849 protein-coding genes, 10 tRNA genes, 7 pseudogenes and 4 riboswitches (1 of these 870 only partly in view) are annotated in these 922,746 nt (G+C 39.4%); of the genes and pseudogenes, 398 read left to right on the forward strand and 468 right to left on the reverse strand.

Annotated features, from left to right (window positions below; all coding sequences use genetic code 11):
• Positions 1-15 precede the first annotated feature (15 nt).
• Entirely contained in the window at positions 16-1,236 is a 1,221-nt protein-coding gene (locus BV902_RS15860; protein WP_075992770.1) for an MFS transporter, read from the forward strand.
• A 63-nt stretch (positions 1,237-1,299) separates the two neighbouring features.
• Here the strand turns inward: BV902_RS15860 and fabV are convergent, their stop codons facing one another.
• Entirely contained in the window at positions 1,300-2,487 is a 1,188-nt protein-coding gene (gene fabV, locus BV902_RS15865; protein ID WP_075992771.1) for an enoyl-ACP reductase FabV, read from the reverse strand.
• Positions 2,488-2,685: 198 nt separating this feature from the next.
• Between fabV and BV902_RS15870 the strand changes: the two genes are divergently transcribed.
• Positions 2,686-3,588 carry a DMT family transporter gene (locus BV902_RS15870; protein WP_075992772.1) on the forward strand — a complete coding sequence of 301 codons (903 nt, stop codon included), beginning with the start codon at positions 2,686-2,688 and terminating at the stop codon, positions 3,586-3,588.
• 7 nt (positions 3,589-3,595) lie between these two features.
• Here BV902_RS15870 and BV902_RS15875 read toward each other — a convergent pair whose 3' ends face one another.
• The 3 genes from BV902_RS15875 to BV902_RS15885 form a co-directional block, all read right to left on the reverse strand.
• Positions 3,596-5,386 carry an ABC transporter ATP-binding protein gene (locus BV902_RS15875; RefSeq protein ID WP_075992773.1) on the reverse strand — a complete coding sequence of 597 codons (1,791 nt, stop codon included), beginning with the start codon at positions 5,384-5,386 and terminating at the stop codon, positions 3,596-3,598.
• A 151-nt stretch (positions 5,387-5,537) separates the two neighbouring features.
• Positions 5,538-6,332 (reverse strand): S1/P1 nuclease, encoded by a 795-nt coding sequence (locus BV902_RS15880; RefSeq protein ID WP_075992774.1) that lies wholly within the window; start codon positions 6,330-6,332, stop codon positions 5,538-5,540.
• A gap of 125 nt (positions 6,333-6,457) precedes the next feature.
• Positions 6,458-6,919 (reverse strand): DUF4268 domain-containing protein, encoded by a 462-nt coding sequence (locus BV902_RS15885; RefSeq protein WP_075992775.1) that lies wholly within the window; start codon positions 6,917-6,919, stop codon positions 6,458-6,460.
• Between the two features lie 99 nt (positions 6,920-7,018).
• On the opposite strand from BV902_RS15885, the gene BV902_RS15890 reads away from it, so the two are divergent.
• Positions 7,019-7,555 (forward strand): lipocalin family protein, encoded by a 537-nt coding sequence (locus BV902_RS15890; protein WP_237241679.1) that lies wholly within the window; start codon positions 7,019-7,021, stop codon positions 7,553-7,555.
• On the opposite strand, the gene BV902_RS15895 is transcribed toward BV902_RS15890, so the two are convergent.
• Both BV902_RS15895 and BV902_RS15900 read right to left on the reverse strand, forming a co-directional pair.
• On the reverse strand, positions 7,552-7,857 hold the full coding sequence (locus BV902_RS15895; protein WP_075994821.1) for a hypothetical protein: 306 nt from the start codon (positions 7,855-7,857) through the stop codon (positions 7,552-7,554). The two genes, BV902_RS15890 and BV902_RS15895, sit on opposite strands and share 4 nt — an antisense overlap.
• Before the next feature lie 151 nt (positions 7,858-8,008).
• Positions 8,009-9,313 carry an ammonium transporter gene (locus BV902_RS15900; RefSeq protein ID WP_075992776.1) on the reverse strand — a complete coding sequence of 435 codons (1,305 nt, stop codon included), beginning with the start codon at positions 9,311-9,313 and terminating at the stop codon, positions 8,009-8,011.
• A 289-nt stretch (positions 9,314-9,602) separates the two neighbouring features.
• On the opposite strand from BV902_RS15900, the gene BV902_RS15905 reads away from it, so the two are divergent.
• The gene (locus tag BV902_RS15905) at positions 9,603-10,655 is read left to right on the forward strand and encodes an outer membrane beta-barrel protein (protein WP_075992777.1); all 1,053 of its coding nucleotides are present in this window, start codon (positions 9,603-9,605) and stop codon (positions 10,653-10,655) included.
• A gap of 95 nt (positions 10,656-10,750) precedes the next feature.
• Here the strand turns inward: BV902_RS15905 and BV902_RS15910 are convergent, their stop codons facing one another.
• On the reverse strand, positions 10,751-12,121 hold the full coding sequence (locus BV902_RS15910; RefSeq protein WP_075992778.1) for an OmpA family protein: 1,371 nt from the start codon (positions 12,119-12,121) through the stop codon (positions 10,751-10,753).
• Positions 12,122-12,191: 70 nt separating this feature from the next.
• A complete protein-coding gene (locus BV902_RS15915) occupies positions 12,192-12,605 on the reverse strand; it encodes an NUDIX hydrolase (RefSeq protein ID WP_083663643.1) in 414 nt (137 codons plus the stop codon).
• Between the two features lie 266 nt (positions 12,606-12,871).
• Here BV902_RS15915 and BV902_RS15920 point away from each other — a divergent pair, with 266 nt between their 5' ends.
• Positions 12,872-13,891 carry a L,D-transpeptidase gene (locus BV902_RS15920; protein ID WP_075992780.1) on the forward strand — a complete coding sequence of 340 codons (1,020 nt, stop codon included), beginning with the start codon at positions 12,872-12,874 and terminating at the stop codon, positions 13,889-13,891.
• Between the two features lie 82 nt (positions 13,892-13,973).
• Complete coding sequence (locus BV902_RS15925; protein WP_083663644.1) at positions 13,974-14,735, forward strand: murein L,D-transpeptidase catalytic domain family protein; 762 nt, start codon at positions 13,974-13,976, stop codon at positions 14,733-14,735.
• Positions 14,736-14,823: 88 nt separating this feature from the next.
• On the opposite strand, the gene BV902_RS15930 is transcribed toward BV902_RS15925, so the two are convergent.
• Positions 14,824-15,522 (reverse strand): prolyl oligopeptidase family serine peptidase, encoded by a 699-nt coding sequence (locus BV902_RS15930; protein WP_075992781.1) that lies wholly within the window; start codon positions 15,520-15,522, stop codon positions 14,824-14,826.
• Between the two features lie 247 nt (positions 15,523-15,769).
• On the opposite strand from BV902_RS15930, the gene BV902_RS15935 reads away from it, so the two are divergent.
• The 6 genes from BV902_RS15935 (at position 15,770) to gap (BV902_RS15960) (ending at position 23,491) form a co-directional block, all read left to right on the forward strand.
• Entirely contained in the window at positions 15,770-16,975 is a 1,206-nt protein-coding gene (locus BV902_RS15935) for a metallophosphoesterase family protein (RefSeq protein ID WP_075992782.1), read from the forward strand.
• A 3-nt stretch (positions 16,976-16,978) separates the two neighbouring features.
• Positions 16,979-20,017 (forward strand): AAA family ATPase, encoded by a 3,039-nt coding sequence (locus tag BV902_RS15940; protein WP_075992783.1) that lies wholly within the window; start codon positions 16,979-16,981, stop codon positions 20,015-20,017.
• A gap of 79 nt (positions 20,018-20,096) precedes the next feature.
• The gene (locus BV902_RS27370; protein WP_088161708.1) at positions 20,097-20,294 is read left to right on the forward strand and encodes a hypothetical protein; all 198 of its coding nucleotides are present in this window, start codon (positions 20,097-20,099) and stop codon (positions 20,292-20,294) included.
• A 249-nt stretch (positions 20,295-20,543) separates the two neighbouring features.
• Positions 20,544-21,638, forward strand: a complete 1,095-nt coding sequence (locus tag BV902_RS15950) for an AI-2E family transporter (RefSeq protein ID WP_075992785.1) — start codon at positions 20,544-20,546, stop codon at positions 21,636-21,638.
• Positions 21,639-21,859: 221 nt separating this feature from the next.
• Positions 21,860-22,477, forward strand: a complete 618-nt coding sequence (locus tag BV902_RS15955; RefSeq protein WP_075992786.1) for a TlpA family protein disulfide reductase — start codon at positions 21,860-21,862, stop codon at positions 22,475-22,477.
• Between the two features lie 6 nt (positions 22,478-22,483).
• The gene (gene gap / locus BV902_RS15960) at positions 22,484-23,491 is read left to right on the forward strand and encodes a type I glyceraldehyde-3-phosphate dehydrogenase (RefSeq protein ID WP_075992787.1); all 1,008 of its coding nucleotides are present in this window, start codon (positions 22,484-22,486) and stop codon (positions 23,489-23,491) included.
• 99 nt (positions 23,492-23,590) lie between these two features.
• On the opposite strand, the gene BV902_RS15965 is transcribed toward gap (BV902_RS15960), so the two are convergent.
• Both BV902_RS15965 and BV902_RS15970 read right to left on the reverse strand, forming a co-directional pair.
• The gene (locus BV902_RS15965) at positions 23,591-24,370 is read right to left on the reverse strand and encodes a TIGR02757 family protein (RefSeq protein WP_172840696.1); all 780 of its coding nucleotides are present in this window, start codon (positions 24,368-24,370) and stop codon (positions 23,591-23,593) included.
• An 8-nt stretch (positions 24,371-24,378) separates the two neighbouring features.
• The gene (locus BV902_RS15970; RefSeq protein ID WP_075994823.1) at positions 24,379-25,413 is read right to left on the reverse strand and encodes a quinone-dependent dihydroorotate dehydrogenase; all 1,035 of its coding nucleotides are present in this window, start codon (positions 25,411-25,413) and stop codon (positions 24,379-24,381) included.
• Positions 25,414-25,473: 60 nt separating this feature from the next.
• On the opposite strand from BV902_RS15970, the gene BV902_RS15975 reads away from it, so the two are divergent.
• The 4 genes from BV902_RS15975 to BV902_RS15995 all read left to right on the forward strand — a co-directional run bounded on the left by BV902_RS15975 (position 25,474) and on the right by BV902_RS15995 (position 28,875).
• The gene (locus BV902_RS15975; protein ID WP_075992789.1) at positions 25,474-27,393 is read left to right on the forward strand and encodes an ABC-F family ATP-binding cassette domain-containing protein; all 1,920 of its coding nucleotides are present in this window, start codon (positions 25,474-25,476) and stop codon (positions 27,391-27,393) included.
• A gap of 134 nt (positions 27,394-27,527) precedes the next feature.
• A tRNA-Lys gene (locus BV902_RS15980) sits at positions 27,528-27,600 on the forward strand.
• 461 nt (positions 27,601-28,061) lie between these two features.
• The gene (locus BV902_RS15990; RefSeq protein WP_075992791.1) at positions 28,062-28,574 is read left to right on the forward strand and encodes an ATP/GTP-binding protein; all 513 of its coding nucleotides are present in this window, start codon (positions 28,062-28,064) and stop codon (positions 28,572-28,574) included.
• 1 nt (position 28,575) lies between these two features.
• Positions 28,576-28,875 (forward strand): hypothetical protein, encoded by a 300-nt coding sequence (locus BV902_RS15995; RefSeq protein WP_075992792.1) that lies wholly within the window; start codon positions 28,576-28,578, stop codon positions 28,873-28,875.
• Between the two features lie 35 nt (positions 28,876-28,910).
• Here the strand turns inward: BV902_RS15995 and BV902_RS16000 are convergent, their stop codons facing one another.
• The gene (locus BV902_RS16000) at positions 28,911-29,216 is read right to left on the reverse strand and encodes a hypothetical protein (RefSeq protein ID WP_075992793.1); all 306 of its coding nucleotides are present in this window, start codon (positions 29,214-29,216) and stop codon (positions 28,911-28,913) included.
• A gap of 377 nt (positions 29,217-29,593) precedes the next feature.
• Between BV902_RS16000 and BV902_RS16010 the strand changes: the two genes are divergently transcribed.
• Positions 29,594-30,706: an acyltransferase family protein gene (locus tag BV902_RS16010; protein WP_075992795.1), complete on the forward strand. Its 1,113-nt coding sequence runs from the start codon at positions 29,594-29,596 to the stop codon at positions 30,704-30,706.
• A gap of 63 nt (positions 30,707-30,769) precedes the next feature.
• On the opposite strand, the gene BV902_RS16015 is transcribed toward BV902_RS16010, so the two are convergent.
• Positions 30,770-31,261, reverse strand: a complete 492-nt coding sequence (locus BV902_RS16015; protein ID WP_075992796.1) for a YdcF family protein — start codon at positions 31,259-31,261, stop codon at positions 30,770-30,772.
• A 251-nt stretch (positions 31,262-31,512) separates the two neighbouring features.
• Between BV902_RS16015 and BV902_RS16020 the strand changes: the two genes are divergently transcribed.
• Positions 31,513-33,093, forward strand: coding sequence for a discoidin domain-containing protein (locus BV902_RS16020; RefSeq protein WP_083663645.1), 1,581 nt, complete (start codon positions 31,513-31,515; stop codon positions 33,091-33,093).
• A 194-nt stretch (positions 33,094-33,287) separates the two neighbouring features.
• Entirely contained in the window at positions 33,288-33,809 is a 522-nt protein-coding gene (locus BV902_RS16025) for a DinB family protein (RefSeq protein WP_075992797.1), read from the forward strand.
• Between the two features lie 50 nt (positions 33,810-33,859).
• Here BV902_RS16025 and BV902_RS16030 read toward each other — a convergent pair whose 3' ends face one another.
• A complete protein-coding gene (locus BV902_RS16030; RefSeq protein WP_075992798.1) occupies positions 33,860-34,315 on the reverse strand; it encodes a GNAT family N-acetyltransferase in 456 nt (151 codons plus the stop codon).
• Positions 34,316-34,534: 219 nt separating this feature from the next.
• On the opposite strand from BV902_RS16030, the gene BV902_RS16035 reads away from it, so the two are divergent.
• The 4 genes from BV902_RS16035 to BV902_RS16050 all read left to right on the forward strand — a co-directional run bounded on the left by BV902_RS16035 (position 34,535) and on the right by BV902_RS16050 (position 39,990).
• Complete coding sequence (locus BV902_RS16035; protein WP_075992799.1) at positions 34,535-35,629, forward strand: sensor histidine kinase; 1,095 nt, start codon at positions 34,535-34,537, stop codon at positions 35,627-35,629.
• Between the two features lie 817 nt (positions 35,630-36,446).
• Positions 36,447-37,085 (forward strand): sensor histidine kinase, encoded by a 639-nt coding sequence (locus BV902_RS16040; protein WP_075992800.1) that lies wholly within the window; start codon positions 36,447-36,449, stop codon positions 37,083-37,085.
• 118 nt (positions 37,086-37,203) lie between these two features.
• Entirely contained in the window at positions 37,204-37,722 is a 519-nt protein-coding gene (locus BV902_RS16045) for a methylated-DNA--[protein]-cysteine S-methyltransferase (protein ID WP_075992801.1), read from the forward strand.
• Between the two features lie 147 nt (positions 37,723-37,869).
• Positions 37,870-39,990: an ATP-binding protein gene (locus tag BV902_RS16050; protein ID WP_075992802.1), complete on the forward strand. Its 2,121-nt coding sequence runs from the start codon at positions 37,870-37,872 to the stop codon at positions 39,988-39,990.
• A 105-nt stretch (positions 39,991-40,095) separates the two neighbouring features.
• Here the strand turns inward: BV902_RS16050 and BV902_RS16055 are convergent, their stop codons facing one another.
• Complete coding sequence (locus BV902_RS16055; protein ID WP_075992803.1) at positions 40,096-40,425, reverse strand: YegP family protein; 330 nt, start codon at positions 40,423-40,425, stop codon at positions 40,096-40,098.
• A gap of 172 nt (positions 40,426-40,597) precedes the next feature.
• Positions 40,598-41,938 (reverse strand): M60 family metallopeptidase, encoded by a 1,341-nt coding sequence (locus BV902_RS16060; RefSeq protein WP_075992804.1) that lies wholly within the window; start codon positions 41,936-41,938, stop codon positions 40,598-40,600.
• Between the two features lie 928 nt (positions 41,939-42,866).
• On the opposite strand from BV902_RS16060, the gene BV902_RS16065 reads away from it, so the two are divergent.
• On the forward strand, positions 42,867-43,271 hold the full coding sequence (locus BV902_RS16065) for a helix-turn-helix domain-containing protein (protein ID WP_075992805.1): 405 nt from the start codon (positions 42,867-42,869) through the stop codon (positions 43,269-43,271).
• A 152-nt stretch (positions 43,272-43,423) separates the two neighbouring features.
• Here the strand turns inward: BV902_RS16065 and BV902_RS16070 are convergent, their stop codons facing one another.
• The 3 genes from BV902_RS16070 to BV902_RS16080 all read right to left on the reverse strand — a co-directional run bounded on the left by BV902_RS16070 (position 43,424) and on the right by BV902_RS16080 (position 46,944).
• Positions 43,424-44,722 carry a hypothetical protein gene (locus BV902_RS16070; RefSeq protein ID WP_075992806.1) on the reverse strand — a complete coding sequence of 433 codons (1,299 nt, stop codon included), beginning with the start codon at positions 44,720-44,722 and terminating at the stop codon, positions 43,424-43,426.
• A 211-nt stretch (positions 44,723-44,933) separates the two neighbouring features.
• A complete protein-coding gene (locus tag BV902_RS16075; protein WP_075992807.1) occupies positions 44,934-45,449 on the reverse strand; it encodes an N-acetyltransferase in 516 nt (171 codons plus the stop codon).
• 76 nt (positions 45,450-45,525) lie between these two features.
• A complete protein-coding gene (locus BV902_RS16080) occupies positions 45,526-46,944 on the reverse strand; it encodes an aminotransferase-like domain-containing protein (RefSeq protein WP_075992808.1) in 1,419 nt (472 codons plus the stop codon).
• Positions 46,945-47,017: 73 nt separating this feature from the next.
• On the opposite strand from BV902_RS16080, the gene dxs reads away from it, so the two are divergent.
• The gene (gene dxs, locus BV902_RS16085; protein WP_075992809.1) at positions 47,018-48,970 is read left to right on the forward strand and encodes a 1-deoxy-D-xylulose-5-phosphate synthase; all 1,953 of its coding nucleotides are present in this window, start codon (positions 47,018-47,020) and stop codon (positions 48,968-48,970) included.
• A gap of 401 nt (positions 48,971-49,371) precedes the next feature.
• Positions 49,372-50,367: a peptide-methionine (R)-S-oxide reductase MsrB gene (msrB, locus tag BV902_RS28135; RefSeq protein ID WP_232475538.1), complete on the forward strand. Its 996-nt coding sequence runs from the start codon at positions 49,372-49,374 to the stop codon at positions 50,365-50,367.
• Positions 50,368-50,426: 59 nt separating this feature from the next.
• Here msrB and BV902_RS16095 read toward each other — a convergent pair whose 3' ends face one another.
• Positions 50,427-51,182 carry a response regulator transcription factor gene (locus BV902_RS16095; protein WP_075992811.1) on the reverse strand — a complete coding sequence of 252 codons (756 nt, stop codon included), beginning with the start codon at positions 51,180-51,182 and terminating at the stop codon, positions 50,427-50,429.
• A 149-nt stretch (positions 51,183-51,331) separates the two neighbouring features.
• On the opposite strand from BV902_RS16095, the gene BV902_RS27770 reads away from it, so the two are divergent.
• From BV902_RS27770 to BV902_RS16105, 3 genes are all read left to right on the forward strand, one after another.
• The gene (locus BV902_RS27770; RefSeq protein ID WP_216640361.1) at positions 51,332-51,718 is read left to right on the forward strand and encodes a hypothetical protein; all 387 of its coding nucleotides are present in this window, start codon (positions 51,332-51,334) and stop codon (positions 51,716-51,718) included.
• 31 nt (positions 51,719-51,749) lie between these two features.
• On the forward strand, positions 51,750-52,139 hold the full coding sequence (locus tag BV902_RS27775) for a DUF5694 domain-containing protein (protein ID WP_335682283.1): 390 nt from the start codon (positions 51,750-51,752) through the stop codon (positions 52,137-52,139).
• A gap of 84 nt (positions 52,140-52,223) precedes the next feature.
• Positions 52,224-52,955, forward strand: coding sequence for a DUF3667 domain-containing protein (locus tag BV902_RS16105; RefSeq protein ID WP_083663647.1), 732 nt, complete (start codon positions 52,224-52,226; stop codon positions 52,953-52,955).
• 45 nt (positions 52,956-53,000) lie between these two features.
• Here the strand turns inward: BV902_RS16105 and BV902_RS16110 are convergent, their stop codons facing one another.
• On the reverse strand, positions 53,001-54,716 hold the full coding sequence (locus tag BV902_RS16110) for a hypothetical protein (RefSeq protein ID WP_075992812.1): 1,716 nt from the start codon (positions 54,714-54,716) through the stop codon (positions 53,001-53,003).
• Positions 54,717-54,855: 139 nt separating this feature from the next.
• Positions 54,856-55,800, reverse strand: a complete 945-nt coding sequence (locus BV902_RS16115) for an aldo/keto reductase (protein ID WP_075992813.1) — start codon at positions 55,798-55,800, stop codon at positions 54,856-54,858.
• Between the two features lie 322 nt (positions 55,801-56,122).
• On the opposite strand from BV902_RS16115, the gene BV902_RS16120 reads away from it, so the two are divergent.
• Positions 56,123-56,590: a GNAT family N-acetyltransferase gene (locus BV902_RS16120; protein ID WP_216640363.1), complete on the forward strand. Its 468-nt coding sequence runs from the start codon at positions 56,123-56,125 to the stop codon at positions 56,588-56,590.
• Between the two features lie 16 nt (positions 56,591-56,606).
• Here BV902_RS16120 and BV902_RS16125 read toward each other — a convergent pair whose 3' ends face one another.
• On the reverse strand, positions 56,607-57,662 hold the full coding sequence (locus BV902_RS16125) for an NAD(P)-dependent alcohol dehydrogenase (protein WP_075992814.1): 1,056 nt from the start codon (positions 57,660-57,662) through the stop codon (positions 56,607-56,609).
• A gap of 199 nt (positions 57,663-57,861) precedes the next feature.
• On the opposite strand from BV902_RS16125, the gene BV902_RS16130 reads away from it, so the two are divergent.
• Together BV902_RS16130 and BV902_RS16135 are read left to right on the forward strand one after the other, a co-directional pair.
• Positions 57,862-58,428, forward strand: coding sequence for a YceI family protein (locus tag BV902_RS16130; RefSeq protein ID WP_075992815.1), 567 nt, complete (start codon positions 57,862-57,864; stop codon positions 58,426-58,428).
• A 324-nt stretch (positions 58,429-58,752) separates the two neighbouring features.
• The gene (locus tag BV902_RS16135) at positions 58,753-59,337 is read left to right on the forward strand and encodes a hypothetical protein (protein WP_075992816.1); all 585 of its coding nucleotides are present in this window, start codon (positions 58,753-58,755) and stop codon (positions 59,335-59,337) included.
• 32 nt (positions 59,338-59,369) lie between these two features.
• Here the strand turns inward: BV902_RS16135 and arr are convergent, their stop codons facing one another.
• Together arr and BV902_RS16145 are read right to left on the reverse strand one after the other, a co-directional pair.
• A complete protein-coding gene (gene arr, locus BV902_RS16140; RefSeq protein WP_075992817.1) occupies positions 59,370-60,113 on the reverse strand; it encodes an NAD(+)--rifampin ADP-ribosyltransferase in 744 nt (247 codons plus the stop codon).
• A gap of 225 nt (positions 60,114-60,338) precedes the next feature.
• Positions 60,339-61,550, reverse strand: a complete 1,212-nt coding sequence (locus tag BV902_RS16145; protein WP_075992818.1) for an amidohydrolase — start codon at positions 61,548-61,550, stop codon at positions 60,339-60,341.
• A gap of 407 nt (positions 61,551-61,957) precedes the next feature.
• Here BV902_RS16145 and BV902_RS16150 point away from each other — a divergent pair, with 407 nt between their 5' ends.
• Positions 61,958-62,608, forward strand: coding sequence for an ankyrin repeat domain-containing protein (locus BV902_RS16150; protein ID WP_198385914.1), 651 nt, complete (start codon positions 61,958-61,960; stop codon positions 62,606-62,608).
• Positions 62,609-62,707: 99 nt separating this feature from the next.
• A complete protein-coding gene (locus BV902_RS16155) occupies positions 62,708-63,112 on the forward strand; it encodes an NUDIX hydrolase (RefSeq protein ID WP_075992819.1) in 405 nt (134 codons plus the stop codon).
• Between the two features lie 35 nt (positions 63,113-63,147).
• Here the strand turns inward: BV902_RS16155 and BV902_RS16160 are convergent, their stop codons facing one another.
• Both BV902_RS16160 and BV902_RS16165 read right to left on the reverse strand, forming a co-directional pair.
• Positions 63,148-64,176: a metallophosphoesterase gene (locus tag BV902_RS16160; RefSeq protein WP_237241683.1), complete on the reverse strand. Its 1,029-nt coding sequence runs from the start codon at positions 64,174-64,176 to the stop codon at positions 63,148-63,150.
• A gap of 366 nt (positions 64,177-64,542) precedes the next feature.
• On the reverse strand, positions 64,543-65,748 hold the full coding sequence (locus tag BV902_RS16165; RefSeq protein WP_075992820.1) for an aminotransferase class I/II-fold pyridoxal phosphate-dependent enzyme: 1,206 nt from the start codon (positions 65,746-65,748) through the stop codon (positions 64,543-64,545).
• Positions 65,749-65,892: 144 nt separating this feature from the next.
• On the opposite strand from BV902_RS16165, the gene BV902_RS16170 reads away from it, so the two are divergent.
• Both BV902_RS16170 and BV902_RS27780 read left to right on the forward strand, forming a co-directional pair.
• A complete protein-coding gene (locus BV902_RS16170) occupies positions 65,893-66,216 on the forward strand; it encodes an Lrp/AsnC family transcriptional regulator (RefSeq protein WP_216640364.1) in 324 nt (107 codons plus the stop codon).
• A 17-nt stretch (positions 66,217-66,233) separates the two neighbouring features.
• Positions 66,234-66,350 (forward strand): hypothetical protein, encoded by a 117-nt coding sequence (locus BV902_RS27780; protein WP_216640365.1) that lies wholly within the window; start codon positions 66,234-66,236, stop codon positions 66,348-66,350.
• 6 nt (positions 66,351-66,356) lie between these two features.
• Here BV902_RS27780 and BV902_RS16175 read toward each other — a convergent pair whose 3' ends face one another.
• Complete coding sequence (locus tag BV902_RS16175) at positions 66,357-67,379, reverse strand: bestrophin family protein (protein ID WP_075992821.1); 1,023 nt, start codon at positions 67,377-67,379, stop codon at positions 66,357-66,359.
• A 247-nt stretch (positions 67,380-67,626) separates the two neighbouring features.
• Between BV902_RS16175 and BV902_RS16180 the strand changes: the two genes are divergently transcribed.
• The 4 genes from BV902_RS16180 (at position 67,627) to BV902_RS16195 (ending at position 72,653) form a co-directional block, all read left to right on the forward strand.
• Complete coding sequence (locus tag BV902_RS16180) at positions 67,627-70,029, forward strand: outer membrane beta-barrel protein (RefSeq protein WP_075992822.1); 2,403 nt, start codon at positions 67,627-67,629, stop codon at positions 70,027-70,029.
• 408 nt (positions 70,030-70,437) lie between these two features.
• Entirely contained in the window at positions 70,438-71,268 is an 831-nt protein-coding gene (locus tag BV902_RS16185; RefSeq protein ID WP_172840697.1) for a sensor histidine kinase, read from the forward strand.
• Positions 71,261-71,971, forward strand: a complete 711-nt coding sequence (locus BV902_RS16190) for a LytR/AlgR family response regulator transcription factor (RefSeq protein WP_198385915.1) — start codon at positions 71,261-71,263, stop codon at positions 71,969-71,971. The genes BV902_RS16185 and BV902_RS16190 overlap by 8 nt, the downstream gene beginning before the upstream one ends.
• 142 nt (positions 71,972-72,113) lie before the next feature.
• A complete protein-coding gene (locus BV902_RS16195) occupies positions 72,114-72,653 on the forward strand; it encodes a hypothetical protein (protein WP_145326854.1) in 540 nt (179 codons plus the stop codon).
• Between the two features lie 29 nt (positions 72,654-72,682).
• Here BV902_RS16195 and BV902_RS16200 read toward each other — a convergent pair whose 3' ends face one another.
• Complete coding sequence (locus tag BV902_RS16200; RefSeq protein WP_075992825.1) at positions 72,683-73,252, reverse strand: gluconate 2-dehydrogenase subunit 3 family protein; 570 nt, start codon at positions 73,250-73,252, stop codon at positions 72,683-72,685.
• 20 nt (positions 73,253-73,272) lie between these two features.
• Positions 73,273-74,961, reverse strand: coding sequence for a GMC oxidoreductase (locus BV902_RS16205; RefSeq protein WP_075992826.1), 1,689 nt, complete (start codon positions 74,959-74,961; stop codon positions 73,273-73,275).
• A 347-nt stretch (positions 74,962-75,308) separates the two neighbouring features.
• Here BV902_RS16205 and BV902_RS16215 point away from each other — a divergent pair, with 347 nt between their 5' ends.
• Together BV902_RS16215 and BV902_RS16220 are read left to right on the forward strand one after the other, a co-directional pair.
• Positions 75,309-76,361, forward strand: a complete 1,053-nt coding sequence (locus tag BV902_RS16215; RefSeq protein ID WP_075992828.1) for a sugar phosphate isomerase/epimerase family protein — start codon at positions 75,309-75,311, stop codon at positions 76,359-76,361.
• Positions 76,362-76,395: 34 nt separating this feature from the next.
• Positions 76,396-77,553, forward strand: coding sequence for a Gfo/Idh/MocA family protein (locus tag BV902_RS16220; RefSeq protein ID WP_075992829.1), 1,158 nt, complete (start codon positions 76,396-76,398; stop codon positions 77,551-77,553).
• A 65-nt stretch (positions 77,554-77,618) separates the two neighbouring features.
• Here the strand turns inward: BV902_RS16220 and BV902_RS16225 are convergent, their stop codons facing one another.
• The 6 genes from BV902_RS16225 to BV902_RS16250 form a co-directional block, all read right to left on the reverse strand.
• Positions 77,619-78,842 carry a retropepsin-like aspartic protease gene (locus BV902_RS16225; protein WP_157626109.1) on the reverse strand — a complete coding sequence of 408 codons (1,224 nt, stop codon included), beginning with the start codon at positions 78,840-78,842 and terminating at the stop codon, positions 77,619-77,621.
• 106 nt (positions 78,843-78,948) lie between these two features.
• On the reverse strand, positions 78,949-79,488 hold the full coding sequence (locus BV902_RS16230; protein WP_075992830.1) for a helix-turn-helix domain-containing protein: 540 nt from the start codon (positions 79,486-79,488) through the stop codon (positions 78,949-78,951).
• A 67-nt stretch (positions 79,489-79,555) separates the two neighbouring features.
• Positions 79,556-80,560, reverse strand: coding sequence for a YihY/virulence factor BrkB family protein (locus BV902_RS16235; protein WP_075992831.1), 1,005 nt, complete (start codon positions 80,558-80,560; stop codon positions 79,556-79,558).
• 66 nt (positions 80,561-80,626) lie between these two features.
• A complete protein-coding gene (locus BV902_RS16240; protein WP_157626110.1) occupies positions 80,627-81,907 on the reverse strand; it encodes a hypothetical protein in 1,281 nt (426 codons plus the stop codon).
• Between the two features lie 334 nt (positions 81,908-82,241).
• On the reverse strand, positions 82,242-82,874 hold the full coding sequence (locus tag BV902_RS16245) for a response regulator (RefSeq protein ID WP_075992833.1): 633 nt from the start codon (positions 82,872-82,874) through the stop codon (positions 82,242-82,244).
• 11 nt (positions 82,875-82,885) lie between these two features.
• Positions 82,886-85,081, reverse strand: coding sequence for a sensor histidine kinase (locus BV902_RS16250; RefSeq protein WP_172840698.1), 2,196 nt, complete (start codon positions 85,079-85,081; stop codon positions 82,886-82,888).
• A gap of 203 nt (positions 85,082-85,284) precedes the next feature.
• Here BV902_RS16250 and BV902_RS16255 point away from each other — a divergent pair, with 203 nt between their 5' ends.
• Both BV902_RS16255 and BV902_RS16260 read left to right on the forward strand, forming a co-directional pair.
• A complete protein-coding gene (locus BV902_RS16255) occupies positions 85,285-85,614 on the forward strand; it encodes a DMT family transporter (protein WP_075992835.1) in 330 nt (109 codons plus the stop codon).
• A gap of 53 nt (positions 85,615-85,667) precedes the next feature.
• A complete protein-coding gene (locus BV902_RS16260) occupies positions 85,668-86,969 on the forward strand; it encodes a DEAD/DEAH box helicase (protein ID WP_075992836.1) in 1,302 nt (433 codons plus the stop codon).
• 158 nt (positions 86,970-87,127) lie between these two features.
• Here the strand turns inward: BV902_RS16260 and BV902_RS16265 are convergent, their stop codons facing one another.
• From BV902_RS16265 to recQ, 3 genes are all read right to left on the reverse strand, one after another.
• On the reverse strand, positions 87,128-88,222 hold the full coding sequence (locus tag BV902_RS16265) for an SGNH/GDSL hydrolase family protein (RefSeq protein ID WP_075992837.1): 1,095 nt from the start codon (positions 88,220-88,222) through the stop codon (positions 87,128-87,130).
• An 84-nt stretch (positions 88,223-88,306) separates the two neighbouring features.
• On the reverse strand, positions 88,307-89,122 hold the full coding sequence (gene kdsA, locus BV902_RS16270; RefSeq protein ID WP_075992838.1) for a 3-deoxy-8-phosphooctulonate synthase: 816 nt from the start codon (positions 89,120-89,122) through the stop codon (positions 88,307-88,309).
• Between the two features lie 15 nt (positions 89,123-89,137).
• Positions 89,138-91,327 carry a DNA helicase RecQ gene (recQ, locus tag BV902_RS16275; RefSeq protein WP_075992839.1) on the reverse strand — a complete coding sequence of 730 codons (2,190 nt, stop codon included), beginning with the start codon at positions 91,325-91,327 and terminating at the stop codon, positions 89,138-89,140.
• Between the two features lie 101 nt (positions 91,328-91,428).
• Here recQ and BV902_RS16280 point away from each other — a divergent pair, with 101 nt between their 5' ends.
• From BV902_RS16280 to BV902_RS16295, 4 genes are all read left to right on the forward strand, one after another.
• Positions 91,429-92,394 carry a KpsF/GutQ family sugar-phosphate isomerase gene (locus tag BV902_RS16280; RefSeq protein ID WP_075992840.1) on the forward strand — a complete coding sequence of 322 codons (966 nt, stop codon included), beginning with the start codon at positions 91,429-91,431 and terminating at the stop codon, positions 92,392-92,394.
• A gap of 98 nt (positions 92,395-92,492) precedes the next feature.
• Positions 92,493-92,867, forward strand: coding sequence for a DUF1573 domain-containing protein (locus BV902_RS16285; RefSeq protein WP_075992841.1), 375 nt, complete (start codon positions 92,493-92,495; stop codon positions 92,865-92,867).
• Between the two features lie 97 nt (positions 92,868-92,964).
• On the forward strand, positions 92,965-94,164 hold the full coding sequence (locus BV902_RS16290) for a pyridoxal phosphate-dependent aminotransferase (protein ID WP_075992842.1): 1,200 nt from the start codon (positions 92,965-92,967) through the stop codon (positions 94,162-94,164).
• A gap of 163 nt (positions 94,165-94,327) precedes the next feature.
• Entirely contained in the window at positions 94,328-94,621 is a 294-nt protein-coding gene (locus tag BV902_RS16295; RefSeq protein WP_075992843.1) for a hypothetical protein, read from the forward strand.
• 43 nt (positions 94,622-94,664) lie between these two features.
• Here BV902_RS16295 and cmk read toward each other — a convergent pair whose 3' ends face one another.
• The 3 genes and pseudogenes from cmk to topA form a co-directional block, all read right to left on the reverse strand.
• A complete protein-coding gene (gene cmk / locus BV902_RS16300) occupies positions 94,665-95,360 on the reverse strand; it encodes a (d)CMP kinase (protein ID WP_075992844.1) in 696 nt (231 codons plus the stop codon).
• Positions 95,360-95,773, reverse strand: a complete 414-nt coding sequence (locus tag BV902_RS16305) for a hypothetical protein (RefSeq protein WP_046672862.1) — start codon at positions 95,771-95,773, stop codon at positions 95,360-95,362. The genes cmk and BV902_RS16305 overlap by 1 nt, the downstream gene beginning before the upstream one ends.
• 6 nt (positions 95,774-95,779) lie before the next feature.
• Positions 95,780-98,175, reverse strand: a pseudogene (gene topA / locus BV902_RS16310) (type I DNA topoisomerase).
• Positions 98,176-98,553: 378 nt separating this feature from the next.
• Here topA and BV902_RS16315 point away from each other — a divergent pair.
• A complete protein-coding gene (locus BV902_RS16315; RefSeq protein WP_075992845.1) occupies positions 98,554-99,468 on the forward strand; it encodes a glycerophosphodiester phosphodiesterase family protein in 915 nt (304 codons plus the stop codon).
• 111 nt (positions 99,469-99,579) lie between these two features.
• Here the strand turns inward: BV902_RS16315 and BV902_RS16320 are convergent, their stop codons facing one another.
• Positions 99,580-100,395 (reverse strand): patatin-like phospholipase family protein, encoded by an 816-nt coding sequence (locus tag BV902_RS16320; protein WP_075992846.1) that lies wholly within the window; start codon positions 100,393-100,395, stop codon positions 99,580-99,582.
• 110 nt (positions 100,396-100,505) lie between these two features.
• Here BV902_RS16320 and BV902_RS16325 point away from each other — a divergent pair, with 110 nt between their 5' ends.
• Positions 100,506-101,210 (forward strand): DsbA family oxidoreductase, encoded by a 705-nt coding sequence (locus tag BV902_RS16325; protein ID WP_075992847.1) that lies wholly within the window; start codon positions 100,506-100,508, stop codon positions 101,208-101,210.
• A gap of 69 nt (positions 101,211-101,279) precedes the next feature.
• A complete protein-coding gene (smc, locus tag BV902_RS16330) occupies positions 101,280-104,822 on the forward strand; it encodes a chromosome segregation protein SMC (RefSeq protein ID WP_075992848.1) in 3,543 nt (1,180 codons plus the stop codon).
• A 197-nt stretch (positions 104,823-105,019) separates the two neighbouring features.
• On the opposite strand, the gene BV902_RS16335 is transcribed toward smc, so the two are convergent.
• Positions 105,020-106,135, reverse strand: coding sequence for an MFS transporter (locus BV902_RS16335; RefSeq protein WP_075992849.1), 1,116 nt, complete (start codon positions 106,133-106,135; stop codon positions 105,020-105,022).
• Between the two features lie 556 nt (positions 106,136-106,691).
• Between BV902_RS16335 and ppk2 the strand changes: the two genes are divergently transcribed.
• A complete protein-coding gene (gene ppk2, locus BV902_RS16340) occupies positions 106,692-107,501 on the forward strand; it encodes a polyphosphate kinase 2 (RefSeq protein WP_075992850.1) in 810 nt (269 codons plus the stop codon).
• 82 nt (positions 107,502-107,583) lie between these two features.
• Here ppk2 and pckA read toward each other — a convergent pair whose 3' ends face one another.
• Entirely contained in the window at positions 107,584-109,203 is a 1,620-nt protein-coding gene (pckA, locus tag BV902_RS16345) for a phosphoenolpyruvate carboxykinase (ATP) (protein ID WP_075994830.1), read from the reverse strand.
• Between the two features lie 473 nt (positions 109,204-109,676).
• Between pckA and BV902_RS16350 the strand changes: the two genes are divergently transcribed.
• Entirely contained in the window at positions 109,677-110,513 is an 837-nt protein-coding gene (locus BV902_RS16350) for an MBL fold metallo-hydrolase (protein WP_075992851.1), read from the forward strand.
• 93 nt (positions 110,514-110,606) lie between these two features.
• Here the strand turns inward: BV902_RS16350 and BV902_RS16355 are convergent, their stop codons facing one another.
• From BV902_RS16355 to rpe, 4 genes are all read right to left on the reverse strand, one after another.
• Positions 110,607-111,479 (reverse strand): hypothetical protein, encoded by an 873-nt coding sequence (locus tag BV902_RS16355; protein ID WP_046672928.1) that lies wholly within the window; start codon positions 111,477-111,479, stop codon positions 110,607-110,609.
• A gap of 174 nt (positions 111,480-111,653) precedes the next feature.
• A complete protein-coding gene (locus BV902_RS16360) occupies positions 111,654-113,918 on the reverse strand; it encodes an aconitate hydratase (protein WP_075992852.1) in 2,265 nt (754 codons plus the stop codon).
• Positions 113,919-113,968: 50 nt separating this feature from the next.
• Positions 113,969-116,731 (reverse strand): bifunctional aconitate hydratase 2/2-methylisocitrate dehydratase, encoded by a 2,763-nt coding sequence (locus tag BV902_RS16365; RefSeq protein ID WP_075992853.1) that lies wholly within the window; start codon positions 116,729-116,731, stop codon positions 113,969-113,971.
• A gap of 358 nt (positions 116,732-117,089) precedes the next feature.
• On the reverse strand, positions 117,090-117,770 hold the full coding sequence (gene rpe, locus BV902_RS16370; RefSeq protein WP_075992854.1) for a ribulose-phosphate 3-epimerase: 681 nt from the start codon (positions 117,768-117,770) through the stop codon (positions 117,090-117,092).
• A 148-nt stretch (positions 117,771-117,918) separates the two neighbouring features.
• Here rpe and BV902_RS16375 point away from each other — a divergent pair, with 148 nt between their 5' ends.
• The 3 genes from BV902_RS16375 to BV902_RS16380 all read left to right on the forward strand — a co-directional run bounded on the left by BV902_RS16375 (position 117,919) and on the right by BV902_RS16380 (position 120,252).
• A complete protein-coding gene (locus tag BV902_RS16375) occupies positions 117,919-119,430 on the forward strand; it encodes a hypothetical protein (RefSeq protein WP_237241686.1) in 1,512 nt (503 codons plus the stop codon).
• Positions 119,418-120,035, forward strand: a complete 618-nt coding sequence (locus tag BV902_RS28140; protein ID WP_237241688.1) for an HDIG domain-containing metalloprotein — start codon at positions 119,418-119,420, stop codon at positions 120,033-120,035. Before BV902_RS16375 ends, BV902_RS28140 begins: the two co-directional genes overlap by 13 nt.
• 127 nt (positions 120,036-120,162) lie before the next feature.
• A tRNA-Ser gene (locus BV902_RS16380) sits at positions 120,163-120,252 on the forward strand.
• A 1,957-nt stretch (positions 120,253-122,209) separates the two neighbouring features.
• Here the strand turns inward: BV902_RS16380 and BV902_RS16390 are convergent.
• Positions 122,210-123,994: a DUF885 domain-containing protein gene (locus BV902_RS16390; RefSeq protein ID WP_075994831.1), complete on the reverse strand. Its 1,785-nt coding sequence runs from the start codon at positions 123,992-123,994 to the stop codon at positions 122,210-122,212.
• Positions 123,995-124,105: 111 nt separating this feature from the next.
• On the reverse strand, positions 124,106-124,918 hold the full coding sequence (locus tag BV902_RS16395; protein WP_237241690.1) for a helix-turn-helix domain-containing protein: 813 nt from the start codon (positions 124,916-124,918) through the stop codon (positions 124,106-124,108).
• A gap of 280 nt (positions 124,919-125,198) precedes the next feature.
• On the opposite strand from BV902_RS16395, the gene BV902_RS16400 reads away from it, so the two are divergent.
• From BV902_RS16400 to BV902_RS16445, 9 genes are all read left to right on the forward strand, one after another.
• Positions 125,199-126,008, forward strand: coding sequence for an SH3 domain-containing protein (locus tag BV902_RS16400; RefSeq protein WP_075992856.1), 810 nt, complete (start codon positions 125,199-125,201; stop codon positions 126,006-126,008).
• Positions 126,009-126,107: 99 nt separating this feature from the next.
• Positions 126,108-128,480 (forward strand): hypothetical protein, encoded by a 2,373-nt coding sequence (locus BV902_RS16405; protein ID WP_075992857.1) that lies wholly within the window; start codon positions 126,108-126,110, stop codon positions 128,478-128,480.
• Between the two features lie 616 nt (positions 128,481-129,096).
• Positions 129,097-129,930 carry a DUF3347 domain-containing protein gene (locus tag BV902_RS16415; protein WP_075992859.1) on the forward strand — a complete coding sequence of 278 codons (834 nt, stop codon included), beginning with the start codon at positions 129,097-129,099 and terminating at the stop codon, positions 129,928-129,930.
• Between the two features lie 176 nt (positions 129,931-130,106).
• Positions 130,107-131,039 (forward strand): TIGR01777 family oxidoreductase, encoded by a 933-nt coding sequence (locus BV902_RS16420; RefSeq protein ID WP_075992860.1) that lies wholly within the window; start codon positions 130,107-130,109, stop codon positions 131,037-131,039.
• A gap of 58 nt (positions 131,040-131,097) precedes the next feature.
• Complete coding sequence (locus BV902_RS16425) at positions 131,098-131,958, forward strand: fumarylacetoacetate hydrolase family protein (protein ID WP_075992861.1); 861 nt, start codon at positions 131,098-131,100, stop codon at positions 131,956-131,958.
• Positions 131,959-132,107: 149 nt separating this feature from the next.
• Entirely contained in the window at positions 132,108-133,127 is a 1,020-nt protein-coding gene (locus BV902_RS16430; RefSeq protein ID WP_075992862.1) for a methionine ABC transporter ATP-binding protein, read from the forward strand.
• Positions 133,120-133,773: a methionine ABC transporter permease MetI gene (gene metI, locus BV902_RS16435; RefSeq protein WP_075992863.1), complete on the forward strand. Its 654-nt coding sequence runs from the start codon at positions 133,120-133,122 to the stop codon at positions 133,771-133,773. The genes BV902_RS16430 and metI overlap by 8 nt, the downstream gene beginning before the upstream one ends.
• 15 nt (positions 133,774-133,788) lie before the next feature.
• On the forward strand, positions 133,789-134,601 hold the full coding sequence (gene metQ, locus BV902_RS16440; protein ID WP_075992864.1) for a methionine ABC transporter substrate-binding lipoprotein MetQ: 813 nt from the start codon (positions 133,789-133,791) through the stop codon (positions 134,599-134,601).
• The gene (locus BV902_RS16445) at positions 134,579-134,998 is read left to right on the forward strand and encodes a YchJ family protein (RefSeq protein ID WP_075992865.1); all 420 of its coding nucleotides are present in this window, start codon (positions 134,579-134,581) and stop codon (positions 134,996-134,998) included. The genes metQ and BV902_RS16445 overlap by 23 nt, the downstream gene beginning before the upstream one ends.
• Before the next feature lie 70 nt (positions 134,999-135,068).
• Here BV902_RS16445 and BV902_RS16450 read toward each other — a convergent pair whose 3' ends face one another.
• From BV902_RS16450 to BV902_RS16465, 3 genes are all read right to left on the reverse strand, one after another.
• Positions 135,069-135,704, reverse strand: coding sequence for an alpha/beta fold hydrolase (locus BV902_RS16450; protein WP_257787028.1), 636 nt, complete (start codon positions 135,702-135,704; stop codon positions 135,069-135,071).
• Positions 135,705-136,161: 457 nt separating this feature from the next.
• Positions 136,162-137,598 (reverse strand): dicarboxylate/amino acid:cation symporter, encoded by a 1,437-nt coding sequence (locus BV902_RS16460; RefSeq protein ID WP_075992868.1) that lies wholly within the window; start codon positions 137,596-137,598, stop codon positions 136,162-136,164.
• 175 nt (positions 137,599-137,773) lie between these two features.
• On the reverse strand, positions 137,774-138,124 hold the full coding sequence (locus tag BV902_RS16465) for a 4Fe-4S dicluster domain-containing protein (RefSeq protein WP_046672889.1): 351 nt from the start codon (positions 138,122-138,124) through the stop codon (positions 137,774-137,776).
• Between the two features lie 156 nt (positions 138,125-138,280).
• Between BV902_RS16465 and BV902_RS16470 the strand changes: the two genes are divergently transcribed.
• The 6 genes from BV902_RS16470 (at position 138,281) to BV902_RS16495 (ending at position 143,008) form a co-directional block, all read left to right on the forward strand.
• Positions 138,281-139,294: an acyl-CoA reductase gene (locus BV902_RS16470; protein ID WP_075992869.1), complete on the forward strand. Its 1,014-nt coding sequence runs from the start codon at positions 138,281-138,283 to the stop codon at positions 139,292-139,294.
• Positions 139,295-139,349: 55 nt separating this feature from the next.
• The gene (locus tag BV902_RS16475; RefSeq protein WP_070561119.1) at positions 139,350-139,553 is read left to right on the forward strand and encodes a fructose-6-phosphate aldolase; all 204 of its coding nucleotides are present in this window, start codon (positions 139,350-139,352) and stop codon (positions 139,551-139,553) included.
• Between the two features lie 5 nt (positions 139,554-139,558).
• Positions 139,559-140,239, forward strand: coding sequence for a cell division ATP-binding protein FtsE (locus tag BV902_RS16480; RefSeq protein WP_070561120.1), 681 nt, complete (start codon positions 139,559-139,561; stop codon positions 140,237-140,239).
• A 152-nt stretch (positions 140,240-140,391) separates the two neighbouring features.
• Positions 140,392-140,943 carry a nucleotide exchange factor GrpE gene (locus BV902_RS16485; RefSeq protein ID WP_075992870.1) on the forward strand — a complete coding sequence of 184 codons (552 nt, stop codon included), beginning with the start codon at positions 140,392-140,394 and terminating at the stop codon, positions 140,941-140,943.
• Positions 140,944-140,953: 10 nt separating this feature from the next.
• Positions 140,954-142,108 (forward strand): molecular chaperone DnaJ, encoded by a 1,155-nt coding sequence (gene dnaJ / locus BV902_RS16490; protein ID WP_046672894.1) that lies wholly within the window; start codon positions 140,954-140,956, stop codon positions 142,106-142,108.
• Between the two features lie 312 nt (positions 142,109-142,420).
• A complete protein-coding gene (locus BV902_RS16495) occupies positions 142,421-143,008 on the forward strand; it encodes a porin family protein (RefSeq protein WP_075992871.1) in 588 nt (195 codons plus the stop codon).
• A gap of 68 nt (positions 143,009-143,076) precedes the next feature.
• Here BV902_RS16495 and BV902_RS16500 read toward each other — a convergent pair whose 3' ends face one another.
• Complete coding sequence (locus tag BV902_RS16500; RefSeq protein ID WP_075992872.1) at positions 143,077-143,850, reverse strand: C40 family peptidase; 774 nt, start codon at positions 143,848-143,850, stop codon at positions 143,077-143,079.
• 73 nt (positions 143,851-143,923) lie between these two features.
• On the opposite strand from BV902_RS16500, the gene BV902_RS16505 reads away from it, so the two are divergent.
• Positions 143,924-144,397: a universal stress protein gene (locus BV902_RS16505; RefSeq protein WP_075992873.1), complete on the forward strand. Its 474-nt coding sequence runs from the start codon at positions 143,924-143,926 to the stop codon at positions 144,395-144,397.
• 81 nt (positions 144,398-144,478) lie between these two features.
• Here the strand turns inward: BV902_RS16505 and BV902_RS16510 are convergent, their stop codons facing one another.
• Genes BV902_RS16510 through BV902_RS16535 form a run of 7 tightly spaced genes read right to left on the reverse strand, consistent with a single transcriptional unit; the run spans position 144,479 to position 150,704 of the window.
• Positions 144,479-145,654, reverse strand: coding sequence for an RsmB/NOP family class I SAM-dependent RNA methyltransferase (locus tag BV902_RS16510; protein WP_075992874.1), 1,176 nt, complete (start codon positions 145,652-145,654; stop codon positions 144,479-144,481).
• Between the two features lie 7 nt (positions 145,655-145,661).
• Positions 145,662-146,945, reverse strand: coding sequence for an ABC transporter substrate-binding protein (locus BV902_RS16515; protein WP_083663650.1), 1,284 nt, complete (start codon positions 146,943-146,945; stop codon positions 145,662-145,664).
• Positions 146,902-148,452 carry a glutamine-hydrolyzing GMP synthase gene (gene guaA, locus BV902_RS16520; protein ID WP_075992875.1) on the reverse strand — a complete coding sequence of 517 codons (1,551 nt, stop codon included), beginning with the start codon at positions 148,450-148,452 and terminating at the stop codon, positions 146,902-146,904. Before guaA ends, BV902_RS16515 begins: the two co-directional genes overlap by 44 nt.
• Positions 148,453-148,494: 42 nt before the next feature.
• Entirely contained in the window at positions 148,495-148,830 is a 336-nt protein-coding gene (locus BV902_RS28570; protein WP_335682239.1) for a hypothetical protein, read from the reverse strand.
• Positions 148,815-149,330 carry an orotidine-5'-phosphate decarboxylase gene (pyrF, locus tag BV902_RS28575; RefSeq protein WP_335682240.1) on the reverse strand — a complete coding sequence of 172 codons (516 nt, stop codon included), beginning with the start codon at positions 149,328-149,330 and terminating at the stop codon, positions 148,815-148,817. Before pyrF ends, BV902_RS28570 begins: the two co-directional genes overlap by 16 nt.
• Before the next feature lie 22 nt (positions 149,331-149,352).
• Positions 149,353-149,946 carry a TlpA family protein disulfide reductase gene (locus tag BV902_RS16530; protein WP_075992876.1) on the reverse strand — a complete coding sequence of 198 codons (594 nt, stop codon included), beginning with the start codon at positions 149,944-149,946 and terminating at the stop codon, positions 149,353-149,355.
• A gap of 14 nt (positions 149,947-149,960) precedes the next feature.
• Positions 149,961-150,704 (reverse strand): RluA family pseudouridine synthase, encoded by a 744-nt coding sequence (locus tag BV902_RS16535; protein WP_075992877.1) that lies wholly within the window; start codon positions 150,702-150,704, stop codon positions 149,961-149,963.
• Between the two features lie 83 nt (positions 150,705-150,787).
• Between BV902_RS16535 and panB the strand changes: the two genes are divergently transcribed.
• From panB to BV902_RS16565, 6 genes are all read left to right on the forward strand, one after another.
• Positions 150,788-151,603, forward strand: coding sequence for a 3-methyl-2-oxobutanoate hydroxymethyltransferase (panB, locus tag BV902_RS16540; RefSeq protein ID WP_075992878.1), 816 nt, complete (start codon positions 150,788-150,790; stop codon positions 151,601-151,603).
• Between the two features lie 9 nt (positions 151,604-151,612).
• Entirely contained in the window at positions 151,613-152,215 is a 603-nt protein-coding gene (locus BV902_RS16545) for a hypothetical protein (RefSeq protein ID WP_157626111.1), read from the forward strand.
• Between the two features lie 83 nt (positions 152,216-152,298).
• Positions 152,299-152,451 (forward strand): 30S ribosomal protein THX, encoded by a 153-nt coding sequence (locus tag BV902_RS16550; RefSeq protein WP_075992880.1) that lies wholly within the window; start codon positions 152,299-152,301, stop codon positions 152,449-152,451.
• A gap of 187 nt (positions 152,452-152,638) precedes the next feature.
• Positions 152,639-153,700 carry an efflux RND transporter periplasmic adaptor subunit gene (locus BV902_RS16555; protein ID WP_075992881.1) on the forward strand — a complete coding sequence of 354 codons (1,062 nt, stop codon included), beginning with the start codon at positions 152,639-152,641 and terminating at the stop codon, positions 153,698-153,700.
• Positions 153,701-153,706: 6 nt separating this feature from the next.
• Complete coding sequence (locus BV902_RS16560; RefSeq protein WP_075992882.1) at positions 153,707-156,790, forward strand: efflux RND transporter permease subunit; 3,084 nt, start codon at positions 153,707-153,709, stop codon at positions 156,788-156,790.
• 7 nt (positions 156,791-156,797) lie between these two features.
• Positions 156,798-158,099 carry a TolC family protein gene (locus BV902_RS16565; RefSeq protein ID WP_075992883.1) on the forward strand — a complete coding sequence of 434 codons (1,302 nt, stop codon included), beginning with the start codon at positions 156,798-156,800 and terminating at the stop codon, positions 158,097-158,099.
• A gap of 121 nt (positions 158,100-158,220) precedes the next feature.
• Here BV902_RS16565 and BV902_RS16570 read toward each other — a convergent pair whose 3' ends face one another.
• A complete protein-coding gene (locus tag BV902_RS16570) occupies positions 158,221-158,487 on the reverse strand; it encodes a hypothetical protein (RefSeq protein WP_172840699.1) in 267 nt (88 codons plus the stop codon).
• 324 nt (positions 158,488-158,811) lie between these two features.
• Here BV902_RS16570 and BV902_RS16575 point away from each other — a divergent pair, with 324 nt between their 5' ends.
• Entirely contained in the window at positions 158,812-159,537 is a 726-nt protein-coding gene (locus BV902_RS16575) for an acyl-[acyl-carrier-protein] thioesterase (protein WP_075992885.1), read from the forward strand.
• Positions 159,538-159,582: 45 nt separating this feature from the next.
• On the opposite strand, the gene BV902_RS16580 is transcribed toward BV902_RS16575, so the two are convergent.
• The 16 genes from BV902_RS16580 to BV902_RS16660 all read right to left on the reverse strand — a co-directional run bounded on the left by BV902_RS16580 (position 159,583) and on the right by BV902_RS16660 (position 177,165).
• On the reverse strand, positions 159,583-160,212 hold the full coding sequence (locus BV902_RS16580; RefSeq protein ID WP_075992886.1) for a gluconate 2-dehydrogenase subunit 3 family protein: 630 nt from the start codon (positions 160,210-160,212) through the stop codon (positions 159,583-159,585).
• Positions 160,213-160,231: 19 nt separating this feature from the next.
• Positions 160,232-161,665 carry a Gfo/Idh/MocA family protein gene (locus tag BV902_RS16585; protein WP_075992887.1) on the reverse strand — a complete coding sequence of 478 codons (1,434 nt, stop codon included), beginning with the start codon at positions 161,663-161,665 and terminating at the stop codon, positions 160,232-160,234.
• A gap of 19 nt (positions 161,666-161,684) precedes the next feature.
• A complete protein-coding gene (locus BV902_RS16590; RefSeq protein ID WP_075992888.1) occupies positions 161,685-163,370 on the reverse strand; it encodes a GMC oxidoreductase in 1,686 nt (561 codons plus the stop codon).
• A 42-nt stretch (positions 163,371-163,412) separates the two neighbouring features.
• The gene (locus BV902_RS16595; protein WP_075994834.1) at positions 163,413-164,657 is read right to left on the reverse strand and encodes a nucleoside permease; all 1,245 of its coding nucleotides are present in this window, start codon (positions 164,655-164,657) and stop codon (positions 163,413-163,415) included.
• A 95-nt stretch (positions 164,658-164,752) separates the two neighbouring features.
• Complete coding sequence (locus BV902_RS16600) at positions 164,753-165,676, reverse strand: hydroxypyruvate isomerase family protein (RefSeq protein WP_075992889.1); 924 nt, start codon at positions 165,674-165,676, stop codon at positions 164,753-164,755.
• Positions 165,677-165,691: 15 nt separating this feature from the next.
• Complete coding sequence (locus BV902_RS16605; RefSeq protein ID WP_075992890.1) at positions 165,692-166,714, reverse strand: FAD:protein FMN transferase; 1,023 nt, start codon at positions 166,712-166,714, stop codon at positions 165,692-165,694.
• A gap of 12 nt (positions 166,715-166,726) precedes the next feature.
• Positions 166,727-168,040, reverse strand: coding sequence for a Gfo/Idh/MocA family oxidoreductase (locus tag BV902_RS16610; protein ID WP_046672915.1), 1,314 nt, complete (start codon positions 168,038-168,040; stop codon positions 166,727-166,729).
• 26 nt (positions 168,041-168,066) lie between these two features.
• Positions 168,067-169,035 (reverse strand): formylglycine-generating enzyme family protein, encoded by a 969-nt coding sequence (locus BV902_RS16615; protein ID WP_075992891.1) that lies wholly within the window; start codon positions 169,033-169,035, stop codon positions 168,067-168,069.
• A 236-nt stretch (positions 169,036-169,271) separates the two neighbouring features.
• The gene (locus BV902_RS16620) at positions 169,272-169,862 is read right to left on the reverse strand and encodes a hypothetical protein (protein ID WP_075992892.1); all 591 of its coding nucleotides are present in this window, start codon (positions 169,860-169,862) and stop codon (positions 169,272-169,274) included.
• A gap of 5 nt (positions 169,863-169,867) precedes the next feature.
• On the reverse strand, positions 169,868-170,611 hold the full coding sequence (locus BV902_RS16625) for a hypothetical protein (RefSeq protein WP_075994835.1): 744 nt from the start codon (positions 170,609-170,611) through the stop codon (positions 169,868-169,870).
• A 324-nt stretch (positions 170,612-170,935) separates the two neighbouring features.
• Complete coding sequence (gene rpmA, locus BV902_RS16630; protein ID WP_046672918.1) at positions 170,936-171,199, reverse strand: 50S ribosomal protein L27; 264 nt, start codon at positions 171,197-171,199, stop codon at positions 170,936-170,938.
• 44 nt (positions 171,200-171,243) lie between these two features.
• The gene (gene rplU / locus BV902_RS16635; RefSeq protein WP_028068281.1) at positions 171,244-171,555 is read right to left on the reverse strand and encodes a 50S ribosomal protein L21; all 312 of its coding nucleotides are present in this window, start codon (positions 171,553-171,555) and stop codon (positions 171,244-171,246) included.
• A gap of 160 nt (positions 171,556-171,715) precedes the next feature.
• Positions 171,716-173,758: a M13 family metallopeptidase gene (locus BV902_RS16640; RefSeq protein ID WP_075992893.1), complete on the reverse strand. Its 2,043-nt coding sequence runs from the start codon at positions 173,756-173,758 to the stop codon at positions 171,716-171,718.
• A gap of 29 nt (positions 173,759-173,787) precedes the next feature.
• Entirely contained in the window at positions 173,788-175,296 is a 1,509-nt protein-coding gene (locus BV902_RS16645) for a carbon-nitrogen hydrolase family protein (RefSeq protein WP_075992894.1), read from the reverse strand.
• A 417-nt stretch (positions 175,297-175,713) separates the two neighbouring features.
• Positions 175,714-176,055 carry a DUF3467 domain-containing protein gene (locus BV902_RS16655; RefSeq protein ID WP_046672455.1) on the reverse strand — a complete coding sequence of 114 codons (342 nt, stop codon included), beginning with the start codon at positions 176,053-176,055 and terminating at the stop codon, positions 175,714-175,716.
• A gap of 36 nt (positions 176,056-176,091) precedes the next feature.
• Complete coding sequence (locus tag BV902_RS16660) at positions 176,092-177,165, reverse strand: M42 family metallopeptidase (RefSeq protein ID WP_075992896.1); 1,074 nt, start codon at positions 177,163-177,165, stop codon at positions 176,092-176,094.
• Between the two features lie 317 nt (positions 177,166-177,482).
• Here BV902_RS16660 and lgt point away from each other — a divergent pair, with 317 nt between their 5' ends.
• The 4 genes from lgt to BV902_RS16680 all read left to right on the forward strand — a co-directional run bounded on the left by lgt (position 177,483) and on the right by BV902_RS16680 (position 181,271).
• Positions 177,483-178,298 carry a prolipoprotein diacylglyceryl transferase gene (lgt, locus tag BV902_RS16665; protein WP_075992897.1) on the forward strand — a complete coding sequence of 272 codons (816 nt, stop codon included), beginning with the start codon at positions 177,483-177,485 and terminating at the stop codon, positions 178,296-178,298.
• Positions 178,299-178,454: 156 nt separating this feature from the next.
• Positions 178,455-179,645: a tryptophan synthase subunit beta gene (gene trpB / locus BV902_RS16670; RefSeq protein WP_216640366.1), complete on the forward strand. Its 1,191-nt coding sequence runs from the start codon at positions 178,455-178,457 to the stop codon at positions 179,643-179,645.
• 94 nt (positions 179,646-179,739) lie between these two features.
• Positions 179,740-180,282, forward strand: coding sequence for a L,D-transpeptidase family protein (locus tag BV902_RS16675; protein WP_075992898.1), 543 nt, complete (start codon positions 179,740-179,742; stop codon positions 180,280-180,282).
• Between the two features lie 422 nt (positions 180,283-180,704).
• Positions 180,705-181,271: a helix-turn-helix domain-containing protein gene (locus BV902_RS16680; protein WP_075992899.1), complete on the forward strand. Its 567-nt coding sequence runs from the start codon at positions 180,705-180,707 to the stop codon at positions 181,269-181,271.
• A 166-nt stretch (positions 181,272-181,437) separates the two neighbouring features.
• Here BV902_RS16680 and BV902_RS16685 read toward each other — a convergent pair whose 3' ends face one another.
• From BV902_RS16685 to BV902_RS16715, 7 genes are all read right to left on the reverse strand, one after another.
• Positions 181,438-183,618, reverse strand: coding sequence for a DUF4954 family protein (locus BV902_RS16685; RefSeq protein ID WP_075992900.1), 2,181 nt, complete (start codon positions 183,616-183,618; stop codon positions 181,438-181,440).
• Between the two features lie 8 nt (positions 183,619-183,626).
• Complete coding sequence (glmS, locus tag BV902_RS16690) at positions 183,627-185,468, reverse strand: glutamine--fructose-6-phosphate transaminase (isomerizing) (RefSeq protein ID WP_075992901.1); 1,842 nt, start codon at positions 185,466-185,468, stop codon at positions 183,627-183,629.
• A gap of 150 nt (positions 185,469-185,618) precedes the next feature.
• Complete coding sequence (locus tag BV902_RS16695; RefSeq protein WP_075992902.1) at positions 185,619-188,801, reverse strand: efflux RND transporter permease subunit; 3,183 nt, start codon at positions 188,799-188,801, stop codon at positions 185,619-185,621.
• 64 nt (positions 188,802-188,865) lie between these two features.
• Positions 188,866-189,921 (reverse strand): efflux RND transporter periplasmic adaptor subunit, encoded by a 1,056-nt coding sequence (locus tag BV902_RS16700; RefSeq protein ID WP_075992903.1) that lies wholly within the window; start codon positions 189,919-189,921, stop codon positions 188,866-188,868.
• A gap of 14 nt (positions 189,922-189,935) precedes the next feature.
• Positions 189,936-191,279: a TolC family protein gene (locus BV902_RS16705; RefSeq protein WP_075992904.1), complete on the reverse strand. Its 1,344-nt coding sequence runs from the start codon at positions 191,277-191,279 to the stop codon at positions 189,936-189,938.
• A 28-nt stretch (positions 191,280-191,307) separates the two neighbouring features.
• Positions 191,308-191,907: a TetR/AcrR family transcriptional regulator gene (locus BV902_RS16710; protein WP_075992905.1), complete on the reverse strand. Its 600-nt coding sequence runs from the start codon at positions 191,905-191,907 to the stop codon at positions 191,308-191,310.
• A 169-nt stretch (positions 191,908-192,076) separates the two neighbouring features.
• Positions 192,077-192,748 (reverse strand): NUDIX hydrolase, encoded by a 672-nt coding sequence (locus BV902_RS16715; RefSeq protein WP_075992906.1) that lies wholly within the window; start codon positions 192,746-192,748, stop codon positions 192,077-192,079.
• Positions 192,749-192,933: 185 nt separating this feature from the next.
• Between BV902_RS16715 and pfkA the strand changes: the two genes are divergently transcribed.
• From pfkA to BV902_RS16780, 13 genes are all read left to right on the forward strand, one after another.
• A complete protein-coding gene (gene pfkA / locus BV902_RS16720; RefSeq protein ID WP_075994837.1) occupies positions 192,934-193,911 on the forward strand; it encodes a 6-phosphofructokinase in 978 nt (325 codons plus the stop codon).
• 17 nt (positions 193,912-193,928) lie between these two features.
• Positions 193,929-194,780 (forward strand): hypothetical protein, encoded by an 852-nt coding sequence (locus tag BV902_RS16725; protein WP_075992907.1) that lies wholly within the window; start codon positions 193,929-193,931, stop codon positions 194,778-194,780.
• Between the two features lie 4 nt (positions 194,781-194,784).
• Positions 194,785-195,783: a type I glyceraldehyde-3-phosphate dehydrogenase gene (gene gap / locus BV902_RS16730; protein ID WP_075992908.1), complete on the forward strand. Its 999-nt coding sequence runs from the start codon at positions 194,785-194,787 to the stop codon at positions 195,781-195,783.
• Positions 195,784-195,957: 174 nt separating this feature from the next.
• A tRNA-Phe gene (locus tag BV902_RS16735) sits at positions 195,958-196,033 on the forward strand.
• A gap of 50 nt (positions 196,034-196,083) precedes the next feature.
• Positions 196,084-196,156, forward strand: a tRNA-Gly gene (locus BV902_RS16740).
• Positions 196,157-196,161: 5 nt separating this feature from the next.
• Positions 196,162-196,246, forward strand: a tRNA-Leu gene (locus tag BV902_RS16745).
• Between the two features lie 188 nt (positions 196,247-196,434).
• Complete coding sequence (locus tag BV902_RS16750) at positions 196,435-196,764, forward strand: ArsR/SmtB family transcription factor (protein WP_075992909.1); 330 nt, start codon at positions 196,435-196,437, stop codon at positions 196,762-196,764.
• A gap of 39 nt (positions 196,765-196,803) precedes the next feature.
• A complete protein-coding gene (locus BV902_RS16755; RefSeq protein WP_075992910.1) occupies positions 196,804-197,373 on the forward strand; it encodes a DUF6428 family protein in 570 nt (189 codons plus the stop codon).
• Positions 197,374-197,388: 15 nt separating this feature from the next.
• On the forward strand, positions 197,389-197,808 hold the full coding sequence (locus BV902_RS16760) for an arsenate reductase ArsC (RefSeq protein WP_075992911.1): 420 nt from the start codon (positions 197,389-197,391) through the stop codon (positions 197,806-197,808).
• 22 nt (positions 197,809-197,830) lie between these two features.
• On the forward strand, positions 197,831-198,904 hold the full coding sequence (gene arsB / locus BV902_RS16765) for an ACR3 family arsenite efflux transporter (RefSeq protein WP_075992912.1): 1,074 nt from the start codon (positions 197,831-197,833) through the stop codon (positions 198,902-198,904).
• A gap of 45 nt (positions 198,905-198,949) precedes the next feature.
• Positions 198,950-199,858: an SMP-30/gluconolactonase/LRE family protein gene (locus BV902_RS16770; protein ID WP_075992913.1), complete on the forward strand. Its 909-nt coding sequence runs from the start codon at positions 198,950-198,952 to the stop codon at positions 199,856-199,858.
• Between the two features lie 163 nt (positions 199,859-200,021).
• On the forward strand, positions 200,022-200,360 hold the full coding sequence (locus BV902_RS16775; RefSeq protein ID WP_075992914.1) for a YciI family protein: 339 nt from the start codon (positions 200,022-200,024) through the stop codon (positions 200,358-200,360).
• Positions 200,361-200,365: 5 nt separating this feature from the next.
• Positions 200,366-201,601: an RNA polymerase sigma factor gene (locus BV902_RS16780; RefSeq protein WP_237241692.1), complete on the forward strand. Its 1,236-nt coding sequence runs from the start codon at positions 200,366-200,368 to the stop codon at positions 201,599-201,601.
• A gap of 88 nt (positions 201,602-201,689) precedes the next feature.
• Here the strand turns inward: BV902_RS16780 and BV902_RS16785 are convergent, their stop codons facing one another.
• Positions 201,690-202,286, reverse strand: a complete 597-nt coding sequence (locus BV902_RS16785; RefSeq protein ID WP_075992915.1) for an FMN-dependent NADH-azoreductase — start codon at positions 202,284-202,286, stop codon at positions 201,690-201,692.
• A 141-nt stretch (positions 202,287-202,427) separates the two neighbouring features.
• Entirely contained in the window at positions 202,428-203,381 is a 954-nt protein-coding gene (locus BV902_RS16790; RefSeq protein WP_075992916.1) for a hypothetical protein, read from the reverse strand.
• 126 nt (positions 203,382-203,507) lie between these two features.
• Here BV902_RS16790 and BV902_RS16795 point away from each other — a divergent pair, with 126 nt between their 5' ends.
• The 9 genes from BV902_RS16795 to BV902_RS16830 all read left to right on the forward strand — a co-directional run bounded on the left by BV902_RS16795 (position 203,508) and on the right by BV902_RS16830 (position 211,204).
• Positions 203,508-204,629, forward strand: a complete 1,122-nt coding sequence (locus tag BV902_RS16795; RefSeq protein WP_083663651.1) for a hydroxymethylglutaryl-CoA reductase — start codon at positions 203,508-203,510, stop codon at positions 204,627-204,629.
• 1 nt (position 204,630) lies between these two features.
• Positions 204,631-205,212, forward strand: coding sequence for a CDP-alcohol phosphatidyltransferase family protein (locus BV902_RS16800; protein WP_075992917.1), 582 nt, complete (start codon positions 204,631-204,633; stop codon positions 205,210-205,212).
• A gap of 2 nt (positions 205,213-205,214) precedes the next feature.
• Positions 205,215-205,925 (forward strand): phosphatidate cytidylyltransferase, encoded by a 711-nt coding sequence (locus BV902_RS16805; RefSeq protein WP_083663652.1) that lies wholly within the window; start codon positions 205,215-205,217, stop codon positions 205,923-205,925.
• A gap of 10 nt (positions 205,926-205,935) precedes the next feature.
• Positions 205,936-206,607: a phosphatidate cytidylyltransferase gene (locus BV902_RS16810; protein ID WP_075992918.1), complete on the forward strand. Its 672-nt coding sequence runs from the start codon at positions 205,936-205,938 to the stop codon at positions 206,605-206,607.
• Positions 206,608-206,753: 146 nt separating this feature from the next.
• On the forward strand, positions 206,754-206,978 hold the full coding sequence (locus tag BV902_RS16815) for a hypothetical protein (protein WP_075992919.1): 225 nt from the start codon (positions 206,754-206,756) through the stop codon (positions 206,976-206,978).
• A gap of 43 nt (positions 206,979-207,021) precedes the next feature.
• Positions 207,022-207,612: a hypothetical protein gene (locus tag BV902_RS16820; protein WP_075992920.1), complete on the forward strand. Its 591-nt coding sequence runs from the start codon at positions 207,022-207,024 to the stop codon at positions 207,610-207,612.
• A gap of 43 nt (positions 207,613-207,655) precedes the next feature.
• A complete protein-coding gene (locus tag BV902_RS16825) occupies positions 207,656-208,468 on the forward strand; it encodes an alpha/beta hydrolase (RefSeq protein ID WP_237241694.1) in 813 nt (270 codons plus the stop codon).
• The gene (locus tag BV902_RS28145; protein WP_237241696.1) at positions 208,432-208,656 is read left to right on the forward strand and encodes a hypothetical protein; all 225 of its coding nucleotides are present in this window, start codon (positions 208,432-208,434) and stop codon (positions 208,654-208,656) included. Before BV902_RS16825 ends, BV902_RS28145 begins: the two co-directional genes overlap by 37 nt.
• Positions 208,657-208,873: 217 nt before the next feature.
• Entirely contained in the window at positions 208,874-211,204 is a 2,331-nt protein-coding gene (locus BV902_RS16830) for a hypothetical protein (protein ID WP_075992921.1), read from the forward strand.
• A 529-nt stretch (positions 211,205-211,733) separates the two neighbouring features.
• On the opposite strand, the gene BV902_RS16840 is transcribed toward BV902_RS16830, so the two are convergent.
• From BV902_RS16840 to BV902_RS27375, 12 genes and pseudogenes are all read right to left on the reverse strand, one after another.
• Complete coding sequence (locus BV902_RS16840; protein ID WP_075992922.1) at positions 211,734-212,576, reverse strand: helix-turn-helix domain-containing protein; 843 nt, start codon at positions 212,574-212,576, stop codon at positions 211,734-211,736.
• Positions 212,577-212,797: 221 nt separating this feature from the next.
• Positions 212,798-213,553, reverse strand: a complete 756-nt coding sequence (locus tag BV902_RS16845) for an SDR family oxidoreductase (protein WP_075992923.1) — start codon at positions 213,551-213,553, stop codon at positions 212,798-212,800.
• A gap of 250 nt (positions 213,554-213,803) precedes the next feature.
• Positions 213,804-215,122, reverse strand: a pseudogene (locus BV902_RS28725) (aldehyde dehydrogenase family protein).
• Positions 215,123-215,246: 124 nt separating this feature from the next.
• A complete protein-coding gene (locus BV902_RS16855) occupies positions 215,247-216,173 on the reverse strand; it encodes a helix-turn-helix domain-containing protein (RefSeq protein ID WP_075992924.1) in 927 nt (308 codons plus the stop codon).
• 58 nt (positions 216,174-216,231) lie between these two features.
• Positions 216,232-217,008, reverse strand: a complete 777-nt coding sequence (locus BV902_RS16860; protein WP_075992925.1) for an SDR family NAD(P)-dependent oxidoreductase — start codon at positions 217,006-217,008, stop codon at positions 216,232-216,234.
• A gap of 132 nt (positions 217,009-217,140) precedes the next feature.
• Entirely contained in the window at positions 217,141-218,235 is a 1,095-nt protein-coding gene (locus BV902_RS16865; protein WP_172840701.1) for a sensor histidine kinase, read from the reverse strand.
• Positions 218,236-218,498: 263 nt separating this feature from the next.
• Positions 218,499-219,149 carry a hypothetical protein gene (locus tag BV902_RS16870; RefSeq protein WP_083663655.1) on the reverse strand — a complete coding sequence of 217 codons (651 nt, stop codon included), beginning with the start codon at positions 219,147-219,149 and terminating at the stop codon, positions 218,499-218,501.
• Positions 219,150-219,497: 348 nt separating this feature from the next.
• Complete coding sequence (locus BV902_RS16875) at positions 219,498-219,941, reverse strand: hypothetical protein (RefSeq protein ID WP_075992927.1); 444 nt, start codon at positions 219,939-219,941, stop codon at positions 219,498-219,500.
• Positions 219,942-220,128: 187 nt separating this feature from the next.
• A complete protein-coding gene (locus BV902_RS16880; RefSeq protein WP_075992928.1) occupies positions 220,129-220,398 on the reverse strand; it encodes a hypothetical protein in 270 nt (89 codons plus the stop codon).
• A gap of 284 nt (positions 220,399-220,682) precedes the next feature.
• A complete protein-coding gene (locus BV902_RS16885; RefSeq protein WP_075992929.1) occupies positions 220,683-221,537 on the reverse strand; it encodes a helix-turn-helix domain-containing protein in 855 nt (284 codons plus the stop codon).
• Positions 221,538-221,557: 20 nt separating this feature from the next.
• Positions 221,558-221,974, reverse strand: coding sequence for a response regulator (locus tag BV902_RS16890; protein ID WP_075992930.1), 417 nt, complete (start codon positions 221,972-221,974; stop codon positions 221,558-221,560).
• A complete protein-coding gene (locus BV902_RS27375) occupies positions 221,964-222,131 on the reverse strand; it encodes a hypothetical protein (RefSeq protein WP_157626112.1) in 168 nt (55 codons plus the stop codon). Before BV902_RS27375 ends, BV902_RS16890 begins: the two co-directional genes overlap by 11 nt.
• A gap of 293 nt (positions 222,132-222,424) precedes the next feature.
• Between BV902_RS27375 and BV902_RS16895 the strand changes: the two genes are divergently transcribed.
• The 3 genes from BV902_RS16895 (at position 222,425) to BV902_RS16905 (ending at position 225,764) form a co-directional block, all read left to right on the forward strand.
• Positions 222,425-223,666, forward strand: a complete 1,242-nt coding sequence (locus tag BV902_RS16895) for a site-specific integrase (RefSeq protein WP_083663656.1) — start codon at positions 222,425-222,427, stop codon at positions 223,664-223,666.
• Between the two features lie 100 nt (positions 223,667-223,766).
• The gene (locus BV902_RS16900) at positions 223,767-224,762 is read left to right on the forward strand and encodes an aldo/keto reductase (protein ID WP_075992931.1); all 996 of its coding nucleotides are present in this window, start codon (positions 223,767-223,769) and stop codon (positions 224,760-224,762) included.
• 78 nt (positions 224,763-224,840) lie between these two features.
• Entirely contained in the window at positions 224,841-225,764 is a 924-nt protein-coding gene (locus tag BV902_RS16905; protein WP_075992932.1) for a helix-turn-helix domain-containing protein, read from the forward strand.
• A 63-nt stretch (positions 225,765-225,827) separates the two neighbouring features.
• Here BV902_RS16905 and BV902_RS16910 read toward each other — a convergent pair whose 3' ends face one another.
• A complete protein-coding gene (locus tag BV902_RS16910) occupies positions 225,828-226,088 on the reverse strand; it encodes a hypothetical protein (RefSeq protein WP_075992933.1) in 261 nt (86 codons plus the stop codon).
• A gap of 279 nt (positions 226,089-226,367) precedes the next feature.
• Between BV902_RS16910 and BV902_RS16915 the strand changes: the two genes are divergently transcribed.
• From BV902_RS16915 to BV902_RS16970, 12 genes are all read left to right on the forward strand, one after another.
• A complete protein-coding gene (locus BV902_RS16915) occupies positions 226,368-227,171 on the forward strand; it encodes an SDR family oxidoreductase (RefSeq protein WP_075994843.1) in 804 nt (267 codons plus the stop codon).
• A 65-nt stretch (positions 227,172-227,236) separates the two neighbouring features.
• On the forward strand, positions 227,237-228,148 hold the full coding sequence (locus BV902_RS16920; RefSeq protein ID WP_075992934.1) for a helix-turn-helix domain-containing protein: 912 nt from the start codon (positions 227,237-227,239) through the stop codon (positions 228,146-228,148).
• Positions 228,149-228,458: 310 nt separating this feature from the next.
• Complete coding sequence (locus BV902_RS16925; RefSeq protein WP_075992935.1) at positions 228,459-229,520, forward strand: fatty acid desaturase family protein; 1,062 nt, start codon at positions 228,459-228,461, stop codon at positions 229,518-229,520.
• 375 nt (positions 229,521-229,895) lie between these two features.
• The gene (locus tag BV902_RS16930; RefSeq protein WP_075992936.1) at positions 229,896-230,342 is read left to right on the forward strand and encodes an Hsp20/alpha crystallin family protein; all 447 of its coding nucleotides are present in this window, start codon (positions 229,896-229,898) and stop codon (positions 230,340-230,342) included.
• Positions 230,343-230,418: 76 nt separating this feature from the next.
• Complete coding sequence (locus tag BV902_RS16935) at positions 230,419-230,709, forward strand: hypothetical protein (protein ID WP_075992937.1); 291 nt, start codon at positions 230,419-230,421, stop codon at positions 230,707-230,709.
• A 210-nt stretch (positions 230,710-230,919) separates the two neighbouring features.
• Complete coding sequence (locus BV902_RS16940) at positions 230,920-231,774, forward strand: COG1470 family protein (protein WP_075992938.1); 855 nt, start codon at positions 230,920-230,922, stop codon at positions 231,772-231,774.
• A gap of 21 nt (positions 231,775-231,795) precedes the next feature.
• Positions 231,796-232,797 carry an ABC transporter ATP-binding protein gene (locus tag BV902_RS16945; RefSeq protein ID WP_237241699.1) on the forward strand — a complete coding sequence of 334 codons (1,002 nt, stop codon included), beginning with the start codon at positions 231,796-231,798 and terminating at the stop codon, positions 232,795-232,797.
• Positions 232,760-233,752: an ABC transporter permease gene (locus tag BV902_RS16950; RefSeq protein WP_075992940.1), complete on the forward strand. Its 993-nt coding sequence runs from the start codon at positions 232,760-232,762 to the stop codon at positions 233,750-233,752. Before BV902_RS16945 ends, BV902_RS16950 begins: the two co-directional genes overlap by 38 nt.
• Positions 233,753-234,130: 378 nt before the next feature.
• Positions 234,131-235,549, forward strand: coding sequence for an SDR family oxidoreductase (locus BV902_RS16955; protein ID WP_075992941.1), 1,419 nt, complete (start codon positions 234,131-234,133; stop codon positions 235,547-235,549).
• A gap of 17 nt (positions 235,550-235,566) precedes the next feature.
• A complete protein-coding gene (locus tag BV902_RS16960) occupies positions 235,567-236,175 on the forward strand; it encodes a flavin reductase family protein (protein WP_075992942.1) in 609 nt (202 codons plus the stop codon).
• A gap of 120 nt (positions 236,176-236,295) precedes the next feature.
• Complete coding sequence (locus tag BV902_RS16965; protein WP_075992943.1) at positions 236,296-238,272, forward strand: PAS domain-containing sensor histidine kinase; 1,977 nt, start codon at positions 236,296-236,298, stop codon at positions 238,270-238,272.
• An 87-nt stretch (positions 238,273-238,359) separates the two neighbouring features.
• Entirely contained in the window at positions 238,360-239,844 is a 1,485-nt protein-coding gene (locus tag BV902_RS16970) for a DHA2 family efflux MFS transporter permease subunit (protein WP_216640367.1), read from the forward strand.
• Between the two features lie 11 nt (positions 239,845-239,855).
• Here BV902_RS16970 and BV902_RS16975 read toward each other — a convergent pair whose 3' ends face one another.
• From BV902_RS16975 to BV902_RS16985, 3 genes are all read right to left on the reverse strand, one after another.
• A complete protein-coding gene (locus BV902_RS16975) occupies positions 239,856-240,662 on the reverse strand; it encodes a helix-turn-helix domain-containing protein (RefSeq protein ID WP_075992944.1) in 807 nt (268 codons plus the stop codon).
• A 62-nt stretch (positions 240,663-240,724) separates the two neighbouring features.
• A complete protein-coding gene (locus BV902_RS16980) occupies positions 240,725-242,140 on the reverse strand; it encodes an aldehyde dehydrogenase family protein (RefSeq protein ID WP_075992945.1) in 1,416 nt (471 codons plus the stop codon).
• A gap of 270 nt (positions 242,141-242,410) precedes the next feature.
• A complete protein-coding gene (locus BV902_RS16985) occupies positions 242,411-243,421 on the reverse strand; it encodes a hypothetical protein (RefSeq protein ID WP_075992946.1) in 1,011 nt (336 codons plus the stop codon).
• Between the two features lie 195 nt (positions 243,422-243,616).
• Here BV902_RS16985 and BV902_RS16990 point away from each other — a divergent pair, with 195 nt between their 5' ends.
• Positions 243,617-243,994, forward strand: a complete 378-nt coding sequence (locus tag BV902_RS16990) for a hypothetical protein (RefSeq protein ID WP_075992947.1) — start codon at positions 243,617-243,619, stop codon at positions 243,992-243,994.
• A gap of 174 nt (positions 243,995-244,168) precedes the next feature.
• Here the strand turns inward: BV902_RS16990 and BV902_RS16995 are convergent, their stop codons facing one another.
• The 5 genes from BV902_RS16995 to BV902_RS17015 form a co-directional block, all read right to left on the reverse strand.
• On the reverse strand, positions 244,169-245,257 hold the full coding sequence (locus BV902_RS16995; protein WP_075994845.1) for an efflux RND transporter periplasmic adaptor subunit: 1,089 nt from the start codon (positions 245,255-245,257) through the stop codon (positions 244,169-244,171).
• A gap of 166 nt (positions 245,258-245,423) precedes the next feature.
• Entirely contained in the window at positions 245,424-248,597 is a 3,174-nt protein-coding gene (locus BV902_RS17000; RefSeq protein ID WP_075992948.1) for an efflux RND transporter permease subunit, read from the reverse strand.
• 6 nt (positions 248,598-248,603) lie between these two features.
• Positions 248,604-249,992 carry a TolC family protein gene (locus BV902_RS17005; protein WP_075992949.1) on the reverse strand — a complete coding sequence of 463 codons (1,389 nt, stop codon included), beginning with the start codon at positions 249,990-249,992 and terminating at the stop codon, positions 248,604-248,606.
• A 79-nt stretch (positions 249,993-250,071) separates the two neighbouring features.
• Positions 250,072-250,440 (reverse strand): hypothetical protein, encoded by a 369-nt coding sequence (locus tag BV902_RS17010; RefSeq protein WP_145326945.1) that lies wholly within the window; start codon positions 250,438-250,440, stop codon positions 250,072-250,074.
• A gap of 230 nt (positions 250,441-250,670) precedes the next feature.
• Positions 250,671-251,750, reverse strand: a complete 1,080-nt coding sequence (locus BV902_RS17015; RefSeq protein WP_075992951.1) for a PAS domain-containing sensor histidine kinase — start codon at positions 251,748-251,750, stop codon at positions 250,671-250,673.
• Between the two features lie 302 nt (positions 251,751-252,052).
• On the opposite strand from BV902_RS17015, the gene BV902_RS17020 reads away from it, so the two are divergent.
• From BV902_RS17020 to BV902_RS17030, 3 genes are all read left to right on the forward strand, one after another.
• Positions 252,053-252,910, forward strand: a complete 858-nt coding sequence (locus tag BV902_RS17020; protein ID WP_075992952.1) for a helix-turn-helix domain-containing protein — start codon at positions 252,053-252,055, stop codon at positions 252,908-252,910.
• A 109-nt stretch (positions 252,911-253,019) separates the two neighbouring features.
• Positions 253,020-253,433, forward strand: coding sequence for an OsmC family protein (locus tag BV902_RS17025; RefSeq protein WP_075992953.1), 414 nt, complete (start codon positions 253,020-253,022; stop codon positions 253,431-253,433).
• Between the two features lie 5 nt (positions 253,434-253,438).
• Positions 253,439-254,482, forward strand: a complete 1,044-nt coding sequence (locus BV902_RS17030; protein WP_172840702.1) for an alpha/beta hydrolase — start codon at positions 253,439-253,441, stop codon at positions 254,480-254,482.
• 107 nt (positions 254,483-254,589) lie between these two features.
• Here the strand turns inward: BV902_RS17030 and BV902_RS17035 are convergent, their stop codons facing one another.
• On the reverse strand, positions 254,590-254,931 hold the full coding sequence (locus BV902_RS17035) for a winged helix-turn-helix transcriptional regulator (RefSeq protein WP_075992954.1): 342 nt from the start codon (positions 254,929-254,931) through the stop codon (positions 254,590-254,592).
• A 105-nt stretch (positions 254,932-255,036) separates the two neighbouring features.
• On the opposite strand from BV902_RS17035, the gene BV902_RS17040 reads away from it, so the two are divergent.
• The 3 genes from BV902_RS17040 (at position 255,037) to BV902_RS17050 (ending at position 257,859) form a co-directional block, all read left to right on the forward strand.
• Positions 255,037-255,999: an aldo/keto reductase gene (locus tag BV902_RS17040; protein WP_075992955.1), complete on the forward strand. Its 963-nt coding sequence runs from the start codon at positions 255,037-255,039 to the stop codon at positions 255,997-255,999.
• A 106-nt stretch (positions 256,000-256,105) separates the two neighbouring features.
• A complete protein-coding gene (locus tag BV902_RS17045) occupies positions 256,106-256,972 on the forward strand; it encodes a helix-turn-helix domain-containing protein (RefSeq protein ID WP_075992956.1) in 867 nt (288 codons plus the stop codon).
• A 134-nt stretch (positions 256,973-257,106) separates the two neighbouring features.
• Positions 257,107-257,859, forward strand: coding sequence for an SDR family oxidoreductase (locus BV902_RS17050; RefSeq protein WP_075992957.1), 753 nt, complete (start codon positions 257,107-257,109; stop codon positions 257,857-257,859).
• Between the two features lie 142 nt (positions 257,860-258,001).
• On the opposite strand, the gene BV902_RS17055 is transcribed toward BV902_RS17050, so the two are convergent.
• A complete protein-coding gene (locus BV902_RS17055) occupies positions 258,002-258,748 on the reverse strand; it encodes an SDR family oxidoreductase (RefSeq protein WP_075992958.1) in 747 nt (248 codons plus the stop codon).
• Positions 258,749-258,851: 103 nt separating this feature from the next.
• Between BV902_RS17055 and BV902_RS17060 the strand changes: the two genes are divergently transcribed.
• Positions 258,852-259,190 carry a winged helix-turn-helix transcriptional regulator gene (locus BV902_RS17060; RefSeq protein ID WP_075992959.1) on the forward strand — a complete coding sequence of 113 codons (339 nt, stop codon included), beginning with the start codon at positions 258,852-258,854 and terminating at the stop codon, positions 259,188-259,190.
• Positions 259,191-259,259: 69 nt separating this feature from the next.
• Here the strand turns inward: BV902_RS17060 and BV902_RS17065 are convergent, their stop codons facing one another.
• The 16 genes from BV902_RS17065 to BV902_RS17140 all read right to left on the reverse strand — a co-directional run bounded on the left by BV902_RS17065 (position 259,260) and on the right by BV902_RS17140 (position 274,370).
• Positions 259,260-259,766, reverse strand: a complete 507-nt coding sequence (locus tag BV902_RS17065; RefSeq protein ID WP_075992960.1) for a DsbA family protein — start codon at positions 259,764-259,766, stop codon at positions 259,260-259,262.
• Positions 259,767-259,768: 2 nt separating this feature from the next.
• Positions 259,769-260,230, reverse strand: a complete 462-nt coding sequence (locus BV902_RS17070; RefSeq protein ID WP_075992961.1) for a redoxin domain-containing protein — start codon at positions 260,228-260,230, stop codon at positions 259,769-259,771.
• Between the two features lie 96 nt (positions 260,231-260,326).
• Positions 260,327-261,373, reverse strand: a complete 1,047-nt coding sequence (locus tag BV902_RS17075; RefSeq protein ID WP_075992962.1) for a cupin domain-containing protein — start codon at positions 261,371-261,373, stop codon at positions 260,327-260,329.
• A gap of 339 nt (positions 261,374-261,712) precedes the next feature.
• Positions 261,713-262,534, reverse strand: coding sequence for an alpha/beta fold hydrolase (locus tag BV902_RS17080; RefSeq protein WP_075992963.1), 822 nt, complete (start codon positions 262,532-262,534; stop codon positions 261,713-261,715).
• Between the two features lie 180 nt (positions 262,535-262,714).
• Positions 262,715-264,925: an ATP-binding protein gene (locus BV902_RS17085; RefSeq protein ID WP_216640368.1), complete on the reverse strand. Its 2,211-nt coding sequence runs from the start codon at positions 264,923-264,925 to the stop codon at positions 262,715-262,717.
• Between the two features lie 57 nt (positions 264,926-264,982).
• On the reverse strand, positions 264,983-265,678 hold the full coding sequence (locus BV902_RS17090; protein ID WP_075992965.1) for a LytR/AlgR family response regulator transcription factor: 696 nt from the start codon (positions 265,676-265,678) through the stop codon (positions 264,983-264,985).
• A gap of 71 nt (positions 265,679-265,749) precedes the next feature.
• A complete protein-coding gene (locus BV902_RS17095; protein WP_075992966.1) occupies positions 265,750-266,223 on the reverse strand; it encodes a Dps family protein in 474 nt (157 codons plus the stop codon).
• A 147-nt stretch (positions 266,224-266,370) separates the two neighbouring features.
• Positions 266,371-266,928, reverse strand: coding sequence for a hypothetical protein (locus BV902_RS17100; RefSeq protein ID WP_075992967.1), 558 nt, complete (start codon positions 266,926-266,928; stop codon positions 266,371-266,373).
• A gap of 310 nt (positions 266,929-267,238) precedes the next feature.
• Complete coding sequence (locus tag BV902_RS17105) at positions 267,239-268,042, reverse strand: helix-turn-helix domain-containing protein (RefSeq protein WP_075992968.1); 804 nt, start codon at positions 268,040-268,042, stop codon at positions 267,239-267,241.
• A gap of 29 nt (positions 268,043-268,071) precedes the next feature.
• Positions 268,072-269,046, reverse strand: coding sequence for an SDR family oxidoreductase (locus BV902_RS17110; protein ID WP_075992969.1), 975 nt, complete (start codon positions 269,044-269,046; stop codon positions 268,072-268,074).
• A gap of 10 nt (positions 269,047-269,056) precedes the next feature.
• Positions 269,057-269,971, reverse strand: a complete 915-nt coding sequence (locus BV902_RS17115) for an oxidoreductase (protein WP_075992970.1) — start codon at positions 269,969-269,971, stop codon at positions 269,057-269,059.
• A gap of 307 nt (positions 269,972-270,278) precedes the next feature.
• On the reverse strand, positions 270,279-270,722 hold the full coding sequence (locus tag BV902_RS17120; RefSeq protein WP_075992971.1) for a carboxymuconolactone decarboxylase family protein: 444 nt from the start codon (positions 270,720-270,722) through the stop codon (positions 270,279-270,281).
• A 243-nt stretch (positions 270,723-270,965) separates the two neighbouring features.
• Positions 270,966-271,772 (reverse strand): helix-turn-helix domain-containing protein, encoded by an 807-nt coding sequence (locus BV902_RS17125; RefSeq protein WP_157626113.1) that lies wholly within the window; start codon positions 271,770-271,772, stop codon positions 270,966-270,968.
• Between the two features lie 130 nt (positions 271,773-271,902).
• Entirely contained in the window at positions 271,903-272,727 is an 825-nt protein-coding gene (locus tag BV902_RS17130; protein ID WP_075994847.1) for an SDR family NAD(P)-dependent oxidoreductase, read from the reverse strand.
• Positions 272,728-272,904: 177 nt separating this feature from the next.
• Complete coding sequence (locus tag BV902_RS17135) at positions 272,905-273,444, reverse strand: carboxymuconolactone decarboxylase family protein (protein ID WP_075992972.1); 540 nt, start codon at positions 273,442-273,444, stop codon at positions 272,905-272,907.
• 104 nt (positions 273,445-273,548) lie between these two features.
• The gene (locus BV902_RS17140; protein WP_075992973.1) at positions 273,549-274,370 is read right to left on the reverse strand and encodes an SDR family NAD(P)-dependent oxidoreductase; all 822 of its coding nucleotides are present in this window, start codon (positions 274,368-274,370) and stop codon (positions 273,549-273,551) included.
• A gap of 157 nt (positions 274,371-274,527) precedes the next feature.
• Here BV902_RS17140 and BV902_RS17145 point away from each other — a divergent pair, with 157 nt between their 5' ends.
• Positions 274,528-275,433 carry a helix-turn-helix domain-containing protein gene (locus BV902_RS17145; protein ID WP_083663657.1) on the forward strand — a complete coding sequence of 302 codons (906 nt, stop codon included), beginning with the start codon at positions 274,528-274,530 and terminating at the stop codon, positions 275,431-275,433.
• Positions 275,434-275,539: 106 nt separating this feature from the next.
• Here the strand turns inward: BV902_RS17145 and BV902_RS17150 are convergent, their stop codons facing one another.
• Complete coding sequence (locus tag BV902_RS17150; protein WP_075992974.1) at positions 275,540-276,115, reverse strand: Crp/Fnr family transcriptional regulator; 576 nt, start codon at positions 276,113-276,115, stop codon at positions 275,540-275,542.
• Between the two features lie 157 nt (positions 276,116-276,272).
• Between BV902_RS17150 and BV902_RS17155 the strand changes: the two genes are divergently transcribed.
• The 3 genes from BV902_RS17155 to BV902_RS17165 are packed head-to-tail and all read left to right on the forward strand — an operon-like array spanning position 276,273 to position 278,243.
• Positions 276,273-276,662: a DUF1398 domain-containing protein gene (locus tag BV902_RS17155; RefSeq protein WP_075994849.1), complete on the forward strand. Its 390-nt coding sequence runs from the start codon at positions 276,273-276,275 to the stop codon at positions 276,660-276,662.
• 56 nt (positions 276,663-276,718) lie between these two features.
• Positions 276,719-277,285, forward strand: coding sequence for a hypothetical protein (locus BV902_RS17160; RefSeq protein WP_075992975.1), 567 nt, complete (start codon positions 276,719-276,721; stop codon positions 277,283-277,285).
• Between the two features lie 22 nt (positions 277,286-277,307).
• Positions 277,308-278,243, forward strand: a complete 936-nt coding sequence (locus tag BV902_RS17165) for a 1-phosphofructokinase family hexose kinase (RefSeq protein WP_075992976.1) — start codon at positions 277,308-277,310, stop codon at positions 278,241-278,243.
• 78 nt (positions 278,244-278,321) lie between these two features.
• On the opposite strand, the gene BV902_RS27380 is transcribed toward BV902_RS17165, so the two are convergent.
• The 7 genes from BV902_RS27380 to BV902_RS17195 form a co-directional block, all read right to left on the reverse strand.
• Entirely contained in the window at positions 278,322-278,492 is a 171-nt protein-coding gene (locus BV902_RS27380) for a hypothetical protein (RefSeq protein ID WP_157626114.1), read from the reverse strand.
• Positions 278,479-278,736: a hypothetical protein gene (locus BV902_RS17170; protein ID WP_075992977.1), complete on the reverse strand. Its 258-nt coding sequence runs from the start codon at positions 278,734-278,736 to the stop codon at positions 278,479-278,481. The genes BV902_RS27380 and BV902_RS17170 overlap by 14 nt, the downstream gene beginning before the upstream one ends.
• Before the next feature lie 130 nt (positions 278,737-278,866).
• Positions 278,867-279,310, reverse strand: a complete 444-nt coding sequence (locus BV902_RS17175; RefSeq protein ID WP_075992978.1) for a DUF5675 family protein — start codon at positions 279,308-279,310, stop codon at positions 278,867-278,869.
• Positions 279,311-279,324: 14 nt separating this feature from the next.
• On the reverse strand, positions 279,325-279,879 hold the full coding sequence (locus tag BV902_RS17180; protein ID WP_075992979.1) for a DUF6266 family protein: 555 nt from the start codon (positions 279,877-279,879) through the stop codon (positions 279,325-279,327).
• A 70-nt stretch (positions 279,880-279,949) separates the two neighbouring features.
• Positions 279,950-280,594, reverse strand: coding sequence for a DUF6266 family protein (locus BV902_RS17185; RefSeq protein ID WP_075992980.1), 645 nt, complete (start codon positions 280,592-280,594; stop codon positions 279,950-279,952).
• Between the two features lie 448 nt (positions 280,595-281,042).
• Complete coding sequence (locus tag BV902_RS17190; RefSeq protein WP_075992981.1) at positions 281,043-281,426, reverse strand: hypothetical protein; 384 nt, start codon at positions 281,424-281,426, stop codon at positions 281,043-281,045.
• A gap of 100 nt (positions 281,427-281,526) precedes the next feature.
• Entirely contained in the window at positions 281,527-282,549 is a 1,023-nt protein-coding gene (locus tag BV902_RS17195; RefSeq protein WP_075992982.1) for a hypothetical protein, read from the reverse strand.
• 217 nt (positions 282,550-282,766) lie between these two features.
• Between BV902_RS17195 and BV902_RS17200 the strand changes: the two genes are divergently transcribed.
• The 5 genes from BV902_RS17200 (at position 282,767) to BV902_RS17220 (ending at position 286,191) form a co-directional block, all read left to right on the forward strand.
• A complete protein-coding gene (locus BV902_RS17200) occupies positions 282,767-283,120 on the forward strand; it encodes a hypothetical protein (RefSeq protein ID WP_157626116.1) in 354 nt (117 codons plus the stop codon).
• Between the two features lie 90 nt (positions 283,121-283,210).
• Positions 283,211-284,218 (forward strand): helix-turn-helix domain-containing protein, encoded by a 1,008-nt coding sequence (locus BV902_RS17205; protein WP_075992984.1) that lies wholly within the window; start codon positions 283,211-283,213, stop codon positions 284,216-284,218.
• Positions 284,219-284,253: 35 nt separating this feature from the next.
• A complete protein-coding gene (locus BV902_RS17210; protein ID WP_075992985.1) occupies positions 284,254-284,934 on the forward strand; it encodes a hypothetical protein in 681 nt (226 codons plus the stop codon).
• A 252-nt stretch (positions 284,935-285,186) separates the two neighbouring features.
• Positions 285,187-285,741, forward strand: a complete 555-nt coding sequence (locus BV902_RS17215; RefSeq protein WP_075992986.1) for a MauE/DoxX family redox-associated membrane protein — start codon at positions 285,187-285,189, stop codon at positions 285,739-285,741.
• A 162-nt stretch (positions 285,742-285,903) separates the two neighbouring features.
• Positions 285,904-286,191, forward strand: a complete 288-nt coding sequence (locus tag BV902_RS17220) for a hypothetical protein (protein ID WP_075992987.1) — start codon at positions 285,904-285,906, stop codon at positions 286,189-286,191.
• Here BV902_RS17220 and BV902_RS17225 read toward each other — a convergent pair.
• The 4 genes from BV902_RS17225 to BV902_RS17240 are packed head-to-tail and all read right to left on the reverse strand — an operon-like array spanning position 286,178 to position 291,952.
• Positions 286,178-286,804: a TlpA family protein disulfide reductase gene (locus tag BV902_RS17225; RefSeq protein WP_075992988.1), complete on the reverse strand. Its 627-nt coding sequence runs from the start codon at positions 286,802-286,804 to the stop codon at positions 286,178-286,180. The two genes, BV902_RS17220 and BV902_RS17225, sit on opposite strands and share 14 nt — an antisense overlap.
• 3 nt (positions 286,805-286,807) lie before the next feature.
• Positions 286,808-288,205 carry a RagB/SusD family nutrient uptake outer membrane protein gene (locus tag BV902_RS17230; RefSeq protein ID WP_075992989.1) on the reverse strand — a complete coding sequence of 466 codons (1,398 nt, stop codon included), beginning with the start codon at positions 288,203-288,205 and terminating at the stop codon, positions 286,808-286,810.
• An 18-nt stretch (positions 288,206-288,223) separates the two neighbouring features.
• Positions 288,224-291,559 (reverse strand): SusC/RagA family TonB-linked outer membrane protein, encoded by a 3,336-nt coding sequence (locus BV902_RS17235; protein WP_075992990.1) that lies wholly within the window; start codon positions 291,557-291,559, stop codon positions 288,224-288,226.
• 18 nt (positions 291,560-291,577) lie between these two features.
• Positions 291,578-291,952, reverse strand: a complete 375-nt coding sequence (locus tag BV902_RS17240) for a hypothetical protein (protein ID WP_075992991.1) — start codon at positions 291,950-291,952, stop codon at positions 291,578-291,580.
• Positions 291,953-292,891: 939 nt separating this feature from the next.
• Between BV902_RS17240 and BV902_RS17250 the strand changes: the two genes are divergently transcribed.
• The 4 genes from BV902_RS17250 (at position 292,892) to BV902_RS17265 (ending at position 296,451) form a co-directional block, all read left to right on the forward strand.
• On the forward strand, positions 292,892-293,293 hold the full coding sequence (locus BV902_RS17250) for a hypothetical protein (RefSeq protein WP_075992993.1): 402 nt from the start codon (positions 292,892-292,894) through the stop codon (positions 293,291-293,293).
• A gap of 267 nt (positions 293,294-293,560) precedes the next feature.
• Positions 293,561-293,986: a hypothetical protein gene (locus tag BV902_RS17255; protein WP_075992994.1), complete on the forward strand. Its 426-nt coding sequence runs from the start codon at positions 293,561-293,563 to the stop codon at positions 293,984-293,986.
• On the forward strand, positions 293,983-295,137 hold the full coding sequence (locus BV902_RS17260) for a hypothetical protein (protein WP_157626117.1): 1,155 nt from the start codon (positions 293,983-293,985) through the stop codon (positions 295,135-295,137). The genes BV902_RS17255 and BV902_RS17260 overlap by 4 nt, the downstream gene beginning before the upstream one ends.
• A 129-nt stretch (positions 295,138-295,266) precedes the next feature.
• Positions 295,267-296,451, forward strand: a complete 1,185-nt coding sequence (locus BV902_RS17265; RefSeq protein ID WP_075992996.1) for an IS256 family transposase — start codon at positions 295,267-295,269, stop codon at positions 296,449-296,451.
• A 26-nt stretch (positions 296,452-296,477) separates the two neighbouring features.
• Here the strand turns inward: BV902_RS17265 and BV902_RS17270 are convergent, their stop codons facing one another.
• Both BV902_RS17270 and BV902_RS17275 read right to left on the reverse strand, forming a co-directional pair.
• Complete coding sequence (locus BV902_RS17270; protein WP_075992997.1) at positions 296,478-297,179, reverse strand: hypothetical protein; 702 nt, start codon at positions 297,177-297,179, stop codon at positions 296,478-296,480.
• Positions 297,180-297,342: 163 nt separating this feature from the next.
• Complete coding sequence (locus BV902_RS17275; RefSeq protein WP_157626118.1) at positions 297,343-297,630, reverse strand: hypothetical protein; 288 nt, start codon at positions 297,628-297,630, stop codon at positions 297,343-297,345.
• 195 nt (positions 297,631-297,825) lie between these two features.
• Between BV902_RS17275 and BV902_RS17280 the strand changes: the two genes are divergently transcribed.
• The 3 genes from BV902_RS17280 to BV902_RS27575 all read left to right on the forward strand — a co-directional run bounded on the left by BV902_RS17280 (position 297,826) and on the right by BV902_RS27575 (position 300,155).
• Positions 297,826-298,935: an IS3 family transposase gene (locus BV902_RS17280; protein ID WP_075992999.1), complete on the forward strand. Its 1,110-nt coding sequence runs from the start codon at positions 297,826-297,828 to the stop codon at positions 298,933-298,935.
• Positions 298,936-299,294: 359 nt separating this feature from the next.
• Positions 299,295-299,864 carry a hypothetical protein gene (locus BV902_RS17285; RefSeq protein ID WP_075993000.1) on the forward strand — a complete coding sequence of 190 codons (570 nt, stop codon included), beginning with the start codon at positions 299,295-299,297 and terminating at the stop codon, positions 299,862-299,864.
• A 57-nt stretch (positions 299,865-299,921) separates the two neighbouring features.
• On the forward strand, positions 299,922-300,155 hold the full coding sequence (locus tag BV902_RS27575; protein WP_075993001.1) for a hypothetical protein: 234 nt from the start codon (positions 299,922-299,924) through the stop codon (positions 300,153-300,155).
• Here BV902_RS27575 and BV902_RS27580 read toward each other — a convergent pair.
• Together BV902_RS27580 and BV902_RS17300 are read right to left on the reverse strand one after the other, a co-directional pair.
• Entirely contained in the window at positions 300,152-300,325 is a 174-nt protein-coding gene (locus BV902_RS27580) for a hypothetical protein (protein WP_172840703.1), read from the reverse strand. The two genes, BV902_RS27575 and BV902_RS27580, sit on opposite strands and share 4 nt — an antisense overlap.
• A 108-nt stretch (positions 300,326-300,433) precedes the next feature.
• Positions 300,434-301,039 carry a hypothetical protein gene (locus BV902_RS17300; RefSeq protein ID WP_075993002.1) on the reverse strand — a complete coding sequence of 202 codons (606 nt, stop codon included), beginning with the start codon at positions 301,037-301,039 and terminating at the stop codon, positions 300,434-300,436.
• Between the two features lie 201 nt (positions 301,040-301,240).
• Here BV902_RS17300 and BV902_RS17305 point away from each other — a divergent pair, with 201 nt between their 5' ends.
• Positions 301,241-301,558: a hypothetical protein gene (locus BV902_RS17305; protein WP_075993003.1), complete on the forward strand. Its 318-nt coding sequence runs from the start codon at positions 301,241-301,243 to the stop codon at positions 301,556-301,558.
• 581 nt (positions 301,559-302,139) lie between these two features.
• Here the strand turns inward: BV902_RS17305 and BV902_RS17315 are convergent.
• Entirely contained in the window at positions 302,140-302,379 is a 240-nt protein-coding gene (locus BV902_RS17315) for a hypothetical protein (protein ID WP_075993005.1), read from the reverse strand.
• Between the two features lie 450 nt (positions 302,380-302,829).
• Here BV902_RS17315 and BV902_RS17320 point away from each other — a divergent pair, with 450 nt between their 5' ends.
• From BV902_RS17320 to BV902_RS17355, 10 genes are all read left to right on the forward strand, one after another.
• The gene (locus BV902_RS17320; protein ID WP_083663658.1) at positions 302,830-304,068 is read left to right on the forward strand and encodes an exonuclease SbcCD subunit D; all 1,239 of its coding nucleotides are present in this window, start codon (positions 302,830-302,832) and stop codon (positions 304,066-304,068) included.
• A 1-nt stretch (position 304,069) separates the two neighbouring features.
• Positions 304,070-304,210 carry a hypothetical protein gene (locus BV902_RS28150; RefSeq protein WP_157626120.1) on the forward strand — a complete coding sequence of 47 codons (141 nt, stop codon included), beginning with the start codon at positions 304,070-304,072 and terminating at the stop codon, positions 304,208-304,210.
• Positions 304,171-307,803 (forward strand): AAA family ATPase, encoded by a 3,633-nt coding sequence (locus tag BV902_RS17325; RefSeq protein WP_443019327.1) that lies wholly within the window; start codon positions 304,171-304,173, stop codon positions 307,801-307,803. Before BV902_RS28150 ends, BV902_RS17325 begins: the two co-directional genes overlap by 40 nt.
• Positions 307,804-307,839: 36 nt before the next feature.
• Positions 307,840-308,133 carry a hypothetical protein gene (locus tag BV902_RS17330; RefSeq protein WP_075993008.1) on the forward strand — a complete coding sequence of 98 codons (294 nt, stop codon included), beginning with the start codon at positions 307,840-307,842 and terminating at the stop codon, positions 308,131-308,133.
• A gap of 119 nt (positions 308,134-308,252) precedes the next feature.
• Entirely contained in the window at positions 308,253-309,545 is a 1,293-nt protein-coding gene (locus tag BV902_RS17335) for an ABC-three component system protein (RefSeq protein WP_075993009.1), read from the forward strand.
• A complete protein-coding gene (locus tag BV902_RS17340) occupies positions 309,538-310,227 on the forward strand; it encodes an ABC-three component system middle component 1 (RefSeq protein WP_075993010.1) in 690 nt (229 codons plus the stop codon). Before BV902_RS17335 ends, BV902_RS17340 begins: the two co-directional genes overlap by 8 nt.
• On the forward strand, positions 310,208-312,508 hold the full coding sequence (locus BV902_RS17345) for an AAA family ATPase (protein ID WP_075993011.1): 2,301 nt from the start codon (positions 310,208-310,210) through the stop codon (positions 312,506-312,508). Before BV902_RS17340 ends, BV902_RS17345 begins: the two co-directional genes overlap by 20 nt.
• 203 nt (positions 312,509-312,711) lie before the next feature.
• Positions 312,712-312,870, forward strand: coding sequence for a hypothetical protein (locus BV902_RS27395; RefSeq protein WP_157626121.1), 159 nt, complete (start codon positions 312,712-312,714; stop codon positions 312,868-312,870).
• A 193-nt stretch (positions 312,871-313,063) separates the two neighbouring features.
• On the forward strand, positions 313,064-313,738 hold the full coding sequence (locus BV902_RS17350; protein WP_075993012.1) for a hypothetical protein: 675 nt from the start codon (positions 313,064-313,066) through the stop codon (positions 313,736-313,738).
• A gap of 150 nt (positions 313,739-313,888) precedes the next feature.
• Positions 313,889-314,911, forward strand: coding sequence for an AAA family ATPase (locus tag BV902_RS17355; protein WP_075993013.1), 1,023 nt, complete (start codon positions 313,889-313,891; stop codon positions 314,909-314,911).
• Between the two features lie 36 nt (positions 314,912-314,947).
• Here the strand turns inward: BV902_RS17355 and BV902_RS17360 are convergent, their stop codons facing one another.
• The 9 genes from BV902_RS17360 to BV902_RS17400 form a co-directional block, all read right to left on the reverse strand.
• Positions 314,948-317,647: a S8 family peptidase gene (locus tag BV902_RS17360; RefSeq protein ID WP_075993014.1), complete on the reverse strand. Its 2,700-nt coding sequence runs from the start codon at positions 317,645-317,647 to the stop codon at positions 314,948-314,950.
• The gene (locus BV902_RS17365) at positions 317,637-317,858 is read right to left on the reverse strand and encodes a heavy metal-binding domain-containing protein (RefSeq protein WP_075993015.1); all 222 of its coding nucleotides are present in this window, start codon (positions 317,856-317,858) and stop codon (positions 317,637-317,639) included. Before BV902_RS17365 ends, BV902_RS17360 begins: the two co-directional genes overlap by 11 nt.
• 363 nt (positions 317,859-318,221) lie before the next feature.
• Positions 318,222-318,500 (reverse strand): DUF6932 family protein, encoded by a 279-nt coding sequence (locus tag BV902_RS17370; protein ID WP_075993016.1) that lies wholly within the window; start codon positions 318,498-318,500, stop codon positions 318,222-318,224.
• On the reverse strand, positions 318,497-319,150 hold the full coding sequence (locus BV902_RS27155) for a hypothetical protein (protein WP_083663659.1): 654 nt from the start codon (positions 319,148-319,150) through the stop codon (positions 318,497-318,499). Before BV902_RS27155 ends, BV902_RS17370 begins: the two co-directional genes overlap by 4 nt.
• A gap of 2 nt (positions 319,151-319,152) precedes the next feature.
• Positions 319,153-319,854, reverse strand: coding sequence for an HNH endonuclease (locus BV902_RS17380; RefSeq protein WP_075993017.1), 702 nt, complete (start codon positions 319,852-319,854; stop codon positions 319,153-319,155).
• Positions 319,855-319,868: 14 nt separating this feature from the next.
• A complete protein-coding gene (locus tag BV902_RS28730) occupies positions 319,869-320,039 on the reverse strand; it encodes a heavy metal-binding domain-containing protein (RefSeq protein WP_083663828.1) in 171 nt (56 codons plus the stop codon).
• 708 nt (positions 320,040-320,747) lie between these two features.
• Entirely contained in the window at positions 320,748-320,972 is a 225-nt protein-coding gene (locus tag BV902_RS17390) for a hypothetical protein (RefSeq protein ID WP_075993018.1), read from the reverse strand.
• Complete coding sequence (locus tag BV902_RS17395; RefSeq protein ID WP_157626123.1) at positions 320,969-321,361, reverse strand: hypothetical protein; 393 nt, start codon at positions 321,359-321,361, stop codon at positions 320,969-320,971. The genes BV902_RS17390 and BV902_RS17395 overlap by 4 nt, the downstream gene beginning before the upstream one ends.
• 122 nt (positions 321,362-321,483) lie before the next feature.
• Positions 321,484-322,044, reverse strand: coding sequence for a hypothetical protein (locus tag BV902_RS17400; RefSeq protein WP_075993020.1), 561 nt, complete (start codon positions 322,042-322,044; stop codon positions 321,484-321,486).
• An 806-nt stretch (positions 322,045-322,850) separates the two neighbouring features.
• On the opposite strand from BV902_RS17400, the gene BV902_RS17410 reads away from it, so the two are divergent.
• Positions 322,851-323,171, forward strand: a complete 321-nt coding sequence (locus tag BV902_RS17410; protein ID WP_157626124.1) for a DUF3157 family protein — start codon at positions 322,851-322,853, stop codon at positions 323,169-323,171.
• Between the two features lie 284 nt (positions 323,172-323,455).
• The gene (locus tag BV902_RS17420; RefSeq protein WP_075993024.1) at positions 323,456-324,067 is read left to right on the forward strand and encodes a DUF4304 domain-containing protein; all 612 of its coding nucleotides are present in this window, start codon (positions 323,456-323,458) and stop codon (positions 324,065-324,067) included.
• Between the two features lie 223 nt (positions 324,068-324,290).
• Here the strand turns inward: BV902_RS17420 and BV902_RS17425 are convergent, their stop codons facing one another.
• From BV902_RS17425 to BV902_RS17440, 3 genes are all read right to left on the reverse strand, one after another.
• On the reverse strand, positions 324,291-324,566 hold the full coding sequence (locus tag BV902_RS17425) for a DUF7710 domain-containing protein (RefSeq protein WP_075993025.1): 276 nt from the start codon (positions 324,564-324,566) through the stop codon (positions 324,291-324,293).
• Between the two features lie 20 nt (positions 324,567-324,586).
• The gene (locus tag BV902_RS17430) at positions 324,587-325,372 is read right to left on the reverse strand and encodes a hypothetical protein (protein ID WP_075993026.1); all 786 of its coding nucleotides are present in this window, start codon (positions 325,370-325,372) and stop codon (positions 324,587-324,589) included.
• A 346-nt stretch (positions 325,373-325,718) separates the two neighbouring features.
• A complete protein-coding gene (locus BV902_RS17440) occupies positions 325,719-325,994 on the reverse strand; it encodes a hypothetical protein (protein WP_157626125.1) in 276 nt (91 codons plus the stop codon).
• A gap of 322 nt (positions 325,995-326,316) precedes the next feature.
• Between BV902_RS17440 and BV902_RS17445 the strand changes: the two genes are divergently transcribed.
• Both BV902_RS17445 and BV902_RS17450 read left to right on the forward strand, forming a co-directional pair.
• Positions 326,317-327,819: a serine hydrolase gene (locus BV902_RS17445; protein ID WP_075993029.1), complete on the forward strand. Its 1,503-nt coding sequence runs from the start codon at positions 326,317-326,319 to the stop codon at positions 327,817-327,819.
• 414 nt (positions 327,820-328,233) lie between these two features.
• The gene (locus tag BV902_RS17450; protein ID WP_172840704.1) at positions 328,234-330,600 is read left to right on the forward strand and encodes an ABC transporter permease; all 2,367 of its coding nucleotides are present in this window, start codon (positions 328,234-328,236) and stop codon (positions 330,598-330,600) included.
• 194 nt (positions 330,601-330,794) lie between these two features.
• On the opposite strand, the gene BV902_RS17455 is transcribed toward BV902_RS17450, so the two are convergent.
• Positions 330,795-331,784, reverse strand: a complete 990-nt coding sequence (locus BV902_RS17455) for a YhdH/YhfP family quinone oxidoreductase (protein ID WP_075993031.1) — start codon at positions 331,782-331,784, stop codon at positions 330,795-330,797.
• A 110-nt stretch (positions 331,785-331,894) separates the two neighbouring features.
• On the opposite strand from BV902_RS17455, the gene BV902_RS17460 reads away from it, so the two are divergent.
• From BV902_RS17460 to BV902_RS17470, 3 genes are all read left to right on the forward strand, one after another.
• Positions 331,895-332,233 (forward strand): winged helix-turn-helix transcriptional regulator, encoded by a 339-nt coding sequence (locus tag BV902_RS17460; protein ID WP_075993032.1) that lies wholly within the window; start codon positions 331,895-331,897, stop codon positions 332,231-332,233.
• Positions 332,234-332,921: 688 nt separating this feature from the next.
• Entirely contained in the window at positions 332,922-333,893 is a 972-nt protein-coding gene (locus BV902_RS17465; RefSeq protein WP_075993033.1) for an aldo/keto reductase, read from the forward strand.
• Complete coding sequence (locus BV902_RS17470) at positions 333,894-334,703, forward strand: helix-turn-helix domain-containing protein (protein WP_075993034.1); 810 nt, start codon at positions 333,894-333,896, stop codon at positions 334,701-334,703.
• A 134-nt stretch (positions 334,704-334,837) separates the two neighbouring features.
• Here BV902_RS17470 and BV902_RS17475 read toward each other — a convergent pair whose 3' ends face one another.
• Positions 334,838-336,082: an alpha/beta hydrolase-fold protein gene (locus BV902_RS17475; RefSeq protein WP_075993035.1), complete on the reverse strand. Its 1,245-nt coding sequence runs from the start codon at positions 336,080-336,082 to the stop codon at positions 334,838-334,840.
• A 212-nt stretch (positions 336,083-336,294) separates the two neighbouring features.
• Between BV902_RS17475 and BV902_RS17480 the strand changes: the two genes are divergently transcribed.
• Together BV902_RS17480 and BV902_RS17485 are read left to right on the forward strand one after the other, a co-directional pair.
• Complete coding sequence (locus BV902_RS17480) at positions 336,295-336,783, forward strand: hypothetical protein (protein WP_075993036.1); 489 nt, start codon at positions 336,295-336,297, stop codon at positions 336,781-336,783.
• 365 nt (positions 336,784-337,148) lie between these two features.
• Positions 337,149-337,505: an NINE protein gene (locus BV902_RS17485; protein WP_075993037.1), complete on the forward strand. Its 357-nt coding sequence runs from the start codon at positions 337,149-337,151 to the stop codon at positions 337,503-337,505.
• A gap of 74 nt (positions 337,506-337,579) precedes the next feature.
• Here the strand turns inward: BV902_RS17485 and BV902_RS17490 are convergent, their stop codons facing one another.
• Positions 337,580-339,613: a right-handed parallel beta-helix repeat-containing protein gene (locus BV902_RS17490; protein WP_075993038.1), complete on the reverse strand. Its 2,034-nt coding sequence runs from the start codon at positions 339,611-339,613 to the stop codon at positions 337,580-337,582.
• Positions 339,614-339,808: 195 nt separating this feature from the next.
• The gene (locus BV902_RS27400; RefSeq protein WP_157626126.1) at positions 339,809-339,952 is read right to left on the reverse strand and encodes a hypothetical protein; all 144 of its coding nucleotides are present in this window, start codon (positions 339,950-339,952) and stop codon (positions 339,809-339,811) included.
• Positions 339,953-339,988: 36 nt separating this feature from the next.
• Between BV902_RS27400 and BV902_RS17500 the strand changes: the two genes are divergently transcribed.
• From BV902_RS17500 to BV902_RS17505, 3 genes are all read left to right on the forward strand, one after another.
• Positions 339,989-340,711 carry a metallophosphoesterase gene (locus tag BV902_RS17500; protein ID WP_147420879.1) on the forward strand — a complete coding sequence of 241 codons (723 nt, stop codon included), beginning with the start codon at positions 339,989-339,991 and terminating at the stop codon, positions 340,709-340,711.
• Positions 340,712-340,929: 218 nt separating this feature from the next.
• On the forward strand, positions 340,930-341,061 hold the full coding sequence (locus BV902_RS28735; RefSeq protein WP_420833025.1) for a DUF7660 family protein: 132 nt from the start codon (positions 340,930-340,932) through the stop codon (positions 341,059-341,061).
• An 84-nt stretch (positions 341,062-341,145) separates the two neighbouring features.
• Positions 341,146-341,553 carry a GNAT family N-acetyltransferase gene (locus tag BV902_RS17505; protein WP_075993040.1) on the forward strand — a complete coding sequence of 136 codons (408 nt, stop codon included), beginning with the start codon at positions 341,146-341,148 and terminating at the stop codon, positions 341,551-341,553.
• Between the two features lie 54 nt (positions 341,554-341,607).
• Here BV902_RS17505 and BV902_RS17510 read toward each other — a convergent pair whose 3' ends face one another.
• On the reverse strand, positions 341,608-342,018 hold the full coding sequence (locus BV902_RS17510; RefSeq protein WP_075993041.1) for a hypothetical protein: 411 nt from the start codon (positions 342,016-342,018) through the stop codon (positions 341,608-341,610).
• Between the two features lie 370 nt (positions 342,019-342,388).
• On the opposite strand from BV902_RS17510, the gene BV902_RS17515 reads away from it, so the two are divergent.
• Positions 342,389-342,940: a hypothetical protein gene (locus BV902_RS17515; RefSeq protein WP_157626127.1), complete on the forward strand. Its 552-nt coding sequence runs from the start codon at positions 342,389-342,391 to the stop codon at positions 342,938-342,940.
• Positions 342,941-343,063: 123 nt separating this feature from the next.
• On the opposite strand, the gene BV902_RS17520 is transcribed toward BV902_RS17515, so the two are convergent.
• A complete protein-coding gene (locus BV902_RS17520; protein ID WP_075993043.1) occupies positions 343,064-344,011 on the reverse strand; it encodes an Rpn family recombination-promoting nuclease/putative transposase in 948 nt (315 codons plus the stop codon).
• Positions 344,012-344,786: 775 nt separating this feature from the next.
• On the opposite strand from BV902_RS17520, the gene BV902_RS17530 reads away from it, so the two are divergent.
• The 5 genes from BV902_RS17530 (at position 344,787) to BV902_RS17550 (ending at position 348,064) form a co-directional block, all read left to right on the forward strand.
• Entirely contained in the window at positions 344,787-345,368 is a 582-nt protein-coding gene (locus tag BV902_RS17530) for a Crp/Fnr family transcriptional regulator (protein WP_075993045.1), read from the forward strand.
• A gap of 61 nt (positions 345,369-345,429) precedes the next feature.
• Positions 345,430-345,795: a DUF4406 domain-containing protein gene (locus tag BV902_RS17535; protein WP_232475547.1), complete on the forward strand. Its 366-nt coding sequence runs from the start codon at positions 345,430-345,432 to the stop codon at positions 345,793-345,795.
• Positions 345,796-345,826: 31 nt separating this feature from the next.
• Positions 345,827-346,612 (forward strand): PhzF family phenazine biosynthesis protein, encoded by a 786-nt coding sequence (locus BV902_RS17540; RefSeq protein ID WP_075993046.1) that lies wholly within the window; start codon positions 345,827-345,829, stop codon positions 346,610-346,612.
• Positions 346,613-346,705: 93 nt separating this feature from the next.
• A complete protein-coding gene (locus BV902_RS17545) occupies positions 346,706-347,110 on the forward strand; it encodes an NUDIX hydrolase (RefSeq protein ID WP_075993047.1) in 405 nt (134 codons plus the stop codon).
• Positions 347,111-347,125: 15 nt separating this feature from the next.
• Entirely contained in the window at positions 347,126-348,064 is a 939-nt protein-coding gene (locus BV902_RS17550) for a proline dehydrogenase family protein (RefSeq protein ID WP_075993048.1), read from the forward strand.
• A 109-nt stretch (positions 348,065-348,173) separates the two neighbouring features.
• On the opposite strand, the gene BV902_RS17555 is transcribed toward BV902_RS17550, so the two are convergent.
• The 6 genes from BV902_RS17555 to BV902_RS27585 form a co-directional block, all read right to left on the reverse strand.
• Positions 348,174-348,497 (reverse strand): hypothetical protein, encoded by a 324-nt coding sequence (locus tag BV902_RS17555; RefSeq protein ID WP_157626128.1) that lies wholly within the window; start codon positions 348,495-348,497, stop codon positions 348,174-348,176.
• A gap of 449 nt (positions 348,498-348,946) precedes the next feature.
• A complete protein-coding gene (locus BV902_RS17560) occupies positions 348,947-350,086 on the reverse strand; it encodes a hypothetical protein (RefSeq protein ID WP_075993050.1) in 1,140 nt (379 codons plus the stop codon).
• A 33-nt stretch (positions 350,087-350,119) separates the two neighbouring features.
• Positions 350,120-350,587, reverse strand: a complete 468-nt coding sequence (locus BV902_RS17565) for a hypothetical protein (RefSeq protein ID WP_088161886.1) — start codon at positions 350,585-350,587, stop codon at positions 350,120-350,122.
• A 645-nt stretch (positions 350,588-351,232) separates the two neighbouring features.
• Positions 351,233-351,553, reverse strand: a complete 321-nt coding sequence (locus tag BV902_RS17575) for a hypothetical protein (RefSeq protein ID WP_075993053.1) — start codon at positions 351,551-351,553, stop codon at positions 351,233-351,235.
• A 78-nt stretch (positions 351,554-351,631) separates the two neighbouring features.
• Positions 351,632-352,834: an FAD-dependent monooxygenase gene (locus BV902_RS17580; RefSeq protein WP_075993054.1), complete on the reverse strand. Its 1,203-nt coding sequence runs from the start codon at positions 352,832-352,834 to the stop codon at positions 351,632-351,634.
• Between the two features lie 228 nt (positions 352,835-353,062).
• Positions 353,063-353,506 carry a hypothetical protein gene (locus tag BV902_RS27585; protein WP_172840705.1) on the reverse strand — a complete coding sequence of 148 codons (444 nt, stop codon included), beginning with the start codon at positions 353,504-353,506 and terminating at the stop codon, positions 353,063-353,065.
• Positions 353,507-353,847: 341 nt separating this feature from the next.
• Here BV902_RS27585 and BV902_RS17590 point away from each other — a divergent pair, with 341 nt between their 5' ends.
• The 3 genes from BV902_RS17590 to BV902_RS17600 all read left to right on the forward strand — a co-directional run bounded on the left by BV902_RS17590 (position 353,848) and on the right by BV902_RS17600 (position 355,394).
• Positions 353,848-354,318, forward strand: coding sequence for a DUF1963 domain-containing protein (locus tag BV902_RS17590; protein ID WP_075993056.1), 471 nt, complete (start codon positions 353,848-353,850; stop codon positions 354,316-354,318).
• Positions 354,319-354,643: 325 nt separating this feature from the next.
• Positions 354,644-355,222: a zeta toxin family protein gene (locus tag BV902_RS17595; protein ID WP_075993057.1), complete on the forward strand. Its 579-nt coding sequence runs from the start codon at positions 354,644-354,646 to the stop codon at positions 355,220-355,222.
• Positions 355,212-355,394, forward strand: a complete 183-nt coding sequence (locus BV902_RS17600; protein ID WP_028069684.1) for a hypothetical protein — start codon at positions 355,212-355,214, stop codon at positions 355,392-355,394. Before BV902_RS17595 ends, BV902_RS17600 begins: the two co-directional genes overlap by 11 nt.
• 361 nt (positions 355,395-355,755) lie before the next feature.
• On the opposite strand, the gene BV902_RS17605 is transcribed toward BV902_RS17600, so the two are convergent.
• The 4 genes from BV902_RS17605 to BV902_RS17625 all read right to left on the reverse strand — a co-directional run bounded on the left by BV902_RS17605 (position 355,756) and on the right by BV902_RS17625 (position 361,176).
• Complete coding sequence (locus BV902_RS17605; protein WP_157626129.1) at positions 355,756-356,148, reverse strand: hypothetical protein; 393 nt, start codon at positions 356,146-356,148, stop codon at positions 355,756-355,758.
• A 903-nt stretch (positions 356,149-357,051) separates the two neighbouring features.
• Positions 357,052-357,633 (reverse strand): hypothetical protein, encoded by a 582-nt coding sequence (locus BV902_RS17615; RefSeq protein WP_075993060.1) that lies wholly within the window; start codon positions 357,631-357,633, stop codon positions 357,052-357,054.
• Positions 357,634-357,661: 28 nt separating this feature from the next.
• Positions 357,662-358,984 (reverse strand): HlyD family secretion protein, encoded by a 1,323-nt coding sequence (locus BV902_RS17620; protein ID WP_075993061.1) that lies wholly within the window; start codon positions 358,982-358,984, stop codon positions 357,662-357,664.
• Positions 358,984-361,176 carry a peptidase domain-containing ABC transporter gene (locus BV902_RS17625; protein ID WP_075993062.1) on the reverse strand — a complete coding sequence of 731 codons (2,193 nt, stop codon included), beginning with the start codon at positions 361,174-361,176 and terminating at the stop codon, positions 358,984-358,986. The genes BV902_RS17620 and BV902_RS17625 overlap by 1 nt, the downstream gene beginning before the upstream one ends.
• 152 nt (positions 361,177-361,328) lie before the next feature.
• Here BV902_RS17625 and BV902_RS17630 point away from each other — a divergent pair, with 152 nt between their 5' ends.
• From BV902_RS17630 to BV902_RS17655, 6 genes are all read left to right on the forward strand, one after another.
• Positions 361,329-362,066 (forward strand): IspD/TarI family cytidylyltransferase, encoded by a 738-nt coding sequence (locus tag BV902_RS17630; protein WP_075993063.1) that lies wholly within the window; start codon positions 361,329-361,331, stop codon positions 362,064-362,066.
• Entirely contained in the window at positions 362,026-363,225 is a 1,200-nt protein-coding gene (locus tag BV902_RS17635; protein ID WP_075993064.1) for a LicD family protein, read from the forward strand. Before BV902_RS17630 ends, BV902_RS17635 begins: the two co-directional genes overlap by 41 nt.
• Before the next feature lie 8 nt (positions 363,226-363,233).
• Positions 363,234-364,187, forward strand: a complete 954-nt coding sequence (locus tag BV902_RS17640; protein WP_157626130.1) for a hypothetical protein — start codon at positions 363,234-363,236, stop codon at positions 364,185-364,187.
• Between the two features lie 10 nt (positions 364,188-364,197).
• Positions 364,198-364,611 carry a hypothetical protein gene (locus BV902_RS17645; protein WP_075993066.1) on the forward strand — a complete coding sequence of 138 codons (414 nt, stop codon included), beginning with the start codon at positions 364,198-364,200 and terminating at the stop codon, positions 364,609-364,611.
• 166 nt (positions 364,612-364,777) lie between these two features.
• Positions 364,778-365,545 (forward strand): T6SS effector amidase Tae4 family protein, encoded by a 768-nt coding sequence (locus BV902_RS17650; RefSeq protein WP_075993067.1) that lies wholly within the window; start codon positions 364,778-364,780, stop codon positions 365,543-365,545.
• An 11-nt stretch (positions 365,546-365,556) separates the two neighbouring features.
• Positions 365,557-366,342 carry a hypothetical protein gene (locus tag BV902_RS17655; protein WP_157626131.1) on the forward strand — a complete coding sequence of 262 codons (786 nt, stop codon included), beginning with the start codon at positions 365,557-365,559 and terminating at the stop codon, positions 366,340-366,342.
• Between the two features lie 58 nt (positions 366,343-366,400).
• Here the strand turns inward: BV902_RS17655 and BV902_RS28740 are convergent.
• Positions 366,401-366,598 (reverse strand): annotated as a pseudogene (locus BV902_RS28740) (integrase core domain-containing protein); the annotation flags it as partial.
• 108 nt (positions 366,599-366,706) lie between these two features.
• Between BV902_RS28740 and BV902_RS17665 the strand changes: the two are divergent.
• From BV902_RS17665 to BV902_RS17675, 3 genes are all read left to right on the forward strand, one after another.
• On the forward strand, positions 366,707-367,462 hold the full coding sequence (locus BV902_RS17665; RefSeq protein WP_075993069.1) for an immunity 22 family protein: 756 nt from the start codon (positions 366,707-366,709) through the stop codon (positions 367,460-367,462).
• Between the two features lie 108 nt (positions 367,463-367,570).
• Positions 367,571-367,978 carry a GNAT family N-acetyltransferase gene (locus tag BV902_RS17670; protein ID WP_075993070.1) on the forward strand — a complete coding sequence of 136 codons (408 nt, stop codon included), beginning with the start codon at positions 367,571-367,573 and terminating at the stop codon, positions 367,976-367,978.
• Between the two features lie 24 nt (positions 367,979-368,002).
• Positions 368,003-368,461, forward strand: coding sequence for a DUF695 domain-containing protein (locus tag BV902_RS17675; protein ID WP_075993071.1), 459 nt, complete (start codon positions 368,003-368,005; stop codon positions 368,459-368,461).
• A 522-nt stretch (positions 368,462-368,983) separates the two neighbouring features.
• On the opposite strand, the gene BV902_RS28155 is transcribed toward BV902_RS17675, so the two are convergent.
• Entirely contained in the window at positions 368,984-369,163 is a 180-nt protein-coding gene (locus BV902_RS28155; protein WP_237241702.1) for a hypothetical protein, read from the reverse strand.
• Between the two features lie 458 nt (positions 369,164-369,621).
• The gene (locus BV902_RS17685) at positions 369,622-369,963 is read right to left on the reverse strand and encodes a winged helix-turn-helix transcriptional regulator (RefSeq protein ID WP_075993072.1); all 342 of its coding nucleotides are present in this window, start codon (positions 369,961-369,963) and stop codon (positions 369,622-369,624) included.
• Positions 369,964-370,052: 89 nt separating this feature from the next.
• On the opposite strand from BV902_RS17685, the gene BV902_RS17690 reads away from it, so the two are divergent.
• Positions 370,053-370,562: a dihydrofolate reductase family protein gene (locus tag BV902_RS17690; protein WP_075993073.1), complete on the forward strand. Its 510-nt coding sequence runs from the start codon at positions 370,053-370,055 to the stop codon at positions 370,560-370,562.
• A 153-nt stretch (positions 370,563-370,715) separates the two neighbouring features.
• On the opposite strand, the gene BV902_RS17695 is transcribed toward BV902_RS17690, so the two are convergent.
• The 14 genes from BV902_RS17695 to BV902_RS17765 form a co-directional block, all read right to left on the reverse strand.
• Positions 370,716-371,291, reverse strand: a complete 576-nt coding sequence (locus BV902_RS17695; RefSeq protein WP_075993074.1) for a Crp/Fnr family transcriptional regulator — start codon at positions 371,289-371,291, stop codon at positions 370,716-370,718.
• 12 nt (positions 371,292-371,303) lie between these two features.
• Positions 371,304-371,681 (reverse strand): nuclear transport factor 2 family protein, encoded by a 378-nt coding sequence (locus tag BV902_RS17700; protein WP_075993075.1) that lies wholly within the window; start codon positions 371,679-371,681, stop codon positions 371,304-371,306.
• A 771-nt stretch (positions 371,682-372,452) separates the two neighbouring features.
• Positions 372,453-372,878 (reverse strand): SMI1/KNR4 family protein, encoded by a 426-nt coding sequence (locus tag BV902_RS17705; protein ID WP_075993076.1) that lies wholly within the window; start codon positions 372,876-372,878, stop codon positions 372,453-372,455.
• Positions 372,879-373,315: 437 nt separating this feature from the next.
• Positions 373,316-373,723 carry a hypothetical protein gene (locus BV902_RS17710; protein WP_075993077.1) on the reverse strand — a complete coding sequence of 136 codons (408 nt, stop codon included), beginning with the start codon at positions 373,721-373,723 and terminating at the stop codon, positions 373,316-373,318.
• A 55-nt stretch (positions 373,724-373,778) separates the two neighbouring features.
• Positions 373,779-374,027, reverse strand: a complete 249-nt coding sequence (locus tag BV902_RS17715) for a DUF7710 domain-containing protein (protein ID WP_075993078.1) — start codon at positions 374,025-374,027, stop codon at positions 373,779-373,781.
• Between the two features lie 299 nt (positions 374,028-374,326).
• Positions 374,327-374,980, reverse strand: coding sequence for a hypothetical protein (locus BV902_RS17725; protein ID WP_075993080.1), 654 nt, complete (start codon positions 374,978-374,980; stop codon positions 374,327-374,329).
• A 41-nt stretch (positions 374,981-375,021) separates the two neighbouring features.
• Positions 375,022-375,348: a hypothetical protein gene (locus BV902_RS17730; protein WP_075993081.1), complete on the reverse strand. Its 327-nt coding sequence runs from the start codon at positions 375,346-375,348 to the stop codon at positions 375,022-375,024.
• A gap of 80 nt (positions 375,349-375,428) precedes the next feature.
• Complete coding sequence (locus BV902_RS17735) at positions 375,429-375,854, reverse strand: DUF4844 domain-containing protein (RefSeq protein WP_075993082.1); 426 nt, start codon at positions 375,852-375,854, stop codon at positions 375,429-375,431.
• A 131-nt stretch (positions 375,855-375,985) separates the two neighbouring features.
• Positions 375,986-376,723: a hypothetical protein gene (locus BV902_RS17740; protein ID WP_075993083.1), complete on the reverse strand. Its 738-nt coding sequence runs from the start codon at positions 376,721-376,723 to the stop codon at positions 375,986-375,988.
• Between the two features lie 17 nt (positions 376,724-376,740).
• The gene (locus BV902_RS17745) at positions 376,741-377,661 is read right to left on the reverse strand and encodes a tetratricopeptide repeat protein (protein WP_075993084.1); all 921 of its coding nucleotides are present in this window, start codon (positions 377,659-377,661) and stop codon (positions 376,741-376,743) included.
• A 403-nt stretch (positions 377,662-378,064) separates the two neighbouring features.
• A complete protein-coding gene (locus BV902_RS17750) occupies positions 378,065-380,728 on the reverse strand; it encodes a carboxypeptidase-like regulatory domain-containing protein (RefSeq protein ID WP_075993085.1) in 2,664 nt (887 codons plus the stop codon).
• Positions 380,729-380,734: 6 nt separating this feature from the next.
• Positions 380,735-381,490, reverse strand: coding sequence for a GLPGLI family protein (locus BV902_RS17755; RefSeq protein ID WP_075993086.1), 756 nt, complete (start codon positions 381,488-381,490; stop codon positions 380,735-380,737).
• Positions 381,491-381,565: 75 nt separating this feature from the next.
• The gene (locus BV902_RS17760; RefSeq protein WP_075993087.1) at positions 381,566-381,946 is read right to left on the reverse strand and encodes a hypothetical protein; all 381 of its coding nucleotides are present in this window, start codon (positions 381,944-381,946) and stop codon (positions 381,566-381,568) included.
• A 109-nt stretch (positions 381,947-382,055) separates the two neighbouring features.
• Positions 382,056-382,205 carry a heavy metal-binding domain-containing protein gene (locus BV902_RS17765; protein ID WP_083663664.1) on the reverse strand — a complete coding sequence of 50 codons (150 nt, stop codon included), beginning with the start codon at positions 382,203-382,205 and terminating at the stop codon, positions 382,056-382,058.
• A 342-nt stretch (positions 382,206-382,547) separates the two neighbouring features.
• Here BV902_RS17765 and BV902_RS17770 point away from each other — a divergent pair, with 342 nt between their 5' ends.
• The 3 genes from BV902_RS17770 (at position 382,548) to BV902_RS17780 (ending at position 385,929) form a co-directional block, all read left to right on the forward strand.
• Complete coding sequence (locus BV902_RS17770; protein ID WP_075993088.1) at positions 382,548-383,360, forward strand: helix-turn-helix domain-containing protein; 813 nt, start codon at positions 382,548-382,550, stop codon at positions 383,358-383,360.
• A gap of 71 nt (positions 383,361-383,431) precedes the next feature.
• The gene (locus BV902_RS17775) at positions 383,432-385,111 is read left to right on the forward strand and encodes an alpha/beta hydrolase-fold protein (protein ID WP_075993089.1); all 1,680 of its coding nucleotides are present in this window, start codon (positions 383,432-383,434) and stop codon (positions 385,109-385,111) included.
• Between the two features lie 290 nt (positions 385,112-385,401).
• Positions 385,402-385,929, forward strand: a complete 528-nt coding sequence (locus tag BV902_RS17780; protein WP_075993090.1) for a hypothetical protein — start codon at positions 385,402-385,404, stop codon at positions 385,927-385,929.
• A gap of 89 nt (positions 385,930-386,018) precedes the next feature.
• Here BV902_RS17780 and BV902_RS17785 read toward each other — a convergent pair whose 3' ends face one another.
• From BV902_RS17785 to BV902_RS17795, 3 genes are read right to left on the reverse strand one after another with little or no spacing between them, the layout of a single operon-like run.
• Positions 386,019-386,342, reverse strand: coding sequence for a hypothetical protein (locus BV902_RS17785; RefSeq protein WP_075993091.1), 324 nt, complete (start codon positions 386,340-386,342; stop codon positions 386,019-386,021).
• Positions 386,343-386,348: 6 nt separating this feature from the next.
• On the reverse strand, positions 386,349-386,507 hold the full coding sequence (locus BV902_RS17790; protein ID WP_172840706.1) for a DUF1330 domain-containing protein: 159 nt from the start codon (positions 386,505-386,507) through the stop codon (positions 386,349-386,351).
• A 10-nt stretch (positions 386,508-386,517) separates the two neighbouring features.
• Entirely contained in the window at positions 386,518-387,312 is a 795-nt protein-coding gene (locus tag BV902_RS17795; RefSeq protein WP_075993093.1) for an SDR family oxidoreductase, read from the reverse strand.
• Positions 387,313-387,437: 125 nt separating this feature from the next.
• On the opposite strand from BV902_RS17795, the gene BV902_RS17800 reads away from it, so the two are divergent.
• Complete coding sequence (locus tag BV902_RS17800) at positions 387,438-387,785, forward strand: winged helix-turn-helix transcriptional regulator (RefSeq protein WP_075993094.1); 348 nt, start codon at positions 387,438-387,440, stop codon at positions 387,783-387,785.
• A gap of 152 nt (positions 387,786-387,937) precedes the next feature.
• Here BV902_RS17800 and BV902_RS17805 read toward each other — a convergent pair whose 3' ends face one another.
• Positions 387,938-388,870: a DUF4267 domain-containing protein gene (locus tag BV902_RS17805; RefSeq protein ID WP_075993095.1), complete on the reverse strand. Its 933-nt coding sequence runs from the start codon at positions 388,868-388,870 to the stop codon at positions 387,938-387,940.
• 69 nt (positions 388,871-388,939) lie between these two features.
• Positions 388,940-389,518 (reverse strand): Crp/Fnr family transcriptional regulator, encoded by a 579-nt coding sequence (locus BV902_RS17810; protein ID WP_075993096.1) that lies wholly within the window; start codon positions 389,516-389,518, stop codon positions 388,940-388,942.
• A gap of 540 nt (positions 389,519-390,058) precedes the next feature.
• Between BV902_RS17810 and BV902_RS17815 the strand changes: the two genes are divergently transcribed.
• The 5 genes from BV902_RS17815 to BV902_RS17835 all read left to right on the forward strand — a co-directional run bounded on the left by BV902_RS17815 (position 390,059) and on the right by BV902_RS17835 (position 394,570).
• A complete protein-coding gene (locus BV902_RS17815; RefSeq protein WP_075993097.1) occupies positions 390,059-390,655 on the forward strand; it encodes a Crp/Fnr family transcriptional regulator in 597 nt (198 codons plus the stop codon).
• Between the two features lie 173 nt (positions 390,656-390,828).
• Positions 390,829-391,425, forward strand: a complete 597-nt coding sequence (locus tag BV902_RS17820) for a hypothetical protein (RefSeq protein ID WP_070565714.1) — start codon at positions 390,829-390,831, stop codon at positions 391,423-391,425.
• Positions 391,426-391,614: 189 nt separating this feature from the next.
• Positions 391,615-392,862, forward strand: coding sequence for a helix-turn-helix domain-containing protein (locus BV902_RS17825; RefSeq protein WP_075993098.1), 1,248 nt, complete (start codon positions 391,615-391,617; stop codon positions 392,860-392,862).
• 91 nt (positions 392,863-392,953) lie between these two features.
• Positions 392,954-393,649 (forward strand): hypothetical protein, encoded by a 696-nt coding sequence (locus tag BV902_RS17830; RefSeq protein WP_075993099.1) that lies wholly within the window; start codon positions 392,954-392,956, stop codon positions 393,647-393,649.
• Positions 393,650-393,667: 18 nt separating this feature from the next.
• Complete coding sequence (locus BV902_RS17835) at positions 393,668-394,570, forward strand: hypothetical protein (protein WP_075993100.1); 903 nt, start codon at positions 393,668-393,670, stop codon at positions 394,568-394,570.
• Positions 394,571-394,615: 45 nt separating this feature from the next.
• On the opposite strand, the gene BV902_RS17840 is transcribed toward BV902_RS17835, so the two are convergent.
• From BV902_RS17840 to BV902_RS17850, 3 genes are all read right to left on the reverse strand, one after another.
• On the reverse strand, positions 394,616-395,473 hold the full coding sequence (locus tag BV902_RS17840) for a helix-turn-helix domain-containing protein (protein WP_075993101.1): 858 nt from the start codon (positions 395,471-395,473) through the stop codon (positions 394,616-394,618).
• Positions 395,474-395,710: 237 nt separating this feature from the next.
• Entirely contained in the window at positions 395,711-397,975 is a 2,265-nt protein-coding gene (ggpS, locus tag BV902_RS17845; protein ID WP_075993102.1) for a glucosylglycerol-phosphate synthase, read from the reverse strand.
• Between the two features lies 1 nt (position 397,976).
• A complete protein-coding gene (locus tag BV902_RS17850; protein WP_075993103.1) occupies positions 397,977-398,966 on the reverse strand; it encodes an NAD(P)H-dependent glycerol-3-phosphate dehydrogenase in 990 nt (329 codons plus the stop codon).
• A 4-nt stretch (positions 398,967-398,970) separates the two neighbouring features.
• On the opposite strand from BV902_RS17850, the gene BV902_RS17855 reads away from it, so the two are divergent.
• Positions 398,971-400,458, forward strand: coding sequence for a mechanosensitive ion channel family protein (locus tag BV902_RS17855; protein ID WP_216640370.1), 1,488 nt, complete (start codon positions 398,971-398,973; stop codon positions 400,456-400,458).
• 353 nt (positions 400,459-400,811) lie between these two features.
• On the opposite strand, the gene BV902_RS17860 is transcribed toward BV902_RS17855, so the two are convergent.
• From BV902_RS17860 to ligD, 5 genes are all read right to left on the reverse strand, one after another.
• The gene (locus BV902_RS17860; RefSeq protein ID WP_075993105.1) at positions 400,812-401,492 is read right to left on the reverse strand and encodes a DUF421 domain-containing protein; all 681 of its coding nucleotides are present in this window, start codon (positions 401,490-401,492) and stop codon (positions 400,812-400,814) included.
• A gap of 228 nt (positions 401,493-401,720) precedes the next feature.
• Complete coding sequence (locus BV902_RS17865) at positions 401,721-402,584, reverse strand: SDR family oxidoreductase (RefSeq protein ID WP_075993106.1); 864 nt, start codon at positions 402,582-402,584, stop codon at positions 401,721-401,723.
• 109 nt (positions 402,585-402,693) lie between these two features.
• Positions 402,694-404,808, reverse strand: coding sequence for a catalase (locus BV902_RS17870; protein WP_075994852.1), 2,115 nt, complete (start codon positions 404,806-404,808; stop codon positions 402,694-402,696).
• A gap of 153 nt (positions 404,809-404,961) precedes the next feature.
• On the reverse strand, positions 404,962-405,909 hold the full coding sequence (locus BV902_RS17875; protein WP_237241704.1) for a cation diffusion facilitator family transporter: 948 nt from the start codon (positions 405,907-405,909) through the stop codon (positions 404,962-404,964).
• Positions 405,890-408,652 (reverse strand): DNA ligase D, encoded by a 2,763-nt coding sequence (gene ligD, locus BV902_RS17880; RefSeq protein ID WP_083663665.1) that lies wholly within the window; start codon positions 408,650-408,652, stop codon positions 405,890-405,892. The genes BV902_RS17875 and ligD overlap by 20 nt, the downstream gene beginning before the upstream one ends.
• A 310-nt stretch (positions 408,653-408,962) precedes the next feature.
• Here ligD and BV902_RS17885 point away from each other — a divergent pair, with 310 nt between their 5' ends.
• Positions 408,963-409,526: a YciE/YciF ferroxidase family protein gene (locus BV902_RS17885; RefSeq protein ID WP_075993107.1), complete on the forward strand. Its 564-nt coding sequence runs from the start codon at positions 408,963-408,965 to the stop codon at positions 409,524-409,526.
• A 188-nt stretch (positions 409,527-409,714) separates the two neighbouring features.
• Here the strand turns inward: BV902_RS17885 and BV902_RS17890 are convergent, their stop codons facing one another.
• Positions 409,715-409,900 (reverse strand): hypothetical protein, encoded by a 186-nt coding sequence (locus BV902_RS17890; protein WP_075993108.1) that lies wholly within the window; start codon positions 409,898-409,900, stop codon positions 409,715-409,717.
• Positions 409,901-410,146: 246 nt separating this feature from the next.
• Between BV902_RS17890 and BV902_RS17895 the strand changes: the two genes are divergently transcribed.
• Positions 410,147-410,431, forward strand: a complete 285-nt coding sequence (locus BV902_RS17895; RefSeq protein ID WP_075993109.1) for a hypothetical protein — start codon at positions 410,147-410,149, stop codon at positions 410,429-410,431.
• A gap of 163 nt (positions 410,432-410,594) precedes the next feature.
• Here BV902_RS17895 and BV902_RS17900 read toward each other — a convergent pair whose 3' ends face one another.
• Positions 410,595-411,095 carry an RNA polymerase sigma factor gene (locus BV902_RS17900; protein WP_075993110.1) on the reverse strand — a complete coding sequence of 167 codons (501 nt, stop codon included), beginning with the start codon at positions 411,093-411,095 and terminating at the stop codon, positions 410,595-410,597.
• A gap of 433 nt (positions 411,096-411,528) precedes the next feature.
• Between BV902_RS17900 and BV902_RS27410 the strand changes: the two genes are divergently transcribed.
• Positions 411,529-411,681 carry a lmo0937 family membrane protein gene (locus BV902_RS27410; RefSeq protein ID WP_120333750.1) on the forward strand — a complete coding sequence of 51 codons (153 nt, stop codon included), beginning with the start codon at positions 411,529-411,531 and terminating at the stop codon, positions 411,679-411,681.
• 53 nt (positions 411,682-411,734) lie between these two features.
• On the opposite strand, the gene treZ is transcribed toward BV902_RS27410, so the two are convergent.
• From treZ to treY, 3 genes are read right to left on the reverse strand one after another with little or no spacing between them, the layout of a single operon-like run.
• Positions 411,735-413,552 carry a malto-oligosyltrehalose trehalohydrolase gene (gene treZ / locus BV902_RS17905; RefSeq protein ID WP_075993111.1) on the reverse strand — a complete coding sequence of 606 codons (1,818 nt, stop codon included), beginning with the start codon at positions 413,550-413,552 and terminating at the stop codon, positions 411,735-411,737.
• 13 nt (positions 413,553-413,565) lie between these two features.
• Complete coding sequence (gene glgX, locus BV902_RS17910; protein ID WP_075993112.1) at positions 413,566-415,674, reverse strand: glycogen debranching protein GlgX; 2,109 nt, start codon at positions 415,672-415,674, stop codon at positions 413,566-413,568.
• 8 nt (positions 415,675-415,682) lie between these two features.
• On the reverse strand, positions 415,683-419,885 hold the full coding sequence (treY, locus tag BV902_RS17915) for a malto-oligosyltrehalose synthase (protein ID WP_083663666.1): 4,203 nt from the start codon (positions 419,883-419,885) through the stop codon (positions 415,683-415,685).
• A 199-nt stretch (positions 419,886-420,084) separates the two neighbouring features.
• Here treY and BV902_RS17920 point away from each other — a divergent pair, with 199 nt between their 5' ends.
• Both BV902_RS17920 and BV902_RS17925 read left to right on the forward strand, forming a co-directional pair.
• Positions 420,085-420,567 (forward strand): adenylyltransferase/cytidyltransferase family protein, encoded by a 483-nt coding sequence (locus tag BV902_RS17920; RefSeq protein WP_083663667.1) that lies wholly within the window; start codon positions 420,085-420,087, stop codon positions 420,565-420,567.
• A gap of 15 nt (positions 420,568-420,582) precedes the next feature.
• On the forward strand, positions 420,583-421,041 hold the full coding sequence (locus BV902_RS17925) for an adenylyltransferase/cytidyltransferase family protein (RefSeq protein ID WP_075993113.1): 459 nt from the start codon (positions 420,583-420,585) through the stop codon (positions 421,039-421,041).
• A gap of 691 nt (positions 421,042-421,732) precedes the next feature.
• On the opposite strand, the gene BV902_RS17935 is transcribed toward BV902_RS17925, so the two are convergent.
• Positions 421,733-422,374 carry a DNA alkylation repair protein gene (locus tag BV902_RS17935; RefSeq protein WP_075993115.1) on the reverse strand — a complete coding sequence of 214 codons (642 nt, stop codon included), beginning with the start codon at positions 422,372-422,374 and terminating at the stop codon, positions 421,733-421,735.
• A 595-nt stretch (positions 422,375-422,969) separates the two neighbouring features.
• Here BV902_RS17935 and BV902_RS17940 point away from each other — a divergent pair.
• On the forward strand, positions 422,970-423,344 hold the full coding sequence (locus BV902_RS17940; RefSeq protein ID WP_075993116.1) for a VOC family protein: 375 nt from the start codon (positions 422,970-422,972) through the stop codon (positions 423,342-423,344).
• Between the two features lie 133 nt (positions 423,345-423,477).
• Positions 423,478-423,612: a hypothetical protein gene (locus BV902_RS28475; protein WP_257786995.1), complete on the forward strand. Its 135-nt coding sequence runs from the start codon at positions 423,478-423,480 to the stop codon at positions 423,610-423,612.
• A gap of 322 nt (positions 423,613-423,934) precedes the next feature.
• Here the strand turns inward: BV902_RS28475 and BV902_RS17945 are convergent, their stop codons facing one another.
• Positions 423,935-424,498, reverse strand: coding sequence for a hypothetical protein (locus tag BV902_RS17945; RefSeq protein WP_145330731.1), 564 nt, complete (start codon positions 424,496-424,498; stop codon positions 423,935-423,937).
• A gap of 41 nt (positions 424,499-424,539) precedes the next feature.
• On the reverse strand, positions 424,540-425,118 hold the full coding sequence (locus tag BV902_RS17950) for a hypothetical protein (RefSeq protein WP_157626132.1): 579 nt from the start codon (positions 425,116-425,118) through the stop codon (positions 424,540-424,542).
• A gap of 405 nt (positions 425,119-425,523) precedes the next feature.
• Here BV902_RS17950 and BV902_RS17955 point away from each other — a divergent pair, with 405 nt between their 5' ends.
• From BV902_RS17955 to BV902_RS17990, 8 genes are all read left to right on the forward strand, one after another.
• Complete coding sequence (locus BV902_RS17955) at positions 425,524-426,345, forward strand: helix-turn-helix domain-containing protein (RefSeq protein ID WP_075993119.1); 822 nt, start codon at positions 425,524-425,526, stop codon at positions 426,343-426,345.
• 77 nt (positions 426,346-426,422) lie between these two features.
• Positions 426,423-427,022, forward strand: a complete 600-nt coding sequence (locus tag BV902_RS17960; RefSeq protein WP_075993120.1) for an NAD(P)H-dependent oxidoreductase — start codon at positions 426,423-426,425, stop codon at positions 427,020-427,022.
• Between the two features lie 227 nt (positions 427,023-427,249).
• Positions 427,250-428,242 (forward strand): SDR family NAD(P)-dependent oxidoreductase, encoded by a 993-nt coding sequence (locus BV902_RS17965; protein ID WP_075993121.1) that lies wholly within the window; start codon positions 427,250-427,252, stop codon positions 428,240-428,242.
• A 143-nt stretch (positions 428,243-428,385) separates the two neighbouring features.
• Positions 428,386-429,195 (forward strand): helix-turn-helix domain-containing protein, encoded by an 810-nt coding sequence (locus BV902_RS17970; protein ID WP_075993122.1) that lies wholly within the window; start codon positions 428,386-428,388, stop codon positions 429,193-429,195.
• Positions 429,196-429,336: 141 nt separating this feature from the next.
• Positions 429,337-429,804 (forward strand): hypothetical protein, encoded by a 468-nt coding sequence (locus BV902_RS17975; protein ID WP_075993123.1) that lies wholly within the window; start codon positions 429,337-429,339, stop codon positions 429,802-429,804.
• A 76-nt stretch (positions 429,805-429,880) separates the two neighbouring features.
• Entirely contained in the window at positions 429,881-430,432 is a 552-nt protein-coding gene (locus BV902_RS17980; RefSeq protein WP_075993124.1) for a hypothetical protein, read from the forward strand.
• 264 nt (positions 430,433-430,696) lie between these two features.
• A complete protein-coding gene (locus BV902_RS17985) occupies positions 430,697-431,245 on the forward strand; it encodes a hypothetical protein (protein ID WP_075993125.1) in 549 nt (182 codons plus the stop codon).
• Between the two features lie 24 nt (positions 431,246-431,269).
• Entirely contained in the window at positions 431,270-432,049 is a 780-nt protein-coding gene (locus tag BV902_RS17990) for a DUF4241 domain-containing protein (protein WP_083663668.1), read from the forward strand.
• 161 nt (positions 432,050-432,210) lie between these two features.
• Here BV902_RS17990 and BV902_RS17995 read toward each other — a convergent pair whose 3' ends face one another.
• Entirely contained in the window at positions 432,211-433,296 is a 1,086-nt protein-coding gene (locus BV902_RS17995; RefSeq protein WP_075993127.1) for a DUF4274 domain-containing protein, read from the reverse strand.
• 149 nt (positions 433,297-433,445) lie between these two features.
• On the opposite strand from BV902_RS17995, the gene BV902_RS18000 reads away from it, so the two are divergent.
• The 5 genes from BV902_RS18000 to BV902_RS18020 all read left to right on the forward strand — a co-directional run bounded on the left by BV902_RS18000 (position 433,446) and on the right by BV902_RS18020 (position 438,101).
• Positions 433,446-434,123, forward strand: coding sequence for a hypothetical protein (locus tag BV902_RS18000; RefSeq protein WP_075993128.1), 678 nt, complete (start codon positions 433,446-433,448; stop codon positions 434,121-434,123).
• Positions 434,124-434,148: 25 nt separating this feature from the next.
• Positions 434,149-434,832: a hypothetical protein gene (locus BV902_RS18005; RefSeq protein WP_075993129.1), complete on the forward strand. Its 684-nt coding sequence runs from the start codon at positions 434,149-434,151 to the stop codon at positions 434,830-434,832.
• Positions 434,833-435,204: 372 nt separating this feature from the next.
• The gene (locus tag BV902_RS18010; protein ID WP_257787029.1) at positions 435,205-436,023 is read left to right on the forward strand and encodes an alpha/beta hydrolase; all 819 of its coding nucleotides are present in this window, start codon (positions 435,205-435,207) and stop codon (positions 436,021-436,023) included.
• Between the two features lie 79 nt (positions 436,024-436,102).
• Entirely contained in the window at positions 436,103-436,834 is a 732-nt protein-coding gene (locus BV902_RS18015) for an SMI1/KNR4 family protein (protein WP_075993131.1), read from the forward strand.
• Positions 436,835-437,372: 538 nt separating this feature from the next.
• A complete protein-coding gene (locus BV902_RS18020) occupies positions 437,373-438,101 on the forward strand; it encodes an MBL fold metallo-hydrolase (protein ID WP_075993132.1) in 729 nt (242 codons plus the stop codon).
• Between the two features lie 180 nt (positions 438,102-438,281).
• Here the strand turns inward: BV902_RS18020 and BV902_RS18025 are convergent, their stop codons facing one another.
• The 3 genes and pseudogenes from BV902_RS18025 to BV902_RS28745 form a co-directional block, all read right to left on the reverse strand.
• Positions 438,282-439,127 carry a GNAT family N-acetyltransferase gene (locus BV902_RS18025; protein WP_075993133.1) on the reverse strand — a complete coding sequence of 282 codons (846 nt, stop codon included), beginning with the start codon at positions 439,125-439,127 and terminating at the stop codon, positions 438,282-438,284.
• A 131-nt stretch (positions 439,128-439,258) separates the two neighbouring features.
• Complete coding sequence (locus tag BV902_RS18030) at positions 439,259-440,065, reverse strand: hypothetical protein (protein ID WP_075993134.1); 807 nt, start codon at positions 440,063-440,065, stop codon at positions 439,259-439,261.
• Between the two features lie 215 nt (positions 440,066-440,280).
• Positions 440,281-440,549 (reverse strand): annotated as a pseudogene (locus tag BV902_RS28745) (winged helix-turn-helix transcriptional regulator).
• A 522-nt stretch (positions 440,550-441,071) separates the two neighbouring features.
• Here BV902_RS28745 and BV902_RS18040 point away from each other — a divergent pair.
• Positions 441,072-442,013, forward strand: a complete 942-nt coding sequence (locus tag BV902_RS18040; RefSeq protein ID WP_075993135.1) for a hypothetical protein — start codon at positions 441,072-441,074, stop codon at positions 442,011-442,013.
• Positions 442,014-442,297: 284 nt separating this feature from the next.
• The gene (locus BV902_RS18045; RefSeq protein ID WP_216640371.1) at positions 442,298-445,159 is read left to right on the forward strand and encodes a response regulator; all 2,862 of its coding nucleotides are present in this window, start codon (positions 442,298-442,300) and stop codon (positions 445,157-445,159) included.
• Between the two features lie 357 nt (positions 445,160-445,516).
• Here BV902_RS18045 and BV902_RS18050 read toward each other — a convergent pair whose 3' ends face one another.
• Positions 445,517-446,470 (reverse strand): transporter, encoded by a 954-nt coding sequence (locus BV902_RS18050; protein WP_075993137.1) that lies wholly within the window; start codon positions 446,468-446,470, stop codon positions 445,517-445,519.
• 351 nt (positions 446,471-446,821) lie between these two features.
• Here BV902_RS18050 and BV902_RS18055 point away from each other — a divergent pair, with 351 nt between their 5' ends.
• Positions 446,822-448,039 carry a transglutaminase-like domain-containing protein gene (locus BV902_RS18055; RefSeq protein ID WP_075993138.1) on the forward strand — a complete coding sequence of 406 codons (1,218 nt, stop codon included), beginning with the start codon at positions 446,822-446,824 and terminating at the stop codon, positions 448,037-448,039.
• 149 nt (positions 448,040-448,188) lie between these two features.
• On the opposite strand, the gene BV902_RS18060 is transcribed toward BV902_RS18055, so the two are convergent.
• The 5 genes from BV902_RS18060 to BV902_RS18080 form a co-directional block, all read right to left on the reverse strand.
• A complete protein-coding gene (locus BV902_RS18060; protein WP_075993139.1) occupies positions 448,189-449,028 on the reverse strand; it encodes an AraC family transcriptional regulator in 840 nt (279 codons plus the stop codon).
• An 81-nt stretch (positions 449,029-449,109) separates the two neighbouring features.
• The gene (locus BV902_RS18065) at positions 449,110-449,811 is read right to left on the reverse strand and encodes a peroxiredoxin-like family protein (RefSeq protein WP_075993140.1); all 702 of its coding nucleotides are present in this window, start codon (positions 449,809-449,811) and stop codon (positions 449,110-449,112) included.
• Positions 449,812-449,975: 164 nt separating this feature from the next.
• A complete protein-coding gene (locus tag BV902_RS18070) occupies positions 449,976-451,274 on the reverse strand; it encodes a spondin domain-containing protein (RefSeq protein ID WP_075993141.1) in 1,299 nt (432 codons plus the stop codon).
• A gap of 102 nt (positions 451,275-451,376) precedes the next feature.
• A complete protein-coding gene (locus BV902_RS18075; protein WP_075993142.1) occupies positions 451,377-451,940 on the reverse strand; it encodes a dihydrofolate reductase family protein in 564 nt (187 codons plus the stop codon).
• Between the two features lie 273 nt (positions 451,941-452,213).
• Positions 452,214-452,426 carry a PepSY-like domain-containing protein gene (locus tag BV902_RS18080; protein ID WP_075993143.1) on the reverse strand — a complete coding sequence of 71 codons (213 nt, stop codon included), beginning with the start codon at positions 452,424-452,426 and terminating at the stop codon, positions 452,214-452,216.
• Positions 452,427-452,986: 560 nt separating this feature from the next.
• On the opposite strand from BV902_RS18080, the gene BV902_RS18085 reads away from it, so the two are divergent.
• The gene (locus tag BV902_RS18085) at positions 452,987-454,096 is read left to right on the forward strand and encodes a serine hydrolase domain-containing protein (RefSeq protein ID WP_075993144.1); all 1,110 of its coding nucleotides are present in this window, start codon (positions 452,987-452,989) and stop codon (positions 454,094-454,096) included.
• A 68-nt stretch (positions 454,097-454,164) separates the two neighbouring features.
• Here BV902_RS18085 and BV902_RS18090 read toward each other — a convergent pair whose 3' ends face one another.
• From BV902_RS18090 to BV902_RS18105, 4 genes are all read right to left on the reverse strand, one after another.
• Positions 454,165-454,935 (reverse strand): hypothetical protein, encoded by a 771-nt coding sequence (locus tag BV902_RS18090; RefSeq protein WP_075993145.1) that lies wholly within the window; start codon positions 454,933-454,935, stop codon positions 454,165-454,167.
• Positions 454,936-455,030: 95 nt separating this feature from the next.
• A complete protein-coding gene (locus tag BV902_RS18095; RefSeq protein WP_237241708.1) occupies positions 455,031-455,423 on the reverse strand; it encodes an SRPBCC family protein in 393 nt (130 codons plus the stop codon).
• Positions 455,424-455,671: 248 nt separating this feature from the next.
• Positions 455,672-456,310 carry a hypothetical protein gene (locus BV902_RS18100; protein WP_075993146.1) on the reverse strand — a complete coding sequence of 213 codons (639 nt, stop codon included), beginning with the start codon at positions 456,308-456,310 and terminating at the stop codon, positions 455,672-455,674.
• Between the two features lie 317 nt (positions 456,311-456,627).
• Complete coding sequence (locus BV902_RS18105) at positions 456,628-457,548, reverse strand: DMT family transporter (protein WP_237241710.1); 921 nt, start codon at positions 457,546-457,548, stop codon at positions 456,628-456,630.
• An 81-nt stretch (positions 457,549-457,629) separates the two neighbouring features.
• Between BV902_RS18105 and BV902_RS18110 the strand changes: the two genes are divergently transcribed.
• Complete coding sequence (locus BV902_RS18110; RefSeq protein ID WP_075993147.1) at positions 457,630-459,045, forward strand: aminotransferase-like domain-containing protein; 1,416 nt, start codon at positions 457,630-457,632, stop codon at positions 459,043-459,045.
• A gap of 62 nt (positions 459,046-459,107) precedes the next feature.
• Here the strand turns inward: BV902_RS18110 and BV902_RS18115 are convergent, their stop codons facing one another.
• Positions 459,108-461,744 (reverse strand): alpha-L-rhamnosidase, encoded by a 2,637-nt coding sequence (locus BV902_RS18115; protein ID WP_075993148.1) that lies wholly within the window; start codon positions 461,742-461,744, stop codon positions 459,108-459,110.
• A 160-nt stretch (positions 461,745-461,904) separates the two neighbouring features.
• Positions 461,905-462,000, forward strand: a riboswitch (TPP riboswitch).
• A gap of 59 nt (positions 462,001-462,059) precedes the next feature.
• On the opposite strand from BV902_RS18115, the gene thiS reads away from it, so the two are divergent.
• The 8 genes from thiS (at position 462,060) to BV902_RS18155 (ending at position 469,329) form a co-directional block, all read left to right on the forward strand.
• A complete protein-coding gene (gene thiS, locus BV902_RS18120) occupies positions 462,060-462,266 on the forward strand; it encodes a sulfur carrier protein ThiS (RefSeq protein ID WP_075993149.1) in 207 nt (68 codons plus the stop codon).
• A gap of 51 nt (positions 462,267-462,317) precedes the next feature.
• The gene (gene thiC / locus BV902_RS18125; protein WP_075993150.1) at positions 462,318-464,132 is read left to right on the forward strand and encodes a phosphomethylpyrimidine synthase ThiC; all 1,815 of its coding nucleotides are present in this window, start codon (positions 462,318-462,320) and stop codon (positions 464,130-464,132) included.
• A complete protein-coding gene (locus BV902_RS18130; protein ID WP_075993151.1) occupies positions 464,129-464,746 on the forward strand; it encodes a thiamine phosphate synthase in 618 nt (205 codons plus the stop codon). The genes thiC and BV902_RS18130 overlap by 4 nt, the downstream gene beginning before the upstream one ends.
• Entirely contained in the window at positions 464,692-465,324 is a 633-nt protein-coding gene (locus BV902_RS18135; RefSeq protein WP_237241712.1) for a thiamine phosphate synthase, read from the forward strand. The genes BV902_RS18130 and BV902_RS18135 overlap by 55 nt, the downstream gene beginning before the upstream one ends.
• Positions 465,321-466,091 carry a thiazole synthase gene (locus BV902_RS18140; RefSeq protein ID WP_075993153.1) on the forward strand — a complete coding sequence of 257 codons (771 nt, stop codon included), beginning with the start codon at positions 465,321-465,323 and terminating at the stop codon, positions 466,089-466,091. Before BV902_RS18135 ends, BV902_RS18140 begins: the two co-directional genes overlap by 4 nt.
• A 10-nt stretch (positions 466,092-466,101) precedes the next feature.
• Positions 466,102-467,226 carry a 2-iminoacetate synthase ThiH gene (gene thiH, locus BV902_RS18145; RefSeq protein ID WP_075993154.1) on the forward strand — a complete coding sequence of 375 codons (1,125 nt, stop codon included), beginning with the start codon at positions 466,102-466,104 and terminating at the stop codon, positions 467,224-467,226.
• Positions 467,227-467,230: 4 nt separating this feature from the next.
• Positions 467,231-467,941 (forward strand): HesA/MoeB/ThiF family protein, encoded by a 711-nt coding sequence (locus BV902_RS18150; RefSeq protein WP_075993155.1) that lies wholly within the window; start codon positions 467,231-467,233, stop codon positions 467,939-467,941.
• 146 nt (positions 467,942-468,087) lie between these two features.
• A complete protein-coding gene (locus tag BV902_RS18155) occupies positions 468,088-469,329 on the forward strand; it encodes a YaiO family outer membrane beta-barrel protein (RefSeq protein WP_083663830.1) in 1,242 nt (413 codons plus the stop codon).
• On the opposite strand, the gene BV902_RS28370 is transcribed toward BV902_RS18155, so the two are convergent.
• The 10 genes from BV902_RS28370 to BV902_RS18200 form a co-directional block, all read right to left on the reverse strand.
• Positions 469,326-472,418 carry a sulfatase-like hydrolase/transferase gene (locus BV902_RS28370; protein ID WP_216640373.1) on the reverse strand — a complete coding sequence of 1,031 codons (3,093 nt, stop codon included), beginning with the start codon at positions 472,416-472,418 and terminating at the stop codon, positions 469,326-469,328. The two genes, BV902_RS18155 and BV902_RS28370, sit on opposite strands and share 4 nt — an antisense overlap.
• Positions 472,375-472,749 (reverse strand): glycosyltransferase, encoded by a 375-nt coding sequence (locus tag BV902_RS28375; protein ID WP_216640374.1) that lies wholly within the window; start codon positions 472,747-472,749, stop codon positions 472,375-472,377. Before BV902_RS28375 ends, BV902_RS28370 begins: the two co-directional genes overlap by 44 nt.
• The gene (locus BV902_RS18165) at positions 472,743-473,810 is read right to left on the reverse strand and encodes a HEAT repeat domain-containing protein (protein ID WP_075993156.1); all 1,068 of its coding nucleotides are present in this window, start codon (positions 473,808-473,810) and stop codon (positions 472,743-472,745) included. Before BV902_RS18165 ends, BV902_RS28375 begins: the two co-directional genes overlap by 7 nt.
• Positions 473,811-473,819: 9 nt before the next feature.
• On the reverse strand, positions 473,820-474,176 hold the full coding sequence (locus BV902_RS18170) for a response regulator transcription factor (RefSeq protein ID WP_075993157.1): 357 nt from the start codon (positions 474,174-474,176) through the stop codon (positions 473,820-473,822).
• A gap of 4 nt (positions 474,177-474,180) precedes the next feature.
• Positions 474,181-478,101 (reverse strand): response regulator, encoded by a 3,921-nt coding sequence (locus BV902_RS18175; RefSeq protein WP_075993158.1) that lies wholly within the window; start codon positions 478,099-478,101, stop codon positions 474,181-474,183.
• Positions 478,102-478,422: 321 nt separating this feature from the next.
• Positions 478,423-479,577: a TIGR03364 family FAD-dependent oxidoreductase gene (locus BV902_RS18180; RefSeq protein WP_075993159.1), complete on the reverse strand. Its 1,155-nt coding sequence runs from the start codon at positions 479,575-479,577 to the stop codon at positions 478,423-478,425.
• Between the two features lie 32 nt (positions 479,578-479,609).
• A complete protein-coding gene (locus BV902_RS18185) occupies positions 479,610-480,947 on the reverse strand; it encodes a DUF5690 family protein (RefSeq protein WP_075993160.1) in 1,338 nt (445 codons plus the stop codon).
• Positions 480,948-481,133: 186 nt separating this feature from the next.
• Positions 481,134-481,712 carry a helix-turn-helix domain-containing protein gene (locus BV902_RS18190; protein WP_075994857.1) on the reverse strand — a complete coding sequence of 193 codons (579 nt, stop codon included), beginning with the start codon at positions 481,710-481,712 and terminating at the stop codon, positions 481,134-481,136.
• 155 nt (positions 481,713-481,867) lie between these two features.
• Positions 481,868-482,341 carry a glycoside hydrolase family 16 protein gene (locus tag BV902_RS18195; RefSeq protein ID WP_172840707.1) on the reverse strand — a complete coding sequence of 158 codons (474 nt, stop codon included), beginning with the start codon at positions 482,339-482,341 and terminating at the stop codon, positions 481,868-481,870.
• Between the two features lie 135 nt (positions 482,342-482,476).
• Positions 482,477-482,962 carry a nuclear transport factor 2 family protein gene (locus tag BV902_RS18200; protein WP_075993162.1) on the reverse strand — a complete coding sequence of 162 codons (486 nt, stop codon included), beginning with the start codon at positions 482,960-482,962 and terminating at the stop codon, positions 482,477-482,479.
• Positions 482,963-483,329: 367 nt separating this feature from the next.
• On the opposite strand from BV902_RS18200, the gene BV902_RS18205 reads away from it, so the two are divergent.
• Genes BV902_RS18205 through BV902_RS18215 form a run of 3 tightly spaced genes read left to right on the forward strand, consistent with a single transcriptional unit; the run spans position 483,330 to position 485,250 of the window.
• Positions 483,330-484,256, forward strand: a complete 927-nt coding sequence (locus BV902_RS18205) for a ring-cleaving dioxygenase (protein WP_075993163.1) — start codon at positions 483,330-483,332, stop codon at positions 484,254-484,256.
• Positions 484,256-484,594 (forward strand): GNAT family N-acetyltransferase, encoded by a 339-nt coding sequence (locus BV902_RS18210; RefSeq protein ID WP_335682284.1) that lies wholly within the window; start codon positions 484,256-484,258, stop codon positions 484,592-484,594. Before BV902_RS18205 ends, BV902_RS18210 begins: the two co-directional genes overlap by 1 nt.
• Positions 484,595-484,617: 23 nt before the next feature.
• The gene (locus tag BV902_RS18215) at positions 484,618-485,250 is read left to right on the forward strand and encodes an alpha/beta hydrolase (protein ID WP_075993165.1); all 633 of its coding nucleotides are present in this window, start codon (positions 484,618-484,620) and stop codon (positions 485,248-485,250) included.
• Between the two features lie 67 nt (positions 485,251-485,317).
• Here the strand turns inward: BV902_RS18215 and BV902_RS18220 are convergent, their stop codons facing one another.
• The gene (locus BV902_RS18220) at positions 485,318-486,478 is read right to left on the reverse strand and encodes a Gfo/Idh/MocA family protein (protein WP_083663669.1); all 1,161 of its coding nucleotides are present in this window, start codon (positions 486,476-486,478) and stop codon (positions 485,318-485,320) included.
• Between the two features lie 698 nt (positions 486,479-487,176).
• Between BV902_RS18220 and BV902_RS18225 the strand changes: the two genes are divergently transcribed.
• Positions 487,177-487,368 (forward strand): cold-shock protein, encoded by a 192-nt coding sequence (locus BV902_RS18225; protein ID WP_046672944.1) that lies wholly within the window; start codon positions 487,177-487,179, stop codon positions 487,366-487,368.
• 187 nt (positions 487,369-487,555) lie between these two features.
• Positions 487,556-488,680 (forward strand): DEAD/DEAH box helicase, encoded by a 1,125-nt coding sequence (locus BV902_RS18230; RefSeq protein ID WP_075993166.1) that lies wholly within the window; start codon positions 487,556-487,558, stop codon positions 488,678-488,680.
• A 63-nt stretch (positions 488,681-488,743) separates the two neighbouring features.
• On the opposite strand, the gene BV902_RS18235 is transcribed toward BV902_RS18230, so the two are convergent.
• From BV902_RS18235 to BV902_RS18245, 3 genes are all read right to left on the reverse strand, one after another.
• Positions 488,744-491,011 (reverse strand): cation:proton antiporter, encoded by a 2,268-nt coding sequence (locus BV902_RS18235; protein ID WP_075993167.1) that lies wholly within the window; start codon positions 491,009-491,011, stop codon positions 488,744-488,746.
• A 177-nt stretch (positions 491,012-491,188) separates the two neighbouring features.
• A complete protein-coding gene (locus tag BV902_RS18240; RefSeq protein ID WP_075993168.1) occupies positions 491,189-491,911 on the reverse strand; it encodes a LytR/AlgR family response regulator transcription factor in 723 nt (240 codons plus the stop codon).
• Positions 491,901-492,494 carry a histidine kinase gene (locus tag BV902_RS18245; RefSeq protein WP_216640375.1) on the reverse strand — a complete coding sequence of 198 codons (594 nt, stop codon included), beginning with the start codon at positions 492,492-492,494 and terminating at the stop codon, positions 491,901-491,903. The genes BV902_RS18240 and BV902_RS18245 overlap by 11 nt, the downstream gene beginning before the upstream one ends.
• A 451-nt stretch (positions 492,495-492,945) precedes the next feature.
• On the opposite strand from BV902_RS18245, the gene BV902_RS18250 reads away from it, so the two are divergent.
• On the forward strand, positions 492,946-493,164 hold the full coding sequence (locus BV902_RS18250; RefSeq protein WP_075993170.1) for a hypothetical protein: 219 nt from the start codon (positions 492,946-492,948) through the stop codon (positions 493,162-493,164).
• 123 nt (positions 493,165-493,287) lie between these two features.
• Here BV902_RS18250 and BV902_RS28175 read toward each other — a convergent pair whose 3' ends face one another.
• Positions 493,288-493,554 (reverse strand): hypothetical protein, encoded by a 267-nt coding sequence (locus BV902_RS28175; protein ID WP_237241714.1) that lies wholly within the window; start codon positions 493,552-493,554, stop codon positions 493,288-493,290.
• The gene (locus tag BV902_RS18255) at positions 493,535-494,467 is read right to left on the reverse strand and encodes a thiolase family protein (protein ID WP_237241715.1); all 933 of its coding nucleotides are present in this window, start codon (positions 494,465-494,467) and stop codon (positions 493,535-493,537) included. The genes BV902_RS28175 and BV902_RS18255 overlap by 20 nt, the downstream gene beginning before the upstream one ends.
• A 320-nt stretch (positions 494,468-494,787) precedes the next feature.
• Here BV902_RS18255 and BV902_RS18260 point away from each other — a divergent pair, with 320 nt between their 5' ends.
• Both BV902_RS18260 and BV902_RS18265 read left to right on the forward strand, forming a co-directional pair.
• Entirely contained in the window at positions 494,788-495,963 is a 1,176-nt protein-coding gene (locus tag BV902_RS18260; RefSeq protein WP_075993171.1) for an acyl-CoA dehydrogenase family protein, read from the forward strand.
• A 30-nt stretch (positions 495,964-495,993) separates the two neighbouring features.
• Positions 495,994-498,105 (forward strand): 3-hydroxyacyl-CoA dehydrogenase NAD-binding domain-containing protein, encoded by a 2,112-nt coding sequence (locus tag BV902_RS18265; RefSeq protein WP_075993172.1) that lies wholly within the window; start codon positions 495,994-495,996, stop codon positions 498,103-498,105.
• A gap of 198 nt (positions 498,106-498,303) precedes the next feature.
• Here BV902_RS18265 and BV902_RS18270 read toward each other — a convergent pair whose 3' ends face one another.
• The 10 genes from BV902_RS18270 to BV902_RS18315 all read right to left on the reverse strand — a co-directional run bounded on the left by BV902_RS18270 (position 498,304) and on the right by BV902_RS18315 (position 512,810).
• A complete protein-coding gene (locus BV902_RS18270) occupies positions 498,304-499,755 on the reverse strand; it encodes a bifunctional 2-methylcitrate dehydratase/aconitate hydratase (protein ID WP_075993173.1) in 1,452 nt (483 codons plus the stop codon).
• A gap of 123 nt (positions 499,756-499,878) precedes the next feature.
• Positions 499,879-501,030 (reverse strand): bifunctional 2-methylcitrate synthase/citrate synthase, encoded by a 1,152-nt coding sequence (gene prpC, locus BV902_RS18275; protein ID WP_075994858.1) that lies wholly within the window; start codon positions 501,028-501,030, stop codon positions 499,879-499,881.
• A 10-nt stretch (positions 501,031-501,040) separates the two neighbouring features.
• A complete protein-coding gene (gene prpB, locus BV902_RS18280) occupies positions 501,041-501,916 on the reverse strand; it encodes a methylisocitrate lyase (RefSeq protein ID WP_075993174.1) in 876 nt (291 codons plus the stop codon).
• Positions 501,917-502,349: 433 nt separating this feature from the next.
• Positions 502,350-503,861, reverse strand: a complete 1,512-nt coding sequence (locus BV902_RS18285) for a SusD/RagB family nutrient-binding outer membrane lipoprotein (protein ID WP_075993175.1) — start codon at positions 503,859-503,861, stop codon at positions 502,350-502,352.
• A 46-nt stretch (positions 503,862-503,907) separates the two neighbouring features.
• The gene (locus tag BV902_RS18290; protein WP_075993176.1) at positions 503,908-507,141 is read right to left on the reverse strand and encodes a SusC/RagA family TonB-linked outer membrane protein; all 3,234 of its coding nucleotides are present in this window, start codon (positions 507,139-507,141) and stop codon (positions 503,908-503,910) included.
• 271 nt (positions 507,142-507,412) lie between these two features.
• The gene (prfH, locus tag BV902_RS18295) at positions 507,413-508,036 is read right to left on the reverse strand and encodes a peptide chain release factor H (RefSeq protein WP_075993177.1); all 624 of its coding nucleotides are present in this window, start codon (positions 508,034-508,036) and stop codon (positions 507,413-507,415) included.
• 4 nt (positions 508,037-508,040) lie between these two features.
• A complete protein-coding gene (locus BV902_RS18300) occupies positions 508,041-509,432 on the reverse strand; it encodes an RtcB family protein (protein ID WP_075993178.1) in 1,392 nt (463 codons plus the stop codon).
• A gap of 523 nt (positions 509,433-509,955) precedes the next feature.
• On the reverse strand, positions 509,956-511,269 hold the full coding sequence (locus BV902_RS18305) for a PDZ domain-containing protein (protein WP_075993179.1): 1,314 nt from the start codon (positions 511,267-511,269) through the stop codon (positions 509,956-509,958).
• Positions 511,270-511,878: 609 nt separating this feature from the next.
• A tRNA-Leu gene (locus tag BV902_RS18310) sits at positions 511,879-511,958 on the reverse strand.
• A 114-nt stretch (positions 511,959-512,072) separates the two neighbouring features.
• A complete protein-coding gene (locus tag BV902_RS18315; protein ID WP_075993180.1) occupies positions 512,073-512,810 on the reverse strand; it encodes an SIMPL domain-containing protein in 738 nt (245 codons plus the stop codon).
• A gap of 94 nt (positions 512,811-512,904) precedes the next feature.
• On the opposite strand from BV902_RS18315, the gene BV902_RS18320 reads away from it, so the two are divergent.
• Both BV902_RS18320 and BV902_RS18325 read left to right on the forward strand, forming a co-directional pair.
• Positions 512,905-515,724, forward strand: coding sequence for a S9 family peptidase (locus BV902_RS18320; RefSeq protein ID WP_075993181.1), 2,820 nt, complete (start codon positions 512,905-512,907; stop codon positions 515,722-515,724).
• Positions 515,725-515,899: 175 nt separating this feature from the next.
• Positions 515,900-518,089, forward strand: coding sequence for a glutamine synthetase III family protein (locus BV902_RS18325; protein WP_075993182.1), 2,190 nt, complete (start codon positions 515,900-515,902; stop codon positions 518,087-518,089).
• Between the two features lie 106 nt (positions 518,090-518,195).
• Here the strand turns inward: BV902_RS18325 and BV902_RS18330 are convergent, their stop codons facing one another.
• Positions 518,196-520,646 carry a TonB-dependent receptor gene (locus tag BV902_RS18330; RefSeq protein ID WP_075993183.1) on the reverse strand — a complete coding sequence of 817 codons (2,451 nt, stop codon included), beginning with the start codon at positions 520,644-520,646 and terminating at the stop codon, positions 518,196-518,198.
• Between the two features lie 343 nt (positions 520,647-520,989).
• Between BV902_RS18330 and BV902_RS18335 the strand changes: the two genes are divergently transcribed.
• From BV902_RS18335 to BV902_RS18350, 4 genes and pseudogenes are all read left to right on the forward strand, one after another.
• The gene (locus tag BV902_RS18335) at positions 520,990-523,017 is read left to right on the forward strand and encodes an FUSC family protein (RefSeq protein ID WP_075993184.1); all 2,028 of its coding nucleotides are present in this window, start codon (positions 520,990-520,992) and stop codon (positions 523,015-523,017) included.
• A 181-nt stretch (positions 523,018-523,198) separates the two neighbouring features.
• Positions 523,199-523,311: riboswitch (SAM riboswitch) on the forward strand.
• 255 nt (positions 523,312-523,566) lie between these two features.
• Positions 523,567-524,877, forward strand: a complete 1,311-nt coding sequence (locus BV902_RS18340) for an O-acetylhomoserine aminocarboxypropyltransferase/cysteine synthase family protein (RefSeq protein WP_075993185.1) — start codon at positions 523,567-523,569, stop codon at positions 524,875-524,877.
• Between the two features lie 33 nt (positions 524,878-524,910).
• Positions 524,911-525,954 carry a homoserine O-acetyltransferase family protein gene (locus BV902_RS18345; RefSeq protein ID WP_075993186.1) on the forward strand — a complete coding sequence of 348 codons (1,044 nt, stop codon included), beginning with the start codon at positions 524,911-524,913 and terminating at the stop codon, positions 525,952-525,954.
• A gap of 37 nt (positions 525,955-525,991) precedes the next feature.
• Positions 525,992-527,174, forward strand: a pseudogene (locus BV902_RS18350) (homoserine dehydrogenase).
• A 65-nt stretch (positions 527,175-527,239) separates the two neighbouring features.
• On the opposite strand, the gene BV902_RS18355 reads toward BV902_RS18350, so the two are convergent.
• Complete coding sequence (locus BV902_RS18355; RefSeq protein ID WP_075993187.1) at positions 527,240-529,570, reverse strand: GH92 family glycosyl hydrolase; 2,331 nt, start codon at positions 529,568-529,570, stop codon at positions 527,240-527,242.
• Between the two features lie 399 nt (positions 529,571-529,969).
• Between BV902_RS18355 and BV902_RS18360 the strand changes: the two genes are divergently transcribed.
• Positions 529,970-531,202: a hypothetical protein gene (locus BV902_RS18360; RefSeq protein ID WP_216640376.1), complete on the forward strand. Its 1,233-nt coding sequence runs from the start codon at positions 529,970-529,972 to the stop codon at positions 531,200-531,202.
• Positions 531,203-531,270: 68 nt separating this feature from the next.
• On the opposite strand, the gene BV902_RS18365 is transcribed toward BV902_RS18360, so the two are convergent.
• Positions 531,271-532,008 carry a GntR family transcriptional regulator gene (locus tag BV902_RS18365; RefSeq protein WP_232475551.1) on the reverse strand — a complete coding sequence of 246 codons (738 nt, stop codon included), beginning with the start codon at positions 532,006-532,008 and terminating at the stop codon, positions 531,271-531,273.
• 90 nt (positions 532,009-532,098) lie between these two features.
• Between BV902_RS18365 and BV902_RS18370 the strand changes: the two genes are divergently transcribed.
• The 3 genes from BV902_RS18370 to BV902_RS18380 are packed head-to-tail and all read left to right on the forward strand — an operon-like array spanning position 532,099 to position 536,574.
• Positions 532,099-533,436, forward strand: coding sequence for a sugar porter family MFS transporter (locus BV902_RS18370; RefSeq protein WP_075993189.1), 1,338 nt, complete (start codon positions 532,099-532,101; stop codon positions 533,434-533,436).
• A 54-nt stretch (positions 533,437-533,490) separates the two neighbouring features.
• Positions 533,491-535,245 carry a class I mannose-6-phosphate isomerase gene (locus tag BV902_RS18375; protein WP_075993190.1) on the forward strand — a complete coding sequence of 585 codons (1,755 nt, stop codon included), beginning with the start codon at positions 533,491-533,493 and terminating at the stop codon, positions 535,243-535,245.
• Positions 535,246-535,275: 30 nt separating this feature from the next.
• Positions 535,276-536,574, forward strand: a complete 1,299-nt coding sequence (locus tag BV902_RS18380) for an amylo-alpha-1,6-glucosidase (protein ID WP_075993191.1) — start codon at positions 535,276-535,278, stop codon at positions 536,572-536,574.
• Positions 536,575-536,949: 375 nt separating this feature from the next.
• On the opposite strand, the gene BV902_RS18385 is transcribed toward BV902_RS18380, so the two are convergent.
• The 4 genes from BV902_RS18385 to BV902_RS18400 form a co-directional block, all read right to left on the reverse strand.
• A complete protein-coding gene (locus BV902_RS18385) occupies positions 536,950-538,362 on the reverse strand; it encodes a c-type cytochrome domain-containing protein (protein ID WP_237241716.1) in 1,413 nt (470 codons plus the stop codon).
• Positions 538,359-539,231, reverse strand: a complete 873-nt coding sequence (locus BV902_RS18390; RefSeq protein ID WP_075993192.1) for a sugar phosphate isomerase/epimerase family protein — start codon at positions 539,229-539,231, stop codon at positions 538,359-538,361. Before BV902_RS18390 ends, BV902_RS18385 begins: the two co-directional genes overlap by 4 nt.
• 4 nt (positions 539,232-539,235) lie before the next feature.
• Positions 539,236-540,735: a DUF1501 domain-containing protein gene (locus tag BV902_RS18395; protein WP_075993193.1), complete on the reverse strand. Its 1,500-nt coding sequence runs from the start codon at positions 540,733-540,735 to the stop codon at positions 539,236-539,238.
• Positions 540,736-540,911: 176 nt separating this feature from the next.
• The gene (locus tag BV902_RS18400; RefSeq protein WP_075993194.1) at positions 540,912-543,668 is read right to left on the reverse strand and encodes a DUF1553 domain-containing protein; all 2,757 of its coding nucleotides are present in this window, start codon (positions 543,666-543,668) and stop codon (positions 540,912-540,914) included.
• 518 nt (positions 543,669-544,186) lie between these two features.
• Between BV902_RS18400 and BV902_RS18405 the strand changes: the two genes are divergently transcribed.
• Positions 544,187-546,424 carry a glycosyl hydrolase family 95 catalytic domain-containing protein gene (locus tag BV902_RS18405; protein WP_075993195.1) on the forward strand — a complete coding sequence of 746 codons (2,238 nt, stop codon included), beginning with the start codon at positions 544,187-544,189 and terminating at the stop codon, positions 546,422-546,424.
• 87 nt (positions 546,425-546,511) lie between these two features.
• Here the strand turns inward: BV902_RS18405 and BV902_RS18410 are convergent, their stop codons facing one another.
• Complete coding sequence (locus BV902_RS18410; RefSeq protein WP_075993196.1) at positions 546,512-547,147, reverse strand: nitroreductase family protein; 636 nt, start codon at positions 547,145-547,147, stop codon at positions 546,512-546,514.
• A 335-nt stretch (positions 547,148-547,482) separates the two neighbouring features.
• On the opposite strand from BV902_RS18410, the gene map reads away from it, so the two are divergent.
• Together map and BV902_RS18420 are read left to right on the forward strand one after the other, a co-directional pair.
• Entirely contained in the window at positions 547,483-548,244 is a 762-nt protein-coding gene (gene map / locus BV902_RS18415; protein WP_075993197.1) for a type I methionyl aminopeptidase, read from the forward strand.
• Between the two features lie 714 nt (positions 548,245-548,958).
• Positions 548,959-549,744: an alpha/beta fold hydrolase gene (locus tag BV902_RS18420; RefSeq protein WP_075994860.1), complete on the forward strand. Its 786-nt coding sequence runs from the start codon at positions 548,959-548,961 to the stop codon at positions 549,742-549,744.
• A gap of 76 nt (positions 549,745-549,820) precedes the next feature.
• Here BV902_RS18420 and BV902_RS18425 read toward each other — a convergent pair whose 3' ends face one another.
• The 6 genes from BV902_RS18425 to BV902_RS18455 all read right to left on the reverse strand — a co-directional run bounded on the left by BV902_RS18425 (position 549,821) and on the right by BV902_RS18455 (position 555,372).
• The gene (locus tag BV902_RS18425; protein ID WP_075993198.1) at positions 549,821-551,119 is read right to left on the reverse strand and encodes a cryptochrome/photolyase family protein; all 1,299 of its coding nucleotides are present in this window, start codon (positions 551,117-551,119) and stop codon (positions 549,821-549,823) included.
• 161 nt (positions 551,120-551,280) lie between these two features.
• Positions 551,281-552,336 (reverse strand): NAD(P)-dependent alcohol dehydrogenase, encoded by a 1,056-nt coding sequence (locus tag BV902_RS18430; protein ID WP_075994861.1) that lies wholly within the window; start codon positions 552,334-552,336, stop codon positions 551,281-551,283.
• Between the two features lie 480 nt (positions 552,337-552,816).
• On the reverse strand, positions 552,817-553,110 hold the full coding sequence (locus BV902_RS18440; RefSeq protein WP_075993199.1) for a hypothetical protein: 294 nt from the start codon (positions 553,108-553,110) through the stop codon (positions 552,817-552,819).
• Positions 553,111-553,262: 152 nt separating this feature from the next.
• The gene (locus BV902_RS18445) at positions 553,263-553,850 is read right to left on the reverse strand and encodes a TetR/AcrR family transcriptional regulator (protein ID WP_075993200.1); all 588 of its coding nucleotides are present in this window, start codon (positions 553,848-553,850) and stop codon (positions 553,263-553,265) included.
• Positions 553,851-553,862: 12 nt separating this feature from the next.
• A complete protein-coding gene (locus BV902_RS18450; protein ID WP_075993201.1) occupies positions 553,863-554,450 on the reverse strand; it encodes a DUF6624 domain-containing protein in 588 nt (195 codons plus the stop codon).
• 118 nt (positions 554,451-554,568) lie between these two features.
• Positions 554,569-555,372: an AraC family transcriptional regulator gene (locus tag BV902_RS18455; RefSeq protein WP_075993202.1), complete on the reverse strand. Its 804-nt coding sequence runs from the start codon at positions 555,370-555,372 to the stop codon at positions 554,569-554,571.
• Between the two features lie 73 nt (positions 555,373-555,445).
• On the opposite strand from BV902_RS18455, the gene BV902_RS18460 reads away from it, so the two are divergent.
• Together BV902_RS18460 and BV902_RS18465 are read left to right on the forward strand one after the other, a co-directional pair.
• Complete coding sequence (locus BV902_RS18460) at positions 555,446-556,501, forward strand: SDR family oxidoreductase (RefSeq protein WP_075993203.1); 1,056 nt, start codon at positions 555,446-555,448, stop codon at positions 556,499-556,501.
• Positions 556,502-556,641: 140 nt separating this feature from the next.
• Entirely contained in the window at positions 556,642-557,325 is a 684-nt protein-coding gene (locus tag BV902_RS18465) for a dihydrodipicolinate reductase C-terminal domain-containing protein (protein WP_075993204.1), read from the forward strand.
• A gap of 530 nt (positions 557,326-557,855) precedes the next feature.
• Here the strand turns inward: BV902_RS18465 and BV902_RS18475 are convergent.
• A complete protein-coding gene (locus tag BV902_RS18475) occupies positions 557,856-558,995 on the reverse strand; it encodes an acyltransferase family protein (RefSeq protein ID WP_075993206.1) in 1,140 nt (379 codons plus the stop codon).
• A gap of 265 nt (positions 558,996-559,260) precedes the next feature.
• Positions 559,261-559,794: a hypothetical protein gene (locus BV902_RS18480; protein ID WP_157626135.1), complete on the reverse strand. Its 534-nt coding sequence runs from the start codon at positions 559,792-559,794 to the stop codon at positions 559,261-559,263.
• Between the two features lie 707 nt (positions 559,795-560,501).
• Between BV902_RS18480 and BV902_RS18485 the strand changes: the two genes are divergently transcribed.
• Positions 560,502-561,545, forward strand: coding sequence for a transglutaminase-like domain-containing protein (locus BV902_RS18485; RefSeq protein ID WP_157626136.1), 1,044 nt, complete (start codon positions 560,502-560,504; stop codon positions 561,543-561,545).
• A 75-nt stretch (positions 561,546-561,620) separates the two neighbouring features.
• Positions 561,621-562,073, forward strand: a complete 453-nt coding sequence (locus BV902_RS18490) for a DUF1569 domain-containing protein (protein WP_075993208.1) — start codon at positions 561,621-561,623, stop codon at positions 562,071-562,073.
• Between the two features lie 60 nt (positions 562,074-562,133).
• Here BV902_RS18490 and BV902_RS18495 read toward each other — a convergent pair whose 3' ends face one another.
• Positions 562,134-562,580, reverse strand: a complete 447-nt coding sequence (locus tag BV902_RS18495) for a GNAT family N-acetyltransferase (protein ID WP_075993209.1) — start codon at positions 562,578-562,580, stop codon at positions 562,134-562,136.
• A gap of 247 nt (positions 562,581-562,827) precedes the next feature.
• Between BV902_RS18495 and BV902_RS18500 the strand changes: the two genes are divergently transcribed.
• Positions 562,828-563,373 carry a hypothetical protein gene (locus BV902_RS18500; RefSeq protein ID WP_075993210.1) on the forward strand — a complete coding sequence of 182 codons (546 nt, stop codon included), beginning with the start codon at positions 562,828-562,830 and terminating at the stop codon, positions 563,371-563,373.
• 111 nt (positions 563,374-563,484) lie between these two features.
• Here the strand turns inward: BV902_RS18500 and BV902_RS18505 are convergent, their stop codons facing one another.
• Positions 563,485-563,688 (reverse strand): hypothetical protein, encoded by a 204-nt coding sequence (locus BV902_RS18505; protein WP_145327083.1) that lies wholly within the window; start codon positions 563,686-563,688, stop codon positions 563,485-563,487.
• 286 nt (positions 563,689-563,974) lie between these two features.
• Here BV902_RS18505 and BV902_RS18510 point away from each other — a divergent pair, with 286 nt between their 5' ends.
• Positions 563,975-564,175: a YqaE/Pmp3 family membrane protein gene (locus BV902_RS18510; protein ID WP_075994862.1), complete on the forward strand. Its 201-nt coding sequence runs from the start codon at positions 563,975-563,977 to the stop codon at positions 564,173-564,175.
• A gap of 34 nt (positions 564,176-564,209) precedes the next feature.
• On the opposite strand, the gene BV902_RS18515 is transcribed toward BV902_RS18510, so the two are convergent.
• Both BV902_RS18515 and BV902_RS18520 read right to left on the reverse strand, forming a co-directional pair.
• Positions 564,210-564,995 carry an alpha/beta fold hydrolase gene (locus tag BV902_RS18515; RefSeq protein ID WP_075993212.1) on the reverse strand — a complete coding sequence of 262 codons (786 nt, stop codon included), beginning with the start codon at positions 564,993-564,995 and terminating at the stop codon, positions 564,210-564,212.
• A gap of 45 nt (positions 564,996-565,040) precedes the next feature.
• Entirely contained in the window at positions 565,041-565,475 is a 435-nt protein-coding gene (locus BV902_RS18520; protein ID WP_083663671.1) for an SRPBCC domain-containing protein, read from the reverse strand.
• Positions 565,476-565,782: 307 nt separating this feature from the next.
• Here BV902_RS18520 and BV902_RS18525 point away from each other — a divergent pair, with 307 nt between their 5' ends.
• Positions 565,783-566,229, forward strand: coding sequence for a hypothetical protein (locus BV902_RS18525; RefSeq protein ID WP_075994864.1), 447 nt, complete (start codon positions 565,783-565,785; stop codon positions 566,227-566,229).
• A 1-nt stretch (position 566,230) separates the two neighbouring features.
• On the opposite strand, the gene BV902_RS18530 is transcribed toward BV902_RS18525, so the two are convergent.
• From BV902_RS18530 to BV902_RS18545, 5 genes are all read right to left on the reverse strand, one after another.
• A complete protein-coding gene (locus BV902_RS18530) occupies positions 566,231-566,677 on the reverse strand; it encodes a hypothetical protein (protein ID WP_075993213.1) in 447 nt (148 codons plus the stop codon).
• A gap of 89 nt (positions 566,678-566,766) precedes the next feature.
• Entirely contained in the window at positions 566,767-567,261 is a 495-nt protein-coding gene (locus BV902_RS18535) for a hypothetical protein (protein ID WP_075993214.1), read from the reverse strand.
• 29 nt (positions 567,262-567,290) lie between these two features.
• Complete coding sequence (locus tag BV902_RS27415) at positions 567,291-567,470, reverse strand: hypothetical protein (RefSeq protein ID WP_157626137.1); 180 nt, start codon at positions 567,468-567,470, stop codon at positions 567,291-567,293.
• Complete coding sequence (locus BV902_RS18540; RefSeq protein WP_075993215.1) at positions 567,451-568,209, reverse strand: DUF1266 domain-containing protein; 759 nt, start codon at positions 568,207-568,209, stop codon at positions 567,451-567,453. Before BV902_RS18540 ends, BV902_RS27415 begins: the two co-directional genes overlap by 20 nt.
• A 33-nt stretch (positions 568,210-568,242) precedes the next feature.
• Complete coding sequence (locus BV902_RS18545) at positions 568,243-568,890, reverse strand: hypothetical protein (RefSeq protein ID WP_075993216.1); 648 nt, start codon at positions 568,888-568,890, stop codon at positions 568,243-568,245.
• A gap of 224 nt (positions 568,891-569,114) precedes the next feature.
• Between BV902_RS18545 and BV902_RS18550 the strand changes: the two genes are divergently transcribed.
• The 3 genes from BV902_RS18550 (at position 569,115) to BV902_RS18560 (ending at position 571,041) form a co-directional block, all read left to right on the forward strand.
• Positions 569,115-569,639, forward strand: a complete 525-nt coding sequence (locus tag BV902_RS18550) for a Crp/Fnr family transcriptional regulator (RefSeq protein WP_075993217.1) — start codon at positions 569,115-569,117, stop codon at positions 569,637-569,639.
• A gap of 51 nt (positions 569,640-569,690) precedes the next feature.
• Positions 569,691-570,248: a DinB family protein gene (locus BV902_RS18555; RefSeq protein ID WP_075993218.1), complete on the forward strand. Its 558-nt coding sequence runs from the start codon at positions 569,691-569,693 to the stop codon at positions 570,246-570,248.
• A gap of 166 nt (positions 570,249-570,414) precedes the next feature.
• Entirely contained in the window at positions 570,415-571,041 is a 627-nt protein-coding gene (locus tag BV902_RS18560) for a hypothetical protein (RefSeq protein ID WP_157626138.1), read from the forward strand.
• Positions 571,042-571,367: 326 nt separating this feature from the next.
• Here the strand turns inward: BV902_RS18560 and arsC are convergent, their stop codons facing one another.
• Positions 571,368-571,718 carry an arsenate reductase (glutaredoxin) gene (arsC, locus tag BV902_RS18565; RefSeq protein ID WP_075993220.1) on the reverse strand — a complete coding sequence of 117 codons (351 nt, stop codon included), beginning with the start codon at positions 571,716-571,718 and terminating at the stop codon, positions 571,368-571,370.
• A 183-nt stretch (positions 571,719-571,901) separates the two neighbouring features.
• Here arsC and BV902_RS18570 point away from each other — a divergent pair, with 183 nt between their 5' ends.
• Together BV902_RS18570 and BV902_RS18575 are read left to right on the forward strand one after the other, a co-directional pair.
• Positions 571,902-572,810: a helix-turn-helix domain-containing protein gene (locus BV902_RS18570; RefSeq protein ID WP_075993221.1), complete on the forward strand. Its 909-nt coding sequence runs from the start codon at positions 571,902-571,904 to the stop codon at positions 572,808-572,810.
• A gap of 82 nt (positions 572,811-572,892) precedes the next feature.
• Positions 572,893-573,894, forward strand: coding sequence for an aldo/keto reductase (locus tag BV902_RS18575; protein WP_075993222.1), 1,002 nt, complete (start codon positions 572,893-572,895; stop codon positions 573,892-573,894).
• 123 nt (positions 573,895-574,017) lie between these two features.
• Here BV902_RS18575 and BV902_RS18580 read toward each other — a convergent pair whose 3' ends face one another.
• The 9 genes from BV902_RS18580 to BV902_RS28480 form a co-directional block, all read right to left on the reverse strand.
• Positions 574,018-575,754, reverse strand: a complete 1,737-nt coding sequence (locus BV902_RS18580) for a HAMP domain-containing sensor histidine kinase (RefSeq protein ID WP_075993223.1) — start codon at positions 575,752-575,754, stop codon at positions 574,018-574,020.
• Between the two features lie 24 nt (positions 575,755-575,778).
• Positions 575,779-576,900 (reverse strand): histidine kinase, encoded by a 1,122-nt coding sequence (locus tag BV902_RS18585; RefSeq protein ID WP_075993224.1) that lies wholly within the window; start codon positions 576,898-576,900, stop codon positions 575,779-575,781.
• Between the two features lie 62 nt (positions 576,901-576,962).
• A complete protein-coding gene (locus BV902_RS18590) occupies positions 576,963-578,048 on the reverse strand; it encodes a porin (protein ID WP_075993225.1) in 1,086 nt (361 codons plus the stop codon).
• Positions 578,049-578,095: 47 nt separating this feature from the next.
• Positions 578,096-578,662: a K(+)-transporting ATPase subunit C gene (locus BV902_RS18595; RefSeq protein WP_075993226.1), complete on the reverse strand. Its 567-nt coding sequence runs from the start codon at positions 578,660-578,662 to the stop codon at positions 578,096-578,098.
• Positions 578,663-578,687: 25 nt separating this feature from the next.
• The gene (gene kdpB, locus BV902_RS18600; protein ID WP_075993227.1) at positions 578,688-580,697 is read right to left on the reverse strand and encodes a potassium-transporting ATPase subunit KdpB; all 2,010 of its coding nucleotides are present in this window, start codon (positions 580,695-580,697) and stop codon (positions 578,688-578,690) included.
• Between the two features lie 25 nt (positions 580,698-580,722).
• A complete protein-coding gene (gene kdpA / locus BV902_RS18605; RefSeq protein ID WP_075993228.1) occupies positions 580,723-582,408 on the reverse strand; it encodes a potassium-transporting ATPase subunit KdpA in 1,686 nt (561 codons plus the stop codon).
• Between the two features lie 141 nt (positions 582,409-582,549).
• The gene (locus BV902_RS28750; protein WP_075994865.1) at positions 582,550-582,627 is read right to left on the reverse strand and encodes a potassium-transporting ATPase subunit F; all 78 of its coding nucleotides are present in this window, start codon (positions 582,625-582,627) and stop codon (positions 582,550-582,552) included.
• Complete coding sequence (locus BV902_RS18615) at positions 582,628-583,005, reverse strand: DUF7674 family protein (RefSeq protein WP_075993229.1); 378 nt, start codon at positions 583,003-583,005, stop codon at positions 582,628-582,630.
• Between the two features lie 27 nt (positions 583,006-583,032).
• Positions 583,033-583,155: a hypothetical protein gene (locus BV902_RS28480; RefSeq protein ID WP_257786997.1), complete on the reverse strand. Its 123-nt coding sequence runs from the start codon at positions 583,153-583,155 to the stop codon at positions 583,033-583,035.
• Positions 583,156-583,836: 681 nt separating this feature from the next.
• Between BV902_RS28480 and BV902_RS18620 the strand changes: the two genes are divergently transcribed.
• From BV902_RS18620 to BV902_RS18630, 3 genes are all read left to right on the forward strand, one after another.
• A complete protein-coding gene (locus tag BV902_RS18620; RefSeq protein WP_075994866.1) occupies positions 583,837-584,568 on the forward strand; it encodes a 3-keto-disaccharide hydrolase in 732 nt (243 codons plus the stop codon).
• A 383-nt stretch (positions 584,569-584,951) separates the two neighbouring features.
• Entirely contained in the window at positions 584,952-585,143 is a 192-nt protein-coding gene (locus BV902_RS18625) for a hypothetical protein (RefSeq protein ID WP_075993230.1), read from the forward strand.
• A gap of 54 nt (positions 585,144-585,197) precedes the next feature.
• Complete coding sequence (locus tag BV902_RS18630; RefSeq protein ID WP_145327074.1) at positions 585,198-585,659, forward strand: hypothetical protein; 462 nt, start codon at positions 585,198-585,200, stop codon at positions 585,657-585,659.
• A gap of 75 nt (positions 585,660-585,734) precedes the next feature.
• Here BV902_RS18630 and BV902_RS18635 read toward each other — a convergent pair whose 3' ends face one another.
• From BV902_RS18635 to BV902_RS18650, 4 genes are all read right to left on the reverse strand, one after another.
• The gene (locus tag BV902_RS18635; RefSeq protein ID WP_075993232.1) at positions 585,735-586,205 is read right to left on the reverse strand and encodes a hypothetical protein; all 471 of its coding nucleotides are present in this window, start codon (positions 586,203-586,205) and stop codon (positions 585,735-585,737) included.
• Between the two features lie 160 nt (positions 586,206-586,365).
• Positions 586,366-586,683, reverse strand: a complete 318-nt coding sequence (locus BV902_RS18640; protein ID WP_075993233.1) for a DMT family transporter — start codon at positions 586,681-586,683, stop codon at positions 586,366-586,368.
• A 78-nt stretch (positions 586,684-586,761) separates the two neighbouring features.
• On the reverse strand, positions 586,762-587,319 hold the full coding sequence (locus tag BV902_RS18645) for a Crp/Fnr family transcriptional regulator (RefSeq protein WP_075993234.1): 558 nt from the start codon (positions 587,317-587,319) through the stop codon (positions 586,762-586,764).
• 17 nt (positions 587,320-587,336) lie between these two features.
• Positions 587,337-587,879, reverse strand: a complete 543-nt coding sequence (locus tag BV902_RS18650; RefSeq protein ID WP_075993235.1) for a DUF4269 domain-containing protein — start codon at positions 587,877-587,879, stop codon at positions 587,337-587,339.
• Positions 587,880-588,002: 123 nt separating this feature from the next.
• Between BV902_RS18650 and BV902_RS18655 the strand changes: the two genes are divergently transcribed.
• The 3 genes from BV902_RS18655 to BV902_RS18665 all read left to right on the forward strand — a co-directional run bounded on the left by BV902_RS18655 (position 588,003) and on the right by BV902_RS18665 (position 592,835).
• Positions 588,003-588,371, forward strand: coding sequence for a DUF1801 domain-containing protein (locus BV902_RS18655; protein ID WP_075993236.1), 369 nt, complete (start codon positions 588,003-588,005; stop codon positions 588,369-588,371).
• 189 nt (positions 588,372-588,560) lie between these two features.
• On the forward strand, positions 588,561-591,827 hold the full coding sequence (locus BV902_RS18660) for a TonB-dependent receptor (RefSeq protein WP_075993237.1): 3,267 nt from the start codon (positions 588,561-588,563) through the stop codon (positions 591,825-591,827).
• Positions 591,828-591,890: 63 nt separating this feature from the next.
• Positions 591,891-592,835, forward strand: a complete 945-nt coding sequence (locus BV902_RS18665) for an MBL fold metallo-hydrolase (RefSeq protein ID WP_075993238.1) — start codon at positions 591,891-591,893, stop codon at positions 592,833-592,835.
• A gap of 42 nt (positions 592,836-592,877) precedes the next feature.
• Here the strand turns inward: BV902_RS18665 and BV902_RS18670 are convergent, their stop codons facing one another.
• Positions 592,878-593,477 (reverse strand): nitroreductase family protein, encoded by a 600-nt coding sequence (locus BV902_RS18670; RefSeq protein ID WP_075993239.1) that lies wholly within the window; start codon positions 593,475-593,477, stop codon positions 592,878-592,880.
• Between the two features lie 191 nt (positions 593,478-593,668).
• Between BV902_RS18670 and BV902_RS18675 the strand changes: the two genes are divergently transcribed.
• The 3 genes from BV902_RS18675 to BV902_RS28755 all read left to right on the forward strand — a co-directional run bounded on the left by BV902_RS18675 (position 593,669) and on the right by BV902_RS28755 (position 594,652).
• Complete coding sequence (locus tag BV902_RS18675; protein WP_237241717.1) at positions 593,669-593,917, forward strand: winged helix-turn-helix transcriptional regulator; 249 nt, start codon at positions 593,669-593,671, stop codon at positions 593,915-593,917.
• 108 nt (positions 593,918-594,025) lie between these two features.
• A complete protein-coding gene (locus BV902_RS18680; protein WP_237242174.1) occupies positions 594,026-594,517 on the forward strand; it encodes a Crp/Fnr family transcriptional regulator in 492 nt (163 codons plus the stop codon).
• 18 nt (positions 594,518-594,535) lie between these two features.
• A complete protein-coding gene (locus tag BV902_RS28755; RefSeq protein ID WP_075993241.1) occupies positions 594,536-594,652 on the forward strand; it encodes a DUF418 domain-containing protein in 117 nt (38 codons plus the stop codon).
• Positions 594,653-594,759: 107 nt separating this feature from the next.
• Here BV902_RS28755 and BV902_RS18690 read toward each other — a convergent pair whose 3' ends face one another.
• Both BV902_RS18690 and BV902_RS18695 read right to left on the reverse strand, forming a co-directional pair.
• The gene (locus tag BV902_RS18690; RefSeq protein ID WP_075993242.1) at positions 594,760-595,668 is read right to left on the reverse strand and encodes an NAD(P)/FAD-dependent oxidoreductase; all 909 of its coding nucleotides are present in this window, start codon (positions 595,666-595,668) and stop codon (positions 594,760-594,762) included.
• Between the two features lie 10 nt (positions 595,669-595,678).
• Complete coding sequence (locus tag BV902_RS18695) at positions 595,679-596,287, reverse strand: class I SAM-dependent methyltransferase (RefSeq protein ID WP_075993243.1); 609 nt, start codon at positions 596,285-596,287, stop codon at positions 595,679-595,681.
• Between the two features lie 266 nt (positions 596,288-596,553).
• Here BV902_RS18695 and BV902_RS18700 point away from each other — a divergent pair, with 266 nt between their 5' ends.
• Positions 596,554-597,216: a DUF1349 domain-containing protein gene (locus BV902_RS18700; protein ID WP_075993244.1), complete on the forward strand. Its 663-nt coding sequence runs from the start codon at positions 596,554-596,556 to the stop codon at positions 597,214-597,216.
• 45 nt (positions 597,217-597,261) lie between these two features.
• Here BV902_RS18700 and BV902_RS18705 read toward each other — a convergent pair whose 3' ends face one another.
• The 4 genes from BV902_RS18705 to BV902_RS18720 form a co-directional block, all read right to left on the reverse strand.
• Positions 597,262-598,041, reverse strand: a complete 780-nt coding sequence (locus BV902_RS18705; protein ID WP_075993245.1) for a helix-turn-helix domain-containing protein — start codon at positions 598,039-598,041, stop codon at positions 597,262-597,264.
• 35 nt (positions 598,042-598,076) lie between these two features.
• Positions 598,077-600,632: a BamA/TamA family outer membrane protein gene (locus tag BV902_RS18710; protein ID WP_075993246.1), complete on the reverse strand. Its 2,556-nt coding sequence runs from the start codon at positions 600,630-600,632 to the stop codon at positions 598,077-598,079.
• Positions 600,633-600,722: 90 nt separating this feature from the next.
• Positions 600,723-601,007 carry a GNAT family N-acetyltransferase gene (locus BV902_RS18715; RefSeq protein WP_075993247.1) on the reverse strand — a complete coding sequence of 95 codons (285 nt, stop codon included), beginning with the start codon at positions 601,005-601,007 and terminating at the stop codon, positions 600,723-600,725.
• 103 nt (positions 601,008-601,110) lie between these two features.
• The gene (locus tag BV902_RS18720) at positions 601,111-601,566 is read right to left on the reverse strand and encodes a DUF1572 family protein (protein ID WP_075993248.1); all 456 of its coding nucleotides are present in this window, start codon (positions 601,564-601,566) and stop codon (positions 601,111-601,113) included.
• Positions 601,567-602,066: 500 nt separating this feature from the next.
• On the opposite strand from BV902_RS18720, the gene BV902_RS18730 reads away from it, so the two are divergent.
• From BV902_RS18730 to BV902_RS18790, 13 genes are all read left to right on the forward strand, one after another.
• The gene (locus BV902_RS18730) at positions 602,067-603,380 is read left to right on the forward strand and encodes an ATP-binding protein (RefSeq protein ID WP_075993250.1); all 1,314 of its coding nucleotides are present in this window, start codon (positions 602,067-602,069) and stop codon (positions 603,378-603,380) included.
• A gap of 90 nt (positions 603,381-603,470) precedes the next feature.
• Positions 603,471-604,070 carry a TetR/AcrR family transcriptional regulator gene (locus BV902_RS18735; protein ID WP_046674552.1) on the forward strand — a complete coding sequence of 200 codons (600 nt, stop codon included), beginning with the start codon at positions 603,471-603,473 and terminating at the stop codon, positions 604,068-604,070.
• 78 nt (positions 604,071-604,148) lie between these two features.
• Positions 604,149-605,351 (forward strand): efflux RND transporter periplasmic adaptor subunit, encoded by a 1,203-nt coding sequence (locus BV902_RS18740; RefSeq protein ID WP_075993251.1) that lies wholly within the window; start codon positions 604,149-604,151, stop codon positions 605,349-605,351.
• A gap of 14 nt (positions 605,352-605,365) precedes the next feature.
• Positions 605,366-608,554 (forward strand): efflux RND transporter permease subunit, encoded by a 3,189-nt coding sequence (locus BV902_RS18745; RefSeq protein ID WP_075993252.1) that lies wholly within the window; start codon positions 605,366-605,368, stop codon positions 608,552-608,554.
• 6 nt (positions 608,555-608,560) lie between these two features.
• Positions 608,561-610,006, forward strand: a complete 1,446-nt coding sequence (locus tag BV902_RS18750) for an efflux transporter outer membrane subunit (protein WP_157626139.1) — start codon at positions 608,561-608,563, stop codon at positions 610,004-610,006.
• Between the two features lie 286 nt (positions 610,007-610,292).
• The gene (locus BV902_RS18755; RefSeq protein ID WP_075993253.1) at positions 610,293-610,775 is read left to right on the forward strand and encodes a DUF4822 domain-containing protein; all 483 of its coding nucleotides are present in this window, start codon (positions 610,293-610,295) and stop codon (positions 610,773-610,775) included.
• A gap of 384 nt (positions 610,776-611,159) precedes the next feature.
• Positions 611,160-612,263 (forward strand): sensor histidine kinase, encoded by a 1,104-nt coding sequence (locus tag BV902_RS18760; protein ID WP_075993254.1) that lies wholly within the window; start codon positions 611,160-611,162, stop codon positions 612,261-612,263.
• Positions 612,263-613,024 carry a LytR/AlgR family response regulator transcription factor gene (locus BV902_RS18765; RefSeq protein ID WP_075993255.1) on the forward strand — a complete coding sequence of 254 codons (762 nt, stop codon included), beginning with the start codon at positions 612,263-612,265 and terminating at the stop codon, positions 613,022-613,024. The genes BV902_RS18760 and BV902_RS18765 overlap by 1 nt, the downstream gene beginning before the upstream one ends.
• A gap of 312 nt (positions 613,025-613,336) precedes the next feature.
• Entirely contained in the window at positions 613,337-614,386 is a 1,050-nt protein-coding gene (locus tag BV902_RS18770; RefSeq protein ID WP_216640377.1) for an efflux RND transporter periplasmic adaptor subunit, read from the forward strand.
• 122 nt (positions 614,387-614,508) lie between these two features.
• Positions 614,509-617,670, forward strand: coding sequence for an efflux RND transporter permease subunit (locus BV902_RS18775; RefSeq protein ID WP_075993256.1), 3,162 nt, complete (start codon positions 614,509-614,511; stop codon positions 617,668-617,670).
• Between the two features lies 1 nt (position 617,671).
• Positions 617,672-619,108 carry an efflux transporter outer membrane subunit gene (locus BV902_RS18780; protein ID WP_075993257.1) on the forward strand — a complete coding sequence of 479 codons (1,437 nt, stop codon included), beginning with the start codon at positions 617,672-617,674 and terminating at the stop codon, positions 619,106-619,108.
• A 291-nt stretch (positions 619,109-619,399) separates the two neighbouring features.
• Positions 619,400-620,269, forward strand: coding sequence for a DMT family transporter (locus BV902_RS18785; protein ID WP_075994868.1), 870 nt, complete (start codon positions 619,400-619,402; stop codon positions 620,267-620,269).
• A gap of 234 nt (positions 620,270-620,503) precedes the next feature.
• On the forward strand, positions 620,504-620,869 hold the full coding sequence (locus BV902_RS18790; RefSeq protein ID WP_075993258.1) for a VOC family protein: 366 nt from the start codon (positions 620,504-620,506) through the stop codon (positions 620,867-620,869).
• A 72-nt stretch (positions 620,870-620,941) separates the two neighbouring features.
• On the opposite strand, the gene BV902_RS18795 is transcribed toward BV902_RS18790, so the two are convergent.
• The 3 genes from BV902_RS18795 to BV902_RS18805 all read right to left on the reverse strand — a co-directional run bounded on the left by BV902_RS18795 (position 620,942) and on the right by BV902_RS18805 (position 625,128).
• On the reverse strand, positions 620,942-622,168 hold the full coding sequence (locus BV902_RS18795; protein ID WP_075993259.1) for a DEAD/DEAH box helicase: 1,227 nt from the start codon (positions 622,166-622,168) through the stop codon (positions 620,942-620,944).
• Positions 622,169-622,369: 201 nt separating this feature from the next.
• Complete coding sequence (gene nhaA / locus BV902_RS18800; RefSeq protein WP_075993260.1) at positions 622,370-623,557, reverse strand: Na+/H+ antiporter NhaA; 1,188 nt, start codon at positions 623,555-623,557, stop codon at positions 622,370-622,372.
• A 590-nt stretch (positions 623,558-624,147) separates the two neighbouring features.
• Positions 624,148-625,128 (reverse strand): hypothetical protein, encoded by a 981-nt coding sequence (locus BV902_RS18805; protein ID WP_157626140.1) that lies wholly within the window; start codon positions 625,126-625,128, stop codon positions 624,148-624,150.
• 272 nt (positions 625,129-625,400) lie between these two features.
• On the opposite strand from BV902_RS18805, the gene BV902_RS18810 reads away from it, so the two are divergent.
• Complete coding sequence (locus BV902_RS18810) at positions 625,401-627,026, forward strand: ABC-F family ATP-binding cassette domain-containing protein (protein ID WP_075993261.1); 1,626 nt, start codon at positions 625,401-625,403, stop codon at positions 627,024-627,026.
• A 129-nt stretch (positions 627,027-627,155) separates the two neighbouring features.
• Here BV902_RS18810 and BV902_RS18815 read toward each other — a convergent pair whose 3' ends face one another.
• Entirely contained in the window at positions 627,156-628,142 is a 987-nt protein-coding gene (locus tag BV902_RS18815) for an endonuclease/exonuclease/phosphatase family protein (RefSeq protein ID WP_075993262.1), read from the reverse strand.
• 366 nt (positions 628,143-628,508) lie between these two features.
• On the opposite strand from BV902_RS18815, the gene BV902_RS18820 reads away from it, so the two are divergent.
• Genes BV902_RS18820 through BV902_RS18830 form a run of 3 tightly spaced genes read left to right on the forward strand, consistent with a single transcriptional unit; the run spans position 628,509 to position 631,652 of the window.
• Positions 628,509-629,522 (forward strand): glycosyltransferase family 4 protein, encoded by a 1,014-nt coding sequence (locus BV902_RS18820; RefSeq protein ID WP_237241718.1) that lies wholly within the window; start codon positions 628,509-628,511, stop codon positions 629,520-629,522.
• On the forward strand, positions 629,510-630,511 hold the full coding sequence (locus BV902_RS18825) for a lysylphosphatidylglycerol synthase transmembrane domain-containing protein (protein ID WP_075993263.1): 1,002 nt from the start codon (positions 629,510-629,512) through the stop codon (positions 630,509-630,511). Before BV902_RS18820 ends, BV902_RS18825 begins: the two co-directional genes overlap by 13 nt.
• 49 nt (positions 630,512-630,560) lie before the next feature.
• Entirely contained in the window at positions 630,561-631,652 is a 1,092-nt protein-coding gene (locus tag BV902_RS18830) for a glycosyltransferase family 4 protein (RefSeq protein WP_237241719.1), read from the forward strand.
• Between the two features lie 70 nt (positions 631,653-631,722).
• On the opposite strand, the gene BV902_RS18835 is transcribed toward BV902_RS18830, so the two are convergent.
• The 6 genes from BV902_RS18835 to holA form a co-directional block, all read right to left on the reverse strand.
• Positions 631,723-632,751, reverse strand: a complete 1,029-nt coding sequence (locus BV902_RS18835) for a sterol desaturase family protein (RefSeq protein ID WP_172840708.1) — start codon at positions 632,749-632,751, stop codon at positions 631,723-631,725.
• Positions 632,752-633,294: 543 nt separating this feature from the next.
• Positions 633,295-634,878 carry an MDR family MFS transporter gene (locus BV902_RS18840; RefSeq protein ID WP_075993264.1) on the reverse strand — a complete coding sequence of 528 codons (1,584 nt, stop codon included), beginning with the start codon at positions 634,876-634,878 and terminating at the stop codon, positions 633,295-633,297.
• A gap of 2 nt (positions 634,879-634,880) precedes the next feature.
• The gene (locus BV902_RS18845) at positions 634,881-635,984 is read right to left on the reverse strand and encodes an HlyD family secretion protein (RefSeq protein ID WP_075993265.1); all 1,104 of its coding nucleotides are present in this window, start codon (positions 635,982-635,984) and stop codon (positions 634,881-634,883) included.
• A gap of 14 nt (positions 635,985-635,998) precedes the next feature.
• Positions 635,999-637,309 (reverse strand): TolC family protein, encoded by a 1,311-nt coding sequence (locus tag BV902_RS18850; protein WP_075993266.1) that lies wholly within the window; start codon positions 637,307-637,309, stop codon positions 635,999-636,001.
• Positions 637,299-637,916 (reverse strand): TetR/AcrR family transcriptional regulator, encoded by a 618-nt coding sequence (locus BV902_RS18855; RefSeq protein WP_075993267.1) that lies wholly within the window; start codon positions 637,914-637,916, stop codon positions 637,299-637,301. Before BV902_RS18855 ends, BV902_RS18850 begins: the two co-directional genes overlap by 11 nt.
• Before the next feature lie 170 nt (positions 637,917-638,086).
• Entirely contained in the window at positions 638,087-639,094 is a 1,008-nt protein-coding gene (gene holA, locus BV902_RS18860; protein WP_075993268.1) for a DNA polymerase III subunit delta, read from the reverse strand.
• A 411-nt stretch (positions 639,095-639,505) separates the two neighbouring features.
• Between holA and BV902_RS18865 the strand changes: the two genes are divergently transcribed.
• The 9 genes and pseudogenes from BV902_RS18865 (at position 639,506) to BV902_RS18900 (ending at position 649,391) form a co-directional block, all read left to right on the forward strand.
• Complete coding sequence (locus BV902_RS18865; RefSeq protein WP_075993269.1) at positions 639,506-639,967, forward strand: type I restriction enzyme HsdR N-terminal domain-containing protein; 462 nt, start codon at positions 639,506-639,508, stop codon at positions 639,965-639,967.
• 169 nt (positions 639,968-640,136) lie between these two features.
• Entirely contained in the window at positions 640,137-640,838 is a 702-nt protein-coding gene (gene clpP / locus BV902_RS18870) for an ATP-dependent Clp endopeptidase proteolytic subunit ClpP (RefSeq protein ID WP_046674530.1), read from the forward strand.
• A 2-nt stretch (positions 640,839-640,840) separates the two neighbouring features.
• Complete coding sequence (clpX, locus tag BV902_RS18875; RefSeq protein WP_075993270.1) at positions 640,841-642,091, forward strand: ATP-dependent Clp protease ATP-binding subunit ClpX; 1,251 nt, start codon at positions 640,841-640,843, stop codon at positions 642,089-642,091.
• Between the two features lie 123 nt (positions 642,092-642,214).
• On the forward strand, positions 642,215-643,048 hold the full coding sequence (locus tag BV902_RS18880; RefSeq protein ID WP_075993271.1) for an AMP nucleosidase: 834 nt from the start codon (positions 642,215-642,217) through the stop codon (positions 643,046-643,048).
• A gap of 244 nt (positions 643,049-643,292) precedes the next feature.
• Positions 643,293-643,958, forward strand: a pseudogene (locus tag BV902_RS28380) (efflux RND transporter periplasmic adaptor subunit); the annotation flags it as partial.
• Between the two features lie 112 nt (positions 643,959-644,070).
• On the forward strand, positions 644,071-644,457 hold the full coding sequence (locus BV902_RS28385) for an efflux RND transporter periplasmic adaptor subunit (RefSeq protein ID WP_250637944.1): 387 nt from the start codon (positions 644,071-644,073) through the stop codon (positions 644,455-644,457).
• Positions 644,458-644,534: 77 nt separating this feature from the next.
• Entirely contained in the window at positions 644,535-647,687 is a 3,153-nt protein-coding gene (locus BV902_RS18890) for an efflux RND transporter permease subunit (protein WP_075993272.1), read from the forward strand.
• Positions 647,687-649,153, forward strand: a complete 1,467-nt coding sequence (locus BV902_RS18895; protein WP_075993273.1) for an efflux transporter outer membrane subunit — start codon at positions 647,687-647,689, stop codon at positions 649,151-649,153. The genes BV902_RS18890 and BV902_RS18895 overlap by 1 nt, the downstream gene beginning before the upstream one ends.
• 25 nt (positions 649,154-649,178) lie before the next feature.
• On the forward strand, positions 649,179-649,391 hold the full coding sequence (locus BV902_RS18900; protein ID WP_075994871.1) for a DUF6965 family protein: 213 nt from the start codon (positions 649,179-649,181) through the stop codon (positions 649,389-649,391).
• A gap of 33 nt (positions 649,392-649,424) precedes the next feature.
• On the opposite strand, the gene BV902_RS18905 is transcribed toward BV902_RS18900, so the two are convergent.
• The 8 genes from BV902_RS18905 to dinB all read right to left on the reverse strand — a co-directional run bounded on the left by BV902_RS18905 (position 649,425) and on the right by dinB (position 657,371).
• Positions 649,425-649,802: a response regulator gene (locus tag BV902_RS18905; protein WP_075993274.1), complete on the reverse strand. Its 378-nt coding sequence runs from the start codon at positions 649,800-649,802 to the stop codon at positions 649,425-649,427.
• 251 nt (positions 649,803-650,053) lie between these two features.
• A complete protein-coding gene (locus BV902_RS18910) occupies positions 650,054-650,257 on the reverse strand; it encodes a YwbE family protein (protein WP_046674525.1) in 204 nt (67 codons plus the stop codon).
• A gap of 269 nt (positions 650,258-650,526) precedes the next feature.
• Positions 650,527-651,852 (reverse strand): RIP metalloprotease RseP, encoded by a 1,326-nt coding sequence (rseP, locus tag BV902_RS18915; RefSeq protein ID WP_075993275.1) that lies wholly within the window; start codon positions 651,850-651,852, stop codon positions 650,527-650,529.
• 16 nt (positions 651,853-651,868) lie between these two features.
• Positions 651,869-653,026, reverse strand: a complete 1,158-nt coding sequence (locus tag BV902_RS18920; protein WP_075993276.1) for a 1-deoxy-D-xylulose-5-phosphate reductoisomerase — start codon at positions 653,024-653,026, stop codon at positions 651,869-651,871.
• A 15-nt stretch (positions 653,027-653,041) separates the two neighbouring features.
• On the reverse strand, positions 653,042-653,848 hold the full coding sequence (locus BV902_RS18925) for a beta-carotene 15,15'-monooxygenase (RefSeq protein ID WP_075993277.1): 807 nt from the start codon (positions 653,846-653,848) through the stop codon (positions 653,042-653,044).
• 153 nt (positions 653,849-654,001) lie between these two features.
• Positions 654,002-656,128 carry a S9 family peptidase gene (locus BV902_RS18930; RefSeq protein ID WP_075993278.1) on the reverse strand — a complete coding sequence of 709 codons (2,127 nt, stop codon included), beginning with the start codon at positions 656,126-656,128 and terminating at the stop codon, positions 654,002-654,004.
• Positions 656,129-656,272: 144 nt separating this feature from the next.
• Entirely contained in the window at positions 656,273-656,779 is a 507-nt protein-coding gene (locus BV902_RS28580; RefSeq protein WP_335682241.1) for a DinB/UmuC family translesion DNA polymerase, read from the reverse strand.
• A complete protein-coding gene (dinB, locus tag BV902_RS28585; RefSeq protein WP_335682242.1) occupies positions 656,772-657,371 on the reverse strand; it encodes a DNA polymerase IV in 600 nt (199 codons plus the stop codon). The genes BV902_RS28580 and dinB overlap by 8 nt, the downstream gene beginning before the upstream one ends.
• A gap of 238 nt (positions 657,372-657,609) precedes the next feature.
• Here dinB and BV902_RS18940 point away from each other — a divergent pair, with 238 nt between their 5' ends.
• Positions 657,610-658,017, forward strand: coding sequence for a hypothetical protein (locus tag BV902_RS18940; RefSeq protein ID WP_075993279.1), 408 nt, complete (start codon positions 657,610-657,612; stop codon positions 658,015-658,017).
• A gap of 152 nt (positions 658,018-658,169) precedes the next feature.
• Here BV902_RS18940 and BV902_RS18945 read toward each other — a convergent pair whose 3' ends face one another.
• From BV902_RS18945 to BV902_RS18955, 3 genes are read right to left on the reverse strand one after another with little or no spacing between them, the layout of a single operon-like run.
• Positions 658,170-659,126 (reverse strand): exonuclease, encoded by a 957-nt coding sequence (locus BV902_RS18945; RefSeq protein WP_335682243.1) that lies wholly within the window; start codon positions 659,124-659,126, stop codon positions 658,170-658,172.
• A gap of 1 nt (position 659,127) precedes the next feature.
• A complete protein-coding gene (gene coaE, locus BV902_RS18950) occupies positions 659,128-659,703 on the reverse strand; it encodes a dephospho-CoA kinase (RefSeq protein ID WP_172840709.1) in 576 nt (191 codons plus the stop codon).
• A 10-nt stretch (positions 659,704-659,713) separates the two neighbouring features.
• Complete coding sequence (locus BV902_RS18955; protein ID WP_075993280.1) at positions 659,714-660,664, reverse strand: hypothetical protein; 951 nt, start codon at positions 660,662-660,664, stop codon at positions 659,714-659,716.
• 426 nt (positions 660,665-661,090) lie between these two features.
• On the opposite strand from BV902_RS18955, the gene BV902_RS18960 reads away from it, so the two are divergent.
• A complete protein-coding gene (locus BV902_RS18960) occupies positions 661,091-661,762 on the forward strand; it encodes a hypothetical protein (RefSeq protein ID WP_075993281.1) in 672 nt (223 codons plus the stop codon).
• Between the two features lie 6 nt (positions 661,763-661,768).
• Positions 661,769-661,969 (forward strand): helix-turn-helix domain-containing protein, encoded by a 201-nt coding sequence (locus BV902_RS18965; RefSeq protein WP_075993282.1) that lies wholly within the window; start codon positions 661,769-661,771, stop codon positions 661,967-661,969.
• A gap of 98 nt (positions 661,970-662,067) precedes the next feature.
• Here the strand turns inward: BV902_RS18965 and BV902_RS18970 are convergent, their stop codons facing one another.
• Positions 662,068-663,057, reverse strand: coding sequence for a BtrH N-terminal domain-containing protein (locus tag BV902_RS18970; RefSeq protein ID WP_075993283.1), 990 nt, complete (start codon positions 663,055-663,057; stop codon positions 662,068-662,070).
• 1,850 nt (positions 663,058-664,907) lie between these two features.
• Here BV902_RS18970 and BV902_RS28760 point away from each other — a divergent pair.
• Positions 664,908-665,189, forward strand: coding sequence for a DUF6266 family protein (locus BV902_RS28760; RefSeq protein ID WP_075993285.1), 282 nt, complete (start codon positions 664,908-664,910; stop codon positions 665,187-665,189).
• Positions 665,190-665,225: 36 nt separating this feature from the next.
• Positions 665,226-665,426, forward strand: coding sequence for a hypothetical protein (locus tag BV902_RS18985; RefSeq protein ID WP_075993286.1), 201 nt, complete (start codon positions 665,226-665,228; stop codon positions 665,424-665,426).
• A gap of 216 nt (positions 665,427-665,642) precedes the next feature.
• Here the strand turns inward: BV902_RS18985 and yajC are convergent, their stop codons facing one another.
• From yajC to BV902_RS19005, 4 genes are read right to left on the reverse strand one after another with little or no spacing between them, the layout of a single operon-like run.
• Positions 665,643-665,960: a preprotein translocase subunit YajC gene (gene yajC, locus BV902_RS18990; RefSeq protein WP_075993287.1), complete on the reverse strand. Its 318-nt coding sequence runs from the start codon at positions 665,958-665,960 to the stop codon at positions 665,643-665,645.
• A gap of 26 nt (positions 665,961-665,986) precedes the next feature.
• Entirely contained in the window at positions 665,987-666,448 is a 462-nt protein-coding gene (locus tag BV902_RS18995; RefSeq protein WP_075993288.1) for a DUF1573 domain-containing protein, read from the reverse strand.
• 27 nt (positions 666,449-666,475) lie between these two features.
• Complete coding sequence (gene nusB, locus BV902_RS19000) at positions 666,476-667,423, reverse strand: transcription antitermination factor NusB (protein ID WP_075993289.1); 948 nt, start codon at positions 667,421-667,423, stop codon at positions 666,476-666,478.
• A 60-nt stretch (positions 667,424-667,483) separates the two neighbouring features.
• The gene (locus BV902_RS19005; protein WP_075993290.1) at positions 667,484-668,563 is read right to left on the reverse strand and encodes a Glu/Leu/Phe/Val family dehydrogenase; all 1,080 of its coding nucleotides are present in this window, start codon (positions 668,561-668,563) and stop codon (positions 667,484-667,486) included.
• Between the two features lie 181 nt (positions 668,564-668,744).
• Between BV902_RS19005 and BV902_RS19010 the strand changes: the two genes are divergently transcribed.
• Together BV902_RS19010 and BV902_RS19015 are read left to right on the forward strand one after the other, a co-directional pair.
• On the forward strand, positions 668,745-670,526 hold the full coding sequence (locus tag BV902_RS19010; RefSeq protein ID WP_075993291.1) for an ABC transporter ATP-binding protein: 1,782 nt from the start codon (positions 668,745-668,747) through the stop codon (positions 670,524-670,526).
• A 94-nt stretch (positions 670,527-670,620) separates the two neighbouring features.
• Complete coding sequence (locus BV902_RS19015) at positions 670,621-670,965, forward strand: hypothetical protein (RefSeq protein ID WP_075993292.1); 345 nt, start codon at positions 670,621-670,623, stop codon at positions 670,963-670,965.
• Between the two features lie 96 nt (positions 670,966-671,061).
• Here BV902_RS19015 and BV902_RS28590 read toward each other — a convergent pair whose 3' ends face one another.
• The 7 genes from BV902_RS28590 to BV902_RS19045 form a co-directional block, all read right to left on the reverse strand.
• On the reverse strand, positions 671,062-671,574 hold the full coding sequence (locus tag BV902_RS28590) for an MFS transporter (RefSeq protein ID WP_443019227.1): 513 nt from the start codon (positions 671,572-671,574) through the stop codon (positions 671,062-671,064).
• Positions 671,480-672,304: an MFS transporter gene (locus tag BV902_RS28595; RefSeq protein ID WP_443019228.1), complete on the reverse strand. Its 825-nt coding sequence runs from the start codon at positions 672,302-672,304 to the stop codon at positions 671,480-671,482. Before BV902_RS28595 ends, BV902_RS28590 begins: the two co-directional genes overlap by 95 nt.
• A gap of 213 nt (positions 672,305-672,517) precedes the next feature.
• Positions 672,518-673,612, reverse strand: coding sequence for a dipeptidase (locus tag BV902_RS19025; protein ID WP_237241722.1), 1,095 nt, complete (start codon positions 673,610-673,612; stop codon positions 672,518-672,520).
• Between the two features lies 1 nt (position 673,613).
• Complete coding sequence (locus BV902_RS19030) at positions 673,614-674,720, reverse strand: D-TA family PLP-dependent enzyme (protein ID WP_075993293.1); 1,107 nt, start codon at positions 674,718-674,720, stop codon at positions 673,614-673,616.
• Positions 674,721-674,730: 10 nt separating this feature from the next.
• Complete coding sequence (locus BV902_RS19035) at positions 674,731-675,195, reverse strand: RidA family protein (RefSeq protein ID WP_075993294.1); 465 nt, start codon at positions 675,193-675,195, stop codon at positions 674,731-674,733.
• Positions 675,196-675,225: 30 nt separating this feature from the next.
• Entirely contained in the window at positions 675,226-676,554 is a 1,329-nt protein-coding gene (locus tag BV902_RS19040; protein ID WP_075993295.1) for a GntT/GntP/DsdX family permease, read from the reverse strand.
• Between the two features lie 235 nt (positions 676,555-676,789).
• Positions 676,790-678,247: an aminoacyl-histidine dipeptidase gene (locus BV902_RS19045; RefSeq protein WP_075993296.1), complete on the reverse strand. Its 1,458-nt coding sequence runs from the start codon at positions 678,245-678,247 to the stop codon at positions 676,790-676,792.
• Between the two features lie 128 nt (positions 678,248-678,375).
• Between BV902_RS19045 and BV902_RS19050 the strand changes: the two genes are divergently transcribed.
• Positions 678,376-679,860, forward strand: a complete 1,485-nt coding sequence (locus tag BV902_RS19050; RefSeq protein WP_075993297.1) for a glycoside hydrolase family 130 protein — start codon at positions 678,376-678,378, stop codon at positions 679,858-679,860.
• Here BV902_RS19050 and BV902_RS19055 read toward each other — a convergent pair.
• Positions 679,832-682,045, reverse strand: a complete 2,214-nt coding sequence (locus tag BV902_RS19055) for a glycosyltransferase family 4 protein (RefSeq protein ID WP_075993298.1) — start codon at positions 682,043-682,045, stop codon at positions 679,832-679,834. The two genes, BV902_RS19050 and BV902_RS19055, sit on opposite strands and share 29 nt — an antisense overlap.
• Positions 682,046-682,407: 362 nt before the next feature.
• Here BV902_RS19055 and BV902_RS19060 point away from each other — a divergent pair, with 362 nt between their 5' ends.
• Entirely contained in the window at positions 682,408-682,998 is a 591-nt protein-coding gene (locus BV902_RS19060; RefSeq protein ID WP_075993299.1) for a sugar O-acetyltransferase, read from the forward strand.
• 64 nt (positions 682,999-683,062) lie between these two features.
• Here BV902_RS19060 and BV902_RS19065 read toward each other — a convergent pair whose 3' ends face one another.
• The 3 genes from BV902_RS19065 to BV902_RS19075 form a co-directional block, all read right to left on the reverse strand.
• Positions 683,063-683,479 carry a GNAT family N-acetyltransferase gene (locus BV902_RS19065; protein WP_083663675.1) on the reverse strand — a complete coding sequence of 139 codons (417 nt, stop codon included), beginning with the start codon at positions 683,477-683,479 and terminating at the stop codon, positions 683,063-683,065.
• Positions 683,460-684,983, reverse strand: coding sequence for a bifunctional ADP-dependent NAD(P)H-hydrate dehydratase/NAD(P)H-hydrate epimerase (locus BV902_RS19070; RefSeq protein WP_075993301.1), 1,524 nt, complete (start codon positions 684,981-684,983; stop codon positions 683,460-683,462). Before BV902_RS19070 ends, BV902_RS19065 begins: the two co-directional genes overlap by 20 nt.
• 180 nt (positions 684,984-685,163) lie before the next feature.
• Positions 685,164-688,586, reverse strand: coding sequence for a glycosyltransferase (locus BV902_RS19075; RefSeq protein WP_075993302.1), 3,423 nt, complete (start codon positions 688,584-688,586; stop codon positions 685,164-685,166).
• Positions 688,587-688,751: 165 nt separating this feature from the next.
• Here BV902_RS19075 and BV902_RS19080 point away from each other — a divergent pair, with 165 nt between their 5' ends.
• A complete protein-coding gene (locus BV902_RS19080; protein ID WP_075993303.1) occupies positions 688,752-689,591 on the forward strand; it encodes a DUF4846 domain-containing protein in 840 nt (279 codons plus the stop codon).
• A 1,819-nt stretch (positions 689,592-691,410) separates the two neighbouring features.
• Complete coding sequence (locus BV902_RS19085; protein ID WP_075993304.1) at positions 691,411-691,878, forward strand: hypothetical protein; 468 nt, start codon at positions 691,411-691,413, stop codon at positions 691,876-691,878.
• Positions 691,879-692,038: 160 nt separating this feature from the next.
• Here BV902_RS19085 and BV902_RS19090 read toward each other — a convergent pair whose 3' ends face one another.
• Positions 692,039-692,518 carry an SRPBCC family protein gene (locus tag BV902_RS19090; RefSeq protein WP_075993305.1) on the reverse strand — a complete coding sequence of 160 codons (480 nt, stop codon included), beginning with the start codon at positions 692,516-692,518 and terminating at the stop codon, positions 692,039-692,041.
• A 115-nt stretch (positions 692,519-692,633) separates the two neighbouring features.
• On the opposite strand from BV902_RS19090, the gene BV902_RS19095 reads away from it, so the two are divergent.
• Together BV902_RS19095 and BV902_RS19100 are read left to right on the forward strand one after the other, a co-directional pair.
• Complete coding sequence (locus tag BV902_RS19095; protein WP_075993306.1) at positions 692,634-693,134, forward strand: GNAT family N-acetyltransferase; 501 nt, start codon at positions 692,634-692,636, stop codon at positions 693,132-693,134.
• Positions 693,135-693,143: 9 nt separating this feature from the next.
• Positions 693,144-693,989: a metallophosphoesterase gene (locus BV902_RS19100; RefSeq protein ID WP_075993307.1), complete on the forward strand. Its 846-nt coding sequence runs from the start codon at positions 693,144-693,146 to the stop codon at positions 693,987-693,989.
• A gap of 34 nt (positions 693,990-694,023) precedes the next feature.
• On the opposite strand, the gene BV902_RS19105 is transcribed toward BV902_RS19100, so the two are convergent.
• A complete protein-coding gene (locus BV902_RS19105; RefSeq protein WP_075993308.1) occupies positions 694,024-694,605 on the reverse strand; it encodes a TetR/AcrR family transcriptional regulator in 582 nt (193 codons plus the stop codon).
• Between the two features lie 60 nt (positions 694,606-694,665).
• Here BV902_RS19105 and BV902_RS19110 point away from each other — a divergent pair, with 60 nt between their 5' ends.
• Positions 694,666-694,851, forward strand: coding sequence for a hypothetical protein (locus BV902_RS19110; protein WP_075993309.1), 186 nt, complete (start codon positions 694,666-694,668; stop codon positions 694,849-694,851).
• An 826-nt stretch (positions 694,852-695,677) separates the two neighbouring features.
• On the opposite strand, the gene BV902_RS19120 is transcribed toward BV902_RS19110, so the two are convergent.
• Entirely contained in the window at positions 695,678-696,103 is a 426-nt protein-coding gene (locus BV902_RS19120) for a cold-shock protein (RefSeq protein ID WP_075993311.1), read from the reverse strand.
• Between the two features lie 370 nt (positions 696,104-696,473).
• Between BV902_RS19120 and BV902_RS19125 the strand changes: the two genes are divergently transcribed.
• Positions 696,474-696,755: a GNAT family N-acetyltransferase gene (locus BV902_RS19125; protein WP_070565582.1), complete on the forward strand. Its 282-nt coding sequence runs from the start codon at positions 696,474-696,476 to the stop codon at positions 696,753-696,755.
• 74 nt (positions 696,756-696,829) lie between these two features.
• Here the strand turns inward: BV902_RS19125 and leuS are convergent, their stop codons facing one another.
• Complete coding sequence (gene leuS / locus BV902_RS19130; protein ID WP_075993312.1) at positions 696,830-699,613, reverse strand: leucine--tRNA ligase; 2,784 nt, start codon at positions 699,611-699,613, stop codon at positions 696,830-696,832.
• Positions 699,614-699,831: 218 nt separating this feature from the next.
• Here leuS and BV902_RS19135 point away from each other — a divergent pair, with 218 nt between their 5' ends.
• Genes BV902_RS19135 through BV902_RS19155 form a run of 5 tightly spaced genes read left to right on the forward strand, consistent with a single transcriptional unit; the run spans position 699,832 to position 703,531 of the window.
• Positions 699,832-700,710, forward strand: a complete 879-nt coding sequence (locus BV902_RS19135; RefSeq protein WP_046674489.1) for a cell division protein FtsX — start codon at positions 699,832-699,834, stop codon at positions 700,708-700,710.
• A gap of 2 nt (positions 700,711-700,712) precedes the next feature.
• On the forward strand, positions 700,713-700,952 hold the full coding sequence (locus tag BV902_RS19140) for a DUF3098 domain-containing protein (RefSeq protein ID WP_075993313.1): 240 nt from the start codon (positions 700,713-700,715) through the stop codon (positions 700,950-700,952).
• A gap of 22 nt (positions 700,953-700,974) precedes the next feature.
• Positions 700,975-701,769 (forward strand): undecaprenyl-diphosphate phosphatase, encoded by a 795-nt coding sequence (locus BV902_RS19145; RefSeq protein WP_075993314.1) that lies wholly within the window; start codon positions 700,975-700,977, stop codon positions 701,767-701,769.
• Between the two features lie 9 nt (positions 701,770-701,778).
• Positions 701,779-702,501, forward strand: a complete 723-nt coding sequence (truB, locus tag BV902_RS19150; protein WP_075993315.1) for a tRNA pseudouridine(55) synthase TruB — start codon at positions 701,779-701,781, stop codon at positions 702,499-702,501.
• Positions 702,502-702,556: 55 nt separating this feature from the next.
• Positions 702,557-703,531 carry a bifunctional riboflavin kinase/FAD synthetase gene (locus BV902_RS19155; RefSeq protein ID WP_075993316.1) on the forward strand — a complete coding sequence of 325 codons (975 nt, stop codon included), beginning with the start codon at positions 702,557-702,559 and terminating at the stop codon, positions 703,529-703,531.
• Positions 703,532-703,617: 86 nt separating this feature from the next.
• Here BV902_RS19155 and aroQ read toward each other — a convergent pair whose 3' ends face one another.
• Both aroQ and BV902_RS19165 read right to left on the reverse strand, forming a co-directional pair.
• The gene (gene aroQ / locus BV902_RS19160; protein WP_075993317.1) at positions 703,618-704,028 is read right to left on the reverse strand and encodes a type II 3-dehydroquinate dehydratase; all 411 of its coding nucleotides are present in this window, start codon (positions 704,026-704,028) and stop codon (positions 703,618-703,620) included.
• A gap of 285 nt (positions 704,029-704,313) precedes the next feature.
• On the reverse strand, positions 704,314-705,987 hold the full coding sequence (locus tag BV902_RS19165; protein ID WP_237241726.1) for a gliding motility protein RemB: 1,674 nt from the start codon (positions 705,985-705,987) through the stop codon (positions 704,314-704,316).
• A gap of 195 nt (positions 705,988-706,182) precedes the next feature.
• Between BV902_RS19165 and BV902_RS19170 the strand changes: the two genes are divergently transcribed.
• The 4 genes from BV902_RS19170 (at position 706,183) to BV902_RS19185 (ending at position 710,200) form a co-directional block, all read left to right on the forward strand.
• The gene (locus BV902_RS19170) at positions 706,183-707,598 is read left to right on the forward strand and encodes a glycoside hydrolase family 125 protein (protein ID WP_075993318.1); all 1,416 of its coding nucleotides are present in this window, start codon (positions 706,183-706,185) and stop codon (positions 707,596-707,598) included.
• A gap of 53 nt (positions 707,599-707,651) precedes the next feature.
• Positions 707,652-708,476, forward strand: coding sequence for a glutamate racemase (murI, locus tag BV902_RS19175; RefSeq protein ID WP_075993319.1), 825 nt, complete (start codon positions 707,652-707,654; stop codon positions 708,474-708,476).
• Positions 708,477-708,546: 70 nt separating this feature from the next.
• Positions 708,547-708,792 carry a hypothetical protein gene (locus BV902_RS19180; protein ID WP_075993320.1) on the forward strand — a complete coding sequence of 82 codons (246 nt, stop codon included), beginning with the start codon at positions 708,547-708,549 and terminating at the stop codon, positions 708,790-708,792.
• A gap of 154 nt (positions 708,793-708,946) precedes the next feature.
• Positions 708,947-710,200: a PQQ-dependent sugar dehydrogenase gene (locus BV902_RS19185; RefSeq protein WP_075993321.1), complete on the forward strand. Its 1,254-nt coding sequence runs from the start codon at positions 708,947-708,949 to the stop codon at positions 710,198-710,200.
• A gap of 606 nt (positions 710,201-710,806) precedes the next feature.
• On the opposite strand, the gene rlmH is transcribed toward BV902_RS19185, so the two are convergent.
• Positions 710,807-711,280 (reverse strand): 23S rRNA (pseudouridine(1915)-N(3))-methyltransferase RlmH, encoded by a 474-nt coding sequence (rlmH, locus tag BV902_RS19190; protein ID WP_075993322.1) that lies wholly within the window; start codon positions 711,278-711,280, stop codon positions 710,807-710,809.
• 476 nt (positions 711,281-711,756) lie between these two features.
• Between rlmH and BV902_RS19195 the strand changes: the two genes are divergently transcribed.
• Positions 711,757-712,650 carry a DUF3078 domain-containing protein gene (locus BV902_RS19195; RefSeq protein WP_075993323.1) on the forward strand — a complete coding sequence of 298 codons (894 nt, stop codon included), beginning with the start codon at positions 711,757-711,759 and terminating at the stop codon, positions 712,648-712,650.
• Between the two features lie 128 nt (positions 712,651-712,778).
• Here BV902_RS19195 and dnaB read toward each other — a convergent pair whose 3' ends face one another.
• Entirely contained in the window at positions 712,779-714,389 is a 1,611-nt protein-coding gene (gene dnaB / locus BV902_RS19200) for a replicative DNA helicase (RefSeq protein ID WP_409994077.1), read from the reverse strand.
• 385 nt (positions 714,390-714,774) lie between these two features.
• On the opposite strand from dnaB, the pseudogene ubiE reads away from it, so the two are divergent.
• The 6 genes and pseudogenes from ubiE (at position 714,775) to BV902_RS19230 (ending at position 719,073) form a co-directional block, all read left to right on the forward strand.
• Positions 714,775-715,516: pseudogene (gene ubiE, locus BV902_RS19205) on the forward strand (bifunctional demethylmenaquinone methyltransferase/2-methoxy-6-polyprenyl-1,4-benzoquinol methylase UbiE).
• 64 nt (positions 715,517-715,580) lie between these two features.
• Positions 715,581-716,342: an SDR family oxidoreductase gene (locus BV902_RS19210; RefSeq protein WP_075993324.1), complete on the forward strand. Its 762-nt coding sequence runs from the start codon at positions 715,581-715,583 to the stop codon at positions 716,340-716,342.
• Positions 716,343-716,352: 10 nt separating this feature from the next.
• Entirely contained in the window at positions 716,353-716,802 is a 450-nt protein-coding gene (locus BV902_RS19215) for a GatB/YqeY domain-containing protein (protein WP_075993325.1), read from the forward strand.
• Between the two features lie 88 nt (positions 716,803-716,890).
• The gene (locus BV902_RS19220) at positions 716,891-717,343 is read left to right on the forward strand and encodes a GNAT family N-acetyltransferase (protein ID WP_083663676.1); all 453 of its coding nucleotides are present in this window, start codon (positions 716,891-716,893) and stop codon (positions 717,341-717,343) included.
• Positions 717,344-717,354: 11 nt separating this feature from the next.
• The gene (locus tag BV902_RS19225) at positions 717,355-717,729 is read left to right on the forward strand and encodes a DUF423 domain-containing protein (RefSeq protein ID WP_075993327.1); all 375 of its coding nucleotides are present in this window, start codon (positions 717,355-717,357) and stop codon (positions 717,727-717,729) included.
• A gap of 6 nt (positions 717,730-717,735) precedes the next feature.
• A riboswitch (Fluoride riboswitch) is annotated at positions 717,736-717,798 on the forward strand.
• 36 nt (positions 717,799-717,834) lie between these two features.
• On the forward strand, positions 717,835-719,073 hold the full coding sequence (locus BV902_RS19230; protein ID WP_075993328.1) for a voltage-gated chloride channel family protein: 1,239 nt from the start codon (positions 717,835-717,837) through the stop codon (positions 719,071-719,073).
• Positions 719,074-719,316: 243 nt separating this feature from the next.
• On the opposite strand, the gene mgtE is transcribed toward BV902_RS19230, so the two are convergent.
• The 5 genes from mgtE to BV902_RS28180 form a co-directional block, all read right to left on the reverse strand.
• The gene (mgtE, locus tag BV902_RS19235; protein ID WP_075993329.1) at positions 719,317-720,633 is read right to left on the reverse strand and encodes a magnesium transporter; all 1,317 of its coding nucleotides are present in this window, start codon (positions 720,631-720,633) and stop codon (positions 719,317-719,319) included.
• Positions 720,634-720,803: 170 nt separating this feature from the next.
• Complete coding sequence (gene pepE / locus BV902_RS19240; RefSeq protein ID WP_075993330.1) at positions 720,804-721,514, reverse strand: dipeptidase PepE; 711 nt, start codon at positions 721,512-721,514, stop codon at positions 720,804-720,806.
• 104 nt (positions 721,515-721,618) lie between these two features.
• Positions 721,619-721,795 carry a ribbon-helix-helix domain-containing protein gene (locus BV902_RS19245; protein ID WP_075993331.1) on the reverse strand — a complete coding sequence of 59 codons (177 nt, stop codon included), beginning with the start codon at positions 721,793-721,795 and terminating at the stop codon, positions 721,619-721,621.
• A 10-nt stretch (positions 721,796-721,805) separates the two neighbouring features.
• Positions 721,806-722,504, reverse strand: a complete 699-nt coding sequence (locus tag BV902_RS19250; RefSeq protein WP_083663677.1) for an SPFH domain-containing protein — start codon at positions 722,502-722,504, stop codon at positions 721,806-721,808.
• Positions 722,494-722,670 (reverse strand): hypothetical protein, encoded by a 177-nt coding sequence (locus tag BV902_RS28180; protein ID WP_157626141.1) that lies wholly within the window; start codon positions 722,668-722,670, stop codon positions 722,494-722,496. The genes BV902_RS19250 and BV902_RS28180 overlap by 11 nt, the downstream gene beginning before the upstream one ends.
• Before the next feature lie 97 nt (positions 722,671-722,767).
• Here BV902_RS28180 and BV902_RS19255 point away from each other — a divergent pair, with 97 nt between their 5' ends.
• The 5 genes from BV902_RS19255 to BV902_RS19275 all read left to right on the forward strand — a co-directional run bounded on the left by BV902_RS19255 (position 722,768) and on the right by BV902_RS19275 (position 728,877).
• Positions 722,768-723,250, forward strand: a complete 483-nt coding sequence (locus tag BV902_RS19255; RefSeq protein ID WP_075993332.1) for a DNA-deoxyinosine glycosylase — start codon at positions 722,768-722,770, stop codon at positions 723,248-723,250.
• Between the two features lie 53 nt (positions 723,251-723,303).
• Positions 723,304-724,482 carry an AIR synthase related protein gene (locus BV902_RS19260; RefSeq protein WP_075993333.1) on the forward strand — a complete coding sequence of 393 codons (1,179 nt, stop codon included), beginning with the start codon at positions 723,304-723,306 and terminating at the stop codon, positions 724,480-724,482.
• Positions 724,483-724,545: 63 nt separating this feature from the next.
• Positions 724,546-724,983: an ATP-dependent zinc protease family protein gene (locus tag BV902_RS19265; RefSeq protein ID WP_075993334.1), complete on the forward strand. Its 438-nt coding sequence runs from the start codon at positions 724,546-724,548 to the stop codon at positions 724,981-724,983.
• 57 nt (positions 724,984-725,040) lie between these two features.
• Positions 725,041-725,976, forward strand: coding sequence for a 30S ribosomal protein S6--L-glutamate ligase (gene rimK / locus BV902_RS19270; RefSeq protein WP_075993335.1), 936 nt, complete (start codon positions 725,041-725,043; stop codon positions 725,974-725,976).
• 159 nt (positions 725,977-726,135) lie between these two features.
• Positions 726,136-728,877 (forward strand): DUF3857 domain-containing protein, encoded by a 2,742-nt coding sequence (locus BV902_RS19275; protein ID WP_075993336.1) that lies wholly within the window; start codon positions 726,136-726,138, stop codon positions 728,875-728,877.
• Between the two features lie 70 nt (positions 728,878-728,947).
• Here the strand turns inward: BV902_RS19275 and BV902_RS19280 are convergent, their stop codons facing one another.
• The 5 genes from BV902_RS19280 to thrS form a co-directional block, all read right to left on the reverse strand.
• Positions 728,948-729,397 carry a DUF3060 domain-containing protein gene (locus BV902_RS19280; RefSeq protein WP_075993337.1) on the reverse strand — a complete coding sequence of 150 codons (450 nt, stop codon included), beginning with the start codon at positions 729,395-729,397 and terminating at the stop codon, positions 728,948-728,950.
• 252 nt (positions 729,398-729,649) lie between these two features.
• Positions 729,650-729,994: a 50S ribosomal protein L20 gene (gene rplT, locus BV902_RS19285; RefSeq protein WP_046674462.1), complete on the reverse strand. Its 345-nt coding sequence runs from the start codon at positions 729,992-729,994 to the stop codon at positions 729,650-729,652.
• Positions 729,995-730,092: 98 nt separating this feature from the next.
• A complete protein-coding gene (gene rpmI / locus BV902_RS19290) occupies positions 730,093-730,293 on the reverse strand; it encodes a 50S ribosomal protein L35 (protein WP_002993964.1) in 201 nt (66 codons plus the stop codon).
• A 39-nt stretch (positions 730,294-730,332) separates the two neighbouring features.
• Positions 730,333-730,893, reverse strand: a complete 561-nt coding sequence (gene infC, locus BV902_RS19295) for a translation initiation factor IF-3 (RefSeq protein ID WP_075993338.1) — start codon at positions 730,891-730,893, stop codon at positions 730,333-730,335.
• A gap of 11 nt (positions 730,894-730,904) precedes the next feature.
• Complete coding sequence (gene thrS, locus BV902_RS19300; protein ID WP_075993339.1) at positions 730,905-732,830, reverse strand: threonine--tRNA ligase; 1,926 nt, start codon at positions 732,828-732,830, stop codon at positions 730,905-730,907.
• 710 nt (positions 732,831-733,540) lie between these two features.
• Here thrS and BV902_RS19305 point away from each other — a divergent pair.
• The gene (locus tag BV902_RS19305; protein WP_075993340.1) at positions 733,541-734,164 is read left to right on the forward strand and encodes a 7-carboxy-7-deazaguanine synthase QueE; all 624 of its coding nucleotides are present in this window, start codon (positions 733,541-733,543) and stop codon (positions 734,162-734,164) included.
• A gap of 103 nt (positions 734,165-734,267) precedes the next feature.
• Here the strand turns inward: BV902_RS19305 and BV902_RS19310 are convergent, their stop codons facing one another.
• The 3 genes from BV902_RS19310 to BV902_RS19320 form a co-directional block, all read right to left on the reverse strand.
• A complete protein-coding gene (locus BV902_RS19310) occupies positions 734,268-735,515 on the reverse strand; it encodes a hypothetical protein (RefSeq protein ID WP_075993341.1) in 1,248 nt (415 codons plus the stop codon).
• A gap of 135 nt (positions 735,516-735,650) precedes the next feature.
• Positions 735,651-736,727: a Gfo/Idh/MocA family oxidoreductase gene (locus BV902_RS19315; RefSeq protein ID WP_075993342.1), complete on the reverse strand. Its 1,077-nt coding sequence runs from the start codon at positions 736,725-736,727 to the stop codon at positions 735,651-735,653.
• A gap of 16 nt (positions 736,728-736,743) precedes the next feature.
• Entirely contained in the window at positions 736,744-737,334 is a 591-nt protein-coding gene (locus tag BV902_RS19320) for a phosphatase PAP2 family protein (RefSeq protein WP_075993343.1), read from the reverse strand.
• 581 nt (positions 737,335-737,915) lie between these two features.
• Between BV902_RS19320 and hisG the strand changes: the two genes are divergently transcribed.
• Together hisG and hisD are read left to right on the forward strand one after the other, a co-directional pair.
• Positions 737,916-738,767, forward strand: coding sequence for an ATP phosphoribosyltransferase (gene hisG / locus BV902_RS19325; protein ID WP_075993344.1), 852 nt, complete (start codon positions 737,916-737,918; stop codon positions 738,765-738,767).
• Positions 738,768-738,788: 21 nt separating this feature from the next.
• Complete coding sequence (gene hisD / locus BV902_RS19330) at positions 738,789-740,075, forward strand: histidinol dehydrogenase (protein WP_075993345.1); 1,287 nt, start codon at positions 738,789-738,791, stop codon at positions 740,073-740,075.
• Between the two features lie 96 nt (positions 740,076-740,171).
• Here the strand turns inward: hisD and BV902_RS19335 are convergent, their stop codons facing one another.
• Genes BV902_RS19335 through BV902_RS19345 form a run of 3 tightly spaced genes read right to left on the reverse strand, consistent with a single transcriptional unit; the run spans position 740,172 to position 742,977 of the window.
• Positions 740,172-741,086 carry a YARHG domain-containing protein gene (locus BV902_RS19335; RefSeq protein WP_075993346.1) on the reverse strand — a complete coding sequence of 305 codons (915 nt, stop codon included), beginning with the start codon at positions 741,084-741,086 and terminating at the stop codon, positions 740,172-740,174.
• Complete coding sequence (locus BV902_RS19340) at positions 741,083-741,724, reverse strand: DUF2306 domain-containing protein (RefSeq protein ID WP_075993347.1); 642 nt, start codon at positions 741,722-741,724, stop codon at positions 741,083-741,085. The genes BV902_RS19335 and BV902_RS19340 overlap by 4 nt, the downstream gene beginning before the upstream one ends.
• 8 nt (positions 741,725-741,732) lie before the next feature.
• Positions 741,733-742,977, reverse strand: a complete 1,245-nt coding sequence (locus BV902_RS19345; protein ID WP_172840710.1) for an ABC transporter permease — start codon at positions 742,975-742,977, stop codon at positions 741,733-741,735.
• 184 nt (positions 742,978-743,161) lie between these two features.
• Between BV902_RS19345 and queA the strand changes: the two genes are divergently transcribed.
• Together queA and BV902_RS19355 are read left to right on the forward strand one after the other, a co-directional pair.
• Positions 743,162-744,211 (forward strand): tRNA preQ1(34) S-adenosylmethionine ribosyltransferase-isomerase QueA, encoded by a 1,050-nt coding sequence (queA, locus tag BV902_RS19350; protein WP_075993349.1) that lies wholly within the window; start codon positions 743,162-743,164, stop codon positions 744,209-744,211.
• An 86-nt stretch (positions 744,212-744,297) separates the two neighbouring features.
• Positions 744,298-744,981: a 2-C-methyl-D-erythritol 4-phosphate cytidylyltransferase gene (locus BV902_RS19355; RefSeq protein ID WP_075993350.1), complete on the forward strand. Its 684-nt coding sequence runs from the start codon at positions 744,298-744,300 to the stop codon at positions 744,979-744,981.
• 4 nt (positions 744,982-744,985) lie between these two features.
• Here the strand turns inward: BV902_RS19355 and BV902_RS27425 are convergent, their stop codons facing one another.
• The 9 genes from BV902_RS27425 to BV902_RS19395 form a co-directional block, all read right to left on the reverse strand.
• On the reverse strand, positions 744,986-745,141 hold the full coding sequence (locus tag BV902_RS27425) for a lmo0937 family membrane protein (RefSeq protein ID WP_104382583.1): 156 nt from the start codon (positions 745,139-745,141) through the stop codon (positions 744,986-744,988).
• Between the two features lie 79 nt (positions 745,142-745,220).
• Positions 745,221-745,601 (reverse strand): MBL fold metallo-hydrolase, encoded by a 381-nt coding sequence (locus BV902_RS28600; protein WP_335682244.1) that lies wholly within the window; start codon positions 745,599-745,601, stop codon positions 745,221-745,223.
• Positions 745,589-745,948, reverse strand: coding sequence for an MBL fold metallo-hydrolase (locus BV902_RS28605; RefSeq protein ID WP_335682245.1), 360 nt, complete (start codon positions 745,946-745,948; stop codon positions 745,589-745,591). Before BV902_RS28605 ends, BV902_RS28600 begins: the two co-directional genes overlap by 13 nt.
• 395 nt (positions 745,949-746,343) lie before the next feature.
• Positions 746,344-747,471, reverse strand: a complete 1,128-nt coding sequence (locus BV902_RS19370) for a glycosyltransferase (protein ID WP_075993352.1) — start codon at positions 747,469-747,471, stop codon at positions 746,344-746,346.
• A 6-nt stretch (positions 747,472-747,477) separates the two neighbouring features.
• Entirely contained in the window at positions 747,478-748,428 is a 951-nt protein-coding gene (locus BV902_RS19375) for a glycosyltransferase family 2 protein (protein WP_075993353.1), read from the reverse strand.
• 98 nt (positions 748,429-748,526) lie between these two features.
• On the reverse strand, positions 748,527-749,129 hold the full coding sequence (locus BV902_RS19380; RefSeq protein ID WP_075993354.1) for a DUF4199 domain-containing protein: 603 nt from the start codon (positions 749,127-749,129) through the stop codon (positions 748,527-748,529).
• 4 nt (positions 749,130-749,133) lie between these two features.
• On the reverse strand, positions 749,134-749,808 hold the full coding sequence (locus BV902_RS19385) for a hypothetical protein (RefSeq protein WP_075993355.1): 675 nt from the start codon (positions 749,806-749,808) through the stop codon (positions 749,134-749,136).
• Between the two features lie 5 nt (positions 749,809-749,813).
• The gene (locus BV902_RS19390) at positions 749,814-751,082 is read right to left on the reverse strand and encodes a dihydroorotase (RefSeq protein ID WP_075993356.1); all 1,269 of its coding nucleotides are present in this window, start codon (positions 751,080-751,082) and stop codon (positions 749,814-749,816) included.
• Positions 751,083-751,297: 215 nt separating this feature from the next.
• Positions 751,298-751,867, reverse strand: coding sequence for a UbiX family flavin prenyltransferase (locus BV902_RS19395; RefSeq protein ID WP_075993357.1), 570 nt, complete (start codon positions 751,865-751,867; stop codon positions 751,298-751,300).
• 349 nt (positions 751,868-752,216) lie between these two features.
• On the opposite strand from BV902_RS19395, the gene BV902_RS19400 reads away from it, so the two are divergent.
• Positions 752,217-752,867, forward strand: coding sequence for an ankyrin repeat domain-containing protein (locus BV902_RS19400; RefSeq protein ID WP_075993358.1), 651 nt, complete (start codon positions 752,217-752,219; stop codon positions 752,865-752,867).
• Here BV902_RS19400 and BV902_RS19405 read toward each other — a convergent pair.
• Both BV902_RS19405 and ribD read right to left on the reverse strand, forming a co-directional pair.
• Complete coding sequence (locus BV902_RS19405; RefSeq protein WP_075993359.1) at positions 752,864-754,147, reverse strand: DUF2851 family protein; 1,284 nt, start codon at positions 754,145-754,147, stop codon at positions 752,864-752,866. The two genes, BV902_RS19400 and BV902_RS19405, sit on opposite strands and share 4 nt — an antisense overlap.
• Before the next feature lie 66 nt (positions 754,148-754,213).
• Complete coding sequence (gene ribD, locus BV902_RS19410; RefSeq protein ID WP_075993360.1) at positions 754,214-755,260, reverse strand: bifunctional diaminohydroxyphosphoribosylaminopyrimidine deaminase/5-amino-6-(5-phosphoribosylamino)uracil reductase RibD; 1,047 nt, start codon at positions 755,258-755,260, stop codon at positions 754,214-754,216.
• 34 nt (positions 755,261-755,294) lie between these two features.
• Here ribD and prmC point away from each other — a divergent pair, with 34 nt between their 5' ends.
• The 3 genes from prmC to BV902_RS19425 all read left to right on the forward strand — a co-directional run bounded on the left by prmC (position 755,295) and on the right by BV902_RS19425 (position 758,190).
• Positions 755,295-756,155, forward strand: a complete 861-nt coding sequence (prmC, locus tag BV902_RS19415; protein WP_075993361.1) for a peptide chain release factor N(5)-glutamine methyltransferase — start codon at positions 755,295-755,297, stop codon at positions 756,153-756,155.
• 115 nt (positions 756,156-756,270) lie between these two features.
• A tRNA-Lys gene (locus BV902_RS19420) sits at positions 756,271-756,343 on the forward strand.
• An 809-nt stretch (positions 756,344-757,152) separates the two neighbouring features.
• Positions 757,153-758,190 carry a LacI family DNA-binding transcriptional regulator gene (locus BV902_RS19425; protein WP_075993362.1) on the forward strand — a complete coding sequence of 346 codons (1,038 nt, stop codon included), beginning with the start codon at positions 757,153-757,155 and terminating at the stop codon, positions 758,188-758,190.
• Positions 758,191-758,285: 95 nt separating this feature from the next.
• Here the strand turns inward: BV902_RS19425 and BV902_RS19430 are convergent, their stop codons facing one another.
• Genes BV902_RS19430 through BV902_RS19445 form a run of 4 tightly spaced genes read right to left on the reverse strand, consistent with a single transcriptional unit; the run spans position 758,286 to position 761,157 of the window.
• Positions 758,286-759,131, reverse strand: a complete 846-nt coding sequence (locus BV902_RS19430; protein ID WP_070567717.1) for a hypothetical protein — start codon at positions 759,129-759,131, stop codon at positions 758,286-758,288.
• Positions 759,128-759,511: a GntR family transcriptional regulator gene (locus tag BV902_RS19435; RefSeq protein ID WP_070567719.1), complete on the reverse strand. Its 384-nt coding sequence runs from the start codon at positions 759,509-759,511 to the stop codon at positions 759,128-759,130. Before BV902_RS19435 ends, BV902_RS19430 begins: the two co-directional genes overlap by 4 nt.
• Position 759,512: 1 nt before the next feature.
• The gene (locus BV902_RS19440; RefSeq protein ID WP_157626142.1) at positions 759,513-760,322 is read right to left on the reverse strand and encodes a hypothetical protein; all 810 of its coding nucleotides are present in this window, start codon (positions 760,320-760,322) and stop codon (positions 759,513-759,515) included.
• Positions 760,306-761,157: an ABC transporter ATP-binding protein gene (locus BV902_RS19445; RefSeq protein ID WP_075993364.1), complete on the reverse strand. Its 852-nt coding sequence runs from the start codon at positions 761,155-761,157 to the stop codon at positions 760,306-760,308. The genes BV902_RS19440 and BV902_RS19445 overlap by 17 nt, the downstream gene beginning before the upstream one ends.
• Positions 761,158-761,880: 723 nt before the next feature.
• Between BV902_RS19445 and BV902_RS19450 the strand changes: the two genes are divergently transcribed.
• Positions 761,881-762,357 carry a hypothetical protein gene (locus tag BV902_RS19450; protein ID WP_237241728.1) on the forward strand — a complete coding sequence of 159 codons (477 nt, stop codon included), beginning with the start codon at positions 761,881-761,883 and terminating at the stop codon, positions 762,355-762,357.
• Here BV902_RS19450 and BV902_RS19455 read toward each other — a convergent pair whose 3' ends face one another.
• The 3 genes from BV902_RS19455 to BV902_RS19465 are packed head-to-tail and all read right to left on the reverse strand — an operon-like array spanning position 762,358 to position 765,129.
• Positions 762,358-763,134 (reverse strand): enoyl-CoA hydratase/isomerase family protein, encoded by a 777-nt coding sequence (locus tag BV902_RS19455; protein ID WP_075993365.1) that lies wholly within the window; start codon positions 763,132-763,134, stop codon positions 762,358-762,360.
• On the reverse strand, positions 763,135-763,974 hold the full coding sequence (locus tag BV902_RS19460) for a hydroxymethylglutaryl-CoA lyase (protein WP_075993366.1): 840 nt from the start codon (positions 763,972-763,974) through the stop codon (positions 763,135-763,137). It abuts the gene before it with no gap.
• A 6-nt stretch (positions 763,975-763,980) separates the two neighbouring features.
• Positions 763,981-765,129, reverse strand: a complete 1,149-nt coding sequence (locus BV902_RS19465) for an acyl-CoA dehydrogenase family protein (protein WP_070567729.1) — start codon at positions 765,127-765,129, stop codon at positions 763,981-763,983.
• Between the two features lie 154 nt (positions 765,130-765,283).
• On the opposite strand from BV902_RS19465, the gene BV902_RS19470 reads away from it, so the two are divergent.
• A complete protein-coding gene (locus BV902_RS19470; RefSeq protein WP_075993367.1) occupies positions 765,284-766,891 on the forward strand; it encodes an acyl-CoA carboxylase subunit beta in 1,608 nt (535 codons plus the stop codon).
• Between the two features lie 91 nt (positions 766,892-766,982).
• Here the strand turns inward: BV902_RS19470 and BV902_RS19475 are convergent, their stop codons facing one another.
• Complete coding sequence (locus BV902_RS19475; protein ID WP_075993368.1) at positions 766,983-768,911, reverse strand: acetoacetate--CoA ligase; 1,929 nt, start codon at positions 768,909-768,911, stop codon at positions 766,983-766,985.
• Between the two features lie 122 nt (positions 768,912-769,033).
• Complete coding sequence (locus BV902_RS19480) at positions 769,034-770,080, reverse strand: ferredoxin--NADP reductase (RefSeq protein WP_075993369.1); 1,047 nt, start codon at positions 770,078-770,080, stop codon at positions 769,034-769,036.
• 261 nt (positions 770,081-770,341) lie between these two features.
• Here BV902_RS19480 and BV902_RS19485 point away from each other — a divergent pair, with 261 nt between their 5' ends.
• Positions 770,342-771,058: a superoxide dismutase gene (locus BV902_RS19485; protein ID WP_075993370.1), complete on the forward strand. Its 717-nt coding sequence runs from the start codon at positions 770,342-770,344 to the stop codon at positions 771,056-771,058.
• A gap of 53 nt (positions 771,059-771,111) precedes the next feature.
• Here the strand turns inward: BV902_RS19485 and BV902_RS19490 are convergent, their stop codons facing one another.
• Both BV902_RS19490 and pyrE read right to left on the reverse strand, forming a co-directional pair.
• Positions 771,112-771,510, reverse strand: coding sequence for an SRPBCC family protein (locus BV902_RS19490; RefSeq protein ID WP_075993371.1), 399 nt, complete (start codon positions 771,508-771,510; stop codon positions 771,112-771,114).
• 19 nt (positions 771,511-771,529) lie between these two features.
• Complete coding sequence (gene pyrE / locus BV902_RS19495) at positions 771,530-772,180, reverse strand: orotate phosphoribosyltransferase (RefSeq protein ID WP_070567741.1); 651 nt, start codon at positions 772,178-772,180, stop codon at positions 771,530-771,532.
• 22 nt (positions 772,181-772,202) lie between these two features.
• On the opposite strand from pyrE, the gene BV902_RS19500 reads away from it, so the two are divergent.
• The 4 genes from BV902_RS19500 (at position 772,203) to gloA2 (ending at position 775,226) form a co-directional block, all read left to right on the forward strand.
• On the forward strand, positions 772,203-772,790 hold the full coding sequence (locus BV902_RS19500; protein ID WP_232475558.1) for an NUDIX domain-containing protein: 588 nt from the start codon (positions 772,203-772,205) through the stop codon (positions 772,788-772,790).
• A 58-nt stretch (positions 772,791-772,848) separates the two neighbouring features.
• A complete protein-coding gene (locus BV902_RS19505; RefSeq protein WP_075993373.1) occupies positions 772,849-773,565 on the forward strand; it encodes a 3-ketoacyl-ACP reductase in 717 nt (238 codons plus the stop codon).
• Between the two features lie 119 nt (positions 773,566-773,684).
• On the forward strand, positions 773,685-774,746 hold the full coding sequence (locus tag BV902_RS19510; protein WP_075994877.1) for an NADH:flavin oxidoreductase/NADH oxidase: 1,062 nt from the start codon (positions 773,685-773,687) through the stop codon (positions 774,744-774,746).
• 87 nt (positions 774,747-774,833) lie between these two features.
• Positions 774,834-775,226 carry an SMU1112c/YaeR family gloxylase I-like metalloprotein gene (gene gloA2 / locus BV902_RS19515; RefSeq protein WP_075993374.1) on the forward strand — a complete coding sequence of 131 codons (393 nt, stop codon included), beginning with the start codon at positions 774,834-774,836 and terminating at the stop codon, positions 775,224-775,226.
• A gap of 64 nt (positions 775,227-775,290) precedes the next feature.
• Here the strand turns inward: gloA2 and infB are convergent, their stop codons facing one another.
• The 4 genes from infB to BV902_RS19535 form a co-directional block, all read right to left on the reverse strand.
• Positions 775,291-778,437, reverse strand: coding sequence for a translation initiation factor IF-2 (gene infB / locus BV902_RS19520; RefSeq protein WP_075993375.1), 3,147 nt, complete (start codon positions 778,435-778,437; stop codon positions 775,291-775,293).
• Positions 778,438-778,541: 104 nt separating this feature from the next.
• A complete protein-coding gene (gene nusA / locus BV902_RS19525; RefSeq protein ID WP_070567754.1) occupies positions 778,542-779,783 on the reverse strand; it encodes a transcription termination factor NusA in 1,242 nt (413 codons plus the stop codon).
• A 5-nt stretch (positions 779,784-779,788) separates the two neighbouring features.
• A complete protein-coding gene (gene rimP / locus BV902_RS19530) occupies positions 779,789-780,253 on the reverse strand; it encodes a ribosome assembly cofactor RimP (protein ID WP_075993376.1) in 465 nt (154 codons plus the stop codon).
• Positions 780,254-780,490: 237 nt separating this feature from the next.
• Positions 780,491-781,267, reverse strand: coding sequence for an XRE family transcriptional regulator (locus BV902_RS19535; RefSeq protein ID WP_075993377.1), 777 nt, complete (start codon positions 781,265-781,267; stop codon positions 780,491-780,493).
• Between the two features lie 102 nt (positions 781,268-781,369).
• Here BV902_RS19535 and BV902_RS19540 point away from each other — a divergent pair, with 102 nt between their 5' ends.
• On the forward strand, positions 781,370-781,693 hold the full coding sequence (locus BV902_RS19540) for a hypothetical protein (RefSeq protein ID WP_075993378.1): 324 nt from the start codon (positions 781,370-781,372) through the stop codon (positions 781,691-781,693).
• A 75-nt stretch (positions 781,694-781,768) separates the two neighbouring features.
• Here the strand turns inward: BV902_RS19540 and BV902_RS19545 are convergent, their stop codons facing one another.
• A complete protein-coding gene (locus tag BV902_RS19545) occupies positions 781,769-784,162 on the reverse strand; it encodes a penicillin-binding protein 1A (protein WP_083663678.1) in 2,394 nt (797 codons plus the stop codon).
• Positions 784,163-784,545: 383 nt separating this feature from the next.
• On the opposite strand from BV902_RS19545, the gene rpoN reads away from it, so the two are divergent.
• The 3 genes from rpoN to BV902_RS19560 all read left to right on the forward strand — a co-directional run bounded on the left by rpoN (position 784,546) and on the right by BV902_RS19560 (position 788,136).
• The gene (rpoN, locus tag BV902_RS19550) at positions 784,546-786,012 is read left to right on the forward strand and encodes an RNA polymerase factor sigma-54 (RefSeq protein ID WP_075993380.1); all 1,467 of its coding nucleotides are present in this window, start codon (positions 784,546-784,548) and stop codon (positions 786,010-786,012) included.
• A gap of 81 nt (positions 786,013-786,093) precedes the next feature.
• Positions 786,094-786,969: a carbon-nitrogen hydrolase gene (locus BV902_RS19555; RefSeq protein WP_075993381.1), complete on the forward strand. Its 876-nt coding sequence runs from the start codon at positions 786,094-786,096 to the stop codon at positions 786,967-786,969.
• A 90-nt stretch (positions 786,970-787,059) separates the two neighbouring features.
• Positions 787,060-788,136, forward strand: a complete 1,077-nt coding sequence (locus tag BV902_RS19560) for an agmatine deiminase family protein (protein WP_075993382.1) — start codon at positions 787,060-787,062, stop codon at positions 788,134-788,136.
• A 107-nt stretch (positions 788,137-788,243) separates the two neighbouring features.
• Here the strand turns inward: BV902_RS19560 and agaR are convergent, their stop codons facing one another.
• The 3 genes from agaR to proS all read right to left on the reverse strand — a co-directional run bounded on the left by agaR (position 788,244) and on the right by proS (position 791,508).
• Positions 788,244-789,005, reverse strand: coding sequence for a transcriptional repressor AgaR (gene agaR / locus BV902_RS19565; protein WP_075993383.1), 762 nt, complete (start codon positions 789,003-789,005; stop codon positions 788,244-788,246).
• A gap of 222 nt (positions 789,006-789,227) precedes the next feature.
• Entirely contained in the window at positions 789,228-790,016 is a 789-nt protein-coding gene (locus BV902_RS19570) for a hypothetical protein (protein WP_075993384.1), read from the reverse strand.
• A gap of 19 nt (positions 790,017-790,035) precedes the next feature.
• A complete protein-coding gene (proS, locus tag BV902_RS19575; RefSeq protein ID WP_075993385.1) occupies positions 790,036-791,508 on the reverse strand; it encodes a proline--tRNA ligase in 1,473 nt (490 codons plus the stop codon).
• Between the two features lie 178 nt (positions 791,509-791,686).
• Here proS and BV902_RS19580 point away from each other — a divergent pair, with 178 nt between their 5' ends.
• The 6 genes from BV902_RS19580 (at position 791,687) to purH (ending at position 798,714) form a co-directional block, all read left to right on the forward strand.
• Positions 791,687-792,880, forward strand: coding sequence for a hypothetical protein (locus tag BV902_RS19580; protein WP_075993386.1), 1,194 nt, complete (start codon positions 791,687-791,689; stop codon positions 792,878-792,880).
• Between the two features lie 70 nt (positions 792,881-792,950).
• Positions 792,951-794,543, forward strand: a complete 1,593-nt coding sequence (locus tag BV902_RS19585; protein ID WP_075993387.1) for a hypothetical protein — start codon at positions 792,951-792,953, stop codon at positions 794,541-794,543.
• A gap of 160 nt (positions 794,544-794,703) precedes the next feature.
• A complete protein-coding gene (locus BV902_RS19590) occupies positions 794,704-795,459 on the forward strand; it encodes a hypothetical protein (RefSeq protein ID WP_075993388.1) in 756 nt (251 codons plus the stop codon).
• A gap of 11 nt (positions 795,460-795,470) precedes the next feature.
• Positions 795,471-796,394 carry a LysM peptidoglycan-binding domain-containing protein gene (locus BV902_RS19595; RefSeq protein ID WP_075993389.1) on the forward strand — a complete coding sequence of 308 codons (924 nt, stop codon included), beginning with the start codon at positions 795,471-795,473 and terminating at the stop codon, positions 796,392-796,394.
• Between the two features lie 32 nt (positions 796,395-796,426).
• Positions 796,427-797,065 (forward strand): uridine kinase family protein, encoded by a 639-nt coding sequence (locus BV902_RS19600; protein ID WP_075993390.1) that lies wholly within the window; start codon positions 796,427-796,429, stop codon positions 797,063-797,065.
• A gap of 122 nt (positions 797,066-797,187) precedes the next feature.
• Complete coding sequence (gene purH / locus BV902_RS19605; protein WP_075993391.1) at positions 797,188-798,714, forward strand: bifunctional phosphoribosylaminoimidazolecarboxamide formyltransferase/IMP cyclohydrolase; 1,527 nt, start codon at positions 797,188-797,190, stop codon at positions 798,712-798,714.
• A gap of 54 nt (positions 798,715-798,768) precedes the next feature.
• Here the strand turns inward: purH and BV902_RS19610 are convergent, their stop codons facing one another.
• Positions 798,769-799,137 carry a YkvA family protein gene (locus tag BV902_RS19610; protein ID WP_075993392.1) on the reverse strand — a complete coding sequence of 123 codons (369 nt, stop codon included), beginning with the start codon at positions 799,135-799,137 and terminating at the stop codon, positions 798,769-798,771.
• Between the two features lie 330 nt (positions 799,138-799,467).
• On the opposite strand from BV902_RS19610, the gene BV902_RS19615 reads away from it, so the two are divergent.
• Positions 799,468-800,181 (forward strand): DUF4397 domain-containing protein, encoded by a 714-nt coding sequence (locus tag BV902_RS19615; protein ID WP_075993393.1) that lies wholly within the window; start codon positions 799,468-799,470, stop codon positions 800,179-800,181.
• Between the two features lie 86 nt (positions 800,182-800,267).
• On the opposite strand, the gene BV902_RS19620 is transcribed toward BV902_RS19615, so the two are convergent.
• A complete protein-coding gene (locus BV902_RS19620; RefSeq protein ID WP_075993394.1) occupies positions 800,268-800,573 on the reverse strand; it encodes an FtsB family cell division protein in 306 nt (101 codons plus the stop codon).
• Between the two features lie 230 nt (positions 800,574-800,803).
• On the opposite strand from BV902_RS19620, the gene lpxB reads away from it, so the two are divergent.
• A complete protein-coding gene (lpxB, locus tag BV902_RS19625; RefSeq protein ID WP_075993395.1) occupies positions 800,804-801,919 on the forward strand; it encodes a lipid-A-disaccharide synthase in 1,116 nt (371 codons plus the stop codon).
• 57 nt (positions 801,920-801,976) lie between these two features.
• A complete protein-coding gene (locus BV902_RS19630) occupies positions 801,977-802,612 on the forward strand; it encodes a hypothetical protein (RefSeq protein ID WP_075993396.1) in 636 nt (211 codons plus the stop codon).
• Between the two features lie 61 nt (positions 802,613-802,673).
• Here BV902_RS19630 and BV902_RS19635 read toward each other — a convergent pair whose 3' ends face one another.
• Genes BV902_RS19635 through BV902_RS19645 form a run of 3 tightly spaced genes read right to left on the reverse strand, consistent with a single transcriptional unit; the run spans position 802,674 to position 805,749 of the window.
• Positions 802,674-803,753, reverse strand: coding sequence for a DUF3810 domain-containing protein (locus BV902_RS19635; protein ID WP_075993397.1), 1,080 nt, complete (start codon positions 803,751-803,753; stop codon positions 802,674-802,676).
• 21 nt (positions 803,754-803,774) lie between these two features.
• Positions 803,775-804,833 carry a nucleoid-associated protein gene (locus BV902_RS19640; RefSeq protein ID WP_075993398.1) on the reverse strand — a complete coding sequence of 353 codons (1,059 nt, stop codon included), beginning with the start codon at positions 804,831-804,833 and terminating at the stop codon, positions 803,775-803,777.
• A gap of 10 nt (positions 804,834-804,843) precedes the next feature.
• The gene (locus tag BV902_RS19645) at positions 804,844-805,749 is read right to left on the reverse strand and encodes a histone deacetylase family protein (protein ID WP_075993399.1); all 906 of its coding nucleotides are present in this window, start codon (positions 805,747-805,749) and stop codon (positions 804,844-804,846) included.
• A gap of 158 nt (positions 805,750-805,907) precedes the next feature.
• On the opposite strand from BV902_RS19645, the gene BV902_RS19650 reads away from it, so the two are divergent.
• The 3 genes from BV902_RS19650 to BV902_RS19660 are packed head-to-tail and all read left to right on the forward strand — an operon-like array spanning position 805,908 to position 808,636.
• On the forward strand, positions 805,908-806,549 hold the full coding sequence (locus BV902_RS19650) for a YceH family protein (protein ID WP_075993400.1): 642 nt from the start codon (positions 805,908-805,910) through the stop codon (positions 806,547-806,549).
• Between the two features lie 6 nt (positions 806,550-806,555).
• Positions 806,556-807,725: an MFS transporter gene (locus tag BV902_RS19655; RefSeq protein ID WP_237241731.1), complete on the forward strand. Its 1,170-nt coding sequence runs from the start codon at positions 806,556-806,558 to the stop codon at positions 807,723-807,725.
• A 23-nt stretch (positions 807,726-807,748) separates the two neighbouring features.
• Complete coding sequence (locus tag BV902_RS19660; RefSeq protein WP_075993401.1) at positions 807,749-808,636, forward strand: DUF72 domain-containing protein; 888 nt, start codon at positions 807,749-807,751, stop codon at positions 808,634-808,636.
• A 113-nt stretch (positions 808,637-808,749) separates the two neighbouring features.
• On the opposite strand, the gene eno is transcribed toward BV902_RS19660, so the two are convergent.
• The 9 genes from eno to BV902_RS19705 form a co-directional block, all read right to left on the reverse strand.
• On the reverse strand, positions 808,750-810,045 hold the full coding sequence (gene eno, locus BV902_RS19665; protein ID WP_046675452.1) for a phosphopyruvate hydratase: 1,296 nt from the start codon (positions 810,043-810,045) through the stop codon (positions 808,750-808,752).
• A gap of 212 nt (positions 810,046-810,257) precedes the next feature.
• Positions 810,258-811,358 carry a glutamine-hydrolyzing carbamoyl-phosphate synthase small subunit gene (carA, locus tag BV902_RS19670; protein WP_075993402.1) on the reverse strand — a complete coding sequence of 367 codons (1,101 nt, stop codon included), beginning with the start codon at positions 811,356-811,358 and terminating at the stop codon, positions 810,258-810,260.
• A gap of 226 nt (positions 811,359-811,584) precedes the next feature.
• The gene (locus BV902_RS19675) at positions 811,585-811,896 is read right to left on the reverse strand and encodes a DUF2752 domain-containing protein (protein WP_075993403.1); all 312 of its coding nucleotides are present in this window, start codon (positions 811,894-811,896) and stop codon (positions 811,585-811,587) included.
• On the reverse strand, positions 811,896-812,252 hold the full coding sequence (locus BV902_RS19680) for an NINE protein (protein ID WP_075993404.1): 357 nt from the start codon (positions 812,250-812,252) through the stop codon (positions 811,896-811,898). The genes BV902_RS19675 and BV902_RS19680 overlap by 1 nt, the downstream gene beginning before the upstream one ends.
• A 177-nt stretch (positions 812,253-812,429) precedes the next feature.
• Complete coding sequence (gene obgE / locus BV902_RS19685; protein WP_046675449.1) at positions 812,430-813,428, reverse strand: GTPase ObgE; 999 nt, start codon at positions 813,426-813,428, stop codon at positions 812,430-812,432.
• Between the two features lie 36 nt (positions 813,429-813,464).
• On the reverse strand, positions 813,465-814,034 hold the full coding sequence (locus BV902_RS19690; RefSeq protein WP_046675448.1) for an adenylate kinase: 570 nt from the start codon (positions 814,032-814,034) through the stop codon (positions 813,465-813,467).
• 74 nt (positions 814,035-814,108) lie between these two features.
• A tRNA-Arg gene (locus BV902_RS19695) sits at positions 814,109-814,182 on the reverse strand.
• 172 nt (positions 814,183-814,354) lie between these two features.
• Positions 814,355-814,428 (reverse strand) — tRNA-Arg (locus BV902_RS19700).
• Between the two features lie 29 nt (positions 814,429-814,457).
• Positions 814,458-814,531 (reverse strand) — tRNA-Arg (locus tag BV902_RS19705).
• Between the two features lie 187 nt (positions 814,532-814,718).
• Between BV902_RS19705 and BV902_RS19710 the strand changes: the two genes are divergently transcribed.
• Positions 814,719-815,552, forward strand: coding sequence for an alpha/beta fold hydrolase (locus BV902_RS19710; protein WP_075993405.1), 834 nt, complete (start codon positions 814,719-814,721; stop codon positions 815,550-815,552).
• Positions 815,553-815,656: 104 nt separating this feature from the next.
• Here BV902_RS19710 and BV902_RS19715 read toward each other — a convergent pair whose 3' ends face one another.
• Positions 815,657-815,992: a DUF3276 family protein gene (locus BV902_RS19715; RefSeq protein ID WP_075993406.1), complete on the reverse strand. Its 336-nt coding sequence runs from the start codon at positions 815,990-815,992 to the stop codon at positions 815,657-815,659.
• Between the two features lie 267 nt (positions 815,993-816,259).
• Here BV902_RS19715 and BV902_RS19720 point away from each other — a divergent pair, with 267 nt between their 5' ends.
• The 6 genes from BV902_RS19720 to BV902_RS27590 all read left to right on the forward strand — a co-directional run bounded on the left by BV902_RS19720 (position 816,260) and on the right by BV902_RS27590 (position 821,664).
• Complete coding sequence (locus tag BV902_RS19720) at positions 816,260-817,135, forward strand: LiaF transmembrane domain-containing protein (protein ID WP_083663679.1); 876 nt, start codon at positions 816,260-816,262, stop codon at positions 817,133-817,135.
• Between the two features lie 3 nt (positions 817,136-817,138).
• A complete protein-coding gene (locus BV902_RS19725) occupies positions 817,139-818,185 on the forward strand; it encodes a sensor histidine kinase (protein WP_075993407.1) in 1,047 nt (348 codons plus the stop codon).
• Positions 818,178-818,918, forward strand: coding sequence for a LytR/AlgR family response regulator transcription factor (locus BV902_RS19730; RefSeq protein ID WP_075993408.1), 741 nt, complete (start codon positions 818,178-818,180; stop codon positions 818,916-818,918). The genes BV902_RS19725 and BV902_RS19730 overlap by 8 nt, the downstream gene beginning before the upstream one ends.
• Positions 818,919-818,949: 31 nt before the next feature.
• Positions 818,950-820,338: a serine hydrolase domain-containing protein gene (locus BV902_RS19735; RefSeq protein WP_075993409.1), complete on the forward strand. Its 1,389-nt coding sequence runs from the start codon at positions 818,950-818,952 to the stop codon at positions 820,336-820,338.
• 196 nt (positions 820,339-820,534) lie between these two features.
• Positions 820,535-821,509 carry a 2-hydroxyacid dehydrogenase gene (locus tag BV902_RS19740; RefSeq protein WP_075993410.1) on the forward strand — a complete coding sequence of 325 codons (975 nt, stop codon included), beginning with the start codon at positions 820,535-820,537 and terminating at the stop codon, positions 821,507-821,509.
• The gene (locus tag BV902_RS27590) at positions 821,506-821,664 is read left to right on the forward strand and encodes a hypothetical protein (RefSeq protein ID WP_172840711.1); all 159 of its coding nucleotides are present in this window, start codon (positions 821,506-821,508) and stop codon (positions 821,662-821,664) included. The genes BV902_RS19740 and BV902_RS27590 overlap by 4 nt, the downstream gene beginning before the upstream one ends.
• Here the strand turns inward: BV902_RS27590 and BV902_RS19745 are convergent.
• A complete protein-coding gene (locus BV902_RS19745) occupies positions 821,661-822,518 on the reverse strand; it encodes a mechanosensitive ion channel family protein (RefSeq protein WP_075993411.1) in 858 nt (285 codons plus the stop codon). The genes BV902_RS27590 and BV902_RS19745 overlap by 4 nt on opposite strands.
• Positions 822,519-822,661: 143 nt before the next feature.
• Here BV902_RS19745 and BV902_RS19750 point away from each other — a divergent pair, with 143 nt between their 5' ends.
• The 6 genes from BV902_RS19750 (at position 822,662) to BV902_RS19775 (ending at position 828,359) form a co-directional block, all read left to right on the forward strand.
• Complete coding sequence (locus tag BV902_RS19750; protein ID WP_075993412.1) at positions 822,662-823,528, forward strand: AraC family transcriptional regulator; 867 nt, start codon at positions 822,662-822,664, stop codon at positions 823,526-823,528.
• Between the two features lie 2 nt (positions 823,529-823,530).
• A complete protein-coding gene (locus tag BV902_RS19755) occupies positions 823,531-823,956 on the forward strand; it encodes a DUF983 domain-containing protein (protein ID WP_075993413.1) in 426 nt (141 codons plus the stop codon).
• A gap of 26 nt (positions 823,957-823,982) precedes the next feature.
• Positions 823,983-825,161 carry a cysteine desulfurase family protein gene (locus BV902_RS19760; protein ID WP_237241732.1) on the forward strand — a complete coding sequence of 393 codons (1,179 nt, stop codon included), beginning with the start codon at positions 823,983-823,985 and terminating at the stop codon, positions 825,159-825,161.
• Positions 825,162-825,242: 81 nt separating this feature from the next.
• The gene (locus BV902_RS19765; protein ID WP_046675441.1) at positions 825,243-825,569 is read left to right on the forward strand and encodes a HesB/IscA family protein; all 327 of its coding nucleotides are present in this window, start codon (positions 825,243-825,245) and stop codon (positions 825,567-825,569) included.
• A 252-nt stretch (positions 825,570-825,821) separates the two neighbouring features.
• Positions 825,822-826,868: an aspartate--ammonia ligase gene (gene asnA / locus BV902_RS19770; RefSeq protein ID WP_237241734.1), complete on the forward strand. Its 1,047-nt coding sequence runs from the start codon at positions 825,822-825,824 to the stop codon at positions 826,866-826,868.
• Positions 826,869-827,105: 237 nt separating this feature from the next.
• Positions 827,106-828,359 (forward strand): DEAD/DEAH box helicase, encoded by a 1,254-nt coding sequence (locus BV902_RS19775; RefSeq protein ID WP_237241736.1) that lies wholly within the window; start codon positions 827,106-827,108, stop codon positions 828,357-828,359.
• A 455-nt stretch (positions 828,360-828,814) separates the two neighbouring features.
• Here the strand turns inward: BV902_RS19775 and BV902_RS19780 are convergent, their stop codons facing one another.
• From BV902_RS19780 to BV902_RS19795, 4 genes are all read right to left on the reverse strand, one after another.
• Positions 828,815-829,543 carry a menaquinone biosynthetic enzyme MqnA/MqnD family protein gene (locus BV902_RS19780; protein WP_075993415.1) on the reverse strand — a complete coding sequence of 243 codons (729 nt, stop codon included), beginning with the start codon at positions 829,541-829,543 and terminating at the stop codon, positions 828,815-828,817.
• On the reverse strand, positions 829,536-830,162 hold the full coding sequence (locus BV902_RS19785) for a histidine phosphatase family protein (protein WP_075994881.1): 627 nt from the start codon (positions 830,160-830,162) through the stop codon (positions 829,536-829,538). Before BV902_RS19785 ends, BV902_RS19780 begins: the two co-directional genes overlap by 8 nt.
• Before the next feature lie 13 nt (positions 830,163-830,175).
• Positions 830,176-831,375 (reverse strand): aminofutalosine synthase MqnE, encoded by a 1,200-nt coding sequence (gene mqnE / locus BV902_RS19790; protein WP_075993416.1) that lies wholly within the window; start codon positions 831,373-831,375, stop codon positions 830,176-830,178.
• A 103-nt stretch (positions 831,376-831,478) separates the two neighbouring features.
• Complete coding sequence (locus BV902_RS19795; RefSeq protein WP_075993417.1) at positions 831,479-833,302, reverse strand: ABC transporter ATP-binding protein; 1,824 nt, start codon at positions 833,300-833,302, stop codon at positions 831,479-831,481.
• 265 nt (positions 833,303-833,567) lie between these two features.
• On the opposite strand from BV902_RS19795, the gene BV902_RS19800 reads away from it, so the two are divergent.
• On the forward strand, positions 833,568-834,728 hold the full coding sequence (locus BV902_RS19800; protein WP_075993418.1) for a pyridoxal phosphate-dependent aminotransferase: 1,161 nt from the start codon (positions 833,568-833,570) through the stop codon (positions 834,726-834,728).
• Between the two features lie 131 nt (positions 834,729-834,859).
• The gene (locus tag BV902_RS19805; protein ID WP_075993419.1) at positions 834,860-835,699 is read left to right on the forward strand and encodes a prephenate dehydrogenase; all 840 of its coding nucleotides are present in this window, start codon (positions 834,860-834,862) and stop codon (positions 835,697-835,699) included.
• Positions 835,700-835,755: 56 nt separating this feature from the next.
• Here BV902_RS19805 and BV902_RS19810 read toward each other — a convergent pair whose 3' ends face one another.
• The 3 genes from BV902_RS19810 to BV902_RS19820 all read right to left on the reverse strand — a co-directional run bounded on the left by BV902_RS19810 (position 835,756) and on the right by BV902_RS19820 (position 840,124).
• Positions 835,756-836,901, reverse strand: a complete 1,146-nt coding sequence (locus BV902_RS19810) for a tetratricopeptide repeat protein (protein WP_172840712.1) — start codon at positions 836,899-836,901, stop codon at positions 835,756-835,758.
• Positions 836,902-837,025: 124 nt separating this feature from the next.
• Positions 837,026-837,409 carry a hypothetical protein gene (locus BV902_RS19815; protein ID WP_088162243.1) on the reverse strand — a complete coding sequence of 128 codons (384 nt, stop codon included), beginning with the start codon at positions 837,407-837,409 and terminating at the stop codon, positions 837,026-837,028.
• A 102-nt stretch (positions 837,410-837,511) separates the two neighbouring features.
• On the reverse strand, positions 837,512-840,124 hold the full coding sequence (locus BV902_RS19820) for a TonB-dependent receptor (RefSeq protein ID WP_075993422.1): 2,613 nt from the start codon (positions 840,122-840,124) through the stop codon (positions 837,512-837,514).
• Positions 840,125-840,553: 429 nt separating this feature from the next.
• On the opposite strand from BV902_RS19820, the gene BV902_RS19825 reads away from it, so the two are divergent.
• The 10 genes from BV902_RS19825 to BV902_RS19870 all read left to right on the forward strand — a co-directional run bounded on the left by BV902_RS19825 (position 840,554) and on the right by BV902_RS19870 (position 849,337).
• The gene (locus tag BV902_RS19825; RefSeq protein ID WP_075993423.1) at positions 840,554-841,183 is read left to right on the forward strand and encodes a Crp/Fnr family transcriptional regulator; all 630 of its coding nucleotides are present in this window, start codon (positions 840,554-840,556) and stop codon (positions 841,181-841,183) included.
• Positions 841,184-841,243: 60 nt separating this feature from the next.
• Positions 841,244-842,089 (forward strand): NAD(P)-dependent oxidoreductase, encoded by an 846-nt coding sequence (locus BV902_RS19830; protein WP_083663680.1) that lies wholly within the window; start codon positions 841,244-841,246, stop codon positions 842,087-842,089.
• Positions 842,090-842,207: 118 nt separating this feature from the next.
• Complete coding sequence (locus BV902_RS19835) at positions 842,208-842,951, forward strand: dienelactone hydrolase family protein (protein ID WP_075993424.1); 744 nt, start codon at positions 842,208-842,210, stop codon at positions 842,949-842,951.
• A 33-nt stretch (positions 842,952-842,984) separates the two neighbouring features.
• Entirely contained in the window at positions 842,985-844,235 is a 1,251-nt protein-coding gene (locus tag BV902_RS19840) for a hypothetical protein (protein WP_075993425.1), read from the forward strand.
• A gap of 125 nt (positions 844,236-844,360) precedes the next feature.
• Entirely contained in the window at positions 844,361-845,203 is an 843-nt protein-coding gene (locus BV902_RS19845; protein WP_237241738.1) for a VanW family protein, read from the forward strand.
• 62 nt (positions 845,204-845,265) lie between these two features.
• Positions 845,266-845,358, forward strand: a riboswitch (TPP riboswitch).
• 81 nt (positions 845,359-845,439) lie between these two features.
• Positions 845,440-846,243, forward strand: coding sequence for a hydroxyethylthiazole kinase (gene thiM / locus BV902_RS19850; protein WP_075993426.1), 804 nt, complete (start codon positions 845,440-845,442; stop codon positions 846,241-846,243).
• Positions 846,233-846,865, forward strand: a complete 633-nt coding sequence (gene thiE, locus BV902_RS19855; protein WP_075993427.1) for a thiamine phosphate synthase — start codon at positions 846,233-846,235, stop codon at positions 846,863-846,865. Before thiM ends, thiE begins: the two co-directional genes overlap by 11 nt.
• Entirely contained in the window at positions 846,862-847,701 is an 840-nt protein-coding gene (gene thiD, locus BV902_RS19860) for a bifunctional hydroxymethylpyrimidine kinase/phosphomethylpyrimidine kinase (protein ID WP_075993428.1), read from the forward strand. Before thiE ends, thiD begins: the two co-directional genes overlap by 4 nt.
• A complete protein-coding gene (tenA, locus tag BV902_RS19865) occupies positions 847,688-848,344 on the forward strand; it encodes a thiaminase II (protein WP_075993429.1) in 657 nt (218 codons plus the stop codon). The genes thiD and tenA overlap by 14 nt, the downstream gene beginning before the upstream one ends.
• 249 nt (positions 848,345-848,593) lie before the next feature.
• A complete protein-coding gene (locus BV902_RS19870) occupies positions 848,594-849,337 on the forward strand; it encodes a GIN domain-containing protein (protein WP_075993430.1) in 744 nt (247 codons plus the stop codon).
• A gap of 91 nt (positions 849,338-849,428) precedes the next feature.
• Here the strand turns inward: BV902_RS19870 and BV902_RS27430 are convergent, their stop codons facing one another.
• Positions 849,429-849,596 carry a hypothetical protein gene (locus tag BV902_RS27430; protein ID WP_157626143.1) on the reverse strand — a complete coding sequence of 56 codons (168 nt, stop codon included), beginning with the start codon at positions 849,594-849,596 and terminating at the stop codon, positions 849,429-849,431.
• Between the two features lie 48 nt (positions 849,597-849,644).
• Here BV902_RS27430 and BV902_RS19875 point away from each other — a divergent pair, with 48 nt between their 5' ends.
• Both BV902_RS19875 and BV902_RS19880 read left to right on the forward strand, forming a co-directional pair.
• Complete coding sequence (locus tag BV902_RS19875; RefSeq protein ID WP_075993431.1) at positions 849,645-850,220, forward strand: DUF1572 family protein; 576 nt, start codon at positions 849,645-849,647, stop codon at positions 850,218-850,220.
• A gap of 152 nt (positions 850,221-850,372) precedes the next feature.
• Positions 850,373-851,260 (forward strand): helix-turn-helix domain-containing protein, encoded by an 888-nt coding sequence (locus tag BV902_RS19880; protein WP_075993432.1) that lies wholly within the window; start codon positions 850,373-850,375, stop codon positions 851,258-851,260.
• Here BV902_RS19880 and BV902_RS19885 read toward each other — a convergent pair.
• The 21 genes from BV902_RS19885 to katG form a co-directional block, all read right to left on the reverse strand.
• A complete protein-coding gene (locus BV902_RS19885) occupies positions 851,257-852,063 on the reverse strand; it encodes a DUF2490 domain-containing protein (RefSeq protein WP_075993433.1) in 807 nt (268 codons plus the stop codon). The genes BV902_RS19880 and BV902_RS19885 overlap by 4 nt on opposite strands.
• Before the next feature lie 27 nt (positions 852,064-852,090).
• A complete protein-coding gene (locus BV902_RS19890; protein ID WP_075993434.1) occupies positions 852,091-852,981 on the reverse strand; it encodes an urea transporter in 891 nt (296 codons plus the stop codon).
• Between the two features lie 10 nt (positions 852,982-852,991).
• Positions 852,992-853,789, reverse strand: a complete 798-nt coding sequence (locus tag BV902_RS19895) for an urease accessory protein UreD (protein ID WP_075993435.1) — start codon at positions 853,787-853,789, stop codon at positions 852,992-852,994.
• A 2-nt stretch (positions 853,790-853,791) separates the two neighbouring features.
• Positions 853,792-854,430 (reverse strand): urease accessory protein UreG, encoded by a 639-nt coding sequence (ureG, locus tag BV902_RS19900; RefSeq protein WP_075993436.1) that lies wholly within the window; start codon positions 854,428-854,430, stop codon positions 853,792-853,794.
• A gap of 12 nt (positions 854,431-854,442) precedes the next feature.
• Positions 854,443-855,132 (reverse strand): urease accessory protein UreF, encoded by a 690-nt coding sequence (locus BV902_RS19905; RefSeq protein ID WP_075994884.1) that lies wholly within the window; start codon positions 855,130-855,132, stop codon positions 854,443-854,445.
• Between the two features lie 175 nt (positions 855,133-855,307).
• Positions 855,308-855,844, reverse strand: coding sequence for an urease accessory protein UreE (locus BV902_RS19910; protein ID WP_075993437.1), 537 nt, complete (start codon positions 855,842-855,844; stop codon positions 855,308-855,310).
• 3 nt (positions 855,845-855,847) lie between these two features.
• Positions 855,848-856,435 carry a hypothetical protein gene (locus tag BV902_RS19915; protein WP_075993438.1) on the reverse strand — a complete coding sequence of 196 codons (588 nt, stop codon included), beginning with the start codon at positions 856,433-856,435 and terminating at the stop codon, positions 855,848-855,850.
• A 158-nt stretch (positions 856,436-856,593) separates the two neighbouring features.
• The gene (gene ureC, locus BV902_RS19920; RefSeq protein ID WP_070567879.1) at positions 856,594-858,315 is read right to left on the reverse strand and encodes an urease subunit alpha; all 1,722 of its coding nucleotides are present in this window, start codon (positions 858,313-858,315) and stop codon (positions 856,594-856,596) included.
• Positions 858,312-858,686, reverse strand: a complete 375-nt coding sequence (gene ureB / locus BV902_RS28185) for an urease subunit beta (RefSeq protein WP_075993439.1) — start codon at positions 858,684-858,686, stop codon at positions 858,312-858,314. The genes ureC and ureB overlap by 4 nt, the downstream gene beginning before the upstream one ends.
• 18 nt (positions 858,687-858,704) lie before the next feature.
• Complete coding sequence (ureA, locus tag BV902_RS28190) at positions 858,705-859,007, reverse strand: urease subunit gamma (RefSeq protein WP_075993440.1); 303 nt, start codon at positions 859,005-859,007, stop codon at positions 858,705-858,707.
• 175 nt (positions 859,008-859,182) lie between these two features.
• The gene (locus tag BV902_RS19935; RefSeq protein ID WP_075993441.1) at positions 859,183-859,533 is read right to left on the reverse strand and encodes a hypothetical protein; all 351 of its coding nucleotides are present in this window, start codon (positions 859,531-859,533) and stop codon (positions 859,183-859,185) included.
• A gap of 186 nt (positions 859,534-859,719) precedes the next feature.
• Entirely contained in the window at positions 859,720-862,158 is a 2,439-nt protein-coding gene (locus tag BV902_RS19940; protein WP_075993442.1) for a TonB-dependent receptor, read from the reverse strand.
• 41 nt (positions 862,159-862,199) lie between these two features.
• Entirely contained in the window at positions 862,200-862,793 is a 594-nt protein-coding gene (locus tag BV902_RS19945) for a GNAT family N-acetyltransferase (RefSeq protein ID WP_083663682.1), read from the reverse strand.
• Between the two features lie 96 nt (positions 862,794-862,889).
• Positions 862,890-863,732, reverse strand: a complete 843-nt coding sequence (locus BV902_RS19950; RefSeq protein ID WP_075993443.1) for an ABC transporter ATP-binding protein — start codon at positions 863,730-863,732, stop codon at positions 862,890-862,892.
• Positions 863,729-864,745: a FecCD family ABC transporter permease gene (locus BV902_RS19955; protein ID WP_075993444.1), complete on the reverse strand. Its 1,017-nt coding sequence runs from the start codon at positions 864,743-864,745 to the stop codon at positions 863,729-863,731. Before BV902_RS19955 ends, BV902_RS19950 begins: the two co-directional genes overlap by 4 nt.
• The gene (locus BV902_RS19960; RefSeq protein ID WP_075993445.1) at positions 864,742-865,743 is read right to left on the reverse strand and encodes an ABC transporter substrate-binding protein; all 1,002 of its coding nucleotides are present in this window, start codon (positions 865,741-865,743) and stop codon (positions 864,742-864,744) included. Before BV902_RS19960 ends, BV902_RS19955 begins: the two co-directional genes overlap by 4 nt.
• The gene (locus BV902_RS19965) at positions 865,744-866,274 is read right to left on the reverse strand and encodes a hypothetical protein (RefSeq protein WP_075993446.1); all 531 of its coding nucleotides are present in this window, start codon (positions 866,272-866,274) and stop codon (positions 865,744-865,746) included.
• A 157-nt stretch (positions 866,275-866,431) separates the two neighbouring features.
• Positions 866,432-867,160, reverse strand: a complete 729-nt coding sequence (hypB, locus tag BV902_RS19970) for a hydrogenase nickel incorporation protein HypB (protein ID WP_075993447.1) — start codon at positions 867,158-867,160, stop codon at positions 866,432-866,434.
• 12 nt (positions 867,161-867,172) lie between these two features.
• On the reverse strand, positions 867,173-867,517 hold the full coding sequence (locus BV902_RS19975) for a hydrogenase maturation nickel metallochaperone HypA/HybF (RefSeq protein WP_075993448.1): 345 nt from the start codon (positions 867,515-867,517) through the stop codon (positions 867,173-867,175).
• An 82-nt stretch (positions 867,518-867,599) separates the two neighbouring features.
• On the reverse strand, positions 867,600-868,001 hold the full coding sequence (locus tag BV902_RS19980; RefSeq protein ID WP_075993449.1) for a hypothetical protein: 402 nt from the start codon (positions 867,999-868,001) through the stop codon (positions 867,600-867,602).
• 310 nt (positions 868,002-868,311) lie between these two features.
• Positions 868,312-870,591 (reverse strand): catalase/peroxidase HPI, encoded by a 2,280-nt coding sequence (gene katG / locus BV902_RS19985; RefSeq protein WP_075994886.1) that lies wholly within the window; start codon positions 870,589-870,591, stop codon positions 868,312-868,314.
• A 266-nt stretch (positions 870,592-870,857) separates the two neighbouring features.
• On the opposite strand from katG, the gene BV902_RS19990 reads away from it, so the two are divergent.
• Positions 870,858-871,442 carry a DUF4126 domain-containing protein gene (locus BV902_RS19990; protein WP_075993450.1) on the forward strand — a complete coding sequence of 195 codons (585 nt, stop codon included), beginning with the start codon at positions 870,858-870,860 and terminating at the stop codon, positions 871,440-871,442.
• A 536-nt stretch (positions 871,443-871,978) separates the two neighbouring features.
• Here BV902_RS19990 and BV902_RS19995 read toward each other — a convergent pair.
• From BV902_RS19995 to BV902_RS20030, 8 genes are all read right to left on the reverse strand, one after another.
• Complete coding sequence (locus BV902_RS19995) at positions 871,979-872,434, reverse strand: Hsp20/alpha crystallin family protein (RefSeq protein ID WP_075993451.1); 456 nt, start codon at positions 872,432-872,434, stop codon at positions 871,979-871,981.
• Between the two features lie 76 nt (positions 872,435-872,510).
• Positions 872,511-872,804 carry a hypothetical protein gene (locus tag BV902_RS20000; RefSeq protein ID WP_075993452.1) on the reverse strand — a complete coding sequence of 98 codons (294 nt, stop codon included), beginning with the start codon at positions 872,802-872,804 and terminating at the stop codon, positions 872,511-872,513.
• Between the two features lie 238 nt (positions 872,805-873,042).
• Positions 873,043-873,381 carry a hypothetical protein gene (locus BV902_RS20005; RefSeq protein WP_075993453.1) on the reverse strand — a complete coding sequence of 113 codons (339 nt, stop codon included), beginning with the start codon at positions 873,379-873,381 and terminating at the stop codon, positions 873,043-873,045.
• Positions 873,382-873,393: 12 nt separating this feature from the next.
• The gene (locus BV902_RS20010; protein ID WP_198385939.1) at positions 873,394-873,951 is read right to left on the reverse strand and encodes an RNA polymerase sigma factor; all 558 of its coding nucleotides are present in this window, start codon (positions 873,949-873,951) and stop codon (positions 873,394-873,396) included.
• 231 nt (positions 873,952-874,182) lie between these two features.
• Complete coding sequence (locus BV902_RS20015; RefSeq protein WP_075993455.1) at positions 874,183-875,166, reverse strand: FAD:protein FMN transferase; 984 nt, start codon at positions 875,164-875,166, stop codon at positions 874,183-874,185.
• A gap of 86 nt (positions 875,167-875,252) precedes the next feature.
• A complete protein-coding gene (locus BV902_RS20020) occupies positions 875,253-877,451 on the reverse strand; it encodes a PepSY domain-containing protein (protein WP_075993456.1) in 2,199 nt (732 codons plus the stop codon).
• A gap of 14 nt (positions 877,452-877,465) precedes the next feature.
• Positions 877,466-877,951 (reverse strand): DUF2271 domain-containing protein, encoded by a 486-nt coding sequence (locus BV902_RS20025; protein WP_075993457.1) that lies wholly within the window; start codon positions 877,949-877,951, stop codon positions 877,466-877,468.
• A gap of 18 nt (positions 877,952-877,969) precedes the next feature.
• On the reverse strand, positions 877,970-879,475 hold the full coding sequence (locus BV902_RS20030) for an ankyrin repeat domain-containing protein (RefSeq protein ID WP_075994887.1): 1,506 nt from the start codon (positions 879,473-879,475) through the stop codon (positions 877,970-877,972).
• Between the two features lie 426 nt (positions 879,476-879,901).
• On the opposite strand from BV902_RS20030, the gene BV902_RS20035 reads away from it, so the two are divergent.
• A complete protein-coding gene (locus BV902_RS20035) occupies positions 879,902-880,846 on the forward strand; it encodes an alpha/beta fold hydrolase (RefSeq protein WP_075993458.1) in 945 nt (314 codons plus the stop codon).
• Here the strand turns inward: BV902_RS20035 and BV902_RS20040 are convergent.
• From BV902_RS20040 to BV902_RS20080, 9 genes are all read right to left on the reverse strand, one after another.
• Positions 880,838-881,899, reverse strand: coding sequence for an acyltransferase family protein (locus tag BV902_RS20040; RefSeq protein WP_075993459.1), 1,062 nt, complete (start codon positions 881,897-881,899; stop codon positions 880,838-880,840). The genes BV902_RS20035 and BV902_RS20040 overlap by 9 nt on opposite strands.
• Positions 881,900-881,965: 66 nt before the next feature.
• A complete protein-coding gene (locus tag BV902_RS20045; protein ID WP_237241740.1) occupies positions 881,966-883,066 on the reverse strand; it encodes a family 43 glycosylhydrolase in 1,101 nt (366 codons plus the stop codon).
• A gap of 41 nt (positions 883,067-883,107) precedes the next feature.
• Positions 883,108-885,582, reverse strand: a complete 2,475-nt coding sequence (locus tag BV902_RS20050; RefSeq protein WP_075994889.1) for a glutaminase family protein — start codon at positions 885,580-885,582, stop codon at positions 883,108-883,110.
• Positions 885,583-885,672: 90 nt separating this feature from the next.
• Positions 885,673-887,517: a glycoside hydrolase family 2 protein gene (locus BV902_RS20055; protein WP_237241742.1), complete on the reverse strand. Its 1,845-nt coding sequence runs from the start codon at positions 887,515-887,517 to the stop codon at positions 885,673-885,675.
• A 40-nt stretch (positions 887,518-887,557) separates the two neighbouring features.
• Positions 887,558-889,603 (reverse strand): beta-L-arabinofuranosidase domain-containing protein, encoded by a 2,046-nt coding sequence (locus tag BV902_RS20060; protein WP_075993461.1) that lies wholly within the window; start codon positions 889,601-889,603, stop codon positions 887,558-887,560.
• A 2-nt stretch (positions 889,604-889,605) separates the two neighbouring features.
• Positions 889,606-890,247 carry a DUF3823 domain-containing protein gene (locus tag BV902_RS20065; protein ID WP_172840713.1) on the reverse strand — a complete coding sequence of 214 codons (642 nt, stop codon included), beginning with the start codon at positions 890,245-890,247 and terminating at the stop codon, positions 889,606-889,608.
• A gap of 44 nt (positions 890,248-890,291) precedes the next feature.
• Positions 890,292-892,115 carry a RagB/SusD family nutrient uptake outer membrane protein gene (locus BV902_RS20070; protein WP_075993463.1) on the reverse strand — a complete coding sequence of 608 codons (1,824 nt, stop codon included), beginning with the start codon at positions 892,113-892,115 and terminating at the stop codon, positions 890,292-890,294.
• A 4-nt stretch (positions 892,116-892,119) separates the two neighbouring features.
• Entirely contained in the window at positions 892,120-895,311 is a 3,192-nt protein-coding gene (locus BV902_RS20075; protein ID WP_083663683.1) for a SusC/RagA family TonB-linked outer membrane protein, read from the reverse strand.
• 201 nt (positions 895,312-895,512) lie between these two features.
• Positions 895,513-896,673, reverse strand: coding sequence for an aldose epimerase family protein (locus BV902_RS20080; protein WP_075994891.1), 1,161 nt, complete (start codon positions 896,671-896,673; stop codon positions 895,513-895,515).
• 173 nt (positions 896,674-896,846) lie between these two features.
• Between BV902_RS20080 and BV902_RS20085 the strand changes: the two genes are divergently transcribed.
• Complete coding sequence (locus tag BV902_RS20085) at positions 896,847-900,002, forward strand: sensor histidine kinase (protein ID WP_172840714.1); 3,156 nt, start codon at positions 896,847-896,849, stop codon at positions 900,000-900,002.
• 2 nt (positions 900,003-900,004) lie between these two features.
• Positions 900,005-900,784 (forward strand): response regulator transcription factor, encoded by a 780-nt coding sequence (locus tag BV902_RS20090; protein ID WP_075993465.1) that lies wholly within the window; start codon positions 900,005-900,007, stop codon positions 900,782-900,784.
• Between the two features lie 52 nt (positions 900,785-900,836).
• Here BV902_RS20090 and BV902_RS20095 read toward each other — a convergent pair whose 3' ends face one another.
• The 17 genes from BV902_RS20095 to BV902_RS20170 form a co-directional block, all read right to left on the reverse strand.
• Complete coding sequence (locus BV902_RS20095) at positions 900,837-902,300, reverse strand: glycoside hydrolase family 76 protein (RefSeq protein WP_083663684.1); 1,464 nt, start codon at positions 902,298-902,300, stop codon at positions 900,837-900,839.
• A 164-nt stretch (positions 902,301-902,464) separates the two neighbouring features.
• Positions 902,465-903,214 carry a YoaK family protein gene (locus tag BV902_RS20100; protein ID WP_075993467.1) on the reverse strand — a complete coding sequence of 250 codons (750 nt, stop codon included), beginning with the start codon at positions 903,212-903,214 and terminating at the stop codon, positions 902,465-902,467.
• Positions 903,198-903,698: a hypothetical protein gene (locus BV902_RS20105; RefSeq protein ID WP_075993468.1), complete on the reverse strand. Its 501-nt coding sequence runs from the start codon at positions 903,696-903,698 to the stop codon at positions 903,198-903,200. The genes BV902_RS20100 and BV902_RS20105 overlap by 17 nt, the downstream gene beginning before the upstream one ends.
• Complete coding sequence (locus BV902_RS20110) at positions 903,685-904,203, reverse strand: hypothetical protein (protein ID WP_075993469.1); 519 nt, start codon at positions 904,201-904,203, stop codon at positions 903,685-903,687. The genes BV902_RS20105 and BV902_RS20110 overlap by 14 nt, the downstream gene beginning before the upstream one ends.
• Positions 904,204-904,332: 129 nt before the next feature.
• Positions 904,333-905,655 carry a TolC family protein gene (locus BV902_RS20115; protein WP_083663685.1) on the reverse strand — a complete coding sequence of 441 codons (1,323 nt, stop codon included), beginning with the start codon at positions 905,653-905,655 and terminating at the stop codon, positions 904,333-904,335.
• A gap of 116 nt (positions 905,656-905,771) precedes the next feature.
• The gene (locus BV902_RS20120) at positions 905,772-907,133 is read right to left on the reverse strand and encodes an HlyD family secretion protein (RefSeq protein WP_075993471.1); all 1,362 of its coding nucleotides are present in this window, start codon (positions 907,131-907,133) and stop codon (positions 905,772-905,774) included.
• Positions 907,123-908,124 carry an ABC transporter transmembrane domain-containing protein gene (locus tag BV902_RS20125; RefSeq protein ID WP_075993472.1) on the reverse strand — a complete coding sequence of 334 codons (1,002 nt, stop codon included), beginning with the start codon at positions 908,122-908,124 and terminating at the stop codon, positions 907,123-907,125. Before BV902_RS20125 ends, BV902_RS20120 begins: the two co-directional genes overlap by 11 nt.
• Before the next feature lie 70 nt (positions 908,125-908,194).
• On the reverse strand, positions 908,195-908,677 hold the full coding sequence (locus BV902_RS20130) for a hypothetical protein (protein WP_075993473.1): 483 nt from the start codon (positions 908,675-908,677) through the stop codon (positions 908,195-908,197).
• A gap of 124 nt (positions 908,678-908,801) precedes the next feature.
• On the reverse strand, positions 908,802-910,160 hold the full coding sequence (locus BV902_RS20135; protein ID WP_075993474.1) for a HAMP domain-containing sensor histidine kinase: 1,359 nt from the start codon (positions 910,158-910,160) through the stop codon (positions 908,802-908,804).
• Positions 910,161-910,170: 10 nt separating this feature from the next.
• Positions 910,171-910,935 carry a response regulator transcription factor gene (locus BV902_RS20140; RefSeq protein WP_227550161.1) on the reverse strand — a complete coding sequence of 255 codons (765 nt, stop codon included), beginning with the start codon at positions 910,933-910,935 and terminating at the stop codon, positions 910,171-910,173.
• Positions 910,936-911,081: 146 nt separating this feature from the next.
• A complete protein-coding gene (locus tag BV902_RS20145) occupies positions 911,082-913,508 on the reverse strand; it encodes a phosphocholine-specific phospholipase C (protein ID WP_075993475.1) in 2,427 nt (808 codons plus the stop codon).
• 36 nt (positions 913,509-913,544) lie between these two features.
• Positions 913,545-915,038 carry a SusD/RagB family nutrient-binding outer membrane lipoprotein gene (locus BV902_RS20150; RefSeq protein ID WP_075993476.1) on the reverse strand — a complete coding sequence of 498 codons (1,494 nt, stop codon included), beginning with the start codon at positions 915,036-915,038 and terminating at the stop codon, positions 913,545-913,547.
• Positions 915,039-915,050: 12 nt separating this feature from the next.
• A complete protein-coding gene (locus BV902_RS20155) occupies positions 915,051-918,272 on the reverse strand; it encodes a SusC/RagA family TonB-linked outer membrane protein (protein WP_216640378.1) in 3,222 nt (1,073 codons plus the stop codon).
• Between the two features lie 118 nt (positions 918,273-918,390).
• Positions 918,391-919,740, reverse strand: coding sequence for an MATE family efflux transporter (locus tag BV902_RS20160; protein ID WP_075993477.1), 1,350 nt, complete (start codon positions 919,738-919,740; stop codon positions 918,391-918,393).
• Between the two features lie 15 nt (positions 919,741-919,755).
• Entirely contained in the window at positions 919,756-920,580 is an 825-nt protein-coding gene (locus BV902_RS20165; protein WP_070567954.1) for a siderophore-interacting protein, read from the reverse strand.
• 161 nt (positions 920,581-920,741) lie between these two features.
• The gene (locus BV902_RS28195) at positions 920,742-921,014 is read right to left on the reverse strand and encodes a helix-turn-helix transcriptional regulator (protein WP_237241744.1); all 273 of its coding nucleotides are present in this window, start codon (positions 921,012-921,014) and stop codon (positions 920,742-920,744) included.
• Between the two features lie 34 nt (positions 921,015-921,048).
• Entirely contained in the window at positions 921,049-921,729 is a 681-nt protein-coding gene (locus BV902_RS20170) for a hypothetical protein (protein ID WP_237241746.1), read from the reverse strand.
• 185 nt (positions 921,730-921,914) lie between these two features.
• Here BV902_RS20170 and BV902_RS20175 point away from each other — a divergent pair, with 185 nt between their 5' ends.
• A complete protein-coding gene (locus BV902_RS20175; protein WP_046675378.1) occupies positions 921,915-922,175 on the forward strand; it encodes a hypothetical protein in 261 nt (86 codons plus the stop codon).
• A gap of 68 nt (positions 922,176-922,243) precedes the next feature.
• Here BV902_RS20175 and BV902_RS20180 read toward each other — a convergent pair whose 3' ends face one another.
• Positions 922,244-922,746 carry the 3' portion of a glycine betaine ABC transporter substrate-binding protein gene (locus tag BV902_RS20180; protein WP_075993478.1) on the reverse strand. The gene runs 337 nt beyond the window's last position, so 503 of the gene's 840 nt are visible here — the last part of the coding sequence; its start codon lies beyond the right edge, outside the window — the gene reads right to left on this strand; the stop codon is at positions 922,244-922,246.

Genomic DNA, 922,746 nt, shown 5'->3' on the forward strand with positions numbered 1-922,746 from the left:
CTAAAATTTTTTATAATGACAATTTCTCTTCGGGAGGTCAATCAAAAGATTTTAGGCTATGTCTCTTTAACTTTCCTTGGTTATTTCACAATCGGCCTATCGCTTGCAACCCTTCCCATCTTTATTCACCAGACTTTAGGATTTAATACAATTATTGCGGGATTGGTCATTAGTGTTCAGTATGTTGCTACATTCTTACTCCGCGGTTATGCAGGAAAAATTGTGGACACCAAGGGCCCCAAGATTTCAGTTTTGCGTAGCATGTTATTTTTTGCATTATCTGGACTTCTTCTGCTCCTTGTTTTCTTATTTAAATCACAGCCTTTTATCAGTTTAGGGCTTCTGCTTATTACCCGCTTGTTTACTGGAATTGGAGAGGGGCTGGTGGGTGCGAGCCCAATAAATTGGGCATTAATGGAACTCGGCGATGAACATGCCGCAAAAGCGATTTCTTTCAACGGAATAGCCAGCTATGGTGCATTGGCTATTGGTGCCCCCTTAGGTGTTTTGATGGTGGATCATATCAATTACGAAGCTTTGGCTCTACTGACCAGTGCAGTTGGCCTCCTTGGTTATTTTTATTGTCGCGCTAAAACACCCTACCAAGTGGCACGAAAAAAGGCTGAAAAGGTGAGTTTTAAACGCGTATTGCTTTTAGTAGCACCTTTTGGAATCTGTCTTGCTTTAGGAGGTCTAGGCTTTGGCAGTATCTCCACTTTTATGACGCTTTACTATGAACATTTCGATTGGCAAAATGGCGCAGCTTGCTTAACTATATTTGGCGTATTCTTCATTTTAACACGGCTTATTTTCAATAAGGTTATTGACCAATATGGCGGACTTAAAGTTGCTTTAGTGAGTCTTTTCGTTGAAGCATTAGGTCTCATGGTTATCGCCGTGGCTATTGATCCATTATGGACTCTATTGGGCGCAGCATTAACGGGTTTTGGCTTCTCACTGGTATTTCCAGCGCTTGGTGTCGAAGCCATTAAGCGGGTAGATCAAAGTCAACAAGGCTCTGCTCTCGCTGCTTACGGACTATTTATAGACATTTCACTAGGTATCACAGGCCCTTTAATTGGCTTTGTGGCCAATAATTTGGGGATGACAGCGATATACCCATTTAGTACCATTATGGTCTCTATTGGTTTTGCCGTTGTTGGCAACCTACTCTATCAAAACGGCGGAGCTGACACCAAGTCTCCTAAACATAAACATAATCAAGATATGCCTTAAAGAGCGGATAATGTTTAAACATTATCCGCTCTTTTAGGTATATCCGTTAAATAACCTTCAATACTAGGCACCAACAACTTCATTGGTATCAGCGTTGTAATCGATACCGTCGAAATTAAAACCGAACAAATTGAAAAACTCGTTACGATAACCTTCAATGTCTGAAATTTCGGCTAAATTTTCAGTTGTTGCTTTCTCCCATAATGCTGCAACTTCAGCCTGAACATCTTCGCGCATTTCTAAGTCATCAACACGGATACGACCTTTGTCATCGAGCAATACCTTTCCGTCAGCGGTATAAAGTCGCTCAGCAAACAAACGTTGCATTTGTTCAATTGTACCTTCGTGAATACCTTTTTCCTTCATGACTTTATACAATAAAGAAATGTATAAAGGAACAACTGGAATAGCTGAACTTGATTGCGTAACCAAGGCTTTATTCACCGATACATAAGATACACCATTAATATCGCTCAAAATCGCGTTTATTGCAGGCACTGTTCCTTCTAAATCATCCTTTGCACGACCAATCGTACCATTACGGTAAATTGGATAAGTAAGTTCAGGACCTATGTAAGAATAGGCAACTGTTTTTGCTCCTTCAGCTAACACACCAGCAGCTTTAAGATCTTCGATCCAAAACTTCCAGTCTTCTCCACCCATAACAGCTACAGTATTCGCAATATCTTCTTCATTTTCAACAGGCTGAATGGTAATGTCTGAAATTACACCCGTATGAAAATCTACCGTTTTGTTTGTAAAAGGTTCTTGGATAGGTTTCAAAACAGAAGCGTGTGCTACGCCAGTTTTTGGATGCGTACGGCGTGGTGATGCCAAACTATAAACCACTAGATCAACCTGTCCTAGATCCTTTTTAATAAGTTCAATAGTTTGTTTTTTCACTTCGTCCGAAAAAGCATCGCCATTGATACTTTTGGCATATAATCCCGCCTCATGGGCTTCTTTCTCAAAAGCTGCCGAATTGTACCATCCAGCAGTTCCTGGCTTACCTTCTGCTGCAGGTTTTTCAAAAAATACACCGATTGTAGCAGCTCCAGAACCAAATGCTGCAGAAATCCGAGATGCAATACCAAATCCAGTAGAAGCACCGATTACCAATACTTTCTTTGGACCATTCGCGATCTCACCTTTGGATTTCACGTATTCAATTTGATTTTTAATGTTTTGCGCAGCCCCTTGTGGATGCGAGGTTAAACAAATAAAACCTCTAGTTCTTGGTTGTATAATCATCTTGATTAATTTTCTTACTACTTGTTTTATTGATTAGGCAAAATAAGGAATTTTAAATGAGAAAATCGCGATAAAAATCAATTAGTTTTTGTTTCATTTCCATTTGAACGGACATTTGCTTACTTTCACAAAGTTAAGTATACATCGCACTCCTTTTATTTATGCCAATCCAATTTACAATAAAAAAGAATAAAAAAAATGCACTTTTTTTTAGGAACGCTAGCTGCATTATTTTTTGCCAGCACCTTCGTTCTAAACCGAATTATGGCAGTCTCCGGCGGAAGTTGGCAATGGACAGCCTCTTTACGTTTTATTTGGATGCTTCCAATCTTACTTATCATTGTTGCCATAAGAGGAAACCTCATCGATTTACTCAAAGAAATCAGATCCAACCTTTGGCAATGGCTTCTTTGGAGTACGATCGGATTCGGGCTATTCTATGCAACACTTACCTATGGCGCAAATTATGGCCCATCTTGGCTCGTAGCTAGCACCTTCGAATTCACCATTATAGCCGGCATGTTTATTGGTCCGCTACTTGATAAAAAAGGGCAACGAAAAAGTATTTCAAAAGCTTCACTCCTCTTCTCCATCCTTATTTTTTTAGGTATTCTTTTGATGCAAATTTCAGAAGCTCAGTCAACTTCCTTAAAAACAATGCTATTGGGAACCATCCCAGTGTTGATCGGCGCTATTGCCTATCCCTTAGGTAACCGTAAAATGATGAAAATATCGAACAATAGATTGGATGCTTTTCAACGTACACTCGGCATGACACTCTGTAGTATGCCATTTTGGATTATCCTGAGCCTATTTGGCTATTTAGATAATGGTCTACCCACTGACAGTCAACTCTTCCAAACCTTTTTAGTAGCCATCTGTTCGGGAGTAATTGCCACACTTTTATTTTTCTCAGCTACCGATTTCGTTCATCAGGACCATAAAGCATTGGCAGCTGTAGAGGCAACACAGGCCATGGAAGTCATTTTTACGTTGGTTGGCGAAATTCTTATCCTGCAGGTGGCGCTTCCAAATGTATATTCCTGTATTGGTATTGTCATGGTGGTCATTGGCATGATTCTACATAGTCGCACAAGTTAATAATACCTCACCTTTCATCTGTTTGTAATGTTCTGCTTATTTTACTCAGGTTTAAACTATTGGCCATTGCTGAGAAAATATCATAATAAGTTCCTTTATGTGCGTATAGATCTTCATGTTGCCCTTTCTCCACCACCATTCCCTTTTCCATAACCACAATGGCATTGGAATCGATGATCTGAGAGATACTATGGGAAACGATAATTACTGTACGGTCTTTCTTTATGGCATCCAAACTATTTTTAATCTGTTCGGTCGCGATGGCGTCCAAATTAGCCGTAGGTTCGTCGAGAAAAATAATCGGTGGATTTTTTAAAAATAAACGGGCTATGGCGATCCGCTGCTGTTGGCCCCCTGATAGTGACTGCGCATCGGAATCGTAACCTTTGGGCAGATCCATAATCTGCTCATGAATATAGGCTTTCTTGGCTGCTTCAATGATTTCTTCCCTAGAACTTCCTATCTTACCATATTCGATATTTTCAAAGATAGTCCCTTTAAAAATATGATTACGCTGCAATACCATACCGATATGTCGACGGAGAAACGCTGTATCATACTTTGCCAGATCTACCCCATCCAAAAAAATTTGGCCGCTGCTGGGTTCGTAAAATTTATCCAATAAGTTGATAATCGTGCTTTTCCCGGCCCCACTCAGCCCCACTAAAGCTGTGATTTCATTCGGCTTGATCTCAAAATTCACGTCCTTTAAAGCAACGGTTCCATTTGGATATTCAAAAAATACATTCCGTAACGCCAAATGTCCTTGAATATGTGCTGGCTTATAATTACCCTTTGATTCAATATGCTCGTCAGATTCCAAAATTTCGAAGAAAGATTCTGAATAGATCAGGGCATCGTTTACCTCATCATAAATACGGTGCAACTGACGTATCGGCGCCGAAACGTTATTAAATAACATGATATGAAACATAATCGCACCAATAGTAATTTGGCCAGAGAGAACAAGATAAGCTGTTAAAACGATGATAATAACGACAGCAATCTGTTCGACAAAATTTTTAATGCTATCATAAAGAAAACTCGTTTTTCGAGTTTCCATTTGATTCTCCGTCATTTCAAATTGGATCTTTTCATGACGTTTAGCTTCTTCTGGCTCCCGAACGAATGATTTAATTACTAAAATTGAATCGATCAAACTAATGATCCGATTATTTTTCGACTCCCTGTAATTGCGCATCTGCCGCCTAAAGCCTGTCAACTTGGAGGCTTGAGTCTGACTAATATAAAGGTACAAAGGAATAACAGCCACTCCCACCAGCCCTACATATACATTAGCATAGAACATACAGATTAATGCTATGATTGCATTTGCAAACAAAGGCAGAATATCAATAAAGAAATTTTGGACTAAACGTGTCAACGAGCTAATACCGGCGTCTATTCGGGTAGCCAATTTTCCACTTTCATTATCACTTGAGGTATAAAAAGCCAACTTATAGGTTAAAATGCGGTTTACAATGGATTGAGAGAAGTCTCGTGCGATATAAATTCGAAGTTTCTCTCCGTAAAATTTCTGACCAAACTGAACAAAAGCGTAGACAATTTCTTTAATTAACAAAATAATACTGATCATGCCTACTAGATACATGCCTTTTGATAAGGGTTCTTTGGCGACCATCAGGTCATTAATTTGATCGACGGTATAACGCAAAATAAAAGCGTTTATTTGCGCAGCAAAAGACCCCACTACCGTTAATAGCAAGGTATAAATAATCAACTGACGATAAGGTTTGGCAAAGGGAACAATTTTTTTGAATAATTGCGGGATAGTCATTGAAATTGATTTTAATATAGAGGAAACAACTAATTTAGGGACATTGTTTAAATGAAAGCATAAAATCAATGTGATCGCAATGACGTACTACGACAAAAAAGGCGTATCGTTTCAGGATACGCCTTTTTAATAATTTATGGTAGCCGTAATATTAACCAAAAATTCGGTTTAATACTTTAGCTAGCCTTAAGCCACCTTTTAGCATACATTGCTCCATAATATCCTTGTTTTGATAAACATAGGAGTACGATAAATTGGCATTATTAGCTACGTCAGCGTAAATCTTTTCAGCCAATTGATTTGATTCATACAACCAGTTAGCGAGCTCTCCAGCCGCCAGCTGTTCATTCTCTTTTTTGTTATTCACATCTAAAACAGTTGCAAACTCGGTATAACTATACTTCTCATTGTCTACCAAATCACTATCCCAAACACGGTGAATATTTGATTTTTTTCCAAACCAGCTTACTTCAATCTTATTACCTCCTTGATCCTCGGCACGGCTAACATGCATGGGTTGATGCGCATCGCCCAAAATATGGATCAAGAAATACAGGTTTTGCTTTTGTTGATCCATTGGAATAGTCTTATCTGCAAAGGATTTCTCAATACGGAGCGCTGTCTTATACAGATTCTCATCAGCTGAATTTTCTAAACCCAATTGAAAATCGGCCCAGGGTAAATTTGAGTTTAAATTTATAAAATGAGAATTCCCCAGTTTTTTAAATTCAGGATTGGGATCTGATTTGATAAAATCCCCCCAGTTGGCCCAATAGGCCAGCTTTTGCTGTCCAATAATTTTTCCAATATTCTTTTTGGCTTTTTTAGTCAAATGGCGTTCCGCAATTTCAGCCACGACACGATGCCCTGTTGTCCCCCACGCAAATACCGAAGAAAGCTGAAAACACAATGCCATTGCCAGCAAACCCTTGATCATTTTTTTCATTAGATTGTTGTTTTAAATGATGACGAAGCTCCTACCTGTTAGAAAAACGCCGCACGCTCCAACAAACTGGAGTTGAAAAGCGGAATCAGACCTGTAATAACTCATCTTACTATACTGAATGTTAATTATTTGAAAATATCGAACGTATACTTAGCCGATGACCAAAACTCATCCAAAGCAATTATTCGAGGCTTAAAAAAAGAAATGAGCTCGGCCCAGTCATCCTCTTTAAAAATACTGTAACCGGTTAAGCTTGTATAGATCCGACAAATCGGCTTTCCATATTCGTCCATTCCGTCCATATCCCAAATCCACTCTTCTTCAAGAAGATCCTGCAGCAATGTTTTAAACTGAAGAAATTGTTCTGCCATTAATGCCCTGAGCCCAGCATCAGGTTGGGACCACTGTATCGCAATAGTTGCCAGCTTCTTATCCGCATCCATTCTGAAGTATAAATGCTTAATACCTGTCTTGTAGTTAATCCAATTTGCCTTCTCCCCATCTGCCGATGCATGTAAAGCCATAAATTGGCCAAACTTCGTCCAGAATAACTGTTTTAATTGTTTTATCTCTTCCCTTGAATACACCGATACAAATTTTTAGTCAACAAAATTAGTAAAATAGCTCGGTATGTCTAAACCTTATTGGTATCAAAATTGTTGTTTTAACAATAAACATATTCGAAGATGAACATGGATAAGAAAAAATCACTGTTACTATTAACTGGCATAGCACTTGGGGCTGTGGCTTATAACGCCTTTAAACCTGTCGTCTCGCGACCTGATGTCGTGGATCCATTTGATTTGGATAAATATCTTGGAAAATGGTTTGAGATAGCCAGACTCGACTTCTATTGGGAAAAAGGCTTAAGTCAAGTTTCCGCAGAATATAGCAAAAATAAAAATGGCACAATACGTGTCAATAACCAAGGGTACTCCGAAGGCAAAGAACGCTGGAAACAGTCTATCGGAAAAGCCAAATTTGTCAACAGCCCCAATGAAGGCGCACTTAAAGTATCGTTCTTTGGTCCTTTCTACAGTGGATATAATATTGTAAAAATAACGCCGGATTATAAATACGCACTCGTTTTTGGTGACAATCTAGACTATATGTGGATTTTGGGCCGTGAGACAGAGATTCCAGATAAAATCAGAAATGAATTTTTAACCTATGCCCTGCAATGTGGCTATGAAACCGGCGATCTTGTATGGACCAAACATTAGTCGAAGATCGGAGCTAATAGCGGGTAGTTTAACGTCTTGTCCTGTGTGAGTACATCAGCTATTTCCTCAATATCTTCCGGCGTGATTGCATTTCTGATACCTGCATTGTAGAGATTTACAAGAAATAGGGCACCAGCACGTTTTTCGTTGAGTGGCAAAATTGAACTCCCGACATAAAAATTTAATACAGATACTGCATAATCACCAAACACGTTAAAACCGAAATCACCATTTTTCTGTAGGCAATAACGCATCATTTTTTCAAAATCAGAACGCAAAGTATCTTTAATCTCAGTAGTCATGAAAATCTTTTTAGAGGCACAGGTACTCGAAATAGCGCATAGCATCATACACTTCTCTCCTGGCAGGACAAAAATGCAAAAAATATCCCAAACAATGTACCGCTAAGCAGTAGATTGTTTGGGATAACGTATGCGTTATGCTGCGACTAGGTTACAATGCTTCTGCATGTTGAGAAACATCCAAACCAAGCTCTTCATCTGTCTCTTCGACGCGTAATGGAGCAATAAGATCGGTGATCTTCAATAGCACAAGTGAACCAACGAAGGCAAAAAATGACACGGCAAATAGTGCGACCATATGGACAAAAAACAACTTCGTTTCGCCAAAAAATAAACCATTGTCCACAACAACAGGATTAATGTTATGATGGGCAAACACACCGGTAAGTACCATACCAACCATGCCACCTACCCCATGACAAGGGAATACATCCAAGGTGTCGTCGATACTTGTTTTACTTCTCAGATATACAACCAGATTACTAACCAACGCGCCAACCAAGCCGATGATCATAGCATGTGGAATACTGACAAAACCAGCTGCTGGTGTAATCGCAACCAAACCAACAACGGCACCGATACATGCTCCCATTGCTGAAGGTTTCTTTCCACGTATGATATCAACAAATATCCATGCCATGGCGGCCATTGCTGATGCTGTAGTCGTTGTCGCAAAAGCGTAAGCTGCCAAAGAATTTGCTCCACCAGCTGAACCTGCATTAAATCCAAACCAGCCAAACCACAAGAGTGCTGTACCTAATATCACGTAGCTTATGCGCGCCGGATTATGAATTTGCATTTTACGTCCTTTTAAATAAATCGCTGCTGCCAATGCTGCCCAACCTGCCGACATGTGCACAACTGTACCCCCGGCAAAATCAAGAACACCAAATTTTGCTAATATACCTTCAGGGTGCCAAGTAGCATGTGCCAACGGCATATAAATAAAAATACTGAACAGAATAATGAATAGCATAAATGAATTAAAACGAATACGTTCCGCAAAAGCCCCCGTAATCAATGCTGGTGTGATAATCGCAAACTTTAATTGAAACATCGCAAACAAAACCAAAGGTATAGTGGGAAGCGCTCCCCAAGCGACATTCCCTAATGTACCTTTCATCATAAAAAATGTACGCGGATCACCGACAATACCACCGATATCATCGCCGAAAGCCAAACTGAAGCCAACAATGACCCAGAGGATTGTCATTAAACACATACATATAAAGCTTTGCATCATCGTTGAAATTACATTCTTCTTGCTAACCATACCGCCATAAAAAAAGGCAAGTCCAGGTGTCATAATCAACACCAATGCAGAAGAAGTTAACAACCAGGCCGTATCTCCCGTATCAAATTCTGCCTTGTTTAAATCAGACAAGTCGATGGACGGAAATACAAGTCCCAATACTCCCAAAAGAACTAGAACAATGAGTGGAATAATTTTTTTCATTTGTTTAAACTGATTAGTGTTTTCAATATATTAATAAAATTGTTAAAAAAAATACAAGAACAAAACAAAAACCTACTTTCCCTTATAATTTTTTCAAATATAAGCTCTTTTTGTTAAAAAAATACTATGTTATTTTATTTTTTATGATTTTTTTTACATAATTTCACAAAAACAAACACAAAAACCATAATTACCAATTAATTTTTAAACAAAAACCAATACAAAACAGACAAAACAAAAGAATTAAGCCTTAAAAAATCAAACAAATCAAACTTAAACCAAAAAAAACATGAAAAAACTTCTAACAACCATCTTTTTATCACTATTTCTAATAAAAACAGCGACATCACAAGAAGAAACAAAAGAAAAAGGGATAGAAATATCCGGATCAGTGGATACCTATTGGAAATATGATTTTCAAAACAAACCTAACATCAACACCTATTTTACCGAAGACAACAACTCCGTCTCTATCGGGATGGTGGATTTGGCTGTAAAAAAGAAGTTTAAAAAAGCATCATTTGTCGGAGAATTATCTTTTGGCCCCAGAGGGCAATATCGATCCATTATGAATGGCGATGGCCAGGCTGGCGACGACAAAAACAGTTTTCATATCCAAAATCTATATGTAGGCTATGATCTAACCGAGAAACTCAATCTTACTGCAGGATTCATGGGAACATTTGTGGGTTTTGAAGTGATATCACCAACCTACAACTTCCATTATTCAACTTCTTATTTATTCGGCGCCGGCCCATTTCAAGACGCTGGTTTAAAAGCTACGTATAGTTTCTCAGATAAAGTGGCTTTAATGGTCGGACTATTTAACGACTGGAATGTCTATCAAGATATGAACGGAGTTTCCCATGTCGGCTCCCAACTAGCCTATACCCCCAATGATAAAAGCAGCTTTTATCTCAATTTCCTGACAGGATCCTCTGCTGGCGGTAAAACCAATTACAGCTCTGGAACCTTGGTCGATCTCGTTGCTAATTATGACTTCACCTCCAAATTTTTCCTTGGTTTAAATGCTACAAATTATAAAAAGAGAGATGGTGGGGGGTACTCTGGAGTAGCACTTTACCCAAGAATTCATTTTTCAGAACATTTCGGCCTAGGATTACGCGAAGAGTTTTTCCAAACGCATAAAGAGGAAGAAAATGGAATCCCTAGTTCCAATATCCTCGCAACCACCTTAACAGCAGAATATAATTACCATGGATTCAAATTTATTCCCGAAATCAGAATTGACAAAGGAAATACCGAACGATTCATCAAAAACGATCTAAGCCCAACCAAATCTGCAGGACAATTTCTGTTGGCCTGTGTCTACAGTTTCTAAACAACTTTGCATTACACATAAAAAGAAAGAGCAGGTTCCAGTGGAATCTGCTCTTTTTTATTTTCGCAGCGGTCTAGTTATGCTGCACAGAGCAATTATCGAACACTTATCGAAACGTGCCGGTCCATAATACGATCAGATTCTGGCGCATCGGCCTTATACTTGGCAAACTGTGAGCCATAACCCTCTGCACCTATTACCTGTTTGGAAAGCTGCTCTTTACTCAGGTAATCCTTTACAGCCGTTGCCCGCTCAAGCGATAACTTTTTATTAAAATCCTCATTGCCCGTTTTGTCTGTATAGCCACCGATCTTGATATTAGCTGCAGGAAAAGCCTTTAATATCGCTGCAAGATTACTTAGTTGCACCTGACTTTCAGGCAGCACCTCGGCTGTACCTGTTTTGAAATTCAGGTTATCGAAATCAAACCAGGTATTTTTCAGAGAATCTTCACCCATCGATTTATAATCGGATTTTAAAAATTGGACCAAGTGATCCTCTATCCCGCCTTTAAAAGCAGCAAGTTTGACACCGTTTGGTAGGATGACCTCCGTTTGCTCGCGCTCGACCATACCGGAACCCGTTTTCATAGTATCTGACTCTACCGTTGTCTTATTTACACTGGTGTCGGTAGCACCGTCTTGCTTGCTTCCACTACAGCCTTTTCCAAATAAAAACCAAAGTGCAGCCAATACGACCAGGGCGATTAAAATCTTCCACCAACCGCCACCCGAACCGGTTCCAGCGATTGCTGCCCTGGACTCTTCCGCTCTTGGCAGTGACAAGGGCTCTTTATGTGCTTCCAGTTCATTTGCCGGATTAATGGGTATTGACTTATGACTATCCACCTCCTTAGCAACGTCAGCAGGAATTGCATGTTCAGTCGCGGATTCTTCCGGTGCAGAAAAATGCGCACCATCAAAAAGCTTCCCAAAGGCGCCTAAGCCTAACCCAGCTGGAACAGCAGCAGCAAAAGCGGTTTTATTTTCCTCCAAAACATGACCGATACGATCAAAATCCCAATTTTGGCCCTTATTTGTTAGACTGGAGAATATCGCGGGCAAAGAAAAATTCATTAATTTCCCAATGGAACTGCCATCATACCCCAAATAACCGGCAACAGTACTCAAAACAGTATCCAGACCGTCACCAAATATTGATCCCAATAAACCCTGAGCATTCTCGCCTTTCACAGCAGGATCCCCTGCGGGCTCATCTGCTTTGGTCACACTACCGAGAAGCTCGTGGAAATCAAAATTCGCAAAGTGCTGCTTAGCCCTTTCAAGTATCGCCGAAATCCCACTACCGGAATCGGAATGTTGGCTTAAACCTAAAAACAAGGCGGGAATTGTTACATTCAAACCCTGCTTTACCCCCTCTTTATCCTGATTTAAAACTTGCCCTATCTGAGCGACCGCCTCTTCGTCAAAAAAGTCCTTCGCCCCTTTTAAAAGCTGATTTTCCATAATCTTTGTTTATTTATAGTTTATATAAAACTCTAACAAACAAAGGTTTAATTTGTTTACCCTACACGATTTAACGATCAAAATCACCCGAAAGCCATTTTGGTAGAACAAACTCGGATGCCAGGTGGGCCCATTGGTAACTTTGCCAATCAGCTCTACTGATCCACAGCACTTCTTCCAGTTCTTCATAAGGCTCAAATGCATGTCGCTCTGCAAGTTTAATTAAATAGATATAGCCCACGACCACCGTATTTACCTCATTTACAGCCTGTGTACTGTGACTACCGATAAAGCTTATTTCCATGCTGCTCACATCATACCGAAGCTCTTCTTTCAATTCACGAATTAGGGTCTGCTCACGGCTTTCTTCCGGCCCTACCTTCCCCCCAGGTAGCTGAAAATAGTTAGACCCTTTTTTACGAGCCATTAACAAATCTCCTTCCGGAGCAAGCATCACCGCCGAGCAAATAACAATCTTGTCCATATCATTTATTTCAGAATCATTTATTTCAGATCACAAAACTAACTTTTTATCCATCATTGCAGAAATATCTCCCCCCGCATTCAAGACAGCTCTTTAAAATAAAATTTTACCGAAATAAATGCCTTATCATTGAAAATCTGTTACAGTTCACAAAACGAATAGTAAGGTTTAACAGCAGATCTATTTCCTTCAACTGCAATAAAATTGCAAATAATAAACTAATTATCTAAGTTTAAGGTATAAAACGATAATCTATACTTCCATATATGAATCGAAGATTAACCTGTTTAATACTAAGCATATTGTTTCTATTGCCGGGATGCCAGCAGGACAAGAAAAACACAGCAAAAACCAATCAGCAAACTGAGCAGCAAAAACCTACTCCACCTAAAGAGCAGGTTGAGCAGAAAAAAATATTTACCGCTGAGGATATTATCTTAAAAAAAGAGCTGCTTTACAACAAATACACCCTGGAAGACAGCTATCCTTACAAAGACACCACACGCAGTTTTCAATGGGAAAAGATCAAAGAACGCCTGGCCTTTATCGAAGATTTTCAACAGACACCATCGCTGTATGGGGTTCTACAGAATTATCAAAATGAAAAAGGCGAAGCCCCAACAATACAGGACTATAAACGGGACTCTTATAAACGCGTATCCGACAGTTTCAACGTTGAACGCTATCAAGCGGCACCACTCTACGATCTTAACAGCGCTAAAGCTGTTCGTTACGGTCGGGACGGCTGGCTCGTCCGCATACAAGGCCCCGACAGCATAGCTCGAATTCCGATTGAAGGGATTTCATTCGAAGGAAAATATACGGTTCCCAAAAGGTATCTGCGTATTATTAGCGACACTGTGCAGTTCAAGATCATCAATGTCGTCGATGTAAAGAACCAAAATATCTGTACCTTGGAAAAAGTCGGAAACGAATGGCTTATCCGAAGCATGAACCCTGTGACGAGTGGTCGGCACAAACCTCCTCATGCCCAGGAAACACCAACAGGCCTCTTTGTTGTTCAGGAACACAAATCCAAGATGTTTTATTATGAAGACGGCACCAAAACTTACGCCGGATTCGCACCTTATGCCACTCGATTTACCGCTGGAGCCTATATACATGGAGTTCCAGTCAACAATCCCAATGGCAGCATTATCGAATATAGTGAGAGCCTAGGCACAACCCCCAAGTCGCATATGTGCGTCAGAAATGCGTCATCTCACGCTCAATTTGTCTATAAACGGTCAAAAGACCTCGCTTCACTGGTCGTTGTTATTGATTAACAATATTTAACATTCTGTAAATCAAATATGTATTAACTTTAATAATTAATTTTGTAAACATCTACACAGAAAAGGGAGAAGAATGGGAAATACGTTTATGTTTCTTTTGATGGCACTCAATACAGCATTGTCCTCACAAGAAGAATTAAAAACAACAGATCAACAAACCACCAGCACTCATCGTATCAATGTCGAACGTCAACGCACCGAAGTTGACTCGTTGTATGATGAAATGAATCTAGGCAAAGTATTAAAATACGAAGCGTTTCGTCAAGCAATGGAAGGCAGAAAAGAACTTCCGATCCACAACAAGGACATCATGACCGTCATTGACTTTTCATTGGCATCAACGGAAAAAAGACTTGTGGTACTCGACCTTGCGCACAAAAAAGTACTTTTCAACACACTGGTTGCGCATGGAAAAAATAGCGGAGAAAACTATGCCGTCAATTTTTCAAATCAACAGGAGTCACTTAAAAGTTCTTTAGGGTTCTTCACAACAGAAAACACATACAACGGCGAGAATGGCTACTCCTTGGTATTAAATGGTCTTGAAGAAGGTATAAATGACAATGCAAAAGCAAGATACGTTGTGATGCATGGCGCCGATTACTGTAGCACAGGTACAATAGCAAGTTTAGGCAGACTCGGTAAAAGCTACGGCTGCCCCGCAGTACCAAGGGAATTTGCAGGCCCTATCATTAACACCATCAAAGATGGAACGTTGTTGTTTATTTATGCCGACAACTCCGAATATCTCGCAAAGACACACTTGATTCATCAACCTAATATATTGATGGCACAATTTCAAAAAAGACCGCCTGCATTTGAACACGAAGGCTAATAAATAAAAAAGCCTGATGGAAATACTTCATCAGGCTTTTTTATTTATAAATTGTCTTTTGATACACCGCTACCGGACCAACACGACCCTAAGATTTATGCTTTTTCTTAAACTTCAACATCCAATTGTAAATTGCATCATCATGGAACAATCGCTCCACACTTCCATGGGTTCCCCCTTTTATCACATTTAAGCTCACATTTGCATCCGGATCTTCTCTTTTGATCGCATTCATAATTTTTCTGGACTCCGAAATTGGCACTGCACGATCAGCGGTACCATGATGAAGCCATATCGGCACCTGCGTCAGGTTGGATGCATACTGACTCGATCCGCCGCCACAAATTGCTACTGCAGCAGCCACCCTTTCGGGATATTTACCAGCCACATCCATGGTGCCATAGCCCCCCATACTCATGCCGCAAACGTAAATACGGTCGGGGTCAGCATTGTAATGTTCAATAACATAGTCAACAATTTCGATTACTTTGTCCGGATTCCATCCTCCGCGGGACTGTGGCGCAACAATTATCCCAGGTACCTCCTGCCCTTTGTTGATGGCATACAATACACCATAACGCTTTACACGATCTAAATTTGTCCCGGACAAACTTCTTCCATGTAAAAACACAAATACAGGCTTTTTTTCAGATTCCAATGAATCCGGTGCGGCATCTTTCAATAAAAAAGGATAAGCAGTTTCTCCTTTTATAGCGTGTATTTCCTGCGCGTTTACGCGCATCAACAGCATAAAGAAAAAACAGATATACAGGTAAACTTTTCGCATATTTCTTGTCTGTGACTATCTAGCTTAATTTTGGAGCACTAAAAATACAATTAAATGACTTTTATAACACGCATTTAACATGTTTTAACATTTCAATTGCGACAACATTACACTTTAGCACAAAGCAAAGACTACATCCCATATTGGCCCCAAACTGATCATTTGGAAGATTCCATCCAATTATAATTGCATTTCATGCCAAATTTATCTTAGTTTGTAACATTGCGCAAAATATCCAAGCTCTCACATGAAAATATTGCATACCGCCGATTGGCATTTAGGAAAACGATTGGACAGTTTCTCCCGGATAGATGAACAAGTACTGGTCATGAATGAAATCGTTGATATCGCAGACCGGGAAAACGTGGATCTCGTGATCATCGCAGGAGATCTGTTCGATGCCTTCAATCCCGGTGTGGAAGCCATCGAACTATTCTACCGAACAATCAAGCGTCTTACCAAGAATGGCATACGCCCAGTACTAGCAATCGCGGGCAATCACGATTCACCCCATTTGATTGACGCGCCCGATCCTTTGGCACGAGCGTCGGGCATCATCCTAATTGGGCATCCGCATGCTGTGGTTACCCCTTTCGCAACAGATGGCTTCACCGTGTTACAGTCAGATACGGGCTTCATTGAATTGAGCTTACCGCAATTTGACTACCCGATTCGTATTCTTCATACAGCCTATGCCAACGAAATACGCTTAAAACAATATCTAGGCGAAGAGAAAGAAAGTAAATTAAATGAGGTCTTAGCAGCAAATTGGCAAAAAATAGCCAATACCTATTGCGATGATAAAGGCGTGAATATATTGACGGCACATCTTTACATGAATAAATTGGGCAGCGCACTTTTAGAGGAGCCTGACGGCGAAAAACCGGTCAAAATTGGCAATGCAGACTTAATCTATTCAGAGGCCATCCCACCACAGGTCCAATATACCGCATTAGGGCATCTCCACGGGTATAAAAATATCGGTTCTGCCGAAAAACCGGTGATTTATGCATCTTCACCCCTATGTTATAGTTTTTCGGAGGCTGGGCAAGCTAAATACGTTGCACTGGTCAATGTATCGGCCGGCGAGCAAGCAAGGGTTGAGCGCATTCCACTAACTCAGGGCAAACCGCTGATCCGAAAATCGTTCGACGATATTGAACTGTGCATATCCTGGTTGTCTGAAAACCCCGATGCTTTGGTGGAGCTCACGCTAAAATCAGAAACCTTCTTAAAAGCCGAAGACCGCAAGCGAATCTATCAGAGCCATTCGGGAATAATCTATCTCATTCCGCTCGTTAAACAAGATGAGCAAGCGCTTCTGGACAACAAAGAAATCAATCTTACACAAGACATGTCGACCTTATTCAACGATTATTTCAAATCCAAGAATGGTAATCAGGCGCCCAATGATGACATCCTTGATCTTTTTCGCGAAATCCTAAACTCTTAATCCATGATTCCATTAAAGCTAACTCTAGAGGGGATATACTCTTATCAAGAACGTCAGACGATCGACTTTACCGCGCTTTCTCAAGCGGGGCTTTTTGGTATCTTCGGTGCTGTAGGCTCCGGTAAATCATCGATATTGGAAGCGATTACCTACGCCTTATTTGGAGAAACGGAACGCTTGAATGCACGGGATAAACGCGCTTATAACATGATGAATCTCAAGTCCAATCGATCTTATATCGAGCTTGATTTTGTCAATTTTGAAGACCGTACATTTAGAATTACCCGCGAATTTAAACGCAATTCCAAAAATTTCGATGATGTAAAATCCCCCACGGTTGTACTCTACGAAAAAATAAATGAAGAATGGGTTCCACAGGAAAGCAGCAACACACAGCATATCATTGGATTAAGCTATGAGAACTTTAAAAGAACAATCATCATTCCCCAAGGGCAGTTCAAAGAGTTTATAGAACTTGGCGCTAAGGAACGGACGGATATGATGAAAGAGATTTTTCAACTGCATCGATTTGACCTGCAGGATAAAGTTTCCAACCTCTATAAAAGAAATCAGTCCGAACTGGATCACCTCAACGGTCAATTAATAGGTTTTGACGAGGTTACAAGCGAACAGATAGAAACGACCGAAACAAATCTCCAACTGGCAGTCGAGTCCTTTGTCGCGATTGAATCGTCGTACAAGTCGCATCATGAAAAGTTCTTAAGGCTCAAAAAACTCAAAGAGGATGTCTTAGAGCTTCGTACGGTGAAGGCGCTCTTTCAGCAATTGCTAGAACAAAAAGGTGAAAAAGAGACCTTACGATTAAAGTTAAACCGCTTTGAGGAAGCGCAAACCAACTTTCTACATATTCTTAAATCCAAGGAAAAATTAGCACAAGAAGGCCTAATTGCACATAAAAGAGTAGAAACCGAAAAAAAGAGACAGGCCGAAATTCAGCAGCTGATGCAGGAGCATTCCTCAAATCTCAATCTGTTGAAATCACAATACGAACTACTGCCGCAACGTCGTGTCCAGGAACTGGACCTTGAATTGATAAGCCAATTGATTACGTTTTCAAATGAAATTAAGAGTTTACAGGATCGGGCACAGAAGGGGCGTAATTTTGTGGAGGAAACAAGAGCGCAACAACGACATTTTAAAGCCAAAATCCAAGAGACAGAAATTCAGATCGCTAGTCTAAAGCAATCAAAGCCTTCTGCCCATGAACTCATGGAGCTGGGCCAGTGGTACGCCAAACAGCAGGGCATCCAACAACAGGAAGACGATCTAAACAAGCAGGCCATTGATTTAGAAACAAGTATAGCTGTGCTGAAGCAGGAACTCCAGGCCATTCATCCGGACCTCGAAAAATTCCGATCAAATCACCTCCTTGTAGCCAGTGCCCTCGAGCGAAAACTTCAGTCTCTCCAAAATGAAAAATCACATCTTCTCCTGCAGCAAAGGTTGACCCAATATGCAGAAAACCTTAAAGCAGGATCCCCATGTCCACTATGTGGAGCATTGGAACATCCTGCTATCAACCAAGGACAGGATATTTCCCAGGAAGTTGCCGCCAATGAAAAATTGATTGCCGAGACAAATGAAAGTCTTAAGCATCAACAGGACCAACAATTCCAAGTCGAAAAACTCCAGCTGCGCTTGCAGTCATTAAATGATCAGCAACAAGATCTAAACACGAAAATTCAGCTGAATACCAATAACAAAATTGCGCATGCTCAGCAATTTACATGGATCGGTTATAGCGCTACGGATGAATCCAGCTACACATCAAATAAGCAGGAACTTTCCCGGATCGAAACAGAGATAACAACAGTGGAGCAACAGCTTGGTGAGCACCAGACTACACTGGCTTCCGTTGAGGAAAAGCTGGAGAAATACAATAAAGCACTGCATCAGTTTGAACGTGATGAAGCAAGCAAACAGGCCCAGATTAATCAAAATATGGGGAACCTGAAAGCGCTGCGCTGGTCTGATTATGAGATGCGGGAATCCGAAGCAGTTGAAAAGGAATATACTGCACTGAAAAGATCAAATCTGGAGATTGAGCGCGACTACATTACTTTAAGCGAACGATTAAATGAGTTAAACAGTCAATTTGCAGCACAATACAGCTTGGTACAGACGATTGTTGAACAGCTTGCAGATATCCGTCGTGAAAGTCAAGAAACCGATGCTACAATCCAGCAGCTACTTGTGGCTTCACCCTTTGAAACTTTGGCAGAGATTCGGCAAATCCTTGCCGAGAATTTGTCTGTCATACAGATTCGACAAGAGCTTGAACAGTTTCAAATCCAGTTTGAAACCGTGAAGGCACAGATCAGTCAGTTGGAAAAGAAACTCGTCGACCAGGTATATGACGAAAACCAATTTCTCGCACAGGAAAAAATCCTGGATGAGAGCGCCCAACAATTGAAAGCGAGCACTGAAGCTGTTGCCCGACTTCAGCAGGAGCGCGATCAGCTAAAAATCGCCTATGCAAAAAAGGAAAATCTCCTGCAACAACAGGTAAAACTAAATTTACGCCATGACAATTTGAAGCAACTTTTTAATCTCTTTAAAGGTGCGGGCTTTGTACAATATGTTTCTTCGATTTACCTACGGCAGCTGTGTGATCATGCGAATATTCGTTTCCATCGCATGACCCGAAATCAGCTTAGCTTACAGCTGAACGACAACAATGAATTTGAAATTATAGATTATTTGAATGAAGGAAAAAGTCGCAGCGTAAAAACACTATCCGGTGGACAGGCATTTCAGGTATCCCTAAGTTTGGCTTTGGCTTTGGCAGAAAGTGTACAGTCAAATTCACGTGCGGCCAAAAACTTCTTTTTTATCGATGAAGGTTTTGGAACACAAGATATCACTTCTGTTAATATTGTTTTCGAAACGCTATTGGATTTACATAAGGAAAACCGGATCGTCGGCATTATTTCACATGTTGAAGAACTCAAAGAACGTATTCCAGTGTCCCTTTCGATAGAAAAGGATGAAGAACAGGGTAGCCAAATTTTTATCAATTAATTCCGTTTTATTTTGTATATTAGTTATAGCGGTCCCGCTGAACAAGCCTGATCGCTATAACCAACAAAAACAAAAGATTATGGGCTTATTTTCAAACAACAAAAAAGGAAAAGGGTCTCATCCTTTTTTTCATAAAGCGACCAAAGCAGTAGTCAACACGACCTTTTCAGCTAAAGATTCCAGTCCATTAAGGACAACACAATCCATGCTTTTTGTCAAACAATACGATATCCTAACGATCTTGAGGGAGGTTTTAATGCCGCAGAATCAAAACTAAATTCGAATAAAAAGGCTTATCTTTCCATCCAAAAGTGAACAATTGGTTTGTAGTCGCTGGATGCAAAATAGCGTCATTGCCATTCTCATGGAGCCACCTCATCCAAGCTGATCCGGGGACAAAAAAAAGAAATTCAAAAAATCATTGAAATTATAAAAAAGGAAGTTTAATTTAACAAGATAAAACTTTTCTAAAAAAATATTGTCATACGATAAATAACAATCGATAGACAGTATATTTGTCAGCTATATGAAGTACAAACAAATCAACAATAATTCCATCAATCAAATCATGCTAATCGTCATCATTCTGGCGATATGTATATTGATCTTTACAAGCCTATTTTACTACCTACCCGGTTTTCTGGGAGCAGTTACCTTATATGTTCTTTTTAGAAAAATCAACTTTAAGTTGACTGAAGAAAAAAAATGGAATAAATCTTTCGCCAGTATTTTATTGATATTATTGACCATCATATTCTTGGTAGGACCACTCTATCTGTTAATCAACTACATGGTACCTCAGGTAACAGAAGTCATTAGCAACAAAGACGATCTGATGCACAAGTTTGACTCGATCAAAACCTACTTTAAAGACAGTCCTTATTTAAGCAATATTGATCTTTCAGATACTGCCTTAATGGGAGCGCTTCAAAAAGCAGCTAAATTCATACCCAATATTCTGAATTCCGTTGCAGAAGTGGGTGTCAATATATTGGTTGCTTTGTTTGTTTTGTATTTCATGTTGGTTAGCAGCAAAAAATTGGAACAAACCATCTATCAAGCGATCCCTTTCACCAAGGCCAGTAAAGCCGAATTGTGGAAAGAGTTTGACATGATGGTAAAATCCAATGCAATCGGTATCCCGATTTTGGCCATGTGCCAAGGTATTGTAGCCGGTCTTGGCTATTGGTTCTTTGGCTTGGAAAGCCCTATCTTTCTAGGGATACTCACCGCTGTTTCCACCATAATTCCTATTTTGGGAACGATGGTAGTCTATCTACCGGCAGCGCTTTTTCTACTTGCGAATGGGCAGTCCGGAAATGCAATAGGTCTTGCCTTATACGGGATCATTATCATCGGGAGTATTGATAATGTCCTTCGATTTACCATATTGAAAAAGTTGGGCGATGTACATCCATTAATAACCGTGTTCGGTGTATTATTAGGATTAAATCTATTTGGTATGCTGGGATTGATCTTCGGTCCGCTCATTTTATCCTGCGTTAGCGTACTCCTGAAAGTCTACAGTATTGAATTTGGACGAAGTACGCCTGAAATCATTCAATCTACCTCATTGACAGACACAAAGTCTACTCATGACAGCCCTGACATTATAGAATAAGGGCACTTCAATAGGTTAAGTTGATTTGATCACAAATGCATCAATATCCAGTAAACTGTCATAAATGAGATTCAACGATTGATAATCCCTTTTTTTTCATAGTTTTGAATCATTAATACAATAGATTGTTCAATGCTTTCTACACAGAATTTGACAATTTATTAAGCATAAATATTAAAACGATAAAATCACTAAAACTGATTTAAAAGCAAACGTATTCTATGAATAAAAAGATAATCTTAGGAGTGACTGTGGCATTGGCTGCCGGAATTCTTTCCTCATGTAACAACAACAAACCGAAAACAGATCATACTGCAAATACGACCCAGGAAGCCAGCGCTGAAAGCCATGACCATGCAGGTCACGATCATGCAGGCCACGACCATAGTCAAGCTGCACCAACGCAATCTTCCGACCCTGCAGCCATTCTCCCTAATTTCACATTTTATCAGCTTCGTTCGGGCATCCGTGTTACGCAGGAAAACGTTGCCAAAGACAAGAATACCGTTTTTATCCTATTTGATCCAGGATGTAGTCATTGTCAACATGAAGCTACGGAGCTAGAAAAGAATATTGATCGTATAAAAGACGTCAATATCTATTATATTTCCATGAATGACCCGGCATTAGTATTAGGTTTTTTTGACACATTCGCTCCTAAGCTATCCAAAGCATCTAATGTAGAGGTATTGATTGATAAAGACCAAACGTTTATACAAACAATCCATGTGCCTTCACAATTTCCGGCAAATTATGTGTATGGTGCGGATGGAAAGCTAAAAGCGCATTGGGAAGGTGAAAAAAATATTAACGAAGCAATAAGCCAATTTCATAAATAATCTGAAATGCTAAACATAGCAATCAATGGATTCGGACGTATCGGTAGAAATACACTACGTAATATCTTTTTAAGGGGGGCTTTCGATGAACTGAATGTCATCGCTATCAATGATCTGACAGACACCAAGACGTTGGCCCATCTATTTAAATATGATTCTGTACATGGTCCTTTTCCTGGTACTGTGACGCACGACGACAAACATATTATTGTCAATGATCTTTCCATCTTGGTCACCAATGAAAAAGATCCCGCGGCATTGCCTTGGAGGGAGCTTCAGATTGATGTTGTCATAGAATCTACGGGGTACTTTACCAGTCGTGACAAAGCGTCGTTGCACTTGGAAGCTGGTGCAAAAAAAGTGATTATTTCCGCACCGGCACAAGATAAAGACATTCCAACAGTGGTATTGGGCATTAATGATCGTGTCATTGATTTATCTGCTTCGATTTTATCCAATGCCTCCTGTACAACAAACAATGTTGCTCCCCTAGTTAAAATATTGGATGAAAATTGGGGCATCAAAGATGGCTATATTACCACGGTCCACTCCATGACTGGAGACCAGAATCTTCACGACGCACCACATAAAGATTTAAGAAGAGCGCGGGCAGCATCGTCGGCGATCATTCCAACAACTACTGGTGCTGCTAAGGCGATAACCAATGTCTTTCCACATTTGCAGCATAAATTAGGGGGTGCAGGCATACGTGTACCTGTACTCAATGGCTCATTGACAGACTTTACCTGTACACTTGAGAAAGAAACCACGGTAGAAGAAATTAATAAAGCGTTCAAAGCTGCAGCAGAAAACGATTTAAAAAATGTATTATTTTATACAGAAGACCCCATAGTTTCGGTAGATATCATCAATAACCCCTATTCATGTGTATTTGATGCCCAGTTAACCTCGGTAGTGGGTGGTCTGGTCAAGGTTGTGGGCTGGTATGACAATGAATTTGGTTATTCTAATCGTTTGGTTGACCTCCTGATCAAGATCGACAAGCTTGTATAATCAGCTGCCCCTGCAGCATCTTACGATAGGTTCCGGTATAAAAAAAGCGTCTTTGCCAGCTATAGTTGACAAGGACGCTTTTTTCTTCACGCCTTAATTTTACATTTCCCCTTCTACGCCTAAGCCAAACAACGCAAAATCATACTTGACCGGATCCAGCGGATCTAGTAGGCGTAGATTAGCCGTTAATTCCTGGGCTATTTTCCAATTCACTTTATCCAATGTAATTAGACCAAATTTACGGGCAACGCGCTCAACATGAACATCGCACGGACAGATTAGATCTTTTGGGGACAGACGGTGCCAAATCCCAAAGTCTACCCCTTTTGTATCTTTTCTGACCATCCAACGTAAAAACATATTGATCCGCTTGACGGTTGACTTCTGTGCTGGACTACTAATGTGTTTCCGTGTGCGAACAGGATAATCAGGCAACGAAAAGAAATAGGTTTTAAAGGCATTCAGTGCCATTTCTAAGTCAACCTCCTCCCTGTTCTCCTGCCCTACAAGAAAAGCATCTTCTAAAGATTCGAAATGCTGATAGTGATGCTTAAAAAAAGAAACAAAATAAAGAATATCGGTATCATTGAACGTGCGGTGTTTAAATCCCAGTAAGGTTTTTAAATCCTGCTCTTGGTGATTGACGATATAATCGTATGGTGAACCATCCATTCGAGCCACCAGCTCGTTGCATTTATTGATAATCGTCTTTCTTTGCCCCCAAGCCATAATGGAAGCCAAGAATCCCATGATCTCAATGTCCTGCTTCGCTGAAAATTGATGCGGAATGGATACGGGATCATTTGGAATAAAACCAGGTTGATTATATTCATCAACTTTCTTATCCAAGAAATCTTTCAGATCAAAATCAACTGCCATGCTAATCCTTATCTTCCTGTCTGCAATATGCCTTTACAAATCTTTGCGATCAAGCCTGGACCTTCGTAGATAAAACCGGTATAAACTTGAATAAGACTGGCTCCAGCATCTAACTTCTCTATGGCATCTTTCGCCGAATGAATCCCCCCTACACCAATGATAGGAAATGCCTTGTTGGACTTTTCACTTAAGTAGCGAATAACTTCTGTTGAACGCTTGGTCAAAGGACGTCCACTTACCCCGCCCGCTTCATTAATAAGTTCCTGTTGACTCTTTAAGCCTTCTCTTGAAATTGTTGTATTCGTTGCGATGACACCTGCAATTTGTGTCTCCAATACGATCTCGACGATATCATCCAATTGACTATCCGTCAAATCAGGTGCTATTTTAAGCAGAATTGGCTTCGGAGCTATTTTAGCGACATTGAGGCTTTGTAAAGTATTTAATAGATGTTTTAAAGGTTCCTTTTCCTGCAAATCGCGTAAGCCCGGTGTGTTCGGGGAGCTCACATTGACAACAAAATAATCCACGTAGTCAAACAATGCATTGAAGCAATAAATGTAGTCATTGACAGCTTCTTCATTAGGCGTCACCTTATTCTTACCGATATTCCCCCCTATTAACAATCCTTTTCGATCCTTTAGATTTTTCAATCTTGTGGCAGCAACGTCTGCCCCTTGATTATTAAATCCCATTCTATTGATCAAAGCTTCATCGGAAACAAGTCGGAACATCCTGGGTTTATCGTTGCCCGGTTGTGGCTTAGGAGTTACCGTTCCAATTTCGATAAAACCAAATCCCAAATTAGTCATATCTGCAATATATTCCGCATTTTTATCAAAGCCAGCCGCAAGGCCCACAGGATTTTTAAATTTCAATCCAAAGACTTCGCGTTCCAAACGTGGATCTTCCACGGTAAAAAAAGCGTTCAATAATTGTTTGGCGCCCCAAATTTTTGAGAAAACATTCAATCCACCGGTCACTTTATGGTGAGCCGTCTCCGGATTCATTGTAAAGAATATAGGTTTGACTAATTTATACATAATCGCAAAGTTACTCAAAGAAGAAGAAATATTCATTACTTTTGTACTTTTGCAGTTGAAATGATATCAATAAATAATTTAACATTTGAAATAGGATCTCGCGCTTTATATGACGAAGCAAACTGGCATATCAAACCAGGAGATAAAGTTGGCTTGATCGGTGCCAATGGTACAGGTAAATCGACTTTACTTCGCCTTATTGTCGGTCAATATACGCCCACATCAGGAACGATTTCCATGGCGAAGGACCTTAAGATCGGTTATTTAAACCAGGACTTATTGTCGTACCATTCTGACAAAAGCATTCTGCATGTTGCCATGGAAGCTTTTGAGCGCCAAAATCAATTACATGCCGAAATCGAAGACTTACTCCACAAACTAGAAACAGATTATTCGGATGACATCCTGAATAAACTAAGCGATAAACAAGTAGAATTTGAGGCCTTAGATGGTTATAACATCGAATTTAAGGCCCATGAAATCCTTGCTGGTCTAGGTTTTTCGGAAGAAGAACAAAAAAGACCATTGGCCACTTTCTCTGGAGGATGGCGTATGCGGGTTATGCTTGCCCGTATCTTATTGCAAACTCCGGATATTCTGTTACTGGATGAGCCGACCAACCACATGGACTTACCTTCCATCAAATGGCTGGAGAACTATCTGCAAGCATTTGATGGCGCCATTGTGATTGTTTCCCACGATCGATATTTCCTTGACCGCATCATCAAGAAAACGGTAGAATCACGTAAAGGAAAATTAACACTTTATGCAGGTAATTACAGTTTTTATCTTGAAGAGAAGGAATTACGGAATGAATTGCAGGCCAATCAGTTTAAAAACCAGCAAGCCAAGATAAAACAGGAAGAACGTTTAATTGAGCGTTTCCGCGCTAAGGCTTCCAAAGCCAAAATGGCGCAGTCGCGGATCAAAGCGTTGGATCGCTTGGAGAGAATTGACGATGTTGACGATGACAATCCTACAGTAAACTTCAGCTTTAAATTTTCAAAACCTTCAGGTCGTCACGTTGTGACGTTGGAAAATATTTCCAAGTCCTACCCTAACCTGGAGATCTTAAAAAATACCTCAGCAATTATAGAAAAGGGTAATAAGATTGCACTAATTGGTGCCAATGGTAAAGGTAAATCTACCCTCTTACGTATCGTGGCTAACGCGGATCACGAGTTTGAAGGAAAGGCAGAACAGGGACACAACGTTTCGCAAACATTTTTTGCACAACATCAGCTGGAAGCCTTACATCTGGAAAATTCCATCCTTGCCGAGTTACAAACTTTTGCACCGAAGCATACAGAGACCGAATTGCGCTCCATTCTTGGATGTTTTCTATTCACTGGAGACGATGCTTTCAAAAAGATCAAAGTACTTTCCGGAGGCGAGAAATCACGTGTGGCTCTTGCAAAAGTATTAACCGCAGACGCGAACTTCTTAGCGCTCGATGAACCTACCAACCACTTGGATATGCAGTCTGTCAACATTCTGATCCAGGCTTTGCAGCAATACGAAGGTACATTTATCGTTGTATCCCACGACCGGTATTTCTTGGACAATGTAGCGAACAAAATCTGGTACATTGAAGACAAACAGATCAAGGAATACCCAGGTACTTACCAGGAGTATGAAGAATGGGCTGCAAAACGCGTTGTGAAGACGGAGGTAAAAACCGAGAAAAAAGTCAAGGAAGAACCCAAAGTAAAGAAAGAGAAGCAACCACTTACGGAAGATAAGACACGTTTGTTGAGCAAGAAAAATAAGGAGCTAACGTCTTTTGAACAAAAAATTGAGGAGCAGGAAATTTTAGTCAAAAACTTAGAATCGAAGCTTGCGGACGAAGCGGTTTATTCGGATGCGACTAAGTTACAGGAAACTACACGTTCTTACAACTCAGCAAAGGCATTATTGACACAATTCCAGGAGAGTTGGGAGCAGTTGGCGGAAGAAATCATGGATTTGGAAAATGATTAATTTTTTTGGCTTAAAATCAGCTTATTAAGCATTAGAGCGTGATTTTAAGCCAAAATTATTTGCAGGAATAGGATTAAAGCCCTACTTTTGCATCACTTCAAACAAGGAACGGTAGTTCAAAAATAAAGAAGTAAGATTCCGTAGCTCAGCTGGTAGAGCAATACACTTTTAATGTATGGGTCCTGGGTTCGAATCCCAGCGGGATCACAGAAAAAAGCTAATCGCAAGATTAGCTTTTTTTGTTTTAACGGAGTAAAATTCGAAAGACCGGTCTCTATTTTCTGCTTTTGGAAGCTTAGGGATATGCGCGCGTAAACCAATCCAAAGAATACTAATAGAGATAATAGATTCTGCTCTCTATTTAAAGGTTTTTAAAAGTCGTGATATTAATTACTGCTTTTTTCTCAGCATCGGAAGTCATGTTTTTGATCTGATCTCTCCTGAGCAAATTATTAATGTCCCTTACTTTGCCTTTTTCCTGTCCATCAATAACACTATATTCTGTTTGCGGATGCTTGATCCGGCTATTGCATGTAATTTTTTGGAAAGCGTTAGATACAGCATAAAACATATGAAGGCGATTAGAATATCGGATATTTAATTAGCTTTTCTTGTTTAACAACATTACCTTAGATATTGACAGCTTAGTTCATAAAATAAATTTAAAAATGAGAATTGCCCTATTTGGCACGCAGAAAGTAGGTAAAACCACCTTAGCAGAAGAGCTTCTAGAAAAGCTTCCCGGATATACACTGGAAGTAGAACCTTACTATCAGCTGGAATCATCGGGGCATGAATTCCTTGAAGAACCCACTGCCGAAGACTTCGTTGAACAATTTAACTACTCTGCCCAGCTAATTTCACAAAGCGGAGACAATGTAATATTCGATAGATGTGTACTCGATATCTTAGCTTATCTGTATATTCTTGATCCAAAGAAAAATATTCAGTTCCTTTTTGAAAAGACCTTTGCTATATTGGCCGAAATTGATCTTTTGGTGTTTGTCCCCATTGAAGACCCCGATTTGATACCTTGCCACAAGTCGGATCTACCCAAACTTAGATCTAAAGTTAATGATTTACTCCGCGATTGGATTGACGACTTTGGTATACAAGCTATTGAAGTAAACGGCCCATTATCGAGTCGTAATAACCAGATACTTGTAAAAATTAAATCCTGAGATGTTAGATTTTTATATTATTGATGATAAACAAGTAAAACCAGATTTCCCTGAAAAGGCAGGATTGGTTTTCGCTGGACAACTTGACGAAAAAACTTTCAGCAGTCTTCAGCGAAAAGGCATAATCGCCACACGATTTGACTATTATACGGATTTCAGGCTGGATACTGCTCTGATTAAACAAATTGAGCAAATTATACTAAACAAGGGACTCCAAATGGATACTGACATAAATAGCTTCATCCAAATACTTGACATTGCAAGTAACAAACAAAGTGGTTTAATTGCCTATAGTGATTAAACATATCTTTTGCATGAAGCGCGGTCCCTCCTTCGCTAAAACGGATCGTTTGAGCTCCCTATAAAGTTCATAAACTCAATTTTGGGCTCAACAGCAAGGTTTTTATCTCTTTGTTCCTGAAAAAGGACAAAGCTCGGTATTCTCAGCAATTGATACTGTATCTCTTTATTCTTATATTGGGAAATATGTACGAAAGTATTGCTTTCACCACCCTGCAAAATAGTATACAGGAATTGTGTTCCATCTAACTTCCTGAAATCTTTGAGAAAGCTTTCAATCATTTTTTTATTCATGTGTACATAGTCATCATGGACACTATAGGTTACTTTAACAACGATCATTTCTTTTATTAATTTATGTTTATAAATGCACAGCGGAATTTTCAATGCGCAAAGGGAGCTTCTCGATTTCACGTAAACTGACAGTCGAAGAAAGCCTTTGTGAATTGGACAACAAGATATGAAAAATTTGGGTCATTGGATCTCGGAATGTACAATCTATAAGCATTAAAATGCCGGCAGCTGAGTGTACCAGCAATAAAAATTGTGAATCCCCATAAACGATTCGGTACATCACAAAAAATGAGACTAACCATCGGGATTTTGATACGATTTGATCAAATTTAAACCTGTTATTTCATTATTTTCAGCCATTCATTCAATAACATTTATAAACAGTTAGCAAGTCCATAGACATCTTCGAAATACAATCAGAAGCCATGAACAATAAAAACCTTTCTACAAAGCCACACTATCCCATTTTAGACGGACTACGAGGCGTCGCTGCGATTATCGTTGTAACCTTTCATCTCACGGAGCCATTGGGAACAGGACATCTCGATATCTTGGTCAACCATGGCTATTTGGCCGTTGACTTTTTCTTCCTTTTATCTGGATTTGTAATCGGCTATGCCTATGATGATCGCTGGCATAAAATGTCTATTGGTACCTTCTTTAAACGCCGTATTGAACGCCTTCAGCCGATGGTTATATTAGGTATGACTCTTGGTGCAATAGGCTTTTATTTTACAGATTCTACAATCTGGCCACTTATTCACACCGTTCCGCTCTGGAAAATGCTTTTGGTCATGCTCATTGGTTATACGATTCTTCCAGTTCCCCTCTCTTTGGATATTCGAGGCTGGCAGGAAATGCATCCGCTCAATAGTGTCGGTTGGTCATTGTTTTTTGAATATATTGCCAATATGCTATATGCCATCGGTATTCGCAAACTATCCAAAACAGCGTTAAGCATTTTGGTCTTTATTGCAGCTGTGGCACTCGCCCATTTGGCGATCACAAGTCCTACTGGAGATGTTAGCGGTGGCTGGACATTAAATGCTGAACAAGTGCGGATAGGAATCACCCGCACCATGTACCCTTTTTTTGCGGGACTCCTGCTATCCAGAATAACGAGCCCGAGCCGTATCCGACATGCTTTTTTATACTGTAGTATTTTAATCGCCATTGTATTGTATATGCCTCGTATAGGTGGAGCAGAACAGCTCTGGATGAACGGGATATATGAGTCGGTATGTATTATCATTGTATTCCCCCTGATCGTTTACCTGGGGACAAGCAGCATATCAAGCAGCAGATTAGAAAACAAGCTTTGTAAATTTCTGGGTGACATCTCGTACCCGTTATACCTCGTACACTACCCTTTCGTCTATTTTTATGTTGCCTGGATCAGCAACAATAAGGATATGACGCTTATAAAAGCTTTGCCTTATGCCCTATTGATTTTGGTAGGAAGTATTACAATGGCCTATGTAAGCTTGAAATGGTATGACGAACCTGTCCGCAAATGGCTCAGAAAGAAACTGGGTTAATGTATAAAAAATTTGCCGGCATAAGAGGCAACCGCTAAAAATAGTGCTATTCAATACACCTGTTTAACGTTCCAGTATTCTTCGAATAGCTTGTTGTTCATGCCGTAACAACAAATTAAGTTCGTCGGGACTAACAGTCGACTTTGCAGCAATAAACAATACATTTGGGTAGTCAATGAGTTTTTCTTGCAATAATTTCGCTCGCTTCATGTGAAAATCTGAGGTAATCACGATGAAGAGATCCGGAGAGATCTTTTTGATGATCTCTTTTGATAGCATAAAATCTTCGTCAGTATTTGTGGATAGTACACATGGAAGTAAATCTTTCTCTGCGACACCTCTTTCCATAAGATAAGCTTGAGCATAAGCGCCATGCGGCTTTTCTGTCCGATTGAAATGTTCACCCATGCCGCCGGTACACAAAATTGTAGTCCCTTCATTATGACAATAGAAATTATAGGCACATTCATTTCTATCTAATGCCATAACGCTGAGATTCCCCTGCTCATCATTGGGTGCGCCCAACAATAATATCAGGTTTTTAATTTTTTCCATACGATTTAAATATTCATACAATCAAATGTAATAAGACCTGGATGAAAAGCAAGTAAGAAGTCGGTTAAATTTTATCCAGCCATTATTAACTCTCAACCATTTCATGCTCAAATAAATTAAAATGTTACAAAACATTTTTCAAAGTTGATTAATCAATCGATTGACTAAACTAATTGTGATAAAAGTTTATTTTTTTACACACCAATAAAAGATGCCTTATTTATATTTATTGATACACAATATAAACCATTATGAGAAAACTTTTAAATCTAATGCTTGCAACCCTCGCTTTAGGGGCTGCATCCTGTAACAAGACTTTGGTAAATACCGAAGAAAGTGTCGAAACTCTAAAAGCAAAAACATCAACTAGCTCGGTAACAAATGAATGGAACAGTAATCCCTACAAGCTGAACGTCATCTATTTTGTTCCAAATGATGTGGATTCCATTCCCAACTTCAGAAAGCGTCTTAGCAAGATCCTGTTGGACGCCCAAAATATGTTTGCAAATAATATGGACCGCGAAGGCTTCGGCAGAAAATCCTTCGGATTGGATCTGCTCAATGACAGCCTGATTAATATCCATTACATCGCTGGAAAATATGGCAAAGCTACTTATCCGTACTCAGGGGGCAGCGGCGCTGTGAAAGCCGAAGTGGACAGCTATTTTAATCAAAATCCGTCAGGAAAAAAAAGCGAGCACAATCTAATCATTATTCCAACCTACAATACAGATCCAGCTAATCCGGGAGGTCCTCCATTCTATGGTACAGGTACTAGCTGCTATGCGTTAGATTATGTAAATCTAGACGCTAAAAACTTAGGAATAGGCGGTGATATTGGATGGAAAGCAACTGTATGGATAGGTGGAATGATTCACGAACTGGGCCATGGATTAAATGCCAGCCACAACAAAATGAACAAAACGCTAGCGCCAACTTTAGGTACCGCATTAATGGGCTCAGGCAATTCAACCTATGGAATCTCTACAACTTCTTTGACCAATACCACAGCAGCGACATTTAACAATAGCCAAGTATTCAGCCCTGTGGTAAGAACTGACTGGTACGCATCCGCATCTGCAGAAATAACATCCCTGTCATCAAGTTTTGTGAACAATAAGATTATAGTTTCGGGGAAATTTACAACAACAAAACCAGTCAATGACATTGTTGTTTGGCACGATAGGGAGCCTTTTGGAGTGAATAACGATTATGATGCCGTACAATGGGCTACAAAAATAATAGGTCAGGATAGTTTTCGATTTGAGTGCCCATTAGCTGATTTTTATGATCTGACAGGAAATTACGAAATGAGAATAGGATTTCTCCATGTCAATGGAAGCCGTACTACCTTAGGATACGCTTATAACTTCGTTAACAATATCCCCGATTTATCCAAGGTTGTGACCTATACATTGTTACCGACCACAGGTTGGTCAATTGTAGCTAGCGATAGTAATGAGCCTGGATCACCGGCAAGCAATGTATTGGATATGAATAGAAGTACAGTCTGGCATACTCCCTGGTCGTCCACTCAAACTCCGCAGCCACATTTCTTCGCCGTCAATATGGGTGCATTACGTACCGTAAAAGGAGTTGCTTTCCGTAACCGCGACAATTTAAATGGAGCGATGAAAGATGTCAATATTTACTCAAGTACAAATGGTATAAGCTGGACGTTGATCAAAACGACTCAGTTGAGCAAAGTCGCTGGCTCCTGGATCAATGTCGATCTTAATACATCCATTACCACCCAATACCTTAAAATAGAATCCACAAGTTCTTGGGGTGATTTCTTCTATTCTCATCTTGCAGATTTTGGTGCATATTAAAATTTAGATCGATAGAATATAGGGCCGATATCGCAAATAATATCGGCCTTTTCTAGCTTTGATCAACACCGAATAAGTGAGATTCATAATTGAGGGTAGCAAATAATTTTATATTTTTAGTAGATCATACTGACTTTGACTTATCAATAAGCTAGAAAAAACGATCGAAATAATCACTTATCACTAAAATTAGGATGAATAGACAAGAACTGATCAAAACTTTTTCTGACAACCACTATACGGTTATTGCCTATATCCAGGCATTACCTGAGCCTCATTTTTCATATCGTAATCATGAAAAATGGACGGCTGGTCAGCAGCTAAAACATATTCTCTTAACGCTTCTACCCTTTCCAAAGGTACTTCAGTCAAAAGATTATATAGCCCAAAAATTTGGATCCCTGCAACGCGCAACCTGGGACTACGACACGGTGCGTAACAATTATCTCAAAACAAGCCGGCAGGCCCCAAGTCAATTTTTGCCTGAAGAAATCCTGCCCGCACAGAAAGAGGGGCTGATTGCGCAACTGGAAGAAGTATTGGCTACAATCAATCAGCTATTTGTACTGTACAATGAAGAGGAGCTCGATAGCCTGGTTTTACCACATCCTCTACTCGGCAAACTCAGTATACGCGAAATGTTTTTTCTGATGAGCTATCATCCCTTACACCACCTGAATCAAATCAAGGAAAACTTGGTCTCATTCAATCAATGAGCTACACTTTATTCATCAGCTTTTCATCGAATCAGTGGTAATGGTTTTGTCTATTCTCTTGTATGGACCATATCATATAAATCAAAGCCTTCAGCCCAATAGTCTTTATGGATTTCCCTTAGTATAAAACCATTTTTCTTATAAAATCCGAACGTGAATTGAGAGGTACCGACTTCGATCTTTTCAACCTGATGATGGGTGTACAGAAAGTCAATACGGTGATGCAATAGATTTTTTCCAAAACCAAATCCGTGATATTTTGGATTTAAAAAACTCCAGCTCAAAAAACCTATGCGCTCATCATCAGAAAAACCTACTCCACCGCCACCAATAATTTGCCCGTTAACCAGTGCAACAAAATACGTCTCCATTTCCTGGTCAAGATATTCTGTGAAATCAGCAACCTCGCTCTGTGCAAAGTACTTCGGTATATTCATATGAAGAATATCGATCAGCTTATTTCTATCCTGAACATCATATTTCCTAATTTCCAAATACTTATCCATAATTGGTATGATTACAAATCCCTGTCTATTGTTAACTTACATTTCCTTTGAAGTTTATTAAATATAATAATAATTTAGTGTGTTTTTATTGCGCTATTTCCACGCCCAATGATTGGCCATATTTTTCCCAAGAAACATTAAAAACCATCGCTATTGGCTTGATTTTTGATTAATTTTACGGTCGCACTGCGGTAAGCAGATGATCATTAAATACCCAATATGCAAAAACCTCAAAAGGATATTCCGATTTTTTTTGAAGCATTAAATCAGATGCCGATTGCAACTGCCATTTATGATAATTCGAACCTCAATATCGCATTCGCCAACTCGCGAATGCTAAATATGTGGCGTACAGAAAACGAAATATTTGGACATTCCTTTGGAGAGGTTTTTCCGGTTTTTACCCAAGAAGGATTTACAGATATACTCCGTAATGTCTGGGAGAGCGGTGTCACCTACAAGGCATTTGAAACCCCTGCAACGATCATTGATCGTGATTTCAAGATCAAACGTTATTTTGATTTTGAATATAGGCCCCTCTTTGATAAGCGTGGCCGAACTTATTCCATCCTCCACACAGCCACAGATGTCACGCATAAGATACACGAAGAGAAACCTGAAGATCAAGAAAATATAACAATCAATCCCGCAACCAACCTGCGCATGATATCCTATACGCTATCACATGATGCTAAAAATCCTTTGGCTCTTGCTAAATTGGGTATAGGTGTACTAAAAGAACATTTGGATATGCAGTCCAATAGACGGCTCGAATTGTATGATGTCATTGATCAATCACTTGAAAACATTGCTGATATTATCGACAAAACGGTCGAACTGAGTCTTGCTCCAATTAACAGACTACGGAAACAAGCTCTTCGTTTAGATCTTAAATTGCCCAATTGGTGCCGGGAAGCCAAATTACTATACCGGAGCCCACATACTGAACTTATCTTTGGCGATCTTTTTCCAGTAAACAGTGATCAAAATGCAATCTACCAAATCTTTACAAACTTGATCAACAATGCCGTCAAATACTCTTCGGCCAATAAGAAAGCAGCGGTGCATATCTATAGTGAAAAAGTAACGAACGGTGTGTTATATATCATCAAAGACAATGGTATCGGTATTCCGCAGCATGAACTCGAAAATATCCGCATGGAAAGACTCCGTGGTTCAAATTCAACGGATTACCAGGGAAAAGGCATCGGATTGTTTATCGTTCAGGAAATTCTTGAAAGACTCAAAGCGCAGATGGCCATCTTCAGTAAGGAAAACCAAGGAACCGAAATCCGTTTATTTTTCCCAAATTAATCAAGCGACGTAACCCTTTTATCTTCCTTTCATGGCAGATTTTACCAATCTTAACCTGCTTTCAAGAAAAATCATTGTTGGACTGCTGATTTATGGCTAATTTTGAGTGTTTAGAAATTGTAAGCAAAATCAGACACGTCTCTATGAATAATTTTCGTAAATATTGGAAACTATTTTCCCATATTGGTGCACATCCGGGCATGTCATACATCGATTTCAAACGTGTGCACATGATAAATTTGATTGCATTGTTATGTTTATTTCCGACAATTTTCTTTTCAATCCTCAATCTTATCGACCACCGCTATGTTTTATCGGCGATTAATTTCTCCAATTCTATATGTTCGTTTACGGTCCTTCTGCTTCAATATTATGGGAAACACAATATCGCTAAGGCAACACTATTGACAAGTAATTCTGTGTTTTTCTTCGCTGGGGCGCTACTTTATAAAAATGGCGGTGAATATTTTTTATTGTGCACTTTGATTGTCTCGATGTTAATGTATGACAACCGAAAGATCCATATAGTCCTTTGTATTACGGTAGCTTTCCTGATTTTACTGTTATATTTGCTTCCTGATATACTTCCCCTGAGCCAACAAGTTCCACGATCCAGATCTGTTTTCAATATTATCAATGCACTTGCTTTCATGGTCGTTGCGGTCAACTTCTTTCTTGATATCATCTATAAGAATATGAAAAAAATTGAGCAGCAACGTCTCAACTTAGAATCCATGAATCGGGACAAAGAAAAATTTTACTTATTATCGCGCACGACATCAAAAGTCCTTTTGCCAACTTGGAAGCACTGGTATTTATGTTTCGTAATCAAATGCTCGACAGTACGGCATCCCAGGAATATATCCAACAGATCTATCAGCAGATTACGCAACAGAATCAAGCTTTGGATGATTTGCTGCAGTGGGGCAGCAGCAGTATGCAAGGTATGAATACTAAAGCATCACCCCAATTGATCAAACCTATGATACAACAAATTATTAAAGTTTTTAATGAGAACACACAATCTAAACAACTAAAAATCAATATTAATATACCTAACAACACGCAGATAATTGCCAATCGCGATCATACCATCATTATTTTACGCAACCTGATTAGCAATGCAATCAAATTCAGCTATGTGAATGGGAATATCAACATTTACACCAGCATGGATGAAACCTATACACATATTCATATTCAGGATGAAGGAATAGGAATTAACCCTTCGAAGTCAGCCGCACTTTTTAATGAAATTCAGCAAAAGTCCTTTGGCACTGAAGACGAGCCCGGATCGGGTGTAGGCCTAGTCTTATGCAAGGATCTTATTGAACGAAACAAAGGTGTTGTGAACATCAAAAGTACACCCAATAAGGGATCGGTTTTTACAGTTGGATTGCCATCCTGCCCCAGCCATAAGCCGCAAACCAATGTCGAAGTGCCTACATGCTGTTAACTCAAATATAGGTTTAGAAATTTTTTGTAATATTATTTCCGGTCGAGAAACTTTATGTGCTTCAATATAGGTTCATTTTTGTAGATTTACCCCTAATACACATTGACGCAAAGGAAATATGGAAGTAAATGCCAATTATGTATATAAAATCATCGACACACCAGTTGGTCCTATACACTTAATCGCTACCGAAAAGGGACTTTCAGGTTTAGTTTGGGCGAACAAGGATTATATCCGCACAAAACTTCTTACAGCAACCTACAATGAACAAGCTCCAGTTTTAATACAGACAGAACTGCAGCTGAATGAGTACTTTGCAAAAAAAAGAAAGATATTTGATATTCCGCTTGATTTTCAGGGAACAGCCTTTCAGATCAGGGTCTGGGAAGTGCTTTTAGGTGTTCCCTATGGTACGACCAGGACTTACGGTCAACTGGCGCAGCAACTTGGCGACAGTAAAGCCGTCCGGGCCGTTGGTGGCGCGTTGAATAAAAATCCTATAGCCATCATTGCCCCCTGCCATAGGATAGTTGGTACCTCGGGCAAGCTTGTTGGCTTTGCCGGGGGCATTCGCAATAAGTCTATCCTGCTGGACCTTGAACAACACGATCAAACCCCAACACTATTCGATCTTTAACGCTGATTATTAGCCTTGGAGCATGTTATTCCTGCGGTATACCAACCATTTCAGGGAATCTTTGAATTGCCGATGAAGAGAAAAAAAATTGCATCTCCGCTTTTGTAATTAAAACTATATCTTTATGAAAAGAATTACACGGTCACTATGATAGAGAATACGTTTGGAATGGATATAATGCCTGAAAATGAACATGACAGACTGAATGCCCTCAGACGCTATAAAATAACTGGAACCCCTTCTGAAGCCAGTTTTGATGGAATTGCAAAATTAGCCACACAAATCTTCAATGCCCCTATTGCATTGCTCTCACTGGTGGATGCAGAATCTGTCTATTTCAAAGCAAATATTGGCATGGGCACCACAAAGGAAACGAATCGAGGGCAAAGCTTGTGTAGTCTAGCTATTCTGGACAAGAAAGTAACGGTCTTTGAAGATACACTGAAAGAAGATATCCTACTGACCAATCCAAATGTAATTGGTGATTTTGGACTACGGTTTTACGCAGGTGCACCACTTATTACGCATGATGGTTTTATGATCGGTTCACTGTGCGTCATCGACAAACATCCGCGCGCTTTCACTGCAGCTGATCGACAGATATTAGAAGGTCTTGCTCGAACCGCAATGGATCAAATCGAGCTTCGAAGTTCTTCCATAGATAAAATTGATGAGCTTGAGGGTGTCAATATTACTATGGCAACCATGCAACAACGGCTGCTCGAGCTTAATGACGAGATGGAGCTTGCCAACAATGAACTTTATCGTACCAATAGCCAGCTCAACAAATCCTATGATTTGACAGTGCTGCTCAACAAAAACCTCAAAAAAAGTGAACGTCGATTCAGATCCTTTATAGATAAGGCCCCAATAGCCTTTGCGATTTTAACAGGCCGTGAATTAGTCATTGAAGTTGCCAACGATATGATGCTCAAACTCTGGCGCAAAACAGAGGTTATTCTCGGCAAACCACTAGCACAAGCACTTCCGGAATTACAGGGACAGCCTTATTTGGGGATATTGGATGATGTCTTTACTACTGGCCAAAATTATATTGGAGACACTGCCTACGCAAGACTTGAGTCTATGGGAGTATTGGGCGACCATTATTTTGATTTCACCTATGAGCCGTTGAAGAATGATGAAGGTGAAACGGAGTCTATTATTGTCATCGCCAATGAGGTTACGGAGCGTATCAAAAGAAACGAACACCTTGAAGCCCTCAACTATCAGCTAGAAATTGCATTAAAAGCTGGTGAACTCGGTTCTTACAATCGCGATATAAGAACAGGTAAAATGGACTGCTCGGAAACCTGTAAACTCAATTTTGGCCTCACTAAAAACGATCGCTTTGACTATGACGTCCTCACGCAAAGCATCGTCCCGGATCACCGCGAAATGGTCTATCAAAAAGTTCAGGATGCTATCCAGAACAAGACCACTTATCACGCTGAATATCTCATCCGTTGGCCTGATGGATCGTTGCATTGGATCAATGCGTCGGGTCTTCCCAAATACGATGCAGAAGGTAATGCGACTCACCTCATTGGTGTAGTGGCGGATATCACAAAACGGAAAAATTATGAGTCACAAAAAGATGATTTCCTGGGTATTGCCAGCCATGAACTAAAGACGCCCGTCACGGGATTAAAGGGAACGATTCAACTGCTGGAACGATTCAAAGACAAAACTGGAAGTGACATCATTTCAAGACTTATTGATCAGTCTGCTGTCAATATCAAAAAGATCGTTACACTTGTTGACGACCTGCTCAATATGCATCGAATCAGTGAAGGGCAGCTTCATCTCGAAAAAACTACCTTCAAGGCATCAAAGATACTTACCTCCAGTTGTCACAATATCATATCCCAAGGCAACCATCAAGTTAATATTACCGGCGATCTCGATGCAGATATCTTTGCTGACGAACAACGTCTTGAACAAGTCCTTGTCAATTTTGTCAATAATGCCGTTAAATATGCCCCAGAATCGAGAGAAATCAATATTACGGTTGAACAACTGCAAGATCGTATCAAAATAACCGTTAAAGATCAAGGTGAAGGTATTAATCCAGCAGTACAGCCTTTTATTTTTGATCGATATTATAGAGCTAATCACGAAGGTAAATCTTACTCGGGGCTTGGACTGGGGCTCTATATTTCCGCTGAAATAATCAAAAAACACGGGGGTCAGATAGGAGTTGATAGCATCGTGGGTTTGGGCAGTAGTTTCTGGTTTTCCATCCCACTCCCGACAACAGAAAAATAAACGCAAAAGAGCCGGTTTTTACCCGGCTCTTTACTATCAAATCCTACGTGCTTATTGACAGACTGCTTACACTTACGTGTAGTAGTCCGGCATTTGAAAATAGACTTAGGCTATCTCCTCAACCGTCGCATCAGGCGCATTCTTCTTGACAGATTCAATGCCATTTTCCATACCACTTGCGCTCTCATACATCTCGCTGGTTCCAATAATTTGGCCATTGGTAGCCTTGAGATTGAAGTAGTGCTTACCGTTCGTAGAAGTTTTACGATCAAATTTGTTATCGTCCTGAGCGTTCTTTTTTACAGATTCAACGCCATTTAAGCAGTTTGCTTTAGTTGTATAGCCTTCACTGCTTAAAATCACCTGTCCGTTTCCAGCTTTTAGATTAAACTGGAATTCTCCATTTTTCCGTGTTTTTACTTCAAATTTACCCATTTTCTCAATTAATTAAATAAATATGTGGTTATCGGAATTAACTTCCATACTAAAGGTAATACTTTTCAATGTTTTTATTGTAAAACAACGATTAATTTTTTTATCATCAATAAGGTACATACTTCCTATAAATATGTACTAACAGATTCAACGTCACAGTACGAAAGACAGTTTAATCTCTTAAAGCGGTTAAATCTTGTGTAGGAGCCGGCAAATTCAGATCACTTATCGCCGTATAGACAGATTCATCGACTTTAAAACCCCATTTTCTAAAAAAATCCGAAAGATCTTTTTGTGCAATCTGACATGCCGACAGCATAAAATAGCGCATTTTCTCTGCGTCTGTTGAAACTGTGGGTCTATTCTCGCGGGTTCTTTTGCTAAGTTTAATGTAGAAATCATCACCAAATCCTAGCCAAAGCTGATGAAACATAATCATTTTCAAATCATTATCTCCTGAATTAAAGTTGCGGTCCGCGATGTTTTTCTGAAAGTAAGTCGTCAATTTAGGCCAGGAATTATTGGCAGTCACCCGGCTTACCGGCAATCCAAATCCCCTTTCACTGGCTAGAGAATAGACATTCACGGTTGTTTCTGTCAGATTGCCCCAGGTCCAAGCTTTTTGTTGATAGGTATGCCCTACTTCATGCCATATTCCCCATCCATTTGTATTGGACAGGTATTTTGGCTGCAACATACGATAAGATAAAGCATCGGTAAAATAAATTGAAATACCGGCAGCCATATAACCACCTGCACTCGAATCTCTCACGGTAATCAGGTGTTTATTATATGGTATGGCATGGACTCCACTCGTACCATTCAAACCACTGATACGATTGGAAAAACCAATAATTGAATCCAGTCTATCCACAATAAGCTGTTGATCTTCGTTCTTATACAATAGTGCATCGGCAATTTTGGTTACCATAATGGTGTGATCTGACGAGAAGACGACATCCGGCACGGTATTTTTCAACGAATCCAATGTAGCTACCCATTGTTCATGGGTGGTAATTCCCTTTTGAAAGTAAGGCACCGGGATAAAGCCATTGCCAAAAGAAAGCTCTATTTCTCCAGTTGTTGTGTAGTTATCAGCTGTATAAATCACATAAACCAAGCCCCCGTATTGGTCCACTGTGAACGTTTGCGTACCTGCCTGCAGATTGAAATACTGCCGCACTGGTCTAATATTGTCTCTAAAAGGCGTCCCGATCGCCAAGCGTGCTGCTGTCGTCCCCGAGTTGACTTTCACTTTTATGGTTATAGTACTGTTTGGTGCCACATAAAATCCGGTCATTTGCATTTCATTATGATTTGCTCGAAACTGAAGTCTATCAACCTCAGTTGCAGCGGAAGGACTTACTTTAAATAGTTGGACCGAATCCGCTATTGCTAGGGATTCTGCGCTGGAATCGTTCAGTAAAGTGTACATTAAGCTCCCATCCTTCCGGCAGGAAGTAGTCATAGCGATCACTAAAATCGCGATTAAGGAAAACACGGTCTTTCTCATAATTTTTAACTAAAGTTTATAAATTGTATTAATTGTCCACCCTTCTTTTAGATCACCCTTCAAAGCCTCAGCGGCTGTTTCGAAGTTTTTATTTTTCTGATCGATTTATAGTTCATCGAAACTTGAAAACCAGATGATCCATTCAAAGAATTCACTTCACCTTCAGCAAAGTATTTTAGTTCATAATCTAAAAGCAAGATATAATATATTGTACAGAAAAATAATCAACCGCTCCACATCAAACGTTTGCACAATCAACGAAAAGCTTTTCGCTTTGATAAATTTCAAATAATTATTAAGAAAATCTGTTTTAAAAAAATGATAAGAAACAAGTACCCCCCTTATTCTCTACTGCTATAGAAGCTAGATGTTATTCAAACTAATTACACAGCCCCAACGCTATTCCCTCGAACACTACATCATAAGGGATTAACATGGCAGCACATAATCATCGCATCTGTTACCATCAATAAAATTATATATCATTCTCTTGACGTAGATTAATCATTACGTGAAGCTTAAAACCTCCTAAAAAAAGTATAACCAAAAGTTATAACCCGCCTATTTCTTTACCTAACTTTTAATACATATAACAAACATAAACATCTATACTACAAAGAATAATGAAAAATAAAATCATAAAAAAATAGCAGTCAAAAATTAGATTAAAAAAAGCTATTTCTCTATTATTGGAATCAGGTTTTTATCCATCCGCCTATTTTCCAGTGAGAGTCTGCTGTAGGTTAGTTTTACCACAATCGGTGATAAAAAATTATAATTTTAAAAAGCGAATCGTTAAATTCGAACAGTACACTATGAAATTAATACGCTAATTTTGCTTGCATTCAAACAAGATTGATGGAACACTTAACCTAAACTATAGCCCTATACACTATAGTGCGGCAATAACGAGCGATTATCTTAAAACATGAAAAACTACATAAAGGAACAAAACGAAACGTTAAATCAATTGGATCAAAATTCAGCATTGCTACTAGCAGAACACCCCATTCTAGTAGAATTTAAAAATCTTATTCACCAGTATCCCCAGAATCACTGGGACCTCCAATTCTACTTGAAAAAGCTCAATATATCAAGAATAGCGTTACATCGATTGACGCTTTCAAGTAATGAAACTTCACCCAGCACGATCGTCAAGGAAATTGTTGCAGGTGAGATTGCCAAAAAACTAGCTTCTACGGAGATTCCGATTAAAGAGTTGACTTCGTATTATGGTTTTAGTTCATCAGCATCATTAACACGGTTTATAAAAAAGCATACTGGTCTTAGTCCGCGAAAATTTAGAGCATTAAACGCATTGGATTATGTTTAGACTTGTCCAGCGACTATCTCTCATTTCGATAGTTAAAAATTGAATATCTTTAGGTAAACCTTTTTACGATGTTTCATGATACTCATGCATTTACCAACATTTAATATTTATTCAATAAGGCTGCACAGTGGATAAAAATCAAGATAGTGCAGCTACTGCTTTTTGATAAGCTTGTAATTATTCAGCGATTCGTCCTTTTGAACAGTATACTGATCTTTGAGTTGCATCACCCAACCCTCACCCTCTATTCGCTGTCCTTCGATTTTAGTAGGCCTACTAACGGTTATTTTATCCCAATTGGGCGCCATGAGCGCCCCACTTTTGACATCTAGAATCCCCCAGTTATCGGTGATCCTTATGGTTGGATAAACAGTTCCCAAATCTGTGATTGGGAGGATATTTCTCGGATCGAAAGACACATTCATTTTCTCAAATTTAATGGTCATATGAGGCTGTTCCACAAACAAGGAACGATATAATGCAATTTGCTTCTTTATTTTTTCCGCTCGTAATTGTTCCTCTGTGAATATCTGTTTTCCATTATATTCCGCTGTAATGGCTTTTACTGTTGCTGCAAGATCTTTCGGAAGTTCAACGTTCAATTCGCGCATAAAGAATACAGTTAAATCTGTATTTACTGAAATCTTTTGATTCCAAAGCGAATCCTTTAAACTCATTATATATCCATAGATGGGCGTGGTATTGTAGGCAAAAGACCTTACATAAGTGGGATTCTTGAAAAATCTGTCTATTACATCAATGAAATGTTTTTTTGTTTTTTCTTTATCTCTCCCACTGATCATTACTCCGGTATACTCTGCAATCCCTTCATTAAGTTCCAATTGATTTTCAATATGGGCAGAGCCTGGAAAAAGTGAATTTCGATACTTCCGAAAAATCAAAGCATCCTTCAAGTGCATTCGTTGTTCATCTTGCACGTCTGAAAAAACCGCCTTTTTAAGCGCCTCCAATTCTAAACGTAAGTATATCCGTCCATTCTCTTGATCGAGATGGGTACTTTCGCTGTTATTTTGAACGAAGCCCAAAGCCGATTGTGCGGAATGAAACAATTCATGAGCCAACAAATTGATCCGTGCATAATAATCTTTAGATAAAGGCAACATAATCATCGCCCAAGTGCGACCATTCCACGTTAAAGACGTATTGGCAATATTTACACTGTCGGGCAATTTACCAATATAGGTATTTTTATATTGCACAAACGAACTATCGGCACCAAAGTTATTACTAAATAGCTGTCGTGTCTGAGGGTCTACCAAAATAATATCACCATATAAATCTCTATTCCATAACGAATAATAACTTTTAGTTGCAGTTTTAATTTCACTAAAATATTGTACGATACTGTCTGACTTTGTCTCCTTAGATTCTTGTCCAAGCGCTAATGCACAGAGCAAAAGATATAGAAACGTTATAGATATTTTCTTCATTAAACACTTGTGAAATCGGTTATAAATGATATTTTTTAGTTAAAAAGAGATTATTAGAATTTGACAAACATCTTCTTTTAAATTCCTAAAAATACATTATATCACTAAAATATCTATCATTAAACAAAAAAAAAGCACACTTAATATGTGTACTTTTTTTGCTCAACATAGACTTTGCTGTGTTTATACATCAATATAAAGACTCTTTGAACTACAAAGTCTCCTTGAGATATACTACTGATTCCAAGTTCAATCCATCGAGTCTGCTAATACCCTGTTGTTTTACAAATCCATTCTGTTCAAAAAGTCCGATAAACGAACTTCTTAAGGGTTCATTGATCCAAATCACGTCGTAGGTACTGCAGACGGCAAGACATTTGTCCATTAATGATACCTCCATTTGCTGCAAAGCCTCATGCTGGCAGACACCGAAATCCGCGATTCGAATCACACGTTTACCTGCCAAGCCATCCGGCTTCTGCCCTTTCGAGGTTATTCTGGCATAACCCATTGGCTGATCGTTAGCATATACCACCAGCCATTGATTTGACATACTGTTTATTTCGTTGATAAGTGTTTTGGAATTAAAACTATCAACAATGTAATTGTCTAGTTCAGCTGGCTCCACTAAACTGCCGAATTTTTCTAGGGCTAGAGTTTTGGTGAGCATCGACAACGCTTCAATTCCCTGCTCTGTTGCTACCGTAAATTTTGTGACTATATTCATATGTGCATCTACTATTAAATACACAAATGTACATGCTATCACTTGCTATTATTCGATACACATTGTTCATTTAGCATCAGTACAGGCTCCCACATAAATAACGACCTATATGCTGGATCGCTTCTATTCGTTTATCAGAAAATTTATCCGCGATGACCACCCTAAAATAATGTTCAAATGTATTCGCAAAAGAGAACGTATAGCCCGGCGTAAATCTTGCACCAATTTTTTCACACTGCGCGTAAAAATCCGCCATATTTGTACTTTCGGGCATTTTAACCCAAAGATTATACCCGCCTGCAGGTGTGATCACTTTGGTTTTTTCAGGAAAACTGGAAGCGATTAGGTTGGTGGCTAGATAGGCATTTTTTGCCAGTTGCATCTTCAGTGAACGAATATGCCGATCGTAACTGCTGCTACCGATCAAACGGTTTACGGTCTCCTGATTCAGAGGAGAAACTGTACTGCCCAATGCAAACTTGATCTGTTCAGCATCCTTCAGAAATCGCCCCGTGCTTAACCAGCCCAGCCGAATTCCAGGTGCCAGGGTTTTTGAATACGATGAATACGTCATAACCAATCCGCTTTCATCAAATTGTTTTAGTGTGGATGGTCTGCTCCCCTGAAAGTTCAGATCTCCATAGATATCGTTCTCTATTACAGCAACATGATATTTATGAGCAATCGCCAATAAAGCAATTTTCTGTTCATCTGAGAGCAAAATACCTGTTGGATTATGAAAATTCGGTGTTAGGACGACTGCTTTTACAGCACTCCCTTGACATGCTTGTCTAAAAAAGTCTATATCAAAACCATCTTTAGTAAGAACAGGAATTTCAATAACGCGCAGTTTGAGCACCCGAATGACCTCCAATACAGAAAATACGCATGGACTTTCCACAGCAACAATATCTCCGGCTTCACATGCAGCAGCCAGGGCGATATACAAAGCCTGCAGGGCGCCATCTGTGATCAGCAATTCATCTGCATGCAGTAAGGTCTGATAGGATGCCGCACGCCTGATAATATTGTCCTTCAATTGTACCGAACCGTTAGATGGATAATAGCGTAGTAATCCTGCCCCCTGTTCCCGAATGACCTGCTGCATGGTCCGAAGTAAAAGTTTTTGCGGAACAAGAAGGTCCCCCGGGGCAGCAACATTAAATTCCGCCCCCCCCCGTCCCACAGGTGACGCTGTTGTCAGACCAAGCCCTTGCTCAAAGACAGCATCCCTTACTACCGGTGGACGTCGACGCCCTTCCGGTTCTGCCAACATTTCATTCTTCGCACTGACATAGTAGCCAGATTTCGGAACGCTCTCCACCAGACCAATAACCATAAGATACTCATAACCTGACTGAACAGTACTCATACTTAAACCGTAGTAATCTTTAAACTCGCGTACTGAAGGCAGCTTTTGCCCCGGTTTATAGACTCCTGATTTTATATTTTTCTCAATTGCTTGTGTAAAAATTTCAAATTTATAGTTCTTCATCTGTATTGATCACTTTTACATATACTGTACCTGTATCGCAAATCTAATCAATCTAAATTTGTCTAAAAAAGAAATGACAGGTAATTATCAAATCAACAGCCCTAGCGAATTACGTGCTCTTCCACAGGAGGTATTACCCGAATTAAGTCAGGAACTAAGAAACTTCCTCATTGACCATATTGCTACACATGGCGGTCATTTTAGTTCAAGCCTTGGTGTTGTAGAACTTACTATAGCAGTTCATTATGTATTTAACACCCCTAAGGATACATTGATCTGGGACGTTGGTCATCAGGCTTATATCCATAAACTACTCACAGGGAGAGCGGCTCGCTTCCATTCGAACAGACTTCTAGGCGGCATAAGCGGATTTCCTGTTATGGAAGAAAATAACTTTGACGCCTTTGGTACAGGTCATTCTTCCACATCCCTATCAGCAATTCTGGGTATGGCCTGCGCAGCCAGGTATAAGGGTGATAACAGCCGTCAACACATCGCTGTTATCGGCGACGGCGCCATGACTGCCGGTCTAGCATTCGAAGCTTTAAATAATATAGGTTTCGAACAGCCTAACCTATTGATTATATTAAATGATAACGATATGTCTATTGATGCCGGTACGGGAGCCCTACAAAACTATCTGACCGACCTGACCTCGGGGCAAGCCTATAATCAGTTCAAATCACAGATCAAAAAGCTGCTGTCATCCCATAAAGATCGGACACAATGGTCAATTGCTGCGATTAGAAAAATAGAGAAATTGATAAAAACAGGGCTATTTGCTTCGAGCAATATTTTCGAGGCCTTAGGAATACGTTATTTTGGACCACTGGATGGTCATAACCTCCACAAGCTTATCAAAATATTTGAACAGTTGAAGCATATCCCCGGGCCCAAAATAGTGCATTGTGTAACACAAAAAGGAAAAGGTTTTACACCAGCCATGTTAAACAAGGCGGAATGGCATGCCACAGGGAAATTCGACAAACTGACAGGTATACGGTTAGAAAACCAACTACCGCAACTCTACAAGGAAACTTTTCAGCAAGTGCTGGGCGAAACGCTGATACAGCTCGCCCAACATAATAGCCGTATTATCGCTATAAGCCCAGCTATGCTTTCCGGCAGCAGGCTGACGGCAATGAAACAGCAGATGCCTAACCGCGTTTTTGATGTTGGTATCTGCGAGCAGCATGCCATTACTTTCTCCGCAGGCCTTGCTGCTGATGGGCTACTTCCTTTCTGTGTGATCTATTCGACATTCTTACAACGCGCCTATGATCAACTAATCCACGACGTCGCTTTACAGAAATTACCGGTCGTGTTCTGTATCGACAGGGCCGGCGTTGTCGGCCCCGATGGCCCCACCCATCAGGGGGCATTCGACATTGCTTTTCTTCGCTGTATACCCAACATCGCAGGCGCTTCGCCCATGACGCTCACAGACTTTAAAAATTTGTTGTTCACGGCTCAGGACATCACTCTTGACGGACCGCTTGCAATCCGCTACCCAAAAGGCCCAGGTGGTCGAGAGAAGCAATCAGACAAATTTATAAGACTTGAAATTGGAAAAGGAAGAAGGCTTTGTTCAGGGCAAGACATTGCCATACTCTCTCTTGGGCCCGTTGGTCAATATGCACAGGACGCATGCAACGAACTGCTCCGGGAAGGCATGCAGGTTGGGCACTATGATCTACGGTTCTTTAAACCGCTCGACGAAGCGTTATTACATGAAGTATTCCAATCATATTCCTATATCATCACTGTTGAAGATGGATGTATAGCTGGTGGAGTAGGAACTGCAGTACTGGAATTTATGACCGAACATGGCTACTCAGCGACCTTGAAGCGACTTGGCTTGCCCGATACTTTTGCAGTACAGGGTACACAGCAACAGCTTCACCAACTTTATTACTACAATAAGCAGGCTATTATCGCCACGGTGAGACAGCTATACACGGGCCCGCTCGAATCGGCAGGCTCAGGGTGTAGCCTTAAGCCGAACGAGTCTTCCCCAAACAGTTAACTTAGTCACAATAGTAGTGCTTAAACAATATAGATTAAACTATCATTTGGTCTGATCATAGGATCTAAACAGCAAAGGGCCGACCCTGTCAGACATTCAGCTTGCGAAGCTTTCCTAAAAGGTCTTTTTGTCAGGACATGCCTTTCATAGATTTACTTCGTCTTTCAATTGTAAAAAGAATCTATAAGAACCAAAACTGCTTATATCTTCTAAGACAAACATCCAGAAAGGTACGGTGTTTGTGGCTTACATGAAAGAAACAATGTTGTTTCTTTCATGTAGCAATTCATACCATGAAACACTTATTCGTCCTCCTTGCTATAGCGACAGGCTTATTTCTGATCAGCAAGGTTTGCTTTTCACAAAAAGGGAAAGATTCAAAACCGTCAATACAAAATACTATGAATACTATAAATCAAAAAGATCATGTTGTCTATTTTGCCGGAGGATGCTTCTGGGGAACTGAGCATTTCTTTAAACAAGTCCGCGGGGTCACGGCAACCGAAGTTGGCTATGCCAATGGAAACCTTCAGCACCCTTCATACGCACAAGTTTCGACAGGAACCTCAGGTTTTGCCGAAACGGTAAAGGTAACCTTCGACCCGGAGCTTGTCGATCTAAAGCTTCTCGTAGACCTTTTCTTCAAAACAATTGATCCAACTTCATTAAATAAACAAGGCAACGATATCGGTACACAATACCGTACAGGAATCTATTATACCAATGCGGATGATGCCGCTGTTATCAAAGAACAGATAGCTGCTTTAGCAAGTCAATACAACAGCAAAATCGTGGTGGAAATAGAACCTTTACAGAATTATTATAATGCTGAAGCTTATCATCAAAAATACCTGGACAAAAACCCTGGCGGTTATTGCCATATAAGCCCTGATTTATTTAAACTTGCGCGAAATGCCAACCCCGAAAAAGCGAAAGCGGACGTTAAAAACACGTATAAAAAAGCAGATAAGGAGACCTTGAAGAAAGAGTTGACTACATTGCAATACGATGTTACACAAAACAGTGCAACGGAGCGCGCGTTTGACAATGCCTATAATGATGAATTTAGGGAAGGTATTTATGTCGATATCACAACCGGAGAACCCTTATTTGTTTCTACAGATAAATTTGAATCGGGATGTGGGTGGCCCAGTTTTTCCAAACCGATTAGCGATAGCCTGATTCAAGAACACTCCGACAATTCGTACGGGATGCGCAGAACGGAAGTACGCAGCAAAACTGGTGATGCACACCTTGGCCACGTTTTTAACGATGGACCGGCAGATAAAGGTGGTCTGCGCTATTGTATAAACAGTGCTTCACTTCGATTTATTCCAAAAGACAAGATGAAAGCACAGGGTTACGAAAAGTATTTGCCATTATTGGTAAAAAAATAGGCTGCAGCGCCTCATTGGAGGCGCTTGCTCTGAACATTTCAGAATCCTTCAGGCTACCCTTATAATAACCTATTATTCAATGCAAAAACCAATGCTTCATTCATGTTGCTTACCCCTAGCTTTTCAAATAATTTTCGCCGATGAAATTTCACCGTATCAATGGAAACGAAAATTTTCTCCGAAGTTTCATGAATGGTCAGACCTCGATGATAAAAACGTAAAATCTCTATTTCACGTTCGGTAAGATTAATCTTTTTTTGGGAGTTCCATTTCCCAGTCAACAGATCCAATTCCCATACTAAGTTGGAGTGCAACTTTTCGATAGTCACGTTACCTGAAGATATATTAGTGGATAAAGACACGATACAAATTGCTTTCCATATTTTCCCCTCTTCTGTCAAAAAAACAGGTGTCAGTTTATGATTAATTAAAATAAACTTGTTGTGTGCATTTTGTATCTGAAAATCATACGATATAACATAAAGCTTCCGTTCCTCAATGGGTATTTTTTCATAAAAGCTAAACCCCGCTTCGTTAATCGTAATGAGCATCTGGAAATCATCAGATGGAACATATTTTTGATAAAAGCCATAGCCCATTTCCATCACCTCTTTGGCTGTTAAACCAGCTAGAAACAGCGGGTTGTCTGAAACAAACTCAAAACTTTTAGCTTGGTAATCGATTAGGTAAATACTCTGATAAGTAATCCGTGAGAAGGCTTTGACGAGCTCAATATAGCCGTGGGTCTGCTGGATGTCCTTTTCTGAAAGACGATCAACAGTATTTTTTTGTGAAAATAGCGCGTTAAAATCCATAACGAAATTCTAAATGTCGAAGTTAATTAAAACTACACTCAAGTGTAGCTTTTATTTGGACAAACTGTAATACTTTTGGACAAAACAGCTAAGAAATATAGCTAACTGAACGAAAAGCCGGAAAAAACATAAAACCACTTCTTACACAAATGCTTATTAACACTATTCAAATTCGAAATATTGGAATCGCTATCGGGATCTTATTTTTTGGAAACAGCTATGCACAGCAGAAAATTGAGGTTCTAAATTTTGGGACATTTCACATGAGCTATACGCCTGATGCACATAAAGTGGAATTTGACGAAAAAGATCAAAAAAACAGAAAAGAAACATACCAAGTAGCCAAACTATTGGCAGACTTTAAACCAACTATCATCTGCGTGGAAATCATTCCTGAAAAAAACGAAGAATTGAACGGCGATTACAGCTCTTTTATTAAAGATAAAGGATATAAAGCTAAGTTCGGTGGTGAAATAGCCATAATTGCATATGAAGTTGGCAAACTTGCAGGGGTAAAAAAAAATTTATGGAATTGATGAACAACAAACTGCTGCTTATAATTACAACATTGCAAATGAGTTGGAGAATCAGGTAGACAGTGTAACCTATAAAAGCTACATGGGAAAAATTATGCAGGAATTCACCCATATTGATAAACTCTCCATTTTAGAAAAATTAAAGGTATTTAATCAAAAAGAGACCTTGCAAAAGTTTATCAATGTAAACGCCGATATCTTAACCTACAGCAGTACAAAAGGTAATTTTGAAGGAGCAGATGAAGCCAGTAAATTCTACCGAAGAAATCTACGGATATTCTCCAATTTAAATCAGATCCCAGTCACTGGGCAGGATCGAATTTTGCTAATCACGGGCGCTACTCACGCAGCTTTCCTTGGTGAACTTTTGCAACGGAGCCCCAAATACAAACTCGTAGAGGTTGCCGAATACCTTCAATAAAACCATCGGTAAGCAAAGACTCTTTTGGCGACTTTCGAATGAAACAGATTAACAAACCTTAATTACTTAAAGAAACACTTCAACATGATAACATGCAGAAACTGTGGCACGGGCATTACATCAAAATTCTGTCCCGATTGTGGCCAACCTGCGACGCTAAAAAGGATAGACGCTCATTACATCACCCACGAAATAGAACATGTGCTTCACTTTGAACGCGGTATTCTCTATACCATTCGAGAATTGGTGACAGCTCCAGGTAAGAATGTGCAAAACTACATTTCTGAAAATCGCAGCCGACTGGTCAAACCTATTATTTTCGTTATTGTCACATCTTTAGTGTATTCTATTATTGCCCACTTTTTCCATACTGAAGAGCGCTATCTGCAATCAATCGACAGCCATGGTATTGAAAGTAAACTCGTCATCACAACTAACATCTTTCGATGGCTACAAGGTCATTATGGTTATGCTAACATTATTATGGGGTTCTTTATTGCCCTTTGGACTAAATTATTTTTTAAAAAATACGGTTATAATCTTTTTGAAATCATCATCTTATTATGTTTTATTATGGGGATGACAATGTTAATTTATGCACTTTTTGCAATAATTGACGGTATCACGCACCAAAGTTTAATCCTATATGCAACTTTAGTAATTTGTATATATTACTCCTGGGCCATAGGACAGTTTTTTGATAAAGCTAAAAAGATCAACTATTTTAAAGCATTTGCCGCTTCAATAATAGGTTTTTTCTCCTATTTGATCGTCATACTTTTCATTGGTATTACATTGGATGTACTTATAAAATAGCATTTTTTTGACTGATGCAGACATGTATCTATGAAGCCACCATCATCAATTGATGCGATAAATGGGATAAAGAAGATGTGACTCTTCATAATAAGGTGAATGTTTGTATATCCAATCCAGCTGCGCACTACTACTTGCAGCAAGTTTAGGGTTGTTCATCTTTTCGCGTTCAAAGGCAGATCTTAAATCTTTATTCTCTTTTAGAAGCTTGGCTGCTGTATCTTCAAAAACATAAGCTGAATAGTATTCTTTCTGTCCTAAGATCGCATCAAAGAAATTCCAATTAAAATAAGAGTCTATTGCTTCAGGTTCCAAGGTTTCCAGCAGAAACTTCACACCGTCCTGATTCAAAGGGACCAAAAAGTCACCGGCACTGAAGTTTACCTTGTTAGAGTCCCTAAGGAGGCTGGTGTCAAAATGTAAATAATGTCCTTCATATGGACTTGAAGTTGTCTTGAAATCCTTAATCCTATACTGTTCCACCGCAATAACAGAATCTTGTTTAAGCGGAATCATCTTGATTTGATTGAGTGTCAACAATTCAATAACTTTCCATTCAGACTGCGGAATGACATAATACGATGGAATCGTCACTTCTTTTGTCGGAACATATGTATTATATAACTTAACTTGTTTTGAAAACTTAGCGTTTCTATCATACCACAACCTATCTTTCGAAGAAACGTCACTTGGTTTATATTTTGCCTCGAAGCCCTTAAATTCCAGCGATTCATATTTTGATGAATCAAGCTTCCATGCTATGGCATATTTATCCCCTATTTGATATTGCTTTAGGTTTTCAGCTCTTTTTTGTTTAATCACCTTATAATTCTGTTCGATAAAATCCAGGTTACAACGCATATAGTCATAAGTCGCTTTGACACGTTCTTGATAAGGTTTCAACATATGTGTTTCCACAACAGTTCCGATTACATTAAATAGACTGGTGTAGCCTGTTGCGTATCTTGGCGAATCCATAAAGGTTGGAAAACCACCATCGGGCACATCGTTGTGGATGTTGACATAGGGAACAGACATAAATCCTTTCTTTTGGAGATCCTTGAGTAAGTTCTTTTGCATGTGGCTGTTAAAATAATTTCCCAAAAGGTTTCCTAAACGTTCTTTGTTTGTTGAGATATAGGTGAAGGTGTACTGATAATCGGCTCCATTGCTGACATGATTATCTATAAAAACATCTGGTTTGACCCATTGGAAAATCCGCTGAAAGCTCCGCGAGTTTTTAGTATCTGTCTTAATAAAATCCCTATTTAAGTCATAGTGTCTTGCATTTCCACGAAAACCATACTCTTCAGGGCCATTTTGATTAGCTCTGGAAAAGCTCCCACGATTTAACATCCCACTCACATTATAACTCGCCAGCGCAACAACAATAACATTTTGAGGTGCCTTTATCTTTCCTGTCGCCAAATCGCGCATAAGCATCATAGTCGCATCAATACCGTCTGGCTCTCCAGGATGAATACCATTGTTGACCAATAAAACGCACTTCTCTTCCCTAGCCACTTCCAGTGTCTTTCCAAACGGATTAAATACAACAACATCTATTGGTTTATTGTTATCGTCTTCTCCCCGTGTTTCATAGTGAATTGTTGTATATTTCCGTGCCAATTCCTGATAATATGCCCGCATTTCCTCAAAAGTTGCCGATTGATTGCCATTACCCCGTTCATAAGGTGTAAGTATTTGCGCATAACTTCTGCCAAAAAGCATGAAAGAAAATAATATCAGGAACTGTTTCATACGATCAATTTAGGCTCCAATTTACGATAAACTTGTTAAAATGCGTAAGCAATTTCTACCTTCTATTAGGAACGGCTTCCCAATAAAAACAAAATCCCTAAGAAATGTAGGGATTTTGTTTTTACGCTTTATCACTATTTCATTTGCTGACCTCATTTAATAATTCAATATCTTCCGTATCTAATTTAAGAGTCGGCGCCGCACATAGCGTATCCAATTGACTCTCACTTGTAGCACTTACAATGGGAGCGGTAATTAGCGGTTTAGCCAACAACCATGCTAATGCTACAGTAGCCTGTTTTGTCCCGTGTTTCTCGGAGATAACATCGAGCGCTTTTAGGACAGCTTTACCTTTAGCATCAAAATATTTTTTGATCCCACCCCCCCTAGCCGTTTTATCAAAGTCAGCTTCAGTACGGTATTTACCGGTCAAGAAACCTGCAGCAAGGGACCAATATGGAAATACACTCAAACCGTACTTCTCGACCAATCCCGCATAATCTGTTTCAAAACCTGCACGCTCTACCAAATTGTAATGCGGTTGCAAAGCAATATATTTAGGAAGACCATTTTTCTCCGCAACATCAAAGCTTTCCGTTAACCGCATCGGCGATAGATTAGAAGCGGCAATATAACGTACCTTGCCTGCTTTTATTAAGTCAGCATAAGCCGACAATGTCTCTTCCACAGGTGTTACGTTATCGTCAAAGTGGGTATAGTATAAATCAATATGATCTACTCCCAATCGTCGCAACGATTCATCAGCAGATTTCAAAATATGTTTTCTTGAGATATCATACCCGTGCTCCTTAGTCTCGGATCCAACTTTTGTTGCGATTACTATATTTTGACGGTTGCCACGGCTTTTTAACCATTTCCCAATAATTTCTTCGGACTGCCCGCCGGTTCCATTCACCCACCAAGAATACGTATCTGCCGTATCGATAAAATTAAATCCTGCTCCTACAAATTTATCTAGCATTTCAAACGATTTTTGCTCATCTAATGTCCAGCCAAAAACATTCCCGCCAAAATTAATTGGAGCTATCTGCAAATCTGTGTGTTGTATTTCTACCTTTTTCATTGAAATTATCTGTTTATTGTTCCTTTAAATAAAAAATCGCTATGCAAGTACAGCTATAAAGCTAAAGTTACGGTATTCATCTTGAGCCACGCCAGCATTCTTCACATCTAAATGTCAAAAAGAGTAAAGTACGCTATTGCAATTTAGTACGCAGTTACTATGATTATACTAAATTGCAGCCGACTTTCGATCAGATCATTGTGCTCATAGTTAAAAATCTTATCTTCGTACTCATGGCCCATATCAATCTGACCTTCTTTGAGCATGTCAGATAAAGCCTTCGATAGATTGAACAGATTACATTGATAAAACCCAATCATCTATGATCCCAATAGTATATAGACCAGCAATGGAAAGTGATTTGACTTTTCTTTTAGATCTACGATTAAAGACAATGACCCAACATTTTATAGCCGCTGCTTTACCCACAACGAGGGATTCACATCTACAAAGAATTAAATACAAATTTGAACATGCTGCTATCATTGAATACAACCATATCCCTATCGGACTTTTGAAAACCGAGAAAGGACGGGCTCATATCGAGTTGATTCAAATACAGATCGATCCCCGATACCAAGGGAAAGGGCTAGGAAAAAAGATATTAAAAGATCTTATAGATGAAGCAATTTACGAAGGGAAGTCGATTTCATTACATGTATTAAAAACCAATAAAGCGCAAAAGCTCTACTTTAGTCTTGGTTTCGAAATTATCGGAGAAGATGAGCATTCATATCATATGAAGTACTCAGACAAGGATAAGATTTTAAAAAACAGGTCGGCTCTTTAACCGACCTGTTTTTTCATTACTTTTCAATAGACGACATATCGATTACAAAACGATATTTCACATCACTATCCAATACTCTTTGATACGCCTCATTTACATAATCGATATCAATCATTTCTGTTTCGGGTAGAATATTATGTTCAGCACAAAAATCGAGCATATCCTGCGTTTCCTGTATTCCCCCGATGCTGGAAGCCGTTAGGATCTTATTTCCCCCCATGATTGAGCGTCCATTAATTTCCATGGGTGCAGCTGGAATCCCCACGCAAATATAAACTCCTTTTGTTTTCAATAATGCAAGATAGAGATTATAGTCATGTGGTGCCGATACGGTATCAATAATAAAATCAAAATACGAGGAGAATTCCTTTATTTCATCAGCCTCATGGGTGTTTAAGAATTTGTGTGCTCCAAGTAGCGCGGCATCGTCCTTTTTGCGTGGTGAATGGCTTATCATTGTGACTTCTGCCCCCATTGCCACTGCAATTTTAACAGCCATATGTCCCAATCCGCCTAAGCCCAACACGCCAACTTTATGCCCCTTGCTAATATTCCATCTTTTTAATGGCGAATAGGTGGTGATTCCAGCACAGAGTAGCGGTGCCACCTTTTTAATGTCCAAAGATTCCGGCACATGCAGCACAAAATCTGCATCCGCAACAATATTATTGCTATAACCACCAAAAGTAAAGCTGTGATCATGCATCACATCTTTACTGTTGTATGTCCAGACGGTCTTTTTTTCTGAACAGAACTGTTGTTGGTCTGACTTACAGTTATCGCATTCGCCACAAGAAGCAACCATACAACCGACACCCGCCAGGTCACCTTTTTTGAACTTAGTCACCCCAGGACCAACTGCACTTATCCGACCAACAATTTCGTGCCCAGGAACAATTGGGTATTGTGTTCCACCCCACTCATCATGTACTTGATGAATATCAGAGTGACAGATCCCGCTGTACAAGATATCTATTAAAACATCGTTTGCACCAAGCTCTCTCCTTTCAAACTCCCAGTATTCAAGTGGAGAACTACTGTCTTTCGCCGCATAACCTTTCGACTTAATCATATTATCTTTTTTTATAGACCACAATTTGGATACGAAGATATCTTCGATCCCCTATTTACGCTGTACTAAGTTAGCGGGTATCGATGACGAATAAAGAAAGGCAGGCACAATATTGACACTGCGCAAACAAAAAAACAAGTTTAAACATAGAACTATCCGCACAAGACCATGTATATTTGAGTTCATATAAATCACTTCAATGAAAAGAACCAGTCTAACGCTAGCAATTATTTGCTTAACATCAATGGCCTTCGCCCAAAAGATAAGCTACAAAGTGAACACGCAAAATTCGACAATCAAATGGAATGCGAAAAAAGTTGTCGGGGGACATGTGGGAACAATCAATATACAAGATGGAACGGTACAGACAGAAAAGGGGAAAATTACCGGCGGTGGTTTTACCATAGATATGAATTCCATGGCTTGTACTGATGCTCCTAAATTGACCGGGCACCTAAAAAATGAAGATTTCTTCAATGTGCCTACCTACCCCAGCAGTAAATTTGTCATCAGTAAAGTTGATAATAGCAAAGGTAATCCAATCATAACGGGTAATCTGACGATTAAGAATAAAACAAAATCGATCTCCTTTCCAGCAAAAGTCACCACAACTGCAGACGGACTTTCTGCTGAAGCTATAGGAGTTAAGGTAAATCGACTGGACTTTGATATACAGTATCGTTCAGCAAGCTTTTTCTCCGACTTAGGCAATCGCGCCATCGATGATGAATTCACCTTAGATATCGTGCTTAAGGCTGTAAAATAAAAACCTCATAAGAGCCCTCTGTTAATACAGGCGGCTCTTCCTTCATTGAATAATCGCACCGAGAATCGACATAATTTACTCGAGCTGCTTTTACACACAGACTACTTAAGGCTGTGATGTCACCTCATACCGGCACGGAAAATCCAACAGTGTGGCACTTATTCTTCCTCAGAAATAGCGCATTAGCGCTGTGCTACAACACTAAACAAAGACTCTGTTAAATTAGATTTGATTCAAATTGCACTTAGCAAGCGATAAGATTGATGAAAGTAAAGTTTTAAAATTATCTTTAAACTCGCTAAAGTAAGGTTAGACAAATTATATATGGAGAAAATAAAAACTTTTCAACAACACGAGCTTAATAGAATTAGAAAAAATTGGAGTGAAAGTGACCTCGCATTTGAAAAGTTGGGAAGATCTTCTAATATATCCGATTATTCGGATCGGGAGATCAATGAAATGCTGCTCGGTGTATATAAAGACAGTAAACACCTTATGGTCGATGAAGGCTACTTTATTGATCTCTCGAAAGCGCATAAAGCCAGTTGTATTTTGGTTGATGTATCCTATTCAAGACGTATCAAACCTGCTCCAAATAGCATACTTAATCTTCAGGATATCCGTAATTTTTACATTGAAGATTATTTTATAGAGACGAAAGAAGCATTCTCCAACAAAAATAAACATAAGATAACGGGTTATCTCAAAAAGATCGGCGGTATCAGTTTGGGTAAAGGGCAATACAATTATCTGTATTCTATTCCGAACGATTTCAAAACGTTTTTCGGTGATACACCGTCCGATCTGTTCTATCCTATACAACGTTATATCAACGGGTTATTTTTTGACGACGATTATCGAATTTCAGATTTTGAAGTCATCAGTAAGATTGTTATCAGTAAGACATAATTCCAATTGCCGGAGCAACCGCTCCAGGTTTCTTAATTGATAATCTCGCCACCATTCTGATCTAGTTTATCACGAAATTTTTCAAGTTCCTGAACACCTGGTTTTACCCATTCAGCAACCTCACCTATAATTTTTAATGGAAATTCAGATCTATAGGAACGTGTCGGATTTCCGGGAAACTTCTGGTCCGTCAGATTAGGGTCATGCTCATAATCACCGGTAGGTTCAACAATAAATACCCGCTCGCTGCGCTCACCTTTTGCCAGGGCCGCTGCAAGTCCGGCCCCATTCATCATACCTGTAAAATAAATATGATTCATTTTGAAGCCGGCTTGATAGTTAGAATTGAAGCCTGGAACCAATAAGTCGCCGATTTGTGCATCTGCTTTTGTACCGTGATAAAAAGGTCCCTTATCAAAGGGAATGTTCTTATAAGAAGAGGCCAACCTAGCATATTCACTTGCCATTGCTTCTTCTCCTAAACTTGTGTAACAGGCACAAATCTTCAAATACATTCTGGGCAATGCACTGGTAGTCCGATCATCACTGATTACCAATGCGTGATCTAAGGCTATGTGCAGCCATTTCAGACGATCCGACACCGTTTTCTGCTGCCGGGATACAAAATAGGCTGCAATAAACTTCTCATGGTCATCGCTTGCCTCCCGATAACCCTCTGCAAAAAAGGACAGCGCTTCATCGTGTCTACCGTTTTCTTCCAATTGTATGCCTTTTAGGCAAAGTTTGACAACCCCGTTAAATGGTGAAAATTCCATCGTATAAATTATTATCTATTCAACCGAATATTATCCTCGCTGTAGTTATAAGTGAACACCCTTAGTAACATCAGGACTTAAGCAAGGCTATGTATGTAAAAAGCCAGTTATTAAGAATAACCGGCTCTTCAACAAAATTGTTCTCTTATTTTCAATATTTCTCGCTGGAATCCTGAAAACAGTTGGCCTCCAGAGAGCAGCTAAATTATCCGATAGATGGTCTCCTTAGAATACAATATTGCCTTTGTGTATCAAGGAAGTCACCGGTGAAATACGAGAAACTGCTTCAGCGGAACAACTTGCATCAACAAAAACCATGCTTGCTTCATCACCCACTTTCGGCCATTGTTGATTTCCATTATTGTCCAAAGGCAATTTGTAGCGTGTCGCGAAAGCAAGTGTTCTAGATAAGCCGAATTCTGTTCCATAACCATAAAGCTCAGCAATAAGATTCGCTTTCTGCAGCATGTTTCCCGAGCCAAACGTATTCCAGTGATCCTGAATATTGTCATTTCCAATCAAAACCTCCACCCCATATTTCCGAAGTGTCGGAATAGGCATAATCATATTGCCAAAGGGCACAGAGGACACGATTCCCACCCCCGCTTCTGCGAGACGTGCCGCAATTTTTTCAGCGTCGACATTTGTGAGACGACTAAGTGCAAAAGCATGGCTAACAAAAGCTTTCCCTTTTAATTGGGGGTTTTCCAATGTACGGTCGATCAAAAACTCGATTGTCTTCATACCACTTTCTCCCATTTCATGGAGGTGTATGTCAATTCCCTTATTGTTATCAAGCGCCAACTGTGTAATCTGCTCCATACTTTTTTCGATACTTCCGTCCAAAGAGTACGGATCTACTCCACCTATGAAACTAACAGCATCCAGTTTTGCAACATCCTTCAAAATGGGTAAAGTATCCGTATAATAGAGGCCATGCTGTGGAAAAGCAACCAGCTCCGCTTCTACCGTGTGTTTTTTCGATGCCAGTGCCTTTTCCAAATTTGTTAACGATTTTAGTCCAGATGTTGGATCAACATTGAAATGTGAACGAATAAAATCAGTTCCGTATGCCTGCAGAAAATTCAGCATTTTGCCCGTTCTTTCGACTGAGGTGCTTAACCATTCTGGGATCATCTTCTGCTCATACGCGATCATATCTTTTACGGTATGCCGTGTTGGCGATACAGCTTCCCATGGCAGACCAAACAACATTTTATCCAAATGGGCATGCATATCCTTAAAAGCCGGCAACATCAAATGTCCTTTTGCATCGATCGCATTAGCATTTGCAGTATTTGGTTTGATTCCTTTGATCTTACCCTCTTCAACTTCTACACAGAATAAAGCCGTATTTGTGCTTATAACTTCCTTTCCATCAAACTCGAATCCTGTCTCAAGCCGTACGTTTTTTAAAATATATGTTTTAGCTTTCATATTTATTTTGATAATATTCTTTTTCTCTAAAAATTACCGGACAATAGAAACGGTATTATTTTTCCACTTTTATTATTCAGTATCACCAAAACAAAGGTCGCAATGATTCTCCCAGATCTTTTGCAGAATACATCTCGATACTTGAACAATTTATCACAGCGCCGACTTTTGCTCAACAGTATGCATAAGGTGAAACTACAACGAATGTGCTTTCAGCCAGCATGAGACCAATGAGAACGACACTTAAAATACACTGTAGTAATAAATTGTCCAACAGATGGAATGAAAACCACATTGTAAAAACAGCCTTAGCTACTATTTTTGTATTAAACAGCGAAGCTTCTTCGGCTTTATCGAAAAAATTACAGCACAATAAAATGATGAAAACAACTTTAATACTCCTGATAATGATGAGCATAACAAATTCGTGCCGATCGGCATTAACAGAAAACTCATATACTGAAAATCCGTCCCAGGAAGAGATTATTAAATTGGTCACCAAAAATGACTTACAGGGAGTGAAAAAAGCGCTAGAAAATAATGCCAACGTGAATAGTGAAGATACGAATAAACGTTCTATTCTACTTATCGCGACAAACAACGGAAATATTGAAATGGCTAAATTATTGGTAGAGTATGGTGCCGATGTCAACCTTCAGGCCGACAATATGGACAGCCCATTTTTATACGCAGGAGCAAGTGGGCAAGTTGAACTCGTCAAACTTTTCTTATATCACGGCGCTCGCTTTGATTTATTTAATCGATATAATGGCACAGCTTTAATCCCGGCTTGTGAACGTGGATATGTAGAAACGGTAAGATTATTGGCCAATACCAAAAATTTCCCATTGGACCATGTCAATCGTTTAGGATGGACTGCTTTGATGGAAGCAGTTGTACTCGGTGACGGAAGTAAAAAATATCAGGAAATTATTCAGATTCTAAAAGATGCTGGGGCAAAATTGGATATTCCTGACTTCAATGGCACAAGCCCTTTGCAACACGCAAAACAAAGAGGCTTCAAAGAAATTGTTAAGATACTAACATCAGAAATATAAAGGTTCATCTTCCTTTAAATAACTTAAATTTGAATAAAATTTCAAGCAGTATCTCACTATGCTATCTGATTTTTCATTCTCAATGGCTAGTTTTGCAATATGCAGCATAAAATAATAGACAAAGTTGCTTTAATTAGCATTAAAGATAGGAAAATCCTGAGCACACGTTCCAAGACTAAAACAAAATTTTACTTTCCTGGTGGTAAACGAGAGAATAATGAATCCGATATTACCTGTTTAAAAAGAGAAATACTGGAGGAGCTTTCTGTGCACATCGTCGAAGAATCAATGCGCCTTTTGGGCACCTTTGAAGCAATCGCCGATGGACGAAATCAAGGTACGCTCGTAAGAATGATCTGCTACTTTTCTGATTTCGAAGGAGTATTGCATCCAGCGAATGAAATCGAGACATTTGAATGGTTAACCTATAAGGACAAACATAGGACTTCTGCCGTAGATCAGATTATCTTTAGCCGATTAAAGGAAATGAATCTTATCGATTGATAGAACAGATGAGCGTTGTTTCTCATACCAAAATATCAGACAACGCTTTTCCGTAATGTAATAACCGTAATTTCAGGCCAAACACCTATCCGACCTTTTAGGCCGTGAAAACCAAAACCGCGGTTGACATAAAGATATTTTCCTTGTTTTTGATAGAGTCCAGCCCACTGTTTATAAAAATATTGAATTGGACTCCATTTTAACCCAAATAGTTCTATCCCAAACTGCATACCATGCGTATGTCCTGCCAGCGTCAGATGGACATGTTGGTCATAGTCCAAAGTAACATGATCCCAATGTGAAGGATCATGAGACATCAAAATTTTGAAGGTATCCGCGTCCAATCCAAGGGTTGCTTTAGCAAGATCACCATATTGATGAAACCCTCCTTTCCCCCAATTCTCAACTCCAATTAACGAAATACGCTCACCTTGCTTTTCTATTGCTATCGATTCATTTAGCAGCAATTTAAATCCCATTTCATGATGAATTTCCTTAAGCCTATTCAAATTTAAGGCTTTTGATTCAACACTTTCCCATTGTACGTAGTCCCCATAATCGTGATTTCCAAGGACTGAAAACTTGCCCGAAGGAGCTTCTAATCGGTTGAAGTCCGAAACCCAGGGTTCCATTTCGGAAGCTTTATTATTGACTAAATCACCCGTAAACAATACCAGATCACTGTTTTGTGCATTTGCCAATTCGATACCTTTACGTACCCTTTTGATATCAGATAAACTACCAGAATGAATATCCGATAGCTGCGTAATTTTAAAACCGTCAAACGCCGTAGGTAGATCAGGAAAACTCAATACTTCCTCTCTCACTTTATAAAAATAACGACCTTTCGTTAAACCGAAAAAAATAACCAATAACATGGCCCCCGCCAAAAACAATACAATCTCACTCAAAAATATACTACGTGGAGGAAAGGAACGAAAAATACGCATCAGATCTTCAACAAATAAAAAGGGAACAGCAAGCAATTTTGGTATGAAAACAATTAAAAATGCTGTAATCAGACTTGTTGCTGTCTCCTGGACATCATAACCCGCTCTCCGCAAAAAAAATTAATGTAAAAACACCAAAAAACAACAGGATATCAATCCCCCAATACATGTTCTGCCAAATCGAACCACGAATAACTGTACTGAAAGCCTGAAAAAAATAGATATCACCCAAAACAAATAAGAATAATATCAGTAAAAGTCTCTTTGCCATATTAACTAAAATATTGATTTTAAATTGCTAATGATATGCCAAAAGAGATTTTTGAGCTATTACAGCCCCTTTCATCGTAAATAGTGATGTCTATGTGACAATTGAAACTTTTTGCACTCCAATCAATCAGAAAACTATCCATAGTTTCCTCCAAAACATGTCAAGATGTCTGATTATCCCATAAATGAACCCAACCGAGATACTGCTTATTACTCCAAAATTCCAGTCTTTTGCATACATGCTCTCATTTTTTGGTAGGTACGCTCAATGTCTTGATCTAGACCAATGGAAAACCTGATCAATCCATCGGAAATACCCATCTTCAAACGATCTTCCTCAGGAATTTCTGACGACGTAGAGCTACCCGAACAGGAGAATAGGGTCTTATAGAATCCTAGGCTGACAGCTAAATACCCTAAATTTTCAGCCTGCATCAGTTCCATTAGTTCATTGGCTTTTTCGGTTGTTTCCACATCAACTGTCATTAAGCCACCAAAACCATAGGTTTCATGCATCATGTTTTTCATTAGTTCATGATCTCGATGCGACTGCAAGCCCGGATAAGATACCTTTAATCCATCTTTCTCAAACCGTTCGGCAAGATACATTGCATTATAACTATGTTGTTTCATCCGTATATGAAGTGTTCTTAAATTCTTCAATATACTTGCCGAACGTAAGCTGTCCATCGTTGGCCCCAATAACATACAGGCACCTGTGTTCACATTTTTCGTTTCATTAATAAACTCCTGACTTCCACAATAAACCCCACCGACTGTGTCACTGCTGCCATTGATAAATTTCGTTAAACTATGAATGACAATGTCCGCTCCCAAAAGTGTTGGTGAGATGGATAATGGAGAAAACGTATTGTCGACAATCAGTTTTAGCTTGTGTTTTTTACAGATGGCCGAAAGTTTTCTTAAATCTGCCACATGCAATAAAGGGTTGCTCACACTTTCACAATACAACACTTTTGTATTAGGTCTTATCGATTTTTCGAGTTCTTCGACATCATTAATATCCAAAAATGTCGTCTCAATCTGGAAAGGCGGGAGAAAATTTTTAAGAAAGGCATAAGTTCCACCGTAGATTGTCCTACTTGAAATGATATGGTCACCACTTTTACATAGTTGTAAAAGAACTGTTGTAATCGCTCCCATCCCCGAAGATGTTACATTGGCCGCAGCGGTATCCTCCATTTTTGCTAAGGCTTGTGCCAAATACAAATTCATCGGCGACGAATGCCTTGAATAGAGATAACAGCCTTCCGCATTCCCTTCAAATGTGTCGAACATTTTTTTAGCGGAAAGAAAAGTATAGGTAGAGCTATCTGAAATTGACGGGTTCACACCTCCAAACTCACCAAAGTATTGCAAATCTTGAATTTCATTTGCTGCATTAAAATTTTCCATGTTTTTATCTTTAAAATTGAGATATTTCAAATTATATTACAAGTAATTTTACTTATCTTAGAATATAAATCTATTATACAAACAATAATTAGTTAAAACATCTAGCTGATTTAAAACGAGCTAGTAAAAACCAAAAAAAAATCTATGCAATTTGACGAGATTGACCGTAAGCTATTGCGTTTTCTACAGGAAGATGCCAAACAAACGACCAAAGAACTCTCCTACAAACTGAGCTTGTCTGTAACAGCGGTCTATGAAAGAGTCCGTAAACTCGAAAATACTGGAATTATCGCGGGCTATGTCGCCATACTTGACAAAAAGAAAATAGCAAAAGACTTCCTTGTATTATGCCACGTAAAATTAACACAGCACAAAAAGGAGTATATTTTACAATTTGAAAAAGAGGTCATGAACCTTCAGGAGGTAACCGAGTGTTTCCACGTGAGTGCGACTACGACTATATCCTAAAGATTTGTGTCCAGGATATGGCAGATTATCGCAGTTTTATGTTAACGAAATTAACGAGCTTACAGCATATTGCAAGCACCCATAGCTCATTTATGATCGCTGAGGTGAAAAATACGATTGCAATTGATCTGTAAGAAAATTTAAACCAAAACACCATTTTTTGATGCTATTGCTTCCGGAAGATCCTCATCTCCCACCATTTGCAACACATCAATTTCTATGGTTCGACAAATCGAAAGCATAGGCACATCAAACATGAGTCCTCCAAAAGGATTTTCGGTATAATCGCCGACCAATTCCATCACAATATAAATCCATCCAATTACCACACAAAAAGGAATACTCGTCCATATCCCCCAGTCGCCCAATTTCGCAAATTCATTTACTAGGCCCAATGGGAGCAGAATGATGAGAATAACATTAAAGACAAATGCTGTACTGGCAAACTGTCTCGGTGAAGGAAATTTTTTGATTCTTTCTGCCTGACCTTGATAGTCGTAAAATTGATTCAGGCAATTCTGCAGTTGCGTTTGGTTAAAATCCGAAATGATTTGATCATTTTTCAATGCATTAACTTCCTTTGCTTGTTTAGAAATCAAATACGTTGCAAAATTTTTATAGGTACTCTGCAACTTAAACTCATCTGTAGAAAGGTATTTGCGCAAAAAAATCGATGTTCTACTGTAATCAGGAAAGCCAGCCTTTATCAGCCTGTTCCGTTTAACATTCATTGAACCAAAGTGTTTTTTCAAACTGACATGCTCCCATTCTGTCGGGATCAACAACTGCTCACGAAAAGTATATAACCAAGCGATATGGCGATAGGCAATCCTTTTCCTCCGCTCCTCCAAATCGGTATGATCACCATCTTGAGTATCAAAGGCATATAACATTGCAGTGAAAGAGCGACTTGAATTGACAATCCCTCCCCAGATTTTCCGGGCTTCCCAAAGTCTATCATAGGCCTGATTATTCTTAAACCCGACATAAAAAGCCTCAGCGGTTCCAATCAAAGCCAATGGCACCCAAGGAATTATCATCCACTGCCAATTAAAAAAATAATAGATGACCGCCACCAGAGAGCACCAAAGCGTCAGCCATATTAAATGTGCGCCCGCTAAATTAAATATTTGTCGATGGTTAAAATACTTGGTTGTGATCATAAAAATTAAATATCTTCCTTTATTAAAAACGTTATGAAAGTACAATTTAAATTGTAACTGTCCAATACGCTAAATTGTTTTCGACACGATGATATTTTATTCCGCTCATTTTTATAACACTAAACCTCGTCGCTTTTAATGGCTTATCCTTAAATTTACGGCTTCCATCCCTAAAAGGTTTCCTTATATCCAAAAAAATTGAAATAAGCCACCAGCGAAACTAGTTTTGAATAATTATTCAAAATTTATGATCAAATTAATTACTTTCAGTCTCATCACCTTTCTTCTTAACAACTTCCTGTTCGCCCAAACCGCCATTGTTGGTAAAGTCTCGGATCAATATGGCGCGTCGATCCCCTATGCTTCATTAGCCTTTCGTGCACTAGATGTAAAGAAAGATTCTCTCATTGAAAAAATAACAGATGAACATGGAAATTTTCAGTTAACGCTTACCGAAAAAGGGACTTACCTCGTTTCGATTCGCGTGGAAAATGTACTCAAAATGCAACAAAAAATTGAAATTAACGACCTTAAAGCCCCGCTAGCGTTCATTGTCCCAAAATCACTACTATCCAACCTCATGTTAGATGAAGTAACAGTAAATAAGCGCAAACCAACAATACAGCGAAAAATTGACCGCATCATTATGAACGTAGCACAAACCGCCAATGCTTCTGGAAAATCAGCTTTGGAATTATTTAAAATGGCTCCCGGGGTATTCGTTAACAATGGTCAAATCTCCATTAATGGAGTTGTAGGAACACGTATTCTTGTCGATGGCAAAAGTATTAACCTCGCGGGAAATGATCTCAGGAACTACCTTCAAACCTTGCGTTCCAACGACATCCAATCCATTGAGATTATCGCACATCCCTCGGCAGAGTTCGATGCAGAAGGCAGTGGTGGTATCATCAATATTGTGCTAAAAAAGCAAGATAAACAGGGACTCAATGGTTATATTGGCAATGACTATGCAATTGGGCTTGGAAAATATGTAACGTACACTCCTTATGCAGGTTTGAATTATCAACTAGGTAAAGTTGGTTTAATGGCAAGTTATTCCCATAGTCGTGCAAAGTCATACGAGGAACTAAAACAACGACGAGATTTTCCAAATCAGGGATTATATCAGCAAGAAACGGAAAACACTCAGACCAACAAAAACGACCGTATACGGCTTGGTGCGACCTATGATTTCACGGGGAAACAATTTCTAGGCTTTTCCTACACCGGTCAATACAGCAGTTTCCTTGGACCATCCATGGCGCATTCGACAATTACCTATCCCGATGCGGCAAAAAACATCCGCTCGCAAGGTAGCTTCCCATCTGAATCAAAATCTAACTACCAAAATCTCGGTTTAAATTATGTTTTGGAAACAGACAGTTTACATTCGAAATTCAGCCTTGCCATCGATTATACACACAATCAACGAAGCGGAAATAGTATCAGCAATAGTGTCGATTTCGATGCGAATGGTAACATACGCAGTGATACTTTGTTCAGATTGGATTATCCCAGCGAAGCAAAAATTTTTACTGGCGACGCAAAGTATAATTGGATAACTAAATCTGGAAGCAATTTATCAATTGGTGTAAAAGCGACCGCAACGGATATCATGAATACCAATCGATACCAGGTCTTTCATCAGGCCTGGATGCCAATGCCTGCCCTTGATTTCCAGTTCGATTACAAAGAACGAATTTATGCTACCTATGCAAATTATACGGGAAAATGGGCCCAAATAGATTATCAATTGGGATTAAGAGGCGAGAAATCCAATATTCAAGGACAACTTTTGAGCGAGCAAAGGGACAAACTCGCACAAGGCTATTTCAATTTGTTCCCAAGTTTTTTTTTAAAGAAGAATTTAAACTCGCAGGGAAGCAATTATGTATCACTTACCTACAATAGAAGAATTAAACGGCCCTCATATTTTGATTTAAACCCTTATAAATATTATATAGATAATTATTCCGTACAGACAGGAAATCCCTTTCTGAAACCGCAGTTCACAAATTCGTTCGAAATTAGTGGATTATGGAAAGAAAAATATTATACTGCTTTGAACTATTCCCATACCAAAAATGCGATCTCGCAAATTATACGCAACCAGGCAGAAGAAGAACTGTTAACGATTATTAAAGACAACGTGGGGACTCAAGGAGTATGGACGGCCACTCTGAGCGCTCCCATTTCATTGCTACCCTGCTGGTCAAGTACGAACACGATTTTATTCACTCATACACGTTCAACTTCCCCCTATTTTAATCTAAAGAAAGCTTCTTTTATATTACAGACAGAACAAGAAATTTCCTTTGGCAAAGGATATAGTATAAATCTGAATGCTTTTTACACCCCCCAAATGTTACTTGGAAATATTGTAACTAAAGCCATCGGCTCCGTTGATCTAGGGATTCAGAAAAAATTAATCAAAGATCAATTGGTTGCCAAGGCAAATATTAGCGACATCTTTTTTACCAATAATTATCGGGCGACAAGTTATTTTAACAATACTAAAATCTGGATAATGCACAAGGAGCAATCGCGTGTATGCTCCATTTCTTTACTATATAACTTCAAAACCGGCACTACCTTTAAAGCAAAACGAATGGAATCAAGCAGTATGGAGGAGAAAGGAAGATTATAAATGTACCACTATTTTTTATCTTTGCGGCTCATTGAGCCGCAAAACTGAACTATCTAAGGATTTATGAAACAATCTCGACTTAATCAATACATCACTAAAGCAGATACATTTTTCAGGAAGCAAGATTTCGATACTTTTTATACAACGAATGTACGTATCCTACTTCATTTTGGAATGTGGTTTACATTTACCCTGCTCCTGTTCAGCAACTACTATTATGTAACTGGAATATCCTCAAACCAATCAATATTTTTGTCATCGCGTGTTTTATTGTCTTCTCTTGTTGTGTTTTACCTATTTTTCTACTTGGTTATACCTTACGCGAGGAACTTAAATTTATGGATATTACCTTTCTTAACTGCGCCAGTATGTATTTTTATTTGGTTATTTATCAATAATTTGTTTTATGTGCTAGCTTACAAATATGATTTTGATATTTCTAATTTGTATCCATTAATGGGTAAGGAAAAGGATTTCATTCCCAACCTGTGGTCCGTATTCAGCTTTAAAGCGGTGCTATTAAATGCATTGTCGGTTATCTATTCATTGTCTCCTTTTTTCTTTACCAAAATATTAATAGACATCAGAAGAATAAATAAAGACCGAATGCGAATCCTAGAGCAGAAGTCAAAATTGTTATTGGAAAATATTAGCGTAGAGAAGGCTTTTTTAAAAGCGCAACTCAATCCACATTTTTTGTTCAACACGCTCAACAACCTCTATCGTTTGACGCTAAAAAAAGACGACACAGCACCTGAGGTCGTATTAAATTTATCCGAAATTATGGGATATACACTATACGATTCGGATGCAGAATACGTCTCCTTAGCTAAAGAGCTGGATTTTATAGAGAATTACTTTTCATTGGAAAAAATGCGTTACCCAAAATCATATCAGATTGAACTAAATATAGAGGGGCGAGCGCATGCTCACGCCTTAACGATTGCTCCTTTATTGACCTTCACCCTTATCGAAAATGCATTTAAATATGGGCTAAAAAACGAAGAAGCATCCTTTGTCATACTTACTATTCACATCAGCAAAGATCAGGTTGCCTTTAAAATAAAAAATGACAAAGATGTATTCAATACCGTGAAAACACCTAGCTTTACGGGTATCGGTATTAAAAATTTACAAAAGCGTTTACAATTGATTTACCCAAACCAAAGCGACCTTCACATCATAGATAGCTCCAATGAATTTAGCGTTGCATTGAATATCGCATTACCACATGATTGAAAAATATAGTTGCATCATCATCGATGATGAACCTTTAGGCATTGAACTTATTACGGATTTCGTCGAACAAGTACCTTTTTTGGAATTAAAAAAGACCTTCAGTAAGCCACTGGAGGCAATGGCTTTCCTGCAGGAAAATCCGATCGATATTGTGTTTAGCGATATTGAGATGCCCCGCTTAACTGGTTTAGATCTGTTGGAAACGCTGGCCCAAAAACCTTACTTTATTTTTATAACTGCCCATCGACATTTCGCCATTGACGGATTTGAAAAAGGTGCCGTAGATTACCTTATTAAACCCATTCGATTTGAACGCTTTTTGAAAGCTGCAAATAGAGTAAAGGAACAAATATCACCCTTTAACAAACTAAATAACCACCCAATAAAAACAGAACGAATTTTTATAAAAAGTGAAAATAAATTTATAAAGATTATGCTTAATGATGTTCTATATATTGAAGCTCAGGGAAACTATTTGAATATTGTCACACATAACAGTGCACATCAAACCCTATCTACCCTTAAGGCGATGGAAGAAATTTTACATAACACCAGTTTCTTTCGAATTCATAGAGCATTCATTGTCAATACAGATAGCATACAATCTTTAAATGGAAATATAGTCCAGCTTTCAAATGGAAAAACTATCCCCATTGCGAGCAATAAAAAAGATCTCTTATATGCGCTTTTAGGATTAAATTAGATCGATTATAGGCGATACGCATGCTGAAAACTTTGGTTGATCCCGCTATCAAAACAAGTATAAAGCACTATTGTATATTGTTACTCGTTTGATTAATTTTAATCTAACGGACATAAACAACTGCCAAACATATAACAAGGATATGATGAAGATAAAAGCATTTACATTAAATATAGGCCTTTTCCTTTTTGCTGCAACGACTTTCGCGCAGAACAAAGCGGAGTTAAAATCATTGCTAAATAAAAACAGTGAATTTGTATTTCCCCAGACAATAGATAAAATAGCGGCTACATTAAACGTAAAAACAGTCTTCTATGAAGATGCCAACGAAGAAAAGTATGCAAAATGGATCACAAAATCCGGCTTGGAACTTTATAGCAATTATGGGGCTGATAAATCCGTCAATGAACTATTTTTTGATATCCCTGAAGACAAGTTTCTGGTTGTCGAAGGGTTGCCTTTTGATCTTGCGATCAATAAAACAACAGTCAAAGAGGCGCTCTCAAAATTCAGCCGACACAATGTTAAAAAGGAAAAACTTGATGCTGGAAGCTCTTTTCCGGGTGGTACCAGACTAACAATGAAAACAGGGACACATTTTACCACTTTACTTTTCGATAGCAAAAATCTTTTAAAGTTCATAGGCTTGACAACCTCTTTAATTGACCCCGCTGCCAATTAAAGACAAGGGGTCAATATACAATTTATTAGCTAGGTTGCCCAAGCATGATCACCCTTTTGATAAGGGAAATCGCCGTTATATTTCCCTGGGATTTTCACATAACGGAACACTTCCGTAGCGCCTAATTTTGAGCTAAAAAAAGTAAGCAGTGTAAGCTGTTTAAACAGCGTAAAAAAATGGGGCAGTTCATTAGCTGCTTTCTTTTCATCGTAATCTTGTGCTTCCTTGTCCAAAATATCAACAAAAGCAGTTTGGTCTTTTTTGTCGAGTTGCTGAAATTTACGTCCAAATTCTTTCTTGGCACGTTCGTCAATTCCGGCTGTTCCAGTCAAAAAAACCTGCTGTTCTTCAAGTTTATAGCAGTCTCGCACGAGAACAGGAATTTCAGAACCTACCCCAGCTTCTTTCGCCCCTGGGGTAGTAGTTTTAGGAAGAATCGCCTCCGCAAGATCTCCAAAAAAATCGATTGATTTTGGACCAAAGAGCATTTCTATATCTTTCGAAGCAGACCTCTGGCATCCTTCCAAAAATAACGAAGCACCAATAACTGTTCCTCCCATGAGCATGGCTACACGTTGTATTGCTTCTCGTCTATTCATAATTATTGCATCATAAAATATTAAAGATTCCCTTTTTTTAATTCATTAACAGCAAAATCTACGGCCCTTGCAGTAAATGCCATATAGGTAAGCGATGGATTCACACAGGAAGACGAAGTCATAAAGGCCCCATCTGTCACAAAAACATTTTTAGCATCCCATACTTGGTTAAATTTGTTTAATACCGAGGTTTTCGGATCATTGCCCATCCGTGCCGTGCCCATTTCATGAATTCCCTGTCCCATACTAAACCCGTTGTCGTAGGTTGTTACGTCTTTGACACCGATAGATTCCAACATTTCCTTCATTTCATTGCTTGCATCAACCCGTATTTTTCGCTCATTATCCTTAATCTCTGCATCTATAGCCAATACAGGAAGCCCCCACTTATCTTTTACAGATGAATCCAATACGACTTTATTTTCGTGATATGGAAGTATTTCGCCAAATGAAGTAAAACCTACTCCCCAGCTTCCGGGCTCAGCGATAGCATCTTTCCAAGCCCCACCCACGCTCTTATTATCGACCTTACCTGACCATTGTCCCCTTGAAGCTCCGCCCTGATAGCCAAAACCACGTATGTAATCTCTCTTCTTGGTATCGCCGGCAATATTGGCAAATCGGGGTACATATAATCCATTGGCGCGTCGCCCAAAAATATATTTATCCTCAAATCCTTCAACTCTTCCCCCAGCTCCACTATTTAACATGTGATCCATCAGATTATGTCCCAGTTCACCACTGCTGCTCCCAAGACCACCTTCCCATACATCAGTAGCTGAATTCATTAACACCCAGGTGGAATTTAAAGTCGAAGCACATACAAAAACAATCTTAGCAAAATACTCGTAGGTTTGATTCGTCTCCGCATCAACAATTTCGACTCCTTTAGCTTTCTGCGTATCGCGATTGTAAATAATGCTTTTTACAATTGAAAGTGGTCTTAGGGTAAGTTTTCCAGTCTTCACTGCTGCGGGCAATGTTGCAGACTGTGTGCTAAAATAAGCGCCGAAATTGCAACCCAGCCAGCATTTGTTCTGGTATTGGCAATTAACACGGCCGTGATGGGGCACTGTTATGTTGGCTACCCGGCCAATTATAAAGTGTCTTTTTCCCTGATAACGCGATTTCAAGCGCGCAGCAAGATCTTTTTCCACAATATTCATATCCATTGGCGGCATAAATTCGCCATCGGGCAGCACCGCTATACCGTCTCTATTACCTGAAATACCCGCAAATTTCTCAACGTGACTATACCAAGGTGCTATATCTTTATAACGTACCGGCCAGTCAATACCATGCCCGTCTTTGCTATTTGCCTCAAAATCAACATCCGACCATCGATAACTCTGCCGCCCCCACATAAGCGAGCGACCGCCAACGTGATAGCCCCTGAACCAATTAAAGGGTTTTATTTCCTTATATGGACTTTCTGTCTCATTAGTCCAAAAGTCGATGTTCCCTTCGTTCATCCATTGATTTTTAATTCCAAAAGGTAAGTAGTGCTGTGCTCGATCCAAAGGTACCCGACCCCGATGCGGAAATTCCCAAGGATCTTTGTTTGGTGATGGGTAATCTTTGATATGCTCAATATTGCGTCCTCTTTCTAACATGATGGTTTTCAATCCACGTTCCGTTAGTTCCTTGGCTGCCCAGCCACCTGTGATCCCAGACCCGATGACAATTGCATCATAAACATTATTTGCCATTTATTTATAATTGGTTTATTTGGTTATTACTCAAAGGGAAGTTTCCCTTTAAAATAAAGTCTCCTCCACAATCAAGCGCTGCAAAGATGCCTGACAGTTATACCTAGTTTAGACGCTCCATTCTTATATTTTGGAAAGTGTAAGCATGAATCGTCTAAACAAGTTTAAGGTTTTTTTTTGATTTTATTGCAACCGGTTGCAAATTTTTGTAATATTGTATTAAACAAGCAGGTAGCTTGGATAACCAAATTATAAAGTATAAACGACAGACTGAGCCATTTCTTCCATCGCATTGGAATATTGATCTGTTTTGTACGTAATATAGTCTTTTTCAAAACACAATACATATGACAACAATTAAAGGTCCTGCCATCTTTCTCGCACAGTTTATCGGTGATGAAGCTCCGTTCAACTCTTTGGACTCAATCTGCCAGTGGGCAGCAGCCCTTGGCTATAAGGGTATACAACTACCAACTTTGGATGCCCGTTTTATCGATCTAGAAAAAGCAGCGCTCGATAAAAGCTATGCACTTGATCTAAAAGCTAAAGTACAGTCATTTGGATTGGAAATCACCGAACTTTCAACCCATCTCCAAGGGCAATTGGTGGCTGTGAATCCAAGTTTCGATGATCTATTTGATGCCTTCGCACCACAGCATTTACATGGTAACCCTCAAGCAAGACAACAGTGGGCGATCCAGCAATTAAAATATGCCGTACAAGCTTCCAACAACCTCGGACTTAAAGCGCTAGCAACCTTTAGTGGCGCCTTTCTATGGCCATTTATATACCCTTGGCCACAAAGACCAGCTAACCTTATCGAAACGGGTTTTGCTGAACTTGCAAAATTATGGTTACCCATTCTCGATGAATGTGACTTGTATGATGTCGACCTATGTTATGAATTACACCCTGGAGAAGATCTCCATGACGGTGCTACTTTTGACTTATTTCTCGAAAATGTAAATTACCACAAGCGGGCAAACATTCTCTATGATCCCTCCCATTTTGTTCTTCAATGTCTTGACTATCTTCAATTCATCGACATTTACCATGAGCGAATTAAAATGTTTCATGTTAAAGACGCTGAGTTCAATCCTTCTGGTCGTCAGGGTGTCTATGGTGGCTTCCAGAGCTGGCAGTCAAGAGCCGGTCGTTTTAGATCAATTGGTGATGGCCAAGTGGATTTCAAATCTATATTTACCAAACTCACACAATATGATTATCAAGGCTGGGCTGTACTGGAATGGGAATGTGCATTCAAGAATGCTGAAGATGGTGCGCGGGAAGGCGCGCTGCATATTAAAGACTATATTATCCGTGTTACTGACAAGGCATTCGATAATTTTGCTGCCGTCGAAACCAATGATAGCCTTAACCGTAAACTATTGGGTTTATAATTACAAAAGATATCGGCATTAAAAATTCAACTTTATGCACAATACAAAACTAAAAATGGGCATGGTCGGCGGTGGAAAAAATGCATTTATTGGGGCTGTACATCGTATGGCTGCAGGAATTGATGGTCAGATTGAATTATGTTGCGGCGCACTGAGCGCTGATCCCCTCGTTGCAAAAGAATCCGCCGCGCTTTTAGGTCTTCCAGAGGAAAGGAGCTATGGAAGTTATCAGGAAATGATTGTCAAGGAAAGTAAGCGCCCAGCGGATGACCGCATGAACTTTGTCAGTATAGTCACGCCGAATTTTGCTCATTTTGAACCAGCAATGATGGCGCTGGAACATGGATTCCATGTCGTGCTTGAAAAGCCGATGACGCTGACAACAGAACAGGCCGTATTGCTCCAACAAAAGGTAGCTGAAACAGGATTGATACTCTGTGTTACATACACCTACTCGGCCTATCCGATGGTAAAACAAGCTCGTCATCTTGTCAAAGGGGGCCAATTAGGTTCGATTAGAAAGATTATGGTAGAATATCCGCAGGGTTGGCTCAGTAAGATGATCGAAAATGGTCTTTCTTTGGCCTTTTGGCGAACAGATCCCGAAAAGAGTGGGAAAAGTGGTTGTATGGGCGATATTGGAACACATGCTGCCCATCTAGCAGAATATATTTCAGGTTTAAAAATCACTAAAATGTGCGCCGATCTTCAAACATTTGTGACCGGAAGAAAACTTGAAGATGACGGCAATATATTACTTGGATTCGAAAATGGAGCCACAGGCGTACTATCGGCATCTCAAGTTGCCGCAGGAGAAGAAAACGCATTAAAAATTAGAGTATATGGTGAACTTGGGGGATTGGAATGGAACCAGCAGGATGCAAATACACTCATCTTTAAACAGCTCGATGCGCCGACCCAGCTATTTCGTGCAGGTCAACAGTACCTTTCACCAATCGCCAAACATAACATCCGTCTACCAGCCGGTCACCCCGAAGGATATATAGAAGCATTTGCCAATATTTATAGAAATTTTGCAGCCACGCTATTGGCATCTATGCAAGGTATAGAGCCGCGAGAAGAAGATACAGATTTTCCTACCGTAGCTGATGGTCTGCGTGGCATGAAGTTCCTAGAAACTGTGATTGCCTCGGGAAAATCAACACAAAAATGGACCGATTTTATTCGTTAGATATATACTTACCATAAGTGGCCAATGTCATTTGCTACCTGAACAAACGACATTGGCTGCACACTTTAATTTTTCTGTATTGACTGAGACATCTGGTTCAAATATCCCTCATAGTTTGAATAAGGTTCCTTGATCCTACCATTTGGTTTCAGATAAAGAAATCCTTCCTGATTATCCAAAATGACATTAAAATGGTTCAGAATCTGATTTCCAAATAAACTTGGTCTGCCATTACGCTTGGCCGGATCAGCGGCATTCGTCACAATATCTTTAAATTCAACACCAGCTATTGAAGCATTCAAACGGATAATCTTCCGGTTACTGATCATGGTAAGTGGCTCTAGATCGTCCCAATTGTGTCCTATACTGGTAAAATCTTCACCTAACAACATCGTGCCATCACGACCTGTATCAAAAAGGAACCAAAAATCAAATTGCCGTTGATTATGTCTAAAAGCAGCTTTAAACTTTGGTCGATTTTGTTCGTAAAATATCGGAAGCTTTGTATACTCCTTTGCTTTGGTGGGGAGATCGCGATGAATTACCAATTCCATTTTGTCATAATCGATTTCAATAATGTGATTTCGAAAGAAACTGTTACCTATAATAAGATCTTCAAAGGACTTCATATTGCCGACCTCTGTCATTGATACATTTTTCCATACCATAGACCCAATACGCAATTGATTGCCTAGGCTTGTCCGCTCGCTATTGACCCCGTCGGTATTCGAAACTGTCGTAAACGATGAAAATGATAAATCCAGCTGCTTCGAGTTATTTCTATTAACAACACCTGTTCCTGCTCCTAAATCAAACTGTATCGCGACATTTTTCTTGTTAATTGTTCCATTCAGGAAAATCCTTGAGCCAATAAGACGAAAAGGTATTGGCATAGGAAACGGATCATTTTGATCCAATACAGGTAGATCAGGTGGTAGTTGAGCATTTATACGAATGTGACAAGAATCCGTACCATTCAATAGTACGATGAAATCATACATTGCTCCAGGTTTAGTCATAACAGTTAATTCCTCCTGATCTGTTTTAAAAACGACTGTGCTTTCTTTCGTTGGAATATTCACGAAATAGACATCAGGGTTTGCTTTAGGATCTAATTTCCAGTCGACATGGCAATAGGCGCCGTCTTTAATACGGACTTTCTCAGATGAAGCTTTGATCAAAGGTATCTTATTTTGTGGAAAGACGTTCGTCATCGTAAAAAGAGAAAGAAAAATAACAAAGGTAGCCAAGGCCATATGGCTTTTCCTTTTTTCATAGTGTGTTTTCATAATTTTGTATTTTTTTCAAAATCAAAGAAAAAAAATACCAGACGAAGAGTACACTTTTGCATCCCGACAATGTCCCGACAGCTACCCGACAATTGTATAACAGTCGCTATAAAATACTAATATCGGGCAAAATCCGTGCATTCTCACCTTTATTTAATCCGATCGCATTTCGCAGTATAACGATAATATTCATAAGGATCCAACATAGCGGAATAAGCAATTTCACATTGCTTTTAACACCTAGCCAATCGTTGAGCATAAAAATAACAAGCATCAGTAACACCGCGATTAAGGTAGATACGATTTGTATTGAGATTAACTGACGAACCTTATACGAATGCTGTTTTTTTAACAGCATGATTGCAATGGGCACCAAAACATTTAATGGAGGCAATATAGAAAAGGGTAAGGAAGAAAGGTTGATAATCTTGATCCATGTGAGATTTTCGGATTCAGCAGGCATATCATATGCAGAAAACTCCGATTCGTCCACATTCAATGCCTGTGCAAGTGCACGAAGGGTGTAGCCCTTTGGTGGCTGCCCCGCTTCAATCCGCTGAATTGTTCTTACTGAAATACTTGATTTTTGTGCTAGTTCCTCTTGGGTTAAATTGAGTTTCTCACGTAATGATTGTAATTTGTTCATAAACAATAGATCGATCTTACGACCAAATTTACAGAATTTGGCCGTAAAAATTCATCAAATCTAACGTTTATGGTTTCTTGGGAAAGTTAGCATCCTCTTCGGTAACCGTCTGCTCCTCAAGCGTTAAAGGAGCTGGAGGTATTTCGGTTACATTACGCTCAATTTCCTGCGTTTCAACGTGCACAGCATATTGCGAGGGTTCAATAGGAATTCCCATTACAGTGGCATACTCCCTTGTGTAGATTGCACCAAAATATAAAATGGCTGCTGTGTAATAGACCCAGAGAAGGATCAGCACAAATGAACCTGCCGCTCCATACGTATCTTGGGTTGCAGAATGCTCCAGGTAGACTCCAATTAAATAACGTCCCAATACAAATAAAATTGAAGTAAATAAGGCGCCCGCACGTACTGTCCGCCAATGTATATTGACATCCGGAAGCGCTTTAAATATGACACTAAATAACAAGAATATAATTCCGAAGGACAATGCAAAGTTAATCCCATCCATTAACATCACCGTTATGTCCGGGAAATAATGCTGGAGCTGATCTGTCAATGCTAATATTACACCATTTACAATCAATGTAACAACTAACAAGAACCCCAATCCAATTACCAAAGATGAAGACAATAATCTATCCTGTATCAATTTTAACCAGCCTTTTTTCGGCTTCGCCCTTACATGCCAAATCTTATTGATCGAATTCTGTATATCCCCAAAAACAGTCGTTGCTCCTAAAATCAATGTAATACCACTGACAAGCAATGCCAGGTTTGATTTTCCAGAAAGTTGCAAATTCTGAATAACCTCTTGAATCTGTCTTGCGGCACTGCTTCCCACCAATCCACGGAGTTCCAAGAATACTTTCCCTTCAATTGCATCCTCACCATAAAAAATTCCGGCTAAGGCAATCATTAAAACCAATATTGGACCAATAGAGAAAACAGTATAATAGGATAATGAAGCACTATACTTCATCGAATCCTCATTCAAAAATCCCGAGACCGTACTTTTTAAAATTCGCCAATAGGTTTTCACCTTACTTCTACTTTTAGTTCGTTTATCCATGTTCTTGTACTTTGTACTCAAGAACAAAACCATTGAGAAGCGAAGAAAGTTTGTAATTAGTATGTTTTAATGCGAGTAGTCCGCTATAGTTCCCTGGAGAACCAAGCGATTGTGGTCTACAACTTTCAGACTCAGCGTAATATCTGAAGCGATGGTTTTCAATAATAGAATCGGTGATATTTTAGCTTCATTTGGCCAATCTACCAAATGAACTGCAACATGGGATAGCTCAGCTGTCTTATTGTAGGCCACATTAAGTTTATCAATATCCTTTGACGTGGTCAGCAAGCTAAACTCCTTATCTTGTTTTTGAAACCATTGATAAAATAATTTACTGGGGAGGAACCTGCGCATGTCGTTATCTCCACGCATGGCTAATCTTACTTCGGGAACTTTCGTTTCGTAGGGTGTTTTCTCTTCGATCGTTTCGAAATTTTCGTCAACCGCATAATTAATAATGGTATCTGTTTGAATGACCTTGTTTTTCAAAATTTCAATATCGACGTAATTTCCATCCAAATGTGCTATAATAGAATCAGCGGCTATAGGAAGTTCGCTAACTAATTGCTTTAGCTGATTTTTAAGTTGACTATTGGGGATATTGATCCAAGCTTTACCAATGTATTTTGAAGAAACAAGTTCTCTAACAAGATATTCCTTCGGAAAGCTCCAATCTGTTGAGAAAAATTCGCCAGACACATCGAGATGGTCTCCTTTCAAATCAAGCTCGATAAAATTATCCGTTGAAATATCACTATAACGCAGTGATTTACCTGTCAATGTACTTGGACGGTTGATAAATTGTTCGATGGTAACCCGGTCTTCTTTTGATTGAATTAACTGCAGCATTTCTTCTTTCTTTGTATCAAGATCAAAACCTAGACTTAGCAGCAGGTCATCCCCTTTCCAGATAAATGCGATTTTGCTCGGTTGATGATAGGCATAGCTCACATCAGGGGCTAGATTACTTTCCACTGCACCAACCTGTATCACATCTTTTAGAAAGGTCAAAAATTGTTGCTTATCCTTTAGCTGAAAAAAAGCATAAAAGTTTTTGGGGTGGGGCTCCAAAGCAAAAAGAAATACATTCGCTTTGATATCAATTCCATTGTCTTTGAGTTTACTTAGTTTTTGACCAAAATCTTGCCCCTCTTTCGGCGCTGACTGCCATTTATTAAAAAACTGATTCAAAAGAATATCATCTAATGATACGGTCAACAAAGCCTTACTTTTTTTATGGACCAATGATTTGTAGGATTCTTGCTGTCGTAGTATGTAACCGCCCCAGGCAACGATCGCCAAAAGTACGAGGACAGCTATCGTCCAAAGTATTATTTTTTTAATCATAACAATTGAATCATTAATTTTTGGTTGTTTATCTCCTAAAAGCTCCCCTGAAAGGTCCCTCAAGCTGAAAAAGTTATATTTTGCAGTATTAGGCGCTCTAAGAAAGACCTAGATTTGAAATTTTGTTCTGAAACAGATTCTATTTAAAATAAACCGATGAATCTTAAAATAGAGCAATGAATCGAAGACCGAAACAATGTCTTCTTTTGAAATAGCGCAAAATACTAGTTTTCAACAATGCACTTGATACCTCCTATTTTAAATCAGTAATAGCAAAAGTATCAAATGCCTGGAGATCTTTTCATCCCTGAAATCAGGGAATTGGGGAATTTAATTAGGTTTCCCGAATTAATCCGTATTCAATAGCCGATTTTACTGCAGCAGTAACACTTTTGGTTTGAAATTTCTCCATTAGATTCTTGCGATGGCTTTCTACCGTATGTGAACTGATAAACAATGAATCTGCAATTTGGTTTGTTGTCATTCCTTGCGCTACGAAAGTAAGCACTTCTTTCTCACGACGTGTTAATTTTGGCACTTGCTTAAGCCCCATTTCAACTTTCTTATTCAAGATAGCCTGAGTTTTTTCACAAAGATATCTTCTTCCAACAAGAACAGCGGAAATGGCAGCAAGTATTTCATCACCATTCGCATTTTTCTGTAAATAGGCATTTGCCCCCTCATTTAAAATGCTGTTGATCACTGCAAATTCATTGTGGACACTAAACGCAATAATTTTTAAATCCTTATTACTATCCTTCAGGTCTTTAACCAAATCGATACCGTTAGCATCTGGTAGATTGATATCAAGTAGCAATACCAATGGCATATCAGTGGCAATACGATGGAACAGTTCAGTTGCACTGGAATACATACCCACTACTTCAAAATCCTCATGCGCATTTATAATGTTTTTCAATCCCTCAAGTAGCAAAGGGTGATCGTCTGTAATCGCTATTTTTATCATTTTCCAAAAATTTAAATCATGGGTAATTCCAATTCAATGGTTGTACCCGCTCCATTCTCCGACATAACCTTCATTTCCCCGTTTAGAAACGAAAGTCTTGATCGCACATTATGCATTCCTGCAGAATGCTGCAAATCGACACTTTCCATATCAAAACCCTTGCCATCATCTTCAATTGTAATGTGTAAACGTTTATTATGTGAAGAAAGCTGTATTAAAATGTTGGTCGCATTGGCATGCTTCAACGCGTTATTCACCAATTCTTGAATAATTCTATACAAAGAAATCTCCTGTTCCGTACTTAGGCTTGATTCAAATTGTAAAAATTCACATTCAACTTGACATGTAGATTGACTCATTCGGCTTGCATAGTCTCTTAAAGTTTCTTTCAAACCATATTTTACAATTAAATCGGGCATAAGATTATGCGCAAGACGGCGAAGTTCATCGACAGCCCCGTCTAGCAAATCAATGCTTCGATCGATTCCTGCTTTCATGGTGTCTTGCTCCAAAGCATTTTTATTGATGGCTGATAATCCCAATTTGGTACTTGACAGTAAACCTCCCAATCCATCATGAAGGTCGCGAGCAAGACGGGTACGCTCTTTCTCTTCCCCAGCCAACATCGCAGTCAGGTTTTTAATGGCATGTTGTTGATTATTCTTTTCTATCTCAAGCTCATGCAAATGTTCCTTTTGTTTCAATGCCTTTGAACGCTGCCAATAGGCGTAAAATAACAATACGATCACAATCAAACAACTGATAAATAACCAGATATAGATCGAATTCATCCGTGATTTGAAAGCAATCTGTTTTTTGGAAACATCAAGCTCCTGTAAGCGTTGTTCATTTTCCAGCCGGCTTAATTGCAGATCCTGCTCCTTCTTATCCCGTTCGAGCTGCAATACTTTAAGTTGCTGGGTTCGATTCAGTTCATTTAATTTCAAATTCTCCACCAGTTGATGCTGCCTATCATTCAAGGCTTTCATCAACTTGATTTGCTGTTCCTTTTTCTCCCCTTCCAATCGAAGCCGCATTAACTTTTGGTTTTGCAGTTCACGCTCATACTTCAGCTCCAGTTGCTTCGTCTTATCGAGTTTATCCGAATTAAATGCTTTTTCAAATACATCTATGTAGCTTTTTTGATAATTGAAAGCCTCTTCATATTTACCTTCTTCAACACTTACTTCAGCCAGTCTACTAAATAGGCTTAGCCCCACTTGATAATCGTAATGGGCCTCTCTTTGAAGATTGTACAGTGCCTGCTGCAGATATTTTTTCCCTTCCTCGCGATGCCCCACTTTGAAAGACTCATCAGCGAGGATACCATAAGCAGGTATTGTAATGGCATATTGCCCCGTTTCAGCAGCAATATCTAAAGCCTGTTTGGCGTAGGATATCGCTTTCTTACCGCCATTATCAGGATAAAACTCATGGTACAGATTCGCTAGATTAACTGAAACATACGCTAGATCAGTCGGATTAACCAGATGCTTCTCATTGTTATTGATCAAATTATAAGCCTCAAGATAGTGTTGTTCAGCTTTCCTCAATAGATCACGATCTGCATTATTTGATCTATACTCCTCTTCAAATAGATAACCAGCCTGCATGTAGGCGTCAAATAGGCTATTGACATTCTTCCCTTCTTTAGCCGTTTCTAACAAAAGAGAGGTATACTTTTCTTGAAAATCATAATTGCGTTGGTTTGCATATATTGCTGTCAGTTCCTTATAGACGGCTAGTTTTCGAGCGATATTTGCGTCAGTCTGTGAAGCTTTCTCTAAAAATGAAATTGCTTTATGAAATTGAGAAACGGCTTCATCCTCCTTATTCTGCCGTGTCATAACCCATCCATCACAATAATATACATAGCCTTTAATTCCATTATCGCGGACAATCGGTAGCACAGATTTAGCATGTTCTAAATAATACCGTGATTTTTCATATGCATGATCGTTAAAGCTGTTCATTGCTGCAATACAATTCAAATAAGCATAATATTGCTTGTCAGGATAATTTCTTGCCAACTGAATATTATCATTAAGCAGTTGACTGGCCAGTACTTTTTCATTATTAAAATATAAGGCCTGCGCATATTTTCCAGTCAATACAAACCGCTCCTTGCTTCCTAAAGCAAGACTGTAATATGATTTCTTTAACTCTTGCAGCTGTTCTTGGGCAAGAATATCACTACAAAGGCACAAAAAAACAAAAAATATTAGTACCGATCTCCAAAAATTTTGAATATGCCCCATAAAAAAATAATTGTTCTAGCTATGTGAATTGGCCAAACTTAGATAAATTTGCCCTTATACGCAATTCATTCACTCGAAAAAAACTTAACTTCTCGCTGTTATTGACCTAATTAACCGAACCTTACCGAACAAAAAATTGTACCTTTGTAACAATGAAATACATTTATCTATTTCTTGCTATAGCCGCTGAGATATTTGCAACCACTTTTCTAAAGAAGTCTGCAGGTTTTACCCTTATAAAGCCTACTCTCATCTGTATTGTAGGTTATATCATTGCCTTCTATTTTTTAAGCATCACACTTAAATACCTACCCGTCGGGATATCCTATGCAATTTGGTCTGGGGTTGGTATTGTAGCCATTACGCTGATTGGTATGTTCTTATTCAAACAGATCCCCGATACAGCAGCCATTATCGGCATGGTCTTGATTGTCGTTGGAGTCATTATTATTAATCTCTTTTCAAAAATGGGCGCACATTAGCTGATCTAAGATCTAAATTTGTACTTTTGTAACTTACATAAATAAAAGGATACGTGTCGTTAGAGAAACTAAAACTTAGCAAAAGATTGACTGCTACGATGACCGAACTCGGTTACTTAGCTCCAAAGGAAATTCAAAGTAGATGCATTTCCAGAATTCTTGGTGGACAGGATGTGATTGCCATCGCTCCGGAAGGTGCTGGCAAAACCACAACTTATGTCTTATCTACCTTGATGAAGTTGAAATTCACAACAGATGAAGCTCCGAAGTTTTTGATCTTGGCGCCTAATGAAGAACGTATCGACGAAATTGTTGAGAGATTCTACCAATTAAGCAAAAATAAAGGTCTTCGCATCATTGGATTACGGGCTTCAGGTAGCATGGAAGAAGAAATCGAAGAACTGGTTGATGGAAAAGATATTGTTGTCGCTACTCCAAATCGTGCAAGAGCGATCTATCTTAAATTGGCCTTGAATCTCAACCGTATTCAGACACTAATTATTGATGATGCTGAAGAGATTATCAAACAAGGAATGCAAAATACAGTAAGGGAATTAGCCGAAAGCTGTGGAAAGGTACAACATTTGGTTTTCAGTACTGTTGAACACCAAAAACTTTATGACATGATCGACAATTTCATGAATGAAAATTGTGCCTCAGTCGAAATAGATGAACTTGAAAATGACACTGTCGACACCCTAGATCTATTATTATATCATGTTCCTAATTTCACAACAAAGATCAATTTATTAAATCTTCTGTTGCAGGATAAAGAAGTATTTCAAAAAGTAGTCGTCTTTGTAAACTCGAAACTTACTGCCCAAAAGTTGGCCAGCAGTTTGTTCAGTAGCAATAAAGAAGAAATTGCTATCCTCAATCCATTGTTCTACGACGATTTCGGCTACGAAACCATGGAAGATTTCAAGGAAAATAATCAATCTCGTGTCTTGATTATTGCACGGGAAAATACAAACGATGTGGACCTTTCCGCTATTCCATTCATTTTTCAATTTGAGTTACCAAATGAAAAGGAGGAATTCTTAAATCATCTTGTTAAAAATGACGATAATGAAGAATCGGTCGTGTTGACTTTCACAACAGATCTGGAATTACCAATGGTCAAAAAAATAGAACAGGCCGTCGGTAAAAGAATGGATGTTTTGGAATTACCTGAGGATCTTGCAATCTATAATCCCATCACCGACAAAAAGAAAAAGTCGAGCAAGGAGGAAGATAATAAAGAAGATCTTTCCCGTGGCGGGGCTTTTCACCAAAAGAAAGAAAGCAATGCCAAGACCTTTAATTATGGAGGCGGCGAAAAGGCAAAAATGACGATGAAAATGAAAAAGAAATAAAAATAGAAAAGGGAAGTTTAAAACTTCCCTTTTCTATTTTTATTTCTTGTGCTGACGGATGTATGCTAATCCAATAAACCTGTTTCATATACGATGCCCTATTATTGATTCAGTGAATTCCGGACGCTGATACCGTGAAGTCGCTGTTAACTGTAAGCCTACTTTAGAATTTTCTTCAACAATTTAATATACGCATTTGCGATTCTTTCCATACCTTGATCATTTGGATGAGCATAGTCTACAGTCGAATTCAGATCCAGATTAAGCTCTTGGCTCGACAATAAGAAAAGCTGGCGAACTCCTTTCGATTGTAATTTTTCAAACGCAGCTTTCAATACCCGGCTGCTTTGCTGATACTCTGCATTTTTATCTTCATTAAAGACTTCTGCTATACTCCCCGAGCTATGCTGGGTCAAAATGATAGGCGTTGCGGGATGTTCTTTTCTTAAAAATGTCACCGCATGGACCAACAAAGAATCCAATTTTGTTTCTGTTAACGTTTTCGAAATAGCCAGATTGGGAATACAATCGAGAATATAGCAGGCGGCATCTTCTTGGTTCATCATATTTAAAATAGGTTGCTCGAGCCGGCCATTTCCAGAGAAACATAAATTGATCACCTCGTGATTAAATGCCCTTCCTACCTGACTGGTCCAAGCCAAACCAGGACGGCTTGTACAGGCCCCCTGTCCAATCGAAGTTCCATAGACAACAATAGGTTTTTCCGTTGTAGTAGGAGTATATGTTAATTTAGCCGTATTTGGCACACCAATCTTTAACCACTTAACAGTATTGTAGAGCGGAAGATATAAACGGTAATTAAATTTTTCATTGCGCCCGATATTCTTCCACGTATAAGAAATAGTATCGGAAAAATCATAACTGCCATAAGCCCACTTCCATTCTTTCTTTGCCGTATCATAAGCATAAAGATCCAGCCCACTAACACCTGTTGTTGGCATATGGGGCATATTTAAGCCTCCGACAACTTGGTATTGAACTGTAATCTCAGGCGAAGAAGTTTGAAAGTCAATATAGAATCCTGCGCTATTCTTACCTAGCTCCCATACTGGTTTACGTACCTGACTTTCCAATTCATCGGGAAGTCTGTTGAAGGCTGAAAGCTTCTGATTCTCCAACCTACCTTCTACATGTTTATCTTCTAGTGGAGAAAACCAACTATAATTCTCCTGCGCTTTAATGGCAGAAAAAGACAACAGAAAAAACGCTGTCAACGCAACTTTTGATAACATATAATAATTTAGCTTTAAGTTTGATATAATTGATTATAAAAAAGGAGCCTATTGGCTCCTTTTTATTGTGATTTATTTATTATACTATAAAATAGCTTGTCTAACTCGTACCAGTTTTTCCATCAAGCCTTCAAGTAAATCCAAATTTAACATATTGGCGCCATCAGATTTCGCATTTGCCGGATCAGGATGTGTTTCTATAAACAGACCGTCAGCTCCCACGGCGATAGCTGCTTTCGCGATCGTTTCAATTAAAGCTGGTTTTCCTCCTGTTACGCCAGAAGTCTGATTTGGTTGTTGCAAGGAATGTGTACAGTCCATCACTGTTGGGACGTTAAAAGCACGCATTTCGGGAATCCCTCGATAATCTACAATGAGATCCTGATAGCCGAATGTATTGCCACGATCAGTTAAAAAAACCTTTTCATTTCCAGATTCCACGATCTTATCTACTGCAAATTTCATAGATCCAGCGCTCAAAAACTGGCCTTTTTTTACATTGACCACCTTATTCGTTTTTGCCGCCGCAACCAATAAATCAGTCTGTCTGCACAAAAATGCTGGAATTTGAAGAACGTCAACGTATGCAGCTGCCATTTCTGCTTCGTGGCTCTCATGGATATCTGTCACCGTCGGTACACCAAAAGTTTTTCCAACTTTTTCTAAAATCTTCAGCGCCTTTTCATCACCTATTCCCATAAATGAATCTAGGCGGGACCGATTGGCCTTACGGTAGGATCCCTTGAAAATGTAAGGAATATTAAGTTTATCTGTAATCGTAACAATCTTTTCAGCAATACGCAAAGCGATTTCTTCTCCCTCAATTGCACACGGCCCCGCCATTAAAAAGAAATTCTGCGATGTCCCATTCTTTATTTCGGGAATGTATTTGTTAATCATATAATTATAAAAATATTAATTGCCAAGCTCTGATAAAAATTTGATTCGCATCAATTGGAGATCTTCATAACTGTAATCATCCCCTCCAAGTTCTTTAAGCGCATCATTAATTGAATCAGTCTCGGCTGTCTTAAAATAGTCGTATACCTCATCCTGGCGATCCTCATCAATAATCTCGTCAATAAAATAATTGATATTGATTTTTGTGCCCGCATTTACAATCGTTTCTATTTCCTTCAATATTTCCTCGTAAGTTATCCCCTTAGCTGAAGCAATATCATCCAATGCTATTTTACGATCGATATTTTGAATAATAGACACCTTTAATGCCGATTTATTAGCTGTACTTTTAATGACAAGATCTACAGGTCTATCGATTTCATTTTCCTCAACGTAATCTTTGATCAAGGCAATAAACGGTGCGCCAAATTTAATCGCTTTACCATTCCCTACTCCCTGGATCTGTTTCAACTCATCGATGGCAATTGGATAATGTGTACACATTTCTTCCAGCGAAGGATCTTGAAAGATGACAAACGGAGGCAATGACTTCCCTTTTGCAATTTTCTTGCGTAGGTCTTTAAGCATACCCAACAAGACGGTATCTAAGGCTCCTGTGCCTTGCCCTGTATCTTCCGAATTTGTGCTATCTCCCCCCTCAATTGGACGATTCAAAACAAATTTTAGTTGATAAGGGTTATCCAAATAATGACGGCCAATATCTGTCAATTTTAAAAGGCCATAGTGATCAATATCTTTTTCGATAAAGTTATCAAGCACTGCCTGTCTAAGTAAAGATTTCCAATAGATAACACCTTTCTCTTTACCCGTTCCGAAAAGACGATGTTCATCATGTTTATAGGAAGATACAGGTTGATTATTTTGACCCATCATGACGTTGATCACGTGATGATCATCAAATTTCTCGCCCTGCTCCTGAATGAAGCCCAGTACATTTTTCAGGGAGTCCTCGGCCTCAAAATATTCTTTCTCCGAGCGGCAGTTATCGCACATGTTACTGCAGCCCTGCTCGTCAAAATTTTCTCCAAAATAATGAAGAATTTGTTTACGACGACATACTGCAGACTCCGAATAATCAATAACCTCTTTTAAGATCTGTGTACCGATCTCGCGTTCGGCCACAGGTTTATCTTTCATAAATTTGGTCAGCTTTTCAACATCTTTTTCCGAGTAAAAAGCCAAACAATAACCATCTCCGCCATCACGTCCAGCACGTCCAGTTTCCTGATAGTATCCTTCCATAGATTTTGGTATATCATGGTGAATGACATAACGAACGTCAGGTTTGTCTATTCCCATACCGAAAGCGATGGTAGCCACAATAACTTCGACGTCTTCCATCAAAAATTTATCCTGTGTATCAGCTCTCGTTTTCGCATCTAGACCAGCATGATAAGGTAACGCTTTAATGCCATTTAGGTTCAAAACCTCACTGATCTCTTCTACCTTTTTACGGCTCAAACAATAGACAATACCAGTCTTTCCCGATTTGGTTTTGATAAAACGAACAATCTCCTTAACAACATCCTTTTTTGGCCGCACCTCATAATACAGATTGCTCCGATTAAATGATGATTTAAATAAAACAGCATCATTCATCTGTAAATTTTTACGGATATCCGACTGAACTTTGGGAGTAGCAGTTGCCGTAAGAGCGATAATAGGGATATTGGCACCTATTTCGTTGATTACCTGGCGTATTTTACGATATTCTGGTCTGAAATCGTGCCCCCATTCCGAAATACAATGCGCTTCGTCAACCGCTACGAAAGACACGGTAATCTGATGTAAGAATTCCAAATTATCTTGCTTGGCAAGGGATTCTGGAGCTACATACAGCAATTTGGTCTTCCCGGCGAGTACATCATCCTTAACCTTTGTAATTTCGCTCTTATTCAATGATGAATTTAAAAAATGAGCGATACTATCTTCGCCACCGAATGCACGAAGCTGATCTACCTGGTTTTTCATTAAAGCAATCAGCGGAGAAATAACAATTGCAGTTCCCTCACTCATAAGAGCAGGAAGCTGGTAGCAAATTGATTTTCCTCCTCCGGTTGGCATTATTACAAAAGTATCTCTTCGTTGAAGAATACTAGTTATAATTGCCTCTTGATCCCCTTTAAAAGTATCAAAACCAAAAAAATCTTGTAAATTGTCGAAAAGTGATTTTTCTATTTCCATTGCGCCTTGGGCAAAAATAAGATAGATAAATGAAGAAATAATCTTGAAAAATAATCTATTTTTGCAATCTATTCTAATACATAAAAGTAAGAGTATTTTTTGTGAAAAACAACTACGAGATAAAAAATATAGCTATTCAAGCTATTCAAGAAGAAGCCAAGGCGGTAGCTGCTTTAGCTCAATATATTGATGATGATTTTGTTACCGTTGTCGATCGTATTCTAAATTTACAGGGCCGCGTCATTGTAACTGGAATCGGCAAAAGTGCCATTATCGCTCAAAAGATAGTTGCAACGCTAAATTCGACAGGCACACCATCGATCTTTATGCATGCAGCTGACGCTATCCACGGAGACCTTGGTATTATCCAACAAAATGATTTAATTATTGCGATCTCTAAAAGTGGTAATACACCTGAGATTAAAGTACTTGTCCCCTTTTTAAAACAGACAAAGAATGTTTTGGTTGCTTTGGTCGGAAATACGGAATCCTATCTCGCTAAAAATGCAGACTATATTTTAAATACCACCGTTGAGAAAGAAGCTTGTCCTAACAACCTTGCGCCGACTTCCAGTACAACTGCTCAGCTAGCCATGGGCGATGCGCTTGCTGTCGTTTTACAAGAGTGCCGCGATTTCACGGATAAAGATTTTGCAAAATACCATCCAGGAGGAGCATTAGGAAAAAAACTGTACTTAAGAGTCGGCGATCTATCCGATCAGAACGGCAAACCTAGTGTCCAACCGCAAGCCACTGTAAGTGATATCATCATCACCATAACAAAGTTTAGACTGGGAGCTGTAGCGGTGTTGGATGCTGACCACATACTCGGCATCATCACAGACGGTGATATCCGTCGTATGCTGGAGAAACACACCAATTTAGCGGCAATTACTGCCGCCGATATCATGGGAAAATCACCAAAAATCATCGACAAAAATGAATTGGCAGCCAATGCTCTCCATATTATGCGTGAAAATAACATCACACAACTACTGGTTTCCGACAAAGGGAATTATGCTGGTGTTATCCACATACAGGATCTATTGAAAGAAGGTATAATATAACTGTAATAAAGTTGTTAGATGTACAATAAATTGGCAATAAATATTAAATTTGGCATATCAGTTGTACTATTTTAATCGTAAAGTAATATTTTAGAAGCATGAAAAAGTATATAACAATCTTAGCAGTGATCATTTCCTTTATAGGTTTTTCTTCGATGCAGACAGGACAAGGGGAATTTAAATTCGAAAAAGAAACCCATGATTTTGGCAAAATTCCGGCCGGTACGCCCGTTTCGTATAATTTCAAGTTTTCAAACACAGGCAGTGAGCCAATTATCATTTCAAATGTTGTGCCTACCTGCGGATGTTCTGTAGCAGAATTTACGAAAACACCAATTAAACCAGGCGAAAGCGGAACGATCAAAGTAACTTACAATGCGGCGGCAAAAGCTCCATTCACAAAGAGTTTCACGGTACAGTCGAACACCAAGACTCCTGTAAAAACGCTATATATTAAGGGTATTGTAGAATAACAATGCTCGTAAATAAAACGAAAAAAGCCACATAATCATGTGGCTTTTTTCGTTTTATTTTGGTTAGCTTTGCACTACTAATTTTAAAAAAACTATAATGCCAGTAATATCAGAAAAAGGGCTGAATATGCCTGCGTCGCCTATTAGAAAGTTGACGCCATATGCTGATCAAGCAAAAAAAGAAGGTAAAAAGATATACCACCTCAATATCGGACAACCTGATATCCAAACACCTGAAGTGATGCTTAATGCTTTGAAAAATATACAGTTCAAAGTGTGGGCCTACACACCTTCTGAAGGTACAGCCTCTTATCGAAATAAGTTAGCAGAATATTATAATAAGCTAAATTATAATATTGCGCCAACAGATATATTAGTAACGAATGGCGGTTCAGAAGCGATTATGATCGCTATGCAAGCCTGTTTAAATGAAGGAGAAGAGATTATCATTCCAGAGCCATTTTATGCAAATTACAATGGTTTTGCGTGTTCCTCTGATGTTGTAATCAAACCAATCATGTCCTATATTGAAAATGGATTTGCATTACCTTCTATCGCTGAATTTGAAAAAGTAATTACCCCTAAAACCAAAGCGATCTGCATCTGTAATCCAAATAACCCGACGGGTTACCTTTATTCCAGAGAAGAACTCGACGCTCTTCGTGAACTTTGTCTAAAATATGATCTTTACCTTTTCTCAGATGAGGCCTACCGTGAATTTTGTTACGATGGCAGAGAGTTTATCTCACCAATGCATTTAGAAGGTCTCGAAAATAATGTGGTTATTTTTGATACAGTATCAAAACGTTACTCTGCTTGTGGTGCGCGTATTGGATGTATCATTACCAAAAATAAAGAACTATATCAGACTGCACTGAAATTTGCACAAGCTCGCTTAAGCCCATCGCTGGAAGGTCAAATCGCTGGTGAAGCTGCTGTTGATACACCAGACAGTTACTTTGAAGCAGTATCCAAAGAATACACCGCAAGAAGAGATACCCTCGTGAAAGGACTTAACGCCATTGAAGGAGTTTACTCGCCTAACCCAGGTGGTGCATTTTACGTCGTTGCCAAACTACCGATTGACAATGCTGATAAATTCTGCCAATGGATGTTGGAAGAGTTCTCTTACAATAACGAAACAGTAATGATGGCTCCCGCTACGGGTTTTTACAGTACGGAGGGCGCTGGTGTAAATGAAGTACGCCTTGCCTATGTGCTTAATCAAGATGATCTCAATAAAGCATTGGTTTGCCTAGAGAAAGCTCTTCAAGTGTATCCGGGACGTACAAGTTAATAACAAAATAACAGGACTTACGAAAGGCGGGACAGGCATGTTCCGCCTTTTTCTTTTTTATAGTTCCTTCCCATAAACTCCTTTTCTATTTGCATTTTAAAAAAAAAACAAAACAAACTTTCGAGGCATCTTGTTCTTATTATAGTAACCAAAACGATTTCATATGGATAAATTGAAGAAATTCCAATTGATGGAAAAAATAGCAAGAGAATTAGAAGATGTCAGAAATAGTCAACAAGCTGTTTTGGAAAAAATAGGCAAAATCGAAGTTGATAACATTGAACTCGGCGATAAGAATATTGAAAAAACAATTCCCGATATCTATCAGCGTACAGCAGATAATTCAGATGCTATCAAAGCTCTTCTGGAGTCTTTTCAAGAGCAGACAGCAGAATTCGGAGAGAAAAACAACGTTGGAAAACTATTGGAACAGCAGCAGATCAATAGTGTAAAATAGCTAAAAAAAGGAGGCCGGCTAAATAGTCGGCCTTCTTTTTGTTTTATGATTGTGCTTTTGCAGCCCTAGCTTTTAAATATTCTTCTTCAACAAAATGAAGCTGTTGTTCTGGTGTCAGATTTGAATTGTCCAAAACAATAGCGTCTTCGGCTTGCCGTAATGGACTTTCCGCACGCGTACTGTCGATACGGTCACGTGTAGAAAGATTCTCCACGACTTCTTCTAAAGTCACGTCCTCTCCTTTTTCCGTCAACTCCAGATAACGCCTCGCGGCACGTACTTTAGGGTCTGCCGTCATAAAAATTTTCAGATCAGCATCTGGAAAAACAGTAGTACCAATATCACGGCCATCCATAATAATATTTCGTCTGCTACCCAATTTTTGCTGCTGGGCAACCATAGCAACCCGAACAGCTTTGATTGCACTCACATCGCTGACTTTATCAGAAATATACATCTGACGGATCTCTTCCGAGATATCCTCATCATTTAGATGAATTTCTGTTTTTATTGCATTTGGGATAAAATCAATGTGGATATCTTTCAGTGCATTTTCGATCGCTTCTTGATCATCCAGCGCTATCTCATGCCGGATAAAATAGAGTGTGACGGCCCTATACATAGCTCCACTGTCAATAAAGGCAAACTTCAGTTTTTTTGCCAAAGCCTTTGCCAGGGTACTTTTACCGCAGGAGGAAAAACCATCTATGGCGATAATAAAATTGTGACGTCCACTCATTATTCGTTTCCTCCTATGATTACACCGGGACGATTGACCAAAGGAACCTTAGTCAGGTTGCCATCCACAATGCTTTCGGGTAAAAAGATATATTTTTTATCGTAAATAATATTATCAATATAAAAACTCAACCAATATTCATTTGTCAACCCGAATACCTGTTCGTCAATCGCTTCAACACGATCGAAAGATTTAGCTTCTATATTTCCAATAAAATGACGCAAAGTCGTTGTTGTTACTTGCCGACCATCCTTTTCACCATAACCTTTTGAGCTGATCAGCACATTCTGAATGGCAATGTTCTTGTCATTGATCACATAGACAGTCCAATTTTTTGTCTCCACCGTCTCACCTTCCAAAACAACGGCGATCATAATGTCTTTGACAATATTTTCAGGCAAATCTGCTTTCATCCTTATTTAGACTTTGTAGTTTTTTTTAGCTGGAGCCTTCTTTGCTGTAGCTTTTTTTGCTACAGTTTTCTTTTCTGTTGTTTTTGCTTTGGTCGCTTTTCCTTTCGGAGCATCCGCCTCAGCCCATTTCAACACATCCGCATACGTGATTTTTTCGATCTCAGTTCCTTTAGGGATTTTCAGATTTTGCTTACCAAAACGAATAAATGGCCCCCAGCGTCCCTGCTCGATTTGAGCGTCTGGATTTTCATCAAAAACCCGAATCACTTTCTCGATATCTTTCTGACGTTTGTCTTTGATAATCTGTATCGCCTCTTCTTCTGTTACGTCCAAAGGATCAACACCTTTTGGTAAGGAGTAAAACGATGAATTGTGACGTATATAAGGTCCAAATCGTCCCACCGCGACAGTCATTTCTTTATCTTCAAATAAACCGACTTTTTTCGGTAATTTGAACAATTCCATGGCATCCTCAAAAGTAATGGTTTCGATCATTTGTCCCTTCCGCAAGGAAGCAAAACGAGGTTTTTCCTCATCGTCAGGAGAACCAATCTGTACCAATGGGCCGAACTTACCAATACGAACCGAAACGGGCTTTCCGGAAACTGGATCGACACCGAGCTCACGCTCATTATTCGCACGATCTGCATTTACTAAAGTATCTTCTACTTCAGAATGAAAAGGCCCATAGAAATCATGCAACATTTTTGTCCATTCGGTCAGTCCATGCGCAATATCGTCAAATTCCTTTTCTACGTTGGCCGTAAAATGAAAATCCACAATACCGTTGAAGTGTTCAACCAAAAAGTCATTTACCACAACACCGATATCCGTTGGAAACATTTTTCCTTTTTCGGCACCGGTTATTTCGGTTTTTGTTACCGCTGTTAATTCGGCATCCTTTAGTGTCAGTACACGGTAATCGCGCGATTTACCTTCACGCTCTTCCTTTACAACATAACCGCGGTTTTGAATAGTTGAAATCGTAGGGGCGTAGGTTGAAGGACGGCCAATTCCCAATTCCTCCAATTTTTTCACTAAAGCAGCTTCCGTATACCGTGCTGGAGGTCGTGTAAAACGCTCCGTTGCCGACATGTTTTTCAAAGTCAATGGCATACCAATGGCTAACGGCGGAAGAATAGCATTGTCACTATCTTCGTCCATCGCGTTGTCTTGATCGTCATCCAAGGATTCCATGTAAACTTTCAAGAACCCATCAAATTTCATAACCTCTCCCGAAGCATTCAAATCTTCGGTACGGGTTGAGATGTCGATCTTTGCCAATGTACGTTCAAACTCCGCCTCACTCATTTGGGAAGCAATTGCTCTTTTCCAAATGAGCTCATATAATCTTTTTTCGGATGCATCACCATCAATGGTGTGCTCAGAGAAATAAGTAGGACGAATAGCTTCGTGTGCTTCTTGTGCACCCGATGTTTTTGTTTTATATTTTCTGAGTTTATGGTACTGGTTGCCGTAAGCCGATTTGATTTCCTTTTCAGCAGCCTCAATCGCCGTATCACTCAAATTAACAGAATCGGTACGCATATAGGTAATTCGTCCTGATTCATACAGCCTTTGCGCCACCTGCATGGTGCGGGCAACCGAAAATCCAAGCTTTCTACTTGCTTCCTGCTGTAATGTTGATGTCGTAAATGGCGCCGCTGGTGAACGCTTTGCAGGTTTTGTTTCTAGATTTTTTACTGAAAACAGCGCTGCTTTACAATCTTCCAAAAATTTGGTTGCCTCTACTTCTGTTGCAAAACGCTGCGGAAGTTCGGCTTTAAAACTGTCTTTAATTTTGCCCGTATGAAAAAAAGCAACGATCTTAAAAGCCGCTTCTGGTTCAAATTTATTGATTTCACGCTCACGATCTACAATCAGACGAACCGCAACAGACTGCACCCGACCAGCAGATAAGGAAGGCTTCACCTTTTTCCATAGAACCGGAGATAATTCAAAACCGACTAATCGATCTAGAACTCTTCGCGCTTGTTGTGCATTTACTAAGTTATAATCTATTTTACGCGGATTGTCAATAGCCTTCAGAATAGCTGGCTTCGTAATCTCATGAAACACAATCCTTTTTGTACTTTCATCTTTTAATCCCAAAGTCTCAAATAAGTGCCATGAAATAGCCTCTCCTTCGCGTCCTCATCGGACGCTAACCAAACGGTTTCTGCAGCTTTAGCCAATTTCTTCAGTTCACTTACAACCGCCTTTTTGTCGGAGGGAACTTCATACTTTTGTTCAAAATTCTTTTCGGTATCAATTGCATCATCGGTTTTCACCAAGTCGCGAATATGTCCATAACTTGACTTGACCAAAAAATCCTTTCCTAAATACCCTTCTATCGTTTTCGCTTTCGCTGGAGACTCAACTATCAATAAATTTTTCGCCATCTAATTTGAGATTTGTGCAAATAAAGGGAATTCTGAAAGGAATGACAATAATTTCTTGCAAAAAAGACAAAAAAAATAGATTTCATGTCAACAATTAAGAAATTTATCCGAGAGCAAAGGACCGCGCAACGGAGTTGAGCTCGACACAGAAACGCTGTCAGATCCAGCAAATTTGCCACACTAACCACTTTGTTTCCGTCTATTTCAGACAGAAACAAATTCATTTAACTTTATTCTGTTTCGAATCCACCTTCATAAAGTTGCAAAACCAAATATTCGAAACAGTTAAAATACGTATAAGTAAAATATATATGTATATTCGCTTATTCAAAAGGGCAATATATAACAACTCCCCTATTTTGTTTAAATATTTTAATAATGAAAAGAAGTCTTCTCAGAATTGCCTTTTGGGGCACGTTATTACCATTTGTATCTTGTTCAGTTATGAAAGATTCAGCAAAATCAAATCCAGGCAATTTCCCTAAACTTAGTCTGGAAGCACATCGCGGTGGCCGCGGCCTATATCCTGAAGAGTCTATCGCTGCCATGAAAAATGCAATAGATCTGGCAAAGGTGACCACACTGGAAATGGATTGCCACATTACCAAAGATCGTAAGGTTGTGGTCTTTCACGACGATTATCTTAACCCAAAATTTGTACTGAAACCCAATGGCTCCGAAATTTCTGACAAAGATAAACCACTGAGAATTTATGATATGCTTTATAAAGAGCTGATTAAATACGATATCGGATCGAAATTTTATAAAGAGTTTCCTGAACAGAAAAAACAGGTTACGCGTATAGCAAAACTATCAGACCTTATTGACAGTACTGAAGCCTACGCAAGTGTAAAAAGGAAAGCGCCGATGTTTTATAATATCGAAGTGAAGAGTAAGGAAGATAAAGATGGTATTTTCCATCCAAGGGTAGAAGAATTTGTGGACCTTATGGTGCAGGTGATCACTGATAAGAAAATTGCTTCACGAACCGTCATCCAATCGTTTGACAGCAGAGCTATTAAATATCTGCACAAAGCATATCCTCAAATCAAAGTTTCTTATCTTATTGATGCAAACTATACCAAAAGCGTTGAGCAAACAATTGCAGCTTTGGGCTTTACACCTTTTATTATAAGTCCGCACTATAAAATAGCTACACGCGATTTTATTGCACAGTGTCACAAAGCGGATATCAAGGTTATTCCATGGACAGTCAATACAAAGGACGAGATAGAACAGCTGAAGGCTGTAAAGGTTGATGGAATCATTAGCGATTACCCCAATTTGTTTTAACAAACACCTTGCTTGTTTCGCTTAGAATAAAAAAAAATTGAGTTCTAGTTCATCTCAATGCCAAGAGAAACCAAGCCACACCAAAGCAAAGCAGTTCGTTAATCGTCTCAACTACTTTGCTTTGGTTTTGTTTTTTAATGCCTTGTCAATATATTCCCGTCCCTTTTGAACCAAAAATTCAGAGCGGTGATAATCCCAAAGGTTACAGATATTATAGGGAATATCCACCACCACATCGGGATGGTATAAATCAACAATCATACGGCTCATTTTCCTGCGCATCACATAGTACGAGGCTTGTAGAATATCCAAGGAGTTCGAAGTCCTCGGATCCAGTTTTTTGATAACAGAATATTGTTTATCTGGTTTAGATTCCAGATTGACAGCAATGATTAAATTCTCTTTCTTGGTTACATGATTTATGGGCAATGGATTCAGTACACCACCGTCAACGTACACATGGTTCTCCTCTTCTACCGCCGTAAATACAGCTGGAATTGCAATCGAAGCCCGAATGGCATCATACATACTCCCAAAATCCAGCACAACCTCCTTTTCGTAGTTTAGATCTGTCGCAACGGCTTTAAACAAAATTGGAAAAGTCTCTATATTAGCATCGGGGATCACAGATTTCAAGGCGTTAAACACCTTGACCCCCTTCATCATTCCTAGTCCCTTCCAGCTAAAATCCATCATATTAAAGACCGATTTCTTCGTCAGGCGCTGCATCCAGTCTTCGAGAACATCCATCTTCCCCTGCGCATAAATACCACCGACAAGTGCTCCTATTGAACAACCTACCACCTCATCGATTTCAAAGCCCAGCTCTTCAAGCCGTCGAATAATACCAATATGCACAAGACCTCTTGCACCACCTCCGCCCAGGACAAGGGTAACTTTACGATTCAAAAAAGCTTTCTCCAACATAATTATACAAGTACATGAAACACTTGTTTACATCCAAGCAACAATGTAAACAGATAATCATCGTTATTATATGTATTTTTGATTACAATATACGCAGTAAAAAAAGAAATATGAAAATAGAAATTTGGTCGGACATTATTTGTCCATTTTGTTATATTGGCTTGACAAAGCTTGAATTGGCTCTTCAACAAACCGCAAGTAAGCCAGCCGCTGAAATCATCTGGAAATCGTATCAGCTTAACCCCGACTATCCCGAAGATGCTCCGGCAATGCCAACCTACGATTACCTCGTTCAAACGAAAGGCATGAGCATGGACGATGTTGTTGCAATGACTTCACAGCTCAGTGCGCAGGGAAAAGAGCTGGGTATTGACCTGAATTTTGAAAAAGCAATCGTTGTAAATACAAAAAAAGCTCATCGTCTGATCCATTTTGCCCAGGCGCAGCAAAAAGGCACTCAGATCAAAAAAGCCTTATTTAAGGCTCATTTCACCGATGGTCTCGATGTAAATAACAATGAGGTTCTCGTCACTATCGCAACGCAAGAGCAGCTTTCCGCTCAGGATGTAAAAAACTTATTGGAATCGGATGAATTTGCTTATGATGTTGCACAGGATATCCAAGAAGGTGTCAGCTTAGGACTCCGAGGTGTTCCTTTCTTTGTATTTGACAGAAAATACGCTATCCCCGGAGCACAGCCCATGGAAGTCTTTCACAATACAATAAATGAATGCCTGGCCGGTCAGCCTGCACCTCTTGAACGCAGAGGCGAAGAAGGCCCTTCATGTGATCCTGAAACAGGAAAATGTGAATAAAGAAAGAAAAAATTATTGTTTAATTTTACTATTTTCGCAAGCTTATAACGACAAACAAATTTGGTATAAATGCAGTTAACCAAACTAGAAATTAAAGGATTTAAGAGTTTCGGAGACAAGATCACGATCAACTTCAATGATGGTGTCACAGCGATTGTCGGTCCCAATGGATGCGGAAAGTCCAATGTGGTCGACGCCATACGCTGGGTACTGGGGGAACAAAGTACAAAGATGCTTCGCTCCGATAAAATGGAAAATATTATCTTCAATGGAACGAAAAATAGAAAGCCGGCAAACCTTGCAGAGGTTTCGCTGACCTTCAACAACAACAATAATATTTTACCAACGGAATTCTCTACAGTGACGGTCACCCGTAAGCTGTTTCGCAACGGCGATAGTGAATATCGATTGAATGATGTCAAATGTCGTTTAAAAGATATCACGGATCTGTTCCTGGATACCGGAGTTGGTGCCGACAGTTATTCGATCATCGAATTGAAAATGATTGATGAAATTATCAACAACAAAGATAATTCACGTCGCAACCTCTTTGAAGAAGCATCCGGAATCTCGAAGTATAAAGTTCGTAAAAAACAAACTTTAGCAAAGCTGAGAGATACTGAAGCCGATCTTTCCCGTGTGGATGACTTGCTTTACGAAATCACAAAGAATCTCAAATCATTAGAAAATCAAGCTAAAAAAGCTGAAAAATATACCTCCCTTAAAGCAGAATACCGCCAGAGCAGTATAGATTTGGCTTATTATAGAATTGCTGATTTTTCGACCGAATTAGAAAGACTTCAGACACAAGAATCCAAGGTTCAAAAAGATGCCGTCAATGCACAGCAAAATATTCTGAACGCGGAAACTGAACTCCAAATACTCCGCCAGACAAATTTGGAACAGGAAAAAAACCTTTCGGTACAGCAAAAGACAACACAGGAATTTGTCAATAAAATCCGAGGTTATGAATCGGAAAAGAAGATCAAAAACGAAAAAGTCAAAAATCTTCAAGATAAAGAAAACCGACTGAACCTCGATATCAACAGCGATAAACAACAGCTTAATCATGTCCTCTACACCATCAAACGACTGAATGAAGAATTGTTTGATGAGCAAAATAAACTCGATTCGTTAAAAACAAATCTTGAATCGGATAAAACCGAAGTCGACGAATTGAGAGGACAGCAACAATCTGCAAAGGGAAAGCTCGATATTTTTAATAAGAGCAATGCTGAATTACAGGCAAAAATATACAAATTAGAAAAAGATCTTGCGGTATTCACAATTCAGAAAGAAGCTCTTCTGCAAGAATCTGTTCGCAATAGTGTAGATACAGAAGCAAAAGAAGCCGAATTGCTGCAGTTCAATTCCTCTGTTATGGAATTGGAAGGCCGTGTAGAAGCACAGCAGCTACAGTACGATTCAGCAAACCAGCAGGAAGAAGAGCTCCAAGGACAGATTAATCAGTGCCAGGCAAACCTCGAGGAATTTAAGGCCCAGCTTGCCAAAGATCTCCGCCTGGTAGATGCCAAACAAAACGAATACAACCTCACGAAATCCCTTATTGATAATTTAGAAGGTTTCCCCGATTCCATTCGCTTCCTCAAGAAAAATGCAGGCTGGAAAAAGCAGCCCCCACTCCTATCAGATGTCCTTTTCTGTCAGGAAGATTACCGTGTGGCTATTGAGAACTACCTAGAGCCTATTATGAACCATTATGTTGTCGAAACACAACAAGATGCCGTTCAGGCTATCCAACTATTGAGCGATGCAGCAAAAGGAAGAGCTAATTTCTTTGTTTTAGATGCCATAGTAGATTCCCCAAGCGCTGCCCCCGCACCAAATGACAATTTGATGTCTGCGTTAGATGTGATTAACGTAGACGAAAAGTACAAGGCTTTATGTACGATGCTGCTCCAGCAAGTCTTCATCCTTAAACATGAAAATGAAAAGGAGCTGGATGAAAAGCTACCTGCTCTAGGACAGGTGATTCTACAAAAAAATGGACGTTATTCGAAACATCATTTAGGCCTTTCGGGTGGTTCAGTGGGATTATTTGAGGGCAAACGTATCGGAAGAGCGAAAAATCTGGAAGTGCTATCCCAAGAGATCAAAACCTTAAATCAGGAAATAGCAAAACTTGAAGATAAAATAACGGCCGAAACAGCTCGTTTGGATGCACTGCGTGGCAATTCACAGAAAGAGTTAATAGATGAGCTGCGCTTTCAGCTCAATAGACTGAATAATGAATTAATTACCGTCAAAACAAAGCAAGAGCAATACCAAGCCTTCATCAATAACTCCCAGGCCCGTAAAAAAGATATTCAGGAGAAAATTGAAGGTATAGAATCGGATTTAAAAATTGCGGAGCCACAGCTTCAGGAGCTCCGTCTGGAAAAAGAACAGAGTATAGCCGAATTATCGACTTTACAAGATCAGTTCCATGAAATATCTGAGGTACTTAACGAAAAATCAACCGCATACAATCAAGAGAATATCGCTTACCATCAACAGTTAAACAAAGTTTCCAATATCACAAAAGATCTCGAATTTAGAGAGACGCAGAAAGATGATCACGAAATCCGTGTGGAGCGAAACAGTGCAGAATTAGTTGAAGTGCAGGAAGCTTTAAGAACAACCATTCCATTTGAAGATGAAGAAGATCAGGATCTTATTGCCATGTATGAGCAGAAGATCGCCCTGGAAGATGGTCTCAAAGAATTGGAAGACGGCTACTATGCAGATAAGCAGAAAATCAATAACCTCGAAGATGCTCTGACACAGCAGCGTCGTTCAAAAGAACAGAGTGACTTTCTTGTTTCAGAGATCAAAGATAAAAAAACGGGTCTTCAGATCGACCTCAATGCCTTGAAAGAACGTCTTTCTGTTGAATTCAACGTTGAACTGAAAGACCTGATTGACCGTGAAGATGTGCCTGAGATCACAGAAGATCAGACGACATTGGCAACCAAATGCAGTAAACTCAAGAAACAGCTTGATGAATTTGGAACGATCAATCTAATGGCAAAAGAGGCTTTTGACGAGATGAATGAACGCTATGATTTCATTAACAAAGAGAAAGCTGATTTAATCGAAGCAAAAGGCTCATTGATGGCAACAATAAAAGAAATTGACGATACCGCTCAAGTTCAGTTTATGTTTACATTCGATGCCGTAAGGAATAATTTCGTCAAGGTATTCCGTTCGCTATTTAACGAAGAAGACAGCTGCGACCTGGTGCTCACAGACCCAAGCAATCCGCTGGATTCAGACATCGACATTATTGCAAGACCAAAAGGGAAAAGACCGCTGTCTATCAATCAGCTTTCGGGTGGTGAAAAGACCTTGACTTCAACAGCCTTGTTATTCTCACTCTATCTTTCTAAACCGGCACCTTTTTGTATATTCGATGAGGTGGACGCTCCGTTGGATGATACTAATATTGATAAATTCAATAATATTATCCGGGATTTTTCCAAGAATTCACAATTTATCGTGGTCTCACACAATAAAAAAACGATAGCAAGTACAGACATCATCTATGGCGTAACTATGGTTGAACAAGGTGTATCCCGTGTAGTTGCAGTAGATCTAAGAGAAGTTGCTTAGTGAGCAACGAAATACACAATAAATAAGACGGACTCAGGGGATCTACACCCGGTCCGTCTTATTTATACAGATCAATTTAATTTCCTCTCGCCTTTAATGAAATTCTTTGCTGCAACATGCTGTGAATTTCCGTAAGCTTATTTCCTGTTGCAGATCAATATAAGGATAGACAGCAGACAGCTGATTCCCCCAAATAATTAGACCGACTGATAACCAAACGAGCCCGCGATCATTCCCGCCAATGGTCCTGCCAGTCCCAGCGACAAATCCACAAACGCAACATAAGCTCCAAGTGATGTACCACGCATCTGCGGTGCAACTTTTTTTATGGCTAGCACACCCAAAGCCGGGAATACCAGGGAAAACCCTACACCTGTAAGTCCGCAGCCTATTATTGCAAGCATTTTGGATGTGGCAGTCCAGATCAGCGCTTGTCCCAGAACTTCGATAAACAATGATATCAAAGCTATTTTAAGACCGCCAAATCTATCTGGAAATGATGCAAAGAACACTCTGGTCAACACATAACATGTCCCAAAAACCATAAACGCCAATGAAGCCTCCCCCCAATTCATTGCCTTGAAGAACAAGGCAATGAAGGACGCAATACAGCCAAATGCCATGGAAGAGAATGCCAGGCTAAGCCCTTGTCCAGAAATCGCCCCTATCACCTTACAAAACGGTGTACGGATATGGTCTTTATCAATGGCTACGGCTGGCAGTTTTACCGTGGCTAGCCAGCTCATCATTGGCAATAATAACATAAGAAAACAGGCGGAGAGGTCTCCGGATACTCGTCCCAACCAAATACTTAGGGGGGCGCCGATAGCGATACCAGCATACATCGCAATACCGTTCCAGGTCATCACCTTTCCGGACTGCGCCGGTCCGACCAACCCGATCCCCCAAGTAAGCGCTCCTGTGACCAGAAAACTTTCTGCAATACCATGCATTACTCTGGCCAAAAGAAGCAATGCAAGCGCTGTACCGCTGCTAAATTGAAAAAAAACAGCTAAAACATAGGCTGATCCCGCTAAAACAGCTAAAATAGCGCCCGACATCTTGCTCTTCTTAGCCCCCTTCGTATCGGTAATTTTACCCGAGTAAGCGCGTGTAAGAAGTGTCGCGAGCGATTGCAAACCAATGACCAAACCAACAATAAAACTGTCGTATCCTAATTTCCCCTCAATAAACTTCGGAAGCAGCCCCAAAGCAATTCCAATAGTCAAATAGACTCCAAATACCGATACAATAATGGGAATTATGGCTTTGTAGAAGCCAATTGTTTGTCCTTTTTCTAAAATTACACTCATAAAATTTTTGTTTAACTATATTTCGAGTGCAAATATGCCGCGGATCAAAAAGCTAAACATTGACTCAAGTCAAAAAAAGAGTCTGCACGTCAAAAAAGGAGCTGAAAAATAAAAAAGCCCAGAGTGGGGAACTCTGAGCTTTCGTTAGCCATATATTAACCTATTTTATGAAAAGTATTTGTAATGAAAACGCCACAATTTTGAATTCATTATAACAAGAATAGTCATTTAACATTTTTTAACGTTTAGAAGAGATTAATATTAAACTCTATTTGAGCGTGGCAAAAACCATAATTTTTCGTGTTCTTGTCAGGGATCCTCCGATCCTGTTCACAAAAAAAGCTCGAAGTGGGGAACTCCGAGCTAACCTAACCAATTATTAACCTAAATTTATGAAAAGTCTAATTTATACAAACAGCCTCTTTCGCTGTTTTGAATATTAAACGTAAACCATAAGCTTATTATTACGCAGCTCTTACGGATTTATGTGAAATTTGACATTTTTTAACAATTCAATAAGTAACTTTAGGAAAACGAACATATAAATAAATATCATATGGCAGAGTACGATTTAAATGAACTTCAGAAGATCCACGAAAACAAAGATGTTTTAAACTATCTGGAACAACATGGCATTCTGGAAATAAAAAAATTCAATGATGTTTACGATTATGAGAAAGAACTTTACGAGCTTCAAGTCAAGCTCTTAAAGCTTCAATATGAAATCATTGAAAAAGGAAAACGGGTCCTTATTATTTTTGAAGGTAGGGACGCTGCGGGTAAAGGTGGTACAATAGGCCGCATAACCCAATATCTAAATCCCAAAAAGGTACGCGTTGTTGCATTGCCCAAACCAACCGAAGAGGAAGCCGGGCAATGGTATTTTCAACGATATATCAAACAGCTCCCTAATGCCGGCGAAATTGTGATTTTTGACCGTAGCTGGTATAACAGAGCTGTTGTTGAACCTGTATTTGGATTTTGCTCCAAGGAGCAACATGAGCTGTTTATGAACCAGGTCCCTGAATTTGAGAAGCAGTTAATCGACGATGGCATCATCCTTATCAAATTATTCCTGAACGTCAGCAAAGAAGAGCAAGCCGAAAGGTTAAAAGAGCGAAAAGAAGATATCCTAAAACAATGGAAAATCGGTGTGCTAGACCAGCAGGCACAGGAGAAATGGGATGTATATACGGGCTATATTGAGGATTTATTTAAAAAGACAAGTACAAAAAAATCGCCTTGGCTAGAAATCGCGAAAGATAATAAGAAAAAGGCTCGCCTGGCGTCCTTCAAACTTATTATCAATGCTCTTGTTGGAAGTGAACAGGAAAAAATAGATTCTTTCGTCACAAAACACGATTAAAGGTCCGTCGATTAGGAAAGGTACAATTATAACAAACAGGAGGAAAAGTATTTCCTCCTGTTTGTTATAATGGCAGAACGAATTAGGACACCAGAACCGTAGTTTCTATTTTAGGTCCTGCTGCGTGCACCGAGGGTGGCATCTCATTATTGAATTTTTCAAAATTCGAAATAAACAGCTTCGCCAGGCGTTTTGCCTGCATGTCATAAGCCTCGTCATTGTTCCATAAGCCTCGCGCATCTAAAATTTGTGCAGGAACGTGCTCTCCACAGCTCGTTGGATACTCCAGTCCAAAAATATTGTGCTTGTTGAAGTGAGACTCCAGCAGTGAACCATCTATTGCTGCTCGAATTAGCGATCGCGTATAATTTAGCTTAATACGTCTGCCTATTCCGTAAGGACCGGCAATCCAGCCCGTGTTCACTAACCAAACTTTGATATTGCGATTTTGCTCTAGTTTTGAACGCAGCAAAGCCGCATATTTTGAAGGATGAAGCGGCAAAAATGCCTGTCCAAAACAGGTTGAAAATGCTGCTGTAGGCTCCTTTACCCCTACCTCTGTACCCGCGACCTTTGCTGTATAACCACTAACGAAATGATATACTGCCTGATCGATGGTCAACAATGAAATGGGAGGAAGTACACCAAAAGCATCTGCCGTTAGGAAAAAAATATTTTCAGGTTCACGACCAATACCGCTCATTTCGGCATTTTCCATGAAATCTATTGGATAGGATACGCGGGTATTTTCCGTCTTGCTAATATCGTTGTAATCAGGTCGATCAAATTCATCCAAAACAACATTTTCAAGCAGAGACCCAAAACGAATTGCGTGAAAAATCTCAGGCTCTTTGTCCTCCGATAAACCTACACATTTGGCATAGCAGCCACCTTCGAAATTGAATATTCCCTTTTCGCTCCATCCATGCTCGTCATCACCGATCAACTTTCTATTTCTATCAGCTGACAAGGTCGTCTTCCCTGTACCCGAAAGTCCAAAAAACAAAGCAGTCTCCCCTTCTTTCGAAGTATTCGCCGAACAGTGCATAGAAAGCACATTATGCTGGAATGGCAAAATAAAGTTCAATATTGAAAAAATACTCTTTTTAATCTCCCCTGTATAACCGGTCCCTGCAATCAGTACTATCTTTTTTGTAAAATCAATCGCAACAAAATTTTCGTTGATAATGCCATATTGATGCGGCTCTTCGATAAGCAGCGTCGGGGCAGCTAAAATCGACCAAGCAGGCTGAGCATCCAAATTTGGTTCCGGACGCAGAAACAGGTTATTGGCAAATATACTTTGATAAGCTGTCTCCGTAACAACACGCAAATCTATTTGATAAGCTGGATCAGCCCCGGCAGCACAATCTCTTACATAGATGATTTTATCACTTAAGTGAGCAGCTACTTTCGAAAATAGTGCTTCAAAATTAGCCGGAGACATCCGTTGATTGATCTCTCCCCACCAAACGCTATCTTTTGTTAAAGAATCTTCGACCAGAAACCGATCTTTTGGCGATCTCCCAGTAAATTTTCCCGTATCAGCAGCGAGTGCCCCCGTATCAGAAAGCCGACCTTCGTGATTTGCTAAGGCATGTTCGACCAATTCAGAAACAGGCAATTGATAAAATACATTTTTTGTACTATCAATTTTTAAATATTTCAAATCAGGCGCGTTTCCAATGTTACCCTTTTTCATATTTTTTGTTTGTTTTAAAATGTGCCCAAATTTAAAGGCATTTTTCGCTAAAAACAAAACTTAATTATCTAAAAATCAAGCTTATTGTACAAAAAACACAAAAACAAACAACTCATTAACAACAACTTACGCTAGTAAAAAAAATTAAACTTTTTAGCATATTTTTTTAGCACATCAATTTATCACTATCAAAAAATATCACATATTTTTCGTAAATTGTTCCAACCTTTACAAATATTAATAAAGTAAAAAAACAGAAGATGTAACGTCCATCAGCCATTGATCCTTGAAAGTGGCAGCAATGTCCAGGCCGACGGACTAACATGAGTAAAGATAAAGAGATGAAATAGCTACAATTGTAGCACGAACACGGAAGAGCACAGGGTGGCTTTCATGCTATCTGACAAATAGTTGCTTGTGCTTAAAATAAACTGGATATGCTATATAACCATTAAACGACACATAATCTGCGAATGAAATTACATGCTATAGAAACGGGATTTTTTAAACTCGATGGCGGTGCAATGTTTGGTGTTGTTCCAAAGAGTATCTGGAACAAAACAAACCCGGCCGACTCAAACAATATGTGTACCTGGGGAAACCGCCTGCTCCTCATCGAGGACAGTAATCGATTAATGCTGGTCGATACAGGACTGGGAGACAAACAAAATGAAAAATTCTTCAGCTATTATTATCTTCACGGCGATGCAACGCTGGATAAATCATTAAAAAATATTGGATTTGACAGAAGCGATATCACCGATGTCATCCTTACACACCTACACTTTGACCATTGCGGCGGCGCTATAGTGCGCGAAGGTGAACAGCTGGTTCCGGCTTTTAAAAATGCTCATTTTTGGAGCAATAGTGACCATTGGTCTTGGGCGACCGATCCTAACCCGCGCGAAAAAGCTTCTTTCTTAAAAGAGAACATTTTACCGATACAGGAGAGCGGACAATTAAAATTTGTCGAAGATCATCAGAATCCTTTTGGAAACAATATCGCTATCCGTTATGCACACGGCCATACAGAAGCTATGATGTTGCCACAGATACAGTATAAGGGCAAAACAATCCTCTATATGGCGGATCTATTGCCTTCGGTGGGACATATTCCCATTCCTTATGTTATGGGTTATGATGTCAGACCCCTCGTGACCATGGAGGAACGCAACAGCTATTGGAATGAGATCGTCGATAATGAATACATCTTATTTTTCGAACACGATCCCATACATGAATGCTGTACACTTCAACGTACTGAAAAAGGTATCCGGGTAAAGGATATTTTCAAACTAGGCGAGATTTAGCTGGTCTTTTTAAAGAAGATCAAATAGGATATGAAAAAGGATAAACAAAAAAGGCTACTTTGAAAGTAGCCTTTTTTTGTTTCATGAATATGTTTAGAATCTAAAGCCCAAAGCCCAATAATTCTCAAAAAACCATATTTGTTGGGATGCTTTATCTACCCCTCTTCTTCCTGTTGTACGAATGTTTGTTAAATCAGTCCAGCCCGTTTTGAAGTTCCCCTGAAGATAGAGTCCTTTATAAAAACGGTAGTGCAAACCAACTTTTGCCGAAGCACCATAACCCGCAATGTTCCAAAAGTGGTTGGCCCCTTCGCCAAAAAGATGCACGTCGGAACGAGGAATCAATAGACCTACATCCACACCAGATTCCATTGTCAGCACCTGTTGACCTTTGCGATTATTGATGATGTCATCATAACGCTCCAGACCTACTGAGGCAAAGTTATAACCATCTGTATGCTCAAATGTCAGCATAGCAGAGTCTACAGTAATCAATTCACCGTTATATTGACCGGCGCGGTTTCCCGTCGGGATACCAGGATTAGAAATTTCTTCACCGATAAAACCGGAAATTTTCACCTGCTGCGGAATATCGACCACATATTTCATATGATCCCATCCCAATGAAATTGAATAATTATCTTTGATATAATAACCAAAGTGCAGATTAAATTGTGGAATAGTTAACCGGCTTGGATCAAAATACGTCGAACCAAATTTAGTTGGCCTATCACCCGCTTTTACATCATGGAGTATAAAGTCATAATTAGGACCCGTAAAATGAATATCTGATTTTGCGTAAGAAGAGAAGTTGTACCCCCAAAAGAAGAAGAATTTGCCCTTGTTACTTTCTGTTCTCAAATTTTTCGGTTTGAAAATGCTTTTTCCTATCTCAGGATTTTCTTGGGCAAATAAGGCAGAAACACTTAATGCAAGTGCTCCAATCGTTAAAAATATTTTTCTCATATCGGTGCTAAAAACGTTGGGCAAAAGTACCCGCATTCTATTTTATAAGCAAATAAAATCAATGGAAATTGGAAAAATATGACGAAGATCACAGAAATGTCATTCCACGCCAGAAACAAAAAAAGCTGCCTTCCAGGAAAGCAGCTTTTCATTTATTTTATTTCCAAGGAATTGTTACCCTTGATTTTTACGAATGATATTCAAAGCCCCACCAGCTTTAAACCATTCAATTTGTTGCGCATTGTAGGTATGGTTCGCCAAAATCTCTTCTTGCGTTCCGTCTGCATGATGTAATACAAGTGTTAAAGGTTTACCTGGTGCAAATGTTGTCAAGCCGAGAATATCAATGGTATCATTTTCCTGAATCTTGTTATAATCGTCTTTGTTTGCAAAAGTTAATCCCAACATACCTTGTTTTTTCAAGTTCGTTTCGTGAATACGTGCGAAAGATTTAACTAAAACAGCACGAACACCCAAATGACGAGGTTCCATCGCAGCATGCTCGCGGGAAGAACCTTCACCGTAGTTTTCATCACCGACTACAATTGAACCAATACCGTGTGCTTTATAGTCCCGCTGTGTTGCAGGAACAGGACCATATTCGCCTGTGAGTTGATTTTTAACGCTATCAGTCTTCTCATTGAAGAAATTCAAAGCGCCAATCAACATATTGTTTGAAATATTATCTAAGTGACCACGGTATTTTAACCAAGGACCAGCCATTGAAATATGGTCAGTAGTACATTTACCTTTTGCCTTAATCAATAATTTCAACCCTTTCAAATCCGTACCTTCCCATGGCGCAAAAGGCTCCAACAGTTGAAGACGATCAGAAGTAGGAGCTACATCAACCACCACCGAACTACCATCAGCCGCAGGTGCTTGATATCCAGGATCATCTACCGCAAAGCCTTTCGTTGGCAACTCATCCCCTACAGGCGGATCTAGCTTCACTTGTTCACCTTTATTGTTTATCAAGGTATCAGTTACCGGATTGAAACCCAAATCACCGGAAATCGCGATTGCAGCTACCAATTCTGGCGATGCAACAAATGCATAAGTATTTGGATTGCCATCTGCACGTTTTGCAAAGTTACGATTGAAAGAATGAACGATTGTATTTTTCTCTTGTTTATCGGCACCTACACGATCCCACATACCGATACAAGGACCACATGCATTGGTAAAAATTGTCGCATTGAGGTCTTCAAAAGTTTTCAGCAATCCATCACGATCAGCCGTAAAACGTACTTGCTCTGACCCTGGATTAATACCAAATTCAGCTTTTGTAATCAATCCTTTATCAACTGCTTGTTTTGCAATGGAGGCAGCACGGGATAAATCTTCATAAGAAGAGTTTGTACACGAACCGATCAATCCCCATTCCACTTGCAATGGCCAGCCATTCTTTTCAGCTTCTTCGCGCATGCGTGAAACTGGTGTATACAAATCTGGCGTAAAAGGACCATTTAGAGAAGGCTCCAGCTCAGATAGATTGATTTCTATTAACTGATCAAAATACTGCTCAGGATTAGCATAAACTTCGGCATCCGCTGTCAAGTGCTCTTTAATCACATTTGCCGCATCCGCCACTTCGGCACGACCGGTAGCACGTAAATAACGCTCCATGGATTCGTCGTACCCAAAAGTTGAGGTTGTCGCACCAATTTCAGCGCCCATGTTACAGATTGTTCCTTTTCCTGTACAAGATAAAGACTCCGCACCTTCGCCAAAATACTCAACGATAGCACCTGTCCCGCCTTTTACAGTCAAGATACCTGCAACTTTCAAGATCACGTCTTTTGCTGCAGCCCATCCGCTGAGCTTACCCGTCAATTTTACACCGATCAGCTTAGGAAATTTAAGCTCCCAAGGCAAACCTGCCATAACATCACAAGCATCAGCTCCACCCACACCGATCGCAACCATACCTAAACCGCCGGCGTTCACCGTATGCGAGTCTGTTCCGATCATCATACCGCCTGGAAAAGCATAGTTTTCCAAAACAACCTGGTGAATAATACCTGCTCCGGGTTTCCAGAAACCGATACCATACTTATTGGACACAGAACTCAAAAAGTTAAATACTTCAGAGCTTTCGTTTTTAGCTCGTGCTAAATCTTTGTCTGCTCCTTCTTTCGCCTGAATCAAGTGATCACAGTGTACAGTAGAAGGAACTGCTACCTTTGGACGACCAGCTTGCATAAATTGCAATAATGCCATCTGTGCAGTTGCATCCTGCATAGCAACGCGATCTGGAGCAAAGTCGACGTAAGAAACGCCACGTTTGTAATCTTCAGTAGCATTGCCATCCCAAAGGTGGGCATACAAAATTTTCTCAGATAAAGTCAAAGGTTTGTTAACCACTTGACGAGCCGCAGCAATGCGCTCGTCATATTGGCTATAGACCTTTTTAATCATATCTATATCAAAAGCCATATCTCTCTAATTTATGTTGTTTAATTAAGTTACTAAACCCTAATCACTCATTATTTTGTTGGAATAGGCGCAAACTTTGTTAAGTTAATGCCTTCCACAGCAGCTTTATATTCTTCGATATTCGGAATACGGCCCAAGATTGCTGAAAGAACAACAACTGGAGTTGATGCTAATAAAGACTCCCCTTTTTTACCATCCCTGTCTTCAACCACACGTCCTTGGAATAAGCGTGTTGAAGTAGCCATTACCGTGTCACCTTTAGCTGCTTTTTCCTGGTTACCCATACAAAGGTTACAACCAGGGCGTTCCAAGTACATAATATTCTCGTATTCAGTACGTGCAGTACTTTTTGGTAAAGCATCGCTAAATTCAAATCCAGAGTATTTTTGTAAGAATTCCCAATCGCCTTCAGCTTTCAGCTCATCAATGATATTGTACGTTGGCGCTGCAACGACCAAAGGAGCTTCAAACGTAACAACACCTTTTTGCTGTTCGATGTTTTTCAACATCTTCGATACGATTTTCAAATCGTCTTTGTGAACCATACAAGAACCGACGAAACCTAAGTCTACCTTTTTGTTGCCACCGTAGTACGAAAGGTCGCGAATTGTATCGTGTGTATAACGTTTGGAAACATCTGCATTATTCACATCCGGGTCAGCAATCATTGGTTCTTCGATGATATCCAGATCAATAACAACCTCAGCATAATATTTTGCATTGGTATCTGGAGTTAAAGCAGGCTTAGCGCCAGATTTAATTTCCTCAATACGTTTATTCGCCTTGTCAATTAAGCCTTGCAAAACATTGTTTTTGTTTTCCATGCCTTTATCGATCATAATCTGGATACGGTTTTTAGCGATCTCCAATGATTCGATCAACGTATTATCCTGCGAAATACAAATAGAAGCTTTCGCCTTCATTTCTGCTGTCCAGTCAGTAAAAGTAAATGCCTGATCGGCCAAAAGCGTTCCGATATGAACTTCAATAATTCTGCCTTGGAAAACGTTCTCGCCAGCAAATTGCTGCAGCATCTGTGCTTGTGTAGCATGAACCACATCACGGAAATCCATGTGTTCTTTCATACTGCCTTTAAACGTAACTTTTACCGATTCAGGGATTGGCATAGAAGCTTCACCTGTCGCTAAAGCTAGTGCAACCGTACCAGAGTCAGCACCAAAAGCAACGCCTTTAGACATACGGGTATGCGAGTCGCCTCCGATAATGATTGCCCACTCATCAATTGTAATATCATTTAATACCTTATGAATAACGTCTGTCATCGAATGATATACACCTTGAGGGTCACGTGCTGTGATCAATCCAAAGTCATTCATAAATTTCATCAGTTTTGGAATATTCGCTTGTGCTTTTTTATCCCAAACCGATGCCGTATGACAGCCCGATTGATAAGCGCCGTCTACAGTAGGTGCAATTACAGTCGCAGCCATTGCTTCAAGCTCTTGCGCTGTCATCAAACCTGTTGTATCCTGAGAACCAACAATATTTACTTTAACGCGAACGTCAGAACCGGCATGTAACACTTTACCTGGAGCTACACCAACCGCATTTTTATTAAAAATTTTCTCTACAGCAGTCAACCCTTGTCCTTCAATCGTGATTTCTTTTGATGGAGCAAACACTGTCGGCGCTTGAATGCCTAACGTTTCCGCTGCAAAAGTTTGGATTTTTTTACCAAAGACAATAGCATAAGAACCACCCGCTTTGATAAATTCCATTTTTTGTGGAGTCAAAGCTTTGGAAATATCGATCAGCTCCTGCTCGCCATTATATAATTTTTTAGTCTTGGTATTGATCGTTAAGACAGTACCTGTAGCGACAGAATAAGCTTCTTCAAGGATTGGCTCATTTTTCTCGTTACGGATTACGTTGCCATTTTCATCCACTTTCTTCACCCAGTTTTTAAGGTCTATACCGATACCTCCGGTCACATCCACTGTGGTCAAGAAAATAGGTGAGATACCATTTGTACCGCCTACAATTGGTGCGATGTTCACAAAAGGAACATAAGGACTCGCTTGTTTACCCGTCCATAATGCAACGTTGTTGACACCCGACATACGAGATGACCCCACACCCATTGTTCCTTTCTCAGCAATTAACATGACACTTTTACCAGGGTGTTGCGCCTGTAAGGCAACGATCTGTTGCTGTGCTTCAGGTGTGATCATACATTTTCCATGTAGTTCACGATCTGAACGCGAGTGCGCCTGGTTACCTGGCGACAATAAATCTGTCGAGATATCACCCTCACCAGCGATAAAAGTAATCACCTGAATTTCCTCAGCAACCTCAGGCAGTTTTGTAAAAAACTCTGCTTTTGCGTAGCTTTCTAAAATATCTTTTGCAACCTCATTGCCTTGTTCAAAAGCTTCTTTCAAACGAGCGGTATCCGCGTCATATAGGAAAACTTGTGTTTTAAGAACCTCAGCTGCCTGTTTTGCAATAGCTAGGTCTGTACCCAAAGCCAGGTCCAATAAAACCTTGATTGAAGGACCACCCTTCATATGTGACAACAATTCAAAAGCGAAATCAGGTGTAATTTCAGCAACAACTGATTCACCCAAAACAATTTCCTTCAGAAATTGCGCTTTAACACCCGCTGCAGGCGTAGTACCCGGCAACGTGTTGTAAATAAACAATCTTAAAGATTCAGCTCTATTTTCATTGTTTAAATCTTTAATCTGAGCAATTACCTCACTTAGTAATTCTGCTCCGTCAATAGGCTTAGGATGTAATCCTTGGCCTTCTCGTTCTACAACCTCTTGTACGTAATCGTTGTAAATACTCATAGATATCTATCTTTCTATTTTATGGGCAGCCTAAAAACACATTGTCTTTCTATGCTACCATGTCTGTAATATAATTAAGCTAATACGCCATCTATCGGGTCCTCCCTGACAAATCACAAATTAGCCCTTCCACTTCATGTTTTGAAGCTGATCTATTTGTCGTAAATCAACTTGTATGACTAATTACAAAAATAGTGAAAATCCAACTTTAAACGCATGCATTCCATTTATTTAAATCAATTTGGAATTGTTCTAAACAGCATTTATGCAATCCTGCCATCTTTTTTTGAAATCCGCTATATTGTATTTATTTCTTTCAAAAAAAAGGTGATTTAAATTATTAAATCACCTTTTCGTTTTATATACTTTCTACAGTTATATCAATGTCTTTTAATGCTTTCACGGTTTCCAGAGGATCTGTCGCGTTGAATACAAATGAACCTGCCACCAGCACATCTGCTCCGGCTTTCAATAACTGTGCTGCATTCGCAGTCGTTACTCCCCCATCGATTTCAATCATCAGACCATCATTCACTCCCTGTGCCATGACCCTTAGTTCCTGTACCTTGGCATAGGTATTTGGAATAAATTTCTGACCGCCGAAACCTGGGTTAACCGACATGATACAAACCAAGTCCAGATCCGCAAGAACATCTTTTAAAAGTGCTACTGGCGTATGTGGATTCAATGCAACGCCTGCTTTACAGCCCAATTCTTTAATAGCAGCCAGTGTACGATGCAAATGTGTACAGGCCTCGTAATGCACGGTAATGATTGCTGCACCCGAGTCTTTACATACCTGCAGATAACGGTCTGGATCAACAATCATCAAATGTACATCCAAAGGTTTAGCAGCATGTTTTGCAATAGCCTGCATAACTGGAAATCCAAAAGAGATATTTGGAACGAAAACACCATCCATAATATCAATATGAAACCAATCTGCCTCACTGTTGTTTACCATGATGATATCATCGTATAATTTTGCAAAGTCTGCAGCAAGAACGGATGGTGCAATTAGATGTGATTTTGTTGACATGTTGTATTTTTTTGCAAAGATAACAAGTATTTTTGGTTCATCACAGCGTTTACCCGATTTAATACCTCTAAACGACAATTGGCTGAAGCTGCAGAAAATAATTATAATTACATTTGTATATTAACATGACAATAAAATACAGCTCACCGTGGGAAGACTAAAAATAAAATACAGAAGAGAATTAAATACAACGGAGAACCTCGTCCGAAAAATTGGATTAATACTTATCACCATTATTCTGATCTGTATATTCCTTCCCAAACAGCCTCGTTTTCGCTATGAATTCCAAAAGGGAAAAGTATGGAATCATGAGAATCTGATATCACCCTATAATTTTGCCATATTAAAAACGCAGGAGGAATTGAATGCGGACAAGAAAAGTATCTTAAACACGATTCAACCGATTTATAATGCCAATACGACAACAAGCAAAGAGCAAATTGATCAGTTCAACACGGATCTTGCCGAAAAGTGGCAAAGCAGCAAATTGGATACAACGCATGAAAATATAGTAGATTATAGAAATGCCGGTAATGCCATCTTAAGCCATCTCTATGGCAAAGGCATTCTGTCATTGAACAATCGGTTTCAGAACCGCAGCAATGACAAATCTCCAGCTTCCAAGCATTACAACTTTACACTGATCCAGGACAAAGTTGCCAGCCAAAAAAACACGGCCGACTGTTACACCATCGAAAGCTCTTATGGTTATATGGATGAAATTATGCCCAAATTGACCAAGATAAAGCAAAAGAGCTGGCTGGAGGAAACTTTAAAAAATTACATTACCATTAACTACATCTACAACGATCAACAAACAGAAGCTTTAGAACAAAATGCCATTGCAAACATATCGGCTACGCGCGGTGTGGTCCAAAAGGGAGAACTGATCGCTGAAAAGGAGAAAATCATATCCAATGAGACGTACCAGAAACTCGAGTCGCTTCGTAAGGTATATGAAGATGAAGGCAAGATCAGCGGAAATCAAAACTATGTGACCCTTGGGCAATTTCTGATTATCTCGCTTGCCCTGTCTATTTTGATGGTATTCCTTTTTCTTTTCCGTAAGGACATCTATTTTAACAATAGGTTGCTGGTCATTATCATGATTGTGATCATTGGTATGCTCGCTGTCCTATCTTGGGCGATCAAAATCAAAATCCCTAATCTCTATTACATCCCATTTTGCGCCGTCCCCATTATTATTCGTATCCTTTTTGATACGCGTGTAGCACTCAATATCCATCTGTTGATGGTTCTGCTAGCAGGTCTTTTTGTACCGAATAGTTTTGAGTTTGTCTTTTTACAATTTATGGCGGGGATAGTTGCGATATATAGTATTAAAACATTGGTCAAACGAGAGCAGCTGTTCATTTCCTCTGCTATTATCCTCGGTACCTATTGGATTGCTTACATTGGCTTGGTCGTCACGAGAAATGGATCTATAGACACCATTTACTGGTCCGACCTCCTTCCCTTTTTCGTAAGTGTCATGATTACCTTGTTGGCTTATCCAATGATCTATGCATTCGAAAAGTTATTTGGTATTGTATCTGATCTAACACTCATGAGCTTACCAATAGTAACTCCAAGTTATTGCGGGAGCTCTCTTTTAAAGCTCCGGGAACATTTCAACACTCCTTACAGGTGGCTAATCTAGCGGAAGCCGCTATCTACAAAATTGGCGGGAATCCGCTGTTGGTCCGCGCCGGAGCCCTGTACCACGACATCGGGAAATTGACAAATCCCCAGTTTTTCATCGAGAATCAGAAGACAGAAAAAAACCCGCATGATGAGCTTTCACCGGAACAAAGTGCGCAGATTATTATATCACATGTCATCAAAGGCGTCGATATCGCCAAAAAACATCAATTGCCTGACGTGATCCTGGATTTTATCCGCACACACCACGGAACAACGCGTGTTGACTATTTTTATAACGTTTTTGTCAAGAACAACCCCGATAAACTGGTTGACGAGTCTTTATTTACCTACCCCGGACCTATTCCTTTTTCCAAGGAAACAGCTGTACTTATGATGGCGGATTCGGTCGAAGCCGCATCCCGTGCATTAAAAGAACCATCTGAAGAATCTATCAATAACCTTGTCGATAAAATTATCGAACATAAATTGATGCGGGGGCAGTTCAATAATAGTAACATTACGCTAAAAGATATCACCGAATCTGCAGTTATTTTTAAGGCAATGCTCAAAAGTATCTACCATGTTCGGGTAGATTATGATTTAAGCAAAAAAACAATGTAATTTTAATTGTCAAACAACAAATTGAATTTCAAACGCTTATTGCAACATTACATTTTTTTTGCATTTTTTTTAATATTTAGACTTTGCAGAATCAAATAATTGCCTTATGTTTGCAATGTCAAAACGAGGAAGGGTGCCTGAGTGGCCGAAAGGAACAGTTTGCTAAACTGTCGTACTGGAAACGGTACCGCGGGTTCGAATCCCGCCTCTTCCGCCAAGACAAAAAGGCTTTCTGAGAAATCAGAAAGCCTTTTTTTTGTTTTTGGAGCAGGGGCAGCACTTAAAGTATATCTACACTCGTATTAAATTCATTGTAAAAGCCACTTGCGTTATTTTCGCTTGCTGATCAGATTATCACCATCGTTGCGTTGCAGTTTGTCCCCCTCAATGACGACAGCGATTTTTATTTTTTACACAAGCGCAGCTTATTCTCTCGTACACTTTTTGGGTAGCAGCAAACGAAGATCAGGTGGTGGTCAGATTATCTCTTTCTACAGTGCTTGTTCAGTGCTTGTTCAGTGTTTGTTCAGTGATCACTCAGTATAGACTGTATAAGCAGTGACTAATCACTGTCTAAAGATTGATTGAATATTGTTATTACCTACCGCTTGGTATTAGAATGTTTCCGTTTTATTTTTGTTCTTGATTAGCTACCAACCTAATCAGGCAATTATGAGTCATCAAAAATGGTGTTCATGAAACTGTTTTCTGGAAGGCAGACTGCCTTACTGCGCAGGGAGATCTTATTATATTGGAAATAGTAGTAAGATACGGCATTCTTATTATTACAATTAATTACATATACACCAACAGCTGCTGCTTCTATTAGGAATTTGCATCTTAAATTAAAATGATCAAACCCGAATTTGAAATTTGGATATAAGATCGTCTTGATTTTTCGAAGAGCGAAAATCCTGAAATTGCTCAATCTAGCATCGATTTAATACGAAAAACACTTCTAGGTATTAAGGTTAAATTGCAGCTGTTTGAACCGGGCGACCAACTATTTTCCTGCGTTCATACAGAATCAACAGCGGCGCATACCCCGGACATATCATCTATACCATAAAATCCGGCAATAGCGCAATTACAAATCTCGTCGATCTGATACATTCACCTATCCTAGTTTCCCAGCCTCATTGGGGAACCCAATGGGATATTGATTTCAATCGTGCTGTGGACACACGGATAAAAATACTTGATCGTTCAAGTTTACCTTTTTTTCTTACGTTTTAATTTCCCAAAAACTTCTCGGTTGAACATTAATGCTATAATCCTAAATTTGAAAAAATAATCAACTTCATCCCCTGCTTGAACGCAAGCTCTCGATCAATTCCCCTAAACTCTCTCAACATCACTTGAAAAATCCGAGTCGAAAGGTTCATCACAGGATTCTTTTTACAATATTCAATCGGATAAATAAAGAAATTCTCAAATGCTTAAAAAGTCGCCCGGAAACAAATACGGTATGTGATTTCGTGCCTGCCCAAATATCCCAGTGATGAAGCTGGCCAGGAAAGACTATGTGTAACTGCTTACCGTTTATTTCATAGGCAACCCCATCGATAGTATGCGTGCCACCACCTCTTTCAAACAACAAAAACGAAAAAAAAATCAAGTCCGATAGGCTCATTTCTAAACATCTGCCGCTCAGTCTTGAAATATAGAATCTCTTCTTTTGTCGCCCTCAATTCCTGAAAATATTCGAAATGCTCTATATCATAATTTTTGTTTTTCATCCTATCCAATTATTTGCAACAAATGACGCCATCAACATCTTTGACATGATCAGAACGCCATCCATATGATTCTAGGGAACCTGTCCCATATGTGTGAGAAAATTTATCCATTCTCCCTCAACAGAAAATAATATCGAATTAAAATAACATTGAATTTATCGATTCTCAAAACGTAAGCAGCAAAATGAATGATTTGATAAAGCATATAGATGAATTTTATAAACGATTTTTCATTTCACCTACTACCAAGAAGAAATGATTACATTAAAACAGGCCCCTATTCACAAAAAATAGATTAGTAGTGCAGCACTCTTCCCACTGATATACTTGTTGGCCAAATAGCTCTTTTAATCCCTAATAACAGCGACATGCCTAAGGTCATAAAATGTTGTTTGTGGACCAATGAGAAGATCAAACCAGATAATATTCCAAATTTTAATTGGAAATTTTAGCATTCCAGTCATCCAGGAAATTTTCAAGAACATCCAATGGCAAACAACCATATTTTAACACTGCGGCATGAAAAGCCTGAAAACTAAATTTCTCGCCCTGTAAGTTTTGGTATTTTTTTCTCAATTCTTTGATTTTTAGCTCCCCGATTTTATAAGAAAGTGCTTGTCCTGGCCAAGCCATATATCTTTCAACTTCTGCCTTTGCGATATTTTCGCTTATTGATTCATGATCCATCATATATACAATTGCCTGTTGTTCAGTCAGCCTTCCGGTATGAATACCAACATCAATTACTAAACGTATTGCACGGTGGATCTCATTATTTAGCGCACCCATCTTTTGATATGGATCTGTATAGCATCCCAATTGTTCACCCAAGGATTCGCAATACAGTGCCCAACCTTCCATGTAAGCATATAGGGCATTTTGTTGTTGGAAAGTAGGAAGTTCGCTATACTCCTGCTGTAATGCAATCTGATAGTGATGCCCAGGTATTGCCTCATGTATAAATGTGCATTCTAGGCCATAAAAAACTGTATTTATCTTAGTCGGGTCAGGTATCGGAACGAAAAAAATGCCAGCTCTCTTTTCTTTTAAGTTTCCTTTAATATAATAAGGACCTCCTTGTGACGCCTCTTGGTAAGGATCTACGCGTTTTATAACAAATTTCGTTTTGGGCTCCACTAAAAACATATCTTTTAAATGAGGCTGAATTTTATTATATATTTTTTGATAGGCGTCTAGCACCTGTTCTGGGGTTTTAAATGGCCTAAACCTTTGATCTGTGCGCAAAAATCTAAAATAATCTTTTAAAGAGCCTTTAAAGCCATTGAGAACCATATTTTGTTCCATTTCATGGGTTATACGGTCCACCTCTTTAAGCCCGATCTGATAAATCTGGTCGGGACTAAGTGTAGAGCTGGTCGTATATAACTTGATGTAGTACTGGTACATTTTATCCCCGTCAGGAAGACTATTCAAGCCCGATTGTAAAGATGCAAAAGGCATATAATCGTATTGTAAATAACTTGCTAACTTCGCATAGGAATTCAAGACATAATTAGGAATAACCTCGTTGTATAGCATTGTCAATTTTTTCCTTTCCTCATGGGAAAAGTTTTCCGGAAATTGTTGCAATGGCCTGTAAAAAACACTTTTTAAAGTATCTCTTTCGCCGAGCGCGATCAATTGTGGAATCATACGGCCAACCAGAGACCTTGGTAGAACAACTCCCGCTTTCTTCCCTTTCTCGAAATTTGCGATAGCAGTATCTGCCCAGGCCTTAAAAGAGATCATCCTTTTAGACCAATTTGTATAATCTTCAATGGTATGAAATGGCTGGGGACCATTGGTCGAACCAAATAGTGCAAGGTCTGTTGGAACCGAAGCTGTAAACTGATTAAAAGGAATATATTCAAAATGCATAGAGAGCCCCTCTAAACCCGTTTTTAACGTATAATCCAATACATCATAGGAAATACGATCTGCCTCTGTCAAGTTTTGCCTATCGAATTGCTGTAATTCGTTTAAACATGACTGATAGAAATTTTTCTTAGCGACTAAAAAATCAAAAGAACCCTCGTTCTGAAGCAAGTCATCGTAGACATGAATACCATCCGCTGTTGCTTGGAGCGGATTGAAATAGCACTCTTTTTCATAGTATTTTTCAAATAGCCTATGTAAAGCACTTAAATGCTGTCCCATAGATTTTCTCGAGTACAAGATAGAGGAGAGCAACAATACAGTTGTTAAAATTTTCTTTTTCATTGGAATTAAAGCTTTAATCATAAATAATCCATCTGGACCATTTTCCTTATGATCAAAGTTAAAATCAACGCGCTAGACAAAATTGTACCCAATTAGCCTCAACTTTTTTTTCTACATCCGTTGATACTGACTCGGCGTGATCCCCATAAACCTTTTGTAGGTTTTAATAAAATGAGCCTGATCAGCAAAGCCACAATTGAATGCTATTTCTGTGAGTGATAGCTTCTTTAATCTGATCATGGGTAATGCCTTTTCAATTTTAATCCGCCGAAGATAATCTCCAATTGTACAACCAAAATATTGAGGAAAATATCGAGAGATTGTAACCGGATGCAAATTCATTTCTTCAGAAATATAACTTAACGATAATGGAATATCCCAATGATCATACAAAAAATCTTTGATACGGAAAATCCACGCTGGCCCTATACGCTTAATGGGAGTGGTACATGTCAAAAGCAGGACGGAAAGTTGCTCCATTGCCAATAAACTTTGTTGGTCGTCTAAATAATGTTCCCCCATTATCTTTACTAAACCGCTTGTGCCCCATTGAATACCATTCGAAAACATACAGGATTCATCTGGTATATTTAAATCATATTTAGTTAGAAAATCTTCGGTAAATTCAAGATTAAAGATTCTTGTCCCTTTTATATAACCAATATTCTGGTGGATAATACCGGGATAGTAATATAGAGAAGTACCCTGTTGCTGCCGATTTTTCTCATTCTGCCTGATTTCAACACTTCCACCATTCAAAATATGTGAAAAATGTGGATTCTGATGACAATGCCAATCAGAGATAATACCAGCCTCGTAATAAATATCAGAAGTAATGATACCAGCAAAAGAACTTTGGCTAACTTCGTTCCCAATATACTTACCAGCTTCTAATACGAGCAGCTTATTGTTTTCATTTTCCACAGCTTTCCCCCTATTTTAAATGTAATTTCATATTTCCGCAATGATAAATATAATTAAAATTCATGTGCTAAAAAGATCGACCCGACTAGCCCTATCACTTATCTAAAGATTCCAACATACTTTCTCTCGAACGAAAGTCCAGCCTTTTTATTTTACAACTTCCTCGCAAGCTATTTCTTCGTTCGGGACACTCCACAAAAAATACCTGAAACCAGTGATAAGGGTTATGGACCAATTCGTCTATTTTTGCAGGAAAGGAGAGTGAAAAATGAGAAAACTAATGGGATGCTATTTAATCATCTTTGTCATCGGACCATTTTGTTCAAAGGCGCAGGAAAACTTAAAATTTGACGATAATTTCAACCTATGGAACATACAAAAGGGTCAGTCGGCAACTGTTTTTGCCACAAAAGCTTATGTGCGTGCTCAACCTAGTCTTAAGGCAGCAATCGTAGATTCTTTATCGGTAGGAAATGTCGTTACGATCACCAGCGCGCCTTTCAAAGGAAATACGCTGAAAAATTTTTATGCACCTTGGCACCAAATAAGCTATTTCGAAGGCAGTATCAAAAAAAGTGGATTTATTTGGCTCGGATTATTAGCGCTCGGAAAACAAACCGCTTCGGACGGCTCGCAATATATTTACGGTTTTGAACGTTTTACCAAAAGTATCAACGAACAGGAACAGGATCATTTTTCAACAGTGGTAAAACTTCTCGACGCAAAAGGAAATTTTCTAGCTGAACACACCTTCCCTTTCGCCTATTCAGAACAAACCTTCTCTCAGAGTAAATTGCTGCCGGCCATGGGGCTGCAAAATGTCAAACAAATCATACGCATCGAATTTCTGGGGGAAGCCTGTGGTATACCTTCTGAGTACAACTATGTGGCCTGGACAGGACAACGACTTGTAGATCTTCCCAGCAGGTATTCTGTTAGTGATGCTGGTGTGTTCTATTACGATGAAAAGATTCTTTTCCCTTCCGAACACGGAAAAAATAATCAGATTATCTATAAATACATCGAAGAGGGAGAAGCTATTGACGACGATGCAGAAAATCCGAATTTCAAGATCACAAAAAAAAAGTGAAGAATTTCTATGGAACGGTAATAGCTTTGAAAAGCTTTCAACGGCTAAATAGTATTTTCCACAGATTTTAACATACTGGATACATATAAAAATTAATAAATGGAAGAAAAGAATATATATGATTTGTTCTACAGCGGACAACTAGACTTATTTATCATTGAAGGAGAAAACCAACTGCGACAAAACGATCAAGATGTTACGCTTTGGACACACCTAGCCATCGCCTATCATGATCAGGCATTCTATGAAGGCCACGAAGCTATTTTCGATGTTATTCAGGAAAAAATGATCCCCTATTTTCAAAAAGCATTGGCCATCGAACCTGATAATGAAACGACCCTATATCATATACTGAATTATGTTTTGGACAATCAAGCGACATTAGCACAAATTGGTCGTCCAAAATTTCATATTACTGAAGGCAATAAAGGTCTATTCATCGAATACGCAAAAAAACTAATCGCTTCCCCAAATATGTCCGGATATGGGCACAACTATTTAACCAATATCTACGAAGGGCTCCAGGACGATACAGCGATGCTTCCAGTTTTGGAGGCGAGCATTGATTTCGTTAAAGAAACATTCAAGGATGAACGGGAAACCTTGGATCATAATTTTTCCATCTTTTGGATAAAGAAAATATACCTGCTTGACCGTACCAAACAGATCAATGAGTCTAATATTTTAGCTTTAATGGAAGCTGATTTTAAGCATTTCATCAGCAGCAATGAAATGAATTATGTGGATCTCGCTGAAATTGCTTACGAAAATAAAGCAATCGACCTAGCACTGCAAATTTTACTTAAGCTTATCAAAGGGGAAAACTCAGCCCTGCATATCCATCAGGAGTTGGTCAAATGGCATACTCGTTTTGAGGAATTGATTGCCGAGGGGTATGAGCACCCTGAGGTCTTCTACTATCAGCTTATCATTGAGCGCAATTACTCAGAAGAAATCGGAATCCCGCTTGACTATTATTATCTCCATGCACTCAAATTGGTCGATGCCTATCCTGATTCTTATGTCGGTTACCATTTTGCGGCAGCCTATCTCTATGACGAGGGGCAGTATGCCGCGGCTATTCCGCATCTAACAATGGTAGGTGAACGAAAATGGAATGCAACATCCTGGCGACGCCTAGTTGAATGCACCTTTAAAGCTAATGGAACAGTTTACGATCAGGTTCCTACTTTCCATGACCTTCCCCGTGAATGTTATAATGAAGCTGTCACGCTATCTGATTTTATTCACGCTCAGGACAACTTAACCACAGTTGATCAATCTGCACTACAATTGCTCGTCCTCGAACTTTATCGTCAAGCCTACGACGCTTTCAACGAGTATTTTGAACAGAATAAATATGAAAGTGACTACTTTGGGGGCTCCCACAACAGAGCTATGAATTGTAATAATCTAGCGTTAGCGTATAAGGCAGCAGGAGAACTGGAAATCTGTTATGCTATCGCCACCGAAGGATTAAGCTATTCCGACTTTGAAGAACTTCATTTCACCCGAGCCGATGCCTTGTCAGCATTGGAAGATTACGCACGTCTGGAGGAGGTACTTCAACAATACTTTGACACCTATCAGATCTCGCTGGAAGCCACCCTGGAGCAGCAAGCATTTACCTCCGAAGAAGATGAAGAAGCTGAAGATATGGAGTCTGTTGTATTTCCTCCCTGTTACCGCATGCTTATGCATCAAATCGATGTTGAATACCAGCTAGGTCGATCAGCGAATATTCAATCCCGGGCCCAACAGCTCCTCGAGTTTATTTACAAATTCTATATTGATCATCCCAATTTAGACGACTACCAGTATCGTGATTTTGAGGCATCAAAGAATGGGATCGAACATATTATCTATCAGATAATCGAGCCGGATAATTTTGAGCAACGTGTCTCCTATTACGAAAATATGGCACAACGGTACCCACATGAAGCACAGCCTCAATATGTGTTGATGCAGCTATATAATGAAAAGAGCAATTACAAGTCCATGAACCTCGCTGCACAGAAATACCTTAAAAATAAACGGGAATTTATCATCGATAATTTCGATAAAGCAAAGACGCTCTATCTCATTGTTAAAAGCCATTACTATCTTACGGAATTTAGCGCAGGTATAGAAACATTCCAAACGTATGACAACTGGGTACAGTCTGTCATGGAGCCTAATGATTATGTCCTTTGGTTAAAATTTGGAATTGAACTTTTGGCCGAAAACGGAGATATAGATGAAGTAAATAAATACGTCAGTGTTTTCAACGGTATTTATCAGCAATGTGATTGGGGCTACGACGATGATGTCGAATCGGTTAAATTAGCAGAGGCATATGCAAACTATAAAACAGGGAATCTGAAAAAAGCACACAATTTGCTTGATGAAGTGCTCGCCTATTCGGATCATTCTCCTTTAGCTGATGAATATAAACGTACCTGGAAAAAGCCCGGCTTTTTTTTCTGGTTTTAAGTTTTAAGTATTTCTTTGCTTTCCGAAAAAAGAATTCCAAACGTCGCTCCATGTTATCTGGTCCTCCCAAACTCAAATAACATGGAGCGTATAAAAAAAGTCCATAATGCCAAAAAAAAGTTAAAAGTGGAAGCAAATTCTACCCAAAACAACTATATTTGAGCTGATATGGTACTTAAGCGACTTATACTACTATTTTTAACCTTCGGTTTCCTTTTAAGTGCACCCGACGCTTTCGCCTGCCATAAAATGAATGCACACAGTAGTCACACACAAGGTAATACTACCACTGACAAAAAGAACCATTGTTGTTCAAAATTTAAATCTTTCCAAAAAAAGGCTTTCTGTAAACATCACAAACCATGTAAAAATTGCAATTGTCAATGCACGTATAGTGGTACATTTTTGGCAATTTCCAATCCCCTTGAACAAGGTCATGAACTTTGCTGTATAGCAATCAAAAAAAATTATAAACCCATAGCGCCAACGTTTATTTCTGAGGGATATTTTTGTCCTTGGGTCCCGCCAAAAATAAGTTAATCCATACAATCCATACATTGATCATTTATCAATCATTTTTGATTACTTATTTTTATTTATTTTTTCATCCAATCATATGAAAATCAAACATTATATTATAACAGGGGCTTTAGTACTATCCTCTTTGACAAACTATGCACAAAACAACACCGTGAACACCACTGTTAAAATTGCTGGAAACTGCGGTATGTGTAAAAAAACAATAGAAAATGCAGGAGCCGCCGCTCAGGCTAAAGTTGAATGGAACGAAGACAACCAAACAGCGACAATAGCCTATGACGGAAAGAAAACTTCCTTAGATGCTGTATTGAAAAGTATCGCAGGAGCAGGCTATGACAATGAAAAATACCTTGCCGCGGAAGATAATTATGCTAAACTACATGCTTGCTGCCAATACGAAAGAAATTTAGCTCCTCCAGCTTCAGATAGCCCACAAGACAAAAGCATTGAGCCGGTAGCTTCAGTAGATTACATCAGCAACGCAAGCAATTTTCAAAAGATCTATGACCAATACTTTCTGCTTAAAGATGCACTTGTAGCTGCGGATAGTAAACAAGCTACAGGCCTAGCAAACGATCTTGCCGATGCAATCGCTAAAATACAAACTGCTGATCTAACGAAAGCGGAACAGGAGGTCTGGAAAACCAAAACAACATCACTCAAAGCGACAGTGAAGAGCCTACAACAGGCAACGGATATCAGTAAACAACGAGAAGCCTTCGCGCTACTGTCAGAAGATATCTATAGTTTGTCCAAAAACTCGAAACCGTCTTCCTCTGTTTATTACCAAAAGTGTCCAATGTTCAACAAAGGCAAAGGTGCGACTTGGTTAAGCCGACATAAAGAAATCAAAAATCCATACTACGGCGCACAGATGCTAACATGCGGCAGCACAATTCAAACGCTTTAACAAATAACGTCGTTTAATCGACTCTTAAAAGGTTTATCTCCCCACGAGATAAACCTTTTTTTGTAATTGCTGCCGCAATGGTCGATTTTTATAAACCAAAATAGTATATTTAGTATCAACAGAAATTGGTTCGCTTAAATAACAACAGGCGTATATTATAAAACAAGGTTCAATTCATGGAAAAAGTAATTATTACAGGTGGTGCTGGAGCTATAGGTCTTCATTTAACAAAGCTATTGGTTGCCAATTTCTATGAAGTTATTATTTTTACCAGAAATCCGAAGTCCCATCCCGTACAAAACAATGTCCGATATGTACATTGGGATCCCAGTAAGCAGGAGATTGACGTCAAATCAATTCAGGAAGCCGACTATATCATTAACCTGGCGGGTGCAAACCTCAATTCGAAACGCTGGACAAAATCCTATCAGCAAGAAATTATTGCCAGCAGGGTTGAAAGTGGGCAACTGCTCTATCAAAGTCTAAAACAAATACCAAATCAAGTAAAAGCAGTCATATCTGCCTCCGCTATAGGTTGGTATGGAGCAGACGATCAGTACCAAAACAAACCTTTTGAAGAAGGAGATCCACAAGGCGGAAATTTTCTCTCCTGGGTATGTAACCTCTGGGAAGGAAGCGTGAAACCTATCGAAACATTGGGAAAAAGACTCATTGTTTTCCGTTTTGGGGTAGTTATCAGCAAAGATCAGGGCCTACTCAAAGAAATCAACCGTTTCCTACCTTTTCGGTCAATTCCGGTATTAGGCTCTGGAAAACAGATACTCAGTTGGATCCATATGGATGATCTCTGTCGGATGCTGCTCTTTGGCATACAAAATGATACCATAGCCGGAATTTATAATGCCTGTTCATCCGAACCACTTCCCCTCGCGGAGTTTGCAAAAAGAATAGCCAAACGTAAATACGGTCCATTCTATATTCCCCTACCCGTCCCGTCATTTTTGATTAAATTTATGCTTGGAAAAAAAGGGCAGGAAATGGTGCTCAATGGTACTTGGGTAAGCAACAAAAAGATAATACATGAAAAATTCCCTTTTAAATATCCCCTTTTGGACAATAATTGTATAGATAATTTACATATTGATTAATTGTTAATTCGCGTTAATTTCTGCCCTTTTTAGGACAAAATCCGTATATTTGCGGCTTATGAAGATTTTTAGATATGGCGCAAAGGGCTCCGAAAAAGCGGGAGTCATTTTAAACGAAAAGAAATATGATGTTTCAGAGGGAAATTTTCAATACAACCGCGATTTCTTTGCGGATATTGCAAATTTAGAAAGGCTTCAAACATATATAAATGAAAAAGGCGACACGCTTAAAGAGATAGCCGACGACGAGCGTATCGGTACACCATTGGAAGCTCCGTCCAAAATACTTTGTGTAGGGCTTAATTTCGATGATCACGTCAAAGAAACCAAATTGCAACAAGCTTCAGAGCCTATCGTATTTATGAAATCTGTATCTGCATTCAATGGCCCTTTTGATGGAATCACCCTTCCGAAGTTCTCTGTAAAATCTGATTGGGAAACCGAATTTGCCATTGTAATTGGGAAAAAAGCTTCTTATGTTACTGAAGAAGAAGCTTTGGACCATGTGTTTGGCTATGTGCTACACAATGACGTTACAGAGCGTGAATTTCAAATCGAGCGTGGCGGAACATGGGATAAAGGTAAAGGATGTGATACTTTCGCTCCTATTGGCCCATTTATAGCAACCAAAGATGAATTCACAGATATTGATAATTTAAAAATATGGCTTAAACTCAATGGTGAGCTTATGCAAGATGGCAATACAAGTGATTTTATCTATCGTGTGCCCAAATTGATTTCTTATTTAAGCCATTTTATGAGCTTACTTCCAGGCGACATCATTTCCACAGGATCACCTGCAGGATCTGGCATGGGCAAATCCCCACAAAGATTCCTGAAAGATGGCGATATCATCGAATATGGCATCGATGGACTCGGATCTGCAAAACAAGTGATTTCGGCTTATCAAGCGTTGTAAAAAACATATATCTGGGTTCTTTCATTCTTTTTCCGTATGAAAGAACCCATTTTCTTTCACTTGATTTTATTTTATCCCTGGCATTTGTGTACATTTATATCAACATCATCCATTTGTCCAACTAAAATTGCTAAATCCCTACAGGGTCAATGATTCAACTAAACAACATATCCAAATCTTTTGAGGTAAAAGCGACACGTATTGATGCCTTAAAAGACATCTCACTGTCTATTGAAAAAGGTGAAATTTTTGGTGTAATAGGCGCTTCCGGAGCCGGCAAAAGTACTTTGATCCGTTGCGTCAACCTTTTGGAAAGACCAGACAGTGGTCAAGTAATTATAGAAAATGACGACTTGATGTCGCTATCTTCCACTGGTCTTATGTTGAAAAGAAGAAAAATTGGTATGATTTTCCAGCACTTCAACTTACTATCATCAAGAACAGTGTATGAAAATATATCCTTTCCGCTCGAGCTTGAAGGCAAATCGAAAGAATTTATCAGCCAAAAAGTGTTGGAACTATTGCGTTTGGTCGGGTTGGAAGATAAAGCCGACGTGTACCCTGCAAATCTCTCCGGAGGCCAGAAACAACGTGTTGCTATCGCGCGAGCATTAGCCAATGATCCTTACATTCTACTTTGCGATGAGGCCACAAGTGCCTTAGACCCCGCAACTACAAAATCCATCCTTAAACTGCTAAAAAAAATCAATAAGCAGCTTGACCTTACGATATTGTTGATTACCCATGAGATGGATGTTATAAAAAGTATTTGCGATCAGGTTGCCGTATTAGACCACGGAGAATTAATTGAAACCGGCCCGGTAGAATCAATATTCGCCAATCCTCAGCAAACAACAACTAAAAACTTTATTCAGTCTTCACTTGAAGTTGAAATTCCACTAAGTTTTCAGGAACGCTTAAAAAGCGCTGGAAACCCACTCGTAGAGATCTATCTAACTTCAAATGAAGAATCCATCCCATTTATACAGCATTTGGAACAACAATATCAAGTCAAGACAAATATCATTACCGCTCAAATAGATTATATTGGCGAAATGAAATTTGGTGTTATATTGGCCGAACTATCGGGTGAAAAAGAAAATGTAACGCGTAGTCTATCTTTCTTAAAAGAAAAGCATTCACAAACTAAAATATTAGGCTATGTCTGATCAGGTATTTAATCTTCTGCTATCGGGTACTTTAGAAACCCTAACCATGACTTTCCTATCAGGCTTCTTTGGTTTTGTCCTAGGTCTCCCACTCGGGATATACCTGTTCTTGACCCGAAAACATCAACTGCTCGAAAACAAAGCCATGCACCAACTTGTTTCATTGCTGGTGAATGTGTTTAGGTCTATCCCCTTTATCATACTTATCGTATGGATGATTCCGTTTACACGCAACGTTGTCGGAACATCAATCGGTATGGCCGCAGCATTGGTCCCCCTGAGTATAGGCGCGGCCCCATTTATAGCAAGACTTGTGGAAAATAGTCTTCTGGAAATTCCAAATGGCCTGATTGAAGCCTCAAGAGCAATGGGTGCAAATGCACAACAGGTAATTTTCAAAGTTTTACTTCCGGAGGCTCTCCCCTCACTAGTAAACAATGCGACAATTACCTTGATAACACTTGTTGGTTACTCCGCCATGGGCGGTGCTGTAGGTGCCGGTGGACTTGGACAGATTGGCTATCAGTATGGTTATGTCGGATATGATACTTTTATCATGAATTCTGTTCTAATTTTATTAATTTTAATAGTATTCCTGTTACAGTATACAGGAGATTACATCTCAAAAAAAGTAAACCATCGTTAACATAAATTATATCATATGAAAAAATTGAACTATGCATTTGCAATCTTAGCCTTCAGTCTCGTATCGATTGTAGCATGCAATAACAGAGAAAAGAAAGAGAATATCCTCAAAGTCGGTGTTGTGTCCGGCCCAGAAAAGGAGCTTGCGGAGACGGCTAAGAAAGTTGCAAAGGAAAAGTTCAATCTTGACGTTGAATTAGTGGCTTTCAACGACTATGTCGTACCCAATGAAGCCTTAAATCAGGGTGATATCGATGTAAACGTATTTCAGCATCAGCCCTATCTACAAGAGCAATCCAAACAACGCGGTTTCACGAAATTAACCATTGTCGGAAACACGTTTGTATTCCCCATTGTTGCCTATTCAAAGAAAATAAAAACAATCACAGAGTTACAACCGGGAGCCGTTATTGCTATTCCTAATGACCCTACAAATGGTGGACGCTCTCTTTTACTTCTCCAGCGCGAGGGAATTATCGGTCTAAAAGAAAATGTAGGTATCCAACCTAAAGTAACAGATATAGTAAGCAATCCTAAACAGGTTAACATCATCGAGATGGAGGCTCCACAGCTACCTCGCGTCCTAGATGATCCTCAGGTTACAATTGCCATCATCAACAATAGTTTCGCCTCTCAAGCTGGTTTAGATCCCGAAAAACAAGGCTTATTCACAGAAGATAAAGAATCGCCTTATGTTAATCTAATTGTTGCCCGCTCAGATAATAAAAACGATGAGAAGGTGCAGCAGTTTATCCAGGCGTATCAGTCACCAGAAGTCGAAGCGACCGCAAAAAAAGTGTTCAAAAATGGCGCCATTAAAGGCTGGTAAAATTTTAAACAGACAAGTGATAGAATCAGGCCAATTATGCCCTTGTGGCTCTGGCAATACCTATGGGGAATGCTGCCAGCAAATTCATCGTCTTCATGCCAAAGCAACCACAGCAGAGGCATTGATGCGCGCACGTTATAGCGCCTTTGCGACACAACAGATCGATTTCCTATACGATACGTTCCATCCCTCAACACGACGGTTCCAAAATAAACAGGCAATCGGACAATGGGCAAGGGAGAATAAATGGATGCAACTCTCTATCCTTAAAGCTAGATTACACACAGTCGAGTTTGAAGCACATTACCTGGATCCGCAAATGGAAGTTCAAATTCACCATGAAAAGTCAACTTTCAAAAAACAAGGTGATTTATGGTACTACGTGGACGGACGTTGATATAACATATTTCGCTTGCAAGCTATTGTAAAGGATCCCAGGCCGCCAACAACAGCTTGCAAGCAGCTTTTTATTTTATAAAAGAAAATATAGCATCAACAAAGGCTTTATTTTGCTCGTAATACAAGACATGCCCACCTTCGATGAGCACAGTTCTTTGGTGCGGAAATTGAAACTTTCGGTAATGATTCACCCCAATAGCATAATCCTTTTTACCCGCAATGACCAAAACTGGCACTTTAATCTTTTTTGTTTCTGGCCTAAAATCTTCGCAATAGATTTTATAATCCCATACATGTTTCCCAAAATCATAAGTTCGTTCAGGACTCTCATCGATATGATCTAGCTTATCGACCGTTTTCTTATCGTCAGAGAGCATTTTATAGCTCAAGTCCTTCGCTGAAAGTGCACGCCTCGCCAATGAAAAAGTTGTTAAGATAGAATCTCTGGCTGTAACCTTGAAGTTACTATGGATCAATTGGTTAACATACCCTATCTGATCTTCCAATGAACTATTGAGGTCTAAAGTCGAATTTGCCAATATTAAACCAAACAAATGATCTGGATATTTTTTCGCATAATTTACAGCGATTATCCCACCAAAGGAATGTGCCAATAGATAGATTCTTTCTACCCCTAGGGCATGACGAATAGCTTCAATGTCTTCTACCATGCGATCTAACGAATAATTTCCACTAGTCGACACCTCAGTCTTCCACAACCTCGCTGGTCCAAATACACCATCTTTAGCCGTTTTTCAAGAGCTCGACCTCCCATCTCCTCAAACGACTTACTCCAGGCTCCAGGCCCTCCATGTACGAAAATACAAACCGGACCATTTCCAGCAGACTTCGCAAAAAGTTTGACCCCATCCTGGGTTTCAATATAAACGGATGAATCACGATCCAAAGCAGTCGTCTTTGTTTGAGCAAATGCCATATTGATCGTAATCATTAAACAAAAAAAATAAAATATAGATCGTCTCATTTCCCCGTACGGATTTGGTTTAAAGTTCTATTTGGTTTAAAGAACGGTAGTTATTGCGCTAAATATAATAAATAGGCGCAGCAAAATCATCAACATGAGTTAAAGACAATAAAAAAGCAGTCTCAACGAAATGTCAAGACTGCTTTTCTTCAACGATTATTCGTCAGTTATTTCTATTAGATTGCCTCTTCAGTATCTTCGCGGTAAGGAGCTTCTTCATCAAACTCGCCCTCCCATTTAGCAACAACAACGGTTGCCAAACAATTTCCGATTACATTGACAGAGGTACGCGCCATATCCATGAGTTCATCGATACCTAAAATTGCAGCAATGACAAATGTTGGTAAACCAAACTGATCCGCTGTCGCAATCAAAATAATTAATGAAGCCCTTGGGACAGCAGCGACACCTTTAGAGGTGATCATCAATGTAAATGCAATCATTAATTGATGTCCAAACGACAAATGGATACCAGCCGCCTGAGCGACAAAGATCGCAGCCAATGATAAATAAAGTGAAGTACCATCCAAGTTAAAACTATATCCTGTCGGAATTACAAACGAAACAATCTTACGTGGTACACCAAATTTCTCCATCGCGCTCATTGCTTTCGGTAATGCCGCATCTGAGCTTGTAGTGGCAAATGCAATCGAAACAGGTTCCTTAATCGCATTAATAAAACGTTTCACAGGTATTTTCAGATAAAGTGCTACCGGAAGAAGAACCAGACATAAAAAGCACACTAAAGCAAAATACAGCGTCGCCAAAAGCATGAAAAGATTCTTTAGGATATCGACACCGAGATGCCCCACCGTGTAGGCCATAGCGGCACCAACCCCAATAGGCGCAAAGTACATAATCATGTTCGTAAACTTAAACATCGTTTCAGACATACTCTCGGTAAAATCAACCAAGGGTTTACGCTTTTTCTCATCTACCATTGCCAATCCAATCCCAAACAAAATTGAAAATACAACAATCTGTAAAACTTGATTATCCGCTACAGATTTGACGATATTTTCAGGAAACAAGTCGCGTATAAAAGAAGTGAACTTGTATACAGGATGCACATGGTCCGGAAGCGTTTTGAGGATATGCTCATCCATACTTTCCTTTGCTACAGGGAGTTCTTCATGTGGCATATGTGCAACATCAACGCCCACTCCTGCTCGAGTCAGATTTATAGCACCTAAACCAATAAAAATAGCACATGTCGTTGCGCAAAAGAAATAAAGCATAGATTTCCATGCCATACGTCCCACCTGTTTCAAATCAGAATGGCCTGCAATTCCATAAACAAGCGTAGAAAAAAGAATCGGTCCCACAATCGTCTTGACTAACTTGATAAAACCTTTACTCAAAGGTTGCAGGGAAATCGCTAAATTTGGAAAATCCAACCCGACAAATATCCCCATAATCATACAGGTCAAAATCCAGGTCGTCAAATTTTTCTTAAAGAGCGCATTTACAACCAAAACGGTAGCAACTATCCAACGGACAGCCATTAGAAATTCATGCGAAAAGCCTACAACATCAAATTCGTATAATACAGCAATGATACAAGCTAATGTAACTGTGATCAGGGTAATCAACCCTATTTTGGTTTTTAACATTTAAAAGATTTTAATGGTCAAAAGAACAAAAATAAAAAAATACTATGCTTTTGCAAATATTATTATTCCAAATAGCCAAGTTTCGCAACAAAATATCGATTTCGCCAAAATAGAAAGACACAAAAAAGGCAGGAAAATTTCTTATCCTGCCTTATATTTTAACGGAGTACTAAATTTATTCCGCGTGTAACCAAGCTTTTTTCGCTAATAGCTCATCGTTCGATTCACGTACATCTTCGTCATCCACACAACAATCCACAGGGCAAACCGCTGCACATTGAGGCTCATCGTGAAAACCTACACATTCTGTACATTTATCTGAAACAATATAATAGACTTCATTAGAGATTGCTTCTTGAGACTCGTTGGCATCTAGTGTAACACCATCGCCAAAATCGATAACCCCATCCAAAGCCGTCCCGTCTGAGAATTTCCAAGTTACACCAGCATCGTATATTGCATTATTTGGGCATTCCGGTTCGCAAGCACCACAGTTAATGCATTCGTCTGTAATTTTAATCGCCATTTATAACCTCACAATTATGATAAATAAACTATTTTTGCATTATCAATATGAAACAACGTCTGATTGAACAATAAGGCTAGTTGATTCACGTTGATTAATGTTAACAGCACAAATATAATACAAATTTGTGTATTCATCTTTTAAAATTTTAATATTTTGACAAAACAACAACGAATAAATGCATTTGTAAAATTAGGCGAACAGCTGCAAAAGCGCCCTGAAGATTTGATTCAAATCATTCAATTCGCCCAACATAAAAACCCTTGGTATACCCCTCAAAATGTTGAACGCGCCATTCAAGCCATTGCTGCCAATTTGACGATAGAAAAGCTGAATCACTGGTTGGCGCCTTATCCAGATCTTCATTCAACGAAAATTGTAGGTTTAATTCTGGCCGGCAATATTCCGTTGGTTGGCTTCCATGATATCCTATCGGTACTGATCAGCGGCTTTACAGCAAAAATCAAAGTCTCATCGGACGATGCAGGATTGACAAGCTATGTGCTCAACCTGCTTAAACAAATTGACCCATACTTTAATGATGCCTTTGAAATTGTTGACATTCTAAAAGATTTCGATCTGGTTATTGCAACAGGCTCTAACAATAGCTCCCGTTACTTTGATTACTATTTTGGCACCAAACCACATATTATTCGTCGCAATAGAAATAGTATTGCCGTTGTCGGTGGCCAAGAATCTCCTAACCAGTTGGAATCACTGGGACACGACATCTTTGATTATTTTGGGTTGGGCTGTCGCTCTGTATCAAAGCTATTTATTCCAAAAGATTACCCAATAGCACACTTCTTTGAAGGTATCGCTGCTTTTAACAGCATAACAGAGCATTTTAAATACAATAACAATTACGACTATAACAAATCCATCTATCTGATCAATGGCGACAAGCATTTTGACAATGGATTTTTATTGCTCAAAGAAGATGAGCGCACGGCTTCTCCCCTTGCTGTGGTTTATTACGAAACATACGAAACACTGGCTGAAGTTGAAAATAAGCTCAAACTAGCGCAAGAAAATATCCAATGTATTGTTTCAGAAATAGCATTAAATGTGCCGTCGCCGGTATTTCATTTTGGAGAAAGCCAATGCCCTGCTTTAGATGATTTTGCTGATGGCGTGAATACACTGGATTTTTTATTCGCAAACCAATAAGCTTCCTTTAAATTCATAGTAAATAAATTGCATTAAAAATACTAACTTTGAAATCATGTATATCATTAAAGTAAAAGGTGTCGCCAAAATCCCTGATTATGTTCAATTAAGAGATGATGCCTTCACCTTGCTGGCATATTTTAGAGTCGACCGCCCAGATAAATCACTCGATAAGATTGGATTAGGAGAAAAGGCAGAATATATCATGCAACTGGTTAAAGAAATGCCTTTTGGGCAAATTAAAAAATTAGAATTTTAGCTTCCATGATTGAAAATAAAGTAATTACATTAAAAAACGTTGATATCTTCCAACAAAAACATTTGGTATTGTCCAATGTCAATTTAAACATTGGTAAAGGAGAGTTTATTTATCTTATCGGCCAGTCCGGTAGTGGAAAAAGTAGTTTACTAAAAATCATTTACGGCGATTTATACATCGGCAATGGTGAGGGAATGATTGCGGGCTTTGATCTTAAGAAGCTGCACGAAAATGATGTTCCCTACCTGCGTAGAAAATTGGGTATTGTATTTCAGGATTTTCATCTTTTATCCGATAGAAGCATCGAGAAAAACCTCGAATTTGCACTGAAAGCAACAGGCTGGAAAGATAAGAAAATGATCGATAGCCGTATATTGGATGTACTGGAAAAAGTTGGGCTTCGTTCCAAACTTAAGAAAATGCCGCATGAACTTTCTGGCGGTGAACAACAGCGTATTGTAATTGCCCGCGCATTACTAAATAACCCCGAAATCATTCTGGCAGATGAGCCTACCGGTAACTTGGATCCTGCTACATCAGAAGAAATCGTCTTATTATTACGTGACATTGCCAATTCGGGAACAGCTATTTTAATGGCAACACACGATTATACCATTATCCGTAATATGCCATCCCGCATCATCAAAACCACCGATGGGGTATTACAGGACAATGTCAGTATCTAGACGGAAAACTGACATATAAAAAATGAGATTCCGACAAATTGTTAGGCTTTTTTAATAAAATCTGACAAGCTGTCGGAATTTTATTGTTTGGCAAAAACTTTGACAAACGAAGCATAGAGTAAATTTTTGAATCTAATTTTAGCATTGAAGATATGAATGAGCAAGATAATTATTACGATGAAGGTCAAGATCCAGTAGAAACAAATTCTTCTGAACAACAAGAACAGCCTGCTGATAATATAGCAGATGAACTGTCTACTGAAGAGAAATTGGCTGCAGAATTGGCAGAGGCAAAGGATAAATACATTCGTCTTTCTGCTGAATTTGACAATTATAGAAAACGTACAAGCAAAGAACGTGTTGAATTGATTCAATCAGCGGGAAAAGATGTCATTAGTAAGCTATTACCTACACTAGATGATTTTGACAGAGCATTAACAGCCATGGAAACTGCGACAGATGTTGAATCTGTAAAAACAGGAATGGATATTGTTAACAACAAATTCAGACAAACGTTGTCGCAATTGGGGTTAAAGGAAATGGAAGCTACAGGCCAAGCCTTCGATCCTGAATTACAAGAAGCTATCACGGCAATTCCTGCACCCACAGCAGAATTAAAGAATAAAGTAGTGGACGTGATCGAAAAGGGGTACTACTTAGGTGACAAAGTGATCCGTCACGCAAAGGTAGTTATAGGTCAATAATATTAAGACGATGTCAAAAAGAGATTATTACGATATACTTGGTGTCTCGCGATCAGCGGACGAGAAGGAGATTAAATCAGCATATCGCAAATTGGCGATAAAGTACCACCCGGATAAAAATCCTGGTGATCATGAAGCTGAGGAACAGTTTAAGGAAGCTGCTGAGGCATACGATATCTTGAGCAATCCACAAAAACGTCAACGTTATGACCAATTTGGCCATGCCGGTAATTCGGCAAGTGGTGGCTTTGGCGGTGGCGGCGGCATGAATATGGAAGACATATTCAGCCAATTTGGTGATATCTTTGGTGGAGGACATCCATTTGAAAGTTTCTTTGGCGGCGGTGGTGGCCAGCGTGGTGGCCGTCGGGTAGCTCGTGGAAGCAACTTACGCATAAAAGTTAAATTAACACTCGAAGAAATTGCCAAAGGCGTCGAGAAAAAGGTAAAGGTTAACAAACAAGTGGTCTGTCATTCTTGTGACGGATCTGGTGCTAAAGATAAATCTTCTTTCCATACCTGTAAAACCTGTGGGGGATCCGGATCAGTTAGAAGAGTAACAAATACCATCTTAGGACAAATGCAAACAACAAGCACTTGCCCTACTTGTAATGGTGAAGGCGTTGAAATTACAGCAAAATGTACAACTTGTAGAGGTGAAGGACTCGAACGCGGTGAGGAAACAATCGCAATCAATATTCCTGCAGGAGTAAGTGAAGGCATGCAACTTTCCATGAGTGGAAAAGGAAATGCTGCTCCGCGTGGTGGTGTACCAGGAGATTTAATTATCCTGATCGAAGAAGTACCACACGAAAGTTTAAAACGTGACGGACTAAATGTGATCTATGACCTATACATTAATTTCGTAGATGCGACCTTAGGCACAAGCGTTGAAGTCCCTACAATAGATGGAAAAGCGAAGATCAAAATTGAGCCCGGCACACAAGGTGGTAAAATTTTACGGTTAAAAGGAAAAGGTATTCCTGAAGTCAACTCTTATCACAAAGGGGATCAACTTGTATACGTTAATATATGGACACCAAAAGCCGTATCTAACGAAGAAAAAGAATTATTGAACAAACTGAAAGAATCGCCAAACTTTAAACCTCAACCAGGTAAAAGTGAAAAATCATTCTTCGAGCGAATCAAAGAATATTTCGATTAAAACCGGTCTTTCAAATACAAAAAAAAGCCATTTGTCCGCTGTTGACAAATGGCTTTTTTTTATCTTCTTACTTGAAATTGACAATTAAAAACAAAAAGTCAGCCTAATATCATTATTGTTAAATAGAAACGATAAAAATAAAAATACATCAAATTTTAATCAATTGAACCACTATAATTTACAATAATAACAAAACATCTAGACAATCCAGTGACAAAAAATTAAAATAAGATTTCGATATTTGACTAACAAATTTAAAAAGTCAGGAAGTAATTACTGGCAAATTAAAACAAACTATTAAATAAAAAAGACATGAAAAAAGTTTTACTAACATTGACTGCCATTGCAGGTTTAACAATAGCAGCACAAGCTCAAACTGAACAAGGAAAAATTATGGTTGGTGGTCAACTTGGCTTCGAAACATCAAAAGTGAAAGATACTGACCATAAAAATAATTCATTCTCAATCAACCCAACAGTTGGTTACTTTGTAAGTGACAACTTGGCAATTGGTACTGGAATTGGTTATAACTGGGGAAAAACTGAAACAAGTAAAGATAATAGTATTAAAAACGATGCTTTCCAGGTATCACCTTTCGCTAGAAAGTACTCTGCAAACGGCCCGGTAAGATTCTTTGCTCAATTATCAGTTCCAATGGCATGGGGTACAACTACAACTGAAGTAAATAACGTAGAGACAAAAAATAAATTCGAATCATATGGTGTGGAACTAGCTCCGGGTTTAGCTTACTTCCCGACAAGCAAAATCGGTATCGAATTAAAAGTCAGAGGTCTATACTACAACTACAATAAAGATAAAACGAATGACGTTGCAGTAAATACATTTGGTTTGAATGTTAACTCATTAGCGCCAACTTTAGGTGTACAATTCCACTTCTAGTCAATAAGGCGTTTGACAATAGAAAAGGCTATAATTACTTATAGCCTTTTTTTATATGTCCACCTTTATCAATTATACCGTTTAACAATCCGGAGTTTGTGTGTATAACGATTCTGTTCAGCATTAAAAATACCTTCCGTATCCATCCGATCAACACGGACTTTCGCTGAGGCGTGGATAATCGTATCGCGATCCAGCATAATTCCTACATGAGTAATCCTTCCTTCGGCATTGTCAAAAAAAGCCAAATCCCCTACCCGTATTTCCGAAACAAAATCCACAGTTTGCCCCATCTCTGCCTGCTGATAAGCATCACGAGGCAAGGAAAGATCAAAACAGCTATAAATCAATTGGGAGAAACCGGAACAATCGATTCCCCATTGTGAACGCCCACCCCATAGATAAGGAGTGTCCTTATAACTCAAAGCCAATCGCGACACCTCAGTTTCAAATTGATTTCTGGTAAACGGATTGATACTACCTTGATAAGTTAATCTCAATGGAGATAAATTGACAGTATTTGCTGCATCTAGGTAAAGCTTGGTTCCATGACAGAGCTGAAACTGTGCGGTATCAGTAAAAAGAACTCCCCCCTCCCTTCCAACGATAATTGGTGTTCCGGTCAGATAATGTTGCATATCCAAGTCGTTTAGTTCCTGAAACTGCCAGTTTTGAATCCAGCCTAAATAGTCCGTTTCCAACAGACGTATTGATGTCCAATCGGCCTGTTCATCAAGGATCTCAAAAAGTTCCCCAAACAATACCTGAGAAACCATCTCACTACGGTGTGCCTGTTCTAAACGTAACGGAACGAGAGCTAGTGTACAAATACCATATTTCATGTGCTAAACAAAACAAAATCGTCAAAAATGTGATTATATATTATATGACTAAGATAAATTAATTATAGTAGAAATGGAGAATACAAATTCAAAATTCAAAAGGATACTCGTCGCTGTTGACGACGAACCATGCTCAGAAAAGGCTATACTATATGCCAAAGAAATGGCCGCGGTATTTGGAGCCTCCATAGCGCTTGTCACTGTTGTTCCCCCTACTTCTCCGGCCAGCTTTGGTGCGGACCCGCTATTAGGTCAGCAACCCATCATCGTTCCAGAAGTATCAGAAATGGAACAGGATAATGCACAAAAATATCTTGAGAAAATGAGCCGCGAATTTACAGGCGCAGGCGAAGTATATCTTTTTAATCGAATCGGATCCATTAAAGAAGAAATTCTGGCGGCATCCCATGAGTGGTCTGCAGATCTTATTATTATGGGGACCAATGGACGGACGGGCTTTGATCACTTTATTTCCGGCTCTGTATCCGAATCAGTCATTCGTAAATCTACCTGCCCTGTACTCGTTGTTCCAAGTAAATGTGACTGATATTAAACGGTCCATATGTATAAAAAAAGGCTATTTTTTCATTGGAAAAAATAGCCTTTTTGCTTGTATTATATATATAAATTACTTTTTAATCAATCTCGCCACAAACATACTATCCGCTTTCTCTTCATAACCTTTCAAATAGTCCATACGTTCTATTTCAAAACCAAAATTATCTACAATGTAATTGACAACATCTTCGTTTTCTGCTTTAAAAATAGAGCAGGTTATATAAATCAAAGGCTTGCCCGCTTTAACATGCCCCACCACATTACTTGCAATATTCTTTTGTAGTGCATTGAATTCGGCAATCTTAGCGGCCCGAAACTGTCTAACCATTTCTGGTGTGCGCCCCCAAGTCCCCGATCCAGTACAAGGCGCATCCAATAACACCCCGTCAAATCGTTCGCTCCCAAGAATTGCGAAGCTATCCTTGGTAAGATCGAGTATTTTTTTTCGGTAATGCTTTATTCCGGCACGGTCAAAACGTTCATCGAGATTTCGGAGAATACTCATGCGAACATCAGAAACCAAAAGATTAACAGATGGACAAGCATCCATCAACAAGAGCGATTTCCCACCCGAAGCCGCACATGCATCCCACCAGGATTCTCTTTCAGCGGGTTCCATATAATCCAAAGTGCGCTGCGAAGACAGATCCTGCACTTCTATGATCCCATCCAAGACATCAAATCGCTGCAAGGATGTTCCATTATTCAAGGCGATAGTCTGATCGCCAATCATGGAATAAGGAATCTGATTGTTATCCAAAATAGCGCACACGACCTTTGTCTTCCCGCGTTTCACCCGAATATATAAGTTGGGCTGGATCAACTGGCTCTCTAAAAATTGCACCAAGTCAACCTCTTCAGAAATATAATCCGCAAAAGGAAAGAGGTCATTAAGTTTAAAAATACCCTCAGACGCTAGAAATGCAATTTTGTCTTTCAGCGGCAGATGGAGTTTATCGCTATAGGAAGGCTCAAAAAGGGCCACCAAGGGACTTTCCTGTTCACATAGAAATTCCGCAAGCACCAATCTACGCTGTTGCGACAACTGCGAAGCCGCCATTCCCAAACGAAAATAATTATAACATAAACGGGAGGTAGACTTCCGGTCGGAAGATCCCATTTGCTTGTTCAACTTAAAAAAAGTAGTCAAATAACGCGAAAATGGTTGATCAGCTTCAAAACCATCCATTGCCCGCTCAAAATTACGTATTTGCTGATGAACACGTCTTTCACTGAATTCAGCCATTCAAAGATTATTTTCTTTCAAATTTTTTGTTGTGATAAACCATTATACCCAAAGCTCTATTAGCATAGCCCCATTTTGGATAAAACTCAAATTTGTAATCGCTATTCAATCCCGAAAACTTATCTTGCGTCATTCGGCTAACATAATCCACGCCATATTTATGAATCAATCGACCGAAATACAATGCCGCATCATAACCTTTATAAGAAAACTCAGACGGGTCTACTTTATAAGCCGATTTATAATTTCCAATAAATTTCCGGGTATCACTATCACCCTCATTCACCAAGTTGGAAGAGGTAATAGTAAGTCCATAGAAATCCATATTTTCGAAATTCTCAAACGAAAGCTTAGCCATATTTGGATGTCCATACAACTTAAACTGGTTACCTGGATTCAAAAAGCGTTCGTCCATAGCATCCAAAAGCCCCTTTACCAAATTCTTATTGGCCGTACCAGAAATGACATGATTAGTTCCAGTCAACACAAGGCTATTGTTGAGCTCGTTGACGCTCATAACAGTTTTTACTTTTGCCTGTGCATTAGCCTTTGAAATTTCGCTAACAAAATTGACTAGAAACTGTTTGCTTTCATCGTCACCGGCATCGTATACCAGAATCTGATCACCCGTATAATACTGATCAGCAACATATTTTGCTAATGTTTCCGAGTGTGTACGAATAGATGGTGTGATGGAAACCAAATTAGGTAAGCTAAATTCAGAAGCCATAGTCGCCGCCAACGGAGAAACTTGTAACACATTCTTATTTGCAAATGTTTGCCCAAAGCTTTTTATCTCACGCGGATATACCGGACCGACCACAAGTACGGCATCTTTGACATTCGCCGAAGTCCCTAAAGTCGCATTGTAGGCAACATTGTCTCGAGAATCAATTACCTGTAGATCAAATAAAGCACCCTCTTTGGCAATTTTGTCAAGGCCCAATTGAAATCCCTGATAAAAATCAAGTGCCAAGGAAGAACGTTCCACATCTTCTTTTGTAATCGTCCCCGCAATACCACTTAACTCGAATGGTAATAGCAAGGCGATGCGATTATTTTTCACAGCATGGCCGTTGACATCCTGGATATCCCCCACTTTGGCAACGATCTTATCTTTGTCAACTGCCGGTTTAGTCACAGCAGTTTGCTGTTCGCCTTGACCAGAGGAAGGCGAACGCAATACTGTGCTTTTTTTCGTTGTGCAGCTTGCAAGACATAATGCTACAAGTGCCGCAACCCATATTTTATTCCCACTCAATTGTAGCGGGCGGTTTTGAACTGATATCATATACAACTCTGTTTATTCCTTTCACATGGTTGATAATTTCATTTGAAATTTTTGCCAACAGGTCATATGGTAAATGTATCCAATCCGCAGTCATTCCATCAAGAGAACCAACTGCACGTAAGCTAACAACATGCTCGTAAGTACGCTCGTCACCCATTACGCCTACAGAACGCACTGGCAAGAAAATTGTACCAGCTTGCCATACTTTATCGTACCAGCCAGCTTCCTTCAGATTATTGATAAAGATCGCATCAGCCTCTTGTACAATACGTACACGCTCAGGTGTAATATCACCTAAAATACGAATTGCCAAACCTGGTCCAGGGAAGGGATGTCTGCCTAAAATTGCCTGATCCACTTCTAAAGCTTTTCCTACTCTTCTTACTTCATCTTTAAACAACGTTTTAAGTGGTTCTACGACTTTCAATTTCATGAAATCAGGTAAACCACCAACGTTATGGTGCGATTTGATTGTTGCTGAAGGTCCTTTCACTGAAACCGACTCGATAATATCTGGGTAAATTGTTCCTTGTCCCAACCATTTCGCTTCAATTCCTTCAGGTAATTCCTTTTGGATTTCTTTTGCAGCTTCATCAAAAACATCAATAAATGAATTACCAATGATTTTACGTTTCTCTTCTGGTTCAGAAACCCCAGCTAATCTACCATAAAATAAATCCTTGGCATTTATTCCTTTAATATTTAACCCCATATTTTTGTAAGAATCCAATACCTGCTCGTATTCATCTTTACGAAGCAGACCATGATCTACGAAAATACAATGTAAATTTTTTCCGATTGCTTGGTGCAACAATACTGCTGCTACTGTTGAATCTACTCCTCCTGACAAAGCCATGATAACGTGATCGTCACCCAATTGCGCTTTCAAAGAGGATACTGTTGTTTCAACAAATGCGTCTGGTGTCCAATCCTGTGCACAACCACAAATGTCTACAACGAAGTTTTTCAATAAGATAGCCCCATCAGTACTATGTGTTACTTCCGGGTGGAATTGTATACCATAGGTACGGGTGCCTTTTACTTGATAAGCAGCAACGCGAACTTTATCCGTACTTGCTATAATATCAAAATTTGCAGGAACTTCTTTGATAGTGTCTCCATGAGACATCCATACCTGCGATTGAGTTGGTACTCCTGCCAATAATTCATTCTCACTATTGACAAACTGCAGATTTGCACGACCATATTCGCGGATTTCAGAAGGTAACACTTCACCACCTGATTTTTGAGCAATGTATTGTGCTCCGTAACAAACTCCTAAAAGTGGGAAACGATCCTGAATAGCGACAAAATCAATTTGCGGTGCATCTTCTTGTCTAACAGAATAAGGACTTCCTGAAAAGATAACACCTTTTACGGAGTCATCAAAATCTGGCAATTTATTGAACGGGTGTATCTCACAATACACATTTAGTTCTCTGACACGTCTAGCGATCAACTGTGTGTACTGAGACCCGAAGTCTAGAATTATAATTTTTTCTGGCATGCTGCAAAGGTAAGTATTACGAATGAATTATTAAATGTCAAATCAGGAAATAATGCCTGCTTTTAACAGTTCTACTTCCATTTCTTTCTGTAGAATTAGGGCTTCCTCTCGTGCTCTTTCAGCGAAATCACGTCCTTTTGAAGCATAGATAATTCCTCTTGTGCTGTTTACTAAAAGCCCACAATCTTTGTTCATACCAAATTTACAAACATCTTCAAGCGAACCTCCTTGCGCCCCCACTCCTGGAACCAATAAAAAATGGTATGGTGCATGTTCCCTAATTTTGATAAAGCCCTCTCCGCGTGTTGCTCCGACAACATACATCAAATTGTCAGGTGTCCCCCAGGTATTGACTTTATCGATCACCTGTTCGAACAATTGCAGCCCTTCTTTGTTTTCAAAATTTGAAAGTCCAAGCTACCCTCATTCGATGTCAAAGCAAGTACGATTGCCCATTTATCGTTAAAATCCAAAAATGGAGTCACCGAGTCCTTCCCCATATAAGGTGCGATTGTAATACTATCAAAGCCAAGACCAGACGTCTTTTCATCAAAAAATGCCATCGCATAACGTCCCGACGTATTGCCAATATCCCCCCTTTTTGCGTCAGCAATACTGAAACAATCCTTTGGTAACGCAGCCCAGGTTTTTTGAAGCGATTGCCAGCCTTTGATTCCATAACATTCATAAAACGCAATATTGGGCTTATAGGCAACACACAAATCAGCCGTTGCATCTATGATAGCCTTATTGAAGCTATAGATCGGATCCTCATCATCCAAGAGATGCTCCGGGATTTTCGTGAGGTCTGTGTCTAATCCGACACATAAAAATGAGCGTTTCGCTTTTATTTGATGAATAAGTTCTGCTCTTGTCATGCTATATTTAGAGATCTTAAAATTATTTATTGATTAAATCTTGAATAAATTTACCTACATCAGGGCTTGAATAATCCGCCATACCTTCATGCCGTGTCGCTACATTACCCGCTTTGTCCAATATCACCGTTGAAGGAATAGATCCCGAGAGCCACTCCTTTGGAATATCGCTGTCTGGAAAACTAATCGGCAAAGTCAGCTGCTGTTCCTTCATAAAAGCCTCTGCTTTTGCTTTCCTGCCTTCTATCTCCACAATCAAAAACACCATATTTGCGTTATCTTTATAGCGATTATAGAGTACATTGATCGAAGGCATTTCTGCGCGACAAGGTGCACACCACGTTGCCCAAAAATTAATAAACACCACTTTTCCCTTCAGATCCGCCACCTTGACTGTTTCTCCCAGCGAATTGACAAAGGAGACATGACTGAATGCGCCCCCTGGAGCCACCCTATCGGATTCTTTAGAAGCTGAATTAAGCTCCAGTTTAGGTTTGAAAAAACCCATTTTCATTAAAAATTGCTGAAAATAACTTCTACTTGTTGGCCAGATCAACAAACCGATGAGCAGTACAAATACAACGTTTCCGATTATCTTTTTTGTCTTCGGACTCATAGGTAATCCCGCTATTAAGAATCAAACTTATCCAACAGCTTCAACAAGGTCGCAAAATCCTTTGGATAAGGTGCCTCAAAAGCCATCTTAACTCCGTTCAACTCAAATTCAACATGTTTTGAATGTAGCGCAAAACGCTTCATAATGGGTTGTTCCTCTTCATCTTTGGATAATGTATATCCCCTTTTCTTGATTTGGGACAAATACACAGGTTTACCGCGATACATGTCATCCCCCACAATAGCGGCATGTTGTGTCGCTAAGTGAATACGGATTTGGTGCATACGTCCTGTAATGGGTTTACATTCCACTAGGGTATAGTTCTTGTAGTATTTGATCGAATTGAAGATGGTCTCTGCCGGTTTGCCGTTTGCACGATCAATAGATACATTTTTATTGCCTTGGTTCAAGATGGGCAAATCGACAAGCAAATCCTGAAAAGTATGTGTACCACCTATGATTGCATGATAAATCTTATTCACTTTTCTTTTTTCAAATGCAATGGAAATTGTACGGTATGTTTCTGGATTTTTTGCAATTAATAAAATACCCGAGGTCTCTTTATCCAGGCGGTGGCACACCTGTGCATCAGGATGATATTTCTTCGCTAAGCGAAGAATATTGACCTCCCCACCCTCACGTTCATCTAAAGAAGCGACAAACGGCGGTTTATTGATAACAATCAAATTTTCATCCTCGTGGATGATTAATTCTGAAAATTTGGGAAATTTAAATAGACGAGTCTCATTTTGTATCATTCTGCAAAAATACAAAACACAAGGCAGAATATTGGTCAATGTATGATAAAAAGCTTACTTTTGAACACACAATATAAGTTAAGATGTCTGTAAACAAAGAAATGAAACGAGTAAGCACAGCAATGCTGCAAGCCATGAAAGAACGTCAGGAAAAGATTTCTATGCTTACAAGCTATGATTACTCCATGGCCAAAATGGTAGATCAAGCTGGTGTTGACGTTATTTTGATTGGAGATTCCGCTGCCAACGTATTTGCTGGCTACGAAACCACCTTGCCTATCACCCTAGATAATATGATCTACCATGCCGCTGCTGTTGCTAGAGGTACCGAACGTGCCATGGTATTAGCAGATTTGCCATTTGGATCTTATCAGGGCTCTGCCAATGAAGCTTACAATGCAGCTGTACGCATGATGAAAGAATCGGGTGCGCACGCATTGAAACTAGAGGGAGGACTTGAAATTATCGAAAACATCAAAAAAATCATTGCCGGAGGCATCCCTGTATGTGGACACCTGGGGCTGACTCCCCAATCCATCAATAAATTTGGAAATTTTGGTGTGCGGGCAAAAGAAGAACAAGAAGCCGCTAAACTTATCGAAGATGCACTCGCTTTGCAGGAGGCGGGCTGTTTTGCAATTGTTCTGGAAAAGATACCGGCAAAATTAGCTAAAACAGTAACCGAAAAACTAGTGATTCCAACAGTGGGTATTGGGGCTGGGCCGGATTGCGATGGACAAGTCCTTGTGATTAACGATATGCTTGGAATGAATGCCGACTTCAAACCAAAATTTATGCGTCATTTCGCTAATTTGCACGAACAAATCACAACAGCAGTAGGAAATTATGTGGCCGAAGTAAAAGCGGTACAATACCCGAACGAAGACGAACAATACTAGAAGAAAAATATGCGGTTTTTGATCATTGGGCTTATTGTTCTTATTGCTTATCTGATGATACGCAAAAAATTCAATCTATTTGGGTTTACCGAGGATATGTCCAGAAATTTAAAATCAGGTTTTCAGTTGATTGAAGCTTCATCTCCAGTCATCCAGGCAAATCTAAAGAAGAGCGTTTCCAATGCCGTTATGGGGGTTATCCTCATTTTGATCACCATTTTGCTGTTCATGAAGATAAAAATTGTCCTGTTCCTGCTTCCGATTGCCTTTTTCTTGTTGGGCTATCTCTTTCTGTTCAACAACCACTTTAGTAAGCTCAAAAGCCAACAAATATGGTACAATGCCAAAACCAATGAGGTTTTTATTGAACAGCTAAAAGGAGAAAATTATGCTTTTAACATTTTTAAGGACATAGAAGCCGTTCAGAAGATCGAATCAATTCAAACGACCAAAGGTTTATTATATGGCTACTACCGTATCAAGTTAAAGAACAAAATATTGGAAATCCCTTATTTAGTCGCTGAAAACAGGCCCGTCAATAATTTATTTTTCGACACGATTAATCAAAACTTCAATGTAGCTATTCAAAAACGTATTTTTCCAATTATTTAAAAATGAACAGGTTGAACATCCGAAAAGAAAGTGTTATATTTAGGTAATCAATATAATTTGTTAAAACCAAAATATTTTACACTATGGGAAAAGGTGATATCAAGACCAGAAGAGGAAAAATATCAAATGGTTCTTTTGGAAAAAGAAGACCACATGTATCGAAAGCTGCCATCAAGCCAAAAGTAAAAAATGGGGCTTCAAAAGAAGTGGAACAAAAAGCAAAATCAAAAAAATAGTAGTCAATAAAGCTAGAAACTTATTTCTGGCTTTTTTTATTTCCAATCGTTCCCAATACGCCCATTTCGATGTCCATTTGCAAAGTTTTGGTCCTATTGTAAAATCCTTTTGACAACTGATATCCTCATAATAATAAACCTATATTTACCCGTTAAATGTAAAAAGTACATAAGAGACTATATCCGTATGAATAAAAAATCGATCATTTACCTCCTTTTGGCTTGTGCTGTGTTTGGAGGTGGATACTTTCTGATAACTGCTAAAAAAGACAAAAAAGAAGCTGATAAGCCCAATGGGAAAAAAGATATGCCAGTCCCCGCACAGGCTATCATTGCCAAATCTTCCGTCGCCGATCGATCCATTAATCTCTCAGGAAGCATTGACGCAGAAGAGCAGGTTGAAATCAGAAGTGAAGTAAGTGGTCGAATCACCAAAATCTATTTCTCCGAAGGGCAGCGCATCAAACAGGGCGAACCCTTGATCAAGATTGATGATATTGAACTTCAGGCACAATTAAGACAAGCACAAACAACAAACCAGCTGAATGCCGAAAATGAACGTCGGGCCAAACTGCTGCTGCAAAAAGGAGCAATCAGTCAGGAGGAGTTTGATATAGCCAGTGCAGCTTTAAAAACCTCCTTAGCACAGATCCAGTTGATTCAGGCACAAATATCCAAAACAACCATCCGCGCCCCTTTTAGTGGCATGATTGGACTTCGGAATATTTCCGTAGGAGCCATTGTCTCATCCAGTACCCTGATTACAAACTTAGTGAAGGACAATCTTGTCAAAATTACCTTTGCAGTTCCCGAAAAATACAGCAATATTGTTAAAATAAACATGCCCATTGAGTTCAGCGTAGCCAACGACCCAACCATCATAAAAGCAAACATTTACGCCGTTGAACCGCAAGTATCACTTAACACCAGAACACTCACCGTCCGCGCCAGAGCAACGAACGATCAGGGTAAATTGAAAGTCGGATCCTTTGTCAATGTGATTGTGCCGATCGAAGTGGAAAACGATGCGATATCCATTCCAACAGAAGCCATTGTTCCCGTACAGGATGGAAAAAAGGTCTTTGTATTACAGCATGGCCTTGCCAAGGAAGTGAAGGTTGAAACAGGTGCGCGTACCGACAAAGACATCGTCATTCTATCTGGCATCAGTGCCGGTGACACCGTTTTAACCACGGGCGTTCTGTCGTTAAAAGATGGAGCAAAAGTTAAGGTATCATTAGCTAACTAGTTGTACATGAATTTATCTGCAGTTTTTATTAAACGTCCTGTTTTAACTATTGTCGTCAATATTACCATCATATTGTTTGGCTATATTGGTTTTAGTTTTCTAGGCGTACGCGAATACCCCTCTATTGACCCAGCGATTGTTTCCGTCAGAACAAACTATGCCGGTGCCAATCCAGATATCATTGAATCTCAGATTACCGAGCCGCTAGAAAAGGCCATAAACTCGATCGATGGTATCCGCAACATCTCTTCTTCGAGCAATCAAGGATCCAGTAATATCACCATTGAGTTTGACTTAAAAAAGAACCTTGAGGAAGCCGCAAATGATGTCCGGGATAAAGTATCCCAAGCCGTGCGAAGCCTACCACAGGATATTGATGCCCCACCAGTGGTATCCAAAGCCGATGCGGACTCCGATCCTATTATTACATTGACATTGCAAAGTGAGACGCGCGATAAACTTTCGCTGAGCGACTACGCCGAAAATGTGATTTCCGAAAGGTTGCAAACCATCCCCGGTGTCAGCAGCACACAGATCTATGGTCAAAAACGTTACGCCATGCGTCTATGGCTCAACCCCGACCGTATGGCTGCCTATGGTATCACAGCTTCGGATATTCGTACGGCATTGAATAGCCAGAATGTTGAATTACCTTCGGGGAAAATTGTCGGAAACACAACCGAGCTCACCGTAAAAACCGTCGGCAACCTGTCTACTCCTGAGCAATTCAATAACATCATTTTAAAGGCCGATAGCAGCCGTATCGTCAAGTTTATCGATATTGGCCGGGCAGAAATAGATGCTGAAAATCTCGAAACAAAAATGGTCAGTAACGGTAAACAGCTGGTCGGTATTGCCATTATTCCGCAGCCAGGAACAAATTACCTCGATATTGCCAACAATTTCTATAAAATGCTCGATCAGATCAAAGAAGATCTGCCGCAGGATATTATACTCAACATCGCTTCTGATAATACGACATTCATCAAAAAATCTGTTGAGGAGGTCGCCGAGACACTCCTGATTTCGATCATTCTGGTCACCCTAATTATCTATTTTTTCTTCCGCGACTGGGGTATCGCACTACGTCCTTTATTGGACATTCCCGTATCCTTGATCGCGACATTTTTTATTATGTATATTTTCGGATTTTCTATCAATGTACTGACACTGCTCGCTATTGTACTCGCGACGGGGCTTGTTGTCGACGATGGTATCGTTGTTACCGAAAATATCTTCAAGAAAGTTGAAGAAGGAATGTCCCCTATTGAGGCGGCCCTGAAAGGGTCGAAGGAAATATTCTTCGCTGTTATTTCCATTTCAATCACACTTGCAGCCGTATTCTTACCCGTTATATTTCTTCAGGGATTTGTGGGACGGCTTTTCCGGGAGTTTGGTGTCGTCATCGCCTCGGCCGTATTGGTTTCCGCATTTGTTTCCCTCACCCTCACGCCGATGCTCAATGCCTATCTAATCAAAGGTGGTGGACACAAGAAGACGAAATTTTACGATTGGACCGAACCAATGTTCGTCAAAATGAATAAAGGTTATGCCAATGCACTGGAGAAATTCATGAAATTCAAATGGATCAGCTTTCCAATCCTGATCCTATGTTTTGTCATTATTGGCATCCTTTTCTCCTCCATTAAAAAAGAAACGGCGCCTTATGATGACAGAAGTAATATCTCCGTCAATGTGACAGGCCCGGAAGGTGCTACCTATGAATACATGGACCGATACATGCAGGAATTGGACAAATTGGTCTACGATTCCATTCCTGAGAACAAAATCAGTTTAAACATTACCTCTCCGGGTTTCGGCGCAAGCTCAGTCAACTCCGGACGTATACGGATGACTCTCGTTGATCCAAGTGAGCGTAAAAAATCACAGGACGATATTGCCAAAGAGCTCACTAAATGGACAAAAAAATACGATGGTGTCCGCGTCAATGTTTCGCAAACGCCGACGATATCCATGAATCGCAGAGGTGGATTACCTGTTCAGTACATTATCCAGGCACAAAATTTTGAAAAACTTCAGGAAAAGATACCCGAATTTATGAATGAGGTCAACAGCGATCCCGCATTCTCCACAACGGACATCAACCTGAAGTTCAACAAACCCGAACTGCATGTCGAAATTGATCGTCTGAAAGCCCTCAGTCTGGGCGTTTCCGTACTTGACGTTTCGCAGTCCCTCCAATTATTACTAAGCGGCCAACGTTTCGCTTATTTTATGCGTGATGGCAAACAATATCAGGTCATAGGCCAGGTTGAAAACGACCGTAGAGCCACACCTACAGACCTTGCGTCAATTTACGTGCGAAATAACCTCGGACAGCTTATCCAGTTAGACAACGTTGTAAGCGTTAAGGAAGAGAGCAGTCCACCCCAACTCTACCACAATAACCGCTACATGTCGGCTACAGTTTCAGCCGGTTTGGCGCCGGGCATGAGTATGAGTGACGGCATTGCAGCAATGGATCGCATAAAAGAAAAGGTCCTCGATCAGAGTTTCACCACCGACCTCAGTGGCGAATCACGTGACTTCGTTGAAAGTAGTTCCAATACACTATTTGCCTTTGGCCTTGCTTTGTTGCTTATCTACCTGATCTTAGCGGCCCAATTTGAAAGCTTCCTCGACCCATTTATCATTATCCTTACGGTACCCATGGCCGTTGCCGGAGCACTGATAAGTCTATGGTTATTTGATCAAACCTGGAATATATTCAGCCAAATTGGAACGATTATGCTAATTGGTCTCGTGACCAAAAATGGTATCTTGATTGTTGAGTTTGCCAACCAGATGCGCGAAGAGGGAATGGAAAAATTTGAAGCAATTATGCACTCTGCCGAATCACGCCTCAGACCGATCTTAATGACAAGTCTAGCCATTGCCTTGGGCGCATTACCGATTGCCATGTCACTTGGAGCTGCTTCAACGAGTAGAATTGGTATGGGGGTTGTTATCGTTGGTGGTACAATATTCTCCCTTATCCTAACCTTGTTCATTATCCCGGCAATCTATTACATGTGGTCAAGACAAAAAAAGCATAGACCTGAATTTGATAACATTAAAAGCTACGAATAATAAAGACATGAAGAGAAATTTCATCCTACTAGTATTACTTTACTCCCTCATGTTTCAAGCTCGTGCACAAGAGATACTGACCTTGGAAGATGCGCTAAAAACAACGTTGAGCAATAACTTCAATATTCTTTTGGCTAAAAATGACAATAACATCGATATGGAGAATACCAGTCTGGGAAGCGCCGGTATGCTTCCAGCGGTAACTGGAACGTTCAATAGAAGCAACTCCATCCAGAATTCAAGGCAGGTCAGAGCAGATGGTCAAATACAGCAGATTTCCAATGCCAAAAATGATAACATGTCTTATGGAGTTAACCTAAACTGGACGATATTCGATGGATTGGGCATGTTCGCCCGTCGCGACCGCTTCAAAGAAATACAACGTCAAGGTGAAGCGGAGATTAAATATCAAGTGATTACCCAGCTCAGCGAAGTCATGGCTACCTACTACAATCTGGTGCAACAAAAGCGCCTGATAAATGCCCTAGATACAACCATCACCTTATCGAAATACCGTGTCACGCTTGCCGAAAATCGCCTGGAGATCGGGAAAGGCTCCAAGCTTGACCTCCTGAATGCAAAAGTCGATTTAAATACCGATCAGACAAACTTACTCAGACAACAGGAAAGCTTCAAAAATACCAAGACTTACCTCAATCAGCTGATGACGCGCGACTTGAGCCTAGATTTTCAAATTGAAGACGACATGAAACTTGATACGGATCTTAAACTTGGTAATCTGATCGAAATTGCCGATCGACAAAATCCGCAAATTCAGCTTGCCATCATCAACAATCGGGTGGCCGAGCTCAACTTAAAAGCAGTTAAGGCCGAACGTTATCCCAAAATTGGCTTAAATAGTGGGTACAACTGGAACGAATCCCACTCCTCCCTCGGATTCTCGACAGAAAACAAAAATAGAGGTCTTACCTACGGCGTATCGGCTTCCCTTAATATTTTCAATGGATTTCTGCAAAATAGAAACGAACGGATTGCCAAATTTCAGATTAAAGGCTCCGAGCTACAGATACAGCAACAAAAACAGGATATCCAGGCTCAGGTCAGAACCCTATTCCAAACCTACATCACCAATATGGAGCTGGCTAATGTAGAACGGAAAAATGAGGAGCTGGCAAAAGAAAATTTAAACATCACCATGGATAAATTCCGTATCGGTACCATCACAACCTTAGAAGTAAGAACAGCGCAGTTAAACTACATCAATGTAATGACACGTAGCTATACAGCGCAATATGATGCGAAGGTATCCGAGATACGCCTAAAAGAATTAACAGGCGAAACGTATTAGAAATTTCTTTTTGCAAGAGGTCCTCTTAGAAAGGAACACAATACTGATACGCTTCTTAACAGCATCTATCATTAAAAGCGAAAGGCTCCTTAACTAAATGAGGAGCCTTTCGTTTGTCTATTTAATAGTCAATCGCTATAATAGATCTCAGCGGTATTAAAACGCCACTTTTAATCTGAATATATCTATCGGTTAACGACCATACAGTGGTCTCGATACGCTTTGGTCCGGAATCAGTCTCAAAGGCGATTTCAGTTTTGGATTTAAACTCATTTCCCAACCGAAGTGCCCCTTTCAATTTATCCATAAAAGTCGCTGTCTTATCTTCACTCGCCGGGATAAATTTAAATTGAGGAATTTCCTCTTTAGCTATTAGTTCTCCAACCATAATACTAGCATTTAATGTGTAAATTATTGTTTTGCGCTATGCTACTTTTATAACGCTTTAAAGCCAATCTTATTTTATCTCTTTCTGCCATTGGCTTATTTAAATCTACCGATTCCCATGATAAAAATCAATAAAATCCTTGAAAACTATCATTTATTTTACAATAAAAAAACGATTGTACTTTAGACACACTGCATTACTTTGAGGGTCACTAGCAAGCCCAACAGGCATTTATAACGAGATATCTAAATATAGTGTCATTTCATTTTGAATTTATAGCCCAAATCATTCATATTGCCTATTTTTGATCAAAACAATATGTAAATGGAAAAATCTGTTTTTGAAAAAGAGTGGGAAATTTATTTCACACAATGCTATTCTAACGGCCGTATTCGTTTCTCCGATTTATCCAATATCCTGCAGCTTACCGCGGGAGAACATGCCAATGCTGTCGGATTCGGTTTTAAAGAAATGGCCAAACATAACCAAACCTGGGTTCTTAGCCGCATACGCATAGAGATTGCACGGTTGCCCAAATGGATGGATCATGTCAAGGTAAAAACTTGGGTTCAAGAATTAGAGGGCGCACGCTCAACGCGGAATTTTGAAATTACAGTCAATGGACAGATCTATGTTACTGCAACCAGTTATTGGGCTGTCATCAATACCGTGAAAAGGAACTCTGAAACACTCGCAATTTCCACCGAAGATTTTACCACCTATCCTGATCGCCCGGCAACACAACAGCCATTTTCAAAATTGGATATTTCCCAGACCGTCAAAAATATTGATGAATATAGCGTTAAGCTCTCTGACCTGGATATTGTCAATCACGCCAACAATGTAAAATACCTGGATTGGTGTATGGACAGATTGCCCATTGAGCTGGTATTGACCAATCAGATCAGATCCTTGGAGATGAATTACCTGCGTGAATTACGTTATAATGATACGGTAGAAATTAATGGTGATGCAACAGATCAAGGTTACTTTATGACGGTTACTAAACAGCAACGAATCCACTTTGCTTTGGCTATAGAAACAAAATAAAAAGGGAGGCTTTGGGCCTCCCTTTATTTTACATATAGCATCATGTTATGCAAATGCCTTATCTCCTTTTTTGTAAGGAAGGTTGCCATCAAATCTTCCTGGGATCTTCACAAAACGCAAAGCTTTTGTACAACCCAGTTCTGAGTTAAAGAAACCAGTCAATGTCAACTGTTTGAACATCGTAAACCAGTGTGGTGGATCGTTCTCAACATAATTGTACAATTGATTTTGTTTTTCTTTATTTTTCTCCAGAATATCTTTTTGATCTTCAGCTTGCTTTTTATTAAACTCGTTTGCTTCTTTATCCAAAGCAGCGGCAACAGCTGTTCTGTCTTCAGCAGAAAGCTCCAGGAATGGTTTTCCTTTCACCTCTTTTGCTTTATCATCTAAGCTCCCAAAACCCGTTAAAAATGCTTTTTGTTGCTTCTCCGTATAACAATCGCGAACCATGACCGGAATAAAACTTCCTACCCCTGCTTCTTTCGCGCCCGGAGTTGCGGTAGCTGGTAAAATTGCTTCAGCCAAGTCACCTAATAAATCAGTTGTCTTCGCTTCAAACAAGGCTTGTACATCTTTTGTTGCTGAGCGTGTACAACCTTCCAAAAATAAATTAGCGCCGATAACGGTACCTCCTAAAATTAAGGCAACTCGTTGTAATGCTTCTCTTCTATTCATACTACTAAATATCTTAATTTTAGAAATTATATTTCATTTCCCAACCTTCTCTGTAATTACGTTTTACATATTGATTGACGTTGTCAAAATTGGTGACACGCATGTTATCGTTATCCCACAACAATTTTAAGTTACGTCCAGGGTATTTACCATCAATACGTAAATCAGCCCCTCTGATCGCCAGGTTAGCCATTAATAAAGCTTCTGTCAACGGACCTGCTATTTCAAAAGGTGAGCTCACTTCTTTCTTGCCGTATCCAGCTTGACAAGCTTCAACCCATTGTGCATAGTGTCCGCCTTCTTGTCCTTGAACACGGGCATATTTCTGTGCCACTTGCTCTTTTCTCGAAGTAGGTAACAAGCGTGCATTTTGGCCGTAGGTATCAGCAAGGATTTTACCTTTTGTACCGACAAGTAAGATACCATTACCACCGTCACCAAAAATTTCGTTTGGACCTAATTCATCTGGACGGGCAGGCTGAATACCACCATCCATCCAATGTAAGGTAACAGGACCATTTGTACGTGGCGTTTTAGGGAAAGTTAATGTCGCATGGCTCGATGGAGGGCAGCTTTCAGGGAAATATCCGCGTTTGAACTCATCCACATACACCGATCCAACAGTTGCCTGTACATCTTGTACATAAGTCAATCCTAAAGTACTGAAAGGAACTTCCAACAAGTGGCAGCCCATATCGCCCAATGCGCCAGTACCATAATCCCACCAGCCACGCCAGTTGAAAGGCACCAATTTGTCAACATACTCTTTATGCGGCGCTGTACCTAACCAAAGGTCCCAATCCAATTCTTTTGGAATTTCAGCTTTACCTGTAGGCCATGCAATACCTGAAGGCCATACCGGACGATCTGTCCAACAATATACCGTATGTACATCACCGATCAGACCTGCTTCGTACCATTCACGTACAAAACGCGGTCCATCATTTGATGCACCTTGATTTCCCATTTGGGTAACAACCTTATATTTCTTAGCTGCATGCGTCAATGCTCTCGCTTCCCATACATCGTGAGTCAACGGTTTTTGAACGTACACGTGTTTACCCAATTGCATAGCTGCAAGCGCTTGAATCGCATGTTGATGATCTGGAGTTGATACAGAAACGGCTTCTATACGTTTGTGCTCCTTATCCAACATCTCACGGTAGTCTTTGTAATATTTTGCTTTCGGGTAACGTTTCAACGCACCAGCTGCACGACGGTCGTCCACATCACACAAGAAAGCTAGATCTGCTTTTCCTGAATCATGGAATGCGTTGATGTCACTAAAACCTTTACCCCCTACACCAATACCTGCTACTTGTAATTTGTCACTTGGAGCTGTAAAGCCATTTCCGCCCAATACATGGCGAGGGACGATCATAAAAGCCGCAGCAGCTGTTGCCGCGCTCTTTATAAAACCTCTTCTACTCGTCTTATTTGAGTTATTTTCCATTGTTATCAATCTTTAGCTATTAGATGTTACCTTTTTTCAATTCGCTCACTGCGAAATCAACCGCACGAGCAGTAAGCGCCATATACGTTAATGAAGGGTTGACACAACCTGCAGAAGTCATACATGCACCGTCCGTTACGAAAACATTCAATGCATCCCAAACTTGGTTGTTACCATTTAATACCGAAGTTTTTGGATCACGTCCCATACGGGCAGTTCCCATTTCGTGGATACCTTGACCCAGACCATATACGTTATCGTATGTATAGGTATCCTTTACGCCAATGCTTTCCAACATTTCCTTCATTTCATTTTGCATGTCACCACGCATCTTCAATTCATTATCCTTGATCTCAGCGTCAAAAGACAATACAGGTAAGCCCCATTTATCTTTTTTGCTCTTGTCAAGTGTAATTTTATTTTCGTGATATGGCAAGGTTTCCCCAAATGCGGTGAAGCCAACCGTCCAGTCGCCTGGCTCACAGATTGCATCTTTCCAAGCGCCACCTACTTCCATCTCGGCAACAGCACCAGACCAACGTCCACGACCCGCAGCACCTTGGTAGCCAAATCCGCGTACATAGTCGCGTTTTTTGGTATCACCTTCGACGTTCACGAATCGTGGTACATATAAACCTGTTGGTCTACGGCCATATACATAGCTATCCAAATAGCCATCTATTTTACCACCAGCACCACAACGGAAATGGTGATCCATCAAATTGTGGCCCAATTCACCGCTGCTACTACCAAGTCCGCCTTCCCAAACATCTGTAGCCGAGTTCATCAATACCCAAGTCGAGTTCAATGCAGATGCACAAACAAAAATCACTTTAGCAAAAAATTCATAAGTTTGGTTTGTTTCAGCATCAACAATCTCAACGCCTTTTGCCTTTTTCGTGTTTTTATCGTAGATAATTTTTGTTACGATGGAAAAAGGACGTAATGTCAAGTTATTTGTCTTTTTTGCCGCAGGAAGAGTCGCCGATTGTGTACTGAAATAAGCACCAAAGTTACAGCCCAACCAACATTGATTTTGATATTGACAATTTACACGGTCATGATGCGGAACGGTAATGTTTGCTGTTCTACCCATGATGAAATGACGTTGACCACCATATTGTTTTTTCAAACGCTCAGCCAGGTCTTTTTCAACAATGTTCATCGCCATTGCAGGCATGTAATCTCCATCGGGCAAAGATGGCACACCATCTCTATTTCCAGAGATACCCGCAAATTTTTCAGCATAACTATACCAAGGGGCAATATCCTTATAACGAATCGGCCAATCCACACCGTGGCCATCTTTCAAGTTAGCTTCAAAATCCAAATCACCCAAACGATAAGATTGTCTTCCCCACATTAAAGAACGTCCACCAACATGATACCCACGGTACCAGTCAAAACGTTTTACTTCGGTATATGGACTCTCTTTTTCATTTACCCAAAAATCCAGGTTCTTCTCATTCAAAGGATAATCTCTACGCAAAACCGGATAATCTTCGATCATTTGTTGCGTACGACCGCCAGCATGAGGCCATTCCCATGGATTTTTATTTGGCGCAGTATAATCCTTGATGTGTTCAATGTTACGACCACGCTCCAGCATAATTGTTTTCAGCCCTTTCTCTGTCAATTCTTTCGCAGCCCATCCACCACTTATCCCCGAACCGATTACAATTGCGTCATAAGTATTTGTTGCCATCTCTCTTCTAATTATTTGTTTTTAAATAGTTATTTTTTCTGTTTAATGTGCAGCATTTGTACTGTCGATCTTTTCGTCCTTAAATAAAGCTAAAAAGATAAAAAATACAACAGCTGCGATAATTGCAGGTACAACCCAAGTATGATTCCAGAATGCCGCCATATCAGTTGCTTTCAATTCTTTGTACTTGTCTCCGACATAACTTGCTACCCAGAAGCCGATCAATTGTCCAACACCATAGGTTGCCAAAGTGATCAAGCCCTGTGCTGCTGATTTGTATTTAACACCAGCTTTGCTATCTGTATAAATCTGTCCCGAAACAAAGAAAAAGTCATAACAGATACCGTGCAATGCAATACCGATCAACAACATGAACGATAATTCACCCGCATTGCCATAAGCAAATAACAGGTAACGGATTACCCAAGCCAACATCCCCACAAGGATTGTTTTCTTAAAGCCAAATTTTGTAAAAAATACAGGTAAGGCTAATAAAAACAATACTTCCGATGCCTGACCGATTGTCATTTTACCCGTTGGATTTTCCAGACCTATTTCTGAAAGGAACAAATTTGCATTTGAATAGTAAAATGCCAAAGGAATACAGATCAATACCGACGAAATGAAAAAAATCAAAAAGTTTTTGTCTTTCAATAATTTGATCGCATCCAGACCAATGATTGATGCAAAGGATGGTTTTTCATTTTCATCCAGTTTAACCGGCGGTGTTTTAGGCAATGCAAAAGAAAACACCCCGAGTACCAATGAGGCAACACCTGACATTAAGAAGGTATTTTTCAAGGCTCCCTCTGATGCAGCAGCATCCCATCTAAAGATATAACTGATTGCAAGACCTGCAACAATCCAACCGATTGTTCCCCAGATACGTATACCTGAAAATTGTTTTTCCGGATTGGTTAATTGGCGAAAGGAAACCGAACTAGCCAAAGCTAATGTTGGCATGTAAAGTATCATATAGGCCAATACATACGGATAAAATGTCGACATATCTGCAGCACCATACATCTGATACATCAATACCGCACCGACCAAGTGTAAAACACCCAAAATACGCTCCGCATTGAAATAGCGATCTGCAATCATTCCGACAATAAAGGGAGCAATAATAGCACCCAATGACTGTGTTGAAAATACATTGGCCATTTCAAAATCCGTTGCATGTAGATTTTTGCTCAAGAAAGTACCTAATGTGACAAACCATCCCCCCCAAATAAAAAATTCGAGGAACATCATGAAGGATAGTTTAAATTTTATTGTTGATGAAATCATAAAAAAAATGGTGTTTTACAATACTACTAATTGGTTTTACCTGCTCAATTTAAGAAATTAAATCTAATTGTCAATAGTACACTATTAAAATATTACAAAAAGCTATCGACCTCCCGATAAGCCGCCACCAAGCGATCCTCACCCTCTTTACCAGGTTTGGAAATACCATGTTCCATCCCCATGATACCCTTATATCCTTTACTATGAATGTGTTTGAATACGTTTTTATAATTGATCTCTCCTGTAGTCGGTTCTTTACGGCCTGGATTATCGCCGATTTGAATATAAGCAATTTCATCCCAGCAACGATTCATATTTGCAATTAAATCTCCTTCGGTACGCTGCATATGATAAATATCATATAAAATTTTACAGGATGGACTGTTCACGGCCTTACATAAAGCATACGTCTCATGTGTTTGCTGCAAAAATAAATCTGGTGTATCACTTAAGGTTTCCAACACCATCACCAAACCATGTGGTTCAAAGATCTCAGCACCCTTACGCATCGCAGTAAGTATGTTGCTGAACTGATTACCCCAAGGCAGTTTTCTTTCATAAAAGCCAGGGACCACAGTCAGCCATTTTGCATTGCAGCGCTTGGCAGCTTCGACAGACTTCTTGCATGTTTCGACAAACTTGTCTAAATACTCTTGTTTACCCGTCGCTAAAGAAGGCATCCAGTTTTGTCCGCCATCCACAACAAATACACCCATTGTCATGCCTAACTTAGCCAATAAATCACCGATCTTCTTCTGCTCATCCAATGTTCTGCCCAAATAGCCATTATCTTCTATTCCACGAAATCCCAAATCATACATATACCGAATTTCATCCAGGAAATTGTCACCTGCATGATTTTTGAACATCCCCTGATGGGGGGCATAATTTAAGTTAAATGTCTTTCCTTTATCCATCGTATTTGCTGTATTTTGAGTGGTTGACGCAAAAGTCTGCCCAGCTAGTCCTGCCCCGGCGGCCAAAAGACTACCTTTAATAAAATCCGATCTCTTCATTTTATTTATAATTGATTAATTTTTAAATAATTTACCAAATCCATCCGAATAAATCGCTTCAATGGACTGATTTTTATTTTTAAAAATGACAAAAACCTCCACACCCTTCAATTTTTTGGCCTTTGTCTTAATTTGTTCGGGTTCCATGCCCATAAAATAATTATCCAGTGCATCTGCTTCCATAGCAGTCTTCGCATAGACGCTGACACTCAATATATCGGTCATGTATGGAAAACCCGAAACAGGGTCGATATGATGACCCAATTTTTTCCCTTTGTACTTAATAAACTTTTCAAAACTGCCGGCCGTTGTGAGCGCCCCTTCTTTGAGCTGCGCAACAGCGGTCATCAATTCCTCCCCGCCCGCATCATCGGGCTGAACAATACCAATGGAAAAGCCCTGTCCACCTGGCGGAGTCCCCAAAGCCCTGATTTCACCACCGACCTCTACCATATAATTGGCAATTCCCTTTCGCCCAAGAAAGTCGGCCAAAACATCCACCGTATAGCCCTGGGCAATACCATTGACATCTATTTTAATCCCTTTCTTCTTTTTGAACAGCCGATTGCCGCTAACCTTCAGATAGTGCATTCCCATCAGTTCCCTCGCTTTTAGCACTGTCGCCGAATCTGGGGCGACCGGACTCTTATTAGCACCAAAGCCCCATAGGTTGACTAGCGGGGCAATAGTAATATCGAATTGACCTTTCGATAATTTATGATATTTAAAGGAAGCTTTTATCACCTTGGCCATATGACTATCCATCACGATAGACATTACCGTATCTGTATTGAACTTGGATATTCTCGAGTCCTTCCGATAAATTGACATCGACAAATCGATCGCCGTTAAAATACTGTCAACTTCCGACCGTCTAACAAGACTGTCGGAAGCGAAGTAAGTGATATGGAATTGAGTGCCCTGCGCGGGTCCCTCCAGCCGAATTTTATGGAGTTTCGTTGATGGTATTTGCGCCTGTACATCAATGCAACAAATCGTGACAAAAAATAGAAGACACAAATTCCACCTTAATCCCATCGGCCCCAAAACTTAAATATATAGGTTTGTGTTTTGACCAGGCATCGCTACAGGGTAAAAACCTTCTGCATCCGGAAGTAACTTTGGTTTAGCATCCCAGGCAAGTACATCTGGCCCCAGTTTGATAGTAGATTTCAAGGCTTCATCCCATTTGATCACCTTACCTGTATAACAAGCGATACGCCCGATAATACCTGTCAACGTACTATAAGCACCATATTCTGCATTATCAAATTTATATTCGCCTTTCGAAATTGCTGTAAAAAGTTCTTTATGTTCTTGTTGATAAGGATTTGGATTGCCCTTGGCATCATGGCGATAGATTTCTTTTCCTTTCCAGTCGTACAATACAGCCTGTCCACCTGCAGAAAGATAAGCACGTCCTTTTGTTGCCTGGAATTGCTCGTCTACACGGTTATGTATACCCTCAAAGTGTCTACACTGACTATAAACAACACTGTTATCAGCATAGGTTAATTCTAATGCAAAATTATCATAGATTTCACCATACTCTTTGCCTGTACGGTGTGCTCTGCTCCCTGTACCTTGGATCGATACGGGATAAGCGCCTTTTACCCAATTGGCGATATCAATATTGTGCACGTGCTGCTCAACGATATGATCGCCACACAACCAGTTAAAATAATACCAGTTACGCATTTGGTACTCCATTTCAGTTTGCTCTGGCTTGCGCGGACGCACCCATACGCCACCTGAGTTCCAGTAGACTTGTCCAGAGGTAACATCACCGATAGCACCTTCGTGAATACGTTTGATAGCCTCACGGTAATTCGTTTGATAACGGCGTTGCAAACCAACCACAACATTCAATTTTTTACGTTTAGCTTCTGCAGCCACACGTAAGACCTGTTGTACACCAGGTATATCAACCGCTACCGGTTTCTCCATGAAAACATGTTTACCTTGACGGATCGCTTCCTCAAAATGCATTGGTCTAAATCCTGGAGGAGTTGCCAAAATAACAACATCGGCCAATTGAATTGCATCTTTATACGCATCGAACCCTACAAATTTATGGTTGTCACTTACATCGATCTTATCTTGCCATTTTTCTTTCAGCGTTTTATAAGTACTTTCTAAATTATCTTTAAAAGCATCTGCAAGTGCCACCACTTTAATGTTCATTCCCGAACTTAACGCATCAAATGTAGCTCCAGTTCCGCGGCCCCCACAGCCCACTAAGGCAACTTTGATAACATCTGAACCAGCAGCATATGCACCTGATAAAGGCATTGAGCTCAACACAGCGCCCCCAGCAACTACAGCAGAAGTTTTAATAAAATCTCTTCTTTCTAGATTTTCCATAACAGTTTTATATTGATTATTTTATATTAAAAGTCTTTGATTGGCTGTTTGTCGTAATAAGCCATAATTTCTTCGTGACTGGGTGGATTAAGGGGTCTTACCAGTCTCATACCCACAAATGGGGCTTCCGGAAACCACCAGTTACTTTTTGGAATTTGTGGATCCAACTGTTTCCACACGGGATCTGAAGCACCACGCGCTGCAGAGCGCATGTCCTCGGCCCCACTGTCAAAAGCACCACCTCGTACAACATGTGGATACAGGGTTGTCGGAACAACTACGGGGTTGGTCAATACCTTTCCTTTGCCTTCATTGTAACTATCGGCCTTATATTGGTCATAAGTCCACTCAGCAACATTGCCATAAATATCATAAAGGCCCCAAGGGTTCGGTTTCTTCTGTCCTACAATATGTGTTTTCTGTTCACCGTTATCTTTAAACCAGGCATAATCTGCTAATGGCGTTGCTTGATCACCGAAAAAATAAGTTGTCTTTGAACCAGCTCGGGCTGCATATTCCCACTCAGCCTCTGTTGGTAAACGATAAAACACACCCGTACGGACATACAACCACTTACAGAATTGGATGGCATTGTAATGGGTCATCGCCAAGGCCGGGTGTCCTTCTTTTCCAAAACCAAAAGTCATATCCAAATAGGGTTTGGTAGGTCGCGTAACGGCATCAATCTCTTTGGATACTTTACCGTCCTTACTCTTTGCGATCTCATAATCTTTATACAGAAACGGTTCAAAGAGATCCCAGGTTACTTCATACTGCCCCATCCAAAATGGGTCCAACTTCACCTCATGTGCAGGTTTTTCATCTTCTTTCCCGCCGCTTGTAGTTCCCATTTTAAAACTACCACCAGGGATTGCTAGCATTTTGAACGTCAGATTGGTTCCTTCAATGGGTTGCTCATACGGTTCGAACGTCTTCTGAGCCATAGCGTGCACGCCAGCAAATAACAAAACAGGAATAAAGATTCTTTTTAACATATTTAGGTTTGTAATTAGAGACTAAAATATAAAATAAGGTGTATACTTTACACTTTGACACTATAACTTTTTTATTACAGTTTAATTCTTAACATAATAGTCCATTCGTAATAACGATTTAGCAAGATACTGATTAGGATCCTCTGGGAACTTAATTAGCCTGAAAATCAAGATCAATAAAAAAGGTTTTCCATTTTCATGGAAAACCTCGATATCTTATCACAGCATGCCTGTGTCTAAAGCAGAATCTTACGACTTACCGCCTTATCGATGGTAATATACCCCGGGTAGAACACCGACTGCCCTGCGATATTGATAGAAGGTTTAACTTTTAACGTAAATATTCCCTTTTTATTCTCATCGCTTGACATTAAAAAATCCTGCAGGTCCGAATTCTTCAACAAATCATAGATATTGGTGGCTATACGCACATTGGCCACTGTAGATTCTCCGGGCTCTATTTGTAATGATTGATTCACAATCCCTTCCACAAGCTGCTGTCCGCCGTAAAGAATGATATACTGGAACTTATTAATAGACGCTTTTTTGAGCGTCGGGTTATCAATTTTAAGTCGGATAACTGCATCCAATGGAATATCTTTCCGCAAATAGGCCAATGCCAAGCTCGGCGCCGCTCCCAGGTCAATTTGATTATTCCTGATCAGTCGTTGCAATGATGTTCCAGCCAACCGAATACTATCTACCGATTCCACATCGAACTTACATTTCGCCAAATTTTCGATCTGTGCCTTTTGTCGATTCACACCACAGCCGGAAATAAACAAACCCAGCAGAACCAAACATCCAAATAAAATTTTCTTGCTCATAGCCACTATTTTCCTCCAAATTTATATAAAACTCCCAGTGTAAACAATGGGTAACCTGCTTTTAAATAGGTATTACTTTTAAAACCGAATACCATACCGTTCGTATATTGCAACTTCCATCCTTTCCCTAACCCCATTCTTGTATAAAATACAGGTTCAATAAGCATATTATCTTCTTTCTCTGCCGGAAGACCATCAATAGCAAAATTTTTCATACGCATATTGCTCAGCCGGATAATGGTACCGTAATCGATATCATGCCGGTTGCCGAACAATTTCAGAGCATCCTTTTTCTCCGATGAAAAGTTCACCTGCACAAACACCTTGTCAAAATCCATGTCCTTCGTTTCCACAACGGCCTGTCCCATCGTCGACGAACGCTTATCAACCACGCTGGTATTACCCAGCCCATAGCCCCCGTAAACCTCAAATACACGATTATTTTTTCTACCAAAGCGTGTAAAATAACCTATCCCCGCTTCACCCATCTTTTGTGCATAGTCTTTGATATTGGATCTATTATCGACATATGAACCATTGGCAATGACAGCCACATGATCAGTTACAGCTACCCCCAGGTTGGCCGATACATTGGCCTTTGAATTGATATTGCCGGAAACATAGACCTCGCCAGCTTCTGCAAACATCGGCGCTGAAGGCACATTGGGCATGTAAATCGAACTACAGGAATAAAATGAACAGGCAAATAACCCGGCACACAAACCATATCCAAACTTGTTGTATTTCATATGTAAGTATTTATTCAATCGTGCTTGCATCCAGTGATATTTACGAATGCTTTGCCTATTGTCTTAAAAACACCTATCCTTTATAAAAATTGTACCAAAACGGTTACATTTAACAGAAAATAACAATTTAAACAGCCCAAAAAGCTTAAAAAGCTCAGTACCAAGCACGATAAATTCAATATACCAGGTAGCAATTCCGCAGAGCAGCCTGCTATCCTGCTCCAGCATCACCCGATAGCAGACACATCGGAACAGTAGCTAAAAGTATAAACAACAAAAAAAGGCATCAATTTCTTGATGCCTTTCCAATATTGTTGCAAAACCTTACGCTTGTTCTGTAGGAACTACAGATACATAAGATTTATTGTTAGCTTTTTTACGGAAAACTACTTTACCGTCTACTAAAGCGAACAATGTGTGGTCTTTACCAATACCAACGTTTGTGTCAGGATTGTGTTGGGTACCGCGTTGGCGTACGATGATGTTACCAGCGATTGCTTGTTGACCACCGAAGATTTTGATACCTAAACGCTTGCTATGTGACTCACGGCCGTTCTTAGAACTACCCGCACCTTTTTTGTGTGCCATTTCTTTATCTTAATTTAAGACTATTTGTCTGATTAAAAATTCAATTATAACGTAATACCAGTGATCTGGATTTTAGAAAATTGTTGACGGTGACCGTTTTTCTTTTTGTAGCCTTTACGACGTTTTTTCTTGAAAACGATAACTTTATCGCCTTTTAAATGAGACAAAATTTTAGCCGAAACTTTTGCACCAGCAACGCTAGGTGTACCAATGGTAAATTTACCACCGTCTTCTGCTAACAATACATTGTCAAATTCAATACTAGCGCCTTCATCTCCTTGTAAACGGTGTACAAAAAGGAACTGGTCTTTTGCAACCTTAAATTGCTGTCCTGCTATATTTACTATTGCGTACATTGTTAATTAATTAAATGTGTTATTAAATGAAGGGCAAAAGTAATCAGTTTTTATCATAATTCAAAGACAAATTTACTTTTTCGTTTCCAATTAAACGTTATCAGTTGAACAGCATTGTCTTAATCCGTATCGGGACAATGCTGTTCACCCCAGTTTTCGCTTACCAAACCAAAATTCTCTTCTCAGGTGCTACATACATTTTTGCCGTAGGTTGTACATTAAATGCTTTATAGAAGGCCTCCATATTGTATACGGGACCATTTACCCGAAATTGTTCGGGGCTATGTGGATCAACTTTTAAACGTAACCGCATGCGCTCATCGCTGCTCTTTACGCGCCACACTTGCGCAAAACTCAGGAAGAAACGTTGATCTGGTGTAAAACCATCAATTTTATCCTGTCCCTGCCCTTGCTTGGTTAATTTGAAAGCATCATAAGCAATATTCAAACCGCCGATATCTGCCAGATTTTCACCTAAAGTAAGCTCACCGTTTACATGTTGATTGTCCAACAGTGTAAAGCCACCATATAACTTCGCTACCTGATTGGCGCGTTCCGTAAACTGTTTCGCATCCACTGCCGTCCACCAATCGTTCAAGTTACCGTCTTTATCATATTGACGCCCCTGATCGTCAAAACCATGTGTCATCTCGTGTCCGATAACGGCACCGATAGCGCCATAATTGATCGCATCGTCCGCATTGGCATCAAAGAATGGAAACTGTAAGATGCCGGCCGGGAATACTATTTCATTATATGGTGGATTGTAATAGGCATTCACCGTAGGTGTCGTCATCAGCCATTCGGCCTTGTCAACCGGTTTACCAATTTTACCTGCCATTTCTTTATAGGCATGCTTTGCAGCAGACTGTAAATTGGCATAGTAGGTATCTTTGGCAACCTCCACATCACTGTAATCTTTCCACTTCTCCGGATAGCCGATTTTTTTGGTGAACGCTTCCAATTTTTCAATTGCTTTCTTTTTGGTTTCAGGCGTCATCCAGTCCAATTTCTCGATACGGTTCTTATAGACTTTTTGCAAATTGTCGACCAATTCGAGCATTCGTTTTTTTGCTTCGGGTTTAAAATACTCATCCACATACAACTTTCCGACAATCTCGCCAAGGTTCTCGTCGGCCGAGCTCACCATCAGCTTCCAACGCTCTTTCTCCCGTTTCTGTCCATTGAGGGTTTTTCCGAATAATTCAAACTTTGCATCTCTGAAACCTTTGCTCAGTGCCGTCGCAGAAGCATTCGCTAAATCTGCTTTTAGTTTTGTTTTCCAACTAGCTAAGGACTGTGATTTCAACAAATTATTGAGAGCAAGATAAAATTTGGGCTGCTGTACCAAAATGGTATCGGTCTTTACATCCAAACGTTGCAAAATATCTTTCCAATTGAGGTTTGGTGTTTGCTTTTGAAATTCCTGTACCGCAAATTTATGGTAGTTTTTGATGGGATCGCGCAATTCCACCGGTGTAGCATGCGATTTGGCTATTTCTGTTTCCAAGCGCAGCACTTCCTCCGCCGACTTTTGTGCATTTGCCCCTTCGCCGATCAGTCCAAATAATTTTACCAGATACGCAACATAGGCCTCCCGTATTTTCTTCGCTTTGTCATCCTGATCCAAGTAATAACTTGCTTCAGGCAGGTTGAGTCCACCCTGGAAAAATTGTAATGCATTTTTAGTGCTGATACGGTCATCTGCAGCCACATAAAATGTAAAAAGATCACCATCACCCTCTTTAAATCCATCCGCAGCATAAGCAATCAATTCATCGATACTTTTCAACCCATTGATTTTTTGAATGGCCCCTTCGATCGGTTTCGCGCCCAATTTATCAATCGTCACCGTATCCATACCACTCGCATAGAAATCGCCGGCCTTTTGTTGATCGGAACCTTTTTTGTTGTCAGACTTCGCCGCACTCTCCAAAATAGATTTCAGGTTTGCCAGGTTTTCATCAGCAAGAATATAAAATGAACCCCAGCCAGTTTCAGAAGCCGGGATCTGGGTATTTTTCATCCAGCTTCCATTCGCATATTGGAAGAAATTATCTCCTGGATTCACTGTAGTGTCCATGCCCGAGACATCAAAAAAATTTGTGCGGACCTCCTGAGCAGTATCGCTTTTCTTATTTGACTGACATGACATCATCATTAAGACCATGGATAGCGTCCCCCATTTGACTTTTTGTATCATATTTTAAGAGATTAAAAGAGTATTTAAATTTACTTCAAAAGTTTCACTTCATACAGATCCTTCCGTCTATCCTTCTTGACTTTAACGGTACCGTACTCATGCAGGTCTCTCAGGGCATAAAGATCAACGTCGGCAATAAGCACCATTTCGGCATTCGGTGTCGCCTCAGCTTTAATGGCATTATTGGGAAAAGCAAAGTCCGAAGGGGTAAAAACAGCGGACTGCGAATATTGTATATCCATATTATTCACACGCGGCAAATTGCCCACGGAGCCTGCGATAGCCACATAACATTCATTTTCTATCGCCCTGGCCTGTGCACAGGTACGCACCCGGATGTATCCGTTTTGGGTATCCGTCATAAAGGGCACAAATAGGATCTGCATCCCCTGATCGGCCAAAATACGGCTCAGTTCAGGAAACTCTACGTCGTAACAGATCAACAGTCCCACTTTCCCACAATCGGTGTCAAACACCTTCACCTCACTTCCGCCCACCATACCATAATATTTAAATTCATTTGGGGTGATGTGAATTTTTTTAAACTCATCCAGCTTACCGTTGCGATGGCAGAGGTAGGAAACATTATAGAGCTTTTTGTTTTCCATCAAGGGCATGGATCCCGCAATGATATTGACGTTGTAGGATACAGCAAACTGTTGAATACGATCGATAATTTCGGATGTATGTTGGGCAAGCCTTTCCATTGCTAGGCGCTCCGGAAGATCGTTATAGGGGCTCATGAGTGGCGTATTAAAGAATTCTGGAAACATGATAAAATCTGTTCCATAATCACTCACCGTATCCACAAAAAACTCGATCTGATCATAAAATGCCTCTAGATTATCAAACAAACGCATCTGCCATTGCACCAGCCCCAAGCGGATCGTCTGCTTGGTCGTCGAAATGGAGCGCGTCTCTGACTCATAATAAATATTATTCCATTCCAACAGAGTAGCGAATTCCATGGATTCAGCATCCTCGGGCAGATAGTGCTTAAGTATTTTTTTGACATGAAAATCATTTGAAAGCTGAAAGGTCAGCGTCGGATCATAGATCTCTTTACGTTTGACTTTCTCGATGTAAACCCGCGGACTCATTTTATCCGCATAGTTATGGTAATTGGGAATACGCCCACCGGCAACAATACATTTGAGGTTCATCTGTTCACACAGCTCCTTACGTGCATCATAGAGACGGCGTCCAAGACGTAGGGCCCGATGTGCCGGATGAACAAACACTTCTATTCCGTACAATGTATCTCCATCATCACTATGTTTGGTAAACTTACCGTCATCGATAATATCATAATAACTATCGTAAATATTATTCTTCTTTGAATTCAGGATAATCGACAAGGCACAAGCCACCACATGTCCATCAATCTCCACACATAACTGCCCTTCGGGAAATAATTCTATCAAATCCTGAATATTTTCCTTTGACCAGGTTTCGCCAACACCATCGTAAGCCTGTTCCATCGATTTTTTCAAATCAACATAATCCTTCTTTGTCAAGTTACGCACTTGAATATCCATATAAATCTCCTTTTTGAAATTAGTTATTTAAATTTAGTAAAAGTAAAGGCCAAGTCCAAAACTAGCAATAGGCAACAAGCGAACACCAGATGGCATACAATTTCGTATTTTAGACAGTGCTTACTCAGTGATTGTTCAGTGCTCGTTCAGTGCTTGCTCAGTGTACACTGAATATGCACTGACTTATTACTGTCTAAACATTGATTAAAAAATGTTAATAATTACTACCTAGTATGCAGATGTTTCAATTTTAATATAGATCTTGATGATCCAATATCTTAACAGGCAGTTAGGATCATCGTCTTTTTCATACATGAACCGAATCGGAGTATCGGAAAGACTTACTAAAAATAAAGCCAAAAAAAAGCGCCAATGTTCAATTGGCGCTTCTGATATCTCAATGATAGCTGCTCTCAACTATGCTTGACCTTGTGGCGTTCCAAAAGGGAATGCAACTGTAGGATCGCCACCTTGTTGAGGTTGTTCAGCAACACCTAAGTCCATTTTAATTGGGCCATTTAATGCTTCGAAACGGTTCACGTTATCAACCAATGCACCTAACAAGCGTTTTGCATGCTCTGGAGTCAAAACGATTCTTGATTTCACTTTTGCTTTTGGCACTCCTGGCATCACACGGATAAAGTCAACCACAAATTCAGTATTAGAGTGAGTGATAATCGCAAGATTTGAGTAGGTTCCTTCTGCTACTTCTTCTGTCAACTCAATGCTCAATTCGTTTTGATTTTGGTTATTTTCCATAATAATTCTAATGATAAGTTAATATATTCTTAAATTCTACTTTGTAAATGTTCTAAAGTCTTGTCCGTTCTCGATATTCAATAATGTCTCGTAGATCAATCTGATCACGTTGTCAACATCTTCTTTATGTACCATCTCCACTGTTGTGTGCATATAACGGAGCGGTAAGGAAATCAATGCCGACGGTACACCACCATTGCTATAGGCAAATGCATCCGTATCAGTTCCTGTAAAACGAGAGGAAGCCTGACGCTGGAAAGGAATATTATTCTTTTCAGCAACCTTCACCAACAGTTTATTCAGATTGATCTGAACCGCTGGAGCATAAGACAATACAGGGCCTTTTCCTGAAAACAGATCTCCCTGCGTGATCTTATTGATCATCGGAGTTTGTGTATCATGTGTCACATCGGTTACGATAGCGACATTCGGTTTGATACGATCTGCAATCATTTCGGCGCCACGTAAACCAATCTCTTCCTGCACCGAATTTACGATATATAATCCAAATGGCAATTTCTTTTTATTCTCTTTTAGCAAACGAGCAACCTCAGCGATCATAAAACCACCGGCACGATTGTCCATAGCCCGCCCAACATAATAACGGTCGTTGAGGATAGAGAATGTATCTTCGTAGGTAATAACACAACCCACATGTATACCCAGGGCTTCAACCTCTTCTTTGGTACTACAGCCGCAGTCCAAAAAGATATTTTTCAGCGAAGGATTTTCTTCTTTCTCTCCCGAACGTGTATGAATTGCCGGCCAGCCGAATACAGCTTTGACAATGCCCTTTTCCGTATGGATATTCACGCGCTTAGACGGTGCAATCTGGTGATCCGAACCACCGTTACGAATCACATAGATCAGTCCATCTTTGGTAATGTAATTGACAAACCAAGAAATCTCATCCGCATGAGCCTCTATAACGACCTTGTACTCCGCTTTTGGATTGATTACCCCTACAGCTGTACCGTAGTTGTCAACGAATGTATCATCGACATAAGGCTTCAAATAATCCAACCACAGTCGCTGTCCTTCCCACTCAAATCCTGTAGGAGAAGCATTATTGATATATTTTTCAAAAAATGAAAGCGAATCTTTAGTCACAACCGCGTTGTGCTTCGGCTCTTTTTTTCTTGTTTTTTTCTGCCATCTTTTCCTTTTCTATTTACTTTCGTCAAAATATGAAAATTTCAATGAAATGCAAAAGTAAAAATGTTTTTTGAAATATTGTTTGCGCAATTTATTTTAGATCATAGCCCTTTATTTTAGTAAAAAGGATCAGCAAAAGACAATATTTCATTCACGATGAATAAATTAAGTTCGCAGCCCAATGATATTATATTTAAAAACAAATTGTAGGAATAAAAAATGAGATTAAAGCTTATCTTTACTCCAAAGTAATTTAAACAGCTATAAAATTTATGAATTCAATATTAAGTGCAATACATTGGAATATTGACCCTGAAATGTTCAACTTTGGCGCCTTTGCCCTTCGCTATTATGCCTTATGCTGGTTATTAGCGTTTTTTGTTTCATACGTGATCATGTTGCGTATATTCAAAAAGGAAGGCCGCACACAAGAGCAGCTGGATCAGCTTTCAATTTATATTTTCCTGGGCACTTTGATCGGAGCTCGATTAGGACACTGCCTATTTTACGATTTTGACTATTACAAAGATCATATACTTGAAATCTTCCTTCCATTTAAATGGGATAAAACAGGATTTCATATCACCGGCTTTGCAGGTTTGGCTTCTCACGGTGGCGCCATCGGAATTATCCTCGCATTATATTTATTCTGCAGAAAAACAAAAACCGACTTTCTATGGCTAGCGGACCGATTGGTTGTCGTAGTCCCTATTGCCGGTGCACTTATCCGTATCGGAAATTTCTTCAATTCTGAAATAATTGGTACGCCTACAGATCTACCTTGGGCTATCGTATTTGAACGTGTCGACAATGTACCGCGCCATCCGGGACAGCTTTATGAAGCAATCGCCTATATTTTGATCTTTATTATCATCGGTTCCCTATTCAAATCGAACCCCAATCGCCAAAAAGGTCAATTATTTGGCATATTCCTAGTCTTATTATTTGGTGCACGTATGGTGTTGGAACATTTTAAAATTGATCAGGAAGCCTTCGAGCAAAGTATGGCTTTAAACATGGGCCAATTACTGAGTATACCTTTTATCCTGGTGGGTTTCTACTTTATCTTCCGGAAAACCAAAGCTTAAAACAGGGCGCAATATATCCTTGTTTGCAAATACAAGATTTAACAGGCATCTTTTCTAGAAAAGATGCCTGTTTTTTTTTCCCAATACCTACAAAGATTACTATATTAGGCTTCAATAAATAATATATCCTTTTACAACAAGAAACTTAAGCCTAAAATGAGTCTAACACAAGCAGCATCTGTCGAAGCAAACGAAAAGATGCTTCAATACAATGGCCAATATGGAGCGTACGGCGGATCTTATATCCCCCCGGTACTGGAAGAGCAATTAAATAAACTGGCTTCTTTTTTCGATAGCCATGTCCAAAAAGAAGAATTTCAGAAAGAGTTTATTGCAATCTTAAAACATTATGTCGGTCGTCCCTCACCTTTATATTACGCCAAGAATTTAAGTGAGTATATCGGTTCCAAAATCTATTTAAAGCGGGAAGATCTCAACCATACTGGTTCCCACAAGATAAACAACTGTATCGGTCAAATTCTTCTGGCCAAACAGATGGGAGCAACAGAGATCATTGCCGAAACTGGCGCCGGTCAACACGGTGTTGCAACAGCAACAGCGGCTGCATTGTTAAACATACCATGTAAAGTATTTATGGGCGAAATTGACGCTGCACGCCAGGCGCTGAACGTCAAACGCATGGAATTGTTAGGCGCCGAAGTTGTAACGACCAACTTAGGTAGCCGTACATTGAAGGATGCCGTCGATGCGGCCTTGATGTATTACGTTGAAAATCCAACATCCTATTATCTACTGGGATCTCATGTCGGCCCGCACCCCTATCCAAAAATGGTCGGCTATTTTCAAAGCGTTATCGGTAAGGAAGCACGCCAGCAGATACTTGATCAGGAAGGGCGCCTTCCAGACAGCATCTTCGCCTGTGTAGGTGGTGGCTCAAATGCCATTGGCTTATTTTCGGGTTTCCTCGATGATCATGAGGTCGAAATTCATGGTGGCGAAGGCGGTGGAACCGGAACTTATCCAAAAACAGCTGCGACACTTTCTTTTGGCAAACCAACCGTATTCCAGGGAACCTTTTCGTACTGTTTGGTCGATGATGAGGGCAACCCGATCCCGTCAACCTCGGTGTCTGCAGGCCTTGACTACCCGGGGATATCGCCACAACATGCCCAGCTAAAAGATAGCAATCGTGCAAACTATCACCCCGTGACAGATGCAGAAGCGATTGAAGCCTACAAGCTACTTTCCCGACTGGAAGGTATTATTCCGGCCATTGAATCATCCCATGCTGTTGCCCTTGCGGTGAAATTGCTAAAAGACAAAAACAAAGTCGCTATTGTGAACCTCTCGGGACGTGGCGACAAAGATGTTGACCGCGAATTCTAAGCTGCAGCATCAAAATACATGAGTAGGCCGAGTGCAGGGCCCTAGGTTAGGCACTCGGTCTAAACGTTTTATCCATTAGCTAACAATCTCCAAGATGAAGCGACCAAGAAATCGTCGAATAGTTTTAAAAACAGTAATCAGCCTCGTCATCTTACTTTGCCTGGGCCTGATAGGCTATAATCTTTATCCAGAACCAACGTTGGATCAGCATGCCAAAGTAGACAAGCTTATCGTCTATAAATCAAAAAGAACACTATTGGCCTATAGTAAGGGAAAGCTCCTAAAATCTTACCGTATTTCATTGGGCGGCCAACCTGTGGGCGCCAAAGAATTTGAAGGCGATTTAAAAACACCCGAAGGGCTTTACACGATCAACGATAAAAATCAATATAGCAGCTATCACAAAAACCTGGGGGTCTCCTACCCAAATGAACAGGATATTGCCCACGCCAAAAGTTTAGGAAAAGATGCCGGTGGCGACATCAAGATCCACGGACTTCGAAACGGACTAGGCTTTATCGGTAAATTGCAGCGCCACATGGACTGGACTTTCGGTTGTATGGCACTTACAAATGCAGAGATTGACGAACTTTTTGATGCTGTTCCGATAGGCACAGCTATTGAAATAAAACCCTAACTGGAATAAAGACATAACTAAAATAACTCTTGACTGAAACATACCCCTAACGTCCTCAAGGCTAAAGCGTCGAATGGCCCGCCCATTACGCTCATCCGCTGGCCGCTTAGCCGTTCCCCCTATTTAACCCTATACCCCGTTTTCAAAATACTACAAGATAAACCCGAAATATTACAACCCCATGTCTAATAAATTATCGATTTTTGAGTTTACATTAGTAACTTGTATTTAAAATAATTCCGATGGAATATCCAATGTGATAAACACAAATACCGATGACCACATCACAGCATGCACGGCATCCAAGAATTAAATACACCTGCACAAAATCAACAGGAAATTCCATAGGACCTCTAAACGACAATATGTGAAGCATTCATAACTACCATTGGATGCAGACTTAAATCAGTAATAATTTATATATGAAACTTGCAATAAAGAATATGGTATGCAATAGATGCATTATGGTTGTTGAAAATGAATTGGCTAAGCTCAATCTCCATGTTAAGCATATTTCTTTGGGCCAGGTTGAGATTGAAGAAGAGCTGACCAAAGCGGAGAGCAAGCAACTTGCCTCAAATTTTTCGGCACTTGGTTTTGAATTGATTGACGATAAAAGAACCGTCATCATCGAACAGGTAAAACATATCGTATTGGATCTTATCCGTAATCAACATAACGACACCACCCTTAATCTTTCCGAAATCATCAGCACGAAAGTGCACCATGATTACAACTACATCTCCAATCTTTTTTCGGATGTTGAAGGCATAACCATCGAAAAATACGTCATCGGCCAGAAAATTGAATATGTCAAAGAGTTATTGGTTTACGATGAACTTACGTTGAGTGAAATTGCCTATAAACTCAATTACTCCAGTGTTGCTTATTTAAGCAATCAATTCAAAAAAGTAACCGGATTGACGCCAAGCCACTTTAAGCAGATCAAAGACAATAAACGCAAACCACTCGATAAGATCAACGACTAAGGACCTGCGATGCGCTTCACAGCACAGGAAGAAATCAAAGTTTGACCACTTCTGGCTATCGCAGAAAAAGAATATACAACGCCACTTTTGGGATATTACCAGCTGTCAAGACCGTTAATACGTGGTTCACAAAAAAAGAAAAGGCTTCCGAGCGGAAGCCTTTCTTTTAAAATTGCCCTTTCAAATTAGCAACCCTTATCTTAAATATCTCTAATTCTTTTTGTTGTTGATTGATAAAAGAATTTTCCTCTAGTTTTCCTACCACAATATCACGTTCTTCATCATTGGCATAAACCATGTTTTTGAACTGATTTTTGTAGTCTTTGGCACGGGATTTATAAATCTGTTCACCAATCCAGATACGGTGTCCAAGCGCCTGATCCAACAAAGATACAATTTTATCTGTTGATAAAACCATACCTTCCAAATTTAAGATTTCTATTAAAGACAAGAGTGCATGTTCACGTTTATCTAAGGGGTATGCTTTACTTTTATCATGATAGAATTCATGAATATCATCCCATGAATCTATTTTTTTTGATTTGACGTCATCTAGGAAAGTTTGCAGGGCATTGCTTTCGATCAGCTGTCCACCTATATTTTCCCAGCTCGTACGCGATCTACCCGATAAGGTTCCAATAATATCCTGCAGTGACAGGTCTTCCTCGAGGGCATCCATCAGGTGCAGTACACCATAGTATTTAATAAACGAACGATATAAATGATAAGCCTCGCCAACCTTCTGAATAACAGTCGGTCTGCGTGAATTTTCGGCTCCTTGCAGCAAAATTGTCTGATCTTTTAGGTCCATGTTGTTGGCAAGCAGTGCCCGGCCGGCAACAATACGTTCGTGCTTATCCTTCCCAACTGCATTGTGGAGACTATCTGCCACGGCCAAGGCCAGCATATCCATCCCTTCAAACATTTCATTCACCGTATCCGGTGCCAACATATCGTATTCAAAATATTGGTTTTTAAAATGTCGATTGTCCCGCGCCGCATACTTATTGGCATTCCGTACCAAAGCATACATATTGTACATAAACCAATACCCCGGAATCAAGACCAGTTGATCATGTTGTACGTCATTGCTCACTAAGGTAAAAGGCAACTTGATATCCAGTTCATGCAGAAAATCCCCTTTTACAATAAGGCAATACGATGCAAACCTGGAGTTGTGTTTTAGGCTCACACAGAGTCCAGGCCAAAAACCACGTCCCGCAATAATTTCACCGTCCGCAGCTCTGGAGTTGTGATTGGATCCTACGGTTGCTCCAGCAGCCATATTACTTTGGCCCATCACCAATGCCGCACATAAAAACGAGTTGTTATGGTGCTGTTCGTGCGCTGGAAAAATCAAGGAATTTAACACTTCACAACAGGAAATTGTCGAGTTGTCTCCCAAATAAGAGTTGATTAGGCGCGCGCCATATTTCAACTGCGAATAGGAAGCCAGGATAAAACGTACAGCTTTAACGCCGTAAAATATACGACAGCCATAGCCAATAATTCCATTAACAAGCTCACAACCCTCTCCGATCTGTGTATACGATTCCTGCGAGGAATTGACGGTTACATTTTTCAGCTTACTCACCCCTTTGATATAAGCATCAGTTCCGATCTTGACATTCTTGATCGTTAACGTATTTTTGATGACGCAACGGTCGCCAATCTGACTGTAATAGCCCCGTTGACTTCCAAATTTCTGATCAGTCAGTTCTCCAAATCGCTGCTGTAAAGTATGATCATGTCGATTGCGGGTCCATAGGTACACATCTGCAGCCTGCATACCATCAAAAGGGTAAACCGAACGGGCACCATTTTCGTTGCAGAGTTCCAGCTCGATCCGTTTTTCTGACTCTTCACCATCACGGAGAATACCATTACCGAATTTGGCTGTACTACCGGTCTCCATTTCCTTGATCTGGCTCAACAGCACTTCATTACCAACAATAAAGTAGGACAAGTAACCCACATGGTGGACAGCAACATCGTCGCCAAAGTCCGAACTGATGATCGTCGAATGATACAGGCCAATGGGCAGCTGCAAATTGCGGTAATCCAGGTAACTCGGACTCAAATTGCCAATACGGACCAGACCATAGAATTTACAGTGCTGAACCTGATTCGGATCAAAGACTGCCGATACTTTGACCTTGGACCAGTCTCTGGACCAGTTTCCATTGTTAATCAACTGTTGAACCTCCGTTTCCGTCAGATCACGATAGTCATTACGCGGGTTTTGCTGAAAGCGCAGGGTATATTCGTCCTGTCCTGTTGGAATAAACTCATCTGGGATAAATCCATAGCCCAGCTGTTCCAAAGGTTTCTTCTTCAATACACTCATCGGCCTCCTTACTCTACAGTTACCGACTTCGCCAGGTTACGTGGTTTGTCCACATCCAAGCCTAGCTCTACACCAATATAATACGATAGCAGTTGCAATGGTACAACCGAAATCAATGGAGCAATGATCTCATCGGCCTCCGGAATTTCCATAAAATCATCCGATAGATTTTCTGAAACAGCATCGCCTTTGGTAACCACCGATATAATCTTTCCTTTACGCGCTTTGATCTCCTGAATATTTGAAACAATCTTCTCGTGATAAGCATCTTTTGTAGCGATAAAAACAACCGGTAAGTTCTCGTCAACCAATGCAATAGGCCCATGCTTCATTTCTGCTGCAGGATAACCTTCGGCATGGATATAGGAAATTTCCTTGAGTTTAAGCGCACCTTCCAAGGCAACCGGGAAATTATACCCCCTACCCAAGAAAAGGAAGTCTCGGGCATCTTTGTACTTTTTGGCGATGGTTTTGATTTTATCAACCTGCGTATCCAAAATCCACTGGACCTTTTCAGGCACCTCATTTAATTCCTGTGCAAGTTTTTGATAACGTTCTTCGCTGATCGAGCCTCTCAAAGAAGCAATCTTTAAGGCGATCAGGTTCAATACAGTCAACTGTGCCGTAAATGCTTTTGTACTCGCCACACCGATTTCAGGTCCAGCATGTGTATAGGCACCTGCATCCGAAAGTCGTGCGATAGAAGATCCAACAACATTGACAACCCCCAATATAATAGCGCCTTGTTTTTTCGCATTTTCCAACGCAACCAATGTATCAGCCGTTTCACCACTTTGGGAAATCGCCAAGATAACATCCCCTGGATGAATAACCGGATTACGGTAGCGGAATTCCGACGCATATTCAACTTCTACATTAATACGGCATAATTCCTCAATAACATATTCTGCAATAAGTCCGGCATGCCAGCTCGTACCACAGGCAACAATCACAATGCGATTGGTATTGCTGATCTCATTCGCAAATTTTTCAATGCCACTCAATGTAATCTGATGGGATTGCAGATCCAGACGTCCACGCATGGAGTCAAAGATCGTTTGCGGTTGCTCGAAGATCTCTTTCAACATAAAGTGATCAAAGCCACCTTTTTCAATAGCCGACAACTCCAGATCCAATTTTTGGACATAAGGCGTGATGCGCTCATTACCCAGATTTTTAAGGATCAACTCCTCCGGAGTGATAATAGCCAATTCGTAGTCATTGATATAAACGACTTCTTTGGTATATGCTAGCATCGGGGAAGCATCTGAACCCAAAAAATGCTCATTTTTACCGATACCAATCACCAAAGGACTTCCTTTACGCGCTGCAATAATACGATCCGGATGACCAGCCTCCAATACAAGGATCACATAGGCCCCTACGACCCGTTTCAAAGCAATACGAATCGCTTCTTCTAAAGAGCATTCATTCTGCACTTGGATCTCTTCGATAAAGTTGACCAGAACCTCTGTATCGGTATCACTTTTAAATGTATAACCTTTATTGATTAATTCTGATTTTAAGGAAGCATAGTTTTCAATGATGCCATTATGAATCATCGCAATACGCCCGCTATTGGAATAATGCGGATGTGCATTCCGATCAGAAGGCTCACCATGGGTAGCCCAACGGGTGTGGCCTATCCCTGTGGTCGACTGTAGATCTTTGCCATACACAAACTCCTCCAAGTTTGCGACTTTACCTGTCTTTTTGTAAACATCGATCTGCTCACCTTTATGCAATGCCACTCCAGCACTGTCATAACCACGGTATTCTAACTTTTGTAATCCGTCAATGACGATACCATACGCCTGACGATAACCTGTGTATCCTACAATTCCACACATGTATGTCTCAATTTTAAGTGTATATTTTGTTAATGCGCCGCAATGTAATAAAAAATATCTACGCAATCGATTGATTAACCTAGAATTAACACAAAAAAGGCGGCTAATGTTTTATTAGTCGCCTTTTTCTATTGTAAAATGTATTATTTTTTAGTGTTCTGCCACATCTACATGGTCATAATCTTCCTTCATCAAGGCTTCATAATTTGTTTTTTCCTTCTTGCCAAAACGACGTTGAAGACTGTCAAAAATGGAGTACACCACTGGTACAACAACCAGGGTTAAAAATAAAGAAGATAACAAACCACCGATGATAACAATCGCAAGACCTCTATTCATATCGGCACCGTCTCCAGTAGCGATTGCAATAGGAATCATACCAAATACCATGGCAATTGTCGTCATTAAAATCGGACGAAGACGTGCATGATTGGCTGCCACCAATGCATCGTGCGTGTTATCGCCAGCTTCCTTACGATGGTTGGCAAAATCAACCAGCATGATCGCATTCTTGGCCACTAGACCAATCAACATGATGATACCCAAAATCGTAAAGATATTCAAGGTCTGATTTCCCAAAGCCAAGAACAACAGGGCTCCGATAAACGACAATGGAATCGAGAACAAGACCACAAATGGTGTGATAAAACTATCGTATAAAGCAACCATTACCAAATATACTAGGATAATAGATGCCAATAAGGCAATTCCCAAAGTACCAAAACCTTCGGTTTGGTTCTCCATGTTACCACCCCAGATAAAGACGATTCCCGGTTTACGCGGCAATTTTTCAAACTGTGCCTGCCACTCTTGCGCTACGGTACCCATCGGTCTACCGATGGCCTGTCCCTGAATGGATACTGCCGGCGACTTGTCGCGACGTTCCAACAAAGTAGGTCCCGAGCCATAAGTTACATTGGCAAATTGATCCAAAGAAATGGAAGCACCCTGATTATTGATAAATTTCAGATCACGCACGTTGTCGATATTGGCACGACCATTTTCCGCATAGCGGATATTGATATCGTACTCATTATCGCCGGCTCTGTATTTGTTATCCGTGTTTCCTGAAAATGCCGTTTGCATCGTCATACCCACAGTAGAGACATTCAGCCCCAAAGAGGTCATTTTATCACGGTCGATCTTCACATTGATCTCGGGGTTTCCCGCTTCAGAAGTCAATTTGACACCCGCTGCTCCAGGGATCTTGCGCAATTGATCTGCCGCCTTCTCCGCAAATTCCTGTGCATCTTCGACAGAAGCACCTATAATGGTCAGCTTCAATGGCGCCTGCTCCGCTCCCATGATACCCACATTGACCGTTTTGATTTTTGCACCGATCAGTTTATTTTCGAGTTCACGCTTCAGCGTCGCTGAATATACCTGTGAGTTGCCTTCAAAATTTTCTTTGTCGAGGATCACGTGGATCTCCGATTTGTAACGCGAACCCGTTGTCGAGGCCATACCGTCCGAGGACTGCCCCACTGTCGTAATAATTTCTTTGACATCGGGTTTCGATTTAATATAAGCCTCCGCTTTCTGCGTCAATAAGTTGGTCTTCTCCAGGGAAGCGTCTTTATCGAGTTCCAACTGGATGAAAAACTCCTTACGGTCGATACTCGGGAAGAAGTCCGAACCGATATAACCCATACCGACCAAAAAAAACGATGCCACAAGCAAACCAATAGCCAAAAACAAAGTAGCTAGTTTTGTACCAACGTTTTGTAAAGCCCATGTCAATAATCCTGCAACCCAATGTGTGAAGCTGTTCAAACCGCTTTCAAAGCCATGAATAATACGGCCAAAGAAAGATGTTTTGCTCAAGTGCTCCAATTTACCGAAACGCGAGTATAACCAAGGTACTACCGTAAATGACACCAATAAGGATAATAAAGTCGAGATGATTACAGTCACACAGAATTGCGCCAGGATATTGGCCACCAAGCCCGTAGACATCGCGATCGGAAGGAACACCACCACGATAACCAAGGTGATCGCCGTTACTGTAAATCCAATTTCCGAAGCACCATCAAATGCCGCACGCACCTTGTTTTTACCCATCTCCATGTGGCGGTGAATATTTTCGATAACAACGATCGCATCATCCACAAGAATACCGACCACCAGGGATAAACCTAGTAAAGACATCAAATTCAGGGTATAGCCCATTAGAAGCAAGCCAATAAAGGTAGCAATCAAAGATAAAGGAATCGCCACCATGGTGATCGCCGCATTACGTAAACTCTGCAAGAAGAACAACATGATAAAGCCCACCAATGCAATGGCAATCATTAAGTCGTGGATCACGTTATCGGCCGCATTCAATGTAAATTCTGAAGAGTCATTGGCCACTAGAATTTTAATATTCTGTGCCGCATAATCCTTCTCTACACCGCTAATTACTTTTCCGTTTTTATCGTGTACAGCAATCGTTTTCTTGACCGCTTCGGATACCGCTACCGCATTTGCATCAGACTGTTTAAAGACCTGCAATAAGATTGTATTCTGACGGTCAAGACGGGCTACTTTTTCAATCTCTTTGATACCATCCCGTACATCGGCGATATCGCGCAGATAGATCTGCACCCCTGCCGGCGTTGTGATCGGAAGGTTACGCAGCTCCTCGATCGAAGTGACTTTACCCGAAAGACGGATGGTTGTCCGGTTATCGCGGGTACTTACGTTACCTGTCGGGAAATCGAGATTGGATGCAGCTACTATTTGCTGTACCTGAGAAATTGTCAGTCCATAACCTTCAATTTTCTTCGGATCTACAGAGATCTGGATTTCACGTTCCTCTCCACCGATCAGGTCTACTTTTGCAACACCATTGATCCGCGCAAAGACCGGCTGGATTTTATTATCCAAAAGATCATAGAGTTCTTTCTCCGATAAGTTGGACGTTACGGCCAAACTCATGATGGCCACATCATCCAGGGAAAATTTGGAGAGTGAAGGTGTTTTTACATCATCCGGCAAATCGTTGATCACGGCATTGATTTTCCGTTGAGCATCGGTAAGCAGGAAGTTGACATCCGCACCGTTGTTGAGGGTGATCATGACAATTGATACCCCTTCCAACGAAGTCGACTCCACCTTTTTGATACTTTCCAGGGATGAAATGGCATCCTCTATTTTTTTTGTCACCGAACTCTCAACCTCTGCAGGTGAAGCTCCCGGATAGACCGTCTGTACCGTAATGACGTTAATTTCAAATTTAGGGACCAATTCATAGCCCAATCGCGTATAAGAAAACAACCCGCCTAATGTCAGTATTATAAATAATACGATAATTATACTGGGGCGTTTTATCGATATTTCGGTAATTTTCATTCGAATAATTTATTTTTAATAGCCATACAACCGGGGTTGCATCTGCTACTGATTACAGTATGCTCTATTTAATAATCTCTACAGGGCTTTGGTCAAATAGATTGATCTGACCCGAAACAATCACCTGATCGCCATTTTGCAAACCACCTAAGATCTCGATGTAATCACCAAAGTTTCTACCAGATTTGACATTTGTTTCGATTGCTTTACCGTTTTTCAGCACAAAGATCTTGTTGTCGCTCACACTACCCACAAAAGCATTTCGTGGTACGATCAATGTATTGCTGGCAACGCCCTCGCCGAAGATGGCCGTGCCATACATACCAGCACGCAATTGGTTCGATGCATTATTTACCTCGATTTCAACCGGGAAATTTAAGCTACCGTCCGATTTAGGTGCGATAAATGTTACTTTACCGGTAAAGCGTTGATCTGCATACACACTCGCTGTCACATCAACAGATTGACCGATTTTTAAGGTCGCTACATTCTTTTCGTCTACATTGACACGCAATTTCAAGGTCGCAACATTCACAATATCGAAGGCCGCAGCACCGACATTCAGGTAAGTGCCCGGTTCGATTTTACGTGAATTGATGATACCCGATACCGACGTTTTGATGGTTACATCGCCAGCATTTAATTTAGAAGCTTTTAAGTTATTTTTCGCATTCTCAAATTGCAATTTCACCTGATCTAACTGTTGTTTGGTTACACCTCCCGTAGAAAAAGCACTTTCAAAACGATTCAGATCAGCCTGCGCATTGGTATATGCCGCTTGCGCATTCGCCACGTTAACATTCAGTTTATCACCCTCGATGATTGCCAAAGTCTGTCCCGCACTCACATGCGAACCCTCATCAACCAATACTTTCGCTACCCGGCCGGCAGTTTCAGCCGAAACAGTTACTTCCTGTTTCGGAGAAAATGTTCCGTTAGCAGTATAGCGTAAATCCATGGAAGATACTTTTGCTGTATCGATACGCACAGCAATAGCCACATTTTTCTTGGCTACTTCCGCAGTTTCGGCTTCGTTTTTCTTTTTATTCTTATTTAACACAAAAAATATTCCTGCTAAACCAGCAGCAATAATAAGTAGGGTAATAATTCCGCGTTTCATATTGTATTAGTCAATTATTCGTTAATGAGTGATTTAAGTTTTCCATTTGCTTTGATCAGCTGAACTTCAGCAATTTTATAATCCAGCAAGGAAGTGTTTAAATTATTTTGTGCATCTGCATAAGCGTTTTCTGCATCCAAAAGATCAGTCAATGTCGCTAGACCATTTTTATAGTTGTTGTTTGTATCTTCCAATACCGATTTCGCCAAATCCACATTTTTGCGATTCGACTCGATCGTCAACAAGGAGTTTTTGATCTGAACCTTTGAATTCTCTGCTGCCATACTTAAGGCCAGTTTCGTATCAGCAATATCCACCTGTAACTTATCAATATCAATTTGCGCCTGACGAACTTTCGAACGTGTCAGGAATCCGTTGAAAATAGGAACGGTCAGATTAAGTCCGATACCCGAAAAGCCGGACCAATTTACACCTTCAGCTTTAGAAAATATTGGGAAAACAGGTCCCAAACCCTGTCTTCCATAGTTGGCAGTCAACGACAGCGTCGGATAATATTTGGAGATCTCTGCTTTTTTATTTAATTCAAGCAATTCATTTTGTTTTGCCAACACCTGAATCTCCGTCCTGTCAGAAACGTCTAGCGGATTATATACAGCATCTAAGGCAACGGTCTCAAAGGTGGAGCTCGGCATGGAAATCTGCTCCGACATGGACATGCCAATCACAAATTTCAACGCATTTTCCTTTAGCTCAACAGCATTTATCAGCTGTTGTCTAGAGGCTTTTAAATTCGTCACGGCAACGTTTGTACGGTCCAAATCAATCTTCTTGGCTAACCCATTTTTAAACAACCCCTCGATAACATCCCTTGTTTTTGTTGTGCTCTCCAAGTTGTTATCTACAGTTTTCAATTGCAATTTGGACTGATAAACATCATAATAACTATTTGCCACTTTCTCAATCAACTGCTCATCTGTTAAAGTCTTGTTGACTACATAAAATTCGCGTGTAGTTTTAGCAGCCTTCAATCCAGTAAATACCGTTTGATTAAACAGCTGTTGGTTTAAACTTATTGAATTTGTGGATTGCCATTTTTGTCCAAAAGCTGCCATCACGGTTGTCCCTGGCTGACCAACAAGCTCTCCTGGTAAAGCAACTTTTTGGATCATTGGATTGTAGGTAATTCCACCATTAAAATTCACTTGTGGCAATGCGCCTGATTTAACTTCCGCGATTTTATGTTCGGCATTTATGACATCGAGTCCTGCCTTTTTCGCATCAGCTTTGTTCTGCAAAGCAAATTTAATCGCATCACTTAAGCTCAATTGTTGCTGTGCATGACTCTGGAAAACCATCGTACCTAATAAAAGGCTGGCTAGTATTCTGATTGTTTTCATTCCTAATTTATTTGTCCTAATTTTATATCTACTTTTTATTTATACCATTAAAAAACAGCTTGGTAGCCAGCCTTTGTTTCTGCAATACTTCATCAAACCGATCCTGATTTGGAATCCCCGAAATGATATCGGAAATATTGCACATCAAGGATAAGCTTTTCATCAATTCCACATAGATTTCGGCTGTTTCATAGAGATGCTCCCCATCGATTTCACCTTTTTCGGCACCGATCTGAAGGATCTCAAACAAGGCTTTCACATCGCGGTCGTGGAGACATTGAAAAAAATCCTGCATGGAAAGTCCCTTGATCCATTCCAGATTTTCGTTCATGTGCAGCATATAGTATTTCCGGACGAATGCATCGCGCAGTTCCAGTATTTTCATGATCAGCTCGTAAGTGGTGCCCACGTGCACCGCCACCATCTTCTCCTCCTCTTCCCTATATTCATCTGTCAAACGCACAATCACATCCCGTATAAGTGCATTCTTTTCCGAATAATAGTAGTACAAATTCGCTTTGGTAATTTTTATATCCTCCGCAATTTCATTCATCGTAGTCTTACTAAAACCGTAATGCATAAAGCGTCTTATCGCCGCATGAATGATTTGATCTTTTCTATCTTCCATTCTTCAAAAAACTCCTTTCTACTTTCTGACTTTTATCAAAAATTGTTCAAAAATATAAAAAGTAACATCTTGGGCAAAATAAATTTTGAAATTGTAATAATTTTGATATTAACCTGACAACAAAAAAGGCAAACTCTCGAGTTTGCCTTTTATTATACGAACAGATCTGTTAGAATGCGACCGTGTTCTGAAAATGTTTTAAGAATTTTCGTTTATCCAGTTTATAGAGCCGTGCTGCGCGATAGGCAACTCCAGTCTGCACTTCGTCGAGCTCTTTTAGAAAGCCATAATTTTGCATTTTCTTTCTAAAATTGCGTTTATCGAGTGGTTTATTCAAGATCCCCTCATACACCAGCTGTAACTGTGTGAGGGTAAATTTTTCGGGCAGCAACTCAAAAGCAATCGGCTTATAAGCAAGACGCCGCTGCAATCGCTCCAGACAGAGGTCCAAAATCTGCTTATGGTCAAATGCCAGTTCAGGTACATTCCGAACGGGAAACCATTTCGCCTGCTTCATATAGTTTGTAACAGGTTTGGTTTTCAATTTGGTATTGTCCAGCTGCACGAGGGCGTAATAGGCCACCGTCAGAATGCGCCCCTTTGGATGCCGTTTTAATCCGGCAAAGGAATGCAGTTGATCCATAAATACATCTTTCAAACCTGTATTCTCATACAAAATTCGTTTTACGGCATCTTCCATCTCTTCGTCATTATCCACGAAAAAACCTGGCAATGCCCACCAATCCTTAAAAGGATATTCATTTCTTTCGGCCAAAAGAACTTTTAATTCTCCTTCGTGAAAGCCTAATATGACACAGTCAACGGTAAAATTACTATACAAAACTTCTAAATTTATTTATGTGCAATATACTGAGCTAAATTTAGCGGTTACTAATCATCGGGTTATCTGTAACAATTATACGCTTCCTAAACGTGATGCGCAAAAAAATATTGAAAAATTTATTCAAAGTGTAGAATATACACTATAAAAATCTTATATTCGTAAAACCTAAAATATAGCGTGTGATAAAAGAAATTAAAAAAATAGGTGTATTAACGTCGGGAGGTGATGCTCCTGGTATGAATGCCTGTATTCGTGCTGTTGTTCGAACAGCATTACATAAGGGATTGCAAGTAACGGGTATTTATCAAGGATACCAAGGTCTGATCGATGCAAATTTCATAGAAATGGATACGCGTTCGGTCAGCAATATTATACAACGTGGTGGTACGATATTAAAAACAGCGCGTTGCATGGAGTTCAAGACGCCGGAAGGCCGTCGAAAAGGCTATGACAATCTGATCGCTGCCGGTGTGGATGCATTGGTGGTTATTGGTGGTGACGGTACCTTTACAGGGGCTAATTTTTTCTCCAAAGAATTTGAGATACCTATTATAGGTATACCTGGTACAATAGATAATGACCTTTACGGTTCTGATTATACCATCGGTTATGATACGGCCAACAATACAGTCATTGAAGCTATTGATAAAATCAGAGATACTGCGGCGTCACATGAACGTCTTTTCTTTGTTGAAGTAATGGGCCGGGATTCAGGTTGTATTGCGTTGAATGCAGGTATTGCAGGCGGAGCCGAAGCAATCTTACTTCCAGAGAAAGAAACGGCCATTGACGATTTAATCCGTCATTTAGAAGACGGCGCCATTAAAAAGAAATCGTCATCTATTGTTATTGTTGCAGAGGGCGACCAAAATGGTGGTGCTTATTATGTCGCAAAAAAAGTAAAAGAAAAGTTTGATCATTACGACACGAAAGTTAGTATATTAGGGCATTTGCAACGAGGTGGTTCTCCAACGAGTTTCGACCGCGTGCTTGCGAGTAGATTGGGCTTTGCTGCTGTCAATGAATTATTGGCCGGAAACACACGAGTTACTGTTGGGCTTCGTGGTAATGAAATCAAGACAACTCCAATTGAAGAAGCAATCAGCAATAAGGAAATTAAACTTAGCCCTGATTTATTGGAAATGGCTGAGATTTTATAATCATAATTTGAACAGACATGATAGCAGTAGTATATAGTGGATCTCGATTTTCAGACTGGAGATTGGCCGACAAGGGGCGGATCACTACGGGGTTCCGCATGAACGGGATCAATCCTTATCTTCAAGATGAGCGCTCCATACTACAGCATTTGCATAAAAACACCAACCTGATCAACAACGCCGAAAAAATCAGACGGATCTATTTTTTCGGAGCGGGATCTTCGTCGAAGGAACGTAAAGATAAAATAAAAAACGTCCTCGAACGTTTTTTCGTCAATGCGCGCGTACGGGTTGATCATGATGTCATTGCTTCGGCAATTTCCACTTTCGGCGACGAAAGGGGAATTATTGGCATCATTGGGAGTGGATCAAATGCAGCTTATTATACAGGGAAAAAAATCATTGACAATAACTATGGTCTAGGTTATATTCTGGCCGATGAGGGGGCGACAAACTGGAATAGCCAGCAGCTGCTCAAACATTATATGACGGATACCTTACCTGTTGATCTGCGGGACAAACTGGAAAGAGAATTTAACATCGATAAGAAAACCATTTTGGAAAGGGTGTATATTTCCCCACAACCGACAAATTTTCTGAATTCATTTACCGACTTTGTCCTCGAAAATAAAGATCATCTATTCATTAGTCAATTGGTTAAAAATGGGCTTCGTACGTTTATAAAAACCTACATCAAGCCCTTAATGAAAGAATATCCGGACAGTGACGTAAACTTTACGGGTTCAGTAGCGTTTAATTATGAGCACTTGCTTCGGGAAGTTGCCACAGACGAATTTAATATCAGTATTGGTACTGTTGTAAAAGAACCGATACATAATTTAATTAAATATTATATCAATAAAAATTAAGAATATGAAAATTGGAATTAACGGATTTGGCCGTATTGGTCGTTTAGCATTTAGAGCGGCTATCAATCGTCCAGAAATTGAAATTGTTGGTATCAATGACTTAGTTGAACCAGATTATATGGCTTATATGTTGAAATATGATTCAACACATGGCAAATTTGACGGTTCTGTAGAAGTAAAAGACGGTAATTTGGTTGTTAACGGAAAAACTATCCGTGTTACAGCTGAGAAAGATCCGGCAAACTTGAAATGGAATGAAGTAGGTGCTGAAGTAATCATCGAATCTACAGGTTTCTTCTTGACTCAAGAGTTGGCTCAAAAACACATCGATGCAGGTGCTAAAAAAGTAGTGATGTCTGCTCCGGCGAAAGACGACACCCCTACTTTCGTAATGGGTGTAAACCACAAAGAATTGAAAGCTGATCAACACATCGTTTCAAACGCTTCATGTACTACAAACTGTTTAGCGCCTATCGCTAAAGTATTAAACGATAAATTTGGTATCGTTGAAGGTTTGATGACAACAGTACACGCGGTTACAGCAACACAAAAAACTGTAGACGGTCCTTCAGTAAAAGACTGGAGAGGTGGTCGCGGTGCATACCAAAATATCATCCCTTCATCTACAGGTGCTGCTAAAGCAGTAGGTTTGGTTCTTCCAGAATTGAAAGGTAAATTGACAGGTATGTCATTGCGCGTTCCTACAGCAGACGTTTCAGTTGTTGACTTAACAGTACGTTTGAACAGAGGTGCTTCATACGAAGAAATCAAAACTGCAATGAAAGAAGCTTCTGAAGGCGAATTGAAAGGTATCTTAGGTTATACTGAAGACGAAGTTGTTTCTTCAGATTTCTTAGGTGATGCACGTACATCAATCTTCGATGCAAAAGCAGGAATTTCATTGAATGATAACTTCGTTAAAGTTGTATCTTGGTATGACAACGAATGGGGATATTCAAACAAAATCGTTGACTTGGTATTAGAAGTTGGTAAATTGTCTTAATCAACTCGACCAATATCCTATAGAGGGGCTATTCGTGTAGAATAGCCCCTTATTTTTTTTCCTTAAAAATCAGCAGGTTGGCGTTTAAACGCAAAAAAAGCGCTTTTAGCTTTCGTAATTCAAATAATCCGTCTATATTTGCATCATCAATAAGGCAGACAGCTAAATTGAAAAGGTGCCATAGCTCAGTTGGTAGAGCAAAGGACTGAAAATCCTTGTGTCGCTGGTTCGAATCCAGCTGGCACCACCAAAAAGGAAGAACGCAAGGTTCTGACAGATTGAAAGAATAATAATTCCAATGCGAAAATAGCTCAGCTGGTAGAGCACAACCTTGCCAAGGTTGGGGTCGCGAGTTCGAATCTCGTTTTTCGCTCACCTGCCTAGGTGGTGGAACTGGTAGACACGCAGGACTTAAAATCCTGTTCCCGTTAAGGGAGTGCGGGTTCGATTCCCGCCCTAGGTACAAGAAGAGACGCCGAGTATCGGTTGTCTCTTTTTTTTTATACCAAAAAAAAACCTTTGCCCCAAATTTAATATTAGGCCATTTCGAGTTCGATTTGAGCGCAAGACTACGATTAATATCATCGTAACATAATTTTTGTTTCCAATTTGGCATTTTCGAAAAATTAATCGTAATATTGCAATAACATTATGGGACTTACTAAGACAGAAATATTCACAGAAGAGCAGAATCAGCTCGCCACAATGCTCAAAGCATTGGGCCATCCTGCCCGTATTGCGATCCTTCAATCCATCATCCGTGCAAATTCGTGTATCTGTGGTGATCTGGTTGAGGAACTAGGATTGGCACAGCCAACAATTTCCCAGCACCTTAAAGAATTGAAGAATGCAGGTATTATCCAGGGCACCATTGAGGGTGTACGGGTATGCTATTGCATTGAACCGAAAGCCTGGAAATTATTGAAAACAAACCTGGCAGCTTTCTTTGACTCTTATAAAGAGAACACAAACTGTTGCTAAAAAAATTTATATCAATTAATCGTTAAATTGCAATATAACATGAACAACACAGCATTTATCAACTGGGAAACGTTTAAAACGCAGCTCCAGCAAAACCCGAATCAAATTTTACAATTTGAATATGCAGCAGGTAAATGGGTAGATCCCTCCTACCATATCACAGAAATCAAACAGGCTCCGATCGTATCCGTCGATTGTGGTGGCGTAATGAACTCCTGGACTGAAATCATTGTTCAACTATGGGAACCAAGGGAAACAGAAGAAGGCCGTGCAATGCAGGCAAGTAAAGCGATGTCTATCGTTGATATCGTTGAAAAGAAATTACCGCTTAATCCCAATGCTATTGTAAAAATTGAATTCGGCAACTCGCAGTTCGATACACGTCAAATGTATCCGGGTAATTTTACCGTGTCCGGACAAGATTTAATCGTTAACCTTACTCCAGATTATACCCAGTGCAAAGCCATTAACCGCGGGGGAAGTTGTGGCACCACGTCAGCCGGAGAAGAATGCTGCTCCCCCGTTGCTAAAGCCGAACCCGTAAAGCTGGAAATGGTTAATCTGGCTGCTGATGGCCCCGTTTGTAAACCTGGTGGCGGCTGCTGCTAATCAAGACATTAAAAAATGGAAAAAATATTGGTACTCTGCACCGGCAACAGTTGCCGCAGCCAAATTGCAGAAGGATTTTTAAGACATTTCGCAGGTAGCCGAGCCGAGGTTTATAGCGCCGGCATAGAAACGCATGGCGTTAACCCTAAAGCCATTCAGGTTATGGCTGAAGCTGGCATTGATATCTCATCCCACACCTCTAATCATGTCAATGAGTATGCGGCAATAGACTTTGACTATGTAATTACGGTCTGTGATAATGCCAAAGAGAGTTGTCCATATTTTCCTTCAAGGGCTAAAAAACTACATTACAATTTCCCAGACCCGGCAAAAGCTACTGGGACGGAGGAAGAAGTTATGAATGAATTCAGAAGGGTACGTGATCTTATCAAAACATACAGTGCTGAATTTGTAGCGGAAAATCTCGATAAATAAACATACCCACTAACAAAAAAATATGTCAGCCAACAACTGCGCCCCAGCACATGAAAGGAAAAAATTGAGTTTCCTCGACCGATACCTTACCTTATGGATTTTCCTGGCGATGGCAATCGGAGTATCTATTGGATTCCTTTTCCCGTATTCGTCTGATTTTATCAATTCTTTCTCAAGCGGCACCACCAATATTCCACTTGCTATTGGCCTGATCCTGATGATGTATCCACCACTTGCCAAGGTGAAATATGAAAATATGGGCAACGTATTTAAGGACACAAAGATACTGGGGACTTCCCTACTCCTGAACTGGATCATAGGGCCTATTTTAATGTTTATCCTGGCTATTGTATTTCTGCGGGGCTACCCCGAATATATGATCGGTCTTATTCTTATCGGGCTAGCCCGCTGCATTGCAATGGTCGTTGTATGGAATGAGCTGGCAGAAGGAAACCGCGAGTATGCTGCTGGACTCATCGCCCTCAATAGCATTTTTCAGGTTTTATTGTACAGCGTCTATGCTTATATCTTTATCACCGTTCTACCCCCAGTATTTGGGATGAAAGGTCTTGATGTCAATATTTCGATCGGTCAGATTGCGGAAAGTGTCGGAATTTATTTGGGTATTCCCTTTGCAATGGGCATAATCAGCCGTTATGGCCTGATTAAGTTAAATGGAGAAGAATGGTTCCAAAGCAAATTTGTGCCGCTCATCTCTCCCTTCACCTTAATCGCGTTATTGTTTACAATTGTAGTCATGTTCAGCCTGAAAGGTGAACTGATCGTTCAGATTCCTATGGACGTTGTCAGAATTGCGATTCCTTTGGTGATCTATTTTGCCATTATGTTCCTGGTGAGCTTTTTTATCGGTAAACGAATGGGCGCAGATTATTCCAAAAATGCAGCCATTTCTTTTACAGCTTCCGGTAATAATTTTGAGTTGGCTATTGCTGTTGCTATTGGCGTCTTCGGCATCAACAGTGGCCAGGCATTTGCCGGTGTTATCGGTCCACTCGTGGAAGTGCCCGCATTGATTGCCTTGGTCAATGTAGCTTTTTGGTTAAGAAAGAAATATTACAAAGGCCAGGTGATATAGCCCAAGAAAATTATTTATTGCCAGAAAATTGATAAATTAGTTGATATGTTCCATTCAGCTCATTCTCGCAGGCACTGGCCTACACTCCTGCTGTCCGTACTCTTCTCCTTAAATGGCTTAGACCTCAGCGCACAGTTGTTTCATCAGGACAGCCTAAAATTAATAGCCCGACAGTTTGCCTTTACCGAAGGGCCGGCAGTGGACAAAGCCGGGGACATCTATTTTACCGACCAGCCCAATAACAAAATCTGGAAATATAGCACCAAAGGGCAACTTTCGCTTTTTAAAGATTCTGCAGGCCGCGCAAATGGATTGTACTTTAACCATCAGGGTCAGCTCCTTGCCTGTGCCGACGAAAAGAACGAGATCTGGTCAATCAGCAAAGATGGTCAGGTTACCGTCCTGCTGACCGCTATCGACGGAAAGAAACTGAATGGTCCAAATGATCTTTGGGCAGACAAGAAAGGTGGCATCTACTTTACAGACCCCTTTTATCTGCGCGATTATTGGACCCGGAAAAAGCCAGAAATAGCGGGGCAGAAAGTCTACTACCTTCCTCCAGGAAAAGCGAAAAAACCCATCGTAGTAGCTGATGATGTAAGCAAGCCGAACGGCATTGTCGGCTCGCCCGATGGAAGATACCTCTATGTCGCAGATATCGAACGGAATAAAACGTATAGGTACACCATTGAATCTGACGGCAAGCTCAGCGGACAGACAGCGCTTATCGATAAAGGTTCTGACGGGATGACATTGGACCATCAAGGAAATATTTACCTAACGGGCAAAGGCGTCTTTATTTATAGTCCGACCGGTCTATTGATCGGCCATATTGAAGTAAATGAACCATGGACATCCAATGTCTGTTTTGGAGGTAAAGATCGTACGGTTTTATTTATCACCGCTTCAGCAGCCATCTATAAGATCCCCATGCATACCCAGGGAGTGGATTAATACCAGCAAAAGAAAAAAACATGCACCCGATATTTCGTAACTTGCCATACACCGCAGCGTTTTAAAATGGACTGTTTCCAATGTTATTTTTTCAATTATCAGCACAGATGTCCCCTTTTGTAATGCTCGATCGTTTGATGGTAAATACTAAAATTTAAAAACGATGAAAGAATTTATGCTAATCTTCAGACTAAAGGCCGGCGCTGATTTCAAGCCTTCTCCAGCACAAATACAGGAGCGTATGAACTGGCTGGCCAGTATCGCTGCTCAGGAAAAATTGGTGGATAAGGGAAAAACACTTTTACCGACGATCGACAGTGGACGACATATATCCGCTGATAAAGTAGTTACCGACGGTCCCTTTACCGAATTAAAGGAATACGTCAGTGGCTTTATTGTAGTGCGGACCGAAAACATTGATGAAGCTGTAGAAATTGCCAAACAGAATCCAATATTTAAAATTGGCGGAAGTATTGAAGTGCGTGAGCTCCTAAAATCCTAATTCCGTTGGAAAAGCCTACATCAACAGCTGAGTTGATACCAGGTCTGTTTCGCGACCTATATTCCAAAATGACGGCTGTATTATGCCGTCATTTTGGATTGTCCGACATCCAGCTTGCGGAAGATATTGCCAGCGATACATTTTTAAAAGCTTCGGAAGTCTGGCCGATTACCGGCATCCCAGCAAACCCCCAAGCCTGGCTCTACACTGTCGCCAAAAACAAGGTAAAAGATTACTTTAAACATAAGGCTGTCTTTGAACTTAAAGTCAAAGACAATATCTTAAAGGAACTGAATGAAAAGACGCTGCCAGACGACATAGACCAACGTACCATTAGCGACAGCCAATTGGCGATGCTATTTGCCATCTGTGACCCGATAATACCCATAGCGGGGCAGATTAGTTTAGCATTGCAGATCTTATGCGGATTTAGTATCCTAGAGGTCGCCCAGGCGCTGCTCACAAATAAAGAAACCATAAAGAAGCGCATATTTAGAGCAAAAACAGCCTTAAGGGATAGCAAATTTGAACTAAAAGAATTATCAGATAGCCAAATAAGCGCTCGCCTAGCCGCAGTATTGAAAACGATATATCTTCTCTTCAACGAAGGATATTATGCTCAACATGAAAATCACATCATTCGAAAAGAACTATGCATGGAGGCCATACGATTAGCTCTCCTGTTGACAGCACATGAAACAACCAACCTGCCACAGACCAACGCTTTAATCGCGTTAATGTGTTACCAAAGCTCGCGGCTTGATGCCCGAATGGATAAGGATGGGGCAATCGTACTTTTTGAACAACAGGATGTGCAACAATGGGATAGCGATATGATCGATCAAGGTAATTTCTACATGGTACAGGCGACCGATACGCAGGAAACCTCCAAATACCATATCGAAGCAGCCATCGCTTATTGGCACACCGTGGTGGATAACCAATCGAAATGGGAATACATTTTAAAATTTTATAATCAGTTGATTCTGATCGAATACTCGCCCGTGACGGCACTCAACCGGGCATTTGCCTATGCCAAGGTGTATGGCACAGAAACAGGTATCGAGGAAACAAAAAAACTTAATCTCATTAAAATGTCCCATTATTTTGGATTATTGGGCTACCTCTATCGGGATCTTGACCAAGTCGAAGCAATTGACAACTATACTAAAGCGCTGAATTTAGCTTCTTCATTAACTGAACAGGATGTTTACCAAAAACAAATCCTTGCGCTCCAGTGATAATCGATACCAGATCCCAAGGCAAAAGTCTTGAGATCTGGGCTGAAAACAACGGTTTAGGTATCAGCTTTATTCCCTTGTGTTGACCTCAGTGGGGAAAGTCAGCCAATATCGCGTTGTAATCGGGTGAAAAATTAGGAAAAGCCGTACCCTCTATCCGATACGTCTGGATTTTCGTTATCCCAACATAGGTTCGGAAGACAGCAACTAGATAATCCGCTATGTAGTCTTGTACCGGCGATGAACTTTGCATTCCACCGGAAGCAATAGCCAAATAGACATCTTTATCCGCGATAAGTCCAACACGATTACCGGTGCCATCATATGTGTAGGTAACACCAAAACGAACCAGTTGATCGATCCATGCTTTAAGGTGAGCAGAAATGCCGAAATTATGCATTGGCGTACTGATGACGAGCATGTCTGCCGCATTAATTCGCTCAATTAAATCATTCGCATAGGCCAATGACTTAATCGAACAATAATTTGGCGTATCTACTGGAGTATAAAATCCCTGAACCATCTCATGGGTATACAAAGGTGGAGGTGTATCAACCAGATCCCATGTGGTCACGGAGATTGAGCCGTATTTTTTTCTGATACGATCGATAATTTCTTTGCCCAAATTTGTGCTATAGGAGCTGTCTGCTCTTGCACTTGATGTAATGTGTAAAATGGTCTTCATTCGTTTTAACTATTTTACGACTTAACGACCAAGAAAAACAAAAGGGGACACTCCATTCTCAGAAATAGCACCCAATCCGAACATCACTCTCGTTCCGATTACCCAATTCAACCTTAACGATGTACCAATCGCGCTCTCTTCTTACATTTCGTTATCCGCACTTACCTGTGCTTTATAGCGATCAATCTTTTGGTAAACTTTGTTAAAAAACATTTTCTTGTCCCGTGTTCCGGCCGTATTTAACAACCTGGAATTTTTGAGCTGATGCTGATAGAAATTGAAAGCGTGTCGGCAGCTGTCTTTATCATTGGTAATGAAATAGCCCAGCATCGTATGCGGAACGAATAATGACTTTCTGTCGTTATTTCCAACTAGGACGTTATTGTTTAAAATCAATAGCTCATGGTAGTAAAGCTGGTACTGGTCATTGTTTGGCACACAACTTTTCTCCAGTGAAAACAGCAGTTCTTTAAGCTGCTCACAGAGCATCTTTCCGTTTTCGGCGGTCAGTAAGCCGGCCTGGGAAAAATAGATGATCTGCTGGAGTGTACTGTTAATTGTGGTATCATTCCAGATCTCTTTCACCCGGATGGACGAATAATAATCGTAAAGCTTCTGGCCTCTACTATCGATGGGTGTTTTCGACAAAAAAGATTCGAAAGACAATTCCAAACCGTCTGGACTCAACAAATTGAGCCATACATATTTTTTGAATATAGACAAAAGCCCTGTATTGATGGTATAAAAGATCGGAATATCCTTTGCCGAGTAATACAGGTAGGTCTGAAGATTGGATTCAAACTCCGTTAACGATTTAAACGAATGCTCTAGATAATTTGACAGATCATTAAAGGACTGGATTTCCGCTGTTTTTTTTACTAAGATGTGATCACTTTGCTGAAATAGCTTATCCAAAGAAAGTGAAAAGCGATTTGCAAGCTGCACCGTCTCTCCTATTGAAAATTTGCTCTTCATTGAAATTCTGCGGTGCGCCGCATCATAACTAATATCAAGCGCGTCTGCAATCACCTCAATAAGAGATTTCGAAGGATCAATTTTCCGCTGTATTTCCTGAATCAACTTTTCCTGATACATAAGCCAATTATTATTTTGCGATAATCACAAAAATAAAAATTTATATTATTGTTTCCCACAATTTTAACTGCGATTATCACAATAACTTTGGAAGACAATAAACACATATTTTATTAAAAGCCAGCTATGAAAACCGTAATAAATAAACAAGAGGAATTAGCAAGCCGATTCCCGATCTTGACAGACACCCGTCTATCGCCATCGCTCTTCCAGGGCAACATTGAAAACTTCATCGGCATGAGTCAAGTCCCTACAGGGGTCATCGGCCCCCTTAAAGTTCATGGCACTTCAGCCAACGGAAATTACCATATTCCACTTGCCACAACTGAGGGTGCATTGGTTGCATCCTATCACCGCGGATCTAAAGCCTGTTTGCTCGCCGGCGGGATTACCTCGATCTGTCTGCAAGAAGGAGTTCAAAGAAGCCCCGTATTCAAATTTGAGAACATCAAGGATTTAAGTCTTTTCGTTTCCTGGCTCCTCGCAGAGAAAGAAAACTTTCAGGAAATCGTCAAACGCACAAGCAGATTTGCTAAGTTAACCGATACCCGCATACAGATTGAAGGCAACCATTTAACCATATCCTTTGAATATTTCACTGCCGATGCGGCTGGCCAGAATATGGTTACCATCTGCACAGAGGCCATCTGCCGCTTTATGATTGACTCTTGTCCTATTAAGCCCAGTCACTGGTTTATTGAGGGAAACAGCTCGGGAGACAAAAAAGCGACCGCCGCAGCTTTCAATCATGTCAGGGGTAAAAAGGTAACCGCTGAAATAACATTACCGGCCAACATCGTGTCCGAAATCCTTAAAACTTCAGCCGAGCTGATGGATCGCTATTGGCGTACGTCCACCATGGGTGTTATCCAAAGTGGAGCTATAGGTGCACAGGGGCATTATGCCAATGGATTGGCTGCTTTGTTTTTGGCAACGGGCCAGGATGTCGCCTGTGTTGCCGAAGCCGCAACGGGTATCACGCGAATGGAGCAGAATAAAGACGGATCACTCTATGCAGCCGTGACTTTACCCAATCTTATTGTCGGCACTATCGGTGGTGGAACAGCACTTCCGACCCAAAGAGAGTGCCTGGAAATGATGGACTGTTATGGCGAAGGGAAGGCCATAAAATATGCCGAAATAGCTGCAGCCCTTGCGCTCGCCGGAGAATTATCTATTGCCGCGGCCCTTTCGGCAGGTCATTTTACACAGGCGCATCAAAAATTAGGCAGAAAAAAATCACTATAAAATGGAAACTAAAAAAGAAAACAGATGGAATGTGCCCAATGCACTTTCCGCCTATCGTATACTGGCATTACCCTTTATCAGCTATGCCCTTTTAACGGCAGACAGGGATCTGTTTATCCTATTGCTGTCCATCAACCTGATCAGCGATATTCTCGATGGATTAATCGCCAGGCTATTTAACCTTCAGACGGAATTTGGTGCCAAAATAGATTCGATCGCAGATATCGGAACATACCTCATGGCATTCATCGGCATGATAACATTGGAAAAAGGATTTGTAATGGCCTATAAAATCGAATTTATCCTACTTATTGTCCTGTGGATTGTTCCCCAGATCTATGCTCTTATCCGATTTAAACGCTTTCCCAGCTTCCATTTATGGTCCTATAAATTAACAGGCTATCTCCAGGGGATATTTATCTTTAGCTATTTTGTACTCGGATTTAACACCTTTTATTTCCACCTGATGCTAACCGTAAGTTATTTGGCCTATTTGGAAGAATTGGTCCTCGTGATTATTCTCCCGAAGCTGCAATCCAATCTGAAAAGTATATTTCTTATCCAATTACAAAAAAAAGCTTGATTATGTATGTATTAATGGCGAATATAGTGTTGTTATTTTTTGGCATCGGAGCATTGGTCACAGGCTATCTCAATAAGAATAGTCAAGTTGCACAAACCAGAGAACGCTGGTTAAAACTGGGTTTTTACTTCCTGATTTTGATCCTTGTCTTTTTTTCCATTTATATGGACTATGTCAGACTTTTGGCTATTTGCATTGGAATAGCCGGTTTTTACGAAATTGTCAAGGCCCACCTATATTCAGAACGACCACTGCTATTCTTATGTCCCGTAGTGGTCCTTTACGTCGCTCTTATTGCTGCGTTTATAAACTTCGGGCACAGGGCATCGACAGAAAAGGTTTGTTTTATCTATTTTATGGTGGTGATTTTTGATGGATTCAGCCAGCTCTGCGGTCAATTATTCGGCAAAAGAAAACTTATTCCCTCGGTTAGTCCCAATAAAACTGTTGAGGGTCTAATTGGCGCTTTGGTCATTGCCACTGGCACCAGCCTTTTCCTCTTTCCATCCATCGACCTGTCCATCACGCAAACTTTAAAGACCGCCCTTTTTATTTGCTTTTCCGCATTGCTGGGCGACCTATTGGCTTCGTGGTACAAACGAAGCTGTCAAATTAAAGATTACGGCACCCTCATTCCAGGGCATGGCGGAATACTGGATCGATTTGACAGCTTTATATTCAGTGGAGCCATGTACGGACTAATTTATCTTTAAAAACAAGATTATGAAAAACGATTTAGAGAACATGCTCCTATTAGGCACCCTTTTCTTGCTGCTATTCGCGCTTGCTGAACTATTGTATCAACAGTTTAAGGTCAAAGCAGAGTTTACCCGAAAACTCGTCCATGTAGGTACGGGGATAATCTGCATGTCATTTCCGATTTTGATCAGCAGCCACTGGTCTGTTTTCATCCTATGCGGATTGTTCACTTTGATTTTATTGCTGTCCATCAAGTTCGATTTATTAAATTCTATCCATGCAATTGACCGAAAATCTGTCGGTAGCCTGGCCTATCCTGCGGCAGTCTATCTTTGCTTTCTCGCACAGACATTGTTAGACAAAGGGGCTATTTTTTATTATTTGCCCTTGCTCACCTTGGCAATATGTGATCCGATGGCGGCATTATCTGGCAAAAAATGGCCTTATGGTTCTTACCGCCTATTCGGTGCGCGAAAAACACTACTAGGGTCCGCAGTGTTCTTTGTATGCGCTTTGATTACCGTGGTTGTAATTGGACACTATATGCAAGAGCCAAGCCTGCACATGAGCGAAATCACCATGATAGGTACCCTGGCTCTTGCCGCGACCATAGCCGAAGCATGTAGCAAAGACGGTTACGACAATATAAGCATTCCGGTCAGTAGCATGCTCAGTCTGTATATTCTATTTCCCTGATAAGTAACAGTCCAGTTTTAAAGGTAGATGATGAAACTATAAGCAATTTTATTTATCTTTATATTGAAATAAAGATTCGCTTAGCTATTCTGGCAAAAGCGATTAAAAATGACCATTTCATCTTTAATTCTAAAAATCACTCCAACATGTATAAAACCGTATTAACGAGGCAATTTTATTTAAGCGTAATCGCCATCATAATCCTACCATTTGCCACCTTGGGCCAAAGCCTTCCATTACAACTATTACCCTCCGGTCATATTGTAGTAGAAGCTGAAATCGAAGGAAAGAAAGGAAATTTTATCTTCGATACAGGCGGGGGGATTAATCTTTTTTTTGAAGATTTTGCCAAAGACCTGAAAAAAAAATGAAAGCTATAATTTTCTCACGGCATTTCGCGCAACAGGTGAAAAAATGACAATCCCTCTTTATAGATCCTCTACCATTAAATTCAATGGTAAAGAGTTTAATGATATTCCGTTTTCAACATTCGACATGAAATTGGCCGGTATTAATGGCCTAATTTCCCTTCCAATGCTTTACGACACGGAGTTTATAATAGACTACACAAAGAAACAGCTTATTTTTCCGAAGGCAAAACTAAAAAGTGACAAAATTATTCCGATACAACTGACGACCAATGCCGATCAATCCCTTGATATCTCCACGTACATATATCTAAACGACAAGTACAGGATCAACATTTTATTAGATTCAGGGGCTGGCGATGATTCATTTTGGTTTAGCGATCGGTTTATCCCTATCTTGGGATTGGATCCGTCCAAACTGGAAATAACGGAGAGAGCTAGTGAGTTTAATCCCGAGATAAAAACAAAATATTACAAAGGACATATAGCATCCATCTCCAATTCTTCTGTAAAAGTAGAGCATCCTACAGTCTCATTTGTTGAAGGATTGACCTATGAAGGAAAGACCAGCATCAATTGGCTGGGCAAAAAGCTTGGATTCAATTTAAAAGAAAAGAAGATCTATTTATTGGATTAATCACTGTTAGATCTATATGAAATTTGGATTATTAAGAAAATGTATGATGAATACAATAAAACCTCTATTGATCATTGTCCTATTTTTACTATGCAATCTTAAGCACCTACAGGGTCAGCAATTTACCCAGTATGGAAAATCCGATACCCTTTCAATTAAATCACAAATCTTTAATTCCGATAGAAAAGTCATACTGACCAAATCGTTAATGGGCAAATCGGATACGTTGGCAAGGAAGACCGTTATCTACTTCGATGCTGACGATACCCACATAAACGGAACTGTTTTGCAATCTGCCGATAACCTTACCGCAACTGGTGAAATGCCCAAATCAAATCTGGTCGGTATTATGCAGGTCGATAGAAATACAGAATTTCTTGAAAAAGAAAAGTTAGCAGCTTTTCTCGTAAAAGAATTGATCCCCCACCTAAAAGCAAATCAATACGACACACAAAAAATTACGCTTATTGGGCATTCTTTTGGTGGATATTTTGCTACCTATCTGTACCTGACAAACAATGAGCTGTTCAATTCTTGCATTGCTGTAAGTCCAGCATACTGGCCCAATAAAAAAGACCTATTCAATGATCTTAACAGTTTAGGAAACAACTCAATTTCAGGTGATTTTTACATGGCTATCGGAAACAAACGTTGGGACGATATTTCGATCACAAAATACATCGATGAAATGGACAGGTTGCTGACTAAGCATCAGCGACAAATCAGGTACAGACTAAACCGGCTTGATGGATTCAGTCACAACGCAACACCAACTGTAGGCATTGGATTGGGATTAAGCTATGTTTTCGATCTGTGGGAATGGCAAAATATATTGCAGGAACAAGAACGGCGTTAAAAAGCTCACCTGACTTTTGGGGGCATCTGGAAATTAAAGCCGATGCGCTCTATCATTTAAAAAGATATTCGGAAGCGAAAGAGGGCTATCTTAAATCGCTGCATTTCTTAATCAACGACAAGGAAGAACAAAAGGAGAGCATCAGAACTGCAAGCAAAAGGCTAAAAGAAAAAAATCAAAAAATGTAAGTAATACGCACTACAAAAACTGCTGAAACCGCATCAGTTCGTTCATATTCTTGCACTGCAGTTTTCGAAGCATACAACATTATTTGGAAACACAGTTCAATGGCGCCAATGTCATTGCAGTGTTTTTATCCGTCCGCTTTGGGTTTTCTTTTCGCCGATTATTTTATATTTTTGTACATCTTCCAGCAATAATCTAATTTAGTCGGGAACAACCATTATGCAGTTTAACTTCGCCTTTGATTCCAGTCCGTTTAAAACTCTGATCGCTTTTCATAAGATTATACCATCCTTTGAAGCAGCGGCTCTATCGCCGGTTGGCTTTCAGGCCAGCTATGCCCGATCGCTACTGGAAGAAATCAGCAAATACCCCGAACTTATCGATGGGGTCGAAAAAGCAGAAGAAGTGCTGCGCTATGAGCCTATTATCAAGGTGCTGCTGGCCGACCTGTTCCCGAGCTCACTGACACATAATGAGATCAAGGCCATTACCATTCCCTTCCATCTCTATACGTTCAACCATACCGCAAGACTGGAAAAAATATTAGCGGATGCCGGCGATCACTATGAATTTAGTCTTCGTGATATCTCGCCCGATACCTATTATATTCTCAATTGCTGTGTTATTATCAGCCAGTATTACGGCTTTAAGGTGGATGCTATGGATGCCCCCCTCTTTTTGGATATTCCAGACAAGAATAATATCATCCATCACTACCGCGTCCTATTCAATGCCGATTTTATCGATGTCCTTCCAACAGAACGGGCACTCGATCTTACGGCTGAAGATATTACCGAACTGGTCGACAACTTTTCGGATATTGCCCTATGGAAGTCCAAATTCCCCGAGCAGAGCTGGATCCTGAAAGGCTTTTCCATTATGACGCTTTTTGATGCGACCATTGAAAATGCGGTATCCAGCTTCAAGAGCAATCTGCTGCGCGAAAAAAGTGCTGTCCAGCTGGCAGAAATAGAAAGCATTTTCCGGTCGATTTATAAAATAAATGATCTGCGCATCGGATTGACCTCCTTTGAAAAGGTCAGGAACGAGTACAACTTACGGATTGTCGAAAAACAGCTGTACAGTCATCTACTTTACGATTCGACGATCGAAGAATGTGAAAACATGCTCTGCAGCGAGACCTTGGAGAACCTGCTCACCAAGGACGAATATTTTGTTGTACCGGATATTGACAAGCTGCCACTGGATGATCCAAAGCAGGCCTATTTTATCAACAAGCTCAAGCAGCAACAGGTGAAGAGCTTTATTTTTGTTCCCCTCGTCGAAGGCGACAAAGTGCTCGGTCTATTGGAAATGTCCTCATCCAAGGTGCGAGAACTCAATTCGGTCAATGCCAACAAGCTCAACTTCATCTTGCCCTTTATCAAAGATAAAGTCTCGAAAGCCTTTGCAGAAACTGAAAATCAGATCGAAGCGGTGATCCAAAAGGAATATACCGCTATACACCCGAGTGTCAAATGGCGGTTTCAGGAAGAAGCCATGCATTTCCTCAACGACCGCGCCTTTGGAAAAGACTATGCCCTGCAGGAAATCGTCTTTGACCATGTTTATCCGCTCTATGGGCAGATTGACGTACAGGGCTCCTCGGAATCTCGCAATCAGGCCATCCGCCAAGATCTGATGAATCAGAGCAAGGAACTGATCGCATTGTTCACTGCGGTCAACCAAACGCAGCGATTACCGCTCTTTGAGCAAAAGGTCTTCGACTTGGAAAGAAACCTGACGACGCTGCAGCAAGCGCTGCTGACCGATACGGAACAGCTTATGCTCGATTATTTTAACCAGGATATTCACCCTATTCTGGAGAATTTCAGGAAAAACAACAAAAATAGCGTCGCCACCGAGGCCGTCGACCGCTATTTTGAGCGAATCAACCTCTCTATCGGCGGTTTTTATGAGGCCCGACAGGATTATGACAACTCCATCACCCTGATCAACAAAAAGCTGGTGGCCATCCTCGACGAAAAGCAGGTAGAAGCCCAAGAATACTTTCCTCATTATTATGAGCGCTACAAGACAGATGGTATCGAGCACAACATGTATATCGGGGCCTCCATCGCTCCCGGTCGGAATTTTGAACTCTACTACCTACGCAATTTACGGCTGTGGCAGCTGCAGGTGATGTGTGCGATGGAACGCGAGTTTAGGCAGCTCCAGCCCGCCCTTCCGCATCAGCTGGAGGTGACCTCATTGGTGCTGGTCTTTGCCACCCCCATTTCCATCCGCTTTCGTATGGACGAGAAGCAGTTCGATATCGACGGCTCCTACAATGTGCGCTACGAGATTGCCAAGAAACGAATTGATAAAGCCAAGATCAAGGGCTCGACGGAGCGCATCACACAAAAAGGCAAACTGGTTATTGTCTACTCCAATATACATGAAGAAACAGAATACCTGGGATACATCAACCTACTACAGCACAAAGGATTACTAGACAACAATATCGAGCAGTTTGAGGTGGAAGATCTACAGGGACTGGTTGGCCTGAAAGCGATCCGTGTGGGATTCAATTTTCAAGATCTGCACTAAAGCAATTCCCGGTGTTCCATCAGATAGGCCAAGGAGAGTATCATCTAATAATCTGTTTGCGGATACGGCTTAAACTTTTGGGGTTCATGCCGAGGAACGATGCGATATATTGCATGGGTACGTTGTGCAGCAGATCCGGCTGTTCGGCCATGAGCTTGAGGTACCCTTGCGCTATGTACATTCCTCATGCTTTGAGCGTGATATTGCATCCGGGGAAACGTTTCGTTGACTAAACAAATATACTAAAAACGATTTACATACTAATAAAATTAGCAAACAAATATCAATTTATTGAAATAAATACTTGATTTGAATCACGATTTGAAAAAGCAAAGTCACGCTTTGCGAGAGCCTTTTATGAAGCAGTGGATATTGCTTCATAACAAATGAAGCAGCCCGGGGGCTGCTTCATTGAAAAAATAGTCTTTGCGAAATGCCATTTAGGGTTTGCGGTTGCTTGCCCTCACCGGTCTGTCTGGTTTATACTCATCCCAGCCCTTAGACCGCAAATGATATACGATATCCAAAATTATTGATCTCTTTCGTTACGGAACAAATGGGGTTGTTTGCCGGTATGTTTCTTGATGAAACTTCTGAAATTTGCGACATTACTAAAACCTATTTCGAAAGAAATCTGTAAAATGGATAGATTCGAATGTCTGATCAAGCGGATAGCCTCCTGGACTACAATTCCCGAAATGAATGCTTTTGCAGATTTTCCGCTGTTAGCTGCGCATAGCGCGGAAAGCCTTCTGCTTGTAAGTTTTAATTTATTGGCATAAAAACTGACGGACGTACTTTCACGATAATACTTGTATACCAAAATGTTAAAGCTATTAAAAACAATCTGCTCCGATGAACTGCACAGCTTTGATAGAATCCCCTGAAGAGAGAGCCTGTAATGTCCTTCCAACAAAATTGACTCGACACAGTGATGAGCGACCAGATCCAATATTTCCGGTCCCTGTACCCGCGCCATTTGTATGCGTTCAATAATAGCCCCATCAAAATAGGCCTGATTTCCCATTTTACCTTCAATCTGTATGGCATTCTGAATGCCATAGAACAATATGGAGTTGAGCATCTTCACGTCGGATTTCGATCTCAGATAAAACGCCGCGGTAAATGATAGCACATAGCCCCCTATTGGCGCATCGTTCATGAATTTGATTCGCTTCCTAGGCCCTACAAATAGTAGCTGTCCGCTATTCAGCGTATAAAACTCCCTATTTACAGCAATGACGATCGGTTCATCTATTTTTATGATGTAATAAGTATCACTTGCTATATCACTTTCGGTTTGTTGGAATTCGGCGAGTGTACAAATCCCAAAATCCTGTAGCCCTATTTCTAGGTCCTTACTATTCATCATCGTCTCGATAAGCGTTTATACAGTTATCAGCACTAAAACCTCCTGCAGATCATCTTCACTTGTCTGAGATCATAAGCTGATCCTATTTGGAACCCACATCGGATTGGAAGCTGTGCTATGTTATGAAGCTGTGCTGTATTATGAAGCTGTGCTATGTTATCATGCTCTGTTATCTGTGTATCAAAAGACAGTCAGCTTTGACTGCCTTTTGCTTACACATGTTATCTTGTGGTATACCCGCCATTGGCGAAAATAGTCTGTCCGGTTATCCACCAGCCATCCGTTACCAGAAACTCAATCAGCGGTGCAATGTCCTTAATATCGGTCAGTCCACCCAATGCAGACGCCGATCTGTGATAGGCTACAGCATCTTCAGATTCCTGTCCATAGAAGAAAGGTGTATCCATCGGACCAGGAGCTACCGCCGTAACTGAGATTCCACGCGATCCGAATTCCTTAGAAGCAGCCCTTGTAAAATGTTCTACAGGGGCTTTCATTCCCGCATATGTCGAATAAAGGCCTGTATAGGCTGCTAATAAAGACGTAACGACAGTACAGATTTTGCCATTATCGTTGATCCGCTTGCCGGCTTCGAGAATAAAAAAATAAGCGACCTTCGAATTAATATCACTCATGCTGTCGTACTCAATCTCTGAAGTCTCCACAAATGGTTTTTTCAGTACTTTACCGACTGTATTGATTGCGATATCAACCTTTCCGAACTTTTCTTCGGCTTGGTCGAATAGCGCTTTTATATTTGATAGCTGTGTAAGGTCGCCCTGGACAAGCAGTCCCTCGGCACCAATCGCCTGTACATCCGACAATGTTTTTTCTGCCTCGGCTCTTGTGCTCTCACTATTGTAGTGAATGACAAGCTTTGCTCCTTGTGCCGCAAAATCCCGGCTCAACAGTCCCCCTAAGTTTTTCGCACCACCTGCGATCAAAACTACTTTTCCATTTACTTCTTGATTTGCCATAAATTTGAAAATTTGAATCCATCACCCACTGATTTGCCGTGGACGTGCTGGATTACAGGTTTAGATTCTATCAGCGCTTATTCTGGCCTCTCAAAGCCATTTTACCCCGCTAGAATCTCTCAAACCAAATATCAATAATTGAGCTGCCAATCAAAAAAAACAGGGTTTCACAATGCTATCACACTTATCAAAATAGCAGGTAGTCCCGTGGTTATCAATCCATATGCTTCGATAGCTAGAAAGAGTAGCGCTATTTTACCTGCAGGATCGAACGCTGGTGACTAAAGTTTTCCAGACTAAATCTGCCGTGATATTTTCCCATTCCTGAAGCACCTACGCCACCGAAAGGAAGATAATGCGATCCGACGTGGATCAATGTACTATTGATCTCCGCATCGCCGCTGGTGGTTCTTGCGATCACATCATCGGCAAATTGCTGACTTTCAGAAAACACGTACAGCGCCAATGGTTTGGGTCTACTATTGATCTCTTTCAGTACTTCATCAATATTCTTGTAAGTTAAAATCGGAAGGATCGGACCAAAAATTTCCTGCTGCATCACCGCATCATTCCAGTTGACACCATCCATCAAAGTTGCTTCAAAATGGCGCGTTTCCAAATCATATTTTCCCCCATAAATAACTTTTTCGGGAGCGGCATCCAGGTATCCCGCTAAATTCCCTATCTGATGCTGGCTAACAATCTTGCCGATTTTCCCTAAAGATTCGTCGTTGTATGTAGCTTTAAGATAAGATTTCAACTGATCGATAAAGGCGCCCTTCACAGATTCATGCACATACACGTAATCCGGAGCAACACAGGTCTGTCCGCAATTGATCCATTTGCCGGCAGAAATGCGCTGAACGGCTTTTTCGATATCCGCATCATGGTGTACGATCGTTGGGGATTTTCCGCCCAGTTCCAAAGTAAGCGGAATCAGTTGTTCGGCAGCTGCTTCATGACAATTTTGCCAACATTAGGGCTTCCCGTAAAAAAGATGTAATCAAAAGCAAGGCTCAATAGATAGGTGTTTTCTTCAATAGCGCCCTGAAAAACGGCAACATATTGTTCATCAAAAGCTTCGCTAACAATATCTTCAATCACCTGGGCAACATGGGGCGTGTTTTCAGAAGGTTTGATGATAGCCGTATTTCCGGCCATCAGGGCCCCGATCAGCGGACTGAAAGTCAACTGTACCGGGTAATTGAAGGGACCTATAATATAGTTTACACCGTAGGGCTCATAAATGTACTTACTGATGACTTCCGCTCCCGAAGCATGCGGTTTTGATTTGACATACGTGGGTTTTGCCCATTCTTCCATATTTTCGATCATATCATCGAGTTCATCGAGAACAATCTGAACTTCGACGTACTCTGCTTCTGCCCTGCTTTTTCCAAGATCGATATTCACTGCTTCACAGACCGCATCCGTATAACTCGCAAAAACTTTACGGAAATTTTGCAACTGTCTTTTACGGAATGCAATTTCCTTCGTTGCTTGCGTACCGAAAAAGTCTTTCTGTTTTTCGAATACTTCTTTTATTCTGTTTTTAATTTCTGTAGTCATTTGTTGGTGATTTATGCATTTTAAAACACATATAGCGCGTAAAGTGTTTGTTTTAATAAAGTAAAAGTATCTAGCGTGTTTATATCTTGTAGAACAAGATTATGGTGCTTGGCTACTCAACTTCTTACTTTGACTTAAACATCCCTCTAAATTCCAGTGGCGTCTGAGCCGTTTTCTTTTTGAACAGTTTGCTGAAACTCTGTGCATGCTCAAAACCCAGTTCGTAAGCAATTTCATTTACGGTAAGTTGTGTCGTTGATAATTTCTCTTTTGCCCGCTCAATAAGTTTATGGTGGATATACTGCTGCGTGCTCTGGCCAATGAGCGAGCGTAGCATATCGCTTAGATAACCCGCAGACACATTCAACTGCTCCGAAAGAAAATGGACCGTTGGAACTCCCAGAATTACCGAATGATCCTGATCCAGATAATCATCCAGCAGCGCTTCTGCCTTCAGTAGAATATCATTGTTTATATTTCTTCGCGTAATGAACTGCCGCTTGTAAAACCGGTTTACGTAGCTCAGCATTAACTCCACCTGCGAGATAATAACTTCTTGGCTAAATTCGTCTATCCGATTGTCAAGTTCATTTTTCATGAAATTCAAGATCGCGATCATCGTTTCTCTTTCCTGATCAGATAGATGTAACGCTTCATTCACAGAATAGGAAAAATAGCCGTACTTCCTAATTTTATGGGCTAAAGGGGAACCCAGGAAAAAGTCAGGATGGATCAGCAGCAGATAAGCATAGGTATCCCTATTATATTCTGTGCTGCCCACCAATTGATTAGGCGCAAAGAAAAGCATACTTCCTTCATTAAAATCATAGTACCCCCTGCCGTACTTGAGTTTTCCGCTGTTTTTTGTTATAAAAGTGATCTTGTAGAAACTCAGGACATCGTATATTGGAGCCATAGCGGTATTGAATGGATTATCCTGATTGAAATGGACCAAGCTAATCAGGGGATGCTGCGGTTTTGGTAGGCCAAAAGCTTCGTGACTCTCTGATATGGATATAAAGCGTTTTAACTTATCCTCTTTCTTTTTCATACAATAAATTTATAAAAAAACCTGTAGCTTATAGCTACAGGTCTTCCTTTGTGTAATTCTACCACGGCACTTGACCGCCTTGTTCTGTGCGATAGGTAGCCGGTCCCGTAAAGCTTCCATTGGGTATATCTTCCGCCAGTGCCACGCGTATCGGCTCAAGTGAGCCTTCTTCCACCGTATCTGTACCTTCAAAGTTATTCAGGGCTGTCGCTGTAAAACCCGGACTTACCAGATGTACCTTAACATTTGTATTTTCCAATTCATTTGCAAGAGAAAGGAAAACACCATTTAAAGCGGTTTTCGAAGCGCCATATACGGCATCAAATCCACTACGGAATGCATTGTCCGGATCTGCATTCAGGGTCAGTGAGCCTAGAGAACTTGAAACGGTTACGATCCTAGATTGTTTTGCATTCCGAAGTAAGGGCAACAAGGCCTGTGTTATGGCAAGCGTGCCAAAGACATTGGTTTCCCAAACCTGGCGCATTTCAGCTATGGATGTGACGCTTGCCTTCTGCGCACTCAGAATTTCCCACATTGTACGACCGGGGATCCCTGCGTTTGAAATCGCCGCATTATTGACCAGCAAAGTAAGGTACCCAAACTCATTTTCTATTTTACCGACAGCATTCCTGATTGAATTATTGTCGGTAATATCCAGTTGAATGGCATGTGCTTCACCCCCTATCTGATTGGCGGCATCCTTTCCTTTTTCTAAATCTCGTGATCCAACAAACACATGATATCCATTTTCAGCAAGAGCTTTGGCAATCTGAAAACCAACACCTGTATTGGCACCTGTAACTAGGGCTACTTTTATTTCATTTGTCTGCATGTTAAACTTATTTAAATGTAACAGGACAAAGTTCCGCAACTATGGGCGGACAATTGTAGCTGAATTGAGGATATTTCTAACCAAAATAAGGGTAGATATAAATTCACGGCTAACCTACAATCCTTACAAACTTCAGTTGAGTTGCATTGTAGGAAAAAATAAACGGACGACGGTTCCTGTCCCTATTTTACTGGAAATATTAATAGATCCACCTAAACGCTCGATAAGTTCTTTTACCAGAGGAAGGCCTATTCCTGAAACCTGATCCGGTTGGAGATGTAATCTTTCATGGGCCATAAACTCCAGATTGAGATTTACATCGGGAATACCGACGCCATTGTCTTCCAGATAGTATACAATTCCTTTACTTGTCTCCTCACTGTAGATATGTAGATAATCATCGGCTGTCTGTGCCGCATATTTTATGGCATTTGAAATAAGGTTAAAAAATATCTGATAAACAGCATTGGCATCTGTACGCAGTGCGAGAAGCTTTCCCAATTTAAATTTCACCTGCGAATTTGGATATATCAAATTGACTTCTTCCGTCCATTCCATCATTCTTTTATCCATCTCCAAGTACTCTATCACAGGTTTGTGGTCTCTTATTTTATTTAGCTGGAGTTTTTTATCAAGTATAGATTCGATATTCTGTATAGCCATATTCATGTTTTCAAGCCATTTTTGGTTAACATCTTGTGGCAGGTTAATGTTTCTGCTCAAAAAATGATTTCCCAATTTTAGAACTGACAATGGATTTTTTAAATCATGAGATAACGTATTTGCAAAAGCATCAAGCTTTCTATTAAAGATCAACTGTTCATTTTGACTTTCGGCAATGTCATAAGCTAGCTTTCGCTCGGTCACGTCCCACGAAGAATGAAGAATGCCATAGGTATTCCCATTATCATCCAGGAGAGCTTTGTATTCAAAATCAAAATAGCGCTTTACAACTTGATTTCCACAGACAATATCTGCTGGAGTATCCTTTGCGGTGTACGTGATTCCCGTCTTCCAAACATTTTTCAATATGGATGAAAACCCTTCTTTATGAAAACTCGGAAAACATGAACAAAACGTTTTGCCGACTATACTGCTATCAGCTCGCCAGGTTTCTAGCATAGACTTATTGACGTAGGCTATATGTAGATCGGGGCTGCTGTATATAGCAGTTGCCAAGGGAGACATATCAAGTATCGGCAGCAAAAACTGATCGTTGAGCATCATAATTAACCAATTGTGTAAAAATAAATCAAAAAATATGGGAATATCGTTCAAATACATTCACACAAATAGTGCCATATTGGAAGAATAAACTGCTTTTAAACTATCGTATACACAAATTATACCGCAAGGAGCCGATCCAGCTACCCAGTTACCGGCAAAAAAATTACATAAAATAAAGGTTTACACACTTTATCATGGGTAAAGTAGTTAAATAGGTAAAGAAATGGAATAGCCATAGATAAAATTCAATTCATGTGGAATGATTAATTGCGCGCGGGATACGTTGGCGCTGGATAATCCCTGTCGACATGCATCTGATTGATCAAAATCTCCTTGATCAGGTGATTCATTCGCTTATCATTGACGTCGATTTTTACGATTTTGTGGCTGTAATAGCTGTCGCTTTCAAACTCACTTTCGATTTTCTCGGCGAATGCAGGCGATAATGATTTGTAGTTAAGTACAACTTCGGTTTCCTTTTCTGCTATTTTTTTTAACGTCAAAGTCCAGATTACCCCATACTCCGGAGAGAAAAAGACTTTTCTTGGCGGCGGTACTTTCAATTTTTTATTCTTTAACGAGTACGTATACAGCATATGAATACTTGGTTTGGAAACATCTTTTGCCGCAGCCGTGACCAATTTATGATACTCTTTTTCGTTATCCACAACCGTTTCAATGCTTATCCCCTGCTCCTCGATTTCAAATCGGGCAGTCGAATCTGTACTTCCCAGGGATGTGATTTTCATCTTGCTGTCGACAAACTGGCCGGACATATCGGGGATGCCCTCTTTTACGCGGTCAAAACTTGCCGCTAAACGCATCGGGACCAATTTAGTCGTCAGCGTTTGCGCATGTAGGCTACCCGCTGCAGCAATAAAAAAGAGCATTATACCAACATATTTTCTCATCATAATTGTTTTAATTTAGCGATTTCAAAACGATTAAAATCTGATCTTGAGACCTGATATTAATGTAAATTACACTTTTTGTCAGTTGTTTCTCCTGTTGTTCGAAATTTGGCTAATCGCATTTACAATCCGCTGGATATTAATTCATATTCGCAACAGTTGGCTAATCAGTGCAATGCAATAGCGCTACGACACAGCAGCTAACTACCGTTGAATCGTAGCCACATAGCGCCCAGTTGAATTGTAACCGCGTAGCGCCCAGTTGAACCGTAGCTGCGTAGTATAGTTGAACCATAGCCGTGTAGCGTATAGTACCTAAAAAGGTGTATCAAAGCCCGAGCTATAAAAAACTTAGCGTTTTTCCATCGCTTTCATGGCCAGTCCGGCTGCAATACCACCGATAACATACCAGGCAACCGTCATTAACTTCGTACGATTGGTCTTTTTTATGGGTTTGGCATCGAGTCCGGCCTGTTCCGGAATAGTCAATGTTGCGAGCCCTACCACAGTACCGAGCAAGGCTCCTTTCAGCAGCCTATTTTTCTGACCGCCATAGCCGATAAGCGTATATAACATGGCATTTGAGGCCACATCGGCGCCAAATGTAGCTGCTACCAGCGCATTACCTTGGGGTGGTTTAAATCCGGCGAAGCGTACTGTTTTTTTCATTGCCTCCTCACCAACTTTATCTACTTCGGGCGCTTTGGAATCAAATCTTTTGGCAGCGCTGTGCACTATATTGAGGACGAGTGCACCGATCAATCCGCCCAGCATATTTTTATTCAATCCGTTCATAGCTTGTCTTTTTACTTTTTCAATCTTGCTTGTTAAGTTCTCAATCTTGCCGAGCCCATAGATCGACAGGTTATTTTAGAACGAAAAGACCAGAAACCTCAAAGAAGCACCGGTCTTTTCTAACTATTTATCCATCAAATGGATTAATAGAAAGACAAGAGTCAGATTGAAATCGTTTAAAAAAGCTTCAGTTATCTTTAACAGAAAACAGCCCTTTTATCTCCGCATGTCTCTTTTCGATCAGAAGAACCGTATGATCGTATTCCTCCTGAACCTTCTGATCCCTAAAGAATGGATGCAGCTCACCTTCAACCAACTTATGCTCGGCAAATTTTACCAAAAGTGATTTGAGTTTCTCCCTTAATCGGCCGATCTCTTCATCATTGAACGTGGCTTCTCTAATCTTACGTCCCACATCCGCATCACCATCCTGCCATTGATCTTCAAATTTTTCCATAACTTAATTTATTTTAAAGTATTCCATTCAATACCGAACCAGCCCCCTGTCTTCTCGCCCCAATCTCGATTTCTTCGGTCCGCTATACATCCCCCCACACTCCTTTCGGTTTCCACTTTTTACACGTTTATTGCCGCTATTCACATACTTTCACACCTTTTATCGCCCTACTTTTGGATAACAACTTTTTTGCGGGTTGTTATTTAATATAATATTAATGGACACTGGGGCGAAGGGATTCGTTCCAGTATTTTTTTACACCAATCCGCACAAAAAAACAGCTGCTAATGCACATATGCATCGCTCGCCGTTCGCATTCTTTCACGGTACTGCAGTGGATTGGAACCCGAATGTTTTTTGATAAAATGCCGAAAATTGGACTCTTCTGAAAACCCCATTTCATAGGAGATCTGGGAAATAGAAAGATCCGTATGTTCAATATAACGCAGCGCTTCTTTCAGAACGATGTCGATAATGGCATTCTTTGCCGTTTTATTCCAGACTTCTGTACATAGATTCGTTAGCTTTCTTGGCGTAATATGTAGTTTGTCTGCATAGAATTTGACGTTGCAATTTTCTTTATAATGCTTGTGTACGAGTATGGAAAAGCGGTTGGCCATTCCCTGCACTGTACTGTCCGTACCCCTGCTGAGTTCCTTATCGAAATCTGTTTCCCATATCCCTTGTAAAAGGACCGACTCGATGAAGTTGTGCACGATCAGCGAAGTCACCGCGGCGTTTCTTGATGGATAACCTTGGATATTTCCCATGATCTGCATCTTCATCTCTTCCTGTTTTATCCGGCTTTTAACGGCTTTGAGCAATCTTTCACTGTCAAAAAATAATCCCGAATTGATCAATGTCCTATCCAGGGCCGACCTTTCGTAAAACCGTGAAGTAAAGCGGATCAGATACCCGTTCGGAGTGCCCGATCCACTGAGGGTAAAATCTTTCGCCGGACCAATAAAAATCAGCGTATTGCCTTCCATGCAAAAAGAATCATTCGCCAGGCGGATCTCAATGTCATCAAATGGTACCAGGATAGTGAAAAGATCCTGACCATGATACCAGTGGGGAAACCGCTTCTGCTGCCATTCCTTTAAAGGTATAATTTCAAATTCAGCCGCTTTACTGTCCATAAATGAGCTATGCTATGTATCTATCCTTTGCTTAATGGAGATCGGATGTCATCATCAAGCCAATATTTAATTTCGTCCAATGTCATTCTCAGATTGGTTTTACTGAAAATGAAAAGTGCACCGTTGGCCTTAAACCGTTCAAGTTCGGTGACATTATCTGTGGTCGTATACCCGAATACTTTGATCGATGGAAACCGATCGCGGATATGAAGAGCGGCCTCATGTCCATCCATTATAGGCATATTAAGATCCGCAAGGCATACATCGGGCAGCTCAGCGGTACTTTCGAGTTTTTTCAGGAGCTCCAGTCCGTTGCTGCAATTAAAACGTAGATCAAATGTTTCATTGTTGACAAGCACTATTTTCATGAGCGTTCGCTGAACGAGGCTATCGTCCACAAATGCTATTTTTATTTTTCTTCCGATCTCAGTTGCCATCTTCTTCCTTCTGCAAAATATCCAATGGCAAATAGTCCTGTTCAGTTCCTGCTACGAAAGTAACCTGTATAGCCCCGAAAGCATTCTCCATCTCCACCCTGGTTACATAAATTGTAGGCTGTATATATTCTCTTTTGGCCTTTAATTGATCCTTCATTTTCGATTCTGTTTAAGTTTGAAATATATGCGTTAGTTACATAGTAGTGTAGTCCAATTCAGACTACAACTTTTTTTAATTAACTGATTCATAAAGGATAAAAAAATGAAATTATCTAGCTAAATAGGATTTGTCATGAAATGAATAGCGATTAAGGTGTAGTTTTTAATAATATTTATTAGATTATTTTTTGTAAGGTAAAATAGTTACATTTGATTATTGCAATTGTAGTCTGAATTGGACTTCTCTGGAAAACCCATATATTTATTTTCAGAAAATTATATTCAATTCCAATGATAAACTTCAAATTTACGCTGCTATATTCCTCCCCTTTTTCAACGATATCCCTTACGATCCTTGATGATTCTCAGACGGAACATGTGATCAATACTCCCCTTAAAATTTGCCCGGATTTATGGGATTTTGAAAAACAGCGACCCCACAATATTTACCTCAAAAAAAATAAAAACTTAAATGCCAAGCTCGATAGGCTAAAAATCGGAATCGCCGAATACCTGAGCAATGTCGCGGCAAAAAACAGCAAAATTTCGCCTATCAAACTCCGCAAGATCATAAAAGAAAATTGTGATGGCACAAAGACTTGTCGCCCCGCCAACAGCCTTCTAGATTATGTGGAAGCCTATATCCGGAGCCGTGCCCACCTTATTTCTGAACCGACTTCCAAGCGTTACCGGGTATTCCTCCATTTGCTTGAGCGATTTGAAGGCCATCGCAAAAGACACCTTTTGCTGCACGAAGTCAATGCATCCTTTGTTAAAGAGTTCCTTGAATTTGGCGAGCTGGAAGAATACAATAAAAGTACGATCGGCCGCACCATACATTTTGTCCGGACGGTACTCAATTTTCTGGAGAAAAGAGGGGTTAGAACCTACGTATATGAACTTGAACTTCCCAAGGAAAAAAAAGTCAATCTATTTGTCACCCTCAGTGAGGATGAACTGGTAAAACTCAAGGAAACGGATGTCCCGCCAAGCCTACAGGCAGCCCGGGACTGGCTAATCATCAGCTGCTACACCGGCCAGCGCATTTCAGATTTCATGAATTTTGATATCCAGAACCTCGAGATAATCAAGGGAAAACCCTGTATCTCATTTGTCCAGCAGAAAACGCAAAAAGAAATTCTGCTGCCTTTACATCCGGTACCATTGACCATATTGTCGGGCAATTTAAACGTATTTCCCGAGAAGCTTACTGCGCAAAAGTATAATCTGCAGATCAAGGAAGTCGCGGAACTTGCCGGTATCAATAGCCTCGTCAAAGTCCGCAAAAGAAAGGGCTTCCGGGCGGTAGAAATGTTTGTCCAAAAATGGGAAGCGATCACGAGCCACATCGGAAGAAGAAGCTTTGCCTCAAATTTTTACGGTAAAATCCCTACTCCGCTACTCATGGAAGCTACAGGTCACAGTACCGAGCAGATGTTCCATCGCTACATCAGTACCATTGATACCGAGCGGACAAGAACGTTGGGACAGTACCTGGAAGATGCTTATAACGATAAATTCAGGGTAGCTTAATTAGCGATTAGATCCGTAATTCAGTTACAAGTTTCCGTAATTGGGGTAAACATGCTGCAGGCGCTGCTTCGTAATTTTGGGTAACAAAAATAAGAAGCAGATGAAAACAAGAAAATTAGGCACGCAGGGACTTGAAATTCCAATGATCGGCTTAGGCTGTATGGGGATGAGCAGTTTTGCGTCCACTGGCGATATCTACGGCAAGGCCGACGAAAAAGAATCCATAGCTACCATCCACCGTTCGTTGGAACTGGGTGGAAATTTTTTGGATACGGCCGATCTGTATGGGCCCTTTGAAAACGAAAGGTTGATCTCCAGGGCCATACGCGGCAAGCGCAACGACTATATCCTCGCCAGCAAGTTCGGCTTTGAGATTGATGATAAGGATCAGGTGACCTGGCGCATCAATGGTCGGCCAGATTATATCCGAAAGTCTATCGAGCGCTCGCTGAAAAACCTCGATACCGATGTGATTGACCTCTATTATATGCACCGCCCCGACCCCAATGTACCCATTGAGGAAACCGTAGGTGCCATGGGCGAGCTGGTCACAGCGGGCAAGGTCAGGTACCTGGGCATTTCGGAAGTCAGTGCCGAGCAGATCAGCAGGGCACATGCGACCTTCCCGATCACGGCTGTGCAGAATGAAATTTCCCTGTTCGGACGCGAAGTAGAGACCAATGGCGTATACGATCTGACACGGGAGCTGGGTATAGGCCTGGTCGCCTACTCCCCTTTGGGCCGTGGATTTATCACGGGTGAGATCAAGTCGCCGGACGATATCCCCGAAGATGATTTCCGCAGGCTTATCCCGAGGTTTCAGGGCGAGCAGTTTTATAAAAACCTCGATCTGGTGCGTGAACTCGAACAGATTGGAAAAGAAAAAGACGTTACCTCGTCGCAGCTGGCCCTTGCCTGGCTGATCCAAAAAGGAATCGTGCCGATACCGGGGACAAAAAGAGTGCGCTATGTGGAGCAGAATATCGCCGCAACAGACATCCTATTGACCGCCGAAGAGCTGCAACGCATTGAGGCTATTCTGCCGATCGGACTGGATACCGGATCCCGCGATGTAAGTATTCCGCTGCAATCTTAAAAAATATAAATGCCATGCGAGCAAAAACCGCATGGCATTTTACTTAAATTAGGCTATTATTTAACAGGCAAAAAGAGCATGTCAAAGAAAGAACCCGTACTGATCAGGATCAATAGTATCGCCGACTATCATGAAGCGCTACAGCTGCCCAAACCGCAGCATCCGCTTTTTAGCATCACCGATTTCTCCAAAAACAAGCATATACATCCAACGGTCGAGACCACCTTTCAGCTCAACCTGTACTGCATTTCCATCAAAGAAGATGCACAATGCGTATTGGGTTATGGCCCACATCAGTACGACTTCCGGGAAGGCCTGATGACCTTCTTTAAACCCGGGCAGACGATCAGTGTTGATCCCGATACTGCCCATGCCGAAGTAGGTTATTCCCTTGTTTTCCATCCCGATTTTATCCGCACCTATGACCTGGCACACAAAATCCGCAGCTATAGTTTTTTCGATTACGAAGTCAACGAAGCACTTTTTCTGTCCGACCGGGAGAAAGAGCAGATCCGAAATATCGGAAAAGGGATTTTAAGCGAATATGACAGTCCGATCGACAGCTATAGCCAGGATGCCATTGTCAGTTTCATCGAACTGTTGCTGGTGTATTCGCAGCGGTTTTATAACCGGCAATTTATTACGCGTAAAGTACACAATGTGCCCTTGGTGAGCCGGTTTGAACAATTGTTGGATCAGTATTTTGAAGCCAAAACCCAACACAAGGGCTTGCCGCAGGTGGGCTACTTTGCTGAGCGGCTGAATATGTCGAAAAACTACTTAAGCGATTTATTACGGTTACAGACCGGTGAAAGTGCGCAGAACCATATCCAACATAAGCTCATCGAAAAAGCGAAAGATCTGCTGTCCAGGTCGGAGCTTTCCGTTGCCGAAATTGCCTATCAGCTGGGTTTTGAACAACCGCAGTCACTCAATCGTTTATTCAAAAAGAAAACGGAGCTCTCACCACTGGAGTTTAGACGGAAGATGGCTACAAGCTAAGATAGCATCCTTAAAATCTGCTGCATATTGAGCGGCGGGCCACCATACAGCAGACTTTTGATCTTAGAGGCGATAGCGAAGCGATAAATTGCGCCAGATTTCTGTCGCAAAATGCTGATCTGAATGCCTGTTTTCAAAAAACCAGTGGTCGCCTTTTTTTACGAGTTTTTGGTCAATTCCATCAAGCGAAATTGGCAATTCCGTATCGAGCTTTGATAAAGATTTTTTCAACAACACCAGCTGATAATCCTGTCCTTTGTAAGTTAAACGGAACACCTGTGAACGATGTGGTTCCCCGCTTATCCCGTCAATTGTGCCTTGCATAAATATAGATCTTCTAAAATTTTTAAAATACAGCAATTACGCCAATACGAATACGATAAAAAGTATAAAATCGAGCAAAAATCAGCTTAACATTGCATTATTTTTATAACGAATATCAACAAATAATCGTGCCAAAGTCGATGAATTTTCCGCTCCATTGGCGATGATTTTTTTCACACATTTTGATTTCGTCATTTTGGCTACAATCAAGCTCAATTTGGCAACAGGTATCCGATGCCTTCTTTAGACATTTGTGGTATGGAATCAAACAATAACAGCATGCAAAAGACAATTTTCATTACAGGGGCTTCTTCCGGTTTGGGAAAAGCAACTGCCAAATTATTTCAACAGGCGGGTTGGAATGTGATCGCAACCATGCGTAATCCCGAAAATGAAACCGAACTTACCGGGATCGAAAACATCAGGCTATTAAAATTAGATGTTACCGATGCTGCCCAGATCAAAGAAACTGTAGCAAAAGCAATCGCTATAAGTAACATTGATGTCGTTTTCAATAATGCAGGTTATGGGTTAATGGGTGCCTTTGAAACGTTGAGCGACGAAAAAATACTTCGTCAAATCGACACGAATCTATTGGGTGTATTGCGGGTTACACAAGCCTTTATTCCCCATTTTAAGGCACAGAAAAGTGGTTTATTTATCTCGACCACATCGATTGGTGGATTTATGGGATTCCCGCTAAATTCCATGTATCATGCGACAAAATTCGCCCTGGAGGGCTGGAGCGAAAGCATGTCCTTTGAACTGAAAAAATTTGGAATAGCCATCAAAACAGTTGCTCCGGGAGGAATAGCGACAGATTTTGCAGGTCGTTCTTTGGATCTAAACCGAACTTCCGACTATCAGGACATCGAAGACAAACTGTTCGAACAAATGGGTCTGATGATGCAAAATGCATCCACTGCCGAGCAAATTGCCCAAGTGGTGTATGAAGCCGCCACGGACAATAAAGATCAGGTACGTTATCTGGCAGGTGAAGATGCACATGCGCTCTATGAAAGACGATTACAAATCGGAAAAGAAGCCTTCAGGCAAGAAATCGCGAAACAATTTGAGGCCTAATTTTTTAAATCAGCAACTGCCTTGCGAGGCAGTTGTTTTTTGTAAATTTGTATAACAAAAAAAGGATGCATAGTATCAATTCCATATCCGAATTTCATCGGCAATTGTCCTTGCCGGCCCCATTACACCCGCTCGTCAGTGTAATTGATGTAGCTGGAATAAAACCCGATGAAAGCGACATCTGGGAGCAGTTCTACGTGAATTTCTACAGTATTTCGCTGAAAAAAGATGTTACTGCAAAAATAAAGTACGGCCAACAATATTACGATTTCGACAAAGGAACAATGAATTTTATTGCGCCCAAGCAGATTCAATCGTTGACGATGGCCGAAATCAGAAAGATGAAGGTCGAATGCGGAAAAGGTTACATGCTCCTATTCCACCCTGATTTTTTGTATACCCATCCCCTAGCCACCAAAATAAAAAACTACAATTTCTTTTCGTATGCGCTTAACGAAGCATTACATCTCTCCGAACGGGAAGAAAAAGACATTATAGAAATTTTTCTTAAAATCGAACAAGAATATCAGCATATCGACAAGCATACCCAAGACATTATTTTGTCCCAAATTGATATGCTCTTGCAATACAGCAACCGTTTCTATGAGCGTCAATTCATTACTCGGAAAGCGGTTAACCATGCGCTGCTGACCCAATTGGAAAAATTGCTGGACGATTATTTCGACAGCGAAGAAACCTTAAAACAAGGGCTTCCAACCGTAGAGTATTTAGCCGAAAGCCTCCATGTATCAGCACGTTATTTAAGCGATTTACTACGTTCCGTTACCGGTAAAAACACACAGCAGCATATTCACGACAAGTTAATTGAAGAAGCCAAGGAACAACTCACGGCGACAAGCCTTTCCGTGGCCGAAATTGCCTATAAGCTCGGTTTTGAACATCCGCAATCGTTCAACAAACTGTTTAAGAAAAAAACCAATGTTTCACCTTTAGCGTTCAGGCAATCGTTTAACTGACAAAACAGTGTAAAATAAATTTTAGTGCGAGTTGTGTGTTACATTTAAAGAAACCTGCGCTCCGGCAAATTGATATGGAATAGTTAATTAGGAAGCAGGATATGTCGGCGCGGAATAAATACCGGAGGCTTCAAAAATTCAAAAGGTGTATATTCCAGGCCATGGGAAATCAAGGATGGCAGAATGACCTTTAACAATCTTTAACTTTATTACCGCGATCTTTCAAATTTTATAGCGTATATTTACATTGTTCTATCGCTCAAGATCGAACGTAATAAATATTAAGCATATCTCTCGAGTAAAAATCCAAATGTCCCAGTCTGTAAAATTCAGCAATGTAAATACATTGTTCTCTAAAACGTTAAAACAAAAAATTAATAACTATTTTCAAAATTCACTTCAGCCAAAAACCGGGAATCGTAAAATCTATCTGAAAGCCGCTATCCTCCTGATCAGCTTTGCGGTATTGTATCTCCTTCTGGTATTCGCACCTTTGCATTGGAGTATTGCAATAGCATTATGTGTCATTTTCGGAGCTAACCTCGCTGCGATTGGTTTTAACATTATGCACGATGCTGGGCACAATTCTTTTTCAGACAATAAAAACCTGAACACTGTGCTCTCCTACTCGCTCAATCTACTGGGCGGCAATATCTACTTTTGGAAGCTCAAACATAATATTGCACACCACACCTATACAAATATCGATGGCGAAGATCACGATATCGAAGTAAAGTTTATGCGTATACACCACGACCAGAAACTTCGGAAACACCATCGCTATCAGCGTTTTTATTTTCCGTTGCTCTATGGAATCTCCTATTTAGCGTGGATCTTTTATCAGGATTATGAGAAATATTTCCGTGGGCGCATGGGACATAAAACGGAGCAATTTCATTTTCCGGTCAAAGAGCGTATTATTTTTTGGGTCAGTAAGCTAATTCACTTCAGCTTATTTGTCATTGTTCCGATCATTTTCGTCGGGTGGCTGCCCACACTTATCGGTTTACTGATTTCTGGTACTGTGTGTGGTATGAGTCTGGCCACAGTATTCCAGCTGGCCCATGTGGTGGAAGAAACCGAATTCAAAACCATTGACCAGTCAAAGGTCGAAGAAGAATGGATGATTCATCAGATTCAGTCCACCGCAAATTTTGCTACGGGCAGCAAGGTACTTACCTGGTTGCTTGGCGGTCTCAATTTTCAGGTTGAACATCACCTTTTTCCAAAGATCAGCCATGTTCATTATCCTGCGCTCAATAGGATTGTGAAGCAGACCTGCAAGGAATATAAAATACAATACAACGAGTTTCGGAGCTTCTGGACAGCATTTAGATCGCATTTAAAAGTGCTGGAGGCCTTGTCAAAATAACCTAGTTATTAGCGCGTCGCTTCATTTCCTTTGTCCCGTCCCTATGGCCTTTATGTGCCATGGAAGTTGGTAGCTTTCAGCAAAAAAGAAAAGACCAGAAACCGCTAAGAAGCCCGGTCTTTTCTAACTATTTATCCATCAAATGGATTATTATAAGGACAAGATTGAGCTGAACATCGTTTGAAAAAAATTCAATTTTCGATATGCTGTACAGAGCCTCTATCTTTTCTGTCAATTTATCAGGTAAAATTTGACAGTTTTGCTGCAAAAATTTCAGTTTTTTAAGCTCGGTACTTTTTTTTGTGAGATTTTTTAATACAGTCGGCCGACTGATAGATTTAAATTATTGTTATACTTCATTAAAAGGAGGTTACTATGAAACTTGCAAAAAGAAACTGGAACAATTTTTCACTTTTTTCGCCCATGTTTGATAATTTTAACCGTGAGCTTTTAAACTGGGACAACAAAAATTACTCATCAACAAGTACCACCGTTCCTGCGGTCAACATCAAGGAAAACGCAGACAGCTTCGAAGTGGAGGTCGCCGCACCTGGCATGGCCAAAGGAGATTTTAAGGTGACACTCGACGGCAATCTATTGACCATATCCTCGGCTAAAGAAGAACAAAACGAGGAGCATAAAGACAACTACACACGCCGGGAGTTCAGCTACCAATCTTTCCAACGCAGCTTCGAACTTCAGAAGGAGGTTGTCGATCAGGACAATATTCAGGCACACTATGAGAATGGTATGCTCCGATTGACAATACCCAAAAAAGAAGAAGCCAAACAGAAAGAACCGCGGATGATCGAAATATCCTAAAGATCCAGATAGCAAATTTTAATGGTTAGCCTCCCTTGGAGGCTAACCTATTTTTTCAGTCTTTAATATTAAGATTATGAAAACGTCGAATTACTATATTGAATTACAGATGTACAGCCACGGACATTATATCACTATCGCCAGTTTTGACCAAAAAAGCTGCGAAAAGATTATTCATGAACTGTTTGATGAACTGCGCGGTGAGCTTAAAGCCTCAGACAGCAGACGTCTTCGCATTAATCTTCTCCTAAGCGACGCTACGATTCAGAGGACACAATTACGGTCCATCCACTGTACGCTGGATGAGTTGGCCGAGAATACCAAGATTATCATCAAGAAGACATTCCGCTCAGTAAACTTTGACTGACGGAAATGCATTGCAGCATACAACACAAGCAATCAGCCTGTAGACCATTTAAACACATTTTTTTTTACACTATTTTTTTTATTTCAATCTTGATTTTTATCAAATTGATTTTTAATTTGGGTGCGGTTTTTCAAAAAGGTAGCTAATACCCAAACCGACATTTTTTAAAAGCTAATATTCTATTTAAATATAAATTTTAGTTATTGGATCATGTTAACAGAATTACTAATTACAAACACAGACCGACGTTTTTCTTTCAGGCCATTTCTTATCGCACTTATTGTGCTGGCTAACAGTTTCTATCTATCGGGGCAAGCCTTGAAGCCCCTCAAATCTGGTTTCGAAGCGAGGCTTGTCAATATTGAGGCCCCCAGCAACGAACCTTTTCGTTATACGACCACCTTGACCAACGGATCTGCTCAATTGGTTAACTACAACCTGAATGCCCAGCTACCCGATGGATGGCAGATTAGCTACCGCGTAGAAGGCTCGCAAGTGACTTCCCTTCAGATGCAGCCCAATAAGGCACAGGAAATCAGCATTGAAATCAGCTGCCCGATCACGGCCAAGCCCGATAAATATAAAATTCCGCTACGGGCCATATCCTCAACCGATACCTTAAAGCTTGAACTCGAAGCAGTCGTCAAAGGCTCCTATGCCCTTGAGTTGACCACCCCCAGTGGGCGGCTGAGCGACGAAGTGGTATCCGGTAGCAGCAAGGAGATTCTACTTAAAGTCAAAAACACGGGCACCCTGCCACTCAATGCCTTGGAACTGACGTCCCAATTACCCAGCCGATGGGAGGCAAGCTTCGATCCGTCGAACATCAAACAGCTCGAAGCAGGGAAATCTATTGACGTCAAAGTCAACCTAAAAGTTCCCGACAAAACTATTGCCGGTGACTATGCTTCCAAATTTGAGATCAAATCATCCAATAGTAGCGCCGACATTTCATTCCGTATGATTGTGAAAACTTCTTTGCTTTCTGGCTGGATCGGTATGCTTGTCATTGTATTGGCCATTGGTTTGGTGTATTTTCTCATCCGCAAATACGGCCGCAGATAAGGGCGCTACAAAAAGATTATCATGATGAAGGATCCTATCATTCAATTGACAGGCCTGACAAAAAGCTACGGCAAAGTAACCGCTGTAGACCAGTTGGACCTGCACATTTATCCCGGAGAGATCTTTGGCCTGCTCGGCCCCAATGGTGCCGGCAAGACAACCAGCATCCTCATGATGCTGGGCCTGACCGAACCCACCTCTGGCACAGCCTATGTCTGTGGTCATAATGCTACGCGCAATCCGATCGCCGTGAAACGAAAAGTCGGCTACCTGCCCGACAATGTAGGTTTCTACCCGGATATGACGGCCCTGGAAAACCTAAGCTTTATTGCCAGATTAAATGGTCTTTCGGAATCCTATGCACAAGCTTCTGCAAAAGACATGTTACATGTGGTGGGGCTCGAACGGGAAATGCATAAAAAAACGAGCGCTTTTTCTCGCGGTATGAAACAACGTCTAGGCTTGGCCGAAGTGCTGATCAAGGCTCCCGAGGTTGCCATCCTTGATGAGCCTACGCTTGGCATTGATCCCAAGGGTGTTGACGAATTCCTTGAGCTCATCAAGCAGCTCAGCAGGGAGCATAACCTAACGGTACTGCTTTCTTCACACCACCTCCACCAGGTGCAGCGTGTATGCGATCGGGTGGGTATTTTTGTTGGCGGAAAATTACTGGTTGAAGGATCACTTGAAATCCTTGCCCATAACCTGCAGCAGCAGAAAGGCATCAGTACCGTCATTACCCTTGACCATGCCCAGGGCGATACCAAACGGTTTGCAGAAGCATTAAAGGCCCTGCCCGGACTCCGTGATCTTAAGGTGGACGGATTTACGATCGAATTAAAAACAGACAGCGATACAACAGCAATGGCTGTACGCCTGCTGGTAAACAATGGCGCCGATATCGTTTCCGTGAGCCGCAACGACTACCAGCTCGACGATATTTATAATACATATTTTGAGAACAGCATAACTACAGATAATGCCTATGAAAAATCCAAGGGTTTCTTCAAAAGATACCAATAAACGGCCATCCTTTCCGATGCAGGTGCTGGTCCGCAAAGAAATTGCGGCACATATCCGCAGCTGGCGTTTTATTATACTGATCCTGCTCATCGTACTGACTTTCGGCGCATCCCTATACGTTTCATCCATAGGGCTGAAAGACGCTGTCAGCAATATGCGCGATCCTGATCAGTCATTTCTCTATCTCAAGCTACTGACCACAACGGATAATTCCATTCCGCCATTTCATGTTTTTTTAAACTTTCTAGCGCCACTTTTGGGCATAGCCTTGGGTTTTGACGCCGTCAATGCAGAATACAACAACGGTACACTCACCCGTTTGCTGGCGCAGCCAATTTACCGAGACAACCTGCTGTTCGCCAAATTTCTGGCGCCACTGGCCGTGGTGGGTACATTATTTGTTGCGCTGGTCATGCTGATGATCGGTGGCGGTCTCCTCGGTACAGGTGTCCGGATAGAACCCCAGGAGTTGCTGCGTATCTTCGGTTTTACCTTGATCAGTGTGCTCTATGTCGCCTTCTGGCTGAGCCTTTCCATCCTGTTGTCGATCCGCTTTCGCCAGCCGGCCACCTCAGCACTTACCGCGATCGGCATCTGGTTGTTTTTTACGGTATTCTTTCCTATTCTGGTCAATCTGGCAATACGCCCTTTTTTACCTAACCCCAATTACATTTCGGAGCAGGAGTACATCGGCTATAATGAGCTCATCTTAAATCTGCTCCGCTTATCACCGAGTCAGCTCTATACCGATGCCACCACTACCCTATTGATGCCCTCGGTACGCAGCTTAGGTCCCATTTCCATGGAACAGATGGTCGGTGCCATCCCCGCACCACTTTCCTTTCGGGAAAGTTTTCTGATGGTGTGGCCACAGGTCAGTGGCCTCTGTGCAGCCATGATGATCTGTTTTGCCTGGTCCTATTACATTTTTATGCGAAGGGAAATCAGAAGTTAAGCGTTTCCACCAAAGCAGCTTGTCAGAACTGCTTTCACAAACTGTAAGGCGCACGCTTCCGTGCGCCTTTAGTATTTCCTTTTCGCTCGCTCTTTTCGATCATTTAGCAAGCACCCTATTCACGTAGCCTATAGGTGGGGATAGTACAAGCACTCTCTTCAAAGGCTCCAATGCACTGGAGCTGACCGAAGCCAGGGCACAGCCAAAAACGCTACACACATGATGTTGCAATTAAAGTTTTGCTTACTGAAGAAATAAAAGATCAATAGCGTGCGTCTTGCTGCATTAGAATAAAAACACACCAAATAAAAACAAATTAGACTGCATTTTGGTATATTTGTATACACTAAATAACAATTGAACTTAACAAATCAGGCTATGAAAATTCTATTGACCGGAGTGACGGGGTATATTGGAAAACGTCTTTTGCCTGTGTTGTTAGAACAGGGACATGAAATTATTTGTTGTGTAAGAGATAAGAATCGTTTTGATACCTCGGCAATCCCGGGGCATGTTCAAGTTGTTGAAGTCGATTTCCTGGATAACGAAAGTCTGAAAGAAATACCACTTGAAATTGATATTGCTTATTTCCTGATCCATTCCATGGCGACGCAGTCCGGTGATTTCCAGCAAATGGAAGCGCAATGTGCGACCAACTTCCGCAACTTTATGGAAAAAACCTGCGCACAACAGATCATTTATCTGAGCGGAATAATTAATTCAGATCACTTATCGAAGCATCTCGACTCGAGAAGAAACGTTGAAAACATCCTGGCCAGCGGGCGGATTCCGATAACCACCTTGCGGGCCGGTATCATCGTTGGCTCGGGAAGCGCATCTTTCGAGATCATTCGGGATCTTGTGGAAAAACTTCCGGTTATGATTACGCCCAAATGGTTGCAGACGAAATGTCAGCCTATCGCCATACGCAACGTGATCGAATTTATGATCGGTGTTATCGCCAACCCGCATACCTTTAACAAAAGCTATGATATCGGCGGTCCAGACATCCTTAGCTATAAAGAGATGCTGCTGCAATATGCTGCCGAACGAAAACTGAGGCGAAAGATCTTTGTTATCCCGCTCATGACGCCGCGGCTTTCCTCCTACTGGCTCTATTTTGTTACCTCGACGTCCTATAACCTAGCCAAAAATCTGGTCGATAGCATGAAAGTAGAAGTGATCTGTAAACCCAATAATCTGGCGGAAGAACTCGGTATTATGCTGATCAATTACAGGAAATCCATCCAATTAGCATTTCAAAAAATTGAAAGCGACAATGTGGTGTCCAGCTGGAAAGACGCACAGACCACTCATATTTTATCGGGCGGACTCACCCGGTTGCTGGAAGTGCCCAGTTATGGTTGCTTTAGGGATGTCCGCTCGGCTCCCCTCCACAATAGTGAAGCATCATTGACCAAAATCTGGTCCATTGGAGGAAATTCCGGCTGGTATTATGGCAACTGGCTCTGGAAAATCCGTGGATTCATGGATCAATTGGTCGGCGGAGTGGGGATGCGAAGGGGACGAAAAAATAAAAGCGATCTGGCTGCAGGTGATGCACTTGATTTTTGGCGCGTACTGATCGCCGATAAAAAGACAAAACGATTGCTGCTCTATGCCGAAATGAAACTCCCGGGAGAGGCATGGCTAGAATTTAAAATCGAGAATAATATCCTGCTGCAGACCGCGACCTTCAGGCCCCTGGGCCTTGCCGGAAGACTCTACTGGTATGCCGTATGGCCTTTTCATGGCTTCATATTTAGGGGTATGATTAATAGAATTGCTAACACGTAGAAAAGTATTTTTAAACGATGATTTATAATGAACAGGCCATTGCGGCATTTGAAAGAAGATACAGAGCAAATTTTATAAACTCGCTGGGCGGCTTTAAAAGCCTGGTATTGATCGGTACAAAAAATAGAGACGGAAGTGAAAACCTTGCCACGTTCAGCAGTTTGTTCCACCTGGGCGCAGATCCGGCACTCTGTGGCATTATACTTCGGCCGGCGACAGATTTTAGCAGCACCCTGGATAATATCCTGGAGCAGAAATGGTATACGATTAATCATGTCTCATCCGAATTTGTACATGAGGCACACCAATGTAGTGCAAAATATCCTAAAGATGTTAGCGAATTTGAACAGGTTGGACTTAGCCCTGAATACCTGGAAAATATTCCGGCCCCTTTTGTTCAAGAAAGTAAAATAAAATTCGCCTGCAGCTTTGTTCAGAAAACAGCTATTGAGCTGAACGGTACAACATTGATCATCGGCCAAATAAAAACAGCTTTCGTGCCCGATAACTGTTTAAAAGAGGATGGTTATATCGATATCGAAGTAGCCGGAACCGTGACTTCTAGCGGTCTTGACAGCTATCATACCACAAGCCGGATTGAACGATTACCTTATGCGAAGCCTTAAGCAACTTTTCGCAAGGATTTTCATAAAGAAAGCACACAGTTCGGCTTTCTTCAAGACTTTACTTCCCAGAGCGGAAGATAATGTGTTACGCTATAGAATGTATTCTTTATCTTTGGTCTAATGGACATCAAGAAAAAATTTGGCAGTGCCTCATTTGGCGAAGACCTCATCTTACAGGCACTGAGCTGTTCTCCCGAGCCGACGTCGATCTATACCGGCCCAGAAATGACTATACAGTTCGCCAATGAGGGCATGCTTTCCGTGTGGGGCAAAGACGCATCCGTTATCGGTAAAGCACTTATCAGTGCTATTCCCGAACTGGAAGACCAGCCGTTCTTAGCTATTCTGCAAGAGGTTTGGCGTACGGGTAAATCCTATTCCGTTAACGAGGCACCAGCCAGACTCATTAAAAACGGTGTTCCGGTGACTGATTATTTCGATTATGAATATAGAGCCCTATTAGACGAAAACAATAAAACCTGGTGTATTTTAAACACTGCCCGCAACGTTACTTTAAGAAGGCAGCATCAGCAACAGATTCGGGAAAAAGAAAAAAAGGAACAAGGGCTGATGGAGGAAATGGCGGCAACGCTCGAAGAATTGACCGCTACAAATGATGAGCTCAACAGTTCCTTACAACTTCTGGCAGAAAGCCGTGAACAAGTGCGGACAATTATTGAGCAGGCACCTGTTGGCATAGCGATGCTTAAGGGTCCGGAACTTATTATTGACATAGCGAATCCGACCATATTAAAAATATGGGGCCATCAGTTAGCCGATGTGCAGGGCCGGCCCCACGAAATCGCAAGGCCTGAACTGCAAGGCCAGCCCGTGAACCAGTGGCTCCGGGAAGCGTTCGAAAAAGGCGAACGTAAAACAAACAACGAACTCTCCATATTGCTGCGTCACAATGACGGACTGCGAGAGGCTATCGTAAACTCGATCTATCAACCTATTTTTTCAACTGACAACAAAGTCACTGGAATTCTGATTATTCTTGAAGATATTACCGACCAAATCCTTGAACGGCGGAAAAGTGAAAAAGATCAACACATGCTGTCCATGGCTATTGATGCCGGAGAGCTTGCGACGTTCTATTATGAGCCCAAAAATAATCTGTTCTCCGGGAATGCGCTGTTAAAATCATGGTTTGGTTTAGCCGATAAGGATCAATTGGATTTATCCGCCGCTATTTCTTCCATCGTAGAAGAGGATCGGGAACGTGTAATGGCTGCCATAACTGAAGCACTTAGCGAAGAGTCGGATGGCAATTACTTTATTGAATACCGTATTGCCCATGCGCAGTCCCCGAACGGCAGACTCGTGCAGGCACGTGGTAAAGTATTTTACGATGCTAAGGGAAAAGCAGTAAGTCTGAACGGTACTTTACGGGATATTACTGAACAAAAAGCTGAGGAACAGCGGAAAAATGATTTCATAAGCATCGTTAGCCACGAACTGAAGACACCCCTGACCTCTATAAACGCCTATCTTCAATTGATGCAGCGTCAGGCATTCCTTACAGCAAACACGAGTTATCAAGACATTACAATGAAATCCCTTCGACAAGTTCGCAATATGAAGAACTTAATCAATGGATTCTTGAACATCTCGCGATTCGACTCCGGCAGAATGATGATAGAAAGAGAAGTGTTTGATCTGAAGGAATTATTTGCAGAACTTGAAGATGAATTTAAATTGAGGATAAACTCCCATCAGATCGTCGCTGACCTGACGCAAAGTCTATCCATTGCTGCTGACCCGAATAAGATTTCGCAGGTAATCCAAAATCTTGTAGAAAATGCGGCCAAATATTCGCCGATAGGAACCCAGATTACATTTGGCTATTTGCCTACTGCAAATCAGGATGTAGAGATTTTTGTCAGTGACGAGGGTATGGGAATTGCCGAAGAAGACCGGGATCAGATTTTCGAGCGATTTTACAGGGCAGGAAAAGATAAGGTCGGAACAATTTCGGGATTTGGCATAGGACTGTATCTCTGCCGTGAAATTGTAGAACTGCATAATGGACATATCACTGTGGAGAGCAATTCAGCGGGCGGAACCACATTTAAGGTGCGGCTTCCAGCTCAGTAAATGTAAAAATTGTTAATATTATAAGTTCTTTTCTTCGGTTCTTAGCAAACACATACGCGGACATATCGGTCATTTAATTGCCTTTTTATGACTTTTCTTTTTTACGATAGGCTTACTTTTGTCGCAAATGTTTCCCGTTCGGGATTTAAGAAGAGCAAGATGAAGAAAGAATCGCGCATCATATCGCTCATTGTAGGTGGCACTTTACTTATGGAGATGCTCGACACCACAGCGATATCGACAGCCTTACCCAAAATGGCACATGATTTTGAGAGTGATGTTGTACACCTCAGTGCAGGTATTACCTCTTACACCGTCATGTTAGCTGTATTTATTCCAATCAGCGGCTGGATTGCCGACCGCTACGGCGCAAAAAAAGTTTTCAAATTGGCGATTATCGGATTTATACTTTCTTCAATCGCATGTGGACTGAGTACCAACCTAACATCTTTCGTCATTGCACGTATTTGCCAGGGTACAGCCGGAGCCCTCATGGTACCGGTGGGACGTCTTATTGTACTCAAGCACACCGAAAAGAAAGATCTGGTTGAAGCGATCGGTTATATTGCCTGGGCTGGGTTATTAGGCCCTATTATCGGCCCAGTGCTGGGTGGATTTTTTACAACTTATTTTAGCTGGCACTGGATTTTCTTTATCAATGTGCCCGTCGGTGTATTTGCGCTGTGGGCAGTGCATCAATTTATTCCGGCGATGGATTCCGAAAATAACCGTCCCCTTGATATTATCGGCTTTTTTATCAGCGGTATCGGTCTTGCCGGAATTATGCTGGGAACTGAAATGATCGGCGCAGCCAAAGGCGATTATACAAAACCACTGGCAACTATTGCGGCGAGCTTTGCGCTGATGGCCGTTTCGATCTGGCACTCCAAACGTATCAAGTATCCGTTGATTGATTATAGTATTTTGAACGTAAAAACCTTCCGGATTACGGTATTTTCAGGCTCCATTACCCGTATGGTGATCAATGTTGCTCCTTTTATATTGCCCCTTATGTTACAGCTGGGTTTTGGACTGAGCCCCTTTCACGCCGGACTCCTTTATATGGCCAACATGTTCGGTAGTATGAGTATGAAACCCGTAGCCATGTGGATAACACGCAGATTTGACTTCCGCAAGGTCCTGATCGGCAACGGTATTATTTTAACACTCGTAACCGCCGGACTCTCCCTGCTTTCCATACAAACGCCGATCTGGCTGGTGGCAATTGTATTCTTTTTCTCGGGCCTTACACGCTCGCTCCAATTTACCAGCCTAAATACCCTGGCTTATGCAGACGTGCCCAATGAACAGATGAGCAATGCAAATACACTGTATAATACGGCACAACAAATGGCACTTGGTATGGGTATCGCCCTAGGCGCAGTGACGCTACACCTGGCAAGCAGTTATTATCAGGATACGGTTTATCAGATGCGGGATTTTAGCTTGGCCTTGCAGTTAATTGCTGGCTTATCACTCCTATCCTTAATCGAGTATTTCAAAATTAAACCAAGCGACGGAGCCAATTTAAGGGGTATATCCTTAAAGAAAGAAGTTCAGAATGCCGCTTAGTTTTTTAAATATTAGGTAGGCTTTTCGGTATTAGATAGGCTTTTGGGATTGTAGCCAAACTGCTTTTTAAACGCATGGGAAAAATGCGACAGATCTTCGAAGCCCAGATCAACAAAGATGTCCGAAGCAGACCGCTTTTCTTCCTTTAGGAGATAATGTGCTTCATCCAGTCTTTTTTTCAGCATCCATTGGTGCGGCGAGGTTTGGAAAACCTTTTCAAAATCGCGCTTAAAGGTGGCTAGGCTCCGACCGGTGAGACGGGCAAAACGGTCTAAATTAACGTTATACCTGTAGTTCTGATTCATAAAGGCTTCAAGGTCTATTTTATGCGGTTCAGAAAAATCAAACAGGATATTTTTGAGCGCTGGTTTCGTTTGCAGGAGGATCAACAAAAGTTCCTTGATTTTCAGGTCGGTGAGTGATTTATTATTCAAATTGCTTTGGAGAAGGGCCTTCAGCGACACGATAAAATTTTCAAGAACCGCATTGACATCAATTTTAACCAGCGCTTCTGTTGTCGTCGAATGTTCTGCTTTCAGCTCATACTCATGCGCAAAATTCTTTAGCGTTTCATCACTCAGGTAGATATTCAGACTTTCACAGGCGCCGTTTGGCGGCGGAATCTTTGCAAATTTCACCAGCTGGTTCTTTCTGATGAGATGAAAATCGCCCGGATGCGCAGTATGCTGGTCTCTATTGTCGGACAACATAAAACTTCCCGACAGCTGATATGAAATCGTATGCTGAGCCACAAAATTTTCCCCTTTTCTGCTCACTTGGTGGTAACAGGAATAGACAATATCCGAATTTTCTATCATAAGATTAGCGATCAAGACAAAGCGCCGCCCACACGACAACGCTTTGTCAAATGTATAAAAATTTAGCTTAATACGGCTTTGATTTCAAGGTAGGGTTGCAAACCATATACACCATATTCCCGTCCAATGCCCGACTGCTTGAATCCGCCGAACGGAACCATGGGGTCGTGACTGAATCCATTGATACAGATCCGCCCGGCATCGATTTCTGCCGCCACACGTTTGGCCCTTTCGCTATCCGCCGATGAGATGTAGGCCGCAAGTCCATAAGGCGTATCATTGGCAATTTCTATGGCTTCCGCTTCAGTTTGATAAGGAATAATACACAGAACGGGACCAAAAATTTCTTCCCGCGCAATGGTCATCGCATTGCTGACATTTGTAAAAATGGTGGCTTTCACAAAGTTGCCCTCTTTTAGACCTTCAGGTTTTCCCAATCCACCTGTCAACAAGGTTGCCCCTTCCTCGATACCCGTTTTAATATACTGCTGTACTTTATCAAACTGCTTCACACTCACCATCGGCCCGATGTTGGTATTGGCATTTTGTGGCAGACCGACAACCATACTTTCCGCAGTGGCCTTTGCTATAGCATTTACCTGATCCACCTTGTCCTGTGGCACGAGGAGCCTTGTCGGCGCTATACAGGCCTGGCCACTGTTCATATAAGCGCCGTATACGGCCATCGGAATTTCTTTATCGAGGTCTGCATCATCCAGTATAATATTGGGCGATTTTCCGCCCAGTTCGAGCGTGATGCGTTTCATGGTATCGACCGCTTGTTTAGCGATGAATTTTCCTACGGCTGTAGAACCTGTAAATGAAATTTTGGCAATTCCGGGATTCTCGGTCAGTTCCGTGCCCACTACATTTCCGAGACCTGTCACCACATTGATAACACCTTTTGGCAAACCGGCTTCGTGAAAAGCTTCCATCAGCACATTCGTCTGCAAAGCACTCATTTCACTGGGTTTGACGACTACGGTACATCCTGCTGCGATTGCGGTAGCGACTTTACTGGCCACCGAACTGTTACTGGCATTCCAGGGCGTAATGATCGCGACAGCACCTACAGGCTGAAATCGTACCGAGGCGGCGTTAATTGTCCGTTCAAATTCAAAACTGCTGAGCACTTCGATCATGCTGTCAAACCAGGCTCCGGTGTGTGCGTTGCTCATGCTGACAAATTGATGCGTTCCACCGTATTCTTCGATCATCGTATCGATAAAATCCTGCTTTCTGTTCTCAATCGCGGTTTTCAGTTTTGTTAAATAACCGATGCGTTCCGAAACGGTGGATTTTGAAAATGTCCGGAAGGCAGCTTTTGCAGCTGCAATGGCATTTGTTGTGTCGGTTACATCGGCTAAAGTGACTTCACCGATTTTTTGATTCGTAGACGGATTGATGAGCTCATAAATTTCCGTTCCGTGCGGGCTTACAAATTCCCCGTTGACATAAATCGTATTGACTGTTTTCATTTTGTTTCTATTTATAGTACAAATTTAGCTGTAACCTATTCACCTAACTTGGCAAAAAAGCTCAATTATACTTTGCAAAAAAGCTCAGATCCGACAAATGCGCATACTCGGTTTATAACAATGCCTTTGGATAAACACTGCCTCGGCAAAGGCCTTGTCTACCCGCAAGAATAATTCAAGGAACGTCATCTGATTGTTTTTCAAAAAAGTCAGAGATACAGCATTTTAGGCTATATCCGTTTGATCTTTATAATAGCAGAATTTATCAGTTCAGTGGTATAAGTTGGTCCCAGCCTTATGCCGCAGATTATGTACGTTATCCAAAAAATCTTTTAACTTTTTTTCTTTTCGCATCCATTCTGTTACCAGCAGCAGGTTTCCGATCTCCATCGCCGTCATCTTCAACCTCAGACTTTGAATCACCTCCTTACGAAACTCCAGTTGAGTCGCGTTAGGCGAAATTGGAAAACGGATATGCATCATATTCACCCTACAGGTGCTACTTATACGGAAAAACCATTTGTCAAGTCCTCTAGTTTCTAGCTCATGCAAGAAACGATCGGCTTCTAGCCGCGTACCATCAATCTGTACAACTTCTTTTTTTCCTTTTTTAGAAAAATAAAAAGGGACATCAAACATACGAACAGCATCTTTCTGCAATGAACTTAGATCGAATCGAGCTTGGAGGTAAAGCACATCATAGAGTGATCCGATTGGAATACTTTTATCCAATGCGCTTGGAGGCAGTATGGTGACCACTTTTTCTACAGGAACTATTTTTTCTGGTAATAGATCGCTGAAAAGCGCCACTGCATTTGTTGGCGTAAGCCACCATAATTGGCCTCCAATAAAAACATAGCTTACATAGGCCAAGCATCCTGTAGCAATAAAAGGTATATAATGGAATAAATAGTTTATAAAAAGCATATACGTACTACCGCTACGTACAAAAGCGATTAAAAAGATAAAGCAGAGGTATAGCATTAAAACTGCTAAGGATGTGGACAGAATAGCCCATACCAGTTCTGATTTTGGTAAACTATTGGTCTGCACGCGTCCTCTTCCAAATAGTTGCAATTGCGGATATTTTTTCTGCCAATAAATCCACAAAACTTTCAATCGAACACGAATGAGCAGCGCAGCAACGACTATTGCCAAAGCAAATGCCAACGTCCAGGTCCAATACGCTGGCATCCAAATTCTATTTAATTTAAATCCATTGTTTCCAATTAGATTAAAAATCAAAGAGACGAAAAAACTCTCTACGAATAATTTTAACATTTTCATATCATTCCATCAAATACTGTTATTAGACTAAGGTTTATATTGTTTGAACATCTAATTTATTAAAATTAATCAAGTATTAAGCAAAATTTAATCTTCAAAAAGTAGATTATCCTCCAAAATCCCGGAGGTTATTCTTTGGCATTCGCTTAGGTAATCTTTAAAATAAATATTTGCCAAAAGAGAACTTTTATGAAAGAAAACTTAGACGATGTCGGTTTGACAGCTAAAGTTGCCACACTTCTCGCGCTACCTCGGGTAGATCGCGCACTAGCGCTGCAGCTTATGAGAGATAATTTTGTGGACTGGATGGAGCACAACTTTAACCTAAGCTCCAATCAGGCGGATAAACTTAACCAACTTCCCGCTGAGCTTAGTCAAAAACTTGGCATTGCGATCAGCAATTACCTCATGGAGGGCCATGTACTTCAAGTTCGAAAAGACGAAAAGAAAGTTGAGCAACCAGATTTCACAGAGCTTTGTATATACGGGGTCGACGAATGGCTCGATGGAGGAACTGAAGCAGAGGCGACTCCCCTGTATATACGGATTTCATACAAAAACGCCTAGCCTTATTATGTATGCCAGCCATTTTTCGAGGCTGATTTCATGATAGTTGCCGCTTTTAGCTGAAGCTATTTTTCTATTCTTGATTAGTAAACAAGCGTTTCTTTATAGAATACAATGAAAGCAATGAAAGGCCCAAAAGGACCTTTCACACTTTTTGGAGATAAAGATGTATACTTATTTTTCCAAAGGCAGCTTGACCCCCTCTTTGATTTCGTCATTGGCATGCAGCAAGATCTGATCACTGCTGTTTAGCTTTCCAAAAACTTCGGTAGAATCATGCGTGGATACCCCTTCTTTGATATCCACAAAATGTGTCTTGCCATCTATGAGCTGGATCACATACTGCCTTTCTGTAGAACGCACGATACTATTGGAAGGTACCAATAACGAATTGGCTCCGGCAGACAATGGAATATCGACCTCACAGTATAAACCGGGTTTGAGCTTATTATCCGAGTTTGCGACATCGACCTCTATTGCTTCAGACTGCATGGCGCCCAACGAATTCGCCGAACGGGCTATCATCCCTTCAAACACCTTATTCGGGGTATTATTAAAACGATATGCAACCTTTTTCGAGAGGTCTACTTTATCGACATAGGTCTCGGGGATCTGCACTTCCAACCGTAATTTATTGAGATCCTGCAGAATCAACAGAGGTTGATCATTGCCTTTTCCCGGTCCGACCAGTGCTCCTTCGGAGATATTACGCTGTACAATCACACCATTGAATGGCGCTTTGATGTTCAGGTACGATTGCAACATTTCAACTTCTTCCACATTTGCTTTTTCCGACATGGCGACTGCTTCGTCAGCTTTCATCTTCGAGAGGGCATTGTCCAGATCAAGCGGGGATACTGCGCCTTCCTCCTGTGCGGCATTTTTGAGTCTTTTATATTTATCCTTACTCGCAGAAGCGGTCTCCTGTGCCTGTACAAAACGTGAATGTGCGGCCTGAACCGCTGCGAGCATTTCTGGCGCCTCCAGCTGCATCAGCAGCTGCCCCTTTTTAACAACTGTACCTCTATCCACAAAGATATGCTTAACAAAGCTATTCATCTTGGCATAGATATTTACTTCATTAAAGGGTTTGAGCTTACCGGGTAAACGCACACTGCTGGACATGACTTTCTCTTGTATGACTGTTGTCTGATAGGTACTGGCCTTAGCCGGATTTTTTGGCGTCAGGTCAATCGGCTTTTCGGTTTGACCGCAAGCGAAAAGTAAGCCTGTCAGTAGTAGTAAATAGCCTATTTTTTTCATCCGTTTTATTTTCATATTCATTACTCAATTGTGTCTTTAAGGCATCACTGCCATGGGCGATTTTATCTTTAAATACGATTCTCTTCCTGTTGCATAGCCACTTCCATCTTTATCGCCCTAGTTTATACTGCTGGGTTTAAATTCTGAAAGAACACTACATTTTTTTTTAGTTAACACTATACTTGTCTTTTTCCACCAGTAACTTTTGATGATCGGGCTCGTCCTGCGGCAATAGTGATTCGGAATCGAACGTGGATTTTTCCTTCATCCACACAAACAGGAGCGGCAGGATAAAAAGAGCAGCAAATGTGGAGGCAAACAGACCGCCGATCACGGCCCGGCCCAATGGTGCCGCCTGCTCACCCGTCTCCCCCATTCCCATGGCCATAGGAATCATTCCGGCAATCATTGCCATACTGGTCATCAGGATCGGACGTAGCCGCGTTGTCGCGCTGGCCAGCGCCGCCGTCCTGGCATTACGGAAATCCAATCGCAGTGCTTCCGCATTGGACACGATCAAAATAGCGTTGGCTACGGAGACACCGGTAGACATAATCATACCCATGTAGGATTGCAGATTGAGCGTCGACCCTGTGAGCAATAGCATCGCCAAGGATCCAAGGATCACTGCAGGAATAGTCACCAATGCGGTCAGCGAAAGCTTCACACTCTGATAATTCGCTGCCAGTAGCAGAAATATAACAACAACTGCACAGGCAAGCCCCAACTGCAAACTACCCATGGTATCGAGCAATAGTGTCGACATCCCTTTCATTTCTACCACGACACCGCGCGGTGGAGCCTGGAGTTCACGAATAGCCTGTTGCACATCCGCTGTTGCTGTGCCCAGGTCTTTCTTATGGATATTTGCCATCACGGTCAAATACCGCCTTGGCCCCTGCCGGTCATACTCACCTGGTAGATACTGTGTATTAAAAGTGGCTATATCGCCCAAGGTCGGTGTGAGCTGTCCTTTCACCAGTGGAATTTCGCGCAGCTCGTCCATGGTATTCATCACATATTCAGGCACCTGCACCTGTACCTGATAGGTATAGGTATTGTTTTCATCGAGCCACTGGATCTTCTGCGTAAACCGGCTCGAGGAAGTGCTGGCCGTTACCGATCGAGCAATATCATCCATCTGCAGACCAAGCTGGGATGCTTTGAGCCGGTCGATGGCAATGGAAATGGTTGGCAGCCGCAGCGGTTGCGCGATCTGCACATCCCGCAGATAATCGATGTGCCACAATGCGCTGACAACCTGATCGGCATAGACCTTCAGTTCGTCCATTTTCTTTCCGGCTATGCGCACCTCGATCGGCGTTGCAGCGCCCTGGCTCATAATCTTTTCGGTCATATCAATAGGCTCAAAATTAAGGCGCAATTTGGGCAGTTTATAATGGATATTTCGTCGTAAAACATCTTTGAGTTCGTCCATATTCACATGGTAGTCTGCATTGAGGTTCACTTGGATCACGGCTTCATGCGTTCCGGTATTGAATACATAGAGGTTGCTGACTCCATAGCTGCTGGGCACCAGACCAACATAGGCCGAACTGATGGCGACCTGATGGTTCACCGTACTATCGATTACCTGCAGCACCTGTTTAACGGACTCTTCGGTACGTTCCAACCGGGTTCCATCGGGCTCTTTGATCCGTAGCTGAAACTGTCCATTGTTGACTTTTGGCATCATGTCCTTGCCGATGTACACAAATGCCGCTGCTGCAAGCCCCAGCGTAAGCACCAGATAACCGATGATGACTTTGCCCTTATGGCGCATGGAGCGGTATAGGCCGAAGCGATAACGCTTTTTGAACTTATCGAAAAAGCCCGGCGAGTCTGACTTGAAATGACCGATATGATGTTCTTTGAGCAGCCAGTTGGATAAAATAGGCACCAAAGTCTGCGCCATAAAATACGAAGCGATCATCGTCAATCCAATGGATAAAGAAAGGGGAAGAAACATCGCCCGGGGAATTCCCGTCATCATAAAAGAAGGTGCAAATACGGCCAAAATACAGAACAGGATCAAAAGCAGCGGCACGGCAATCTCCTGACAGGCATTGTAGATCGCCTTACGTTTGTGCGTACCCTGTTCCTGATGCTGGTGTATGCTTTCGATGGTCACCGTGGCCTGATCCACGAGGATACCGATGGCCAGGGCCAAACCACTCAAGGTCATGATATTGATGGTCTGGCCAAACAATGTCAGTAGCAGGACGCCGATCAGGATGGATACCGGTATAGTTACGATTACGATCAGGCTGCTCCGCCAGTCGCGCAGAAACAAGAGAACCATGAGACCGGTAAGCAAAGCACCGAGCCCCCCTTCGTGCAAAAGGCTCTGCACCGAATTCATAACCGCTACTGATTGGTCAAATTCATAAGACACCTTCACATCCTCGGGCAGCAGATTCTGGATTTCCGGAAGCTTGGCCTTGAGGTTGCTGACCACTGCCCAGGTGGACGCATCCGATGTCTTAACGGCAGGGATATAAACAGAGCGCCGGCCATTGATCAGTGCATAACTTACCGTCACGTCCGAGGCGTCCGATACGCGTGCGACATCTTTGATATAAATCGGAATTCCATTTTTTGTCAGAATAGGGATATCAGCAAAATCTGCGACATTCTTGATCAGTGAATTGATGGTTGTCACATACATCGTGTTGTTGAGGTGCAGGTTACCGGATGGTGACATCACGTTAAATTTCGACAATGCCATCACCACCTCGTCGGCGGTCAGGTTGTAGCTCCGCAGTTTATTGGGGTCAACATTGACCGTAATCGTCCTGGAGTTGGCGCCAAAAGGTGGCGGTGCAGAGAGACCCGGTACCGCAGAAAACATGGGCCGCACCAGGGTACTCGCCATATCGTAAATCTCCTTGAGGCTTCTTGTCTTCGAAGATAGCACCAGTTGCCCCACCGGTAAGGAGGAAGCGTCAAAACGGACCACCTGTGGCGGCAGCGCCCCTGGCGGAAAAAACTTCATGGCGCGGTTTACCTGCAGTGCTACCTGCGCTGAGGCTTCGGCCATATCGGTATTTTCGTAAAAACTAAGTTTCAGGAGCGTAAGTCCCTGAATATTTTTGGCGGATATATTCTTGATTCCATTGACATAGAGAAACTGATCCTGCATCCGGGAGGAGAAAAAACCTTCCATCTGCTGGGGAGACATCCCGCCGTAAGATTCAATAACGTAAATGGTCGGTGAATTGAGCTGCGGAAAGATATCAATCGGTATTTTCAGTACAGCGAGTACCGAAAAGAGCAGTAGGCTCAGGGTGATGATCACTGTGGTAATCGGCCTTCGTAAAGCAGCTGTGACTAGTGACATAAGTGATTAGTTAAAAAGTTGAAGAAAGCCATCGACATTGTTCTGTGCCACCACCTGGTGGAACAATGCCAGATAATAATTATACTTGGCGGTGATGTAATCGCGCTCTGCCTGATTGAGCATGTTCTGTGCAACGTTGACCTCCACAATATCGATGAGGCCATTTTTATATAGGGAAAACTTCTGACGGTAGGCGGCATTGGCAGCTTTGGTCTGACGCGGAATTTCCTTCAAACGTCTTTCTGCGGTTGTCACTTCAGTGGTAGATTGTGCAATATTCATGGCGATGTTGGCCTGTTGTTCCTGTACCTTTTGCCCGGCCTCGTCCACCATAAGACGCTGCGTATTGAGTTTTACCTTTTTGCGGCGCAGATCAAACAGGTTGTAGTTGATTCCTAGACCAACAAGGTAGTTAGCGCGTTGCAGCCCAAAGCCATCGGCGAGCGAACCATAACTATTATCGCTATGTACACTGGATGCCCTGCCCCATACAGCCCCCGAGAGAAACAGCTTGGGACGGTAACTGTTGGCAACCAGCTTTTCTTCCATCTTCGTCTTGTCGAACAACGCATTATAATAGGCGATCATAGGGTGCTGACGGCCGCCATCGAGTTCAATCGGCGCGTTCTTTACCTGTTCGAAAAGAATCTTTTCGGCAGTGGTATCCGCTACAATCTGCGCTGGCGGCATACCCGCCAAAGTAGCCAGTTGAATTTGTAATTGTTGTTGCTGATTATCCAGTTCAATGAGACCAAGTTGGCTACGCGATATTTCAGCATCGGCCATACTGGTATCCACGCCTGCCCGTATACCACTTTTGACCAGGGCAAAGATCGATTGCCGTATTTCCTGATTACGGGCTATACTGCGCGACTGGATACCGATGAGGTCATGCAATTTCAGTAGCTGCAGGTAACTATAAATCGTGAAGGACTGTAAGTCATACTTCGACTGTTCAAAACGACGGTTCTCCAAGGTCACCTCCGCCTGCGCAAGTTGGTCCTGGGCATTGAATTGACCAAAATTATAGACCTCCCACTGGAAGGCGGCAATGCCAAGATTGCTGCTCACAGCCTGATACTTATTATCGGCACGGATACCGCCATTATTGGTCGGCACGAGACCAAATCCGAAGTAAGGCCCCGGCACATTATTATTGGAGCCGACGTCTGCCTGATACGACAGCTTTAGGCTCGGCAGACGGTTGTTTTTGACTTCTGCGGCGCGCGCCTGCTGCACCTGTGTACGTACATAGTCGGTGCGTAGGGATGGCGCATGCTGCGTTACCGAAGACAGCAGCTGGTTGAGTTTAATAGGCACATGACTCTCCTGTCCATAGCTAAAGAAGCTACAGCAGAGCAGCACATGCCCCATAAGGACAAGTTTTTGAAACATATAAAAAGCTTATTTTAAAATAAATGAATGTTTGCGGTCCCATAGGGCCCCACTCAATACGATTAAAATGGCTTTTTTATCATAAAGTCAGCTGAAGATTACGCAGGTATAGCCGTTCGAGCGGCAATATTATTTTGGATAGCAAGTTACCAATCGAAAACGTATCCGAATTCGGAAAGAAGGTATTGAAAAAGTGGGTAATAAAAAACTCCTTTACTTTAGCGGTAAAGTGACGAAGCGGCGAGAGCGTCAGACAGGCGCTATCGTTTACATCAACCCAATCCAGGTATTCCTGTTTTCGTTTACTAAAGGCCTTGATAACGGTGATAAACTCATTCTCGCCCTGCGTTTTTGCCTGATGATATAATGAAAATCCGATCAAAGGCTTCACGATCAGCAGCATAGCGCTTACCAGTAAGAGAAATTGAAATATGACTCGTCTTAACATAGGTTGTATGATATCTAAAGCACAGCATTTTGATTTGCGTACACTACAAATATAAACAATGACGCAGTAGACCATTGTAACATTGACGTAACGAAAGCTTTTGTAAACATCATGTTGCAATTACATTGCTTCTCACAAAAATCCAATAATACTAGCAATGTGAACCAGAATCTTGCTCCGGTTTTTCTTGTAGTCTGCTCGGTAGGTTTTATTTAATGGAAGATTTCCCTTCATTTATGCGGAAGGGTAAAAGCGATATCGGTGCCCGGCCCCTCTTTATCGAGCACATGGATCTGACCACCATGGCGCAATATGATATCGGCGCAGAGAAACAGCCCGATACCGAAACCTTCAATATGGCTGTGACCTTTGGAGCGATAAAATTTCTCAAATACTTTTTTTCTATCCTCAGGTTTTATTCCTATACCAAGGTCGCTAATCAATACGGATATTTCATGCTGATCTGTTGTCATCGTGATGTGTATGGGTGATTTTTTATCACTGTATTTAATGGCATTATTGATCAGGTTGGTAATCACCTGTCCGATACGATAACCATCCGCTTCCAAAAATACGGTATCATCGGGCAGATGTAAGTACAGATCACTCTCGGGAAATATGAGCGCAGCATTATGACTTATTTCAAGGATAAGCTGGGTCAAATCTATCGTAGATCTATCGAGTTCGATTCCTTTAGCCATTACCATCACGGGGGCTATCATCTCATTGAGGAGACGATTAATACGGTCAGTGGCTTTGAGCGCATTTTCTACGAGTTTATTTGACAGAGCATTTTCTTGCGCTGTCAACTGCCTGTTCAGAAGCTGCAGGGTTCCTTTGACGGATGATAGCGGTGTCTTAATTTCATGCATGGCGATGCTCAACATTTCATCGCGCAAAATTTCAAGTTCCTTTTTCTCTGTAATATCAAGCGTTGTGCCCGAAATTATCTGTGGGCAGCCGTTCTCGTCATAAGTAACCGATCCACGTGCCTCAATCCAATGGATGCTATCATCACCATATCTTACACGATACTGTGCAATATAGGGTATGTGCTGCTCAATAGCCCTTGCGACACTCGCTTGCATCGCTTCCCGATCTTCATCCACAATACAGCCCAGCATATCACTATAGCTAAAATCCTTTGCCGTATCCCACCCAAAATTTCTTTTGCATTGATCGGTACAGGACATGTAATTTTTTTCCCGAAGGCTAACTTCCCAGAAGCCGATACGGGCCTGTGCGAGCGCCTGCGCAAGATGTTTTTGGGATACCGTAAAGGTAGAATCCGCACCGTGCAAGTTAATCATACAATTGTTAGGATTTAAAAGTGCTTTTCAATTACGTAAAGATACTTATTGTAAGAATATTAGCATTATTATTTTACACCTTATATTAACCTATAAAATTCGGGAAGTCTGTCGGCTAATTTAGTCAGCAAAACGGGCAAAAAAAACTATTCCACGCTAACCAAGATTTATTTACACATGAATTCATCTAGAGACGATTACGCATAACTGGAGCAGGATGATTTTCCTGATGCTGTAAATTGTATCGTTTATTTTAGTTTTATAAGCAAAAGAGATACATTTGAACATAAACAAAAGTCCTTATGAACAGTGCTACTTCCATTTTCGAATCGAACCATAAAAAATTAGGCCTGATTTCTTTCGATTCCTCCTCGCTGGACCTGGTAAACGGCGAAACGTTCCGCCATTACATTAAAATATTGCTCATTCCAGCTGGTTACGCACTAACGGTGGACTTCACGGCCTATGAAACCCAAAATCCCACCTTACTTTTCATCAATACCAATCAATATCTTGACATTCAGTCGGCCAATGAAAATAAAGCCTTTTTAATCCATTACAACAGGGATTTCTACTGTATTCAGATTCATGATGAGGAGGTTGCCTGTGACGGACTCTTGTTCAATAATATTTTTGAGAATCCGATAGTGGACTTGTCCGGCGATGAGCTGCACGCCATCCCCCAATTATTCGCTCAAATCAGCAATGAGCTTGATTTTCAGGACCGCTCTTCGGAAGAAATGATCCGAACGTACCTCAAGCAGATTATCATCCGTGCAACGCGGCAGTGGAAAAAGCAGAACCTCCAAAATGAAACGCTCGACCTCGTCAGCATGGATCAGGACTTTTTCAGAAACTTCAGCCGACTGGTCAATATTCACTACAGGGAAAAACACAGCGTAGCCGATTATGCAGACCTACTGAACCTTGCCCCGAAAACGCTTTCCAACAAATTCCATAAACTCAACCTTGAAAATCCGAACGAGATGATCAAAAACAGGATCGTCCTTGAAGCCAAACGCCTGCTCCTTTACAGTGAGCTTACCATAAAGGAAATCGCTTATCAATTGGGTTATGAGGACCCAGCTTACTTCAACCGGATCTTTACGCAGAAATCGGGAAAAACTCCGGCGGCTTTTCGGAAAGAAATTAAAAATTAAACTATAAAAGGAAAAAAGTACAATTTATATCGACTTTTTGCTCTTTATTTAGATTGCCTATATGACATACCTTTGTCCTATAAGAAATTAACAATCAAAAATAAAGCGTATGAAACGTAATGCTACCGCCGTTTGGAACGGCACCATCAAAGAAGGAAACGGACATCTGACCACACAAAGTTCCGTTCTGAACCAGACCCAGTATTCATTCAACAGCCGCTTCGCTGAAGGTGTCGGTACAAATCCCGAAGAACTGCTTGCTGCTGCCCATGCAGGATGTTTTACAATGAAGCTGAGTCTTGATCTCACACAGGCGGGTTATACCCCTAAAAGACTCGAAACAAAGTCCATTATTACCTTGGATAATGGTAAAATCACACAGTCGGAACTTCTACTTGATGCAGAAGTAGATGGCATCTCAGCGGAAGAATTTGAAAAAATTGCCCGAGAGGCCGAAAAAACCTGTCCCGTAAGCGCAGCATTCAGCTTCAAAATCATCTTAAACATCAACCTAAAAAAATAATCACGATGAAGACAATCTATTCAACAGTTTTAACATTGGCGGCACTCGCCATCACAAATTCCAATATCATGGCACAATCAAACCCCGCATCTCAAGACCCCAACATTGGCCGGGAAACAAGAGCATTCTTAAAAGAGTTGAACAGCGGCGACGGAAAACCGCTGGAAACCCTCTCACCAAAAGACGCCAGATTGGTGTTGGTAGGCGCTCAAAAATCAGTAAGCTTCGATTATTCCGATATCCAGGAATCAGACAGAACCATTACCCAGGACGGGCAGACCGTAAAAATACATATCGTAAAACCCAAAGGTGCCCAAGCTGGCCTACCCGTATTTATGTTCTTTCACGGCGGCGGATGGGTATTGGGAGACTACCCTACCCACAAAAGACTGGTTCGTGACCTTGTTGTCAACAGTGGTGCAGTAGCCGTGTTCCCGGATTACACGCCATCTCCGGAAGCCAGATTTCCCGTAGCCATCAATCAGGCTTATGCCGCAACAAAATGGGTTGCCGAGCATGGAAAAGAAATCGGGGTCGACGCGAGCAGGCTTGCTGTTGCCGGAAACAGTGTCGGTGGAAATATGGCCGCAGTGGTCGCATTGATGGCCAAAGACAAAAATGGTCCCAAGCTAAAACAGCAGGTACTTTTGTGGCCCGTAACAGACTCCGACTTCAGCAGAGCATCGTACACAAAATTTGCACAGGAACGGTTTTTAACAACGCCGTTGATGAAATGGATGTGGGATAATTACCTGCCTGACTTAAAAGAACGCGACAACAAATACGCGTCCCCACTGAAAGCTTCTCTGGAAGAGCTGAAAGGTTTGCCTCCTGCACTTGTTCAGGTGGCCGAGAATGATATTCTGCATGACGAGGGTGTCGCCTATGGAAGAAAATTAGATGAAGCCGGTGTTGCAACGACTGTTACAGAGTATAAAGGCTTTATTCACGATTACGGGATGCTGAATCCGCTGGCGCATATCCACGCTGTACAGGAATCGGTGCTAGATGCAGCAACTGTTTTGCGAAAAGCACTGTTTGCGAAGTAAAATACCCTGCATTTCCAAAGAATAACACCAAATGGTTCGACTGTTTGGTGTTTTTTAAGTTTATAATAGCGTCTTAAGCATGTATTTCCCCTAATGAGCGGGATTTCTTACAAAATATTTTCCAATTCATTTCTATGATCCTCACCCCATTGGGCCGTTACCGCAATGACTGGTATAAGGCTTTCCCCTAGCCCAGTCAGTTCATATTCTACTTTCAGCGGAAGCTGATCAAAGACGACTTTATTGATTAATCCATGTTCAATCAATTGACCAAGCTGCACATCAAGTACACGACGGGTTGCATTGGGGATTTTCCGCTGCAACTCACCCGGACGCTTGATACCTGAATGAATGGCCCAGAGCAGGTTTATTTTCCATTTGCCCTGAACCACCTGCAAAAACAGATGTAAACCGCAATCTAAATTAACCGGAAGTTTTTTTTCGTACATAGCTGATATATTTTACGAAGGCATAAAGTGGGTATAGATAAATTTATCCGTAATTGACACGGTTACTTAATGCCCTTAACTTAGCGGCAAAGTAAATATAAAAATATGAAATACAAGATATTTGGATCAAAAACAGGACTGCATGCCAGTGAAATAATCTTAGGAGCCGCCAACTTTGGAACAAGAAAAGGCTATGGAGCCGATCCCGAAGAGTCAAAAAAGATTTTAACAGCTTATGCAGATGCGGGTGGTAATTTTATCGATATATCGGATGTCTATCAATTTGGGGAGGCAGAAGAAATCGTTGGTAACTATTTAAAGGGACAGCGAAATAATTTTATTATCTGTTCAAAATATACTAGAAGTAGTGATCCCAACCCTGCAATCAGTAATTTTGGAAATAACCGTAAATCTATGCGACAGGCTGTTGAACAAAGTCTGAAAAGACTGAAGACGGACTATATCGATATTTATATGCCGCATTATGATGATGGTGTAACTCCATGGGAAGAAATAGCTTTGGGACTTCAGGATTTGGTCAGCGAAGGGAAAATAGTGTATGCGGGGCTCAGCAATTTCCCGGCATGGAAAGCATCGGCCATTGCATCAGCAACGAAAGTCACTGCTTTACAAATTGAATATAGTTTGTTGCAACGTACCGCAGACCGTGAACTGATGCCGATGGCAAAGGAATTTGGTCTTGGTGTGATGATGTACTCGCCATTGGCTGGCGGACTGCTGACCGCAAAATATAGAAAAGGAGAAGCCGGGCGCATCAGTCATTCCTCTGGCGCTGATTATTCGGAGGACGAGAAAACCAAACTGATCATTGATGAACTGGTATTAATCGCGGAAAAATATGAAACAACACCCGGTCAGATTGCATTTGCGTGGAATTTATCAAAAGAGGCATTTCCATTACTGGGAGCACGCAATATCAATCAATTTGAGCAAATTATTAGCGCTACTGAAATTAATTTGACAGCTGATGAGCTAACCAAACTGGACGCTTTAAGCTCTATTAGCCTCGGGTATCCGCACGATCTACTGCATACCGTACGAGGTTGATATTAAAAGATAGAATCTAATACAACTAAGAAGGAACTAACATAAAACGTAATCGATAGTAATTCTTAAAGTATATGAACTAAATTTGAACTTAAAATTGCGCCGCATGCCAAAAAGAGATTCTATTTTAGTGAACAGCATGGATTCCAGCAGCAGTATGGCTGTTGGAATATGGGATGGTTCAACGACGGGCATCCTAAAAGCGCTCAATCCGCATCGACATGACCATTATACCTGCATGCTTGTTGAAGCTGGACAGCTGGAAGTCCTATTTGATTTTGAACAGCTGATCATGCCAGCGGGAACGCTTTTTGTCTGCCCTCCCCATCAGGTCCATCAGATCACCACGGTTTTAGGCGCATCCGGTTATTACATTTCCTTCGAAGGCCATCACATGACCAGGTCAGCCAAAGACATGCTTGATGCATCTTTAAATGAAACCCTTATTTTGTCCCTCTCAGCGCCCGAGCAACAATGGTTTACGTCCATCTTGGACTCGCTAATAAAATTGGACAGTATAAACTATAGTGCCAATAAGGAAGTGCAGCAGCCGCTGCTGTCAGCATTTATAACCCAGGCGGTGATTTGTCACGATTGCAGATCCGCCGCAGGGTCCATAAGTCACAGCCCCAGGGTTATAAGTATTGCCAACGAGTTCAGAAACCTTGTGAAGCGTGATTACCGCAGCCTTAAACGCCCCGCAGCATATGCCCAACAGTTAAATATCTCCGTGGCCCACCTGAACGATGTCGTTAAAATGGTGACGGGCTTATCCGCATCGGCACTGATCCAAAAGGAAATACTGAGCGAAGCACAGCGCCTGCTTTATTATTCACAATTGAGTATTAAGGAAATTGCGGTACAGCTAGGCTATAAGGACACCAAGTACTTTATCAGGCTTTTTACAAAAAAAACTGAGCTTTCACCGGGTGATTACAGAAAGACACTACGCTCCAATCCAGACCTGGATTAGACAATCTTATACTATTCAACTCAAACACGGCTTCTTTTTTTGTCCACCTTTTACCTTTGTTTGTCAGTTTTCCGGCATTCATTTTTTGATCAATTTTGCACTATAGATAAGTTGTAAATTTAAATAGTTTAGCTATGAAAATCTTAGTAATCGGTGGTACAGGTCTTACTGGAAGGCTGGTCACAAAAAAACTGGCAAATCTCGGTCATCAGGTGCACATTGGCTCGCCTTCACATGGAGTGGATCTCATGACGGGAGAAGGTCTCTCCCAGGCGCTGAAAAATACAGAGATCGTAATCGATCTATCCAATTCCTCCTCTCCTGAAGAAGAAAATGCAATTCATTTTTTTCAGACCGCAGGAAAGAATCTGGTAAAAGCGGAGCTGGCTGCAAACATCAGGCATCACCTCGTACTTTCCATTGTCGGAACGGACGATGCGCTGGAGATCGGATATCTTCGCGCAAAGAAATATCAGGAAGACAACATCAAGAACTCCGGGATACCCTATACCATCATTCGTTCGACACAGTTTTATGAGCATACTGATTCCATCATTGCGGTTCAGGGTCAGGGTGACGAGGTATTTGTTTCCAAGATCGATTACCAACCCATTGCCCTGGAAGATGTCACGGACTATATTGTGCGGTTTGCACTCGAGGAGCCTAAAAATGGGACGGTCGAGATTGCAGGGCCTATAAAGGCCAATATGGACGATTTTGTTGCGAAATATATCGCGATCACTGGGAAGCACATAAGGGTAGTTTCTGACGACGATAGCAAATATATGCATCTAGTTGTTCCTAAATCATTGCTCGTACCTGTTGGAGCATATTGTGCCGGTAAGGCTCATTTTGAGGACTGGGCACTGAATACTACATTAAGTTAAGCAGTCAAAAAAGAGAAATCACCGACCTTTGCTGAGCTGGATATCTTATAGATCGATACGCTCAGTAGTTGGTGTATATCAATAGCAAGTGCTGGAATTTTTTCAAGGTTCCAGCACTTGCATTTCAAAAGTAAAGTCCCAATTATAAAACCATTCCACCATCAATAAGGATTTCCGTTCCGGTCATGAAACTTGCCACATTGTTATCTGACAGGTAAATAACAGCTTTGGCTACATCTTCCGCAGTTCCCATTTTTTGTAAAGGGATTCCGCTGATTAACCATTCATCAAGACCTTCCAATGTTTTTTCATCCAGTCCTGCTTTGGTCATAATCTCCGTTTTTGTAGGCCCCGGGCTCACTAAATTTACTCTGATTTTTCTTGGTGCCAGTTCTGCAGCAGCGGTCTTCGCAATGGAATTCAATGCTGCTTTGCTTGCCTGGTAAATCGAGCTATTTGGTTTAGATGTGGTCGCGACGTTGGATGAAAGAAATACCACTGAAGCACCATCATTTAACAGGGGAATAAATTTGCTCAAAGTAAAATAAGCTCCTCTGAAATTAATAGCCATTACATTGTCAAAATTTTCGGCACTCATATGTTCGATCGGACCTAAACTTCCGGTGATGCCTGCGTTAATAAACAGGATATCAATTTTTCCGAATTGCTTTTCAACTTGGGTTTTGAAATTTTCAATATCTTCCAATTTCCCTTGATCTGCCACAAAAGAACTAGCCCCTAATGCTGCCGCAGCCTTTTCAATGGCTTCTTTTCGTCTTCCGGTGATAATGACTTTTGCTCCTTCGGCAATTAACTCTTTTGCGGTGGCATATCCTATTCCGCTGTTTCCACCTGTTACAATGGCTAACTTGTTATTCAACTTTTTCATTTCTTTATTTTTTTTACAAAGTTATCAGAGAAATGGTATACTTTTGTTATCAGTATAACTGAGTATATCAGTATCATGAATTATATCACTTAACTTTGTAACCATGGAAAGAGATCAGACAGAAGAACTTAGAGCGTTGAAGGACACACTTTATTTCATTGGTGGCAAGTGGAGAATACCTGTTATTAATTCGCTTTGCAACGGCAACCGACGTTTTCGCGAAATTGAAAGAAGTATCCCCGGGATTACCACACGAATGCTTTCAAAAGAACTGAAAGATATGGAATTAAATAAGTTGGTTAAACGAACTGTTTATCCCGATACGCCTGTTTTAATTGAATATGAACCCACTGCATATTGCAGGACTTTCGGGAATATTATTTCGGAAATGATTAACTGGGGTAGAGAACACCGAAAAATGATTGTAGACGATAAGGTTTAGAATTGTATTATATGTACTACCATCAGCTAAAATGCTGATGCTGGTAGTACATATGAAATGCTTAGCAAGTTATCTAACAAAAAGATTGAAAAGGTCTTCAGCTCCAGCGTTGAACTTCTTGCCGTTAACATAAAACGATGGTGTCCCATTGACCCCGCTTATAACGCCGCCCTGAAAATCGGCATCTATTTTATTCACCAGCTCCTCTTTTTGTATATCGGACTTAAACTTTTCCATATCTAATGCTATTTTTTCCGCTATTGTAAAAAGATACTGGTCGTCAAGGTTCCGCTGATTTTCGTAAATGGCATCGTGCATTTCCCAGAACTTATCCTGCAAAGACGCAGCTTCTGCAGCGATCGCGGCCGGAAGCGCGTATTCATGCATTTCTGAAAGTGGGAAGTTTCTAAATACAAATTTCACCTCTCCACTAAATTTTTTCAAGAGCTTCTTTAGCACCGAATAAGCGGCTCCACAGTAAGGACATTGATAGTCACCATACTCTACGATAACTAAATCGGCATTTAGATTGCCTTGGGCGTGGTCAGTTGTACTGACAGGTATTTTTAATGACATAACTATTTTATTTTAAGATTTTCAAGAGCTTCCAATATTCCATCTGCGCCGGGATTTACCGCCGTCGGTGATTTGTAGCTCCATTGGATGATACCTTCTTTATCGATTACAAAAAGAGCGCGGTTGCACTGACCTTCATGCTCATTATAGACATCGTATTTCTTTGCTACCCCACCCTTTGGCTCAAAGTCTGCAAGTAGCGGAAAGTGTAGGTTACGGGACTGCGAAAAAGCCAGATGACACCATTTGCTGTCCACGGAGATTCCGAACAATTCTGCGTCATACTTTTTAAAGTACTTGAGCATTTCATTGTACAGTGCCATCTGATCACTGCAGACTGGACTCCAATCGGCAGGATAGAATGCTAAAATCACGTTACGGCCCTTAAATTCGGATAATGTAACTTTCTGGTCTGGTGTTGCAAATAATGTAAAATTTGGTGCAACAGTATTTTGTTCTAACATAATTTTATTGTTTAATAATTGATATAGGCAATATGGATGCAGATGCAAGTAGAAAGAACGCTCGTAGAAAAACTTTCTTTTCAGGCAGCATAAGTTTTATTTTTCAGGTTGAATAAAAATCTTCTTAGATGGAAATTTTTCAATTTCACCATCTGCTAAGCCAAAGTTTGTCACCACGACATCTTTAGGGTTGCCTGAAAGCCATTCGCTCAGATCAATAGACTCATATTTCCCGTTGTTAAATCCGATAAGAACACGGCATACCGTATCACCTGTATTTTTAATGTAGTGTCCAGCTCCCATGGGTACATAGCCTACGTCACCTGCATTGAAATTTTCGGTGACTACAGTACCCTCGGCAAGAAAAACAGACATCTCCGCCTGGCCCGAAATATAATACTGCCACTCGTCGGCATTCGGATGCCAGTGCATTTCCCGAAGTGCCCCAGGCTGCAATTCAAGAACAGAACCGGCCATGGTCGTACTGATCGGAAATTCCTTACTTGTAACCAATCGCTGAAGACCACCCCCGGGAATAATTCTAGGCTGCTGGGCGTGAAGCGGATAACGATGTAAATTGGTAAGTTCTATGTCAGATTCTTCTGGTCTTGCAGCAGCATTAAACGACAATTCATCCGGGACAATACCTGCGGCGAAATAGGCTTCTTTTTTCGGCAGTACAGCAACTTCTTCCAATGTCAACCCCAAATTCTGTGCTACGATTTCCGGAGGCATACTGGCAACGAAGTCAGTTACGCTAAACGTGTGGTCTTCGGAAAAATTACCGTTGTCGAATATCAGGATAAAGTGACACTCTTCAGTTCCTGTTGCCTGGATCGAATGTCCATAGCCTTTAGGAAAATACCATACATCACCCGGTTCAAAATTGTCGATATAGCTATGACCGTCCGGATGAATAATGGTCGTACGAACGGTTCCTGAAATGACGTAGGCCCATTCAGCAGCATTTGCATGCCAATGGAGTTCTCGCATACTGCCCGGCTGTAATCGCATCGATACCCCCGCAATTCCGATCGAAGCCGGGAAGTCGGTTACAGAAGCACCTCTGGTGGTGCCACCATCATTTGTGCGTGGTTCTTTTTTTTCTAATTCGTACTTGAAGCTTAATGATGTGGTTTTCATAATATTGTTTTTTAATGATTGATCTTCCTATTTTTTACTATTGTAAATTTACCGAAGAAAGGACGCGAGTGATACTGGCTTTCGGTGAACAGGCAAATATGATCGTTGAACGAGTCATGTAACAAAACATTCGTCATTCACATTATTATGGATTGGAGTAGCTTTTAGACTTATTTTTTAAAAAGTTGATCTATTGAGATAGCATGGTACTCGTTCATTAGCGCAATAAAACTTTGTTTAGTTGAAAGGCTTATAAAATTGAGGTCCCATTCTTAATTACTCCTTAACAAAAAAAGTGAGCTATGCAGCTCACTTTTTATATTTTTTGGTAAGGAAGTTTTAAGATTCAATAAAGGCTAAAATATCCTTATTGATCGTCGCAGCCTCTGTTGTAGGCATACCGTGCGGAAAGCCCGGGTAAGTAATCAAGGTTCCATTCTTTAAGAGTTTAGCAGATTTAACGCCGGCATTTTCATAAGGAACAATCTGATCATCCTCACCGTGCAGCACGAGGACAGGAATATCAACTGCTTTCAAATCTTCTGTGAAATCTGTTTCAGAAAAAGCTTTGATACCCTCATAATGGGCAACAATTCCCCCCATCATACCCTGTCTCCACCAGTTTCTCCGAATTCCTTCTTTAATATCCGCTCCCGCTCTGTTATAACCGTAAAAAGGAAGTGTTAGGTCGATATAAAATTGTTGTCTATTGTTCAAAGTCTGATCCCTGATATTATCGAATACCTCCATTGGCACACCATCAGGGTTACTTTCATTTTGTACCATGATCGGAGGTACAGCACTGATAAGTACAGCTTTCTTTGCTCTTCCATTAGCATATTTGTTCACGTAACGAATGACCTCACCTCCGCCTGTTGAGTGACCGATATGAATGACATCTTTGAGGTCAAGGAATTCAACAAGTTCGGCAGCATCAGCAGCGTACTGCTCAATGGTGTGTCCATAAATATCCTGACTCGATCTGCCATGGCCTCTCCGATCATGAGTGACTACGCGATACCCTCTCTGTAGGAAGAAAATCACCTGTGCATCCCAGTCATCGGAAGATAATGGCCAGCCGTGGTGAAACATCAATACTGGTCCCTGTCCTTGATCTTTGTAAAAAATTTCTGTTCCGTCTTTTAGTTTTAAAGTGCTCATAGCTATTTGGTTTAAATGTTAATATGTATTTTCTTTTTGCTACCATAAAACTACACGAACAATTAGCCAATTTCAAAAATCATTCGACGAATGGGCAAAATGAGTCGTTAAATAGACAACAAAAAAGATCATTAAGCATGAGCTGATGATCTTTTCAATTACGTATTGTTCATGTAGAACTTAGTCCGTATAGCTTGCTAATAAACGTTGAGCTTCTTCGACGGCTGCGGTAAGGATCTGCACGACTTCGCTTAAAACACCTTCCGATAAGGTGTTCTGTTCGGTTGTAAGTTCAAGTATTCCCAGTTTATCATCAAGAATAGGAAGCAATCCCATAATGGCGACGCTAGTTTTAAAATCATGTGCTCTTAATTTAAATCTGGAGAAATCCTGACTTGCATAAGCGGCCTTTAGCTCCTGAAGCTGGCCTGGAACTTTGTCGATAAACTGGCGGGTGACTGTCCGCTCGAAAGCGGCGTCCCCCCTACTTACCGAATGCATGTAAGCAAGGTCCAAATAAGTATACTTCCCCTTATCCGCAATTTCTTCAAACTGCACTGTAGGCTGGAATCCGATGCCAAAATGTGAAATAAGCTTAAAGAGCTCTTCTTCATTGATGGGTTTGGAAATATATTCGTTCATTCCTCTGCTGAGGCATTTTTCTCGTTCACCTGCCAAAGCGTGCGCAGTCATGGCAATGATCGGAATATCCAATTGCAACACTTCCCTGATGTGCTGCGTTGCAGCATAACCATCCATCTGGGGCATCTGTAAATCCATCAACACAAGGTCGGCCTGATTATTTTTTAGATACGCTACGGCCTCCTGTCCATTGGAAACAATGTCAAAATCTACATTCCATTGCCCGAGCAGATGCTTCATCAGGCTCTGGTTCATCATATTATCATCAACCACCAAAATATGAAGCGGTACATTGGATTGATCTTTAAAATAATTAGTATGAGCCAGGGGTGCTATTACTAGTTGTTCTTGTGCTATACCGTAGGGAATAAAAAACTTGAACGTTGTGCCGCTTCCCTGCTCGCTCTGTACTTCAATGTCGCCATGCTGGAGCAGCACGAGGTTTTTTACGATAGACAAGCCGAGTCCTGTTCCGCCATAATTGCGGGTAATGGAATCTTCGCCTTGATTAAAGCGTTCAAAAACTTCATTGAGTTTTTCTTTGTCAATTCCAATTCCGGTATCTGTGACGACAAATCCAACCACAACCTCCTTTTCGCTCCTGCTCTTTTGGTAAATTTCGATATGTATACTGCCCTGTTTGGTAAATTTAATGGCATTTCCAATCAAGTTTACCAAAATCTGGGTTAACCTGGTTGCATCCCCTGTCAGTGTATCGGGAATGGAGACATCGACCTTACTTGAAATCGAAAGCCCTTTTTCTTTTGCCCTTTCAGTGAAGAAGGTTTCTACAGAATTTAACAACCCACTGATACTGAATGTACCGACAGTGATGCGCATCATACCAGCCTCGATTTTGGAAAGGTCCAAAATATCGTTGATGATCGTCATCAAATTCTCTCCTGATTGTTGAATGGATGATACAAACTCAGAAGAGGTCGCGTCCAGACTTCTTTTTTGCAGCAGGTTTGTAAATCCGAGAATTCCACTGAGCGGGGTTCTGATTTCGTGGCTCATATTGGCAAGAAAGTTCTCCTTGGTCTGCGCTGCAATGGAAGCTTTCTTTTCCGCAGCGTCCAGTTCCTCGATCAGCACACGTTGCCGGCGGAACTGGCGTAGGATATGGAAACCGACTACCGAACCGCTCAAAATCAATAAAACCAATAGGGAAATATCGTATAGCCGTGCTTTTCTGCCCATTTCCTCACTCTGCAAGCTGAGCTCACTCATGTGCAATTGCCTACTTTTATAGATCTTCGCTGTTATTCCCGTAATTTCGTTTGAAATGATTCGGGCTCTTGGATTGGCAATTGACGTTTGATCATCCATGTTTCCAAGAGAATTATACCGTGCCAAAAGCTGATCACGGACTATTTTTTTGTCCATTGCAAGGACGCCCAGCCGTTGTATCAGCTTTTCTTCAACAGGATCGGAATTATCTCTGGACAAGGAATCCAGAAAGTTCTCGATCTGATTTATCTTTTTATCGATACCTTCCAGGTGGGTCGTATCGTTAGTGGCTATTGATGCTCTGATCCTACTTTCCACACCAAGGATATCGCGATCGATTTCCCGCAGATGATTGCTCGCACGCAGCTCGTTCAGCAGTGTGTTGTTGTTATGAATAAGTGCTTCTGTATTTCTGGCCGAATTGACCTGAACGGCAATCAGCAGTATTGTTCCCGCTATAAATGTCAGAATTATAAAGTAGCTAAACCGTTTACTGTTCATTATAGAATTACTTGTCATAAACAAAAGTTAAGAGGATGGTTAAGTAATAGCTTAAGAAGAAAAACAGTAGGTGATTTAAAATACATTCATTCTTGTATTTAAAGCCTTACGGTATGCATCTGCTACCGGAATGAATGTACCGTTTATCACAATACCACCGTCCTGTAAGGTATCTATTTTACTGATTGATACAATAAAGGACCGATGCACCCTGATAAAATCATTCTTCGGTAAACGCTCTTCCGCAGTTTTCATCTTGCCATGAATGGCAAACATCTTTTCTTTTGTATAAAATTTTACATAATCTCCCATTGCCTCAGCGTAAAAGATGTCTTCAAGCTTCAGGCGTCTTGTCACGTTAGCATCTCGGACAAACAAAAATTCATCATTGTTGATATGCACATGGTCTTTTCGGCTATCCAGGATTGCCTGGGCTTTCTCTACGGCCTGTAAAAACCGGACAGGAGAAATGGGCTTTAAAATATAATCCGCGATATTAAGCTCAAAAGCCTCTATTGCATATTCCTTTTTGGAGGAAGTGAAAATGATGATTGTATCTTTACCAGATAAACTTTTGGTAAGCTCAATACCTGTCATTTCAGGCATTTCAATATCTAGAAAGAGCAGGTCAACCTCGTTTTTCTGAATAAAATGGTAGGCCTCCATAGCGTTTGAAAATTCCTGCACGATGGTAAGATCCGGAACCTGCTTTGCCAAATGGGCCAAGGTCGTTCTTGCAATATCATTATCGTCAACAATCAGAGCTTTCATAGTAATAAGTATATATGTTAATATGACAAATATACTTATTACTTTCTTTTTTTATCGCTAACCAATAGCTCCTATCTAAAATAGGAACGGATCATCCATGCCATCTCCTCATGGCTTTCCATCAGTCCCGTAATGAAGTCGCTGGTTCCATAATCTTTATATTCCTCGGCAAAAGGTGTAATATTTCCGCGTAAAAATTCAATGATACTTTCGTGGTCTGCCAGCAGGTCTTTCATGTAGCCAAGACCATCATTCGTCCTGTCACTATACTCGGTAAGGTGAGTCAGTTCCAGGTAGCTCTTCAGGGTTGCTGGTGCATAATGCCCGATTTTTCGTAGGCGTTCTGCAACACTATCAATAAGTTCGTCCAACTGCTTGTACTGCTCCTCAAAGAAGATATGGTTTGCATGAAAATTGTCTCCCGTGACGTTCCAGTGTGCGTTTCGGGTCTTGATATAAAGGACAGTTTCATCAGCCAATAATTTTGCCAATTGTGCAGCAACAGCATCTGTGCTTGCTTCGTTTATTCCAATGTTTGCTTTCATGGTATTTATAAATTGAGTGTTTGATAATTATATTTTATAAGTAATCTGATCTTTTAGCATTCCATAAAACTTCATTTCTACCAGCTCCGCGAATGCCCAGGTACAGATTAATTTGTCAAATAATGTATTTTCCTTTTTAAAGAAATTTTAAAAAGGTTGGTTGTATTTCCCTGTAAGGGCTTTATTTTCGATACTTTTAGCAAAGTTCGGAGTCTCCTCATGGTTGTGTGCATCCGAAGCGGCCTGTCTTGCTGCAGCTGCATCCGAAAGATTTATGCCATTTTCTTTGATATAGGCCAGCATTTCAGGAGTAGCAGTTGCATGGATCTCATTGGTGTATAGACAGGTATTGTCATCAATTTTGGTGGCCTTAAGCTCCCAAAGCACCTGAACTTTTGTACGGCCTCCTTTGGTGATCGAGTCTGAAATCGAAAGCATCCGACAGTAATCCGGCTCATGGACAATAGCTACGTAATGCTGTACCATTAAGGCATCTCCTATTGTTTCGACATTCAGTGAAACCGGTTCTCCGTCAAATGTTGTGGAGATTGCTGCACCGATATGTTGGGTAGAGCATCGCTGATATTCTGCGTCGGGTAGGTTCAATAACCAATCGGCAATATTTACTTTCTCAATTGGTGCATGGATGATTGCTGTAACTGCTGAATGTGACAATGCGTTTTCTGGAGTTTGAATAATTTCCATAATACTGTTTTTTTAAATGGTTGTTTTATTTTACTGATGTAAATCTAGGCCTATTTACCGTCCGCCGAATTTACTATCCATCGGACGGGCATAAAGTATCGTTAAAAAGGGAATATTAATCGTTGAGGCGATGAAGGATGAAGTAATCTGCAAAGCGCGCGGCGGCTCTATGTTTTTTACGTTCAGGGTGTCAGTAAATGTTCTTCTGCAATCTGATGGTTTCCTTAACGATTATTTCAGCATCAAGAACAGCATTGTAGATGAAATGTCAGGGGGAGGTTTTTTATAGTTGGACTTTTGCTACTTGTTATTAAATCCCATTTGAAACGGGCTTTGCTATCTCATTTGGTGTCTTTCCGAATTCTTTCTTGAACGCAAAAGAAAAATGCGACAGATCTTCAAAACCTACTTCAAGATAGACATCACTCGGCTTTCTGGATTGCTCGGCAATTTGAAAATAGGCCTCCTGCAATCTTTTTCTCTTGAGCCAGGTGCCCGGAGCCATTCCGAATACACGCTGAAAATCCCGCTTGAAGGTCGATAGGCTCCTCCCCGTAAAAAATGCAAACTTTTGCAGGCTGATGTTAAACCTAAAATTTTTGTTCATGTATTCCTTTAAATTAATCCGATTAGGTAACGAGAAATTGAAAAATATATGAATGAGGTCAGGATTCGATTTTAACAGAATAATCAGTAATTCCTCTCTCTTGACATCAACAAAATCTGCACTGATCTCCAGATCGCCGGTATAATACGGTTCCAGGGATGTTATAAAATTCTTAATAAACCTATTTTCCGGTATGAAAATAAAGGAGTCGCCGATGGCTGATGGCCGAATTTCATAAACATGGCGTTCAAGAAAGCGCTTCAGGAATTCCTCATCCAGGGTAATGATGATTTTTTCAAATTCATCATTGTCCTTATATTTTGTATAACGTACCAAATGATTTTTCCGGGCGATACAATATTCGCCCGGTTTCATGCTGTAGTTTTTTTCGCCGTCATAAGCCTTCATATCTCCCTTCAATAAATATAGAAAATAGTTTTCCGGTATATAGTTTTCGGGGGAGATCTCCGGACCCAGGTGACAGGATTGGATGTTGTTTACTTTCATGGTTTACCAAATATACCGATCCCTAACGTTTAATCCTGTACCTGACAAAATTTTAAACTGTCCACGCTTGCAAGTATCGCCAGTTCTTTCGCACGCGGGTGCCAGCCGAGCATTTCTGTCGCTTTTTTGTTGGACATCTTTGTATACTCTTGGGGTGGTGTAGGCTGCAGAAAAGCAATTTTTCCGGCCAGTTTTGGGCGTTCCTTTTTGATCAGTTCGGCTACATCATAAAAAGACATAGCCCCTTCCGAAGTTGCCAGAAATCGCTGTCCGGCCGCTTCAGGGTGTAACATCGCTTTGATATGGATATCAGCGACATCGCGAACATCTACCACACCAAATGTAAATGGTGCATTTTCCTTGACGAGTCCGTCAACAATACCCCTAACGACAGTATCCAGCGAGGCCGAGGAAATACCGCCGAGGATGGGGCCAAAAATTCCGACGGGATTAATGACCGTTAACTCCATAGCTGTGGCTGCATCCTCCATAAATTGCCAAGCGGCCTTTTCTGCAATTGTTTTTGATTTTATATAAGCCTGTATCGGTGCGTTTTCATCGGTCCAGTCGAGCTCCGTAAAAACATGATTTTTGGGATCGATGCTATAACCGATCGCAGCAAAAGAGGATGTGAGCACGACACGTTTGACGCCTGCCCTTTTCGCGGCTTTCAAGGCTCTCAACGTACCTTCTCTGGCAGGTATAATCAGCTCGTTTTCGTCTTTGGGCTGCTCGGCGAAAAATGGCGAGGCCACATGCAGGACATAGTCACATCCCTGCGCCGCTTCGTCCCATCCGCTGTCGGAAAGCAGATCGGCCTGATAAAAAGATAGCTGATCAAACGTGCTGATGCCGCCTTCGCTCAGCGCATCCAAGATTTCGTTCTTACGGGCGAGCGTGCGTAGTGTTGTTCTTACGGTAAATCCCTGCTCAAGTAGTGCAAGAATAGTATTAACGCCTAAAAATCCGGTACCACCGGTTACTAAAACTGTTTGATTGTTCATTTCGGATCAATTATATGAATTTGTAGGTCAACTGTATGGCATTTTCCGCATAATCCCACAGCCTTTTGGCAAGCACTTCATCGGTCATCGCTGCGGTGTGATGATTTGATAGCGCCGGATATCCCGCATATTCTTTCGGACCATCCGGCCCGTAAAATTTCCCGCCTTCAACCGACGCATCTGTCGCTGCGAATAAGCTGGGCAAAGCTCCCTGCCAGGGATCCATCACCTGATCAAATCCAGCAAACATGCCTTCCAGATTTTCATCCGGTATATTCCGCTGTAAATCGGTGCGCGTAACACCCGGGTGTGCCGCCACAGCAATCGCTGACATGCGGGCATTCCTGAATCTCCTGTGCAGCTCATAGCTGAACAAGATATCTGCCAGTTTGCTCACCGCATATGCACGCCATTCGTCATAGCTCTTTTCCAATCTGAGGTTATCAAAATCTATGCTATCCACTAACGTAGCCGCCCCGCTGGAAAGTGTCACTACCCGTGCGTTGGCAGTCTGCTTAAGTAGCGGTAGCAGATATCCTGTCAGCGCAAAATGCCCCATAAAGTTTACACCGAACTGCAATTCAAATCCGTCATCCGTTTTAGCAGCTGGGGGCACCATTACTCCGGCATTGTTGACGAGTATATCCAGTTTTGTATGCTTTTGCATAAAGAGATCTGCAAATTCCCGAACCTGTCCAATGTTTGCAAGGTCGAGTTTTCCATAGTCCAATGTTCCGGTCCCTGCCGTGTCGGATTGGATTTTTTGGATCGCATTTTTTGCTTTTTGTACATCTCGTGCAGCGATGGTCACCTGTGCACCTGCTGCAAACAATGCTTTTGCTGTTTCAAACCCTATGCCCGTGTTTGATCCGGTCACGATTGCTATTTTACCTGATAAATCAGGTATATTATTTTTTGTCCACATAACCCTTTGTTTTTATTCTTCTACAAAATTCGTGGAATAGCTGTTACGCAGTTTTGTTGTGAAGTTCAATTTTTCTTTGTTGTGGAGTTCACCTTTTCGTTCTATTCCGAAGGTTTGCGATGTTGTACCAGAATTCCTACCGTTCCAATGCTGTTACCGGGCCTTGCCCTAATTTTTGGATATCACTGCCGATCAAATCTTTTAAATGCCCTGTTTTGATATGCCTGTGTCCTTTAGGAATTTTTAAATACAGGGAGCTAACGGAATACTTCTGATTTATTGCTACAGCTCCCTGTATTCCTGAGCTCTAATCTTCTATTTCCAGATGCGTACTCAAGGCAATGCGGTTCCAGCCATTGATGGTGACGATGAGCATAATGATCTGAGCAATTTGATTTTCATTAAAAAATTGGGACGCCTTGCTGTAGGTTTCTTCACTTAATCCCTGCTGGTGGATAAGGGTTATTTCCTCGGTCATTGCCAGTATGGCCTGCTCCTCTTCGGTAAAAAATTTGGTCGCTTCCCTCCAGGCACTCACCAAAAAGATACGCTCGGGTCTTTCACCGTTTTTAATGGCATCCTTGGTGTGCATGCTGATACAGTACGCACAGTTATTGATCTGTGATGCACGGATTTTGACGAGCTCTTTAAGCGTTTGCGCGATCTCAATTTTTGAAAGATAACCTTCCAATCCTAACATTGCTTTGAATGCCAGTGGTTCCGTTGTGCTGATGTTAATTCGTTTTTCCATGATTCTTATTTTTTAATTTGATACTACAAATTTGGAAAATGGAGAGCCGGAAAAACTTAAACGGGTTTAAGAAAAATTCTTTTTGCGGATTTCGCTGAGATACCTCATCCAATATACCCGATCCGTGCTTACAGAGCGTCACCTACAGATAGAAGGAAAGTTCTGCCTGCGGATTTCCAGTCGAAGACGTTATAATCAATATGTCCTACTCCACAGAAGCTGCGTGGACCTTTGCACCCCTTGCTACCCTAAGTGATAGGCTATTTCCGCAACTCCCTTCTCTCCCAATCTCAGTAGATTTTTAGACTCCGAAGTCAAAAATATATGGATGAGTTCCAAAGCAGTTTTACCTGTTTCCTGTTTTAGTACGTCACTTAAATAACGTGGCGAAATAAACAGCTGTTCGGCAATATAGGTAACGCTTGGCAATCCGTTTTTTTCCAGAGCTCCTTCATCAATATATTTTTTAAGGATATCATTGAATCTTGCTGCTATTTTTCCAATAACCTGTTCTCGGTCGACAAACTGTCTTTTGTAAAAACGCTGTGCATATTTCAAAATCGATGATATATGACTCAAGATAATCTCACGGCTATATTCATCGGGATTATTAAAATATTCACCCTTAATTTTCGCATGAAGATCCAGAATAATCTGCTCTTCTTTTGGAGAAAGTTGCAGCGCTTCCGTTACATCGTAGTCAAAGAAGCCATAATTGTTAATGCTTTTAAAGAGCTCGTGACCGTTCAGATATTCTTCGTGAATCATCAACATATAGCCTTTTTCTTCAAATTCAAGGTCTTTCATTTCAATGATCTGCCGTGGTTTGGCAAAAAATAGACAGCCATTATCGTGGTCGTATTTTGTACGTCCGTACATAAACATCCCTGATTTTATTCTTTTGAAAGCGATGATGTAACAATCTGTGGTAAATTCCCTATTTCCCAGCGGACAGGCCGCCTGACAGCCAATCATACTGAAGAGCGGATGCTCCGGAGCGTCCCAGCCATTTCCGCTGTGCAATTCTGTAAGGGTTTTATAATGTTTCATTTTATTCTTTTATAGAATGTTCGACAATCTCTTTCTATTATAACTGATTCTCTGAAGTTAAGCTAGAAAAGCAAACCAGTACAACTGTAGCAAGAAAACAATTTCTTTGTGCGGATCATTCCTAATAAATCTAGTGCCCATGTGCGGCAATGCTCACCTCTTTCCAATTTTGGATATCTTTCAATCTTTGGGTGTAAACCTCATTGACCACGTGATATGCAATTTTACCGAACAACAATCTTTGTGGAGGATTTTGATTGTCAATAAGATTCAAAACTGGGTCTACTGTCGATTCAGGTTTTCCCCATGTATCAGGATTGTCCCCTGTTTCCGCAAATGCCTCTCGTATTGGATCGTAATCGGTAATATCCGAAGAAGTCTGCACCGCTGAAGCTCCTGCCCAGTCCGTTGCAAATCCATTGGGTTCAATTAATGTTGTTTTTATTCCCAAATGTGCTGTTTCTGAACCAATCGTTTCAATTAATCCTTCGACTGCAAACTTTGAAGCATTATACAATCCTAAAAGCGGTAGCGTCGTTAAACCCAAAAAGCTGGAAATTTGAATGATATGCCCACTTCTTTGTTTTCTCATCACCGGTAAAATTGCTTGTGCTACCCAAAGTGAACCAAAAAAATTGGTTTCCATTTGGTCTCTCGCCTGCTGTTCTGTTGTTTCTTCCGTCGTTCCGAATAAACCAAAACCAGCATTATTAATCAAAACATCAATTCTTCCAAAGTGTTTTTCTACTTTCTCCACTACTTCAAAAACTTCTGTACGGTTGTTAACATCCAGTTTCACAGGAAGAATGCTGTCACCGTACTTCTCTTTTAAATCCTGCAACGCTTCAATATTTCTAGCGGAAGCAGCAACTTTATCGCCTCTTCTAAGTAAGGCCTCAGCCCATAATTTTCCAAATCCTTTGGAAGCTCCTGTTATAAAAATTATTTTGCTCATTATTTTTTCTTTTTTTGTTAATCCAAAATTATCGTTATGCATACTCATACACTAACTCATTTCAGCTGAAGAATAGCACATAACTACGATATAGCTTTAGCTCTACACCTTAGTTAAAAAGAGAGCTCCTTCAATTTCTAAAAGAAGCTCTCACCAACACGTCAATTAAAACACTTATTATAAACTTTTCGCTACCGGAAAATCAATCGGGATCTGGGTATTTGCAAAAACATAATTCGTAAAACTTCTAAGGGCAACCAAGGCTGTAAGTTCTACGAGCGCTTTCTCATCCAAACCAGCTTTATAGAAGCCTTCCATTGCAGCATTTCCGGCATTACCTTTATTGTTTGCTATCGATTGTGCAAGTTTGATGATGGCATCCAATTTAATATCTTCGACACCTCCCTTTCTGATTGCTAAAGTGTCCTCCTCACTAAAACCATTTAATTTAGCCAGCATGGTATGTGCAGCAAGACAGTAATCACAATTATTTACCTGTGACACAACCAAGTTGATCGCTTCCCTTTCCTTTGCAGTGTAAGAAGAATGATGCGCTAAGGTTGCTTCTGTTTCCAGCATCGCTTTTAAAGCTGATGAAGAGTATCCTATAGTAGCATAAAGGTTCGGGATCTTGCCCATTTTTTTCTCTACTGATGATAAAATGACCTGAGCTTCTTCGCTCAAATGTTCTTTGTTTGGAACTGTAATAGTTTTCATATTCTTATTATTTATTATTGTTTACTTGAATCTTTCAATTTCATCCCCGTCTAAGGACTGATCTTTTAAAGACAAAAATCCCAAATGTGTAAAAAAGCACGGGATTACCCGTGCGCTGCTTCTGAAACATCCTTCCATTCCTTCCACTGTTGAAGTTTTTCACCATACACCTTTTCTGTTTTGACATAACCCAATTTGCCCAGGAATAATCTTAACGGCGGATTTTCACTGTCAATCAGTTTTAATATAGCCGGAATAGTAGCTTCCGGAGTACCGTAATCATCGGGGCCAAGTCCTTCAATTTTAGTTAGGCCTTCTTTCAGCGGATTATAAACATCGAGCGAATCGCCAAAAACTGCCGAACTTCCTCCAAATTCTGTTTTATAGCCATTTGGTTCGATAAGCGTTACATGGATGCCAAAATCTTTTACCTCGCTGGCCAGCGCTTCACTGAGGCCTTCCACCGCAAATTTTGTAGCGTTGTAAATGCCTAAGGTCGGAAGGCTCCATACGCCCAGTACACTTGAAAGCTGGATGATATGCCCATGTCCCTGTGCTCTGAGGATTGGCAGTGCTGCCTGTGTCACCCATAGTGTTCCGAACAGATTTGCATCGAAAACATCCCGGGCTACTTTTTCACCGATTTCTTCCACTGCACCAAAAACGCCATACCCTGCATTGTTGATCACCACATCAAGCTGACCGAAATGTTCCTTTGCTTTGTTTACGGTAGCAAATACAGCTTCTCTATCGGTAATATCCAACTGTAACGGTAATAACTGATCGCCATACTTTTCTGATAATGCTGTAAAAGCATTCGCTTTTCTGGAAGTTGCGACCACGTTGTCCCCACGTTGCAACAGTGCTTCTGTCCAAAGTTTTCCAAATCCTGAAGTTGCTCCTGTTATAAAAATTGTCTTTGCCATGTTGTTATTGTTTAAATTATTATTTGTTATTTTGATAAGACAAAGTTATATCCAGAACCGGCCTCTGCTCTACTCCATATCAGCGGAAGAATAGCACAGATTTACGAAAATGTAATTTTGAAACATTTCAACAAGCAAATTCCTAAAATTAGAGACATTGGAAAAGATCAATCATTATAAAAGCATAACCGAACTTCATGAAAAAAGTGGTTTTGAAACTCCGAAGCATCCACTATTGAGCCTGATGACCTGTAAAGAACTTATGACCTATTCGGTCGGAGAAGACAGGTTCACCGGAGACTTTTATATGGTTGCTCTGAAAAAGATCAAATCGGGCTATGTGCTATATGGCAAAACGAAATACGACCACAGTAATGGATCTACCGTTTTTATGAAGCCAAGGCAGATTATTGAGGTCAGTAATGTACAGTTTGCAGAAAAGGGTTTTGTTATATTTTTTCATGAGGATTATCTGGCCGGCCATATTCTGCATGACCAAATCAAAAACTACGGCTATTTTGAGTATGAAATAAATGAAGCCCTGCACCTATCTCCTGCTGAGGAGGTTATCATGTGGGAGCTCTATGAAAAAATACGCAAGGAATATGACGAAAACTCCGACGAATTCAGCCGTGAAATTATACTGTCACATATTGATTCCATCCTAAAATATTCCGACCGCTTTTATAAAAGACAGTTTGTGGATCGAAGTAATAACGTTTCGGGAACCACGCTAAAAAGGTTCCAGACAGTATTACAGAACTATTTTGATAGGAAGGTACACCTTAAAGGAGGCTTGCCCACCGTAAATTACCTTGCGGGAGAACTTTTTCTATCAAGCAGGTATCTGAGCGATCTTCTTAAACAGGAAACCGGAAAAACCGCTCTCGAACATGTCCATATTTACCTGATTAAAGAGGCGAAAAATCTATTGCTGGGATCGGACAGCAACATTTCTGGCATAGCCTATAATCTGGGATTTGAAAGCCCTTCATATTTTACCCGTTTGTTTAAAAAATTGGTAGGTGTTACACCTGCCCAATTTAAGGAAGCCAAGAATTGATTTCATAATTATGGGTGCTGATGTTGATACGTTTTTCCATGATTTTTATTTTTTAATTTGATACTACAAATTTGAAAAATGGAGAGCCGGAAAAACCTAAACGGGTTTAAGAAAAATTCTTTTTGCGGATTTCGCTGAGATACTCCGGTGTAAAGCCCAGGTAAGAAGCCACGAGATATTGAGGTACGCGCTGGAGGAATGCAGGCTGATTCTTGAGGAATTGACGGTATAGCTCCTCCCTGGAGTGCTCGTAAAGCATCTTCACACGCATCTGTGCTGCAGCATACGCTTTTTGGTACACCATGCGAAAATACTTCTCCATGACCGGGTGCTTTTCCAGCAAATCATCGAAGGCATGCTGGCGAATGACCAGCACTTCCGTAGGCTGTACAGCCTGGATGTAAAATTCTGTGGCGGTCTGATTGATATAAGAGAAGGTCTCTGTCATCCACCAGTTTTCAATGGCGAATTCAGTTGTCTGCTGCACACCCTTTTCATTGATAAAAAATTTTCGCAGAATTCCATCCAGTACAAAATAACTTGATTTGCAGATCTGCCCTTCGGTCAATACGTTTTCTTTCTTCTTAAGGCGCTGCCGCTCAAAATATCCGGTTATATCGACAAATTCATCGTTGGAAATTATTATAAATTTATCCAGGTGTTTTTTGAACTGTTCAAGCATTATTGTACGTCTGTTTCATTATCTTTAGTTCAATTAAGTTAATAAAAAATAAGATAACTTCTGCAACCTCGGTTGGCGCTTTGTTTCTTTAGTTTATTTACTTAACTACCAAATGGGAGGATATTCGAGAGGGGTTAACACTGTAAATCAAGAAAATATGTTTACAATAGAACAAATTAAAACAGCGCATAGCCAAGTAAAATCAGGCGCGGACTTTCCTGCCTATATCCAGGAGATCAAAAAATTAGGTGTTGCCGCTTACGACGTTTTTGTTGCCGATGGCCACAGTGACTATTATGGAGATAATCATTACAAAGCCAGCTCTCCAGCTAGCCATGAACCAATGACCATTGGTGGTACTGTTGACGCTGAACAGTTCAAAAAAGGTTTAAAAGAGCATCAACAGGGCAAAACAGATTACCCCACTTTTATGGCAATGTGCGCAACGTGTGGTATCGAAAAATGGACTGTCTTTCTTGACAAGATGACCTGCGCGTATTATGATAATGCCGGGAATGAAATTCTGGTGGAAGAAATACCGCAGTAACACGATCCGCAATTGCGCAAATACACATCGAAGTTAAATTAAACATAGGAAAGAAAATGGGCCAATACTTTTGGATTGCTATACCAGCGGAGCTATTTTTTCAATATTGCGCGGAAACGATGGAAAAACATCGGGCGCATGCCTATGTTGAGAAGATAAACCGTCGTTCAGGCCAGCGGAATTATGTGAAATATAACAAGGAAAATCAGTCGGCATTTTTGAAAAGCTTTTCATCAGCGGATTATCATGGTTTTTTCCTATCCACCTATCCTTTTTCAGATCAGGAAACCAGTGTAGATTCAGGTGTCTTCTATGACTCGCCTGTAGCCGAATATACCATTGCAGGAAGCGGTGGTTATGAAACGGACCGGACAAGAGAAATTATCCACTTACGGCAGATCATGAAACAAGCGGACAAATCCGCAAAAGCATTTTTTGCAGCCTTGCAGCGCAGCCTCAAAAAGATCCCCGATCTACGCGATACCTTAAGCAGTGGAAATAAAAATTATTTTTACCTGCCAACATCAAAAAGTATCATTCCCCCTAACGCGCATAGCCGGCTTATAACACTACCCTGGGAAGAACACTGCCTGAGCAAAGACCTCGTCTACCAACAGCAATGATTCACATTTATAACATAAACAAATGGCAAAATCTATTTTAACAATCACCCTGAATCCATCCGTAGACAAGAGTACCAGCGTACCACATATCTTTCCTGAAAAGAAATTGCGCTGTGAAAAACCTGTATATGAACCTGGTGGCGGCGGAATTAACGTATCTCGGGCATTGAAAAGACTTGGTTTGGAGTCAACAGCCCTTTTTACATCCGGAGGAAAGACAGGCAGTTTACTCGAAAGCTTATTGAAGCTGGAAGATATTGCTATAGATCCTATTCGGGTGAACGGCGAGACCCGCGAAAACTTTATTGTGGTTGACAGCGCAACGAATCAGCAATATCGGTTCGGGTTTCCAGGCGAACAGTTTGAGTCCAACGAACTGGAGGGGATCAGGACTTCAATTGAGGAAATCACCTATACTCCGGATTTTGTCGTTATCAGCGGTAGTATGCCCGCTGGTATGCCGCCCGAGTTTACACGATCACTGATCAATACGTACAAAACGAAGGGCAGTAAAATAATTATTGATACCTCTGGCGATGCACTTCGCCTTGCACTGGAGGAAGGTGTCTATTTAATCAAACCAAATGCCGGCGAGCTCGCTGCTCTTGTGGGAAAGGAAGAGTTGGGGCATTCCGATCTGGATATAGCCGCCCAACAGCTCATTTCGCAGGGGAAGGCTACGCTAATCGTGGTTTCGCTAGGTGCACAAGGCGCTATATTATATTCAGAAACAGAAAGAATCCAGCTGCCTTCCCCACTGGTCAAGGTACGCAGTACGGTGGGCGCAGGTGACAGTATGGTCGCTGGAATGGTCTCTGTCTTAGCCCAACAGGGAGATCTGGAGCATGTCCTTCAGATGGGTATCGCCTGTGGCTCGGCAACGACGATGGCGGAGGGAACTGGGCTATTCGCGAAGAAAGATGTGGATCGGCTGTTTTCGGAAATAAAGAGTAGATAAAAATTGAAGATGTTGCCTTACACATAAAGATGTTGCTTTACAAAAAGGCGCACAATCCCGTGCGCCTTTTTGTTCAACTCATCTTTTCCGTTTACCCAATTTGGCCAGCAACCTACTTGTGGCGAAACTGACCAGCGTACCCAAAGCAGCCGTCAAGGCGGTCTGTAAAACATCCCCTAGCGAGATACTGGCCCAAATGGAACAGACGGTACCGCCGATGGCCGAAATGCGGATATCATTCACTTTCATCCATCGCGCTCCTTTCTACGGTTTCTTCAGTTCCATCTTTAACGGACCTATTCTTCGGGCCGCCCGCCGAAGGATCCTTATTGTCTTCCTCCGGCAGTGGCTTAGCCTCGTCCAATACCGTTTCCACAATGCCAAGCCCCAGGGCCAGGTATTTTAATAGATTGCCCACCTTACCCGGTAGCTTAACAGGTGCCGCCAATAGTAGCTGCAGCACCTGTCCTACTTTATTAAAGATCTTTTTCATCTGTATAAATTTGTTTTTCAATTGAGATGAAGCTATCAGATTTATTCATTCCCCAATATGATTGAATAAATCATGATGGTTTCATGTTTACTTTTTTAAGGGATGATCAATTTTAGGGCAGATAGCCCGTTCATTCGACTTGTACTTCGACCAGCTCCTGCAGCATTAGTTCGACCACAAGCGGATAGAACTTTTTGTAGGCGACGCCCGAGGCTAACAGGCGATATTCGCCATCTTCCAGCACATATTGCGCGCCTACCAGAATGCAGCCAGCAGTCTCTTTGTAGCTGTTTCCTTTGTGAAAGTAGACATAGCTAAAGTCTGGAATATCAAGTATTTCTAACATACCACGATGCATCTTTGGATAGTCGTCATAATAACGGCCATTCATTGCCCCCTCGCGATTAAAACCCAGCGGGTAATGCCCGGCTGGTATGGCGGTTTCGCCCCTAATTTTCACGGGACGCGGAATATTCTCCAGGCCGTAGCAGACAAACTGATTGTTTACGTAGATCTCGGACAGCGTGCTATGCTTGCCCCGTTTTGTGCGGAGAACTTTTATCGTTGATTTCATACGCTAGCGATTCATTAGAAAAGACCGAGGTATTGACTTCTGGAATACAGGTTTTCATCACGATCATGTAGGAAAAGGTACAGGTGCACCGGCCGATCATGCAGAATGGATGGCAGCTCGATCGTCATTTGGAGATCCTTGCGCAGCACCTGTTGTTCATTGATGGCTGCCTGCTCGCCAATAATATCATAAGCACAGAGTATGACCTGGTCATCCCATTGGTTATAATCTTTAATGTTGGATTCGGTTACATCCCAGCTCAGCTGAATCGTATTGGTCGTACGTACACAGGTATTGACCGCGAGCGGAGACAGCATGCCATTGCTGATTTTTGCGAGGGCGGGCACTACCTCAAAATCCGGATATTCCCCCTGTATCACATTCGTCAGCGTATGTGACATGGCGCGGCCAAAAGCCGCCTGCACCGTGCACTTGCTATGGGCAAAACCTTTGCGGATGAGCGGGTACAGCGGATTTAAAAACCGGCGTGCCAGCCGAAAACGCTCCTGCGCAGCCTCCCTACGTGTCGGATCTGTAACCTGCTTTTTAAACTCAGAAATCACCAGCATGTCTTATCGTTTTGTGTTCAAAAATCAGGAGGAGCCTTATGCTCCTCCCGTTCCATTACTCCATCAGCGGCTAAGCCAGGTCAAACTCCCCCAAATATGTACTTTTGGATACTTTCTCGGCCTTGCGGTCTGTAAAGAAAATCCAGACATGCCCTTTGCCACCGAGCAGGTGGGCCGGAATCTGGATGTCTATTGTACCGGCAGCACGGGTGGGCGGTGTCGGAGCTGTCATAAATTCATCCTTTTCGGGTGAATAAACCAGGATAATGACCTGATCATCGGCCTTGGTCTTGTAAAGACTGTTCAGGATGGTATCCCAGTAGATAGAAAGAATTCCATTATCCACAGCAGCCTCCATGCCGCCGCCGTTGAGGTAAGAGCCCGTACTGATTTCGATCTTACTGTAATCCAAGCTAAAGTTTGGATAAGTACCGGTTACCGCCTGGGCGATATTTAGCTGCAGCGCCACGTTTGTGGGCGTCATCTTTTCGGTTTTGGACAGCCCAAACCCCACCTGTAGGATCGGCGTGATCGGCATCAGAAATTTGGAGATTTTCAGAAAACGGTCCTGTTGGATCAGCTGTTCTTCGGACATCCCTTTCGTCCGCTTTTTGGGCAAACCTTTGAGGTAGTTGATAGATTTCCAGGACGAGGCGATCACCGCGCCGACTTTACCACTTGCTCTTCCGATTACACCATTGTTGATTGTTGCCATGTTGTTTTATTTAAAAAGTTAAACCACATAAAGCTTTCATTTATACCGGTATGTATTGCTTTACTTCGACAAACATACTACATCAAACAGCCCCTTGTCAATAGCGTAAAACAGGTTGGCGGAGACTCGTCGGCGGTAGCCCGACTTTTGTCGGCGGGCTGTCGGAGGCCATTGGATAGCCGGTATAAAATAAGCCATGCAATCGGACATATTCCAGAGACCGAGTCGTCTGGTACTTCAAAAACTACGCACTCGAGCAGCAGTCTCAGCCCTTTGCTTCGGACCAGCTCCGTACCTGCTTCGGATCGACAATAGATATTGTACAGATGCTGAACAGACCTTCACCAGTCTCCAAACAGGAAATTACTGTTCAGCAGTGGTTCAACAGCGGCTGCTCTTTGATTCATCTCCGAAGGCAATACGAAGCAGGTACGAACAGTATAGGGATTTAAGGCATTTGCCGCGGCCATTTTTTATATTCGGTCACATACAGCTGCACCACATCTTTTTTGAGGAAGAGATCCGCATTGCCCTCTTTATAGGTAGCCTTGAGTAGGCCTTTGGCAATACGGCGCTCGATGGTGCGCACACTTTTGCTTAAAAAATAGGCGACTTCGTGGATGGTCATCGTGCCTGTCAGCTTGTGGAGCTCCGTATACTGCTGTTCCTGCAGCAGGTCAAGGATACGGTCCAGCTTAGCTTCTAACGTCGTATTTTCGATGCTTGGTTTTAGTTGAAAAGAATAGTGGATTTTTAGGCGAATACCTGTCGCATTGGACACAAAATGAGTATTAATCTCCTGCTGATCAGGAGATCCTTTAACAAAAAACATAAACGGGTAAGGTTAGCTCGACTAACCGCCGAAATCCAGCGCAGCAGCAGACCTGTTGTCTACTGTGCTCGGTCTATCTAAGTTTATAAAGTGAGATGATTCAATTGAGCGGTAAAAGGTCATCCCATCCCTCGTGCTCTAGGTTATTGACGTTATCCAAAAAATCCTTTAGCTTTTTTTCTTTGCGCATCCATTCGGTTATCTGCAGTAGGTTGCTGATCTCCAATTCCGTCATATTCAACTTGAGGCTGTCAAACACTTCCTTTCGGAACTCCAGGTAAGTGGCATTTGGCAATATTGGTTGACGCACGTGCATCATATTTACCCTACAAGTTTTATTGATGCGAAAATACCATTTATCAAGCCCCCTAGCTTCCAGCTCCTGCATGAAATGCTGGGCTTCCAGACGGGTACCATTGATCAGGACGACTTCCTTTTTTCTTTTTTGGGAAAAATAAAAGGGAACATCAAACATACGTACAGCATCCATCTGCAAGGTATTTAAATTGAATGGCGAATCGTTGTACAACACATCATAGAGTGATCCGATTACGATAGTCCTATCCAATGCACTTGGAGGTGCTATAGTTCCCGCTCTATCTGTTGTGTTTTCCTGCGACATGACCTCTTTCCCTAACAATGCCATAACATTTTCAGTTGTTAGCCACCATAATTTGCCGTTACGAAAAACATAGATCACGTAGGCTATAAAGCCTAGACCAATAAAAGGCATATAATGCAGCAGATAGCTTCTTAACAAGCTGTACGTATCTTCGCTGCGCATATAAGCGAAACAATAGATAATGAAGAGATAAATAGATAGAATCGGTATAGTTGTAGCAAGAATTGCACAGAAGAGCTGACCTTTGGGTATACTCTTGGTCATGACCCTCCCCTTGCTCATGAGTATCAAATCAGGGTATCGCTTCTGCCAATAGGTCCAAAAGGCTTTAAGAAACATCTGCGTGAACACGACCGCAAAACCAATCGCAATAGCAAATGCCACTGTCCACATCCAATAGGTCTGTGTCCAAAATCGATTCAGATAAATACCGTGATTTCCGATTAAATTAAAAAGCATGGAGATGAGTAAACTCTCCACCGTTAGTTTTAATACTTTCATATGCTATGTCAAGCTCTCTTAAATGGCTCAGGTTTATACTGGTTTACAGACCCAATTTACTAAATAAAATCAAATATTAAGCAAAATTCATTCACTCAAAAGACGACTTTCCTCCAAAATCCCGGAGGTTAGGACATGACGGTTGCTAATTTGATCTATTTAAATAAATATTTGCAAAAATACAATTTGAATGAAAGAGAACTTAGACAATGCAGGCGTGGCGCAAAAGGTAGCCACGATTCTCGCTCTGCCAATAGCGGAGCGAGCACTAGAGATGCAACTTCTAAAAGACGATTTTGCAGTCTGGATGGAACACAATTTTAACCTCGATCCCCATCAGGTAATACAGCTCTACAATTTTCCCAATGGGTTTCGGAAACAACTTGGCACGGCTATCAGTAATTATCTCATGCAGGGCAATGTACTTCAATTTCAAAAAGACGACAAGGGTGATGAAGAAGATCCAGATTTTAAGGAGGTTATGGTTCATGGCCTCGATGAATGGCAGGATGGCGTGGCGACGATGATGTTCACTCCCCTGTTTATTCGGATATCCTACGGAATGACCTAGCACCCGAGAGATCCCCCGTTATCCAAAAACTATTTCCCCCGATCATTCCGAAATCCTGACCGGGGGGATTATATTAACCTATACCCCATTATGAAGAAAACATTACAGATCGATCTCCCAAAGGTATTTGACGATCCACACAGTCCAAGAACTGACACACTCAAGCCGCAAATAAGCATGTCCAATGCAGACTATCAACATTACAAAAACCAACATGGGCAAGCCTGCCTGCAGCAGTTTGACGGCATGCTCGGCTACATCAATATATTGGACGTGCATCTTTCCATTGATATTGACATTCCTATACAAGTCACGCGTTCGGATATACATATCTTTTATCTGATCACGGAAGATCGTGCCATTCAGATCATGGATATCCGGAAGCAGATTAGCTACAGCATCTCTTGCAATCGCGGCCGTTACTTCTACTTAACCATAGGTGATTATGAAATCCATATTCCTGCCGGAAGGTATACCCTCGTTAATTTCTATTTCCGCGGCAGCATTTTTCGCGATGGCAATGAGCGTCCCTTCCAATTTCTTCACCCCTTGATCCATGCCTATAGACAACAAGATCCCCATGTATGGTGCAGCATCGATTTCCGTGCCGGTACCAGAACTATTTCATTGATGAAAGCCATAGCTTCAAACATCAAGAAAGGCGACCTCGACAGCGAGGTCAATATTCTTTGGGGTATCAAGAAACTGATCCAGCTATCCAAGGAAAAGATCTTTGAAGAATATGACAAGATTTCGGAATCCCAAATCAAATCCAAAGAAGCCCATGCAGCCATTCAGCAGGCTGTAGCCGAGCATGGTCAGAATTTTAAACTGGAAGATATTGCCTGGCAACTCGGGATTAGTATGGACTATCTGCATCAGCTTATCCAGCTTTATTATGGACAGAGTCCCCAAGAGCTGAAGATAGAATTTATGCTGGATCTCGCCAAGAAATATATCGTGGACGGCATGCGCACCGATGCGATCGCCTATGAACTGGGCTACACATCACCGAGCAGTTTTGCACGCTTTTTTAAAAATAAAACGGGCATGACGGCAACGGAATTTTTTAAGCGGTATACCCAAGACTATTTATAAAATTCATTGTTAAATTAACCTAGTTACCTAAAAACATGAAAGAAATCATTCAAAAAAGCGTAAAATTTTTCAGCGCGATCGGAAAACTTTTTGTCGCTGAGCCAGCTGACAAAAGCACACTTATTGCGAAAAAAGTCTGTGGCAAATATAGAGCCTGGAAATATGGGCCGCTACATATCTGTATCGAAATAGCCGCCTCCTATTTCCCTGAAAATTATCAGCTTGATGAAGCGGTACTCAGGGCAGCAAATGCTGCTGGCAACATTTATTCTCCAAAAGGTATGCTCTATTATCTGTTGTCCCATGCGAGAAAGATAGCAGCACCGCGGCAGCCATTGCCCATTAAAACGAGCTATAGCTATGTTGCCTGGCAGATGATCAATCTATCAAAAGTGAATATCGTGACGACGCTCACCGAACATCCTCGTTTAATAGAAATTCGTGAAGAAACGCTGGAACTGTCTGCTGCGAAAGCCGAGATATTGATCTTAAGCAGCGGTGGTGATTATCTTGAAGTAAATCATCTTCTTTCGAAGATTGACCTGACACATAAATATGTAATTATCTGTTCTGTTTTTGAAGAAGCCTTTATACACGATCATATTCTTTACAGGGTAGATCGGAAAATTTCTCCAAATTTTAAAAGCGAAAAGGAATATCTGGCCTTCATTGACGAGATTATCCAAGAAGCCACCACAATACCTTTGAAAATTTAACCGCAGCATCCCCTCCCGAGGGGATTTTTTATTGCCATACCCTATCATCACTTCAATCCGGTACATACTCGACTCCAGATTCGGTCAAGTTGACCTGCTTTTTACTCCCGAACTTTGGTACAAGATGTTAGACACCGGAGCACGGCGACAAAGAAATAATATATGCCCCGCAATAAAAAATAAAATGGGGGATCAAAATAATAAAGCAACAGTGAATAAATAATCAGAGGCAGCATGTAAATAGTTAGTACCATGAATAAGATTAATAACCATATCGACCATACAGTTCCGGTGTCAAGTCCAGGAAGCAGACACGGGGTACTCTTGACGCATTTAAAGATAAAATGTGCCGAACTTATCTCTTTCGCTAAAAAGCATCCCCGCGAATTCGCGGTACAAATGATCACTTACATGCTGCTATGTCTTTGGGTTGTGGTCGCTTCAAGAAAGCTATTTGATTATTCCGCTTTTAGACAAGCTATGCTAGATCAGCCTTTCGAAGATAAGTATGGAATTGTATTGTCGTACCTCTTACCCCTAATTCAGCTTAGTACAGCTGTACTCTTTATTTTCGAAAAAACACGGCGGTATGGATTCTTGTTAACGATCTTGCTTATGATCGCTTTCTCCTGGTATATCACGCTTGTGTTGAAGAGAACGTGGGGATTTATTCCATGCTATTGTACGCTGGAGTTCCCTACCGATTGGAAAGGACATCTCTGGATTAATGGAATTATCGCTGTATTTGCTTTGGCCGGATTGCTATTAGACAGTATAAGGAAACGAGCTAATACCCGGGTAACCTGAAAGATATTTGTGCTAATCGCTACAACGGAAACTGAGCCCTAGGATGGCCTAGTGGAAGGGCGCGTCTGCCAAAAGACAAGTAAAAGGATTGGCTTTCCTTTCGCTCCATTGGGGTTTTAAAAATAGCCGACTATCAAATTATTATCATTCATAAACGATGTTATGAAACAATTCAAATTTAATGCAAAAGCCACAGTAGCTGTGGCCATTGCAGTCGCATCATTCTTTGGGTTCAATAGCTTCAAAAAAGCGGATACCCATCTTTACAAATTAGTCGACGGGGAATACCGTATGGTGGACGAAAGCAGTGGTGAGTGTCAGCCTACTACACCAAACACCTGTCTTTGGGAAATTGAAAGTAATGACTTGACAATTCCCCAAAATCAGGCTCCATCACCACAACCTGTCAGACAAGGAGAATTCGATGGCGACTTTGCTACCGCACCTTAGCCTTTTTTGAACTGGATAGCAAATATTCGTTGATAAGAGCTTTAAATCTTAGCGAGCCAGCGGATTCTATCCCGTTCTTTTCAGGTAACGGCCGAGGGGGATTTCTTTCCAAGATTTCCCCTTCTTTGCCGATTATGATCCAACGTGGTACTCCTTTCATGTTATAATAACTTGTGATCGGATGATAAAACCCTTTTGGAGCTGTGCTTAAAGAAATGGATAAGGAGTCGGTATAATAATAAGTTCGATCCTTTAGAACATCACCATGATCTAAACAATTTTTCCATACATCAACATCATCATCCAGATTGATGTCAATGAAAACGACGTCTTTATTGGATTCATAGTACTTCCTGATCTTGGCCAATGGTTCTGATAAGGCCAAACATGGTGCGCATCGATTAATCCAAAAGTCGATCACGACGACCTTACCTTTAAAATCCGACATGCGTATAAGCTTTCCATTCCTATCTTTTAATTCAAAGGGATAAGCCATCGCGCTATCAAGCTGCGTTGTATTCAATTTTTCTGTCGCGGATATCGTTTGAAATGCAGTCCCTGTTAAAAAGATCAATATGCCTAGCATAAATAATCTCCATTTGTTTGTTCTCATATTCTATCTTTTGTTTTGTGTTAATCCACTGAATTGTACTTCCTGCATAGGTAATAAAAAGGCATACTTTAAACTCTTGGGTGGCAGTATATATTCCCTATCGCCTAATTTTCTTTTGAAACTTATATCCCATCCATCCACGTTCAATCGACGAACATCCGACCAGCGCATACCCCGAAAAAGAAGTTCTTTACGGCGCTCTTCCAACACCTGTTGAATGGCATCATTACTATTATTAAAATTGACTCTTGGTATGTTGCTTGCAGCAAAACGATTTTTATAGAGATTGTCCAACAATATTTTTGTTCCATCAAGATCGCCAGATCTTGCTTTACATTCGGCAAGTATCAGCAAGACCTCATCGGTCGCCGCTCCATTAAAACAATTCGTTCCATTTAGCCCAGTGGTATACAGATTCTTTCTGTTCGCTTTTCCATCACCGGTAAATGTGAAATACGCCTTTAAACGAAGATCTTTGGGATGATAAAGTGAGATTAAAGTCGAGTCTACAAAGCTATTCGGAGCAAATCTCCCCACAGCAGTTGATAGGTAACCTTGCTGGGTGCACATCACTAAAATTTCCGCGTTATTCCGATCGAAAATTGCATCACCGTCTAACGCAAGTTTATTATAATCCAATAGCACATTGTATGTATTGTACGACTTCTCACTGTAATGCAAAGCCTTTTCAAAATCACCCATAACCAAATAAATCCTTGCGAGCATAGCCTCTGCAGCAACGGTACAAGGTCTATTCCTAAAAGTCGAAGGGATCTTGTTTTGCAACAGCCCAACAGACTCTTCCATATCCTTCACGATGCTATTATAGGTGGACTCAAGCGACGCCCTCTTCTCCAATTGATCAATATTCGGTGAGTAGCGCAACGGAATTCCTATTTCACTTGCAGCAGTCTTCTGATCGTAAGACAGACAAAATGTTTCGGCAAGCGCGAAATTCCACATTGCTCTGAAAAATAATGCCGTACCTTTGATATCATTGTATTCATCCCTATTCGCGGCAGTAACCTCGATATTGTTCAATACATCAAGGACAACATTGCATACATAAATAGCGTAGTAACAATTGTTCCATTCGCTGATCTGAGGATTGCCTTCGTAGATATCATCTTCCCAGATATAGGAATTTCGTTCCTGTACAAATACTGTCGACTCCCAGGTCGCTTTGTTATAGTAATATTCATCAGAAGCCAATTGGCCCAAAGACGGAAACCAATAGTTTAATCCCTGCACTAACTGACCATCATTGTCCAGAAGACGTCTGCAATCATTTAAAGTTTTCGGATTCACTATACTTGCATCTGGCTTCTCTTCCAAAAATGACTTTGCACAGCCCATGAAGAGTAGCAAAGACAGCACATATATAAAAAGTTGCTTTTTCATCTTAGTATCTTTTAATCATTAAAAAGTTGTTTTTAGCCTTAGGCTGAATTGCCTTGGTACGGGATAGGCCGATTGAAATACATTTGGATCTAACCCCTGTTTATTGGCCCGCCATATAATGCCAACATTATCGACCATAAAAGTCAGGTCCAATGACTTCAGCCATAGAAGGTCGTCCAATAAACGCCAACCGATCTGTATATCTTGCAGGCGGATGATGTCGGACTTTTCGACTAATACGTTACTGTACGTATACAGATTGTTTCGTGCAGAGTTGGTTGGATAGATCAGGCCAGGTACGCTTGTCCATACCTCATCCCCTGGCTGTTGCCAACGCTTATCATAATCATATATCGCAGTCCCTATCGCAGTCGGACTATAAAGATCTGTATTACTCAATGATATGCGCCTAAAATAGCCACCAAACTGATACACAATATTAAAACTGGCATAGAAGCGACCATAGCTAAAATCATTTCTAAATGAACCGAAGAAAGGCGGTATACGGGGCCCATGGAATTGAATATTCTCCAACTCCTTATTATTGAGGATGGCACTATAATCTTTACTCTCCACACCATTCAAATAGCCTATCGGATTACCTTCATTGTCCAACCCAGCATAAGGGAAGCTAAATAATGCCGATTGCGGAAATCCTTCATACGGGTTGAGATAATTGGTGGTCATATAGCTAAAATTGCTTGCCTGTTTGACCAGATAGTGAACAACCTTGTCCTTAGCTTTTGAAAAATTAAATACCGACTGCCACTGGAAGGCTCCTGTTAAGTTTTTGCTGGTCAGCGAGAGATCAAATCCCTTTACCTCCGTATCCGCAACATTCCCTTTGTACTGGATCAGTCCAGTCTGCGGTGCTATCGGTCCATTGCCGATCAAATCATTTCCCTTTTTCCAGTATTGATCAAAATGTAAAACAATACGCTGGTTATATATCCCTAAGTCTAAGCCAATATTGGTGACCCTTGTCTTTTCCCAGCGTAGAGATGGATTAGGCGGATTAAGGATTGTAGCATATAAATTTTGATAACCATTTTTAGATGTCTGATACCTTGCTGTTAACCAGGCCGACATCGTCTTATCTACATTTCCCTGTACACCATAAGAAGAACGAAGCCTCAATTCAGACAGCCAATGCACTGAATTTAGCAAACCCCGCTTGGCATTATAAGCACCACCTACCGACCAGAGCGGTACCCCCTTTTGGTTGGTTGCTACACCAAATAGATTAGATTCATCTCTACGGATGCTTCCATATACGTCATAAATACTTTTGTAACTATAGGCGGCATTTAGCAGATACGAACGGTAACGGTCTACATGCCAGTTCTGGTAATTTCCGTTATTGATGACCTGGCTGCCCCCATAAATACGGAGCAAAGCATTAATATGGTCTATTGTAGCTGACGTTGCCGTCGACGGATCATAGCCAAACAGTTGCTTCTTATCAACTTCACTCCTCGCATCCGACAGTTCCATCGCCATTAGCGCTGTTATATGATGGTCTTTATTAATCCTCTTATCTAAAGCCAGTTGCCCACGCCATAGATACGAAGTACCACGCAAGTGATTGATCGTCCGGTTTTCACCAGCTGGTATCTGCTGTACATATTTACCCGTAGTTTTATCATATCTCGTGTATGTATTGACCAGATTGCGCACGTAATACGAATCATCCGCATAGCGCATGAGGTCGTCGCCAATTGATTTTGTATATTGATATTTTATACTGGCCGTCAGGAATGGAAAGATCTTGGCATCTATACCACCATTCAGCCGTAGATTGAACAGCGAACTGGTAGACATCCCTTTACCGAGATCGGTCAATGGATTATAGTGCCAGTCCAACAGGTTCCCATTGCCTACTGTATCTATATAGCTATTGCGCATACCCCCTGTTACTGCCACTAGCGTGCCATCGGCCGAGATCAATTCCTCATAAGGATACATTGACGGGCTGTTCTGTGCACTCTGCGCTCTTGTGTCTGTCAGATTGGTTTGAAAGGAAAAATTGAGCCGATCATTCAAAAATCGCTGGTCGTATTTCATCAGGAGGGTTTTGCGTTCATTTTTGGAATATTTCATTGCCTGATCCAATCGATTGAGGCCGCCCGAAATATAAAAACTGCCGTCCTTAAAAGGTCTTGAAATAGCTAGATTATATTGTTGTTCGACCGGTATCTGATAGAAGTATTTCAATCGCTGTATACGGCTATCTTTTAAACGATAAGTATCTATCATTTCATTTCCTATTTCATCAGATAGCTGACCTCTTGCCATTTTATCCAATATCTCCACCGCCGGCGATACCGGCTGGTAGCCAGTCTTCAAGCGAGCGTTGTAAGCCCCCTTTTCATAGAGAAACTTCTCCACGTCAATAAAATCACTGCTCGATATGGATTTGTTATAATAAAGATCAGGTTTATCAGCAATGCTCTGAATCACTTCGGCGGATAAGGAAAGACGATCTTTGCTTCCTTGCTTGGTACTTATAACCACTACTCCATTGCCCGAACGAGCCCCCCATATGGAAGCTGCCGCTGCATCCTTTAAGATCGAGATCGAAGCGATATCTGCAGGATTTAGCGAACCCAGACCACCATCGTAGGGAAATCCATCCACGATGATCAGCGGCTCCGCATTGGCAAATAATGTACTCTTACCACGGATCGTAAATTCGGGCTGATTGCCCCCCTCGTTGCTATTGATCTTGGGCAGCTGCAGCGCGGTGGTAAGCCCATTTATTCGCGACAGTATGTTTGAGGAGACCGATCTGTCGATCAGCTTTTGGTCCAGTACATCGACGCTCCCTACCGTCCTTTCCTTTGATATACGTTGATACCCCGTATTGACGACATCCACTTCATCCAGTATATTATCTATAGGTATCAATTTAACATCAATTGATACCCCTGCAGTATAATTCAATGACTGGGCATTATATCCCAGATGGGAGAATAAAATTTTGCCTTTTTTAGCTTTTACACCGATGCTGAAGGAACCGTCACCCTTCGTAGATGCTTTACCCTTTTCATCGGCTATGCTGACGGACACACCCGCTATTGGTTTGCCATCCGAAGCGGATACCACACTACCAGACACTGCAAGAAGCCCATTGGCCCCGCTGTCCTTGCGGGGCGTCTGAGCCGATAAACTAAACATATGAAACATAAGAGCTAATACAATAAAAGCTCTTATGTTCTTCAATGCCTTTAAAAAACAGGTTAAATAGGATTGAAAAACTAAGAGGAACACGATTACAAGTAATGTAATCTGTAGAACTGGAATATTGACTACCTTATCCAATAAGGCAGTGAATGCTTTTGATAATTTTATCATCTGCTTATGGATTAGGTATTATTCCGAAATTCGGTTAAAGAAACTGTGGATCCTTTGTTTGGTTTCCAGATCGGCGATTATCGATTCTGCAGATTCTGCAAAGGCAAATGGCACCACATCGATTTCGATCTTACGAAAGTGCAGCAGGAAATAAGCCATCAGCACACGGCACACTTTCATCAAATAGGTATGCATCTGCTTCACGTCAGCAGCATCTTCCTGAACGATGCCCTTTCTATAGATTTCAAAAAGTGCCCAGAGGCTTTCTTGACAGTCGTTTATTGCATATTGGGACCAGAACTCCCGAATGGTATTTAATGGATCGTATCCATTGTCGTATATTTCATAACATGCTAGCTCGAAGGGTAGCAGATTGTTTGATTGTTGGTTCATAATTTAGTTTCATCGAGTACGACAAACCTTTGGATGCTCGCTCAGATACAGGCATAGCTTTCCCCTTCGCAATTTTTTTGCGTTAAAAAGGCTTGCCACTGCATAAGTCAAATGCGACCTATGCCAAATGGACAAATAAGATTAAAAGTCCGAAAAGCGCCGAGATACAATTTCAAGGCATAAATAGGGTTCATTATGGCGCTCCCTGCCGGAAAGAAGTAAAGACCGACCTACAGCAATATCGTCTTGCAATAAAAACTAAGGGTAAAAAGTTTGGACTCAATGAAAATTTGCTTAATTTTAAAGTGCGAATTTTAAATCAAGCTGTATCATTGGCCAATATTACCTTTTAATGCAATTATATTGATAAATAGGTCGGTGACAGGCGTAATAAGAGGGAAATTAAACTGACAGAGTTCAGCTGTCTTTTCATTTTAAGGAAAGTCAAATCCTCCCCTTTTTATTGCTCTTTACAGCCTGTGTTTGATGGAGCGTAACCTATTCGGGTGCACGGAATATGTTCTTTAAAAGTGATTTGCGGGAATACCTCTTCAATCCAACTTGGATCGATTGTGGGCGATGGGTGGTGTTTGTTCGTTTCGTTCTCATAATCGTTTTTGGTTTTATGTGAACGAGCTGGAATTAAGAAGGCTGGAACTTGTATCCTGCTATCATCCGGGAACTAGCAATCCCACAGCGTAACAATCAACAAGCCCAGCCTAAAGATTGTGCAAAGATACACAATATCTTTAGACATGGGTTAAACTTGCTGCCTTACGCTGAATTTCCAATTGCTAGTTTCGGATTCAAAGGCTCGTTCAACTCATGATCTATTGAAAATAGACATAGTTAACATATTTATTACCAATCCTTGATTGGGTACACAAATATAAAAACAAACATTAAGACCACCAAACTTTTGGTGGTATAAATTTTGATATGGATAAAATTTATAAAACGAAAGCTATATTTCGAATTGAGTACGAATTAATCTTTAATATTAAAGATCTACGTGGAGAAAGGGGGTGGTCACAGGAAGTATTAAGTGGAAAAATGGGCTTAGCTGAAAATTTTGTTGGAAAATGTGAGTCTTTAGATCAACCGGAAAAGTATAACCTTCGTCATATGGGAATATTAAAGAAGGTATTTGGGTTTGAAACCTTGGATGATTTTTTCCCTAATGGAATTCCTGAAGATGAGCAAATCGTAATCCATTATAAAAAAGTTCCGAAGAAGAAAGCTGACGGTACAGAGTCGAAATTGATGGAAAACGTAGTCGTTGAGATTGTTGTGGTTGATGCGGAGACAAAAGCAGAGGGAAATAAGCAAAGTAAGAAATAACTAATTGCAGATTAACAGTTCAAACTTAATAATAATACATTATATAGAATAAATTGTTCACGATTAACTTTCAACCCCCAAAATGCATTATTGTGATAAATAGTTATCGGAGGATCAATTTGAGTTAGTAAGGTTACACTAGTTCATATTATTATAATTAATCAAAACCAAGTACTTAAAAATTCAACAAGTTGCATAAATCAAGGTAAAGATTAATAAGAGTATTATACGCAGGATAAATACATTTGAATAAAAAACACATAAATAATGATAGCATCTCAGCAAAGAAATCAAGACGGCACTTATGGCCCGACCAAAAAGGGGAAGCTCTATTTACCAAAGCCTGACCATCGTACCAATTCCCGAAACAATCAAAAAAGTAAATGGTTGATAAATGAGAATCAGGAGTTATCTATTTTTGAAATTGCTGAAAACCCCGAAAAAGAACTATTTTGTAATGAAAATAACTGCTATTTCGCCCTTGTAGATAATGCAGCACAAATTATTGGCACAAAAAATGAGCGTATTGCTAAATTTCCTAGTCCGCAGAATAAATCAGATGCTTGGCATGGATATCCTGTAACATGCCATGAAAACCACAATTCTCCATCAGACGATCTATTGGATATTATGGTTGATCAATCAATAATTTCTCCCACGACACGTAAAAGAATAGAAAAAAAGAAAATATGAAACCTATATCAATTAGAATCTTAAATGATTTCTCAGACTCTTTTTTCTACATGGGAAAGCTATTTGTGTTAACCGAAGACAAACAACTGAAATTTATTGATAACGATAAGATATTTAAAGAATATCTTCAAAACGGAAATGCTTTAATAAACCATTGGTTAAAGAAGATATTTTTTAATAATGACACTCTTCCGAATTATCAAGATTTCCGCAACGAAGCAAATGGTGCAAATGAATTTAATTCGTTTTGGGGTATGATGGAAAATCAAAAAATTGAATTTCATATTAAAGACGACCATCTTACTTTTATTTGTGATATCCCTGAAAATGAATCTTTAGATTTCATCATTTATGCTGAAAGAGCTTATTTAGCCAATAGAGACGGACTTTTCGAATGCCGGCTAAATATAAATGGTGAAAATGTTACAAGTGCGCCAGACGGTTTCCAACGAGTTTTTGACAGTAAATCTATCTATTTGAATCCAAGAGCGGGAAAAGTCTTGGTAAGCACAAAAAGTGATGGTTTATTTGCAGGCTCTATAGAGAACCAGAATGATATTTTAAATATAAATGAAAATCATTTATCGCCAAACTCAATAAGGGCTAGTTGGGCTGAATATAATTTTGTCAATTATAAATCCTCTACGGAAGGTGATTTTTTTCTTAATGAAACAGAAGAAATAGCAATAGATGGTATTAACTTCACAGTTGACGATGGTTCTTCTCAAAATAGAAAGATAAAAGAAATTGGGAAAGAACAAATTAGTTTGAGTGATATGTTTACAACTAGGACGAAAAGAGAAAAGTTAATATTTTCATTCAACTCTCTTTCAAATTCCTTTAATATCTCAGAGACAGGCCACATTTATTACAATAAGCTAGATAAAAATGCTCCTATTAATATTCTTACTGGTATTACTCTTGATTTGAAAAGGTTGGGCTATCCATTATCGGCACATACGGTTGCTAGAGGCACTATTTATGAGTTCTTTAATCAAGTCACTTTAGTAAGGAACGGAATTATTGAAACTGTCAGTGAAATTGAGTGCAAACAAATAAGGACATTCGCTTCTTCCAAGTGGTTTAAGAATACTATTATGGCTCTTTCAGAGGAATATTTAGAGATTCATAGTATACATCCATATCACTAGATTAACTTAGCAAATAGAAATATAGTTTATGGTCATGAAAGAAAAAGACCCATTCGATTTTTCGTTAGATTTTGTTTTTAAAGGAACTCAAGAGGGCTTCGCCGTTTTGAACGCTTCAAAGCAGAAGCCATGCAAGGTCTTTACGAAGGTAAAAGTTTGTCTCCCGATGATGGCATCCTAGCGCCGTTAATGAAGCATCTGTTGGAATCAATGATGGATGGAGAACTGGAAAACCATTTGAACGAAGAGAAAGCTTCGGGCAATAGCAACCGGCGAAATGGCAAGACAAAAAAGACTGTCCGAGGCCTTAACACTGGGACATTTGAACTGGAAACAGGCCGTGATAGATCCGGCACATTCGAGCCTAAGGTAGTACCTAAAAGGCAATTAATCATTACTGAACAGCTTGAGGGACATGTGCTAAGCATGTATGCCAAAGGAATAAGCACACGGGCGATAAGCGAGTTTATACGCGAAATGTATGCAATGGAAATCTCTGCCACTGAAATATCGCGTATTACCGAAAGTGTACTTCCAGCTGTAAATGAATGGCGTAGTAGGCCTCTTGAAGCTGTTTATCCCTTTGTATTCCTGGACTGCATGCACATTAAAGTTCGCCAGAATGGAACTGTTGAATCAAGAGCTATTTATAACATACTGGGAGTTGGCATGGATGGTAGAAAAGATCTGATCGGTCTTTATAGCTCAGAAAATGAGGGAGCTAAGTTCTGGCTTTCAGTTCTTACGGATCTAAAGCAACGTGGCGTTGAAGACATCCTTATTGCTTGTATTGATGGTCTAAAAGGGTTTCCTGAGGCCATAGAAGCTATTTTTCCAAAAACAAAGATCCAGTTGTGTATTGTTCACCAAATCAGAACAAGTATGCGCTATGTAACTGAGAAAGATAAAAAGCTTGTTATGGAGGATTTAAAGCCAGTCTATAAAGCCGTGAACGAAGAAATAGGTTATGAGAACCTCTTGTCTTTCGAAGAAAAATGGGGCAAGAAATATCCGCTTGCTGCCAAATCCTGGATGGATAATTGGACTAATCTTTCTACTTTCTTTGAGTACGAGGATCAGGTTCGCAAGATTATATACACCACAAATCCGATCGAGGGAATGCACCGTCAGATACGAAAAATTATTAAGTCTAAAGGCGCTTTCAGCTCTGAACAGGCGCTCATGAAATTGATGTATTTAATTAGTAAAGATATTGCAAAAAAATGGACGATGCCAATGCATAACTGGGGCTTGACCATATCCCAACTTTATATTAGATTTGGGGATAGACTCAAATTAGAAAAAGGTTTTTAAGTTTTAACCCTATGACACAGTTGGTGTTACACTCCCAACAAATCAAAATATGATTGTATTTTTTCATTTCCAAATTTATTTCGCAAAATGATTTTTTCAATAGGATCATCTATAATCTTAAAATATTCGTAAGTCCGTTTAAACTCTCGGAGATAACTATTAAAATGCTTATTTATTTCTAAATCAATATCCGAATCTTTTTGAGCGTATACGTCTTTTAAAAACTGCTCAATAATAAACATCATTTCCCAAGCTTCACTATAGGTTGGAAATAATTGAGTGGTCATTTTTTTAACTTCTGCATCACTATGGGCATAATGCTTATCACGTAATAACTTCAACTTCCTTACAATACCCTCGTGGGATTTATCATCCATTATCTGTAATACGGGTTTAAAACATTCTAAATCTATATCAACAACAATATTTTTGTTAAAAATCTTGTTATACAGTTTACCTATTCCAAATGCCTCTTGGTAAGAAAGAATTTTAGTTATTTCTAATACAAATAAGATCCATGACTTTTGTGATAATGTACTGTATGTTGAGGTTCTTACACTGACAAGGTAATCTAATATATCTAAGTCACATTTAAATGGCATACGTAAATCAAACCTTTTCAAATATCCTTTTGGATTTCCAATTAGATGTGCTTCTCCCAAAGAGATCTTCGCTTTGAAGTAAAGCAAGTAAATGTTTCCTAATAAAGTTTCAAATTCTTTTTCCATCCTAAAAATTCAATAGCTTTATCATTATAAGGAGAGGTTTTTAATCTACACTCTATAATGTTCTAATTCTAATTCTATTTCGTAGTATCCGCCTTGATAATAGAAAATTTAAATTGTGTCGATCAATTTCATTTTTGTACTGCAATAGCGCTCTCTTTATTTGTTATAAATTTGGACGAACATAAACGTCAATATATGGTTTTAAAATGCTGTTTTTTGATTCAATTTGTAAGATTGTTCTAATATTCACAATCTCATCATAGGATTCGGGAGCTTGCTCTTTAGTAATCAAACGAAATACCTGAAAATTATATGGAAATACACTAGCAAGTAGAATTTTACTAAACCTACTTTGGGAATCCCCAAATGAAGGCATCAAATTAGCATATAAAAATGCAATACATGATAAAGGAAGCCCTATGAAAACTATAACTGGCGTTAGAAATTTCATTTTTAAAGACAGCCAGCTTAAACCAATGAGTGGAAAAAGTACGATTACCCAAATTAAACTTATTAATAATACAAACAACGCTCCTATAATTGGAATACTCCCAATTATACCTAATATGAGCGTACTTATAGTGTAAGAGTCCCAAAAAATCAAACAGCTTAAAGCTGGACATAAATGTTTAGATTTAAGTAATAAATGAAAAAAACACGTTTTACAGAAAGCCAGATTGTGCGAGCACTCAAAGAGGGCGAAGAAGGCAGAAAGACCGAAGACATCTGCCGTGAGCTGGAAATTAGCAAGGCCACATTTTATAATTGGAAGAGCCGTTACGGAGGCATGGAAGCCTCTGATGTCAAACGCCTAAAGGAACTTGAGGAAGAAAATGCCCGCTTAAAAAAGATGTTTGCCGAACTGAGTATGAACCATGATATCCTAAAAGAAGTCATCACAAAAAAAAGGTTGGGGCTCCGGCAACAAAAACAGTTAACCCAGGAGATTGTCCTAGATCACGGTTTGAGTGTCACCGGAGCCTGTAAATTGACAGGTATGTGCCGTTCACAATATTACTATGTTAGTAAGAAAGATGATAGTGCCGTTATAGCAGCATTAGATCAGCTGTCTTCCAAACATCCTGTATATGGATTTCGAAAACTATATGCCTACCTGCGCAGAGAAGGTAAGCCATGGAACCATAAAAAAGTATACAGAGTATATAAGCTGCTAAATATGAACAAGAAGCGACGTGGCAAACGTCGGCTACCTGCTCGGGAGAAACAACCTTTGGAACAACAGGTCAGCATTAATCAAAAATGGAGCATGGACTTTATGAGCGATAGCTTGGCCAGCGGAAGCAGGTTTAGAACCTTTAATGTGATGGACGACTGTTCCCGTGAGATATTGTGCATCGAAATAGCTACTTCTATTTCTTCGTTGAGGGTAACTCGAACACTGGAACAAATCATAGACTGGCGGGGCAAACCGCTCTGTCTCCGCGTAGATAATGGTCCCGAGTTCACCAGTCATCATTTTGAGCTCTGGTGTAAAGACCAAGGCATCGCTATTCAATTTATCCAGCCCGGTAAGCCTATGCAGAACGGCTACATCGAACGGTTCAACCGAAGTTATCGCAAAGAAATTTTGGATGCTTATTTATTTTTCAACTTGTCCGAAGTAAGAGAACATACCCAGGCATGGATGGATGAATATAATAACAACAGACCGCATGAAGGGCTTGGGAATCTTACACCAACGGAATTATCAAAAAATATTAGGCACCAACAACAAATAAATCAATTAGTAACGTAAATTAGAAAAGTCCAATCTCAGCTGTCGGAAAAATGGGGTACTTACAATAGGTGTTAATATTATGGTAATAAGAGCAATGATGGATAAGAAAAGGCGAACTATTTTATAGTAAATCATGTTAATAATTTTGGTTAACCAAAATTAGCTATTAAAACGAAAATACGTAATATTTATTTGGAGCAAGTTTAGAATAATGGTCAGTTTTTCGTACTCGATTAGCAATTGTCGATTATTAAAACTTTATATCAGAAAAATGTACATTTTCGTTATACACTAAATCAAATTACATTATATTTAATGTATATGGAATACGACCATATTCAAATAAAATTATAAGCTAATGTCAAAAAACGATAATTATGAAATATATACTACTATTAATTACTATAATTTGTTCTACAACACTATTTTCTCAAAGTAAGTACTGGAATGATATAAGAAAAGAACAGCTTCGCCAAATGATCTCTAAATCAATGGTTGAGAATAAAATTAACTTATCTAATCCAAGCAGACAATTTGACTATATTAATTGTGTAATCTTTAAAATAACTAACGAGTTTCCAACTGAACAAGAATTTAATCTTCCATCTGATAAAAAGAATCAAAGATTTAAGGAAATATACAAGGAATGTGTCAAAGAGTTATTTGGAATATCGAATAACAACGACATAGTAAAGGTAGATGTTTTCCTTGATTGGTCTGAAATGAATAAATCAACTTTAAAGAACACCTTACTTAAACGTTTTTCAAAAGAATTTGATGTTGAACTTTCTAATGAAAGGTTAGTTAGTATAGTTGACTGTGCTATCGAAAAATTAAAAGTTACATATCCAAAAGGAGTAAATCCATCGAAAATGAATGTTTCACAGTTTCAAGAAAATATTAATCAATATATTCATGAATGTTTACAATCTAAAATTAATCAATAAAGAAGCTAATATTATTCGATGCCTTAGTGAGTTCTATACTGCGGGGGGATTCATTCAATGCTTTCCAGTTACGCTCCCTACCATGTAAGCGCAACGCTCTCATCTGTGTTTCAATATTCATCTTATTTTATTATTGTTTATTTTATTCTGTTCATTCCTGCCCATCACTATATTACGGGCATCGTTTGTGTCAGCATGCTCAAGCGCAATGAACTGAAAAATGAATTAGGCGGTCAACATCAGCCAGTATGGAAGTTGAATAACGGCTTTAAACGCATTACGCATCCCTAATTCTGATTCAATTTTGAGGGGTCAGCTTGTTCAAATATATCTACGAAGAACACCCGGTCTTTCAGATGAAAACATATACGTTGATAAACCAGCCTGACGGCATGTTCAACCAATGCCTTGTCTTTGGGTTTATAGGCACGTGCGGCTATTACCGCTGTTCCGTAATGCAACGCAAATAGCTTAAAGTCACGGTTCAGTTCCGGTTCATAACGATGGGAACGGGTAACCGCAGACTTTGGATTGTCGGTGATAATCAGCTTTGGGACACCTCCTATGAGCTACAAAGCACGCCTCATACTGCCCAGAAAAGATGTTTTCCCCTGACTTTCAGTAGCCTCAACATAGGTGTACCCCGTACCAGCAAGAACGCAAACAAAAAATTCTACCGGATGCAATTCGCCTGACGCTCTATCTGTAAGGTTGAGACGGTCGCCAGCATAATCAACAAGGAGCTTTTCGCCCATCTTATGATCAATATGCATAGTGGCGTGCTGCACTGCAAAAGCTTTCTGAACATGTTCCTTGAATTGTGTATAACCGTAACCCTGTGGATAACGCTCAGGGTACTGTTCCCAGATGTTGAGGTAAGTAAATCCAGAACTTTGCATAGAGCGCTTGAATGCAGGAAACATATCTGAGAGTTCCTGGTACGCATCCGGTTTAATGAATACTTTCGGCTGCGGCCATACTGAAGCAAGGGACGTTTCATCCAGATCTTCCAGTTCGGAAAAATCTTTTCCCGTTGCCTTCAGATGAAGTACATATTCATTGACTGTTTTTCGGTTGATGCCCAGCAACCTGGCGACGGAGCGATTACTCTCCCCACGGGATTTTAATTGAATTATACGTTGTATATCTAAAATATTTATGCGGTGACCAGCCATATCTTACAGATTTAGTGCCCTGCAAAATAATACTTTGTTTAAACTGGCCCGCAATCACCGATACAATTGGCAATCAAGAATATTATGCGCCACCAAGTGATGCGGATTTTCATTTTGATAACAGTAAAATTCAGGCATTCAGTTGGGTAAATACCGATGTAAAGAGAGAATTCTATTCATGAAACTTTACAGGCTAAATTGATGGCAGATAATTACACACTACTTATTAATGATCATGGTCAAGGGGAAGTAGCAGATTTTGTTTCTTTTATGGACTTACCGGATCGTGTGGAAATTAATCTTTATCACATTAAGGGTTCAGGAGGTAATGCTCCGGGTGATCGTGCGAATAACGTTTATGAAGTCTGTATGCAAGCCGTGAAATCACAAGCATGGACTGTTAACCGGCAATCCTTTAATCGTAAGATTTTGCAGAGAACCAAAGGAAATCTACATAAATTTTTAGCCGGCAATCCTGCCATATTATTATGCATTAAATTGAACAAATTAAAAGCCTGATAAATTGATGTATTAAATGCAAATATAAGGAACATTCAGAATTCAGGTTCTTCAATAAAAAATGAAATTCTTAATGTTTTAATTCAAAAAAAGCAAGTTAATTCGTAAAAAATTTCCAATTGGTGTTTTATTGCTTCCTCCGGTGTTGTACCTAATTCATCAGCATATAAATTATGTAATGAGCCTTTTGGGGAATCATTAATAACTACCATAGCCATGGGTCGGCCCTCCCAATCTGAATGTAGAGATTGAATTTTACAAGAACACACTATATTTTCTCTATAAGAGACGTAAAACGTGTCATAATTATTTAATTCGATTGACTTTCTCTCACTGTAAGAAATCGGTTTAACATCACCCGAAACTCTAAATTCGTTTAATTTTAATTTTTTCCTTGACATAGACAATAGGCTTTGGATAAACGTAATAAATTAAAAATAATTCACACCACTTTAAATACCCAATTTTTCAGAAAATAACGATTGGACTTTAATCCCCACTTGAGACTAAAAATGATTAATGAGCTTCTTCTGACATCCCGTATTTTTTATTCAACATTGGGATACATATTTTATTTAGTTTTAACTTGGTTTGTTATATTCAAATTTACCCCACTCAGATTTTAAATCGTTATTAGATGGTAATTCATTTGGTTTGTTAAAGTCCCATTTATTTAATACTCTCGCTATAAATTTGTCTGCAGTTTCTAAATCATAAAAATTTGCAACAACCTTAGCTTTATGCTTATATGTACCACATTTAAACTTAGACGCTTCGATTGTTCTGTGTTTAAGCGAATACAACACTTTGATTTCTCTCATTGGAATATAGGTTTGTTTGTCGAAGTTAATTAAAATGCTTGAGACTGTAAAATCAAACCTTACATCCAATTTTGTTGATAGGATGTGGAAATTAAAATGTCAAATCATCGATATCAATTCACCATTTGCCGGACGCTACAATCCTTATCACAAATGAGCAAGATTTTACTTTTTTAAACAGCCTAAAATATTTGTTTCTTAAATCTATTGAGCCAAATATGGTTTCCCGTAAAAGATTGAAAATTATACATTGTAATTTCAACTAGATTAATTGAAAACGCTATATCAGGGAATATCATGGGAAAAACTAAAAATAACACTTAAAACATTTATATTTCAAATTACAATTATTATATTGCATTAACATATTATTAAACCATAAAATCTTTTTTTAATCTTGATACAATCGATTTTAAAACGATAAATTATGGACTAGCCATTTATTTGAAAATGAAATTCCTTCATACCGCAGACTGGCATATTGGCCAGTTATTTCACGAATATGACCGCAGCTATGAGCATCAGCAATTCTTAGATTGGCTGGTAGAGATATTGCATCGTGAAAAAATTGACGTGCTGCTTATTAGCGGAGACGTGTTTGATATATCAAATCCATCAGCTCAGTCGATCCGAATGTTTTATACCTTCTTGAATCAAGCTATTTCTAAAACCCCAGATCTACAAATTATTATTACCGCTGGAAATCATGATTCTGCATCACGCCTTGAGGCACCAAAACCTTTACTCCTGTCTTCGAAAATTCATATTGTTGGATTGGTTGAGAAAGATGCGAAGGGAAAAATCGATTATGAAAAATTGATTGTACCAATATATGATCAGGCTGGAAGGATCAAGATATATTGCCTCGCCGTACCATTCCTCCGTATGGGAGATTACCCAGCTATACCTGACTGCTCAAACCCCTATACAGAAGGTGTAACTGCACTTTATAAAGAGTTATTTGACTATGCGCAAGAAAAAATTAAGGATGATCAAATCATAATAGCTATGGGGCATTTACATACGCACAATGCTGAAATAACTGAGCTAGATAAAACAGAAAGGCTGATCATGGGCGGTGTTGAATGTATTCCGGCGACTGCTTTTCATGAGGATGTAAAATACGTTGCTCTTGGACATATTCATAAGGCGCAAAAAATTGGTGGCAAAGATCATGTGCGTTATTCTGGCAGTCCCCTGCCTATGTCTTTCTCAGAGATTAATTACAAGCACCAAGTCGTCGTCTTTGATCTCGACGACGAAATGCATAATCTTAGATCGATCGAGATACCACTATTTGTACCGCTGCTGAGAGTTCCGTTGAAACACCAACCTTTACATGATGTCATCGCTTTGCTTGAACAACTACCTACTTCTGATGAAGCTGACAAAGCTACAATACCTTATCTTGAAGTTCGTGTATTTTTAGAAGGTCCTGAGCCAGCATTGCGCCATAAGGTAGAGGTGGCATTACAGCAAAAACAAGTGAGACTTGCGAAAATTGATGTGAAGTATCCTGACTCGAAAACGGAGGAACATCAATTAATTGCTCCAGAGCAGTTGCAAGAATTACAGCCGATTGATGTATTTGGAAAAATATATCAAACTAGATATAACAGGGTGGTACCCGAAGATATCCTAAATCTTTTTCAACAAGTAGTGGAAGAAGTCAATCAAACAGCCGAGTAGAATGAAGATATTAGCCATAAGAATTAAAAACCTAGCTTCCCTAGAGGGAGTAACAGAAATTGACTTTACTTCTGAACCATTATCTTCGCTGGCATATTTGCCATTACGGGAGCTACTGGCGCTGGAAAATCTACGATATTAGATGCCTTGTGCCTTGCTCTTTACGGAAAAACACCGCGGTACTTACAAGCGAAAGAAATAGGTATAGAAATTAAAGATGTTGAAGGCAGCACGCTCAATCAAGGTGATGTACGAAGCATTTTGCGTGATGGTACAGCGGATGGCTTTGCTCAAGTAGATTTTGTTGGTATTGATGAACAATATCATCGTGCTACCTGGAGCGTAAGGCGTGCGAGAAATAAAGCGGATGGTAGCATGCAATCTGATTCCGTGACCCTGAAAAATATAACTACGAATACCGATTTTCCAGCAAAAAAAGCTGAAACGTTAAATGAAATTGCAAGGTTGGTAGGTTTAAATTTTGATCAGTTTACCCGGTCTGTGTTACTAGCTCAAGGCGATTTTACAGCTTTTATGAAGGCTGACAAAGGTGAAAAAGCTTCTCTGCTTGAAAAGTTGACTGGCACTTATATTTATTCAGAAATATCGAAAAAAATCTATGAAAAATTCAGAGCGGAAGAAATGCTGTTGCGTGACCTTAATCTTCGTAAAGAAGGAATTATCACACTGAGCGAAGAAGAACTGAAGGCGCTCTCGGATGAACAGGACATACTGGAAATCGAGATCAAAAGTCTAGAAAAAGAGATCGAAATACTAAATGCAGAAATCGGATGGCACGAACAGCTCGCTAAACTACAAATCAATTATGATCTAGCGTACACAGCATTAGATGTTGCAACGGAGGTGCAAAGCTCTGCCTTGCCCCGTAAACAAAAACTGAAAACTGTTGAGCAAGCGCAGCAAACCAAAAGCTGGGCCGATGCCTTAAAATATGTTCAAGAGCAGCATGCTGACAAAACAACAGCCCTTGCACAGATCAAAGCAAACCTCGCTGTCCTACAGAAGGAAAAAGAAAGGCTCGAAAATCAGTTGGATTTGGCAGAAACCAATCTGTCAGAAAAAAACAAGGCGCTTACAGATGCCCTTCCCCTATTGGATCAAGCGAGGCGACTTGACACCTTGCTGGAGGAGAAAAAACAACAGGTAGAAAAACTAAAAGAAGAAGCTGAAAATTCTGTTGAAGCCAATAATCAACATCAAATCCAACTGAAAGCTAAAAAAGAGGAGTTTGCAAACCTTGCTGATCAAATAAAAGATATCACCGACTGGAAAGCAGACAACAAAGACCGCAGCCCGATTGCGGAAAATAAAGACCTCATCTTGTCGAAACTAAAGGATGCGCGGCAGTTTTTAGAAATTTCGCAGCAATCGTCTTCAATGTTGACACAAATACAGGATAAATTCGATAAAGACGAAGCCGAGAGGTCGACAATAGAGTCTGATTGGAAGCAACAGGTAGATCGCGTGGAAATTTTAAAGAAAAGCAATGATTTGTTAACCAAAGAGTTGCAATTAACACCTATCGAAACTTTAGGCCTAGATAAATCCGAAACAGACCGACAGGTTGAATACACTATAAAAGCACAGGCACATTGGCAGCTGTTTTACGGTGCACTTACGGAATTGGAGGTACTAAACCAAAAACAGATAAACGACAGGTCTGACCTTCATACAAAAAATGAAACTTTACAAAATTTAGCCCAACAGCTGCCGTTAGAAAAGGTAAAACGCGATACAGCTCAGCAGCTTTTGCAGCAAGCTCGTCTGGCATCGACTGAAAACGTAGAAAAATTGCGGGCGGCTTTAGTGGATGACGAGCCTTGCCCTGTTTGCGGAAGCGAAAGTCATCCCTATGTGCTTCATAATCCGCAATTGGAAAATGTATTGGTACAACTGGAAAAATCCTTCGAGGAACAAGACCAGAGCTATCACGCGAGCAATAACCTCTATATCGCCCTGGAACAGGAAAGTAAGATGCTACAGCAAAACATTGAACGCCAAAGTGAAGAAATTACAGCAAGGCAAGAAGCATTAGTCTCTAAAGAGCAAATTTGGGAACAATTTGAAATTGCCGACGAAAGTAAGGCGATAGCCAATGCAGAAAAAGTAGCTTGGATTGAAGAAAAATTACAGGATCTTAAGATCAAACAGGGCGATCTGCAAGCGCAAATACAAGCTTATACGGAGAAAAAGCAACAAATAGAAGTTGGCAAAACACAAATAGACCAACTTAAAGAAAAGACCGATAGCCTTGCCAATCAACTCAAAGACATCCAAAACCAACTGGCTGTTTACAAAGAACAGCAAAGCAGCCATACGAGAGATCGTGATAAGGCATCACGTGATTTAGACAGTGTTGAACGGCTACTCTCTCCCTATTTCACCGCTCCAGAATGGATGAAAAATTGGAAAGCTTCACCGCTAGCATTCGTTCAGCGTATTGAAGACTTTGCCCGCGATTGGAAAGAAAGAAGCGAACGGATGGATGAACATACCCGTCAACATGCAGCACTCGAAGCCACGATAAGCCAACTGGAACACCAAGCTAAAAGTCTTGCTTCAGATGTTAGTAAAAAAACGGAAGCTCATGTTGCGGAAAATAAACTGCATTTAGCGTTATATCAAGAGCGCAATTCGATATTTGGAGGTCAATCCGCAAGCGAAACGGAGACCAAGCTAAAGCAAGCAATAAAGGATGCTCAGCAGCAACTCGAGCAGCTTAAAATAACTAGGGAACAACTCAATATCAACAGTACCAAAGCCCAAACCCAATATGATGAATTGGCCACTTCAATAACAGCTTTACAAGCCGAAGCTCAAAAAGAATCGGAAAAAATGGAGGGTTGGCTTGACGATTTCAACATAAAGAACAGTCAATCGTTAACCATGGAGGAGCTCCATGATTTATTGTCGTTGAGCAACGATTGGATGGCTACAGAACGTGAGGAATTGCAAACGATAGACGAGGAAGTGACCAAAGCTACCAGCGTTCTATCGGAACGAAGACATGCTTTAGACACCCATAAAGAAAAAAGTATATCTGACCGACCAGTTGAGGAACTCATAGATCTCAATGCTGTTGTAAAATCGACGCTGGAAACCAATAAACATAAAAAAGGGGAAAACAGCTTCCGCCTACAACAAGATGCTGTGTATAAACAGAATATTGGTGACTTGCTGAAACGTATAGCGGCGCAGGAAGCTATCAATGAGAAATGGAGTAAACTGAATGAAATCATCGGTTCTGCCGATGGTAAAAAATTCCGTCAGATAGCCCAGGAATATACACTAGATGTTTTATTGGGCTATGCCAACATTCATTTGCAAGCACTCACCAACAGGTACAAAATCGAACGGATACCTCTTTCACTGGCTCTACAAGTAGTCGACCAGGACATGGGCGAGGAAGTGCGTACGATCTACTCCCTTTCCGGCGGGGAATCGTTTTTGGTTTCGCTTGCCTTGGCTTTAGGCCTTGCTTCTTTGTCATCTAGCCGTATGAAAGTGGAATCTTTATTTATTGACGAAGGATTTGGTTCATTAGATCCTAATACACTTAATATCGCTATGGATGCTCTTGAACGGCTGCACAATCAAGGACGTAAAGTGGGTGTCATTTCTCACGTGCAGGAAATGACAGAGCGGATCCCTGTGCAGATCAAAGTGAGCAAGCAGCAAAGCGGGAAGAGTATGGTGGAGGTAATTGGATTGTAAATCAATAACTAAATTTCAAACATAAAACTAAAAAATATGAAACAGATAATTATCGACGCAATTGAACGTCGAAACTTACTAGAATTCTCTTATGATGGACATCAAAGAGTAGTTGAACTACACACTTTTGGAGTTTCTAAGAAAGGGAATGATTCACTTTCGGCTTATCAAATCGAAGGAACAAGTGATAAGGGAGTCGTTCCCGATTGGAAGTTATTTACTACTTCAAAAATAGTAGGGTTGAAAAAATCCGATAAGACGTTTTCTGGCACGAGACATGGTTACCGAAAAGGCGACAGCAGAATGGCTAAAATCTATGCAGAACTTTAGTTAATAATGTAAGACATAATATAAATAATTAGAATAGATTTAAATGCTGTTTGATCCTACCTAACAAAGGTATATCAATATGCGTCTGAGACTAAACAATCTAAAAGCATAATAATGTAATGGCCAAACAACCTTTACCGCATACAGCAATACCAACATGGAGTGGATTCATTTATCAAGGTAGAGTCGCACTTTATCATATCTTGAAACAGATTAATGCCAAAACTGAAAATGAAATAAATGAGTTGGTAGTTCAAATGGATTCCATAGAAGATTTTACCATATTAAAATCACTAGCTACCGGAGGATATATCCCTATTACTATGCACCAAGTTAAGGCTGTAAAAAGCTCGCAATACGCAACTTATAAGGAAGACTTTGAGCAATTAGAAGGTAAATGGACAGCTATTGGATCACAAACTGTTGAAGCTTTTTTTCATATGGCAACTCAAAATGAAAAAACTAAATCCGAAATTGAACTTTTGCATCCCAAAATGAAAATCTATGAATATGAAAATAACGCCGAATCATGTTCTTTAAATGATATTCATGTAAAAATTAAAGAGCAAATTGCTTTAGGGCTTCAAAAGCATAAAATTGTTGGCCATAATAATCCAAACACGGTCCAAATATTAAGCGAAATATTAGAAAAAATCATATCTGATAAGGTAATATATATACACGCCTTAAATCACGGTGGAACTTCCATAAGAAATGCTGCCTATGACAATCCTATTCCTCTAAAAAATTTCTTAGACGCAATGAGAATCGATATAGCTTCGCATGTTCAAGACGAAGTTTATTTTGAGAGCAAGATTAGAAGTAATCTCAATCGATATTATCAGGAGTTTTGCTTGGATTTTGAAGAAGGTCAATTAAGTCCGGAATTAAAAACCAAGATGGATAAGTATTCGATACTTTTCAATTCTTACGCCCCTATCGCTTTCAAAGAATTTCTTCAAAATATAAGACCACATAAGAGTATTTCCTATGAAAACTTACAGCAATACACCGATTTAAGCCTCAACGAAGATGAAATGAAAGATTGTTTCTATCAAATACTAATGAATATTAAAGAGTCTAATGGAGGTGATGGAATTGGTTGGGTTTGTTCCGAAAGCAAACAATATTTCCCAACCTCAATAGACTATTCCAATTCCGAATCAAGTAAGAAAAACGTAAGTGAGCGGATAATTAAAACAGCTCTAAACAAAATGGTAGACGTTCCTTTTAATTCTGATTACTTAATCACTTCAGAATGCAACGTTGACAATTTAGAAGCCTATGCAAACAACGTCAATCATGTCAACCATGTTGATACTGGCGAAGCTGAAAGTGAAACAAAAATCACCCAATGGAAAAAAGTCAGCTTAATTGATTTAGAAACAGCAAAAAAAAAATTAAATGATTAATCTAGTAAATAAGATATTCCAAGCTGCCGAGCTCGAAGAAAAACCTAATACAGATTTCAAAATCTATGTTTTGAAAGAGCAAAAAAATTATTGGGTTATTGCTCAGTACGATGGTGATAACATCAATAATGTGTTAAATGATCAAATAGAGCTATTTGTAAAAACGAAAGAACTCGTTCAAGAATCGACTTTTGATAAAAACGCAAACTTGTTAGTATTGAATAAGGTTTCAAAACTAGAAGATGTTAAATTTGATAATCTGCTACACATTGAAGAGAATCCATATCACTTCAAAAAAAGTATCTTGTATTACACCGATGAAGAAATAAAAAATCTAAATGCTGAAATTGGCGAATCAAATTTACTTAATGCCATTGAAACACTTATTCTGAAAAATGAAATATTTGAACAGCACAAAACGAATTTTGATGCTAACTCATTTGAGTCATTGATTTATCGAATAGCGATTAAAATACCTTTTATTAGAATAGGAATCACTCAAACCAATAACCTTAAATCGCTTGAAGAAATAAACCAAAAATCTGTTGGAAACAATTCACTTGATGAAATTTTGGAGCAGGACTTTTTTAAGCTAAATGATGAAGATTTTAGTGCAATGACCAATGAAACTATTCTTGAAAAATTAAAAGCAATATTACCAAATGAAGATCAACAAAATTAGAATCCAGAATTTTAAGGTATTCGAAGACACCACTATAGATTTTAATTCTTCTGACATTATTGTATTTGACGGCCCGAACGGTTTTGGAAAAACAAGCATTTATGATGCGATAGAATTAGTTTTTACTGGAAGGATAAGAAGATACGAAGACCTTAAGGCAAAACTGATTGACGGAAGACAAGTTTTTTCTGAAAATCCATTTCAACATTCAAACGGAATAGGCAAAGACATTTCGGTTACAATTGAGTTGATTAAAAATGACCAAACCTATATATTGCAGCGTTTTGCAGATGCAACTCACATAGAACCATACATAGATTTTTCCGTATACAAACTATTTACAAAAGATGATTTTTTGTCTGAAAATCGGACACCTGTAGTTGACGAAAATCTATTTCTAACAGACTTACTAGGCAAAAATTACAATTCTAATTTCCAATTTCTTAACTATGTAGAACAAGAGGAATCCCTATTCTTGCTTAAACATGATGATAAAAAAAGAAAAAGTCATATAGGTCACTTATTTGATCTAAAAGAATTTGAACAAAAAATTAAAAGAATTGATGACCTTAAAAAGAGGATTGATGCAATCATTACTATTGAAGATGAAAGTCTCAGAAATTTGGATCAAGAAATAAATCAAATAAAAACAAACATTATTGCGGATGAAACCCCTACTTCTTTTGTAAAGTTATTAGAAAAAAAAGATTTATTCTGGGATCAGGAAGAAATCAATCCGTCAATATTCGACTATTCAGATATTATAAGCGCAGATGGAGTTCTTGATCGACTAAAAGTATTTATTGAACGAAAAAGCCTATTCATTCAACATAGAAAAAATAAAGCTGTTGACTATCTTTTAGAAAATGAAAACCTGGTCAATAACTTTTTTAAATTTCATAATTTTTTATCTAAAAAAGATGAGATAAGAGAGTTACGAAAAAAAGAAACAGATCTGCAAAATACAATAAAGCAACTGGAATCTTTGAGTCATAATAAGGTGGAAGAATCAATAGATTTAAACACTTATTACTTTATTCCAAGTGATTTAAAAACTACTTTTTCTTTAACCCAACAGGCACTTATATTAAGTCATAAAGAACTCTCTGGATTAGATAGAATTTATTCGGACATTTCTAAATCTAGAAATGATTTAATAGAGGAACTTACCGACCTAAGAGAAGCTGGGGTTTCCAACGGAGAATGTGTTTTATGCGGCCATGACTGGAAAAACATTGAAACACTACTGCTTCAAATCGAAACTAAATCCGAGCAAATCAAAGAAATCAATTCCGATAAAAGCAATCGCCTCCAGGAAACGTTTACAGAATTTAAATCTGAAACGATTAAACAAATAATAGAGCTGATAAATATTCACCTTACTTCTCTTAATTACAATAAAGAATTTGCTTCACAGTTACTTGATTTAGAGGATAATTATTTTAATGATCTTATGAAAGTTCTTAGTATTCTTGAAATTGATTATTCAAAATACCTAAGTGACGAAAAAATACTAGATGTAGCCAACAAATTAGAGCTATTCAAGAATGAAATCTCTATTATTAAAGACACGAGTAATGCAGAATTAATAGAAACGTATTTTTTGGAGTATTTCCGAGAATATTTCAATAATAATCTTAATCAAGTAGATTCTGTTACTATTGAACAAATTGAAGCAAAGAAAAAATACCTATCGCACAAATTATCATTAAGTCAAAATCAAATTCTACAAACCAAATCTGCACTATTAATAGAGGCTACCAAAAATAGAGATTCAGCAAAACAAGTTTCTCAAAAACTGAATAAATTAAAAAGCACATATAATTCATCTTTAAAATCTTATCAGAGAAAAATAATAAAAGATATAGAAACAGTATTTCATATCTACTCAGGCAGAATTATGCAATCTTTTCAAGGTGGGATAGGCTTATTTATTTTTTCCGAAAAAGAGGGAATACGTTTCCAAACGGGATCAAAAAAAACCTATGATGCCGTATTCACGATGAGCTCTGGACAATTGTCAGCATTGATTATTGCTTTCACTCTCGCTCTTCATAAAAAGTACTCTCAAAACAAATTAATTTTGATAGATGATCCTGTTCAAACTATGGATGAATTAAATCTTTACGGATTTATTGATTTGCTTAGAAATGAATTTTACGATAATCAAATAATTATGTCTACTCACGAAGACATGATGTCAGCCTTCATGAGATATAAATTTAAAAACTATAATCTCTCCGAAAAACGTATTAATTTAAAGGAACTAGCAACAGGATAATTGCTTTATATATCTTCTCCATGAAAGAAATCGATCTATATTCCGAAGCAAAACCACGCTACTATCAGCTCATCCAAAATCGGGAGGATGGGCTGATACTTCTTGCTTCACATCAAAATATCAAAAGCAGGAATTTACGGAAGACCACATCATAAAAGTCATTAATAAAGTACTTAACGACCTAAGAGGAGTAATTATAATAGATGAAGGCAACCGAAACAACAATATCATCCTACGACTACAAGAATTTTTTCTATGGCGTGACAGGAAAAGAAAAGTATACGGCTTTAAAAACAATGGAGAAGAATTCTGTCAGGGGGTATTTAAACGCCTCTCCGAAAGCTACCACTTCGCCGAAATAGAACGCATTTTTAAATACTTGTTAGATAGACTAAAATCAAGGATTGAAAGAAGTCCAACGAACTATCCATTTGGATTTTCCTAAAAATATATTAAATATGAGTATATATTGCTATCGAGAGGCCTATAATGGTATGCAATCATTCAATAGGGAATTAAGTAAAGATGATTTCTTTGACCGTTAAGATAGAAAAAATGAAAAGCCTACAAGAGTATATTGATTTGTTCAAGCAGATGTTTCCAGAAATGCCGGACGATAGCATTATAGCCAAAGCAACAGATGAGTTTAATCAAATTTCAACGATGAAAGAAGGAGACAACGTTGTCCGATTAGAATACTATGGAGCATTACTCACTGAAAGTGATACGCTGTACATTGGGAAATTATTGAAAAAAGGGAATTTGGAGTTAAATAAATTTGACAAAAATGGCATCCCTAATGCGTCGATTCAAGACTTTACGTTGCAAATGTCTTTGTATCTTCAGGATCCGATAATACAAAATTTAGTTTTAGGCGTATCCGGTGGCGCAATTTGGGACGCATTAAAATTATCTGCAGTATTTATATGGAATACGGTCAAAGAAAGACATTGGAACAGTAAAGAACGGAGGGAAAATCATAATATTAATTTTGGTTTCAAGTACTCCACAAAAAATGGTGATAAGATAAATGTAAATCTAAATGGAGATTTAAGTCCGGAGCTACTTGATAAAGCACTGGATGTACTCCCTACTCTAATCAAAGAATCAAACAAAGTGAACCATCCAATGAACTCAGGTTTCTATTATTTCGATAAAGATCAAAACAAGTGGATTGATCTTGATGTTTTAGAGGAACTTAGGAAACGTCACTACAAAAAGAAGAAATAACATATAGGTCATTTGTTAATATCTCACTTTAGTTAGTTCGTTTATTATCAGCGTTAGTATAACAATATAACACTGTAACAATATATCAATATTTAATATTTGTTATATTTGCATATATACAAATGCATAAGCCATTAAAAGTTTAATACAATGAGTCAACAAGATTATATAAAAGACATTGCACGTTTTGGGTTGGAAAACGACCAGGACAAACTGTTGTCTACGTTGAACGAATTTATTGAACATAACAAGAACACCAAAAAGGTCAATTTTGCTTTGCAGCTTCAATCGCTATTAAAGGATTCTCTACGTAAGCAGAACAATCATTTAATGAAGGTTGGCTCCCCTACGCATTATCAAACGGTACAAGACAGAGAGACTGATGAGTTAATCTTAGAAAAGCTCACTTCAGATTATACACTCAATAATTTGGTACTAACCGAAGATGCTGCAGATAAATTAAATAATTTTTTGGAGGAACATCGTCAAAGTGAGTTATTATCCAAATACAATCTACCGGTCTCTAATAAGCTTTTGTTTTATGGCCCATCGGGATGTGGTAAAACATTAGCTTCTTATGTAATCGCTGGTGAGCTCAACAAATTGATGATCGTTGTCAACCTCGGAGCTATTGTTTCATCAAAATTGGGTGAAACTAGTAAAAATCTTGCCAAGATATTTCGTAAAGCTGCCCAGGAAGACTGTATTATTTTTATCGATGAATTTGACTCTCTTGGTAAAGTACGTGACTACAGCCAAGATCATGGCGAAATGAAGCGGGTAGTTAATACGATATTGCAGTTATTTGATTATCTGCCTCAAAGTAGTATGGTGATCGCAGCTACCAATCAGAAAGATATGCTTGATGAGGCGCTACTTCGTCGATTTGATCTTTCGATTTCATTGGAGTTACCAGAAAAAGAGCAAATAGAAAAGATGATCAATTTGGTACTCAAGGAAGACCAATTTATTTTCGATAAAGAGGTCTCGAAAACTGCGCTAATAGAAAGTGCTAAAGGCCTCTCCTATTACAGTATTCAGAAGACATTGATCAATGCAATAAAACGAAGCTTGTTTGCTATTAAGTCTGTAAAAAACATCAAGCCAAAAATAGATACTCAGATCTGGAAAGATCTATTAGAGCAAGAAAAAAATGCCTTAGCTATTAAATAAGCTAAGGCATTTTTTTATATCAATAATCTCAAGGAATTAAGCTTCCAGATCTGCTTCTTGATCGAGATCAACAATATTATTGTGAAATACCTCTAATGTATTAATCGCCTGTAATTCATCATATAAACTTCGCTCTCGAATCTTTGACTCATCAGCAATACGAATCGCTAGAGAGAATGCGTGAGTAGGAGCTCTTTGTATCCATGCTTGTAGGTCATGATCTAAATTCTCCTTAACGGCACAGCGAATGACGATAGCCAGTTTCTTATCAATCTTCTCAATATCAATCTTTGATAAATTGATACTCATCTGCTGTCTATTAGAAAGCGGTTTATTAACAAGGGGGAAAAAATCTTCCGACCAGGATTGAATGTTCTTCTTCACACCAAGTCGTTGATTTTTGACATCCAATTTTAACTTAGATAACTTTGTTTTTTCAGTGTCCGTTAAATCTCTCCAAGTTTTTATTTCTTCTAATCCTCTAATTTCCTCAGTCCAGTAATCTTCATAATACTGGTGCTCTCTGTCAGATATAATTTCAGCTAAATCATCCAAGGATTCAACAACACTATTGGCAAAGTTGAATGATATATGTAGAGGATTATAATCAACATGATTGCCCCATGCAGGATTGATTTTGAAGCATAATGTGGCTTGAATATCTAAACATTTAGAGGTAGTACTATCTAATAAATAATCGGGTATATTTACCAAAATAACTTTATGATGATCAGTACGGATTTCGTCCTCCACTAACAACGATACTTCTCCATCTGACGAATAAAGGAGTTTATTTATATCAGGCTTTCCAAACCCCACCAAATTGCGATGGATGTCCTCTTTTGAGAGGACTTGTCTAGTGATTTTTGTTTTATCCCCTCCTTTTAATCTCCCAAAAGGAACACCATATTGCATCATAGCCAAAGAGTCTTTTCTTTGGTCAACCAAATCAGTCAAATAAGCATCAGAAAAATTATCAGCGCTATTAATCATCAATGCTTTAACGGACTGTAAACTTATAGATGGATAAATATTCAGCAATTGTACTGCTAAATTTAAAGCTAATGGTGTAGCAAGACTAGTTCCGGCATCAAAACCATAATAATCGGTGCCCATGTCTCCGAAACCTATTACTTGCATTGCCGAATCATCATTAAGTAAATCTCCACCAGGCATGACAATGTCCGGTTTGAAAAGATGTTTATTGGAATAATTATTACTTAATTTCACGCCATTGATTTCCTGCTTGAAATCGTAATGATTTTTTCGTGAGTAATAGGCTGGTAACTGTTTATCATTACTAAGATGGGTATCCGAATCTAGTCGATAGTTGTCAGCTAATGCTCCTACCGAAATATGATTCATGCTTTCGGCAGGTATACATATATTTGTAAATTCACATGAATGCAGATCAGAAGATACACCTGGATTATAAAAGTGATTTGGATAGTTATGCAAATCATGAAAATCACCTTGCATGGCAACTATATCATCATAGTTCATATTTCCTGCTGCAATAAATATCAGAATATCTTCTTCATAAGCAAGTTTATCCAATAAATAAGCGAACAACGAAGGTGATTCGTTGTATGCTTTACCCGGACCACACACAGAAAGATTGAATAATCTAATTCCTCGCTCACGATGCGCAATACGTATAGCTTCAACTATCTTTATAACATCTAGATAACCATCCACCCGTTCTAATATTTTAATGGAATATATTCTAGTATCCGCTATAAGCTCCTGCTCGGTTGAGAAAAATCGGGCTCCTACAGCAGCTAGGCTAGCGACAACTGTACCGTGTTGGTGAACAGCATCTAATGCGTTTTGTGTATTAGTTATATCGGTCCCTCCAACGATGATATCTCTAAGCGGATCTATGGGCCTTATTCCATTATCCAGCACTCCAACAATTGTTTCCTGGTGGTCATCATTTTGAATTCTTAAATCCCAAGTTAATTGGGCTTCATTATATCGATCAGGTCTTATCACCCTATTACGCAAAGAATGTGCCTGGGCAAGTATATCAAACTCCTTTGCGAGTTCCACCACTACATCTCTGTTAGCTCCTTTTATCTGAATCATTTTATCGTAAGGGTCTACATCAAATGAGTCAATATCGCCTAACAAAACTAGGGTATCAAGTTTATTGATTAACTGCTGACGCTGCAATTGATAATTAGCATCAACATATTGGTTATCATTGATAAATTGAAAGACAAGATCTCTTGTACAATGATTACGGATATCATCCGCAGTATGATATTTTACATCAAACAAGGTTGTCATTATTGCATATGCTGTTCCTTGAGGGGGAGTGCGATTTTCGCTAGAGATGTATTGATTAAGCAAGGTGTCAAATCGCTGGAATTTCACCCTATCAACAATAGCAAACAATACAGTTCTATTGAAATCTTTTTGGAATACAGGACTCAACCCAAATTCCCTTAGAAATCGAGTGCGGGTTTTAAACTTGGAGCCATCACTAAAAGGTATTAAAAAACGGATTTCTACTATCTCAATATTTGCGACAACAAGTGCTTTTTGATTCAAACGATCATGTCTATCTAGCTTTAGTTGGATAAACGACGCGTTGAGTTTTTCTTTATGCGCTCGGTATACCTCAGGATCTTTCGCTTGTATTTCGGTATCCGACACATACCGAGATTTGTTGAATCTATTTGCGTATCCAAAAGGATTTCTCAAATAAAGATGTGATAATTTAGCACTCATAAGATAAATAATAATTTGTCACAAAAAATAATTGCTTAAAATAACAATGTAACCCTTTCTTGTAGCTAATCGATCGAACTCCAAAGAAATCTACATAGCTCGCTCCTATATCGCTAAAGATATTGGTGCCGATGACAACATTGGCTGCTATTGGATCATTATAGCGTGAAATTTCCCTCCCTTCGATGGAATTGGTTGTGGTTACTATCATGGCATTATACTTTTCAATCGGGCAAGGTTAATACCCAAGCCTAATATACATTATTTATGCTGAATTAATATGTTTTCAGATATTAACTTTCAAGATTATTACAAACTGTAAGGCTAAGGTATAGGTTTGAAAGCAGGATTGGTTACGGGAAACCGTAGCCGATTTCCACAACGGTTTTAAGAAGACAATAAAATAAAAAAAGGCCTCCCCTATAACCGTTAAGGGAGGCAGTTTTGGCTAGATACTCGCTTTGTTACCTAATTTAAGTCTGGTTTGGGCTTTCATCTATTGTAAATATCGTAAGATTATTTGAGATACGCCAAGGAAGTATTGCCGAGCATACATCCTCGATGTCTCTGATGGCTAAAGTATTTTTAAACATCCCTGTTCAAGAATAAATTTTATTTCATTTTCTTCTTTTTCAGTCAAAAAAAGAAAATGAATTGGTAGATAACTTACTTTTTCAAAAATATTCCTAATAATTTTTGGCTGTTCTTCATTTTCATAAATTATCAAAATATCGATGTCATTTGGGAAAGGTTTATTGGTAATTATTGAACCAAACAAATAGGCCTTAAAACATCCAATAATGTATTTATTCAAAACTAATAAATCAAAAATACCATCGATTTCTTCCCTCATATTTTGTTCAGCCGAACTAATAATTCTCTCCATACACAAATTTCGGCTCCTAATTCTTCGGCTGCCAAATAGGCATTTGCTGTTGGAGTACCATTTGGATTAGTTTTTAAAATAATATCAAATGCTCCATATGCTTCTACAGAATTTCGAACTTCTTCCGCACTTAATTCATATGAGTTTATTAATACAACTTTTAATGATGGGAGACCACCTATTCTATTTACTTTAAATACTCGGTCAAAAATTCTATCCAAACTACGCACCTTATTATGCTTCATTATATTTGTTTCGACCCAATTATACTCCCTTTTCTGAATCAAGGAATAGTTATCTGTATCATAGGTAGAATGAATTTCCCCAATACCACCCCAACCAACATTATTTTTTCTGACCGAGTTAATTGCATCTCCAGTCCATATTGAATTCGATTTCCCAATAATTATATTTGGTTTACTTTTTCCGCTATTAAGAAATAACTGAACATCCATATCTGAAATTAAAGAATTTTCGATTACTCCTACAATTACTAATTTACCATCAGTTGTAATAACTTCAATTAAATTGCTATCTACTGAGGTTACTTTATTTAATTTACTTACCTCTATTGGTTCTTTAATTAGTTTGGTTACAAGCCAATCTCTATAGTTCATACTTAATCGTTTAATATATTATTCATTTCAATAGGATATTGGCTCCCAATATTTGATTTACTGCCTAAATGCCTATCAATTAAATCATCTAAATGTTGCCTAAATTCTTCAACTATAATCAACTCATTATCAAATAACAAATTTGAATTTTGATCTAGGAAAAGTAGAATTTTTTGGCTATTAGGAATAATTTGAGAAACAACTTTCCTTTTCCAAACATTAGCTTCTTCCGCATCAGGAATCTCATGATATGGTAGATTAGGATTTAATGAATTATAAACTGTCCAATTTTGTCGTTGTAATTTCCTTACAAATTTACAAGCCTCCCTACGATTACTGACTTGAGGTATTCCCATTAATAATGTAATTCGACCTGTGTGATTAGCTTTCCATTCCAATAATAATGAAACTGGGAATAGCTCAGGCGCTTTATCAACTTCAGTATGGCAATTTGGACATAACAAAATTAAATTATTATAGTCTGCTTTGATTGAGGGATCTAGTTTCGCATTTGGTCTTGGGCCTGTGGTCGAAGCAGCTATAATATGTGCCATTTCACCAATATTATATTCAATTTCCCCATCTATAGAAAATAAATAACGATCACATTCGGGACGAGAACAATAACCTGCTGAATCCGAAAAAAGTCTCAACTTTGTTTCTGGGCTCGGATTTATCCTACCATATTTACAGCCTTTTTCCATGTTTAAAAATATAATTAATCAATTTCAAAAATCAATTTGTAGAATAATCTAAAGCTAAAGAAATCTACATAGCTCGCTCCTATATCGCTAAAGACAGTGGTGCCGATGACAACATTGGCTGCTATTGGATCATTATAGCGTGAAATCTCCCTCCCTTCGATGGAATTGGTCGTGGTTACTATTATGGCATGCTACTTTTCAATCGGGCAAGGTTAATGCCCAAGCCTAATATACATTATTTATTCTGAATTAATATGTTTACAGCTATTAACTTTCAAGATTATTACAAACTGTAAGGCTAAGGTAATGGTTTGAAAGTAGGTTTGGTTACGGGAAACCGTAGCTGATTTATTCGACCCTGTTAAATAAGACAATAAAATAAAAAAAGCCCCCCTTGTAACCGTTAAGGGAGGCAATTTTGGCTAGATGTCCGCTTGGGCTAGATGTTAACCGGCTTTGGGCATTCATCTACTGTAAAGATCGCGAGATTAGCTGAGATAATTGTTGTTCATTTCTTATAAAATGTTGTTCAAAAATTCCATCCTAATAATAATTCAATTCCAAGAGGCTATTTCACTTCATCAAATATTATTGTCGTTCTCACGAACACTCCAGATCAACCCACTCTTCGATAATGATAACCGTCTTTTATCAAAAAGTTCTTCCATGACCATCTACACCTAATCCGTCAACGTAAAATATTTCTTGGTGATTAGATCATCTATAGTGAGAAATCCGGTAACAGAAAACTTATTGACAGCTAGTACTCCTTGCTCAATAGCTAGAAATAATTCTTTTTAAAACCAAACAGGATTCGATATTGTATTAATAGTACTTTTCAAAAATAGGTTGTAATTAGGAAGCCTTGAGATCCTCCCAGACTCAAGGTTTTTTTATTCCTCATAGCCCAACTCATCAAGGATAATAACCAGTTCATCGGTTGTCAACCAGCTCGTATTGTTACATAGCATTACCCAATCGCCATTGCGAAAATCTACATTCATTATAAAAAATCGATCAATCATAATTTGCAAGGTTCCACCGCCATGCAAAACAGAAACCTCAACCACTTGCTTCTGACCACACACGTCACATTCGAACTTTATATTCTTTTTCATCGAATATCGTCCTTTATCCACTTTAATTCCCCACGTTGTATCATGGCTATATACTTTTGCACGTGATCATCGGTCAATAAGCAATTGTCGTCAAGGTGGTAATTGAACTGCTTAGTGAAGGTGTCATATTGAATACTTCCTACATAAGCATTATTGAGATAAATATGCCAAAGGCTGTATTTCTTGGCCCGAACTTCCACGACCTGGCGTTTTCCATGATGATAAAACAACTCAGGCACATCCATATCAAAGCGAAGTATAAGGGCGTCAATGCACGCTTCCTTGATGTCATCAGCGAGTACACCGAATGCCAATTCCCACACTCCCTGAGATTTCCTGAAAACATAAAAAGCAAGACCATTTTTGTTGTAAAGATGATAATCTTTCATGCCCATGCTTTTATCATGCACGGTAATTTGAGCGTACATTACCCGATTTAAAGTTCATGTTACAGACTCTGAGCTTACAACTGTCAGCCTCACTATTGCCAATACGATGTTGTATGCAGTTTTTATTCTTCAATTAAATCAAAGGAATTTATGATAATGTTTTTAGCTCCAATTTCGTTAATAGTATCCAACAACGCGAAAAATGTTTCGGATGTTGAAGTGCCAAAGTCTACTGCGAAAATCGTTGATTTTTCCGAAATACTCGGAATAGATACATTATGTATAGCCTCAAGCAAATCTAATTCATTAGTAGATTCATCATTGTTCTCTTTCAGAGCTGTAATAGTCCAACTTTTTAACCACTCAAATTCTGCAAATTTTGTATCCAAAATAAATTCAACTCCGTGCCAAAATATAGGATGTAATTCTATATTTAAATTTTTATATGCAAAATTTATAGGCTGATGATTTGAAAATGTATCTGGGTATAATTCTTCGATACCATAATCTCCATCGTTATTTGACAAAAAATCAGGTCTTGTTAAATTAAATAATAAGGTTTCCTCATCAGAACTTAATTTTAGTAATATTTCTTTTACACCATTACCTCTGTTTCCATAAAAGGAAATTAGTTGATTGATGTAAGTATTTCTATGATGATTAATTATTTCTTCAAGAGTCATAATATATAGGGAAGTCTTTTTAAAATAGCATACAACGGTTTGGGCTTTTGTCGTCATTGATTACCTGAACTATTCCATCGTCAAGTCGTCTGTTAAACGTCCTATCGTTTTTCTTAAAGCCGACTGGTTTTAGTTTGGCATAAATATCTTTTTCAACTATATCAAGTTGAGTTTTAAAACCTGTCGGTGTTACTGATTGTTCAGTTTCACTTTTGGATTTGTCCTGTCCTTTAAAAATATCAAATAGTCCCAATTTTATTCTTTCTGTTTGTTACGGAATGTCTGTTTAGTGACCTCTCCACGAATTTAGGATTTAATTCAATTTTTGAAGTATATAATTTACCTTTTGATTCTGGGTTATAAATTCCAAATGTGATTTTTTTTATTTAAAATTCCTTTTTTTTAGAAAATAATCTTCAAATTCTGCTCCCTCGTTAACCGTCGAGGGAGGCCATGTTGGCTAGATGTCCGCTTGGGCTAGATGTTAACCGGCTTTGGGCATTCATCTATTTTAAAGATCGTTAGATTAGTTGAGATAATTGTTGTTAATTTATTAGAAAATGTTGTTTAAATATTCTCCTAATATAATTCAATTCCGAAATGCTATTTCACTTCTTTAGATAGTGTAATTTTTTAGTTAGTGGAGGAAAAACTGTAAATTGACAATGTTAACTTATTTACGAAGTATCTTTTCGGGCTGGAGCTCAATAAGATGCCATTTAAATATGGTAATGATTTAATTTACAATAGCCATTTATTAAAAGGTGCTCGGTTTGAAAATTCGTTAGATATAATACCTTAAAGCTATGATGAAAAAAATACTGTTTATTATTTTACTGTATACAATCTCGTTTCCTGTAATCGCACAAAACAAGTATGCAACAACGACGGATGGAAAAACAGTATTATTAAAAAGCGACGGAACCTGGGAATATGTAAAAGACAAATCTACATCATCAAAAATCAATCAATTTAAAAGTACGAGCTCCTCCCCTTCGCCGCGCAGAACAAATTCTTCTAAAAGTAGTTCTTCTTCGAGAAATTACATCCGTGGCCCTCGTGGAGGTTGTTATTACATCAACTCCAACGGCAACAAAACTTATGTGGATAGAAGCATGTGTAGTTGATTAGGCAAACAGGATCTATGACTATTAGGGCTATTCTCATCATATGCATAAAGATTATTACCTATATTCGGCTGATAAAGAAATTCTGTTTAACATTGAATGGGATAGCTTCTTTCTTTCTCATCGCAACAGATCATAAAAAAATGGATAAGTTTATCGCCAGCCATTTGTTTGAGGGTTTTCTCTGGAATGACAAGACAAACCATTATTGGGAATATACCGTTGAGTAAAATAAAGATTTTAGCCCGAAACATATTCAGTATAATAAAGTACCACAGTCATATATGAAAACAGAAACCCAGGAAAAATTTGACAGAATCATAAAAGAAAGCTTTATTGAAATCTTAAAACCACTTGGTTTTAAAAAGAAGGCCAACAATTTTTATTTGCAGCTTGAGAAAATCGGTCACATCATAAATATTCAAAAAAGTTATTATAGCACTAAAGACGATATCCGTTTCACTATAAACGTTGGAATATTTTCACCTGAGTATTGGTTAGCATGCTTTAACTATCATAACAAAGATGTACCGGCATATCCTTCCGAACCTGAGTGTATGATAAGAGAAAGAATTAGCGGCATGAGAGGCCTACGCGATATTTGGTATAATATAACACCGATGACAGATATTGAAGAACTAATTACCGAAATGAAATACAATATTTCAAGCTTTATTTTACCATTCTTTGAAAAATTAAACACAGTACAAAAGCTTATCAACGAACTCGAAGCTTCTGAAACCTTACTGCACACCGCCGCTAAAATGACGTTTTTCGCAGAGCTAAAGCTCCTGGATAAAGCCAGAGTCGAATACAGGAAAATATCAAAAGAAAATTATAATCGACATCAAATAGCAAGGCTCAAAGAATATGCAGAAAAGCACGGTTTAATTTAATAAAAGGAATTTTTAAAACATATTTGACTTTCGATCAACACGACAGCTTCTCGAACGGAAATTTCACGAGAACAATTCAAATTGATTAAAGACGCATCAAATAGCTTAGGAGAAGAATACGAAATGGTTTTAGCGGACTGGAATAGCTTGCAATTAACCGATTTAAGCAACAGAAATCAGATTGGCAAATACCTTAACGGTTACTGGAAATAGTATTCGAAGATCAATCATCCCTAGTTCCATTTTCATAATGATAATGCTCTTGACTTGCGGAAGTAAATTGTTGGATAAAATTGGGTTCCATTTGAGCTTGTTTTTTCACACTGAAAAAATCATTAAATAATGCCCAGTCGTATACGCCTTCATCAATTGGATATGCTGTTAAAACTCCTGATAACTTATGTTTATCTATCCATATTTCCGCCTTTTCAATTGAAGTAAAAACTCCACTTGAAAACCGCCCCCCCTCTCCATGAAAAACCCAAATTGTATCTAACATATTACTTATTTTTTTAAAAATTACCCTGGAAATCTTGTACGCAGGACAGTCCGACCTGGACTCTTTTCTATCTGCTCGAAATCATCTATTTTTCTACAATTATTGAAAATAACCATTTCGATGTGCTCACATTCGTTTACGTCCTTGACAGATTGTAAGTTTCTGCCGTAGTCGATACGAAATGTTCTTAGATTTTTGAGCTTCTCGATACCTTCCAAATTTTGCACATTAGTATGGTGGACCAATATTTCTTCCACATTGGGAAAAGCATCCACAATCGATTTAAAGGATCTGCTTGTAGGGTTGAAATACCATAATGTAATATGCTTTACCGAATTACTGTGATTTTCGAATTTAATACTCTTATTAAAATCCAAAATATGGACTTCTTCAAGCCTCGCAAATTTACTTAAATCGATGGTTCCCTTTGTCGATTTCCCATTGCAATAGAGTTGTCTTACCTCCAGTACATTCTTAGGCAGCTCAATATCCAATAGGGATTCTGAAAAGCTAATTTTCTGAATCTTAAAATGCTGTAATTGTTCAAACAAAACAGTTTCAAGAGCTTTACCCTTATAACGATCTATTGTTAATATTTTTAAATTTCTATTATTGAAGGGCAACCTTCCATCATACAATTCAGCAAAATACTCATTATAGCCAGGAGGATCATCACGTCGCAGGTACTTTTCAAATTCGTTCCAGTTTTCTGGTTTATAACGTTCCACAATAGCCATTACCTCTTCAAAGGTACTGATTGATAAATACTCTTCTCCTTTAAATTGACAAAGAAATAACTGGTGCATCTTTTACTATAGTATTGGCTCTAAACTTACCAAATTTCAATTGAAATAAATGTGATGGCTAAAATATTTCCGCCATTGTTTTCTCTAGAGCGACCGCCAAAGAAATCGACATAGTTCGCTCCTATATCGCTAAAGACAGTGGTGCCTATGATAACTATAGTTAGAAATACGGTAACAGAATACTTTTTGACAGCTAATACTCCGTGCTCAACAGCTAGAAATAATTTTTTTAAAACCAAACAGGATTCGATATTGTATTAATAATACTTTTCAAAAATAGGTAGTAATTAGGAAGCCTTGAGATCCTCCCAGACTCAAGGTTTTTTTACTCCTTTTATATCCTTTTTCATCGAATATCGTCCTTTATCCACTTTAATTCCCCACGTTGTATCAGGACTATATACTTTTGCACGTGATCATCGGTCAATAAGCAATTATCATCAAGGTGGTAATTGAACTGCTTAGTGAAGGTGTCATACTGAATACTTCCTACATAAGCATTATTGAGATAAATATGCCAAAGGCTGTACTTCTTGGCCCGAACTTCCACTACCTGGCGTTTTCCATGATGATAAAACAACTCTGGCACATCGGTATCAAAGCGAAGATTTCCTGAAAACATAAAAAGCAAGACCATTTTTGTTGTAAAGATGATAATCTGTCATGCCCATGCTTTTATCATGCACGGTAATTTGAGCGTACATTACCCGATTGCGGCAAAAGATTTCTAGCGGTATCATTTTACAATATTAAACAAAAAGGCCTCCTTTGGGGGGTTAACGAGGTAGGCCATATTGGCTAGATGTACGCTTGGGCTCTAAAATTTATGTGCATAGATTTTAAAATATCTATAGAAAATAGCGACAAAATAGGATGCTTAAGAATAGGTTTGGTATACAGTGCAACATTAACCAACTTACTGCGTCTAATAAAAAACGACTAAAATGAAAAATTTTGTACGCATCGCTAGTTTATTGATCCTGGGCTCGATTATCAGTGGATATTCAAAGGCTCAAATGCAGAATATTGTCATGCAAATCGACACTTTTTTAGATAATCTCGATGCCGATCATAACATCAATGGCAATGTCCTGATCGCCGGGGATGGAAAGATACTATATGAAAAAGCTTATGGCATTTCCGATGCTGCAGCTGGTAAAACCAATGAGCTAAATACTCGTTTTGTTCTGGCCTCTGTTTCAAAACCGGTAACAGCGGTCGGAGTCTTCCAACTTATAGAAAAAGGCAAACTATCGCTCGACGGGAAAGTTGCCCAATATCTCAAGGCTTTTCCTTATCCCGAAATTACAGTACGCCATCTATTAGCGCATACCTCAGGCCTACCTAATACCGATGAACTATTTGGTCCACTACTCCAAAAAGATTCATTACGTCAGTACACAAATAAGGATATCATTCCTGCCTTGAAATCCTTTGGCAAATCCCTGCATTTTAATGCGGGCGACAAATTTGAATACAGTAACACCAATTATAGTATTTTAGCATTACTTATAGAACGTAAAAGTGGATTTTCCTTTCGAAATTATATGGAGCAATTCATATTTAGACCAGCGAAAATGTTAAATTCTGAAATCCTGAACGCAGACTTCGATTACGACCCACGTTATGCCCGCAAATATGATAGACCCATACACTATGTAGATACCCTCCGTCCCATCGAATTGGTAAAGCAGTTGAAAAGGTTCACCTTTAATTGGGTAGGTTTTCAGGGCCCTGGCAATATGGCCAGTACGGTGCATGATATGCTGGCATTTGACCAAGCACTTTATAAAGGGAAATTGATTGGCGAACGAAGTATGGAGCAGATGTTCACCCCAAACCGGTTGAACGATGGCAGCATCCCTTATCGCCGATCAGGCATAGACCAGGCCGCTTATGGCCTCGGGTGGTTTATTTTCAAAGATACCAGTGGAGGAAAAGTGGTTTGGCACAGTGGCGGTATACCAGGAATGAATACTTTTATGCTAAGAAACTTAGATAAAAAACAGTTTATCTTTGTAACGGACAATGCCCAAAACCCTCCTATCGCACCCGAACTCTATATCATACTCAGCGGAAAAAAATTTACTAGACCACGTTCGCTTGCAAGGCTGTATGTCCGCGCTTTGGTATCACGGGGAGCTGACTATGCAGCAGCTATGTTAGGCCAGCACCAAACAGATTCACGTTTCTCCTTGAATGAAGGGGAATTGAATTTTTTAGGAATTGAGCTCATGCGTAACGGACAATTGCTGCTAGCTCTTGATGTTTTGAGGACAAATACCATGCTTTTTCCCCGCAGTTTCAACGTTTTTGACAGTTATGCTGAAGCGCTGATGAAAACAGGTAAAAAAGAAGAAGCGATTATGATGTATCGCCGATCATTGGAAATTAATCCTGCCAATGAAAGCGGTAAAAAAGCATTGCAGATATTATTAGGGCAGTAACTGACTGATTTATCCGCTTTCAAGATTGTACATGGTTGAAGCAAAATTGGAAATTGAATTAATAGCACGTTTAACTAAATAATAGGTAGTGTATTCCGATTGATATATATCTTTTGAGCAAGAAAATGTATATAATCAAAAATATTCATTCTACCCGAAACCCATCCGCTGTCCGAATACGAACAACGGGTGTTCAAATACGAACACTTATCGCAATAAAAAACCAATAAAAACATGAATATAAGACACTTATACAATTGGCAACCTTATTGGAACCGTCTAACCGTTGAATGAAGCCTTCTTTAGACCTATCTGAAAATCATTAGGTCTTTCAATCTTATTTTTATTTGGAGGCTGGCGGATTAAAAGCAAAAAACCATGATAAAAAACTACCTAAAAATCGCGTTGCGCAATATGAAAAGAAACAAGGGTTATACATTTTTGAATGTAGCCGGATTAGCCATTGGCATAGCGGCCTGCCTGATCATTTCTTTCTATATTCGGAATGAATTAAGTTACGATGATTATCATACCGAGTCCGATCGGATCTACAGGATTGCCGTGGATATCCAGAGCAGTAAAACCAACCGGATTTTTGCCACTACCTGCGGGCCGCTCGCTCCTGCACTCAAAAAGGATTTTCCCCAAGTGGACGCGGCTGTCCGATTATGGCGGCAGAATAATAAGCTGATAAAATACGGCAAAAAAAATGCTTTCTACGAAGATAACTTCTTCCTGGTCGACCCCTCGATATTTGATGTTTTTACCATTCCATTAAGCAAGGGAACTATGGAAACTGCCTTAAACCGGCCAAACACGTTACTCATTGCTGAAGAAACGGCAAAAAAATACTTTGGGGCGGAAGATCCTATCGGAAAAACCGTGCTTGTCAATGATGAACCGTTTGAGGTTACGGGGGTCATGAAACATTTAGCAGATAACAGCCACATGAAGTTTAACCTCATTACCTCGCTTGCAACGGTTGAAAAGGAAAGCTGGTTTAATGAGGATATCCAGAACTGGCATTCAACCATGTACTACACCTATATCAAGGTTACCCCGAACACCAATATTTCCGATTTTGCAAAAGAAATCGAAACGGCTGCCAATCGTTATGTTGGAGATGTGATAAAAGGATGGGGAACTACTTATCGCTACTTTCTTCAACCCATAAAAAGCATTCACCTCCATTCGGATTTAAGTAATGAAGCCGAAGTACCGGGAAACGCGGCGAATGTGTATATATTTATCGTGGTCGCCGTGCTGATCATACTAATTGCCTCCCTGAACTATATCAACCTTACAACAGCACAATCGTCCAACCGAGCCAAGGAAATCGGGGTCCGCAAAGCGGTGGGCGCGGCTAAAACCAGCATATTTAATCAGTTTTTGGGCGAATCGATATTACTTACTCTATTCGCGCTTATTTCCGCCTTGTTACTTGTCATGGCGATTAAACCCTTATTTGAACACCTGTCCGGTCAGGTCTATCACCTGGGCCAGATTTTCACCTTTCAATTCACAGGGGTATTGCTGGGACTTACCTTGCTGGTTGGGATCTTTGCGGCCATCTATCCGGCATTGTTTTTATCGTCTTTTCGGCCGGTGACGGTACTGAAAGGCAAAATAGATATGGGCAATAAAGGCACCTTGCTGCGACAAATATTGGTTGTGTCTCAGTTCACCATCTCAATAATCCTTATTGTGGGCACGCTTACCGTATACAAACAGTTGAACTATATGAAAGATCAGCGGCTTGGCTTTGACAAGGAGCAGACACTGATTCTGCCCATAAAGGGTGGTGTTTCGATTGCTGACCGGCTGGAGCAGCTCAAGGATGAATTCGGCGGCCATTCTTCGGTGGTCAACGTTGCCGCTTCCTCCAGCATACCCGGAAAAGCTGTAGCTAATTATAGCGCTTCCTTATTGGGCGAAGCGGATGACAAAAGCCAATCGATGTATTACCTGTTTGTGGATGCCGATTTTTTGAATACGTATGGAATTGAAATGATTGCTGGTCGGCCTTTCGATAAACGAATGCAAACTGATGCGGAGACTACATTTTTGATCAATGAGAAAGCCGTAAGTGCATTTGGCTGGGCGTCCCCAGAAGAAGCTATCGGCAAACGGCTGAGCACCGGTTTTCAGGCAATGGGACAGATTATTGGCGTGTATAAAAATTTTAACTACCGCTCCCTCCAAGCGCCCATCGAACCGTTAATCATGGCGGTCGTTCCCTGGCGGTTTAACTATATCAGCCTGAAACTAAATACTGCAAACCTGTCTTCAACGACGGCCTTCGTAGAAAAGAAATGGCATAAACTCTTCCCTCAAAGCCCTTATGAATATTTTTTCCTGGATGAAGAGTTTAACCGTCAATATACTACAGATGAAAAAATGGGGCGAACTTTTTTGGTCTTTACAGGTATCGCTATTTTTATCTCCTGTCTTGGCTTATTTGGCTTAGCTACATTTGTTGCTAAGCAGCGTACTAAGGAAATTGGTATCCGTAAAGTGCTTGGGGCATCGGTTACTGGCATTGTAGAGCTGCTATCGAAAGACTTCATCAAATTAGTATTGCTTGCCTTGGTCATCGCTTCGCCCCTTGCCTGGTGGGCAATTCACCAGTGGCTTCAGGGGTTTGCCTACCGCATCAACATAGAATGGTGGGTATTTTTAGTAGCGGGTTTGGTAGCGGTTTTGATTGCACAATTAACAGTAAGCATCCAAGCCATTAGGGCGGCAGTTGCCAATCCGGTCGACAGTCTACGGGATGAATAGTGGGCGGAATCCAAAATGGATCCCGTAATGGAAGCTATACGATTGAATGGCTACACCTCAATAGGTTAGATGGTGGGTAAACTGCGTTATCCACCAAGTACTCATTAAAAGAATATAATGTGAATTCCATTTATAAAAAATCCGAACAGCACAACAGCAACTGAGGACGAGGAAGATGGGGGCGAATATGAATATTACTGCTTAACGACAAAACGCCTTTTAGCACCGCCTTTTAGAATTGTATCCAATGCGTGTGTTAATTCATCCATTGAGATTACCTGTACCATGTCTGATAGAAATTCAGGTTTGAAATCTTTTGCAAGTAAATTCCAAATCTCTTCCTTAAATTCTAATGGTTGCTCCACCGAATCTATTCCGATCAGCTTGACGCCTCTTAAAATAAATGGATATATGCTTGTATTTAGATCTCCAGATGCCACATTTCCACAACAGGTTATTACTCCATTGTAATGCAATGATTTTATTATTCCTGATAGGATCTTCCCCCCTACACAGTCAATACCTGCCGCAAAATCGGTACTTGACATGGCACGCGCGTCATATTTTGCAATAAAATCTTCTCTTGATATGACTTCGGAAACGCCAAGAGTACGCTGAAAATAATCCGTGTCCTTCGCGGATATGGCTATGACATTATACCCAATCTTTGACAAAATAGCCGCAGAAAGACTTCCTACTCCTCCGGTAGCACCACTTACTACAATTTTTCCGCTGTTGGGGGTAATACCTGATTTAATCAAGTTATAAACAGAAATACCAGCCGTCAAACCTGCCGTACCAAATGACATGGCTTCCAATGGGGTTAGTCCCGCCGGTAATGGGATGATCCACTCCGCTGGAACACTAATATATTGGCCAAATCCTCCCCAGGTATTCATTCCCAGATCATATCCGGTTACAATCACATTATCTCCCTTATTGAATCGACTGGATCTAGAAGAAACTACCTTTCCTGCTGCGTCAATTCCTGGTATATGAGGAAATTTTCTCGTTATACCTTTATTTCCCGAAGCAGAGAGTGCATCTTTGTAATTTACGGATGAATACGCTACTTTAATCAGTATATCGTTTTCGATCATCTCATCGAAAGGGACAGCTTCAACTTTGCTTTTGAAAATTCCTTCATCTTCTCTGACCATTAAGGCCTTGAATGTATTATACATAAAAATAATTTTGAGTAAATTTGAAAATTAAAACACTAAAAAGCAATAACTTACAAAATAATCACATACTGCACAAAAGTTTAGTTTATTGATTATCAAGGGATAAAATAATGTCAGAAATAGAAAAGATTGAAACAGTTTGCCCGTCGGATATTTTTCTGCAGGTCATAAAGGGGAAGTGTAAGACTACATTAATTATGCTTATAGGGAAAAATAGAAACCGTTTTACGGAGATGAAAAAGACACTGCCAACAATAAGTGAGCGAACAATTGCAAAACAACTTAGGGAATTGGAGGCTGATGGTATTATCAGCCGAAAGGTTTTCAATGAAGTTCCTTTACGAGTTGAATATTATTTAACAGAATACGGCGAAAGCATTTATCCGATCGTCCGCGATATGCGTAGGTGGGGACATATGCATTTAAAGCATTTGGACAATTTGATTTAGTAAGCTTCAATCCAAAGCGACTAAGATTTATAATGCCTATTTTACTAATCTCCTGTTCAATCTCATTTGGACCAATATTATTTCAGCAGAAGCTTTCGGTGAGGGATGTAGTAACTATATATACTAAAACAGCTTAGACCAAAATGGATGCGTTACCAAAATAACACATTCTTAGACCGGACATTCGTGTCCAAGTGTGTGTACTTACTACTTATGGGGAGTAGCAGTGTCGCGATCAAATTTATACTGGTCCTCATCTGGTCCTACTGTTATTATTGATTTCTATCAACTGTATTTGCTTAATGAGAAGGTTAACAGAGTCGAAATAGTTGGCCAAACTAATTTACCTCCACTAAGAGGTCTATGTGATTTGCTCATGTACACATACCATTACAAATTCGCAAACAGTTCAGTTAATTTTTATATTATGGCGCCGAGCGCCGAAAACTTTGAAGGTGTTAATCATAGATGGGAAAATATGCAAAAAAACGAAGAGTTTTAAATGGAATTTTGACACGATCAATTTGTTGACCAGTGATCTTGATTAACATGGGCCGTCCGGATTCGAAAACCAATGACCATTCAATTCAGGAACAGATGAACCATACAGACAAGTAAATTGAGCCGTAGAAGAAAGCAATATGGTTATTAAATCAAGACCTTTGGATAATAAAATTAAATCAATCAAATGTCAAAAATCACTAAAATTCAATTGGGTCAAAACGGCCCCACCGTTTCAAAGCTTGGTCTGGGATGTATGCGGATGTCATCAATATGGGGTGGCCCAACTCCCGATGAAACTGAAGGTATTGCAACCATCCATCAAGCTTTGGACAGCGGGATCAACTTCCTGAATACGGGAGATTTTTATGGTGCAGGCCACAACGAAATGCTTATTGGCAAAGCCATTAAGGGAAGAAGGGATGATGCTTTCATCAGTGTCAAATTTGGTGCTATCTTCCACAACGGCCAATGGATCGGTTTGGATCTCCGTCCTGTAGCGATCAAGAATTTTGTCAACTATTCATTGACCCGTCTGGGCATTGAAACTATCGACTTATATCAACCCTGTAGAATGGATGGCAGTGTGCCAATAGAAGACATCATCGGAACGATTGCCGACCTGATAGATCAAGGAAAAGTACGTCATATCGGCGTATCGGAAATAACCGCCGATCAGCTCCGTAAAGCCAACAGCATTTATCCCATCAGTGCACTGGAAATCGGTTATTCTTTAGCTGACCGTCAGATCGAAAATGAGCTGTTGCCTGCGGCTAAAGAATTAGGGATCGGTGTCGTGGCATTTGCCAATACGGCAGAAGGACTGTTAACCGGTAACCTACAAGCGCCAATTCCTGCGGATGACCATCGAAATCACTTTTCCCGTTTTCAGGGCAATAACCTGATCCATAATCTTGAGAAAGTGGAAGTATTAAAAGAAATTGCTCAACGTAAAAATGTCACCCCTACACAACTTGCGATTGCATGGGTAAAAGAACAGGGCGACAATATCATGCCATTGGTGAGTATGAGCCGCAGATCAAGACTACCCGAAAATATTGCTGCGATGGAAATTGTATTTACCCCAGAGGAGATGAATATTTTAAACACTACATTTGCAATAGGTACTATCAAAGGTGGCACTTATTTACAAAGATAAATGGAAAGTCCAGCAGAAATACTTCCCGGCGTGATATTCTATTCTTACCTTTCTTCTCTGAAGAAAGAGAAAGCATGCGTCTGGAACCACCATACCCTGGTGTTACAGGTCTCGGGCCAGATGGTTCTGGAAACAGCTGAGCAGCATGTAAACATATCTGCCGGGGAAGTATTGCTCATTCACAAAAATCAGCTGGGAACCTTGACTAAAACCCCCGGGCCAAGTGGTCACTATGAAACTATCGTCATATCACTGCAAGAAGATCTGATGCGTCAGATAGCGCTAGAGGAAAAAATGGAAGCTCAGGGTAAATACACTGGCCTTCCGAACATATGCCTCCCCAATAATGCGTTTATCAAAGGTTATTTCCAGTCGGTCATTCCCTATGCGCGAAGCGCTGGTCATGAAATGACTGACGAGATGGGACTTTTAAAGGTAAAAGAGGGAATCAAGTTGATACTGATAGCTGTTCCGGCACTGCGTAACTTTTTGTTTAATTTCGCAGCGCCTTATAAGATGGATCTAGAAAAATTTATGCTGAGCAATTTTCATTTCAATGTCCCTATTGAAAAGTTTGCACAACTCACCGGAAGAAGCCTTTCAGGATATAAAAGAGATTTTCAGAAAACCTTCGGGATGCCGCCACGTAAGTGGTTACAGGATAAAAGGCTGAATGAAGCACGGCATTTAATTGAAAGAAAAAACAAAAAACCATCAGCTATCTATCTCGATCTTGGTTTCGAGACCCTGTCCCATTTTTCTTCCGCCTTTAAGAAGAAATTTGGCAAAGCGCCGACTGTAGGTGGATAGTATTCCCAATCTTTTAATTGAATTATTAACTGCTACTTTTCAATCGGGAAATGTTAATACTTAAGCCCAATATACACTATATATTGCGAGCGAAGTGGTACAAAATGCTGGTTTAGCTTTCCGATGTCCAGCATTTAGTTTCTCTGTTTTATTTTGTTGTTTAATTCTTCAAGTTTAGTTTTTGCGATATTATTAGTTGGAGAAAGTGTCAAGATTTTTTCATAACACTTTTTTGCTTTATCCATATATCCCCTGACTGTGTAGGCCTCGGCTAAGCTATCCCATACATTGATTGATTGCGGATAATTTTCCGTATTCAGCTCAAAAATAGAAATTGCTATATCAGGTAGTTGCCTATCATAAAGGGCAACATATCCAATTGTATTTACAAAACTTTGGTCCGGTTTAGTATCAAAGAAAAGTTCCTTTTTTATTTTTGCACTGTAATTTACCAATATATTGGGGTCTTTTGTTACTTCATTTATATCAATATTATATGGCTCGAAGAGATATCGAAGGCCATAATATGTAGCAGGAATTGTTACTGTTAAATGCTTTTCGTCTTCAAAATATCTAAAGTCTACCTTCAGATCTGGAGATTTATTCTCTTTCAGTAATTTATAAAATTGATTTCCCCATTGATAATGCCTCTTATCCTCCTGCATATTATTGGCTAATGCAATGTATATCCTAGCTTTTAGGTCAACTCGATTCGCCAATACTTCTTTACTTCTTTTCCCAATATAATTATGATCCCAAAACCAAGAGGGGTCGATAAGTAAGTAATAACTAAACAGCTGCGGTTTTTCCAATAGGCAATGTAACGCAAATAGTCCACCCAATGAATGTCCGATAATCATACTCTGTGGAACGGTTCTGAAAGATTTATTTATTTCCACCATTAATTCATTCTCCATAAAACGCATGAAATCATCCGCTTTTCCGCTACTTTTAAATGCAGAAATATCTTCTTTATCCAAATAATTCAATGAATTTGTAGGAGTAAAATTCTTTGTTCTATCGGTGTTTTCTATTGAAACAATAATAAGCTCAGGGATTTGCAACTTAAGATTTGCATCTGAATGCATTGATTGTGCAATCCCAGACACTTCCAAAAACTTACTCCTATCTCCATCTAAAACGTAGGCAACGATGTATTTTTTATCGACATTGTTTTTATAAGAAGCCGGTAAATAAACAGAATAATTTCTGCTTTCATTAAGTATTTTAGAGTTTATCGTATAGCTCTGTCCAATCACTAAAAAATTGTCATTTGATTGCGCAAAAGAATTGCTAAGACTAAAAATAAAAAAACAGATTATTGTGATTATAGTTCGGCTCGTCAGTATATTACTGGAAGTCATCCGTATTGTTGCCATTAAAAAGGATTAAATAGATCTTATAAATACAAGTAAGCTTTAAATTTATGTAAAAATTTTAGATTTATAATATCTTCATGCATGATTTTAGGGAAAGAACGCAGCATTCTGTTTGTTCTAAACCTTATCATATTGAAATTCGTTTTTTTATTGCATATTAGCCATCGAAAATTGGACCATTTGAATTGGTACACCTATAAAACAAATTGAATATGGATAGGCCATATAGCGGTATTGCAACCCATTACGAAACTCCAACGGGGTATTCCATTATTGTCCCGGCAAAAAAGCATTTACCTATTATCATTATTTTTAGTTTATGGCTAGTTGGTTGGATACAATCAATTATTTTTTTTGCCCCGACACTTGAAAACTTTTACGATACCACTGGCGGTTTAAGCTTCGAGGGAATATTTTTTATAGTTTGGTTGATGCTCTCGATGGCAGCGGGCTTATTTGTAATGAAAACGTTGATGTGGTACCTCATTGGAAAAGAAATTATTACAATAGATCGCGAGCAAATAAGTATTGCCAGAAAAAACGATATTCTATTCAGGCATAAGATTTATGATCTACAAGAAGCGAAGAAATTTCATGTTGAGGAAGAACATTTTGAGTTTGTTTTTTGGAACCAGGGGAATAGTTTAGGTATTTTTAGAAACAGAGGCACTATTCGATTTGAATATGGTTTTAAACCATAAAATTTGCAAATGATATGGATCAAGCTGAGGCAAACCATATCTTGGAATCATTACGTGCGTCGGGCTATCTGACCACCACTAATTTTTGATTAAATTTTTTATGAATACGGAAAGCACCTTCGATTTAAAAAAATTCATACCACATGTGTCCTAAATAAATTTTAGGAGTCGGTTTCTGTGTTACAACTATAGATTTTTTGTTTATTTGAATTTTGCCCCCAAAGTAACGATTAAAATAGCCTTACATACAATTTAAGGCCAAGATATCGGTTGAATGGAGGATTGGTTACGGGAAACCGTAAGAATGCCTAACAGGCAATCCGTAGGTTTGAAAAGACAATACAAACCGCATTAATCAATAACATATGAAAGATAAAACAACCGCAGCTTTAATGGCATTTTTCCTTGGAGGATTTGGTGCACATAGATTTTACCTCGGGCAAACCGGATTAGGTGTCCTTTACCTCCTTTTTTGCTGGACGCTTATACCCGCATTTATCGCTTTGATTGATTTTATCGTTTTTCTCTCCATGAATAAAGAGAGTTTTGATATGAAATATAACCGTGTATATTTTTCACAGCCCATTATTCATAATTATATACCCACTTCACCCATTCCCCAAAAGGATGCTGCGACTGAAATAGAGCGATTACATGGATTGATGGAAAAAGGAATGATTACAAAAGCAGAATTTGAGGATGCAAAACGTAAGCTGCTATAAAGGTATAAAATAGATCGAAAAGTCTCCCTTAACGGTCGTTAAGGGAGACCGAAGCAATAAGCCTTTCAAAAAAATTATGCCTGTTGGCCACTCGCTCTATCAGCAACCAATTTGGCATTCAGCGAACCGCGTACCTCACTAGTCAGACTGCGAAGCTCATTGTATTTTCCGATCAATGTATTTAGGTCAGTGACAATTTTTGGTAGTGTATCCGCTACCGAATCTGTAACTGCATTTGGCAATGGGCTTGCTGAACCTCCTACTGCTGCCGACTTTTTCACTAAGCCTGGAACCGTATTATTGGCCTCTAATATAATATTCTGATCCAGCACCTTTACTGCTGCCCCAACCTCATTGGAAACGCGCTGCGCAAACTGTCCGATCAGCATGTTATTTTTAATATAGGTTTCAGACAGCGACAAGGATGCACGAATACCGATCGACAAAGCATTCGCTGTTTGTAATATGGTATTATCCTCAACGACGATATTGGCACTGGCGGAAACGCCCGTGACATAAATACAAGGACCATTCGTCTTACCCGAAGTGTTGAAATTGTTAATGACATTCCCCTTAATAATACAATTGGACAACATCCCGCTATTGGAAAAGAAGCCCATGCTCAAGTTGGTACTATTATTATTGTAAATAAACAGATCGCTACAATTACTATAATTGTACGCCATCACCGAAGTTCCTATTTGCTTATTGATCGTGTTGGAATAAACTTTAATCTTGGAGCTATTGCCAGCGGATACCATGGCATGCATTAAGGTATCAACAGTATTGGCATGCACGGTTAGCCCCTGTACTTCTGTTTGGCATAGCACAAAGTGGAACGATCGCCAGGAGAAGTTAGAGCCAACCACAACATCAAAGACGGTATCGAGTTTGATCGAAGTGATGTCAAGATTGGTTTTAAATGTATTGCTGCTTATATCAATCACCTTTGCAGAACCGTAACAATAGATAAATGCTGTAATCTGAGGTACTCCATCAAATTCATAAACTAACTGATTATTTTTAATGGAGATATTCTTGGTAATCATATCATCCTTAAGCCTTTCGGCATTCACCTTGATCAGTGCGCTTACCGTCGCAGATTTTTGTTTAGTTACCTGAATGGTATTATTGTAAAAATTAACGTTCTCGATCATCGTATTTGTCCGCATGCAATTGCTTTCGAAATCATGCCCGACATTATTCAGGAAAGTATTATCATAAATATTGACGTTCAAAACGCTATTATTTTTATTCGGCTCAATGTCTATTCCATCCATGGGGAATTTGCCCTTAATCACTCCTGTATTGCTGATCCTCGACTTTGAAATACTGATGTTGCTTCCTTTCGTTACCGTAATACCCTGACGTCCATTATTGTCCACGATTACATGTTCTACAGAAATATTAATGCTCCCCCCGTCGGCAGTTTCTGCACCGCCTATACATATGCCATCGCCACAACAATTCTCAATCGTGATATCCTGAATGCTGATATCGCTACAGCCATCGACAATATTTATACCGTGCCCCCACTCACTCGAAGTTTCAATATGTGTTGCATTATCGCCGGTTATACGCCCCCTACCAAACACACCGCTATCGACGACCTCCGAAAATAATATAATTGCATACCGGTCATTGTTATTGGTTCGAATAGCGATCGTCGCATTGAGCTCCAAATAAACATGTGACTTCATCAATATACCTGGTCCATAATAGCTCGCTGGCAAACTTAAAAGCACATCTTGGCTGACTTCAACTATTTTTACGTTATTGTTTTGCGCATACACAATGGCACGGTTGATTCTTTCAAGACAATCGACAACGCCACCTATGGCACCAAAATAACTCACATCAACCCGATCACAAAATTCATGGATAAGCCCGATTCCACTAACTACAATTAGACTGCCACCATCGTCTGCCCCAGGCCCCGGAGTAGCCGCAGCCAGATAGTACTTGATCGGTGCTGGGGTATCCCCTTTTTCGTAATAGCCTAATAGCTCCACTCCTTCGTAGGTACCGTTTTGCAATGCTGTGATTTCAATGGCTGATATGCCTTGCATAGCTGCCAAAGTTTCCTTAACTAAAAATTGATTTGCCATATTTCTTTGATTTAAATGATATAGGCAAAAGTATGTTTGCTGCCAGGTCGATCTGAGAGAAAATAGGGCTTTGTAAGCGGTAGTTGGACGATACCGAAAAGTTGAAATGATTACGGTTCCTATCCGTTATTTTAAAAGAAAAATGCGATATTTTTTGGAATACCGCACTTTAGGTTTTTGTTATATGTTATTTAATTATTTTGCCAATATGCCTGCAGCCCTTAGCTTCGCTTTTAAGTCCCGCAATTCGCTCAAGATCCCTTGTACTTCAGTAAGGTATTGGTTTGGAAGTAGAATTGGATATGGGAAACCATAGTACATTAAGATTAGAATTGACATAAGCCGTCATTACACGGACAACTTACAAGAAGCAACTTGGCAAAACAGCTCCACTTTCGTATATTCGATATGGCTATGTTACTTCGCGAAGTCGCCGCACCATTATATACTATGCTGAAAACTACGATACATACATTCAACGACCTTGATAAATGGTTGTCCGACAACTTTTATTTTGAAGACGGACACGTTTTGGCAATAAAAGAAAATCCGCTTGAAATTATTGTTGGTTATAATGTGAAAGCAAATTACAAGGCAAATTCAGAAAGACACATTTTGCCTTTCAAAATCATTCCATCAAAAATTTACGAATGGACTTTTGACAAAGATCTAGCAAATGTTGGTGACGACAACTATATTGAATATATTGAAGCACAAGAAGTTGAAAATGGAATTTGCTTAGAGTTCTCTACACTTGCGACTTTTCGACTTGTTACAAACAGCCTTGAAATTGAAGAACAAGAGCTAATAAAAACAACATTTAAGCCTTGGACAAGCGAAAAAGAAATGTATTTGACCGCTGACCTTTCTGAAATTCCGAGACCTTTATTTTGGAAAGAAAAATTAAACAAATACGGACACGACATTCTGTTTCGTTATTATTCAGGTGAAGAAAGACAACCAGAGCAAGTTCCTTACCCAGACTATCAAGGTTACTATATACAACTTGCGGAGAGAATTAGCTCGACACAAGAAGGTATTTTTCTCAAGCATATAAAAGTAGAAAACGGAAAATTTAGTTTGAATTCTGAAAACTAGGACGATGAATTGAAAGATGTTTGGAACGACTTAACAGCAATTCTTGCAGACTTTCCTAATGCTCAAATCAAAAGCGGAAATTGCGAGTTTAACGGGGCAAAATGGAAACAATATTTAGCTGACAAACTATTACCGACAACAGAATGACAGGAAGCACAGCATATAACGGTGGCGACTTAATTCGCTTGCCTTAAGCCTCCGCGCCATTACCCGACTTTCTGGAGGCTTTGGCCTCATACGCAGAAGATATTCAAGGGTATTATGATAATACAGACGCAAATGTAGATGCTGAGAAAGCTGCGTGGTCAACATTTGCTGATATTTTCAAGGGAGCTAAAGTTTACGAGTAATAGTAAGCATTTCTTTCACATATTCGCATATTTACCAGCGAAGAATATTTGCTTAAAATACCAACGAAAACTACAGAATAATATATGAACATACAGCTAAGTGTCAATAGAGATTTAAACGCAAACGACATACTACAACTTTATCAAGCTAACAAATGGAGTGCAGCCAATAAACCAGAACTACTGATCAAAGCACTCTTAAATTCGCATTCCTTAGTTACGGCATGGGATGGTACGACATTGGTAGGTCTAGGAAATGCTATTTCCGATGGATACCTCGTGGTTTATTATCCACATCTACTGGTGCTACCCTCTTATCAAGGCAAAGGTGTTGGGCGTTTGATTATGGATAAAATGCAAGAGATGTATAAGGGTTTTCACATGCAGATGCTTACTGCTGATGGAAATGCTATCGACTTTTATAAAAAGAACGGCTTTGAACGAGCAGGTCAAACAGAGCCTATGTGGATCTATAAAGGTAATGATCACTGAGAGAAGGTTAATACTTTTTCATATGTGTATATTCGGGTGGAAGGGGAAAAAAAACTATGATGTGACGTCGTGATTAATCTTCCAGGAAAACTTTTTACAGTTATCAAGGTTTTCAAATTCAAATGATTCTATCCAATCATATTTTCCATCCTCATCTTGATATAAAACTAAATTGTCAGCTTTAATATTTTCAATAAATGATGATAATTCTGCAACACAAGCTTCTAAATCATCTAACACATAACATGGAATATGACTATGAATATCTGTTTTTCCATTTGGATCTTCGATTCCAATAGTTATTTCGGTATTATATGTTGCAATCCAAATTGAAAATATTCCGGATTCACTTTTCAAATCACAATCAAAAGATCCGTCATCTTGAAACTTTATTGTCTGAGCAAACTGTGGATAATTTCCTTCCAGGAATTTAAGTATTAATTTCGAAAATTCTCTTTGTTCCATTTAGTACTTGATTTACAACTATGTCACATAACTCTTAAATATACGCAATTTGCCAAATTAAAAAGTTAATTTTACCGTCGAACATGACTTCTGATCATCCAAAAGTAACGTTTAAAATAGCCTTACATACAATTTAAGGCCAAGATATCGGTTGAATGGAGGATTGGTTACGGTAAATTGTAGCTGATTAATCATTAATCCCAATTAAGGAATTTGTGAAGACTGATTTTATATTTTGCCAATACAAATACTGTTTTGTAAATTCAATTATTAGGAAGCCAATTTAATACCTAAATATCATAGCAATTAATTTTAGAGCATTCATCACATTATCATGGAACTAAGGGAGATAGAAAAAAACTATGAAAGAATGTCGGATAACAGGCTCATTGAGGTTATTACCACAAATGCGCAGGGAATTCAGCCGGAAGTAGTTAGTATCATAGAAAATGAAATTAAGAAGCGCAACCTCGACCCTGATCTTTTAAATAGCTTAATAGCCCAAAATGAACAGCATTCTATTGAAGATATTTATCATTATGCGGAACTGCTGCGGAATTGTCCCTGCCCTATCTGCAACAATACTCGGGACAAGTTAAATGGGACAATCTACCACAGTATCAAAAGTATCATAGTTATGAGTATCACCGAAACTAGATGGGTCATTGCCTGCCCGGATTGTTTGGACAAGCAAAATCGAAAAGCCATTGTGTCTTGCTCACTTCTTGGTTGGTGGGGAATTCCCTGGGGGATACTGAAAACCCCCGTGTACATCTATAGAAATTTAAAGGTAAAGGGAGAAAACAGGATCAGCGATCCAAACGGTCCGCTCCTTTCATTTACGGCTGACAACATAGGTCAAATAAAAGCTTTCGAGAATAATCCTGAAAAATTGAAAAATGTTATTAAAGATTTAAGATAACGATTAATACAAATTAACAATAAAAAGACCTTATAACAGTATAGCAACCCTTTATGAAACCCCAACTGGATATGGTGGTTGGCATTCATCTATTGGTGGAGCAGTCATCCAAAATAAAGAAACTTAGAGTTTTTCGACCTCTTCGACAGAAAGTCCAGTGCCCTTAGCAATATCAGCTATAGGTAGCCCCATTTCCTTAAATGCTTTAGCAGTCTCAAGAGCTTTTTTGCGCTCTCCTTCTGCTAGTCCTTTGGCTTTACCTTCTGCTAGACCTTCTGCTAGGCCTTTAGCGTGACCTAAAGCTTCTCCGGATTTCTTGGCCGAATTAAATACGCTCTCAGCATCACGCTTATGTTTTAAACTTGCTTCGTATGACATTAGCTCCTCCTCCGTTAATTTACCTATCTCTCCTATCTCAAAGATAAGACCAAATATTCTTTTATCCAAAAATGATGGCAATCTATCCATGGTACTCAAATGTTTAAGTAAGTACAACCACTGATCCATAACTGTCTTTAGTTCTTCTGGCTGTTTATTAAATAATGGAAGCGAAATCATTTTATATCCCAATTTATCATAGAATATTTCTTTGGTCAATTTGTCACACAGCGCAACATCATAGAAATAAGGCCGCTCTGTGACACGGGATATACCAGAACTTCCATTTCTATCCATGTCAAACTCCAAAATACCAATAAAGTAAACCTCCGGTAGGTAATAATCACTACCCTTCTTACCTCGCGCTAATTGTTTATTGATGAGACGTGAGGTATAGTACACTGCACGGTCCTTAAAAAATTCTTGAAAGAGCTGCTGCATCTCAATGATGAAAACCTCACCATCGCTGCCGATACAATGTAAATCAAATACAACACGACGCATTTCCTCATAATCACCATCATGTTCTACAGGCTTATATCTTAGATCGGAAATTATCTTCTCTCCATGAAATAGACTATTGAGAAACTCAATCAGTAAGATTTTGTTGTCCTCCCTACCAAAGTAAAATTTCCAACCGAAATCGGTACGTGGATCTACATACCTACCCAAATGTTTTTTTGATCTAGCCATAATATTTATTAATTGGTTATCAGCCAAATATACAACAATAAACTGAATACTACTAAAATAATTAGTAAAAAACATAAGTAGACAAGTAACATATGCTTGTTGACTGCTTGCTCGATCGGCAACTAATTTGGAATTCAGCGAACTACTAATTCGGGAAATCGTCGATTCATAAAGGTCAAATCTAAACACATAGCGCATAAAGTTTTCAGAACGCTTTATTGACACCTGTTATTTTCCTTTCTCAAAAACAAACGTACCTAATTCTATTTTCGTAGAATCTTGATTATTAAGTGCGGTAAGATTAATTGAATCAACTGTATTAGTTTCAACATCGCATTTATTATGCAATAGTATAATAAATATTAACAAAAAATATCTATTTATCATTTTTCCTGAATATTAAAGATCGCGGTAAATTCTTATTCACTTTTTTGATTGTTTCATACATTAAATTAGGTATAATATTATAAAATATTGGTGTTCCAAAACTTCCTCCATATTTATAAATGTCTCGATCAAAGGGCTCAATTCCAAAGCTGTTTACAGTTCTATCAACAGCTTGACCACAATTAGCAACAGTATATCGTAATAGCTGGTCCAAAGTTAAATAAAAATGGATTTGTGACCTATCAGCGTAATATTCAAATGGTCAAAATTATCCGTATTGAATGGTAACCGGATGTCGAATCTGGATGGTCAATGGTATCGAAATCTCCAATATAATAAGCTGAACAAAAAAACAAAAATCACTACATTTGATTAAGATAGAATAAGAATGGAACATGGGTTAATTTTGGAGAATATTGCTAAGCACATAACATTAGACGATAATGAAGTTGCACAATTTCTTAAGTTATTAAAAAAAGCAAAAATACCGCGTAGAAGTATGATATTAACTCAGGGACAATTATGTAATTCCATTTATTTTGTTGATACTGGAGCATTACGGGCATTCTACCTTGATGTGTCCGGCAGAGAATCGACTATTATGTTTGCCATAAAAGACTGGTGGATAACAGATATGTACTGCTTTATAAATGCACTTCCCGCCATGCTTACCATTGACACTATTGAAGAAAGCGTCATCTATCAGCTGCAAAAAAATGATCTGGAAAAACTCTATTTAACAGTACCAAAATTTGAACGTTTTTTTAGGATCTTGATGCAAAATGCCTATATAAGGGAACAATTGCGTGTGATTCAAAATCTCTCGCTAACCGCCGAAGAACGCTTTGACATATTCCTGAACAAATATCCTGATGTTGCCAATAAAGTGAAGCAAAAACAAATTGCTTCCTATTTAGGAATCACACCTGAGTTTTTAAGTATGATCAAGCGAAAAAAGCGGAAGTCTTAAAGTAGTTTATTTTTTTTCAAGTTTGGACACCTTTAATTTGCAGTAATTAAAGAATGTAAATATGATGCTAATATTAATTGCGGGCCCTTATCGAGGTGGCACTAACGACGATCCGGTTTTAATGAAAAAGAACCTGGACAACCTTGAATCATTTGCTTTAGAAATCTTTAGAAAAGGGCATATACCGTTCATTGGTGAATGGATGGCACTTCCATTGATAAAATTAGCAGGATCAAAACATGTTGGAGATCAGCACTGGAATGAAATCCAATATCCCATAGCACATCGGATGCTCGAAAAATGCGATGCCGTATTGCGAATCAAAGGAGAATCAAAAGGAGCTGATCAAGATGTACGGTTAGCCCAGGAAAGAGGATTGAAAATTTATCATTCCGTAGAAGAAATTCCAGCATCGGAGCTTCTTTAACAAAATGTTTTACTAACAAAAAATATACTTTATGGAGTTAGAAATATATCAAGTCGATTCTTTTACAGAACAGGTTTTTCATGGTAATCCCGCATGCGTTGTTCCATTAAAAAACTGGTTACCCGACGAAACACTTTTAAAAATAGCTCGTGAAAATGCGGTTGCCGAAACTGCTTTTTTTATCGATAAAGGTGATTTTATACACCTGAGATGGTTTACGCCCGAGATTGAAATGGATCTATGCGGGCACGCAACCCTTGCAACAGCGCACTGTCTAGTTGCACACCTGAATTATCAAAAAAATAGAATTATTTTTGATACGCAGGTGGGACCGTTAAAAGTAAATGTAGAAGATGGTGTTTATTATATGGATTTTCCTTCCAGAATGCCAGAACCTACTGCCCTGCCCGATATCATTGAGAGATCATTAAATATCAAGCCAAAAGAGGTATTCAAATCTAGAGACTATGTACTACTGTATGAATCTGAGCAGGATATAACAAATATCAGAATTGACAGATCCATTTTTGACCTTATCAATCTTGATCCGGGAGGCGTAGTAGTAACAGCAGCAGGGACAGACAGCGATTTTGTTTCAAGATTTTTCACCCCACAGTCTTCCATTCTTGAAGATCCAGTTACTGGCTCAGCGCATTGTTCGCTTATACCATTCTGGGCAAAAAGATTAACAAAGGATAAGCTTTTAGCCCTGCAATTATCAGAAAGAGGTGGAAAGTTGTATTGTGAAAACAAGCCTGATCGCGTAATTATTGCTGGTAAGGCAAGAACATATTCTGTTGGACGCTTTTGGATTTAATTTCATTGTCAATAAAAACAGTTTAAAATCAATCTGAAGGCACATACACAAAGGCTGGCGGACAGCGCATTTTAAATTTATTAATTTTATAAGATGAAAGATAACATTATTGACAAAGTTGCTTTAATCTGTATAGTTGAAAAGAAAGTATTAACAGCTCTTTCCCATTCAAAATCAAAGCTATATCTGCCTGGTGGCAAGAGAGAAATTGGTGAAACAGATTTAGAATGCTTAAAAAGAGAAATTCATGAGGAACTTAATGTCCAAATCAAAGAAGATTCAGTGCAATATTTTGAAACTTTCGAGGCTCTTGCCGATGGTAAAACTGATGGTATATCAGTAAGGATGACATGTTATTTTGCTGATTATTCCGGAAATCCTGAACCGACAAATGAAATAGCATCATTGGAATGGATAACCTATCAGGATAGGGATCGAACATCAGCGGTTGTAAAGATCATATTGGATAAGTTAAATGCTTTGAAGCTTATACATTAATTTTAATATTATTAGATGGAACAAATACTATCAATCGGTGCTGAAGCATTAAGGAAAGCTGCATTAAATGAAGATGCAAAAGCTTATGTTTTAAATAACGAAGCACTCTACAAGCTAATGAAGAAAGCCGCTGACCGATACATTGGCGGTGAAAATCTTTCGGAAACTTTAATAAAAGTACAAGATTCAAATGATACCGGTTTTAAGTGTTCGATCGAGTATATGGGTGAAAGCACTCGATCTATTAAGGAAGCGGCAAAAGCGACGGATGAATTTTTGGATATCTGCAAAGCAATCGAGCAAAAAAATCTCAATTCCACGATTTCACTGGACCTTTCGCACATTGGACTAGAAGTCTCTGAAAGTCTTTGTTATGAGCACTTATCTAAAATATGTGAAACAGCAAAGGACAGGGAAGTTATTATTAGTGCTGAAGGAACAGACAGAACTGACCGCATTTTGAAACTCTATCAAAATGGTTCAAAGAAGTATGCCAACCTGTCCATTACCTTACAAGCCTACCTCCATCGGGCAACTGATGATTTTGAAGCAATGTGTAATGAAAGGGGACGTATCCGTATCGTAAAAGGAGCATTTGAAACTGCTAAAGGACTGTCCCTACCACGTGGACAGGAACTCAATGACCGCTATATTTATTTTGTCGAACAGCTACTTTCAAAAGGCCACCCCTGTTCCATCGCAACCCATCATCATGAAATACAACAGGAAGTAAAAAAACTTATAGATACGCTAAAACCAAATAAAGAACTCTACGAGTTTGAAAGTCTTTTCGGAATCCAAACCGATCAGTTGGCCCAATTGAAAGATGAAGGCTATCCAACAAAACTCTATTTCGTTTACGGTCAGGAATGGTACCTTTATCTCTGCAACCGATTAGCTGAATATCCATTAAATTTGTTCAGAGCATTGCAGGATATTGTCGAATCAAAATAGCAATTAGTAATAGAAAGTTCATCAAAACGATGAATTTTCTATTAACACAAAATTTATTTCATTAATTTAATTATTGCACAGCTCAAATTTTTCAAATGAAAAATGAAATTCAATTCGAATCGCTCACTTTCCCACAGGACATAAAAAAGAAGTTTAGAAGCTGCAGACAAAATCTTTCCAAACAGACAAAACCAACATTAATAAATATGCCAAAGGCTGTATTTTTCTTGGCACAAACTTCCACTACCTGGCGTTTTACATGATGATAAAACAACTCAGGCACATCCTTATCAAAGCGAAGTATAAGAGCGTCAATGCACGCTTCCTTGATGTCATCGGCAAGTACACCGAATGACAATTGCCACACTTCCTGAGATTTCCTGAAAACATAAAAAGCAAGACCATTTTTGCTGTAAAGATGATAATCTTTCATGCCCATGCTTTTATCATGCACAGTAATTTGACCGTACATTACCCGATTTCGGCAAAAGATTTCTAGCGGTTTCATTTTACAATACTACTAATAATATTAGTAATATTGTATACGGTAAAGATATTTAGGGTTTCCCATTTTTTATATGTAATCGGATGTATTAAGCCTATCATAGCCCTATAATAGCATCGCAAAAATTGTCTGGACATGTTGCTTGAGCGTCTCTATGAGACGATTATACATTTCCTGCATCTTCTTCTCATAGCTGGTAGAACGACCACCAAAGAAATCTACATGGCTCGCTCCTTATAACTAAAGACAGTGGTGCGGATGACAACATAGGTAGCTATTGGAATGTTGGAATTGGTTGGGGTTGCTATCATAGCGTTCTATCGTTCAATCGGGCAAAGTCAATACCCAAGCAATCGGCCAAATGTTATATCAGAAAGCTATTTAACAAACATTCCGGAAAGCAACATACTTTCGTTAAAATTCAGGGTTACTGTATAAGGGGGCGTTTTGATTTCAATATAATTGGCAAAATCCACCGGATGATAAATTATTTTAAGCTTATCTAACAACTTAAGCACTTCTTCAAATTGTAAGCCTGGTTTTAAGTTATTTTCAAATGAGATGTTGACCTTTCTAAAGTCGTTGATGGCGTAACCATTGATAGTGTTTTCCTTTTGGTTCTCCGGATCACTTTTACTGACAGCAAAAAAAAGATTGAAATCATGATAAGTATTCTGATAATAGATCTCGTTGGTTTTTCCGGTAGTGCCATCAATTTCTGTCACTCGTTCAAAACGCTTATTTATAGGAGATTTCGTAAATTCTTCTTCCGTTGTTTTGCCAACAATCAAATTGTTTATATTCCAGTTCTTATCAATTTTCAGCGTGGGTTTGTCTCTAACATCTTCCGGTTTGGTCGCATTTTTTAGCAAGTCCGCCATATATTTTTCATTGTTGCATCCGCCAAAATCAATTAAACCATTCATGATATCCCAGTAACACGTTTTAGACAAGTTTGTGTTGTTCAAAATGATTAACCTATCGTAGTCTGGCGCGTATAAAATAAATTTATTTTTGGGCTTTAAATTCCAGTATAAACCATTGTCGGTATTTGGATTTTTTGTCCCTTTGCCATATTTTACCTCTAGTTTCTTTAAAATACTCGCCTTTAGCTGTTGCGTCTTGAGCTCAATTCTTACGCCATATATTTTATCATCAGCAGCGTATCGTTTTAAAGATTCTTCTAATTCACTTGCGGTTTTGGCTTGTTTGAGATCAATATGTCCACCGCCAAGACGTGTAATACTATCTGTTTTTAATGTTTCCGAATTGATTTGAAAAATAATCCGCTGCCCTGCTAAATCAATTCCATCGAAACTATACCTTTGTGATTTTTCAACCTCCAGCAACAGACTGAAGGGATACTCTACTGTCTCCACACCAATTAATAATCGATCATCATATTTACTGATTTGGTCAATCGGCTCATTTAAGTTCAAGTTTGCTAAATCTATTTTTTCTTGACCCCTACAAGAGATAACAAAGGGTAAAATAGCTAGTAATAATAATATCTTCATGATTCTTATTCTTTTTTAATAACAGGCAAAACACTACTTTTTACTGGATCTTTCCCACCTTAATCTCCGATCACCAAAAGGTTCTGTTTTCCCTTTTTTATAAATAACCCGTTTACGAATTGTTCCATCTTCTTTATAGTAAAACCATACACCTTCCTTAAGGTTGTTTAGATATGTGCCCCTCTCTGCCAGCTTCTTATGTCTATAAACTTTGGCCTCCCCATTTTTAAAACCATCTATAAATGGCTCGAAATTGGTTTGGAAACCATTAAATTTTATCGCATAATTCCCGTTTAAAGGCTCTCCCGTTTCCTTTAAACAGGTTTTATCAGTAGCATCATCGTATTCGGTTTGCTCAAGTTCAATATTGATCCATGTCTGTGCAAAACCATTACTGATTGGAATTAAAAAGAAAAATAAAAAAAAGATGCCGGCAAGCATCTTCCTTAAAGCAGATAGCTTTAAAATTAAAATCGATGGAATTAATATTACTTTATTCATTTGTCAGGATGCTAAAATGTTGATATTATTGTTTAAGATTTCAGCTTCATTTACCAAACAAATTTAGCTGTAAATTTTAGAGCTAAATGAACGGATTACGATTCGCTGGGTATAAATAACGATTCGTGGCCATTTGCTTTTTTCCCTTCCTCGATGGGACGTTGAATTCATTATGCTGCTGCCCAATCTTAAGTTTTTCTATTCAAAGAATGGCTTCGAATAAAAACGGCCACGAGCTGTATCACCCTATGATTTGTTTAATTAATACATGGTATTATTTCTTTTAAACTCTTTTTGAATTCAAGGCTTTGCTCCATTGTGTTTTATTGCATCTTGGACATGCCTTGGAATCATTCTCAAAACTAAATACGACATGGCCGCAATACATGCATGCGAATAGCCCTTCAGCACTGAATACATCAACCTTTTTGAAAGATGACGGGAATAATGGCAGCCCATACCTCACATCACTATCAGCATAAAATAAAACGCTTAGCGTTCCATCAACTTCTAGAATCCCTTCCTTAACCTGTCCCAAATGTTCGATATTCGTATCCTTCCACCCCAATGTTGATCAATTATTGTAAAAACAAAGTAATCATCAAACCATTAAAAACAACCAAATACCACTTTTTAGTGGTCGTTTTATTCATAATATTCGATCTTTCTTTTTATTAAAATTCCACCTTCAAATTCGTCTTTAGGATTTCTTTTAATAATCTGCTTTTGTTCAACCCAATTTTCATAATGATCATAAATATATGAATAGGTTGATGATTGTATGGTAGGGCTTTCTTCAGATCTGCTTTTTTCTTCTTCTATTTCGCCATGTGAATTGTATTTATAATTTTTTGTTTCTTTAAAATAAGAAGAATTTAGCTCGATTGGTTTATTTGAATTGTCATATCTGATATCAACAACCCCTGATATATTGCCATCAAAATTGTCAGTTTTTTCTTGAATCATATTTTTATTCCGATCATATATTTTAGTGACAATAGAAACTAACAAAAACTCTTTTTTTGTTTCGCGGCTAAGTGTTACCTATTCGTAATCTGGTAGTATAATTTCTTTCTCTCTATTCTTCTTATTGTCTTTTTTATCTCCTGAAAAAACGCGCATCAACCATTTTACAGGTTTGCTTCCAACAATGGCTATCAATTGATTTAGGAGTGCAACTCCGACTCTCGACTCCGGATATACTACACGAGGAATACCCGGAGGCAGCTTTTGACACTCTTGAACGTAGGGTTTCATTATTTTTTCGTAGTTACGGAAAGCCTCTTCATAATTACCTGCTCTATAAAGCTCTCCAGCAAGGATATAGGCTCCTGCCACGGCAAGGTCTGTACCTTTTCCTGCTATTGGTGTAGCACACCAAGCGGCATCACCTGTAATGACAACCCTTCCCCTAGTCCATTTATCAGTCTTGACTTGGCTGACCCTCTCAAAATAAAGATCTTCACTCTCTTTTATCTCATTAACTAATCGTTCAGATTCCCAGCCTGCACCTTGTATACGATCAATAAGCGCTCTTTTCTGATCTGCTTCACTTAGGTATTTATACGCGTTCTCTTTTGCCAGAAAAGTTACCGAAGCCCTTGTCTTTCCATAATTATCAGGCCTCAACATAAATACAATGCCCTTTGGCGCATTATACCAACGTGCCCACCGACTGTCGGTATTATTTCGAAGGATAGTAAGATAAGCGGTATATAAACCTAAATAGTTAAAACGAGGACGACCGCCAAAGGCAAGATCACGCGTTGCAGAACCGATACCTTCAGCTATAACCACAATATCAAAGACACCCTTCTTTCCACTTGCAAAATCCACCTTTACCTCATTTTCACTTTCTATCAAATCAATGATGTGATCACCAAAAATATATTCTACACGCTTCGCGGTGAGATCGTACAGTATCTTAACCAGATCGCCACGTAGGATCTCAAGTTCCTGAGTCATGCTCATTGAACTATCAGATGGAAATTCTGCTATTGTATGATTGTCGGAATTAACGAAACGTAGCCCAATCTCGGTGGTATTATGTGCGCGGATCTCTTCTAAAATACCCATCTTAAGCGCAATTTCTTTTGCTGGTCCTTTCACGTCTATATTCTGTCCACCCAGTCTCAAGGCTGCTGCACGCTCTATCACGGTAACCTCGAAGCCGTACCTATCCAGCCAGTAAGCCAATGTAGGACCGGCGATGCTAGCACCCGAAACTAATATTTTTTTGTCTTTCATAATTATAATTTTCAATTTTTTGATTAGACAAACAATCTAAAGATCAAAGTAGTTCAAAAATACACGCAAATTTTTCACACGGGTTCTATAAAAATCCGAAAAAGCAAGTAAAGCTTTTTTTGTGTAAAAACACACTATAAAGTCTCGGTACTTTATACCGGCATATGAAAGACTGAACACAAAAAATGCTGTAATCGAAACTGCAACAAGTACTGAAAGAATTTATAGCTAATGAACTAAGCGATATTTACTCCAAAAAGATGACCTATTAATGCAGTCACACCCATTGCTATGGTACCCCAAAAACAGATCCTGCCCACAGCAACGCCTATATTTGAGTCCCACGTGATCATCGGTCAATAAGCAATTATCATCAAGGTGGTAATTGAACTGCTTAGTGAAGGTGTCATACTGAATACTTCCTACATAAGCATTATTGAGATAAATATGCCAAAGGCTGTACTTCTTGGCCCGAACTTCCACTACCTGGCGTTTTCCATGATGATAAAACAACTCAGGAACATCCGTATCAAAGCGAAGTATAAGAGCGTCAATGCACGCTTCCTTGATGTCATCGGCGAGTAGACCGAATGCCAATTCCCACTCTCCCTGAGATTTCCTGAAAACATAAAAAGCAAGACCATTTTTGTTGTAAAGATGATAATCTTTCATGCCCATGCTTTTATCATGCACGGTAATTTGAGCGTACATTACCCGATTGCGGGAATCCGTAGCCAATCTATTTATTCAGTAACTTTAATGAGACAAACAAATTAAGCAATAAAAGCTCCTCTCGTTAACCACCAAAGGAGGCAATCTTAGCGAAATATGTTCATACGTATAAAGCTCACAAGATTGGACAGATTCCTATCCCGGTCTATCAAGGATAGAAACTGACTGAAAACACTATCCGCCACTTTTTTATACGAATTATCTCATCGTTTTGGACGTTTCCTCTGTTCCAACTTTGCTTAGAAGATATTGAAATTAGACCTGATATTTTAGCTGATACAATGGTGATTACTGTTTTTATAGCAGAAGAACTTCCAATGGATATAACTGCCAACGGAAATGAATGGCTTTTGCGAGAATATAAAAAATCAGACAAATTAATAATTAAAGAATTAAACAATCCTGATTCAGGACTAAAACCATTTCCCCTAAAACCTTCAAAAATAGAAGAAGATTATCCTGTGTGGGATGGAGGTGGTTTAACAAGTGAAATGGAAGATGAAATATTAAAACTTGAAAATTCGGGAGTAATTGAAGGTTATTATGATATAGCTGACAATCAATATGGACACAAACTTGGAGGTTACCCAAGCTTTTGTCAACCGGGTGTTTATTTTGGTAACGACTTTGAATTTGTATTTCAAATTGCATCCGACGACAAAGCAAATTTGAATATAGTTGATAGCGGAACGATGTATTTTGCTAAAAATGCGAAAACAGAAGAATGGAATTTCTACTGTGACTTTTATTAAAAAAACAGCAGATAACATCCATTTGGCAAAATCTAGTAACTTTATAAAAGCCCGCAATATTTTATTTTCGCAGCATTGACCTTCAAGATATCGAATTCTTTGGAACAGGAAATAGAAAGTGTGACTACTTCCGCTTTGTGCCACTTTCCCTTTAGAAAAGAGCAAATAAGCGCAAAATAATCTTAAAAGGTAATTTCCGTCTACAAAATCTTTCTTAAAAAGATTTGGAAAACAATAAATACAGAAGAACCACACCGAAATAACCAATTTAAAATAAGAAATTAAAATTCGGTCAATTTTCCCTAATTTGACAAAAAAAACGCATATGCCAAATATCTACATTATCTCTGGGTGCAATGGAGCCGGAAAAACAACCGCTAGTTACACTGTGTTACCTGAGATATTAGATTGCAGAGAGTTTGTAAATGCCGACAATATAGCAGCAGGTATTTCTCCTTTCAATCCACAGAGCGTAGCTGTATCAGCTGGTCGAATTATGTTGGAGCGTATCACGGAGTTAATGAAGACTAGAGCTGATTTTGCATTTGAAACAACGCTTTCGACTCGAAGCTATAAAAATTTAGTAATCGAAGCTCAAAAAATAGGCTATTCAGTAACTGTACTCTATTTTTGGCTCGACTCCCCTGCACTAGCCATACAACGTGTAAAGAAAAGAGTAGAAAACGGAGGACACAATATTCCATCTGATGTGATAGAAAGACGTTATCATCGTGGTTTAGAAAATTTGTTTAACATTTATATTCCAATATGTGATCGCTGGTTGGTTTTTGATAACATGGATTTAATCCCCGAAATTATTGCTCAGGGTGATAAATTTGGAGAATTCGTTTCAAATAGCGAAATTTGGTCAACACTAAAATCGAAATACTATAATGAACGATAAGGTAAATATTGAAAATATTAATCTTGCTGAACGAATTCGTTTAGGAGTGCAAAAGGCTTTACGAAAACTAGCCGAAGAAAGTGCTGCAAAGGGTGAGAGTTTGGTAGTAAAAGTTGACGGAAAAATACAAGAAGTACCTGCAAAGGAACTACTTATGAATTTACCAAAATAGTTTCTTCTGTAAACTATTTAACTAGGCCCCCGGCTATACGCCAAAAAATCTTTAATTCCTTAACGCGTATATTTATTATCTGGAGTTTCTCTTCTGTCTCTTGATTAAAATAGCCTTACCACTGCATATAAATCTCTGATATATCATACCGAGTGGCTTCATGCTTCACTGCTTTTAGATAGACCATCTATTCCTTGGCAAAAATTTCAGTCGGACTTTGACTTCGCCTGCATGTACCCCGAAATCTAAAGCGCTATTCCGTCCCTGTGGTAAATCGATAAAGTTTTCAATGCACCACCATGCTTCGTAATTTGGGGTAACTTTTGACCACACACGTCACATTGGAACTTTCTATCCTTTTTCATCGAATATCGTCCTTTATCCACTTTAATTCCCCACGTTGTATCAGGGCTATATACTTTTGCACGTGATCATAAGTCAATAAGCCATTATCTTCAAGGTGGTAATTGAACTGCTTAGTGAAGGTGTAATATTGAATACTTCCTACATAAGCATTATTGAGATAAATATGCCAAAGGCTGTATTTCTTGGCCCGAACTTCCACTACCTGGCGTTTTCCATGATGATAAAACAACTCAGGCACATCCGTATCAAAGCGAAGTATAAGAGCATCAATGCACGCTTCCTTGATGTCATCGGCGAGTACACCGAATGCCAATTCCCACAGTCCCTGAGATTTCCTGAAAACATAAAAAGCAAGACCATTTTTGTTGTAAAGATGATAATCTTTCATGCCCATGCTTTTATCATGCACGCTAATTTGAGCGTACATTACCCGATTTCGGCAAAAGATTTCTAGCGGTTTCATTTTACAATATTACTAATAATATTAGTAATATTGTATACGGTATAGATTTATAGGGTTTCTCATTTTTTATATGTAATCGGATGGATGACCCTAGGAAAAAAAAATCTCCCTCATGACCACCAAAATCCGAAAACAACTGGTTTCCAATAGAATTTGTCATTAAATTTTCCAACGAACATAGCCCAAATCTCCGATTCTTTCCGAAGTTTCTTTTTTAATAATCATCCAAGATTCATAGCCTGTCGGATGTTCCAATTTGTTTAAGTTATTGATTATTTTTGGGAATGTGTCCAAAACATCTGCGTCGGGCCAACTTTTACCTCTTTTTAAATTTAAAACTTCTAAGTCCTTATAATCACCGTTCAAAATATTTCTACATAGGTCTATTTTATATGGAATTAGTATAATCTTTCAGTTATGAGTTTATCAATTTCTAATTTTTTAACTTTCATTGTAAGGCAACGGTTATTATATCATAAAGTTGTACTACGGAAACAAACTCTTCGCTGGCTGCCATGATTGTGGCCTATCATCTTCTGAGAATAATTATCAAAGATATATGTTTCTTTCAATTCTACCTTCGAAACGCTATGTGCCGCAGCATTTTGTCCTAAATACTTGGGTGATATGGAAATGCCATTCTACAGCTTCTTGAAAAAAACTAAGATGTTTGTCGAAAGGTTCATGTTACAGTCTCAGTTCGATACTTAATGTTCGCCAATTAGCTCACCCTTTCCACCTACCGTCTTAATAAAGAAGATCGGCGAGTTAAAAAAACACTTAATATAGGACTTTATGAGTCCCCATATTAAGTATATATTATATTCGTTAAAGAAGTGTCAATTTTTCCTTCGGAATCTTACCGTTTTTATACAACATTAGTTGCTTTAAATAGAATCCGACGCCATGACCATCAAGATAATCAAGTTTAGAAAGTGTTTCATCTATTTCCTGCTCACTAAACCATTTTACATTTTTCTCTCCTATGATACTGTCTTTAATTTGTTCATCTATTTTTTGAAACTGTTTTAATGTCATAACTTTAAAAGGAGAAATGCCGGTAAATCCAAAGTATACCTCGTTAACCCTTAAGGTATGTGGATCAAAATATATCGAGACAAAAATTTCTGCCTCTTTGTCAAAATCACTCAGTTTTGACTCATCCATATACCTTATTAAAATATCTCGAATTGTATCAATATAATTTACCTTTAATATATTACCATTAAAAGAAGCCGTATGTTTGATTCCATAATATTTGTTGTTTTTATCGCCAACAAGCGTATAGCTCATGTCAGCATTCGATGCATATGGTCTTTTTTCACTATGGTAAAATGTCTTTATCTCGAAACATATGCTACTTGTCAATATACAGGTAACTGTAGCAACTATTTTAAGAAAATCCGTCATAAATAACTATTGAAATAATGATCTTTATTCAGGTTGAATATCCATTATTTTTTTTCGAGAGCATATACTTCAGGTTATCAAATATGCGCTCTATCAGCCGTCTATCCCTGGTAATAATCTCTGCAACCCCTTTCAGCTCATATTTAAATTGTAATCGCTGAGCGTAATTTGTTTTTAGTCCATCGGGCAACTCTACATATATAAGATACTGTTCCAGATCTCCCTGACTAGTCTGCTGGATATTGGTCATTAATGATATCTCCCGAACAACGCCCCTTAAAGAGCCATATTCATTATAGGGGAAATTATCGAGCTTAATAATAACTTCTTGTCCTTTTAAGACCTTGCCAGCACCTGAATTGGGAAGACGCACATGGGCAACAATTTTACTGTCAGCCGGAACGATAGAAAATACGGCCTCTCCAGACCTAATAAAATAATCATCGTTCCAGAAATTTAAATATTGCAGAATCCCGTCTCGGGGAGACCTAAATATGTAATTCTCATCAAAGGATTTCAGGGCCATCGATAGCTCATGATAGGAAGATGTCAGCTGTAACGTCAGAGACTTTTCAACTTCATCTTTTTTAATCTGCGTCTCCGTAATTGCATTTTGCGTCCTGAAAAGTTCAAGCATAACCTGAGACGCCTCTGCCTTGGTATTGACTTCTGTGTAGGCCGCATTAATATGGTTTATTTTGTTTCGTTCAAATTCTGCAACACTGATAACTTTCTTTTCCAGGAGTATAGAATCTCTTTTGGCAAAATTCTCAATGTATGAAGTACTGTTGTGCGAAAGCTCCGCCTTTTTTCTTGATGTGCTCAAAATATTTTTTTGCTCATTGAGCAGTTCATTATACGTCCGCAACTGGTGGTCCAGTGTCTTATTATTATAATAATTTTTATATTGTTGAAGTGCATCGAGTAAAGCATAGTATTTATTATTTATTGCCCCCAAGTAAACTTTGCCGGGAAGCGATAGATTAATCAGCGAAAATCTATCGTTGATATCAATGCCTTCAACAAGTTTATTTACGAGCAGGATATCACCCATATTCGCAGGATTTTCTAGGTAGCCGATGATATCCCCCTTTAATACCTCCTGCTGATTTTTTTTCTGTAAAATTAGTTTACCCGATGCCGGACTCACAACTTTTACAGCAGGATTTTCGGTGTTGATTGACACAGTCCCCGACTGCACATCAGGATAAGTAATTAGATAACCGAAAATAAGCAGTAAAAATATACTTACCATTACGATGATTGTTATCTGTACACCGAACTTCTTTGGCATCCTGTTCACAATATGGTCGAGTTCCTCTATTTTTTTGACTTTATGTAAATCTTCCATTAATTTAAGCTTATCTGTGAATTGATGAGTTGATAATAATGCCCTTTTCTTTCCATGAGCAGATCGTGACTGCCAATTTCGGCGACTTTTCCATCCCTCATGACGACGATCTGATGGGCTTTCTGAATGGTGCTTAGCCGATGTGCGATGACGACCACCGTTTTCTCCCTAAAGATCTTGTCCAAAGCTTCCACAATTCTTTTCTCGTTACGTGAATCAAGTGAATTGGTGGCTTCATCCAAAAACAGGTAGTCAGGATTTTTATAAAGGGCGCGCGCGATTAATATCCGCTGTTTCTGACCACCGCTCAGCCCCCTCCCCTGCTCACCCATCATTGTTTTATAACCTTTGGGCATATCTTCTATCTCTTCCCTGATATTGGCAGCCTCCAGAGCCTTTTCCAATCTTTCAATATCTATATTATCATCCCCAAGAACAATATTATTGATAACCGTATCATTGAATATCTTACCGTCCTGTAACACGACACCACATTTGGAGCGCCAATAATGCAGCGGGATATTATTGACGTTTAAATTTCCCAGATAGATCTCTCCGTGATTCTGACTGTAAAGTCTTAGTATCAGCTTCATCAGTGTTGTTTTACCACTTCCACTATCTCCTACAATAGCCGTTACTTTCCCGTGCGGTATGACAAGGTTAACCCCGTTTACGATATACGGATTTTTTGGTGCGTATTGAAAATAAAGACTTTTTAAAACAATGTCTTTCCCTTGAGGCAAAATCGTCTCATTAAAAGAGCCAACCTGCTCCTCGTCTTCCAAACCATGTATTTCGTTGATACGGGCAAATGAAATCTTGGCAAATTGGGCCGAAATGATAAACTGTATAAATTGCTGTATGGGAGCATTGAGCATGCCAATTATAATCTGGGTGGACATCATGATTCCAAAACTCATCTCTCCCTGAATCACCGCTTTTGCGCAAACAATTGTAATGGCAACATTCTTAAGATTTTCAATAAACTGTCCACCAAGGTTCTGATAATTGGTTATAGACAGAAGTTTTAGATTTACCTTATAGAGCCTTGCCTGTAAGTTTTCCCACTTCCACCGTTTCTGCGTTTCATAATTATTTACCTTAATATCCTGCATTCCCGTTATCGTCTCTACCCAGTAACTCTGATCTTTTGCCATAAGACCAAAATAGTTGGTATCCAGCCGCCGCCGAATGGCCAGAAACCCAAATATCCAAAGGAAATAGATCACACTCCCCGACACAAACACCCAGAATATAAAGGTATTGAAAGTCACAAGTATAACTGCAAAAACAATGAAGGTTAAGCCTGAGAAGATCAGGTTAAGTGAATTACCCATAATGAAGTCCTTGATACGCTGATGATCTTGTGCCCGCTGAAGAATATCACCTATCATTTTGTTTTCAAAAAAGCCAATGGGAAGTTTCATAAGCTTGACCAGATAATCAGAAATCAAAGAAATATTGATGCGGCTTGTGAGATGGAGAACAATCCAGTCCCTTACTGCATTGGAAAGTGTTGTGGCTAAAAGTATGGCAATATTTGCAAAGAGCATAATATTGACAAAATTCATATCCTGGGTACTTATACCTATGTCAATTATTGACCGCGCAATAAAAGGGATGATGGCCTGAAGCCCTGTGACAAAAAGCATCACAATAAAAAGGTTAATAATACTCAGCCGGTATGGCTTAAAATATTGGAATATAGTATTAAAGCTCTTCTTCCGTCTGAAATTCTCTTCCTGATGAAGATCAAAAAAATTACCGTCAGGTTCAAATCCGATCACCACCCCTTTCTTTGTTGTCGATTTATACCAGCTTTTAACAAACGTTTTTATGGGGTGTTTCACTAGTCCGGCACTGGGGTCAGAAACGTAAAAATACTTTCTATCTACTTTATATACGATCAAAAAATGAGAATCTTTCCAGTGAACAACAACAGGAAGTGGAACATCGTGCTGCAACTGTGCGAGGGTACACTTAACGCCCCTGCTCTTTAGTCCTATTTTTTCAGCAGCATGGATCAGGTTAATAATAGAGATCCCCTCTTTTGTTGTGCCGCATAGTTCTCTTAAAAAATTGATCGGATAAAACCGTCCATAATACCTTGCGATCAACCTGAGACAGGTTGGTCCACAATCCATCTTATCCATCTGGATTTCAAATGGAAAACGCTTAAAAAATACCTTCATAAAATCTTAGGCTATTAAATTTACGTATACTTAATATTAATAATACATTAATTTTACACTACTTTTTGTAAATAAAAATGAAAATTACTAAATTTAATCTATACAAAAAGAAACTTAAAGAAATTTTTTAGCCTTTAAAAGATAAATAATCAATGCACCAAAATTATATAGTGATACTTGCAGGAGGTCTTGGGGAAAGATATGGAGGCGTTATGAGCAAGCAGTTTCAAGCCATAAACGGTGTTCCGGTGATTATTAAGACCATCTGTAAATTCTTACAACGTTTTGAACCGCAAAAGATAAGAATCGTGGTCAACCCTGACCACATTGCGCACTGGAACAAGCTTAAACTTGACTATCCGACTATCCGTGAAATAACATTTATTGACGGTGGCGAACAAAGATTTCATTCGGTAAAAAATGGATTAGCATCTATTGACTCCAGTGACAACGACCTGATAGGAATACATGATGGCGTACGCCCTTTTGTTACCTTAGAAACCATCGATCATGCTTACACCACCGCTTCTCAGTACGGTACCGCTGTGCCTGTCTTTAATGCGGTCAACACTATTCGGATAGCAAAAGAGAACCAGAATAACGCACTTGATAGGCAGTACGTCAAGATTGTCCAAAACCCGCAGGTATTCCGTTCCAAGATTATAAAAACCGCATACTGCCAAAACTATACGCCCGACATGCTGGATGATGGAACTATCGTCGAAAAGGCGGGCTACAAAATACAGCTCTGCCAGGGCAATTACGAAAATATAAAGATAACACATCCACAAGACCTTTACATCGCAGAAGGACTTGACAGATTGCTCGCTAGCAGTTCAATTGAAACAAATGGAAAAATATACGGTAACTCCTACACTAAAATATTATAAGAACGACTACAAAAAGTCGGCAAAAGAGGGATCGGATCAACTAGCTCTGGGAGAAGATTATCAGAGCAGGTATGGAGCAAAGATTCCTGATTACGAAGTCAATTTATTTCAGGTCCATCATGCGATCTGGAAAGACTTTTTGGAAAACTCCACAAAAGACTATTGCCTGATCCAGGAGCATGGCACCGCAATTTTGAAGGATCTAACGGAAATAAAATCGGTATTGCTGGAACAAGATCTAAATTTCCACGTCTTATTTCCCTTTGACCTCATTAACTCAGACACACGTCTTAAAATGCCAATCGCATTCAGCAGATTTGGATTTTATTGGGGTACTTCGTCCTATATTATCTCGAGAAAGTCCATAAAGGAACTCATAGAGAAATGTTCGGAAATAAGGTGGCCCTTAGCAGAACAATTTCTAGAACTGGGAATTGACCGTAAAATCAAGATGATTGCCGTTGATACCGACTGGACTATGTTCTCCGACCGAAAGGCCCCTTCTTACCTGGCAAGAAAAAACAGTATGATCGAATACATTAGGTCGTACAGTGCCTGGGAGAAGGACGAAATAAGTCAAGTTCGGGGAATCTTAACCTACCTTTCGGAAACCGCCGCATCACTGGATGTAAAGATATTTCTGCACGCTGGTACCTTACTCGGATCGATCAGGCATAGCGGAAAAATTATGCCTTGGGACGATGACATCGATCTCATGGTAAAAAAAGAAGATCTCATCAAATTGATCCCCGCTATCCGGCAGGATGGTATATATAATGTGACCGAATGGACATGGTCAAAAACAGGAAAAACATATTATAAGATCTGGAAAGAGGGCGGTTATAAAACAGAAGGCTATGAATACACTTTTCCCTTTGTCGACATCTGGTGGACTGAAGAAATCGGGAATAAAGTCCATACCAATGACGGGTATGTTTTTGAGAAACAGAGCTACTTTCCATTGCAGCCTATCGAATTTGAAAATGCTAAATTCTATCATCCCGCCGTGGCAACAGATATACTGGACACAATGTATAAAGGCTGGAGAAATGAAATCAAGATATTTTCGTGGTCGCATAAATTTAAAAAGCACAGCGTCAAACAGATCAGCGTTCCCATCACCACAGACAAGAAAGGAAGATTTACAAATTATAAATGAATGAAAATATGAAAAGAAAGCCTATTTTAAATTTTTTCGACATTGCAAGCGATGTCGACCTGTTACCCGAGAATGAGCTATTTAAATTAAAAGGTGGTGACAGTGATATCGCATGGGAAACCGAAGGCCCTGAAATTGATGTATATCCCCCGGATGGTGGTGGTGACGATGACAATTGGGACGATGGTGGTGATGACGGTCCTGAAGAGCCATGGGATGATGAATGGGATGAAGACTGGGATGGTGATGATCACGGCGATGGCGGAACCGATAATGATGAGGAGGAACAACCGAAATGTACCTGTACAAAAGGAATTGTGGGACTTGGCTCTGGAGGGATTGTTGACTATTCTAATCATTTGGGTACTTTTAGAAGTGCAATAACTGCTGATTTAAATAACCCAAATACAAACCAGGCATTCAAAGACACGTTAAATGGACTGAATCAGATTTTTAACAGGATCGAGAGTTCTAATTTTAATCTGGTGATCAACTTTGGTGATGCCGATGGCAGCGCAGCGTATACATCACTCAGCGGAAATAAAGATGTTAAAATTACAATGGATCAGTCCGAATTGGTTTATAAAAAGGATATATATCTTGCCGGCACCGAAATCCTCCTTCATAAGAAGGGTGATTTAAACTATGCCGCTTTTAATGAAGTATTAGCTCATGAATTAAAGCATGTTGAGCAATTTTTAGATGGCAGGATCGGTTTTAACATGTTTGATAATGAAATAAAACTAAAATACGGCATCGAGGATGAAGTTGAAGCTTTCGCATTTGCAAATAATTATGCAACTTTTGGTAATCCGCCTGTTGAAATAAATGAAACTTGGGTAAAAAACCAGACGATCACAGTAACTGGTGCCGATGGTCAACCTCAAACGATCAAACCATACGCAAACTTAGGTGATGGAAAAAACTGTCCGATCCACGGCGTATCCTCTAACCCCAATTAATAGATAACAAATGAAGAATAACATTTTAACAATTGTAGGAATTTGCCTTTTAACATCTGCTTTTGGTCAAAAAAAAGAAAAGGAGTTATCGATACTTCAGACTTTGGTTGAAAAAATACATTTGGATCTCCGTGATGTTGCAATGATGTCTGGTGTTCCAAGTAAGACATCAGTCAATTGGGCTAAACTGGTTTATGTTCAGCAGGAAGACTCCATATTCAGAGTTCCATTTGACAGTCTCACTTCACCAAAATGGAATCATCTAGCATATGATATTACAGTCGAATTCGATAGGTTTACAGAAAACCGAACTCAGAATCTTCAAGGAGTAATCGTTCTAAAACGCATCAGTCCTGAAAGAGAGGAAAAACTCCGAAACTGGATGCTTAAAGAAATGGAAAAGGAGAAAGCTTTGAAGAGATAAATACTGCCGTATGACATCTTAGATCTGAAATATAAAGCCTGGCGCGAAGAAATAAGGTTATTTTCTTGGTAGCATAAGTATAAGAAGCATAGTATAAAAACAGACCACCGTGCCTATTATAACCGATAAATTAGGAAGATTTACAAATTACAAATAATTAAAAATTATGAAAAGAAAACCAATCTTAAACTTTTTCGATATCGCAAGCGAAATTGATCAATTACCAGAAAACGAGCTTTTTAAATTAAAAGGAGGCGATAGTGATATCGCATGGGAAACAGAAGGTCCAGAAATTGACGTTTATCCTCCTGAGGGTAGCGGTGACGATGACAATTGGGATGATGGAGGAGATGACGATTGGGAAGATCCTTGGGATGATGGAAATGACGAAGATTTTGAGGATTATGATGACTTAGGCGATGGCGGAATCGATAACAATCCTGATAATGATCCCGATGCAGATGAACTACCTGAATTATGTTTTGATGCTATTTGGGATGCTTATCCACATAATGTAAATGGTCAAACCCAACATCCAAGCCAAGATGATTACGCAAACCAATGTGCTATTCGCGTGGGAGCGGCATTAAAAGAAGTATATGATGTTGACTTCGGTAGTTATGGTACAGAATTTGACGACCCTTTATCATCAGAAGGTTATCCTATTCGGGCGGCTAACTTAAAAAATTATCTAGTTGATGACTATAAATCAAAAGGTATGGAGAGCCAAATAAAAACATATAATTCGACAAATGCATTCCTTGATTCGGCATCTTCAAAGTTAAATGGTATAGTTTATATGCAACGTGGTGGAGTAAATCACATTGATGTATTTAAAGGCGATGAAGGAAAAAACGAAGTAGGATCTCTTTGGTTATCAGGAAATGTTGACAAAGTGATCTTCATTCCTATAGATAATTCAGCATGTCAATAAAATTTTTTATTATGAAGTTTACTAAAATATTAGTTTTACTCTTTCTCTTTATTGATTTTTCTGTTGGTTTTGCACAGAAAAAAATAAATGTAAATACAGCCAAAGAGTATTGGTTTTCTGATAGATTATCAGACAGCCTCTCGGAAAAGAAAACACCCGATCCAAGCCAAGGCTTTCCTATACAGGCATTTTTAATACAGAAAGATAGATTATACTATCAACCGGCAATAGGTGACGACCTGATTCCCGTTTCTTTAACACCTGTGAAAGGCTCGGATAAATTATATCTGAATATCGGCGAAACAATGACAAGTAATCATATGTATGATTATTCATCAGATGGAAAGGATTTCTTATTAACAAAAAGGGCAAATGAAATGCTTTTAACTGTTAATGATAAAAGTGGAAACACTGTAGATTCTATCAAATTTATAAGACCTACAGATTTCATGACGAATAAAGACGTATCGGAAATTTACTTTGCACATTTGATAAACGGTACTTATAGATTAGGCGATTCTAATGATGAGGTCTCATTTGATATGGACGGAAATTTAAAGGGGATTAATAGCTTTTCAAAATGGAATGTGACTAGAGCTGCGGGAAAGATAAAACCTCGGGTAAACAGTCCCCATGCGTTTATAGTCCTTCAAACCTCAGGTGTTAAGCAAAAGGAATCATTTGTTGTCATCTTTGACGAACTTATTAAAACAATGAATTTCTTTAAATATAATATTCTTAAAGATGGATCCTACAGTTTAGAAAAGGAACCCTATTATATATTGAAACAAAGTTAGTTTATCCTATTTCCAGTAACTCTTTAAATCACTGGAAATAGGTTTTTATTTTCCCACGTTAGGAACGTGTAAAACCATAAACGGACGATACAGTGCATTTGTGGGGAGTTTGGAAATCCAAACTGCTGTGTGGTCGCTGCAAATTATAAACTTTAATAATTTTATCGATGCTTTTGGCTGCGTCCTTATGATTTTGGTATACTCGCTTGGGATAGAATTCATTTTTAAGAATACCATTAACACGTTCAGCTAGCGCGTTATCATAAGGCTACCACGCTGCGTCATACTAATCGCAATGCCATAAAGCCGGAGCATTGCTTTATCTTTACCATTGCTAATTCTGATTCTTAAATTACATCACAGGATGAAAAAAATACATGTATGGTTCGGAAAGTTTAAAACGGAGAAAGAATTAAAAAAATATCTGGATCAAAATGACTATCTGGAAGCATGGGCTGTTTATGACAACGAACCGCCAACCGGAAACGAAGAGGACGATAAAGAACCAAATACGGAGTTACGCTGTGATTTTTGCAAGGAAGTTCATTTGGATAACTATGATGAAGATCTCATGATAATGAAATATTATAAGAACTCTCTAAATATCAAAACCATTGCAAATGATATTGGTGTAGATAAAAATGAGTTAGAAACATTATTAAGAGGACATAGTTTCATTGGTTTTAACGCTGTTGTAGCTTTTGAAGACAATGACCTAGATGAAAAAGATGCTTCACGTTCTGAAACGATAAAGTACATTGGGAAATTGGCTCAGTTTTCTCACCAGTCTTTATCTGATTATGAGGTTCATTATTTATGGATAGGAGACAATAAAATTGATAAAAAGAATATTCTCCAACAAGCGGCACTAAATAAAAAGGATATTATAAAACTGAATTATTACCATACTTCAAAAAGCGAAAAACTTGACGAGATACTGATTCTCCAAATAGAAGATTACAACATTGCCGAAAAGATGATTCTCAAAGCTGAAGAGCTGAGAATGATCACCGCCCATTCCGTACTTGAACTTGTTGTAAAAGGCTCAATTGAAATACATGGTGAAAAAATTGCCGATATGCTCGGTATGAAATATATTGGAAAATTTGACAAGGAATAAAATCTAATTTGTTTTTTACGGTTCGTAATCGTCGATTTTCACCTGTTCGCATATTTACGAACGAAGAATATCTGCTTAAAAATACCAACTAAAACTACAGAATAATAGATGAACATACAGCTAAGTGTCAATAGAGATTTAAACGCAAACGACATACTGCAACTTTATCAAGCTAACAAATGGAGTGCAGCCGATAAACCAGAACTACTGATCAAAGCACTCTTAAATTCGCATTCCTTAGTGACTGCATGGGATGGTACGACATTGGTAGGTCTAGGAAATGCTATTTCCGATGGATACCTCGTGGTTTATTATCCACATCTACTGGTGCTACCCTCTTATCAAGGCAAAGGTGTTGGACGTTTGATTATGGATAAAATGCAAGAGATTTATAAGGGTTTTCACATGCAGATGCTTACGGCTGATGGAAATGCTGTCGACTTTTATAAAAAGAACGGCTTTGAACGAGCAGGTCAAACAGAGCCTATGTGGATCTATAAAGGTAATGATCACTGAGAGAAGATTAAGGTTATAAAATATATGGCAGAATTTAAAGTAATAATACCCGATGAATCCTATTCATTGCTTAATTTTCGACAAGATGATTTACCTGGAGTAGCCGTCGTCAATACGGCATTAAAGGAATTTGAACCAAAAATAGTTTTCTCATGGCATTTATCAATTATGATAGATCTAGACGATTTAATCGACAATGGAATGCCTTCAAAAAGTGAAATTGAAGTAATTGACAACTATGGCGATTATTTAGATAATGAAATAAAAGGAAAAAATAAGAAAAGGCCTAACGCCTTATTTCTTGCAAGAATAACCTGGAATAAAACTCGAGAATTAATTTGGAGAGTCTACGATCCTGAAATCTCAAATAGCTTTCTGCAAGAAATTATTACATCCAACTCCTCCCCTAGACAGTTTGAATATCGAATCGATCCTGACGATAATTGGGAATTGGCAAAATGGCATTTGACAGATTGGGAGTAGTAAATTCTTGAAGAATTGGATATTTAAGAAAACATCGACATCGCCGTATCTATAGAATCCTTAAAATTTATGAATAATAATGAGCAAATAATACTTTTTTTCCATTTGGATCTTCAATTCCAATAGTTATTTCGATATTATATGTTGCAATCCAAATTGAAAATATTCCGGATTCACTTTTCAAATCACGATCAAAAGATCCGTCGTCTTGAAACTTTATTGCCTGAGCAAACTGTGGATAATTTCCTTCCGGAATTTAAGTATTAATTTCGAAAATTCTCTTTGTTCCATTTAGTACTTGATTTACAACTATGTAACATACTCTTAAATATACACAATTTGCCAAATTAGAAAGTTAATTTTAAAGTCTAACATGACTTATGATCACCCAAAAGTAACGATTAAAATAGCCTAAAATGCAATTTTAGGCCAAGATATCGGTTGAATGGAGGATTGATTACGGGAAACCGTAAGAATGCATAACAGGCAATCCGTAGGTATGAAAAGACAATACAAATCGCATTAATCAATAACACAGGAAAGATAAAACAACCGCAGCTTTAATGGCATTTTTCCTTGGAGGATTTGGTGCACATAGATTTTACCTAGGGCAGACCAGATTAGGTGTCCTTTATCTCTTTTTTGCTGGACACTTATTCCCGCATTTATCGCTTTGATTGACTTTATTTTGTTTCTCTTCATGAATAAAGAGAGTTTTGATTTGATATATAACCGTGTATATTTTTCGCACCCCATTATTCATAATTATGAATTATGTACCTACCTTTTATCAATGAGATAATTTGCAACTTTTTTAGGAGAAATTTGGCTTCGATACCCCCCCAGATTATCAAGAGGTTCCCACCTACTTCTATCCAAAGACAGGTCAATCTGGTTCAAATAGGCATATAAAAATACTGCAAAAGAATATTTAATTTTCATCTTTCTAATTCTGTTATGTTTACCATTTCCACCAATTCTTATTAAAAACCGGATTAGTTCCTTTCAGATCTAAGGGAGCACCCACTCTTACAATGCGACCTGATAACTTTTATGGACACACTGTCCGTGGCTGTAATTCGGGGATAAATCGATTGCAGTTCTAACCTAAAGCATAATTTTCACTAATTTGTCTCTAAGGGGAATCTTACTAAATCGAGTCATTTTGCTTTAATTTTATCTCTATGCTTTAGACCAAATTTAATTAAAGCATTGGCAACTTCCTGCGTTTCTTTAGCATAGGCGGTAAGCGCATAAGAAACGGTTACAGGTTTGGTGTCATTAACCGTTCTACTAATCAGTAAATTGTCTTCTAATTCCTGAAGTTCCTTGGATAGAATTTTTGGGGATATTCCCTGAGCCATCTCTTGCAGATCTTTAAACCGCATTGTGCCGTGTTGCTGCAAATTGTTCAGGATACAAAATTTCCATTTACCACTGAGCAATTCAATGCCATCTTTTAATGCCAATATAGTTTCTTTATCAATATTTTTATTGCTCATATGATAGTTACTTTCCTAAAGGTAATGAATAGTGAATATATATTGAATATCCAATAGTTTTGTTGAACAGAAATTTAAGGAAAATCATTATGAAAGTAACAGTAATCGCAAATATTTCAGCTAATGGAAGAATTTTGATATCCGATAATCCGCATCATAAGCTGCCACCGGAAGCAATGGAATTTTACGTACATTTTGTAAGGCAGGTTGGAAATGTAGTGATAGGATTGAAAACATTTGAAAATTTTCTAAATTTTCCAGATCAGATAAAAGATCATTTTAATGGAATAGAAATCATCATATTGGCCGATAAACCTTATACGGCTGATGGCTACAAGACTGTAGCAAGTCCTGAAGAGGCAATTGCATATATGTCTGCAAAAGGAGTGCGGGAAATAGCCGTTGGAGGCGGAGCAGGTACTTTCAACGCTTTTTTGGACAAGGATTTGGTTACCGATATTTATTTTAACGTCAGCCCTATAATCACTGGAGCTGGAGCAATTTTAGCAAACAATGAGGAGTTAAGTTCAAAATTCAAGTACAAAGGACAGAGGCTTAGAAACGGTTTTCTTCAATTACATCTAACTAAAGAATACTGAATAACAACAGACAAAACATGTCCTTCAAAAATAGTTGAATGGCGGAAAAAAATCCGCTAATATTATTTCTTTCGGATCTATATCTTTCGATTGGCGACTGTATCCACAGACATATCAATGATAATAGAAAAAATCTTAAAACATATCACTAAATCACCCACCATTCTTGCGTCTTATATTGCTTAGGAAAACAGTAGTGATACCTAAATACGAAGCAATATATTTCTGTGGAATTCTAAGTTCTAGTTTAGGATATTGTTTACCAAACCAGGCATACCTTTTGGATGCATCTTGCGATAGTATCAGGTGCATTCTGCGTTGAAACAAACCAAAGGCATTTTGAAAAAGTAAGCGAAAAAAACGTGCTAACTTCGGGATTTTGTTTAACAATAACTCGTAATCTTTGGCTTCAAAAGCCAATATTTCAGTATCCTCCAAGGCTTCTATGGCAAACTTGGATGGCTTGTTGCTGCTAAAACTATCAATTTCGTTCATCCACCAGTTTTCTGGAGCAAAAAGAACGGTCGCTTCGTTGTTACCATCATAAGCATACAATCGTAGGCAGCCTTTTACTACAAAATAAATATGCTTACAATACGCCCCTTCCCGAAGCAAATGAACACCCTTATGTACTTGAATGGGTTTGACGTAAGATGCTACGATGTGTTGCTCCTCTGCCGTCAGGATCACGTGTTTTGCGAGGTTAGAAAAAAGCGTATTGTATAGCATAGTCCTTAATTCTTAGTCCTTTTTGTTGGCTGGATGATCGGCAGGAAGCTTATAAAAACTGATCAACTTGGTAATTTTAAAGTCTTCATTAAATTCAAAATAATCATCGCCCACATTTGTTTTACCATCTACCGTTGACTGCCATTGATAACGTACATAGTTGTGATGAAAATCAAATTTTCCTATAAGATCAAAACGGCGGCTCGGAGCCATAGGCAATGTGTCGATGGCAAATTTAAGCAATTCATCCAGACTATTTAAGTGAAAGTAAGGATCGATGTAAATCCCATCTTTGTGCCATACTTTGGCAAATTCCTCGCCATAAGCTTCAGCTGTATTTTGGTTCCAGGCATGTAGATACTGTTGTATCATTTTTTCTACGTTGTTCATACTATTTAATTCTTTTCTACAAAGTAACAGCGTATTTTCTAGCGGCTCGTTAAACTAGTTTATTAAATGAGCTCAATCAAATTAAGATAAATTTTATTTCGTTACGCTTTCTGGAATTACTATTTTTATAAAGTTTACAACTTAAAATAAAAAACTATGCTTTCTAAATCAAATCTGTGCTATCATGTCTTTTCATATTTGCCGGTATAATAATTATAGCAATTAGTTTTAAAAAAGATAAATCAATCAAATTGAATCATGAAATTACTATAATTGATAAACAAAAAGGTCTTTTTGATACTAATTTATTGATTTTGGGAAGTGTATTTATTCTTTCGGGTTCAATAATTTTATCAAGGATAGAGGTTACTAAAAACCAAAGCGGACTGCCCCATCAAATGTCAAAATAAAACTTGCTGTGTTTAGTTATTGTCCATATAATTAAGCTATCTTGTTGATAAGTTTAGTAACCTTTTTATAAATTTCTGTAATTTGGATTAATCTGCAGCACACCATGCTTCGTAATTTGGGGTAACTTTTGACCACACACGTCACATTCGAACTTTCTATCCTTTTTCATCGAATATCATCCTTTATCCACTTTAATTCTCCACGTTGTATCAGGGCTATATATTTTTGCACCTGATCATCGGTCAATAAGCCATTGTCTTCAAGCTGGTAATTGAACTGCTTAGTGAAGGTGTAATATTGATATCAGCCCCACTATTGCCAATACGATTAGGGTCTCTGATGCTCTTCACGTAATAAGTTTCATTTGAACCATTCTTGTCCGTTGTCTAATCGTTGTAAAAAGTCAGTAAAAGAGATTCCAATTTCAATATGATATTGTTTGTCCAAATCAATAAAAGGCGTAAGTACTACCCTAATTGAATCATCAACTGTCTGTTCAATTGCAATAAATTCACTACTTCCATTTCCGCCAATTGCCAAAGTCTTTGGAAGGTTCTCAAAAATTTGATAGTCGGTATTGACTCCAATTAATTCGTCAATGTCCCAAAGTCTCACGAACTCTGATCCTATAAACAGTTCAAAACCCGAGTAATTCTGTAAAAAAAACAAGTAATCGTTAGGAAGATTGAAGTTCAAAATTCTTTGTATTTGTTCAATTTTTGTTTTGGCTTTTTGAGTGCTTTTTGGAAAATTGTATTTCAATAATAGTTCATTGACTGTTTTCATATGCTAAGTTACTATTTTTTGTAAAGTTCTATTTTTCTGTTGTCATATTTTCTCGTCCTGAAAAACTTTACAGATCAGCAAATGTTTTCTTAAAGCTTTTGGAAAGTTGGAATTGGTGGTGGTATACTGATTTAATAGGCTTACAGTTATTAGCTTTTAAGATGATTACAAACTGTATGGCTAAGGTATGGGTTTGAAAGTCGGAATGGCTACGGGAAACTATAGCTAATTTATTCAACATAGTTAATAAGACAATAAAGTAACTAACATAGCCTCCCTTGTTAACCGCAAAGGGAGACTATGATGGTTAGATGCTCGCTTTACAACGCTAGGAATCGAATGATAAACTACATTGCTGGAGAGTTTCATTGACTGGCATATACTGAAACAACTTATCCTCCTTGGACTGATTCCTTTCACGAGTAAGGTTAATGATGCTACATGTGGCGGAATTCAGGAACAACTGTTTCTACCCATTCCTCTTCCATGTATTCTACAACTTCATTATAATTGTCCTCTTTCGGCAAGACCATTGTAAAATTTTGGTGCCAGGTCCCTTCCAAATCCAGATGCTGATAAATATAAAATACATCGCTATTTGAAAGCTTGACGAAGTAACTTGTCAATTCATCTTCTTTAATTTCTGTAATGTGCAATGAATCTTTTTCAAGTTCTTTATAAATTAGTTTATTCCAATTTTTCCATCCATCAAATTTAGGAGCATCAGTATATATAAAATTCGTCGAATCGAACAGCAGGTATAAACCGTCCAAATCAAACACAACCTTAAGCCCATAATTTCCTTCTTCAAAATTGTAAAAGATATTTTTCAGAATTCTTGTCATATTATTTATTTTCTAATTCGACACGGCAATGTTGGCTAAATGCTCACTTTGTCGTCTAATTTAAACCATGACTTGCGGAAGTAAATTTTTGGATAAAACTGGGTTCCATTTGAGCTTGTTTTTTCACACTGAAAAAATCATTAAATAATGCCCAGTCGTAAACCCCTTCATCAATTGGATATGCTGTTAAAACTCCTGATAACTTATGTCTATCTATCCATATTTCCGCCTTTTCAATTGAAGTAAAAACTCCACTTGAAAACCGCCCTCCTTCTCCATGAAAAACCCAAATTGTATCTAACATATTGCTTATTTTTTAAAATTACCCTGGAAATCTTGTATGCAGGACAGTGCGACCTGGACTCTTTTCTATCTGCTCAAAATCATCTATTTTTCTACAATTATTGAAAATAACCATTTCGATGTGCTCACATTCATTTACGTCCTTTACAGATTGTAAGTTTCTACCGTAGTCGATACGAAATGTTCTTAGATTTTTGAGCCTCTCGATACCTTCCAAATTTTGCACATTAGTATAATGGACCAATATTTCTTCCACATTGGGAAAAGCATCCAAATTCACATGGAGGAAGAATTGCTTTATTATAAAATTTTAATTTTCCACATTTCTATATTTTGTCTCGATTTATTGCGGATAGTTATATAATTGTTGTCATCCCATTTATAATCTAAATTATAAACTATTTCACCACCGCTAGGCTCACCTTCTGTTATCAAATCTCGATTGATTTCACGACCAGTTTTGTCAAATAAAACCCAAAATAATTTAAAACAGTTAATCTCCCATTCACACCAAAGTCCTAATTTCCATTGACAATTTGGTGAGCGTTTGTATTTACTATTTATAAAGAATTTGTAATTTAAATCGTTGTCAAGACAGTATTTATATGCTTTCAGTAATGGTTCAGTACCCCACTTTTCCAATCCACCAATAGTTGTCATTCCGGAATGAATCAAATCAAGCTGTAAAGACTTCTTTTCAATTGGATTCATTTCAAAATACTGGTCAAAATTTATTTGCTTATAAACTTCGCGAAAACCTTTATGCGATGTTATTTTATCCACCTCTGAAGGATCCTCTCCAACAGAAATCACACATTTTCTGACATCATCAGTATTATATTTACGAAGAAATGACCAATACATTTCCGCAATACTCCAACATTCTTCATTAAATTCTTTAAAATTTTTACCTGGTAAAAATTTCGCTCTCAGACTAATTTGACTTAATTTCATTATATCCACTATTTACTTGGAAGTGAGATATAGTTATTTCCCTATACATCATGAATCGCATAATTATAGAGTAATTCTGCCAGTTCTTCATTAGAAAGGGATCTGTTTTGACTATTATTTGCCTCTTCAATGACATCTAAGAAATAATAAAAATCAAATAAATTATGGTAATTTATTCCATTATCTGAATATGCTATACTACCGCCAGTTTTCTCGATTTCAAAATATCTCAATTCATTATGAATATCCAATGGGATCTCCATAAAAATCTCAATCACTTCGGATTCCTCATGTAATGACTGCAGATGGCAGAATTCTTTGAACGAACCACCATCCCTAAAAAAATAAATTAATTCTAAAAGCTCCATGATAAAGATTGTTAGGGGGTAACACTTTTAAATGCTCCAATTTTTCGGGGAGAGGTAAGTTTTAGTGCAATAGTCTAGTGTTAGAAGTTTCGGTTATAAACCCCATTATTTAGTACGCCTCCAGAACTTTTCAACTCTACCGCATCCATAATCTTTTCAAAATAACCAGAAACATACTCCCTATCCTCCGTATCTAAATTAAAAGTTTCGAACCTTTGGAGGCTTTCTTTTAAAAGTTCTTTATATTCAGCCTCGTCAAAATTATCCTTTGTGCCTTCAATAAAGTCATCAATACTGTCGTTAAGCAAGTCTGATAAAACTTTTTTGTCATGCCTTTTTTCTAAACCTGGATAAAAAGCACTTGCCTGAAATTTGGGTTCTTTCTTTAGTATCTCAAGGTTTTTTGTATGTTTAATTGAATAGTTTGATTTCTTGTTACAGGCAAATACAATCAATATTATTGAAATTGCTGTAATAAATACTGAGCTTACTTTTAATTTTCTCATAAATTAGAATTCCTGTTTTATCTTTTTATCTTAAAAAATCTCTCCAAATCCGCTTTGAATTTTTATTTATTGAAACCTCGGCACACACTCCCGTCGTACATCAATTTGACAAACCGGTATTATATGCAATTTTACTTTGATGCTCTGACTTCTTTAAATATTCCTCTATCAGAGAAATCACTACTTTCTATTTTACTTTCTGGACTAAGAAAATAGGCAACTGTCTGAATAATCTCCTTATTTAGAGGGTTTAAAGTTGTTTGGTTTATTACAATTCTAGTTATTTTTCCAGCTTCATTTTCACTTAAATAAACTTCTCCCTTTTTTAGTTTCAATTCATCTAAATGCGTCTTATACACGCTTTTAATATCATTAAGATTGAAGAAGTAAATACTATCTTTTGTTTCAATAAACTTTTCGAAAACAAAATCGCCTCTTAATCCTCTATCTTTTTCGCTTAAACCACGATATTGAAATACAATATTTTCAATAGCTATTCCTTCAGATTTTAATTTATCTATTCTAAGTGGTAAATAATTTGGTTTTGTTTTATAATACTCGTCACCACAATCATTTTTACATTCGTGTTTTATACCAGAGATTTTATTTTTGCTTGGAATTTCTGAAAGATTATACATAGGAAGAGTGTTATCTAAATTAATTTTAAAAGATTGTGTAGAATCGATAATTATAAAACCAGATATGTGAGAATCTCTTCCCCCCCAAGCATCATATTTATAAAGTAATTTAGACGACCCCTCTATTTTTTGTACATATAATTCAGTAATATCCCATTCACTAGATAGGTCAAAACCACAGCTATTTAAGAGGATAGTAAGTATAGATAAAAATAAAAACTTAAATTTCATTTTTATGAGCAGTTTTTCTATTTGCAGTATTCATTAATTCGTTCTTTCGCATATTCTGCTCCGTTGTCCAATGCTTTATTCCAATTTTCGCAAGCTCTCTCTTTGTCTTTTATATTGAAATAAGTGTTGCCTAAATTAAAATATGCCTGTTGTTTTGCTCCCTGCTCCAGTTTGTCAAGTTGCAAAACTGTCTCATAGTCAGCGATTGCACCTTTATAATCTCCATTTTCGTCTTTAAGTCCACCACGATTTATTAAAGCACTCGCAAATTTTGGTGCAATTTCTATTGCTTTGTCGTAGTCTTTAAGTGCCAATTTCCAAGTGTATAGCTCGTTTTTTACGATAGCTCTTGAATAGTAAGCATTTGGGTCTTTGGGGTCAATTTGGATTGTTAAGCTCCAATTAAATATTGCTCCGCTTAAATCTCCATTGTTATAACATGCTAAACCTTTGTCAAAATAATAGTCCGCCTTTGTTGAGTCAATTACTGGAAATTTCTGCTCCTTTGGATCAAAAGGTCCACCGTAAGCATCAAGTTTTGCGTCAAATTCAAAACCTCTTTTATACATATCCAAATCCCAAAAAAGTAAGTTGTCGGCTGTCATTGGAATTTCATTTGTCTCTCCGTTTAGTTCCCATAATTTTCCGTATTTCTTAACTTCTTGAACAGTGTATGGATAGTGTGCCTTGATAAATTCTCCAAGCTTTTGTAAGTTCTCACTTTTATCTGAGATAAAAGTAAAGTCCATTTTTGTTAAGCAGTTGTCTTTAAGACCACTCTTGACCATACTATTAAAAACGTCTTCGACAGAAACCATTTCTTTGGCAAATCCGCCAACAAAATTGTCCCAGGTGAAGAATGTCTGTTCCATTTTCTTTTGTCCGTAGGATATTAAGGTTGTTAATAAAAGTAATAGTGTCAATATCTTATTTCTCATTCGTGGTGTAAGTTTTTAAATCGACCAATAAAGCTGTTCGCTTAGCAATCTGATATGTCCCTTCAATTTTTTTGATTGATATAGTGATCATCTTTATAACTATTAAAATCAACATACATGCTACTGTTATTAGTTACTATTATGGCATTATACTTTTCAATCGGGCAAGGTTAATACCCGAGACTAATATACATTCTTTATTCTGAATTAATAGGTCTACAGCTATTAACTTTCAAGGTTAATACAAACTGTAAGGCGAAGGTATTGGTTTGAAAGCCGGAATGGATGCGGGAATCCTTAGGCTCTAGGCATTCAACCCTAATTTAGTATACAAAGTTGAGGCGATATTGGACCAAATCATCCATGATGTGGATAGAATAGAAGGAGCAAATAGGATGAAATATCATAAACTATACGATAAACCCAATAGAAAAATACGGGGCATCGTATAGATAATTTTTTCGGAACTGATGTATTCTGTCAGTACCGCAGTGCGGTAGCTCGTATTTTTTAACACGTTTAGCCCTTGAATATAAAAACTGAATGGAGATTTCACTTTCTGGTAACGCAATTCAAAATTTCCATTTATAGTAGTTGGATCAGCACTGCTATCTTCCAGCCCTGTCTTCAAGAGACTCCAGTCTGTCTTAAATACAATATTCTTCAGCTGATATTTCCCGGTAATGCTCCATTTATTGAGCGCGACCTTTTGACTATCGCCCAAACTCTTCTGCCAACTATCGGTTTTAGTCCAGGCCACTTTTACATCTGCCAACTTTGGTATGAACCATCTTAAGGAAAGGTCTGTCGAAACTGTGTTCTGCCGTAGATAAATCTCGCTGTTGTCGATACGCTGTGCTAACCTCATATGGATATGGGATAGATATACACCCGGTTCAAACCTACCGTATCTTATGCTATAGCCCCCAATGTTGGTGAAATTGATATCAGGTCGATCAAACAACTTCACCGTCTTCAACTGCTCGTAGGAAGAAGTCAAAAGGCTGTTCCCTTTGATCTTATCTTTCAAAGTCAATGTACTGTTAAAATGGATTACCCGAAAGTCTGTAAGTCTAAAATTGTTATAGGTAAAAGTAAGTTTATGGAATGTCTGTCCCTCCAGCAGGATATTTCCCCGGGACAAACTATTGTAACCTGTGATCCAATAAGACGGATTAAGGTCCATTGCTGTCGCAAAAGTATAACCCCTTCGGTAATTAAGGCGAAATCCATCCAATGCACTTTTCCCATATTTAAGATCCACCTCCGGTTGTAGAAACCATTGCCCATGACGATCATCGTTTGTTGGAGTCTGGTTGATTAAGTATAAATAGTACTGCTTTAAGGAAAATAGTATTTTTAACTTATCGAAATCCAACCGGTAGCTCCCGCCCACATAATTGCTGCTGTTTCGATAATATTGTCCGTGGTCAAATAAGTGCGCTCCCGTTGTATCCTGGGCTCCCATTGACTGCCCTTTCTGCCGTAATAATTCATTTTGAGAGTTCGCTTCCAGATGAAGCTGCTGGTTCTGATTGATGACCCAATAGTATTTATAAGACCCATTGAAAAGATGCATCTTCCGCTCTACAGGTCTCACTATACTATAGTTCGCCATAGAATCAAAACGTATGAAGCCACGTAGGAAAAGGCTGTCCGAAGAAAGGGAGAAATTATCTTTCTCTGAGGTATACTGGTGCTGAAAAGCAAAAGAACTGTAACTTCGCAAAGAATGCTTCCAGCTCCCTTCGAGATATTGTTTTAAAACAATGGAATGTCCATCCTGGATTTGTATACTATTGTTGTCTACTCCAAATCTGTCAATGACATTGTTCATATGTACCTCCTGCCTGGGCATTGTCCAGAATGTACCCAGGTTGTAATCCAAGCTAAAATAGGGACTTGGCTTAAAATTGCTCGAAATATTGAAAGACGCCTGTCTATTGACCTGCGAAGAACGCATATTGGTTTGTTCTGTATACCGAAGATCGGGAAAAGAATAATGATTAGTGCCTTCTAACATGGTACCCAACCTGTTTTCGGCATACACGCCATAGAGGTTTACACTAAATTTCTTCTTTAGTCCCTTTTGAAAACCGTTGAATGCGGCGAACTTATTGATGTTCTTTATCACATTTCGATTGTCGCGATCATATCCAGCCAGGTTATTCTTATTAACTGAATTAGAAAAATATTGCAATTCGGCACCCTGAACCCGATCAATATCTTCTTTGGAGACCGGTGAAGTACCGATATTATTGATATCCCCAATAAAAGACATGGTTTTTTCCGGTGAGTAATAAAATAGGGCGGCGTGTTCCTTGTAGGATTTTTCGCTCCCCAATGACGATTCAAGATCCCCAAAGATGAAATTCTTCTTATTCTCTTTCAGTTTGATGTTCATGGCAAGCTGATCATTTACCTGCACACTTTTCAGCAGGTCGTTCTGGGAAAACCTACTGATCATCTCAACCTTGTCCACTGCTTTTGCGGGAATATTCTCGATAGCGAGCTTACTGCCGCCACCAAAAAAGCGTTCATTTTCCACCAAGGTTACATTGACTTGCTTACCCTGAAAACGCACTTTTCCATCTTCGATGGAAAAGCCGGGCATTTTTTCAATAAGATCCTGTAATTTTCGGTCGGTACTGTCCCGGAAATAGTCAGCGGAAAAACGGATCGTATCTTTGGCAATTTCAACTGCACGGTATTGGTAGTCGATCTTTACTTCTTCAAGTCTCTTGACGGATTTTAATAATTTGAATTTTTGTTCTGCCGATCGAATATCGAAGGTATCAACAACTTTCTGATAGCCTAACCTGGAGATCGTAAGCTCAATTTTTCCTGTGTTCGAAAATTCGAGCTGAAAATGTCCCTGCTGATCAGTTTTCTGAAATACGGGAGCAATTCCGGAAGAAGGAATACGTTTGATCACGATACTTGCGTTCTCCAACGGTTTGTCGCTGTCATCCACAACAAGGCCTTTAAATAGCAAGTTTTGTTGCGCCAGTAAACTATTGGTCAGTAGACATAGGAGAATAAATAATAGTATATATCTAAACTTCACAAGCTATTAATAGGGAATATTCAAATCTTTGGCTTTTTCATATAATCTAGTACGCCACTCTTCTTTAGTAATAATTTCTTTATTTGGTAATGGTGCAATCTCAGGTTTACTTGCAAAATTCAATTCCTTCAATCCATAAAGAGTTCCACCTTCTTGAAATTCAAAGATCAGTCCTGGAAGATTCCGTGTGTATATAGGACCAAAGGATACCGGAATATCAGGGCAAAACCAAGCTATAACGAGCCTTTTCTTTATCTTAGTAACTCCTTCCTCGATATAGCTTGTTTCCCTATTTCCCGTTGCTTTATAACAGATGAATTCACCTATCTGCTTAGTTTCAGCGCTAATTTTCCAATCAAAATTATTATTTGTTTTTAGCATTAAACCCTTTTTATCAAGCGGGTTTTTCATATCCCGATCAAAATTATAGCAATACGCTGTATCCTGCCATGTAGAATCCCTATATCCTATTAAAGTCTCAGTACTCCTTACATCTGCCTTGGCCAACTTGTCAATTTCTTTACTTTTGACTCTGGTAAATAAGGACCTGCTTGCTGTAAATTCAAGTTTAAAAGTCATCATGGAAGCGATTTTCGGGACAAAAGAATGGGCGCTCAATATCCAAAGCTCCTCTGGCGTGTTAAGTGAACTATCGGCGCTTTTTATTACTGAATAATATGCATAGCCGGAAGTTCCCTGACCTTGGCTTTTTAAAATAAAAAATAATAAAAAAAAAGGAAGTAGAGTTCTGTGTAATCTCATTCTTAAAATTATTAATATGGCTGGATAAATCCAGCCATATTTATGAAATATAAATTTACCAAATTAATAATGACATTATGTCTGCGGCAATGAAGAGTGTGTACCATCTGCACACTTTTCCATTTCAATCTGCAAAATGTCATCCAATACATCTTGTGGATATGCCCCAACCATCTGACTCCCTCGAATTAGTACTTGTATAACGCAAATTACCCTCGAATCTTGAGCTTCAACCAGCGCATTTTCTTGTTTGGTAGGAGTTTCTTCAACCAACACATTTTCATGTTTGACCGGAACTTCTTCAGCGATGGTTGATGCTTGAACTTGGCTCGCCCCAAAGATAACACCACCTAGTAGCATTACCTTTAAAATACTTTTTTCATAATTTTTATTTAATATATTATCGAATATATTTATAAAAATTACATTTATAATACGGTTTTTTAAAATCCACACAAATGTGTAGTAAACAAAAGATTGTCTGAATTAATTAAAATCCCTATAACTACTATTATTTAAATATCTATCACATAACACGCTTAAGAAATTATCGACTTATAGTAAATTACACGAATAAGCGAGCGCCAAAGAAATCGACATAACTCGCTCCTATATCGCTAAAGACAGTAGTACCGATGACAACATTGGCCGCTATTGGATCATTATAGCGTGAAATCTCCCTCCCTTCGATGGAATTGGTCGTGGTTACTATCATGGCATTATACTTTTCAATCGGGCAAGGTTAATACCCAAGCCTAATATACATTATTTATGCTGAATTAATAGGCTTACAGATATCAACTTTCAAGATGATTACAAACATTTAAGGCTAAGGTATTGGGTTGAAAGTAAGGTTGGTTACGGGAAACCGTAGCTGATTTAGGACAGTTCGATAGTGAATTATATTAGACTAAAGTAGCCCTTTACTAACCGCTAATCTCCAACAAAGCTGTATAGGTTTTTTCCCAATCTCCATTATTATTTAGCCGATCAGATATATGTTAACTTTTTTCTTATTTTTGAAATTATTGCAGATTTGCGAGGTAGAAAGTTAAAAATGAAGGAATTATTTCAAACATTCAAACCAAAAAATCCTATAGTCAAAAAGTATGTTGATTATTACTATTTGGACATTAAACCAAATAATGTGATCAATGAATTCCTATGTTTCCCCCATTTTAATAATACAATTTCAATTTATAGATATCATGTGAGATTGGAAAATGGAGAAATAAAATTTGATGATAACGCAAAACCATTTCAGATTTTCACCCCTATTCGGGAAAAAGTACTTAATGTAAAACAATCTGGAACAGTTTACAGAATCGTCATTGTATTTCATCCTTTAGGTATTCAGCAATTTTATGAAAATTTAAATTTTGCAGATTATATAACAGATTACGAGTTTTTCGGTCCAAAAGAACTAAAAGAAATCTTTTCTACAACTCAAATAAAACGTATTTCAGATTTTTTAGACAACGCTTTATTACATCGTTTTAAAAAATTTGAGAGCCCAATTTTAGAACAAGCAGTTCAATATATTTTCAGTAATGACGAGAAAATATCTGTCACAGAACTTTCAACTTACATTGGAATCAGCAGACAACATTTAAACAGAGTCTTTCAAATTAATTTGGGAGTTTCCATCAAAAAATTTTACGAAATAGTTCTTTTTAGACAGTCCGTTAACAAGAAACTTTTTGAGAACCCTGAAAGTAGCTTCACTGAAATTGCTTACAAGTTTAATTTCAGCGATCAATCTCATCTCAATAAAATCTATAAAAACCTCGTTGATAATTCACCAAGAAACTTTTTTAGCAAAGGAACTATTTTAGGAAAAGAAGATACTTTTTGGCATCTGGATCCTTAACGAGTAATGTTCCATTTTTACAAGTTTCCGAAATAGTTTGTCTGTAGATTTGCCTCATTAAATTTTGATTTATGAGATATTGTATTGTTTTATTTTTAGTTCTGTTAAGTTTATTTGCCCAAGCACAGGAAAATTATTCAACTTTGATTCGAAAAGCGGTCGAAAACAAAAAAAATGCAAAAGATTCAATTGCGTATCTGCATGCATTAGGATTGTACGAAGACGCATTCGCAAGATTTCCGGATAGTATAGATCAATTTAGCCGCTATAACGCTTCAATCTTAGCTTATAAATTGAATAATAAAGATAAGGCATTTACCTATTTATCTCCGCTGGCAAAGAAGGAAACCGACTGGAAAACTTATCCCGCTTGGAATTACATAATTAGAGATTATGCTTCGGAAGAATATAAAGATCTAATAGGTGACCCAAGATGGCAAATTTTGAAAAGCGATGCTATTAAAAATAAAGATCGTTTTTACAGCCAATTAAAAGTAAAGGAAGATGAATTTTTCAGTATAGAGCGAACTAATCTAGATAAATTTCAGGATGAAAAATCTCTTTATGAGAAAATAAAAAACTTTAATCCCTACAAAGTGAAAAAAAATCAGGATTATTCTATTTCATTCAAAATAAACGATTCAACCAAAACTTCGTTTTTTATTCATTTGCCAAAAAATTACAATCCTAAAAAGAAGTATCCCCTACTTTTCTTTCTCCACGGAGCAGTAAGAAGTAATGCGTTGATTGATTATCAATTTGCCGATTGGAATTTAGGCGGCTGGAATAGATATTACACAAAATATGCAGCTCGAAATGATGTCATTTTAGTCTTTCCAAAAGGGAGCAGGCAATACAATTGGATGACATCAAATGAGGGCTTTTTTATGATTCCCGAAATGCTTGAAAGTATCAAGAAAGCAGTCAACGTTGATGACAATAAAGTTTTCATTTCGGGACATTCTAACGGAGGAACGGGGTCGTTTTCATATCTGATGAAACAACCTACACAATTTGCAGGTTTTTACGGATTTAACACTTATCCAAAAATTTTCACTGGTGGTACTTTCGTTGAAAATATTAAAAACCGTTCATTTATCAATTTTTCAACAGATGAGGATTATTATTATCCACCAAACGCAAATGATGATTTAACAAAATTAATGAACGGAATAAATGCCGATTACAAAGATTATCGGTACAATGGATTTCCGCATTGGTTTCCACAATTTGACGAATCTGAACCAGCTTATCAGATTCTTTTTAACGACCTAATACCCCGAAAGAGAAACCCTTTTCCGAAAGAAATATCTTGGGAATTCGATGATGAAAAATACGGAAATATTGATTGGTTTTCTGACATAAAATTAGATACCTTAAGCCAAAAATCAAATTGGCACAAAGAGCTAAATTTTAAAATCAGCCAATGGTTGAAATATGACAAAGACGATAGCTTAATTGTTCAGGAAGTTGATAAAAAAGCTTTTGATTTTCCAAGAAGATCAGGAAAAATAAAAGCTGAATATCAAAACAACATTTTCAGAATTAAAACTTCTTCTATTAAATCATTTTCAATCAATATTTCGCCTGAAATGGTCAATCTGAAGAAGAAAGTAAAGGTTTACGTAAATGGCAAGTTGTATTTCAATAAAAAAGTAAAGTACAATCGTGAATATATGTTGCAGAACTTTGAAAACAACCAAGACCGAGAACAAATTTGGATAAATCGTATTAACCTTAATATATCCTAAAATATGTACGCGTCCTTTTCATCAAAAGGTTGTTAAAAAGAATATCTACAGCTCTTAATTTCAAGATGATGACGCATTGTTAAGGCTACGGTATGGGTTCGAAAGAAGAGTTGGTTACGCGGAAGAACAGTCGATTCGTTCGGCAGTTTTAACAAAAGAAAAGGCCTCCTGAAATGCAGGTTTATATCAATGCCCAGCTTGGAGCGAATCTTGCGAGAGTAGCCAATATGGTAGGAACTAATCCTGGGACGGGAGTGAAAAACTGGGATCCTAATTGTAAATAAATTCAGATGCGAAAGGAACAAATAACGGAGCAGTTAAAAGAGTATTATCCGGAGGGTCTTACCCTCGACGATATCATGGCTTATTCCTCTTCAGAACCTTACAGTAACCGGAAACGATGTATTGAATCAGCCTGGTCAGACCGCGGGCAATGGGAACAATTAAAAGAATCCCTTACCGACCTGTCTGCTGAAATCTGGGACTACTCCTTCTTAGGGGGAAGCCCTTCGTATCACTTTTCCTTCCGCCTTGAGCAGAATGAAGACATTTTATACTCTTTATTTGTCAGTGTTATTTTACCCTATTTTGCGATCAGGATAATGAGCCTATCCAATCGGGAAAAATCATTTATCCCTGTAAGTGACACTGATTTTCAGGTATTTGAAAAGCTGAAAAAGAAAGTACAAAATGTTTTCCCCGAGCATCTGATAATTAAAGATGATAGGTTGCTACAAACTAAGGTTGATATCTTCGAGGCAGAAGGGGAAAATCCTCCGTCAATACAGCACCTTTTATTCTCGACGATAGAAACATAGTTACAGCAATACTATTCCGCAGTATTTCTCCAGATCAACCCACTCTTCGATAATGACAAGCGATACCCTTTGGTCCATAAAATTTCTCCTTAACCTGTAATTTTTAGAAATTGGATTTGATTACCAACAATATTGAGCCGGTAACTCAATACAATAGGGCTTCCAGGAAAATTACCTGAGACTTCCGCTTTCAAAATACTTTGATCCTCATTCTTCTCAAAGCTGATAGGCTTCATAATTGACTTATAGTTTTTGTTTGCATCTGAAATCCATTTTTCGATCTCTTTTCGTCCATTGTGCATTTTTCCCTCATCATAAACTACTGCTGTTTCGGTGAAACACTTGGCATATGCAACACTATTGTAGCTCGCTTGTGCTGCCACTAAATCTATTAACACTTTTGGTAATTCCATGATTTCTTATTTTATCTGATCACCTTCGAGAACTTCAAAGTCTCCATAAGGAGAAAGAACTTCAATTGGGTGCCTCTTCATATTCTCCCTGATCAGGCTCCAATATTTCTCTAGCTCTTTTTGATCAATAGTTGTGATTTTTGTAAATATTATGTATGCTGGCATATGACTAAATTTAAACGGTTGGTATTGTCCCTCCATCGATTACAAATTCGGTTCCGGTGAGATATCCTGCTCGTGGTGATACTAAAAAACCGACCAATTCCGCAACCTCTTCGGGTTTTGCCGGCCTGCCAAAAGGTATTCCTCCCAGGCTATTCATGACCTGTTGGATTGCTTCCTCAACACTAATACCGTTTCGCTCCGAAATTTCCTGCATCATTCCCGTTGCACCATCTGTCTGAATCCAGCCCGGCGAAACAGTTAAAACTCGTACTCCTTTCGGTGATACTTCATTTGATAGATTTTTACTGTAATTTAACAAGCCTGCCTTTGCTGCCGCATAAGGTAATGTTGAATCATGTAGTGGTAACCTAGCTTGTATGGAAGCGATATGAATAATGACACCATTTCCCCTTGCTAACATATGAGGCAAAAAGCCTCGGTCTAAACGGACCGGCGCAAGCAGATTGGTATGAATAGCCTTTTCCCAATCTTCATCGCTCAATACTGAAAAACCTCCGCCTTCTGCATCTGAACCGCCCAGATTATTGACGAGTATATCCAACCTTCCAAATTTTTGAAGAACTTCTGAAACTATTTTTTTGGTTCCGGCAGATTGGCTTAGATCAGCAGAAATAAAATGTAACTTGTCGTTGGCTTGTTTAGGGGTATTTCTTGCCGCAATAATAACCGTTGCGCCTGCATTTAACAAGCGCTCAGCTATTGCCTTTCCCGCGCCTTTTGTACCACCTGTCACCAAAGCAAATTTACCCGATAACTCCTTGTTGAAATCAACTATATGTTTCATTATTGAAATATTTTTATACAAATTTCCGACCTATAAACAGTTTACACAAGTACGGAAAAACGAATTGCATAGGGATAAATTTATCCCATATTGTATATTTTCGAACATTGACTTAATTTTGGAATATGTACGAAAAGAAAATACCTTTAAGTCTCAACTGTGGTTTAGACCTGATTGGTGAAGTTCTCTATGGTAAATGGAAAATAAGATTATTGTGGTTTATCAATGAAGGGTACAAACGCCCAAGCGAACTCCAGCGCAAAATACCGGATGCTTCACGAAGAGTTCTAAATGTTCAGCTAAAAGAACTTGAAGAGCACGAATTGGTTGCAAAAGTTATTTACCCTGTTGTACCACCTAAAGTGGAATACAGTCTTACAGAATTTGGGAAGACTTTAATCCCTGTAATTTCTGCACTAGGAAATTGGGGTGATGAGCATCAGGAGCGTCTAAGGAAAGTAATTTTGAAATAAAACATCCAATTTCCCTGAGGGAAATTCAAAAAAATGACGTGCTAAATATCAAAAAAAGTCGATTCTTCATTTAGAATCGACTTATATACATACGCTAACTATGATATATGACGTAAAATTTGCGACCTCGATAACGCTGGTGGCCAGCTTCATCATTTCAGATCACCATAGCCTTGTAGACCAGTTGTCTTACAATAGGCTTCCTCAAGAATTTTCAATCGTCCGCTTTTTATTGCAATTTTCGCAACAATACTCAGAAGAGGTTCTACAATTTTCATTACTCCTGTCATCTTGGAGTTATTCAGGTAAATGAACAGAGCCAGGTCTGAAAAATTCTTTGGAATTCCGTTCCCGTCCGTAAGACCATCCTTTGCCAGCCCCAATAGAATCAGTGCGGCCTTTTCAAATTCAATATTTCCTGGATCGATGGTTGTCCGTAACCGGCACACACCTTTAGATCTATTATTAAAAAGATGTGTTTCATTAGCCGATATGAAGATCTTATCCCCCGACTTGAGTTGGTAACGTTTACCGCTTCTACCCACTTCCAATTCACCTTCAAGGACTTCAAACCTTTCAGAAAATAGTGTATGATAATGCCATGGCGTTTTTGCTCCGGGGAGTAGATCACATTCACTTATAGTAGAACCACCATTGGCCGCAGACTGAATAAGATCAAAAGATACTTGATTATAAGGATTGTCGGTTCTCTTTTTTTGCATTAAAAGCACCGGCCCCACTATAATGCAGATCAATACAGCTATCATATGAGCTATGCCATGCTGCCAGTCGCTGCCATTTTTGCCCATTACAATCATGAAATCGCCTAAGGGCACGACGGTCGCTGCTAGCAACGCTATGGCCAGTGCTTTCCTTTCATTTGCCAATACTAAAAGCACCAGAAGAATACCAGAAAATAGATCGCGAATTCCTTTGATGTAGTGAAAGGAATAATCAGCATGTGTATTAGTAGAGATACCGTAATCGAATTCAGCGTTAAGCGGTGAAAACAAAAATCTTAGACCTATAAATAGTAAACCTATTCCGGTCAAAAATGAAATGATGTAACATATTCTTGTTGCCATAATATATAATTTTATTGACAACAAAGTTATCTGGACCGATTTCACTATTCATGCACCTAAGTTAATAACTCAGTCCCTCCTCGTATTTCGGCTCCGGATACGGCTTAACGATTGTGGTTTCACCCCGACGTACGAAGCAATATAATATTGAGGAATTCTTTGTACTAGCTCAGGGTATTCTTTTATAAATTTCTCATAACGAATTTCGGGAGAATCAGTATAAAAAGAATTAAGCCCTTGAAGGGTTTGAACAAAAACCTGCTCTATCACTAACCTGCCGAAACGTTCGCCATTCTTGATCTCAGAATAAAACACTTGAAGATCATTATAAGAAATTACCAATAGTGTACAATCTTCAAGAGCTTGAATAATCTGCCTAGATGGCTTTTGGGGAATAAAACTTTCGTTATTGCAGACAAAATCCATTTCTTTACCAAATCCATATGTTTTCTCCTCCCCATCATTGTTGATATAATACTGCATAACACCGCTGATAATAAAACCAACATAACGGCAAACGTCCCCTTCACGCAAAAAATATTCACCCTTCCTGTATTTCTTTTCCCTAAAAAGTTTTGAAATCAGGTCCCTATCTGCTTGATTAATGTCTATTGCATCTGTGACCGTTTTTAATAATATATTTATCATAATAGCGACGTATTGGTTCTTTAAAGATCGTAAAAAATTTTATGCCAGGATCAGAAAGTCAAAGGGTGATCGGGATAGCTGGTGTCCTATAACTTAAAGGAAAGCTTGCCGAAGAAAATGCTGCAAAGGATGAGAGTTGATGGTAAAAATTGACAAAAAAACAATATGCCCCTACAAAGGAGCCACTTATGAAGTAGCCAAAATAGTTCCTTTATTTCGACACTTATAACTTATTCTCAGATTTGGACTTATCTGGAAATTTTATTCGTTGAGGTCGGCCAGGGATCTCGATACGGAATCGGTAGAGATTATTCTCACCGCAGCTACTGGGATAACGCTTCGGTTTCAAAAACGAAACAGAACAATAAATACAGACGACTATTATTGCCGCTACAAATTCAGGCACAATAATACCAAGATAAAATCTATCATATATATCTAGTGGTCATTGATATCGAAATATCCAAAGAAGAAGAAAAATCAATTTTAGCTATTTAAAATATACGTTATATTTATTCGAATATAGCCCCGCTAAAGCAAATGACAGAAACAGAAAAATATCTTGCTGACTTTAAAACAGCTGTTACAAGCGTATATTCCATTTCGGATAAGGCATTTGATTTATTGGCTGAAACGGCCTACGTTCAGCAGTTTAAGAAAAATGAAGTTTTACTTAGGGAAGGGCGTGTCGCCAATGACATTTTCTTTGTCTGTAAAGGAGCCTTAAACTCTTATTTTATTGATGAAAAAGGAGCTATCTGGAATAAATGGATTTATTTGGAGAGGGATTTTGCGAGCACAAGATTTTCGGCAATCATAAAAACGCCCAACGATTTTAAACTGCAAGCTATTGAAAACACTACTGTGGTATGTATGCCTTATCATCAAACAAGAGCAGCTATCAATCAAAATGATGAACTAAAAAACCTTTACATTGCCTATTTGGAGAAAAAATGGATCGTCATTAATGAAGAAAGAGAAATTTCTTTACTGACCGAAAGTGCAACCACAAGATATCTCAAATTGCTGGCGGCACATCCGGGAATTGACAGCAGAATTCCACTACAATATATTGCTTCGCACCTGAGCATTACCCCAACACAGTTGAGCCGAATACGTAAAGGGCTAACCAAATAAAAAAATCATTACGCTCAACCTATGTAGAGTGCGTTTTCGAAATCACACTTTATTTTTGCTTATTATCAAACAATAATAAAGGATACTATTAAACTCTTTGAAATAGAACGCATCGTACTATTAATTGAAGTTTGGAATAGGAGACCGTAATAATTAACAATTGAAATTAAATTATGCAAACAATTTCCAAAACACTAAAAATATTTCTAACCGCACTTATTCTTTCCAATATCGTACTGATGGCTTGTGTGGTCTACTTTTTTCTGAACAACAAGCACAGTTTAAGCGCGGAAAGAATAGATATCAAGGACAGATCTGGAAATAATCGTGTCGTTATTGCAAACACAGATAACATTCCGCAACCTATTATCAAAGGGAAAACATATAAAAGGGCTTACGCTCCCGCGGGCCTGATTTTCTATGATAAAAATGGAGACGAAAGAGGCGGTTTGGCAATTACCGATAATGAAGAGACTAACCTGAATGCACTTGCATTTGATTATCAGAATGCCGATGCCATTGGTATCCTGGCACAGGATAATAAACACGACAATTATTTCAGGGCTGGTCTATTGATTAATGATAAAGATCTATCCGGTAAGCCGGGGCATAATATTAACCGGATAAACCTACTAACAGAGAATGGGAACGCTTCTTTGGTGATGAAAGATAACAATGAGATACCGAGAATTATTTTAAAGGTGGACAGTCTGGGTAACCCTTCTATCGAAATGTTGGACGATAAGGGAAAAGTGAAATGGAAACAATAAGCTATAATCGAGAACTGTGCTGTCATTGATAAAATCACTATCTCCGCTTAAGCGATCGAAGCATAAACCGAAAAACGAAAAAGCAACCTATATCAGTAATCTCATTCGACAGCAGTTTGATATTGTATCGCATGGAACCCTAACAGATTTATCCGTTTGGATGGACACGGACAAGACCAGTAAAGATCATTGCTAATTTGTAAAAAAAAGCTTACTCGTCGCCCCGCTATCCGTAAATGGTTGGATCGGGGTACTTATATGGATGATGTAGCACCATTTGATCAATTATGTTTAAATTCACGTTACAATGATAACTTGCTACGGCCCATGATCAATATACTCTATACCTTTCATGCTTTTTCAGCGGGTGCATTTCTGTTGCTCGGCACCTTAATCGTTATGGGTGTCAACCACAGTTGTTCCCACGCAGACCGGTGGCTTGGGACTTGGTATTATTTGATGGCATGCTTATTTACCCAGCTTTTTCTTGAAGGTTTTCATATCGAGAGCAATGGATTGATCCATACGCTGGAACTCCCGCGATGGGCTACACTCCCCTGCTTCTACCTGGCCGTTCACTACATGGTCAAACCAACAGCAAAAATTCGGTATTGGGGACTACATTTTTTTCCATTCCTCGCTTTCGTTTTCTTCTCCATCATTTATTTAATACCCGGACTTTCTAATAGACACATCCATCCGCCTCAATTACCGCAATGGATCATCTTTACTATCAAATATTTCTTTTATGCACAATGTATCTTTTATTGGATTGCCTGTTATAACCTCTTTAAAATACACCAGAAAAACATTCGCCAGCTATCTTCCTATACGGAAAAGATAAACATGGCCTGGTTAAAGTACCTATTGATTGCGCTGTTATTGATGATTGTTGTCCGTCTACTCGCTATGGTTCATTTAGTTTTTAGTGCTGTCGCCCCAATTTTATATTTTATGGGCACAGTGGCACTTGGGTACGCAACGCTAACACAACGGTCAATTTACACAATTGAGTCTACAAAAAACCTCATCAACGAAGCGCAGCATAAAAAGGTTAAAGCCGAGGATCGGCTTACAGCACAACAGGTAGACACATTAAAAGAAAAACTATTACAGAAAACTACAGATGAAAAGCTATATCTCGACCCGGGTTTAACACTATCATCCCTCGCGGAGCATATCGGAATCAATCCGCACGATCTGTCCTACATCATAAACAATGGACTGCAGAAAAATTTTTACCAGTTTATCAACGAGCTTCGTACGGAGGAAGCGAAACAACTTTTATTATCCGAAGAGGCCAAGCTACTTGATATGTTTGGAATCGCAATAAGGGCAGGTTTCAATTCAAGAACAACCTTTTATGCCAGCTTCAAAAAAGCAACAGGCATTACGCCGACAGAATATATGAAAGTCAATAGTAAACAATCAAACTAACTCGGCACAATGAAGTTTGTTCGATTGCATCCATTCGGACGGTTAGCCTATCAAAAAGACCTACTCTTGTATCATATCAACAAAAGAAATTATGATACAATACACCAAACCAAGCGGGTACTCGAGAGCGATCCGCCAATTTTCCAAAGCAACATATGGTCTTCTGGTGGGAGCATGTTGTCTTTTTGCTTCGATTGATACATTTGCCCAGTCCGCCTCTAAAGATAGCCCCCAGCAACAACAGTTGGTTCCACTAAAATCATTTCAAGGCTACTACCAGCTACCCAATAAAGTAGCTTTCATTGCTTTCGAGGAGCAAGATAACAACCTGTATGCGACACAGCTGTGGGATCAGAAAAAAAGATATCAGCTGGTCCGTAAAGATGATACGCATTTTGAATCCAAAAACGAAGGCTATGCCATAGAATTTTTAAAGGATGATTCCGGCGATTTTAGCCAAACCAAGATACTGGGTAGGATTTTATGTGAGCGCGTGCCATTTGACCCCACTAAAATCGCGAGTTTAACCGCATCTCAACTGAAACAACTTGCCGGAACTTACCTCAAGGTAAATGACAACAACTTTAAAATTCAAATAGATCCCTCCTCAACAGGCCTAACGCTTACTCAATTGTGGGATAACAAAACAATTTCATTTACCCCACGATCGGAATTTTTCTTCCTCAATGATGATGGCACCTTTCCATTGACATTTTCTGTTGCCAATGGAAAGGTAGAGCAGATGCAGTGTTTCGAAAATGATCTTTGGCTAAAAACTGATCAATAATCCTAATAAAAAAATATTATGAACAGATTTATTGCCTGCTTATTCCTGCTGCTGGGTACAGCTCAGCTTAGCGCCCAACAGGTGGCGGATGAACAGTTTCATTATCCCATCACCGATCCGCACCACCGGATCGGTGATGGACCGCTACTCCTATTTGACGAGGCACACAACAATCCGGTTACTTTGAGAGGAGCCTACGCTCCTTTTTCAGATCTCCTTCTGGCTGATGGATATCGCCTCCGAAGTGCTAAAGAAAAAATCTCTTACGATCAACTAAAAGAAGTAAAAATCTATATCAGTATAAATGCCTTATATAATCCGGAAAACTGGAAATTACCCACCTATTCAGCCTTTACCGATCAGGAGATAGAAACTCTCCGCCAATGGGTATTTGATGGTGGAAGCCTATTTCTAGTCACCGACCACATGCCTTGTGGCGGATCTGTACAAACGCTCGGTGCGGCATTTGGTATTCATATCGTGAACGGTTTTGCCTTACCTAAGAATGGACGTCCCGAGATCTTTTCAAAGGACAGAGAAACACTGTTATCAAATTCTATAACCACTGGATCAGGTAAAGAAATAGACAGTATTATGTGCTGGGGCGGAACTGGCTTTATCGTACCAACGACGGCACGTATTATTTCTTTATTAAATGAAGAATATGACATCTACCTACCCAATGATGCGAATCAGATAAAAAGGCCTATTCCAGACAATATTCCCCGATTGTCGGGCAAAGGGTTTGCAAACGGTGCTTACCTGCAGTTCGGGAAAGGGAGAATTGTGGTATTCGGAGATGGTGCTCCTTTTTCGGCACAACTCCATGGCATCAAAAGTGAAAAAAGAGGAATGAACCATCCGGCCGCAAAACAGAATGCTCAATTTTTGCTCAATATAGTTCATTGGCTTGACCAATGAACTGATTTGGCTAGGCTAATGCTGATTCCTCTGGGAATAAATTTGTCATATAATTGATATACGATAGTCGAGTGGACTAATTCTTGTTTTCTTTTTAAACAGTCTGGTTAATGACTGAGGTTGATCAAATTGCATTTTTTTAGCGATTTCAGCTACTGATAAATCAGTTTCAGCAAGTAATTCCTTTGCTATTTTAACAATAAAATTATCAATATGATACTGTGCTGTATTTTTAGAAGTTTTTAAAGAAACATCATTGAGAAATCGTGTTGTACAATTTAGTTTCCTGGACAATAATGTTAAACTAGGAAGTAGGGACAAGCATTTTCTTTTGCTATCAAAAAGAGTGTGCAGCTCGCTCACGAAATCTTTTTGTAACGCTCTAAACTCATTCAGCTTATCTTCCATTAACTGTTGATAAAACCTTTGCATATGTTGTAAAAGCAAATCAAGATAAGAAATAAGTATTTTAGACTGCGTTTCACTCATGGGCATCTTAGTCTCGAGGTCTATCAGTTCAAAGATATTTTTTATAAGTCTGTAATCGTTATTCGATAAGATCATCGATTCCTGAATGGAGTATTCTAGAAACCCAAATTCTTTCAATTTATTTCGCAGACTATATCCTGTAAATAGATCTGAACGGAATGCAAAATAAGCCCCTTCTTTAAAATATCCTCTTATTTCTTGGACCGGAAAATACTGGCTGCTGAAAAATAATAAGATATGTTGTCCACGATGATCCTTATTTGAACATCCAAACACAATCAAGAAATATTTATCATCAATCCATCTTTTGGCAGAATCAAAAAATTGCTCCTCATTTCCAAAATTGTCAAAATAATAACTGAAGCTTGCACTGAAAGCATTTTGAAATTCATTATTATTACCAGTATTTATCATATTTTATTTTTTCTTCGAGACTTTGCGCGTTATTTTTTATTGAATTATTCCCTCAAGAAAAACCCTCGTTAAAACAATTTTGTTTGTAAAATAGAGGGATTTCCTAAAGGATACATCCAGCAGCTTCGTTTTCAACGTTATTTTGTCTTCTATTCAAGAAACCAGATTAACACGGATTTCTAATTCTTTTTTTTCTAAGATGACTAAAAAAGCACGTTTGACACCTAAGACTAGCAGTTACTTCTTTTCAGGAACAATTGCCTTACCCGATTTTTCGAGCTCTTTCACAAAATCCCGCCCCCAGTAATGGATATCGTAGTGCTCAATATGCTCGTACAGCCTGCGCGCCCTGACCTGAGCCTCTCCGGGTTCCATGACCAAGGCTTTCAACAGTGCATCTTTCATGCTCTTACGGTCGTAGGGATTGGTCAATATGGCATAAGGCAATTCGACCGAGGCACCTGCAAATTCTGAGAGCACGAGAATTCCGGGAGTCTCCAATAACCCATGGGTCGCAATGTATTCCTTTGCGACTAGATTCAGTCCGTCCCGCAGAGGCGTGATCCAGGCAATATCACTCAGCGCATAGTGTTTGACCACTTCCTCAAAAGGTAAGGCCCTGTAAAAATATTGGATCGGGGTCCAGTTCATCGTTGCATATTTACCGTTGATCTCACCCACGGCCTGATTCACCTGATCCCGAATTTCGTCATAGATCGTCATCCCCTGTGATGGCGGCGTACAGACATTGACCAGTTCTATCTTGCCCCTAAATTCTGGGTATTCGGCCAGAAATTCACCAAAAGCCTGGATTTTTTCCAAGGGGCCTTTGACGTAATCCAGGCGCTCGATGGATATGATACGCGTTATTCCCGATCCGGCTTTGTTTTCTTTGAGGGCATTGATCTCGGTCTTAACCTTATCATCTGTCAAAATCTGTTCGATATGATCCCTGTTGACCCCCACCGGCTGTGCGCCAAGCCTAATCTGCCGGCCATCTACCTCTATGATCTTGGTCATCTGATCGACGCCGAGCGCACAGCTATAGGTCAGGAACTGATTGGCGACATCAACTTTTTTGACCACTTTAAATGGTGTATGGCTACGGATCACATCCACAAAATTCTCGACATAACGGGGGATATGAAAACTGATAAAATCACAGAGCAGCAGGCTGCCGATAATCTCTTTGCGCCAGGGAATAATATTGAAGATATCTGCTGCCGGAAAAGCCGTATGATGAAAAAAGCCAATTTTCAGATCCGGGCGCATGGTCTTTAAAAAAGAAGGCACCATCCACAGATTATACTCGTGGATCCAGACCAGTGCCTCCTCGTCGGCCTCGCGGGCAATCCGCTCGGCAAAGCGCTTGTTTATCATCAGGTAATGTTCCCAGTCCTCGTGGTTGAATTTTGCCCGGTCCACAAAGGAAAAGATCGTCGGCCAGAACGCCTCTTTGGAGAATACACGATAGAACTTATCGATATCCTCTTTAGACAGCGATATGGTGGAAGCGACCAGATTAGGGTATCGGCTTTCGTCCACCAACTGATTTGGAACCGGCTTTCCGTCCTGTTGGATGACTTCCTCCCCGATCCAAAGACCGGAGCGTCCCTTTTCAAATAAGCCCAGCAGCGAAGGAATGATGCCGTTCGGGCTTTTGGGCGTTACCCTTACCGTCTTACCGTTTACCGACTCCTTTTCAAAAGGCAGCCGATGGTACACCATCACCAGCTGGTCTGATTTTTTGGATTTTCTTTTTCGAGGCACCGATTTTTGTTCCCCGCGGATCAGCTGCTGAAACGGGCGGTATTTACCCATGTACTCCAGTATACCGCCCGCTCCAGCGGCCTCTGCACTGTACGCTGTATCCAACTGATCAATGGCCTGCAGAAGCCCCGGCTCAGATTTTCCGACAGCAACACCACGAAAGCCGATTTCAAACAAGGCCAGATCATTCAGTGTATCGCCAGCTACCATCACATCATCTGGGTCAACGGCCAGAAATTCAACCAGCTTCTTTAATGTCGTACCCTTATTGACCCCTCTGGGGAGCAAGTCCAGGTATTTATCGGCCGAAGTAATGATGTCGCATTCGTACCTGTCCGCTACCTGCTGCACAAGGCTATGGTCCACGCCGGCTTCAAAATAAAAGGAGCTGCGGCGCTGCTGCGGTACATGCTGGTAATTCAACTGCGGTATTTCCTCCAACGCCGACCGGATGGCATAAGTCTGCGGCCATTTTTCCTCGATCTCACTCTGCAGCGGCTCAATTGCTTCCAGGCTATGGCCGTTAACGACCGTGGCGCCCACATCCGCAATAATGAAATCTGGCACCGGAATAAGCGGATCGCTCAGCAGCGGCAATACCGACTCCAGCCCTCTTCCGGTGACAAAGACCAGCTGCATATTCGGGCTAGTTTTTATCAATCTATATAATCTGAGGCGGTCTTCCATCCTTCCGCCCAAAAAAGTTCCATCTAAATCTGTTGCTAATAGCATATTATTTTATATTCCTTTCTAAAAGTTTAAATTCATCAATTGCGGCCATATGGTTGTATAGCACACGATATGTTGTCTGCAAGAGGGGTAAATTGAGCCCGAGGCTCGAGACCGTCGCCATCAGCCCCCGGGTTGCAAAATATCCCTCAGCAACCATTCCCATGAGTTGACGGGCTTCGAACACCGAATATCCCTGGCCAAGGTATTTACCGAAAGTCCGGTTACGGCTATGCGCGGAGTAGCCCGTCACCAATAGGTCGCCCAAATAGGTAGAGCTGCCCAGCCGGACATGGGGTGCACCGACGGCACGCAGTAGCAGTCCCAGTTCGTCAATGGCATTGGCAACCAGCACCGCCATAAAATTATCACCATAATGCAGTCCTTCGGCCATGCCACAGACAATACCGACGACATTTTTGTAAATAGCGGCGTACTCCACGCCCAGCATATCGGGGTTATAGTTTACCTGCATATAGCTTGAAGCGAAGCCCTTGGAAATCTTACTGATAAAGGATTCGTTGGGACCGCACAGGGTCATATAGGTTTTCTTGTTCCGTGCGATTTCTTCGGCATGGCATGGTCCCGCAATGATTGCTTGCTGAAAATCTTCCAATTCAAAATACCTAGCGAGATAAGCACTGGGAAGCAGGTTGTCCGGGCCGACGGTTCCTTTAATAGCGGTGATCACAAACTTTTCGGCAAGGTCCTTTTTGGGGATTACGGCGCAAACTTTGTCCAGATGCGCACTGGGCACGACGAAAAGAATTACTTTCGATCGGGCCACGATCTCGTCCAACTGATCGGACGCATAAATTTTTGTATTGTCAAGTTTTAAAAACGATAGGTAGTCAGGGTTAACAGCATCCCGGTTTATCGAGCGAACCTGCTCTGAACGCCGCAAGTACCAGTTGGTATGGATGCTATTTTCTGTCAAAATTTTAACCAGGGCCGTGGCCCAACTCCCACCACCTATCACACTAATCTCATTCAAATCGTTGGGGGTTTTAAAGACGCGAAAAAGAAAATTTTCGGCATCGGGTTATCTATTAATTTACCAATATACGCAAAAATTAATCAATAAGCAAACTTTAGGCGTTAAAACAGGGTTAAAGGGGTATTTTCCACGCCAAAATCCGTGTTTATATTTCTTCGTAAATTTGTTTGTTCATATGAAAAATTTAAACATGCTTAACTTCAGTGAACAATCATCAAGTTCAATTTATCAGTACATTTTTAATTTCTTTGGCAAATTGGGTTTATCCGAGCAGCAGGCACATATTGTTACGGCCACCGGATTACTTTTTGCTTTTGCGGTGCTGCTCTATGCACTCGATTATATCATGCGCAAAGTATTTTATTCCGCATTGAACCGGATTGCCCGGAGGACCTCGACCAAATGGGATGATTATCTGTTGGAAAACAAGGTGCATGTACGCGTGAGCCGTACCCTAATCGTGCTGCTCACACGGCAGCTGCTTCCGGTGATCTTCATTGGTTTTCCGGTGCTGATAGCGGCTATTGTCAAGTTTCTAGATATCGTGGTATTGTTCACCATCTACCATTTGGCCAATAGCTTGTTAAAAACCTGCCGCGATATTTTTCGTGGTTCAAATGCGTTTAAGGACAAACCCATCGACAGCTACCTGCAGGTGGTACAGATCTTTTTAATTTTTGTGATCGGTACACTGGTCGTTTCCTTGCTGACCGGCAATTCACCTTGGTCCTTTCTAGTCTCACTTGGGGCGGCGTCCGCCGTCCTCATGCTCGTATTTAAAGACACTATCCTGGGCTTTGTGGCCAGTATTCAGGTGTCGGCGAATGACTCGGTCCGTGTAGGAGACTGGATAGAAATGCCCAAATACGGTGTGGACGGCGACGTGCTGCAGATCAACCTCAACAATGTGAAGATACAGAACTGGGATAAGACCATTGTCACCATTCCGACCTATACCCTACTGAGCGATTCATTCAAAAACTATCGTGGAATGCAGGAGACTGGTGGCCGTCGGATAAAGCGGGCATTGAACATTAAAATGTCTTCGGTGCGCTACCTCAGTGCGGAGGAAATCACGGCATTAAAAACGATCCGGCTGCTGGCTCCTTATATCGAAAAAAGAGAGCGCGAGATTGCCGAGTACAATAAAACCTGGCGTACAGACAGCTCCTCGCCCGTCAATGGTCGCAGGATGACCAATATCGGCCTGTTCAGGGCCTATGTACTCGCCTATGCCAAACATAACCCCAATATCCATCAGGAACTTACTTTATTGGTCCGTCAGTTAGCCCCTAGTGAATACGGTATTCCGCTGGAACTCTACATGTTTACCAAGGGGACACAATGGGCCTATTTCGAAGATACGATGGCCGATATATTTGACCATCTACTAGCTGCCATTAAGCACTTTCACCTGCAGGTATTTGAACTGCCTGCATCGGACGACCTGCGGCTGCTCGGCGCGATGGCCCCCCGTTCCCAACAGTAGCTCCTTTGTTGCGATAAACCTAAGCTTGCCCGGTGGTTTCAATCTTATTGCCGCTGGGCAGCTATCAAAAGACCGGCTAAATTGGTTTCCCATAGTTTAGCATACGGGCCTTCTTTGCCGGCATTTAGAGGCCTGACATCATACATTCCATATCGTAAATAGTTTTCACTATATCAACAGGATATATTTTCAAAAGTACAGTGTAGATTCGGCGATTCAGATTGAAGAGTCTATATGTCACAAACTTCTTCCCAAATGGTATTTTCATCTGATCAACCCTTAATCCTTCGAATAAAAACGGTCTTACTGCACCATCCTATGATATGTTCAAATAATACATGGTATTATTTATTCTAAACTCTTCGTGAATTCAAGGCTATGCTCCATTGTGTTTTATTGCATCTTGGACATGACTGGGAATCATTCTCAAAACTAAATAAAACATGACCGCAATACATGCATGCAAATGGCCCTTCGGAACTCGATACATCAACCATTTTGTAAGATGATGGGAATAATGGTAGCCCATATCTCACATCATTATCCGCATAAAATAAAACGCTTAAGGTTCCATCGACTTCTAGAATCCCTTCCTTAACCTGTCCCAAATGTTCTACATTTAAATTTCTCAGTTCAGAAAAAAATTCCATATGTGAAAAGTTATTATCCTTTTCATGTTTTATATCAAAGACACCATCTTTTACTACAGGTAAAACTTTACCTTCCAATAAATGGGCAATCTTCTCTGATCGGGAGGCGAGCCAGGTTATCAACCTATAGACGAAAATTACACCTATAAAAACAACAATCGCATGAAAAATCGGTATGTCTTCTTGAAACATTGGATCTCCCGCAGCTGAGCCCAAACTGATAATAATCGCAACCTCAAAAAGAGTTAACTGTCGAACTCCCCTTCTACCCGAGAGCCTTAGAATTATCAATATTAGAAGAAACATTATTACTGTTCTCGCTCCTATTTCAACAAGAAAGGAGATTTCCACCCCCTCAGCAAATATTTTTTGTATATCAATCATAACCTTTTAAAACCAAAAATCTTAATGTGGCCTCCGCACATTCAATCCTAAAACATTCCTCCGGTTGCAATAGTTCCTTACTCAGCAAAAACAATATATATAAATTATTGATTGTTAAGAAGCAATTAGTTTGACGAAAATGCGCAATTAGCCGAAGCGTGTTACCTCTCGGTTTTCAAAGATCGCCCGGTAGACGACTTCCTGGGCTGATTATGAGTTATACGTTTACTAACCATTTACGACTTCTCCTCCATTGGGATGTAAAACTTGACCGCTCATAAAATGTGAATCTTCGCTGGCTAGAAATAGAAAGCTTGGCGCAATTTCATTAGGCATTCCTGCCCTGTTCATTGGAGAGTCGCTTCCAAATTCGGAGTTCTTTTTAGGATCAAAAGATGATGCTATCAATGGTGTCCATACCGGACCTGGAGCAACAGCATTGACCCGAATTCCTTTAGCTATAAGATTTGCTGACAAACTCCGTGTGAACGAAATTATTGCACCTTTTGTTGCAGAATAATCGATCAACTTTGGACTGCCTCGATAGGCAGTGACCGAGGATGTATTAATTATGCTTGCTCCCTTCTTAAGATAAGGTATGGCATACTTCGTAACCCAGAAATAGGAAAAGAAATTATTCTGAAAAGTATTGATTAACTGCTCAGTGGAAATTTTCTCAATTGATTCTGTTTCCCAGTGAAGCCCCGCATTATTAACTATAATATCAATTCTCTTATGCGCTTTTATTGCAATTTCAATGACTTTTTTACAGTGATTTTCTTTTCGCAAATCACCTTTAATCAGCGCACATTTTCGAGAGAAGGATTCAACCTCTTTTTTGGTTTGTTTTGCATCTTTTGTTTCACTAAGATAGGCTATAACAATATCAGCACCCTCCTTCGCAAATAACAGAGCGACAGCTTTGCCGATACCGCTATCTCCGCCCGTAATCAATGCTACCTTATTTTTTAATTTTCCTTCTGCAGGATACTGTATTGGAGACGTGTCAGGAATTGGTACCATATTTATTTCCAATCCCGGTCGCTTTTGCTTTTGCAGCGGTCGAATCTTTTTACTTGCTTCTTTTTTCATGCTACTTCTTGTAAATAATTATAAGCAATTTCTGATTTCCGGTCCTCCTTCTATTCGACTACAACAAATAGTCGTTCTACCGAAGGACTATTTGTTGTATATCAAGAAATCAAGAAGGTACCTTTCTGGATTTTTCTCTCTCCCAAACACGGTGGCCTTTCATTACCGCTATAAAATCTTCTGTTAAATTGTCCTTGCTTTCGAAAATAACGCCTTTATCTTTTTTAATAAATGATCTTTCAGCTAACTCTTCAGCACCTTGTGCAAATGCCAAGGCCTTACAGTGTCGGTAACCTTCATTGATAAAATGAAGGTAATCGGCATTTTCCGCAAGAGTTTTGACCGATTCGCCTGCTGCTGTGTAGAATGCATCGTAACAAACTGATGCCTCCGTAAGATAGGAATGTTGGATATCTTCTTCTGTCCCTTCCTTGAACCGGATCTTTCCTACATGAGATGCGATTAGCACTGCTTGCGCCCCTTCCCTTTCGAGTGCTGTTTTCATTTTATCTATGGAGGATTTGCTAGCTCCATGATCAACAAGAAAAGCAACCTTTCTACTCTTGATCGTACCCTCGCCGTCTTTTACTTTCATACTCAAAGCAGCAGACTTTTCAACTTCGGGTTTGACTGGTTTAAGCGGATATTCGGGATGGTTCTGACGTGCAAATTTGAGGGTTAAAGGATCAAGTTCTTTTGGCGGTGTAAGCCCGAGGTTTGAACCAACATTTTTTGCTAATCCTTGGTCTATCTGGTTCAAAATAGCCAGTTCTCGCTTTCGTATATTGACATCATTTACTTTCGAAAGCTCAAAACTCAGGGCATTGACCATGTGATCCTGTTCTTCTGGGCTCTGTGAATTAAAAAATAGTCTTGCTTGTGTAAAGTGGTCTGCGAAGGAATCTGAGCGGGCCCTAATTTTCGAGCCATCAAAAGGTTGCTTATGGGATTCAAATCCTACTCCATCATTGAGCATTGCATGATAAGGACAGCCTGCAGCTTTACTATTAGGGAAATAACTCACGGCACCTGTAGGAATCTCAGACCGCGCAAAACCATCTTTTTGGTTATTATGTTTGCCGGTTACGGGACGATTGATAGGAAGCTCATGGAAATTCGGACCACCTAATCGATAATTTTGGGTATCCATATACGAAAATATTCGCCCTTGCAAAAGCGGATCATCCGAAACATCTATACCTGGCACTAACCTTCCGGGATCGAAAGCGGCTTGTTCGGTCTCTGCAAAAAAATTCTCTGGATTTCGATTTAGTGTCATCGTTCCGACAATCTGAACAGGCACCAGTTCCTCTGGGATAATCTTTGTCGCATCCAGAATGTCAAACGAATATTTAAATTCATCCGCTTCAGGAATCAATTGAACGCCGAGATCCCACTGCGGAAAATCGCCCCTTTCAATAGCTTCATAGAGATCTCTTCGATGAAAATCAGCATCAAATCCTGAGATCTTTTGGGCTTCGTTCCAAGCGACTGAATGTACTCCTAATCTGGGTTTCCAATGAAATTTAACGAATGTGCCTTTTCCTTGGGCATTCACAAATTTAAATGTATGGACACCAAAACCTTCCATCATCCTTAAACTTCGGGGTATTGCACGATCTGACATCGTCCACATGATCATGTGTGCAGATTCGGGCATCAGTGATACAAAATCCCAAAAGGTGTCATGTGCAGATGCCGCCTGAGGCATTTCGTTGTTCGGCTCTGGTTTTACGGCATGGATGAGATCTGGAAAATTCATCGCATCCTGAATAAAAAAAACTGGGATATTGTTTCCCACAAGATCGTAGTTACCTTCTTCGGTATAGAATTTAACAGAGAAACCTCGTACATCTCTAGCAAGGTCGGTAGAGCCTTTGAAACCTGCTACTGTGGAAAATCTAGTAAAAAGAGGCGTTACCGTTCCTTTTTTTAAAAATGCTGCGCTTGTATATTGAGATAGGTCAGCGGTCGCTTCGAAAATTCCATGAGCTCCTGATCCACGCGCGTGAACGACACGTTCTGGTATACGTTCGCGGTCAAAATGCATCAGCTTATCAAAATAAATATGATCCTGTTGTAATGATGGCCCCCGCTCACCCGCCTTTAATGTATTGTTGTTGTCGGAAATAGGCACACCATCATTGGTGGTCATAATCTGCTCGGAATTATCCACTAAATGCTGATCTATCTCAGCAGTTTTTAAATTCTTTTCTTTTTTCATATCTAATGCTCTTCTGGTTTGATCCATCAGGTGAACAAAACCAAAGTCTGAAAGGTTTGGCAGGTATTTACATTTGCCAGGATTACCGACAATTCTGACGCTATTGGCCTGAAGATGATGTATTGATTGCGTGTTAAATGGGCTTGTATTTGATTATTCTGGTTGAATAATCACAAAGTGTACAAACTTAAATTCATTTTTTATATCCTCACGAATCCGGCGTATCGCCTCGGTGATTTCCTCTGTTTCAAGATGATCTTCAAAATCAATAATAAGCATCAATACAACGTACTCTGGCGATTGATAAGTGGATAGTATGTTTTTAGTTTTTATAACAGCCGAATCCTTTTCAGCAAGCTGGGCAATTTTCAATCTTGTTTCTGAAGCAATTCCCTCTCCCATTAATAAGCTTCTGCTTTCTCTAGCCAATATAAAGGATACAAAAACCAACAACAAGCCTACGATTACTGAAGCTAGGCCATCTAATTCAGGAATCTGCAAGTAATGACTTAGTCCCATGAGTACCATAACGATTATTAGCCCTGCCACAGCTGCACCATCTTCAAAGACCACAAGGAAACTGGAAGGATCTTTACTCTTAATAATTGCATCCCACCACCCCATACCATTGCGGGTTTTATTGAATTCTTTTAAAGCAATAAAAAAAGAAGTTCCTTCAAAAATTAAGGAGAGTATGAGTACAATATAATTCCAAAAAGGATCGCTCATTAATTCGGGTTCCATGATATGAGCTACACCCTGGTAAATAGATAATGTACCACCAAGCCCAAAAATCAGAATGGAAACAACAAAAGACCAAAAGTATAGTTCTTTGCCATAACCAAAAGGATGAGACTGGTCGGGTGACCTCTTACTTCTATTCAAGCCATAAAGTATGAGCAATTGATTTGCTGTATCTACCGTTGAGTGAATACCCTCTGAAATCATGGAGGAACTATTTGTAAATGCTCCTGCAATGAATTTAGTTAATGCAATTAATACATTCGCCGCGAGTGCACTGTATATTGATTTTTTATTACTGGTTTTTAATTCCGGATTATCCATGGAGGTTTTGATGCGTTTATTTCGTATATTTTTCAATTACTTTTTTGAGATCAATACCTTTACCAAGGACAGGCTTAAAAATATCACCTTCACTATTCATCCTTTCTATGGCATTCAAGAGATGAAAATCACTTATTTTCAGCCCCTTCTTAACTTCATCCCAATGAAGCGGCATAGATACCGTTGCACCGGGTTTAGGACGGACAGCGTAGGCTGCAGCAATGGTTGCATGGGGTCTATTCTGTAAAAAATCCAGATACATTTTTCCTTTCCGATCCTTAATGGACCGTTCTAAACTGGTGAACTTGGGCAACTCATTATGAACTAATGTGACAATCACCCTGGCAAATTCCTTGGACTGATCATAGGTGTATTTCCCCCCGAGCGGAATATAGATGTGAAGGCCAGTAGAACCGCTGGTCTTACAATAACTTGGAACGCCCATATCATCTAGGATGCTCTTCGTTACCTGTGCTGCCTCAACGACCTGATTAAAGGAATTTTTATCCGGGTCTAAATCGATAATACAGAATGATGGATTTTCGGGCTTTTTGACCGTACTACTCCAGGGGTTCATCTCAATGCAGCCAAGATTGACCATGTAAAGCAGTGTCGCTTCATCTTTTCCGACCAGATAATGCTTATCCTTGTTATCAGTCTCGCTATGGTAAAGATATGTCTCCGCCCAGTCCGGAGCAGTATCCGTTACGTTCTTGAAATAGAAACCTTCACCTTCAATACCATCGGGAAATCTGTTCATGCTTTGGGGACGATCTTTTAGATAAGGCAATATAAATGGAGCTGCCTGATAATAATAATTGATAAGATCTCTTTTTGTTATTCCCTCTTTTGGCCAAAAGATCTTATCTAGGTTCGTGAATTTTAACTCATGCCCATTGATCTTTTTGACCTGCGTATTATCTTTCGGATTCAATAGGGTCTTACGCTCACCTTTACTTCGTGGAGTAATCATTTTATCTTCCATGTCATTAACGAATTCTGCTATAGGAGATTCCTCCTCCAAAATAACTTTCTTAGGACTTTTGTCCTCGCGTATTCCATCAAAAGAAGGATGCCGCATTACGCCATCACTTGTCAATTCCGTAAAACTAACCTCACAGACGAGCTCGGGTTTAAGCCAGGTCACCGAGGCGTGTGGTGGATTGGGTCTAAAGCGTGATGGTTTGTTTAAATCTGGTTCTTCACTGAAAGGCGTTTTAGAAATGATCAGCGGTTTAAAACGCTGCATCATCTGCTTCTGTAATTTTTCATTGAAACCTGTACCGACTTTACCTGTATAGACTAATTTTTTTCCTTCATAGACACCTACAAGAATACTACTGAATAACTTACTGGAGTTATCATTCAGCATGTATCCGCCTATCACGACCTCCTGCCTTTTATTCGCCTTGATCTTTAGCCAGTCCTTTGAACGGTTATGAACATGGTATATACTATCTTTTCGTTTGGCCATAATTCCTTCAAGGCCCAGTTTCCTGGCTTCTTCGAGGAACTGGGTTCCCGAAGTTTCAAAATGTTCACTGACTAGAATGCTTTTCTGTTCTGGTAAGATTTCCTTTAATATAGTTTTACGTTCAAGCAGCGTAAGATCTTTTAAATCTTGCCCATTGCACCAAAGGATATCAAATACGTAATAAACTAGATCGCCATCTGCTTCACTGCGCCAATTTTGTAAAGACCCGAAATTGGCCTTTCCGTTTTCACCAAGCACCACTACTTCCCCGTCCAATATAGCATTTAATCCAAGCTCCTTTAAATTCTCATAAATGGGATAGAATTTTTCATTATAGCTTTTATCGTTGCGGGAATTCAGTTCCACTTCCCCTTTGTTCATAAAAGCTACCGCCCGATACCCATCCCATTTTACTTCATAGATCCAGTCTTCATCATCAAAAGGCTTATCGACCAATGTGGCAAGCATGGGCTCAATGTGGGAATAGAATTTTTGCTTTGGTGTATTTTTTAATAAATCTTGAAGATCTGTTTTCTTCGGAGATTTATTTTTAGGAACTGCATCAAGCTGATCATTGATAAGCTCAGATGCTTTGGCTTTTACGGAGCGTTTATCTTTAACGGTACTATCTTTTTTAATGGTACGTTCTCCATATACATGATCTGGAGATTGCTCCATCTGCGCAATGGATTTGCCAGATAGCACCGACTTATCTTTCATCGTAATGTCTTCTTCACTAGCATATTTATCATCCAGTTTCATCAGCAGCCAGCCGTTATCTCCCCTGCCGTGGGCTTTAACAAGAGCAAATTCGCCTTTGAGTTTTTTGCCATTGAGTTTGAATTTTAGCTTACCAGAATACAGCTGATGTAAAAGTTCTTTTTCTTGTTTCGGAACGTCCTTAAAATCGCCCTCAGCAGGTTCATAGGTTCCTTCGTCCCAGACAATAACTGTACCGCCGCCGTATTGCCCTTTTGGGATGATTCCTTCAAAATTCCGATAATCATAGGGGTGGTCTTCAACCATCATAGCAAGACGTTTTACACCTGGATCAACTGAAGGCCCCTTAGGTACCGCCCAGCTTTTTAAAACACCATCCATTTCAAGACGAAAATCATAATGCAGATGTGAAGCATCGTGTTTCTGAACCACAAAGCGTAATTCTGTTCCACTTGGTTTCCCGCCAAAGGGTTCCGGGGTTTTCTCTTCGGTACGCTTTTGCCGATATTTAGTTAATCCCGTAACTGTATCTTTAGATGATCTGTTTCTAGCTGTTTTTCCCTTTTTTGATTTATTATCGGCCATGATCGGTATTTTAAAAATTAATATATTGGTAAATAATAAAATGCATATTACGCTACCAGTTAATTCGATTTTGATATAGCACAAAACTCAATACGAAATGGTTTTCTCTCATTTAGCAAATTGCTTTTTATGGCCTGATAAATACTAATCTGAACAATATTGGTGTGCGAAAGGTTACGCTAACAGGATTATACCAAACCTAAGAAGAGAATATCGCTTTCGCTTTTATATGGTAACAGTTAAATATCTTTTATTGAACTAAAGTGGTTTGGGCTGGGTTATCTATGCAATAACACTTAAAATTTTTATTATGGCAACTACGAAATCTGTACCGGCAAAAAATGCCACAAAAAAACCTTCTGGTAATACCGGAAAAATGAAAGACAGTGAATTCCACGAGTTTTTTGTCGATGAACTAAAAGACATTTATTGGGCCGAGAAACACTTAGTGAAAGCTTTACCCAAAATGCAGAAAGCTGCAACTAGCGAAAAACTCGCCGCTGCTTTTGAAAAGCATACCAAGGAAACTCAGAAACATATAGAAACTCTTGAACAGGTATTTGAGCAATTGGGAGAAAAAGCTGTTGCTAAAAAATGTGACGCTATGCAGGGTCTGCTTGATGAAGCCGATTCGATCATTTCTGACACAGAAAAGGATACTTTTACCAGAGATGCAGGCCTCATCCTTGCTGCACAGAAAGTAGAACACTACGAGATCGCTACTTACGGTACTCTTCGCACATTTGCAGAAACGATGGGACACGACGATGTAGCTTCACTGCTCCAAAATACCTTAGACAATGAGAAGGATACCGACGAAGCATTAACAGGGATAGCAGGCGGTTTCGTAAACGACAAGGCTGTCCAAGAATAGTTGAAATACAGCAAAAACCTTGGCCAACAGCTAAAGGCTTTTTACGAAAACAATGCGAGGTATATAGTTGTTATATATATTCTCAACTATATTAAGTAAAATTCATGTATGAAGGTCGGACTTGATAATCCGACCTTCATTAATGTTTAGCAAACGCCGAAAATTAGACTTGCCAAAATGAACCGCCTTTAAGACTCGTCTTTAGTGTTCTTCACAAGACTTATTCCTGATGAGAAGAAAATAAGCGCCAAAATGCCGACTACTGCCAAATTCGTATAGGCATTACTTTTCATGATCAGTTCATAGCCGGTATAGATTAGTCCTACAATACCCAATACTGTGAGAATAGTTCCAAATATTCTTTTTACGTTCATGATGAATATATTATTTTTTTGAATCCTTTTTGCCTGAAAATTTTTCTATTTCACCCTCAAGCTCCTGCTTTTAATTACTGATATAACACGTCTCAAAAACAAATAGATTGCTTTTGTAAAATAAATTATTGGATTGCTAAAAAAACAAAAATGGCATACGACTGTTAGAATTATCGCAGATCAAAATTCCAAAATTTATGACCTGAGATAAGATCACTATAACTTTAACTTTCAATTTGTAAGATTATGAATGGTATTATTTTTCATGGTACTGAGATTCATTATGGCGGCATAGCTGAGTTCTTATTCAGCCCGGAAATTGGTTATAATGCGATGCCAGCAATTATCGAATTCCTTGGCGGCGAAAAAGCCTATGCCGAAATTATGCATGCTCTTCCTTTAGAGATCACGATTACGGTGGGTGAACATTCAACCGGGAAGGAAGAGAAAGTCCCCCAGGAAACCTGGCTACTTCGCTATGATAAAAAAGAGGACAATTGGAAAATAGTTGAAAAGCTACAGCCAGGATGAACCTTCGCCGGAGTGCAATCATGTTCAGTTGATGAACATACGATTTCCGCAAAGGACTATTGTTTTGAAAGTATACGAAAGAAAGGCTGACCTTAAAAGGTCAGCCTTTCGCAAATATCAAACTAAACTGAAACGTTAGCTCTTGTTTTATTTGTAGGGATTGTCAATTTAACCGGTAGACCTTAAGCTGTTTTTGCAGCTTTTTTCTTACCATATGGATTCGAGTTTTTATTGTACCTTCTGGCATATCAAAATAGGATGCAATTTCATGGTATTTATAACCATCTAAAAACAAACGAAAAATTTCATAGTTTTCCGCCGTTAAGCTGTTCATCGCCCGTTCGATATCTTCGGCCATAAACTTATTGATCCCTTTGTTGAGTTCTATTGTATTTGTACTTTCCAAGACCACATATTGATCTTGAATTTCGGTGGTACGCTTTGCTTTTCTATACTTATTGATGTAAGTATGTTTCATAATTACATATAACCAGCTCATTAGCTTCGGATGCTGAACAAAATTGTCTATGGACTTCAATGCGCGTATCCAAGTTTCTTGGATCAGGTCTTCCTTTTCATCCGGATCAGCAGTAAATTTAGCAGCAAAATGATGAAGTAAACTTCTTTTTTCGTTGATGAGTACATTTAAATTGTGGTTGTTCATAACTTATCCTCTTTCTTTATTCAACTGATTGTTTAAAATGATTTTACAAGAAAAGGATAACAAGAAGAGTGCTAATTTTGAGGGCCAATTTGCCCGTAAAATAAATTGCATCGTTAGCGGTAAAAATACGTTGTCCTTATTTACAAAGCCTATTAAGCAAATTTTAATGGATTTTTGCCCTTAATTTTAAATACAGATAAAAAAATAAGCAAATAATAAAAAAAGACAATAGGGTATTTATATATGGGAAATGTTATAAATACGTTGATTCTAAAGTGTTATTTGCAAACCAGTTTGGTAGTCGGCCGCTGACAACTGTACACCTTATTAATAACTAACAACTGACGATTGATAACGAACAACTAACGTTTAAATTTTATCCATTCAAACCATAATCCATCGAAGGCTGTTCTACTGCAAAAACAAATATATTATGGGAAATTTATTATATATCATTGCTGTTATTTTAGTCATTATTTGGGCGTTTAGTTTCTTTGGAGGTTATGCTACAGGTAATATAATTCACGTTTTATTAGTTATCGCCATTATTGTCGTTCTGTTACGTGTCATCCGAGGGGCTGCTTAACGAGAGATAAAAATCTGATGTATGGTATATAAAAATTTTTATATACCATACATCTAGATAGAAATATAGACCTGACCTGACCAAGGCTTTAGCGATGCGACAGTGATTTGAGCATAATCAGTATCTGACAAAACCGCGGCATCCATTTCATTCGTATTAAATATAATTTTCCATTGCAGATCTTCAGGCAGCGTTACCTGTTGTACAGTGGCAGAAAAATTCATCATTGCAAATAAAGAACTATCGCTTTTCTTCATCGCTAAGATAAGTACTTTTTGCTCCGGGAGGCATTTGGCCGCCATTTCATCGCGCTGTATATTTTTCAGCACAGGATTGGTTTTACGGAATGCTATCAGGGATCTATAATAAGATAAATGTTTCTGATGGACTTCGCTATCCTGTTCGTCCCAATTCAAAACGGTATTCCTAAATGTTGTCTCGTCCTGCGGATCGAGAAATTCTGAATCTTCAAAAAAATCTTCAAACTCTTTTTTTCGTCCCTGTCTCACCTGCTCTACAAGTTTGGGGTCACTATGACTGGTAAAATAGGGAAAAGCTCGTTTTGTACCCCATTCTTCTCCCATAAACAGTAAAGGAAGATACGGGGATATGAACACGGCAAAAGCCATTAGTCGCGTTATTTCTACAGGATAGAGTGAAGCCGCGCGATCGCCCATCATTCTATTGCCGACTTGATCATGATTCTGGCAGAAAACTATAAAATGATCCCCTTTGATACCGAGAGTGTCCGTTCCAAAGAATTTTTCCCGATGGGGAGAATAGTTGCCATCGAATACATATGCTTTTTCATAAGCTTTGGCGAGATCGGCCAATCCATTAAATTCCTCATAGTACCCCTTTTTGGGTTCGCCCACGCTTACTCTTAAAGCATGGTGGAATTCATCTAGCCATTGTGCATCCATCCCAAAACCATTTTTCGCCAATGGGTCTAAAAATCGTCTATCGTTGAGATCGCATTCAATAAATAGAAAATGGTTTTTTCCGGATTTAGCGATAATTTCATCCGTTTCCTTACGAATTTGCTGAAGGATATGAACAGCGTTAAAATCCTTGATTGCATGTACCGCATCCAAACGCAGCGCATCGATATGAAAGTCTTCAAACCACATGCGTACATTGTTCAGTACCAAATCCCGCTGTCCATGACAATAGCTATCGTCATAATTCAGCGCATTACCCCAGGGCGTATGGTATTTGTCGGTAAAATATGGGCCATAATTCGAGAAATAGTTTCCCTCTGGCCCGAGGTGATTATAGACAACATCCAAAATTACCGCAATATTGGCCTCATGACAGGAATTCACAAGCCTTTGAAATTCCGAAGCGCCACCATAGGAATGCTGCACTGCAAAAGGAAAAACACCATCGTAGCCCCAATTTCTTTCACCAGGAAACTGTGCAACAGGCATAATTTCAATAGCAGTGATCCCCAAATCTTTCAGATAGGGAATCTTTTTGATAACACCATCAAAATCATGGGATGAGGTAAATGTTCCTACATGAAGCTCGTAAATAATAAAATCAGACAATGCTGGAGGCCGATAGTCATTATCGGTCCAAGAAAAAGTAAGATCAACGACTTTTGAGGGACCATGTACACCTTCTGGCTGGGAGAGCGAAATCGGATCCGGCAATTCGTTGCCATCGACACTGATCCAGTATAAATCTCCAGCTGTTAACAAATCAGTCTCCGCGTACCAATAACCATATTGTTGGGGCTTAAGCGCGATCTCCATATCTTTTTGATAAAATCGGCAAAGCACATTCTTTGCCATTGGAGCCCATACGCGAATCTGCCAAAGGTCACCATTGCGACGAATACCCAATTGTTGAATTCCTGTCTTGCTCATATATATCCCCACTTTATTGTGACTGAAATAAAAGTATAGAACGTGAGGGCACTAAAATAGCATCTCCTGCTGAATAGTTTCCAAAGCTTTCTATCGTATCATTATTCGTATCTAAGATCTTAAACCAACCAGCCCCATAATTTTCACCGGGGAGCGTGTAGGTTACATCTTCCCAATACGCATTAAATAACAGGTAAAAATTAGCATCCACGATTTTCTTTCCATCGGTATCTACTGATCTAATTCCCGCACCGTTTAAAAACACAGCGAGTGAGCGCGCATAGTCTTCCTGCCAGTGATGATCATCCATCTCAGATGCATCTGGAAGAAACCATACGATATCTTCAACACCTGTACCGCGGATAGGCAATCCTTGAAACCATTTGCGACGACAGAATACCGGATGTTCTCGCCTAAAATGGATCAATTTTTTAGTGAAGTCCAATAAAGATACGTCCACATTGTCCCAGTTGAGCCATGAAATCTCATTGTCCTGACAATAGGCGTTATTATTGCCCTGCTGTGTTCGCCCATGTTCATCGCCAGCGACAAGCATAGGTACTCCCTGGGAAAGAAATAATGTGACGAGCATGTTTCTTTTTTGTTTTTCTCTTAGGTTATTTACCGTAGAATCATCTGTAGGTCCTTCTGCCCCACAGTTCCAGGAGCGGTTGTGGCTTTCTCCATCTTTATTATCCTCACCATTAGCTTCATTGTGCTTTTCGTTGTACGATACCAGATCGTGGAGCGTAAATCCGTCATGAGCAGTAATGAAATTTATACTGGCGGAAGGTGTACGATTGTCTCCCCGGTATAAATCGGACGATCCAGTCAGGCGATTAGCAAATTCAGCGATCATACTGTCCGCTCCGATCCAATAATCGCGGATACAGTCACGATACTTTCCATTCCATTCGGCCCAACCGGCGGGGAACTCGCCGACCTGATACCCTCCTTCTCCAATATCCCATGGTTCGGCAATTAGTTTAACCTGTGAGATCACGGGATCCTGATGGATAACGTCAAAGAAAGAGCTCAATTTATCTACGTCATGGAGCTCCCGCGCTAATGCTGATGCCAGATCAAAACGGAATCCATCAACGTGCATTTCCTGCACCCAATAGCGTAAACTATCCATGATCAACCGTAGTACGTTAGGCTGGCGGGTATTCAATGTATTGCCTGTTCCAGTAAAATCCATATAATAACGTGGATCTTCAGCCAAACGATAATATGAAGCATTGTCAATTCCTCTAAAAGAGAGTGTTGGCCCCATTTCATTTCCTTCGCCTGTATGATTGTAAACGACATCAAGAATAACCTCTATCCCTGCACTATGAAGTGCTTTTACCATTTCCTTGAATTCCACGACCTGTTCTCCATGGGTACCCGAAGCTGAATAGCGTACATCAGGGGCAAAAAAACCAACACTGTTATATCCCCAATAGTTAGTTAGTCCTTTATCCTGTAGGTGACGGTCTGTAATAAAATGGTGTATAGGCAATAATTCAATTGCAGTGATGCCCAACTCCTTTAAGTAATTTATGGTGACAGGATGCGCCAAGGCAGCGTATGTTCCTCTTATTTCTTCGGGAATCTCTGGATGAGTTGCTGTAAAACCTTTTACATGTGTTTCATAAATCACACTTTGGTGCATCGGTATACGCGGAGGATGGTCGTCCCCCCAATCAAAATGACCGTCTATAACCACGGATTTCGGGACGAAAGGAGCGCTATCAGTTGTATCCAAACTTAAATCGTCCTCTCCTATATTGTACGCAAATAAAGCATCATTCCATTGTACGACACCGGAAATTGCTTTTGCATAGGGATCAATCAGTAATTTATGCGGGTTGAAACGATGTCCCTGGGCCGGATCGTAAGGACCATGCACACGATAACCGTATAGTTGTCCTGGTTTAATTCCCAAAACATAAATATGCCAAACTTGATGCGTCTTCTCCGTTATTTTAAATTTCTCGATTTCTTGTTGGTTCGAACTATCATAGAGATAAAGTTCGACATCTTCGGCATTTTCGGAGAAAAGGGCAAAGTTGACCCCTTCTCCATCGTAAGTTGCGCCTAAAGGATAAGGGCTTCCAGTATTGATTTTTGTTTCCATCTTTATGTTTAACGGTTGTATAATTTTGTATAGTCATTTAATCTCGCCTGAAGTTTTGGAGAAAAAGCTCTTTTCTGCATGCGCCACAACCAATTTCCGGTCGTACTGGCAGGTCGGTTCATACGACATGATCCATCAAGATTGAGGATATCTTGCATCGCAACAATGACTGTATCTGCGACAGAAGCGTAAAGTGATCGTATGAGTACCTCATTTACATTTCTACTGTCAATAATTTGTCCAAAATAGGTATTGATATTTATTTTACTCGATGATTTAAGATCTTCACGATACCAAGAAAGTGTCGTATTATTATCGTGTGTTCCAGGATAGGCAACAGAATTTCTGCAATAATGATGTGGAATATGGGGTGAATGTGCCATATCTTTATCAAAAGCGAACTGTAAAACCGCCATGCCCGGAAAGTTGTATTGATCGCGCAGATCGTATACCTTCGCATCGATGTCTCCAAGATCTTCAGCGATAAAAGGCATGTCATCTAAATGAACTTTTACTTGATCAAAAAAATCCGAACCAGGACCTGTTGACCAACGTCCATTCTTGGCGGAAGTTTCTTCAAAGGGGACTTCCCAATAGGAAGAAAATGCTCTAAAATGATCAAGCCGCAACCTATCAAACAGTGCGCAATTGTGTGACAGGCGCTCAATCCACCATCTGTAGCCATCTTTTTTGAGTGATCCCCAATGATAAGTCGGCATCTCCCATAATTGTCCCGCTGCATTAAAGTAATCAGGCGGAACCCCAGCAACATTTTTAATAGTACCATTTGCTCCTATGGAAAAATAGTGCGGATTGGCCCAAACATCGGCAGAATCATAGGCAACATAAAATGGAATATCACCGATAAATCTTACGCCATAATCGTATGCGTAGTTTCTTATGGCATCCCATTGTCTGAAAAATAGGTATTGAAACCATTTTTCCTTTCGCAATTCATCTGCGAATTCAATTGCGAAATCGTTAAGTGCAGCGCTGTCGCGATGTTTGTATTGTGTTGGCCACTCATACCAAGGACGATTCCCATGTCTGTTTTTTAGAACTTTGAAAAGCGCATAATCCTTAAGCCACGAGGATTCACGGTCTACAAATTCGGAGAAATCAAGCGCATGTTGAACAGAAAGACGATTAAATGCCTTCTCCAAAAATTTGTATTTTGTGAAGACTATATCAGCAAAATCTATTGTTTTAGAACTATTTCTTTTTAAAGCCTTTAGTTCCCCTCTTTCCAATAAGCCAAATTCCAGCAATTCGTTTAAATCGATGAATAATGGATTACCTGCTCTACTACTTAGGGTGCTGTAAGGAGAATGGTTTTGCTCAACATCTGTAGGCCCTAAAGGAAGTACCTGCCACCAGCTTTGGCCGCTATAATGCAGTTGTTTAACAAAACGACGAGCTCCGGATCCCAAATCACCAATTCCATAGGATGATGGCAATGAGCTGATATGCATTAAAACACCCACACTACGCTTAGGTGGGGTACTTTTGTATTTTAAAATAGCCATTGGAAGATCCCTAAAAATGGCATTCACTGAAATTTCGGTGCCTTCGCCCGTTATGTCAAATAGCATGTGATGCCAGGCCACAGAATGATTTACTGAAAGATGAACGCTCGTATCTGCCCAGTCAAATGAGCCAGGTACGAATTTGGAGATTTTACCGATAGCAGCCAAGTGTAGCGGAAGTACTACGATCATCCAATCATCGCCAGATCTACGCGCGAATGCCAAAATATGTTTACGATAACGACCGCTTACTTTTAATGGAATATAACTGCTATCTGATGCAAGTGCAGCATCATGCTTTCTGAATTTTACCAATTCCCTAACTAACCATAGCTTAATTGTCCCATCGTATCTATTTTGCCATAATTGTCTAATTCGACTTTCGTTGGGCATATTTTCAATAGCCTTCAGCAGATTTTCACTTAATTGATAATCGATCGGTCTTCGATTGTCGGGATCAACAAAACTATGGTTCCAGAGTTCCGACCCCTGGTAAATATCAGGTACACCGGGACAAGTAAATTTCAAGATTTGCAGTGTAAGCGAATTTAAAATCCCAAAATCAGCTACCGCTTCAATAAATTGATAAAAGCTCGTAAAAAATGGACGATCTTTATCAAGCAAAAAAGAGGCAAATTCCCGAACAGCGTCTTCATAGGTTAAATTTGGATTTTCCCAGCTCGAGCGCTCTTTCCCTTCGCGTAGATATTTAACCATGTAGTCCAAAAAACGTTTTTCAAATGCGTCGTATGCTTCTCCATCCTGTTTTTCCATTGGATAAGAGGCTACCAGCGACTGATAAATAAAATATTCATCATTCGGATGTGGGAGGTCTTTTCGATATTCATTCCAAACCACATCTTGCCAGATCTGAACCTGTTTAACCCATTTCTGAGCCATGGCGGTGAGGACTAATAAGCGACTTCGCGAATCTTCACCACGTTTGGTATCGTGTGTAGAACTTGCATTGATGGACAGTGGCCAAAATTTTTGCCTTTCCTGCATTAATTTGTGGAATTTCTTTTTACTTAGCCCCCAGTTATCCGGATGATCGCCGACTTCATTGTGCCCTATAAAACGGTTGTATGTATACATTAACGTATCTTCCACACCCTTAGCCATTACAGGGCCGGCCAACTGCATACATCGGAGAAAAAAATCAACCACAGCAGTATGGCTCAGCGATTTTGAACCTGCCTGTGCTTGCTCAAATAGTTCTCGAAATTGATTAACCAGCTTTTGATCGAGCTCGGGCTTTCGGGTCAACTTTTTAAAAAGAGAAGACAGCAGATCGAAATTGTTTGCCACCAGTGGAAAGCTTTCGTCATATAACCGATAAACAGGGAAAAATCCCAAAAAAGAGGTTAGAATATCTTTTAAAGGCCCTAGCTTATTCAGACTTTTAACGGCTAAAAGTGATGCCAATGACCGGGCCAGGTTATTAAGCTCGCCCTGCATGTGTTCATCGAGAATTATGCTCTTTTTTATATACTGTTGTTTTTTAATGGATAGATTTTCTCCAATAACTTTTCTATAATACTTATCCAATATTTTCTTTCCCGATTTACAGGAGCAAACATTATTGGAAGCCGATAAAAAATCGTAGCCTGTTGTTCCCTGTATAGGCCATTCGAGTGGAAGTTTCTCCCCCTGTTCAAGTATTTTTTCAGCAACTATATAAGTTTGTGGACCGATTAATTTCCTCAAATTAAATAAATAGTCAGTAGGCTTATAAAGTCCATCAATATGATCAATCCTTAGTCCATCAAATAGTTCTTCATCGACAAGTTTTTTTATCAGCTTATGCGACTGCTCAAATACATTTTTGTCTTGCACATTTAAACAAATCAATTCATTGACCGTAAAAAAACGTCTAAAATTTATACGTTGATTTGTAAACCACCAAGGACAAAGCTCATAACTCTGACTAGCCACCAGTTCGTGAATACTTTCCAGATTATTATTAAATTGGTCAAGGACATGCTTTAAGTTCTCATTAGAAAGGTTCTTAAAAATATGGACACGCAGCTGTCTCCACTCCTCGACATCTCCATTAGCTTGAGCCGTATTTATTTGAACCAGAAGTCCACTAAAATCCGATTGGCTCTCTTTTAAATAATCATTAAGGACGAAAAAATAGGATTCAGGGGAAAGTGGATAAAGGTTTTCCTGATAAGAAAGCCGAAGGCTATCGTCTGAGAAAACGACAGCAATTTCATGGTTTGAAATCGCTTCGTCTAAAGTCTTAGACAAGATAGGCACCATTAACTTTCCTTTCTCGAATAAATTGGAACTATAGCAGGTATCAAAAAAATGGCTAAATTTTGATGTCTGTCCAAATTCGAGCAGATTCATTAGCCATTCATTCGAGGGATGAAACGCCATATGGTTAGGAACAATATCCTGTAACCATTTGATATGATATTCACTTAACTCTTTTTTAATGGATCTCAGCTCGTCCAGCGTACCAAGTTCACTATTTATTTTATTCAAATTTGTGCCGTCATAACCATGCATACTCCCTGGTGTTGACTGAAAAATAGGTGCAGCATAAATTGTATCGATGCCCAGGTCTCTTAAGTAAGGAATGATTCTTTTGAAGTCGGAAAAGTTAAATTCTTTGTGAAACTGAATTCTGTAAGTAGTCTTTGGTGTATTTATAGATACATTTCTATTCATCTGCATGGCTCGCTGAATTTCATTTTAGATCAGAACGTCGGCCAGCAATTTTAGTTCATACGAATTTCAAAAAAGAGAGATGGAAAAAGGTCTAAGAAATCTGAAAATACTGCAGAAAAAAAATAATTTAAAATTAAAACGAATCTTTTTGAGCTACGTTCTACCTATACCTCTTCAATAATTGCAGTTTATAAAATAATATAAAATGAAAAAAATAGGAATTACGTTTTCTGCTTTTGATCTGCTCCATGCAGGTCACATTAAAATGCTCGAAGATGCCAAAGAACATTGCGACTTTCTGATCTGCGGCCTACAAACCGATCCAACACTTGATCGTCCAGAGAAAAACAAACCAACACAATCTGTATTTGAACGCTATATGCAATTAAAGGCATGTAAACATGTAGATATGATTATTCCATATGCAACAGAACAGGATCTGGAAGATGTACTACGTTCGTTCAAAATACATGTGCGGATTTTAGGCGATGAATATATGGATAAAGCATTTACAGGAAGGCAATATTGCGAAGAAAAAGGAATAGAATTGTATTTCAATAGACGGGAAAACAGGTTTTCGAGTTCTTCTTTACGCCGAATAATTGCATCGAAAGAAAGAGTCAGTCCGGGTTCTGTCGTGAACATAAATGAGGGAGTTAACTACGCCTTAAAACGTATAAATGCATAAACTAATAATGAATATATGAACGTAGGTATTATTTTCGGCGTATTCGACATGTTACATGTGGGCCATATTGTTGCACTACAGGAAGCTAAGAGCAAATGTGATTATTTGGTTGTAGGACTTAAAACCGATTCAAACATACAGAATGCTGAATCCCAAGATGCAGCACAAACAATGGTTGAACGGTTTATCAAATTGGAGGGTTGTCAATTTGTTGATGAAATTATTCCTTTTGAATCGGATAAAGACATCACGGATATGCTTCAGTCGCTGCCCATTCACAAGTATTTTATAGGTGAAGAATATAAATTGGTCGATTTTTCAGGAAAGGATTATTGTATCTCGGAAGGAATCGAAATATGCTATACCAAAAACAAAAATAGGTTCTCGAGCCAATCACTTCGAAAAACTGTAAGTGATAAAGAAGCCGAAAAGGGAGAAAATGCTTTTCAGCACAATCTGACATGCTATCCCTAAATCAACGTATACCTCAATTTTAAAGGTGTCAATATATCGGTAGCGATAAGTAGAAAGCTTGTAAATAACAATAATATCGTTAGATATGGAAAAAATCAATATTGGTATTATTACGAATTTGAGAAAGCTACTGTTCGCCTACCGTATACTTTTTTCTGAGCATATACAAAGTCCCGCAAATATTGTACTTGAAGCAACTTCTATTGATTCTATCAGCAGCAATTCTTACATCAATGAAAGGCCAGAATTGCTGTTGATAGATTATCGCCTCGTATTTAAAGACACAGCACTTTTCTTTTCGTTTGTAAATTATTTTTATCCCGACACGGTCGTTTTACTCATTGTACATCAAACTTTTCTTGGGGAAGCAAAGCGATGTACAAATTATGTCCAATCGGTTTTATCCCCTAACCTGGACATTAATCAACTTTTTATGCTTATAAGAAATTCAGTTTTACAGTCTAACATTGTTAAACAGTGAATTCCCTTTTTTTAAACTAGATCATAATTCACAAAGAGTTAGATAATCATTTTTTATAAAAAATAGATGTGTAATTTAGATACTGAGCTATATATTAATACAATGGGGATTTTCTCGATTTGTAAGCTATCATTTATATGTATTCTACTAATAGGCCTATTATCACAGGCTTTTGGTCAGTCAGTTGTGGATATTCGAAAAATAATGCTTTTATAGCTTTCGTTTATCGCTTTCAATGACAATAAATTCTGGTAAATATTCAGGTGTACAACCTTTTGAAACCATTTTCCCTTTATAAAGTCCAGTTTTTTCGCCAAGTGCTATACAACGATTTCGATATTTTTTTTCATAAACTCCAATCCAACCTGTTGTGAAATTCATTGCCCATTGCACTTCCGGCTCTTCTTTTTCAATTTTACTTTCAATTTTAGTAAGTAATTCTTCGCTGTTGGGTTGTGGTTGTCCAGTCCAGCGCAAACGGCCTTGAAAATACCAATAAATTCGTCTTTTTAGCGAGGACTGGTTATCTGCCCAACTTTCTATTAAAGCAATTGTCTTTTTGTCTTTTGTTAGTTGGTTCGCCATGAGCCAATCAATCATTTGAAGTTTCTCGTTTTCGTTATGTTGCTTAATGTCCGCAATTAATTGATCAATCACTTCTTCGGTTAAAAGTTTCTTGTCCATAATCAAGATTGCCAATTGACGAGCAAAAAAAAGCTTGGATGACCAAAGTTCCATTGCCAATTCGTGGTCTTTTTTAATATCCTTGGCAACAATTCGTAAGTCTCCAAGTTTCGTGTTCTTTTCAGTGATCTTTGTCAGTATATTTTCTAATTTATGTGAAAGTTTCATTTCAGTCCTGTTATTTGTTTGACGTCATTTTCACGGTTGCTTGTAACGGTTCGGCAGCTTGGTGAAGACGGCCCTTTCGCAGCACCAACATGTCAAGCTACGACATAAGTTCTTTTAGAGCCGAAAAGTTTCTGCCCCCAAGTCCTCCCCGCTTTTGGCAATACTATTCTATTTCATCAGAATTCGATTTAGTAAATTTTCTAGATTCTTTAAATCAACTTCTTTGGTTGATTTATCACTAAACTCTCTTTCTGTTAAAGAAAGCACATTGACGTAATTATAATAATGTCCCATAGTTTTTTAGATTTAAATTGTGAAGATATTATTTATTTTGGTTGAGCTTTGGTTTAAAATTACAGCCAACGGGTCGCGTATTGGCGATAGCCGCGGATTAGAAATCCTTCAATCTTTCAAGAACCTAAGCAACAGCCTTTTATTATCTTTTAAATTTATAAAAAAGGAAAGATAAAAAGCCATTTCGACTAAAAAAGAATAAAATGATAATGTTCAGTATAAAATGTGCAAATCTTGCCATAAGATAAGAGTATTGATTTAGCATTTTGATTACTTTGTATAGTACCTAAAGTCACAAAATATGAACACAAAATTTGAGGCAGGAATTAATATTGCCCTAAAAATTCCCAAAAGCAAATATGAAAAGACAGTCGTTTTTTATAGGGATGTTTTAAAGTTTAACGTGGAGGAAAAGCCGATTAACAACCCAACTGTGTCGAGGACATGTGAAGTAAAATTCGGCAATAATATTATATGGCTTGACTGTGTGGACAATTACACACATTCTGAAACTTGGTTACAGCTTATGGTTCCTGACGTAGAAATGGCGACAGCATATTTACTATCCAACGGGGTGGAAACCTGTGATGAAATTGAAGAATTACCGGAAAATATGCATTGGATTACTGACCCAGCCGGGACGGTATTCAACCTACAAAAAACGCAAAAAAAATAACGAAATCCACTGGGTAGCGTATTTTACAGATTTAAACAATTTTATTGCTGAATGGTATTATTTTTCATGGCACCGAGATTCATTATGGCGGCATAGCTGAGTTCTTATTCAGCCGGGAATTGGTTACAAGGCGATGTCAGCAATAATCGAATTCCTTGGTGGCGAAAAAGCCTATGCCAAAATTATTCCCGCACTTCCTTCAGAGATCACGATTACGCTTGGTGAACATTCAACCGATAAAGGAGAGAAAATCTCTCCAGAAACCTAGCTACTTCAATACGATAAAAAAGAGGACAATTGGAAAGGAAGTTATCTGTTAAGGATAGTCTTCAAAATGTGCAGATTCTTTTCTGTCAATCCGCTATAAGGAGATGTCAATACTAACCTTGATTTTAATGCTTGTTGGGACCAAAATTAAGGGAACTAGTGCAAATCCAACTTGCGGATGAACTAAATAGTTTATTAGATATAAACTTTAAATTTGATTTTGACTGATCAGAATCCTGTAGATTTTTCCAGACTTATTGGGACCAAATAACAGTTTGGCAAAATGATAGGGAACTATTCTTAAAAGGGCTTTCTCGCAAAGGCTACATACCAGGAGGAGTGCGATAGGTCATGATTTCCGTACCATTAGACTTTTTCACAATCTCCTTTGTATTTCTAAGTATTAATGTATGACTTCCAAGTTTGCTATATGATACAAAGTCTCCATCCGGAGTTTGTTTGCATATAACAAACATATGCCAGCCACCATCTGCCGGAAGGGAGATAATAACCTTTTTCCCAGACTTCAATTCATTTTCTATCGTTTGAAAAAGGCTGTCCACAGGAAAGCTAGAATCTCGGGGTAAAACAAATTTTTGAGTAAAAGTAATACCGTATAATTCTTTATTGTCAAAATCCCGGAAAGAACCATCTGCTTTGTTTTGCCATTTAATTTGTAAGCCGTAAAAATCAAAATCCACCACTTTGTAATACTTTAAGATCATTTCGATAGCAGATGGAATGCAAGACATTTGAAAGAGTTGATTGTGGTTATTTATGACAGTATCAAAAAACTCAAAATTATCGTCTTTATGTGTTTGAGCGTTCGAATGAAAAACAAAAGATGTGGACATTAACACAACTAAACTTAAGAGAACTTTTTTCATAATTTAAATTACTTTTGATTGTAAGATAAGATAATACTTCACTACAAATGAGGTGCAATGCTGTACGTCATGATTTCTGTACCGTTAGACTTTTTCACAATTTCTTTTGTATTTCGAAATATCGTTGTATGGCTGCCGTACTTGCTGTAAGAAACAAATTCGCCATCCGGAGTTTGTTTATAGACGACAAAAATGGACCAACCTGTTTCCACCTGAAGTGCGATAATTACCTTTTTCCCAGATTTCAATTCATTCTCTATCGCTTGAAAAAGACTGTCCACCGGAAAACTTTCATCCCGTGGCAAATTAAATTTCTGGGAAAAAGTAATTCCGTATAATTCCTTTTTATCAAAGTCGCGAAAAGAACCATCCGTTTTATTTTGCCATTTAATTTGCAAGTCATAAAAATTAAAATCCACCACTTTGCAATACTTTAGCACCATTTCGATCGCCGAAGGGATACCTGAAGCCGGAAAGATTTGATTGTGGTTGTTTACAACAGTATCAAAAAAATCGTAATTGTTGTTGTTGTTGTTGTTGTTATTATTTGTTTGAGCCTTCGCATGAAAAATAACCGCTGTGGATATTAGCATGACTAAAATAAAGTGCATCCTTTTCATAATTAACGTATTTTTGATTAATTGACCTTCCACGTGGCAGACAAAAACTTTGATGTGCGAAAGTAACAAAATGGAACAGCTTGCTTTAAAATCTTCATTGGTTATCTGATGTTTTCTCAAATATTTTTAGATATCGTTTAAAGTTTTACAATTATAGAAAAATACATTAAAAGCAAAAATTTTAGTAGCCTTTCTGTCTCAATTTTTTGTCGATTTTTATCATTATTAAGCCGCTGTGAAGGACAAATAAGAATGCACTGTTCAGATAGTCAAAAGTGGAGTTTCCGGCTTTGTCTCCCTGTGGTAGGAAAAATACTGGGCGGGTTATAAAGGAATAAAGAGCTTTTAAATAATCCAAACTATGAGGATCAAAAACATAGATTTTTCTTATATTGGTAGTTATAAATGAAACCAAAGGAAGAAACATATCGTAGTTTCAGAATTTCTGCTCCTAAAGAGTTTGAAACAGTGTTCTCTCATTTCTATTATGCTGAAAATAAGTCTGAACATACCATAACCAAAACCCTTCTCCCTTCTTTTCAAACCATTATGGTTTTTAATTTCGGAGTTCAGGCATTTTTGGTTTCCAAGCAAAAAACAAAAATTGAAGTTGACAAATGTATCGTTTTGGGACCTATTAAATCAGCATTTGAATACAGCCTTCCCCCCGATTCCATTATCCTAGTTGCTAATTTCATGGCTGATGCATTTTATCGTTTTTTTGGCAAAGCATTTCTATCTGATCATTTGCCTGTTCACCCAGATGAAGCTATGGAAGAAAATTGTTTTAACCGTTTATGGTTTCAATTAGATAGTATTTCCGCCACAGAAGAAAAGGTAGACCATATTCTTAATTTCTGCAAACCCTATCTTAATCAGCAGAATGCCACCTCTACGCTATTGGCTAATTTCAGATCGGATACGATGAACTCCATCAAATCCATTGCTGAAGAAGCTAGACAAAGTGAAAGAAACATCCAATTGATCCATAAAAGGCACTTTGGCTTCAGTGCAAAGGAAGTGAATCGATACCATCGTTTTGTTAAAGCCATTGAATTGATTCAGCAGACAGATTTTTCTAAAGAAAAAGTCAACTGGTTTGAAATCATCGATCAATGTGGTTATTATGATCAAAGCCAGCTTATTCACGACTTTAAACATTTCATTAATCTTTCGCCTAAGAATTACCTAAAATTCCAGCAGGATATTTGCCGGGCTGATGAATAACCCGTTTCGTTTTCTTACAATTTTTGAGGTGTTCCCTATTTTACTTTTGTACTGTTCAATCAATTAAAAGTAACGGTATGAAACATCTTATTATTTACGCCCATCCCAATCAGGAAAGTCTGAATGCTCAGTTTAAACAATCTATTGAAAACGTTCTGCAACAACAGAAGCATAAAGTAATTACCAGAGACCTGTATCAACTGGGATTTGACCCTGTATTATCATTGGAAGATATGGACGGACAACGAAAAGGCTACGTTAATGAACTTATCAGACAAGAACAGGAGTATATTTCCTGGGCAGATGTGGTCACCTTTATCTATCCGATTTGGTGGACCGGCATGCCGGCCATTATGAAAGGGTATATCGACAGGGTATTCAGCTACGGGTTTGCCTATCGTTATGATCAGGGAATACAAAAAGGATTATTAGCCGGAAAACAGGCTATAATTCTCAATACCCACGGAAAATCCCACGAAGAATATACCGCTATCGGTATGGATAAAGCATTATTACTGACATCTGATAAAGGTATCTATACGTACTGCGGTTTTCAGATCAAAGAGCATCTCTTTTTTGATAAAGCTGACCGGGCCACTCCTGAAGTCGTTGAAATGTGGCTTGCTACAATCAGTAATGTATATACGATTATGGATCCTCAACTTTCTAATCATTAAAACTGATGTATTTTGCTTATGAGGATTCATGGCTTGGGAGTAATGTAACACTTGCCCAAAACATCGAAATAGAAGGCAGAATTTTGAAGATCCTGCCTTTTTTCTGCTTATATCCTGATCAAGATCCCCTGCCCTTTTGAACAAAGTTAATTAGGCCTTTTGAACAAAACAGAACACATTGATCCGTCCTAATTTTGTCTCAGTAATAACAATTAAATGTATCCAAAATGGAAAAGAATAATTATCAGGGAGCTCAACAACAACCTATAGGTTCGGGCTTCAATGTAAAATCAACGGCTAATGATGTGATTCAAAACATCGATCTTACCGGCAAAACAGCTATCGTAACAGGCGGCAACACAGGGATTGGACTGGAAACCACAAGAATACTCGCCGCAGCCGGAGCTACCGTAATTGTCGCTGCACGTGATATCGACAAAGCAAAGAAAAATCTGGAAGGAATATCCAATATTGAAATTGCAGCAATGGATCTAATGTCTCCCGCCTCTATTGATGTTTTCGCAGAAAATTTTGTCGCTTCAGGAAGACCTTTACATTTACTCATTAACAATGCAGGTATTATGTGGGTCCCTTTGCGTAGAGATGAACGGGGTATAGAATCACAACTCGCTACCAACTATTTAGCCTTGTTTCAGCTCAGCTCCAGATTATGGCTTTCCCTTAAAAAAGCCAACGGAGCGCGAGTGGTTAATGTTTCCTCTCATGGCCACTATTTCGCACCTTTTAATTTTGATGATCCTAATTTCCTGCACAGAGAATATGAAACATTACAGGGCTATGGACAATCCAAAACCGCAGTCAATCTTTTTTCAATGGAATTGGACGCTCGAGGACAATCTGTTCATATCAGAAGTTATGCGGTTCATCCCGGTTCTATCGGCGACACAGAATTGGGCAGAGAAGTCCCATTGGAGCTATTCCACAAAATGGGGTTTGTGGATGCAGACGGTAATATGTTACCCGAAGTAGCTGCATCGCTAAAAACGATCCCACAAGGAGCTGCCACAACGGTATGGTGTGCAACAAGCCCTATGCTTGATCATATTGGCGGCGTTTATTGTGAAGACGGAGATATCGCAGTAGTCTCATCAGATATTACCGTCCAAAAAGGGGTACATCCCTATTCACTGGATGAAACTAACGCCAAAAGACTTTGGAAACTCACCGAAGAGATGACAGGTATCCGTTTCAATCCATAAATCCATTTATTACTTTCAAGCATAAAAGAGAGGCAAGATGGCCCTTCTGCCTCTCTATTTTCAGCAATGAACTTTTAAACAAAGTAAATTATGTTATTTCTTATATTTACCTCATTGATTTCTTTCATAAAAAAGCAAAAATCATGGAATACCAAGCCCGATACATCACCGAAGATATAAAGCTTTCCAGCTACGAAGACCAATTTTTTAAATCGGACATTATGTTTGACCAACATATGTTGGTCTGGTTTCTTTCCGGAGAAACCAAGATTGTACAGGCTGATGCCACCTATCTATTTGGAAAAGGGGATATCTTTTTAATTCCCAGAAACCAATTGGCTACAATAATTAATTACCCTAAAGATGGCGAACCTCACAAGACGGTAGTCATGCATTTATCATTAGAAACATTAAAAAATTTTTATGCTGGTAAGACCATAGATCCCCAAGCACAAAATTCACCGAAGATTTTTTGTTTCAATAATCATCCTCTCCTAGAAAGCTGTCTAGCTTCGCTTATCCCTTATTTTGACATGAAAGATATCCCTGAGGATATTGCTGCGATTAAAATTACCGAAGCCATCAGCATTCTCAGAACCCTGGATAAAAGGATCGATCAATTACTTGCTAATTTTGAAGAACCCGGAAAGATCAACCTAGTCGATTATATGGAGAAGAATTTTATGTTCAATCTTCCGCTGGAAAAGTTTGGTTACCTCACTGGCAGAAGCCTCACAACATTTAAACGGGATTTCAAAAAAGCATTTACCATGACCCCACAACGATGGTTAACTTATAAACGTTTGGAGCTTGCCTATTATCAACTAACAGCAAAGAAAAAAAAGCCTCTGGAAGTTTGCTATGAGGTAGGCTTTGAAAACCTTTCCCATTTTTCATTCGCCTTTAAGAAGCAGTTTGGATTTGCACCAAGTCTGCTGAAAAGTATTTCCTGACGCCAATTCAATTTGAATTAATCAAAATCCATTGCTTAATCCCTACTACGCTTTTCGAGTACTGGAACAGATCCAGTTATTTCGTAAAAATTTGTATAAAACCGTTGGAACAATATTCCCATTATTCTTTATTTTTAGACTATGAGTGATTATACTATTTCGCTTGTGCCAAGAGTGTCCAGGTACGCTTTCGCTGAAATTGCTGTAGATGATATTTTAAAGTGGTTAGTTTCGAAAGATATCGTCAAAGCTGAATTATCGGAATGCACACTGGGCAACCTTGGATATGCATTTTCTGACGGTGCTCAATACATTGTATTTGAGCCTCATTTCCTTCCACACCAACTTGATGTAAATGGTCTGGAAATAACAACTGAGCGTACTATATTTAATACCGGACAAAATGGTATCGATCGTATAGTATGCCCCAATTGTACTGGAAATATTGTAGACAATGAATGGGATCTGGATCCCTGGTACCAGGGTTTTACCGATAACTTGTTGTGTCTCCGATATGCGGCACTGAAAGTGACATCCATCAATATGTTTTCGAACCACAGTCGGGATTCAGCAATCTTGGATTTACATTTTGGAACTGGCCTGAATTGAAACCTGAATTTATAGTTGAATTGCAGGAAAAGTTAAACTGTGACCTGGTAGTTGTAGGGTCCCACATTTAGTCATCATGGAAAAAGACAACAATGAAGGAAGAAGTATCATTAGAGGAAGTGGTATGCTCCATGTCAATTGGGGTGATGAAAAAAATGGATCAGTACTATTTTTTCAGGGGGAAACGATCTTATTAGGAATTTGTAATGTTCCCTTTGCTTTATACACAACAACTCGGTTTGACAGAAATACCTTGCCAAATGAACATGTTAAACACCTTGACCAGCTTGAAAAACTATTTCTAACAGGTGATTATAGCAGTAGAAGGGTAAAAGAAAACAGTCCATATGATATCCCGTTATGGATAAATGACCTTGAAAATATAAGTTTGTTGTATTTGGATCATTTTGATTTAATTGGTTTGACCAACCTAAGGATAAAAAACCTAAAAACACTGGTTCTTAAAAATGCTCATATTATTGATATTCCAAACCTTCTAATTGAGCTATTAACTTACAAAAACCTAACTCATATTGCTTATGATGCGTCTTGTATTCCATTAATCGACCAATTAAGAAAGCATCATGCTGGAGGGATTACTTTTGAGCTCTTAGATGGTTCGAGCTAAATTTATCCACCAATCTAAAAAGTGACGCTGCAAATTTGATTGCAAATGACTGATAAGCTCGATCTCTTTTTAAATGAGAAAATAAGTTAAAAAAACGCTAAGAGTTATGATCTGGGATAGCACCAAAAGTAAGACAGAAAATTTCTTAGCGATTTTTTAAAAGTTCTATTTGAAGAAGCGTATTAAGATTCTTATTAGCTACTACAATCTATTTTTTATACTTTTATCGTTAGGATTTAGAGAAATAACCGTTCACTTTCAAAGATGAAAAGGATCACGAATTCAATCACATCTTCTCATTATATACAGAGTTTTGCATTTGACCAGGTTGAGACCTATTCCCTCCAGCGCGGAGAGGAATACAATGCGGTGATCCAAATGCTAAAACCAGAACGTAATGGGTTAAAAGTGAGAAAGGAGAAACGAAACAATCTGACCGAAATCGAAGAAATTCGACTGAGCGAATTGGACAAGCTATTAGGTGTAACACAATATTTAATTGATGATACAGGGCAGTTTCATTTTTCGAGTCAAAGAATCAATACTTTTCAGTATGATAATGAGGTAGTCGGTCTACTAAAGAATATTTTACTTACGAAAACAACTGACGTGCCCAACTGGATGTGTGCCCCCATTTACAGGGATGCTATCGTACTCTATAATAGTTCGGGCGAAATTGTATCAGCACTGAATATCTGTTTAAGTTGTGAAGCAATGGCAATAGATAGCTCCAATCAGGTTGTCGCTGATTGCAGCACATATGAAATGCTCAGAAAGTTTTTTCAGGATGTTTCTCATCCTATAGAGATATGAACTAAATAAAGAAAATTATTTCCCATGCACAAAATAACAATAACAATATGTCTGATGGCCGTTGTGCTATTTTTATACATTTCAAGAAACAAAGTTCCACGTAATACTAACGATGTCATTGTACAAACAGCCAAATTTGACCTGACGGATACCATACCGAAAATAACCATTAAGGATACATCGCTCACATTCCCACAGATATTTGAGGGAAGTTTCACGAAGGCCACAAAAGTAGCGCAATTCGGTACGGAAATAACTTTTGATAAGATAGCTTTAGGAAATCTAAAGGTATCATCAGGCCAGATTATCGCAACTGATCCCGTTACCTTAAGGGATGCGGCAGCTTTTAGTGAAAATTTTCCTGTTGGAGAGTTTCCAGTCGAATTGGCAATGGCCAATATTAATGCCAATAAGGATCGAAGGGTCGCATTTGCACGCGTAAAATTCTCAGATAAGCCCATCCAAGAATGGGAGTTTGCGTTATTACCTGGAGAGACTTCTATCCCCCTCAAATCCAAAGAAATATATGGATATGGAGTAGACGCAGGACTAGGTCTTTTCGTTGATCAGGCAGCTAAGAATAGTCTGAATACGCTGCTCGGTAAAAATTGGGACATTATATTCTCCGAAAAATTCGAGGATTATTTAAATTACAGCTTTCAAAATCACAATGCCATCTTTTTCTCCACGGGGTATGGAGATGGTTTTTATGCGACTTACATCGGAAAGGACAGCGAGGGTACAATTTGTCAGCTGTTGACTGACTTTAATATTGTACTGTGGCGGAATGTTGCAGAATATTGATATTTATTATAGTCCGTAGTTTAGCTGGAGATTTCAAGCATTGAGACCATGCGATTCCGAAGCGAATTGATTGGTCATCAGTTTTCGAATCTGGAGGGTCAATGGCATCGAAATATCCAGCTAAGTCACTAAAGTCACTGTAATATTTCAATTCATAGCGATTACTCCAATGAACAATTGCTGATCAAATTTTTAATCACTTCGTTATTCAGATTTTGCTGCTGATCTGAAACAACTGAGAATGAAAATAAAACGCCGCCTTTTTCCACTAAGATGAGCCTCAGGAATTTTAAATTTCCGACATCATTTATTTTGACCTGCATGCCTTTACTGACAGCAAACCAAGTATCACTATGTTTGATGCGGGCTATCTTATCAAAATTTTCTTCAACAGCAACTATTTCAATAAAAGCCGGAATATAGAAAAACTCATTGCGCATCATTGTAGAAACATTGGTGGCCGCATTTTCCAGCTGTAATGCTTGGCTATTAAATAGAAAAAGAACCACTAGAATATCATCATTCTCAATGACAAGATCCGGCTGCATAATGACCTTTCTTAGTTTCTTTTCATTTGCTCCAAAACGGTCTTTTATAACCGAAGGAAAAGTATAACAATCTATAAAACTCTTTATCGTATTGTCCTTTACTATCCTAAAATCTCCTTCAGGTACCTTAAAAATAAAATTACATCTGTCAGTTATCAGCTTTAGAGCTTGAGATGATTTTACAGTTTTTATTGTGCCATTATAGAACTTCAGATCCCTGCGGTGAAAATTATCTGCAAATGATGTTTCGAGTTTTTTTCCCCTGGGTTTATTAAACAGAACAGCATCCTCCTTAATGTATTTTTTTAACTCTTCTACATCAAAAGATAAAGCACCAGGGTCACTAACGGGATCATAATAGAATTTTTCATGCTTGTAGAATCCATTATCTAAATGGGTAATAATAGCCTTGATCAGTTCGAAATCACCTGACCTCTCAGCATCCGTTAAATAACCTTCAACATCAGCTCTATGCAAGATCATCTTAACAGTCGAAATATCACAGTAAGGATGGGTTACAATAGCAAGTAGCAGATCATTCCCATCGTCGTAATTGTGATTTTTTGCAATAAAATCAAGTTCGATAGGTTCGTTGATTTCCTCCAACAGCTCCCTATCAAGCACATTTTCTTTAAAACTGTATTCAAAAAATGCTTTGCTTAGAAAAGCTGCTCTTTTTTCTGATATCTTATACTTCATCTACTAAAATTCTATTAAAATTTTGGCTAAAGATAGTTGGAAATTTACCGACTATTGTCGGCAAAACTATTTTACACTATTTCGTTTAAAAAGCACAACATAGTAACCAAAGTGATATATTTGCAACCTTAAACAATTAACTAATATTTATGAAATTAAAATTAGCCTATTTAATGCTTATAGCGATAGCATTTGTATCTTGTAAGAAAACAACCGAGGTAGAGATGTCTCTCTCCAATAGTGGAAAACTTACTTACAAATTAACTGACGCAAACGGTAAAGGCCTATCTAATGTAAAGATATCCTTGTTTGATCACTTGGACAGCTATTATGCAAGCAACAGTATATTAATCGATGAGCGTCGCACCGACGGAAACGGCCAAGTTGATTTTGGTGATCTAAATCCGAAAAGTTATCTAATAGTCGCTGATTCGGCAAAAGTAAACAATGTAAATTATACTGTTAGAGATTATGTTCAGGTCACCACTGGTATGACAAAGAACAAAGAGACCAAAGTGACAGACTTTTCAGGAACATTAGTCGTTAAAGTAACTTCCTATAACACGAATCAACCCGCAAAAAATATAGGTGTTCTCATCATTCCTTTTAATAACTACGAATATGAGCAATATATTTCAAAAAACTTAGCTAACGCAGAATTTAAAGGTGTGACTGGCGAAAATGGAATTGCTACATTAAAGATCGCATCTGGCAAAGATTATGTCGTCTTACTCTATAATATAACAACCTTGTCAAACCTTAACTGGGGCACAACATCCATTCAAAAAGGTATGACGATGAACTATTTTGCAGGTTTTTATCAATAATTAGCTGATAAAAAACTTTAATGATATGAAAGGCTATTTTTTTATTGTGCTCACACTGTTGATTGCAACAGTCTCCTGTCAGAAGGAGGTCGTTGTCAAACTGGCGGAAGGGGAAATTACGGGAAAACTAAACTACAAATTGACAGACGATACTGGTAAGGGATTGTCTGGTCTCAAAGTTTACATTTATAACCCTGGGAGCAAGCAAGATCCTAATTCACCGATAGATTCAGCTATTACGAGCAGTGTTGGCGAAATCAATTTTACGGATTTGTTACCTAATAATTATCAACTAAGGACAGATTCTATAAAATTAAATAACAACGATTACAGCGTCGATGAATATGTACAGATTACAGCGGGTATAGAACGTAAAAAGACAACAAAGGTAACTGATTTTTCGGGCACCCTGATAATTCAGTTACTATCGTACGAAACCCGCACCCCTATCCAAGATCAGGGAGTCGTGGCATTTCCTGTCAATAAGATCCATGTCACCTCTGATAATATCGCGGATATAGTAAAAAGCTCGACGCTGAAAGGGCTGACGGATAAAAATGGATGCGTAAGCCTAAAAGTACCAGCTAACCAAATTTTTGATTTTATTGTTCACCACAAGACATATGGTAACTATGGCTGGGGGTTTGGTTCTTACCAGGTAGCTAAGGGTAAAACGTTAAATATAACACTCTACAGCAGTTTTCTTTAACACAGTAACATTTCTTCATAACACTTACTGCCGCCTGAAAGGCAATCGACTTTTATAAAAAGAACGCTTTTGAACGAGCAGGTCAAACAGAGCCGATGTGGATCTATGCGGTGATGATTGACTTACGAAGATAAACTTACAATAAGCGTCTTGGCAAAACAGCTCCTCTTTCGTATCTTCGATACGGCTACACTACTTCGCCAAGTCGTTGCCCCATTGCCGATAATTTTATCTGAATTCATAACTGAACATAGCACCTTAAAATGAAAAAATTTTTTACTACTTTTTTGTACGCTAACATCAATAATTGGAAAAGCTCAAACGGAAAAGATTTACTCAAAAACATACGGAAAGAGTGAAAATCCGACAATAATTTTCATTCACGGCGGACCAAGAGGAAACTCGACACTCTTCGAGGGAACAACTGCAGAAAATTTAGCCGGAAAAGGTTTTTATGTTATCGTTTATGACAGACGTGGTGAAGGTCGTTCAATCGACACAACTGCAACATTTACTTTTCAAGAAGCAATTAGTGATTTAAATAGCATTTACGAAAAATATAACATCAAAAGAGCAAATATCATTGCTCATAGTTTTGGTGGTTTGGTTGGAACACTTTTTACAGAACAAAATCCTGAAAAAGTAAGTTCATTAATTCTTGCAGGTGCACTTTTTTCCCAACAAGAAACGTATAACCATATTTTGGAAACGACACGAAAAATCTACAAAAAAAAGAATGACACTTTAATGCTTTCCAAAATTTCTGAAATTGAAAGATTAGCTAAAAATTCGGCTGAATACAGAAAGCAATGTTATGAAATTGCAAGTATGAACAACTATTTCAAAATGCCATTTCCGACAAATGAAGCAAACCAATTGCGGGAAAATTATGAAAATAGTGAATATGGAAAAAGCAATATCCGAAATGACGACGCCCCTATTTTGTTCTATAAAAATGAAAACAAAAATAATATTGACACCAAACCTATTTTAAAAAAACTAGAAAAAGAGAATGTAAAATTATTTGCAATTTATGGTTTGCAAGACAAAATCTTTTCAGAAAAGCAATTAAGTGATATGAAGAAAATAGTTGGAAAACAGAATTTCAAGACAATTGACAATTGCTCGCATTATCCATTTGTTGACCAGCAAAACCCATTCATTGAAATAATAGAAAAGTGGATTAAATAAAAAACTACCACCAACAAGGTATTAGCAAAAAGTTAGCTGCAAGCATAACAAAACACACCAAGACAACAAAATTGAATTTATGACACCAATAGAAAGACTGACGTCCATTTTGACAGAACAATATATTTCAGAAGATGGTGACGAATATAAAGTAGAACTAAAAGAAGGTTTGACCAACCAGCAGATTGACGAATTAGTCAGACGACTGCCGACAGGACAAATTCCGCCAGAGATAAGAGAATTACTAAAATTTGCAAGCGGTTTTGAATTTTTCGGATTTGAAGAAGTCACATTTGACGGAGTAGGTCAATTTGGATTTGAAGAGTTTTTTCCTAATTCAGTTCAACTTGCGGGAGACGGACTCGGAAATTTTTGGATTTTAGATGTTGACAACAGTGGAAGTTGGGGAAGCGTGTTTTATGTGTGCCACGCCCCAGCTGTAATCGTAAAACACTCGGACAACTTAACTCAGTTTATAGAACACATCGACGATTTTGGAAAAAATGGGAATAAGTCAAACCTTGATATTATTCACGAAAAAGTGGTTATGGATATTTGGAGCAAAGGAGATGGATTTATTGAACTTGAAAATGCAAGACAATCTAAAGACACAACTTTGAAAAACTTTGCACTATCACTTCCTGACAATTTTGTAATTGCAGACTTGAGAAACAAACAAATTCAGAGCGGATTTGCGTGGGGCAAATTCGGGCCGAACATTGACAAAGCAAAACGACACGAAACGGAATTAATTTGGGGAATTGAGAAGCCAATTAAAAAAGGATTTTTATCAAAATTATTTGGACGATAATGATATCTGACAATTTTTAGGCGTAGCCAAAGTCAGATCAAGTAGTGGTGGTTACACTCATGCTACCTGCGGTAAGTCTTGTCTTCTCTTTACCCACCCTACTTATCTATTTTAGTCATCTACGGGCTTAACAAACATAGTAAAATGGGCACAAAATGGTTACAACTAATTTTGGTTTCTACCACAATTCTTGGCATTGGCGCCACAATCTATTTATTTAATACCGTTGGAGTTATGTAACCAATAATCTGCTATTCAATCGCTGCAATTCTCTCTAGTTACTTTCTTGAGTTAGAAAAGGATGATTTGGAAAATTCAATAAACTTTCAAATCCAATAGCTTTTTAGACCATTCTTAAACATGTATTAAGGGCAAACGTTGAAAAATCAAGAATTGGGTATTCCGTCTTGAAATTTCGTTGATATCTCTACGGGAACCGTAATTAATTCAATAGAATGAGGATTTTGCTTTTGGGATGTTTAGTTTTGTTTAATACGCTTTATCGGTCAATAGCATAAGTGAGATTAAATAACAACAAATGAAAATATATCCTTTAAAAGACGGTGATTTCAGTGTAGATAAGAACAAAAATTTCACCTATCTAGAAGATACGGAAAACGATAAAAATTTAAAGATGGCGGTGCAGCCTTTTCTTATTGAAACAGCTGGCAATCTAGTGCTACTAGATGCAGGATTAGGCTGGATGGGAAACGGTATCCCAAAAATTCATAGCAACATGATAAAAGCAGGTTTCCAACCAAAAGATGTCAAGCTAGTTATGCTTTCTCATTTGCACAAAGATCACATTGACGGACTTGTGAATAGAGAGAAAAATGATTGGACGCTTAATTTTCCAAATGCCGAAGTCTATCTGCAAAAGCGTGAATATGATTTTGCGCTCTCAAAAGAAGGGAGTCCTTCTTTTGATTTGGATGTTTTGAAGTTCATTGTTGAGAATGCCAATATTGTCTGGATGGATTCTGATAAAGGAAGTATTACTTCAGAAATTGATTTCGAAGTGACTGGCGGACATACCCCTTATCATCAGGTTTTCTGGATTAAGGAAGATGGAGAAACCGCTTTTTATGGTGCAGACAATCTTCCTCAAATGGGATATCTAAACTATCAAATAGCATTTAAAACTGATTATGATGGCAAAAAAGCAATGGAAAAACGGATCATTTGGAAGCAAAGAGCACAAGAAGAACAATGGAAAATCCTGCTTTACCATGATATTGAAAATGAAATAATTAGACTTGGTAAATAGTTTCCTATTTCAAATCCTCACTCATCAACGTTAATTTTTTAGAAAAGACAATAAAAAAATCATCTGCATCGTTACCTGATATTTAAATCAACAAGTAGTTTTGCATCCCTATTAATTTCCTTTTTTTAAACAAAAAAGAAAATGGGATCGTGAGAAAAGAAAAAAGGAATCGGAAATTTGTCACAGCCTTTTGATCATTTCATATTGCTTTCCAACTGGTTCAATATTCACGGATTTCAGAAAAGCTGTCATAGATTCACAGTTAATGTCTGTATTGATAATTTTTATAGCGTCAGTTTGCATAGTCTCTATTATATGCTGAAGCAATAGGGTACCAGCACCTTTTCTTCTGTGTTCTTTATTTACCGCCAGTTGTGTAATATCTCCTGATCCTGGCTCAAATACGCAATATCCAATTAGCTTATCCTCTGAAAAAACGCCTGTGCAAATAAAATTGTCGAAAGACCTACGAATTGATTCAATGCTATTTTGCCAGGATGGTTTAAAATCCCAAAAAGTTTCAATTTCAGTATATTCAAAAATATCTATTGGTTTTATATTAAAGGTTGAACTTTTGGCCAATAAAGTAATTGCCTCAATCTTTTGCTTAAAATAAAAGAACTTTCGGACCACAGTAAAGCCGATCTTTTTATAAACCGATACGGCACTTTTATTATGCTGCAGTACTTCCAGCAGATAATTATGGACTCCAGCCTTCTTCAGATAGGGAATCGAATAATTAAATACCGATGTGGCAAGTCCTTGTCCCTGATAATTTTTAAGAGTACCTGTCCCCGTATCATAAGCCGTTAAAACCTCATCGAAATCACCGATCCCGTTAAAGGTGAAAGATACGATAGCATCACCGTCAAAAACCCCAAAGGAAAGATCAGGCCTAAAACCGCGCCTCTTGAGCATAGCCAAGAGCTGACTTTTATCCAATTGCATTTCATATTCGGCAAAAGCTCTCTGAAATGCATAAAACAAAATTTCAGGATCTATTTTTTCCAGGGATCTAATTTCCATAATCAAAGTGGCCGACGGTAAAAATTGAAAGGAAATATAAGACAATTTTTACAAACAGCTGCTTTTTAAGTAGAAATCTCCAAGCAGAAACCAGTTTAGACATTCTAAATTAATCCTGTAGTACGCAAACTTTACCTGTTTTCATAATAATCTGTACGACGGTAATAATGAATGGTCGAATTAGATTTTTTCATCCTATTATTGTAGTCTTTTCTAAACAAAAACGCGATGATTACAATGAATAAGAATAGTAATAAATAGACAAACAATATATCGTACAGCCAAGATCCCTGCAGATAAAAAGAATCGTCTGCAAGGCAAAACTTCTGCTGTTCAGTATTTTGTGGATTGTAAAACAATATGTATTCCTTATTAGTTATTATTCCATTTGCTCTATCCAGCAGTTCGGTTCGCATCTGCTCAAAACGTCGCTGGCTCACAATAGGTAAAAATGCATACTGCTTTTCCGCCTTGTCTAATTTCCGCAAGTATAGCTGTCCATTGGCAGTATATCGGTATTCGACATTTAAATAGGCGTATTTTGTCTTGCCTCTATGTATTTTAGATTCGAAGTTTATGATAGCGGGCGCTGTTGCAATCCAGCTCGGATGCGTCCGCGCAAACTCTTTACGCTCCAAAGATGGACTTACAGAAAAAACGGAAATTATTAAAACATACACTGCTGCCAACAGAACAACAAACGCTATGCGATTGCCACTTCGCATTGTTATGCGCTTTCCATTCACATTATAGCGGACTTCATCCCGACCATCTCCTTTACCTAATTTGCTAAGGATTATTTTTTGCAAAGGGAAATAAAGTAGAGAAGAGCATACCAGCGCATAAACAAAATAACGGTAACTGTTGCCCCAGAAAACGATGACAAAGATGAAGGCAGCAGCCACAGACCATTGAAGAAATTTGCCAATTGATTTCATAACCCTTTGTTCAGATGTAAGCACTAAGCATAGCAATAACTTTTTTAGTTTATTCCGTTGCAGCTCTCTATTATTCCAAAATAAAAATAAGGTATTCGACAATACCCATGGCCCTCTATTTAAAATCCGTGAGCAGAAAATTACGATTCGCTGAACAGTGGTAAATTTTGCATACCCACCTATTCTGAAAAAAGCGACTATCCTCACCCTTTTTATCATTCTGAAATTCTTTTTAAAATTACTCTTCTCAGTCTGTCTTCATTCTGGTCTCCCCAATATCCAAGTGCGGAAATTACTGGGATCAGCGTCATTCGAAAATCTGTGAGTGAATATTCTACTTTGGTGGTACAACAGGATAAATTTTCTTGCTGATAAGTTCATGGTCTTCCAGTTCTTTCAGCTGGATATTTAAAACCTGTCTAGAGGCATCTGGTATTTTATGCTGCAATTCACTGGGGCTTTTATGCCCCTTTAAATTGACAATGGCCTAAGAACTTATTATAAAACTTGAGTATACCTCATTTTATCGCATAATATATTTTCCTATATAGGACTCATATCGTCCTGAAAGGTCTAAATCAAAATATTTCTGTCCGTAAATCATGCATGAGAAGCAAGACAGTCTAATAATTAGTATCATCAAAAAAATAGTATTTATTGATTTTTTCATAGAGAACTGTTGCATCAAGATACAAATTAGTTATGTAAATTAGCTACTTAGTTATATAGAAATACAATGGGAATTTCCTGGGTTCGTAAGCTATTATTTATGTGTATTGTATCGATAAGTATGTTATCACAGAACAACATATGAAATTGAATAACATCCTTTTTAACGAATTTTAAACGATAGTCAGCGAATTGTAAACGGTTTACACTGCAAAAATTGATATTTTTACATTTGACAATTACCAATACTTCTTAAGCAATACGGCTAGTATATCGGAAAGCTGTTTAATAGCGTTGGCCGAAATATTAAACCAACACGCTCCAACAAAATTGACTTATGAAAAAATATATGTTATCAATTATTTTTTTACTGACTTTAGCCTCTTGTAAAGGACAAGAAAGTAAGACAGAAATTTTGGATAAACTAAAATATAATGCGGACAAGAGCAACTATGGTATCCAACCGACGTTTTATTATCCTACTGAAATCTCAATAAATGATTATCCTGTAGTCAAAGGGCTTGAATTCTTTGGAAACACAATTCCAAACTTTATTGACATTGCGATCAACAAAAATGGCGAACAAGAGTTAAAAATACTAATTGACTTATCCAATTATAAAAAGCAAGGAAATCCGATTTTAAAAATTCTATTAGTCAGGTCGGCCCAAGGAATATCAATCATTTCCAATGAATCAGATTTTCCCAAAGAAAATATTTTAGTAAATTATGAATTATCAGATGATGATATTACTCAAGAAAACATTAAAAGTGGTTACTTCTTGAAAACGATAAAGTTTAATGCCAAAATTCCTGTCGAACTATCTTCCTTAAATAAATCAGTTCAATTAAAGAATTCAACAGAACTACTTGACAACCTGTATAGTGCTCTTACCAACCTGACGAAAGATTTAAATGATAAAAATAGCAATAACGTTTTGGAAATTATCCAAAACGCAGAATTTGAGGTGGCACAATTACGAGGGATGAAAAAAGAATGGATATTAAAAGAAAGAGAAGCTCTTCTATCAAATACTTTTACATTGCTACCAAAGGATAGTTGCGACGTCAAAATTTATGGAAACGGAACAATGGCAACTCTTGTGAAAAAGAATTCAGAAATAATCAAACAATCGGCAATAACTTCAAAATTTACCAAAGGTTTCCCTAGCGGTAAAGTTGTTCAATTTTATAACTTTTATTACAACATACCGAAAGGAAAGGAAGAATTAGAATTAATAAGATTTGACGGTTATGCAATAACAAAATACAAAAAATAATAAACGCTATCGGCAGAAAAGCTGTTGTTTCAGGCTAGCTAAAGTGGAATCGCATGATCTCAATAGGTGAAATCTCCAATATCAGCTATCTCGTAGAAACATGATGAAAGCCATCAAATATTACTGACTGATTAGAGATACAATTCTACTTTTTTAGTATCTTAACAGTAAACTACCGACCAATGCCAAAAAAAATTATAAGAAATCTCCAGATAGGTGTAATGCTTTCTTTGATACTACTGATTGCGGGTTCTATAGCATCTTATATTAGCATACATAACCAGATGGAGAGCAGGAAAAGCCTCTTAAAAACGAAGGAGTCTATCAGTTTAATAAAAGATATTTTAAACACGCTGTTAAATGCCGAAACAGGCAATCGGGGATATCAGCTTACCGGCCGTGAAAATTTTCTTGAACCTTTCAATAAAAGCAGGAATGAATATCCGCTGCTTGTTGCTAACAAAGATAAATTTAATCTTAACGATAAACGCCAGATTAATATCCTTCATGAACTGCTGCATACCTCAGACAGGTTGATGAAAGAATATGTCTTGTTGATTGATAATCGTACTAAGGGAATAGTAATGACTCCAGAGGAACTTGTTCAAAACAAGATGGCCATGGATAAATGCCGAATGCTCGTTCAGGAATTTGTAAAACACGAGGAAGTTCAGCTTGCCCTAAAAAATGAAGATCTGAATAACTCCACCAAACGGACCGTTTTATTCATTATCTTTTCAGCGGTTGCGGCCATTGGCGTCACCATTTTCGTTTATATTCAACTAAAATCGGACATTATGCGCCGCGATAAGTTGGAAAAAGATCTGTTTTATACGAAGGAAATGCTCGAGGAAACAAGCGCGGTTGCCCAAGTGGGAGGCTGGGAAGTCAATATAAAGAGCGGAAAGCTCACCTGGTCTCAAAGTGTACGAGAAATTCATAAAACTAACATTAATTTCCAACCAACTTTTGAAAATGTCCTTGGATTTTACGAAGGAAAAAACAGAGAGAGAATAGAATTTCTATTCAACAGAGCAGTACAACAAGGGATCTCTTTTGATGAGGAGCTACAACTTCTGCGTAATGACGGTGTCACCATCTGGGTAAGAGTAAAAGGAATTCCCGAATTTGAAAATGAAGTTTGCCACAGGGTTTTTGGAATTATTCAGAACATTGATGCCTTCAAAAAAATGTTTCTGGAAGTTGCTCAGAAGGAAGCTATGATGCAGTCCTGTGCTACAGATGTTCCTATTCCTTTGGCGATGCTTGACAAAGCCCTTAACTACGTTGCCGTCAGCAGCAGATGGCGAGATGAATTTAGTATGAATAATGTCGACCTTATCGGCAATAACCTGTTTACAATATCGCCCAATATTCCCGAAGAAAGAAAAAAGATTTACAGGAATGCGCTTTTGGGAGAAACGTACATCGACGGGGATTTTGCACTAAAGGTGGAAGGAAAAGAAGAAATTCAACATTACGATCTTAAAGTCGGACCCTGGTATCTTACAAAAGATGAGGTTGGAGGTATAATTATTTCCATACAGAATATTACAAATGCCGTAAAAATAAACGAGGAACTGAAAAATGCCAAGGAAACTGCAGATATAGCCAGCAGGGCAAAATCCGAATTCCTGGCCAATATGAGTCATGAGATCCGTACTCCCTTGAACGGAGTTATTGGTTTTTCAGACCTCCTCCTCCGGACACCACTGAATGAAACACAGACGCAATATCTAAATTACATCAATGAATCAGGGGAAAACCTCCTTAGCATCATCAATGATATACTGGATTTTTCTAAAATAGAATCCGGAAAAATGGACCTTTTGATTGAAAAAAGTGATGTGTATGATATGTTAAGCCAAGTCATCAATGTTATTCTTTATCAATCCCAGAAAAAAAACATCGAACTTCTTCTCAACGTTGAGCCTGGCCTCCCAAAAATACTTTTCATTGATGAAGTCAGATTAAAACAAATCTTGATCAATCTGTTAGGAAATGCTGTAAAATTCACAGAAAAGGGCGAGATCGAACTAAAAGTAGAGAAATTGCGCATGGATGATCATACGATTGCCTTGCGCTTCTCGGTAAGAGATACTGGAATCGGCATTCCTATAGAGAAACAGAAATATATTTTTGATGCCTTTACCCAGGAAAACAGTTCAATCAGTAAACGATTTGGCGGCACAGGACTGGGACTAACCATCTCGAACAATATCTTGGGATATATGGGAAGTCATTTGTCGCTGACCAGCGAAATGGACAGCGGTTCTGTATTTTTCTTCGATCTTGAGGTTCCTTACGAAATGTCTGAATGGAAAGAAGAGGATGAAACGACAATTAAAACTGCCTTAGTGGTGGATGATAATGAAAGCAACAGGATTATTCTTGAACACATGCTTACCTATAAAAATATCAAATCCACGTTAGCTTCTAATGGAATGGAAGCCTTGGATATCATGTTGAAAGGTGAGCGGTTCGATGTCATTCTGATGGATTATCATATGCCTATCATGTCCGGATTGGAAACAATAGAAAAAATAAAAGGCTTGTTAAATCAGCGAAAAGAAGTTGCTCCATTTATAGTACTTTCGTCTTCTTCGGAAGAATTGGATATACTTACATCGGTTAGGAAAATAGAAAATACACATTTGCTATTGAAGCCTATAAAATCACATGATCTATACAAAACCCTTAAAAAGGTAGACCGAAGTACAGTAATAGAAATTATTCAGGATCAGACTGAGAAAGATTCGCATGCATTTGCGCGAGAGTTAGACGTACTTTTGGTTGATGATAACCCAGTGAATATGGTCCTGAACAATAGGATAATGAAGTCTCTTGCTCCCAATATACTTCTAACGGAAGCAGCTAATGGTTTACAGGCTTTGGAAGAATGCAAAAAAAAGCAGTTTTCCCTTATTATTATGGATGTACAAATGCCGATCATGAGTGGTATTGAGGCAACACAACATATTAGAATGCTGTCTGCATATCAACATATACCTATCATAGGCGTTACCGCTGGAAATGTGCTGGGGGAAAAAGAAAAATGCCTTGAATCCGGAATGAATGACTTTCTTCCCAAACCGATACGGCGGGCAGACCTTCTTGAAGTACTCAAAAAATATATTAGTGTTTAGTAATTATGGCTGTTCGAATCTGAATGGTCAACGGTATCAGAATATCTACTAAGATCAAGAAACAGGAGATCCTCAAATAAATACTAACACGATGAAGTCTCAGCGAGTCTATTAAATGAATCTTGAATACAAAATAAAAAGGAACGTAAATATTACTCTTATTTAACTAGAGTCTAAAAAATAGATGAAGTCCGAATGCTGACGGCACAAGCTCCTGAAAGGTATAAGCTTTTATTATGCACAAGCTTTCTTAAATATCACATTTCAAAAAATCAGAGTTGTATTGAAATGTGAACGATCAAGGAATCATATGTTTTGGCATTTTTTGGTAATTATTCTTTGTTTTTTGAATGTCAGTTACTTTGCTGGTATCAAGAAATTTACGCCTGTTTGAAAAGCAATCCCACCAAATCTATTTTCAGTCGCAAAATTCTGCGTTACTCGAGCCATTATACCGATTCTATGAGGTACTATCCAATACGATCCGAATGCACCTATTCCCGCATTCTGGTCAGAAAGAAAACTTCCTTCCGTTCCTTTATCATCGGATATTTGTTTGGAATAATTGCCAAATACCCCTACTTCATTTCCCCGAGCATTCAGTAGATACGAACCACCTAAATCAAATGTAAGATGACTTCCTTCTTTAAAGTCAGTGTTTTTTTGCCACTGATTGATTTCTAATGTAGGAGCAATACTTAAATTGATCTTGGAAGTTGCTTTGTATTTTAGGGCACCACGTATATTATGTGACCAATACCCATGTCCCCCATTATCTAAACTACCATGCTCATATTTCCCAGTCGGCGCCCATACGCCATAATTTAACGCATATTGAAACCTTCCCTGCTTCCATGATAACCAGATTGGTTGCACATACATGTCGCCAAATCCTAAACTCTTATTGGTAAAAACATAGCTTCCAGGACCCGTCTGTTGCGAATAGTAGTCCAAAGCAATATTGGCGGTAGGACTGTTTATTGTCGGAATTACCATCAGTCCCCAATTAGCACCCAAAATCTTTCCCTTTCCTCCGTAAATTGCCATTAGGATAAAAGAATGCGTGATCACCTTTTGTTCAATTTGTAAAGCAGTAGGATTTCCAGGAACCGGATTAATCAAGTGATCTGTCTTTTTACCCTGACCATTGAAATAATTCATATTGGCATAACCATACCATACCGGTATAATAAAGCCTTCATGCGGAGCAAAATAATCGTTGGGATTAAACGATGAACCGTTGTAATGCCCCTGACCATAAAGTTTCATCATGGACTGGATAAATAGAAACACATAAAATATCTTTTTCATTTGACAATCATTAACCCCTTATAATATCGTTCAAAATGTTAACAACTCAATAGGTTTATTTGTTGCATTTTTCAAATAATTTCATATCAATATTCACCCGTGCATCATTGATACCTCCTACTCGCGTAGAGCTTAAATGGATTAAAGACGATCTTCGATCACGGCGAATTAAGCAACAACTATTTAAAAGTATTCAGATAATATTTTACAAGCCAAATGTAATATTTCACATGGTATAGTTGTCTTAAAGCAAAAATCTATTGTATAAAATCGCAGGACAAAGCTTTTTAAGCGCACACATTACAGTTGATATTTATACAATAAAACTATTTACTTTAACTAAAACCTCCAATGAAACTATTATTTAACCTTCTTCTTTTCATGCTGCTGACCACCTGTGTATTCGCGCAGACAGCTTCGACGACATGGCATAAATTCCTCTCAGAGTTTAAGAAGTCAGAACAGGAATATAATAATTATTATCCGGCAAAGGATTATCAAAAAGCAGCCACAGTATTAAACGCCATTGCAGCCAAAATGGAAAGCTTACAACTATCTGAAAAAGAAAAGCAGGAATATCAAACAACTATAAGCGAGATTAATGCGAATATAAACTACAACCTTGCCTGTTTGCAATCATTACTCAATCAAAAAAAACAAGCTGTATCAAGTTTTGAAAAGGCAATTTTGTGGGGATATACTGACTATCGTAATGCTTTAAATGATCCTGATTTAGATAATCTCCGTAAGGAAAAAAAATTTGTAAAAGCATTAGGCGAACTGAAACAATACGATAAATTGACCCTTTTGCAACAATCAGGCGGATATGTTTCTGCAAATAGTGACTCTTTGCCGACATTTACCTACCAGGTAACAAGCAGTCCTAATTTATTAGCGGTAAAAAGTTTTTTCAACTTGGACTCGATAGCCGGTAATGGCGACGAAATTTCGAAAATCCGTAATATCATGTTTTTTGTAGCAAATAACATTAAATATGACGGCAGCAATTGGGCACTATGTGAGTTTGACGCAATCGATTTTTACAACTACCACAAGGCAACAGGAAAAGGTATCAACTGTCGGCACAAAGCGATGACATTAAATGAAATGTATCTCGCGATGGGATTTAAGTCACGCTATGTTACATGCATGCCAAAAGACGACAAAGATACTGACTGCCATGTGATCAATAGCGTATATGCTGAAACTCTAAAAAAATGGTTGTGGATGGATCCTTCCCATGGTACATTTGTGATGGACGACAACAACAATTTACTGAGCATTGAAGAAGTTAGGGAGCGTTTAAAAAATAATCAATCGCTCAAGCTAAACGCAGAGTCCAAAGTAAATAAACTTTGGTACCTGGATTATTATATGGCAAAGAATTTATACTGGATTCAATGCACGAATAAAAGCCAGTTTAACACAGAAAGTAGATATAGGCCCGTAGCCCCTGATCTGCAATATATTTCTTTAGTTCCTAGCGGGTTTGACAAAAGCAGTAACAAATATTTAAAAAACAACGTGATTACGTTTGATCCTGCCTACTTCTGGAGATCCCCGCAATAAATAACAACACAATAAAAATAGAGTTTGCAAGCAGTCAGCTCTAATTGAAATCAACTGGCGTAATTTATAAATGCAGGGGAATCACATAGTCTCATTGAACGAAATCTATGTTGTCATAAACATGAAGAAAAAGTCTCCCTCTTTGATGATCAAAGGTTCTTAAATGCAGAAATATTTGTTCCGGAATACATCTTGAAAAACCGGCTAAAATGAGCAGGACTTTCAAAACCAAGTTCGTAAGCGATCTCTTTCGCTGACTTCTCGGTATAATGGAGATACCTTTTAGCCTCAAGAATTATTCTGTTGCGGATTAGAACGGATGGCGCCGACTGTTTCAACAGCGCAAATACATTGCTTAGTGTTTTTGGTGATTTGTTGAGTGCAGCCGCATAGAACCTGACTTCATGTTCCTCTTTAAAGTTACATTCTAGTAGCAAAGCAAACTTTCTCACAATATCCATTTTTTCGTCGGGGAATAGCTGATAACTTTCACTTTGGAGCTTTGCAATTCTTGTGGTATTGATGATCACTCTCTTAAGAAGGGTGCGCAGCATTTCACCCTGGAAATTATCTTTTACCATCATCTCATTTGAAAACACATTCTCCAGATGAGACATTTCTTCCACAGCAGTTTCATTTAATACAATGAACATTGGATGTCGAATACCATAGAACAGAAAACCAACGCAACCGACCTCAGCATCGTGATCAACGATACAATAGAACTCCCTATTAAACTGCCAGGCAATCAGCACATCGGGCTGTTCAAATACAAAATGTTGATTGGAAACCAAGGGAAGTATACACCTTGATGGCATCGTATAGCTGATCTCATCGATCGTCACTTTTTGTTCGCCGCCCTTGTTATAAATAAATGTATTGATAGGCAGGGAATTCGCATTACGAAGTCCCCTGCCTGAAAACTGGTTGTTGTCACTGTGCATCACAAACAGTGCTGCTGTTGCGTTATCGCTATACTCCCTAATCATGTTGTCATTTACTTACAGCATTTCAATTCGCTTAAATTTAATCATTTTCTTGTAAGAGCCTAACGCCCACAAGCTAGAAATTTAAAGGTCTTCTTTAATACTGCTTGCAGCAGCAAGCAGCAGATTGGAGGATAATCTTTGTTTAAAATCGGGATTGATAAATTCAAAATGAATTGTTCCCTTTTGATCAAGTATAAATACTGATGGAACCGGAAGCAGCAAGTCGGTGTCTTTACCTCCAGTTGTTTTCGGTAGCATCTCCCAGTAGTCTTTCGGAGCTTTAAACGCAATCCCCATTTGTTTCGACAGTGAAAGATCTGCATCCGATAAAAGTGTGTAGCTTAATTTTTCTTTCGCTGCAGCTTTCATTAATCCCTCGGATTCGTCTGTACTTATGGCAATCAACTGATACCCCATTTCTTCCAAGCCGGGAAAGGCCTCTTGTAAGCCCGAAAGCTGTCTGGTACAATAAGGACACCAGCCACCGCGGTAGAAAACCAAAATGGTCGGCTTTTGGGAAATCGCTCTATTGAGATCAAACCTTTTACCTGAAACGTCTACCAATACTGCCATCGGTATTTTTTCTCCACACAATAACGGACTGATGTCTTCCGGATTTTGCGGAATTCGATAAGGGATTTGCTTCATATCCATTTTATCTATCCTGCTGTCAGCTCTCCGCATGCTGGACCGCTCCTGCGCATTGGCTATGCTTGCGATGCAGGTCGTGAACAACAGCAGCGCAACAAACGCAGCTAATTTTGTTTTTATAGGATTTTTCATTTTATAATACGTTTATTACTTAATAAATATTGAATCGATACTTTTTGTCCATGGAAACTCAATCGATACTTTGGCCACTGCATGTAATAGGTTGCTGATCGTCCTGTCTCCAATAAGGACAATATTAGCCATGAGATTTTCGTTCGTATAACCGGCCTCAAAAATTAGTTGATTGTTACTTTAATAATGCTAGAAATTGATGGCAGTGTGGTGAACCCATTTGGATTAGGTACTTCTCCGATTGGTTTACTTTCGGTCACAGGAGTGCCACCTAATCCTGCCTGCTCATTGCCAGCTCCGGGAAACTGATTAATCGCTGTCCCATTGTCAAACAATCCAATTGAATAGGATACATCTCCTTTTACTGTTGCATCAATTCCATTATTTTTTGTTGCAAAGAACCAATCGTTGGAAAGGCCATACATGCTTGCAATGGCAATTCGATCTCCACTTGCTATACTTAACTGCTGTGAAACGCTACTTCCTGCCTGCGCTCCGATTTTAGGAAGTAATACTGTTGAGCTAGCCGCCGGAAGGATATAAACCGCTTTTACACCGGAGAGTGTTTTAAGATAAGCCGCCAGGCCCGATGCATCACCTTTTTGCGCTAAAGCTTTCAGTCCTTTACCACGGTCATTTTCACCGATTTTATATATTGGGTTTTCGATGCCTTTATATAGCACCACCAAAACTGGAGATAATGGTGTAAAAATACCTGTTTGCGTATCAATGTAATTCCCCAACACGCTATTGTCTCCCATCTCCGCAATATTTGTCAAGCCATTTACACTTGGTTTTCCTACTTCAAATAATGGATTAGGATTTAACAGGTTGCCTCCCACGTTATATGAAATCGCCCAAACTCCGGGACTGAAGGGGGTCGGATTGGTCGTACCGCCCGAGACATTAGTGATTATAAGTGTAAAATTGGAATTACCTTCATAATGAAGTGTTGCTTTCATTAAAGTAGAAGCTGGAGCATAAGTATTGCCCTGTGCATCGGTTCCGTTTACTTCCGTAATAGCTCTTGGAGCAGTTTCTGTTGTTCCCGGGTGAATTACAGCTGCACCTGGCATCTGATTGATACGAGTACCATTATCCCATAATTTAATCTGTGCCGAAACATCGCCCTCAACCGGAGTTCCATTGTCCTGATACAGCTTTATGCCAGGATTTTCGGGAGCAAAAAACAAGTCATTCGACCAACCATACATCGTTGCAAAGCTCAGCGCTTGTCCTTTGGCTGCAGAAAACTTAATGGAAATTGCTTCGCCAGGCATAACCACTGGCGAAGCACCAGTGTTTTTAAAGCTACCGGACTCGACCAATGGTTTTGAATCCAATACATTTTCTATCGTAATAGTTGTCGCCGACGTTGATGGCATAGCATCATTTTTATTGCAAGCGATAATTAGCAAAGGGATTGCTGCCATAGCCCACAAAATTGAATCTTTATGTTTCATAATGAATTCTTTTTAAATTACATTACAAATGTAAATTTCATGGGAGGAGCTGTAGGTATCTGAATTTCCCGCTGTGTTGCCGATATTTCCCGAGGGAATAATTTATGAGGAAGTAGATGTTGGACTGTACTGATAGTACAGGAGGACTGAACCGCCCGAGAAACACCTTGTTTTTAATAGTTTAAAAACTATTCTATCGCTTATATGTTCAAATAGTGAAAGCCCCTGTCCTACCACAAGGGGATAAATGCACAATTGAAGTTCGTCGATCAAATTGAGATTCATCAGCTGGACAATTAAGCTTCGACTCCCAACCAAAATATCTCCACCGGGTTGCTGTTTCAATTTCAATATTTCATCTTTTAGCATCCCTTCGGCCATTTTTGCACTCGCCCAGTCTATATTTTTCAAGCTATTTGAAAAAACAACTTTTGGAATTTTATCGATAGCCAATGCAAAGTCATCCATTGATTTTTCACCTGAGGGATTTTTCACAAAAGGTCGCCAATATTCCATAAGCTGATAGGTAATACTACCATATAAAATGACATCAGCGCTATTTAACAGATGCGTATAATGAAGATGTATTTCCTCGTCGGGAATGCCTGCTGTATGATCACAAAACCCGTCAAGGGTCATATTGAATGCTGCAATTACTTTTCTCATGTCCTTCCAATAAGCTTCTTTTACACCGTAAATCTAACATTTTACACATTGAATAGGCTTTGCATAAGACAAGAAATAAACCGGGGTAATGATAGAAAAGAAAGCTAACGTTTCAAAGAATAAATAATAGCCACCGAATAAAATTGCAGGTGGAAGGAATTAAAACAAAAAAGTCAAACCACTAAAGATAATTACCGTTGAAGGGGGGAGCACAATGCTGAGCTCCTGCCCCTTTTTTAAAATATGAAGTCTATTTCAGATCATCGAAGCAGGCTAGTCACGATCTGTTCTCACAAATTGTCCATTGAAATCGAAAATAAGAGCATCTCCACCCCTGATATCTATTCGATATGAACTGCGTTTTTTTTCGATAAACTCAACCTGATTCCCAGGATGATTTTTTATGATAAAAGTTAAAATACTCCTTCTGACATCCTGGGAAGAAAGTTTTTCACCCTTGCCGGTTACTAAATTCCAATTGACCATATGATTTAAGATTTAAAATGTTATAATAATCTAACCCTATCCATCAATTTGGGAAAGAAATGGGAATTATTTATCTATTTTCCCAATCTAAATCCAACCGTTATACCGCCAACAGGTGTAAATTCGCTTTTGCTTCAACTGCTGTATTCGTTTGTGCAAAGGACATTGAGGCAAAAGCCACCGCCATAAAGAGTGTAAAATAATTTCTTTTCATTAATAATTAATAATTTAACACCGCAAAGATATTAAAATAAATAATGTGTAAAAATCAAACTCCTATTGTCAAATCGAAGGCATTTCGCTTCAAAAACAAAACATCAATAAATACAACTCAGTTTATTAGATAAGCCCGATGTACTATTTCATATATTTAACCATAAAGACTATTATTTTAATTCTTATTTTCACAAGCGTAACAGGCAACGAGATCCGTTACCCCTACTGCGGCGTCGATGCATTCGCAGCTGCAGAGGTGATTGTTAGTGAAGTAGTAAAGAAATATACTTAGCAAATGCTCAGAAAAATTTTGAGTCTGAGGCACAATGTTTTGAAAAGAACATATGAAAAAATTAGTGTTATTAAATACCTTGTTTACTCCGTTGATCGGATTTGCTCAATTACAGACCGTTTTTAAGCAAAAAGTAGATTCAATTTATAATAAAAATAAGGATGCAGTAGGGATTATTGTTCATGTAGAAGCACCGAAACATAATATTTCTTGGAGTTATGCAAAAGGTGTAGCTGACACCAGCACGAATCAGGCGCTAGAAGACCAACAGCCCGTTTTAATTGCAAGCAACACAAAACCCTATGTCGCTGCTGCAATCCTAAGATTGGTAGAAAAAGGTGAACTTTCTATTGATCAGCCAATTGCAAATTTATTATCAAAAAAAACATGTCATTTATTTGAAAGCGATGGTTATAATCTAGCGGTAATTACGATAAAGAATTTGCTCTCACACACTTCGGGAATTCAAGATTATGTAGATGAAGCTTATTTTGAATTCGTCAATCAGCATCTTAAATATAAGTGGAAAAAAGACGAGCAGATCAAAAGATCCATCGATATCGGAAACCCTCAGCCTGTCGGTGAAAAATTTAGTTACGCTGATATTAATTATTTACTTCTTACCGAAATTATTGAGCAAAAAACACAGCAGCCATTTTATGCATCCATCCGAAACTTACTTAGATACAGAGAATTAAATCTAACAAAGACATGGTTTATAAACTTAGAACAATATCCTGAAAACACCTTGCCTCTCGCCCATCAGTACGCAAGCAAGTACAACTGGGACTCTTATACCATTGATCCTTCTTGGGATCTCTACGGAGGCGGTGGGATAGCAGCGACAGCCAAAGAGGCAGCCCTATTTTTCCAATATGTATTTGACGGGAAAATCATTCAGGATAAACAACTTCTTGAAGCGATGCATACCTACGTCTTACCACCAGATAAATCTAAATACTGTTTGGGAATTTATCATTTTGACATGGGGTTCAACGCTTACTATCATGGCGGTTGGTGGGGAACAGATGTCATCTATTCACCGGAGTCTGATGCGACTATCACTGTATTTACGCTGCAAAAAGGATTTCAGCATGTCATCAATCCATTTATCGGAAAAGAATTTCAAAAGCTATTGATTGCGGAATCAGCAATAAAATAGCAGCTGACTACAATACGATGGAAAGTTTAAACTTTGATTGCCAAACCACTATCATTTACTAATAAGCACTAGACAGGCAGTCGTTTACGATATTGGATATAGTATACAATTACATTTAGCAAAACAATAAGAGCCGCTATTATAGCCGCTGTATATACAGTGCTATTAACTAATTTATTGGCAACTGAAATTGCTATTAAAGCCCATACAACTACAAGTCCAAATAAGGGCATATGACGTTGCCATATCATCAATAAGTGAATGATTAATGCAATTACAAACATGATAATAACCCATGTTGTAGCTGATAATCCAAAACCGTCCCAGCCTATCTTCGTGAGATAGGCTGCAATGTCGGCAATCAAAGCGACAGAAATCCAGCCTGCATAAAGTTGAAAAGGGAACTTAAGAAATATGCGCTTGCTGCGTGAAGCATGAAGCGCAATAGATTGAGTATGATGAATTATCTTTAATAGCGACACAAAAAGTAAGATCATCAATAAAATAGTTAAAAAGGTATAGTCATACAACCAGGTAATGACCCATAGACTATTTGCTAGACAAGAAATCAAAAACCACCATCCGACTTTTAAAACTACTTTTTCCTTTTCGTTTGTCTGTCTGACAAAAGGACCAAAATAAATTACAAATCCAAACAACCCTAAATAAATGAGGCCCCATATGGAAAAGGCATATCCCGCGGGTGTAAATAGATTTTGATATTTAGCAGAAACCGTTGCCATGGTCTCCCCATTAAAAATTCCCGTATTGGATAGGTAATTAATAATCACCGTGATGACCAAAGCAACTCCATTGGTTATTTGATAGATTTTCTTCATTGTATACAGCATAAGATATGTTGAAAAGCTCATCTGACCTCCTTCTCACCGGTCACGTGAACTGCAATAGACTCGTTATCACTAATTCTTAATCACTAATTCTTAGTTTGATTAAATAATTTTTCTAAAACCTGATAACGGTAATCGAAGATTTGCTCCAACTTTTTTTTAACAAAAACTCCATGCACAATTGTGCCTAGAATTCCCAAAGGCAATTCATAATCTACCCTGTCTTTTACGAGCACTCCTCTTTCATTCGGAATAAACTCATGAAAATGATTCCAATAGGCATAAGGTCCCTTTAGTTGAAAATCAGTAAAACTTTTATTCTTTTCCACTTGCGTTATTTTGGTCTTCCACTTCAGCGGAAACCGAAGGATCGGAGATACCAAATAATCAATAATCATTCCTTCAGCAATTTCTTGCCTACAAAAGTTTGAGACGACAACAAACCCCATATCTTTTGGTGTAATTTCTGAAAGATTCATGGGTGAAGAAAAAAAAAGACCAAGCGGTATCCAAATCGCAGGCCAATTGTTGTTCTCTATATAATTTGTATCTCATCTTATTTGAACTAACTTTATTGCTTGTCAATATAACAACATTACCGCAATTTAGTTTACAAATATACTATAAAAAACATTTAAAGAAGCTATATCGTCAACACAAAGAATAATTATACACAAATACTACTGTTTGATTTGAAGCTAGCTTTTAAATATATTTTTATCGATGGTTATTTAGCGGACATATCCTTTTCTAGAGCCTTAACAAGGGCTTTCGTATAACTTTTAGAAAAATCAGCTAAGCTGGAAGGGTTGATTGTTTCAGACTGCACACTCCAAACCAGTTGTTCGGAACTAACGTCATATAGATTGCTTTCCAGATAGTACATTTTATCCGTGGTATAATATCCCGGATCGTATGCAATCGGGTACCAATGGGAGTAATAGCTCCAAAAATTACCATACCATCCAAACCTCGGATAAGGCATATAAGGTCCACTTCCCGGTACATATCTTGTCTCGCTGGTTTTGTCGATCAGGGTAACAGTGAAAATAGCATCCGCATTCAGACTGTGTACTGCTTTCATCACTAAATCTTTGTTTTGACTTTCATCTTTGGTGAACGTGCGTTTAAAAACATCAGTACTTTTAATAGCCTTGTAGCCATGCATGGAAGCCGCTTCAGCCAAATTGGATTCAATGACCTCCTGTGCTTTAGCATGGTTTGTCATCGCAATAATGAATATTGTTTGGTATTGTTTTGGAGTCAGATCTCTATTTTTATAGATATCTGTTATCCTTGTGGAGGTACTACAAGCCAACAATAAGAAGCTTGAGACAATTGCGGTTAAAAATGACTTCGATTTCATATGTTTTAAAAATTAGTGTCCTTTTGAAGTGTAGCAGAGAGTCTCTTCGTATTTTCCGTGGGATAAGTCAGTACATCGATCTATTTTGGGTAGTCTTAGCGTAAAAACTGTAGAACCACCTATTAGACAACAAATTTACACTGACAATTGTTTTGCAGTTATTAATTATAAAAGAAATACTTTAATTCTTAATTGATATTATCAAAAAAGATCCTTAAGAAGTAAGGACACCACTCATCAGGGATTAAATTTCATCATTCAGGCAAAATCTGATTTCTGTGATGAACCTATAAACCAATTCTCTTTTTCCAATGCATTTATTGGGCAAATTTCTTCGTCGCTACGACACAGAGGATAACACCAACTGTTACGGCAAGCATGCCAACACTGACTTGTTCATGAAGAAGCCAGGCGGCTAAAGCCAAACCAAAGAATGGCTGTAATAACTGTAACTGTCCGATGGTTGCCGTGCCACCTTGAGCGAGTCCTTTATACCAAAAAACAAAGCCAATAAACATACTGAACAAAGAAACATAGGCTAAACTAGCCCAGGCGCCCATAGGTACAGCATCAAAAGTGGATGGAAGATAGATAAAAGTAAGTGGCAACATCAGCGGCAGCGACAAAACCAGGGCCCAGGAAATGACCTGCCAACCACCCAGCGTCTTGGTCAATTTAGCGCCTTCAGCATAGCCCAAACCACAGAGAATGACAGATAAAATCATTAAAACGTCACCTAAAGGCGAGGCTGTTAGTCCTTGTGCCAGCGCATAGCCGATCACCAGTAGGCTCCCTAAAGCAGAGAACAGCCAAAAGATTGGCTTCGGACACTCGCCACCGCGTATAATACCAAATACGGCTGTCGATACGGGCAAAATACCGATAAAAACGATAGAGTGCGCAGACGTGATGTGCTGCAGGGCTAAAGCGCTCAGTAAGGGAAATCCAACGACACATCCTATTGCAACGATGCATAGCGAACCCAATTGTTTTCTTTCTGGTCGTTTTTCCTTAAAAACCATCAATGTTACCAGTGCCAATATACCTGCAATCGAAGCTCTGGCTAGCGTCACAAATACGGGGTCAAATGCTAAAACCGCCATTCGTGTTGCCGGCAACGAACCGCTAAATAATAGCACCCCGATAAAACCGTTTAACCAACCGCTTGCGGTATTTTCTTGTAATTTACTTATACTTAATTCTGCCATGTTTCCATCTTTTACACAAAGTTCGTCCATTACAAGAACTAAGCACAGTCACAGTTTTTGATAATTCAACGGACACAGTTACCTTTGAAGACAGATATTAATCCTTATTTTATGAAAAAAGATTATTTGTATAATGAAATAGCAGACAATATTGCCAATAAGATTAATTCAGGTGTCTTAAAAGCCGGCGAGAAACTACCTTCAGTGAGAAATCTAAGTGCTGAACACGGTATCAGTATAAATACCGCAAAAAGGATATTTCTAGAGCTGGAAGGACGTTCACTTATACGGTCCAAACCTCAGTCCGGCTACTTCGTTAGTCCTCCAAACTATTTGCAGCTTCCTTTGGCCGCAGCCAGTCAACCTATTCCAATCGCCAATAACCGAGAACCAGATCAATTAATGAATAAGGTGTATTCAACCATGGGGCGCCGGGATTTAACCTTATTTTCGATCGGTGTTCCTTCGGGAAGTCTCCTGCCTACTGCAAAATTGAAAAAAGAAATCGTTCTCGCTACAAAGGAGCTCAGCGATGGTGGCACAGCATATGAGCCCCTGCAGGGCAATATAAAATTACGTCGTATGGTAGCTGTACGTTCATTGGCCTGGGGTGGAAATCTAAACGAAGATGAGGTCGTTACCACCAACGGCTGTATGAATGCTTTGGTTTTATGTCTGATGGCCTTAACCAAACCTGGAGATACACTGGCTCTTGAAAGCCCCTGCTATCCGGGTATCCTCCAACTTGCCGTTAGCCTGGGACTTAAGGTGCTGGAACTAGCCACGGACCCCATCACGGGAATAGACATTGAAGCCCTCAAAAAGCTATTGCCCGAAATCAAAGTCTGCTTACTGGTTCCCAATTTTAACACCCCTCTGGGCTATTGCATGCCGGATGAGAACAAGCGGGAAATTGTATCACTGCTAGCAAAACATCATATCCCGCTGATCGAAGATGACACCTACGGCGACCTCCATTTTGGTATCCAACGCCCCAAATGTTGCAAATCTTTTGACCTCGATGGCAATGTACTCTGGTGCGGATCAGTTTCAAAGACATTGGCTCCGGGCTTCCGTGTCGGATGGGTCGCTCCTGGAAAATACAAGGAGCAGATTATCAAACTAAAACTAATCCATTCCCTATCATCTACAACGATCATCAACGAGGCGGTGGGAAATTTTCTATTAACAGGAAAGTATGAAAACCACCTACGTAAACTCCGTAGATCATTAACAGAAAACTACCAGCAGTATGCCGCTATCATCGCGGACCATTTTCCGGAAGGCACTAAAATAAGCCGCCCTCAGGGCGGACTCGCCCTATGGGTTGAATTTCCAAAACATATCGATACAGGCAAGCTATACAATTATGCGCTTAAACTACAGATTAGCATTTCACCGGGAAGGATCTTCACCTTGCAGGATCAATTTCACCATTGCATGCGTCTCTGCATTGGTTTACCCTGGAGCAATGAAATCGCCTTAAAATTAAAACAGCTTGGTAAACTCGCAAAAGCCCTCCAATAGATTATAACATTAAAGAATAAAACCAACAGTCAAGACAGGAAACAACAAGTCGAAGCCTATGCTTACTTGAGTTCCAGTTCCAGCCTGTGTTTACCAGCCTCCAATTGGACGATATCGCTGCTTCTAACATTATCCGGTGGATAAAATGTTGCCGTCGCATTAGCAGGTATTTGGATATTATATACGATCATTTTATCCGTTAACTTCCATTCGGAAACAATTTTACCGTAGGGTGAATCGTAAGAAATAGAAGATTCTTTCAATTCCTGGGGGAAGATAGGTTTTAAGAGCACATGTTTAAATCCAGGTTGTTTAGGATCTGGCAGAATCCCGCCGATAGATTTAAAAAACCAACCACCGATTTCGCCAAACATCATGTGGTTGTCTGAAATATCCCGTGTTGCTTTTAAATCCCAGTTCTCCAACAATGTTGTCGCTCCATTTACAATCCACCATCCCCAAGACGGGTAGGTATCTTGTACCGCGACCTTATAGGCTGTCGTTGCGTAACCGTTATCTTTTAACGCATTCAATAATGCTTTAGCACCCAATACACCTACATCCAAATGAAAGTTGGTCTCTTCCACTTTCTTATTCAGGTTGGCTGCAACGCGGGCTTTCATTTCATCGGGTACAACACCCCAATAGAGTGGTACACTCAGTTCGGTCTGTGTTCCATTGCTATAAACACCTTTGGAAGCATCTAAAAATTTAGCGTTGATGGCCGTTTTTATTTTCTCGCTTAGCAGTTCATATTTTTGCTGATCTGCTGTGTACCCAAACAATTTGGCCGCAGCAGCCAAGATGGTCGCATCCACATAAAAATAAACAGATGAGGTCAACTCCAGATTGGACTGTGACTTAACCGGCACCCAGTCTCCACGCCCAAAAGTTGTTAAGCCAGACGGGCTGATTCCATCTACATAATCGACATAGCGTTTGATATTTAGATAACATTCTTCTAATGCACGTGGGTCTCCATAAAACTGATAGATCTGCCATGGAATGATGGCAATGGTGCTTGTCCAATCCAAACCATTTGCGGTACCATAGCCCCATCCGCCAGTTGGAATAATATCGGGTAAGACACCATTCTCCTGTTGTTCATCACGATGATCTGCCATCCACTTTTCATAAACTGTTATCCCGTCAAAATTGTAAAAAGCTGTTTCAATCGCTAGATGCCCATCCCCTGTCCAACCGTTCTTTTCGCGCTGCGGACAGTCTGTAGGATAGCCCATCAAATTGGACAAGTAGGCATTGTTGGTCGCTTCCCATAGTTTGTTGACCAACGCTGATGATGTCTTAAGCTGTCCAATAGCAGGCACATCACTATGCATAAAATAGGCGGTCACAGCCGAACTATCCAACGCGATCGCTGCACTACTACTAATTTCGACGTAACGAAATCCCTTGTAACCGAACTTGGCCATAAACTCATCATACCGACCACTTAAGGTCAATATATCGGTCTGAAAGGGCTCCTTTTCCTTATCGCCCCGATAATAAACATCAATATTGGACTGATCAAGATGCCCATCCGCCAACAACCGCTCACCATGCTTGATACGCAGCATAGTACCCGCAGCTCCTTTCACCTTAATTTTTGTAATCCCGGCCATATTCTGGCCCATATCGAACACATAGGTACGTTGGTCTATCTTTGTCACTGATTTCGGCTTATAGGACTTCACGAGCCGAATCGGTACCATCTGTTGGGAAACGATATGTGCAGATGGCGCATTTCTATACTGAACAGCCTGCCAGGCCGAATCATCGTATTTTGGTTTATCCCAGTTGGGTATTTCTAGTCTTGCATCGTAATGCTCACCAGTGTAAATATTATTATAGGTGATTGGTCCTGACGCTGTCTTCCACTGCTTATCCGAAACAATGGTTTCCGTCGTTCCATCTGTATAAACGATTTTCAGTTCTAAACAGAATGTTGGCCGGGCCCGCCATGGTGCTTTATCAAAATTCCAAACGGCCAGTGGTTGATGATTATACCAGCCATTCCCCAAAACAACGCCAATGGCGTTCTCTCCTTTTTGAAGCTGCTGGGTTACGTCCGTCACGACATACAATGTCCGTCGGTCAAATCGAGTATACATTGGATCCAGACGATGGTCGCCAACGCGCTGGCCATTAATGGAAAGTTCATATAATCCTGCTGCGGCAATATATGCGCGGGCAGATTTTATCTGCTTATTTGCCTTAAATTCTGTTCTAAAATAAGGCGTTTCTCGCGCATGAATATCCTTATTGTCGCTGATCCATTTTCCTTTCCAAAGGTCCATTCCCATCATGCCCGTTTCGAACGATGCTATTTCTGAACGTGTTGATACACCATCCTTATCCCATACTTTAACCTTCCAGAAGTACTTGGTCTGTGGCTTTAACTGTGCGCCATTATAGGACACTAACATAGCCGAGCTGAACTGTTTGCCACTATCCCAGTTATCTTTGGTCTCTCGCAGCAGTGCCAGCGAATCTTGCCCTAAAAAGATCTGATAAGCCTGTTGTACCGCACCTTTACGTTGGTCCTCAAGTCGCCAGCTAAGTCTTGGGTGAATTGCATCAATACCCAATGGATTGACCAAATGTTCGCATGTCAACTGCACGGCGCTGCAGTTGTTTTTAGGTTGGGCATAAGTGTTGCTAGCGATACACAACAATGTTGTCAATAAAATCCTACGCATTAAAAGATACTATTCTTGGTGGTTGTTAAATTGTTTTAGCTGATTCAAAAAACTAATATATCAAATATTTCCCACATACTGACCTGTACTTTCCTGTACAATAAACCCAAGTCTGCAAAATAAAATTCTTGCAACTTTCATAAAAATAACCTTATCTTAGTCACAACTTTAGGGGTGTCTGCTCGTGCAGGCTGAGATTTTACCCTTAGAACCTGATCCGGATCATACTGGCGTAGGGAAAAGTGAGCTGTCTACAAGGTGCATTGCTGTGCCTTTGTGTAGCCATTCCTAAAGTTTTACCAAAAAAATTAAGGAATGGAACTTACAATAAACCATCAGATTCGATTTTTCGACCCCTCGCTTACTTCATTGGAAGGCTTGTTGCTTTTGGAATTATCCGGCCAAACTCAGGGCGTGGCTGTAGCTATTAACAACAAAGTCATACCCAAAAAGGACTGGGCTACGACACCACTAAAACCGCACGATCAGATTATTTTAATCACCGCGTCCCAGGGCGGATAGCTATTCCCCAAAAATCAATCGAACCGAGTAATTCACCCCAATAAGAAAAAAATGACAGCTGAAAAAATTACGCAATCGCCCTTTCCAAATGCAAAGAAAATTTTTGTATCCGGAAAACTATTTCCTATTCAAGTCGCTATGCGTCAAATCTCCTTGAGTCCAACCAAATTAACGAATGGAGAAGTAGAAATTAATCCCCCGGTAACAGTCTATGATACTTCTGGACCATATACCGATGACACCATCCATATCGATATCCGAAAAGGCCTCCCGCGCCTTCGCGAACAGTGGATCTTAGATCGTCAGGATGTCATACAGCTGCCTGGCACCAGCTCTGAATATGGACAAAAACGCCTTTCTGATCCAACGTTGGATGAACTCCGATTCGCGTATAGCCATAAACCAAAAGTAGCCTCTGCCGGCAGGAATGTCACCCAATTACATTATGCAAAGCAAGGCATCATTACGCCTGAAATGGAGTACGTTGCTATCCGTGAAAACCAACGTATCGAGCAGCTCACGGCCAGTACCTCCGGAATGGATCATCAGCATAAAGGACAGAATTTTGGTGCCAGAACACATGATAAAGCAATTACACCAGAATTTGTCCGTGAGGAAATCGCTGCCGGAAGAGCAATCATCCCCAATAATATCAATCATCCTGAAAGTGAACCCATGATTATCGGGCGCAACTTTCTTGTTAAAATTAATGCCAATATTGGCAATAGTGCTGTAAGCTCAAGTATAGAGGAAGAAGTTGAGAAAGCAGTATGGGCCTGTCGTTGGGGAGCCGATACCATCATGGACCTGTCCACTGGCAAAAATATTCACGAAACCCGCGAATGGATTATCCGTAACTCGCCCGTTCCAATCGGTACAGTACCGATCTATCAGGCGCTCGAAAAAGTGAAGGGGGTGGCCGAGGACCTTACCTGGGAAATATTCAAAGATACCTTGATTGAACAGGCCGAACAGGGTGTTTCTTACTTTACCATACACGCCGGCGTACTGCTTCGTTATATCCATCTCACCGCTTCTCGAGTAACGGGAATTGTCTCCAGAGGAGGGTCTATCATGGCCAAATGGTGTCTTTTCCACCACAAAGAGAACTTTCTCTATACCCATTTTGAGGAGATCTGTGAGATTATGAAGCGATATGATGTTGCTTTTTCACTTGGCGATGGTCTCCGTCCAGGAGCCATTGCAGACGCCAACGATGCGGCTCAATTTGCGGAGCTCGAAACACTGGGCGAGCTCACCAAGATCGCCTGGAAACACGATGTTCAGGTGATGATCGAAGGTCCGGGCCATGTTCCTATGCAATTGATCAAAGAGAATATGGACAAGCAATTGGCTTGTTGTGACGAAGCACCATTTTATACCTTGGGCCCCTTAACAACTGATATTGCTCCAGGTTATGACCACATCACATCAGCCATTGGAGCTGCGATGATCGGATGGTATGGATGTGCGATGCTTTGCTATGTGACGCCCAAAGAACATCTGGGCTTACCAAATAAAAAAGACGTTAAAGACGGTGTAATCACCTATAAACTAGCTGCCCATGCGGCCGATTTGGCCAAAGGACATCCAGGTGCGCAATACCGTGATAATGCCTTGAGTAAAGCGAGATTTGAATTTAGATGGGAAGATCAATTCAACCTTTCCCTCGATCCAGATACAGCACGTGAATATCATGACGAAACATTGCCGGCAGATGCGGCCAAAGTGGCTCACTTCTGCTCCATGTGCGGTCCCAAATTTTGCTCCATGAAAATTACGCAGGAAATCAGAGATAGTGCCGCACAAGGGATGCTGGAAAAATCGCAGGAATTCATCGCGCAAGGAAAAGAGATTTATTCATGATCATCGCTTTTACAGCATCAGAAACGATCCCTTCTGAAATAGGGATTATAAATGCTTTGTTCAAAGAAGGACTTGATATCCTGCATTTGCGCAAGTATCATTTTACGGACCTACAAATGTCCAGGTACGTTGAATCTATAGATTCAACGTACCTGGACAGATTGGTCCTACATTCCCACCCTCACCTATCGGCTGAGCTCGGAATCGCACGTATTCATATGAACGAAAAGAATAGAAAGGATAGATCAACAAATCAAATGCTGTCTACAGCAATCTGTTCGACATCTGTGCATGATATCGATCAATTCAATAACCTTGATGAATGTTGGGCCTATGCTTTTCTAAGTCCATTATTTCCGAGCATCTCAAAAGTGGGGTATGGCGTGTATAACGCAAGGTTGGATCAGCTCCCGTCGCGCTCCAACTTTACTGTTGGTCTCATCGGTCTTGGAGGGATAAACCAAGGCAATTGCCTTATTCCGATGCAGCAAGGTGCAGATGGAATTGCCTTATATGGTACTTTATGGAAGCACCCTGATCCAGTTCAAAATTTTATAGCATGCAAACAAAAACTATGGAAAAACTCCAATATATATCGCAGGGACAAACATTAACTGAACAAAAAAATAACATACTGAAAGCGCTGGATGCGGGGGCCAAATGGATACAGATCAGATGGAAGGACGCCGATGAAAAGAGCCGCTACATGCTTGCAGAACAGATCAAGCAAACCTGTTCCGAATTTGGTGCCAGCTGTATCATCAATGACCATCCTTTGCTTGCAGCGGCTGTAGATGCTGATGGCGTGCACTTGGGACTAGATGACTGCAGCGTCAGAGCTGCCCGGGACATATTGGGTGCAGGAAAAATAATTGGCGGTACTGCCAATAGCTTTTCGGATGTAAAACAAAGAATAAGTGAACATTGTGACTATATCGGACTCGGACCATTCAACTATACCACAACAAAACAAAAACTAAGTCCCCTACTGGGAATTGCAGGATATGAAAGCATCATCCAACAAGTCCGCCTAGCAGGCTTGCCCCCTATTCCAATATTCGCAATTGGCGGTATAAGCCAACTTGAAGATATCCAACAGCTATTAGAAATTGGAGTTTATGGTGTAGCACTCTCCGGAATCGTAACCAAGACTCCAAACATTGTTTCATCCATCAATAAAATTTTATTATGAGCAACCTACATATAGCCGATCGCGTATTTGAATCCAGATTATTTCTGGGTACGGGCAAATTCGGTAATCTCACAGAAATGAGCGATGCCATTGTGGCTTCGGCCTCCCAATTGGTCACTGTTGCCCTCAAACGAATCGACCAGACCAACGCAGACGACAGTCTCATCAGTGCGCTCGATCTGGCGGCAATCCATTTGCTTCCCAATACTTCGGGAGCACGAACTGCTGAAGAAGCTGTGCTCGCAGCCCAACTTGCACGGGAGGCATTGGAAACCAACTGGGTAAAGCTGGAAATTCATCCCGACCCCCGTTATTTACTGCCCGATCCTATTGAAACCCTGCGTGCAACTGAATCGCTGGCCAAACTGGGTTTCGTTGTCATGCCCTATATTCACGCAGATCCAGTACTTTGTAAAAGATTGGAAAATGCAGGTACAGCAGTTGTTATGCCTTTAGGTGCTCCTATTGGTAGTAATAAAGGGCTTCGCACACTGGACTTTCTCGAAATTATTATTGAGGAGAGTAATGTCCCTGTGGTTGTAGATGCTGGGATCGGAGCTCCATCCGATGCCGCCAAAGCCATGGAAATCGGAGCGGATGCAGTCTTGGTCAATACGGCAATTGCGGTCTCGAATAATCCGATACGTATGGCCGAAGCATTCAAAGAGGCCGTTATCGCTGGCCGAAAGGCTTATGAGGCCGGTTTAGGAAAGATCGGATCACAAGCAATCGGTTCGAGTCCCTTAACTTCATTTTTATTTGATTGATGATTCACTTATGACAGATTTCAAAACGATACTCGATGAATACTCCTGGAATGACGTCCACATGCAGATTTATGACGCTACCAATCAGGATGTACAACATGCGTTAGAAAAAGACCATTTAACGCTCGCTGACTTTAGGGCGCTCATCTCACCGGCTGCAGCACCGTATCTGGAACAAATGGCACAAAAAACACAACAAATCACCCAACGTCGCTTCGGTAAAACCATACAGCTCTATGCCCCTCTTTACCTGAGCAATGAGTGCCAAAACATCTGTACATATTGCGGTTTTAGCATGGACAATAAAATTAAACGCAAAACCCTCAGCAACACCGAACTATTACTGGAGGCGATGACACTTAAATCCATGGGAATCAACCACATTTTGCTAGTCAGCGGAGAAGCCAACAAAACGGTCGAGATCAATTATTTCCTAAACGCTATTCACCTTTTAAAACCTCATTTTTCACAGATATCCATTGAGGTACAGCCACTGGAAGAATCCGAGTACCGACTACTACAGACCGCAGGTGTATATGCAATTTTGGTCTATCAGGAAACCTACCATCGGGAAGTTTACAAACAATATCATCCGAAAGGAAAGAAGTCCAATTTTGACTATCGTTTGGATACGCCCGACCGTATAGGCCGGGCTGGAATCCATAAAATCGGTCTGGGGGTATTACTTGGGCTAGAGGACTGGCGGGTGGACAGCTTTTTCACCGCGGCACACATTGCCTATTTGCAAAAACAATATTGGCAGACACGCTATTCCATTTCCTTTCCACGCTTACGACCAGCCGCGGGTTCTGTTGAACCAAATTTTCATTTGGCCGATCGTGATCTGCTGCAGTTGATCTGCGCATATCGTCTGTGGAATGAAAATTTGGAAATCTCCATTTCAACCAGAGAAAACCAAACCTTCAGGGATCATATCATACCCATTGGCGTAACCACAATGAGTGCAGCTTCAAAAACCAATCCTGGAGGCTATGTTGTCGATCCCCAAGCTTTGGAACAATTTGAAGTAAGTGATGAAAGAAATATGGAAACAATAAAAAATCAAATCCGAAAAATGGGCTATTCTCCAGTGATGAAAGACTGGGAAAGCAATTATGCCGGTATAGTACGTTAAATACATGAAAAAAGATAACATTTTTGATCGCTATAGCAGACAGATTTTTATCGAAGAGATTGGCGTTGCCGGACAACGGAAGATTATGGATGCCAAGGTATTGGTCGTCGGTGCAGGCGGACTCGGGAGTCCTGTCGTTCAATATTTAGCCGCGGCCGGTATAGGCAAACTTGGGCTGGTTGATTTTGACCGGGTTGAAATCCACAATCTTAATAGACAGATCATTCATTCCGAAAATAATATACACCAAGCAAAAACAGAAAGTGCCACAGCCTATGTACGACAGCACAATAGCACAATTGATTTTGAACCCTTTCAGGTAAAAATAGATGCTGACAACGCGCTAGCAATGCTCGCGCCCTATCATATCATTGTCGATTGCTGTGATAACTTTACAACGCGCTATCTGCTTAATCAGACCTGCCTACAACTCGATAAACCTTTGGTATACGGTAGCATCTATGGTTTCGAAGGCCAGCTAGCTGTCTTTAACTATCAGGGTAGTAAAAACCTATTAGATATCTTTCCAACACCGCCCGATCCGGAGCAGGTTCCAAATTGCGATAAAAATGGGGTGCTAGGCCCCTTGCCCGGTATTATCGGCAGTATGATGGCCATGCAGGTACTTAAAATAATAACCGGATTACCCGTAGATAGCAACCAGTTAACGATTGTTGACACATTTCATTGGCGTTTTTCGAAACTCCTATTCTAAGGATTATTTCGGAAGACGTACCACAAAATGAGATAGAACGCTTTAAAAGAGCTCAAAAATTTATTTTAAAACAACTAGCGACAAACAAAATTTCCTAATTTTAGTTTATATATTAGCAAGCTTAAATGTCAAATTTACGATCTGGAATGAAAAAAGTAATTTATCCATTACTCTCCCTCTCTTTATTACCCTTATTTTCTGTCGCGCAAGAGACGAAACTCACCGCTGATGATCTATTTGTAAAAGCGCGAAAAGTAGCTTTTGATTCAAAAGATTATCCGCAAGCCATTCAATTATCAAAACAGGCCCTACTTCAAGCACCAGATTACACGGATATTAGCATTTTTCTCGGACGTCTTTATACCTGGTCGGATAAAATTGATTCGGCACGAACCATTTTTACAGAACTGGAAAAAAAGAATGCAAGTGATGAAGATTTCTTTTTAGCCTACGCCTCATTGGAATATTGGAATGATCAGACTGACAAAGCGATTGCAATTACAGACAAAGGGCTTAGCATACATCCGCAGTCTCAGGATTTACTTCTTTTAAAAGGTAAAATAAGTTATGGCAATGATCATTATGAGGCAGCCGAAAAGGCAATTAATAGTTTATTGGCAATTAATCCTAAAAATACGGAAGCAAGAGCGCTGGCAAAAAATATTGAAGAATATACGGCTAAAAATGCAATCGGTCTGACGTACAATTTCGTATATTTTGACAAACAGTTTGATCATAATTGGCACATTGTTGGATTAAGCTATAAACGGGCAACACCAATAGGATCCGTTATTTTCAGAACGAACTATGCGAATAAATTTGCAGAAAATGGCGTCCAATTTGAGATGGAGGCTTACCCACGGCTTTCAAAAATATTTTACCTATATGTCGGTGCTGGATATTCCAATAATGTGGGGATTTTTGCGAAATATAGAACTGGTGTGTCTCTCTATGCCAATCTTCCGAACAGCTTTGAGGGGGAAATCGGATATCGTCAGCTTTATTTTAGTGACAACATCTGGATGTACACGGCTTCAGTCGGAAAATATTACCAAAACTTTTGGTTCAATCTGAGGACTTACCTTACACCGGGCGAAAAGAATATTTCCCAATCCTATACCGGAACAGTCCGCTATTATACAAAAGGAGCAAATGATTACTTCGGATTTAGTGCCGGAACGGGTCTGAGCCCCGAGGAAAACCGAAATAATCTATTGGACAACGCTTCCTATAAATTAAAAACATTCAAAGTAGGTGCCGAGTATAATTTCTCCGTTAAGCAAAGTAACTTATTTTCAATTTCGGGCACCTATTATAACCAAGAATTCAGGCCGAAAGAGCGAGGAAATCAATTGGACATCATCCTCGGTTATATTCGAAAATTCTAGTTCTTTTTTGTTCGATTAAAGTAATTTGTATAAACACTATCCGGAAGAAGTCGCTTTTGCGTATAAAAAAGTTTGTTCTTGCGCTTAAATAATTCAAAGCGCTTGGACAATTCTTCTTTCGCATTATCCGCGGCGGCATCTTCATTGAGCACACCATCCAGTTTATACAGTTGTCCATCGGAAAGATGGTAACTGCCTTTCACAAAATCATTCAATTGATTTTTACTCTGCATCATGGCTATACCATCACCCTGTGCCGATGCACCCTTATCGAGCCCCTGACCGATCCATGTAACCTGGGTAGGCGTTTTAAGCCCAAAATTCTCGCGATAGTAGGCCAATATAGAAGGCGCGACATCAAAATGGCTAACAAAATTATGAAAAGTCTTTGGCTCTTTTAAAAGTGGTGAATAAATCAACAAGGGAACATGATAACGATCGATTTTGCTTTGTAAGGGTATCTCAGGCATCGCGTGGTCTCCAGTTATGACAAAAATAGTATTTGCAAAATCTGGTCTCTTTTTATATTCTTTAAAGAACTGCTCCATCGCATCATCCAAATTCAGTACCGAAACAAGTTGGGTACGGTTTTCCAAAGCCCACTCTTTTTGTTCCGGTGTAAGGTTCAATGTTGCTATACGTTGATCAAACAATTGCTCATAATGAGCCGCATTATTGATCAAAAACGGATTATGGGTTGATAGCGTTAAAAGCACATGGAAATAAGGGTGTTCCTGTACTTTCTGCACTTCAAGAAGTTTGCTAAAGACAGCTTGATCTTCATATCCCCAGCTCTCCCCACCCTTTTCGGGCAATTTTTTATAGGGAGGTCCAAATGCCGCTTGGTCCATGAGCATATCTATTTTATTATAATCCATGAACTTTTTCATGAAATCAAAATTAGAATGACCACCATAGAAAAATCCAGTATTGAATCCATTGCTCTTCAGAATATTAAAGAGATTGAAGTTGTCTGGCAAGGTGTCTTGTTCCAGGAATCCATGTGTCGCAAAAGGCAACGAACCTGTTATGGTCGGTAAAACGGAAAATGTCCGACCTGAGGAACTCATATTATTATCCCAATACAAAGACTGTTGCTTCAATGTACCTATAAAAGGTGTAAAGTTGCCAATATAACCATTTTCAGCACTATAGGCATGTCCTAAACCCTCGATAACAAGAATGACCAAATTGGGTACTTTCGCTGTTTTTTGCATGTATGTCCCCAGGAAATCTTTCGTGTCCTCTTTTTTCAAAAAAGGAAATTTAGTATCTAATACTTTTGCATCATCGCCGTCTTTACTGAACATCGCGAGCATCCCCGGGTGTTCATCCACGTAATTGGATAAATTGGAGTCGAAAAAATAACGCCATTTACTCCGGCTTGCATTGGCTACGAATTCATCTTTTTCGGCGCGACCTCCCAAAAGCGAAGCCGAGGAGATGAAAAACGATATGATCCCCAAAGATAACAGTGCAATACTAGCATAGGACTTTTTGAATGTTTGCTTATTGGCAATCCAAAGGGGGACCCAAGAGATTACAATCAATAATAAAAGCAAGGCAATATTGGTAAAACTCAACATACCGCTAGCCTCCAAAATTTGCTTCATCTCTTCCGAACTGTAATAGAACATATCAGCTCCAAGCAAATTTCTGGATTCGCCAAAATACAGAAACAAGATGAATTGCATAACGACAATAAACGAGAACGATATGACCATAAGAAGTCTCGCCCAAAAACTGCTTATGAACTGAAGCAATAAATAGCCGATTCCCAAACAGGCCAAGGCTTGAAAGATGAACAGGGTGTTATCCAAAAACAGGTACTTCCCGGCATGTGACTCCGAAAGCTGAACAAATCGACGACCGTACCACCACCATTCTACTCCAACGGATAACATATACAGCGCAAAGACCACCAACATAACAGGCCCTAAGCTCTGTAACGACAGATTTAATCGCTGACCGAGGTATTTCCAAACCGACTCATTCGCATCTTTTTGTTGAAAGCCTTGTCGCGTCATTTCTCCCCAGCCATGCTGCTTCCGAAAATAATCAACAACCCCCTGTACTCCAGCTTTAACAACAATGGGATGAAAGTATAAAGGTTCTAATATCGCCGTAGTAATTAGCGTGGAGAGATCTCTTTTCTTAGAATAAACCTGATGGCTAACAAGATCAACCAAGATTGCATAGATCGAATATAAAATTCCGGAAGCAATCACCAATGCAAATAGCGCAAAGAAAAATGGCCAGTTGATGATGCCCAGAATAAAGAAGATTATAAAAACTATATAGCCGGTAAATTCGACAATGGGCCCCAGGAATTCAAAGAAAAACCAATAAGGCATACTGACCATACCAAAACGGCCATATTTCGGATTGAACATGAGCTTCCGATGTTTCCATAAGGTCTCCATTGTGCCCCGCATCCAACGATTACGCTGTTTACGTAATACTTCTTTTGACTCGGGTACTTCGGTCCAGCACAATGGATCAGGAATGTTGACCACCTCGTAGGCTTGCTTTTGCTCCTCCATATAACGGCGCATACGAACAACAAGCTCCATATCTTCTCCTACCGTATTTCGGTCATACCCCCCACAAGCCAATACGATCTCCCGGTCAAAAGCGCCAAATGCCCCGGAAATAAGAATTAAACCCGAAGCCCTTGACCAAGCCATTCGACCTAAAATAAAAGCACGGATGTACTCTAAGGCCTGCGTACGCCCCAACCATGATTTTGGAAGATTAACGTCCACGACAGAACCATTCACGACATTACAGTTATTGGCCAAACGTATAACTCCGCCGCAGGCTATAACGCGTTTGTCGGTCTGTTCCAAAAATGGCTTTGCTAATTTTAGAATAGCATCCTGTTCCAAAATACAATCTACATCAATACAGACGATATAATCTCCAGAAGAAATATTAACGCCGACGTTGAGCGCATCAGCCTTACCGCCATTTTCCTTGTCAACAACAATCAGCTTCTTAAATGCTGGATTTTTGCTCTTATAGATTCCCCTTATATCCTTGGTCTCAATATTTCCCTGAACAAAAAAAAGACGTTGGCTCAAGTTCATAAGAGGCGATCAATTTCAAAATTGAGTCGTCTTTACTACCATCATTGACGATGATAATTTCCAGATTATGATAATATAGCGACAATAAAGAACGTACATTTTCAACGATGGTCATCCCCTCGTTGTAGGCTGGAGCAATCAGACTGAATGTAGGCGCGTTGGGGTTGGTCGCAATAATACTATAATCCGTAAACGTATTATTGTGTTTGTAACGAAACACCGCTCCATAAGCGTATAGCCCTATCCACGTATAGATAATGAATACTGCTGCCGAATAAAGCAAAAATAACCAAACTATAATTTCGTATACGATATGGGAAAACTCTAACATTTTTTCTCTTGCAATGCGTGTTTAATAATTTGTGTAAGTTCGTCGTATGTATCTTCACGTTGTGAAATTTCGCGGAGATAATGTTCTTCTCCCAGCACAACAAGTACTTCTGCAGCAGAAATTTTAATTGACACTTCGCTATGGTTCCAAAGTTGATCCTTTAGAAAATGCTCACTTTCTCTACTTTTGGCAATTTTCATCGCTTTAAGGATTTCAATCTGGACTTCGATGGGTTGCAGATCAAAATTCTGTATAAATTGCTGAATTGTCCCACTGTTCTCAATGGCCTGCAATGTTCGTATGGCTTGTATACGCACCTTCGTAGATGGATGATCCAATAGGTTAAAAACTTCCGTATAAAAAGTCATCAATCTAAATTTTCGGATCAAGCGCAATGTAAATATGACAACCGAATCATTTGAACTCTTAAGCCAGGTATCCACATGTAACTCCGAGAGTTCGGGTATTTCATGAATAGAAAACAATAAACGTAATTGTTGCCAGTCGGATAAGGGGCGATCAAAATGATCCAAAAAACCAAGTCCCTCATACCCTTTGAAACTTACGATTGCATATTGTGCCTCTTGATATACCGCAGTGCGGGAATCATTAAGCTTGGCTGTTATCTCGGGGATTGCTGATTCGACATTCATCGCAGCAAGCTCCTGAACCCCACCGGCAACCAAATAAGCTTTTCTATGGCGAAGCTTTCGCCAAGCTTCATCCTCCAATTTAAAATCTTGAAACAACCTATTGATCGATTGTTTAGCCCCACCAGAAAATTTTCTATCAGAATCAACTAATACATCCAAAAAAAGAGCTCGAAAAGAAGGTTCTTTCAAATACTCCGCAAACTGCAGGTCTCGATCGCCATTCTCATCGCCACCAACAATAGTCTCCATAATTTTGTACTCGATGATCTGTCGCCACGATTGCCTATTATGAAGGATTCTATAGCTATAGAAGCTGTATCCCAGTACCGTGATAATCAGCAATAGTACTAAAATCAATACGATAACAATCGCCAAAATAAGCTCATGTAGCTCGATATTGTGATGCATAATTTAGTTTTATTTATTTATTAGGCGTTTTATCCTAAGAATCAGTTCGTTTGGACTAAACGGCTTAACCATAAAATCAGATGCGCCTAGATCAAATGCATCGACCACGACCTCCTCCTGGCCCATGCTCGATAATACGATGACCGGGATTTTCTTTCCGATAGTCTTTATTGCTGAAAGAATTTCAATACCGGAAGCAAAAGGCATCATAATATCCGTTACAACCAAATCCAAATCCAGCTCATTAATTTTCTCGATGGCTTCACGACCATTTCTGGTCAGCACCACTTCGTGTCCCTCTTTTACTAATTTGTGTTCAACAGTACGTAGTATCAATTCGTCGTCTTCCGCTATTAAAATCAACATATCATTATTTATTTAAGATTTTTCCAATTAATTCCAATCCGATATCCATTTCCTGTTCGATTGCCACAAAAGCGATGGCAAGCTCTGTTTCAATCGTTGGGCTAGTCTCCAAGTCTTTGGTCATTTGGGCCAACTTGATAAGTCCGGCTGTCGATGAAGTTCCCCGCAACTTATGAAGGAGTTCCTTGATGCGTACAATATCGTTTGTATCTATTGCCTCCTTTAACTGCTTTCTAGACCCCGTTATTTCCCGCACGACCAAATCCAGAAAAAAGGTTAAAAATGCGGGATCATCACCGGCCTGTTCTTCGAGGCGCTGCATATCCAAATGCTCATCCAAATCCTCTAGATCTGAAGCTTCGGCAGCACTAGGTTTTACCGATAACATCGCCTTTTCCAGGGCCTTGAACAAATCCTGTTGTCGAATGGGTTTAGCGAGAAAGTCCGACATCCCCGCATCGAGACAGCGTTCCTTTTCGCCAGAAATATTACCTGCAGTAACACCGATAATGGGTGTTTCAGCATAAGCTGCCATTTGCCGGATCTGTTTGGTTGCTTCGATCCCATCGACTTCGGGCATCTGAACATCCATCAAAATAAAATCAAATTGTTTTTCTTTGCAAGCTTGAATGGCTTGTGCTCCATCAGAAACTTCGGTTAAATGTGCTCCAGGCATTATGCTTGCCATCATGCGTAAATTAAGGGCCATATTAACGGCATTGTCGTCTGCCAACAACACTTGAACGTCTTGACCGTACGAATCCGATGATAACGATAAGTTTGCATTCGCCTTTAATTGCACGGCATCCTCCCTATTCTGCTGTATCGCCCTTCTTAAAGTCGAATACAGTTCCTCAGATTTAATCGGCTTAAGTAGACAGAATGACCGCTCCTCCTGTCTAAATGCTGAAATTACCTCATGCTCTTCAGACGAAGTGTGCAACACGATCAAAGGGATACCTTCTTCCTGTTTTTTAAAGAGTTCTTTGATTTTTTCTATCGTTTCGAGGCCCGATAAGATCGGCATATGGTAGTCCATTAAAATAACATCGAAACGTTCCCCTTTCATCAGCAACTGTAAGGCTTCCATGCCGTTTTCTGCGAGGACAGATTCGACGTTTTTATAGGCCAGCATATGCTGCAGGATAATCCGATTATTAGCATTGTCATCGACAACGAGAACACGATTTAAAGGTAAAGCTGTATCTTCATCTTCCATTTCTTCACATCGGACCTCGATATCAAAATAGAACGTCGATCCGACACCCAGTTCGCTTTCCAGATTCAATTTACTTCCCATGTATTTCAAGAGGTTGTTGGAGATTGTCAAACCGAGTCCCGTGCCGCCATATCGTTTACTTACTGAGCTATCTTCTTGCGTAAAGGCATCAAAGATGCGTTGTTGTTTCTCTGGCGGAATTCCTATCCCGGTATCTCTAACCGCAAAACGTAAGGTTAATTTATTCTCATCATTGCGAAGTTTGCTGATCTTAAATTCGATTTCGCCTTTTTCCGTAAACTTAACTGCATTACCTAATAAATTCACCAACACTTGCTTAATACGTGCCTCATCAATCCAAACAAAAGCCGGCAGTCCCTGCTCAATGTTCAAAAGCAGTTCGACTTCTTTTCGTTGTGCTTGATAGAGAACAACATTAATAACCTGATTGGCTACATCATATACGTTATACTTATCGACAAATAATTCGAGTTTACCCGATTCAATTTTTGAAAAGTCTAAAATGTCATTAATAATATTGAGTAAGCTATTTCCCGATTCATTGATATAGCCGAGGTATTGTAGCTGTGTATCATTTAACGGTGTTTTTAATAACAAATCGGAGAATCCGATCACACCGTTTAAAGGCGTTCGAATTTCGTGACTCATATTGGCGAGGAATTCGGACTTTGCTTTACTCGCCAGATCGGCCAGTTCCTTCGCTAACTTTAATTCATCATTTATTTTTACCGATTCCGTGGTATTTTGTGTAAAAATAATGATCCCACCTATACTTCCATCAGCAAGATGCCAAGGTCTTACTTCCCAATTGAAATGTTGCGCTTCGGCAAGTCCACCAGCCTGTATGACCTCATCCGTATTCTTATAAGGTATTCCCTCCAGCGCATCAAGGTAGATTTTTTTTCTATTTTCTGGGATATTTGGGAACAGTTTAAAAAAGTTACTATTTGGCGGCAAGCTTGCCCCTTCGTGAAAATCTTCTAACCATTGATTACTTACCGAAATATAGTTAAAGTCTCGGTCAAACATAGCAACCGAAGCAGGAACATAATCCACAAACGCACGTAACATCGATTCTTTGCGTTCCAGCTCCAAGTATAGCGATTTACTTTGATCGATATCCTGAATAATTCCAAAAACACGCTTACACACATCGTTTTCAAATTCGGGAATACCCTTTACCCGTACCCAAATTGATTCGCCATCTTGCTTTAATAGACGCAATTCCGTATCGTAAGGTGTTCTTGATGTAATGGCATCTTCAAAAATTCCACGCAAAATAACCTGGCTTTCCGGCTCATAAAATCCGATTGCATGTTCAAAATCAGGTGTAAAATCAGGAGCCACACCATGAATTAGCTTCGTGGAGTCGGACCAATAAACCTTATTTTCAACTAAGTTGACCTCCCATCCGCCAACCTGAGCGACAGCATTGGTCTGCTCCAGGATCTGTTTGGTATGCAAAAGATCATTTTCAAGTCGCAATCGATCCGTCATATTCAAGGCTGTACTGACAACATAAGATCGCCCATTTTCATCCGTTTCCAACATATTGTGGTATAGCCAAGAAATATCTTCACCATCTTTTGTTTGGAGAACCATCATTCCAGAATCCTCTTTATTGCTGGCAATGCGCTTGAGATATTCCTCAACCAGACCCACATGATGAGACGGAACCAATTTCTTCAGGTTAAGTCCTTTTACCTCTTCTTTGGCATACCGCAATATCTCTCTTCCTTTTTCATTGACGGATAGAATATTACCGTCCAAATCATGCATACTCATGAGGCCAATCGCATTTTCAAAAAAGCTACGAAATCTACGTTCGGAATTCTCCAACTTGAGTTTTTCTTCGCGTTCTTTTGTTACGTTTCTGCCAAAGGCCAGAATATCATGGTTTATCGGATCATATTTGAAATGCCATTCAATTTCTACAACTTGACCATTTTCTGTTTTAGTCCTACTTGTAGATTGAACGCCGTATTTTGTTTCCTCAACTCGACCTAAGTCCGACACTAACTCCCTTTCAGTGTCTCCCAATAATGTAAAAATAGATTTGCCTAAACTATTCGATCTGGACAATCCCAAGACTTTACTAAATGCAGGGTTAACTTCTCTTACCTTGCGCGTCTCATCCAATACACAAATAATATTGTTCGTCAAGTGAAAAATTTCGGAGAAATAACCAGCCTGTACTTTTCGTTTTTTTCCCAATAATATTTTGGTTACTGCCTTGCCAAGCTCCTCCAACGAGTCTTTTTGTTTATCCGAAAGCTTTTTCGAATGGAAATCAATGACACAGATTGTTCCAAGAGCATCGCCATCATCATCCAAAAGAGGAACTCCGGCATAAAAACGAATATTTCCTTCGCGAATTAATGGATTGGAAGACGAGCGTGGATCTTCAAAAGTATCTTCAATAACAAGGACCTCCTTGCTCATTATGGTATATTGACAGACCGTATTCTTCCTTTCAACGGTATCCAGCTCCATCCCAACACAACTTTGAATACGTTGTGTTTCTTCTTCCATCATGGCAATTAAAGATGCAGGGCAATCTGTAATCAGACAGGCTGCCTGCGCAAAAACATCCAGCTCAGGGTCTTTCCCGAGTCCCATTAACTCATAGGACTTTAATTTTTCTATCCTTCTTAACTCATTTTCAGGAAAAACATTATTTGCCATTCACTTCTAATATTTAGATCTGGTTTATTGTGACCGTGAAGTTAATAAAAACATTGTTTAACGCCTAAACAATAAGGAAATATTGATCAGATAATGTTTTATAAAGAACAAACAACTGGTAAATTAGTTGATGCAATAAAAAGATTTACCAGACATCCTTTTCATAATTTAGTTATTTACTAATTGAATTTTATAAAGCTTGACCTTATTAAGAAAGACAACTGTATATTTTATGAAGTCTGTACAAACTGATCAAATAAATAGCTTAAAAACGAAAGAGCCCCGCTAGATGTGATAGCGGGGCTCTTCAATATATTTAAATTAAAAAAGTTTTCCAATACTCTGTTCGGCATAGCCAGCACTTGCTGTCATTCCCTTCCCTCCAATACCGGTTCTGACATGTATTCTTGGGCTAACGTCGATTTCAAGAATATGATCTTTGTGCTGCGAATAATAACCTGCCCAAGAAGATGAAATCCAGGTACGCTCCATTGGCATGATACGGTTGGCTTCTGCAATCATTAATTCATTGATATAGGAGCTTACTGAGAAGCCCAGTTCATCCAGTCTGTTGCCCGCTGCATATTCATGCGAATCACCGATAATAATACTACCATCCGTGGCCTGTTTAAATAGGATATGAATTCCATAATTGCGCAGCTCCTGATAGTGATCAGGCATTGGAATTGTCTGAAACGATGGACAATATTCTTCAAAACTCTCGTATCGACGAATGGTCAACCCAGTTAAGATATTCCCCGGAAGATGTATATGAGCGATAGGCTTTGTACGCATCATTTGCAACTTGCTAATTTCAAGCCCGCTATTATCAAACAAGGAACGATATAAAATTTTAAACTCGTATCCATTGCAGATAAGCAATTTCTTCCCTTCAAAGTTTTCTAGCGTGCTGCTTGTGACAACAACAGCATCATTTTTATCCTCGCAGGCCACAATTGTCGTATCGTATTTCAACGTATAGTCCACAAACTTATTTTGCATATAAATATGCAGTTGTCTAATCATTGACTCGGGTTCTACACTGAGTTCCTGCGGAAAAAAGATAGCTTCTTTAACATAATCAGCATTCATTACGGGATATTTCAATAAAACCTGTTCCTTTGAACAAAGTTCATGATCATATCCTTTTCCCTCATAGTGCTTAGATAGCTCGTGAAGCACCTGAACTTCATCACTATCCGAAGCAATATAGATGCTGCCGTTATTTCTAACAGATATATCCATCTCTTTCTGAATAGACTGATATATTTCAAGTCCTCGCACACCATAATCAAACCATTCGCCTGCCATCCCCGATGGCACTACCTGTCCGAAATTACGAACAGTAGATCCCACGGGGAAATTATCTTTTTCGAGTTGGAGCACGCGTAATCCCATTTGTAACGCATGATAGGCATGAAAGGTCCCTAAAATCCCCCCCCCAACAATAATTAAATCATATGTATTTGTTTTCATCTTTATAAATAGAATATCATAAAAAAGTATAGTTAACTAATTTGCACTTCTCCTTTTGTGGTATGCCAAGGGGCCAACAACTCACCATCACTTCCTTTCATCTGTTCTTTTTTTCGAATAAAATAGAGTAGAGAGAAGATACCCAAAATAGCTCCGATAATAGAGGCTAAAAAGACCAATTGAATAAAGTAATTTCCCCAAGTAACAGAATTTGGCATAAACTCTTTGTTTACCAATATCAGAAAACTACCCAAATAACCGATAGAGTCAGCCATATACATAACAAAACCGATGTTACTTTTCATACGATATGTTGCGATCATTCGCTCAAAAAATATCGCATTGTAAGGGATGTATGCCATATACAAGCCCAAACCGACGAGCAACATCCAACTTAAACCGTCAATCCATTGTTTCGTAAACAAATAGGTAGAAATACCTGCAGTCAGAAAACCTATAATGATCATATAGTGGATCAACTTAAATGCTTTAAGATTATTTTTAACCATGATTAGACAACTTACCAGCAGCAGTACAATCAAGGAGATAGTCCCATCAACTTTTGCAAAAATGCCCGCCCCTTTCACATGTAACATCTGCCAGATTTCAACCTCAAAATTATCGCGTACATCACGTAAAATAGTAAGCATGGTGTAAACGATAATAGTCAAAACGATACCCGGCATAAAGGTTTTAAAAAAGTGTTTTCGCATTTTACTATCCATCGCAATGCGTTCCGTCCGTAGCCTCTTATCCTCTTCTGTTGGCCCTGGAGCATTTTCCAATATCCATACACACAAAACAAAGGGCAGAAAAAACAGTAAACCCGTCAAAAATGGCATCCAAAACTCGTTAACATGAAAAGAAGACATCAACCACCGTCCAACCGTTTTTATCAGTCCTGACGCGAAAATCAAGCTCACAGACATCACTGCCCCCATAATCTCTGTAAACCGCCTTCCCTCTAAATAACTAAATACCAAGCCCCAAACCATTCCCAATGGAAAACCATTGATAAAAAGAAAGACAACATTCCAAGGTCTCGGACAAACTGCAAATGCCAAAAGTCCTATCCATGAAATACAAATCAAACCGATTAAATATCGCCCTCTATTACGCTGTTTACTTTCAGAGATAAATTTAATGCCATAAAACTTGGACAACAAATACCCCAGCATTTGAATGACCACCATACAGACTTTATAATCGACACCAAAAACAGTATCATTTGCAAAAGCAGATGCCGTAAATGACTTTCTAAATGAATACATACTCGTGTAACATAAAAATGCTGTAACAGCCAGAACAATAGCCACAGATTTCTCATCCAATCTATTTATGCGTCTTTTTATTCGTTGGTTTAACTCCATATTTAAACTTGTTAACAGACCTCATTGTCCGCAATCAAAAGTAAATTTTGGAAATTAACACAAGACTAAACTTTTGTTAAGTATTTATAAACAAATATAAACATCCCTTTGCGATACGAAAAGTATAAAATAAAAAAAGCATCACTGAATGATTCAATGATGCTCTGACAATTAACAGGTTGTCCTCTATTTCTTATTTTCAAAAAAGTATACAATTAGCATAACGGCCTTTTCACTTCCAACATTACGCGGTGTATGTGACAATCGTCCATTAAAAAAGATCGAATCGCCCTCTTCTAAGCTTATTTTTTGATCATTGAAGATGTACTCAACCTGTCCGCTAATGATATATTTATATTCATAAGCTTCGGTCTCAACCATTGGTCGCTGTGCATCTGGAAGCAACTCCAAAAGAACAATGTCCATGGTCGAACTATCCATCGCAGATGTAAAAATCCTTTTATAATGGAAACCAATCGCCGACTCTTTTTCAAACGGACTATACGTATCTTTTTTCCGAACGACCACAGGACCTGAATCCAATTCAGAATTAAAATCTTTAAAAAACTCATTAAGATCAATATTCAGTGCATTGATGATATTAATCAATACGAGTAAGGAGGGTATTGTTCTATTATTTTCAATCTGCGAAATAAGTCCCTTGCTTACCCCCGCTCTATCAGCAACTTCCTGTATGGTAATTCCTTTTTCTTTTCGAATTTCCTTAATCTTATTACTAATCTTGAATATCGTATTATCTTCCATAATTTGGCCAAAAGTAAACATTTTTCCTATGTCGCGTATATTAAGTTTTTATCACCTAATCATAGGCCACCTCTAAAATTAGGATATTTCACTGTTATCAGAAAACTGCGGTTCAATAGTCGGCGATATTGTACTCTTCTGATTTGATCGAAGCGCTACCAAAATGTTTGGGATTCTCCTTTTGCCCCAGATCTAAGGTGTAGTATGAATGTCCACATGGCGGGCCATGCCCCTTTTGCACTTCCAAGTTTAGCTCGGATTTCTATACGCCCGTACTGAAAAGCAAACTTTCCCTTACTCCATATCCCGCCTGTCAAAAATGGTCTTGAATCTCTATTTTTGTCTGTATTTTTAATTCCTTTAAGAATCAACTCTCCATTTTCCCATCCAAAACAGGCGTCATCTGTACTCATGTGTCGATTCCAGTCAGCTCCGCCTGCTGGAATCCGGGACCATTTACTACTGTCTAGCTTAGGGGAATTAAAGTGCTCTTCCCATACCAGCTTCCATTCCTTAACCTCGCGATCTTTCTTTTGCACATATACATAAGGATGATCTTTGGGACTATAATGAACACCACATGCAGAAAACAACAGATAAAAAAAACTTAGTCCTAGGACTCTTTTCATGATTAACATTAATTGTTTGCGAAAAAAATGAGTTAGGCCTAAATTTAGACATAATTTACCATACCTGATAGATTCCCGAACAATTAAGAGGGACTAAAACGCAAAGGAAAAAGGAAATGTAATTTTTTACTATCCTTAAAACATAGGATGTGCGTTTGCTGCATTTTTAGGAACATCTTGCTGTGCATCCCAATGCTCCACAATTTTACCTTTTTCTAGCCTGAAGATATCAATAGTCGATTTAAGACTACCATCTGGATTCTTATTTTTTAGGTGAATGAAGACCAAATCTCCATCCGAAGCAATGTGTTGCACATCAATCTTCGTTTTAGGCTGTCCTTCAAACCATTTCGCCGCAGCGAGCTTAAATGCTGCTGCTCCATCCGCAACAGAGGGATTATGTTGGATATATCCGGGAGAAATGTACTTATCAACTGCAGAAACATCCTTATCACCAAACATTTGCTGATAAAAATCTAAAACGATTCTTTTGTTCTCTTTGTTTTCGTCAAGTTGTTTTTGTGCAGCCTCCTTTGATTCATTTGTCTGTGGCTGCTGACAGCCTAGCGTTAGCAATAAAACAGAGAAAGTCATGACCTTAACTATTGTTCTATTTTTCATCTTTAAATCTATTTTTAATTGAAGTCTTCGATTTCCACCTCACATTAGCACAATCCAATTTACCTAAATTATACAATATATAAGGCTTTTATTTGAGTTCATTTACACGATTAAATATTGGCATGAAAATTGGATTTACTGTCTATAGTATAATATTCAGAAATATACATTTCATAAATTTAGGTTAATAATTGGTTAGGTTAAACACCTGAAGCCCCCAACTTCAGGTGTTTTTTTATAGATTTTCGAAAATCACTATCGCCTAAAAAACAAAATTGCCAATTATTGCTTTTATTAATCTAGTTCAATAAAATTCCCTGTTGGTCGGCGTAACTTTACATTAGTTAAGAAAATAAAATTATCAGCTATGGAAAATAAAATATTAGGGTTACATCACATTACTGCGATAGCAGACAACGCAAAGCGAAATCTCGATTTTTACACGAGAGTACTGGGTGTACGCCTTGTCAAAAAAACAGTTAATTTCGACGACCCTGGCACCTATCACTTCTACTTCGGCAATGAACAGGGCGAACCAGGAACGATCCTTACATTTTTCCCATGGGAAGGTATCGGAAAGGGTACCGCAGGAGCAGGAATGGCAACTCATATTGGCTATGCCGTACCTCAAGGAAGTTTGGATTTTTGGAAAAATCGCTTAGGGGAACATCAGATTAGTTTACAGGAAAGTGAAATTTTTGGAGAGAAGCTAATTTCATTTAATGATCCCGATGGATTGCAGCTTCAGTTTATTGAAACGAAAGATGATAGAAAGGCATGGACAACGACTGACATCAATAGCGAACATGCACTAAAAGGCTTCCATAATATCACACTTTCATTAAAAGAAGCAGATCCGACGCTAAAAGTATTGACCGATATTTTGGGTTATTCGCTGCAACAACAACAAGATAATCGTTATAGGTTAACAACGGATAGCATTGATACAGCTAACATCGTTGACATAATAGCGGATAAAAATCTGCCATACGGCAAAAATGCAGCCGGTACAAACCATCATGTCGCATTTCGGGTAAAGGACGACAATGTTTTGATGGAGTATCGTGAAAAGGTGCTTTCAGCAGGGTTAGATATCACACCAAAAATAGATCGAGATTACTTTTTCTCACTCTATTTTCGTGAACCTGGTGGTGTCTTATTTGAAATCGCGACAGACAATCCCGGATTTACGGTAGACGAACCGCTATCCAGTTTAGGATCGGCACTCAAATTGCCAAAGCAATATGAAAGCTACCGTTCGCAGATTGAACAGACATTGCCAAAAATCGATTAATTAAATTATATAAACATCATTATACAAACGAGGAAGTTATGGAAAGAACTGAAATTGTATTAGACAAAAATCAACGTGGAGAGCTCCAATTATTCTCCGATGAACGCAAAGCAGGTTTGATGAGTATCGCTATCATTGACGGTAATCTCGTTGTTTACCATACAGAGGTGGACGAAGCCTATGAGGGAAGAGGATTTGCAAAAATACTGCTCGAGAAATTGGTATCTCATGCGCGCGAAAACAACATGAAAATTGTTCCATTATGTCCTTATGTAAATGCGCAGTTTCATCGTCATCCAGAACTATATCAAGACGTTTGGTTTAAAAAAACGGTATAAACTATCCTACATGAAAGCATAAAATGAGTCATTCAATAAATATTAAAACAGCTGGTAAAAATTTAGAACAGACAGAAAAAGCCATTGTCATGATCCATGGTCGTGGGGGGAGTGCAGAAGACATCCTTGGCATGTCATCCTATCTTCATGTCGATAATTTTGCACTACTTGCACCGCAGGCAGAAAATCACACTTGGTACCCCTACTCTTTTATTGCTCCCGTACAAGAGAACGAACCCTGGTTGAGTTCCGCAATTGATTTGATCGATCATACAGTTAAACTAGCTTTAGACAATGGGATCCGCGCCGAAAATATCTATTTTTTTGGTTTTTCTCAGGGCGCCTGTTTAACACTAGAATACCTTGCACGGCATGCGCAGCGCTATGGTGGGGCTATAGCAATTATAGGTGGGGTAATCGGTGAAGAAATTAACAGGGATAATTACACGGGTGACTTTGCACAAACGCCTATTTTTATTGGCACGAGCGATCCTGATTTCCATGTTCCTCTTGAGCGGGTTGAAGCTACGGTATCCATCTTAGCACAAATGAATGCCAATGTAAAGCTCATGGTATATCAAGACGCGGGACACACCATCAATCGCGAAGAGATCGATCTCGCAAACGAATTCGTTCTTCAAGAAATACAGAAGTGATCCATTGGTAAACAGTGATCCATTGGTTGTTGATTATAATAATTAATCAACAACCAATTTTAAGGCATTATACTTTTGGGTATTTATAGCCGTTATGATAAACCGAAGCTAAGTATTTATTTGCTTTCTGATCGGTGAAATGCTGTTTATCTTTATTCCAGTAGAGTTTTTGTCCAGTCCTGAATGCAATATTTCCGAGCTGGGAAAAGATGGCAATATGCGCCCCCACTTCAATTGGTGCATGAAGTACTTCTGGATTACGTTGGCGAATTGCTGCTACAAAATTTTCCATATGTTTGTCCAGTCCATTATCTAAAGAAGGTTGGATAGTGACCGCTTCCATCCTCCCTTTTTCTGGAATAACCTCCCAGCCCGACCTGTTCAAGACCAGCGTACCATTGTTACCAATAAATGCGACGCCATGATTACGGCTATAAGGTCCGAGATCAATTCCTTTGGCATGTTCCCATTGGATATTGAAGCCATCAAACTCGTACACAGCAGTCATCGTATCAGGTGTTTGTCCAGCATCGTCTGGGAACGCAAACTTACCTCCAGAGGCCATAATAGATTTTGGATCGGAAACCTTCATCCCAAGTAAAGCATAATCCAACATATGCACGCCCCAATCTGTCATCAAACCTCCCGCATAGTCCCAAAACCATCGAAAATTAAAATGGAATCGATTCGAATTAAATGGTCTTTTTTGTGCCGGCCCTAGCCATTCCGTATAATGTACACCTGCAGGAACCGGTTCATCGGGCACGATGGGAATAGCACTTTTCCACCCTTGATAAGACCACGCTTTTACCAATCTTATTTTGCCCAATTTACCGGAATGAACAAAATCAATGGCATCCTTAAAATGTTGCTGACTTCTTTGCCATTGCCCGACTTGTACAATAGCCTTATTCTTTTTTGCTGCCTGAACCATTAATTGACATTCAACAATGGAGTTACCGATGGGCTTTTCGACATATACATGCTTTCCAGCATTTACGGCATCTACCATTTGCAGGCAATGCCAATGATCCGGAGTTGCAATAATAACCGCGTCCACAATCGAGCTATTGAGCATCTTCTTATAATCTACAAACGTTTCGACCTGTATATTTCTTTTTTGAAGTTCTTCTGCTCTCTTTTTAAGAATATTTTCGTCCACATCACAAAGTGCAGTACACACCAAACCATCATTCTTTAACAATGCATTCAAATCAGACCAGCCCATACCATTTACACCGATTAATCCAACCCGGATGGATTGATCTAAAAAGTTTGAACCTTTAGCATTAAAAAAAAAATGACGATGCAGCTAAAACAGTGGACGTTTTGATAAAATCTTTTCTATTCATTGGATATTGGTTTAAGTTTTGTTTTTACTGGATAGCATCTAAATTCTCAATACGAATAGAATACATACGCTTGGATGAATACCCTAAATAAGAACTGCCTTCTTAATTATTAAAAACAAATTGCTTCGATGAAAATACAAAAATGTATTTAGGTGCTCGCAAAAAGCATTGTAAAATATATATAGACAAACCTAGCGTAACCCTATGAAAAAAACGAAAAAAATGGTCGAGTTAGAATTACTCGACCATACATCTACCTATGAAAAACATGCCCTTGGGAGGGGCGGTTGAAGTTAATACTAATTTCCCTAAGAACAAACATTTAGAAAAAATATTTATCTAAATAATTAATAATACCATTAATAACAACATCATGAGTTGACCATGTTACATTGCTTGGCGAGATTGTGTTTTATTATACATTTATGTTCGATAAATTCCTTCCGCTAACACCGTTTCAATCAACATCTCGTTCAAAAAAAGACTCAGTTATACAACATATTTTATAATTCATTAAAAAAAATAAAAGATTAATCATTTATTATGCCTACCTTGCCGCACTTAATTAAAAATAATGAATACAGGTAAAATTAAATTTTTCAATGAAACTAAAGGTTTTGGTTTTATTACACCAGAGGATGGTAGTGCAGATGTTTTCGTACACGTTTCTGCGCTTAAAAACCAAGTATCTGAAGGCGACGTTGTTACTTATGATGTAGAAAGAACTCCAAAGGGGATCAGCGCTACAAATGTAAAATTGGCGTAATCCAAAAAATACACTTTCTTGTTAATGGGGTAATTCTTAATGACTTATCCCATTTCTTTTTCCTATTCTTCCTTTACAATTTTTCAGCAATCTTTTACTTTTCCGTTGAAGACTTTTAGTTTTCAAATAAAAAGCATAAAAAGGATTCTCAGAGGTTTTATTTAAGACAAATTCGAACATACTATTTATGGAATTTAAACAACTCAGTTTAATCGCTCCGCTTTTAAAAGCAATAACAGAAACAGGATACACACACCCTACAGCAATTCAACAAAAAGCCATTCCAATTGTATTGCAAGGCAACGACCTTATCGGTTGTGCACAAACAGGAACCGGAAAAACGGCCGCTTTTGCTCTTCCGCTTTTGCAACGTCTTGAAGAAACTAAGACATTAGGTAAACTCGTTCCCATTAGAGCTTTGATTCTTACGCCAACACGTGAACTAGCCATTCAAATTGGAGACAATATCAACTTATACCGAAAATATCTAAAACTAAACTATTGCACTATTTTCGGTGGAGTAAGCCAAGAAAAGCAAGTTAAAGAAATTAAAAAAGGGATCGATATTCTTGTTGCCACCCCCGGGCGCTTATTGGATTTAATGAACCAAAAAATAGTTTCTCTAGATAAAATCGAGATCTTGATATTGGACGAAGCGGACAACATGCTTGACATGGGTTTTATCCATGACATCAAGAAGATCCTCGCCAAGGTTCCTTCAAAGCGACAAACATTGTTTTTCTCGGCGACAATGCCTCCTAATATCCGTAAATTCGCACATGGAATACTACATAAACCTGTCGAGGTTGACGTCACACCGGTAAGCTCAACGGCTGAGAAAGTAAATCAATCTGTATTTTTTGTAGAAAAGAAGGAGAAGATCAGATTATTGACAAGCCTATTAAAAAAGCTGAAAAATGAGCGCACTATTGTCTTCTCCAGAACAAAACATGGTGCCGATAAAATCGTTAAGTTGCTTACTAAAAATGGCTTGAGAGCAGCGGCCATTCACGGAAATAAATCGCAAAATGCAAGACAAAAAGCTTTAGGTGAATTTAAGGACAGTCATCTAAAAATTTTGATCGCTACCGATATTGCGGCTAGAGGAATAGATATCGAACAACTCCCTCTTGTCATCAACTATGATCTTCCCAATGTACCTGAAACCTATGTCCATCGCATTGGTAGAACAGGAAGAGCTGGTCAGGAAGGAAAAGCCATTTCTTTCTGCGATGTGGAAGAAAGACCGTATTTAGCTGATATTGAAAAATTAATCGGGTTAAAAATCAAGATAGAAAAAATGAATAAATAGGCCTTTATAGCCCATGAACAAAAAGCGGCTAGATCAATGGATCTAGCCGCTTTTTGTTTTTATTTATGGCTTACGATCCGCCATCAACAATGTCGATGGCGTGAAAGGAAGCCAATGTACTTTTTTATTGACAATTTTGTTCCAGCTGGGCAGGCTGATCAACATTAAGTCCTGTTCCTGCCAGGCCTCCCTATTTAATTCTCTTTCAGTTATTGTGAGGTGGTTTGGAACAAGTTGTTCCAACTGCCTAAGTTTTTCTTTGAACCCCGCAGTGTTTCTCAATACTTGATTGAGATCCCAAACGATAATTTGGGCATCCGAATGTTGAATCAGGCGCTGTATCATTTCACATAGAAATTCATCATTTTTCAAAACAACAGGAACTATCACTCGCTTCGCCTTCACAAAGTCTTTATCAATTAAAATGCCTACCATTGCATTCACTTTGGCGTTGATCTGCTGATTTCTGTCAAATGTCGTAAAGGGAGACTCGGCATTTGTAACCGTATGGAATAACTTTTCAGGATTTACAATCCGCGTAGTAAAATCTAAAAATCGTCCCAATAAACTCCCCTCATAGATGGATTCGCTGACACCCAAAAGTAATAAATCCTGATCGCGCTCATTGGAAGTTTGAACAATCTCGCTATCGATATCACTAGAAATTTTAAATACTGTCTGAATAGGCTGTTCGAGTTGCTGAGCGACCTGCTTGATTTCACGAAAACTATCCAGTTCCTGGGTTTCCACCTCATAATGATGTAATTCGTTGGAGGGTTCAATATGTAATGCAGTAATTTCAGCATTCTTTTTCGATTTCAACGTTAAAGCATCAGCTAGATACAGTAGTGAAATCCCGGTATTACTTTTCGCAAAAGACAATAAAATCTTAAATTTTGATTTATCCTGGATATCTTGCTGTAATAAACTTTTCTTTGGTCTATAGAGAAAATTGATGAGATCTAAGGATGGCCCTGTCATAAAGGTGGTCACTAAGGCCATAACGACCATCATCGAAAATAATTCAGCACTTAAAACGCCAAGATCGTATCCAATATTGAGGACGATAAGCTCCATCAAACCCCGCGTATTCATTAACGCGCCGATACTCAAACTATCTTTCCAGCTTTGACCGACAAAACGTGCCGCCAACGTACTACCTGCAAATTTCCCAATAACCGCGACCAAAATAATACCAACGGTAATCATCCATAACTGAGGATCATTAAGTAGACCGATCTGCGTACGCAGTCCAGTATAGACAAAAAATAAAGGCAACAACAACAAAGTAGAGACATCTTCGATTTTTTCGATGAATGCTGTTCGGAATCGACTTCCTTCGGGCATGATTGCTCCCGCCATAAATGCACCAAAAAGGGCATGGATACCGATTACTTCGGTTGCATAAGCAGACAATAACAGCACAATAAAGAAAATAGCAACAACAGGTTTACTCAAAGCTTCCTTACTCCCTTTAACCTCTCCTACGCGCATCAAAAATGGGCGCACGATCTTAATCATAATGAGCACATAAGCAACAGCAAGCCCTATTGTATACAACGCACTGGCGAAATCGCCGGCTTTGACGATTGCAATTACGACAGCGAGTATACACCAAGCCGTAATGTCGTCTGCAGCCGCGCAGGTAATCGCCATTGCACCTAGCTTACTTTTTTGCAATCCTCTTTCTTGTATAATTCTGGCAAGGACAGGAAATGCTGTGATACTCATGGAAATACCAATAAACAAGCTATAGGATAGAAACTCTACATTTGTAGGTGGATGGAATAGGTATAAAAAATAAGCCAATGAAATTCCCAACGTAAATGGGATCACAATGCTTGCATGAGAAATGACAACAGCATCATGCGCTTTATTTCGCAGCACATTCAGATCCAGCTCCATTCCAATGATAAACATAAATAAGATTAGCCCAATTTGACTCAAAAACTGCAAATTACTGAGCGATTCTACAGGAAAAAGTGTATGCGAAAATTCAGGAAAATAGAGCCCCAGCAATGATGGTCCCAATATGATACCTGCGAGCATCTCTCCGATTACCACAGGCTGCTTAATCTTAATGCAAATCCAGCCCATAATACGTGCCGCGATAATGATCGTCACGATTTGAGCCAATAATATCGCTAGCGGATGCTGCAGACTATGGAATAAAGTTGATGTAAAATCCTTCCAGGCACCTTGACTTGTTTTCTCCCCACGCAGTAGTTCTGGAGCCTCTAGCTGTGCCCCCAAATGAATCACCCAATACATCACCCCAAGTAATGTACCAACTAAAACTACATAGAAAATTGTATTCTTATATTTCCTCATCTTCAATAGCAATTAAAATAAATATAATGACAATAGCATACTAAGTCCCAACCAATATTCTCTAAACAAGGAGGGATAAAATACAGTCTCAACAAAAATATAATTCTGTAAGAGTTTTAGTGCTTTTCAGCTGCTAGGTGGAAGGAAATATGTAATGAAACAAAAAAAAAATTGTAATCAACTGAATTTCTCGAAAAACATTTTCTTGTACGATTCCCCCAAATTAAACAAAAGAGGCATATCCTGTTCGTCAAACAAGTTGCTTGTTATTTGATCAGCGGAGAAAAATTTAACGATCTTGGTTGCAATGATCTCTTTTTTATTGATGCGTATAAAGTCATGCTCAGGCAAAATCTCCATCAACTTATCGAAGCTTATATTTTTCAACAAAATGAACGAACCATCAGCCAAATAAACTGTTTTATCACGGCTGTCTACTTCAGCTATTTGAACATAGTTAATCTGATCGAAATACAATACCGTTTTTCCTTTATTCGTATTAAACTGTGCAAACGAGACAATTTCAGCTTTATTATTGATTATTTGTTCTACTTTCATAATGGCCTGCTGAAGACGTTGCAGAGATATTGGTTTACGCATGTAATCTACAGCATTAATATCAAAAGCATCGCTCGCATATTGTTTATATGCGGTAGAAAAAACAATCGGAAAATCCTTGAGTTCTCTGGCTACATCAAATCCATTAAATTCCGGCATTTCAATATCCAGAATACAAAAATCAAAACTTAGTGAACGGTATTCTCTCAACAATGCTGCTGGTTCATTAAAGGTTTTCACCACCTCTACCCCTGGAATTTGCTCACAGAGCATTTTCAAGAACCTCAAGCTTGGTATTTCATCATCCAGAAGAACACATTTCAAACTTCTTTCAATCCGCATACAATCTAATTTGAAGGTTGGCAGTATAGACATCATTTTCTACAAATCGACGCAGTTGATGTCTACCTGGATAATACAACATGAGACGCTCTTCCAACGTTTTGCTGCCTATTCCACTTTTGGCCTTTTGTAGGGGCGAACGTTTTGAAATTCGATTGCTCACAATGAGCTCCAGCAAACCATTCTTAAAGGTCAGCATGATAGAAATAAAAGAATCAGGGCCATGGAAATCTGCATGTTTAAATGCGTTTTCAATTAAATCCACAGACATCAAAGGGACCAATGAAGGTGTATTCAACAAGGAACTATTTAGTTCATCAATATCAAACTTAACGCGTATATCAAATAAGGGACTCAGTTTTACCTTATTAATCTCAATGAGATTACGCGCAAACTCAATCTCTGCTTTAGGTGAAACGAGTTCATCTTCACTTTCATACAAAACGTAGTCCAATACCATAGCCAACTTATCCATGGTGTAATAGGTTTGATAGGCATGTGAAAGTATTCCGTTCAATGAATTTTTAAGCAAGTGGGGATTTAATTGGGCCCGATGGAAATCGTCAATCTTCTGATTGTCCATACGATTAAAAAGCTCCTTTTGTCGTTTATTTTCTACCTCAAGTTTCCTATATTTTTGTCTTAACAAGAGGTACAAACCCGATATTAAAGCAACAATTGCCAGCAATAACAGGATGATTATATTCGAGGTCTCAGTCGTCATGTTCATTTCAAACTTACTTAAAATTTCTATACCAATGAAAACGTCGTATTAGAAAATCCGAAATCCACATATAGACTTGTTCGATTACAATAAAATGAAATCCGGTGTTTTAAAGGCAATCTAACGACTATAAAATTTCCATATATTTATTACAAAAATTAACAGTTTCATTACAATTTAGTCATTTCAAAGCATTAATTTAAGATTATTATCCTTATATTGAGACTATTGTAATTAGCCGATCAAATGATTGTCTACGCTATTTTGGTTAAACCCGCCTGATTTTTAATCAGGCCTAATATGAAACACTATGGAAAAGCTCATTTTCGAAACTAATGCACAACATCCCAGTCTTGTAGACAAAATCAAACAAGCTGTTGAAAAACTGAATGGCATCCACGAATGGAAGCTCGACTTGGATTCTATTTATAATCTGTTAACCATAGAAGGCATTCGACTCAACCCAACGGAAATCGAATCAGAACTGGCGCTCCATGGAGTAGAGGCAAGCCGTCTATATGAGGAGTAGAAGTACGACCCTGTATAGCAAATAAAATAAGTTTCCAGGAAGCTATGTGGTTAAAAACACCCGAATTCAATAAGCGTGAGCTTCTTCCAGATAAAATTAAAGCAATCTTATCTGGAAGAAGCATCAAATCTTTTTAATAATCATTGCAGAGGCACCACCGCCACCATTGCATATCGCTGCCAGCCCTACTGATCCCCCCTCCTGTCTTAAGATGCTGCTTAGTGTTACAACAATTCTAGCGCCCGAACATCCCAATGGGTGCCCCAAAGATACCGCTCCTCCATAAACATTTACTTTGTTCATGGGTAAACCCAAAATTTGTGCATTCACCAAAGCCACCACGGAAAAAGCTTCATTATATTCAAAATAATCAATGTCTTCTAGTGTCAATCCAGCTTTTTTTTAACACCTTTTCTGTGGCTACACTTGGTGTAGTCGTAAACCATTCCGGAGCCTGTTCAGCATCAGCATAAGCAATAATCTCTGCTAAGGGAACAAGTCCAAGTTCTTCCAATTTCTCGCCAGACATAAGCAGCACCGCAGCAGCACCATCACTTATTGTCGATGCATTTGCGGCAGTTACAGTCCCCTCTTTTTTAAAGGCGGGCTTAAGCTCAGGTATCTTATCAAAATTGACCTGCGAAAACTCTTCATCGCGCGAAACGACGACGTCTCCTTTACGACTTTGTATCGTTATAGGTTGAACCTCGTTTAAAAACTTATTTTTTTGCCAAGCGTCCAGGCTTCTTTTATAGGAACTTATCGCATAAGTATCCTGTTCTTCACGGCCAATACGATATTTCTCGGCACACAACTCTGCAAACATTCCCATTGCATCATTCGAATAAGCATCGCTCAAACCATCACGTTGTAAACCATCAACAAGACTCTGAGCTCCAAATTTGGCCCCCCAACGCATACTATTCGTATAATATGGCACCCTACTCATGCTCTCCATCCCACCAGCAATCACTATATCAGCATCTCCCAATAGAATACTTTGCGCAGCAACAGCTATTGCTTTCATTCCACTAGCACATACTTTATTAAGGGTCGTTGCAGCGGTATGATCCGACAAACCTGCTAACCGGGCTACCTGCCGGGCAGGCGCTTGTCCCAAATCAGCTTGCAAAACAGTACCAATAATAATCTCATCCACTATATCGCGGGAAATACCCGCCTCATCAACTACAGCCCCAACAACCTGGGCCGCAAGACTTGGCGCCGAAATAGATGACAAGGCACCACCAAAACTTCCAATTGGTGTGCGTTTCGCTGCAACGATAAATACACTCTTTGACATGATATAAAAAGTTTATAATTGTTCTGCTAAAATTTTGAGGGCTTATTGCTAGCATATCCCCAACAACCCTTCCTAATCTTAAAGATAAAAAATATAACAGATAACCCACAACAAGTCGGTTTTATTTTTTTTATCAAAACAGAATAAATAGAAAAAAAATAATGCAAAAACTTCCCTACTTAACCAATTGAACGAAAAATAAAGAATAAAAATTTGCAAAAAGCCAAGGCTTTTCGTTAAATTCGTTTAGATAACATCCTACTAGATGGTCATTCAAAAGACCGCCTTACATAAGATAACCAAAAGCAAGATAAACGATTATGCAGACAATCAAGTTTACAGCTGAGCATCAGATTTTTCGCGATACACTTCGCGCATTTATTCGAAAAGAAATTACACCTTACGTCGATGATTGGGAAAAACGGGGTGAGATCGACCGAAATGTGTGGAAGAAAATGGGTGATATGGGATTGATGGGACTCAATTATCCAGAAGTTTATGGTGGACTAGAGCTTGATTTTTATTATTCCTTGATACTCTGCGAAGAATTATCGTATTGTTTTTCTGGAGGATTTACCATTTCCGCACTTGTCATTCAGTTTATGTCGGCTCCATACCTACTGAAATATGGATCAGAAGATCTGAAAATACGCTATCTTAAACCGGTTATTGCCGGTGATATGGTCAGTGCTGTTGCTATTACTGAACCCGGGGCTGGTTCTGACGTAAAGCAGATCAAAACAACAGCTGTCCGGGATGGCGATTTTTATATTGTCAATGGATCTAAAACATTTATTACCAACGGTTATTACGGTGATTTCTTCATTACAGCAGTCAAAACTGCTTCTGATCAGGGAACAAAGGGTATAAGCTTATTACTTATTGACAGAAATGCAACTGGGGTCTCGTCAAGCAAAATCAATAAACTAGGCTGGCACGCCTCTGATACCGCCGAGCTAGGGTTTAATAACGTACGAGTCCCTATTTCTCATCTCATCGGCATGGAGGGAGAAGGATTTCGCTATTTAATGGATGGACTTCAATTGGAAAGGCTTACCGCAGCTATCCATAGTCTCGCTACCGCAGAATCCGCATTTCAGTATACACTTGATTATATCGCACAACGTGAAGCCTTTGGAAAAAAAATCCAGGAATTTCAAACAATACGGCACCGAATCGCACAAATGGCAGCAGATATCGCTACCACGAAAGCCTTTGTCTACCATTGTTGTGATCTCCAGGACCAAAACGAATATGCAGTCCAAGAATGTTCCATAGCGAAGCTACAAGCAAGTGAGCTCGCCGTCAATGTCGTAAACCAATGCCTCCAATTATTTGGTGGTTATGGGTTTACAGAAGATTATAAAATCGCACGTTTATATCGCGATGTCCGTGTCGGCACCATTATCGGGGGAACCTCAGAAATCATGCTTGAAATTATCGCGAAAATGACAATAGATCATGTGACTTATCAATCAGGAAAGTCAAAACAATAGAAAGCTTTTTAAAAATTATCACCAAGCACAATGGATGAAAATAAATCTTATATGACCCACACGCTCTTTCGTGTAGAACAGGATAATCATCACATCATTACAATCCATCCGCTATCGACAGCAGCTCCCGAGCAGTTGGACATTATAGACTATCTCACGCAATTTGTTGATTTGGTTACGTTCATTCTCGAACGGGAAGATACCATAGGTGTCGTATATAGCTGCCCGATTCAAGACAAAGAAATCGAATATACGCAATTATTTGAGCAGTTTTCTTCAAGCCGCTCAAGACCTTCGGACTTATACAAGCTTACATCAAAAGTATTGCATTGGGAAACGTTTAAAAAACCCATTGTATCTATTATTTCAGACAATTGTACAGCTATGGCCCTAGCGACGATGCTATGGTCTAATTGTCGTATCGCCTCCGAAAAACTTCAGTTTGGCTTTCCGGAGAGTAAGTATGGTTTGTTTACAGCTTTTGGTACAACGATCTATTTACCAGCATTGATAGGTACTGAAAATGCCCTAAATCTGCTGACACAAAGCAAACTTCTGAGCAGTGAAGAAGCGCATAAACTTGGGTTAATCAATGAATTGACGCAGAAGCCAAGCGACAGCCTATCATTAGCAATAAACTGGATACTTAATCTACCCAACACCAATGCTGGCCATCACACGGAACAAACTGACGAACTGAAGCCTGAAGCAATTCTTACTATCCAAAAAAAAGCACGCGGTTTGTACCCTGGCACAAACGCAGTTATTGAATTACTAAGAAAAAACCCGTCATCCACAGCGGTTGAAGCTAGTGAGAGAGAAGCAATTTTATATCTGGAAGTCTTAAATCGCCCCGAACCACTCAGCATGGTCCGTACACTTCACTATGCTGTCCAATTGGCAAAATCACCCAATAGAATAAAACATCTCGACAACTATAAGTTAAATAAAATAGGTGTACTGGGTGCTGGGATGATGGGCTCGGGGATTGCTTATGAGGCCGCCCGGGCAGGAATAGAAGTTGCTTTAAAAGACGTTACACTTCCCCAAGCCGAACGGGGCAAAGCCTATTCTAGCCAGGTTTGTGAAAAATCATTGGCTTTAGGAGCCATGAGCCCATCACAACGGGAGCAATTGCTTGCACGCATAAAACCAACTGACCAAGTCGATGACCTTAATGGATCTGACTGCATTATAGAAGCTGTATTTGAAGATTTCCACCTAAAGGCTGAGGTTACAAAAGAAAGCCTACCCTATTTAAACGAAAATGGCTTTTTCGCTACAAATACCACTTCATTGCCTATTACTGAGCTTGCTAAAGCAACCAATGATCCTAAAAAATTTATAGGAATGCATTTCTTTTCGCCTGTTGACCGCATGCCCCTTGTCGAAATCATCTGCGGTAAACAAACCGAGCAAAAAACCTTAGAGAAAGCACTTATCACAGCTTTACGCCTCAATAAAATTCCAATAGTCGTGCAGGATGGTCCGGGTTTTTTCACCTCACGTATTTTCTTCAATTATTTACTCGAAGGTATTACAATGGTACTGGAAGGCATCTCACCGACACTGGTCGAAGAGGAAGCGATGGCTGCAGGATTTGCCGTGGGCCCATTGGCAGTATTGGATGAGATATCATTGGAATTGATGCTACACGTTTATGATCAATTACCCGGTCTGCATGCCAGCCAAAAACGTGCATATACCTACCTCAAAGGAATGGTCGATCAGGAACGAAAAGGAAAAAAATCGAGCGCTGGATTTTACGATTATGACGTTGAAACCAAAAAGAAAACCATTTGGAAAAACCCTGTAATTGCATCTGCAAAGGAAAATGTAACACCTTCAATTATCCGGAAACGTTTGTTGCATGTCATGGCATTGGATAGCTATCGATGTCTCGCAGAAGGCGTACTCAACCAACCCATCGATGGCGATATTGGTTCTATTTTAGGTGTAGGGTATGCATCCTATACAGGTGGAGTATTTGGACATATCGACCGTACAACGCTTCCTACTTTCATTGCTGAATGCGAAGACTTTCAGGCCAAAGGTGAGCAATGGGATATACCAGAATCTTTAAGAGAACTGGCAAAAGAGAATTTCAGATTTTATAGCGGTTTTGACTCAAATTGGCGATAGATTAGCCAATCTATGTTCTTTCGTCTAAAGAAGCGTGCATAAGCTGTTTAAGTGCACTAAAGTACAGGTAATCATAAAAACAACAAAACAAAAGGTTGCGACCTTAAAAAGAATATTCGGTGTAGTTTAACGCTGTAATAGAAACGAAAGCAGGGGTGACAAAACAAATAGTTTGATCACCCCGTCCTCTCTATATCATTAGCGTACAAACAGATCCATCAGCTGCGAGACATCCTGTTCGAGAAAAGTATCGTAGTCCAAAGTAGCTGTAAGTATTTCCTTTTGCTGTTTTTCAGAAAATACCCGAGCAAGATTTGTTTTGTATTTTTCGATTAATTTAGGAATTCCCTCTGCCCTCCTTCTTGGATGGCCTATCGGATATTCAACGACCAATTCAGGCAATATTGTACCGTCAACCAGTTCAATTGTCAAAGCATTTGATATGGCACGTTTCTGTGGGTCGTGATAATCAGCGGTGAATTGAGCATCTTCCACGCAGGAGATCTTATCGCGCAGTATATCAATTCTTGGATCCGAAGCGATATGATTTTCATAGTCATCAGCCGTCAAACGTCCAAAGATTAGAGGCACAGCAACCATATATTGGATACAATGATCGCGGTCGGCAGGATTATGCAAAGGCCCCTTTTTATCAATAATCCGGATAGCAGCTTCATGTGTACGAATGGTTACACGGGCGATATCTGAACTGCTTTTTCCAAATTCTTTCAGTTGTTGATTGAGCTGCATTGCCGCTTCGGCAGCTGTCTGTGCATGGAATTCTGCGGGAAATGAAATTTTGAAGAGAATATTTTCCATCACATAAGATCCATATCCTCGCTGAAACTTAAATGGATTCCCCTTAAAAGACACATCATAAAATCCCCATATTGGTGCTGTCAAAACAGATGGATAGCCCATTTCTCCAGTTTTTGCGATCAAGGCCAATCGGACAGCACGCGAAGTTGCATCGCCGGCTGCCCATGATTTTCGGCTACCGGTATTTGGCGCATGCCGATAAGTCCGTAAGGCTTGTCCATCAACAAAAGCCAAAGAAACCGCGTTGAGCAGCTCTTCTCTTGTGAGGCCAATGAGCCTACCTACGACCGCTGTTGAAGCTACCTTCACCAAAATAACATGGTCTAGCCCCACTTTATTAAACGAGTTTTCAAGTGCTAAGACACCTTGTATCTCATGGGCCATAATCATTGCCTCAAGAACCGTCCTAGCTTTCAGCGGTTTTTGCCCGTTCGCAATATTCGTTCGGCTCAACCAATCTGCCACTGCTAAAATTCCCCCTAGATTATCGGATGGATGTCCCCATTCTGCTGCCAGCCAGGTATCATTAAAATCCAACCATCGAACAATCGTGCCGATATTGAATGCTGCCTGAACGGGATCCAATTGAAAATCTGTACCCGGCACCCGAGCACCGTTCGGCACAATGGTCCCGGCCACAACTGGCCCCAACAATTTGGTGCAGGCAGGATAGGTCAATGCTTCCAAGCCGCAGCCAATGGTGTCAAGAAAACAGTAAAAGGCCGTATTCCAAGCGACTTTTTCCTCAATTTTATAATTTAGGACATAGTCCACAATGTCCACTAAAACCTGATCTGGTTGTGGTCTTTCATTTGATATTGCTGAACTCATTCGTGTATTTCGTATAAGACTCTCGTTCTATTTATTAATATAATTCGTTTTTTCCTGCGCTAAATTCTTCCTCAGAGCCCCCTGTTCAAAAAGCACCTTTTAACGCCTTTTCCCGACCCGAATTTACCGTTCGGAAAGAGGTACAAACGGTCTGTCATCGGGACCAACATAGTTTGCACTCGGCCGGATAATTTTTCCATCTTGACGCTGTTCGAAAACATGCGCTGACCAGCCAGTAGTACGCGAGAGAACAAATAATGGCGTAAACATCTCCGTTGGAATGCCCATAATATGATAGGACACCGCAGAATACCAGTCCAGGTTCGGAAACATTTTCTTTTCTTCCCACATGACTTTTTCTAACCGCTCAGCGATCAGGTAGAGCGTCATGTCGCCCGCTTCTTCCGAAAGCTCTTTTGCGACTTGTTTTATCACTTGATTTCTTGGATCCGAGATTGTGTATACAGGATGGCCAAAACCAATAATGACTTCTTTGTTTGCCAATCGCTTCCGGATATCCGCTTCCGCCTCATCAGCATTTGCATAACGACTCTGAATTTCGAAAGCGACCTCATTAGCTCCGCCATGCTTAGGTCCACGTAGCGCACCTATTGCGCCAGCGATGCAGGAATACATATCTGATCCTGTACCGGCAATTACCCGAGCTGTAAATGTAGATGCATTAAACTCATGTTCGGCATATAAATTGAGTGAAATCTGCATCGCTCTTACCCAAGAAGACGACGGCGATTTTCCGTGTAGCAGATGCAAAAAATGCCCGCCCAACGTTGCATCTGATGTCTCTACCTGCACCTCACGTCCATGCTGACTAAAATGATACCAGTACAAGAGTGCTGAGGCCATCGAAGCCATCAGGCGAGTTGCAATGTCACGGGCACCAGCAATGGGATGACTGTCTTTCTCGGGCGAAACACTGCCGAAAAAAGAAACATAAGTCCGTAAAACATCCATGGCATGTGCCGTCGATGGCAACTGCTTGAGGACCTGTTGAACAGTAATAGGCAGACCACGTTGACTGATCAGCTGACTTTGATAAGTGACGAGCTGGGCCTGTGTTGGTAGACTTCCATAAATAAGTAAATAAGCGACCTCTTCAAAACTTGCCTGATGCGCCAGATCTAAAATATCATAACCCCTATAATGCAGATCATTACCACTTTTTCCGACAGTGCTCAAAGCCGTATTACCAGCTGCTACACCAGAGAGTGCTACACTTTTTTTGGGCTTAAAACCTGTGCTGTTTGTCTCTTCCATCTGAATATAATTATTTGTTAAACAATTGATCCAATCGATTTTCATAGGCATAATAATCAATACTTCTGTATAACTCTTCTCTCGTCTGCATGTCGTCGATTACATTAACCTGCCCGCCGTCTTCCCGAATATGACGATAAACAGTTGTAGCCGCTTTATTAGCGGCGCGGAAAGCAGAGAGTGGGTAAAGAACAATAGAAACATCGGCTTGACGTAGTTCATTCAGGCTAAACAACGGTGTTTGTCCAAATTCGGTGATATTCGCCAAAATGGGAAGGCCAGTTGCTGCACTAAATTGAACGTATTGCTCCAGATGATGTACTGCTTCAGCAAAAATAAAGTCCGCTCCAGCTTCTTTATAAGCCACCGCTCTTTCCAAAGCAAGTTCAAGGCCTTCAGAAGCAAGTGCATCCGTACGTGCACCAATGGCAAAATGCTCGTCCGTTCGTGCATCCACGGCCGCCTTTAGGCGGTCAACCATTTCAGATCGCGAGACGAGCTCTTTCCCAGGCCGGTGACCACAACGTTTAGCCCCCACCTGATCCTCCATGTGAACTGCCGCCGCGCCCACTTTAATTAAAGACTTTATTGTACGTGCCACATTGAATGCCGAAGGACCGAAGCCAGTATCAATATCCACCAGCAAGGGTAGTTTACACACATTTGTTATGCGATCCACATCAATCAAAACATCCTGAAGTGTTGTAATCCCAAGATCTGGAATTCCAAGTGAACCTGCTGCAACACCGCCTCCAGAAAGATAAATAGCTTTAAAACCAGCCTGCTCAGCCAAAAGCGCATGATTAGCATTAATCGCTCCAACAATTTGTAATGGTTTTTCATTCTTGATCGCTTCCTTAAAAAGGAAGCCCGGGGATTTTATCATAATATCGAATTTGAAATTCCAAGCCCTATAACCTCCTTTAGATGCAGGTTACAGCGACTACTTAAGTTTACTTAGTCTGAAGGAATTCTTTTGAGGCCCTTCCTCTTAAAGATACTAATTATCACCGCAATAAAACAAATTATTTTCTACATTAAAGGTCAATGACAGAAGAAAATACGGTAATAGCCCCTATTAATTATAAATAAATTATTTCAGTGGTAAAGCTTCCCCTCAGTCTGCTAAATGGCCTTACAACCGTGTACTATTTTTTCTAAGGGAGGATACATGATCAATTAAAAAGCCTCAGCTTTTGATGTTGAGGCTCTATCCGAAATGTTAACAGGACTCCTTGCTACAAAGGGTAGCAAAATGTTATCTAAACGAGTAAAAAAAAGCGGGATCTTTCGATACCCGCTCAATAAAGCATTTTAAACTAGTTTTTACCGTTATTTTTAGCCCACCATAAGCGTTTTCCCCAGTTATAATCCACAGTCCCTTGTGCAGCGGCTGTAACGTTATCCTTGTTATATAGGTATTCATTATTCGGATAAGGCAGTCGAAATGGTTGATCTGTATGTGGAGTTGCTGAATTTTGAATTTTTGAAGGATAGTTGGTGCTAGGAATTCCCGTCCTTCTATACAAACTCCAGGCTTCAAAATTTTCTTTAAATAAAGCGACCCACATATCCCAATAGATACGATCCTTTGTTCCATCAAATTTTCCCGCTCCGGCTAGATAAGCATTCACAGCTGATTCAGCAACCTCATTATCTTCCATAGAAAGCCTAACGGCTGTTTCATAGGCTGCTTTAGCCGTAATTCCAACATTATAACCCAATAATGCGGCTTCCGCCAACATATAATAAGTTTCACAGGCTTTATAAAAAGGTACTGCCCCAGCAGGATTATTGATGTAATGTAATCCAATCCATGAAATTGACGTTGATGGCGAAGGATTGGTTAACGAACCATTAACAAATCCAACATATTTACCGGCATTATTTTTCTGAGCGATCGACTCAATCCGAGGGTCGTTCGTTTCCGTTAAATGATTGATAAAAATATCGAACATTCCCCAGTTATTGATGCGTTTACCGTAAATACCAGACTCATACCAAGGCTCCATATAGGGCAGTGTTCCAGGGAAAAACATTTGACAACTTTCCGAATTGGTTTCAATGATTGGATATTTCGTCTTATTTCCAGCAATTTCTTCAATCGTAGATTTAGCCAAAGCCGGGGCAACAGAAGAAATACGTATTGCCATCCGTAAGCGCAGCGAATTACAAAACTTCTGCCACCTTAACATTTGTGTTTTTACATCTGGACTACCACTATTAGCCTGTCCATAGATCACGTCATAGTTACCAACATCATCCGTTCCAATACCAGCTGCCAACTCATCAGCAATGGATTTAAGATCCGCCAATACTGCAGGAAAAACGTCCTCCTGTTTATCGTATTTGGCTTTCAATACCGAACCATCTTCTGGCCGACCTTTAAATGCCTCTGAATATGGAATATCACCCCATCCGTCCAATAAATAGGACCACATATAGTTATTCCAAATTCTTGCTATAGCCCTAGTATTTTTATACCCTTCAGCTTTATCATCTGTCTTTTTAAGCAAGTCTTTCATTTGGGTGATATTATAATAACAAGCGGCCCAACGATTGCCATAAGTATTATTTGTCGGAATCAATCCACTCAGGTTATCGGGATATTGAATTTTGACAATATATCCAGCAAATGTACCATAACCATCAACGTCGCCACCAAATTGGTCTCCAGCATTTCGCATCACGTTGACCAACATATTTTGTGGTGGAACATCATTTAATGCATCCGGATCGGTATTAATTTTCTCAAAATTCTTGGTACAACCTGTCACCAAAAGAACGGCTAATAAAGGCGTGTATTTTAATTTTTTAATAAAAGTATTCATAATCATAATTTTTTGAGGGTTCTATATCTTAAACTCTATCTGTCGATTAAAATGTAAAACCAAGTTTAAGACCTATACTTCTTGAGTTTGGAACACTGGCTTGCTCAAATCCTACACCTCTAGAATCGCTAGATACACCTCCGCCTTCCGGATCTAATCGCATCGTATTCGATTTATGCACCCAAAGCAACGCTAAATTGGTTCCTGTAACAGAGATATTAGCACGCTTAATCCCTTTTATTTTACTATACAAATGTTTGGGTAAATTATAAGAAATATAGGCCTCTCTTAATTTCAGAAAAGAACCATCAAAAACATACATTTCGGCAATGCCTCCATTTTCATACCAGTCTTGTGCTGAAGTCTCAATGGTATTTGCAACCCAGCCTCCTTTTCCGTCCGACATTGCAAACCTTTCGTTTTTCATCACGTCACGACCGGCAAGAATAGCACGTTCACGAATGCCATCTGCAGCAGTAATTTCCGCTATACCCGTCGCATAACCATGGGACATTGTTTGTGACCAAATATCTCCCCCCTTACGGAAATCGAGCATAAAGCCGAATCTAAAATCTTTAAAGGTGAAGTCATTACGCATCGAAGCCAAGAAGTCCGGCACAGCATTACCAATCACTTGACCATCAAGTGGTGTAGAAACCAGACCGTTGGAACCCACTTTAATAGCACCTTTCATCGGTCCATCTGTTACACGATCATAACCTGGCCCTACCAAACTACCCCAAGGATGCCCAACAGAAGCCATATTGGAAATACCCCAAGTCCAACCCTGCCTCAAATCATCCAAGCCTAATTCCGGGTAAAGTTCTATAATCTTATTTTTATCTTTTGAAAAGTTGACAGTCGTTGTCCAATTTAACCCATCTTCACGCTTCAGGATATCACCGCGTAATTGAACTTCAATCCCCTTGCTCCGAATTTCTCCGGCATTTAAGAAGATACTGCTAAACCCAACCACATTGGAGGTAGGTACAGAAAGTAATTGTTTTTTATTTACTTTTTGATAATAGGTAAGGTCCAAATGAAGACGGTCTTTGAATAAACCCAGCTCAGTACCAATTTCATAAGAAGTAATGGCTTCAGGTTCTAGGCCTTCAATCGCATAGACCATGCTTTTATACATTTGCGCCAGGTTATTATAAGCGTCTGTTTGTGCATAATAATAGTTTCCATTTTGATAAGGTTGTGTAGCGTTACCCACTTTCACCAGATTAAATCGCATTTTCCAAAAATTCAAATAATCACTTTTCAGACCTTCAAATGAAGCTGTTGGGATCCAGCTTAAACTTGCCGAAGGATAGAAAAAGGATTTCTTTAACGTTGAAGACCAGTCGTTCCGTGCGGTCAAATCTAAATACAATTGATCTTTCCAGCCCAAATTAGCCTGTCCATATACCGAATTGGAGCGGCCTTTTGAATGGTCCATAAAGGTGTAAGCATCACCAATTTTATTCGAAATGGTATAGACACCCAATACATTTAATCCTTTTGCGCCTATTGTATTTGTTTCAAATTGATAATCCCGGTAGTTGGCACCCAAAATACCGCTTAAACTCAGATCGCCAAATTGTTTATTAAAATTTGCAATAAAATCTGCATTAAAATCAGAATTGCTATTTTTTATTTCATTGAACTTACCATCTTGGTTATCAAAGTTAAAATACGTCGTTTCAAACATATGGGTATTATAGTAATCCAATCCTACACGCCCCTCGAATTTTAAAAAATCAAAAGGTTGATAATATAAGGAGGTCTTACCGAAAACACGATTCATCTTCATTGCATTGCGCGATTCGTGCATCGTATAAAAAGGATTCATATGGTAAGCGGAATTCCAATTGTAATAGGTATAATTCCCTTGTGCATCTTTTTGATCCCAATTTTTTTTCAGGTCCTGCATATCCACCTGACGGCCAAACCAGATCAGGCCATTCATTGGATTGGCAGCATCATATCCCTGCGTGACCAAATTGTTACTTTCTGTACGCGTAAAATTACTCATGATATCATAAGATACTTTATCACTGACCTTATATTCATTGTTCAGCTGCGCGGTATATTTTTTCTGATCTGTATTGGGAACCGTTCCCTTTTGATCCCTAAAGGAAATAGATGCGCGTGTAGACGATCGATCTGATTTGGAAAGTAATGAAACATTATGGTTTTGAGAAAAACCGGTTTGAAAGAACTCTCTAACATTGTTTTTATGTGAATTCCATGGGGTTGCCTGGCGTACACCATTCACAACCGGACTGTTAAACTGTGGTATCAACAAGCCAATGTCCATGCGAGGACCCCAAGATTCATCGATATTATCATTAACCCCAATGTTTCCTGTACCATCAACATAACTGAATGAATTCTGCGTTACATAATCCTGATAGGATAGATTTCCGCCAAATTTCTTAAAACTGTATTCATCCCCACGTGATCCCTGACCGTATAAATTTTGGTACTTCGGTAAATTGGCCGCCCTGTCGATGGAAAAATTTCCGTCGTACGAAATCTGCACTCCGTTTTCGGCGCGTTTTCCAGATTTTGTCGTAATCATAATAACGCCTGTACCAGCACGCATACCATATAATGCTGCAGCCCCACCTTTCAGTACGTTGATGCTTTCGATATCATCTGGATTAATGTCGTTTAAACCCGAACCGTAATCCACCCCAGTATACGTATTATCACCACTACGCTGAGAATTATTTGTAATAGGAATACCGTCCACTACAATAAGCGGCTGCTGATTTGCCTGCAACGATGTATTTCCACGAATTGAAATACGCGCTGAAGAACCTATCGCTCCACCAAATTGGTTCACCTGTACACCTGCAACTTTACCCGCCAATGCTCCTGTTAGGCTATGTTGCCCGGCATCTGTCAATTCTTTCGCTTTGACCTCCTGCGTGGCATAACCCAGGGATTTTTTCTCTCTTGTGATACCTAATGCGGTAACCACGACTTCATCTAAATTCTCTGCTGAAGATTCTAATGTAACGTTTAAATTCGTTTGATTATTCAGTTGAAACTGCTTGGATTTGTAACCAACTGCAGTGACATTTAAAACTCCTCCACCTGTATATGTTAATGAAAATCCACCATCAATTCCTGTCTGCGTGCCGGCACCGCCTCGAATGGTTACCGATACTCCCGGTATTGGTTTGCCGTCCTGATCCAACACTTTGCCTTTAAGTGCTGTTTGGGCATAAAGCGCAGAACATACTAGTATATTGGATGCTAGTATTGCAATACTTCTTTTGTTCATAAGCTAGTCTCTGTTAGTTAGTTTAAAATGCTTTTATAAAATCTAATTTATGCAAATGTTAAAACAGAGCTCGCTATGATATTGACCAATATTACCCATATTTTAACCTCAAATGTTAAAATATTACAACCTCCAAACAATAAACCCATATCACCCAGCTTGAACAAACAAACCACAAGCACCTATTAAACAAGACAATACCACTAAAAAAACAAACCCTTGCCAACATATTGACAAGGGTTTTCGCTTCAGTAAAAACAATACAAATTACTTAATTTTCAATAAATTTCTGTCCAACAAAGACCCGTTTCGCCTGTCCCCGCGTCACCTCGATTTGGTTTTTCCATTTTTCTTCTTTGGCTGTATTTAACTCAACACTTTCCAAATCCCGCAGACGTGCAGCCAAGCGCAGCATTGCGATCTCTTTATTCTGCAATTGTGATCTCGTATCCATCACCTGAACACTTATCCCTGTCGGAGCATGCGTCGCTCTAACGCCAGAACTTACTTTATTGACATGCTGTCCACCTGCACCGCTACTTCGCATCGTTTGGAAATTTACATCCTTCACATCCAACACCTTTTTCTTTTCACCCGGATGATACGTTTTAACTTCGACAAACCAATTCTTCCGTTTGTGTAAAGGACGAAAAGGGCTTTTACACACCCAACAGATTGTACCAATCCAATGATCAATCAATTGATCCATATCTTTTCCTCTCAATCTGACGATTAACGAACAAGGAAGTCCATCCACTTCTTCTTTTTCTATTTCCGTGACCTCAACTCCTACTCTACTACATTCAGAAGAGATTCTGTCGACTACCAACCTAACGGCCATATTACATTCCTTAGGACCTCGTCCCGAAGAAATTTGTAAATACCTTTCATTCATAACCTTATTTGTCCATACGTACAATCTTCGGACTGAACGTTCCGAGAACAGTTACCAACTCCTGCTGTAATTTCATCACCCGATGAATATCTTTATATGCACGGGGTGATTCATCCAATGCGCCGCCAATCAATTCCACACCATGTGCATCCAGATCTTTCAGCATAGCGCTTTTTGTCAAATTATTTTTGCAGGCAGATCTCGACATGACACGCCCCGCTCCATGGGAAGCAGACTGTAAACTTAAGGGGTTTCCCGTTCCCTCCACAATGAACCCTGGTGCTGTCATCGAGCCGGGAATCACCCCCAGCACGCCCTTGCCTGCAGGTGTTGCTCCCTTCCGATGAACGATGCATTCCTCCCCATTCACAAATTCCTTCCATGCGAAATTATGATGATTTTCGATCGTTACCACGGGATTACCGCCAAGTGCTTTCGCCAAACGTCGGTGGATGTCTGCATGACAGGCCTGGGCATACTCTCCAGCCAAATTCATTGCCATCCAGTATTCTTGTCCTTCTTGGCCTGCTAAATCTAACCAGGCCAAATGTTGGACATGACGCGGTAATGGACATTGTTGTGCTGCAAGACTTGTGTAATGCTTAGCGATATTCGCCCCCAAACCTCGAGAGCCACTATGGGATAAAATCCCCAAGTACTGTCCTGGATTTATCCCCCATTCCTCCCGCACGGTTTGAAGCTCAACAATGCCCAATTCGACAAAGTGATTTCCACTACCAGAAGTCCCAAATTGTCTGTAAGCTTTACCCAACAGGGATTTTAATAGTGGGATTTCCTGAAATTCAGTTCTACTGAAAACAACATGGTCATGCTTATCACGATGTGTGTCATTTAAACCAAATTTGGTATTTTCCTTCAATATATTTTTCAGTTGGAATTCCCTTCCTTTGAAATAACTGCCTGGTAAATCGAATATCGACAGGCTCATCCGACAACCAATATCTACGCCTACACCATACGGTATAACGGCATTTTCTGTGGCCAGTACTCCGCCGATGGGAAGTCCGTACCCTGTATGTGCATCCGGCATCAGTGCACCTTGCCTTGAAATAGGCAATCTCAGTGCATCATACAACTGTCTTTTTGCCTGCTCATCAATTTCATTTTCACCAAATATGCTAAATGGAGCACAATGTGAATGAAGCTCCTGCATGCGTACTTCAACAGGTTTAACAAGTCCTTCAGAGACCTTTCCCCATATTTTATGCCCCATAAATCGCTCCGGAGCTTCTATCAATTCAGTAAGTTCAAGAAGAATGTTTTCTTTATTTTCCTTCTTTCGATACCTTGTGATCAGCCCTAAAGCTGTATTAACTATATTATTTTGTGGAAAACCTATTTTTACTAGATCTTTTCCCGCTAATTTACTTCCCATTTTTATAAAAAATATAAATAATTAGCCATCAATTTCCTCTTGGAAATCGGCAGCCTTTTTGAAAAAATTTCGGGAATATTCTTTTGGGGATTACGATTCTATTAAGCATTTTTTCTTAATGCACAGTCAATTACTCCTATAGAGTCGAACGCACCTGTTTTTCAAAAACGCTGCAGCCCTGAAGAGCTTTGAATAGCTAAATAGAAACGAAAATCCGGAAAATTAAAAAGCCCGAATGAACTTCGGCTTTTTCATCTGTATAAATTGGTTTTTCAAAAGAAGTAAAGCGACCTGATTATTCACTCCAGCGGATTGAACAGACACGATGCGCTCCTATTTCGAAGAATATCTTAAATAGGACGAAAAGCACGAAGATTGCTTTCGGCAAATCCATTTGCCTTAAAAGCTTGCTGTGTTATTATTCTAGCGACCAACATATCTTTTCGTGTATAAATTATTAAAATAGTATTATCAAGTGCAAATATAAGCAAGTTCAGTTTAAAATGGAAAAATTCGCAAAAATTTAATCCGAGTTAAATGGAAGCGGATCCTTTAACACAAATTTAAAATCGAGTGTTTTCTCGCCTCTGGTCACTCGAAAATGCATTTCCTTTCCCTCTTCTGATTTAAAAAGATTGTGAATTGACTCCAGGGAAAATGACGATGCAGCTCTACCATTGATCCGTACAACCTTATCTCCAGGCATTAGTCCTGCGATTGCCGCAGGCGAAGCATCACGAACGGTCGCAATTTTGTACATATTTCGAAGTACAAAGCGATACTGTACGCTGCTACCCATTCTTACCTCTGTACCACCATCTTTTTGCAAAACGACAGGTATTTCTTCTTTTTCGTATTTAATGCCATCATGTATAATCTCCAAGCCACTCATATTCAAATAATAAAAGCGGTCAAAATCTTTATTCTTATGAAGATATATCGACTTGTTGGGATAATCAAATACGACTTTAAATCGGCGCAACAACTCGTTGCCAATGGAACCTATCCTACCACTTACAAATGTTGCATGCTGTAACGAGCTCAGCTCAGGATATGCCACAAGCGGGTAATTCATTGTAAATGGCCCAAGTTCGAGCGATCGGATTCGATTTCTCTTTCCATAAATCTCACCGTTAAACCCCTGCCCTATGTAGTCATCGATAAATGGGGGTTTAATATCAAAATTGTTTAATTTAGAAGGAATAAGCATCAAAGCATCGCTATTTCCCATATCGATCAATACACGACCATCAATAGAAACATCCCCCTGTTTAAAAGCAACCGAAGTATAGGGACGACTATTTAAAATATCCAGCGGCAAACGCTGCATCTTGTCAAGTCCCTTGGGCCGGTTCGCCTTGGCATATAAGGTAATACGATGTTTTTGAAAATCCATTTCCATCATTTGGTTTTCAAAAAAGCGACTTCCCATAATTCCATTAACTTCCACGCCTATCCGGGTAGAGATATCAATATGCGCATTTTGAAGAATATAGATCGGTTGGTCTAAATCTTCATATACCCCAGCAATATTCACCTGATTATGTATGGATAAATAGCCATCCAACCCCTCTTCCCTGCCCAGTCCCTGAAATTTATTAACAAAAACAGCGCTATCAATTGACTTTAATGTTTCGCCAAATATCATGGTTTCTTTAACCCCCGTATCCAACAGGAAGTTCATCATATATCCATTTACCTGTACAGGTATAATCACCAGGTTATGTACGAAAAGAAAAGGAATTTTAACATTCTTTTTTCCGTTTAAGACAAACCCCACTTGCCCATGAGTAATGAAAAAACACAGCAGTGCCAGCGATAAAAAAACTGTTTTCATCCAAGTTTATATTTGGTATTTCCAATTTAAACAAGAATATTCAGATTAAAGAACGTTTATAAAAAAAAGCCCATTTCTTATTGCCATTTCGACGGTAGTTAATTTATCCTTCTTATCTACAAGTCTGGTTCAAGATTACACCTACTTTACCGTTTCTGTGCTATTTCTTTGCTGTTTTATTGCTGTTTTATTGTTAAAATACCAAAGAAACACCAAAGAAACGGCAAAGAAACGGCAAACGAATACCGAGGAAGGTCTAATGAAAGTAGCTACAATAAGCGAAGAAACACCAAAGAACAAGCAATAGCTGCAGCAACTTAGAATCAAGTAGTGACCAAATTAGATCTTAAGACAGTGCTTATTCAGTGCTTGCTCAGTGCTCGTTCAGTGATTGTTCAGTGATCATTCAGTGCAAATTGAATAAGCACTGAATGATCACTGTCTAAAGATTGATTGAAAATTGTTATTAGATATAAATTGATATTAGGATGTATCTGTTTTAGTACCTACCTTGATTAGTTATAATCCGGAACTTGAGGCAATCTTCAGGTCAGATGCAGCATAGGCGCACAAAAAAAGCCTCTTTACAGTAAGTAAAGAGGCTTTTAGTACCCGGAGCCGGAGTCGAACCGGCACGGTTTCCCACTGGTGTTTGAGACCAGCGCGTCTACCAATTCCGCCATCCGGGCATATCCGTTTGGGATGATGCAAAAGTAGGTTTTTTATTGAAAAGGAGAAAACTTTTTGAACAAATTTTCAATGAAAACCAATATAGAACTGAAATTCAGTCGAATAATTTTTCATTAGTTACTCAAAAAACTTGCTTTAACCGTGATATTAGCTGTTTTTTTTCTCGAGCTTGTATTAAATGCACCGCCAGAAGAGTACTCTTCATTGTCGTTTTGTCCTGTTATCTGAAAAATTCCGAGATCGGCCTTTACCAGATTACCTAATCCGGCATTCGATTCCTTTGCAATATTGTCTGCACGTTGATGTGCATTTTTTGAAGCCTGTGAAATAAGTTCCAATTTCAGATCCTCTAGCTTGGAGTAATAATAATTGGGGGTGCTGGAGCTAAGTTCTATCCCTTTGGAAATTAATGTCGATATTTCTCGTGAGGCATTGTCCACTTTATTTAAGTCTTTTGATTCGACACTTACGGCCTGCGATAAGGTATAACCGGAAAAAGTATTATAACCATTCCCCTTTCCATCTGTATGATATTCGAAATCTTTGGCAATATTAACGGCCTCGAAACGGATCTCGTCGGCTTTAACCCCCTGTTGTACTAAAAAATCCCGCACCAAATCACGATCAGTGGCCAATTGTGCTGAAGCGGCACTCAATTCATAATTCTTTCGGCTAAAAGTAGCACTCCATTTGACTAGATCGGATTCGAAATCTTTTTTGGCATTACCATTAACAGTGATTGTCTGCGTCGATTTAAACTTATAGCGATAAGCTGTACCCAATATCCAGGTGCCAAGCAGGAGCACAGCGCCCATTATAATCGAAATAATAACAGCGGATGATGATTTCATAACCAGTTTTTTATGTTTACGTAACAATGAATATACCAAAAAATCGATGTTTATTTATTTTTTATGAATAAATTGCGACAAAAAGGTTTAAAATATGAATAAGAAAAGTATCTGTATTCCATTTTGTTTTCTGGCAGCATTCGCTGCCCATGCACAAAAGAAACCATTGGATCATACGGTATATGATAGTTGGCAAAGCGTATCATCGCCCTATATCAGTAAATCGGGAAAATTTGTCCTGTTCCAGGTCGTACCACAAGAAGGCGATAATCAGCTTTTTCTCAAAACCAAAGAAAACAAAGAACTCATTCAAATTCCCCGCGGATATAATGGAAAACTGACAGATACTGAAAACCATCTGCTAAGTTTGGTAAAAGCGCCATTTGCCGTAACCCGCGAAGCCAAAATCAAAAAGAAGAAAGCCGAAGAACTCCCAAAAGATTCATTGGCGATCTACAATTTAACGACTTCATCCCTTGTCAAATTTGCGCAGGTAAAATCCTACAAAATTGCCGATCAAAACAACAATTTCGTTTCTTTTCTTTTCGACAAGGAAATAAATGAAAAATCTGAAACAAAGACGGCCACTGATGCCCCATCAGCAAAGAAAAGCAGCGATAAAAAGAAAAAAACGGTTGCCACTCTTGCTTTATATGATTTAAATTCTGGTGATTCGGTACAATTTTCATCCGTAGACCAATACGAATGGAATAAAAACGGATCAAAAATTGTTTTTTCAAAAAAAACAGATTCTAAAGATAGCCTGTCAAAAGATTCTGGAGTCTACCTCTACGAAATAGCAACTAAAAAGCTTAAAAAGATATCAAATGGAAAAGGCAATTATAAAAATTTCAAATTTGATGAATCAGGCAACCAGCTCGCTTACCTAGGGGATCTCTCCAATGAAAAGGCATTGCTGAAAAATTATAATTTATATTACTATTCAAATGGTATAGATACAGCCCAATATCTCGCAACAAAAACCAGCAATGGTATACCTAAAAACTGGGCCGTTAGCGGGGATGGGGATATCCGTTTCAGCAAAAATGGAGAGAAGTTATTTTTCGGCATAGCACCAATACCGCGTGTCAAAGACACCACTTTGGTTGATTTTGAGCATGCTAAAGTAGACGTTTGGAACTGGCAAGACGATTATTTACAACCCATGCAGTTGGTAAATTTAAAGAAAGACCTTGCAAGAAACTTCTTAGCGGTCACTTACCCCAAATACAATCGTAACATTATCCCCCTAACGGACCAAACATTCAACTCCACCGCACTTACACCGGACGGAAATGAAGAGTATATCTTAGCGCGTACTGATTTTGGCAAGCGCATCGCAAGCCAATGGGAAGGTAGAACAAGAGATGACATCTATCTGGTTTCGACAAAAACAGGAAATAAAGAGTTAATCCTTTCAGACTTTTCGGGAAATGCAATCTTAAGTCCTGACGCAAAATACATCGTATATTTCGACCAAGATAAAGGAACCTGGAATTCCTATCAGGTTAGTTCAAAGAAAAAAACAGTTCTAAATGACGGTATACCGGCGTCCTTTGCCGACGAGGAAAATGATATGCCTACCTCAGCACAAGGATACGGCATGACGGCGTGGAGCCCAGACTTTAAAGGGATTTACGTCAATTCGAGATATGATATCTGGTATTTTAACTTGGACGGATCCAACAAATCCATCTTGACAAACGGCTATGGAGCTGCTTCCCAGACAACTTTCCGCTACTTGCCTTTAAAAAGAGAAGAGGATCGCGAACAAGCCACAACACTCGACTATAAAAAGGGTGGTTTTCTAACGTCTTTTGACAATAAAACCAAAGAGTCTGGTTTCTACCAGTTCAAGGGACAACATAACGATCCTAAACGTCTTTTGGTAGAGGCAAAAACGTTCAAGAATATCAGCTCATCAGCAGATCAACAGACGATACTGTACAGTAAAGAGGATTATATGAATTCACCTAATATATATACCAATACCATTAAGTTCAAAGACGAATTACAGCTATCCAATATTAACCCCCAACAGGCTAATTACAATTGGGGTACAGCGGAGCTTGTTCACTGGACAACGCCTGAAGGAAATCAGGCTGAGGGAATTCTTTATAAACCAGAAAATTTTGATCCTGCAAAAAAATATCCCATTATAGCTTATTTCTATGAAAAGCTTTCCGATGGATTATATACATATCAACCTCCTGCTCCTACGCCATCACGTTTGAACATCCCCTATTTTGTAAGTAACGAATACCTTGTATTTGCACCAAATATAAGCTACAAAACAGGTCACCCTGGTCAATCAGCTGAAGAATACATCAATTCGGGGATGAGATACCTCGCTCAGAATGCATGGGTTGATAGTACGAAGATGGGAATACAAGGTCAAAGTTGGGGCGGCTATCAAGTTGCTCACCTCATTACACGGACCAATATGTATGCTGCAGCTTGGACTGGTGCTCCTGTTGTCAACATGACATCTGCCTATGGCGGAATACGCTGGCAGACCGGTATGTCGCGTCAATTCCAATACGAACATACACAAAGCCGCATCGGAAAAACCCTATGGGAAGCTCCGGAACTGTACATCGAAAACTCACCTTTATTCCATTTGGATAAAGTTAAAACTCCCGTTGTCATTATGGCCAATGACAATGATGGGGCCGTACCATGGTATCAAGGCATTGAAATGTTTACTGCATTGCGCCGATTAAACAAACCTGTATGGATGCTGAATTATAATGGTGATGAACATAACCTCATGCTGCGACAAAACCGCAAGGATATACAAATTCGCGAGCAGCAGTTCTTCGATCATTTCCTAAAAGGTGCCCCCGCTCCTGCTTGGATGAAGAAAGGAGTACCTGCCACCGAAAAAGGAATAGACTGGGGATTCGAATTATAACACAAAACAATAAAAAAGGTGTGATTTATAGAAATCACACCTTTTTTATTAGCCAAAAACCATAATTTTTGAATTATTTCACAAAAAACATCAAAAAAAATTTCAGTTTTCAATAAAAACACAATATTTTTGAAAAACAAAATCAACAAAACTGTAATTTAACTACAAAATACAAATGTCGAACCTAAGATTCAAAGCAGTAGAAGCAGCAGGCTCACGCCAAATTGCTTCATTTGAAAAAGTTGAAACTAAAAAAGCAACTGACATCTACGGAAAGAATGTTTTTTCCGTAAACAAAATGAAAGACTACCTTCCTAAAAATTCATACAAGGAGTTAGTTGCATCCATTGAAGAGGGACAGATTATTTCAAGAGATTTGGCTGAACACATTTCACAGGCCATGAAAACTTGGGCACTTAACCACGGCGTTTCTCACTACACACACTGGTTTCAACCGCTGACAGGTTCGACTGCTGAAAAACACGATGCTTTTTTTGAGCCAGATGAAAACGGTGAAGCCATTGAAAAGTTTACAGCTGACGCACTGGTTCAACAAGAGCCTGATGCATCTTCTTTCCCAAATGGCGGTATCCGTAACACGTTCGAAGCTAGAGGTTATACAGCTTGGGATCCATCTTCTCCTGCCTTCATTTACGAAACAGGCGCTGGTAAAACATTATGTATTCCAACAGTTTTTGTTTCCTATACGGGTGAATCATTAGACTATAAAGCTCCTTTATTGAAAGCGATCAACGCTGTAGATAAAGCGGCAACAGATGTTGCTCAATATTTTGATAAATCGGTCACTAAAGTAAATGCTTCTCTTGGTATTGAACAGGAGTATTTCTTGGTTGACCTTTCCTTATATAATGCTCGTCCAGATCTTCAGTTAACTGGCCGTACGTTATTTGGCCACATGTCGGCAAAAGGCCAACAATTGGAAGACCACTATTTTGGTGCAATTCCAGAGCGCGTATTAGCTTACATGGTGGATTTGGAAAATGAAGCGTTAAAATTAGGCATTCCTTTAAAGACTCGTCACAACGAAGTTGCACCTTCTCAATTTGAATGTGCTCCAATGTACGAAGAAATCAACTTGGCTATCGATCACAACCAATTGTTGATGAATCTCATGGAACAAGTTGCTTTAAGACACAACTTCAAAGTATTGTTGCATGAAAAACCATACTCCGGTGTCAACGGATCTGGTAAACACAACAACTGGTCTTTAATCACAAATACCGGTGTAAATTTATTATCTCCTGGAAAAACGCCTAAAAACAATTTGATGTTCTTGACTTTCTTTGTCAATACCATTAAAGCTGTTTATGAATATGCTGATTTGATGCGCGCTTCTATTGCTAGTGCAAGCAACGATCACCGCCTAGGCGCAAATGAGGCTCCGCCAGCAATTATTTCGATTTTCTTAGGCTCTCAATTGGATGAGCTTTTAGAAGAAGTTGAATCTGCTCGTGTTGCTAAAAAAGTAAAAGCAGAGGCAAACTTATGGCATGGTATTCCTAAGGTTCCTGAATTGAAATTGGACAATACAGACCGGAACCGTACTTCGCCATTTGCTTTTACAGGTAACAAGTTTGAGTTCCGCGCTGTTGGTTCTTCTGCAAACTCTGCTTTACCGATGACCGTATTGAATGCAATCGTTGCAGCACAATTGATCGAGTTCAAAACGGAAGTAGATAAACAAATCAAAAAAGGCATTAAAAAGGATCTTGCGATCTTAAATGTTGTCCGCAAATACATCAAAGATTCAAAAGCAATCCGTTTCGAAGGCAATGGATATAGCGAAGAGTGGGAAAAAGAAGCTGAGGCACGTGGTCTTTCTAACATCAAATCTACACCTAAAGCATTAGATGTTTATGTAAAAGAAGAATCTTTAGCCCTGTTTGAATCACTAGGTATTTATACTAAACGTGAATCAGAAGCTCGCCACGAAATCTTGCTTGAAAACTTCTATAAAAAATTACAAATTGAGGCACGTGTCATCGAAGAGATGGTTAATAACCAAATTGCTCCTGCATGTTTCATTTATCAAAACGAATTGATTGAAAATGTCAAAGGATTAAAAGACCTTGGTCTAGCGCAGGCAGCATTCAGCTCTCAATTGAACTTTGTAGAACGTATTTCAACACACGTAAATACCATCCTAGAGCAGGCGGAAGCAATGCGTCAGGAACGTAAAAAAGCAAACCAAATTGATGACGTACGTGAAAGATCAATCGCTTACGATGAATCGGTTAAACCATATTTCGATGTGATCCGTTATCATGTCAACAAATTGGAGAAAATTGTTGATGACAAAAAATGGCCTCTTCCAAAATTGAGAGAGATCTTATTTTTAAGTTAAGATAACTTCTCTAAAACAAAAAGAGCCTGCGATACCGCAGGCTCTTTTTGTTTTAGGGAAACGTTCGTTATCTCTTGCTCCTTATCTCCCCTCACAACAGTAGCTCCTATTTTTTTAAACGATTATCTTCATCATTATTACCAGCCTTCTTATTGACTGACTTAATATTCATATTACCAAAACGATAAGAAACTGACAATCGGATAACCCGACTATCATATCCATTGCGGATACGATAGTATCCATTTTCCTGATAACTCGACAATCTGCGCTGACCTCTTGTATTCAACACATCATTTACAGCCAACTTCACATTCAATTTTTTGTCAAGAAATGTTTTTCCAGCACCAAGATCGATACCATAGTAAGACTGAAAACTAAATACCCCATAAACTGCTGGCGAAAAATAATTGGCTGTCAGCTCCAGGTTTGTTGTTTCCCCAATTCGAATATCATGATTGGAACTTACCTGGAAGGATAACTTTTCCAATTGGCGTTGCGCTCCGGAGTGCTCATCAAAACTAAACTTATTATAAAAAGCGCTGGCATTGTTAGAAATACTCCACCATTTAAAAAGTTTAACTGGTATATTGACATTCATGTTGTAATAATCAAAATAAGCCAGGTTTCGGTCTGTCTGTGCAATAGCTTTGGTCTCCGAATTGCTTTCTATGACCTGAGTGATGGCATCGTTGGTCCTCTTGTAGCCCAAACTCAATAAATAGCGCTCTTTAAAAGTATAATTTACTTCATACGAATTAGTATATTGTGGATTTAAATAAGGGTTGCCATACTGATACGTGTATTGATCCAAATAATACACAAAGGGATTCAATGACCCATAATCAGGGCGGTCAATACGTCTGCTATAACTCGCACCAAGCTTGTGATTATCATTAATCTGTTGCTGTACAAATATGGATGGAAAAAAATCGGTATAGGTCCGTTTTGTTTGTTGCCCTAGCGTCACCGAATTTCCCAGGGAGCTCGTATTTTCAACACGCAGTCCAGTTTGTACGGAAAACTTTCCGAACGATTTATTTAGGCTGAAATAAGCTGCAGCTATATTTTCATTATACAAAAACTGATTACTTTGACCATTATTTTGCACAAACTCGCCTTGCTGATCCTGATCTTCGTACAACAAATTATTATCTGTTTTTACGCGGCTATATTTTAAGCCCGCCTCAAGTTTCGTCGTTTTATTAAAAGGATGCACAAAATCAGTTTTAAAAACTAATATGTTTGTCTTAGAAAGCATATCATTCCGGAAAATATTCGGTGATTTAAATTCTTCCCAATTTGCGTCCAGAAAACGGTTTCCAACAGTGCTATTGTCATTATTTTTCGAATATGAATAATCCCCATTAACGGTCAATTCAGTCCCTAAAGTATCAAATGTCTTTTTGTAGTTAAGATTATAAGTGAGGTAATGGTATTTAAAATCTGACAAATTGCTTCCTAATACAATCGAATCAAGCTTTCCTTTTTGAGAGGCGATCAGATTGCTTCCCTCGCGTGTTGAATGGCCATTGCTTACATTACCATTAACCACAAATCCAATGATTTCCTGTTTTCCCAGGTTAAAATCTGCCGCAAATTTGAAATTATGGCCTCGATAACGGAATTTCGAATAAGAATCCGAATTGAAAAAAGTCGTTCCATTTTTGGTATCTACAGCCCTATCGATATCTAAATCATTAAATCCTAAGGCATTTGCGTAGTTATAAGAAGAAAATAAGTTTACCCAATTGTTACGATGGTTTATTAGAAAGCCACCATCCGCCTTTGTATATTTACCTTGCCCTAAATTGAGGTTTAAACTAACATTACTTCCAAATTGCGTATTCTTCTTTGTCTTAATATTAATGATTCCTGCATTCCCTGCGGCATCATATTTTGCGGGTGGATTGGTCAGTACTTCGATCGACGCTATTGCATTGGAAGCCGTATTTTCCAATAATCGCGATATTTCATCAGCAGAAAGATAAGTAGGCTTACCATCAATCATGATAATCACATTACTTTTTCCACGTAGATTGATCTTTTTGTTGTCTAAAGTTACTCCTGGAACCTTTTGCAGGAGCTCCAATGCGTTATTCCCTGTTGCCAAAATACTGTTTTCGACATTGAGGACAACTTTATCGAGATGACTTTCAATCAATGGCTTCTTACCGATCACCTGTGCCTCACTCAACACTTTACTTTCCATTTGTAAACGAATCGTATCCAGCACCTTGAGATCTCCCGTACTTACAACCATTTCAGCAGAACGATAAATAGCATACCCTACCGTGGACACCTGTAGGCTATACTTGCCCTCGGGAATCGCAGATAACACAATTTCTCCATTTTCGTTGGATAAAGTTCCTTTTAACAAGATATCATTGGGCTTCCGAAATAGTGAAATATTTGCAGCCACAATAGGCTGGTTGTCTTGTCCAACAACGACTGTACGTAATCTTCCGCCGTCAGACTGTGCTGAAACGGGTCCGGCAATAGAAAACAGGAATAAAATAAGAGAAAATAAGAGCAATTTAATTTTTTGTGGTTTCATAATGTAATTTCTTTAGGCTATCGATTAGATAGTCAACTTCATAATAATGACAACAAACCTCGTGTATTCATTACACGTTGACTAGTAGAAATAGATAGATCGTCCGATTCACTCGGTAGACAACCAAATAACATCGGTAAACCATATCCCTCACTGATCGATGCTAAAGCCGGTGAAATCATCCCAGCTAATCTTGAATCTCCAAAAAGCACAGCGCAAGAAAAGCACATCGAATCAAAATAAAAATTCAAAAAATAAACAAAAATCAAAACAAATAAATTGTACACAAAAAATATCAAGCATAATATTTGTATTTTTACACAGAAAATTAGTAAACTGATTAATGAGCACTGTATCATTGAAGAAAAGATTCTACCGTATTTATATCCTTATGATACGATTTATGCATGGCGAGCATTCTGGAGACGCATTACGTAATGTTTCCATCAGCATCTTGCCAAGTTTAGCGATCTACTTATTGGGAGCGCAAGCGAGCACGGCAATTGGAATCGGTGTCGGATCGTTATTAACAACACTCACAGATCCTCCTGGAAACAGAAAGGATAAACTTTCTTCTGCTCTCGTATGTATTCCCACCTTTTTCGTTGCATCATTGTTTACAGCGATTGTATTTCCGTATCATTGGCCCTTGGTTATATTGCTAGCGGCGGCCGGTTTTATATGTACGTTATACGGTCTTTTTGGAGCTCGTTATGCTGCAATTGGAAACATGACATTGATTCTCATGAGTTTTGTGATCGGAATGGCCCCGCAACACCCCCTTGCAGTTAGTTTACAGATTACAACAGGATCCATTATATATTACTTTTTTAGCCTTTTACAGGCCTATATACAACCTTATCGCTCGCTAAAACATGCGATGGCCAATGGTTTTCATGGATTATCCCAATTTCTATTGATACGATCCCAGTCTTACGATCCCGATATTCCTTTGAATATAACGTACAGTCGTGTAGGCAAAATTCATGGCCAGATCAGCGAACAGCAGGAACAAATCAGGTCCCTTCTTTTTCGAGAAAAAAAAATCATAAGCCAACAGTGGCATAAAAGCAATTATTGGCTCAGTCAAGTTTATGGGTTAATTGACCTCCATGAGTTAATTATTGCACTTGATCACGACTATGATGCGATTCGCAAAAACCTTGCAGACACGGGCAGCCTCCCTTTAATCCGTCAAACAATCAAATTATTAGCTTTAGAAATTGATAGCTTTTCACAACCTAACAAGAGGTTTCGGTATGCACATCAATTATATCACAATAACTTTAAAATTAATGCCCTCTTACAGGATTTAAAAGAAATTCAAGAAGAGCAGGCCGGTCAAGCAAAAAGTATATTATATTCGATCATAAGCAACATCGAAGCAATTATTGAAGTGCTCAACCGAATTCAGGTGGCTTTTTATCAAAATCAGGAAATCCAGGATAAGATTGACAGCAGTGAGTACCAACAATTTATCAATCGACCTTTGCGCAATCTTGCTGATCTAAAAAGTAAACTCCATCTGAATAACCCGCTTTTTCGATTTGCCGTTCGGATGGCTCTTCTTTTTGGAACAGGCGCATTGATCGGTATTTTATTTTTAGATTTTAAATATACCTATTGGATCTTACTGACGATCGCTATTGTTGCCAGACCAGCATTTTCAATGACAAAAAAGCGTAATATAGAGCGTATTGTAGGCACATTCTCGGGTATAATCGTTGGCATATTCTGCTTAATTGCTATTCATTTTCTCCCGGCTCTTCTTACCATAGCTGCATTAGGTCTTTTCGGATTCTTTTTATTCAATCGATCTAATTATATGGTCAGTGTCATCTTTATTACCTTGGGAATTGTGATTGCACTCAATTTGTTTGAAGGCAATATCAATCTCATTTTAGGCAGCCGAATGCTTTTTACACTTATTGGAGCATTCTTGGCTATAGCAGGTTATTTCTTGATACCTGTACGCCAGAGCACAGGCATGGTTCAGCTGGCAAAAGAGGTATCTCTTTACAACGAACATTATTTCCAGATCATCAATAACCGTCTGTCGGACGAGAGACAAAGTTCGTTTGATATACGGCTGGCTCGCAAAAAAGCGCAGACTGCCATGGCCCTGTTTTCAGACGCTATCAATCAAATGAAAAAAGAACCCGAACACAAATGGATGGATTGGTCACATATACACCATTTTCAGGCACTCTCTTATCAGGTCAACTCCCATTTGGTGGGTCTTTCGCTATCGTTAAGCAAAAAGACGAATCGCCACCTGACGTATGACATCCATAGTAGAATTGATGCACTTAAACCTCTTTTAACAGATTTAAATCAAATTGCAGAACGGATCAACTTAAAGAAATCATAATACCCGATTGGCAGTTACTTATCAAGTTTCATCGAACAATATGCGATCCGATCCGTATGTTATTCAAAATTCCTTTAACTAAAAAACAGCTTTTCTTTTGCTTTAATAAAAAAAGAGTTTATATTTGTATCGTCTTCGAAAGAAGATTTCTAATCAACACCTCCCTTAATCAGTAGGTCTTGATTTATAAAGAAGTGGCGAGAGACTGGCTCAATGACCCACTGGCAACCTTCAATTTGTTTGAAAAGGTGCCAATTCCTGTCCAAAACAATATCGTTTTGGAGCATATAAATAACATAAGACAATGATTATTAAACTACTGAAGTCCATTAAAAATTCAGGTTCAACACAAGTGAGCCGCACGATAAGCGAAAGTGTAAGCCATCATACAACTGTATTGATGCGAATGCGTATGCATATGCACTTCCACGCTTGTTAAGAATCATTTCCTTTTTCTTGGATAAAGATTTAACAGACCCTTCAAGGAGGTGTGTATGCTTCTCTTTTTACTTAGCAATTTCTTTTTGAACCCTTAAAATCTGATATATTATGTCTTCAAACAAAAATTTAAAATTCGAAACTCTTCAGGTTCACGCTGGCCAAGTCGCTGACCCTACTACGGGATCTAGAGCAGTTCCTATATATCAAACAACATCTTTTGTATTTGAAAATGCCGAACACGGCGCAAACTTATTTGCATTAAAGCAGTTCGGCAATATTTATACACGGATTATGAATCCTACCACGGATGTTTTCGAACAACGTATTGCGGCACTGGAAGGTGGAGTCGCGGCTGTTGCTGTTGCATCTGGCCAGGCGGCACAGTTTATTGCATTAAATAATATCTTGGAAAGTGGTGACAATTTTGTTGCCGGATCCAACTTATACGGCGGTACATTCAACCAGTTTAAAGTTTCTTTTAAACGTCTGGGCATCGAAGCTCGATTTGCAACGGACGCCGAGGCAGATAAAATTGAAGCCCTCATTGATGATAAAACAAAGGCCATCTATGTTGAAACAATTGGAAACCCAAGTTTCAATATTCCAGACTTTGAGAAAATTGCTGCAGTAGCAAAAAAATATGACTTACCGTTAATCGTCGATAATACTTTTGGAGCTGGGGGATATTTATTTAAACCTTTGGAGTATGGTGCGAATGTGGTGGTTGAATCGGCTACTAAATGGATCGGTGGACATGGTACAAGCATTGGTGGTGTCATCGTCGACGGCGGAAACTACAATTGGGGCAATGGAAAATACCCTCAATTTTCCGAACCATCTGAAGGCTATCATGGCTTAGTTTTTTCCGAAGTTTTCGGTGAAGGCGGACCGTTTGGAAATATTCAATTTGCCATTCGGGCACGTGTGGAAGGGCTTCGGGATTTCGGGCCAGCACTCTCTCCTTTCAATTCATTCTTATTATTACAAGGGCTTGAAACCCTGTCTTTACGGGTGCAACGCCATGTAGACAACACTTTAGAGGTAGCTAAATGGCTTGAGGCGCATCCACAGGTAGAAAAAGTAAACTATCCGGGCTTAAAAAGCTCTCCGAGCTTCGCTAACGCACAAAAATACCTTAAAAATGGCTATGGTGCAGTGCTTTCTTTCCAGCTCAAAGGTGACGCAGCACAAAAGGCCAATAGCTTTATCGACAGCTTAGAATTGATCAGTCACCTGGCCAACGTCGGTGATACGAAGTCATTGATTATCCATCCAGCAGCGACTACTCACCAACAATTGAGTGATGAAGATCAAGCCAATGCCGGAGTGTTCAAAGGTTTATTACGTCTTTCTGTAGGAATAGAACATATTGATGACATCAAAGCTGATTTACAACAAGCTTTTGATAAAATTAAATAATCAGATTTTTTCGGCTTAAAACGTAAACGTAAAATGAGTAAGCATATTTATCTGCACCCGGAGCCTTTTGTATTTGAAAATGGAAGAGAGCTTACTGATTTACAAATCAGTTATGAAACATTTGGCAAACCCAATGCAGATCGCAGTAATGTGATCTGGGTTTGCCATGCACTAACGGCCAATGCGGATGTACTGGATTGGTGGTCAGGTCTTTTTGGAACAGGTGAACTATTTGATTCAAACGATTATTTTATTATCTGCGCCAATGTCATCGGATCAGCATATAATAGCAGTAATCCGCTATCTATAAACCCTGCTACTGGACAACCTTACTACTTATCTTTTCCTGAATTTACAGTAAGGGATTTGGTCAAAGCCCATCAATTTCTTGCAGACCACCTGGATATCAAACAAATAGAGATCCTTATTGGGGGCTCATTGGGCGGTCAACAAGCATTGGAATGGGCCGTATCACGCAGTATAGCCATCAACCATCTAATCGTCGTTGGAACAAATGCCGTCCATTCAGCATGGGGTATTGCATTCAATGAAAGTCAACGTCTTGCCATTACTACTGATCGAACCTTTTATGCGAATCATCCCGATGGCGGAGCTAAGGGTTTAAAAGTTGCACGCGCTATGGCACTGTTGTCTTACCGCAACTATACAACGTATGCCAACACACAAAAGGAGTATGATAACGAAAAACTCGATCATTATAAAGCATCCTCCTATCAAAACTATCAGGGTGAAAAATTGGTAAAACGCTATAATGCGTACAGCTATTACTTCCTAACCAAAGCAATGGACAGCCATAATTTAGGTCGTGGAAGAAAATCTATCGAATCCGCTTTAGCGAGCATCGACTGTCCAACTTTAGTGCTGAGCGTCAATACAGATTTGTTGTTTCCTCCACAAGAGCAACAATTCATCGCTCAACATATTCCGAATGCCCACTATCAGGAGATCGAATCTACTTATGGCCACGATGGGTTTTTGATCGAAACAAAAAAACTCACGAAAATCATCAGCAGCTTTCTGCGGAAACAAAAAGAATACATCAACGAATTAGTATAAGAGAATAAATAATATATAAGAGAATTTAAGAAGAGATATGAGTAATAAATTAACAATAGGGATGTTTGGGTTTGGTGTAGTAGGCCAAGGTCTTTACGATATCATCAAAACCAAAAACCTTAATCTGGAAATCAAAAAATTTGTCATTAAAAACGGAGATAAAAAGCGCTCGCTACCAGCAGATCTATTTTCTACCGATGCCGAAACAATTTTAGGTGACCCAGAAATTAATACTGTTGTCGAACTAATAGATGATGCCGAAGCAGCCTATCAACTAACTGTTCGTGCCTTGAAATCGGGAAAAAATGTGGTATCTGCCAATAAAAAAAATGATTGCCAGCCATTTGGAAGAGCTGGTTGATATCCAACATGAATACGGCACCAGTTTATTGTATGAAGGTGCCGTTTGCGGAAGTATTCCCATTATACGGAATTTAGAAGAGTACTATGACAATGAATTACTTCATTCTGTCAGCGGTATTTTTAATGGATCTTCCAACTATATTTTATCTAAAGTTTTCAATGAAAACCAGCAATACACAGACGCTTTAAAGAAAGCGCAAGAACTTGGTTTTGCAGAAACAGATCCAACCCTTGATGTAGGTGGATTTGACCCAAAATTTAAAGTATGTATTGTTGCTTCCCATGCGTACGGAATCTATGTCAAACCAGACGATGTCTTTAATATTGGTATTGACAAATTGAGACAGCAAGATATTCGTTTTGCTAAAGAAAAGAACCTCAAGATCAAATTGATACCAACAGCAAAAGAGATCGACGGCAACAAAGTTGTACTTTATGTATTACCACGCCTAGTAGGCAAAGACAGCATGCTCTATAATGTGGAAAATGAGAACAATGGTGTATTGGTAAAAGCGGCCTTTGCAGACGAACAATTTTTCTATGGTAAAGGGGCCGGTGGCCACCCTACGGGTTCTGCTGTACTATCGGATATCGCTGCCCTTCGCTATGGATACCGTTATGAATATAAAAAACATTTAGAATCCAGCACATTAAATTATAGCCAAGATTATTTAATTAAGGTTTATTTGAGATACACAGATGATACGCTGATTGAAAAGTTAAATTTCAGTGAAATCACAGAACGATATTACGCACCAGATTTCAAATATGTCATAGGACATATTAATCTTCAACAAATCGCAGCTCACAAAGCCGATTTGGATCAAGAGGGCAATTTTATTGCTGAAATCGCGTAGGCAATCAACAAACCAACCTACCTTGAAAATAGCCCCGAATGGGGCTATTTTTTTATTGCTTAAATTTAGTTGCCTTTCAACTTGACATCTAAAATCCCACCTTCTACCAGGCGTTCAAAAGGAAGCTGCCAACCTTTCCACAGGCGGTTATTCAACCGAACCTGATCAACAATATAACTATTGGGTTGCTCCTTCTTCACCTGAATGATAAATTTATTTTTTCTTAATTTCTCCGGTAATTGTATCGTTACCCGATCAAAAAGTGGCGCGCCAATCTGAAGCGCGGGCTTCTCGGTGGTGAGACTTCGTACGTCGAATAGGCCGATACTCGACAAGACATACCATGCGCCAAGCTGTCCTTGGTCTTCGTCTTGTCCGTAGCCATAACCGTGTATTGCATCATTACCATAAAATTCATTGCAAATTGCCCGTACCCATTTCTGACTTAAATCAGGTCTACCAGAAAAATAGAATAACCAAGAGATATGCAGGTTCGGTTGATTACCATGATTATAAAGACTTTCAATCCCTGCGAAAGCGTCAATTTGTGTACCGCCTCCAAACACATTCTTCTGCGACACCGTAAAAATACTATCCAACCGCTGATTAAACAGATCCTTTCCAACCAGTTTAACCAATTCCTGTGGGGCATGCGGAACATAGAAGGTATACTGCCAAGCATTTCCCTCCTGAAATCCACGCCATGGTTCATAAGGGTTAAAGTTTGAAATAAATCGCCCAGTACTATCCTTTGGTCGCATAAACTTCGTCGTAGTATCGTACAGATTGCGCCATCCATCGGATAATCCCTGAAATTTAATGTAGTCTTTTTGGTGCCCCAATGATTTTGCAAACTGTGCGGCTGCAGCAGCAGAAAAAGCATATTCCAAGGTATGCGAAGCACCAAATGGAGATCCATTGGTCATTAATTCGGGACTACCATTATCATCTTTTATATAGGGTGAATAGCCCTTGCGAACGAAAACTCCTACATCTAACTTCCCCGCTCCAGGCAGACGGTCTTTCCCTTCCAATTCATTTTTGCGCACCGCAGCATAGGCAAGATTCACATCATAGTCACGAATACCCACATTATACGCCGCTGCAATTGCCAAACCTGTAAAATTAGTCCCTACACCCGAAACGTATTTACTGTTGGCAATACCGTCTCCTAACCAACCGGCATCGCGATAAACCAACAATTGACTCTGAATCCAGTCGTTGTAATAGTCCGGATAAGCAATGGACCATAACTGTGTCAAATTCCAAAATGCGCCCCAGATCGCATCGGTATTATAATGATGATGAATAGGTTGCCCCTGTTTATTTAGAGCAATCTGCCCTACCGAGCCATCATTTTTGGGATATGCACCATTGACGTCGCTTGCAAGCCCACGACCAAGTAAAGCATGATACAATCCAGTATAAAATTTAATGCGGTCGTCCACTTTCCCCCCTTCCACCAAAATTCTTCCCAGTTCACTATTCCAGGTTTGCAAGGCATTTTTCTTTGCCGTATCAAACGACATATCTTTTGCTTCTTTAAGCAAATTCAGTTGTGCATTTTCCACGGATGTATAAGACAAACCGGTCTTGACTTCGATAGATTCCCCTACCTGGGTATCAAATTTCAGGAACAAGCCAGCCCCTTTTCCCTTTATACGACTATGTTGATCGAAAGTTGTGGAATCTCTAAATGTCCCAAAAGATTTAGGCTGTTTGTTTATCTCCGCGAAGAAAAACATCTTAACGTGAGCACCCTGCTGATATTTTTGTACGTATACAGGGTTGGTAACCACATATCCCCAGACGCGCTTTTTGTCATAATTCACTTCAGCATCAACGACCGGGCCACTTTCCCCCATAACATGGCCAATATCGAAAATAAGGTTGGCTTCTTCAGTTTTTGGAAAAGTATACCGATGAAAACCGACGCGCTTGGTTGCAGTGAGCTCCGCAAGTATATTATAATCTTTTAACTTGACGCGGTAATAGCCAGAAGTAGCAAACTCATCTTTCTTATCGAAAGCAGAACGATAGCCGCTTTGTGGACGATCAAGTTGACCAGGAGTTGTCTTCAATTTTCCAACGGACGGTGCAAATACCACTCCGCCTACTTGGAATTCGTGAAAATTAGCGAATCCTTCTATTGACCCATGCCTATCATCGTACCCCACAGCTTCCCAGCCTGACTTGTTCCCATAGCTTCCATTTGTGCTCGGAGCGAGCTTAGCCATTCCAAAAGGCACTGCTGCTGGTGTATAAAAGAAATACCGGCTATGAACGGATCCAATATTAGGTTTTACAAAAACGGTCAGATCTGTTTTCTGCTGTGCGAAAACAGCTGCCGTACTAACAAATAAACTACAAAAATAATAAATGATACGCTTTACCATTGTTTTCAATTAGGTTCTACAGCAAACTTACAAAAAAATAGAGTATGTATAAACATGATATCTATTTTCTTACGCGATTTAAATACGAAAGCGGCCTCACCATACTGCCTAAATTTGTAAAATTTTAAATACTAACCAAATAAAACGTTATTAAAGCTTAAATAATGACATTTTTCCATAACTTTGATTGTACATACATACTAAAAACATAACCAGTAAATAAATTCAAAAAACACACATTGGACGGCTGATCTTCGATCAAAAGCCCTGAAGTAGATGAAAATTACAATAAAACCACAATGAAAAAAAAACACCCTATTTTTTAGTCTAATACTTCTGTTACTCGGAACCCAACTAGCTGCACAACAAACAAAACCCGACGGTATAACTCAACTTAAGTTGGCAAAAAGCATTCTCGCGGATCAAAACTTAAAATATGTCGACAGCCTTGCCCGAGAGGTCATCAAAGAAGGTTTCAATGCTGGAAGTGGCTATTCACAGATTTGGGCCAGGGATCTCAATACATTTATTGAAACCGCCTTGGAAGAGCGGTCCCAAGCGGACATTAGAGGGGCCATTTTAGTATTCTTTCAGATGCAACAGCCTAATGGTGAAATGGTAGACGGCTATGTCCTTAAGAAGGATTTTACCTGGCACGATGACACACCTTATTATTCAGAAAATGCGCCAGGCCATGTTGGATTTAAAAATACAGTAGAAACAGACCAGGAAACGTCACTCATCCAACTGCTCGGTAAATATATCCTGAAAACAAAGGATTACAGTATCCTGGAGGAGTCTATCGGTGGAATTTCTGTCAAAGATCGCATCCAACTCATGTTGGATTATTTGAAAAGAGAACGGTTCAACCACAAGTATCAATTGCTTTGGGGTGCGATGACGGCAGATTGGGGAGATGTACAACCCAACGATAGCTTTGGTTGTGACTGGAATGAGCTCTCCAATGAGGCGATCGATATTTATGACAATGCGATGTTTATTATTGCATTGCAGACATTGATTGATATTCAGCCCAACTCTCCGAAGGTGACAGAATGGAAGGGATTAAAAAAGAGTCTCGAAACAAACAGTAGACGTCATTTATGGGATAAGAAAAAACAAAAATTCATCCCTCATCTCTACCCTAAGACATCTCCTATCCCAAAAGGATTTGATGAAAATACGATTCATTATCATGGGGGCACCGCCATCGCGATAGAAGCCGGGTTACTTTCCCTTTCAGAAATAAAAACAGTTAATACGCAAATGCTGGAAAACGTGCGGTTATCTGGCATGCCGAGTATTGGATTGACCTTATACCCGACCTATCCGGTTGGATTTTTCATCGGAGGAATGGCTCAGCCTTACCAATACCAAAATGGTGGTGATTGGACTTGGTTCGGCGGACGGATGATCCAGCAACTCGTTTCAAACGGTTTTTATCAAGAAGCCTATGCAGAACTCCAACCGATGATCGATCGGGTTGTGAAAAACAAAGGATTTTACGAATGGTATGGTCAAAATAACATCCCTAGCGGATCAGGGAAATTCAAAGGTTCAGCAGGAGTGCTCAGTAAAGCAATAGCGCTCCTAGAAAGCTGGGCAGAAACTACCGTAGAAAAGAATCATTAAAAGAAAAGAATAAATAAATGAGCTATTCACACATCCTATTATCCATTCAAAAAGGATGTGTGAATTACTTAATAATCTCTTCTGCTTTCAACAGTATAGGTAAAACTTTCCGCACGGTAGAACCCTAAATTATATTCAATTGGCTTTCCAGATTGGTCAAATACGAACCGCTTGCGGGACAAAATAGGATCACCGATATTAATCTCCAATTTATCCGCTATAAATTTATTTGCAGCCATTGCATCCAACTCTTCCTGAGAAAGATCTGCAACGACATGATAATCGGCTTCTAAGATTTCATATAGAGGCCGCTTAAAATCTTCATCGCCGTTTAAACCTATACGTGGATGGAAATAAGAGATAAAATAAACAAATGGGTCATCTTTCTTTCCTCTCAGACGTTCTAGTTTTAACAGCTTCTGATCCTCATCTACATTAAAAAACTTCGAAACAGCTTTATCCGGAACAACCCAGCTGACGTGAAGTTCAAAATTCTTCACCTCAATCCCACGATTTTTCATCTCTTGTGAGAAACTCAACCAATTTTTGGATTTTGAACTGAATTTAGAACTAGCCACCTTCGTTCCTATCCCCTTCTTTCTAATTAGCAGCTCCTCATATACCAGTTTATTGATCGCTAAACGCAAAGTAGAACGGGAAATTGCCAATCTTTTTGCTAATTCAATTTCATTGGGTAATAATTTCCCTTCTATATATTCAGGCTGCTTAATTAATTCGCGTAACAAATTCTCAGCTTGTATATGCAGCGGAACAGGACTTTTATGATCTATTTTTAAATTCATCATTTGGATTGCTTGTGCTAAAATAAGATTTTTTGCATAATTAAAAAAATAGATATATGTTTGTATGTATATACATACTAATATAAACCGCAGATGTCAAAGAGATTTATCATCATTTTATGTATCGTTTCACTTGGAGGACTCCTTTTCGGTTTCGATATGGCTGTAATTGCAGGTGCTTTGCCGTTGGTGAAGCAATTTTTCGGGCTATCTCCTGCTCAAGAGGGCGTTTTTGTCAGTTCAGCTTTGCTAGGCTGTATTGTTGGTGTATTTTTCACAGGACCATTAACAGATAAATACGGCCGAAAACCAGCCTTTGTTACTGCGGCCCTGCTTTTTTTATTCTCAGCAATTGGCTGTGGATTCAGTCCTTCTTACAGCATATTGATTGTGAGTAGAAGCATTGGGGGCCTGGGTGTTGGAATAGCCTCAATTGTTGTGCCCTTATATCTCGCGGAAATATCGCCAAGCAAATTTAGAGGAAGATCAGTCACCTGTTACCAGCTCGCTATTACATTCGGTATCTTATTTGCCTATATCAGCAATTACCTGATTCTTGAATATACCTCCGCCCAGCAAAATGAACTGTGGCGAACTATGTTTTTAGTTGGCGCAATACCGGCTTTATTGTTATGCATTGGAGTTTACTTTATTCCTGAAAGTCCGCGTTGGCTTTCTAAAAATGGACGAGACACTGAAGTTGCAGCGATCAGTGCCACATTAGGACTATCGGATATACAAGAGGTCAGCCATGTTTCCTCGAAAGGAAATCTACGTGATCTGTTCTCTCCTATTTATCGCAAGGCCTTTCTATTGGGCTTATTCCTCCCTTTATTTTCACAGCTCAGTGGAATCAACGCAATTGTTTATTATGGTCCGAGCATATTGCTTGAATCAGGTATTTCATTAAACAATTCCTATCATGCCCAGTTATTCTTTGGAGCCGCCAATGTGCTATTTACTTTCTTCGCAATCTGGAAGGTTGATAATTGGGGCAGACGTCCCTTATATCTTTTGGGAACTGTGGGTGCTACCGTGAGTTTGCTGGTTACTGGTTATCTTTTTAATCAAGGTCAAGTCAATAATATCGCATTGATTATCGCGATACTTTCATTCTTATTTTTCTTTGCTTTTTCCATTGGCCCACTAAAATTTGTCGTCGCAGCCGAAATTTTCCCTAATGCCATCCGGGCTCGTGCCATGGGTATCAGTATTATGGTGATGTGGATTTCCGATGCGATCGTGGGGCAACTAACGCCTATTCTTCTCGCTTCCTGGGGCGCCCGCTATACGTTCTGGTTGTTTGCATTTTTCTGTGCCATCGCATTCCTTGTTGTACTTGGATTTCTTCCAGAAACGAAGGGCAAACCTTTGGAGGAGATCGAAAAATTCTGGATTGAAAAACACAACAAAAAATCAACAAACAAGTAAGCAAAAAGCTATTTACTTCAACATCATTCATTTGCAATAAAAAATTACATCAATATGTATTCTAATACTCAAACAAAACCTTTTCAGTACGAAATCGCACCGACGTTTCCAGTTCAAGGATCCTTATCAAATTCTTACCAAGATCTTGTTGCACATCTCATTACACATAATATACATAGCATTGATGGTTTTGTAGGTGTTAACTGGGACACAATCATCCCCAACCTGGAGCAAGAATTTGAAAAACAGGGCATAGCCACACGATTTATTGCGATGGATTCTGCCTTAAAATCGGAATCAGCCATCCAGGATATTGTCTCCCCCTACCTAGGCGGCAATGACCCATTGTTCGGAAAAAAGGCCGGGATTCAGCTCATTGAATACTTTGATACCGAAAAGCTAGCGGATTTTCAAACAATATTAGCGAACTCCAATTCAAAACAAGGTGAATATACCATCTTTTATGGTCCTGGCGCATCATTAGTCGATACGTCTAGTCAACTGATGTTTATTGATCTGCCCAAAAATGTGCTTATTCAACGCATGCGGGCGGGCGAAGCTTTAAATTTAGGCTGTTCAACACAAACCAATCAAAAGGAAACCTATAAGCGTTATTATTTTGTCGACTGGGAAATATTGAACCGACATAAAAGATCCATCTTGTCCCGTGTCGAAATTCTTGCCGATCAACAATCATCACACAACTTACCATGGATTACAGGGAAAGATCTACACAATACTTTGCAAGCCATGTCCAAAAATTACTTCCGCGTACGACCAACTTTTGAACCCGGAGTATGGGGTGGACAATGGATGAAAGAGCACCTTACAGGCATCGATCAGGATGTCAAAAACTATGCGTGGTCCTTCGAAATGATTGTCCCAGAAAATGGTATTTTGCTCGAAGCAGATGGACATACTCTCGAAATTTCATTCGATCAATTGATGTTTCAAGAAAGTGCCAATGTACTCGGTCATGCACAGCAACGTTTCGATGTTGAATTCCCAATACGCTTCAATTTCCTGGATACCTTTGATGGCGGCAACCTATCCATTCAATGTCACCCCAGTCCAGCTTATGCAAAAGCAGAATTTGGAGAAAACTTCACACAGGACGAATCATATTATATCGTTGATAGAAAAGAAGACGCGCAAGTGTATCTGGGCTTTCAGCAAACAATTGATGCAGACAAATTTCGCTCAGCTTTAGAAGAGAGCTTCCATAGCGGAATAGCTATGGATATCGAGCAATACGTTCAAAAATTCGAATCCAAGAAACACCAGTTATATTTGATTCCACATGGTACCGTACATTCTTCCGGCGTGAACAATCTCGTACTCGAAATCAGTGCAACACCTTATAATTATACCTTTAAAATGTACGACTGGGTGCGTCCCGATTTAGATGGGAAACCACGTCCATTAAATATCGATAGAGCATTCGCTAACCTCAATTTTAGCCGGAAAGGTGATGTCGTAAAAAACACACTGCTATCTCAGCCCAGTGAAAAAGTCCTTGATGCGCAAACAACAAGAATACATTTGCCAACGCATGAAGATCATTTCTACGATGTTTTTAGATACGAATTCGATCAGAATGTTTCGATTGAAACGCAGGGACAGTGTCATATCATGATGCTTGTCGAGGGCGAGGCAATTGAGCTGACGACAGCAAATGGCATGAAAAGGGTCTTCCATTATGCCGAGACTTTTGCCGTTCCTGCTGCTGCTGGGTCCTATACATTGCGTAATTTAGGAAACGGTAAGGCCAAGGTTATCCAATCTTTTGTCAAAGAATCCAAATGTTAATTAAACCATTTATTATAAACAAACAGCACAATGAGAACTATATTTTTTGCATTATCTTCATCGCTCCTATTACTGTCCTGCCAAAACGCGGGCAGTAAAGTTTCTACGAACAATTTACAAGACAGCATCCAAAAAGATAGCAGTTTCCATATTGTCAAAGATATGGCTACGAACATCATCAAAAGCGGATTCAATGCGGGGGATGGATACAGTGAGGTATGGATTAGAGATTACAACACATTTATCACCTTAGCAACAAAAGTACATCCCCATGAACAGATCAAAGATCAATTGGCTTTGTTCTTTAAACTACAAGGTTCTGATGGTAATATTGCCGACGGTTTTGTCAAAAAGTCCAGCTTAAAAAATGGCGTATCGGACTATTACACAATCACCAGCTCCTTGGCTCCTGATTATGCTGCACATAAAAACACCGTTGAAACAGACCAGGAATCTTCTTTAATTCAAGCGGTACACAAATATATCGTTGCTACTAAAGACAAAGCTTTTCTCAATGAAAAAATTGGTGATGCAACTGTAAAGGATCGCATGGAACATGCTTTGCAATTTTTATTGGACAAACGTTATAATGATACTTATGGTTTACTTTGGGGTGCAACCACGGTTGATTGGGGCGACGTTCAACCCGAGCATGACTGGGGTGTACATCTAGATGAAAATTCGCATATTGCTTTGGACATCTACGACAATGCGATGTTTTTGATCGCCCTTGACAACTACATGGATCTACTTCCTGAGAAAAAAGAAAAATGGGAAAAAATCAGAGCTTCCATAGCAAGTAACACCATGAAACACCTTTGGGATGAAAAGAACCAAAAGTTTATTCCCCATATTTATATCAAAGGCTCTCCATTTGCAGCTGATTTTGATGAAAATCAAATCTATTATCATGGAGGAACAGCTATCGCTATTGAGGCAAATTTACTCAGCAAAGAGCAAATAAAAGTTTCATTGGATAAAATGATTAAAAATGTAAAAGACGCTGGTGCGGCAACAATTGGACTCACCGTGTACCCAACTTATCCTGCAGGTTCATTTAAAAACAAGGGCATGTATCCGTATGGTTATCAAAATGGTGGGGACTGGACCTGGTTCGGTGGGCGTATGATTCAGCAGCTCGTTAAAAATGGTTTTCAACAGGAAGCTTATGAACAAATACAGCCGATGCTTGCCCGTGTTATCAAAAATAAAGGTTTTTATGAATGGTACACAAAAGATAATAAACCAGAAGGTTCAGGAACTTTTAGAGGTGAAGCAGGTGTGCTTTACGATGCTATCGAATTACTAGAACATGCTGGCACGAAATAAAAACAGCTTATCGCGATGTAAAAAGAGCAGCAGGAAATTTGCAGTGCCCCCAAAAAGTTAGACACTTTCTGGGGGCATTTTTTCTGAAAGTGTCTAATCTTATTGGCCAGAAAGAACCTTCAGTTTGCTTTCATTGCTGTTGATGTCTACGAAGTCATGAAGGTTTTATTTGAAATCGTCACCTTAGCATTCCTATTTTATATTACGCTAAAGCCTTTTCCGCATTCTCCTTTGTATAGTCGTTTCCTATCCGCTAAAATATCCTGTTTATTTTCCTTAAATTACTTGTCCTTCTCGCTCAATCGTTAAATTGTACAAGAGCATTCCATTTGGATCGCGGATTTTCATCGTGTAGCCAACAGGTCCAATAACAGCTTAAAACCTAATTGTATCGGTTTCAATAAAAGGCAAACTATAATTACCGGTATCTGCCTTAATCTTAGCATTCAACTGCTTTATTGCGACGACTTCCTGATTTACCGTCTTATAAAGATAGACGTTCTTTAAACTCGGAAGCTCGTTCAGTTTTGATAGACCTTTTGATGTAACTTTTGTGCCTGTCAGATTCAAATACGTTAATTTTGACAGGCCTTTCAGCTGGCTCAATCCAGCATCGGAAATTTTTGTATTTTCCAGATGCAGACGGGAAAGAATGGGCATTGCCGAAAATGTTGAAAAAGCAAGATCTGTAACAGCCGTATTTCCTAATTTCAGCTGTACAATATTATCCTTAATGGCTAACAATTCCTGTAGGTCCCTATCATTAAATTGAGGATAATTAATCGCATTAACCAACACGAAGTTATTATCTCTTGCAACTTGGATGATCTTAATACCCTTAGCCTGCCAAGCATCAACTTTATCTTTTGGCAAAGCTGGTGCTGCTGGTAGATCAGCATACAATACAGCAGACTCCTCTTTTTCCCCTGTTTCCAATTTTTTCAACAAATGAGCTATTTCCTCTGTTTGTGGTATTTCATGCACTTTTTTATCAAAATTGGCTCCTTGGTCAATCCACCAGGCAATCAGTTTTATCTGATCAGCGGTTATCGGTGTACGACCTTTAGGTGGCATACGTTTCTTATGTCCCTCGGGCAACACCAATCGGGCATATAATTCACTCTTTTTCGAATCATTTGCATTTAGTACTGTGCCGTTCTCTCCTCCTTTTAACAAATTCTCTTTTGTATCCAGTGCCAGCCCCCCTTCCTGCTTTCTTTGCCCGTGGCAGCTTTGACAACGCTGTTTTAGAATAGGTTGAATAATTCCCTTATAGGCTTCTGCTTCCTGCGCATTTTGAACGATAAGAACCTCCTCTTTATCTTCTTCCGCTTTAAACAGCTTTTTAAGTGCTACTGGCATAGCTTCCACAAAGTAACCCTTTCCATGTGTCAGTGTTCCACCGTAGTGTCCAGTCACCCCAATTAAGAGCACCAGGATGAAAAAAAGCCAAAAGCGAAATGCACCAGAAGATTCTTTACGATAAAGAAACCAAAGCCATAAACTACTGATAGCCACGGCAATTCCCAGCCATTTGTGATAGCTCAGGACATCCTCCTCATAACCTCCATTTCGTGAAAGCAGATAACCCGATAAAGCAGCTACTATAGCAGCGATAGTCCCTAGGAATAAGGAGAGCTTAATAGCAGGCAAATACATATCACCGCCTTTAAACCGAGTCCTAATTGCCATAACAAAAGCCAACAATAATATGCCGATCGGTAAATGGACCAAAAGCGGGTGAAATCGTCCCAAAAAGCCCAATAATTCATCAAAGAAAACTATCATTCTTTATATCTGTCTTTGAGTAAATGCAACATATAAACATTGATTGACCATTGATCGGCCACCGGTTGTTGTGTAAATGGTAATGTGGGTAAATAACCCGCTGGACCAAACTCGGTCGTTATGGTCAATAACTTCACCCCATTTTCCTTGTGCTTAGCAACAACTTTATCCCACCAGGTCAAATGTTGTGCAACGATACTCTTCCATTCAGGAGCCGCGGGGTCATTGACTTGTGGTCCTTCAGGATGCCCAATTCGTGCATGAATGTGCTCCGTTCTGGAAAGTGCTTTTGTTACAGCCTCGGGCTGATCAGAAAGCATTGATTCATGCACATTGCACCAATGCGAGATATCCAATGCAAGTTGTAAGGTCGGAATCTTCTCTAAATATTCTTTTGTCACATGAGCTGCAAAACTAAATCTTCCGCGATGAGTCTCATGATAAACGGGGATGTGGTACTTATTTTTAGCCGCATCGGCAAGCTCAATCAATGTTTTATTCTGCTCAAACGAGTAATAATCTTTACCTGTATGGCAATTGATATAATCGGGTTTCAGCTGTGCTGCTTCATCCAAATTACGCTTAAAACTTTGTTTATATTCCTCGTAAGTTCCGCCCGATCCGCCTGAAAGCAATCCTAAACTCAATCCATATTTATGTAATGCATCAATCATCTCCTTGCGCTCATTTGGACTACCGGGTAACCAGGATTCAACACCATCGTAACCAGCATTTTTCACCCGGAGACAGAATGTATCCCAAGAATCGCTATTTCCCCAATTGGTGCAATAATATTTGATGTGTAACTGCTGGGCAGTCATGGATAGAAAACTGCTCATAAATAAAATTAATACTAGAAATTGTTTCATGTTTTTAAATTATAGCTTGAATAAGTTCACCCTCCACATCTGTCAATCGGAATGGCCTTCCTTGAAAATCGTATGTAAATTTCTCATGATCAAAACCCAAAAGGTGGAGCATGGTCGCATGGACATCGTGTACAGAACTGCGCCCTTCTACCCCAGCGAACCCAATATCATCGGTTTGACCGTAACTTATACCATTACGAACTCCCCCGCCCGCCATCCAGATGGTATAGGCGTCGGTATGATGATCTCGTCCCAGGAATGGCATATCGCTGTTGTCCCTATTTTCTTGCATCGGTGTGCGTCCAAATTCCCCGCCCCACACAACTAGTGTTTCTTCCAGCAAACCACGTTGTTTGAGATCCATAATCAATGCGGTCATTGGTCGATCTATCTCCCGGCATTTATTTCTAAAGCCAAGATCAATCGAATCTGCGGGATTTGTACCGTGACTGTCCCAACCCCAATCAAATAACTGCACGAATCGTACCCCCTGTTCTACAAGTTTTCGAGCCAAAAGGCAATTATTGGCAAACGATTCTTTACCCGGCTCAGTTCCATACAATTCGTGAATATACGCAGGTTCATTATTGATGTCCATCACTTCAGGAACTGCAACCTGCATTTTATAAGCCATCTCATATTGTGCAATCCGCGACAAGGTTTCTGGGTCTTTAAAGGTATCGTATTCTGTTTTGTTGACATTATTTATGGCATCAATCAAATCACGCTTCATATCCCTTCCCATCCCTTCAGGATCGGCAATATACAATACGGGATCACCCTTTGAACGACATTGAACGCCTTGGTATACGGACGGTAAAAATCCACTTCCCCAGACACTTTTTCCTGCATCCGGTGTTTTACCTCCCGATGTTAACACAACAAATCCGGGTAAATTGCTATTTTCAGATCCCAGACCGTAAGTTACCCATGAACCAATGCTTGGCCGGCCGAGACGGGCACTTCCCGTATGCATAAACAATTGCGCTGGACCGTGATTGAACTGATCGGTATGCACGGCCTTCAGAAAACTCACTTCATCAACAACTTTACTAAAGTGAGGCAAATGATCTGATACCCAAGCCCCACTTGCTCCATATTGTTTAAAAGTAGCCTGTGGCCCTAACATTTTTGGAACCCCACGAATAAAGGCAAATTTCTTTCCTGCGAGCAAGGATTCCGGGCAAGGTTGATTATGTAATTTCTGCAATGCAGGCTTGTAATCAAATAACTCCAATTGCGACGGAGCGCCGGCCATATGCAGATAAATTACGCTTTTAGCCTTACCTGGGAAATGAGGAGGCTTGGGTACCAGCGGATTGAGTGCATTCAGATCCAACTTTTCTGCTGATTTTGACTGTCCCCATCCATTACAACTCGTCAACAAACTCCCTAAAGCAATACCTCCGATACCTGCCACACAGTCCTTTAAAAAATGTCTCCTTGTGACAGCCTGCAATTCAAATTGTTGCGCTTCTTTTATTAGCTTATTTAGATCTTTCATCTGACTATCATTACGTATGAACGGTCTGTGTCACTAAATTTTTAGTCCGCAGCTTTAGCTCATTTCGGTTTATATTCTTATTATTTCATAGGCCTTATCCTTCTTAACAAGAGACTTCGTTTTCATACGAAAAGCCCTTATCCAGAAGTTTCAGTCCATATTTATTATTTCATTATTTATGATTTCGTTAAAAACTCGTCCAGATTCAACACTGCATTGGCAACAAGCATGTAGGCAGCTTTTGAAGGCAGGACCTTTACATTGCTTTTTGCTAAATCTTCATTCAAAAATTTGGCTGCTGAATCAGGCTTTTTGCTGAAATCAATCAACGCTTTTTGATAAAGATGTTCCAGCTCTTTGAGTTTCTTTTCATCGGCATCCTTCAACATTGCACGTTTATAACCGACACGGATACTATTTCTAAGGTTTCCATTTCCCTCCTTTTCCATAATAGCCCCCAGATGTTTAGCTGCTTCGAGATAAACAGGATCGTTTAATGTGGCGAGCGCTTGTAGCGGTGTATTGGTACGGATTCGGTCGACCAAACAAACCTCCCGACTAGAAGCATCGAAAGAAACAAAGGAAGGATAAGGACTCGTACGCTTTAAAAACGTATAGATGCCCCTTCGGTATTGATCTTCTCCAGCACTTTTCACCCAGGCCTCACCGCTGTATACAGTCATCCATACCCCATCCGGTTGGTATGGCATTACACTTGGTCCATACATTTTATTGCTGAGCAATCCACTTACGGCTAAAGCCTGATCACGAATCTGTTCGGCAGATAACCTAAAGCGAGGTCCCCTTGCCAAATAATAATTCTGTGGATCCTTTTCAAAATTGGAATTGTTCAGGCTAGAGGACTGCTTATAAGTTCCGGATAATACCATCTCGCGGATCAATTTTTTAATACTCCACTTTTTGGTATTCATCAGATCTAGGGCAAGATAATCTAGTAATTCTCGATGAATCGGCGGAATACTCTGTGTGCCCATATCTCCCAATGGTTCAACTAGCCCCCGACCAAATAGTTGAGCCCATACGCGATTAACTAAAGTTCGCGCTGTCAATGGGTTTTCCTTACTGACAATCCACTGCGCAAAACCCAAACGATTGCGTTGAGCCCCCTTAGGGAAACTATTCAGTGACGCCGGAACCGTGGGCTGCACTTCCGCACCTAGGGACAAGCGGTTACCGCGTATAAATACATTTGTCTTACGATGCATGTCTTTGGGATTTTCAATCATGATTGGTACTCCCTCAGGTTGCATATTGACCAACTGGAGAAAAGTTTTTTGAAAATTCATATTATCCAGTGACTTTTCATGTGGAAAGTTCTCGCGAAATGCAAACCATTCAATCATGCAGATCGGCTGTCCATGAGCGACAGATGGATTCTTGAAAACCAGATATAAGTCATGTACACCACGAGTCGCACTTATGGGAGACTGAATAACCTGTCTTCCATTCGTACTCGGTAAATCAATAACGGCAAGTATTGGTCCGCTAGGTTTATCCAAGTGAATTTCCAATTTTCCTCCTACTGCACCTGTCCAGAAATTCATGAAGAATTGTTGTTTATTATTCAGGTTTATTGCCCTTAATCGAGCCGATCCTCCAGTTCGCACCCCCAACCATTTCGTATCATAAAGCGCACCATCTACTATTTGGTCGCTGTAATGCGCATGGACTTTGGGCTCAAGGGTGTGAAGGAATAGATCTGTTGATTTTACCAAGCTTGCATTTCCTGTCGTCGACAACCACCTCTTTATACTGTCAATTCGCTTTTCATCCTGTGTAGTATAAAAACGCAGTTTAGGATGATCACCTTGGGTATCTTCATCTCTGGTGTTGTTAAAAAAAGCTAACGATTTATAATATTCTTCAAATTTAAACGGATCATAAGTATGACTATGACATTGCACGCATTCGAAGGTCGTACTCAACCATACTTGATAAGTTGTATTTAAACGATCCAAAACCGCAGCCATCCGAAATTCCTCACTATCGGTCCCACCCTCATCATTATTCATGGTATTGCGATGGAAGGCGGTTGCGATAAGCTGATCCTTGGTTGGCTCCGGCAGCAAATCCCCGGCAAGCTGTACAATCGTAAATTCATCATAAGGCATGTCCTTGTTTAAGGCCTTGATGACCCAGTCCCGATAAGTCCATATCGTGCGCGAGCCATCCTTTTCGTAGCCCTTCGTATCGGCATATCGTGCCATATCCAACCACCAACTCGCCCACTTTTCGCCATATTTCTGAGAAGCCAACAGACTGTCTACCCGCCGGGTATAAGCATCATCACGCTGGTCTGCTTCAAAGGCTTGAATCTCCGCCAACGAGGGTGGGATACCAATTAGATCCAAATACACTCTTCGGAGCAACAATGCTTTATCGGCTTCATCTGCAAAGGACAATTTCTTCTCCTTCATCTTATCCAAAACAAAAAAATCTATCGTATTGTTCACCCCTTTGGGCTTTACACCAAATATACTGAGCAACGAAAAAGGTTTAGGGACCTCCGTTTCCTTAGGTGTTGTATAGGCCCAATGCTCTCCCCACTTAGCTCCTTCATCGATCCATCTTTTGAGTATATCAATTTCATCGTCATTCAGTTTAGGGGCATTGTAAGGCATACGCAATTCAGGATCATCGGAAATCAGTCTCTTTACCAGTTCACTGTGTTCGCCATCGCCACGAATAATTGCTGATTTGCCTGACTCGGCTTTGGCGAATGCCTCATTTTCAAAAAGAAAACTTAAACCACCATTTTTTTTAACCCCACCATGGCACGTGATACAATGTTTATTCAATATCGGTTTAACATCAGCGCTAAAATCAACTGGCTCTTTTTTTCCAAAAGTCAAAATGCTTGTACCAATAAGCACAAGCGCCAATAATATTAGCACCAAAATCTTTTTTTTCATAGCCTGGGGATATATCTATTCTGTATTATTTTAGGTTTATGCACTAAACGAAATGAATAATGATTATTTTCTTCGTTAAGTGGAGCCGAAACTATTCCATAAATGTGCTCGTTTCGAGTAGGATAAAATTAGAGAACAACACTGGATTATACTAAAACTAGATTAACAGAAACATAAACAATATTACCCCTTGCCCTTGCGAGATTTTCTGGACACTATAGACCCACCTGCTCAAAAGGTTGATTTAAGACAGCATAACGTACTTTCCTTGGTTAAACAGCAGACAATAAAACAACACTTTTGCGACATATTTATTCGAATCAAAAAGTATAACAATTTCGATACGAATTAACTTTTTTAGTTTTCTGCACTGCATACAACCACCGCTAAATTTGCTATTAAAATGATTTCAACAGGCTCAAGGGCATCGCATAGATAAAATAGTATGCAAAAAAGTAACAATAGTGTCAGTATCTCCCCTTCCAGAGTTTTAAATTTACAAGCTAACCCTTTCAATTATGAAATATCTTTATTTAATACTCTTCTGTTCGTTTACAGTGTTCTCTTTCGGTCAACCGACACCGGACAACAACCTCCATTTCGATCAGTTAGCTTCGCGGTGGGATGAAGCCATTCCGTTGGGAAATGGTCAATTGGGTGCACTGATTTGGAAAAAAGATAATACGATTCGATTTTCACTTGATCGCGCAGATCTATGGGATGAAAGAAAGGCCTTTGCAATAGAAAACCACAATTTCAATTGGGTCCAACAACAAATAAAAAACAACAGCTATGGCATTGTACAAGAGTGGGGAGACGCTCCTTACGATAGATCCCCCTATCCCACCAAGCTTCCAGCAGCGTCGCTGTTCTTTGACTTAGCGAAATTTGGCCCTGTCGTTTCGAACGTACTTGACCTGGAACAGGCCACCAATATTCTTAAATTCAAAGATGGTCGGATATTAAGAACCTTCATACACGCCTATAAACCCTTTGGCTATTTTGAAATTACAGGAAACAATGTGAGTGAACTTGTTCCTCAATTAATTCCCCATCAATATGAAAATAGCGCAAACAAAGATGAAAACAAAAGCGTTGTAGAAGGTCAAGATTTAGCAAGATTAGGATATAAGCAAGGAAATATAACCAGAACCAGCAATTACGAAGTGCTGCACCAAAAAACTTATGACAATCATTTTTTTGAAGTTGTATTGAGATGGGAAAAAATATCAGCTAAAAAACTGATTGGATATTGGACAATCGTCAACGATCAAAGGGCAAACCCTTCTGAACTTTCCCTCAAAAAATACACCGAAGAACAAGTAAGCCATTTGCATTGGTGGTCAAACTATTGGTCCAAATCAAGTATAACTATTCCTGAAAAAAATCTTGAAAAGCAATATTATCTTGATATGTACAAGCTCGGTGCTGTCGCAAGAGAAGGCGCTCCAGCAATTACGCTTCAGGCCGTCTGGACGGCAGATAATGGTGGCCTCCCCCCTTGGAAAGGAGACTTTCACAATGACCTTAACACCCAATTGAGCTATTGGCCAGCCTATTCGGGGAATAGATTAGCCGAAGCCAAAAGCTATACAGATTGGCTCTGGAAGATCCGCAAAAAAAATCGCGACTTTACGAAGCAATATTTCGGTGTCGATGGGCTGAATGTACCCGGTGTCCTTACTTTAAATGGAGACCCTATGGGTGGATGGATTCAGTATTCTCTTTCTCCTACGATTGGTGCTTGGGCGGCCCAACATTTTTATTGGCAATGGAAATATAGTATGGATAAAACCTTTCTAAGAGAACAAGCCTATCCCTATATCATTGAGTCTGCGACTTACCTTAAGAATATAACCACATTAAAAAATGGACTCCGTTACCTGCCTTTGAGTAGCAGTCCCGAATACAACGACAATAGTGTATCAGCGTGGTTTGACAACTGGACCAATTTCGACCTTAGCTTAGCGCATTTTCTATTCCAGGCTGCTACTGAGGTGAGCACAGCAATGGGAAAACCGCAAGAAGCGCAAGCTTGGTTAAAATGTAAGGCCCAACTACCTCATTATGCGACGGATAAAACCGGACTACAAGTTGCTGTAAATCTTCCAATGAAACATTCCCATCGGCATATGTCTCCCTATATGGCAATTTATCCATTGGATTTATTAGACATCAATAATCCGCAGGAAAAAAAGCTCATCGAAAGTTCCCTAGATCATATTGAAAAACTGGGTACCCGTGCGTGGGTAGGTTATTCCTTTGCATGGATGGCTTGTTTACACGCGCGAGCTAAACAAGGAAAGGAAGCCGTTAGCAATCTTCAAAAATTTGCACAGAACTTTTGTTCCACCAATTCCTTTCATCTGAATGGCGACCAGAAAGGTGGGCAATATTCAGACTTTACGTATCGACCATTTACGTTGGAAGGCAACTTTGCATTTGCGCAAGGAATACACGAATTGCTCATTCAGAGCAAGAATAACTATGTAGAAATCTTTCCAGCCTTACCTGCTGAATGGGCAACAGCATCTTTCAAAAATTTAAGAACGATGGGCGGATTTATCGTAAGCGCTGAGAAAAAAGGAGATAAAATCGTTATGCTGAAAATAACTGCGACCGAAGATGGTACCTTTCGAATTTTTGAACCCAAGACGCTCATGCATGTCAGTACGAAAAAGACCTTACAGAAAGATAACACCATACAATATGTGAAACTAAAAAAGGGGCAAACAGTAAACTTATGTAGTCTATAAAGGCGGTCCCTATGTAAGTTGGAGGCAACTATAAAAAAAGCGTTTCAACCAAGTGTTGAAACGCTTTTTTTAATACTGTTCTGCAATTTATGCGAGTTCAATCAAAAATTCCTCTTTCGGAAGTCTAAATTTTTTCAGCTTCAGCAACCAATCTTGTTCTTCCATCCGATAGCCTAAAGGAAGCATAACTGCACTCTTCAATCCCAGTTTATCTAAACCAAGCAGTTCATCCAATTCGGCATTTGAAAAACCCTCCATAGGGGTTGCATCAACGCCTAATTCAGCTGCCTGAGCGATTGCCAAACCAAAAGCAATATAGGCTTGTTTAGCCGCATGGGCTGCTTGTTGCTCAACGGATAGGCTTGATAACTGTGCTTTCAATCTATTTTTATACTCGTCAGTGGTGTCTAAAGGTAAACCTCTCAAGGCATTCATCTTGTCGAAGGTACTATCAATACGTTCGTCCGTATAGCTATCCCATCCTGCGAAAACCAATAAATGTGAGCTATCAGCAACAATTTGTTGGCCCCAAGCCACAGGTACAATTTTTTCTTTTAATTCCTGATTCGTAATCACAATCACACGGAACTGTTGAAGTCCAGACGAGCTCGGAGCCATACGTGCTGCCTCCAAAATCTTATCCACATCTTCCTGAGCGACCTTTCTTGTAGGGTCGTATTTTTTTGTGGCATAACGCCATGCTAGGGTATCTAATAAAGCCATTTTATTCTAATTTAAATGATCAATAGCAACATCATAAAGTTATGTAAAGATACATAAAAAAATAAATGTCTAAACATCAAAACAAAAGACTAAAACAATAAAAACTAGGACAAAAACACAATGCTTTTCGGCATTTGTTACTAGACTTTTAATGCCCAAACACAGTATATTTACTTGTAATCGCAAGCAAATGCCTATTTTATTCAAATTTATTAAGACCTTTGTACTGGTTTATATCCGATCAAAACAAAATGACCTTTAATCATTGTTCCCGGTAGTTATAAATAACAAAATAAAAAACAGAGCTCACCTGCTCCACAATAAAAACATCAGCGATGTCTATAACGAATGAAACAGAACTAACAGGCATACAAAAAGCGAGCGATGCCGTTGCCATCACCTTAAAAGCTATGATAGCACATGCTCAAGTGGGTATGTCCACGAAAGAGCTTGACGAATATGGAGCCGAAATATTAAAAAGCATGGGTGCAAATTCTGCTCCTGCTCTTACCTATGGTTTCCCGGGCTACACCTGTATCAGTATAAACAACGAGTTTTGCCACGGAATACCTACCGCGGAAAGGCTATTGCAAGAAGGTGATTTGATCAATATCGATGTATCTGCCGAACTGGATGGATATTGGGCCGATAATGGTTGTTCCTTTGTTATAGGAAAGGACATATTTCAACACGAAAAATTGGTAAAAGCATCAAAAGAAATTCTTCAAAAGGCAATCAATACTATTCGTGGTGGTGTGAAAATAGCCGATATTGGGCATCTCATAGAAACTGAAGCGAAAAAAAGAGGTTATAAAGTCATCAAGAACCTTGGCGGACATGGTGTAGGAAAAAGTCTTCACGAGGAACCCGATGAATTGCTTAACTATAAAAATCGCTTCGACCAACGAAGATTTCGAAAAAATACCGTTGTTGCTATTGAAACCTTTATTTCAACGACCTCCACATACGCGACCGAACTCAACGACGGCTGGACAATGGTTGGGGACAAAGGTGGATTCATGGCTCAACATGAACATACAATTCTCATTACCGATGGCGCTCCTGTTATATTAACAGCACAGAATGCAATTTACTAAGCAGGAATAAGAAGGCACCTATAGGTCTTTTCGAACAAGTTATTGAAAGCTAATCGAAAAGACCTATTTTCTTTGCAACAAGACTTCAAGCTTGCGGTGGCGTACATAGTCCCTTCATCTCAGAACTAGAGGTTGTTATAAAAATTAAGGGGCCTCTCATAACGAGAAAACCCCCAAATAATATATTTTTATGGCTAAATAATTTTTGTCAATACCAAAGACTAATCTTACTGGATAAATGGCTACGGCAGTAAATGTAGCGTATTCTTCCCAACAAAAAAGTGATGAAAATCACTTTTACCAAAAATTTTATTTCCATTTTCAAAATTCAGCTTCTCTCATAACATCCCCCCCAACTCATCTATGCTCTGTTAACTGTTTTGATAACTATTTTGAGAGACACCAAACATTGGAAAGACTTTTACTATCCAAACATGTGTCATCCATCCTTTACTTCTTGCTTAGTTGTCTTAATAAACATTGGGATTGCTCATCTATTTTATGAATTAAGTTTACACAAAATTAAGGTGGACATGGCGGCGATGAACTACCAATAAATCACCAAATACTACCATTTTGATAAGAGCGACAAGATGGGATCAAGTGGGATTTATATAAATGTTTTACATAATTTCGATCAAAAAATCACCAACAAAAGCTAACTTCGCTGCATATACACATCACAGAGAGGTAATAATTGCAATAATAGATAGCATGGCATTGAAAGAATTACAACACAGCAAAATATATGGCGCAGATAACGGTGGCACTCCATTAATTGTTCTGCATGGGCTTTTTGGTATGGCAGACAACTGGGGATCCTTTGGTCGTAGTTTCGGAGAGAAAAGACAGGTACATTTACTCGATCTTCGTAATCACGGACGAAGTTTCCATAGTGAAGATATGTCGGTGGAAGTTATGGTAGAAGATCTGCTGGCCTATATAACATCCATTGGAGCAGATAAAGTACTCCTATTGGGCCATTCTTTGGGCGGAAAAGTAGCGATGCAATTTGCTATTGATCATCCCGAAAAAATTGAAAAACTGATCATCGCTGATATAGCCCCTAAAGCTTATCCTCCACATCATGAGGATATCTTCGATGCGCTATCTGCTGTCGATATCACAACACTGGAAAATAGGAAAGATGTACAAATAAAGATTGAACACTATTTGAGTGATCCGGGAGTGATCCAATTTTTATTAAAAAATGTATATATCAGAGAAGATCGGAAATTAGATTGGCGCTTTAATCTGGATGTTTTAAAAAATAAATATACGGAGTTCATCACTGTCGGGGTCAAATCAGGAATATTCAACGGTCCCACATTATTTCTACCTGGAGAGAAATCAAGATATATATTACCTGAGGATAAAATTAAGATCAGGGAACAATTTCCAAATGCCGTGTTTAAGACGATTCCCAATGCCGGTCACTGGGTTCAAGCCGAAAATCCACAGGCATTTGACGCATTTGTTGCCGAGTTTTTAGATCAATAAAAATTAGCTACATCGAATGTCCACTCCTATCTATTGGTTCTTACCACCTTTAGTTAGGAGTAGACATTCAATACTATTATTTCAACGCCTTTGCGTAGGTCTTTATCGCGCGATCACGGGCAAACTGATGGTCAACAATAGGCTCACAATAGTCTGAAGTGTCTAATTCAGGAACCCATTGTTTTATATATTCCTGATTTTTATCGAACTTCTCAGCCTGAAGCGTCGGATTAAAAACCCTAAAGTACGGGGCTGCGTCACAACCACTACCGGCGGCCCACTGCCAGTTACCATTGTTGGCCGAGAGATCATAATCATTTAGCTTTTGTGCAAAGTAGGCCTCTCCCCATCTCCAGTCGATCAAAAGGTGCTTACAGAGAAAACTGGCTGCGACCATTCGTACGCGATTGTGCATATAACCCGAACTATTCAATTGGCGCATACCCGCATCTACCAAAGGATATCCAGTGTCTCCGTTGCACCATTGCTGGAATTCTACCTCGTCATTGCGCCATTGTATGGCATCGTATTGCTTTCTAAAAGATTCCGTAACAACATGCGGATAATGGTAGAGGATCTGCATAAAAAATTCACGCCAGATCAATTCAGACAACCAGGTCGCATTGTGTTTTAAAGCAAAAGTAACACATCGACGAACACTGATTGTTCCAAAGCGAAGTGCAATCCCCAATTTGGTTGTACCCATTAATGCCGGATAATCGCGGGTGGTATCATAATGGTCAATAATCGTCGCATTCAGCTCTGGTTCTTCAAAAATAAGGTCAGTTTCCAGAAACCCCAAGTCCGCCAAAGAAATAATCTGCTGATGGTTTTGCTGAAAGAAAAATCCCGTTGTGCAGGTATAGGAAAGATGGTCCTCAGGACGTAATTTCTCCCGCCATTTTTTTGCATACGGCGTATAAACCGTATAGGGTGTTCCATCGTTCTTTAAAATATCTCCTTTATCGAAAATAACCTGATCTTTCACAGCTTTGAAAGGAATTCCCATAGCTGTACAAAGCTCGAAAATCTCTTTGTCCCGACGAATTGCTTTCGGTTCATAATCCCGATTACAATAGATTCCCTGCACATCAAATTTTTCAATCAGCTCCCTGAAGATAGTAATAGGTTTACCGTAGAACGTATTCAAAGTTGCACCGCTTTCTCCGAGTATGGTATTGATACGGATTAAAGCCTGATGGATGTAATGAAGACGTCGATCTTTTTTATCCTCCAATTGCATTAGAATATCCTCGTCAAATATGAATATAGGTAATACAGGATAGCCCGAAGCTAAGGCGCGAGTAAGCCCAGCATTATCATTCAGACGTAGATCCCGACGAAACCAAAACACAATAATTTTATCTTTTTCCATAAAAACGACTAATAGTTGAATTCACTACCCCATGTTAACAATTTTAAAGGGCAAAAGGTTAGCTCGATAATCTAGGTGTAAAATACCTATATAAACAAACTGAACCATCAAAGGTACTCGAAATTCCCCTTGATGGTTCACCATTGAATAATTTTATTGCGTTAGTTTTTCAAACTCGCCATGTCAATAACAAACCTGTATTTAACATCGCTTTTCAATAGTCTATCATAAGCATGATTGATATCCTGCATTTTAATCAGCTCTATATCAGAGATAATATTGTGTTTACCACAAAAATCAAGCATCTCCTGTGTTTCGGCTATCCCACCGATCATAGAACCTGAAAAACTCTTACGTGTTGGAATCAGACTAAAAGGAGCCACAGGAAGTGGATGTTCCGGAGCGCCAACAAGAGTCAAGGAACCATCTCGTTTCAATAAACTTAAATAGGCATTGATGTCATGTTGTGCAGAAACACAGTCCAAAATGAAATGTAATGTTCCTGCATGTTCCTTCATTTGTTCTGCATCAGTTGACAAGATCACCTCATCGGCACCTAAACGTTTGGCGTCATCAACTTTAGAAGCAGACGTTGTAATAACAACGACCTGCGCTCCCATTGCTTTTGCGATTTTGACTCCCATGTGTCCCAAGCCACCGATACCTACTATACCAACTTTTTTTCCTGGTCCCACATTCCAATGCCTCAAAGGTGAATAAGTGGTAATTCCAGCACATAATAGAGGTGCTGTCGCTGCGAGATCCAAATTTTCAGGAATGTGGAGCACAAAATCCTGATCTACTACAACACGTTCAGAATAACCACCAAATGTCTGTTTATTAAGGTGCTTATCGTGTCCGTTGTATGTTTGGATATTTCCATTTTCACAATACTGTTCCAGTCCTTCCTTACAACTTTCACATTCGCGACAACTATCGACCATACAGCCTACACCGGCCAAATCGCCAACTTTAAACTTGGTTACAGCGGATCCAACTTTAGTAATTCGACCCACAATTTCATGACCGGGTACATTCGGATAAACGGTTCCGCCCCATTCATTTCGCGCTGTATGTAAATCCGAATGGCAAACTCCACAAAATAAGATATCAATCTCGACATCTTTATCCTTCACTTCACGGCGTTCAATATCCATCTGTTTTAGATCAGCCGTTGGTGCGCTTGTTCCAAAAGCTCTAATTGAAAATGTACTCATACTTGATAAAATTGTTGTTTTCTGTTTTAAATAAATGCATAAAATTCCCATGATACAACACAGATTCCATCCGCACGATAAAATTAACCAATGGATGTGAAAAATGTTTTGAAGGAACGATATCAAAAGTAAAAAGTAACTTTCAGAATGATTTTGCTATAAAGCTCAAATTGATATTTCTTTACGGCTCATCGCATCATGCCTGAACATCTCTAATAGGCTAGCTTTGTAAAGCGGACAGACTAATCAGTATCCTCGACTTGCACAAATTGCATTGCCAAGCCCTGTTTCTGGCATATATTCAGAATAGAAAATTCCAGTCGGGTACTAATCCGCAGAACAAGCAAAAATTGCTGGTCATCCAACAATAAATCAATATTTTTTATCTCCGGGAAACTCTGATAGAGAAAATGATAAATCTCGCTAGCTTTCCACTTCAGCTTACGAGATAAAGAATAAACAACTTTATACATATTTAGATTATTTCAAAATTTTAACGGCAATTTGTTGTAATTGGTGGTTCAAAAAACGCATCTGTTTCAGTTCCTCAAAATCTCGGGCTAGTCGAACCTTTTTATTTTCATTTTCCAGCGCAAGAGCTAGGCTATCCAAGCGCTCCACATCGTTGTGTATTAATAAATAACAATCAATATCTGGATCCAACAACCCCATCATTTCAGGGCGGATTGTTTCCTCTGTCTCCACCATAACCAAAACGCATCTTTCTGATGCAAAGCTATCCACCGACTTTCCTACTTTCGCATTTAACACCATAGTTGTAATCCTGTTTATTGTCTGTATAAAAAGAATCGACCAATCAAAATAGACATATTTTGTATTTTTGTCGAAACAAGCTTCAAAAAAAAGAACAATAAATCTACATCCTTACTGTTCAAAATAATTACTTCGCGCTACCCTCCGAATTGCTAGCGTAGTCCCTTAACACATATACTTGTCAACCAGGAAAGCCTAGCTTCAAAATCTGGAAAACGATCAAAAAGTAAAACTTCCTGCTCAAAACAACGTGATGTTGTCACTAACATTTCGGATAAAAACAGGATATCCTTTTCCTCTAAGGCCTGAATTTCTTTTTTCCCAACGGCTAATTCAATCATTTCACGAATCAACTTAATCTCGTCGTCCAGCATATAACGTGTTTTCGAAACCATCAAGACTGGATCGGATTTCATATCTTCGAATGCGAGATGAAAACGTTTGGTAATTAAATTAATCTGACGTAGTTTTGCTTGTAAAAAACCGACTAAATTATCTTCCAGTGAAGCGTCCCTGTTATAAGTTCTACGCGCGACCTCAAACACTTGCTGACATAGATACTCCGCAATTGCATCAAAGACATCCATTTTACTGGTAAAATAGTAATATAACGTGCTCCGACCCTTTCCACAAGCTTTTGAAATATCCTGCATAGAAACCCTTGCAAATCCATATGTTTCAAACACTTTCATGGATGATAAGATAATTTCCTCTTTAATATTTTCCTGTTGACCTGTCATTACTCGACAAATCTACAAAAAATGTCGAAAAATCAATTCACCCAGCCAACTTTTTTTTCGCCACTCATTGTAGGTGTCATTCTCCTGATCCAGTAATTGAATTCGCTCCACATGTTCAATTTTATTCATTTCTATAGGATTAAGGGGTAAAAGGTTCATTCGGCTCCTCAAGCTGTTTATTGCACTTTTATCTTCAACGGGATAAATACTGCCACCGCTGCTTAACTGTGTCCCATAACGTTGCGGCTTACTTTTGAAAACCTGAATTCGATCGTGCAAATAAGCCAGATTTGCGAGATTGATGTCCATAATATTATCAAGAAGCAACTGATAACAATCTTGCATAAATTGAGGTTCTCCTATCGCATGCTGAACAATCAGCCAAGCTGAATTGCTAGCCGCTTCGCCGACTTTTGAAATAGTTGGATAACCTATTTCGGCAATGATTTCACGTAGTCTTTCTGCATTCCGTTGGTGAATTGTTTCCATCTCCGCATGATATCGACCATGAAGCTCTCCCCTCTGTAATAACTTTTCCCGCATTGATTCGTCGTCCTGCGCTAATCGGATAATCTCTTCCGCAATATTTCTATATAACATCTCAATTTTCTAAAATCTTTACTACGTATTTTACTTCTCTAAATCCTTTCCGCCTGGGTCGGTAACCCATTATATTCATAAGCTATTAATCTCAACTACTTCTTTCGACGGGAATAGACTACGCTTTATGTATAATCTTAGTCAGGTGACTTACATCGGTCAGCCCAAATTCAGCAGCAATTTCCTTTAAGGTAACTCTTCCTACTGCTATTCGTTGACGTATTAATGTACTGCGGTAGTTTTGAATATAGTCCCGTAAGGTAATCCCTGCCTGACGTTTAAAATAAATACCGAGATAATCGTTGGCAATATTAAAGTGCTCCGCCATCATTTGTATCCGCAGACAGTTGGGATCGTAAATATTTTTATGAATATAGCAAAACATAGCCTGCAGATCGCGACTTTTGGTACTACTACGACGCAATTCAGGCATATTTCGCTGCAGAACATGTGCAATGCTGAATAATTGCAACCAAATAAGTTCCTGATTTCCGATTTGATCTTTCTTAAATAAAAGGAGTATATCAAAGATCTGTTCTATCACCATCTTATCTTCCCCCGCTAATTGAAACCCCATCTGATGGGTTTCTCTACTTTTTATGATATATTCCAGCTGTTGTATTGCGGGCGTAGCACCCGAAGTGTCACGACCAAGGTAGGCGTCGGTAAATTTAAGATAAACAAAATGTGTGAGTTGTTCGATTTCAAAATAATGCTGATCATCTGGCCCAAGTAGAAAGATCGTTCCAGCCTCGTATGGAAATGAATGTCCATTAACGATATGTCGTCCGACACCCTCCCGAATAAAAATAAACTCGTAATGATTGTGATTGTGTTCGGGATGGTTCCATTCGAGCATCTTAAATCCTGAAATAAGCACCGGTTCAAACTGACGATAACGTTTCATTTCAGAAATATACATAATTATGTTGGATTTTTACATTAAACCCCACCAGGCTTCCAACTAACTTTGGCCTTATAAATAATAGATAAAGATGAAGACTAGAAAAAACACCGCTTTAGTTGTGGGCGCTAATGGCGTCATAGGCAACAATCTCATAGACTACCTTGAAAAGACGGAAGAATGGGAAATTATAGGTTTATCACGACGAACAAATGCCGATCGGAATAAGGTTCGTTTTATTGCCGTAGATTTATTAGATATAGCCGATTGTATCAAAAAACTAGGCAACTTGGATTCAGTCACTCATATTTACTATGTTGCATATCAGGATAGGCCGACCTGGGCTGAGCTGGTAGAGCCCAATATGAGAATGCTAAGCAATGTTTTGACTGTGGTGGAACCAATAGCAGGTAATCTTCAACACATCAGCTTAATGCAGGGGTATAAAGTATACGGTGCTCACCTGGGCCCTTTCAAGACGCCGGCCAAAGAATCAGATGCCGGACATATGCCACCTGAATTCAATACCAGCCAACAGCAATACCTCGAACAACTGCAACAAGGTAAGAAATGGACTTGGTCGGCGATCCGTCCGTCCGTTGTTGGTGGAACGGCTCCCAATAATCCGATGAATCTAGCGTTGCTCATTGCTGTATATGCTTCTATCTCAAAAGAACTCGGTATTCCGCTTCGGTTTCCAGGAAAAATTGGCGCTTTTCAGACATTGATGGAAATGACCGATTCAACACTATTAGCCAAAGCAACGGTATGGGCATCGACCAATCCACAAGCGGCCAATCAAGCCTTCAACATTAACAATGGCGATCTCTTCCGCTGGAAGGAACTATGGCCCAAATTAGCAGCCTATTTTGATATGAAAAGTGCTGACCCGATCCCGCTATCGCTCGAAACAATGATGGCAGATAAGGAGCCTGTATGGCAAAAATTAAAAGAAGAGCATGCATTAAGCTATAACTATGCGCAGGTTTCAGCTTGGCCTTTTGGCGACTTTGTCTTTTCTTGGGATTATGATTTTTTTGCCGACGGCACAAAGGCAAGGCGGCTCGGTTTCCATGAATTTATCGATACTGAACAAATGTTTTATCAGCTCTTTGACGAAATGCGTGAAAAAAGAATAATTCCATAATAGCAAAGATTAAATTTTACCGTCTATTTTTGTAACTTACCTAGCTCAAGCACAACCTTTACTTCATTACAAATTCATCCGGTATCATTTTATCGATTCATAGTCAGAAGGATAGCGGATATTTTGATAAAACAAGCAATATGAATACAAAAAAAGCCTTTGTAGTAGGATCAGGAAAACTTGCAAACGCAATACTGGAAGCCGATTATTCCATTCCCAATGTAGAAGTTTCACCTTGGCAACCATCCATTACAACGACATCTCCATCTATTGTTATACATGCCGGATCTGGCCGGGAGTTACAAGATTGTCTTGATTTTTGTGCACGTACGGGTTCGGTATTAATTGAACTGTCGACGGGGCTAGAGACCGAAAAGCTTGAGACTGCTTTTCCACTTGTTATTTGCCCGAATACCTCCATACTTTTGCTAAAAACGCTCCATATGCTTCAACAATTTGGTCATAATTTCAAAGACTATGAAATATCTATTACAGAGTCTCATCAGGCCTCCAAGAATACTGAACCAGGTACAGCTTATCATATCGCCAACTCTTTACAGGTCGCTCATGAGCGTGTTGTCTCCATTCGCGATGCGAAAACGCAAGCTTATAAAATAAATATTCCCGTTGCCTACTTAGAAAAGCATGCCTACCATCAGATTGTGATCAAAGATAAAAATGATGAAATTAAAATTGAGACCAAGGTCCTCGGACATGATTCTTATTCAAATGGTGTCAAAAAAATCCTTGAAGCATGTGTCAAGAATAAATTAGCTAACAGAAGGCATACGGTGTTGGATTTGGTCGCTATGGGGCTACTTTAGTTAAAACTTTCAATTTAGATAGTAGGTTTCTATAAGAGGAGTAAAAGAGAATCCATTTGGTTTTCTTCGAAGCCACAACAATTTATAAAATGGGATTTGGGGCCAATTTTTTCATTGTTTTTATTTTTCTACCACTGCTGGTAATTCTAATGTTATGCGGAATTTTCACAGAAAGACGCTTCTTTGGTTACGCAATTTTATCTCTCATCGGTGGCGCAATTCTACTTTTTTCTTTGTCTCAACTTTTTCAATGGATCGCTAGCCCAAAAATCTTAAAAAAATAAGATTATTATGGGACTTCTTGCGTCAGATCCAACGGTGTACCGAAGTCCTTTAGGCTTCTATTTGGTATTTTATTCGTCGAAATATAACAACGTTTTTTTTGAAAAAGACTGACATTCAAGCGTTATTTAACATGTCACGATATTTTCTCTGTGTACAGGTCACTGTCCTACGTAATATGCATAAAAAAACACCATAAATTGGTGTTTTTTTATTTTATAATAAATATAGGATTAGTTTGCCGACTGCTATTTCCCTTTTGATCTTAGAAATCGTTTTGACAAATATCGCCGCACGGGGATATCATATAACTTCAAACAGCCGTATGCAAGCACAATACTTCCGATCACAACAGCTGCTGCTCCCGGCAGAGATTCTTCAAAACTCAGATTTTCATTCTTGACCCAAGCATAGTATAGATAAATAAAGGGATAATGTACCATATATAAAGGATAGGATATATCGCCTAAAAACTTGCAAAGCCAACTTGTAATACCGCTTTCTCCCTTGCCAGATGCTCCTAAAACAACAAGCAAAGGGAAAACAACAACACAACATAATGTATCGTACAGACCATTCATCCATAAATGCTCGGCCCCACCAATGCGCGGCATAGCCAAAAGAGGTACTAAGATCAAACTACAAATCCAAAATGCCCCCTTGATCTTTAAAGATTTAAATATCCTCGATAGAAATAGACCCGCTGTAAAAGAAAATAAAAGTCGAAGTGAACCTGCCGTAAATTCTGTTCCTGTGAGTGAAAAACCGGCACAGATATCTCCCAAGGGTCCCAATATCGCAAATGCAGCCAAACCTATTCCGAATAAAATAACGAGTCCGGCTAATGCTTTGGTCGAAAATCTTCGAATGACCAATGCATACAGGATATTACCGATGTATTCAAAAAACAACGACCAGCTTGGTCCATTTAATGGAAACATCTCCCCAAGCCCTCTCACCTCATGTCCCGGAATCGCAGGAATTAACAAAGCATTCAATAGGGTTGCGATTGCCAGCGAAGAAAATGTCACTTTTGTCACATCCCAAACAGAACAACCCTGAAAATAGAACATAACCGCTCCAATGATCGCTCCCATAACAACCATCGGATGTAAACGTATTATTCTTCGTTTGATAAATTCTTTTGTTGTCATCGTCTTCCAGCGATCATCATAAGCATAGCCCACAACAAACCCTGAAAGCATAAAGAAAAAGTCGACCGCCAAATAACCATGATTAATTCGCTGATCTAAATGGCTCGTTGCAAAGGCTTCAAAAATATGAAAGCAAACCACTGTAATAGCTGCGACACCACGTAACCCATCAAGTACAGCATAATGTGGTTTGGTATCTGCATAAGCGGAAGTCGGTATTTGAGTATCTGACATAAAAATAAAACGATTTGATTGATTTTTTTACAAGGAAGTAAATATAAACAAATTCGCTTATGCAGGTTTGTAACAAGTTTGACGGTTACCCATTATCTACATCTGTCATTTGATAATGGGAATATAATCCGGTAAGTAAACCTGCTCTTTTTGCATATTTTGGATGTAAATTTTAGAATAAATTTCCAAACGGATATCGGTGATGTCTGTAGTCGTCGGCTTGTCAACTTCATCTTCTCCAAACGAAAAAATCTGTTCTTCCCTTCTATTTTTTTTTATGTAGAAAATAGTAAAAGTCTTTATTTTCCCAACCTTTTATACCACTTCCCGCATCATCTTGAAGCGTCAATTTTGTAAACGAGTTCTGTAGATAGTTGTAAATATTTTGAAAATCATCTTTATTTTTTGAAGTCTTCAGTGCATATAGATAAACCAATTCACCATTTTTATCCTCTGCCATAGTCAAGGCTGGAAAAGAAACTCCGTTTAATACAGCTAAAGTATCCTTTTCTTCATTGTAAGAAACAGTTGTATAACGGTAACCGAAATCTTTAACTGGCTTTAATTTCCGTGTTCCCCAAGCTGCGGTAGACTCGATATAAAATAACGTTGGCAGACTCCCTTCTGAATTAAAAATAGCAAGCGTATCCTTTTTAAATATGGCGGTTTCAAAGACTTCTTTCAACTCTTTCTTATCCATACTTTTAACGTCCGCATGCAGCAACTCTTCACTCCTTTTTATTTTGGGGCCATAAAATTTGGATGCATTAAAGGTCCTATCCAATTTTTCAAGTATCACCCGATCCGGATTTTGCGATTGACAGGAATACAGCATACCAGATAAAAGGATCAGACAGCATACACTATAATATAGAAAATGAAACGGCTTCATCGGAATTGTCATTCAAATTATTTTTTGGGTTATGATCTTTACTTTGCCGTAAAGATCTTCAAACTAAAATAAATTTGTATTCATTTGCAAATGAAATTGTGCGGGATTAACACCTTTTGACTTTTTAGAAGTGCAGCGCAATCCAAAAGTACATCGTCGTACCTCGTTCGCTTTGGATCCACGTTGAGTCCACCTTAATAAAGGGCTGTCACTCCAAGAGAATGTCGGATTCATCTCGGATTCACAGGGACTGTGATACGGCTCTGTCCCAATGCAGGTAGCTATCGGGCTAGAACAGAGGCTCACGGGCTGTCAAAGAAGAAATTATGTAAATTGGGCTTCTAAGTTACGAGTCAGACTATAAAACGTATTTTTGCATATAAAAATCAATTTATCTATGTTTGAAATATACAAATTGTGTTAATTTAAATAGATAAAGAACAAGCAAGCGTATATTATGTTTAAAAAGGTATTTTCTTTAGTTTTCTGCTGTTTATCTACAGCCATTTTTTTTCAAAGCATCTGCACAAGATTTCAAGCTTTCCTCTTTACCAAGTCAGTATCAAAAACCGGTCAAAAATGGACTAAAAGCTGCCGGCACGAATCGTAATGAATTGGAAAAAGTACTAGAGAAACTGCCCAAAGAAATGCGTGAAGGCGCGGCTTTTCTCATAGCTTATATGCCTAAGAATGATTTAACGACGATTAAGAGTGATCATCTTATCCATAATATTGAAAAGGCTTACCAGGCAAAATCAACATTTTCCTGGGCTAAGGAAATTCCAGATTCTATTTTTCTAAATGAGGTATTGCCCTATCGTGTATTTTCTGAAGATCTAGACGACTGGCGTGGTGATTTCTACGATCGTTTCTCAAAATATGTAACAAATAGCAAAACGATGAAAGATGCCATTGTAGCCATAAATAAGAATATCAGAGATGAAGTAAAAGTCGATTACAACACCCAACGAAAAAAAGCAGATCAAAATCCATCTGAATCGATAAGCCAAGGGATGGCATCTTGTACCGGATTATCCATTTTACTGATCGATGCATTGCGATCAGTAGGTATACCGGCCCGGATTGCAGGTACACCAAACTGGCATGACAATCGTGGTAACCACAGTTGGGTCGAGGTATGGATGAATGGTAAATGGTATTTTACTGAATATTATCCGGACAAAGACCTAAATTACAGCTGGTTTTTGGCCGACGCAGGGAAAGCCGATCCGAATAGCAAGGAACATTCCATTTATGCGGCTTCCTACAAACCGGCAGCTACCTCATTCCCAGCATGGAGCGAAACAGAAGTATATGCAGATAATGTTTCCCAGCGCTATATTGATCTATTCAATCAGCAATATAGCCAACAATTGAACGACAAATCTTACACCCGTCTAAACGTAACCATGTATCTCAGTAACGATCAATGTCAACCGGAAGGCAGAACAAAATGCAATGTAGATATCTTTCAAGGAAATGATCAAATTGGCGGTGGTTCGACCGCAACTAAACTGCAGGATGCGAATGATTATTTAACATTTATCGTGAAAAAAAATCAGTCTTATACCTTGAGGTACAGCAATAAAAATGGGCCCACCGAAAAGAAAGTAACTGTAAAAGATGAGCCTTTAAATGTGATATTATACTTCAATTAATATAGATTATTATTTCGTACGTTATCATCCCCAACCAAAGTTCCAGCAACCTGAAAACCAATTAGCATTTAAATTATGAAAAATATTTTTGACAAAACAGTGAGTGATGAAGTGATAGCACGGATTCAAAATCTTAATCCAGACAGCAGTGCCCAATGGGGTAAAATGACTGTCGATCAAATGTTAGCCCACTGCAACGTGACCTATGAATTAATCTATGAAGACAAGCATCCTAAGCCTACTGGATTAAAGAAACTACTACTAAAATGGTTTGTAAAGAATCTGGTGGTCAATGAAAAACCTTATAAGAGAAATAACCCTACTGCTACAGAGTTTCTGGTAACATCCAGACGTGATTTCGAGATCGAGCAACGTAGGTTAATCGATTACATTAGAAAAACGCTGGAATTGGGCGAAAATTATTTTGATGGGAAGGAGTCCCATTCTTTCGGCAAGCTGAAAAGCTGGGAGTGGAACAACATGTTTTATAAACACCTGGATCATCATTTGACACAATTTGCCGTCTAATTAATCTCAGTTGCCAACTGGATCGCCAGGCGCAGAAGTGCCCTGACGATCCAATTAAGGTTATCGCCACCAATGATAATAGTTATGCATGCCGTCGTATTCAAATCCACACCTCGGATAAAGACTATTACCGATAACATTTGTTTTCTCGGTCTCAAGCATCAGACCACAAGCTCCAGTCTCTTCACACCAGACTTTACTACGATCTATAAGCCGAACCGAAAGACCTTTACTCCGGTGATCAGGATGCACAAATAGATCACTCAACAACCACTGTCGCTGCAATTTAGTATAATGAAACAATTTATAAAGCTGAACAAAACCAACAGCTTGTTCGCCCTGAATTGCCAAAAAGATTTCTGACTCTCCGTACAAAAATCGGTCCCTCAAAAATTCTTTGGCTTTTTCCAAATCCGATTCCTGTCTGTAGAAAATCCGATAAAGATTGAATAACGCCGCTGCTTGGTCAAGATCCTCAAGACTTGCCTTTCTAATGTTATAATTCATTTCATTAAATAGTTTGATTTATAGTGCAAATGTATCGCAACTCTTTCGTATCGACCTCATCCAGATAGCAGATGTACAGTGGTCCAATCTTCCGTAACATGGATTTCGACGCGACCAATAAACAAGTTCATAATAATTTCAAAAACAGACTTCATGCCTTTATAACAATAGTTATCGAATTATAAATGCTTCTGAACGAATTGTAAGTCTTCTGTACGGTCAATTTATAAGGTCCCTATATTTAGATATGAAAAGGAGAAAATTAGCAGCCACAGACAGTGAAACCTTTATTAATTATTACCTACCCAATTGGCGATCCATTATCATCGGTAGTATCTTGATTTTAATAGGGATATCTACATGTTTCATCGGTTATCATCCGAATGATTCATTTAAAGAGAATTTCAGTGCCATGGTACTTGACTTTAAAGATGTATTTCGCTTTTTAGTCTCATTATTTATGTTGTTGCTCCACTTATCTTTTATTATCGGCGGCTGCCTTCTTCTAAAGAGCAGTAGGAAGATCATCCGAGCCCGAACAGATAAAAAAGGATTGTATTTTAAACGGATTAAAAAGAAGACCGGGAGTATGTGGGCTTTAGCAGATTTGGATGCGCTGGTATTCGTGCCCTACATTCAAATCGTTAATATCCGTATTATTGAAAGCAATTGGTTGGGTCCTAGACTTGAGCTTGAGACTTTTCAAGGTAAAGAAATCCTTACCATGTTGAACGTATTAAGCCGAAAACAAAAAGAGCAAATTTGCCAAACCGTGAAAGAATATGGTATTTAATGGAGATGTGGTCTGCTCTCCCCTGTTTAAACAAGTAAAAGTTTACTAAAATCAGAAAAAACTGATTCTAGTAAACTTTTACTTTGAACGATTTGCGGGTATAATTTATAATCAATCGTTGGGCAACAACTGATCGACATATTCTCTGATCTCTTGGGGTAACATAAGATAAACCGAGGTTTTCAGATTTGCTTTACTTGGTTCCCCATCGATGAAAATATTCTTAAATCCATCATTGAGCCATTTCCCCTCATCCTCTAGATATCCACGATATTTGCTGTCTAAATTTTCAATAATACTATTGTTGTTTCCCATGTTTTCCGTCATTTATTCTATGTAATCTGCATCTAAAATATTCGACAGGGGAACATCAACATTGGTGCCACACCTCCTTAAAATTTTAAAATTCATCTGTCGGAAGGCATATTTTAAGTTTTCTTAACATTTACCTATTCTACCAACACAAAACTACTACACATTAATTATCAACACATTACAACCAAACAAAAAAATAACTTAATTTGCTTTAATTGATATTATTCGCGATTTTTAATGGTGAATACCGTACTTTTGTATTTTAATGTTTATAACCCTATTATTTATGATATTAATAGCAGTCTTACTTCCTTGGTTATCGTTTTTCTTACGCGGTAAGATTCTAAGTGGCATTCTCTGTTTGATCCTACAGATGACCATACTGGGTTGGATACCCGCAGCCATTTGGGCGGTTGCATCTCGTGTTGACGGAAAAAACGAACAGCGCATACGTAAGATGGAACGTAATATGCGTAATTATCGATAAACCTTTGGCGCGAACTTAATCGATTGAACAGGTATCAATTGGGTGCCAAAAAATGCTGTATTTGTCCTAGTGTAAAATCGATCAGTTGGTCATTTACATCGCCATTAAAATCAGCCATCATATAGTTCCCATGATTAGCCGGTAAAATAAGCAGTCGGGCATGAGGAATCTGCTGTTGCATGGCAGCTAGATGTGTCGTTTTTACAACATCTTGGTCTCCCCCTATCAAAAATACCGGGCAGGTCAAAAGGCTTAAGGATTCCATTTCGAAGTCTTTAAAGTTTATCATGCGCTGGCTATCTTTTTCATACATATTTCGAAATTTCTCTGGATCTGGGTTCAGCTTCATAAAATTTTCTTTGAGAAAAGGCGGTATATCGTTAATTGTTGAAGCTTCCATACTTTCAAAAAAACCATCTAAAAGCCCCTCTCTTTTGGTATTTCCCGATGCAGCAATCAGCTTTTCCACCTTGTCCGGATACATCGTCGCAAATTTCAAAAGTGTTGTCGCTCCATTGCTAAAACCGAAAAATGAAGCTTTTTCGATAGAAAAGAAGTCAAGAACAGCCGAAATATCTTTCGCATCCTGCTCGAAGGTTTCGGGAGTGGTTCTGTGTTCGGATCTTCCATGATTTTGCAGGTCTATCACAATCAACTGGTACTGGTCATGCAATCTTTTTACTGTCTCTTCAAAATCAGCGTAGCCAGAGGAACCTCCGCCATGAATCAATACTAAAGGCTTTCCTGTGCCGAATATTTCGTAGTAAAGTTTTATTCCATTTGCAGGTGCATAACCGCTTTTCGATTCTATTTCACGCATAATTTATCCTATAAAGTCTATATTTCTGTCAGTAGCAACACGCTTTTACAGCGATTTGTTTTCTATAAATTTTTTAAAACTCAGCAAGACCCCATCTGTAAAAGACTGTTGTAGGGCCAAAGGTGTAAATGTATCAGGTTCGAAAGTTTCCCGGATAATTGTATTGTTATCAATCGCCTGAAATTCAACAACACAGGTTCTCCCTCCACTGATACTTCCAATGTATTCCATCCAAATAATCTCATCGTAAACGCCTACATAATCAAATCCCTCACGGCTATTTTTTTGCTCCATTCTAAAATTAAACATCCCGCCTTCCCTAAAGTCAATATGAACAGCAGGACAGTGCCAATCGTCAAATGGAATATTCCATTGCATAATTGCATCAGCATCATTCCAGTATTTCCAAACATCGGCTAGTGGCTTTTCAACTAAAATAACCGAAACCAAATTTTTGACAGGACGATCTTTACGTTTCATACGATGTTTTTAAATGATAAGAATACTTTTGTCTATCTACACTGGCTTAAAATCATTCCGTTCAATATATTGAGATAAATGATTGCATCGAGCGGCATCACAATATTAATAAACTATACAGAAATTCGACTTGTCCTATGACAATATTGACTTACGCTACACACATTTTTCTGCTATACAGCGGAGCTTCACTCTATATTTAAGAAAAGGATGAAAGCCTACCGTAATAAGTCAATTATTGAATAAACAGAAGACTATGGTATATTTATTGTGTGAACATGAGAGAACATATAAAAAACCGATTCAAATGAGAAAATTAGCATTTATAGTCATGAGCCTTGTTACTTTTACAGCCTGTAACAATGCTCCCAAGAACAGCGAATCAAAAGAAACAACTGATCAAAGCAAGGAAGCAACTCCGTCGATCGGCGGCAGCAAGGATGAGCACGGTTGTTTAGTCGCGGCGGGACAAACTTGGAGTGAGATCAAACAAGGATGTATCCAGGTCTTTAATATTGGCTTACGCCTGAATCCAACGGAGAAAGAAGAAGGGAAAGCTGTCATTAGTGCCTTTGTTGTCCTTAGCGAGGATAAATCAAAGGTAGAATTATTTTTACCTGATGACAGTAAAAAAACCATTATCCTGGATAAAGTCGAAAACGACATTTACCAAAAGGATAACTATAAATATGATGCTAAAAAATCAGCTCTTTACGTGGATAATACGATTAAGTACACAGGTGATGTTGAGTAGCCTAGAAAGATTGAACTATTGGCACAATTTGTACTACATATGGTCCTGAGTAATGATTCCCTATCATTTTATTCTCATTTACAGTAATATGATATTGGCCAACATCTTTAAATCTATAGGCAAACTCTTGGCCAAAGGGGCCATCAGCCGAACCATCGGGCATAAAAAGCTGACTAATTCGTACATTGGCTGTATCCGTGGGAGTTTTTATTTTGATAAGAACCGAATCCGCCTGATGGACTGAAATGAAAATAGTATCCGTTTTCCCCGATACCATATTCATTTCCTTAGATCTTCCACCACCAAAAAAGGTTATGTTAGAAGGTAATTCCTGTGCCCTGTGCTTAGATTCATTTGTACTGGACTGTGGCGGGCGCTGAGGTAATTGACAAGCTCCATACAGAAAAACAGCCAACACATTCATGATTACTAATCGTAATTTACCCATAACGTTTTACTTAGGATAACAAAAGCAATTAGATTACAGTTTTAGCCATTTTTCTTTTTCTATACATTCAACCGTTGATATTGAATTTGTTACATCGTCCACAAACTCCATTTTGATTTGATTGCATGTGGATTTAGTTCTCGTATTTTTTGATAAAAAACATAGAAATTTCTATTCCAGAGGGAATAGTTATGCGTAAAACTGAAAATGGACTGTCCCTTACTATCCAATTGAACGACAACTTGCCAGATATAGTGATTATTAATTTGAGTCGATGTCCTACGAAGTTCAATGATATCCACTAACCTAAAGGATCTACCTGCCCCGCCTTTTCGACCGACAGCATAAAAATAATTTTCATCAAAAAAATAATCTTCGTCACTTAACAGATTATCTTCTATACCAAATAGAAAGGGTCGTGACGACAGTTTTCTTAATTTATCTGTTTCAAAATGATCATTCATCTCATAGCTTTTTTTAACACCGTATAAATAATTTTCAGCTACAGTTTTCTTATAGACTTCTGTCAACACGACAACGATCAACATACAACTGATAACCAAAACAATGCCTTTAGAATTCATTTTTCGCAAAAAAAATTAACTGACACAAATCAGACAGAACATAGGAATTTCCCCTTCATCTCGATAGCATCTAATCCTTCGAAATAGCTATGGTCGCGTAGTTCTTTCTGAGCAATTTGTTGTTCCAATTGATAGCGCAAATCAATAGCCGTAAGATGTAGTGGATGTGAAGGCCACATGAGATAATACTCAGACGGAATGATTACCATTCCACCATGCGACATTATTCCAGGGACTTCCTTTCTTTTCTTTAAGATATCCAATATACCTTTTCAAGTAAGATTTCCCAATTTTACTATTTAACCCAACTTGATCTTCTCCTTTCATAAATTGATCGGAAAATAGCAACCAATCACTAAAATGCTTTTTCGCATATACTGACAACTTTTTGAGAACATCTAATGCCACAGGTTTTGATAGATATCCAACGTCCGTTGCGGATGTCGTAATATGACTTGCTACAGCAACAACAAAGGCATTTACCCCTACTTTGGAGATATCCCAAACGGCTGTATCGATCTTGCTGTTTTTTCCTTCCAATGCGGTCCCGGTCTTTTCGATTCCAAGTAATGTAAAATATGAACTCAACATTTCAAGACAGCTGTCTGTATCTGTTATACCAAAATCTCTTTTTAACAATTTGATAAAATCACTTCTATATTGATCAATTTTGGGATAATTTCCAAATTGATATAAGTGAATCGGATAACTTCCATCATCTCCCGTACTGCCGAATACCGTAAACCAGTCCCCAAAAACAATGACTCTAAATGCGGCTCCTAATGCATTTCCAAACTGTTCTTCATAAGGAATATCCAGAAGTATATTGTTATCAATTGCTAAACTCTCCGCCATTTTTTCCTCTTCGGCTTTCAAAGTAACTTCATCTTTGGCTTCATGCACACCTTCCTTTGCCGCATTCAATAATTCTCTTAAAAATTTAAACATAACGGTATTGATATTAACTACTTAAAAGAAATCTTACTTACTATATTTTGCTACAAGTGCATAATCATAGGGGATTCTCATGGACAAGTCTCGTGCTTGCCAAATATCTCCTTCAGACGCCTGGTAAAAATCATAGGCATTTTTCAAGAAATTTTCACCGTTTGGAGCCTCCACCCAACTTTTCTTCTCTCGATTGTAAAGTAAAATCATACAACTCACGCAACGATAATTACCTGCTGTTTTTAGGTTTTCAAAACAAGTTCCAACTTTAATATTAATCTTCTGATTGATTATCACATCGGTCAATTTACGATCCGTGAGATGAATTAATGCGATTTGTGCATCCTCATGATCCGGTGGTAACTTCGCTATTACTAATCGTCCAAAATCTGTCTTTCTAATTTTTTCGATTTCTAAAGCCCTAGATTCTGGAGATATGCGATTTGTATCAACCGGATATAGATCATCTTCTACAGCTGCCACTTCAGTCGTCGTTACTTCGGTAGCCTCAGCGGCAAGTAGCTGTTTATTGTTTTCATAATTTTCCCAATCTGCTGTATCGTAGGTAACCCACTGCTGTATCTTATAGAGCAAGGTTTCCCTCTTATTGACTTTGATAAAAAACGCCGCTATTAAAAATGAAACCAGCAAAATGAACAGGATAACGAGGACTCTTTTCAAACTAAAATTATTTAATGAAGTATTTAAATCTGTAAAATCGTGAAAACATATTCCATATTTTCATTTAATACCGTAAATCTGCACATAATTATTCAACCGATAAATCTGGAACCCATATTAGGTCAAAACTTGGCGATATTTGTAGCTCAATAATCAATATTTGAAAACAGCAATACAATCGCTAATTTCGAAGACCTTTAATGATTCAATTAAATCCAACGTGTATGCATAAGCTGTTAGATCTCATATCACCTCGAATCTTTAAAAAAGAAATTTCTTTTAGGAGGAACGAATACATTAAAATGAATGGTTCGATTGATTCAAAGATTTATTTCATAAAAAAAGGCAGCATCAAAATCTCTATTTTTCAGGAAGATCATGAACAGATTATTCGCTTTGGATATGATGGAGATCTCATTGTAGCTATGGATTCTTTTATTCATGGTAGCTACTCGGATTATGCAATTCAGGCAATAAAGAAAACAGATATGCTAATCGCCGAGAAGGAAGATTTTATGAATTTTATCTATTCCACTTCAGAAAACACAAAATTATATATCACTATCTTGGAACAGTTGGTATTACAGCAGCTTGAAAGAGAACGAGATCTATTGCTGGAATCCCCAAAAAACAGGTATGAAAGACTCGTTAAACGAAATCCTAGATTATTTCAACTAATTCCGAATAAGCATATCGCCAATTATCTTAGAATGAGTCCCGAAACTTTATCAAGAATCAGTAAATCTTGAGTTAAATCAATTTTTTTCCAATTTATTTTCGAGTATTTTATCAAAAAAAAGATGAAATATAAATCATTAGAACTACTTGATCAACTGGAAAAGCAAGTACAGGAACATATATCATTTGTCAATTCCCTAGAAGCCCTTTCTCAGGAGACATTACATAAAAGACCTCATGAAGGGTCCTGGAATATCCTCGAATGCATACAGCACCTGAATCTGTACGGAAGTTTCTATTTACCTGAAATCACAAAAAAAATATCCGAAAGCAATTTTGGCTACAATGTTGATTTCAAAAGTGGTTTTTTAGGGAACTATTTTGCTAATTCTATTTTACCAAATGATAAGGAAAAAAAGATGAAAACTTTTCGAAAAATGGATCCTAGAAATCTTATGCAGAGCGCCGAACCGATTCCAGTTTTTTTAGAACAGCAAAATAGACTACTTCATCTACTCGATAAGGCAAGGTCAAAAGATTTAACTAAAATTCGCATTAGGCTATCTTTCAGCAACTGGATACAGCTCCGTTTAGGAGATATATTTCGTTTTATTATTCATCACAATACCAGGCATATTGTACAAATAAAGAATATCTTATCGTTAACTACAAAACATTAAAATAGGGTCCTAAAGAAGCCCACAGCATATACACCAAAAGCATGTGGGCTTACCGATAAATAATATTGACTAACCGATGTAAACCCCATATTGACCGAATAGCCCTATCATGATATAGATTATGTGTTTATTTTGGCAAGATCAGATAACCAATAAAATAAAAACAATGCATAGAATTATAGGAATATGGATCGTCTTCTTGATTTGCTTTACTCAAAATAGTTTTGGACAAGTAAAAGATTCAAACTATTTTCTCGAAAAAGATAATACTAAGGTACCTCCGCAGGCCAACATTTTACCGCTACAAAATTTCAACTTCCACGTCAAACCCTATCAGGCTGTAGGAACCAAAGTGATCGTAGACTCATTATCGATCGGAGCAGATAATTATATCATTTATACATTTAGTATAACCAAATCTCCTCATGGCAAGGAATATTATTCTTTCTGCAATATTGTCGTTAAATTAACCTCGCAGGAGTCAATGATGACTTTAGCTCAAACGAATAAAATTTACGCGGGAAATGTTTCTAGAAACCACCCCGACTATTTTGGCCAGGGCTCCTTAATACGGGATGACTATCGTATTGATTTTATCGCATTTACGCAAGAAAACCATGATATTAGCGTAATTAACACTAAAATTTATAACCTTTCAAAAGGTAGAACCATATTGTTGGAACAAGATACCTTCCACCAATTTATGCTAAATGATTACCAATTTTCGGACATTGGACTACAATCAACCAATGACCTTAAAGAACATATTGCAGGACTAATAAATAAACGGTAAATGCAAAAATTCATCCTTTCATTTGAGCTTTAAAATAAATATGAAAACCTGGACGATCATGCTATTCTTCGTTTCCATTGGGGTCATACAAACGTATGCACAGCAAACGGCTAATATTAAAGTTACAAGTATAAATGTCCTCTTTAAAAGAATAACCCACTAAATCATGTCGATTAAAATAATATCATAGGAGATATCTTTAACCGTTCAAAAAAAGCCAAAATTAGTGATTAGAAAAAAAAAATTTAAGTACATCCAACACAGATGCAGCTATATTCAAAAAATGTTTCATACAATCAAGAAATATAACAATCAAGCCAGCATCGTCACTTAGCACCAATGAGTGCTAAAACTTTTTCAATAGGTCGACCAATTACTGCTACACCGTCCTTTACAACGATAGGGCGCTCAATCAAGATCGGATACTCCAGCATCACATCGATCCACTGCTCATCTGTTAAGTGAAGATTTTGGAATTTTTCCTGAAAGACCGATTCTCCTTTTCTGATAAGTTCCAAAGGTTTTAAAGCAAGTTGACCCAATAATTCAATCAATTGGCCTCTCGTCGGAACATCGTTTAAGTACTCCTGTACTTCTATATCCACAGCTTGATGCTGTAGCAGTTCCAATGCATTACAACTCTTACTACAATTTTTATTATGATAAATTTTAATCATGGTCGCAATATGTAAAGGATATCCTTGTGATAAAAAATCAATTATTGGATACCCTCAAAAATAGTAACAAAATCACAAACAGTTCAAATAAAATGCCATTGGCTAACCAAATATTCGAATTCATTTTCGAGAAACTGATCCGTTTATGACGTAGGATTGTTTCTCTTTTTTTAATTTAGTAATATGCAATCAGCCGAAAGTGTAACAGATTTTTACAAAAGGCAACCAGGTTTAACTCATCTGGATTTGCCGCTAAATAATACGGGAATTGGGCATTTCAATGTTTTCAGCAGGGAATCCTGTACTGTCGTCTCTCCGTACAATCGCCGCGATTTTTATAAAACCTCCCTTATCATAGGGCGTGGAAAACTATATTACGCGGATAAGTGGATACAAATCGATAGACCTGCCATGTTATTTGCGAATCCGGTTGTTCCATATGCTTGGGAGCCCGAATCCTCAGAACAATCCGGATGGTATTGTGTATTTACAGAGGAATTTATACAGCATAGTGAACGGATAGAAAGTCTAAAAGACTCTCCCCTGTTCAAGATAGGTAGCAACCCGATTTATTTTCCGGATGAAACACAATTAGCAGAAATTTCTACAATCTTCCAAAAGATGATGGTTGAAATGAACTCGAGCTATATCCATAAAGATGATATGTTGCGAAGTTATCTACATCTTCTAATTCATGAAACGATGAAATCGAGTCCCGCAGCGAGTTTTGGATCTTATACCAATGCATCGACCAGGGTATCGGGGCTATTTCTTGAGCTGTTAGAAAGACAATTTCCAATCAATACCCTTCAACTTAGCCTGCAATTGAAAAGCCCAGCAGATTATGCGCATGCGCTTTCGGTTCATATCAATCACCTCAATAGGTCGGTAAAAGAAGCCACAGGCAAAACCACCAGTACACATATTGCAAACCGTGTGGTCCAAGAAGCCAAAGCTTTGTTGCTGCATACCAATTGGAATGTATCGGATATTGCCTACAGCCTAGGATTTGAATATCCATCCTATTTTACCAATTTCTTCAAAAAGCAAACCGGGATGTCTCCAAACCAAGTCCGAAGCAATACTGTTTGAATTGTATAACAATCTGTTTGATTGTCTTAACTCGCTTCGTTTGTTCCATATGTACTTTTGTATTGAACAAAATGTAATCATTATGAAATATAGAAATCTTGGAACAACAAATGAAAAACTCTCTGCGATTGGATTAGGTTGTATGGGAATGAGCTTTGCTTACGGACCTACGGACGAAAAAGAGAGCATTGCAACATTGGAAAGAGCATTGGACCTCGGCATTAATTTTTGGGATACCGCGGATATGTACGGCAACGGAGCCAATGAGGAACTTATTTCAAAAGTGCTTGTTCCCAACCGTGACAAAGTTTTTATTGCAACAAAATTTGGATTTCGCTTTAAAGATGAAATAGCAGGTCCAAGTGGTACGGCAAACACCTATTTCGATGGCTCGCCCGAATGGATAAAATTAGCGGTAGAAAAAAGTTTAAAACGCCTTGGAATCGATACCATAGATCTTTATTATGCGCACCGCGTAGACCCCAATATTCCTATCGAAGAGACCGTAGGCGCTATGGCAGAATTGGTTAAAGAAGGAAAAGTGAGGTATTTGGGTTTAAGCGAAGCATCTCCCGCATCAATCATTAAAGCAAATGCCGTACACCCTATAGCTGCTTTACAGAGCGAATATTCGCTCCTTACACGTGATGTAGAAAAAGAAATCTTACACACCGTAAGGCAATTGGGGATAAGTTTAATTCCTTATGCGCCTCTAGCGCGTGGATTATTTTCCAATTCTTTAAATTTAGAAGATCTTGCTTCGGACGACTTTAGAAGAACCTTACCTCGAAATCAAGGTGAACATGCATTGAACAATGCACATTTAGTCGCCGACTTTTCCCTACTGGCAAAAGATAAAAACTGTAGTCCAATACAACTCGCTTTAGCCTGGGTACTGGCACAGGGAAATGACATCATTCCTATTCCAGGAACTAAAAAAAGAAAATACCTGGAGGAAAATGTCGGTGCCCTTGATGTACAATTATCGCATGATGATTTAAAAAAAATAGATGAGATACTTCATAAATACCCCAATATCGGAGCACGATACAGCGAAGGCGCTATGGCTTTAGTCAACCATTAATCCATTTTTGAGATTATAAGTGGCTTGCTGGCGCCGCTTATAATCTCAAAAATTGTTCTCATCCGTCCTTGTTCTATTGTCATGATATGCTGTAGGAACAGTTACGAATCGCTTAATATGGTATTAATTATCGGAAATTGCGGTACGCAACGAAAAATAGAAAGAACTTCCTGCGCCATAATCACTTTCAACACCAATTTCGCCACCTTGCGCTTCTATAAACTCCTTACTAATACTTAAACCAAGTCCTGTTCCACCCTTTTTTGACCCTGGCACACGGAAGTAACGCGCAAATATTTTATCCAAATATTTCGGCTCGATCCCTTGCCCACTGTCGGTAACGATAAATTTTGTTTTAAGTTCGCTGTTTTCCACTGCGATACGAATAAGCGAATCCTCATGGGAGTAACGTATTGCATTGGAAAGAAAATTTGTAAGAACCCAGGCCGTTTTCTCATTGTCAGCAAATATAGCTTTCACATTAGGTCCTACCTCGATAACAAAGTGGATATTTTTTTGATTCGCAGCAAATTGATTTGCCATGATAGCATATTCAATAATAGGCTGTATTTCTGTCGTATGTAAGTTAATTTGAATAGAACCACTTTCAACCTGCGTCATATTTAACAGTTCACCGGTTATTTGAAGCAAGCGGTTAGAATCATCTTTTATTCCATTTAACAACGTGAGCTGCTCGGTATTCAGATGACCTATTTGCTCGTTTTCCAACAATTGAACCCCCATCTGAATCGCCGCAATAGGTGTTTTGAACTCGTGCGAAACAGTACCGATGAAGTTTGTTTTTGCAAGATCAAGTTCCTTAAATGGCGTAATATTCTTTAGGATAACCACCTGCCCGATAAACTTTGGCTCAAGTTCACCCGTAGGCAAAACATTGATATCGATAACATCTTTTTCAAAATAGCTTTCTCTATCATCTGCATAAATTTTAACAGCATTTTTTTCACGTTTTTCTACAGGAAGAAAAAGATCTTTAAAAATATCCTTAGCAAGATCATTTTCATCTGAAACCGCTAAAGCAGATCTTCCGAGAAGTTGATCTTTATGTAGATTTGTGATGCGAAGTGCTTCCTCGTTGACAAAAATGACACGTCGCTCTTCGTCGAAGCCTATCACCGGATCATGCATATGATCAACAAGAGACTCAATTCGTCTTTTTTCCTTTAAAATTTTTTCAAGTTTACTTTCAGCGTATTCTTCAAGTTTCTCTGCCATGGAATTAAATGAAGCGACGAGTTCGGCAAACTCACCACCGCTCTGTACCTGAATACGCTCTTTGTAGTTCTGTCCTGCAATCTGTCGAATACTCGCTGTCAATTTCGCAATGGGATCAGCTATATTGGACGGCAAATTGACCAGCAATATAAAAGCAATGATAAAACAGAGCGCCCCGGCAAATGAAATGACCAAAATTGCATGTTCGGCAGTGCGATCCGCAATAATACTCTTCCGAGAAATTGCCGTCATATTTTGTTCCATTAACAAGGCAATATCCTTTCTGATAGACGAGACAATAGTAACATCTAAGGGCTTATCTCGCAGTTTTAAAAAATGTTTGGCAATTGCGTTTGTTGTTTGCTGCTCTCCGACTTCGGTAACATTTTTCCGTTGTTTGTCAAGATTAATCTGGAAGTTGTTAAAAGCAGCTTTTTCAACAGGAATTTCCTCCAATGCCAATAACATATTCTTGGCGTACAGCAGCGTATTGTAGTTCGCTGTCAGTATATTTGCGGTATCCTTTTTTAACCGGTTTACATACCAACCACTCAGCGCGGCAAGTAGAAAGATCATGAGAAAAAGTGATCCTACACCAAAGGTAAGTTTCGTTTTTATTTTCATCTTATTCACAATTTGTCTTTATCATTAAGACAATATAATCAGGTCGATGTCTTCGGTCGACAGTTGTGCCAGCAGTTTGCTAAATGTATCCTTAGCAAGTAACATCCTTAAAAGAGATAATCGTGGTTTTCCAATGCAAACTGTGGTGATCTTGCGGAGCTCGCACAAAGCGATGATCTCTTTTGCCACACTATGACTTTCTACTTTGATAATTTCTCCACCAAGTTCTGTCGCCAGTTTAAAGTTATTGATCAGGTGCCGTTGTTTATTTAACGCTATCCGATCTCCGCGCTCTTTTGGCAACTGTACATACAGCAAAAACCAACTGCTATTGTAATATCCTGCTAAGCGTGCTGTTTTTCGGATGACGTTTTTTGCTTTTATTTCATTAGAACTTATACAAGCCAGGAAACGCTCCTTTCGCACCCATCGTTGGGGTTGAACTTCAATCTCTACTTTGCGTTGAACCTGGGAGGCAACTTCTTTCAACGCCATTTCACGCAATTGTAAAATATGTTCGCTTTTAAAGAAGTTTTGAAGCGCTGCCTGAATTTTTGACGCGTCATAGATCTTGCCCTCTTTTAGTCGAATGATAAGCTCTTCTGCAGTAAGATCAATATTAACGACTTCATCTGCGGAATCAATAACACTGTCGGGAACACGTTCTTGCACTTCAACACCTGTAATCGCTTTGACCTCCTCGTTTAAACTCTCAATATGCTGGATATTAACAGCGCTGATCACATTAATCCCCGCCTCAAGAATCTCCATAACATCCTGCCACCTTTTGGTATTTTTACTGCCTTCAATATTTGTATGTGCGAGCTCATCGATAATGACAACCTCGGGATGTGAATTCAAGACAGCATAAAGGTCCAGTTCCTCCAACTGTTTGCCTTTGTAAAAAAGATGGCGTCGGGCGATAAGGGGTAGACCATCGAGCAATTGATGTGTTTCCTTCCGATTATGTGTCTCAATATAGCCAATACGCACATCGATTCCTCCCTGTAAAAGGGTATGTGCATCCTGTAACATGCGGTAGGTTTTTCCTACGCCTGCACTCATACCGATATAAAGTTTGAAGCGACCTCTTCTCGATTTCCGGATAAGGTCCAAAAAGTGTTCAGCGCTTTTCCTCTCTTCCATTTTTATTGCCTTTCATTTCAGAAGGTTCCTGCCGATCCAACACACGGCAGGAACGATTGTTTTTAAAAACTAACGGTAAGTGCTGTTACAGCCGTCACACTATTTTTCACCAACTTATTTGTCCGATCAAGGAAAATAGCATCTTTATTTGTGAGGTTACGTAGTTCCGTACGCCAAAGAACATGGGGAAGAATGGCATAATCTGCATTTAAAGAATAGCCAAACGTTTGAAAACCTTGCTCTGTAGTCGTAGAAACGATCACACCATGCTTATCGTTGTAATATTCTCCTCTTGCAGTTAAGCTAAATTTTTCGGTCGTCGCGTATCGTGCAATTAACACTGGGGTGTACCATACATTGTACTTCGAACTACCTTTTGCTTTTTGTTCCGCTCCAATATCAAATCCGAATGTGATTCCCAGCTTTTCGTTCATTTGATAAATTGCATATAGGTTATGAAAATAGCGCATCTGTCTGACGCTATCCGCTTTGTCACTGCCTATAAAAGAACCACTATTGATGGTCCATTTATCTGTCGGTTTATAGACCAATTGATGCCCAAATGCCGGTAAACTGCTACCATCTACACGTTGAATCCGCTGCCATCCGTTTAAAATAAGCCCACTTAAAAATAGTTTTCCCGATGCGGATGTATAGGATATTTTTGCTCCTGTTTCAAAATAAGGGGAATTATCCGCAAAAATACTCCTTGTTACAGTCCAATTATCCTTTCCTATAGCGCTTTCAAAGCCCAAATGGGAAGAAAATATGCCAGCATCGATCCATAAATTATGTTTTTTCGAGATACGTATACCGGCGTTCGCTTCGTAAATATTTTTTAAGACTCCGGGTTCCGCACCGTAGTTGGCATTCATATATGTGCCGACACCTAAAGCAAGATTTGCACGGGTATTTGTTGTTTCGTATGCAGCTTTTAAAAGTGCCAAGTTTATGTTTACTTCATTCGTCCTATTGTGACTATATACAAAGCCTGGACGTGTATTTCCAAGTGGATTATTAAAGTCACGGAGGTAATATGCTTCAAGGTAACCACTGATAGAAAATCGGGTATTTTGAGTCGTATCTTGCTGTGCAAATAATTGTGTTGCCCCTGCGAGTAAACAGGCCAACATCGCTAGTTTTTTCATGTAAATTGTTCTTATAAAATGTATATCGATGACCCTTTAGGTCAATTTTATTTTTCAACCATCTTGTCCAAAGCAATATTTAGTTCAAGGACATTGATTTTGCGAGGTCCAAACATATTCCATAAAGGCGTCTGAACGTGGGCGTCAACAAGAGACTGTAGGCTATTTACCGATACACCTCTCGCTTTCGCAACACGATCAATTTGTATTTTTGCGGCCTCGATGGAGATATCTGGATCCAAACCACTACCACTGGCTGTAACAATGTCTACCGGTACCTGTTCGCGTTTTACAGTAGGATTGTGGACTAAGAAAGTATCGATACGGGCCCTAACTTCCGAAAGATATTCCCCATTAGAGGGTCCTTTGTTACTTCCACCCGATCCAGCAGCATTATAACCAACAGCTGAAGGACGCGACGAGAAGTAATCATCACGCGTAAAGGCCTGTCCAATATTTCTGTAATACTTTTGCCCATTGTACTCAAGCATTTCCCCATTTCCATGATTGGGTGCTATTTGAGCTATTGCCCATACGAGGGCTGGATATACCACTGAGAGCAGGAGCGATAAAACAATTGTAATCTTTATTGCCGGATATATATGTGTTTTCATCTTTGCTTTTATTATTAAAAATGTATTAGATAAATAGGGAAACCAGTAGGTCTATGACCTTGATACCAATAAATGGAACGAGTACTCCACCAAGTCCAAAAACGAGCAGATTTCTCCGTAACAGTGCGCTTGCACCTATAGGTTTGTATGCGACTCCTTTCAATGCCAAAGGAATCAGTAATGGGATAATAATTGCGTTAAAGATGACAGCTGATAGTATGGCACTTTGTGGACTACTGAGCTGCATAATGTTTAAACCTTGAAGTGCGGGTATTGCTGCAATAAACAAGGCCGGAATGATAGCAAAATATTTGGCGACATCGTTTGCAATACTAAACGTTGTTAGCGTACCTCTGGTCATCAACAATTGTTTGCCTATCTCCACAACCTCAATCAGTTTGGTTGGATCATTGTCGAGATCGACCATATTTCCAGCCTCTTTTGCAGCTTGTGTACCGCTGTTCATCGCTACACCAACATCGGCTTGTGCAAGTGCTGGAGCATCGTTTGTACCATCCCCCATCATGGCGACCAATCGTCCATCAAGCTGTTCTTTTTTGATATAGTTCATCTTGTCTTCAGGTTTCGCTTCGGCTATGAAATCATCCACTCCAGCTTTTTCCGCAATATATTTGGCCGTCAACGGATTGTCTCCCGTCACCATAACAGTCTTGATACCCATTTTTCGCAACCTTTCAAAGCGTTCATGAATTCCAGGTTTTATCACATCCTGCAATTCTATGACACCGAGAACCTGTTCATTCTCTGCAACGACCAATGGGGTTCCCCCATTTTGAGAGATAAGCTTTACGCGTTCATCTATTTCCTGAGGAAACAGATTTCCAGTCTTTACAATGATATTCCGAATAGCATCTGTTGCACCTTTACGAATACGTGTCTGTGCAAAGTCTATTCCTGAGCTACGGGTCTCCGCGGTAAACTTAATGAATACAGGATTTTCGACCTTATAGCTCGATGGGTTGACACCAGCCAATTCGACAATTGATTTCCCTTCCGGTGTTTCATCCGCCATGGAGCTCAATGTGGCTGCACGTACCAGAGCTTCCTTCAGGACGCCATCTGCGGGGTAAAAATTTGTCGCCTTACGATTTCCGATCGTAATAGTTCCAGTTTTATCAAGCAACAAGACATCAATATCTCCTGCCGTTTCAACTGCCTTGCCACTTTTTGTTATAACATTTGCACGAAGTGCACGATCCATTCCCGCGATACCAATTGCCGATAAAAGACCACCTATTGTTGTTGGAATCAGACAGACAAAAAGTGAAATAAACGAAGCAATGGTGATACCAACATTGGCATAATCCGCAAATGGTTTTAAGGTCACCGTTACGATAATAAATACAAGTGTAAAACCTGCCAGAAGGATTGTTAATGCAATCTCATTAGGTGTTTTTTGGCGGCTTGCCCCTTCAACCAATGCGATCATCTTATCCAAAAAGCTCTCCCCCGGTTCTGTCGTTACCTGCACGACAATTCGATCGGACAAAACCTTGGTACCACCGGTAACTGAACTTTTATCACCTCCAGCCTCGCGGATCACCGGTGCTGATTCTCCAGTAATTGCACTCTCATCTATGGTTGCCAATCCCTCAATAATCTCCCCATCCAACGGAATTACATCACCAGCCTGGCAAACAAAAACATCATCTTTTTTCAGTTGAGCGGACGAAACTACCCGACCATCACGCAGGGTTGCTGGAGTTTCCTCCCGAGTTTTCCGAAGACTATCTGCTTGCGCCTTACCGCGGGCTTCGGCAATTGCCTCAGCAAAATTTCCAAACAACAAGGTTAAAAATAGAATAAGAAATACCGTAAAATTATAACCAAGTGTACCTTGTGATTTTTCCCCAGTCATTATCCAAAGACAAACGACGGCCATAATCAGCGTCCCGATTTCCACAGTAAACATCACTGGATTACGGAACATTATTTTAGGATTTAGCTTCACGAAAGATTGCTTTAAAGCCTGTTGTACAAGTTCTTTCTGAAACAATGTTTGTTGATTGCTCATTTTTAGAATTCTTTAATTTTAAGTACTACATGGAAAAATATTCCGCAATTGGACCCAATGCCAACGCAGGGAAGAAAGAGAGTGCTGCAATAATCGCGATCACAGCGAATACCATTAAACCGAATGTACTTGTATCTGTTTTTAGCGTTCCCTCACCTTCAGGTATAAATTTTTTCTCAGCCAATAATCCCGCAATAGCAATTGGGCCTATAATCGGTATAAAGCGGCCGAGTAACAATACGATACCTGTCGAAATGTTCCACCAAATTGTATTATCTCCAAGACCTTCAAACCCACTACCATTGTTAGCTGCGGATGAAGTATATTCGTACAATATTTCACTAAAACCATGGAATCCAGGGTTATTCAATGTAGAAGCACCTTGGGCTGGAAAGGCTGTGGCAAGTGCTGTACCGACAAGGATTAGAAAAGGATGGGCAAGAGCAACAATCATAGCAATTTTCATTTCCCGCGCTTCAACTTTCTTACCCATAAACTCTGGTGTGCGCCCCACCATCAAGCCACTAATGAAAACGGCGAGTATAATAAAAATGAAGAAATTGAGTATTCCCGCGCCTACACCGCCATAAAAAGCATTCACCATCATCGCTATAAGTTCGTTCATACCAGATAAGGGCATGTAACTATCATGCATAGAATTGACAGAACCCGTCGAAATCATCGTTGTAACAATGCTCCAAAACCCCGATGCCGCTGCACCAATACGTATTTCCTTTCCCTCCATGGCGCCCATAGACGTGTCAATACCCATCTGTGCGATCGCTGGATTTCCAGCCATCTCCATTTTTATATTTGGTATTGTCAGGATGATAAACCCAATGGTCATCACACCAAACATCATCCATGAAAATTTACGCTTGCGAATAAAAAAGCCGAATGCAAATATCATCGCCATCGGGATAATAAACTGGGCAATCATTTCCACCATATTGGTCAAATAATTGGGATTTTCAAATGGATGCGCACTGTTCGCACCGAAAAAACCACCTCCATTTGTACCAAGATGTTTAATTGGGACAAAGGCAGCTACTGGTCCTCGGCTTACCTGTACGGTATCTCCAGCGACAGTAATCATGCTGTCCTTACCTTCGAAAGTCATCGGCATGCCTTGGAATACGAAGATGGCAGCAACCAAGACAGAGATAGGCAGTAAAATCCGGGTGCAAGACTTCACAAAGAAATCGTAAAAATTGCCCAATTGTGTTGTTGTCTTATCCCTAAAAGCTTTGAAAATAACCACTGCAGCAGCCATTCCCACGCCTGCGGTAACGAATTGAAGAAACATGAGCCAAATTTGTCCTAGATAGCTCACTCCTGATTCACCGGAATAGTGCTGGAGATTACAGTTGACCAAAAAAGATATACTGGTATTAAAGGCCAAATCAGCAGTCATTCCAGGATTCCCATCTGGATTTAAAGGCAAATGTCCCATATTCATCAGGATAGCCATGCTCAACAGGAACCACAGTAGATTAATTGTCAAAAGAGCAACGAGGTGCTGTTTCCAAGTCATCTGGAGGCTAGGATTAATTCCTGTCACCCGATAAAAAAATCGTTCCAATGGTTGAAACAATGGATCTAACCAGGTTTTTTCATTGCCATATACCTTAGCTATATATTTCCCAAGGGGAAGTCCGAGTAGTAATGTTACGATGAACATCACTATGATTCCAAGAATCTCTGTATTCATTTCTTTAGTTGATTTGTATAAAAAGTGTATCATGACCGATCGTCATCTAACCTCAAGCTCTTCTTTTCGCTATGTAACACGAAAAGAACTGACTGAAAGCGGGATTTCATCGCAGACGATAGAGAATGAGTAATCTTGTTATTAAAATTTTTCTGGCTTTAGAAGTACATAACAGATATATGCAAAAACCAGTAGTGCTACAATAAATAAAGCTGTCATTTACTTTGATATTAATAGATTATGAATTTGTTGTCCTTTAAGGACCTCTAAAAATGGTATTGGTAGCTGAGCTTCGATTACCGCCCATGCATTGACCGAACTGATGCGCCGAAGACCTCCTAAAGATCTTACAAAGAGATTTTCCAGAATGTATTTGACATAATGGTTTCCTCGCCCATAAATCATTCCGAGGAAATGAATATGCTGGCAAATTTTGTCCGTACTTTGCAATATAATTAAGCTCCGAAGGTGATTAATAACGGCCTGTAGGGCTCCTGCAAAATTGTGCTTCCGCAATAAGAAATTAATCTCTGATCGGATTTCCTTATAATGGAGCGCCATATACAAACCTGCACCGTATTGATTTAATTTTTTCATGTTGTGCGTAAAACTATACTTCAAAATCTAACCGATATAGAGTTGAAAAATCATTGCAATAATCAACACCACTACTATGATCTTCGCTATACGGTCTCCCGATAAATTATGTGCGGAACTTCTGCCTTTATTTTCTTGCTTCTCTTTCATATTATTTCTTTCATATTTTGCCGAAAAAATCGACCATTTTATAGAATAACCAGAAGAACAAAATTCCAGTTATGACGAGTATGATTGTTATTACCATTGTTAAATTTTATTAGTGAATCGCGATTTCATTTTGTTAAACTCAATTACATACCAGCAGCTTTACCGATCGTCCCTCTCGGAGGACTCTTGCCACATACTTTTCTTTTCCGTCCTGTTTTCATATTTACATTCATTTGTCCCAATAAGCCAAACAATGTTCCACTATGCCACAAAAAATCATAACACACTGTTATTCAGGTGTTATAAAAAATAAGCCACAAAATAGCATTGGCGAATCCTATCATTTTGATAAGGTTATTTTATCAAAATGAGAATGACTGTGCTGAAAATGTGATCAAATCATTATAATGTGTAACTTGTCATTTATACTTGAAAGGTGACCAAAAAACATAGAGGGTTTGAACCAGTCTATTCTATAAAATGACGGAAAAGAATGTTTTAAAAATTCATAAATGAATAGGAGAATAGGTGAACCTCCGAATGAGTATTAGCAGAAGTACTATGTAACAAATTTGCAAAGTAACATGAAATTATCGCCAAAAGTTCATATTAGAAATTATTTTAGGGGATACATATTAAATGGGAAAACTTATTAAAGAGACACTTATACAAATAAAAACAATGATAAACTTAAACCTTTTCAAAAAAATCATCTTATCGGTCTTTATGGGCTGTATTTTACTCTCCTGTCAAAATGAAAAAAGCAGTCCGAATACATTAACAGAAGAAGAGCAAAGTAACGGCTGGCAACTTCTATTTGATGGTACCACGCTTAACAATTGGCATACCTACAATAATAGTAAAAATGCTCCTACAGCCTGGGTCGTTAAAAATGGGACTATTTACTGCAATCCAAACAGTGAAAGCCAAAAATATGACTTAGTATCGGACAAAGAGTATAAAAATTATGAGTTTAAGTTTGAATGGAAGCTCGAAAAAGAGGGAAATAGTGGCGTTTTTGTCAATGTACAGGAAAGACCGGATATCAATGCGACCTACCATTCAGGACCAGAATATCAATTGTTAGCAGATTCCCATCCTGATTTTGATAAGCCGCTAAAGCGTTCCGGCTGTCTTTATACATTTCTACCGCAGCAGAACTTTGTCAATATTAAAGCACAGGATGATTGGAATGAATCCAGTATTATTCAGAAAGACGGAAAGGTAACGTTCTACCTGAATGGTAAAATCACTGCTGAAATGGATTTTAATTCCGCTAAATGGAAAGATTTGGTAAAACATAGTAATTTCAAAGATTATCCAGAGTTTGGTAAACATATTAGTGGGAAATTAGCACTACAGGATTGGTCCAGAGGTGTTTCATTTAGAAACCTAAAAATAAAAACCTTATAATAAAAAAGTCCTTAGCAAATGCTAAGGACTTTTTTTATGCAATAGCCTCAGCCCCATCATCCCGCTTTAACCCTCCTATTATCTTCCTGTTCCGCTTTCAATCCCCGCCTTTTGTCGACTGTCTTTGCCAATGAAATCCGTCAGGAGTTAAGCTCTCCCATCGCTAGACATTCAGTCCTTAATAAAGGATCTGCACCTTGATTTGAAAAAGATGCCTTATACACCCCAAAAACTTCACAAGCCTTTAGTAAGTTAAAAAGAATTTAAAATCAAAATATGAATTAAATAAGAAATAAAATACTATGTAAAATAAATTGTAGCGAATTAAATTTCAAAAACGTTACCTATTGTAAGTCACATAAAATCCTGACTTAACTATATTAATGAAGAAAATTATATTCATCGTCCTAGCAAAATTTAACAATAGACAAAAAGAAGATAGAGAAAGCTTCGGTGCGCTATCCTATCAATTTACACCGATAGCCATTCGTTATGGCAATAAACTAGGTGTCTATGGCGAATTTGGATTCGGTTACTTTGGGATTGCAAATGTCGGGATATCCTTCAAATTGTAAATTATCCAATTTTGGTGTTTCATTAACAGTTAAAACAAAACAAACAAAAAAAATATGATGTTAAAACTTACAATATCAGTAATTGCTGTCGCACTCGCTGCAAGCAGTTGTTCAACAACATTGAATACGAAAAAAATGAATACGGATACAACTGGTCTTTCCGTAAAAATTCAATCAACAAATGCTATTGCAGTTAAAAATCCAACGGGCAAGATTCGTCTGTATGCAGTTTCGGCCCAGATAGCAGATGTACCAGCTACAATGATTCTGGAAAAGAGTTTTACAGCGAACCAAATACCTTTTGATCTCAAACTCGATTTACCTAAAAATCACCTTAAGCTCATCCAGCCTAAAGTCAGTGACGCTGAGCCCATAAAATACTACGTAACATTAGATTGGGATTCCAACGGAGACGGCGAAAAGGGAAAAGGAGATATTGCGATTGACTTCAACAAAAAGTTTCCTACTGTGGTCATTGGACAAGAAAATGAAATTTTTGTCGCAGAATCCAAATAATAAAAAAGTTTCCCAAGAGGTATTCGTCGGAGAACGAGATAGCTCTTGGGAAACCACACTTCAATTAGCAGTAAACTACCGCCAGTCAATTCTTGTATCTATCCAAAAACAATCTCTATTCCGCCGAAATAAGTCGTCCGGTCTTTGGTGATTGTAGATAAGTTCTTCCAAGGCGTTAAAATTATAGCGAAACATGTCTTCATCTTTTGATTGAATGGGGCGCAGAATTGAATCTTCATCATCGATAAAAATGTCGGATTCAAAAATATTGATTCGATGCGCATTCACCCATGCAATAGCCGTCTCTTTACTCATGCGCTCCAATGCTTTGGTCGCTTCCTGAAATTGTTTCATTTCCCAGGGAAGATCTTCGGGATAATGTGAGGCAATATAGTCTTGATAAGCTTTTATATCACCTTCACGGAGACATTCGTTGCGAAGCAACAGCCTTGTTGTATCCCGAGCAAAGCTAATATACTCCGGTCGCATAAATAGGCCGTACCTTTTACTATACAATTCTATTTTTTCAGCTAGTTCTTGCCTCATAATTTAATTGCGCAGCAAAAATCATCCCAACCTACTCTCTTCTAATGAGTTTAGACTAAAAAAAATAGATTTTATATATTTTTAACAATCCAATTGAAGAAAATTGAGCGCACATTCTATTTTTTTTCGTACACTGAGATAAATAACATTTCCAATATTTTTAAAAAATCTTTAAGCCAATAATTCCTGCGACGATCAATGTTGCAGACAGGAGTCTAAATACATTGGCTGAATCTCCGAAAAAAAAGATTCCGACCATTAATGTGCCCACTGCCCCTAAACCTGTCCATACGGCATATGCTGTACCTATAGGAATAGTTTTTTGAGCATAAAATAATAATCCGCCACTAATGCTCATGGAGACAATAGCTAATAGAATCCAACCAAATTTATTGGAATCTGGCTGTTGAGCCATTTTTAATCCGAGCGGCCAGCCAATTTCAAAAACGCCAGCAATAATCAATGCAATCCAATTCATTTTCAATAGTTTAAATTTCTAAAGCAAAGATAATCGCTATATAAGGGGCATTTTTTGACTTATATCAAAATCGCGTACTTATCGCCGTATCCGGCTGAGCATTTCCTGTGTAATTCCTAAATATGATGCAATATGGCCAAGATTAATTCTATTTAACAAATTTGGCTGTAGGCGGATGAGAGATTGATATCGTTCTACTGCAGATTCGGTATGCAGGGACATAATCCGTTCTTCAAGAATAATACAAACCTCCTCAGCAATCTTTCGGCCTATAAGATTTAGTTCAGGATAAATCCTATACAATTCATTCAAATCGTCCACAGAAATTGCATAGATCTCGGAGTCTTCCAGAAACTGGATATTTTCAAAAGAGGGCTTTTCAGTATAAACGGGCAAAATCGATCCAAAAATCTGGTTTTCTTCACCAAACCAACTGTTTATTTCACGTCCATTTTTTAAGAAATAAGCACGAATCAGTCCTGTACGCAAAACAAAATAGCTTGATAAATGCTGCCCTTCCCTCAAAAAATGCTCACCCTTTTTCTTAAAAAAATAACGAGTTCTATTTTCTACCGCTTTCTCAAGTGCTTCATTGAGATAGCCATATTTTTTAAATTGTTCAATTAGGGGATTCATACTATTTTAGATTAAAATCATTCATAGTTTATCGAATTATCTGCTGGATTATACTTTAGAAGTTCTGTATATGCATCGCCTTCAATTCCCAATAGCTGACAAAATGCCGGCTCAGTTTTTACCCCGCTCCTTTTGAGCTGTCTGACCTGCTCAGCGAATTCTACCCCCCTCAATTGAATGATTTCATGCTCTTTAAGCATATGTAAATATCCATTCTGAATTTCAGTTGCTTTATCCGTTGCATAAATTTCAAAAAGCTGTTCCTCAATCGAGAAGCTGCACACGATTACATGACCGGTAGCCCGCTGTAACCGAAAATGTGCATGCTGCGAAAAATTAAGAGACAGCTTTTCTTCAAGAGCATCAAAATCATCTACACACAGAATAATGTCTATATCGCTCCCATCAATATCTATCTGAATCGGTATCGTGCCAACTACAATCGGACTGTAGCCCTCAAGACGGTTAATAATCTGATAATCCCTCAGTAACCGATAGGCTTTTTTTTGCACTTTATTTCCACTCTTCAAATACTCTATATTTCTAAAATTTATGGTCATAAGCAAATCGATAATTCGATCACACAAAATAGGTCAGAATATACTAAACAACAAAAGAAAATTGTAACTAAATCATATAAAAAACGATAAGTCTTGTATCTTTATTTGCAACACATCATTCATATGCAGGAGATCCAACATTTCTATCTGAACCAAAAAGAACCAAATAAAAGCTGTCTTTTAGCATTAAGACATATTATTCTTCAACAGGATACGGATGTGAGTGAGACCATAAAGTACGGTATGCCTTGTTTTTGCTATAGAAAAAAAGCTTTCTGTTACCTTTGGACCGACAAACGGACTACATTTCCGTACCTACTGATGGTTGAAGGTAAACATTTGGACCAGTTACAACTGGAAGCAGGTCAGCGTCTTCGGATGAAAACATTGCCTATTGATCCACAGGAAGATCTTCCGATAGACACAATCGAAAGTATTCTGACGGCCGCCTTAAACCTCTATCGCAATGGCACAATTAAAATTAAAAAATAGCCATCAACCAGTGAAATAACCTATCATCAACCATTAAACGATAAGCTATATAATTACCAAATGAAAGCTTCATATAGCAGCGATTGTGGAAATATTTAAATAATATTTACTTAACACAAAATCAATAATACTCTCCTACCTTTATCGCGGTTTAAAAATCACCTAGTCATTTAAACAGCTACAAAACAAATGAGAAAACATTTGATTACCAGCATTTTGCTAAGCACAATTGGTACATCACTTACCTATGCGCAAAATGAAACCACCTCTGCTCTGAATGGAACCGTCAGAGAGGGAAATTCGCCAATCAATGGGGCGACAATTGAAGCCATACATTTACCTTCTGGGACAAAGTACGTTACTTCATCGCGAAGTGACGGTCGCTACAATCTCCCCAATATGAGAATTGGTGGCCCTTATCAAATCACCGTAACTTATCTGGGGCATTCACCCAATATCAAGCAGATCGAGAAACTAGCTTTGGGACAAAGCTCAACATTAGATATTCAGATGCAGTCCGCATCGCAAGTGCTGGATGAAGCTGTCGTTGTAGGAACGAGACAGGGAAAAGTCTTCAACTCCGGCCGAACAGGTGCAGCACAAAACATTTCCAGAACAGCGATTCAAAATCTACCTACACTCAATCGAAGCTTTACAGATTTTGTCAAACTGACCCCTCAATTTTCGATGCAATACGGTAATCCTTCTTTTGCGGGAAGAAGCAACCTTGCAAATAACTTTACGATCGACGGAGCGCTATTTAATAATGCTTTTGGATTACAGGGAACTATCGGAAGTCAAACAAACTCGCAACCCATCAATATGGACGCCTTTGAGGAGATTTCAGTAAACATCGCTCCTTATGACGTCAGACAAAATGGTTTTACCGGTGCTGCAATCAATGCTGTAACAAGAAGCGGTACAAACGAAGTACAAGGTTCGTTAAATTATTATTTCAGAAATCAGAATTTAGTCAACAAATACAATTCGGCCGGGTTAAGAGCACCAGTCAACAACTTCAGCTTAAAAGGCTATGGTTTTACCGTGGGTGGACCAATTATCAAAAACAAGCTTTTCTTTTTTGCAAGCGGTGAGCTTGAGCGAAGAACAGACCCAGGAACAAATTTTATAGCTTCACGTGGAGGAAATACGGGGCCGAATGTTTCAACCGTATCTGCGGAAAAACTTGATGATCTAGCCAACTACCTAAAATCGATCGGCTATAATCCTGGATCTTATCAAGATTATCCTTTAGATACACGCAGTGACAAATTTTCCGTTAAATTAGATTACAATATCGATCAAAAAAATACTTTAAGCGCCAAATATTTCTACTTTCGTTCCTATCGCGACATCCTACCGTCCAATAGTGGTGCGCCCAAAAATAATCGGCAACCGTCCAACCTTGGCCTACCTTTCAGCTCAGCAGGCTACGGTATAAACAACAATATGGACAATGTGAATTTAGAATTACGCACACGTATCAATAGCAAATATTCAAATTCATTGACCGTAGGTTACAATGTCATGAACGATTTTAGGGAATCCAAAGGTGGTCAGCCATTTCCTTTGGTAGACATCATGAACCCCGACGGTAGTAGCATGACAGCATTTGGTTACGAGCCATTTACAGCATTTAATAGTTTAAAGACGAAGGTATTTCAAGCTACCAACAACTTTAATATTTATGCCGGAAAACATGAGATTACATTGGGTGCCAATTTTGAAAACTACAAAACCACCAATGGATTTGCACCGAACTATTATGGTGCCTATACATTTGCCAGTTTAGATGATTTCTACAACTCTGCAAAAAATAATGTTTCTAACGCAACCAAATACCAAATCCAGTATTCTGTTTTACCTGATGGATCATTTCCTTATGCAGAGATTTCAGCACGTATGTTTGGCCTATATGCACAGGATGCCTATGCTGTAAATGATCATTTTAAATTGACTGCTGGATTGAGAGCCGATTTGACGAACATATCATCCCCCAATGAACTGAAAAATGATAATGTAACCAAGTTGAATTTTGATCAAGGTGAAAAGATCGATGTATCAAAATATCCAAAGAGTGCAATTCTTTGGTCGCCACGAATTGGATTTAATTGGAATGTCAATGGAACAAATCAAACACAGGTACGTGGTGGATCGGGAATCTTTACAGGTCGTCCGCCATTAGTATGGATTTCTAATCAGGCCGGCAATAATGGTGTCATGTTTGGTTCTGAATCCATCAATAATCCAACAAATAGACCGTTTACACCTGATGTGGATGCTTATCGCAACGTGAACCACCAAACTGCAGCCAACAACTCGAGTTATAACCTGGCGGTAACGGATAATAACTTCAAATTTATGCAGCTTTGGAGAACGAACCTTGCCGTTGACCAAAAATTACCGGGCGGTGTTATTGGTACTTTTGAAGCCATGTATTCGAAAGATATCAATTCGGTTTATTTCCGTAACGTCAATCTAAATACAACGGATGGAAAATCTTTAGCTGGTGCCGATAACCGTATGCGTTATACAACACCACGTATCTATGGCGCCGCACAACCGACTCCTGAAAATCCTAACATTTCGGATGCTATTGTGATGTCCAATACATCAAAAGGCTATAGCTACACCCTGACGGGAACATTATCGAAAGAATTCAAAGGTGGTTTCTTTGCAAATATCGGTTATACCTATACAGATTCAAGATCTGTGAACGATGGGGGATCTATTGCACAGTCGATGTGGCGTGATCGTTATGTTTCGGGCAATCCAAATAGTGCTGATCTTTCTTATTCGACTTATCTGGTTAAAAATAGATTTATTGCCAACTTCTCTTATCGTAAAGAATACCTGGATCATTTAGGAACGACATTCTCCTTATTTTATCAACTGCAGGATGGGCCTCGTTACTCCTATACCTATGGCGGTGACCTGAATAATGATGGTTTGTCGGGCAATGACTTGATTTATATCCCGAATAGTAAAGCTGAAATTGCTCTTGTTGGCGACAATGCGCAAGACACTCGGACAGCTGATCAACTATGGTCTCAATTGAACGGCTACATTAATCAGGACAATTACCTGAATGCGCACAGAGGCCAATACGCGAAACGTAACGCATTGGTAGGAAAAATGATCGGAACACTGGATATTCGTATTGCGCAAGATGTGTTTTTAAATACCAGCGGAAAGAAACATCAATTGCAGATTACCTTTGATGTATTTAATTTCGGTAATATGATCAACAAAAGCTGGGGAGTTGCCCAATTTGCCAACAAAGCAAACGGTATCTTAAATTACAAAGGATTGAATGCACAGGGACAACCGACATTCTCATTCCCTTATTTAGATGCAACAAATCAGATTCCTTTAACCAACACTTTCTCGAACAGTGTGGATGAAACTTCACGCTGGAGAATTCAGCTGGGTGTACGTTACCGATTCAACCAATAAACAAAAAATAGTGTAAATTTGAACCCATCCTATAACAAAGGATGGGTTTTTAGTTTAATAATCATGAAAAAACTAGCGCTTTCCATTTTTACACTTCTTGTGACCATGACCTGTCAGGCACAGCATTTTGACCTTGTCCCGCTGGGAATATATGGTGGCGAACAAGAAGACAATCTTTCTGCTTATTTAGTAGGAACTCCAAAAGACACGGCCTTCCTTTGCCTCGATGCCGGAACCATAAATACAGGCATCAGAAAAGCCATTGCATTGAAAAGTCTAAATGGTTCGGTCGAAACAATTTTACATAACCAAATAAAGGGATATTTCATTTCCCATGGACATCTCGATCATTTATCGGGTCTTATTATTAATTCTCCTGCCGATAGCAAAAAGAACATTTTCGCTATTGATCCCGTCCTTCAAATTCTACAAAATCACTACTTTATCACGGATACCTGGATCAATTTTGGGGATCAGGGCCAAAAACCCATACTAGGAAAGTATCATTACAACAGTTTACAAGAGGGGCTGGAAACGCAAGTACCAAATACGACATTATCTTTGACGGCATACGAGCTGAGCCATGTAAATCCATATAAAAGTAGTGCTGCCCTCGTCCACTACGACAACCACTATCTCCTTTACCTTGGTGATACCGGTGCCGATCGGGTGGAAAAATCCGATCAGCTAGATAAGCTCTGGAATACCATTGCCCCACTGATCAAAAACAAACAATTAAACAGTATATTGATTGAAGTCTCCTTTCCAAATAATCAACCGGAAAATTTACTCTTTGGTCACCTAACCCCCAATTTGTTGCTAGAAGAACTGCTAAAGCTCAAAGAAAAAACGGGACTGAAAAACTTGCAAGGGCTAAGCATAGTGGTCACACACCGAAAACCAACTGGTGACAACCCTGAAATCATTAAAAACGAATTGCTCAAGAATAATCCACTTAAAGTAAATTATATTTTCCCCGAACAGGGCAAAAAGATAAGTTTAAACTAATGTAAAAAAGATGAAACCGATAGTGGTTTCATCTTTTTTTACCTAGAACTCTTCAATTATATCTGCAATTGTCAAGCGTGATTTTGCGGTAATGGCAGGCTGATTTGCATCCTCCACATGTCGATAGCCAATAGCAACTGCAAACAGCGTCTGATAGCCATCGAGTTCCAGTATTTCATCGTAGACGGAATTTTCAATTCCTTCCATTGGGGTTGCGTCAATATGATTTGCAGCACAGGCTGCAAGGAAAAATCCCAAAGAAAGATACACTTGTTGCTTCATCCAGGATTGAACATGGACCTCCCCTTTCGACTGCAAAAATTGCTTATAGTAATTAATCGATCCCTCTGGAAGCGTGTTTGCGATTTGCTCTTCAAAGCGATCTACATCAGTAAGTGCACTAAAGACAACCAGATGGCTTGCCTCATTTATCTTCTGTGCGTTCCAATAGGATGCGGCAGCGAGTTTTTGTTTCATGTCCGCAGAAGAAACAAAGAAAAACTTCCATGGCTGGCTATTGATGGAAGATGGACTCAATCGGATTATTTCCTTTAATTCAGCGATTTTCTCCTCCGGAATTAGCGCTTCTGAATTATACTTTTTCGTTGTGTAACGTTGCTTTGCAGTTTCTAAAAAATCCATAATATACAAGATTAAATTAACTATATTTTTTATAGTTGCAAACTTAAATATAGTGTTATATATTTGCAATAACGGTCAAACTTGATAGTAACAGATGTATTTGATAGACAACAAACAATATCCATGCAGTACCAGCCTGACTATGAAATACATAGGCGGCAAGTGGAAGGCAGTAATTTTGATCCATTTAATTGAAAAAAAAACGCTATAATGAGCTAAGAAAAGAATGCGCCTTAATTACAGAGCGTACATTAAGCTTACAATTAAAGGAACTTGAGGCTGATGGTTTAGTAAAACGTACAGTACATACCGACAAAGCTCCTCTGAAAGTAGATTACGAACTGACAGAATTCGGAAAAACACTTGTTCCACTACTCGAGTCGATTGCTGAGTGGGGAAGAGAAACGGCGGGTCGGACCGAACGGATTCAACAAATGTAACGTCAGCAACTTTCGATCACTCAAATCAGCTATAATGAATGAGCATCTAAAAAAATCAATGCTTTAATTGACGGTTTTGATGCGGAAACAGACTCAGCATTACAGGCCATTTCCAAAACCAAAAAATACAAAAAGGGCGAATTTCTTTTATACCAAGGTGAGGTCTGTAAGTCTAGCTTTTGGATAGAGGAAGGTATTACGAGGAAATACTATATGAATGAGAAAAAAGAAGTAACGACTGAGCTACTTTTTAAACATGATCTCGCAGTCGCCTTTAGCAGTTATGTTTCGAATCAGCCTAGCAGGGAGTTTATTCAGGCAATTACAGACGTTACTGTCTCGTGTATGGATAAACACGCTTTTCAGTATCTCAAAATAAATCATCCTCAACGCATTCAACTCGATCTTTTAATGACAGAATACTATACAATGTGGTTAGAAAAGCGTCTATTTGAATTTCACACCCTCAGCGCCATGGAAAAGTATAAGCTACTCCTTAAGGAACAGCCAGATTTCATACGCCATATACCGCTTACCTATATTGCTTCTTATCTGGGAATTTCCCTGGAAACATTAAGCAGGGTCCGTACAAAAATCTAATTATTCTTATCACCAGGGATGATTCTCTTCCTATCATCGACCTATTTTATCGGCAGCTATTATTTTAGCAAAATTTGGACAAAAAAATTTAAGAACGGTCCATTTGAATTTCTTTTAAGACAAGCATCGAACTAGGGACACGCTTAAAGACAGCATTTACGCATCAGGAAGTTTTTGTGATATAAACTTCCTGATAAATTAACAAAGTGCGATTACAGCCGGAAAACAGATCAATGCTGCCACTAAAAAACCTCGTCGACAAGTTCTTTATTAACCATTGCTCCAGCTAGGTTTCCTGTAGCAACAGCATTCGCCACCGAACGCATCATACTAGAATTATCTCCACAGGCAAAAACTCCTGCAAGTGAAGTTTTTTGAAAATTATCTATTTTGATATGTCCCTGTTCCGTTATTTCACAACCTAGTGCGGCAGGAATAGCCGAATGTTGCCTGAAAGGAATGGCCGCATAAACAGCATCAAAGGCAAGTTCACGGCCGTTTTTTAATTGTACCTGCTGAACCCATCCATTCTTGTGCTGGATTTTACCTATTTCTTCTTCAATAATCGAAATACCGTGTAACTTCAGTTTTGCTTTCTGCTTAACATCAAAACTAGCCTTACCCAAAGTCAATAGCGTTAAGTCGGATGACAGATTGTGAACCAAACCTGCAAGGTGAAGAGCTCTTTCACCATTGGCCATAATAGCAGTTTTTCCTTTTCGAAATTCATAACCGTGACAATATGGGCAATGGATAACGGAAATTCCCCAACAAGCTGAAAATCCCTGTATACTAGGCATAATATCTTCCACACCGGTCGCAAAAATGAGCTTTTTAGCCTGAAAGACGTCCCCATTTTCGGTCGTTATTTCATACCCTGTAGCTGTCTTCGTGCCGCTCACAGCAAGCCCTTTATGGAACTTGACACTCGGGTAGTTCAGGACTTCTTCCCTTGCTTTTTTCGCTATACTGAGCGGCTTTTCACCATCATGCGTGATGAAATTATGGGAGTGCGGCGTCTGTCGATTACAAGGTAGCCCACTATCGATAATCAACACATTCCGCAAGGAACGTCCCAATGCCATCGCTGCAGAAAGCCCCGCATAACTTCCCCCAACAATAATTACCTCATAGCTTCTATCATCTTTCATATATACATTATTAAATATTAATCCTCTTCTGACAAATGATGAAGTAGAATGGAAAATTTTCCTCCACTTCCCTAATTTCCATTAATCCATAGGGATCGAATTCGGCATGAATGGAATCAACATCGTAAAAGAACATATGTACTCCAGCAAACATTGCAAATCGATCAGTGCCTATGGCCTCCCCTTTTCCGTAGATGCCTGCCTGCTTTGATACGGTCGTAAAAATCATATAACCGCCTTCAGCTAATTGGTCAAAACAATGCTGGATTAACGCATTACGTTCTTCAGCATCCAATAAATGAATAAGCCCGTAACAAAATACACCGTCATATATATCCTGATCAAAAGGCATTTCATTAACTGAACCATGATGGATAACCGTATCTGCCCCAAAGGATTTCCGGGCGAGCTCTATTGCCGTTTTCGAGATCTCAATGCCTGTAATTTTTATTCCATTTTCCAAAAAAGGGCGACCGTTGCGACCGTAGCCGAACCCAGGAATCAGTATATGTTTGATGTTGTGCTCCAAAAAAAAGCCTAATGCAAAAATTGTAGACTTTGCGGCTTCATCCCCCCACATTTCTTGCTTCTCTATAAAATTACGTTCCCAAAATTCCATACTACTGTTGCTTACATTGTTTAAAATTGAAATCGATCCTGTTGGCTATACCAATTCGGTACTACAATGGATTAAAAGTCAACTCAGCGAAGATAGTATTTTTCACTATTGCAACTATGTAGCAAAAACATTAAATGCAATTAAATTGCAAATAAATTACAATAGGATGAATTATTGAAATCATGGTTATTTATCAGTATTGAAAACCTGTGCTATGCTTAAATATCTTTGCTGATGAAAATGAATATCATCACAAAAACAAAAACATGAAAACTATAAAGACATTTTTAGCAGCTTCATTATTTCCATTGCTTACGATACAGGCCAGCGCACAAAAATTGGATAAGATGCTTTGGTTTAACGAACCAACAGAATGGAACATCAAAGACAATTCGCTTTCGATGTTCGTTACGCCTAAAAGCGATTATTGGCGTATCTCTCATTATGGATTTACAGTAGATGACGCCCCCTTTTTCTATACGCTACGCGGGGGAGAGTTTGAAGTCAAGGCGAAGATCTCGGCGAACTATCAAACCCGGTTCGATCAAGCAGGTATTATGCTGCGCATTGATCATGAAAACTATATAAAAGCAGGAATCGAATTTGTTGACGGAAAATACAATTTAAGTACGGTCGTTACGCATAAAACAAGTGATTGGAGCATTGTTCCGATCGATAAGGAAATCCCCTACATCTGGATCAAAGCGATACGTCGATTAGATGCTGTAGAATTTTTCTATTCCTTTGATGACAAGGAGTATATCATGATGAGAAATGCCTGGCTACAGGATAATCACCCTGTTATGGTCGGTCTAATGGCAGCTTCACCAGACGGCAATGGCTTTCAGGCCAAATTTGATTATTTTACGATCAAACACCTTGCAGATCAACGTCGAAGCAAATGGCTGAAAGAGAATAATTCAAACTAAAAATACCGACGCCCGCCTAAGACAGTCGCATAGGTGGGCGTTATCTTAAGTCAGTATATCCTGCTGCATCTTGTTAAACACACTCACTGCTTCATATGAATTTCGTACACGAAGCTTTTGGAGTATATTTTGCCGATGCCGATTAACTGTATTTATGCTCAGGCCTAGTTTTTCGGCAATTCGCTTGCTAATCATTCCCTCCTTGATACAACTTAAAATTTCTTTCTCGCGTGTGCTAATCGAAGTTTTTGTGCCATAACCATCCAGGTGATGGACAACGCCCGTTACCTGATTGACAATATAATTTCGGAGATTGACTGATGTTTCAGTTTCTGGTAATAGCGTATAACAGCATAAAGCCAACTGTGGAAATTCCGGTCCCGGGGTGTCTAAGTAAAAAATTTGATGGAACAGCTGCATGATTTGCCCCTCTCGCCCCTCGACCCGCAGGACGCTATTTGCTTGATAATTGAATCGCTCCGCTAGATCCATTTTTTTGACCAAGTCAAGAAATTGAAGCTCCAAAGCATGCTTAATGGCCAAATCGTCGGGGTAAACACGTTCGAGCAGAAAATCTTCCCAAATACCGTTTATTTCCATTTTCTTTTCACCTGCAGGAAGATGAAGTCGCTCCGCAATTGTTCCGATATAGGTATAACTCCAGTTCGCTGTCAGGTCACTCAGTACAGCTATACCATTATGAATGTCGGCAAAAGTTTTTGCGTAACTCTTATAGTGTTTTAGCACAGATAAATCAATGCTGCTATTTCGTAGTCCACGCTCCGAAAAATTCTTATCTAATTTTTTTTTGATCTCCGATTTCATTTCATTTCACACTTAAAAAGCTTCATTTTAGGTCTTTAAAAAGAAAGTCCAACGCGAAGATAAGGCAAGGTTGCTTCTTTACTAAAACCGACTACCCCCTGGATAGTGAGCAGGTCTCCAGGCATAAAATAAATTCCGCCGCCGTACCCCATATGCCAGTCATTGGAATTTTCATGACTCATCCATACCCTTCCGACATCATAAAAACCAATTGCCCCGACTGTTCCAGGGACGATGTAAGAAGAGTAGCTAAATAATTTTAATCGCATGTCAAAATTATTATAAAGCGCTGTTTTCCCAGTGAACCGTCGGGAATTATACCCTCTTAAGCTCATTTCCCCTCCAATTTGCGCATGCTGATAAAAATAGGGATCTCCCCATACCGCATCAAATCCCACACGATTTGCGAAAGTAATATAGTTGTCTGCAACCGTTTTATAAAAACTCATGGAATGCTGCAATTTTGTATAGTTGCGGCCCTCCCCTCCAATTTCAGCATTCCAGCCCAGCCTGGTATGTATGTGTACTCCAGATTTAGGATTGGCCATATTATCACGTGTATCATAATCTATCCCGCCAGTAAGCCCAGTGAAGAAATTACTCCCATAGATAGGTTCCGATGGATATTTTTGATGGAATTCCTCAAAATAACGTCCAACATTATTCGATTCTTTACTCGTATAATATTCGGAAGAAGATCCATAGAACACCTTGAATTTAGGTTCTAGGAACTTTTCCAGAAAAATGTCACCGCTCACAAGATCAAATCGATTTCGGTAATACGAAATGCGCTTTGAATCCGATTTATCGAAAATAGTATTGTTTCCATATCCAAAGAAATTACTCAGGTTTTTGGGACCAAGGGACGAAAGATGAATATAAAGATCATGCCCTGCAATGAAATCTTTATAATTCCCTTTGTAATCAAACATAAATGATTCGCGACCAGTCAAATAACTTCCAAGAAACTGATGCCGATAGGCATAAGGCTTCTTTCTGAACCCCTGATTCTCGATCATATACCCCAGTCCAAAAATAAGTCCACGATCAACCCCATAATCTAGGTTAAAAACGACCCCTTTACGATCATAGATAAAATTTTCATAGTCAAACTTATGGACAGCGCTGTCTTTGCTCAACTTCAGATGAATAGCATCATCAACCTGCATAGCACCCGGCACCTGATTTTTACCATCATAGATATAAACTTTGCTGCCATTGGCAAATTTATCAGTTGTACGATATAGATTCTGTCCATCCCCCCCGATTAGCCGGATCTTTATGGACGATTTGCCCGATCCATGTAACTTATATTCGTCAGTGCCCGATATGCCATATATACGAACTTCTTTGGTCTGATCAGGTACAAAGGTGCGTTTTAGCAGTTTTCGCCCTTCGGTACCATCTTTTTTCTTGTTATGGATATTGACAGTGACCGAGCCATCCTTATTGTAATCGACATCCACAAATTCAGATTTGGCGGACAATGGTAGTTCAACGACACGCGCAAGAAATCGATAGTAGGTCAGTCCGCTTTCCATCAGCTCGTCCCTTCTTGAACGAATATTTGTTTCCAATTCATTCGCACTCATTCTCACAATTGTATCAGGCATCGTTAACATCGCTTGATGAATCAACGAATCCGTCAGTGTTTTCTGAACAAACTGTATTTCGTCAATCCATTCATCCTCTGTAAGATGAGTGAGAAAAAAATGATCAAAAGTACTCGCATTAAAATTCCAATGGGGCACATTTCGGATATGTGGACTAAAGGGTTGCAAATGAGCCTTCAGCCATTGATAGGAAAGTAATGTGGGAAATACACCCGAAGTTTTATAATATACCTTATCCCGATCCCTTGGGACGGGAGTATAGATCTTTTTACCTTTTTCTTTTTCGGGATCCCAACGCCAATTATCTTGATGACGATCCCAGTCCCCAAGCGTAAAGTCGAGCATCCGCGCACGTAGCGTGAGCTTCTGATCAATTTGCGTATCATTGTCTTCCAACACTTTACGCATGACTTTTGCGCTATTATCTGTTTTTTGATCCTCAAAAGGTGTACGCGCCTCAAACATATAGGCCCTATTTTTAAATACCTCACGATACTCGCCGAACCTAGGGTCATCTCCTACAAAAACCAGTTCTGGCGAAGCTGAAGGAATACCTAAGGCTTTATTAAATGGCGGAACGGTCAATGCACCAAATGGATGATGTATCGAAATCTGATCTTGTACGATATCTTTTGCAAATGTCTTTCGAAGGCTTTCCGGTAGGCTACGTTCAGGGTATTTCTGAATAGACCTAAGAACCCACTCCCTACCCATAGAATCTACCAGTCGAAGTGACTGTGTCTGCATGCCACCACCCAACTTAACAATCTGAAGCCCGCCCCGCTCTGTAGCGAGATCCATCACACGCATCTTAACAGGAGTATTATATAATTTACGATAACTATCTCCAAGCCAAAATCGATGCAGTAAACCCACTCGGTCATATTCAGGTGCGATCACCGTGGTAATACTGTCCATACGTTGTGCATGCGAATTAAAAACACAGCAACAGGCAATTAATGTAAAGATTCTTCTCATTTTATCTAAGTCGGGTCTTCGAGAAATCAACAGTCGATACAGGTAGAATGTTTGATGGTCTCGATATCTAATTGGGCTAAAGTTCACCTTTTAAAGCAAAGAATCAAAAACTTTCTGCTCCTTTTTTAGTATAAAACCACTATTTTGATAAAACTTATGGCTCTCGGTCCGAATGCTATTGCATCTTACACGCAAACGGTAACAATCGAGAGACCTAGACCAATCAGATGCCGTATGCAATAATAATCGACCTAGCCCCCGACCTCGATATTTTTCATCGACAACCAAGCCAATGATTTCTACATAAACACCAGTCTCCATACTGATGACCTGATGAAGTTGAATATCGGCTGGATAACCCAGCTGTTCGGTCAAGGTTGCGAGCTCCGGAGCATCAGATAATACCGCTTTTCATATGTCCATACTATAAATTTGTTTCCTATGTTTTAGAACAAGAATAGGTTTACCAATACATTAACTATACCTCAGGTTGATCCAGCAGTCGCCGGTGATAGTTTATTTGGCCAAGGTGATAAGTTAGATGGGTGGTCAGATGAACAAGCAAATACTGCGTTGTTGTTTTTTCCTCAAACACGCGTAAAGGATATATCTCAAGAAGGTTCTCCTCCGACAACAGATCCAGAGAACGTGTAACCACATCAATCGTATCATCTATCTGATCTAATAATCGTGTTCGAGGAATGTCTTTTAACGAAAACTCAGCCGCTCGATCTCTGATATACCCCGTCTTGCCTATTTCAGCACCAATATATGTTTGAAGATTTCCGATCAGGTGTAAACATAGGTTGCCAGCTGAATTGGAAATATCACGTTCAATAAGCCATATATTTCCTTCCTGTTTGTACAAAGAAATTTCATCACGCAGCCTGTTTAAGTCCCGTCGGAAAAGGTTTTTTAAAGTTTCTATAAGCATAGACTAAATTTAGATATATTTTCTACCAAAAAAGCAACTTCTATATCAACACATCAACTTTAGCCGTCAATGGCCATATGTATACGAATGAAAAGTATACATCTCCACATGATATTATGTAATTTTAAGCTACTTAAAGCCCAATAACCATGAAGATAGTTTCAAATTTCCCAAAGAAAACCTGGGTAATTTTTAGTGTAATAACAGTTGCGGCCACCATTCTCTTCGCTAAATGCGATAGTCCATCCGATGGAAATGACAGATTAGGCTTTCCATTTCCTTTTTATGAATATATTGGCGGCAAACGCTCAATAGAACCTGAGAATCGAAATAGTTTCAATTTTATTTATCTTCTTTTCGATCTTATTATCTATTTTGGACTTGCTTATTTTTTCACATTTTTAATCAAGAGATCTAAAAAATAGTGTACATTGAAATGGAATTAATCGACCAAATTATTTCCATCTTTTTTACAAGTTTTAAGCTAAACCGCCTTTACGATGAAGAGGAGCACAAAAATAACCAACCAAAGTATCGAATCTGCAGGACTTCCCAAAGACCCTAAACATGCCATTGCTGAATATATCTGGAATGGATTTGATGCAAAAGCCACACAGATCGAACTCTCCATAGACAGTAACGAATTAGGCTATATAAATCGTATAAGCATACAGGACAATGGCGAAGGCATATCCCTAGAGACGCTTTCTTCCTCATTTGGAAACTTTTTGGATTCTATAAAAAAGAACAGCCTCAAACGCAGCTCCTATACAAGAGGAAAAAAGGGAAAGGGCCGATTTTCGTTCTCGCTTTTTGCAACACGTGCAATTTGGAATACTGTTTTTCAGAAGGATGAATATTTCTCAAACTACCGAATTCAAATCGATCGCGAAAGTAAAGAGCAATACGATATCAGTGAAAACACACCAGTAGGACATAAAAATACAGGAACCCAAGTTACTCTTGAAGGTATTTTTGGACTTAATGCTACATTTTTTGAAAGCGATGACTTTAACAATTTCCTCGCACAAGAATTCGGTTGGTTTCTCTACTTGAATAAGGAAAGGGATTACGCCATACGCGTCAATGGAAAGCTGTTGGTTTATGATCATTTAATCCAGGAGACAGACCAGCTTTCGTGGACAGGTTATAGCCCGGATCGTGATACCTCTTATCATTTTACCATCAATTACATTCGCTGGAACCAGCAAATTGGTGATCGATATTATTATTATTTTCTTAATAGTGATAAAAAGGAAATTGCCAAAGTACTTAGCAGTTTCAATAATAACGCGATCAATTTCCACCACTCCGTCTATGTGGAATCTACTTTCTTTGATCATTTCGAACAACAAGATATCCTCCTATCTACAGAAGATAATCTTTTCTCGGGGAAAGCCAAACAAGTTATTTATCGAAATTTACTTGCCGAGTTACGTGACTTACTCGATAGAAAGCAAAAAAAATATGTACTTGAGCACGCTGTCGCGGTAAAATTAACAGATCTTGAAAGAAAGGGCCTACTACCCACCTACAACAACTCGGAAAAGGATAAAAAAAGAAAAAACCTATTGTTAGCATTAGTACAGGAATTATATATTGTAGATCCACGCATTTTCTTCGGCATTAAAACAGACCTTATCCGCACCTATCTTGGTTTCATCGACCTGTTATTACAATCGGAAAAAAGTACGGAAATTCTCCCTATCATCGAACAGGCACTTCCCCTAACTGAGAAAGAAAAAAATCGCATAAAACAGATTTTAACCCTTGCTGCAAGCCCTGAAAACGCTTCTTCGGAACCGAAAAAATAAGGCCTTTTTATTTAATGACTTTTAGATGTCAATAAATAAAATTAAAAGTATCACTTTTGCCTAACACTGTTAAATTATTTACGCATTAGCATGGGTAGTAAAGAACGTATACAACGGCTCAAAGATGAGAATAGAACCAATATTCTAGATGCTGCGCTCCAAATCGTCAAAGAAGAAGGATGGCAGGCCTTAAGTATGCGCAAAATTGCAGATATCATCGAATATACCGCCCCCATGATATACGAGTATTTCGCCAATAAAGATGCCATCTTGATGGAACTTGCCAACCAAGGCTATCTCCTACTTGCCAAAAAAGTAAAGCAAGCCAAATCAACTGAAACCGATCTGGAGAAACAATTGGAAGCAATGTGGTTTAGCTATTGGGATTTCGCCTTCGAAGAACGGGAATTATATCAGTTAATGTTCGGTGTGGGAACTGCCTGTTGTGGATTTGAAAAAACCTATAAATGTGCAGAATCCCATGGAAAATTGATAAGTGATGTCATCCGTGAAATCATGAAAGAGAAAAATCCATCCGAAGAATTGATCTGTAGAAAGTATTTCACCTACTGGTCTATTATACATGGATTGATTTCGATCAATCTGGTAAACCAAGGCAATGGCGACAATACCAATCAAGAAGTATTAAAGGATGCTATTTATGGCATCACGCGCTCACTGACTGACTAAATTTTTTTACAGCAAAAAATACAACGTTAAGAAATCTAACACCGTTAAATACACCAAAACTTCAATTTTTAATATCACATGAAAACAAATTTATCACCAAGTCTTAAAAAGATTTACGTTCCAACACTTAACAGTGTTAAACGAATTAATATCGTAAAGACTGCATATGTGTTGAGTGCAATCTTTCTATACAGTTGCTCAACAGGAACAAGTAAACCCATTGATCCACCACCAGTTAACCTCCCGGTCGTTACCATCGAGAACGGTAACGAGACGGTTTACCAGGAGTATCCAGCGACTATTGAAGCTTCCGCCAATATTGAGATCAGACCTCAGGTAGAGGGAATTTTGGAAAACATCTATGTCGATGAAGGAGCCAAAGTAACTAAAGGTCAAGCACTTTTCAAGATCAACGACCGCCCCTATCAGGAACAATTAAACCAGGCGAAGGCAAATCTACTGGCAGCAAAAGCTAGTCTGGAAAATGCGGAGTTAGAAGTCGAGAAGAAAACAAAGCTGGTGAATACCAAAGTACTGACAGACTTCCAGCTAAAAACAGCTATTAGCGCACGTAATGCCGCTAAAGCAAACGTACAATTGGCTCTATCGGCCGTTGAAACTGCAAAAATCAATGTCGGATATACGCTAATACGGGCTTCAGCCGAAGGATACATCGGTAGATTACAGCGCAAGCAAGGGAGTTTGGTTGGTCCTACAGACGCACAACCACTTACCGCATTGTCAAATGTAAGAGATCTTCATGTTTATTTCTCACTGGGAGAAAATGACTTTATCGCATTCAAAAACAATACAGAAGGGAGCAATTTACAACAAAAGCTTCACAACCTCCCTCCGATCAGCCTAGTTCTTTCGGATCAGACAATTTATGATCAGAAAGGAAAAATAGATATGGTGGACGGGCAGTTTGATAAAAATACCGGTGCGATTACACTTCGTGCAACGTTCAACAATCCAGAAGGAGTTTTACGCAACGGAAATACGGGTCGTGTAAGACTACAAAAGAAGTATGCACAAGCATTGTTGGTACCACAACTTGCTACCCTTGAAATGCAGGATAAAATCTTCGTTTATACCGTTGGTAAAGAAAATAAAGTTGTTCAACAGCCTATTACTGTCATTGGAAAAAGTGGTGCAAATTACCTGGTAAGTAAAGGACTGAATGCGGGAGATCGAATTGTCTACAAAGGCATTGACTTGCTTCAGGATGGTCAGAAAATTACACCGCAAGCCTTATCAAGAGATAGCATCAATTCATTATAATATTAGAAAATCACATGCTTAAGAAATTTATAGAAAGACCTGTACTTGCTACCGTTATCTCCATATTACTTGTCATATTGGGGGTGATTGGTATCCTAAAACTGCCTTTGCAGCAGTTTCCCGATATTGCACCGCCCGCGGTGCAAGTAACGGCTTTATATCCCGGGGCAAATGCCGAAACGGTCCTTCGTGCCGTAGCCCCCTCACTAGAAGAGTCAATCAACGGTGTTGAAAATATGAGCTACATGAGCTCTACCGCCAGCAACGACGGTTCGTTAATGATTACGGTATATTTTAAACTTGGTACAGACCCTGACCAAGCTGCTGTAAACGTCCAAAATCGTGTGGCTCAAGCAACCAGCCAATTGCCGGCTGAGGTTGTACAAGCCGGGATCACCACGGCAAAACAGCAAAACAGCTTGATCATGGTATTGGACCTTTACACGGAAGATCAGAGTAAATACGATCAGACCTTTATTACCAATTACGCCCAGATCAATATTATTCCTGAACTGAAACGGATACCTGGGGTTGGACAAGCATTGCCATTTGGTGGTAGCAAAGACTACTCCATGCGTGTATGGCTCAATCCAAATCAAATGGCTACCTATAAATTAACGCCAGAGGAAGTAATGGCCGCCATTCAAGATAAAAACGTCGAAGCTGCTCCGGGTAAATTCGGAGAGAGCAGCCGTGAAGCTTTTGAATTTGTAATCAAATATAAAGGTAAACTCAACCAGCCAAGTGATTACGAAAATATTATTATCCGCTCCAATACAGACGGTTCTGTATTAAAACTCAAAGACGTCGCTCGTGTCGAACTGGGATCTTATACCTATGCGAGTCATACGCGCATCAACGGTAAAGCAGGATTGAATATTGGGGTAATGCAGCTTGCAGGTTCGAATGCAAATGAAATTCAGATTGCCATTCAAAAATTCATGGAGAAAGCCTCTTTAAGCTTTCCAAAAGGTGTCAAATATCTCGTTTTATACAACACAAAAGATGCACTTGATCAATCTATTGACCAAGTAAAACATACACTAGTTGAAGCATTTATACTGGTATTTTTAGTTGTCTTTCTATTCCTTCAGGATTTTAGATCGACATTGATACCAGCGATTGCGGTACCGGTAGCCATCGTGGGAACATTTTTCTTCATGCAGCTCTTCGGCTTTTCAATCAATCTACTGACTTTGTTTGCTCTGGTGCTAGCCATTGGGATTGTCGTCGATGACGCGATTGTGGTCGTGGAGGCTGTTCATGCCAAGATGGAGCATGAAAATCTCCCGCCTAAGCTTGCTACGACATCTGCCATGAGTGAAATCACAGGCGCCATCATCTCGATTACATTGGTGATGTCTGCCGTATTCCTTCCCATCGGCTTTATGGAAGGTTCAACCGGGGTATTTTATAGACAATTTGCTTTCACCTTGGCGATTGCAATCGTTATTTCAGCAATCAATGCCTTGACACTAAGTCCTGCGTTATGTGCACTCTTCTTAAAACCAACGCATCATGGTCATTCTGAGGCTAAAAGCCTTAATTTCAAAGAGCGTTTCTTCGCTGGATTCAATGTTGGATTTGATCGGTTGACGAAGAATTATTTAGGTAGTTTACGCTTCTTGATCCGTTATAAATGGGTTGCATTTGCAGGATTGGGAATTACCCTACTTTTGACTGTATTTATGATCCGTAAAACACCTACTGGATTCATCCCATCAGAGGATCAAGGATTCATTGCCATATCCTTATCTATGCCAGCAGGTGCTTCTTTGGATCGTACCTCCGGAGCATTAGCCGAAGCAGAGAAGCAACTTCAACATGCTGATTTTACCAAAACTTTAAATGTACTTGCTGGTTTCAATATTTTGACACAATCCACAAGTCCATCAGCAGGTGTTGCATTTATCCTCCTTAAACCACATGAAGAACGTGGTAAGATAAAAGACATCAATGCTATTATGGCCGATGTCAATCAGCGCTTGGCAAATATCAAAGGCGCAAATTTCTTTGTCTTTACCTTCCCTACTGTCCCAGGATTCAGTAACGTGGATGGTCTGGATATGGTACTGCAGGACCGGACCGGTGGACAACTCGGAAAATTCAGTGGCATAGGCCAAAAGTTTATTGGCGAATTGATGAAACGTCCAGAAATTATGATGGCTTTCACAACCTTTAAAGCGGATTATCCACAATATGAACTCCAGGTAGATGATATCAAAGCAGAACAACTTGGCGTAAGCACAAAAAGCATCTTACAGACTATGCAAGCCTATTTTGGTAGTGCCCAAGCCTCAGATTTTAATCGTTTTGGAAAGTATTATCGTGTGATGGTCCAAGCTGATGCCAAGGATAGAAGTGAACCAACTTCAATGGACGGTATTTTTGTAAAAAACAGATTGGGAGACATGGTTCCCATCAATACATTAGTCAAATTAGAACGTGTATATGGTCCGGAAACAGCATCTCGTTACAACTTATTTAATTCGATTGGAATAAATGCGATACCAAAACCAGGATATAGTTCTGGAGATGCTATCCGTGCAGTTGAAGAAGTTGCAAAACAACAATTGCCGACCGGATTTACTTATGAGTTCTCAGGTATGACTAAAGAAGAAATTGTCTCAGGAGGCCAATCCACATTGATTTTTATTCTCTGTCTGATCTTCGTTTATTTTCTGCTTGCAGCACAATATGAAAGCTATATCATTCCATTGGCGGTTATTCTCTCTATTCCTACAGGTATATTTGGGGTCTTCGCAGCAATTAGCTTCACTGATATTGCCAACAACATCTATGTACAAGTCGCACTCGTTATGTTGATTGGATTATTGGCCAAAAATGCCATTCTGATCGTAGAATTTGCCATCCAAGGGCGTAAACAAGGACTATCAATTCCTAGTGCCGCACTTAAAGCAGCGAGATTACGTTTGAGACCTATTATTATGACTTCCTTAGCTTTTATCGTTGGTATGATTCCAATGATGACAGCGGTAGGTCCATCAGCGCAAGGAAATCACTCAATCAGTATCGCCGCTGCGGGTGGGATGTTCACTGGAGTAGTTTTAGGACTCTTTATCATCCCTATTCTTTTTATTTTCTTCCAATTTATCCAAGAGAAAATCGGAGGTACTCCACGGCAAAAACAACATGAAAGCGATGTCGTTTCATTGGAAATACCCGTGCATACAAACAATTAGTACATCATGACAGCATTTAAATATATCAATAGTAAATCAAAATTACTGACGGTTTTCATCTTATCTTTTGTCGCATGGTCTTGCAAAACAGATAAGTTGGTCAGCAATCAACACCTTGCCCCCAACTTGCCCGAACAGTACCGCGACCAGGCTAAAGCTCCGCAGGAAACTAGCATAGGTTCTATTCCATGGCGTAATTTTTTTAAGGATCAAGTCTTACAAACCTTGATCGATAGTGCTATACAACATAACTTAGATATGCAACTGGCACTAAAAAATATAGAAGCGTCTCAACTGAGCCTGAAACAGGCAAAAGCTAACTATCTTCCCACGGCCCAGCTACAGATCCGCGGAAATAGCACCAACCCATCCAATAACAGTATGAATGGATTGAGCCTGGGGCAGTTTTTAGGCCAACACCATGTGGAAGATTATACGGCATCCTTAGGTTTATCCTGGGAGGCCGACATATGGGGTAAAATCAAAAATCAAAATATCGCTGCTTTAGCTTCCTATCTACAGACAGAAGAAGCGAAAAAAGTAATTCAAACCCAATTAATTGCACAAGTTGCACAAGGTTATTATCAACTACTGATGCTTTATCAATTGCGTGATATCGCCAAACAAAACTTGCAATTGAGCGATACAACTTTACGTATTGTCCAGCAACAATATGAAGTTGGTGACATTACGCTGCTTGCATTGGAACAGGTCGATGCGCAGCGATTGTCTGCAGCTGCCTTGATCCCCGACTTTGAACAACAGATCCGTATTCAGGAAAATGCCATTCAGATTCTTAGCGGAAAACTCCCGCAGGAAATTAAAATAGCGGGGAAATTGTCGAGTATTCAATTCCCCGAAGAATTAGCAACTGGCGTCCCAGCCGATTTGTTAAGTCATCGTCCGGATGTAAAACAAGCTGAACTGGCTATTACAGCCTCACAAGCTTATCAACAATACGCAAAGGCACGCATGTATCCTTCCTTGGTTATTAGCGCCGAAGCAGGCGTAAATGCATTCAAGGCAAGCAATTGGTTCAACTTACCGGCTTCATTATTTGGGGCAATTACAGGAAGTATTACGCAGCCAATTTTACAGCGGAAGGAATTGAAAACTCAATATGAACTGGCACGTGTCGAACAAGAAAAGAACGTATTGATCTTCAAGCAAAAAGTAATCTCAGCAGCTGGAGAAGTTTCCGATGCTTTAATTTCAATTCAAAAATTGAAAGAAAAACAAAAGATTACTTCGGATAGAACGACGCGTCTAAAGGAAGCAACGAAGCACGCCAATCTTTTATTTGAAACAGGAATGGCCACATACTTGGAAGTAATTACGGCACAAAGCAATATCTTGCAAAGTGAGCTCGAACTTGCTCAGGTAAAAAAAGCGGAGCTTTCTGCAGTTGTTGACCTGTATCGTTCATTAGGTGGTGGATGGAGCAACAATTAGTGCTGTAAAAAAGCAATTTTCTAATTTTATTATACATATCTGGTAGATGGGGGGCCTTAGGGTCCCCTGTTTTATTTTATCCAAAGCGCATGCTTCCATCACCTTTAATTTGTTTCCATGTGAAGCATACTTCAAAGCAAATTAAAAGCAAGCTTTTTCTTTTGTTTAACCTTCTTCTACAACGCGATCTCATTCAATTTATAAATCCTTCAAACCTTGGAATAAAAGAGACAAATGCAGCTGAAACAATGCGATTACTTTTGTGACATCATATAAATTTTATAAAATGAGAGATTTAAAAAAAATTGCATTAGCGGTATGTATCGCCTTAAGCACGTTAGTAGCGATGAGCTGCAGTAAAGATGACGAAACTGTTGTTGAACCACAGCTTACACCAAGTGAAATATTAGCCAGTACACCCTGGGAAACAACAAACGCAAAGAATAATAAAGGAGAAAGTGTAGTGTTAACAGATGCTAACGTGTCAAATTTTGTAGGATTTGCTTATTTCAAATCTGACGGTACATTTACAATGTTCAATCTTGACAATTCTCCCAAAATGCACGGCGACTGGACCGTATCTGCAGATGGTAAAACGAGAACAATTGTTGCTAAAAATGCTGCTGGTGAAACATTGTTTACTCGTGTGGTTGATATTACCGTATTAACGAAGAAAGAATTCACGTATAGAGTTTATCCAAACGCTAATGACAAAACAATCTATTTCGATATTATCCATACACCAACAACACATCAAGAGCCAAAATAATTTACAGGATAACACATCGAAAAAATAGTTACCTCAATAAAACAGAAAGGCTTGACGAAATGATGTCAAGCCTTTCTGTTTATAGCTAAAAACGAACCCCATCTCCAAAGTCATTCTTTGACACTGTTAGATCAACCGATAACAAAAAACCAATAACAACAAGATTTACAATCCATTAAAAAACAGAACATCCGAATTTCATAAAAAAGTATATTCTGATATGCCAAGGCAAGATAATCTATCGACCTTCGTCAATATACGTCTGAGTACATCAAATTGATATTTCAGTCGGGGCTTTATACGCTTCAGCAGAAATTTGTCGTCCAATACTAAAAGGAATTACGAAATTTGCATAGATTTCACCGATACATATAAGTTAAAAGAATGCAGGATATAGCGATCTATAAAAACGATAAGACTCTAATTAGTACAAATAAAAAAAGGCTGATATTTACCTTTCTGTCCTTTCTGCTTATTTATCTCGTCGCCTATATTATTGATCCTTTCTCGACTTGCTGGGATGGCTATTTTAAACGGAATATGTTCGAAATACTCGGTGAATGGACCTTTACGATCATTTACAGCTTTATCATTTCCGAATTTAGCATCATTGTCCATGACAAGCTTAATAAGTTCTTAACTTGGAAAGATAGTCCGACAGAGCGACTTCTACTTGAAACCGTCATCAACCTTTTTGCAGTACTCTTTATCAATTTACTGCTGGAGTACCTGATTTCAAAATATTATTTTGGACCTCAAAATGTTACTATAGCCCCATCTTTGGAGGAAAAAAGGGGGATGATTCAAAACATTACAATCAGTGTATTGATTGCGCTCATGATAATGGGGATCAATATTGGTAGTCATTTGATCACTAACTGGAAAAATGAGTCCATGCGTGCGGCAAAGCTCGATCAGGTCATTCTTGAAACAGAACTTCAATCGTTAAAATTACAGATCGACCCCCATTTTGTCTTTAATAACCTGAGCGTGCTCTCAGAAATCATCCTCGAAGACCAACAATTAGGCTATGAATATGCAGAAAACTTCTCCAAAATATATCGCTACCTTCTTGTCAATTCCAAAAAGGACATTATCTCACTCGAAGAAGAACTCAACTTTCTAAATTCATACATATTTCTCATCAAAAACCGATTTGGCGATGGGGTAAACTTCGAAATAAACGTCAATCCCGCCAAACGCAATTGCCAATTACCTCCCCTTACCTTACAATTATTGGTAGAAAATGCATTAAAGCATAATCAGACAAATAAGAAAAAACCGCTGAAAATAAAGGTATACACCAACTCCCAGAATCAACTTGTTGTTGAAAATATATTAATCCCTATTGAGAATGTATCCGAATCATCGGGAATCGGGATTTCAAACATCATTAAGAGATACGATTTGCTATCCAACTTAAAACTGCAAATAAAGAATGATGGCAAAACATTTAACGTTATCCTCCCACTTTTAGCGCAAGCATAATGAATATAACCAAAGTATTAATCATCGAGGACGAAAAACTCAATGCCGATCGTTTAAAACGACTTTTGAAGGAAATAAAGCCATCCATCGTTATTTTAGATGTGCTGGATAATATCGCTGATAGCATCAACTGGTTCAATGGCAATGAACTTCCCGACCTGGTGATGATGGATATTCGTCTATCCGATGGTTTAAGCTTTGAAATATTAGAGACTATAAAAATAGATTGCCCAATCATATTTACAACAGCATTTGACGAATACGCTGTGAGGGCCTTTAAATTCAATAGCATAGATTATTTGCTTAAGCCTGTAGAAAAAACAGAGCTGGAAAACGCCATCCAAAAACTTGACTATCAAAAAGATCTCCAGATCAACCAACAACCGCTTCAAGGTTTATTGGATTTTATCTATCCGAAAGATTTTCGCTCACGCTTTCTAATTCCATTCAAAGACGGCTATAAAACCGTTCTTGTTGAAGAGATATTATACTTCTACTCCGAATTTAAACTTACCCATGCGCAACTCAAATGTGGCACTGTCGAAATTGTCCCTCAAACAATGGAAGAACTCGAACAGCAATTAAATCCAAAAGTATTTTTTCGCGCCAACAGGCAATTCATTGTGCATATAGATGCGATCAAAAGATTACATAACCACTTCAACGGAAAACTAAAAATAGAAATTAAAAATAACGATCAAGTGGAAATCCTTGTGAGCAGAGAAAAGGCTCAACTGCTAAAAAATTGGTTAGACTATTAATATTAAAACTGATCCGCTTACTCCTTTTTTCGTCAGAAAGGTAAAGTAAGTTTTTCGCGATGAAGAAGGGGATGTCAATCGGTAAGACCAATATTTCCAACACAATCGGATCGGACCATTTAATATCGTAAAATTCAGATCATCACTGATACGTTTCAGTAAGCAATTGTAACGTCTCGGTAGATTTCTTTGCCTTACGGCTTAAAAGAATTCTTTTCTTTGTTTCATTATAAAATGATAAAATGGCACAAAGAACGATGACTTTAAAACCTTTCCTTACACTTATTACAGCAGCAGCATTATTATCGTCCTGTGGAGGCAACCAAGAACAACCGCAAGAGCAGGCAGTTACTGTTGACTTTATCGAATTATCTCCTACCCACGCGGAGACCGAAAAAAAAATATCCTGGTACATTAGAGGGGACCGTCAACGTCGATGTCAAAGCGCAGGTAACGGGGTATCTCGAGCAGATTTATGTCAAAGAAGGAGACTATGTATCCCAGGGTCAACCCCTTTTCAAAATAAAAGCTGATGTCTACAACGAACAAGTAAACAACAGCAAGGCAGCTTACCAAGCTGCTTTATCGGCAGAACAAAACGCTAAATTGGAGATTGAAAAAATCAAACCACTTGTTGAAGGTAAAGTGTATACCGAATTACAGTTAAAAACTGCAGAGGCCAATTATGCTGCAGCTAAAGCACAGGTAGCACAAGCACAAGCTGCACTCGGTTCATCTCAAATAAATGCCAAATTTACGTTGATCAATGCGCCAGTGAGTGGTTATATCGGCCGTATTCCTAATCGGATCGGAAATTTAATTACCGCAGCAGACGCGACACCTTTAACAACGCTATCTGAAATCAATACCGTAAATGTGTATTTTTCATTGAGTGAGGCCGACTTTATAGCCTTTATCAAAGATCAGAATAACAAATCATCCAATCAACAAGCAACGCTCTTACTGGCTGATGGAACAGCATACAACCATTCGGGGAAAGTAGAGTTAGCCAGTGGTAACATCGACAGAACAACAGGAAGCATGGCACTTAAAGCAAGTTTCATCAATCCCGAAAAAATTCTCCGTTCGGGTGGCTCAGCAAAAGTAATCTTGAAAAAAGCGCATGAAAACGTATTGTTGGTACCTATGGCCGCTGTCAAGGATATTCAAGACCGCTATTTCGTTTATGTTATTGGTGAGAAAAATAAAATTTCCATGAAACAGATTGAAATTGCAGGAAATACCGCTAACGCCTATTTACTAAAATCGGGACTCACAGCTGGTGAAAAAATCGTTATGAATAGAATTGATATGCTTAATGATGGAATGCAAGTTCAACCGACTAAAAAATCCACCATGTAACAAGGATAGCAGGTATAGCAAAAGCTGAACTGCTCAAAGAAAGGCAAGGCAACAAGCCTATACATTCAGTATTCACTTTTGGAAAAAAACGGTACTAAAAGCTTTATAAAATTTAAACTAAAATGTTAAAGAAATTTATTGACAGGCCAGTTTTGGCAACTGTTATATCTATCATATTTGTCATACTGGGGGTCATCGGTCTTTTTAGGCTGCCTCAAACGCGATTCCCGGATATCGCCCCGCCCACGGTTCAAGTTACCGGAAGCTATCCCGGAGGAAATAGCGAAACAGTATTGAGATCAGTTGTTACACCCCTTGAAGAGCAAATCAATGGTGTGGAGGACATGGAATACATTACATCTACTGCAAGTAATGACGGTACATTCTCTGTACGCATTGTCTTTAAAGCAGGTGTAAATCCAGATCAGGCAGCCGTTAATGTGCAAAACAGAGTACAACAGGCTACTCCTATCCTGCCACAGGAAGTTGTCCGAATGGGATTAACGACCTCCAAGCAACAAAATAGTATGATCATGATATTTAATATCTATACAGAAGATAATAAAAAATATGATGAACTATTTTTACAGAATTATGTGAACATCAACTTGATCCCACAGATCAAGCGTGTACCTGGCGTTGGTCAGGCTATGGTATTCGGTTCCAAAGACTATTCGATGCGTGTATGGTTGAATCCGCAAAAAATGGCGAGTTATGGACTTGTGCCACAAGAAGTCATTGCTGCAATTTCCAAACAAAGTTTGGAATCTGCACCTGGAAAATTAGGGGAAGAATCAAAAGCACCACTGGAATATGTCATACGCTATAAAGGGAAAAAGAACCTTCCTGAACAGTATGAAAACATTATCGTCAAAAACAATGACGTTCAGATCGTACGCTTAAAGGATGTGGCACGTATCGAGTTTGGCTCGATCAGTTATAGTGGTAATTCGCAAAATAACGGCCTCAATACAGTTACCATTGGTATATTCCAGACATCAGGCTCCAACGCCAATGAAATTGAAATCGGAATCGATAAACAGATTGAAATAGCACAACGCTCTTTCCCTCCTGGGATCAAGATTTTTAAATTGATCAGTACCAAAGAACGCTTGGATGAAAGTACGGCACAAGTACGTTCGACATTGATTGAAGCCTTCATTTTGGTTTTCCTCGTTGTATTTTTGTTCCTGCAGGATATACGGTCGACTATTATTCCAGCAATCGCAGTTCCGGTAGCCATCGTAGGTACTTTTTTCTTCCTGCTGGTGTTTGGCTTTACCATCAATATATTGACGTTATTTGCCTTAGTACTCGCCATTGGTATCGTTGTCGATGATGCAATTGTCGTTGTCGAAGCAGTACATGGAAAGATGGAGACTTCCAACTTAACCGGTAAGCAGGCTACCCATAGTGCCATGAGTGAAATCACAGGGGCTGTAATCTCCATTACCTTGGTCATGTGTGCAGTTTTTATTCCCATTGGATTTATGACAGGTTCATCGGGCATGTTTTATAAACAGTTTGCCTATACCCTTGTTATCGCCATTGTGATCTCTGCGATCAATGCATTGACACTGACACCGGCACTCTGCGCATTATTGCTTAAAAATACGCACGCCGAAAATCACGATGGGCAGACCCCAAAAACAGGATTTTCTCAACGTTTTTTCAAAGCGTTTAATGCTGGCTTCGAAAACATGACCAACCGATACGTTGGTTCATTAAAATTCCTGGCAAAGAAAAAATGGATTTCGGCACTTTTGATCCTGGCTACAATTGGCATTGCCGGATACCTCATGACAAGCACTTCCAAAAGTTTTGTACCAATGGAAGATGATAACTTTGTTGTATACAGTTTGGAAATGCCCCCAGGAACGGGACTTGATCGAACCACAAAAGCAGTAGAAAAAATCGAAAAACTACTTGCCGATATCCCTTCTATTGAAAGCCATACAAGTATTACTGGATTCAATATGATCGGTAACAACTCCAGCGCAGCCTATGCAACAGGATTCATACGTCTGAAAGATAAAAAGAAACGTGGTGAGATGAACGATATCGATCAGATTCACCAAGTGATCTCACAAAAATTATCCAGTGTCAAAGAAGGTAACGCAATGGCCTTTCGCTCCCCTCCTGTTGATGGTTATGGTATGATGAATGGCGCGGAACTCGTTTTGCAGGACAGAGCTGGTAAATCACCGGTAGAGCTCAAAGCAATGTCTGACTCCGTTATTGCGCAGATTATGAAACAACCAGGGGTACAGTTTGCCTATACCATGTTCAGAGCAGATTATCCACAGATGGAGTTAGAAGTAGATGAAGACAAAGCTGCCCAACTTGGCGTAGATGTCAGTGAAATGCTTTCGTCCGTTCAAACTTACTTTGCGGGTGACCAATCATTGAATTTCAATCGTTTCGGTAAATTCTATCGGATAGCAGTTAAAGCAGATGGCATCTATAGAACCGATAAAGAAGCCTTCAACGAAATATTTGTCAAGAATAATCTTGGCCAAATGGTTCCGGTGAACACTTTGGTTACACTTCGTAAAGTTTATGGTCCTGAGTCGGTAACCCGTTATAATTTATACAATTCACTCACGATAAACGTGGTTAGTACGCCTGGTATCAGTAATGGTGCGATCATGGAAACATTGGAGAAAAATGTATTGACTAAGTTACCGGGAGACTATAGCTACGAATGGACGGGACTTAGCTTGGAAGAGAAGTCTTCGGGCAATCAGACTGTGCTTATCCTAGCATTAAGCTTACTATTTGTATATTTCTTACTATCAGCACAGTATGAAAGTTATTTATTGCCCCTTGCCGTCCTGTTATCAATCCCAACAGGTATGATCGGTTCTTTCCTAGGAACACGTGCCATTGGATTGGACAACAATATCTACGTCCAGGTCGGCTTGATCATGCTCATCGGTCTTTTGGCAAAAAATGCCATTTTGATTGTTGAATTTGCTTTACAGCGGAGAAGAGCAGGCTCCTCACTCATTGATTCGGCTTTAGAAGGCGCAAGAGCTCGTCTACGCCCAATCTTGATGACTTCATTGGCTTTCATTGCGGGTATGGTCCCCTTGATGTTTGCGACCGGCGGAACGGCTACAGGTAACCATTCCATCAGTACCGGAGCAGCAATGGGTATGTTAAGCGGTGTTATCCTTGGGGTAATCATCATACCGTTGCTATACCTGGTGTTCCAATATTTGCAAGAAAAAGTTTCGGGTAAAAAGCTTACGGACAATACAGTACACAATACAAACGATTAAAATGAAAAAATTTCATCACTATATAACAATTTTCGCAAGCAGTTCCCTGTTATTGTCCGCATGCAGTGTGGGCAAAAAATACACAGGTCAGGAGATAGCCATGCCCGAAAATTTCAAAAACAGCGAGGTTGTCCTGACGTCTGATACGCTACAGCTATCCTGGCGTAACTTTGTACAGGATCCCTTGTTGACCTCACTCATTGAGAAGGCATTATCCAACAATACAGACGTCAATGTTGCACTCCTCAACATGCAACAATTGGAACTCGCGTACAAGCAGTCTAAGAAAGGGTTACTGCCAACAGCTGATTTAAGCGTTGGAGCGAATAGAACCTGGTTATCGAGCAACTCCTTGAATGGCTCGCTGAGTGACCAATTTATCGGGACACCTTATATGGACGATTATAGTGCCACGCTCAGATTGTCTTGGGAAGCCGATATCTGGGGAAAGGTAAAAATGCAAAAAGAGGAATCTATGGCCAATTTTTTTGGCCAAAAGGAAAATTTATCGGCTCTGAAAACCCGGGTGATTGTACAGGTCATCCAGTCCTATTATAATCTGATTGCTTTGGATGAGCAGCTTAAGATTGCGCAAAGAAATGTTCAATTGAGCGACAGCACACTGAATATGATACGTTTGCAATACAACTCATCACTGGTCAGTTCGCTTGCCGTGGAGCAAGCCGAAGCTCAGAAGAAAACTGCTGAATTGTTGATTCCCCTAGCCCATCAAAACATGGCTGTAGAAGAAAATGCACTGAGCATTCTTTGCGGAGGTTTCCCCCAGGGCATTCAACGTACAGCAAGTTTAGATGATACGATTGTTGGAGACGGACTTGCTACAGGGGTGCCGGCCGAACTCTTGAGCCGCAGACCAGATGTCAGAGCAGCTGAATACGCGGTTGTGGCTGCCACAAGCAGAATGGGACTCGCCAAAGCAGCGATGTACCCTTCCCTAAGCTTGACACCATCCATTGGTACAAACTCCATTCAATTTAACAAATGGTTTGATCTACCAGGTTCGATTGTGAAAACAATAGCGGGGAATATTGCACAGCCAATTTTTCAGAAAGGTGCTTTAAAAACAAACTATGAGATATCGGTCATCGAACGCGAAAAGATAGCATTGCAGTTTAAACAGTCGGTTATGGTTGCAGTTTCAGAAGTTTCGGATGCCTTGGCAAAAATCAAACATACGGAACAGCGCCTGCAACTTATCCATGCCAAATCAAATGCCCTCGCCAAAGCCACCGCTGATGCAGCCTTACTTTATAAAAGTGGGATGGCAAACTATTTGGAAGTGATAACTGCCCAAAACAATGCGCTACAAAATGATTTGGAACGTATTACAGTAAAACGGGAAAAGCTCAACGCAGCCATAGATCTTTACCGTGCACTGGGTGGCGGAACAGATACTTTACCGCCAAATACGCCATAGAATCACAAAATAAAGGCAACTGACTAAATATATGCCCCTAGAACCAAAGACTTTCTAGGGGCTTTTTCATTCCTTTTTTGCAGCTGCGCCCAAAATTTCCTATCTTCGGGTAAATACAAATATGATGAATAGAACGAGTTGTCTTCCCCCTCCAATAGCGTAATATTTTTTCTCTATATTACTGAAGCCCAATACCAGAAATGGACCAATTTGCTGTGCTTCTTATTTACGATCAATTTTATGATTTAACACCTTTCGTCCTTAATGGACGGAACTGGAAGACAATTTCTTATGAAACATTCATATTTCATGCTGCACCTCGCTGTGCTGTGCCTGGGACTATCTGGCGTATTTGGAAAACTGATTTCACTTAACGAGGGGATACTCACATGGTACCGTGTATTTTTAGCTGCCGTTATCCTATTTTTTATTCTAAAATGGTATAAAATACCTACAGATTTTACGTTCAAAGAGAAACTGCATATTGCAAAAAATGGGCTACTATTGACAGCATCCTGGCTATTATTCTATGCTAGCATCAAATATTCAAACATTTCCATCGGCGTGATCTGCTACTGTATGGCAAGTTTTTTCACCGCTATTTTTGCACCGATGATCAATAAAACGAAATTCAGATTGTCTGAACTTCTGTTGAGTGGACTTACGTTGTGTGGGATAGCACTGATATTTCACTTCGATACCTCACACCAGCTTGGCATAGTCTTAGGGATAATTTCTCCGGCTTTTGCCTCACTCTATGCGGTTCACAATGAAAAATTGACCAAAAAGTACAATGCAATATGCATTAACTATTATCAAATGATCGGTGGAACAATAGGGCTGGCATGTCTACTTCCTTTTTACATTCAGCACTATCCAATCAGCACTTTTATTCCCAATGCCCTGGATATTTTCTATCTGATCATCCTATCTTTATGTTGCACTGTGGGAGTCTATCTCGCATTTACAGAAATCTTAAAGAAGATATCAGCATTTACATTGAACTTAAGCTTAAATCTTGAGCCAGTATATGCTATTTTGATTGCTTTTTTACTTCTTAATGAAGCAAGAGAATTAAACCTATCCTTCTATGTTGGACTGTTTTTGGTTGTTTCATCTGTGTTATTGCAGTATTGGATCAGCAGTAAAAAGAGCGCTTAACAACCTCCATTCATTTCCCAGTCCAACGAAGATTGGGAAATGAATATTGTTTCCTCCTTTTGCCAAGCAGGTAGCCCCGATAAACAGGTAGCCCCGAAAAAACATGTTGAAAAGAAAAATGTGTGTCATTTTCAACAAAGCCTTATATTTATGAGACGGTTCGGGTTTTAATTCCAAAACCGGCACAACCGGTCAAGCAATTTATTATATATACATTAAATAGATAGTTCCGTTATGAGCAATAGCAGTACAGAAAACAAATTTGTCAACCAGCAGATCCAATACCTTGAGTTTGTATCAAGCGACCTTGAACGTGCCAAAGCATTCTACTCAACGAGTTTCGGTTGGGAGTTTACGGATTATGGGCCAGCATATACGGCTTTTGGCGGAAAATATGTTGATGGTGGTTTTACACTTGGTGACCCCATAAATGGCAGTATTCTCGTCGTTATCTATGCCGACGATCTGCAGGCTACGCGTGATCAGATTATCCGTGCTGGCGGGACTATATTAAAAGATATTTTTAGCTTTCCCGGAGGAAAAAGATTTCAGTTCCAGGATCCTGACGGATATGAATTGGCCGTATGGACTGTTGAATAATAGTTGAATACAGTATATACTCAAATACAAAGCCCCCATATTTTTCTCATATGGGGGCTTTGTATTTTAAGATCAGGCTCTTTTAGCTTTCTGATAGTTTTTATTTTTATTCCTATTGAAACGCTTCTTCTTATGCTGTGGATTCTTTTTGGCAGGATTGTAAGTAGGTCCCGCTTCAAACCCCTCTGGCAATGGAAGTTGTTCAATCGGATAACCTATTAAATTCTCAATCTGAGCGAAACGGTTTTGGTCTTTCTCATTGACAAAGGTAATGGCTGTTCCTGTAGTTGCTGCCCGCGCAGTACGTCCAATACGGTGTACGTAATCTTCCGGATCCGGTGGAACATCGTAATTAACGACCAAACTGATCCCCACCACATCGATACCGCGAGATATCACATCTGTCCCCACCAGTACCCGCACCTGACGAGACCGAAATCTGGCCATGATATCTTCCCGTTTCGACTGCTCGAGATCCGAATGGAAACCCTCCGCATCAATCCCCTGCTTCTGTAATTCCTGAGCGAGAAGTTTGACTGTAGTTTTTTGGGATGCAAAAATAATAACAGATACATAGTTGGGATCCTTCAGTATATTCTTTAGAAGCTCCATTTTCTGTTGATCATAGGCAAGATATACACGTTGATCTATCCCTTCCGAAGGTTTAGAAATGGCAATATTGACTTCCACAGGCTCTTGCAGAATTTTTCGGGCAAAAGACCTGATCTTCATCGGCATCGTCGCCGAAAACAAAAGCATCTGCTTTTTCTTCGGTAGATAACTTACAATACGTAAGATATCGTCTTGAAATCCCATATCCAGCATACTATCGGCTTCATCCAAAACAAAGTGCCTTAAATGAGAGAGATCAATCTTCATGGAGGTAAGATGGCTTATCAACCTTCCCGGCGTAGCAACAATAATATTTACCCCCTCTCGTATGGCCCGTTTTTGCTGTTCATACCCCATACCATCACCACCACCATAAATGGCTATGGATGTTGCACCCGTATAATAAGACATGCCCATAATCTGCTGGTCAATTTGCATAGCAAGTTCCCGGGTCGGAACAAGGATAATAGCGAGGATAGATTCCCTTGAATTCCGTGCTATTGCATCGAGGATCGGCAACATATAAGCTGCTGTTTTACCTGTACCTGTCTGTGCACAGGCAATCATATCTTTTCCCTCTTTAATAATCGGGATGGTCTGTTCTTGGATCGGCGTAGCCTCCTCAAACATCATACTTTCTAAACCTTCTTCCAAAGCTGGAACAAAGCCAAATTCATCAAATCTCAACGTATTGTTTTTATTGTTGTGCCCTAAATTACTAAATCTAATTCATAAAAGTCTAAAATTAATACCTATAGCTCGTTATCCGCTTTCAAATAGATGTCCAGATAGGAATAATCCATGAGAGAATCAGTAATTAATTTGACCAAAAACAACTGTCCTACACATTCCCGTAAGCCAAGCATACGACTGCTATCTATTCAAAATCTAATCAATAACCGCTGTTTTCTTTGCGGCTGACACTGCGCTCAAAACAACATAGCCTAGCAAGCCAGCGCATAAAGAAGCGATCAGAACCGCGAACTTTGCTTCTTCAATCAGCATGCTATCATCAAAAGATAGTATCGAGATGAAGATCGACATCGTGAAACCGATTCCCCCCAACAAACCTACACCAAAAATCTGTTTCCAGCCAGCCCCTTCCGGTAATTGCGCAATCTTCAATTTTTTAGCAATAAAACAGATCAAAAATATCCCAATTGATTTACCAGCGATTAGGCCAAGGATAATACCGATCCCCAATTTTGAAGTCAAACCACCAATCATTTCCCCATGGATTGGAATAAGCGTATTCGCAAATGCAAACAAAGGAATGATAATGAAATTGACAGGTTTGGTCAATAGATGCTCAAGTTTTTCCAAGGGAGATTCTTCCGCATCCGGTGTTGTCGGCAGCGTCATGGCCACCAGCACGCCAGCTATTGTTGCATGAATACCCGAGTGGTGAACAAAGTACCAAATAAATAGTCCCGGAATCAGGTAAGCCCATATCGCTTTAACGCCCAATTTATTTAACACGATCAAAAACAGAAATATACCTAAAGCAATAAATAAATAGGTCGCATGAATACCATTGCTATAAAAGATCGCAATAACCAATATGGCAAGTAGGTCGTCAACAATCGCTAGCGCAGCCAAAAAGATCTTAAGACTGGCAGGTACCTTATTTCCCAGAAGCGTGATAACCGCTAAAGCAAATGCAATATCCGTTGCCATAGGGATTCCCCAGCCGTTTGCAGTATCGGTTCCCTGATTTAATGCAAAATAAATGATGGCAGGCAAAAGCGCCCCACCAACCGCAGCCAAAATGGGCAGAATTGCTTTACTTGGCGATGAGAGTTCACCCTCTACAATTTCACGTTTTATCTCGAGGCCCACCAGTAAAAAGAAAATCGCCATCAAACCATCGTTGAGCCACAACAACCAGGAATATTTTAAATGAATATGACCGCTCTCAAAACCTACTTCCCGGTTCAGAAATTCCATTACACTGGCATACAATGATGTATTTGCTACGATCAATGCCAGAATAACACAGGAAAAAAGTATAATTCCGCCAGCAAAGCTGGATTTTAAGAACTCTCTAAAGACAGTTAAATTGATAAGTTTTGACATGATTTGAATATCTAAAAACGCTTACAAAGGTTCACAAGATACGATTTTTAGGACCATTTACCGAATTCCCTAAACAATATCCGGAGCTATATCCAATGTAAAAAAGCTGAATTAGCTGTGTTTTATTAGTGGTAAAAGAACCAAAAAGCGAATAAAAAGACAAAAGCTCTTCTGCTATCCTTTTATTTTTCGAACCTAACGAATCAAATGTGAGAAACAGAGGTTATACCTTAAAATTTCATAAAAATCTAACTTATTTTTTACCGAATTAATTTGACTTTGTTGCAAAAAATACTTAGCTTGCTACTATAGTTAATAAACCGTTTATTATGTGCAAGAAGTGGATTTTCATGGTGCTTCTTTTCGTAGCAAATTTTACATATGCGCAGACGACAGAGGATAAAACCCAACATTCAGGTTCCCATTACATTATTTTAGCAATCATCGCTATCATTGTCATTGTTTATATATTATACAGGAGGCAAAAGAGGAAATTTAATGAATAAGGGAGATCAGTAGATCTCCCTTATTCATTAAATTTCCTTCCACATCCCCTTCACTTCCCATCAAACTTTCAATGAATCAACATATTAATCACGAATCGGTTCATTCGTTTGTGCTAATCGTTGCGACCCCGTATTTGCCGGACAGGCAATATCATCTGTTGCATCGTATACAAGCTTCTTACCATTCAATTTTGTAATCAATTCTTGAGGGACATACACCTGAACTTTGGTAACCGCATAACCACTTGGATAATAACGAACATAATAACCATCAGGATGAAGCGTCCAAATACCACTTGGCACGTCCGTACGAGGCTCAGCCATACCAGCTAAGATCGCATATTGTTCAAAATCAGCGTACGAATAGTTTCCTGAGGAAACGAGCTGCCGAATATTATTTTCTGCTTCAAAGATTGTCTGTACTGCCGGTGGCATTTGGTCTTTTGCCTTTTGGACAACGTCAAATGGCAAAACGCCGAGTGCACCACCTTCCAAATGTAAAATTTGTTCAGCTGTAAGCAATTTTAAAGCTGTTTCTTTCACCGGACCCGAATAATCAATAAATTTTGTCTTCGCAATGATCGTCCACAATAGCATCTGTATGTCTGATTGTGCAACTTCAGGGTGCTTTTCAGCGCTTTTCAAAATTGCAATGACCACGTCTCTCTTCTTGCCCAATGTAGGTGCATACATATATCCATCACCTTTCGAAGGCGCATAGGTACCCGCTTTCAAGCAATAGCTCTTATTGGTCATTTCAAAATGTCCAGCCTCCAATAAGTAACCATCATTGCCATTCTTTTGCAAATTTTCTAAAGGTTTATAAACAGCCGTATTTTGAAAATCGGGCATTTGCTCCCCCTTCCTATTTACATCTTCAAAACTTGTACTAATCGCTTCGGGCTCTTTTAAAAGTTTATCCAGCCCAAGTACCTTGCTTCCCTTGGAAGCAACGGCTTTGCTTGCCTTATCCAATAGCCCTCCAAATTGAGCCGAGGCTCCTTGGATATTAAATAAAAAAGCAACTGCAAGTATAACGACACCCGTTATTCTATTTCTTTTCATAATTGATTTCATTTCAGCTCTTGTCCACAAAAAAGAAGCCAATTTAAATCACCAGCACAATATTTATAATTTATTAATTCATAATTTGCACACATTGCTGGATTTCACGCTTCATTTCAAAGATCCTCTCCATCCATTGAAATTTCAGAGCATACAGGTTTGCCAAAGAAGCTAAAAACAGTGGATTTCCCCAACATTGCTCTCCTCAATTTCTCTAGAAACTGATCACCGCAAATAGTTAAAAATACAATATTAAAACGTATCTTTGCAGCATGATTAATGTGTCAAATCTCTCCCTTCGTTTTGGTAAACGTGTACTATTCGAAGATGTCAATCTAAAATTCACACCTGGAAACTGTTACGGTATTATTGGCGCTAATGGAGCAGGTAAATCTACTTTCTTAAAAATTATCTCAGGGGAAGTTGATCCTTCGACAGGTTCAGTGGCATTCACGCCAGGCGAACGCATGTCGGTTTTAAGTCAGGATCACTATGCTTTCGATGAGTTTACTGTTCTTGAAACCGTCATGATGGGTAACCAAGAGCTTTACAAAATCATGAAAGAGAAAGATGCCATTTACATGAAAGAGGATTTCTCTGATGCCGACGGCGAACGCGCCGGCGAACTGGAAAGTCTTTTTGCTGAAATGGATGGATGGAATGCCGAATCTAATGCCGCAACTTTATTGAGCAGTTTGGGCATTAAAGAAGAACTACATTATAAGTTAGTTTCTGAAATTGACGGTAACCAAAAAGTCCGCGTACTCTTAGCGCAAGCATTATTTGGCAAACCAGATATTTTGATTCTCGATGAGCCTACCAATGATTTGGATATTAATACCATCGCATGGTTAGAGGATTTTTTAGCAAGTTACGAGGCAATCGTCTTAGTTGTATCCCACGACCGTCACTTCCTGGATGCTGTATGTACGCATACGGTGGATATTGATTTTGGTAAGATGACAATCTATACGGGTAACTACTCGTTCTGGTACGAATCTTCTCAATTAGCGTTAAAGCAACGTTCTGATCAAAACAAGAAAATGGAAGATAAAGTAAAAGAACTTCAGGAGTTTATCCGTCGCTTCTCTGCCAACGCTTCCAAATCCAAACAAGCTACTTCTCGTAAGAAAGCATTGGATAAGATTAATATTGACGAGATTAAACCGTCCAACCGTAAATATCCTGCCATCATGTTCAATACCATGAATCGTGAACCAGGAGATCAAACGCTACAAGTTGAAGGCTTAAGCAAAACGGTCAATGGCGAGGTATTCTTTAAGGATATTACCTTTATGATTAATAAAGGCGATAAAATCGCTGTTCTAGGTCCAAATTCATTGGTAACCACAGCATTTTATGATATTATAACTGGTAGAGACACCGATTTCGGTGGCGAATTCAAATGGGGCGTTACCATCACTCCTGCCGATATGCCGATTGAAAATGCCGCATTCTTCGAAGGAAAAAATGAGAATTTAGTGGACTGGTTGAGAAACTATACGACTAACCCGGAGGCGGACGAACAATTTATACGCGGATTTCTAGGGAAAATGTTGTTCTCTGGTGAAGAAGTTATGAAGAAAGTATCTGTGCTTTCAGGAGGAGAAAAAATGCGTTGTATGTTTTCTCGTATGATGCTTCAAGGCGCCAACTTCCTCATCTTTGATGAACCAACCAACCACTTGGATTTGGAATCTATCACTGCATTGAACAATGGAATGTCTGATTTTAAAGGATCAATGTTGTTCACATCCCGTGACCACGAATTGACTGAAACTGTTGCAAATAGAATCATCGAATTGACTCCGAAAGGTATCATCGACAAATTGATGACTTACGATGAATACATTAATAGCGATGTGGTGAAAGCACAACGTGAAGAAATGTATAAATAAGATAATTTATCCCAATTTAATAAAGGCTCCATAATTCATTTTATGGGGCTTTTTTGATGTGCAACAAAAAAGCACTGAGGGGTTCAGTGCTAATCGCGATTGATATGAAAGAATTGAGAAAGTTTTACTTTACTGAACCGAAGGTTTGACAACACGCCAACCTAATTGTAAGGACACCGCACAATGGTCGGATAAATCCTGTCCCTTTTCGTTTTGAAAAAGCTTTTTTTGAACCTGATAATTCTTTGCCTCAAATAGCAAATGATGGTTATTGCGATAGTAAATTTTATCAATACCTTCGCAATCCTCTGTCAGCTCCAATGCTGTTTTCGCTTCAAAATTCACTTTATGCCCAGGAATATTACCTTTGTTGCGTAAACTTACCCATGCATCTACCAAACCTAAGTCCTTCTGAAAAGAACCGATGTTATCCAGCTCGTAAGCGTAATGTGCATTAAAGTCGCCCATAATCAAAAGTGGTCTGTCAGCCGAATACTTTTTAATATAGGCTTTTAGCTGATTTATATTCTTCTGCCGGGCAGTCGTTGCATTCGGATCGTCCTGAGCAGTCGCATGTACATTATAAACATCAATAAATACCTCTTTGGCCAATTGAATTCGAGCATAAGAAAAGCCTTTAGGAGTCAGACAATCTGCACCATTGCAATCAGTCCAGCCTACCCGCTCAAACTCAACAATAGGATATTTTGAAAGTGTACTCAGCCCGTCCCCAAAAGGTACCCCACCCATATTTGCCGTTCGGTAACTATGCTTATTTTCGCTGTAGAGGAACTTGTTGTAGTTAAAATCTTCCTGTACATTGACAATATCAAATCCATTGATCCGATTGCCGATCGACGTAATACTGGAAGACCGCTCGGTTACAGCACTGGAAATCCATTCAGGAAGGCCAGCTATATTGTACGTTAACAAATTTAGCTTTCCGTAAGTCGCTTCCGGCATAGCTGCATACACAGCATTACTGAGCTTTGGCTGTTGTCTTGGCCTCAACTTAAAACCCAACATAACACCGGCAGACGCACAAATAAATAGGATGACAATCTTTCGAAAACCCTTAGGTCTAATTTTTTTTTCGAACAATAGATCTAATAGCATGGACTGAATATTTCGTTCACTCCAAAGCTACTGCGCCAACATTAGCTCTATTATCATATTCAATTAATTCTATTTTTAATAATTATGCACAAATTATTAAAAACTAATAATTTATAAACACTATAATGACAAAAGGTTAATACCTGCATAGCATAGGAGTTACAGCTTTCAGCTATTTTTATACAACCCCTAATAAGAATAAAATGAGAAAGGTAGCCTTCTTTACAGAGATACTCGTCGAGGATTTCGACGGTGCATCACGGACAATGTTTCAGCTAATAAACCGTATAGACCAGCAGAAATTCAACTATTTTTTTTATTTATGGTGGCGGCCCTACGCAATTCCGCAATTTTCATTCTTACAAGGTGCCCACATTCAAAATACCGGTTAACGACGATTATTGTCTCGCTATTCCACAGCTTATTAAAAAGAAACTTGAGCTCGCCTTAGATAAATTTGCTCCCGACATGATCCACATTGCTACGCCTTCCCTTTTAGGTTTTTTTGCATTAAATTATGCCAAACGGAAAGGTATTCCTGTCCTTACGATCTATCATACACACTTCATTTCATACATTGCCTATTACTTCAAAAACATACTACCCTTGGTCAAGCCAACTGAACAATGGATGAAAAAAGCAATGAATAACTTTTATAACAAATGTGATATTGTCTATGTACCCACCAAATCTATTCTAAACGAATTACAGCAGATCGGCTTACAACAAGAAGGATTAAAACTGTGGCAAAGAGGAATAGACACAGCCTTGTTTAATCCCAATAAAAAGAATCTATCTCAGCTGCAGACTATCACAAAGAATGACAAACCAACAATCCTCTTTGTCAGTCGTATCGTCTGGGAAAAAAATATTAAAACGCTTATTGAAATCTATCAACAGATACAGGCTCAGAATCTTGACTATAATTTCATTGTGGTCGGTGAAGGAACAGCCAAAATAATTGCAATGCAAGAGATGCCCAATGCCATTTTCTTAGGAAAGAAAAGCCATGATGAGCTTGCAATTCTATATGCTTCGGCAGATGCCTTTGTTTTTCCGTCGGTCTCAGAAACGTACGGAAATGTCGTTGTCGAAGCATTGGCATCTGGACTTCCTTGTGTTATCGCCGATGGTGGGGGTTCGGCTTCCTTGATTCAGCATGGGAAAAATGGATTTAAGTGCCAACCTGAAAATGCAGCTGGATATGTTTACTACCTCAAAAAAATTCTCTCTGACGTGAGCTTAAAAAAGAATCTCATCAATGAAGGTCTATCCTATGTCGGACAACTGGATTGGAATAGACTATCTGGGTGCTATTTTGATGACATTGAACTATTGATTGACAAAACACAGGAAGTCGATTTGGCATGGGCAAACTAACAAACCCAAGCCAACTCATCAAAGGTATTTTTCTATTTTTGATTCTGGCGTCCATCACTGTCTTTTTAGCGAAAAGCGACTTAAATGCCTTGAAAAAAGAGCTCTCCTCAGTTGGTTATCGCTTCATAGTTATTTTGTTTACGACTTTCGCGGCTTATTTTGTAGGCACATTAGCTTGGTGGATATGCTTGGGCTCCGCAAAAAAGAAGGTCAATCTGATCGAACTCTTTGCCATCCGTCAAATCGGGGAAACCATTGGACTATTCAACCCTACAAGCATTATAGGTGGTGATTTATTAAAGGCACAATTGATAACCCGTTATGACATTCCCTTAAAAGAAGGATTGAACTCAGTTGCAATATCCCGTATTACCGCCGTACTTTCTCAATTGACACTCTTTTTGATTGCTATGCTTTGGTTGGTATTTTCTCCTTTAAAAAATGAAATTATACGCTACGCCGGCCCGGTAATATATATGATCAGTCTATTTTTGTTCCTTTTGATGATCCTGATACTTTATTGGTTAATGGTTGCAAAAAGTCCCTCGCAAACCAAGGCTTCAACAGCGACACTTTTTGGAAAAGCAAAAGCGCATTTTCAGTCACTACTTTGGAACGTAAAAGACTTTTATCGGCATCAAAATAAGGTTTTTTGGTATTCTTACTTACTTTTTGCACTACATTGGATTATTGGCAGCCTTGAATTCTATTATATTCTAAAATTTTTGGGTGTTGCAGTACAACCAATACATGGTTTAATAGTAGATATGAGTGTCATTGTGCTGAAAAGCATCGGTGCTTTTATTCCAGGGCAACTGGGTATTGAAGAAATCGCCAATAGGCTCCTACTCCATTTGATCGGTATTACTGGGGGTAGTATTTGGCTCAGTGCATCATTATTACGTCGCGGCCGACAGCTCACCTGGGTAGCGTTGGGTTTTATATTTTATCTATGCATCAAAAGGAAACCAGTACATGTATCCATCTGAAATAGAAATACTATTTGTCAGCCACAAATATCCCCCAAGTGTTGGCGGTATGGAAAAACAAAGCTTTGAACTGATCAATACTGCGGCTCTTTACTTGAAGGTACACACCTTAGTCTATGACAACAAGGAACCTCTTTTAGCCTTCTTCTTTCAACTGAATCGCCGAATTCTCGCCAAAATTAACGATAACCCCGGCATCAAGGTTATTCACTTTAATGATGGATTAATTGCATCTTTAGCCTCTTTTCACAAAGGATACCCCCATTTAAAACGTGTTGCCACGCTTCACGGACTGGATATCGTATTTCCCTTTCGCTATTTTCAACGTAAGATCATACCGCGGTTTAATACATTTGATCAGCTTATTGCGGTTAGCCAAGCTACCGCCGACGCCGCCCAGTTACGTGGTATCGATCCATCCAAAATTATTGTTATACCCAACGGTGTAGATCCGATAAACCACTCCACTGAAAACAATGAACCAGCCTGCGAAAGCAAGCCCTATTTTATCACTTTGGGACGCCCTGTTAAACGGAAGGGCTTTTCGTGGTTGATGAAACATGTCATTCCCGCTATTCAGGGTGATTTCAAATTACTGATGGTCGGTCCATTCGATCACGAACCTACATGGAAAGAACGCCTATTGCAGCTTATACCCAAAAAGATAAATCATTTAATCACCTTATTCCTCGGATTTCCGACCGATCAGAGGGAGATCAGAAAATTACTGAAAGCGTACCCCGAAAAAATTGAGCATCTTGGAAAAGTCCCATTCGAACAACTGCAAAGCCTCTTGGCCAACGCACAGGCCTTCTTAATGCCCAATATTGAAGTGCCCGGAGATATGGAAGGCTTTGGGCTCGTCTGTTTGGAGGCTTCCACAGCAGGCACCATTGTTGTGGCCGCCGAATTAGAAGGAATTACAAGCGCCGTGACACATCATTGCAATGGCCTGCTCCTGGCAAGCAAAAACCAAAATGCATGGATCGAACAACTTCAAGCCATTTTAGCAAATCCAGTCCATTATAAAAGCCTGAGCCTACAATTTAAACAAAATACCCTAAAACAATATAGCTGGGATATTATGGCCAGATCCTATTGTCAATCATTTGCAGACTTAATTACAGCAGCAGACCAATAATTGACCGTAACACTTCATAAATTTGACCGCATCTATCATTCAGAGGGAATGGCTCTCCAGAAAGCAATTTTCAACATCTTTCAAGACGCAAAATTTTTTTATAGTGACCTGCTAACGTTTTATAAGAAATCAATTGAATCAAAGCGAAACATCCTACCAAAACAAGCCCCAATGGTGAATAAAAAGTTAGACTGATATACAGTAGTAATAAGAATAGCCGAAGCATCTCAAGTGGAAAAACCCAGTCTTCATGTTCTAGAAGCCCCCCAATACAAATGACGCTACAGAGAATAAATCCTCCGCCAATAAGGAGTTGTATGAGTTGCTGATAATTACCATAAAGCAAAAAAAAGAAAAGCAAGAGCATCGTCAGCATGGACTGAAAAAAGATATAGCGGCTTAACACCTGTGCATGAACTTGTGGCCTTGCTCCTGCAAATATGCGCTCTTCCAGTTCTTCTCGAATTTCAGGCTGTATATCGTCAGGCCTACCGAATATAGTCCGCATTTTGTTTTTAAATCCTTCGGCCCGCTTAAATGATAAACCAATTTCAAATAAATAATGAAAATGCTGCCATAGAAAAGTGTAGCGATGAATGGGTTTTGTGAGTCCATAAACACAAGGTTCTTCTTTTTGCTCCGGGATAAATGTTCCGAATAGCTTGTCCCAAATAATCAGGATATCTCCATAATTTTTATCCAAATAGATTTCATTGCTGCTATGATGCACCCGGTGGTGAGATGGCGTTACAAATACGCGCTCCAAAATCCCCAAATTTCCTACCGTCTGCGTATGGGAGAAAAATGGATATACGCCATGGATCAACAAAATAGTGGTCATCATAAAGGGAGGGAATCCCAAAAGAGGAATAAAAGCCCAAAATAACGAACGGAAAACGGCTTGAAATATGGTGATCCGGGCTGCTACGGTAAAGTTATAATCTTCACTTTGGTGATGTACAACATGAGCTGCCCACAACAAGTTTATTTCATGGCTATAGCGATGATACCAATACCAGAGAAAATCTGTAAATAGAAAAAGTATAACCCAGGTCCAAACATTCGCTTCAATGTGAAATATCGCAAAGTTTTGATACACCCAAACGAAAAAAAAAGTAAAATAAACTAACAGAAAACATATCACACATACGCTCGACGATACCAACATTGAGATTTGAGATCGATTCATCAAAAGAATAAAAACGTTTCTGTTTTTTGAGGCTATACCAATATTCCAACACCATCAAGATTAAAAATAAGGGAATGATAAACGCCAAAAAATTAAGTTTTTCTGTATACATGCAGTCGCTATTTTGAAGACAAAAAATCTACCTTAATCGCAATTCAACAAGAACCGTCTTTTCTGATGCCAAAAGATCAATTCTTCCAAACTCTTTATTATTAAACAATCAATTTTAAATCAGGTTTTTCAATGGACAAAAATGTATGCTTTCTAACGCCCCTACAATAACAAACGCCAACTCAAAAAGAAACGCCAACTCAACGTGATTTTCTACCACAAAAGAACGTGCACAAAAAAAGTCCTCAAAAAGTTAAACACTTTTGAGGACTTCTGATTGAACGATAAATTATTCTTCACTGATGGTGCACTATAATAACAGCGCAGCAGACGAATCCAATATTAATGTACACTGGACATATCGATCTGTGTTTTCCCCTGTTTGATCATCAATACAAAAGGGACACAAATCAGAAAGACAACCCCGAGGTACAGGAACACATCCATGTAAGATAGCACTGTTGCTTGTTTCATCACACTCAAGTCCAATATTTGATGCGCTTTGGCCAAAGCCTCATTAGGTGAAAAACCTTTCGCCTGAAAACTCATTTGCAATTGCTGCACCCTTTGTTGCACATCAAACTTACTTGGATCTAAATTAGCTACCAGATCAACACGGTGTTTTTGGCTATCACGGGCGATAAATGTCGTAATCAAAGCAATTCCAAATGAACCACCCAATTGACGCATCATCCCTGTAAAAGCAGCTCCTTCACCGATTGACTTACCATGTAATGTTGATAAAGACAGTGTCATAACAGGCACAAACAACAATCCTAGGCCAACTCCGCGGAGAATCAATGGCCAAAACATATGCTCCGAACCTGTATCGTTTGTCATGAGGCTATACATCCAAAAACAAAAGCCAAAAAAGATACATAGCCCTAAAGCAACCATATACTTCTGAGGAACACCATTTTGGATCATCTTACCGATAAAAGGCATCATGATACCGGTCATAATCGAACTCGGTAACAAGAGCAAACCCGCATCTGTTGCCGTCCATCCCAATATCGACTGCGTATAGATTGGAATAATAAACGTCGATCCGAACAAGCCAAAACCAAGAATAAAGCTCATCACCACACCCACCTGTAAATTCTTATCCTTCAATACACGCAGATTAACAATCGGTTTATCGTACACCAACTCCCGCCATATAAAAAACAGCAATCCAAAGACAGACAAAATCGATAAACCTAAAATCAAAGGATCGTCAAACCAGTCATCCTGTTGTCCGTGTTCCAATACAAACTGAAGTGAACCAATAAACATGATCAAAAATATCATACCGAACCAATCCACTTCCTTAGCAGACTGCTTTTGACTGTATTTAGGACTGCGTACAAAAGATAAGGTCAACAAGGTCGCAATAATGCCAAGCGGCACATTGATATAAAATATATAAGGCCAAGAGAAGTTATCGATGATGTACCCACCCAACGGTGGCCCTAATGTAGGACCAACAATAACACCCATCCCGTAGATAGCTTGGGCCATACTACGTTTTTCTTTGGGATAACTTTCCGTGATAATAGTCTGGGCTGTAACCAGTAAGGCTCCCCCACCCATCCCTTGTATAAAGCGAAATGCAACAAGCTCCCACATATTGGTTGCATTACCGCATAAAAATGAAGATACTGTGAATATGATAATAGAAGCCGCAAAGTAATTTCTACGCCCAAACTGTTGGGACAACCAGCTTGTCATCGGAATCACAATGACGTTAGCGATTGCGTAAGCCGTAATCACCCATGCGACATCCGTCAGCGTCGCCCCCAGTGAACCTTTCATATCGTTCAGGGCCACATTGACAATCGTTGTATCTACAATTTCCAACAGCGCACAAAGCACCGCTGTAATCGTGATTACAACGCGACGAAAACCATATTCAACCAGACTATCTTGTTGATTTAAATTTTCCATAGTTATTTAACATGCACATCTACGTCAGCATTCATCCCCGGTCTGAGCAAAGCCACATTTTCTGCTTTATTGTCTTTTGTCAATTTGATCTTTACGGGTAAACGCTGAACCGTCTTTACAAAGTTACCCGTTGCATTATCTGGAGGCAATAAAGAGAAACGTGAACCAGTGGCTGGCGAGAAAGAGTTTACCTCTCCTTCAAACTCAATAGCAGGATAAGCATCCACTTTAATACCGACTTTTTGTCCAGGTTTTATTTTTTCCAATTGCGTCTCCTTAAAGTTAGCAACGACCCAAGTTTCAATATTATCTACAATGTAGAACAACGATTGACCTGGATTGACCATCTGCCCTGGTTGTACCTTGATATTCGATACCTGACCATCCACAGAAGCAAGTACTGCAGTATAAGAAAGGTTCAATTTAGCCGCTTCAAGTTGCGCATTCGCTCTTTTTATATTTGCCTCAGCAACAGAAGTTTGCTTTGAAGCTACTGTAGTCTTACTCACGATTGCATTACGTTGTGAAGCACTGGCGTTACGTTGTTGTTGCAAAATTTCAACCTGCTTGTCAGCTTCCAGTTTCGCTGTCAATGCCTGCTCATACTGTTGTTTCGTAATTGACTGATTGTTGTATAAGTTTTGGTAGCGGATATAATCATTATTCGCTTGCTTAGCACGAATGCGTGCTGCATCGATGCTACCCAAATTAGATTGGATCGTTGCATCCGAAATAGCTACATTCGCCGAAGATGCAGATACATCTGCCTTTGAAACATCAAAGCTACTTTGAGCTGCTGCCAAGGCTGCTAGCGCTTCATCCACACGAACCTGATAATCTTGGCTCTCAATGGTGAACAACGTATCCCCTTTTTTAACCAAATCATTATCTTTTACGTACACTTTCGAGATAAACCCACCAACGCGTGGAATGATCGGACTCATGTTTTTCTCTACCTGCGCATCGTCTGTCGTTTCATGCGCCTGACCATGCATATATTTATAAGCACCATAGGCTCCTCCGAAGATGACCAATGCTGCCAAAATAATTGTGAATTTTTTATTTGTACCTTTCTTTTCAGGTGCGTTTTCTACTGTATTTTCCATGTCTAGATTAATTGCTATTTAATGTTTAAAGACCCATTTGCTAACAGCAGGTCGTAATATTTTTCAATGGTATTTGCTTTGCTGATCGCAAGATTGATCTTGCTTTGAAGCTGCTGTACGTCGGCCGTTAACAAATCGTCCGTATCCGCGATACCATTATCGTACTTATCTTTTGTAATACGATAATTTTCAACTGCCTGATCCACCGCCTGATGGTAAACCACATCCTGCTTTTGTGCCAGCATATAGTTTTCATTGGCCTGTTGAACCTGAACTTTCACCTTATCATTTAATAATTCAATGTGCTCATCAATTTCTTTTATACGATTTTTCGCAACATTCACTTCTCTTTTGTTTTTATAAAGTGAACCGATGTCGTAGGATACACCTACACCCACCATGGCCGCATTTGTTACAGTAACCACTTTTTGCAAACCAAAAGCATTGTAACCTGCCGTTGCAGAAACCTGTGGCAATGTGGATGCTTTTGTTACCTTCAACTGGTCTTCTGCAACCAAACGTTGAGACTCCAAAGATTTCACATCAGAACGCGAGGTTTTCGCAGCGTCATAAGATGCTTTTAACCCCAAATCAACACCGTTCACCTCAGCAAGATTGATCTGATCCAACTGTGTATCCTCATCAATTTTCAAAAAATTAGCCAATTGATAGTTCAGCACCTTGATATTTTTCTGCGCCTCCTGAAGCGAAACCTGATAATTTGAAAGCTGCAATTCTGCTTTTAACAGGTCGTTACGCGCGATCAAACCATTGTCCAACATCGCTTTAAAATCCGAAACACGCTGCTCCGACTGTTTGATATTTTCAGCAATCAACAAGTTGGTTTGCTGAGCCTTATAAAGACTTAAATAAAGATTCACTGCACGTATAGCCAGTTGTTCTTTACTTGCTACAGCGTTGTATTCCTCAGCTTTTAATGCATCTTTTGCAATATCAATACCGCCTTTAATACGTCCACCTGTATAGATTGGCATACTCACCGAAGCCTGTCCTAACCACAATTGGTTTGCAGCAATATCCGGAGCAGATCCCCCCTCACCTAAAGCCAACTTTAAATTCACATTTGGAGTAGTCATAGCCATGTATTGTCCACTCAATTTTGCATCAGGAAGCTGTTTCGATTTGGCCGTTTCAACTTCGAGCTGTCTCCCCAGTACTTTGGTATCGGTAGACTTTGCTTCCACGCTTTGATTTGCGGCCAAGTGAATTATCTCTTCCAAAGTCATGTGCTTGTTGTCTTGCGCCAACAGACCCATAGGACTTAAAAGCAATAAAGCACTCAAATTGGCCAACTTATTTTTCATATGTCAATAAAGCTTTAATTGTTTTCTGTATAAATTCTGTTAAAGTTGTTTCTATATAATTTGCATAGTCCTCATCGTTATCGATATGCAACTGATCCTGTAAAAAACAATGATTCATCTGAAAATTCATAAATACGCCCATCATCATGGAGTGGATCAAGATGGGATCATACCCCGCTTTGAATACACCCTGTTCTACCCCTGCATTGATAACAGACGATATCACTTCAAGATTGTGCAGCTTGAGTTTGCGAAAAGCCTCCGAGATCAGCATGCGTTGTTTTAACGAACTTTCAATGGTGATGATATGATACAGTTTACGATGCGAGTTCATGGACTTAAACGATTTATCCACCATAGCGTCAATTTTATCCAACGCATTATCGACAAGCGCCAACTCATCCACGTTGATCATAAAATCAGGAACACGCCATTCAAAAAACGTATCCAGTAGCTTGTCCTTTGATCCAAAATAATAGTTGATCATCGCAACATTTACATTCGCCTCATTGGCGATATCACGAACGGAAGTCCCATCAAATCCTTTTGTTGCAAAAAGACGCTCTGCTGCAAGCAGAATATCAATCTGTTTCTCGTTAAATTCCATTTTAAACCTCGATCTTTTAAAGATACAATCGCATATTCATAGCGATTATAAAATACGTTCTCGCTAAATGCGCGACAAAGTTAAACAAACGTTTAATTTAAACAAGTGTTTAATTATTAAATTTGTGTAAAAAAAAACACCATTTCTGGTGTTCTTGCTTTTGGATGGGATTAGTTAAGTATCCGATAGATCATTTCTTTTAAAATCTCTTCACTATTGAAATTGCTCGGCACATTGACACCTTTGGATTTTAAATCAGTCTCCTTCAACACATTGAGCACATCGAAAGTTTTCCGCCGGTTGTAATTTCTTGCAGCAAGCTCGTATTCTTTCAGAAAGAAAGGATGTACCCCTAATTCTTTTGCTGCGACCGATTTGTCGATCAGATAATGGTATTTGAGAATCTTCGTGAAGTAAGTGGCAATTTGTCCAATGACCATTACCAGCGGATTATTTTTGGGGTTGGCCACAAAATAATCAACGATCTGATAAGCCTTTAGGGCATTACGTTTAGCCAATGCAGTATTTAATTCAAAAACATTATAATCTTTGGAGATACCAATATTTCGTTCAACATCTTCCATGCTGATCTCTTGACTCTTTGGAACATTAAGCATCAGCTTGTCAAGTTCATTAGACACTTTGGACAGATCATTCCCGAGATAGTCCGCAATCATCATCGTCGCTTGCGGATGAATGCGCCAGCCGGCGTCTTTCACATACGCTCCGATCCAAGGGCCCACCTTATCGTCGTATAGTTTGGCTGCATCAACAACTAGCCCTTTTTTTTCAAAGACTTTATAGATCTTTTTGCGTTTGTCAAATTTCCCATGTTTAAAACAAAACACAAGAATGGTTGTCGGTGTAAGATGTTCCAGGTATTTAGTCAACAGTTCTTCCGTATCCGATTTCCATTTTAGCTCCTGTGCCTCCTTGATAATAATCACCTGATAATCACTCAACATGGGATACCGTTTTGCTGCATTGACAACGGTAGACATATCAATATCTTTTCCGTAGAAAATCGATTGATCAAAGCCCTTCTGCGCATCATTCAATACGGTTGCTTCCAAAGCGTCGGCAATGGTATCAATGAAATAACTCTCCTCCCCTTGCAATAAATACACTGGTTTAAAAGACCTGTTCTTAATATCGGATAAGATCGGATTGATGTTCATATATATAGTCTATTTATTCGTCCGCAATAGATCAGTTGCCCAAATTTCTTTCCGGTATCCAAGCTATCTACGAAGGCTAAAATACCCCATGTCACCACATATCAAAATGTCTGTCGAGTTCGACCATGGGCATTTTATGCGAAGCAAAATTACGATTTTAATGGCAATTCAACCGAGTAAACTCCGTAAAATTACGCTTTTATAATTGACTCCTGCACCGCGATTACATTAAACTATTGATTTAATGCCATGAACATTCAGCAACATAGCTTTCACCATCTCGTTAAGTAATCGCATCATAAATACAGACCTCGGGTTTCATCAACCTAAAAAATCAGACTAGTCAAAAAAACACCATATTTCAGACTTCACGAATTTATTTCTTTTGCTAAAATTTTAGTATATTTGTGTATGTTTTCACCGACTCCACTGAACTTACCGCCATTTAAAGCTAAAATATCCAAAAAGAACAATGCGATTTACATCTTTGATGAGCTCAGAAAAAAGGACTTGGTATTAACGCCAGAGGAATGGGTTAGACAACATTGGATCAATTATTTGTCGCTCATGAAAAATTACCCCAAATCACTGATGCATATTGAAGGCGGATTGAAATTAAATAACCTTCAGAAACGAAGTGATTTATTGATTTACAACAGTAGCGGGCATAAGGTCGTGTTAGCCGAGTTTAAAGCGCCACATATAAAAATCACACAACAAGTATTTGAGCAAATTGCAAATTATAATACGGTTCACCGTATCCCATACCTGTTAGTGAGCAATGGCATGAATCATTACTATTGTAAAATTGATTTTATCAACGCGTCTTACGAATTTTTGGAAGACCTCCCCAACTACAACGAAATTGACTAAGGAGCTATGCATGAAATAGATAAAGAATTAATCCGGAGATACAGTGTCCCCCAAGTCTTGAAAGGGGATCACCGAAAAAATGTAAAGTAGATGTAAAACATCTTTTCAATTTATTTGATTTTTAAAATATAGTTTTATATTAGTCCTACAGAATAGAAAAAATAAAAAGATGAATATAGATAAAAACGAATTCAGAAAATATGCAGTAAAGCATCACCGTATTGGAAGCCAACATGTTGATAGCTTCATTGCTCGTACAGAGACAAGCATTCCGACAAACCTTACACCTTACATCGTTGAAGAACGTCAATTGAACGTTGCTCAGATGGATGTGTTTTCGCGTTTGATGATGGACCGTATCATATTTTTAGGCAGCGGTATTGATGATCAGGTAGCCAACATTATTCAGGCACAGCTCTTGTTCCTACAATCTACCGATGCACAACGTGATATCCAAATCTACATCAATTCACCAGGTGGCAGCGTATACGCTGGACTAGGAATTTATGATACCATGCAATATATCACACCAGATGTAGCGACGATCTGTACAGGTATTGCTGCGTCTATGGGAGCTGTTCTTTTAGTTGCTGGTGCAAAAGGCAAACGTGCAGCCTTACGTCACTCACGCGTCATGATTCACCAACCTTCCGGTGGTGCACAAGGAGTTGCCGCCGATATGGAAATCAACTTACGTGAGATGATGAAATTGAAAGAAGAATTATACACCATTATTTCAGATCATTCTGGACAAACTTACGAATGGGTAGAAAAATCTTCAGATCGCGATTACTGGATGAGAGCCAATGAAGCCAAAGAATTCGGTATGATTGACGAGATTTTACTTCCTAAGAAGGAGATTATTAAATAACAATGGCAAAGAATAACGATAGAGACATTCACTGTTCGTTTTGTGGCATAAGCAAAAATGAGGCCCAGATGCTTATTGCAGGCAACGGAGCACACATCTGTGACAGATGTATCCAGCAGGCAGGCGAAATCTTGGCCGAAGAATTAAAACAACGAAAAAGTAAAACTTTACAGACTGCTTTAAAGTTGATCCGTCCTTTGGAGATTAAAACTCACCTGGATCAATATGTAATCGGTCAGGATGATGCGAAAAAAGTAATTTCAGTAGCAGTTTATAATCACTATAAACGTTTAAATCAGAAAGTGGATAAAGACGAGATTGAAATCGAAAAATCCAATTTGATTATCGTTGGTGAAACAGGTACAGGTAAAACCTTGCTGGCAAAAACTGTTGCCAAGATACTCAACGTCCCCTTCTGTATTGTGGATGCAACTGTATTGACAGAAGCAGGGTATGTAGGGGAAGACGTAGAAAGTATATTAACACGTTTATTGCAAGCAGCAGATTATGATGTAGCCTCTGCAGAACGCGGTATTATCTATATCGATGAGATTGATAAAATCGCACGTAAAAGCGACAATCCGTCTATTACAAGAGATGTATCGGGTGAAGGTGTGCAGCAAGCTTTATTGAAGATTCTGGAAGGTACGATTGTAAACGTTCCACCTCAAGGCGGCCGTAAACACCCGGATCAAAAAATGATCGCAGTCAATACAAGTAATATTCTATTTATCTGTGGTGGTGCGTTCGACGGTATTCAAAAGAAAATTGCAAACCGTCTGCGCACGCAAACAGTAGGTTATAAAATGAACGAAGACGAAGAGGAAATTGACTTGAACAATCTGTACAAGTATATTACACCTCAAGACTTGAAGAACTTTGGTTTAATTCCAGAGTTAATTGGCCGTCTTCCTGTATTGACTTACTTAAATCCATTGGATAAGGAAACTTTACTGAGCATTTTGACTGAACCAAAAAATGCATTGGTAAAACAATATAAGAAGTTGTTTGAATACGAAGGTATCGAACTAAAATTTGATCCTGACGTATATACGTTTATTGTTGATAAAGCTGACGAATTTAAACTTGGAGCCCGTGGCCTCCGCAGTATCTGCGAAGCCATTATGCTGGATGCCATGTTTGAGATTCCGTCAACAAAAGAGCAAACGGGACAGAAAGCCTTAGAAATTACCTTGGACTATGCGAAGAAAAAATTCGAAAAGTCCGATTTAAAAAAGCTTAAAGTCGCTTAAAAAAATCCCGTTCGCTGAACGGGATTTTTTTTTAGAAAAGAATTAAAAATCTTATATTACAATAATAACATAGCCATAACGGAATGTTGACAGGAAGATAAGAGATTCAAGAAATTAAATTTAATGACTATGACAACAAAGAAAAGTGCAAAGAATACCGTAAATAGTCCGATCACACCAGGTTTAAAAACCAAAGAAGAAATCGTGAACAACTGGCTTCCCCGTTATACGGGAAGGCCTTTGGAAGAGTTTGGGGAGTATATCCTTTTAACAAACTTTTCAAAATATATCCACCTGTTTTCTGAAATGCATGATAATGCGCCTATTTACGGGGAAGACAAACCGATGCAATCCGTCACTGCCGGAGGCATCACCATTATCAATTTCGGAATGGGAAGTCCAATGGCCGCAACCATTATGGATCTATTATCAGCAATTGCACCAAAAGCCGTTCTATTCTTGGGTAAGACCGGGGGTATCAAGAAAAAAATTCCTGTAGGTGAATTGATTCTTCCAATTGCCGCTATCCGCGGCGAGGGAACATCGAATGACTACTTTCCACCCGAAGTACCTTCATTACCAGCCTTCGCCATGCAAAAGGCCATATCCACTACAATTCGGGATCACCAACGCGATTACTGGACTGGAACGGTATACACCACCAATAGACGGGTTTGGGAACATGACAAAGCTTTCAAAAAATATTTAAAATCAATCCGTGCCATGTGCGTTGATATGGAAACCGCAACGATATTCAGCGTGGGATTTGCCAACAAGATTCCAACAGGTGCTTTACTGCTCGTTTCGGATCAACCGATGGTGCCAGAAGGAGTCAAAACTTCGGTCAGTGATGTAACAGTTACAGCAAAATATGTCGAAGCACATATCGGTATAGGTATTGATGCTTTAAAACAGCTTATCAATAACGGATTGACCGTGAAGCACCTTAAATTCTAAGCTACAATACAAGCAACATCATATTTTCCTTTGGCGGGAAAATATGATGCACCCCCTCCATAAAACCATAACTATCAAATATTTAAAACTATTAAACATTATTATTGATTAATAATTGAACAGTTATTAACTAAAATTTGAGATGTTAACAAATGTTAATCTTCACAATAATTAAACTATTTGACGTTTATATTGTAATAATCATATTACACTACATATATATCGTAAAAATTAATCAAACATTGTGAAGAAAAAAACATTATCTATTTTCAAAGTATCCGTATTGATTTGTTCAGCCTTAGCCACGCAGGTAAGTTGTTCTTCAAGTTCTTCAAAAGAAAATAAAACCAGTGAAAAAGCCGTAGCCTTACCCGTTTATACCGTCACTAAATCAGATGCGATCACCATCAAGGATTATTTAGGGACTATTGAAGGTAAAGTCAATGTCGAAGTTCGCCCGCAGGTCGAAGGTCTGCTGCAGGAAATTTATGTTGATGAAGGTTCTTTTGTACAAAAAGGCCAGAAACTGTTCAAAGTAGACCCCTCTACCTATCAGGAAAACCTCAATAACATGGTTGCTACAGAGCAGGTCGCCAGAGCCAAACTTAAAAATGCACAGCTCGAAGTCGACAGACTGAAACCACTGGTTCAAAACGACGTTATCTCCGATGTCAGACTGGCATCGGCCAAATCAGACTATCAGGTAGCCAAGGCAACACTGGATCAAGCCATCGCTGCCGTACGTTCGGCTCAGATCAGCAAGGATTTTACAGTGATCACCGCTCCGGTAAGCGGTTATATTGGCCGGATTCCAAAACGCATTGGAAATTTGGTATCAAAAGGAGATAAAGAACCCCTCACCTATCTTTCAGACATCCAGGAAGTCTATGTTTATTTCTCCATGAATGAATCTGACTTTCTTTATTTTTCCAAAGCACAGGCAAAAAAAGATAGTTTGGAAGGAAAAAAATACAACCAGAATCAGAAGCTTGTATTCCCCGAAGTTACGCTCGTCCTTGCAGATGGTGAAGAATACGCAAAAAAAAGGTATAGTGGATGCCGTCAATGGCCAGATCAACCGTACTACAGGTGCGATCTCCTTGCGTGCGACATTTCAAAATCACGACAATATACTTCGGTCCGGAAGTAGTGGTACGCTTAAAATTGCAGAGGTTAAAAAAGACGTTCTTCAAATCCCCCAGATTGCAGTCAATGAATTGCAGGATAAAACCTTCGTGTATATACTGGACCAAAACAACAAAGCACAAAAACGAAATATCCAACTGACAGGTAAAAGTAAAAACAATTATATCGTCTACTCAGGACTACAGGAAAACGATCGCGTTATTACCAGTGGATTTGACAAATTGACCGACGGTTCACCAGTAACCCCGATTTTACAGAAATAATTATCTATCATTTTTACATGCTACAAGGTGTCCGGCATACTGTACACTTCATGTAGCGTGTTTAAAATTCCATATATATGCTAAAAACATTTATAAATAGGCCTGTATTAGCCACGGTGGTTTCCATTATCCTGGTAATCTTAGGCTTAGTGGGGCTAAAACTTCTGCCTGTCTCGCGCTTTCCAGAAATTGCACCACCAAGTGTGCTTGTTTCACTAAGTTATCCGGGAGCTAATGCCGAGACTGTAGCAAAAAGCGTTTTACTACCTATCGAAGAAGCCATCAATGGTGTAGAGGATATGACCTATATCAAGTCATCTGCCTCCAATTCAGGATCGGGAAGTGTGTCGGTCTATTTTAAGACAGGTACCAATCCTGATATTGCCTCGGTCAACGTACAGACACGGATTTCCAAAGCAATCAGTTCCATTCCCGCAGAAGTAAATGAGGCTGGAATCACAGTCATGCCGCGGCAAACGGGTGTCATTATGACCATCAATCTCTACTCTGATCACCAGGATAGTGCCTACGACGAAACCTTTCTCCAGGCTTATGCACAGATTAACCTGATGCGGCCTTTGCTGCGTGTTGATGGCGTAGCCCAGGTTTCCCGTCTGGGAGCACGGGATTATGCGATGCGACTTTGGTTGAACCCCGAAAAACTAGCCCTGTATAACCTCGTCCCACAAGATGTGACCAACGCCATAAAAGATCAAAACTTTGAGATTGCCCCCGGTAAATTTGGAGAAACCTCAGATGAAGCTTTCGAAACAGTGATCCGTCATAAAGGGCGTTTCACCACACCGGAGGAATTCCAGAGTATTGTGATCAAAACCAACACCGACGGTTCAGTGCTCTATTTAAAAGATGTGGCACGCGTCGAATTCGGTGCTACAAATCTAAGCAGCGACAATAAGGTAAATGGACATCCCGGTCTTACACTCAACTTAACACAAACCAGTGGTTCCAACGCCCATGATATTGATATTGCCGTCAGAAAGGTTCTCGAAGAACAATCCAAAACATTTCCAAAAGGCATACACTACGAGGTGACCTACTCGGTACGTGACCAGATCGATGAATCGATCAACCAGGTTGAGCACACCCTTTTTGAAGCCTTTATCCTGGTATTTATTATTGTCTTTATCTTCCTGCAAGATTTTAGATCCACCTTGATCCCTGCAATTGCAATCCCCGTTTCATTGGTGGGAACCTTCTTTTTTCTGCAGCTTTTTGGATTTTCGCTCAATGTCCTCACGATGTTTGCCCTGGTGTTGGCTATTGGAATCGTAGTGGATGACGCGATTGTAGTCGTCGAGGCCATCCACGAAAAAATGCACAGCACAGGAATGAAACCCAGAGCCGCTACATTATCGACGATGTCCGAAATTACGGGAGCGATCCTGTCCATAACCATGGTCATGGCCGCTGTATTTTTGCCTGTGGGATTTATGGAAGGGCCAGCAGGTATCTTTTATCGCCAGTTTGCTTATACCCTTGCAACAGCGATTCTGATTTCAGCACTCAATGCTTTGACCTTAAGCCCAGCCTTATGTGCGCTACTCCTGAAAGCCCCGCAACAGCATACCAATCAAAAAAACGGCAAAATCAATCAATTTAAAGATCGCTTCTTTAAAGCATTCAATACCTCTTTTGATCGACTGACCGCCCGTTATGTCTCGATTGTAGAAATACTGATCAAGAATAAGAAAATAGCCTGGGCAGGCTTAATTTTAATTACAGCACTTGGCGTTGTGTTTATGATTAAAACACCCAAAAGTTTTATTCCGACAGAGGATGATGGATTTATCACATACAACATTGCTCTTCCTCCCGGCGCTTCATTGAGCCGAACAACTGAGGTTCTTCATCGTGCCGATAGTATTTTAAAGAAAAGACAGGACATCAATGGAATGACAACAGTTTCTGGTTTTAATGCCCTGGACGGAAGCTCAAGCCCGGCATTTGCCGCTGGTTATATCACCTTAAAACCACATGCCAAACGCGAGCACATCAAAAATATCAATGCATTTATGGATACCATCAGAAATGATCTATCCCAGATTAATGAAGCAACGTTTACAGTATTCCCCCGCCCTACCGTACAGGGCTTTGGAGATTTTGCCGGAATTGAAATGGTTCTTCAGGATCGAATGGGTGGTGACATTCGGGATTTTAACACCATTGCAGATACCTTTATTAACCAACTCAATACCTTACCGGAAATACGAAGTGCTTACACAAGTTTTAAATCAAACTTCCCTCAGTATGAAGTAAATATCGATGCCGTAAAGGCAAAATCCCTGGGAGTTGAGATCAAAGACCTCATGTCCACAATCCGATCTTATTTTGCGCGTGTACAGGCGAGCGATTTTAATCGGTTTGGTCGCCAATACCGTGTTTATGTCCAATCAGATTTCGACTTCCGCAAAGATCCCGAATCCTTCAATTCAATTTTTGTGCGTAACAGTAAAGGCGAAATGGTGCCTATTAACACCATATTGACCTTAGAAAAGACGGTGGGTCCAGAAACCATTACGCGTTACAATCTATACAATGCAATTGCGGTAAATATTACACCCGCGGAAGGCTATAGTACAGATGACGCGATGCAGGCTATCCAAAAATTGGCCGACAACAAACTTCCGGGTAATTATGGTTTTGAATGGACGGGCATGAGCTATGAAGAAAGTCAATCCGGCTCACAGACGATCTTGATTTTTGCTCTTAGTATCCTATTCGTCTACTTCCTGCTTTCCGCTCAATATGAAAGCTACATTCTTCCTTGGGCAGTATTACTGTCTATACCTGTGGGACTCATCGGCGTATTTTCCGTGATCAACCTTGTAGGACTTCAAAACAACATCTACGTGCAGGTGGGGCTTATTATGCTCATTGGCTTATTGGCCAAAAACGCAATTCTGATCGTAGAATTTGCCGTTCAGGAGCGTAAAAACGGAAAAAGTATCGTCGAAGCAGCCATTAGCGGCTCCAAACTGAGATTACGGCCAATCTTGATGACCAGTTTAGCCTTTGTTGCTGGCCTGGTGCCCTTGATGTGGACGGTGGGCCCGTCGGCGATCGGTAACCATTCGATCAGTTTCAGCGCTGCCGGCGGCATGCTCTTTGGTGTAGCCTTCGGCATCTTTATCATCCCTGTACTCTTTGTCGTATTCAAAAGCCTGGATGAAAAACTACATGATAAACTAGCTAAAGAAGAGGAAGAATAATGAAAAACATAAAAAAATACCTTTCGGGAATATCGATCATCATTAGTCTCTTAGGTCTGATGAATGCCTGTAAGATCGGCAAAGATTATGTGCAGCCCAAACTCAAACTTCCCGAAAACTTTCGTGGCGATACGTTGGATTACTTCGGAGACACCTCCAGTATGGGACTGATCCATTGGAAATCCTTCTTTCACGACCCTACCTTGAAACTATTGATTGATTCTGCCTTAGCGAATAATTTTGAGATGAAGACAGCATTGCTCAACCTGCAGATTTCAACCCGAGTTTTGGCCCAGAACAAAGCCAATTATCTGCCGAGTGTAAATGCGACAATTGCTAATGGAAACCGCACCTGGCGATCGAAAGACTTTGGCAGCGGTCCCCTGACCAAATATTACGATCATAAAGGTGAAAAGGCACCGCAAAATATGTTTGTCTATCAATCTATGTTTGGTTCCGATATTAATTTTAGCTGGGAAATAGATATCTGGAAGAAAATAGGTAGCAAACAGGAGCAGCTATTAGCCGAATATTTGGATACACAGGAGGCAAAAAATGCGATACAGACCTCTATCATAACTGCTGTCGCAAAAGGTTACTTCAATCTCTTGATGCTCGATGCCAAGATCGAGGTTGCTAAACGCAACGTTCAGTTAAACGACAGTACGCTGCGTATGATCAAGCTCCAATATGAAGCGGGTGAGATCACGGCCTTGGCGATCCAACAAACACAATCACAGCGCCTATTGGCGGCCTCCCTCGTTCCCGAAATCGAAAAGGAAATTGTCATCCAGGAAAATGCGCTACAGACACTGACCGGAAAATTACCCGATAGCATCAAAAGAGGCACTTCTTACGAGCATCTCTTCGCTGAAAGCAAAGACATCTCCTTAGGTTCCCCAATCGAAATTGTGCGCAATAGACCAGATATCCGATCATCTGAATTTCAATTGATGGCTGCCAATGCAAATGCCAATATCCAACAGGCCATGCGTTATCCTTCATTGACCGTAGGCGGCGTATTGGGGGTAAATAGTATGCTCCCCAAAAATTGGTTCAATATACCCGGGGCATTGCTCGGTGGAATAACCGGGAATTTGACCACACCTATTTTCAAAAACAAAACCTTGAAAACACAGTATGAGGTAGCTAAATTGGAACGTGATAAAGCCGAAATCCAATTGCAACAAAAGGTCGTCGAAGCCGTAGCCGAAGTCTCTAATGCAGTGGTCACGGTCGACAAGCAACGGGAGCAATTGTCTTTGGCCAAAGAAAGAGTCGATAATGCACATCTTGCCGTCAAAAATGCGGGTTTACTCTTTAAAAGTGGTTACGCTACATATTTAGAGGTGATTACAGCGCAAAGCAATGCCTTAAACAGTGACCTCGATCTGGTCGAGTTAAGGCAACAGCATTTAGATGCATTTGTGGATCTGTACCGGGCACTCGGTGGAGGTTGGAGATAAGGATTTAAAACCCTATTTTTGTGGTATGACTCCGGAAGAATTACAACACTATTTTCAATCCAAAGACTTGCCTGATTCGCTAGAAATACAGCAGGACATGCAGGTCTTCGACGTACAACGTTTCTTGAGCACAAGTTTTATCCATGTTGGATTATGGAAAAAAGATCTAAGCAAATGTCCATCCTGGATTAGACTTTTAAAATTTAAGGATGCTTTAGAAAATAAAGAAAAAGCCTAACATCCGTTAGGCTTTTTCTTTATAACTATTTTTCTATGCTTTGGGGGCAAGTTGCTTCATTAATAGCGGCATCTGCTCTTTCGAAAAAATCTCTTCTGCGCCAGCGTCCAACAATTCCATCCGTTCATTCTCATCACTACTTGATGTCAGCCCAAATATTCGAATAGCGGGAAACCGCTCCCGTAAGATTTTTGCCGTTTCTATCCCGTTTAATACAGGCATATGCAGATCTAATATACATATTTCAGGAAGTTCGTGCTCGTTTTCATCGAGGTAGTCGATTAAATCCCTACCATTGGAAGCACAATAAACCAAATCCAATAAATGAGATTGAGCCATAGCTCGCATCAACACATGATGAATCAGCGCATCATCTGCGTAGACAACCGTACATTTACTTTTGGTATCCATTTGAAAAAGCTATCATTTTAATAATTATAAAAATAATATTATATAAATATGTAATAAAATAAAAAATACAGAAAAAAGTTAGCAATAATTATGTTATTATACAAATTTTATTTCAAAATGTTCAGTATTAACAATCCAACAAGCTTTTAGTTTGATTTATACAATAAGAACATCATAGGTAGTAAATCTCTCCGTGTCAATATCGTTAGAAAAGATTAAGTAAAGAGAAATAAAGATCGGTAGCCTATACCTTAAAAATCATCTTCAATAATTTCAGCCACTCTTCCTACTTGGCCATCCGTCAACCTGACTTTAATTCCCCTCGAATGATATGAGGATGATGTCAGCAAGTCTTTCACAATGCCTTCTGTTAAATTTCCTGTACGTTGGTCCTTTTTTAAGATTATATTCACCAACATGCCTGGCTTTACATCTGCTCTATTTCTTCCATCCATGGTCAAACTTAGAAAAATTGTTTTTTAAATGCAATATAAATAAACAATTTATTGTTAGAAAAACCTTCGTCTCGTATTTTGGAACAGGTACAATGAAAGCAAATGAAAGCCAATAGCGTAGATGAATGTTATAAACCGAACTGCAGGCTATTTTATTCAATACCTAACTACCATAAAAATGGTCGGAATTTCTTCCGACCATGATTGGCTTTAAGCCTTTTTTTATGGTATGTAGGTCATCAGCATATTGGCTGTTTGACCAATTGAATTTATTTAAATAGCTTAAAAATATCGTTTCCGAATATAAAGACCATTAAAGCCAATAAAATAAAGAAACCGACCATTTGTGCTTTCTCCAGGAATTTTTCGCTCAATGGCTTGCCTTGTATCATTTCAACCAACAAGAACAATACGTGACCGCCATCCAAAGCTGGAATAGGCAATAGGTTCATAAATGCCAATGCCATAGACAACATCCCTACTAAGGACCAAAAACGGATCCAATCCACTTCTGTACCGAACAAGGTCGCAATTCCAATTGGGCCAGATAATGCTTTATCAGCACGTACCTCGCCTTTGAAAATTTTGCCAAATCCTTTGGCGTTGTCGGTAATCACCGTAAATGCTTTTTTAGCGCCGATTGGAAATGCCTCCATTAAGCTATATTGCGTTGTAAAAGATTTGATGGAATAATCACGGTTAATGCCTATTCCCAGCATGGCATCCGCAGGAACATTCCCTTGCAATGAAACTTCAGTTCCTTTGCGTAAAACTTTAATCGCTACAGCTTTATTGATATTCGCTTTTATTTGTGCTTTAAACTCGTCGAAGAAAGGAACCTGTACCCCATTCACCGCAATAATGCTATCGCCTTTCACAAAACCCATTTTACTTGCTGCCGATCCAGGTGATACTTCAGCAACACTTGTTGTTTTAACACGAGGTTCAATAAACTTCTCACCTTTCTTATCAGAAAGCGTGTTCAATAAATCCGCTGGAACTTTTACTTCTGTTGTTGCACCATTGCGCTCAACTGTAAGTGCCACTCCGCCCATCAATACTTTAGAACTGATCAACTCCGAGTAATTTTCGATACGGTGACCGTCTATTGAAATCACTTTATCACCAGCTTTCAAACCGATGGATTCACCAATGGATCCCGGAACAATACCATTTACCAGCTGATCCATTTTGATATCTGTATTGCCCATTTTAAAAGTCAGCATCCAAAAGACAACAACGCCGACGACAATATTGACAATAATCCCCCCAAGCATAACGATTAAACGTTGCCAAGCTGGTTTTGATCTAAATTCCCAAGGTTGTGGCTCACCCTTTAATTGCTCAGTATCCATCGATTCATCGATCATACCCGCAATCTTGACATAACCACCTAAAGGCAACCAGCCAATACCATATTCACATCCTTTATAATTGAATTTAAATAATTTCACTCCCCAGGCATCAAAGAACAGATAAAATTTTTCCACCTTGATACCAAATGCACGTGCTGCTAAGAAATGTCCTAACTCATGTAGAACAATTAAAATTGACAAGCCTAAAATCACTTGTCCGACCATAATTAAAACACCCATGTATGCTTTTTAAAATTTAATCTTTGATTATTTCCTTTGTTATTAATCTTGCGACACGATCCGTCTCCAGATAATCATCCAGCGTCGGTGTCGCAATGAATTCTACTTTACCTAATGTCTGTTCAATAATATCACTCATTTCCAAAAACCCGACTTGATCTTTCAGGAAGGCATCCACAACAACTTCATTGGCTGCATTTAATACACAGCTTCTATTTCCGCCGGCACGAAGGCTCTCATAGGCAAGTGCCAAATTCCGAAAAGTTTCCATGTCTGCTTTTTCAAAACTGAGCGTTGGATAGTCCATGAAATTAAATCGCTCAAAACTGTTTTCAAAACGTGCCGGATAGGTCAGTGCATACTGGATCGGCAATTTCATATCAGGAACCCCCATTTGGGCCTTCATGGAACCATCCTGAAATTGGACCAGCGAATGTACAATAGATTGGGGATGTACAATCACATCGACCTGATCTATTGACAGATTGAAGAGCCATTTTGCCTCAATCACTTCTAGCCCTTTATTCATCAAGGACGCCGAGTCAATCGTAATTTTGGCACCCATCGACCAGTTGGGATGTTTCAAGGCTTCAGCCTTAGTCACTGCGAGAAGATCGGCTCTCTTTTTACCACGAAAGGGTCCTCCGGAAGCTGTGATATATATTTTCTCGATTGGATTATGCTCCTCGCCAGCCAAACACTGGAAGATCGCCGAATGCTCCGAATCTACAGGAAGCATGCGTACACCATATTCTTTCACTAAAGCCATAATCAGCTTACCGGCGACAACCAGCGTCTCCTTATTGGCCAGCGCAATATCTTTCTTTGACTGAATTGCTTTAACAGTGGGTTTTAATCCCGCAGATCCAACGATCGCATTCAAAACAACATCTACTTCTTCGTACTGCACCACTTCAACCAGTCCTGCTTCTCCCAAAAGAACAGCAATATCATGTCCTTTTAAAGCATCCTGCACATAACTGTACTGAAGGGAATCTGTTACAACAACCGCTTTGGGCTTAAACTCCAAGGCCTGTTTAACCAACAATGTGGCATTGCTACCACAGGTCAGAACGATTGCTTTAAATTTAGTAGGAAAGGCTCGAATCACATCCAAGGCTTGTGTACCTATACTTCCCGTTGCCCCTAAAATGGCAATTCCTTTTTTACTCAAAACCTTTGCTATTAATTAAAATATATTATTTAAAATCTTTGGATCCTCTCCCCCATGGTAATCCGCCATCATGGATCGGTAAGCGACCGAAACAACAATACTAGCCAAAGGTACCACCAAGAAAGAACTCACGAGGTTCAAAATAATAAAAATTATGTAATATTCTAAATAATTAAAATACATCTGCAATAACTGAAAAAAAGCAAATACAGCCAAAATCAATAATAGTTTAAATACATTGCCCTTCGTCAGTGCAAAACTGAAGCGTAATGACCTCAATGTGCCCGCGTGTTTATCGATAATGAAAAATGGATAAAATGCCACTCTAATAATCAAGATGAAAGTCAATATTGCCGCGATAAAAACAACAAACATCGTAAAGTTACTCATCAGCTCCATCCGATTGTCACCATTTTCAAATAGATAAAGGAATGGTAAAGAAACGGCTCCTAAAATCATCAGGAGTGCTATGGAGAGCACCATTATACTTAACATGGCACCAAAAAAATAGGCAAGCTCCTTTGAGCTGGGAATACATTGAATCAGTTTCTTATCATGATTTCCATCTATCAGACTTAAGATATACTTAAATAAAGTCATATTCAATCCGAAATACATCACCATGAAAAAAAACGCCATGAAACCACTCAACACCACATTGAAATCACTGATGGTAGTCGCGAGATAATTAGAGAGTCCGGAGGTCACGAACAGTAAAAAACAAAGCCCTGCCACTGAAAAATAATGTCTTTTCAGCAACTCCCATGACTTATTAAAAACCTCATTAACAGCAAAAGTACTTTCCTTTAGGAATTGAATCATTTTTTCTTTGAATAAACTTCTACAAAGATGCCATATTTTTTAATTTTCAACAATTTACACTCCCATAAAATTCATTTTTTTTATAATATTTAACATAAAAAAAATCCCCTATCCGAATGGACAGGGGATTTTATAGGGTATATCGAACTATGCCTATTTAAATTCTTTGGGAAGCGGCTTCTCCAATAAGTATTGGTAGTAGAAACGTGCACGCTCATTAGAATCATATTTACTTTTCGAACGGTCAAATCCATGACGGCTTCCCGGATAGATCATCAACTCAAAAGGAACACTTCGATCTGTCAATTTATCAACAAGTTGGATTGTATTCTGTAAATGAACATTATCATCCATATCGCCATGCATAATACGCAAAACGCCTTTATAGTTATTTGCATAGGTTAACACAGAACCAGCTTTATAACCTTCAGGATTGTCTTGAGGCGTATCCATCCATCTTTCCGTATAATGACTATCGTACAGATCCCAGGAGGTAACAGGCGCACCCGCAATACCGAAATCAAATACATCTGCGGCCTTCGTCATCGCCAAACAAGTCATATAACCTCCGTAGCTATGCCCGGTGATAAGCACTTTGTTTTTAGCTACCCAAGGTTGCGATTTTAACCATTTGACAATCGTTGAATAATCAATAATCTCCCAGTGACCAAGATTGCGGTGCATATAAGCAACACCTTGTTTACCAAAATGACCAGATGCCCGGTGATCGGCAGAGACTTGAATAATTCCTTCATTAGCCCAATATTGATTATTCGTTCCTTTCCAGGTATCTTTTACCGTTCCAGCATCAGGACCACCATAGATACTGAAAACAACAGGATAAACTTTTGATTTATCGAAATTTGTCGGATAAGTAATTGTTAAGGGAAGATCGAACAAACCATCATCTGATTTAAGATGTAAGTATTCGGTTTTACCATACGTATACGAATCAAAATCAGCCGCTTTACTATCTGCTAACTGACGGACGACTTTACCTTGGTTATCCAACAAAGCAAACCGATCGGGTGTACTCACATTGGAGTATTTGGTAATAAAATACTTGCCATCAGGCGATACATTGACATCGTGTGAGTATTCACCGAAAGTCAGACGTTTTAAGTTTTTACCCGAATAATCCACGCGGTACAAATCAAAACGTGCCGAATTTTCTTTACGTGCGGTAAAATAGATCACCTTATTTTTTTCATCAATCCGTTTTAATTCGGTTACCTGCCATTCGCCTGAAGTAATTGGATTGACCAATGTTCCATCCAATTTATAGAGGTAGTAATGCGCCCAGCCCGTCTTATCCGATTTTAAGATATAATATTTGTTGTCCGCAAGATAGGTGATACGCTCATCGTGATCCAAATTGATCCATGAAGCCTGACGCTCGTCGTAGATTTCTTTTTTCGAGCCAGAATTCGGATCCACTTGATAAAACTTCAAATTGTTCTGATCCCTGTTCATCCACTGCACCATCACATTTTTGCTATCAAAGGCCCAGTAAGGCTGCCCAAAATACTGATCATCTTTTTCGTTGAAATCAGCCCAGGTAACGTTCCCCCCATCGAGATGAACGATACCCACCTTCACTTCCGGATTTGGGTCTCCAGCTTTGGGGTATCTTGTCTCCTCCAGGTAGCCATGCTGGCCTTTGGACGAATAAATCGGAAACATAGGAACCTTGGTATCATCGAAACGCATGAAGGCGATTTTACGGCTGTCCGGAGACCACCAAAAAGCTTTGTATTTTGTTGGACGCCCAAGAATTTCCTCGTAATATACCCAAGATGACCAACCATTGTAAATAACGTCGGTACCATCATTTGTATACTGCATTTCCTTTCCCGAAGTCACGTCCACGCTATACAAATTGCTTTTGCGGGTAAAGGCAACATATTTACCATCCGGCGATAAGGTCGGATTCTGTTCCGCAACATCAGGAGAGTTTGTCAACTTCTTGGCTACACCATCTGTACTTTTCAGGAAGATATCATTGTTTTCGACATAGACAACCGTCCCTTCTTTAGCGGGAACTGTATAAATGCTTCTGTGACCTGATTTAATGTTAACCTGATATAAACGACCATCATTTACATCATTTTCCAGATAAGCTGTCCCGTCTGCCCAGCCAGGATACTGATTCGTACGAACTGTCAACGATGGCTTTTGCCCCCAGGACTGTGCAAAATCCAATTTCTTTTGTGCAAAACCAACCTCATGCACTAAAAAAACGATAGACGCACCTAAGAGTACTCTTGATACCGTATTCATTAATTTTTGGATATGTTTATTAATTATTTTGGCTAAGATAAAGAATTGTGGCAAATAACGACGATTTTGCCTGTAACAAGCTTAATTCAGATTGCGCGTACCAAACGGCTTGCCAAAGACTTGATTAAACCAGATGATTCCTTGCTAAGGACGCTGCTCGAAAAGTGCAAGCTGTATACCTTCCTTTGGAAAATCAGCTTCTTCCACAAAATTTGATATCGAAACCCCCAGCAACCTCACTTTGTTCACCAGCTCAACCTTGCTCAACAAACTATGGGCGGTGGCGTAAATTTTGTCTTCCGAATCAAAACTATTTTCTAAGGTTATACTCCGTGTCAACTGAACGAAATCGGCATATTTAATTTTTATGGTTAAGGTTCTTCCAGAGATTTCCTTTTTCCCGATGCGTGTCCACAACTGTTTGCAGAGCCGTTGCAAAATGGTATTTAATTCTTCAAATGCTTCTACATCCTCGCCAAACGTATCCTCAATCCCGACCGATTTACTGCTGCGATTGGGGACAACAGGACGGTCGTCGATCCCGCGTACGATACGGTAAAAAAAGTGCCCAGTCTTTCCAAACCAACGTACGAGGTCCTCTTCACGCTGTTTTTTTAAATCGAGTCCGGTAAACAGCCCCAGTTCATGCATTTTTTTTTGCGGTCACCTTACCTACGCCAAAAAACTTATCCACGGGCAATGACTCCATGAACTTGACAATTTTCGAAGGGCCTATAAATGTTAAGCCGTTGGGCTTGTCCATATCCGAAGCAATCTTTGCAACAAATTTATTGACGGAAACACCAGCAGAGACGGTCAGATTCAACTCTTCTTGGATAGCCTCTTTAATGGCTTTGGCGATATCAATAGCCGAACCAATACCCTGTTTGTCTATGGTCACATCCAAAAAAGCTTCATCCAGGGAAAGCGGCTCGATTAAATCCGTATAACGGAGAAAAATCTCCCGAATTTGGTAGGAAACCTGACGATAAACATCAAAGCGAGGATAGGTAAAGATAATATGGGGGCACAACTGAAGAGCCTTTCGGGAGCTCATAGCAGATTTGACACCAAACTTTCGCGCTTCGTAACTGGCCGTTGCAACTACTCCCCTCCCATCCGGGGAACCACCTACTGCAATCGCTTTTCCCCGATATTCGGGAAAATCACGCTGATCTACAGAGGCATAAAATGCATCCATATCCAAATGAATAATCTTGCGATGTACCTGTTCGGAATCCATGATCCAAATTTACAAAAATTAGCATTATAGACTAAGAAAACCAAAAAATAACTAATAGAATTAGCAACACAGCAAAAAACGACAATCACTAGGCTCGCCAAGCGTTAATCTAGGTATAATGCATTCGTCATTATGCTGTTAATTATTTATCTTTAGGTGAACCTATCCGTTGGACAGAAAAATCATCGTTCCGGCGCATAGTCCTAGGCACTGCATGAAATGGTTTTAATTAGCACACATGATGGAAAATTTACCCGAACAAAAACCGAAAAAATCCGGATTTAAGAAGTTCTTACTCCTGCTGATCCTTTTCCTCCTTGTGGGGGCCGGTTCCTACGTTTACTGGAAGTATTACTACGTATTCGGTGAAGGCGTAAAATCTGGCTATCTTAATTATGCTGTAAAAAAGGGCAATATTTTCAAGACCTACGAAGGCAAGCTCATTCAGGAGGGATTTGGAAGTATCAAAACGGGTGGTATCGCCAGCAATCAATTTGAATTTTCCATTGAAGATGATTCTATATTCCGTCAATTGGAGCTCAATAGTGGAAAATACTTCGATCTTCGCTACAAAGAATACCATGGTGTGCTTCCCTGGCGTGGAAACACGGTTTATATCGTTGACAAAATTGTCAATATGAAATAGCGAACTCCGCCGTGTTTACCAGCGGAGTTATCGAAGTTCCGTTTAAATAAGTTAAACTACATCAGCACGCTATTGTAGGGGTGCCCTTCCATGAGCTGCTTATTGTCCGCCGCATTTGCGTTTCCGATAGAAGATTTTTCGAAAAGGCCTATTTATGCAGAAAGCACATCCCGGACGATCAATTTTTCGTTAAAATAACGTTTTAAAATGCTGCCGTCACCGTGTAGTGTCCAAACTTCTTTGGGATTTACCATTTTAATGTACTGAAGAATGTCATTCCAGTCCACATGATCAGAAATATACAGCTCGATATCATTCTGTGCCTGTAAACGTTTCCAGCCTGAGGCAAATGCGCGTAATACTTTGGTCGCCCTAAAATAACTATTGAAGGTCATCGGCGGTACCAAGTACACTTTGTTCTGTTCGCCCTGTTTCATTTCTTTTCTGTTGTAGGGCTCATAGTCTAACTTCTTCAGCCCGTGTTGATCATAAAGGCGATGGTAGGGCAATATTCCACTATGCACAAGCACTTTTCGATCCGGGCAGTACCTGTTGATCAAATCAGTAATTCGCTGCGCCTTGCCCAACACATAAGTACCTAATAAGATATTACTGGCATGTCCATCAAGTTTTTTTATCTCCTCCGCCGGATCGGGATGGATAATCTCGGGATTTGCAAAGGTACTTTCCGTAATGAGGACATCGGCCTGCTGCAGCTCGATCGGTTCACAGGTATCATCAGTTTGTAATTTATAATCGCCGGTGTACAAGTAACGTACCCCCCGATATTCCATTAGAATCTGTGCTGAACCCAGTATATGACCTGCTGGTAAAAATGTGATTTCGACCGCACCTATTTTAAAGGGACTATTAAACAATTTGACCTGATAAGAATCTTTGCGATTTTGTTTATACCGATAAGTCATAAACAGTGAGGTCGCCTGTGTGGCATACACATAGTCGTGTCCTGAACTGGCATGATCGCCATGGGCATGAGAAACGACATTGTGCATAACGGGATTGCTGGCATCAATAAAAAAATCACCATAACGGCAGTAATAGCCTTCTGGCTTTCTGACTAAGAAGTCAGCCAATAGTGTAGACATCATATTATTTTAGAAACTTTTGATGCAAAGTCCACACCTGCGGTAATAGCGGAGTGGTTCCATCATTAATGATGACGAAGTCTGCCAATTTTAATTTTTCTTCGTCAGATAGTTGCTTATTAATTCGCTCCATGACCTGTTCCTCAGTAACAGCATCACGTTCCATGACACGTTTAACGCGTATGGGTAAAGGCGCAGTAACCAGTATGGTATAATCAAGATCCTTGTAGGACCCACTTTCAAAAAGCAAAGCAGCCTCTTTGAGTGAATAACGTGACTTTTGCTGTTCGGCCCAATCCTTTGCCGCCTGAATAACGATGGGGTGTACAATGCTGTTCACAAGTTCGAGCTTCGCCTTGTCGGAGAATATCTGTTCAGCCAAAAAAGCCCGATCCAGCTTTCCACCCTTATAGGTCTCTTCGCCGAACTCCGCAATCAAGCGTGCTTTGATCCGCAAATCGGTATTCATAAGCTTCTTGGCTTCCTCGTCAGCATTATAAACAGGTACAGCCATGGCTTTAAAAAGCTGACAGATAAAAGTCTTACCTGATCCAATTCCGCCTGTTATTCCAATCTTCATGAAAATATTGTTATTTACGTACAAAAAAGTCCACGTTTTGAGGGACAATACTGATAACCTTACAATAGTCAGGTACTTTGGTCAGCAAAATAGGCAGATATTGCACCTCATTCTTCTCCCAGTCTGCCAGGTCTACCACAGCCTCAAAATCACGCGATGTATAGTTATTATAATCTTTGACAGACATCAACACGGTGACGACAACTTTGCTCGGACTAAGCCTGACCGAACTATAACGTTGACCATTCTCCACCTTTACGGGCAGCTCGATTATTTTCTCGGTCAATTCACCTACAGGCATGAGCACCTCGACCGAAGTCGGATAAACATTGATATTCGCTTTTTGGTTACGTGCCAGGTTGGCCACGGTCCGAACGTCGGTTTCGACTTCCTTTCCACGAACGGTATCCGTTTCCCAATACTCGATAGCCGAAACATCCTCGTAAGGTCCGGTTATTGTCACATAAGCTGGTGTAACTTTGGTATCAGCGATAAAACCGTAGCCGCGTTTAAATCCGATATTAGCAAGGGGTTTTACAGGCACCTTACGCTGGGTCTGTTTGGAAAAATCAAAAAACAGGGTATCTGGGCTAACTGACACCACGCGTTGTTCGTGTGGAAACTGTCGGTTGATAAAGCCCAATTGGTTGGAAAAAACAATCCAGTCTTTGGTTTTTAACGAGCTTAGGTCCACCTGAACCTTTGGGGTTTCCAATGCAGCTTTGGAAAACAGGAATTGCCATCCCGTCATCTCCAGCTTCACTTTTACCGTATCGGATTGCTGGGGGTGAAATGCGCGTTTCTCGGGAAGATTGACATATTCAATCGCCGCCTTGACGGAAACAGTATATTGATTGGAGATCGAAAACAATAACCAAGCTAACAACGAAATTCCAACACAACGCACGAAGACATTAATCTTACGCCGTTGGGTCTTATTTATTCGAACTGCATTCGCCATGATACAAACTTAATCAATTTGCGTAAAAATCAGCCCATAGGCAAATAAAAACTTAGTCCACTAGGCGTATAAATCAGCTAATAAAAAATTGTCTGCCCAACGACAACTCACTTATCACCAAAAAAATCCATGAACATCTTTCATAAGGAGAGCACTTGATCTGTTCGTAAAGGCAGACACGGTCATCCAAAGTAAAAAAACACCAATTGCATGCGTCTATCCAAATAAGCTGTACTTAAAATTTGGTCAAAACCGAAAGATGGCTTGATCAAATCTAGACTAAAATACTGTAATCGAAAGAGCACCCGATACAACCATAGCTCGAATAAATAGTATAATTCAATAAAAATTTAAAATAAAACATTAAATAATATATGTTTTATTTTAAATTTCATTAAATTTGTGTTAATCAAAAAAAAATCAATTATGAAACTATCCACTAATAACACAGCGCGATATCTCTACTATCTTTCTCGCGTAGTAATGGTATTCTATGTCCTATTCTTGGCATCAAATTTATTTTCATCCGGCATACCTGTCGCAGGTAGCGGTCTCAAAGCTTATGGGGTTTATAATGTTAATATAATACCCAAAGCCGCAGATGGCCCAGCAAATCAACAAAAGGATGTTTCTCAAACATTGGATCACTGGTTCAAGGACACATTGATTATCAGTCCTTACCATGCGAAGGGCTTCGTTCAGTTGAGATTTCAATCCCTGAAAGAATTACTTTCCTTCTCATCTATTCTTTATCAAACCGCACAGTTATGTTACTGGATTCTAATTGGTTTATTAATTCTCGTTGTTCAGAAACTTTTTAAATCGTTTAGTAATAATACATTTTTTACGGATAAAAATGCTTCATTAATCGTTTTCAGCTCATTCTGCCTAATGCTTTTGCCTGTTATGAGATGGATTACACAGGAATTTTTCCTTAATTGTATTACAAAATTAAGTTTAAATAGTTCGGACTATATGTTACACAATGGAACACATCTTTTCGATACGGAGACAATCATTGGATTAGTATTATTAGCTTTTGGCGCAGCTTTTAAATCCGGTGTCGTCTTAAGTAGGGAGAATGAATCCTTTATTTAATTAAACATGCCCATTATAATTAATTTAGATATTGTCTTAGCCAAGCGTAAAATGTCTTTGACAGAATTATCGGAGAAAGTCGGTTTAAGCCTTGTCAATCTTTCCATCTTAAAAACAGGTAAGGCTAAAGGCGTCCGGTTTGAAACCTTAGAAGCCATCTGCAAAGTACTGGACTGCAAACCTGGAGACATTCTTGATATCGAGTAAACCAAAAAGATACAGAACAGTATAGTGCCAAATTTCTCTTTATCTCAAAATTAAGCTAACATAGAAACGGGCAACTCCTGTTTTTACAGGAAACCGCATCAGCTGGCACCGTGTTCTAATGAAACCAACAGCTTCATTGCATTTTTCTCTTTTGTGGCAAGGGTTTTGAGAATTTCCGATGCCTGTTGCACGTCATCGAAACTGATTGTCTCCGCAATTTGATTAAACAATTCCGACAAGGATGTCCACAATAATGCAATCTGCACAAACTCATGATGAACCTCAGCGATCTGCTCTATTTCGAGCAGATCATAACTTTCTTTTATAAAGTCGCGATATAGATTTTGAAACAAGGCGCCGCCAGTACCTGCGTTTTCCATCAAATTTGTAGCCATTTTAAACTCACTTTCAATCGCATGACTCGTCTTGTACCATTTGGTCAATTTCTCAGCAGTCTTCAAAATTCCTTTATATGAAATGTTGCTGATGGGCGGTGCAAGATATTCCTTTGCATTATTGACCATTGCAGCAATCAGCACTTCTTTCAATTCCAAATCCCTACCACTACCTGCTATCGTGTAATACAGATTTTTAGACGCCATAGGCCCCTTCTTAGCCCTAGCTAGCGCCAAACTCGCAATGGATGTACGCGCGCTTCCACCCTGCTGCCGCGTATCCACCAGATAGGCATTATCATGGTCATAGCCATAAATAGCTACATAATGACCCGCGAAATGAAAGGGGTTTGCAAAATACTCCAGATGATAGGCGTCGAGTTTTAAGCCTACTGGTTGCCCCCTATCCAAGAGCTGTTGTACAGCCCGCCAAGCTTTTACTTTTGAAGAAGTTTCATGAACGCTGAGGTTTAGACCGAGATTTTTGCAGATATGCTGCGTCAGGAGATCTGGTTTTATTCGTCCGCCCAAAAATGGAAAGTCCATGGTTTTCATTTTCCAGTAGATAAAACTGAGCCCTTCCCCTAGTCCAAAAAGCATCGGCTCCGAAAGCTCAATGCCTATATGGGCCAGTAATGTACCTGTTGCCGTTGTTTCACAATGCTGCCCATCAAATGGTCTAAGATTTTTCATAGCATTCTTTTTCACAAAATTAGAAGCTCGATTGACAACTAGATGTCAACAATAAAGAAATCCGCTTTCTGTAGGCTTGTATTGAATAAATTTATCCCATTAAGATTAGAAATTGTAGTAACTATTCAGCGTCATCAATAAGTTTCATAATTTTCGGTTTGTCACGGGCGGAAAAATTAGATTAAGATAATATTCATCAGTCTCTTCCCAGCCATTAACTGCGGAAAACAAAACATCAAAATATATCCATGATGCATACTTAATCAAGTTGCGTAAAAATTAGCCTTATTGAGATGAAAATATAATACACTTGTAATCTGAACACTAAATTACGACTACATCAAGTTTTGCAATATAATAGTATATCAGATAATCGTGGATTCTAAAGATTATTGAATGCGCTCTTCCAGGATCTTTTATAAAAAAAATTAGAGAAAAAAAACATAAAAAAATAAGTTTTTCTATATATTTAAGTAACCATATATATAATAAATTATGAAAAAAAGATTAAAATTCTCTCAGTAAAAAAGCAGAATCATTAAGAAGTGTTGAATTAACATTTTTAAATGGAGCAATTAAAGAAACGCTTTACTTAAAAAATGGCGTCTGGGTTCCAAAAACAGAAAATATCATCAAAAGAGAATATAAAGATTCAAAAAGCAGCCAAATTATATATGGCTATACTTATTTAAAATCTATTGGTAAAACTTCTTCCGCCATAAATAAAACTGCTAAATCTCCGATCACAACATCAACAGGTTTGTATGGCTGGAACGGAAGATGCTTTGTTTGGGGGACATTAATTCGTAATGAAGAAGGAGTAGAACTATTTTTCCCCGCAGATTATACAACACAAAGTCTTTTAAATATTTGCCCTGGCCCAAATGAGGCTTTTGCAAAGGTTCCGAAAAATTAAATTTAATAAATTATGAAAAAGTTCAAACTAATCTATCTTTCAATATTATTTTGTTTACTGTTCTTTAGCAGATTATATAGTCAACAGAAAAATGATATGGCTATGTTAGAGAATAAAAAAGAATCTCAATATATTCTCAATAGCTTATACAAACACAAAAACAATAAAACTTTGATACTCTACAATAATAATTTTTACAGTTTAAATAATTTCAATTTGATAGATACACTCGCTAAAAATGAGAAACTGAATTTTAAACTAATTAACAAATCTGATTCAATTAAAACACTAATCTCAAAAGAAGTAAAATCTATTATTATAGTAAAGTAATAATACTACACCAAAAATCATCCTGACCAACAAATGTTTTACTGAAAGCTACGATTTCTCAAAACGTCGACCAGCACAACATTTGTTAACCGCTATAGTATGTACTTACCAATCCTCAGAAGATCGATGAAACATTTACACCTAATATAAATCCATCATAAAGGCAGGATCTCTTCGCGCACTTATATCTGTTTTCCGAAAAAATACGTTTAAATCTTCAGTTTGAACAGCAGCAACATCATCTATTTCTTGCTGCTTAAACCAGACTCAAATTATATAATTCATGTTTCATCTTCTCCTTTGGGGGAAGTTAGCATTTCTTGCGATATACTTTTTTTTACATAATGTAGCCCCATCCCTATTTTCTCTTTTAATTTTTTAGCTGCAACAAAAGAATATCAGCTGGTAACCAAACTAGGATTTTTTACAGTGATTGTTCAGTGATTGTTCAGTGATTGTTCAGTGATCGTTCAGTGCAGACTGAATAAACAATGACTGATTACTGTCTAAACATAGACTAAAAATTGTGATTATGGATTACCTGATATTAGCATATCTTCTTTTTAATGCTTATCTTAATTATGTATAAGATAACCAATAAATTATGGCAATTATCAAAAATGGCGTTAATGGGACTGTTTCCGGGAAAGCAGGCTCTGTTGTATTTGTGTCGACTAAAACAGGAAATTATGTACGCTCTCTCCCTCGCGTTAGAAAACGAGAGCCCACACCTGAACAACTGCTGAGTAGAACACGCTTCAAAACTACGAGGTCGCATATGAGCGTGTTAAACCCAATCATCAATATGGGTTACAAGGCATACAGTTATCCGAAACGGGCCTATGATGTCGCAATTTCTTATAATTTGAACCATGCGCTTATTTAGGAAGAGAACGGTTTTGTAGTGGACTGGCAAAAATTTATGATTGCCAAAGGAAGCCCTAATCCCATCACTTCCTACACGATGGATTTCGATCAAGAAAACCAAGTACTTCTGGTTACTTGGGAATATAACGCCTATCTGGAGCAGAAATTTGACATGGGAACTTATGATTCGTTCTTATTCCTATATAATGCAGCGGATATAATGCAGCGGATAATGGGGCTGAATATCCATTTTTGACGAATGAGGCGAAAAATAGCTTAATAGCTTGTAGACAAAATATTGATATACCGAAACATAAAAAGCAAGTGACCTATGAAGTGTATATCTTTTTTGTAGAGCGCTATGGAGGAGGTAATACAGACAGTATGCACTTAGGTAAGATAAAGGTTTGACCAGTACATAAAAAAGCCAGTTTTCTACGAAAACTGGCTTTGATTTCTTTCAGGAAAAAGCTTAAGAAGCGCTCTTCTCCGTATTGTTAGCAGCTTTAGAAGCATCTAAAGCAATTGCTGATTTATCAAAACGGATTTTTACACCCGAACCTACATCGACTAAGAAAGTAGTTTCTGATACTTCTACAATACGGCCATGAATACCAGCTGTAGTAACAACTTTAGAGTTCACACCAAGTTCTTCAATATATTTTTTGTGATCTTTTTGCTTCTTCATCTGCGGTCTGATCATAAAGAAATAAAATACCACGATAATCAAAACCATTGGTAAAAAACTCATCAAATTGCCTCCCGCTGCTTGTAATAATACTGTGTTCATCTTCTATTATATCGTTTAATAATGTGTTATTTTGCTAATACTTCGCCTTTGAGCTGCACCGTTGTTAAGCCATTGGAAGCATTCGATTGAATCGTAATGATTTTCTGCTGTTTACCAACCTGTCCTTCACTATTGAAAGTTACATGGATCTCAGATTTTCCACCTGGCAAAATAGGGCTTTTCGAAAACTCAGGTTGTGTACAACCACATGAAGCAGTCACTTTCGAGATAATAACAGGTGCATCACCCGAATTTTTCAACACAAAGGTATGTTTTACCTGTGCGCCTTCTTTCACCTGACCGAAATCAAATGCAGCCTCTTCAAATTCTACTTTTCCCAATTGTGCTGCTGCCTTAGAAAGGCTATCCGCAGCTGCTGTTTCAGTCGCTGTCTTGGTTCCCTCTTCTTTTCCTTTTTGTGCATTTCCACAAGAAAATAAAAGTACTGCCGACAAAGCTAAAACCGAATATTTGCCAAAGTTTTTCATTCGTATAAATTATTTATGCGTTTGGTTTTAATCTCTTAAACCACGACCTGCCTTCTGAATTCTTCCTTGTTGGTTCAGATCGTTCAGTATTTTATCCAAGATACCATTGATAAATGTATTACTTTTCAATGTACTGAATACCTTAGAAATTTCAATATACTCATTTATTGTCACTTTCACTGGAATAGATGGAAAATTAACCAATTCACATATAGCCATACGCATCAATAATGTATCCATTAAGGCAATACGATCTGATTCCCAATTCTTCGTTTTATCAGAGATAAGTTTTTGATACTCATTTGTATTGCGGATAGTTTTACCCAACAATGCAATGACATAGTCGCTATCATCATTCCAGTTTTGCGTAATCTCTGCAAGTTTATTTTTACGTGGATCTTCAGAACTAAAATTCTTAAAAGTCTTCGCAATCAAAGCTTGCAATACTTCTTTATCTACCGGCCAGTTGATGAATTTTTCTTCAAAAACCTGCTCTATAACCGGCGATTTCAAGATGATCTTTTTAAAGATATGCTTGATGATATCTTTTTCCGTACCGATCGAACGATCTTCTTGTTGCAAGTACTCCAAATAAGCTTCAGAATCCTTTAACTGCAAAAATACAGTACGTACGATCTCCGGATCAAAGCTCCAGGAAATCTTATACTTTTTGACACCTTCTCCATATTGTGGATTTTGTCTCAATGACTCAATAAAAGTGTTTGTACTTAACTTGGTCGTTAAAGACAAGTCTTTTTCAGTTGGTAAAAACTTATTGGCCCTACCCTCTGCATCTATTAAGACATAATCAGATACTTCATCTAAAAGATTCAGTGTCCACATATACATCTCATAAACTTCATCCACATTTTTTAATAGTGCTTTCTCAAATGTTTTGATGTCTTTATCTTCCGAAAGACTGTACGCATAAAGCGTTTGCACTACTTTTACCCTCAGGTGTCTCCTGTTTAACATAGTAATTTTAAAGAACGATTTTTTATAAAATAATAAATAAGAACGATTTTGGGATGAAGACTATCTCTTGATTTTTTTAATATCTTGGATACGCTTCTCCGCGATGCGATTGGCCGCTTCAAAAGTAGAGATATTCTCTTCTTTTGATTTTTTTAACACGTCTCTAGTCGCATTATAAATATTTTTGATCACAAATTCAGTGTGATCTACGCCATAACTTTGAATTTCTGAATAACAGCCGATTAATGCACCAGCGTTGATCAAATAGTCAGGAGCGTATAATATACCTCTTTCATGAAGGATAGAACTTGTAACAAGTTCATCTTTCAATTGATTATTGGCAGAACCAGCAATAATTTTGCATTGCATTTTCTGCGCGGATTCTGGATTTACGGTACCGCCTAATGCACAGGGAGAATATACATCAAATTCGTGATCGAATACTTCACCGTAAGGTATTGGTTCAGCTTTGTACTTAGCCGCTACTTTTAGCATTTTTTCTTCCGTAATATCGCTTACATATACACGCGCATTCTCTTCACGCAACATCGCAATTAAACGCTCACCAACACCGCCTACTCCATGTACAATTACTTTTTTACCAGCAACATTTTCCGATCCGTATAATTCCTTTAAGCAGGCTTTTATACCGAAATAAACACCTTGAGCAGCGAAAATCGAAGGATCACCAACGCCACTGCCATGAATTGCTTTTGGTAAACCAGCAACATGGTCAGTTTCGGTATAAATATGTTCTAAATCGCGTTGTGTGGTACCTACATCCAAGGAAGCAATGAAATTTCCATTCAATCCTTCAATAAACTGGCCCAAACGGCGCAATAAAACCTCAGATTTGTCCAAACGGCTATTCCCAATAATAACAGCACTACCACCGCCTAAATTCAATCCAGTGATGGCTGATTTATACGTAATGGCCTTGGATAAACGTAAAGCATCCTCAATAGCTTCTTCTGTACTTTCGTAAGGTAACATACGAACCCCTCCTATCGCTGGCCCTAAGGTTGTATCATGGATCGCAACGATAGCTTTCAAGCCCACCAATTCATCATTACAGAAAAATAAGTTTTGATGGCCAGACTGGCTCATCAATTCAAAAATAGAATTTTGAGATGTTGACATAAAATGTACTACTCTAATTTGTTTTAATTTTTTAAGGTACTTGATGCAAAAGTAGGAAAATTATTCGTTGTGCATAACAACTTTTTTTATCCAAGACTTAACATTTGATTTCCGAATGACAGTAAATTCACTCAAATCGTAAAGCATTTTGATGAATTAGTCCTACTTTTGTATTCGTAATATGAAGGATCTCGCCTACTTAAATAAGTACTTTTATAAATACCGCTGGAAACTGGTTCCAGGGGTTATTTTTGTTATCATCTCCAACTATTTCGGGGTATTGCCTGCAAAGGTAATTCGCGAAGCATTTGATTTGGTACAGGAAAACATCTATCTATACCGTCTATTTGATGGTTTCGACAGACAGGAACTCATCTACAAGGTATTTGGCACCAGCCTCCTGTTTTTTGGTTTCGTCGTCCTCCTACTGTCGCTCTTGCGGGGCATATTTTTATTCTTTATGCGTCAGACGATTATTTTAACCTCGCGTTATATTGAATACGACCTCAAAAATGAGATCTATAATCACTACCAAGATTTAAACTTCGGTTTCTTTCGGAAGAACAATACCGGAGATCTCATGAGCCGAGCCACCGAAGATGTCAATCAGGTACGTAACTACTTAGGCCCCGCCATCATGTATGCGATCAATACGGTAGTTTTATCGATCATGGTCATCTATGCGATGTATAGCGTCAATGGACGATTGGCTACTTATGCATTGGCGCCAATACCGGTCCTATCGGTTATTATTTTATTTGTCAATAGGATTATTAACAAGCGTAGCTTAAAAATACAGAAACAGCTGGCGAACCTTTCTTCTTTCGTGCAGGAAACTTTTGCAGGTATACGCGTCATCAAGACCTATACCAGAGAACAAAATAAAATGCAGGAATTTGAGAAGGAAAGTACCATTTACCGCAATACGGCTCTTGATCTCGTCAAAGTACAGGCTGTTTTCTTTCCGCTTATTCTATTGCTGATTGGGCTCAGTACGGTAATCACCATTTATATTGGTGGAATTGAAGTTGCCAAAGGAACAGTCACTGCCGGAAATATTGCTGAGTTTATCATCTATGTCAACCAGTTGACTTTCCCTGCCATGTCTTTGGCTTGGGTTACATCATTGGTACAACGTGCTGCAGCCTCACAAAAACGCATCAACGAATTTCTCCATACTGAATCTCCAATTGTTAACGGAACAGCTACCCAAGAACTAGCGGGTGAAATCAGGGTTGATGGGATCTCCTTTACCTATCCAGAAACAGGTATTCAGGCGATTAAAAATATATCGTTCCAAATTCCGGTTGGCAAAACACTTGCTATTATCGGAAAAACAGGATCCGGAAAATCTACGCTGGCCAACTTACTCCTTCGGATGTATGATATCGACAAAGGAAGTATTCATTATGATAGTCTTGAAATTAAAAACCTTGATTTCAAAAGCTTGCGCCAACAAGTTGGATTTGTCCCACAAGATGTTTTCCTATTTTCAGATACCATTGCCAATAATATAGGCTTTGGTTTAGACCACTTTACACAGGAACAAGTGGAACAGGCCGCCAAAGATGCCGCTGTATACGACAATATTATAGCTTTTGAAGATGGATTTGAAACTGCCGTTGGGGAACGTGGTATCACCCTCTCCGGTGGACAAAAACAACGGGTATCCATCGCACGCGCTTTAATTAAGGAACCCAAAGTATTGATTTTTGATGACTGTCTTTCCGCCGTGGATACAAAAACAGAAGAAACAATTCTCCGTTCGCTAAGCCGCATCATGAAAGGCAAGACCTGTATTTTTATTGCCCATCGCATCTCGACGATCAAGAATGCAGACCATATATTGGTGATGGATCAAGGCGAAATTGTAGAACAGGGTACACATGCTGAATTGATGGAGAAAAGAGGTGAATATTTTGAACTCCATGAAAAGCAATTACTGGAAAGTGTCGAAGGATAATTAAAATATCCCTGAATTCAGCTAAAGGATAGAAGGGATATCTCTCCTAAATTTGTCTTAAATATTTAAGTCAAACATTTTACAATAAAGGATCATGGAGAGAACCCCTATTCAGAAGGCTACGTCAAGTGACGGAAAAACAATTGCTATTATTTCTTACTTAACCATCATCGGCCTTGTTGCTGCCATCATTATGAACAACAAGGAAAAGACTGCTTTAGCGCAATTCCATATCCGACAAAGTATAGGCATTTCAGTAACAGGAATGGCTTTGGGACTGTTACGTTTTGTTCCGGGTATTGGCGGAATCGCCATTAGTATTGTTGGATTGCTCCTACTTATTGCTCTTATACTAGGATTAATGTCCGCATTTTCCGGAGAGCGGAAACCACTCCCCTTCATCGGTGAAAAATACCAGGAATGGTTCAATATGATCTAATCGACATTTTCAAGACATGGAGCACCTTCCCATCAAAGATGCTCCATGTTATCGTTTTTTATGAACGTTCTGCCTTTAATTGAACATAGCGCATCTTTAGCTAGCTTTCATATCGGGCACCGCTTTCTCTTCTTTAAAAAACAGGGCAAATAGCACAAGACAAAAACCAGAAATACTTGCAGGAATAAACCAAAGATATTCCCAAAATTGAGCAGCATAAGCTGTTTTTAGATAATCTGAAACAGCACCGGCAACCCAAAATCCGATCAGCATCCCTACACCATACATCGCAATGGTAATAAAACCCTGTGCAGAAGCCTTGTATTTTTCACCAGCAATTCGATCGGTATAGATCTGACCCACTACGAACATAAAATCATAGCAGATGCCATGCAATAAAATTCCAAATAGCAATAAGAATGACCGTTCCTGTCCGTCGCCGTAAGCAAAAAACAAATAACGGAGTGCCCAGGCCGCAATGCCCAGTAAAATCATCTTTTTATACCCTAAGCGTCTAAAGAAAAATGGAATCAACAGCAGGCAGATGGCTTCGGAAAATTGCCCCAACGCCATTTTTGCTGTGGGGTTCGGTATTCCGGCGTTGACCAAAAATGGGTTCGCATTTTGATAATAGAACGAAATGGGAATACAGATGACAATTGCTGTTACAAAAAAAAATCAGAAAACTCCGCTGTTTTAAAAGCTTCAATGCATCCAAACCGATTGCCTTTCCAAAATCAAACTTTTCATCCCTGAGTTTCACCTGAGGTGGAGTTTTTGGCAGGGCCAAACTAAAGAATGCCAGTAACAACGAACAAACCGCGCCCATAATAAAGGTATTATGCAAGGCACCTGCCTGTATCGATTCGGGAGCATCCCAACGGAACAAATAACTGATCACGAGTCCCGAACAGATCCAACCGATCGTTCCCCACACGCGTACCCCCGGAAAATATTTCTTCGCGTCTTCAATATGCCGGAATGCGATCCCATTGGATAAGGATAGCGAAGACATGTAAGCCATAAAATAGACAAATACATAGGGATAAAAATGTGTCGCATCGGGTGCCTGCGACATCCCGTAAAGTAGTGCAGCTCCAATGAGATGTAATGCTGAAAGTACCCGCTCGGCATTAAAATACCTGTCGGCGACAAAACCCACAAAAAAAGGAGCAAATACAGCACCAAGGGATTGTGTTGCAAAAATATTCGCGACCTCCATACCCGAGGCATTGAGCGATTTAATAAGGTATGTTCCCAAAGTAACAAACCAGGCCCCTTTGATAAAATATTCTAAAAACATCATCAGGGACAATTGGACGCGTAATACTGGTTTCATCGATTAATTCGTGTTGGAGGTGTTTGTTTTGATTTATTTCATCGGTTTCAATGACCACGTAGACGCCTTATGTTATTGATACACACAACGACAGCGAGCGATACGATTGCTGAAATAACGCGCTCGTTGTCCTCGAGTGACTATCGCTTAAACAGGCTATTGTCTTCAGTTGTCATTGCTCTATACAAGCTCAAATAGAGCTCTATTTTATTCTTATGATTCGGGCAATGCATTTCGCATAAAATTAAGCCAGTTCTTGCTGGCAATCTTTTCAAGATCCGTGTTATCATACCCTCTTTTTGACAGGATACCAAATACTTTTTGGATATCAGCAATCGTTTCCAGATCATAAGGACACTGCTCACGGCCAAATGCTCCGTCTAAATCGCTCCCCACGCCAACATGATCGACATTTCCTGCCAATTGACAAATATGATCAATATTGTTGGCCATGATATCCATGGAGCAATTGCTTGTTTTAGGGTCGGATACACCGCGGACCCAATTCGGTACCATCATCCAAGCATCGAGCGCTACACCGATCACCGCTTTTTTCTCCACAAGTGTCTTAATCATTTCATCACTGAACTGCCTATTATGGTCCACAAATTTGCGGCAATTATTGTGACTGGCCCAAATCGCCCCCTGATAACGTTGTACAGCATCCCAAAAAGCATCATCATTTAGGTGTGTCGCGTCCAATATCATCCCCAATCGCTCCATTTCCTGCAACAACCTTATTCCCTGCTCATTAAGCTTGCCGGATGAATCTGTTCCGTTGGCATATCGACCTGGCCCGTAATGTGCTGGCCCAATCGCTCTTAAACCATAGTTATAGGCTGTTTCGAGATAGCTGATATCCACAATGGAATCGGCACCTTCCAGACTCAGCAGATACCCGATTGGCCTATCGGCATGATCGCCACCATCCGACCAAAGCGCCAAATGTTGGTCCAGATCAGTTTTTGTACAGATCATTTTCATTTGGCCATCGGCTTCCATTGCTTTATACCATGCAAGCTGTCCTTGTGTTTGCGCCCATGCCTGTTCCGGTGAGTACCAGCCTGGTAATGGGCTATCGGGTTTTACGAAACGGGCGATTTGTGTAGCAACAACCAAACCAATATGACCACGACGCAATTCGTCAAAAGTGACTGTTGCCTTAGCACGATCGGGCTTGTCATCCATCCCCTTTTCCCTACGGTTCAGTTCGGTAATCGGCAATCGAAGATCCCGATTCCATTCCATGGCATTCATACTCAAATCCAAATGTGCATCGACCAAAAATGGCATTTCAAATTCGTACATATCAATAATTTATTTTTTTATTTCGCGCATAAACAGTCCAAATTTGATCTGCCTGCCGTTCATTGACAACTTGAAGTTCGCCATAACAAGCTACTGTTGGGCAGATGTGCCTTGGCATGGCATAAAGGGCATCGCCGATATTAAATTGTGCAGTATTGGAAACTTCAACCACCAAATGTTCTTCACTCTGCATTTTTATTTCGCCAATACGCGGATCAAAAAACTTGACGCGGGGTTGCGGCGATTCACATGCAACTGATTTATACCCCAGATCCAAACAAAGGTGCTTGTGATCAACGATAGAAACGACACGCGTCAAAAGTACCGCCGCAAGCATAAAATCTTGTTCTGCGTAATTTTCGGCATAGCCGAAATCCCAAAACACAAACGTTCCGGGACTGCATTCTACATCGCTGCGTTCGGCATGAAAAGGGAAACTTGGCGAACCGCCAATAACTTTAGTCAAAGGTTTAGAAGTAGACCCCTGCGCCATAAGATAGGCGGTTTCGAGTATACTATACGAATGTTGGGATTGCTTTTCGCGAAGTTTATAATCTTTGTCATGAATATGACCGTCATAACCATGCACACCTACCAACTGAATACCTTCCAAAAGATGGATATCCATAACGAGACGCTCAATCCCTTCTAAAGATACTCCTGTACGGCCCATGCCAATATTAACATCGAGATAAACAGCGCTGCGTAAGCTTTTCGACAGACTACGCTTTGAAATCTCCTGTGCTGCATCGACATGATCCACAAGACAGGCAAAATGTGTCTCCGGAAAGGCGGTTACAAGATTCAAAAAACGATCTATCTTTGGCCCTACGGGCTGGTATGCCAGCAAAACATCTTTTGCACCGATAACACCCAATAGTTCAGCTTCTGCAATGGTTGCACACTTAAACTTTGTAATCCCCCTATCCATCATCAGTTGGCATACTTCCCGACACTTGTTCGTTTTGATATGCGGCCGCAATCGATCAGCCCGCCCATGCACAATATGTAAAGCGCGGTCTATGTTCTTGATAATGCGATCAGGATAGACCAGCAAGGCTGGCGAATCGACCTGATCGACATCATGTATATGGCACCAAGTTTCCATACAATTCCGATTAGTATAACTCAAATAATGCTTCGATTTCTACGGGAATATTATCGGGCAAAGAACCAAATCCAACTGCACTACGTGTTCCAATACCATTCTCTTCTCCCCAAACCGCAGCGAATAGCTCACTACAGCCGTTAATTACGCCTGGATGATAAAGAAAATCCGAGGTACAGTTGACCATGCCCAATACCTTGATCACACGCTTGATTTTGTTTAATGAGCCCAAGTTGGTTTTAATGGTCGACAACATGGTTAGACCAACTTGTCTCGCCGCAAGTTTGCCTTCTTCAGGACTGATATCACTTCCAATTCGACCGATAATTAATGCAGCATCATCTTGTACAGGACCATGCCCAGAAAGATACAGGTACTTGCCGTCAATGACGTATGGTTTATAGACACCTTTAGGTGCCGGTGCTGGTGGTAATGTCAAACCTAATTTTTCGAATTGTTCATCTGCGTTGTACATCTTTAACGATTTTAAAGTTTAAAATAAAAGCTAATATAAAATTAATTGCAATAGTAAAACTGCAAGCAGCCCAACAATGGAAACAATCGCCTCCATGATGGACCAGGAAAATAAGGTATCCTTTATGCTAAGTCCAAAGTACTCTTTAAATAGCCAAAATCCGGTATCATTAACATGGGAAAACATCAAACTGCCGGCTCCTATCGCCAACACCATAAGGTTGGGATCCACTTTTCCCCCTGTAACAATCGGTAGCAGCACACCAGCGGCCGTTAAAGCGGCTACTGTGGCCGAGCCGACACAACCTCTGATAACAGCTGTAATTAACCAAGCCAATAGTAGAGGTGAAATCGACAGCTGCTGCAGGGTATTGGCCAATAATAGACTCACACCACTATCCTCCATCACCTGTTTAAAGATTCCCGAGCCAGCAATAATCAGTAGGATCATGGCAATATCTTTCACTGCAGATTCATAGATTTTCATCACATTGGTCATCGATCGCCCCAATTTCAATCCCAATAAATAGGTTGCTACACTGACCGCAATAACCATAACAACGGTGGGGTTGCCGATAAACTTAACTCCCTGCTGCAGCGCTATATTGCTTGTATGATAGCAATAAGGAAGCAATGTAAATAAGACAATGAGCAATACCGGCAGCAAGGCTACAACCAAACTCACGGCCACTGTGGGGCGCAGATACTGCGCTGATTCCGAGTGATCTTTCTCGCGGAAAATTGATTCCTGACTTGCCCGTATATTTTTGAGGCTTCTTCCAAAAATTGGCCCACCCAATATAATAGCGGGTATGGCGATCAAAAGACCATAGATAAGTGTTAGTCCCATATCAGCGTGAAACAGGGCAACTAATGCAACCGGGGAAGGATGCGGCGGAATAAAGCCATGTGTGACAGACAGGGCTGCCAGCATCGGTAATCCAATATATACTGTCGGCAACTTATAGCGGTAGGAAATCGAAAATATCAAGGGGACTAATAAGACAAATCCGATTCCATAAAATAGCGGTATTCCAACGATAAAACCCGTCAACATAAGCCCCCACTGCAGGTATCGCTCTCCCATCAGGCGGACCATTTGCTCAGCAATTATCTCAGCGGCCCCACTTTCAGCAACAATTTTCCCCAACATTGCGCCCAGAACAATGATTAAAGTTAGGCTTCCCATGACGCCTGCAACACCTTTTTCAACTGTACCCACCAACTGTGCCGGTGGAATACCCAAACAAAGTCCGCTGAGTAGGGAAACAACTAAAAAAGCGAGAAAGGCATTGATCTTAAAATAAGTTATGCAAAGGATAAGCAAACAAATGCTGATTACAATGAGGAGTATAGTCATTATATCACTATTAGGTTTTCCCTCAATTTGAGAGCTTGTATAAAATTTGGTCTATTAAATCATTTTTTCATCCTGAAAGTAAGGTAATTTTTCATTTTTTGCAAGAAAAATGAAAAATTAATGAAAATAAAAAAGGTATGGCTTACACCATACCTTTCTGTTTCCGTGACCTATCTCTTTTTGCTTTCATGACCTATCGTCAAAAAAAAACCAGCAATAGGCCCTTGTTGAAAATTTATTTTTTAGGGATCTCTTTGAGAATTTCGAGCACAAAACTCCAAAACTTCTGTACCGAAGAAATGGAGACACGCTCTGCAGGCGAGTGTGCCCCCAAGATTGTTGGTCCAAAAGAAATCATATCCATTTCGGGATAGTTTGTTCCCAAGATACCGCACTCAAGCCCGGCATGGCAAGCGACGACTTCTGGAGCTTCACCATGTTGTCTTGTATAAATTGATTTGAGCACTTCTAAAATTTCAGAATTCGGATTAGGTGCCCATCCTGGATAATTGCCCGAAAAATTGACAGTAAAACCACCTAGTTCAAATGCGGCTTTTAAAGATTGGGCTAAATCAAATTTAGACGTTTCAACAGAAGATCTGGTTAGACATTTGATGGAAACCTTTTCCCCGCCTACTTCTACTTTAGCAATATTATTGGAGGTTTCTACCAAGTCTTCAAAATCGGCGCTCACACGATACACACCATTTAAGGACGCATAAACACTGTTGATCAGGTTTTCCTGCACGTTTACTGGAACTACTGTTGCATAAGCAGCATCAGTTTGCTTTACGACAATTTCCATAGCCGGTTCTGTCGTTGCAAACTCCAATTTAATATCCTGAGCCAATTGTGTCAAATTCTGAACAAAGTCAGTTGCTTTATCCTTCGCGATAACCACCTTTGCAACACTTTCTCTCGGAATGGCATTGCGTAGACTTCCGCCCAACAAAGAAGCAATACGCAATCCATAATGTGCATTGGCGCCAAAGAGCAAACGGTTCATCACTTTATTAGCATTGGCAAAACCTTTATGAATGTCCATACCAGAATGCCCGCCATGTAGTCCTTTTACGGTAATTTCAAAAGATAACGTATCAAAGGGACAAGGCTCTGCAACGTAGGACTGCGTTGCCGTCACATCAATGCCCCCAGCACAACCAATATCAATTTCAGTATCGTTTTCGGTATCCAGATTCAACAGGATTTCACCCGAAAGCACACCGCCTTTTAAACCTAAAGCTCCCGTCATACCTGTCTCTTCATCAATGGTAAACAAGGCTTCAATAGCAGGGTGTTCAATAATGGATGATTCCAAAATCGACATGATTGTCGCAACACCAAGACCATTATCAGCCCCCAAGGTGGTGCCCTCAGCTTTCACCCAATCCCCATCAACATACATCTTAATACCTTCATTATCGAAGTCAAAAACAGTATCGTTATTTTTTTGGTGCACCATATCCAAATGCGACTGTAATACAATCGTTTTACGGTCCTCCATTCCCGGAGTAGCGGATTTTTTGATGAGCACGTTGCCAATCTCATCAACGTTTGTTTCTAAACCCAAGGATTTACCAAAGTCTACCATAAAGGCGATCACGCGCTCTTCTTTTTTAGAAGCTCTCGGGACCGCATTCAATGCAGAGAAATTTTTCCAAATTGCTTTTGGTTCTAAACTATTTTCAATCATATCTAAAATTTTTCCTTGGTCAAAGTTACTCCATTTTTATTAGATATCCGTTGATTATTGGTTTAGAATAAAAACAAAAGCCAATCGCTGTTCGTTCTAATACAGGGTATAAACATGAACAAATTAATATGCATAGACCAGTACAAGTTGAACGAAAGGATATTTATTTTAAACCTGATAAAAAGAGAGTGCTAGCACGTTTTTTTTCGTTGGGCGATGATCGCACGATAAAAGTTATTAAACGCATTTTATCCCTTAACGAGGCGCAACGGAAAGAAGTTTTTGGACAGGTTTTACGAAGTTATACGAAAAGACATCGCAGCATTGTTAATATCTTTGAACGTAATTTTGACCGCATAAGCCACTTATTGGAAAAGATTCCATTTCCAAAAGAGAAACTGAGCCAAATTGACAAGCTACTGATCGGCTCCTATTTCACGATGGAATATTCGATTGAATCGGCGGCATTGTTTAATCCTTCCATTATAGAACATCCGGATCAAACAGAATTATTTCGAGGTGAAAAACGGGTTATTTTGAGTTTCAGGGCTACAGGAGAAGGCCATGTCTCTTCGATCGTTTTTCGGTCCGGCACATTGGATGTCGACAACAATATACATATCGATTACGTCGGCAATCTATTGGACAAACCTATGCAAGTCAAAAATCACCGTTATCACAAGGAGTCATTCTTAAAGAAGATGAATGAGTTGCATGCCGAGCCAACGGAAGTTAAGTCCAAACTGGAAGCCAAGCTAACGGAGACATTTACCTACGAGGAACTCAAACGGTACATCGATGAAGTACGGCGCGATAGCGACGAAAACCTGGAAAATGTGACATTTCTACAACAGGCGCTCTGGCTCGCTTCCTCGCATTATGAAATGACTTTCTCCCTGGATACCTCCATTTCAGAACGCGTGATATTTCCGATTGCCGATACCGAAAAAAGAGGAATTGAAGATGCGCGTTTCGTTCAGTTCAAAAACGAAAGAGGTGAGAGCACGTACTATGCAACATACACCGCTTACGATGGATTCAGCATCCTCCCGAAATTACTCACCACAAAAGATTTTTACCATTTTAAAGTGAAACCTATTTATGGTGAAATTGCCAACAAGGGGGCTGCACTATTTCCACGTAAAATAAATGGACGTTATGCCATGCTCTGCCGTATTGATGGTGAGAACAACTACATCGCCTACTCCAATAATATCAATATATGGCAGGAAACGGCAATCCGGATTCAACAGCCAGAATATCCGTATGAATTTGTTCAGATCGGTAATTGCGGTTCGCCGATAGAAACGCAATACGGCTGGCTGATTTTAACCCATGCCGTTGGACCAATGCGTGAATATGTCCTCGGCGCGGCTCTTTTGGACTTGGATAACCCGCATGTGGAAATTGGGCGCCTACATAGCCCATTGATGACACCCAATGACGAAGAGCGAGAAGGCTATGTACCAAATGTCATTTATTCCTGCGGAGCCATTGTACACAACGAACACCTTATCTTACCTTATGCGATGTCCGATTATGCATCAACCTATGCGACCATCAAGCTCGAAGATCTATTGCTCGCTATCTTGAATCCTGATCGTTATCAATAAAAGCCCGGTAAACTACGATATAAGCCAAATAGAAACAAAGGGTGCTCTCCGCCCCTTGGTTTCTATTGATGCCATAGGATTCAAGGCCATCACAGCAACCTTTGGTTTCTTCATCATACAAAGCGAGCCGAAGATCATTCTCGCCCAAAAACCAGCGAAAGGAAGCAATCATACGGGTAAAATAGACCTTTTTATTCGTCAGTCGAAAAGCTTCACGATACATAAATACCATTGCCGTGACATCAAGGGGCTGCTGACCAAACTTGCTGATATGCTTTCCTTGCTTGGCCCATTCTTGGTTTCCGACCAATGAGAGCGCACCGTTTTGGACTGTAATACTTTCGAGAAACTTTAAAGTCGATAGTCCCAACTGTTTTATTGTTTCATCGTTCAAAAAAGGATAGGCCGTCAATAACGCATAGGGCAAAATTGCGTTATCATAACTCAATACCGCTTCAAACCATTGCCAGTTTTCATCTGAGCTTGCTTCGTATTCCCGTACCAGCTTGCCGATAAGTGCCCGCATCAACTCTATCATCACCTCGTCATTGGATTGATGATGCAAATATTCCGCAATTCCCAGTACAGTATAAGCTATCGCCCGGTTGGAACGCAACTGGCCAAAATTTGGCACGGCCCTAAAAAACAGTTCATGCCCCAATTGATAATAGCTTGTCAATTTTGTCTCCCGAAGAAGTACGCCCAATGCCCACATGGTCCGTCCAAAGGAGTCCTCCGAACCGACCTCATCGAGGAAACTATGTTGGAAATTCATAAAATTGTGAAAAAGCCCATCTTCGCGCTGATGATAATAGATATAACTCAAGTAGGTCGAGATGCGACGATCAAGCCTTTTGTCAGCAAAATCTTGCTGCGCCAATAAAGTAACTAAAAGCGCTCTTGCATTATCGTCAAGACAATAGCCCTCTTTGTAGTTCGGTAGAGAATAAGTTGCATGCTGTACGATACCGACCTGATTGGTCAGTCTGTCGATATGCTTCCAGCTAAATTTGGGCATTTCCTCTCTGTTAAATCCGACATTTTCTTTGAGGCTATCGTAGGTAGGAATAATTTTATTTAAAATTCGTGTGTACCGGAGGCCTATATTTTTCCAGGTCATCTCTTTCCCAAATGCGCTGGCATTGTCCCGCAATGTTGTTCGATAGTCCAAATTTGAAAACAAATTTTTGAGCACCTCGGCCATCTTGCTGGAATTTTTAAATTCGACGAGCACTCCCCTTCCATCAGCGAGCAATTCTTTGGCGTGCCAATAAGGAGTGGACACCACCGCAGCTCCGGCACCGATGGCGTAAGATAATGTTCCACTTGTAATCTGTGCCTCATTAACATAAGGTGTAACATAAACGTCGCAGGCGCTTAGATAATCCACAAGATCGGCCTGGCTCACAAAGGAATTAACAAATTGTACGTGTTCCTGCAACTGATAAGCTTCGACTAGACTGCCCAGGTATTCCCGGTACTCCTCACCGGAATGTGCCAATACATTAGGATGCGTTTTACCAACAACGAGGTACAACAGGTCCGGTTCATCCTTGACGACCTCGGGGAGAGCTTCGATCACCATTTCAATTCCCTTGTTTCGCCCCAAAAAACCGAAGGTCAATAAGACTTTCTTTCCGGAAAGCCCCTTCTTAAGTTTTGCAAGCTCATGATCCAAAGTAAACTCTGGAACCCCGTGCTGAATCAATCTCACTTTAGAGGTATTTACCCGATAAATCGATTTGAGTAAAGTGATTGCATAATTGCTCATAACGATCACAATGGATGCTCGCTTAACAATTTCAATAAGAATAGCCTTTTCATCAACATTGGGCTTCTCAAGAATGGTGTGAAAATTTACCAGCAAGGGAATATGTAACGCGTTAATCAAGGACAATATATATGTTCCACTGTTTCCGCCAAATATGCCATATTCGTGCTCCAGTATCACACAATCGTAGCCGTTTTCATTAATATAATTTGCGGCTTCAATATAGGACAATTGATGATGTTGGTCTATTCTAAACACGACCTCACTGGGATAAACATAGTCCCGATCCGCGACCGCAAACACATGTTGCGTCAGCTCCTGATTATGCAGTGCTACAGCATGCAACAAATCTGATGTAAAAGTGGCAATTCCACATTCTTTGGGCAAGTAGGTACTTATATAAGCAATCTTCATTGAAATAATAATTTTGAATATAGCCCGGACAAAGGCAATAGCATCGTGTGCTCCACTATCTAAATGCTTCTCGAACCCAAATTGTTTGTCACAACTGTATGATTTAAATCAGAAGAGGGTTTAATGATACCTTGTACAAATCCGTACGGTGCTATAAAACTTGGTGTGGCAAGGCTGTCAAGTTGATGGAAACAGCGTAATTTGATGGAAACAGGCTATGCTTTGGTTATGCTTAGCAAAAAACAAGGGTTTCACTGATTCTGCGAAATAAGAGAACCTAAAACCTAACGTCTTAACGCGTAGATTGCTATTGTATTTAAACATCAATTTATCTAAGTTTGTTGCAGAAAAATGGCCATTGAATGAAATCAGCAAAGGAAAAAATGATTGCCGGCCTTCCTTACATCGATTCGGAGGGGCAATTATTTAAGGAAAGACAATACGCAAAAGAAGAACTGAAGCGATTTAACGATTCAGAGCCTAAACAACTGAAATTCAGAAAACAGATTATTCAAAAGCTGTTTAAAGCGACGGGAACTCGATTCTTTCTCGAACCTCCTTTTCGTTGCGATTATGGATATAATATTACGATCGGTGAGAACTTTTACAGCAATTATAACTGTACGATTTTAGACGGCGCACCGGTTACCATAGGTGAGAATGTATTATTTGGGCCTAATGTAAGCCTCTTCACAGCGGGTCATCCCCTCCATTTTGAAGCAAGAAATCAAGGTTGGGAATTTGCTTTGCCGATCGTTATCGAAGATAATGTATGGATCGGTGGACATGTTGTGGTCAACCCCGGCGTGCGAATCGGAAAAAATTCGGTCATTGGTTCTGGATCGGTCGTCACAAAAGATATACCAGCGGATGTCGTAGCTGCAGGTAATCCCTGCCGGGTGATACGTAACATTACCGAAGCGGATCGGATCACCTACACTGAAAATCTATAGGGATAACACAGGTCACAAGGGATAACATGGGTCACATTTATGGGAAAAAGGATCCCACTTACAGTTAATGTATAGGATCATCTGTTATAGATAGTGAATAGGTGACGGTGTCTTCATGCTGTTTTAGAAGAACAAATCCATTACTTGTCCAAAAATGTTGCTGATCGCCGGTCACATTTGCAAGAAGATATTTACCAGCAAAAGTATGGATAAATAGTCGCGCATGCTTCAATAATGCTGTACCTACACCTTTCAGCCTTACATGTGGAGCAACAGCGAGGAAATGGATTGTATAAGTATCACCTAAACTAATCAGGCTCAGCACGCCTACCACGTCGTTTCCATCGTAGGCCGCAAAATGTGTCGCTTCAAAATCGCTCTCCAACATCACCTCGGCCAACTTTCCTTCCGAAGCGAAAACCTCTTTTCGAAGTTTCCAGGTCCGGGCAGCAAAGACTTGTTCAATGTACCAATCCATCATAATCCTTATCTAATTCGATAAATGCATTGGAAAGATGACTAATGGTATCCGACGGTAACAGGGAATAGGTACCGATGGTCTTTACCGCAATATCTGCCGCGCGCCCATGGATATATACCCCCATAATTAAAGCCCCTTTGGAAGAATAGCCCTGTCCAAGCAAGGAGGTAATTATCCCCGTCAGGATATCACCACTGCCTCCTGTTGCCATCCCAACATTGCCCGTACTATTGAAGTACACCATTCCATCGGGCATAACCATAGCACTATTAGCTCCTTTTATTAACACGTAAAACTGATGTTTACGCGCAAAAACTTTCACTTTCTCCATCTTTTCGAAATCATCTTGCCAAGCACCCAATATCCGGCTAAGTTCTTTGGGATGGGGAGTCAATATACTGTGCGCCGGAACGAAAGCCCAAAGATTCGGTTCGCGGGCAAGAATATTTAAAGCATCAGCATCTAATACCAAAGGGGTATCATTAATACGGGTTATAAATACCTTTAGCGCATCAATTGTATGCAGCGCTGTTCCCATGCCTATTCCGATACCCACAGACTGATAGCCATCGATTGCCGGGAATTGGCTAATAAAATCCTGCTCAGGATCTGTTATCACCATCGCTTCGGGCACAGCGGTCTGTAAGATGGTATTACCACCGTCAGGTACATAAGCGGAAGCTAAACCGCAGCCCGCTCGAAGAGCCGCTTTTAGCGCAAGCTGAACAGCCCCCATTTTACCTTTACTTCCGCCAATAATCAGGGTATGACCAAATGTTCCCTTATGATCAAATTTCCTCCGTTGCCGATAAAAGGACCTGACAAGCGGCTCGTCGACATAAAAAAGATTGGTTTCTGCCGCTTCAATTGCTCGTTGGCTAAGATCGATATCCAATACCTTGAAGTCTTTTACATACCATTGGTTTTCGGGCAGCAGCAAGGCCAGCTTTGGAAACTGAAAGGTATAAACCAAATCTGCCTTTACAATTGGAACATCTGCAGCAGTCTTTCTATCTGCCAGTAGTCCAGAAGGCATATCAACGGAATAGATTCTTGCACCACATCCATTTATACTGGAAATTATACCGCTCCAATCAGTTGTCAATACACGCTTTAATCCATAACCAAACAAGCAGTCCAGTACGATTGCATCGGAAGGGATAGCAACCTGGTCTTGCGCAGCAACTTTTTGAATGACATGATTGGGTAAACGCTTTTGATTGGCAAGATTATCAGCGGAGTAATCCTCCACATCGACTAAATAGACCTTGACTTGGGCCTGTTGTTGGTCCAACAAACGGGCCAACACCAAGCCATCGCCGCCGTTGTTTCCTTTACCGCAGAAGATAAAAAAAGTACTGTACTCCAATCGGGGATGAAGCTTTTTAATTTCCTCAAAAACAACTGTTGCAGCTCGTTCCATCAGGTCTAGGCTACTGATTTTTTGATCCTTTAGGGTTTCACTATCAATCCTGTTTATCTGCTGAGCGGAAAGTATCTTCATGTGGCTGCTATTTTTATTGAAAGTACCTATTCTCAAGGTCAATTAAAAATTTCGGTATCATTTTTTGGCGAGCTGGTGATAGTGATCCTCGTGTAGGATCCCACAGAGGAACCACATCGGATCGCTATCGTTTAGCTCATGCACGTGCCTGCTTTTTATTCACTTGTTGTTACCAGCTTCTTATTCACTTGTTATTACCTGCTTTACTCCCCCTGTCCGTTTCAAAGTACCCCAGGTATTCAATTCACCTTTAATCGCTTTTCTGACAGACTTGAATAAAACGAAGTACATCAGTTGACGCCAGAAAAAACGCTGTGGAAACAAATAAATTAAATTGCTAAGCTTCTCGCCTTCCATTTTAAAGGCAATACCTGCAAAGAACATATCCACGAGTACAAAAAGGAAGTAATAAAACATCACTTGACCAAAACCGTTATGCAGTGAAAATAATCCTGCAATTCCTGTCCAGCTGATACCATTTACCTCGCTTAAGGAGAAAAGACCACTCACGAGAGAGAATAACATAAAAATATCGGCCAAGGGAGCAAATAAAGGCAGTATAATCTGAAAAATCAGAATATTAGGCATTCCGACCATACCAAAATAGCCATATTTGGGATTCAACAGGGTCTGTTTATTTTTCCAAAAACTCTGCAACACACCAAAACTCCAACGGAAACGTTGCTTGAAGAGCATTTTGACCGTATCCGGTGCTTCCGTATAAGCGATTGCTTCAGATGAATTTCGCACGGTATAACCCGCTCTTAATATGCGCATGGTTAAATCACAATCTTCCGCTAAGGTATCCGTAGTAAATCCACCCACTTCCAAAATAACAGCTCTACGGAAGGCCCCAATTGCTCCTGGTACGACCGATATCATATTGAGCAAATCGAACGCTCTCCGATCCATATTCTGTGAGGTGATATATTCGATCGATTGCCAATGTGTTAATATATTATGCACATTTCCCACTTTAACACTACCCGCAACAGCGGCGACCTGAGGTTTATTGAAATATTTCATCAACTGTTTTAACGCATCTGTTTTCAGTTGTGTATCGGCATCGATACAAAGCACAAACTGTGCTTCGGATTGTTGGATACCATAGTTAAGCGCAGACGCTTTCCCCCCATTTTGTTTTGTAAATAACCTTATCTTAGGATGATCGCCATACACCTTACTGACAATCTCAAAAGTCTTGTCTTTTGATCCATCATCAACAAAAATCAATTCATAATTCGGGTAATCCAAATTCAACAGGCTTTTTATCGTTGCCAAAACTGTTATTTCCTCATTATAGGCAGGAATGATCACACTTACCTTTTCACGAGGTTCCACAACCAATTGAGATCGCTCTTTTTTACTTTTTTGTTTTTGTCGGATTGCCAGATAAGCAATCATTGCTGTTCTAAAAATTGCCAATACAATTGCAATGGAAAAAACCAGGTTAAGGAAGATGTTACCGTAAAATAATGTTCCTAAGAACAAGCGGTTGGACGATCCACTAAATCCCGAATCGGAAGCATTTTCTACAGGAGGCATCAGTTCATCACGTTTTTTCCCCATTAAATCTCCAATCGTCGCAAATTTATAACCATGAGATTTAAAATAATGAATAATACGCGGCAAGGCGGCTATAGTCGCTTCTCGATTGCCTCCGGCATCATGTAATAGAATAATGTTTCCATTATCGCGTTGTTTTATGACTTCATTATAGATTTCATCTGCAGTACGACCAGGTAACCAGTCGTTGGGATCAATATACTCGCCGATATTGATGTAGTTCTCTTTCCGGCTCTGAGCAACAGGCAGAATTTCAGCAACAGTCTGTGGCTCGGCATCAGCATTAAAAGGAGCCCTGAAAAGAATTGTACTATGACCGGTTATGCATTCGATGATCTTTCGGGTGGCATTCAGTTCAAACTTAACGCGATTTGGGCCTATTGTAGACATATCAGGATGAAAAAAGGTATGGTTACCGAGTTCATGGCCTTCTTGATATTCTCTCCGAACCAGATCCATATTTTTCTCAGCCATAACACCAACAAGAAAGAAAGCTCCGGGAACATGTTCCTTTTTTAAGATATCCAATACTTGTGGTGTATACGTAGGATCGGGACCGTCATCAAAGGTCAGGACTACCGTATTATCCCGTTCTCCAAAGCGTTTGATTACATAATTACTTGGCGTTTTTACATACTCCTGATTCTGAACCATAAGCGTTGATGGGTCGTAAGTGAATTTCACCTCTCCCGGAGCAGGACTATTGACCAAGTCCAAAATTTCCCCATCCCCAATATATTGAATCCCACCGACATTGATCTGGCTTATCTTTCTAAAGTCAAAAGATTCTTTTTTCAGATTTTCTCGGTCCAATGATCTTGAAATAAACGACCATAAACGGGAGTCTTCACTTCCTAAACGCCAAAGTGCAATACCAGCTAGCCCCCAGTCATCTGCTTTGCGGATAAGATTAAAATAGGTTGCAGCGTCTGTAAAATAAACATCATGATGCATCCCTGTCCCATCTTTATAGCTAAAGTTGAGATTTGCAGATTCGGGATCAAAAGTAATCTTAGCATTGTAATTATGCGCCAAAATAACCGCATTATCATAAGTCAATGTCTTGCCGACACTGCCTTTTGGCCAATCATATCCATAACAGGCCAAAGCCAGAATCACCTTGTCTGCATCGATCTTATTGCAAAGTTCATCGAGATTTTTTTCGACCCATGCCTGATGTGAAATTGCGCCGGCATTACTTTCAATGGAATGTTGATCATAAGCCATCAAAATAATATAGTCGTTGTATTTTTGTAAGGCAATGGGATCGTAATCATCATTTTCAGGTGAAATATCCTGCGTGACAAGTAGGCCTTCCGTATGAAATACAGTATAGATATGCGCCATAAAATCGTTTAATGGCTTGTGATCATCCAACTGTAAATTCTCAAAGTCAATATTTATGCCGGCAAAGCCATTGCGCTTCACTTTAAGAAGGATGTCGTCTATAAAACGCTGTTGTTTATCCGGATTAAGTAAAATAGCCTTTACAGTCTGCCCGTCAAAATCATTACCACTGAAATTGGAAATCTGTGCAATAGCTTTGCGCTTATATTGATGAATGACCTTAAGTGCAGCAGTATCTGCTTTATCCACTACTGTATCTTGATTAGGCACAGTAAAAAAGGATTCCATAGCAACCATATCCAAATGACCAATATTGCGGCGTAGATCCGATAAAGACTGCTCTCGGACTTCATTAGACCAAGAACTGACATAAAACACCATATTGATTCTATCTTTGCTACCAATATGTTTCAAATGCTTCAGCTCGCGGTCACGTTTAATCTTCTCTAATTCGGATTTTACAATGGTAAACTCCTTAAATTGTTTGGATTTTTTTAATCTGGCGGTGGACTTTTCAGTCAATGCTGTGTTGGTATTAATTGTTGGAAAAGGAGGAATCTGAATCTTTCCCAATGTATAAACCACACAGATAACACCAATGATCAAACCGATCACCAATGCTCTGCTCATCCATGAAAAAGCGTACCAGCGCTTTTTGCTTGACGTCTGAAAAATCTGTTTTCCTGACATAATCGTATTCTTATTAACTTCGGCTAAGCTACATCAGAAAATGATCCAAAAAGTGGATGAATAGCTTAAAAATTTCTTAATTTTTTCAGACGATTCACACTTCGAATTCTATCTAAATTTAAGTATATTCGATGAAACGCAATACACTAGCTCAGAAACTTTTATATGAGATCGATATATATACTCATTCCCCTCCTCTCGTGTCAGGTTTTCAGTGGATGTGGGCAGCCAAATGTTGCTGCACCTAATAACAAAACTTTGAATCCGGCAACTACTGAGTCAATAGCACCTGACGAAAATCAGTTTATCAACCCCGATGGGATGACGATCAAATCGCGCATTTTGTTACCAGAAGGCTTTAAAAGGCCTACCTACCGGGTCGAAGAATTTGGAAATTTTCTCGAAAATCTTCCATTATATCCCATCGACCAGGAGGTACATTATTATAACGGAAAAATTAAACCTAGAAATAACATCTACAATAGTGTTGTAAAACTAAACATTGGAAAGCGCGATTTACACCAATGCGCCGATGCTGTAATGCGGCTCAGGGCAGATTACTTATACCAACAAAAGCGGTATAAGGATATCAAATTTAACTTCCTTTCCGATAGCAAACCCCGCGCTTTTACAAACTATGCAAAAGGAGACTATTCCTACCCAACCTATTGGAAATACCTGGAATATGTGTTTGCCTATGCCAACACAGCCTCTTTACACGATGAGCTGCCCAATGTAAAAACGACTCAGGAAGTTAAGATTGGAGATACTTTTATCCAGAAAGGATCACCCATTGGCCACGCAATCATTGTAGTTGATCTAGCCAAGGACAGTACTGGAAAAACAATCGTACTCCTCGCACAAAGCTACATGCCAGCTCAAGAAATACAGATTTTAAACAATTGGAACAACAGCACGCTTAGTCCTTGGTACGATATAGACCAGGATATTATAAAAACCCCTGAATGGACATTTTATCCTAAAAACCTCAAAACTTGGCCATAGTCTGCAATGAACAATCCGCTCATTAAAATTGAGCGGATGATTAAATTCTGTTTCGAAAAGTACCCCTGACCCTTTCACCATGAGTTCAAAAGCATACGCAATAACCTATCGGAAATGCTTCAAAAAACAACGGTCGGCCAATTCAACGACGACCTGATTAAAGGGAAAATCCTATTAACAAAAAGCCATATCAACCCTGATAAAACCATAGGTAATTCCTTGGATTAACAGGCTAATTCTTCAGCTTCTTCCTTCATTTTTTCTATTGAGTACCATTTTGAAAATAATTCGGAAGACGTAAAATTCGCTTTTTTCGTATAAAACCACACATTCATATAATCCACATAATACAACTGATTAAAAGCAATATAAAAATTATAAAACATTAAAATGTATCGCATTTAAGCGTCCCGCCATTCAATTATTCAAATCATTGAAATTACGCGAAATAAGATGATCCTAGGACCATTTCTAAACTTGTAATAAGGTCACCACCAAACTGGCTATAACTCCCTGAAAGTAACTCTCACTTTTTATTTAATCCACTCCATGGAACAAGGAAATAGTTTTTTTTGTCAGCCTATACCAAGGCAACAATGCTCCTTTTTTGATATCTTTCCTTTGGGTTAAACCAAAAAAATATGGATCATTTTCTGACTATAACACCATTTTCACACAATTTTACAGTTTTTAAAATAAAATCAAAAAAAACACAAATTAATATCTATATAGCAATACATTACATAGATTATATAAATAAAAAAAACACATTAAAAACGATTTAAAAAGATCGGTTTTTAGAGCAGAAAGGGCATGGATAAAATTTTATCCATGCCCTTTCTGCTATTCATGGATAGCGCCAAAGCGGGCATTCCATCCAGTGTCGGATAGAAAAAAAATACAGGAGACCACAATCTTTAAATTCTTCATGTGCATTGTACAGTTCGAGGTCACAGTTCCCGCCATTAACGATGGCCGCCTACCCAAAAGAGCATCCATGCAGCAGAGCGTGCACATGTACTTTACTATATTTCTCTAGCGCTTCTACCAACATCATGCGAAACGTTTCGCCCCCCAAGCAAGTCCATTTGCAAAGACCACTTCATTAGATATAAGTAAACACCGGATTTAACATCATTTTAATTCGATCTAAGACAATATCTCTACACAATCACCCGTTTACTCACAATTTACATAAAATTGCTTAGAACGAGTAATAACAACCTTTCATCAAAACTATAGGATGATGTAAAAAACTTGTCCGCTACATAGACACACAACTCCCACCTGATTCGATCTGCGGCAACCGAGACTAACCATCCTAATCACCCGACTTAATTCTAGCCCTCTTTTAATCAATTTAAGACATCATCTCCGAGTTGAGCAGGGCATGGTTGCTCAGGAAAAAGAGAGGCACAAACGAGCTTAAAACAACATTTACAGCATCGGGACCGCAATCGAATTTGATGGGTTAGATACCCCATTCGGTATACTTAACAGCGTCAAAAAACAACAAAACAAATCAATAAGAAAATTTAATACAGCTAAATAAACAGAATAACCTTAAGTAAAACATTACAACTAAAACTACCCAAATCCATAAAATCAAATTCACACAGAACAAAACAAACGCTTTTATTATATTTAAGTTTTCCAAACAAACCATGCGTAACGACCCCTCTGTATTGAGATCATTTTTAAAAACAGAACTTATAAAAATCAGGAAAACCCGCAATGTGACCATTGGCATCTTCCTCGCGATGTTCGTTTTTTGTTACGGATTTTTTCTGGTGGCTTTTTTTTCAGAAATGGTCGGACAGTGAAGACAGGCTGTCGTTTTTTTTCAAAATCACTCCCTACCCTATCCTTTCTTTTCGTTTATCTAGGCTTTGCGTTCGGCCTATTGAGCTGGATAGCTTACATTAAAAACCAAAAATTCATCCATGCACTGCAACAACTAAACGATGATGATCTTGACATCTACCAACAATATAGCAGACGACTGGTCCGCATCTTTTCAGCTATCGCCCCATATCTTTTTTGTGAAAATGAAATTTTATTTTTCCCATTCATTGGAGACAAACAGATCCCAATTAGTCAAATTCATCGCATTGAAACAAAAATCATCAGAAACTACCGGGGGCCCAACAGCTATCGCATCTATTTCTATAATGAATTCAACAAAATCTATCAGGTCACCATGAATCAGAAAGGAGCTTTTGATTTCTTACAGGAGCAACTTCGGAAAGCAAATCCAACGATAGTTGTTGTTGCTAGAAACCATTAAACACATACGAGCTTTCAGATAATTCAGCGAAAAAGTGGAGCATCCCAACATCATCGCTTATTGAACTGCTAAATGTGATCTAGTTGAAAAATTTACCCCAATGTTTCTCGCGAAAATTGAAAGTCGACACCTACAACCTATCGCTTATTTCCGAAGGAAACTAGACCGGAAGATACAGCCGGTATTTACCCGACTCAGCAACTTCTTTGATCGCCTGATTTCTTTCTTCAAGAAAGCGCAGCATGTATCGGGTTAAAAATAGCCATTCCACAAGCCTTCCCAGAACCCCGAGCGGAGCCTTAAAATTGAACACATCGCGCATTAATACTTTACCATGTTCTAGTTCCTTGAAAATATGCTGGGGATCCATCGAATGAAACACTCCTTGAGTCATACGATCTTCGAAAAAATGAGGTTTTTCCATCACTGTTATCTGCACAGTCAATGTTTGCTTTACACCAAGATGCCTTGCGCGCCAGCGCACCTGCTGACCTGCCTCGATTAATCCCGTCGTCACCCCATCAATTGCCTTCTCTCCAGTTTTCTTTGTCGAATACATATGCAGATCAATACTACGTGCCAAATCAAAAACAACCGATAAAGGAGCTTCTATAATTGTATCTAAAATAAGCTGCGGCATATTGCTCTTTCAATATATTTCGCACGAATTTCGTAAAATTCAGTAATTTCTTTAGGATCGGGCTCGAGAATTTTCTAAATTGATTTGCCTTCAGAACGGCAACTAGACAATAATCATGGTAACACTACTTCAATTCGAAAAATCAGATTTCCCGCTTTTTAAGTCATGGATTCGATCAGCAGAGGAACTATTACAGTTTGCAGGACCGTATTTTTCGTTTCCGCTTACTGACGACCAACTTGAAAAATACATTCAAGACCCAAAGCGAAACGCCTTTAAAATAATCGATACAGCAACCAATGAAATTATCGGCCACTGCGAATTAAGCTTCGAACGGGATATTCCAAGACTTTGCCGTATTCTGATCGCAAAAAATTCGGAACGAAATAAAGGTTACGGCAAGAGCACTGTAAACACACTACTCAGGCGGCTTTTTATTGAAGGCAATTATGAAACAGCCGATTTAAACGTTTATGACTGGAATCACAATGCAATCCGATGTTATGAAGCCGTAGGTTTTCGAATTAACGAAAATATGATTTCGGAAGTAACAATTGGCAACGAAATCTGGAAAAGCCTCAATATGAAGATTAGCAAATCTGACTGGAAAAGTTAATTTAGCGCTATGAAAAATAAGCGAAAATTAAAGCATATAGCAATATGTTTATTCGTAATGGGTGCATTGCTCGGTTTTTACAGCTGGAAAATCGAGCCACATTGGGTAAAATACGAGCAGATCAATCTAACTGTAAAACATTTACCAGAAGCATTGGAAGGAAAATCATTGATCCAGATCTCGGACATCCATATCGGCAACTATGTGGATAAAGATTTTATAAAAAGAACCTTTCGGGAAATCGGAGCATTAAAGCCCGATATCGTGGTATACACCGGCGATTTTGTACGTCTTGTTAACAATAAAATCCCCTTAGAACAACTCAATGAAGTCATGCAAGATGCCCCAAAAGGCAAACTTCAAACATTGGCAATTCTAGGCAATCATGACTATGGAAAAAATTTTCAGGACAGTGCGGCAGCAGATTCAATCGTTAGCCTACTCCATGGATATTCGATAAAAGTATTGAGAAATGAAAGCGTAATAACCCAGGGGTTAAGAATATTTGGTATAGATGACTTTTGGGGAACAAACTTTGACCTTGTAAAGGCCATGAAAGACTACGATCAATCTCAAGCCAGTTTAGTATTATGTCATAATCCGGATGCCGCAGACCTCGACGGCTGGAATAGATACAATGGCTGGATCCTGGCAGGACACACACATGCTGGCCAAGTAAGAATTCCTTTTTGGGGCTCCCCGATTATTCCCGTAAAAAATAAAAACTACGATCAAGGAATCAAGAAAATAAGCGGAGACAGAACATTATATATCAACCGCGGACTGGGACACAGCATTCCCATCAGATTCAACGCCCGACCCGAGGTTACCATTTTCACATTAAGGAAAGAATAACAATCCAAGGATCGATCCAATTTGACCCGTTCCTTTAAAGAAGATATGGATAAAAGGCCGTGTGAATCGTCTGTCTATAATCTTCCAGTGGATTTCCATTTTGGTGTGCACCCAAAACAGCATAGCTTGAGCTCCAAAAATCTGAAATGATAAAAAGTTGGCGCACGAACCCCTGTAAATTTACCAGGGGTATATCAGAACGAAACATGCCTAACTCAGCGTAATACAAAAATAGAGAGACGAGTTGCTCTTCACGCTGTGCCACCAAATTTCTGTAAGCTTTTGCAATACTGGGGATCCAGTTGCAAATTTCAACAAAATTCTCAAAAATAAACCTGTATTTCGATATCAACGCATAAGAGCCATCAATAAAACTATCCAGCACCTGGCGAAATGTGCTTGCATCATCTTCAGGCTTCAAAATCACCTTTTCATACTCATTTTGCAATAATTGGAAGAGTTGAAAAATAATATCCTCGGTATGTTTAAAATGATAATGAAGATTACCGGCACTTATATTCAGTTCCTGAGCAATTTGACGCGTTGTTACCGTACGTATACCATCACGATTATAAAGCTTCAACGCACCCACAATAATTTTTTCTTTCGTATTCATGACTAAAATTAGAACAATTGTTCTAATTTTACGTCATGAACTAAAAATAAGATCATATACATGGAAAAATCAACGGGAAATTGGCTAAAAAGGCAATACATCGAATTAAAACAAACTTTAATCCCAGCTCATCCAAACGACAGTTCTTGGAAGAAATTCGGTAAACAGACTGCTTTCTTTATGTTTTTAACTTTAATGGCATGTGGTGCTATAGCAATGTTAATCGCCGTCTCCTTCGCTCATTAAGTAGGGAGCTGTTTGACGGCTTATTTATCTTCTACTGGTTTTGTTGGTTCTTTATTCGATTTACTCGGTCTAATCATTTCCCTATCCCCTTCCTGAACGACTGGCTGACTGATTTCGTTTTTGTACCGATCATTATCCATTGTTCATCTATCGTGGGTAGTTATGTATTCAACAATGGCAGAGCCCATGGTTATCCGCTTTACCAAATCTGGATAATTTCATTCTTTACCTCCTTACTTTTTGAATGGATCATGCCTCAATATACCATTTATAATACTGGAGATATTGCTGACGTCGTAGCTTACTTTGCTGGGGGGTTATTTTATTTCTGGTTCCATCAATCCTTCTATATCAAAAAAAATCATCAACTTATACAAGAGAGGAACAATAACCAGAAATTTACCCTATAAATTCTTAGAAGACAACTTAGAATCAACAGCATTTAAGGCAAAATATCACAAAACTACAAGGGTAACCCCAGAAGGACCATATAAAAAGCATACAGATCACGTAAAAAGTATACAGATCACATCAAAATTAGATCAGCGACATATTCGAAATAAAGGGAATTCTAAAAATTGAACTTTTTTTATAAAGGTAATCGTGAAATTATATCGGTAGGGAAAAACTCTTTTCGCTCTGAAGCGAGCGATTAATGAACGCGATTTAAAAGCTAAAACTGCGGGAAGCCTCTCTTTTAAAGAATACCATTAACGGGAAGCAGGCATTCAGATAAATGTAAAAAACCTTTGTTTGACTCCAAATACCCTGACATCAAACAAAAGGCCTTATAATCATCAATACTCGATTAAGAGTACTTTTTTAGCTAATACTCGATCAAGACTTCAGTGACTTGAGCACCTTGTTTAGCACTTTTAAATTTAAACTTCACTTTCTGATTCAGGTTCAATTTCTGTCCAGCAAGACGGTCATTGAAATAAATCGATTGCTGAGTTTCGTTGTCTCTAATAAACCCATAGTTGGAGTCGTTATTGTAATGGACAACTTTTCCGAAGGAATACTCGTCATGATGATTTGAGGCCATGCTTGGACTCTCCCCTTCTTTCAATTTTATCGCAGGTCTGTCTGAAATATTCCCATGTTCATCAACATAAGCAAACAATTCTTCCAAAGATTTCCCCTTGTCGTTGTTTGTTTTGTTGAATTCTTTTTTCTCAATTTTTTGTTGTTTTTTGAGTAGTTTCTTTTTTTCTCGTTCTTTTTTGTTAAATGTAATTTGGCTTTTGCTCATTCAATATGGATTAAAATAAATGTTCCCGAGGAGGTTACGGACCTTTAGAGCTTCGTTGAAAAGATAAAAATGCGATGTGTTCTAAGGAGATAATTGCAAAGGTACAAAAAATTCTTTAAAAAAGGGATAGTGAGCGATCCTGTACAAAGTGATCTCAACCTGGAACCGATTCGTTTCTTCGACTTTAAACACGAATATCAAGTTCATAATTTTTTGTCTAAACTTAGTCGCGTACAATGGCCCCTGATAACAGTCAGCTACCTGAAGCCATCGATCTTTCGATCTTTTTAAACAAGATTTATTTCGATCACAAAATTGAAAAATTCCATAAAACAAAAAGATCATTTGGACGTTATTTTTAAAAAAAACTATGGAAATAAGAAACATCGAAAGGGACGAAAGAGGCAATTTTATTGCAGAAGTTGAAAATAATGAAGCCGGAATTTTAGAGTACACCTGGCAAAACGATCATGAGTTTTCCATTGATCATACGGAAGTCTACGATGAGTATCAGGGAATGAGTGTGGGAAAAAAATTGGTACTGGAGGCTGTTGACTATGCCCGAAAGAATGACGCCAAAATTATCCCAAATTGTCCCTATGCGAAAGCTATCTTCGATAAAACAATAGCTTTTCAAGATGTATTGGCATAAAAAGCGTTTTTTCTCTCGATCAAACGGCTTTTTATACTGTCGATAAAACGGCTTTTTATACTGTATTGGGTGGGTTAAATCACGATATTGATTATTTTTCCTTTGACAAAAATAATCTTTTTGATCGCCTTCCCATCTAAATGCCGTTGTACATCAGCATGTGCTTTAATCGTATCTTCTACTGCTTTTTGATCTAAATCAAGCGCTAATGATAGATTGAATTTCATCTTACCATTGAAAGATACGGGATAAGCAAATTCAGATTCAACCAAATATTCTGCCTTGAACACAGGATATGAAGCGTAAGAAAGTGTGCCGGCGTCGTTACCCAACAGCGCCCACAACTCTTCCGTAATATGTGGTGCATAAGGCTGAAGAACAATGACGAGCTGTTCCAATATCTGTCTTTTATTGCATTTCAACTCAGTCAATTCATTGACACAGATCATAAAGGCTGAAACAGAAGTATTGAATGAGAAACGTTCGATATCATCTTCCACCTTTTTGATAATTTTATGTAAGGCTTTAAACTCTGCTTTGGATGGATCTTCATCGGAAACACTGAAATTACCCTCAGCATCGTGGAACAGTCGCCATACTTTACGTAAGAACTTATAAACCCCTTCAATACCATTTGTATTCCAAGGCTTAGCCTGCTCCAAAGGCCCTAAAAACATTTCGTATAGACGCAATGTATCTGCTCCATAGGATTCGATAATATCATCAGGATTGACCACATTGAATTTGGATTTAGACATTTTCTCCACCTCACTACCGCAGATATACTTCCCATTTTCCAATACAAATTCAGCATTTGCAAAATCCGGCCTGAAGTTTTTGAATTTTTCCAAATCCAGTACATCATTATGAACAATATTCACGTCTACATGTAAAGGAATAGTTTTGTATTCATTTCTTAATCCATAAGACACAAATTGATTTGTACCTCTCCCTTCGTCATCAAGTACACGATACACAAAATTAGAGCGCCCTTGAATCATACCTTGATTAATCAATTTGCGGAATGGCTCTTCCTCATTTTGGTAACCCAAATCTTTCAAGAACTTGTTCCAAAAACGCGAATATAATAAGTGCCCTGTAGCGTGCTCAGAACCACCGATATATAAATCCACCGCTTTCCAATAATCCACAGCCTCTTTAGACGCAAAATTACCTTCATTTTTCGGATCCATATACCTAAACCAATACCATGAAGAGCCCGCCCATCCTGGCATCGTGCTCAGTTCATACTCGTACTGATCTTCATATTTCCAATCTTTGGCCCTTCCTAAAGGAGGTTCTCCTGATTCTGTCGGTAAATATTTATCAACTTCGGGCAATAAGAGCGGTAATTCTTCTTCTTTAATTAAATAAGGTAATCCATTTTTAAAGTAGACAGGAACGGGTTCTCCCCAATAGCGCTGACGACCAAAAATAGCATCACGCATACGGAAGTTTATTTTCGCTTTACCTAATTTCAATTCTTCTAATTTCGAAATCAAAGCCGGAACCGCTTCTTGGTAAGTCATACCATTGATAAAATCGGAATTGATGTATTTTCCATCTTTATTTGGATCAGCTTCTTCTTCAATATTTTGAGTATCCGAAATAGGAATAATAGGAAGAGCGAAATGTTTAGCGAATACGTAGTCGCGTTGATCGCCACTAGGAACCGCCATTACAGCACCTGTACCATAACCAGCAAGTACGTAATCTGCGATCCAGATCTGTACATCTTGTCCTGAAATTGGATGTTTAGCGTAAGCACCCGTAAAAGCACCAGAGACTGTTTTTGTATCAGCCATACGATCCAATTCAGATTTTTTCGAAGTTTTCTCGATATAGGCGTCTACTTCTGTTTGCTGCTCAGGGGTAGTCAATGCTGCAACCAATTCATGTTCTGGAGCCAAAACGACAAAAGAAACACCATATATCGTATCTACACGCGTCGTAAACACTTCAATTGCTGTACTTAATTGTGGTACGGGAAATTTCACCGAGGCACCTACAGATTTTCCGATCCAGTTTCGTTGCATTTCAACCAAAGGTTCTGGCCAATCAATGGTATCCAAACCTTTCAATAAACGATCTGCATAAGCAGTAATACGCATAGACCACTGCATCATCTTCTTTTGCTCTACAGGATAACCTCCGCGCTCAGAGACACCGTTGATTACCTCGTCATTCGCTAATACTGTACCTAAAGCAGCACACCAGTTTACAGTACTTTCACGCAAATAAGCAATCCGATATTTCAACAATTCCCGCTGCTGTTTTTCTTCATCAAAAGATTTCCATTCGTCAGCGCTGAATTCCAAGACATCTTCATCCGAAACTGCTGAAATGCCAGTTGAACCACTTGCAACAAACCTCGCGATTAACGTTTCGATCGGTTCAGCTTTATCTGATTCCTTATTATACCAAGAATCAAACAATCTCATAAAAATCCATTGTGTCCATTTGTAATACGACGGATCAGAAGTACGTACTTCTCTACTCCAATCATAAGAGAACCCAATGTTATCCATTTGCTCACGGTACCGATTGATATTTACCTCAGTCGTCACTGCAGGATGCTGACCAGTTTGAATGGCATATTGCTCTGCAGGAAGTCCAAAAGAATCATATCCCATCGGATGCAATACATTGAAACCTTTCAAACGTTTATATCTTGAAAAGATGTCCGAAGCAATATATCCCAGCGGGTGACCAACGTGCAGCCCCGCTCCGGAAGGATAAGGAAACATATCCAATACATAGTATTTTGGCTTTTGATGCGTATCGGACGTTTTGTACGTTTTATGATCCGCCCAAAACTTTTGCCACTTTTTCTCTAATGATTTGTGATTATACTCCATTTTTATTCGTAAGGAATTTTTATGACTTGCGAAATTACGATTTTAATACTGAAATGTGATAAAAGTTTTGTAGTTTGAACAATAAATTATAGTATTGAAAAGTTAATTAAACATAGGAAGAAAACAGCCCTCGAATTGATTTTTATCAAAGTAATTACAAGATTAATTCGAAATCTTCCACTCAAATAGTTACTTTCGCAAATAAATTTTTGCTTATTATGTCAGAATACGAATTAAGCACACAAAAAAGAAAAACAAAATCTGTATATGTATCTACGGTTATCAGTATCGCTCTCGTGTTGTTGGTAACAGGTATGTTGGGATTACTCTTGGTGCACGCTAAAAATCTTTCGAAATACGTTAAGGAAAATATCGTCTTAAATGTCATCGTAAATGATGGCACAAGTGAAGGTGATGTCCTTTCTCTACAAAAAGACCTTGAAAAAGATCCCTACGTGCTTCGCACCGAATATATTAGTAAGGAATTGGCTGCAAAAAACTTGAAAGAAGATCTTGGTGAAGATTTCGTACAATATTTGGGCCATAACCCACTTCTACCTTCTTTGGATGTTTACATGAAAGAGAATTATGCCAATACAGATAGCATTAAAACTTTTATTGAAAAGATCTCCAAAAACAATAAAATTAAAGAAGTTGTATACCAAGAGTCATTAATTGACATGGTCAACAAAAACGTACGCATCATCGGAATGATTGTTCTTGCTTTTGCGGTTATTCTATTGATTATCGCCGTAGCTTTAATCAACAATACGATACGTCTTGCGATCTATTCACAACGTTTCTTAATCAAAAGTATGCAATTGATTGGGGCTACTAAAAACTTTATTCGTAAACCATTTATAACGTATGGCATCATTCATGGTTTACTGGGATCTTTGATCGCGATTTTACTCCTCATTTTAACGCTGAAATTTGCACAACAGCAAATACCAGAACTGGTCTTTTTACGCAACTGGTTCGAATTTGCGGTGATCTTTTTAGGCGTAATCTTGATTGGAATTCTCATTTCGGGACTTAGCACCTATTTCGCAGTAACAAAATATTTAAAGGCACAATCTAACGATTTATACAGATAAAAATGGCTCAAATAAAGAAATCTACTGAATCAGTCAACAAAGGTTCATTTGTATTCTCCAAAGTAAATTACCAACTGTTCATAGCGAGCTTAGCTATTGTAATCATAGGCTTTACATTGATGTCTGGTGAAACTGATATCTATAGTTTTACCAAGATTACCTTGGCCCCTATTGTTGTTGTTCTTGGGTTTGCGATAGGCTTTGCGGCAATCCTATATCGTCCCAAAAACAAATCAAATTAAAGCATAATCTTATCTTAAACAGATGTCTATTATTGAAGCTATCATCCTTGCTATCATTGAAGGATTAACGGAGTTTTTGCCTGTATCTTCGACAGGTCATATGATCATTGCTACTGCCTTAATGGGTATTCAACCATCGGCATTTGTCAAACTATTTACGATTGTCATCCAGTTAGGAACAATATTATCGGTTCTGGTACTATACTACAAACGTTTTTTTAAAACGCTATCATTTTACTACAAATTGGTCATTGCAGCTATTCCAGCCTCTATATTGGGTTTGCTATTCAACGATTATATTGATGCATTATTAGAGAGTCCTTTAATGGTCGCAGTGATGTTGGTAGTCGGCGGCGTAGTGCTACTTTTCGTTGACAAGTGGTTCAACAAACCAACTGTTGAAGATTCGGACAAGGTTTCCTACAAACAAGCTTTTATGATCGGGGTATACCAATGTCTTGCATTAATCCCGGGTACCTCAAGATCTGCAAGTACAATTATTGGCGGTATGGCTGAGAAACTAACCCGTAAAGCTGCTGCGGAATTTTCCTTTTTCCTTGCTTTGCCTATGATGTTTGGTGCTTCTGCAGTAAAGCTTTTAAAGTTTTTTAAAGAAGGTAACACCTTCACAGGAGAAGAACTTAATTTGCTTATTATTGGAAATCTAATTGGTTTCGTTGTTGCAATTGTAGCCATTAAGTCTTTTATTGGCTTTTTGACCAAATATGGTTTTAAAGCATTTGGTTGGTACCGAATCATCGTTGGTGTTATTATTCTTGCCCTCCTACTTTCGGGCCATAGTTTACAAATTATCTAAAATCTTCGGATGGAAAATATAGAGGTTAGTGAAAATTCAGCAAAGTTCAACTTTGCTGAAGGAGAAATGTTGTTGATCGATAAACCTTTAACATGGACAAGTTTTGATGTTGTTGGTAAAGTTAGAAACTCAATCAAGCCATTAAAATTAAAAGTCGGTCATGCAGGAACTCTAGATCCACTGGCAACAGGTCTACTGATTGTATGTACCGGAAAACTAACAAAGAAAATAGACAGCTACCAAGCTGAAGACAAAGAATATACAGGTTCGATCACATTAGGAGCGACAACGCCTTCTTACGATCTGGAAACAGAAATTGACCAAACCTTTCCAATCGATCACATCACAGAGGAAATGATCTTCGAAGCAGCAAAATCCTTTGAAGGCGAAATTCAGCAGTTTCCTCCAGCCCATTCAGCCATAAAAATTAATGGTGAACGCGTCTATGAAAAGGCCCGTCGTGGCGAAGAGGTTGAAATAAAATCCCGCCAGGTACGCATCAATAGCTTTCTCATTGAAAAGATCGAGCTTCCCAACGTGTATTTTCGCATATCCTGTTCAAAAGGAACCTACATTAGATCATTGGCCTATGACTTTGGAAAAATCTTACAGAGTGGATCACATCTGAGTTCTTTAAGACGCACCAAAAGTGGAGATTATTCGGTAGAAAATGCCTGGAATCTAGAACAACTTATCGCTGAAATAAAACGTCATAAAGAAATCATTAAATAACTTTACACTCCCATTTTATTGATTCTTTATCTTATTTTTGCAAAAACTCCTATAAATGAAAATCTACAGAAGTTTAGATGATTTCTCACCAGTTGAAAATGCAGTTGTAACCATCGGTACTTTCGATGGTGTTCATATTGGCCATCAAAAAATATTGGCTCACTTAAAGGAAGCAGCTCATAAAATTAATGGTGAGACAATTTTGCTTACTTTTTTCCCACATCCACGGTTGATTATCAATCCAGATGATGATAGTTTACGCCTAATCAACGATATCGAAGAAAAGGTCAGTCAATTAAGCAAAGTGGGAATTGACCACTTAATTATCATTCCTTTTTCCCGTGATTTTTCAAATCAGACTCCGGAAGAATATATTAGTAATGTTCTTGTAGGCAAATTGGGTACAAAAAAGATTGTGATAGGTTATGATCACCATTTTGGAAAAGACCGAAAGGGTACTATGGGCGATTTAGAACAGTTTGCATCTATATTTGACTACAGTGTTGACGAAATTCCGGAGCAGGATATCAACGATATTGCAGTATCCTCTACACGAGTACGTGAAGCGCTTATAAAAGGCGATATAAGAACAGCTAATCTCTATTTAGGCTATCCTTTCGAATTAACGGGAACTGTTATTAGAGGCGACCAAATCGGGCGTACAATCGGATTTCCAACAGCAAACCTACAGGTTCACGAACCTCATAAACTAATACCAGCCTATGGTATTTATGCTGTTGAGGTTTACATCTATAATCATATCCAAAACATCACTACTGGCGAGTATAAAGAGGAAAATCCGGTTTCAATTGCGAAAGGTATGGGCTATATAGGGACCAGACCCACTGTTGATGGGATGAATCGTGCTATTGAAATCAGCCTATTCGATTTCGATCAGGATATTTACGGCAAGACACTACGTGTCAAGTTCCTTCATTTTATCCGACATGATGAACGCTTTGACTCGCTTGAAGAAATGAAAGCTCAGATCAAAGCAGACGAAGTCGAAATCAGAAGTCTTATTGGTTAGAGCAAGTCTGTTAAGCTATAAAATAAAAAAGGCGGATCGCTTTTTTATTTTATAGCTATTTTTTCTCTTCCTTGCAAAAGAAGATATTATTTAATAAAAGCCTCGATACCCAATCTGTAGCTATCCAGCCCAAAACCACAGATCACCCCTTTACAATTCTTTGCCAAGTACGAATGATGGCGAAATTCCTCTCTTTGATGAACATTGCTTATGTGAACTTCAATAACGGGTGTTGTGACTGCCGCAATTGCATCTCCAATAGCAACAGATGTATGCGTATATGCTCCAGCATTCAACACAATTCCATCAAATTCAAAACCAACTTCGTGGATCTTATCGATTAACCCTCCTTCTGAATTGCTTTGAAAATAGTGCAATTGTACTATTTCAAACTGTTGTTTAAGCTCTTCAAAGTAGCTAAGGAAATCCTGGCTACCATAAATCGATTTCTCCCTTACACCCAACAAATTCAAATTTGGGCCATTCAGTATGAGGATTTTTTTTCATTGAAATATAATTATTTTTGTACTGGGCCATTGGCTAACTGAGCTAACCCATACCATTTTTGTTTAAATAGATCGTTTTTAAGCCGTAATAAATTATAAGAACGGATTGTCAACTATCGGATATTTTATTCTGGCTGTATCAAAGTTGCCTTTCCTATCTTCTCAATTTGTCCTGAGACCTCGTTTTAAAAACAAACTATATTGATTTTTGCAGCGTTTATGGCCAAATCAATATAGTTTGTCTTATTTCTAGTATAGATCAGTTTATAAAAATTTCTATAAATCGTTATAAATTGCTCGGAAACTTGAGCGAAGTCCAAATGAAACAACACCAGACTTATTGACTACAGGTGTTTCGTATTGTGCTTTTGCGTAACGTTGGGTATAACCAAGTTCTAAGCGAAGGTTATACTTGGGGTTAAGCACATAGGCAGCCTTAGCATCCGCATAATAGATATTGTTCTTTATTCCTTGCGCTATATGGTTTCCATATAGATTTGGTATCGTTCGATAGGATTGAAAAATATCTCCTCCCATATTACTTCCATCAGGTAGATCCAGCCCATTTTGGGTAAACATGCCCTGTAACGAAAAGTCCCATCTATCCCATGCATAATTCACAAGACCAACGAGCTCTCTAAAGTTTGCCCCTTTCGGATGAGCCAATGGTTCGGCATTATTACTGTAGTTTGAATACGATTTAAAGTGTGCGTAAGTATATGGTCTTGCTGTATTATACTCGGCAAGAAAATTTAAATTCTTCACACCAAACATATCATATCCCCTCACGCCAAGTTGTGCTCCCCATTTGTTGTGCGCATATCCGTTACCAGCGAAGAACTCTTTCGCAGTAAATTCACCCAGTAAAAACTGTCCATATGCAGTCAATCTATAAGGTAATTTATATTTGGAGGTCAATCCCAAAAACATTTTGTCGGGCGACGTTGAGTTATTACTTTCAACAGGTCGAATAAAGATAATTGGACTAATATAGCTAAAATCAAAACCTCTTTTACCAGCTTCATCTTGAGCAGCCCAAACGACAGACTGAAAAAAGCCTATCGATAACTTATTTGTCACATTCCAATCCAAATATTGAAAAGCCCCCCATTTTTTTCCGTCTCCTAAACGTGTATTATTCTGCCCTTCCATCGGAGTTGTACCCGTCAAATCCTGTCTAGGATGCGTCGGATCATTCATATAGGCCCAAATCGAAGTATATTGAACATTTCCTATGGTCCCGGTCAATTTCAAATGGGCATAGTTTGAAGAAAAATCCGATAAAAGCATCGATCGATAGCCATCCCCGATAAAGTTTTTGTCGTAAGCCAAAGTTGCCTGGATATACTTATGGGCGTCATAAGTCATACTAGCTGTCGCATACATCCAGTCCATTTTATTCTTGGACTGAAATTTTGTATTTCCTTGACCCGGAATAACTTTATGTGCAACAATATAGTCATCTAAATATTTAGGAAAGACAGCTTGACTTTCAAATGCGGAAGTATTAAATGTAAATTTATTTCCTACGTTCAATCCCACTTGAAATCCTCTACCATTCATCCATGTACGGCGCTTGTCGCCCTGCATGTCCTTTCCAATATAAAGATCCGGTAGAAAATCAGCATAGAATGTGTAATCGTCTTTTTCAACCTGCACAAGATGTTCGTTAAAGATCTTGCGCATGAACCAATTAGACGAAGAAACGGGTTTATTAGATTGGATTGAATCAAACTTAGCTAACAATAAAGAGTCTTTTATGACGAATGGTTTAGCAGAAGTATGCATTCTCGTTTCAGTAGAATAAACCGCATCGTTCATTTTTTGATAAAAATGATACGAATAGGGCTGACTCTTAATCTGGGCAAAACCTCCGCAGGAAATACCTACTCCCATGCCTGCCAGCACGATTCGGAGTAAATTATTATTTTTTGTTATATTAAGCCTCATAAAATTATTTCAAAGATTATTTTTTCTAGCAAAATGCATTCCTAAACGCAAATTAACCGAATAAAATTGACTTTATTCATATGTTCAGTCAATTTTATCATGCTAAATCGTATTTGCTGTTCCTTTTATTCAAAAATATTTATATCTTGCATTTCAGTAAATAACCTTCAATCATAAAAAATAGCCCTAATAAGCATGAAACGCAGAACATTTATCCAAAACGCAACCCTGTTAACCGCAGGTGCACTTACAAGCAAATTTTCATTCGCTCAGGAACATTCTTTTCCCACTGTTCGGACAGGTAAAGAGAAAAGACTTTTCTCGAGCAAGGTAATCGAAGATGCAATTGTAGAATTTCAGAAAAATGTTAAAAATAAGGAACTGGCTTGGTTATTTAACAACTGCTTTCCTAATACCCTAGATACTACCGTATTTCCCTATGTCCAAAACGGAAGAAATTATACCTATGTGATTACAGGGGATATTGATGCCATGTGGTTGCGTGACAGCAGTGCGCAGGTATGGCCGTACCTCCCTTTTATGAAAAAGGACAAAAAACTGCAGGATCTTATTGTTGGCTTAATCCAAAAACAGAGTAAATGCATCAATATTGATCCCTATGCCAATGCATTTTATAACGATCCAACAAAGAAAGGCGAATGGTTCAGTGATCACACAAACATGAAACCGGGAATTCATGAACGAAAGTGGGAAATCGATTCATTGTGTTATCCAATTCGATTAGCTTATCATTATTGGAAAGAAACAAATGACAGCAGTCCATTTAATGAGGAATGGCTGGAAGCTCAATATAAAGTATATCAGACTTTCGTTGAGCAACAACGTAAAGATAGTCTAGGCCCATATAAATTTGAGCGAACAACCTCCAGAGGATCCGACACATTACAGGTAGATGGCTACGGATATCCTGTAAATCCCGTTGGTTTGATCTGCTCTAGCTTTCGACCGTCGGACGATTCTACAATCTTCTCATTTTTGATTCCATCCAACTTATTTGCGATTGTTAGCCTTAGACAGTCTGCCGAAATTTTGAAAAAGGTTAAAAATGAACACGAACTCGCTGCAAAAATGGAAGCGCTTGCCAATGAGGTCGAAGCAGCAGTCAATAAATATGGTATCATCGACCACCCGACACTGGGCCGGATATATGCTTTTGAGGTAGACGGTTTTTCGAGCCATCTTATGATGGATGATGCAAATATCCCTAGTTTGTTGGCCCTACCATATTTGGGAGCTGTAGATCTAAATAACGAAGTTTATCAACGTACGCGTAACTTTGTTTTGTCTGATAAAAATCCATTCTTTTTTAAGGGGACAGCAGCAGAAGGCATTGGTGGACCTCACATAGGAAGAGATATGATCTGGCCGATGTCCATTATTATGCGGGCGCAGACCTCAACAAATGATGATGAGATTCGTAATTGTATTAAAACCCTGGTAAATACACATGGTGGAACCGGATTTATGCATGAGTCTTTTCATAAAAACGATCCTAAAAAATTCACAAGACATTGGTTTGCTTGGACAAATACATTATTTGGCGAATTAATTTGGAAAATATACAAAGAGAAACCATCTTTGCTTCAATAAATCTGAAACTTATAACACAATGTTGTAAGTGAAAGAACTTATAACATTGTGTTATGGATAATTTATCAAAATCAGGTCCGATTGGCATTTTTGATTCCGGTTATGGAGGACTCTCCGTATTCAAGGAAATTCAACAACTTTTACCTCAATACGATTATATCTATTTAGGCGATAATGCACGTGTTCCATACGGTACAAGATCCTTTGAGACCGTTTATAATTACACCAAACAATGTGTTTTTAAATTATTTGACCTGGGCTGTAATCTCGTTATTCTCGCATGTAATACAGCTTCTGCAAAAGCATTAAGGACTATTCAACAACATGATCTTCCCCCTGGAAAGAAAGTCCTTGGCGTCATCAGACCCACTACAGAAATCGTACACAATTTTACGAAAACTAACAAGATCGGTATTTTAGCCACTACAGGAACGGTAAAATCCGAATCCTATAAAATAGAAATACACAAATTCAATCCAGAAATTGAGGTTTTTCAGCACGACTGCCCTTTTTGGGTTCCCTTAGTAGAAAACAATGAAATCAATACAGAAGGCGCACATTACTTTATAGAAAAAGATTTACGGGAGCTTTTACAGCAATCCGATCAGATCGACACCATTGTACTTGCCTGCACCCATTATCCTTTATTGCTACCCGTAATCCAAAAATATACACCAAGTAATATAAAGATCATCTCCCAGGGACCTATTGTTGCCAATAGCTTAAAAGAATATCTTGATAGACACCGGGAAATTGAAACAATTTGTTCTCAAAATGGCCAACTGGCCTTTTATACAACAGATGATCCAAGGGACTTTGAAAACAAAGCAAAAATATTTTTTGGACAGCCGATAGCCGCAAGCCATATCAGTGTTTAAAAAATAAAAGGCAATAATTTTTAAAACTTTTACTTCCCAATTTTCGTTATTCTGATAAAAGGCGAGTAAAATGAAAAAGAACTTTATAACCATTGCTTATAATCAGGATACACAGCATTGCGAATCCAAAGAGTTTTCAAACATACAGGAAAGTGCAGATTATTTTAAAACTTTCGAGACCTCCGCACAACCCAACTACGTTCCCGTGTGTATTTACAATCTAAATACAAACACCATTCTAGATATAAGTGATTATTATATAAACAACGATATTGAGCTCCACCGAATCGTAAGAAACTGCCTGGCGGGAAAATAACTCCTATAACACTTAAAAACAAATTAGCTGGCTAGCATTCCCCTTTCTTATTAGTATGAGTTATATATTTATATTATTACATTCTGAAAAATAATATTTCATTAATTTTTAATATCTTCAAGCAGATAATCAGACCAAAAACAAGTCACAGATAATGAAAACCAAACTGACAATAAGCCTCTTAACAGTATCTTTAGGATTAACTGCATGTAATTCCAACCATGCGAATTCAAATTCAAGTTCGGATAGCAGTGCAAATTCTGCAACTGATACAACAAGTTATCCTCCCGTAGAAACACAAAAGGCAAACACAAATTATAAACCAGCATTTGCTGGACAAACCAGAATTAAAGGTGCAAAGACGAGCACGCCATTCGAAGGTAAAGTAATTGCCGAGGGATTAAAATCTCCTTGGGGTATCGCTGCGCTACCCGATGGTCGATTATTAATCTCAGAAAAAGAAGGTGATTTTCGCATTGCAACGGCAGACGGCAAATTAGGTGAACCAATTAAAGGTTTACCTCAAGTCAATAGCAGTGGGCAAGGTGGGCTTTTGGGATTACGTCTTGATCCAAAATTCGAGTCAAACCGTATGATATATTGGGTTTTCTCTGATAATACCGCTGCTGGAACTTTGACGGCTGTCGCAAAAGGAAAGCTCTCAGCCGATGAGAAATCAATAGAAGGCGCTAAAGTTATCTATCAGGCTACTCCCGCTCATAAAGGGAATCTGCATTATGGTGGACGAATTATCTTTGATAAAGAGGGAAATATTATTTTGAGTACGGGTGAAAGATCTGATTTGGTCACGCGACCATTGGCACAAGATCTGAATGCAGCATTGGGCAAGATCCTACGTATCACCACTGATGGACAGCCTGCCCCTGGGAATCCATTTATAGGCAAGGCAAATGCACGTGCGGAAATTTACAGTTATGGACATCGTAATCCACAGGGACTTGCCTTACATCCTGAAACTGGCGATCTTTGGGAAACCGAATTTGGTCCACGGGGCGGCGACGAGTTGAACAGAATTGAAGCTGGCAAGAATTATGGATGGCCAACGATTACGTATGGTATAGAATATAAAGGAGATAAGGTTGGTGAGGGCATACAACAAAAAGACGGTCTGGAACAACCCGTCTATTATTGGGATCCTGTTCTCTCGCCTAGTGGAATTACATTCTATACCGGACAGAATATTCCAGAATGGAAGAATAATCTCTTTATTTGCGGTTTAAGCAGCATGCACATTGCCAGAATTATACTAAAGGATAACAAGGTCGTTGGAGAAGAACGCCTCCTAGGTAGTGAAGGGCAACGATTTAGAGATATCACGCAGGGCAAAGATGGCGCGCTGTACGCTATCACAGATATCGGAAAATTATATAAAATTGATAAAAAATAAATACTTCGATTCGACGCAGCCCCTTTCAAATGGGCTGCGTTTTATGTTGACCTAGCCCTAAAAAACACACTTTCAACTATTTTTTATTGACCTTATTTGCTATATTTCTTTTCGAACATGACAAGCCCTATAGTTTGGCTCGATTATTGATCACTTATTAGCGAATCAATAAATTATTATATGGTAAAAAAAGAAAAAATGAAAAAATTATTAGAAATTAATCCCTTGTCATTCTATATGACCAACTGGGGATTCGTAAACAACACCGCCCCAAAAAGAACGCGCAAAACCTGCCAACCTTCTCCCAAAAATTAAGCGTTCTTGCTTAAACAATTCAATTAAAATTTATTAAAATCATCTGCTGATATCCTCCATACGGATATTAAGTAAGAGATTTATTTCTTTTACTAGATCCGTATGGAAGGGCATTAAGCTATGCGAAAAAATAGGCCAATGCGATTACGATTATAATACAAGCAATCATAATGTATTTATTCAATTGGCTATTTTTTTCTCCTTCGTCACTTTTATAGTGATAATCTCGTTTGTTGGGCAAATTCATAAGCTTGTTTTTATTCATGATGAAGTTACGGACTTTTTTCCATATTACTCGTGATGATAAGGCTCTCCCTTCATGATAGAAAATGCACGATAAAGCTGCTCTGTAAAAAACAAACGAATCATTTGATGCGAAAATGTCATCTTGGACAACGAAATTTTCGAATTTGCTCGATCATAAATTTTTTGGTCAAACCCATAGGGGCCACCAATAATAAATACCATATGCTGAACACTTTGCACCATCATTTTTTCCAGATAAGCAGAAAACTCCAAGGAACGAAACTCTTTTCCATGTTCATCCAGCAAAACGACTAAATCTTGAGGTTGTAATTGTTTCAAAATCAGCAGAGCCTCCTTATCTTTCTGCTGCTCAGCAGAAAGATTCTTGACATTTTTGATATCTGGAATGACCACAATACTAAAATTTACATAAAACTTTAACCGTTTAATATACTTGTCAATACCCTCAATCAGGTACTTATCATCTGTCTTACCTATACAAAGTAGCGTTATCTTCATCTAAACATTTTATAAGTGTTTGTTTATGAATAGCACAATAGAAGCCGGTTTTCTCGATCCAAAATAATGGCTTTGTTCTTGTTTCCGGGTATTGTCAAAAGCTGCTCATAAACTTTTATCCAAGAGCTGCTACGCTAATAAATAGCGCATACATACAATTGAGCAAAGTTCTGATTTTATTTAAAATAAACACAATCAAAAGGACAAAAAAACATTAACCTCATTTATTCGTTTAGTTATAAAACATTTATTTTCTCGTACACGCTTAAAACATCACGCTGAAAATGGATAATGACCTCGTTTTAAGAGCATCGATCAGATCAAACTTATTGTTTATAACGACAGGAACGAAATATATTTCAACAAATCCAATACGCAGCTATAAAACCACTGCGTTAGTTGCTAATAAGATGGAAAGCTGTACGTGCTCATTTGGATTACAATAATATGGAAATGCAAACAAATTAAGTATACACATGAAAATAATAAAATCAATCATTCTTATTGCTCTTGGCTTATTAGCACATGAAACCTACGCTCAGACAACCGCGGTAGACAGTACAAAAACCTGGATTATCAAAGGAGAAAACACCTTTCTGATCAACCAAAGTTCATTTTCTAATTGGGCTGCAGGTGGGGTGAATTCTTTCTCCGGCAACCTAACTCTTAATTACGACTTCAATTACAAGAAAGGCAAATGGTCATGGGACAACAAGGTCCTTGCGGCTTATGGGCTAACCTTTCAAAAAGAGTCGGACTGGCGCAAAAATGATGACCGATTAGTTTTAAATAGCTTGTTGGGACATCAGGCATCTCAATATTGGCTTTATACCTTTTTTCTAAACTTTAACACACAATTTGCCGATGGTTATGACTACACAGCTTCACCCCAAAAAAGGATATCCAGGTTTTTAGCGCCGGCATACCTGAGCTTCGGTCCGGGTTTTGCGTACAAACGATCGGACAACCTCAGATTTAATCTTTCGCCTGCGGCTGTGCGGTTTGTATTCGTAAGTGATACGCTCCTTTCCACACGATATGGACTAAATCCGAACAGCAAGTCCCGCACTGAATTCGGCGCATCATTTGATGCTTATTATAAAGTAAATTTAATGGAGAACATTTCATTTGAAAATATACTAAAACTCTATTCAAACTATCTAGATAAACCTCAAAATGTAGATATTGACTATACGGCCAATCTTTTTATGAAGGTAAACAAGTTTATTACAGTAAACGCAGGCGTACAGATGATCTACGATGACAATACGGCTATTCCGATTATTAAAGATAATGTTGAAGTTGGAAAGAGAAATTCTGCCCTACAAATTAGGCAAATTGTCGGTGCTGGCGTGACATACAAATTTTAAAGGTAAAAAAACAGCAGGAACAAGTCCACATAAGCAAGACAAATTACGAAGGCGCCGTAAACGAAAAAACCGAATTTAAATCATTCGGTTTTTTCTATTATTTAGGAATACTTATGTAAAATTAATCACTAAAATGGCGCATCATCAGGCATGTCGTTCATGCGGGATGGCATCGTAATACCCCCACTGAAGCCCCCAGCACTAAAATCATCAGCAAAGTTTGGCGACGGATTTAATGCAGAAGCAGAAAATGTAGCCGGCGCATCACCGAATCCATCTCCACCACCCATACCCGAAAACTCATCTTCTAAATCCACAAACTTCACAAATTTACCCACAAATCGAAGTGGAACAATTCCGGTCTCACCATTACGGTGTTTTGCAATAATAACTTCACCAACACCGGCAGTAGGACGTCCCTCTTCATCTTCTGTCAAACCATAATATTCGGGTCTATATAAGAAAAGAACCATATCCGCATCCTGCTCAATGGAACCAGACTCCCGTAAATCGGACAACATAGGACGCTTACTATTTCCTGGTCTTGACTCTACAGCACGACTCAGCTGCGATAATGCCAGCACGGGGATGTTTAGCTCCTTAGCTACAGATTTCAAAGCACGGGAAATACTACCGATCTCTTGTTCACGGTTCCCCCCACCTTTACCTTCAGCTTTTCCATGCATTAACTGCAAGTAATCGACAATAACCATTTGGATATCGTATTGTGCCTTTAAGCGCCTACATTTAGCTCTAAATTCGAACACGTTCAACGCCGGCGTATCATCGATAATAATAGGCGCATCAGTTAAACGACCAATTCTCGAATGTAATTGTTGCCATTCATGATCAGCAAGATTTCCTTTTTTCAATTTCTCTTGCTCAATTTCCGTTTCACCAGCGATTAGACGATTGACAAGCTGAACAGATGACATCTCCAGCGAGAATACGGCAACTGCTTTTCCGTGTTCCACTGCAGCATTACGTGCAACGGAAAGTACGAATGCCGTCTTTCCCATCGCTGGACGTGCTGCAATAATAACCAGATCAGAAGGCTGCCAACCTGAAGTCATACGATCCAAGGCAGTCAAACCCGAAGGCACACCTGTCAGACCATCTGTGCGGTCACGCAGCATCTCAAGATTAGAAATCGCCTCACGCATAATATCGTCCATCTTTCTTGAATCTCTCCGCAAGTTATTCTGCGCGATATCAAACAAGCTTTTTTCGGCATGATCCAACAGATCGAAGATATCTGACGTTTCATCGTATGAGCTATTAATAATTTCAGTAGAAACTTTAATCAGCTCACGCTGAATATATTTCTGTGAAATAATACGTGCATGATACTCAATATTAGCTGCCGAAACCACGCGATCTGTCAATTGCGTAATATAATAGGCACCGCCGACCATTTCAAGAGCCCCCATCCGTCGGAGTTCCGAGGTAACGGTTAATATATCAATTGGAGAAGTCTTTTGAAAAAGGCCAAAAATCGCTTCAAAGATCTTTTGATGTGATTCCTTATAGAACGATTCTGGTTTTAAAATATCAATAATTTCACTCAGCGCATTCTTTTCAAGCATCAAAGCTCCCAAAACAGCCTCCTCAAGATCCACTGCCTGCGGCGGAAGTTTACCCAAACCACTCACCAAATTATTTAATTTGGTACGACGTTCGCCATAATTACCCCGTTTGTTATTATCCGTGTTATTCGCCTCAAAATTACTGTCGTTCATCATGATATTATATCAGAAATATAGCTTTGCTATCCTTATAAATTTTAGATAGGATAACAAATGTATAAAAAATAAAATTCACCACCATGCGGAGTTACACACAGCGAAATTCAACGATCACACCCGAAACCTCAAAAAGCTTTGAAGGACACAGATTTACATAGTGAGTTTTCAACACTTACTGTTGAAAAGATGTTGAAAATAAAAAATTACCACTTAAAATCAACACATTAAAAAATGTTAATAACTTAAGCCATTGTGAATAAGCAAAATGGTAAAAAGCAAATCAATACGCTCCACTATCATCAATACAAACTGACTTTAAGATGAAAACAAATCCCTTTTTTAGCACTAAAAAATATTCATATATTGTATCTTTGTAACTATGACGCACGACTCCTCAACATTAAAACCCTATAAAGATACCAACGATGGGAAGAAGAAACAGGTAGCAGATATGTTTGACAACATCTCCCATTCCTATGATTTTTTAAACCATTTCATGTCTTTGGGTATTGACATTATATGGCGCAAAAAAAGCCATCAATGCTTTAAAGTCCATAAAACCGCAACTGATGTTGGATGTAGCGACAGGAACTGGTGATTTTGCATTGGAATCAATTAAAATCTTGAATCCAAAAAAGATTATTGGTGTCGATATTTCCCAAGGAATGCTTGAAGTCGCTAAGAAAAAAATTGCAAGCAAGGGATTAGCGAATCAATTTGAGGTAGCGTTAGGAGACTCAGAGAGGCTTCAATTTGAAGATAATACGTTCGACGCTGTTACCGTAGCATTTGGTGTCCGTAATTTTGAAAACTTGGAGAAAGGCCTATCAGACATATACCGCGTATTAAAGCCTGGTGGGAAAGCTGTTATTTTAGAATTTTCGAATCCGAAGAAATTCCCCATTAAACAGCTTTATAATTTTTATTTCAAGTTTATTACACCAACCATTGGAAAATTCTTTTCAAAAGATTCCAGTGCATATGAATACCTACCAGAATCTGTTGCTCAATTTCCAGATGGACAAAAGTTCGTTGCCATAAACAAAAAAGCAGGCTTTAACGAAACGATTGTTAGACCGCAAACATTTGGTATCTGTACAATCTATATTGCTACAAAATAGTACCAGCTAAGATCTGGTTTTGAGTCAAATCGGATTCATTTTTAATATCAACGAGTTACATTATATGACTAAAACAGTTTTTATTACAGGAGCAAGTTCAGGAATTGGTCAGGCTTGCGCCGAAGTTTTAGCGAAAGAGGGTTACAATCTTTTACTTTGCGCGCGCAGGTTAAACCGTTTAGAGGCATTAAAAGATGCATTGTTAGCGGCCTACCCTACTATTCAGATCCATATTTTTGAGCTTGATGTTCGCGATGCAGAACAAGTTGCGAATCAAATTGAGGGCCTACCTCCAGCATGGAAAAAAATAAATGTTCTCATTAACAATGCTGGTTTGAGTCAAGGATTGGATCCTATTCAAGATGGTGATATCGGAGATTGGGACAGAATGATTGATACCAATATCAAAGGTTTACTGTATGTGAGTAAATCTGTGATACCACTTATGGATACCGAAAACGGCGCCCATATTGTTAATTTGGGATCTATTGCAGGGAAAGAGGTTTATCCGAATGGAAATGTGTACTGTGCTACCAAACATGCTGTTGATGCTTTAACTAAAGCTATGCGCATTGATTTGCTAACTCAGGGCATTAAAGTAACATCTATCGACCCCGGAATGGTGGAGACAGAGTTTTCGGAAGTTCGTTTCCATGGAGACCGGGAAAGAGCTAAAAATGTTTACAATGGTGTACAACCCCTGACAGGGAAAGATATTGCCGAAACGATCCTTTTCGTCATTACCAGACCTGCACATGTTAATATAAACGATCTATTAATAATGCCTACAGCACAAGCGACAGGCGCAATTGTCAATCGAAAATAATTTAAATATCATGTCATTAGAAATACAAATAAATCAAGACATTAAGGCGGCAATGATCGCAAAAGACACGGCAAAATTACGTGGCTTACGTGCAATTAAGGCAGCTATACTTTTAGCAAAAACAGAAAAAGGTCATGCCGAAGACCTTAATCAGGAGGCGGAGATTAAAGTTTTACAAAAACTTGTAAAACAACGTCGCGAATCTGCGGAAATTTATAAGACTCAAAACCGGGAAGATCTTTATGAAATTGAAATTGAGGAAGAAAAAGTAATTGAGGCTTATTTGCCAAAACAACTAAGCAAAGAAGAAGTTGAAACGATTGTCAAAGCAATTATCGCCGAAACAGGAGCTTCTTCCATTAAAGATATGGGTAAAGTAATGGGCGCTACAAATCAAAAGCTTGCTGGACAAGCAGATGGGAAAACCATCTCTGAAGTTGTTAAAAGTCTTCTCGCATAAAACGCTCAAATCAATAGAGTCAAATTAAATTGGATATGTCTTTCCAGCCATATCGATCGCATAATTTGACTCTATTTTTATTTCAATTATGGCTTTTCAGTGGAATCTAAAGAGTTTTCACGAACTCAACACGAAAGAATTATATCGTATTTTAAAGCTTCGCATGGAAGTGTTTGTTCTGGAGCAGGAATGTTTATATCCTGAATTGGACGATAAAGATTTTGCTTGTCTGCATCTGTGGACAGAACAAGATGATCGTATTATTGCATACACGAGATTAGTTCCTCCGGGCCTTTCCTACCCACAAGCTTCCATTGGTCGGGTTATCGTTGCCGAGGAAGCGCGCGGAACCGGTCTGAGTCAACAATTAATGATTCATTCCATCGAATCGCTCTACAAAGAATTTGGTGAAGGCGAGATACAGATAGGTGCGCAATTTCATTTAAAATCCTTTTATGAAAAATTAGGCTTTGAGCAAATTTCCGAGCCCTACCCTGATTATGGAATCCTTCATATTGATATGATTAAACCCGCAATTTAGTAAATTTAGGCATGCAAAACGTTGTCATCATCACAGCCGCCCTATTTGGCGGCCTCGCTATTATCCTAGGTGCATTTGGAGCCCATGCATTCAAAAAAATCCTATCACCTGAAAAGCTGGAATCCTTTGAGGTCGGCGTTCGATATCAAATGTATGCTGCTCTTACACTGTTGATTTTAGGATTTAATTTCTCCTTTGAGCTTCAGTCTGAACGAGTTGCATTTTATCTGATCACATTAGGAACTCTTTTATTCTCGGTAAGTATATATTTTCTATCGTTTGCCGAATACTGGAAAAAGAATCTAAAGTTTCTTGGCCCAATTACCCCGCTCGGCGGATTATTTATGATCGCAGGCTGGGTTGCTATTATCATTCGCTTTTTGTAGATTTGAAATAAATATGGCAATGATGTCTGCCCTGAACCGCCCTAATAAGCTGATGACGTCTACTATTTTAGTATAAAACAACAATTTTATATAAAGTGTAGACTTATGGCTATAACACATTCAAATCAAAGCAATCTTCATTTTTTTCGTAAATGGCTTATCTCCTGTAGTGCGATAGGTTTCATCGTAGGATCTATTTGTGCATTTTTTCTCTTTTCCCTCAATTGGGTAACGCAGTACCGAGAAGCTCATCCTTGGATAATTTATGGACTCCCCCTAGCGGGATTTGCCATTGCATTGTCCTATAAGTATTGGGGCAATCCATCAAGCAAAGGAAATAATCTGCTGATTGAAGAATACCTGCATCCCCAACACCGCATTCCGCTTATCATGGCGCCTCTTGTCCTATTCGGAACTTTACTTACACATCTGTTTGGAGGTTCGGCAGGCCGTGAAGGAACTGCCGTGCAGATAGGTGGAGCAGTTTCCGATCAGCTCAATCGCTGGTTTGACTTCGATAAAACTGAACGCCGTATCTTAATTTCAATTGGCATCACTGCAGGCTTTGCCGCTGTGTTTGGCACCCCACTCGCCGGAACAATATTTGGTCTGGAAGTCCTACTGATTGGCAAAAAAAGATATTTCGGTATCCTGCCCTGTTTATTTACCGCCTATTTTGCGAACTTCAGCTGTCAATTATGGAATATTCCACACACTCATTATCCAATTCATGATGTTATTCCAATGCTGTCTTTGACCAATATTGGATTTAGCCTTGCCGCAGGCATTCTATTCGGTGTGACGGCATGGCTTTTTATATTTACCAGCGATTTCTTTAGCCTTCAATTCAAACGAATTAAATATCCTCTGCTTAGACCGGTAATTGGCGGTATTATTTTGGTACTTATCATTACGTTACTCCATAGCAGCAACTATATTGGACTTGGTATCCCGATGATTCAGAACGCATTTGTCGATCAGTCGAATTATTATGACTTTATCATCAAATTACTTTTAACGACTTTCACCCTTTCTGCCGGATTTAAAGGCGGAGAAGTCACCCCACTGTTTTTTATCGGGGCAACCTTGGGGAGTGCGTTAAGCACCGTTATTCCACTTCCCATCAGCCTGCTGGCTGCCATGGGCTTTGTATCCGTATTTTCAGGCGCTACAAACACCCCGCTCGCCTGTATTGTAATGGGTTATGAATTATTTGGGATTCAGCCTATTTTATTTATAGCAATAGCGTGTATAGTCGCTTTTTTATTTTCCGGAAAAAAAGGAATTTATGTTGCACAAAAAGGCGGTTTAAAGGAAAAATTATACCGCAGACTCAATTTATAAGCAGACTCAATTTATAAACAAGACAATGCGCTTTCAGCTTCTCAGTCTATCTCCTTGTATTCCATTATGAACTACTTCAAATAAAAACAGGATAGGCCAAAAAAAACATGCTAAAAAGAAGAATGCAGACCACAATGAATGGATAGATGATTTTAATAAAGACACGAGAAAATTTTTTGATAAAAAAAAAGCCTAAATCATAAGTATGCTTTAGGCTTTTTTTAAAAAATCTTATCATCTGAACTACAGTAGTTTTCCATGCAGAAAGAATGCCGCAACAGTAAAATAGATAATCAATCCTGAAACATCCACCAAGGTAGCTACAAATGGCGCTGATGCCGTCGCCGGATCTAATCCAAACCGACGTAGAATAAATGGAATAAACGATCCTGACAAAGTCCCCCATAAAACAATAAACAATAAGGAAACAGCAACCGTAAAACCAATTGAAATCCAATAAGGACCATAGTCATACAGACCAAGAAAATGCCAAGCCAATATCCTTAAGAATCCGATCGAACCCAATATTCCACCTAAGATTAAACCAGAAGAAATTTCGCGCTTCATCACGTACCACCAATCTTTCAACTTTAATTCACCGAGTGCCATGGCACGAATAATTAAAGATGCCGCCTGCGACCCGGAATTACCCCCGCTGGATATAATTAAAGGAACAAATAAAGCAAGCACAACCGCCTTTTCCAATTCCCCTTCAAAAAATCCCATTGCTGAAGCTGTAAGCATTTCGCTAAAAAACAAGATGATCAGCCAGCCGGCTCTTTTTTGGATCAATTGCAACAAAGGAGTTTTCGTATAGGCCAGATCCAATTCTTCCATCCCTCCAAATCGCTGGATATCTTCTGTATCCCGATCTTCAATTCGATCCAATACGTCATCAAATGTCACAATTCCGACCAATACCCCTGCTTCTGTAATGATAGGTAAAGCACTTCGATCGTACTTTTGAAAAATCTCGAATGCCTCTTCCATGGGTGTGGAAGCCTTAATCGCGGCAAAATTGTAGTCAATTAAGTCGGAAATCTTGGTAGAAGAATCCGATAGTAGTAATTGACCAATTTTCAAGTCATCGATCAAGACGTTTTTCTCATCAACTACATAAATAAAATTAAGCGTTTCTGCCTTCCTTCCAAACACCTTGATATGCCGAAAAACATCATCGACGGTATAATAAGGACGAACTTGCACATACATTGGTGTCATAAGTCGGGCAATACTGTCCTCTTTATAACCAATCAGCTCCAAAGCCATTTGCTTCTCGCGCTCATTCAAAAGATTGATCAGATATTTGATCAGATCATCCGGCAATTCCGACAACAGTTCATTACGCGTATCCGGCTTCAGGTTATTCAGCAATTCGGACAGCTCATGTTCCGTCATGGATTTGATCAACGTATATTGGACATCCATTTCAAAAAAAGAAAAGATCTCCAATCTATCCTCCAAAGGATAGTCCATAAACTCTTGATGTTGCTCCCCTTTACTTAAACGCGATATTTCTTCCGCGATATCGGCTGGGTGTAATGCTGAATTTTGTTCCATTGGAAGAAAATTTAATGGATTTAGCGCAAAAGTAGCTTATTTTGTATGATTTTCAACAATCTGAAAAACTATTTTTTCCAATGGGAATTGCTGCTAGTCTTCCGTAAAATCGTCTACTACTACATTGAAGAGCACATTTGACTTGATATGCCCATGAACTTTACACTATCTTAAAAATTAATTAATCCAGGCGCTAGCTCCTCGGGCTCGAAACCAGCTTTAAATAGCCGGGCTGTTAAATTACTTTTCAGTTCTATGTTTCCTTCATTTACATGCAACCAGCTCCCTTCACGTAAGCCTATGACTGGCTGAGGATTAATTTGATGAAATTCCTGGATTCGCGTTTCCCTTGTCTCTCCTTTGTGTGTAGAATTTGGATCCGGATCCAAATAATGTGGATTGATATTAAAAGGCAAGAAACCAAGTGCGTCAAAGCTAGGCGGATAAACAATAGGCATATCATTTGTAGTTCCTATTGTTAGTCCGGTCAAATTGGACCCCGCCGATGTACCGACATATGGAATCCCCTTTGCTACTTGTACGCGCAATTGCTGTACCAAATCCAGCTCATACAACGTTTTTAACAGTAGAAATGTATTTCCTCCACCAATAAAAATAGCTTTAGCATCCTGAATAGCCTTCTTCATGTTATGAAACTCATGCAGCCCCCTAACCGTTATACCCCTATCTTTCAATGCGTCCTGTACCTTAGCCGTATAACCATCAAACGAAATTCCTGAAGGTCTCGCAAAAGGGACAAATAGCAATTCGTCTGACTGAATAAATTCTACAAAATCTTGCTTAATATAAGCTAAAAACTCACTACCATGGATCGTGCTTGTACTTACGACCAATAACTTGTACGCTGGATTAATCTTCATCTTCTATCGTTAAAACATTAAATAAAAAGTACCTTTGGTTTTTGTCAATTGCGAGGCCAAAGGTACAGTTTTCATTCCTTACTATAGGCATTCCTTACTATAGGCTATTTCTTATCGGCAGTCTTTTTTTCTGTGCCCAATCTTTTATTTTCTTGCAGCGCTTTATGTAAAAGATATTCGATCTGCCCATTAACACTTCTAAACTCATCTGCAGCCCATTTTTCCAATGCTTTGTACATCTGGTCGTCTAAGCGTAGCATAAAGTTTTTCTTATCCGCCATTTCATTTCGTTTATTGGTACAACGTACCTGTATTTACAATTGGTGTCGCTGCTTTTTCTCCGCAAAGTACCACCATTAAATTGCTGACCATTGCTGCTTTTTTCTCGTTGTCCAACTCTACAATATCTTTTTCAGACAACTTATGCAAGGCCATTTCCACCATCCCAACAGCACCGTCTACAATCTTTGCTCTTGCAGCCACAATAGCAGCTGCTTGCTGTCTTTGAAGCATAGCACCTGCTATTTCGGAAGCATAAGCCAAATGACTGATTCTAGCCTCTTTAATAATAACCCCGGCAGGCGCCAAACGATCAGACAATTCTTGTTCAAGAATATGATTTACGGTATCGCCACCTTCACGCAAGGTGATCTCCGCTCCTTCATCCTCCAAGTTATCATAAGGAAAGCTTCCAGCCAAATGTCTTACCGCTGCTTCGCTCTGCGTACGTACATAAGAGGTATAATTACTTACATCATAAGCAGCTTTATACGTGTCTCCCACTTGCCATACAATCACTGCTCCGATCTCAATTGGGTTTCCCATCTTGTCATTGACTTTCAGTGTCTGTCCCTGTAAGTTATCCGACCGAAGACTTATTTTAATCGTTGAATACAACGGATTGACAAAAAACAAACCGTTTTCCTTAACCGTACCTACATATTTCCCGAAGAAATTCAGTACACGCGAATGGTTTGGATTAATAATCATCAATCCTTTCAGAATAAAAAAAAGTAGCGATCATCAGCACAACCCCCAATACGACATAAAGTGAGCTTGCTTCTACGCTGGCAAATGAGAATATTGCCGCCACAAACGAAACGACAGCTATCAATAAAGCTAAATAGCCTGACATTGGTTTAATTAGTTTTTCCATAATTTGTTAATATATATTTGATATCATTTTAATATCATAAATATACTATAATATTTTTCAAATTTCAAATGAAAATTTAAAATTACTATTTTTGATTATGCGCAAAAGATCCTTTCTACCTTTAGTAAACTCTACCACAGAAATACTCATCCTTGGCTCTTTGCCCGGAGATAAGTCTTTGGCAGAAAATGAATATTATGCACACCCACAAAATCGATTCTGGAAAGTAATCACCTCTTTGTTTAACGCGCCGGAGCAAACAAATTATACGGAGAAGATAGATCTATTATTCAAAAACAACATCGGTCTTTGGGATGTTTGCGCAGAAGCCTCTCGTCCCGGCAGTATGGATCTAGCCATACAAAATGAAGTTCCAAACCAGATTGTTGAGCTGCTAGAAGCCCACCCTAAAATCACACAAATTATTTTTAACGGGCAAAAAGCGCACACGTTATACTTAAAGCATTTCAACAAAAGAGAGGACATTATTTACAGATGCTTACCTAGCACAAGTCCAGCCAATGCGAAAAGTAATCTCGAAAATCTAATTCAACAGTGGTGCGTAATAATAAGTGATTAAATTACACGAATTAGATTCGTTAATTCAGTCCTATTGCTTATTTTTGCCCTAAGATGTCAGATTTAAAATACAATCAACGAGGCGTATCCGCAGGGAAAGAGGATGTGCACAATGCGATAAAAAATATAGATAAGGGTCTGTTTCCCAAAGCATTTTGCAAAATAATTCCAGATATTTTGGGTGGAGACCCAGACTGGTGTAATATTATGCATGCGGATGGTGCTGGTACCAAATCTTCATTAGCGTATGTCTATTGGAAAGAAACTGGTGATATTTCAGTTTGGAAAGGTATCGCACAAGACGCAATTATCATGAATATTGATGACTTACTTTGTGTGGGTGCCATCGATAACATTCTTTTATCCTCAACGATTGGCAGAAATAAAAATCTCATTCCTGGAGAGGTGATTGCAGAAATCATCAATGGCACAGAAGAGATTCTGTCTGAACTTCGAGGTTTGGGAATCGGCATCTATTCTACAGGAGGCGAAACCGCCGACGTTGGCGACCTTGTTCGCACCATCATTGTTGATAGTACAGTAACCTGTCGGATGAAACGTGAAGATGTTATTTCAAACCACCGCATCAAAGGCGGTAACGTTATTGTTGGCTTAGCATCGAATGGAAAAGCAACCTATGAACAGTCGTACAATGGCGGAATGGGTTCCAATGGACTAACTTCTGCGCGTCATGATGTATTTAACAAAAAAGTAGCTGAAAAATATCCTGAAGCGTATGATCCAGCTGTTCCTTACGAACTAGTTTTCGCGGGAAGCCAAGATCTTACAAATGAAATCGAAGTTGAAACCGGAGAAAAAATAACCGCAGGTAAGCTAGTCCTTTCCGCTACACGTACTTATGCGCCTGTTATCAAACAGATACTAGACAAGTACCGTTCACAAATTGACGGAATGGTACATTGCTCAGGTGGAGCGCAAACCAAGGTCTTGCACTTCGTCGATAATGTGCATGTCATCAAAGATAATCTTTTTCCGATCCCACCTCTTTTTGCGTTAATACAGAAAGAATCCAATACTGACTGGAAAGAAATGTACAAAGTATTCAATATGGGACACCGTATGGAATTATATGTACCTGAATCGATTGCATCGGATATCATCGCCATTTCAGAGTCATTCGGGATTCCGGCCCAGATCATAGGCCGTGTCGAGGAATCTGCATCCAAAAAAGTAACTATAACCTCCCCTTACGGAGAATTTATCTACGAATAAAAGTTTTTATCCTTGTCTCCTATTTACCTAGGAGACAAGGATATTTTTTTCAATTTGGTATACATGAAAGAAAAACTTCTTGTGGGCTGGAAAGAGACCCTTGATTTACCTGAATTGGGAATATATGGTATAGAAGCAAAAGTCGATACGGGCGCTGCTTCATCGGTACTACACTGCAACTCGTACAAGATCGTTAACGAGGATGGTCAGGACTGGATTATCTGCGAGCTGATCATAAATTTTGAGACAAAAGAGACAAAAACGCTAAAGTTAAAGCTCTATAGAACAAAACTTGTAAAAAGTTCTTTCGGCCAAGAAGAAAAGCGTTACTACATCCGCACAACAGCAACATTATATAACCAGGTATTTAGCATTAAAATCTCCTTTAGAAATAGATCACAAATGACTTACCCTATGCTTTTGGGTAAAAATTTCTTAAACAAAAGGTTTTTGGTTGATGTTTCCAAAGAAAATCTCTCGACGAAGACCCTGGTAAAATAAAACAAATAGCCAAGCAATTTTGTTATCTTAGCAAAAAATATATTCAATATACAAACCGTGAAAATTGCCGTATTATCGACAGTAAAGAGTTTATACTCGACTCGTCGTCTCGTAGAAGCCGCACAACAAAGAGGACACGAATGTGTTGTCATTGATCACAGCAAGTGTTATGTCGGTATTCAGCAAGGTAAACCAAGTATCCATTATAAAGGACATGATCTGAGTGATATTGATGCCATTATTCCCCGAATAGGCGCATCGGTAACATTTTACGGATCAGCGATTGTTAGACAATTTGAGGTGATGGATGTCATTTCCGCAAATCCCAGTCAAGCCATTACGCGATCTCGGGACAAATTGAGGTGCCTGCAGATTTTATCCGGTGCAGGAATCGGGCTCCCGATTACGGGTTTTGCACGTACGGCCTCTGACGTGGACGACCTTATTAGCATGGTTGGTGGAGCTCCTTTAGTCATTAAACTACTTGAGGGAACGCAAGGTATCGGTGTTGTACTTGCCGAAACTAAAAAAGCAGCCTCTTCTGTTATTGAAGCGTTCTACGGCTTGGGCAATAACATCCTGATTCAAGAGTTTATCAAAGAATCAAAAGGCTCAGATATCCGTGCTTTTGTGGTTGACGGCAAAGTTGTTGGTGCAATGAAACGCACGGCGAAAGAAGGTGAATTTAGGTCAAATATCCATCGGGGTGGCACCGCTCAGATTATCCGGTTAAGTAAAGCCGAAAGAGAAACAGCAATTGCGGCTGCGGCACAGCTAGGACTTACGGTTTGTGGTGTAGATATGATCCCTTCTGACAGAGGCCCTTTGGTACTTGAGGTAAACTCATCTCCAGGTTTGGAAGGCATCGAGAAAGCGACAAAAAAGGATATTGCCTCAGAAATTATACAATATATTGAGCGACAATATGAAGCTAAACAGGCTCAAATGCCTAAAGTCGTTAAGAAAAAGAAAAAAAGAGAAAGTAAACTATAAGATTACCGAATCAGCAACTAAAAGGGTTATCCATATATTTGGACAACCCTTTTAGTTGCCAAATAACCTAGACTCAACTAAAGTCGAATTTCCATTATTCCCTAAATTCGACTATCGTCGCTTCCAATTTTTACTTATCTTAGGCTAAATTATGAATTAATGAAAAGATTTAGCCATCTTCTATTTGCCTTTGTACTCGTACTAGCTGCATTTTCCTGGTCTTTTAGCCAAACAACTATCCAAAAAACAGCATCGCCAGATTGGCTCCGCCCCACTACAAAAAAGGCCATAAAGCCAAATTTGGATGATATTAGTGATGGATATTACTATGAGTTAATCGAACATCAAATAAACTTAGCTACCCAAACAAAATATTATAAGGACATAAAAGTTCTATTTGATCAGACTGGAATCGAAAATCTGGGACAAGTTCAGGTAACCTTTGACCCGCATTTCCAAAAACTTCAACTACATGAGCTAAAGGTTATTCGTAACGGCAAAGATATTAACCTATTACCGCAGGCAAAATTTAAGCTCCTTGCCTCCGAAACGGAGCTTTCGAGATCCATCTACAACGGAAGTCAAATGGCCCATTATGTTTTGGAGGATTTACGTAAAGACGACAAGATTGTATTCGCTTATTCAATAATAGGTGTAAATCCGGTATTTGAACAGAAATTTTTCGACAGCTATTACTTACAGGGATATGAACCTACAGGTCTGGTTCATCTCAACTATATTGTACCCAATGGTCGCAAACTTCAGTTTAAAAGTTTCAATGGCGCACCTGAGGCACAGCAACAGTCAACAGGAAATACAACAAATTTTTTCTGGGAGCTGACGGCGGACAAAACGGTTCAGTACGAGGATTATAGTCCGTCGTGGTACAGCCCTTTAAAATATATCCAATGCTCGGAATTCAATACCTGGCAGGAAGTTGATCAATGGAACCGTAAAATTAATCCTATTCCACAAATAGCAACGACAAGTACACTTCAAGCCTTCGTCAATCAACTTTGGAAAGAGTCCAACGGGCAACCCTATGCGTACCTGAAAAAGGCCTGCGACTTTGTACAAAATGAGATACGCTATATGGGTATTGAGATGGGAGAATATTCGCACCGGGCAAATGTTCCAGAAAAAGTATTTTCCCAGCGCTACGGCGATTGTAAAGATAAATCAATGCTGCTGGCCACAATGCTCAAAAACAAGAATATTGATGCAGGACTCGTATTAGCCAATACCTATAAGAATAGAGGCCTGCAGGAAGAACTCCCCTCACCTTATGCTTTCAACCATATGGTTATTGAAGTTAATATTGGTGGACGGTCCCAATATATTGATCCAACCATAACTAATCAGGGTGGAGATATCAAAAACAGGTATTTTCCAGCTTATGGAAAAGTACTCTCGACTATAGGTAGTGGAAAGCTTACAGACGTACCGCAGCATGTTACTGGTAATATTAAAGTCAAGGAAACCTTGACAATGGAAGGCAAATTTGAGGCTACCCTTGATGTCCACACAACTTATGTTGGAAATGAAGCGGACGATATGCGTACTTATATTCAAAGTAGTGCAAAAAATGACATACAGAAGCAATACTTGGAGTATTATGCCAAGATCTATCCGAAGATCAATAAAATTGGTCAAATACAATACAAAGATGATCTGGAGAACAATATTGTGGAGATCATCGAAAAGTATAAAATAAAAAACATTGGAAAGACAGAAAGCGGATCTACTAAAAAATATATTCCTTTGTTGGGAACAAATATAAATGACAAGCTTCCAGAGATTATGGAGGATCGTATTGCTCCCCTAAGCCTTTCTTTTCCAACAGATCTAACCTACGAAATGTATATCGTCAACAAAGGGAAAAAGGAATTTGGCAATTATAGAGACAATAGTTATTTCGACCGCACTGCGTATGTTTTCGGCAAAACACTGGAAGTTGAACAGGATAGTATTAAGGTTGCATACACGTTAAGTTTCCACGAACCCTTTGTCGAACAAAAAGACCTGAAACAGTATTATACAGATTTTGCAGATCGTGATCATATCTTTTATAATGGTTTCTATCTTGACAATGATGGATATGTAACAGATGGGATAACTAATCTGAATACGCCGGCATCAGTGAAAGACATTAATTGGTTTGTCCTGATCCTATTCGTTCTTCTGGTGCCAGCTGTCATCTGGTATATTGTTAAAAAGTATAATAGGACCAAAGCTTTTATCATCAAACCTTATGACGAAATTTATTACGATCAGATCGGCGGATGGATGATCGTACTACTTATTGTACTATTTATAAATATATTGACCTTATCCGGTATATTTATCTTCCAACAGTCTTTCTTTAGTTTAAATACTTGGCAAGCGGTAGATCAACTGGAAGGTGTTTCCCCCGTTCTATACAGAACTTTACTATTATTGGAAATAATCGGTAATATATTGATACTGTCTGGATTGATTTATAGCTGTATCCTTCTAATTAAGAGAAGGGATATTTTCGCTCAGACCTTCTTTATGGTTGCACTATTTATGGCCATATTTTGTACACTAGATGCAATTGCAGGCTATTTTATGTTCAAACAATACTTGAATAAAACCGATGACATATTTACCAAATATGAAGATACGATAAGAACTATTATCTTTTTCTGTATTTGGGGAACTTATGTCTATAAATCGGAACGTGTAAAGGGTACCTGTGTTCGCCCATATCAGAACGATCAGATTATTCCCAAGGCTGCGACAGAGCATCCTTTTGATCAAGACTTTCTAAAGCCTTATTCAACGATGAAACAAGGAGAAAAAGAAGCTGGAGCGGAATTTCAATCCCAGGGGGATACAGTTGCTCGCAGTCATCCCGAGGACGATCAAGACAAGCCGTAGCTACCATTTTCATAAAAAAGGGTTCTGTAAATAATATACACAACCCTTTTTTATGGAAATCTGATTTACATTATTTCATTTTCATCACCATATTATCCGCGCCTTCAGTAGACACTTTTACCTGACCAGACTTGTTCTTCGTAGACTTATAATGGACATGGTTTTTGACTCCCTCAATTTGAACAGTCTCTACTGAACCAATATTAACCATATTGTCTGCCCCCTCTATCGTCACCGTTGTGATGTCATTCCCTGTTACAGTATTCCCCTTCCCCTCAATAATCAATTTACTTACATTGCCACGGATTACAACTTTATTGTCAGCACCTTCTATTTGTACAATCTCCCCCCCTTTGGCCTCTATCGTACGATTATTGTTCACCCCTTCAATTGAGATAACTTTTCCCTGCTGATTAACCACTTCGTTCGTTAGAGCCTTGGAAACTGGCTCTTTGGCCGCCATCAACAAACTTCCGATCAAAAGAAGTGAAAATCCGAATGTAATTGTTCTTAGTTTCATAATGTTATGTTTTCTACAGATCAACAAAAATCAAACCTAATTTCAAATCTAAAAGAGCTATAAGTTGTAATATACAGCGTCACTTGCATCAAGAGTATAATTGGGGAGTAAGAACTAAAATGAAACATAGCATTGAATTGGGTTTACCTGGCACATAACGTCCAAAAAAAGATACAGTAACCGTCATAACAAAAAAAGGAGCCTAAAAGGCTCCTTTAATATCTCTAACAAATTGACAGCGGATTAAAAACTCTATTTTACTGCGTCTACAACTGCTTTGAAAGCTTCTGGGTTATTTAAAGCTAAGTCAGCTAAAACCTTACGGTTCAAACCAATGTTTTTAGCGTTTAATTTACCGATCAATTGGGAATAAGAAATTCCGTGTTGACGAGCTCCAGCGTTGATACGTTGAATCCATAAAGCTCTAAACTCGCGTTTTTTGGTTTTACGATCGCGGTAAGCGTATTGTAAACCTTTTTCTACTGTATTTTTAGCAATAGTATAAACTTTGCTACGTGATCCAAAGTAACCTTTTGCAAGGCCTAGGATTTTTTTGCGTCTTCTTCTAGAAGCTACTGCGTTAACCGAACGTGGCATATTTTTAAAATTAGTTTGGTAGAAGGTGTCATGTATTTCAATGAACTTACAACCTTATACCCGGTTAAAAAATTATTATTAATAAAATCGAATAAAACTTATTTACCGATAGCAAGCATACGTTTTACGTTGCCCATATCGCCATCAGATACATAACTTGTTTGTGTTAAGTTACGTTTACGTTTTGTGCTCTTTTTTGTCAAGATGTGGCTTTTGAAAGCGTTTTTTCTTGCAATTTTACCTGTTCCAGTCAATTTGAAACGTTTCTTTGCGCTGGAATTGGTTTTAACTTTTGGCATAATACTTATAAATTTTATATCAATCTGTTAGAATTCTTATTATTTTTTAGGAGCCTTTGGAGCTACTGTTAAAAACATGCGTTTACCTTCTAATTTCGGTAAAAGCTCTACTTTACCGTAATCCTCTAAAGCCTGAGCAAAGCGTAACAACAAGATTTCACCTTGATCCTTGTGTACAATAGCACGACCTTTGAAGTGTACATAAGCACGAACTTTCTCTCCACTTTCAAGAAACTTAATCGCATGCTTCAATTTGAACTCAAAATCATGCTCACCAGAGTTAGGTCCGAAACGAATTTCTTTAATAACAGTCTGTTTTGCATTAGCTTTGATTTCCTTTTGTTTCTTCTTCTGTTCGTAAACAAACTTACTGTAGTCGATAATCTTACAAACCGGCGGTACAGCATTTGGCGAAATCTCCACTAAATCAAGTTCCAACTCATCAGCCAACTCTAACGCTTTGCGCGTAGGGAAAACTCCTTGCTCCACATTATCTCCTACCAAACGTACCTCAGGTACTTTGATTAACTCATTAATGCGGTGATCTGGTTCTTTCTTTCTCATTGGTGGTCTTGGACCACCGGGTCTTTTTAATGCCAAATGTTTAAAAATTAAACGGTTATTTCCTTAATTAATATATCTCTAAATGCCTCAGCAGTCATAGTTCCTAATTCCACTGAGCCATGTTTACGTACAGAAACTGTGCCATTTTCCACCTCTTTTTCCCCTACAATCAACATATAAGGAAGCTTTTTCACTTCGGCGTCTCTGATTTTTCTGCCCACTTTCTCGTCACGTAAGTCTATCAGTCCGCGAATATCGGAATTATTTAGCGAATTCAAAACATTTTGAGCATATTCTTCATATTTTTCTGACACTGGCAAGACGATAAATTGCTCAGGAGCAAGCCATAATGGGAATTGTCCAGCACAATGTTCGATCAATACAGCTACAAAACGTTCTAAAGATCCGAAGGGCGCACGGTGAATCATCACAGGGCGATGTTTCATGTTATCACTTCCTGTATATTCCAACTCAAAGCGCTCAGGCAAATTGTAATCCACCTGTATAGTACCTAACTGCCATTTACGACCTAAAGCATCTTTCACCATAAAATCCAATTTTGGACCATAGAAAGCCGCTTCACCATACTCTACGACTGTCGGCAAGCCTTTTTCCTCCGCCGCTTCAATAATTGCAGATTCAGCCAAAGCCCAATTTTCGTCAGTACCAATATACTTCGTACGATTCTCAGGATCACGTAACGACACTTGGGCTGTATAATCATTAAAGCCTAAGGCTCCAAAAACATAAAGTACTAAATCGATTACCTTTTTGAATTCACCTTTAACCTGATCTGGACGACAAAATAAATGGGCATCATCCTGAGTAAATCCACGCACCCTTGTCAATCCGTGAAGCTCACCAGACTGTTCGTAACGATATACAGTACCAAACTCAGCAAATCGAACCGGTAAGTCCTTATACGAGCGTGGTTTTACTTTATAAATTTCACAGTGATGCGGACAGTTCATTGGTTTTAACAAAAACTCTTCTCCTTCGATAGGAGTTTTTATTGGTTGAAATGAATCCGCGCCATATTTCTCATAGTGTCCAGAAGTCACATATAGCTGCTTATGTCCGATATGCGGAGTAACAACAGGCTCATACCCTGAGTTTAACTGTGCTTTCTGTAAGAAGTCTATCAGCTTTTGACGTAATGCAGCTCCTTTAGGCAACCAAAGAGGCAAACCTGCACCAACCTTTTCAGAAAAAGCAAAAAGTTCCAACTCTTTCCCCAGTTTACGGTGATCGCGTTTTTTCGCCTCTTCTATAAATTTCAAATATTCTGTAAGCTCCGATGCCTTAGGGAACGTAACACCATAAATACGTGTCAACTGTTTGCGAGACTCATCACCTCTCCAATAAGCACCGGCAACATTAGTCAATTTAATCGCTTTAATAAACCCAGTATTTGGAATATGAGGGCCACGACATAAATCTGTAAATTCCCCTTGAGTGTAGAAAGTAATCTTTCCATCTTCCAAGTCTTTGATTAAATCTAGCTTATACTCATCTCCTTTTTCAGTAAAGTAAGCCAATGCATCCGATTTCGAAACAGCTTTACGTTCAAATGTTTCTTTCCGTTTAGCCAGCTCCAGCATCTTGTCTTCGATCGCTTTAAAGTCATCAGACGAGAATTCACGATCACCAAAATCAACATCGTAGTAAAATCCGGTTTCAATCGCGGGACCAATACCAAATTTAATCCCAGGATACAATGCTTCCAAAGCCTCAGCCAACAAGTGTGCTGAAGAATGCCAAAAAGTGGATTTACCTTTGGTATCATTCCAGGTCAATAACTTGACAGTAGCGTCATTTTCAATAGCACGGGCAGAATCCCACACTTCACCATTTACTTCGGCAGCAAGGACGTTTCTTGCAAGCCCTTCTGAGATTGATAACGCAATCTCTGCAGCAGTGATCCCTTGTTGATACTCTCTTACGGAACCATCTGGTAGTGTAATTTTAATCATTTACAACTATGATCTTTAAATTGTTAAAAAATAGAAAACATAAAACAACATGTACAATTATGTTATTACACTTATGTTTTCAATAAATAAATTGTGACACAAATTTAGTAAAAATTCTGATAAAATAACAGGTTTTTTGCGCTATTCAACGCATTCTATCGTCACAATTTAACAAAGTTGTTTTCAGCTTTTATAATTTATGACCCGACAAAAATAGAAAGCCGAACCTACACCCCTCTTGTCCATAGTTTAAATGCGCTAAATTCATCAGCTTTACACGCTTTACATCCTCATCATTGCTGTTTAAAGCGAATTAATAATCTGATCTTATTGATCAACAGCTCCTCGCTATTGCCCCCTGTACATCCCAACAATGAATGAAAATCAGGTTATATATTAACAGGGTAATTACAGGGGGTTAACAGGGGTATAACAGGGGGTTAACAGGGGTAAATCCCTATTACCCCCTTGTTAACCCCCTGTAAAAAGAGTATTGTTTCGCTGTTAATAGAAAACATCGTATAAACCTGGTACCATAGTAGCGGTAAACAATGTGCTTTGCTTAAACATCAACCTAAAAACAAAGGGATAAAACAGATTATTACCAGCAACTATATATAAAAAAAATGACAGGACAGCTACTTAAAAGCCACAGGACAAATTGAGCATCTCATTAATATTTGCTACCTTTGCAGACTGAAATTTTAACTATGTCAAATCAAGTACCAGAAGACGGAACACTATTGCCCTTAATGGAAGAATTTTACACTATTCAGGGAGAAGGCTACCACACCGGGACTGCTGCTTATTTCATACGATTGGGTGGTTGCGATGTGGGCTGCCACTGGTGCGATGTAAAGGAAAGTTGGGATGCATCTATCCACCCCCTTACAACCGCAGATTCGATTATCGAAAATGCAAAGAAATATCCTGCAAAAACAGTTGTCATTACGGGTGGCGAACCACTTATTTATAATTTGGATTACCTAACAAAAGGACTTCATGAGGCGGGTATTAAAACGTTTATTGAAACCTCAGGTGCATATCCTTTGAGTGGCGAATGGGACTGGATTTGTTTATCTCCAAAAAAATTCAAAGCTCCACGCAAAGATGTGTTAGAAGCTGCTGGTGAACTTAAAGTTATCGTTTTCAATAAAAGCGATTTCGCCTGGGGAGAAGAATACGCACAACTTGTAGGACAAAACTGTAGATTATACCTTCAACCTGAATGGTCGAAATCGAAAGAGATGACACCTTCTATTATTGACTACGTAAAAGAAAACCCTAAATGGGATATTTCACTACAAACACATAAGTTCTTGAACATTCCTTAATCGTGCAAATGCACGATTAAATTGACACATAAAAAAGGCCTTCGATAGTATCTAAGGCCTTTTTTATAAATAATAAATCTATATTAATGCATATAATTTAAAATCACTTCACATAGGTCTTTAAAAAAGTTTCCAGGTCTAACGTTTTCGTTTCTTCACCTTCCTTCTCCCGGACCAGAACATTTCCAGCATTATCAGCATCTAAAAATAATAAGTTCGCCTTTAATAAAATCTTCCCATTTTCATCCAACAATCCAACTTTTCCATTTTCAGAGAACATCAAATAATTGTCTAGAAATTTACTGATATTTTCCTTTTTGTCAAGCAGAACTTTCCCTTCCTGTGTGATCAATCCAAAATTACCATCTTTCTGAAAAATGGCCAGTTTTTGATTTGCAGGCGTAAGCCAGTCAAACCCTTCTTTATTCACCTTCCCCCCTTTCTTATCCAACAACCAGAAATAATTATCTTTATCTGAAACAATTGCAGTCTGCTCATTAAAATAGGCTAAAGAGAAAAGAGAGCAAGGCAACACCTCTTCTCCAGCCATGTTTTTTATACCATAATATTCATCATTGGTATCTTTATCCTTGACCATCGTCCATTTAAGTGATTTTTCCAATGGAAAAGTATCTTCAAACAAACTCACATCTTCCCCTTCACTCGTATACCCTCCCCCTGAGATATCAATCACCTTTGCATTTTTAGGAAGTGTAAAATCTGTTACAGACGATACATTGGTCACTTTCGTTGTTTCAAAACCAAGGTCATTGTTTTCACCCAAAGACAATTTGAGCACAGCTCCGGGTAAATCATTGATAAATGAAAATGCCGTCAGATAATACGTGGGCACTGCTTCCGAATACCATACCGTTGCTACCGCGGAATCGGCATGATTTTTTATAAATAACTTTGCTTTCTTACAGGTAATTCCCGCTATCGATTCGATCTCGCCCATATCTTGCAGCTGCACATAAGGCCCTTCCGACTCCCCTAACTTCGTACTGACAATCTTATAGGATGGACTGTATGCTTCGGCAGTAACAATATCATCTCCGACCGAATACGAATATGTTTTTGCTAATTTTCGATTTAAAATAGCATGTGCTTTTTGATTCACTACAGTGGAAGAATAATCGGCATCAGCCAAAATCTCCACGTTCCGATAAGCCATTTTTCCTTTCAAAAATGGCTCATAAAACTCTTTTGCAAATTCCGGAACTTCATTTTCAAATTTTTCAGGAGAAACTTCACCTTTAAACACCAACTCCATCTGCCATTGCTTATCTTGTGCATAGGTTGTCGAAATTGATAATCCAAATAATAGTGCAACGTTGAGTAAATTATTCATAAGAATGATAAATATGTAGCTAAATAACAAAAGACAGACCAAAAAGCCTATCTTTTACGCTATTTTTTTATTTATTTACTTTTTTCGCTTCATATTTCGATAAAAAGCAAAAAAAAGGCCACTAAGCAAAATATACTACAATTTAATCATCTGCCTAGTTTTCACCGCTTCGTCACATGCCAAAGCAATTCGTAGACTATTAACAGCATCTTCCATCGAATCAGAAAGGTCCAAATTATCTACAATCGCCTGCTGAAAGAATAACTGCTCCCGGTTACATAATTCCTGATGATCGGGCTCATCCGATAAGTTGACCCACTCATCAACCTTCGTAAATTCATTTGCCGAATCTAAATCAGCATAATGTACGCGAAGGCTTTCTGTTTGTGTATGGGATGCTACCGAATCCGATTTACCTTCATTGCTTGCTTTTTTTGCGACAATGGAAACTGCACCTTTAGGCCCAAAAACATCCTTTACAAAAAAAGCGTTCTGACTAACCATTGGTCCCCATCCAGCTTCATACCATCCTACGGACCCATCTTCAAAATGCAACTGCAATTGCCCGTAGTTGTAGTTCCAAGCAGGAATCTCATCGGTTAACCGCGCGCCGATTGCAGATACATACAATGGTTTCGCACCCACCATTTGACACATAACATCAATATAATGAACTCCACAGTCAACAATAGGACTTAAACTAGCCATTAGATTTTTATGCACATCCCACATATATCCATGGCTCTGTTGATTCAGATTCATACGCATAACAAGTGGCTTTCCCATCGTTTTAGCTATTTCAATAAATTTGACCCATGAGGGATGATATCTCAAAATATATCCAACAACCAATTTTTTATCATATTTCACTGCAGCATCGACGACCTCCTGCGCGGAAATCACATCTTCAGCTAAAGGCTTTTCAATAAAAACATGAGCACCAGCCTGAAAGGCTTTTATAGCATACGCTTTGTGTGTATCCGGATAGGTCGCTATACAAACGGCATCCGGTTTCGTTTCCTGAAGTGCATCCTCATAAGATTCAAACAATTTATAGTTGCCTCCCAATTGTTCATTCAGTTTACTTTTGCTCTCCCCACGAGCTACTAGACCCACAATTTGAAAGCCATCTAAATCGTGATATGCCTTCGCATGAGATGCGCCCATATTTCCACATCCAACAACCAATATTTTAATAACCTGTTGCATCATTTTTTCTATTTCTATATTATTTCTTTAATCCATCTAAAGCAAAGGCCGCTCCTGTTCCCAATACAGCACCTGCTAACACATCGGAGGGAAAATGTACGCCCAGATACATCCTAGAATACCCCACGCTACTCGCCCATAAAAGCGATGGCGCGACGACGTACCACTTTGAGTAAGCCCGAGACAAAGCAGAAGCAGTAGCAAAAGCAGATGACGTATGACCAGACGGAAAGGAATACCCACCGGCCGTACGAACCGATATGAAATTAGGATATTTTTTAAATGGCCTGCTTCGCTTAAAAATATGTTTTAACCCAACATTCACGAGCGCTGTTACAGCCGTACTGCTAGCAACATACAAGGCATTCTGACGCATTGCCTTATCATCGTTGACTGCACCTGCAACCAGTAAACCAACCGGAACGGCTATCTGAACATAGTTATTGATATCAGAAAGCACTTTAAATGTTTGTGTTTGCGGCGCTGTCCGAGTCTCGGCTATGGACTCCAATATACGGATATCTAACGTCGACGCTGGCTTTTCCTGTCCTAGAACAGGACCATATAGACAGTTAATCCAACAAATAAAAATAAAAGCTAATCTTTTCATCAAATAAATAATCTATCTAATTTACAATCTCTTTGAAACATGTACCACTAAACACATTCCTCCTATTTATTAAACAACAACTTATACTCCCTACTACTGCAACTCTTATTCGCTACTAACTTAGTATGTCACCCCCAATTCCTAAAAATAAGAAAATTTATGTGAGTTGTCAGCCTATAAAAAGCGTTTCGATTGAACAAGATTTCACAACTTGCTATTTAAAGTAATTCAAACAGCCTACTATAAGGATAGGAAATCAGCATTACCTTTTGTCTAAATTATGGTATATTCCCCCAATCAACAGCATTGTTTTCACATTTTTTTCAAGAAAATTGAATTCATTTCAACAACAAGTCCATTGGGATAAGAATTTTAAAATGATAGTCTTGCATTTCCCATTAATTTACTATACATTTGCTTGCAGTTATTAATACAAACATGGTTTATACTTACGTACATCATTTTCATTTGCATCATCGCCATTGTGGCGATATGTTAATTTAATGTGTTCTTACGTAGAATACCTTCCCTCTTGTTTGATTTCTTATTATTAATAATTTACTGCTAACATTTATAAAGCGTTGAAAAATCTTAAAATTGCTATCCAAAAATCGGGTAGGTTAAACGAAAAATCTGTTCAATTACTGAAAAATTGTGGTTTAGACTTCGAGAACTACAAAAGTTCTTTAATCACAACTGTTGGGAATTTCCCACTGGAAATATTATTTCTGAGAGATGATGATATTCCGGGATATGTGGAACAAGGCATAGCCGACCTGGGCATCGTCGGTGAAAACATCATCGATGAGACCGAATCCAAAGTAGAATACATCAAACGGCTTGGTTTTGGAAAATGTACATTGAAACTGGCTATTCCCAAAGATAGCACCATCCAAGATATTAAAGACCTTAACGGCAAAGCAATCGCAACCTCTTATCCAAATATCCTAAAGAATTTTCTAGACGATTATAAGATTAATGCAGACATCCGTTTGATATCCGGCTCAGTTGAGATTTCACCGGGCTTGGGTCTTAGTGACGCGATCTGCGATATCGTATCTACCGGAGGAACACTAAAAAGCAACGGTTTGAAACCTTTTGCTGATGTCAAAAATTCAGAAGCCATTTTGGTTGGAAGAAAGGGATTAGAAGGCAATGAAGTTTTGACCGAATTAGTACAACGTATCGAATCTGTTCTTTTAGCAAAAGAAACTAAATATGTGGTATTGAATGTCGAAAAGAAAAATTTGCCAGCCATCACTTCTTTATTGCATGGTGTTAAGAGCCCTACGGTTGTTCCACTGGCAGAAGAAGGTTGGGTAGCCGTACACACCGTTATCACTGAAGATGACTTTTGGGATAAGATCAATAAGTTAAAAGCTGAAGGTGCCCAAGGTATCGTTGTGATGCCCATTGAAAAAATCATTCTTTAAACTTGATGCACTTATACAACCATGTTAAAAAAATATGATTACAAAACGTTAGGAAAAACCGAAATCCAGCAACTGGTCGCTAGGAATACGGATCCAAACAATGCAATACAAGAGGTTGTCCAGGAAATTATTCAACAAGTACGCCACCAAGGTGATATCGTATTACGCGAATATGCGGCCAAATTTGATAAAGTTGAACTTGACAGATTATATTTAGACGAGGAAGATATCGACGCACTGGCATCTACCATTGACCGCGATCAACAAAGAGCATTGGAAATCGCGTTTCAAAATATACATAAATTCCATAGTACACAATTAAAAAGGGAGCGCACTGTTGAAACGATGCCCGGCGTAAAATGCTGGCGCGAGGTTCGTCCCATTGAAAAAGTTGGCCTTTATATCCCAGGGGGATCAGCAGTTTTACCTAGCACACTTTTAATGCTCGGTATTCCTGCGAGAATAGCTGGATGTAAAGAGATTGTCGTTTGTTCTCCTCCACAATCCAATGGAAAAATAAATGGCTTTGTTGCTTTTTGTTTAAAATTACTTAAGATAAATAGAATATACCTCGTTGGAGGCGCTCAAGCTGTTGCTGCTATGGGGTTTGGAACAGAGACTATACCAAAAGTCGATAAGATATTTGGCCCAGGAAATCAGTTTGTCACAAAAGCAAAATCCATCATACAGGGCCTTGCAAATGTTAGCATTGACATGCCTGCGGGGCCATCCGAAGTACTGGTCATCGCTGACGAGTCGGCTAATCCAGCATTTGTCGCCGCAGATCTTTTGGCACAGGCCGAACACGGAGCCGACAGTCAAGCTGTGCTGGTTGCAACTTCCGCGACTATAGTTGATGCCGTCAACACAGCATTAGTAGCCCAATTAGCGGTTTTGCCTCGCAAGGAACTTGCTGCAAAAGCGATTGAAAATTCCTATGCAATAACTGTCGAGAATCTTCAGGAGGCCATACAGTTTTCAAATGACTATGCGCCAGAACACCTTATTTTGGAGACGGACCAATGGGAGTCCTTAACACGCTATATCAGTAACGCTGGTTCGGTTTTCTTAGGTCACTTAACCCCTGAAAGCGCAGGAGATTATGCCTCAGGTACAAATCACACGCTGCCTACATCAGGCTATGCACGCTCCTACTCCGGCGTATCAGTAGATTCTTTTGTGAAAAAAGTTACTTTTCAGCATATAAGCGAAACTGGACTTCAACAAATCGGGTCGGTAGTTGAAATACTCGCTGAACTCGAAGGCCTGCAAGCGCATAAAAATGCGATCTCTATTCGGAAGAAATAATAAAACATAAACTCTTGATATCACACAAAAGCTTACGATGTAAAGCCTTTTGTGTGATACTGATCTTTCGAATATTCATGACTAATGTTGACTGCATTACCTTCCGAAGGTGTCATAATTATCCGTTGCATATTTTTCAAATCTAGTCAGCAAAGCTATATTATCTTTTTCTAAGGGGCTTAAGTCTGCAGACACATCTTTTGAAATAGGCACATACCAATCTACAGGTTCAAAAAACTGGCGAATGCTAGGTTTGGTAAACGCATAGCCATGTCGGGCAAAAATCGTATTCCGAATAATCTCCAGATCTAATTTCTTGAGGTTTTTAAGGTCTTTCTCCGTCAACTTTTGTTTAGATGCATTTACAGTAAAGACCGCAGGGGATGCCGATCGATAGTATTGAATAATGTAAGTATAAGTTGAATCTCCATCCACATCAGTTTCCTCCTTTCTTTTTTCGTTAATCCAGTCGACCAAAGTTCCGTCTTCTCCATCCTGATTTTTTAGCATCAGATTTGGATTATAGGCGAACTGCTTTTTCAACAATTTAAAGCTTCGCTTTTTAATCTTTACCCCTTGGTCATATGCGGTCCAATTGCCTATTAAGGTATCGTGATTAAGCTTAATTTCAAATCGCCCGTCGGACTTTTTGTCGCCGGGTTCATCCAATAATAACCGAATATCGGCACCATTTTCCTCCAATTTCCCCACAAAAGAGCGCAGATTTCCTTTGACAACATTCTGTCCGAAGATATTACCCTTATCCGTAATTTTTTTTATGGTCAAATTTATCTTCGGAGAATAATCTGTTGTGGGCAGCCCTTCTCCTTCCTCAAGAGTACTTTCATCCACAACAAATTCGCCCACCCAATTGCCATAAAGTTCCTGATGTGCCTCAGCTTCGGCCACAACAGTATCTTTTGTTTCGGTGGCTTCATTCTTTTTGCTTTTCCCGTCCTTACAACCAAGGATTGCTCCAAGCATTAACATTAAACAAAGGTTCTTCCTCATAATTTATGATTTTTTTGATAAATAATAAATTCCGCCAACAACAAATTAGGGACCCACCCCAACCAGGCAATAATTTGATAGAGATCCATCGGATTAGGCTGAAACAGGTATACTAAAGCAAGCTTCCAAAAACGTAGGGTAAGTGCAGAACAGGTTAAGGCAAAACTACGGATCATAAAATCACGGTGTTTATCAAATTTTCGCTGACTCGCCAAACGAACTGCCCGCCAGGTGAAATAAAACCATCCAAGCCCCAATAATTCAAATGCAATAATAGAGGTTAACCCGCCATTTGCCACGGATCCAATAAGCAAACCTGAAGGAGCGGCAAAAACCAAAATGGCGAATACATACAAATACCCGATACTTCGATGGACTCGCGGATATTTATTCAATAGATAAGTATTAAACTGCGTAAAGCCGGCAGGCAAGGCAAAGATAGCTGTGCAGACATGGACATAAAATACGTAGCGATACCACCAAAGTTCTTCAATTTCCGTTTGTTTAATCATCAGGAAATTCGCATCGAGTGAGAACCCACGATAGCGAAGTGTGATTTCAGCCATCAGCATACAGCTATAGGCAAAAATTAAAAGCCAAAATCCTTGCAATATCGAAAATTGAGCTTTTTTAAACATATCGCTTTCTATTTACTCCGGATCGCTTCTACCGGATCCAATCGAGAAGCCATTAGGGCCGGAACAATACCTGATATGAGACCAATAAACGTCGAAAGCGAAACGGTAAGCATAACCATTTTTAAACTTACGACAATAGCAACGCCAGTTGCAGCTTGCACTAGAAACGCCAAAAAATAAACAACAACGAGGCCTATCCCTCCCCCCAACAAACATAGTACGATAGACTCAACTAAAAATTGTGAAAGAATAAAGAAATTTTTAGCCCCCAGCGCTTTCTGGATTCCGATGATATGTGTACGCTCTTTGACACTGACAAACATGATATTGGCAATACCGAAGCCACCAACCAAAATCGAAAAAATACCGATTGAAAAACCCGCAAGATTAATTATCCCAAAAAGCTGATCCAGCGCACCTGTAATCATTGTTGTCTGGTTAATGGAAAAGTTTTCCTCCCGTTGTGGCGATATACGACGAATCGAACGCATGAGTGTCTTCGCTTCGCTCTCCGCCTCGCCAAGCGTATAGTTCGATTTAATAACCATCGCTATGCTCGGTGAGAAATTATCATAGTTGACCAAATTTCTCGCAAGCTCAAATGGAATAAAGGCGGTATCATCGGGGGAGGTATTGATCAATACACCATTTCCTTCTTTCTTTAATACACCGATAACCTGAATTTTTCGGCCTAACATATTAATATATTTGCCAACAGGTTCCTCATTAGGAAAAAGCCCTTCCGCAATATTTGCTCCCAACACAGTTACAAGAGCTCCACCCCTCGACTCGCTTTCAGCAAAGTAACGACCATCCACAATATTCAAATTTTGAATGTACAGGTTCTCATAGGTCGCTGCATTGACCGATGAGCCTTGGGCCGAATTATTCTTATATTTTATAGTCGTATTACCAATATTGATCATATACGCCATATACTCGGCTGTCGTCATCCGACTCTTCAAATCCAGGTAATTATTGTATGTAGGTTCAGGTCTATTCAAGTATTTCCACCAAGGGAAATTTGGACCTCCATCCCAGGGCCATTTCTCAATATAAAGTGTTTTGCTACCGATCTTCTTTACTGATTCCTCTATATTATTCCGTAGGGTATCTACCGCAGAAAATACACCAATAATCGTAAAAATACCGATGGTCACACCCAACAGCGATAGTAAGGTGCGAGTACGATTGTCTTTTAATGCCGAAAAAGCAAACTGACAACTCTCCAATATCAATCTAAAAAATAGCATAATTGTATTCTAAAATACAATATAGTTTTGATTTAATGTCAAAATCGTTAAAAATATATACATAAATTAGAAATAAGCCCTTTCTATACCCGAAAAAGTTATAACTTTGTATGCTTTTTGCAACCTAGTATTTGGTGCACTGTAATGCACTGAAAGGCAGACATTAAAATATATATCATTAAAGATGAAGTTATCTCAATTTAAATTCAACTTACCAGAATCATTACTTGCTTCTGAACCTTCTGAAAATCGTGACGAATCACGCTTGATGGTCCTACATAGAGATACTGGTAAAATTGAACACAAAATTTTCAAAGATGTATTGGATTATTTCGATGACAAAGATGTCATGATCTTAAACAATACTAAAGTTTTTCCAGCCCGCCTTTACGGTAATAAAGAAAAAACTGGAGCTACGATTGAAGTTTTCTTGTTGCGTGAATTGAACAATGAGCTTCGTCTTTGGGATGTGTTGGTAGATCCTGCGCGTAAAATTCGTGTAGGCAACAAATTATATTTCGGTGATGATGACTTATTGGTTGCCGAAGTGGTTGACAATACAACTTCTCGTGGCCGTACAATTAGATTTTTATTTGATGGTACCGATGAAGAGTTCCGCCGTAATATTGAAATCTTAGGTGAAACTCCGCTTCCTAAATACATCAAACGTAAAGCCACGCCGGAAGATAAATTCCGTTACCAAACGATCTACGCAAAAAATGAAGGTGCTGTTGCTGCTCCTACAGCTGGACTTCACTTCTCAAGAGAGTTAATGAAACGTCTGGAACTAAAAGGTGTTGATTTTGCAGAGGTTACTCTTCACGTTGGTCTTGGAACTTTCCGTACCGTTGAAGTCGAAGATTTAACCAAACATAAAATGGATTCGGAACAGTTCATCATCACTGATGAAGCTGCACGCGTTGTCAATAGAGCAATCGACAACAAACGTCGCGTGTGTGCTGTAGGAACGACTTCTATGCGTGCAATAGAATCTTCTGTTTCTGCAGATCACCACTTAAAAGCGGCGTCTGACTGGACGAGTAAGTTCATCTATCCTCCTTACGATTTCAGTATTGCAAACTCAATGATTACAAACTTCCATACACCAGAATCCACACTTTTAGTAATGATTGCTGCGTTTGCAGGCTACGAAAATGTGATGAATGCCTATGAAGTTGCTGTAAAAGAAAAGTATAGATTCTACAGCTATGGCGACGCTATGTTAATCGTTTAACGATGTGGCTTAAAAGATAAAATAAAAAAACGTGGATAGCCTTAAACTATCCACGTTTTTTTAAATAATAACCTTTCAATAACAACATGAACTTTGTAATTATCGTTGCTGCCGGAACCGGAAACAGAATGAATAGCGATCTTCCAAAGCAGTTTCTTGACTTAAATGGACTGCCGATTGTTATGCATACAATTAATCGATTTTGCCAATCAGAAACCATTTCGGAAGTTATTTTGGTCATCAGCGAGCCAATGGAAAGTTTTTGGACCGAACTGTGTTTGAAGCATCAGTTTGATCGCCCTATACATATCGCTTTTGGCGGACAAACCCGCTTCGAAAGTGTAGGGAACGGAATAGATTACATTCAGCAAAATTTTGATATCGGTCCAAAAGACTATATTGCGGTGCACGACGGAGCTCGGCCTATCATCACTGAAGCTCTTATTAAAAAAGCCTTCCAGGGGGCGTATGATCATCAGGCAATTGTCTTAGCACAAAAGAGCATTGAATCAGTTCGGATGGGAGACACCACATCCAACTCTGCTGTTGATAGAAATCATACCTGGTTAGTACAAACTCCACAGGTTTTTCATGGAGAATTGCTTCTAAAGTCCTATCAGCAAGCCGAAGATCCCCTTTTTACAGATGATGCGTCGGTGGTAGAGAAAATGGGCAAGCGTATCGCTATCATTGAAGGTGACTCCAGAAATATAAAAATCACCTACCCTCAAGACTTACAAATTGCCCAGTTCTATCTGAATTTGATTTAATGGATTAAGCATTGCCACGAATAACGCGCAATAAAACCACAATAATAGCAATGACCAAAAGGATGTGGATAATGTTATTGCCAGCCGCATAACCTCCAAAAAAACTTATCGCCCAAATGATAACTAAGATAACGGCGATGATATACAGTAAATTTCCCATTTCTTTATAATTTAATACCTAAATCTATTTTTTATAGGTATAACAACGAAAAAAGAACTATAGTTTTATTTTAAATGGATTAGCTAATTTCAAGCTGTAATCTATCGTAGGCTAAAAACATGTTTTCGGGCAATTCTCTGGAAACAGCTTCATGCAGTCCCATTCGATGCCCTATATGTGTAAAATAGGTTTTATCGGCATGAATATCATAGGCAAATTCAATCGCCTCATCCAATGTTAAATGTGAAATATGAGATTCCTTTTGCAAAGCATTTACCACAAGAATCTTTACTCCTTCCAATAATTTCCGTGATTCTGCGCTGATAAATTTCGCATCAGTAATGTAGGCGAAATCTCCGATCCTAAAACCCAAGACTGGCATTTTATAATGGAGAACCTCAATAGGCATAATTTCTTTTCCAAATAAAGACAAGGGTACACCGGCCTTTATCTCTTCCAAATCCAACCTCGAGCTCCGGGATATTTAACTTCTGTAAACGCATAATAAAATTCTCGTCTGAGCGCTTCATGGAGAGCTGCTGTACCGTAAATAGAAATTGAGCTATGCTGCTGATAATTAAATGCCCTTACGTCATCTAAACCAGCAATATGGTCTTTATGTGAGTGTGTCATTAACACCGCATCCAAATGCATAACTTTCTCGCGCAACATCTGATACCTAAAGTCTGGGCCAGTATCCACAACCAATGTATGTTGATTGTATTCAATAAGAATAGAAGAACGTAACCTCTTATCACGTCTGTCTTCAGATTGACAGACCTGACATTGGCATGCTATTACAGGCACCCCTTGTGATGTTCCGGTTCCTAAAAATGTTATTCTCAAGCTACAATTTTTGATTTCAATATTTCTTCATAAATCGGAAGAAGTTTTTCAGAAATGGCTTCCGAATCAATTTCAATATCCAATAATATGTTCCACAATGACTGGATTTTTATTTCAAGATTCGAAAACTTATTGACTACTACAACTTTTGTCGTCTGCAACATACAAGCGCCTGTGCGGAATGAACCTTTCTCGTATCTAACTTTATACCCTTGCTCCTTAAAAAACTCTTCTAACTTAGTTAAACTGCTTTGTGTAAACGGCAACAAAATCTCTCCTTCCTTTTAAATTTCTACCTCAGTCTTCCAAACTTAGATAAATTTGATTTTATATACAAATAAAATCACTGCTACTCATCAACGCGCCAACTTAAGAAGTTCATTGCCAAAAGTATCCCAGCTGTATTTCCTTTTTTCATCGATAATATTCGTTCTAAATTGCTCTTCTTTGTTGTAATGGTAAAATGAAAAAATACCGTCGGCTATTTGACAGGCATCAGGTTCCACAACATAACCAACGTAGCCATCTTGAACCAATTCCGGCAATCCCCCAACATTACTCACAATCATGGGAAGATCAAAATGATAAGCAACTTGGGTGATTCCACTCTGCGTAGCGCTACGATAAGGCAATACAACGCAATCCGCAGCTGAAAAATAACGTCCCACCTCCTGATTTGGAATAAAATCGGTATGCATAAAAATAAACTCTTCGAGTTTATACTTTTTTATAAGCTCCAGATAGGGAGCAGGATCACCATAAAATTCTCCGGCAAGCAATAATTTAACACCGAGATCGCGAACCTTGGAATTAGCTAATGCTTCCAGCAAGATATCTAAGCCCTTGTATTGACGAATAAAACCAAAAAACAATACGACTTTATCCTCTTCGGCAATCTTAAGTAATCGACGTGCTTCCTTTTTACTTTGATGCGCACCATAGTTATCGTAGAGGGGATGCGGCGTATATACCGCTGGCATTTTGGGGCTTAACATTTTCAGATCTGCCAGCACACTTTTACTCATAGTGAGACAAGCATCAACAGATTTCAAAAAGTAGCGGATCAACATCTTATCCCCTATGCGCTGTTCATGAGGGATTATATTATCAGCGATACATACAATTTTAGTATGTTTATTTTTTCGAACCTGTCGCTGGATTGTTCCCAAACAAGGCCCAAAAAATGGCATCCAAAATCGCACGATAAGCAAATCGTAGTTCGCCTTCCTAAGCTCCCTACCAACCTTTATCCAATTAAGTGGATTAATAGAATTCACTATTGTTTTAATATGAAGACCGGTTGGTGCAGGCTCATCTGAATATTGGGACTTCCCAGGGAAAAGAAAATTGGGATACTGTAGACTAAAGGAATAGATATCCACTTCATGACCTAACTCCTGAAAATGGAATGCCAATCGTTCATTAAAAGACGCTATCCCCCCTCCCCTCAATGGATAGGCGGATCCTAAAATCACAATTCGCATAATTATTTAGATGACTTTCTCAATTTGATAATCATTCCGATCGGAGCTGCTTCTAGAGACTAATTCTGCCAAGAAACCTGTCAGAAATAATTGTGTTCCCAAAATAATCGCTGTCAGCGCAAAGAAAAATAATGGTTGATCTGTTATATCTCTAAATGGTGTACCGCTAGCTATACTCATGAGTTTGTGGCAAATCAGATAAATGGAGATAAATAAACCTGCAAGAAAACTAATCACCCCCATAACACCAAAAAAGTGCATCGGTCTTTTCGCAAATTTGCCGACAAAAAATATGGATAATAAATCCAAGAAGCCTTTCACAAAACGGCCCGGCCCAAATTTAGTTGTACCGTATTTACGTGGGTAATGCTGTACAACCTGTTCCTGTATATTGGTAAATCCAGCCCATTTCGCAATAACGGGTATATAACGATGCATCTCGCCATAAACCTCAATGTTTTTAACAACATCTTTTTTATAAGCTTTAAGACCACAGTTAAAATCATGCAGGTTATGAATTCCAGACATAGATCTTGTTACCCCATTAAACAATTTGGTTGGGATTGTTTTGGTCAATGGATCATAGCGCTTTTGCTTCCAACCCGATACTAAATCCGCTCCCTTGTTCACGATCCGATCATACAGTTCAGGAATCTCATCTGGACTATCCTGTAGATCAGCATCCATTGTAATAACAACATCGCCCTGTGCAGCAGCAAAGCCTACATTTAAAGCCGCAGATTTTCCATAGTTGCGTCGGAACTTTATCGCAGAAATATTCGTGTTCTTTAACTTCAACTCTTCAATAACTTTCCAAGAATTATCTTTACTCCCATCATCAACTAAAATAATTTCATAGGAAAAATGATTGGCCGCCATAACACGGTCGATCCAAGCTGTCAATTCGGGTAAGGATTCTTCTTCATTAAATAAAGGAACAACAACAGAAATATCCATGTGAATGTTAATCATGCTAAAAATGTAGTATTATAATACCAACAAAGGTATTACTTTTTCAGTAATACCTTATAGGGTCAATTTTATTTTATTAAACACTAATTGGTCTCTTGCTTAATCACCAATTTTTCTCGTTTTGTCAAGGCTGATAATAGTAATGCAAAAACAAATTGAAACATCAATGTGATTGCCAATCCTTTGAACACCTGCCCTAAGGTTATCTTTCCTATAGCATCAACTTGCTTTTCAAGTTCTGCGATTTTTGAATCTATAACTTCATCTGGCACGTTGTTTTTCTCCATATACTCAATGGTAACATTAATTGTATGCGTCACCACCTTTTCTTGTAAAGTTGGATTAATGAAATTAACATAGAGTTGCGTACCAATAGTGGAAATAATCGTAGAAATAGCAAGCATCATAAAGATCGATTTCAATGCTATAGAAAAGTTCCAGTATCCACCATTTGCTTTCCTAAGAGAGAAGGCGAACAGCGCAGAGATAACAACAAAAATCCCCGTATTAACAATAAATGACATCGACATTACCCCCCAAAAGGAATTTAAGTCTTTGACAACAAACAAAACAACTAATCCTAGAATAAAAGAAATTATTCCTAAAATAACACCATAGATAATACTTTTCTTTTTGTCGATTACCGCATCAAATCCTACATTACTTTGGTTGAATGATTCTGCCATAAAATTATTTGTTATAGTAAGTACTAATTATTTGGTAAAGGGCGATATCAAAAGCCTTATTGGAAGAAGCGTCAGCATACTCTTCAAATTGTTTTTCAGATGGTTTCAACTCGCTAAAGAAACTCATAATAGGATAGAAAAGTTCATAAACTTCGCTTCTCGGATTTATTCCCTTTCCTACTTTTGCAATTTCGGCATACGGGCTATCTACTACAATCTGATTAGCAATGATATCTTCATAAATTTCATGCTCGTCTTGGAATTCATCTTCGTCAACCAGTAAAAATTCTTTTAGGAAATCATCCAATTCAGGTTCAATCTCATCATCCTTACATTCCCCTAAATAAAGAAAAATATTCAACAATTCTGTTCCACGATCTATTGTTTCATCTTCGATCGCTTCCCATTCTTCAGAATCCAAATAATCATCTTCCAATTTTAATACGTCATTGGAGAAAAAGTTCATCAATAAAAGATCGACATATACTTCACGAAGTTCGTCAAACAACGGATAGTCATCAAAAGACTGATCCAACAGTTCTAATTTCTCTAGATAACTGGCCTCCGTATTGAATACGCCAATGATCTTTTCAAGAAACTCCGGGGCTGTCGAGATTCCATCAACCTTGCCATAATTTAATATACCTGCCTCAACGGCTGCTTTAACATTTGCTTCCATGGTTTTTAATCGTTTTTAATGATTTGACTATTATTGATGACCAATTCGACAGCGCCTTTTAAGATCTGTCCGAACAATGGAGAATTTTTTGATTTGGATTTATTGGTTTTCTCATCGAAGCTCCAAGTCTTCGCTGAGTCAAATACGACAAGATTGGCTACTGCCCCTTCTTCAATAAGAGGAACGTCAAGTCCTAGAATCTGTCGGGGTCTAACTGAAAGACTATTGACAATTTGTTCTTCGTTTAATCCAGCACGAGCCATGAGTGGCAATACGGTCTGTAGTCCAATAATTCCATTTTTTGCAATATGAAATTCTACATTCTTAAATTCTATTTCATGCGGTGTATGTTGCGAAACAACAGCGTCAATAGTACCGTCCTTAATTCCTTTGAGTAATACCTTAAGATCTGCCTTTGTGCGTAACGGCGGACTCACCTTATAATTACTATCAAAACCGACAATATCTTCGTCAGTAAAGACCAATTGATGTGCAGCAACATCACATGTCACTGGAAGACCTTTTGCTTTAGCTTTTTTTATCAGGTCAACGGCTTCTGCTGTGCTAATGGATGCAAAATGAATTGGAGCTCCGGTATATTCCGCCAAATACAGATCACGAGAAACCATTAACGATTCGGCAAGATTGGGAATACCCTTCATCCCCAAATAAGTACTCATCGCACCTTCATTCATTTTGTTTCCACCTGCCATAGATTCATCTTCAGCATGTGAAAAAATCAACCCATCGAATCCCTTCGCATATAACAACGCTCTGCTCATTAATCCTGCCTGCTGTACACTCCTATTTCCATCACTGAAAGCGACAGCACCCGTTTGCTTCATATCAAATAGCTCGGCTAGTTCCTTTCCTTCTCGCTTTTTACTGATAGCTCCAATTGGATGTACATCAACAAGATTCCCTTTCGCTGTATTGACAATAAGTGCAACTTCAGAACGGCTTTGAATCGCCGGTTCGGTATTTGGCATTACAGCAACTCCAGTAAATCCTCCCGCTGCTGCTGCTGCGGTTCCACTTACAATGTCTTCCTTGGTTTCTAATCCAGGTTCTCCAAAATTGGCATGTAAGTCAAAAAAACCTGGCGCTAAAATTTTTCCTGCGCCATCGATGGTCTCTATGTTTTTATCAGCTACTTTGACAGATTTCCCAATCTGCGCAATCTTTCCCTTTTCGATAAATACATCAACTTGCTGCTGATGAAATTCATTACCAGGTAAAATTACTTTAACAGAAGTAATCAATAAGCTTTTCATATATGAATGTGATTGAAATTAAAAGGATACAACTTATTTATCGAAGCATATAGCGTGCGCAGTGTTAACAGACAAACGGTGGCTTTATCACTATAAATTATATAGCTGCAAATAACTTTTTCGCGTGATGCCTGTGATTGCTTCATTTCGAGAAACAAAGTTACAAAATACAAATTTATTAAAGAACATTAAAAATAGATTTCAACGAGGAATAACTAGGCATTTTCTCCCCACTGATAATGTTTAAATTCAAACCCTGCAAGACTCAAAATCCGATCAACCACAGTTTCTGCAACATCCTCCAAAGTCTTTGGCAAACTATAGAATGAAGGTGATGCAGGGCAAATGATACCTCCGGCCTCTGTCACCAATTTCATGTTTTGAATATGTATAATACTTAGCGGTGTCTCACGGGTAACCAAAATCAATCTTCGTCGTTCTTTTAGCATTACATCTGCCGCGCGAGTTGTCAGATCAGAAGAAATTCCGTGGGCGATCCTTGATAATGTCCCCATTGAACACGGACAGACAATCATCGTATCATAGCGAGCCGACCCTGACGCAAAAGGAGCAAAGAAATCACCCTTATCATAAAATTTGAACGGTACATCCTGATAACTCTCATCGCCTAACTCCGCACGCCATACGTCCTTCGCATTATTCGACATTACAATCCCAACTTCTGCGATTTGTGTTTTTAATACCAATAGTTTTTTAAGTAAAACTTTAGCATAGATTGAGCCGCTAGCTCCAGTAATGGCAATAACAATTTTTCTCTTAGACATCTCTTTTAAAATAATAAAAACAAAGCTATAAAAAAAGGGTCGTAGTGAGAAACACCCGACCCTACATCTACCTATGAAAAACATGCCCTTGGGAGGGGCTTAACAAAAGTACATCTACTTTTTAATTTACAAAAACATTATGCGCATTACTACACATTTGTGTATATAAAATACCCCAAAAATAACTTTTTCCCGGATTTTAAGATCCAATTCACCCCGTAAAAACACCCTTCTTCTAAATTTCAGTTCAATCCCAAGCAAAATTAAATACAAATATTTTCGCAAATCAAACATTTATTCTCATCAATAAAGTCTATTTTAGTGACAACGTTAGACAATTTGTTAAGACATGAACCTTTCCGTTTTAGAACAATATATTGAAGAAGGCAGAAGCCATGATATCGACTTATTATTGATTGGAAATCCCGAACTTTTACAAGAAACAACGAGTCATGGAATTTCTCCCCTCCTATTGGCTTGCTATTACAACAAACCCCAGATCATTCGGACACTTTTACAACACACCAAATCCATGACTATCCATGAGGCCTGTGCGGCCGGGTTAACCTCATACCTGGAGGCTATTATTTTGCAAGCTCCATCTGTTGTCAACGAATGGTCATCACAGGGTTTTACGCCATTGACCTTAGCAACATATTTCAACAAAGCAGACATTGTCCGTCTTTTGCTATCCAAAAAAGTCAATCCCAATGTCGTAACCAAAAATGAACAACTCACCACTGCGCTACATATTGCTGCGGCAAACAACAATGAAGAGATCGGCAAGTTGCTTATCGATGCTAATGCAAATGTCAATGCCATTCAAGCTACTGGTGAAACTCCACTTCATTTCGCGGCTCAATTTGGTAATATCGACTTTATTGTTGCCTTACTCGAAAATGGAGCCGACACCAGAGTCATCAATATTTCAGGATTAGCTCCAATGGATATGGCATATGAAAAAGGCCATAAGGAGATTGCAGAGATTTTAAAGAATTAATTTCTTTTTAAAATTTCTGATCCTATACTGCAATGAAGGCAGCGCTTCCTATCACAGTAAAATCTCTTTAATTGCAAAATCCCTTGACTTTGCAATGCGCTTTGAACAGGCCAATCATATTGAGTAAATTGTCTCACAACAACATTTTTTTCTGCAGGAAGCTGCTCCAAAAGATCTAGCGCTTTATCAATATATGACTGAATACTAAAATATTTACCGTATGAAAAAAGAAATACGATAATCACGTTAATAACAAGCGTGTCAATAGTTTCTTTACCCAGCCGAACCGATGTTTTTACCTTCGTTTTTGTACCGAAAGAAAAATATCCCCCAAAATAATCACCCGGCGACTCTATCTTAAATAATTTTCGAGCAGCCTCCAAATCATCCACAGCCAAAATCTTAGCAACGCCCAACTCGTTCTTACTAAACAAAAGAGCTAATTGCGTGATTCGCCGTTCAGGAAAATTATAAGGTCTCATTCTCATCCTTTTCCAAACCCCATAAATAGCCTCTATACCATGAATACGTTTTTGATACTCAAATTCACCAGCTAGCCGCTTCATATACTCGCTTTCTTGTCCTTGAATAAACAGCCTGCTGATCCCACAGAAAAGAGCCTCTATTTTAAATAGGTTGGAACGATATTTTTGTAAAATGTTCCAAGGTAATTTTTCCCCAAGCTCCTGAAATGTATCTGCATTAACTTTTAATCCCATACATCTGCAGATCCATACCCATAAAGTTTTTTCCCAATCCGTATTACATTGTTTTAAGATCACCGACATTTGTTGAAACTTCATTTCTAGGCGTTCAATAGCTAAACTACTCAGCCATATGGATTTTTTAAAAAGATCGACAGAACTAAGCTGAAATTCACAAGGTATCGAACTTTTAGTATTCATCATCACTGAATACCGCTCCAAGAGATGCTGTTCCACATATTCCGAAAGCACCAATGTCGGTATAGATGTCCCATCATTTCGGTAGATAACTTTATCATTTTTCCACACCACATGTAAGATAACGTTATTATAAACGACATCTTCTTGATGACAATGTCGATCCCAATCCGAAGATTGGATATGCATCTCGACATGACCAAACCAATCATTATCTTTACACCTAATATGTGACATGAGAAAATCGGGGCCGGAATCTGTATTATATTGCCCCACATGAACAACGACCAAGGGTTCTCCATCAGTAGAATTCAACCCATTTGCACGGAATAGCCGAAGTTTCCAGATAAACTGCATTAAGTTTTCTGTAACTAACATAATTGTAATTTTAGAATTAAATCAACCGGCTATGGCTTATAATTCCTTAAATATACAATTTAATAATTACTGTTTCTTATAGATCTTTAAAAGATCATTGGAAACCAATTTGCTTTCTAGCAATTGTCCTTTAAATTGAGGAGCCTCAATCCCATTCAATAATCTTGTTTCAGACTCAAATACCCTTGCCTCATCCCAGAGATCCGCATCTATAAACATTTGCAGAGTAGCACGCCCTCCTTCTATGATTATTGACTGAACATCCATTAAATAAAGTTGATAAAGAATATTCTGCGGTAAATACAACCCATAATTTTCGAGCTCAATATACTTCACATTTGCTGTCCATTCTGTCTTTTTAGCATTGAACACAATTGTATCAGCTTGATCATTGAGAATATTAGCATCTAGCGGGATAGCAAGATCTCTATCTAAAAGAATACGCAATGGGTTTTTACCCTGCCATTCTCTTACGGTCAGACTGGGATTATCTACGACTGCAGTATTTGTACCAACCAAAATAGCATCTTCCTCCGCTCTCCAACGGTGAACCAACTGTTGGCTTGCGGCATTACTTATCCAAACCTGCTTACCCTCTTGTCCTATAAAACCATCCTTGGTTTGTGCCCATTTTAAAATAACATAGGGACGAAATTGACCGATACGTGTAAAAAACCGACGGTTGAGCCATATGGCCTCTTTTTCCAGTAAACCAATTTCGACCTCAATACCTGCTTCCCGTAGTATTTCTACTCCTTTGCCATTGACCTTTGCGAAAGGATCCAAACAGGCTATAAAAACTTTCAACGGTTTCAGCTCCGCAATCATATTTGCACAGGGGGGTGTCTTTCCATAATGCGCGCAAGGTTCAAGGCTGACATAAAAAGTACTTTCTGCGATAAGCCGCTTTGCCTTTTCCCCATACTTTTGCATAACCTGTTGTACAGCATTGACCTCAGCATGTGGTCCACCATACGGAGAAGTATACCCTTCACCGATAATTTTACCGTCCAAAACAATGACAGCCCCAACCATTGGATTGGGACTCACTGAACCCGCACCCATTTGGGCCAGTTCCAAACAACGATGCATATATTGCCTGTGCATATCCATAGATACAAATCTATGAAAATCGTACCTTTGACACATGAAAATACTTCAAGATTTCGAATTATTATTTCAACATGAGCTTCAGGAGTTATATGATGAGGATGAAATAAAAGCTATATTCTTAGTGGTTGTTGCCGAAAAGTTTGGGTTAAATAGAACCAATTATCAATTGAGAAAAACAGCTATCGTCAACGAGGCGGATAAGGCTGAAGTACTTAGCATCCTTCAGGATTTAAAAAAGCACAGACCTATACAGTACATACTCAATAAAGCAGATTTTTATGGTGAAGTTTTCCAGGTCAATGAATCGGTCCTCATTCCACGCCAGGAAACTGAAGAACTTGTCGATCTGATCATCAAAAACCATAAATCTTCTCAAAACCTAAAAATTATAGATATCGGAACTGGCTCTGGCTGCATCCCTATCACCTTATCAAAGCATCTCAATAATGCCCTGGTAACCACGATAGACATCTCAAAAGAGGCGATAAAAACAGCACAGGAAAATGCTAATAATTTAAAAACTCAGGTTCAATTTATCAATGCGGATATATTTGAATGGGAATACATTTTCTCCGACCAACAATACAATATCATTGTATCCAATCCGCCCTATATAACCCCGGGAGAAAAGCAGCATATGAATCAAAACGTATTGGCTTACGAACCTGAGCTCGCATTATTCATTGAAGAAAGCGCTCCGTTGATTTTTTATGATGTTATTTCATCCTTTGCACTGAAACATTTAGCCCCAAATGGAGATCTATATTTTGAAATCAATCAATATCTCGGTGCAGAAATGAAAGAACTTATGGTCAAAAAAGGATTTGAACAGGTCAGACTCATAAAAGATATCAATGGAGCAGACCGAATAATCCATGCAAAAAAAGCGCGATAAAAAATAATCCGTTTATTTATTAAGCAGTTAAGGCCTTTTTATCAAAATTTGCACGCAATAATTTGGCATATATCAAAAGAAATTCTACCTTTGCATCACTTTCAAAAACAGAAAGGATTCCGTAGCTCAGCTGGTAGAGCAATACACTTTTAATGTATGGGTCCTGGGTTCGAATCCCAGCGGGATCACTAAAGAAAAGCTAATCGCAAGATTAGCTTTTCTTGTTTTAAAGATATTAGGATTCGAAAGAAGGGTCGGCCGGGTTCGATCCAATGGAGGCTCAGGGGTGTGCTTGGGAAATGAGGGGCTGAGCCAATCCCAGCGGGATCACTAAAGAAAAGCTAATCGCAAGATTAGGTTTTCTTATTTAACACTCACGGGCACTTCTTTTTGTCCTGAAAAAATTACCGGTAAAACCGAAAAGCTACAACAAAACCAATGCGCAACCCCATTCAGCCTATAGTTTACCGATAATCTAATATTGGACTGTTCTCACAAAACTATTTTCATTATCAGTTGTCTCTATTTATACAGACAAAAATTTTAAATTTATACAGACAAAAATTTTAATGATGAAAAGGCAATTAACATACATAATAATGTCATCCTCTTTTTTCCTTATTACAAGCTGCTCCGCAATAGAAGGGATATTCAAGGCTGGTGTTTGGACAGGCATCCTCATCGTAGTTGTTATAGTCGCCCTTGTCCTTTGGATCATCAGTAAACTTTTCGGTGGCACCAAATAACAGCCTCCTCTTTTAACAAACTTTTCGACACCTTTCGCCCGAATACCAACAACATCTCATCAATTCTCATTAACAACGCTTTTCTTGATCTCCATTTGAAAACATGTTTTTTATCTTATCTTTATAATTTCAAGAATTTACGGGCTCAATACATTAAAAATAGTAACCGATAATTCAAGAATAATTCTAGCGCTATCTTACCATCGTATTGACGCTAGAACATTTGTAATCAATGAAAGAGGATCGAGCACATGAAGAGATTTACGTTAAAAGAGATTGGCCAACAGTTAAACCTATCTCCAGGAACCATTTCCAAAGCACTAAACGATAGCCATGAAATAAGTGCAGAAACAAAAAAGCTAATCTTAGATTTTACGCAGAAAATCAATTATATACCAAATTTCTCCGCAAAAAGCTTAAAAACGGGGCGTTCAAACACCTTAGCAATCATTGTTCCATTTATTTCAAGCTCTTTTTTCTTTGATTTCTACGAAGAGATCTCGCACATTCTATCGCAGACGAATTATAAACTGATCCTATTGCAGACTTTTAACGACGAGAAAAAAGAAAAAGAAGCGCTGGAACTTTGCATACAAAGCAATATCGAAGGAGTGATCATTTCCCCTGTGAAAAATGATTCAAGCTTATCGCTTTTGTTTTATATGATGGAGCAGGTTTGTCCTGTTATTATTTTCGACCGAATAAACCATCAGCTCGATACATTCAAAATCGGAATCCAAAACAACAAGGTCATCTACCAGGCAACAGAAGAAATGATCAAAAACAGAAGAGAAAATATCATTCTTTTACTATGTAAAGATATTGGCGGAAATGTAAGCCGTATAAAAGGATATAAAGATGCACTCTTCAACGCCGGCGTACCCTTCAAAGAAAAAAATATTATAGAAATATCCTATTCCAGCCCCAAGGACAATATCGATGACGAACTGGAAAGCAAAATAAACACGTTATTAAATAAGCCCTCCGCTCCAAATGCACTCCTCTCAACGACAGACACCTTGTCGTTAAAAGTTTTGCACATATTAAATAAATTGAAGGTGAAAATTCCTGATGACATGAACTTAATTGGCTTTAGCAACACCCCCTTTGCCAACAGTCTCAATCCATCTCTAACAACAATCACCCAACCAACACAGCTTATGGCAGAAAAATCGGTAGAACTCCTCTTGCAGATGTTAAAGAAAAAGAACAAAAAGAATTATTTCGAATTCGAGACGTATTTTTTGGACTGCAGTATCGAACACCGAAAATCCACATCATCCCTTTAAAGAAAAGGTCAAAATTCCATAGCGGAATTTTGACCTTTTCAGAAAATACCGATCTCTACTATTAACGATCGACCGCAACATCCACCAATTAAACCTTACTTAATCAATGATCGCAATGCATGGACAGGCAAATCTATTTTAGTATCATTGGATAGATTCCCGTTCAATGTTCCCCATTGCAAACTATCTAAACGGACAGATGATTTCCCTTCAGTTTTGATATTCAGAAGACCAACTTTGGCTTCAGGTCCTTTCCTATTGAAATAAACTTCTGAATTGTTTGCCACAATATCTGCACTTTGATAATTCGTACGCGGAAGTCCCAAAACACTATTCGTCGTGTTAACAAATAAACGACCAACAAGAGAATTCCCCTTACTGTCCGTCCCGCCAAGATCATCAATAGTGGAATTTGTCAGGTTCAGGTTCAACGTATTTATAACGGATTTCTCTGCAAGGGAAAATACCTCAACGCTATCACCTACAACAGTCAACTCGTTCAACTTGGCCGACAACTCGTTAATACCCGCATTTTTTAATTTTAAAACCTTAAGATCAGGTGAAAAAATATAGATTGACTTATAAAACCCCTCTCCTCCTGATAAAAGATCTAAGGTAAGATTGCCAGATTGATCGACATTCGCTTTCACAAAGTCGGCTTGACTTTTATTAACTTTAACCATAAACTTATCGCTTTTCACCCAGTACAACCCTACACCGCTTGCATTGGCACCTACAATATAAAGCTTATCGAAAGCTGCCAAGGGGAACGACCGGTAATAAACATCCTTTGCACCTGGCTTAGATACCTCCTGCTCAACATCAGCATTATATTTTTTCGCATCCACTCGATTTATACGAACAAGGTAGGACGCGACAAGCATCGGAACCGCGAATAAGCCTATTGCTAATCCCATTATTATTTTTGTACTTAATTTCATGACTCATTTTGATTAAAATTCTGACTTACAAACCGTCTATAACGTTGCTCTAACTCATCCAGACCGATTTCCAATAAATAAATATTACGAAAAAACAAGGGAAGATCTTCTTCTAGAAAAATTGCCTTTCTATATAACTTCACATTCTTCACCGATTCTTGTGTCAGAAAAAAACCGATCCCGCGCTTATTGGCTATAATTTCTTTCTGCTGCAACATATCGTAGGTCCGCATAACAGTATTGGGGTTAACCTCCATCTGAACTGCCAATTCCCTTACTGAGGGGAGTTTTTCATCCACTTTCCAGGTCGCTAGCAAAATATGATCACATACATACTCAGCAATCTGAAGGTAAATGGCTTTATTTGCATTGAACTCCATATCAAATCTCCTTTTCTTTTAGCCTTAAAAAAGCAACTGCCCAAATCATTATGGTAAGCAACACTCCTACAGCGCCGATCAATGCAAAAATATGATTTGAATCAGACCAATAGTTATTATCCATTGTACCTACGGTATCCTGGGTCTGAGTCTTCATTAAGTAAACAAAAAGACACATCCAAACAACACAGTAAAGCACAAGAAAAATAGCCGTCTTTACATATTGATAGTTTTGGTAGACGATCCCACCAAGTAAGAAAATTGCATTCAGAAGAATTGGTATAAAACAAAAATAATAAGCCGGTTCAGGGTATTGAACCTTGAAAAAGTACTGCCATAGATCCACACTGACCGTCTCCCCTGATGGCTGTACTTCATTTACAACGACAGAACCAACGCTCCTCAAATAAGAAACAAATGCCAGATCGATCAAATAAAAGACCAATAAGTATGAACCAATACTCACGACAACCGTATAGAATAAGCTGACCAGAAACTTTTCCAATTGTGACGCCGGAATCATCAGCTCAAAAATCGCCCGGGTCTTTTTCCCTAAATCAGCAAAATAACTGCTCGAGATAACCGTTACAAAAAAGAGTCCCAAGATACAAAACAACGGTGCTCTGAAATTTAGCAACGAATAAACAGTATTCTTTTTGATGTCATCATAATTTGACCCCAAATTAACCGCATAAAAACCAAAAATTACCCCGGCAATAATCCCTATTGACATCAGATAAATTCGTCCAAAACCAATCCATTGTCTTCGAATCAGTCCAAAAAAACGCGTAGCATTAAATAGATTTGACATATTCATCAAGTTTAATAAGGTCCGTAATTTTTTCCTTGCACTGTAACACAGCATTAAATAACAACTCCAAATCCAGTTTCGAATCTTCTACCGCCGAGTTTGGGAGAATAACATTAAAACCGCCTACTCCTTCTTCGGAATAGAGTGTATCCAAAGGCAATTCTCTTACTTTTTTAAAGCATAAACGATCAGTAATCACATGCATCGGAGCATTGAGTGCAACCTTATGATCATCAAGCAGAATAACAGCATCAATAAGATTATCCAGATCACGCACCTGATGTGTGGAGATAATTACACATCGATCGTCAGTAATGGCAGAAGCCATGATCTTTCGAAACTGAACCTTAGAAGGAATATCCAAACCATTCGTTGGCTCATCCATGATGATCACTTTCGTGTTAGACGCTAAACCGAAAGAAATAATATATTTCTTTTTCTGTCCATAACTCATGTTTGCTAATTTTTGCTCAATAGGAATATCGAACTCACGAATAAGCTGATCGAAATATACCTGATCGAAGTTGGGGTAGAACCCTGCATTAGCCTTCAGAAACTGTTCCGATTTTACGGCAGGGAGATAAAACTCTTCCGGAATAAAACTAATCTCTCTTAACAAGGAAGGTTCCCTTCGATTAGGGTTATGCCCCAGCACATCAACTCGCCCCGAAACAGGATATACCAAACCGGCAATATTCTTAAGCAAAGTTGATTTACCAGCACCATTCTTCCCCAACAAGCCATAGATATGCCCCTGCTTCAATTCAAGATCCATATGAAGAAAGAGTGGCCTTGATTTACTATAGCTGAAATTTAGATTTTGGATAGTAACCATACTACTGTATTATTTAATTAATACACTAATATAGAAACGAATTTTATATAATTCCAAAAATATTTTAAAAAAAATACAGGCAGGGCTTTGCTTACGCTCAGGCATTACTTTATTTTAATAGCGCCAATCGGGCATAGGACAACATAAACACTCAATTTATGTAATAAACATAATGCAATGACAAACAAATAGTTATTTAAATACATTATGAAATTCATAATAAACAAAAGGCAACTTTAACGAGATGCGTTATCCGTGTTAAAAAACTGAACAAATTACAACTATCCGCCAAAACTAAAATAACCCCATTCTAAGCCTAAATAAATTAAAACCACACAAACCCCTTGAGAAAAACAAACAACACCTCAGAGAGGCTAAAAACAGCCAAAACCAAAACATACAAGAGTAGTATTGATTACTCAATAGGAAATACCTTTGTTCTTGCAATCATTTGAACTGTGTGTTTGGACTAGTTAATCGTTATTCTCCACCTGACCGATGAATACCAAATTACACGCAATAGCAGTATTAACCAAGAGTTAAACAAAACACAAAACAAACTAATAATCAAAACAATAAAAAACTTATATAAACAAGAAATACACATAAATATGACATACCTTGAACAACAGATTAGTCAACTGATGAAAAACCGTCGTTTATTTTATGTGATGATATTGCTTAAAATAGCTTTAAATCTATTTTATTATCATCTTTGTCTGTATGATGAATTACATTTATCCTTTCATTCTAGCGATGCATTCTTTATGGAGATGGGAGGTATTGATTGTGCTAACGATTAGTCTCGCGAACTTTTTTTACAAAAGAAAAAAGGAACTTCCATTCTCCCCTACCGATCAATTTCTTGTAAAAATTACGGTTATTTCTTTTTATATTCAGCTATTTTTGGGTTTTAGCCTCTATGTACTGAGTCCCATCACACAGTACTTTCTGCAACATTTTAACGAAGCAGTTCACCTCAGGCAAATTCGCTTCTTTGGCATGGAGCACAGTAGCATGATGATTATTGCCGCAATCTGCTTAACAATAGGTGCCCTTAAAAGCAAAAACGCCGATACAAACGATCGACGTTTTAAAATATTATTAATCTGGTTTGGACTAGCTCTCCTGATCGTCCTTAGCTCCATTCCCTGGGAATTCTCGCCGCTGACAAGCAGACCTAGTTTTCGATCATTTTAATTAGCTATTTTGCCAGTTGGCTTTTCTCTTATTTCGCATTGCATCCATTCCTTCTTTGAAATCATTGGTTTTACGCAAATCCGCCAAGCTCTCCAATAGAAAGTTATACTTATCATCATAATCTTGCTCTTTTAATTTTCGCAGTGCTACAAAACCCCGTGATATGGCCAAGGGAGCATTTTCCAGGATCGTCCTTTTCAATTCAATCAATACTGTTTCTTCAGCATCCAGCATGCCATACAAGATTTCCTTTTCCAAAGCCTCCTCAGCAGAAAAAGACCGACCACTGATACAGAGATCCATCGCTTTTCTTTCAGGCATATATTCTGTAAGCAACGCCAACACCTGAAATGGAAAGAGTCCAATTTTCACTTCAGGCAAAGAAAAACGTACCTGTGGGAGAGCAAACAAATACGTACAGGATAATGCTATCAAAAAACCACCTGCAATAACATCTCCCCTAACAACACAGATTGAAGGCTTATCTAAACAGGCAAATATTTCTGCCAGTGACTTTTCAACCTTGGGAATTGCCGAATTTCCAATATCTAATGTAGGGTCCTCAAAAGCTTTAAGATCCATACCAGCACAGAACACCGGACCTTCAGCCTCTATTTGTACTAAACGAACATCAGGATTGCTATTCGCCAGATTCAATGCATAGGCTATTTCGCTCACCATTGTCGGACTAAAAGCATTTCTTTTATCCGAACGGGCTAAAGTCAAGTTGAACACATGTCCCTCAACGTGCACTTTAATAAAATTCAGTTTTTCCATCTACAAAATCATTTGTCTGAAGCTATGCTCCAACCCGATTATTTCAGCATCAGTCCCTCGTCCAAAATAATGCAATAACAGCTCTGAAGGTATATTACCGACTAAATCATCTTTTGCAAATGGACAGCCGCCATAACCGAGCAATGCGCCTTCAAATTTACGGCAACCTGCGAGGTAAGCTGCTTCAACCTTTGCAAGACTTTCCTCTCGCCTTGCATGAAAATGTGCACCTACTTCCAGTGTTGGAAAACGAGTTTTAACAAAACTAAATAATTCTGAAATCTGATTTGCATCGGCTTCTGAAGTTGTGTCTGCCAAAGAAAATTCCCGAATGCCAAGATCGCATAATTTCCCAATCCACTCTTCTACCAAAAGTGGGGACCAAGGGTCACTATATGGGTTTCCAAAAGCCATGCTAATATAAACGACCAGAGATTTATGCTGCGAGTCGGCCAAAGCTTTCATTTCTTTTACCTGCTGATAAGAAGCCGCCAAGCCCATATTGGTATTTCGAAGTTGAAAAGTTTCCGATATTGAAAATGGATACCCTAAAAAGTCGATTTTCTCCTCTAGAACTGCCTCCTGCGCACCCCGAAGATTGGCAACAATCGCCAATAACTTCACTTTCTCATTCGTTCTGATTCCTTCCAGTACTGCTTTTGTATCCGCCAACTGCGGAACTGCTTTCGGCGAAACGAAAGATCCAAAATCAATAACATCAAACAGCCCACTTTCGATTAACGCATTGATATGTTTAATTTTCTTATCCGTCTCAATAAAGTTATGAAGCCCTTGAACAGCGTCTCTTGGGCAATCAACCAACACAACTTGATCCCTCATAATATGCTATAAAATATCTTTCTCAATCTCTCTAGCAATCACCATTTTCTGAATGCTTGAAGTCCCTTCACCTATTGTACATAGTTTAGCATCTCTAAAAAACTTCTCGGCAGGATAGTCCTTTGTAAATCCATAACCACCAAAGATTTGTACAGATTCATTCGAGACACTAACGGCAGCCTCTGACGCATAAAGCTTAGCCATCGCACCAATTTTAGAAACACGATCTCCATGATCCTTTAAATAGCCTGCCTGCCTCGTCAACAGTTCACTGGCTTCCACCTGTGTAGCCATATCTGCAAGTGCAAAAGAAACCGCCTGAAATTCGTAAATCTTTTTCCCAAACTGCTCACGCTCGTGCGCATATTTCAACGCGCACTCGTAAGCTCCGCGTGCAATACCCAAAGAAAGTGCCGCAATAGAAATACGTCCGCCATCCAATAGTTTTAAAGCCTGCACAAACCCCTGCCCTTCTTCACCGATGAGTTGATCCCGATGAATCCGACAATTATCAAAAAACAGACAGGCAGTTTCTGAGGCGCGCATCCCCAATTTATTTTCTTTCTTTCCCGCGGTAAATCCAGGTGTACCTTTCTCAACAATAAAAGCTGACATCCCTTTTTTATCTCCCTTAGCCCCCGTCCGCGCAATAACGACAGCAACACTAGAACTGATGGCATGCGTGATAAAATTTTTAGAACCATTTAACACGTAGTGATCACCATCTCGCTCAGCAAATGTCGTCATTCCACCAGCGTCCGAACCAGAACCTGTCTCTGTAAGTCCCCAGGCACCGATCCATTCAGCTGTCGCCAACTTTGGAAGATAACGTTTCTTCTGTTCTTCACTGGCAAAGCTTAATATATGATTTGTACATAACGAATTATGTGCCGCTACGGAAAGTCCAATTGAGCCACACACCTTGGAAATCTCATCCAAAACGGTAATATACTCCTGGTATCCGAGTCCCGATCCACCATATTCTTCAGGAACGATCACACCCATAAAACCGTGTTCGCCTAACTTTTTAAAAACTTCTATTGGAAATATTTGGGCTTCGTCCCATTCCATCACATAAGGTTTGATATGATACTGTGCAAAATCTCGTGCACTTTGTCTGATCATATCCATTTGTTGTTTATTTTCAATAAACATAAGCATGAATATTAAATTTACAATCGGTAATTCAATTCAAATATATCAAAATATTTAGGAATAAAATTGCAAATATTTTAAAATTTTATTTTAAATTTATCTAAAAATAAGAAATTCTTAATTCAACAGCTTTTTAAAACCAAGATTATAAATTATGAAGGAGCTACTCGCATTACTTCGCCAAAAAAGAGAAAATTTAAAACTAGGTGGTGGCATCGATAAAATAAAAAAACTGAAAGAAAAGGGCAAAATGTCAGCCTGGGAACGAATAGAATATCTACTGGACTCAGACCGAGAATACCTGGAAATAGGCATGTTTGCCGGCGAAGGAATGTATAAAGAACATGGTGGATGCATAAATGCAGGCTGTGCAGCGGTACTGGGCTATGTAAAATCCAAACTATGTGTCATCGTCTCTAATGATGCAACCGTAAAAGCAGGAGCCTGGTTCCCTATTTCTGCCAAGAAAAATCTACGCGCACAGGAAATTGCCATGGAAAACAATCTTCCAATTATTTATTTGGTAGATTCTGCAGGCGTATTTTTACCGATGCAGGATGAAATATTTCCCGATAAAGAACACTTTGGCCGCATATTCCGTAACAATGCCCGAATGTCTTCCATGGGAATACCTCAAATTGCAGCAATCATGGGAAGTTGCGTGGCAGGGGGCGCTTATCTCCCTATTATGTCTGACTACGCCTTTATCGTCGAAGGAACAGGCTCTGTATTTTTAGCAGGCCCATACCTGGTCAAATCTGCAATAGGTGAAACCGTAGACGCTGAAACACTCGGCGGAGCTTCTACCCATTCGGAGATCTCCGGCGTGACAGACAATAAATTTCCCGACGACCAAAGTTGTTTAGAGGCTATAAAAAATGTTATCGATAAAATAGGTGGAAATCCAAAAGCTAATTTCAACAGAAAGAAAAGCCTTCCTCCAAAAACAGATCCGAGTAAAATAGTAGAGATTCTTCCCGAAGACAGGACAAAACCTTATCGCATGCAGGATATCTTGGATGCAATTGTAGACGCAGAGACTTTAGAAGAATACAAACCCGATTATGGAAAAACAATTGTATGCGCCCTCGCACGCGTAGACGGCTGGGCCGTCGGGATTGTTGCCAATCAACGTGAAATTATCAAAGCCAAGAAACCCGGCAACGCAATGGAAATGCAGATGGGCGGGGTCATCTATAGTGATTCAGCAGATAAGGCCGCGCGCTTCATCATGAATTGCAATCAGCAGAACATTCCGCTTGTGTTTTTTCAGGACGTCACTGGATTTATGGTAGGAAGCCGATCAGAACAAGGGGGGATTATCAAAGACGGAGCAAAAATGGTAAATGCAATGGCCAATTCCGTAGTCCCAAAATTCACTTTTATTGTTGGAAATAGTTATGGCGCTGGAAATTATGCGATGTGTGGAAAAGCGTATGACCCACGACTAATCTACGCTTGGCCTACCGCCCAAATGGCTGTCATGAGCGGTGCCGCTGCGGGCAAGACACTGTTTCAAATCCAAGAATCAGCTTTAAAAGCCAAGGGTCAAGAAATCAATGAAGAAGAAAAAAACAGTCTCCTTAAATCAATCGAAGATCGGTACAACGAGCAACTGAGTCCGTATTACGGTGCTGCAAGATTATGGGTTGATGGAATTATAGCACCTGAAGAAACACGAAAAGTCATCAGCATGGGAATTGAAGCTGCCAACGAAAAGCCTATTCTAGAACGGTATAATGTAGGTGTTATACAGGTCTGAGTGGAGTAAAATTAAATTAGAAAACCCCTCAAACGATAAACTTCGTCATCCGAGGGGTTTTCTAATTAGGTATTTTTATAGCATACTATACTTAAGATCTTCTCCAGATTTTACTGATCGCTTCAAAGTCTAACAAAGATTCTCTGTTCCGCATAATATCTACTGACACCGCTTTTTCTACGGGCATCCCCGAAAAAATCTTCTTAATAGGCAGCTCCAGTTTTTTACCGCTTAACGTGTAAGGAATAGCCGCTACTTGAAAAATATCGTCAGGCACATGTCGCGGACTATATTGCTGCCGAAGCTCCCTTTTAATTTCCCCTTTTAACGCATCGTTCAATAAACCATTGTCCAATTGAACAAAAAGCAACATATCAGATGATCCATTTTCATGATCTACACAGATAACCAAACTATCCAAGACCCCTTCAGTTCTATTTAATACATTATAGATCTCTGCAGTACCTATACGTACCCCACCCCGGTTCAGCGTTGCATCTGAACGACCGTACATAATTATGCCATCATGTGCAGTGATCTTAATCCAATCACCATGGCTCCAAACACCGCTATATTTATCAAAATAACTATCAAAGTATTTTTTATTCGCCAAATCATTCCAAAAATAGATGGGCATACAGGGCATGGGAGCTAAAATAACAAGTTCTCCCACCTCTCCATAAAGATGATGGCCATTCTCATCAAATGCTTCTATCTTAGCTCCTAAGGTGCGACATTGGATCTCCCCCGCATGAACATCAAGCAATGTACACCCCGAAAGAAAGGCACTGCAAACGTCTGTACCACCACTTAGCGAGACAATTTGACTCTCTGGAAACTGTACATTTAGCCATTCAAATACATCTGGTGGAAGTGGTGAACCTGTCGACCCTATTGTTTTTGGCTGATAAGCCAAGGATTTTAAATCTTGATCCTGACAGGAGATGAGATAAGCAGCACCAACGCCAAAATGGTCCACCTTGCTTTCTTGTGCAAACTTCCATAAACTCAGTTTATCGGGATAATTCGTTGCCCCATCATAGATACACAATGTATTTCCCATTAAAAGGGCCGAAAGCGCGTAATTCCACATCATCCATCCAGTAGTGGAATACCACATGAATCGATCCCCGTCTTGCACATTTTGATGCAGTCCAAGTGCTTTCATATGTTCCAGCAGCATACCACCAACTCCATGTGTAATGGCTTTGGGCTTCCCGGTAGTTCCCGAAGAATACAAAATCCATATTGGCGCATCAAAAGGCATTGCCGTAAATTGGAGCTCAGCCTGTGTAAGATCCTTTTTCAGAATCTCTTCCCAAATATTGTCATCAATCAAAACACAAGCCAGTAAAGATGGTAGCCGCAGAGAAAGTTGTTTAATACTCTCCGCCTTTTCAAAAAGACGGCCATTATAGTAATAACTGGAATTTGCGAAGAGCACTTTGGGTTCAATCTGCTCAAAACGATCCTGAATACTCGCCTCCCCAAAATCGGGCGAACAACAGGACCAAACAGCACCAATGGAATTAACAGCCAAAAATAACGCAACAGCTTCAATGCCATTAATCAATACACCAGCAACGCGATCCCCACTTTGTACCCCTAGTTCTTTCAAATAGACCTGAAGTTTGAGAACCATGGATTCCAACTCAGTCCATGACACCTCTCTTTTAACTTGCTGTTCAGATTGAAAGATTAATGCCGGACGCTTTTTCGTTGTGTTTCGAAATACGTGTTCAGCATAATTCAAGGTAGCCCCAGCAAACCATTTTGTTCCGATAAAGCTTGTAGGATCTGTTGGCGACTCAACAATAGTTGTAAAGCCTGAATGAAACTTTATATTAAAATAGGTGGCTATACTCTTCCAAAAACTAGCCAGTTCCGTCGTAGACCATGCCCAAAGCTCCTGATAGGATGGAAAGAATAAGCCATGCTCCTTCTCGACATATTGTTTAAACTTATTGATCTCAGATTGAGATTTTTGCTCTTCTGTTGGGCTCCAGAGTAATTTCCCCATAATAGTTAGATATAAAACGGTTATATCCAAACTTAGATAAATTTACTTGTATATGCAATTTTAAATATTTCTGGCACCCCATAACTGCACAGCATATTTTTGGATTAAATACGAATGCTCAATTATAGCACTTCAATAGCTGTATTCATTTCTACCGGATGCCCCGTGCACAACAGTATTCTTCCTTGTTCAACTTCGCGGTCTGTTAACACCTCATTATAGTCCATTCTTACTTTCCCCCTTGTACACTGCGAAATACACGTACTACACATACCGGATTTACAAGAATACGGCAACTTAATTTTATGTTCCAGCCCTATATCTAAAATAGATTTATTGTAGGGAACCTCTAGATGATAAGTTTTACCTTGAAAAGATAGTTCGATGGCATAGGTTGTTGTATCGACTTCCTTTTCAGTCTCATCATCATCATCCTCTTCATTTTCGGGCAATAGAAATGTCTCTCGTTTTATCTGATTGGAATCAAACCCCATCCCCAAAAGTGTAAAACGACATAAGTCCATATAAATCACAGGACCGCAAGTATAAAACAAAGCATCTTCCTTATTTCCAAACAAATGATCGTTAACAATAGCATGTATATAGTCTCTATTTAACCTGGCTTTCATCAAGTATTTACTATTGGAGTAAATCCACACAATAGTTAAGCGGTCAGGGAATCGATCTGCCCAGTGCTCCAATTCCGATCGGAACGGTGTTAACTCCAGCGTACTATTACTGTAAATTAAAACTATTTTGGACTTACTTTCAGCAAGAAGCGCTGTTTTCAGAATAGCATACAAGGGTGTAATGCCAATTCCTGCAGCAAACAAAAATAAGGTCCGAACCTTTTCTGCTTCAGGTTCATATACAAATAAACCCTGAGGTTCCATTGCATTCACGATATCCCCCTCCACAATAGTATGGTGGAGCAGTCGGGATATTTCCCCATTTTCGACACGCTTAACAGTGATACTTAAGGGCTCATTATTATCAGGCGAACTATTAAAAGAATAAGAACGACGTACCTCACGATCACCAAACACAAAAGAAAGTGTAATAAACTGCCCAGCTTTATAGGAAGGATAGTCTCCTGCTATAGACTCAAGCTGAAAAGTAATGTTATTATTAGGTTGGGGGATAATTTTTGAAATCCTTAATGTATACATAAATCAAACTTAGCTAAATTTGCCTTTATAAACAATTATAATTCTCTGGATACCTGCCCTAAGACTACCTTGAAGCGTTCTTAAAAGCATGCAAATTATATGTTACATAAATATCGTAAACCAAAATTCAAAACAATATATGCCACCCTAAAAGATGAATTTATAACAATTTTGTTGTATTACAATTAACAGACAATTCTTGCACAATATTTGTAAAATTTCACGTTATATTTATATCAAAACTAATCACAATAAGATTATATGCAAACACGCAGAAACTTCCTTCAAAATGCAGCAAAGGCTACACTAGGCATCGCTGTATCTGGATCAATATTACAAGATATTGCTTCCGCGAAAGCTACTGAATTAAATGCCGCTACCTTAAAGTTTTCCCAAGTAAAATTACCTTTCAGTTATGCCGCTTTGGAGCCTAATATTGATGCGTTGACAATGGAAATCCATTATACAAGGCACCATATGGCCTATATTAACGCCGTTAACGAAGCCATTCTTGCTGAAAACATCAAAGAAGCCTCAGAGGAGCAACTTCTAGCAAACATATCTAAGTACTCTCCTAAAGCAAGGAATAACGCTGGTGGAGCTTGGAACCATAACTTTTTTTGGGAAAGTCTGTCCGATAAGCCGAGCCAGCCCTCTGAAAAATTATTGACCATGATCAATAAGACATTTGGTTCTTTAGACAAATTCAAAGAACAATTTGCCGCAGCAGCAACCTCACGATTCGGTTCGGGATGGGCCTGGTTGATTTTGGATGACTCAGGTAACTTAAAAATTACCTCTACTCCAAATCAAGACAACCCTTTAATGGATGTTGCAGAGGTAAAAGGTATCCCCGTTTTAGGCCTTGATGTATGGGAGCATGCTTATTACCTGCACTACCAAAACAAAAGAGCTGATTATATTAAAAATTGGTGGAATGTTGTGAATTGGAAAAAAGTCAATGAAAGACTAGCATAAAAAAAGCTCGATTAGTAATAATCGAGCTTTTTTTTATATCCGTTATGAACAACCTATCCCAACTTTTCTTTTAATTTGTTGACCTGAAAATCAACTAATTTTTGAAGTGGTCCAGAAGCGATCATCTTCATCATCATGTTGAGATCAGCATCTATAATAAAGGTTGCCTTTGTCACCGTATCAGCAACAACTTGCAATTCCCAACGAAGAGCAACTTCAAAAGGCGCCTTCTCCGACGGAACCAACTTAATAAATTGATTCTCACTACGCTCTTCTACCTTAAGAGCCAATTTTGCCATATTCTGAATTGTAAATCGAGCTTCGTCCGTAGTCGAAGACCAATTGTAGATATTTTCCGGCATCAACTGTTCATGATTGTTGAGATCCGCCAAAAATGCATACACCGCGCTGACATTTTTGTTGATTTCTGTTGTGTTCTGAATAGTAGTCATAACGATAAATTAATCTTTTTTATTGAAAATTATCTCCCCAAGTTGCAGGGTTCAATCGCCACTTTTTCAAGATCTCAATATCCTCTTCCAATACATAACTATTTTCAGCAGCGACCTGAATCAAAGCATCATAATTACATAAACTGAAATAAGGACATTTTGCATCGGCAAAATTATCAGTAGCTTGTTGCAATCCATAAGTAAAAATAGACACCAACCCAACAACATTGCAGCCAGCCTCACGTAATGCCTTTACAGCCACTAAACTACTCTTACCTGTCGAAATTAGATCTTCTATTACAACTACACGTTGACCGCTAACTACTTCACCTTCAATTAAATTCTGACGACCATGGTCCTTAGCTGAGCTTCTAACATAAGAAAATGGTAGTCCCAAATCCTGTGCTACCAAAACGCCTTGTGGAATACCTGCCGTAGCAACTCCAGAAATCATATCCACTGATCCAAACTCTTCTTGAATAAGCTTAGAAAGCTTTTGACGAATGTATGTACGAATCGCAGGATGAGATAAAGTGATACGGTTATCACAGTAAATTGGAGACTTCCAACCCGACGCCCATGTAAAAGGACTTTTAGGTTGCAATTTTATTGCTTTAATTTGCAATAAGGATTCAGCAACTTTTTGTTCAACCTCATTTAAATTATTCATGGCGCAAATTTATAAAATTTATATGAACGAAACCGTGCTAATTTTAGCAGATTTTGTTCCATCGAAAACCAAAAACCCACAAACAATTAGTTTTCAAGAGATTGACCTCCAAAAACTTTTCAAACAATCTGAAATTGATAAAGTTCCAAAAACATATCTCTACATCAACAAGGATTTTGAAACTGTATTTCAAAACTTAAAAAATAAAATTAAGCTCATCAAAGCAGCCGGTGGATTGGTGAAAAACGGTGATGGAGATTATCTTTTTATCTACCGATTAGGAAAATGGGACCTCCCTAAAGGTAAAGTCGAAGACAATGAAAAAATGCGGGAAGCAGCTGTACGCGAAGTTGAAGAGGAATGTGGCATTAAAATCAACTACTTAGGAAAAAAAATTACCACATCATACCATACTTATTTTTTGCGAAATGGAGAATTCGTCCTAAAAGCAACAAACTGGTATGAAATGGGAGTCAACAAAGTCCCTAAATTGATTCCACAAACCGCAGAAGATATTACAAAAGCGGAATGGCGTCATGTGGACCAATTTGAAGACATACGGAACAATACTTACCCTATTATCGAAAATATCCTCAAAAAGGCAAAATAAGTTGCCTTTTTGAGGTTCATCTGACACGAATAAAAAAGATCATACCTATTTTTATGTTATGGAAAATATAACAGGAAAAAGAGCCTTAATTACAGGTGGCGCGCGGGGATTAGGAAAAGCAATTGCCTATGCATTAGCGAAAGAAGGTGTTCATATCGCGATTACTGGGAGAAATGAAGCTGCTTTGAAGGATACGGCTGCGGAACTTGCCGAGCTAGGCACTGAGGTCACTTATGCCGTTTTTGACGTATCAAATTATAGTGCTGTACAACAGGAGATCGAGCAACTGAAAAACACTTTCGGCAGCTTTGATATCTTAATTAACAATGCGGGAGTGGCATCATTTTCCTCTGTGCTCGACATGGACGTTGCCGATTGGACATCGATCATTCATACCAATCTCTTGGGTACATACTTTGTTACAAAAGCTATCCTTCCACAACTGATTGAAAAAAATCAAGGCGATATCATTATGGTATCTTCGACTGCCGGATTAAATGGCGCGGCCACCACTTCCGCTTATAGTGCGTCAAAGTTTGGCGTCATCGGCTTCGCCGATTCTTTAATGCGGGAAGTACGGAAAAACAATATTCGTGTATGTACGTTAATGCCAAGCACGATCGCTTCCGATATGTCCAAAGAACTTGGACTTACCGATGGCGATCCAGAAAAAGTTCTCCAGCCTGAAGATTTCGCAGAGTTAGTAGTTGCCAATTTAAAACTACCAAGAAGAGCAATGCTAAAATCAGCATCTTTATGGTCTACAAATCCTTAACAGTTGAACCACGGTTCGCAAAGATTTAAATAAAGGCTTCTGAGGGGCTCTCTTTACAAAACAAAGAATTGATCAAGGCGGGAGCTTTCCTTGCTCCTGCCTTCTATAAACACGCAATTATGAGTCAATTATTTTCATCAGTAAATATTGGAAACCTCCAATTGAAAAATCGTTTGGTCGTATCTCCAATGTGCCAATACTCCGCAAAAGATGGTTTTGCAAATAACTGGCATTTGGTTCATTTGGGCCAGTTTGCAATCGGCGGAGCTGCAGCAGTAATACAGGAAGCAACAGCAGTTAGCCCTGACGGTCGAATCAGTGATGGAGACCTTGGTTTATGGGAGGACCAGCATATCGAAAAACTAAAAGAAATAACCGAGTTCATTAAAGAAAATAATTCCATACCGGGCATACAACTTGCTCATGCAGGCCGCAAAGCAAGCAGTAATAAACCTTGGGTCGGGCGGAATCAATTTTCACCAACGGATCCACAGGGTTGGCAAACAGTCGCCCCATCTCCGATCCCTTTCCATGCTGGAGATTATGAACCACAGGAGCTTGATCTAGACGCCATTGAAAATCTGATTGAACAATTCGGAACAGCAACGAAAAGAGCCATACAGGCAGGCTATGAAATTATTGAACTCCACGCTGCACATGGATATCTGATCCATCAATTTCTTTCACCACTGAGCAACTTACGGACAGACTCTTTCGGCGGGATCTTTGAAAATAGGATACGTTTTCTTATTGAAATTGTGAAAAGAGTAAAACGAGAAATAACAAGCCAAAGTTTATGGGTACGTATTTCAGCAACAGATTGGGCCGAAGCAGGCTGGGATCTACAGCAGTCTATAGCCTTATCACAACTACTGTATACATTGGGGGTAGATTTAATTGATGTGTCGAGTGGAGGCTTGGTCTCCTATCAAAAAATAGATGTCGAACCAGCATATCAGCTCCCTTTCGCCATCGCGATTAAGGAACATACCAAGAATAACGTTGCCACAGTAGGTTTAATCAAAACGGCTATTCAAGCGTCTGAGATCATCGCACAAAAGCAAGCTGATTTAATCTTAATCGCACGGGGATTTCTTGATGATCCACATCTTCCATTACATTTTGCCAAAGAATTAGATGCTGACATCCCCTGGCCTAAACAATATGAAAGAGCAAAATAAGATGAAACATTGTAAAATAGTCTGTATATGATCCATATCCTTAAGGAACAACCTTGTATAACAAACACAATGAGATAAGATTTAAAAATGAAATTAAACCTCAACAAGATACATCATATCGCTATTATCTGTAGTGATTATGAGCGTTCAAAGAAATTCTATACTGACATACTGGGCCTAGAGATTGCTAGAGAATACTATCGTGTGGAACGTGATTCCTACAAACTGGATCTCAAACTCCATGATCATTATATTATAGAACTTTTTTCGTTTCCATCACCGCCTAATCGGCTCAGCTTTCCAGAAGCCGCCGGTTTAAGACATCTTGCATTCGAAGTCGATAATCTCGACCTAGAATTAAATAAGCTCGAAAAATCAGGTGTATCACACGAAGGGATCAGAATAGACGAGTTAACAAATAAACGCTTTACATTCTTCTTTGATCCTGATCAGGTACCAATAGAACTATACGAACGTTAAAACAGAAAGCGGCATTGATTAAAACCAATGCCGCTTTCTGTTTTATTAGTGTATCACTAAGTGATTACAATTTACGTTTCACTTCAACTTGTTCGTAAGCTTCGACAATGTCTCCTACTTGAATATCATTGAAACGGTCAATATTTAAACCACATTCATAACCCATTGAAACTTCTTTCACATCATCTTTGAAACGTTTCAAAGATGCCAGTTTACCAGTATGAATTACGACACCATCTCTGATTATGCGGATATCATTATTTCTATTGATCTTACCTTCTTTAACCATACATCCGGCAATCGTACCAACTTTAGAAATTTTGAAAGTTTCTCTGATTTCAACCTCAGCAACAATTTTCTCTTCAAATTTCGGAGCCAACATACCCTCCATCGCAGACTTGATTTCATCAATCGCATCATAGATGATCGAATATAAACGTACATCAATTTGCTCGTTCTCTGCCAACTTACGTGCGTTTTGTGTCGGACGTACTTGGAAACCTATGATGATCGCATCGGAAGCAGAAGCTAACAATACATCTGATTCAGAGATCGCACCCACTGATTTATGAATGATATTAACTTGGATCTCGTCAGTAGACAATTTCAATAATGAATCTGATAATGCTTCAATAGAACCGTCCACATCACCTTTAACGATAATATTAAGTTCTTTAAAGTTACCGATGGCCAAACGACGACCGATTTCATCCAAGGTAATATGTTTAGTTGCACGCATACCTTGCTCGCGTTGTAACTGAAGACGTTTGTTGGCTACAGTTCTAGCTTCAGACTCGCTTTCAAGAACATAAAGCTTATCCCCTGCTGTTGGCGCGCCTGCCATACCCAAGATTTGTACTGGAACAGACGGTCCCGCCTCTTTAACACGTTCACCTCTTTCATTAGTCAAAGCCTTCACTTTACCTGAATGCGATCCCGCTAAAATAGGGTCTCCAACACGTAATGTACCACTTTGTATCAATACCGTTGTCACGATACCACGACCTTTATCCAAAGCTGCTTCAATTACTGAACCAACAGCGCGTTTTTTCGGATCAGCTTTTAGATCTAACATCTCAGCTTCCAATAGAACTTTTTCTAATAATAGGTCAACATTTTCTCCCGTTTTTGCTGAAATCTCTTGCGCTTGGAACTTACCGCCCCAGTCTTCAACTAAGATATTCATCGCAGAAAGCTGCTCACGGATTCTATCAGGATTTGCTCCCGGTTTATCTACTTTAGTAAATGCAAATACGATTGGTACTCCCGCTGCTTGCGCGTGGTTGATTGCTTCTTTTGTTTGCGGCATGACAGCGTCGTCCGCTGCAATAACGATAATAACAATATCCGTCACTTTAGCACCGCGGGCACGCATAGCCGTAAAAGCTTCGTGACCAGGAGTATCCAAGAATGTAATTTTACGGTCATCCTCCAATTTCACCGCGTATGCACCGATATGTTGGGTGATACCACCAGCCTCACCAGAAGTAACGTTCGCCTTACGGATATAATCCAATAAAGATGTTTTACCATGGTCAACGTGTCCCATGACCGTTACAATAGGGGCTCTTGAAACCAAATTCGCTTCGTTATCCGGTTCCTCAAGTTCAGCAGTCTCCTCATCCTCAGGTTTGATAAACTCTACCTGATAACCAAATTCATCCGCTACAATTGTTAAAGTTTCCGCATCTAAACGTTGGTTAATTGACACGAACATACCCAAACTCATACAAGTTGCAATAATTTGGGTTACCTGAACGTCCATCAAATTAGCTAATTCGTTTGCTGTTACGAATTCTGTAACACGCAATACTTTCGCCATCATTTCTTGCTCCATTGCAGCTTCTTCTGCATGTTGAGCAACATCGTCACGTTTCTGACGTCTCAATTTGGCACGTTGCGCAAATTTACCAGATTTACCTGCACCACTCAAACGAGCAAGTGTTGCCTTAATTTGATCTTGGATTTCCTTTTCAGTAGGTTCTTCCTTATTCTCAACAGGTCTTCCCTTACCTCTATTGTCAAAACGATTACCGTGTTGCGGTCTCGTACCTTGTCCTGGTCTACCTGGGTGTTGGTTGTTACCTCCTTGTCCTGGTCTACCCGGATGTTGGTTGTTGTTTTGCCCTTGACGATTGTTCGGGTTGTTGTTAGGACCATGATTCCCTCCTCGGTTACCCTGTTGGTCCCGGTTGTTGGGATTGTTGCCATCACGCGGCCCACGGTGTTGGTTATTATGACCTTGACCTTGCCCCGCATTTGGGTTTACTGGACCATTTGGATTCGTACGCTTACGCTTACGTTTCTCATTATTATTTCCAGCATTTGAAGATGAAGCCACTGGTTTGTGGGAAGGTCTAGCAGATGGTAATTCAATCTTACCAATGACTTTAGGACCTGTCAATCTCTCTGCACGAGCAGAAATAATTTCATCTCCTTGTTTTTTCACAGGCTCCACTATTGGAGTTACTGGTACAGCTTTCGGCGCTGTTTCTTCTTTTTTCTTGTCTTCTACCTTCACAGGTTCAGTTTTTGTCTCTACAACCGGAGTTGCTTTTACTTCAGTTTTATTTACTTCGGGTTTTTCTATTTCAGCTTTTGGTACAACAACTTCCGGCTTCTTTTCAATAACCTTTGGTTCTTCTTTTTTCGCTTCAACAATAGGCGCTTTGACTTCGGCTTCTTTCTTTTCTTCCACCTTAGCTTCAGCTTTAACCTCTACAGGTGTTTCTTTAACGGTTTTTGGTTCCTCCTTAACAGGTTCTTCCTTCTTGACCTTATTTCCGCCTCTATTCAATGCGTCCAGATCAATCTTACCAACCACCTTCATACCACCTTGATGAACGGGCTCCTCTACTTTTGCAGGAGTAGGTTCCTTAACAGAAGGGATTTCTACCGTATTTTTGACCAGGATTTCCTTGGATTCATCATGATCTTCGAAATCCTCATTCTTAGATGATTCCTTAGGAGAAGTGGACGGCGACTCCTCACGACGAATTTTGCCAATCACAATTTGTTTAGCTTCATCTTTCAGTGATTTGTCTCCCTGAAACTCTTTTAACAGCACACCATACATCTCTCCGCTCAATTTAGTGTTAGGCTTTGCTTCTACATCATATCCTTTTTTCACTAAACATTCCACGGCGGTATGTATCCCGATGTTGAGTTCCTTTGCTGCTTTAAGCAAGTTTGTTCCTTTTCCTTCAGTCATCTATAATATAAACTATTTTAATATAATTACAAAAATATGTTTTTTTCCATCCATAAACAATTTATTCCGAATGTTAGATAGAAAAAAAATTAATGAGCTGAATTTTATTCAAATTCAGCTTGTAAAATACGTACAATCTCACGAACAGTATCTTCTTCCAAATCGGTACGTCTAACCAGCTCTTCCTCGCTAAGAGACAACACCGACTTTGCAGAATCCAAACCAACACGTTTCAATTCATCAATAACCCAGCTTTCAATCTCATCGCTGAATTCTTCGATATCAACATCTTCATCAAACTCGTCATTTTCGCGATAAACATCAATTTCATAACCAGTCAATTTACCAGCCAACTTGATATTGTGTCCTCCACGACCAATTGCTAAAGAAACCTGATCCGATTTTAAATATACAGCCGCAGTCTTATTTTCTTCATCGATTTTGATTGAGCTAATCCTTGCTGGACTCAAAGCGCGAGCGATATACAATGAATGATTTGTTGTAAAATTAATCACGTCAATATTCTCGTTACGCAATTCACGAACGATACCATGAATACGGGATCCCTTCATACCAACACAAGCTCCTACAGGATCAATACGATCATCATAAGACTCAACGGCAACCTTCGCTCTTTCTCCTGGTTCACGAACGATTTTCTTAATCGTAATCAAACCATCAAAAATTTCAGGAACCTCAAGTTCAAATAAACGTTGTAAGAACGCAGGTGCGGTACGTGAAATGATAATCTTTGGATTATTATTCATCATATCCACTTTATGCACAACTGCGCGAATGCCATCTCCCTTTTTGAAATAGTCAGCTGGAATTTGTTCTGATTTAGGAAGAATTAATTCATTACCATCCTCATCCAATACCAAGATTTCTTTTTTCCAAATCTGATAAACCTCACCAATGACCAACTCTCCTTCTCTATCTTTATATTTCTTAAAGACTTCGTCTTTTTCCAATTCCAAAACCTTAGATACAAGCGTCTGACGTGCAGCTAAAATTGCACGACGGCCAAAGCTTTCCAATGTGATCTGTTCAATAAAATCATCGCCTACTTCCAAATCTTCATCATGCTTTCTAGCTTCCGCCAATTCGATTTCAAGATCATCATCCTCTGAAAACTCATCTTCAACAACGACACGCGTCCTCCAAATCTCCAAATCTCCGTTATCTGGATTCACGATAACATCCACATTTTCATCCGTACCAAAACGACGACGGATCATACTACGAAAAACCTCTTCCAATACTGTAATAACAGTAGGTCTATCGATATTCTTAAACTCCTTAAACTCTTGAAAAGAGTCTATCAGATTGATGTTGCTGTTACTCATTATTATTAAAATGAAATTACCACTTTTGTTGCTTTTATTTGATCAAAAGGAAGTTCTTTTTCTACCTCTTGTGCTTTTTTACCTTTTTCTTTTATCTTCTGAAGAACATTGATCTTCATCTCGTCTACGGTCAATAATGTACCTTCAACTTTTGTATTATCGTTCAACTTTACCTGAACTGTACGACCAATATTCTTTTGGTACTGTCGGATATTAACAAAATTAGCATCAATACCTGGAGATGAAACCTCTAAACGGTAAGCGTCATCAATTACATTTTCCTCCTCCAAGTGGAAACCAACATGACGGCTCACCTGTGCGCAATCATCAATATTCACACCATTATCTCCGTCCAAAAGAATCTCAAGAATTTTATTTGGGCGCATCTTCACGCTGACGATAAACAAATCCTCGCGATCTGCAATTTTTTCCGCGATGAGTTCAATAACTCTCTTTTCTATATGCTGCATTGTTCTGTTTCTAGAAATGCTAAATTAATTGAATTAAAAAAAGGGGGCAATACGAGCCCCCTTCCTTTCAGATATGCAAATATAGCATTTTATAAAATAAAAAACAAAATTAGATAGATTGTTTTTATATTCGACACCCCTACATTCCCTATAAAAACAAGCTATCGATCGCTCCTCGGTCATAGAAATTATCTTCACAGTGCAACTATATCGTAAAAAAACGCAGACAATTCTCTACTATTTTGAACCATCTACCACCGCATTAATTGTTTTCTGCATTTGCGCCATCATACTCGTCAGCGTTTCCATTGTTGGCTCTGGCGTAGGCTCAGGCAATTGTGTACTGATAAAAGCCTTCGCTTTCCATACTTCAAGAATGTCCGCAGTCTCCACCCAATAAGGTTCATATGTTTTATTGTCTGAAACGAGCTTCAAACCCTTATCTTCTTTAAATTTAAAAGCGATACGCTTATAAACCACGCCATCTTCCTTAGACAATATAACATAGGTACTCCCCGGCTTGATATCATGCCAGTTCTCCACATACTCCGCTACAATAATGGACCCCGATGGCAAAGGTAACATCGAGTCTCCCTTTATTTCAAAAGCACGAAATGTCCCTTGACCAAACATAGGCAGCGAAAACTTAGGCAACTCAGCAACATATTCCGGATCACCATACCCATTTAAATACCCGGCACTAGCCTTAACCGGAACAAGTTCGATATTTTCACGATCATCCGCATCTACAGTCACACTAAGCACCCTTAAATTTGAGGCATTGCTTTTGGGAACCGGCTTCCATTTATCATCAATAACATCGTTTGCCAATTCATCCATAGTCAAACCATAGAATTCGGCAATCTTCTTTAATAACTCATATTTGGGCTCTGCTCGATCTTCCTCGTACGCGCCCACAGACGCACGCTTAATTTCCATAAGATCAGCAAATTGTTGCTGTGTGATTTTTTTTCCTTTTCGAAGGAACTTCAGATTGGACGAAATATTTGACATATTATTTTTTCAAAAAAATATTTTGCAAAAACTAATTTTATTAGTAATATTGTGCCAATAAAATTAGTAAATATATTTTAAACGTCCAAATAATTTAGCATTATGAACAATTTTATTGTATATATATCAACTGACAACAATCGTAAACACTTCAAAATCGGCCTCAGTTCCAACATCTTTAGTACAGTAATGGAATTACAGCAATCCAATAGTTTTATTTTCAACCAAGGCCCCAGTTTAAATCGAATAATCTACACAGAATCTTTCACGAATTCAGAGACCGCCAATAAGAGAATAAGCGAACTACAACATTTTACAACCATGCAAGTCGAACGGCTCATTCGTAAATACAACCCTAACTGGAATAATCTTTTTCCACAGCAACACCAAGCGTTCGCCAAGAGAGATTCCAACCACGCAGCCTAGCATAAAAAAAGCCACCTTAGTTAAACTAGGCGGCCATCTTTATTTTTTAGATAGAATCCTCTTTAATAAGTAGTATCAGTTTTGACTACCAACCTCCTCCAACGAGGATGACCCTTCGCTACTCGTTCCACTATCAGCACCTTCATGATTACGCTCAACAGGATGCTCCGCTCCCTCTTCCTCAGGTCCGATAAATCCTTCATCAGCGGGCTCTTCTACCTGTGTGGAATCACTCTGATCTGGCTCTGGATCACTATAACGCGGAGTTTCGCACTTGTAAGATTTCGTAATTTCAACTGTAGGACTAGGAAACTTACCTTGCGTATACCCCAACTGTTTATCTTTATAAACAGACTCCATATATACCCCAAATATCGGTAATGCTGTACGAGAACCTTCTCCCGAATGAGAATTTTTAAAGTGAATACTCCGCTCGTCACAACCAACCCAAACACCTGTAACCAAGTCTTTGGTCACCCCCATATACCAGCCATCCACATATTCCGAAGAAGTACCTGTCTTTCCGCCGATTTCATTTTCCTTATCAAATAAATCCCATTCCCACAATCCCTGAGATGTACCCCCAGGTTCTTCCATACCACCACGCAACATATACGTCATCAACCAGGCATCTTGCTTATCCACCACTTGTTTGCGCTCCGCCTGAAAAGTAGCAATAACATTACCATCATGATCTTCGATCTTAGACACTAATAAAGGAGTGACACGCTCACCGTGATTCATCATCGTCGAGTACCCATTCACCATTTCAAAAACAGAAACATCATTAGGCCCTAACCCCACAGAGGCAACCGGATTTAATTTACTTGTGATACCACAACGATGGGCCGCATCAACAACTTTCGCAGGCGTAACCATATCAGTTAACTGAACCGTAACCGAATTGATGGAACGTGCCATCGCATGACGCAATGACATTTCACGATAGGAAAAATTCCAGTCTGCATTTTTGGGTTCCCATATCTCCACGGAATCCCCTTTATCAATCTTGATCGTAACAGGCTTGTCGGTAATCTTATCACACGGAGACATCCCTGACTCCAAAGCAGCCAAGTATACAAAAGGTTTAAATGTAGACCCCGCTTGTCTCTTCGCCTGCATCACGTGATCATACTTAAAATATTGATGGTTTATTCCACCCACCCATGCTTTAATTTCACCCGAATACGGATCCATAGACATCATGCCTGCATTTAACATCATGGCATAATATTTCAAAGAATCCATTGTAGACATATCCTTTTCGATCTTACTACCATCCTTCCAATTATAAACTTCGATCTTCTTCTTTTTATTTAGGAAGTAATTGATGCTATCAGGGGTATTTGCATATTTTTTACTCAAAAAAGCATAATAAGGAGTTTTCTTTGCCAAATTATCCAAGAAGTTGGGGATAACCTTACCTGATAAATCACGCCAAGGCTCCTGTCCCTCCCAGGTGTTATTTAGACGTTGCTGTAATTCAATCATTTGTTTCGCCACAGCCTCTTCAGCATGCTTTTGAAGTTTAGAATTTATCGTCGTGTAAATTTTCAAACCGTCTGTATAGATATCATAATTGTTATCCTCAGACCATTTTTCCAACCACTTAGCTACTGCAGCACGTAAGTAAGAATCTCCACCCGCATTAAGATCTTGACTATTTGTATTCAAAACAATCTTCTCCTTAACCAGATTATCATACTCTTCTTTTTTCAGAAAACCACCTTTATACATTTGACTTAAAACGGTGTTTTTTCGCACAAAAGCATTTTCGGGATTACGAATAGGATTATATAAAGTCGTACCTTTTAACATGCCAATCAAAACAGCAGCTTCGGTCTGATTCAATTGATTCGCTCCTTTTGAAAAATAGCGCTTTGCAGCAGTCTCAATCCCATAGGCATTATTACTGAAGGATACCGTATTTAAATACATCTCCAATATCTGATTTTTGGAATAACGTTGCTCCAATTTATAAGCCGTCATCCACTCCTTAAACTTCGTGATCACCAGGCCCGCGACGGGAAGACGCGTCAACAATCCACCGGCCTTATTATAACGTGTACGATAAAGATTTTTAGCTAACTGTTGCGTAATTGTACTGGCACCACGCTTATCCCCTTTTAATGTAGAGATAATACCTGACCCTAGACCAAAAAAATCAACACCATTATGACTATAAAAACGCACATCCTCAGTTGCTATCAACGCATTAGTAACAGACTTCGGAATGCTATCAAATGGAATTGGATTTCTGTCCTCGTCGAAATAACGCCCAATTAAAACACTATCTGCCGTGTATAATTCGGTAGAGATATTCACACTGGGCATAACGATATCCTTTTTTGTCGGAGAATAACCAAAGAGCCACAAAAAATTCAATTGTATAGCACACACCAATATAATGATAAAATATATTGCTATAAGGAGATAACGAAGAATCCTATTCTTAATACGTTTAAACATAAATGGAAATTTATCTTATATTCAACACATCCGACCAGCAAAAGGTTTTACGCCCGTCCAATATGCCTTTTTATCTATTTTCAGGGGCTAAATATACAACTAAATAAATCGCTGTAATCAACTATTTACATTTTTTAACAATAAAAAACACCCGCCAAACAACCGTAAAATACAACATAATTCGAAAGGATGGATTTTGGAAATTACAACGACGACTAAATAAGAACAGCGCGGTATGGAGAAAACAAGCCCAGTCTCAAATTTGTTTATAAATTCTCCCGCGTTCCACAAATATTATACCCATTTTTTATTTATTATCGATTTTATTTTAAAATAATAATGATATTTGTTTAAATTTAGATGTAAAAAAGTCAACTATTAGCATGTTAAAACAAACATTACAACAAAAGCTATTACAGAAATTGTCCCCGCAACAAATACAATTTATAAAATTGTTGCAGGTTCCGACTGTTTCATTAGATGCGAGAATCAAGGAAGAATTAGAAGAAAACCCTGCGTTAGAAGATGGTAGCTTGACTAATATGACCGATCCTATAGAAGAGTATCCCGATAAAGATCCAGACGATAATTTTGACAATGAAGATGGATTTGACTCAGAAGACTTTAGTTTAGAAGATTACATCCAGGAAGATGATTTCAAAGATTACGGCAACGGCTATGACTATGGAGACGATGATGACGACCGGAAAGAAATGCCCGTTGCTATTCAGCACTCCTTTTATGAGCAGTTACAACAACAATTAGACCTTTTAGCTTTAGATGACAAGCACTTTTTAATTGGCCAACAAATTATTGGCAGTCTGGATGATGACGGCTATTTACGCCGGCCCATCATCAATCTTGTCGACGATCTCGCTTTTGGCCAAAATGTAATGACCGATGAACAGGAAGTACTTGATATGCTAAAGGTAATTCAAGATTTTGAGCCTGCAGGAATTGGAGCACGAGACCTACAAGAGTGCCTATTGATCCAATTACAAAAAAAAGATACCCAAAACCCCACAATCAAACTCGCGATTAAAGTCGTAGCGAATTACCTTGAAGAATTCACCAAAAAGCATTATGATAAATTAGAAAAATCTTTAGGTGTTTCATCAGAGGATTTAAAAAACGTCGTCAATGAGATCCTAAAACTTAATCCTAAACCAGGAGATTCTGGTGCAGTCGCGGGCAAACAGCTTCATATTATCCCGGATTTCCATATCAGCAATAATGATGGAACACTGCATTTGACTTTAAATGGCCGAAATGCGCCTGAGCTCCGCATAAGTCGTGATTACCAACACATGTTTGAACATTACGAGAAATCGGATCAAAAGGATAAAAAAATGAAAGAGGCTGTGCAATTCGTCAAACAAAAACTTGACTCAGCCAAATGGTTTATTGATGCAATAAAACAGCGTCAACAAACCTTACTAAAAACAATGAATGCAATCATGGAATACCAATATGATTATTTCCTCACTGGTGATGATCGTAAGTTAAAACCAATGATATTGAAAGACATCGCCGACAAAATCGATATGGATATATCTACGGTGTCGCGGGTAGCAAATTCAAAATACGTACAGACAGAATTCGGAACATTTCTCTTAAAATCATTTTTCTCTGAAGCTATCCAGACGGATTCCGGTGAAGAAGTATCCAATAAAGAGGTTAAGAAAATATTGGAAGAGTGCATCTCAAAAGAAAATAAACGAAAACCCTTGGCTGACGAGAAACTAACTGAGATCCTAAAAGAAAAAGGATACAATATTGCGCGGCGAACGGTGGCAAAATATCGGGAAGCATTGAATATTCCTGTAGCAAGATTACGAAAAGAGCTCTAAGAGCTCTTTTTGTTTTTCCCACAGAACCAAATCCAAATTAAGAATAGTATCTTTGTGCTGTATTAAAATAAGCATTAAAGAATGAGCAAAGTAAAAGTTGGAGTTGTACAGATGAGCTGTACCGCAAGCAAACAAGAGAATCTCGAAAAAGCTATCGCTAAAGTAAAAGAAGCCGCTGCAAAAGGTGCGCAAATTGTGTGTCTGCAAGAACTATTTACCTCTTTATATTTCTGCGATGTGGAAGATTACGACAATTTCGCACTGGCTGAATCCATTCCCGGCCCATCGACGGACGCCCTATCGGCTGTTGCTAAAGAAGCAGGCGTCGTAATTATCGCTTCATTATTTGAAAAAAGAGCAGAGGGACTGTACCATAATACAACCGCTGTATTGGATGCAGATGGTTCCTATTTAGGAAAATACCGCAAAATGCATATCCCAGATGATCCTGCATTTTATGAAAAATTCTATTTTACCCCAGGAGATTTAGGCTACAAAGTATTCAAAACAAAATTTGGAAGAATAGGCATTTTAATTTGCTGGGATCAATGGTACCCTGAAGCATCTCGAATTACCGCATTAATGGGTGCAGAAATCTTATTCTACCCTACAGCTATTGGATGGGCAACAGACCAAGATGAAGAAACCAACAAAGATCAATATAATGCGTGGCAAACAATACAACGCTCCCATGCCGTTGCAAATGGTGTTCCTGTTGTATCCGTTAATCGCGTAGGATTTGAGCAAAATGGCGCAATGAAATTCTGGGGTGGAAGCTTCGTAACAAATGGACAGGGTAAATTGCTTTATCTTGCCTCACATGACAAAGAAGAAATTGAGGTCGTCGAATTGGACTTAAATGAATCAGACTATTTCAGAAAACATTGGCCATTTTTGAGAGACCGAAGAATCGAAACATACGCACCGATCACCAAACGTTTTATTGACGAAGACTAATATCGGATATTCTAGCCATTTCGGTTTCGAACGCATACAACTGTGCTGAAACGAACTGAAATGGCTTTTTTTAATCCCATTAAAATAAGTATGGAACAAAAAAAGACATTCACACCGGACTATTTTGACAATTCCCCAAAACAACAGGGCTTCTCATTTCCCGCAGAATGGGCAAAACAAGAAGCCTTATGGTTGAGCTGGCCACATAAAGAGGAATCCTGGCCTGGGAAGATTGAAACAATATACAAACCCTATTGCGAATTTATTAAAGTCGTAGCAGCAGGGCAAAAAGTAAGGATTAACGTCGCTAACGAGGAAATGCAAAACTTTGCTATTACCGCGCTTAAAGAAGTAACAACAGATTTTAGCAATATCGAATTCTATTTTAATCCGACTAACGATGCTTGGTGTAGAGACCACGGTCCCGCTTTTATTATTAACCAGGCTACAAATCAAAAAGCAGTTGTCGACTGGGGCTATAATGCCTGGGGTGGAAAATACCCTCCTTTCGACCTGGATGACGTCGTTCCGACGCGTATTGCCAAAGAATTTAACCTTCCTTTGTATACCCCTGATATCGTCATGGAGGGCGGTTCAGTTGAGTTTAATGGCGCAGGAACAATCATGACAACAACCGCTTGTCTATTGAATAAAAACCGAAATCCACACCTGACAAAAGAACAAATAGAAACCTATTTAAAAGAATTTTACGGTCAGGAACAGGTTTTATGGCTTGGAGACGGTATCGTTGGAGACGATACAGATGGGCACATTGATGATATTACACGTTTCATCAACGAAAACACCGTTTTAACGGTTGTAGAGGAAGATCCAACAGACGAGAACTATGAGATACTTCAAGAAAATCTAGCAACACTTCGTTCATTTAGACTCTTAAATGGAGAGCCTCTGCATATCATTGAGCTCCCAATGCCAGCACCGGTCATCTATGACGAAACAAGATTACCTGCTTCTTATGCTAATTTCTACATTGCAAACGATGTTGTTGTAGTACCGATCTTCAACGATAAAAATGACCAAAGAGCACTGGATATCATCCAAGGCTGTTTCCCTACACGTAAAGTCATAGGAATAAATTCCGTCGACATTATTTGGGGGCTGGGAAGTTTCCACTGTTTAAGCCAGCAAGAGCCGGCGTTGAGCTAAAAAAAACTATCCATAAAGAAAATGTCCCCAAATAGTTAAACACTCTTTTGGGGACATTTTTTATGATAAAGATAAGCAGCTCCGCTTTGATTTTTAGTTAAGCCGTGTTAAACAACAATAACATTTACCCCCGCTTTTTCTAACGATTCCACAAAGCTTGTATTTACTTTGTCATCGGTAATTAATATATCAATTTTATCAAAACCACAAATCCGCCCGAAGCTTCGTCGTCCGAATTTAGACGAATCTGCTAGTACAACAACCTTTTGAGCCGTATCGATCATAATGCGATTTAATTGTGCCTCCTGCGCACTTGAGGTTGATACACCATATTCTAAGTCAATACCGTCCACACCCAAAAATAATTTACTGCAGTAAAAATCCTGCAATAAATTTTCTGCATACTTTCCAGTTACGGATGTTGAAGTCTTGCGAAGCGTTCCGCCCATCTGCATGATTTCAACCGAAGGATATTTGATCAATTCCATCGCAACATTCAATGCCGAAGTTACTACAGTGATATTTCCTTTAGGAATGATCTGCTTTGCTAGCGACTGCATGGTCGTTCCTGAAGCGATAATGATTGAATCATTTTCCTCAATCATTTCAGCCGCTTTTTTTCCGATCCGGCTTTTATCGTCCGAACGAAGCTTCTCTTTTTCAAATACTGTACGGTCAGTCGTATAAGGATTATATTGTGTTGCCCCGCCATGCGTTCTAAACAACAATCCACTATCTTCCAACAAGGTCAAATCTTTCCGAATGGTTACAGAGGAAACGCCCAATTCCTCACATAGATCAATTACCTGAACTACGCCGACCTCCTTTAATTGTTTTAAGATATATTGATGTCTTTCTACATTTGTCATGGCTCTATTTATAATAAGCTGTTAAAATACTAAATCTATTATCGGTTTGTTTAAAGGAATATGTCGATATCTTGAAAAAATCCATCGATATCAATAAATTTCAACAAATATGACTTTCTACTTAAATTTCCCTCAGTAGAATTGATGTTAAAATAATGAAATTATTTAATTTTTTCACGCTGACAATCATAAATTCATTTTTATTTTAAAAAGAAAAATGAATTAAAATTGCAAAGGATCAGGCAGGACAAATTGATAATCCAGTTCCTCTAGAAGTAATCTTCCGCTAACTATTTTTTGCGTCACATCCCCGGCTTCGAACGCAAGTGGCAAAGCATAGCCATATTTTTTTGCCGAAGCTAGAATAACATCCTTTTTCTTAGGATGTAAGGGAGCAACAACATTGTATACAGTATGCTTAAGCGCATTGCAAGATGCTGCCTCTAACAGTCTGATCACATCATCGATATGAACAAAATTGGCGGGCTGTTCCCCCGTCGTACAGATACGTTCGGAAAAATATTTGGCAAAAACACGATTTTTACCAAACAAACCTCCTAATCGATAAATTATAGTATCAGCCAATCCCAACATACTTGCTTCAGCAAGCAAGAGTTTTGATGAAAGTTCGGTTATATCTGCATAGGATTCATCAAATACGCCATCTTTGTCCGGATAAATTCCAATAGAGCTCAGGAAGACTTGTTTCTTCCATGTCATATGCGCATAAAATGATTTGATATTCGAAAATCTGTTTTCAAGGATCGCTACACTATTTTTCTGACTTGCAGGTATACTGTTTAATACGAAGTCAAATTGAGTAGGTAAATCTACCTGTGCTGGAAAATTTTCATAATCAAAGTCTAAAATAAACGAAAAAATACCATCGGCTTTAAGCCGATGGTATTTCTCAGATGTTGTTGTACTAGCCCAAACCTCATGGCCTTGATGCTTCATATGCATCGCAAAAGATTCTGCGAGCCAACCGCATCCCAAAATGAGTATCCTCATATTACGACAACACTATTTATTAATAAGCTTTTGCAAACAGTACACGTCGACTTGAAGGTTTCCCTGTAAAGATACAGATACCTTCCTCTTCCTTCGCATCCAAAGGAATACAACGAATTGTTGCCTTAGTTTCTTCTTTTACACGTTTTTCCGTTTCTGTTGTTCCATCCCAATGACAAGAGATAAAACCACCCTTACCTTCCAGTACTTCTTTAAACTCATCATAAGAATTCACTTCAGTAAAATGAGATGTCCTGAAATTTAACGCTTTTTGATATATATTTTCTTGTATTGTATCCAGCAATTGTACAATGGTACCAGCCAAGCCTTCCTGAGCAACCGTTTCTTTCGTTTGAGTATCACGACGCGCCAATTCTACTGTACCATTTTGCATATCTCTCGCTCCAACAGCTACACGTACAGGAACACCCTTTAACTCCCATTCTGCAAATTTAAAACCTGGACGTTGTGTGTCCCGATCGTCGTATTTTACCGATATATCGTTCACACGCAATTCATTGGTCAACTGATTCACAAATGCATCGATTTGCGCTTTTTCTTCTTCAGTCTTAAAAATCGGAACGATGACAACTTGAATTGGTGCCAATTTTGGCGGCAATACCAATCCTTGATCATCTGAGTGAGCCATAATCAATGCGCCCATCAGACGTGTAGAAACCCCCCAGGAAGTCGCCCAAACATGTTCCAATTTACCTTCTTTAGAAGTAAATTTCACGTCAAACGCCTTTGCAAAGTTTTGGCCAAGAAAATGAGAAGTTCCTGCTTGTAATGCTTTTCCATCCTGCATCAATGCTTCAATACAATACGTATCCAAGGCACCCGCAAAACGCTCGTTTTCTGTTTTTCTACCACGTACAACAGGCACAGCCAGTATCTTTTCAGCAAATTCAGCATACACATCAAGCATACGTTCTGTTTCTTCAATAGCCTCTTCTCTTGTTGCATGGGCTGTATGGCCCTCCTGCCATAAAAACTCGGCAGTACGCAAGAAAAGACGTGTACGCATTTCCCATCGTACAACGTTCGCCCATTGATTGACCAAAATTGGAAGATCACGATAAGATTCAATCCATCCACGATAGGTGTTCCAAATAATCGTTTCGGAAGTCGGGCGCACGATCAACTCTTCCTCCAATTTCGCGTCTTCATCCACGACGATCTTACCTGTACCATCGTTTTTTAATCGATAATGAGTTACTACCGCACATTCGGTAGCAAAGCCTTCCACATGCGCCGCCTCTTTAGAAAAAAACGATTTGGGAATGAATAAAGGGAAATAAGCGTTGCTATGACCTGTTTCTTTAAATCTTTTATCTAAGATCGCTTGCATCCTTTCCCAGATAGCGTATCCGTAGGGTTTAATCACCATACAGCCTCGTACAGCTGAATTTTCAGCTAGATCAGCTTTAATCACAAGCTCGTTATACCATTGTGAATAATCTTCAGCACGACTTGTTATTCCTTTACTCATATGAAATTGATAAATTATTGTAACATTATTACGTTAAATCTCGTCTGTAATTCTAATACGAAAAGCGTTCAATAAAAAATATTTGTATTTTTGATTACTTCGATTAAACCCCCTTGAGAAATTTGCGTCTAAGATAGTAAATAAGGCTGTATAATCGAAAATAAGGATTTAGGATATTATGAAAAAAAATAGATTATTTATCGGAGCACTTGCCATAACAGGAGCGTTCATGCTTGGTTCCTGCGGTACAAGTAGGCAAATCTATGGCGACGATGTCTATGGCAATAATGGGCAAGCTAGACAAAAGGTTTATCAAAGCCCAGATTACTATTACACAGATGCAGATCAGGCCCAACCAAACGGGCAAGCGCAAGGCGGTTACTATGATGACGAATATTCTGATCAGGATTACAACAATGATTCCTATGAAGATCTTGAATATGCCAATCGTATCAACCGTTTCTATTACGCTAGTCCGGGCATGACGTATTTCGACCCATTTTTTGATCCATGGTATGGTTATGGTTTCGGCGGTTGGTACGGATACGGCCCATCGTTCGGAATGGGATGGGGATGGAACTCTGGATGGGGTTCATCTTGGTCTATCGGCCTCGGATGGGGTTGGGGATCTAGCTGGGGCTGGGGATCTCCTTGGTATGGCGGTTACAGACCTTGGGGTGGCTGGTATGGCGGCGGCTACTGGGGATCTGGTTGGTACGGAAACGGTTACTGGGGCGGTGGTTCCTGGGGTAACTCAAGACCACGGTATGCATCAAGTAGATCTGTATACAGAGACAACTATAACACGCGCAGTTCATCATCAAGAACCCGAACTTCAGGTGGATATGACCGCAACAGCGTTGCTCGAAATTCTGGAGGATATGACCGTACCGGCGTAGCACGTGATTCTAGAGGAAGGATTACATCCGTTGCTAGCAGATCAAGAAATTCTGATGGCACAGTATCGTCACGGAGCTCTTCATACGATAGAACTGGAGGAAGAACAAGAACATCGGATGGTGTGTCGAATAGAGCTTACTCAGACGGTATGCGTTCAAGAACCTCAGATAGAGTCAATGGTTCCTATCCAAACAACACACGGAGCACCTCTAGCGGATATTATAATAATGATTCCAGATCACGAAACAGTTCAGGTGAGGTATCTCGTCCAATGAGCCGTTCGATGGAAACACGTTCCAGCAACCCAAGCTCAACGTCAAGACCATCGTATACTCCGCCAACAAGAAGCTATGATAGTGGTTCATCATCCCGCTCTAGTGGTGGTTTTTCTGGAGGTGGTAGTTCTAGATCTTCGGGAGGAGGCTTCTCCGGAGGCGGTAGCTCAAGATCAAGTGGAGGACGTACTCGATAGTTAAAAGCATTTAAACAGTAGCATACAGCATCTTGTGTGCTACTGATTATTATTGACGATATTTTAGCATATGACAATCAAAAAATTACTTTTTGGAACTGCATTCGTTTTAGGTGCAGCAGGGACTACTCAAGCGCAATATACGAAAGATGTACTTTTATTCTCCCAAGGGGACAATGGCGGAACAGCTCGTTTTAAAGCCATGGGAAATGCTTCAACTGCATTAGGTGGAGATATAAGTTCAATTACGAGTAACCCTGCAGGTTTGGGTTACTTCAATCAGTCTGATGTATCAGTAACTGGTAGGTACCTTAACAATAAAAACAAAACCGACTATTTTGGTCAAAACTCAAACAGCAGCAAGAATAATTTCAACTTAGATAATGCTGGAATCGTTTTTCACCTCCCAACTTACCGCAATGGAGGTAACCTGGATAGAGGCTGGTTGAATTTTAATGTTGGTATTGCTTATAACCGCAATTATGTCTATAACAACCTGCTAGAGTATCGAGGAGTAAATAATACAAGTTCGATATCAGATGCTTATTCAGACCGTCTTTCGGACGTCGGAGGAACACAAGGTTGGGGCCAGGAAGTCTATAACAACTCTTTATTATTCGACGTAGACCCCAAAAATGCAGGCGCTTATATCCCGATTACTGTCGGCGGAACTTTTGATGGAAAAAATGGCTTTAATCAAGTAAATTCCATTCTAGAAAAAGGTAGTAAATCCGAATCTGTATTGTCATTTGGAGCCAATTATAGTAACAAATTGTATTTAGGAGCCTCTTTAGGTTTCACCGCATTTAGCTACGACAATTCCAGCTGGTTTACAGAATATGGTCAAACAATGACCGCCGACCAATTAAAAGCCATCAACAAAGATTCAGAATTTTTAAAACCAACCAATGCCCAAAAGTATGCCATGTTGGATAAAGATTATGAATTATATGATGATTATGCGCAAGCCACTGATGGTACCGGTGTCGACTTTAAACTTGGGGTAATCTATAAATTTACGCCAACGTTTAGCATGGGATTCACCGCTAAGTCACCTACATTTATGAGCATCCGGGATGAATCGTATAGTAATTCTGAGTTCCGTTACTTCAGACCAAATGAAGACAAATCATTTAAAGAGTATAGAACCAGTGATGACGCAGGACACAGTTACTTGGAATATAATATGAATACCCCCTATAAATTGTCTCTTGGGGCGAGCCAATTATTTTCAAGAGGGCTAATAACCGCTGATGTCGAATGGGTAGATTATGCAGCTATGCGTTTTAAAGATGTAGGAAACTACAGTAAAACGTTAGAAAAGAACATGAACCAAAACATCAAAGATACTTACCAAGGTGCTTTTAATGCCCGAATTGGTGGTGAAGTGATGTTTGACAATGTATTCAGCGGAAGAGCTGGTTTCAACTACAGTGGTAATCCCTATAAAAATGCAGACTATACGAATTATACAGCATCTTTAGGTATTGGCGCTAAACTTGGCCGTGGCATGTATGTTGATTTGACTGGCGCGTATAATGCAGTCAACTACAAAGAAAGCCCATATTTGATTAATGAGAACTACTGGAATAATGCTAGTCCTGTAGCAGACATAAAAAATCAACGGACTAATGTTGTACTAACAGTTGGTTCAAAATTTTAAACTATATTTTTCTCAAAAAAGTCCAGCGATGTCTGGACTTTTTTTTTGAGAAAAAATAGCAGAAAACAAACATAAAACACGATAAAATTAGTTTACGCGTGATTATACTTGTATATAAAGGTAACTTTATCTAAGTTTGTCCCCTTGGATTGAAAATTACATGGCAAATCACACAATTTCAAAAGCATTCAATTTCATTTTTACATACCCCATTTGGCGGATAGAAATCGATGCGGAGAATAAATTGATCGCTGTGGAGACCAGAAACCCAGACGATACCCTACCCTATTTTAATGTAGTCACTTTTGAAGGAACTTACGTATTACAAGACTTCAAGGCAATAGCCAAAGAGTGGGTCCTAGCTGGAATTCAATGCAAAAAATTAATACTTAAGAAGATTGCCAATAATTCACCTATCGACGCAGGCATACAGGTAATCGATTGCTACAACCCACAGCTACAAGAAACCTGGTTCAACTACATATTCATCGGTATGGTTGATCAAGGTGTACTTATTAGACCAAAAGTAATAGCAGAAGGCTTCCAATTATTTTTGAACCTCCAATCGATGTCGATTGAAAGCAAAAATGAAATTCCCTTTAAACCTTATGCCAGCGAGCTCGTCTATCCTATTATCTACAATGGTGAAATTCCCCTTTTTTTGAAGGACTTCCCAATTGATGGTGAAATCTGGATAAATACGGTGAATGACTACTTTATTTGGGCTTTCTATGAAAAAGACAGAAACAATCGTTATCAAATCAGGCTAGTGCAATCCACAAAAGAAAAATTGACAGAGTCTATTATTGCAGTTTCCGAGCTGGAACTAAAGCTCTTCAACATTTATTTTCTTATTCACGAACAAATATTCCTTTTGACAGATAATAAACGGGAGTTTGTTTCGTATTTAGTATAATTGCAAAATATATGAAAGTTTTATTCGAATTAAAAACATATAAAAAGATAGCTATTCTATCCATCGCGATATTAGCTATTCAACAAGTTGAAGCAAAGAATTCAACTTCTTTACGTACTGATTTTATCCCTGATTCAGTAGGGACTGAAGCAATCAATGGTGAAGAATACGTGTTGTTCAAAATTGAAAAAGGAGACAATTATTACCAGTTAAGTAAAAAGTATAAAACAACGGTGGGTCAATTGACCCAAATAAATGGTAATGGAACATTAAGCCTGGGGCAAATTGTTAAGATTCCGACAGGTCGAAAAGCGAAATCAACAGTAAGCAACGACCGTGGAAATACGGCAGTGCAAAACCCGCGTAATCCGCAACAGCAAGAAGGTTTTACGGAATATATCGTTGGAGAGAAAGAGACACTTTATGCCATATCTAAAAGATTCAGTATTTCTGTTGAAGATATCAAAAAAGCGAACAATTTAAAAAATAACGTTATTGGCGGTGGAATGAAGCTTATGATCCCCAACCAGCCCCTACCTCCTGAACGGCCAAAATTAGTTGAACCTAAAGGAATCGAAATTGTAACACCTGATTCTACAGACAATGACGATAAAGAAGAAAATCAAATTTCAACAAACCGCTACGGAATACGCGAAAAGTCCGAACGTGGTATCGGTGTGTGGATTGATGGACTTTCATCCCAGGGTACAAGCAACCTTGCTCTTCATAAGAGCGCTCCAGTAGGTACTATTCTAAAAATTACCAACCCAATGACCAAAAGTGTTACTTACGCTAAAGTGGTCGGTAAATTTAATGATAATGCCGAAAACCAAAATGCAATTGTCGTGTTGTCAAAGTCTGCCGCCGCAAGCATAGGCGCACTTGACAAACGCTTCCAGGTCGAAATTGCGTATGGATTACCTCTAGAAAATTAACAGAATAAAATAGCTTTTATAGCATAGTAAGAATGAATAACAAACCGTATGTCATAGGAATTGCCGGAAGTAGTGGCTCTGGAAAGACTTTTTTTTTAAATAGTTTTTTAAAACATTTTAAGCCTAATGAGGTAACCTTAATTTCCCAAGATGATTATTACATCCCTGCCAATACTAAAACCCAGGAGGAAAATAGGCTCTATAACTTCGATATTCCGACATCAATCGACAGAGATGCTTTTTATAAAGATATCAAGGCACTCTTTAACGGTGAGACAATATATAAAGAAGAGTATACATTTAACAACCCTTCATTAACACCCAAAATACTAGAGATTAAACCGGCACCCATTTTAATTATTGAGGGCCTATTCATTTTCTATTATACGGAAATTAATAATTTAATCAATCATAAGATATTTTTAAGCGCTGATCAGGATATCGCATTAAGAAGACGTCTACACCGCGATCTGGTTGAACGGGGCTACTTTGAAGATGATGTCATGTACAAATGGATAAACCATGTACTACCATCCTACAACGAGTACCTACTTCCCTATCAGGATACGTGCGATCAGGTCATATTTAACAATACCGATGAACCAGAACCAATCTGGGATATCACCAACCAAATTTCTGAAGAGCTAAAATTAAAGCTCAATTTGGTATAAAATTAAAACAATGTAGAAAGGAGAATCTCGTAAACAGATTCTCCTTTCTATTTAAAGTACTTGATTTATTGATATCAAGATTTTAAATACCTATCTTTGCGCCACGAAACAAATCCATCATAATGAACCATCCTGTAAAGATTAAAAATGCATTGGTTTCAGTCTATTATAAAGACGGCCTTGCTCCTTTAGTTGAATTATTAAACAAATACGGTGTTACCTTCTATTCCACTGGTGGAACAGAAACATTTATCAAAGATTTAGGTATAGATGTTGTTCCAGTTGAAGACCTCACCAGCTACCCTTCTATTTTAGGAGGCCGTGTAAAAACATTGCATCCAAAAGTATTTGGCGGTATTTTGGCACGCCGCCCGCTTGAGTCGGATCAACAACAGCTTGCTCAGTATGAAATACCTGAGATCGATTTGGTTATTGTGGATTTGTACCCTTTTGAAGAAACTGTTGCTTCCGGTGCATCCGAGCAAGATATTATCGAGAAAATAGATATCGGTGGAATTTCATTGATACGCGCTGCCGCTAAAAACTTTAACGATGTCGTTATTATCTCTTCCAAAAATGATTACAAAGAATTGGAAGAAATACTAGCAAACCAAGAAGGTAATACGTCATTGGAACAACGTAAAGAATTTGCTAAACGTGCATTCAATACATCCTCTCATTACGATACAGCAATCTTCAACTATTTCAATCAAGAAAATCCGCTTCAGGTTTTTAAACAATCTGAGCAAAAAGCGCAGGTGTTGCGCTATGGTGAAAACCCGCACCAAAAAGGCACTTTCTTCGGTGATTTAGATAAGATGTTTGATAAATTAAACGGTAAAGAGCTATCTTACAACAATTTGGTTGACGTTGATGCTGCCGTTGCTTTGATTGATGAGTTCACAGAACCTACATTCGCGATCTTAAAACACACCAATGCTTGTGGAGTTGCCTCCCGTTCAACAATCAAACAAGCTTGGTTAGATGCTTTAGCATGTGATCCTGTTTCAGCTTTCGGTGGAGTCTTAATAACGAATGGTCAAGTTGATGCTGCAACAGCTGAAGAGATCAATAAATTATTCTTCGAGGTGTTGATTGCACCTTCTTATTCTGAAGAAGCGATCGCTATACTTACCGCAAAGAAAAACAGAATTATTTTGGTTCGTAAAGAGGTTACATTGCCAGAACAACAGTTCAAAACTCTATTGAACGGCGTCATTCTTCAAGATAAAGACAATACGATTGAAGGACCTGAACAAATGGTTACGGTAACACAAGTACAGCCTACTGCAGAACAACTGGAGGACCTTTATTTTGCGAACAAAATTGTAAAACACACCAAGTCAAATACAATCGTATTTGCTAAAAATGGCACTTTGTTAGCTTCAGGTGTAGGGCAAACTTCACGTGTAGATGCATTGAAACAAGCTATTGAGAAGGCAATTTCTTTCGGTTTTGACCTTAAAGGCTGTGCAATGGCATCGGATGCCTTCTTCCCTTTCCCTGATTGTGTGGAAATTGCTTCAGAAGCTGGTATCGCGGCGGTATTGCAACCTGGTGGTTCAATCAAAGATCAATTGTCAATTGATATGGCCAATGAAAAAGGAATCTCCATGGTAACAACAGGTGTTAGACACTTTAAGCACTAGTTGAACTTCAATAATAAATAAAAAAAGCTACTTTTCTAAAGTAGCTTTTTTTATTTATCTCGCTTCTACAGGAAACTTTGAACGCTTATACTGTTCCATCTCAGCGCTAAGTTTGCGAATCGCATAACCAACAATGGCCACATCATCTATCCACCCGCCCACAAGAATAAAATCAGGAATCGCATCAATCGGCGAAACCACATAAAGTATCGTTCCAATAATAATCGATAAATTCCATTTATCCATTTTATACTTCCCCGTAACTGTGTCCTTACACATTGCAATTAATACGTTAAAGTCGTCCATATAGCCCCCTAGATTCCTCGCTTTTGCTTCCGCCTGTACAAATTCAGATTCCGTAATTTTACGATGCCTAAACTGCTCAAACATTCCCTTCGCAATTCTTTTGATTCTATTGTTCATACCTCAAAATTAGGATTACTAATTTAACAATCCAAATCCTCGCGCTAAACCAAACTCGAATCAAAATCGGATTGCATATCGCAACATAAGCAAATCCTTTCCCTCAAACTGATTAAATTTTGCCTAGGAACCATATGCATCTGCTGCCGATTCGATTAACCACCATCTTTAAAAACTGGCTTGTAAAGGCTATTGGAATAAAAAACGAGGTCTGAATATAGATTTTTATTATTTTTACAAATCGCTGTAGCAAAGTGTCAGTCATCTCCGTATAATAGACAACACAAGCGCAGTGTGAGTCACAAAAACAGATTTTAATATTACACGGTTATGAAAAACTATAGATTATTTAATTTTATTGCTATTGCTTTAGCGGCCTTCTTTCTAACAAGCTGTCTAAAAGATAACGATGACCAGCCAATTCCTGGTGCATTGTTTACCATGGTCAATGGCTACAGCGACTCCAATGCAGTTATCTATTATGCGGACGGAGGCTCACTTCAAAACCCCAATTATCCACTGGGATTCAAGAGTTATGCTCAAATAGGCTTATTATTTACAGGCGCACGAAAAATAGCAGTTTCTGCTGAATATAATACTATCTTGACAGATACAACAATAACTGTCAAAGACAGCACCATATATACATCCTTTTTATTTGGAACGAAATCCAAACCCGTACAGGTGATCACTACAGATCGAATCAATAAAGACATCAAAAATACAGAGTCTGGTTTACGCTTCTTTAATCTTGCTGAAGGTACGGATTTAGTTAGCCTTAAAATAGGCGATCAGGCTTCCCCATCAGAATGGACAAATAGAGCACAAGAAACACAGAATTCGGCAAGTGCCCATCAGGGCTTCATCGCTCAAAAAAGTGGTACATTCACTGTAACAGCTCGTGATAAAGCGGGGAAAACAATCGCAACACGCAGCGACATTAAATTGGTTGGAGGCTATTATTATTCATTAATACTCATAGGTAAAGCTAATGATGAAAAGAAACCATTATACATTGGTTTAGTAGCGCAAGCCGCAAATTAAAATACCCATATCTATATACTTTATAACAACGGCCGTCATGTAAACATGATGGCCGTTGTTTTTCATTTTATACGATACTGTAGATCTTAATGATTCTCTTTAGCTGCTACTTTAGTAATCACATAAATATCCTCATTATCTTTTTTCATCTTATACTTCTCACGAGCAATACGTTGCACTTCTTGCGGATTTGATCGAATATCGTTAATTGTCTTAATGATGGCGGCATTCTCCTTCAGATAGAAGGAGCGTTCACTTTCCAAATTTGCTTTCTGCTTTTGATAACTATACTGCGTGGCAAAGTCATTTCGATCAAAAAATAACATCCACACGAGAAAAGCCAAAGCGGCTAGCAAATACTTATTTCTTATTAAAGACCACAATCGTTGCATAAGACAAAAATACTATTTAGCTTTTATACTTAGGATATTTTCTTCAAAAGTTGAACATCTTTAATTAAAGATATGGAATAATATGTTCAAAGTCATCATATACCTAGAATAATCTTATCTTTAACAGTTCAAAAACGATCATTTCAATGAAATACTCATCGTTAAGACGAAACGCAGTTTTAACGATAAAAGATATTCCAAATGATCATTAAAGAATAAATCGTTGACATATGAAATACTATCTTATTGCAGGTGAAACTTCAGGGGACTTACATGGTGCCAATCTTATTAAAGCATTAAAAATGGAAGACCCCAATGCGACTTTCCAAATAGTCGGGGGAAATCTAATGCAAGCAGAGGCCGAAAAAAAAGCATTGATACATACCTCAGAAATGGCTTTTATGGGCTTTATAGAAGTTTTAAAAAATCTGCCAAAGATATCTAGGAATCTCAAACTTGTTAAAAATGATCTCTTAAAAGAAAAACCGGACACCGTCATTCTAATAGATTTCCCGGGCTTCAATTTGAAAATTGCTGATTTTGCAAAAAAACATGGAATCAAAACATGCTACTATATTTCCCCAAAAGTGTGGGCCTGGAACCAAGGTCGCGTAAAGAAAATCAAACGGATTGTCGACCATATGTTTTGTATTTTGCCTTTTGAGGTAGATTTTTATAAGAAGTGGCGCATGCCCGTTGATTACGTTGGAAACCCACTTTTGGATGCGATTTCAACCTATAATTTCAATCCCCAATTTAGAGCACAAAATGGACTTTCAGAAAAACCACTGATCGCCCTTTTACCGGGAAGCCGGGAAATGGAAATTTCCAAGCTTCTCCCTATCATGGCCGAACTTCCGTTTTTCTTTCCTGTTCATCAATTTGTCATCGCCGGTGCTCCTAATTTTGATGAAGCCTACTACAAGCAGTTTTTTAAAGGTATTGATATTCCCGTGATCTTCGATCAAACCTACGATATTCTCCATAACGCAGAAGCCGCAGTCGTTACAAGTGGAACGGCTACTCTTGAAACAGGTATTCTGAAGATACCTCAGGTTGTCGTTTATAAGGCTAACCCAATATCTGTATGGATAGCCAAATTAGTCATCAAGGTTAAATTTATCTCTCTAGTGAATCTAATTAATAATTTCTTATCAGTGAGGGAATTGATTCAAGACGACTGCACGGCATACGATATTTCATATGAAGTAGGCGAACTTATCAATAATAAAGCTCATCGCGCAAGTGTGATGGAAAACTACGATATTTTGGCTGAGAAACTAGGTTCTCCTGGCGCATCAGAGAAAACTGCCAAATTAATTGTAAAATATCTCGCTAAAATTTAAACTCTTTTACCTTTTATTTGTCAAACTACTAGTTAGTTACAATTAATTAAAAGTTTTATGAAATTTAAATTTATTCTAGGCTTTTTTCTTTGCTTTGCAATGACCTTCACTGGGAAAGCACAAGAAACACAACATATTTCTAAACTGGAAATTGGCAAAAAGGCAAAAAAAAATATCGATAATAGAGACTCAACTGTCGTCATGCACATCGATACTTTAATCATGAAAGACAATGCTACCCTTTCGTTCTATGGCAAGAAAAATGTCAAGCTAACGATTGGTTATGCTGAAATTGGAAATAAGGCAACCATCTATGGAACCGATGGAAAGAATAACGGTGCAAACTTTGACATCAATGCTAATTTTCAAAAATTAGGTTCCCTTTATATCATTGCAAAAGGGGATGACGCTTTTAATGGTACCAAAACTTTTCCCAATGGGAACGGAGGAAAAATTAAAGTCACTTTAACAGATGGCAGTCTCAAACCGCAAACAACAAACAAAAAAGCGGCGAACTATATCTATGGAGACGTAGCTGCAGGTGGCCGCGCTGTCAATGCAAACACAGACTTGAGAAACATCTATGATCGGATTAAAACTGCTCCCACCGGATTGAGAGGGTTACCTCAAGGACAGATTTATTCTGGCAGTGCCGGAACTGAGGGTACATTTGAACTAATTTCAACACAATAACGAAATCCTTAACCCATAAAATGCTAGTATAGAATAATACGCCTTTTTTATGGGTTCATTATTATCTACATCCTCTTCTTTTAAGCTCATAGGCCAATACCAACCGCGTCATCCGATCGTACCGTGCTATTCCTTCCTGTTGATTGTTATGTTTCAGGTATTGATTATAAAACAATCCCATCACATCGTCGACCCAACCCGTGTATTGACTCCAAAAATACCGTTCTTTTTCCACGTCTTTCAATACTTTCGCGCTTAATCTTCCCTTGTAATCCTTTCCTAAATCAGGATACATACCTTGCAGTTCACGTAACATATAAAGCGTGGTCTGTAGATAAGCCGAGTATCGGTAGAAGGACTGTGGATGTTGCTGTAAGCGAACAAAAGCTATAAAATTCGCCTCGTCTTCAAAACCAATTCCCTGTTGATGCGCAAGTTCATGCACTGTAGTAAAAGGTAAAAAGGTGACTGGCATTGCTTTATTAACCTGTGCTTCATGAGTAAATGGATTAAAATAGCCCGAGACACCAAAAAAAGAGACTATTCTGCTATTTATTGGTGATTTTGCCCTAATTTGACCCCTTGACAAGAAATCAGCAAAAGCCGTATCCTGTTGTACCCATGTACTCAAATCCGTTTGAATAGTTTCTTTATGCTCTTCCCATTGGGATGGATCTACATGCTCCCGCAAGTTATTTGTACTATCCAGAAACGCATTCAAAACCACGATATAATCGGCTAACTTTAAGCTATCAACTTGCAAATTGGCATTGGTACTGATTGGTTCACGATAATAGTTCAGGCCCCAAGATAGGTAAAAGAAAAAATAGAGACCCAATAACAAATTTATGATAAGTAGAACCGGACGAAAGGAATTCTTCCATCTTCCTTTCCATAAATTTCCGATCAATTTAGCAATTGAATAAAGTAGCAACCCAACTACTATAGCATAAAATAGATCACCTAAACTAAAAGGAACATAACCAAAAATAAATCTTGGCACATGGCTATAGAAACGGTAAAAGCCGCGCGCATAAAACACCTCAATCCATTGGCTATGTTTCTCAATCAGGGAGAAAATAAAAATTCCAATCAGAAGTAACAGCAGTGTGAAAACAGCTATTTTATTGCGCTTTTCCATTCAAATAATGATATAAAACGATTAGCTTTCGTTCTCAAAATAGACCTTGTAATAATTCATGCCTTTATCCTCATCGTAACCCTTCTCAAGATATTCACGTTTACCATGAACATAGATATGAAAATTCTTATCCAGCTTTAAAACAGACTTGTAAGAAGATTCCATTTTTTTTACCGCTTTATCTGCTATTTCAAAACTTGCCTGAAATGGAGAGTCAAATTCATCTTCAAAACCAGCTTTAAAGTCCTGAAATAAAGCAATCGCCTGCGGGTTGCCCAAGACTTCCTCCTCAAACTCTTCCTGGACAAAAGTTTCCTTTTCCTTAAAGTAATTCATGGATTTGTTCATCAGATCAATCTTGTCCGCTTTCTCCAATTCAAACGTTTCGTCTAATTTTTCCTGAACAAAGTTCTTATACACTTTCAGGTAATTCCCCGTTTGATTGAAATTATCGTTACGCACGCGAAGCTGCAGAAACTCATCTTTCCAATATACAGCCTCCTGTTGACGGTTTGTCTGATCGAGAACCAGCACCTTATACCCCTCTTCTTCTTCCACATTGACAATAATACAGCCCTTGTCCAGTTTATTGATATTGATCGCCTCCTGCTCATATTCCAACATAAAAGCACCTTGCTCCGGATATACTTTCAGATAAGTCTCTTTATTCTCAGATTTGAATATACCAATCGCATCATGTTCTTCCCCTTCGATCTGCACATTTTTTAAGGCAACTACATACACCTCTCCAGCTTTAATTTTAGGATGGTTGGATACCTCATAAAGGTGTTTTGAAATTTGTTGGGAAAAATCATGAAATGGAAGCTGCTCCTTAAAATACTGTCTTGCAAAATAGAAAATCTCATTCAGCTCCAACTCTCCATTGGGATGATATAAACGATATACTTCATTCACCTTTGCAAAAGGGCTCATAAAATACTGCATCAGGAGTCCAGGTAACACGTCATCTCCTTCAAGAGATACCGGGGCATCCGACAAAATATAAAATTCATCTTGCGCTTTATTGCCTACACGATGAATAGATAACGCTTCAAAAGTTGCATCTTGGTGAAAAAACATATTTCTTATCTTATAAATTATATATATCTATTGCTATTCTAAAAGTCTGACAATGTGCATTGACAATATCTTTAATTTCAGGAGAATAACCTCCGCCCATACTTACTTGAACAGGGATATTTTGTTTATGGCACATTTGAAAGACCAATTCATCTCTTCGATGACAGGTACTGCTGCTTAAGTTCAATTTACCCAGCTTATCCGTTTCCAAAATATCGACCCCAGCCTGGTAGAAAACGAAATCAGGCTCAAATTCCCGAAATACATCAGCCAAACTTTCTTCCAATAAAGTGAGATATTCCATATCCGTAATATGATCTGCTAAGCCAATATCCAAATGGGAACGCTGTTTGACAAAGGGATAGTTTTTCTCACCATGCATTGAAAAGGTAAACACCTGGTTATGCCCTTCAAAAATATGGGCGGTACCATTTCCTTGGTGCACATCCAGGTCAATGATGAGAATACGGCTAGCATATTTATACTTCAATAAGTAGCCGGCGGCAGTCGCTTGATCATTCATCAGACAGAAACCTTCACCAAAATCATAACCTGCATGATGTGTCCCCCCTGCAATGGTAAAAGCAGCACCATACTCACGTGCATATTTAGCACTCCGGATCGTCCCATCAAGGATATATCGCTCCCGATCAACAAGGCTTTGACTTAATGGAAAACCTATTCTACGGACCATCCTGGAATCCAAAGTAAGCTCAAACAACTGCTTTACATACATTGGATCATGGACCAAACAGCATGTCTCAAAGCTCGCGAGCTCAGGACTGAAAAAACTTGACTCATCTGCCAGACCCTCATGTTTTAACTGTAAAGGAATCAACTCGTATTTCAGCATCGGAAATCGATGCCCCTCTTTGACGGGGTGGACAAATTCTTGACGAAAAGCTATCTTAAGCACCTTAAAATCTTCTATTACTCATGCGAAGATAAGAAAAAGATCTTTTGGAGTTATATGAGAAAAAGGGCATCTTTGAGAAGAAACAAACAGCAAGCCGATGTTATGTTGCCATAACAGCATACTTGTATTCGATCATAAATTTATATTCTTCAAAATAAATGGAAACAACTAATTTGCCCCAATTGTCTGCCATGGAACAACGTGTACTAGGCTCACTAATCGAAAAATCAAAAGTAACCCCAGAATATTATCCAATGACAATCAACAGCTTACAAGCTGCTTGTAACCAAAAGACTTCCCGCAAACCGGTTGTACAATATACAGAAGAAGATATTATTGCGACATTGGATATATTAAAGAAAAAGGGCTTAATCTCGACAGTTGTTGGCGGTGGATCTCGCGTAACAAAGTACAAACACAATTTTGCCATACAATTTCCACTGGTTCCCTCTGAATTAACCATTGTCTGTTTATTGCTACTCAGAGGACCGCTGACCGCCGGCGAAATTAATTCAAACTCCGGAAGACTTTATGAATTTGAATCGTTGGGCGAAATCAATGAACAATTGGAAAAATTGGCACAAGAAGGCTATCTTAAGTCCTTACCTAAACAAATGGGTCATAAAGAAGTCCGCTACATCCATTTATTAGGAGAAATCAATCTGGAGTCCTATGAAAATAGTGGTCCGGTGAGCGGCTCCTCGAACGACCAGATCTTACTCGATCGAATTGGACAATTGGAACAGGAAGTTGCAACATTGAAACAGCAATTTCAGGATCTCTGGGATGAATTACATTAATTGCTCATGTCGCAAACAATAGATTCAAAAAACGAAATATCCAAAGCAACCTTGTGGTTGATGACCATCGCCACAGGCTTAGTTGTCGCCAATAATTATTACAATCAACCATTATTGGGCTTGATTGCCAAAGACCTACATATTGACGAGGCTACGGTCAGTAATTCGGCCATGTTAACGCAGATCGGATATGCCTTTGGCCTGTTACTGATCGTTCCTTTAGGGGATATGTTTAAAAGAAAGAAAATGATCTTGATCGATTTCTTTTTCATTATTTTTTCTTTGGTAGGCATGGCCATGTCCACTTCTATCCTATCTATCTTGCTATTCAGCTTTCTGATAGGTTTCACGTCTGTTATTCCACAGGTTTTTGTGCCCATGGCAGCCGAACTTGCGAGCAAAGAAAAGCAGGCATCAGCAATAGGTATGGTTATGTCGGGTCTGCTGATCGGTATATTACTCTCTAGGGTTGTAAGCGGGTTTGTCGGCTCCTACTTTGGCTGGCGCGAAATGTATTGGATAGCGTCAGCAATTATGGTCATTACAGCCATCACCATCGCATTCAAGCTACCAGAGGTACTGCCTAATTTTAAAGGTTCTTATAAGGAATTGATGCGATCAGTCTGGAACTTTGCCAAGAAACAACCTGTATTACAGTTGGCTGCTTTCCGTGGAGCCATGGGATTTGGGGCTTTTTCTGCATTTTTTACAACGCTTGTTTTCCATCTTGAAGCCCCACCTTTCTTTGATGGCCCGGCAACTGCTGGAGCCTTTGGTCTCGTGGGTGCCTGCGGGGCGCTTGCCGCTGCTTTTGTCAATAAACTAACCATTTATATAGGCAAAGCAAAAATCATCTTGTACGCGATCCTATTGATGTTAATCAGCTGGTTATTATTCGCCCTCTTCGGCAATTACTATTGGGGCCTGATCCTTGGTGTTATTCTCATCGATCTTGGCCTACAGTCGATGCATATCCTAAATCAAAGCGATTTCTATGCGCTAAACCTCGGTGCCAACAACCGACTAAATACCGTATATATGGTCAGCTATTTTATTGGCGGATCAACAGGCACTTTTTTTTGCTGCACAAGCATGGCAACACTTCCAATGGCCCGGTGTTATTTTCGTAGGCACATGTTATACGCTGTTGGCATTGTTGGCTCATCTATTATTTGATTATAAATTAAGAAAAAACTGATATGAAATTCGGCCAAGTAGAACATCCCGAGGAAATCGATTTTACCCTTCCTCCTACTACACCAGAAACCTTAACCTTATTACAGCACTTCAAAATAGACAAACCTTTTGAGGTATATGTAGGCTGTGCAAAATGGAATAAACAAGATTTAAAGGGCTTTTATCCCAGAGGTACAAAAGACGAACTTGCCTATTACTCCACACAGTTTAACAGCATTGAACTCAATGCTACATTCTACAATTCACCTGGCATAGACCAGGTAGAGACCTGGAAAAAGAAAACACCTGCTAACTTCAAGTTCTTCCCAAAAATACCACAATCCATCAGCCATTTCAGCAGACTATTAAATACGGGTGATAAAGTAAAATTATTTACGGACTCCATTGTTCATTTCGATGAAAAACTGGGAATGGCTTTTCTTCAGATGCATGACAATTATAATCCAAAGGACATGGCCCGTTTAAAACTATTTCTTCATGACTGGCCAAAAGAAGTCCCGCTAGCGTTGGAAGTCCGAAATAAAGATTGGTTTTCCAAACCCGAAGTAACAAAAGAACTCTATGCACTGTTGGAGGAAACCAATGTGACCAATGTACTGGTCGATACTGCAGGCCGGAGAGATATGCTTCATATGCGCCTGACCACCCCGATTGCTTTCGTACGGTATGTAGGTGCAAATCATGCATCAGACTATGATCGACTGGATCAATGGATCGATGTTCTGAAACTATGGCGGGAAAACGGGTTGCAAAAATTGTATTTCTTTATCCACCAGAATATTGAGGTGGAATCACCGTTACTGGCGACACATTTTATCAAAAAACTGAATACAACATTCGACTTGGATCTAACCTATCCCAACAAAAACACAGGAAATACCTTATTTTAAGACAAGTTATCAGATCCGGTCCATGATGCACCAATAGAAAAATATATTTTGCCCCAAAAAAAAGCCGAAGTAGAAGATACTTCGGCTTTTTTTATTAAAAATCAAACTTTAGCTTATTTTTTAGCGTATTTAAAGTTTTTACCGATGAAACGGGCATTACCACCCAATTCTTCTTCGATACGCAACAATTGATTGTATTTAGCCATACGGTCAGAACGTGAAGCAGAACCAGTTTTGATCTGTCCACAGTTCAATGCTACAGCTAAGTCAGCGATAGTCGCATCTTCAGTTTCGCCCGAACGGTGTGACATCACAGAAGTATAACCAGAATTTTGAGCTAAAGTAACCGCATTGATTGTTTCAGTCAATGAACCGATTTGATTTACTTTCACTAAAATTGAATTCGCTGTATGGGTATCAATTCCTTGTTGAAGACGTTTTGTATTTGTAACAAAAAGATCATCACCTACTAATTGAACATGGTCACCGATTTTATCAGTCAATGTTTTCCATCCAGCCCAATCATCTTCAGCCATACCATCTTCGATAGAAATAATAGGGTATTTAGCTGTTAATTCAGCCAAATAGCTTGCTTGTTCTTCACTAGAACGTACAGCACCTTTATCACCTTCAAACTTCGTATAATCGTATTTACCGTCTTTGTAGAACTCAGAAGAAGCACAATCCAACGCTAAACAAACATCTTGACCTGGTTTGTAACCAGCGATTTCAATCGCTTTCAAAACTGTTTCGATAGCATCCTCAGTACCTTCAAAAGTTGGCGCAAAACCACCTTCATCACCTACTGCAGTCGAAAGACCTCTGTCATGTAAGATTTTTTTCAAGGTATGGAAAACCTCAGTACCCCAACGCAAAGCCTCAGAGAATGAAGGCGCACCCACAGGCATGATCATAAATTCCTGAAATGCGATAGGTGCATCAGAGTGTGAACCACCATTGATGATATTCATCATAGGGATAGGCAACGTGTTCGCATTTACACCACCGATATAACGGTATAATGGTTGACGCGACTCTTGTGCAGCAGCTTTCGCTACAGCTAAAGAAACTCCTAAAATAGCATTTGCGCCCAGGTTTCCTTTATTTTCGCTACCGTCTAAATCAATCATGATTTTATCGATGGCATTTTGCTCGAAAACATCTACACCTTCTAGTGCTTTTGCAATTTTAGTGTTTACATTCTCTACAGCTTTCAAAACACCTTTTCCTAGATATTTTGACTTGTCACCATCACGCAATTCTACTGCTTCGTGAATACCAGTTGAAGCACCTGAAGGAACAGCTGCACGACCAACAAAACCATTTTGTGTAGTAACATCTACCTCAATTGTAGGGTTACCGCGCGAATCCAAAATTTGACGCGCATGAACATCGATAATTAAACTCATCTCTTTATTAGACTATAATTTATTTTCATTACTTAGTGTAGATAAGACACACTCTTGTCTACAGACATTTTTCACAACCAAATATAATAAAAAATGTATTTATTCCCCTATTTATTATGAATAAAATAGTACTAATCTGAATAATTGGTACTATTGTCACAATAAAAAACCCTTCGAAATCTGAAGGGTTTTTTTATATAATATTGTACAATTTAGTTTTTGATCATCGCTACAAAATCATCAAACAAATAGCGCGAGTCATGTGGACCCGGTGATGATTCTGGGTGATATTGCACCGAAAATGCTTTCTGTCCTTTGATACGGATACCTTCAATAGACTGATCGTTCAAATTAACGTGTGTAATTTCGACGTTCTCAGAATTTTGGATATCTTCAGCCACAACCCCAAAACCGTGGTTCTGCGAAGTGATTTCACAACGGTTGGCGATAATATTCTTCACTGGGTGATTGATACCACGGTGTCCGTTATGCAATTTGCTTGTGCGGATACCATTTGCCAATGCTAAGATCTGGTGCCCTAAACAAATACCAAACATCGGTTTATTTGCATTCAAAATAGCTTTTACCGTATCGATTGCATAATCCATTGGTGCTGGATCGCCAGGACCATTGGAAATGAAATAACCATCCGGATTCCATTTCTCCATTTCCTCAAATGTTGTTTTCGCAGGAAAAACCTTTGTATAAACATCACGAGCCTCAAAATTGCGCAAGATATTTTTCTTGATGCCTAAGTCCAAAACCGCTACACGTAACGAAGCATTTTCATTACCGAAGAAATAAGGCTCAGCTGTTGTTACTTTTGAAGACAGCTCAAGTCCATCCATTGAAGGAACTTCAGCCAATTGACGCTTTAATTCCTCAACATCCAATGTTTCTGAAGAAATAATCGCATTCATCGCACCTTTATCACGGATATGTCGCACCAATGAACGGGTATCCACATCAGAAATACCAACTAAATTACCCTCTTCAAAGTAGCTTTGGATAGATTCATCAGCCATTTTACGGCTATAGTTGATGTTGTAGTTCTTACAAACTAGTCCCGCAATCTGAATTTGATTTGATTCGGTATCATCCTCATCAATACCATAGTTACCAATATGAGCATTGGTGGTTACCATGATTTGTCCAAAATAAGATGGATCAGTGAAAATCTCTTGATAACCAGTTGTTCCTGTATTGAAACAGATTTCCCCAGTAGTCGTACCAATTTTACCAGCGGCTTTACCGTGATAAACTGTACCATCTTCTAAAACTAAAATTGCAGGCAATTTGCTGTAGTTGGTCATTATCGATGTAATATTATAAAATGTGTATCCTTACTTTTATGAATTTTAAAGCGTTCTTTATTGGATATAAAAAAAGCCCTCAAATGGGCTAAATATCAATTAACAATGCATCATCACGATTGATAAACCGTTTCCTAAGGCACCTACCAATAAAGACTCTACTTTAATTTTCACGGGAGACAAAGTTACGACATATCACTTAAAAGTGAAAACATTTTTTATTTTTTTATTCTTCAACTGATTCTTTCTTCCAAAACGTTGCAAAGTCTCTCAAAATCAGACCTGTCAATAGCGGCACAAGCATATAAATCAATGGATTCTCTAACCAGGCTTCTCGAAACTCCAAGCGTAGCAAGGCAATCAAAGCGGTAGTAAGACCACATCCCGGACAATCATAGCCACTTGCAGCCTTCCAAAGGCAAGGAACAAGAATATGGATATCCGTGAAAAGATATAAGCCTATAGCAATCCCGAAATACCCCAATACCAACGAATAGATCCAATGATATTTAAGGTATTTCAGCAGGATATAAATCATTAATTATTGTTTATAGGACTCTTAATGTAATTGCCATCTGCATCCTTATATTTTCCGACAAGAATCATAATCAAATCGATCAGATACCAGATACCACAACCGCCCAAGGTAAGCAGCTGAATAACGGCAGTACCAATTTGCCCCAAATAGAACCGATGTGCTCCAAAAGGGCCTAGAAAAAAGCAAAATAACAATGCCGGCAACCATCTGTCATCCTGAAACGTGTTATTTTGTTGCTGAAAGGGTTGGTTGGCATAAAATATAGGCTGTCTTACGCCACAATAGGGACAAACCTCGGCCTTGATATTGATCAACTTGCCACATTCTACACAATACTTTTCGTCTGCTGTTTTCATTTAGATTTAATTTGGTAATGGGGCTAAAAACCAGCCTTCCATCCGGGATAAAATAATAGCATGAAATTAACAAAAAAACTTATAAAATGTTCTTTTTTTAGCAACATATAGCATTTAATATAAACAGAAAAGGCGCTTCACGGTATGGAGCGCCTTTTCTATTTATATATTCAACCTTTAGGAGTTGATTGCTTTCCAGATCATATCTTTCAATGGCAATATATTTTTACCGGTCACCGAAGAAATGAAAATATAGGGTACATCTTCCGGTAGCTCCTGCTCCATTTCCTTCTCCAGCTCCTCATCGAGCATATCAGACTTGGTAATAGCCAGCAATTTGGGTTTATCTGCCAATTCTGGATTATACGCAGTCAGTTCATTCAATAAGATTGCGTACTCCTCACGGATCGTCCGATCGGTATCGGCCGGCACCATAAACAGCAAAACAGAATTTCGTTCAATATGCCGCAAGAAACGATACCCTAATCCCTTTCCTTCTGAAGCGCCTTCGATAATACCCGGAATATCGGCCATAACAAAGGAACGGTTATCCCGGTAGCTCACCATACCCAAATTAGGTACCAGTGTTGTAAAGGGGTAATTCGCGATTTCTGGTTTCGCAGCAGAGACGACTGACAACAACGTTGATTTACCAGCATTCGGGAATCCAACCAGTCCAACATCAGCAAGAACCTTCAATTCGAGAATCATCCACTGCTCTTTACCTGGAAGACCAGGTTGCGAAAACCGCGGTGTCTGCTGCGTTGGCGACTTAAAATGCCAATTACCCAGTCCGCCTTTTCCTCCCGGAACCAATATTCTGGTTTCACCGTCTTCTGTGATATCGAACAACACCTCTCCCGTCTCTGCATCCTTCGCAATCGTACCCAATGGCACTTCCAAGATCTCATCACGTCCAGTTGCCCCCGTACGCAAAGAACTGCCGCCAGACTCACCGTTTGACGCAATAATATGCTTACGATATTTTAAATGGAGTAACGTCCAGAGATTAGTCGTTCCTTTCAGTATAATATGCCCTCCACGACCGCCGTCACCACCATCGGGTCCACCGGTAGCTGTGTGCTTGTCACGGTGCAAATGAGCCGAACCTGCCCCACCATGTCCAGAACGACAACACACTTTCACATAATCAACAAAATTCGAACCTTGCGCCATTACAATTTATTACAGTCTAAAAAGTACTTATCTTAATTAATAATTATCGATGATATCTGTTAAACTTTTAAAGATAGAATCGATATCACCGATACCATTCACTTTAGAAAGTTTACCTTGTGCCTCATAATACGGCAACACATGAATCGTCTTCGTGAAATATTCATCAATACGCTTCACCAATTTATCAGCATCATCATCCGCACGACCAGAAATTTCCTTACGTTTAGCGATGCGTGCTTTCAATTCATCCTCATTCACATCCAGTGCAATTACTACCGAGATTGATGTATTGATACCTTCTAAAAAAGCATCCAATGCCTCAGCTTGAGCAACAGTACGAGGAAATCCATCAAAAATAAATCCTTTTGCATCCGGATTTTTCTTTACTTCCTCTTCCAGCATTGCTATCGTAATCGAATCTGGCACTAAATTTCCCTCAGCAATAATCTGGCTCACTTGTTGACCAAGTGGCGTTTGACCTTTAATATGTGCTCTAAAAATATCACCAGTTGAAACATGAACCAATTGATATTTTTCAATAAGCTTTGCAGATTGGGTTCCCTTACCTGCACCCGGAGGGCCAAATATTACAAGGTTTAGCATAGTTTTATTTAAGAAATTAAAACGAGTTAAAAAATAAAAGCCTAATCACAGATGATGACTAGGCTTTTCAGTTGTGCGCTCCAAGGGAGTCGAACCCCTAACCTTCTGATCCGTAGTCAGATGCTCTATCCAATTGAGCTAGGAGCGCAATAAACCATTACGTTTAGAACTCTGTCCCATGTGTTTTGGTGACGCAAATATAGTCAGAATTCGTTTTTTTACAAATTTTTTTTCAAAAAGAAGTTCCCTCCTTCCATCGACTGCCCTGCAATTATGCTTCTAAAAACAAAAAGCCAATCAAATTGACTGGCTTTTATTTGTGCACTCCAAGGGAGTCGAACCCCTAACCTTCTGATCCGTAGTCAGACGCTCTATCCAATTGAGCTAGGAATGCCTCTTTTAACAATACAAAAACTGTATTTGTGCGCACCAAGGGAGTCGAACCCCTAACCTTCTGATTCGTAGTCAGATGCTCTATCCAATTGAGCTAGGAGCGCTAGGCAACCAAAACAAATCCGTTATCCTTTTCCGTTTTGGTGATGCAAATATCGTTATATTTATCGATTTAACAAACATTTTTTCTCTTTTTTAAACTTTATACAACAACATTTCTTTTATCTCGTTGATAATATTATATTTAAAATATCAACTTTTTTTTTCAGACACGGACAAATGTTAGCATTCATGAGCAAAAGAGAATTAAAACTCAGTAAAATTCGCATCGGAGATATCAGTATCTCTTACTATATTCGCCCAAGCAAATTATACCCCTCTCCGAAAACAGTCATTTTCATTCATGGTTTCCCCTTCAACAAAAACACCTGGAAACAACAACTCCTACAACTCGACGAAGATTATACAGGCATCGCCATTGATGTTCGAGGACATGGCCTAAGTACCAATGGACATGGTTTTTTCTCCGTCGATGTTTTTGCCAAAGATCTTGTGGAGTTTATTCGTAAACTCGACCTCAATCATGTCATCCTTTGTGGAATCTCTATGGGTGGCTACATCGCCCTCAGAACCTATGAACTGATCGGACAACAGCTCAAAGGACTTATCCTCTGTGACACGAATTCTCTTTCCGACGACAACAAAGGCAAACAAAAGCGTTTTGATTCCATTCAGGCTTTATTAAAATATGGTAGAAGACCATTTGCCATTGGCTTTATCGCAAACGTGTTTCACGATAAAACAATCCGTGAAAACCCCGAAGCTGTTGAACTCGTCAAAAGCTGTATTCGCAGAAATGAAGTCGCCAGCATTTGCGCGACACAACTCGCTCTTGCTTCGCGAACAGATACAACCCATTCGTTGAAGACAATTATTATTCCAACACTGATCATAAAAGGTAAACACGACAAGTTGATGAGCGAAGAGCAAACAAATATCCTTATCGAAAATATACCCGACGTCCGCTATATGGAGTTTGAAGAATCCGGGCACCTTCCAAATCTCGAGGAACCCGAAAAATTTAATGCGGTGCTCAATGATTTCCTGCGAAATATACCATTATAACCATCACCTTGGTCGTCAAGTGCGGCATCGGATATAAAAACAATAAAAAAAGCCACAACAGTGGCTTTTTTTATTGTTTTCATTAAGATTTCGTTCTACGGATACTAGAACGAAAAATCATCTTTTGACCGAACATCCGCTTCCTCAGCGTATGCATCATCAAAGTTAGGCTCATAACGTTTCTCGATTACTTCCTGATTAGACTTGATGTAATTAACCACATCCGTCAAACCATCAGCGAATTTCTCAAAATCTTCTTTATATAAGAAAATCTTATGCTTAATAAACTGGCCATCCTCAAAGCGCTTCTTGCTTTCTGTGATAGTAATGTAGTAATCGTTCGATCGAGTTGCTTTTACATCAAAAAAATAAGTACGCTTACCTGCTCTCACCTTTTTTGAAAAAACTTCTTCACGTTCTTTGTTTTCAAAATCTCCCATTGGTTGTTATTTAAGTTTAAAGTAATCTTAATCTTTGATAAATATATAATAATTCATTTTAATACACCAAATAATATTAAAAAAAAAAGACAATTACGCACAAAAATGGCAGTTCCCAACTATTTATAACCAAGACAAAAATTAAACAACAAGATTTTTTACCGACGAAATCATTACATTTACCGAAAATATAAGTTGTATTACCTAAAGCAAATATGTAGAATATATTTGTGCCTCTATCTTTGAGTCATAAATAGTAAAAACATTATGGAAAAAGAACCCATCATACCAAACAGCAATAATAGCCGCAATATTGTAGGAGCGATTGTGATCATCGTAGGTATATTCTTATTATTGAATAACCTCAATTTAGGAAGCTGGTTTCCGGATTGGTTATTTGGCTGGCAAACGATATTAATCATCATTGGATTGGTCATCGGTATAAATTCCCAATTTCAGAAAAAATCGGCAATTATCCTACTGATCATAGGCGGAGCAAGCCTTATTTCAAGAATGATGCGCACAGATTTTGGTTCCGTAACCGTTCCGATCATCATCATTTCGCTCGGGATTTACTTTATCATGAGCAAAAGGAAACCGCCGATGGTTCCCCCAACTTACCCTAATCCGCCGCAAGGCTCTTATGACTGGGATAAGCGAGTCCATGTACCCACAGCAGAACCTATAGACAGTAGCCCCGCTGATCAGGAATCAAGACCTTTCAACGAACAATATGGATCAAGCCAACAAGCCTCGCCTAATCAGCAGGCTTTTGGCGACAAAGATCCTTTTCAACAGTCATTTGAAGATAACCTCAACTTGAACAGTATTTTTGCAGGTCAAAAGAAGGTAATCTATTCCAAAAATTTTAGAGGTGGCAACTTGACCAATGTATTTGGGAGTGTAGAACTGGATTTAACAAAAGCGGATATTCAACAACCCATTGTGATCGATACATTCCAATTGTTTGGTAGCGCACGTATTATCATCCCTCCACATTGGACGGTATTTAGCAACGTGGCATCGGTCTTAGGATCTGTTGATGACCGCCGCTTTCAAACAATTTATAATCCTGATACGGATAAGAAAATATACATTACAGGGACCTGTATTTTAGGCAATTTAACCATAAAAAATGCTTAATAGATGAAAAACAAACTGTTCCTCAGTGTTAAAAGTCGTTTAATTGGCATTATATGTATATCCGTATTTATCGGATATCTCGCGTTACAGTATTTATTGATGCTTCGTTCTGGTTTCGACCAACAACTCGCATTCAAAGATTCATTTATAAACAGTGTGGTGATGATGTTTTGCTGTTATGGCATGTCATCAGCACTCAATTTCTATACCCCGCAACCCCGGGAGATTTGGAAGGTACTCATCATCGGATTAATCATGGGCGCAATAAGCATCGCATTAAGCCGATTTTTGATGAGTTACTTTATCGAATCGACCTTTACCCCATTGCTGGATTTAACCTTACCCTATCGGGGTATCGTTAACTTCCTCATTTTGACTTCTGTTGCCATTATCAATATCGTTTGGAATATTCAGGAAGACAACATCAACAATATCAAGCGGAAGCAGGAATCCGAAAATTTACTTCGGGAAGCCGAACTGTATAATTTAAGACAACAGTTACAGCCGCATTTCCTATTCAATAGCCTCAACTCCATTATAGCACTTATTGGCGCCAATCCGGATGAAGCCCGAAACATGACATTCCAGTTATCGGACTTTTTAAGAGGAACATTAAGAAAAGAAAACAATCAAATTATCACACTTGAAGAAGAGCTCGATCACCTTCAACTTTATCTTGATATTGAAAAAGTACGCTTCGGTCATCGACTAAATACATCCATCTCTTCCTCAGAAGAAATTTTCAACAATAAATTACCAGCCATGATTATTCAGCCACTGGTAGAAAATGCGATTAAACACGGATTATACAATGTAACGGATCAAGTAGAAATTAAAATAAAATGCCAGTCGAATGAAGGTCAATTAATGATCCAAATTACCAATCCATTCGATACTGAAGAGCAATCAAAACCGAAAAAAGGCACTGGATTTGGGCTTTCGAGCATTCAACGCCGATTGTACCTCCTCTATGGAAGAAATGATCTCCTTGAAACTCAGATTCAGGACAATATATTTATCAGCACCCTAAAAATACCTCAATATGATTAAAGTCGTTATTATCGATGATGAACCCTTGGCACGCTCCATTATTGCCGGTTACTTAAAAAATGAGGCCGATGTATCGGTCGTTGCCGAATGTGGCGATGGTTTTGAAGGCGTTAAGGCTATTCATACCCATGAACCTGATTTAATTTTTCTGGACGTACAAATGCCCAAATTAACGGGTTTTGAAATGCTGGAACTGATAGACAATCCACCAGCTGTCATCTTTACGACGGCTTTTGATGAGTACGCCTTAAAAGCTTTTGAGAAGAACGCATTGGATTATCTGTTAAAACCGGTATCACCTACGCGCTTTAAAAAAGCCTTGGAAAAATTTAGGGCTAACTTCTCAGCTCCGGAGAAAAAGGTACAGCCCAACTACGAAGTCCTTACAGCGCAAGACGAAACAAAAATTGACCGTATTGTTGTAAAAACAGGCACCCAGATCAAAATTATTCCAATTGATACCGTCAAATATCTGGAGTCTTACGATGACTATGTTAAGATTCATACCAAAGATGGCATGTACCTCAAGAACAAAACCATGTCCTTTTTTGAAAAATCTTTGGATCCAAATCAATTTGTCCGCATCCACCGTTCTTTTATCATCAAAGTGGATCAGTTGGCTAAATTGGAACCTTATGAAAAAGACTCTTATATTGCTGCACTGACATCGGGCGAAAAGCTCAATATCAGTAAATCAGGCTATGCACGATTAAAACAATTGATTGGAATTTAAACATTCCGTAGATTTGTGCCCATCAATAGTTATGAAACATTTAATTACAATAGTATTGCTGGGCATCTCTTCTTACTCCTTTGCCCAAACGAATCCTGCGGAACAGATCAACAGAGGAGTTTACAATAAGCTGGAATTTTTTATCAATTCCCAGATGACAGACTCCGCCTATAATTTGGCCAGTGATTCTTTTAAACAGCAAATTAGCCTAGCCAAATTCACGCAAGTACTCCAAGAGCTATACCCCTTAGGAAGAGTAAAAAGCTCAACGATACAAGAATTTGAAAAAGGTCTTGCAACCTATCAAATGGACTTCGACAGCAAATCATATGCGGTCCTTTTTGCAACGGATACTACCCTAAAATTCAACACATTAAAATTCACACCTTTAGCAGGGAAGCCTCAAGTGGAAAAAACTATTGTGGTACCTGCTACACAGAAATCTGTCGATAACGACGACCTTTTTGTCGATTCAGTTGCAAATACGTACCTGAAACAACAAAACACACAATCACTTGCCATTGGCATTTTAAAGAACGGACAAACCAAAACCTATTTCTATGGCGAGACGGCCAAAGGCAACCAAACTCCGCCTACAAAAACGTCTATTTATGAAATCGGCTCGCTGAGCAAAGTTTTTACGGCTATACTTTTGTCAAATCTTGTCGAAGAAGGAACAGTCACCTTAGATCAGCCTATTTCGCTATTTCTTCCTGACTCACTCAAAAAAAATGAAGCGCTTTCGAAAATAACATTTCAAATGTTGGCCAATCATACCTCTGGCTTTCCACGACTTCCTGAGAATCTCGACAAAGTCAAAGGATTTAACGAAAACGACCCTTACAAAACATACGACAAAAAAGCACTTTATAATTACCTCGCAAGCTTTAAAAATAAAAAAAATCCAGGTGAAGAATATGAGTACAGCAACCTTGGTTACGCCGTATTAGGAGACATTATATGCAGTATCTATAAAAAAAGTTATGATCAGCTTGTAAAAGATATCATCTGTAAACCACTTGAAATGAGTAATACCTTTCAAGTATTAGATCCTAAGAGAAAAGATACTTTTAAAGTATATAACAAAGAAGGCCAAGAAGTAATTCCTTGGTCGTTTGACGCTTTCGGTCCCGCTGGTGGATTAAAATCGAGTCTGGAGGATCTGCTTAAATTTGCGAATGCGCAATTTAAGATGCCGCAGACTCCATTGGAAAATGCGATGGCAAATACCCGGTTATTTACATTTTTTCTACCTCCAGACACAGACCTCGGACTCGCATGGCATATGAATTTGATTGACGACCTAACGGTTTATTGGCACAATGGCGGAACTGCCGGAAGTAGCTCCTATCTAGCCTTATCGCCCGACAAAAAAAAGTGGTGTAGTCATCTTGTCCAATTCAGCCATCTCTACCGATGACACGGGTAAAGCTATCTTGGATTACCTACTCCGTAAAAAGTAAAGTTCAAAAAACAAGGAATAATGAGCCATATTGAAACAACAATATGGCTTTTTTTGTTGTAATAGCGATGAGTGATCATTAATTTTGAAGATAGGACAAAACAAATGGATTCAGAGGAATCAACCAACAACAAGCTAAACAGCATCTATTTACATGAAGATATTTATCACTAAAAAAATTCCACAAAAAGGCATAGATCTATTAAAATCTGCTGGGCACGACATTTCTATACACGATTCAAGTACTCCCCTTTCCGAAACGGAGCTTATCAAAGCTAGCCAACAGGTCGACTACGTCCTTAACGGTGGAATGCAAAAGTTTGATGCTAATTTTTTCCAAAACTGCCCCAACCTAAAAGCCCTATCTCTCATGAGCGTCGGCTATGACAATGTGGATATCTCAGCCGCTACACAGCATGGAATCCCCGTAAGCAATACACCGGGCATCCTTTCGGGAGCAACAGCAGACGTTGCTTTCCTCTTGATGCTATCGGTATCGCGGAAAGCATTTTTCAACCACAAAAGAATTTTGCAGGGCGAATGGAAAGGTTTTGATCCCACAGCAAACCTAGGCATCGAGCTCAATAACAAAACACTAGGCATTTATGGACTGGGACGAATTGGCTTTGAATTCGCCAGAAAAGCCAAAGCAGCGTATAACATGGAAATTATCTATTACAATCGGAGCCGTAATGAGGAAGCAGAACAAATTCTTGGCGCACGATATGTTAATTTCGACGATCTGCTCACGCGGAGCGATGTACTTTCAATCCACTCAGCTTTGACTGCGGAGACTAAAAACCGATTTGACAAAAATACGTTTACGCGCATGAAAAACTCCGCTATATTAGTGAATACGGCTAGGGGCGGATTAGTCAATGAATTGGATCTAACAGAAGCCCTGCAGACTGGCCAATTATGGGGCGCCGGGCTTGATGTAACAGACCCGGAGCCGATGGATCCAAAAAACCCACTCTTAACGATGGAAAATGTTTGTATCCTGCCGCACATCGGCTCTGCCACCGTAGAAACAAGGGATAATATGGCATTGATGGCCGCCAGCAACTTACTGGCCGCAATCAAAGGCGAAAAAATGCCACAAATTATCAATAAAGAAGTATATCAATGAAACGAAGATTTTTTCAGCTTTTAAATAGCTTAAATAAAGCTATCTTACCAAAATACGGTAAGATGGATCCGTTAAAATTAAAAAAGTACCAGCAGGCTATCATTACCTACAGGTACTTTGTCCTTATACATGCATTGGAAACGGACCAGGACTAAGTTTTTGCAGTTCCTTGGTCACTTGAATTTGAAACAATGCTAATCTGCGTCGGATTGGAAGATAAACTAATATCGTTCCTTTCCAGCTCCAACATAATCTTTTCCTGCATCGAGTTTCGCGCAGCGACATAGTGCTCTCTTTTCGTCCAGGCACGAACGGTCAAAACCATGGCACTGTCCCCCAATTCTTTGATGAAAACAGTTGGCTCCGGACTTGTCAACACATTCTCATTCGAACGGAGAACCCTTAATATGATATCTTTCGCTTCTTTCACGTTTTTATCATAAGAGATACTGATGGTATATTCAAACATCCGTTGCACAATTTTCGTGTAATTTTTGATAACCGAATTAGCTAAGGGTCCATTAGGGCTAAAAACACGTACCCCATCATCCCCTATTAAAGTGGAATACAAGATATCAATTCGTTCTACCGTACCTGCAGTACCATTTGCACTCGATATGGAATCTCCTACTTCAAAAGGCCTAAACATCAATATGAGCACTCCGCCAGCAAAATTGCTCAAACTTCCCTGCAGCGCCATACCAACAGCCAATCCAAAAGCAGATAATGCTGCGATAAACGAGGTTGTCTGAATCCCAATCTGGCTGGCTACAGTAAGAAGCAGCATCACCCACATGACAATCTTGACGATGCTAGAGATAAAAGCCCGGATCGAAGGATCCACATTTTTCTTTTCAAAACGTTTATGTAATAATCGGTCCACAAAACCAATCACATATTTACCGAGAATCAATAGGATAATCCCCCCTATAATCCCCGGAATAGACTCAATCACAATGTCTGTCAAACGCCCAAATCTCGTTTCTAGGCTATTCAAATTACTTTCCATTTATTAATATATTTTAAAAATTTAGACACAAGGATTGTTCCAACATCGTCCACTACCTATCAAAAGATCAAAATCATTGAAAAATACCACAAAACAGCAAATAAACACCACTTATAAAAGAATATTTACCCTAATTTTGTAATATGAATAGAAAAAACACCATACCTATCATTGATAGTTGTAGTATTGATCTCAACAATAACACAACGATTCATATTGATGATCTGAAAGAATATATCATCAAACATCAGGATATGGTGTTCCCACATAAGCATAATTTTTTTCATTTCGTCCTTTTCACCAAGGGATCCGGAGAGCATATCATTGATTTTAATCATTATAAGATAGCGCCTTATCAGATCTATTTTATGGTTCCGGGTCAGGTACATACCTGGAATTTTGTGGGTGATGAAGCAGGTTATGTTGTCAATTTTTCGATTGATTACTTTCAATCTTTTCTTTTACGTACCGACTACCTGGAGCGCTTTAGCTTTTTACAGGGTAAAATTGAACATCTGATATTTGTGTTAGCTGAACAATATCGACCCCAGGCAACTGCTATTCTCGATCAAATCCTATCTGCAAAAGCTGAAAGATTACCGGAAGACTATACCCGTACACTTTTACTGCAGTTTATATTATATATTTCGATTGCTACAGAGAAGGAGCATCTCGAAAGAGGCAACCCCTACAATCATAAAATATTTAATAGCTTTCAGCAATTGGTTGAGCAGCAGTTTAAATTAACCAAGCTGCCCAGTATTTATGCGGATCAGTTATTCATAACCCCCAATCATCTCAACGCGATCTGTAAATCCTATATTGGGCAATCTGCAGGAGAGATCATCCGGAACCGCATTGTCCTTGAAGCGAAGCGGCTCCTGGTCAATAGAAATTTAAATATTACCGAAATTGCAGATGAGCTGCAATTTAAGGACAACTCATACTTTACTAAATTTTTCAAAAAATCCGCTGGGCTCACACCGGAAGAGTTCAGAAAACAACTATAACTATGGAAGAGGTTAAATACGAATTATCTGAATTTAAAGCCGCATGGCAAGCAAAATGTCCAAGATGTAGAATCGGCCATGTGTACCAAGGGCCTGCATACGGTCTGAAAGTACAAAAAATGAATAGCCATTGCGAATACTGTGGACTTCGTTACGAACGTGAGCCAGGTTATTTTTATGGTGCCATGTATGTTACCTATGCGTTTTCTATCGCCGAAATGGTTACTGCCTGTATGGCAACCTATATCCTGACAGGCAATGATTCTTCTTTTATACTCTATGCAACAGTTGCGATCATGAGCGTTGTTTTAATGTCACCCTTCAACTACCGCTACTCGCGTATCGTACTGATGTATTGGTTAACGCCTGGCTTGAGATATGATCCAAATGTCAAAAAAAAGGAAGTTGATGTGAAGGCTTCAGCATAACCTTCATTATCCTTATCTTTATCCTGATGAAGGATATCATTTATTTGGACAACAACGCAACAACTCGAATTTTGGATGAAGTATGGAATACCATGACTCCCTACTTCATCCAAAACTATGCGAACGCATCGAGTATCTATCACCAAATGGGACGCGAAGCCAATGCTGCCATCCAACTTGCTAGAGGACAAATAGCTGAAGTGTTGAATTGCTCACCGAAAGAACTATTTTTCAATTCAGGTGCAACAGAAAGTATTAATACCGTAATCTGTGGCATATTTGACAAATACCAATCTAAGGGCAAACATATTATCACCGTATCAACAGAACACAAAGCCGTATTAAGTTGCTGCGAACAGTTAGCCAAGCAGGGGGCCGAAATCACTTACCTGCCAGTCGACGCACAAGGGATGATTGCTCTCGATGATTTAAAGAATGCAATCACATCCCAGACAATACTGGTCTGTATCATGGCGGCCAACAATGAAACAGGTGTGCTATCTGCTATCGCACAAATAGCCGATATCTGTACCGAAAAAGACGTCTTATTTTTTTGTGATGCGACACAGGCCATTGGAAAAATCGACATTGATCTACAAAAATTAAATATCGACATACTCTGCTTAAGTGCCCATAAACTTCATGGCCCAAAGGGAATCGGCGCACTCTACATCCGAAGAAAATCGAAACCGATTCAAATTACTCCTCTCCTTATCGGTGGTGGTCAGGAAAGCGGATTTAGAGGCGGCACATACAATGTGCCAGCTATCGTCGGCTTTGGAAAAGCCATATCTCTGATTAAACCAGCAGTTTATAATACGGTCGAACGAAACCGCAATCTATTGGAAGAAATTTTAAGTGAGATTCCTGAAATCATCATTCATGGAAAAAATGCATCCCGCCTACCAAACACCAGTTACATTAGTTTTAAACATATCCTGGCCAGCGAAATAATGACTACCTGTCCCACATTGGCCCTTTCCTCGGGCTCGGCCTGTGTGACCGGCTCCAGAGAACCTTCCCATGTTTTAATGGCTATGGGTATTTCCAAAGAAGATGCATTATCGGCCATTCGCTTTAGCTTAAGCATATTTACGACGCAAGAGGATATTATACAATGTGCCCAATTGATCACAGCAGCGGTTCACAAAATCCGCGATCAATCCCCCATCTGGCAACTTTTCAAAGCTGGCATGATCGATTAATTTATGACATTCTAAAAACTTTATAGGAGACGAAATATAACAAGATTGTATGTATCTTTGTGTCATACAAAGGATATTACTATGATTACAGTTACTGACAAAGCAAAAACTCGTATCGAGGAAATCATGAAGGATGAGCAATATGACAGCAATTACTTTGTGCGTGTTGCTGTGGAAAGTGGCGGTTGTTCGGGCTTGAGTTATAAGCTGAATTTCGATAATGAAGAAAAAAAAGGTGATCAATTTTTCGAAGATAAAGGCGTGAAGGTATGTTTGGATATAAAATCATTTTTATACCTAGCAGGTACAGAATTGGATTATTCCGATGGTTTGAACGGAAAGGGTTTTGAATTCCACAATCCGAATGCGAGCCGGACCTGTGCATGTGGCGAAAGCTTCTCCGTTTAATCAATCAATCGATCCACCATAAACAAAAGAGCCCTGAAATATTTCAGGGCTCTTTTGGTAAGTAACCAAACACTTTTGGTTGCACCAACAAATTATTAGTTTTATAATTAAATATTGACCTACCTTCATTTTGTTAGAATTTTTTTATTTTTTCAACTTTTTAATGGATAAATATTAAAAATCACAACCAAACAGATTAACCAATGATATTTTTATACTTTTGTATGAAATAACTGAATAAAAAATAAAACCATGCGTATCAATCCATGCATGGTATTTCATTTGACTCATATGGAGGGAAGAAAACTTTTAAGTACCGAAGTTGCTATCAGCTTCGTTAAAGATACATTTGTCCAACAACTAAAGAAAGCATTAAATTTAATTCCGATCTCATCACCATTGGTGGTTTTAGACGGCACAGGATTAAACGATGACTTAAATGGAATTGAGCGTCCGGTATCATTTCCGATTAAATCATTGAATGAAAAAAGAGCTGTCGTGGTACATTCATTGGCAAAATGGAAAAGAGTCCGTTTAAAAGAGCTTGAAATGTTACCTGGGGAAGGCATCGTGACAGACATGAAAGCACTGCGTCCTGATGAAGATTACACCCCTATTCACTCGATCTATGTAGACCAATGGGACTGGGAAAAAGTAATCGATAAAGATCAACGTAATTTGGCCTTCCTGAAAGAAACCGTATTAAAGATTTACGATGCGTTACGATTTACAGAACAACAGGTTGAAAGCAAGTATCCACAGATAAAAGCGATTCTTCCGGAAACCATTACATTCATTTCGGCTGAAGAACTACTGCAAAAATATCCTCATCTAAGTGCAAAGGAACGTGAAAATACAATCACAAAAGAATACGGTGCTGTGTTTTTATACGGTATCGGAGGGGCACTCAGCAATGGTGTTGCACACGATGGACGCGCAGCCGACTACGACGACTGGAGTACCGCAAATGAAGCAGGCCACAAAGGATTGAACGGCGATATTCTCGTATGGAACCCGATCTTAAATTCGGCGTTTGAACTTTCTTCCATGGGAATTCGCGTCGATAAAACCGCTTTGGCACATCAAATGGAAATCAGAAATTGTACTGAAAAATCCAAACTGACTTTCCATAGCATGCTTCTTAATGATCAATTACCAGAATCTATGGGCGGTGGGATCGGACAATCACGTGTCTGTATGTTTATGCTCAAGAAACAACATATTGGAGAAGTCCAAGTCAGTATCTGGGAAGAGGACAAAAAAGAAACGCTAAGACAAGAAGGTATTGATATTTTATAAAACAATACTTATTAAGAATTAATAACGCGGCAACTATACCGCGTTTTCCAATATATCGATACAAATCATTGCAAGGTAATCATCTTTTATAGACCGATTACCTTGTTTTTTTAGGTATAAAATGCTTAAAAAATTTTCATTCTAGTTTGTTCCTTTCAAGATAGCGGTATTTTGTATTTTTGTCAAATGCAGCTAGAAGCTATTTTAAATAAATTAGGCATTTCATCCTTAAATGAGATGCAAAAAAAAGTAGTGGAATCGTATCAAAAAGACCATGATTTCATCTTACTTTCACCCACAGGATCTGGCAAAACCTTGGCCTTTTCATTGCTCATTTTAGCGCAATTGAAGGACATCGTTCGGGAGGTTCAAGTACTGATTTTAGTGCCGACCCGCGAACTTGCCTTACAGATAGAGCAAGTGCTACGCAAGGTGACCACAGGTCACAAAGTCACCTGTGCCTATGGCGGTCATAGTACCCGTATCGAAAAAAATGAATTCAAGGATGCTCCCGCAATTATTATAGGAACTCCAGGACGTATAAAGCAACATATCGAAGAAGGAAATTTTGATCCGACCAGTATCCACACCCTTGTGTTAGACGAATTTGATAAATCGTTGGAACTGGGATTTCAGCATCAAATGGATTTCATTATTCGACATATACCGGCCATCAGATCACGGATATTGACTTCTGCAACAATGATGGATGTAATCCCGCCATTTACACAGATAAAGGAGCCTATCCTTGTTGATTTTCTGAATAACTCACAGAACATACCCCGCATTACAATAAAAAAGGTCGTTGCTCCTGTTCAAAAGAAATTGGAGGCATTGCTAAAACTCATCTGCAAGATCGGGACGAAAAAAATGATTATTTTCTGTAATCATCGCGATGCAGTAGATCACATCAGCGAACTGCTGGACAATCGCAATATTATTCACGACACCTTTCATGGCGGACTTGAACAGCAAGATCGTGAGCTGGCGCTTCTCAAATTCCGTAATCATTCCAACAATGTTTTGATCACGACCGATTTGGCTGCAAGAGGGCTGGATATCCCCGAAGTCGATGCCATTATTCATTACCAGCTACCGCATAAAGAAGATGGCTTTATTCATCGCAATGGACGTACTGCGCGTATGCAGGCAAAGGGTGATGTCTATGTCATCTTAAAGCCTGAAGAAGCCTATCCCTATATAGCGGAAGAAATACCTGAAGAGGAATTTCCCGAATACTATGATCTTCCGGAAAATTCACCTTTCGCCACACTTTATATCAGTGCTGGACGAAAAGATAAAGTCAATAAAATTGACATCGTAGGTTTTCTCCTGCATTTGGAAGGTGTTGAAAAAGACGACATCGGTATAATAGAAGTGAAAGATAAGGTAGCTTATGTTGCCGTTAAAAGAAAGCTTGCTTCCATTATTATCAATAAGGCTAGTGGGCAAAAAATCAAAGGACGTAAAGTAAAAATTGGACGTACCTAGTTGTTCGCGCGCAAAGGTCAGTCGATAATCAAACTGTGATTCCAATGCATAAGGGGACCTGCATTGTCGTTAAAATAAGCCGATAAAAAAAACACTCAATGAGTGGTTTTTTTTATAGGAACCTGATTAACTCTTGGTTAATACCATGTTTGACTTTAACAGGGGTATTACAGGGGGTTAACAGGGGTATACCCCTATTAACCCCTTGTTAATACCCTGTAAAAAGGGTACTGTCACCCTTTTAATTCCAAACATGGTGTAATCGGAGTTATACGCCTTATCGAAGTCGTTATAAACAAAAGCAAGAAATAAAGGGAATTTATCAGGGGTGTAGTGCACCCGGGGAATCAATCGGCAGGTAAGCCTTCACAATGCCGTGTAAGGCTTACCTGGCGATTCTGATTTAAAATTTTTCAGGGTATGTCATGGTTCCTGTTCAGGTCAAGCGACCCAGGTTAATCCAATTCTTTTAAATACCGGAGATACAACTGCACAGCTTCGCGTTTCTTATCTGTCAAATGGAAATTAAGATGCTGTGTCAGATATTTGGTATAATCAAAGCCCTCAAATTCTGGGAGACCGGCTATCACATCGGTTGCATGTTCAACGCCATATGCTAAAGCTTCATTAAATTGCTCCACAAAAGAGTCGGGAAGCTTTTTGTTACTTACCCATAAAGCAAAAGCAAAAGGTAATCCGGTGAAGTTAAACCACTCTTCCCCCAAATCATAAACATAGGGTACTGCATTCTTCTTACCGAAAGTACGATCCCCAATTAAAACATAGGCATCTGGCTCTATAGATTCATCAGTGACCAATTCTACATCTTTTTTCCAATAATTTTTAATCAATACACGTGCTAAACCATTTGACGTGCGCGATTGCTTATCCAAACGTAAAGTTTTTACATCTTCAATAGGCTTATTGGCAAAAATAAAGACAGAATCAACAGCACCTTCTGTGCCGATACAAAAATCGGTATTAATATAATACTCGGGAAGACTTAATAAGGCAGCTGTCGGTATAATACCGATATCAGCTTGATCATCGATTACTTTCTGTGCACAGGCACTTGGATAATCAACGCTCAAGTCGATTTGCTCCATCACTTTCGATTTACGTATTCCATTCAAAAATGGATAAGTATTGGTATACGATACGGCAGAAACTCTAATTTTATTCATTTATCAATGCTTCTAAGTGTGCAGTATTGTAATGGTCCACAATCTCAAATTGACCATTATCATACAGCAATTTATATAAAGCAGTATTTGTATGCGGGAAATCATCCATATAACGGGCATCAACACCAGTCATTAGACAAAGCATAATTCGTAAAGCACGACCGTGCATACAGACTAATATGTTTTTTTCATCTGCCTGAGCGAGCATATGATCCAAGGCGACTTGTTGACGAGCCATCAATTCATGAGGAGACTCTCCGTTTTCAATACTGACATCCAATTCTCCGTTGCGCCATGATGCGACCAATTTTTCAAAACCAGTTAGCAACTCTGGTGTTTGTTCTTTTCCTTCATAAACGCCCCAGCTTATTTCATCCAAACCAACAAGCTGTTCCCAAGGTAAATCCAAATCAAGAAATCCTTGTACAGTTTGATGCGTACGCAATAAAGTGGAGGTATATATCTTATCAAAAGGCACTGTCTTATAATGATCAAAGAAAGCCTGAGCTTGAGCTATGCCCATCTTATTGAGCGGGGAATTAACACCCCGTCCCTGCACAATACCTTTTAAATTTAGATCAGTCTGTCCGTGTCGTATAAAATAAAATGTCTTTTTCAACGTGCGATATGAGTTATGAATTGACAACAGGTAATGCATAGTAGCTTTTCTTTTGATCACCTTGATCAAAAACAAAATCATTATAATCGGTCACCACATTGTAGAGGGTATCTCTTTCGATCGGATGGCGTCCAACATTTTTTATCAGCTCGACAACCTCTTGTGTGGTCATCCCCGGCTTTTGCTCTTCTGCTCCCGCCATGCTGTATATTTTTGTCGTATCATCCAGTGTTCCATCGATATCATCGACCCCAAAAGCTAAGGATAACTGGGCCGTATCTCTCGATATCATTGCCCAATACGCTTTAATATGATCAAAATTATCCATGTAAATTCGAGCGATCGCATAATTCCTTAGGTCTTCGATAACGGATACCTCGGGAATATGGGACATTTGGTTCTCCTTATTTCTAAATTTTAAAGGAATAAAGGTCTGAAAACCGCCAGTCTTATCCTGCAGCTGTCTTAGGCGCTCCATGTGATCTACTCGATGCCAAAACTGCTCAATATGACCATACAGCATTGTGGCATTGGTATGCATTCCCAGCTTATGTGCTTGCTCATGAATATCCAACCATTGTTCGGCGGTACATTTATCATGTGCAATCTGCTCTCTGATTTCTGGATGAAAAATCTCTGCTCCACCCCCTGGCATAGAATCCAAGCCGCAAGATTGCAAATACTTCAGGCCATCGTAATGGCTTAATTTTGCCTTCTTAAAAATATAGTAATACTCTACAGGTGTAAGTCCTTTAATATGCAACTCGGGGCGATGCGCCTTACATTTGCGAAAGAAATCGGCATAAAATTCGAGGTTTTGTTTAGGAACAACCCCTCCAGTGATATGAACCTCAGTAACAGCCTCATTGTCATATTTTTTGACAATATCCATCATGCCATCAACTTCCATCTCCCAACCTTCTGCCCTTTCTTTTATTAAGCGGGAATACGAACAGAACTTACAGTCATAGACACAAACATTAGTCGGCTCAATGTGAAAATTACGATTGAAGAAAGTATGATCTCCATGACGTCTCTCACGAATATAGTTAGCAAGCACACCAAGATAGCCTAGCTCACCTTTTTCATATAAAAGCACTCCTTCCTCAAAAGTGATACGCTCCTCTCGCAAAACTTTCTCCGCTATATCTCTCAACTCGACAGCTAAATTCTTATCGTTAATCAAGAAATTCAATTTATCTATTGCGTTCATTAAATGTATCTCCTATCTTAAATCAAATGTACCGAAAAGGCAACAAAAGTTATAATAAAAAATGTGATAACAACTAATTTGACAAACCTCTTAGAAAAGAAAGCTAATCTGTAAATTGTTGCATCTCGATTAATTTGCGGTATAATCCCTCACGTTGTATCAGCTCACTATGGCTACCTACTTCTACAATCTTTCCAGCTTCAATTACCACAATTATATCCGCATTCTGAATGGTACTTAAGCGGTGGGCGATGACAACTGTTGTTCTATTGTCCATTAATTTATATAAGGAGTCCTGTACCAATTTTTCAGATTCGGTATCTAGCGCAGAAGTCGCCTCATCAAGAAGCATGATCGGTGGATTTTTTAAGACAGCCCGTGCGATACAGATCCGCTGGCGTTGGCCACCTGATAATTTACCGCCCCGATCACCAATGTTGGTCTGATAACCATGTTCAGTTTTCAAAATAAATTCATGCGCATTGGCAATCCGTGCAGCGGCTTCAACCTCTTCCTGGCTGGCAGAAAGATTAGCAAATGCTATATTATTGAAGATCGTATCATTAAACAAAATGGACTCCTGATTAACCACACCGATCATGTCCCGTAAAGAATCCTGGCTTAAATCCCGTAAATCAGTACCATCAAACAAAATTTGCCCTCCAGTGACGTCCATAAATCTCGGGATCAAATCAACCAAAGTTGATTTCCCTCCACCTGATGGCCCTACCAATGCAACGACCTTCCCTTTTTCTATAGTCAAATCGATGTTCTGGAGAATCTCTTTATCTTTGCTATACGAAAAATTGACCTGGTTAAATACGATATTCTTCTCAAAGCTTTTCACAAGCTTCGCGTCGGCGCGATCTTTCACTTCCGTCCGTTCATCGATGAGTTCCAATACGCGTTCGCCCGCAGCAAGACCATTATGAATACCGCTAAAAGAATCTGTCAACGCTTTTGCCGGACGCATCACTTGTGAAAAAATAGCGATATAGGCGATAAATTCCGGTGCAGTTAACCCCTTGTCACCTGAAAGCACCAAATGACCGCCATATAAAAGAATAATTGCGACCATAATGACACCTAGTAGCTCAGAAACAGGCGAACTTAACTGTTGTCTTTTAGCCATATCACGGCCGATATTTGCATAACGTTCGTTCTCATTATGAAATCTGTTCTTAATAAAGGAGACCGCATTGAAGGCTTTGATAATTTTAATCCCCGATAATGCTTCGTCCAAATAGGAAATCATATTTCCATACGACTCCTGTGCTGCATGCGCCTGACTTTTAAGATTCTTAACGATTCTTGCTATAAAAAATGCAGAGACTGGAATAACCAAGAGGGAGAAAAAAGTCAATTTTGCAGAGATATTAAAAAGCATCACGATATAAGCGATCAATTGCAGAGGCTCCTTAAAAACCACCTGTAATGTCCCTGTAACAGAATACTGAACTACCTGCACATCTGACGCGACTTTAGAAACAATATCTCCTTTTCGTTGCCCCGTAAAATAGCCAACATGCAGATCCATCACATTATCAAACACTGCTCTGCGCAATTTAAGCAGGGTATGAATGCGAAAATTCTCCATGATACGCTGACAGAAATAACGAAATAGATTACTGATAAATACGGAGATCACAATAACAATACAGACGTATTTCAATGCACCATAGGCTCCAAACTGGCTATTAGCAACACTGGCGTAGTAATTAAACCACGCGAGAATGTCTGTATAAGCTTCTGGTTTTACGACCTCGGCGGTCTCTTTACCAACGTTAAAAAGTGTATGGAGTAATGGAGCTAGCAACGCTAAATTCAATGTGCTAAAAATAACCGTGATCAACGTGAAAATTACATATGGGATTGCAAATTTCTCAATGGGTTTAGCAAACGATAAGAGCCTAAAATATGTTTTCATTTATTTTGAACTAAGACAAATTACCTTTATACGAAAAGTCATTCGTCGGTCTCTCCTCTAACTTTCAGATTTTTGACGAGGAAATTGAACAAAAATAACAAATTAATCAAGAAAAGCGCATATCCTGGTAAGGGACTATAAAATTGTTGCATCTCAAGACTAAAGCATTCAGCTTGTTCAGCTTGAAAAATCGATAAAAAAATCTCCTTTTAATAGATAATTCCCTAATTTAGCCTTATTCAAATACCAAATTTATTAAAATAAAATGCAAATAGACGTTGCCAAAAGATTGCAGCATACTGAAGAATATTATTTCTCCAAAAAATTAAGAGAAATAGATGAGTTAAACAAACAGGGTGCGCGTGTAATCAACCTAGGAATTGGAAGTCCAGACTTGCCCCCACACCCGGAGGTGATCGAGACATTAAATACGAATGCCCAACTTCCAAATGTGCATGGCTATCAAAATTATAAAGGCGCTCCCGCCCTACGACAAGCCGTTGCAGATTGGTATCAACGTTATTATAACGCGACTTTTAATCCCAATACAGAAATATTACCCTTAATAGGGTCAAAAGAGGGTATTGTACACATCTGTATGACCTATCTTCAGGAAGGAGACCAAGCACTTATACCCAATCCTGGCTACCCAGCTTATGCTGCTGCAGTGAGATTGAGTGGTGCTGAAGCAATTACCTATAATCTTACACAAGAGAAAAATTGGCTTATTGATCTAAATGAGCTCAGAAAACAAGACTTGTCAAAGGTTAAACTGATGTGGATAAACTATCCTCATATGCCAACAGGTGCCTCGGCACCCGATGCATTTTATCAAGAGCTGATTCAATTTGCTAAAGAGCATAATATCCTGATTTGCCACGATAATCCGTATAGCTTTATTTTGACAGATACGCCAAGAAGCATTATGAGTATCCCTGGCGCGAAAGATGTGGCCATTGAGTTGAATTCGCTGAGCAAGTCTTCCAATATGGCGGGATGGCGAATTGGTGTGCTCGTGGGTGCCGAAGAACGTATAAACCAAGTACTCCGTTTCAAAAGCAACATGGATTCAGGTATGTTTTTACCTGTTCAGCTGGCTGCGGCAAAAGCCTTACAACTTGATGCCTCCTGGTATGCTGATCTAAACAAAATTTATGCTGAAAGACGTCAACAGGTGTATGAAATTATGGATTTGCTGGACTGTTCTTATCAAAAGGACCAAGTAGGTCTGTTTGTATGGGCACGCATCCCTGAAAAATACAAGGATGGTTATGCGCTAAGCGATGCTGTTTTGGACAAGTCACGGGTATTTATTACACCGGGTGGAATTTTCGGAGACAAAGGCGATCAATATATACGCATCAGTCTCTGTGCCACAGTAGAGGTACTCAAAGAATCAATCCAGCGCATTAAAGATAATTTCTAAGACATTCGATATCGGGGCAGCTTAACTGCTTTGAAATTATCGATAGAATAATTGATCGACAAACAACCAGGGTATAAAGCGTTCGGTGTATAACATTTGAACAAAAATACGCTTAATATAATTGTTTACATATGAACATTGCCATTGTAGGCGTAGGCTTGATCGGCGGCTCAGTTGCCATTCGCCTAAAAGAAACAAAATTCTGCGACAAAATTATCGGTGTAGATAAGAGTCAAAAGAACTTAGATAAAGCGATGCACATCGGCTTCATTGACGAAACAGCAAGCTTAGAAGATGCGATTAAGAGCTGTAAAGTATTGGTGCTCACAATTCCTGTCGATGCCATTTTACATGTTGTTCCTCAAATCTTGGATTTGGTTACAGATCAGGTCGTCATTGACATGGGATCGACAAAAACAAATATTCTCAACAAAATCAAGGATCACCCTAACCGGGGGCGTTACGTTGCAGCCCATCCCATGGCCGGAACCGAGTATTCGGGGCCTGAGGCTGCAATACCGGGCTTATTCAAAGGCAAGATGATGGTGTATGTCGAAGCATTTAAAACTGATGAGGATGCTTTCGAGATCGCCGATGCCATCACAGACCAATTGGAGATGCGCAGCTGTTTTATGAATGCGGACGAACATGATGTACACACTGCTTATGTATCACACATCTCCCACCTAACCTCTTTCGCCCTCGCCTTAACGGTATTGGAAAAAGAGAAATCTCAGGGACGTATCTTTGAGCTGGCAGGATCGGGATTTGAATCTACAGTACGTCTTGCCAAAAGTTCGCCCGATATGTGGACACCTATTTTCAAGCAAAATCGCGAAAATGTACTCGAAGTACTCGAAGAACATATCAAGCAGCTTCAATCCCTGCACGATTCTATTGCCACGGAGGATTATGACAAATTGCACAAACTTATTACCCGTTCCAATAAGATAAAAAGGATCATTAAATAAAGGCTGCTCTAGTTAGAGCAGTAGGTATAAAAAGTCCACCAAAAGGTGGACTTTTTTTATTCATCTTCCAATTCATTGAATTTATCCAGGTCGGCTTTTGCCCCGATAGGATCACCCAATTTTTCACGAATTGCTGCGCGATATGAATACAAATCAGAATAATATGGATTCAAATCGATCGCTTTCGAGTAATCTGCCAGTGCGCCTGGTAAATCCTCCAACTTTTCATTCAAATCGGCCCGTAATGAATACACATAAAAATCTTCCGGATTGAGCGTAACAAGGCGGTCAAAATCCAATAATGCTTCCTCAAAATTTCCCAATCGCTCAAACAAAGATGCCCTTTCTTCGTAAACGATCGATGAATCACGATCTATTTCCTCCGCTTTGGCATAGTCTTCCAGCGCACTTTGGTAATTACGATAGGATTCAAACACTTTAGCGCGAAATATATAGGCGGCAGAACGATTCTCATCAAGAGCAATAGCCTGATTGAAATCGGACAATGCCAACTCAAAACAGGTCAATTTCAGGTACAAACTTCCTCTAAAAACCAACAGATTGCTATCCTTGTTATCGGATTCCGCAATAGCCGAAGAATAAAGACCGATTGCTTTTAGATAGCTATAGCAATGAACATATTCAAGTCCCAATGAATTTATTTCGTCAGTACTCAGCTGCTTTGGCTTCGATTCCAGCTCTTGAATAACCAAATTATCGGCCTCAAAGTAAGTGAGTTCAGCTTGATTCTCTGCCCATTCCAATACACTATGATAATTAAAATCCAGTCTCTTGGCTATTTGATAATCATAGAAAGCACCTTCGTCTTCATCGATGAGGCGATAAACTAAACAACGGCTCGCATAAAAAAATGGCTCCTCTTTATACTGTTCGATTGCGTTTGTAAACGTTGCAATAGCTTGGTCATATGCCGCTATTTTAAAATAATAAAGACCTAAATAACTATAGGCAAGTGCATGATTAGTCAAAGCAATCGCTTGCTCAAGTAAAGCGACAGGATTGCCATCGCCACTGATTCCGACATTAAATCCTTCCAATGTAGATCTAATCGCGCTCTGTTGGACGGTTTCTAGCCAATTAGCGGAAAAAGATGAACTCGCTTCCGGAAAAAATGATGAAATAGGTAAAAAAGAAAACTTAGCAAGAAGTACGGGTACCGGCAGTGTAAAATCTGATTCCACAAAAGTATTGTTTTGTAGAATGACAGCTAGATTTGAAAACATATGCTTCATACCCAAAACTAAGCTAAATTTCGTTACAAAAGAAATCTAATGGGGGATCGGGTATTATAATCGGGTATTCTTATCAACTAATTTCACCTGTCAGGTATAAGTATTTATAGCGGACAATATCCCTCGAATTTGTAAATTTGATTAATTTTTCCTTTTTGAAAACATAATTGGAAACCTTCTCTTCCATCAAACGCAGGAATTCAACAAATTCAGCAAAAAAGTCTTGACGTTCTCCTGGTGTAAACTGGCTGTTTTTTACAATCCAAAAGAATTGCTCTTCATTTACATGGAAAGATACCTCATTTTTCTTTTCTTTTCGAAAAATAAAGATTGGGTCATTTTCTTGGTTAATAAATAAAGCAAAGCCTGTATTTCCACCATCCAAATTAACAACAAAAGCAGAAAAATGGACAGTACCGATCTGTAAATTTTCCAGACAAATTAATTTATGCAACATCAGGTTGACAATTAGATCACCTAAAATTATTAAGTTTTTATTAAAAAACAAAAAAAGGCCCACAAAATAATTGTGGGCCTTTTGTATTCGACGTAAATCTTATTAGAATGTAAATTTCACAGATGCATTCCAAGTTCTACCCTGTCCGATCAAAACAAAATTGGACGTGTCAATACCATTCCAAGTATTGTTCACATCCGTCACCAAGTTACTCGAAGTAGCTTCCGAAATATAGAACTTATTCAACACATTGTTCATGTTGACACGGAAACTCATACTGTTCTTGTCACTTACTTTGACATTGTAAGAAAGACCGGCATCCAAAAGATTAAAAGACGGTAATTTCATATAACGTCCATAAGTTTGGCCATCTATTACTTCTCTACGATAATTCGATGCATACAAACGCTCGTAATATCTGTAGTTTGCGTCAACAGACAAACCCTTAAACACTTTATATTTAGCACCAAATCCATAAGAAGTTTGCGCTGCGTTACCAACATGTTCACCGGTTAAATTAACCTGAGAACGTCCCAATTCGACGCGGTTATCGTTACGTACGACCGAGTTTACTGCGCCATCGTATTTCCAGTCACCTATCGATAAAAAACCTGTTAGGCTTAATTTTTCGATTGGGCGGGCCTCAAAATCAACTTCTACCCCGCTATGCACCTGTTTTACACCGTAATTTGTTGTATATAAATAGGCGCCTTCGACCAAAATACCAGGATCATTTGTTGGATTGTATTTTTTCACATCATCTGCCGTCGCTAAACTCGAACTACCCGTAACACGGTTTTCCCAAGTTGTGCGGTAAACATTCACATTCACATCCAAGAATCGAGAAGCAAATTTATAACCAGCCTCTAAACCAAGAATTTTTTCATTTTCAGCATTTTCATTAATATCATTTGCAAAATTCATGAAAATATTGTTTTGATAAGGCTGACGGGAATAGTACCCCGCATTACCAAAAACACTATGATGTCCCAATGTATAACTTACACCACCCTTCGTATTGTAACCAAAGTTGTTCACGTCTTTAGAATCCTCATTACCTGGTGTGTATTGAAAATAATCAGAACGTTTGTTTTGTTGTTCGGAAACCGATCCTTGGAAAAACGCTGTAAAGCCATTTTTCGCATATTCCAATTGACCGAACAGACCTCCGTAACGAATGTATTGATTGTAATCCCAAGCTAAACGATCTTCACGCGAATCAGGTTTACTTGAGAAAGCTTTCCAAGGGTTCGTTGAGTATGTATTGGTAACCAATGGCTTATTAGGGAAATTAACATTACCGCCTAATACAACACCATTTGTATTTCCAAGTGGATCAGTCAATTTACGATAGTGTGTACCTTTATAGTCCCTTACATCAAAACCGACATTGAAATTCAAGGATTCTGAAAGTTTACGATTATAGTTAGAAACTATACCGAACCATTGGTGATTGTTCACATCAGCAGCTAAATATTTGCCTGTATTGTATTTATCGCTTCGCAAGGATTGGCCACCCCCAGCAGCTAACGATGCGTAAACGACAGTTGACAAAGATGATTTATCATCGATCGTCCAGTCCCAGTTCAAGTTGGCTACTGGCTTATGATAAAAGTTCTTTTGTGCATTCATCATCACGCCGTTTGCATCCTTATAATTGTCGTTATAACGTCTGCCATTAGCGAGATAGTTAGACAATTTTGAGGTATAGCCTTGGTTGTGCCATTGTGGTGCACCCGTTACCATAAAGTTCAGGTTGTGCTTTTCATTCGCTTTATATCCAACAGACAAGAAATAACTTTGTCCAGCACCTTCTGTATGATCCATATAACCGTTACCTGACCACTGTGTAAACATAGCCGAAACAGCAAAACCGTTTTTCATCAGACCAGTATTGTAACCGACTGTTGCCTTCATAAACATATCGTTACCAACAGTGGTACGAACAAAACCACCCTCTTTCATTGCAGTGGATTGTGTCACGTAATTTACGGTTCCGCCGACAGATGAAATCGCTAATTTAGACGATCCCAAACCACGTTGAATCTGCACTAAAGAGGCAATATCTGTAAGTCCCGACCAATTTGACCAATATACACTTCCATTGTCCATACCATTGATAGGCTGACCGTTCAACAAAAATGCTGTATTGGACTGATCAAAACCACGTGTTGTCATAGAAGACTCACCAAAACCTTTTGCCTGACCAGTGATATAAACCGAAGGGGTATTAGCTAATGCTGAAGTAATATCCTGTGCTCCTACCCGTTCCTCTAAATCCTGCTTACGGATCGTCGAAACGGCAATCGGTGTCTTTCTTCCTGCCGCAATATCGATAACCCCATGACCGACAACAACAACCTCATCCAAATTTGTTGAAGATCCAGCCGTAAAAATTGGATTGATATTCAACGATTCCCCCGATTTCAGCATGATGTTTTCGAAAACAACAGGCGTTTCGCCAATGTAAGTTACCTCTACTTTGTAGGGGCCTCCTTCTTGAAGATTTGAAATTTGAAATTTTCCTTGGGCATCGGCTGAGCCACTTACTACTTGTCCACTTGGGATGTGGGTAATTTTAATGGTTGCTCCTTTAACCGTTTGTCCAGTAGCTTCTTTGACAACTCCTGAAACCGAACCAGTATTTGCTGTTTGACCTTGAACGGCACTATAACTAGCAAAAACAAGGGCAAAAAAAAGTAAAGACTTTTTCATGTTAGATGTGATTGTTTTGTTTTTGTGCCGCAAAATTAGGAATTGATTGTCTTTTTAACTAATTTTAACAATACCAATATGATGCAGTATCTCTATATAGAAAGAATGAATTTTAATCTTCCACAGAAAAACAGCAAATTTCAGCAAAAAGAGGCAATAAAAATACAGCATACATAAAATAAATACAACACATCCATCGTATTCATAAAAAAACATCAAAAATAGTCAGAATAATATTTTGTCTGTTTTGAATAAATCAAAACTTATCAATTTTACGATTTTTATGAATTGCATACAAGATTTTATAGCTTATCCCCATGCGGTGCTAAAAATTGTTTCTTTCAATCCGTCGTTTCCACCTACCTCCTTTTCTTCCCACAACAGCTGAAATAAGCCTATAAATAATTAACTTTAACTAATTTAAAAAATATGTTATCCATAGAACAAGCTTATACAGGCATTCTTGAACCGGAATTAATCGCTGAAATAGCGGAAAACGCGCATATAAAAACGTTCCGTGAAGGTGATCTCATCATTGATACCAATCAATATATCAAGGCGATGCCTCTCCTCTTGGATGGGGCAATAAAAATTGTCCGGGAGGATGAAGATAAAGGCGAATTGTTGCTCTACTATCTGGAAAAAGGTCAAACCTGTACAATGTCGATAGCCTGTTGCCTCGGGAATAAAAAAAGTGAAATTCGTGCGCTCGCAGAAAAAACAACGACTGTAGCCATGATTCCAAATGAGCTTGTCAACCTTTGGATGGGAAAATACCCTTCCTGGCGAAATTTCATCATATCAAGCTATTCAAGCCGTATGGACGAAATGTTACAAGCTGTTGATAGTCTAGCTTTTTCCAATATGGAAGAACGCATCATCAACTATTTAAAAGCCAAAGTGAAGCTGAATGACGACCGAATACTCACCCTTACGCATCAGGATATCGCTTCCGATTTAAATACATCCCGAGTCGTTGTCTCCCGAATTTTAAAAAAACTGGAACAGGAAGATAAAATAGTGCTGCTACGTAACGAAATTAGGGTATTGGTGGAATGAGCAAAACATTTGTATCTTTAGTTATACGTAAATTTCAAGAGCAATTAATGTAATTTTTAGATGAAGATAGAAAAATTAGGATTTATAGGATTAGGAAACATGGGGTATCCCATGGCTAAAAATCTAGAAAAAGCAGGATTCCCCCTTTCTGTTTACAATAGAAACAAGGCTAAAGCAGCAGGTTTTGAAGAGCAATCAATTATCAGAGAAGATATAGGTGAATTAGTCGATCATAGCGATATTATATTCTCCATGCTCACAAATGATGAAGCGGTCAACGAAGTTTATGAAAAAATCCTCCAAAGGGAGATCAAGGGCAAATTATTTGTCGATATGAGTACAATATCTCGTGAACGCTGTATTTCAATAGCCACTAAGCTAAAAGAAAAAGGCGCTGCTTTTATCGATGCTCCCGTTGCCGGCAGTACCAAGCCAGCGACTGAGGGTACACTTATTATTATGGTCGGTGGTGATCCCGAAGACCTTCATCGCGCCCGACCATACCTCGAGCAGATGGGAAAATCGATCAAACATCTCGGCGAAAATGGTCAGGGAATTGCCGCTAAACTTGCGATCAACTATTTCCTTTCGACGATTTACCAAGGTCTCGCGGAGACGATCTTATTTTCAGATAAACTGGGAATTCAACGAAGCGATATGCTCGAAATCATCAACGATAGTGCCAGCGGCAGTGGGGCAACAAAAGTGAAAACACCATTATTGGTGGAAGAAAACTACAGTCCTGCATTTGCGCTAGACCTTATGCTGAAAGATATTCGACTGGCTCAACAGGCCGGTGCTGACTATCCCCTCCTCAAGACCTTACTCGAAACCTACGGAAAAGCACAGGATCAAGGTCTCGGACAGCTCGATGTTATTGGTATCATTGAATCCATCAAGTCATAGCTTCAGGTTGGCGACAGTGAAAAAAATGTACATTGAAAATTATATTTAGTTGAGATGGACTCCAAATTAGGTTCATTTCTGATCACACAAAATAATAAGTGGAACAAATTATTAACAGATGAAAACAGTTATGACACTATTGGTGCTTACTATGGTCACCATGACTACGCAGGCCCAACAATTAAAACAGGTTTCTTACCAGGATGGTGAACAAAAACTCAACGGCATGGTAACCTCCAATAGGGCAAAAAAAGGCCCTGCTGTCTTAATTCTTCCGGCATGGAAGGGAATTGACAACGAAGCGAAACAAGCTGCATTGCTTCTTGAAAAAGAAGGTTACATCGCGTTCATTGCCGACATCTACGGTGAAGGAAATATTCCCTCGGACAACACCGCAGCTTCGAAAATTGCCGGCCACTATAAGACAGACTATAAAGCTTATCAGCATCGCATAATGCTCGCATTGGAACAACTGAAAAAAGAGGGCGCGGATCCGACGAAAATTGCTGTCATCGGCTATTGTTTTGGAGGTTCAGGAGCCTTAGAAGCAGCGAGAGCCGGCTTCCCCGTCAATGCAGTGATCAGTATCCACGGAGGCCTATCCAAAGCTGCCGACAGACCCAATGGTTCGATCAAAACAAAAGTACTCGTTGAGCACCCAGCAGCCGATAAAAGCGTATCAAAAGAAGATTACGATGGGTTGGTCAAGGAATTAAATGAAGGAAAAGCAGACTGGCAAATAATTACCTACGCAAATTCGGGACATACGTTTACGAATCCCGAGTCAGCCGAATATAACCCCGTAATGGCTAAACGTGCCTGGGAGCACACCTTATTATTTTTGAAAGAAGTATTAAATTAAATAGCAAAGTCAACAACAGCAATATCGACCCAAATGAATTATAACGCGAAACTGCACATTTATCCGATTATCATTCAGTTGTTGATATTGCTGTTATATAGTCCCAGCGCAGCATCGCAAACAGTAAAATCGCTAACAATAGCTAGCCCAACGCATGCAGTTCTTTTTCTAACCAATGAGTCCGATAAATCAACTGATTTTATCATGCGTCTACACGAAAAAAATGCTGCTGAGATTTTCAAATTAGTACCTTATAGCACAACAAAGTTACTGGTCACAAAAACCGATGCAAAAAAACTCACATTCATCGTTAAAAATCACCAGTGGACCATCGACGTATTGTCATTGAAGCAACGTCATGCCATGATCTTGTTTGATGGATTAGCCAAACCCAAGATCATATACGATAGTAATACCTATCTGGCAGCAGCCAAACCGATATTAAACACCAGCACACAAATTGCGTCAAAGAAAGCTTCTGCACAATATAATGCCTCACATTTCTTTGACTCAATCGCACAAGTTCAATTTATTCCATCCGGGCAATATGCAGCGGCTATTATCGCAAATTCCGCTCTTCCTCTTTATTACAGTCAGCGTAAGAATAAATGTGACGGCACTTATGTAATGCAGCAGTTTTCGGACGAAAATGCGGTGCAATCCGGTGCAATTATGACGACTGTATATGAAGAAGGCAAAGAGATCACATCGAACAATCTTTCCGGGGGAAATAATTATTACAACAAAAGATGCTATAATCAATTCGGACTTATCGACTCCATACAGTACCTTCGAAATAGTAAGTGGAGCAGCAGTACAATTTACCGGTATCTCCCAAATACCATTGTTTCCTACGATCCTACATTTGAATCGGCGATGATTTATCACTTGAACAGTAAACTCCAGGTTATAAAAAGTGAATCCATTCATTTTGTCTATCAACGGAGAGACTGGACCATTTACAGTTATGATCAACAGAATCGAATTACTGAAGAGATTTCGGGCAGAAATGATCAAAGAGAAAGTCGCGTCCGCTATCAGTATGATAGTCCGGAAACAAGTGACTACTCGCTGCGCCAAACCTTCGATCAAAGCGATCGACTGACAGCCGAAATCAAGCGATCGTACCGAGCCAACGAAACGATTGATGAGTTTTATTATGAGGGTGTATTACAACAAAAATCTATTGTAAAAGATCTCGGAAACTGTGCCTACGAAAGCTTGATCTATAACAAGGAGGGAAAGTTAACAGCGAAATACATACAGGCAAAGAAAACCAACTAAACGAACTGAAAAACTGCACTAAGCTCAGACAATAAGATTCTTGATTTTGACAAAAAAATATTCGACGAAATTCGGCAAAAAACACATTTCTGCACTAATTTTGATAGCGATACATAAACGTCAAATTGAGAAAAAGAAAACTGATCAGTCAACTTCATCCCATACTCTATTTTATTGCAGTATGGGCGAGAAGAGTGCAGCGCAAAGCCGTTTGGCTATTTGATAATAAGAAATACAGCACAGCTAAATCAACTGAAAAACTTCCCTTTCGTATTAAAAAGCATCAGTCTGTCTTATTAAAAAAACTAGGCGAAAATAATATGCAATTGCAGATTAACAAAGTTACCAACCTGAAAATTGCAGCAGCACAGATTAATAGCATTCTGATCAGACCGAAGGAAACCTTTTCATTTTGTAAACTCGTTGGACTACCCACTGTAAAAAAAGGATATCTGCCCGGCATGGAGTTATCCTTTGGTGAAGCAAGAGCGGGTATTGGCGGTGGAATCTGTCAAATATCCAACCTCATCCATTGGCTTGTTATCCATAGTCCACTCACCGTCAATGAACGTTATCACCACTCTTTTGATCCATTTCCGGACGATGGCCGTGTTTTGCCATTCGGTAGTGGAGCTACCGTCTTTTATAATTACCGCGACTATCAATTCACCAACAACACGCCTTACACCTTTCAAATAAATCTCTGGTTCACAGACAAATGTTTAGAGGGCGAATTAAGAATTGATCAAGAACTGGATTTTGCGTACCATGTCGTTGAAAAAGAACATCAATTTCTTAAAATAGACAATCAGTTCTTTCGGAAAAATGAGATTTGGCGCGAGAAATTTTTAAAGTTTCAGGGTGTAAAGATTTTGGAAACCGAACTTTTGACCAAAAATTTTGCCCGGGTTACCTATACCCCTGTTGAATACATTGAAATTAGTGCCGATCAAAATCCGGCCGATTAACTCAACAAGCTAATGATCGAAAAATGACGGATATGAAAAGTCCTCTTTTTTGTTTAAGTTTGGTCTGGCTTTGGGGGTATTCTGTATAGAATTGAGATAGTCCCTTTGAACCTGATTCGGTTTATACCGGCGTAGGGAAAAGCAAAAATCCACTGTACAGCATACTCCTTTACTGCACAGGCTATCGCTCTTCTTCCCTCCAAGGCCACACAGTATATCTTAGCATATGTAAAAAAATGGAAGATTCAATTATCAATTTATTAGAGCAGCTGAGGGTCGAAAAACCCCTTGTACACAACATCACAAACCTAGTCGTGATGAACAATACTGCCAACGCACTTTTAGCCCTAGGAGCGTCCCCTGTGATGGTACACAGCCCATTAGAAGTACGCGAGGTTGTCGATATTGCACAAGCTCTTGTCATTAATATCGGCACCTTGAGTGAAGATACTGCCGAAGCTATGCTGGTTGCTACCGAACATGCCAATACCATTGGACGGCCATGGGTACTTGATCCTGTTGGTGCTGGGATATCAGCATTCCGCAATGATTTATTATCCAATCTACTGGATCTCAAACCCACGGTTATTCGTGGAAATGCATCAGAAATCATGACGCTGTACAATTTCAACCAACCGAACACAAAGGGAGTCGACAGCACGACAGCGAGTAAAGATGCGCTCCGATTTGGCCAATTATTACAAGAACAAACCGGCTCCATTATCTGTATTTCTGGAGAAGTAGACTATATCCTTTCACAGCAATATCGGGTTGAAGTTTTTAATGGCAACCCTTTAATGACACAGGTAACTGGGCTTGGCTGTAGTGCTACTGCGCTTATTGGTGCATTTCTAGGTGTTACAGACCAATATTTTGAAGCAGCTGTTGCCGGTGTATCCATTCTGAGCTTAGCGGGAGAACTCGCTGCCCAAACAGCAGCTGGACCGGGCACCCTGCAATTGAATCTCTATGATGAACTCTATCAGCTCAATGCAGAACGTCTAAAATCAAAGCTCAAGATCAAACGCTATGCGCATTAATCCGCTTTTTCCCTACCCTTTATATTTGGTAATTTCTGAGCGGGACTGTTATCCTCAAAATTGGCTCAATGTTGCCGAAGAAGCCATTATTGGCGGAGTCGATCTTATACAATTGCGCGAAAAGGCTGACGATCCGGCCACATTTTTGGATAAAGCCATCCGTTTGAAAAAACTGACCGATCATTATGGTATTCCGCTCGTGATCAATGATGCCGTAGCAATCGCTGCCCAAATCGAGGCATGGGGAGTACATGTGGGTCAAAATGATTTGCAGCCGCTCGCTATTCGCGAAAAATATGGTGATAAATTAACCATAGGCTGGTCCATAGAAGACATGCAACAACTGGAAAGTGAACAAATGTACACCGTCGACCACCTTGGTGTAAGCCCCATTTTTTCTACGAAAACAAAAGTAGATACGGTTACTGAATGGGGAATTGCGGGTTTAAAACAACTTCGGAGTAGGACGGAAAAACCATTGATCGCTATCGGAAGGATGAATTTACAAACAGCAGAAGAGACCTGGAATGCCGGTGCAGACTCCATTGCAGTCGTTTCGGCCATATGCCAAAGTCAAGATCCCAGAGCCGCCAGTGCACAACTAAAAGAACTATTAAAATGACAAAAGATAAAAAATACCGCGTCCCTACCGTACTCAGCATTGCGGGGTTCGATGGTAGCGGTGGTGCAGGTATACAGGCAGATACCAAAACCATATCTGCATTAGGTTGTTATGCCATGAATGTTTTAACTGCCTTACCCGTTCAGAACACACAAGGTGTAAGACGTATTTATGAAATTCCTACAGCAGCCGTCCAGGACCAATTGGATGCTATTTTTGACGATATCTATCCCGATGCAATCAAAATAGGAATGGTACACAATATTGAACTTGTGGAGCTTATTAGCAGCTATTTAAAAGAATATAAAGGGCCTATCGTATTTGATCCAGTCATGGTCTCGACCAGCGGGCACAAGCTCATTCACGATGATACAATTCAGGCCTGCATAGAACTTCTTTTTCCTTTAGCAATGCTGATTACACCAAATTTAGACGAGGTAAGTGTTTTAGTAAACGAAGTTATTGACAATGTTGAGAAGATGAAAAAAGCGGGAAATAGCCTATTGGCGAAAGGTTGTCAATCCGTTTTGATTAAAGGCGGGCATCTCCAAAGTCAAGAATTAACATCCCTGTTGTTCCAGCACAAGAGTCCACCAATTGAATTCAAATCTCAAAAAATTAACAGCAAAAATACACATGGTTCCGGTTGTTCGCTTTCTTCAGCAATTGCGAGCCATTTGGCACAAGGCGTTGGTCTCGATAGCGCGGTTGAATTCGCATTGGCCTATATACACGCAGCAATAGCTGGTAGCAAAGATCTCGTCATTGGCAAAGGAAATGGGCCATTAAATCACTTCCATAATCCGATTAAACTTATTCAATATGAACTGGACTGATCATGCCTGGGAATCCATAACAGCTATTTATTCGGATATACTTACTATGCCATTTATTGTTCAGCTTAGTGATGGTAGTCTTCCCCTGGATAAATTTCAATTTTACATGCAGCAGGATGCTTTCTATTTAGAAGAATTTGGCCGTGTGCTCGCCTTTATAGGTGCAAAAAGTGCGGATAACCAACAAGCATTGGACTATTTCGAATTTGGTCGCAATGCGCTTCTTGTTGAACGGGCATTACACGAAAATTACTTTCGGGAATTTGGTTTAAGTCCTGCCGACAAGAGCAACAAAATCGAACCAACCTGCCATCATTATGTCCATTTTCTTAAAAGCGTAGCCGCTTTCGAGAGCATTGAGGTCGCTATGGCGGCAACACTCCCCTGTTTTTGGATTTATAAGGAGGTCGGAGATCACATTGTATCGACAGCAAATACACAGGGAAATCCCTATTCCAAATGGATAGAAACCTATAGCGGTGAGGATTTTGCACAGGGCGTTATCAAGGCGAAAAACTACGTTGACAAAATTGCTGCAGAAACTACTGCAACAAAACGGGAGAAGATGCGACAAGTATTTATAACAGCTTCCCAATTAGAGTATCAATTCTGGTTAGCAGCCTACAAACGAAGGGTATGGTAAACAAACTATTGTCCGATACCGAACAGTTGATGTTCAAAAATGAGCATTAACGAAAATAGCACTCAGAAACAAAACTAGTGTTAATCAGTATTTTAAACGGATTTAAAGTTTTGGCATTACTATTATACTATAGGTGGCAGTTAACGATAGAGCGTGCACATAAGTGCATAAGCACATAAGAAACGATAAAAAGGGGAATTAAAATGAAACTTTCAGTAACAATAAATTTAAACTAATAACAGAAAAATAATGAAAAGAATCTTAACCATTGCCTTTATTTCATTTTTATATGTAGCTCAGGCACAAGAACGCGAAACACGCAAAATCACTGCTCCAGATGGCATTTCATCGGCAACTTCATTACGTGTAGATTATATTCACTCTAATCGCAACGAGGTTGTTGTTGAAGCAGATAATCCCGAGCATTTATCCCTTATCGAAACGACTGTAAAAAACGGTACACTCTATGTACAGTATAAAAGAAACAGTTCTGTCAGAAATGCGAGAAACAATCGCGTAACTGTTTACTCAAGTAAGATACCAACACGTTTTTCGGCATCTTCTAGCAGTTCAATTCATACCGATGAAACAATTAAGGCCGATAAAATTTCTGTTGACGTATCTTCTTCAGCAAGCATATCCCTTAAAAGATTAATTGCGGATGATATAAGCCTTTCAACAAGTTCTTCGAGTAGTTTAACAACGAATGTGAGCAGTAAAAATTTGCAGGTATCTGCAAGTAGTTCTTCCAGCCAAGACATTTCGGGAAGTGCTTCAAATTTAAATTTGAACACCAACTCATCGGCATCGGTTGATATGAGCCGTTTCTCAACAACAAATGCCCAAATACAAGCGAATTCGTCTGCAAATGTAACGCTCAGCGTGAAAGAAAACTTACAGGGAAAGGTTTCTACATCTGCCAGAATTGCGTTAAAAAATCAACCAAAAAATGTCCAAGTTGACAAATCAACTAGCGGCAGAGTAGTACTATAATTTTTAGTGTGGTCTTTAATAAAGACTGTTTGTTTATGTTTAATGTTTAGTTAGCTTAAAGGTGATACATACCCCAGTATCACCTTTGCTTTTATCGACCTTTTTGCTCACACTTCTCCTTCTCCTTCTCCTTCTCCTTCTCCTTCTCCTTATAAATTTGCACATTAATCACTTCAAAAAGCAGTATCAGGAAATTAGTGAGATCGATAACACCACCAGATTTCTGCTCAAAAAAAACTATTTTAGGTCTCGGTTTCACGACATTTTTGTATATTAATATGCATATAAATGATAAACTTTCGGCGTAATGGATAATTTCTTAGCGACTTGTATAAAGCAATTTCAATATTATAAATCATTGGGTGATAAAACATTTACACAACTAAGCACTGAACAGCTCTTTTGGCATCCAAATGATTCAAGCAATAGCATTGCATTAATTGTAAAACATTTAGGTGGAAATATGCTTTCCCGTTGGACGGATTTTCTCAGCACAGATGGTGAAAAAGAAAATAGGAACCGGGATCAGGAATTTGAGAACAGCTGGACAGATCGCGACGAGCTTATTACTTATTGGAATGCTGGATGGGCTTGTCTATTTCAAGCAATAGAATCGCTCGGAGAAGAAGATCTCGTTAAAATCATCTATATCCGTAATCAAGGACATACCGTCATGGAAGCGATCTTGCGGCAACTCGCACATTATCCTTACCACATCGGGCAGATTCTCTATATCGGAAAAATATGTTTGGATGATAAATGGTCCACCTTATCGATACCCAAAGGTCATTCAGCTTCCTATAATAAGGAGAAATTCAGCCACGAAAAACAGCAACAACATTTCACCTCCGAGTTTCTAAAAGGAAATCAGGAGAATATGTAGTAAATAGGCTTTTACACTCCATTAACACAGTAATTACTTAAATGAAAGCATTGGATTTTAACCTGTTTTTCGCCAACTTTTAAGTATATTTGTCATACACACAACTATTCTTTTTTAGTTGATTTCATTAGTAAGTACGTTGTTTTAAGACTATGAAAAATTCGATTAAGATCATCAACAATTACGAGTACAAAAAGTTATTTCTACCTGATGTTTCTGAGCACAATTTATTCAATGAAAATAAAATTCAAGTCTATCGAATTGAGAATTACCTACGCAGTATCCTGATGCCTGTCATCCCCTATCGTACAACGTTTAATTTTCTCATTTTTGTAACGAAGGGATCCCTGACCCAACATCTCGAAAGCGCATCTTACACATTAACTGAAAATCAAGTCATTAACATCAAACAAGGCAATATCACGGCCACACTGGCAATCTCTGATGATGTAGAAGGTTTTTTTGTAGTCTATGAAAATGAAATTGTGACTGATATTGAACTTGGTATAAACGATATCAAATTTTTCAATTCCCATCCTTTTACCACACTAAAAGCCCATGTAGCACATTGGATCCAACAAATGTTGGTATTATTGGAAGAAGAACTTTTTACTGAGGGCCGTGTGATGGAAGTCTGCATTTCAATGATGCAGTGTATCTTATTAAAGGTGATAAAATCGGATATTGAAACAAAGGCCCCGATGAGCCGACAGCTAGATATTGCTTTCCGTTTTCGCGAATATGTACAAAAATTCCATATCGATCATAAAAACGTATTATTCTATGCCAATTTATTACATATTTCAGAAAACTACCTCAATAAATGTGTTAAAGAAGCGACGAATAAACCACCGAAACAATGGATTAGCGAAATAAGTATCTTACATAGCCAGATTCTGCTGCAGGATGCTACGAGAGATATTGCCGGTATAGCCTTTGAATTGAAATTTCAATCGCCCTCGTATTTTACTCGGCTATTTAAAAAAATCACTGGGTATTCACCCAGTGACTATCGAAAACATAAGTTTATGGCGGGCTAATGTTTTTTACTGTAAGGTAAATTCCAGATTAAATCTACGGCCAAATAATGAACGCCAAAATCTACTTTGTCATAGCCTTTAATTAAGTCGTTCATATACCCCAGATCCAATCGCAAAGGTGTTTTTGGAATATCTGTCATGTAATAGAAACCCAGACGGGTCTCTTTATAAGCAAAGCTAGACCATGTACTAGCAGGTTCGTAAAGCTTACTGATTGCAAAAAGCCCTTCTGCGCTCAAAGCCAATTCTTGCTTATTTTTAGCCGAAATTTTAAAATTTAGCTGCGATTTCAAGCGAGTCCTAAATTGAAAATTCTCTTCTGTTTTCTGAAAATCAGCTGTAAAGAACTTTCGAAACTCTTGCCTTAAGGTATTTTTCCATTTCAAACGATCATTCAGGATAAATGTATACGCATATCGCCCATATAACCTAAATTCTTGCTCGACACCTTCATTATGGTAGGGTGCCGCCTCATCATAAACGTTTTGGCGACGATAGCTCAATGCATAGCTATATTGTTGATTCTTGGCAAACTTATGATAGACTTCATGATTTAGCACCCAAATGGCCTGCTTATGAAATGGATTTGAATCGTCGGGCGTACTTTTGGTTCCCAGACCGATGTAGGTTAGTGCCTCTTTGGTTCCCGCACTATCCAGTTTCCGGCGTAGGCCCAGAACAGACCAAGATGCGGTCCTTGCTTTTCCTAACCCCGGTGGACTGACTTGCCCGTAGGCAGTATTTACATGAATTCCCAATAAGAGCATTATTGGGAATAGTTTTATTAAACGAAATTTAAACATACATAAAATTTTAGTTCACAAAAAGGACTAGGAAGTCCCTTCTGCTGATGAAAATTTATTCACCAACCATTTATCGATAAGTTTGACCGGTTGCATCGCCCACATCGCAAAAACAAATGGGAAAGTCAATGTTGTCCAGCCGTTATGAATCAAAAAGTGATCAAAATATGTGGCGATAATTGTTCCGATCAGTACATATACGCCATCACGAACACGTGGGCCGCTCAGAGCGATTCCAACCAAAACCGCATTGAAGCTAAAAATGCCATTATTGGTCATATCTGCAGATTCATGGCCATGGTGCGAAATATAAACACTGATGATAACAGCAGCGAAACCGTAAAGTGCTCCCATGGGATTGCTCAGGAAAACCCCAATGAAAAAGATCAATCCAGCAATTAAACTACCCTGAAAAATAACCTGACCAAAGGCATGGCCTTCAATTAAGAAATCATCCATTTCTTGAATATCAACAAAATGCTCGGGTACCGTCCTTAAAGCCAATTCTGGAATACTCAACACATACAATGCGATCCAGGTAATTAAGATAAAAGGAAATGTAAATACCGGCAGATTCTTCTTTAATGCAAAACCCATCAAGATGGTGGTCAACGCAGATCCGACGATTAAAGCTCCCCATACCCAGACGTTTGTCTGAAAATAGAAAACCAAAGCAATACCATAAAGCGTAGCATTAAATCCGAAGAGTCCATCATTGATATGACCCTCATCAAATTTCATCAACTTGGCAGTCAATACCCCGACGATATTGGCGAGGATTCCCGCAAAGCCCATTAGTGCCGAATCATAAATAATGGCGCCTATAAATAAAATACCCGTCCAAATGTTACCCTGTAACATAATTTGCCCAAATCCTTTAAAAAAAGCTTTTACAAAAGCTAGGATGTTATTTTTCATTGGAATATAATTAGTTGTTATTCAAAAATATGTTGTCCCATAATGCGCTTTGCATTTCTTTAAAAAGAAGATAAAGCTGTTCGGCACCGTAACCTAAAACGCGAACCATAAAACCGTCGTGCTGCAATTCACTAATACCAAACGCAACGTCTTTGGTTTCCCCATATTGTTCATGGAAAGTCTCGATCCAGTCACTTGGATTCAAGCCGGCACTATTAAGGTAGATCAAAGTTCCCTGATGCGTATAGCCTTCCAAAATACCCAAGCCTTGTATAGGCATACGATCTGGCTGCAGCAATACATTATCTTTCACTACAAGCCTACCATTGACATAACATTCTGTCAGATTTTGAAAGTGATTGTACATAAACTCTTCTCCGGACATTTTCCGACCACAAGTCACGATTTCACTAAGCAATAAGTGACAATTAGAAGCAAGATGTACAATGTTATGGCTCAAAAAATGAGACGAATGTTGTGGTACTACAGGATGGGGCACATAAGAAAAAACAGCATTTTCACCGATATTCACTTCCATAGTTTGGGACGAATGGCCTTTCATATGAAACAAACGCTGGTAAGCTTGCGTTTGTAACTGCAGCTTAGCGCCCGGAGCAATATCAACTTGAATACGATGGTCATCTCCATCCAACAAACCAGGCGATGAACTCATAATCATCAGATACGCTGCATTGTCTTTTTGATATTGTCCAACTGGAACGATACGAAACGGTTGTGTCGCATATGCATCTTTTAAAAAGGATTTTCCTTCGCGATGTGCTATTTTAATATCTAAAGAACAGATCATAACTAACGTAGTAAATTAGGTTCCTCAACATCTTGAAGGAGTGCGTATTTTTTAATCCAGCCTACAATCTCTTCCAAACCATCTCCGGTTTTTAGATTTGAAAATAAGAATGGAGAACCTTTACGCATTTTACGTGCATCATGCTCCATTACTTCTAAGCTTGCGCCTACATAGGGTGCCAAATCTTTCTTATTGATCAATAAAAGATCAGATCTTGTAATTGCTGGACCACCTTTACGAGGCATTTTTTCACCTTCGGCAACATCAATTACGAAAATGGTAATATCGGCCAGATCCGGGCTATAGGTAGAAGTTAGGTTATCACCACCACTTTCAATCAAAATCAACTCTAAATCCGGGAAGCGGCTTGCTAGTTCATCTACAGCTTCCAGATTCATACTCGCATCCTCCCGTATGGCCGTATGCGGGCAACCGCCGGTTTCTACACCGATAATTCGTTCACGGGGCAGCAAACTATTTTTAGCCATGTACTCCGCATCTTCCTTCGTATAGATATCATTTGTAATTACTGCAAGATCAATTTCATTCATCAAACGTCTGCTCAATCTTTCCAATAATGCTGTTTTACCAGACCCTACTGGTCCACCAACTCCTATTTTAACATATTTTCTATTTTCCATTGTAATTGTTTTTTAAGAAATATAAACTCTAGAATATAATCGTTCGTGTTGCATGCAACGGATGTCAAATCCAATGTTGCATAAGCCCACTAAATTCCGTTCAACTGTTAAGGTCTCTTTGCAGAGATCAAGTATATCATCATGTAAACCAAAAAGTATATCTTGGCCATCCAACTGCCCTAATGGCACCAGTTTAACAGCATTGGTCACCATTGTAATAGCGGCATTATAATAAAAGCCGTGTAACGCTTCTTCCAAAGGAATTGCTAAAAGTGACGCCAACATGCCATACATCAAACAGTAATGACTATCTACTTCCTTCTTTTGGATTAATTCACCCCAGGACAACATAAAATCCTGCTGTTGATACCGACTGAATATTTTATAAATACGGACGCCCAGTTTTTTACTGGCATCGCGAATTTCTCTTGGACTTTTTAATGCTGTACATTCTTGATCTAGGGCGATCAATGCATCCATGTCCTGCGAAGAAGTTGCTTCATAGGCCAATTTCATCAAAGCAGCATCATTGTACTTCAGATTATACCAGAGGTTATGACGCACATAATTGTCCGCCGTAGCCTTATCACAGACCAAGCCCTGTTGCACATAGGTCTCCAGTCCATTGGAATGGGTAAACCCACCAATTGGCAATGTAGGATCTGCTAGATGAAGTAACTTGCCTAGAAATGTATTTTTCATTGACATTATTTTTTATTGTAAGTATATATCTTCAAGGACCAATCAGCCCCTTGCGTAGTCTTCGCTATCATTGGGCATCCAAGCTGACCAAGTTTTTCCTTTGATCCCTATTTTTCCCATTAAGACATCAATGCGCTCGCTACGTTCGCTTATCGGACAGAAAGGATCTTCAATCTCATTTCATAACTGCTGGCCCTTGCGAATTCATGAAGGCTTTATCGCTGATTAAGAGCGGTATATTCTTCGTCGAAAACTTCATCTTCTGATGATGTTTTGGGTCGACATTTGCATTGAGCTGACGTAAAAGTTGGCGCTCGCAACGTTGCGGGTCAAACCCCTGTTTCGCTAACCACTCGTACATTGACCTTTCATAAGGCATAAGCAATTCATTTGCCTCCACAAATAGAGGCAAATGTTTGTTTCCAATTTCACTGGCTACAAAAGCAGTTCGCAGGAAATCAATTGCCATGACACGGATTACTTCACAAGGTTTGATCGTTACCACAACCATTTTCTCTTCATCTTCGTACAAGATATCGCCATCCTGCAAACTGGAGGTATTACCCAACAATTTGACGGCAATATCCATTCCCTCCGCTGTACGTAAACGTTGAATACGTTTGGTCGACTCATACCATTCAATAGCGAGCGAATCAAGACGCTTATTGATCTGCTCCCCCTGAATATTCCTTGTGATTTCCGTGATTATCATTTTTTAATTTTTAATAAATAGATTTTTAGATAAGCCTAAACCTACTGTAGATCCATTGATTCCCGTAATGACTTCGTGATCATTGGGAATAGCAGCATCTTTACTATTTCTCTTTTTATAAGACAATTCTGCCACTTTAGCTTTTAATGCCCAACCTTTTCCCAAGGCGATACCCACAAGCGGGTACACTCTGAATAGATAGCCATTGTATTTACCATCGACCATAGTACCACCGGTAACGACATGTTGATCGCCCCACAAATAATGAACATCAACCTGGCCAATTAACATGAAATGCTCACTCAGAGGCCAAGTATTACTATAGAAAGGTCCTATTTCATGCGAATGATCTGTGAAATCCAATGCTTTATCCTTAGCAGAATTGAATCCATAGTTTAGCCCCGCATTCATGTTGTCCGTGAAAAAATAGGCAGCACCTACCGGAGCGGCACTAAATTGATGCCCAGCTGTTGTTTCGTGGTAATTCAGTGACCCATAAACCATGATACCCCCCTTTTGCGCATAGGCCGATTGTATCGTAAAGCATGCTATTGCTATACAACAGCCTAAAAATGTCTTCAAATTTTTCATTAGCGTAAATCGTATTTTAGCAGTAATGAAGCATCATGAGCGGTCATTATTCCCTCTCTTTATGCGCTTTTGATAAGCTCATGATGATTTCATCAACATATTGTTTTTCATAGTTTATGGCGTGATATCGGATCACGCCATAAAAAAGTACTATAGGGTTAAAACAAGAAGTATCGTTGTCCCAACGAAACTGTATCAACCGGTTTTGATCGCAAGATCTCACCGTCAAGACTTACCTCATAATTTTCTGGATTAACGATAATTTCAGGTGTAGCGTCATTGTGGATCATATCTTTTTTGGAGATATTCCGACAATTTTCTACAGCAAGTAAGGTTCTTTCCAATTTATATTCTTCTTTAATTCCTTTTTCCAATGAAATTTTAGAGACAAAGTCAAAACAAGTTTGGTGAACAGCTTTACCTAAACCACCGAACATTGTTCTTAAAATAATTGGCTGTGGCGTAGGAATGGAAGCATTCGCATCACCCATTTTTGAAGCGATAATCATCCCGCCCTTAATAATCATTTCTGGTTTTGCGCCAAATAAAGCAGGACGCCAGATCACCATATCGGCAATTTTACCGGGCTCGATTGAACCAACATATTTGGAAATACCATGAGCAATTGCTGGATTGATCGTGTATTTCGCTACATAGCGGCGTGCACGGAAATTATCGTTGTCCTTGCCTTCGTCTTCAGGTAATGGGCCTACTTGCTTCTTCATTTTGTCTGCAGTCTGCCAAGTCCGTGTAATGACTTCACCTACACGACCCATTGCCTGCGAATCCGAGCTCATGATACTGAATACACCGCGATCTTGCAGTACATCCTCAGCAGCAATCGTTTCTGGACGGATACGAGAGTCAGCAAAAGCTACGTCTTCCGGAATTTCTTTACTCAAGTGGTGACAAACCATCAGCATATCCAAGTGCTCGTCAATCGTATTTTTTGTGAATGGACGTGTTGGATTTGTCGATGCTGGCAAAACATTTGGATACATCGCCGATTTGATGATATCTGGAGCGTGACCACCACCAGCACCCTCTGTATGGAATGTATGGATGACACGTCCATTGATAGCTTGGATCGTATCTTCTAAGAAACCCGCTTCATTCAAGGTATCTGTATGGATTGCAACCTGCACATCGTATTGATCTGCAACAGTCAAAGCTCTGTCGATTGTTGCTGGTGTAGCACCCCAATCTTCGTGGATTTTAACGCCTAGCGCGCCTGCTTCAATTTGCTCCACAATAGGTTGTTCCGTACCTACGTTTCCTTTACCAAAGAAACCGAAGTTCATTGGAAGGTCTTCAACAGCTTGCAACATGCGGCGTAAATTCCATTTACCCGGTGTTACTGTAGTTGCATTTGTTCCATCCGCTGGACCTGTACCACCACCAATCATTGTTGTAACACCACTATACAAGGCCGTTTCAACTTGTGTTGGGCTGATATAGTGAATATGGGTATCAATACCACCTGGAGTTAAGATATATCCCGATCCACCATGTACCTCAGTAGAAGCACCGATAATCATATTTGGTGTAATATTGTCCATTGTATCCGGATTTCCAGCACGACCAACACCAACAATTTTACCATCCTTAATACCAATATCACCTTTCACGATACCCCAGTGGTCAATGACGATAGCATCAGTGATCACCATATCCAATGTACCTTCATCACGTGTATGAACTGAAGATTGGCACATCCCGTCACGGACAGTCTTACCACCGCCAAATTTGGCTTCATCGCCGTAGTAAGCATAGTCTTTTTCGACTTCAATAATGATATCTGTATCTCCTAAACGGATTTTATCTCCACTTGTAGGGCCAAAGATGGCGCTATAATTTAATTTGCTAACTTTTAAACTCATGATACTTTGTTTTTAAAGCCTTGTTCTTTTACTTTTTTCATTGCATTTGCTTTCGCAACTTCGGTTTCGGTATCTCCATTTGCCAAATCATTGTGGCCATAGATCCTTCTTGCACCTGCATAAGGGACCAATTCGACGTCTTTTGATTCACCTGGTTCAAAACGAATTGCTGTACTGGCGATAATATTCAACCGTTTGCCAAATGCTTTTTCACGATCAAACTCCATCATTTTGTTCACCTCAAAGAAATGAAAATGTGAACCTACCTGAATTGGTCTATCACCTGTATTTGTCACAGTGATCGTTGTAATTTCTCTACCTTCATTGCAGATAACACAGCCATCTGCAATAAAAAATTCTCCTGGGATCATAGATTATATTTTTAACAATTAGCGAATCGGGTTATGAACAGTAACCAGTTTTGTACCATCTGGAAATGTAGCTTCAATCTGTACATCATGAATCATTTCAGGGACACCTTCCATGACATCTTCACGTGTCAACAACGTTGCACCATACTGCATTAAATCCGCAACAGTACGTCCGTCACGAGCAGCTTCCAAAAGTTCACTACTGATCAATGCAATAGACTCCGGATAGTTTAATTTAAGTCCTCTAGCTTTACGTTTTTTCGCTAGTTCGCCGGCAAGATGAAGCAATAGCTTCTCTGTCTCTCTAGGTAATAAATGCATATAAATATTATTTAAATTGTTGTTATTCGAATTAAAACAAGTCACGGTGAGTACAGGTCACGACAAGGCCATACGACTTAAAAAAATCGTTCAAAATCGTGATGAATAGAACAGATTACACCCCTACGCAGCGCAAGTTCTGTCTTTTCTCAACCGTTGTAAGAAATGGAAATTTTTACCCCAGAAACGGGATCTTTAAACTTTGGAAAAGAATATATTTTGGCGGAAGGATCAATCGATCCATATAAGGCCTTCTGTTATTCTGAATTTTGAGACGTACAGGATAGCAGAATACAAAAAGACAAATTGAAAGCACTCCCCAATAGAGCAGCTTGCTCCATTCATCTTTGAGGTCCATCTGTTCGGTGATATCATAGACATCATGATCTTTAACCGCAGCGACCAAATTTTCCCGCTCGGAATTTCCTGAACCTTGTTCTACATGAGTATGGAAAGCCGCCAGGCTTATCCGGAAGACGGGTAAACTTTGGACAGTAGAATGCGTCGGTATAGCTATTCCTTTCATGAGCAGGGTGCTCAAAAGGAAAACTAAAAAGACTAAACTATACCTCATTCTTGTGTTCACAATTCTATTATTTGTTGTTCAAATTTACAACCAAAGCGGGCTACTTGACTAGCACAAATCTTGAATTAAATAGTCCAAATTTGTTGAAAAAGCCCGCTTTGGAGATTTTAGATCAATCTTTCGAATTTAAAAAGAGTAACCAACTGATACCATGATATTTCTCGGTGCACCAGCAAAGGCTCTCGTGTAGTCAAAACCACCTAAAAAGTAATATTTATCGAATACATTGTTCAGGTTTACGGCCATTTTCATAGCACCAATGTGGTAATAGGCCGCTGCATTAACAGTTGTATAAGATGGCCATTGTCCCCAGAGTGCATTTCCATCGCTATCCTTTCCGATACTATTGTCCATCCGCTTACGGTCTACATAATAAACACCAGCACCAAAACCTAAGCCTTTTAAGGTACTATTTGAAAACACATATTTTAACCAGGCACTCGCCATATTTTTGGGTGCTCCCGGCAGGGACTGTCCTATTTCAGAAGGAACCGAGGATGATTTCACCTCCGTATCATTATAGGTATAATTGGCCATAACCTGAAACTCCCGTGTCAACTGCCCACGCACATCGAGTTCAACACCCTGCGATAGCGCTTTGCCGGATTGTCTATACTCCGGCAGCCCTGAATCATTGATAGCCCCTGTGGCAATGAGCATATTCCGTCGTTCAATTCGGAATAAGGATAGATCAACTTGCAATTGTTCCTTAAAGAAACCCGTCTTCACCCCTGTTTCCACCTGGAAACTCCGCTCGGCTTCAAAGGGTTTATCGGCACCATAATCTTTATAGTTCTGAATAAAATTGGCGCCTACAGGCACAAACCCCTGTGAATAACTTGCAAAATAGTTAATCTGTTTATTGATTCCATAGGTTACACCAAAACGAGGTAATAAGGCATTTTGTGTCGCATGAAACCGATTTTGTCCATCAAGTGTCTCAGAAGAATAGTGTTCATGACGTAGACCTACAATAAGTTTCAGTCGGTCGTCAATGCTGATTTGATCCTGTATATATTTACCCGTTGTTTTATAAGGGCTCAAAAAAGGATAAGCGACTCCTGTACGCCATACATAATTCGTCAGATCATGAGTCGTATAGGTAGGATTGTTTAAATCAAAAGTCAAAGGAACAACTTTACCATCTATAGTTTGCTGCCTAGCCTCCCGCAATTGGTTTTCTTTGTCGCCCCGATATTGGGCAAAATCAATCCCAGCAACCAAATGATGATCAACTCTATCGCCCAAAAGATCCCACTTGACGTAACCGACAACATTATCGGTATAATCACGCCCATGGCGATCAAAAAAGCGCATATTCATAATGGTATTATGTGGTGCATCAGCAAACGTATTCATTGTCCGGTGTTCATTGACATCTTCCTGATAGATGGATTTCATGTAACTCAGATTCAAACTAACATGTTCTGCCAGACGCTGAGACAAACGAGCGCTTAATGAAAAAGTCTTGGAATTATAAAAATCGGAAGGCTGGCTCAACGTAAATGATCTTGGCAACGCATAAAAGTTATTTTCCTTAATACCCATTCCCCGATCAAGATAACCGTTGAACTGATTATATACCATGTCAATATCAACCACCGTGCCTTCAGCTGGTTTGAAGGTAAAGGAAGGAGCAATCATCATTCGTTTCTGACGATTTACATCACGGAAAGTCTTGGTATCTTCATAACCCGCGTTAAAACGATATAAAATACGTCTGGCACTATCCAATGGTCCACCGAGATCTACAGTAGTTCGCATCGTTTCAAAACTACCGCCAGCAAAATTCACATGCCCCTTAAAATCTTCCAAAGGCTTCTTTGTCGTCATATTAATTGTACCACCCGGCACAATATCCCCAAACAAAGATGCCCCAGGCCCTTTCAAAACCTCGATATTTTCAAGATTGATCGTTAATGGTGAATTATAATAACTGTTACCATACCCATACCCCGAGCGTAAACCATTGACAAGTCGAACACCCGTTTCGTAACCGCTTTTGAAACCGCGGATAACAACATCATCATAGGAAGATGCTTCTGTCACACCAGCCAGGTCCTGTACCAGCGCTCCAGTAGTAAAGGCCTGTTTATCTTCGATAAATTCCTTACTGAGTACAGCGACAGATTGCGGTAGATCCTTTAATTTTCCTGCAAATTTACCCCCCAGCTCCATATTATTTGTCAGATATGAATTGTTACGTCTACCCGTAACCAATACTTCATCCAATGTATTATCACCGGCTACCATAAGCAATCGAACTCCTTTTTTTGCATTCCAGTTGGCCGTGTTCAAATCCAGCAATACAGGCTTATACCCAATTGCAGCTGCACGTAGCTGTACAGGAAAAGATGTTATTCCGGTAAAACTAAATTCGCCCTGAGCATTAGAACTTGTCTGTTGTTGTCGATCTGCCAGGGTTAATGTGACCCCTGAGATTGGATTACCGTTTTCATCCTGGATCTTACCAAATAGTGCCACACCTTGTTGTGCATACACCGCTCCCGGTACGGAAGCACTTGTCAATAAAGCGAAAGCTAGCGCTTTCATTACGTTGTTCATTCGAATAAATTATATATTTTTTGGCTTATCCACTTTTAGGGTTAAGCAATACGATCAACGAATAATTCCATGTGTATCGTTGGAAAATTCGATTCATTACAAAAGTCTTTCAATTGAAATCCCTGTTTTCCCCAAAACTCATAGGCTCCAGTGAGGAATGGGTGGGTATGTAAATAAAGCCTTTCGATACCTTTCTCCTTAACTACAGCGACCAAGCCCTTGAATAAGGCCGTTCCCAAACCTGACCTACGGTAACTCGGGTCCACAAAAAGACGGGCTACTTCCACCGTTTTCCTTCTATCAATATCCAAATGCGGGAAACGGTAGTCATAAGCCAGCATGCCAACGACGCCAATCAGTTTACCCTGCTGATCTTTTGCCTGCAAGAATGCACCAGCTTCAGCCTCAAGATACACGGCTGAAAATGCCAGTAGATCTTTGGGAAGTTTATGTGCATCCAACATCGGAAACAACTGTTTCCGAAATTCAATGACATAAGGTAATACGACATCAATATCTTCCTTTTCAACACGAGATATGCTGATATTTTTCAAATGGGGTTGCGTGGGAAAACATCGTTTGCTTATCAGTTGATTATTAATCAATATATTGCCGCTGTCTTTGATGGTATTCATATCGTTATAGCTATTTTTAAAATATTTGCACAGTAAACTGAGCATCTCACTTGCAAACCATGATTTTTCATAAGCACACCTACTCAGGCAGCTTCGTCATGGCGTATTCATTTCAATTTTGGCTTCGCCGTTATGCGCTGAACCCGCAATGGTGTCAAATGCCTTATCCGCACCCAGCATCGGAACAAACATCCATTTCTTCTGATTTTCCAAACTGATCAAAGGAAGTTGATAGGTCTGTTCCAATAATTCCCGTACTTGCTCTTGCTCCAGACCGTGCAGATCCACAAGCCTATTGTCCTTCATCAGATAAAACTGATCACCAAAAAGGTACGCCATGTTGGGGTCGTGCATCACACATAACACGGTTGTCCCCTCTTTGACCAGCTCCTTGGCTGTCTGCAGAACCGCAATCTGATAGTTCAGATCCAAATGATTGGTGGGTTCATCAAGCAATAATAAATCAGGTTGTTGTACCAACACGCGACAAAGTAATACCAATTGTCGCTCTCCTCCAGATAAAGAGGTATAGGGTTTGTCCTTAAAATGTGTGAGGTTAAATCTATCCAAGATCTGTTCAACGGCCTCGAAGTCTTCCTTACTTGGTGAAAAACGAGAAAACGAGGCGCGTCCCGTCAGAATAACATCAACAACGCTAAAAGGAAATGTGGTCTGATGGAACTGGTTGAGAAAACCCAATTTCAATGAATTGGCCCGACCAACCTTCCAATCGCGACGTTCTGTTTCACCGATAAGAACTGATCCATTATATTTTTTTTCCAGCCCGGCAATAATATTAAACAGAGTCGATTTACCACTTCCATTTCGACCAAGAATAACAGAAAGCTTTCCTTCCGGAAATGACATGTTTACATCATTTAAAATGATATCCTTACCATAGGCAAAAGAAAGTTTTTTGATATGAATCGAATTACTCATGAATTCCAGTTGATTTCGTTACGACGCATCAGATAAATAAACAAGGGAGCGCCAATAATCATTGTAAAAACACCGATCGGAATTTCAAATGGCATAACAGCCCTAGAAAAATCATCGATAAGTAATAGGAAAGTACCTCCAATACTGATATTTGCCCACACAATAATATTGTTATTGGGTCCAAAGATCATGCGGCTGATATGTGGTACAATTAATCCGAACAGACTAATCACCCCGACAGCTGCTACAGCTGATGCCGTAATTAGTGTTGCTACAGCAATGAAGACCAATTTCAATATTTTCGGGTTAACGCCAACAGCAATTGCTTCTTGATCACCAAGGGCGAGAAGATTCAGCTTCCAGCGCAAAAGGATCAGGATGCCCAATCCTATTGTGATCGGCAGGAACGCTTGCTGTACTTTCGACCATGATGCTGTATGTAGGTTCCCCATTGTCCATTGCACAATAGCTTGTAATTTATAGGGATCACTAATGTATTGTAACAGGGTTAGCATCGCTGTAAATACACCGGAAATAACCATTCCAGCCAACACCATCCCAATAATCGAGGTTTTCAAGCCGGCATTTGAAACAAAATAGGTTAAACCTACAGCACATACACCAAACAGAAATGCCGATAGATTGACGGACAATAGAGGGAACAACATGGCCAATGCGGCCCCAAAAGCAGATCCCGAAGAAATACCCAATGTAAAAGGATCAACGATTGGATTCCTAAAAATGGCCTGTAAAATTCCGCCGGAAGAAGCTAATGCTGCTCCGACCATAAAGGTCAACAGAATCCGTGGTAAACGTACCTGCCACAATATCGTATCCATGTTATCTTTCAATACCGTATTATGGTCTCCGATATAAATTCCCACTTCCAATCCGATGCGCTGACAGAGCTCGACAAAACCAATGTTCTGACTTGATCCTACAAGTAAGGAAAGCAATAAAACCAACAACGGTAAAACAACTAGCAGAAACAGCTTTTTTAATTGATGTATCATTGAAGTAGTCCTGCTTTACCGTATAGTTTTTCAAAAGCTATGGTCATATCCTGATCAAGCTGCTGTTTCGTATAATCCGAAAAACACCAATGCCTAATCTGTTTGGCAAAAAGCATAAATTTGACGGTATGTGGATCGAATGGGAAGGACGGTGACATCACAAATACCTGTTTATTTTTCACTGCAGGTAATGCCGCGAGTTCCTTCAGATTATATACGTCTGTCAATTTAGAATTCCAAAGAATAATGAGGTCCGGATTCCATTTATAAATCGTTTCTGCGCCGACATTTGGGGCTTCCATTTCCAACGGGCAGGCATTCGCTGCACCCGAAAGACGGATCGCCATATCAATCAAACTACCACGACCGGATGTCGAAAGCACTCTACCTTTAGACCAGGCATAATAAACCTTCTTCTGTATTTGATCTTTAGGAGCAGTCATTTTTTTGATCTCCGCCGAAACAAATTGAACAATTTCTTCCGCTCGCGCTTGCTTTCCGAGTAAGGTTCCCATCCCTATCAGTTCATTAAAAATACTTTTTTCATCTTGCGAAGAAAAAGTAAACACGGGAATTCCAAGATCTTCTAATTGAGAAATATTATCCTGATCAGTATTGAACGTCAAAACAAGATCAGGGTTCAAGCCCACTATGCTTTCTACATTATTTGCCTGGCCTGCGAAGGTAGGCGTTGCCAGTTCTTTTTTTGCAATTCTTTGATCCAATTTGGATAAAAAGCTATAGGTATCTTCGAGCTGATAAACCTGTTCAGGAATACCTACAAGGCTATTTTCAGCGCCCAACATATACACTTCATCAACAAGCGAAGGGAATAGTACAACTACACGCTTTGCCACATGCGCCAACACAACTTCCTTCCCTCTACTATCGACTGCTTTCACTTGACTGTTGAGCGTGCCGGATTGCCGATTTTGGCAGGCACTCCATATACCACAGCATACCAAAAGCAATACAACTATAATTCGATTCACTTTCATTTAATTATCTTTTCGAACTTGTTCACCCAGGCTGATATGCCCGTCTACTCCTTTCAAATCTGGATTCTTCTTATTTTTCGCCTGCAAACGAATCAAATCTTCGGATAACAGTAAGGCTTCCTCCAACTGAATCGACGTTCCATATTTTGCCAGAACCTGTTCATAAAGCCGTCCATCGTAAGGAAGACGAAGCGATTCGGCATCTGTTACGTTGAATATCGGCAGATGTCTGTTTCCGATGAAATAACCGAAATCTGCAAGCTGAACCAAATCCGTTGGATTAAATCTTATCGTCAACGAAGGCTTGACAACCAGGATCGCTTGTAACGCTTCCTGATGAAATAAACCATCACCATGGTGCCATTCCGCTCCCTGGTCCAATTGCATAAGGATTGCTTTTCCGTTTATTGTATTACGCGTCAGGCGTCTTTTATGGACTTCATACCACTCAAGATGCACTTGATCGACGTCGCTAAGGGCAAACGCCTTGTTTGCGACAATTTTATCTATTGGTATGAGCAGCTTATTCATTTTTGTAAACTTATCTTCATCACATGTTAACAGCACCGTTTGGCTTTGTTTTCAGTGCTATTTATTTCCTCAAAAAACAGCACTATTGCGTCAACATTGAACAGGATAACAATAAAACATGGATCATTATTATCCTATTCATTTTATCTGTTGTTCACTATTTTACTTCAAGCGCTTTATATTGATCTTTTTTTGCCTGAACTCTTTCTTTCAACCAATCACACCAGGTATCAAGGCCGTCACCATTTAATGTACTGATTGTAATAACTTCCAGATTGGGATTTACCTCGCGCGCATCTTTCGTTACCGCATCCACGGAGAAAGGTACATATGGTAATAAATCCGCTTTGGAAACCAACATCAATTCGCTTGTTAAAAACATACGTGGGTATTTTTTTGGTTTATCATCCCCTTCTGTTGTCGCCAATAAGGTTACGCGGTAATCTTCACCCAAATCAAATGCCGATGGACACAATAAGTTCCCAACGTTCTCGATAAACAACAGATCTATTCCTTCAATATCGATATGATCCAGGGCTTGTAAGATCATTTGTGCCTCAATATGGCACATTCCTCCAGTGACAATCTGCAAGGCATTGATGCCCACATCGCGCATACGTACCGCATCGCGTTCAGTTTCTGGATCGCCCACTAAAACAGCAATATTCAAATCCTTCGACAAACGTTTACCGGTTTCTTGCATCAAGGTTGTTTTGCCCGAACCCGGGGAAGAGCATACATTGATCACACAGACATCTTTCAGTCTATCGCGGATGGCTTTTGCGACAAAATCATTTGCTTTTAATAAATGTAGTGTTGTATTTTCACATTGAACCGAACCTACACGGTTACCTAAACTTTTAGGATTTGGAGTATTGTCTGACATGATAAACGATTTTTAGTCTTGTTTAAAAATTACTTTTGATATATAGAGTTCATTTCCCTGAACAATTGTACTGGAGGGTTGCCCGCAGTCACAGACAAATCGATGAAAATGAACAGGGAAATTTTTCTGGCAATGTTTACAATATGCAATGATATCGTTTACAACGACCTCCATTTCCATATCCTGGTATTGCGTATTTTCAGCAATAAAAGCATCAAATGCATTTTGGATCAATACAGGCTGAACGTTGGATAACAATCCTGCTGTAACTTGAATTTTTTGAATATCATCTACCCTAGCCTCATAATGCGAGGTCAACGTATCAAAAATATCCTTTACTATACTTAGCTCGTGCATTGGTATATTTTAAGAAATAAATAAATTTAGAAAAGAAATGGCAGATTTCTTTGCCTGTCTGATGTGAAGAAAAGCTTACGCCTTAGCATGGAATTTTGATTTGCTCAAACAGCAAAAATCGAGCTATGGGTATAGGCTCAAGATCTAAGGTATGTTCATACCGATAGTCTTTCTGCAATGGGGATGGCAGTAGTTCATGCCAAAGCAAATCAACAGTAACCAACCAACGATCCATTAACCAATCTTGTGCTACTTCTACGTCCATTTCCGCAACAATGGATTGAAGCGATGGGTAGAGTGAACAAAAGTGGCTATGATCTTTTGGAAAATGGGTTATACGTGAATCTCCAGCGTGTTCTGAAGGACTTTTTGAAGATAAATCCGAGGATTTAAAACTATCACTTTTCAGTACAAGACTGTTTGCATTTAAAATTTTAAATGATAATAACAGTGCTGCAAACAGAAAAATAAAGTGCTTCCACATAGCTTTAACCTAACAAAGTATCAAAGATTCCTTTGAAACCAATACAAAGTTACTACCGATCAAAGAAGAAAAAGTAGCACAAATCTTGAATTTTATTTCACAAAATAGGAAACACCCAAAGAAAATTCCATAATTCTATATATATTAAATTAAAATTTGGTTAAAGTGAGATTAAAATGATATTAGAGGCAAAAATTGGGTATTTTTTGTCGCAGCTAAACACAATACGAGATATTTTCTCATATAGCAAAATCGTAAGAAGCCAGCCTCGATTTGAGACTGGCTTCTTGAAAGGCTTAATTTTTATTTATTAGCGATGCAAATCGAAGCGATCCAGCTCCATCACTTTATTCCATGCCTTCACAAAATCTTGTACAAATTTTTCTTTTGCATCGGCACTGCCATATATTTCGGCAACGGCTCTTAATTCAGCATTCGAACCAAAAACAAGGTCTGCTCTTCCGGCTTCCCATTTTTTTATACCAGTTTTACGATCTGATCCTTCAAAAACTTCCCGATCCGGAGAGATTGCTTTCCAAGCTGTTCCCATATCCAATAGATTAACAAAAAAGTCATTGGTCAGTTGGCCAGGTCGGTCAGTCATTACGCCTAGTTGAGAACCATCAAAATTGGCTTGAAGAACACGCATCCCGCCAATAAGGACAGTCAATTCAGGAACAGATAAAGTCAGTAGTTGTGCCCTATCAATCAATAACGATTCCGTAGACACGGTATAAGCGCCTTTGCGATAGTTTCTGAATCCATCCGCAATTGGCTCAAGATAACCCATTGATTCTACATCAGTCTGTTCCTGTGTCGCATCCATACGCCCAGGACGGAACGGTACTTTGATATCATGCCCAGCAGCACGAGCTGCCTGCTCTATCGCGGCTACACCGCCCAAAACAATTAAATCTGCCAATGAGATCTTCTTGCCACCCTGTTGTTTTCCATTAAAATCCTGCTGAACCTGCTCAAGCGCAGTAAGAACTTTTTGCAGTTGCGCCGGATTATTGACTTGCCAATACCGCTGCGGAGCCAAACGTATTCTAGCGCCATTTGCACCACCTCTCATATCCGACCCACGGAATGTAGACGCTGAAGCCCAGGCTGTCGTTACGAGCTCGGCAGTGCTAAGTCCCGCGTTCAATAAGGCGGATTTCAATATACTAATGTCATCCGCATCGACCAAAACATGATCGACAGCAGGAATAGGATCTTGCCACAATAATTCCTCAGCAGGAACTTCGGCCCCCAAATAACGCTCTCTTGGTCCCAAATCACGGTGCGTTAATTTAAACCAGGCACGAGAAAATGCATCAGCAAACGCATCTTGATCTTCGTAAAATTTACGCGAGATCTTTTCATAGATTGGATCAAAACGCAACGATAAATCTGTCGTCAGCATCGTTGGCCTACGCTTTTTATTGGGATCAAAAGGATCTGGAACATTCGAATCGGCTCCTTTGGCGACCCATTGGTGTGCTCCTGCAGGGCTTTTAGTCAATTCCCATTCATGCTCAAACAGATTCTTAAAAAAGAGGTTGGTCCATTCCGTCGGTTTTTGTGTCCAGATAACCTCCAGTCCACTAGTAATTGCATCAGCACCTACTCCACTGCCGTAAGTACTTTTCCAACCTAATCCTTGTTGTTCTATACCGGCAGCTTCAGGCTCTTTTCCGACATTGTCGGCAGGTCCAGCTCCGTGTGTTTTTCCAAAAGTATGTCCACCTGCAATCAAAGCGACAGTTTCCTCATCATCCATAGCCATCCGACCAAAAGTATCTCGTATATCTTTTGCAGCCGCGATAGGATCAGGATTTCCATCCGGTCCTTCTGGATTAACATAAATTAACCCCATCTGTACCGCTGCCAACGGTTTTTCAAGATTACGTGAGTGTTGCTTACCATCTGCATTATCATCGGCAGACAAAACACCATGTGCTTCAACTACACCTTCTGAACCATGTGCATAACGAATATCACCGCCTAACCATGTTGTTTCAGAGCCCCAATACACGTCCAATTCTGGTTCAAAAGCATCCACACGCCCACCGGAATAACCAAAAGTTTTGAAGCCCATAGACTCCAAAGCGACGTTACCGGTTAAGATCAATAAATCTGCCCAGGAGATATTTTTACCATATTTTTGTTTGATAGGCCACAACAGGCGACGCGCTTTATCTAAACTCACATTATCAGGCCAGCTATTCAAGGGTGCAAAACGTTGCTGACCAGACCCAGCTCCGCCTCGACCATCACTTACCCGATAGGTACCGGCACTATGCCAAGCCATCCGGATGAATAATGGTCCATAATGACCAAAATCTGCCGGCCACCAATCCTGTGAATCGGTCATCAATGCATGCAAATCTTTTTTTACAGCTTCTAAATCCAACTGCTTAAATGCTTCTGCATAATCAAAGCCTTCGTCCATCGGATTTGACTTGCTCGCATGTTGTCTCAACAGATCTACACGAAGTCTATTTGGCCACCAATCCTGATTCTGAGTTCCCCCTCCCGCAACGGCGTTGCGCATAGTACCATTGTGAAATGGGCATTTGCTAATGTCTTTTTCGTTGTTGTCCATATGAAAAGAAAGTTTATTTATATAATACCTTAAGTGATCAAATTGTTTGACTTCCACTTTCATAAAATTACACAAATGCGCTCCCACTTGTACATCGAATGATTTGATACACTATAATCAAAATCTATATACACCATCATCAGGTATATAAAAACTTGAAAATCATCTTTTAGCGAGACTCCAGAAAACGCGGATTTTTAGCATTGCTAAAACAAAAGCCATTCTTTTATTATTCTACAATTAGGTTGTATCAAAAAATATTGGCCATGAGTGACTTTTCTACATTTTTGGTGAGTGCTTTTATAGGAGTGAGTTTGGCAGCAGCCACTGGCTTCCGAATTTTCATGCCCTTATTTTTATTGAGTCTTGGCTGTCGGCTGGAATTGTTCCAAGTTGGCAATGAATTAGCTTGGGCGGGTTCACCGCTTGTTTTAGCAGCAACAAGTATAGCCATGATTTTGGAAATAGCGGGGTATTACATCCCTTTTATAGACAACATATTGGACAGCCTATCCATCCCCTTAGCAACCATAGCCGGTACTTTACTTTTCGCTATACAGTTTACAGATATTTCTCCTTTTTTCCGCTGGGCTATGGCCATAATCGCCGGTGGCGGTACTGCAGCAACCATTAGCACGGCCCTGGCAGGCACCCGAGCCGCCTCTTCGATCGGAACGGCCGGTTTTGGTAATTTTATGATTTCGACAATGGAAACCATCGGTTCTACGATTTTAACCATACTCGCCATATTTGTGCCTTTTATGGCTATAATCGTTGTTATAGGCTTGTTTTATTTCTTCTGGCGATTTGGCAGAGAACAACTAAATAAAAAACTTAAAAGAACTGAATAGCTGTCATAACATAAACATCTAAATAGACTTGACACAGCGCTATACAATCTACAATAACAGCAAGCCTCACCTACACAGGCAGCAGCCAATTTAGCAGATGCACAAACCAACTAGGAATATTGTCTCCATCTTATAGACCTAAGCTGATCAATATCTGCATAAAATCAAAATCCCTAACCTTTAGACCTGTCAATCAAACGAAAATATAATGGTAACCAAATTATATCTTTCAACAGTACTTGTTCAGTGCTCATTCAGTGCTTGCTCAGTGCTTACTCAGTGTAGACTGAATAAATAGTGACTAATTACTGTCTAAAAACTGATTAAAAATTGTTATTAGGTATAATTTGGTATTAGTTTTTTTCCATTTAGTAAATATATATGCTGCTTTGGGTGGAGGCCGGAGGTAAACCATAAAAAAAGGACAGCAAAATTCGATGCTGTCCTTTTTCAAAATTAGCCCTTATGCTGATTTAAGTTTACGCACATAAGCAACCTTTACTTTGATGTGCGCCCAAATCAAAAACTGGCTTTTACTAATCAATAGCAACTTCTTGTGGTCGTATTACCTTTTCAAGATCTTTTGGAAGAATGACAGTCAATACCCCATCCTCGAAGCTCGCATGTACATTATCCGTAAGCACCTGTTCATTCAATTGGAATTCACGTTCAAATGCCATTCCATTGTACTCTTTATAAATATAATCTATGGCATTGTCCTGTGCATTCTCTGTACATGAAATTTTTAGTATTCCGTCATTTATACTGACTTGGAATTGTTCCTTCTTACGGCCAGCAGCAAAAAGCTGTACTTCATAGAATTCTTGATTCTCTACAATATTTACAGGAACAGATTGCTGTCCGCCACCACTGTGTGCGGTTTCACTTTCAAAAAAATGTTGTTGAAATTTTTCAAAACGGTCTTTAAAATGTTGTCCGCAAAATTTGTTATGATTTGAATATCCTCTGGTATAATGATCTCTTTTAAACATGTCTTTAATTTTTAATATTGAATAATACGTTGAACTGATACATGACGAATTGCTTCGTCTTTGCAGTTTTTTAACCTTAATAAACGGGAACTATCGTTGCTTTCCTAGCACGTTTTTGTCCTTGTAATGGTACGATAGCGACCGCAGTGTTGTAATGACGGTGAACATTCGGATATACCGGAGTCCTATCCATTTTGAATGCTTGTCTATCTCTCCTACGCATTCTTGCTGCCGCGAAGCTTCCTATTCCGAAGAGAACTGTCCCAAACAATAAGAGTTTAAAGATCGTCCCAATAATCAAGGTTGCTAATCCAGCTATTGCCGTAAGCACAATCAGGCGAGGCAATATAAATCGAAGTTTATTTTTCATTTGAATACATCTTTTTTGTAAAATGGTTGCTGGCTTCCTCCATTTTCATCTGATTGAAAACGACATTCTCCTTGACCATTCGTATTTTGTAACTAATTATTATGCTGTCCAACATCCATTCTGACAGAACATCGCGTTCTGCTATTCCCTTAGAATCAGGATACCGACATAAAAAAAGGCGCCTTTATAAAAGAAGACGCCCAACAACAGTTTTTACTCTAAAATTTTTATACTTTTTTTAGAATCCACATCGTCCTCCAAAACGACGCTTCCATTCTTCCCGCAACCGCTCCCTTTCCTCATCGGAAAGATCTTCTCCTTTTTCCATCTGACGCGGAAAACCTTTTCGAAATCTCCCCCCTCCAGGTTTACCAAAACCCCTGCCGAACAGAATTCTTGACAAAACAAAGAGTCCCAATGCCTGCCAATAGGTAATTGTTTTTAAATTGAAAATATCAACCATTAATGTATTCCATAAATATTGTAGTAAGGCTACCAACAAAAAAACACCAATGATAATAGCGACAAACATAAAAGCGAATTTACCCTTCCGCTGTCTATTCATTCTTCCATTCATAGCTTAATCCTTTTAAAATTTTAATTCTTCATACAAACTTCGCAACCGTACCCGCAGGTGCTTCACGGCATACCCTTTTCGACTGATAATCGTCTTGAGGTTCTCATTTTCCATAACGGCAATTTCTTGAAGTGTTTTCTCTTCCAGCTCATTCAGCACAAAAACCCGACGCTGCTTCTCCGGCAATTCCTCCAATGCTTTCATCAGCTCATCCCAAAAAATATCCTTAAATAATTTTAGCTCGGGATTATTGGAGTCGTCGGCCAAAAGGAACTGACGAATAGGGAAAGTACTTTCACTATCATCATCACCTGCTATCATATCATCAAGTGATTCATTTTTCTTTTTCCGATAACTATCGGTAATCTTATTCCGTGTGACAGCATAGAGCCATGCTCCCGCATTCTCCAGTTCGTCCATATTGGTCAAACGGCTAAATTGATACCAGACTTCCTGTAAGATATCTTCTGCATCCTCCGTTTTCTTTACTTTCCCCTTAACAAAACGTAGCAGTTGACTTCCATAAGTCTTAACGATATCCGTAAATGATCTGGAATTTTTTTCTGCCATATGATTTTGGTATGCAATGTCCATAGCAGCATAGACGAACTAGTCGAACTTTTACTTTAAATTATTTTCAAGGATCTACTTTCTTGCTGACTTCCAACGGATGAACAACATCACACATTCTTTTTTCGTCGTCTTTCGTATACGCTTTGTTCGCATAAATATACTAGATAATCAGCTAATAGGCTATGCTTTCTATACACTTTATGCAACATAAAAAAGTAGTTCCATGGTTTAAGATTTCCGGCGCTGCTGAATGACCTTACCTTTATCGGTAATAAAAATATAATGGTATGCTGGAAAACGCTGAATCAATTTTTTTCCTTCTTTCTCGCCCAGTACCATGATTGACGTACTGAGTGCATTTGCGACTTCCGCTGAGGGTCCATAAATCGTCACTGAAGTTAATCCCGTAGCTGGGTAACCTGTCACCGGATTTATAATATGTGAATAACGTTTTCCATTAATCTCCGCATATTTCTCATAGCTGCCCGAAGTTGCTACGGCCATTTCATTCAAACGAAGAACTTTGACCATTCGATGGGCTTTGAACGGATTGTTTACGCCCACTTTCCATGCATCGTCCTGGGGTGGGCTTCCCCAAGCCGACAGATCACCAGAAGCATTCACTATACCTGCTTCAATCCCTTTTGCTTTCATTATTTCCCTGCCCCTATCTGCCGCATAGCCTTTCCCAATAGAGCCGAAACCGATCTTCATACCCGGTAACTCCAGAAAAATTGTCGAAGCCGCACTATCGAGGCGAATGTGTTGATAACCAACTTTCTCTACAGACCTCTTAATCACTTCTTCCGAGGGCATTGTGGTCATGCTGCCATCAAATAGCCAAACTTTATCTAAGGCAACAATACTGATATCAAAAGCACCACCTGAATTTTGAGCATATTGGATTGCACGTTGTGTTAGTTCAAACACTTCTCTATCCACCTTAACTGGCTTAATCCCTGCATTGCGGTTTACCGCTGCTATTTGGGTTTGCGGACGCCATTCTGAAATCAGATTTTCTATTCGATCTATTTCGGAGATGACTTCATCGATATGCTGATTTGTAATCGAGCTATCCCGATCTACCAAGCTAATTTCGAAAACAGAGCCCATAAGGGTAACCTGTCGCTTTACCAATACCTGCGCAATCCCTGAAGTAATGGATACAAAGCAGAGAATTAAAAGCAGGCCACAGTGTTTATTGTTCTTCATGAGATTGATCTGAAAAAGGGATTAAAAAGTCGATGCGTACCAAAAGCAGTCTTACCGATGGGATATACTATTGTACCACCAATTTACTAATAACAATCGGTTAAGATCTGTCCATTTTCTTTATAGACTGCAATAGTTTTGCCGACATGTTCCAAAAGTAGCTCATTTAAAGTATGTTCAACATCATGCTGCATACGCAATGCTCCACAAAGCAATATACAACCTCCTTTATCAAGCAATTCGACAAAATATAGCGCATCCCGACGAATCAAATCCATGACATATTGTGCATTTTCCTCGCGTGAAAAAGCCAGTTCAAGCTGTTTCAGATGTCCCAGCTTTATCTGCTCATCAGCAAAATCTATATAGTGTGCTGTCATTTCATTTCGATGGCGAAAACCAGCATACAGACGCAAAGGTGTCATACTTTCATTCGCTGAAATCATGCCTAGAAAAGGTGCTACCCCTGTACCATTCGCAATTAAAGCAACGGCATTTGCCGCTTTCGGAAAATGAAAACTTGGATTAACCATGACACGTGCCTGCAGGGTTTGATTCGGTTCCAATCGATAAAGGAAGCTCGAGCCAAATCCATCAGGAAACAATTTCACCACAAGCTGAACCATACCGTCTTTGTAACCTATCGAATAAAAACGTTCACGTTGATCTTGCGCGGGATAGATTGCCAGTAAATCCCCCGATTGCATTTTAATTTTACCTGAAGGTTTCAGGACTAAAGTAAAGGTCGTGTTACTAGCTGAAACAGTAGACTTCGCTATCACCTTAAATTTCGTCAATCCGACGACTTTAGCACTATAAATAGCCGGTGCAGAAGCTAATGCAATATTGGTCTGAGCAGACCACTGATGTATCCATGAAATAAGCTCATCAACATTCTTATCATTAACTGTGTGTAAATCTGTTAGTCGAGAAGCCCAGGCTTGTTTTTCTAATAAATGATCAATTTCGCGCGCATAGGCACAAAAGTCGGGATAGGCTTTTGAACCAAAGCCCAGAACTGAAAATTGTACGTCTTGTTCTTGCGGATGGCTGTTGAGCTTATGTTCAAATTGAAGTGCATTGGATGGTGCAGTTCCTAGCCCGTATGTTGAGGTAAACACAAGCAAGTGTTTTGCCTTTGGAAAGCATTGATATTGATTCATTCCGAGCAGCAACGATTTTTGCCCATCCGCTAAGAGTTGTTTATGGATCTGATTGGCGAAAAACAGCGTGCTTCCATTTTCCGTTCCGAAAAGAATAACAATCTCTGCTTCTTCAGGTTTATATTTATTCTTGATTTTAGTACGCGTGCGCTTGAATGTGATTGCAAAGCCCGTGTAAATAAAGAACACAATATTCAAAGATGCGAGCCCCAATATAATGGCCCATATGATATTGGTCTTGCCCGTATGGAGGTCCAAAGAAAACTGTTCGGCCAATGCTGTAAAGGGATACTTTACTTCTTTATGCAAGCTTCCATTCAACTGATTTATGGTCAATTCCCGATCGCGAAGCTTCAATATAAAAAACTCGTCAGGATCGTCTTCCATAAACGGAAACTCCAACGTCTTCAAATCGACAAGTTTTGTATTTTGGAATATTGAAAATTTTGCCACCTCCAATTGAATATCTTCCTTCATCTTATTGGGATATTCAATTGTTTGGTTCGGCTTTTTTAAGATTTCAATACGCACCAGAAATAAATAGGTACCTGTTAGGGCCAATATCAAAATTGGTATCAAAAATAGACGTCCTGAAACAACATGGAAATACTGTGCGAAAAAGTCCCGGTTGATTTTAGCAAAGAAATGTCGAACGCCCTGTTGACGCTTGACAATCAGAATAATTCCTGAAATAGTAATAAGAAACAACAGAAATGAAACCACACCAATAATCACCCGACCGGTCACTTTAAGAAAGAGTGAGCGGTGTAAAGCTGTAATCCATTGAACAAATTGGGACTTATTCAATTGGGGACCCAGCAGACGCCCCGTATTCGGATCGATATAACCTTTCACGGTGTTGCCATCTGCGTCTATGGCATCAATGCTCACGAATTGATTGTGATCTACCGAGATCGCTATGATTTCAGGATAAACCTTGCGCAAAGCTGTTACTGACTGCGCAAGGTTTAACGTTTCAATATGTTTAACCCGATAAGGCGGAATTTTTTCGTTAACGGCGTCAATGGCCAATATTACGCCAGTTATCGATAATAAAAGTAAAAAGATAGAAGAAACAATAGCTAAGGCTAAATGTGCATACCTCCAAATAGATACCAGCATTTTTACCCCTTTTCTTATTGTACTTTATTTAACTTAACAAGTTTGATATATCCCTTGCCATTAGCTTTTTCAGTGATAGCCTCCTTTGTCAAAGGAATTTCAACATCAGCAGTATGGTATTTTTGTTCCTCTACAGCAGATTCAAAACGGAGTTTATACCCTTTGTTAAACTTCGTTTCATCAATATCCAATGTCCGCATGGCACGGTCACCGCCACCAACTGACGCGCCCGTCACCGCATTTAGCTTTTCTTTGGTTTTATTTTGGAACTTGTACCATTCCTTGATTGTATTATACCATTGTTTATCAGATCCCAATACGGCGAGTGTTTTTTCGTAAGCTCCACTAGGATTAATCAGTGAAATCACCACGTAGGCTTTCTCACCTTCATAGGCATTCATTTGGATCATACACTTATATTTAGCTGCCTGTGCAAAAGAGCTTAGGGCTGCCATCGAAAATAAAAGGGTGGCTATCGTGGTTTTAACTATGTTATTCATCTTCAATTGTATCTAATTTTATTTCAAAAAGTCAAGCTGCACATTGGATTTAGACAAGAAATCGTTTTCTTTCGCCAAATCATAAGCCGTTTCATCGAATTCTGTTTTCAATTCCTTCTTTGCACCAAGGGAAACCAATGTTTTTAGCAAGGAATCGTCTTTCGCTATGAGAGCTGCCTTATGTAGTGCCGTCGTTCCCTCTTTATCCTGTGCATTAATATCTGCTCCAAGTTCGCTGGCTTTCTGGATAAGCTTCACATTCTCTTTCGCTACTGCCAAATGATACAATGTGCTACCATTTTTTTGCGGAGCAACAACGTCCAATCCATTCGTCTTAAGGATCGTTAATTTTTCTTTAAACTCATCCCCTTGTGAAGCATTTCCCTGTCCACCGGGTCTGCCGCCCTGAGGCAATTCTCTGTAGGAATTAAACCAGTAAAAGGCCAAGTTATTACCTTCCTTATCCAATAGCTTGATATCGGCTTCATCTTTAATCAACAATGCCACGATTTCGGGAGCCCCATTCGCTACAGCCTTGGTCAATGCAGATTCGCCTTTTTCATTTACTGCATTTACGTTCTTCGCTTTAGTAAGCAGCAGCTCGACCAATTTAGCATCCTTACCACTAGCAGCCACCATAAGCGCTGTATTTCCTTCGTTGTCCGCTTTTGCGACATCTACACCTTTATCCAAAAAATAATTGATCACGGCCATATCTGGTCTGCGAACTAAAGCATGCAGCACTGTCGCTCCTTCTTTATTTACAGCCTTGGGGTCCAATTTGAACTTTTCAACCAAATAGGTATAAACCGACAAACCATTCGATGCTTGTCTGGAACCCTGAGTCGCAAAAAATAACGCATTATTGGTTGGTTTTACGCCACGGGCGATGAATTTCTCCATGAGCTCGGTATTTCCAAGTTTAGCCGCATAATCCGTCACTGTGCGGCCCGACTCGTCTTTATCTTGAATAGATAATCCTTTTTTAATGAAATAATCCGTCAATGCAAGGTCCTTGTCTGCAGACGCTGCAAGCATCATTAATGTAGCACCACCTTCATATTTTTGCTTGGGATTCACACCCGCTTTAAACAAAGCATCATAAACGGCAGTATTTGTATTTCCTGTCGAAGCTGCATAAGCAATAATTGGGTAACCATGGCTATCTTGGTAATTGACATCCGATCCTTTTGCAATTAAAAACTCGACAAGCTCCGCATTTCCACTTGACGCTGCCCAGTGTAAATAACTACGGCTGTGATGCGTCTTCTTCGTTACACTATTCCCTTCTTGTTCGATCATAAACTTGACAACATCCGTCGGAGCGCCATTTAATATCGCCATTGTGACTGGATCAAAGGATGCCGCATTAGGCTGAGAAGGGCTATTTCCTTTGCTGATTTCTTCTTTAACAATTGTCAAGGTAGGTTTACCTTTCCAAAACTCGCCGTTCATTAACGAATTTGTTTGCGCCTGTGCATAAGTTGCAGCGAATAATAAAGCTGCTAAAAGTGTCTTTTTCATCCTTTTATTTGTCTTTTGAAGTTGATGAAGTAACATGGCCTATTCATTCCCACTCAATTATTCGGCAAATTGAGCTACAGTCATACGATAACTTGGGTCGAAATACATCGTGCTGGTTTCATCAGAATATAAGTGTAAATGCGTATATTTTAAGAACAAGGGAGCTTTCCGAATTCGATTTTGTACAACAATTTCTGCATACAGAGAAGCCCATGTTTAAAATAGAATAACTACTTTATTTAAATTAATTCTAAATTAATGCAAATCTAAAAAATATTCCCAAACCACAAAAATTAATCGTGCTAATTTTCATTGATCAACTGCCCTTAAAGCCTTTCGGTCTCATCCGAACAAAATCGGAAAGAAGATTGTTAAACTTGCAAATGCACTAAAATTATCTTAGTTTACTTAAAATAAAGAGGTATAATGAGCAAGGTAGCATCCAATTTTTATACAATCAGCGCGACGACTGAAAATGAACATAAAATTTTCTATCGTTTGTATGTACCCGACGACAATCAGATAGTAGCAACAATACTCCTGGTACATGGCATGCAGGAACATAGTGGTCGGTATGAAGAATTGGCCAATTATCTGACTACACAGAATTTTGCGGTTTTAACCTACGATCAATTGGGTCATGGAAAGACAGCTCTAGATGCCGATCAATTGGGGTATTTTAAACAGCATGGGGCTAAAGAACAACTCATTGATGACGCCATTACAATGAGTAATTTCTTGAGAAAAACATATCCGCAACCGCCTCAATTTATTTTAGGGCATTCCATGGGATCCTTTGTCACACGCTGCGTTTTACAAAAAATTGGCCAGCAATATAAGGGGGCCATTATCGTGGGGACAGGCCAACGTCAAAAAGGTTCCACAGCTTTTCGCCTTTTACTCACGCTGCTCAATAGTATTGCCCCAAAAAGAAGAAGTAAATTGATCAACCGTATTTTTGACAGGCGTAATAATGCTCGATTTAAGAACGAGCCCAACCAAAATAACAGCAATTGGTTAAGCGTAAGCAAGACAAACCGTATTTCATTTTTGGAAGATCCACTTTGTGGGGGATTGTTTACCAACAATGGATTTCATACCGTGTTAGATCTTTCCTTGCAAGCGACAGATATCGAAGCTACCAAGAATATCCCAAAAAATCTTCCAATTGTATTTATCAGCGGACAGGATGATCCAATTGGAGATTTTGGAATGGGCGTTGAAAAGAGCGTAGCGCAGTTAATTGCACAGGGGCAGACCGACATAACCATTAAATTATATCCAGGCATGCGGCATGAAATTTTAAATGAAGACTGCAAAATGGAGGTATTCCAGTTCATCAGTACCTGGCTTCATCGCCATTTAGTTTAGTTTCCGGCTGTAATATTTCCGAATAGGCTCATCTAAATATTTAAAGACCAATAAAGCTAAAAAAATCAACGACAGCATTCCAATTATAATAATCACAGCCATTTGCTTATTCGATGGGTGATGGAGCTCCACATAGCTCATAAAAATCCAGATAAATGGATAATGAATGATATAGAGCGGATAGGAAATATCACCTAAGAACTTGCATAACTTCCTGACCCCTCCAAAAACAGGTAGTCCTCCTATCCCCAGCATGAGCAATAAAGGAAAATAAAAGATAACGACAATAGGATCGATGTACTTACCATAAACATCAGAAAACGGAATGAAAAATACGACAGCAAGCAGACCAAGAACACTGAAAAAAGGAAGCTTGTTCGAAATAGTCCAGTTCGACCTAAAAATAAGTAGTCCCATTGAAAATGAAAACCATAAACGGATTCCCCCAGCCCAAAAATTATCTGCCCCAAAACCTACAGCTAAATAGCCGGAACGAAATGATTCGGCACATAGCGCTGCCGCACCGAGGAGCACTATTCCCCAAAGAACCTTTTTTGGAATCCGTACCAGTATCAAAGCATAGGCTATATTGGCGATATATTCCCAAAATAGCGACCATGTAGGTGGGTTTAAATGAAAAAGATTAAAATATCGCTCTGGTACAGCTGGGTATGGAATCAACGTTATCCCACTAATGAACATCCCTATCTTCTGTAAGACGGAAAATGAGCTGGCCAAATTACTGAATGGGTCGTAAATAAATGCAAATAAACCAATTAATGTACCGATTATAACCAATGGGTGCAATCTTAGCAAACGCAAAAGAAAGAATCGTTTTAGACCAATTGTAACCAGCTTCTGATCGTAGGCATAGGCAATTACAAAACCCGATAAACAAAAGAAGAAATCAACGGCTAAATAGCTATGTGGAATAAAACTATTGCGATAATCCGGTTGTGCAATTTCCATAAAGTGAAACAGTACGACTGCAATTGCGGCCACCCCACGCATGGCGTCAAGAAGTTCAAAATGTTTCTTCGTTTGATGTATCATATTTTTTATGGACAGCGAAAATCCAGGCCCACAAAGGTAGGCCTCTGCTGCTAGCTATTGAAAATTCTATTTAAAATTAAACGTTGGGGCCCGTTGCGCTGCAACACTGCTGGTTGCCCCTTCAATTTTGGGCCAGTCCTTATCCCAGATAATCTGATCCAAAAATAGCATCCGACGATTTCCCCCCGTCGCAACACGAGGCTGCTTTGGGTCCATGCCATGATAGAGTATCCAATCTTTTCCCTTATCGTCTGTAATAATGCGCGAAGTATGACCTGTCCCCACAAATTGATCATTTCCCTTTAACAACAACGTTCCACTCCCCCGCTGTGTAAGATTACGCCCCTCTTGATCGGTATAAGGTCCCTTCAGCTTGCGAGAGCGACCCACAAGAACATGATAACTGCTTTTTTCTCCTTCACAACAGGAGCCTTTGGATCCGATAAAGTAGTAATATCCTTTCCGTTTATGGATCACCACAGCTTCAAAATCCCCAGCAGCAACTTTAAATTTTTTAGTTAAATCGGGTACCGCAGTCCCATTTTCATCGAGTTCAACACCATATGTTCCCTGCGTATTCGCATCACTAAAACTACCCCAGAACAGATAATTCTGCCCATTTTCTGTAAAAAAATAAGGGTCTATTGAATTCGGTACATCGATCTCCTTGCTATCAAAAAGTTTACCTTGATCGATAAAGGGGCCTTCCGGTCTATCGGCTAGGGCTACACCGATACCGGGGTTAGGGTCTCCCCATGTTGAATAAGCATAATATAAGATATACTTACCATTTAACCTCACGACATCTGGTGCCCAGATTCCCCCCTCGGCTTTCCAGCTCGGTTTTGAACTGAAGGCCGTGCCAATCCAGGTCCAATGAGCAAGATCAGCCGATTGTAGAATAGACACCAAACGCTGTCCCTTTCCATCGCCCCAATTGTCGGCTGTCCCGTATGCGTAGAACATTTTGCGCTGAGGATCTCTAACGACTGTAGGATCAGCAAGTATAGGCTCAAAAACCGGATTGCTGTAGGTCTTATGCTGAGCCGTAGCATTTGTTATTTGACCCGACTGCTTAACTGAACCTGTAGAGCTTCCGCAGGAGCTCAACAAGTTCAGTACGGCAACTCCGCCGATCCAATATCTGAACAACATTGCATTCAACATCTTATTATTTTTTTATATTATTTTCTTCATCACAGGAAAAGCTATTTTGCTTTTCCCAATTTCTCTTCCAACATTTTGATAAAATAGCCCCCGACAACGGATCTTGCTTTAAATCCAGCTCTCTTAGGACGGTCTGTATACGTCCAATCCGACATGGGAACACGATCTGTTGTTTCGTTCATAAAATGGTAGACTGGCTTTAAAAATGCCTCAAAGGTAGGCTTGTCATTTGCCATGGTCGCCGTCCAAATAATCCAATCGGTTTTGGTATAAGGCTGACGATTGTCCAGGGGAAGTCCGTATTTATTTTGTTTGCCGAGATAGTATTTAATTTCAGTTTCACGAATAGAGGGGTCAAAAATATCCATCTTAAGCAATTTATCCCAGACCATATTATACTTTTGGCTCCAGGTTCCGGTTTTATCAAAAGTCAACTTATAGTGATCCCCATCTTCAGCCATCTCTTTCCATTTCATAGCCATTGCTTTTGCTTCGGTCAGATACTTTTTCGCCGTAGCCTCTTCACCAAGCATTTGGGCTAGATAACCGTAAGATGCAATACCTAAAATAGCTTTAATTGATAAATTGGCATTATGTGCAAAATGGCCCGCGAAATCATCTGTGCACAACTGATTTTCGGGGTCAAGGCCTTTATCTACTAAATAATCTACCCAGGTAGACAACACTTTCCAATGTTTTTTGGCATAAGCTGCATTTCCTTCGACCTTTGCTAAAGCATAAGTTAATATCAACATATTTCCCGATTCTTCGACAGGCATATCTCCACCGTAAGTTTGGCCATTCGCCAAAGGGTAGGTCCCAACATCATGCGCAGCAAAAGGTTTTGTCCATTTATTGCTTTCACTATAATAAAAAATGGCATTCATTAGTGCTTTTGCCAGTTCTGGATTATAGTAAAGGAAAATCGGAGCCGAAGGATAGGTTACATCAACAGTTCCTATTGACCCATTGCTATCATTTTCTTTGGACAGTAAAAGCAGATCGCCATTAGGTGCTTTTACAAGTTTATGAGCGGCGATTGCCTGCCTATAGGCCAAGGCACACAATGCAGCATAGTCCTCACCTCCGTTGCGCAAAGCTGTACCCCATAATTCGGCATCAAATTTATCAGCAGCCTTTTTGAGAGCCGTATACTCTTTGTCGGCCAGTTCAAATTGCTTCTCAATGGAACTATTTCCATTGGTATTCCAATAAGGTCGTAAATTTTGTCCAAAATATTGGATGGAGTACAGGTCATCATACCCCAACAAGATCTTATCCTGGTAGCTTGATGAGACATCAAAAGTTTGCATCAGTGCCAATTGTTGTCCTCCATTTGAAGAAGAGCTGTTTTCACTTTTCAGAAAATTAGACCGTAATTGATGGCTACTTCCGACCGCGGACTTTGTCTTTGATTTTGCGCCAGCCATATAGAAATACCCCCAATCTATCCGTAGGTCGTCACCTTTCCTTCCTAGAACCTGCTGGCTTTTGCTTCCTGTCTTTACAAACTGGAGATTTCCTGAAACAAAGGAACTGCTTGCAGCATCTTGAAGTGGAGAATTCAGTGCCCAATTTGGTGCTGCCTCCAAATAAAGTTGTACCTGGTGTTTCTTGCCATCCTTCGCATGGACCGTATAGGAAAGATAATTTACGGGTCTAGCCATTAAGTCCAATTTATCCAGAAACATCGGCGCGGTAAATGTAATATTTAAATCGACCGGCCCGCAGTTAAACGAATAATATGTTTGTGTTGCCTGCACATTGGAAGCGATCTGCTTCGCTTCATTGTCGAATTGAATACTACCATCTTTTTCTGTAAAGAGTCCAAAATCAAAATATCCATTCGCAACCCTATTATAGCAATAACCCGCGAGTATATTTTTTCCTTTCTTCAATGTTTTCACGACATGATCGGGCAGCTTGACCCGACTATTTTTACCTGTCGAATTGCCTGTATTAGCAACCTCAATACCGTTGACGTACAAAATAGCGTCATCGTCATGTGTAAATTCGATATATACGGATTTGCCCGTAAGATCCTCACTCAGTTCAACTTCCCTTCTAACCCAAATTTTAGACTCCTGCCAATCAGTCTCCACATTGGGTTCTTTATCCTTGGTACCGAATGGCGCTGCCCCCGTCTTCCATTGCCGTGCATCAAATGAAGGTTTCATCCAGTCTGGGGCGGGTTCATTGACAACATAACTTCCGGTCCAAGCCGCATGTTCACCCATCCGTGCCAAAGGCAAGAGTTCAGCTTCTTCTTTACCTAAGAAGCGATAGGATTTCCCATCCACTTTAAGGACGCCCAATAAGGGGAAGGATTTTCCGGTCCAATGGCGTACAACATCCGCATTCAATTCGTTGCTATAGGACCAGGCACTTGTATTGGGGTCAATTGTTACTAAAGGATAGGCAGGCGCGCGAAGATCATTCTTAAGGACTTGTTTTTGTGCAAACGACGATACCGATTGACATACAATAGCCGTTGCAATTAGTAATTTTAATTTCATTGATTTTGTATAAAATAGGTTTAGGTTGACAGGTATACTTTCAGCGATAAATTTAGGCCGCAACCCGTGTTGCGGCCATATCGCTATCAATTATTTGGTAGGTGCATTATAAAGCGCCTGATGTGCAGCTTTCAATTCTGCTTCAGGCATTTTGACAACTTTACGATCATAGGTCATCAAACCATTTGTTTCTACTTCCACATCTGTCGTCTGTGTATAAACAGCGGCAGACAATCCCATAGGAATTAGACGTGTCAAGTCATGGATCAGGCGTTTATAGCGCTCCAATAATTCCGTTTTATTTTTAAAACTTTGGTATCCCCAATTGTCTTTTTGTTGCCAGGAGTGCCCATCGATCGGTAATCCCAGACCACCAAACTCACCCAATGCAAGCACTTGTTTGGCGCCGAATAAATTTGGATCAGGCATGGCTGCATCGGGATAATTGTGGATATCCAAGATATGTCCAGTTTCCATAAAATTACCACCGCTGGCACTATTTACGAGTCTTGAAGGGTCATTGGCCATTGTCCATTCCGTTATTTCCTTCGTTTTGAATTGCCCCCAAGCCTCATTAAAAGGTACCCAAATGACGATGCTTGGATAGTTGTGCAATACCTCCATAATGGTTTTCCATTCTTTTCTGTAATACCCTTCAGATTCCTGCGAACGTACTTTATCCCTATTTCCTCCCGAAATCTTTCCTGGTTGCATATCCCAATGGTTTCCGCCAAGATCGCCGCTAGGCATATCTTGCCAGACAAGCATACCTATACTATCGCAGTAACGGTACCAGCGCGCCGGTTCTACTTTGATATGTTTACGGATCATATTGAATCCCATTTCCTTTGTTTTGACAACATCAAACTTCAGCGCTTCATCCGTTGGTGCTGTATGTAGACCATCTGGCCACCAGCCTTGATCCAATGGACCATATTGGAAGGTAAACTTATTGTTTAGCATTAAACGTTGAACACCATTTTCGTCTTTCTGCATGGCTATTTTCCGCATGGCAAAATAGCTTTTCGCCTGATCTACGACTTTTCCTTTTCGAATCAGCTGAATTTCTAGATCATAGAGCTTAGGGTTACTTGGGGACCATGGCTCCAGATTAGGTACCGAAAGATCGAAAGATGTATTCGGTTGTCCTGTTTGTTCTTTAATAACCTTTCCGCCATCCAATGCACGCACCTTTATTTCGTCACCGGCTTGACTTCCTTCTACGGAAGCCTGAAAGGCCAAGACTCCATCGTCCAAACGCGGAGTCTGTTTGGTACTCACGATGTAAGTTTGGGGGACACTTTCTAACCAAACGGTCTGCCAAATTCCCGTCACTGGTGTATACCATATACCATTCGGCTTGTTCACCTGTTTACCCCGTGGTTGTGGACCATCATCAGTCGGATCCCATACCCGAATAGCTATTTCCTGTTTTGCGCCTTTCTTTAGAAAGCTTGTCACGTCCATCGAAAATGGATCAAAACCACCTTCATGTCTTCCGACCAATTGGTTATTTACATACACATCACATTGCCAATCTACGGCACCGAAATGCAACAGAACCTTATTTTTATTGACAGACTTGTCCAATGTTATGGTATTATTATACCATAACGCTTTATCTTTTCCGACCTCTTTACCAACACCGGACAATGCCGATTCAATAGCAAAAGGAACAAGGATATTGCCGTCCCATTGACGAGGAATCTCTTTAGTACCTACTGGAGTGACAGCATATTTCCATAATCCATTTAAATTCTGCCAGTTATTGGTTCTGGTTAATTGTGGTCTAGGATATTCAGGATGTGGCTTTTGTGCCGTTACTCTCTCGCCCCAAGCGGTTAATATATGTGACCCTGCGGGTTTCCAATCCTGAGCAAAGTTCAATTGTGCTGCCATCATCAAACTGGCAAAAAGTAAGGTTTTCTTCATCATAAAAAATCGTTAAGTCATTAATTTATATATCGTATTTACATTATTTCACAGTTGGAAAAGCAGCAATGCGCAAACGTGCTGCTCCCATGGGAATCAATTCAACTTCCTGCACCTCGCCCTTGCTTTCCACCGGACTCAGGGGCAATACGCCCGTTAGTCCATTTTCATCAATTTTCCATCCATCAATACGTTTCGCTTTCACAAGAATCGAAATAGGTACTGCTTCTGCGTCGAAAGGAAATGCATCTTTAGGCCATGGTCGTTTGACCACTTTTAGTTGGTCAACAGCTTGTAGCTGATTTTGTACAAGTCCATAATTCCAGTCACTTGCAGGAAGGATTTCATAGGATGGCCATTTTGATGGATCTGCAGTCTCCTGCCATTTAGAATCCCCAATTGCCGAAGCCTTACTATCCTTTTTCACATAATTCTCTTTGATTTTGAGTGCATAGGTCAGTGGGCCACGCTGGATACTAACTGAATTTTTATTGGCAGTCCATGTTTTCAGATCTATGGTCATCGGCAAGGAGAGTTCGACCTTGTCGCCGTCTTTCCATTTCCGTTCAATCCGAATATATTTTGCTCCAGCTTCTATAGCCTGACTTTTACCATTAACCGTTACTTTGGCTTGTTTCGCCCAGGCAGGTATACGGAGATAAAAGGGAAAATCAACCGTTTTAGCCTGTGTTCCTATTTCAAATCGCAGCGATTCTTCAAATGGGTAATTGGATTCTTGTCTAATCTGAATGGCTTGATTGTTTCCGACTTTGATTTCAGCTTTTGATGCGGCATAAAGTACTGCCGCAACACCATTATCATTTGTTGCCATATACAGATGCTCCGCGTAATATGGCCAGCCCTGACTGTGGTTATGTTGACAACAACGTGAACTGAAAGGGTTCATCATTAAAAATGGCCCATTATTATCAATCCCGGGAGCATGATTATGGCTATCGCTGATAGTCATATTAGGGCTCGTGATATAGCGTAATGCTTTAAAATCGGCTGTCACAGCTGCTGGGTAGGTATTAAAAGCAACTTCCTCCGCATGATCCGCCCAAAAAGGATCGCCTGTTATCCCGAGAAGGATTTCATTGGAAGCCATCTGCTCCACCATTCCACAGGTTTCCACACCCTGACGGGGATCGGTATATCCCGGACGTGCATTTTCATCGGCACCGAACATGCCGCCCGGAACCTGACCAAATACTTGTCTGACAAAATGAAAATTATCGTAGGTTGCGTTAAGATCTGCAGTCGACTGGCTTTTCAGATAATAGGTTGCTGGCTCTCTAAAACACTGCGCTACGTTGACATTATGCCAATTGGGCAAATCATCTTTCTGCCGCCAATTGGCTGTATTCCGATGGATTTTATCCGCTAAATCCATCAACCATTCATTACCTTGTGTTCTGTTATAGAGCCAATATACGGATAGCAAATTGTCACCACCACGACTGTTTTCCCAATAATCCTTGAGAAAAAAACTATCCGGCAAATTGGCCTGCCATTTAAAATAATTGGTCATCAACGTTAAAACACGCTGGTCACCGCTATATTCATAATAGGACTGCAAACACCATAGCATCAACATATTTCCCCAAAGATCCGGTTTGTTATTACGTAGGATCAATGGTCCAAAGTATCCATCAGGACGCTGGCTTTTTAGCGCAGCCTCTAACCAAATTTTTGACTCTCCTATTATCTTAGGATCTTTTAAGATGTAGCCCAAATTAGCGTAGCCTTTTAACCAATAAGGAACTTCTTCCCAGCCATAATCTCCTTTCCCATCCGTACTTAACCAAGCGTTATTTTTCTTCGATAGCCAAGCGCTAATTTCTCCCAGATGGCCTGTAAGACCATCTTTCTGCAGCTCCAGATACTTCCCGAGCCAACCTTCCGGGACAATACTGCCCACGGGTAATTTTAGCAAGGCATTCTGTCTTAAAGGAGCCCTATTATTCAGATATTGCGTATTCTTTCCGGTTAATGGTAATTGGTCTACAGCTGTTGCTATTCCCGTTTGTGCAGTCGTAACAAGACCGATGCCCATTAATAGGCTTAAAAAGCTAAATTTTTTGATCATTGTTATTTCAATTTCTTAGGTGAACTATCGTATAGCGCCTCGGTGATACCGCTTATCTTCAAGCCCACGCGCGCATACACTGCAGCATTCTTGGTCAAAATATCTTTGATATCCAGCTCCAGATCGACATGCCCCGAACTAATTCCAGTTTTTTCCATCTTATAAGTATATTGACCCAAATCCACGAATTTTGTATCATTGACCAACAAGGTGGCAAAATCAATCGTTCTTGAAGCATCTATTGTCTTGACGTCAAAAGAAGCTTTCAGCATATTCCCTTGAACATTATAGGTAATATTACTCATGGTATAATAAGGTTTAACCGGGTACTCGATGCTTGTATTGCCCCTCACATCAACCAGCACTGTATCCGCACTATTCAGCCAGGGGCCATTTCCGCTGGTTGCCACCAATTTGTACTGCCCGTCGAAGAGTTTTGCCGCAAATGAACCGTCCTGCGTCACATACACATTAATAGCAGATCGAAGCGGAAAACCATCTTGCCATAGCTGAAGTGAAACGGACTGGTTTGATCCTCTTACTCCTAGAGGTTCTGAATTGTAGGTTACACGACCGTTCAGTGTACTTTTAGGGGCATCATAGTTATCTTTGCCACAAGCAAATACACCTACGATCAAACACAAACTGACTATTAATTTACAAAAAAAAAGTTTTCATAAGGATAATGCTATTGATAAGGATTTCGAACTAACTTCGGATTGTTATTAATCCAATCTTGATCGATGAAATTATAATAGTTCTGATATTTAAAATTTCGTGGATAGAGCGTATGACTCGATTTCTGTTTCTCAAAAACCCATTTACCATCGTTCGGATCCCCCGGAGCATATATTTTGTATGGAAATAGGGCATAGTGTACCGCATTGTAATTATCAGCGCTTCCGTTCCAGATTTCATGGGCAATCCGCAAACGCTTCAGATCCCAATAACGATGATCTTCGAAGGCAAATTCAACCCGGCGCTCCTGAATAATATCATTCAGGGAAATGGTTGTCAATGCCTGTATCCCCGCACGCTCCCTAATCTTATTGACATATCCCGTCAACTCGGCTTGCGGTTTACCAAGTTCAAGCCCCGCCTCTGCAGCGATCAACAAAAATTCAGCATAACGGAAGCGCACAAACCAAATATCCGACCCACGCCCACGAGTAGAGGCATCTTTATTTTCGTCGATAAATTTCCGGATATTAAATCCAGTTTTGTTGACATACATATCGTTGGAAGTCGTAGGTCCATCTTTGCTTGTAATAATTCCTCCGAATTTGGAATCTGAAGTACCGGGTATTGCGGTCATCGTCTTCCAAACACCTCCTTCTTTATATCTAACGCCTGCTTGGTAAGTGATTTTGGTACCAGCAAAATCAGCACCAGAGTAAATCACAGTACCATACAGACGCGCGTCCTTATGGGCGAATATCTCTTCGGGATTGTTATAGTAAATGTAATCTCCCGTAGCAGTCTTCGTTTTCAATGCTCCATTTCGATCATCTGTATATTCAAATGCTTCCACCAAATTTAAAACAGGCGTAACAAAATTGGCATCAATATCTCCACGGACGGATGAGGCAATGTTATTGTTGGTGAAAAAATGTGTTTCACCTGGATACGCATAATCCTTGGCCCAAATAACTTCATTGCTACTTGATTTTGAACTTACAGCAAGATAGAAGTTCTTTCCTTTATCGGCATTTCCATTATAGAGGGCATAAGGGCTATTATTGATAATATCCAATGCTGATTCGTAAGCAATCTCGTAATATTTATTGACGTCCGCCGCAGGGATTCCCACCTCGTTACCTGCTGTTTTGACGTCTGGCGTTTTATAGTTATACTTCGCTATTGAGGCGGCGTATAGACTGGCGCGCGCCTTAAGTGCCAAAGCTGTCCATTTATTAGCTCTAGCTGAATTTATGGTTTTCTCTGTACCGAGCATTTTAGCGGCTTCGGTACATTCGTTAATCACGTAATTATAACTCTCTGCTTCTGTTGATCGCGGTGTCTGCAACTCTGCTGGATCCATGCCGCCAGTATAATCATAGATCTTATCACCCACCAAAGGAACTCCGCCCAAACGCTTGATCATATTAAAGTAGGTCCAAGCACGAATAAATCTGGCCTCGCCTTCGATGCTCTTTTTATTATTTTCGTCCAATGATGATTGACGAACACCTACGATAAATTGATTCAGATTGCGAATCAGTTCATAATCGTACATACGCCAAAAGTCATTCGGAAATTCCTGCATCGTATTGGGGCCACCGCTTGAAAATCCTGCCTCATCTAACATCGCAAAAGATCCATTGTCTCCAAATTGCTGTCCCCAGCTAATCCGCCCATAATAATTCGCTAGAACAGATTTTATCATATTCTGATCCGAAAATATCTGATCGTCGGTAAAAATAGCCTGTGATTCCCGTTCCAAAAATTTATTGCAGCTTGAAAATGTACATACGAGACATACACCCAATAAAATAACGTTCTTATTTATCATCTTATTAAAAAGTTAAGGTAACACCAACGTTTATAACTTTGTTTGTTGGGTACTGAACGCCCGAATCACTTGTGATTTCTGGATCGATCTTCATATCACCCAAATTATCTATGCTAAACAGATTCTGCATCATGGTATATATCCTCAATTTCTGAATTCCTCGAGGTTTCATCCATTTCTCCGGTAAAGTATATCCGATCTGCAGGTTTCTTAATTTCAAATAGTTGACATTGGTAAGCCAGAAGTCGCTATGCCAATAATTACTATGATCTCTATTTCCTTTAATTAATGTAGGGTACTTTCCTGGGATCAAGGCACTATTTGGATCCGTAATATCGCTCAGCATCCACTGGTTTTCCATATAGTATTGCGGATTGTTGCCACCATCATGGAAAGGGAAAACAGCTTCATAACTGGGATTAAAAGAAGCAAAAGCTGCTCCGGTGAAATCCATTGCCAAATCAAATCCCTTAAATTGGCCGCCAAGGTTAATTCCGTAATTGAAATAAGGAAGACCGCCTTGTCGATATCCGATTGGCCGTTCATCCAGCTCGTTGATCACTTTATCGCCATTAATATCTTCATACTTAATATCACCCGGCCGTAATGATGAGTTACCTTTACGGTCATTGTCTATATCATAATTGGCAATTTCTTCCCACGACTGGAATTGTCCAATGGAATGTAATCCCCAATTGAGAAAGGCATAACGGTCATAGATCGATTTTCGATATTGATCCAAAGAGTTTCCAAAACGTGGTTTATATTGTTCGCCGTCAGTTTGCCGTGCGAAAGTGAAATTACCGCCTACGAAATAGTTAAATCCATTGACGCTACTCCGCCACATTAATGATCCATCGATACCTTGATGAATATCCGAATTCAGATTTTCATAAGGTAAACTAAAGCCTACTTCATTCGGTATCAATACATCTTCTCGCTTGGCAGGCAGTCCTGTTCTTTTTCGACGGAAGACATCTACCGAACCTGTTAATTTACCTTTTAGTGTACTAAAGTCCAAACCAACATTTAGCATATGGGCCTGAATCCAAGAAAGCGTTTTAACGGGAAGGCCACGTGCTTGAGAACCGATAACATACTTCCCGTCAATTGTTGAACCGACGATATTTTGATAGCCATCACGGACTGGTTTTCGGAAATAATTATATCCACTTAGATAACCAAAAGCAAAATATTCCCAGGCATCCAAATTATCATCGCCCAATACACCGTAAGATCCCCTTAACTTCACATCGTCAAATACCTTTCTCATACCTTCAGACCAGAACTTTTCAGATGAAACACGCCAGCCTGCAGATACCGAAGGGAAAAATCCCCATCGGCTTCCTGGCGCGAATTTCCATGAACCGTCATAGCGCGAAGAAAGCTCCAAAAGATACTTCTGGTCATAATCATAATTGACCCGCCCTGCAAAACCGGCTCTCGCCTGGGTATTCACTCCAGTATCATTGTAGGTGTCCATCGTCTGAAAATAGATCAAACTCAAGGCATTAGAGGCTGGACGATCGTGTACATAAACATCTGGATTATCCCTTTTTATGGACTCCGCAGCAAGCACAGCATTGATTCCATGTTTGCCGAATCGCTTGTTATAATTTAAGGTAAATTGGGTTGAGATTTCTTCAACCTGCGAAATAGATCTCTCCCGCCAAGGGTTGTCCATGCTAAAAGTTACCGGGTACGTATCTGTCTTCTCATCGTAGCCATATAGTTTATAGGTAAACTCCTGATTATCCATCCATTTATTAGCCAAATAATAGCCTACTGTTCCCTTAGCGATCAAATCATTTGTGATCTTATATTCCGCATTAAAATTTAACTGCATCACCCGCCATTTTTCCTGATAAGTACCGGACAGATCATAATTCAGCATCGCAAAGTTAGTTTCCGCATTGGGCGATGTCTGCGTTGGATATAAAGGATTGTCGTTGGCAAAAGGCCGTGCAGTAGGCAGGTTGCGATATATCGCAAATAAAGCCTGCCAAGTATCGTCAGCACCAGGTACGCCCGGTTGTTTGCGCTGTTCGATCCGCCCATTCAAATTAGCACCAATCTTTAATCGTTTTGATACGTTCGCGTCAATATTCATCTGCACATTGGTACGATTGAAGCCGCCGTAATTACGAATGATGGACTGCTGGTCCAGATGCCCTACACTCAGGTAATAATTAATTTTTTCGGACCCACCACTGACATTACCCGAGATATAAGTTTGTGGGCTAGTTTTGAGAATATAATCATACCAATCAAAAGGACGATATCCCTTCTCGGTACCTTGTTGCCATTTTTCGAGATCTGCCAACGTATATTGTGGATGTTCAGTTCCGAGAATAGCATCAGACTGAATATAGCTTTTGATATAAGTACTGGCATCGGCTGGCTTGGGAAAACGAAACATACTCTGCCAGCCATAATATGAATTGATATTAAAGGTATTATTATCGCCACGCTTCCCCTTCTTTGTCGTCACCACAACAACGCCGTTGGCAGCACGCACACCATAAATAGCAGCAGACGCATCCTTTAATACCGAAACCGATTCAATATCATTGAAATCTAAATTATTGAACTGCCCTTCATCCTTTTGAACACCGTCGATCACATATAAGGGTGTCCCCATATTGCGGATACTAATTCCTGTTGGAGCTCCAGGACGCCCATCCGACATCCTGCTGTTAACACCGGCGATCTTCCCTACTAAGGCTCCAGACGTTGTTGTAGCAACAGATCTGGAGATATCCTGAGAAGAAATTGCGGTGATTGCACCGGTAACGGATTCTTTCTTCTGCGTACCGTAACCTACAACGACCACTTCATCAATGCGCGAATTTTCATCTTCCAAAGTGATTGCCAAGTCAGCGATTGCCATCACTTCTTTGGAAAGGTAGCCTACAGATCTTATGGTCAAAAGTTCACCGGCATTGACACCTGTCAAGTTAAAATTACCTTTGGCATCTGTTGAGACTGCAATATTGGGTTTGGATTTCAATGCGACCGTCGCTCCTACAATAGGATTGCCATCCTTATCCTTAACAACCCCTTTTATTGCTTTTTGCAACTCGATCCCCCCTGGAGAAACTGGAATTAAATTAGCTCCCTTTGCTAAGGGGATAAAACTGCTCGCACAGCAGAGCAATGTAGCAGATATTGGCAGACATTTAAGACCCTTAAACATACCTAGATTGATTAGTTTGTATAATTGATTTGTCCAAAATTAAGATATATTCAATCGTACAGACTTTCGTTTTTTCTCAAAAAACTGCCTATTTGTATCAAAGAAATAAAATAGACCTAAAACGTTTTAAGGTCTATTAAAAAGAGAAAGTACACCTCTTTTCAGTGGTGTACTTTCAAACCAATCATTATTAAATATGTATTATTTTACCGAAAAACGATACAGGGATTTCGTTTGATAAACTTGCCCGGGGTTTAGGACGGTTGTTGGAAAATTGAGCTGATTTGGGGCATCCGGAAAATGCTGCGGTTCGAGGCAAAAGGCGGTACGAAAGGAGTCTTTTTTCCCGTTCTTCAATTGCACTTGTTCATTCATAAAATTACCGCTATAAAATTGTATTCCAGGTTCTGCAGTCAGAATATCCATAACAATACCCGATTTATCTCCAATCACATGGGCTGCTTTGTACCAATCGCCATCTTTCTCCTTGCTTAAGACAAAGTTGTGATCATAGCCCTTTCCAAAGCTCAGTTGCTGATCATTGGCATTAATATCTTTTCCTATTGGTTTCAAGGTTGTAAAATCAAAAGCTGTTCCCTTTACCGGTGCTAATTGCCCTGTTGGTATTAGTGTACTATCCACTGGTGTGTATTCATTAGCAAACAATTGAAGCTGATGATCCAGAATTGTACCGCTTCCCTCACCATTTAAATTAAAGTAAGCATGGTTGGTCAAATTGATCACCGTCTTTTTATCGGAAGTAGCACGATAGGCAATCATCAATTCATTATTATCGTTAAGCGTATAAGTCACTTCCATCTGGATGTTTCCTGGAAAACCCTCGTGTCCATCAGGTAAGGTGTAAGCAAAAGTAAGAGACGATTTATCTGACGATTTTAAGGTCCAATTGGCAAAATGCACACCTTTAAAACCTCCATGCAGTGTATTAGGACCGTTATTTACCGCCAATGTATAGGTTTTATCATCCAACTTAAATTTTCCCTTAGCAATCCGATTACCAAAAGGCCCTACAATAGTACCAAAAAATGGTTCTTTGGGATTATTATAATCAGCCGCTTTAGAAAAACCCAAAACAACATCGCATAACTCCCCCTTATTGTCAGGCACCCATAATCCCACTAAACGTGCACCAAAATTGGTAAAATAAGCTTGTACGCCATTTTTATTGCTCAGTTCATATAGATAAGCCTGTTTTTGATCAATAGTTCCGCTGAACTGTGCGGTATCCATGTAGGCCGATAAAGAATCTGCTTTTGAAGTTTTGGAACCAGTCGATTGCTGACAAGACACACAAAATGCCAGCATTGCAGAAAGACCAAGCAAGGTCAATTTTCCTCTCATTCGTAATATTTTAAATGGTTTATAATCTTTGTTTAGATAGAACATACGTCCTTTTCTAGATTTTTTATAATTTTAACGCTTACAATATATAAGCTAAAGTCTTAAATTTTTCAGAAATTTTAAGATTAAATTGTTTCATTTTAGCACTATTTTGTATCAATAACCAAATGATCATGATCAACCTAAAGCCTTTACGTCTTCTATTTTTTCTGTTGCTCCCCGCGTTGCTCCATGCACAGCCCTATTATTTCAATCATTATCAAATCAATGAAGGATTGTCTAACAATGCTGTCATTTGTAGTATGCAAGATAGTCAGGGCTTTCTTTGGTTCGGTACAAAAGATGGGTTAAATCGTTTTGATGGTAATAATTTCAAACATTTTGATGCATCAAAATCTGGAAAAAATAGTTTGGGGGGCAATAATATCATTTCATTGAAAGAAGATTTTCGAAAGAGAATTTGGATTGGTACAGATCAGGGAATCTATTGTTACAACCCCGTCGATGAACAATTTAGACTGCTGAGTAAACAATTTGAAAATGCGGACGTCCCTGTTATTATTACCGATCAACGCAAAAGGATCTGGTTTATATCAAATGGAATGCTCTATTGCCATGATTTAGTTAGTCATGCAATTCAACAATTTACAAAATCAGATCTCTACATTACGTCCATCAGCTGCACAAAAAATGGAGCGGTATTTTTTGGAACTCCTGAAGGCAAAATCTTCCAAATAGGTCCTTCCGGAAAACCCGTACTCATGCTTGACTTTCAAGCAAAATATGGTGCTAAGGATTGGTTTAGTATTGAGAAAATAATGGAAAACCGCGACGGAGACTTATTGATTGGTACTTCAAAAACTGGTGTTTATAGCTATCGCTTTCGAGATAAATCCCTTAAGTCTATCCTTGGACCAGATCAACTGCATCAATTTCTCTATGTCAGAGATATTATACAGCCAAATGATCATGAATATTGGTTTGCAACGGAGTCGGGCCTCTTCATTTATCAAATTGCTAGCCGACGTTACATCAACATTCAGAAAGAACAAGAAAACCCTTGGGGCATATCTGACAATGCCATTTATAACATCCTACAGGATAAGGATGAGGGTATTTGGCTGGGAACCTATTTTGGTGGGATCAACTATTATCATAAGAACAATAGTATCATCGAAAAATTCCTCCCACAAGATCGCCCCGGGGGCCTAAAAGGCTCTGTTGTACGCATTATCAAAAAAGATATCGATCAGAATATATGGATAGGCACCGAAAATGGAGGACTATCTAAACTGGACCCTAAGTCGGGTAATATCCAAAACTTTTCCGATAAGCAGGGGAATCTGGCAAACAATAATATCCATGGCGTTCTTCCTATTGGTGATAAACTACTGATCGGCACCTTCGTCAATGGCCTGGACATATTTTCGCCAAAGCTTCAAAAAGTCATTTATCACATCGATCGCAATAACAATGCAACCCCTTCTGATCTACAAAGCAATTTTCTATTTTATCTCTATAAAACTCGAAAAGGAGACATTATAGCTGCATCAACTCGTGGCTTATACCGGTTTAACTTTGAAAAAAAGTCCTTTCACCTCATTGATAATGTCCCCGAATACATGTTTTACACGACTATTTTGGAAGATAAAGAGGGAAATATCTGGCTAGGTACATGGCGCGATGGGCTATTTTGCTATAATCCGACCACACGTTATTTCAAACATTATACACATCATCAGAATGACCCCAATTCTTTGCCTAACAATAGGGTCAATAGTCTATTTGAGGATTCAAAAAATCAAATTTGGATCGCCACTGAAGGTGGAATGGCTAAGAAGAAATCAAATCAGGACAGTTTTGAAAACATTGGCCTGGAAGAAGGAATGCCCAGTAACGTAACGCTCGCATTTTTAGAAGACAAACAACAGAATCTCTGGGTAAGTACCTCTAAAGGGCTGGTACGCTATCATCTGCCCAATGGCAGAAAACGGATCTTCAACTTGGAGTCAGGCCTACCGACGATTCAGTTCAATTACAATTCATCTTTTGATGACGACAATGGGAACTTCTATTTCGGTACCATCAATGGCCTTATACGTTTCAATCCGGAAAAACTAAACCAAATTAACTATAAGAATCAAATACCGATTTATATCACTAATTTTTACATCAACAATAGAGCGATCAATCAATATACCGATGCAAGTATTTTATCCAAATCAATCTTATTCACAAAAAATATCAAACTAAAACACGACGAATCATCCTTCAGTCTTGATTTTGCGGCATTACACTACCAAGCCCCCCATTCTATTCACTATAGTTATAAAATGGATGGTCTTGACGACAATTGGATAGACATTACAAGCAATCAACGCGCTTATTTCACCAAGTTAGCTCCCGGTAATTACGTTTTTACCGTAAAAGCGGAGGATCCAAATGGTAACACAATACCCACCTTTGCTAGTCTTAAAATCACGATTCTTCCTCCTATTTGGGCAAGTATACCAGCTTTTGTTTGCTACGCACTAATCCTTATGGGGCTCATTGTATTTGTGATTCATCATTTCAATGAAAAGATCAAGCAACGCAATCGACAACACCTTCTAACCGTACAAAATCTACGTGAGCAAGAACTCTACCGTTCAAAAATCAATTTTTACACCGATGTTGCCCATGAAATACGCACACCGTTGACATTGATCAAAGCCCCCTTAGAGAAGCTTATGGATAAGGTAGATCACAATCCTGTAACAGACAAGCTATTATTGACCATGCAGAACAATACGGAGAAGTTGATTGCGCTTAGTAACCAATTACTGGATTTTAGACAGGTTGAAACGGAAGGATTCAAATTACACTTTGAGTCAGAAAACATAAGCCAAACGGTTCAGGAAATCATCAACAATTTTACGGTCACACTCCAGGCACAGGGAAAGCAGATTGTGTCACACATTATGCCGGATATTATAGGTCAAGTCGATATCGACGCATTCGACAAGATTTGTTACAACTTATTGAATAATGCCCTTAAATATTCCTCATCCTATATTGAAGTGAATTTGAATATGGATAAACAGAAAAATATCTTTATATTGACCGTGAAAAACGACGGAGCTTTAATTCCTTCAGAAGAAAGGGAAAGAATTTTTGAACCATTCAATCGTTTAAAGCAAAATAAGAATGTTCCCGGAAGTGGTCTAGGCTTGGCATTGACAAGATCCCTAACCTTAAAACACCAAGGTACCTTGTTATATAGTACAAACGACCTCCAATTGAACGTATTTAGCTTGACGTTACCTTTGAATCACAATACAAACCCATAATTATGAATGCCAAATCCAATTTATTATTAGTAGATGATCATACTGAACTGCTTGAATTTATTGCGGATGATCTCAATGAGGATTATCAGATAACGACGAGTTCTAATGGAAGGGAAGCCCTAGATTTATTAGCCTCTGAATATTTCGATCTGATCGTAAGTGATGTAATGATGCCAGAAATGGATGGTTTTGAGCTCTGTCAAAAAATTAAGGAGGATATCGCTTATGCACATATTCCAGTTATACTTTTGACAGCAAAAAATAGTATTGAATCAAAAATTCAGGGTTTAGAATTTGGTGCCGACGCTTACATTGAAAAACCTTTTTCGCCCGCTTTTTTAAGAGCACAAATAGCCAGTTTATTAAAGAATAGAGTTAAGGTCAAGGAGTTTTTTATTAAAAATCCGATGTCACAAATCCAACAGATCGGGCAAAATCAAAGTGAACAAGAGTTCTTGCTGAAGATTGAAGAAATCATTATGCAACATCTCGATGATCCCCAGTTTAATGTCGATAGAATGGCCGATATTCTCTGCATGAGCAGACCTACACTCTATCGCAAAATCAATGTGGTATCCAGCCTATCACCCAATGAACTGATTAATTTAACTCGGCTCAGAAAAGCAGCAGAACTGCTTATTCAAAAACAATATAAAGTTTACGAAATTTCTAATTTATTGGGCTACAGTTCCGCTACTCATTTCTCACGTAATTTTCAAAAGCAGTTTGGCCAAAGTCCTACCGAATTTCAGGACGCTCAAACTGCTTTATCTAAATCTTAACCGAGCAAATAATCATATCTGAATAAAAATAGGTGTCCGTCCAAGCGTGCACCTATTTTGTTGATTCAACTTGGGCAAGTGTTGCATACTGTGCTGCATAAGTGAACATAAACATTCCTTCCAAATCATTCTTACTTTTATCATTTGCCCAGCCTCCAAGCAAGTCATTCGGCAGAAATCCATCTTTCAAGAAGTGGGTATAGCCGTAATCCAAGTTATCCTGAAAAGATTTTGCATACAGTCCAGCCTTGCTATAATTGGGAAATATAGCGGTATATCCTCTTAACAACACGCCGTTAAACCAATTATTAAAACCATCTGTCGCATAGGTATAGTGCTCAGGAATCTGCTGCCCTAACTTTCCAAAATAAGTAAAAGTCGCATCGGCCAGTTTCTTGCCATCTTCTAAATAGCTTTTTGCTTTCGTAACACGATATAAGTCGGCGGCTCCAGAAATCATCGTTCCACTGTTATAGGAAAATGCAGTGCCGACCGCTTTTCTGAGCTCGGTATTTTTTCGGTATTGTACACCGTTGACCGTTTCATAAGCGATCGAACAATCTGGAAAACAATCACCCATCATATCCGCATAAACACCCTTTTCATTAAGAAGATATGCCTTTTGCCAGTCATAAATCCTTTTAGCATAACGGAGATAAAAATCGCTCTTCTTCTCTTTTTCTGAAATACGAGTTAGTTTATCTTTCGGATCAATGGAATGCGCAACGATTTGATCTCCTTTCTTTTTATAGATTTCATACAATGCAACAAGCGGACTAATAATCGGTGCATTACTACAGGCATGCTTAGTTACATATCCTGGGCCCCATGGGATTCCACCATGCTCTTTCCCTTTCTCATCCAAAGTACAATCCCAACCATCAAGAACATAGGCAGTAAGGTACTCAGCTTCTTGCAAATAGCGTTCTTGCCCAGTCAAATGATAAGCTTCCAATAATTCCCGTACTAGCCACATCTGATCATCATAGACATTCAGTACTCCCGTTACATTTGCTTTTCCTTTTTCTCGGACGCGATCGACAGCATACACCGTCCATTCTTTATGTTGTGTAAAAGATGTTAGCGTAAATGTCCCTAAATAATAAGCTGCATTTGCATGAAGCTTAGCCAATAAATCCACATAGCGGGAGTAATACTTTCCGTAAAGCTCGCTATTACCCGCCTTTTGTTGCTTTTTCAAGCCGCTCAACACAGCGTTTACAGCTTCTATGGACGCAGAGTACATCCATACACTCGCTTTTTCTTCCGATCTAGCCTGCGTAAATGGATTATAAAAACGATGCATTTTGAAATCGTCACCGGAGAAATAAACTTCCATTGATCGATCAATTAACTGAATTGCTCGTAAAAGATTCTGTTGGTTTTTATGTTGATCATGTACTGATCTTTGGCTGTGCAATTCTTGCGCACAAACCTGTTTTACACAGAGCGGTGATACTGACAGAGAAATTAGAGAGAGTGCCCAAAAAGGCCGGATGGAAAAGAATTTGATCATGACGTGGTTTTAAATTGATTAAGTAGTCTTTCATGCGCATTGGTAGAGCGTGATAACCGAGGTTGAAGATAAGCATTTTTCGGACAAAAAAAATCGCATTTTTTGAAATGCGATTAAAAAATATTTGCCCTTTAGCTTAGTTAACCAAGAACTTTCTCGGTCAACTAAGCTGCCACTGGCTGACGATGACGATTCACAAATTGCTTTTTCAATAGATACAATTTGTAATGGTCGTACAAACCAATGATTAAAAGAACAAAACAAACCACGTAAAATGTCTTATTCGATAAATAGGTGAATGAAATACCGCTCACAAGCCCTCCCATGACATAGGCTCCCACGATACTCAGCAGTAAATGGAATTTGTCGACCAATGCCTTATTGCTTCGGTTCGACTCCTTAGTGAACATCGAAATCAATATTGCTAAATCTGTCGTTAGCCCTGTCAAGTGTGTCGTTTTCACAACAGAATTCGATATGCTCGCTGTTAAACCATTTTGTAATCCCATTGCAAACAGCAATGCACCTACAAGAATCTCTGTTTCTTTCAAAGAATCCTCATAAAATACATCAAGATATATCCCGACAAATAATATACTCAGTATTTCCAATGCCAAAGGAATGGAATGTGTCAGATAGGAGCTAAAACGTCCTTTACCATGAATGATGATAAGATTCGAAAGCATACTCCCGACTAGAAAAAGTAAAATCCAAAATAGCACTACTGCACCTTGATACCAATTTCCTTTCGCAATCTCTTGCGCAAAAACCGCATAATAACCTGTTACATTGGATGTAAACGAGAAAAAGACAATGACAGATGCGACATTGACCATTCCCGCAGAGAATGCAGTTATTCCCCCTAATTTGATATTATCTTGAATCGTTCTATGATTGCTATATTTTCTCAGCATATTTTTCCTTTCCTCCTTTTTTCAGCACAATTCGTGCGATTCCTTTCGTCTGCATATCCAAGTTAAGATGCAGTATCAATTGGTTTTTATTCAATTTTTGTATGACAAAGCTCTCTATAAGCTCATCATTTTTCCGAAGCTCAAGGATATGGCCTCGTCCCTTCAAAAACCAATTGTATTGTTTGTCCTCATGATGGGCAATAAAATTTTTGTCACCCATTTTTTCAAAATGCCATAATCCATCCTGCAAAGGTGGAAGGTGAGCGATTGCAGCATCTTTTATTCCCTCATGGATAACCGCCTGTTTTTTGAACGTTGGAGACTTCTCCACTTTCTCAAAGTACCAACCTTGCTCTTCCCACTCTCCTTCTAAAAGCCGCTCGGGGTTTTCATAAAACATAACCATTGAACTAGCTCCTAAAAGCAAAAAGGACAACAAGACGAAGTTGAACCTTGCCAATATTTTTCTCTTAATAGTTAACATCCCATTTCTTGTTAAAAAATAAATCCGCCAAGACATTTCCTCCTGTTTTGTTTGTCCCAGGTCTTGCGACAATCGAGACATTCTTCTGTTTACTTTTACTCAAGTGAAGCAAAGCCTGTCCGACGTCGAAAAAATGCCGTGTTCTTTTTTCAAATTCATAATCTGTGGGAACTTTGACTTCATCAATCCGAGCTCCGCGCAAATAATGTTGTAAATAATTGAGATTGTCAGAGCCGATGATATCTGTATAGATATTTAGCTTACGATTTTCATAACGATGACAGATCATCTGGCAGGCCTTCAAAAAGTCCTCCGATTGAAGATTACTGAGTTGGTCATCCAATGTGATTCCCAATAGTTCGCTGATCGATGTACTGCTCTTATTACCATAGACAAGAATGATATCAAGTTCTTCGGCTTTCGATTGCTCTATACTATGAATCACAAAAAAAAGTGAATCAATCGTAAAATCACTTGGAATCAATACACGCATTGCCTTTGCCATATCCAATTATTTTTATACAAAATTAATAGGTCATCATGGCAACCGAATGAATCTGGAATTAACTTTCTATTAGAATTTTAAGACCGATATTAAAATGAGATTAAAAAAAAGATGCAGATTAAAATGGGATTAAAATTTAGTTCCGGCTTTGTAATATAATTCCGCTAGTGCCTTTCTGTAGTCCGTAACAAGCTTCTCTTGCTTGATCCGCATTTCGATCAGCTTGTTTTCCCTACTATTAACTACAAACAAGGTTGATTCACCCAGTTCAAACTTATTTAATTCCCCCCGAAGAAGCAGTTCCTGATTACTTATATTGATCGATTGAAGTTCAATCTGTTTACTGTAAGCATTTAAATCATTATATTTTTTAACGACTTCATTGTAAATATTTCTTTCGGTCGCAACCTGTTCAAATCTCAGCTGATCTTGCTTAATCCGTACCTCTTTGAGCTTCCCACGTTCGGCGCGAATAAAAAGTGGAAATGCAAATTCAAAACCTACTTTATAATTCTGCCAATTAAAATCATACTGCGGTGGTACAAAATCATTAAAACCGTGACGGCTAGAAATGAGCGTGCCTGACACATTAAATTTAGGTTTAAGCATTTCTTTTCGATAACGTTCCTCAAATAGAAGTTGTTGATTTTTACTCGCCAACTTTATCATTTCGGGATGAGCAATTTTTGCCGAATCAAGTAGCGCCTCGATCACACTATTATCTGGCAAAATAACAGGATCTTCGAGCTTATGCGGTATGGCATGATCGGGAAGTTCTACTGGAAATTGTTGATCATTCCACAGATGATTGGACAATACAATTTTCGCGTTTTTAAGTTCAACTTCATACTTTGAAAGTTCTATCCGCCGTTCTTTTACAACGACCGAAGCTTCGATGGAATCAATTACAGGTTTATCTCCCAGCGTCGTCTGCTCACTGATTGCTTTAAACCGTTGATCAGCCAATTTTACACCCTCCAATAAAAGCTGATACTGCTGATAGGCAAAATACCAATTCCAATAATCTGAAAGTGCCTGAAACCAAATGGCATTTATTTGTTTTATCTTTTCGCCTTCGAGGTAGCTGATCATAGCCTTTGCCTGCTGCAGCGTATTTCTTCTGCTATCGACGATTAAACCTTGCCCCAATGGAATACTTAAACCGATTGCGGAAAGCCCTGCATTATTTGTTCGGGATTGCGGGTTTGTATAATCACCAACATTTCGATCATAAGCAATTTTCAGATCTGCGCCAGCTAACCAAAGAGGAATTTTTAGCTCACTATTCCACTGATTATAATAATCCGTATTGCCAAAATGCTTATTTTTAAAACTGGAATTTAACGTCGGATCAAACTTCCCTAAAGCCTGTGTTACCTGGGCTTTTGCAGTTTCACTCAGCAGATTCACTTGTTTAACGATTGGATGATTGGCCATTAAAAGCTCTTCCATGTCATCCACGGTAAAAGTATTCCTTGCTCCATACTCCTTTTCCTGAGCCGAAAGATGAGGAGAGAAAAAAAAAGCACAACACGATAAAAATAAAATTCAATTTATTCATATAACAATTACTTTTTCTCACTTTCTTTTGGTTCTCTTTCCAAACTCGGCGGAAAGCCATTCAACTGTCGCCATATCTCATACCATAATGGGACTTTATTTAAAATAACCCTTCCATAAGCACCTGAGCCCTGATTTAACTGAACAGGCCAGGGTTCATCTCCTTCCGGAACAGGAACTGTTGCACGTATCAAAATCCTAAATCGGCCATTCGTACTACTCACTTTATCGATGACTGAAACTTTTCCAGCAAAGGTACCGACCGCGACAGACGGCCATCCGGAAAATTGGATCGATGGCCAGCCATCAAATTGTAGCCTTACATCACTTTCCGGCTCAATCAGTGGGACATCCATTGCGTTTACATAAAGTTCTACGGCAAGCTGTGGTTTTTTAGGCTGTAATGTCGCAACGGACTCACCCTCCTTCATATTTTCACCAATTCCTGCCTTAAAGGTTTTTACAATAAAACCATCTTGTGGAGCCCTCACGACATATAACCCCCGTCGTACATCAATATTGGATATCTCATTTCTCAGTTTGGCGATATCCCCTTGTACTGAGGCTTTGGAGGAAAAAGCCGAACTTAAATCGGACTGCGCTTTCGCCAATGATTCATTATACTTTGCGCGGATGTTGTTTAATTCGATACTGGCATTTGTTAATGATTGTCTTGAATTCGACAACTTGTTATCTGCACTTACTACTTTAGCTCGATCATTTTGCAGATTTAAACGCCTTGTTTCGATATCTGTTAACGAAAATAAGCCGTCACGATAGCCCTCTTCGTACCGTTTGAGCCGCTTTTCACTGGTCTCAAAAAAACTCATGACAGCGACCAATTCTGCACTATCTATTTTTACCAGATTTTGAGCTTGGATCACCTTATTTTTAGCTGACGCAAGCTGAAAATCAAGCCCATTTTTCAATGCTTCAATCTGTGCTTCAGTGGCTTTCATTTTTTGATTAGCAGCATTTTCTCCGCTTTGTTTGGCATTCAATTGCTCTTCTAACCGCAATGGTAACATGGGATCAAAATAAGATTGAGAAGTCTCCGAAAGCACTAAAATCGTATCACCTTTCTTCACTTCCTGCCCCTCAGTAACGGCCCAATATTCAATGCGGCCACCAATCTGATTTTGGATAGTCTGTGGTCTATCTTGTGGACGTAAAGCAGTAACCGTTCCTACTCCAGGAATTGTCTGCCTCCATGGGAGAAAAAGTGCTAGTACAAAAACAATCCCAGAAAACACAAGAATTCGCCCCAAGACTAGGGATCCCCGCTCTTTCAATAACTTATCAACCGCATCATGGGAAAGATCTCTCCATGAGAGCGTTTTCTGACTCGAACGATCCTTATTAATCAACATAAACCGCAGCGTCCTCCTCCAACGCAAGATCCGTTACAGCCGCCAATTTGACAACTCCAGTAAGCATATCAAAAATAGTATTCAAATTTGTCATCAGTTTTTCAATGGCATAACCAATTTGAACGATGACAACTTCAGCAGCAACAAATTGACCAAAAGTCATTTGCCGCTCAACAACAAAATAAGATCCAAGCAAGAGCATCGCTCCAAACAACAGGGTGCGAAGTAGGACAGAACCAATAAAAAAACGCTTTAAAACCTTAAAATGATCGTTCCTCGCCCCTAAATACTTACTGACAATATAATCTGTTGTTTTTGTCACTTCGTTCATTTTCGTCTCATCAGCACGATAATGGTCAATTTGTCCGGCAACAGCTTCCAAATAGGCTACCGTCTCATATTTGTATTCAGACTCTTCAATACTTGTTTTCAACCCTCTTTTATAGTATAAAACAAGTATCGTAATAACAGAAAAAATGACAATAAGGCCAAAGGCCAGAAATGCAGGATGATAAAATGATAATAAGACCACGCTAAAGAAAATTGTCACCACTGCAGCGATGATATCGATCAAAAGTTTGATAATTCCCTTTTGGATAATGATAACATCAAAAAATCGGTTGACCAACTCCACAAGATTTTTTCCAAGTAACTCTTTAGGTTTAATTCTCGGCAGGCGATAAGAAAATTCAACCGCCGATTTTAGAAAGATTTTCTGCTCTAAATACTCGACTAAGGTCAATTGTCCGATCAATAATACCCCGCCCACAATCACGCCAAATAACACAAAAGCAATTAAGATATAGGTAGAGCTATACATCGCTCCATTGCTTAAAAAATTAAAGATAGCTGTTATCCCTATTGGAATAGTCAAACTAAAAATACCGATGACGATGGCATAAATAAATATATAATTGATCGTTTTCCGTTCAGTATGTAATAAGCTAGCCAACCGTTGCAAAGGTGATGGTCCGCCTTGTATATGCCCCATAAAAAATAGATAGAAGATAAGTTATAAATGATGAATTTCAGCTAAAAACAACAGTAAAAACTCCGATCGATCATTCAATTAGTCCGATCTCTCTGTTTCTAATACTTGGTTGTTCCTTAAATGAAATTGTAGAGGGAATTTGACTCTCGACTTTACGGAGTGCAATAGCGACATTAAAAAAATTGCGTGTTTTCTTTTTATAGGTATAATCGCGTGGTATTATGACCTCATTCACAGACTGCCCTTTGAGGTAATGCTGCAAATAATGACTGTTATCGGTACCCAAAATATCCGCAAAAATACTGAGCTTACGGTTTTTATAGCGTTGATAGATTCCGCTACAGGCTTTTAAAAAAGATTCAGATTGAAGTGTTTCCAGTTGATCTTCCAATCCAATTCCGAGTAATTCACTCGCAGAAGTGCTGCTTTTATTGCCATACACAAGAATAATATCGATAGAATCAGCCATTGACTCTTCAATACTTTGACGCACAAAATGGAGTGAGTCAACTGTAAAATCACTAGGTATTAATATACGCGTTGTTTTAGCCATGCCTTTTTTTAACAAAGTTAAAACGCACATATGGCAACGGAATGAATCTAAAATTAGCTTTCCATTAGAAAGCGAGCAACAGTATTAAAATGAGATTAGAAATGCAGTTGAAATTAAAACCACATTAAAATCGAAGGTAAGTGGGTAGTTCAATTTCTACAGTGGTGCCTTCACTCACAACAGAATTGACCTTCAATGTACCACCATGCAACTTAATAATATTTCTGGCCAAAGGAAGTCCAATACCATAACCGTCAATGCCACTCGTATTGGACGCTCTAAAATAAGGATCGTAGATATGATCCAATTCGCGGGAGGGTATTCCGATACCTTTGTCTTTTATTAGAATAAAGACTTTATTGTCCAATGCCCCTAAAGCAATATAAGCGGTTCTATCGGATGAATACTTACACGCGTTGCTGATAATATTGGATAGCGCAAGCTGTAACAAAATTGCATTTCCATTCACCTTAAGTCGCATACTATCATCTGGTAATAGACTGAAATCTGTGATAATCTTAAATTTATCATTGATGGCCTTAACAGTCAGCTCGGCGTCCATCACGATCTGATCAATACGAACGGGGCTAAATGCGGTCGCATTATTAACAAAACCTGTACGCGCCAACAGTAAAAGTGCTTTTGTTTTCTTTTCCAAATGCTCTGCCGACTCAATGATCTTAAATAATGTTCGTTGGTACTCCGCTGTTGTTCGTTCTTTGGATAAAGCAAGATCTGCCTGTCCTATGATGGATGTCAATGGTGTATTTAGCTCATGTGATGCATTGCTGATAAAGTTCTTTTGTGTTTCGAAAGAAGTTTCCAAGCGCGTCAACATCCGGTTAAATGTGAGTGCCAGGCCATGAAGCTCACCTTTGTATTTATCCTCATCCAATCGTTTATAAAGATTTTCCGAACCAATCTCTTGCACCTCTTTCATCATGGTTAGTATTGGCTTTAAGAACGAACGTTTCATAAAAACCGAAACAACGAATATAAAGAGAATCCCCAAAATCAGACTTATAATAAGCAGATTACGAAGGTAGGCCAAATGGTGTGTATAAAAGTAATTTTCAGCGGAAGCGCCCACAATATACTTTCGACCATTTTGCGAAAAATATTTAGTTGAATAGAATTGATTACCCGACTTGAAATTTGAGCTTCCTTTTTTATTGATTTTATCCCAAAGTTCTTGATGAAATCCTTGGCTTCTTAAAATAGCACCATTGCTATCAAATTCCACCAAAAATTCATGCTGATTATTGAGATTTTCTATAAAATCAAGGCTCCACTGATCAGCCTGGGAGGCGGATTTACTATTCAGAAATTTTTCAGCAGCAATATTTCGCCGCAGATCGAGCCGTTTATAAAAATCTGTAAAAGCAAAATTTGTAACGGAATAAAAAATAAAGCCAACAAAACAACTCACATAAATGACCAGAATTGCAATGAGATAAATAAGCTTTCGATTGTAATTGTGCATTTTTAAATATTCAGTCTTCTATTTTTAGAACATATCCCATACCAATAACCGTGTGGATCGCTTTTTTGCTCGTTATTTTTTCAATCTTTTTTCTCAAATAATTCACATAAACATCGACGACATTTGATCCAATATCGAAATTTATCCCCCATATTTTGTCCAAAAGCTCCGTTCTCTCAAATACCTTTTTGGGGCTCTGAATAAACAATAAGAGTAAACGATACTCTGTACTTGTCAGATTGAGTTCCTGCCCCTCACAGTAGGCTATTTTTTTATAATCATCGATACTCAGAAAACCATAACTAAATGTGTCTTTCGAGGGCTGTAACTCACGTTGTGTTGCCTGTACGATAGACTGTTGCCTGCGGATCAATGAACGTATCCGAGCCTTCAATTCAATTAGCTTAAAGGGCTTGGAAAGATAGTCATCGGCACCATTATCGAGTCCGAGCACCACATTTTCTGGAGTACCAAGTGCAGTCAGCATCATAACAGGTAAATCGGTATACCCCCACTGTCTGATCTGCTTACAAATATCCAGGCCATTGGTTCCCGGCAAAAGAATGTCCAATAGCACAAGAGAGACATCTTGCTTCGCCAAAAGCTGTTCCAGACCTTCCGAACGCCCCAGATGAATGACCCTATAGCCATCCTCGCCTAAGCCTTGTACGATCAAATCAGCAACATCCTGTTCATCTTCAACCAAAATAATTTTTTGCTCCTCCATATTCGTCATGATGTGTAGCTCTCTGTAATGAACTACGATCCAAACCATAAAAATAACGTTTTGACACAAGAGACACAAATCCCATTTTTGCCCGAATCCACACAAAAAGAATCTTGCTCTATTTTGCAAAAGAGAAAGCGCTGTGTTCATCGATCGTGAAACAGCGCTTTCGTCCTAGTATTTAATTGGTTCAGCTATAATTCTACTTTACCCATTAACGGGTCTGTCTTACTTGATTTACCAGTCTCTATATGTCCAGCATAGCGGAATTTGACCGCATGATCTTCTGAACACGTTATTTCGATATCATACCAACCTTCACTCTTGCTGCAATCGATTTCAACCAAAACAGGATCATCCTTGCGCATTGCTTTCGCATGGAAAAGATCATAGGAACAGTCTTTAAGAAATAAATCCCAATTTAGCGACTCTGATTGTACACAAAGAATAGGCTTTCCAGCAACTACTTTCGTATACACATCAATAGCTGGAATATGCGACTTTGCGCCTTCAATCGCACGATAGAAACCATTAGGGCCATGCAATGCAAATGATATGTACTCTCCTACAATTTTATCGAGTTCCCATTCATACGCTAATTGATCCCCTTCCCGTACCGTAAAATTCCAAACTTTACCCGCCGCATGGCCATCATACGCCACATAGGAAATAACATGATAAGGCAGACCCGCTCCCGCTTTAGCTGTATTGAGCCTTCTTTCCAAGGTTGAGCTGATGGAAAGCATCGTTGGTGTATGCTGTACTTTTAGCTGCAATTCATAAGGTAAAGCACAAGCATCCTTCCATCCCTGCTCTTGCATCTGCATAGCTGCATGATACTGACCTGTCGATTTGATTTCCTCCAGTTTTTGGCTGTCGATTTTCACAAAATCTGTTGGGAGCTTTTTATTCCTGGCGGAGAATATACGTTCAACATACCCGTCTCTGTCTACCGGATTAAGCCTTGTTTTGGAAATGTTATCTACAGGACGAAAAGACGTTGTTAAGTCGCCACAGACCATTCTTCGCCATTGACTGATGTTTTCTTCCCGTATCACCCTACCCGTTTTCTTCTCCAAAAAATGTTCTAAAAATTGAAGACAGGAGGTGTGGTCAAAAACTTCGGAATTGACCCAACCACCCTTAGACCAGGGTGAAGCTATCACCATTGGTACGCGATAGCCCAAACCAATAGGACTTTCAAAACTTACATGATTACTATTTTTCCTTTTTCGCTCCTGTTCTAGCGTAACATATTCATCCGAAGTGTCGATTTCTGACACGGCACCCTGATCTTTGTTCGTGCTCAATGGCGGAACAAAAGGAGCGATATGGTCAAAATATCCATCATTTTCGTCATAAGTTAAGATGAAAATTGTCTTTTTCCAAACCTCAGGGTCTTTGGTCAATATATCGAGGACTTCGGATACGTACCATGCCCCATACCAAGGTGAGCCCGGATGATCCGAAAAACGACAAGGTGCCACTAACCACGACACTGTAGGTAATTGGCGATCTTCAACATCTTTTCTAAACTGATAAAAAACATCTCCGGCTGGCACCTCAACTTCCTGCCGCTTTCCACCTTCTTTATAACTTAATTTATCAAGTTTGTGAAAGTTGGGATCAGCTAGATTAGTCACAAATGCATTGTGATGGATATCTTTTTCGAACTGGGATAGCTTTTCAAAATTCTCGGGCGTATAATGAATGACATCCCTTTTCAAATCCTCCAATTCCGCTTTGGCTTTGTGCAGCAATTCTTCTTTTGGATTTGTTTCCAAAAATTTATGCAGCTCTTTTACCCGTTCTTTCATCCACTGATAATGTGCCAAATGATATCTTACACCATATTGTTGGTGAAACTCCAGGTTGTTATCTGTAAAATTGGCCAACCAATCTTCCTCTTCTCCTTTAAAGCCTACTGGTAAACTTAGTTCATTTTGATAAACTTTCCACGAGACCCCTGCTTTTTGCAGTCGTTCAGGATAGGTTTTCCATTTGACATCCTTGTAGTTGATCTGACCATTGTCTACATGCGCAACAGATTCGGGATTACGGGGTTCTTCGCGCACTGTACCAGTCCAAAAATACGATCGATTAGCGCTCGTTCCCGTCAGTGAAGAACAAAAATGCTGGTCACAAATTGTAAATGCATCTGCAAAAGCATAATAAAAAGGAATATCCGCACGGTTATAATAACCCATTGTTAAAGGCATAGCCTTATATTCTGAATTGCCAGAGCTCTTTGCTTCCAACCAATTATCCATTTTCCCGTCATGACGAGCAGCAACCATATCACGCCAACCATGCGGAAGCGACCCCATCCAAGTCGATTTACTATTGACGATATCTAAATGGAAAGGTGCAAAATATGCACCTTCCTTATTTCCTTGTATCCATACAGGTAGGCCATTCGGCAATTTCATCGCGCGGGGATCGTTAAAGCCACGTACACCCTTCAAAGTTCCAAAACAGTGGTCAAACGATCTGTTTTCCTGCATCAAAAAGACAACATGTTCGGCATCCAAAAAAGTTGATCCTTTTGGAGCTTCAATCGCCAAGGCTTTTTGTATTGATTCAGGCAGCCAGTTTATGGCGACTGTACTCCCTGCCAGCATGGCTGCTTTTTTTTAAAAATACCCTCCTTGAATCCATTATTTTAACCACCAAGTCTGTAAATTAATATTGTCATTTCCGCCAAATTGTAATTTGATCGCATCAGATACATTCGCCGTATTATTATTGTACTCATCTTGAGGATACATCCAGCGATAGGCTGTTTTCACATTCGCCGATTTACGGAAACTCGGATATCCCGTGCGCAAATGATCAAAATAAGCCGAGTATCCCCCCTGATGAAATGAGCGCAGGTATTTCTGCATCAAGATACGTTCGAGCTTTTGCTCATTGGAGCTAGCTCCGTCAAGACTTACCGAATTTTGTTCAAGATATTTGGCCGCTTGTGCTTCATTTGTATAAGTTCCCAAATTTTTCGCATACTTTTCATAAAATTTGAACGATGCCTGTACTCCTTTGGTATACGTTGCATTGAGATCGCCCGTTATCCAACCTTTCAAAATGGCTTCAGCCAAAATAAACTGCATCTCCGAACAGCCCAATAAGACCAATGGCTCAGCTGTGGGATCTTGATAAAATCGTTCGTGGACTTTCGATAATTTACCTAATACGGCTTTTGCATTCACCTGTGCATAAGGAACAATCGGATCTCCGCCTTCATAAGCCGTAAAGTCATTAATCGCTTTACCCGCTTCTTTACCCAGTCTTGTTTGTGTAGCGACGACAAATAACCGCGGATCTTTCAGGTCCTGCAATCGTTGGATAAAAGTGGAATCCATATACATTCCCGATCCATAACCGCTAGAGTTAAATTCAGGATAGCGATTACCCTCTTGATTCAAAAAGATGAGTTGCCCATCTTCAGCACCACTAACATCAGTGATTCTAGACTCATTGGTAAATATTTTTGAAAATTCTGTTGCTGCATTAAATGGAAGATCAGTCGTTTTCTTCGAAAGCGTCAATAATACTTTTAGGCGAAATGAATTGACTAACTTGTTCCAATTGCCACTATTTCCACCATAAATAATATCCCCATTTATGGTGTTATTGTTCTTCTTCAGAATAATACTTGCTTCCTCGAGCTCCTTCAATACACCCACCAAAACGTCTTTCTGTGTATCGTATTTCGGCGCAAAAATTGCCGAATTTTCACCCTTTGCTGCTTCTGAATAAGGGACATCACCAAACGTTAAGGTAAGATTATAAAAATAATACGCACGGAAAAATTTTGCTAATGCCAAATAACTTTCAGCGCCAATACGTTCAGCTTCTTCCGTCATCTTGGTAATATTGCGAAGATTACCATATTGCTCAAAGCTTCCCCTTTGCCAATTATAAATTTGATTCGCATTTTCACCATCTGTTTGCACAATCATTTTCAAGGCATATAGTGGTGAGGTACCATGCCAGGTCCGAAAAGCATCCCATTCTACCTTCGTCAATAAAGCTTGCGGGTGGGTTGTTGTCGCTTCATTTGGATTAACATTTACTTCAGTCAATTTCTGACAAGAAGTCATGATTGAAAGAGAAAATAATCCAAGAAATATATGTTTATTAAATAATTTCATCGTACTACGTTATTAAAACTTAAAATCTAGAGAAAAACCAATATATCGCGTGGAAGGATCTTGTAAGTTTCCATCGTTCCCAACACCAAAATCAGGATCGATATAAGGTACTTTCTTCCACATAGCCAAATTATAGCCAAATAGTGATGCATTTAAGGCCGTAAGCTGTTTTAATTTAAACACCTTATTGACATCATAACCTACCGAAAGTCTACGCAGTTTTACAAATGATCGATCAAACACATTGGCAAACAGTTTACTCTCAGACTCTGTAACTCTGGCCTGGTAAGGATAATTTTGACTCCAAGCCTGCCAATCAACAGCTTTTGTATTACTTGTATACGTTCGGGTATCTGAAGTAATATTACCGTTCACGTCGCGGGTAAGCTCACCCCCTGTTACGATCACCCCATCTGGTACAAAAACTGGTTTCCCTGCATCATATTGTTCCTGACGATATAAGACCGAAGAAGGATGCTTTCCACCCCACCACATTTTTTCTATGGTTGTCGAATTCATCACGCCGCCAATAGATCCGTCGAAATCAAGATTTACCTGAAATCCCTTAAATTTGAACTGGTTTGCAAAACCAAATTGCCAGTCCGGTTGAAAGTAACCTAAATACTGTGGAAATGGATTTTTGGTCGGCATACCCGTATTCGGATTCAAGATAACCTTACCATCAGCCGATTTTTCCCAGACAGTACCATAATAGCTGTCTGCACGATCGCCTTTTTTAAGATTACCGTATTTCGCTTGGTTATTGTAAATTTCTTCCAAACGCTGAATTGCACGAGACCAGTTAACAGTAGACGTCCACGAAAATTGTTCATTTTTAATTATATTCCCTGTCAAAGAAATCTCCAATCCTTTTGTACGGTATTTATTTCCATTTACTTTACGCGAAGTAAAAGCGGATGCTTGGGAAATACTCAAATCGATGATCTGATTTTTATCAACAACATTATAGTACGTTACATCAGCCGAAAGCCTATTTTTAAAGAAAGCCATAGAAGCACCAATTTCTAAGGAAATGGACTGCTGCGGAAGGATATCAGGATTAATAATACCTACAGGATAGGTTACTGATGGCGTCGAACCATAGGTAACATCTTTTTTATAAGTCGCAGCAATGCTATAAGGATCCAGATCAGAAGATACTGATGCCCAGGAACTGTACAATTTAACAAAGTCAATTTGCGCTGGCAGTTTAAAATAATCGGAGATAACACTACTTAGCGAAACCGATGGATAAAAGAATGACTGATTTGCCTTTGATAATGTGGATGACCAGTCATTTCTTCCTGAAAAATTCAGATAGGTCGACTTAAACACATTTAAATTTACCGACGCATAAGCACTTCGGATTATTTTCTCAGTTGTTGTATTTGTTGCCTTAACTGGGCCTTGGGTATTGCCTAAGTTGTAGACAAATGGTACAACTAAACCATCTGTAGTTTGATAAAGTTCACGATAATCTCTTTTGAAAGTGGAAGATCCCGCATTAACGGTTACACCAAAATTATCAGACAACTGCTTAATATAGGTTGCTAAGACGTCCGCATCAAAATTGAGCTGCTTGCTATCCCAGTTTTTATAATCCCCATTCCGTGAATCGCCATAATTCATATAAGACTTAGGACTCTGCATGTCCTGGAATAGATTTTTTTGTCTTGCTGCAGCACGACCTTTGATGGTAAATTCAGGTGAAATACGCCAAGTTAAAGCAGTCTGCCCGGCCAAAATATCCTGATCGTATACTTGGTTCAACTCATTAGCTGCAAAATAAGGGTTGTTGTACCAAGCATAGTTATAGTTTGCTTGACGATAGCCTTCCTGTCCCGGAATATAGAGGTGATCCTTTAATTCCTGTCCATTTACATCATTTCCCATCCACAACAGAATCGTATACATATGATTTTTAGGTCCATATCCATACCTTGGATAATTTGGAGATTTCACTTTGTTATAGGATAAGTTAAGATCTAATTGTACCTCAGGAGTAAAACGGTAAGAGGTATTCAAATTTAATCCACCTGTAGAAAGCTTTGTATTGGGCACCTGACCTTTTTGATAGGCATATTTTCCTGTTCCAAATATGCTTACCTTTTCCGAACGATACGATAATGTCGCATTATTCTCGGTAATCAGTCCAGTTCCAAGGAAATCCTCTAAATTGTTATGTGCGACCCAATCAATCGGCACTCTTTCATAACGTGACTTATCATTATACTTGGTTCCACTCACATCACCCCACCAAGGAATCACTTCACCAGTTTGCTTATCACGAATCGGACTGTTCCATTGTGCCACCTTTATTCCGGAGTTCAATTTGGGTCCCCATGTCATATCTCCATCTGAAATCCCCCCATCAGCACCATCCCAAAACTCATATTTACCGTTGGATCCACTTCCGAACTCCTTCTGCGATTCAGGAAAAACTGTAAATCCAGCAGAAAACATATTACTGGTTCCAACCGAAAACTCCAGCCTATCGCTTTTTGCACTTTTGGTTGTAATTAAGATCGCGCCATTTTTACCGCGTGATCCATATAAAGATGAAGCGGCTGTTCCTTTCAGTACATTGATATTCTCTATGTTTTGACTGGACATGTCGTAAAAATCAGATTCTACAGGAATACCATCTACGACAATAAGTGGGCTCTTACCACGCAATTGAAAAGATGGTGCCTGAAAAATCCCCGTTGGATTATTAACGATAAGACCAGATACTTGTCCCGTTAGCGCTGTACCAATATTCATTGTTTTAGACTCTTTAAGTACGTCTAATTTAACTTCTTGAGTAGCGTAACCAATTTGCTTCTTTTGTTGCTTGATACCAATTGCCGTGACAACAACCTCATCCAACTTTGAATCATCCTTTTCCAAAACCACCACAAGATCCCCATCTGTAGCAGTTATTGTAGCTGTTTTATATCCTAAAGAAGAAACACGGATTTGGTCGCCAACCTGACCTTTCAGATTGAATTTACCATTAAACTCTGTACGCGTACTCTGTTTGCTGGTTTCATTGATGATCGTGCCGCCGTCAATAGGTTTGCCGTCCTGATCCTTAACAATCCCTTTAATAATAGCTTGATCGGCAATTTCGAGCTTTGTAGTTTCATTCGCAAAGTTTGCCCATACGCTATCGACATGTGCCGCATTCAGCAATGCAATAGCTAAGGTCATCTGAGCTGTTTTCCTAAATTGAGGTAGTTTAATAGGTTTCATTATTTTGAATTTTGCCCAAAAAAATGAAACCTATATTACTAGAAGATGAGTAGTATATTAACAATGCAATCTTAAAGATTGCTTAACTTAACATTAACATCGTTCGCGCTGCAACGTCTTATACATCAACTTGCATATTGAGCTTCCGAGTGCTTCGTCGAACCGCATAGATGACTATAATGAAAATAATCCAATCTATCGCCGCGCTCGCTACGTAAATGCTGTGTACACCAAAATATTTTGGTGCAATAATTAAGATAGGAATATAAAATACAACCTGCCGCAATACACTGATAAAAGTCGCAGGCTTGGCATGATCAATGGAAGGAAACCACACCATCGCCATAAAAATAAATGGAAGAACCAATAAAACACTCATGTAAATTCTGAAATCCATTAGCTGCTGTATTGAAAAAATCGCTCCTGGGATCATGATCGATATCACAGCAACGGGATGCAGCATCACCAGCAACCAGAACGGAAGCAGAATCAGCAGCCCAGTAATGGCAAATAAACGGTACGAATTGATACTTCTCGTATACTGCCCAGCACCATAATTCATCCCCGTTACAGGCTGCAAAGCCCGCATAAGCCCCCATAGTGGGGTATTTAATAAAATATAAAGCCGATTGATCGCCGTAAAAAACGTAATATCCATATTATTTCCGTAATTGGCCAATGCGTTGAAGACAACAATATTCTGGATTACAATCATGACCATCATGACAAAGCCGGGCATTCCTAATGAAAGCGTTTCTTTTAAAATCGATAAATCCCAAGATAAAGACCAAAACTTTGTTTTGAACGAAGCCTTTCCCCCGGCGTAATACCATACACCTAAAAATGTGTAGATGATCATCGATATATTGGTTGCCCAAGCTGCCCCTGATACACCCCAACCAAAGTGTTCTATAAAAACCGGTTTAAGTAGGACATCAACAAGCAATCCTATTGCAATCATCCAGGCCGCAGTTTTCATACGACCCTCTGCACGAATAATCATGTTGAGGGACAAACCATAAATCCAGAAAAAACTACCCAATATGGTTGCTCGAAAGTAATCCACCCCAAGAGCCAATATATCACCTCTACCCCCCATCATGTAGACTAATTTGTCGGCAAATGCATAGCAAGGGAGCGTAATTATAAGAGAAAAAATAATAGCCAAAAAATGCACCGTACCAAATGACCTATGTAATTTCTCCTGTTGATCCCCACCTATCCAAATACTAATTGCTGCCCCCATACCTGTTCCGATCAGGGTACCAAAACCTTGTGCAAATTGGGCTAAAGGATAGGTTACACCGACAGCTGCCAACGCTGTATTGTTAATCAGATGACCAACAAAAATACCATCCAGAAAATTGTTCAGACCATACAGGACCATTGCAATCACGGCAGGCCACGACATCTGCCACATCACCCTACTTAACTTACCGTTTAAGATCAGTTGTTTCTGTTTCTCCATAACCTATCGTAAACGTTAGGCCTGGATTTCTTCACTCTCACTACGGCGATCTGTAGCAGATTTATCTTCAGCAACTCCAGCTTTCCAATACGAATAAGCATAAAGCTCCTCTCTTCCCCAACCGAGATCCTTACGCAAATAATTGCGAATCTCCTTAACTGTCGAAAATTCAGCAGCTACATAAGCAAATTTATCCGCTACAGGCAAGGATCTGATCTTCACCAAATCCGCCAAAAGGCTACCTTCCTGTGGCGTATCATTATGTAACCAAATAAAATCAATAGCAGCCTTAGTCTTCAATTGCTGTATATCTTCGCTACCATGTACTTCAATCATACAGATTCCCTTTGCCAAAGGTGGCAAATCTTCTAAGATTGCCCCCAGAACAGGAATTGCAGTTGCATCCCCAACAAGGAGATAGTTAGCTGCAACTTCATATAGAGACGTCTTACCTGCTTTCATCAGAATCCCAAGCACGTCGCCAGGTTTTGCAGCCATAGCCCAAGCTGAAGCTGGCCCCTCATCACCATGGGCAACGAAATCAATCCATACTTCATTTCTATCAAGGTTGATACCGCGATGTGTATAAGTTCGAACTGTTGGCCTAATCGCCTCATCCATCGGCTTCCACTGCCCTCGTTCATAATCAAATTCTGGAAAATAAATGCGATCTACATGCTTTGGCGGAATCAAGATCTTGTTATTGACTCCGACGGTCGTATTAGCGATTTGATCTACACCATCACCAGTCAAATAAACACGAATATAATGTGGCGTCAGGTATTCTTTTCTACTTACAGTCAGGGCGAGCTGTATTACTTTCATTTCAGTTTTTCCCATGATTTTCTAATTACGTACATATTTGATCAAAAGACCATTATTAAGAATCTTTCTAAACAAAGGTAATTATTCGACTTTTATCAAACCCGATTCATGCGCTATTAAAACTTCCGTAAGAAGGAATAAAAGGTCCGTAAAGTGTAAAAAAAAACTATTCCACATTACAAGGTATTTTTTAGCTTACTCGGTGGGATTCCAAATTTACGTTTAAAGGCGTCCGAAAAATGGCGTTGATTTTTGTAACCAACCAAATCAGAAACTTCACCGATTGTTCGATCTTCATCTAAGATCAGTTTCTTGGCATGTTCCATTTTTGCGTCATGCCAAAAACCAAAAACAGTCGTACCAAATAGCTCCTTAAAACCTTTTTTCAATGTGAATTCATTGGTACCCACCAGATGCGCGAGATTGACTAGTGTACTATTGGTATCCATATTTTTTAGTAGAAACTCACGAACGGCATATATCTTATCGATATCGGCTTTTTTTTAACGAAACTGCTACAAAATCCTCTTCCTGAAACTGTTCCAATTGAAGAAGCAAGAGCTCCATAATCTTTGCTTCCAGGAAAATTTTCTTAAAAATTCCCTTTCGTTGACAATTGATTACATCGTCGATAATTTCATACATATCGTGGGTAATCCGTCTATGCATATTGGTCAGCAATCCCGATTTACCACGGTCAATAGCATTCCGAAAATCTGCAAAGAATTTAGAATCTTCGGGCAGGAATCTTTTAAAAAATTCGGGCGATAAGTTTATTTCACATAACTGAAACTCCTGATTCCCCCACTCCATTTGACCACACATTGAATTTCCGTAAATAATATTATGCTGGTATGTCTCAAAATTTACACCTAAGGGCATCATTTCGCCACTCGCCTGACTATTGCCTTTTAAGGCAAAGTGCATTTCAACTGTTTCAAAATCACTTTCAAAACGAAACCGCATCCGTTTAAATAACTGTGCATGACCGTAACCAATATGAATACCATCGAAGAAAACCTCCTTATAAAAACCTTTTCCAAATGTAGTATCTAAATGTGTTACAGATTCATAAATTCCAGTGTCGACAGAAAAGTAGGTACTTGGGTAAGTCCGCTCCAATAATAAATTGGGTGAATCAATATCATATAATCTTAGTGCCATTTTTAATTCCTTTTAGGATTCAAATAGTCTTACGCACATTAGGCAATATACCTTAACAGAAATATTCCCTTCGACGGACATTTTACTCCTTTATGCAGACCCCATAACAATAGAATGCCTGCTATCTTTGACTAAAGTATAAAATTATTTAGAATCATTCTTAATTATTTGAAAAATAATTCACTATGGATACAAATAGAAATCAGGATATGGCAGACAACTTTCCACTCATCCAGGATAGCATTTATAATAACATCAAGATTGCCAATCCAAATGCAACGAAACATGACATTATTTTAGCCGCAGAAAAAGCGAAAGTCTTAGATTTCGCCTGGGAATTTCCAAAGGGGCTCGACACATGGATTGATGATAGCAGATATCCTTTATCCAGCATACAACAACAACAAATTCAACTGGCCCGTAAATTTTTAAGGGCATTGTCGTAATGACAATGCCCTCCTTATGCTATGCCGGGTAGCGTACTGGGGGAGCATAACTATTTAATCACCTCAGTTTACAATAACCAGCCCTTTACGAGATCGTTATGTTTCTTGACCCATTCTTTTGCCGTAAATGCTTTGTCCTGGCTTCCCTGCATTTTTGACAACAAATCAGCCATTGTTGATTCATCGAAGTAGACTTTGGAGAAAAATCGGGCTAGCTCAGGCTGCTCAATGTTAAAGTTTCCCCGTGCAAAAATTTTAATTTGCTCGGCATCACCCAATGTCTTTTTGGGGTCATCCAAAAACTTCAATTTCATTTTAGCAAACATCCAATGCGGCTGCCAGCCAGCTACCACAATCCAACGTTTTGCTTTGATTGCATTTTGCAATTCCGTGATCATAGCTACGGTAGATGAGTTCACATGCTTATAATCGAGGCTATAATCTTTGATCACCTGATCCACGGCACGTGTTATTCCAGCCCCTTTTTCTATTCCAATGATCCGTTTATCAAACTCTTTTTCATGTTTTTTCAACTCTTCAATTCCATCAATTGTTACGTAATCCGGTACAA

The sequence above is a fragment of the Sphingobacterium sp. B29 genome (genome assembly GCF_001952815.1).
Taxonomy (GTDB): Bacteria; Bacteroidota; Bacteroidia; order Sphingobacteriales; family Sphingobacteriaceae; genus Sphingobacterium; species Sphingobacterium siyangense.

Bases quoted from the DNA above. Each gene is read 5' to 3' on its own strand.
- BV902_RS19585 (WP_075993387.1), top strand. From the start codon at position 792,951: ATGACAATCAAAAAATTACTTTTTGGAACTGCATTCGTTTTAGGTGCA.
- BV902_RS16290 (WP_075992842.1), top strand. From the start codon at position 92,965: ATGCCAGTAATATCAGAAAAAGGGCTGAATATGCCTGCGTCGCCTATT.
- BV902_RS19965 (WP_075993446.1), bottom strand. From the start codon at position 866,274: ATGAATAAGCTGCTCATACCAATAGATAAAATTGTCGCAAACAAGGCG.
- ureB (WP_075993439.1), bottom strand. From the start codon at position 858,686: ATGATCCCAGGAGAATTTTTTATTGCAGATGGCTGTGTTATCTGCAAT.
- BV902_RS20080 (WP_075994891.1), bottom strand. From the start codon at position 896,673: ATGAGAGGAAAATTGACCTTGCTTGGTCTTTCTGCAATGCTGGCATTT.
- BV902_RS19445 (WP_075993364.1), bottom strand. From the start codon at position 761,157: ATGGTTACTATCCAAAATCTAAATTTCAGCTATAGTAAATCAAGGCCA.
- BV902_RS16845 (WP_075992923.1), bottom strand. From the start codon at position 213,553: ATGGCAAATCAAGAAGTAAATGGAAAAGTAGTTTTGATCGCAGGTGGT.
- BV902_RS17945 (WP_145330731.1), bottom strand. From the start codon at position 424,498: ATGAAAAAAGTTCTCTTAAGTTTAGTTGTGTTAATGTCCACATCTTTT.
- hisD (WP_075993345.1), top strand. From the start codon at position 738,789: ATGTTAAAAAAATATGATTACAAAACGTTAGGAAAAACCGAAATCCAG.
- gap (WP_075992787.1), top strand. From the start codon at position 22,484: ATGCTAAACATAGCAATCAATGGATTCGGACGTATCGGTAGAAATACA.
- BV902_RS19345 (WP_172840710.1), bottom strand. From the start codon at position 742,977: ATGCTATTTTTTAGATTGATATTGGAGAGTTGTCAGTTTGCTTTTTCG.
- BV902_RS15995 (WP_075992792.1), top strand. From the start codon at position 28,576: ATGTTAGATTTTTATATTATTGATGATAAACAAGTAAAACCAGATTTC.
- BV902_RS16575 (WP_075992885.1), top strand. From the start codon at position 158,812: ATGGAAAAATCTGTTTTTGAAAAAGAGTGGGAAATTTATTTCACACAA.
- BV902_RS17735 (WP_075993082.1), bottom strand. From the start codon at position 375,854: ATGAGAAAATTAAAAGTAAGCTCAGTATTTATTACAGCAATTTCAATA.
- BV902_RS19905 (WP_075994884.1), bottom strand. From the start codon at position 855,132: ATGAAAAATACATTTCTAGGCAAGTTACTTCATCTAGCAGATCCTACA.
- BV902_RS17065 (WP_075992960.1), bottom strand. From the start codon at position 259,766: ATGTCATTAAAAATACCTGTCAGTACAACTGACCACGCCCAAGGCAAT.
- BV902_RS17055 (WP_075992958.1), bottom strand. From the start codon at position 258,748: ATGAAAAAGTTGAATAACAAGTTAGCCATTGTAACAGGTGGAAACAGC.
- BV902_RS18090 (WP_075993145.1), bottom strand. From the start codon at position 454,935: ATGAAGAAAATCTATCAAATAACCAATGGAGTTGCTTTGGTCATCACG.
- BV902_RS19875 (WP_075993431.1), top strand. From the start codon at position 849,645: ATGGATAATTTCTTAGCGACTTGTATAAAGCAATTTCAATATTATAAA.
- BV902_RS19960 (WP_075993445.1), bottom strand. From the start codon at position 865,743: ATGAAAGTGAATCGAATTATAGTTGTATTGCTTTTGGTATGCTGTGGT.
- BV902_RS17250 (WP_075992993.1), top strand. From the start codon at position 292,892: ATGGATAAAATTTATAAAACGAAAGCTATATTTCGAATTGAGTACGAA.
- BV902_RS18925 (WP_075993277.1), bottom strand. From the start codon at position 653,848: ATGATTCAATTCCTAAAGGAAAGTACTTTTGCTGTTAATGAGGTTTTT.
- BV902_RS16620 (WP_075992892.1), bottom strand. From the start codon at position 169,862: ATGAGCAAGAAAATTTTATTTGGATGTTTGGTTCTGCTGGGTTTGTTT.
- BV902_RS20140 (WP_227550161.1), bottom strand. From the start codon at position 910,935: ATGGTTTGGATCGTAGTTCATTACAGAGAGCTACACATCATGACGAAT.
- BV902_RS16510 (WP_075992874.1), bottom strand. From the start codon at position 145,654: ATGGCTGAATTCAGTGAAAGACGTGTTCATCAGCAAATACGTAATTTT.
- metI (WP_075992863.1), top strand. From the start codon at position 133,120: ATGTCTGATCAGGTATTTAATCTTCTGCTATCGGGTACTTTAGAAACC.
- BV902_RS18330 (WP_075993183.1), bottom strand. From the start codon at position 520,646: ATGAAACCACAAAAAATTAAATTGCTCTTATTTTCTCTTATTTTATTC.
- BV902_RS18740 (WP_075993251.1), top strand. From the start codon at position 604,149: ATGAAAACAAATTTATCACCAAGTCTTAAAAAGATTTACGTTCCAACA.
- BV902_RS17155 (WP_075994849.1), top strand. From the start codon at position 276,273: ATGTTTACAATAGAACAAATTAAAACAGCGCATAGCCAAGTAAAATCA.
- BV902_RS17690 (WP_075993073.1), top strand. From the start codon at position 370,053: ATGAAAGTAACAGTAATCGCAAATATTTCAGCTAATGGAAGAATTTTG.
- BV902_RS17975 (WP_075993123.1), top strand. From the start codon at position 429,337: ATGAGTGATTATACTATTTCGCTTGTGCCAAGAGTGTCCAGGTACGCT.
- BV902_RS15955 (WP_075992786.1), top strand. From the start codon at position 21,860: ATGAATAAAAAGATAATCTTAGGAGTGACTGTGGCATTGGCTGCCGGA.
- BV902_RS19480 (WP_075993369.1), bottom strand. From the start codon at position 770,080: ATGTATACATTAAGGATTTCAAAAATTATCCCCCAACCTAATAATAAC.
- BV902_RS17015 (WP_075992951.1), bottom strand. From the start codon at position 251,750: ATGATTAACTTGCACGGTGCGGATTCTACCTTTACGGTATCCCAAAAA.
- BV902_RS17650 (WP_075993067.1), top strand. From the start codon at position 364,778: ATGAAAAGAAAACCAATCTTAAACTTTTTCGATATCGCAAGCGAAATT.
- BV902_RS15880 (WP_075992774.1), bottom strand. From the start codon at position 6,332: ATGAAAAAAATGATCAAGGGTTTGCTGGCAATGGCATTGTGTTTTCAG.
- BV902_RS18535 (WP_075993214.1), bottom strand. From the start codon at position 567,261: ATGAATTCTAAAGGCATTGTTTTGGTTATCAGTTGTATGTTGATCGTT.
- murI (WP_075993319.1), top strand. From the start codon at position 707,652: ATGGATAATTTATCAAAATCAGGTCCGATTGGCATTTTTGATTCCGGT.
- BV902_RS18095 (WP_237241708.1), bottom strand. From the start codon at position 455,423: ATGAATCTTTCAGAAATTACACCAAAAGATATGGGGTTTGTTGTCGTC.
- BV902_RS19100 (WP_075993307.1), top strand. From the start codon at position 693,144: ATGAAAAATAAGCGAAAATTAAAGCATATAGCAATATGTTTATTCGTA.
- BV902_RS17115 (WP_075992970.1), bottom strand. From the start codon at position 269,971: ATGTGGACAAAAAATAATATACCTGATTTATCAGGTAAAATAGCAATC.
- BV902_RS17400 (WP_075993020.1), bottom strand. From the start codon at position 322,044: ATGACTCTTGAAGAAATAATTAATCATCATAGAAATACTTACATCAAT.
- BV902_RS17955 (WP_075993119.1), top strand. From the start codon at position 425,524: ATGAAACCAAAGGAAGAAACATATCGTAGTTTCAGAATTTCTGCTCCT.
- BV902_RS18850 (WP_075993266.1), bottom strand. From the start codon at position 637,309: ATGAAAAATAAGTTGGCCAATTTGAGTGCTTTATTGCTTTTAAGTCCT.
- BV902_RS19755 (WP_075993413.1), top strand. From the start codon at position 823,531: ATGGAAGAGGTTAAATACGAATTATCTGAATTTAAAGCCGCATGGCAA.
- BV902_RS20020 (WP_075993456.1), bottom strand. From the start codon at position 877,451: ATGCTGGTATCTATTTGGAGGTATGCACATTTAGCCTTAGCTATTGTT.
- BV902_RS18230 (WP_075993166.1), top strand. From the start codon at position 487,556: ATGGAATTTAAACAACTCAGTTTAATCGCTCCGCTTTTAAAAGCAATA.
- BV902_RS16195 (WP_145326854.1), top strand. From the start codon at position 72,114: ATGATGAAGATAAAAGCATTTACATTAAATATAGGCCTTTTCCTTTTT.
- BV902_RS18245 (WP_216640375.1), bottom strand. From the start codon at position 492,494: ATGGACAATCAGAAGATTGACGATTTCCATCGGGCCCAATTAAATCCC.
- BV902_RS17765 (WP_083663664.1), bottom strand. From the start codon at position 382,205: ATGATAGTAACCACGACCAATTCCATCGAAGGGAGGGAGATTTCACGC.
- BV902_RS18760 (WP_075993254.1), top strand. From the start codon at position 611,160: ATGCAGGATATAGCGATCTATAAAAACGATAAGACTCTAATTAGTACA.
- BV902_RS18650 (WP_075993235.1), bottom strand. From the start codon at position 587,879: ATGACCATAAATTTTAGAAATATAGAGTATTTGAAGAGTGGAAATAAA.
- BV902_RS20000 (WP_075993452.1), bottom strand. From the start codon at position 872,804: ATGAAAAATAAACTTCGATTTATATTGCCTCGCCTGATTGTGCTTACG.
- BV902_RS17730 (WP_075993081.1), bottom strand. From the start codon at position 375,348: ATGGAGCTTTTAGAATTAATTTATTTTTTTAGGGATGGTGGTTCGTTC.
- kdpB (WP_075993227.1), bottom strand. From the start codon at position 580,697: ATGAGCAATCAACAAACATTGTTTCAGAAAGAACTTGTACAACAGGCT.
- proS (WP_075993385.1), bottom strand. From the start codon at position 791,508: ATGAGTAAAGGAATAACAAGTCGTGCTGAAGATTATTCACAATGGTAT.
- BV902_RS18815 (WP_075993262.1), bottom strand. From the start codon at position 628,142: ATGCTATTAGATCTATTGTTCGAAAAAAAAATTAGACCTAAGGGTTTT.
- clpX (WP_075993270.1), top strand. From the start codon at position 640,841: ATGGCAAAGAATAACGATAGAGACATTCACTGTTCGTTTTGTGGCATA.
- recQ (WP_075992839.1), bottom strand. From the start codon at position 91,327: ATGGAAATAGAAAAATCACTTTTCGACAATTTACAAGATTTTTTTGGT.
- BV902_RS17410 (WP_157626124.1), top strand. From the start codon at position 322,851: ATGATGAAAAAAATACTGTTTATTATTTTACTGTATACAATCTCGTTT.
- BV902_RS17480 (WP_075993036.1), top strand. From the start codon at position 336,295: ATGGATAGGCCATATAGCGGTATTGCAACCCATTACGAAACTCCAACG.
- BV902_RS18710 (WP_075993246.1), bottom strand. From the start codon at position 600,632: ATGAGAAGAATCTTTACATTAATTGCCTGTTGCTGTGTTTTTAATTCG.
- glgX (WP_075993112.1), bottom strand. From the start codon at position 415,674: ATGGAAACAAAAATCAATACTGGAAGCCCTTATCCTTTAGGCGCAACT.
- BV902_RS27155 (WP_083663659.1), bottom strand. From the start codon at position 319,150: ATGAACTATAGAGATTGGCTTGTAACCAAACTAATTAAAGAACCAATA.
- BV902_RS19980 (WP_075993449.1), bottom strand. From the start codon at position 868,001: ATGTGGAAGCACTTTATTTTTCTGTTTGCAGCACTGTTATTATCATTT.
- BV902_RS16860 (WP_075992925.1), bottom strand. From the start codon at position 217,008: ATGCAGACAAATGAAATAAAAGTAGCCCTAGTTACAGGTGCCAATACA.
- yajC (WP_075993287.1), bottom strand. From the start codon at position 665,960: ATGAACACAGTATTATTACAAGCAGCGGGAGGCAATTTGATGAGTTTT.
- BV902_RS17670 (WP_075993070.1), top strand. From the start codon at position 367,571: ATGAACATACAGCTAAGTGTCAATAGAGATTTAAACGCAAACGACATA.
- BV902_RS16610 (WP_046672915.1), bottom strand. From the start codon at position 168,040: ATGGAAAATCTAGAAAGAAGAGATTTTATTAAAACTTCTGCTGTAGTT.
- BV902_RS17175 (WP_075992978.1), bottom strand. From the start codon at position 279,310: ATGAAATCAACGATAAAAGTTCTCCGCACAAAACGGGGCAAGCATAGC.
- BV902_RS18105 (WP_237241710.1), bottom strand. From the start codon at position 457,548: ATGGACGAACTTTGTGTAAAAGATGGAAACATGGCAGAATTAAGTATA.
- BV902_RS18400 (WP_075993194.1), bottom strand. From the start codon at position 543,668: ATGAAAAAAAAGATTTTGGTGCTAATATTATTGGCGCTTGTGCTTATT.
- holA (WP_075993268.1), bottom strand. From the start codon at position 639,094: ATGAACATCAATCCGATCTTATCCGATATTAAGAACAGGTCTTTTAAA.
- BV902_RS16120 (WP_216640363.1), top strand. From the start codon at position 56,123: ATGATCCCAATAGTATATAGACCAGCAATGGAAAGTGATTTGACTTTT.
- BV902_RS18050 (WP_075993137.1), bottom strand. From the start codon at position 446,470: ATGAAAAAGATATTTTATGTGTTTCTATTTATCCAGTCCATGATGAAA.
- BV902_RS16960 (WP_075992942.1), top strand. From the start codon at position 235,567: ATGATTTATAATGAACAGGCCATTGCGGCATTTGAAAGAAGATACAGA.
- BV902_RS20005 (WP_075993453.1), bottom strand. From the start codon at position 873,381: ATGAATGGAAGAATGAATAGACAGCGGAAGGGTAAATTCGCTTTTATG.
- BV902_RS28375 (WP_216640374.1), bottom strand. From the start codon at position 472,749: ATGTTAGAGTTTTCCCATATCGTATACGAAATTATAGTTTGGTTATTT.
- BV902_RS19315 (WP_075993342.1), bottom strand. From the start codon at position 736,727: ATGATGCAACAGGTTATTAAAATATTGGTTGTTGGATGTGGAAATATG.
- BV902_RS18100 (WP_075993146.1), bottom strand. From the start codon at position 456,310: ATGAAATCGAAGTCATTTTTAACCGCAATTGTCTCAAGCTTCTTATTG.
- BV902_RS19610 (WP_075993392.1), bottom strand. From the start codon at position 799,137: ATGAACAATAGAATCAAAAGAATTGCGAAGGGAATGTTTGAGCAGTTT.
- BV902_RS18115 (WP_075993148.1), bottom strand. From the start codon at position 461,744: ATGCGTAGGATTTTATTGACAACATTGTTGTGTATCGCTAGCAACACT.
- BV902_RS16865 (WP_172840701.1), bottom strand. From the start codon at position 218,235: ATGATGCTCAACGATCAGTTTTTGCTGCCGATACTTGATATGTCTCCC.
- BV902_RS19955 (WP_075993444.1), bottom strand. From the start codon at position 864,745: ATGATACATCAATTAAAAAAGCTGTTTCTGCTAGTTGTTTTACCGTTG.
- BV902_RS19580 (WP_075993386.1), top strand. From the start codon at position 791,687: ATGAAAAAAAATAGATTATTTATCGGAGCACTTGCCATAACAGGAGCG.
- BV902_RS16170 (WP_216640364.1), top strand. From the start codon at position 65,893: ATGCAATTTGACGAGATTGACCGTAAGCTATTGCGTTTTCTACAGGAA.
- BV902_RS19950 (WP_075993443.1), bottom strand. From the start codon at position 863,732: ATGAGTAATTCGATTCATATCAAAAAACTTTCTTTTGCCTATGGTAAG.
- BV902_RS16580 (WP_075992886.1), bottom strand. From the start codon at position 160,212: ATGAATAGAAGAGAAGCATTACAACGAGTTGCCTTAATTTTAGGAGGT.
- BV902_RS17645 (WP_075993066.1), top strand. From the start codon at position 364,198: ATGAAGAATAACATTTTAACAATTGTAGGAATTTGCCTTTTAACATCT.
- arr (WP_075992817.1), bottom strand. From the start codon at position 60,113: ATGGAATTTTCACCATTTAACGGGGTTGTCAAACTTTGCCTAAAAGGC.
- BV902_RS16230 (WP_075992830.1), bottom strand. From the start codon at position 79,488: ATGAACAAATTACAATCATTACGTGAGAAACTCAATTTAACCCAAGAG.
- BV902_RS19715 (WP_075993406.1), bottom strand. From the start codon at position 815,992: ATGGGAGATTTTGAAAACAAAGAACGTGAAGAAGTTTTTTCAAAAAAG.
- agaR (WP_075993383.1), bottom strand. From the start codon at position 789,005: ATGACAAATGTAGAAAGACATCAATATATCTTAAAACAATTAAAGGAG.
- BV902_RS18645 (WP_075993234.1), bottom strand. From the start codon at position 587,319: ATGAATCCCCTAATTGAACAATTTAAAAAATATGGCTATCTCAATGAA.
- BV902_RS18595 (WP_075993226.1), bottom strand. From the start codon at position 578,662: ATGAAAACACATATATATCCGGCAATAAAGATTACAATTGTTTTATCG.
- BV902_RS17215 (WP_075992986.1), top strand. From the start codon at position 285,187: ATGAATAAGATTAATAACCATATCGACCATACAGTTCCGGTGTCAAGT.
- truB (WP_075993315.1), top strand. From the start codon at position 701,779: ATGGAAAATATAGAGGTTAGTGAAAATTCAGCAAAGTTCAACTTTGCT.
- ribD (WP_075993360.1), bottom strand. From the start codon at position 755,260: ATGGATATGCACAGGCAATATATGCATCGTTGTTTGGAACTGGCCCAA.
- BV902_RS19820 (WP_075993422.1), bottom strand. From the start codon at position 840,124: ATGAAAAAGTCTTTACTTTTTTTTGCCCTTGTTTTTGCTAGTTATAGT.
- carA (WP_075993402.1), bottom strand. From the start codon at position 811,358: ATGACCAACTACAGCAAATTGCCTGCAATTTTAGTTTTAGAAGATGGT.
- BV902_RS17110 (WP_075992969.1), bottom strand. From the start codon at position 269,046: ATGAACAATCAAACAGTTTTAGTAACCGGTGGTACCGGATTTTTAGGC.
- BV902_RS20075 (WP_083663683.1), bottom strand. From the start codon at position 895,311: ATGTTTAAGGGTCTTAAATGTCTGCCAATATCTGCTACATTGCTCTGC.
- BV902_RS18775 (WP_075993256.1), top strand. From the start codon at position 614,509: ATGTTAAAGAAATTTATTGACAGGCCAGTTTTGGCAACTGTTATATCT.
- dxs (WP_075992809.1), top strand. From the start codon at position 47,018: ATGACAGGTAATTATCAAATCAACAGCCCTAGCGAATTACGTGCTCTT.
- BV902_RS18355 (WP_075993187.1), bottom strand. From the start codon at position 529,570: ATGGTAAAGCGTATCATTTATTATTTTTGTAGTTTATTTGTTAGTACG.
- BV902_RS16840 (WP_075992922.1), bottom strand. From the start codon at position 212,576: ATGATGAATAGTAAGGACCTAGAAATAGGGCTACAGGATTTTGGGATT.
- BV902_RS18060 (WP_075993139.1), bottom strand. From the start codon at position 449,028: ATGATTAGGGAGTATAGCGATAACGCAACAGCAGCACTGTTTGTGATG.
- BV902_RS17350 (WP_075993012.1), top strand. From the start codon at position 313,064: ATGAAAAGCCTACAAGAGTATATTGATTTGTTCAAGCAGATGTTTCCA.
- BV902_RS19055 (WP_075993298.1), bottom strand. From the start codon at position 682,045: ATGAAGATTGCTTATATAAGTACCTACTTGCCCAAAGAATGTGGAATT.
- BV902_RS28480 (WP_257786997.1), bottom strand. From the start codon at position 583,155: ATGAAAGAGAAGCAAGAAAATAAAGGCAGAAGTTCCGCACATAATTTA.
- BV902_RS18550 (WP_075993217.1), top strand. From the start codon at position 569,115: ATGCATAAGCTGTTAGATCTCATATCACCTCGAATCTTTAAAAAAGAA.
- BV902_RS16800 (WP_075992917.1), top strand. From the start codon at position 204,631: ATGGAAACTAAAAAAGAAAACAGATGGAATGTGCCCAATGCACTTTCC.
- BV902_RS20150 (WP_075993476.1), bottom strand. From the start codon at position 915,038: ATGAAATTATTTAATAAACATATATTTCTTGGATTATTTTCTCTTTCA.
- prpB (WP_075993174.1), bottom strand. From the start codon at position 501,916: ATGATAAAATCCCCGGGCTTCCTTTTTAAGGAAGCGATCAAGAATGAA.
- BV902_RS17125 (WP_157626113.1), bottom strand. From the start codon at position 271,772: ATGAAACATTATAAAACCCTTACAGAATTGCACAGCGGAAATGGCTGG.
- pyrE (WP_070567741.1), bottom strand. From the start codon at position 772,180: ATGAATAATTTAAATGAGGTTGAACAAAAAGTTGCTGAATCCTTATTG.
- BV902_RS19230 (WP_075993328.1), top strand. From the start codon at position 717,835: ATGGCTATAACACATTCAAATCAAAGCAATCTTCATTTTTTTCGTAAA.
- BV902_RS16255 (WP_075992835.1), top strand. From the start codon at position 85,285: ATGAAATACATTTATCTATTTCTTGCTATAGCCGCTGAGATATTTGCA.
- BV902_RS15860 (WP_075992770.1), top strand. From the start codon at position 16: ATGACAATTTCTCTTCGGGAGGTCAATCAAAAGATTTTAGGCTATGTC.
- BV902_RS16155 (WP_075992819.1), top strand. From the start codon at position 62,708: ATGCAGCATAAAATAATAGACAAAGTTGCTTTAATTAGCATTAAAGAT.
- BV902_RS17450 (WP_172840704.1), top strand. From the start codon at position 328,234: ATGAAAAGAAACAAGGGTTATACATTTTTGAATGTAGCCGGATTAGCC.
- BV902_RS15970 (WP_075994823.1), bottom strand. From the start codon at position 25,413: ATGTATAAATTAGTCAAACCTATATTCTTTACAATGAATCCGGAGACG.
- BV902_RS17685 (WP_075993072.1), bottom strand. From the start codon at position 369,963: ATGAGCAATAAAAATATTGATAAAGAAACTATATTGGCATTAAAAGAT.
- trpB (WP_216640366.1), top strand. From the start codon at position 178,455: ATGAGTCTAACACAAGCAGCATCTGTCGAAGCAAACGAAAAGATGCTT.
- BV902_RS16095 (WP_075992811.1), bottom strand. From the start codon at position 51,182: ATGGATTTTAACGCGCTATTTTCACAAAAAAATACTGTTGATCGTCTT.
- BV902_RS18150 (WP_075993155.1), top strand. From the start codon at position 467,231: ATGAAAAAAGATAACATTTTTGATCGCTATAGCAGACAGATTTTTATC.
- BV902_RS19275 (WP_075993336.1), top strand. From the start codon at position 726,136: ATGAAAAGATTTAGCCATCTTCTATTTGCCTTTGTACTCGTACTAGCT.
- BV902_RS19745 (WP_075993411.1), bottom strand. From the start codon at position 822,518: ATGGAAAGTAATTTGAATAGCCTAGAAACGAGATTTGGGCGTTTGACA.
- BV902_RS19105 (WP_075993308.1), bottom strand. From the start codon at position 694,605: ATGAATACGAAAGAAAAAATTATTGTGGGTGCGTTGAAGCTTTATAAT.
- BV902_RS16970 (WP_216640367.1), top strand. From the start codon at position 238,360: ATGACTTTTCTTTTTTACGATAGGCTTACTTTTGTCGCAAATGTTTCC.
- BV902_RS17220 (WP_075992987.1), top strand. From the start codon at position 285,904: ATGAAACAATTCAAATTTAATGCAAAAGCCACAGTAGCTGTGGCCATT.
- BV902_RS16935 (WP_075992937.1), top strand. From the start codon at position 230,419: ATGAAAACGTCGAATTACTATATTGAATTACAGATGTACAGCCACGGA.
- BV902_RS17950 (WP_157626132.1), bottom strand. From the start codon at position 425,118: ATGAAAAGGATGCACTTTATTTTAGTCATGCTAATATCCACAGCGGTT.
- BV902_RS16190 (WP_198385915.1), top strand. From the start codon at position 71,261: ATGATTGAAAAATATAGTTGCATCATCATCGATGATGAACCTTTAGGC.
- BV902_RS19600 (WP_075993390.1), top strand. From the start codon at position 796,427: ATGAATAACAAACCGTATGTCATAGGAATTGCCGGAAGTAGTGGCTCT.
- BV902_RS16220 (WP_075992829.1), top strand. From the start codon at position 76,396: ATGCACAATACAAAACTAAAAATGGGCATGGTCGGCGGTGGAAAAAAT.
- BV902_RS19760 (WP_237241732.1), top strand. From the start codon at position 823,983: ATGAAGGATATCATTTATTTGGACAACAACGCAACAACTCGAATTTTG.
- BV902_RS17475 (WP_075993035.1), bottom strand. From the start codon at position 336,082: ATGGCAACAATACGGATGACTTCCAGTAATATACTGACGAGCCGAACT.
- BV902_RS20055 (WP_237241742.1), bottom strand. From the start codon at position 887,517: ATGATGAAGAAAACCTTACTTTTTGCCAGTTTGATGATGGCAGCACAA.
- BV902_RS18905 (WP_075993274.1), bottom strand. From the start codon at position 649,802: ATGGATACCAAAAGTAAATGTACGGTTGTCTACGCAGATGATGCGCTG.
- BV902_RS19215 (WP_075993325.1), top strand. From the start codon at position 716,353: ATGTCATTAGAAATACAAATAAATCAAGACATTAAGGCGGCAATGATC.
- BV902_RS19660 (WP_075993401.1), top strand. From the start codon at position 807,749: ATGAAATTCGGCCAAGTAGAACATCCCGAGGAAATCGATTTTACCCTT.
- BV902_RS19720 (WP_083663679.1), top strand. From the start codon at position 816,260: ATGGAAAAAGAACCCATCATACCAAACAGCAATAATAGCCGCAATATT.
- BV902_RS16585 (WP_075992887.1), bottom strand. From the start codon at position 161,665: ATGGAAAATAACTCAAATAAGACGAGTAGAAGAGGTTTTATAAAGAGC.
- BV902_RS18015 (WP_075993131.1), top strand. From the start codon at position 436,103: ATGACACCAATAGAAAGACTGACGTCCATTTTGACAGAACAATATATT.
- BV902_RS15925 (WP_083663644.1), top strand. From the start codon at position 13,974: ATGGGAAATACGTTTATGTTTCTTTTGATGGCACTCAATACAGCATTG.
- BV902_RS16685 (WP_075992900.1), bottom strand. From the start codon at position 183,618: ATGAGTGTATTGAAGAAGAAACCTTTGGAACAGCTGGGCTATGGATTT.
- BV902_RS17275 (WP_157626118.1), bottom strand. From the start codon at position 297,630: ATGAAATTTCTAACGCCAGTTATAGTTTTCATAGGGCTTCCTTTATCA.
- leuS (WP_075993312.1), bottom strand. From the start codon at position 699,613: ATGGAGTATAATCACAAATCATTAGAGAAAAAGTGGCAAAAGTTTTGG.
- BV902_RS18405 (WP_075993195.1), top strand. From the start codon at position 544,187: ATGAAATATCTTTATTTAATACTCTTCTGTTCGTTTACAGTGTTCTCT.
- BV902_RS17860 (WP_075993105.1), bottom strand. From the start codon at position 401,492: ATGATTGATATACAAAAAATATTTGCTGAGGGGGTGGAAATCTCCTTT.
- ggpS (WP_075993102.1), bottom strand. From the start codon at position 397,975: ATGCTATTAGCAACAGATTTAGATGGAACTTTTTTGGGCGGAAGGATG.
- BV902_RS17615 (WP_075993060.1), bottom strand. From the start codon at position 357,633: ATGACGGATTTTCTTAAAATAGTTGCTACAGTTACCTGTATATTGACA.
- BV902_RS18765 (WP_075993255.1), top strand. From the start codon at position 612,263: ATGAATATAACCAAAGTATTAATCATCGAGGACGAAAAACTCAATGCC.
- BV902_RS17095 (WP_075992966.1), bottom strand. From the start codon at position 266,223: ATGAAAGCAAACATTGGAATAAACGAAGCAAGCACAGATGCTGTTGCT.
- cmk (WP_075992844.1), bottom strand. From the start codon at position 95,360: ATGAGTGGACGTCACAATTTTATTATCGCCATAGATGGTTTTTCCTCC.
- BV902_RS18755 (WP_075993253.1), top strand. From the start codon at position 610,293: ATGAGAGATTTAAAAAAAATTGCATTAGCGGTATGTATCGCCTTAAGC.
- BV902_RS20155 (WP_216640378.1), bottom strand. From the start codon at position 918,272: ATGAAACCTATTAAACTACCTCAATTTAGGAAAACAGCTCAGATGACC.
- arsB (WP_075992912.1), top strand. From the start codon at position 197,831: ATGTCAGCCAACAACTGCGCCCCAGCACATGAAAGGAAAAAATTGAGT.
- thrS (WP_075993339.1), bottom strand. From the start codon at position 732,830: ATGATTAAAATTACACTACCAGATGGTTCCGTAAGAGAGTATCAACAA.
- BV902_RS18495 (WP_075993209.1), bottom strand. From the start codon at position 562,580: ATGAATTATAACATTAGAAAGGCAAGTCTTGAGGATCTTGACCAAGCA.
- BV902_RS16895 (WP_083663656.1), top strand. From the start codon at position 222,425: ATGATAAACTTCAAATTTACGCTGCTATATTCCTCCCCTTTTTCAACG.
- BV902_RS18900 (WP_075994871.1), top strand. From the start codon at position 649,179: ATGACTCCGGAAGAATTACAACACTATTTTCAATCCAAAGACTTGCCT.
- BV902_RS27590 (WP_172840711.1), top strand. From the start codon at position 821,506: ATGAAACGAAGATTTTTTCAGCTTTTAAATAGCTTAAATAAAGCTATC.
- panB (WP_075992878.1), top strand. From the start codon at position 150,788: ATGTCTGTAAACAAAGAAATGAAACGAGTAAGCACAGCAATGCTGCAA.
- BV902_RS18440 (WP_075993199.1), bottom strand. From the start codon at position 553,110: ATGGTGTTAAATGCGAAAGTAGGAAAGTCGGTGGATAGCTTTGCATCA.
- BV902_RS18305 (WP_075993179.1), bottom strand. From the start codon at position 511,269: ATGAAAACAGTTTTTTTATCGCTGGCACTGCTGTGTTTTTTCATTACT.
- BV902_RS19935 (WP_075993441.1), bottom strand. From the start codon at position 859,533: ATGAAAGGAATAGCTATACCGACGCATTCTACTGTCCAAAGTTTACCC.
- BV902_RS16570 (WP_172840699.1), bottom strand. From the start codon at position 158,487: ATGGTTGGAGAACTAATAGCTAAAGAGGAAATTCCTCAATTTAAATTT.
- BV902_RS19220 (WP_083663676.1), top strand. From the start codon at position 716,891: ATGGCTTTTCAGTGGAATCTAAAGAGTTTTCACGAACTCAACACGAAA.
- BV902_RS18300 (WP_075993178.1), bottom strand. From the start codon at position 509,432: ATGGGAAGTAAATTAGCGGGAAAAGATCTAGTAAAAATAGGTTTTCCA.
- BV902_RS16775 (WP_075992914.1), top strand. From the start codon at position 200,022: ATGAAAGAATTTATGCTAATCTTCAGACTAAAGGCCGGCGCTGATTTC.
- BV902_RS28370 (WP_216640373.1), bottom strand. From the start codon at position 472,418: ATGAACTTGAGCCAACGTCTTTTTTTTGTTCAGGGAAATATTGAGACC.
- BV902_RS16515 (WP_083663650.1), bottom strand. From the start codon at position 146,945: ATGATATCAGTTCAAAACCGCCCGCTACAATTGAGTGGGAATAAAATA.
- rpoN (WP_075993380.1), top strand. From the start codon at position 784,546: ATGTTAAAACAAACATTACAACAAAAGCTATTACAGAAATTGTCCCCG.
- BV902_RS15935 (WP_075992782.1), top strand. From the start codon at position 15,770: ATGAAAATATTGCATACCGCCGATTGGCATTTAGGAAAACGATTGGAC.
- BV902_RS17210 (WP_075992985.1), top strand. From the start codon at position 284,254: ATGAAAGAAATCATTCAAAAAAGCGTAAAATTTTTCAGCGCGATCGGA.
- BV902_RS20110 (WP_075993469.1), bottom strand. From the start codon at position 904,203: ATGGCAAAGGCAATGCGTGTATTGATTCCAAGTGATTTTACGATTGAT.
- BV902_RS16625 (WP_075994835.1), bottom strand. From the start codon at position 170,611: ATGAAATACAACAAGTTTGGATATGGTTTGTGTGCCGGGTTATTTGCC.
- BV902_RS18340 (WP_075993185.1), top strand. From the start codon at position 523,567: ATGTCTTCAAACAAAAATTTAAAATTCGAAACTCTTCAGGTTCACGCT.
- BV902_RS16880 (WP_075992928.1), bottom strand. From the start codon at position 220,398: ATGGAAAAATTTGAAGATCAATGGCAGGATGGTGATGCGGATGTGGGA.
- BV902_RS18690 (WP_075993242.1), bottom strand. From the start codon at position 595,668: ATGAAAGATGATAGAAGCTATGAGGTAATTATTGTTGGGGGAAGTTAT.
- BV902_RS16920 (WP_075992934.1), top strand. From the start codon at position 227,237: ATGCATAGTATCAATTCCATATCCGAATTTCATCGGCAATTGTCCTTG.
- BV902_RS16885 (WP_075992929.1), bottom strand. From the start codon at position 221,537: ATGGACAGTAAAGCGGCTGAATTTGAAATTATACCTTTAAAGGAATGG.
- BV902_RS16695 (WP_075992902.1), bottom strand. From the start codon at position 188,801: ATGAAAATTACCGAAATATCGATAAAACGCCCCAGTATAATTATCGTA.
- BV902_RS18930 (WP_075993278.1), bottom strand. From the start codon at position 656,128: ATGAATACGGTATCAAGAGTACTCTTAGGTGCGTCTATCGTTTTTTTA.
- BV902_RS19015 (WP_075993292.1), top strand. From the start codon at position 670,621: ATGGAGAGAACCCCTATTCAGAAGGCTACGTCAAGTGACGGAAAAACA.
- BV902_RS17075 (WP_075992962.1), bottom strand. From the start codon at position 261,373: ATGAAAACCACATCATTAAGCTTCAAGTACGAATTAGAAAAAAAAGAA.
- BV902_RS17565 (WP_088161886.1), bottom strand. From the start codon at position 350,587: ATGAATAAAGTAATATTAATTCCATCGATTTTAATTTTAAAGCTATCT.
- gloA2 (WP_075993374.1), top strand. From the start codon at position 774,834: ATGAAATTAAACCTCAACAAGATACATCATATCGCTATTATCTGTAGT.
- BV902_RS16035 (WP_075992799.1), top strand. From the start codon at position 34,535: ATGCAAAAACCTCAAAAGGATATTCCGATTTTTTTTGAAGCATTAAAT.
- BV902_RS17445 (WP_075993029.1), top strand. From the start codon at position 326,317: ATGAAAAATTTTGTACGCATCGCTAGTTTATTGATCCTGGGCTCGATT.
- BV902_RS18960 (WP_075993281.1), top strand. From the start codon at position 661,091: ATGAAACTATCCACTAATAACACAGCGCGATATCTCTACTATCTTTCT.
- BV902_RS17780 (WP_075993090.1), top strand. From the start codon at position 385,402: ATGCGAAAGGAACAAATAACGGAGCAGTTAAAAGAGTATTATCCGGAG.
- BV902_RS17800 (WP_075993094.1), top strand. From the start codon at position 387,438: ATGTACGAAAAGAAAATACCTTTAAGTCTCAACTGTGGTTTAGACCTG.
- BV902_RS18890 (WP_075993272.1), top strand. From the start codon at position 644,535: ATGCTAAAAACATTTATAAATAGGCCTGTATTAGCCACGGTGGTTTCC.
- gap (WP_075992908.1), top strand. From the start codon at position 194,785: ATGAAAATTGGAATTAACGGATTTGGCCGTATTGGTCGTTTAGCATTT.
- BV902_RS18640 (WP_075993233.1), bottom strand. From the start codon at position 586,683: ATGAATTGGATTGCATTGATTATTGCTGGCGTTTTTGAAATTGGCTGG.
- BV902_RS17965 (WP_075993121.1), top strand. From the start codon at position 427,250: ATGGAAAAGAATAATTATCAGGGAGCTCAACAACAACCTATAGGTTCG.
- BV902_RS16955 (WP_075992941.1), top strand. From the start codon at position 234,131: ATGAAAATTCTATTGACCGGAGTGACGGGGTATATTGGAAAACGTCTT.
- BV902_RS18720 (WP_075993248.1), bottom strand. From the start codon at position 601,566: ATGCTTATAGAAACTTTAAAAAACCTTTTCCGACGGGACTTAAACAGG.
- BV902_RS17280 (WP_075992999.1), top strand. From the start codon at position 297,826: ATGAAAAAAACACGTTTTACAGAAAGCCAGATTGTGCGAGCACTCAAA.
- BV902_RS17560 (WP_075993050.1), bottom strand. From the start codon at position 350,086: ATGAAGATATTATTATTACTAGCTATTTTACCCTTTGTTATCTCTTGT.
- BV902_RS16770 (WP_075992913.1), top strand. From the start codon at position 198,950: ATGTTCCATTCAGCTCATTCTCGCAGGCACTGGCCTACACTCCTGCTG.
- BV902_RS17630 (WP_075993063.1), top strand. From the start codon at position 361,329: ATGCACCAAAATTATATAGTGATACTTGCAGGAGGTCTTGGGGAAAGA.
- BV902_RS18175 (WP_075993158.1), bottom strand. From the start codon at position 478,101: ATGGCAAATAATGTTTTTCCTGAAAATGAGTTAAGAAGGATAGAAAAA.
- BV902_RS27410 (WP_120333750.1), top strand. From the start codon at position 411,529: ATGGGAAATTTATTATATATCATTGCTGTTATTTTAGTCATTATTTGG.
- BV902_RS16460 (WP_075992868.1), bottom strand. From the start codon at position 137,598: ATGTTAAAAACCAAAATAGGGTTGATTACCCTGATCACAGTTACATTA.
- BV902_RS16925 (WP_075992935.1), top strand. From the start codon at position 228,459: ATGTCCCAGTCTGTAAAATTCAGCAATGTAAATACATTGTTCTCTAAA.
- BV902_RS27400 (WP_157626126.1), bottom strand. From the start codon at position 339,952: ATGTCAATTCTAATCTTAATGTACTATGGTTTCCCATATCCAATTCTA.
- BV902_RS18320 (WP_075993181.1), top strand. From the start codon at position 512,905: ATGAATAAGAAAAGTATCTGTATTCCATTTTGTTTTCTGGCAGCATTC.
- BV902_RS17980 (WP_075993124.1), top strand. From the start codon at position 429,881: ATGGAAAAAGACAACAATGAAGGAAGAAGTATCATTAGAGGAAGTGGT.
- BV902_RS18970 (WP_075993283.1), bottom strand. From the start codon at position 663,057: ATGAAAAATCTTAGACCATTTGATGGGCAGCATTGTGAAACAACGGCA.
- BV902_RS16265 (WP_075992837.1), bottom strand. From the start codon at position 88,222: ATGTTATCAAAAGTTGCGTTGACAGCGTTTTTTCTGTTGTCTTTTTCT.
- BV902_RS18955 (WP_075993280.1), bottom strand. From the start codon at position 660,664: ATGGCGAATGCAGTTCGAATAAATAAGACCCAACGGCGTAAGATTAAT.
- BV902_RS17365 (WP_075993015.1), bottom strand. From the start codon at position 317,858: ATGATAGTAACCACAACCAATTCCATCGAAGGGAGGGAAATTTCACGC.
- rlmH (WP_075993322.1), bottom strand. From the start codon at position 711,280: ATGAAGATAACGCTACTTTGTATAGGTAAGACAGATGATAAGTACCTG.
- BV902_RS18430 (WP_075994861.1), bottom strand. From the start codon at position 552,336: ATGAGTACATTTTCAATTAGAGCTTTTGGAACAAGCGCACCAACGGCT.
- BV902_RS28760 (WP_075993285.1), top strand. From the start codon at position 664,908: ATGGCAATTATCAAAAATGGCGTTAATGGGACTGTTTCCGGGAAAGCA.
- BV902_RS19440 (WP_157626142.1), bottom strand. From the start codon at position 760,322: ATGTCAAATCTATTTAATGCTACGCGTTTTTTTGGACTGATTCGAAGA.
- BV902_RS18020 (WP_075993132.1), top strand. From the start codon at position 437,373: ATGAAAATATATCCTTTAAAAGACGGTGATTTCAGTGTAGATAAGAAC.
- BV902_RS27370 (WP_088161708.1), top strand. From the start codon at position 20,097: ATGGGCTTATTTTCAAACAACAAAAAAGGAAAAGGGTCTCATCCTTTT.
- BV902_RS16015 (WP_075992796.1), bottom strand. From the start codon at position 31,261: ATGGAAAAAATTAAAAACCTGATATTATTGTTGGGCGCACCCAATGAT.
- BV902_RS17710 (WP_075993077.1), bottom strand. From the start codon at position 373,723: ATGACAAGAATTCTGAAAAATATCTTTTACAATTTTGAAGAAGGAAAT.
- BV902_RS17335 (WP_075993009.1), top strand. From the start codon at position 308,253: ATGGCCAAACAACCTTTACCGCATACAGCAATACCAACATGGAGTGGA.
- BV902_RS16565 (WP_075992883.1), top strand. From the start codon at position 156,798: ATGAAGAGAAATTTCATCCTACTAGTATTACTTTACTCCCTCATGTTT.
- BV902_RS19310 (WP_075993341.1), bottom strand. From the start codon at position 735,515: ATGAATAATTTACTCAACGTTGCACTATTATTTGGATTATCAATTTCG.
- BV902_RS17640 (WP_157626130.1), top strand. From the start codon at position 363,234: ATGAAAAGAAAGCCTATTTTAAATTTTTTCGACATTGCAAGCGATGTC.
- BV902_RS16500 (WP_075992872.1), bottom strand. From the start codon at position 143,850: ATGAAATATGGTATTTGTACACTAGCTCTCGTTCCGTTACGTTTAGAA.
- BV902_RS18070 (WP_075993141.1), bottom strand. From the start codon at position 451,274: ATGAAACATAAAGATTCAATTTTGTGGGCTATGGCAGCAATCCCTTTG.
- BV902_RS16550 (WP_075992880.1), top strand. From the start codon at position 152,299: ATGGGAAAAGGTGATATCAAGACCAGAAGAGGAAAAATATCAAATGGT.
- BV902_RS15940 (WP_075992783.1), top strand. From the start codon at position 16,979: ATGATTCCATTAAAGCTAACTCTAGAGGGGATATACTCTTATCAAGAA.
- BV902_RS17380 (WP_075993017.1), bottom strand. From the start codon at position 319,854: ATGGAAAAAGGCTGTAAATATGGTAGGATAAATCCGAGCCCAGAAACA.
- thiC (WP_075993150.1), top strand. From the start codon at position 462,318: ATGACAGCTGAAAAAATTACGCAATCGCCCTTTCCAAATGCAAAGAAA.
- BV902_RS18840 (WP_075993264.1), bottom strand. From the start codon at position 634,878: ATGGAAAATTTAAATCAACAAGATAGTCTGGTTGAATATGGTTTTCGT.
- BV902_RS16465 (WP_046672889.1), bottom strand. From the start codon at position 138,124: ATGGCGATTAAAATTACAGACGAATGCATTAACTGTGGTGCTTGCGAA.
- BV902_RS17890 (WP_075993108.1), bottom strand. From the start codon at position 409,900: ATGAACGTAAAAAGAATATTTGGAACTATTCTCACAGTATTGGGTATT.
- BV902_RS17465 (WP_075993033.1), top strand. From the start codon at position 332,922: ATGTCAAAAATCACTAAAATTCAATTGGGTCAAAACGGCCCCACCGTT.
- BV902_RS19735 (WP_075993409.1), top strand. From the start codon at position 818,950: ATGAAACATTTAATTACAATAGTATTGCTGGGCATCTCTTCTTACTCC.
- BV902_RS17060 (WP_075992959.1), top strand. From the start codon at position 258,852: ATGGAAAGAGATCAGACAGAAGAACTTAGAGCGTTGAAGGACACACTT.
- pyrF (WP_335682240.1), bottom strand. From the start codon at position 149,330: ATGACAAGAGCAGAACTTATTCATCAAATAAAAGCGAAACGCTCATTT.
- BV902_RS19400 (WP_075993358.1), top strand. From the start codon at position 752,217: ATGAACCTTTCCGTTTTAGAACAATATATTGAAGAAGGCAGAAGCCAT.
- BV902_RS19090 (WP_075993305.1), bottom strand. From the start codon at position 692,518: ATGCCGCAGCTTATTTTAGATACAATTATAGAAGCTCCTTTATCGGTT.
- BV902_RS16425 (WP_075992861.1), top strand. From the start codon at position 131,098: ATGAAGATTTTTAGATATGGCGCAAAGGGCTCCGAAAAAGCGGGAGTC.
- BV902_RS16050 (WP_075992802.1), top strand. From the start codon at position 37,870: ATGATAGAGAATACGTTTGGAATGGATATAATGCCTGAAAATGAACAT.
- BV902_RS19195 (WP_075993323.1), top strand. From the start codon at position 711,757: ATGAAAATAATAAAATCAATCATTCTTATTGCTCTTGGCTTATTAGCA.
- BV902_RS17255 (WP_075992994.1), top strand. From the start codon at position 293,561: ATGATAGCATCTCAGCAAAGAAATCAAGACGGCACTTATGGCCCGACC.
- BV902_RS20135 (WP_075993474.1), bottom strand. From the start codon at position 910,160: ATGCACAATTACAATCGAAAGCTTATTTATCTCATTGCAATTCTGGTC.
- BV902_RS18445 (WP_075993200.1), bottom strand. From the start codon at position 553,850: ATGACAGGTCAACAGGAAAATATTAAAGAGGAAATTATCTTATCATCC.
- BV902_RS20015 (WP_075993455.1), bottom strand. From the start codon at position 875,166: ATGAAGAACAATAAACACTGTGGCCTGCTTTTAATTCTCTGCTTTGTA.
- BV902_RS17510 (WP_075993041.1), bottom strand. From the start codon at position 342,018: ATGGAACAAAGAGAATTTTCGAAATTAATACTTAAATTCCTGGAAGGA.
- BV902_RS16105 (WP_083663647.1), top strand. From the start codon at position 52,224: ATGATAACATGCAGAAACTGTGGCACGGGCATTACATCAAAATTCTGT.
- BV902_RS17820 (WP_070565714.1), top strand. From the start codon at position 390,829: ATGCAAACAATTTCCAAAACACTAAAAATATTTCTAACCGCACTTATT.
- BV902_RS18420 (WP_075994860.1), top strand. From the start codon at position 548,959: ATGGCATTGAAAGAATTACAACACAGCAAAATATATGGCGCAGATAAC.
- BV902_RS16075 (WP_075992807.1), bottom strand. From the start codon at position 45,449: ATGAATATAGTCACAAAATTTACGGTAGCAACAGAGCAGGGAATTGAA.
- BV902_RS18425 (WP_075993198.1), bottom strand. From the start codon at position 551,119: ATGGAAAAAGATAAAATTATTGTGTTTTGGTTTCGTCGGGATCTACGT.
- BV902_RS18180 (WP_075993159.1), bottom strand. From the start codon at position 479,577: ATGAAAACAAATACATATGATTTAATTATTGTTGGGGGGGGGATTTTA.
- BV902_RS18530 (WP_075993213.1), bottom strand. From the start codon at position 566,677: ATGGGTAAATTACGATTAGTAATCATGAATGTGTTGGCTGTTTTTCTG.
- BV902_RS17725 (WP_075993080.1), bottom strand. From the start codon at position 374,980: ATGAAATTAAGTCAAATTAGTCTGAGAGCGAAATTTTTACCAGGTAAA.
- prpC (WP_075994858.1), bottom strand. From the start codon at position 501,030: ATGGAAGAGACAAACAGCACAGGTTTTAAGCCCAAAAAAAGTGTAGCA.
- BV902_RS19590 (WP_075993388.1), top strand. From the start codon at position 794,704: ATGGCAAATCACACAATTTCAAAAGCATTCAATTTCATTTTTACATAC.
- BV902_RS16700 (WP_075992903.1), bottom strand. From the start codon at position 189,921: ATGAAACGCGGAATTATTACCCTACTTATTATTGCTGCTGGTTTAGCA.
- ureA (WP_075993440.1), bottom strand. From the start codon at position 859,007: ATGCATTTATTACCTAGAGAGACAGAGAAGCTATTGCTTCATCTTGCC.
- BV902_RS20100 (WP_075993467.1), bottom strand. From the start codon at position 903,214: ATGCTGAGAAAATATAGCAATCATAGAACGATTCAAGATAATATCAAA.
- BV902_RS16125 (WP_075992814.1), bottom strand. From the start codon at position 57,662: ATGATTAAGTCGAAAGGTTATGCGGCGAAAGACAGTAGTTCTCCACTT.
- BV902_RS16485 (WP_075992870.1), top strand. From the start codon at position 140,392: ATGAATGAGCAAGATAATTATTACGATGAAGGTCAAGATCCAGTAGAA.
- BV902_RS19570 (WP_075993384.1), bottom strand. From the start codon at position 790,016: ATGAGGATACTCATTTTGGGATGCGGTTGGCTCGCAGAATCTTTTGCG.
- BV902_RS20090 (WP_075993465.1), top strand. From the start codon at position 900,005: ATGAATGCCAAATCCAATTTATTATTAGTAGATGATCATACTGAACTG.
- BV902_RS16175 (WP_075992821.1), bottom strand. From the start codon at position 67,379: ATGATCACAACCAAGTATTTTAACCATCGACAAATATTTAATTTAGCG.
- BV902_RS19750 (WP_075993412.1), top strand. From the start codon at position 822,662: ATGAATAGAAAAAACACCATACCTATCATTGATAGTTGTAGTATTGAT.
- BV902_RS16870 (WP_083663655.1), bottom strand. From the start codon at position 219,149: ATGATGAGAAAATATGTTGGTATAATGCTCTTTTTTATTGCTGCAGCG.
- BV902_RS19460 (WP_075993366.1), bottom strand. From the start codon at position 763,974: ATGAGGGATCAAGTTGTGTTGGTTGATTGCCCAAGAGACGCTGTTCAA.
- BV902_RS17530 (WP_075993045.1), top strand. From the start codon at position 344,787: ATGGAACATGGGTTAATTTTGGAGAATATTGCTAAGCACATAACATTA.
- ureC (WP_070567879.1), bottom strand. From the start codon at position 858,315: ATGAGTTTAAAAGTTAGCAAATTAAATTATAGCGCCATCTTTGGCCCT.
- BV902_RS17970 (WP_075993122.1), top strand. From the start codon at position 428,386: ATGGAATACCAAGCCCGATACATCACCGAAGATATAAAGCTTTCCAGC.
- BV902_RS28595 (WP_443019228.1), bottom strand. From the start codon at position 672,304: ATGAAACCAGTATTACGCGTCCAATTGTCCCTGATGATGTTTTTAGAA.
- ligD (WP_083663665.1), bottom strand. From the start codon at position 408,652: ATGGCCGATAATAAATCAAAAAAGGGAAAAACAGCTAGAAACAGATCA.
- BV902_RS19740 (WP_075993410.1), top strand. From the start codon at position 820,535: ATGAAGATATTTATCACTAAAAAAATTCCACAAAAAGGCATAGATCTA.
- BV902_RS16680 (WP_075992899.1), top strand. From the start codon at position 180,705: ATGAAACTTGCAATAAAGAATATGGTATGCAATAGATGCATTATGGTT.
- BV902_RS18665 (WP_075993238.1), top strand. From the start codon at position 591,891: ATGAAAAAACTAGCGCTTTCCATTTTTACACTTCTTGTGACCATGACC.
- BV902_RS19615 (WP_075993393.1), top strand. From the start codon at position 799,468: ATGAAAAACTATAGATTATTTAATTTTATTGCTATTGCTTTAGCGGCC.
- BV902_RS19320 (WP_075993343.1), bottom strand. From the start codon at position 737,334: ATGAAAAGATTAGCTTTTATTTTTATTTGTTGGATTAACTGTCTATAT.
- BV902_RS19880 (WP_075993432.1), top strand. From the start codon at position 850,373: ATGAAAAATTCGATTAAGATCATCAACAATTACGAGTACAAAAAGTTA.
- BV902_RS17625 (WP_075993062.1), bottom strand. From the start codon at position 361,176: ATGAAGGTATTTTTTAAGCGTTTTCCATTTGAAATCCAGATGGATAAG.
- BV902_RS16200 (WP_075992825.1), bottom strand. From the start codon at position 73,252: ATGAATAGACGAGAAGCAATACAACGTGTAGCCATGCTCATGGGAGGA.
- ppk2 (WP_075992850.1), top strand. From the start codon at position 106,692: ATGGCAGAGTACGATTTAAATGAACTTCAGAAGATCCACGAAAACAAA.
- BV902_RS16320 (WP_075992846.1), bottom strand. From the start codon at position 100,395: ATGTTGGAGAAAGCTTTTTTGAATCGTAAAGTTACCCTTGTCCTGGGC.
- BV902_RS16480 (WP_070561120.1), top strand. From the start codon at position 139,559: ATGATTGAAAATAAAGTAATTACATTAAAAAACGTTGATATCTTCCAA.
- BV902_RS16305 (WP_046672862.1), bottom strand. From the start codon at position 95,773: ATGAAAGCAGATTTGCCTGAAAATATTGTCAAAGACATTATGATCGCC.
- BV902_RS18110 (WP_075993147.1), top strand. From the start codon at position 457,630: ATGAAAAAAGATTATTTGTATAATGAAATAGCAGACAATATTGCCAAT.
- BV902_RS17870 (WP_075994852.1), bottom strand. From the start codon at position 404,808: ATGAAAAAAGAAAAGAATTTAAAAACTGCTGAGATAGATCAGCATTTA.
- BV902_RS17960 (WP_075993120.1), top strand. From the start codon at position 426,423: ATGAAACATCTTATTATTTACGCCCATCCCAATCAGGAAAGTCTGAAT.
- BV902_RS19775 (WP_237241736.1), top strand. From the start codon at position 827,106: ATGCAAAAAAAAGTAGTGGAATCGTATCAAAAAGACCATGATTTCATC.
- BV902_RS17520 (WP_075993043.1), bottom strand. From the start codon at position 344,011: ATGGCTAGATCAAAAAAACATTTGGGTAGGTATGTAGATCCACGTACC.
- BV902_RS18325 (WP_075993182.1), top strand. From the start codon at position 515,900: ATGTCGAACCTAAGATTCAAAGCAGTAGAAGCAGCAGGCTCACGCCAA.
- mqnE (WP_075993416.1), bottom strand. From the start codon at position 831,375: ATGAACGCAATAGATAAATTGAATTTCTTGATTAACGATAAGAATTTA.
- BV902_RS17130 (WP_075994847.1), bottom strand. From the start codon at position 272,727: ATGAGCAAAATAATTTTTATAACAGGAGCTTCCAAAGGATTTGGAAAA.
- BV902_RS16325 (WP_075992847.1), top strand. From the start codon at position 100,506: ATGAAAATAGAAATTTGGTCGGACATTATTTGTCCATTTTGTTATATT.
- BV902_RS15915 (WP_083663643.1), bottom strand. From the start codon at position 12,605: ATGGACAAGATTGTTATTTGCTCGGCGGTGATGCTTGCTCCGGAAGGA.
- BV902_RS20045 (WP_237241740.1), bottom strand. From the start codon at position 883,066: ATGTTGAATGCAATGTTGTTCAGATATTGGATCGGCGGAGTTGCCGTA.
- BV902_RS17035 (WP_075992954.1), bottom strand. From the start codon at position 254,931: ATGTACGAAAAAAAACTTCCGGTTAATTTAGATTGCGGTTTACATCTG.
- BV902_RS17580 (WP_075993054.1), bottom strand. From the start codon at position 352,834: ATGAAAGACAAAAAAATATTAGTTTCGGGTGCTAGCATCGCCGGTCCT.
- BV902_RS16165 (WP_075992820.1), bottom strand. From the start codon at position 65,748: ATGGAAAATTTTAATGCAGCAAATGAAATTCAAGATTTGCAATACTTT.
- obgE (WP_046675449.1), bottom strand. From the start codon at position 813,428: ATGGCGCAAGGTTCGAATTTTGTTGATTATGTGAAAGTGTGTTGTCGT.
- rpe (WP_075992854.1), bottom strand. From the start codon at position 117,770: ATGTCAACAAAATCACATCTAATTGCACCATCCGTTCTTGCTGCAGAC.
- BV902_RS18450 (WP_075993201.1), bottom strand. From the start codon at position 554,450: ATGTTATATAGAAATATTGCGGAAGAGATTATCCGATTAGCGCAGGAC.
- BV902_RS16755 (WP_075992910.1), top strand. From the start codon at position 196,804: ATGAACAACACAGCATTTATCAACTGGGAAACGTTTAAAACGCAGCTC.
- BV902_RS16350 (WP_075992851.1), top strand. From the start codon at position 109,677: ATGAAATTACATGCTATAGAAACGGGATTTTTTAAACTCGATGGCGGT.
- BV902_RS17895 (WP_075993109.1), top strand. From the start codon at position 410,147: ATGAATGGTATTATTTTTCATGGTACTGAGATTCATTATGGCGGCATA.
- BV902_RS16475 (WP_070561119.1), top strand. From the start codon at position 139,350: ATGTATATCATTAAAGTAAAAGGTGTCGCCAAAATCCCTGATTATGTT.
- BV902_RS19765 (WP_046675441.1), top strand. From the start codon at position 825,243: ATGATTACAGTTACTGACAAAGCAAAAACTCGTATCGAGGAAATCATG.
- BV902_RS19535 (WP_075993377.1), bottom strand. From the start codon at position 781,267: ATGTCAAATATTTCGTCCAATCTGAAGTTCCTTCGAAAAGGAAAAAAA.
- BV902_RS18460 (WP_075993203.1), top strand. From the start codon at position 555,446: ATGAAGACTAGAAAAAACACCGCTTTAGTTGTGGGCGCTAATGGCGTC.
- BV902_RS20165 (WP_070567954.1), bottom strand. From the start codon at position 920,580: ATGGGAAAAACTGAAATGAAAGTAATACAGCTCGCCCTGACTGTAAGT.
- BV902_RS16645 (WP_075992894.1), bottom strand. From the start codon at position 175,296: ATGGATATTCAAGTGCGTAACTTGACAAAGAAGGATTATGTTGATTTG.
- BV902_RS19225 (WP_075993327.1), top strand. From the start codon at position 717,355: ATGCAAAACGTTGTCATCATCACAGCCGCCCTATTTGGCGGCCTCGCT.
- BV902_RS17040 (WP_075992955.1), top strand. From the start codon at position 255,037: ATGAAATACAAGATATTTGGATCAAAAACAGGACTGCATGCCAGTGAA.
- BV902_RS17080 (WP_075992963.1), bottom strand. From the start codon at position 262,534: ATGAGCACTTTAAAACTAAAAGACGGAACAGAAATTTTTTACAAAGAT.
- BV902_RS17835 (WP_075993100.1), top strand. From the start codon at position 393,668: ATGAACAGATTTATTGCCTGCTTATTCCTGCTGCTGGGTACAGCTCAG.
- BV902_RS18940 (WP_075993279.1), top strand. From the start codon at position 657,610: ATGATGGAAAATTTACCCGAACAAAAACCGAAAAAATCCGGATTTAAG.
- BV902_RS17195 (WP_075992982.1), bottom strand. From the start codon at position 282,549: ATGAAAGTATTAAAACTAACGGTGGAGAGTTTACTCATCTCCATGCTT.
- BV902_RS17205 (WP_075992984.1), top strand. From the start codon at position 283,211: ATGAAGAAAACATTACAGATCGATCTCCCAAAGGTATTTGACGATCCA.
- BV902_RS18375 (WP_075993190.1), top strand. From the start codon at position 533,491: ATGTATTCTAATACTCAAACAAAACCTTTTCAGTACGAAATCGCACCG.
- BV902_RS17300 (WP_075993002.1), bottom strand. From the start codon at position 301,039: ATGGCTGGTCACCGCATAAATATTTTAGATATACAACGTATAATTCAA.
- BV902_RS18385 (WP_237241716.1), bottom strand. From the start codon at position 538,362: ATGATAGTTTTCTTTGATGAATTATTGGGCTTTTTGGGACGATTTCAC.
- BV902_RS20160 (WP_075993477.1), bottom strand. From the start codon at position 919,740: ATGGAGAAACAGAAACAACTGATCTTAAACGGTAAGTTAAGTAGGGTG.
- BV902_RS27375 (WP_157626112.1), bottom strand. From the start codon at position 222,131: ATGAAGGATCAATTAAAGGCCAAAAGAGAATATATACAGCCTACAATT.
- BV902_RS19990 (WP_075993450.1), top strand. From the start codon at position 870,858: ATGAGTGACTTTTCTACATTTTTGGTGAGTGCTTTTATAGGAGTGAGT.
- BV902_RS18235 (WP_075993167.1), bottom strand. From the start codon at position 491,011: ATGAGGAAATATAAGAATACAATTTTCTATGTAGTTTTAGTTGGTACA.
- pckA (WP_075994830.1), bottom strand. From the start codon at position 109,203: ATGAAAAAGGGTAACATTGGAAACGCGCCTGATTTGAAATATTTAAAA.
- BV902_RS15975 (WP_075992789.1), top strand. From the start codon at position 25,474: ATGATATCAATAAATAATTTAACATTTGAAATAGGATCTCGCGCTTTA.
- BV902_RS17590 (WP_075993056.1), top strand. From the start codon at position 353,848: ATGGTGATTACTGTTTTTATAGCAGAAGAACTTCCAATGGATATAACT.
- BV902_RS20025 (WP_075993457.1), bottom strand. From the start codon at position 877,951: ATGAATAACATAGTTAAAACCACGATAGCCACCCTTTTATTTTCGATG.
- BV902_RS17815 (WP_075993097.1), top strand. From the start codon at position 390,059: ATGACAGAAACAGAAAAATATCTTGCTGACTTTAAAACAGCTGTTACA.
- BV902_RS19635 (WP_075993397.1), bottom strand. From the start codon at position 803,753: ATGGAAAAGCGCAATAAAATAGCTGTTTTCACACTGCTGTTACTTCTG.
- BV902_RS19505 (WP_075993373.1), top strand. From the start codon at position 772,849: ATGGAAAATATAACAGGAAAAAGAGCCTTAATTACAGGTGGCGCGCGG.
- BV902_RS16890 (WP_075992930.1), bottom strand. From the start codon at position 221,974: ATGGCAACTGAGATCGGAAGAAAAATAAAAATAGCATTTGTGGACGAT.
- BV902_RS28580 (WP_335682241.1), bottom strand. From the start codon at position 656,779: ATGCATGAACTGGGGCTGTTTACCGGACTCGATTTAAAAAAACAGCGT.
- BV902_RS19500 (WP_232475558.1), top strand. From the start codon at position 772,203: ATGAACGAAACCGTGCTAATTTTAGCAGATTTTGTTCCATCGAAAACC.
- BV902_RS19340 (WP_075993347.1), bottom strand. From the start codon at position 741,724: ATGTTTAAAAAAGCTCAATTTTCGATATTGCAAGGATTTTGGCTTTTA.
- BV902_RS17695 (WP_075993074.1), bottom strand. From the start codon at position 371,291: ATGCTATACAATACGCTTTTTTCTAACCTCGCAAAACACGTGATCCTG.
- BV902_RS17795 (WP_075993093.1), bottom strand. From the start codon at position 387,312: ATGAAACATATAGTTGATTTCAACAAGGAGTTATCGGGTAAATTTGCT.
- tenA (WP_075993429.1), top strand. From the start codon at position 847,688: ATGAACTGGACTGATCATGCCTGGGAATCCATAACAGCTATTTATTCG.
- BV902_RS18805 (WP_157626140.1), bottom strand. From the start codon at position 625,128: ATGAAAAGAAATAGAATAACGGGTGTCGTTATACTTGCAGTTGCTTTT.
- BV902_RS18170 (WP_075993157.1), bottom strand. From the start codon at position 474,176: ATGTTGATTTTAATAGCGGAAGACGACGAATTGATACTACGTACTGTT.
- BV902_RS18735 (WP_046674552.1), top strand. From the start codon at position 603,471: ATGGGTAGTAAAGAACGTATACAACGGCTCAAAGATGAGAATAGAACC.
- BV902_RS17455 (WP_075993031.1), bottom strand. From the start codon at position 331,784: ATGTATAATACATTCAAGGCCTTAATGGTCAGAGAAGATGAAGGAATT.
- BV902_RS18945 (WP_335682243.1), bottom strand. From the start codon at position 659,126: ATGATGTCTACACTATTGGCTGACTTCTTAGTCAGAAAGCCAGAAGGC.
- BV902_RS18250 (WP_075993170.1), top strand. From the start codon at position 492,946: ATGGAAAAGCTCATTTTCGAAACTAATGCACAACATCCCAGTCTTGTA.
- BV902_RS19870 (WP_075993430.1), top strand. From the start codon at position 848,594: ATGAAAAGAATCTTAACCATTGCCTTTATTTCATTTTTATATGTAGCT.
- BV902_RS19080 (WP_075993303.1), top strand. From the start codon at position 688,752: ATGAGATCGATATATATACTCATTCCCCTCCTCTCGTGTCAGGTTTTC.
- BV902_RS16985 (WP_075992946.1), bottom strand. From the start codon at position 243,421: ATGTTAAAATTATTCGTAGAGAGTTTTTTCGTCTCTTTGATTTTTAAT.
- BV902_RS18410 (WP_075993196.1), bottom strand. From the start codon at position 547,147: ATGGCTTTATTAGATACCCTAGCATGGCGTTATGCCACAAAAAAATAC.
- BV902_RS17555 (WP_157626128.1), bottom strand. From the start codon at position 348,497: ATGAAAGATTATCATCTTTACAGCAAAAATGGTCTTGCTTTTTATGTT.
- BV902_RS27575 (WP_075993001.1), top strand. From the start codon at position 299,922: ATGCTTTCCAGTTACGCTCCCTACCATGTAAGCGCAACGCTCTCATCT.
- BV902_RS19010 (WP_075993291.1), top strand. From the start codon at position 668,745: ATGAAGGATCTCGCCTACTTAAATAAGTACTTTTATAAATACCGCTGG.
- BV902_RS19825 (WP_075993423.1), top strand. From the start codon at position 840,554: ATGTTATCCATAGAACAAGCTTATACAGGCATTCTTGAACCGGAATTA.
- BV902_RS16335 (WP_075992849.1), bottom strand. From the start codon at position 106,135: ATGAGTGTAATTTTAGAAAAAGGACAAACAATTGGCTTCTACAAAGCC.
- BV902_RS16110 (WP_075992812.1), bottom strand. From the start codon at position 54,716: ATGAAACAGTTCCTGATATTATTTTCTTTCATGCTTTTTGGCAGAAGT.
- BV902_RS16820 (WP_075992920.1), top strand. From the start codon at position 207,022: ATGACAATCCCTCTTTATAGATCCTCTACCATTAAATTCAATGGTAAA.
- BV902_RS16910 (WP_075992933.1), bottom strand. From the start codon at position 226,088: ATGCAAGGCACAATTGACGGGATAAGCGGGGAACCACATCGTTCACAG.
- BV902_RS19065 (WP_083663675.1), bottom strand. From the start codon at position 683,479: ATGATGGATTGGTACATTGAACAAGTCTTTGCTGCCCGGACCTGGAAA.
- BV902_RS18390 (WP_075993192.1), bottom strand. From the start codon at position 539,231: ATGAAACAATTTCTAGTATTAATTTTATTTATGAGCAGTTTTCTATCC.
- BV902_RS15895 (WP_075994821.1), bottom strand. From the start codon at position 7,857: ATGACTACTGAGATTAAAGATACTTTGCGTTCTGATTTTGAAAAAATG.
- BV902_RS16600 (WP_075992889.1), bottom strand. From the start codon at position 165,676: ATGAAGAGATCGGATTTTATTAAAGGTAGTCTTTTGGCCGCCGGGGCA.
- BV902_RS16405 (WP_075992857.1), top strand. From the start codon at position 126,108: ATGGAAGAAAAGAATATATATGATTTGTTCTACAGCGGACAACTAGAC.
- BV902_RS19795 (WP_075993417.1), bottom strand. From the start codon at position 833,302: ATGAAAACATATTTTAGGCTCTTATCGTTTGCTAAACCCATTGAGAAA.
- BV902_RS17770 (WP_075993088.1), top strand. From the start codon at position 382,548: ATGAAGGAATTATTTCAAACATTCAAACCAAAAAATCCTATAGTCAAA.
- BV902_RS16400 (WP_075992856.1), top strand. From the start codon at position 125,199: ATGGGATGCTATTTAATCATCTTTGTCATCGGACCATTTTGTTCAAAG.
- BV902_RS19390 (WP_075993356.1), bottom strand. From the start codon at position 751,082: ATGAAAAGCTTATTGATTACTTCTGTTAAAGTAATTTTACCTGGTAAT.
- BV902_RS18845 (WP_075993265.1), bottom strand. From the start codon at position 635,984: ATGGAAAATACAGTAGAAAACGCACCTGAAAAGAAAGGTACAAATAAA.
- BV902_RS16505 (WP_075992873.1), top strand. From the start codon at position 143,924: ATGGAGAATACAAATTCAAAATTCAAAAGGATACTCGTCGCTGTTGAC.
- rplU (WP_028068281.1), bottom strand. From the start codon at position 171,555: ATGTACGCAATAGTAAATATAGCAGGACAGCAATTTAAGGTTGCAAAA.
- BV902_RS16315 (WP_075992845.1), top strand. From the start codon at position 98,554: ATGAAAAGAAGTCTTCTCAGAATTGCCTTTTGGGGCACGTTATTACCA.
- BV902_RS17620 (WP_075993061.1), bottom strand. From the start codon at position 358,984: ATGGAAGATTTACATAAAGTCAAAAAAATAGAGGAACTCGACCATATT.
- BV902_RS19655 (WP_237241731.1), top strand. From the start codon at position 806,556: ATGTCGCAAACAATAGATTCAAAAAACGAAATATCCAAAGCAACCTTG.
- BV902_RS17260 (WP_157626117.1), top strand. From the start codon at position 293,983: ATGAAACCTATATCAATTAGAATCTTAAATGATTTCTCAGACTCTTTT.
- lgt (WP_075992897.1), top strand. From the start codon at position 177,483: ATGAATTCAATATTAAGTGCAATACATTGGAATATTGACCCTGAAATG.
- kdsA (WP_075992838.1), bottom strand. From the start codon at position 89,122: ATGATTAACAAATACATTCCCGAAATAAAGAATGGGACATCGCAGAAT.
- BV902_RS28385 (WP_250637944.1), top strand. From the start codon at position 644,071: ATGGTGAAGAATACGCAAAAAAAAGGTATAGTGGATGCCGTCAATGGC.
- BV902_RS19145 (WP_075993314.1), top strand. From the start codon at position 700,975: ATGTCTATTATTGAAGCTATCATCCTTGCTATCATTGAAGGATTAACG.
- BV902_RS18895 (WP_075993273.1), top strand. From the start codon at position 647,687: ATGAAAAACATAAAAAAATACCTTTCGGGAATATCGATCATCATTAGT.
- BV902_RS16640 (WP_075992893.1), bottom strand. From the start codon at position 173,758: ATGATACAAAAAGTCAAATGGGGGACGCTATCCATGGTCTTAATGATG.
- BV902_RS20070 (WP_075993463.1), bottom strand. From the start codon at position 892,115: ATGATAAATAAGAACGTTATTTTATTGGGTGTATGTCTCGTATGTACA.
- BV902_RS17030 (WP_172840702.1), top strand. From the start codon at position 253,439: ATGAAGACAATCTATTCAACAGTTTTAACATTGGCGGCACTCGCCATC.
- BV902_RS16065 (WP_075992805.1), top strand. From the start codon at position 42,867: ATGAAAAACTACATAAAGGAACAAAACGAAACGTTAAATCAATTGGAT.
- BV902_RS20040 (WP_075993459.1), bottom strand. From the start codon at position 881,899: ATGATACATCAAACGAAGAAACATTTTGAACTTCTTGACGCCATGCGT.
- BV902_RS19890 (WP_075993434.1), bottom strand. From the start codon at position 852,981: ATGAAAAATAACATCCTAGCTTTTGTAAAAGCTTTTTTTAAAGGATTT.
- BV902_RS20050 (WP_075994889.1), bottom strand. From the start codon at position 885,582: ATGAAATTAAAATTACTAATTGCAACGGCTATTGTATGTCAATCGGTA.
- treZ (WP_075993111.1), bottom strand. From the start codon at position 413,552: ATGAGCAAGACAGGAATTCAACAATTGGGTATTCGTCGCAATGGTGAC.
- BV902_RS18335 (WP_075993184.1), top strand. From the start codon at position 520,990: ATGAGCACTGTATCATTGAAGAAAAGATTCTACCGTATTTATATCCTT.
- BV902_RS17675 (WP_075993071.1), top strand. From the start codon at position 368,003: ATGGCAGAATTTAAAGTAATAATACCCGATGAATCCTATTCATTGCTT.
- BV902_RS18750 (WP_157626139.1), top strand. From the start codon at position 608,561: ATGACAGCATTTAAATATATCAATAGTAAATCAAAATTACTGACGGTT.
- BV902_RS18290 (WP_075993176.1), bottom strand. From the start codon at position 507,141: ATGAACAAAAGAAGTATTGCAATACTAGCATCCAATATACTAGTATGT.
- BV902_RS17010 (WP_145326945.1), bottom strand. From the start codon at position 250,440: ATGTTAAGACGAGTCATATTTCAATTTCTCTTACTGGTAAGCGCTATG.
- msrB (WP_232475538.1), top strand. From the start codon at position 49,372: ATGAATACTATAAATCAAAAAGATCATGTTGTCTATTTTGCCGGAGGA.
- BV902_RS16535 (WP_075992877.1), bottom strand. From the start codon at position 150,704: ATGATACAAAATGAGACTCGTCTATTTAAATTTCCCAAATTTTCAGAA.
- BV902_RS19835 (WP_075993424.1), top strand. From the start codon at position 842,208: ATGAAAACAGTTATGACACTATTGGTGCTTACTATGGTCACCATGACT.
- BV902_RS16915 (WP_075994843.1), top strand. From the start codon at position 226,368: ATGCAAAAGACAATTTTCATTACAGGGGCTTCTTCCGGTTTGGGAAAA.
- BV902_RS20120 (WP_075993471.1), bottom strand. From the start codon at position 907,133: ATGTTGATTAATAAGGATCGTTCGAGTCAGAAAACGCTCTCATGGAGA.
- BV902_RS18285 (WP_075993175.1), bottom strand. From the start codon at position 503,861: ATGAATACTTTTATTAAAAAATTAAAATACACGCCTTTATTAGCCGTT.
- BV902_RS17355 (WP_075993013.1), top strand. From the start codon at position 313,889: ATGAGTCAACAAGATTATATAAAAGACATTGCACGTTTTGGGTTGGAA.
- BV902_RS16815 (WP_075992919.1), top strand. From the start codon at position 206,754: ATGTATAAAACCGTATTAACGAGGCAATTTTATTTAAGCGTAATCGCC.
- BV902_RS16805 (WP_083663652.1), top strand. From the start codon at position 205,215: ATGTATGTATTAATGGCGAATATAGTGTTGTTATTTTTTGGCATCGGA.
- BV902_RS18910 (WP_046674525.1), bottom strand. From the start codon at position 650,257: ATGGATGGAAGAAATAGAGCAGATGTAAAGCCAGGCATGTTGGTGAAT.
- BV902_RS19940 (WP_075993442.1), bottom strand. From the start codon at position 862,158: ATGAACAACGTAATGAAAGCGCTAGCTTTCGCTTTATTGACAAGTGCT.
- BV902_RS19680 (WP_075993404.1), bottom strand. From the start codon at position 812,252: ATGAAAACAGCAGACGAAAAGTATTGTGTAGAATGTGGCAAGTTGATC.
- BV902_RS19335 (WP_075993346.1), bottom strand. From the start codon at position 741,086: ATGAGGAAGAACCTTTGTTTAATGTTAATGCTTGGAGCAATCCTTGGT.
- BV902_RS19430 (WP_070567717.1), bottom strand. From the start codon at position 759,131: ATGAAATTAAGTACAAAAATAATAATGGGATTAGCAATAGGCTTATTC.
- BV902_RS16150 (WP_198385914.1), top strand. From the start codon at position 61,958: ATGATGAGCATAACAAATTCGTGCCGATCGGCATTAACAGAAAACTCA.
- BV902_RS27425 (WP_104382583.1), bottom strand. From the start codon at position 745,141: ATGGGAAATTTACTGTATATCATCGCCGTTATCTTAGTTATCATTTGG.
- BV902_RS16980 (WP_075992945.1), bottom strand. From the start codon at position 242,140: ATGAAAACAGTCAATACGATTTATGTCAACGGGGAATTTGTAAGCCCG.
- BV902_RS19435 (WP_070567719.1), bottom strand. From the start codon at position 759,511: ATGGAGTTCAATGCAAATAAAGCCATTTACCTTCAGATTGCTGAGTAT.
- BV902_RS15900 (WP_075992776.1), bottom strand. From the start codon at position 9,313: ATGAAAAAAATTATTCCACTCATTGTTCTAGTTCTTTTGGGAGTATTG.
- rseP (WP_075993275.1), bottom strand. From the start codon at position 651,852: ATGGGTGTTTTAATTATGGTCGGACAAGTGATTTTAGGCTTGTCAATT.
- BV902_RS18515 (WP_075993212.1), bottom strand. From the start codon at position 564,995: ATGCGTGAAATAGAATCGAAAAGCGGTTATGCACCTGCAAATGGAATA.
- BV902_RS19595 (WP_075993389.1), top strand. From the start codon at position 795,471: ATGAAAGTTTTATTCGAATTAAAAACATATAAAAAGATAGCTATTCTA.
- BV902_RS18140 (WP_075993153.1), top strand. From the start codon at position 465,321: ATGAGCAACCTACATATAGCCGATCGCGTATTTGAATCCAGATTATTT.
- BV902_RS17165 (WP_075992976.1), top strand. From the start codon at position 277,308: ATGGCAAAATCTATTTTAACAATCACCCTGAATCCATCCGTAGACAAG.
- BV902_RS18630 (WP_145327074.1), top strand. From the start codon at position 585,198: ATGATGTTAAAACTTACAATATCAGTAATTGCTGTCGCACTCGCTGCA.
- BV902_RS16225 (WP_157626109.1), bottom strand. From the start codon at position 78,842: ATGAAAACACACTATGAAAAAAGGAAAAGCCATATGGCCTTGGCTACC.
- BV902_RS17160 (WP_075992975.1), top strand. From the start codon at position 276,719: ATGGGCCAATACTTTTGGATTGCTATACCAGCGGAGCTATTTTTTCAA.
- BV902_RS18200 (WP_075993162.1), bottom strand. From the start codon at position 482,962: ATGAAAAATAGAACAATAGTTAAGGTCATGACTTTCTCTGTTTTATTG.
- BV902_RS16855 (WP_075992924.1), bottom strand. From the start codon at position 216,173: ATGAAAAAGAAAGAGGATAAGTTAAAACGCTTTATATCCATATCAGAG.
- BV902_RS17920 (WP_083663667.1), top strand. From the start codon at position 420,085: ATGAAAAAAATAGGAATTACGTTTTCTGCTTTTGATCTGCTCCATGCA.
- BV902_RS19840 (WP_075993425.1), top strand. From the start codon at position 842,985: ATGAATTATAACGCGAAACTGCACATTTATCCGATTATCATTCAGTTG.
- thiD (WP_075993428.1), top strand. From the start codon at position 846,862: ATGACAAAAGATAAAAAATACCGCGTCCCTACCGTACTCAGCATTGCG.
- BV902_RS20095 (WP_083663684.1), bottom strand. From the start codon at position 902,300: ATGATCAAATTCTTTTCCATCCGGCCTTTTTGGGCACTCTCTCTAATT.
- BV902_RS27585 (WP_172840705.1), bottom strand. From the start codon at position 353,506: ATGAAAGATTATCATCTTTACAACAAAAATGGTCTTGCTTTTTATGTT.
- BV902_RS18185 (WP_075993160.1), bottom strand. From the start codon at position 480,947: ATGGAGTTAAACCAACGAATAAAAAGACGCATAAATAGATTGGATGAG.
- BV902_RS19050 (WP_075993297.1), top strand. From the start codon at position 678,376: ATGCATAGACCAGTACAAGTTGAACGAAAGGATATTTATTTTAAACCT.
- nusB (WP_075993289.1), bottom strand. From the start codon at position 667,423: ATGTTAAACAGGAGACACCTGAGGGTAAAAGTAGTGCAAACGCTTTAT.
- BV902_RS20085 (WP_172840714.1), top strand. From the start codon at position 896,847: ATGATCAACCTAAAGCCTTTACGTCTTCTATTTTTTCTGTTGCTCCCC.
- BV902_RS18790 (WP_075993258.1), top strand. From the start codon at position 620,504: ATGAGCAATAGCAGTACAGAAAACAAATTTGTCAACCAGCAGATCCAA.
- BV902_RS17985 (WP_075993125.1), top strand. From the start codon at position 430,697: ATGAAAAGGATCACGAATTCAATCACATCTTCTCATTATATACAGAGT.
- BV902_RS19545 (WP_083663678.1), bottom strand. From the start codon at position 784,162: ATGTTTAAACGTATTAAGAATAGGATTCTTCGTTATCTCCTTATAGCA.
- BV902_RS18500 (WP_075993210.1), top strand. From the start codon at position 562,828: ATGAAAAGGAGAAAATTAGCAGCCACAGACAGTGAAACCTTTATTAAT.
- BV902_RS16950 (WP_075992940.1), top strand. From the start codon at position 232,760: ATGAAAAATCCAAGGGTTTCTTCAAAAGATACCAATAAACGGCCATCC.
- BV902_RS17665 (WP_075993069.1), top strand. From the start codon at position 366,707: ATGAAAAAAATACATGTATGGTTCGGAAAGTTTAAAACGGAGAAAGAA.
- BV902_RS28155 (WP_237241702.1), bottom strand. From the start codon at position 369,163: ATGAAGAGAAACAAAATAAAGTCAATCAAAGCGATAAATGCGGGAATA.
- BV902_RS16020 (WP_083663645.1), top strand. From the start codon at position 31,513: ATGAGAAAACTTTTAAATCTAATGCTTGCAACCCTCGCTTTAGGGGCT.
- BV902_RS17740 (WP_075993083.1), bottom strand. From the start codon at position 376,723: ATGAAATTTAAGTTTTTATTTTTATCTATACTTACTATCCTCTTAAAT.
- BV902_RS15905 (WP_075992777.1), top strand. From the start codon at position 9,603: ATGAAAAAACTTCTAACAACCATCTTTTTATCACTATTTCTAATAAAA.
- BV902_RS17785 (WP_075993091.1), bottom strand. From the start codon at position 386,342: ATGGAATTACCAAAAGTGTTAATAGATTTAGTGGCAGCACAAGCGAGC.
- BV902_RS18730 (WP_075993250.1), top strand. From the start codon at position 602,067: ATGAAGAGGAGCACAAAAATAACCAACCAAAGTATCGAATCTGCAGGA.
- BV902_RS17995 (WP_075993127.1), bottom strand. From the start codon at position 433,296: ATGAAGTATAAGATATCAGAAAAAAGAGCAGCTTTTCTAAGCAAAGCA.
- BV902_RS16790 (WP_075992916.1), bottom strand. From the start codon at position 203,381: ATGTATCAGGAAAAGTTGATTCAGGAAATACAGCGGAAAATTGATCCT.
- BV902_RS19975 (WP_075993448.1), bottom strand. From the start codon at position 867,517: ATGCACGAGCTAAGTATAGTAAAGGATATTTTTGATACGTTGACCTCG.
- BV902_RS19555 (WP_075993381.1), top strand. From the start codon at position 786,094: ATGAGCAAAGTAAAAGTTGGAGTTGTACAGATGAGCTGTACCGCAAGC.
- BV902_RS17000 (WP_075992948.1), bottom strand. From the start codon at position 248,597: ATGTCACTAGTCACAGCTGCTTTACGAAGGCCGATTACCACAGTGATC.
- BV902_RS19560 (WP_075993382.1), top strand. From the start codon at position 787,060: ATGGAACAAAAAAAGACATTCACACCGGACTATTTTGACAATTCCCCA.
- BV902_RS18465 (WP_075993204.1), top strand. From the start codon at position 556,642: ATGAATACAAAAAAAGCCTTTGTAGTAGGATCAGGAAAACTTGCAAAC.
- BV902_RS17545 (WP_075993047.1), top strand. From the start codon at position 346,706: ATGAAAGATAACATTATTGACAAAGTTGCTTTAATCTGTATAGTTGAA.
- BV902_RS28475 (WP_257786995.1), top strand. From the start codon at position 423,478: ATGTCAGCAATAATCGAATTCCTTGGTGGCGAAAAAGCCTATGCCAAA.
- BV902_RS18225 (WP_046672944.1), top strand. From the start codon at position 487,177: ATGAATACAGGTAAAATTAAATTTTTCAATGAAACTAAAGGTTTTGGT.
- BV902_RS20035 (WP_075993458.1), top strand. From the start codon at position 879,902: ATGAGCAAGGTAGCATCCAATTTTTATACAATCAGCGCGACGACTGAA.
- BV902_RS17790 (WP_172840706.1), bottom strand. From the start codon at position 386,507: ATGCCAGCATACATAATATTTACAAAAATCACAACTATTGATCAAAAA.
- BV902_RS18780 (WP_075993257.1), top strand. From the start codon at position 617,672: ATGAAAAAATTTCATCACTATATAACAATTTTCGCAAGCAGTTCCCTG.
- BV902_RS19180 (WP_075993320.1), top strand. From the start codon at position 708,547: ATGAAAAAGAACTTTATAACCATTGCTTATAATCAGGATACACAGCAT.
- BV902_RS16355 (WP_046672928.1), bottom strand. From the start codon at position 111,479: ATGAGAAAAATATTTTTAACGATTGGAGCACTTGCATTAAGTGTTTCT.
- BV902_RS16245 (WP_075992833.1), bottom strand. From the start codon at position 82,874: ATGATAAAAATAGCGATTACAGACGATCACCCTTTGCTACTTGAGGGA.
- BV902_RS19725 (WP_075993407.1), top strand. From the start codon at position 817,139: ATGAAAAACAAACTGTTCCTCAGTGTTAAAAGTCGTTTAATTGGCATT.
- BV902_RS19170 (WP_075993318.1), top strand. From the start codon at position 706,183: ATGAAACGCAGAACATTTATCCAAAACGCAACCCTGTTAACCGCAGGT.
- BV902_RS18865 (WP_075993269.1), top strand. From the start codon at position 639,506: ATGTTTTCACCGACTCCACTGAACTTACCGCCATTTAAAGCTAAAATA.
- BV902_RS18670 (WP_075993239.1), bottom strand. From the start codon at position 593,477: ATGGATTTTTTAGAAACTGCAAAGCAACGTTACACAACGAAAAAGTAT.
- BV902_RS17320 (WP_083663658.1), top strand. From the start codon at position 302,830: ATGAAATTCCTTCATACCGCAGACTGGCATATTGGCCAGTTATTTCAC.
- BV902_RS18555 (WP_075993218.1), top strand. From the start codon at position 569,691: ATGAAATATAAATCATTAGAACTACTTGATCAACTGGAAAAGCAAGTA.
- BV902_RS17390 (WP_075993018.1), bottom strand. From the start codon at position 320,972: ATGAAAAAGAATATAAAGTTCGAATGTGACGTGTGTGGTCAGAAGCAA.
- BV902_RS18580 (WP_075993223.1), bottom strand. From the start codon at position 575,754: ATGAAAATAAAAACGAAACTTACCTTTGGTGTAGGATCACTTTTTCTC.
- BV902_RS18380 (WP_075993191.1), top strand. From the start codon at position 535,276: ATGAGAACTATATTTTTTGCATTATCTTCATCGCTCCTATTACTGTCC.
- BV902_RS18220 (WP_083663669.1), bottom strand. From the start codon at position 486,478: ATGGGCTGGTCTGATTTGAATGCATTGTTAAAGAATGATGGTTTGGTG.
- BV902_RS18520 (WP_083663671.1), bottom strand. From the start codon at position 565,475: ATGAAACGTAAAGATCGTCCTGTCAAAAATTTGGTTTCGGTTATTTTA.
- asnA (WP_237241734.1), top strand. From the start codon at position 825,822: ATGCGTATCAATCCATGCATGGTATTTCATTTGACTCATATGGAGGGA.
- prfH (WP_075993177.1), bottom strand. From the start codon at position 508,036: ATGAATGAAAGGTATTTACAAATTTCTTCGGGACGAGGTCCTAAGGAA.
- BV902_RS16135 (WP_075992816.1), top strand. From the start codon at position 58,753: ATGGAGAAAATAAAAACTTTTCAACAACACGAGCTTAATAGAATTAGA.
- BV902_RS16545 (WP_157626111.1), top strand. From the start codon at position 151,613: ATGCGGTTTTTGATCATTGGGCTTATTGTTCTTATTGCTTATCTGATG.
- BV902_RS16010 (WP_075992795.1), top strand. From the start codon at position 29,594: ATGAACAATAAAAACCTTTCTACAAAGCCACACTATCCCATTTTAGAC.
- BV902_RS17990 (WP_083663668.1), top strand. From the start codon at position 431,270: ATGCACAAAATAACAATAACAATATGTCTGATGGCCGTTGTGCTATTT.
- BV902_RS20130 (WP_075993473.1), bottom strand. From the start codon at position 908,677: ATGGCTAAAACAACGCGTATATTAATACCTAGTGATTTTACAGTTGAC.
- BV902_RS17550 (WP_075993048.1), top strand. From the start codon at position 347,126: ATGGAACAAATACTATCAATCGGTGCTGAAGCATTAAGGAAAGCTGCA.
- BV902_RS16070 (WP_075992806.1), bottom strand. From the start codon at position 44,722: ATGAAGAAAATATCTATAACGTTTCTATATCTTTTGCTCTGTGCATTA.
- BV902_RS17925 (WP_075993113.1), top strand. From the start codon at position 420,583: ATGAACGTAGGTATTATTTTCGGCGTATTCGACATGTTACATGTGGGC.
- eno (WP_046675452.1), bottom strand. From the start codon at position 810,045: ATGAGTTTAATTATCGATGTTCATGCGCGTCAAATTTTGGATTCGCGC.
- metQ (WP_075992864.1), top strand. From the start codon at position 133,789: ATGAAAAAATTGAACTATGCATTTGCAATCTTAGCCTTCAGTCTCGTA.
- BV902_RS16555 (WP_075992881.1), top strand. From the start codon at position 152,639: ATGAATAAAAAATCGATCATTTACCTCCTTTTGGCTTGTGCTGTGTTT.
- BV902_RS19510 (WP_075994877.1), top strand. From the start codon at position 773,685: ATGAGTCAATTATTTTCATCAGTAAATATTGGAAACCTCCAATTGAAA.
- BV902_RS18055 (WP_075993138.1), top strand. From the start codon at position 446,822: ATGAAACTATTATTTAACCTTCTTCTTTTCATGCTGCTGACCACCTGT.
- BV902_RS15920 (WP_075992780.1), top strand. From the start codon at position 12,872: ATGAATCGAAGATTAACCTGTTTAATACTAAGCATATTGTTTCTATTG.
- BV902_RS19470 (WP_075993367.1), top strand. From the start codon at position 765,284: ATGAAGGAGCTACTCGCATTACTTCGCCAAAAAAGAGAAAATTTAAAA.
- BV902_RS19165 (WP_237241726.1), bottom strand. From the start codon at position 705,987: ATGAGGCTTAATATAACAAAAAATAATAATTTACTCCGAATCGTGCTG.
- smc (WP_075992848.1), top strand. From the start codon at position 101,280: ATGCAGTTAACCAAACTAGAAATTAAAGGATTTAAGAGTTTCGGAGAC.
- BV902_RS19035 (WP_075993294.1), bottom strand. From the start codon at position 675,195: ATGTACAACGCAGATGAACAATTCGAAAAATTAGGTTTGACATTACCA.
- BV902_RS17430 (WP_075993026.1), bottom strand. From the start codon at position 325,372: ATGCACCAGTTATTTCTTTGTCAATTTAAAGGAGAAGAGTATTTATCA.
- BV902_RS17090 (WP_075992965.1), bottom strand. From the start codon at position 265,678: ATGAAAGCTCTGATTGTTGACGATAATGATATTGCAAGAACGACCTTG.
- BV902_RS19245 (WP_075993331.1), bottom strand. From the start codon at position 721,795: ATGGCGGATAAGAAAAACTTTATGCTACGCTTAGACGACCAGATGTAC.
- BV902_RS17180 (WP_075992979.1), bottom strand. From the start codon at position 279,879: ATGCTGGTGATTTCTGAGTTTAAAAAGCAGGTTACAGATCCGACACGT.
- BV902_RS17340 (WP_075993010.1), top strand. From the start codon at position 309,538: ATGATTAATCTAGTAAATAAGATATTCCAAGCTGCCGAGCTCGAAGAA.
- BV902_RS16430 (WP_075992862.1), top strand. From the start codon at position 132,108: ATGATTCAACTAAACAACATATCCAAATCTTTTGAGGTAAAAGCGACA.
- hypB (WP_075993447.1), bottom strand. From the start codon at position 867,160: ATGTCAGACAATACTCCAAATCCTAAAAGTTTAGGTAACCGTGTAGGT.
- BV902_RS19210 (WP_075993324.1), top strand. From the start codon at position 715,581: ATGACTAAAACAGTTTTTATTACAGGAGCAAGTTCAGGAATTGGTCAG.
- BV902_RS19265 (WP_075993334.1), top strand. From the start codon at position 724,546: ATGAAAGAAAAACTTCTTGTGGGCTGGAAAGAGACCCTTGATTTACCT.
- thiS (WP_075993149.1), top strand. From the start codon at position 462,060: ATGGAACTTACAATAAACCATCAGATTCGATTTTTCGACCCCTCGCTT.
- rimP (WP_075993376.1), bottom strand. From the start codon at position 780,253: ATGCAGCATATAGAAAAGAGAGTTATTGAACTCATCGCGGAAAAAATT.
- BV902_RS16605 (WP_075992890.1), bottom strand. From the start codon at position 166,714: ATGGGATTAAGGTGGAATTTGTGTCTTCTATTTTTTGTCACGATTTGT.
- BV902_RS17600 (WP_028069684.1), top strand. From the start codon at position 355,212: ATGAACGATAAGGTAAATATTGAAAATATTAATCTTGCTGAACGAATT.
- BV902_RS16990 (WP_075992947.1), top strand. From the start codon at position 243,617: ATGAAAGAAAACTTAGACGATGTCGGTTTGACAGCTAAAGTTGCCACA.
- BV902_RS16115 (WP_075992813.1), bottom strand. From the start codon at position 55,800: ATGAAAAAGGTAGAAATACAACACACAGATTTGCAGATAGCTCCAATT.
- BV902_RS16830 (WP_075992921.1), top strand. From the start codon at position 208,874: ATGCAGTTTAACTTCGCCTTTGATTCCAGTCCGTTTAAAACTCTGATC.
- BV902_RS17505 (WP_075993040.1), top strand. From the start codon at position 341,146: ATGAACATACAGCTAAGTGTCAATAGAGATTTAAACGCAAACGACATA.
- mgtE (WP_075993329.1), bottom strand. From the start codon at position 720,633: ATGGAACAAAATTCAGCATTACACCCAGCCGATATCGCGGAAGAAATA.
- BV902_RS17830 (WP_075993099.1), top strand. From the start codon at position 392,954: ATGATACAATACACCAAACCAAGCGGGTACTCGAGAGCGATCCGCCAA.
- BV902_RS16785 (WP_075992915.1), bottom strand. From the start codon at position 202,286: ATGAAGACCATTTTACACATTACATCAAGTGCAAGAGCAGACAGCTCC.
- BV902_RS19485 (WP_075993370.1), top strand. From the start codon at position 770,342: ATGCAAACACGCAGAAACTTCCTTCAAAATGCAGCAAAGGCTACACTA.
- BV902_RS19455 (WP_075993365.1), bottom strand. From the start codon at position 763,134: ATGGAAAAACTGAATTTTATTAAAGTGCACGTTGAGGGACATGTGTTC.
- BV902_RS17240 (WP_075992991.1), bottom strand. From the start codon at position 291,952: ATGAACCAACAATCAAACAATCTGCTACCCTTCGAGCTAGCATGTTAT.
- BV902_RS16045 (WP_075992801.1), top strand. From the start codon at position 37,204: ATGGAAGTAAATGCCAATTATGTATATAAAATCATCGACACACCAGTT.
- BV902_RS19895 (WP_075993435.1), bottom strand. From the start codon at position 853,789: ATGATCTGTTCTTTAGATATTAAAATAGCACATCGCGAAGGAAAATCC.
- purH (WP_075993391.1), top strand. From the start codon at position 797,188: ATGAACCATCCTGTAAAGATTAAAAATGCATTGGTTTCAGTCTATTAT.
- BV902_RS17900 (WP_075993110.1), bottom strand. From the start codon at position 411,095: ATGAACAACCACAATTTAAATGTACTCATCAACGAAAAAAGAAGTTTA.
- rpmI (WP_002993964.1), bottom strand. From the start codon at position 730,293: ATGCCAAAAGTTAAAACCAATTCCAGCGCAAAGAAACGTTTCAAATTG.
- BV902_RS16725 (WP_075992907.1), top strand. From the start codon at position 193,929: ATGATAGCAGTAGTATATAGTGGATCTCGATTTTCAGACTGGAGATTG.
- rpmA (WP_046672918.1), bottom strand. From the start codon at position 171,199: ATGGCACACAAAAAAGGTGCGGGTAGTTCTAAGAACGGCCGTGAGTCA.
- BV902_RS19915 (WP_075993438.1), bottom strand. From the start codon at position 856,435: ATGAAAAATTTGAAGACATTTTTAGGCTGTTGTATAGCAATAGCATGC.
- BV902_RS18130 (WP_075993151.1), top strand. From the start codon at position 464,129: ATGATCATCGCTTTTACAGCATCAGAAACGATCCCTTCTGAAATAGGG.
- BV902_RS19045 (WP_075993296.1), bottom strand. From the start codon at position 678,247: ATGATTGAAAATAGTTTAGAACCAAAAGCAATTTGGAAAAATTTCTCT.
- BV902_RS19280 (WP_075993337.1), bottom strand. From the start codon at position 729,397: ATGAAACTAAGAACAATTACATTCGGATTTTCACTTCTTTTGATCGGA.
- BV902_RS18205 (WP_075993163.1), top strand. From the start codon at position 483,330: ATGGAAAATAAAATATTAGGGTTACATCACATTACTGCGATAGCAGAC.
- BV902_RS18575 (WP_075993222.1), top strand. From the start codon at position 572,893: ATGAAATATAGAAATCTTGGAACAACAAATGAAAAACTCTCTGCGATT.
- BV902_RS17190 (WP_075992981.1), bottom strand. From the start codon at position 281,426: ATGTTTTTTGTTAAAGGATCTCCTGATCAGCAGGAGATTAATACTCAT.
- BV902_RS15965 (WP_172840696.1), bottom strand. From the start codon at position 24,370: ATGGCAGTTGATTTTGATCTGAAAGATTTCTTGGATAAGAAAGTTGAT.
- BV902_RS18510 (WP_075994862.1), top strand. From the start codon at position 563,975: ATGATATTAATAGCAGTCTTACTTCCTTGGTTATCGTTTTTCTTACGC.
- BV902_RS17935 (WP_075993115.1), bottom strand. From the start codon at position 422,374: ATGAAACTTTCACATAAATTAGAAAATATACTGACAAAGATCACTGAA.
- BV902_RS16905 (WP_075992932.1), top strand. From the start codon at position 224,841: ATGTCAAAGAAAGAACCCGTACTGATCAGGATCAATAGTATCGCCGAC.
- BV902_RS16615 (WP_075992891.1), bottom strand. From the start codon at position 169,035: ATGTTAAAAAGAATCTTTATTCCTGTTTTGTTATTTGCTGGCGTGCAC.
- BV902_RS18585 (WP_075993224.1), bottom strand. From the start codon at position 576,900: ATGGAAGAGAGGAAAAGCGCTGAACACTTTTTGGACCTTATCCGGAAA.
- BV902_RS19030 (WP_075993293.1), bottom strand. From the start codon at position 674,720: ATGGAAACTTGGTGCCATATACATGATGTCGATCAGGTCGATTCGCCA.
- BV902_RS19135 (WP_046674489.1), top strand. From the start codon at position 699,832: ATGTCAGAATACGAATTAAGCACACAAAAAAGAAAAACAAAATCTGTA.
- treY (WP_083663666.1), bottom strand. From the start codon at position 419,885: ATGCAGATGAATAGAAATGTATCTATAAATACACCAAAGACTACTTAC.
- BV902_RS19125 (WP_070565582.1), top strand. From the start codon at position 696,474: ATGGAAATAAGAAACATCGAAAGGGACGAAAGAGGCAATTTTATTGCA.
- BV902_RS18825 (WP_075993263.1), top strand. From the start codon at position 629,510: ATGGGCAAACTAACAAACCCAAGCCAACTCATCAAAGGTATTTTTCTA.
- BV902_RS20010 (WP_198385939.1), bottom strand. From the start codon at position 873,951: ATGGCAGAAAAAAATTCCAGATCATTTACGGATATCGTTAAGACTTAT.
- BV902_RS18745 (WP_075993252.1), top strand. From the start codon at position 605,366: ATGCTTAAGAAATTTATAGAAAGACCTGTACTTGCTACCGTTATCTCC.
- BV902_RS17170 (WP_075992977.1), bottom strand. From the start codon at position 278,736: ATGAAAAAGATCTTTAATAAAGTAGGACAGGTGCTGCAGCTACTATTG.
- BV902_RS16205 (WP_075992826.1), bottom strand. From the start codon at position 74,961: ATGGCAAATAATGTTTATGATGCAATTGTCATCGGGTCTGGGATCACA.
- BV902_RS28750 (WP_075994865.1), bottom strand. From the start codon at position 582,627: ATGACAGCTTTATTTATTGTAGCACTACTGGTTTTTGCATATATCTGT.
- BV902_RS17635 (WP_075993064.1), top strand. From the start codon at position 362,026: ATGGAAAAATATACGGTAACTCCTACACTAAAATATTATAAGAACGAC.
- BV902_RS18005 (WP_075993129.1), top strand. From the start codon at position 434,149: ATGAAAGGCTATTTTTTTATTGTGCTCACACTGTTGATTGCAACAGTC.
- dnaB (WP_409994077.1), bottom strand. From the start codon at position 714,389: ATGAACGACAGTAATTTTGAGGCGAATAACACGGATAATAACAAACGG.
- arsC (WP_075993220.1), bottom strand. From the start codon at position 571,718: ATGATTAAAATTTATCATAATAAAAATTGTAGTAAGAGTTGTAATGCA.
- BV902_RS15990 (WP_075992791.1), top strand. From the start codon at position 28,062: ATGAGAATTGCCCTATTTGGCACGCAGAAAGTAGGTAAAACCACCTTA.
- BV902_RS17330 (WP_075993008.1), top strand. From the start codon at position 307,840: ATGAAACAGATAATTATCGACGCAATTGAACGTCGAAACTTACTAGAA.
- BV902_RS19650 (WP_075993400.1), top strand. From the start codon at position 805,908: ATGGAAACAACTAATTTGCCCCAATTGTCTGCCATGGAACAACGTGTA.
- BV902_RS17655 (WP_157626131.1), top strand. From the start codon at position 365,557: ATGAAGTTTACTAAAATATTAGTTTTACTCTTTCTCTTTATTGATTTT.
- BV902_RS17515 (WP_157626127.1), top strand. From the start codon at position 342,389: ATGTCGGATAACAGGCTCATTGAGGTTATTACCACAAATGCGCAGGGA.
- BV902_RS17595 (WP_075993057.1), top strand. From the start codon at position 354,644: ATGCCAAATATCTACATTATCTCTGGGTGCAATGGAGCCGGAAAAACA.
- BV902_RS17700 (WP_075993075.1), bottom strand. From the start codon at position 371,681: ATGAACAACGTAGAAAAAATGATACAACAGTATCTACATGCCTGGAAC.
- BV902_RS17230 (WP_075992989.1), bottom strand. From the start codon at position 288,205: ATGAAAAAGCAACTTTTTATATATGTGCTGTCTTTGCTACTCTTCATG.
- BV902_RS19780 (WP_075993415.1), bottom strand. From the start codon at position 829,543: ATGAATAAAATTAGAGTTTCTGCCGTATCGTATACCAATACTTATCCA.
- BV902_RS17865 (WP_075993106.1), bottom strand. From the start codon at position 402,584: ATGAAAAAAGAAGCAAGTAAAAAGATTCGACCGCTGCAAAAGCAAAAG.
- BV902_RS28195 (WP_237241744.1), bottom strand. From the start codon at position 921,014: ATGGATACCAATAGTACACTAGTCAATCTCGCGCATCTGGTGGGTACC.
- BV902_RS18165 (WP_075993156.1), bottom strand. From the start codon at position 473,810: ATGCATCACAATATCGAGCTACATGAGCTTATTTTGGCGATTGTTATC.
- BV902_RS17370 (WP_075993016.1), bottom strand. From the start codon at position 318,500: ATGAGGGAAGAAATCGATGGTATTTTTGATTTATTAGTTTTGAATAAA.
- BV902_RS19370 (WP_075993352.1), bottom strand. From the start codon at position 747,471: ATGCGAATTGTGATTTTAGGATCCGCCTATCCATTGAGGGGAGGGGGG.
- BV902_RS17150 (WP_075992974.1), bottom strand. From the start codon at position 276,115: ATGCTTGAACAGTTCAAAAAACACCTGGATAAATTTATAATAATTTCC.
- BV902_RS18965 (WP_075993282.1), top strand. From the start codon at position 661,769: ATGCCCATTATAATTAATTTAGATATTGTCTTAGCCAAGCGTAAAATG.
- BV902_RS16000 (WP_075992793.1), bottom strand. From the start codon at position 29,216: ATGATCGTTGTTAAAGTAACCTATAGTGTCCATGATGACTATGTACAC.
- BV902_RS18985 (WP_075993286.1), top strand. From the start codon at position 665,226: ATGATTGCCAAAGGAAGCCCTAATCCCATCACTTCCTACACGATGGAT.
- BV902_RS18695 (WP_075993243.1), bottom strand. From the start codon at position 596,287: ATGGAATTTTGGGAACGTAATTTTATAGAGAAGCAAGAAATGTGGGGG.
- BV902_RS18570 (WP_075993221.1), top strand. From the start codon at position 571,902: ATGCAATCAGCCGAAAGTGTAACAGATTTTTACAAAAGGCAACCAGGT.
- map (WP_075993197.1), top strand. From the start codon at position 547,483: ATGTCTATAACGAATGAAACAGAACTAACAGGCATACAAAAAGCGAGC.
- BV902_RS16795 (WP_083663651.1), top strand. From the start codon at position 203,508: ATGAAAACCGTAATAAATAAACAAGAGGAATTAGCAAGCCGATTCCCG.
- BV902_RS18030 (WP_075993134.1), bottom strand. From the start codon at position 440,065: ATGAAATCAATTGGCAAATTTCTTCAATGGTCTGTGGCTGCTGCCTTC.
- BV902_RS16445 (WP_075992865.1), top strand. From the start codon at position 134,579: ATGGCGCCATTAAAGGCTGGTAAAATTTTAAACAGACAAGTGATAGAA.
- BV902_RS18660 (WP_075993237.1), top strand. From the start codon at position 588,561: ATGAGAAAACATTTGATTACCAGCATTTTGCTAAGCACAATTGGTACA.
- BV902_RS16560 (WP_075992882.1), top strand. From the start codon at position 153,707: ATGAATTTATCTGCAGTTTTTATTAAACGTCCTGTTTTAACTATTGTC.
- BV902_RS17315 (WP_075993005.1), bottom strand. From the start codon at position 302,379: ATGAGAGAAATCAAAGTGTTGTATTCGCTTAAACACAGAACAATCGAA.
- BV902_RS16825 (WP_237241694.1), top strand. From the start codon at position 207,656: ATGATGAATACAATAAAACCTCTATTGATCATTGTCCTATTTTTACTA.
- BV902_RS17345 (WP_075993011.1), top strand. From the start codon at position 310,208: ATGAAGATCAACAAAATTAGAATCCAGAATTTTAAGGTATTCGAAGAC.
- BV902_RS20060 (WP_075993461.1), bottom strand. From the start codon at position 889,603: ATGATCAAAAAATTTAGCTTTTTAAGCCTATTAATGGGCATCGGTCTT.
- BV902_RS17715 (WP_075993078.1), bottom strand. From the start codon at position 374,027: ATGTTAGATACAATTTGGGTTTTTCATGGAGAAGGAGGGCGGTTTTCA.
- BV902_RS19630 (WP_075993396.1), top strand. From the start codon at position 801,977: ATGAAATTTAAATTTATTCTAGGCTTTTTTCTTTGCTTTGCAATGACC.
- BV902_RS28145 (WP_237241696.1), top strand. From the start codon at position 208,432: ATGGCAAAATATATTGCAGGAACAAGAACGGCGTTAAAAAGCTCACCT.
- BV902_RS18525 (WP_075994864.1), top strand. From the start codon at position 565,783: ATGAGAAAATTAGCATTTATAGTCATGAGCCTTGTTACTTTTACAGCC.
- BV902_RS18345 (WP_075993186.1), top strand. From the start codon at position 524,911: ATGAGTAAGCATATTTATCTGCACCCGGAGCCTTTTGTATTTGAAAAT.
- BV902_RS19475 (WP_075993368.1), bottom strand. From the start codon at position 768,911: ATGGGGAAATTACTCTGGAGCCCAACAGAAGAGCAAAAATCTCAATCT.
- BV902_RS17020 (WP_075992952.1), top strand. From the start codon at position 252,053: ATGAACAGTGCTACTTCCATTTTCGAATCGAACCATAAAAAATTAGGC.
- BV902_RS19305 (WP_075993340.1), top strand. From the start codon at position 733,541: ATGTCAAATCAAGTACCAGAAGACGGAACACTATTGCCCTTAATGGAA.
- BV902_RS17025 (WP_075992953.1), top strand. From the start codon at position 253,020: ATGAAACGTAATGCTACCGCCGTTTGGAACGGCACCATCAAAGAAGGA.
- BV902_RS17005 (WP_075992949.1), bottom strand. From the start codon at position 249,992: ATGTTTCAAAAACTTGTCCTTATGGGGCATGTGCTGCTCTGCTGTAGC.
- BV902_RS16750 (WP_075992909.1), top strand. From the start codon at position 196,435: ATGGGACTTACTAAGACAGAAATATTCACAGAAGAGCAGAATCAGCTC.
- BV902_RS17225 (WP_075992988.1), bottom strand. From the start codon at position 286,804: ATGAGAACAAACAAATGGAGATTATTTATGCTAGGCATATTGATCTTT.
- BV902_RS16215 (WP_075992828.1), top strand. From the start codon at position 75,309: ATGACAACAATTAAAGGTCCTGCCATCTTTCTCGCACAGTTTATCGGT.
- BV902_RS18065 (WP_075993140.1), bottom strand. From the start codon at position 449,811: ATGAAAAATCCTATAAAAACAAAATTAGCTGCGTTTGTTGCGCTGCTG.
- dnaJ (WP_046672894.1), top strand. From the start codon at position 140,954: ATGTCAAAAAGAGATTATTACGATATACTTGGTGTCTCGCGATCAGCG.
- prmC (WP_075993361.1), top strand. From the start codon at position 755,295: ATGAAAATACTTCAAGATTTCGAATTATTATTTCAACATGAGCTTCAG.
- BV902_RS15870 (WP_075992772.1), top strand. From the start codon at position 2,686: ATGCACTTTTTTTTAGGAACGCTAGCTGCATTATTTTTTGCCAGCACC.
- infB (WP_075993375.1), bottom strand. From the start codon at position 778,437: ATGACTGAAGGAAAAGGAACAAACTTGCTTAAAGCAGCAAAGGAACTC.
- BV902_RS20170 (WP_237241746.1), bottom strand. From the start codon at position 921,729: ATGGCACTAAGATTATATGATATTGATTCACCCAATTTATTATTGGAG.
- BV902_RS18040 (WP_075993135.1), top strand. From the start codon at position 441,072: ATGAAAAAATATATGTTATCAATTATTTTTTTACTGACTTTAGCCTCT.
- BV902_RS17420 (WP_075993024.1), top strand. From the start codon at position 323,456: ATGAAAACAGAAACCCAGGAAAAATTTGACAGAATCATAAAAGAAAGC.
- BV902_RS16180 (WP_075992822.1), top strand. From the start codon at position 67,627: ATGATCAAATTAATTACTTTCAGTCTCATCACCTTTCTTCTTAACAAC.
- coaE (WP_172840709.1), bottom strand. From the start codon at position 659,703: ATGAAGATTGGAATAACAGGCGGAATTGGATCAGGTAAGACTTTTATC.
- BV902_RS18810 (WP_075993261.1), top strand. From the start codon at position 625,401: ATGATTAATGTGTCAAATCTCTCCCTTCGTTTTGGTAAACGTGTACTA.
- BV902_RS28755 (WP_075993241.1), top strand. From the start codon at position 594,536: ATGATTCTCTTCCTATCATCGACCTATTTTATCGGCAGCTATTATTTT.
- BV902_RS18655 (WP_075993236.1), top strand. From the start codon at position 588,003: ATGCAGGAGATCCAACATTTCTATCTGAACCAAAAAGAACCAAATAAA.
- BV902_RS17485 (WP_075993037.1), top strand. From the start codon at position 337,149: ATGAAAGATAAAACAACCGCAGCTTTAATGGCATTTTTCCTTGGAGGA.
- BV902_RS19450 (WP_237241728.1), top strand. From the start codon at position 761,881: ATGATGAATTACATTTATCCTTTCATTCTAGCGATGCATTCTTTATGG.
- BV902_RS18135 (WP_237241712.1), top strand. From the start codon at position 464,692: ATGCAAACAAAAACTATGGAAAAACTCCAATATATATCGCAGGGACAA.
- BV902_RS16975 (WP_075992944.1), bottom strand. From the start codon at position 240,662: ATGATAGAAAATTCGGATATTGTCTATTCCTGTTACCACCAAGTGAGC.
- BV902_RS18255 (WP_237241715.1), bottom strand. From the start codon at position 494,467: ATGTCAAAGAGTGTATTTATCGTTGCAGCGAAACGCACACCAATTGGA.
- BV902_RS27380 (WP_157626114.1), bottom strand. From the start codon at position 278,492: ATGAAAGTGAATGATATCCGCATTTCGGCCATCGGCGGTACCGTCTGT.
- BV902_RS17305 (WP_075993003.1), top strand. From the start codon at position 301,241: ATGGCAGATAATTACACACTACTTATTAATGATCATGGTCAAGGGGAA.
- BV902_RS18000 (WP_075993128.1), top strand. From the start codon at position 433,446: ATGAAATTAAAATTAGCCTATTTAATGCTTATAGCGATAGCATTTGTA.
- BV902_RS17540 (WP_075993046.1), top strand. From the start codon at position 345,827: ATGGAGTTAGAAATATATCAAGTCGATTCTTTTACAGAACAGGTTTTT.
- BV902_RS16365 (WP_075992853.1), bottom strand. From the start codon at position 116,731: ATGAGTATTTACAACGATTACGTACAAGAGGTTGTAGAACGAGAAGGC.
- BV902_RS18880 (WP_075993271.1), top strand. From the start codon at position 642,215: ATGACTATGACAACAAAGAAAAGTGCAAAGAATACCGTAAATAGTCCG.
- BV902_RS17885 (WP_075993107.1), top strand. From the start codon at position 408,963: ATGGCAACTACGAAATCTGTACCGGCAAAAAATGCCACAAAAAAACCT.
- BV902_RS16900 (WP_075992931.1), top strand. From the start codon at position 223,767: ATGAAAACAAGAAAATTAGGCACGCAGGGACTTGAAATTCCAATGATC.
- BV902_RS18365 (WP_232475551.1), bottom strand. From the start codon at position 532,008: ATGATGAATTTAAAAATAGATCATAAAAGTCCTGTTCCGCTGCATATA.
- BV902_RS18260 (WP_075993171.1), top strand. From the start codon at position 494,788: ATGCAGACAATCAAGTTTACAGCTGAGCATCAGATTTTTCGCGATACA.
- BV902_RS18195 (WP_172840707.1), bottom strand. From the start codon at position 482,341: ATGAAAAGAGTCCTAGGACTAAGTTTTTTTTATCTGTTGTTTTCTGCA.
- BV902_RS19710 (WP_075993405.1), top strand. From the start codon at position 814,719: ATGAGCAAAAGAGAATTAAAACTCAGTAAAATTCGCATCGGAGATATC.
- BV902_RS19255 (WP_075993332.1), top strand. From the start codon at position 722,768: ATGCGCAAAAGATCCTTTCTACCTTTAGTAAACTCTACCACAGAAATA.
- BV902_RS28180 (WP_157626141.1), bottom strand. From the start codon at position 722,670: ATGGAAAAACTAATTAAACCAATGTCAGGCTATTTAGCTTTATTGATA.
- BV902_RS19675 (WP_075993403.1), bottom strand. From the start codon at position 811,896: ATGATTTATATCCTGCTGAAATACCTTAAATATCATTGGATCTATTCG.
- BV902_RS19640 (WP_075993398.1), bottom strand. From the start codon at position 804,833: ATGTTTTTTCACCAAGATGCAACTTTTGAAGCGTTATCTATTCATCGT.
- BV902_RS19140 (WP_075993313.1), top strand. From the start codon at position 700,713: ATGGCTCAAATAAAGAAATCTACTGAATCAGTCAACAAAGGTTCATTT.
- BV902_RS18080 (WP_075993143.1), bottom strand. From the start codon at position 452,426: ATGGTCAATTGGAATTTAGTAACCGGCAAGGGTGAAAAACTTTCTTCC.
- BV902_RS16675 (WP_075992898.1), top strand. From the start codon at position 179,740: ATGAAGCGACCAAGAAATCGTCGAATAGTTTTAAAAACAGTAATCAGC.
- guaA (WP_075992875.1), bottom strand. From the start codon at position 148,452: ATGCCAGAAAAAATTATAATTCTAGACTTCGGGTCTCAGTACACACAG.
- BV902_RS18025 (WP_075993133.1), bottom strand. From the start codon at position 439,127: ATGGAAATTAGATCCCTGGAAAAAATAGATCCTGAAATTTTGTTTTAT.
- BV902_RS18635 (WP_075993232.1), bottom strand. From the start codon at position 586,205: ATGAGGCAAGAACTAGCTGAAAAAATAGAATTGTATAGTAAAAGGTAC.
- BV902_RS19060 (WP_075993299.1), top strand. From the start codon at position 682,408: ATGAAATCAGCAAAGGAAAAAATGATTGCCGGCCTTCCTTACATCGAT.
- BV902_RS18540 (WP_075993215.1), bottom strand. From the start codon at position 568,209: ATGTTTAAATTTTTAAGAGAATTATTGAATGCGGCAAAGGAAGGTGTG.
- BV902_RS16055 (WP_075992803.1), bottom strand. From the start codon at position 40,425: ATGGGTAAATTTGAAGTAAAAACACGGAAAAATGGAGAATTCCAGTTT.
- BV902_RS17805 (WP_075993095.1), bottom strand. From the start codon at position 388,870: ATGGCAACAAGAATATGTTACATCATTTCATTTTTGACCGGAATAGGT.
- BV902_RS20105 (WP_075993468.1), bottom strand. From the start codon at position 903,698: ATGTTAACTATTAAGAGAAAAATATTGGCAAGGTTCAACTTCGTCTTG.
- BV902_RS17755 (WP_075993086.1), bottom strand. From the start codon at position 381,490: ATGAGATTACACAGAACTCTACTTCCTTTTTTTTTATTATTTTTTATT.
- BV902_RS19375 (WP_075993353.1), bottom strand. From the start codon at position 748,428: ATGGATATTTCTGTTGTTGTTCCTTTATTTAATGAAGAAGAATCCTTA.
- BV902_RS16415 (WP_075992859.1), top strand. From the start codon at position 129,097: ATGAAAATCAAACATTATATTATAACAGGGGCTTTAGTACTATCCTCT.
- BV902_RS18155 (WP_083663830.1), top strand. From the start codon at position 468,088: ATGAAAAAAGTAATTTATCCATTACTCTCCCTCTCTTTATTACCCTTA.
- BV902_RS18190 (WP_075994857.1), bottom strand. From the start codon at position 481,712: ATGGAAGATAATACGATATTCAAGATTAGTAATAAGATTAAGGAAATT.
- BV902_RS17285 (WP_075993000.1), top strand. From the start codon at position 299,295: ATGAAATATATACTACTATTAATTACTATAATTTGTTCTACAACACTA.
- BV902_RS16060 (WP_075992804.1), bottom strand. From the start codon at position 41,938: ATGAGAAAGACCGTGTTTTCCTTAATCGCGATTTTAGTGATCGCTATG.
- BV902_RS17440 (WP_157626125.1), bottom strand. From the start codon at position 325,994: ATGTTTTCAGGAAATCTTCGCTTTGATACCGATGTGCCAGAGTTGTTT.
- BV902_RS19540 (WP_075993378.1), top strand. From the start codon at position 781,370: ATGAACAATTTTATTGTATATATATCAACTGACAACAATCGTAAACAC.
- BV902_RS17360 (WP_075993014.1), bottom strand. From the start codon at position 317,647: ATGAGTGCTAAATTATCACATCTTTATTTGAGAAATCCTTTTGGATAC.
- BV902_RS16130 (WP_075992815.1), top strand. From the start codon at position 57,862: ATGAAAAGAACCAGTCTAACGCTAGCAATTATTTGCTTAACATCAATG.
- BV902_RS16145 (WP_075992818.1), bottom strand. From the start codon at position 61,550: ATGAAAGCTAAAACATATATTTTAAAAAACGTACGGCTTGAGACAGGA.
- BV902_RS18240 (WP_075993168.1), bottom strand. From the start codon at position 491,911: ATGCGGATTGAAAGAAGTTTGAAATGTGTTCTTCTGGATGATGAAATA.
- BV902_RS17050 (WP_075992957.1), top strand. From the start codon at position 257,107: ATGAAAATCTTAGTAATCGGTGGTACAGGTCTTACTGGAAGGCTGGTC.
- BV902_RS16590 (WP_075992888.1), bottom strand. From the start codon at position 163,370: ATGGCAACAAATACTTATGACGCAATTGTAATCGGTTCGGGGATAAGT.
- BV902_RS16030 (WP_075992798.1), bottom strand. From the start codon at position 34,315: ATGGATAAGTATTTGGAAATTAGGAAATATGATGTTCAGGATAGAAAT.
- BV902_RS16360 (WP_075992852.1), bottom strand. From the start codon at position 113,918: ATGGCTTTTGATATAGATATGATTAAAAAGGTCTATAGCCAATATGAC.
- BV902_RS19885 (WP_075993433.1), bottom strand. From the start codon at position 852,063: ATGTTTAAATTTCGTTTAATAAAACTATTCCCAATAATGCTCTTATTG.
- BV902_RS20115 (WP_083663685.1), bottom strand. From the start codon at position 905,655: ATGGAAGAGCTTTTAATGGCCAATCATCCAATCGTTAAACAAGTGAAT.
- BV902_RS16810 (WP_075992918.1), top strand. From the start codon at position 205,936: ATGAAAAACGATTTAGAGAACATGCTCCTATTAGGCACCCTTTTCTTG.
- BV902_RS17235 (WP_075992990.1), bottom strand. From the start codon at position 291,559: ATGATAAAATTATCAAAAGCATTCACTGCCTTATTGGATAAGGTAGTC.
- BV902_RS18855 (WP_075993267.1), bottom strand. From the start codon at position 637,916: ATGGAATTTAACGAGAAACAGATTGATATTCTGCTTGCAGCAGAGCGT.
- BV902_RS16705 (WP_075992904.1), bottom strand. From the start codon at position 191,279: ATGAAAACAATCAGAATACTAGCCAGCCTTTTATTAGGTACGATGGTT.
- BV902_RS17810 (WP_075993096.1), bottom strand. From the start codon at position 389,518: ATGATAAATATATTATTAAAAACGGTCACAGATGCAATAGACATTAAT.
- BV902_RS19800 (WP_075993418.1), top strand. From the start codon at position 833,568: ATGCAAATAGACGTTGCCAAAAGATTGCAGCATACTGAAGAATATTAT.
- BV902_RS19075 (WP_075993302.1), bottom strand. From the start codon at position 688,586: ATGTCAGGAAAACAGATTTTTCAGACGTCAAGCAAAAAGCGCTGGTAC.
- BV902_RS19005 (WP_075993290.1), bottom strand. From the start codon at position 668,563: ATGTCAACATCTCAAAATTCTATTTTTGAATTGATGAGCCAGTCTGGC.
- BV902_RS16655 (WP_046672455.1), bottom strand. From the start codon at position 176,055: ATGGAAAATAACCAAAATCAAAACGAATTGAGCATTGAGTTGACAGAA.
- BV902_RS16285 (WP_075992841.1), top strand. From the start codon at position 92,493: ATGAAAAAGTATATAACAATCTTAGCAGTGATCATTTCCTTTATAGGT.
- BV902_RS18455 (WP_075993202.1), bottom strand. From the start codon at position 555,372: ATGTATATTTCTGAAATGAAACGTTATCGTCAGTTTGAACCGGTGCTT.
- BV902_RS20145 (WP_075993475.1), bottom strand. From the start codon at position 913,508: ATGCTGGCAGGGAGTACAGTCGCCATAAACTGGCTGCCTGAATCAATA.
- BV902_RS19025 (WP_237241722.1), bottom strand. From the start codon at position 673,612: ATGTACGAATTTGAAATGCCATTTTTGGTCGATGCACATTTGGATTTG.
- lpxB (WP_075993395.1), top strand. From the start codon at position 800,804: ATGAAATACTATCTTATTGCAGGTGAAACTTCAGGGGACTTACATGGT.
- BV902_RS18490 (WP_075993208.1), top strand. From the start codon at position 561,621: ATGAAAAATATTTTTGACAAAACAGTGAGTGATGAAGTGATAGCACGG.
- BV902_RS27415 (WP_157626137.1), bottom strand. From the start codon at position 567,470: ATGGTAATCATTCCGTCTGAGTATTATCTCATGTGGCCTTCACATCCA.
- BV902_RS17070 (WP_075992961.1), bottom strand. From the start codon at position 260,230: ATGTTAGAACAAAATACTGTTGCACCAAATTTTACATTATTTGCAACA.
- BV902_RS17605 (WP_157626129.1), bottom strand. From the start codon at position 356,148: ATGAAAGATTATCATCTTTACAACAAAAATGGTCTTGCTTTTTATGTT.
- BV902_RS16295 (WP_075992843.1), top strand. From the start codon at position 94,328: ATGGATAAATTGAAGAAATTCCAATTGATGGAAAAAATAGCAAGAGAA.
- BV902_RS16710 (WP_075992905.1), bottom strand. From the start codon at position 191,907: ATGGAAGATAGAAAAGATCAAATCATTCATGCGGCGATAAGACGCTTT.
- BV902_RS16875 (WP_075992927.1), bottom strand. From the start codon at position 219,941: ATGAACGGATTGAATAAAAATATGCTGGGCGGATTGATCGGTGCACTC.
- BV902_RS16940 (WP_075992938.1), top strand. From the start codon at position 230,920: ATGTTAACAGAATTACTAATTACAAACACAGACCGACGTTTTTCTTTC.
- BV902_RS18830 (WP_237241719.1), top strand. From the start codon at position 630,561: ATGGAAAAACAAAGCTTTGAACTGATCAATACTGCGGCTCTTTACTTG.
- BV902_RS19910 (WP_075993437.1), bottom strand. From the start codon at position 855,844: ATGATAATCACGGAAATCACAAGGAATATTCAGGGGGAGCAGATCAAT.
- BV902_RS19620 (WP_075993394.1), bottom strand. From the start codon at position 800,573: ATGCAACGATTGTGGTCTTTAATAAGAAATAAGTATTTGCTAGCCGCT.
- BV902_RS28150 (WP_157626120.1), top strand. From the start codon at position 304,070: ATGAAGATATTAGCCATAAGAATTAAAAACCTAGCTTCCCTAGAGGGA.
- thiE (WP_075993427.1), top strand. From the start codon at position 846,233: ATGCGCATTAATCCGCTTTTTCCCTACCCTTTATATTTGGTAATTTCT.
- BV902_RS17100 (WP_075992967.1), bottom strand. From the start codon at position 266,928: ATGGAAATTATTCAAACTCCAGAAAACGCATTGTCACATTCAGCAGTT.
- BV902_RS17775 (WP_075993089.1), top strand. From the start codon at position 383,432: ATGAGATATTGTATTGTTTTATTTTTAGTTCTGTTAAGTTTATTTGCC.
- BV902_RS18395 (WP_075993193.1), bottom strand. From the start codon at position 540,735: ATGAAAGATCTAAATAAGCTAATAAAAGAAGCGCAACAATTTGAATTG.
- BV902_RS17270 (WP_075992997.1), bottom strand. From the start codon at position 297,179: ATGGAAAAAGAATTTGAAACTTTATTAGGAAACATTTACTTGCTTTAC.
- BV902_RS17745 (WP_075993084.1), bottom strand. From the start codon at position 377,661: ATGAGAAATAAGATATTGACACTATTACTTTTATTAACAACCTTAATA.
- BV902_RS18560 (WP_157626138.1), top strand. From the start codon at position 570,415: ATGCATAGAATTATAGGAATATGGATCGTCTTCTTGATTTGCTTTACT.
- fabV (WP_075992771.1), bottom strand. From the start codon at position 2,487: ATGATTATACAACCAAGAACTAGAGGTTTTATTTGTTTAACCTCGCAT.
- nusA (WP_070567754.1), bottom strand. From the start codon at position 779,783: ATGAGTAACAGCAACATCAATCTGATAGACTCTTTTCAAGAGTTTAAG.
- BV902_RS16235 (WP_075992831.1), bottom strand. From the start codon at position 80,560: ATGGATAAACGAACTAAAAGTAGAAGTAAGGTGAAAACCTATTGGCGA.
- BV902_RS18075 (WP_075993142.1), bottom strand. From the start codon at position 451,940: ATGAGAAAAGTAATTGCAGCATTCAATATGACCCTTGACGGGTTTTGT.
- ureG (WP_075993436.1), bottom strand. From the start codon at position 854,430: ATGGAAAATAGAAAATATGTTAAAATAGGAGTTGGTGGACCAGTAGGG.
- BV902_RS17490 (WP_075993038.1), bottom strand. From the start codon at position 339,613: ATGGCAAATCAATTTTTAGTTAAGGAAACTTTGGCAGCTATGCAAGGC.
- BV902_RS19250 (WP_083663677.1), bottom strand. From the start codon at position 722,504: ATGATTATTAATCCAAACCATTCGCGTGTACTGAATTTCTTCGGGAAA.
- BV902_RS18505 (WP_145327083.1), bottom strand. From the start codon at position 563,688: ATGGGAAACAACAATAGTATTATTGAAAATTTAGACAGCAAATATCGT.
- BV902_RS19815 (WP_088162243.1), bottom strand. From the start codon at position 837,409: ATGTTGCATAAATTAATTTGTCTGGAAAATTTACAGATCGGTACTGTC.
- BV902_RS17085 (WP_216640368.1), bottom strand. From the start codon at position 264,925: ATGACAAGTAATTCTATAATGAACAGTAAACGGTTTAGCTACTTTATA.
- BV902_RS19945 (WP_083663682.1), bottom strand. From the start codon at position 862,793: ATGAATACCATCAAAGACAGCGGCAATATATTGATTAATAATCAACTG.
- BV902_RS20030 (WP_075994887.1), bottom strand. From the start codon at position 879,475: ATGAAAAAGACACTTTTAGCAGCTTTATTATTCGCTGCAACTTATGCA.
- BV902_RS16530 (WP_075992876.1), bottom strand. From the start codon at position 149,946: ATGAGTCCGAAGACAAAAAAGATAATCGGAAACGTTGTATTTGTACTG.
- BV902_RS18615 (WP_075993229.1), bottom strand. From the start codon at position 583,005: ATGAAAAAATTAAATCAATACGGTGCAGGTTTGTATATGGCGCTCCAT.
- BV902_RS17135 (WP_075992972.1), bottom strand. From the start codon at position 273,444: ATGAAAACTATTACAGTTCCAAACAAAGAACATTTGAGCGAAGAAGCT.
- BV902_RS18995 (WP_075993288.1), bottom strand. From the start codon at position 666,448: ATGAAAAACTTTGGCAAATATTCGGTTTTAGCTTTGTCGGCAGTACTT.
- BV902_RS18705 (WP_075993245.1), bottom strand. From the start codon at position 598,041: ATGAAATCGGAGATCAAAAAAAAATTAGATAAGAATTTTTCGGAGCGT.
- BV902_RS17940 (WP_075993116.1), top strand. From the start codon at position 422,970: ATGAACACAAAATTTGAGGCAGGAATTAATATTGCCCTAAAAATTCCC.
- BV902_RS19385 (WP_075993355.1), bottom strand. From the start codon at position 749,808: ATGGAAGCAAATGTTAAAGCAGCCGTTGAGGCAGGTATATTAAATTAT.
- BV902_RS19995 (WP_075993451.1), bottom strand. From the start codon at position 872,434: ATGTTTAAAAGAGATCATTATACCAGAGGATATTCAAATCATAACAAA.
- BV902_RS16760 (WP_075992911.1), top strand. From the start codon at position 197,389: ATGGAAAAAATATTGGTACTCTGCACCGGCAACAGTTGCCGCAGCCAA.
- BV902_RS16495 (WP_075992871.1), top strand. From the start codon at position 142,421: ATGAAAAAAGTTTTACTAACATTGACTGCCATTGCAGGTTTAACAATA.
- queA (WP_075993349.1), top strand. From the start codon at position 743,162: ATGAAGTTATCTCAATTTAAATTCAACTTACCAGAATCATTACTTGCT.
- BV902_RS17425 (WP_075993025.1), bottom strand. From the start codon at position 324,566: ATGTTAGATACAATTTGGGTTTTTCATGGAGAGGGGGGGCGGTTTTCA.
- BV902_RS16965 (WP_075992943.1), top strand. From the start codon at position 236,296: ATGGACATCAAGAAAAAATTTGGCAGTGCCTCATTTGGCGAAGACCTC.
- BV902_RS19425 (WP_075993362.1), top strand. From the start codon at position 757,153: ATGAAGAGATTTACGTTAAAAGAGATTGGCCAACAGTTAAACCTATCT.
- BV902_RS19830 (WP_083663680.1), top strand. From the start codon at position 841,244: ATGAAGATAGAAAAATTAGGATTTATAGGATTAGGAAACATGGGGTAT.
- BV902_RS19730 (WP_075993408.1), top strand. From the start codon at position 818,178: ATGATTAAAGTCGTTATTATCGATGATGAACCCTTGGCACGCTCCATT.
- BV902_RS18085 (WP_075993144.1), top strand. From the start codon at position 452,987: ATGAAAAAATTAGTGTTATTAAATACCTTGTTTACTCCGTTGATCGGA.
- BV902_RS18265 (WP_075993172.1), top strand. From the start codon at position 495,994: ATGGATGAAAATAAATCTTATATGACCCACACGCTCTTTCGTGTAGAA.
- BV902_RS17840 (WP_075993101.1), bottom strand. From the start codon at position 395,473: ATGATAAATACTGGTAATAATAATGAATTTCAAAATGCTTTCAGTGCA.
- BV902_RS15930 (WP_075992781.1), bottom strand. From the start codon at position 15,522: ATGCGAAAAGTTTACCTGTATATCTGTTTTTTCTTTATGCTGTTGATG.
- BV902_RS16390 (WP_075994831.1), bottom strand. From the start codon at position 123,994: ATGAAAAAGAAAATTTTAACAACTGTATTGTTGCTCTCCTCTATCTTG.
- BV902_RS19185 (WP_075993321.1), top strand. From the start codon at position 708,947: ATGAAAACCAAACTGACAATAAGCCTCTTAACAGTATCTTTAGGATTA.
- BV902_RS18785 (WP_075994868.1), top strand. From the start codon at position 619,400: ATGAAACATTCATATTTCATGCTGCACCTCGCTGTGCTGTGCCTGGGA.
- BV902_RS19070 (WP_075993301.1), bottom strand. From the start codon at position 684,983: ATGAAGATACTTTCCGCTCAGCAGATAAACAGGATTGATAGTGAAACC.
- BV902_RS17470 (WP_075993034.1), top strand. From the start codon at position 333,894: ATGGAAAGTCCAGCAGAAATACTTCCCGGCGTGATATTCTATTCTTAC.
- BV902_RS27780 (WP_216640365.1), top strand. From the start codon at position 66,234: ATGGCAGATTATCGCAGTTTTATGTTAACGAAATTAACGAGCTTACAG.
- BV902_RS19260 (WP_075993333.1), top strand. From the start codon at position 723,304: ATGTCAGATTTAAAATACAATCAACGAGGCGTATCCGCAGGGAAAGAG.
- BV902_RS18370 (WP_075993189.1), top strand. From the start codon at position 532,099: ATGTCAAAGAGATTTATCATCATTTTATGTATCGTTTCACTTGGAGGA.
- pepE (WP_075993330.1), bottom strand. From the start codon at position 721,514: ATGAAGATTAATCCAGCGTACAAGTTATTGGTCGTAAGTACAAGCACG.
- BV902_RS17705 (WP_075993076.1), bottom strand. From the start codon at position 372,878: ATGAAAACAGTCAATGAACTATTATTGAAATACAATTTTCCAAAAAGC.
- BV902_RS18625 (WP_075993230.1), top strand. From the start codon at position 584,952: ATGAAGAAAATTATATTCATCGTCCTAGCAAAATTTAACAATAGACAA.
- kdpA (WP_075993228.1), bottom strand. From the start codon at position 582,408: ATGAATACAGAGATTCTTGGAATCATAGTGATGTTCATCGTAACATTA.
- BV902_RS17140 (WP_075992973.1), bottom strand. From the start codon at position 274,370: ATGGCAAAGACAATTTTTATAACAGGAGCAACTTCAGGATTTGGAAAA.
- BV902_RS16420 (WP_075992860.1), top strand. From the start codon at position 130,107: ATGGAAAAAGTAATTATTACAGGTGGTGCTGGAGCTATAGGTCTTCAT.
- BV902_RS17045 (WP_075992956.1), top strand. From the start codon at position 256,106: ATGCCAAAAAGAGATTCTATTTTAGTGAACAGCATGGATTCCAGCAGC.
- BV902_RS19490 (WP_075993371.1), bottom strand. From the start codon at position 771,510: ATGACTACTATTCAGAACACAACAGAAATCAACAAAAATGTCAGCGCG.
- BV902_RS18590 (WP_075993225.1), bottom strand. From the start codon at position 578,048: ATGAAAAAACTAGCGATGTTGGCCTGTTTACTCGCAGGGGCAACACAA.
- BV902_RS17185 (WP_075992980.1), bottom strand. From the start codon at position 280,594: ATGGCAACAATCAACAATGGTGTAATCGGAAGAGCAAGTGGTAAAGTC.
- BV902_RS19095 (WP_075993306.1), top strand. From the start codon at position 692,634: ATGGTAACACTACTTCAATTCGAAAAATCAGATTTCCCGCTTTTTAAG.
- BV902_RS19110 (WP_075993309.1), top strand. From the start codon at position 694,666: ATGGAAAAATCAACGGGAAATTGGCTAAAAAGGCAATACATCGAATTA.
- BV902_RS17120 (WP_075992971.1), bottom strand. From the start codon at position 270,722: ATGGAAAAACGAATTAACATCAGCACAACGGAACCACTGGCATTCAAA.
- BV902_RS19155 (WP_075993316.1), top strand. From the start codon at position 702,557: ATGAAAATCTACAGAAGTTTAGATGATTTCTCACCAGTTGAAAATGCA.
- BV902_RS15950 (WP_075992785.1), top strand. From the start codon at position 20,544: ATGAAGTACAAACAAATCAACAATAATTCCATCAATCAAATCATGCTA.
- rplT (WP_046674462.1), bottom strand. From the start codon at position 729,994: ATGCCACGTTCGGTTAACGCAGTAGCTTCTAGAAGAAGACGCAAAAAA.
- BV902_RS18315 (WP_075993180.1), bottom strand. From the start codon at position 512,810: ATGAAATCATCATCCGCTGTTATTATTTCGATTATAATGGGCGCTGTG.
- nhaA (WP_075993260.1), bottom strand. From the start codon at position 623,557: ATGTCAAAACTTATCAATTTAACTGTCTTTAGAGAGTTCTTAAAATCC.
- BV902_RS27770 (WP_216640361.1), top strand. From the start codon at position 51,332: ATGCTTATTAACACTATTCAAATTCGAAATATTGGAATCGCTATCGGG.
- BV902_RS19405 (WP_075993359.1), bottom strand. From the start codon at position 754,147: ATGTTAGTTACAGAAAACTTAATGCAGTTTATCTGGAAACTTCGGCTA.
- BV902_RS17265 (WP_075992996.1), top strand. From the start codon at position 295,267: ATGCAAGGTCTTTACGAAGGTAAAAGTTTGTCTCCCGATGATGGCATC.
- BV902_RS20125 (WP_075993472.1), bottom strand. From the start codon at position 908,124: ATGGGGCATATACAAGGCGGACCATCACCTTTGCAACGGTTGGCTAGC.
- BV902_RS17575 (WP_075993053.1), bottom strand. From the start codon at position 351,553: ATGATTCAAGAAAAAACTGACAATTTTGATGGCAATATATCAGGGGTT.
- BV902_RS27395 (WP_157626121.1), top strand. From the start codon at position 312,712: ATGAAGGCAACCGAAACAACAATATCATCCTACGACTACAAGAATTTT.
- BV902_RS17105 (WP_075992968.1), bottom strand. From the start codon at position 268,042: ATGAAAGTAAACAACATCCAATCCTGTCACCTGGGTCCGGAGATCTCC.
- thiM (WP_075993426.1), top strand. From the start codon at position 845,440: ATGGAAGATTCAATTATCAATTTATTAGAGCAGCTGAGGGTCGAAAAA.
- BV902_RS18215 (WP_075993165.1), top strand. From the start codon at position 484,618: ATGAGTCATTCAATAAATATTAAAACAGCTGGTAAAAATTTAGAACAG.
- dinB (WP_335682242.1), bottom strand. From the start codon at position 657,371: ATGGATTCCGAACAGGTACATCGCAAGATTATTCATTTGGATATGGAT.
- BV902_RS16995 (WP_075994845.1), bottom strand. From the start codon at position 245,257: ATGAAAAAAATAGGCTATTTACTACTACTGACAGGCTTACTTTTCGCT.
- BV902_RS16930 (WP_075992936.1), top strand. From the start codon at position 229,896: ATGAAACTTGCAAAAAGAAACTGGAACAATTTTTCACTTTTTTCGCCC.
- BV902_RS16945 (WP_237241699.1), top strand. From the start codon at position 231,796: ATGATGAAGGATCCTATCATTCAATTGACAGGCCTGACAAAAAGCTAC.
- BV902_RS19465 (WP_070567729.1), bottom strand. From the start codon at position 765,129: ATGTTTATTGAAAATAAACAACAAATGGATATGATCAGACAAAGTGCA.
- BV902_RS16025 (WP_075992797.1), top strand. From the start codon at position 33,288: ATGAATAGACAAGAACTGATCAAAACTTTTTCTGACAACCACTATACG.
- BV902_RS15890 (WP_237241679.1), top strand. From the start codon at position 7,019: ATGAACATGGATAAGAAAAAATCACTGTTACTATTAACTGGCATAGCA.
- katG (WP_075994886.1), bottom strand. From the start codon at position 870,591: ATGGACAACAACGAAAAAGACATTAGCAAATGCCCATTTCACAATGGT.
- BV902_RS19355 (WP_075993350.1), top strand. From the start codon at position 744,298: ATGAACTTTGTAATTATCGTTGCTGCCGGAACCGGAAACAGAATGAAT.
- BV902_RS18045 (WP_216640371.1), top strand. From the start codon at position 442,298: ATGGAGAGCAGGAAAAGCCTCTTAAAAACGAAGGAGTCTATCAGTTTA.
- BV902_RS15875 (WP_075992773.1), bottom strand. From the start codon at position 5,386: ATGACTATCCCGCAATTATTCAAAAAAATTGTTCCCTTTGCCAAACCT.
- BV902_RS18270 (WP_075993173.1), bottom strand. From the start codon at position 499,755: ATGAGTTCAGCAATATCAAATGAAAGACCACAACCAGATCAGGTTTTA.
- BV902_RS19120 (WP_075993311.1), bottom strand. From the start codon at position 696,103: ATGAGCAAAAGCCAAATTACATTTAACAAAAAAGAACGAGAAAAAAAG.
- BV902_RS16040 (WP_075992800.1), top strand. From the start codon at position 36,447: ATGTTTCGTAATCAAATGCTCGACAGTACGGCATCCCAGGAATATATC.
- glmS (WP_075992901.1), bottom strand. From the start codon at position 185,468: ATGTGTGGAATTGTAGGATACACAGGTTATCGTCAGGCGTATGGTATC.
- BV902_RS16240 (WP_157626110.1), bottom strand. From the start codon at position 81,907: ATGATTAAAAAAATAATACTTTGGACGATAGCTGTCCTCGTACTTTTG.
- BV902_RS18620 (WP_075994866.1), top strand. From the start codon at position 583,837: ATGATAAACTTAAACCTTTTCAAAAAAATCATCTTATCGGTCTTTATG.
- BV902_RS19690 (WP_046675448.1), bottom strand. From the start codon at position 814,034: ATGCTAAACCTTGTAATATTTGGCCCTCCGGGTGCAGGTAAGGGAACC.
- BV902_RS19040 (WP_075993295.1), bottom strand. From the start codon at position 676,554: ATGACTATACTCCTCATTGTAATCAGCATTTGTTTGCTTATCCTTTGC.
- BV902_RS17535 (WP_232475547.1), top strand. From the start codon at position 345,430: ATGATGCTAATATTAATTGCGGGCCCTTATCGAGGTGGCACTAACGAC.
- thiH (WP_075993154.1), top strand. From the start codon at position 466,102: ATGACAGATTTCAAAACGATACTCGATGAATACTCCTGGAATGACGTC.
- BV902_RS18700 (WP_075993244.1), top strand. From the start codon at position 596,554: ATGAAAACTATAAAGACATTTTTAGCAGCTTCATTATTTCCATTGCTT.
- BV902_RS19380 (WP_075993354.1), bottom strand. From the start codon at position 749,129: ATGGCAGAATCATTCAACCAAAGTAATGTAGGATTTGATGCGGTAATC.
- BV902_RS19805 (WP_075993419.1), top strand. From the start codon at position 834,860: ATGAACATTGCCATTGTAGGCGTAGGCTTGATCGGCGGCTCAGTTGCC.
- BV902_RS16080 (WP_075992808.1), bottom strand. From the start codon at position 46,944: ATGAAGAACTATAAATTTGAAATTTTTACACAAGCAATTGAGAAAAAT.
- BV902_RS15910 (WP_075992778.1), bottom strand. From the start codon at position 12,121: ATGGAAAATCAGCTTTTAAAAGGGGCGAAGGACTTTTTTGACGAAGAG.
- BV902_RS19395 (WP_075993357.1), bottom strand. From the start codon at position 751,867: ATGTCTAAGAGAAAAATTGTTATTGCCATTACTGGAGCTAGCGGCTCA.
- BV902_RS20175 (WP_046675378.1), top strand. From the start codon at position 921,915: ATGGATACAAATAGAAATCAGGATATGGCAGACAACTTTCCACTCATC.
- BV902_RS17395 (WP_157626123.1), bottom strand. From the start codon at position 321,361: ATGAAAGATTATCATCTTTACAACAAAAATGGTCTTGCTTTTTATGTT.
- clpP (WP_046674530.1), top strand. From the start codon at position 640,137: ATGAATATAGATAAAAACGAATTCAGAAAATATGCAGTAAAGCATCAC.
- BV902_RS17460 (WP_075993032.1), top strand. From the start codon at position 331,895: ATGTCAGAAATAGAAAAGATTGAAACAGTTTGCCCGTCGGATATTTTT.
- BV902_RS18475 (WP_075993206.1), bottom strand. From the start codon at position 558,995: ATGTCAGATACTCAAATACCGACTTCCGCTTATGCAGATACCAAACCA.